Source organism: Rhodococcus sp. AC861 (genome assembly GCF_979256035.1).
This window is the reverse complement of record NZ_CEEDMW010000003.1, coordinates 1-815262: the sequence shown is the minus strand read 5'-3', so window position 1 is coordinate 815262 and position 815262 is coordinate 1. Positions and strand designations below refer to the sequence as shown.

Annotated in this window: 745 protein-coding genes, 9 tRNA genes, 1 rRNA gene, 1 other RNA gene, 6 pseudogenes and 2 riboswitches; of the genes and pseudogenes, 287 read left to right on the top strand and 475 right to left on the bottom strand. The window is 67.8% G+C overall.

The genetic code is table 11. From position 1 onward, the window contains the following. From rrf to AC0IX4_RS13245, 19 genes and pseudogenes are all read left to right on the top strand, one after another. Positions 1 to 74 (top strand): 5S ribosomal RNA (gene rrf, locus AC0IX4_RS13335); the annotation flags it as partial. Positions 75 to 332: 258 nt separating this feature from the next. Then, a pseudogene (locus AC0IX4_RS13330) lies at positions 333 to 1247 on the top strand (hypothetical protein); the annotation flags it as partial. Continuing rightward, complete coding sequence (locus AC0IX4_RS13325; RefSeq protein ID WP_471829278.1) at positions 1244 to 2248, top strand: HAD-IIA family hydrolase; 1005 nt, start codon at positions 1244 to 1246, stop codon at positions 2246 to 2248. The pseudogene AC0IX4_RS13330 and the gene AC0IX4_RS13325, both read left to right, overlap by 4 nt. A gap of 94 nt (positions 2249 to 2342) precedes the next feature. Further along, the gene (locus AC0IX4_RS13320; protein ID WP_471829277.1) at positions 2343 to 2612 is read left to right on the top strand and encodes a hypothetical protein; all 270 of its coding nucleotides are present in this window, start codon (positions 2343 to 2345) and stop codon (positions 2610 to 2612) included. A gap of 1 nt (position 2613) precedes the next feature. Continuing rightward, the gene (locus AC0IX4_RS13315; RefSeq protein WP_056075003.1) at positions 2614 to 3447 is read left to right on the top strand and encodes a TlyA family RNA methyltransferase; all 834 of its coding nucleotides are present in this window, start codon (positions 2614 to 2616) and stop codon (positions 3445 to 3447) included. Beyond that, on the top strand, positions 3444 to 4385 hold the full coding sequence (locus AC0IX4_RS13310; protein WP_042573740.1) for an NAD kinase: 942 nt from the start codon (positions 3444 to 3446) through the stop codon (positions 4383 to 4385). Before AC0IX4_RS13315 ends, AC0IX4_RS13310 begins: the two co-directional genes overlap by 4 nt. A 5-nt stretch (positions 4386 to 4390) precedes the next feature. Beyond that, positions 4391 to 6160, top strand: a complete 1770-nt coding sequence (recN, locus tag AC0IX4_RS13305; protein WP_471829275.1) for a DNA repair protein RecN — start codon at positions 4391 to 4393, stop codon at positions 6158 to 6160. A gap of 86 nt (positions 6161 to 6246) precedes the next feature. Then, positions 6247 to 7431 (top strand): putative cytokinetic ring protein SteA, encoded by a 1185-nt coding sequence (gene steA / locus AC0IX4_RS13300; protein WP_042573751.1) that lies wholly within the window; start codon positions 6247 to 6249, stop codon positions 7429 to 7431. Next, positions 7428 to 8375: a copper transporter gene (locus AC0IX4_RS13295; protein WP_156148815.1), complete on the top strand. Its 948-nt coding sequence runs from the start codon at positions 7428 to 7430 to the stop codon at positions 8373 to 8375. Before steA ends, AC0IX4_RS13295 begins: the two co-directional genes overlap by 4 nt. A gap of 138 nt (positions 8376 to 8513) precedes the next feature. Beyond that, complete coding sequence (locus tag AC0IX4_RS13290) at positions 8514 to 10286, top strand: CTP synthase (protein ID WP_471829274.1); 1773 nt, start codon at positions 8514 to 8516, stop codon at positions 10284 to 10286. A gap of 4 nt (positions 10287 to 10290) precedes the next feature. After that, on the top strand, positions 10291 to 10923 hold the full coding sequence (locus tag AC0IX4_RS13285; RefSeq protein WP_471829273.1) for an NUDIX domain-containing protein: 633 nt from the start codon (positions 10291 to 10293) through the stop codon (positions 10921 to 10923). Then, positions 10913 to 11839, top strand: a complete 927-nt coding sequence (gene xerD / locus AC0IX4_RS13280; RefSeq protein ID WP_042573735.1) for a site-specific tyrosine recombinase XerD — start codon at positions 10913 to 10915, stop codon at positions 11837 to 11839. Before AC0IX4_RS13285 ends, xerD begins: the two co-directional genes overlap by 11 nt. A gap of 78 nt (positions 11840 to 11917) precedes the next feature. Further along, positions 11918 to 12877, top strand: coding sequence for a ParA family protein (locus AC0IX4_RS13275; RefSeq protein ID WP_471829272.1), 960 nt, complete (start codon positions 11918 to 11920; stop codon positions 12875 to 12877). Between the two features lie 11 nt (positions 12878 to 12888). After that, a complete protein-coding gene (locus tag AC0IX4_RS13270) occupies positions 12889 to 13728 on the top strand; it encodes a segregation and condensation protein A (RefSeq protein WP_471829270.1) in 840 nt (279 codons plus the stop codon). Next, positions 13725 to 14420, top strand: a complete 696-nt coding sequence (gene scpB / locus AC0IX4_RS13265) for an SMC-Scp complex subunit ScpB (protein ID WP_471829269.1) — start codon at positions 13725 to 13727, stop codon at positions 14418 to 14420. Before AC0IX4_RS13270 ends, scpB begins: the two co-directional genes overlap by 4 nt. An 8-nt stretch (positions 14421 to 14428) precedes the next feature. Then, positions 14429 to 15469 carry a pseudouridine synthase gene (locus AC0IX4_RS13260; RefSeq protein ID WP_082042943.1) on the top strand — a complete coding sequence of 347 codons (1041 nt, stop codon included), beginning with the start codon at positions 14429 to 14431 and terminating at the stop codon, positions 15467 to 15469. Positions 15470 to 15495: 26 nt separating this feature from the next. After that, positions 15496 to 16173 carry a (d)CMP kinase gene (cmk, locus tag AC0IX4_RS13255; RefSeq protein ID WP_042573749.1) on the top strand — a complete coding sequence of 226 codons (678 nt, stop codon included), beginning with the start codon at positions 15496 to 15498 and terminating at the stop codon, positions 16171 to 16173. Next, entirely contained in the window at positions 16170 to 17630 is a 1461-nt protein-coding gene (der, locus tag AC0IX4_RS13250; RefSeq protein WP_042573731.1) for a ribosome biogenesis GTPase Der, read from the top strand. Before cmk ends, der begins: the two co-directional genes overlap by 4 nt. Before the next feature lie 85 nt (positions 17631 to 17715). Continuing rightward, positions 17716 to 17789, top strand: a tRNA-Pro gene (locus tag AC0IX4_RS13245). 63 nt (positions 17790 to 17852) lie between these two features. Here AC0IX4_RS13245 and AC0IX4_RS13240 read toward each other — a convergent pair. Beyond that, positions 17853 to 18383: an Rv2253 family sensor-like surface protein gene (locus tag AC0IX4_RS13240; RefSeq protein ID WP_042573730.1), complete on the bottom strand. Its 531-nt coding sequence runs from the start codon at positions 18381 to 18383 to the stop codon at positions 17853 to 17855. Between the two features lie 62 nt (positions 18384 to 18445). Next, complete coding sequence (locus AC0IX4_RS13235) at positions 18446 to 19180, bottom strand: hypothetical protein (protein ID WP_471829267.1); 735 nt, start codon at positions 19178 to 19180, stop codon at positions 18446 to 18448. Between the two features lie 297 nt (positions 19181 to 19477). Between AC0IX4_RS13235 and AC0IX4_RS13230 the strand changes: the two genes are divergently transcribed. Beyond that, a complete protein-coding gene (locus tag AC0IX4_RS13230; RefSeq protein WP_471829265.1) occupies positions 19478 to 19774 on the top strand; it encodes a DUF3263 domain-containing protein in 297 nt (98 codons plus the stop codon). Between the two features lie 4 nt (positions 19775 to 19778). Here the strand turns inward: AC0IX4_RS13230 and AC0IX4_RS13225 are convergent, their stop codons facing one another. Beyond that, entirely contained in the window at positions 19779 to 20387 is a 609-nt protein-coding gene (locus AC0IX4_RS13225) for a TetR/AcrR family transcriptional regulator (protein ID WP_042573728.1), read from the bottom strand. A 66-nt stretch (positions 20388 to 20453) separates the two neighbouring features. On the opposite strand from AC0IX4_RS13225, the gene AC0IX4_RS13220 reads away from it, so the two are divergent. Next, complete coding sequence (locus AC0IX4_RS13220; RefSeq protein ID WP_471829263.1) at positions 20454 to 21305, top strand: alpha/beta fold hydrolase; 852 nt, start codon at positions 20454 to 20456, stop codon at positions 21303 to 21305. Here the strand turns inward: AC0IX4_RS13220 and AC0IX4_RS13215 are convergent. Continuing rightward, positions 21293 to 23125, bottom strand: a complete 1833-nt coding sequence (locus tag AC0IX4_RS13215; RefSeq protein ID WP_471829261.1) for an NAD(P)-binding domain-containing protein — start codon at positions 23123 to 23125, stop codon at positions 21293 to 21295. The two genes, AC0IX4_RS13220 and AC0IX4_RS13215, sit on opposite strands and share 13 nt — an antisense overlap. A 209-nt stretch (positions 23126 to 23334) precedes the next feature. Here AC0IX4_RS13215 and AC0IX4_RS13210 point away from each other — a divergent pair, with 209 nt between their 5' ends. The 11 genes from AC0IX4_RS13210 (at position 23335) to gcvP (ending at position 34415) form a co-directional block, all read left to right on the top strand. Then, entirely contained in the window at positions 23335 to 24381 is a 1047-nt protein-coding gene (locus tag AC0IX4_RS13210; RefSeq protein WP_042573725.1) for a 2,3-butanediol dehydrogenase, read from the top strand. 43 nt (positions 24382 to 24424) lie between these two features. After that, the gene (locus AC0IX4_RS13205; protein ID WP_471829259.1) at positions 24425 to 25204 is read left to right on the top strand and encodes an acetoin reductase; all 780 of its coding nucleotides are present in this window, start codon (positions 24425 to 24427) and stop codon (positions 25202 to 25204) included. A gap of 58 nt (positions 25205 to 25262) precedes the next feature. Further along, a complete protein-coding gene (locus tag AC0IX4_RS13200; protein WP_471829257.1) occupies positions 25263 to 26564 on the top strand; it encodes a GAF domain-containing protein in 1302 nt (433 codons plus the stop codon). Between the two features lie 22 nt (positions 26565 to 26586). Next, entirely contained in the window at positions 26587 to 27195 is a 609-nt protein-coding gene (locus tag AC0IX4_RS13195) for an NUDIX hydrolase (protein WP_471829255.1), read from the top strand. 36 nt (positions 27196 to 27231) lie between these two features. After that, the gene (locus AC0IX4_RS13190) at positions 27232 to 27852 is read left to right on the top strand and encodes a CDP-alcohol phosphatidyltransferase family protein (protein ID WP_056074962.1); all 621 of its coding nucleotides are present in this window, start codon (positions 27232 to 27234) and stop codon (positions 27850 to 27852) included. Positions 27853 to 27976: 124 nt separating this feature from the next. After that, the gene (gene gcvH, locus AC0IX4_RS13185) at positions 27977 to 28381 is read left to right on the top strand and encodes a glycine cleavage system protein GcvH (RefSeq protein ID WP_042573720.1); all 405 of its coding nucleotides are present in this window, start codon (positions 27977 to 27979) and stop codon (positions 28379 to 28381) included. A 186-nt stretch (positions 28382 to 28567) separates the two neighbouring features. Then, positions 28568 to 29068 carry a glycogen accumulation regulator GarA gene (garA, locus tag AC0IX4_RS13180; RefSeq protein WP_042573719.1) on the top strand — a complete coding sequence of 167 codons (501 nt, stop codon included), beginning with the start codon at positions 28568 to 28570 and terminating at the stop codon, positions 29066 to 29068. Continuing rightward, positions 29068 to 29808, top strand: a complete 741-nt coding sequence (ftsR, locus tag AC0IX4_RS13175; RefSeq protein ID WP_471829253.1) for a transcriptional regulator FtsR — start codon at positions 29068 to 29070, stop codon at positions 29806 to 29808. The genes garA and ftsR overlap by 1 nt, the downstream gene beginning before the upstream one ends. Before the next feature lie 121 nt (positions 29809 to 29929). Then, positions 29930 to 30406, top strand: a complete 477-nt coding sequence (locus tag AC0IX4_RS13170; protein ID WP_042573717.1) for a bifunctional nuclease family protein — start codon at positions 29930 to 29932, stop codon at positions 30404 to 30406. A gap of 247 nt (positions 30407 to 30653) precedes the next feature. Beyond that, positions 30654 to 31220: a MerR family transcriptional regulator gene (locus AC0IX4_RS13165; protein ID WP_156148818.1), complete on the top strand. Its 567-nt coding sequence runs from the start codon at positions 30654 to 30656 to the stop codon at positions 31218 to 31220. A gap of 49 nt (positions 31221 to 31269) precedes the next feature. Beyond that, a riboswitch (glycine riboswitch) is annotated at positions 31270 to 31387 on the top strand. Between the two features lie 169 nt (positions 31388 to 31556). Continuing rightward, positions 31557 to 34415, top strand: coding sequence for an aminomethyl-transferring glycine dehydrogenase (gcvP, locus tag AC0IX4_RS13160; protein ID WP_471829251.1), 2859 nt, complete (start codon positions 31557 to 31559; stop codon positions 34413 to 34415). 16 nt (positions 34416 to 34431) lie between these two features. Here the strand turns inward: gcvP and AC0IX4_RS13155 are convergent, their stop codons facing one another. The 3 genes from AC0IX4_RS13155 to AC0IX4_RS13145 all read right to left on the bottom strand — a co-directional run bounded on the left by AC0IX4_RS13155 (position 34432) and on the right by AC0IX4_RS13145 (position 39639). Further along, complete coding sequence (locus AC0IX4_RS13155) at positions 34432 to 35574, bottom strand: metallophosphoesterase (RefSeq protein ID WP_471829250.1); 1143 nt, start codon at positions 35572 to 35574, stop codon at positions 34432 to 34434. A 32-nt stretch (positions 35575 to 35606) separates the two neighbouring features. Continuing rightward, positions 35607 to 37337 carry a VWA domain-containing protein gene (locus AC0IX4_RS13150; protein ID WP_471829249.1) on the bottom strand — a complete coding sequence of 577 codons (1731 nt, stop codon included), beginning with the start codon at positions 37335 to 37337 and terminating at the stop codon, positions 35607 to 35609. 124 nt (positions 37338 to 37461) lie between these two features. Further along, positions 37462 to 39639: a malate synthase G gene (locus tag AC0IX4_RS13145; protein WP_471829247.1), complete on the bottom strand. Its 2178-nt coding sequence runs from the start codon at positions 39637 to 39639 to the stop codon at positions 37462 to 37464. A 140-nt stretch (positions 39640 to 39779) separates the two neighbouring features. Here AC0IX4_RS13145 and AC0IX4_RS13140 point away from each other — a divergent pair, with 140 nt between their 5' ends. Beyond that, positions 39780 to 40655 (top strand): aldo/keto reductase, encoded by an 876-nt coding sequence (locus AC0IX4_RS13140; RefSeq protein WP_042573712.1) that lies wholly within the window; start codon positions 39780 to 39782, stop codon positions 40653 to 40655. Between the two features lie 4 nt (positions 40656 to 40659). Here AC0IX4_RS13140 and AC0IX4_RS13135 read toward each other — a convergent pair whose 3' ends face one another. The 9 genes from AC0IX4_RS13135 to AC0IX4_RS13095 form a co-directional block, all read right to left on the bottom strand. Next, entirely contained in the window at positions 40660 to 41559 is a 900-nt protein-coding gene (locus AC0IX4_RS13135; RefSeq protein ID WP_471829246.1) for a 3-methyladenine DNA glycosylase, read from the bottom strand. Then, positions 41556 to 42647 carry a hemolysin family protein gene (locus AC0IX4_RS13130; RefSeq protein WP_042573710.1) on the bottom strand — a complete coding sequence of 364 codons (1092 nt, stop codon included), beginning with the start codon at positions 42645 to 42647 and terminating at the stop codon, positions 41556 to 41558. The genes AC0IX4_RS13135 and AC0IX4_RS13130 overlap by 4 nt, the downstream gene beginning before the upstream one ends. Next, the gene (locus AC0IX4_RS13125; protein WP_471829245.1) at positions 42640 to 44034 is read right to left on the bottom strand and encodes a hemolysin family protein; all 1395 of its coding nucleotides are present in this window, start codon (positions 44032 to 44034) and stop codon (positions 42640 to 42642) included. Before AC0IX4_RS13125 ends, AC0IX4_RS13130 begins: the two co-directional genes overlap by 8 nt. Positions 44035 to 44367: 333 nt before the next feature. Further along, positions 44368 to 45804, bottom strand: a complete 1437-nt coding sequence (locus AC0IX4_RS13120) for a GuaB1 family IMP dehydrogenase-related protein (protein ID WP_471829243.1) — start codon at positions 45802 to 45804, stop codon at positions 44368 to 44370. A gap of 20 nt (positions 45805 to 45824) precedes the next feature. Continuing rightward, a complete protein-coding gene (locus tag AC0IX4_RS13115) occupies positions 45825 to 46703 on the bottom strand; it encodes a DMT family transporter (RefSeq protein WP_042573707.1) in 879 nt (292 codons plus the stop codon). Between the two features lie 7 nt (positions 46704 to 46710). Further along, on the bottom strand, positions 46711 to 48159 hold the full coding sequence (gene gndA / locus AC0IX4_RS13110) for an NADP-dependent phosphogluconate dehydrogenase (RefSeq protein WP_471829242.1): 1449 nt from the start codon (positions 48157 to 48159) through the stop codon (positions 46711 to 46713). Positions 48160 to 48223: 64 nt separating this feature from the next. Next, complete coding sequence (locus tag AC0IX4_RS13105) at positions 48224 to 49834, bottom strand: DEAD/DEAH box helicase (protein ID WP_471829240.1); 1611 nt, start codon at positions 49832 to 49834, stop codon at positions 48224 to 48226. A gap of 359 nt (positions 49835 to 50193) precedes the next feature. Continuing rightward, the gene (locus tag AC0IX4_RS13100; protein WP_471829239.1) at positions 50194 to 51147 is read right to left on the bottom strand and encodes a M56 family metallopeptidase; all 954 of its coding nucleotides are present in this window, start codon (positions 51145 to 51147) and stop codon (positions 50194 to 50196) included. A gap of 45 nt (positions 51148 to 51192) precedes the next feature. Beyond that, positions 51193 to 51585, bottom strand: a complete 393-nt coding sequence (locus AC0IX4_RS13095) for a BlaI/MecI/CopY family transcriptional regulator (protein ID WP_471829238.1) — start codon at positions 51583 to 51585, stop codon at positions 51193 to 51195. A gap of 131 nt (positions 51586 to 51716) precedes the next feature. Between AC0IX4_RS13095 and AC0IX4_RS13090 the strand changes: the two genes are divergently transcribed. Both AC0IX4_RS13090 and AC0IX4_RS13085 read left to right on the top strand, forming a co-directional pair. Beyond that, positions 51717 to 53015 (top strand): alpha/beta hydrolase, encoded by a 1299-nt coding sequence (locus AC0IX4_RS13090; RefSeq protein ID WP_471829237.1) that lies wholly within the window; start codon positions 51717 to 51719, stop codon positions 53013 to 53015. Positions 53016 to 53017: 2 nt separating this feature from the next. Beyond that, positions 53018 to 55627 (top strand): bifunctional lysylphosphatidylglycerol flippase/synthetase MprF, encoded by a 2610-nt coding sequence (locus AC0IX4_RS13085; protein WP_471829236.1) that lies wholly within the window; start codon positions 53018 to 53020, stop codon positions 55625 to 55627. Here AC0IX4_RS13085 and AC0IX4_RS13080 read toward each other — a convergent pair. The 3 genes from AC0IX4_RS13080 to AC0IX4_RS13070 are packed head-to-tail and all read right to left on the bottom strand — an operon-like array spanning position 55605 to position 59028. Next, positions 55605 to 56453: an ABC transporter ATP-binding protein gene (locus AC0IX4_RS13080; RefSeq protein WP_471829234.1), complete on the bottom strand. Its 849-nt coding sequence runs from the start codon at positions 56451 to 56453 to the stop codon at positions 55605 to 55607. The two genes, AC0IX4_RS13085 and AC0IX4_RS13080, sit on opposite strands and share 23 nt — an antisense overlap. Next, a complete protein-coding gene (locus tag AC0IX4_RS13075) occupies positions 56450 to 57541 on the bottom strand; it encodes a FecCD family ABC transporter permease (RefSeq protein ID WP_471829233.1) in 1092 nt (363 codons plus the stop codon). The genes AC0IX4_RS13080 and AC0IX4_RS13075 overlap by 4 nt, the downstream gene beginning before the upstream one ends. After that, positions 57538 to 59028 (bottom strand): FecCD family ABC transporter permease, encoded by a 1491-nt coding sequence (locus AC0IX4_RS13070; RefSeq protein WP_471829231.1) that lies wholly within the window; start codon positions 59026 to 59028, stop codon positions 57538 to 57540. The genes AC0IX4_RS13075 and AC0IX4_RS13070 overlap by 4 nt, the downstream gene beginning before the upstream one ends. 184 nt (positions 59029 to 59212) lie before the next feature. Between AC0IX4_RS13070 and AC0IX4_RS13065 the strand changes: the two genes are divergently transcribed. From AC0IX4_RS13065 to AC0IX4_RS13030, 8 genes are all read left to right on the top strand, one after another. Then, entirely contained in the window at positions 59213 to 59935 is a 723-nt protein-coding gene (locus tag AC0IX4_RS13065; protein ID WP_042573700.1) for a hypothetical protein, read from the top strand. Between the two features lie 204 nt (positions 59936 to 60139). Beyond that, on the top strand, positions 60140 to 60574 hold the full coding sequence (locus AC0IX4_RS13060) for a PaaI family thioesterase (protein WP_042575665.1): 435 nt from the start codon (positions 60140 to 60142) through the stop codon (positions 60572 to 60574). A gap of 108 nt (positions 60575 to 60682) precedes the next feature. Then, positions 60683 to 60985 carry an urease subunit gamma gene (locus AC0IX4_RS13055; protein WP_042575666.1) on the top strand — a complete coding sequence of 101 codons (303 nt, stop codon included), beginning with the start codon at positions 60683 to 60685 and terminating at the stop codon, positions 60983 to 60985. Further along, positions 60982 to 61347, top strand: a complete 366-nt coding sequence (locus AC0IX4_RS13050; RefSeq protein ID WP_471829230.1) for an urease subunit beta — start codon at positions 60982 to 60984, stop codon at positions 61345 to 61347. The genes AC0IX4_RS13055 and AC0IX4_RS13050 overlap by 4 nt, the downstream gene beginning before the upstream one ends. Continuing rightward, positions 61347 to 63068 (top strand): urease subunit alpha, encoded by a 1722-nt coding sequence (locus AC0IX4_RS13045; RefSeq protein ID WP_471829229.1) that lies wholly within the window; start codon positions 61347 to 61349, stop codon positions 63066 to 63068. The genes AC0IX4_RS13050 and AC0IX4_RS13045 overlap by 1 nt, the downstream gene beginning before the upstream one ends. Positions 63069 to 63085: 17 nt before the next feature. Further along, positions 63086 to 63748: an urease accessory protein UreF gene (locus AC0IX4_RS13040; RefSeq protein ID WP_471829228.1), complete on the top strand. Its 663-nt coding sequence runs from the start codon at positions 63086 to 63088 to the stop codon at positions 63746 to 63748. A 26-nt stretch (positions 63749 to 63774) separates the two neighbouring features. Continuing rightward, complete coding sequence (ureG, locus tag AC0IX4_RS13035; RefSeq protein WP_042575668.1) at positions 63775 to 64455, top strand: urease accessory protein UreG; 681 nt, start codon at positions 63775 to 63777, stop codon at positions 64453 to 64455. A 28-nt stretch (positions 64456 to 64483) separates the two neighbouring features. Then, entirely contained in the window at positions 64484 to 65200 is a 717-nt protein-coding gene (locus AC0IX4_RS13030; protein WP_471829328.1) for an urease accessory protein UreD, read from the top strand. A gap of 167 nt (positions 65201 to 65367) precedes the next feature. Here the strand turns inward: AC0IX4_RS13030 and AC0IX4_RS13025 are convergent. Both AC0IX4_RS13025 and AC0IX4_RS13020 read right to left on the bottom strand, forming a co-directional pair. Beyond that, positions 65368 to 66708 (bottom strand): annotated as a pseudogene (locus tag AC0IX4_RS13025) (NAD(P)/FAD-dependent oxidoreductase); the annotation flags it as partial. A 66-nt stretch (positions 66709 to 66774) separates the two neighbouring features. Further along, on the bottom strand, positions 66775 to 67695 hold the full coding sequence (locus AC0IX4_RS13020) for an NADP-dependent oxidoreductase (protein ID WP_471829226.1): 921 nt from the start codon (positions 67693 to 67695) through the stop codon (positions 66775 to 66777). Between the two features lie 152 nt (positions 67696 to 67847). Here AC0IX4_RS13020 and AC0IX4_RS13015 point away from each other — a divergent pair, with 152 nt between their 5' ends. Then, on the top strand, positions 67848 to 68723 hold the full coding sequence (locus AC0IX4_RS13015; protein ID WP_471829225.1) for an LLM class F420-dependent oxidoreductase: 876 nt from the start codon (positions 67848 to 67850) through the stop codon (positions 68721 to 68723). Between the two features lies 1 nt (position 68724). Continuing rightward, positions 68725 to 69402: an SDR family NAD(P)-dependent oxidoreductase gene (locus AC0IX4_RS13010; protein WP_471829224.1), complete on the top strand. Its 678-nt coding sequence runs from the start codon at positions 68725 to 68727 to the stop codon at positions 69400 to 69402. Here the strand turns inward: AC0IX4_RS13010 and AC0IX4_RS13005 are convergent. Then, positions 69395 to 70441, bottom strand: coding sequence for an AraC family transcriptional regulator (locus AC0IX4_RS13005; protein WP_231568750.1), 1047 nt, complete (start codon positions 70439 to 70441; stop codon positions 69395 to 69397). The two genes, AC0IX4_RS13010 and AC0IX4_RS13005, sit on opposite strands and share 8 nt — an antisense overlap. Positions 70442 to 70489: 48 nt before the next feature. On the opposite strand from AC0IX4_RS13005, the gene AC0IX4_RS13000 reads away from it, so the two are divergent. After that, entirely contained in the window at positions 70490 to 72019 is a 1530-nt protein-coding gene (locus tag AC0IX4_RS13000) for a flavin-containing monooxygenase (RefSeq protein ID WP_471829223.1), read from the top strand. Positions 72020 to 72104: 85 nt separating this feature from the next. Here the strand turns inward: AC0IX4_RS13000 and AC0IX4_RS12995 are convergent, their stop codons facing one another. After that, a complete protein-coding gene (locus AC0IX4_RS12995; RefSeq protein WP_042575713.1) occupies positions 72105 to 72929 on the bottom strand; it encodes an SDR family NAD(P)-dependent oxidoreductase in 825 nt (274 codons plus the stop codon). A 127-nt stretch (positions 72930 to 73056) separates the two neighbouring features. On the opposite strand from AC0IX4_RS12995, the gene AC0IX4_RS12990 reads away from it, so the two are divergent. The 4 genes from AC0IX4_RS12990 to AC0IX4_RS12975 all read left to right on the top strand — a co-directional run bounded on the left by AC0IX4_RS12990 (position 73057) and on the right by AC0IX4_RS12975 (position 76896). Next, positions 73057 to 73536, top strand: coding sequence for an SRPBCC family protein (locus AC0IX4_RS12990; RefSeq protein ID WP_471829222.1), 480 nt, complete (start codon positions 73057 to 73059; stop codon positions 73534 to 73536). 25 nt (positions 73537 to 73561) lie between these two features. Further along, a complete protein-coding gene (locus AC0IX4_RS12985) occupies positions 73562 to 74476 on the top strand; it encodes a TIGR03620 family F420-dependent LLM class oxidoreductase (RefSeq protein WP_471829220.1) in 915 nt (304 codons plus the stop codon). A 64-nt stretch (positions 74477 to 74540) separates the two neighbouring features. After that, complete coding sequence (locus AC0IX4_RS12980; protein ID WP_471829219.1) at positions 74541 to 75527, top strand: ABC transporter substrate-binding protein; 987 nt, start codon at positions 74541 to 74543, stop codon at positions 75525 to 75527. Positions 75528 to 75570: 43 nt separating this feature from the next. Then, positions 75571 to 76896, top strand: a complete 1326-nt coding sequence (locus AC0IX4_RS12975; RefSeq protein WP_471829217.1) for a lipase family protein — start codon at positions 75571 to 75573, stop codon at positions 76894 to 76896. A 59-nt stretch (positions 76897 to 76955) separates the two neighbouring features. On the opposite strand, the gene katG is transcribed toward AC0IX4_RS12975, so the two are convergent. Together katG and AC0IX4_RS12965 are read right to left on the bottom strand one after the other, a co-directional pair. After that, on the bottom strand, positions 76956 to 79136 hold the full coding sequence (gene katG / locus AC0IX4_RS12970; protein ID WP_471829327.1) for a catalase/peroxidase HPI: 2181 nt from the start codon (positions 79134 to 79136) through the stop codon (positions 76956 to 76958). A gap of 91 nt (positions 79137 to 79227) precedes the next feature. Continuing rightward, entirely contained in the window at positions 79228 to 79632 is a 405-nt protein-coding gene (locus tag AC0IX4_RS12965) for a Fur family transcriptional regulator (protein WP_042575680.1), read from the bottom strand. A 159-nt stretch (positions 79633 to 79791) separates the two neighbouring features. Between AC0IX4_RS12965 and AC0IX4_RS12960 the strand changes: the two genes are divergently transcribed. Continuing rightward, a complete protein-coding gene (locus AC0IX4_RS12960; RefSeq protein WP_471829216.1) occupies positions 79792 to 80142 on the top strand; it encodes a nitroreductase/quinone reductase family protein in 351 nt (116 codons plus the stop codon). 14 nt (positions 80143 to 80156) lie between these two features. Here the strand turns inward: AC0IX4_RS12960 and AC0IX4_RS12955 are convergent, their stop codons facing one another. Together AC0IX4_RS12955 and AC0IX4_RS12950 are read right to left on the bottom strand one after the other, a co-directional pair. Further along, positions 80157 to 80324, bottom strand: coding sequence for a helix-hairpin-helix domain-containing protein (locus tag AC0IX4_RS12955; protein WP_231568751.1), 168 nt, complete (start codon positions 80322 to 80324; stop codon positions 80157 to 80159). A gap of 29 nt (positions 80325 to 80353) precedes the next feature. Beyond that, positions 80354 to 80974 (bottom strand): FKBP-type peptidyl-prolyl cis-trans isomerase, encoded by a 621-nt coding sequence (locus tag AC0IX4_RS12950; protein ID WP_471829215.1) that lies wholly within the window; start codon positions 80972 to 80974, stop codon positions 80354 to 80356. 140 nt (positions 80975 to 81114) lie between these two features. Here AC0IX4_RS12950 and AC0IX4_RS12945 point away from each other — a divergent pair, with 140 nt between their 5' ends. Together AC0IX4_RS12945 and AC0IX4_RS12940 are read left to right on the top strand one after the other, a co-directional pair. Beyond that, a complete protein-coding gene (locus AC0IX4_RS12945) occupies positions 81115 to 81678 on the top strand; it encodes a dihydrofolate reductase family protein (RefSeq protein WP_056074901.1) in 564 nt (187 codons plus the stop codon). A 15-nt stretch (positions 81679 to 81693) separates the two neighbouring features. Further along, positions 81694 to 81969: a YrhK family protein gene (locus AC0IX4_RS12940; protein ID WP_056074899.1), complete on the top strand. Its 276-nt coding sequence runs from the start codon at positions 81694 to 81696 to the stop codon at positions 81967 to 81969. A gap of 109 nt (positions 81970 to 82078) precedes the next feature. On the opposite strand, the gene AC0IX4_RS12935 is transcribed toward AC0IX4_RS12940, so the two are convergent. Continuing rightward, positions 82079 to 82537 (bottom strand): VOC family protein, encoded by a 459-nt coding sequence (locus AC0IX4_RS12935; RefSeq protein ID WP_056074897.1) that lies wholly within the window; start codon positions 82535 to 82537, stop codon positions 82079 to 82081. A 165-nt stretch (positions 82538 to 82702) separates the two neighbouring features. Between AC0IX4_RS12935 and AC0IX4_RS12930 the strand changes: the two genes are divergently transcribed. The 3 genes from AC0IX4_RS12930 to AC0IX4_RS12920 are packed head-to-tail and all read left to right on the top strand — an operon-like array spanning position 82703 to position 83678. Next, positions 82703 to 82951: a hypothetical protein gene (locus AC0IX4_RS12930; RefSeq protein WP_471829214.1), complete on the top strand. Its 249-nt coding sequence runs from the start codon at positions 82703 to 82705 to the stop codon at positions 82949 to 82951. A gap of 32 nt (positions 82952 to 82983) precedes the next feature. Next, on the top strand, positions 82984 to 83388 hold the full coding sequence (locus AC0IX4_RS12925; protein ID WP_471829213.1) for a VOC family protein: 405 nt from the start codon (positions 82984 to 82986) through the stop codon (positions 83386 to 83388). Further along, positions 83385 to 83678: a winged helix-turn-helix transcriptional regulator gene (locus AC0IX4_RS12920; protein WP_471829212.1), complete on the top strand. Its 294-nt coding sequence runs from the start codon at positions 83385 to 83387 to the stop codon at positions 83676 to 83678. The genes AC0IX4_RS12925 and AC0IX4_RS12920 overlap by 4 nt, the downstream gene beginning before the upstream one ends. A gap of 270 nt (positions 83679 to 83948) precedes the next feature. On the opposite strand, the gene AC0IX4_RS12915 is transcribed toward AC0IX4_RS12920, so the two are convergent. From AC0IX4_RS12915 to AC0IX4_RS12900, 4 genes are read right to left on the bottom strand one after another with little or no spacing between them, the layout of a single operon-like run. Further along, entirely contained in the window at positions 83949 to 84083 is a 135-nt protein-coding gene (locus AC0IX4_RS12915; RefSeq protein ID WP_471829210.1) for a hypothetical protein, read from the bottom strand. 50 nt (positions 84084 to 84133) lie between these two features. Then, the gene (locus AC0IX4_RS12910) at positions 84134 to 84547 is read right to left on the bottom strand and encodes a VOC family protein (RefSeq protein ID WP_056074891.1); all 414 of its coding nucleotides are present in this window, start codon (positions 84545 to 84547) and stop codon (positions 84134 to 84136) included. A gap of 10 nt (positions 84548 to 84557) precedes the next feature. Beyond that, positions 84558 to 84995 carry a helix-turn-helix transcriptional regulator gene (locus AC0IX4_RS12905; protein WP_056074889.1) on the bottom strand — a complete coding sequence of 146 codons (438 nt, stop codon included), beginning with the start codon at positions 84993 to 84995 and terminating at the stop codon, positions 84558 to 84560. A gap of 10 nt (positions 84996 to 85005) precedes the next feature. After that, positions 85006 to 85587, bottom strand: a complete 582-nt coding sequence (locus tag AC0IX4_RS12900; RefSeq protein WP_471829207.1) for a TetR/AcrR family transcriptional regulator — start codon at positions 85585 to 85587, stop codon at positions 85006 to 85008. A gap of 115 nt (positions 85588 to 85702) precedes the next feature. Between AC0IX4_RS12900 and AC0IX4_RS12895 the strand changes: the two genes are divergently transcribed. The 4 genes from AC0IX4_RS12895 to AC0IX4_RS12880 all read left to right on the top strand — a co-directional run bounded on the left by AC0IX4_RS12895 (position 85703) and on the right by AC0IX4_RS12880 (position 90854). Continuing rightward, positions 85703 to 87091, top strand: a complete 1389-nt coding sequence (locus AC0IX4_RS12895) for a cytochrome P450 (protein WP_471829206.1) — start codon at positions 85703 to 85705, stop codon at positions 87089 to 87091. Positions 87092 to 87137: 46 nt separating this feature from the next. Further along, entirely contained in the window at positions 87138 to 88418 is a 1281-nt protein-coding gene (locus tag AC0IX4_RS12890) for a lipase family protein (protein WP_471829204.1), read from the top strand. A gap of 118 nt (positions 88419 to 88536) precedes the next feature. Then, on the top strand, positions 88537 to 89982 hold the full coding sequence (locus tag AC0IX4_RS12885) for an aldehyde dehydrogenase family protein (protein WP_042575692.1): 1446 nt from the start codon (positions 88537 to 88539) through the stop codon (positions 89980 to 89982). Next, positions 89979 to 90854 (top strand): oxygenase MpaB family protein, encoded by an 876-nt coding sequence (locus AC0IX4_RS12880; protein ID WP_471829203.1) that lies wholly within the window; start codon positions 89979 to 89981, stop codon positions 90852 to 90854. The genes AC0IX4_RS12885 and AC0IX4_RS12880 overlap by 4 nt, the downstream gene beginning before the upstream one ends. A gap of 13 nt (positions 90855 to 90867) precedes the next feature. Here AC0IX4_RS12880 and AC0IX4_RS12875 read toward each other — a convergent pair whose 3' ends face one another. Then, positions 90868 to 91230: a hypothetical protein gene (locus AC0IX4_RS12875; RefSeq protein ID WP_471829202.1), complete on the bottom strand. Its 363-nt coding sequence runs from the start codon at positions 91228 to 91230 to the stop codon at positions 90868 to 90870. Positions 91231 to 91391: 161 nt separating this feature from the next. Here AC0IX4_RS12875 and AC0IX4_RS12870 point away from each other — a divergent pair, with 161 nt between their 5' ends. Further along, a complete protein-coding gene (locus AC0IX4_RS12870; protein WP_042575694.1) occupies positions 91392 to 91736 on the top strand; it encodes an RNA polymerase-binding protein RbpA in 345 nt (114 codons plus the stop codon). A 65-nt stretch (positions 91737 to 91801) separates the two neighbouring features. Here AC0IX4_RS12870 and AC0IX4_RS12865 read toward each other — a convergent pair whose 3' ends face one another. The 6 genes from AC0IX4_RS12865 to AC0IX4_RS12840 form a co-directional block, all read right to left on the bottom strand. Next, positions 91802 to 105319 (bottom strand): non-ribosomal peptide synthetase, encoded by a 13518-nt coding sequence (locus AC0IX4_RS12865; protein ID WP_471829201.1) that lies wholly within the window; start codon positions 105317 to 105319, stop codon positions 91802 to 91804. Positions 105320 to 105614: 295 nt separating this feature from the next. Next, positions 105615 to 107168 (bottom strand): apolipoprotein N-acyltransferase, encoded by a 1554-nt coding sequence (gene lnt / locus AC0IX4_RS12860; RefSeq protein ID WP_471829200.1) that lies wholly within the window; start codon positions 107166 to 107168, stop codon positions 105615 to 105617. Next, on the bottom strand, positions 107165 to 108754 hold the full coding sequence (locus AC0IX4_RS12855) for an amidohydrolase (RefSeq protein ID WP_471829199.1): 1590 nt from the start codon (positions 108752 to 108754) through the stop codon (positions 107165 to 107167). Before AC0IX4_RS12855 ends, lnt begins: the two co-directional genes overlap by 4 nt. A gap of 44 nt (positions 108755 to 108798) precedes the next feature. Further along, complete coding sequence (locus tag AC0IX4_RS12850; protein WP_082518573.1) at positions 108799 to 109320, bottom strand: FxsA family protein; 522 nt, start codon at positions 109318 to 109320, stop codon at positions 108799 to 108801. A gap of 98 nt (positions 109321 to 109418) precedes the next feature. Beyond that, positions 109419 to 110081, bottom strand: a complete 663-nt coding sequence (locus AC0IX4_RS12845; RefSeq protein ID WP_042575698.1) for a response regulator — start codon at positions 110079 to 110081, stop codon at positions 109419 to 109421. 10 nt (positions 110082 to 110091) lie between these two features. Beyond that, positions 110092 to 111264 (bottom strand): sensor histidine kinase, encoded by a 1173-nt coding sequence (locus tag AC0IX4_RS12840; protein ID WP_471829198.1) that lies wholly within the window; start codon positions 111262 to 111264, stop codon positions 110092 to 110094. Positions 111265 to 111306: 42 nt separating this feature from the next. On the opposite strand from AC0IX4_RS12840, the gene AC0IX4_RS12835 reads away from it, so the two are divergent. Genes AC0IX4_RS12835 through AC0IX4_RS12825 form a run of 3 tightly spaced genes read left to right on the top strand, consistent with a single transcriptional unit; the run spans position 111307 to position 114996 of the window. Then, positions 111307 to 112074 (top strand): TSUP family transporter, encoded by a 768-nt coding sequence (locus AC0IX4_RS12835; protein ID WP_471829197.1) that lies wholly within the window; start codon positions 111307 to 111309, stop codon positions 112072 to 112074. Position 112075: 1 nt separating this feature from the next. Continuing rightward, entirely contained in the window at positions 112076 to 113611 is a 1536-nt protein-coding gene (locus tag AC0IX4_RS12830) for a TldD/PmbA family protein (protein ID WP_471829196.1), read from the top strand. After that, positions 113608 to 114996 (top strand): metallopeptidase TldD-related protein, encoded by a 1389-nt coding sequence (locus AC0IX4_RS12825; RefSeq protein ID WP_471829195.1) that lies wholly within the window; start codon positions 113608 to 113610, stop codon positions 114994 to 114996. The genes AC0IX4_RS12830 and AC0IX4_RS12825 overlap by 4 nt, the downstream gene beginning before the upstream one ends. Positions 114997 to 115082: 86 nt before the next feature. On the opposite strand, the gene AC0IX4_RS12820 is transcribed toward AC0IX4_RS12825, so the two are convergent. From AC0IX4_RS12820 to cobN, 3 genes are all read right to left on the bottom strand, one after another. Next, positions 115083 to 116372 carry an HNH endonuclease signature motif containing protein gene (locus AC0IX4_RS12820; protein WP_471829194.1) on the bottom strand — a complete coding sequence of 430 codons (1290 nt, stop codon included), beginning with the start codon at positions 116370 to 116372 and terminating at the stop codon, positions 115083 to 115085. A 220-nt stretch (positions 116373 to 116592) separates the two neighbouring features. After that, the gene (locus AC0IX4_RS12815; protein WP_056074860.1) at positions 116593 to 116973 is read right to left on the bottom strand and encodes a PPOX class F420-dependent oxidoreductase; all 381 of its coding nucleotides are present in this window, start codon (positions 116971 to 116973) and stop codon (positions 116593 to 116595) included. An 18-nt stretch (positions 116974 to 116991) separates the two neighbouring features. After that, positions 116992 to 120600, bottom strand: coding sequence for a cobaltochelatase subunit CobN (gene cobN / locus AC0IX4_RS12810; protein ID WP_056074858.1), 3609 nt, complete (start codon positions 120598 to 120600; stop codon positions 116992 to 116994). 162 nt (positions 120601 to 120762) lie between these two features. Between cobN and cobG the strand changes: the two genes are divergently transcribed. From cobG to cobJ, 3 genes are read left to right on the top strand one after another with little or no spacing between them, the layout of a single operon-like run. Continuing rightward, complete coding sequence (gene cobG, locus AC0IX4_RS12805) at positions 120763 to 121905, top strand: precorrin-3B synthase (protein ID WP_471829192.1); 1143 nt, start codon at positions 120763 to 120765, stop codon at positions 121903 to 121905. A 16-nt stretch (positions 121906 to 121921) separates the two neighbouring features. Beyond that, on the top strand, positions 121922 to 122548 hold the full coding sequence (locus AC0IX4_RS12800) for a precorrin-8X methylmutase (protein WP_056074855.1): 627 nt from the start codon (positions 121922 to 121924) through the stop codon (positions 122546 to 122548). Continuing rightward, a complete protein-coding gene (cobJ, locus tag AC0IX4_RS12795) occupies positions 122545 to 124062 on the top strand; it encodes a precorrin-3B C(17)-methyltransferase (protein WP_471829191.1) in 1518 nt (505 codons plus the stop codon). The genes AC0IX4_RS12800 and cobJ overlap by 4 nt, the downstream gene beginning before the upstream one ends. On the opposite strand, the gene AC0IX4_RS12790 is transcribed toward cobJ, so the two are convergent. The 4 genes from AC0IX4_RS12790 to AC0IX4_RS12775 are packed head-to-tail and all read right to left on the bottom strand — an operon-like array spanning position 124000 to position 127544. Continuing rightward, positions 124000 to 124788, bottom strand: coding sequence for a cobalt-precorrin-6A reductase (locus AC0IX4_RS12790; protein ID WP_056074850.1), 789 nt, complete (start codon positions 124786 to 124788; stop codon positions 124000 to 124002). The genes cobJ and AC0IX4_RS12790 overlap by 63 nt on opposite strands. Before the next feature lie 28 nt (positions 124789 to 124816). Next, on the bottom strand, positions 124817 to 125566 hold the full coding sequence (cobM, locus tag AC0IX4_RS12785) for a precorrin-4 C(11)-methyltransferase (RefSeq protein WP_471829190.1): 750 nt from the start codon (positions 125564 to 125566) through the stop codon (positions 124817 to 124819). Then, entirely contained in the window at positions 125563 to 126783 is a 1221-nt protein-coding gene (gene cbiE, locus AC0IX4_RS12780; protein ID WP_471829189.1) for a precorrin-6y C5,15-methyltransferase (decarboxylating) subunit CbiE, read from the bottom strand. Before cbiE ends, cobM begins: the two co-directional genes overlap by 4 nt. Next, on the bottom strand, positions 126780 to 127544 hold the full coding sequence (locus AC0IX4_RS12775) for an SDR family NAD(P)-dependent oxidoreductase (RefSeq protein WP_471829187.1): 765 nt from the start codon (positions 127542 to 127544) through the stop codon (positions 126780 to 126782). The genes cbiE and AC0IX4_RS12775 overlap by 4 nt, the downstream gene beginning before the upstream one ends. 32 nt (positions 127545 to 127576) lie before the next feature. Here AC0IX4_RS12775 and AC0IX4_RS12770 point away from each other — a divergent pair, with 32 nt between their 5' ends. Beyond that, a complete protein-coding gene (locus tag AC0IX4_RS12770) occupies positions 127577 to 127978 on the top strand; it encodes a PPOX class F420-dependent oxidoreductase (protein WP_042572510.1) in 402 nt (133 codons plus the stop codon). Position 127979: 1 nt separating this feature from the next. Here AC0IX4_RS12770 and AC0IX4_RS12765 read toward each other — a convergent pair whose 3' ends face one another. Next, a complete protein-coding gene (locus AC0IX4_RS12765; RefSeq protein ID WP_082042765.1) occupies positions 127980 to 128522 on the bottom strand; it encodes a TetR/AcrR family transcriptional regulator in 543 nt (180 codons plus the stop codon). 129 nt (positions 128523 to 128651) lie between these two features. Between AC0IX4_RS12765 and AC0IX4_RS12760 the strand changes: the two genes are divergently transcribed. Next, complete coding sequence (locus tag AC0IX4_RS12760; RefSeq protein WP_042572466.1) at positions 128652 to 129491, top strand: alpha/beta fold hydrolase; 840 nt, start codon at positions 128652 to 128654, stop codon at positions 129489 to 129491. Between the two features lie 2 nt (positions 129492 to 129493). Here the strand turns inward: AC0IX4_RS12760 and AC0IX4_RS12755 are convergent, their stop codons facing one another. Continuing rightward, complete coding sequence (locus AC0IX4_RS12755) at positions 129494 to 130252, bottom strand: maleylpyruvate isomerase family mycothiol-dependent enzyme (protein WP_042572467.1); 759 nt, start codon at positions 130250 to 130252, stop codon at positions 129494 to 129496. Continuing rightward, on the bottom strand, positions 130249 to 131373 hold the full coding sequence (locus tag AC0IX4_RS12750; RefSeq protein WP_042572468.1) for a M24 family metallopeptidase: 1125 nt from the start codon (positions 131371 to 131373) through the stop codon (positions 130249 to 130251). The genes AC0IX4_RS12755 and AC0IX4_RS12750 overlap by 4 nt, the downstream gene beginning before the upstream one ends. Before the next feature lie 42 nt (positions 131374 to 131415). On the opposite strand from AC0IX4_RS12750, the gene AC0IX4_RS12745 reads away from it, so the two are divergent. After that, complete coding sequence (locus AC0IX4_RS12745) at positions 131416 to 132378, top strand: 5'-3' exonuclease (RefSeq protein WP_471829186.1); 963 nt, start codon at positions 131416 to 131418, stop codon at positions 132376 to 132378. A gap of 3 nt (positions 132379 to 132381) precedes the next feature. Here AC0IX4_RS12745 and AC0IX4_RS12740 read toward each other — a convergent pair whose 3' ends face one another. The 7 genes from AC0IX4_RS12740 to pafA form a co-directional block, all read right to left on the bottom strand. After that, a complete protein-coding gene (locus AC0IX4_RS12740; RefSeq protein WP_471829185.1) occupies positions 132382 to 133155 on the bottom strand; it encodes a DUF4333 domain-containing protein in 774 nt (257 codons plus the stop codon). Further along, positions 133145 to 135901 (bottom strand): DEAD/DEAH box helicase, encoded by a 2757-nt coding sequence (locus tag AC0IX4_RS12735; RefSeq protein WP_471829183.1) that lies wholly within the window; start codon positions 135899 to 135901, stop codon positions 133145 to 133147. Before AC0IX4_RS12735 ends, AC0IX4_RS12740 begins: the two co-directional genes overlap by 11 nt. A gap of 41 nt (positions 135902 to 135942) precedes the next feature. Then, complete coding sequence (tatC, locus tag AC0IX4_RS12730) at positions 135943 to 136887, bottom strand: twin-arginine translocase subunit TatC (protein WP_042572513.1); 945 nt, start codon at positions 136885 to 136887, stop codon at positions 135943 to 135945. Between the two features lie 31 nt (positions 136888 to 136918). Continuing rightward, the gene (gene tatA, locus AC0IX4_RS12725) at positions 136919 to 137218 is read right to left on the bottom strand and encodes a Sec-independent protein translocase subunit TatA (RefSeq protein WP_042572470.1); all 300 of its coding nucleotides are present in this window, start codon (positions 137216 to 137218) and stop codon (positions 136919 to 136921) included. Between the two features lie 124 nt (positions 137219 to 137342). Further along, the gene (locus AC0IX4_RS12720; RefSeq protein WP_056074837.1) at positions 137343 to 138311 is read right to left on the bottom strand and encodes a helix-turn-helix transcriptional regulator; all 969 of its coding nucleotides are present in this window, start codon (positions 138309 to 138311) and stop codon (positions 137343 to 137345) included. Beyond that, a complete protein-coding gene (locus tag AC0IX4_RS12715; protein ID WP_471829180.1) occupies positions 138308 to 139330 on the bottom strand; it encodes a helix-turn-helix transcriptional regulator in 1023 nt (340 codons plus the stop codon). The genes AC0IX4_RS12720 and AC0IX4_RS12715 overlap by 4 nt, the downstream gene beginning before the upstream one ends. Positions 139331 to 139425: 95 nt before the next feature. After that, positions 139426 to 140784 carry a Pup--protein ligase gene (gene pafA, locus AC0IX4_RS12710; protein ID WP_197074639.1) on the bottom strand — a complete coding sequence of 453 codons (1359 nt, stop codon included), beginning with the start codon at positions 140782 to 140784 and terminating at the stop codon, positions 139426 to 139428. A 59-nt stretch (positions 140785 to 140843) separates the two neighbouring features. On the opposite strand from pafA, the gene AC0IX4_RS12705 reads away from it, so the two are divergent. Further along, a complete protein-coding gene (locus AC0IX4_RS12705) occupies positions 140844 to 142331 on the top strand; it encodes a phosphatase PAP2 family protein (protein WP_471829178.1) in 1488 nt (495 codons plus the stop codon). 10 nt (positions 142332 to 142341) lie between these two features. Here AC0IX4_RS12705 and prcA read toward each other — a convergent pair whose 3' ends face one another. The 4 genes from prcA to dop form a co-directional block, all read right to left on the bottom strand. Then, complete coding sequence (gene prcA, locus AC0IX4_RS12700) at positions 142342 to 143079, bottom strand: proteasome subunit alpha (protein WP_471829176.1); 738 nt, start codon at positions 143077 to 143079, stop codon at positions 142342 to 142344. After that, on the bottom strand, positions 143076 to 143954 hold the full coding sequence (gene prcB / locus AC0IX4_RS12695; protein WP_042572475.1) for a proteasome subunit beta: 879 nt from the start codon (positions 143952 to 143954) through the stop codon (positions 143076 to 143078). Before prcB ends, prcA begins: the two co-directional genes overlap by 4 nt. After that, positions 143951 to 144142 (bottom strand): ubiquitin-like protein Pup, encoded by a 192-nt coding sequence (locus AC0IX4_RS12690; protein ID WP_042572476.1) that lies wholly within the window; start codon positions 144140 to 144142, stop codon positions 143951 to 143953. The genes prcB and AC0IX4_RS12690 overlap by 4 nt, the downstream gene beginning before the upstream one ends. Positions 144143 to 144256: 114 nt before the next feature. Beyond that, entirely contained in the window at positions 144257 to 145756 is a 1500-nt protein-coding gene (dop, locus tag AC0IX4_RS12685) for a depupylase/deamidase Dop (RefSeq protein WP_042572477.1), read from the bottom strand. A 74-nt stretch (positions 145757 to 145830) separates the two neighbouring features. Here dop and AC0IX4_RS12680 point away from each other — a divergent pair, with 74 nt between their 5' ends. After that, positions 145831 to 146331 carry an NUDIX hydrolase gene (locus tag AC0IX4_RS12680; RefSeq protein ID WP_471829325.1) on the top strand — a complete coding sequence of 167 codons (501 nt, stop codon included), beginning with the start codon at positions 145831 to 145833 and terminating at the stop codon, positions 146329 to 146331. A 9-nt stretch (positions 146332 to 146340) separates the two neighbouring features. Here AC0IX4_RS12680 and arc read toward each other — a convergent pair whose 3' ends face one another. Together arc and AC0IX4_RS12670 are read right to left on the bottom strand one after the other, a co-directional pair. Next, entirely contained in the window at positions 146341 to 148140 is a 1800-nt protein-coding gene (gene arc / locus AC0IX4_RS12675; protein WP_042572478.1) for a proteasome ATPase, read from the bottom strand. Positions 148141 to 148256: 116 nt separating this feature from the next. Continuing rightward, positions 148257 to 149138 carry a tRNA (adenine-N1)-methyltransferase gene (locus AC0IX4_RS12670; protein ID WP_471829175.1) on the bottom strand — a complete coding sequence of 294 codons (882 nt, stop codon included), beginning with the start codon at positions 149136 to 149138 and terminating at the stop codon, positions 148257 to 148259. A 143-nt stretch (positions 149139 to 149281) separates the two neighbouring features. On the opposite strand from AC0IX4_RS12670, the gene AC0IX4_RS12665 reads away from it, so the two are divergent. Continuing rightward, on the top strand, positions 149282 to 150154 hold the full coding sequence (locus AC0IX4_RS12665; protein WP_471829324.1) for a RecB family exonuclease: 873 nt from the start codon (positions 149282 to 149284) through the stop codon (positions 150152 to 150154). Next, positions 150151 to 150957 carry a thioesterase family protein gene (locus AC0IX4_RS12660; protein ID WP_471829174.1) on the top strand — a complete coding sequence of 269 codons (807 nt, stop codon included), beginning with the start codon at positions 150151 to 150153 and terminating at the stop codon, positions 150955 to 150957. Before AC0IX4_RS12665 ends, AC0IX4_RS12660 begins: the two co-directional genes overlap by 4 nt. A gap of 6 nt (positions 150958 to 150963) precedes the next feature. On the opposite strand, the gene hisG is transcribed toward AC0IX4_RS12660, so the two are convergent. Genes hisG through metH form a run of 4 tightly spaced genes read right to left on the bottom strand, consistent with a single transcriptional unit; the run spans position 150964 to position 156396 of the window. Next, positions 150964 to 151815 carry an ATP phosphoribosyltransferase gene (gene hisG, locus AC0IX4_RS12655; protein WP_471829172.1) on the bottom strand — a complete coding sequence of 284 codons (852 nt, stop codon included), beginning with the start codon at positions 151813 to 151815 and terminating at the stop codon, positions 150964 to 150966. 47 nt (positions 151816 to 151862) lie between these two features. Further along, complete coding sequence (locus tag AC0IX4_RS12650; protein WP_042572482.1) at positions 151863 to 152126, bottom strand: phosphoribosyl-ATP diphosphatase; 264 nt, start codon at positions 152124 to 152126, stop codon at positions 151863 to 151865. Between the two features lie 39 nt (positions 152127 to 152165). Next, positions 152166 to 152834, bottom strand: a complete 669-nt coding sequence (locus AC0IX4_RS12645; protein WP_471829171.1) for an HAD family hydrolase — start codon at positions 152832 to 152834, stop codon at positions 152166 to 152168. After that, positions 152827 to 156396, bottom strand: a complete 3570-nt coding sequence (metH, locus tag AC0IX4_RS12640; RefSeq protein WP_471829170.1) for a methionine synthase — start codon at positions 156394 to 156396, stop codon at positions 152827 to 152829. Before metH ends, AC0IX4_RS12645 begins: the two co-directional genes overlap by 8 nt. 87 nt (positions 156397 to 156483) lie before the next feature. Between metH and AC0IX4_RS12635 the strand changes: the two genes are divergently transcribed. The 8 genes from AC0IX4_RS12635 to AC0IX4_RS12600 all read left to right on the top strand — a co-directional run bounded on the left by AC0IX4_RS12635 (position 156484) and on the right by AC0IX4_RS12600 (position 168791). Continuing rightward, a complete protein-coding gene (locus AC0IX4_RS12635; RefSeq protein WP_056074819.1) occupies positions 156484 to 157395 on the top strand; it encodes a PAC2 family protein in 912 nt (303 codons plus the stop codon). A 16-nt stretch (positions 157396 to 157411) separates the two neighbouring features. Continuing rightward, positions 157412 to 158545 (top strand): MFS transporter, encoded by a 1134-nt coding sequence (locus AC0IX4_RS12630; protein WP_471829169.1) that lies wholly within the window; start codon positions 157412 to 157414, stop codon positions 158543 to 158545. 90 nt (positions 158546 to 158635) lie between these two features. After that, positions 158636 to 158983, top strand: coding sequence for a hypothetical protein (locus AC0IX4_RS12625; RefSeq protein ID WP_042572487.1), 348 nt, complete (start codon positions 158636 to 158638; stop codon positions 158981 to 158983). Further along, complete coding sequence (nirB, locus tag AC0IX4_RS12620; RefSeq protein ID WP_471829168.1) at positions 158983 to 161502, top strand: nitrite reductase large subunit NirB; 2520 nt, start codon at positions 158983 to 158985, stop codon at positions 161500 to 161502. The genes AC0IX4_RS12625 and nirB overlap by 1 nt, the downstream gene beginning before the upstream one ends. Next, a complete protein-coding gene (locus AC0IX4_RS12615) occupies positions 161499 to 161816 on the top strand; it encodes a Rieske (2Fe-2S) protein (RefSeq protein ID WP_471829166.1) in 318 nt (105 codons plus the stop codon). Before nirB ends, AC0IX4_RS12615 begins: the two co-directional genes overlap by 4 nt. A 17-nt stretch (positions 161817 to 161833) precedes the next feature. Beyond that, the gene (locus AC0IX4_RS12610) at positions 161834 to 163324 is read left to right on the top strand and encodes a TIGR02677 family protein (RefSeq protein WP_471829165.1); all 1491 of its coding nucleotides are present in this window, start codon (positions 161834 to 161836) and stop codon (positions 163322 to 163324) included. Further along, entirely contained in the window at positions 163321 to 164652 is a 1332-nt protein-coding gene (locus tag AC0IX4_RS12605) for a DUF2398 family protein (protein ID WP_471829163.1), read from the top strand. The genes AC0IX4_RS12610 and AC0IX4_RS12605 overlap by 4 nt, the downstream gene beginning before the upstream one ends. Continuing rightward, positions 164649 to 168791, top strand: a complete 4143-nt coding sequence (locus AC0IX4_RS12600) for a TIGR02680 family protein (protein ID WP_471829162.1) — start codon at positions 164649 to 164651, stop codon at positions 168789 to 168791. Before AC0IX4_RS12605 ends, AC0IX4_RS12600 begins: the two co-directional genes overlap by 4 nt. Before the next feature lie 34 nt (positions 168792 to 168825). Here AC0IX4_RS12600 and AC0IX4_RS12595 read toward each other — a convergent pair whose 3' ends face one another. The 6 genes from AC0IX4_RS12595 to AC0IX4_RS12570 form a co-directional block, all read right to left on the bottom strand. Next, the gene (locus tag AC0IX4_RS12595; RefSeq protein ID WP_471829160.1) at positions 168826 to 169173 is read right to left on the bottom strand and encodes a hypothetical protein; all 348 of its coding nucleotides are present in this window, start codon (positions 169171 to 169173) and stop codon (positions 168826 to 168828) included. Between the two features lie 175 nt (positions 169174 to 169348). Next, positions 169349 to 170587, bottom strand: coding sequence for a cysteine--1-D-myo-inosityl 2-amino-2-deoxy-alpha-D-glucopyranoside ligase (gene mshC, locus AC0IX4_RS12590; RefSeq protein WP_056074809.1), 1239 nt, complete (start codon positions 170585 to 170587; stop codon positions 169349 to 169351). 46 nt (positions 170588 to 170633) lie between these two features. Beyond that, on the bottom strand, positions 170634 to 171470 hold the full coding sequence (locus AC0IX4_RS12585) for an SCO1664 family protein (RefSeq protein WP_268793344.1): 837 nt from the start codon (positions 171468 to 171470) through the stop codon (positions 170634 to 170636). Continuing rightward, on the bottom strand, positions 171467 to 172063 hold the full coding sequence (locus AC0IX4_RS12580) for a DUF3090 domain-containing protein (protein WP_042572494.1): 597 nt from the start codon (positions 172061 to 172063) through the stop codon (positions 171467 to 171469). Before AC0IX4_RS12580 ends, AC0IX4_RS12585 begins: the two co-directional genes overlap by 4 nt. Before the next feature lie 67 nt (positions 172064 to 172130). After that, entirely contained in the window at positions 172131 to 172847 is a 717-nt protein-coding gene (locus AC0IX4_RS12575) for a histidine phosphatase family protein (protein WP_042572495.1), read from the bottom strand. A 15-nt stretch (positions 172848 to 172862) separates the two neighbouring features. After that, entirely contained in the window at positions 172863 to 173708 is an 846-nt protein-coding gene (locus AC0IX4_RS12570; RefSeq protein ID WP_197074641.1) for an undecaprenyl-diphosphate phosphatase, read from the bottom strand. Positions 173709 to 173872: 164 nt separating this feature from the next. On the opposite strand from AC0IX4_RS12570, the gene AC0IX4_RS12565 reads away from it, so the two are divergent. After that, positions 173873 to 174802 carry an aldo/keto reductase gene (locus AC0IX4_RS12565; RefSeq protein WP_471829158.1) on the top strand — a complete coding sequence of 310 codons (930 nt, stop codon included), beginning with the start codon at positions 173873 to 173875 and terminating at the stop codon, positions 174800 to 174802. Here the strand turns inward: AC0IX4_RS12565 and AC0IX4_RS12560 are convergent, their stop codons facing one another. Then, positions 174803 to 175144: a hypothetical protein gene (locus AC0IX4_RS12560; protein ID WP_042572519.1), complete on the bottom strand. Its 342-nt coding sequence runs from the start codon at positions 175142 to 175144 to the stop codon at positions 174803 to 174805. A 220-nt stretch (positions 175145 to 175364) separates the two neighbouring features. On the opposite strand from AC0IX4_RS12560, the gene AC0IX4_RS12555 reads away from it, so the two are divergent. From AC0IX4_RS12555 to AC0IX4_RS12545, 3 genes are read left to right on the top strand one after another with little or no spacing between them, the layout of a single operon-like run. Beyond that, complete coding sequence (locus tag AC0IX4_RS12555) at positions 175365 to 176330, top strand: YncE family protein (RefSeq protein WP_471829156.1); 966 nt, start codon at positions 175365 to 175367, stop codon at positions 176328 to 176330. 20 nt (positions 176331 to 176350) lie between these two features. Further along, positions 176351 to 176590 (top strand): DUF5703 family protein, encoded by a 240-nt coding sequence (locus tag AC0IX4_RS12550; RefSeq protein ID WP_156148720.1) that lies wholly within the window; start codon positions 176351 to 176353, stop codon positions 176588 to 176590. Between the two features lie 26 nt (positions 176591 to 176616). After that, the gene (locus AC0IX4_RS12545; RefSeq protein ID WP_471829155.1) at positions 176617 to 177699 is read left to right on the top strand and encodes a quinone-dependent dihydroorotate dehydrogenase; all 1083 of its coding nucleotides are present in this window, start codon (positions 176617 to 176619) and stop codon (positions 177697 to 177699) included. A 4-nt stretch (positions 177700 to 177703) separates the two neighbouring features. On the opposite strand, the gene AC0IX4_RS12540 is transcribed toward AC0IX4_RS12545, so the two are convergent. Beyond that, positions 177704 to 178231 carry a YbhB/YbcL family Raf kinase inhibitor-like protein gene (locus tag AC0IX4_RS12540; RefSeq protein ID WP_042572499.1) on the bottom strand — a complete coding sequence of 176 codons (528 nt, stop codon included), beginning with the start codon at positions 178229 to 178231 and terminating at the stop codon, positions 177704 to 177706. Between the two features lie 38 nt (positions 178232 to 178269). Next, a complete protein-coding gene (locus AC0IX4_RS12535; RefSeq protein WP_042572521.1) occupies positions 178270 to 179583 on the bottom strand; it encodes a M20/M25/M40 family metallo-hydrolase in 1314 nt (437 codons plus the stop codon). 195 nt (positions 179584 to 179778) lie between these two features. On the opposite strand from AC0IX4_RS12535, the gene AC0IX4_RS12530 reads away from it, so the two are divergent. The 6 genes from AC0IX4_RS12530 (at position 179779) to AC0IX4_RS12505 (ending at position 186589) form a co-directional block, all read left to right on the top strand. After that, a tRNA-Leu gene (locus tag AC0IX4_RS12530) sits at positions 179779 to 179864 on the top strand. A 78-nt stretch (positions 179865 to 179942) separates the two neighbouring features. Beyond that, a complete protein-coding gene (locus AC0IX4_RS12525) occupies positions 179943 to 181400 on the top strand; it encodes an SDR family NAD(P)-dependent oxidoreductase (RefSeq protein ID WP_042572500.1) in 1458 nt (485 codons plus the stop codon). Positions 181401 to 181424: 24 nt separating this feature from the next. After that, positions 181425 to 182921 (top strand): glutamate-cysteine ligase family protein, encoded by a 1497-nt coding sequence (locus tag AC0IX4_RS12520; protein WP_056074798.1) that lies wholly within the window; start codon positions 181425 to 181427, stop codon positions 182919 to 182921. A 20-nt stretch (positions 182922 to 182941) separates the two neighbouring features. Next, positions 182942 to 184207, top strand: a complete 1266-nt coding sequence (locus tag AC0IX4_RS12515) for a saccharopine dehydrogenase family protein (protein WP_042572502.1) — start codon at positions 182942 to 182944, stop codon at positions 184205 to 184207. Between the two features lie 5 nt (positions 184208 to 184212). Beyond that, positions 184213 to 185556 (top strand): CoA transferase, encoded by a 1344-nt coding sequence (locus AC0IX4_RS12510; RefSeq protein ID WP_042572522.1) that lies wholly within the window; start codon positions 184213 to 184215, stop codon positions 185554 to 185556. 4 nt (positions 185557 to 185560) lie between these two features. Next, positions 185561 to 186589: a nucleoside hydrolase gene (locus AC0IX4_RS12505; protein WP_471829152.1), complete on the top strand. Its 1029-nt coding sequence runs from the start codon at positions 185561 to 185563 to the stop codon at positions 186587 to 186589. A 1-nt stretch (position 186590) separates the two neighbouring features. Here the strand turns inward: AC0IX4_RS12505 and meaB are convergent, their stop codons facing one another. The 3 genes from meaB to AC0IX4_RS12490 are packed head-to-tail and all read right to left on the bottom strand — an operon-like array spanning position 186591 to position 191802. Then, on the bottom strand, positions 186591 to 187592 hold the full coding sequence (gene meaB, locus AC0IX4_RS12500; protein ID WP_471829150.1) for a methylmalonyl Co-A mutase-associated GTPase MeaB: 1002 nt from the start codon (positions 187590 to 187592) through the stop codon (positions 186591 to 186593). Between the two features lie 2 nt (positions 187593 to 187594). Continuing rightward, entirely contained in the window at positions 187595 to 189889 is a 2295-nt protein-coding gene (gene scpA, locus AC0IX4_RS12495) for a methylmalonyl-CoA mutase (protein WP_471829148.1), read from the bottom strand. After that, a complete protein-coding gene (locus AC0IX4_RS12490) occupies positions 189886 to 191802 on the bottom strand; it encodes a methylmalonyl-CoA mutase family protein (protein ID WP_471829146.1) in 1917 nt (638 codons plus the stop codon). The genes scpA and AC0IX4_RS12490 overlap by 4 nt, the downstream gene beginning before the upstream one ends. A gap of 253 nt (positions 191803 to 192055) precedes the next feature. Here AC0IX4_RS12490 and AC0IX4_RS12485 point away from each other — a divergent pair, with 253 nt between their 5' ends. From AC0IX4_RS12485 to AC0IX4_RS12475, 3 genes are all read left to right on the top strand, one after another. After that, on the top strand, positions 192056 to 192724 hold the full coding sequence (locus tag AC0IX4_RS12485; RefSeq protein WP_471829322.1) for a TVP38/TMEM64 family protein: 669 nt from the start codon (positions 192056 to 192058) through the stop codon (positions 192722 to 192724). A gap of 99 nt (positions 192725 to 192823) precedes the next feature. Next, a complete protein-coding gene (locus tag AC0IX4_RS12480) occupies positions 192824 to 193426 on the top strand; it encodes a hypothetical protein (protein ID WP_471829145.1) in 603 nt (200 codons plus the stop codon). Continuing rightward, the gene (locus AC0IX4_RS12475) at positions 193423 to 193980 is read left to right on the top strand and encodes a hypothetical protein (protein WP_471829144.1); all 558 of its coding nucleotides are present in this window, start codon (positions 193423 to 193425) and stop codon (positions 193978 to 193980) included. The genes AC0IX4_RS12480 and AC0IX4_RS12475 overlap by 4 nt, the downstream gene beginning before the upstream one ends. A 3-nt stretch (positions 193981 to 193983) precedes the next feature. On the opposite strand, the gene AC0IX4_RS12470 is transcribed toward AC0IX4_RS12475, so the two are convergent. From AC0IX4_RS12470 to AC0IX4_RS12460, 3 genes are all read right to left on the bottom strand, one after another. Continuing rightward, entirely contained in the window at positions 193984 to 195186 is a 1203-nt protein-coding gene (locus tag AC0IX4_RS12470) for an SPFH domain-containing protein (RefSeq protein WP_082042769.1), read from the bottom strand. Further along, positions 195187 to 195618 carry an NfeD family protein gene (locus AC0IX4_RS12465; RefSeq protein WP_471829142.1) on the bottom strand — a complete coding sequence of 144 codons (432 nt, stop codon included), beginning with the start codon at positions 195616 to 195618 and terminating at the stop codon, positions 195187 to 195189. 75 nt (positions 195619 to 195693) lie between these two features. Further along, complete coding sequence (locus AC0IX4_RS12460; RefSeq protein ID WP_471829140.1) at positions 195694 to 196530, bottom strand: DUF3097 domain-containing protein; 837 nt, start codon at positions 196528 to 196530, stop codon at positions 195694 to 195696. 144 nt (positions 196531 to 196674) lie between these two features. On the opposite strand from AC0IX4_RS12460, the gene AC0IX4_RS12455 reads away from it, so the two are divergent. Continuing rightward, positions 196675 to 197493, top strand: a complete 819-nt coding sequence (locus AC0IX4_RS12455) for a hypothetical protein (RefSeq protein WP_471829138.1) — start codon at positions 196675 to 196677, stop codon at positions 197491 to 197493. 88 nt (positions 197494 to 197581) lie between these two features. Here AC0IX4_RS12455 and AC0IX4_RS12450 read toward each other — a convergent pair whose 3' ends face one another. The 8 genes from AC0IX4_RS12450 to AC0IX4_RS12415 form a co-directional block, all read right to left on the bottom strand. Continuing rightward, on the bottom strand, positions 197582 to 198634 hold the full coding sequence (locus AC0IX4_RS12450) for a ferrochelatase (protein ID WP_471829136.1): 1053 nt from the start codon (positions 198632 to 198634) through the stop codon (positions 197582 to 197584). 50 nt (positions 198635 to 198684) lie between these two features. Further along, positions 198685 to 199509: an NADH-dependent enoyl-ACP reductase InhA gene (inhA, locus tag AC0IX4_RS12445; RefSeq protein ID WP_042574574.1), complete on the bottom strand. Its 825-nt coding sequence runs from the start codon at positions 199507 to 199509 to the stop codon at positions 198685 to 198687. A gap of 62 nt (positions 199510 to 199571) precedes the next feature. Continuing rightward, positions 199572 to 200330, bottom strand: coding sequence for a 3-oxoacyl-ACP reductase FabG1 (fabG1, locus tag AC0IX4_RS12440; RefSeq protein WP_056074782.1), 759 nt, complete (start codon positions 200328 to 200330; stop codon positions 199572 to 199574). Positions 200331 to 200430: 100 nt separating this feature from the next. Continuing rightward, positions 200431 to 201426 carry a VWA domain-containing protein gene (locus AC0IX4_RS12435; protein WP_042574576.1) on the bottom strand — a complete coding sequence of 332 codons (996 nt, stop codon included), beginning with the start codon at positions 201424 to 201426 and terminating at the stop codon, positions 200431 to 200433. Continuing rightward, complete coding sequence (locus tag AC0IX4_RS12430; RefSeq protein ID WP_042574577.1) at positions 201423 to 202403, bottom strand: DUF58 domain-containing protein; 981 nt, start codon at positions 202401 to 202403, stop codon at positions 201423 to 201425. Before AC0IX4_RS12430 ends, AC0IX4_RS12435 begins: the two co-directional genes overlap by 4 nt. 2 nt (positions 202404 to 202405) lie before the next feature. Continuing rightward, a complete protein-coding gene (locus AC0IX4_RS12425) occupies positions 202406 to 203644 on the bottom strand; it encodes an AAA family ATPase (RefSeq protein WP_471829135.1) in 1239 nt (412 codons plus the stop codon). Positions 203645 to 203729: 85 nt separating this feature from the next. Further along, a complete protein-coding gene (locus tag AC0IX4_RS12420; RefSeq protein WP_471829320.1) occupies positions 203730 to 205271 on the bottom strand; it encodes an NlpC/P60 family protein in 1542 nt (513 codons plus the stop codon). Between the two features lie 315 nt (positions 205272 to 205586). Continuing rightward, positions 205587 to 206165, bottom strand: a complete 579-nt coding sequence (locus AC0IX4_RS12415; protein ID WP_471829134.1) for an Rv1476 family membrane protein — start codon at positions 206163 to 206165, stop codon at positions 205587 to 205589. Positions 206166 to 206515: 350 nt separating this feature from the next. On the opposite strand from AC0IX4_RS12415, the gene AC0IX4_RS12410 reads away from it, so the two are divergent. Next, the gene (locus AC0IX4_RS12410) at positions 206516 to 209320 is read left to right on the top strand and encodes an aconitate hydratase (RefSeq protein ID WP_056074775.1); all 2805 of its coding nucleotides are present in this window, start codon (positions 206516 to 206518) and stop codon (positions 209318 to 209320) included. 136 nt (positions 209321 to 209456) lie between these two features. Next, positions 209457 to 210026, top strand: coding sequence for a TetR/AcrR family transcriptional regulator (locus AC0IX4_RS12405; RefSeq protein WP_042574581.1), 570 nt, complete (start codon positions 209457 to 209459; stop codon positions 210024 to 210026). A gap of 6 nt (positions 210027 to 210032) precedes the next feature. On the opposite strand, the gene AC0IX4_RS12400 is transcribed toward AC0IX4_RS12405, so the two are convergent. After that, positions 210033 to 211664 carry an ABC-F family ATP-binding cassette domain-containing protein gene (locus AC0IX4_RS12400; RefSeq protein ID WP_471829133.1) on the bottom strand — a complete coding sequence of 544 codons (1632 nt, stop codon included), beginning with the start codon at positions 211662 to 211664 and terminating at the stop codon, positions 210033 to 210035. Positions 211665 to 211786: 122 nt separating this feature from the next. On the opposite strand from AC0IX4_RS12400, the gene AC0IX4_RS12395 reads away from it, so the two are divergent. From AC0IX4_RS12395 to AC0IX4_RS12365, 7 genes are all read left to right on the top strand, one after another. Further along, positions 211787 to 212557: an SDR family oxidoreductase gene (locus tag AC0IX4_RS12395; RefSeq protein ID WP_042574583.1), complete on the top strand. Its 771-nt coding sequence runs from the start codon at positions 211787 to 211789 to the stop codon at positions 212555 to 212557. Next, the gene (locus AC0IX4_RS12390; protein ID WP_471829131.1) at positions 212497 to 213690 is read left to right on the top strand and encodes a lycopene cyclase family protein; all 1194 of its coding nucleotides are present in this window, start codon (positions 212497 to 212499) and stop codon (positions 213688 to 213690) included. The genes AC0IX4_RS12395 and AC0IX4_RS12390 overlap by 61 nt, the downstream gene beginning before the upstream one ends. A 43-nt stretch (positions 213691 to 213733) precedes the next feature. Next, entirely contained in the window at positions 213734 to 214708 is a 975-nt protein-coding gene (gene ku, locus AC0IX4_RS12385; protein ID WP_471829130.1) for a non-homologous end joining protein Ku, read from the top strand. Between the two features lie 171 nt (positions 214709 to 214879). After that, entirely contained in the window at positions 214880 to 216127 is a 1248-nt protein-coding gene (locus AC0IX4_RS12380) for an SDR family oxidoreductase (protein WP_471829128.1), read from the top strand. After that, positions 216124 to 216384 (top strand): hypothetical protein, encoded by a 261-nt coding sequence (locus AC0IX4_RS12375; protein WP_471829127.1) that lies wholly within the window; start codon positions 216124 to 216126, stop codon positions 216382 to 216384. Before AC0IX4_RS12380 ends, AC0IX4_RS12375 begins: the two co-directional genes overlap by 4 nt. Beyond that, a complete protein-coding gene (locus AC0IX4_RS12370) occupies positions 216381 to 217133 on the top strand; it encodes a phosphatidylserine decarboxylase (RefSeq protein ID WP_471829126.1) in 753 nt (250 codons plus the stop codon). Before AC0IX4_RS12375 ends, AC0IX4_RS12370 begins: the two co-directional genes overlap by 4 nt. Then, the gene (locus tag AC0IX4_RS12365) at positions 217130 to 218314 is read left to right on the top strand and encodes a GNAT family N-acetyltransferase (RefSeq protein WP_471829125.1); all 1185 of its coding nucleotides are present in this window, start codon (positions 217130 to 217132) and stop codon (positions 218312 to 218314) included. The genes AC0IX4_RS12370 and AC0IX4_RS12365 overlap by 4 nt, the downstream gene beginning before the upstream one ends. Here the strand turns inward: AC0IX4_RS12365 and AC0IX4_RS12360 are convergent. From AC0IX4_RS12360 to AC0IX4_RS12330, 7 genes are read right to left on the bottom strand one after another with little or no spacing between them, the layout of a single operon-like run. Further along, complete coding sequence (locus AC0IX4_RS12360) at positions 218304 to 218651, bottom strand: metal-sulfur cluster assembly factor (RefSeq protein ID WP_042574587.1); 348 nt, start codon at positions 218649 to 218651, stop codon at positions 218304 to 218306. The two genes, AC0IX4_RS12365 and AC0IX4_RS12360, sit on opposite strands and share 11 nt — an antisense overlap. Further along, on the bottom strand, positions 218648 to 219118 hold the full coding sequence (gene sufU / locus AC0IX4_RS12355; RefSeq protein ID WP_471829124.1) for a Fe-S cluster assembly sulfur transfer protein SufU: 471 nt from the start codon (positions 219116 to 219118) through the stop codon (positions 218648 to 218650). The genes AC0IX4_RS12360 and sufU overlap by 4 nt, the downstream gene beginning before the upstream one ends. Continuing rightward, on the bottom strand, positions 219115 to 220386 hold the full coding sequence (locus tag AC0IX4_RS12350; protein ID WP_471829123.1) for a cysteine desulfurase: 1272 nt from the start codon (positions 220384 to 220386) through the stop codon (positions 219115 to 219117). The genes sufU and AC0IX4_RS12350 overlap by 4 nt, the downstream gene beginning before the upstream one ends. After that, positions 220383 to 221156: a Fe-S cluster assembly ATPase SufC gene (gene sufC, locus AC0IX4_RS12345; RefSeq protein WP_042574590.1), complete on the bottom strand. Its 774-nt coding sequence runs from the start codon at positions 221154 to 221156 to the stop codon at positions 220383 to 220385. The genes AC0IX4_RS12350 and sufC overlap by 4 nt, the downstream gene beginning before the upstream one ends. 51 nt (positions 221157 to 221207) lie before the next feature. Continuing rightward, positions 221208 to 222425, bottom strand: coding sequence for a Fe-S cluster assembly protein SufD (gene sufD / locus AC0IX4_RS12340; RefSeq protein ID WP_471829121.1), 1218 nt, complete (start codon positions 222423 to 222425; stop codon positions 221208 to 221210). Beyond that, positions 222422 to 223873 carry a Fe-S cluster assembly protein SufB gene (gene sufB / locus AC0IX4_RS12335; protein ID WP_042574592.1) on the bottom strand — a complete coding sequence of 484 codons (1452 nt, stop codon included), beginning with the start codon at positions 223871 to 223873 and terminating at the stop codon, positions 222422 to 222424. Before sufB ends, sufD begins: the two co-directional genes overlap by 4 nt. Beyond that, on the bottom strand, positions 223870 to 224724 hold the full coding sequence (locus AC0IX4_RS12330; RefSeq protein WP_471829120.1) for a helix-turn-helix transcriptional regulator: 855 nt from the start codon (positions 224722 to 224724) through the stop codon (positions 223870 to 223872). The genes sufB and AC0IX4_RS12330 overlap by 4 nt, the downstream gene beginning before the upstream one ends. A gap of 213 nt (positions 224725 to 224937) precedes the next feature. Here AC0IX4_RS12330 and mptB point away from each other — a divergent pair, with 213 nt between their 5' ends. From mptB to AC0IX4_RS12310, 4 genes are all read left to right on the top strand, one after another. After that, positions 224938 to 226593 (top strand): polyprenol phosphomannose-dependent alpha 1,6 mannosyltransferase MptB, encoded by a 1656-nt coding sequence (gene mptB, locus AC0IX4_RS12325; protein WP_471829319.1) that lies wholly within the window; start codon positions 224938 to 224940, stop codon positions 226591 to 226593. Then, positions 226590 to 227558, top strand: a complete 969-nt coding sequence (locus AC0IX4_RS12320; protein ID WP_442971159.1) for an ABC transporter ATP-binding protein — start codon at positions 226590 to 226592, stop codon at positions 227556 to 227558. Before mptB ends, AC0IX4_RS12320 begins: the two co-directional genes overlap by 4 nt. A gap of 2 nt (positions 227559 to 227560) precedes the next feature. Further along, the gene (locus AC0IX4_RS12315) at positions 227561 to 228355 is read left to right on the top strand and encodes an ABC transporter permease (protein ID WP_471829119.1); all 795 of its coding nucleotides are present in this window, start codon (positions 227561 to 227563) and stop codon (positions 228353 to 228355) included. Between the two features lie 64 nt (positions 228356 to 228419). Next, positions 228420 to 229394, top strand: coding sequence for a COX15/CtaA family protein (locus tag AC0IX4_RS12310; protein WP_042574594.1), 975 nt, complete (start codon positions 228420 to 228422; stop codon positions 229392 to 229394). Between the two features lie 7 nt (positions 229395 to 229401). Here the strand turns inward: AC0IX4_RS12310 and AC0IX4_RS12305 are convergent, their stop codons facing one another. Next, complete coding sequence (locus AC0IX4_RS12305) at positions 229402 to 229737, bottom strand: hypothetical protein (RefSeq protein ID WP_056075136.1); 336 nt, start codon at positions 229735 to 229737, stop codon at positions 229402 to 229404. Between the two features lie 141 nt (positions 229738 to 229878). Between AC0IX4_RS12305 and AC0IX4_RS12300 the strand changes: the two genes are divergently transcribed. After that, positions 229879 to 230844 carry a quinone oxidoreductase family protein gene (locus tag AC0IX4_RS12300; protein ID WP_471829117.1) on the top strand — a complete coding sequence of 322 codons (966 nt, stop codon included), beginning with the start codon at positions 229879 to 229881 and terminating at the stop codon, positions 230842 to 230844. Positions 230845 to 230854: 10 nt separating this feature from the next. Here the strand turns inward: AC0IX4_RS12300 and AC0IX4_RS12295 are convergent, their stop codons facing one another. Continuing rightward, positions 230855 to 231844 (bottom strand): heme o synthase, encoded by a 990-nt coding sequence (locus AC0IX4_RS12295; RefSeq protein WP_042574642.1) that lies wholly within the window; start codon positions 231842 to 231844, stop codon positions 230855 to 230857. Positions 231845 to 232151: 307 nt separating this feature from the next. Between AC0IX4_RS12295 and tkt the strand changes: the two genes are divergently transcribed. Genes tkt through pgl form a run of 5 tightly spaced genes read left to right on the top strand, consistent with a single transcriptional unit; the run spans position 232152 to position 238564 of the window. After that, positions 232152 to 234251, top strand: a complete 2100-nt coding sequence (gene tkt / locus AC0IX4_RS12290) for a transketolase (protein WP_042574596.1) — start codon at positions 232152 to 232154, stop codon at positions 234249 to 234251. Positions 234252 to 234256: 5 nt separating this feature from the next. Further along, entirely contained in the window at positions 234257 to 235381 is a 1125-nt protein-coding gene (gene tal / locus AC0IX4_RS12285; RefSeq protein ID WP_471829115.1) for a transaldolase, read from the top strand. Between the two features lie 3 nt (positions 235382 to 235384). After that, positions 235385 to 236941, top strand: coding sequence for a glucose-6-phosphate dehydrogenase (gene zwf / locus AC0IX4_RS12280; RefSeq protein WP_056074759.1), 1557 nt, complete (start codon positions 235385 to 235387; stop codon positions 236939 to 236941). Next, a complete protein-coding gene (gene opcA / locus AC0IX4_RS12275; protein ID WP_200933490.1) occupies positions 236938 to 237843 on the top strand; it encodes a glucose-6-phosphate dehydrogenase assembly protein OpcA in 906 nt (301 codons plus the stop codon). Before zwf ends, opcA begins: the two co-directional genes overlap by 4 nt. After that, positions 237836 to 238564, top strand: a complete 729-nt coding sequence (gene pgl / locus AC0IX4_RS12270) for a 6-phosphogluconolactonase (protein ID WP_471829113.1) — start codon at positions 237836 to 237838, stop codon at positions 238562 to 238564. Before opcA ends, pgl begins: the two co-directional genes overlap by 8 nt. A 218-nt stretch (positions 238565 to 238782) precedes the next feature. Here pgl and ppc read toward each other — a convergent pair whose 3' ends face one another. The 9 genes from ppc to uvrC all read right to left on the bottom strand — a co-directional run bounded on the left by ppc (position 238783) and on the right by uvrC (position 250267). Continuing rightward, the gene (ppc, locus tag AC0IX4_RS12265) at positions 238783 to 241551 is read right to left on the bottom strand and encodes a phosphoenolpyruvate carboxylase (protein WP_042574601.1); all 2769 of its coding nucleotides are present in this window, start codon (positions 241549 to 241551) and stop codon (positions 238783 to 238785) included. Positions 241552 to 241610: 59 nt separating this feature from the next. Continuing rightward, positions 241611 to 241844: a preprotein translocase subunit SecG gene (secG, locus tag AC0IX4_RS12260; protein ID WP_042574602.1), complete on the bottom strand. Its 234-nt coding sequence runs from the start codon at positions 241842 to 241844 to the stop codon at positions 241611 to 241613. 89 nt (positions 241845 to 241933) lie between these two features. Next, the gene (gene tpiA, locus AC0IX4_RS12255; protein ID WP_471829111.1) at positions 241934 to 242719 is read right to left on the bottom strand and encodes a triose-phosphate isomerase; all 786 of its coding nucleotides are present in this window, start codon (positions 242717 to 242719) and stop codon (positions 241934 to 241936) included. Between the two features lie 3 nt (positions 242720 to 242722). Further along, complete coding sequence (locus AC0IX4_RS12250; RefSeq protein ID WP_471829110.1) at positions 242723 to 243934, bottom strand: phosphoglycerate kinase; 1212 nt, start codon at positions 243932 to 243934, stop codon at positions 242723 to 242725. Between the two features lie 4 nt (positions 243935 to 243938). Continuing rightward, positions 243939 to 244958 carry a type I glyceraldehyde-3-phosphate dehydrogenase gene (gap, locus tag AC0IX4_RS12245; RefSeq protein WP_042574605.1) on the bottom strand — a complete coding sequence of 340 codons (1020 nt, stop codon included), beginning with the start codon at positions 244956 to 244958 and terminating at the stop codon, positions 243939 to 243941. Positions 244959 to 245152: 194 nt separating this feature from the next. After that, positions 245153 to 246136: a DNA-binding protein WhiA gene (gene whiA, locus AC0IX4_RS12240; RefSeq protein WP_042574606.1), complete on the bottom strand. Its 984-nt coding sequence runs from the start codon at positions 246134 to 246136 to the stop codon at positions 245153 to 245155. Then, positions 246127 to 247182, bottom strand: a complete 1056-nt coding sequence (locus AC0IX4_RS12235) for a gluconeogenesis factor YvcK family protein (RefSeq protein WP_471829108.1) — start codon at positions 247180 to 247182, stop codon at positions 246127 to 246129. Before AC0IX4_RS12235 ends, whiA begins: the two co-directional genes overlap by 10 nt. Next, entirely contained in the window at positions 247179 to 248096 is a 918-nt protein-coding gene (gene rapZ, locus AC0IX4_RS12230) for an RNase adapter RapZ (RefSeq protein WP_471829106.1), read from the bottom strand. The genes AC0IX4_RS12235 and rapZ overlap by 4 nt, the downstream gene beginning before the upstream one ends. Positions 248097 to 248098: 2 nt before the next feature. Beyond that, the gene (gene uvrC / locus AC0IX4_RS12225) at positions 248099 to 250267 is read right to left on the bottom strand and encodes an excinuclease ABC subunit UvrC (protein WP_471829104.1); all 2169 of its coding nucleotides are present in this window, start codon (positions 250265 to 250267) and stop codon (positions 248099 to 248101) included. A gap of 114 nt (positions 250268 to 250381) precedes the next feature. Here uvrC and ggt point away from each other — a divergent pair, with 114 nt between their 5' ends. Continuing rightward, positions 250382 to 252328, top strand: coding sequence for a gamma-glutamyltransferase (gene ggt / locus AC0IX4_RS12220; protein WP_471829102.1), 1947 nt, complete (start codon positions 250382 to 250384; stop codon positions 252326 to 252328). Between the two features lie 15 nt (positions 252329 to 252343). Here the strand turns inward: ggt and AC0IX4_RS12215 are convergent, their stop codons facing one another. The 25 genes from AC0IX4_RS12215 to AC0IX4_RS12095 form a co-directional block, all read right to left on the bottom strand. Next, complete coding sequence (locus AC0IX4_RS12215; protein WP_471829101.1) at positions 252344 to 252820, bottom strand: PH domain-containing protein; 477 nt, start codon at positions 252818 to 252820, stop codon at positions 252344 to 252346. Further along, positions 252817 to 253302: a 6,7-dimethyl-8-ribityllumazine synthase gene (ribH, locus tag AC0IX4_RS12210; protein ID WP_471829100.1), complete on the bottom strand. Its 486-nt coding sequence runs from the start codon at positions 253300 to 253302 to the stop codon at positions 252817 to 252819. The genes AC0IX4_RS12215 and ribH overlap by 4 nt, the downstream gene beginning before the upstream one ends. Then, positions 253302 to 254573, bottom strand: coding sequence for a bifunctional 3,4-dihydroxy-2-butanone-4-phosphate synthase/GTP cyclohydrolase II (locus tag AC0IX4_RS12205; protein WP_042574611.1), 1272 nt, complete (start codon positions 254571 to 254573; stop codon positions 253302 to 253304). Before AC0IX4_RS12205 ends, ribH begins: the two co-directional genes overlap by 1 nt. A gap of 90 nt (positions 254574 to 254663) precedes the next feature. After that, complete coding sequence (locus tag AC0IX4_RS12200; RefSeq protein ID WP_471829099.1) at positions 254664 to 255266, bottom strand: riboflavin synthase; 603 nt, start codon at positions 255264 to 255266, stop codon at positions 254664 to 254666. Positions 255267 to 255276: 10 nt separating this feature from the next. Then, positions 255277 to 256302 (bottom strand): bifunctional diaminohydroxyphosphoribosylaminopyrimidine deaminase/5-amino-6-(5-phosphoribosylamino)uracil reductase RibD, encoded by a 1026-nt coding sequence (ribD, locus tag AC0IX4_RS12195; protein ID WP_042574645.1) that lies wholly within the window; start codon positions 256300 to 256302, stop codon positions 255277 to 255279. Further along, positions 256302 to 256970 (bottom strand): ribulose-phosphate 3-epimerase, encoded by a 669-nt coding sequence (gene rpe, locus AC0IX4_RS12190; protein ID WP_042574613.1) that lies wholly within the window; start codon positions 256968 to 256970, stop codon positions 256302 to 256304. Before rpe ends, ribD begins: the two co-directional genes overlap by 1 nt. Positions 256971 to 257003: 33 nt before the next feature. After that, entirely contained in the window at positions 257004 to 257744 is a 741-nt protein-coding gene (locus AC0IX4_RS12185) for an SGNH/GDSL hydrolase family protein (protein WP_156148881.1), read from the bottom strand. 47 nt (positions 257745 to 257791) lie between these two features. Continuing rightward, positions 257792 to 259330, bottom strand: coding sequence for an RsmB/NOP family class I SAM-dependent RNA methyltransferase (locus tag AC0IX4_RS12180; RefSeq protein ID WP_471829098.1), 1539 nt, complete (start codon positions 259328 to 259330; stop codon positions 257792 to 257794). Next, entirely contained in the window at positions 259327 to 260250 is a 924-nt protein-coding gene (fmt, locus tag AC0IX4_RS12175; protein ID WP_471829097.1) for a methionyl-tRNA formyltransferase, read from the bottom strand. Before fmt ends, AC0IX4_RS12180 begins: the two co-directional genes overlap by 4 nt. A 5-nt stretch (positions 260251 to 260255) precedes the next feature. After that, a complete protein-coding gene (locus tag AC0IX4_RS12170) occupies positions 260256 to 262223 on the bottom strand; it encodes a primosomal protein N' (protein WP_471829318.1) in 1968 nt (655 codons plus the stop codon). 124 nt (positions 262224 to 262347) lie between these two features. Further along, positions 262348 to 263562, bottom strand: a complete 1215-nt coding sequence (gene metK, locus AC0IX4_RS12165) for a methionine adenosyltransferase (protein WP_042574616.1) — start codon at positions 263560 to 263562, stop codon at positions 262348 to 262350. A gap of 109 nt (positions 263563 to 263671) precedes the next feature. Beyond that, complete coding sequence (gene coaBC / locus AC0IX4_RS12160; RefSeq protein WP_471829096.1) at positions 263672 to 264988, bottom strand: bifunctional phosphopantothenoylcysteine decarboxylase/phosphopantothenate--cysteine ligase CoaBC; 1317 nt, start codon at positions 264986 to 264988, stop codon at positions 263672 to 263674. Beyond that, the gene (gene rpoZ, locus AC0IX4_RS12155; RefSeq protein WP_056075124.1) at positions 264985 to 265293 is read right to left on the bottom strand and encodes a DNA-directed RNA polymerase subunit omega; all 309 of its coding nucleotides are present in this window, start codon (positions 265291 to 265293) and stop codon (positions 264985 to 264987) included. Before rpoZ ends, coaBC begins: the two co-directional genes overlap by 4 nt. 73 nt (positions 265294 to 265366) lie before the next feature. Further along, positions 265367 to 265960 carry a guanylate kinase gene (gene gmk / locus AC0IX4_RS12150; RefSeq protein ID WP_042574619.1) on the bottom strand — a complete coding sequence of 198 codons (594 nt, stop codon included), beginning with the start codon at positions 265958 to 265960 and terminating at the stop codon, positions 265367 to 265369. Between the two features lie 35 nt (positions 265961 to 265995). Next, a complete protein-coding gene (mihF, locus tag AC0IX4_RS12145; protein ID WP_042574620.1) occupies positions 265996 to 266316 on the bottom strand; it encodes an integration host factor, actinobacterial type in 321 nt (106 codons plus the stop codon). A gap of 183 nt (positions 266317 to 266499) precedes the next feature. Beyond that, on the bottom strand, positions 266500 to 267345 hold the full coding sequence (gene pyrF, locus AC0IX4_RS12140; RefSeq protein ID WP_471829095.1) for an orotidine-5'-phosphate decarboxylase: 846 nt from the start codon (positions 267343 to 267345) through the stop codon (positions 266500 to 266502). Further along, entirely contained in the window at positions 267342 to 270746 is a 3405-nt protein-coding gene (carB, locus tag AC0IX4_RS12135) for a carbamoyl-phosphate synthase large subunit (protein WP_042574622.1), read from the bottom strand. Before carB ends, pyrF begins: the two co-directional genes overlap by 4 nt. Continuing rightward, positions 270746 to 271900 carry a glutamine-hydrolyzing carbamoyl-phosphate synthase small subunit gene (gene carA / locus AC0IX4_RS12130; protein ID WP_471829093.1) on the bottom strand — a complete coding sequence of 385 codons (1155 nt, stop codon included), beginning with the start codon at positions 271898 to 271900 and terminating at the stop codon, positions 270746 to 270748. The genes carB and carA overlap by 1 nt, the downstream gene beginning before the upstream one ends. After that, on the bottom strand, positions 271897 to 272409 hold the full coding sequence (locus tag AC0IX4_RS12125; RefSeq protein WP_471829092.1) for a PH-like domain-containing protein: 513 nt from the start codon (positions 272407 to 272409) through the stop codon (positions 271897 to 271899). Before AC0IX4_RS12125 ends, carA begins: the two co-directional genes overlap by 4 nt. Next, positions 272410 to 273726, bottom strand: coding sequence for a dihydroorotase (locus AC0IX4_RS12120; protein ID WP_471829090.1), 1317 nt, complete (start codon positions 273724 to 273726; stop codon positions 272410 to 272412). Beyond that, on the bottom strand, positions 273726 to 274694 hold the full coding sequence (locus AC0IX4_RS12115; protein ID WP_471829089.1) for an aspartate carbamoyltransferase catalytic subunit: 969 nt from the start codon (positions 274692 to 274694) through the stop codon (positions 273726 to 273728). The genes AC0IX4_RS12120 and AC0IX4_RS12115 overlap by 1 nt, the downstream gene beginning before the upstream one ends. Continuing rightward, the gene (gene pyrR, locus AC0IX4_RS12110; protein ID WP_471829087.1) at positions 274691 to 275257 is read right to left on the bottom strand and encodes a bifunctional pyr operon transcriptional regulator/uracil phosphoribosyltransferase PyrR; all 567 of its coding nucleotides are present in this window, start codon (positions 275255 to 275257) and stop codon (positions 274691 to 274693) included. Before pyrR ends, AC0IX4_RS12115 begins: the two co-directional genes overlap by 4 nt. 90 nt (positions 275258 to 275347) lie before the next feature. Continuing rightward, complete coding sequence (nusB, locus tag AC0IX4_RS12105) at positions 275348 to 275932, bottom strand: transcription antitermination factor NusB (protein WP_471829086.1); 585 nt, start codon at positions 275930 to 275932, stop codon at positions 275348 to 275350. Continuing rightward, complete coding sequence (gene efp / locus AC0IX4_RS12100) at positions 275933 to 276496, bottom strand: elongation factor P (protein WP_042574628.1); 564 nt, start codon at positions 276494 to 276496, stop codon at positions 275933 to 275935. A gap of 74 nt (positions 276497 to 276570) precedes the next feature. Further along, positions 276571 to 277692, bottom strand: coding sequence for a M24 family metallopeptidase (locus AC0IX4_RS12095; RefSeq protein ID WP_471829084.1), 1122 nt, complete (start codon positions 277690 to 277692; stop codon positions 276571 to 276573). A gap of 106 nt (positions 277693 to 277798) precedes the next feature. Between AC0IX4_RS12095 and AC0IX4_RS12090 the strand changes: the two genes are divergently transcribed. After that, entirely contained in the window at positions 277799 to 278440 is a 642-nt protein-coding gene (locus AC0IX4_RS12090) for a B-4DMT family transporter (protein WP_042574649.1), read from the top strand. Between the two features lie 91 nt (positions 278441 to 278531). Here the strand turns inward: AC0IX4_RS12090 and aroB are convergent, their stop codons facing one another. From aroB to aspS, 14 genes and pseudogenes are all read right to left on the bottom strand, one after another. Beyond that, the gene (gene aroB, locus AC0IX4_RS12085; RefSeq protein ID WP_042574630.1) at positions 278532 to 279641 is read right to left on the bottom strand and encodes a 3-dehydroquinate synthase; all 1110 of its coding nucleotides are present in this window, start codon (positions 279639 to 279641) and stop codon (positions 278532 to 278534) included. Positions 279642 to 279829: 188 nt separating this feature from the next. Continuing rightward, positions 279830 to 280390: pseudogene (locus tag AC0IX4_RS12080) on the bottom strand (shikimate kinase); the annotation flags it as partial. Further along, positions 280387 to 281574: a chorismate synthase gene (gene aroC / locus AC0IX4_RS12075; RefSeq protein WP_042574631.1), complete on the bottom strand. Its 1188-nt coding sequence runs from the start codon at positions 281572 to 281574 to the stop codon at positions 280387 to 280389. The pseudogene AC0IX4_RS12080 and the gene aroC, both read right to left, overlap by 4 nt. Before the next feature lie 12 nt (positions 281575 to 281586). Continuing rightward, positions 281587 to 282183: a prepilin peptidase gene (locus AC0IX4_RS12070; protein ID WP_471829082.1), complete on the bottom strand. Its 597-nt coding sequence runs from the start codon at positions 282181 to 282183 to the stop codon at positions 281587 to 281589. Between the two features lie 172 nt (positions 282184 to 282355). Further along, positions 282356 to 283183, bottom strand: a complete 828-nt coding sequence (locus AC0IX4_RS12065) for a shikimate dehydrogenase (protein ID WP_471829080.1) — start codon at positions 283181 to 283183, stop codon at positions 282356 to 282358. Then, the gene (locus AC0IX4_RS12060; protein ID WP_471829078.1) at positions 283180 to 284535 is read right to left on the bottom strand and encodes an endolytic transglycosylase MltG; all 1356 of its coding nucleotides are present in this window, start codon (positions 284533 to 284535) and stop codon (positions 283180 to 283182) included. Before AC0IX4_RS12060 ends, AC0IX4_RS12065 begins: the two co-directional genes overlap by 4 nt. Continuing rightward, positions 284532 to 285104, bottom strand: a complete 573-nt coding sequence (gene ruvX, locus AC0IX4_RS12055; protein ID WP_471829316.1) for a Holliday junction resolvase RuvX — start codon at positions 285102 to 285104, stop codon at positions 284532 to 284534. Before ruvX ends, AC0IX4_RS12060 begins: the two co-directional genes overlap by 4 nt. After that, positions 285101 to 287773 carry an alanine--tRNA ligase gene (alaS, locus tag AC0IX4_RS12050; protein WP_471829076.1) on the bottom strand — a complete coding sequence of 891 codons (2673 nt, stop codon included), beginning with the start codon at positions 287771 to 287773 and terminating at the stop codon, positions 285101 to 285103. The genes ruvX and alaS overlap by 4 nt, the downstream gene beginning before the upstream one ends. 45 nt (positions 287774 to 287818) lie before the next feature. Continuing rightward, entirely contained in the window at positions 287819 to 289195 is a 1377-nt protein-coding gene (locus tag AC0IX4_RS12045; protein ID WP_471829074.1) for a replication-associated recombination protein A, read from the bottom strand. Positions 289196 to 289203: 8 nt separating this feature from the next. After that, positions 289204 to 290376 carry a phosphotransferase family protein gene (locus tag AC0IX4_RS12040; protein ID WP_471829073.1) on the bottom strand — a complete coding sequence of 391 codons (1173 nt, stop codon included), beginning with the start codon at positions 290374 to 290376 and terminating at the stop codon, positions 289204 to 289206. Between the two features lie 194 nt (positions 290377 to 290570). Then, positions 290571 to 291473 (bottom strand): transglutaminase family protein, encoded by a 903-nt coding sequence (locus tag AC0IX4_RS12035; RefSeq protein WP_471829071.1) that lies wholly within the window; start codon positions 291471 to 291473, stop codon positions 290571 to 290573. Then, a complete protein-coding gene (locus AC0IX4_RS12030; RefSeq protein ID WP_471829070.1) occupies positions 291470 to 294055 on the bottom strand; it encodes a circularly permuted type 2 ATP-grasp protein in 2586 nt (861 codons plus the stop codon). The genes AC0IX4_RS12035 and AC0IX4_RS12030 overlap by 4 nt, the downstream gene beginning before the upstream one ends. 79 nt (positions 294056 to 294134) lie before the next feature. Beyond that, a complete protein-coding gene (locus tag AC0IX4_RS12025; RefSeq protein WP_471829068.1) occupies positions 294135 to 295058 on the bottom strand; it encodes a DUF389 domain-containing protein in 924 nt (307 codons plus the stop codon). A 51-nt stretch (positions 295059 to 295109) separates the two neighbouring features. Next, entirely contained in the window at positions 295110 to 296918 is a 1809-nt protein-coding gene (aspS, locus tag AC0IX4_RS12020) for an aspartate--tRNA ligase (protein WP_471829067.1), read from the bottom strand. Positions 296919 to 297064: 146 nt separating this feature from the next. On the opposite strand from aspS, the gene ypfJ reads away from it, so the two are divergent. Together ypfJ and AC0IX4_RS12010 are read left to right on the top strand one after the other, a co-directional pair. Continuing rightward, complete coding sequence (gene ypfJ / locus AC0IX4_RS12015) at positions 297065 to 297982, top strand: KPN_02809 family neutral zinc metallopeptidase (protein ID WP_471829066.1); 918 nt, start codon at positions 297065 to 297067, stop codon at positions 297980 to 297982. Continuing rightward, on the top strand, positions 297982 to 298803 hold the full coding sequence (locus AC0IX4_RS12010; RefSeq protein ID WP_471829064.1) for an MBL fold metallo-hydrolase: 822 nt from the start codon (positions 297982 to 297984) through the stop codon (positions 298801 to 298803). Before ypfJ ends, AC0IX4_RS12010 begins: the two co-directional genes overlap by 1 nt. A gap of 11 nt (positions 298804 to 298814) precedes the next feature. Here AC0IX4_RS12010 and AC0IX4_RS12005 read toward each other — a convergent pair whose 3' ends face one another. Next, a complete protein-coding gene (locus tag AC0IX4_RS12005) occupies positions 298815 to 299852 on the bottom strand; it encodes an Rv2578c family radical SAM protein (RefSeq protein WP_082043147.1) in 1038 nt (345 codons plus the stop codon). A gap of 107 nt (positions 299853 to 299959) precedes the next feature. On the opposite strand from AC0IX4_RS12005, the gene AC0IX4_RS12000 reads away from it, so the two are divergent. The 3 genes from AC0IX4_RS12000 to AC0IX4_RS11990 are packed head-to-tail and all read left to right on the top strand — an operon-like array spanning position 299960 to position 302387. Next, complete coding sequence (locus tag AC0IX4_RS12000) at positions 299960 to 301213, top strand: FAD-binding domain-containing protein (RefSeq protein ID WP_471829063.1); 1254 nt, start codon at positions 299960 to 299962, stop codon at positions 301211 to 301213. Further along, positions 301210 to 301701 carry a DUF3237 domain-containing protein gene (locus AC0IX4_RS11995; RefSeq protein WP_052493301.1) on the top strand — a complete coding sequence of 164 codons (492 nt, stop codon included), beginning with the start codon at positions 301210 to 301212 and terminating at the stop codon, positions 301699 to 301701. The genes AC0IX4_RS12000 and AC0IX4_RS11995 overlap by 4 nt, the downstream gene beginning before the upstream one ends. An 8-nt stretch (positions 301702 to 301709) precedes the next feature. Then, positions 301710 to 302387, top strand: a complete 678-nt coding sequence (locus AC0IX4_RS11990) for a TetR/AcrR family transcriptional regulator (protein WP_042575393.1) — start codon at positions 301710 to 301712, stop codon at positions 302385 to 302387. Between the two features lie 5 nt (positions 302388 to 302392). On the opposite strand, the gene AC0IX4_RS11985 is transcribed toward AC0IX4_RS11990, so the two are convergent. Genes AC0IX4_RS11985 through AC0IX4_RS11975 form a run of 3 tightly spaced genes read right to left on the bottom strand, consistent with a single transcriptional unit; the run spans position 302393 to position 304975 of the window. After that, positions 302393 to 303019: a hypothetical protein gene (locus tag AC0IX4_RS11985; protein WP_042575394.1), complete on the bottom strand. Its 627-nt coding sequence runs from the start codon at positions 303017 to 303019 to the stop codon at positions 302393 to 302395. Positions 303020 to 303026: 7 nt separating this feature from the next. After that, positions 303027 to 304310: a histidine--tRNA ligase gene (hisS, locus tag AC0IX4_RS11980; protein ID WP_471829062.1), complete on the bottom strand. Its 1284-nt coding sequence runs from the start codon at positions 304308 to 304310 to the stop codon at positions 303027 to 303029. After that, complete coding sequence (locus tag AC0IX4_RS11975) at positions 304307 to 304975, bottom strand: MBL fold metallo-hydrolase (protein ID WP_042575396.1); 669 nt, start codon at positions 304973 to 304975, stop codon at positions 304307 to 304309. Before AC0IX4_RS11975 ends, hisS begins: the two co-directional genes overlap by 4 nt. A gap of 166 nt (positions 304976 to 305141) precedes the next feature. On the opposite strand from AC0IX4_RS11975, the gene AC0IX4_RS11970 reads away from it, so the two are divergent. Then, on the top strand, positions 305142 to 306011 hold the full coding sequence (locus tag AC0IX4_RS11970; RefSeq protein WP_042575397.1) for a peptidylprolyl isomerase: 870 nt from the start codon (positions 305142 to 305144) through the stop codon (positions 306009 to 306011). Positions 306012 to 306114: 103 nt separating this feature from the next. On the opposite strand, the gene AC0IX4_RS11965 is transcribed toward AC0IX4_RS11970, so the two are convergent. The 12 genes from AC0IX4_RS11965 to AC0IX4_RS11910 form a co-directional block, all read right to left on the bottom strand. Beyond that, the gene (locus tag AC0IX4_RS11965; protein ID WP_471829061.1) at positions 306115 to 308541 is read right to left on the bottom strand and encodes a RelA/SpoT family protein; all 2427 of its coding nucleotides are present in this window, start codon (positions 308539 to 308541) and stop codon (positions 306115 to 306117) included. A gap of 92 nt (positions 308542 to 308633) precedes the next feature. Further along, complete coding sequence (locus AC0IX4_RS11960; RefSeq protein WP_197074813.1) at positions 308634 to 309164, bottom strand: adenine phosphoribosyltransferase; 531 nt, start codon at positions 309162 to 309164, stop codon at positions 308634 to 308636. An 11-nt stretch (positions 309165 to 309175) separates the two neighbouring features. Next, positions 309176 to 310897, bottom strand: coding sequence for an ABC transporter substrate-binding protein (locus tag AC0IX4_RS11955; protein ID WP_471829059.1), 1722 nt, complete (start codon positions 310895 to 310897; stop codon positions 309176 to 309178). Between the two features lies 1 nt (position 310898). Further along, the gene (gene secF, locus AC0IX4_RS11950; protein WP_042575973.1) at positions 310899 to 312086 is read right to left on the bottom strand and encodes a protein translocase subunit SecF; all 1188 of its coding nucleotides are present in this window, start codon (positions 312084 to 312086) and stop codon (positions 310899 to 310901) included. A gap of 3 nt (positions 312087 to 312089) precedes the next feature. Continuing rightward, a complete protein-coding gene (gene secD, locus AC0IX4_RS11945; RefSeq protein WP_042575974.1) occupies positions 312090 to 313859 on the bottom strand; it encodes a protein translocase subunit SecD in 1770 nt (589 codons plus the stop codon). A gap of 203 nt (positions 313860 to 314062) precedes the next feature. Continuing rightward, complete coding sequence (gene yajC / locus AC0IX4_RS11940; protein WP_042575975.1) at positions 314063 to 314455, bottom strand: preprotein translocase subunit YajC; 393 nt, start codon at positions 314453 to 314455, stop codon at positions 314063 to 314065. Between the two features lie 114 nt (positions 314456 to 314569). Further along, positions 314570 to 315661, bottom strand: a complete 1092-nt coding sequence (gene ruvB / locus AC0IX4_RS11935) for a Holliday junction branch migration DNA helicase RuvB (RefSeq protein WP_042575976.1) — start codon at positions 315659 to 315661, stop codon at positions 314570 to 314572. Next, positions 315658 to 316260, bottom strand: coding sequence for a Holliday junction branch migration protein RuvA (gene ruvA / locus AC0IX4_RS11930; protein ID WP_042575977.1), 603 nt, complete (start codon positions 316258 to 316260; stop codon positions 315658 to 315660). The genes ruvB and ruvA overlap by 4 nt, the downstream gene beginning before the upstream one ends. Further along, on the bottom strand, positions 316257 to 316853 hold the full coding sequence (ruvC, locus tag AC0IX4_RS11925) for a crossover junction endodeoxyribonuclease RuvC (protein ID WP_042575981.1): 597 nt from the start codon (positions 316851 to 316853) through the stop codon (positions 316257 to 316259). Before ruvC ends, ruvA begins: the two co-directional genes overlap by 4 nt. A gap of 92 nt (positions 316854 to 316945) precedes the next feature. After that, positions 316946 to 317701: a YebC/PmpR family DNA-binding transcriptional regulator gene (locus tag AC0IX4_RS11920; protein ID WP_027505225.1), complete on the bottom strand. Its 756-nt coding sequence runs from the start codon at positions 317699 to 317701 to the stop codon at positions 316946 to 316948. Between the two features lie 41 nt (positions 317702 to 317742). Then, positions 317743 to 318366, bottom strand: a complete 624-nt coding sequence (gene pdxT / locus AC0IX4_RS11915) for a pyridoxal 5'-phosphate synthase glutaminase subunit PdxT (RefSeq protein ID WP_042575978.1) — start codon at positions 318364 to 318366, stop codon at positions 317743 to 317745. Continuing rightward, positions 318363 to 319214 (bottom strand): acyl-CoA thioesterase, encoded by an 852-nt coding sequence (locus AC0IX4_RS11910; RefSeq protein WP_471829058.1) that lies wholly within the window; start codon positions 319212 to 319214, stop codon positions 318363 to 318365. The genes pdxT and AC0IX4_RS11910 overlap by 4 nt, the downstream gene beginning before the upstream one ends. Before the next feature lie 135 nt (positions 319215 to 319349). Between AC0IX4_RS11910 and AC0IX4_RS11905 the strand changes: the two genes are divergently transcribed. After that, positions 319350 to 319961, top strand: coding sequence for a nucleoside/nucleotide kinase family protein (locus AC0IX4_RS11905; protein ID WP_471829057.1), 612 nt, complete (start codon positions 319350 to 319352; stop codon positions 319959 to 319961). A gap of 6 nt (positions 319962 to 319967) precedes the next feature. Here AC0IX4_RS11905 and pdxS read toward each other — a convergent pair whose 3' ends face one another. From pdxS to AC0IX4_RS11855, 10 genes are all read right to left on the bottom strand, one after another. Next, positions 319968 to 320894, bottom strand: a complete 927-nt coding sequence (gene pdxS / locus AC0IX4_RS11900) for a pyridoxal 5'-phosphate synthase lyase subunit PdxS (RefSeq protein WP_082043223.1) — start codon at positions 320892 to 320894, stop codon at positions 319968 to 319970. 115 nt (positions 320895 to 321009) lie between these two features. Then, positions 321010 to 322032, bottom strand: coding sequence for an NUDIX hydrolase (locus tag AC0IX4_RS11895; protein WP_471829056.1), 1023 nt, complete (start codon positions 322030 to 322032; stop codon positions 321010 to 321012). Beyond that, positions 322032 to 323156: a glycosyltransferase family 4 protein gene (locus AC0IX4_RS11890; RefSeq protein WP_042575946.1), complete on the bottom strand. Its 1125-nt coding sequence runs from the start codon at positions 323154 to 323156 to the stop codon at positions 322032 to 322034. The genes AC0IX4_RS11895 and AC0IX4_RS11890 overlap by 1 nt, the downstream gene beginning before the upstream one ends. Next, positions 323153 to 324067 carry a phosphatidylinositol mannoside acyltransferase gene (locus AC0IX4_RS11885; protein ID WP_056074685.1) on the bottom strand — a complete coding sequence of 305 codons (915 nt, stop codon included), beginning with the start codon at positions 324065 to 324067 and terminating at the stop codon, positions 323153 to 323155. Before AC0IX4_RS11885 ends, AC0IX4_RS11890 begins: the two co-directional genes overlap by 4 nt. After that, positions 324064 to 324747: a phosphatidylinositol phosphate synthase gene (pgsA, locus tag AC0IX4_RS11880; protein WP_056074683.1), complete on the bottom strand. Its 684-nt coding sequence runs from the start codon at positions 324745 to 324747 to the stop codon at positions 324064 to 324066. Before pgsA (AC0IX4_RS11880) ends, AC0IX4_RS11885 begins: the two co-directional genes overlap by 4 nt. A 7-nt stretch (positions 324748 to 324754) precedes the next feature. Further along, complete coding sequence (locus AC0IX4_RS11875; RefSeq protein WP_042575949.1) at positions 324755 to 325306, bottom strand: ATP adenylyltransferase; 552 nt, start codon at positions 325304 to 325306, stop codon at positions 324755 to 324757. Then, positions 325303 to 327369, bottom strand: a complete 2067-nt coding sequence (gene thrS, locus AC0IX4_RS11870; RefSeq protein WP_471829315.1) for a threonine--tRNA ligase — start codon at positions 327367 to 327369, stop codon at positions 325303 to 325305. Before thrS ends, AC0IX4_RS11875 begins: the two co-directional genes overlap by 4 nt. An 88-nt stretch (positions 327370 to 327457) precedes the next feature. Further along, complete coding sequence (locus AC0IX4_RS11865) at positions 327458 to 328225, bottom strand: (2Fe-2S)-binding protein (RefSeq protein WP_471829054.1); 768 nt, start codon at positions 328223 to 328225, stop codon at positions 327458 to 327460. After that, a complete protein-coding gene (locus AC0IX4_RS11860; protein WP_082043224.1) occupies positions 328204 to 328659 on the bottom strand; it encodes a TIGR02611 family protein in 456 nt (151 codons plus the stop codon). Before AC0IX4_RS11860 ends, AC0IX4_RS11865 begins: the two co-directional genes overlap by 22 nt. Before the next feature lie 98 nt (positions 328660 to 328757). Then, positions 328758 to 328829: transfer RNA gene (locus AC0IX4_RS11855), tRNA-Val, on the bottom strand. A gap of 210 nt (positions 328830 to 329039) precedes the next feature. Here AC0IX4_RS11855 and AC0IX4_RS11850 point away from each other — a divergent pair. From AC0IX4_RS11850 to AC0IX4_RS11840, 3 genes are all read left to right on the top strand, one after another. Further along, a tRNA-Gly gene (locus tag AC0IX4_RS11850) sits at positions 329040 to 329112 on the top strand. A gap of 42 nt (positions 329113 to 329154) precedes the next feature. After that, positions 329155 to 329225, top strand: a tRNA-Cys gene (locus AC0IX4_RS11845). Between the two features lie 21 nt (positions 329226 to 329246). Then, positions 329247 to 329321: transfer RNA gene (locus AC0IX4_RS11840), tRNA-Val, on the top strand. 43 nt (positions 329322 to 329364) lie between these two features. On the opposite strand, the gene AC0IX4_RS11835 is transcribed toward AC0IX4_RS11840, so the two are convergent. Next, a complete protein-coding gene (locus AC0IX4_RS11835) occupies positions 329365 to 329607 on the bottom strand; it encodes a hypothetical protein (protein ID WP_056074679.1) in 243 nt (80 codons plus the stop codon). Between the two features lie 185 nt (positions 329608 to 329792). Here AC0IX4_RS11835 and AC0IX4_RS11830 point away from each other — a divergent pair, with 185 nt between their 5' ends. Continuing rightward, positions 329793 to 330071 carry a hypothetical protein gene (locus AC0IX4_RS11830; RefSeq protein WP_056074677.1) on the top strand — a complete coding sequence of 93 codons (279 nt, stop codon included), beginning with the start codon at positions 329793 to 329795 and terminating at the stop codon, positions 330069 to 330071. A gap of 2 nt (positions 330072 to 330073) precedes the next feature. Next, a complete protein-coding gene (locus tag AC0IX4_RS11825; RefSeq protein WP_052493064.1) occupies positions 330074 to 330607 on the top strand; it encodes a GNAT family N-acetyltransferase in 534 nt (177 codons plus the stop codon). On the opposite strand, the gene zapE (AC0IX4_RS11820) is transcribed toward AC0IX4_RS11825, so the two are convergent. Further along, entirely contained in the window at positions 330608 to 331618 is a 1011-nt protein-coding gene (gene zapE, locus AC0IX4_RS11820; protein WP_042572680.1) for a cell division protein ZapE, read from the bottom strand. Positions 331619 to 331652: 34 nt separating this feature from the next. On the opposite strand from zapE (AC0IX4_RS11820), the gene AC0IX4_RS11815 reads away from it, so the two are divergent. The 4 genes from AC0IX4_RS11815 to msrB are packed head-to-tail and all read left to right on the top strand — an operon-like array spanning position 331653 to position 335758. Next, positions 331653 to 332402 (top strand): pyrimidine reductase family protein, encoded by a 750-nt coding sequence (locus tag AC0IX4_RS11815; RefSeq protein ID WP_471829314.1) that lies wholly within the window; start codon positions 331653 to 331655, stop codon positions 332400 to 332402. Between the two features lie 44 nt (positions 332403 to 332446). After that, positions 332447 to 334024 carry an alpha/beta hydrolase gene (locus AC0IX4_RS11810; protein WP_471829051.1) on the top strand — a complete coding sequence of 526 codons (1578 nt, stop codon included), beginning with the start codon at positions 332447 to 332449 and terminating at the stop codon, positions 334022 to 334024. Between the two features lie 21 nt (positions 334025 to 334045). After that, a complete protein-coding gene (locus AC0IX4_RS11805; RefSeq protein WP_471829049.1) occupies positions 334046 to 335323 on the top strand; it encodes a glycosyltransferase family 87 protein in 1278 nt (425 codons plus the stop codon). Positions 335324 to 335332: 9 nt separating this feature from the next. Beyond that, positions 335333 to 335758: a peptide-methionine (R)-S-oxide reductase MsrB gene (msrB, locus tag AC0IX4_RS11800; protein WP_471829048.1), complete on the top strand. Its 426-nt coding sequence runs from the start codon at positions 335333 to 335335 to the stop codon at positions 335756 to 335758. Positions 335759 to 335812: 54 nt separating this feature from the next. Here msrB and AC0IX4_RS11795 read toward each other — a convergent pair whose 3' ends face one another. Both AC0IX4_RS11795 and AC0IX4_RS11790 read right to left on the bottom strand, forming a co-directional pair. Then, positions 335813 to 335965 carry a hypothetical protein gene (locus AC0IX4_RS11795; RefSeq protein ID WP_471829047.1) on the bottom strand — a complete coding sequence of 51 codons (153 nt, stop codon included), beginning with the start codon at positions 335963 to 335965 and terminating at the stop codon, positions 335813 to 335815. A 42-nt stretch (positions 335966 to 336007) separates the two neighbouring features. Then, positions 336008 to 336271 carry a hypothetical protein gene (locus AC0IX4_RS11790; protein WP_471829045.1) on the bottom strand — a complete coding sequence of 88 codons (264 nt, stop codon included), beginning with the start codon at positions 336269 to 336271 and terminating at the stop codon, positions 336008 to 336010. 69 nt (positions 336272 to 336340) lie between these two features. On the opposite strand from AC0IX4_RS11790, the gene AC0IX4_RS11785 reads away from it, so the two are divergent. Both AC0IX4_RS11785 and AC0IX4_RS11780 read left to right on the top strand, forming a co-directional pair. After that, the gene (locus tag AC0IX4_RS11785) at positions 336341 to 336994 is read left to right on the top strand and encodes a hypothetical protein (RefSeq protein WP_471829043.1); all 654 of its coding nucleotides are present in this window, start codon (positions 336341 to 336343) and stop codon (positions 336992 to 336994) included. Between the two features lie 37 nt (positions 336995 to 337031). Then, complete coding sequence (locus AC0IX4_RS11780) at positions 337032 to 337514, top strand: hypothetical protein (RefSeq protein ID WP_471829041.1); 483 nt, start codon at positions 337032 to 337034, stop codon at positions 337512 to 337514. A gap of 1175 nt (positions 337515 to 338689) precedes the next feature. On the opposite strand, the gene AC0IX4_RS11775 is transcribed toward AC0IX4_RS11780, so the two are convergent. Further along, a complete protein-coding gene (locus tag AC0IX4_RS11775; RefSeq protein WP_471829039.1) occupies positions 338690 to 339172 on the bottom strand; it encodes an SRPBCC family protein in 483 nt (160 codons plus the stop codon). 111 nt (positions 339173 to 339283) lie between these two features. Here AC0IX4_RS11775 and AC0IX4_RS11770 point away from each other — a divergent pair, with 111 nt between their 5' ends. Further along, entirely contained in the window at positions 339284 to 339742 is a 459-nt protein-coding gene (locus tag AC0IX4_RS11770) for a MaoC family dehydratase (RefSeq protein ID WP_042572675.1), read from the top strand. Here the strand turns inward: AC0IX4_RS11770 and AC0IX4_RS11765 are convergent. From AC0IX4_RS11765 to hemE, 5 genes are read right to left on the bottom strand one after another with little or no spacing between them, the layout of a single operon-like run. Beyond that, positions 339733 to 342051, bottom strand: a complete 2319-nt coding sequence (locus AC0IX4_RS11765; RefSeq protein WP_471829037.1) for a molybdopterin-dependent oxidoreductase — start codon at positions 342049 to 342051, stop codon at positions 339733 to 339735. The two genes, AC0IX4_RS11770 and AC0IX4_RS11765, sit on opposite strands and share 10 nt — an antisense overlap. Before the next feature lie 6 nt (positions 342052 to 342057). Continuing rightward, a complete protein-coding gene (locus AC0IX4_RS11760; protein ID WP_056074665.1) occupies positions 342058 to 342753 on the bottom strand; it encodes an HAD family hydrolase in 696 nt (231 codons plus the stop codon). Beyond that, positions 342750 to 343445 (bottom strand): hydrogen peroxide-dependent heme synthase, encoded by a 696-nt coding sequence (gene hemQ / locus AC0IX4_RS11755; protein ID WP_056074663.1) that lies wholly within the window; start codon positions 343443 to 343445, stop codon positions 342750 to 342752. Before hemQ ends, AC0IX4_RS11760 begins: the two co-directional genes overlap by 4 nt. A gap of 41 nt (positions 343446 to 343486) precedes the next feature. Continuing rightward, on the bottom strand, positions 343487 to 344851 hold the full coding sequence (locus tag AC0IX4_RS11750) for a protoporphyrinogen oxidase (RefSeq protein ID WP_471829036.1): 1365 nt from the start codon (positions 344849 to 344851) through the stop codon (positions 343487 to 343489). Beyond that, positions 344848 to 345936, bottom strand: coding sequence for a uroporphyrinogen decarboxylase (hemE, locus tag AC0IX4_RS11745; protein ID WP_471829035.1), 1089 nt, complete (start codon positions 345934 to 345936; stop codon positions 344848 to 344850). Before hemE ends, AC0IX4_RS11750 begins: the two co-directional genes overlap by 4 nt. 86 nt (positions 345937 to 346022) lie before the next feature. Here hemE and AC0IX4_RS11740 point away from each other — a divergent pair, with 86 nt between their 5' ends. The 5 genes from AC0IX4_RS11740 to AC0IX4_RS11720 all read left to right on the top strand — a co-directional run bounded on the left by AC0IX4_RS11740 (position 346023) and on the right by AC0IX4_RS11720 (position 352476). Beyond that, positions 346023 to 346631, top strand: a complete 609-nt coding sequence (locus tag AC0IX4_RS11740; RefSeq protein ID WP_042572669.1) for a DUF3000 domain-containing protein — start codon at positions 346023 to 346025, stop codon at positions 346629 to 346631. 10 nt (positions 346632 to 346641) lie between these two features. After that, positions 346642 to 347976 (top strand): HRDC domain-containing protein, encoded by a 1335-nt coding sequence (locus tag AC0IX4_RS11735; protein WP_471829034.1) that lies wholly within the window; start codon positions 346642 to 346644, stop codon positions 347974 to 347976. Positions 347977 to 348041: 65 nt separating this feature from the next. Further along, a complete protein-coding gene (locus AC0IX4_RS11730; RefSeq protein WP_042572667.1) occupies positions 348042 to 349268 on the top strand; it encodes a thiolase family protein in 1227 nt (408 codons plus the stop codon). 5 nt (positions 349269 to 349273) lie between these two features. After that, positions 349274 to 351373, top strand: a complete 2100-nt coding sequence (locus AC0IX4_RS11725) for a 3-hydroxyacyl-CoA dehydrogenase NAD-binding domain-containing protein (protein ID WP_471829033.1) — start codon at positions 349274 to 349276, stop codon at positions 351371 to 351373. Between the two features lie 92 nt (positions 351374 to 351465). Next, positions 351466 to 352476, top strand: a complete 1011-nt coding sequence (locus AC0IX4_RS11720) for an iron-siderophore ABC transporter substrate-binding protein (RefSeq protein ID WP_042572665.1) — start codon at positions 351466 to 351468, stop codon at positions 352474 to 352476. A 2-nt stretch (positions 352477 to 352478) separates the two neighbouring features. On the opposite strand, the gene dxs is transcribed toward AC0IX4_RS11720, so the two are convergent. After that, on the bottom strand, positions 352479 to 354368 hold the full coding sequence (dxs, locus tag AC0IX4_RS11715; protein ID WP_042572664.1) for a 1-deoxy-D-xylulose-5-phosphate synthase: 1890 nt from the start codon (positions 354366 to 354368) through the stop codon (positions 352479 to 352481). A 147-nt stretch (positions 354369 to 354515) separates the two neighbouring features. Here dxs and glsA point away from each other — a divergent pair, with 147 nt between their 5' ends. Beyond that, positions 354516 to 356360, top strand: coding sequence for a glutaminase A (glsA, locus tag AC0IX4_RS11710; RefSeq protein WP_042572741.1), 1845 nt, complete (start codon positions 354516 to 354518; stop codon positions 356358 to 356360). Positions 356361 to 356364: 4 nt separating this feature from the next. Here the strand turns inward: glsA and AC0IX4_RS11705 are convergent, their stop codons facing one another. Both AC0IX4_RS11705 and AC0IX4_RS11700 read right to left on the bottom strand, forming a co-directional pair. Next, entirely contained in the window at positions 356365 to 357162 is a 798-nt protein-coding gene (locus AC0IX4_RS11705) for an anti-sigma factor (RefSeq protein ID WP_052493059.1), read from the bottom strand. Next, complete coding sequence (locus tag AC0IX4_RS11700; RefSeq protein ID WP_327212907.1) at positions 357155 to 357880, bottom strand: sigma-70 family RNA polymerase sigma factor; 726 nt, start codon at positions 357878 to 357880, stop codon at positions 357155 to 357157. The genes AC0IX4_RS11705 and AC0IX4_RS11700 overlap by 8 nt, the downstream gene beginning before the upstream one ends. A 261-nt stretch (positions 357881 to 358141) precedes the next feature. Here AC0IX4_RS11700 and AC0IX4_RS11695 point away from each other — a divergent pair, with 261 nt between their 5' ends. Together AC0IX4_RS11695 and AC0IX4_RS11690 are read left to right on the top strand one after the other, a co-directional pair. Next, positions 358142 to 359104: a daunorubicin resistance protein DrrA family ABC transporter ATP-binding protein gene (locus AC0IX4_RS11695; protein WP_042572663.1), complete on the top strand. Its 963-nt coding sequence runs from the start codon at positions 358142 to 358144 to the stop codon at positions 359102 to 359104. Position 359105: 1 nt separating this feature from the next. Then, on the top strand, positions 359106 to 359948 hold the full coding sequence (locus tag AC0IX4_RS11690) for an ABC transporter permease (RefSeq protein WP_042572662.1): 843 nt from the start codon (positions 359106 to 359108) through the stop codon (positions 359946 to 359948). 1 nt (position 359949) lies between these two features. On the opposite strand, the gene AC0IX4_RS11685 is transcribed toward AC0IX4_RS11690, so the two are convergent. Together AC0IX4_RS11685 and AC0IX4_RS11680 are read right to left on the bottom strand one after the other, a co-directional pair. After that, positions 359950 to 361206: a class I SAM-dependent RNA methyltransferase gene (locus AC0IX4_RS11685; RefSeq protein WP_471829032.1), complete on the bottom strand. Its 1257-nt coding sequence runs from the start codon at positions 361204 to 361206 to the stop codon at positions 359950 to 359952. Further along, the gene (locus tag AC0IX4_RS11680) at positions 361203 to 363215 is read right to left on the bottom strand and encodes an APC family permease (RefSeq protein WP_042572660.1); all 2013 of its coding nucleotides are present in this window, start codon (positions 363213 to 363215) and stop codon (positions 361203 to 361205) included. The genes AC0IX4_RS11685 and AC0IX4_RS11680 overlap by 4 nt, the downstream gene beginning before the upstream one ends. 105 nt (positions 363216 to 363320) lie before the next feature. Here AC0IX4_RS11680 and AC0IX4_RS11675 point away from each other — a divergent pair, with 105 nt between their 5' ends. Then, the gene (locus AC0IX4_RS11675) at positions 363321 to 363983 is read left to right on the top strand and encodes a potassium channel family protein (RefSeq protein WP_042572738.1); all 663 of its coding nucleotides are present in this window, start codon (positions 363321 to 363323) and stop codon (positions 363981 to 363983) included. A gap of 88 nt (positions 363984 to 364071) precedes the next feature. Continuing rightward, complete coding sequence (locus AC0IX4_RS11670) at positions 364072 to 364737, top strand: potassium channel family protein (RefSeq protein ID WP_042572659.1); 666 nt, start codon at positions 364072 to 364074, stop codon at positions 364735 to 364737. A gap of 12 nt (positions 364738 to 364749) precedes the next feature. Here the strand turns inward: AC0IX4_RS11670 and AC0IX4_RS11665 are convergent, their stop codons facing one another. Together AC0IX4_RS11665 and AC0IX4_RS11660 are read right to left on the bottom strand one after the other, a co-directional pair. Next, a complete protein-coding gene (locus AC0IX4_RS11665) occupies positions 364750 to 365460 on the bottom strand; it encodes a DUF3159 domain-containing protein (RefSeq protein ID WP_471829031.1) in 711 nt (236 codons plus the stop codon). Between the two features lie 40 nt (positions 365461 to 365500). Beyond that, positions 365501 to 365878, bottom strand: a complete 378-nt coding sequence (locus AC0IX4_RS11660; protein ID WP_042572658.1) for an OB-fold nucleic acid binding domain-containing protein — start codon at positions 365876 to 365878, stop codon at positions 365501 to 365503. A 138-nt stretch (positions 365879 to 366016) separates the two neighbouring features. Here AC0IX4_RS11660 and AC0IX4_RS11655 point away from each other — a divergent pair, with 138 nt between their 5' ends. Continuing rightward, complete coding sequence (locus AC0IX4_RS11655) at positions 366017 to 366721, top strand: alpha/beta fold hydrolase (protein WP_471829030.1); 705 nt, start codon at positions 366017 to 366019, stop codon at positions 366719 to 366721. 6 nt (positions 366722 to 366727) lie between these two features. On the opposite strand, the gene AC0IX4_RS11650 is transcribed toward AC0IX4_RS11655, so the two are convergent. Together AC0IX4_RS11650 and dut are read right to left on the bottom strand one after the other, a co-directional pair. Then, entirely contained in the window at positions 366728 to 367552 is an 825-nt protein-coding gene (locus AC0IX4_RS11650; protein ID WP_471829029.1) for a DUF3710 domain-containing protein, read from the bottom strand. A 2-nt stretch (positions 367553 to 367554) separates the two neighbouring features. Next, on the bottom strand, positions 367555 to 368010 hold the full coding sequence (gene dut / locus AC0IX4_RS11645; protein WP_042572736.1) for a dUTP diphosphatase: 456 nt from the start codon (positions 368008 to 368010) through the stop codon (positions 367555 to 367557). Between the two features lie 159 nt (positions 368011 to 368169). Here dut and AC0IX4_RS11640 point away from each other — a divergent pair, with 159 nt between their 5' ends. Beyond that, positions 368170 to 368676, top strand: a complete 507-nt coding sequence (locus AC0IX4_RS11640; RefSeq protein ID WP_042572655.1) for a DUF3093 domain-containing protein — start codon at positions 368170 to 368172, stop codon at positions 368674 to 368676. Positions 368677 to 368685: 9 nt separating this feature from the next. Here AC0IX4_RS11640 and AC0IX4_RS11635 read toward each other — a convergent pair whose 3' ends face one another. Then, on the bottom strand, positions 368686 to 368988 hold the full coding sequence (locus AC0IX4_RS11635) for a DUF4193 domain-containing protein (protein ID WP_042572654.1): 303 nt from the start codon (positions 368986 to 368988) through the stop codon (positions 368686 to 368688). 613 nt (positions 368989 to 369601) lie between these two features. Between AC0IX4_RS11635 and cei the strand changes: the two genes are divergently transcribed. Beyond that, entirely contained in the window at positions 369602 to 370282 is a 681-nt protein-coding gene (cei, locus tag AC0IX4_RS11630; RefSeq protein ID WP_056074645.1) for an envelope integrity protein Cei, read from the top strand. 3 nt (positions 370283 to 370285) lie between these two features. Here cei and AC0IX4_RS11625 read toward each other — a convergent pair whose 3' ends face one another. Further along, positions 370286 to 371215, bottom strand: a complete 930-nt coding sequence (locus tag AC0IX4_RS11625; RefSeq protein WP_471829313.1) for an inositol monophosphatase family protein — start codon at positions 371213 to 371215, stop codon at positions 370286 to 370288. 145 nt (positions 371216 to 371360) lie between these two features. Between AC0IX4_RS11625 and ppgK the strand changes: the two genes are divergently transcribed. Both ppgK and AC0IX4_RS11615 read left to right on the top strand, forming a co-directional pair. Continuing rightward, positions 371361 to 372173 (top strand): polyphosphate--glucose phosphotransferase, encoded by an 813-nt coding sequence (gene ppgK / locus AC0IX4_RS11620; protein ID WP_056074643.1) that lies wholly within the window; start codon positions 371361 to 371363, stop codon positions 372171 to 372173. Between the two features lie 266 nt (positions 372174 to 372439). Next, positions 372440 to 373780, top strand: coding sequence for an RNA polymerase sigma factor (locus AC0IX4_RS11615; RefSeq protein WP_471829312.1), 1341 nt, complete (start codon positions 372440 to 372442; stop codon positions 373778 to 373780). Positions 373781 to 373802: 22 nt separating this feature from the next. Here AC0IX4_RS11615 and AC0IX4_RS11610 read toward each other — a convergent pair whose 3' ends face one another. Further along, entirely contained in the window at positions 373803 to 374150 is a 348-nt protein-coding gene (locus AC0IX4_RS11610; RefSeq protein WP_042572650.1) for a DUF952 domain-containing protein, read from the bottom strand. After that, positions 374147 to 375082, bottom strand: a complete 936-nt coding sequence (locus tag AC0IX4_RS11605) for an EamA family transporter (protein ID WP_471829311.1) — start codon at positions 375080 to 375082, stop codon at positions 374147 to 374149. Before AC0IX4_RS11605 ends, AC0IX4_RS11610 begins: the two co-directional genes overlap by 4 nt. 254 nt (positions 375083 to 375336) lie before the next feature. Between AC0IX4_RS11605 and AC0IX4_RS11600 the strand changes: the two genes are divergently transcribed. Further along, on the top strand, positions 375337 to 375537 hold the full coding sequence (locus AC0IX4_RS11600; RefSeq protein ID WP_042572649.1) for a DUF7455 domain-containing protein: 201 nt from the start codon (positions 375337 to 375339) through the stop codon (positions 375535 to 375537). Positions 375538 to 375641: 104 nt separating this feature from the next. Here the strand turns inward: AC0IX4_RS11600 and AC0IX4_RS11595 are convergent, their stop codons facing one another. Beyond that, entirely contained in the window at positions 375642 to 377402 is a 1761-nt protein-coding gene (locus AC0IX4_RS11595; protein ID WP_471829028.1) for a DEAD/DEAH box helicase, read from the bottom strand. Between the two features lie 207 nt (positions 377403 to 377609). Here AC0IX4_RS11595 and AC0IX4_RS11590 point away from each other — a divergent pair, with 207 nt between their 5' ends. After that, a complete protein-coding gene (locus tag AC0IX4_RS11590) occupies positions 377610 to 378800 on the top strand; it encodes a YihY/virulence factor BrkB family protein (RefSeq protein ID WP_442970424.1) in 1191 nt (396 codons plus the stop codon). On the opposite strand, the gene AC0IX4_RS11585 is transcribed toward AC0IX4_RS11590, so the two are convergent. Then, positions 378773 to 379009 (bottom strand): DUF3039 domain-containing protein, encoded by a 237-nt coding sequence (locus tag AC0IX4_RS11585; protein WP_027505173.1) that lies wholly within the window; start codon positions 379007 to 379009, stop codon positions 378773 to 378775. The genes AC0IX4_RS11590 and AC0IX4_RS11585 overlap by 28 nt on opposite strands. A 93-nt stretch (positions 379010 to 379102) precedes the next feature. Here AC0IX4_RS11585 and AC0IX4_RS11580 point away from each other — a divergent pair, with 93 nt between their 5' ends. The 3 genes from AC0IX4_RS11580 (at position 379103) to AC0IX4_RS11570 (ending at position 382224) form a co-directional block, all read left to right on the top strand. Next, positions 379103 to 379525: a DUF3099 domain-containing protein gene (locus AC0IX4_RS11580; protein ID WP_082042788.1), complete on the top strand. Its 423-nt coding sequence runs from the start codon at positions 379103 to 379105 to the stop codon at positions 379523 to 379525. A 34-nt stretch (positions 379526 to 379559) separates the two neighbouring features. Further along, positions 379560 to 381107 (top strand): DUF7782 domain-containing protein, encoded by a 1548-nt coding sequence (locus AC0IX4_RS11575; RefSeq protein WP_471829027.1) that lies wholly within the window; start codon positions 379560 to 379562, stop codon positions 381105 to 381107. 148 nt (positions 381108 to 381255) lie between these two features. Then, complete coding sequence (locus AC0IX4_RS11570; protein ID WP_471829026.1) at positions 381256 to 382224, top strand: sigma-70 family RNA polymerase sigma factor; 969 nt, start codon at positions 381256 to 381258, stop codon at positions 382222 to 382224. 49 nt (positions 382225 to 382273) lie between these two features. On the opposite strand, the gene AC0IX4_RS11565 is transcribed toward AC0IX4_RS11570, so the two are convergent. Continuing rightward, complete coding sequence (locus AC0IX4_RS11565; protein ID WP_471829310.1) at positions 382274 to 384943, bottom strand: bifunctional acetate--CoA ligase family protein/GNAT family N-acetyltransferase; 2670 nt, start codon at positions 384941 to 384943, stop codon at positions 382274 to 382276. 46 nt (positions 384944 to 384989) lie between these two features. Next, positions 384990 to 386252 carry an acetoin utilization protein AcuC gene (locus tag AC0IX4_RS11560; RefSeq protein WP_042572645.1) on the bottom strand — a complete coding sequence of 421 codons (1263 nt, stop codon included), beginning with the start codon at positions 386250 to 386252 and terminating at the stop codon, positions 384990 to 384992. Positions 386253 to 386393: 141 nt separating this feature from the next. On the opposite strand from AC0IX4_RS11560, the gene AC0IX4_RS11555 reads away from it, so the two are divergent. Together AC0IX4_RS11555 and galE are read left to right on the top strand one after the other, a co-directional pair. After that, the gene (locus AC0IX4_RS11555) at positions 386394 to 387080 is read left to right on the top strand and encodes a metal-dependent transcriptional regulator (protein ID WP_042572644.1); all 687 of its coding nucleotides are present in this window, start codon (positions 386394 to 386396) and stop codon (positions 387078 to 387080) included. Between the two features lie 36 nt (positions 387081 to 387116). Then, the gene (gene galE, locus AC0IX4_RS11550; protein ID WP_056074641.1) at positions 387117 to 388097 is read left to right on the top strand and encodes a UDP-glucose 4-epimerase GalE; all 981 of its coding nucleotides are present in this window, start codon (positions 387117 to 387119) and stop codon (positions 388095 to 388097) included. On the opposite strand, the gene AC0IX4_RS11545 is transcribed toward galE, so the two are convergent. Continuing rightward, entirely contained in the window at positions 388082 to 389179 is a 1098-nt protein-coding gene (locus AC0IX4_RS11545; protein WP_471829025.1) for a DUF4192 domain-containing protein, read from the bottom strand. The two genes, galE and AC0IX4_RS11545, sit on opposite strands and share 16 nt — an antisense overlap. Before the next feature lie 175 nt (positions 389180 to 389354). Here AC0IX4_RS11545 and AC0IX4_RS11540 point away from each other — a divergent pair, with 175 nt between their 5' ends. Next, positions 389355 to 389954: a vitamin K epoxide reductase family protein gene (locus AC0IX4_RS11540; RefSeq protein ID WP_471829024.1), complete on the top strand. Its 600-nt coding sequence runs from the start codon at positions 389355 to 389357 to the stop codon at positions 389952 to 389954. Position 389955: 1 nt separating this feature from the next. Here the strand turns inward: AC0IX4_RS11540 and AC0IX4_RS11535 are convergent, their stop codons facing one another. The 3 genes from AC0IX4_RS11535 to AC0IX4_RS11525 form a co-directional block, all read right to left on the bottom strand. After that, the gene (locus tag AC0IX4_RS11535) at positions 389956 to 390765 is read right to left on the bottom strand and encodes a sensor domain-containing protein (protein WP_471829023.1); all 810 of its coding nucleotides are present in this window, start codon (positions 390763 to 390765) and stop codon (positions 389956 to 389958) included. A gap of 68 nt (positions 390766 to 390833) precedes the next feature. Further along, positions 390834 to 391472 carry an MBL fold metallo-hydrolase gene (locus AC0IX4_RS11530; RefSeq protein WP_056074637.1) on the bottom strand — a complete coding sequence of 213 codons (639 nt, stop codon included), beginning with the start codon at positions 391470 to 391472 and terminating at the stop codon, positions 390834 to 390836. Continuing rightward, positions 391469 to 392554, bottom strand: a complete 1086-nt coding sequence (locus tag AC0IX4_RS11525) for an S-(hydroxymethyl)mycothiol dehydrogenase (protein ID WP_056074635.1) — start codon at positions 392552 to 392554, stop codon at positions 391469 to 391471. The genes AC0IX4_RS11530 and AC0IX4_RS11525 overlap by 4 nt, the downstream gene beginning before the upstream one ends. A 153-nt stretch (positions 392555 to 392707) precedes the next feature. On the opposite strand from AC0IX4_RS11525, the gene sthA reads away from it, so the two are divergent. The 5 genes from sthA to AC0IX4_RS11500 all read left to right on the top strand — a co-directional run bounded on the left by sthA (position 392708) and on the right by AC0IX4_RS11500 (position 399597). After that, positions 392708 to 394123 (top strand): Si-specific NAD(P)(+) transhydrogenase, encoded by a 1416-nt coding sequence (sthA, locus tag AC0IX4_RS11520; protein WP_027505160.1) that lies wholly within the window; start codon positions 392708 to 392710, stop codon positions 394121 to 394123. A gap of 149 nt (positions 394124 to 394272) precedes the next feature. Beyond that, entirely contained in the window at positions 394273 to 395250 is a 978-nt protein-coding gene (locus tag AC0IX4_RS11515) for a PAC2 family protein (RefSeq protein WP_056074634.1), read from the top strand. 109 nt (positions 395251 to 395359) lie between these two features. Beyond that, positions 395360 to 396397 carry an alpha/beta fold hydrolase gene (locus tag AC0IX4_RS11510; RefSeq protein WP_042572638.1) on the top strand — a complete coding sequence of 346 codons (1038 nt, stop codon included), beginning with the start codon at positions 395360 to 395362 and terminating at the stop codon, positions 396395 to 396397. A gap of 10 nt (positions 396398 to 396407) precedes the next feature. Continuing rightward, on the top strand, positions 396408 to 398906 hold the full coding sequence (locus AC0IX4_RS11505; protein ID WP_056074631.1) for a DEAD/DEAH box helicase: 2499 nt from the start codon (positions 396408 to 396410) through the stop codon (positions 398904 to 398906). Positions 398907 to 398916: 10 nt separating this feature from the next. Then, positions 398917 to 399597, top strand: a complete 681-nt coding sequence (locus AC0IX4_RS11500) for a PhzF family phenazine biosynthesis protein (protein WP_056074630.1) — start codon at positions 398917 to 398919, stop codon at positions 399595 to 399597. Here the strand turns inward: AC0IX4_RS11500 and AC0IX4_RS11495 are convergent. Further along, on the bottom strand, positions 399594 to 400286 hold the full coding sequence (locus AC0IX4_RS11495) for a hypothetical protein (protein WP_471829022.1): 693 nt from the start codon (positions 400284 to 400286) through the stop codon (positions 399594 to 399596). The two genes, AC0IX4_RS11500 and AC0IX4_RS11495, sit on opposite strands and share 4 nt — an antisense overlap. Before the next feature lie 37 nt (positions 400287 to 400323). On the opposite strand from AC0IX4_RS11495, the gene AC0IX4_RS11490 reads away from it, so the two are divergent. Continuing rightward, entirely contained in the window at positions 400324 to 400515 is a 192-nt protein-coding gene (locus AC0IX4_RS11490; protein WP_042572634.1) for a hypothetical protein, read from the top strand. Here the strand turns inward: AC0IX4_RS11490 and AC0IX4_RS11485 are convergent. Genes AC0IX4_RS11485 through AC0IX4_RS11475 form a run of 3 tightly spaced genes read right to left on the bottom strand, consistent with a single transcriptional unit; the run spans position 400512 to position 402396 of the window. After that, on the bottom strand, positions 400512 to 400982 hold the full coding sequence (locus tag AC0IX4_RS11485; protein ID WP_042572728.1) for an OsmC family protein: 471 nt from the start codon (positions 400980 to 400982) through the stop codon (positions 400512 to 400514). The two genes, AC0IX4_RS11490 and AC0IX4_RS11485, sit on opposite strands and share 4 nt — an antisense overlap. Next, complete coding sequence (locus tag AC0IX4_RS11480) at positions 400979 to 401818, bottom strand: SDR family NAD(P)-dependent oxidoreductase (RefSeq protein ID WP_471829021.1); 840 nt, start codon at positions 401816 to 401818, stop codon at positions 400979 to 400981. The genes AC0IX4_RS11485 and AC0IX4_RS11480 overlap by 4 nt, the downstream gene beginning before the upstream one ends. Further along, entirely contained in the window at positions 401815 to 402396 is a 582-nt protein-coding gene (locus AC0IX4_RS11475) for a dihydrofolate reductase family protein (protein ID WP_056074623.1), read from the bottom strand. The genes AC0IX4_RS11480 and AC0IX4_RS11475 overlap by 4 nt, the downstream gene beginning before the upstream one ends. 226 nt (positions 402397 to 402622) lie before the next feature. Here AC0IX4_RS11475 and zapE (AC0IX4_RS11470) point away from each other — a divergent pair, with 226 nt between their 5' ends. Beyond that, complete coding sequence (gene zapE / locus AC0IX4_RS11470; RefSeq protein WP_471829020.1) at positions 402623 to 403633, top strand: cell division protein ZapE; 1011 nt, start codon at positions 402623 to 402625, stop codon at positions 403631 to 403633. A gap of 101 nt (positions 403634 to 403734) precedes the next feature. Here zapE (AC0IX4_RS11470) and AC0IX4_RS11465 read toward each other — a convergent pair whose 3' ends face one another. From AC0IX4_RS11465 to AC0IX4_RS11450, 4 genes are read right to left on the bottom strand one after another with little or no spacing between them, the layout of a single operon-like run. After that, complete coding sequence (locus AC0IX4_RS11465) at positions 403735 to 404082, bottom strand: hypothetical protein (protein ID WP_471829019.1); 348 nt, start codon at positions 404080 to 404082, stop codon at positions 403735 to 403737. A 1-nt stretch (position 404083) separates the two neighbouring features. Further along, complete coding sequence (locus AC0IX4_RS11460; protein ID WP_471829309.1) at positions 404084 to 405289, bottom strand: aminotransferase family protein; 1206 nt, start codon at positions 405287 to 405289, stop codon at positions 404084 to 404086. A gap of 57 nt (positions 405290 to 405346) precedes the next feature. Then, positions 405347 to 406003 (bottom strand): Pr6Pr family membrane protein, encoded by a 657-nt coding sequence (locus tag AC0IX4_RS11455; protein WP_471829018.1) that lies wholly within the window; start codon positions 406001 to 406003, stop codon positions 405347 to 405349. 48 nt (positions 406004 to 406051) lie between these two features. Beyond that, positions 406052 to 406318, bottom strand: a complete 267-nt coding sequence (locus AC0IX4_RS11450; protein ID WP_471829017.1) for a helix-turn-helix domain-containing protein — start codon at positions 406316 to 406318, stop codon at positions 406052 to 406054. Between the two features lie 79 nt (positions 406319 to 406397). Here AC0IX4_RS11450 and map (AC0IX4_RS11445) point away from each other — a divergent pair, with 79 nt between their 5' ends. Both map (AC0IX4_RS11445) and hrpA read left to right on the top strand, forming a co-directional pair. After that, entirely contained in the window at positions 406398 to 407165 is a 768-nt protein-coding gene (gene map, locus AC0IX4_RS11445) for a type I methionyl aminopeptidase (protein WP_471829016.1), read from the top strand. A gap of 20 nt (positions 407166 to 407185) precedes the next feature. Then, complete coding sequence (hrpA, locus tag AC0IX4_RS11440) at positions 407186 to 411112, top strand: ATP-dependent RNA helicase HrpA (protein ID WP_471829015.1); 3927 nt, start codon at positions 407186 to 407188, stop codon at positions 411110 to 411112. On the opposite strand, the gene nrdR is transcribed toward hrpA, so the two are convergent. After that, on the bottom strand, positions 411109 to 411591 hold the full coding sequence (gene nrdR, locus AC0IX4_RS11435; RefSeq protein ID WP_042572725.1) for a transcriptional regulator NrdR: 483 nt from the start codon (positions 411589 to 411591) through the stop codon (positions 411109 to 411111). The two genes, hrpA and nrdR, sit on opposite strands and share 4 nt — an antisense overlap. Before the next feature lie 110 nt (positions 411592 to 411701). Beyond that, positions 411702 to 412214: a hypothetical protein gene (locus AC0IX4_RS11430; RefSeq protein ID WP_471829014.1), complete on the bottom strand. Its 513-nt coding sequence runs from the start codon at positions 412212 to 412214 to the stop codon at positions 411702 to 411704. Between the two features lie 181 nt (positions 412215 to 412395). Here AC0IX4_RS11430 and lexA point away from each other — a divergent pair, with 181 nt between their 5' ends. After that, positions 412396 to 413175 carry a transcriptional repressor LexA gene (lexA, locus tag AC0IX4_RS11425; protein WP_042572624.1) on the top strand — a complete coding sequence of 260 codons (780 nt, stop codon included), beginning with the start codon at positions 412396 to 412398 and terminating at the stop codon, positions 413173 to 413175. Positions 413176 to 413236: 61 nt separating this feature from the next. On the opposite strand, the gene AC0IX4_RS11420 is transcribed toward lexA, so the two are convergent. From AC0IX4_RS11420 to AC0IX4_RS11400, 5 genes are all read right to left on the bottom strand, one after another. Further along, on the bottom strand, positions 413237 to 414379 hold the full coding sequence (locus AC0IX4_RS11420; RefSeq protein ID WP_042572623.1) for an acyl-CoA dehydrogenase family protein: 1143 nt from the start codon (positions 414377 to 414379) through the stop codon (positions 413237 to 413239). Between the two features lie 163 nt (positions 414380 to 414542). Then, the gene (locus AC0IX4_RS11415; protein ID WP_471829013.1) at positions 414543 to 415166 is read right to left on the bottom strand and encodes an IMPACT family protein; all 624 of its coding nucleotides are present in this window, start codon (positions 415164 to 415166) and stop codon (positions 414543 to 414545) included. Between the two features lie 9 nt (positions 415167 to 415175). Beyond that, positions 415176 to 415610, bottom strand: a complete 435-nt coding sequence (locus tag AC0IX4_RS11410) for a hypothetical protein (protein ID WP_471829012.1) — start codon at positions 415608 to 415610, stop codon at positions 415176 to 415178. Positions 415611 to 415633: 23 nt separating this feature from the next. Further along, entirely contained in the window at positions 415634 to 416917 is a 1284-nt protein-coding gene (locus tag AC0IX4_RS11405) for a uracil-xanthine permease family protein (RefSeq protein WP_471829011.1), read from the bottom strand. A gap of 57 nt (positions 416918 to 416974) precedes the next feature. After that, positions 416975 to 418666, bottom strand: a complete 1692-nt coding sequence (locus AC0IX4_RS11400) for a phosphoenolpyruvate--protein phosphotransferase (RefSeq protein WP_471829010.1) — start codon at positions 418664 to 418666, stop codon at positions 416975 to 416977. Positions 418667 to 418847: 181 nt separating this feature from the next. Between AC0IX4_RS11400 and AC0IX4_RS11395 the strand changes: the two genes are divergently transcribed. From AC0IX4_RS11395 to AC0IX4_RS11380, 4 genes are all read left to right on the top strand, one after another. Continuing rightward, entirely contained in the window at positions 418848 to 419615 is a 768-nt protein-coding gene (locus AC0IX4_RS11395; RefSeq protein WP_042572724.1) for a DeoR/GlpR family DNA-binding transcription regulator, read from the top strand. Next, entirely contained in the window at positions 419612 to 420595 is a 984-nt protein-coding gene (locus AC0IX4_RS11390) for a 1-phosphofructokinase family hexose kinase (protein WP_471829009.1), read from the top strand. Before AC0IX4_RS11395 ends, AC0IX4_RS11390 begins: the two co-directional genes overlap by 4 nt. A 35-nt stretch (positions 420596 to 420630) precedes the next feature. Next, positions 420631 to 422667, top strand: a complete 2037-nt coding sequence (locus AC0IX4_RS11385; protein WP_471829008.1) for a PTS fructose transporter subunit IIABC — start codon at positions 420631 to 420633, stop codon at positions 422665 to 422667. A 73-nt stretch (positions 422668 to 422740) separates the two neighbouring features. Then, positions 422741 to 422998 (top strand): HPr family phosphocarrier protein, encoded by a 258-nt coding sequence (locus AC0IX4_RS11380; protein ID WP_471829007.1) that lies wholly within the window; start codon positions 422741 to 422743, stop codon positions 422996 to 422998. Between the two features lie 57 nt (positions 422999 to 423055). On the opposite strand, the gene AC0IX4_RS11375 is transcribed toward AC0IX4_RS11380, so the two are convergent. Genes AC0IX4_RS11375 through AC0IX4_RS11350 form a run of 6 tightly spaced genes read right to left on the bottom strand, consistent with a single transcriptional unit; the run spans position 423056 to position 428974 of the window. After that, positions 423056 to 424108, bottom strand: coding sequence for a hypothetical protein (locus AC0IX4_RS11375; RefSeq protein ID WP_471829006.1), 1053 nt, complete (start codon positions 424106 to 424108; stop codon positions 423056 to 423058). After that, entirely contained in the window at positions 424105 to 425586 is a 1482-nt protein-coding gene (hflX, locus tag AC0IX4_RS11370; RefSeq protein ID WP_471829005.1) for a GTPase HflX, read from the bottom strand. The genes AC0IX4_RS11375 and hflX overlap by 4 nt, the downstream gene beginning before the upstream one ends. A 40-nt stretch (positions 425587 to 425626) precedes the next feature. Further along, positions 425627 to 426499: a diaminopimelate epimerase gene (gene dapF / locus AC0IX4_RS11365; protein WP_471829004.1), complete on the bottom strand. Its 873-nt coding sequence runs from the start codon at positions 426497 to 426499 to the stop codon at positions 425627 to 425629. Positions 426500 to 426519: 20 nt separating this feature from the next. After that, a complete protein-coding gene (locus AC0IX4_RS11360) occupies positions 426520 to 427350 on the bottom strand; it encodes a TrmH family RNA methyltransferase (protein WP_471829003.1) in 831 nt (276 codons plus the stop codon). After that, positions 427347 to 428264 (bottom strand): tRNA (adenosine(37)-N6)-dimethylallyltransferase MiaA, encoded by a 918-nt coding sequence (gene miaA, locus AC0IX4_RS11355; protein WP_156148729.1) that lies wholly within the window; start codon positions 428262 to 428264, stop codon positions 427347 to 427349. Before miaA ends, AC0IX4_RS11360 begins: the two co-directional genes overlap by 4 nt. After that, on the bottom strand, positions 428261 to 428974 hold the full coding sequence (locus AC0IX4_RS11350; protein ID WP_471829002.1) for a class III extradiol ring-cleavage dioxygenase family protein: 714 nt from the start codon (positions 428972 to 428974) through the stop codon (positions 428261 to 428263). The genes miaA and AC0IX4_RS11350 overlap by 4 nt, the downstream gene beginning before the upstream one ends. 193 nt (positions 428975 to 429167) lie before the next feature. On the opposite strand from AC0IX4_RS11350, the gene AC0IX4_RS11345 reads away from it, so the two are divergent. Beyond that, complete coding sequence (locus tag AC0IX4_RS11345; RefSeq protein WP_471829001.1) at positions 429168 to 430631, top strand: DUF349 domain-containing protein; 1464 nt, start codon at positions 429168 to 429170, stop codon at positions 430629 to 430631. 7 nt (positions 430632 to 430638) lie between these two features. On the opposite strand, the gene AC0IX4_RS11340 is transcribed toward AC0IX4_RS11345, so the two are convergent. Then, positions 430639 to 431220, bottom strand: coding sequence for an Rv2732c family membrane protein (locus AC0IX4_RS11340; protein WP_056074578.1), 582 nt, complete (start codon positions 431218 to 431220; stop codon positions 430639 to 430641). Then, a complete protein-coding gene (gene miaB, locus AC0IX4_RS11335) occupies positions 431208 to 432728 on the bottom strand; it encodes a tRNA (N6-isopentenyl adenosine(37)-C2)-methylthiotransferase MiaB (RefSeq protein WP_471829000.1) in 1521 nt (506 codons plus the stop codon). Before miaB ends, AC0IX4_RS11340 begins: the two co-directional genes overlap by 13 nt. Positions 432729 to 432913: 185 nt before the next feature. On the opposite strand from miaB, the gene gluA reads away from it, so the two are divergent. The 4 genes from gluA to AC0IX4_RS11315 all read left to right on the top strand — a co-directional run bounded on the left by gluA (position 432914) and on the right by AC0IX4_RS11315 (position 436203). Further along, positions 432914 to 433642 carry a glutamate ABC transporter ATP-binding protein GluA gene (gene gluA / locus AC0IX4_RS11330; RefSeq protein ID WP_027505130.1) on the top strand — a complete coding sequence of 243 codons (729 nt, stop codon included), beginning with the start codon at positions 432914 to 432916 and terminating at the stop codon, positions 433640 to 433642. A 37-nt stretch (positions 433643 to 433679) separates the two neighbouring features. After that, positions 433680 to 434513 (top strand): glutamate ABC transporter substrate-binding protein, encoded by an 834-nt coding sequence (locus AC0IX4_RS11325; RefSeq protein WP_042572609.1) that lies wholly within the window; start codon positions 433680 to 433682, stop codon positions 434511 to 434513. Between the two features lie 89 nt (positions 434514 to 434602). Beyond that, positions 434603 to 435283: an amino acid ABC transporter permease gene (locus AC0IX4_RS11320; RefSeq protein ID WP_042572608.1), complete on the top strand. Its 681-nt coding sequence runs from the start codon at positions 434603 to 434605 to the stop codon at positions 435281 to 435283. Further along, positions 435280 to 436203 (top strand): amino acid ABC transporter permease, encoded by a 924-nt coding sequence (locus tag AC0IX4_RS11315; RefSeq protein WP_082042786.1) that lies wholly within the window; start codon positions 435280 to 435282, stop codon positions 436201 to 436203. The genes AC0IX4_RS11320 and AC0IX4_RS11315 overlap by 4 nt, the downstream gene beginning before the upstream one ends. A gap of 4 nt (positions 436204 to 436207) precedes the next feature. Here the strand turns inward: AC0IX4_RS11315 and AC0IX4_RS11310 are convergent, their stop codons facing one another. From AC0IX4_RS11310 to pgsA (AC0IX4_RS11270), 9 genes are all read right to left on the bottom strand, one after another. Beyond that, the gene (locus AC0IX4_RS11310; protein ID WP_471828999.1) at positions 436208 to 436852 is read right to left on the bottom strand and encodes a regulatory protein RecX; all 645 of its coding nucleotides are present in this window, start codon (positions 436850 to 436852) and stop codon (positions 436208 to 436210) included. 2 nt (positions 436853 to 436854) lie between these two features. Next, positions 436855 to 437904: a recombinase RecA gene (gene recA, locus AC0IX4_RS11305; protein ID WP_042572606.1), complete on the bottom strand. Its 1050-nt coding sequence runs from the start codon at positions 437902 to 437904 to the stop codon at positions 436855 to 436857. Between the two features lie 150 nt (positions 437905 to 438054). Then, entirely contained in the window at positions 438055 to 438249 is a 195-nt protein-coding gene (locus tag AC0IX4_RS11300) for a DUF3046 domain-containing protein (protein WP_471828998.1), read from the bottom strand. Between the two features lie 55 nt (positions 438250 to 438304). After that, the gene (locus AC0IX4_RS11295) at positions 438305 to 439468 is read right to left on the bottom strand and encodes a glycosyltransferase (RefSeq protein WP_471828997.1); all 1164 of its coding nucleotides are present in this window, start codon (positions 439466 to 439468) and stop codon (positions 438305 to 438307) included. 30 nt (positions 439469 to 439498) lie between these two features. Then, positions 439499 to 439672, bottom strand: a complete 174-nt coding sequence (locus tag AC0IX4_RS11290) for a hypothetical protein (protein WP_042572718.1) — start codon at positions 439670 to 439672, stop codon at positions 439499 to 439501. Positions 439673 to 439832: 160 nt separating this feature from the next. Further along, positions 439833 to 440636: a phage shock envelope stress response protein PspM gene (gene pspM, locus AC0IX4_RS11285; protein WP_471828996.1), complete on the bottom strand. Its 804-nt coding sequence runs from the start codon at positions 440634 to 440636 to the stop codon at positions 439833 to 439835. Positions 440637 to 440690: 54 nt separating this feature from the next. Next, positions 440691 to 441500, bottom strand: coding sequence for a PspA/IM30 family protein (locus AC0IX4_RS11280; RefSeq protein ID WP_471828995.1), 810 nt, complete (start codon positions 441498 to 441500; stop codon positions 440691 to 440693). A gap of 152 nt (positions 441501 to 441652) precedes the next feature. Beyond that, positions 441653 to 442015, bottom strand: coding sequence for a helix-turn-helix domain-containing protein (locus tag AC0IX4_RS11275; protein WP_042572603.1), 363 nt, complete (start codon positions 442013 to 442015; stop codon positions 441653 to 441655). Positions 442016 to 442316: 301 nt separating this feature from the next. Continuing rightward, positions 442317 to 442904: a CDP-diacylglycerol--glycerol-3-phosphate 3-phosphatidyltransferase gene (gene pgsA, locus AC0IX4_RS11270; RefSeq protein WP_231568554.1), complete on the bottom strand. Its 588-nt coding sequence runs from the start codon at positions 442902 to 442904 to the stop codon at positions 442317 to 442319. A gap of 155 nt (positions 442905 to 443059) precedes the next feature. Here pgsA (AC0IX4_RS11270) and AC0IX4_RS11265 point away from each other — a divergent pair, with 155 nt between their 5' ends. Then, positions 443060 to 443638, top strand: coding sequence for an amino-acid N-acetyltransferase (locus AC0IX4_RS11265; protein WP_082042785.1), 579 nt, complete (start codon positions 443060 to 443062; stop codon positions 443636 to 443638). Between the two features lie 39 nt (positions 443639 to 443677). Then, positions 443678 to 443962: a YciI family protein gene (locus AC0IX4_RS11260; protein ID WP_042572601.1), complete on the top strand. Its 285-nt coding sequence runs from the start codon at positions 443678 to 443680 to the stop codon at positions 443960 to 443962. A gap of 75 nt (positions 443963 to 444037) precedes the next feature. On the opposite strand, the gene AC0IX4_RS11255 is transcribed toward AC0IX4_RS11260, so the two are convergent. The 3 genes from AC0IX4_RS11255 to AC0IX4_RS11245 form a co-directional block, all read right to left on the bottom strand. Next, the gene (locus AC0IX4_RS11255; protein ID WP_082042784.1) at positions 444038 to 445144 is read right to left on the bottom strand and encodes a TerC family protein; all 1107 of its coding nucleotides are present in this window, start codon (positions 445142 to 445144) and stop codon (positions 444038 to 444040) included. A gap of 261 nt (positions 445145 to 445405) precedes the next feature. Beyond that, positions 445406 to 448114 (bottom strand): DNA translocase FtsK, encoded by a 2709-nt coding sequence (locus tag AC0IX4_RS11250; protein WP_471828994.1) that lies wholly within the window; start codon positions 448112 to 448114, stop codon positions 445406 to 445408. A gap of 70 nt (positions 448115 to 448184) precedes the next feature. After that, positions 448185 to 448814 carry a TIGR03085 family metal-binding protein gene (locus AC0IX4_RS11245; protein WP_471828993.1) on the bottom strand — a complete coding sequence of 210 codons (630 nt, stop codon included), beginning with the start codon at positions 448812 to 448814 and terminating at the stop codon, positions 448185 to 448187. On the opposite strand from AC0IX4_RS11245, the gene AC0IX4_RS11240 reads away from it, so the two are divergent. Next, the gene (locus tag AC0IX4_RS11240; protein ID WP_471828992.1) at positions 448813 to 449643 is read left to right on the top strand and encodes a sulfite exporter TauE/SafE family protein; all 831 of its coding nucleotides are present in this window, start codon (positions 448813 to 448815) and stop codon (positions 449641 to 449643) included. The two genes, AC0IX4_RS11245 and AC0IX4_RS11240, sit on opposite strands and share 2 nt — an antisense overlap. Positions 449644 to 449683: 40 nt before the next feature. Here AC0IX4_RS11240 and AC0IX4_RS11235 read toward each other — a convergent pair whose 3' ends face one another. From AC0IX4_RS11235 to AC0IX4_RS11220, 4 genes are all read right to left on the bottom strand, one after another. Continuing rightward, on the bottom strand, positions 449684 to 451717 hold the full coding sequence (locus tag AC0IX4_RS11235) for a ribonuclease J (RefSeq protein WP_471828991.1): 2034 nt from the start codon (positions 451715 to 451717) through the stop codon (positions 449684 to 449686). Then, on the bottom strand, positions 451714 to 452673 hold the full coding sequence (gene dapA / locus AC0IX4_RS11230; protein WP_471828990.1) for a 4-hydroxy-tetrahydrodipicolinate synthase: 960 nt from the start codon (positions 452671 to 452673) through the stop codon (positions 451714 to 451716). Before dapA ends, AC0IX4_RS11235 begins: the two co-directional genes overlap by 4 nt. Before the next feature lie 72 nt (positions 452674 to 452745). Beyond that, entirely contained in the window at positions 452746 to 453492 is a 747-nt protein-coding gene (gene thyX, locus AC0IX4_RS11225) for an FAD-dependent thymidylate synthase (RefSeq protein ID WP_471828989.1), read from the bottom strand. A 9-nt stretch (positions 453493 to 453501) separates the two neighbouring features. Further along, positions 453502 to 454731, bottom strand: a complete 1230-nt coding sequence (locus AC0IX4_RS11220) for a winged helix-turn-helix domain-containing protein (protein WP_471828988.1) — start codon at positions 454729 to 454731, stop codon at positions 453502 to 453504. Between the two features lie 181 nt (positions 454732 to 454912). Here AC0IX4_RS11220 and AC0IX4_RS11215 point away from each other — a divergent pair, with 181 nt between their 5' ends. Then, positions 454913 to 455566 carry a DUF3105 domain-containing protein gene (locus tag AC0IX4_RS11215; protein WP_042572712.1) on the top strand — a complete coding sequence of 218 codons (654 nt, stop codon included), beginning with the start codon at positions 454913 to 454915 and terminating at the stop codon, positions 455564 to 455566. Here AC0IX4_RS11215 and AC0IX4_RS11210 read toward each other — a convergent pair whose 3' ends face one another. The 14 genes from AC0IX4_RS11210 to AC0IX4_RS11145 form a co-directional block, all read right to left on the bottom strand. Next, positions 455567 to 456019: a flavodoxin family protein gene (locus AC0IX4_RS11210; protein ID WP_471828987.1), complete on the bottom strand. Its 453-nt coding sequence runs from the start codon at positions 456017 to 456019 to the stop codon at positions 455567 to 455569. It abuts the gene before it with no gap. After that, complete coding sequence (locus tag AC0IX4_RS11205; protein WP_056074560.1) at positions 456016 to 456477, bottom strand: hypothetical protein; 462 nt, start codon at positions 456475 to 456477, stop codon at positions 456016 to 456018. Before AC0IX4_RS11205 ends, AC0IX4_RS11210 begins: the two co-directional genes overlap by 4 nt. A gap of 92 nt (positions 456478 to 456569) precedes the next feature. Next, positions 456570 to 457325 carry a 4-hydroxy-tetrahydrodipicolinate reductase gene (gene dapB, locus AC0IX4_RS11200; protein ID WP_471828986.1) on the bottom strand — a complete coding sequence of 252 codons (756 nt, stop codon included), beginning with the start codon at positions 457323 to 457325 and terminating at the stop codon, positions 456570 to 456572. A gap of 37 nt (positions 457326 to 457362) precedes the next feature. After that, positions 457363 to 458469 carry a zinc-binding dehydrogenase gene (locus AC0IX4_RS11195; protein WP_056074559.1) on the bottom strand — a complete coding sequence of 369 codons (1107 nt, stop codon included), beginning with the start codon at positions 458467 to 458469 and terminating at the stop codon, positions 457363 to 457365. A 9-nt stretch (positions 458470 to 458478) separates the two neighbouring features. Continuing rightward, positions 458479 to 461220: an MGH1-like glycoside hydrolase domain-containing protein gene (locus AC0IX4_RS11190; RefSeq protein WP_231568546.1), complete on the bottom strand. Its 2742-nt coding sequence runs from the start codon at positions 461218 to 461220 to the stop codon at positions 458479 to 458481. Beyond that, positions 461217 to 461966, bottom strand: a complete 750-nt coding sequence (locus tag AC0IX4_RS11185; protein ID WP_471828985.1) for a hypothetical protein — start codon at positions 461964 to 461966, stop codon at positions 461217 to 461219. The genes AC0IX4_RS11190 and AC0IX4_RS11185 overlap by 4 nt, the downstream gene beginning before the upstream one ends. A 108-nt stretch (positions 461967 to 462074) precedes the next feature. Continuing rightward, positions 462075 to 462857 carry an IclR family transcriptional regulator gene (locus AC0IX4_RS11180; protein WP_471828984.1) on the bottom strand — a complete coding sequence of 261 codons (783 nt, stop codon included), beginning with the start codon at positions 462855 to 462857 and terminating at the stop codon, positions 462075 to 462077. Positions 462858 to 462881: 24 nt separating this feature from the next. After that, positions 462882 to 464765, bottom strand: coding sequence for a DUF294 nucleotidyltransferase-like domain-containing protein (locus tag AC0IX4_RS11175; RefSeq protein WP_471828983.1), 1884 nt, complete (start codon positions 464763 to 464765; stop codon positions 462882 to 462884). After that, positions 464743 to 466260 carry a GMC family oxidoreductase gene (locus tag AC0IX4_RS11170; protein ID WP_471828982.1) on the bottom strand — a complete coding sequence of 506 codons (1518 nt, stop codon included), beginning with the start codon at positions 466258 to 466260 and terminating at the stop codon, positions 464743 to 464745. Before AC0IX4_RS11170 ends, AC0IX4_RS11175 begins: the two co-directional genes overlap by 23 nt. Continuing rightward, positions 466257 to 467816: an APC family permease gene (locus AC0IX4_RS11165; RefSeq protein ID WP_471828981.1), complete on the bottom strand. Its 1560-nt coding sequence runs from the start codon at positions 467814 to 467816 to the stop codon at positions 466257 to 466259. Before AC0IX4_RS11165 ends, AC0IX4_RS11170 begins: the two co-directional genes overlap by 4 nt. Before the next feature lie 76 nt (positions 467817 to 467892). After that, positions 467893 to 469386, bottom strand: coding sequence for an aldehyde dehydrogenase family protein (locus AC0IX4_RS11160; protein ID WP_471829308.1), 1494 nt, complete (start codon positions 469384 to 469386; stop codon positions 467893 to 467895). Between the two features lie 65 nt (positions 469387 to 469451). Next, positions 469452 to 470600, bottom strand: a complete 1149-nt coding sequence (locus tag AC0IX4_RS11155; protein ID WP_471828980.1) for an aromatic ring-hydroxylating oxygenase subunit alpha — start codon at positions 470598 to 470600, stop codon at positions 469452 to 469454. Next, complete coding sequence (gene solA / locus AC0IX4_RS11150) at positions 470597 to 471769, bottom strand: N-methyl-L-tryptophan oxidase (RefSeq protein WP_471828979.1); 1173 nt, start codon at positions 471767 to 471769, stop codon at positions 470597 to 470599. The genes AC0IX4_RS11155 and solA overlap by 4 nt, the downstream gene beginning before the upstream one ends. After that, positions 471766 to 474249 carry a GcvT family protein gene (locus AC0IX4_RS11145; RefSeq protein WP_471828978.1) on the bottom strand — a complete coding sequence of 828 codons (2484 nt, stop codon included), beginning with the start codon at positions 474247 to 474249 and terminating at the stop codon, positions 471766 to 471768. The genes solA and AC0IX4_RS11145 overlap by 4 nt, the downstream gene beginning before the upstream one ends. Positions 474250 to 474472: 223 nt before the next feature. On the opposite strand from AC0IX4_RS11145, the gene AC0IX4_RS11140 reads away from it, so the two are divergent. From AC0IX4_RS11140 to AC0IX4_RS11130, 3 genes are all read left to right on the top strand, one after another. Further along, the gene (locus AC0IX4_RS11140) at positions 474473 to 474802 is read left to right on the top strand and encodes a bifunctional 3-phenylpropionate/cinnamic acid dioxygenase ferredoxin subunit (RefSeq protein WP_042572708.1); all 330 of its coding nucleotides are present in this window, start codon (positions 474473 to 474475) and stop codon (positions 474800 to 474802) included. Then, positions 474799 to 475965, top strand: coding sequence for an NAD(P)/FAD-dependent oxidoreductase (locus AC0IX4_RS11135; protein WP_056074543.1), 1167 nt, complete (start codon positions 474799 to 474801; stop codon positions 475963 to 475965). The genes AC0IX4_RS11140 and AC0IX4_RS11135 overlap by 4 nt, the downstream gene beginning before the upstream one ends. Before the next feature lie 116 nt (positions 475966 to 476081). Further along, positions 476082 to 477167 (top strand): fused (3R)-hydroxyacyl-ACP dehydratase subunits HadA/HadB, encoded by a 1086-nt coding sequence (locus AC0IX4_RS11130; protein WP_056074542.1) that lies wholly within the window; start codon positions 476082 to 476084, stop codon positions 477165 to 477167. Positions 477168 to 477178: 11 nt separating this feature from the next. Here the strand turns inward: AC0IX4_RS11130 and AC0IX4_RS11125 are convergent, their stop codons facing one another. The 4 genes from AC0IX4_RS11125 to AC0IX4_RS11110 all read right to left on the bottom strand — a co-directional run bounded on the left by AC0IX4_RS11125 (position 477179) and on the right by AC0IX4_RS11110 (position 482482). Beyond that, positions 477179 to 478489, bottom strand: a complete 1311-nt coding sequence (locus AC0IX4_RS11125) for a M16 family metallopeptidase (protein ID WP_042572581.1) — start codon at positions 478487 to 478489, stop codon at positions 477179 to 477181. Between the two features lie 49 nt (positions 478490 to 478538). Further along, positions 478539 to 480815, bottom strand: coding sequence for a polyribonucleotide nucleotidyltransferase (locus AC0IX4_RS11120; RefSeq protein WP_471828977.1), 2277 nt, complete (start codon positions 480813 to 480815; stop codon positions 478539 to 478541). 324 nt (positions 480816 to 481139) lie between these two features. Further along, positions 481140 to 481409, bottom strand: coding sequence for a 30S ribosomal protein S15 (gene rpsO / locus AC0IX4_RS11115; protein ID WP_042572579.1), 270 nt, complete (start codon positions 481407 to 481409; stop codon positions 481140 to 481142). 104 nt (positions 481410 to 481513) lie between these two features. Further along, a complete protein-coding gene (locus tag AC0IX4_RS11110; RefSeq protein WP_471828976.1) occupies positions 481514 to 482482 on the bottom strand; it encodes a bifunctional riboflavin kinase/FAD synthetase in 969 nt (322 codons plus the stop codon). Positions 482483 to 482552: 70 nt separating this feature from the next. Between AC0IX4_RS11110 and AC0IX4_RS11105 the strand changes: the two genes are divergently transcribed. After that, positions 482553 to 483221, top strand: coding sequence for a metal-dependent transcriptional regulator (locus AC0IX4_RS11105; protein WP_471828975.1), 669 nt, complete (start codon positions 482553 to 482555; stop codon positions 483219 to 483221). 7 nt (positions 483222 to 483228) lie between these two features. Here AC0IX4_RS11105 and truB read toward each other — a convergent pair whose 3' ends face one another. From truB to rimP, 11 genes are all read right to left on the bottom strand, one after another. After that, positions 483229 to 484146 carry a tRNA pseudouridine(55) synthase TruB gene (gene truB, locus AC0IX4_RS11100; RefSeq protein ID WP_471828974.1) on the bottom strand — a complete coding sequence of 306 codons (918 nt, stop codon included), beginning with the start codon at positions 484144 to 484146 and terminating at the stop codon, positions 483229 to 483231. 22 nt (positions 484147 to 484168) lie between these two features. Beyond that, positions 484169 to 484834, bottom strand: a complete 666-nt coding sequence (locus AC0IX4_RS11095) for a 4'-phosphopantetheinyl transferase family protein (RefSeq protein ID WP_471829307.1) — start codon at positions 484832 to 484834, stop codon at positions 484169 to 484171. A gap of 20 nt (positions 484835 to 484854) precedes the next feature. Next, a complete protein-coding gene (locus AC0IX4_RS11090; RefSeq protein ID WP_471828973.1) occupies positions 484855 to 485814 on the bottom strand; it encodes a metallophosphoesterase family protein in 960 nt (319 codons plus the stop codon). Between the two features lie 21 nt (positions 485815 to 485835). Continuing rightward, the gene (locus tag AC0IX4_RS11085; RefSeq protein ID WP_471828972.1) at positions 485836 to 487182 is read right to left on the bottom strand and encodes an MATE family efflux transporter; all 1347 of its coding nucleotides are present in this window, start codon (positions 487180 to 487182) and stop codon (positions 485836 to 485838) included. Further along, complete coding sequence (locus AC0IX4_RS11080; RefSeq protein WP_042572705.1) at positions 487179 to 488120, bottom strand: DHH family phosphoesterase; 942 nt, start codon at positions 488118 to 488120, stop codon at positions 487179 to 487181. The genes AC0IX4_RS11085 and AC0IX4_RS11080 overlap by 4 nt, the downstream gene beginning before the upstream one ends. 31 nt (positions 488121 to 488151) lie before the next feature. Beyond that, positions 488152 to 488601 (bottom strand): 30S ribosome-binding factor RbfA, encoded by a 450-nt coding sequence (rbfA, locus tag AC0IX4_RS11075; RefSeq protein WP_042572574.1) that lies wholly within the window; start codon positions 488599 to 488601, stop codon positions 488152 to 488154. Positions 488602 to 488619: 18 nt separating this feature from the next. Continuing rightward, on the bottom strand, positions 488620 to 488910 hold the full coding sequence (locus AC0IX4_RS11070) for a DUF503 domain-containing protein (RefSeq protein ID WP_042572573.1): 291 nt from the start codon (positions 488908 to 488910) through the stop codon (positions 488620 to 488622). Positions 488911 to 489003: 93 nt separating this feature from the next. Beyond that, positions 489004 to 491883: a translation initiation factor IF-2 gene (gene infB, locus AC0IX4_RS11065; protein ID WP_471828971.1), complete on the bottom strand. Its 2880-nt coding sequence runs from the start codon at positions 491881 to 491883 to the stop codon at positions 489004 to 489006. A gap of 166 nt (positions 491884 to 492049) precedes the next feature. Next, entirely contained in the window at positions 492050 to 492328 is a 279-nt protein-coding gene (locus AC0IX4_RS11060) for a YlxR family protein (RefSeq protein WP_331386514.1), read from the bottom strand. Between the two features lie 122 nt (positions 492329 to 492450). Then, positions 492451 to 493455 carry a transcription termination factor NusA gene (gene nusA / locus AC0IX4_RS11055; RefSeq protein ID WP_042572571.1) on the bottom strand — a complete coding sequence of 335 codons (1005 nt, stop codon included), beginning with the start codon at positions 493453 to 493455 and terminating at the stop codon, positions 492451 to 492453. Positions 493456 to 493459: 4 nt separating this feature from the next. After that, positions 493460 to 494089: a ribosome maturation factor RimP gene (gene rimP / locus AC0IX4_RS11050; RefSeq protein ID WP_471828970.1), complete on the bottom strand. Its 630-nt coding sequence runs from the start codon at positions 494087 to 494089 to the stop codon at positions 493460 to 493462. Positions 494090 to 494191: 102 nt separating this feature from the next. Here rimP and AC0IX4_RS11045 point away from each other — a divergent pair, with 102 nt between their 5' ends. Together AC0IX4_RS11045 and AC0IX4_RS11040 are read left to right on the top strand one after the other, a co-directional pair. Continuing rightward, entirely contained in the window at positions 494192 to 494689 is a 498-nt protein-coding gene (locus AC0IX4_RS11045; protein WP_471828969.1) for a hypothetical protein, read from the top strand. After that, on the top strand, positions 494686 to 495132 hold the full coding sequence (locus tag AC0IX4_RS11040; RefSeq protein ID WP_056075061.1) for a ferritin-like domain-containing protein: 447 nt from the start codon (positions 494686 to 494688) through the stop codon (positions 495130 to 495132). The genes AC0IX4_RS11045 and AC0IX4_RS11040 overlap by 4 nt, the downstream gene beginning before the upstream one ends. 2 nt (positions 495133 to 495134) lie before the next feature. Here the strand turns inward: AC0IX4_RS11040 and AC0IX4_RS11035 are convergent, their stop codons facing one another. Next, positions 495135 to 495602, bottom strand: coding sequence for an O-methyltransferase (locus tag AC0IX4_RS11035; protein WP_471828968.1), 468 nt, complete (start codon positions 495600 to 495602; stop codon positions 495135 to 495137). Continuing rightward, positions 495599 to 497353, bottom strand: coding sequence for a proline--tRNA ligase (locus AC0IX4_RS11030; RefSeq protein ID WP_056074530.1), 1755 nt, complete (start codon positions 497351 to 497353; stop codon positions 495599 to 495601). The genes AC0IX4_RS11035 and AC0IX4_RS11030 overlap by 4 nt, the downstream gene beginning before the upstream one ends. Before the next feature lie 44 nt (positions 497354 to 497397). On the opposite strand from AC0IX4_RS11030, the gene yaaA reads away from it, so the two are divergent. Further along, a complete protein-coding gene (gene yaaA / locus AC0IX4_RS11025) occupies positions 497398 to 498141 on the top strand; it encodes a peroxide stress protein YaaA (protein WP_471828967.1) in 744 nt (247 codons plus the stop codon). Beyond that, a complete protein-coding gene (locus tag AC0IX4_RS11020; RefSeq protein WP_471828966.1) occupies positions 498138 to 499373 on the top strand; it encodes a DUF2786 domain-containing protein in 1236 nt (411 codons plus the stop codon). The genes yaaA and AC0IX4_RS11020 overlap by 4 nt, the downstream gene beginning before the upstream one ends. Here the strand turns inward: AC0IX4_RS11020 and AC0IX4_RS11015 are convergent. Genes AC0IX4_RS11015 through AC0IX4_RS11005 form a run of 3 tightly spaced genes read right to left on the bottom strand, consistent with a single transcriptional unit; the run spans position 499364 to position 503771 of the window. Then, on the bottom strand, positions 499364 to 500821 hold the full coding sequence (locus AC0IX4_RS11015; RefSeq protein WP_056075058.1) for an MFS transporter: 1458 nt from the start codon (positions 500819 to 500821) through the stop codon (positions 499364 to 499366). The two genes, AC0IX4_RS11020 and AC0IX4_RS11015, sit on opposite strands and share 10 nt — an antisense overlap. An 8-nt stretch (positions 500822 to 500829) precedes the next feature. Then, positions 500830 to 502062, bottom strand: a complete 1233-nt coding sequence (gene cobA, locus AC0IX4_RS11010) for a uroporphyrinogen-III C-methyltransferase (RefSeq protein ID WP_156148725.1) — start codon at positions 502060 to 502062, stop codon at positions 500830 to 500832. A gap of 26 nt (positions 502063 to 502088) precedes the next feature. Next, positions 502089 to 503771 carry an alkaline phosphatase D family protein gene (locus AC0IX4_RS11005; protein ID WP_471828965.1) on the bottom strand — a complete coding sequence of 561 codons (1683 nt, stop codon included), beginning with the start codon at positions 503769 to 503771 and terminating at the stop codon, positions 502089 to 502091. 95 nt (positions 503772 to 503866) lie between these two features. On the opposite strand from AC0IX4_RS11005, the gene AC0IX4_RS11000 reads away from it, so the two are divergent. Continuing rightward, a complete protein-coding gene (locus AC0IX4_RS11000; protein ID WP_471828964.1) occupies positions 503867 to 504283 on the top strand; it encodes a helix-turn-helix domain-containing protein in 417 nt (138 codons plus the stop codon). On the opposite strand, the gene AC0IX4_RS10995 is transcribed toward AC0IX4_RS11000, so the two are convergent. The 5 genes from AC0IX4_RS10995 to mqo form a co-directional block, all read right to left on the bottom strand. Continuing rightward, the gene (locus AC0IX4_RS10995) at positions 504256 to 505683 is read right to left on the bottom strand and encodes a cobyrinate a,c-diamide synthase (protein WP_471828963.1); all 1428 of its coding nucleotides are present in this window, start codon (positions 505681 to 505683) and stop codon (positions 504256 to 504258) included. The genes AC0IX4_RS11000 and AC0IX4_RS10995 overlap by 28 nt on opposite strands. Beyond that, the gene (gene cobO / locus AC0IX4_RS10990) at positions 505677 to 506297 is read right to left on the bottom strand and encodes a cob(I)yrinic acid a,c-diamide adenosyltransferase (protein WP_042572699.1); all 621 of its coding nucleotides are present in this window, start codon (positions 506295 to 506297) and stop codon (positions 505677 to 505679) included. Before cobO ends, AC0IX4_RS10995 begins: the two co-directional genes overlap by 7 nt. 10 nt (positions 506298 to 506307) lie before the next feature. Continuing rightward, positions 506308 to 508218, bottom strand: a complete 1911-nt coding sequence (locus AC0IX4_RS10985; RefSeq protein WP_471828962.1) for a VWA domain-containing protein — start codon at positions 508216 to 508218, stop codon at positions 506308 to 506310. A 191-nt stretch (positions 508219 to 508409) separates the two neighbouring features. Continuing rightward, positions 508410 to 508895 (bottom strand): GNAT family N-acetyltransferase, encoded by a 486-nt coding sequence (locus tag AC0IX4_RS10980; RefSeq protein WP_056074520.1) that lies wholly within the window; start codon positions 508893 to 508895, stop codon positions 508410 to 508412. A 12-nt stretch (positions 508896 to 508907) separates the two neighbouring features. Next, on the bottom strand, positions 508908 to 510503 hold the full coding sequence (gene mqo / locus AC0IX4_RS10975) for a malate dehydrogenase (quinone) (RefSeq protein WP_471828961.1): 1596 nt from the start codon (positions 510501 to 510503) through the stop codon (positions 508908 to 508910). 79 nt (positions 510504 to 510582) lie between these two features. Here mqo and AC0IX4_RS10970 point away from each other — a divergent pair, with 79 nt between their 5' ends. The 4 genes from AC0IX4_RS10970 to AC0IX4_RS10955 all read left to right on the top strand — a co-directional run bounded on the left by AC0IX4_RS10970 (position 510583) and on the right by AC0IX4_RS10955 (position 515293). Further along, positions 510583 to 511626 (top strand): alpha/beta hydrolase, encoded by a 1044-nt coding sequence (locus AC0IX4_RS10970; protein ID WP_471828960.1) that lies wholly within the window; start codon positions 510583 to 510585, stop codon positions 511624 to 511626. Beyond that, on the top strand, positions 511623 to 513011 hold the full coding sequence (gene mtr / locus AC0IX4_RS10965; protein ID WP_471828959.1) for a mycothione reductase: 1389 nt from the start codon (positions 511623 to 511625) through the stop codon (positions 513009 to 513011). Before AC0IX4_RS10970 ends, mtr begins: the two co-directional genes overlap by 4 nt. Beyond that, positions 512983 to 513846, top strand: coding sequence for an RCC1 domain-containing protein (locus AC0IX4_RS10960; RefSeq protein ID WP_471828958.1), 864 nt, complete (start codon positions 512983 to 512985; stop codon positions 513844 to 513846). Before mtr ends, AC0IX4_RS10960 begins: the two co-directional genes overlap by 29 nt. Positions 513847 to 513925: 79 nt before the next feature. Then, entirely contained in the window at positions 513926 to 515293 is a 1368-nt protein-coding gene (locus tag AC0IX4_RS10955) for an HNH endonuclease signature motif containing protein (protein WP_471828957.1), read from the top strand. Between the two features lies 1 nt (position 515294). Here the strand turns inward: AC0IX4_RS10955 and AC0IX4_RS10950 are convergent, their stop codons facing one another. The 8 genes from AC0IX4_RS10950 to dxr form a co-directional block, all read right to left on the bottom strand. Beyond that, positions 515295 to 515834: an alpha/beta fold hydrolase gene (locus AC0IX4_RS10950; protein WP_042572555.1), complete on the bottom strand. Its 540-nt coding sequence runs from the start codon at positions 515832 to 515834 to the stop codon at positions 515295 to 515297. Between the two features lie 42 nt (positions 515835 to 515876). Further along, the gene (locus AC0IX4_RS10945) at positions 515877 to 517397 is read right to left on the bottom strand and encodes a cobyric acid synthase (protein WP_471828956.1); all 1521 of its coding nucleotides are present in this window, start codon (positions 517395 to 517397) and stop codon (positions 515877 to 515879) included. Continuing rightward, complete coding sequence (gene map / locus AC0IX4_RS10940) at positions 517394 to 518251, bottom strand: type I methionyl aminopeptidase (RefSeq protein WP_042572553.1); 858 nt, start codon at positions 518249 to 518251, stop codon at positions 517394 to 517396. Before map (AC0IX4_RS10940) ends, AC0IX4_RS10945 begins: the two co-directional genes overlap by 4 nt. Before the next feature lie 30 nt (positions 518252 to 518281). Continuing rightward, positions 518282 to 520090 (bottom strand): penicillin-binding transpeptidase domain-containing protein, encoded by a 1809-nt coding sequence (locus AC0IX4_RS10935; RefSeq protein ID WP_471828955.1) that lies wholly within the window; start codon positions 520088 to 520090, stop codon positions 518282 to 518284. 32 nt (positions 520091 to 520122) lie between these two features. Further along, positions 520123 to 520956, bottom strand: a complete 834-nt coding sequence (locus tag AC0IX4_RS10930; protein WP_471828954.1) for a GNAT family N-acetyltransferase — start codon at positions 520954 to 520956, stop codon at positions 520123 to 520125. A 56-nt stretch (positions 520957 to 521012) separates the two neighbouring features. After that, complete coding sequence (gene ispG / locus AC0IX4_RS10925; protein ID WP_471829306.1) at positions 521013 to 522152, bottom strand: flavodoxin-dependent (E)-4-hydroxy-3-methylbut-2-enyl-diphosphate synthase; 1140 nt, start codon at positions 522150 to 522152, stop codon at positions 521013 to 521015. Positions 522153 to 522226: 74 nt separating this feature from the next. Beyond that, complete coding sequence (locus tag AC0IX4_RS10920; RefSeq protein ID WP_042572550.1) at positions 522227 to 523438, bottom strand: M50 family metallopeptidase; 1212 nt, start codon at positions 523436 to 523438, stop codon at positions 522227 to 522229. Positions 523439 to 523446: 8 nt separating this feature from the next. Further along, positions 523447 to 524583 carry a 1-deoxy-D-xylulose-5-phosphate reductoisomerase gene (gene dxr / locus AC0IX4_RS10915; protein WP_471829305.1) on the bottom strand — a complete coding sequence of 379 codons (1137 nt, stop codon included), beginning with the start codon at positions 524581 to 524583 and terminating at the stop codon, positions 523447 to 523449. A gap of 96 nt (positions 524584 to 524679) precedes the next feature. Between dxr and AC0IX4_RS10910 the strand changes: the two genes are divergently transcribed. Next, entirely contained in the window at positions 524680 to 525204 is a 525-nt protein-coding gene (locus AC0IX4_RS10910; RefSeq protein WP_471828953.1) for a DUF1990 family protein, read from the top strand. A gap of 88 nt (positions 525205 to 525292) precedes the next feature. Continuing rightward, positions 525293 to 525571, top strand: a complete 279-nt coding sequence (locus AC0IX4_RS10905; protein WP_442971158.1) for a DUF2631 domain-containing protein — start codon at positions 525293 to 525295, stop codon at positions 525569 to 525571. Position 525572: 1 nt separating this feature from the next. On the opposite strand, the gene rlmN is transcribed toward AC0IX4_RS10905, so the two are convergent. Further along, a complete protein-coding gene (rlmN, locus tag AC0IX4_RS10900; protein WP_471828952.1) occupies positions 525573 to 526685 on the bottom strand; it encodes a dual-specificity RNA methyltransferase RlmN in 1113 nt (370 codons plus the stop codon). A gap of 91 nt (positions 526686 to 526776) precedes the next feature. On the opposite strand from rlmN, the gene AC0IX4_RS10895 reads away from it, so the two are divergent. Both AC0IX4_RS10895 and AC0IX4_RS10890 read left to right on the top strand, forming a co-directional pair. After that, positions 526777 to 527157 (top strand): LapA family protein, encoded by a 381-nt coding sequence (locus AC0IX4_RS10895; protein WP_056074501.1) that lies wholly within the window; start codon positions 526777 to 526779, stop codon positions 527155 to 527157. Between the two features lie 132 nt (positions 527158 to 527289). Further along, positions 527290 to 528135, top strand: coding sequence for an HpcH/HpaI aldolase/citrate lyase family protein (locus AC0IX4_RS10890; protein WP_442971157.1), 846 nt, complete (start codon positions 527290 to 527292; stop codon positions 528133 to 528135). Between the two features lie 3 nt (positions 528136 to 528138). On the opposite strand, the gene AC0IX4_RS10885 is transcribed toward AC0IX4_RS10890, so the two are convergent. The 7 genes from AC0IX4_RS10885 to rpsB all read right to left on the bottom strand — a co-directional run bounded on the left by AC0IX4_RS10885 (position 528139) and on the right by rpsB (position 535529). Beyond that, positions 528139 to 530505 carry an ATP-binding cassette domain-containing protein gene (locus tag AC0IX4_RS10885; protein ID WP_471828951.1) on the bottom strand — a complete coding sequence of 789 codons (2367 nt, stop codon included), beginning with the start codon at positions 530503 to 530505 and terminating at the stop codon, positions 528139 to 528141. 39 nt (positions 530506 to 530544) lie between these two features. Beyond that, positions 530545 to 531333 carry a class I SAM-dependent methyltransferase gene (locus AC0IX4_RS10880; protein ID WP_471828950.1) on the bottom strand — a complete coding sequence of 263 codons (789 nt, stop codon included), beginning with the start codon at positions 531331 to 531333 and terminating at the stop codon, positions 530545 to 530547. Next, on the bottom strand, positions 531306 to 532175 hold the full coding sequence (locus AC0IX4_RS10875) for a phosphatidate cytidylyltransferase (RefSeq protein ID WP_471828949.1): 870 nt from the start codon (positions 532173 to 532175) through the stop codon (positions 531306 to 531308). The genes AC0IX4_RS10880 and AC0IX4_RS10875 overlap by 28 nt, the downstream gene beginning before the upstream one ends. Before the next feature lie 44 nt (positions 532176 to 532219). Further along, positions 532220 to 532777 (bottom strand): ribosome recycling factor, encoded by a 558-nt coding sequence (gene frr, locus AC0IX4_RS10870; protein WP_471828948.1) that lies wholly within the window; start codon positions 532775 to 532777, stop codon positions 532220 to 532222. 49 nt (positions 532778 to 532826) lie between these two features. Then, positions 532827 to 533552, bottom strand: a complete 726-nt coding sequence (gene pyrH / locus AC0IX4_RS10865) for a UMP kinase (protein WP_042572544.1) — start codon at positions 533550 to 533552, stop codon at positions 532827 to 532829. A gap of 108 nt (positions 533553 to 533660) precedes the next feature. Beyond that, positions 533661 to 534485 carry a translation elongation factor Ts gene (gene tsf, locus AC0IX4_RS10860; protein ID WP_042572543.1) on the bottom strand — a complete coding sequence of 275 codons (825 nt, stop codon included), beginning with the start codon at positions 534483 to 534485 and terminating at the stop codon, positions 533661 to 533663. Between the two features lie 111 nt (positions 534486 to 534596). After that, positions 534597 to 535529 (bottom strand): 30S ribosomal protein S2, encoded by a 933-nt coding sequence (rpsB, locus tag AC0IX4_RS10855; protein ID WP_042572542.1) that lies wholly within the window; start codon positions 535527 to 535529, stop codon positions 534597 to 534599. 310 nt (positions 535530 to 535839) lie between these two features. Here rpsB and AC0IX4_RS10850 point away from each other — a divergent pair, with 310 nt between their 5' ends. Next, a complete protein-coding gene (locus AC0IX4_RS10850; protein WP_471828947.1) occupies positions 535840 to 536337 on the top strand; it encodes a M23 family metallopeptidase in 498 nt (165 codons plus the stop codon). A 1-nt stretch (position 536338) separates the two neighbouring features. Here AC0IX4_RS10850 and AC0IX4_RS10845 read toward each other — a convergent pair whose 3' ends face one another. The 4 genes from AC0IX4_RS10845 to AC0IX4_RS10830 all read right to left on the bottom strand — a co-directional run bounded on the left by AC0IX4_RS10845 (position 536339) and on the right by AC0IX4_RS10830 (position 539655). Then, the gene (locus AC0IX4_RS10845) at positions 536339 to 537436 is read right to left on the bottom strand and encodes a MinD/ParA family ATP-binding protein (protein ID WP_471828946.1); all 1098 of its coding nucleotides are present in this window, start codon (positions 537434 to 537436) and stop codon (positions 536339 to 536341) included. A 114-nt stretch (positions 537437 to 537550) separates the two neighbouring features. Next, a complete protein-coding gene (locus tag AC0IX4_RS10840) occupies positions 537551 to 538450 on the bottom strand; it encodes a tyrosine recombinase XerC (RefSeq protein WP_471829304.1) in 900 nt (299 codons plus the stop codon). 13 nt (positions 538451 to 538463) lie between these two features. Further along, on the bottom strand, positions 538464 to 539213 hold the full coding sequence (locus tag AC0IX4_RS10835) for a siderophore-interacting protein (RefSeq protein ID WP_471828945.1): 750 nt from the start codon (positions 539211 to 539213) through the stop codon (positions 538464 to 538466). A 100-nt stretch (positions 539214 to 539313) separates the two neighbouring features. Then, positions 539314 to 539655, bottom strand: a complete 342-nt coding sequence (locus AC0IX4_RS10830; protein WP_042572540.1) for a histone-like nucleoid-structuring protein Lsr2 — start codon at positions 539653 to 539655, stop codon at positions 539314 to 539316. Between the two features lie 224 nt (positions 539656 to 539879). On the opposite strand from AC0IX4_RS10830, the gene AC0IX4_RS10825 reads away from it, so the two are divergent. Then, a complete protein-coding gene (locus AC0IX4_RS10825; protein WP_471828944.1) occupies positions 539880 to 541175 on the top strand; it encodes a DNA cytosine methyltransferase in 1296 nt (431 codons plus the stop codon). Here AC0IX4_RS10825 and dprA read toward each other — a convergent pair. From dprA to AC0IX4_RS10810, 3 genes are read right to left on the bottom strand one after another with little or no spacing between them, the layout of a single operon-like run. Continuing rightward, entirely contained in the window at positions 541098 to 542252 is a 1155-nt protein-coding gene (gene dprA, locus AC0IX4_RS10820) for a DNA-processing protein DprA (RefSeq protein WP_471828943.1), read from the bottom strand. The genes AC0IX4_RS10825 and dprA overlap by 78 nt on opposite strands. Then, positions 542249 to 543760 carry a YifB family Mg chelatase-like AAA ATPase gene (locus tag AC0IX4_RS10815; RefSeq protein WP_471828942.1) on the bottom strand — a complete coding sequence of 504 codons (1512 nt, stop codon included), beginning with the start codon at positions 543758 to 543760 and terminating at the stop codon, positions 542249 to 542251. Before AC0IX4_RS10815 ends, dprA begins: the two co-directional genes overlap by 4 nt. Continuing rightward, on the bottom strand, positions 543760 to 544116 hold the full coding sequence (locus AC0IX4_RS10810; protein WP_471828941.1) for a YraN family protein: 357 nt from the start codon (positions 544114 to 544116) through the stop codon (positions 543760 to 543762). The genes AC0IX4_RS10815 and AC0IX4_RS10810 overlap by 1 nt, the downstream gene beginning before the upstream one ends. Before the next feature lie 185 nt (positions 544117 to 544301). Between AC0IX4_RS10810 and AC0IX4_RS10805 the strand changes: the two genes are divergently transcribed. Continuing rightward, a complete protein-coding gene (locus AC0IX4_RS10805) occupies positions 544302 to 544592 on the top strand; it encodes a hypothetical protein (RefSeq protein ID WP_056074487.1) in 291 nt (96 codons plus the stop codon). Here AC0IX4_RS10805 and AC0IX4_RS10800 read toward each other — a convergent pair. The 6 genes from AC0IX4_RS10800 to AC0IX4_RS10775 all read right to left on the bottom strand — a co-directional run bounded on the left by AC0IX4_RS10800 (position 544576) and on the right by AC0IX4_RS10775 (position 550247). After that, the gene (locus AC0IX4_RS10800; RefSeq protein WP_027505026.1) at positions 544576 to 544881 is read right to left on the bottom strand and encodes a DUF2469 domain-containing protein; all 306 of its coding nucleotides are present in this window, start codon (positions 544879 to 544881) and stop codon (positions 544576 to 544578) included. The genes AC0IX4_RS10805 and AC0IX4_RS10800 overlap by 17 nt on opposite strands. Before the next feature lie 33 nt (positions 544882 to 544914). After that, the gene (locus AC0IX4_RS10795; protein WP_471829303.1) at positions 544915 to 545544 is read right to left on the bottom strand and encodes a ribonuclease HII; all 630 of its coding nucleotides are present in this window, start codon (positions 545542 to 545544) and stop codon (positions 544915 to 544917) included. Positions 545545 to 545624: 80 nt separating this feature from the next. After that, positions 545625 to 546380 carry a signal peptidase I gene (gene lepB, locus AC0IX4_RS10790; RefSeq protein WP_042572534.1) on the bottom strand — a complete coding sequence of 252 codons (756 nt, stop codon included), beginning with the start codon at positions 546378 to 546380 and terminating at the stop codon, positions 545625 to 545627. Positions 546381 to 546474: 94 nt separating this feature from the next. After that, the gene (rplS, locus tag AC0IX4_RS10785) at positions 546475 to 546816 is read right to left on the bottom strand and encodes a 50S ribosomal protein L19 (protein ID WP_042572533.1); all 342 of its coding nucleotides are present in this window, start codon (positions 546814 to 546816) and stop codon (positions 546475 to 546477) included. Positions 546817 to 547009: 193 nt separating this feature from the next. After that, positions 547010 to 547867: a hypothetical protein gene (locus AC0IX4_RS10780; protein ID WP_042572532.1), complete on the bottom strand. Its 858-nt coding sequence runs from the start codon at positions 547865 to 547867 to the stop codon at positions 547010 to 547012. A 67-nt stretch (positions 547868 to 547934) separates the two neighbouring features. After that, positions 547935 to 550247, bottom strand: a complete 2313-nt coding sequence (locus tag AC0IX4_RS10775) for a Tex family protein (protein ID WP_471829302.1) — start codon at positions 550245 to 550247, stop codon at positions 547935 to 547937. Positions 550248 to 550330: 83 nt separating this feature from the next. Between AC0IX4_RS10775 and AC0IX4_RS10770 the strand changes: the two genes are divergently transcribed. Next, positions 550331 to 551290, top strand: coding sequence for a hypothetical protein (locus AC0IX4_RS10770; RefSeq protein WP_471828940.1), 960 nt, complete (start codon positions 550331 to 550333; stop codon positions 551288 to 551290). On the opposite strand, the gene trmD is transcribed toward AC0IX4_RS10770, so the two are convergent. The 29 genes from trmD to recG all read right to left on the bottom strand — a co-directional run bounded on the left by trmD (position 551287) and on the right by recG (position 587219). Further along, the gene (gene trmD, locus AC0IX4_RS10765; RefSeq protein WP_471828939.1) at positions 551287 to 551976 is read right to left on the bottom strand and encodes a tRNA (guanosine(37)-N1)-methyltransferase TrmD; all 690 of its coding nucleotides are present in this window, start codon (positions 551974 to 551976) and stop codon (positions 551287 to 551289) included. The two genes, AC0IX4_RS10770 and trmD, sit on opposite strands and share 4 nt — an antisense overlap. Further along, on the bottom strand, positions 551976 to 552521 hold the full coding sequence (rimM, locus tag AC0IX4_RS10760; RefSeq protein WP_042572684.1) for a ribosome maturation factor RimM: 546 nt from the start codon (positions 552519 to 552521) through the stop codon (positions 551976 to 551978). The genes trmD and rimM overlap by 1 nt, the downstream gene beginning before the upstream one ends. A 10-nt stretch (positions 552522 to 552531) precedes the next feature. Beyond that, entirely contained in the window at positions 552532 to 552774 is a 243-nt protein-coding gene (locus tag AC0IX4_RS10755) for an RNA-binding protein (protein WP_042572530.1), read from the bottom strand. Continuing rightward, a complete protein-coding gene (gene rpsP, locus AC0IX4_RS10750) occupies positions 552771 to 553235 on the bottom strand; it encodes a 30S ribosomal protein S16 (RefSeq protein WP_042572529.1) in 465 nt (154 codons plus the stop codon). Before rpsP ends, AC0IX4_RS10755 begins: the two co-directional genes overlap by 4 nt. 206 nt (positions 553236 to 553441) lie before the next feature. Continuing rightward, on the bottom strand, positions 553442 to 554506 hold the full coding sequence (locus tag AC0IX4_RS10745; protein WP_471829301.1) for a metal-dependent hydrolase family protein: 1065 nt from the start codon (positions 554504 to 554506) through the stop codon (positions 553442 to 553444). A gap of 27 nt (positions 554507 to 554533) precedes the next feature. Further along, positions 554534 to 556102 (bottom strand): signal recognition particle protein, encoded by a 1569-nt coding sequence (gene ffh, locus AC0IX4_RS10740; protein WP_056074480.1) that lies wholly within the window; start codon positions 556100 to 556102, stop codon positions 554534 to 554536. 81 nt (positions 556103 to 556183) lie between these two features. Continuing rightward, on the bottom strand, positions 556184 to 558667 hold the full coding sequence (locus AC0IX4_RS10735) for a [protein-PII] uridylyltransferase (RefSeq protein ID WP_471829300.1): 2484 nt from the start codon (positions 558665 to 558667) through the stop codon (positions 556184 to 556186). 60 nt (positions 558668 to 558727) lie between these two features. Then, positions 558728 to 559066 carry a P-II family nitrogen regulator gene (locus AC0IX4_RS10730; RefSeq protein ID WP_027505009.1) on the bottom strand — a complete coding sequence of 113 codons (339 nt, stop codon included), beginning with the start codon at positions 559064 to 559066 and terminating at the stop codon, positions 558728 to 558730. 3 nt (positions 559067 to 559069) lie between these two features. Then, positions 559070 to 560431, bottom strand: a complete 1362-nt coding sequence (locus tag AC0IX4_RS10725; RefSeq protein ID WP_042575404.1) for an ammonium transporter — start codon at positions 560429 to 560431, stop codon at positions 559070 to 559072. A gap of 189 nt (positions 560432 to 560620) precedes the next feature. Further along, the gene (gene ftsY / locus AC0IX4_RS10720) at positions 560621 to 562003 is read right to left on the bottom strand and encodes a signal recognition particle-docking protein FtsY (protein WP_471828938.1); all 1383 of its coding nucleotides are present in this window, start codon (positions 562001 to 562003) and stop codon (positions 560621 to 560623) included. 45 nt (positions 562004 to 562048) lie between these two features. Continuing rightward, complete coding sequence (gene smc / locus AC0IX4_RS10715; protein WP_471828937.1) at positions 562049 to 565642, bottom strand: chromosome segregation protein SMC; 3594 nt, start codon at positions 565640 to 565642, stop codon at positions 562049 to 562051. A 29-nt stretch (positions 565643 to 565671) separates the two neighbouring features. Next, positions 565672 to 565947, bottom strand: coding sequence for an acylphosphatase (locus AC0IX4_RS10710; protein WP_471828936.1), 276 nt, complete (start codon positions 565945 to 565947; stop codon positions 565672 to 565674). Further along, positions 565944 to 566354 carry an OsmC family protein gene (locus tag AC0IX4_RS10705; RefSeq protein WP_042575407.1) on the bottom strand — a complete coding sequence of 137 codons (411 nt, stop codon included), beginning with the start codon at positions 566352 to 566354 and terminating at the stop codon, positions 565944 to 565946. Before AC0IX4_RS10705 ends, AC0IX4_RS10710 begins: the two co-directional genes overlap by 4 nt. A 23-nt stretch (positions 566355 to 566377) precedes the next feature. Then, entirely contained in the window at positions 566378 to 568753 is a 2376-nt protein-coding gene (locus AC0IX4_RS10700) for a lysylphosphatidylglycerol synthase domain-containing protein (protein WP_471828935.1), read from the bottom strand. A gap of 45 nt (positions 568754 to 568798) precedes the next feature. Further along, positions 568799 to 569512, bottom strand: a complete 714-nt coding sequence (locus tag AC0IX4_RS10695) for a response regulator (RefSeq protein ID WP_471828934.1) — start codon at positions 569510 to 569512, stop codon at positions 568799 to 568801. Continuing rightward, positions 569509 to 572016 carry a sensor histidine kinase gene (locus AC0IX4_RS10690; RefSeq protein WP_471828933.1) on the bottom strand — a complete coding sequence of 836 codons (2508 nt, stop codon included), beginning with the start codon at positions 572014 to 572016 and terminating at the stop codon, positions 569509 to 569511. Before AC0IX4_RS10690 ends, AC0IX4_RS10695 begins: the two co-directional genes overlap by 4 nt. Positions 572017 to 572023: 7 nt before the next feature. After that, complete coding sequence (locus AC0IX4_RS10685; protein ID WP_056075010.1) at positions 572024 to 572677, bottom strand: potassium-transporting ATPase subunit C; 654 nt, start codon at positions 572675 to 572677, stop codon at positions 572024 to 572026. 2 nt (positions 572678 to 572679) lie between these two features. Next, a complete protein-coding gene (gene kdpB, locus AC0IX4_RS10680; protein WP_471828932.1) occupies positions 572680 to 574755 on the bottom strand; it encodes a potassium-transporting ATPase subunit KdpB in 2076 nt (691 codons plus the stop codon). Further along, positions 574752 to 576437 carry a potassium-transporting ATPase subunit KdpA gene (kdpA, locus tag AC0IX4_RS10675; protein ID WP_471828931.1) on the bottom strand — a complete coding sequence of 562 codons (1686 nt, stop codon included), beginning with the start codon at positions 576435 to 576437 and terminating at the stop codon, positions 574752 to 574754. The genes kdpB and kdpA overlap by 4 nt, the downstream gene beginning before the upstream one ends. A gap of 5 nt (positions 576438 to 576442) precedes the next feature. Further along, the gene (gene kdpF, locus AC0IX4_RS10670) at positions 576443 to 576541 is read right to left on the bottom strand and encodes a K(+)-transporting ATPase subunit F (RefSeq protein WP_062575821.1); all 99 of its coding nucleotides are present in this window, start codon (positions 576539 to 576541) and stop codon (positions 576443 to 576445) included. 171 nt (positions 576542 to 576712) lie between these two features. Continuing rightward, a complete protein-coding gene (gene mutM, locus AC0IX4_RS10665; RefSeq protein WP_471828930.1) occupies positions 576713 to 577600 on the bottom strand; it encodes a bifunctional DNA-formamidopyrimidine glycosylase/DNA-(apurinic or apyrimidinic site) lyase in 888 nt (295 codons plus the stop codon). Next, complete coding sequence (rnc, locus tag AC0IX4_RS10660) at positions 577593 to 578375, bottom strand: ribonuclease III (RefSeq protein ID WP_056074466.1); 783 nt, start codon at positions 578373 to 578375, stop codon at positions 577593 to 577595. The genes mutM and rnc overlap by 8 nt, the downstream gene beginning before the upstream one ends. A gap of 16 nt (positions 578376 to 578391) precedes the next feature. Next, positions 578392 to 578574, bottom strand: coding sequence for a 50S ribosomal protein L32 (gene rpmF, locus AC0IX4_RS10655; RefSeq protein ID WP_027504976.1), 183 nt, complete (start codon positions 578572 to 578574; stop codon positions 578392 to 578394). Between the two features lie 81 nt (positions 578575 to 578655). After that, a complete protein-coding gene (locus AC0IX4_RS10650) occupies positions 578656 to 579144 on the bottom strand; it encodes a YceD family protein (protein ID WP_082043152.1) in 489 nt (162 codons plus the stop codon). 282 nt (positions 579145 to 579426) lie between these two features. Next, on the bottom strand, positions 579427 to 580188 hold the full coding sequence (locus tag AC0IX4_RS10645; protein ID WP_471828929.1) for a DivIVA domain-containing protein: 762 nt from the start codon (positions 580186 to 580188) through the stop codon (positions 579427 to 579429). Between the two features lie 121 nt (positions 580189 to 580309). Further along, complete coding sequence (gene coaD, locus AC0IX4_RS10640) at positions 580310 to 580792, bottom strand: pantetheine-phosphate adenylyltransferase (protein WP_056074460.1); 483 nt, start codon at positions 580790 to 580792, stop codon at positions 580310 to 580312. Positions 580793 to 580806: 14 nt separating this feature from the next. After that, positions 580807 to 581397, bottom strand: a complete 591-nt coding sequence (rsmD, locus tag AC0IX4_RS10635) for a 16S rRNA (guanine(966)-N(2))-methyltransferase RsmD (RefSeq protein WP_471828928.1) — start codon at positions 581395 to 581397, stop codon at positions 580807 to 580809. A 7-nt stretch (positions 581398 to 581404) separates the two neighbouring features. Further along, positions 581405 to 584812, bottom strand: a complete 3408-nt coding sequence (locus AC0IX4_RS10630) for a pyruvate carboxylase (RefSeq protein WP_471828927.1) — start codon at positions 584810 to 584812, stop codon at positions 581405 to 581407. A gap of 178 nt (positions 584813 to 584990) precedes the next feature. Continuing rightward, the gene (gene recG, locus AC0IX4_RS10625; RefSeq protein ID WP_471828926.1) at positions 584991 to 587219 is read right to left on the bottom strand and encodes an ATP-dependent DNA helicase RecG; all 2229 of its coding nucleotides are present in this window, start codon (positions 587217 to 587219) and stop codon (positions 584991 to 584993) included. 252 nt (positions 587220 to 587471) lie between these two features. On the opposite strand from recG, the gene rpmB reads away from it, so the two are divergent. Both rpmB and AC0IX4_RS10615 read left to right on the top strand, forming a co-directional pair. Beyond that, positions 587472 to 587663, top strand: a complete 192-nt coding sequence (gene rpmB, locus AC0IX4_RS10620; RefSeq protein WP_042576517.1) for a 50S ribosomal protein L28 — start codon at positions 587472 to 587474, stop codon at positions 587661 to 587663. A gap of 120 nt (positions 587664 to 587783) precedes the next feature. Further along, a complete protein-coding gene (locus AC0IX4_RS10615; RefSeq protein WP_056076010.1) occupies positions 587784 to 588569 on the top strand; it encodes an enoyl-CoA hydratase/isomerase family protein in 786 nt (261 codons plus the stop codon). A 3-nt stretch (positions 588570 to 588572) separates the two neighbouring features. On the opposite strand, the gene AC0IX4_RS10610 is transcribed toward AC0IX4_RS10615, so the two are convergent. The 4 genes from AC0IX4_RS10610 to AC0IX4_RS10595 are packed head-to-tail and all read right to left on the bottom strand — an operon-like array spanning position 588573 to position 591229. Further along, entirely contained in the window at positions 588573 to 589241 is a 669-nt protein-coding gene (locus AC0IX4_RS10610; RefSeq protein ID WP_471828925.1) for a uracil-DNA glycosylase, read from the bottom strand. Continuing rightward, positions 589238 to 589759, bottom strand: coding sequence for a gamma carbonic anhydrase family protein (locus tag AC0IX4_RS10605; RefSeq protein ID WP_042576546.1), 522 nt, complete (start codon positions 589757 to 589759; stop codon positions 589238 to 589240). The genes AC0IX4_RS10610 and AC0IX4_RS10605 overlap by 4 nt, the downstream gene beginning before the upstream one ends. Positions 589760 to 589796: 37 nt before the next feature. Beyond that, entirely contained in the window at positions 589797 to 590297 is a 501-nt protein-coding gene (locus tag AC0IX4_RS10600) for a GNAT family N-acetyltransferase (RefSeq protein WP_471828924.1), read from the bottom strand. Continuing rightward, the gene (locus AC0IX4_RS10595; protein WP_471828923.1) at positions 590282 to 591229 is read right to left on the bottom strand and encodes a thiamine-phosphate kinase; all 948 of its coding nucleotides are present in this window, start codon (positions 591227 to 591229) and stop codon (positions 590282 to 590284) included. Before AC0IX4_RS10595 ends, AC0IX4_RS10600 begins: the two co-directional genes overlap by 16 nt. 138 nt (positions 591230 to 591367) lie before the next feature. Here AC0IX4_RS10595 and AC0IX4_RS10590 point away from each other — a divergent pair, with 138 nt between their 5' ends. Further along, positions 591368 to 591940 (top strand): DUF3515 domain-containing protein, encoded by a 573-nt coding sequence (locus AC0IX4_RS10590; RefSeq protein ID WP_471828922.1) that lies wholly within the window; start codon positions 591368 to 591370, stop codon positions 591938 to 591940. A gap of 6 nt (positions 591941 to 591946) precedes the next feature. On the opposite strand, the gene AC0IX4_RS10585 is transcribed toward AC0IX4_RS10590, so the two are convergent. Both AC0IX4_RS10585 and AC0IX4_RS10580 read right to left on the bottom strand, forming a co-directional pair. After that, positions 591947 to 593038 (bottom strand): D-alanine--D-alanine ligase family protein, encoded by a 1092-nt coding sequence (locus AC0IX4_RS10585; RefSeq protein ID WP_471828921.1) that lies wholly within the window; start codon positions 593036 to 593038, stop codon positions 591947 to 591949. A 53-nt stretch (positions 593039 to 593091) separates the two neighbouring features. After that, positions 593092 to 594090, bottom strand: a complete 999-nt coding sequence (locus tag AC0IX4_RS10580) for an NAD(P)H-dependent glycerol-3-phosphate dehydrogenase (RefSeq protein ID WP_042576513.1) — start codon at positions 594088 to 594090, stop codon at positions 593092 to 593094. A 140-nt stretch (positions 594091 to 594230) separates the two neighbouring features. Here AC0IX4_RS10580 and cofC point away from each other — a divergent pair, with 140 nt between their 5' ends. From cofC to AC0IX4_RS10565, 3 genes are read left to right on the top strand one after another with little or no spacing between them, the layout of a single operon-like run. After that, complete coding sequence (cofC, locus tag AC0IX4_RS10575) at positions 594231 to 594926, top strand: 2-phospho-L-lactate guanylyltransferase (protein ID WP_471828920.1); 696 nt, start codon at positions 594231 to 594233, stop codon at positions 594924 to 594926. Between the two features lie 42 nt (positions 594927 to 594968). Continuing rightward, positions 594969 to 597203: an RNA degradosome polyphosphate kinase gene (locus AC0IX4_RS10570; RefSeq protein WP_471828919.1), complete on the top strand. Its 2235-nt coding sequence runs from the start codon at positions 594969 to 594971 to the stop codon at positions 597201 to 597203. Between the two features lie 10 nt (positions 597204 to 597213). Next, a complete protein-coding gene (locus AC0IX4_RS10565; protein WP_056075994.1) occupies positions 597214 to 598149 on the top strand; it encodes an NUDIX hydrolase in 936 nt (311 codons plus the stop codon). Between the two features lie 69 nt (positions 598150 to 598218). On the opposite strand, the gene AC0IX4_RS10560 is transcribed toward AC0IX4_RS10565, so the two are convergent. From AC0IX4_RS10560 to leuC, 3 genes are all read right to left on the bottom strand, one after another. Then, a complete protein-coding gene (locus AC0IX4_RS10560) occupies positions 598219 to 598932 on the bottom strand; it encodes an HU family DNA-binding protein (protein WP_056075990.1) in 714 nt (237 codons plus the stop codon). A gap of 167 nt (positions 598933 to 599099) precedes the next feature. Next, a complete protein-coding gene (leuD, locus tag AC0IX4_RS10555) occupies positions 599100 to 599702 on the bottom strand; it encodes a 3-isopropylmalate dehydratase small subunit (RefSeq protein WP_042576509.1) in 603 nt (200 codons plus the stop codon). Positions 599703 to 599743: 41 nt separating this feature from the next. After that, positions 599744 to 601162 carry a 3-isopropylmalate dehydratase large subunit gene (gene leuC, locus AC0IX4_RS10550; protein WP_056075988.1) on the bottom strand — a complete coding sequence of 473 codons (1419 nt, stop codon included), beginning with the start codon at positions 601160 to 601162 and terminating at the stop codon, positions 599744 to 599746. Positions 601163 to 601256: 94 nt separating this feature from the next. Between leuC and AC0IX4_RS10545 the strand changes: the two genes are divergently transcribed. Next, a complete protein-coding gene (locus tag AC0IX4_RS10545; protein ID WP_042576507.1) occupies positions 601257 to 601958 on the top strand; it encodes an IclR family transcriptional regulator in 702 nt (233 codons plus the stop codon). Positions 601959 to 602113: 155 nt separating this feature from the next. Here the strand turns inward: AC0IX4_RS10545 and AC0IX4_RS10540 are convergent. The 5 genes from AC0IX4_RS10540 to AC0IX4_RS10520 all read right to left on the bottom strand — a co-directional run bounded on the left by AC0IX4_RS10540 (position 602114) and on the right by AC0IX4_RS10520 (position 605709). Then, positions 602114 to 602186, bottom strand: a tRNA-Glu gene (locus AC0IX4_RS10540). An 87-nt stretch (positions 602187 to 602273) separates the two neighbouring features. Then, positions 602274 to 602345 (bottom strand) — tRNA-Gln (locus AC0IX4_RS10535). Between the two features lie 87 nt (positions 602346 to 602432). After that, positions 602433 to 603419 carry a YihY/virulence factor BrkB family protein gene (locus AC0IX4_RS10530; RefSeq protein WP_042576506.1) on the bottom strand — a complete coding sequence of 329 codons (987 nt, stop codon included), beginning with the start codon at positions 603417 to 603419 and terminating at the stop codon, positions 602433 to 602435. 50 nt (positions 603420 to 603469) lie between these two features. Further along, positions 603470 to 604942 carry a glutamate--tRNA ligase gene (gene gltX, locus AC0IX4_RS10525; RefSeq protein ID WP_471828918.1) on the bottom strand — a complete coding sequence of 491 codons (1473 nt, stop codon included), beginning with the start codon at positions 604940 to 604942 and terminating at the stop codon, positions 603470 to 603472. Further along, positions 604939 to 605709, bottom strand: a complete 771-nt coding sequence (locus AC0IX4_RS10520) for a fumarylacetoacetate hydrolase family protein (RefSeq protein WP_056075977.1) — start codon at positions 605707 to 605709, stop codon at positions 604939 to 604941. The genes gltX and AC0IX4_RS10520 overlap by 4 nt, the downstream gene beginning before the upstream one ends. A 95-nt stretch (positions 605710 to 605804) precedes the next feature. On the opposite strand from AC0IX4_RS10520, the gene AC0IX4_RS10515 reads away from it, so the two are divergent. Continuing rightward, a complete protein-coding gene (locus AC0IX4_RS10515) occupies positions 605805 to 607022 on the top strand; it encodes an MFS transporter (RefSeq protein ID WP_056075974.1) in 1218 nt (405 codons plus the stop codon). On the opposite strand, the gene AC0IX4_RS10510 is transcribed toward AC0IX4_RS10515, so the two are convergent. From AC0IX4_RS10510 to AC0IX4_RS10490, 5 genes are all read right to left on the bottom strand, one after another. Next, entirely contained in the window at positions 607011 to 608024 is a 1014-nt protein-coding gene (locus AC0IX4_RS10510; RefSeq protein WP_042576541.1) for a 3-isopropylmalate dehydrogenase, read from the bottom strand. The genes AC0IX4_RS10515 and AC0IX4_RS10510 overlap by 12 nt on opposite strands. A gap of 26 nt (positions 608025 to 608050) precedes the next feature. Continuing rightward, on the bottom strand, positions 608051 to 609646 hold the full coding sequence (serA, locus tag AC0IX4_RS10505) for a phosphoglycerate dehydrogenase (RefSeq protein WP_042576503.1): 1596 nt from the start codon (positions 609644 to 609646) through the stop codon (positions 608051 to 608053). A gap of 147 nt (positions 609647 to 609793) precedes the next feature. Next, positions 609794 to 610795, bottom strand: a complete 1002-nt coding sequence (gene ilvC / locus AC0IX4_RS10500) for a ketol-acid reductoisomerase (RefSeq protein WP_197074845.1) — start codon at positions 610793 to 610795, stop codon at positions 609794 to 609796. Positions 610796 to 610874: 79 nt separating this feature from the next. After that, positions 610875 to 611378 carry an acetolactate synthase small subunit gene (ilvN, locus tag AC0IX4_RS10495; RefSeq protein WP_042576501.1) on the bottom strand — a complete coding sequence of 168 codons (504 nt, stop codon included), beginning with the start codon at positions 611376 to 611378 and terminating at the stop codon, positions 610875 to 610877. Next, on the bottom strand, positions 611375 to 613303 hold the full coding sequence (locus tag AC0IX4_RS10490) for an acetolactate synthase large subunit (RefSeq protein WP_042576500.1): 1929 nt from the start codon (positions 613301 to 613303) through the stop codon (positions 611375 to 611377). Before AC0IX4_RS10490 ends, ilvN begins: the two co-directional genes overlap by 4 nt. A gap of 244 nt (positions 613304 to 613547) precedes the next feature. Between AC0IX4_RS10490 and AC0IX4_RS10485 the strand changes: the two genes are divergently transcribed. Continuing rightward, complete coding sequence (locus tag AC0IX4_RS10485; protein ID WP_471828917.1) at positions 613548 to 614036, top strand: PH domain-containing protein; 489 nt, start codon at positions 613548 to 613550, stop codon at positions 614034 to 614036. Between the two features lie 69 nt (positions 614037 to 614105). Here the strand turns inward: AC0IX4_RS10485 and AC0IX4_RS10480 are convergent, their stop codons facing one another. Then, positions 614106 to 614945 carry a DoxX family protein gene (locus AC0IX4_RS10480; RefSeq protein WP_042576499.1) on the bottom strand — a complete coding sequence of 280 codons (840 nt, stop codon included), beginning with the start codon at positions 614943 to 614945 and terminating at the stop codon, positions 614106 to 614108. A 64-nt stretch (positions 614946 to 615009) separates the two neighbouring features. On the opposite strand from AC0IX4_RS10480, the gene AC0IX4_RS10475 reads away from it, so the two are divergent. After that, positions 615010 to 616161, top strand: coding sequence for a PQQ-dependent sugar dehydrogenase (locus tag AC0IX4_RS10475; protein ID WP_471828916.1), 1152 nt, complete (start codon positions 615010 to 615012; stop codon positions 616159 to 616161). A gap of 12 nt (positions 616162 to 616173) precedes the next feature. Here the strand turns inward: AC0IX4_RS10475 and gatB are convergent, their stop codons facing one another. The 3 genes and pseudogenes from gatB to AC0IX4_RS10460 all read right to left on the bottom strand — a co-directional run. After that, positions 616174 to 617688, bottom strand: coding sequence for an Asp-tRNA(Asn)/Glu-tRNA(Gln) amidotransferase subunit GatB (gene gatB, locus AC0IX4_RS10470; RefSeq protein WP_471828915.1), 1515 nt, complete (start codon positions 617686 to 617688; stop codon positions 616174 to 616176). A 21-nt stretch (positions 617689 to 617709) separates the two neighbouring features. Then, positions 617710 to 618741: an ATP-dependent 6-phosphofructokinase gene (locus AC0IX4_RS10465; RefSeq protein WP_042576497.1), complete on the bottom strand. Its 1032-nt coding sequence runs from the start codon at positions 618739 to 618741 to the stop codon at positions 617710 to 617712. A gap of 116 nt (positions 618742 to 618857) precedes the next feature. After that, positions 618858 to 619003: pseudogene (locus AC0IX4_RS10460) on the bottom strand (LuxR C-terminal-related transcriptional regulator); the annotation flags it as partial. 15 nt (positions 619004 to 619018) lie between these two features. Between AC0IX4_RS10460 and AC0IX4_RS10455 the strand changes: the two are divergent. Beyond that, positions 619019 to 619186 (top strand): alpha/beta-hydrolase family protein, encoded by a 168-nt coding sequence (locus tag AC0IX4_RS10455; RefSeq protein WP_471829298.1) that lies wholly within the window; start codon positions 619019 to 619021, stop codon positions 619184 to 619186. Here AC0IX4_RS10455 and gatA read toward each other — a convergent pair. Both gatA and gatC read right to left on the bottom strand, forming a co-directional pair. Further along, positions 619141 to 620622, bottom strand: coding sequence for an Asp-tRNA(Asn)/Glu-tRNA(Gln) amidotransferase subunit GatA (gene gatA / locus AC0IX4_RS10450; RefSeq protein WP_471828914.1), 1482 nt, complete (start codon positions 620620 to 620622; stop codon positions 619141 to 619143). The two genes, AC0IX4_RS10455 and gatA, sit on opposite strands and share 46 nt — an antisense overlap. Beyond that, positions 620619 to 620918 (bottom strand): Asp-tRNA(Asn)/Glu-tRNA(Gln) amidotransferase subunit GatC, encoded by a 300-nt coding sequence (gene gatC / locus AC0IX4_RS10445; RefSeq protein WP_042576494.1) that lies wholly within the window; start codon positions 620916 to 620918, stop codon positions 620619 to 620621. The genes gatA and gatC overlap by 4 nt, the downstream gene beginning before the upstream one ends. A gap of 132 nt (positions 620919 to 621050) precedes the next feature. On the opposite strand from gatC, the gene AC0IX4_RS10440 reads away from it, so the two are divergent. After that, on the top strand, positions 621051 to 621701 hold the full coding sequence (locus AC0IX4_RS10440; RefSeq protein ID WP_471828913.1) for an ACT domain-containing protein: 651 nt from the start codon (positions 621051 to 621053) through the stop codon (positions 621699 to 621701). Here AC0IX4_RS10440 and ligA read toward each other — a convergent pair. The 8 genes from ligA to AC0IX4_RS10400 all read right to left on the bottom strand — a co-directional run bounded on the left by ligA (position 621669) and on the right by AC0IX4_RS10400 (position 630968). After that, positions 621669 to 623810 carry an NAD-dependent DNA ligase LigA gene (gene ligA, locus AC0IX4_RS10435; RefSeq protein ID WP_471828912.1) on the bottom strand — a complete coding sequence of 714 codons (2142 nt, stop codon included), beginning with the start codon at positions 623808 to 623810 and terminating at the stop codon, positions 621669 to 621671. The two genes, AC0IX4_RS10440 and ligA, sit on opposite strands and share 33 nt — an antisense overlap. Before the next feature lie 63 nt (positions 623811 to 623873). Next, positions 623874 to 624923, bottom strand: a complete 1050-nt coding sequence (locus AC0IX4_RS10430; RefSeq protein ID WP_471828911.1) for a uroporphyrinogen decarboxylase/cobalamine-independent methonine synthase family protein — start codon at positions 624921 to 624923, stop codon at positions 623874 to 623876. Then, the gene (gene mnmA, locus AC0IX4_RS10425) at positions 624920 to 626017 is read right to left on the bottom strand and encodes a tRNA 2-thiouridine(34) synthase MnmA (protein ID WP_056075945.1); all 1098 of its coding nucleotides are present in this window, start codon (positions 626015 to 626017) and stop codon (positions 624920 to 624922) included. The genes AC0IX4_RS10430 and mnmA overlap by 4 nt, the downstream gene beginning before the upstream one ends. A gap of 13 nt (positions 626018 to 626030) precedes the next feature. Continuing rightward, positions 626031 to 627239, bottom strand: a complete 1209-nt coding sequence (locus AC0IX4_RS10420; RefSeq protein WP_471828910.1) for a cysteine desulfurase family protein — start codon at positions 627237 to 627239, stop codon at positions 626031 to 626033. Positions 627240 to 627315: 76 nt separating this feature from the next. Beyond that, on the bottom strand, positions 627316 to 628206 hold the full coding sequence (locus AC0IX4_RS10415; RefSeq protein WP_471828909.1) for a lysophospholipid acyltransferase family protein: 891 nt from the start codon (positions 628204 to 628206) through the stop codon (positions 627316 to 627318). Then, entirely contained in the window at positions 628203 to 629012 is an 810-nt protein-coding gene (locus AC0IX4_RS10410) for a GNAT family N-acetyltransferase (RefSeq protein WP_042576488.1), read from the bottom strand. Before AC0IX4_RS10410 ends, AC0IX4_RS10415 begins: the two co-directional genes overlap by 4 nt. A 143-nt stretch (positions 629013 to 629155) precedes the next feature. Further along, positions 629156 to 630112, bottom strand: a complete 957-nt coding sequence (locus AC0IX4_RS10405; RefSeq protein ID WP_042576487.1) for an electron transfer flavoprotein subunit alpha/FixB family protein — start codon at positions 630110 to 630112, stop codon at positions 629156 to 629158. Positions 630113 to 630167: 55 nt separating this feature from the next. Then, complete coding sequence (locus AC0IX4_RS10400) at positions 630168 to 630968, bottom strand: electron transfer flavoprotein subunit beta/FixA family protein (protein ID WP_042576486.1); 801 nt, start codon at positions 630966 to 630968, stop codon at positions 630168 to 630170. 286 nt (positions 630969 to 631254) lie between these two features. Between AC0IX4_RS10400 and AC0IX4_RS10395 the strand changes: the two genes are divergently transcribed. The 3 genes from AC0IX4_RS10395 to AC0IX4_RS10385 are packed head-to-tail and all read left to right on the top strand — an operon-like array spanning position 631255 to position 634813. Further along, positions 631255 to 632025 carry a class I SAM-dependent methyltransferase gene (locus tag AC0IX4_RS10395; protein ID WP_042576485.1) on the top strand — a complete coding sequence of 257 codons (771 nt, stop codon included), beginning with the start codon at positions 631255 to 631257 and terminating at the stop codon, positions 632023 to 632025. A 26-nt stretch (positions 632026 to 632051) separates the two neighbouring features. Further along, a complete protein-coding gene (locus tag AC0IX4_RS10390; RefSeq protein WP_056076382.1) occupies positions 632052 to 633569 on the top strand; it encodes a 1,4-alpha-glucan branching protein domain-containing protein in 1518 nt (505 codons plus the stop codon). Next, positions 633566 to 634813 carry a glycosyltransferase family 4 protein gene (locus tag AC0IX4_RS10385; RefSeq protein WP_471828908.1) on the top strand — a complete coding sequence of 416 codons (1248 nt, stop codon included), beginning with the start codon at positions 633566 to 633568 and terminating at the stop codon, positions 634811 to 634813. Before AC0IX4_RS10390 ends, AC0IX4_RS10385 begins: the two co-directional genes overlap by 4 nt. A gap of 4 nt (positions 634814 to 634817) precedes the next feature. Here AC0IX4_RS10385 and AC0IX4_RS10380 read toward each other — a convergent pair whose 3' ends face one another. Beyond that, positions 634818 to 635570 carry an acyltransferase gene (locus tag AC0IX4_RS10380; protein WP_056075932.1) on the bottom strand — a complete coding sequence of 251 codons (753 nt, stop codon included), beginning with the start codon at positions 635568 to 635570 and terminating at the stop codon, positions 634818 to 634820. 109 nt (positions 635571 to 635679) lie between these two features. Between AC0IX4_RS10380 and AC0IX4_RS10375 the strand changes: the two genes are divergently transcribed. Continuing rightward, complete coding sequence (locus AC0IX4_RS10375) at positions 635680 to 637029, top strand: outer membrane protein assembly factor BamB family protein (RefSeq protein ID WP_471828907.1); 1350 nt, start codon at positions 635680 to 635682, stop codon at positions 637027 to 637029. On the opposite strand, the gene AC0IX4_RS10370 is transcribed toward AC0IX4_RS10375, so the two are convergent. Genes AC0IX4_RS10370 through AC0IX4_RS10350 form a run of 5 tightly spaced genes read right to left on the bottom strand, consistent with a single transcriptional unit; the run spans position 637014 to position 641693 of the window. Further along, positions 637014 to 638213: a THUMP-like domain-containing protein gene (locus AC0IX4_RS10370; RefSeq protein ID WP_471828906.1), complete on the bottom strand. Its 1200-nt coding sequence runs from the start codon at positions 638211 to 638213 to the stop codon at positions 637014 to 637016. The two genes, AC0IX4_RS10375 and AC0IX4_RS10370, sit on opposite strands and share 16 nt — an antisense overlap. Positions 638214 to 638225: 12 nt before the next feature. Then, the gene (locus AC0IX4_RS10365; protein ID WP_056075923.1) at positions 638226 to 639239 is read right to left on the bottom strand and encodes a class I SAM-dependent methyltransferase; all 1014 of its coding nucleotides are present in this window, start codon (positions 639237 to 639239) and stop codon (positions 638226 to 638228) included. Between the two features lie 36 nt (positions 639240 to 639275). After that, the gene (locus AC0IX4_RS10360) at positions 639276 to 640055 is read right to left on the bottom strand and encodes an enoyl-CoA hydratase/isomerase family protein (protein ID WP_471828905.1); all 780 of its coding nucleotides are present in this window, start codon (positions 640053 to 640055) and stop codon (positions 639276 to 639278) included. Positions 640056 to 640080: 25 nt separating this feature from the next. Further along, positions 640081 to 640869 (bottom strand): NUDIX hydrolase, encoded by a 789-nt coding sequence (locus AC0IX4_RS10355; protein ID WP_471828904.1) that lies wholly within the window; start codon positions 640867 to 640869, stop codon positions 640081 to 640083. Then, positions 640866 to 641693 (bottom strand): ABC transporter ATP-binding protein, encoded by an 828-nt coding sequence (locus AC0IX4_RS10350; RefSeq protein WP_042576477.1) that lies wholly within the window; start codon positions 641691 to 641693, stop codon positions 640866 to 640868. The genes AC0IX4_RS10355 and AC0IX4_RS10350 overlap by 4 nt, the downstream gene beginning before the upstream one ends. 51 nt (positions 641694 to 641744) lie before the next feature. On the opposite strand from AC0IX4_RS10350, the gene glgX reads away from it, so the two are divergent. Next, positions 641745 to 643892 (top strand): glycogen debranching protein GlgX, encoded by a 2148-nt coding sequence (glgX, locus tag AC0IX4_RS10345; RefSeq protein ID WP_471828903.1) that lies wholly within the window; start codon positions 641745 to 641747, stop codon positions 643890 to 643892. On the opposite strand, the gene AC0IX4_RS10340 is transcribed toward glgX, so the two are convergent. The 3 genes from AC0IX4_RS10340 to ctaD form a co-directional block, all read right to left on the bottom strand. Then, positions 643889 to 644674, bottom strand: a complete 786-nt coding sequence (locus AC0IX4_RS10340) for an aminoacyl-tRNA hydrolase (protein WP_471828902.1) — start codon at positions 644672 to 644674, stop codon at positions 643889 to 643891. The two genes, glgX and AC0IX4_RS10340, sit on opposite strands and share 4 nt — an antisense overlap. Further along, positions 644671 to 645918 carry a phosphoserine phosphatase SerB gene (gene serB, locus AC0IX4_RS10335; RefSeq protein WP_471828901.1) on the bottom strand — a complete coding sequence of 416 codons (1248 nt, stop codon included), beginning with the start codon at positions 645916 to 645918 and terminating at the stop codon, positions 644671 to 644673. The genes AC0IX4_RS10340 and serB overlap by 4 nt, the downstream gene beginning before the upstream one ends. Positions 645919 to 646028: 110 nt before the next feature. Then, on the bottom strand, positions 646029 to 647816 hold the full coding sequence (gene ctaD / locus AC0IX4_RS10330; protein WP_471828900.1) for an aa3-type cytochrome oxidase subunit I: 1788 nt from the start codon (positions 647814 to 647816) through the stop codon (positions 646029 to 646031). 171 nt (positions 647817 to 647987) lie between these two features. On the opposite strand from ctaD, the gene AC0IX4_RS10325 reads away from it, so the two are divergent. Both AC0IX4_RS10325 and AC0IX4_RS10320 read left to right on the top strand, forming a co-directional pair. After that, positions 647988 to 649058 carry an ABC transporter substrate-binding protein gene (locus AC0IX4_RS10325; protein ID WP_471828899.1) on the top strand — a complete coding sequence of 357 codons (1071 nt, stop codon included), beginning with the start codon at positions 647988 to 647990 and terminating at the stop codon, positions 649056 to 649058. Positions 649059 to 649079: 21 nt separating this feature from the next. Continuing rightward, positions 649080 to 649553, top strand: a complete 474-nt coding sequence (locus AC0IX4_RS10320) for an NUDIX hydrolase (RefSeq protein WP_471828898.1) — start codon at positions 649080 to 649082, stop codon at positions 649551 to 649553. Positions 649554 to 650046: 493 nt separating this feature from the next. On the opposite strand, the gene nrdF is transcribed toward AC0IX4_RS10320, so the two are convergent. From nrdF to AC0IX4_RS10295, 5 genes are all read right to left on the bottom strand, one after another. Then, positions 650047 to 651054 carry a class 1b ribonucleoside-diphosphate reductase subunit beta gene (nrdF, locus tag AC0IX4_RS10315; RefSeq protein ID WP_042576471.1) on the bottom strand — a complete coding sequence of 336 codons (1008 nt, stop codon included), beginning with the start codon at positions 651052 to 651054 and terminating at the stop codon, positions 650047 to 650049. A 304-nt stretch (positions 651055 to 651358) separates the two neighbouring features. Further along, a complete protein-coding gene (gene nrdE, locus AC0IX4_RS10310) occupies positions 651359 to 653521 on the bottom strand; it encodes a class 1b ribonucleoside-diphosphate reductase subunit alpha (protein ID WP_471828897.1) in 2163 nt (720 codons plus the stop codon). A gap of 32 nt (positions 653522 to 653553) precedes the next feature. Then, entirely contained in the window at positions 653554 to 653991 is a 438-nt protein-coding gene (gene nrdI, locus AC0IX4_RS10305; protein WP_042576469.1) for a class Ib ribonucleoside-diphosphate reductase assembly flavoprotein NrdI, read from the bottom strand. Positions 653992 to 654108: 117 nt separating this feature from the next. Then, complete coding sequence (locus tag AC0IX4_RS10300) at positions 654109 to 654351, bottom strand: redoxin NrdH (RefSeq protein WP_042576468.1); 243 nt, start codon at positions 654349 to 654351, stop codon at positions 654109 to 654111. Positions 654352 to 654736: 385 nt separating this feature from the next. Then, complete coding sequence (locus AC0IX4_RS10295; RefSeq protein WP_056075902.1) at positions 654737 to 655297, bottom strand: NAD(P)H-dependent oxidoreductase; 561 nt, start codon at positions 655295 to 655297, stop codon at positions 654737 to 654739. An 85-nt stretch (positions 655298 to 655382) separates the two neighbouring features. On the opposite strand from AC0IX4_RS10295, the gene AC0IX4_RS10290 reads away from it, so the two are divergent. Next, a complete protein-coding gene (locus AC0IX4_RS10290; protein WP_056075900.1) occupies positions 655383 to 655976 on the top strand; it encodes a TetR/AcrR family transcriptional regulator in 594 nt (197 codons plus the stop codon). A gap of 2 nt (positions 655977 to 655978) precedes the next feature. On the opposite strand, the gene AC0IX4_RS10285 is transcribed toward AC0IX4_RS10290, so the two are convergent. Genes AC0IX4_RS10285 through moaA form a run of 3 tightly spaced genes read right to left on the bottom strand, consistent with a single transcriptional unit; the run spans position 655979 to position 658067 of the window. After that, positions 655979 to 656749 carry a fructosamine kinase family protein gene (locus AC0IX4_RS10285; protein ID WP_471828896.1) on the bottom strand — a complete coding sequence of 257 codons (771 nt, stop codon included), beginning with the start codon at positions 656747 to 656749 and terminating at the stop codon, positions 655979 to 655981. Between the two features lie 3 nt (positions 656750 to 656752). Then, positions 656753 to 657010: a MoaD/ThiS family protein gene (locus AC0IX4_RS10280; protein WP_042576464.1), complete on the bottom strand. Its 258-nt coding sequence runs from the start codon at positions 657008 to 657010 to the stop codon at positions 656753 to 656755. Next, complete coding sequence (gene moaA / locus AC0IX4_RS10275) at positions 657003 to 658067, bottom strand: GTP 3',8-cyclase MoaA (RefSeq protein WP_471828895.1); 1065 nt, start codon at positions 658065 to 658067, stop codon at positions 657003 to 657005. Before moaA ends, AC0IX4_RS10280 begins: the two co-directional genes overlap by 8 nt. A gap of 66 nt (positions 658068 to 658133) precedes the next feature. On the opposite strand from moaA, the gene AC0IX4_RS10270 reads away from it, so the two are divergent. The 3 genes from AC0IX4_RS10270 to AC0IX4_RS10260 are packed head-to-tail and all read left to right on the top strand — an operon-like array spanning position 658134 to position 660791. Continuing rightward, complete coding sequence (locus tag AC0IX4_RS10270; protein WP_471828894.1) at positions 658134 to 659339, top strand: molybdopterin molybdotransferase MoeA; 1206 nt, start codon at positions 658134 to 658136, stop codon at positions 659337 to 659339. Positions 659340 to 659352: 13 nt separating this feature from the next. Further along, the gene (gene moaCB / locus AC0IX4_RS10265; RefSeq protein ID WP_471828893.1) at positions 659353 to 660381 is read left to right on the top strand and encodes a bifunctional molybdenum cofactor biosynthesis protein MoaC/MoaB; all 1029 of its coding nucleotides are present in this window, start codon (positions 659353 to 659355) and stop codon (positions 660379 to 660381) included. After that, positions 660378 to 660791 carry a molybdenum cofactor biosynthesis protein MoaE gene (locus AC0IX4_RS10260; protein WP_042576462.1) on the top strand — a complete coding sequence of 138 codons (414 nt, stop codon included), beginning with the start codon at positions 660378 to 660380 and terminating at the stop codon, positions 660789 to 660791. The genes moaCB and AC0IX4_RS10260 overlap by 4 nt, the downstream gene beginning before the upstream one ends. Here the strand turns inward: AC0IX4_RS10260 and AC0IX4_RS10255 are convergent. Continuing rightward, positions 660788 to 661816 (bottom strand): CobW family GTP-binding protein, encoded by a 1029-nt coding sequence (locus AC0IX4_RS10255; RefSeq protein WP_471828892.1) that lies wholly within the window; start codon positions 661814 to 661816, stop codon positions 660788 to 660790. The two genes, AC0IX4_RS10260 and AC0IX4_RS10255, sit on opposite strands and share 4 nt — an antisense overlap. A 43-nt stretch (positions 661817 to 661859) precedes the next feature. Further along, positions 661860 to 662624: pseudogene (locus AC0IX4_RS10250) on the bottom strand (N-acetylmuramoyl-L-alanine amidase); the annotation flags it as partial. A gap of 304 nt (positions 662625 to 662928) precedes the next feature. On the opposite strand from AC0IX4_RS10250, the gene AC0IX4_RS10245 reads away from it, so the two are divergent. Next, entirely contained in the window at positions 662929 to 663306 is a 378-nt protein-coding gene (locus AC0IX4_RS10245; protein ID WP_056075887.1) for a histone-like nucleoid-structuring protein Lsr2, read from the top strand. An 87-nt stretch (positions 663307 to 663393) separates the two neighbouring features. Here AC0IX4_RS10245 and AC0IX4_RS10240 read toward each other — a convergent pair. After that, positions 663394 to 663466: transfer RNA gene (locus AC0IX4_RS10240), tRNA-Ala, on the bottom strand. Positions 663467 to 663560: 94 nt separating this feature from the next. Further along, on the bottom strand, positions 663561 to 664352 hold the full coding sequence (locus AC0IX4_RS10235) for a DsbA family protein (RefSeq protein WP_471828891.1): 792 nt from the start codon (positions 664350 to 664352) through the stop codon (positions 663561 to 663563). 123 nt (positions 664353 to 664475) lie between these two features. Here AC0IX4_RS10235 and AC0IX4_RS10230 point away from each other — a divergent pair, with 123 nt between their 5' ends. Continuing rightward, positions 664476 to 665228 (top strand): VIT1/CCC1 transporter family protein, encoded by a 753-nt coding sequence (locus tag AC0IX4_RS10230; RefSeq protein WP_042576531.1) that lies wholly within the window; start codon positions 664476 to 664478, stop codon positions 665226 to 665228. Here AC0IX4_RS10230 and AC0IX4_RS10225 read toward each other — a convergent pair. From AC0IX4_RS10225 to AC0IX4_RS10215, 3 genes are all read right to left on the bottom strand, one after another. Next, on the bottom strand, positions 665169 to 666413 hold the full coding sequence (locus AC0IX4_RS10225; protein ID WP_471829297.1) for an MFS transporter: 1245 nt from the start codon (positions 666411 to 666413) through the stop codon (positions 665169 to 665171). The two genes, AC0IX4_RS10230 and AC0IX4_RS10225, sit on opposite strands and share 60 nt — an antisense overlap. Before the next feature lie 71 nt (positions 666414 to 666484). Continuing rightward, a complete protein-coding gene (gene pgm / locus AC0IX4_RS10220) occupies positions 666485 to 668122 on the bottom strand; it encodes a phosphoglucomutase (alpha-D-glucose-1,6-bisphosphate-dependent) (protein ID WP_056075884.1) in 1638 nt (545 codons plus the stop codon). A gap of 62 nt (positions 668123 to 668184) precedes the next feature. Continuing rightward, the gene (locus AC0IX4_RS10215; RefSeq protein ID WP_471828890.1) at positions 668185 to 668880 is read right to left on the bottom strand and encodes an LON peptidase substrate-binding domain-containing protein; all 696 of its coding nucleotides are present in this window, start codon (positions 668878 to 668880) and stop codon (positions 668185 to 668187) included. A gap of 93 nt (positions 668881 to 668973) precedes the next feature. Here AC0IX4_RS10215 and treZ point away from each other — a divergent pair, with 93 nt between their 5' ends. Beyond that, positions 668974 to 670731 carry a malto-oligosyltrehalose trehalohydrolase gene (treZ, locus tag AC0IX4_RS10210; RefSeq protein ID WP_471828889.1) on the top strand — a complete coding sequence of 586 codons (1758 nt, stop codon included), beginning with the start codon at positions 668974 to 668976 and terminating at the stop codon, positions 670729 to 670731. Here treZ and AC0IX4_RS10205 read toward each other — a convergent pair. After that, a complete protein-coding gene (locus tag AC0IX4_RS10205) occupies positions 670707 to 672182 on the bottom strand; it encodes an MFS transporter (protein WP_471829296.1) in 1476 nt (491 codons plus the stop codon). The genes treZ and AC0IX4_RS10205 overlap by 25 nt on opposite strands. 170 nt (positions 672183 to 672352) lie before the next feature. On the opposite strand from AC0IX4_RS10205, the gene AC0IX4_RS10200 reads away from it, so the two are divergent. Next, complete coding sequence (locus tag AC0IX4_RS10200) at positions 672353 to 672889, top strand: TetR/AcrR family transcriptional regulator (protein WP_042576458.1); 537 nt, start codon at positions 672353 to 672355, stop codon at positions 672887 to 672889. Here the strand turns inward: AC0IX4_RS10200 and ilvA are convergent. Then, positions 672877 to 674214 carry a threonine ammonia-lyase IlvA gene (gene ilvA / locus AC0IX4_RS10195; protein WP_471828888.1) on the bottom strand — a complete coding sequence of 446 codons (1338 nt, stop codon included), beginning with the start codon at positions 674212 to 674214 and terminating at the stop codon, positions 672877 to 672879. The genes AC0IX4_RS10200 and ilvA overlap by 13 nt on opposite strands. Positions 674215 to 674252: 38 nt before the next feature. Further along, positions 674253 to 674687 (bottom strand): nitroreductase family deazaflavin-dependent oxidoreductase, encoded by a 435-nt coding sequence (locus tag AC0IX4_RS10190; protein WP_042576456.1) that lies wholly within the window; start codon positions 674685 to 674687, stop codon positions 674253 to 674255. A 137-nt stretch (positions 674688 to 674824) separates the two neighbouring features. On the opposite strand from AC0IX4_RS10190, the gene AC0IX4_RS10185 reads away from it, so the two are divergent. After that, positions 674825 to 675055 (top strand): hypothetical protein, encoded by a 231-nt coding sequence (locus AC0IX4_RS10185; protein WP_471828887.1) that lies wholly within the window; start codon positions 674825 to 674827, stop codon positions 675053 to 675055. A 234-nt stretch (positions 675056 to 675289) separates the two neighbouring features. Continuing rightward, entirely contained in the window at positions 675290 to 675919 is a 630-nt protein-coding gene (locus AC0IX4_RS10180; protein WP_471828886.1) for a hypothetical protein, read from the top strand. A 7-nt stretch (positions 675920 to 675926) separates the two neighbouring features. On the opposite strand, the gene dnaE is transcribed toward AC0IX4_RS10180, so the two are convergent. Together dnaE and rarD are read right to left on the bottom strand one after the other, a co-directional pair. Continuing rightward, the gene (gene dnaE, locus AC0IX4_RS10175) at positions 675927 to 679460 is read right to left on the bottom strand and encodes a DNA polymerase III subunit alpha (RefSeq protein WP_269430166.1); all 3534 of its coding nucleotides are present in this window, start codon (positions 679458 to 679460) and stop codon (positions 675927 to 675929) included. A gap of 75 nt (positions 679461 to 679535) precedes the next feature. Then, positions 679536 to 680504, bottom strand: coding sequence for an EamA family transporter RarD (rarD, locus tag AC0IX4_RS10170; RefSeq protein WP_471828885.1), 969 nt, complete (start codon positions 680502 to 680504; stop codon positions 679536 to 679538). A gap of 81 nt (positions 680505 to 680585) precedes the next feature. On the opposite strand from rarD, the pseudogene AC0IX4_RS10165 reads away from it, so the two are divergent. Together AC0IX4_RS10165 and AC0IX4_RS10160 are read left to right on the top strand one after the other, a co-directional pair. Beyond that, a pseudogene (locus tag AC0IX4_RS10165) lies at positions 680586 to 680717 on the top strand (DUF2256 domain-containing protein); the annotation flags it as partial. Continuing rightward, the gene (locus AC0IX4_RS10160) at positions 680700 to 680987 is read left to right on the top strand and encodes a DUF3253 domain-containing protein (RefSeq protein WP_268793354.1); all 288 of its coding nucleotides are present in this window, start codon (positions 680700 to 680702) and stop codon (positions 680985 to 680987) included. The pseudogene AC0IX4_RS10165 and the gene AC0IX4_RS10160, both read left to right, overlap by 18 nt. 9 nt (positions 680988 to 680996) lie before the next feature. On the opposite strand, the gene AC0IX4_RS10155 is transcribed toward AC0IX4_RS10160, so the two are convergent. Then, the gene (locus AC0IX4_RS10155; RefSeq protein WP_042576452.1) at positions 680997 to 681761 is read right to left on the bottom strand and encodes an MBL fold metallo-hydrolase; all 765 of its coding nucleotides are present in this window, start codon (positions 681759 to 681761) and stop codon (positions 680997 to 680999) included. Between the two features lie 124 nt (positions 681762 to 681885). Here AC0IX4_RS10155 and AC0IX4_RS10150 point away from each other — a divergent pair, with 124 nt between their 5' ends. Beyond that, complete coding sequence (locus AC0IX4_RS10150) at positions 681886 to 682548, top strand: hypothetical protein (protein ID WP_231568792.1); 663 nt, start codon at positions 681886 to 681888, stop codon at positions 682546 to 682548. A gap of 20 nt (positions 682549 to 682568) precedes the next feature. Here the strand turns inward: AC0IX4_RS10150 and AC0IX4_RS10145 are convergent, their stop codons facing one another. After that, positions 682569 to 683063 (bottom strand): beta-class carbonic anhydrase, encoded by a 495-nt coding sequence (locus AC0IX4_RS10145; protein ID WP_471828884.1) that lies wholly within the window; start codon positions 683061 to 683063, stop codon positions 682569 to 682571. 121 nt (positions 683064 to 683184) lie between these two features. Continuing rightward, positions 683185 to 683841, bottom strand: a complete 657-nt coding sequence (locus AC0IX4_RS10140) for a SanA/YdcF family protein (RefSeq protein ID WP_471828883.1) — start codon at positions 683839 to 683841, stop codon at positions 683185 to 683187. 83 nt (positions 683842 to 683924) lie between these two features. Between AC0IX4_RS10140 and AC0IX4_RS10135 the strand changes: the two genes are divergently transcribed. After that, the gene (locus AC0IX4_RS10135; protein WP_471828882.1) at positions 683925 to 684521 is read left to right on the top strand and encodes a CHAP domain-containing protein; all 597 of its coding nucleotides are present in this window, start codon (positions 683925 to 683927) and stop codon (positions 684519 to 684521) included. A 6-nt stretch (positions 684522 to 684527) separates the two neighbouring features. Here AC0IX4_RS10135 and AC0IX4_RS10130 read toward each other — a convergent pair whose 3' ends face one another. The 3 genes from AC0IX4_RS10130 to lspA are packed head-to-tail and all read right to left on the bottom strand — an operon-like array spanning position 684528 to position 686610. Continuing rightward, positions 684528 to 685163 (bottom strand): hypothetical protein, encoded by a 636-nt coding sequence (locus AC0IX4_RS10130; RefSeq protein ID WP_471828881.1) that lies wholly within the window; start codon positions 685161 to 685163, stop codon positions 684528 to 684530. A 2-nt stretch (positions 685164 to 685165) separates the two neighbouring features. After that, positions 685166 to 686092 carry an RluA family pseudouridine synthase gene (locus AC0IX4_RS10125; protein ID WP_471828880.1) on the bottom strand — a complete coding sequence of 309 codons (927 nt, stop codon included), beginning with the start codon at positions 686090 to 686092 and terminating at the stop codon, positions 685166 to 685168. After that, positions 686089 to 686610: a signal peptidase II gene (gene lspA / locus AC0IX4_RS10120; RefSeq protein ID WP_156388456.1), complete on the bottom strand. Its 522-nt coding sequence runs from the start codon at positions 686608 to 686610 to the stop codon at positions 686089 to 686091. The genes AC0IX4_RS10125 and lspA overlap by 4 nt, the downstream gene beginning before the upstream one ends. A 151-nt stretch (positions 686611 to 686761) precedes the next feature. Here lspA and AC0IX4_RS10115 point away from each other — a divergent pair, with 151 nt between their 5' ends. Together AC0IX4_RS10115 and AC0IX4_RS10110 are read left to right on the top strand one after the other, a co-directional pair. Further along, the gene (locus AC0IX4_RS10115; protein WP_056075853.1) at positions 686762 to 687700 is read left to right on the top strand and encodes a DUF6263 family protein; all 939 of its coding nucleotides are present in this window, start codon (positions 686762 to 686764) and stop codon (positions 687698 to 687700) included. Next, entirely contained in the window at positions 687691 to 688446 is a 756-nt protein-coding gene (locus AC0IX4_RS10110; RefSeq protein ID WP_056075849.1) for a sensor domain-containing protein, read from the top strand. Before AC0IX4_RS10115 ends, AC0IX4_RS10110 begins: the two co-directional genes overlap by 10 nt. A 76-nt stretch (positions 688447 to 688522) precedes the next feature. Here AC0IX4_RS10110 and AC0IX4_RS10105 read toward each other — a convergent pair whose 3' ends face one another. Continuing rightward, entirely contained in the window at positions 688523 to 688990 is a 468-nt protein-coding gene (locus AC0IX4_RS10105; RefSeq protein ID WP_471829295.1) for a WKL family lipoprotein, read from the bottom strand. A 245-nt stretch (positions 688991 to 689235) separates the two neighbouring features. On the opposite strand from AC0IX4_RS10105, the gene AC0IX4_RS10100 reads away from it, so the two are divergent. Next, entirely contained in the window at positions 689236 to 689793 is a 558-nt protein-coding gene (locus AC0IX4_RS10100; protein ID WP_042576446.1) for a dihydrofolate reductase family protein, read from the top strand. Between the two features lie 43 nt (positions 689794 to 689836). On the opposite strand, the gene AC0IX4_RS10095 is transcribed toward AC0IX4_RS10100, so the two are convergent. The 27 genes from AC0IX4_RS10095 to AC0IX4_RS09965 all read right to left on the bottom strand — a co-directional run bounded on the left by AC0IX4_RS10095 (position 689837) and on the right by AC0IX4_RS09965 (position 720169). After that, entirely contained in the window at positions 689837 to 691132 is a 1296-nt protein-coding gene (locus tag AC0IX4_RS10095; RefSeq protein WP_471828879.1) for a sensor domain-containing phosphodiesterase, read from the bottom strand. A 77-nt stretch (positions 691133 to 691209) separates the two neighbouring features. Continuing rightward, complete coding sequence (locus AC0IX4_RS10090) at positions 691210 to 691551, bottom strand: DUF2200 domain-containing protein (protein WP_471828878.1); 342 nt, start codon at positions 691549 to 691551, stop codon at positions 691210 to 691212. Between the two features lie 28 nt (positions 691552 to 691579). Then, complete coding sequence (locus AC0IX4_RS10085) at positions 691580 to 692227, bottom strand: cutinase family protein (protein WP_042575289.1); 648 nt, start codon at positions 692225 to 692227, stop codon at positions 691580 to 691582. 568 nt (positions 692228 to 692795) lie between these two features. Next, positions 692796 to 693359 (bottom strand): TIGR03086 family metal-binding protein, encoded by a 564-nt coding sequence (locus AC0IX4_RS10080; protein WP_471828877.1) that lies wholly within the window; start codon positions 693357 to 693359, stop codon positions 692796 to 692798. A 13-nt stretch (positions 693360 to 693372) separates the two neighbouring features. Next, a complete protein-coding gene (locus AC0IX4_RS10075) occupies positions 693373 to 694668 on the bottom strand; it encodes a DNA polymerase IV (RefSeq protein ID WP_471829294.1) in 1296 nt (431 codons plus the stop codon). A 72-nt stretch (positions 694669 to 694740) separates the two neighbouring features. Next, positions 694741 to 697878, bottom strand: coding sequence for an isoleucine--tRNA ligase (gene ileS / locus AC0IX4_RS10070; RefSeq protein ID WP_471828876.1), 3138 nt, complete (start codon positions 697876 to 697878; stop codon positions 694741 to 694743). Between the two features lie 254 nt (positions 697879 to 698132). Next, the gene (locus AC0IX4_RS10065) at positions 698133 to 698291 is read right to left on the bottom strand and encodes a hypothetical protein (RefSeq protein ID WP_042575277.1); all 159 of its coding nucleotides are present in this window, start codon (positions 698289 to 698291) and stop codon (positions 698133 to 698135) included. 37 nt (positions 698292 to 698328) lie between these two features. Next, the gene (gene wag31 / locus AC0IX4_RS10060) at positions 698329 to 699180 is read right to left on the bottom strand and encodes a DivIVA-like cell division protein Wag31 (protein ID WP_042575276.1); all 852 of its coding nucleotides are present in this window, start codon (positions 699178 to 699180) and stop codon (positions 698329 to 698331) included. A 241-nt stretch (positions 699181 to 699421) separates the two neighbouring features. Further along, positions 699422 to 699700, bottom strand: a complete 279-nt coding sequence (locus tag AC0IX4_RS10055) for a YggT family protein (RefSeq protein ID WP_042575275.1) — start codon at positions 699698 to 699700, stop codon at positions 699422 to 699424. A 130-nt stretch (positions 699701 to 699830) separates the two neighbouring features. Next, on the bottom strand, positions 699831 to 700520 hold the full coding sequence (locus AC0IX4_RS10050) for a cell division protein SepF (protein WP_042575274.1): 690 nt from the start codon (positions 700518 to 700520) through the stop codon (positions 699831 to 699833). Between the two features lie 91 nt (positions 700521 to 700611). Beyond that, positions 700612 to 701337: a YggS family pyridoxal phosphate-dependent enzyme gene (locus AC0IX4_RS10045; RefSeq protein WP_056075834.1), complete on the bottom strand. Its 726-nt coding sequence runs from the start codon at positions 701335 to 701337 to the stop codon at positions 700612 to 700614. Beyond that, on the bottom strand, positions 701334 to 702059 hold the full coding sequence (gene pgeF / locus AC0IX4_RS10040) for a peptidoglycan editing factor PgeF (protein WP_471829292.1): 726 nt from the start codon (positions 702057 to 702059) through the stop codon (positions 701334 to 701336). Before pgeF ends, AC0IX4_RS10045 begins: the two co-directional genes overlap by 4 nt. A 2-nt stretch (positions 702060 to 702061) precedes the next feature. After that, positions 702062 to 703249, bottom strand: coding sequence for a cell division protein FtsZ (gene ftsZ / locus AC0IX4_RS10035; RefSeq protein WP_471828875.1), 1188 nt, complete (start codon positions 703247 to 703249; stop codon positions 702062 to 702064). Between the two features lie 168 nt (positions 703250 to 703417). Then, on the bottom strand, positions 703418 to 704224 hold the full coding sequence (locus tag AC0IX4_RS10030; protein ID WP_082043133.1) for a cell division protein FtsQ/DivIB: 807 nt from the start codon (positions 704222 to 704224) through the stop codon (positions 703418 to 703420). A 14-nt stretch (positions 704225 to 704238) separates the two neighbouring features. After that, the gene (gene murC, locus AC0IX4_RS10025; protein WP_471828874.1) at positions 704239 to 705714 is read right to left on the bottom strand and encodes a UDP-N-acetylmuramate--L-alanine ligase; all 1476 of its coding nucleotides are present in this window, start codon (positions 705712 to 705714) and stop codon (positions 704239 to 704241) included. After that, the gene (murG, locus tag AC0IX4_RS10020; protein WP_471828873.1) at positions 705711 to 706847 is read right to left on the bottom strand and encodes an undecaprenyldiphospho-muramoylpentapeptide beta-N-acetylglucosaminyltransferase; all 1137 of its coding nucleotides are present in this window, start codon (positions 706845 to 706847) and stop codon (positions 705711 to 705713) included. Before murG ends, murC begins: the two co-directional genes overlap by 4 nt. Beyond that, a complete protein-coding gene (gene ftsW, locus AC0IX4_RS10015; protein WP_471828872.1) occupies positions 706844 to 708376 on the bottom strand; it encodes a putative lipid II flippase FtsW in 1533 nt (510 codons plus the stop codon). Before ftsW ends, murG begins: the two co-directional genes overlap by 4 nt. Continuing rightward, positions 708373 to 709854 carry a UDP-N-acetylmuramoyl-L-alanine--D-glutamate ligase gene (gene murD / locus AC0IX4_RS10010; protein ID WP_471828871.1) on the bottom strand — a complete coding sequence of 494 codons (1482 nt, stop codon included), beginning with the start codon at positions 709852 to 709854 and terminating at the stop codon, positions 708373 to 708375. Before murD ends, ftsW begins: the two co-directional genes overlap by 4 nt. Before the next feature lies 1 nt (position 709855). Continuing rightward, positions 709856 to 710935 (bottom strand): phospho-N-acetylmuramoyl-pentapeptide-transferase, encoded by a 1080-nt coding sequence (gene mraY / locus AC0IX4_RS10005; RefSeq protein ID WP_042575268.1) that lies wholly within the window; start codon positions 710933 to 710935, stop codon positions 709856 to 709858. Beyond that, complete coding sequence (locus AC0IX4_RS10000; protein WP_471828870.1) at positions 710932 to 712383, bottom strand: UDP-N-acetylmuramoyl-tripeptide--D-alanyl-D-alanine ligase; 1452 nt, start codon at positions 712381 to 712383, stop codon at positions 710932 to 710934. Before AC0IX4_RS10000 ends, mraY begins: the two co-directional genes overlap by 4 nt. Further along, positions 712380 to 713963, bottom strand: a complete 1584-nt coding sequence (locus AC0IX4_RS09995; RefSeq protein ID WP_471828869.1) for a UDP-N-acetylmuramoyl-L-alanyl-D-glutamate--2,6-diaminopimelate ligase — start codon at positions 713961 to 713963, stop codon at positions 712380 to 712382. The genes AC0IX4_RS10000 and AC0IX4_RS09995 overlap by 4 nt, the downstream gene beginning before the upstream one ends. A 206-nt stretch (positions 713964 to 714169) precedes the next feature. Continuing rightward, the gene (locus AC0IX4_RS09990; RefSeq protein WP_471829290.1) at positions 714170 to 716065 is read right to left on the bottom strand and encodes a peptidoglycan D,D-transpeptidase FtsI family protein; all 1896 of its coding nucleotides are present in this window, start codon (positions 716063 to 716065) and stop codon (positions 714170 to 714172) included. 35 nt (positions 716066 to 716100) lie between these two features. Continuing rightward, a complete protein-coding gene (gene ftsL / locus AC0IX4_RS09985) occupies positions 716101 to 716892 on the bottom strand; it encodes a cell division protein FtsL (RefSeq protein ID WP_052493294.1) in 792 nt (263 codons plus the stop codon). Beyond that, the gene (gene rsmH / locus AC0IX4_RS09980) at positions 716889 to 717893 is read right to left on the bottom strand and encodes a 16S rRNA (cytosine(1402)-N(4))-methyltransferase RsmH (protein WP_042575280.1); all 1005 of its coding nucleotides are present in this window, start codon (positions 717891 to 717893) and stop codon (positions 716889 to 716891) included. Before rsmH ends, ftsL begins: the two co-directional genes overlap by 4 nt. A 220-nt stretch (positions 717894 to 718113) precedes the next feature. Beyond that, entirely contained in the window at positions 718114 to 718545 is a 432-nt protein-coding gene (gene mraZ, locus AC0IX4_RS09975; protein ID WP_056075822.1) for a division/cell wall cluster transcriptional repressor MraZ, read from the bottom strand. Between the two features lie 490 nt (positions 718546 to 719035). Then, entirely contained in the window at positions 719036 to 719461 is a 426-nt protein-coding gene (locus AC0IX4_RS09970) for a DUF3040 domain-containing protein (RefSeq protein ID WP_042575178.1), read from the bottom strand. Positions 719462 to 719629: 168 nt separating this feature from the next. Next, on the bottom strand, positions 719630 to 720169 hold the full coding sequence (locus AC0IX4_RS09965) for an SAV_6107 family HEPN domain-containing protein (protein WP_471828868.1): 540 nt from the start codon (positions 720167 to 720169) through the stop codon (positions 719630 to 719632). Between the two features lie 326 nt (positions 720170 to 720495). On the opposite strand from AC0IX4_RS09965, the gene AC0IX4_RS09960 reads away from it, so the two are divergent. The 5 genes from AC0IX4_RS09960 to AC0IX4_RS09940 are packed head-to-tail and all read left to right on the top strand — an operon-like array spanning position 720496 to position 725507. Beyond that, a complete protein-coding gene (locus AC0IX4_RS09960; protein ID WP_471829288.1) occupies positions 720496 to 721107 on the top strand; it encodes a GNAT family N-acetyltransferase in 612 nt (203 codons plus the stop codon). Further along, a complete protein-coding gene (locus tag AC0IX4_RS09955) occupies positions 721104 to 722720 on the top strand; it encodes a phytoene desaturase family protein (RefSeq protein ID WP_471828867.1) in 1617 nt (538 codons plus the stop codon). The genes AC0IX4_RS09960 and AC0IX4_RS09955 overlap by 4 nt, the downstream gene beginning before the upstream one ends. Next, positions 722717 to 723568 carry a carotenoid biosynthesis protein gene (locus AC0IX4_RS09950; RefSeq protein ID WP_471828866.1) on the top strand — a complete coding sequence of 284 codons (852 nt, stop codon included), beginning with the start codon at positions 722717 to 722719 and terminating at the stop codon, positions 723566 to 723568. Before AC0IX4_RS09955 ends, AC0IX4_RS09950 begins: the two co-directional genes overlap by 4 nt. A 23-nt stretch (positions 723569 to 723591) precedes the next feature. Continuing rightward, positions 723592 to 724317, top strand: coding sequence for an LppM family (lipo)protein (locus AC0IX4_RS09945; RefSeq protein ID WP_042575181.1), 726 nt, complete (start codon positions 723592 to 723594; stop codon positions 724315 to 724317). Further along, on the top strand, positions 724314 to 725507 hold the full coding sequence (locus tag AC0IX4_RS09940) for a glycosyltransferase family 2 protein (protein WP_471828865.1): 1194 nt from the start codon (positions 724314 to 724316) through the stop codon (positions 725505 to 725507). The genes AC0IX4_RS09945 and AC0IX4_RS09940 overlap by 4 nt, the downstream gene beginning before the upstream one ends. On the opposite strand, the gene AC0IX4_RS09935 is transcribed toward AC0IX4_RS09940, so the two are convergent. Further along, positions 725439 to 726458, bottom strand: a complete 1020-nt coding sequence (locus tag AC0IX4_RS09935) for a methylenetetrahydrofolate reductase (protein ID WP_471829286.1) — start codon at positions 726456 to 726458, stop codon at positions 725439 to 725441. The genes AC0IX4_RS09940 and AC0IX4_RS09935 overlap by 69 nt on opposite strands. 235 nt (positions 726459 to 726693) lie before the next feature. Here AC0IX4_RS09935 and AC0IX4_RS09930 point away from each other — a divergent pair, with 235 nt between their 5' ends. The 4 genes from AC0IX4_RS09930 to AC0IX4_RS09915 all read left to right on the top strand — a co-directional run bounded on the left by AC0IX4_RS09930 (position 726694) and on the right by AC0IX4_RS09915 (position 732141). Continuing rightward, complete coding sequence (locus tag AC0IX4_RS09930) at positions 726694 to 727815, top strand: polyprenyl synthetase family protein (protein WP_471828864.1); 1122 nt, start codon at positions 726694 to 726696, stop codon at positions 727813 to 727815. Continuing rightward, on the top strand, positions 727812 to 729380 hold the full coding sequence (gene crtI, locus AC0IX4_RS09925; protein ID WP_042575183.1) for a phytoene desaturase family protein: 1569 nt from the start codon (positions 727812 to 727814) through the stop codon (positions 729378 to 729380). Before AC0IX4_RS09930 ends, crtI begins: the two co-directional genes overlap by 4 nt. Positions 729381 to 729484: 104 nt before the next feature. After that, on the top strand, positions 729485 to 731152 hold the full coding sequence (locus AC0IX4_RS09920; RefSeq protein WP_082043118.1) for an alpha-(1->6)-mannopyranosyltransferase A: 1668 nt from the start codon (positions 729485 to 729487) through the stop codon (positions 731150 to 731152). Next, positions 731149 to 732141: a phytoene/squalene synthase family protein gene (locus AC0IX4_RS09915; protein ID WP_471828863.1), complete on the top strand. Its 993-nt coding sequence runs from the start codon at positions 731149 to 731151 to the stop codon at positions 732139 to 732141. Before AC0IX4_RS09920 ends, AC0IX4_RS09915 begins: the two co-directional genes overlap by 4 nt. A 13-nt stretch (positions 732142 to 732154) precedes the next feature. On the opposite strand, the gene AC0IX4_RS09910 is transcribed toward AC0IX4_RS09915, so the two are convergent. Beyond that, positions 732155 to 732523, bottom strand: coding sequence for an Rv2175c family DNA-binding protein (locus AC0IX4_RS09910; protein WP_042575185.1), 369 nt, complete (start codon positions 732521 to 732523; stop codon positions 732155 to 732157). Positions 732524 to 732655: 132 nt separating this feature from the next. Between AC0IX4_RS09910 and pknB the strand changes: the two genes are divergently transcribed. Then, the gene (gene pknB, locus AC0IX4_RS09905; protein WP_471828862.1) at positions 732656 to 734668 is read left to right on the top strand and encodes a Stk1 family PASTA domain-containing Ser/Thr kinase; all 2013 of its coding nucleotides are present in this window, start codon (positions 732656 to 732658) and stop codon (positions 734666 to 734668) included. Positions 734669 to 734771: 103 nt separating this feature from the next. Here the strand turns inward: pknB and AC0IX4_RS09900 are convergent, their stop codons facing one another. Beyond that, complete coding sequence (locus AC0IX4_RS09900) at positions 734772 to 736157, bottom strand: class II 3-deoxy-7-phosphoheptulonate synthase (protein WP_042575187.1); 1386 nt, start codon at positions 736155 to 736157, stop codon at positions 734772 to 734774. A gap of 94 nt (positions 736158 to 736251) precedes the next feature. Continuing rightward, positions 736252 to 736761 carry a polyadenylate-specific 3'-exoribonuclease AS gene (locus tag AC0IX4_RS09895; RefSeq protein WP_042575188.1) on the bottom strand — a complete coding sequence of 170 codons (510 nt, stop codon included), beginning with the start codon at positions 736759 to 736761 and terminating at the stop codon, positions 736252 to 736254. Positions 736762 to 736816: 55 nt separating this feature from the next. Here AC0IX4_RS09895 and AC0IX4_RS09890 point away from each other — a divergent pair, with 55 nt between their 5' ends. Continuing rightward, positions 736817 to 738091, top strand: coding sequence for a glycosyltransferase 87 family protein (locus AC0IX4_RS09890; protein ID WP_471828861.1), 1275 nt, complete (start codon positions 736817 to 736819; stop codon positions 738089 to 738091). A gap of 1 nt (position 738092) precedes the next feature. On the opposite strand, the gene AC0IX4_RS09885 is transcribed toward AC0IX4_RS09890, so the two are convergent. The 6 genes from AC0IX4_RS09885 to AC0IX4_RS09860 all read right to left on the bottom strand — a co-directional run bounded on the left by AC0IX4_RS09885 (position 738093) and on the right by AC0IX4_RS09860 (position 742580). Continuing rightward, entirely contained in the window at positions 738093 to 738830 is a 738-nt protein-coding gene (locus AC0IX4_RS09885; protein WP_042575249.1) for a lysophospholipid acyltransferase family protein, read from the bottom strand. Positions 738831 to 739044: 214 nt separating this feature from the next. Beyond that, positions 739045 to 740028, bottom strand: coding sequence for an ROK family protein (locus AC0IX4_RS09880; RefSeq protein WP_042575189.1), 984 nt, complete (start codon positions 740026 to 740028; stop codon positions 739045 to 739047). A 14-nt stretch (positions 740029 to 740042) separates the two neighbouring features. After that, a complete protein-coding gene (locus tag AC0IX4_RS09875) occupies positions 740043 to 740444 on the bottom strand; it encodes a hypothetical protein (protein ID WP_471828860.1) in 402 nt (133 codons plus the stop codon). Then, positions 740437 to 741552 (bottom strand): ArsA family ATPase, encoded by a 1116-nt coding sequence (locus AC0IX4_RS09870; RefSeq protein WP_042575250.1) that lies wholly within the window; start codon positions 741550 to 741552, stop codon positions 740437 to 740439. The genes AC0IX4_RS09875 and AC0IX4_RS09870 overlap by 8 nt, the downstream gene beginning before the upstream one ends. A gap of 125 nt (positions 741553 to 741677) precedes the next feature. After that, positions 741678 to 742115, bottom strand: coding sequence for an SRPBCC family protein (locus AC0IX4_RS09865; protein ID WP_042575191.1), 438 nt, complete (start codon positions 742113 to 742115; stop codon positions 741678 to 741680). 93 nt (positions 742116 to 742208) lie between these two features. Further along, complete coding sequence (locus AC0IX4_RS09860; RefSeq protein ID WP_042575192.1) at positions 742209 to 742580, bottom strand: hypothetical protein; 372 nt, start codon at positions 742578 to 742580, stop codon at positions 742209 to 742211. A gap of 167 nt (positions 742581 to 742747) precedes the next feature. On the opposite strand from AC0IX4_RS09860, the gene AC0IX4_RS09855 reads away from it, so the two are divergent. Then, the gene (locus AC0IX4_RS09855; protein WP_471828859.1) at positions 742748 to 744556 is read left to right on the top strand and encodes an AMP-dependent synthetase/ligase; all 1809 of its coding nucleotides are present in this window, start codon (positions 742748 to 742750) and stop codon (positions 744554 to 744556) included. A gap of 4 nt (positions 744557 to 744560) precedes the next feature. Here AC0IX4_RS09855 and AC0IX4_RS09850 read toward each other — a convergent pair whose 3' ends face one another. The 5 genes from AC0IX4_RS09850 to AC0IX4_RS09830 all read right to left on the bottom strand — a co-directional run bounded on the left by AC0IX4_RS09850 (position 744561) and on the right by AC0IX4_RS09830 (position 749438). Continuing rightward, a complete protein-coding gene (locus AC0IX4_RS09850) occupies positions 744561 to 745685 on the bottom strand; it encodes a glycosyltransferase family 4 protein (protein WP_471828858.1) in 1125 nt (374 codons plus the stop codon). 18 nt (positions 745686 to 745703) lie between these two features. Continuing rightward, positions 745704 to 747029 (bottom strand): hypothetical protein, encoded by a 1326-nt coding sequence (locus tag AC0IX4_RS09845; RefSeq protein ID WP_471828857.1) that lies wholly within the window; start codon positions 747027 to 747029, stop codon positions 745704 to 745706. Then, complete coding sequence (locus AC0IX4_RS09840) at positions 746999 to 748057, bottom strand: C40 family peptidase (protein WP_042575195.1); 1059 nt, start codon at positions 748055 to 748057, stop codon at positions 746999 to 747001. Before AC0IX4_RS09840 ends, AC0IX4_RS09845 begins: the two co-directional genes overlap by 31 nt. Positions 748058 to 748283: 226 nt before the next feature. Then, positions 748284 to 748853 carry a C40 family peptidase gene (locus tag AC0IX4_RS09835; RefSeq protein WP_042575196.1) on the bottom strand — a complete coding sequence of 190 codons (570 nt, stop codon included), beginning with the start codon at positions 748851 to 748853 and terminating at the stop codon, positions 748284 to 748286. Between the two features lie 17 nt (positions 748854 to 748870). Further along, positions 748871 to 749034, bottom strand: a riboswitch (cyclic di-AMP (ydaO/yuaA leader). Positions 749035 to 749147: 113 nt separating this feature from the next. Then, a complete protein-coding gene (locus tag AC0IX4_RS09830) occupies positions 749148 to 749438 on the bottom strand; it encodes a hypothetical protein (RefSeq protein ID WP_042575197.1) in 291 nt (96 codons plus the stop codon). A 286-nt stretch (positions 749439 to 749724) separates the two neighbouring features. On the opposite strand from AC0IX4_RS09830, the gene AC0IX4_RS09825 reads away from it, so the two are divergent. Together AC0IX4_RS09825 and AC0IX4_RS09820 are read left to right on the top strand one after the other, a co-directional pair. After that, the gene (locus AC0IX4_RS09825; RefSeq protein WP_042575252.1) at positions 749725 to 751407 is read left to right on the top strand and encodes a DEDD exonuclease domain-containing protein; all 1683 of its coding nucleotides are present in this window, start codon (positions 749725 to 749727) and stop codon (positions 751405 to 751407) included. A 61-nt stretch (positions 751408 to 751468) separates the two neighbouring features. Then, entirely contained in the window at positions 751469 to 751744 is a 276-nt protein-coding gene (locus AC0IX4_RS09820; RefSeq protein ID WP_042575198.1) for an Lrp/AsnC family transcriptional regulator, read from the top strand. Between the two features lie 5 nt (positions 751745 to 751749). On the opposite strand, the gene trpD is transcribed toward AC0IX4_RS09820, so the two are convergent. Together trpD and AC0IX4_RS09810 are read right to left on the bottom strand one after the other, a co-directional pair. Next, positions 751750 to 752793, bottom strand: coding sequence for an anthranilate phosphoribosyltransferase (gene trpD / locus AC0IX4_RS09815; RefSeq protein WP_042575199.1), 1044 nt, complete (start codon positions 752791 to 752793; stop codon positions 751750 to 751752). 11 nt (positions 752794 to 752804) lie between these two features. Further along, positions 752805 to 753296 (bottom strand): hypothetical protein, encoded by a 492-nt coding sequence (locus tag AC0IX4_RS09810; RefSeq protein ID WP_042575200.1) that lies wholly within the window; start codon positions 753294 to 753296, stop codon positions 752805 to 752807. A 275-nt stretch (positions 753297 to 753571) separates the two neighbouring features. On the opposite strand from AC0IX4_RS09810, the gene ctaE reads away from it, so the two are divergent. From ctaE to qcrB, 4 genes are all read left to right on the top strand, one after another. Continuing rightward, entirely contained in the window at positions 753572 to 754186 is a 615-nt protein-coding gene (gene ctaE / locus AC0IX4_RS09805; RefSeq protein ID WP_042575201.1) for an aa3-type cytochrome oxidase subunit III, read from the top strand. A gap of 78 nt (positions 754187 to 754264) precedes the next feature. Further along, the gene (qcrC, locus tag AC0IX4_RS09800; RefSeq protein ID WP_082043121.1) at positions 754265 to 755146 is read left to right on the top strand and encodes a cytochrome bc1 complex diheme cytochrome c subunit; all 882 of its coding nucleotides are present in this window, start codon (positions 754265 to 754267) and stop codon (positions 755144 to 755146) included. After that, positions 755143 to 756366 (top strand): cytochrome bc1 complex Rieske iron-sulfur subunit, encoded by a 1224-nt coding sequence (qcrA, locus tag AC0IX4_RS09795; protein WP_082518519.1) that lies wholly within the window; start codon positions 755143 to 755145, stop codon positions 756364 to 756366. Before qcrC ends, qcrA begins: the two co-directional genes overlap by 4 nt. Then, positions 756363 to 758105: a cytochrome bc1 complex cytochrome b subunit gene (gene qcrB / locus AC0IX4_RS09790; RefSeq protein ID WP_471828856.1), complete on the top strand. Its 1743-nt coding sequence runs from the start codon at positions 756363 to 756365 to the stop codon at positions 758103 to 758105. Before qcrA ends, qcrB begins: the two co-directional genes overlap by 4 nt. Before the next feature lie 1438 nt (positions 758106 to 759543). On the opposite strand, the gene AC0IX4_RS09785 is transcribed toward qcrB, so the two are convergent. Next, entirely contained in the window at positions 759544 to 759960 is a 417-nt protein-coding gene (locus tag AC0IX4_RS09785; RefSeq protein WP_042575204.1) for a cytochrome c oxidase subunit 4, read from the bottom strand. Positions 759961 to 759966: 6 nt separating this feature from the next. After that, positions 759967 to 760977, bottom strand: a complete 1011-nt coding sequence (ctaC, locus tag AC0IX4_RS09780; RefSeq protein ID WP_197074781.1) for an aa3-type cytochrome oxidase subunit II — start codon at positions 760975 to 760977, stop codon at positions 759967 to 759969. A 316-nt stretch (positions 760978 to 761293) separates the two neighbouring features. On the opposite strand from ctaC, the gene asnB reads away from it, so the two are divergent. Continuing rightward, entirely contained in the window at positions 761294 to 763219 is a 1926-nt protein-coding gene (gene asnB / locus AC0IX4_RS09775; RefSeq protein ID WP_471829284.1) for an asparagine synthase (glutamine-hydrolyzing), read from the top strand. Positions 763220 to 763241: 22 nt separating this feature from the next. Here the strand turns inward: asnB and AC0IX4_RS09770 are convergent, their stop codons facing one another. The 3 genes from AC0IX4_RS09770 to AC0IX4_RS09760 form a co-directional block, all read right to left on the bottom strand. After that, a complete protein-coding gene (locus AC0IX4_RS09770; RefSeq protein WP_042575207.1) occupies positions 763242 to 764216 on the bottom strand; it encodes a carbohydrate kinase family protein in 975 nt (324 codons plus the stop codon). Positions 764217 to 764363: 147 nt separating this feature from the next. Further along, positions 764364 to 764750 carry a HesB/IscA family protein gene (locus tag AC0IX4_RS09765; protein WP_042575208.1) on the bottom strand — a complete coding sequence of 129 codons (387 nt, stop codon included), beginning with the start codon at positions 764748 to 764750 and terminating at the stop codon, positions 764364 to 764366. A gap of 97 nt (positions 764751 to 764847) precedes the next feature. After that, positions 764848 to 765897, bottom strand: a complete 1050-nt coding sequence (locus AC0IX4_RS09760) for a glycerate kinase family protein (RefSeq protein WP_471828855.1) — start codon at positions 765895 to 765897, stop codon at positions 764848 to 764850. Between the two features lie 69 nt (positions 765898 to 765966). Here AC0IX4_RS09760 and AC0IX4_RS09755 point away from each other — a divergent pair, with 69 nt between their 5' ends. The 4 genes from AC0IX4_RS09755 to AC0IX4_RS09740 are packed head-to-tail and all read left to right on the top strand — an operon-like array spanning position 765967 to position 769010. Next, positions 765967 to 766626 (top strand): DUF3043 domain-containing protein, encoded by a 660-nt coding sequence (locus AC0IX4_RS09755; protein WP_052493293.1) that lies wholly within the window; start codon positions 765967 to 765969, stop codon positions 766624 to 766626. Between the two features lie 7 nt (positions 766627 to 766633). Further along, on the top strand, positions 766634 to 767215 hold the full coding sequence (locus tag AC0IX4_RS09750; protein ID WP_471829282.1) for a bifunctional adenosylcobinamide kinase/adenosylcobinamide-phosphate guanylyltransferase: 582 nt from the start codon (positions 766634 to 766636) through the stop codon (positions 767213 to 767215). Then, positions 767212 to 768267: a nicotinate-nucleotide--dimethylbenzimidazole phosphoribosyltransferase gene (gene cobT, locus AC0IX4_RS09745; RefSeq protein WP_471828854.1), complete on the top strand. Its 1056-nt coding sequence runs from the start codon at positions 767212 to 767214 to the stop codon at positions 768265 to 768267. Before AC0IX4_RS09750 ends, cobT begins: the two co-directional genes overlap by 4 nt. Then, positions 768264 to 769010: an adenosylcobinamide-GDP ribazoletransferase gene (locus AC0IX4_RS09740; RefSeq protein WP_471828853.1), complete on the top strand. Its 747-nt coding sequence runs from the start codon at positions 768264 to 768266 to the stop codon at positions 769008 to 769010. The genes cobT and AC0IX4_RS09740 overlap by 4 nt, the downstream gene beginning before the upstream one ends. Positions 769011 to 769015: 5 nt before the next feature. Here AC0IX4_RS09740 and AC0IX4_RS09735 read toward each other — a convergent pair whose 3' ends face one another. After that, positions 769016 to 770128, bottom strand: coding sequence for a branched-chain amino acid aminotransferase (locus AC0IX4_RS09735; protein WP_056075755.1), 1113 nt, complete (start codon positions 770126 to 770128; stop codon positions 769016 to 769018). Between the two features lie 33 nt (positions 770129 to 770161). Further along, a complete protein-coding gene (gene gcvT / locus AC0IX4_RS09730; RefSeq protein WP_042575213.1) occupies positions 770162 to 771259 on the bottom strand; it encodes a glycine cleavage system aminomethyltransferase GcvT in 1098 nt (365 codons plus the stop codon). Positions 771260 to 771351: 92 nt separating this feature from the next. Here gcvT and AC0IX4_RS09725 point away from each other — a divergent pair, with 92 nt between their 5' ends. Then, entirely contained in the window at positions 771352 to 772860 is a 1509-nt protein-coding gene (locus AC0IX4_RS09725) for a leucyl aminopeptidase (RefSeq protein WP_056075751.1), read from the top strand. 26 nt (positions 772861 to 772886) lie between these two features. Here AC0IX4_RS09725 and AC0IX4_RS09720 read toward each other — a convergent pair whose 3' ends face one another. Further along, entirely contained in the window at positions 772887 to 773219 is a 333-nt protein-coding gene (locus tag AC0IX4_RS09720) for a hypothetical protein (RefSeq protein ID WP_042575256.1), read from the bottom strand. Between the two features lie 313 nt (positions 773220 to 773532). Here AC0IX4_RS09720 and sucB point away from each other — a divergent pair, with 313 nt between their 5' ends. From sucB to AC0IX4_RS09695, 5 genes are all read left to right on the top strand, one after another. Beyond that, positions 773533 to 775389 (top strand): 2-oxoglutarate dehydrogenase, E2 component, dihydrolipoamide succinyltransferase, encoded by a 1857-nt coding sequence (sucB, locus tag AC0IX4_RS09715; RefSeq protein ID WP_471828852.1) that lies wholly within the window; start codon positions 773533 to 773535, stop codon positions 775387 to 775389. Positions 775390 to 775515: 126 nt separating this feature from the next. After that, the gene (locus tag AC0IX4_RS09710; RefSeq protein WP_471828851.1) at positions 775516 to 776403 is read left to right on the top strand and encodes a TIGR01777 family oxidoreductase; all 888 of its coding nucleotides are present in this window, start codon (positions 775516 to 775518) and stop codon (positions 776401 to 776403) included. A gap of 24 nt (positions 776404 to 776427) precedes the next feature. Then, on the top strand, positions 776428 to 777183 hold the full coding sequence (gene lipB / locus AC0IX4_RS09705) for a lipoyl(octanoyl) transferase LipB (RefSeq protein ID WP_471828850.1): 756 nt from the start codon (positions 776428 to 776430) through the stop codon (positions 777181 to 777183). Positions 777184 to 777215: 32 nt separating this feature from the next. After that, a complete protein-coding gene (lipA, locus tag AC0IX4_RS09700; protein WP_200933523.1) occupies positions 777216 to 778262 on the top strand; it encodes a lipoyl synthase in 1047 nt (348 codons plus the stop codon). 86 nt (positions 778263 to 778348) lie between these two features. Next, on the top strand, positions 778349 to 779104 hold the full coding sequence (locus AC0IX4_RS09695) for a DUF4191 domain-containing protein (RefSeq protein ID WP_042575257.1): 756 nt from the start codon (positions 778349 to 778351) through the stop codon (positions 779102 to 779104). On the opposite strand, the gene AC0IX4_RS09690 is transcribed toward AC0IX4_RS09695, so the two are convergent. Further along, positions 779101 to 779574 carry an RDD family protein gene (locus AC0IX4_RS09690; protein ID WP_042575219.1) on the bottom strand — a complete coding sequence of 158 codons (474 nt, stop codon included), beginning with the start codon at positions 779572 to 779574 and terminating at the stop codon, positions 779101 to 779103. The two genes, AC0IX4_RS09695 and AC0IX4_RS09690, sit on opposite strands and share 4 nt — an antisense overlap. A gap of 238 nt (positions 779575 to 779812) precedes the next feature. Between AC0IX4_RS09690 and glnA the strand changes: the two genes are divergently transcribed. The 5 genes from glnA (at position 779813) to AC0IX4_RS09665 (ending at position 785107) form a co-directional block, all read left to right on the top strand. Continuing rightward, positions 779813 to 781249, top strand: coding sequence for a type I glutamate--ammonia ligase (gene glnA / locus AC0IX4_RS09685; RefSeq protein ID WP_042575220.1), 1437 nt, complete (start codon positions 779813 to 779815; stop codon positions 781247 to 781249). A 241-nt stretch (positions 781250 to 781490) separates the two neighbouring features. Next, positions 781491 to 782141 (top strand): ABC transporter permease, encoded by a 651-nt coding sequence (locus tag AC0IX4_RS09680; RefSeq protein WP_042575221.1) that lies wholly within the window; start codon positions 781491 to 781493, stop codon positions 782139 to 782141. Continuing rightward, complete coding sequence (locus AC0IX4_RS09675; RefSeq protein WP_471828849.1) at positions 782134 to 783324, top strand: ABC transporter ATP-binding protein; 1191 nt, start codon at positions 782134 to 782136, stop codon at positions 783322 to 783324. The genes AC0IX4_RS09680 and AC0IX4_RS09675 overlap by 8 nt, the downstream gene beginning before the upstream one ends. Further along, the gene (locus AC0IX4_RS09670; protein ID WP_082518517.1) at positions 783321 to 784133 is read left to right on the top strand and encodes an ABC transporter permease; all 813 of its coding nucleotides are present in this window, start codon (positions 783321 to 783323) and stop codon (positions 784131 to 784133) included. The genes AC0IX4_RS09675 and AC0IX4_RS09670 overlap by 4 nt, the downstream gene beginning before the upstream one ends. Further along, entirely contained in the window at positions 784133 to 785107 is a 975-nt protein-coding gene (locus tag AC0IX4_RS09665; RefSeq protein ID WP_056075731.1) for a glycine betaine ABC transporter substrate-binding protein, read from the top strand. The genes AC0IX4_RS09670 and AC0IX4_RS09665 overlap by 1 nt, the downstream gene beginning before the upstream one ends. An 89-nt stretch (positions 785108 to 785196) precedes the next feature. Here the strand turns inward: AC0IX4_RS09665 and AC0IX4_RS09660 are convergent, their stop codons facing one another. The 3 genes from AC0IX4_RS09660 to AC0IX4_RS09650 form a co-directional block, all read right to left on the bottom strand. After that, positions 785197 to 788211, bottom strand: a complete 3015-nt coding sequence (locus AC0IX4_RS09660) for a bifunctional [glutamine synthetase] adenylyltransferase/[glutamine synthetase]-adenylyl-L-tyrosine phosphorylase (RefSeq protein ID WP_471828848.1) — start codon at positions 788209 to 788211, stop codon at positions 785197 to 785199. A 103-nt stretch (positions 788212 to 788314) separates the two neighbouring features. Beyond that, entirely contained in the window at positions 788315 to 789655 is a 1341-nt protein-coding gene (locus AC0IX4_RS09655) for a glutamine synthetase family protein (protein ID WP_042575225.1), read from the bottom strand. Positions 789656 to 789758: 103 nt separating this feature from the next. Continuing rightward, complete coding sequence (locus AC0IX4_RS09650) at positions 789759 to 791327, bottom strand: alpha/beta hydrolase (RefSeq protein WP_471828847.1); 1569 nt, start codon at positions 791325 to 791327, stop codon at positions 789759 to 789761. 153 nt (positions 791328 to 791480) lie between these two features. Between AC0IX4_RS09650 and panB the strand changes: the two genes are divergently transcribed. From panB to AC0IX4_RS09630, 4 genes are all read left to right on the top strand, one after another. Beyond that, complete coding sequence (gene panB, locus AC0IX4_RS09645; RefSeq protein ID WP_056075720.1) at positions 791481 to 792317, top strand: 3-methyl-2-oxobutanoate hydroxymethyltransferase; 837 nt, start codon at positions 791481 to 791483, stop codon at positions 792315 to 792317. Positions 792318 to 792349: 32 nt separating this feature from the next. After that, positions 792350 to 792769 carry a hypothetical protein gene (locus tag AC0IX4_RS09640; RefSeq protein ID WP_056075717.1) on the top strand — a complete coding sequence of 140 codons (420 nt, stop codon included), beginning with the start codon at positions 792350 to 792352 and terminating at the stop codon, positions 792767 to 792769. Between the two features lie 69 nt (positions 792770 to 792838). After that, complete coding sequence (gene pip, locus AC0IX4_RS09635; protein WP_471829280.1) at positions 792839 to 793750, top strand: prolyl aminopeptidase; 912 nt, start codon at positions 792839 to 792841, stop codon at positions 793748 to 793750. Between the two features lie 36 nt (positions 793751 to 793786). Continuing rightward, complete coding sequence (locus AC0IX4_RS09630) at positions 793787 to 795322, top strand: CYTH and CHAD domain-containing protein (protein WP_471828846.1); 1536 nt, start codon at positions 793787 to 793789, stop codon at positions 795320 to 795322. On the opposite strand, the gene AC0IX4_RS09625 is transcribed toward AC0IX4_RS09630, so the two are convergent. The 3 genes from AC0IX4_RS09625 to rnpB all read right to left on the bottom strand — a co-directional run bounded on the left by AC0IX4_RS09625 (position 795311) and on the right by rnpB (position 797771). Then, complete coding sequence (locus AC0IX4_RS09625) at positions 795311 to 796720, bottom strand: RNB domain-containing ribonuclease (RefSeq protein WP_471828844.1); 1410 nt, start codon at positions 796718 to 796720, stop codon at positions 795311 to 795313. The genes AC0IX4_RS09630 and AC0IX4_RS09625 overlap by 12 nt on opposite strands. Continuing rightward, positions 796717 to 796899 carry a hypothetical protein gene (locus AC0IX4_RS09620; RefSeq protein ID WP_042575260.1) on the bottom strand — a complete coding sequence of 61 codons (183 nt, stop codon included), beginning with the start codon at positions 796897 to 796899 and terminating at the stop codon, positions 796717 to 796719. The genes AC0IX4_RS09625 and AC0IX4_RS09620 overlap by 4 nt, the downstream gene beginning before the upstream one ends. Positions 796900 to 797344: 445 nt before the next feature. Next, positions 797345 to 797771, bottom strand: an RNA gene (gene rnpB, locus AC0IX4_RS09615) — RNase P RNA component class A. Between the two features lie 146 nt (positions 797772 to 797917). Here rnpB and AC0IX4_RS09610 point away from each other — a divergent pair. Next, complete coding sequence (locus AC0IX4_RS09610) at positions 797918 to 798445, top strand: DUF1697 domain-containing protein (RefSeq protein ID WP_471828843.1); 528 nt, start codon at positions 797918 to 797920, stop codon at positions 798443 to 798445. Beyond that, complete coding sequence (locus AC0IX4_RS09605) at positions 798445 to 799713, top strand: SLC13 family permease (RefSeq protein WP_056076313.1); 1269 nt, start codon at positions 798445 to 798447, stop codon at positions 799711 to 799713. The genes AC0IX4_RS09610 and AC0IX4_RS09605 overlap by 1 nt, the downstream gene beginning before the upstream one ends. An 18-nt stretch (positions 799714 to 799731) precedes the next feature. Here the strand turns inward: AC0IX4_RS09605 and AC0IX4_RS09600 are convergent, their stop codons facing one another. From AC0IX4_RS09600 to cobC, 4 genes are read right to left on the bottom strand one after another with little or no spacing between them, the layout of a single operon-like run. Next, positions 799732 to 800823, bottom strand: a complete 1092-nt coding sequence (locus tag AC0IX4_RS09600) for a bifunctional RNase H/acid phosphatase (protein ID WP_471828842.1) — start codon at positions 800821 to 800823, stop codon at positions 799732 to 799734. Beyond that, on the bottom strand, positions 800820 to 801581 hold the full coding sequence (locus AC0IX4_RS09595) for a zinc ribbon domain-containing protein (protein ID WP_042575262.1): 762 nt from the start codon (positions 801579 to 801581) through the stop codon (positions 800820 to 800822). The genes AC0IX4_RS09600 and AC0IX4_RS09595 overlap by 4 nt, the downstream gene beginning before the upstream one ends. Positions 801582 to 801629: 48 nt before the next feature. Beyond that, positions 801630 to 802811 (bottom strand): Nif3-like dinuclear metal center hexameric protein, encoded by a 1182-nt coding sequence (locus AC0IX4_RS09590; RefSeq protein WP_471828841.1) that lies wholly within the window; start codon positions 802809 to 802811, stop codon positions 801630 to 801632. Positions 802812 to 802845: 34 nt separating this feature from the next. Further along, entirely contained in the window at positions 802846 to 803877 is a 1032-nt protein-coding gene (gene cobC, locus AC0IX4_RS09585) for an Rv2231c family pyridoxal phosphate-dependent protein CobC (RefSeq protein WP_471828840.1), read from the bottom strand. A 33-nt stretch (positions 803878 to 803910) separates the two neighbouring features. On the opposite strand from cobC, the gene AC0IX4_RS09580 reads away from it, so the two are divergent. From AC0IX4_RS09580 to AC0IX4_RS09570, 3 genes are read left to right on the top strand one after another with little or no spacing between them, the layout of a single operon-like run. Next, positions 803911 to 804600 carry an HAD-IA family hydrolase gene (locus tag AC0IX4_RS09580; RefSeq protein WP_471828839.1) on the top strand — a complete coding sequence of 230 codons (690 nt, stop codon included), beginning with the start codon at positions 803911 to 803913 and terminating at the stop codon, positions 804598 to 804600. Next, positions 804597 to 805058, top strand: coding sequence for a low molecular weight protein-tyrosine-phosphatase (locus AC0IX4_RS09575; protein ID WP_471828838.1), 462 nt, complete (start codon positions 804597 to 804599; stop codon positions 805056 to 805058). Before AC0IX4_RS09580 ends, AC0IX4_RS09575 begins: the two co-directional genes overlap by 4 nt. A gap of 18 nt (positions 805059 to 805076) precedes the next feature. Beyond that, the gene (locus AC0IX4_RS09570; RefSeq protein WP_471828837.1) at positions 805077 to 805982 is read left to right on the top strand and encodes an SURF1 family cytochrome oxidase biogenesis protein; all 906 of its coding nucleotides are present in this window, start codon (positions 805077 to 805079) and stop codon (positions 805980 to 805982) included. Here AC0IX4_RS09570 and AC0IX4_RS09565 read toward each other — a convergent pair. Beyond that, a complete protein-coding gene (locus tag AC0IX4_RS09565; RefSeq protein WP_471828836.1) occupies positions 805911 to 806882 on the bottom strand; it encodes a cobalamin biosynthesis protein in 972 nt (323 codons plus the stop codon). The two genes, AC0IX4_RS09570 and AC0IX4_RS09565, sit on opposite strands and share 72 nt — an antisense overlap. A 69-nt stretch (positions 806883 to 806951) precedes the next feature. Between AC0IX4_RS09565 and AC0IX4_RS09560 the strand changes: the two genes are divergently transcribed. Together AC0IX4_RS09560 and AC0IX4_RS09555 are read left to right on the top strand one after the other, a co-directional pair. Then, a complete protein-coding gene (locus tag AC0IX4_RS09560) occupies positions 806952 to 807647 on the top strand; it encodes an acetoacetate decarboxylase family protein (protein WP_471828835.1) in 696 nt (231 codons plus the stop codon). A 58-nt stretch (positions 807648 to 807705) separates the two neighbouring features. After that, a complete protein-coding gene (locus tag AC0IX4_RS09555) occupies positions 807706 to 808113 on the top strand; it encodes a PaaI family thioesterase (protein WP_471828834.1) in 408 nt (135 codons plus the stop codon). Between the two features lie 203 nt (positions 808114 to 808316). Here the strand turns inward: AC0IX4_RS09555 and AC0IX4_RS09550 are convergent, their stop codons facing one another. Further along, positions 808317 to 809693 (bottom strand): amidase, encoded by a 1377-nt coding sequence (locus tag AC0IX4_RS09550; RefSeq protein WP_471828833.1) that lies wholly within the window; start codon positions 809691 to 809693, stop codon positions 808317 to 808319. Positions 809694 to 809878: 185 nt separating this feature from the next. Between AC0IX4_RS09550 and AC0IX4_RS09545 the strand changes: the two genes are divergently transcribed. After that, positions 809879 to 811345, top strand: a complete 1467-nt coding sequence (locus AC0IX4_RS09545; protein WP_042575240.1) for an MFS transporter — start codon at positions 809879 to 809881, stop codon at positions 811343 to 811345. On the opposite strand, the gene AC0IX4_RS09540 is transcribed toward AC0IX4_RS09545, so the two are convergent. Continuing rightward, the gene (locus tag AC0IX4_RS09540; protein WP_471828832.1) at positions 811342 to 812244 is read right to left on the bottom strand and encodes a LysR family transcriptional regulator; all 903 of its coding nucleotides are present in this window, start codon (positions 812242 to 812244) and stop codon (positions 811342 to 811344) included. The genes AC0IX4_RS09545 and AC0IX4_RS09540 overlap by 4 nt on opposite strands. A 121-nt stretch (positions 812245 to 812365) precedes the next feature. Here AC0IX4_RS09540 and AC0IX4_RS09535 point away from each other — a divergent pair, with 121 nt between their 5' ends. Both AC0IX4_RS09535 and AC0IX4_RS09530 read left to right on the top strand, forming a co-directional pair. After that, complete coding sequence (locus AC0IX4_RS09535) at positions 812366 to 813856, top strand: CoA-acylating methylmalonate-semialdehyde dehydrogenase (protein WP_042575241.1); 1491 nt, start codon at positions 812366 to 812368, stop codon at positions 813854 to 813856. A 106-nt stretch (positions 813857 to 813962) separates the two neighbouring features. After that, entirely contained in the window at positions 813963 to 815120 is a 1158-nt protein-coding gene (locus AC0IX4_RS09530) for an iron-containing alcohol dehydrogenase (RefSeq protein WP_471828831.1), read from the top strand. The last annotated feature ends 142 nt before the right edge of the window (positions 815121 to 815262 follow it).

The window sequence follows — 815262 nt, the reverse complement described above, 5'->3', positions numbered from 1 at the left end:
ACCCGGAAGCTAAGCCCTCCAGCGCCGATGGTACTGCACCCGACAGGGTGTGGGAGAGTAGGACACCGCCGAACAACTTTTGCCGAAAGGGGACCCATTCATTTGGGTCCCCTTTCGTGTTTCCGCAGTACATCCATGTCGGCACCCACTGTGCGAGTGCGGCATGATGACATCACCGGTGACGAGCGGTAGTGCTCGATCGCCGAACCGATCGAAAGGACCCACCCGTGCCGGAAGATCCGTCATCGGAAGGTCGGGCATCCGATCCGGACTCCCGTCCCCCTGCGCGTGACAGCCGACCGCCGGCACGCGACAACCGTGCGCCTCGCCGTGACAATTCCGGTGACCGCAGCTCGTTCCGGTCATCCGGATCTCGCGGTGGCGAAAGGTCTGGGAGTCAGGACGACCGCCGGCATTCGGGCGATCGCCGACATGGTGCCGACCGTGGGCAGTCCCCGGATCGCGGTCGCGGACAGAGCAGTCAAGGAAACCAGGGTGGCCCACGCCGCCGCGGTGGTGAAGGCAGCTTCGGGCCGCGTGCCGGTGGTGGCCGCGGTCCCGACGCTCGCGCACCTCGCCCCGTCGAGCCCGATCTGCCGGACGATATCGATGCCAAGGATCTCGAGCCCGGAGTGCGCCGGGATCTATTGAGCCTCGACAAGAGCAATGCGGAAGCCGTTGCGCGACATATGGTCATGGTCAGTCGGCTCATCGGCGACGATCCCGCCGCCGCGCTGCTCCACGCACGTGCCGCCCGTCAGCGAGCCGGCCGTATCGCGGTAGTTCGTGAGACTGCAGGCATCGCCGCGTACCACGCAGGCGAATGGGCCGAAGCCTTGTCGGAGCTTCGGGCAGCACGGCGAATGGCAGGTGGACCCGGACTGCTGTCCGTCATGGCGGACTGCGAGCGCGGTCTCGGCCGGCCCGAGCGCGCGATCGAGCTCGGCCGCAGCGACGAGGCTCGCATGCTGACCGGAGACGACGCGTCCGAACTGCGGATCGTGGTTGCGGGTGCGCGGATGGACATGGGTCAGTACGACCAGGCAGTGGTGACGCTGCAGACGCCGGACCTCGAGGGGGATCGCACCGGATCGGCCGCAGCTCGGCTGTACTACGCGTATGCGGATGCCCTGGTCGCGGCGGGCCGTGCGGACGACGGAGTGCAGTGGTTTCTCCGAGCCGCAGGTGCCGACGTCGAGGGCGAGACGGATGCCGAAGATCGAGTGGACGAGCTGACCGGTCAGTGACCCGTCTGGCCGACGAGCACGACGCGCTGCTGCTGGACCTCGACGGAACGCTGTACCGAGGCCCTGACCCCATCGACGGCGCCGTCGATGTCCTGCGCGAATGTTCGTCGAAACTCTGCTACGTCACCAACAACGCCAGCAGGTCGCCCGCAGACGTCGCCCGTCACCTTCGGGACCTGGGCTTCGTCGCCCCGGAGGAATCCGTCGTGACCAGCTCACAGGCCGCGGGACGTCTCCTGGCTCGACTGTTGGCGCCGGGTTCCACTGTGCTGGTCGTCGGGACGGACGCGCTCGAGGCAGAGGTGAGCGCGGCCGGTCTGGTGCCGGTGCGTTCCGCCGATCCGACACCGGATGCCGTCGTACAGGGGCACAGTCCGGAGACAGGGTGGTCGAACATCGCCGAGGCGACCTATGCAGTACGGGCGGGTGCCCGATGGGTGGCCACGAATGCCGACACCAGTCTTCCGACCCCACGCGGTCTCGGCCCGGGCAACGGCGCCATGGTCGCTGCCGTTGCGGCGGCGACAGGTGCGCGGCCGACGGTCGCGGGCAAACCCGAAGCTCCGCTTATGAACGACGCGCTCGAGCGCAGCGGCTCGACGTCGCCGTTGGTGGTCGGAGATCGTCTGGACACCGATATCGCCGGTGCTAACGAGGTGGGTATTCCGTCGCTTCTCGTCCTCACCGGAGTCAGCACCGTGCCGGACGTGTTGGCCGCCGTACCCCACGAGCGACCCACCTACATCGCATCCTCGTTGTCCGCGCTGCTGGAGTCCTCGGCTGAATCACGGGTGCAGGGAGAGGACGAACCGTCGTCCTGGTCCGTGTCGGTGGACGGTTCGACGCTTCGACTCGACGGCGGACACGGATCCGACACGTCGGACGACTGGGTCTCCGTTCTGCGGCAGGTTCTGCCGAAGGTGTGGCGACTGGGCCCGTTCGAGTCGATCGAGGGTGCCTCGGGGGCTGCGGCCGACATCGTCGCGCACTGGACGTCCTGACGCGCAGGGAACCGACACCCCTGGCGTCGGCCCGGCTGCGGGACCGGAGACCGCGAACCGCTCACGTCGGATGCATCGGCTAGCGTTGTCGACGATGAGCACCCCCGTTCCACGCCCAGGACAACACCTCCCGTCGCACTCCGGTGCCGACGCGGTGGTCGTCGATCCCGGCGCTGTCCTGACCTCCGTCGACGCGCTCGTGGCGGAGGCCGACGAGGCAGCGGAGCAGCCCTTCGGCGAGGGAACCACGGATCCGCACGGACTGGTCACGCTGACGAGGCAGGCTCGGATGCTCGAGCGGGCGCACGACATCCTCGTCGACGCACTGTCCTCGGTGGACAACACGGCCGCAGGTAAGAACTGACGTGGCACGTCGCGCTCGAGTGGACGCCGAACTGGTCCGACGCGGTCTCGCGCGGTCTCGTGAACAGGCGTCGGAATTCATCGCGGCAGGCCGCGTCCTGATCGCCGGGACCGTCGCGACCAAGCCGGCCACGGCGGTCGAGGCGGGAACCCCGTTGCGAGTCGTCGACGTGTCCGACGAGGTGTCGTGGGCATCGAGAGGCGCACACAAACTGATCGGCGCTCTGAACGCGTTCGAACCCGCAGGACTGACGGTCGAGGGTGCCCGGTGCCTGGATGCCGGCGCGTCGACAGGCGGCTTCACCGACGTTCTGTTGTCCAAGGGCGCTCGTGAGGTCGTCGCGGTGGATGTCGGGTACGGGCAGCTGGTCTGGCGACTACGGACGGACGAGCGAGTGAACGTGCTCGATCGTACGAACGTCCGCAACATCGATGCCGAGGCCATCGGCGGACCGGTGGATCTGATCGTCGCGGATCTGTCGTTCATCTCTCTTGCCCTCGTTCTTCCGGCATTCGCAGCCTGCGCGCGGCCCGGGACGAGCATGGTCCCCATGGTGAAGCCGCAATTCGAAGTGGGGAAGGACCGCGTCGGTTCCGGCGGAGTCGTCAGGGATCCCGCGTTGCGCGCAGATGCCGTCCTGGGTGTCGCACGAGCTGCCGCCGCCCTCGGGCTCGTCACCGCGGGCGTGGCGCCCAGCCCTCTTCCCGGTCCGTCGGGGAATGTCGAGTACTTCCTGTGGTTGACGGTTCCGAGCCCGGGGGAGTCCGCGACCGATACCGATCCGGGGGCACTCGAACAACTCGTGGCCGATGCAGTGGAGAAGGGACCCCGATGAGCGACGACGTTCCGGAGCGCACCATCCTGGTCGTCGCCCATCCGGGCAGGCCCGACATCGAACAGACCGCACAACGTGTGGCGAAGGTGTTCCACGAACACGGCATCGCGCTGCGGGTCCTCGTGGACGAACATGACTCGTCGCGTCTCGAGTCGACGTCGGGAATCGACGCTCTGTCGTCTCCGCAGTCGGATGTCTCCGTCGTCGAGTTCGGTCCGTCGGCGGCAGTGGGCTGCGAGTTGGTCCTGGTACTCGGCGGTGACGGAACGTTCCTGCGTGCAGCAGAGCTCGCTCGCGTCGCCTCCATTCCTGTCCTGGGCATCAACCTCGGGCGTATCGGTTTCCTCGCCGAGGCGGAGGCAGACGACCTCGAGGAGACGCTCGGGATGGTGGTGCGGCGCGAGTACCGCATCGAGCCGCGGATGACGTTGGACATCACGGTGCACGTGGACGGTGAGGTCATCGAGCGCGGGTGGGCACTCAACGAGGCGAGTATCGAGAACGGCTCCCGGCTGGGTGTGTTGGAAGTGGTGTTGGAGGTCGACGATCGTCCGGTGTCGTCCTTCGGTTGCGACGGCGTTCTGTTGTCGACGCCGACAGGGTCGACCGCCTACGCGTTCTCGGCCGGTGGCCCCGTGGTGTGGCCCGAGCTCGAGGCCATCCTGGTGATCCCGAGCAATGCGCACGCACTTTTCGCGCGTCCGCTGGTCACCAGCCCCGAAAGTCATATCGCGGTCGAAACCTTCGACGGCGGTCACGACGCGGTGGTGTTCTGCGACGGCCGACGCACCATGCGCCTACCCGCGGGAGCCCGGGTCGAGGTGGTGCGAGGATGTGAGCCGATCAAGTGGATCAGGCTCGACTCGTCGCCGTTCGCCGATCGTCTGGTCCACAAGTTCGCTTTGCCGGTCACCGGCTGGCGGGGGAGGGTGACGTAACCCACGTGTTGTCCGAAATTCGAATCGACGGTCTGGGTGTCATCGCAGAGGCGACGGCATCGTTCTCCGAAGGACTCACGGTGCTCACCGGTGAGACCGGTGCCGGTAAGACGATGGTGGTCACCAGCCTGCACTTGCTCTCCGGTGCACGTGCCGACGCCGGCCGTGTGCGACTGGGCGCCGATCGCGCCGTCGTCGAGGGACGATTCACCACCGATCACGTCACCGATCAGGTTCGCGCCGACGTGGAGCAGCTCCTCGAGTCGACCGGCGGTCGCCGCGACGAGGACGACAGCATCATCGCGTTGCGCACCGTCGGAAGTGACGGACGCTCGCGAGCGCATCTCGGTGGGCGGAGCGTGCCTGCGGGCGTGCTGTCGGAATTCACCGGTTCCCTTCTGACCGTGCACGGACAGAACGACCAACTGCGTCTGCAACGCAGCGATCAGCAGCTCGCCGCGTTGGACCGGTTCGCCGCCGACACGATCGGGCCGCTGCTCGAGACCTACCGGACTCGCCGAGCGACCTGGATCGCCGCGGTCACCGAGCTTCGGGAACGCACCGAGAAGGCGCGCGAACTGGCACGGGAAGCCGATCAGCTGACCTTCGCCCTGAACGAGATCGACGCTGTCGCGCCCGAACCCCACGAGGATGCCGAGATCGCGGCAACCGTGCGCCGGCTCAGCGACCTCGATTCGCTGCGGGATGCCGCGGCCGGAGCGCAGACGGCGTTGACCGGCGGCGACGATCCGAGCGACGTCTCGGTCATGGCCCTGCTCGGCGAAGCTCGCGACCGCCTGGCCTCCACGGACGACGCGGCACTGGCCGCGGTGGGACCGCGGCTCGCGGAGGCCATCGCCGTGGTGACCGACGTGGGTGCGGAACTCACGTCTTACCTGGAGGGGCTTCCCGCCGACCCGGAGTCGCTGGATACTCTGCTCTCCCGCCAGGCCGAACTGAAGAACCTGACGCGGAAGTACGCCGCCGACGTGGACGGAGTGCTGGCCTGGGCGGACGACGCTCGCGAGCGACTGTCCGGTCTGGACGTCTCGGCCGATGCGGTCGCGGCACTGACGGAGCGCGTCACCACGACGGGAGCGGCGGCCGCGGAGACCGCCCACAAACTCACGGTGGCACGTACCAAGGCGGCGACGAAACTGTCCAAAGCCGTCAGTACCGAGCTCGCCGGACTCGCGATGGGCAAGGCCAAGCTCGAGGTCGAGGTCCGTCCACGGCCGGCCGGCCCGGACGACCGTGCCGCGCTGTCCGTCGGAGGTGAGAGCAGGCACGCCGGGTCGTCCGGAACCGACGACATCGAGTTCCGACTGTCGGCACACAGCGGCGCCCAGTCGCTGCCACTGAACAAGAGTGCGTCCGGAGGTGAACTGTCCCGGGTGATGCTGGCGCTCGAGGTCGTGCTGGCCCGCTCGGACACGGGCGCGACGATGGTCTTCGACGAGGTCGACGCCGGAGTGGGAGGCCGTGCGGCCGTCGAGATCGGTAAGCGGTTGGCGCGACTGGCCAGAACGCACCAGGTCATCGTCGTGACGCACCTCCCACAGGTGGCGGCCTTCGCCGATACCCATCTGGTGGTGAACAAGACCGACGGCAAGCGCGGCGGCCCGAACAGTGGAGTGCGGACGCTATCCGATTCCGACCGCGTCGTGGAGTTGGCGCGGATGTTGGCCGGTCTCGACGACACCGAGACCGGTCGGGCGCACGCCGAGGAACTCCTGCGTACCGCGACGGCCGAGCGGGAGGCCGCTGCGACGTAGTGCTGGTGTGACTGATGTGAATGATGTGGTAGTTGTTACGGCGCGCCTCCGACTGTGCTGCCGTGTTGTTGTCCATCATCGAACACATGAAGATGCCGGCTCTGCTCTCGCGTAGTCATGACTCACTTCCCGGGGTCACGGGAATCGCTCGGGTCGATCGCTCCACGGCCAAGCTCCTCCGCCGTGTCGGTCCGGGTGACATCGTCGTTCTCGACGAACTCGACCTCGACCGGATCACCGCCGACCTGCTGGTGCAGGCCGGCGTGACGGCGGTGGTCAACGCGTCGGCGTCGATCTCCGGCCGCTACCCCAACCTCGGCCCCGAGGTGCTGGTCGCCAACGGCATCGAGCTGATCGACGAGGTCGGCTCGGACGTCTTCAAGAAGGTCAAGGACGGCTCGAAGATCCGTCTGCACGACGGGCACGTCTACACGGGGGAGCGACGACTCGCGTCGGGCACCGAGCAGACGGAAGCAGACATCTCGGATCGCATGATCGAGGCGAAGTCCGGTCTGATCGACCATCTGGAAGCGTTCTCCGGGAACACGATCGAATTCATCCGCACCGAGTCGCCGCTTCTGATCGACGGTGTCGGGGTCCCGGACGTCGACGTGGACATGACGGGTCGGCACGTGGTGGTCGTCGCTCAGGGTGCGGACCACGTGGCGGATCTGAAGAGTCTCAAGCCCTTCATCAAGGAGTACTCGCCGATCCTGATCGGAGTCGGCGCCGGAGCCGATACGTTGTCCGAGGCCGGCTACCGTCCGGATCTCATCGTCGGTGACCCCGACGACGTCAGTAGTCGCACGCTGAAGTCCGGCGCAGAGGTCGTTCTTCCCGCGGACTCCGACGGGCACGCCAAGGGGCTCGAACGCATCCAGGACCTCGGAATCGGCGCGATGACGTTCCCGGCCACGGGAACCCCTGCGGACCTCGCTCTGCTGCTCGCCGATCACCATGGAGCGTCGCTGATCGTCACCGTCGGGTGCGCCGCGTCTCTCGACGAATTCTTCGATGCCAGCAAGCGGGCCGACACTCCGTCCACCTTCATGACCCGGCTCAAGGTCGGCCCGAAGCTCGTCGACGCCAAGGCTATGGCGACGCTGTACCGCAGTCGGGTGTCCGGAGGCGCTGTGGCACTGCTGGTGCTCGCCGCTCTCATCGCGGTCATCGCTGCACTGGTGGTCACCAACGGAAGTGGCGCGACGCTGGACTGGGCGATCGAGACATGGAACAGCTTCGCCCTGTGGGTGCAGGGGCTGCTTCAGTGATTTCGCTTCGCCAACATGCCATTTCGTTGATCGCAGTCTTTCTCGCCTTGGCGGTCGGAGTGGTGCTGGGCTCGGGTCTGCTCTCGGGCCGGGTCCTGTCGGGTCTGCGCGACGACCGGGACGACCTGCAGACCGAGGTGAACGATCTGCAGTCGAGCAACAACGCACTGGGTGAACAATTGAACGCCGCGGACGGCTTCGATGCCGCCGTGGCGGGACGCGTCGTCGCCGGCAGCCTCGCCGATCGGTCCGTCGTCATCATCACCACCCCGGACGCGGATCCGGCCGACGTCGAGGGCGTCCAGCGCTCGGTCACCGACTCCGGCGCCTCGGTGACCGGCCGCGTCGGGCTCACCGAATCGTTCGTCTCGGCGGCCAGCGGCGACGACCTGCGTACCCGGTTGACCAACGTGGTTCCGGCCGGAGCGCAGCTGCGCACCGGGTCCGTCGATCAGGGCAGTCTGGCCGGGGATCTTCTCGGTACGGTCCTGCTGCTGAACGCGCAGACAGCACAGCCGCAGAGCACGCCCGAGGAGCTGGGGCTCGCCCTCGACACGCTGCGCGGCGGCGGATTCATCACCTACGACGACGGGGCTGTCGCTCCCGCCCAGCTCGCTGTCGTCGTGACGGGTACCGCAGCCGACTCCGGCGCCGACGGCAATCGCGGCGCCATCGTGGCCCGCTTCGCGGGAGCGCTGGATTCGCGCGGTGCCGGCACGGTCCTCGCGGGAAAGCCGGGATCCGCCGAGGGCAGCGGTCCTATCGCCGTCGTCCGATCGGATGCGGCGTTGGCAGCGGGCACCAGCACCGTCGACAACGTGGAGAGGATCTCCGGGCGGATCACCGTCGCGCTCGCTCTGGGCGAGCAGCTCGGCGGCGGAGCCGGCCGGTACGGAACCGGTCCGGGTGCCACAGCGGTGACGGTCGGCGCGGCTCCCAACTGACGGCTGTTCCGCGTGGTGTCGCCCTGAACGGCGAAGAGGTGTTACCGTGAAGTCCCGTGGGTCGGCAGCAACCGAACCACTCGATGTTCAGCGAATTCTTCGCCGTCACCATCGGGTCGCACCGTCACGGGAGTCTCTTTGCAGTCACGCATTCATTCGCGGGCCGACATCAAGCACATCTTCGTCAGCGGCGGAGTCGCGTCGTCGCTCGGCAAGGGGCTCACGGCCTCGAGCCTCGGTCAGCTCCTCACATCGCGCGGACTCCGCGTCACGATGCAGAAGCTCGACCCCTACCTGAACGTCGATCCTGGAACGATGAACCCGTTCCAGCACGGCGAGGTCTTCGTCACCGAGGACGGCGCCGAGACCGATCTGGACGTCGGCCATTACGAGCGCTTCCTCGACCGTGACCTGTCCGGCTACGCCAACGTGACCACCGGCCAGGTGTACTCCACGGTGATCGCCAAGGAACGACGCGGCGAGTACCTGGGCGACACGGTCCAGGTCATCCCGCACATCACCGACGAGATCAAGGCCCGCATCCTCGCGATGCGTGGACCCGACCTGCAGGGCCAGGAACCCGACGTGGTCATCACCGAGATCGGCGGCACCGTCGGCGATATCGAGTCGCAGCCGTTCCTCGAGGCCGCGCGCCAGGTGCGCCACGACGTCGGCCGTCAGAACGTCTTCTTCCTCCACGTCTCGCTGGTTCCGTTCCTCGCTCCCTCCGGTGAGCTCAAGACCAAACCCACCCAGCATTCCGTCGCGGCGTTGCGCAGCATCGGCATTCAGCCCGACGCGCTGATCCTGCGCTCGGATCGGGATGTGCCGCAGGGCCTCAAGGCCAAGATCGCGCTCATGTGCGACGTGGACGTCGACGGCTGCATCTCCACCCCCGACGCACCGTCGATCTACGACATCCCCAAGGTTCTCCACGGCGAGGGCCTGGACGCGTATGTCGTTCGGCAACTGGGACTTCCGTTCCGCGACGTCGACTGGACCGTCTGGGGAAACCTGCTCGAGCGTGTGCACCAGCCGCGCGAGACGGTGCGTGTCGCGCTGGTGGGCAAGTACGTCGACCTCCCCGACGCGTACCTGTCGGTCACCGAGGCGCTTCGCGCGGGCGGTTTCGCCAACCGGGCGAAGGTCGAGTTGGTGTGGGTCCAGTCCGACGACTGTGACACCGCGGCCGGTGCGAAGCTCGCGCTCGCCGACATCGACGCCGTCGTGATCCCCGGCGGATTCGGTATCCGCGGCATCGAGGGCAAGCTCGGCGCGATCACCCACGCCCGCACCCAGAAGATCCCGACGCTCGGTCTGTGCCTCGGCCTGCAATGCATGGTCATCGAGGCGGCCCGTTCCGTCGGCCTCACCGATGCGAACTCGGCGGAATTCGAACCCGACACCACGCAGCCCGTCATCTCGACGATGGCCGATCAGGAACAGGCCGTCGCCGGCGAAGCAGACCTGGGCGGAACGATGCGTCTCGGCGCGTACCCGGCCACTCTCGCCAAGGGGTCCGTCGTCGCCCAGGCGTACGGCAGTGAGTCCGTGTCGGAGCGTCACCGTCACCGCTACGAAGTCAACAACAGCTACCGCGACCGCATCGCGGCCAGTGGCCTGCAGTTCAGTGGCACCTCGCCGGACGGTCACCTGGTGGAGTTCGTCGAACTGCCGAAGACGGCGCACCCGTTCTTCGTCGGAACGCAGGCGCATCCCGAGCTCAAGAGTCGCCCGACGCGTCCGCATCCGCTGTTCGCATCGTTGATCTCCGCAGCTCTGTCCTACAAGTCCGAGGAACGCCTCCCCGTCGACGTGCACTACGACGACAAGGGTGCCGCCGAGCAGAAGACCGGAAGCCAAGGCGAGGTGCCGGTCGACGGCTCCCCGGCCACCGTGACGAAGGGCTGACGACATGAGTGATCGGCACGAGTTCGAGATCCTCGAGTCCCGCGTCGAGTACCAGGGAGCGATTCTCGCGCTGCGACTCGATCAGGTGTCGATGCCCGGTGGTCGGACTGCCGAGCGAGAGGTGATCGAGCATCATGGCGCCGTCGCCGTGGTCGCGCTCGACGCCGAGGAACGCATCGTACTGATCAGTCAGTACCGACACCCACTGGGACGTCGACTGCTCGAGCTGCCCGCCGGGTTGCTCGACGAGCCGGGGGAGAACCCGGTCGATGCCGTCAAGCGTGAACTGACGGAGGAGACGGGGCTCGCTGCCGAGACGCTGTCACTCCTCGTCGATGTCGCCGCGTCGCCGGGCTTCACCGACGAAACGGTGCGGATCTTCCTGGCCGAAGGCCTCACGGAGGTTCAGCAGCCCGAAGCCCACGACGAGGAAGCGGACATCGAACTGGTGCGCGTCCCCGTCGACGAGGCGGTGACTCGCGTCTTCAGCGGCGAGATCGTCAATGCGTCCGCTGTCGCCGGCATTCTCGCGGTGGCTGCGATGCGGTCACGGTCGGTTCCGCTGCGGCCGAGCGACGCGCCGTGGCGTGACCGTCCGACGGCCTTCGACCAGCGCAAGGGTGCGAGTGGGAGCTGACTCGCCCGGCGAGGTGATCGCGACGTACCTCGATCATCTCGCCGTCGAGCGCGGGTCCGCTCGCAACACGATCACGTCCTATCGGCGTGATCTGTCTCGGTACGCGAGCTATCTCGGCGAGCTGGGGCGCGACAGCATCCGCGACGTGACCGAGGTGGACGTCGCGGACTTCGTGACCGCACTGCGGCTGGGCAACGAGCTCTTTCCACCGCTGGCGGCGAGTTCGTCGGCGCGCACCGTCATCGCGGTGCGGGGCGTACACCGGTTCGCACTCGCGGAAGGGATCGTCGAGGTCGACGTCGCGTCCGGGGTCAAACCGCCCACGCCGGGTCGACGGTTGCCGAAGTCGCTCCCGGTGGACCAGGTGTTCGCACTGCTCGACGCGGTGTCCGGCGAGGCCGCAGACACCCCGCGCGGCTTGCGGGATCGGGCGTTGCTGGAACTGCTGTATTCGACCGGCGCGCGTATCTCCGAGGCCGTCGGACTCGATGTGGACGACATCGACGCAGAATCGCGCTCGGTCGTCCTCCGAGGAAAGGGCAGCAAGGAACGCGTCGTTCCGATCGGCCGCCCGGCGATCGACGCTGTCGACGCATACCTGGTGCGTGGCCGGCCGTCGTTGATCTCGCGGAGTACTCCGGCGTTACTGCTCAACGTCCGCGGCGGCCGCCTGTCGCGTCAGAGCGCCTGGCAGGTCCTGCAGACCGCGGCCGAGCGCGCCGGGATCGGAGCCAGCGTCTCACCTCACACGTTGCGACATTCCTTCGCGACGCATCTTCTCGACGGCGGCGCGGACGTGCGTGTGGTGCAGGAACTTCTGGGCCACGCCTCTGTGACCACGACGCAGATCTACACGCTGGTCACCGTCACGACGCTGCGCGAAGTGTGGGCCGAGGCGCATCCGCGCGCACGGTAGCGTGTCGCACGAAGCTTCCGCCCGTAGGCGGTAGCGTTCAGGCGAGAACCGGCAGTACGAGGTCAGGATGGAGGTCCAGTGGTGTCAGCGGCGCACGACGACGGAGCACTCTTCCGCACTCGTCAGCCCGAGCCGGACCGTTCGACTGCGACGGATCCGTCGGGCATCGGCCCGACCGGCCGCCCGTATCGCGACATCCCGGCCCCCCGACCGCTGACCTCGCACGGACCCGCGACCGTGATCGCGATGTGTAATCAGAAGGGTGGGGTGGGCAAGACCACCTCGACCATCAACCTCGGGGCCTCGCTCGCGGAGTACGGCCGACGGGTCCTTCTCGTCGACCTCGACCCGCAGGGCGCGCTGTCCGCAGGGCTGGGTGTCCCGCACCACGAGCTCGACCTGACCGTGCACAACCTCCTCGTCGAACCGCGCGTCGCGATCGACGATGTCCTGATGCGCACCCGCGTCGAGGGTATGGATCTGCTGCCCAGCAACATCGATCTGTCGGCCGCGGAGATCCAGCTGGTCACCGAGGTCGGTCGCGAACAGACGCTGGGGCGGGTGCTGCATCCGATCCTCGACCGCTACGACTACGTCCTGATCGACTGCCAGCCGTCGCTGGGTCTGTTGACCGTCAATGCCCTGGCGTGCGCCGATTCCGTCCTCATTCCGATGGAATGCGAGTACTTCAGCCTCCGCGGTCTGGCGCTGCTCAACGACACCGTCGACAAGGTGCGCGATCGCCTCAACCCGCGTCTCACGCTCGAGGGCATCGTCGTGACGATGTTCGACGCTCGCACCCTGCATTCGCGTGAGGTCATGAACCGGGTGGTCGAGGTCTTCGGCGACGTCGTGTTCGACACCGTCATCACCCGGACGGTTCGATTCCCCGAGACCAGCGTCGCCGGCGAGCCGATCACCACGTGGGCGCCCAAATCGGCCGGCGCGGATGCGTATCGTTCACTTGCCCGCGAGGTCATCCATCGGGACACCTCGCCTCAGCACATGCCGTCGCACAACTCGCCCCCCCAGAGTTGACCGATACAGAATTGACCGACACCACAACGACCCGAGCCGTGTCGTCCGAGGCCGACGCGGTGGTGCCGGCGGGGTTCCGGGTACGGCTGACCAATTTCGAGGGCCCGTTCGACCTCCTGCTCACTCTCATCGGTCAGCACCGGCTCGACGTCACCGAAGTCGCTCTGCACGTGGTGACCGACGACTTCATCGCGTACACCCGCGAGATGGGGTCGGAGATGGGTCTGGATCAGACCACCGAATTCCTGGTCGTCGCCGCGACCCTGCTCGACCTCAAGGCTGCTCGGTTGCTGCCGTCCGGGGAAGTGGACGATGCGGAGGATCTCGCCCTTCTCGAGGTGCGCGATCTGCTGTTCGCCCGGTTGCTCCAGTACCGGGCCTACAAGCAGGTGGCGCAACTCTTCGGAGAACTGGAGAAGGCTGCACTGCGTCGGTATCCGCGGTCGGTGGCGCTCGAGGACGGATTCGCCGATCTGCTTCCCGAAGTGCTGCTCGGCGTGGACCCGCGTCGATTCGCCGAGATCGCCGCCGCCGCTTTCCGGCCGCGCGAGATACCGACCGTCGGTCTGGACCATCTGCACGCATCGTCGGTGTCCGTCCCGGAGCACGCTCGCACCATTCTGGCGTTGCTCCGTGATCGCGGCGCCGGAGAGTGGGCGACCTTCGGTGATCTCGTCCTCGACTGCGAGGTCACGGTCGAGTACGTGGCGCGGTTCCTTGCCCTGCTCGAGCTGTACCGCGAAAAAGCGGTGGCGTTCGATCAACCCGAGGCGCTGGGGGATCTCCGGGTGACCTGGACGGGAGACGACGTCGGGCAGATGGACGTCGCCACGATGGAGGATTACGGATGAGCATCGAGCCGGACGACACGGCAGTCCTGTCCGACGAGCCGGACGAGTTGTCGGAGGTCGAGCTGCGGGCAGCGTTGGAGTCGGTGCTCCTGGTGGTCGACAGTCCGGCATCGGTCGCACAACTGTCCTCCGCGCTCGGGTGTGACGAAGCCCGCATCGGCGCCGCCCTGGTCGAGATGGCCGCCGACTACACCGCCCGCGGAAGCGGCATCGACCTGCGCTTCGCCGGAGACGGATGGCGCTTCTACACGCGCGCGGAGTACGCGCCGTACGTCGAGCGACTGCTCCTGGACGGTGCCCGGTCGAAGCTGACGCGCGCGGCATTGGAAACCCTCGCCGTGATCGCCTATCGTCAACCGGTTACCCGCGCACGTGTGAGTGCAGTGCGCGGAGTGAATGTGGACGGCGTGATGCGGACTCTCCTCGCGAGAGGTCTCATCGCCGAAGCGGGTCCGGACCCGGATTCGGCGGCGACGCAGTACGTCACCACGGAAATGTTTCTCGAGCGGTTGGGGTTGGCGTCACTGTCCGACCTCCCCGAGCTTGCTCCGCTGCTTCCGGGCGTGGACATGATCGACGACATCGAAGGCAGCATGGACACCGATCCACGGGTCCTGCGCGCCGAGCGTCGACGAGAGAACACCGAGTCGAACTCGACCATCGAGTTCGGCACCGACAACACAGACGAATAGGTAACAACGTGAACGACTCCGCTCGCCGTGATGGCACACCGGACCGGGACGAGACTCCCGAGGGCTCGCCCGAACGTAAGAAGAAGCGTCCCAACAAGAAGGTCGCCGCCGCTGCGTACACCAAGCGCACGGAGGGCCGTAAGCCCGGCGGGAAGTCGGGATATCCCCGTCTGGCCCCCAAGAATTCCGCGGCCGCGAAGGCCGGCAAGAAGCCGAAGCCGGAGCGCAAGACGACCGCCGCTCCGACCATCAGCAACGCCAAGCCCGCCCGCCATCAGCACACCGACAACTCCCCGCGCCCGCATGTGGCGCCCGAGGACGGCGTGCGGTTGCAGAAGGTGCTCGCCCAGGCCGGAGTGGCCTCGCGCCGCGCGGCCGAGCAGCTGATCGACGAAGGTCGAGTCGAGGTGGACGGTCGCATCGTGCGCGAGCAGGGCGTCCGGGTCGATCCCGAGGTCGCCGTGGTGCGTGTCGACGGCACCCGCGTCGTCATCAAGGCCGACCTGGTCCACATCGCCCTGAACAAGCCGCGCGGATGGCAGTCCACGATGTCGGACGACCTCGGTCGACCGTGCATCGGCGACATCGTCTCCGAGCGGGTGCAGGCAGGTCAGCGTCTCTTCCACGTCGGACGCCTCGACGCCGACACCGAGGGACTGATCCTCCTCACCAACGACGGCGACCTGGCACACCGCCTGATGCACCCGTCGTTCGAGGTGTCCAAGACGTACCTCGCCACCGTGCAGGGTGTCCTCGACCGCGACGCAGGGAAGAAGCTGCGCTCCGGAGTCGAGCTCGACGACGGTCCCGCCAAGGTGGACTCCTACGCGGTGCTCGACGTCAACGAAGGCAAGACGCTGGTCAAGGTGGTCCTCCACGAGGGCCGCAAGCACATCGTCCGCCGGTTGTTCGACGAGGTGGGGTACCCGGTCAAGCGGCTGGTCCGCACCGACATCGGTGCCGTCGCCCTCGGTGATCAGCGACCGGGAACGCTGCGCGTCCTCGGCCGCGGCGAGGTCGGCAGCCTGTACGGGGCGGTGGGCCTGTGACCGCCGGCGATCGCCTGATCGTGGCGATGGACGGCCCGTCCGGTACCGGCAAGTCGTCGGTGTCGCGCATGCTCGCGTCCCGGCTGGACGCGTCGTACCTCGATACCGGAGCGATGTACCGGGCCGCGACCGTGTGGGTTCTGAAGAACGACGTCGATCCGTCCGACGCGGACGCCGTTGCCGCCGTCACCGACACTCTCGACCTGACCATCGGGACCGATCCGTCCGGTGAGAGTGTCCGGGTATCGGGGGAGGACGTCACGGGACCCATCCGTGGCGACGCCGTCACCGCGGCCGTCTCGGCCGTGTCGGCAGTACCGGCAGTGCGCGACAGACTCGTCGCCCTGCAGCGCGACATCGCGGAGTCCGCGGGGCGCATCGTCGTCGAGGGCCGAGACATCGGCACCGTCGTCCTGACGGACGCCCACATCAAGATCTATCTCACGGCGTCGGCGGAGACACGGGCCGCACGACGCAACGACCAGAACGTCGCCGAAGGCCGTGGTGACGACTACGCCGCCGTCCTCGCCGACGTGCAGCGACGCGACCACGCCGACTCCACGCGCGTGATGTCGCCTCTGCGCCCCGCCGACGACGCGGTCACCGTCGATACCAGCGACCTGGGCAAGGACGCTGTCATCGACGAGCTCCTCCGCCTGGTCACCGAACTCCCGTCCGATGCCCCGGAAGGAGCACGATCATGAGCGACGACACCTTCGACACGACCCGGGTCTTCACGGCCGACGCCACCGAGGTCTTCGCATCCGACGGCATCTGGTCCGAGGAATCCGACTGGGAGGGCCTCGATTTCGACGACGACGGTGACGCCGAGGCCGAGATCGCCGTCCCGACACTGGCAGTGGTGGGACGGCCCAACGTCGGCAAATCGACGCTCGTGAACCGCATCATCGGCCGTCGTGAAGCGGTGGTCGAGGATGTGCCCGGCGTGACGCGTGACCGCGTCTCGTACGAGGCGAACTGGGCCGGACGCCGATTCATGGTGCAGGACACCGGTGGCTGGGAGCCGGACGCGAAGGGAATGCAGCAGTCCATCGCCCGTCAGGCCGAGATGGCCATGCAGACCGCCGACGCGATCCTGCTGGTAGTCGACGCCGTCGTCGGCGCCACCGCGACCGACGAGGCCGTGGCCCGCGTTCTGCGTCGATCGAAGACTCCGGTCATCCTCGTGGCCAACAAGGTCGACGACGAGCGGACCGAGTCCGAGGCCGCACTCCTGTGGTCCCTCGGCCTCGGAGAGCCCCGCCCGGTCAGCGCGACCCACGGCCGCGGTACCGGCGACCTGCTCGACGACGTCCTGGCGGTGTTGCCGGAGACACCCCGCGAAGGCACCGGTGTCGCCGGACCCCGTCGCGTCGCCCTGGTGGGCAAGCCGAACGTGGGTAAGTCCAGCTTGCTGAACAAGCTCACCGGCGACGAGCGGTCGGTCGTCCACGACGTCGCCGGCACGACCGTCGACCCCGTCGACTCACTGGTCGAACTGGGCGGAAAAGTGTGGCGCTTCGTCGACACCGCCGGCCTGCGCAAGCGCGTCAGTCACGCCAGCGGTGCGGAGTTCTACGCATCGCTGCGGACGAAGGGTGCGATCGACGCCGCGGAAGTCGCGATTCTGCTGCTCGATGCGTCCGAGGTGATCTCGGAGCAGGACCTGCGGGTGCTGTCGATGGTGGCCGATGCAGGTCGCGCCCTGGTGATCGCGTTCAACAAGTGGGACCTCGTCGACGACGATCGCCGCGGCCAGCTCGAGAAGGAGATCGACCGCGATCTCATGCGCGTGCCGTGGGCTCAGCGAGTGAACGTCTCGGCCAAGACCGGTCGCGCCGTCCAGAAGCTCGTTCCGGCACTCGAGACGTCCCTCGCGTCGTGGGACAAGCGCATCTCGACCGGACAGCTCAACTCGTGGCTGAAGGAAGTCGTCGCCGCCACACCGCCGCCGATGCGCGGCGGTCGCCTTCCCCGTGTCATGTTCGCGACGCAGGCGGGGACACGCCCGCCGACGTTCGTCCTGTTCACGACGGGCTTCCTCGAGGCGGGCTACCGACGATTCCTCGAGCGTCGCCTGCGTGAGGAGTTCAACTTCGACGGCAGTCCGGTGCGCATCTCGGTGCGTATCCGTGAGAAGCGGGACCGCAAGAAGAAGTAGGGGACTGCCCCGGTGGTGCTGCTGAGGCGATTGGCGTCCAGCGTCGCCACTGGGGTAGTGTTTCCTCGTTCCCTTCGGGGGATTGCGGGCTGTGGCGCAGCTTGGTAGCGCACCTGACTGGGGGTCAGGTGGTCGCAGGTTCAAATCCTGTCAGCCCGACAATGAATGGCCTCGGACACTGTCCGAGGCCATTCTTGTCTGTTCGTCGAGTGCGGTGCGTCGTCAGCTCCCGAACGGTGCTGCTGCGGGCGCGACGGGGTAGGCCGCGACGTTCATGGTCACGTCGCCGTTGCACGGGCCGCCGGTGATCGTGGTCGTCCAGGTTCCGGTGAAGGTTCCGTCGGGCTGCGGGGTGTAGTACGCCTCGGAATGCGCCGGCGCGTAGACCTTCTCGACCCCCTCGCCCATGTAGCAGTCCCACTGCCAGTCGTAGACGTGCACCCAGCTCGTCCCGTTCCAGGTGTAGACGGGCGGCTGGGGGAGGGTCGCATTCTTCGGTGCCGGTCCGCCCGTCACCACAGCGCTGCAGGTGCCGCCCAAGCACATCGATGTGAAGGTGTATGTGTCGGAGAAGTCCGGCTCACCCTGTCGCGCGGCGAGGCTGGTGCCGGTCTTGCTCGCGGCGGAACGCTCGAGCGAGTACCGGCCGTTCCAGGCGGGCTCCGCCGCACCTGCGGGAGCCGTGGCGACCAGGCCGCCACCGACGATCATGGACACTGCGGTCAGGGCGAGCATCGTGGTCCGTCGTCTCATGAGCGTCACGTTATCGCCTGTGATGCCTGATCCGTCGGGTTACGCCGTCGACCGGTTGCGGGTCAGCGGATCCCGAGAATGGTGTCGAGAAGTGACGGCACCTGCGGCATCGGCACGATCGACGGGGCCGTGAGATCGAACGGAGTCAGTGCGGTCAGGACGTCGTCGCTCTGGTCCGCCGGTCCGCCATAGGTGTTCGAGGCGACTGTGTATCCGGTGCCGATCGAGGCCGAGGCCACCACGCTGGAGCTGTCGTCGGCCCATCCCCACTTGGTGCCGGTGGCGCCCGGGAGCAGGCCGGTGCCCCAGTTCTGGACGGTTCCGTCCGCGGCTACCGGTTGTGCCGTCGTCATCCAGCCGAGGACGGGGCTGGCCGGATCCGTGCGCTTCTTGGTGTCGAGGAAACGGACCGTGTCCGCGGTGCTGGTGTAGGAGTCACCCCAGAAACTTCCGCGTGAGGTGGACGTCAGGGCGTATTCGGCTGCCGCGGAATCGATGGCGCTCGGGTACTTCGCATCGAGTTGCGATGCCGCCCCGTCGTCACTGGCCTGGATCATCCGTGCTGCCAGATCCCGGTCCTCCTGCGAGGAGTCACCGCGCCGCAGGGCGTAGTCCGCTATGTAGAGCTTGACCGTGGACAGGCCCGGACGCGGGTCGTTCTCGTTGGCCGTGCCCACATGGACACCGGTGGACGAGGTGTACGACAGCGAGGTGCGACTCGGGACTGCGTCGAGATCTCCCGGGCCGAGCAGCGGAGCCGCCTGTGCGGGTGATGCCACGGCCAGGAGTGCAGCCATGCCCACCAGCGGTACGGCAAGCCGCCGCAGGTGTCGTCCTCGTCGTGTCGTGCTGCAGCCGCTCATCGCCATGCCCCTTGCATCCCCGTGCCGTCGACGGACGACTGTTCGCCCGTGAATCTATGGGTGCGCGAGCACTTGTCGCGTCTCGCCGATCGGTGTCGTGTTCGTTATCACACATGGTTCGGAGCCGGAGATGTCTCCGATGACCGATCTCGCTGAGAAGAATCTGTGACTACTCGGCGTGTTCACCGAACCGACATCGAGTTGTCGGTGGGATGGGCGATACTTTCCGACGTGACGCGCACTCCCTTTCCCGCTGCCTCCCGGTCGACGACGCCCGGCGCAGCAACGATGTCGTCCGATCCGACTGTTCCGTCGGACGACGATCTCGCCATGATCGCTTTTCTCCGACGCTGGTATGTCTACGGCGGCGGCCGAGCCGAGGACATCCTCGTGGAGTTCGGCATCGCCCCTGTCGACTACTTCGGCAGGGTCCGTACCTTGCTCGAGACCGGCAGTCCGGTGACCGACCGCACGGTGTCGGACGCAATGCTGGCCGTGTGCCGCAAGCGACTCTGGTTGGGCCAGTAGAGAATCAACGAACCTCGAGCGTGTCGGCCGTCTGACGGGCGAACCACGCTTCCCATCGGTCGCCGGTCCACGACCGCTCGCCGGTCAGTCTGAGCCACACCGACCGGGACGCCAGGATCCACAGCGCGTCGGTCATGTGATCGGCGGGTGGAACTCCGAGCACCAATCCGCCGGCCCACCGCACCTCGTCCCATCGAGTGCGCTCGCGTTCGGCCAGGCGCGTGGCGGCAACCGGGTCCATCACGGCTGCCTCGTCGAGGACGTGTTGGATCGCGGCCGACCTCTCGTGAGCTCCGCGCAGCCATCGGGCCGCCGCTGCGACGCGTGTCGTCGGATCGCCGTCGGCCATGGCGCGATATTCCGGGAGTTCCCGCACGGCGACGTACCGGCCGTCGGACAGTGCGGCGTCGATGCAGGCGTCGAGAAGCGCCAGTTTGCCCTCGAAGCCGGCGTAGACGGTCTGTCGAGTGAGCCCGGCGGCGGACGCGACGTCGGCCATGGTGGTCCCGGCCCACCCGCGTCGGAGGAACGAGTCGGTGGCTGCTGCGACGACCGCGTCGCGACTGGCCCGCGCACGCTCGGCGCGCACGTCTGACGTGTAGGTCCTCGGCATCGATCAAGTGTAGACAGATATGATCTTACGCTGTGTAATGTGAATTCTGCCGACAGAAGGATTCGCATGACACGCACGATGGATGTCGACACCGATCTCGGGCGGCTTCACGTCACGATCGCCGGGGACGGGCCACCACTTCTCGCATGGCACAGCCTCTTCGTGGATTCGACCAGCTGGAATCGTGTGCTTCCCGCTCTCACCGGTGAACGGACCGTGTTCATGATCGATGCGCCGGGGTGCGGGGGTAGCGAGTCCGTCCGTGAGCCGACAACCATCGAGGCGTGCGCCGCAGCGGCGGCGCGGGTCGTCGCGGAGGTCACCGGACGCGTCGGAGTGCCGTCGGTCGACTGGATCGGCAACGCGTGGGGTGGGCACGTGGGAATGGTGGTCGCCGCGACGATGCCGGAGTCCGTGCGCAGCCTCGTCGCGATCAGCTCCCCGACCCATCCGCTAGGCCCCGATCTCCGCCGGAAGATATCCGTACTGCTTCCCCTCTACCGACTGACAGGCCCGCGCGGTCCCGTGCGCTCCGCCATCGAGGACACCCTCTTCACCGAGGCGACGAGGGCGTCCGACCCGGAAGCGATCGACCTCTACCGCGCAGCTGTGCGGCGTGCCGGTCGGGGAAACGTGATCACCTCGGTGCGTACGGCCGCGATGAATCGCACGGACCTGTCCGCCGCCGCACGCAGCATCGCGTGCCCCGTGTTGTTCCTGACGACGGACGACCGCGGGGAGTGGACTCCGGACGAGGCTCGGGCCGTAGCCCGGACGATGGTCGATGCCAGGGAGGTGACGATCGCCGGGTCGAGGGTGCTGCCGGCCGTCGAGCAACCGGCGGCGGTCGCCGATGCCGTCCTCCGCTTCTGGAAGACGACACCGGCGGTTCGACGAGATGCTGATCAGCTGAGGTGATGGACCTCCTGCAGGCCGTACACGGGGGTGTCCAGTCCCTCGTACCGTGCCTTCAATTGAAGGCCGAGGTAGAGGGAGTAGTGCCGGGACTGATGCAGGTTCCCACCGTGGAACCACAGGTTCTCCTGCTGGGTCGGCTTCCACATGTTGCGCTGCTCGCCCTCCCACGGGCCGGGGTCCTTGGTGGTGTCGGAACCGAGGCCCCAGCATTTGCCCACCTTGTCGGCCGTCTCCCGGTCCACCAGGTCGGCCACCCAGCCGTTCATCGATCCGTAGCCCGTGGCGTAGACGACCAGGTCGGCCTCGAGTTCCGTCCCGTCGGACAGCACCACCGCGTTCTCCGTGAGGTGATCGACCTGGCCGCTGACGAGGTGGATGCTGCCGTCCGCCACCAGCTCCGAGGCACCGACATCGATGTAGTAGCCGGAGCCGCGCCGCAGGTACTTCATGAAGAGTCCGGAGCCGTCGTCCCCGAAGTCGTGCTGGAAGCCGGCCCTGTCGAGGCGGTCGTAGAAGTCCTTGTCCTTCTCCGCGATCTGCTGATACACCGGGATCTGGAACTCGTGCATGATCCGGTAGGGAAGTGACGCGAAGGTCAGATCCGCCTTCTGCGTGGTCATTCCGGACTCGACGGCGCGCTCGGAGTACAGGTCGCCGAGAGCGATCTCGCACAGCGAATCGGATTTGACGATGTGCGTGGACGATCGCTGGAGCATCGTCACGTCGGCGCCCGTCTCGTACAACGCCTTGCAGATGTCGTGCGCCGAGTTGTTGGATCCCACCACGACGACCTTCTTGCCGACGTAGGCGTCGGGGCCGGGGTGCTGACTGGAGTGATGCTGTTCGCCCTGGAAGACGTCCATGCCGGGGAAGTTCGGGATATTGGCTTTACCGGACATGCCGGTCGCCATCACCAACTGCTTCGGTCGCAGCGTCACCTCCTCGCCGTCGCGATCGACCACGACGGTCCACTCGCCGGCCGTCTCGTCGAAGGTCGCCGATACCGCCGTGGTCTTGGTCCAGTACGGGACCTCCATGACCTTGGTGTACATCTCGAGCCAGTCGCCGATCTTGTCCTTCGGCGCGAACACGGGCCAGTTGTCCGGAAACGGCAGGTAGGGGAGGTGGTCGTACCAGACCGGATCGTGCAGACACAGCGACTTGTATCGGCCCCGCCACTGGTCACCGGGCCGCTCGCCGCGGTCGACGACGATGGCGGGAACGCCCATCTGACGCAAACGCGCGCCGAGAGCGATGCCGCCCTGACCGCCGCCGACGATCAGGGCGTAGGGCTGGATGCCGTATCCCAGGTCCTTCTCCTCGGCCTCGCGTCGCTCGGCCCAGGTCTTCGTCTCCGTGTTCGATCCGTGCACGGCACCCATCGGTCGCGAGTGCCCTCGCGGTTCCTCGTACCCCTTGAGTTCCTGCATCGTCGTGAGCAGCGTCCACCCGAGGGCCGTGCCGGTGTCGGCGTCCTCGCGAAGACGTAGATGGCCCTTACCGCGCGCAGCCGCCGTCTCGAACTCGATCCAGGCGGAGATGACGCCGTCGGCCTCGTCCGGGGCCTCGGTGGTGTGGAAGCCGCGCGGGTCGACATCGTCCAGTCGAGCCGTCAGCATGTCCGCGATGCCGTCGCGTCCCTCGACGGTCTTCAGGTTCCAGGTGAACGTCACGAGGTCTCGCCAGAAGCTGTCGACGGCGAACATCGCGGCGACGCGGTCGACATCGCGTGCTGCGAGCGCTTCTTCGAAGTCGGCCAGCCATGTATCCACTCGCTCCTGCGGTGTGGTCTGCGTGGGTGGCTCGAGGGTCTGGGTCATGAAAACTCCGATTTCCGTGCGTTGAGCTGTGGTCGTACCGGTGTGATGCACAGCACACGCCACGCGGCGGCCGGGAGGAAGAGTTGCAGCGGGTTGCAGTGGCGGGCGAGTGGCACGTGCAACCGACTGCAACCCTGTCCTGCTGTGCCGCGTGTCACATAGAACGGTGACCACGGCCGTCGCTGGGACGGCTGGTGAGGAGTCGAACGATGCGCGCAGCGGTGTACCACGGGCCCGGCAAGGTGGAGATCGCCGATGTCCCGGAGCCCCATCCGGGACCGGATCAGGTGAAGATCGCCGTCGGTGCCAACGGCATCTGCGGTACCGACCTGCACGAGTACTACGCCGGTCCGATCTTCATTCCCACCGAGCCGCACGCCCTGACCGGTCAGCAGATGCCGCTGATTCTCGGACACGAGTTCTCCGGCACCATCATCGAGCTCGGCGCGGGAGTAACGGGGTGGTCGATCGGCGACCGCGTCGCCATCGAACCGCTGTACCGCTGCGGGCACTGTGGTCCGTGTCGAGCCGGCAACTACAACGTGTGCCAGTCGATCGGCTTCCACGGACTGATGTCCGACGGCGGTATGGCCGAGTACACGGTGGTGCCGACCGACATGCTGCACGCGCTGCCGGACTCGGTGTCTCTCGATCTGGGTGCGCTGGTGGAGCCGATGTCGGTGGCGTACCACGCAGCGACTCTGGGTGAGGTGCGCGAAGGCGACACCGCGATGGTGTTCGGGGCGGGACCGATCGGCATCGGGCTCTGGTTCGCGCTGCGCGGCAAGGGGCTCGACGACATCCTCGTGGTGGAGCCGTCCGCGACCCGGCGGGCGGCGATCGAGGCGCTCGGTGCACGCACTCTCGACCCCACGTCCGTCGACGTCCCCGCGCTGGTGGCCGACGAGACGGACGGGCGCGGTGCCGACGCCGTGTACGACGCGGCCGGTGTCGCGCCGGCGGTGGCGACCGCGCTGGCGTGCGTCGGGTCCCGCAAGCCGATGGTCAGCGTGGCCATCTACGAGAAGCCGCTCACCACACCGCTTCTCGACCTGGTGATGAAGGAGGCCCGCATCCAGGGGTCGCTCTGCTACACCTCCGCCGACTACGACGCCGTCATCGCTCTGATGGCCGACGGCGTGTACGACCCCACCGGGTGGGTGTCGCGCATCGGGATGGACGCGGTGATCGACGACGGCTTCGAGGCACTGCACGCCGGCACGAAGATGAAGGTCCTCGTCGATCCGTCGCTCTGACCTCCGTCCCCGACACCCACCATCACACGAGAAGGAGACACGCATGAGCATCGACGGACAGGTCGCACTCGTCACCGGCGCAGGACAGGGGATCGGGAGGGGAATTGCCCTACGACTCGCACGGGACGGCGCGGACGTCGCCCTCGTCGACGTGCGCGACGACGGCATCGGCCGGGTCGCCGACGAGGTGCGGGAGCTCGGTCGCGCAGCCACGACGATCGTCGCCGACGTCAGCGATCGCCGTCAGGTGTTCGACGCCGTCGACCGGGCCGCCTCGGAGCTGGGAGGTCTCGACATCGTCGTCAACAATGCCGGGATCGCACTCGTCGGCCCGCTGTCCGAGGCCACGCCGGAGGAGGTCGGCCGGATCTTGTCGATCAACGTCGAGGGTGTGCTGTGGGGTATCCAGGCGGCCGCCGCGAAGTTCGTCGAGCTCGGTCGGCCCGGCCGCATCATCAACGCGTCGTCCATCGCGGGGCACGACGGGTTCGAGATGCTCGGTGTGTACAGCGCCACCAAGTTCGCCGTGCGCGGTCTCACGCAGGCCGCCGCCAAGGAGTACGCCTCCGCCGGGATCACCGTGAACGCCTACTGCCCGGGTGTGGTCGGCACGGACATGTGGGTCACCATCGACAAGCGGTTCGCCGAACTGACGGGCGCGGAGGAGGGCGCGACCTACGAGAAGTTCGTGGGCGGTATCGCGTTGGGCCGTGCCGAGACTCCCGACGACGTCGCGGGATACGTCTCCTACCTTGCAGGACCGGACGCGGCGTACATGACCGGTCAAGCTGGTCTCATCGACGGTGGACTCGTCTACCGATGACCGATCGGAGAAGACCCGGGGATGACGCCATATGTGATGTGGAGCACAATCGGTGTCGATGACTCGAACCTCCGAACCCGAGCCCGCCGTCGCGGCGGGCGAGGACCCGCGTCGATACGCCCAGTTGCTGACCCGCGTCTACGACGCGACGATGTCCGGCACACGCGCACCGGCCCGCCCCCGCGACGTCATCGGAGACTCCTGGCAGCGGGTCATGGATCTGGGCGTCGATCCCGAGAACGACGGACCGGCCGCGGCGGTCGATGCATCTGCACTGGAACAGATGCGTCGTGAATCCGGGTTGGTCGACATCCTTCCCGACCTGACCGGAAGTCTCCGGTCCGTGCTGCAGGACTCCGACAACCTGCTGGTCGTCGCCGATCGGCTCGGCCGAGTCCTGTGGCGCAGCGGTTCGCCCGCGGTGCTCGACCGTGCGGACAGGTTGGGATTCGTCGACGGTGCCGACTGGTCGGAGGACAGTGTCGGAACCAATGCCATCGGCACCGCGCTGGTCTCGCGTTCGGCCGTCCAGATCTTCTCCGCGGAGCATTTCGTGCGCTCCCACCACGCGTGGACGTGTGCGAGTTCTCCGATCAAGGATCCGCGGACGGGACGGGTGCTGGGCCTCGTCGATGTCAGCGGGCCCGCCGCGTCGGTCCATCCCACGACGCTCGCGCTCATCGACGCCGTGTCACGCCTCGCGGAATCGCAGCTACGAGAGCAGCACCGACTGACACTCGACAGCCTCCGCTCCGTCGCGGCGCCGATGTTGGCCGGCACCGGCTGCCCCGCGTTGGCCGTGGACAACCACGGGTGGGTGGCCGCACTGGCTGCGGTGCCGATATGCAACCGGGTCGCGCTGCCCGACGACCTCACTGCCGGCCGGGCGTGGGTCCCCACCCTGGGCGTGTGCGACATCGAGCCGCTCCCGGGCGGGTGGATGGTGCGGCCGTCGAGCTCGGGGGAGGACGTGATCACCGGAACCGACGCCACACCGACGACGGTGCGTATCGACGTGTCGGACCCGCGGCAGACCGTCGTGGAGGTTCGCGGCGAACTGGGGCGGTGGTCGTACCGTCCCAGCCCACGGCACGCCGAGATCCTGTTCCTGCTCGCCGTCCACCGCGGAGGCCGCACCGCTGCGGAACTGGCTACCGACCTCTTCGGCGACCACGGCCGTTCCATCACGGTCCGTGCCGAGATGTCTCGACTCCGGAAGACGTTCGCCGGGTTGGTCTCGACGCAGCCGTATCGAGTGGACGACTCGGCGGCGATCGAACTCACGCTGCCCGACGACAGGTCGAGAATCCTGCCGTTCTCGGAAGCGCCGGCGGTGCGCGCCTTCCGTGTGCAGCCCTGACGGGTCTCGCTAGTCTCGGTCGATGGACACACGGCTCGAACGTGCGGAGATCACCAGGGCGCTCGGCGCCTTCGATGCACGCGTGATCGAAGGCGGCGACGAACGACGCGCCTCGGTGGCGGTCGCCATCGGCGGAACGCCGGGCTCGCGGCACATGGTGCTGACCAAACGGCCCTCCCGGATGCGCGCGCATCCGGGACAGTTCGCCTTGCCGGGAGGTCGTGTCGACGACGGTGAATCACCGGCCGAGGCCGCTCTGCGCGAACTCGACGAAGAAGTCGGCGTCCGTGTGGGAGCGGAGCAGATCCTGGGCACGCTCGACGACTACCGCACACGGTCCGGGTACGTGATCCGCCCGTTCGTCGTGTGGATCGCCGACGTCTCCGTCGAGTTGACGCCCAACCCGGACGAGGTCGAATTCCTGTATCGCGTGTCCACCGACGAACTCGACGTGGACGCCCGCTTCGTCGACATCCCGGAATCACCACGGCCGGTGGTCCAATGGCCGTTCCGCACCACACTCGTCCACGCTCCGACCGGCGCCGTCGTCCATCAGTTCCGGGAGGTCGTCCTCGGTGGCCGGAGCACTCGGGTACACGACTACGAGCAGCCGGTGTTCGCGTGGCGGTAGCCCCGCTCCGGCGGTGAGGTGTGGAAAGCTCGGAGCATGACCGATCCGGTGTCCGACACCGCACGACACGTGATCGCCGACGTGGCGCACGATCGCATCGTCACGGTGCCGAACGCCCTGAGTCTCGTCCGGCTGATCGGCGTGCCGGTGTTCCTGTGGCTGCTGCTCGTCGAGCACGCCTACGGGTGGGCTCTGGTGCTGCTGTTGGTCAGCGGTGCGACCGACTGGTTGGACGGCAAGCTGGCGAGACTGCTCGATCAGTCCTCCGCGCTCGGTGCGCTCCTCGATCCGTTCGTCGACCGCCTCTACGTCGTGACGACGCTGGTGGGGTTCGTCATCGCCGGGATCCTCCCGTGGTGGGTGGCCCTCGTGCTGATCGGACGCGACGCGATCCTGGCGGCGACACTGCTGCTCTATCGACGTCGAGGTCTGGCGCCACCGGAGGTCATCTACCTCGGCAAGGCCGCCACGTTCGTCCTGATGAGTGCCTTGCCGTTCCTCCTCGCGGCGCGCGTCGACTGGTCCGGCGCCGACATCATCGAGGTTCCGGCGCTGGCGCTGCTGGTGTGGGGGACCGCGCTCTACATCTGGACGGGGGCGCTCTATCTCGCGCTCGCCCTGGGGCCCGTACGGCGGCTGCCTCTCGTCGGACGGTGACTCCCGCCTTGCGGACGGGGAAAGGACGCCAATACGCTCTGCGCAGAGCGTTTCTCGTCAGGACACATCGTTTCTGCCACTCCCACGACGTGTGGGCCGCTCGTGACGAAAGGACCCGGTTCACGTGAGCCAGACCGACATTCCCACCGAGTTGCGGTACACCGCCGAGCACGAGTGGATCCAGCGGACCGGCCCGACGACGGTGCGCGTCGGTGTCACCGATTTCGCGCAGTCCCAGCTGGGCGACGTCGTGTTCGTCCAGTTGCCCACCGAGGACGACGCGGTGTCCGCGGGGGAGTCCCTCGGCGAGGTCGAGTCCACCAAGAGCGTGTCGGACATCTATGCCCCGCTGTCCGCCAAAGTGGTTGCGGTGAACGGGGAGTTGGACGGTGACCCCGAACTGGTCAACTCCGACCCCTACGGCGCCGGATGGCTCGTCGACCTGTCGGTGGACTCCGAATCCGAACTCGACGACGCCCTCGAGTCCATGTTGGACGCCGAGGGATACGCGTCGATCACATCCACATAACAGCGGGGCAGGACGGCCGCGTAAGCGTGCCCACCGGGGCCGGTCCGCAAGGTACGGTCGGTAAGGTCCTCACGTGGTTCGCGCGGCACCCCGGTCGGGGAACCGCAGAACCGTCAGACAAGCGTGACAAGAGAATGTGCTGAATCGTCCCGTGGGTGAGGGGCGGTCAGATCGAGGAGGAGAAACGTGAGCGATAACGGCAACGACGGCGTGTACGGAGAATCCCCCGCGGAGACCACATCGGTCTTCCGAGCGGATTTCCTGAACGAGATCGACTCCGCAGCAGCGCCCCAGGGATCGTCCGAAGCACCGGTGTCCGGTGTCGAGGGCCTGCCTGTCGGTTCCGCCCTGCTGGTGGTCAAGCGCGGTCCCAACGCCGGGTCCCGTTTCCTGCTCGACCAGCCCACGACGTCCGCGGGACGCCACCCCGACAGCGACATCTTCCTCGACGACGTCACGGTCAGCCGTCGCCACGCGGAGTTCCGTCAGGACGACGAGGACTTCCAGGTCGTCGACGTCGGCAGCCTGAACGGCACGTACGTCAATCGTGAACCGGTCGACTCGGCCGTCCTCGCCAACGGCGACGAGGTGCAGATCGGCAAGTTCCGTCTCGTCTTCCTCACCGGCCCCAAGGGCCAGGCTGCAGGCGGACAGCTCGGCGAGACGTCTGCCGGCGCAGGTAGCTGATGACGGCTGTCGGGCAACAGTCCGGTGGTGGCATGTCGATCGGGTCCGTACTCGATCGACTGCGCCCCGACTTCCCCGACGTCACCATTTCGAAGATCCGTTTTCTCGAGGCCGAGGGACTGATCTCCCCGGAACGAACGGCGTCGGGTTACCGCAGGTTCTCCATCGAGGACTGCGAGCGGTTGCGGTACGTACTCACGGCTCAACGTGATCACTACCTTCCGCTCAAGGTGATCAAGGAGCAGCTCGACGCTCTGGACAGTCGGGCGACCGTCGCGGTGGTGGACGGTACGTCCGCACCGCGGAGCCCCCGGATCCTGGCGTTGGCACCCGGCAGCGTGTCGCCGACGGAGTTCCTGGGGGAGCGACGTGTCCGGATGAGCAGGGACGACCTGCTCACCCGCACGGGCGTCGAGGAGAGCTTCCTGCTCGAACTACAGAAGAGCGGACTCCTTACGGCCGGGCCCGCCGGCTTCTACGACGAGGAAGCGGTGGTCCTCGTGTCCACCGCGGCGGCGATGGCGCAGTACGGGCTCGAGGTCCGTCATCTGCGCGCGTTCAAGCTCGCCGCGGACAGGGAGGCGACCCTGCTGGCTCAGGTGGCAGGGCCCGTGGCCTTGGGCCGCGACGCGGGTGCCCGGGATCGCGCCGAAGAGTTGATCCGTGAACTCGCGGCCCTCTCGCTGTCGCTGCACACGTCGTTGGTCAAGTCCGCGGTCCACGGAATACTGGACAAGTAACTCCGGTCCACCGCACGGTCCGTCGCCGGATCGGTCGTCGGCGGTGCGGTCGATACACTGGAGTAGACGTCCGCGAGTCTGGTGAATCACGGTCGAGACACAGCAGCTGGGAGGCGGCGCAATGGGTGAGATGCGCGTGATCGGTATCCGGGTGGAGCAGCCGCAGAATCAGCCGGTCCTTCTGTTGCGGGAGTCGGATGGTGAACGCTACCTGCCGATTTGGATCGGTCAGACCGAAGCCACGGCCATCGCGTTGGAGCAGCAGGGTGTCCAACCCCCTCGTCCTCTGACGCACGATCTGATCGGTGACATCGTCACCGCTCTGGGTCGATCCCTGAAGGAAGTACGCATCGTCGACCTTCAGGAGGGCACCTTCTACGCGGACCTCGTGTTCGACCAGAACGTGCGGGTCTCGGCGCGCCCGTCGGACTCCATCGCGATCGCTCTGCGGGCCGGAGTTCCGATCTACGCGGAGGAGCCGGTTCTGGCCGAGGCCGGGCTCGTCATGCCGGACGAGCGCGAGGACGAGGTCGAGAAGTTCAAGGAATTCCTGGACACCATCTCGCCGGACGACTTCAAGGCGAGCGGCGGTTCATAACGATCGAGTCTCACCCTTGAGTTGAGGTTGAGGCTTACCGCGTGGCGCGTTGAATTCGCCCGAGTCTGTCCATAGCGTTCGGGTCGATGAAGGACGTGTCGTTCTTCTCGACGGGGGCGTATTCTCGACCTCGCCGTACGCCACGGATGTCGTCGTCGCACTCACCGATCAGGGGAGTGCGACCACAGTCGTCCGAGAGGGAGAAAAGCACGTGGCAGATCAGCCGCAGGAGCCGGAGCAGACGAACCTGCCGGCATCGAACGACGTGGACGAGGCCCAGCCAGGTCTGTTCCCCGACGATTCGGTTCCGGACGAGTTGGTCGGCTACCGGGTTCCCAGTGCGTGCCAGATCGCCGGCATCACCTACCGCCAGCTGGACTACTGGGCGCGGACCGGGTTGGTCGTACCGTCCATTCGTGGTGCTGCCGGTTCCGGTAGTCAGCGTCTCTACTCGTTCAAGGACATTCTCGTCCTGAAGATCGTCAAGCGGCTCCTGGACACCGGTATCTCGCTGCAGAACATCCGCGTGGCCGTCGACCATCTGCGACGACGCGGCGTCGCCGATCTGGCCCGCATCACGCTGTTCTCCGACGGCACCACGGTCTACGAATGCACCTCTGCCGAGGAGGTCGTCGATCTCCTGCAGGGCGGTCAGGGCGTCTTCGGTATCGCCGTCAGCGGTGCGATGCGCGAGCTCACCGGTGCCATCGCCGACTTCCCGGCCGAGCGCGCCGACGGTGGCGAGGCCCAGCCGACCCCCGAGGACGAGCTGGCGTCACGCCGCAAGAACCGGGCGAGCCGCAAGACCGGCTGACCGCCCGCACGCTACTTCCGGCGCCGGTCACATATACTCGACTCTGCGTCGACGCCGCACGGGAGAGCTTCGACCGGACACGTTCTTTCACCGAACGAGCCCGGGCGAGCGCCGAAGGAGCAGCACCTCTCCGTCAATCTCTCAGGCACCCGGACCGTGCGGGCTCCGACGCCTCTGGAAAGTGGTGGAATCGACCACCCGCCCACGGGGAAAGGCGCCGCTCGCGGTGACCGAATCTCTCAGGCGCCCCGCTGCGGCAGGGCATCACGACAGAGGGAGAGGGGCGCCTCTCCCTGCGTGTGGGGCGTGCACCTCGCCACCACCCCGGGAGTACACGTGACCGCCGAACCTCGCACACCCGAACTCCGCACGTTCGTCGACCGGCACATCGGTCCCGACGCCGACCAGACCGCACGTCTGCTCGATGTCATCGGGGTGTCGAGTCTGGACGACCTTGCGGCTGCCGCCGTTCCGGCCGACATCCTCGATGCAACGACCGACGGTATCGCCGCCGGGCTCGACGCTCTGCCGACTCCGGTGTCGGAGCACGAGGCGCTCGCCGAACTGGCTGCGCTCGCCGCGAGCAACACCGTCGCGACGTCCATGATCGGGCAGGGATACAGCGACACGCTGACGCCGCCGGTGCTGGTCCGCAACATTCTCGAGAACCCGGCCTGGTACACCGCGTACACGCCGTACCAGCCCGAGATCAGCCAGGGCCGACTCGAAGCCCTGCTCAACTTCCAGACGATGGTGTCCGACCTGACCGGGATGGACATCGCCAACTCCTCCATGCTCGACGAGGGCACCGCCGCGGCCGAGGCGATGACGCTGCTCCGCCGCGCGGGCAAGTCGAAGTCCCCGCGCCTGGTGCTGGACACGGACCTGTTCCCGCAGACGCGCGCCGTGATCGCGACGCGCGCGGAGCCGCTCGGTATCGACCTGGTCGACGCCGATCTCGCCGAGGGTCTGCCGGACGGTGACTTCTTCGGCGTCATCTCGCAGACTCCGGGAGCGTCCGGACGAATCGTCGATCTGACGTCCGTGATCGCCGACGCGCACGAGCGTGGTGCCCTGGTCGCCGTCGGAGCCGACCTGCTCGCCGCCACCCTGATCACCTCACCGGGTGAACAGGGTGCAGACGCCTGCTTCGGCACCTCGCAGCGCTTCGGCGTCCCGATGGGGTACGGCGGACCGCACGCCGGCTACCTGGCCGTGCGTACCGCTCATGCCCGTCAGCTCCCCGGCCGCCTCGTCGGAGTCTCCGTCGACGCCGACGGTGCCCCCGCCTACCGCCTCGCCCTGCAGACCCGCGAGCAGCACATCCGCCGCGAGAAGGCGACGTCGAACATCTGCACCGCACAGGTGCTGTTGGCCGTGGTCGCCGCGATGTACGGCAGTTACCACGGCGCCGACGGACTGACCTCGATCGCACGCCGCGTCGCCGGCCACGCAGCCTCGCTCGGCGCCGCGTTGACCGCCGGTGGCGTCACCGTCGTGCACGCGCACTACTTCGATACGGTGCTGGCCCACGTTCCCGGACGCGCGGCCTCCGTCGTCGCCGCTGCCAAGTCCGGTGCGGCGATCAACCTGCGTTTCGTCGACGACGACCACGTCGGTATCTCGTGCGACGAGGCAACCGTCGACGCGCATATCGACGCTGTGCTGCACGCCTTCGGAGTGACGACACCAGCCGAGCCGGCGGAGCCGGCGATCCCCGCGGAGTCGACGCGCACCACGGAGTTCATGACGCACCCGGCCTTCACGCGATACCGCACCGAGACGGCGATGCTCCGGTACCTGCGGGCGTTGTCCGACAAGGACATCGCGCTGGACCGCAGCATGATCCCGCTGGGTTCCTGCACCATGAAGTTGAACGCGACGGCCGAGATGGAACCCATCACCTGGCCGGGCTTCAACGGGGTGCACCCCTTCGCTCCCGCGGACGATGCGCCGGGCATGGCGCGGATCATCTCCGATCTCGAGGAATGGCTGGTCGCCGTCACGGGATACGACGCGGTCTCCCTGCAACCGAACGCCGGAAGCCAGGGTGAGTACGCAGGACTGCTCGCCATCCGCAACTACCACCGCAGCCGGGGCGACGACGGACGGACGATCTGCCTGATCCCGTCCAGCGCACACGGGACCAACGCGGCGTCCGCCGTCATGGCAGGAATGAAGGTCGTCGTCGTCGCCTGCCGTGTGAACGGCGATGTCGACGTCGACGACCTCCGCGCCAAGGTTGACCAGCACGCCGCGTCCCTCGCGGCGATCATGATCACCTACCCGTCCACCCACGGCGTGTTCGAGCACGAGATCGGCGACATCTGCGCCGCGGTGCACGACGCCGGTGGTCAGGTCTACGTCGACGGAGCCAACCTCAACGCGCTGGTGGGTGTCGCACGTCCGGGTCGTTTCGGCGGCGACGTGAGTCACCTCAACCTGCACAAGACGTTCTGCATCCCGCACGGCGGTGGAGGTCCCGGAGTCGGTCCGATCGGTGTGCGGTCGCACCTCACGCCGTTCCTGCCGGGTCACCCGTTCGTCGAGGGTCTCGGCGAGACGGGCGCGATCTCCGCAGCTCCCTACGGGTCCGCCTCCATCCTCCCGATCACGTGGGCGTACATCCGGATGATGGGTGCTGCCGGCCTGCGCCGCGCGACGCTCACGGCCATCGCGTCGGCCAACTACATCGCGCGTCGACTCGACGAGTACTTCCCCGTGCTCTACACCGGTGACCGCTCGATGGTGGCGCACGAGTGCATCCTGGATCTGCGGCCGATCACCAAACGCACGGGCGTCACGGTCGACGACGTCGCGAAGCGGTTGGCGGACTACGGGTTCCACGCCCCGACGATGAGCTTCCCGGTGTCGGGAACCTTGATGATCGAGCCGACGGAAAGCGAGAACCTCGACGAGATCGATGCTTTCGTGGACGCGATGATCTCCATCCGCGCCGAGATCGAACGCGTCGCGTCGGGTGAGTGGACCGTGGACGACAATCCGCTCCGGGGCGCACCGCACACCGCGCACTGCCTGGTCACCGAGTGGAACCACGCGTACTCCCGCGAAATTGCCGTCTACCCGGCGGGAACGTCTCGGCCGAAGGTGTGGCCGTCCGTGCGTCGCATCGACGGTGCACACGGCGACCGCAACCTCGTCTGCTCGTGCCCGCCGATCGAAGCCTTCGCCTGACCGTCGGGTCCGACCGTCAGCGCGCCGTCCGAAGCTCCAGCACGGAGATCTCGGGCGGCGCGCCGATGCGCACCGGAGGACCCCACGCGCCGGCGCCGCGCGTGGTGAACAGGGTGGTCCTTCCCACCGTGTCCAGCCCCTCGACCGACGGTTGCTGCAGCGGAACGAGATACACGATCGGCCAGATCTGACCGCCGTGCGTGTGCCCGGACACCTGCATGTCCACCCCGAGGTCCGACGCCTCGACAGCCTGCTTCGGCTGGTGCGCGACCAGTAACTGGAAATCGTCGGGGTCCGTGCCCTCGAGCGCCGAGGCCAGATCGGGTTCGTACGGTTCGGGTGCGGTGAGGTCCTCGATACCGACCAGGTCGATCGAGTCCACACCTCGATCCAGTCTCAGGGTCTCGTTGCGGAGCACGGTCAGTCCCAGCGAGTCGTACAGGTCCAACCACGCGCCTCCGTCACCGGCATAGAACTCGTGGTTCCCACTGGTGACGACGACGCCCTGCGGAGCCGACAGCTGGCTCAGCGGCTCGAGCGACGGCCCCACCAGGTCGACGGTGCCGTCGACGAGATCGCCGGCAACGATGATCAGATCGGGCTTCTCCGCCATCAGCGAATCGACGACACCCTGGACGAACGCGCGCCCTCGCGCCGGACCGACATGCAGATCGGATACGAGTCCCACGCGCATCCCGTCGAAGGACGGCGGAAGCGCCGACAGCTCTACGGTCGTCCGGGTGACACGCGGTGTGGCGGCCTCGACGACTCCGTACGCCACCGCCGCCACGGTGCTCACTACGAGCACCGCCGTAGACCGGCGTAGGAACGTGGCCCGCGCGCGAGAGGTGTCGCGGCGGGAGAGTCGTCCGGCGATGCGGACGACCATCGCGCCGAGCGCGAGGACGATCGCCCCGAGCGAGAGATAGAGCAACGCTGCCAACCAGGTCAGACCGGGGTACGCGACGTAGCGTGCCCAGGACGGGTTCAGGACTTCGCCGCTCCCGATGCCCATGACGGCCGCGGCCCAGAACAGGACGAGTACCAGGTCGGCGCCGTGGCGGGCGGTACCGGACAGCCGTGTGGCCACGACGAGGCGTCGGTGGAGCACGTAGGTGACGATCGCCAGAACGACGGCGAAGGTGAGCATGCGGATCACAGGGGGTGCCCTTCAGGAGCGGGTAGGGCGACTTACCGATCGGTCGAGAGTCGACCGAGGGTGGCGGCGAGCGTCGGATCGGACGACGACACCTCGACGAGTTCTCCACCCGTCTGCTGGGCAAGTGTGCGCAGAGTGTCGATGTCGGAGTTGTCCGTGAGGGAAACGACGTCGACGCGCACCGGCCGAGCCGGGTCGGACGCATCGGCGATGGATTGCAGGAAACGTGCGGACGAGATGGAGGTGTCGTCGTTGGGTCCGTCGGTGATGAGCAGAACCGAGTCGATTCCGTCACCACCCTTGTTCTGAACTGCCGACGCATAGGCAGCTTGCACCGACGCATACGTCGACGTCGCGGTGGCGGGCGTCAGTGAGGACAGTGACGCGTCCAGGGCAGCACGCGTGTCGGCGGTCAGGTCACCGAGCGGTTGTTCGACACGGTACGGGCGCGGTCCGTCCAGAGCTCTGCTGTAGGTCCACAATCCGACTCGTCCGACGTCGGGCACCGAGTCGATCGCTCCGCGAAGTGCCGCGGTGACATTCGCCAACCGTGTCGAACCGCCGTCGAGGGATTCCATCGACCCCGACACGTCGAGAAGCACGGTGGTGCTGGACGGACGCGTCGGCGATGCGAGGGTGGCCAGCACTGCTCGACGCGCGGCGGGATCGGTCACCGCTGCCGGTTGCCCGACGGCCGGGAACGTGAGGCCGGCGACGGGGGCCGGCGTGGTGTCGGTACCGCCGGAGGCAGCCGGGATCCGGAAACCCCGGTCGAGGAACGTCCGGTGCTGATCGGACGCGCGGGCGAACTCGGCGAACTCGGCGGCCGCGGCACGCTGCGTGTCGTCCGATCCGGACAGCACGACAGCGGGATGATCGGCGACGGGTGTGGCGCCGGCCGGCCGGAAGGCAGCAAGTTGCTGGCCTTCGGAGATGCGGCCGAAGAGCTGTTGCTCGGTGACGGGAACGGCGTGGACGGGCGCTGCCGCGGGATCCCCGGCCTGCACCATCGCATCGAGCGCGGCGTCGGTATCGGCAGGCGGGGTCGGCGCCGCCGACGAGGCGGCGCGGGACAACTGGGAGATCGCGGCGACGACGGCCGGGCTCGCGGCTTGTTCCGCGCTGGGAGCGCCGGTCGCCGCCGGATCCGCGGTCGCCGCAGCGATCGCCTCCACGGCTGCGGTCGTGGAGGGTGACGAGGGCAGTGCAGGACGAAGCGACCCCCAGCCGGTTGCCCCGATGGCATCGAGGGATTGCGACTGTGTGGCGAGACGTGGGAGATCCGCCCATCCCACGGCGGCGCCGCCGAGGGTGTCCGCGAGTTCCGGTGCGACCCCGAGTACGACGGGGCTGGTGGCAAGGGACCGCGGCGTGCTGTCGACCGAGCGGGCCGCAACGACCTCGGCGGCATCGCCCGACGACGTCGGGATCCACAGCGACGGTCGGGGACCGGCCTGCGACTCGTCGTAGTTCTCGGACGCCAGCGCCTGCGCGACCGCAGCGGACGGCGTCGCGGTGACCGTGGTGCTCACGCAGTGATCGCGTACGACCGGTGCGGTCGCGTCGTAGGCCGCGGCGACGCTGCGCACCGCGTCGACGATGTCGGGGTCGGCGGTGACAGCCAAGGTCGCAGGCCCCTCGACACACGCCTTGGCTGCCTGCTCGCCCTCGTTCACGATGCGATCCCGCAACGCGAACCACCCGAAGACGGCAGCGACGATCAGCACGAGGACGACGAGGACCACGATGGACCCGCGGCTCACGCCGCGTCGCCCTACCGTCGTGGATCCCGCCCGACGGTGCTCACCCATGTCGTCCCCGTGCCCTCTCGTGATGTCTGTGGAAACCCGGCTGCCCCCGGGTCCCCGTCGACCTCGAATCTACGGGTCAGGATGCCTCGGCAGCCTTGAACTCGCGGCGACGCGCGTGCAGGATCGGCTCCGTGTAGCCGTTGGGCTGACGAGTGCCCAGCAGGATCAGATCCTTGGCCGCGTTGAACGCGATGTTGTTCTCACTGTCCTGAGCCAACGGCCGATACGTGGGGTCGTCGGCGTTCTGACGGTCCACCACCGGCGCCATCCGGTTCAGCGATGCGACGACGTCGTCTTCGGAGACGATGCCGTGACGCACCCAGTTGGCCAGCAGCTGGCTCGAGATGCGAAGCGTCGCACGGTCTTCCATGAGTGCGACGTCCTCGATGTCCGGCACCTTGGAGCAGCCGACACCGTGGTCGATCCAGCGGACGACGTAGCCGAGGATCGACTGGCAGTTGTTGTCCAGCTCGTTCTGCTTCTCGGCGTCGGTCCACGACGTGTCCGCCGCCAGGGGGATCTCGAGGATGTCGTCGACGGATGCCCGCCTGGACTTCGCGATCTCTTCCTGGCGCGCGAACACGTCGACCTGGTGGTAGTGCGTCGCGTGCAGAGTCGCCGCGGTAGGGGACGGAACCCACGCGGTGTTGGCACCAGCCTTCGGGTGGTTGATCTTCTGCTCGAGCATGTCGTGCATGAGATCGGGCATCGCCCACATGCCCTTGCCGATCTGAGCCTTGCCCTCGAGGCCGGCCGCGAGGCCCGTGTCGACGTTCCAGTCCTCGTAGGCGGCGATCCACGTCTGCTTCTTCATCTCGGCCTTGCGCACGACGGCGCCCGCCTCCATGGAGGTGTGGATCTCGTCGCCGGTGCGGTCGAGGAAGCCGGTGTTGATGAACACGACGCGTTCCTTCGCCGCGAGGATGCAGGCGGCGAGGTTGACCGTCGTGCGTCGTTCCTCGTCCATGATGCCGACCTTGAGGGTGTTGCGAGGCAGCTCGAGCACGTCCTCGACGCGTCCGAACAGTTCGTTCGTGAAGGCGACCTCGTCGGGGCCGTGCATCTTGGGCTTGACGATGTAGAGCGATCCCGTACGGCTGTTGCTCAGGGCCACGCCCTCGGCGAGACTGTGCTTTCCGGTGAGCGAGGTCAGGATCGCGTCGAGGATGCCCTCGGGGATCTCGTTGCCGTCCTTGTCCAGGATCGCGTCCGTGGTCATCAGGTGTCCCACGTTGCGGACGAACAGCAGCGACCGACCGTGCAGGGTGAGCTCGGATCCGTCCAGAGCCGTGTACACCCGGTCCGGATTCATCGTGCGTGTGAAGGTCTTGCCACCCTTGGTGACCTCCTCGGCGAGGTCTCCGCGCATCAGTCCCAGCCAGTTGCGGTAGCCCAGCACCTTGTCGTCGGCGTCGACGGCCGCGACGGAGTCCTCGAAGTCCATGATGGCGGTGACAGCGGACTCGAGCACGACGTCCTTGACGCCGGCCGCGTCGGTCTTACCGATCGGGCTTTCCGCGTCGATCTGCAGTTCGAAGTGCAAGCCGTTGTGCACGAACAGGATTCCGGTGGGCGCGCTCGGGTCGCCGGTGTATCCGAGGAGAGCGTCGGGTGACGCGAGGCCCACCGTCTCACCGGAGGACAGCGTGACGGCGAGCGTGGATCCGTCGATCACGTACGCGGTGGCATCGACGTGCGAACCGGACGTGAGCGGGACGGAGTCGTCGAGGAAGCCGCGCGCGAACGCGATCACCTTGTCGCCGCGCACCTTGTTGTAGCCGGTGCCCTTCTCGGCACCGTCGGCCTCGGAGATGGCGTCGGTTCCGTAGAGCGCGTCGTACAACGATCCCCAGCGGGCGTTGGACGCGTTGATCGCGAACCGTGCGTTCAGCACGGGCACGACCAGCTGCGGCCCGGCGGTGGTGGTGATCTCGGTGTCGACGCCCTCGGTGGTGATGTGGAAGGCGGCCGGCTCGTCCTGCAGGTAGCCGATCTCCGACAGGAACGCCTTGTACTTCGCCTTGTCGTAGTCCGCGCCGGGATGCTCGGAGTGCCAGGCGTCGAGCTTGCCCTGGATGTCGTCGCGGACGTCGAGCAGCGCACGGTTCTTCGGTGCGAGGTCGGCGATGATGGAACCGACACCGGCCCAGAACGCGTCGGAATCAACTCCGGTACCCGGCAACGCCTGCTTCTCCACGAATTCGTGCAGCACAGCCGCCACCTGCAGATCGCCGACCTGAACGCGTTCGGTCATCACAGCCCCTCACTAGAATCGTCTACCGCGGCCACAGTGCCGCGCTGGATCGCCCCGATGTTACCCAGAGGTAGATCTCGCTCGTCGCGTCACCCGAGGTGCAGCGGAATAGAAGTCGTCCGCGCGGCGTCGTAACGCCTATGACTTCTTCCGACACCACAGCCCCGGCCCGCTCGTCGGGCACCTTCCTGCTCGGCGGCGACCTCGAGGTCGTCCGACTCGGATACGGCACGATGCAACTTCCCGGTGAGGGCGTCTGGGGTCCTCCTCGTGATCGGGACGAGGCGATCCGCGTCCTGCGTCGCGCGGTCGAACTCGGCGTCACCTTCTTCGACACCGCCGACAGCTACGGGCCCGAGGTGGCCGAAGACCTTCTCGCCGAGGCGCTTCATCCGTACGCGGACGACGTCGTCATCGCGACGAAGGCCGGCCTCACGCGGCAGGGACCGGGCCAGTGGAACCCGGTCGGTCGCCCCGCCTACCTCCGCCAGCAGGCCGAGCTCAGCCTGCGTCGTCTCGGACTCGACCGCATCGACCTGTTCCAGCTGCACCGCATCGACCCGGAGGTTCCCGTCGAGGATCAGGTCGGCGAGCTCAAGGCACTGCAGGACGAGGGCAAGATCCGCCACATCGGGTTGAGTCAGGTATCCGTCGACGAGGTGAAGCAGGCGCAGAAGGTCGCCGAGATCGTCTCCGTGCAGAACCTCTACAACCTCACCGACCGGTCCTCGCAGGAACTGCTCGACTGGTCCACCGAGCAGAACATCGGCTTCATCCCGTGGTTCCCGCTGGCCACCGGTCAGCTGACCGGCGAGGGCAGCCCGCTCACCGAACTCGCGACGCGTCACGGAGTGTCGGCGTCCCAGCTGGCACTGGCGTGGCTGCTGCGTCGCTCGCCCGTCATGCTGCCGATCCCGGGGACGTCCAGCGTCGGCCACCTCGAGGACAACGTGGCGGCCGCGGGGATCGAGCTCACCGACGACGAGTTCGAGGAACTGTCCGCGATCGGAGCATGACCTGTCAGGTGGTCGAGCGAGGTAGGGCGTCCAGCGCCCTGCCGAGCCGCCGCCGGAGATCCGAGCCGGACTCGGCGATCGCCGACTGGGCGCGCACGTACTCCGCGCGTCCGGTCGGCGTTTCTATGCGCACGGGGGAGTAGCCGTACTCCGTCAGGTCGTACGGGCTCGCCCGCATGTCGAGTTCGCGGGCAGTCATCGAGACGGCGAAGCAGTCCAGCAGCAGGTCCGAGGGCAGCAGCGGACCCAGCTTCGCGACCCACTTGTACAGATCCATCGACGCGTGCAGGCATCCGGGCTGCTCGGTGAGCAGACGGTGATCCGGAGTCAGCTCGAGCGAGTTCCTCGGAACCGCCTCCGGTGTGAAGAAGCGGAACGCGTCGTAGTGCGTGCACCGCAGCGGCATCGACTCCACGACGGCGTCGGTGCCGTCGTGTCCCAGCCGTAGCGGGACGTCGTGACGCAGGGCAGCGTCGCCCCCGCGGTAGACCATCGCCCATTCGTGCAGACCGAAGCAGCCCAACTGGGCCGGCCGAGCCGCCGTCCGCCGGACGAGTGTCGAGACGAAGTCCACCGCGGACCCTCGGCGTTCCAGGAGATCGGACGTGACCGTCACCGCGGGAACTCCCCGCACCGTCGTGTCCCCGTATCCGGAGCGCCCTCGATAGTCCTCGATGCCGTCCCCGGTCAGTGCCACTCCGAAGCCGGGATGCCACCGCCGCAGATGCGCCGGTTTCAGGCTGTAGTACGTGAAGAGGAAGTCGAGAACGGGGTGCGCGTGCCCCGCCGCGCGACGGTCGAGGTACTGCCCCACCAGGTCGTTCACCCGGTCGACGTGCGCCGCGCGACGACCGTGCCACTCGGCGGCGTCCAGCACGTCGAGGGTCTGCGCCGGCGCCGTCATGCGTTCCCGTCGGGTCCCGGCACGACGTCCTCGACGAGATGCGTTCCGTCGCGGACGGTACCCACGAACTCCTCGACGAGATCTTCGAGTGCGACGATGCCGATGGTGCCCTTACCGGACTCGACGACGGCGCCCAGATGGCTACGGCGTCGACGCAACCCCGCGAGCGCTTCGTCCAGCGGCGTACGGGCGTCGATGATCGGCAGGAGTCGGACATCGGAGCGGGGGATCACGGTGTCGCTGTCGGCGAGTGGGTCCGCCATCAGATCCAGCACATCCTTGATGTGCAGGTAGCCGATCAGACCGTCGACCTCGTCGCGGACCGGGTATCGGGAGAACCCGGTCTCGCGGACGGCGTCCTCGATGGCGCCGAGTGTCGGTCCCTTCGGACCGCAGACCACCGTTCGGGCCCGGTCGAGCGGGATGAGCACCTCGCGGACCGTGCGTCCCGACGTTTCGAGGGCCTGCGTCAGACGACGGTGCTCCTCCGCGTCGATGAGGCCTTCGGACCGCGACTCGCCGATCATGTCCGACAACTGGTCGGCCGACACGGCGGATTCGAGTTCGTCCTTCGGCTCCACGCGCAGCAGCCGCAGCGAGCCGTTCGCGCAGAGGTTGTAGAACGAGATCAGGGGCTTGGCGGCGCGCAGCCACCACAGATGGATCGGGACCAGCAGCATCGCCGTGGCCTCCGGTCCGGCGATCGCGATGTTCTTGGGAACCATCTCGCCGATCAGGATGTGCAGGATCACCACGATGGCCAGCGCGAGTGCGAAGCCGATGGGGTGCAGGAGGGATTCGGGCACACCGAGTACGTCGAACGGCTTCTCGATCAGGTGCGCGACAGCCGGCTCACCGACTCGACCCAGCAGGATCGAGCAGATCGTGATGCCCAACTGCGCGGCGGCAAGCATCATCGACAGGTTCTGGCCCGCTTCGATGACCGTCTGTGCGCGCTTCTTCCCCTGGACGACGAGACTCTCGAGCCGGTCGCGGCGCGCCGAGATCAGAGAGAACTCCGCACCGACGAAGAAGGCGTTCAACAGCAACAGCAGCACGGCGAGCAGCACCGCGTAGACGTCACCCATCGTGAGCCTCCGTCCGTGCGTCCGTCTCCGACCGCAATCGCGCCATCTCGTCCTCGGCCGCGGGACGGACCAGGATCCGGTCGATGCGACGACCGTCCATCGAGTCGACGCGGGCGATCCATCCGCCGGTATCGGTGGACTCGAGATCACCACTCGGAGCCGGGAGGACGACCTGGTCACCGGCGTCGGGTATGCGTTCGAACTGCGTCAGCACCAGGCCCCCGAGGGTGTCGTATTCGCCCTCGGGCGCCGCGTATCCGGTGAACTCGCCGACCTCGTCGATGCGGAGCAGCCCGGAGCACAGCCACCCGTCGGCGACGCGTTGCACGTCGACCTCGGGATTGTCGTGCTCGTCGCGGACGTCGCCGACGATCTCCTCGATCAGATCCTCCATGGTCACGATGCCGGCGGTGCCGCCGTACTCGTCCACGACGATGGCCACCTGCATACCGTCGGCACGCACCCGGTCCATTACGGTGTCACCGTCGAGGCTGGCGGGCACATTGGGCACTCGCTGGGCCAGAGACCGCACCGTGGTGGTGGCTCGCTCACCCGACGGGACGGTGAACGCATGCTTGATGTGGACGACGCCGAGAGTGTCGTCCAGATCCCCGGCGACGACCGGGAACCGCGAGAAGCCGGTGCGCGCTGCGGTGTCGATGAGATCGGCCACCGTGTCGTCCGCTGCGAGGGTCTCGATCTTCACGCGCGGAGTCATCAGTTCTTCCGCGCTGCGCTCACCGAACTGCAGTGATCTGTCCACGAGGAGCGCAGTGCGCTCGTCGATGGAGCCGTGTTCGGCGGAGGTCCGCACCAGCGATCCCAGTTCCTGCGGGGAGCGGGCCGAGCGCAATTCCTCCGCCGGTTCGACGCCCAGGCGTCGGACGACCCAGTTCGCGGATCCGTTCAGACCGTTGATGGCCCATTTGAACACCAGTGAGAACCCGGCCTGCAGTCCGGCGGTGGCCCGGGCGACCTTCATGGGATTGGAGATCGCCATGTTCTTCGGCACCAGTTCACCGAAGACCATCGACGCCGACGTGGCGATCAGCAGTGCCGCCACCAGCGAGATGACTCCGGCGACCGATTCCGACGCCCCGAGAGCCGTCGCCACGGGGGTGATGAACCGGGCGAGTACCGGCTCGGCGATGTACCCGGTGATCAGTGTCGTGATCGTGATGCCCAGCTGCGCACCGGAAAGCTGGAACGAGAGGGTCTTGTGCGCGTGCTGGACCTGCCGCGACCTCATGTCGCCGTCGCGAGCCGCGGCGTCGACCGTGCTGCGCTCGAGCGCGGTGAGAGAGAACTCCGCGGCGACGAAGATGGCTGTGCCGACCGTCAGAGCGACGAAGCCGACCAGGGACAGAACGGTGATCAGCGCGGTCATCCGCTCATCACCGCCGCGCGGACTCGCCTGTAGATGCCGGGTAGACCCGGCGACCTAGAGGATCCCTCCGATCGGGAACCGTCCTCGGCGGGGCTGTCGCCGCCGAGCGGGGGTGGGGACGTGGGGCCGGACCCTGCGGTCGGCGTCGTCGTGGGTGCCTCGGGCACCGGTGTCCTTCCTGTCGGAGTGCGGCTGCTCCTCGAGTGGAGGAGTCGGCACCGGCAAGTGCCGCGCACGCGCATCACAGCTGTACCCGCGAACGGGTGCCGCTATCGCCGTCATCGTATCGTCGCTGCGCCCTCGGCACCGACTCACCGGGGTGTGGCCGGTCGGTCACCAACCGGAGGGCAGTGGCCGTCCCTCCGCGAATCCCGCCGCGGACTGGATTCCCAGCACGGCGTCGCGGTGCAGTTCCTCGAGCGAGCGTGCCCCGGCGTAGGTGCACGTGCTGCGCACTCCGGCACAGATGTGGTCGATCAGATCCTCGACGCCGGGACGTTCGGGGTCCAGGCGCATCCGAGAACTCGAGATGCCCTCTTCGAACAGGCCCTTGCGCGCCTGGTCGAAGGCGCTGTCCGCGGCGGTCCTGGCGGCGACGGCGCGCTTGGACGCCATGCCGAAGCTCTCCTTGTAGGCGACCCCCGCGGAGTCGACACGCAGGTCACCGGGCGACTCGTGCGTACCGGCGAACCAGGATCCGATCATGACGTTCGATGCGCCTGCGGCGACAGCCAGAGCGACATCGCGCGGATGGCGTACGCCGCCGTCCGCCCACACGTGCTTGCCCAGAGCGCGAGCGGCGGCAGCGCACTCCTCCACCGCGGAGAACTGCGGGCGGCCGACCCCGGTCATCATGCGAGTGGTGCACATCGCACCCGGACCGACACCGACCTTCACGATGTCGGCGCCGGCCTCGATCAGATCCCGAGTGCCGGCTGCGGACACCACGTTGCCCGCGGCGAGGGGAACACCGAGATCGAGAGCGGCGACGATGCGCAGGGCGTCGAGCATCTTCTGCTGGTGGCCGTGCGCGGTGTCGAGCACGAGCACGTCGGCGCCGGCCTCGACCAGTGCCGCCGCTTTCGCGCCCACGTCGCCGTTGATGCCGACGGCCGCCGCGATGCGCAGCCGACCCTCGGAATCGGTTGCGGGACGGTAGATCCCGGCCCGGAGCGCTCCAGTGCGGGTCAGCACACCCGCCAGAGTCCCGTCGGACCCGGTGAGCACGGCGAGATTCTCGTGCCGGGACTCGAGCATCTCGAAGATCTCGCGGGGGCTGGTCTCGACGGAGGCCGTGACGAAGTCCTTGTCCATGACCGTCGACAGGCGCGCGAAGCGATCGACATCGCTGCAGGCGGCGTCGGACACCACGCCGACGGCCCGACCGTTCTCGACGACCACGACGACACCGTGCGCGCGCTTGGGCATCAGCGCCAGCGCATCCGACACGGAGTCCTCGGGCGTCAGCACCACGGGGGTGTCCGCTACCAGGTTGCGGCTCTTGACGAAGGCGACGGTCTCCGCGACCGCGGCCGTCGGGAGGTCCTGCGGGATGACGACGATGCCGCCGCGGCGAGCGACGGTCTCGGCCATCCGGCGACCTGCGACAGCCGTCATGTTCGCCACGACGATCGGAATGGTCGTTCCCGAGCCGTCGACGCTCGAGAGGTCCACATCGAAGCGGGAGGTGACGGTGGTGTGGTTCGGAACGAGGAAGACGTCGTCGTACGTCAGGTCGTAGGGCGGCCGTTGGTCACGAAGGAAATGCACGGGGCACAAGAGTACGCGATTCAGCGGTGGCGAGTCGCCGCGTCGGGCGTGGGTGCGTGCTCACGCCCCTGCTCACGCGAGAGGACCACGGTGGTGACGACCATCGCGAGTGCCGCCGCGACGACGATCGGCCCCCGCGCGCCGTCCATCGTGATGCGCTCGTCCAGCACGACGACCCCCAGGAACACCGCTGCCAACGGCTCGCACACCGTCACGGCCGGGAGCGAGGCCGCCAGCGGACCGGCCTGGAAGGCCCGTTGTTGGAGATAGAAGCCGGCCACGCCCGACGCCACCAGCGCGTACGTCTGCCAGGCGGCGAGGGCTCCCAGGGGATCTGCCTCCACCAGGTCCGTCACGTACTTGGTGAACGCCACCGCGACACCGAACAGCAACCCGCCGCCTATCCCGAGGAACAGCGCCGCGCGGCCGCTGTCGTTCACGGCGGCACCGGCTACCGCGCCGATCAGCGCGATCACCACCACGGCCGCGACGGGTAACGCCCACTCCGACAGCGGTGCGTTCGAGTTGCCCTCCGTGGGATCGCCCACCGCAACGAACGCGACGAGGGCGGTGGTGAGGCCGACTGCGGACAGCCACGTGGCCCGGCGCATGCGGAGCCCCGAATACTTGGCCGCCAGGGGAAGCGCGAAGAGCAGCATGCTGACCAGGAGAGGCTGCACGACGCTGACCGATCCCACCGCCAGGGCGGCGACCTGGACCAGATAGCCACCCAGATCACCGACGACCCCCGCCCACCACCGAGGGCTGGTGGCGAGGCCGGACACGAGAGAACGCCCGTCCTGGACTGCCGAGGCCGCGCTCTGCTGCGCCACCGCGGCGCAGGCGAAGAGGAACGCAGCCACCAGCGACAGCAGAACTGCCAGGACGGGCGAACTCACGGGTGTGTCAGGCTTCGATCTCGGAGCGGTCCTCGCTCCACAGCGTGTGGAACTTGCCCTCGGCGTCGATGCGCTCGTAGGTGTGCGCGCCGAAGAAGTCACGCAGACCCTGCGTCAGCGCGGCAGGCAGACGCTCCGCGCGCAGTCCGTCGTAGTACGACAGGGCGGATGCGAAGCCGGGCACCGGGATACCGAGAAGTGTCGCCGTGGACACGACACGGCGCCAGCTGTCGACGGCGTTCTCGATCGCGTCACGGAAGTACGGCGCCAGCAACAGTGCGGGCAGTTCCGGGTTCTCGTCGTAGGCATCCTTGATGCGGTTGAGGAACCGGGCACGGATGATGCATCCACCGCGCCAGATGGTGGCGAGGTCGCCGGGGTGCAGGTTCCAGTCGTATTCGGCCGAGCCTGCGGCGATCTGATCGAAGCCCTGCGAGTAGGCGACGACCTTGGAGGCGTACAGCGCGGAGCGGATGTCCTCGGTGAAGGTTTCGATGTCCTCGGGCATCGCCGACAGCGTTCCCGACGCCAGACCCTTGGACGCCTCGCGCTGTCCGCGTGCGCCCGACAGCGCGCGGGCGAACACGGCCTCGGCAATTCCTGTGACCGGGACGCCCAGGTCCAGCGCTGCCTTGACGGTCCAGCGGCCGGTGCCCTTCTGCTCGGCGGCATCGACGATGACGTCGACGAGAGGCTTGCCCGTCTTCGCGTCCTTGTGGGAGAGAACCTGCGCGGTGATCTCGACCAGGTAGCTCTCGAGGTCGCCCTCGTTCCACTGCCGGAACACGTCGGCGACGGCATCGGGGTCCATGCCCAGCGCGTCGCGGAGAAGGTTGTAGGCCTCACCGATCAACTGCATGTCGGCGTACTCGATGCCGTTGTGCACCATCTTGACGAAGTGGCCGGACCCGTCCGGGCCGATGTGGGTGCAGCACGGGGTGCCGTCGACATGGGCGGAGATCGATTCCAGCAGCGGTCCGACCGACTCGTAGGACTTCGCGGGTCCGCCCGGCATGATCGACGGGCCGTTCAATGCGCCCTCTTCACCGCCGGAAATTCCGGCGCCGATGAACAGAAGGCCGCGGTCCTTCAGCGAGGACTCGCGGCGGATGGTGTCCGTGTAGAGGGCGTTTCCGCCGTCAATGATGATGTCGCCCTCGTCCATGACACCGGCGAGTTCCTCGATGACGGCGTCGGTGGGGTCTCCGGCCTTGACCATGATGACGACCTTGCGCGGCTTCTCGAGACTTGCGACGAAGTCCTTCACGCTCTCCGAGGCGACGAAGGTTCCGTCACCACCGTGGGTGTCCAGGAGCGTCTGCGTCTTGGCGTAGCTGCGGTTGTGCACCGCCACCGTGTGTCCGTGCCGGGCGAAGTTGCGCGCCAGGTTCGATCCCATGACCGCGAGTCCGGTGACACCGATCTGAGCGAGAGGAGTGGATTCAGAGGAAGTCATTCCCCCAGCTTTCCCTGCCCGGCCCCGACGCGAAAGTCGGGGCCGGACAAGGAGGGTGTAGCTGTCAGTCGCGCGCGGTGCCCGCAGCGCGGCTGCGGAAGCCGCCGGAGCGTGAATCCGTTGCGCCCGAACGGTTTTCGTCGCGTCCGCGGTAGCCGCCACTGGACTCGCCGCCGCGGTAGCCGCCGGTACGGTTCTCGTCGCGGCCCTTGTAGCCACCACCGCTGGACTCGCCGCCGCGGTAGCCGCCGGTGCGGTTCTCGTCGCGGCCCTTGTAGCCACCGCTCGATTCGCCGCCGCGGTAGCCGCCGGTGCGGTTCTCGTCACGGCCCCGGTAACCACCGGAGTCGCCGCCGCGGTAGCCACCCGTACGAGGTGAACCCGATGCGCCGAAACGCGACGGGCCGCTCGGACGCTCGCGACGCGGTGCCTCGCGCACCGGCTCGCCGGACGGTGCCTTGGCACCGGTGATCGAGCCGAGCTCGGCCGAACCGGGGGAGACGTCGACGGACTTGACCTTGACGCCGGCCTGACCGGTCAGGCGGCTGATGATGCGTCGCTGGTTGGGCAGCGCGATGGCGACGACGGTGCCCGCAGCGCCGGCGCGAGCCGTACGGCCGGCGCGGTGCATGTAGTCCTTGTGATCCGCGGGCGGATCGACGTGGACGACCAGGTCGATGCCGTCGACGTGGATGCCGCGTGCAGCGACGTCCGTGGCGACGAGCACCGGGGTGCGACCGCTCTTGAAACGATCGAGAACGCGAGTGCGCTGGTTCTGCGCCTTGCCGCCGTGCAGCGACTCGGCGTGGATGCCGACGGCGCGCAGACGGTCGGTGATGCCGTCGCAGCCGAGCTTGGTGCGGGCGAACATGATGGTCCGGCCACCCTCGCGAGCAGCGATCTCGGACAGGACGATGTCCTTCTGACCGCGGCCGACGTTCAGGATGTAGTGATCCATCGACTCGACGGCAGCCTTGCTGTCACCGGTCGAGTGCTGCACGTGGTCGGCCAGGAACTGGCGGACCAACGACTGCACCTCACGGTCGAGCGTGGCGGAGAACAGCATGCGCTGGCCACCGTTCGCGGTCTGTCCGAGGATGTCGCGCACCTCGGGCAGGAAGCCCATGTCGGCCATCTGGTCGGCCTCGTCGAGTGCGGTGATCTCCACTGCCTCGAGGATGCAGGTGCCCTGACGCAGGTGGTCGCCGAGGCGTCCGGGGGTGGCGACGAGAACGTCTACGCCGCGACGGAGCTGATCGGCCTGCCGACCGAAGGGGGTGCCGCCGACGGCCGGACGCACGCTCAGTCCGAGGACGGTGGCGTAGGACTGCAGCGAATCGACCACCTGGAAGGCGAGCTCACGGGTGGGAACCAGAACGAGTGCACGGGGGCGCTTCGCGGCGGGCTTGACGCCGGCTTCCGCGAGGCGGGTGAGCATCGGGAGACCGAAGGCGAGGGTCTTGCCCGAACCGGTCTGCGCACGGCCCAGGACGTTACGTCCGCCGAGTGCGTCGGTGATGGCCATCTTCTGGATGGGGGAAGGAACGGTGATGCCGTTCTTCGCGAGTGCCGCAACGATGGCTGCGGGAAGACCGAGATCGGAAAACGTGGTCTCGGTGCTGGTCGCATCTTCGGGGGTGCCGTCGACGGTGGTGGTATCGACCGACTCGGCCACGGGGCCGGTGGTGCTGGTAGCAGAATCAGAAACGGGTGTAGCGCTGGTCAACGCGGTGGTACCTCTCGGGGTTGCAGGCGCGTCGCCACGCAGCAACGAATGATCACCGCGCAGCAGTAACGAGCCAGGGCACACATCACCTGGTCATCGATGCGCAAGCGGAGCTCGGGCGCAATGTGAGGTGTCTTGTCGTCCGTACGGTGCGGGAGTTCGATGAACTCGCGCTGTCCGACGGCGAAGTTTGTGCCATATCGACTAACGGATGGTTCTGATGAACCAAGGACAACCCTACGCGATGGGCGCTCCACATGCCGACTCGTGTGAGCCAGTCGACTCGCGGGGTGTCAGGGGACGGAGTGTCAGGGTCGGTGCTGGAGCAGCCGGTTCAGCTCGGTCAGCCACGGCACGGCGACGTAGATCGTCGGGACCACGAGGATGGCGGCCGACGCCAGGTACGCCAACGGGGCGACGCCGGGTGTCGAGCCCGGGGTGGCGAGGCGGCGGACACGGACCAACGTGCTGGGACCACCCGCCGCGAGCGCACCTCGTGGAGCCGAGGATCCCGAACACGCGACCAGGGCTCGAGCGAGGGGCCGGGGCCCGGTGACGCGGACCGCGGAGTCGTCCGCGAGAAGTTCGACGAGCAGCTGGACCGAACCCAGGGCCGAGCGACTACGCACGAAGTACGGGAACGCCTGGTTGACGGCCATGAAAGCTTCGAGGACCAGGTCGTGGCGCGCGCGCAGGTGCGACCGCTCGTGGGTGAGGATGGCGGCGAGCTCGTCGTCGTCCAGGTTGGACAGTGTGCCTTCGCTCAGGACGACACGTTGCCGGAGCCCGGGCAGGCAGTAGGCGATGGGATCGAGAGTATCCAGGACGCGGACGTCGGTGCCGTGCGGACTGACCTGATCGGCGCTGCGGTCGAGGATGTCGACGAGTGTGCGGTGCCGAGCGCGCCGTCGCCTCGTCTTCACGGCCACCAGGGACGTGGCCCAGAGCAGTCGAGCGCCGATGACGAGGGTGATGGCGAGCACGGAGACGTAGAGGATCCACACGGGAAGTCCGAGAGCGTCGATCTCCGCGGTGGGGGAGGTGGTGGGGCGACCGTCGGCCCCGGGAACGAGCAGCTGACTGGCGATGGCCAGCCCCGAACTGAAGGCGGAGAGCACGGCGGCCAACGCGATGGCCTGCCAGAGGACGAGAGCTGCGCGCGGAGTGCGGTGCGGCCATGTGGCGCGGGCCAGCAGTGCGGGAACGGGGCCCGCCAGAATCAACGCGAGTACCGCGAAGATCACTGCTGTCGGTGCGTTCATGTCCTCACCGTCGGTGCCGAAGTGGTGATGAGCCTGCCTGGTCGCTCAGACGGTCCCGCGTCGGGAGTCGTCCTGCTTCTCCAGCGCTGTGAGCGCCTCACGGAGTGCTGCGGCCTCGTCGGCGCCCACCTGGCCGACGAAATGCACGAGCGCAGCAGCGCGGCCTCCGGATCGATCCGCCTGTTGGAGAGCGTCGACCATGAGGCTCGCGACAAGTTCCTCGCGCCCATGTACTGGAGCGTACCGATGGGCGCGGTCGTCCCGCTGCTGGGTGACGAGCTTCTTCTTCGCCAGACGCTGCAGCACGGTCATCACCGTGGTGTAGGCGAGTTCGCGCTTCTCCGCGAGTGCCTCGTGCACCTGGCGCACGGTCTGTGGCTCCGAACTCGACCACAAATGTTCCATCACTGCTCGTTCGAGATCGCCCAGGCCTGCCATTCCGGAAATGATACGTCTCCTCCGACGCGAATGCGTACTACAGGGTGTAGCAGCGGGTCGTCGCACGTGAACGCGGCGCGGCGCGCTCGCAACGCGCGCCGTCGGACGGGCGCCGCGGCTACTGTTGCGCCGTGGCAATCCTGGACACGTCGTTGGTCAGCGGACCCGTTCCGATCGTCGTCACGGTGGCCGGTGTCCTGGGTCTGGTGTGGCTCGTTCTCGCCCGCAGTCGACGGCATCTGACCCGTGCCGTGCCGATCACCCTCGTGATCGCCGCAGCACTGACCGTCGCATCCTGGGTGATCATCGAGAAGATCTGGCGCGTGTTTCCCGATCCGGTGGAGATCTCCGTCTACGTGTGGGTCGGACTCGGTGTGTTCGGGCTGCTGCTGACGGTTCCTCGCCTGCTCGCCGCAGCACGGTGGTGGTCCAAGGTGATCACCGTCGTCGCGCTGATCGCGGTCGTCGCGACCGCGGCAGCTCAGGTCAACCTCGTCTTCGACGCCTACCCGACCGTCGGCACAGCAGTCGGCATCTCCTCGGTCGAGGAGGTCGGCGTCGACGAGGTGACCGGGCGCACTGCCGATCCTGTGACCGGCACTCCGCTCGAGGCGTCGTGGACCGCCCCCGCCGAGATGCCGGCGGGAGGCCGCATCCTGGACGCGCCGATCCCCGGCACGGCATCCGGCTTCTCGGCCCGCGACGCCAAGGTCTACCTGCCGCCGGCCTACTTCACCGACCGGCGCCCGCTGCTCCCCGTCCTCGTGCTGATGGCCGGACAACCGGGCTCACCCGACGACTGGCTCACCGGCGGGCGCCTGGTCTCGACGATGGATCGCTTCGCGGAACAGCACAAGGGTCTGGCGCCGGTGGTGGTCGTCGCCGACGCCACCGGGTCGACCATCGCGAATCCTCTGTGCGTCGACTCGCCGCTCGGCAATGTGGCCACGTATCTGTCGAAGGACGTGCCGGCCTGGGTGAACTCCACGCTGCAGGTGGATCCGGACCCGAAGCACTGGGCGGTCGGTGGACTCTCGTACGGCGGCACGTGCGCGCTGCAGATGGCCACGAACTACCCGGCGATCTATCCCACGTTCCTGGTGCTGTCCGGACAACTCGAGCCGACGCTCGGCGACAAGCAGCGCACTCTCGACGCGGCGTTCGGAGGCAGCGAAGCCGCCTTCGAGGCCGTGAACCCGATGAACCTGATGGCATCGACACAGTTCCCCGACACCGCCGGTGTGTTCGTCGTCGGTGCGAGCGACCCCGACTACCAGAAGTCGGCGCAGCAATTGCTCGCCGCCGCACAGAAAGCCGGTATGAACGTGCAGTACGCGGAGGTCCCCGGTGGACACAGTTACGAAACCTGGTCGGCCGGATTGGAACTCGAAATCGGCTGGTTGGCAACGCGTCTGGGGCTCACCTCGTGACCGTGACCTCAACGGACGACGGCGAACCCACGCCCGCTGCGCCGAGCCGCATCGGCCGTGTCCGCACGGACGTCGCCGCCTGGTGGGCACGCACGCGCCGGCAGGGTGCCCGGGTCGGTTCTACCGTCGCCTACGGCGCGAAGGGTGCGCCCGTCAGTCTGACGCTGCTCGCCGCGATGTGGATCGGCGTCGTCGTCATCTCGCTGACGACCCGCAGCTACCGCAGCTTCCTCGACCATCACATCGCGGTGGGCATCGTTCCCATCGAGAATCTGCGTCTCTGGACCCCGGTGACGTCCGGGCTGTTCGCTCTCGGAGTCGCGGCGCTGGTCGTCTCCACGCTTCTGTTCCTTCTCGTCGCGGCGCCGGTCGAGCACCGGATGGGCACCCGGCGCTTCGCCGCGGCGGTTCTGGTGACGCAGATCGGTGGGTCACTGCTCGGTCTGGCTCTCGCTGCGCTGGGCCAGCTTCTCGACGAAGGGTGGGGTTTCCAACTCCATCTCGGTGTCACCTCGGGACCGACGGCCTGGATCCTCGGAACCCTGATGGTGGCCAGCTCCGACATGGGCACCTTGTGGCGTCGTCGAGTGCGGGTGGGTCTCGTGGCCCTGACCGTGGTCATGGCTCTCTTCGGTGGCCACCTCACGGACATCACGACACTGGGATCCGTCCTGGTGGGAGGCCTCGCCGGACCACTGATCGTCGGCAAGTCTCCCCGTGCGTCGAGGTTGGCCGGCACGCGCCGCGAGGGTCGCGTCCTGGTCGCGTTGATCGTCGCGGCCAGCGCCGTCGGTCCGATGATCGCGGCGTTCTCGCCCAACGCGGTCGGCCCGTTCGCTGTCCTGCGTGAGCTGTTCCGCAGTCAGCAGTGGACCGTCGACGAGGTAAACCTGGTCTGCGGCGCCGACCCGGGATCCACCGATTGCCGACGCGGTCTGCTCGATCTCCGCCTCGGCGGTGTCGGCCCGACCGTCGCCAGCGTGCTGCCGTCGCTCTATCTGCTCGTTCTTGCCGACGGCCTCCGTCGTGGGCGACGGTTCGCGTGGACCGGCGCGGTGTTGTCCCAGTTCGTCCTGATCGCCCTCGCGCTGGCCAACTACCTCATCAGATTCGCGGACCTCGACAACGGCGAGACGCTCTACTACGGCGTCGGCGATGCGACGCTGTACCGCACGGCGGTCCCGTTCCTGGTGCCGCTGGCCGTCCTGGCGTTGCTGGTGGTCACGAGAAAGAACTTCGACGTGCGGGCACCGGCCGGTACCTATCGCCGTGTGTGGATCGGGACCGCGTCGGCTGCGGTGGCGTTGGCCGTGATCTACGTGGCCGTCGGGACCCTGGTGCGCGGGGGCTTCGACGGCAGTCCGTCCGCCCTGGCGCTGCTGGGAGACTTCCCGCAGCGTCTGGTACCCCCGATCCTGCTGCAGTGGTTCGACCCGCCGTTCCTTCCGGACAGCGGACTCGCGACCGTCCTGTACGAGTGGACGGGCATCGCCTTCTGGGCGACGTTGATCGTGTTGACGGCCGGGTCGTTCGTGAAGCCCGCGTACGGCGTCGACACCGATGCGACCGAGCGTGCCCGCGCAGTGCTGTCGGCGAGCAGCGGCAGCGCGTTGTCCTGGATGACGACGTGGAGCGGCAATCGCTACTGGTTCTCCGGCGACGGCCGAAGCTACGTCGCGTTCCGCGTGATCTCCGGTATCGCCCTGACGACCGGAGATCCGGTCGGGCCCCCGGCGGACCGGAAGGCGGCCATCGTCGGCTTCTCGGAGTACGCGTCGGCCAACGGTTGGTCTCCCTGCTTCTACTCGGTGACTCCCGACGTCGCGTCCATCACCGGCGCACTCGGCTGGGAGAGCATCCAGGTGGGGGAGGAGACCGTGCTCCCTCTCGACGGTCTCGCCTTCACGGGCAAGAAGTTCCAGGATGTGCGTACAGCCGTCAACCGGGCCAAGAAGGCCGGGGTGGAAGCCGAGTGGATCAGCTTCCCGACCGCGCCGCTGGCGATCACCGACCAGATCACGGCGATCTCCGAGGAATGGGTGGCCGACAAGGGCATGCCCGAGATGGGGTTCACTCTCGGCGGCCTGGACGAGGTGGACGATCCGCAGGTCCGATGCCTCATCGCGGTGGACGAACACCGCACGGTGCACGGCATCACGTCGTGGATGCCGGTCTACCGGGACGGCGAGGTGGTGGGATGGACGCTCGACTTCATGCGTCGACGGTCCGAGGGGTTCCGACCGGCGATGGAATTCCTCATCGCCTCGGCCGCCCTGTCGTTGCAGGAGGAGGGCGCGCAGTTCCTGAGCCTGTCGGGTGCGCCGCTGGCGAAGGTGGGCGACCCCACCGAGGAGTCGCCGGCGACCTCGACCCTGTCCGCTCTGCTCGAACGGTTGCTCGACGTCGTGGGCCGCACCCTGGAACCGGTGTACGGGTTCCGGTCGCTGCTGGCCTTCAAGTCGAAGTTCCAGCCCGTGTACGAGCCGATGTACATGACGTTCCCCGACGCGGTGGCCCTGCCCAGCATCGCCAACGCGATCGGCCGTGCCTACCTGCCCGACGTGTCCCTCGGGCAGAGCGTCAAGTTGGTCAGGACGATGATCGAACGGTGACGTGCCGGGTGCCGATCGGGACGATCAGGGGGCGGTCCGAGACCGGGTCGTCGATGACGGCGGCGGTCAGGCCGAACACGTCGGCCAACATCTTCTCCGAGATGACCTCGGACGGCGTGCCACTGGCGACGATTCTGCCTTCGTGCATGACGACGAGTCGGTCGCTGTAGCGGACGGCGAGATTGAGGTCGTGCAGGACCATGACGACGGTCCTGCCCATCTCGTCGTGCATCCTGTCGACGAGATCGAGCACCTCGATGGAGTGCGCGAGGTCGAGGTACGTCGTGGGCTCGTCCAGGAGCAACACGTCCGTTCCCTGCGCCAACGCCATCGAGATCCATGCTCGCTGCCGCTGTCCACCGGAGAGCTGATCCACGGGACGCTCGGCCAGATCCTCGATACCGGTGAGCTGGAGTGCGCGGGCCACCTCGGACTCGTCGTCGCGGGACCACTGGCGGATCCACGACTGGTGCGGGTGCCTGCCGCGGGCGACGAGGTCGGCGACGGTGAGACCCTCCGGTGCGATGGGCGACTGGGGGAGGACGCCGAGAGTGCGGGCCACGTCCTTCGTCTTCATGTGGCCGATGGCCTTGCCGTCGAGAGTCACCTGTCCCTGCCGCGGCGACAGCAGACGGCCCAGCGCGCGCAGCAGCGTCGATTTACCGCAGCCGTTCGGTCCGATCACGGTGGTGATGACTCCGGTGTGCACCTCGAGGTCGAGGCTGTCGATGACGATGCGGTCGCCGTAGCCGACGGAGATGTTGTCGGCGACCAGGCGATGGGGATGCACTGCCTCCGCCGCATCGGCCTGTGTGTGCGCACTCATATCGTCGCCTTTCGGTTGACTCGAACGAGCAGGTAGAGCAGAAAGGGTCCGCCCATGACGGAGGTGACGATGCCGACGGGCAGTTCCACGGGAAGCACGGTCCGCGCCACCAGGTCGGCGCCCACCACGACCAGCGCCCCGGTCAGTGCCGACGCGATCAGGGGCGGCTCGGCCGACCGCGTCAGTCGCACTGCGATCTGGGGCGCGGCGAGCGCGACGAAGCCGATGGGGCCTGCGACGCTCGTCGCGATGGCGGCCAGTGCGACGGAGATGACGAGCAGCACGGCCTGCGACTTCTGGACGTTCACGCCCAGCGACCGGGCGGTGTCCGGGCCGAGTCTCATTGCGGTGAGTCGGAAGGACATACCGACCGACGCGGCGCCGAGGACGACGACCGCCGCCGTGACGGGCCAGACCTGAGACCACGTCGCGCCGGACAGCGTGCCGGTGAGCCAGAGCTGAGCGCGCGTGACATCGGTGATGTCGGCGTTGACCAGCATCCATCCGATGAGCGCCACCATCATGGCGTTCACGGCGATGCCTACCAACACCAGCCGCATTCCCTGCACGCCGCCGCGCCACGAGAGCAGATAGACGGCCGCGGCAGTGAGCAGTCCGCCGACGAGAGCGGCGATCGTGAGACCGAGCGTCGCGAACACTCCCACGGCGGTGCTGGTTCCCGACAGCACGATCAGCGAGATCGCCGCGACACTCGCGCCGGACGTGATGCCGAGGATGTCGGGACTGGCCAGGACGTTGCGGGTGATCGACTGCATGAGAGCGCCCGACACCGCCAGTGCCGCCCCGACGAGCACGCCGGTGAGCGCGCGGGGGAGTCGCAGATCCATGACGACGAAGCGCTCGATCCGGCTACCTCCACCGAGCAGGACTTGGACGACGTCCGGGATGGACAGTGGGTAGTCGCCGCGCCCGACGTTCAGGCAGAACACCAGGAACAGTGCTGCCGCGAGAGCGATCGCGACGATCACCCGGGCCGGTCGACGCACCGTCGAGAGAGGGCCCAGCCGGAACGCGGGCCTGCCTGCCACCGCCGACGACTTGACGTCGGCTTCGAGAGCGCGGGTCACAGCGAGACCAGCGTTCTGCGGCGCACCAGGGCGATGAAGAAGGGTGCTCCGACCAGGGCGAGCACGATGCCCACCTGCAGCTCGCCGGGCCGCACCAGAACCCGGCCGATGACGTCCGCGAGTACCAGCAGCACTCCGCCGAGGGCGCCGGCGAACGGCAGCAGCCAGCGGTAGTCGGGTCCGGTGATCGCTCGCGCCACGTGCGGCACCACCAGTCCGACGAACGCGATGGGACCGCAGGCGGCCGTGGCCGCGCCGGTGAGCAACGTGATCGCGACGATGCCGACAATGCGGGTGAGTGTGATGTTGGTGCCTAGCGACCGCGCGACGTCGTCTCCGAGACTGATGGTGTTCAGGGCCGGAGTGCCGGCGACCGCGATGATCAGGCCGACGACGATGAACGGCAGCACGGTCCAGAAGATGTCGAGTCCTCGTCCGGCCACCGATCCGACGACCCAGAAGCGGTAGCTGTCCAGCGTGGTCTGATCCAGCAGGACGACGGCATTGGTCATGGCCTGGAGGAAGAACGCGATGGCCGCGCCCGCCAGCGCGAGAGACAGAGGGTTGGCGCGAGCCCCGCCGAGCGAGGCCGTGCCGAACACGACGACGCTCGCGGCCGCCGCACCGGCGAATGCGAACCACAGGTATCCGCTGGGGGACGTGATGCCGAACAGGAAGATCGCGATGACGACGAAGAACGCGGCGCCCGCGTTCAGTCCCAGCAGGCCGGCGTCGGCAAGCGGGTTTCGGGTGTGTCCTTGGATCAACGCACCCGCGACGCCGAGCGCGATGCCGACGACCAGTCCGAGAACGGTGCGCGGAAGTCGCAAGGACCGCACGATCACGTCCGTGTCGGTTCCGGTGGCAGAGAACAGAGCATGGAAGATCTCGGCGAAGGTGAGAGGTCGCGCACCGACCGCGATGCTCATCAGGGCGACCAGGACGAGCGCCGCGGCAAGGATGATCAGTCCGGTCGTCCGGCGCCGGCGCGCCGCGGCCGACGACGTGTCCTGCTCGATCGGTCGGAAGCCGTCGGCGACCGCCACGGACAGTCGGACGGTGGTGATCCGCGAACGCGGCCGGTGTCCCAGTGCTGCGCGTACACCGGTGGCGTTGCCGTCGCTGGTCCGCAGAATCAGCGCGAACAACGACTTACCGACGCTCTGACCTGCACGCCCGTCGCGAACCCCGCGATTCCACACCAGGACTGCGACGGCGGCGAGAACTGAGATGGCGGCGAAGACGACGCGGTCGACCTGGCCGCCGCCGTTGTCGTCGGCCAGCGATCGCACGATCACCGCACCGATGGCGAGAGGAAGGAGGGGGAGGGCGATGTCCACGGCAGCTGCCGCGACGACGGACGCGGTGCTGGGTGCCTGGCGGGTCTCGTCGAGCGTGGAGTAGTCGCGGTCCGAGCGGACGGTATCCGCGGGTTCCGGGAGTGCACCCGAGTCGGGAGCGTGCGCGAGGGGTGCAGTGTCACTCACGCTGAATCCCTCCCGTCGAACGTCGTTCATTTCACGTCTCTCCTTGGAAGGTTACGCAATCCTAAGCACTTGCGTACGCAGGGTCGGTCGGTGACGCGCACCACAACCGGTTGCACGTCAAGTATTGGTTAGGCTTACCTTATGGCGCAACGCCGTCCCGTCCGATCATGAGGAGCGCACACCGATGACAGTTCTCGCCGACATCGTCGTCTCGCCACCGGACCGCCGAGCGACCGTCGGTGCCGAGTTCCGTCGCACGATGACCACGCTCCGCCACCTCGATGCGAACGCTCCTCGTGTCTACGCGGTCGCCGACATGGCAGAACAGAGCAAACGTCGGTGGTGGTCCTTCGCCACCGGATGCGAGTCGGGCCGCTTCGCCGCACTGCACGGGCGTGCCCTGCTCGACCACCCCGATCCACATCGGGCGATCGAGCAGGTGTCGGCGGCGCTGGTCCACGCCGTCGTCGGACGCTCCGCTGCAGCGTTCGTCGCGTGCGCTCGATCCTGGGACCCGGGTCCCGAGAACCTCTGGATCCATCTGGACAGCGACGTCTGCATCGACTGGGCGGGAGTTCGCGACACCACGTTGCGCTCGGTGTCGTCGGCGTCGGTCGGGCGCAGTCGCGGCACGGTGGGTCTGCCGTGCGACGAGGCTCTCGCAGCCTGGATCGCGCATCGCGCGTCCCGATCGCTGGACGTCGCCGCTCAGGGACTGTCGACGCTCGGACCGATCGATAGAACCGGTCTGGGGCGCATCGTCGGAGACTCCGTTCTGGGTGCATCCGCGCGGGTTCCGATGTTGGGTACCGACCACGACCAGGAGGCGGGATGGCGACGCGGCCAGATGCTTCTCGACGCCCTGGCCGGCGCCGGGTGGCAGGTCCGCCGTCGTCGATACCCGTGACTTAGGCAAGCCTGTCCTATATGCTGAATCCGTGCCGACGAGCACACATCGACTTCGGACCGTGCCGGTGACCTGAGGGCTGCAGCGACACCGGCATCCGTGCCCCGGCGGGCCTCGCACACCACTGCGAGGCCCGCCGACTTTTCGGTCCGACCCTGTTGGTTCACTGGGACTTCCATCCCGGCAGCCACGAGGAGTCTCCCGATGACCGAACCCACGACGTCCCTGGACGACATGAGAGCGCAGCTCGACACCGGTTTCGGCAAGCTCATCGGTCTCGAGTTCCACGATCTCGAACCCGATCGCGTCACCGCGCGGTGGACTGTCCGCGACGAGCTGTTGCAGCCGTTCGGCATCGTGCACGGGGGAGTGCACTGTTCCGTCATCGAGTCCGTCGCCAGCACCGCTGCAGCATTGTGGCTCGGGGGCCGCGGCCACGTGGTGGGAGTGAACAACACCACCGACTTCATCCGCGCAGCTCGCGCCGGAGTCCTGACCGCGGAAGCGGTTCCGGTGCACCGCGGACGCACTCAGCAGATCTGGACGGTCACGATCACCGACGAGTCGGACCGGCTGATCGCGCGAGGTCAGGTGCGGCTGCAGAACATCGAGGACACCGCGGCCATCGGCGGAGCCTGAAACCGGGCGATTCCCGCCTGCCGTGCACGATGCCCCGCCGCGTGCCAGCATTGCGGAGCCGCAGTCGCATTCCCGAAAGGACGTCACACCAGTGAGCAGGGTCGAGGCATGAGACTGTCGCCGCACGAGCAGGAGCGACTGCTGCTCAGTTACGCCGCCGAACTCGCGCGTCGGCGACGTCAGCGCGGTCTGCGGCTCAATCACCCCGAAGCGATCGCCGTCATCACCGATCACCTCCTCGAAGGTGCACGTGACGGGCGGACCGTCGCCGAACTGATGTCGTCGGGACGCGAGGTGCTCACCCGGGAGGACGTCATGGACGGCATCCCGGAGATGCTGCCCGAGGTGCAGGTCGAGGCGACCTTTCCCGACGGCACCAAGCTCATCACCGTCCACGATCCCATTTCATGAAGGGCGCCGAGCGCATGGATGACGGCAGAATCATTCCGGGCGAGATCCTCGTCGAGGACGGTGTGATCGAACTCAACGCCGGCCGGGCAACCGTCACGCTGGACGTGGTCAACGACGGCGACCGTCCCGTACAGGTCGGGAGCCACGTGCACTTGCCGCAGTCGAACGCCGCGTTGACGTTCGACCGCGAAGCGGCGCACGGCAAGCGGCTGGACATCCCTGCGGGAACGGCCGTGCGCTTCGAACCGGGTATCGCGCATCGCGTGACCGCCGTCGATATCGGCGGATCCCGTGAGGTGTACGGGATCTCGCTGACGCCTCCCGGTCGTCTGGATGCGGTCGAGACGACGGGCGGACTCTGATGTCCTTTCTCGACCGATCGCGGTACGCGCAGCTCTACGGGCCCACCACCGGCGATCGAATCCGGTTGGCGGACACCGATCTCGTCGTCGAGATCACCGAGGACCGTTGCGGCGGGCCGGGTCTCGCCGGTGACGAAGCCGTCTTCGGCGGCGGCAAGGTGATCCGCGAGTCGATGGGTCAGTCCCGCGCCACCCGTGCCGACGGCGCGCCGGACACGATCATCACGGGCGTGGTCGTGCTCGACCACTGGGGAATCATCAAGGCCGACGTCGGTATCCGCGACGGCCGTATCGTCGCGCTGGGCAAGGCGGGCAATCCCGACACGATGTCCGGGGTGCATCCGGACCTCGTCATCGGACCCTCCACCGAGATCATCGCCGGCAACGGCAGGATTCTCACCGCCGGAGCCATCGACTGCCACGTGCATCTGATCGCACCGCAGTTGATGGAGGAAGCGCTCGGCGGGGGCATCACCACGATCATCGCCGGCGGCACCGGTCCCGCCGAGGGGACGAAGGCCACCACGGTCACTCCGGGCGCATGGCACCTCGCACGCATGCTCGAGGCTCTCGACGGATGGCCGATGAACGTGGCGCTGCTGGGCAAGGGCAACACGGTCTCACCCGATGCGATGTGGGAGCAGTTGCGCGCCGGCGCCTCGGGTTTCAAGCTGCACGAGGACTGGGGATCGACACCCGCCGCCATCGACGCCTGCCTGACGGTGTGTGATCAGGCGGGCGTTCAGGCCGCACTCCATTCGGACACCCTGAACGAGGCCGGCTTCGTCGAGGACACGCTCGGTGCGATCGCCGGTCGGGGAATCCACTCGTATCACACGGAGGGAGCCGGAGGCGGTCACGCACCCGACATCATCACGGTCGCCTCGCAGCCCCACGTACTCCCCAGTTCCACCAATCCCACTCGGCCGCACACGGTCAACACTCTCGACGAGCACCTCGACATGCTGATGGTGTGCCACCACCTCAGTCCGTCGATTCCGGAGGATCTCGCGTTCGCGGAAAGTCGGATCCGACCGTCGACGATCGCCGCCGAAGACCTGCTGCACGACATGGGAGCGATCTCGATGATCGGAAGCGACTCCCAGGCCATGGGCCGGATCGGCGAGGTCGTCCTGCGGACGTGGCAGACCGCGCACGTGATGAAGAAGCGCCGCGGCTTCCTCGCCGGCGACTACCGTGCGGACAACAACCGCGCCATGCGGTACGTCGCCAAGTACACGATCTGCCCCGCCGTGGCGCACGGTCTCGATGCCGAGGTCGGTTCGATCGAACCCGGCAAACTGGCCGACCTGGTGTTGTGGGAACCGGCATTCTTCGGTGTCCGTCCGCACATGGTGATCAAGGGCGGCATGATCGCCTGGGCGACGATGGGCGACGCGAACGCGTCCATCCCCACACCTCAGCCCGAGCTCCCTCGGCCCATGTTCGGTGCGACACCGAAAGCCGCGGCGGCCACGTCCGTGCACTTCGTGGCGCCGCAAGCACTCGCGGACGGTCTCGCGAACCGGCTCGACGTCTCCCGCCGTCTGGTGCCCGTGGGCAACGTCCGCGGCATCGGCAAGGCGCAGATGGTGAACAACGACGCGGTGCCGCGCATCGAGGTGGATCCCGACACGTTCACCGTGCGTATCGACGGCGACGTGTGGACCGAGCAGCCGGCGACCGAACTGCCGATGGCGCAGCGGTACTTCCTGTTCTGATGACGACACTGGATCCGATGACGACACTGTCTGCACCGTCCGGGCTCGCGATGCTCTTCACCCTCGCCGACTCCCGGCTGCCCATCGGGGGTCACGTGCACTCCGGTGGAGTGGAGGAAGCGATCACGGAAGGCCTCGTGCGCGACGTGGTGACTCTCGACGCGTACCTGCGTCGTCGGATGAGAATCAGTGGTGCGGTCGCGGCGTCCCTCGCGGCGGCCGTCTGCGCCGGCATCCTGTCCCCGGTCGACGCCGATCACGAGACGGACGCTCGCACACCGTCTCCCGCCGCGCGCGCGGCCTCCCGGTCCCAGGGACGGGGACTGCGCCGACTCGCCGAGACCGTGTGGCCCGATCACGACTGGTCGACGCTCGGTCGTCGTCCGCATCTTCCGGTCGTCGCCGGTGTCGTCGGTGCGCTCACCGGGTCTACCCCGTCGGAGACAGCGTCCGTTCAGATCTACACCGCGATGACCGGCGCGGCGATCGCCGCGCAGCGGCTCCTGGCTCTCGACCCCGGTGCCGTGGCGGCCTGCACCATCGGCCTCGCGAGCGAGTGCGACCGCATCGCCGACTCGGTCACCGCCGGCCTCCCTCGACTGGAGAACCTGTCCGACCCGCTGCTCGACTTCCTGGGCGAACGCCACGCACAGCGTGAACGACCACTGTTCGCGTCCTGACCGACAACACCGAAGGAGCCTTCACGATGCCTCCGCATCTCATCGACGGGGAACCGCACACGCACGACCTGGACCGCCCGAAGCGTTCTCGCACACCTGGCGAGGCTCTGCGGGTCGGCATCGGCGGCCCCGTGGGATCCGGCAAGACGGCGCTCGTCGCTGCTCTGTGCCGACAATTGCGGGACGAGCTGTCTCTCGCGGTGCTGACCAACGACATCTACACCACGGAGGACGCCGACTTCCTCCGTCGTCACGCGGTGCTGCCCGACCAGCGCATCACGGCCGTGCAGACCGGGGGATGCCCGCACACCGCTATCCGCGACGACATCACGGCGAACCTCGACGCCATCGACGATTTGATCGAGGCGAACCCGCCGCTGGATCTCATCCTCGTCGAGTCGGGTGGCGACAACCTCACCGCGACGTTCTCGTCCGGACTCATCGACGTCCAGATCTTCGTGGTGGACGTGGCCGGCGGCGACAAGGTGCCCCGCAAGGGCGGTCCGGGGGTGACGTACTCGGATCTGCTGGTCATCAACAAGACGGATCTGGCTCCGATGGTGGGAGCGGATCTCACGGTCATGGAGAACGACGCTGTCCGAGTGCGCGAAGGGCGGCCGACCGCGTTGATCTCACTGACGGAGGATCCGGCCGCGACCGACGTGCTGAGGTGGGTGCGAGATCAGCTCGCCGCCGTCGCTGTCTGAGTCGACGGCCCCGGTCGGCCGCGGGACGCTGCAGTCCGTCGTGACCATCGTGGCGTCGCGTGCCCGCACACCGCGGATCGAGGCCCGCGGTGGGTTGGCGGTGCGGCGGACAGGAGCGCATCGGGTGCACCTGATCGGCTCTGCCGCAACACCTCTCGGTGGGGACACGATCGAGGTTCGCATCGTCGTAGAGGCGGGTGCCCGACTCGAGGTCTGCACCGTCGCCGCGTCGGTCGCCCTCCCTGGACGCATCACCGACGTCTCACACGCGCGGTGGTCTCTCGAGGTGCACGACGGTGGGGACCTGGTTTTCGACCCTGAGCCGACCATCGTCGCGGGTTCGGCCGAGCATCACTCGGAGGTCGGTCTGCACCTCGGGACGGGGTCGCGGGCAGTGGTTCGCGAGCGGGTGCAGCTCGGCCGCACCGGCGAACACCTCGGGCGATGGACGGGAACGTTCGACGTCGATACCGGTACGACGCCGGTGCTCCGTCACCGGGTGGACCTCGGGCCGGGAGCCGACGGTCACGACGCCCTGCTCGCACCGATGGCGGCGATGAGTACTCTCACGTGGCCCTCGACGGCCTTGCCGGACGCCACCGGTGATGTGCGATCGGGCCTGGACACGACGATGCCGATGGCCGGCGGTGGAACGCTCTCCACCTGGCTCGGCCATCGGCTACCGGTCGTTCAGCCTGCGCGCTTGGCTCCTGCGGACTCCGCCGAGGACGGTTCTGCTCCCTGACGTTCCTCCGCAGTGGGGGACGCACCCGACGCGGCACGCTTCTCGGTGCTGTCCTGCTGCTTCTGCCGACCCTCGGCGTCCACCGTGACGCCGGACTCGCGGTCGGCGGCCTTGCTGGTCGCCTCGACCGTGCGCGTCGGGATGGAGATGCCCTCGACGCGGTTCTCCTTCTCGAGAGTGTGCAACTGCTCGATCGCGAGACGGGCGAACACCTGCTGCTCGGTCGATGCCATCTGCGCGCGACCGCGACCCAGGAAGGTCACGAACCACGAGATGACCGTCGTCAAGCGGTTGCGGTATCCCACCTGGTAGAAGAGGTGCAGGCCGAGCCACGCGACCCAGGCGATGAAGCCACCGAACTCGAGCTTGCCGACCTTGCACACCGCGCTGAAGCGCGACACGGTGGCCATCGAGCCCTTGTCGAAGTACGAGAACGGCTTGCGCTCGGCCGGGCTCTGTCCGTCGAGCGACGCCTTGATCTGCTTGACGGCGTACTTCGCACCCTGGATGGCGCCCTGCGCCATGCCGGGAACGTCCTTCACCGACATCATGTCGCCGACGACGAAGACCTCGGGGTGGCCCTTGATGGTCAGATCGGGCTCGACGACGACACGTCCGGCTCGGTCCACCTCGGTGCCGTCGGACTGGTCGGCGAGCTGCTTGCCCAGGGGGCTGGCCTGCACGCCGGCCGACCACACCTTGCACTGGGCCTCGATGCGACGCTCGGTGCCGTCCTTCTCCTTGACGGTCAGACCGTCGTTGTCGACGCCGGTCACCATCGCGTTGAGCTGGATATCGACGCCCAGCTTCTCGAGGCGCTTGGCTGCCTTCTCGCCGAGCTTCTTGCCCATCGGCGGCAGAACGGCGGGCGCAGCGTCGAGGAGGACGACCTTGGCGTCCCTGGCGTCGATGTTGCGGAACGCTCCGTCGAGGGTGCGGTTGGCCAGCTCGGAGATCTGGCCGGCCAGCTCGACACCGGTGGGGCCTGCGCCGACCACGACGAACGTCATCAGACGCTCGCGCTCGGCCGGGTCCGTCGACAGCTCGGCCTGCTCGAACGCGCCGAGGATCCGGCCGCGCAGCTCGAGAGCGTCGTCGATGGTCTTCATACCCGGCGCGAATTCGGCGAAGTGATCGTTGCCGAAGTACGACTGCTGGGCACCCGCCGCGACGATCAAGCTGTCGAAGTGCGTCACCGTCTCGCGCTCGAGCAGACGCGACGTGACCGTCTTGTTCGTCAGGTCGATGGTCTCGACGTCACCCATCAACACCTCGGCGTTCTTCTGCTTGCGCAGGATGACGCGGGTGGCGGGGGCGATCTCGCCGACGGACAGGATGCCGGTGGCAACCTGGTACAGCAACGGCTGGAACAGGTGGTGGGTGGTACGCGCGATGAGCGTGACGTCCACATCGGCCCGCTTGAGGGCCTGCGTGCCGAAGAGGCCACCGAATCCGGAACCGATGACGACGACGCGGTGACGCTTCTTCTCGTTCGTCTCGACGCTCATGTGTCCACTCCTAAAATGTCTGTGTTCTCGGGGACAACGGTAGTCTGCTGCGGCCCGACCTGCCGGTCAGGGTTCGAGAACGTACTTTCCGCGCGGGTGATTCGTGCCCAGTTCGCGATGAGCCCTCGCAGCCTCGTCCAACGGGTACTTCGCGGCGATCGTCACGGTGACCACGGACCCCGCGAGGTCGAGCAACGTCAGGCGGGCACGTTCACGACGTGCTGCGCTCTCCGCGTTCCCCCCGCCCACGGACGGGAAACCTTCGTCCGCGGCCCGGCCGAATGCCGCGATGGTGACGATCCTGGTGCGGTCCTCGACCAGGGCCAGCGACACGTCCACCGCCTCGTCGGTTCCGACGGTGTCCAGCGCCACGTCGACTCCGTCCGGTGCGGCGGTCCGGACACGGTCGAGCAGACCGTCGCCGTAGGGAACGGCCACGGCGCCGAGTGCACGCACCGCGTCCAGATTGCGAGGACTGGCGGTGCCGATCACCTGCGCACCGCGATGGACGGCGAGTTGGACCGCCTGTGAGCCCACCGACCCGGACGCGCCGTGGATCAGCACGCAGTCGCCCTCGCCGACGCCGGACAGTTCGACGATGTCCCAGGCGGTGGCAGCCGTGAGGAGATACGACGCCGCCTCGGCCCAGTCGAGAGAAGCGGGCTTGGGCAGGACCGAGCCCGCCGGGGCGATGATGCGCTCGGCATACGCGCCGTCGGCGAGAACGATGACCTCGTCTCCGACCGACACGGGACCCGCAGGGCCGTCGGCATTCGCGCCGACGGCCAGCACGACACCGGATGCCTCGGCACCCAGCGGCATCGGGAGGCGACTGGAGTCGGTGCCGAACGCGCCGCTGTAGAGCTTGTAGTCGATGGGGTTCACCCCGGCCGCCCGTACCTCGACGAGAACCATGCCGTCGCCGGGTTCGACCAGGTCCACCTCACGTATCTCGACGACCTCCGGGCCGCCGAAAGCCGTTGCCACTACTGTCCGAGTCGGAGCCGATTCATTCACACTCCGAACAACGCGCGACGATCCCGAATGTTCCCTCGCCGTGGCTTCCGACGGTCCGGAACCGTACGCAGGGACGAAGTAGCAGCAGATCCGTTGCGAGAGACGAACGAGGAGACTTCATCGTGCAGTTGGCCGTTCATTATCCGTACTTCACCCTTCCGGGCGGGGCCGCCGCGACGGCCGGACTGCTCTCGGACAGCGCACGCGCCGCGGAGGACGGGGGGTGCACCCTGTTCACGCTGATGGATCACTGGTTCCAGATGGAGAACCTCGCCACCGCGCAGGATCCGATGCTCGAGGGCTACACCTCGTTGGGGTTCCTCGCGGGACGGACCGAGAGCATCAGGCTGGGCCTGCTGGTCACCGGCGTGACCTACCGCCATCCGGGTCTGCTGGCCAAGACCGTCACGACGCTCGACGTCCTGTCCGGGGGTCGGGCGATGCTGGGTATCGGCGCAGCCTGGTACGAACGCGAGCACAAGGGGCTGGGTGTCCCGTTCCCCTCCATGGCCGAGCGATTCGAGCGGCTCGAGGAGGCCGTGCGGATCTGCAAGCAGATGTGGAGCGACGACGACGGTCCGTTCGACGGACAGCACTACTCGTTGGCCGAGACGATCTGTGAGCCGAAACCGCTGCAGCGCCCCGAGCCGCCCATCATGATCGGCGGGTCCGGGGAGAAGAAGACTCTGGCCTTCGTCGCGCGGTACGGCTCACTCTGCAACCTTTTCGCGCCCGACCAGGACACCGTCGCCCACAAGCTCGACGTCCTGCGCGGTCACTGCGAGCGCGAGGGACGCCTCTACGCGGATATCGAGAAGACCATCATCACCTCGCTCGATCCGGTCGCGGACGGTGCCGGGTTCCTCCGTGAGATGGAAGGATTCGCCGCCCTGGGCGTCGACACGGTGTGTGTGAGCCCGCAGGGGCAGGATCCCGTCGCCTGGACGCGGTCGGCCACCGCGGCGACCGTCGGCTCGCTCTCCGAGATGGGCGTCTGACATGGAACTCGCCGGTAAGCATTTCCTGGTCACGGGCGCCTCGGGTGCTCTCGGATCGCGGATCACCGCGCGTCTCGTCGACGCGGGTGCGACCGTGACGATCTCGGGACGGTCGGCGGACGCGCTGTCCGCGCTCGGCGTGGACGGGGCGCACGTCGTGGCAGCAGACCTGGCCCACCCCGGTGCACCGGAGGACCTCGTCGTGCAGGCGACGTCGCACGTCGGCCACCTCGACGGAGTCGTGATCGCGTCGGGAGTCGTGGCGTTCGGGCCGGCCGCGGAGGTGGACGACGACACGGTGGACGACCTGTTGCTCGTCGACCTGCTGGCGCCGCTGCGCCTCGTGCGGTCCGCCCTGACACGCGTCGAGGCCGGGGGCGTCATCCTGAGCATCAGTGGGGTCATCGCCGAGAAGCCTGTCGGCGGAATGGCGGCCTACTGCGCGGCGAAGGCCGGTATCAGCGCATTCGTCGAGGCGGTACGACCCGAGGCGCGTCGACGCAAGGTGCGGGTGGTCGATGCCCGTCCGCCCCACACCGAGACCGGACTGGCGACGCGTGCGATCTCCGGCACGGCGCCGTCGATGCCGACGGGACTCGATCCGGACGACGTCGCCGCACGCATCGTCGCTGCCATCGTGGACGACGAGAAAGAGCTTCCGTCCAGCGCTTTCAGCTGAGCCGTCGGCCGTCGCCGGGACCGTGGCGACGGACGTCGGTGGGAGTGAGGTCCCACCATCGGCGACACGCGCGGGTGAACGTCGATTGCTCGGACAGTCCGACGGCGGCGGCGATCTGACTCATGGGCAGCGATGTCGTCGTCAGGTAGCGGAGCGACTCCTCGCGCCGGACCTGGTCGACGATCGCCGCGAACGTGGTGTTTTCGCCGGACAATCGGCGTTGCAACGTGCGTGGATGCAGGCTGAGGAGGCGCGCCGCGTGGTCGATGTGCGGGGGAGTGGTCCCGAGTGATTGCTGCAGGATGGTCCGGACCCGCGGAGTGACGTCGGTCGTCGGTCCGGCGCCCTGTCGGGCCAGGAACGCCAGCGCCAACCGGTGCAGGTTGGAGTCGCCGCCGTGCATGGGCCGGTTCATCAGGGACGCCGGCACCCGCAGGATGGCGGCGGGTCGGCCGGTTCGGACGGCGACGCCGAAGAAGTTCTCGTACACCGACACCGGAGCGACGGGTACGTACGGGAGCTCGACGGACCTCAGACCGTACGGACCACCGACCAGCGCGATGGTGGCCCGGTGCAGGAATCCCAGTCCCATGTCGGTGCCCTGGATCGGCGCGATGATGCCGGGCCTGGTGCCGTACCTCAATCCGACGATTCCCGGTGTTCCGTAGGGGTCACGCTCGGGGTGCAGAGACAGCGACTGGGCATGGATGAAGAGGTAGTGCTCCGTGCACTCGAGGGCCTCACCCACGGTCGCCGAGTTCTGGATAGCCAACGCCAGAGGACCGAGCATCCCGAGGTCCTGTCGGCGGGCGATGCGGAGTCCGAGATCGGGGCAGTCGAGTTCCGCGGCCGCGATCTCGAGCACGCCGGCCATGGCGACGTCCTCGACCAGGAGGTCGTCCGCGTCCAGCGCGGCAACGGGAAGTCCGGCGGCGACCGCGTAGCTCTCCGCGTCGCCCCCCAGTTCGGCCACCGTGGCGCGGAAGCCTCTCAAACCGGCGGATCGAATAGCGGGCATGTCGCCAAGAATCAAGGACATGTCGTCCAGAGTCAAGCAATGTCGCGTCGGAGTCGGGAGACTGGTCGTATGACATCCACAGCCGATCATCTCGATCCGTCGTTCACCGATTCGACCCTCGAGCACGTCGACGTGGTCGTCGTCGGGGCAGGACTGTCCGGAATCGGCGCGGGCTACCGCTTGTCGACGGAGCATCCCGGCAAGACCTGGGCGATTCTCGAGGCGCGAACCAGCATGGGCGGCACGTGGGATCTGTTCCGCTACCCGGGGGTGCGCTCGGATTCCGACATGTACACGTTGGGTTACCAGTTCAAGCCGTGGCGCGCGGAGAAGTCCATCGCCGACGGCGAGACGATCCTGGACTACATCAAGGAGACCGCCGCCGAGTTCGGTATCGACCGTCGTATCCGGTACGGCACGAAGGTCGTCGACGCCGACTACAGCACGGCCGATGCGACGTGGACTCTGACGCTGCAGGTCACCGACGAGTCCGGCGTCTCCACCACGCAGATGACGTGCGGCTTCCTGTACTGCTGCGCCGGATACTACGACTACGACAAGGGGTACAACCCCGACATCGCCGGCCTCGACACGTTCGCCGGAACCACGGTCCATCCGCAGTTCTGGCCGGAGGATCTGGACTACGCGGGCAAGAATGTCGTCGTGATCGGAAGTGGTGCTACTGCAGTCACTCTCGTGCCGTCCATGTCGCGCACGGCGAACCATGTGACGATGCTGCAGCGCTCGCCCACCTGGATCAGTGCGGTGCCCGGCAGGGACAAGCTGGCCGACAGGATTCGCAAGTACCTCCCCGCGGGCATGGCGCACAGCGTCATTCGCACGAAGAACATCCTGTTCAGCACCGGCTTCTACCAGTTCTGCCGGCGCCGGCCCGAGTCGGCGCGCGCGCTGCTGACCAAGTTCTCCACCAAGATCCTCGGTGACGAGAAGCTGGTCGCGGAACACTTCACGCCGGAATACAACCCGTGGGATCAGCGCCTGTGCGCCATCCCGGACGCGGACCTTTTCAAGGCGATGAAGAAGGGCAAGGCCTCGGTCGTCACCGATCACATCGACACTGTCCTCCCGGACGGCATCCGCCTGAAGTCCGGAAAGACGTTGCCCGCGGACGTCATCATCACAGCAACGGGACTGCAGCTGTTGGCATTCGGCGGAATCACGCCGCACGTCGACGGGGTGGCCGTCGACCTGTCGAAGCAGTTCGTCTGGCAGGGCGCCATGATGACCGGCGTTCCCAACTTCGCCATCTGCATCGGGTACACCAACGCGTCGTGGACCCTGCGGGCCGACCTGACATCGCGTCTCGTCTGCCGCGTGCTCGAGTACATGGACAAGAACGATCTCGCCTCGGTGGTGCCGTCACCTCGGGGCCCGCTCGAGGAACGTCCCCTGCTCGATCTGCAGTCGGGGTACGTGCAGCGATCCATCGACGAGTTCCCCCGCCAGGGTGACCACGGTCCCTGGTTGGTCCGTCAGAACTACATTCTCGACTCGATGTCGACGCTCCGCGGCGACATGAGCAAGACGTTGAAGGGCACGGCGCGCAGCACTGTGCGCAAGGTGGCGAACGTTCGCTGACGTCCCGTCGACGAGAACCCCGCGCGAACAAGGCCAGGGCCCCCACCGATCGGTGGGGGCCCTGGCCCTGTCGTGAGTGACGCTGCTACATGGCGCGGCGCATGACCGAGAAGTAGGTCGCCGGGAACAGTCTCGCCAGGATGTCGACGGAGTGCGCGCTCGCCGCGATCAGGACGCGGCCCTTGCGCTTCTCCACACCGTCGAGGATGCGTAGAGCGGCCTTGTCTGCCGGGTAGGTGAGCAGCTTCGCGAAGGTGGCCTTGCCCGCCGCGATCTCCTTGTCGGTGGCACCGGCGGCCGATCCGGCGGTCTCGGCGATCCGGGTCTTGATGCCGCCGGGATGCACGGACGTGACGCCGATGTTCGGAGCGAGTTCGTGGCGCAGGCACTCCGTGAAGCCGCGGATGGCGAACTTGCTCGAGGAGTACGCCGACTGGCCGGGAGGGGCCACGATCCCGAACAGGCTGGACACGTTGACGATGTGCGAGCCGGGCGAGCGACGCAACGTGGGAAGCAGTCGACGTGTGATGTCCACCGGCGCACGGAAGTTGATGTCCATCACCGTATCGAAATCCTTGGCCGACAGCTGCTCGAACGACCCGCCGAAGGCGATGCCGGCATTGTTGATCAGCAGATCGATGCGCTCGTGCCGCTCGACGATGCCGTCGATGGCGATACCCAGACGGTCCAGATCGGACAGATCGGCGACCACGGTGTCGATGGACCGGGCGGGGGAGGCCGTACCGATGGCCTGCGCGACATCCGCGAGACGCTCGGCGTCCCTGTCGAGAAGGATGAGATCGGTTCCGCGGCGGGCGAGTTCGTACGCCATCTGTTCGCCCATTCCACTGGCTGCGCCGGTGACGAGCGCGGTGGCGCCCGGGAAACGGAAGGGGGGGAGGGACGGCATGAACACTCCTGGAAGTAGGTGACGGTGTGTAGTCGACTCTGCACGACGCAGGCCGGTCCTTCTTGACTCTGTACGACACCACGTCGGAAACGGCATTCTCCGGTGGCGGCCTCGATACGGTGGCGCGGTGACCGAACCTTCCACACCCGCTCTCGCGTCGGGAACCGTCACGGTGCGCGCCGACGCCGACACCGTGTACGCCGCCGTCACGGACCTGGACCGTCTCGCCGACTTCGCCGACGAGGCCCACACGATGCGCTGGAAGAGCGGCTCGTCGGCGGGAGTCGGTGCGACGTTCGTCGGGAGTAACCGCAACGGCCTGCACCGGTGGTCGACGACGTGCACCGTGACCGACGCCGATCCGGGGCGCGCGTTCGCCTTCGACGTCGCGTACGGACCTGTCTCCATCCCGATCGCGCACTGGCGATACGACGTGGAGCAGTCGTCGGACGGAACCGTGGTCACGGAGCGGATGTGGGATCGACGTCCGGGATGGTTCGTGGGCATCGGCGGGCTGGCCACGGGTGTCCGTGATCGTGCCACGGCCAACACCGCGAACATCGCGGCGACACTCGACAGGCTCAGGCAGTCGGTCGACCGGGTCTGACCCCGCCGCGTGCACACTGGTGGACATGACTTCGGACGCGACCATCGGCCTGTGGACGGGAACTCTCGACGGCGTGCCCGTCACCGACGTCACGGACGTGGTGAGGCAGGTCGAACATCAGGGGTGGCACTCGCTCTGGTTCGGTGAGGCGTACGGGCGTGAAGCACTCACCGCGGCGCAGCTCTACCTCGGCGCCACGTCCTCGCTGGTGGTCGGAACCGGTATCGCCAGCATCTACGCCCGTGATGCCGTCGCGACGGCGTCCGCCGCGCGGACCCTGCACGCCGTGTCGGGCGGCCGCTTCGTCCTGGGTCTCGGTGTCTCCCACGCACCCCTCGTCGAACGTATGCGCGGGCACCTCTACGCGAAACCTGTTGCAGCGATGAGGGAGTACCTCGACGCTCTGGACGCTGCACCGGCCGCGGTGGCGGGGGAGGAGCAGAACCCGCCGCGGCTGCTCGCGGCCCTCGGTCCGAAGATGATCGAGCTGTCGCGCGATCGCACCGCCGGCGCTCATCCGTACCTCGTGACACCGGAGCACACGTTGATGGCGCGCGAGATCCTCGATGCGGGCGACAGCGAGCACCGTCCGGAACTCGTGGTCGAACAGGCCGCCGTGGTGGACCCGGCCGCGGACTCGGACGAGTCGGTGTGGAGCGAACGGGCTCACGCCCATCTGAACATCTACACGGGACTTCCCAACTACCGGAACAACTGGGAGCGACTGGGTTTCGGGCAGGACGACTTCGTCCGAGGCGGGAGCGCGAAGCTTGCCGATGCCATGGTCACGCGGGGCCTCGAGGCCACCACTCGACGCGTCCAGGAGCACATCGACGCCGGCGCGACGAGCGTGGTGGTCCAGGTGCTCGGCGCCCGGATGGACGTTCCACCGGTCGGGGACTGGGCGCGGCTCGCGGGAGCACTCGGGTTGGGTCGGTAGACGGGCGCAACGCCTCTGAGGTTAGCCTTACTTTCAAACGATCTGATCTCTCGAAGGGTGTCTCATGCGCGTCTCCGTCGGTGTGTCCGTCGCGGCCACGGTTCTACTTCTCGGCACGGCGGCGTGCAGCTCGTCGGACACCGACTCCGCACCGACGGAGTCGAACGGTGCCTTCCCGGCGCAGATCACCGACAAGTTCGGCACCGTGACGGTCGACGCCGCGCCGGAGCGCCTGGTGACCGCCGGGTACAACGATCAGGACTTTGCGCTCTCGCTGGGCGTCACGCCCGTCGCCACACGCGGTTTCTCCGGGTACGACTACGCGACCCGCCCGTGGGCGCAGGATGAACTGGCCGGCAACACCATCACCGAGGTCGGCAGCGACACACTCGACGTCGAAGGCGTGGCGGCGGCCGAACCGGACCTGATCATGGCCACCTACGCGTACCTCGAGGAGCCGGAGTACCAGCAGCTCGGTCGGATCGCGACCACGGTGGGCGATATCGCCGGTTCGGACGGGTCGGAGACGCCGTCGTGGCGGGATCAGCTGGCGGCCTACGGAACTGCGCTCGGCAAGACCGCCGAGGCGGACACCGTGCGCACGGAGGTGGACGCGAAGTTCTCCGACGCCACCGCGCAGAACCCGTCGTTCGAGGGTCGCACCGCCGCGGTCGCTCTGTACCTCGACGGCACGTTCTACATCCTCGACAGCGGAGATCCCCGCAACCGCTTCTTCACCGACCTCGGATTCACCACTCCGGAGACCACCGGACTCGTCAGCGCCGAGCGCTACGACCTGCTCGATCAGCAGACACTCGTCCTCCTCGGTGTCACACCCGAGGATGTCGCGGGCAACGCGTTGCTGCAGAGCCTGAACGTCGTGAAGGACGACCGGACGGTGTACGTCGGTGAGTTCGGCACACCGGTACCCGCTGCACTCGGCTTCGCGAGCCCGCTGAGCCTCCCGTACGCCGTGGATGCACTGGTTCCGGTGCTCTCCCGCGCATCCGACGACGACCCGTCGACCCGAGTCGGCACGGTGGAGGGCTGAGCGCACGGGTTAGTGTGACCCGACGACAGGGGTAACCGTAGGCATGAGTATCGAACAGCACCAGCGGGACGTGGATCCGCCCGAGACCGAGCACTGGTCGGAGGGTCCCGTCACGACGCCGGAGCGGGACCCGTTCTACCTCCCTCCCGAAAGCTTCGAGAACGCCGCCTGCGGTGATCTCCTGCGGTCGCGTCCCGTGCGCATCGGGGTGTTCGGCCGAGTGCGCCAACGTCTGCAGGCGTGGCAGTTGCTCTACCGCACGCAGGACCTCGAGCGGCACCCCCGTGTCGGCGTCACCACCGTGCTGCTGCCGGCCGGTGCTCGCCCGGATGCGCGCCGTCCGTTGTTGTCGTACCAGTGCGCCATCGACGCGGTATCGGGCCGGTCGTTCCCGTCCTACGCACTGCGTCTGGGATCGCACGCGCGCGGCTCGGTGCCGCAGTACGAATTCCTGCTTGTGCTGCACGCGCTACGCCTGGGGTGGGCCGTGAGCATCCCCGATCACGAAGGTGCGGAGGGTCATTGGGGCGCTCCGCTCGAACCCGGTTACTGCACCCTCGATGCCGTCCGGGCTGCCGTGTCGTTCGATGAACTGGGCCTCGACACCTCCACGCCCGTCGGCCTCTGGGGCTACTCCGGTGGTGGACTGGCCTCCTCGTGGGCCGCCGAGGCGGTCGACGAGCATGCCCCGGAACTCGACGTGGTCGGAGCGGTCCTCGGGTCACCGGTGGGTGACCCGGCATCGGCATTCTTCCGCCTCAACGCAACCCGCTACGCCGCGCTACCTGCCCTCGTCATCGAGGGGTTGCGGCTGACGTATCCCGACCTCGACGCGGTGATGCAGGAATTCGTGAACGACGAGGGCCTCGAGCTGCTCGCGTCGACGAACAAGATGACGACGATGCAGGCGATCATCGCGCTGCGCGGGTTCGACCTGGATCGCTACGCGACCATCCCCATCGCCGACGTCATGGCGAAACCCGAGATGGTGACGATCTTCGAGGAAATCCAACCCGGGCGTTCGGCTCCCGGGTTCCCGCTCCTCGTCCTGCAGGCGACGCACGATCAGATCATCGCGGTGGACGACGTCGACGGTCAGGTGACGCGGTACCGCGATGCGGGTGCCTCCGTGCAGTACATCCGCGACCGGACCAGCGAACACATCACCTTGCTGCCACTGTCGGTGCCGTTGACGCTTCGCTGGCTCGACGACCGGTTCGCCGGACGGCCGACGGGGGAGCAGTCGACCACGACGGTGTGGTCGGTCGCCTGGTCGCTGCGCAGCGCGGCGGGGTATCTCGCGCTCGCCGGGTCCGCAGCGAGAGCGCTCGTCGGTCTGCCTATCTCGACCCGCCGCTCTCGTCGCTGAGACGACACCACCCCCGCACCGAGGAACCGATGCGGGGGTGGTGATGGTCAGAAGAGAGATCAGGCCAGTTCGAAGCGATCCAGCATCATGACCTTGTCCCACGCGGCGACGAAGTCCTGGACGAACTTGTCCTTCGCATCGTCGCAGGCGTACACCTCGGCGATGGCACGGAGTTCGGAGTTCGAGCCGAACACCAGGTCGTTACGGGTGCCGGTCCACTTCGTCTCACCGGTGGCAGCATCCTTGGCCTCGTAGATGCCGTCCTCGGACGTGGGAACCCACTCGGTGCCCATGTCGAGGAGGTTCACGAAGAAGTCGTTGGACAGTGTGCCGACCTTGTCGGTCAGAACGCCGTGCGACGAGTTCTGGTAGTTGGCGCCGAGGACACGCAGACCACCGACGAGGACGGTCAGCTCGGGTGCGCTGAGCGACAACAGGTTCGCCCGGTCGACGAGGGAGTACTCCGCCGGCAGCTTCTGGCCCTTGCCGAGGAAGTTACGGAAGCCGTCGGCCTTCAGCTCGAGGTCGGAGAACGAATCGACGTCCGTCTGCTCCTGCGTGGTGTCCATGCGGCCCGGGGTGAACGGAACGCTGACGCCCGATGCCTTCTCGAGTGCCGCGACGCCGCCGAGGACGACGAGGTCGGCGAACGAGACCGTTCCGGAGAACGACTCCTGGATGCCTTCGAGCACGCGGATGACCTGTGCCAACTCGTCGGGCTCGTTGACCTCCCAGCCGGCCTGCGGCTGCAGACGCAGGCGACCGCCGTTGGCACCGCCGCGCTTGTCGCTGACGCGGAAGGACGACGCTGCGGCCCACGCGGTCGAGATGAGCTGCTCGGTGCTCAGCCCGGAATCGAGGATCGCGGACTTGAGCTCGGCGAGCTGTGCGTCACCGATCAGCTCGTGGTCGACGGCCGGGATCGGGTCCTGCCACAGCAGGGTCTCCGACGGCACCTCGGGTCCGAGGTACCGGCTGACCGGTCCCATGTCGCGGTGGGTCAGCTTGAACCACGCCTTCTGGAACTCTTCTGCGAGCTCCTCCGGGTGGTCGAGCCAGCGACGGGTGATCTGCTCGTAGATCGGGTCGACGCGCATCGCGATATCCGAGGTCAGCATCGACGGGTGGCGACGCTTCGTCGGGTCGGCGGGGTCCGGGACCAGGTCCGCGCCCTCACCGTTCTTCGGACGCCACTGGTGAGCGCCGCCGGGGCTCTTGTAGAGCTCCCACTCGAAGCCGTAGAGCGTCTCGAGGAACGTGTTGTCCCATTGCGTCGGGGTCGGGGTCCAGATGACCTCGAGACCACTCGTGATCGCGTCCGCGCCGACACCGCTCTGGAAGCTGTTCTTCCAGCCGAGGCCCATCTGCTCGATCGGGGCGCCCTCGGGCTCGGCTCCGATGTGCGCATCGGGGTCGGCTGCACCGTGGGTCTTGCCGAAGGTGTGTCCGCCGACGGCCAGTGCTGCGGTCTCGACGTCGTTCATGGCCATGCGGCCGAAGGTCTCGCGGATGTCCAGTGCGGACTGCACGGGATCCGGGTTGCCGTTCGGGCCTTCGGGATTGACGTAGATCAGACCCATCTGCACAGCGGCCAGCGGGTTCTCGAGGCTCGTGCGATCACCGTTGTAGCGCTCGTCACCCAGCCAGGTCTGCTCGGGGCCCCAGTAGACGTCCTCGTCCGGCTCCCAGGCGTCGACGCGACCGCCGGCGTAGCCGTAGGTCGGCAGTCCCATGGACTCGATGGCGACGTTGCCGGTGAGCACGATGAGGTCGGCCCAGGAGAGCTTGCGGCCGTACTTCTGCTTCACGGGCCAGATCAGGCGACGGGCCTTGTCGAGGCTGGCGTTGTCCGGCCAGCTGTTCAGAGGTGCGAAACGCTGCATGCCGGCTCCGGCGCCGCCGCGTCCGTCCTGCTTGCGGTACGTGCCGGCTGCGTGCCACGCCATGCGGATGAAGAAGGGGCCGTAGTGGCCGAAGTCCGCGGGCCACCAAGGCTGCGAGTTCGTCATGACGGCTTCGATGTCGCGCTTGACCTCGGCGAGATCGAGCGAGTTGAACTCGGCCGCGTAGTCGTAGTCGGCGCCCATCGGATCACCGACGGCGGGGTTCTTCTTCAGGATCTTGAGGTTCAGTGCCTTGGGCCACCACTCGTGGTTGGTGCCACCCTCGACCGGCATCGGCATCTTGTCGTGCATGACAGGGCAGCCGCCGGACGCGTCCTGCGGCTGGTCCTGGTTCATCTCTTTTTCGCGTGTTGTGTGGTCCTCGGACACGAGTTTCCCTCCAAGAGAAGATGAATGAACTGATCTCGGGCGCCTTCGCGCTACGGGATCAGGGGCTGACGCTGGTGGAGCAGTTCTCGCACACGCCCCAGTAGATGACCTCGGCTTCGTCGACGACGAAACCATGGGCCTCCGACGGAGTGAGGCACGGAGCCTCGCCGACGGCGCATTCCACATCGGCGATGGTGCCGCACGCGCGGCACACGACATGGTGGTGATTGTCGCCGATTCTGCTCTCGTACCGCGACACCGAACCGGACGGCTGGATACGCCGGACCAGTCCCGCAGAGGTGAGGGCATGGAGCACGTCGTACACGGCCTGGCGGGACACGTCGGGCAGGGTGGCCCGAACGGCTCCGTAGACCGTGTCGGTATCGGCGTGCGGGTGTTCGTGCACCGCGTCGAGCACCGCCAGACGAGGGCGGGTGACTCGGAGCGCGGCACCACGCAGCATCTCCGGGTAGTTCGACGATGGGCTCACGTCGACCAGTATGCACGACTTATCTGGAATGAGTCAGGAAACGGGGCGCGAACACCGGCCGAACGGCGTGTCGTGGTGCCCTGGCACAGGCATGATGCGAGGCGACATCCATCGCTCGCAGGGGGACCGAAGATGACCGCATTCCAGACCGTCGCCAACGCCGCCAACACGATCGTCAGGCCCCTGATGGGCCTGCCGGTGCTCTCGTCCGTCCTCGGCCGCGGGCTCGCCACGCTCACCTACGTGGGCCGACGCTCGGGCAAGACAATCTCGTTGCCGGTGTCGTATCGGAAGTCGGGATCGACGGTCACGGTGATGGTCGCCGCACCGAGCCAGAAGTCGTGGTGGCGCAACTTCCACCCGGACGGCGCTCCGGTCACCGTGGACATCGCCGGCAGAAAGCATCAGGGAACGGCAGTGGCGACGGTTTCCGAGACGGGTGGGGTGCGGGTCACCATCGACCTCGCGACGACGTCGTCGTGACTGCACAGGAACCGTCACGTCGGTTGGCCGCGTGCGCCTTCCAGTTTCCTGATCGCCGCGGGACCCACCCCGTGAAGTGCTCGCAACTCGGCAAGATCCGTCGGCAGGTCGCTCACCGTGCAATAGCCCGCGTCGATCAAAGCGCCCACCGCCGGCCGACCGATGCGGACACCGTCGAACACGGGACCACGGTCGACCGGGTGGACTTCCATCAGCTGACGCCGAGAACCTTGATCGCGAAGATCAGCGAATCGCCGGCCTCGATGCCGGCGCGCGGCTGACCGTTGGGGTAGCCGTCTGCGGAGGTCACCGCGACGCCGATCGTGGATCCCACGGTCTGGCCGGCGATGGCCTTCTGGAAACCGGCCACGACACCGTCGAGGGGGAATTCGACGGGGGCGCCGCGCTCGTAGCTGCTGTCGAAGGTGGATCCGTCGCGTCCGTTCACGCCCATGTAGCAGACGGAGACGGTGGCATCCGCCGCGATGACAGGGCCGTCGCCGGCCTGCAGCGTCTTCACCTGCGTCTCGGCCACACCGAACGGGGCCTGCACGGTGACCAGGGGAGCGGCGTCGTCGGTGGATCCGGTCACCGCGATGCTGCCGGTGTCCCCGTCGAGCGTCCACTCGGCGGCAGCACCCGACTCGGGCGCCGCGGTGGGGCACGACTCCGCAGCGGCGGTCGACGATGATCCGGAGCCGGACGACGCGGTGGTCGAGGTGCCGGCAGACGTCGTGTCCGCATCGGAACTGCATCCGGACAGAACCAGGACGAGAGACGCGGACGAGGCCAGCAGGACACCGAGAGTGCGAGAAGAGTTCACGCACGACACGCTACAGCCGTCCGACTACTCGACCGCCCGGGCGAGTGCAGCGGTGACCGGGTCGAGCGATGACTTTCCCGAGGTCCATAGGTCATTGTGTTCGTGGGGCCGAACGGCGTCCACGGAGACCAACCGGAAGGAGTTCACCGATGCGCACACTGATCGTCACCGCGTTCGTCTCGCTCGACGGCGTGATGGAGGCGCCCGGTGGAGAGGCCGGCTACCGCAACGCGGGCTGGACCTTCAACGATGTCGAGTTCGACGCGGCTGCGTACGAGATCAAGGGTCGTGAGCAAGGGGAGTCCACCGCACTGTTGCTCGGTCGACGGTCGTACGAGGCATTCGCGCCTGTGTGGCCGACGATGGAGGACTTCGCCGGGTACAACGCGATGCCGCGGTACGTGGTCTCGACGACCCTCGACGGGGACGACTCGCGCTGGCCCGCAACGGTTTTGCGGTCGGTCGACGACGTGGCCGCGTTGAAGGAGGCCGACGGCGGACCGATCATCGTGCACGGGAGCGCAACCCTGGGACGGGCATTGGCCGATGCCGGGTTGGTCGATCGGTACCACCTGCTGGTGTTTCCGTTGCTGCTCGGTGCAGGCAAGCGCCTGTTCAGCGACGCGGACAAGGATGCGACACTGCTGACACTGGTCGAGCACGAGGTCTACGGCAACGGGATACAGAAGCAGGTCTTCGATGTACGCAACTGATCGGTGGGGACACGGATGAGCAATCCGATCACGGTGACGATCGGCCGTGAAGAACTGATCATCAGACAACGGTGGGAAGTCGTCAGCATCATCAACGACATCCTGGTCGCCGTGTGGTTCATCGCCGGCAGCGTTCTGTTCTTCCATGAATCGACCACCACGGCGGGAACGTGGCTGTTCCTGATCGGCAGCATCGAACTGTTGATCCGGCCGGTCATTCGACTCGCACGTCGGGTGCACCTGACTCGCCTGCACGCGCCGGCCGACGACAGTGACGGCGGGGAGTACTGATCCACGACCGAATTGCCATAACCTGACATAATGTCGATTATCGGCAGTTATTGACGATGCCGATCAGCTCCATCGGACGTCGCCCTTCCTGCGCAACCCGGCCTCGTCGTCACTGCGGCGGCTCCATGAATTCGATGGTCTCGCCATCCGGGCCCACTGCGTACACGACTCGGGTGCCCACCTTGGTGCCGCCGGCGATCGGTTGTGGAGTTCCCTGCGCCCTCCATCCGAACTCCGCGATACGCGTCAGGACCGCATCGATGTTGTCGACCTCGAAAGCCAGATGTGCGAAACCCGGATCGTAGGGTCGAGACGACCCCCGCTGTCCCTGCACGTTGCGATATTCCAGCAGCTCGATCGTCTGACCCGCAGCGGAAACCACCGCCATCCGGACTGCGGCCCCGTGCGCTCCGGTGACCTCTCCGAGAAAATCTCCACCCATCTCACCGATGCGTTCGAGGGTCGCTCCGAGACCGTCGATCCAGAACCGAAGGGCGTCATCGAGCACACCGACGGAGAATCCGACATGGTCGGAGCGGTGTAGTCGAAACGACGTCGTATCAGCCATGGAACCAATTGTCGCCCACAGCGATTGTGCCGATAGCGCCGGGCGCGCTGGGATTCGAACCACTTGTTCCGTGACACCCGCCCCGGAGAACGTCGAGGCTGCATATCGTTCCGAAGCTCTGACGGAGGTCACCTGGGCATCCCGCAGTGGTCGTCCTTGGCGTCGATGCTTCACGACATTCGAAGTGCTGTCGTCTCGGGCGAGCCGATCGGCGACTGGCATCCGGTTCTGGCCGATGGAACTCTCGACTGGGACGTCCGGGGGCCGGCGACGGCAGTCAAAGGCGTCGACAGTTCGCACAACGGTCTCCCGTCCGCTTTTCGAGCGCAACGGGACGTCGGCAACGTCTGGCGCGCTTCTGTCGTCGATCCGGGTCCTATGCCGTACGGCACCGTCCGCAACACCAGGCCTTGACGGCGCACTTGCATTTTGCAAGTGTATCCCTCATGAGCCTTTTCATCACCTGTCCGGTCGAGAGCGTCGAGCGCGCGACTACCTTCTACCGATCCCTCGGTTGGACTCTGAACGAGCAGATGTCGGATGACAACGTGTCGTGCTTCTCGATCGCCCCGGAGCAGTACGTCATGCTCGGCAGCCGCGAGATGTACGCGAGCGTCGGCGGCGCCGAGGACCTTGTCGGGGATTCTCGTACCCCGTCGAAGATCACGGTGTCGTTCGATCTCGGCAGCCACGAAGCGGTCGACGAGCTCGTCGAGCGTGCCCGTGCCGCCGGTGGGAGGATCGGCGATACCGACGATTACCCCTTCATGTATCAGCGGCAGTTCGACGACCTCGACGGTTACCACTACTCACCGTTCTGGATGAAGCCGGACGCCGATTCGGCGGGATGAGCGATCTCGCTCGGGCCCTCGACGTCGTCGGAGCGCGATGGGCGTTGCTGATCGTGGAGCGTCTACTCGACGGGCCGCAGCGTTACGGCGATCTCCAGCGCGATCTCGGAGTGCCGACCAACATGCTGGCGACCCGACTCCGTGAGCTGCAGGAAGCCGGCGTTCTGACTCGACTCCCCCTGCGCCACAACACTCGGGCGTACGCGCTGACCGATCGTGGACTTGCCTTGCGCGACGCGATCGTCGCACTCGGACTCTGGGGCGAGGAGAACTCCGGAAAGCTGGAATGAGCGAGCGCATCGTCCCCGTTACAGTCCGCACAACCCGCTACCTGCAACGGTCCCGGCAACGTGCATCGGCTGCAACCGTTGCAGGTTGCCGGAACCGTTGCGGGAACGTCGAAACTGCTCCGCTTCCAGCAATGCTCTCCGTTTACAACCGGAGCAGGTTGCAGAAACCGGAGGACGTGGGTCGATCGTGTGCTCCGCGTGTTCTACACCTTCGCCGTGCCGCACTTCGAGGACGTTGTCTACCGGTTCGACTGATGCGTGACCGCGCGCCTAACGAGCCGGGTCGCCGATACCGCTGTCGTCGTCACCCTCGGCCTGGTCGGGCTGGTGGGTCGTGGATTCGAGCATGTCGGGATCTGCGTCCGGGTCGTAATCGTCGGCCTGCTTGTCGGACGGGGTACTCATCACCATGTCGCACAGGTACCCGAGGGTCGCGCGGTGAAACCGGAGAGCGACTACTGCTGCCGTTGCTGGATGCGGATCAGGTTGCCGGCGGGGTCACGCACTGCGCAGTCCCGGATGCCGTACGGCTGATCGATGGGCTCCTGCACGATGTCCGCGTCGGCGGCCTGCAGCGCGTCGAAGGTCTTCTCGAGGTCGTCGCTGGCCAGCAGGATTCCGCCGTACGTGCCCTTGGCCATCATCTCGGTGATGACGCGGCGCTCGTCCTCCGTGATCGCCGGATCGACGGCGGGCGGGGTGAGGACGATGGCGGTGTCCGGTTGTCCGGGAGGGCCGACGGTGAGCCAGCGCAGATTTTCGTAGCCGACGTCGAGTCGCACCTCGAAGCCGAGCAGGTCCCGGTAGAAGGTCAGCGCCGCTTCCGGGTCGTCCTGGGGAAGGAAGCTGGATGCAATGGAGAGTGTCATGGCGACGACCCTAGAGAGCCTTGTGGCCGCTCGCTTCTCGATTCCTGATCGGTCGGGTGACCACCTTCTCGATGCAGGAGGGCGCCCCGGCTTCGGTGGCGCGGTTCTGCTGCCGGTACGCACTCGGTGGTGATCCGACCAGCTCGGTGAAACGAGTGCTGAAGGTACCCAGCGACGAGCATCCGACGGCGAAGCAGATGTCGGTCACCGACAGATCGCTCCCGCGCAGGAGCGCCATCGCACGCTCGATGCGTCTCGTCATCAGGTAGGAGTACGGCGATTCGCCGTAGGCGGCGCGGAACTGTCTGCTGAGGTGGCCGGCGGACATGTGTGCGCCCTCCGCGAGCGCCTCCACGTTCAATGGCTGTGCGTAGTCGCGGTCCATACGATCGCGCACGCGGCGTAGTCGTCGGAGGTCCTCGAGCCGCTGCGCATCGGACGTGGTCATGAAATCTCGATCACTCGGGAGCGTGGAGGAGACCGTGGAGCGCGCGCATGCAGAGCGCGTGCACATCCTCCGCCGAGATCGAACGACGGTCCACCCAGTCGACGCACACTGCGCGGACGAACGCTACCCATCCCCGCACGGCCGCCCTGGTCACCTCGTCCGCACCGCCTTCGGGACCGAGTGCAGCGAGGATGCGCTCCTGCTGGATCTCGAGCTCCGCTGTCAGGGTGGCTTGTATCTCGACGTCACCGGACATGGTTCCGCGGTTGAGGGCTCGCAGCCCGTGCGCATGGTCGGCGGAGTAGCGGATGTAAGCGGTGAGGCCCGCCGCGACCTGCTCGTCGACGGGAAGTGTGGTGTCCGGCGCGGTCAACTCGACCATGCGCGCAGATTCGAGCCGGATGATGTCGGCGAAGAAGTCACGCTTGGAGTCGAAGTAGTGGTACATCAGACCGCGCGAGACGCCGGCGAGGTCCGCGACTTCCTCGATCCACACCTCGTCGTACGGCCGTTCGGCAAACAGACGTGACCCGATCTCGAGCAGCTGGTGGCGGCGCTGATCGGGCGAGAGGCGCTTACGAGGGGTGGTCATGACGTGGTTCATCCTACGGGAGTGAGGGTGATACTTGACACGCGTTCAGTAGCGCGTAGCGTGCCTTGTTGCATGCCGGTTCAGTAAGCCGGGTCCTCTGCCGAAAGGTCCGACCGTGGCCACCACGATCCCGTCCGTAACCCCCGCGCTCCCCCACCCTCGTCGACGCCTTCCCCTGCTCGGCGATGTGCTCGGAGTGCACGCGACGACACCGGTGCAGGATTCCGTGGCACTCGCACGAGAACTCGGTCCCATCTTCGAACGCGTCGTGCTCGGACGTCGCTTCGTGATCGTGTCCGGCGCTGACCTCGTGGAGGAGATGAGCGACGAGACGCGCTTCGTCAAACACGTGGCGCCCGCGGTGGCGGGTCTGCGGTCGATCGGCGGGGACGGGCTGTTCACGGCGTATTCGCACGAGCCGAACTGGCGTAAGGCCCACGATCTGCTCCGACCGGCGTTCACGCAGTCGGCCATGCGCAGCTATCACGACATCATGCTCGACGTGGCAGGACAACTGGTGTCGCACTGGTCTTCTCGTGACCGAGTCGACGTCTCGTCGGACATGACGAAACTGACACTCGAGACCATCGGACGCACCGGTTTCAGTTACAGCTTCGACTCCTTCACGCGCGCCGAGACGCACCCGTTCGTGCGTGCGATGGTCCGTACTCTCCAGCACAACCAGCGGCGCGCACTCCTCCCTGTTCCCGGCAGTGATCTGTTGTTCCGGAGGAGGAATCGTCGCAACGACGAGGACAAAGCCTTCATGGCCGACCTTCTCGACGACATCGTGCGGGCACGCCGTGACGGTGAGACTCACGGGGACGGCGATCTGCTCGACATCATGTTGCAGGCGGCGCGGGACGGTGATCCGAACGCTCTGGACGAGGTCAACATCCGGCACCAGATAATCACCTTCCTCATCGCCGGCCACGAGACGACGTCGGGCTCGTTGTCCTTCGCGCTGTACTACCTCTCACGGAACCCCGAGCTGTGGGCGCAGGCCCGCGCGGAGGTCGACGAGGTCTGGGGATCGAGCGCCCCGTCGTTCGAGCAGGTCGGCAAGCTCCGTTTCGTGCGTCGGGTGCTCGACGAGGGGTTGCGTCTGTGGCCGACCGCGCCCGGGTACGCCCGCGAAGCCAGGACCGACACGACGGTGGGAGGTCGCCGAATGGCCGCCGGCGACTGGGCGCTGGTGCTGATCCCCGGGTTGCATCGCGACCCGGTGTGGGGCGCCGATCCGGAGAAGTTCGATCCCGACCGTTTCCTGTCGGCCAACGTCAGGGCGCGCCCCCCGCACGCCTACAAGCCGTTCGGAACGGGCGAGCGCGCCTGCATCGGCCGGCAGTTCGCGATCCACGAGTCGTTGATCGTCCTCGGCACGATCCTGCAGACGTTCGACGTGGCGCCCGATCCGGACTACGAGCTCGTCATCGAGGAGCGACTGACCCTCATGCCGAAGGGCTTCGAGCTGTTCTTGACACATCGGGCCGGAACTGTCTAGTTTCAGGACGCCTGCCGGGGGGTCCGTGCGGTGGAGAGGGTCCTTCATGAAGTTGTCCCGTCGGTTCGTGGTGCTGACCGTCGCCGCCGCGCTGGTCGGAGTCGGCGCGGCACCCGCGTATGCCTCTCCCGCGGACGATTTCTACACCCCACCGACCACGCTCACGAGCGCTCCCGGCACCGTGATCAAGACGGAGCCGATGCCGCTCTATCTCGCGGCGCCCGGCGCCGGTGGGTCGTATCCGGCTGTGGCACAACGCGTCATGTACACCTCGCGAACCGAGAACGACGAGCCCGTCGCCGTCACCGGGACGTACATCGACACCGCCGTGCCGTGGCGCGGCTCCGGTCCGCGGCCCACCGTCGTGGTGGCACCGGGCACCGTCGGGCAAGGCGATCAGTGCGCGCCCTCGCGAGCGTTCCCTCTCGCACTGAACCTCACGACGGATCCGCTGTCGCTGTCCGCGAACCAGGAGCTCGTGTCCTCGACCCTGTGGGGGTCGATGGGCGCGCGGGTGTTCGTCACCGATTACATCGGACTCGGAACTCCCGGCGTGCACACCTACGTCAACCGTCCTGAGCAGGCGCACGCGGTGTTGGACGGTGCCCGCGCGGCCACTGCGCTGGCCGGTGACCCGGACTCCCCCATCGGGCTCTGGGGATACTCGCAAGGCGGCGGTGCCACGGCAGCCGCGGCCGAGTCCGCTGCGTCCTACGCACCGGACCTGAACATCAAGGGAACCTGGGCGGGCGCACCCACCGCCGATCTCCTCGACGTGTTGAACCGGGTGGACGGCACGTTGATCGGCGGGGTCATCGGGTACGCCCTCAACGGAGTTCTCGAACGCAACCCGTCGCTGCGCTCACGGGTCGAGGAGCGTGTGTCCGACTACGGCAAGGCGGTTCTGAGCGACCTCTCCACCGAGTGCATCGCCGACACGATCCTGAAGTACCCGTTCCTGCGCACCGAGACGCTGACGAAGGACGGGCTGTCGATGTCCGAGAACCTGCGGTCCATTCCCGAGGCAGGGCCCATCTTCGACAAGCTGCGCACCGGCGCACTGACACCGTCGGCCCCGGTCTTGATCACCAGCGGCGTCAACGACGACACGGTGCCGTACGGACAGGCTCGGGACCTGGCGAACGAGTGGTGCGGGCAGGGTGCGTCGGTGACGTTCCGATCGAATCCGTTGCCGCCGATTCTTCCGGGGGCGGTGTTGCCCAACCACTTCGGGCCTCAGATCATCGACGGCTACGGCGGCGAGGCTGCGGCGTACCTGATGGACAGGTTCGCCGACGTCCCCACCGCCGGGTGCAGCATCGACTGATCGGTCCGGTCGGCGCGACGGAGTCACCGACCACGGTCGGCTCGGTCATTGTTACGGACGCCGAAGAGTCATAGTGTCACCGATCACAGTGGTACACCCACGCGATCGAGGGATATAGATGACCATCCAGCACTCTCCGGACCGCACGACCGAGACATCGCCCGACGGGGAGGTGACAGCCGCCGTCGCCCGTGCCCGCGATGCGTTCCAGTGGTGGGGTCGGTTGGACTACGCGGACCGCAAGGGCTGGTTGCTCGAGTTCCGATCGACGATCGCGCGGACCTCCGCTTCTCTCATCGACACGATGCGGGAGGAGACGGGCAAACCGAAGGACGACGCCCTCCTCGAGGTGATGCTCGCGGTCGAACACCTGACATGGGCGGCCAAGAACGCGCGCCGTGTGCTGCGGGAGCGATCGGTGTATCCGGGTGTCGTCAGCATCAATCATGCTGCGTCCGTGCGCTATCAGCCGATGGGTGTCGTCGGTGTCATCGGCCCGTGGAACTACCCGGTCTACACGCCGATGGGCTCGATCGCGTACTCCATGGCCGCCGGCAACACGGTGGTGTTCAAGCCCAGCGAGCTGACTCCCCGCACCGGACTCTGGCTTGCCGACGCGTGGGCGTCGCTCGCGGCACCGCACCAGGTGCTGCAGACGGTGACCGGTGACGGCCGAGTCGGCGAGGCGCTGTGTCGATCCGGCGTGGACAAGCTCGCGTTCACCGGGTCGACGGCGACGGCCAAGAAGGTGATGGCGGTGTGCGCGGAGACGTTGACACCGATCGTCGTCGAAGGTGGCGGCAAGGACGCGCTCATCGTCGACGCGACCGCCGACATCGAGGCGGCGGCCACCTTCGCGGCGTTCGGCGCCATGGGCAATGCGGGGCAGACCTGCGCGGGTGTCGAGCGCATCTACGTCGTCGACGAGGTGGCCGACAAGTTCATGGCGGCCCTCACCTCCCGTGTCCGCGGACTACGGGTCGGCGACGCGGACGACTCGCAGTACGGCCGCATGACGTTGCCGAAGCAGGTGGACATCGTGCGCGATCAGGTCGAGGACGCTCTCGCACGCGGCGGCCGCGCGGTGGTGGGCGGAATCGACTCGATCAGGGCACCGTTCGTCGACCCGATCGTGCTGGTCGACGTTCCCGAGGACAGTTCGGCCGTCGCCGAGGAAACGTTCGGCCCGACCGTGGTGGTGAACCGGATCCGCGACCTGGACGAAGGAATCGAGAAGGCCAACGCCTCGAAGTACGGCCTCGGCGCCTCCGTGTTCACGGCGTCGGCAGCAGCGGCAGAGCGCGCGGCGGACCGATTGCGGGTCGGTGTCGTCACCGTCAACTCCGTCCTGGGCTTCGCCGCCGTGGGAGCACTTCCGTTCGGCGGTGTCGGCGACTCCGGGTTCGGTCGCATCCACGGCGCCGACGGACTCCGCGAATTCTCACGGGTCAAGTCGGTCACGAAGCAACGTTTCGCAGCCCCGCTCGGCCTGGTGACCATGACGCGCAAGAAGCGCGATGTCACAGTCGCTCGATTGCTGCTGACGAAGGTCTACGGCCGATGACCACGGTCCTCCCGCGGCCCCGGCGGGGGCGCGGCGGGTGGGCGCAGGTGATCGACGAGCTGGATCCGGTGCGCGATGCCCCCACCATCGTGAAGATCACCGCCGGGTGTGAATTCCCGTGGGACTACCAGCGATCGCTCGAGTTCGCCCTGTTCCGCACGTACTGCGTTCCCACGATCTCGAACCTGCTCCGGCGGACCGGCGAGTTCGAGAAGCGCCCGCAGAAACGGTACGACGACACGGCGCTCCTGATGGGCGAACTCGTGGAGCACGGGTACGACTCGGAACGCGGACGTGCGTCGCTCCGCACGGTCAACCGCATGCACGCGCGCTACGACATCTCGAACGACGACATGCTGTACGTGCTGTCGACGTTCGCGTTCGATCCCCTCGACTGGATCGACCGGTACGGCTGGCGCCGACTGCGTCCGAACGAGCGCCGCGCCGGAGTCGAGTTCTACCGCCAGGTGGGCATCCGTATGGGTATCCGGGACATCCCGACATCCGACGAGGAGTTCCACGCGTTCAAGCTCCGGTACGAACGGGAGCAGTTCCTCTTCTCAGACGACAACCGTGCGGTCGGCGAGTACACCCGTGACCTTCTCGCATCGTGGTACCCGAGGCCGCTGGGGCCGGTGGTCCGCACCGCCGTCCATTCGATGATCGACGCCGACATGACGGCAGCGTTCGGATTCCCGCCGGCACGACCCGCCGTCACGTCGACACTCCGCGCGGCATTGCAGATGCGCTCCGGACTGGTGCGGGTACTACCGAAGCGGACCGTCTCGCGGTCCGGGCGAGATCCTCGTAATCGCACCTATCCCGGGTATCCGGACGGGTACCACCCCACCGAACTGGGGGTACAGGCCTAGTCGGCCTGGAGGGTCATCGCAGTCGCTCGGCGTCCTTGGCCAAGGTCACGAGCTGTTCGCACAGTTCCGCCAGCTCCTCGGCGTTCGCGCCTTCGGCCACGGCGGTAGCCACGTCCTCGGCGGCGCAGCGGACCCCGAACGCCCGGTCCGCGGCGGCGACGACCTCGTCGTTGCTGAGGACCATCGCGTCCGCCGGGATCGTCGTGTCCTTGACGGATTCGCGCTGTTCGTAGGCTCGCTGTCGGCAGGACCGTCGGCAGTAGCGACGTCGCCGACCGAGGGCGACCTCGGCGACGGGGCGGCCACACCAGACGCAGGTCCCGGGTCGGCGCGAGCGTGCAGATCCGTCTCGTATCGCACTGTCGGTGACCGCCACGGTGGTGACGATACCGACAGCGCCGGACGGGGTAGAATAGGCCGTTCGTGTGCGGGAACGTTTCACCCGCGTCGTGCGTTGATGCTCTTCGTAGCGTGTTGTTCGTCGAGCTCGGTGCACGCTGACACGCATACGTTCCACGATCGAGAGAGGACTCCACCATGGCAGATCGCGTATTACGAGGTAGTCGACTCGGAGCGGTGAGCTACGAGACCGATCGCGACCACGATCTCGCACCCCGTCGGATGGCCAAGTACCGCACCGACAACGGCGAGGTGTTCGAGGTTCCCTTCGCCGACGATGCGGAACTGCCCGGAACCTGGTTGTGCCGCAACGGCATGGAGGGTGCTCTGCTCGAGGGCACCGCACCCGAGGCCAAGAAGGTCAAGCCTCCGCGTACCCACTGGGACATGCTGCTCGAGCGTCGTTCGGTCGAGGAGCTCGAAGAGCTGCTCAAGGAGCGGATGGATCTGCTCAAGGCGAAGCGCCGCGGCGCCGGCGTCTGACAGACCCGCTACGCCGACAAGGGCCCCGGAGCATCCATGCTCCGGGGCCCTTTCGTGTGCGTCGGTCAGCGACCGCCGAGATGGCGGGCGACGACCGGCCCGATGACGGCGAGGGCTTCGGGGTCCGTCATCGCCGTGTGGGAGCACGGGACGGCGTAGTCGAAGATTCCGCCCGTCACGTGGCGACGCCACGCGGAGGCCGTTCGCCGCAGGTCCTTCTTGTTCACCTCGTCGTCGACGGCACTGAAGAAGAGGACATCGCACTCGGCGACACCGGGTTCGTACCCGTGCGCCAGCGTCGTCCCGTTCACGTAACCGGCGTACAGGCGCTCGAGGGTGTCGACAGTCAGTGCCGCGGCCGCGCCGCTCCGCTCGTCACCCAGCGCTGCCGCCGCGTCGGCCACCGTGAGTTCGACACCGTCGGGAAGCTCGTGACCGGTGAACTCGTGGACGAGGTCCCGCACCGACGGTGTCGATTCCAGGTACTCGTCGGCCAGCACGTAGCTGTCGAGCATCGTCAGGGTCCCGACCTTCTCCCCCACTCTCTGCAGTTCGACGGTCATCGCGTGCGCGATCAGACCGCCCAGGGACCACCCGAGCAGGTTGTACGGTCCGTGCGGCTGGATCGACCGGATCTCGCGGACGTAGTACCGAGCCAGCTCCTCCATCGTCCCGAACTCCTCGGTGCGACCCGAGATGACCGGCGACTGCAGCCCGTAGACCGGTTGATCGGCGTCGACGTGCGCCAAGAGTCCGCTGTAACTCCACGAGAGCCCGAATGCGGGGTGGATGCAGAACACGGGTGACGCGGTGCCCTGCGGGCGCAACGGCAACACCATCTCCAGTGATCCTGTCGCCGTCGCGGTCACTTCGTCGGCGGACAGGTGTGCATTCTCGTCGATCCGCTGTGCGAGCGCGGCCGGTGTCGAATCGGTGAACAACCACTGCATGGGCACCGTCGCCCCGAGTGCCTCCTCGAGCCGCGCGACGACGCGCGTGCCCACCAGCGAGGTGCCGCCGAGTTCGAAGAAGTTGTCGTCCAGTCCGACTCCGTGAGCTCCCAACACGTCCTGGTAGATCGCGCAGACAGCTCGCTCCGTCTCCGTCACGGGCTCGCGATGCTCACCGGTCACGGCGAAGACCGGGGCCGGCAGCGCACGACGATCGAGCTTCCCGACGGCCGTCAACGGCAGCTCGTCGAGCAGCGTGATCGACTGCGGAACCATGTAGGCGGGAAGTCGTTCCTGCAGGTGTCGACGCAGCGACGCGGCATCGACAGCCGAATGGCTGTGTCGCAGAACGTAGGACACCAGGGCGGTGTCCCCCGACGGGAGAACGTGGCCCATCGTGGTCGAGAAGTCGACGCCGTCGTGGGCGTCGAACGCGGCGTCGATCTCGCCCAGTTCGATGCGGAAGCCTCGGACCTTGACCTGGTGATCGGAGCGGCCCACGTAGACGAGGCTCGGGTCGGCGTCCGGTGAGAACCGCCAGCGCACCAAGTCGCCGGTGCGGTACATCCGCTCACCCGGCTTGCCGTGCGGATCGGCCACGAACCGGTCGGACGTCAAAGCGGCGCGGCCGAGATAGCCCCGAGCGAGCTCGGGCCCGGCGAGGTACAGCTCGCCGACGACACCGAAGGGCACGGGTTCGAGCTGACGGTCCAGGACCTGGGCGGCGACGCCGCGGATCGGTCCGCCGATGGTGACGGGTGCCTTCGGTTGCATCGGTGCACTGATCGTCGTGACGATCGTCGTCTCGGTAGGACCGTAGACGTTGTAGAGACGACGTCCGGGTGCCCACCGTTCCACGAGCTCGGGCGGGCACGCCTCACCTCCGACGAGGATGTGGCGCAACGACGTCGCCCGCGCCGGGTCCGCGGTGGACAGCGCCGCGGTGGTGACGAATGCGTGGGTGATCCGTTCGGAGCCCAGCAGCTCGGACAGTTCGCGGCCCCCGTACACCTCGGGCGGGGACACGACCAGTGTCGCGCCGGAACCGTAGGCGAAGAGCTGGTCCATGACCGCGGCGTCGAAACTCGGTGTGGCGAAGTGCAATACCCGTGAGGTGGCATCGACATCGAAACGATCCTGCAGTTCGCCGGCGAAGTTGGAGATGCCGCCGTGCGTGACGACGACGCCCTTGGGAACTCCCGTCGATCCCGAGGTGTAGATGACGTAGGCGGGATTCGCCAGGGACGCGGTGCCGAGCAGTTCCGCCGGGACCAGGGGTTCCGACGACGTGCCTGCCAACTCGGTGGTGATCTCGTCGTCGTCGACGACGATCCACTGTGTCGATGCCACACCGTCGAACGTCGACCGGTGCTCGAGTGTGGTGAGACCACGAGCCGCGTGCGAGTCGGTGAGCATGTGCTGCACACGGTCGACCGGGTACGTGGGGTCGACGGGCAGGAACGCGGCGCCGGCCTTCGCCACCGCGAGAACGCCGATCAGGGACGCGAACGACCGCGTCGTCCCCAGAGCGACGAGCGTCTCCGGCCCGACGCCTCGAGTGATCAGCGCGCGGGCGAGAGCATTGGACCGGCGGTCGAGGTCCTCGTAGGTCATCGACGACCCGGCGAACTCCACCGCGACGCGGTCCGGGAACCGGTGCGCGGAGCGCTCGAAGATCTCGGCGAGCGACAACCTCGGGTCGGGGTCCGTCTCCGTGCCGTGGACGGGCACCAGGCGAGCGCGCTCCGCGGTGGTCAGCATCTCGACCCGCCCGACGGTGCGGTCCGGTTCGGTGGCGAGCACCGCGAGCACGTTGACGAGACGTTCGAGCATCGCCTCGACCGTCGATGCGTCGAACAGGTCCGTCGCGTAGTCGGCCGTGACGGTCAGACCGGCAGGTGCGCGGTCGTCCGTCCGGTGATCGGTGATCGTGAACTGGATGTCGAACTTGGCGATCGCGACGTCCACCTCGGCGGCGTCGACCTGCACGTCGCCCATGTGGGCGGACGTGGGCATGTCGTCACGCAGGGAGAGCATGACCTGGAACAGCGGATGGTGGCTCGCTGTCCGCTGCGGGTGCAGGACGTCCACCAGTCGCTCGAACGGCACGTCCGGGTGTGCGAAGGCGTCGAGGTCGACACGTCGGACATGACGCATCGCGTCGACGAGCGTGGACGCGGGCGACACTGTCGTCCGGAGAACGAGGGTGTTGACGAACATGCCGACGAGTCGATCGAGCGCTTCCTCGCCGCGGCCGGCCACGGCTGTGCCGACGGTGGTGTCGAATCGACCGGCAAGGCGTCCGAGGACGATCGCGAGTGCGGTGTGCACGGCGATGAACAGCGTCGAGTTCTCGCCCCGTGCGAGGTCGAGCAGACGGCGATGGGTGTCCGCGCCGACGGCAGCGGATGCCGTCGCACCGCGATAGGACGGTGTACCCGGTCGTGGACGATCCGTCGGGATGTCGATGCGGTCCGGCGCGCCGGACAGCGCGGACGTCCAGTAGGCCAGTTGGGAGGACAGCAGGCTGGTCGGATCGGAGTCGGATCCGAGTCGATCACGTTGCCACAGAGCGTAATCGGCGTACTGGACCGGAAGAGCGTCCGCCGTCGGCGGGTGCCCATGCGTCCGTGCGGAGTAGGCCGTCATCATGTCGGCGGCGAGGGGGGCCAACGACCATCCGTCGGCGGCGATGTGGTGCAGCGTGACGACGAGTACGTGAGTCACCTCGTCGATCTCGAACAGTCGCACCCGCAGCGGGGCCTCGGTCGTGACGTCGAATCCACCCGAAGCGGACGCGACGACCGAGGCGGTGACGTCGTTCTCGGTGATCGTGACCGGGTCCAGTCGTACCGACACCTCGTCCGGTGACAGCACGACCTGGTGCGGACCGGCAGCCGAATCCGGGTAAACCGTGCGCAGGATCTCGTGGCGCTCCACGAGGTCGTTCAGGGACATCTCCAGCGCACCGACGTCCAGCGGTCCTGTCAGTCGGACGGCGAACGGAACGTTGTAGGCACCCGATGTCGCGTCGAAGCGGTTGAGGAACCACAGACGCTGCTGCGCCGAGGAGAGCGGCACGACATCCGGACGGGGACCGGCCTGCAGGACCGGGCCGACCGATGCGGCCAGCGTGCCGATGTGCGCAGCGAGCGCGGCCACCGTCGTGTGCTCGAAGAGAGCGCGGACCGGGACACGAACTCCCAGCTCGGATCCGAGCCGCGATGCCACTCGGGTGGCGAGCAGCGAATTGCCGCCGAGCTCGAAGAAGCTGTCGCCGCGGCCGACCGGCTCACCGGTACCGAGTACGTCGGACACGACATCGGCGACGGTGCGCTCGAGGTCCGTTGCGGGCGCCTCGTGCACCGTGGTGGACGCGGTAACGGACGGAACCGGCAGGGCGCGCACGTCGAGCTTGCCGACCGGGGTCAGAGGGATTCTCTCCAGTGTGGTGAGCGACGCGGGGACCATGTGGGCCGGTAGGACAGCTCGGACCGTGTCCAGCGTTGCGTCCGTGTCGATGTCGGAGCCGGCCGACGCAACGACGTAGGAGGCCAGGGAGCGCTGACCGGCCTCGTCGGTGTGGACGATCGTGTGGGCGAACCCGACGCTCTCGACGCTGGTCAGGGCAGCGTCGATCTCGCCGAGTTCGATGCGGAACCCACGGATCTTGACCTGGGTGTCGCTGCGCCCGACGAAGTCGAGAGTTCCGTCGGCGGTCCAGCGGACCACGTCGCCGGTGCGATACATCCGCTCCCCCGGCGCCCCGAACGGATCGGCGACGAAGCGGCTCGAGGTGAGCGAGGTGCGTGCGAGGTAGCCGCGCGCCACCCCGACACCGGAGAGGTACAGCTCTCCGGTGACCCCGACGGGGACCGGATGCATGCGGGCGTCGAGGACGATCGCCCGCACACCGTCGATGGGTGAGCCGATCGTGACGGGAGCGTCGGCACGCAGCGAGGCGACCGCGGCGACGATCGTCGCCTCGGTGGGCCCGTAGCCGTTGAACATGGACCGTCCGACCGACCAGCGTCGCACCAGATCGGCCGAGCAGGCATCGCCGCCGACCACGACCGTTGCGAGGGTGGGCAGCGATCCGGGGGCGACGTCGACCGTCGCCAGTGCAGCGGGTGTCACGAAGGCGTGGGTCACCTGCTCGCGGTCGACCAGCTCGGCGAACTCCTCACCGCCGTAGACGTCGGTGGGAGCGACGACCATCGTCGACCCGGCGCCGAGGGCCATCAGCAGTTCCAGCACCGATGCGTCGAAGCTCGGCGACGCGAAGTGCAACGTCCGAGAGGACTCGGTGATGCCGAATCGTCGACGCTGGACGTCGGCGAAATTGGACAGGCCGCGATGAGTGACCGCCACACCCTTCGGGCGACCGGTCGAACCCGAGGTGAAGATCACGTACGCCGGGTGATCGAGCCGCACCGGGCTGATCCTGTCGTCGTCGGTGACGGGGTCGGCTGATCGGCTCTCGATGTCGGCGACGCTGTCCGCGTCGTCGAGCAGAACCCAGTCCACCGGCGTCGCCGTGTCGTCCGGACGATCGGAGGAGACGGTGATGCCGAGGGCGGCGCCGCTGTCGGCCAGCATGTGCGCAACTCGATCCGCCGGGTAGCGAGGATCCACGGGGACCCACGCCGCACCGGTCTTCGCCACTGCGATCATCGCTGCGACGGACTCGAGCGAGCGGCCGAGTGCGATGGCCACGACGGACTCGGGGCCGGCGCCGCGGTCGATCAGCAACCGTGCGAGGCGGGAGGTGGACGTGTCCAGTCCCGCGTACGTCAGGGCGCGTCGTGCCGACGGATCGGTTCCGTGCGAACGGTCGTGCACCACGGCCACGGTGTCGGGATGTTCGCGGACCGCCGTGGTCCACAGGTCCGGAAGCGACACGGCCGCGGCGGGAGCGTCGCCGACACGGTGCGTCAGGTCGACCGTCTCGTCGTGCGAGAGCATGGCGATGTCGCCGACTGCCGACTCCGGGTGCTCCGACACGCGACCCAGCACCGCCGAGAACCGACGGGAGAAGGCCTCGATCGTGCTGTGCTCGTACAGGTCTCGCGTGTAGGTGACGCGGAAGCGCCAGGACCGCTCCCCGGCGTCGGACACGCTCTCGACGACGGCGAGCTCGACGTCGAACTTGCTGCGCTGCAGATCGATCTCGGAGGCGGTGACGGTGAGATCGTCGAGTGAACCCGACGTGGCGCCGTCGCTCTGGAATGCCAGAACGACCTGCACGAGCGGATGTCGACCACCCGCGCGGGACGGTGAGACGGCGTCGACGATGCGCTCGAACGGCAGATCGGCATGCGCGAACGCGTCCAGGTCCACGCCGCGGACGCGACGCAGTACCTCGGCGAAGGTGTCCGCGGGAGACACGTCCGACCGGAGAACGAGCGTGCCGACGAACATGCCGACCAGCTCGTCGAGAGCCGAGTCACGACGGCCGGCGATCGGGGTTCCGATGACGACGTCGCGGGTGTCCGCGAGACGCGCGAGCACGACGGCGAGCACGGCGTGCATCGCCATGAACACCGTGCTGCCGTTCCGGTCGGCCACCTCGGCCAGGCGAGAGACGACGGCAGGCTCCACGGCGAACTCGTGGGTGCCCGCCGTGTGCGTCGGAATCGCGGGACGCACATGGTCACCGGGCAGCGTGCACTCGTCGGGCAGGTCGTCGAGCGTCGAGGCCCAGAACGCCAGTTCCGTTGCGGCGCGGCTGGACTCGTCGGTCTCGTCACCCAGCATCGCGCGCTGCCACAGGGTGAAGTCGGTGTACTGCACCGGAAGTGGAGTCCACTCGGGAGCGTGTCCGCGGGTGCGGGCCGAGTACGCACCCATCACGTCGCGTGTCAGAGGTCCGAGCGACCATCCGTCGGCGGCGATGTGGTGCAGCACGAAGCCGAGGACGTGTTCGGTCTCGGACACCGACAGCAGGATGACGCGCAGCGGTGTCTCGACGGTGAGGTCGAAGCCGCGTCGGGCGAACGACATCAGGGCGTCCTGCACGGCACCGGCCGAGGTGGGCGCAGGATCCAGATCGAACGGTTCCGAGGACCGGACGACCTGGTGCGGGCCGTCGTGGCTCTCGGGGAACACCGTGCGCAGTGTCTCGTGGCGGGCCACGACGTCCGTCAGCGCGGCCTGCATCGCGCCGATGTCCAACGGCCCGTCGAGGGTCACGGAGAACGAGATGTTGTAGGCGTCCGAGGTCGGGTCGAACCGGTTCAGGAACCACAGGCGCTGTTGGGGCAATGACAAGGGAATCAGGGCCGGACGGTCGATCGGCGCGACCGCGACCAGGGGCACCCGACGAGCGGTGCCGGTCTCGGCATCGAGACGCGCGGCGAGTTCGCCGACGGTCGGAGCCTCGAAGACGGTGCGGACCTCGACATCGCGCTCGAGCGACGCGGCGAGTGCGGACGCGACGCGGGTGGCCATGAGCGAGTTGCCGCCCGATTCGAAGAAGTTGTCGTCGAGACCGATCCGGGCTGCCCCCAGAACGTCGACGAACGCGCGTGCGACAGCGAATTCCGTTGCCGTCCGCGGCTCCCGATACGTCGACGACACATCGAGGGCCGGCGTGGGGAGCGCGGTGCGATCCACCTTGCCGGAACGTGTGAGCGGAACGTCGTCGAGAACGACGACGGCGGAGGGAACCATGTAGGCGGGCAGCGAGGCACGGACGTGCTCGGTCAGCGTCGCGACGGACGGAGCGCCCTGCACCGTCACGTAGGAGACGAGGTGCGCGTCGGCGGAATCCCCGGCCACCACGGTCACGGAGAAGTCCACGTCCTGATGGCGCTGCAACGTGGCGTCGATCTCGGCGAGCTCGATACGGTGACCACGAATCTTGACCTGGTCGTCGGCGCGCCCGCGGAACGCCAGATGGGTGCCGTGCGCGGTCGCCGACGCGACGACGACGTCGCCCGTGCGGTACATGCGGTCGCCGTCGGATCCGAAGGGGTCGGCGACGAAGCGTGAGGAAGTCAGGGCGAGCTGACCCAGGTAGCCGCGGGCCAGCGCCGGGCCGCTGAGATAGAGCTCTCCCCTGGCTCCGGCAACCACGGGGCGCAGACGACGGTCCAGAACTCGGACGTTCACGCCGCGGCGCGGTGCGCCGATGGTGACCGGCTCACCGGGACGCATCGGCGGTGTGAGTGTCGCGACGACCGTGGCCTCCGACGGGCCGTACAGGTTGAGCATCCGACGATTCGGAGCCCACCGGTCGACCAGGGCCGGCGGGCACACGTCGCCGCCGACACCGACGAAACGGAGATCGACGAGGTCCGACGAGTCGACGGTCTCGAGGGCAGCCGGTGTGACGAACGCGTGTGTCACCCGCTGATCGCGGAGCAGACGGGTGAGCGCGTCGCCACCGAAGACGTCGGTTCCCGCCACGACGACCGTCGCCCCGGCGGCGAACCCCATGAGCAGTTCGAGCACCGACGCGTCGAAGCTGGGTGACGCGAAATGCAAAGTGCGCGATGAGGAATCGAGGTCGTAGCTGGACACCTGTTCACGGGCGAAGTCGGCGAGGCCGCGATGCGGCACCACGACGGCTTTCGGTCGGCCCGTCGAGCCGGAGGTGAAGATCAGGTATGCGGGGTTCTCGGGCCGGACGGGCACGGGCAGTGTGACGACAGGAGCGTCGTCATGACCGTCGACGCCGATCCACCGCACCGTGCCCGGCAGATCCACGTCGGCCGACGCGATGCCCAGAGTCGAACCGGCGTCGTCGAGCATCGCCCTGATGCGGTCGGACGGGTAGCGAGGATCGACGGGGAGGAACGCTGCTCCGGACTTGGCCACTGCCCAGGTCGCGACGATCGACTCGACGGAACGTTCGATGCAGATCGGCACGATCGACTCCGGGCCGGCGCCGTGAGCGACGAGCGTGTGGGCCAGTCGATCGGACGCGGCGTCGATGTCGCCGTACGTGTAGGTCGCGTCGGCGGTCACGACGGCGGTCGCCGCCGGATCGCGACGAGCGGCCGAGACCAGGATGTCGGCGAGCGACGCCGTCGGTCCCGGTGCGGCGCCGGGCACGATCGTCGTCACGTCGGTCGATGCGGCGATGTCGATGTCTCCGACCGCGGTGGCAGGTTCGGCGGCGACGGCGTGTAGCACGGAGAGCAGCCGATCGGACATCGACTCGATCGTGCGCGCGTCGAACAGATCGCGGGCGAACCCGAACCTCGCGTCGAGTCCGCCCGGCCGACCGTCCGGCGTCGTGCGCTCGGACAGTTGCAGGGTGAGGTCGAACTTGGCCGTGTCCGAGGCGATCTCGCCCACCTCGACGACCAGTCCGGCCATCTCCACTCGCACGGGCTCGAGGTTCTCGAAGGACAGGACGACCTGGAACAACGGGTGGCGCGACGTGGAACGCTCGGGTGCGACAGCGTCGACGATCCGCTCGAACGGGACGTCGGCGCGGGCGAACGCCTCGAGGTCGTTGTCGCGGACCTCGCGGAGCAGATCGGCGAACGGCACGTGCGGGGCCGGCGTCGACCGCAGGACGAGGGTGTTGACGAACATGCCCACGAGGGGGTCCAGTGCGCGGTCGCCTCGGCCGGCAATGGGCGATCCGACGGCGACGTCGTCGACGTCGGCGAGTCGCCCGAGCAGTACCGAGAGTGCAGCGTGCACGACCATGAACAGGCTGGCCGAGGCGTCGGTGGCGAGTCCGACGAGCTGTGTGTGCACGTCGGCGTCGATGGTGAAGTCGTGGGTTCCGCCCAGGTACGACGGTGTCGCGGGTCGCGGGCGATCCGTGGGCAGATCCAGGACGTCGGGCAGGCCGGCGAGACGCGTCGTCCAGTAGTCGATCTGTGTGCTCAGGATGCTCGTCGGGTCGTCCTCGGACCCCAGGACCTGGTGCTGCCACATGCTGAAGTCGGCGTACTGGACGTCGAGGTGGGCCCACTGCGGCTCGCCCCCGGCGCGGCGTGCGGCGTAGGCAGTCATGACGTCGGTGGCCAGAGGGCCGAAGGAGAAGCCGTCGGACGCGATGTGATGCAGCACGACGGCGAGGGTGTGGCCGGTATCCGAGGTGCGGAACAGTCGGACACGGACCGGATGCTCGCGCGTGACGTCGAAACCGCGTGATGCGAACGCGCGCAGCGCATCCCCGAGTGCCGCAGGATCGACTGCCACGGACGTCAGGTCGTGGTCCGCCGGTTCCTGCACCAGCTGACGAGGTCCGTCGGCCGAATCGGGGAAGATCGTCCGGAGGGTCTCGTGGCGACCCAGGACGTCGCGCAGCGCGCTCTCGAGGGCTGCGGTGTCGAGGTCGCCGTCGAGGGTGATCGCGAACGGCATGTTGTAGGCCGGCGACGCCGCGTCGAAACGGTTGAGGAACCACAGGCGCTGCTGAGCCAGCGACAGGGGGATGTGATCGGGACGCGGAAGCGGCACCAGGGGCGCACGAGTCGTGGACACGGGTGCGTGCGCGACGCGGTCGGCGAGGCGTGCGACGGTCGGCGCTTCGAAGAGATCCTTGATGCCGATGTCCGCACCCAGTTCGGCGCTCAACCGGGAGACGACGCGCGTTGCCAGCAGCGAGTTGCCGCCGATGTCGAAGAAGCTGTCGTGGACTCCCGGCACGGGCACGTCCAGGACCTCGGCGATGGTGTCGGCGATGCGGCGCTCGACCGCGGTACGCGGGGCCACCGACGGCACGTCGGACTGGCGACGGACCGGCTCCGGCAGCGCCTTGCGATCGACCTTGCCGTTGGCGCTGAGGGGAAGTTCCGGAAGAACGATCAGCAGAGACGGCACCATGTACGACGGAAGTCGTTGTCCCACAGTCGACGTGACGTCGGAGACATCGACGGACCCGGTCGGGGCACCCGGCTCGGATGCCACGTAGGCGACGAGTGCGGTTTCCCCGCGCTCGTCGACGTGCGCGACCGCGACAGCGTGATGCACGGACGGATGCGCCACCAGGGCGGCTTCGACATCGCCGAGTTCGATGCGGAGACCGCGGATCTTGACCTGGAAGTCGGTGCGCCCGAGGTATTCCACGGCTCCGTCCGCGCGCCAGCGCGCAAGGTCGCCGGTGCGGTACATCCGGCTGCCCTCGCCGGCCAGGGGCGATGCGACGAAGCGGTCGGCCGTCAGGTCGGGTCGGCCGACGTAGCCGCGGGCGAGTTGCTCACCCGCGAGGTACAGCTCACCCGCGGTGCCGACGGGCACGGGTTCGAGGCGGGCGTCGAGGATGTGGAGTGCGGTGTTCCAGACCGGGCGACCGATCGGCACGGTGACGCGATCGGCGTCGGTGACCTGCTGGTAGGTGACGTCGACCGCGGCTTCGGTCGGCCCGTACAGGTTGTGCAGCGCAGCCGATGTCAGGGCCCGGAACGCCGAGGCGGTTTCCGCCGGGAGGGCCTCGCCGCTGCAGAACACCAGCCGCAGCGTCTCGACGGAGCCGGCACCGGCGGCCTTCAGTTCGGCGGTGAAGGCGCCGAGCATCGAGGGCACGAAGTGGGCGGTGGTGATGCCCGCGTCGGCGATGACCCGGGCGAGGTAGCGCGGATCACGGTGACCGTCGGGTTCGGCGACGACGAGTCGTGCTCCCACCTGCAACGGCCAGAAGAACTCCCACACGGAGACATCGAACGTCGCGGGTGTCTTCTGCAGGACCGCGTCCCCGGAGTGCAGTCCGTACTCGTCCTGCATCCACAGCAGCCGGTTGACGATCGCCTGGTGGGACACGCCCACACCCTTGGGACGACCGGTGGACCCCGAGGTGAAGATGACGTAGGCCAGTGACTCGGGAAGCAGCGACCCCGTGCGCTCGTCGTCCGTGACGGGCGAACTGTCGACGCCGGCCAGGTCGAGAGTGTCGACGTCGACTCGGACAGCCGTTTCCGGCAGGTCGACGCCCTGCGTGGACACTGTGAGCACGGCTGTCGGGCGAGCGGTGTCGAGGACGTGCTCGAGCCGCTCGACAGGATGATCGGGGTCGAGAGGTACGTACGCTCCCCCGGCTTCGGTGATCGCGTACAGGGCGACGACCAGGTCGATCGACCGGTGCATCGCGACGCCGACCAGCGAGTCTGGACCCACTCCACGAGCGATGAGAGCCCGTGCCAGGCGCGACGAACGTCGCTTCAGCTCCGCGTAGTCGATGCTCTCGCCGCGGAACTCGAGTGCCGCGGCGTCCGGAGTGCGGCGCACCTGTGCGTCGAACAGATCCGTGAGAGTGGTGTGCGGAACGTCGACGTCCGTCGCGTTGAACTCCGTGACCACCTGCTCGTATTCGTCGGGCAGGATGACGTCGAGTCCGGAGACGCGGGTACGCGCGCCACGGCCGATGAAGTTCTCGAAGAACGCCATGTAGCGGCGATGGTGCGCTACGAGCGTCGCCTCGTCGTACAGCGCCGGGTTGGCCTCGAAGTCGATGTTCAGGCTGTTGCCGCCACCGCTGTTGTAGACGTTGAAGGTGAGGTCTTCGATCGGCCCGCTCGAGAGCAGGTGCAACCGGCCCACCAGGTCTCCCAGACCCACGGTCCAGTCGAACAGCATGATGTTGACCATCGGCCCGAAGAATCCACGGTGCATCGTCGAGCTGCCGTGATCGCGTCGGATGTCCTCGTGGCGGTACTTCTGGTGGCGCAGTGCGCCGGTGATCTCGAGCGTCACCGACGACACCAGGTCGCCCAGGTTCGTCTCCGGTGTGATGTGGATGCGGATCGGGACGACGTTGGAGACCATGCCGCCCGAGCGGCGCAGCGCTGCGGTGGTGCGCACCGAGACCGGGAGGCTCAGGACCACGTCCCGGCGGCCGGTGATGCGATGCAGGTATGCCGCGAACGACGCTGCGACCACCGCGGCGGCGCTGGCTTCGAACCGCGCCTCCGCAGCGGTCAGCATCTCACCGACCTCGTCGCCGAGGAATCCGTTGATGCGGCGGCGAGAAGGCATGGCTGACGACGTCCGATCAGCGAGGCCGAAGGAGTCGGGCAGACCGGCGAGCTTGTCCTTCCAGAACTCCCGGTCCGTCTCGAAGCGCGTCGACGATCGGTACGTGCGCTCGGCTGCGTACAGCGCCGACAGGTCGCCCGCCTTGCTGTCGGGGGTGTCGACGCCGGCCGATTCGTTGGTGTAGAGCTCGGCCACGCGCTTCATGGCGGTCACGGCGCCGTAACCGTCGCCGGCGATGTGGTGCATGCGGGTGTACCAGAAGTAACGGTGATCCTCGACGCGGAACACCACGTTGACGGTCAGAGGATCGCGGTCCAGGTCGACGGGGTTCTTCATCTCGTCCTGCATCCACTGCAGGGCGGACGCGACGGGGTCGGCCTCGGCGCGGAAGTCGAGGCGGGTGGTCCTGACGGTCGCCGCGGGATCGATCACCTGATAGGGCTGGCCGTCGATCTCGACGAGCCTGATCTGACCGGACTGCAGCTCGGCGGCGGCGATCGCGCCGACCCTCTCGAGCAGGTCGATGTCGAAATCGCCCTGCACATCGACGTACTGCGCTACGGTCAGAGGAACTTCGGGCGCAAGCTTCTGCGCGAACCACAGGCTCGCCTGGGCCGGCGACAGCGGAAAAGGCTCCGATGCGGTCGAGATGTTGCGATGGTCGTCGGTGCGCTGGGCGTTGTCCGCGGACGTCATGGTAGCTCCCGTTAGCTCGTCGGTCCCGTACCGAGACGACGCACACCTACCACCGAACAAAAGCATGAACTAGCCGACGACGAGGCAGACGCATCTGCCGCTCGTAGCGTGTATGTGTGACTTCCGGTGTCCCCGACCGTGGTCGCACTCATGTCAGATCAAACTGTGTAGCTCTGTGCCGAGCCTTGTATGTGGCATTCGCTCAACCGCATCTTGTGGATGGGTGAGACTTACCAGTATCTCGCAAAAGGACCACAAAACGTTACAAGAATGGTGGTGACGAACCACCAAAGCGTCACGACGACTGCGCTGACCGCACAGTTCGGTGTCGACGGTTGATTACAGTGGCGCCGATCACGCCCGCAGCACCGAGCGCGACAAGTATCCACTCCGGAATCGGTCCGAGTCGGGTAGCCATTGTGGTCTCGGTGCGCAGGCCTACCGTGGACACCAGGTAGCTGGCGTCGAACAGCTCCGTCCGCGACGTCACGGACCCGTTCGGGGCGATGATCGCGCTGACCCCGCTGGTCGCGGCGACGATGACGGATCGGGAGTGCTCGACCGCGCGAACGCGGGACATGGCGAGCTGTTGGTAGGTCATCTCGGTGTCGCCGAAGGTCGCATTGTTCGTGGGGACCGCCAGGATCTGCGCGCCCGCGCGCACGGCCTCCGTCGGTGCTCGGTCGAAGGCCACCTCGTAACACGTCGCGACGCCGACGGCGAGGGCGATCTCGTCCCTCCCGGCACCTGCGGCCACGTGTACGACACCGTCACCGTCGCCGGGCACGAAGTTGCCGGCGGAGTCCGCATAGGAGGAGAAGAGTCGGAAGAAGCTGCGATACGGCAGGTATTCGCCGAAGGGCTGCACGATCTTCTTGTCGTGTCGTTCGCCCGGTCCGGCCGTCCCGTCCCATGCGATCACAGTGTTGGTCGACGTCCCGTCGGCGTTGGCGAGTACGGCGCCCACCAGGATCGGCGCGCCGATACGCACCGACGCGGCCGTGATGTCGGCGGCTGCCGTGCTGTCGCGGGTGGGGTCGACGTCGGATGCGTTCTCCGGCCAGATCACGACGTCGGGCTTCGGCGCGCGGCCGGCGTCGACGTCCTCCGCCAGTCTGACGGTTTCCTTCACGTGGTTCTCGAGCACCTGGCGCCGCTGCGCGTTGAAGTCGAGACCCAGACGCGGCACACTCCCTTGGATCGCGGCAATCGTGATGGTGCTGTCGCCGTCCTGCGGACCGGCGAGACCCGGGCGCAGGGCGAGTGCGACGACCGGACCGACCGCCGCCAGCACGACGAGTCCGAGGACCGCGAGAGTGCTGCGCGATCGCGCCGCCCTCCACGCCAGTGCCAGGCACATCCCGATCAGCGCCACCGCGGCACTGAGCAGAGGTGCCCCGCCGACGGATGCGAGCGGAAGAAGCACCGACTCGGACTGGCCGAAAGCCAATCGGCCCCAGGGGAACCCGCCGAACGGCACGGTGCTGCGCAACCACTCGACGGCGGAGAACACCGCGGTCAGCCACAGCGCCGCGAACGGCAGCCGGGACACCACGACTCCGGCCACCCCGAACAACCCCAGGAACAGTGACTCCGCGGTGGCGAGCGCGATCCACGGCAGTGGACCCACGTACACACCGATCCACGGAAGAAGTGGGAGGAAGAAGCCGAGTCCGAACGCGAGGCCGTAGAGGAAGCCACCCTTCTTGGACACATCCTTCTCGGTGAGCACGTACCCGATCAGGGCCAGCGCGACCGGGGCGAGGAACCACAGTGGGCGCGGCGGGAACGATGCGAACAGCAGGGCGCCCGCTCCTGCGGACAGCAGGAGCCGCGCGAGGGCGATCACGCTCGGAACACCGTGCTGCCGCGGTGGACCGTCTGCAGACACGTCGGATCCGGCGTGTCCGCATCGAGACGCGGAAGGGCGGGAACGCGTGAGCGCGGGTCGGTCGACCACCGCTGGACGGTGTCGCTGGGCGCGCTGACCACGAGCTCGCCCGCCTCCCACACCGCATAGCTGGCGGGTGCACCGGGCACCAATGTTCCGGCGAGCCCGTCCCGGACGCCGCCGGCACGCCACGCTCCACGCGTCGCGGCCGAGAACGCGGCACGTGGGGAGATGGCACTACCGGGTGTGCGATGAGACATGGCGGCGCGGACGCCGCGCCACGGCTCGAGCGGAGTGACCGGCGAATCGGATCCGATGGCCAGGGACACTCCCGCCGACGCCATCATCGCGAGCGGGTTGAGGGCGAGTGCGCGGTCGCGACCGAGTCGCGCGCTGTACAACCCGCTCTCGCCGCCCCAGTACGCGTCGAACACCGGCTGAACGCTGACGATGACGCCCCACGACGACAGCTTCGCGGCCTGCTCCTCGGTGACCATCTCGATGTGTTCGAGTCGGTGCCCTCGCGACGCCACCGCGGGCCCGCCGAGCTCGGCGACGACGCGACCGAAGGCCTCGACCACCGCATCGGTGGCTGCATCGCCGATGACGTGGAAGCCGGCCTGGATCTTCGCCTGCGTGCAGGCCGAGACGTGCGCCGCGATCGCGTCGACGTCCAGGTACGAGCGACCGCATCCCTCGTGATCCGCGTAGGGCTGATTCAGCCACGCGGTGTGCGAGCCGATCGATCCGTCGACGAAGAGATCGCCGCCCAGAGCGTGTGCTCCCGTCGCGGCGAGCAGATCCCGCGCGCCGTCGGCTGTCGTGACGGCCTCGCCCCAGTACCCGCGGACCTCGACGCCGTGCTCGAGGGCCAGCAGTTCCGCCATGTCGGTGCGACCGGAGATGTCCGGGCCCGCGCACTCGTGCACCGCGGCCACACCGTGAGCGGCCGCGTGATCGAGAGCCGCGATACGGGCCCGCTGACGACCGGCAGGACTCAGGAGTTCGAGTGCCGTGGTCCGCGCGGCATGGTGAGCCTCGGCGATCAACGGCAACTCCGGATCGGCCCCCACCACGTCGTCACCGGACGCACGCCGGAGCACGGTCGAGCACGCCGCGGAATGCGCATCGATGCGGGACAGGTAGATCGCTCGGCCGGGTGCCGCGTCGTCGAGTTCGCTGGTCGTCGGTGCCCGGCCTTCGGGCCAGGCCGACTCGTCCCAGTTCTGGCCCCAGACGAGGGCACCGGGCTCGCGGGCGGCGTACTCGGACACTGCTCGCAGGCAGTCGGCGAGGGAGCGGGTGTCCGTCAGGTCGAGGCCGATCAGCGCGAGTCCCGTTGCCGTGGTGTGGACGTGGGTGTCGACGAAGGCGGGGGTCACGAAGGCGCCGTCCAGGTCGACAACCTCGGCACCCGGGTGAAGAGCGAGGCCCGGACGGTCCTCCCCCACCCAGGCCACGACGCCGTCCGTGACGGCCATGGCTGTCGCATCGGGAGCGAACGGACTGTAGATGCGTCCGCCTACCAGCAGTTGCGTACTCACCGACGCCAGTGTGCCCGGTGCTCGCGCCGCGCTGTCCGGCCGGGTCAGCGTTCGTCGCGGCCGGTTGTGCCGTCGATCACCTGGAAGGTCTGGGGCGGTGTCCGCCGGGGGTCTTCCTGGACCACGTCACCGTCGATGACCACGTGACCCGCGGAGAATCCGCGAGGGCCGAAGGCTCCGGGTGGGAAGGCGCGACCGGAGGCGACTGCCGTCTCGACGCGCTTCGCGGCCGACCGGGCGATGATCGGACGCAGCGCGGCGCGGGTCAGCGGGATCATCAACAGCAGACCCAGCACGCTGGACACCAGACCGGGGATTGTCAGCAGCACCGACCCGAGCGCGACCAGTGCGCCGTCCGCGACGGCTCCACCGGGTGAGCGCCGACCCGCGTTGGCCGACCGGAGTTCCGAGAGCACCCTCCTGCCCTGGGAACGGATGCTGACCAGTCCGACGGCCGACAGCGCGATGACCGCGAACACGGTCCACAGGATGCCGACCGTCGAGGCCAGCCACACGAGGGCGCTGATCTCGACGACGAGGTAGAGGAAGAAGTAGAGCAGGGGCATCGTGGGAGTCCTTTCGGCGACTGGTCGAACCCGTCTTGCCTGTCCAACGGTCGAGGGCCTGCTTTTTCTCCCCGGCTCGGACTCGGTCCGATAACGGCTCAGGCGCCGGGCGTGACGAGGCCGAGCTCGTAGGCCAGTACCACTGCTTGCACACGGTCCCGCAGGCCCAGCTTGGTGAGCACGCGTCCGACGTGAGTCTTGACCGTGGCCTCGGACAGGAACAGGTGTGCCGCGATCTCGGCGTTGGAGTTCCCGGCCGCGATGAGCAAGAGGACCTCACGTTCGCGGTCGGTCAACGATTCGACCTCCGCAGACGTGCCCGCCGTGGTCCGCCGCTCTCCGTCGACCATCCGGGAGATCAAGCGTCGGGTGACGCGCGGCGACACCACGGCGTCGCCCGCGGCGACACTGCGGACGGCGGACACCAGATCCTCCGGCGGAGTGTCCTTGAGCAGGAATCCGCTGGCCCCGGCACGGAGCGCACCCAGGGCGTGCTCGTCGAGGTCGAAGGTCGTCATCACGATGACCCGCACACCGGGTTGCGACGCGATGATGCGCTCCGTCGCCGACACTCCGTCGATGCCGGGCATCCGGACGTCCATCAGGACCACGTCGGGGCGGAGCCGAGCCGCGGCGGCGATCGCCGAGGCACCGTCCGCAGCCTCCCCCACCACGTCGATGTCGGTCTGGGCGCCGAGAACCATCGACAAGCCCATGCGCATCAGTTCCTGATCGTCGACGAGGAGCACCGAGATGGACACGGGTGACAACCTAACGGTCGAAGGCCACCTGATCGACCGGAAGTGTCGCGGCGACGCGCCACCGCCCGTCGGGCAACGGGCCGGCGCGGAGCTCACCACCGAGGACGGCGACCCGCTCGCGCATGCCGATCACGCCGAACCCGGAGCTTTCGTGGATGTCGCGGACCGGGGAGTCGCCCTCGGACGAGTTGACGACCGACACGGTCACCGCGCCCGGTTCACGCCGCACGGCCACCGCTGCGCGCGGTCGTTCTCCGCCGTGCCGCAGAACGTTGGTCAGGGACTCCTGCACCAGCCGATGTACGCCGAGCGAGACCGCGGGTGGGAGGTCGTCGAGTTCCCCCGTCTGTTCGATGGACACGCGCAACCCGGCGGCGCGCATCATCTCCACGATCTTCGCCAGCGCCGCGGTGCCGTACTCGGGATGCGACTCGGAACTGTCGTCGGTGCGCAGCAGCGACACCGTCCGACGGAGTTCCGTCAGCGCGGTGCGCCCGGTGGCGGAGATGTTCGCGAGCGCGGCCTCGGCACGGTCCGGGTCGGACCGCAGCGCGTACGACGCTCCGTCCGCCTGCACGATCATGACGCTCACCGCATGCGCGACGACGTCGTGCAGTTCGCGGGCGATACGGGTGCGCTCAGCGGAGACCGCGTCGACTGCTCGTCGATCGCGGTCCGACTCCGCGACCGCGAGTCGCGCCCGAACCTCCATGACGTAGGCGCGGCGAGTCCCGAGGAACTCCGCCGTGATGTAGGCCAGGGCGTAGAGCAGAACGAAGAAGATCGTGGAGGTCCAGTCGGACCCGAGCACGAGTCGCACGACGACGATGTCGGCCGCGAGGCCCATCGCGAAGAGCAGGGTCGTGCGCCGGTCGGTGTACACGGCCAGCGTGTAGAGCATAACCACGAAGCCGAGCTGCCCGGGCGGGAGCGTGCGTGGTTCCTCCGATGCCCACACCATCAGTGTCGCGACCTGGCCGAGTGCGAGCGCAGTCCAGGCGGCGGCCACCGGGTAGCGGCGGCGCCAGGCGATCGGCGTGGACACGGCGACCGCCATCGCCACGTAGACGAGCGGTTGTCGCACGGCTGCGACGGCCGTCAGTTCGATGAGGAAGAGTGACACCGCCAGCGCACAGTCGACCGCGAACGGACGGTCGCGGAGCCACTCACTGAATCGGCGCATCGTGGGTGAATCGTAGTCCCGCAGTCGTGATGGAATGGCCGCATGGGTGTCGGTGATTGGTCGTTGTTGCTGGTCGCCGCACTCGCCGCGGGATGGGTGGACGCTGTGGTCGGTGGCGGCGGCCTGATCCTGCTTCCCGCGCTGTTGTTGGTCACGCCCGCGGCCACGACGCAGCAGACGGTGCTGGCCACCAACAAGTTGGCGTCGGTCGCAGGGACCACCGCAGCGGTGGTGACGTTCTCGCGCAGGGTCCCGATGAACTGGCGACTCCTCGCCCCGGCCGGCGTCGTGGCGGCGGTGGGGTCCGCCTTCGGCGCTGCGACGGTCAGCCTCATCGACAAGGACCTCTTCATCCCGATCGTGCTGGTGGTGCTCATCGGCGTCGCAGTGCTCGTGACGGTGCGCCCCACGGTCGGGGTAGTGGTCGGCGATCCGCCGACTCGGCGCAGGATCGCGATCGTGGTGGTCACTGCTGCTGTGGCCATCGGCTTCTACGACGGAATCCTGGGCCCGGGTACGGGCACCTTCCTGATCATCACCTTCGCGACGCTGCTGGGCACCGAGTTCGTGCGCAGCGCGGCGATGGCCAAGGTTCTCAATCTCGGTTCCAACATCGGCGCCCTGCTGTACTTCTCCGCGACCGACGACGTGTTGTGGCTCCTCGGTCTGGCCATGGCGGTGGCGAACGTGGCCGGTTCCCTCGTCGGATCGCGCATGGCCATCTCCCGCGGCGCCGGGTTCGTGCGGGTGGTTCTTCTGGTGGTCGTCTTCGCGCTCGTCATCCGACTGGGGTGGCAACAGTTCGGCTAGCGTGACGCAGGTGAGAGATGTCGACAGCGATTTCGTCGCCCTACCGCTTCACGCGCTCGCGGACGCGGCACTGACCGCGGCCCGTGCCGCCGGTGCCACGCACGCCGACCTGCGGGTGCATCGGCTCCGGACACAGTCGTTGAGTCTGCGCGACGGTGCCGTCCAGTCCAGTGTCGAGGGCACGACCCTCGGCATGGCTGTGCGCGTCGTCGTCGACGGCACCTGGGGCTTCGCGTCGGGTGTCGTGCTGACGGTCGACGAGGCGGTGGCCGTGACATCGCGGTCGGTGCGGGTGGCGCAGGCACTGCGTGATCTCAACCGTGAGCGCGTCGTTCTGGCGGCCGAGCCGGTGTACGAGAACGCGACATGGGTGTCCGACTACGCCATCGATCCCTTCGATGTCTCGACCTCGGACAAGGTGGGCCTGCTGAGCGAGTACTCCGGTCGGCTGCTGGCCTCCGACGGTGTCGACCACGTGAGTGCGTCCGTCCTGCAGGTCAAGGAGCAGACGTTCTACGCCGACCTCGCCGGGTCCCGCATCACGCAACAACGGGTACGTCTCCACCCGCAGATCGAGGCCGTGACCGTCGATTCGGCGACCGGTGGCTTCGACTCCATGCGCACTCTCGCACCGCCTGTCGGGCGGGGATGGGAGTACCTCACCTCGGCCGGTACGGGCGGCGACGGACTGTGGGACTGGGACGACGAACTGGCCCGGATACCCGAGTGGCTCGCGGAGAAGTCGAAAGCTCCCAGCGTCGAGGCCGGGCTCACGGATCTGGTCATCGACCCGACCAATCTGTGGCTCACCATCCACGAGTCCATCGGCCATGCCACGGAGTACGACCGAGCCATCGGCTATGAAGCCGCCTATGCGGGAACCTCTTTCGCGACGCCGGATCAACTGGGGACCCTGCGCTACGGCAGCCCGATCATGCACGTGACTGCCGACCGGACAGAACGCCACGGCCTGTCGAGCACGGGATGGGACGACGACGGTGTCGCGGCGCAGTCGTGGGACCTCGTCGACAAGGGTGTGCTGGTCGGGTACCAGTTGGACCGAGTGTTCGCCCCACGGTTGGGTCTCGAGCGGTCCAACGGCTGCGCCTACGCGGACAGCGCGCACCACGTGCCGATCCAGCGGATGGCGAACGTGTCGCTGCAACCCGATCCGGAGGTCGATCGCAGCGTCGACGACCTGATCGCGGACGTCGAGCACGGCATCTACGTGGTCGGCGACAAATCGTGGTCGATCGACATGCAGCGCTACAACTTCCAGTTCACGGCGCAGAGATTCTTCCGCATCGAGAACGGCGCTCTGGCCGGTCAGGTACGCGACATGGCGTACCAGGCCACGACGACGGACTTCTGGGGCTCGATGGACGCGGTCGGCGGTCCGTCGACCTGGCGGCTGGGCGGGGCGTTCAACTGCGGAAAGGCTCAACCCGGTCAGGTCGCTGCGGTGTCGCACGGGTGCCCGGCGGCACTCTTCCGCTCGGTCAACGTCCTGAATACGCGATCGGAGGCAGGACAGTGAGCGCGAACATCGTCCTCGGCGGCCACGACCTGGTCGAACGCGCACTGTCGTACGCCACGGTGTCCGACACCGTCGTCATCGTCGCCGACACGTCGGAAGCATCGTTGCGGTGGGCAGGTAATTCTATGACCACCAACGGTGTCGGCGACTCCCGCTCCTGGATAGTCGTGTCGATCGTCCGCGACGGCGACACTGCCCGGGTGGGCACCGTGTCGTCGACGAGCATGGATCCGGACGATGTCGCCGGTGTCGTCCGTGCCGCCGAGGACGCAGCGCGCGCCGCTCAGCCGGCCACCGACACGATGCCTCTGATCACGGCCGACGACGTGGATGCCGGCTGGGGCGACGTCACGGCACGGACCGGCATCGAGGTGTTCGATTCTGTCGTTCCGGGACTTGCGCAGGGCTTCGACGGAGCCGACGCGCTGTACGGGTTCGCGCACCACACCGTTCGCACCATCTGGTTGGGGACCTCCGCCGGTGTACGCCGCCGCCACGTCGAGCCCACCGGATCATTGGAGATCAACGGTAAGCGGGGCGGGCTCGCACACGGATCCAGCGCCTGGGTCGGCACCGGCACACGGGACTTCGTCGATATCGACATGGATGCGGCGCTGGCGGAACTCTCTCGCCGGCTCGACTTGTCCGCTCGCCGAGTCGAATTGCCTGCCGGACGGTACGAGACCCTGCTCCCACCGTCCGCGGTGGCCGATCTGATGATCGACCTGATGTGGACGATGGAAGGCCGCGGGGCTCACGAAGGGCGAACGGCTCTGTCGGCCCCCGGCGGCACGCGTATCGGCGAGCAGTTGGGGACGCTGGGTCTGACCATGTACTCCGACCCGGCCGAGCCCGGCCTCGAGTACGCACCGTTCGTCGTGACGGGCTCGTCGAGCGACTCCGTATCGGTGTTCGACAACGGCATGAGCGCCGACCGTGTCGACTGGCTCCGGGACGGCGCCATCACCTCGTTGACGTATCCGCGTTCCGCGGCGGTCGAGTTCGGTACCGCTGCAACAGCTCCGGGCGACAACCTGATCATGACAGGCGGCTCGGGTGGTTCCATCGACGACATGGTCGCGCGCACCGAGCGAGGTCTGCTGCTGACCACCCTCTGGTACATCCGCGAGGTCGACCCCACGACGTTGTTGCTCACCGGTCTGACCCGTGACGGCGTGTACCTCGTGGAGGACGGTGCAGTGACCGCTGCTGTCAACAACTTCCGCTTCAACGAGAGCCCGCTGGACCTGCTGCGGCGCGCCACGGAGGCGGGCACGACGGTGCCCACCCTGCCGCGTGAGTGGTCGGACTGGTTCACCCGCGCGGCGATGCCTCCGTTGCGGGTCCCGGACTTCCACATGTCCTCCGTCAGTGAGGCTCAGTAGTCCGCTCATTCGCCGGGTGCGGTGAGGTAGTCGTTGCCGTGTGAGTCGCGGATGTGGACGATGCCGTCGCGGAGCATGCGGTAATCCTACTGTCTGCGGGTTTTCAGTCCGTGGTGTCGGCGGCACAGGGGTTCGAGGTTGCCGGTGACGGTCCAGCCGCCCTTCTGTGGGTCGGTGTGGTCGAACGGGACGACGTGGTCGAGGTCGCAGTCCTCGCTCGGTACGGCGCATCCCGGATGGACGCACGTCGGATACAGCGCTGTCACCACCGCCGCGACTGCCTCCGACGGCCGGTAGACCAGTGCCCCGTCCGGGGGCACGACGAAGCCCCCGTGGCCGTCGGGGTTGTCGACGGCACGGTCGAGTGCTGATGGTGGGAGCGTGCGGAGGTACTCGACCTGCTCCCTCACCTTCCTGGCATTCGTGCTTCCCAGTTTCCCCGTAGTCGGGGTCCAGCCCGGCGGCATGCGGCGGGTGCGGCGAACTTCCCTGCCGTCGACCGGAACCGGTGGATCGGGCTCCGGGTCGGGTGGGTGGTGTTCGCTGTCGCGCGCGGCGGTGATGAGTGCTTGCCATGTCGCATCCTCGGCGATGCGACGAGCCACATCGGCCGGGACCGGTCCCCAGCCGACGAGGTGACCGGGTTCCCCCGCCAACCCTGCTGCGGTGGCAGCATCGAGAACGATCACGGCACGGTTGGCGGGTGCGCCCGATACAACTCCCGTCAGGAGAGCGTGCGCGGCGTCGAACAACCGCGCCGGCAGCGAACTCGGATCGGTCACCCCCCGCGCAGCAGCAGCAGCGATGTTCCGCCACATCGCCGCGACCTTCTCCGCCGGACCGCGGATTATCAGCTCCGCCTGACCGCGCGGGAGTTTCCGCACGGTCGCGGCACGCTCCAGCGCCGCACGCTCCCGGACGATCCGGTGCCACTCGGCGTCGAAGTCGGCGAGGATCCGGTCGATCGCCGCCGCCACCGCGCCCGGGGTGCACCGGGATGCGGCAGCAATCACCCGCTGCAGTAATGCTTCGGTGGCGTTCGGGACACCGGCCAATGACCGGCACACGGTGCGGAACGCTGCGTACGCCAACCGGCCCGCATCGAACGCCTCCTGCACCGCCGGGCGGGCGGTACGAATCAAGTACAGCCACTCGGTGACCGTGCCGGTGGACACCGACAATGCCGATGCGACCTCGGCGACAGCGCACGCTTCGGCGGCATCGGCGTCGAACACCGCACCCGGACCGAGCACCGCGGGACGCCGCGACTCAGAGTGAACGTAGGAGCACGACGCGGCGACGGTACGAGCGAACGAGGCCTGGGCGTCGACCTTCGCCGACACCAACACATCGACGGAAACTGTTGCGTCGTACACGAATTCACCCCCCGGTGATGCCCGATCAGACCGCCCCCCGACGACCTGACCACACACTAACCCAACCCACCGACAGAAACTCGAACGCTGTTCGAACCGGGGCGCAGCTTCTCGCGGACGTTCCACGTTCCCGCTGATGCTGCAACTCCTCCGGGAACATGGAGTGTCAGCGGTAGCCGGCAGATGTTCGGTGAGGTCTACTCGACACCGGCTGCGGGTGTCAGGCGACGCGGAGCGCCAGACCGACAGTGCTGTTCTTGCCCTTGAACAGGGAGCTCATCGTGACGGCGATGCGTCCGGTGATGCCGTACTTCTGTATCACCACGTCGCGTGTGCGGGCGGTACCCGCGTCGTCGAGAACCTCGGCGACAGCCTCCATAGCCGGGCCGACATTCTTTCCACTGCGATCGCAGGTGGCCACCGTGACGCGGGGAGTGTTGCGGATCCGCTTTACCTTCCACGACTCCCGCTGAGTCCACATGAGAAGCCGATCCCCGTCGAGGGCCGCCCAGATCGGTGTCGGCTTGGGGGTGCCGTCCTTGGTGAACGTGGTCAGAAGAACGTACTTGGCGGTGCCGACATCACCGAAGGGATTGGTCATGCCCGCCAGCCTAAGCCGTCACTCGCCCTCGAGCTCGCCTTCCGTCTCGAGGTACACCGATCGGAGCTCCGCCAACAGCGCCGGATCAGGCTCTGCCCACATCCCGCGCTCCACCGCCTCGAGGAGACGCTCCGAAATGCCGTGCAGCGCCCAGGGATTGGACGTGGACATGAACTTACGGTTGGTCTCGTCGAGGACGTATTCCTGCGTGAGCTTCTCGTACATCCAGTCCTGGACGACGCCGGTGGTGGCGTCGTACCCGAACAGGTAGTCGACCGTTGCCGCCATCTCGAACGCGCCCTTGTAGCCGTGGCGACGCATCGCGTCCATCCACCGTGGGTTGACGACGCGAGCGCGGAACACCCTCGAGGTCTCTTCGTGCAGCGTTCGGGTGCGCACGGACTCGGGCCGAGTGCTGTCGCCGATGTACGCCTCCGGTGCGGTGCCGGTGAGAGCACGCACGGTTGCGACCATGCCGCCGTGATACTGGAAGTAGTCGTCCGAATCGGCGATGTCGTGTTCGCGGGTATCGGTGTTCTTCGCCGCCACCGCAATCCGGCGGTACGAGGACCGCATGTCGTCGGACGCCGGCACACCGTTGAGCCCACGGCCGTACGCGAAGCCGCCCCAGGTCGTGTAGACCTGCGCCAGATCTTCGTCGCTGCGCCAGCTCTTGCTGTCGATCAACTGCAGCAATCCGGCGCCGTAGGTACCGGGCTTCGAGCCGAAGATACGGGTGGTGGCGCGGCGGTCGTCGCCGTGCTCCGCGAGATCTGCCTGTGCGTGCGCACGCACGTAGTTCTGCTCGTCGGTCTCGTCCAGGCCCGCGACCATGCGCACCGCGTCGTCCATCATGGCCAGCACGTGGGGGAACGCGTCCCGGAAGAATCCGCTGATCCGCACAGTGACGTCGATGCGGGGACGCCCGAGCTCGTCCAGAGGGATCGGCTCGAGGTGGGTGACGCGTCGTGACGCTTCGTCCCATACCGGCAGGACTCCGAGCAGGGCGAACACCTCGGCGATGTCGTCGCCGGAGGTGCGCATCGCGCTGGTTCCCCAGACCGAGAGACCGACGGATCGGGGGTACTCGTCGTGATCGGCCAGGTAGCGGGCCACCAACGACTCGGCCATCGCCTGGCCGGTCTCCCACGCTAGCCGCGACGGCACGGCCTTCGGGTCGACGGAGTAGAAGTTGCGCCCGGTGGGCAGCACGTTGATGAGGCCACGCAGCGGTGATCCGCTGGGGCCGGCCGGAATGAAGCCACCGTTCAGAGCATGGAGAACGCGCTGCACTTCCTGGTCGGTGCCGCGCAGTCGCGGCACAACCTCGGTGGCAGCGAACCGGAGGATGTCCCCCACCGTGTCGGGCAGTCCGTGAGTGATCTCGTCGACGGCATCGACAGACCAGTCGGCGCGATGCAGCGCCGCGACCAGACCTCGAGCCTGTTCCTCGACGGCGTCCACGGACGTGCGGGCCTCGTCGCCGTCCTCGCTGAGTCCCAACGCTTCACGAAGACCCGGAACGGTGCGTTCGCCGCCCCACATCTGCCGGGCTCGCAACATGGCGAGGACCAGATCGACTTCGGCCTCACCGCGCGGTGACTCCCCCAGGATGTGCAGGCCGTCACGGATCTGGACGTCCTTGATCTCGCACAGCCATCCGTCGACATGCAGAAGCATGTCGTCGAACACCTCTTCGTCCGGACGTTCTTCGAGCCCCAGATCCTTGTGCATCTGCGCCGCCGTCATCAGCGTCCAGATCTGCTGACGGATCGCCGGCAGCTTCGCCGGGTCGAGGGTCGAGATGTTGGAGTGCTCGTCCAGCAACTGCTCGAGGCGGGTGATGTCGCCGTAGCTCTCGGCCCTCGCCATCGGAGGAATCAGATGGTCGACGAGAGTCGCGTGCGCGCGCCGCTTGGCCTGCGTCCCCTCCCCCGGATCGTTGACCAGGAACGGGTAGATGAGCGGCAGATCGCCCAGCGCAGCATCCGTGCCGCACGAGGCGGACATGCCGAGAGTCTTGCCGGGCAACCATTCGAGGTTGCCGTGCTTGCCCAGGTGCACGACGGCGTCGGCGGCGAACCCACCGTCCTCCTCGGGGGCGGCGAGCCAGCGGTAGGCGGCGAGATAGTGATGGCTGGGCGGCAGGTCCGGGTCGTGGTAGATCGCCACCGGGTTCTCACCGAACCCGCGTGGGGGCTGCACCATCAGCACGACGTTCTCGAATCGCAGAGCAGCGATGACGATTTCGCCCTCGGGGTCGGCCGAGCGGTCGACGTACAGCTCGCCGGGAGCCTCACCCCAGTGCTCGGTCACCCCGGACCGGAGATCCTCCGGCAGCGTGTCGAACCACCGGCGGTAGCGCGCAGCCGAAATGCGGATCGGGTTGCCTTCGAGTTGTTCGGCGGTGAGCCAGTCCGCATCCTGACCACCCGCGGCGATGAGCGCGTGGATCAGGGCGTCGCCGTCCTGTGCCGCCAGGCCCGGAACCGCGTCGTCACCGTCGACGGGGCCGATGTCGTACCCGTGCTCGCGCATCTGTGTCAGCAGCCTGATCGCCGATGCCGGCGTGTCCAGGCCGACGGCGTTGCCGATGCGCGCGTGCTTGGTGGGGTATGCCGACAGCATCAGCGCAATGCGCTTGTCGGCTGCGGGAATTCGGCGCAGTCGAGCGTGCCGGACCGCGATGCCGGCGACACGCGCACAGCGCTCGTGGTCGGGCACGTACGTGCTGAGGCCGTCGGCGTCGATCTCCTTGAACGAGAACGGCACCGTGATGATGCGACCGTCGAACTCGGGCACCGCGACCTGGGTCGCGACATCCAGGGGTGACATCCCGTCGTCGTTCGACTCCCACGTCGACCGGGAGCTGGTGAGGCACAGGCCCTGAAGGATCGGCACGTCGAGCGCAGCCAGTTCCGCGACGTCCCATGCCTCGTCGTCACCGCCGGCGCCCACGTTGGCCGGACGGGTGCCACCGGCCGCGAGAACGGTCACGATCATGGAGTCGGCCTCGCGCAGTGCCTCGAGCAGTTCCGGCTCCGCGCTGCGCAACGACGCACAGTAGATCGGGAGTGCGCGGGCGCCCTTCGCCTCGATGGCCTCGCAGAGCGCGTGGATGTAGTCGACATTGCCCGCGAGATGCTGGGCCCGGTAGTACAGGACGGCGATCGTGGGCTCGGACGACCCCGTGCTCGCACGGGTGTGGAGCACACCCCAGGTGGGGAGATGGGCGGGCGGCTCGAATCCGTGACCGGTGAGCAGAACGGTGTCCGACAGGAACCACGACAGCTCGCGGAGGTTGTCCGCGCCACCCTCGGCCAGGTACTGGTGCGCCTGCGCTGCCACATTGGCGGGCACCGTCGACAGTTCCATCAACTCGGCGTCGGGGGCCTGCTCGCCGCCGAGCATGACCACGGGTACCGGACCGCCGAGTACGGCGTCGATACCGCTCTCCCACATCCGACGCCCACCGAGGATGCGCACGATCACCAGGTCGACGCCGTCCATCAGCGTCGGCAGGTCGGCGTCGACGAGGATGCGGGACGGGTTGGCCCAGCGGTACTCGGCGCCGGACGCACGCGCGCTCAGCAGGTCGGTGTCGGATGTCGAGAGCAGCAGAATCACGGTGGTGGAGCCTTCCCTGGGGTTTTCGCGCCCCGTCGGCGTCAGTGTGCACCCCAGGTCTGACTTCTCCAGGAATGCTGGAGTCACAGTGGCGCGACCGCGCCGGAGTCTCACCGGCTTCCGGGGTGCTTCGCAGTGATCGTACGTCGTAGCCTGGACTGCATGAGTGATGTCGGGGACAGGAGCAGGCGGGACGCCTGCCCCGGGGCTCTCCAGCTGCACGAGGCGAAGGACGGTCTGCTGGCGCGGGTGCGTCTGCCCGGCGGTGTGCTCACCCCCGGGCAGATGGGCGTGCTCGCGGCGGCGTCGACGGACCTGTCCGACGGCGAACTGGTGCTCACCTCCCGGGGCAACATCCAGCTCCGCGCGGTACGCGATCCCGACGACCTGGCCGACCGTCTGGCGGCCGCGGGCCTGCTGCCGTCGGAGACCCACGAGCGGGTGCGCAACATCCTGGCCTCACCGTTGTCGGGTCGGCTCGGCGGAACGGCCGACGTCCGCGGTCTCGTGTCGTCGCTGGACACCTCGCTCACGAGTGACCCCGAGCTGGCGGAACTGCCGGGCCGGGTGCTGTTCTCCCTCGACGACGGTCGCGGCGACGTGACGGGTTTCGGTGCCGACATCGGTGTCCACGCCGTCGGCGAAGATTCCTTCGCCCTCATCCTCGCGGGCGCCGACAGCGGCGTCCGGGTGCGGTGTGCGGACGCGGTCGCGGTGATGCTCGATGCAGCGCGCGGATTCCGCCGCGAGCGGCTGGGGCACTGGCGCATCGCGGAGATGCCGAACGGCGTGGAGGCCGTGCTCGGTCACATCGATCACGCTGTCGGCGACGACCCGCGGGTCGCCGTCGAGACTGCGGTCGAGCCGCCGATCGGGTGGTTCGTGCAGGACGACGCCACCGTCGCGCTCGGCGCCGCCCTCGCTCACGGTGTGCTGCCGGCCCGCACCGCACTCTTCCTCGCGGCCGTCGAGAAGCCCATCCACGTCACGCCGTGGCGCGGAATCGTGCTCGTCGATCTCGACGAGGGCGTCGCCGAGCAGGTCGTGCGCGTGCTGGCCCCGATGGGTCTGATCTTCGACGCGGAATCGCCGTGGGTCCGGGCGAGCTCGTGCGTCGGCTCTCCCGGCTGCGCGAAGTCGCACTCCGACGTGCGCGCCGATCTCGACGCCGCCGTGCAGAACGGCGAGGTGGGAGACGGCCGGGAGCATTGGGTGGGGTGCGAGCGCCGGTGCGGCCGACCCCGCGGCGAGGTCACCGACGTGTTTGCGACCGACGAGGGGTACGAGCGAGTCCCACCGTCGTGACCCCTATCGTGGAGCCATGCACGACTACATTCGCGACGGCGACGAGATCTACCGGCGCTCCTTCGCGACCATCCGAGCAGAAGCCGACCTGTCGGCGTTCTCCGACGATGTGGCGCAGGTCGTCGTGCGCATGATCCACGCGTGCGGAGAAGTGAATCTGGCGCAGTCCATCGCGTCGACCGCCGATGTCGTAGCGAAGGGCCGTGCCGCTCTTCGTGCGGGCGCCCCCATCCTCTGCGACGCCACCATGGTCGCGTCGGGCATCACGCGCCGACGGCTCCCGGCGGACAACGAGGTCATCTGCACCCTGAACGCACCCGATGTTCCCGAGATGGCACGTGACCGTGGCACCACCCGTACTGCCGCCGCCGTCGACCTGTGGGTCGATCACCTCGATGGCGCCGTCGTCGCCATCGGGAACGCGCCCACAGCGCTCTTCCGACTCATGGAACTGATCAAGGACGGAGCGCCGCGTCCGTCCGCGATTCTCGGTGGCCCGGTCGGATTCATCGGCGCCGCAGAGTCGAAGGACGATCTGGTGGCGTCGGGTCTGGGACTCGATCACCTGCTGGTCCTCGGTCGTCGAGGCGGCAGTGCCATCGCGGCTGCTGCTGTCAATGCGATTGCGACGGAGAAGGAATGACCGGAAAGCTCTGGGGCGTCGGTATCGGTCCCGGTGACCCCGAACTGGTCACGGTCAAAGCCGCCCGGGTCATTTCCGACGCCGATGTCGTCGCGTTCCACAGCGCCCGCCACGGCAAGAGCATCTCGCGGCGTACCGCTGAGCCGTACCTGCGCGAGGGGCAGATCGAGGAGCACCTCGTCTACCCCGTGACCACCGAGGGCACCGACCACCCCGGCGGGTACGACGGAGCGCTCGCGGACTTCTACGTCGAGGCCTCCGAACGTCTGGCGGCTCACCTCGAGGCGGGCCGCTCGGTGGCTCTGTTGGCAGCCGGCGACCCCATGTTCTACAGCTCGTACCAGCACATGCACGTCCGGTTGGCGCACCGATTCGAGACCGAGGTCATTCCTGGCGTGACGTCGGTGAGCGCCGCATCCGCCGCCGTGGGTGAGCCGCTGGTCGAGGGCGAGGAAGTCCTCACCATCCTTCCCGGCACGCTTCCGCAGGCCGAGCTCACCAGGCGACTGCGGGACACCGACTCGGCGGCGATCCTGAAACTGGGTCGTACGTATCCCGCTGTGCGCGAAGCACTTCGCGACAGCGGGAAGCTTGCCGAGGCCTGGTACGTCGAGCGCGCGAGCACCGTCGGCGAGCGGGTGCTCGCCGCCGAGGACGCCACCGATGTTCCCTACTTCTCCATCGCCGTCGTCTCGAGTCCGTCGTACGTCGTCCGCGACCCGGCACCGTCGGGTGAGGTCGTCGTCGTCGGACTCGGCCCGGGCGCCGACGCATGGACCACGCCGGAGGTGCGCGAGGAGTTGGCGCACGCCACCGATCTGGTCGGCTACACGACGTACATCGACCGCGTTCCGACGCGTCCCGGACAGCGTCGGCACGCCAGCGACAACAAGGTGGAGTCCGAGCGTGCCGAGATGGCGCTGGATCTGGCATCGCGCGGCTCACGTGTCGTGGTGGTCTCCTCGGGAGATCCGGGAGTCTTCGCGATGGCGTCGGCCGTCCTCGAAGTCGCAGCTCAGGAGCGCTGGCGCTCGGTCCCGGTGCGCGTGTGCCCCGGTGTCACCGCCGCCAACGCCGTCGCCAGCCGGGTGGGTGCTCCCCTGGGCCACGACTACGCCGTCATCTCACTCTCCGACCGCCTGAAGCCGTGGGACGTCGTCGAGCGGCGCATTCGCGCAGTGGCGGCCGCCGACATGGCCTTCGCCGTCTACAACCCGGCGTCGCGGACCCGGACCTGGCAGGTCGAGGCTCTCAAGACGATGGTGCTCGAGCACCGCGGACCCGACACCCCCGTCGTGATCGGTCGCGACGTCTCAGGGCCCGAGGAGTCGGTCACCGTCGTGCGTCTCGGCGATCTCGACGCGTCGAGCATCGACATGCGGTGCCTTCTCATCGTCGGTGCGTCGACCACCACGGTCGATCACACTCCCGACGGTCCTCGGGTGTTCACCTCACGGCGTTACGGGAGCGACCTGACCGTCACGTCCACTGCCGGCGTCGCGGCGCGTCCGTAGCCAGGTGGCGCACGCGTCGACCGTCGACACGACGTCGACGCCCTCGGGCACCGGGGGACGATCCACCATGATCACCGGAATTCCGCGCTCGCGAGCGGCTTGAAGCTTGGCGGAGGTCAGCTTTCCGCCGCTGTTCTTGCTGACCAGAGCCTCGATGCGGTGTTCGTCGAGCAGTTCGCTCTCGCCCGCCAGATCGAACGGACCGCGTGCCTCGAGGATGCTCGAATGCTCCGGCACCTCGCCCTCGGGTGCGTCGATGCACCGCACGATGAAGTGCTGGTCCGTCAGATGTGCGAAGTAGTGCACGCCCTGGCGTCCGATGGTCAGCAGGATCCGGGTGAGGGCGGGCCGCTCCGTGAGGGCATCCGCAGCGGCTTCCATGGAGGGAACCGTGATCCACGAATCCTCGGCCAACGGCCGCCACGGCGCCCGGTGCAGCACCACGAGAGGAAGTCCCGCGTTCGCGCACGCCTGCACGGCGTGCTCCGTCATCGTCACCGAGTACGGATGAGTCGCATCGACGACGTGCGTGATCTCGTTCTCGGTCAACCAGGTGGTCAGTCCGTCGACGCCGCCGAAGCCGCCGACACGTACCTCGCCGACAGGGAGGACGGGATCGGCGACGCGGCCCGCCAGCGATGACGTCACGGTCGTTCCGTGTACTCCGTCGAGCCGCGCGGCCAGTTGACGTGCTTCGGATGTGCCACCGAGAACCAGAACATGCATTCGGGCGACCTTACCGGCAGCGACGACCCTAGTGATCCAGCCGCCGGCGGGCAGCCGAGTACAGGAAGCTGTCCGGGAAGCCTTCCGCGGAGAGGACTCGCCCGACGACGACGACAGCCGTCTTCACGATTCCGGCGGCTACCGTCGCGTCGGCGATGTCGGCCAGGGTGCCGCGCACGATGACCTCGTCGGCTCGGCTCGCGAACGCGACTACCGCTGCGGGACAGTCGGTTCCGTAGTGAGGGCTCAACTGCTCGACGATGGTGTGGATCTGCCGAGCGCCCAGGTGGATCACCAACGTTGCCCCGCTCTGCGCCAGGGTGGGGAGGTCCTCACCGTCGGGCATGGCCGTCGACAGGGTGGAAATGCGTGTCAGGACGACACTCTGTGAGATCCCGGGCACCGTGAGTTCTCGCCCGAGCGCGGCAGCCGCGGCGGCGAAGGCCGGGACACCGGGAACGATCTCGTAGTCGACTCCGGCGGCGTCGAGCCTCCGGGCCTGCTCGGCCACCGCGCTGTACAACGACGGATCACCCGAGTGGACGCGCGCGACATCGAGTCCCGCGCGAGTGGCGGTGATCAACTCGTCGACGATGGCATCGAGGGTCATCCGGGCGGTGTCGACGACGCGCGCATCGGGTGGGCACGTGTCCAGCAGTTCGCGAGGCACCAGCGAGCCGGCGTACAGGCACACGGGGCTGGTCGCGATGATGCGAGCGGCCCGCACGGTGACGAGATCGGCAGCGCCGGGTCCCGCGCCGACGAATCTGACTGTCACGCTGTCTCCTTCTCGTTCTTCACGACGCTCCACTGCGTCACCGGCATCTGCGGACGCCACCCGGTGAATCCGCCGAGCGGTTCGCCGCGGTGCACCTGCAGTCGTCGCAGCAGACCACCGTGCCGCTGATACCACTGCAAGAGAAGCGATTCCGACTCGGCGGTGACGGCATTCGCGACGAGCCTGCCACCGTGCCCCAGCGCGTCCCAGCACGCGTTCAGCATTTCCGGTTGTGTGACGCCGCCGCCGACGAAGACGGCGTCGGGCCGTGGGGCGTCGGCGAAACTGTCGGGTGCGGGTCCGCGCACGGTCAGTGCCGGCACGCCGAGCGCGACAGCATTGGTGCGGATGGTCTCGGAGCGACTCTCCACCCGCTCGAAGGCGTCGGCCCGGCAACTCGGATGCGTCCGCATCCACTCGATCGCGATGCTTCCCGATCCCCCGCCCACATCCCACAAGCGCTCCCCCGGCGCGGGGGCGAGGGCACTGATCGTCAGAGCACGTACCTCGCTCTTGGTCAGCTGACCGTCGCCGATGTAGGCAGCGTCGCTCAATCCGGCGACACGGGTCAGGCGTGGACCGGCGTGACGCACGTCGAGACCGATCACGTTCAGCGGGTCCACGTCGGACGCGCCCCGCCAGGTATCGACCGGTGCGGTGCGCACCTGCTCCTCCGGTCCCCCCAGCTGCTCGAGGACCATCATCGTCGACTCGGCGAAACCGTTGTCCGTCAACAGCTTCGACAGCGATCCGACGGTCTCGGCGCCTTCGCTGAGCACCAGCACTCGTCGGCCGTCCGTCAACGCGGGCAGGACCGACTCGACGGGTCGGGCCACGACCGACACGACTTCGACATCGTGCAGCGCCCATCCCAGGCGTGCGCAGGCCAGCGACGCCGACGAGGGGTGCGGGAAGACGCGGACGGCGTCGGCACCCAGTAGCCGGACGAGCGTCACGCCGATTCCGTGGAACATCGGGTCGCCGCTGGCGAGTACGCACCGGCGTCGGCCGGAGTGCACCGCGAGGAGTTCCTGCATCGCGGGGATCAAGGGAGTCGGCCAGGCGACCCGCTGCGCATCGAGTGATCCGAGTGCCTCCAGTTGGCGTGCGGAGCCGAACACCACGTCCGCGGTGTCGACGGCGTTGCGGGACGCGGGAGCCAGGCCGTTCCACCCGTCCGCGCCGATGCCGACGACATCGATCACGTCGGTCGTCATCGTGGCATCCGGCGCCACACGGCACGGGGCAGGAGACGCATGACGAAGAACACGGGCCGCAGTCGGCCGGGAATCCACACCACGTCCTTGCGCGACGCCAGGGCGGACACGACCGCGTCGGCCACCTGCCCCGGCGTGCTGGACATCGGGGCCGGGGACATGCCCTCGGTCATCCGCCCGACGACGAAGCCCGGCCGCGCCAGGATCAGACGGACCCCACTGCCGTGCAAGGCATCTGCCAGTCCGGATGCGAACCCGTCGAGTCCGGCCTTCGCCGACCCGTAGACGTAGTTCGCTCGGCGCACCCGCGCTCCGGCAACCGAGGAGAACACGACCAGCCGGCCCGATCCGCGGGCTCGCATGACCGTCGCGAGATTCGTCAGCATGCTGACCTGGGCGACGTAATCGGTGTGCACGACGGCGACGGCATGGGCAGCGTCCGTCTCTGCTCGTGTCTGGTCGCCGAGGATGCCGAAGGCCAGTACCGCCGTGTCGAGCGGTCCGTGCTCGCGGACGACGTCCGCCACGAACTGCTCGTGGGTGTCGACCCGGTCGGCGTCGAACTCGGTGGTCGCCACCGATTCTGCGCCGGCAGCCAGCACGCGGGCTGTCTCGTCGTCCAGGTCCGACGACCGGCGCGCAGCCAGCACGACATGTCTGCCGGGTGCCATCCGTACCGCGATCTCGAGACCGATGTCGCTGCGGCCGCCGAGGAGGAGAAGGGTTCCTGGCGCGGAAGGTTCGACCGAGTGGCGAGTCACGTGGTCAAGTGTCCTCGATTATCGTGACGGTCATGCCCGCTACCCCCTCCTCGCTCAATGCCGACGCCGGCACGTTCCTCACCGAGCGTCATCTCGCGACCCTGGCGACGAAGCGGCCGGACGGTACGCCGCACGTCGTCGCGGTGGGATTCACGTGGGACGCCGAGGCCGGACTGGCTCGGGTGATCACGCGGGAGGGGTCGCAGAAGGTTCGTAACGCCGAGCGCGGCGCGTACGGGGCCGTCACCCAGGTGGACGGCGCCCGGTGGCTGACGTTGGAGGGTCCGGCACGGATCCTGCGGGATGCCGACAGCGTGCGGGACGCCGAGAACCGCTACGCACAGCGGTACCGGACACCGCGGGAGAACCCGGAGCGAGTGGTCATCGAGATCACCGTGACCCGCGTGCTCGGGTCCCAGTCCCTGCGGGACTGAGTCAGTCCAGCAAGCGCGCCGCGGCGTCCTTGGCAGCTCGCGCCGTCTCGCCCGACCGGGTGATGGCCGCGGTGGTCTGCGCGCCCTCGGCGAGCAGCGCGATCTGCAGGCCCACGCCCGGTGGATGCCCCGATGCCACGGCCAGTTCGGTGACGTGGTCGATGAAGGCCAGCTTGTGCGTGCGTGCGGCGTCGGACACCGCGGGCATCGTCGCCCCCAGTTCACCGAACGAGTTGATGAACGCGCATCCGCGGAAGTCGTCCTCGGCGAACCAGTCGTCGAGGAAGTCGAAGATGGCAAGAATTTTCTCCCGCGGTGACTCGTGCGCCGCCTCTGCCTGGTCGATGCGGGTATTCCACACAGCGGTGCGGCCGTCCAGGACGCCGGCCACGATCGCCGCCTTGGACGGGAACTGGGCGTAGAGACGCTTCAGCGGCACGCCGGCGGCAGAGCGCAGTTCGTCCATGCCGACGCTCTGGATGCCGCGGGCATAGAACAACCTGTCGGCCGCCGTCAGGATGCGGGCGCGGTCGTCGGGTTCCATCGCTCCTCCGTTCGGTCGAACACTTGCGGTGAGAACCATCGTTCTCTACTGTAGGCGACACGAGCCGAGAACGATCGTTCTCGATTCGTGTCCCGTTCGATCACATCAGTCGAAAGGCGCCATAAGGCCATGGCTCACATCACAGTCGGTACCGAGAACAGCACACCCGTCGAGGTCTACTACGAGGACCACGGCACCGGACAACCCGTCGTCCTGATCCACGGCTACCCGCTCGACGGACACTCCTGGGAACGGCAGTCGGCCGCCCTTCTGGACGCCGGCTATCGCGTCGTCACCTACGACCGGCGCGGGTTCGGACAGTCGAGCAAGACCACCGAGGGGTACGACTACGACACCTTCGCCTCGGACCTGAACGAAGTCCTGGAAGCACTCGACCTCCGCGACGTCATCCTCGTCGGCTTCTCCATGGGCACAGGGGAACTGGCGCGCTACGCCGGCCGCTACGGCACCGATCGCGTCGCCAAGTTCGCCTTCCTCGCGTCGCTCGAACCGTTCCTGCTGCAGACCGACGACAACCCCACGGGCGTCCCGCAGTCCGTGTTCGACGGCATCGAGGAGGCTGCCAGGGGCGACCGCTTCGCATGGTTCGACGCGTTCTACAAGGACTTCTACAACTTGGACGACACTCTCGGCACGCGCATCAGCGAGGCCGCCGTCCGCAACAGCTGGAACGTCGCCGCATCGAGCGCCCCCGTCGCGGCATACGCGGTGGTCCCGACATGGCTCACCGACTTCCGCGCCGATGTGCAGACCGTCCGGGAGTCGGGCAAGCCGACGCTGATCCTGCACGGCACCGCGGACAACATCCTGCCGATCGACTCGACCGGTCGCCCGTTCCACGACGCCTTCCCCGAGGCGACCTACGTCGAGGTCGACGGTGCACCGCACGGCCTCCTGTGGACCCACTACCAGGAGGTCAACGCGGCGCTTCTCGACTTCGTGAAGTGAGGTCAGAAGCGGGACGCGTCGAGCAGTGACTCCGCGACCGAGGTGTCACCGAAGACGGTGACCACGTCGAGAGGTCGACGACGGCAGAGCACCAGCAACAGGTGCTCTGCCGTACCCCTCAGTGCCACATCGGCTTTCCCGTGCCCGCGTGTACTGGTGAGGCCGTCGGCGCCGAGGGTGAACGTCCATTCGAGGTCGTCGACATCCGTGCCGTGCACGTGCACGGTGCGCCCGATCGACGCGGGCGTCAGACGGTCGAGAAGCAACCGGTGCGGATACTGCACCTCCGTCAGCTCGGCCACGGCGTCCGCGGCCGCCTCGGGATCGATCGCGTCGGGCGCCGGTCCCCCGGCGGCGTGTACGGCGTCGGCGGCGTCGATCCGATGCACCGCGACCTCGTGTGCCTGCCGCCGGAGCCACCAGGCGGCCGTCCGGGCGCCCACGAAAGTCTCCACGGTCGACTCCGGATCGACCTGCTCGAACGTGGCGACGACAGCGTCCAGCGCCGCCCGATAGGCGGGAAGGCAGTCGGGGCCCTTCGGCAACGACTCGACCTGACTCTTCGCCACCGCGCCGGTGTCCGCGCCCGGCCCCGCCAGGATTACCGCGTTCGCCCACCGATGGACCTTGCCCGTGTGACGGACCACGTGCTCGACCGTCCATCCCGGCACGGTCGGCACGGGCGACGACAAGGCGTCCACCGGCATCGACGCCAGGCGGTCACCCTCGCGCCGCAGCGCGGCGAGCAGGTCGAGGCTCATCGGACCGGCAGCACGGTCAGACCGTGCGGACGCGTGTTGACCGACTCGCAGCCCTCCGGCGTCACGACGACGATGTCCTCGATGCGAGCGCCCCACTCGCCGGTGAAGTAGACCCCCGGCTCGATGCTGAAGGCCATCCCCACCTCGAGCGGAATGTCGTTGCCCGCCACAATGTATGGCTCCTCGTGCACCGACAGGCCGATGCCGTGCCCGGTGCGGTGCACGAAGACGTCGCCGTACCCGGCGTCCACCAGGATGTCGCGCGCCGCGGCGTCGATCGCCTCCGCGGTGACCCCGGGACGAACTGCATCGACGGCTGCCTGCTGTGCGCGTTCGAGGACCGCAACGGTCGCTGCGACGGCGTCCGTCGGCTCGCCGATGCTGTAGGTCCGCGTGGAGTCCGAGTTGTAGCCGGGCTCGACCGGACCGCCGATGTCGATGACCACCACGTCGCCCTCCTCGATGACGCGTTCGGACACCTCGTGGTGCGGATCGGCCCCGTGTGGGCCGGAGCCGACGATCACGAACGCCGCCTCGGTATGCCCCTCCTCGAGGATGGCGGCCGAGATGTCCGCTGCCACCTCGGCTTCCGTCCGTCCGGCCGCGAGGAACTCCCCCATCCGCGCGTGCACGCGATCGATCGCCGCACCCGCGGTGCGGAGTGCGCCGATCTCCGCGTCGTCCTTCGTCATACGCAGCTCGCGCAGAACCGGTGTCGCGAGGACGGGCAGTGCGCTCAGGGCGTCGGCGAGCGGGATCAGATGCAGCGCCGGCATCGCGTCCGTGACGGCTGTGCGTGCGGGGCTCGGAAGCAGCGAGGCCACCAGGCCGTGCGGGTTCACCCCGTCCACCCAGTCGCGCAGCTCGATCCCCAGTTCGGCGGCTGCCGAGTCCTTCAGCGCGGCCAGTTCGATGCGGGGCACGACGACAGACGCCGGCGTCCCATCGGCGGGAATCACCAGGCACGTCAACCGCTCGAACGACTCCGCGCGAGACCCGAGGAGGTAGCGCAGGTCCGGCCCGGGCGTGATGAGAAGGGCGTCGAGACCGGCCTCGGCGGCGAGAGCGGCCGCCCGGTCGAGTCGAGTGCGATACACGGAAGAGGGGAACCGAGAGGTCATACCGCCAGGCTATCGACCGGTGGCGACATCCGATGCGGCAGGATGTGGCGCATGACGGCCGAGAACAGCGACACGGTACTTCTCCTCGACGCGGCAAGCCTGTGGTTCCGCGCCTTTCACGGAGTGCCCGAGTCGATGACCTCGCCCGACGGCAGGCCTGTGAACGCCGTGCGCGGCTTCACCGACATGGTCGCCTCGTTGATCACCCGCACCGGTGCGACCCGACTCGCCGTCTGCCTCGACCTGGACTGGCGCCCGACGTTCCGTGTTGACCTGGTCCCGTCGTACAAGGCGCACCGCGTACTCGAGGTGTCAGACTCCGGTCCCGATGCCGAGGAGGCGCCCGACGCCCTCGGACCGCAGGTGACCCTGATCCTCGAGATTCTCGAGGCGGCGGGCATCGCGACAGCCGGAGCCGAGGGGCTCGAGGCGGACGACGTCCTGGGCACGCTCGCCGCCACGGAGCGGACCGACCCGGTGGTCGTCGTCAGCGGCGATCGCGATCTGCTGCAGGTGGTCTCGGACGACCCGGTGCCGGTGCGCGTCCTGTACGCAGGCCGGGGACTGGCCAAGGCCGAACTGTTCGGGCCCGCCGAAGTGGCGGAGCGCTACGGCGTACCGGCCGACCGACCGGGCCCCGGATACGCGGAACTGGCTCTCCTGCGTGGGGATTCGTCCGACGGTCTGCCCGGAGTCAAGGGAATCGGCGAGAAGACCGCGTCGTCACTCATGACACGATTCGGCTCGCTCGAGGCGATCCTGGCGGCGGCGGACTCGGGCGACAAGGAGATGGCCGCCGGAGTACGCGCCAAGATCATGGCCGCACGCGACTACATCGAGGCGGCGCTCCCCGTCGTACGCGTGGTCACCGACGCGGACATCATGTTCTCGCGATCCGACGCCATTCCGCGCGAACCCGTCGATCTGCCGCGGTTGACTGCCATCGCCGAGGACCTCGGTGCTCAGAACTCGATCGGTCGACTGATCAAGGCCATGGCCCGGTAGGACTTACTGGGGACGACCGACCTCGTACGTGCCCTGGTCGTCCTTCACCGTCACGGTGACGGACCGCGATTCGCCGTCGACCGTCAGGTCGCACGTGAAGATGGCGCCGGTCTCGACCTTCTGGCCGGACGGGCACGACACGTCGGACACGTCGATCGCGCCGAACGACTGGGTGACGATCCTCGCGACGCCGTCCTGCACGGCCGAGTTGTCGAACGTGTCCCCGCCCAGCGTCGTCACGCCGTAGACCACACCCGCCGCGACGATGACCGCGATCACGGCCCCGCCGACGATGAACGGCACCTTCGAGGACTTGGCCGGCGGAGTTGCGTTCCACTGCTGATTGCCCTGCGGGTACCCCTGCTGCGGCTGCTGATATCCATAAGGTTGCTGGCCGTACGGCTGTTGCCCGTACTGGGGCTGCTGGCCGTAGGGCTGTTGCCCGTACTGGGGCTGGCCGTACGGCTGTTGTCCGTACTGAGGCTGGCCGTACTGGGGTTGCTGACCCTGGGGTTGCTGACCGTAGGCCTGCTGCCCGTAGGGATCCTGCCCGTACGCGTTCTGGCCACTGGGGTACTGGCCACCGGGATACTGGCCGCCGGGATACTGACCAGCGGGGTACTGGCTGGTCTGGTCGGGGTCAGGGGACGAGGACCGTTCGTCGGGGTTGTACGGGCCGCTCATCGTCGCCTCCGGTGGTATCGGGTTGTCGAACTGGTCGTCGTGCAGGGTGTCGGAGACACGGTAGCCGCGTCGGACATGTTCATCATGCGGCATCCACGGCGACGACTCCGCGCCGTATGGCCGAGATCGCCTTCGTCGCTGTCGCCGTCACCTCGTCGTCGGGCGACGCCGACCGGATCTGGTCCAGCAGATCGATGACCTGGCGGCACCACCGGACGAAGTCGCCTCCCGACAACGCACGGCCTTGCTGACCGGCAGCGAACAGCACGTCCTCGAGAGATTCCTTACGGGCCCACTTGTAGACGGCGAGCGCGAAGCCGGTGTCGGGCTCACGCGTGGGAGGCAGTTTCAACCGGATCTCGTCGGCGCGCAGGTCGTGCCACGCGGCCACCGTGCGGGAGAGCGCATGTCGGATGTTGCCGGTCGGGCCCTGTTCTGAACTCTCACCGTCCTGACGCGATTCGTACACCACCGTGGACACCACGGCGGCCAACTCCGCCGGTCCGAGTCCCCGCCAGATGCCCTCGGCCAGGCACTCGGCGACGAGCAGGTCCGACTCGGAGTAGATGCGACCGAGCTTCGAGCCCCGCTGGGTGACGGCGACGTCGCCGTCCGCCCCGGCCGCGAGATAGCCGCGTTCGGTCAGCAGTTCCAGGATGCGGTCGAACGTGCGCGCCAACGAGTTGGTCGTCGAGGCGACCTTCTGGCGCATCGACTCGGTGTCGCGTTCCACTCTGCTGTACTTCTCGGCCAGCCGTGCGAGGTGCTCTCGGTCCGGCCAGGTGTGGCACGGATGCGAGCGGACGGCGCGACGCAGGACACCGAGTTCGCGATCGTCTCCGGCAGACGACTGGTGCCGACGGCCGCGTCCCGGCGGGGTGATGCCGGTTCCCCGCAGCGCCGACGCCAGATCGCGACGGGTGCGCGCGGTCCGGTGGTCGACGTGTCGTGGCAGACGCATGTGCCCCAACGCGGACACGGGCGTCGGGAAGTCCGCGGACGACACACGACCTGCCCACTTGTCCTCCGTGAGCACCAACGGTCGCGGGTCGACCGCATTCGCGTCCGTTTCCAACACGACCGCCAGGCCCGAACGGCGACCGGACGGTATCGAGATGACGTCGCCACGGCGGAGCGAGACCAGTGAGGTGACCGCGTCGTTGCGACGGTCGCTACGGCCCTGACGTTCCAGTTCGCGTTCGCGGTCCTTCAGTCGTGCACGCAGGTTCGTGTACTCCACGTACGGCGAGTCGGCGCCGCCGAGCTTGCTCAGAAGTTGCGTCCTGGTGGCCTCGTTCTTCTCGATGCCCCGCACCAGACTCACGACCGACGCGTCGGCCTGGTACTGCGCGAACGACCGCTCGAGCAACATGCGGGACGCGTCGACACCCATCCGATCGACCAGGTTGACCGCCATGTTGTACGACGGCCGGAACGAACTGCGGAGCGGGAAGGTGCGAGTGGACGCCAGGCCGGCCACTTCGGTGGGCTCGACACCCGACTGCCACAGGACGACGGCGTGACCCTCGACGTCGATTCCTCGGCGGCCCGCCCTGCCGGTGAGCTGGGTGTACTCCCCCGCCGACAGGTTGGCGTGCGTCTCACCGTTGAACTTGACCAGTCGTTCCAACACGACGGTGCGGGCAGGCATGTTGATGCCGAGGGCCAACGTCTCGGTCGCGAACACCGCTCGCACGAGTCCTCGCACGAACAGTTCCTCGACGGTGTGGCGGAAGACGGGAAGCATGCCGGCGTGGTGTGCGGCAATGCCGCGCTCGAGCGCGTCCCGCCACTCCCAGTACCCCAGGACCTCGAGGTCACTGCGAGGAATCTCGGCGGTGTGTCGGTCGATCACCTCGCCGATCACCTGCGCCTGCTCCTCGGACGTCAGTCGCAGTCCCGATCGCAGACACTGGTTGACGGCACCGTCGCAGCCCGCGCGGCTGAAGATGAACGTGATGGCCGGAAGCAGGCCTTCCTCGTCCAGCAGCTTGATCACGTCGGGTCGAGGGATGGGTCGACTTTCCGGTCGGCCGGGTCGCCCGCCCCCACGCCCCGATCGGGGACCACGCCCTCGCGGTGCCTCCCACGACCCCATCCGCTCGGCCTGGACGCGTTCCTTGACGTGGCGGACCAGATTCTTGTCCACGACGACTCCGCCGGGGGCCCCGTTGTTCGCCTCGACGTCGAACAGGTCGAATAGTCGGCGTCCGACGAGGATGTGCTGCCAGAGGGGAACGGGACGGGTCTCGTCGACCACCACGGTGGTGTTGCCGCGCACCGTCTCCATCCAGGCGCCGAACTCCTCGGCATTGCTCACGGTGGCCGACAGGCTCACCAACCGCACGTCCTCGGACAGATGCAGGATCACCTCTTCCCACACGGCCCCGCGGAACCGGTCGGCGAGATAGTGCACCTCGTCCATGACCACGTGCGAAAGACCGCGCAGCGCAGGCGATTCCGCGTACAGCATGTTGCGCAGCACCTCGGTCGTCATGATGACGATCGGGGCGTCGGAATTGATGCTCTGATCACCTGTCAACAAACCGACGTAGCCCTTGCCGTAGCGGGCGACCAGCTCGGCGTACTTCTGGTTGCTCAGGGCCTTGATGGGCGTCGTGTAGAAACACTTGGCGCCGCTGGTCAGCGCGAGATGGACGGCGAACTCACCGACGACGGTCTTGCCCGCGCCCGTGGGCGCGCACACCAGCACTCCGTGTCCGTCCTCGAGGGCGGTGCAGGCGCGTATCTGGAATGGGTCGAGCGGGAACGGCAGCGTCGACGCGAACTCCGCCAACTTGGGCCCGGTCGGTTCACGATGCCCGGAAATAGTGGCCACGTCTCCAGGTTAGTGCGTATCCCGGAGTTGCCGCCGCCAGGTCAGAGAGTGTCGGAGTAGTCGGTGCCCGCGTCGTGGCTGCCGACGGGTGCGGGACGCGCGACGGGGGTGGTCGTCGTGTCCAGCGGGGTGGCCTCGTCGTCGTCGACGTCGTCCCACTTCTCCGGGTCGCGCTTCGCGCGTCGGCGGTCGTTGACGCGGGCGACCTGGATGGCGACCTCGACCAGGATGCTCAGTGCCACGGCGAGCGCGGTCATCGAGAAGGGGTCACCGCCCGGAGTGACGACTGCCGCGAACGCGAACATCGCGAAGATGAGTCCGCGCCGCCACCCCCGCAGCTTCTCGTAGCGCAGCACTCCGACGGCGTTGAGAGCGACGATCAGCAAGGGAATCTCGAAGCTGACGCCGAAGATGATCAACAGATTGATGACGAAGCCGAAGTACTCGGCACCGCTGAGGGCGGTGATCTGGACGTTGTCACCGATGGTGAGAAGGAAGTGCAGCGCCTTCGCGACCACCACGTAGGCGAGAATCGCGCCGGCCACGAACAGGACGGCCGCGGCTGTCACGAACGCCACCGCGTATCGACGCTCGTTGCGGTACAGACCGGGGGTGATGAACGCCCAGATCTGGTACAGCCAGATGGGGCACGCCAACACCACACCGGCCGTGATGGCCACCTTGAACCGCAGCATGAACTGCTCGAACGGACCCGTTGCCAGCAATCGGCAGGAATCGTCCTGGGTCAGGTTCGCGCGGCTTTCCTGCGGAAGCGAGCAGTACGGACCGCGCAGCAGATCGCCGAGCGACTCGATCCCGAGAATCGAGTGCGAGTACCAGAAGAAGCCCACGACAGTGGTCAGCACGATGGCGAGCATCGACCAGAGCAACCGCGTGCGGAGCTCGTACAGATGGTCTATGAGCGACATGGTGCCGTCGGGGTTGACGCGACGCTTGCGCTGACGCGGATCGAACGGAATGCGCACGGTCACTCTCTGTGTAGATCAGCAGGAACGATCAGGCAGAGCGCGGGTGCTGCTCCTGCGTCGGATCGGCGACAGTCGGGTTCACGACGCCGGGGTTGGCGACAGTCGGGTTGGCGACAGTCGGGTTCGCGGGCAGCTGCGTCTGAGGTGCAGGCGCGGCCGACGTTCCCTCGGACTTCTTGCCGTCGTTCTGCATCTCCTGCACCTCACTCTTGAAGATGCGCATGGAACGACCGAGACCGCGAGCTGCCTCGGGCAACTTCTTCGATCCGAACAGCAGCACGAGCACCACGATCAAGACGATCCAGTGCCAGGGTTGTAACGCACCCATTGAAAAACCTCCCAGTTTCGTTGGACCCGATGCTACCGGACCTACTGTCGTTCGCCGGGCTCCCGCAGCCGCTCGGAGCTGACGGTTTCCCGTCTGTTCACCCTCCGCTTCCCGAGGGTGTCCGTCAGATCTGCGCCGCTGCGCGGTAGACGTCCAGAGCATCACGCGCTCGAACGGTGACTTCCCGGACCAGCGCCGGCGGACCCAGGACCCGGACACCCGAGCCGAGGCCCAGCGCCAGACGGGACATCCAGTCGAGGGTGGCGAACCGCATCGACACCTCGATCGATCCGTCGGCCAGCTCCGACGTGCGATTCATCGGGTAGTAGTCCAGGATCCACACGTGATCGGGCGCAACGACCAACCGCGCGAGCGGAAGCGACGGATCGTCGTGGAACAGGTCGAGCGCGTCGCCGTCGTTCATGGCCCCGGCCGGAGGTGACGACGCATCCTCCCGTTCGGTGGCGGCGTCGATCCGGTCCAGTCGGAACAACCGCACACCTTCCGCGGCCCGACACCACGCCTGCAGATAACTCTGGTCGTCGACGAGGACGATGCGGATCGGATCCACCGTCCGCTCGGACACGACGTCGCGCGATGCGGAGTAGTACGTGATGTCCAGGGCGTGGCTGCGGGCGAGCGCGCCGCGCACCGTCGACACCGTGGGGCTTTCCGACGGCGGATCGACTGTCTCGTCCGACGGATCTCCGGATGCTGCGACACCGGCTGCCGCCTCGATCTTCGCGATAGCACGGTGCGCGGCCGACGGGTCCACCATGCCCGGCATCTCGACGAGAGAACGCAGGGCGATGAGAAGCGCGGTGGCCTCGGTCGACGTCAGACGCAGCGGACGGTCGATGCCCGCGGAGAACGTGACCTCGATGCTGTCCTCGGAGAAGGACAGGTCGATCAGGTCACCCGGCCCGTATCCGGGAAGGCCGCAGAGCCACAGCTGGTTGAGATCGTCCATCAGTTGCTTGGTGGTGACGCCCAGCTCCGCGGAGGCGTCGGCGGCACTGATGCCGGGATTGGCGATGAAGTAGGGCACGAGATTGAGCAGTCGCGCCAATCGCGACGACAGTCTGACGCTCATGCGAGTCCCCCCGTCGAGAGCGAGCCGGCATCTGCCGGGGCACGGTGCGCCGTCACCGACAAGGTCGCGATCACGTCGTCGCGCAGTTCCTTCGGCGACAGGACGATGGCATCGGCGCCGTGTCCGGCCACCACACGGGCGATCCAGTCCCAGGAGCGGACGGGGATGCGGACGACCGAGCCACGCCGACCGGCCAGCAGCCGCGAGTCGACCTCGTCGCCCAGGCGTCGCAGTTCGAGCCCGCGGCTTTCCGACACCCAGACGTCCGCGGTGCCGGCCACGTCGCCGCGGTCTGCGGCGCGGGCGACGATGACCGCGAGATCCACGTCGTCGGGCTTCTTCACCGACCCGACGGGACCGAAAGCCGTCACGTCGTCACCGATGCGCGACAACCGGAAGGTACGCACGGCGTCGCGGTCGGTGTCGTGGCCGACGAGGTACCACCGGCCGGAGTAGGTCACGACGCCCCACGGCTCGACCGTTCGTTCACGGAACTGCGCCGTCGGACTCGCGCGGTGCGCGAAGCGGACCGATCGGCCGGCGTCGATGGCGGCGAGCAGTTTGCCCAGAGCGGGCTCCGACCCTCGGCTCCGCGACGGGATCGCGGTGACCGCGGCCGGCGAATTGTCGGTGTCGACCTGAACTCCCGCGGCCCGCAGCTTGAGCATCGCGCTCTGCGCAGCCGACGTCAGTTCCGGGGACTCCCACAACTGGACGGCGACCGCGACGGCGGCAGCCTCGTCGCTGGCCAGATCGATGTCCGGGAGTTCGTACCGATCACGGTTGATGCGGTAGCCCTCGACGGTGGAGAACCGCGAGATCTGTCCGGTCTCGAGCGGGACGCCCAGATCACGGAGCTCGTTCTTGTCGCGTTCGAACATGCGACTGAACGCTTCGTCGCTCGCCGAGTCCTCGTAACCCGCCACGGACTCGCGGATGCGTTCGGCGGTCAGGTATTGCCGCGTCGAGAGCAGGCAGATGACCAGATTCATCAACCGCTCGACTTTGGAGATCGCCACCGCACCAGCCTAGTGGCTCGCGGCGGTCGCTCCCCTGCGCATCGCCGGGCTGTGGACGAACGGCTCGACTGCGCCGGCCTGTGGACGGACCGGCGCTACATGGAGGCGATCAGTCGCTCCACGCGCTCGTCGACGGACCGGAAGGGGTCCTTGCACAGCACGGTCCGCTGCGCCTGGTCGTTCAACTTCAAGTGCACCCAGTCGACCGTGAAGTCACGACCCGCTGCCTGCGCCGCGGAGATGAACTCGCCGCGCAACTTCGCGCGTGTCGTCTGCGGCGGCGTCTCGACGGCCTCGTCGATCTGCTCATCCTCGGTAATCCTCTTGGCGAGTCCCTTGCGCTGCAGGATGTCGAACACGCCGCGGCCGCGCTTGATGTCGTGGTACGCCAGGTCCAGCTGGGCGATCTTCGGGTCCGACAGGTCCATCGAGTACTTGTCCTGGTACCGGTCGAACAGTTTCCGCTTGATCACCCAGTCGATCTCGGTGTCGACCTTTGCGAAGTCCTGAGCCTCGACGGCGTCGAGCGTGCGACCCCACAGGTCCACCACCTGCTCGACCTGAGGATCGGGCTCCCGGTTGCGCAGATGCTCGACTGCCCGCGAGTAGTACTCGCGCTGGATCTCGAGCGCACTGGCCTGGCGGCCACCTGCGAGACGCACGGGACGTCGACCGGTCGAGTCGTGCGAGACCTCCCGGATGGCTCGAATGGGGTTGTCCAGAGCGAAGTCCCGGAACGAGACGCCCGCTTCGATCATCTCGAGGACCAGGGCCGCGGTGCCGACCTTGAGCATCGTGGTGGGTTCGGCCATGTTGGAGTCGCCCACGATCACGTGCAGGCGCCGGAACTTCTCGGCATCGGCGTGAGGCTCGTCGCGGGTGTTGATGATGGGCCTCGAGCGCGTGGTGGCCGAGGAGACACCTTCCCAGATGTGCTCGGCGCGCTGGGACAGGCAGAAGGTCGCAGCCTTCGGGGTCTGCAGAATCTTGCCGGCGCCGCAGATCAACTGGCGGGTGACCAGGAACGGGAGCAGGACGTCGGAGATGCGCGAGAACTCCCCGGCGCGGACCACGAGGTAGTTCTCGTGGCAGCCGTAGGAGTTGCCCGCGGAATCGGTGTTGTTCTTGAACAGGTAGATGTCCCCGCCGATACCTTCCTCGGCGAGTCGCTGCTCGGCGTCGATCAGAAGATCCTCGAGGACGCGCTCGCCGGCCCGGTCGTGGGTGACGAGCTGCAGGAGGCTGTCGCACTCCGCGGTGGCGTACTCGGGGTGGGACCCGACGTCGAGGTACAGCCGTGCGCCGTTCCGCAGGAAGACGTTCGAGCTTCGGCCCCAGGACACGACTCGCCGGAAGAGGTACCTGGCCACCTCGTCGGGGCTCAGTCGGCGATGTCCGTGGAACGTGCACGTCACACCGAACTCGGTCTCGATCCCCATGATTCGTCGCTGCACACTTCGACAGTACAACGGCTTCGAGTGCAGCATCGGCTGTCGCCCGTAGTGTTGCGCGGGTGAACCCCCGATCGCTGCGCGGCCGTACTCGTTCTCTCGATCTGGCGCTGGTGGACGCCAGTTTCGCGCGGCGGCCGTCGGTGGTCGATCCCGTTCTGCGTACCCTCACCGGGCTGGCCGACCACAGCGTTCTGTGGGCACTCGTCGGGGGCGCCCTGGCGGCGTCCGGTGGTCCGCGTCGACGCGGCGCGGTGCGCGGTCTCCTCGCCGTCGTCGGTGCCAGCTCGCTCGCCAACGGTGTTCTGAAGCCGCTGCTCCCCCGTGCTCGCCCCCTGGCGGCCGACGTCCCCGCGTTGCGACGGCTCCTCGCACCTCCCGTGTCGTCGTCCTTCCCGTCCGGGCACGCCGCGTCGGCGGCAGCGTTCGCCACCGGAGTCGCACTGGAGGCCCCCGTCGCAGGGCTCGTCGTCGCACCGTTGGCCGTCGCGGTGGCGTACTCGCGTGTGCACGTCGGCGTGCACTGGCCGTCGGACGTCGTCGCCGGTGCGGCGCTCGGCGCAGCGGTGGCCGTGTCCACCCGTCGCTGGTGGGCGGTGCGATCGGCGGCGTCCGCCGAACTGGGCGCACCCGGATCGGCGCCCGCACTGCCCGCGGGTCGCGGCTTGCTGGTCATGGTCAATCCCGGTGCCGGAACGCACAATTCGGACGTGGTCGCGGACGTCGCGACAGCCCTGCCGGACGCCGAGTTCTTCGAGCCGGATCCGGATCGGGACTTCACCGAGCAGCTGACCGAGGCTGCCGAGCGGACGGGGAGCGTCGCGCTGGGAGCGTGTGGCGGAGACGGAACCGTCGCGGCCACTGTCGCGGCGGCGGTCCGGACCGGACTTCCGCTCGCGGTCTTCCCGGGCGGAACCCTCAACCACTTCGCCCGAGACGTCGGTGCGGTCGACATGACCGTCACGGCCGACGCCGTCACGCACGGTGACTCGTATCGCGTCGACGTCGGGAGTGTCAGCGTCGACGGCGCGGACGCCACCCTCTTCGTCAACACCGCCAGCATCGGCGGGTATCCGGATTCGGTGCGGCTGCGGGACAAGTGGAGCCCTCGCATCGGCAAGTGGCCCGCCGCCGCCGCGGCGATGATCGCAGTTCTTGCGGTGGCCGAACCGATGGATGTCGACATCGACGGCCGCCCGGATTCGGTGTGGATGCTGTTCGTCGGAAACGGTACGTACACCCCCGGCGACCAGATCCCCATGTCGCGACCGTCGATCGCGGGCGGTGTCCTGGACGTCCGCTATCTCCGCGCCCGGATGCGCTTCTCCCGCACTCGCTTGGCCATCGCTGCCCTGACGGGAACCCTGGGGTCGTCGCCGACCTACCGTCACCTGCGCGTGCCCGCCCTGTCGGTCGCCAACAAGGGCACGCCTGTCGCCGTCGCGGTCGACGGGGAGGTAGCGAGCGAAGGCCGGACCTTCGACTACCAGGCCCGGCCTTCGCTGCTCACGCTCTACGGTCCCGGTACGCCAGTCGTCGCCCGGGGCTGATCTCGTCGGTCTACTCGGCGCTCGGCAGCAACGCGTCGAGTGCACCGCCGGAGATGCGTCGGAAAGCACGTCGGGGGCGGGTCTGTTCCAGCACGGCCACTTCCAGGCTCGCCACTTCGAGAACCCGCTTCTCCGCAGGTTCCGCCGCTGCCCCGTTCGCCGGTGTCGCGGACGTGGTGTCCTGCAGAGCGTCGACCGCCAACGCCACCGCTGCCTCGAGGCCGAGACCCGGCTGGTACTTCTCCTTCAGCGCCGTCGAGATTGGCTCGGTCGCACCACCCATGACGACGAAGTCACGTTCGTCGACGATCGAGCCGTCGTACGTGATCCGGTACAGCTGCGCCCCGGGAGCCTCACCGTAGTTCCCGACCTCGGCGACGCAGATCTCCACTTCGTACGGCTTGAGCTGCTCGGTGAAGATCGTGCCCAGCGTCTGCGCGTACGCCTTGGCCAGCGAACGACCGGTGACGTCCGCCCGGTCGTAGGTGTAGCCCTTGGTATCGGCGTGGACGATGCCGGCACGGCGAAGATTCTCGAACTCGTTGTACTTGCCCACCGCGGCGAAGCCGAGACGGTCGTACAGCTCGCTCACCTTGTGCAACGCGGACGACCGGTTCTCCGCGACGAACAGCACACCGTCGGCGTAGGTCAGGACGACGACGCTGCGTCCGCGCGCGATGCCCTTACGGGCGAGTTCCGAACGGTCGCGCATGATCTGTTCGGCTGACGCGTAGTACGGCATGGTCATCGGCGCGGTCCCCCTTCTTCCGAACGGTCCTGCAGGACCGCGCGTGCCAGTGCCTCCGAGCGCTCGGAGGTGACGAAGTTCGCTCCCCCGGCACCGATGACGACCGCCGTCGGGTAGATCCCGCGTGTCACGTCGGGACCGCCGGTGGCCGAGTCGTCGTCCGCGGCGTCGTACAGGGATTCGACGGCGACACGCAGCGCCTCGTCCTCGGTCATGCCGTCGCGGTAGAGCTTCTTCATCGCCGACTTCGCGAACAGCGAGCCCGATCCCACCGCGTGGTACCCGGCCCGTTCCTCGTACCGTCCGCCCACCACGTCGTACGAGACGATGCGGCCGGCCCGACGAGCATCCGCTGCATCGAGGTCGTATCCCACCAGGAGGGGGACGACGGCGAGACCCTGCATGGCCGCACCGAGATTTGCGCGCACCATCGACGAGAGCTTGTTCGCCTTGCCGTTGAACGTCAGCGAGACGCCCTCGATCTTCTCGTAGTGCTCGAGTTCGACGGCGAACAGACGGACCAGTTCGATAGCCATCCCGGCCGTGCCGGCGATGCCGGCAGCCGAGTAATCGTCGGTGATGTAGACCTTGTCCACGTCACGACTCGCGATCAGGTTGCCCATCGTCGCGCGTCGATCACCGGCGAGAATCACCCCGCCGTCGAAGGCGACAGCGACGATCGTCGTGCCGTGCGGTGCGATGTCGGACTGCATGGCGGCCTCCGCCGTCAGGGCGAGGTCCGAGCGGAATCTGTTCTCCGGCAACAGATGCGGCGCGTACGCACGCAGGTGGTCACTGAAGGACGAGAAGGGAGACCCGTACCGGAGGGACGTCTCGCTCTCGTAGGGACGGGAACCGGAATTGCCGTCCGTCACTGGCCACCCTTTTGCACGTAGGCGCGGACGAAGTCTTCCGCGTTCTCCTCGAGCACGTCGTCGATCTCGTCGAGAAGATCGTCCGTCTCCTCGGCGAGCTTCTCGCGGCGTTCCTGGCCGGATGCACCTTCGGCCGAACCTTCGTCGTCGTCTCCACCGCCGGAGCGTGTGGTCTGCTCTTGTGCCATAGCCGACCTCCTCGTACGTGCCGCGTGTTCTCTCGACACGCGGCGAAACTTCAGCCTACCGAGCGTGCGACCGTAGAGGGTGACAACCCACCGTGCGGTCGCCGAACCGTCGGATCAGGTGGTCAGCTGATCCACCAGTTCCGCAGCGGAGTCCACCGACTCGAGCAGAGCGCCGACATGCGCCTTGCTTCCACGCAACGGCTCCAGCGTCGGGATGCGTACGAGGGAGTCGCCTCCCAGATCGAAGATCACCGAATCCCAACTGGCGGCTGCGATGTCCCGACCGAACTTGCGCAGGCATTCGCCCCGGAAGTACGCGCGTGTGTCCGTCGGCGGGTTCGAGACGGCGTCGAGCACCTCCTGCTCGGACACCAACCGCTCCATCGAGCCGCGGGCGACGAGTCGGTTGTACAGACCCTTGTCCAGCCGGACGTCGGAATACTGGAGGTCGACCAGGTGCAGACGAGGTGCCGACCATCCCAGGTTCTCGCGGTTACGGAAACCCTCGAGCAGCCGTAGCTTGGCGGGCCAGTCGAGCAGGTTGGCGCAGTCCATGGGGTCGCGCTCGAGCTTGTCCAGGATCATCGCCCACTTCTCCACGACGTCCGCGGCGCGCGGATCCTGCTCACCCTGTCGATCGAGATGAGCCGACACCCGCTCGAGGTAGATGCGCTGCAAGGCCAGAGCCGTGAGCTCACGACCGTCGGCCAACGCCACGGTCCGTCGCAGCGTCGGATCGTGACTGATCTGGTGGACGGCGGTGACGGGGCGAGCCAACTGCAGATCCGACAGATCCACTCCCGCTTCGACGATGTCGAGGACCAGCGCGGTAGTGCCCACCTTGAGGTACGTCGCCATCTCGGCGAGGTTCGCGTCCCCGATGATCACGTGCAGCCGGCGGTACTTGTCGGCGTCGGCATGGGGTTCGTCGCGGGTGTTGATGATGCCCCGCTTGAGGGTGGTCTCGAGGCCGACCTCGACCTCGATGTAGTCCGCTCGCTGCGACAGCTGGAAGCCGGGCTCGTCTCCCGACTGACCGATGCCCACGCGTCCGGAACCGGTGAAGACCTGGCGGGACGCGAAGAACGGAGACAGCCCGGCGATGATCGCCGAGAACGGCGTTTCCCGCGACATCAGATAGTTCTCGTGCGTGCCGTACGACGCGCCCTTGCCGTCCACGTTGTTCTTGTACAACTGCAGCTTCGGCGCACCGGGCACGCTGGAGGCGTGGCGTGCAGCGGCTTCCATGACGCGCTCGCCGGCCTTGTCCCAGATGACGGCATCCAGCGGGTCCCGTACTTCGGGAGCCGAGTACTCCGGATGCGCATGGTCGACGTAGAGCCGCGCACCGTTGGTCAGGATCATGTTGGCCGCGCCGACCTCGTCGGCGTCGATGATCGGGGCGGGCCCGCTGAACCGGCCGAGGTCGAAACCTCGGGCGTCGCGCAGCGGCGACTCCACCTCGTAGTCCCACCGGGTCCGCTTCGCCCGAGGCACACCGGCAGCGGCGGCGTAGGCCAGCACCGCCTGGGTGGAGGTCAGGATCGGATTGGCGGAAGGTTCGGTCGGGGAGGAAATTCCGTACTCGACCTCGATGCCGATGATGCGCTGCATGATTTCGAGCCTATGCTATCGGCCCTGTGTGCCCCGATCGAGTGCGAACGCCGACGACTGCCTCCGACGACGAGATGGTCACTGTCTTCGACGAGAACGCGACCGTCGTCGGCTCCGCCCCACGCTCCACGGTCTATGCCGACGGGCTGTGGCACGCGAGTGCGGGAGTTCTGGTGCGGTCCACCGACGGTCGCCGCATCTACGTGCATCGACGGACGGAGACAAAATCGGTGTTCGCCGGCATGCACGACTGTCTGGCGGGAGGTGTGGTCGACGCCGGCGAGACACCACACGAAGCCGCGGTGCGGGAACTGTCGGAAGAGCTGGGCATCACCTGCGACGTCGTCGGTCCGCCCGTCGTCGGACGGTGGACGGGGCGGTCGGGGTCCGCTCGAATCCGCTGCCATCTCTTCGCCTACGTGATCCACCACGACGGCCCGATGCACCACCAGCCGTCCGAGATCTCGGACGGCTGGTGGTGGACGGACTCTCGACTTCGAGAACACCTGGGCGATCCCGAATGGCCCTTCGTTCCGGACACTCGGGCAATCGTCGAGGAGCTACTGCGTCGGTGACACGGTCGACTACAGGTACTGACCCGTGTTCGACTCGGTGTCGATGGAACGACTGGCGCTCGCGTTCTTCCCGGTGACGAGCGTGCGGATGTAGACGATCCGCTCGCCCTTCTTGCCCGAGATGCGTGCCCAGTCATCGGGATTGGTGGTGTTGGGCAGGTCCTCGTTCTCGGCGAACTCGTCGACGATGGAGTCGAAGAGGTGTCCGACGCGCAGACCCTTCGTGCCCGTGTCCAGAACGGCCTTGATCGCGTACTTCTTGGCGCGGTCGACGATGTTCTGGATCATGGCACCCGAGTTGAAGTCCTTGAAGTAGAGAACTTCCTTGTCGCCGTTGGCGTAGGTGACCTCGAGGAAACGGTTGTCGTCGCTCTCGGCGTACATGCGCTCGACGACCCGCTCGATCATCCCGCGGATGCACGCTGCACGGTCGCCGCCGAATTCGGCGAGATCGTCCGCGTTCACGGGCAACGAGTCGTCCAGGTACTTCGAGAAGATGTCCAGGGCGGACTCCGCATCCGGACGCTCGATCTTGATCTTCACGTCGAGACGTCCCGGTCGCAGGATCGCGGGGTCGATCATGTCCTCGCGATTGGATGCGCCGATGACGATGACGTTCTCGAGGCCCTCGACGCCGTCGATCTCCGCGAGGAGCTGCGGAACCACGGTGGTCTCGACGTCGGACGACACACCCGATCCACGTGTACGGAAGATCGAGTCCATCTCGTCGAAGAACACGATCACCGGGGTGCCCTCGGAGGCCTTCTCGCGCGCCCGCTGGAAGATCAGGCGGATGTGACGCTCGGTCTCACCGACGAACTTGTTCAGCAGTTCCGGGCCCTTGATGTTCAGGAAGTAGGACTTGGCGTCGCGAGCATCCTGACCGCGTGCCTCGGCGATCTTCTTCGCCAACGAGTTGGCCACGGCCTTGGCGATGAGCGTCTTGCCGCACCCGGGAGGACCGTAGAGCAGCACGCCCTTCGGCGGCCGCAACGAGTACTCACGGAACAGATCCTTGTGCAGGAACGGCAGTTCCACGGCGTCGCGAATCTGCTCGATCTGCCGGCCCAGTCCGCCGATGTCCTCGTAGCCCACATCCGGGACCTCTTCGAGAACCAGGTCTTCGACCTCGGCCTTGGGGATGCGTTCGAAGGCGTAGCCGGCCTTGGTGTCGACCAGAAGCGAGTCGCCGGGACGCAGACGACGGGACGGGCCGTCCGGATCCTCCGGTGCCTCGTCGTCGGCCATCTCCTGCAGGGGCTTGGCCAACCACACCACGCGTTCCTCGTCGGCGTGTCCGACTACCAGTGCGCGACGACCGTCCTCCAAGATCTCACGCAGCGAGCTGATCTCACCGACGCGCTCGAACTCGCACGCCTCGACGATGGTCAGCGCTTCGTTGAGGCGCACCGTCTGACCCGGACGCAGAGCGCTCGAGTCGACGTTCGGCGAGGACGTCAGTCGCATCTTGCGGCCGGAGGTGAAGACGTCGACGGTCTCGTCCTCGTAGACGTGGACCAGGACGCCGTAGCCGCTGGGCGGCGCACCGAGCCGGTCGACCTCCTCGCGGAGTGCGATCAGCTGTTGGCGTGCTTCCTTCAGCGTCTCCATGAGCTTGGTGTTGCGGATGGACAGCGTGTCGACCCGCGTCTCCAGATCACGGACGTCCGATGTTCCGGACGATCCGCTGCGCGCGGCGTCGAGCTTGCGGCGAAGTGCAGTCGCCTCGGCGCGTACCGCGTCGAGTTCTGCCAGTAGCGACGTGCGGTCGGTGTCGGCAGTGTTGTCCGGCGTGTCTGTAGGGCTCATGTAGGACTCCTCCCAAAGCGATTTCTCAACGCTACCGGGCGAAACGCAAACGTGTGTGACGTCCGTGCTCAGAGGCTACGAGGAGGGTCCGACAACGTCCGGATGAACGGCCGGTGTCAGGCGGGTTCCACCGGCGTCTTGCCCGCTCGGCGCTGGGGTTTGGGCGTGACCGTTCCCTCCGCGAGCCGCCGCGCGCTGACGAGGAAAGCGGTGTGACCTTGCATCCGATGCTCCGGGCGCACCGCGAGACCGACGACGTGCCAGCCGCGGACGATCGATTCCCATGACCGCGGCTCGGTCCAGCACTCCTGCGCACGCAGAGCCTCGACCACCTTGGAGAGCTGAGTGACCGTCGCCACATAGACGATCAGAACGCCACCCGGGACGAGCGCCCCTGCAACGGACTCGAGCGCGTCCCACGGTGCGAGCATGTCCAGGACCACCCGGTCGACCATTCCCTCGTGGCGTGCGACGTCGAAGTTCGCGACGTCGCCGATCACCAGATCCCAGTTGTCGGGTCGCCCGCCGAAGAAGGTCTCCACGTTGCGCACCGCGTGCTCGGCATGGTCGTCGCGCACCTCGTACGAGATGACGCGCCCCTCCGGGCCCACCGCCCGCAGCAGCGAACAGGTCAGAGCGCCCGACCCCGCGCCGGCCTCGAGAACCCGTGCGCCGGGGAAGACGTCGCCTTCGTGCACGATCTGCGCGGCGTCCTTGGGGTAGATGACCTGCGCCCCACGGGGCATCGACAGCACGTAGTCCACCAGCAACGGCCGCAGAGCGAGGTACGGAGTGCCGTTGACCGACTTCACCACGCTGCCCTCGTCGACACCGATGAGGTCGTCGTGACGGATGCCGCCGCGGTGGGTGTGGAACTCTTTCGCCGCGTCCAGGACCACCGTGTAGTGACGGCCCTTGCCGTCGGTCAGCTGGACGCGATCGCCGACGCGGAACGGTCCGCTCGCACGGGGCGACGGGTCGGAATCGGTCGGTTCCACGGTGGTCCTCGTTCCTGCACAGGTGTGTGCACGCCACGCGACGTGCCCAGGGAACTGTAGGGCAGATGCAGGCGCGTCCCGGAATTCGGGCATGTCGCGAATCCGGAATGTCGGGGGGCGGGCATAGTGTCGCCGACGTGAGCATCTCCACCGAACACCGTCCCTCCGTCGAACCCGCTGCTGCGACCGGCGACTCACGTCCGCGTCGACGCCCGGCACTGTCTCCGTCCCGTGCCGCCGACTACAAGCAGTGCCCGCTGCTCTACCGCTTCCGGGCGATCGATCGGCTGCCGGCACCACCGTCGAAGGCGCAGTTGCGGGGCACGCTGGTCCATTCCGCTCTGGAGAATCTGTACGGTCTGCCCGCAGCGGATCGCGTCACGGCCCGCGCGCTCGCCCTGGTGGACGATGCGTGGGCCGAGATGCTCTCGACGCACGAGTTCGCGTCGGGGCTGGTCGCGGACGAGGACCGGGCCGGCTTCCTCGCCGAGGCGCAGGCTCTCGTCGCGTCCTACTACACGCTGGAGGATCCGACGCGCTTCGATCCGGAGTCCTGCGAGCAACTCGTCGAGACCGAACTGGACGACGGGGTGCTGCTACGCGGCTACATCGACCGCATCGACGTCGCGCCGACAGGACAGGTGCGCGTCGTCGACTACAAGACGGGGCGTGCTCCGCGCGAGATCGCCGAGGCCAAGTCGCTGTTCCAGATGAAGTTCTACGCGGTGGTCCTGCGCCGCACGCGCGGGATCGTGCCCTCCCAGCTCAGGCTTCTGTTCCTGAAGGACGGTCAGATTCTGACGTACTCGCCGGACGAGGACGAGCTCCGCCGCTTCGAGCGCACTCTCTCCGCCATCTGGACAGCCATCCGCGCAGCCGGGGAGACGGGCGACTTCCGGCCCAAGCCCGGAAAGCTGTGCGGATGGTGCGACTTCCAGGCCCTGTGCCCGTCGTTCGGCGGCACCCCGCCCGAGTACCCGGGGTGGCCGAGCGAGCCGGTGGAGGTCACCGCGTGAACGAGGACGCACTCTTCGTCCGTGTCGTCGACGGCGCCGAGCGCTTCCGCGCCACCCGGCTCACCACCAGCGTGTGGGCGGAGACGATGCAGCACGGCGCTCCCCCGTCGGCACTGTTGGCGCGTGCGCTCGAGCAGTGCTCGCCGACGCCGGGCACGCGTCTGGCGCGAGTCACCATGGAAATTCTCGGACCGGTTCCTGTCGGCGAGATAACTGTTTCCGCCCGCGTCGAACGCCCCGGTCGTCGGGTCAGCATGCTGTCGGCCGAACTGGTCGCGGACCTGCCGGACGGGTCCACACGGGCGGTCGCGCGCGCCACAGCCTGGCGAGTGGCCATGACCGACACGTCCGCGGCGGGACAGACCCTCGACCCGCCGCTGGTTCCCGGCCCGGACGAGTCCGAGGCGGGCTGGGCCTTCCCGGATCACTGGCACGGCGGTTTCCTCGACAGCCTGGAGTTCCGGGGTGCCCGGCCGGTGACGGACACCGAGCCCGGGCGTGTGTGGGCACGCCCGAAGTACCCCGTGGTGGCGGGAGAGTCGACGTCGCCGATCGTGAGACTCTTCGCCGTGGCCGACATCGCCAACGGCGTCGCAGCGCTCCTCGACCCGACCGAGTGGACGTTCCTCAACACCGACCTGACGGTGCAGATCGTGCGGGAGCCCGTCGGCGAATGGGTGGGCGTGCAGGCCCGTACGGCGATCGGCGACGACGGTATCGGGCTGTGCACCTCGACCGTGTACGACGCGACGGGAGCAGTGGGCCGCACGTTCCAGACGCTCGAGGTGCGCGCCCGACGCTGAGCGGAACTAGAACGCTCGGCAGGACCTGATGTCGGACGCCAGGATCGCCTTGGCACCGAGGTCGGCGAGTTCGTCCATGACGGCGTTGTGGCCCTTGCGCGGCACCATCGCGCGTATCGCGACCCAGGCTTCGTCGGCCAACGGCGACAGCGTCGGCGACTCGAGGCCGGGCGTGATCTTGACGGCATCGTCGAGAATCGTTCGCGGGCAGTCGTAGTCGAGCATCAAGTACTGCTGCGCGAAGACCACGCCCTGAACACGTGCGATCAGTTGGTTGCGTGCCTTGTCGTCGGTGGGCGAACCCTCCCGTTCGATCAACACACCTTCCGAGTCGCACAGCGACTCACCGAAGGCCACCAGATTGTGCTGTCGCAGAGTGCGTCCCGAACCCACCACGTCGGCTATCGCGTCGGCGACACCGAGCTGGATCGAGATCTCGACGGCGCCGTCCAAGCGGATCACGGTGGCCTCGAGGCCACGCGCTGCGAGGTCACGACGAACCAGGTTGGGGTACGAGGTGGCGATGCGGAGGCCCGCCAGATCCTTCGGCGTCCATTCCTTGCCCGCGGGCGCGGCGTAGCGGAACGAGCTGTTGCCGAAGCCCAGAGCGAGGCGTTCCGCCACGGGGGCGCCGGAATCGAGCGCGAGATCCCGACCGGTGATGCCGAGATCGAGTTCACCCGACCCGACATAGATCGCGATGTCCTTGGGGCGGAGGAAGAAGAATTCAACGTTGTTCGACGGGTCGAGCACGGTGAGGTCCCGCGAATCCGCACGGCGGCGGTAGCCGGCTTCGCTCAGGATTTCACCGGCGAGTTCGGACAGGGAACCTTTGTTGGGCACTGCTACGCGAAGCATGATCTACATCCTGTGGTGAGAGAGGTGGGTGAGGAACGCGGACGTGCTCACAGATGTCGGTAGACATCCTCGAGCGACAGGTTCTTGCCCACCATCAACACCTGGACCCAGTACAGGAGCTGCGAGATCTCCTCGGCGAGAGCGTCGTCGCTCTCGTGCTCGGCGGCGATCCACACTTCGCCGGCCTCTTCGAGGATCTTCTTGCCCTGCTGATGCACTCCCGCGTCCAGCGCGGCGACGGTGCCGGAGCCCTCAGGCCTGGTGGCAGCGCGATCGGTGAGCTCGGCGAACAGGGACTCGAAGTTCTTCACGGGTCATGATTGTTCCACGGCGGCGCCGACCCACCGCCATCAGTGTCCTCGAGCGCGCGCAGACCTCAGGTCGTCCAGGGTCAGCCCTTCGAGCGTCGTCCGGAAGGTCCTACCCGGACCCTCGGGCACCCGGACCTCCGACGGCACTACCACGACCGCGCACCCGGCAGCGATCGCCGATTCGGTACCCGTCGGCGAGTCCTCGACGGCCACGCACGACCCCGCGTCCACGCCCAGCATGTGGGCACCCCGCCGATACGGATCCGGAGCGGGCTTCGCATGCTCGACCTCGTCGCCGCACACCGTGGCGTCGAAGCGGTGCCGCCCGAGCGTCTCGAGTGCGATCTCCGTCAGCATGCGCTCGGTGTTGGTCACCAACGCGCACCCCAGACCGGCCGACTTCACCAGATCCAGCGCTGCCTCGGCACCCGGGCGCCACGGCAGCCCCTCACCGAACAGCTCGACCACCCGAGTGTTCAGCCACAGCGCCGCCTCCGCCAGATTCTCCGGCGTCGCCTCACGACCGACATGGGCGAACACCTTCGCCAGGGCACCCATCATGGAGTTGCCCAGAGTGGACTCGCGCACCTCCGGCGTCAGCTCACGGCCCAACGACGCCGACAGCTCGTACACCGCGATGTCCCACAGGCGCTCCGAGTCCAACAACGTCCCGTCCATGTCGAACAAGACGGCCTGGAGCTCAGACATTGAAGTACTTCGCCTCCGGGTGGTGCAGAACGAAGGCATCCGTGGACTGCTCCGGATGCAACTGCAACTCGTCGGACAGGTCCACTCCGATGCGCTGCGGCTCGAGCATCGCGACCAGCTTGATGCGGTCCTCGAGGTCGGGGCACGCACCGTAGCCGAACGAGTAGCGAGCGCCGCGGTACTCGAGCTTGAAGTACCCCTCGACGTTCGACGGATCCTGATCCACCAGCGACCGGCCGTCGGGAAGGACGAGCTCCTCGCGCACACGGCGGTGCCAGTACTCGGCCAAGGCTTCCGTGAGCTGGACGCCGATGCCGTGCACCTCCAGGTAGTCGCGGTACGCATCCGCCTTGAACAGCTCGTTGGCGAAGTCCGCGATGGGCTGACCCATCGTCACGAGGTTCATCGGGAGCACGTCGACGACGCCGGTCTCCCGAGCGAGTTCTCGGGAGCGCACGAAGTCGGCGATGCACAGGAACCGGCCGCGGTCCTGACGAGGGAACGTGAAGCGGAAACGTTCCGCCGCATCGGGTTCGGGAGATTCCAGCACGACGACGTCGTCGCCTTCGGACACCGCCGGGAAGTACCCGTAGACCAGCGCCGCGTGCGCGAGGATGCCGTCGGTGCTCAGACGGTCCAGCCAGTACCGCAGCCGCGGCCGGCCCTCGGTCTCCACCAGATCCTCGTACGTGGCGCCCTCCCCCGCGCGGGCTCCGCGCAGGCCCCACTGGCCGAGGAAGAGTGCACGCTCGTCGAGCAGACCCGAGTACTCGGACAGCGAGATCCCCTTGACGATGCGGCTGCCCCAGAACGGAGGCGACGGCAGTTCCTTCTCGACGGAGACGTCGGACCGCTCGGGGATGACCACGGGTGCTTCGGCGGCCTTGCGCTTCTCCGCGATGCGACGCGAACGCTCGTGCCGTTCCTTACGCTCGGCGGTCTTCTGCTTCGCGGCGAGCGCTTCCTCGCTGTTCTCCGCCGGTGCCACACCACGCTTGGTGTTCATGATGGTGTCCATCAGGCGCAGACCCTCGAAGGCGTCACGTGCGTACGACACGTCGCCGTCGTAGACCTCGGCCAGGTCGTTCTCGACGTACGAGCGCGTGAGTGCTGCGCCTCCCAGCATCACCGGGAACTGCTCCGAGACGCCCTTGGCGTTCATCTCGAGCAGGTTCTCCTTCATGACCACCGTCGACTTCACCAGCAGACCGGACATTCCGATGACGTCCGCCCGCTTGTCGACGGCGGCGTCGAGGATCGCCGAGATGGGCTGCTTGATGCCGAGGTTGACCACCTCGTAGCCGTTGTTGCTCAGAATGATGTCGACGAGGTTCTTGCCGATGTCGTGGACGTCGCCCTTGACGGTGGCCAGGACGATGCGCCCCTTGCCGTCCTCGTCCGACGCTTCCATGTGCGGCTCGAGGTGTGCCACAGCAGCTTTCATGACCTCGGCGGACTGCAGGACGAACGGCAACTGCATCTGTCCGGATCCGAACAGCTCACCGACGGTCTTCATACCGGACAGCAGGGTCTCGTTGATGATCGCGAGCGGCGGCTTCTCCGTCATCGCCTCGTCGAGATCGTCGCCGAGGCCGGCGCGTTCACCGTCCACGATGCGACGCTCGAGTCGGTCGAACAGCGGGAGTCCGGCCAGTTCCTGGGCCCGTGTCTCGCGAGCCGATGCCGCCGAGACGCCCTCGAACAGCGCCATCAGCGCCTGCAGCGGGTCGTACCCCTCGCGGCGACGGTCGTAGACGAGGTCGAGGGCGACCTGGCGCTGCTCCTCGGGAATGCGCGCCATCGGCAGGATTTTCGAGGCGTGCACGATGGCCGTGTCCAGACCGGCCTGCGTGCACTCGTGCAGGAACACCGAGTTGAGCACCTGCCGTGCCGCAGGGTTGAGCCCGAACGAGATGTTCGAGATGCCCAGGGTGAAGTGGACCTCGGGATGACTCTCGTGCAGCCGGCGGATGGCTTCGATGGTCTCGATGCCGTCGCGGCGGACCTCCTCCTGGCCGGTGGAGATGGGGAACGTGAGCGTGTCCAGGATGATGTCCGACTCGGGGAGTCCCCAGTTGTCCCGGATGTCGGCGATGAGGCGCTCGGCGATGCGCACCTTCCAGTCGGCGGTGCGGGCCTGGCCCTCCTCGTCGATGGTCAAGGCCACGACAGCGGCACCGTGCCGCTTGACCAGCGTCATGATGCGCTGGAACCGCGATTCCGGGCCGTCGCCGTCCTCGTAGTTGACGGAGTTGACCGCGCTGCGGCCACCGAGATGTTCGAGGCCCGCTTCGAGCACGGCCGGCTCGGTGGAGTCGAGCATGATCGGCAGTGTCGAGGACGTGGCCAACCGTGATGCCAGGGCGGACATGTCCGCGGCGCCGTCGCGGCCGACGTAGTCGACGTTGAGGTCGAGCATGTGGGCGCCGTCGCGTGTCTGGTCCTTCGCGATGTCGAGGCACTTCTGATAGTCCTCGGACAGCATGGCGTCGCGGAACGCCTTGGAGCCGTTGGAGTTGGTGCGCTCACCGATCATCATGATGCTGGCGTCCTGCTCGAACGGCACGGCCGCATAGAGGGACGACACGCCTCGCTCGGGCTTCGGGTTGCGCACACCCTTGCGCGCATCGTGCACGGCGTCGGCGACCTGGCGGATGTGCTCCGGCGTGGTGCCGCAGCAGCCGCCGACGAGCGCGAGCCCGAATTCGGTGACGAAGCCGCTCAGTGCCTCGGCCAGCTCTTCCGGACCCAGCGGGTACTCCGCGCCGTGAGCTCCGAGCTGCGGCAGTCCTGCATTGGGCATGACCGAGATCGGCAGTGTGGAGTGCTTGCTCAGATGGCGGAGGTGCTCGCTCATCTCGGCAGGACCCGTGGCGCAGTTCAGGCCGATCAGGTCCACCCCGAGCGGCTCGATCGCCGTCAGAGCCGCGCCGATCTCACTTCCCAGGAGCATGGTGCCCGTGGTCTCGACCGTGACGTGGGTGATGATCGGGATCCGGATGCCGAGCTGCTCCATCGCGGCCTGGCTGCCGAGGATGGCTGCCTTGACCTGCAGCAGGTCCTGGCACGTCTCGATCAACACCGCGTCGGCGCCGCCGTCGATCATGCCGAGCGCCGCCTCGGCATACGCGTCGCGCAGTGCGCGGAACGGTGCATGCCCCAGCGTCGGGAGCTTGGTTCCGGGGCCCATGGATCCGAGAACGAAACGGCCCATGCCGTCGCGACCGGGTCCCATCCCGTCGGCGACCTCACGGGCCAGAACAGTGCCCTTGTACGACAGTTCACGGATGCGGTCCGAGATGTCGTAGTCCGCCAGGTTAGGCAGGTTGCAGCCGAACGTGTTGGTCTCGACCGCGTCGGCGCCCGCCTCGAAATATGCGCGATGTATGTGACGGAGCACATCGGGGCGGGTGTCGTTGAGAATTTCGTTGCAGCCCTCGAGACCGTTGAAGTCGTCCAAGGTCAGGTCCGCTGCCTGCAGCATTGTTCCCATGGCACCGTCTCCGATGACAACGCGCTGAGAGAGCGCATCGAGCAGGCGTGAACGGAATTCGACTGGCATGTGCTCAACAGTAGTGGTCGGTCCCGACACCTCTGGTCGTAGGCTGGGTGGGTGAGTGCGCCAGAAACGCCCCAGGGCGATTCCCCCGTGGTTCGAGACCCCAGTGAGATCCAGGAAACGGTCGATTCCGAGCTGGGCGAGATCCTCCCTACCCTGCGCGCCCCGATTCTCGTCGCCGCCTTCGAAGGGTGGAACGACGCGGGTGACGCCGCGAGCGGTGCCGTCGAGCATCTCGAGCTCATCTGGGACGCGACACCTCTGGCGGAGCTGGACTCCGAGGACTACTACGACTACCAGGTGAACCGGCCCACCGTGCGCCAGGTCGACGGTGTCACCCGCGAGATCGAGTGGCCGTCGACGCGGTTGTCGGTGTGCTCGCCTCCCGGCAGCGACCGCGACGTGGTTCTCCTGCGCGGTATCGAGCCCAACATGCGCTGGCGGAGCTTCTGCGACGACCTGCTCGAGTTCATCGACCAGCTCGGCGTCGAAACGGTCGTCATTCTCGGCGCGCTGCTCGCCGACACACCGCACACCAGGCCCGTTCCGGTGACCGGCACCGCGTACAGCACCGAGTCGGCGGAGCAGTTCAACCTCGAGCAGACCCGGTACGAGGGCCCGACCGGCATCACCGGAGTGCTTCAGGACGAATGCGTCAAGGCAGGCATCCCGGCCGTGTCCCTGTGGGCAGCGGTTCCGCACTACGTCTCGCAGCCGCCCAACCCGAAGGCCACCGTCGCCCTGCTGCAGCGCGTCGAGGACGTCCTCGACATCGAGGTGCCTCTCGGCGAACTTCCTTCGTTGGCCGAGGACTGGGAGGAGTCGGTCACCGAGATGACCAAGGACGACGACGAGATCGCCGAGTACGTCCGCACTCTCGAAGAGCGCGGCGACGCCGAGGTCGACATGTCCGAGGCCGTCTCCAAGGTGGACGGTGACGCGCTGGCCGCCGAGTTCGAGCGCTACCTACGCCGACGGGGTCCCGGAAGCTTCGGGTTGTGACGCGCGCTCGTCACCGGTGAGCTCGCGACTCGCACGGCTCCGCATCGGCGCTCTGTACGCCGGCGGCTTCCTCGGCCCGTTCGGCGGCGGAGTGGTGTCGTCGATGCTGCCCGAGATGGGGGCAGACCTGGGTGTGTCCACCGGGTCGGCGGCATCCACCCTCAGTGCGTACCTGTTCCCGTTCGCGCTGGCCATGCTCGTGTCGGGCACCCTCGGCGCGCGGTGGGGCCGCGTGCGCACCGTGCGCCTCGCCTACCTTCTCTACGTCGTCTCCTCGCTCCTGTGCGCGGTCGCGCCCACGCTCGACCTGCTGCTGGGTGCGCGCGCTCTCCAGGGCATCGGCAATTCCTTCACGACGCCGTTGCTTCTCGCGTCACTGGCTGCCGTGACTCCGCGCGAGCGCCTGGGACGGGTTCTCGGCACGTTCGGCGCCCTGCAGGCAGCAGGTCAGACCAGCGCTCCGCTGGTCGGTGGCCTCGCCGCGGAGTTCGACTGGCGGTATGCGTTCGTCGTGCTGGCCGTCGTCGCTGCGATCCTCGGATTCGTCGGACTTCCCCCGGCGACATCGCCGTCCACCCCCGGCGGTCGTCCCGAACGCCTCCGCGACGCCCTCACCGTCCCGGTCCTGCGCGTGGCGGTGGTCGCGCTCCTCGGCTGGGGCGCCCTGGGAGGCCTCAACTTCCTCGTCGCCTTCCGCGCCGAGGACACGTTCGGCCTGTCCTCCACCCAGCGCGGACTGCTGCTGACCGTGTTCGGCGTCGCCGGAATCCTGGTGGCACGGCGCGTCGGTGGACTGATCGACCGCATCGGGCCACGTCGGGCGATCGTGGGCGCCGCTCCTGTCGGCGCGGGCCTCGTCGCCCTCGCCGGCACCATGCCCAGCCTGGTGGTCGTCGGCCTCGTCTGGGCGGCAGCGGGTGTCGCCAGCCAGTTCATCCTCGTCGGCGTCAACGCCGCTGTCCTCGGCTCGTCGGGGGCGAACCGCGGCGGCGCCGTGTCGGTCGTCCAGTCGTTCCGGTTCTCCGGGGCGGCCTTCGCTCCTCTCGCGCTCACCCCGCTGTACGGGGTGCACCCGACGCTGGCCTTCGTCATCCCCGCCGTCCTGCTGGCAGTGGTCGCGCCGCTGGTGATGACCGGGCCGAAGACCTGACAGCGCGCCGGTCGCGCTCGAGAGTGAATGATGACGCCGCCGTAACACGAGCGCAGCAGTGCCGTCACCGCGTGCACGGACAGTCGTGCCATGGCCAGCACTCCGAAGTTCATCCAAGGCGTCTTTCCCTTCGTCGGGCACGGCCTGGGCAAGTCCGAGCTTCTCGACGCCGCCACGGCATACACCGTTCCGTCGGGCCTGACCGCCCAGCCGCTCTACTTCCGCGGCGGTAACTCCTCCGACGAACTGGTCGTCGTCACGCTCACGCGCGACGGAGAGTCGATGCGCGTGTTCCCGATGGGCGCGAAGGCGAGCGTCAACGTTCCGCTGCGCGTCGTCGAGGACGTCGATCCGGACTCGGTTCTCGAACTCACCGTCGCCGCACCCGACGGCTGCAGCGGCGAGGTCGTCGTCGACTTCGGAATGATGATCTTCTGATGTCGCCTGCAGCAGGACGGCACCGACTGCTCGTCGTCGGCAACGGAATGGCGGGGGCTCGCACCGTCGAGGAAATCCTCGGCCGCGACCCCGACAAGTTCGACGTCACGATGATCGGCGACGAGCCGTACGGCAACTACAACCGGATCATGCTCTCGCACGTGCTCTCGGGTGAGTCGTCCATCGACGACGACGATCTGATGCTCAACCCCATGGCCTGGTACCGGGAGAACGGCGTCACCCTCCACGTCGGTGACCGGGCGGTCGCGCTGGACCGATTCGCCAAGAACGTGACGTGCGAGAGCGGGCGAGTCGTCCCGTACGACACGGTGATCATCGCGACCGGCAGCACGACGTTCTTCCCCAACATGGACGGACTGCGTGAGGCCGACGGCCGACTGGCGCGTGGCGTCTTCGGTTTCCGGACGATCGAGGACACCAACGGGATGCTGCAGATGGCGTCCTCCCGCGACGGCATCCGCGCCGTCGTCATCGGTGGCGGATTGCTGGGCCTCGAAGCCGCCTACGGTCTGCGCACGCAGGGCATAGACGTGGACGTCGTGCACTCCCCCGGTCACCTGATGAACCAGCAGCTCGACGAACGCGGTGGACGCGTGCTGCGCAACAAGATCGAGGACCTCGGCGTCGGCGTCTACACGTCCAAGCGCACCACGGCGGTGCTGCGGGACGACAGCGGCGCCGTCACCGGGGTCGCGTTCAACGACGGTTCCACCCTGCCCGCGGACATGATCGTCGTGACGGCCGGCATCCGCCCCAACGTCGACCTCGCGCGGCGTGCCGGACTTGTGATCGAGCGCGGCATCGTCGTCGACGATCAGATGCGGTGCGAGGACGAAGGGGCGATCCACGCGGTCGGAGAATGCTGCCAGCACCGCGGTGAGGTGTACGGCCTCGTGGCTCCCTTGTGGGAGCAGGCGTCGGTCCTGGCCGACGTGCTGACCGGTGCGAATCCGGCTGCGGCATATCATGGTTCGCGACTGACGACGAAGCTGAAGGTCGCGGGCGTCGACGTCGCCGCGATGGGCGTCAAGGGCCCCGAGCGGGACACCGACGAGTTCGTGCAGTTCTACGAACCCCGGAGCGGCACCTACAAGTCGGTGGTGGTGCGCGACAACAAGCTGATCGGCGCGATGCTGCTGGGCGACATCAGCAAGGTGAGCTTCCTGACCCAGGCGTTCGACGAGAAGGTGCCGCTGCCCGACGAGCGCATCAGCATGCTGTTCGACATGGGCACACCCAGTGCCGAGACCGGTGCGGCCGAGCTGTCCGACGACGTGCAGGTGTGCAACTGCAACGGGGTCACCAAGGGTGACATCGTCGCGTGCGTGCACGGCGGGGCCACCACTGTTTCCGAGGTCGTGGGAAAGACCCGTGCGGGCAAAGGCTGCGGGTCGTGCAAAGGCCTGGTCGCGGACATCGTCGCCTGCGCTGCCGGCGGAGCACTCGCTGTCGATCCCGCGGCCGACTGGTACGTCCCCTGCATTCCGATGTCCAAGCCCGAGCTCATCGAGGCCGTCCGCTCGCAGAACCTCCGGTCCGTCTCCGCAGTGTTCGATGCGCTGGCCGATGCCGAGGATGCGACAGCGAAGATGCCGCTGGCCTCGTTGCTGCGCGTGGTCTGGGGACCCGACTGGGTCGACGAGCGTGGCGCGCTGTTCATCAACGACCGCGTACACGCCAACATCCAGCGCGACGGCACCTTCTCCGTCGTCCCACAGATGAAGGGCGGCGTGACGACCCCGGACCAGCTGCGGAAGATCGCGGACGTCGCGGACAAGTACGGGGTCCCACTGGTCAAGGTCACCGGTGGTCAGCGCATCGACCTGCTCGGCATCAAAAAAGAAGACCTGCCGAAGGTGTGGGGCGATCTCGACATGCCGTCCGGGTACGCCTACGGCAAGAGCATGCGCACCGTGAAGACGTGTGTCGGTAGCGATTTCTGCCGCTTCGGGCTGGGCGATTCGACAGCACTCGGCATCGCGATCGAGGAGCGATTCCAGGGCCTCGAAACTCCCGCGAAGCTCAAGTTGGCCGTAGCCGGATGCCCCCGCAACTGCTCCGAGGCGCTCTGCAAGGACTTCGGTGTGGTGGCCGTCGGCGACGGCCGGTGGGAGATCTACGTCGGCGGCGCGGCCGGCGCACATATCCGCAAGGGCGACGTTCTCGCGACCGTCGACTCCCCCGAGGAAGTCCTCACCCTCGCGGGCCGGTTCATCCAGTACTACCGCGAGGAGGCCAAGTGGCTCGAGCGGACCTACGCCTTCGTGCCGCGGGTCGGCCTCGAAACGCTGCAGCGACTGCTCGTCGACGATGCCGAGGGCCTCTGTGCAGGACTCGACGAGCGCATCCAGATCTCCATCGACGGCTACACCGATCCGTGGAAGGAACGTGCGGCGCCGCGGTCACCCGCCCAGTTCGCACCCTCCCTCCCCCTGCTCCCGCTGCCTCAGGTGCCGGTTCGACCCCGACCGGCCTCCGGCCTTCCCGCAATCCGATGACCACAGCACAGGCGACCGTCGTGGGGACCGTCGACGATCTCACCCCCGGTGAAGGCCGTACCTACGTCGTCGACGGGCGACAGATCGCCGTCTTCCTCCTGACCGACGGGACGGTGCGCGCCATGGACGCGGTATGCCCACATCGCGGCGGGCCGCTGGCGGACGGGCAGATCGACGGAGCAGTCGTCGTGTGTCCCCTGCACCAGTACCAGTTCTCCCTGGACACCGGCCGGTGCACCACCGAGGGCTTCGGAACGGTCGCGACCTACAGTGCCGACGTCGTCGACGGGCAGGTGGCTGTCCGACTGTCCTGACCGCCTACCCTGTTGCAGTGACCGAATCCGCCGACTCCTACGTGGTGGACGACAGGCTCCGGCTCTTCTCGTTCGCCACAGCCGAGAAACGTGCCGACTACCTGCGGGTTCTTCGAGCGTTCGACCATGCCCGCGCCGGATACGTCGTGCTCCTGCACGCCGGTGAGGTGTCCGACATCCTGGCCCGCACCGAGGGCGCCGACGTTCTCACCGGTGTGGAGATCAGCCCGCTGCTCGAACAGCTGCACACCTGGGGAGTGCTCGAACGGAGCTACGACGGCACGCGCGCGGCGACCCTTGCCGAGTACCGCAACCGGCATTACGTCTACCAATTCGGACAGGTCGGATATCAGGCATACCGCGCGGTCGAGGACGTGCTCGCGGCTCGTCCCGAGGACGCGTCGTTGTCGCGGCTGGTCCTGCCGGAGTTGCTCGGAGACCTCGCCGAGCTGGCCGCGGCGAACAGCGCCGGCGATGCCGATCTGGTCTACCGCAAGCTGAACCGGTTGGACACGGCGCTGGGCGACATGGCCACTCGCGCCGCGCACTTCTACCTCTCACTCGGTGACCTGGTAAGGACGACGGATGTCACCCCGGAATCGTTCCTCGCGCACAAGGACGCTCTGCTCTCCCACATGCGCGAGTTCAGCCTCGACCTGGCTCGTTACGGACCCAAGCTCACGGCGGCGATCGAGAAGGTGGACGCCACCGGGCTCGAGGCCCTGCTCGATCGCGCCGCTGCGAGCGACGAGAGAGTGTTCCTGACCCCCGACGAGCGGCGCGCCGACTGGGCGGGGCGGTGGACGGGACTCGTTCACTGGTTCAGCTCGACGGACGGTGATCCGACCGAGTCGGATCGACTCCGCGAGGGCACGATGAGTGCCATCGCCGCCGTCCTGTCGTTGCTGCGCCGCGTCACCGAGACCCGCAAGGGCGGGGTCAGTCGCGAGTCCCAGCTGCGACATCTGGCCGGGTGGTTTGCGTCCGCACCCACCGAGGACGCCGCCCACGCCCTGTTCGGCGCCGTGTTCGGGTTGGGGAGACCACGCCACCTCTCGATGGTCCACCCCGACGACGACATCGTTCCCGTGTCCCGGTCGTGGTGGGACGCACCGCCGGTGGAGATCTCGCGCACGCTGGCGGAGACCGGTCGACCGCCCGCGGCCGGTGCACCGGCGCGAGTGCAGCGCAACGATTCCGGTGTACGACGCCTCCGCGAACAGCAGTTGAGTGTGCAGAGGCGGCGAGCCGACGCTGCCCGGTCCCTGGCCGATCACGGTGTGTACGAACGCGACCTGACCGGTGAGGAAACGGACGTGCTGCTCGGCCTGCTCAATGCTGCACTGACTGCCCGTGTTCCCGTGTCCGGTCGCGTCGGCTCCTCCACCGGCTCCGAGGGCGGCGTGACCCTGACTCTCGCTCCGCACGAGCGGTCCACCGTCGTCCGCACGGAACGTGGACTGCTGCACCTCGATCGACTGTCCCTGACCATCGGTACGCGGCGATGAGGGCGCGGACGATCCCGAGCCTCGCGCTCGACTCGTACCAGCGTGCTGCGCGAACAGTGTTGTCCCACCACCTGATCACCCGCACGTATCCCGACCGCATCGCGCTACCGCTGGTCCGCCGCTGGGCGACGGAGTTGCGGGAGGACATGCTGGAGATGTTCGGGTACCGGCTCGAGGTCACCGAGACCACGGCTCGGCTCTACCCGGTGCTGGACCGCCTGGACCCGACCCAACCTGCTCGCACCGCGTCCGACCGGGTCTTCGACCGCCGCCGGTACTCGTTCCTCGCGTTGTCCCTCGCTGCCCTGGGCCGCGCCGGTGACCAGATCACGTTGTCGGAGTTGGCAGATCACGTTGCCGCCGAAGCCGGCCGCGTCGTCGGCGTGGACCTGGACACCGAGCGTGCCGCCGATCGCGACGCCTTCGTCGATGCCGTCGGTTGGCTGTCCGCCCGCGGCGCCATCACCCTGGCCGACGGAGACGCCGGTGGCTGGGCGAGCAATCCCGACGCCGGCGAAGCCCTGTACGACATCGATCGATCCGTCGTCGTCGCGTTGTTCCGACCACCGCGCGCCGTCCAGCATCTGCGCAGCGCCGCAGGGCTTCTGGCCGACCCGACGGACGACTCTCGACGGGCCAGGCGGGCGTTGGTCGAACGGCCCGTGGTCTACCTGAACGACGCAACACTCGACCCCGCATCGATCGACGACGTGCGCCTGCTGACCGGGCTGGCGGTGGAACGTCGCGCCGAAGGAGTGGCCCTGATCGACACGTCGGGCCGACTGTCGGACACCAGATTCCCGTCCACGGGCACCGTCGCACAGGTCGCTCTGCTCCTGGCCGGCGAGATCGCCGACCGCGTGCTCGACCCCGACGTCGAGGACGGACGCACCGTCGAGGCGCCTGCCGACCGCACCGCGGAACTGATCGACGCCCTCGACTCCGCCATCCCCGACGGTAGCGTCTTCGATTCTCTCGCAGACGATCTCGCCGACGACAAGTCCGAGGACGACGCGGACGACATCGAGCCCGGCCGGCATCCGTTCCTCGCCGACGAGTGGATAGACGACACGGTCGGAGCGCTCGTCGACGCGTACGGCCGTACCTTTGCCGCCCAGTGGCAGTCCGACCGTCTCGGAGTTCGCCGAGCGGCAGTCCGACTCCTCACCGACCTGTCGCTCGTCGCGCCGGTCCGCGGTGGAATCGTCGCCCTCCCTGCCCTCGCTCGCTATCGGGGCGTCGTCGTCACTGTCCGCGAGCACGCCACGATCCAACTTTTCCCACCGTCCGGCATCGGGCAGTCCGAGTTCCAGGAGTTCACCCCGTGACGTCGAGTACCAGGTTCAAGCCCACGCGCGCCGGAATCGTCAACCTGTGGGATTACCGCGATCAGGAATTCTCGTTCGCCGACGGCCGCCTCGTGCTCCGCGGACCCAACGGATCGGGCAAGACCAAGGCGCTCGAGGTGCTCTTCCCCTTCGTCCTCGACGGCCGTATCGAACCCCGTCGACTCAACCCGTTCGCCGGCGAGGAGCGGACGATGAAGTCCAACCTCCTGTACCGGGGCCAGGATTCGGCGCACTCGTACGTGTGGATGGAGTTCGCCCGAGGTGACCGTGACGACCCTGAAGCGGTCACTGTCGGTATCGGCATGCGCGCCACCAAGTCCGCGGACAAGGTCACGCGCTGGTATTTCGTCGCGGAGGGGCGCGTCGGGGTCGACTTCTCCCTGTTCGGCGCCGACGACCGCCCGCTGACCAAGAAGCAGCTCGCAGAACTCATCGGCACCGACGCCATCGTCGACCGCCCGGTCGACTACCGGGCCGCGATCGACGCCCGCATGTTCGGGCTGGGCGCGGAACGCTACGACCAGTTGATCACCCTCATCCTGACCTTGCGCCGCCCGCAGCTGGCCAAGAATCTGGACCCGAAGGGATTGTCGCGCGCGCTGTCGGACGGCCTCCGCCCCCTCGACGAACACCTCGTCCTGGAGGCGGCACGGTCGTTCAGCGACATGGAGGAGGTCGGCCGCGCCCTCGAGGGCCTGGTGCAGGCGGACCTCGCGTCGAAGCGTTTCGTCGGCGTCTACTCCACCTACCTCGGCGTCCAGGCGAAGACCGACGTCGACCAGGTCACGCGCCGGCTCGAGGCTGTCGATCACGCCACCGTCGCGCTGTTCGCCGCGAAGGAATTACGGGAGCGGCGTCGAATCGAGCGGGTGGAGGCGGAGACGAGGTTCGAAGCCGCCGAGCGCGCACTCGATCTCGCGGTCGCCGATCAGCAGACCCTGCAACGGTCGACGGCGTACGAGGGCAAGCAACAACTCGACGATCTGGCCGACGCGGTGCGCAAGCTCGAGGTGTCCACCGGGCAACAACGGGACAAGGCGAGCAAGGCACTCGAGTCGGTCGATGTCCGGCGTCGTGAATCCGAGGCTGCGGCAGCGTCGTTGCGTGAGGCCACCGCCGCCATCTCCCGCGCCGAGGACGAACTTCTGGCAGCCGCCGAAGACGCCGGCATCGCCTGGACGCCGCTCCCCCGCGACGCCCGAACGGATCAGATCACCGCGGCCGTGCGCGGTCATGCGGAGGAACGGGACGGCGACGTCCGCGCCGTGCGTGCAGCGCTGGCGGTCGTCGACCGCGCCACTACCGAACGCACGCGAACCGAACGCGCAGCGTCGCGTGCCCACGAGTCGCACGATGCGTCGTCGGCGGCGGTTCACGAGGCGGAGGCAGCCGTCGAGATCGCCCGATCGACGTACGCGGAATCGTTGCGCGCGTGGTGGTCACAGCATTCGGCACGACTCGGCGTCCCCGGACTGATCGAGTCGGTGACCGACGCGGTCGCGACCGTCGGGCAGGACGACGCTCCGTCACCGGCCGAGGTGCTGAGCGACGGTGTGCGCGATCTTCTCGACACCGTGCGTGATCGACGATCAGCAGCCCTGCAGACGCGTGACGACGCCGCGGGCACCATCGCGGACCTGACGGCCGAAAGAGCGTCGATCGCAGCCGAACACGACGATGCTCCGGCGCCGCCGGCGACTCGGACCGGTGACAGGTCCGGGCTCTCGGGCGCCCCGTTCTGGACGCTCGTGCGGTTCGCCGACGGCGTCCCGGCCGACGAGGCAGCGGGCGTCGAGGCGGCGCTCGAAGCCTCCGGGATGCTCGATGCGTGGGTCGCCGAAACCGTTCCGGCGGGCAGGGAGTCGGAACAGTTCCTCGTTCCGGCCGATGCCGTCGACGGACCGTCGCTGGCGGACGTCCTGCTCGTCGAAACCGACATCTCTGTTCCGCATGATCTGGTGCAGCGCATCCTCACGTCCGTGTCTTTGACTGCGGACGGCGACGGGGTCCGCGTCGGACGCGACGGAACCTTCCGACACGGCGTCGTCCTCGGTCGCCACCACAAGCCGACCGCCGAATACATCGGTGCAACGGCTCGCGCCTCACGTCGCGCTGCGCGCATCGCCGAGATCGATGCGGCTCTCGAGGCGGCCGAATCGCGCCGTGACGACGCCGAACGCATCGCCGAGGACGCCCGCGCGCATATCGACGGTATCCGCGCCGCGGTCGGCGCGATGCCCCGTGCATCGGCCGTCACCTCGGCGTTGCGCACCGTCTCGTCCGCTGCGGGCGCACTGCGCTCGACCGCGGACGCCGCGACCGCAGCCGACCGGGAACTCGATCGTGCCGTGGCCGACCTGACCGCTGCCGAGCGCCGCCTTCGTAGCGATGCCGTGGCCCGTCGTGCGCCGTACACCCCTCGCGACCTCGATGCACTTGCCGCTGCGATCCGGCACTTCGAGAACACCGGGTCGTCGATACTGCGCTACCGGGGCGACTCCGATCGGTCCGCCGAGCGCGACCGTGAGGCGTCCGGTCGCCTCGACGAGGCGCAGATCCTCGCGGAGGAATACGCCGAGGAAGCGGCGATCGCCGAGACGGAGTACGAGCAGCAGTTCACCAAGCTGGAGACCTTGCGGGACGCGCTGGGTGCGGGAGCCGACAAGATCGACGCCGAACTCGACGCGGTACGCCGACGCATCGAGGCCTGCAAGACGGAGCAGCGGGCGGCGACCAAGGCCGACCGTGAATCAGGGGAAGCGATCGGCAAGGCAGAGGGTGCCCACGAGACCGCCGTCGCCGGGTTGACGACGGCGCTCACCGAAGCCCTGTCCGATGCGGGCCGGCTGGCACCGTACGCACACCGTGATCTGCTGACCGTCCTCGGCGCGGCCCGCGACTGCACATGGCCGGCGAGTGATGCGGCATGGTCCACCGTCGAGCAACTCCTGTACCGCATCGACTCGGCTGCAGGCCCCGACGATGCTCCGGACGTGCTGCCGGTCGAAGTCCGCCGTCTGCACCTCGAGCTGAGCACCGCAACCGAGCGGGTGAAGGCCGGCGACGCGTCGCGGCGGTCCACACGGAGCGCACTGACGGCCGCGCTCCAGGAGTTCGACGCCCAGCTCGCGGCATCCGGTCAGGACTTCCGCCTCAGCTGGGACGCAGCGGACGGCGTGACGGTCGTGCGAGTACAGGACGAGCAGGGACATGCGACCATCGCCGACTTCGCCGACCGCATCGATGCGGCGCGACGGGACCAGGAAACCCTGCTCACCGACGCCGAGCGCCGCATCCTCGAAGATGCCCTGCTCACCGGTCTCGCTCAGCAGATCCACGAGCGCACCGTCGATGCCCGCGAACTGATCGCGCGCATGGGGTCGGAGATGAAGCAGCGGCGGATGTCCTCGGGCAACACAATCGGAGTGCACTGGGTCCTGGCCGACACTCTCGACGACAGCACCCGCGCGGTGTCGAAGTTGCTCGAGCGCGACGCGTCGGCTCTGGGACCGGACGAGCTCGCCGAGATGCGCATGCACTTCGCCGCGCAGATCCGGACCGCTCGTGCACAGCACCCGGAGCGCTCGTACCCCGAGATCCTGTCGACCGCACTGGATTACCGGCAGTGGCGTGTCTTCGCGTTCACCCTCATCGGCTCGGACGGCACGGAGGACCGACTGACCGTGGCACGCCACAGCGCACTGTCGGGCGGCGAACAGTCCGTCTCGCTGCACCTTCCGCTCTTCGCGGCAGCGCACGTGATGCTGTCGTCGGCCGATCCGCACTCCCCCCGGCTGCTCGCTCTCGACGAGGCCTTCGCCGGCGTCGACGACAACGGTCGCAGCGAACTCCTCGGTCTCAGCGTGCAATTCGACCTCGACCTCTTCATGACCGGCTACGACCTGTGGATCACCTACGGCGACGTTCCCGGCTGCGCGCACTACGACCTGGCGCACTCCACCGCCGAGAACACCGTCAGCGCAGCCCTTCTCGTCTGGGAGAACGGGGAGCTGCTCGCCGAGCACGACGGCAGCGACCTGGCCGCGGCACTCGGGTCGCCGCTCACCCGACGCGTGACGGCGCCGGCGGTGGGTGGGCTGGACTTCGCGGAGGTGTAGGTGGCGTCAGCGGTCAGCACCACGGCGCAGTCGATCAGGGTCTGCTCCCGGTGGTGACCGGTAGCCCCAGCACCTCGTCGCAGGCACCCTGCGTGCGTCCGCGGAGAGTCAGCCACCCCGGCGGCCGCAGTCTCGCGGAGGCGTCGACAAGTTCCTCGACGGTCGTCGGCTCGTCGATCCACCCGTACAACCTGGCGGCAGTCCGGTGGCTGAGGAGGGCGTCGGGACGCCACAGAGTCACGGCCATGCAGCGGTCGAACCAGGTGGGCTCGTCCTGGCAGAAGACTCCGGGGAGGACGCGGTGGAAGCGTCGGCGAATCGTCGTGGCCGACATACCGGCAGCCAGCAAATCCGAGAGCAAGCAGACCCGTGGCATCAGCATGTCCTGAACGCTGGCTCGTCGGCGTTCGGCGGCGAAGACCGCGACCTGCGGCGATCGTCGACCCGGGGATCAACGATCTATCTGTGGATGCGGTGTTTCTGCTCCCCTCGCGCCCGGAACCGGCGGGATCCCGCTCGGACGCGCGCCGAGAGGAGCAGAAACACCACCCTGCGAGCTAGAGCGTCACACCCAGCAACGCATCCACTGCCAACGCCACCAACCCCGGCGCTCCGGAGTCGGATCCGCCGAGCGACAGGGCGTCGCGAGCCCACGCATCGAGGGCGTCGAGGGCCTTGGCGGAGTCCAGATCGTCGGCGAGGTGCTGACGTACGCGGGCGATGGTGTCGTCCGCGGACGGGCCCGACTCGAGCGCGACGGCCTTGCGCCACAGGGCGAGTCGATCCTGCGCGTCGGAGAGGATCTGATCGGTCCACGTGCGGTCCTGCCGGTAGTGACCGGCGAGGAGGCCCAGGCGGATGGCACCGGGATCGACACCGGCGGCCGTCAGCTTGGACACCAGGACGAGGTTGCCGAGCGACTTCGACATCTTCTCGCCGTCGAGACCGATCATGCCCGTGTGGACGTAGTGACGCGCGAATCGTTCTGCACCGGTGAGGGATTCGGCGTGCGCAGCCGAGAACTCGTGGTGCGGGAAGATGAGGTCGCTGCCGCCACCCTGCACGTCGAAGCCGGAACCGATGCGGTTCAAGGCGATAGCGGCGCATTCGATGTGCCAGCCGGGGCGACCGGGGCCGAACGGCGACGGCCACGACGGCTCGCCGGGACGCTCGGCCTTCCAGATCAGCGCATCCAGAGGGTCGCGCTTGCCGGGGCGGTCGGGATCTCCGCCGCGTTCGGCGAAGAACGTGTCCATGGTGGCGCGGTCGTAGCCGGACTCGTACCCGAACTGCTCGGTGGCGTCGGCGCGGAAGTACACGTCGGGGTACTCGGCATCGTCCACGACGTAGGCGGCGCCGGAGGCCACCAGCTTCTCCACGAGCTCGACCACCTCGGTCACCGATTCGACGGCGCCGATGTAGTCGCGGGGCGGAATGACGCGCAGAGCGGTCATGTCGGACCGGAACAGATCCGTCTCACGCTGCCCCAGCGACACCCAGTCCTCGCCGTCACGTGCCGCACGCTCGAAGAGCGGATCGTCGACGTCGGTGACGTTCTGGACGTAGTGCACGTCGTGTCCGGCATCGCGCCACACACGGTTGATCAGATCGAACGTCAGGTAGGTGGCCGCGTGACCGAGGTGCGTGGCGTCGTACGGCGTGATGCCGCAGACGTACATGGTGGCGGTCGAGCCGGGCGACACCGGCCGGACGGCACGATCGGCCGTATCGAACAGGCGGAGCGGCGGGCCCTCGCCCGGCACGCTGGGAACGTCCACTTCGGGCCACGACTGCATGCCGCCAGACTATCCGGTGGCGCTCACCGGTTCCGCGCGTGCCCGGTCAGAACGCAGGCCACGGAATGGGGCGGCTGGACGAGGGCGCCGGCATGACGGGATCGGCGAGGATCCCGGCCACGCGGGCGGCGAGTGCCGCGATCTCGACATCGGTGATGTGGGGCGCCAGACGATCACCGAGATCGCCGCGCAGCTCGCGGGACAGCTCGACCAGATCGGCGACGAGGGCTGCGTCGATGGGCCGACCTGCCCACCCCCACAGGACGGTCCTCAACTTGTTCTGGCTGTGCATCGCGATGCCGTGATCGACGCCGTAGACGCTCCCGTCCGGGGACTCGAGAACGTGGCCGCCCTTGCGGTCGGCGTTGTTGATGACGACGTCGAGCACGGCCATCCGGTTCAGCCGCGGATCGTCCGCGTGGACAAGCGCGACCTCGTCGCCGTTGTCGTCGTACGCACGGAGCACCGGGATGTAGCTCGACGGGACGAGGTCCGGGCGGCACAGGTCGACGAGGTCGATGCCCTCACCCTTCTCGGGGAGCCGCTCGACGGTGTCGATCCAGCGTTGCACCATGCCGGGTCCGATGGGGCCGTCGCGCAGTACCGTCGTCGGCACCACGTCCCAGCCGAGGGCGTCGGAGATCATGTACGACGACACCTCCCGCCCGGCGAGGGTGCCGTCCGGGAAGTCCCACAACGGTTGCTCGCCGCGAACCGGTTTGTAGACACACCGGAGAGGCACGTCGGATTCGGCTCGCGGAATCTCGCACACCAGCGTGGCGTTGCTCGCCTGCACCACTCGGCCGACGATGGTCATCTCCCCGTCCGCGAGGAGAGCGGCGTCGTCGGCGGTCCACGTGGTGGCGCCGTCGCCGGACGTCAGGACTCGTCCCCGAACTCGGTGGTATCGGTGCCGAGCGTGATTCCCCGCCGGTACCCGTTGGTGCGGACACACATGTGGCCCCCGGGTGCGAGCGGTTCACCGCACAGTGGACACGGCGGTCGGCCTGCCGCGATCACACGTTCGCTGCGGGCCGCGAACTCGCGGGCCTGCTCCGGGCTGAGGAAGACGCGAACGGCGTCAGGCCCCTCGTCGGTGTCGTCGAGAACGACCGATTCGTCGAGCTCGGTCTCCGTGACGGCCAGCAGTTCGACGACGACGGCACCCGCGTCGGCATCCCAGCCGAGCCCCATGGTGCCGACGCGGAACTCCGCGTCGACGGGCATGACGAGAGGGTCGATGTCCGTCGGGTCCGCTTCCTCGGGCGGAACGTCGGTGCCGAAACGCCGCGCCACCTCGTCGAGAAGCAACCCGACACGATCGGCCAGGACCTGGACCTGCTGCTTCTCCAAGGCTACGGACACCACTCGGGCATCGTGGACGGCCTGGAGGAAGAAGGAACGGTCGCCGGGCTCACCCACTGTTCCGGCGACGAACCGGTCGGGGGTGCGAAAGACGTGAATCGCGCGTGGCATGCATGCACCTCCTGAGATCGCGCCGCACGAACTACAGCGGCTGTTGAGTCCATTATCCGCGTGCTGTCTACCTACCGGTGGAACCACCGGGCACGGCATCCGATTCCGAGGCCTCGGTTTTGTCCGCGTCGGTCTTGTCGTCGTCGGACGGCGGCTTCGGCACGAATTGCGACAGATCCCCGCCCAGGTCGCCGACCCGGTGCACGAACGGCCTGGTCTCGGTGTACCGAACGATACTGATCGACGCGGGATCGACCACGATGCGTTGGAACTGGTCGAGGTGCGAGCCGAGCGCATCGGCGAGGATCGACTTGATGACGTCGCCGTGCGAGCACGCCACCCAGACGACGTCCGCTCCGTTCTCGGCGGCGAGTCGCGCGTCGTGGTCACGGATCGCGCGGACGGCACGGGTCTGGACGTCGGCCAGCCCTTCGCCCGACGGGAACACCGCGGCCGACGGGTGCTGCTGGACGACCTTCCACAGCGGCTCACCGAGCAGGTCCTTGATGGGCTTGCCGGTCCAGTCGCCGTAGTCGACCTCGAGCAGGCGGTCCTCGACCACGGGCTCGAGGCCGAGGGCTGCGGCCAGCGGAGCCACCGTCTGCTCGCACCGCAGCAGCGGCGATCGCACGATCGCGCCGATGGTCAGGCCCTCCAACCGCGTGACGACGCGGTCGGCTTGCTGCCGACCGAGATCGTCCAGCTCGACGCCCTCCGATCGGCCGGCGAGGGTGCCGGCCGTGTTGGACGTGGAACGTCCGTGGCGCAGGAGGATGACGGTCATGAGTCCAGCCTAGTGTCAGTTGGCTGCGACGACGCCCGTCGCCAGGAGGCCGAGAACCGCTGCGCCGACCGCGATGCGGTATCCGACGAACCAGTAGAGCGAATGGTTCTCGACGAACCGCAGCAGCCACGCGATAGAGGCGTAGCCCAACGCGAAGGCCACCAGAGTGGCGACGATCAACTGGGCTCCCGATGCCTGCAGTCCTTCTCCGGCCGGTTCGAACGCGTCGGGAAGCGAGAAGAGGCCGGAGGCCGTCACGGCGGGAATGGCCAGCAGGAAGGAGAAGCGGACGGCCGCGGCGCGGGTGAGTCCCATGAACAGTCCCGCGCTGGTGGTGGCGCCCGAGCGAGAGACACCGGGGATCAGGGCGAGGCACTGCGCGGCGCCCATGACCAGGCCGTCACGGGTGGTGAGCTTCTCGATCGGTCGGGCCTGGCGACCGACCTTCTCCGCGATCGCGATGACCACGGCGAACACGATGAGCAGCGTCGCCGTGATCCACAGATTGCGGGCGCCGGTGCGGATGGCGTCCTTGAACAGGAACCCGAGGACGCCGATCGGGATGGTCGCGAAGATCACGTACCACCCCATCCGGTAGTCGAGGGTGTCCCGCTGCGTCTTGTCCGCGATACCGCGGAACCACGCCGCGATGATCCGACCGATGTCGCGCGCGAAGTAGAGGAGCACGGCGGCTTCGGTGCCCAGCTGCGTCACGGCCGTGAACGACGCGCCGGCGTCGTCACCGAAGAACACCTCGGACACGATGCGCAGATGCGCGGACGACGACACGGGCAGGAATTCGGTCAGTCCCTGCACGGCACCCAGGACCAGTGCCTGGACCCAGGACATGGACTCGGCGATCATCGTGCACCGGCCCGGAGCGAGGAGTCGAGCCGGGCGATGCCATGTCGCACATGGTTTCCTGTCGCAGTCACGAGGGACGACCGTACTAGGGTCGTGCCTCGACCATCGTGTCGGCAGGACATGACACGACCGAAAAACGGCGAAACGGATGCGTTGCCCTCATGAAGCACAGAACGGTCGGGACCAGTGGGTTGCGCGTGTCACGGCTCGGGCTCGGGACCGGCGAGTGGGGTCGCGGCGTGGACGGTGACGACGCGGCCGCTCAGCTGACGGCGTTCGCCGAGGCGGGCGGAAGTCTCGTCGACACGTCGGCGGCCTACGGCGACGGCCGCGCCCTGCGCGTTCTCTCCGAACTGCTCGACGACGTCGTTCCCCGCGACAACCTCGTCCTCAGTGTCGACGCGGGGGTGTCCCGCCCGGACGAGACCGGGCGCTGGACCGTCGACTGCTCCCGCCGAGCTCTCCTGCGCGAACTGGATCACACGCTGCGTGACCTCGGGACGGACCACCTCGACCTGTGGAGTGTCGGCGCGTGGGATCCGCAGACGCCGCTCGAGGAGGTCACGGCCACCGTGGACTACGCGGTGACCTCGGGTCGGGTGCGCTACGCGGGTGTGCGGGGCTTCACCGCGTGGCAGGTGGCGACAGCTGCAGCGCAGACGCCGATCGTCGCCGCGCAGGCGGAGTACTCGCTGATGGCCCGCGGCATCGAGGACGACCTGCTTCCGGCTGCCGAACACCACGGTGTCGGCGTGATCGCGGTGGCGGCGCTGGCGGGCGGAGTGCTCACCGGCAAGTACCGGGACGGCGTTCCGGCCGATTCGCGAGGTGCCGACGATCAGCGGGTGCGCTCGTTGATGCCCTTCCTGGGTGACGACGCCGCGAAGGTCGTCGAGGCCGTCATCACTGCCGCCGACGGGCTCGGGACGTCCCCGCTGGCCGTCGCGGTGGCCTGGGCGCGTGACCGTCCCGGCATCTCCTCGACCGTCGTCGGAACGCGCAACATCGGTCAGCTCACGGGCGTGCTCGCGGCCGAGGACGTCGAACTGCCGACGGCGATCACCTCGGCGCTCGACGACGTCAGCTCCTGATCAGGACCCGCCGAGCCGTCCCCACAGCGACCGGATGAGTGTCGTGTCCGGGGAATGGGTCGGATCGACAGGTCGGGCCGTCGGCGCCAGATCGCGCACGGCCGCGACGATGGACCGTTCGTCGCAGAGATCGACGTCGGTGACGTCCGTCTCGGCGACCGCCTCGAGGTCGGTCGAACTGGGTACGGCGTCGACCATGTCGGCCCGGTACACCTCCAGGTGGAGCGTCTTGCCGCGCACGCGGAACGCGAAGTTCCGGCCGTCCGCCGTGGTTCCGAAACCGTGGGCATGGGCACCCGGGGACACGTCGTCCACGGTGAAGTCCCCCTGTGAGTCGTTCATCACGATCGATGCTCCTGACACCTGCGTCATGGTCCTCTCGGACGGTACTGAACTGTGATCGCGGTATCCCCCGCCATCCCCCGTGATTCCCCCACCCCGGTCGGGTGATCGGATAGGAACCGGCGCAGCCGACCCCCGCGCCGACGATCGGAGAACCATGCCCCTCGCGCGCCCCCGTCGCGTCAGCCGTACCCGTTTCCTCGCCGTCACCCTTGCGGTAGTGACGACGGTCACAGTCGGGTGTTCGTCGAACGACGATCCGGAACAACTGAACACGCGTGAGCCCGAGACCGCTGCCGTGTCTCCGGACGCGGTGGTGACCCCGGCCGGCGTGGTCGCCGATCCCCGATTCGGCCCTGCGGGCACGGTCGATGCTCTCACCGTCGAGCCGTCCACGCGCACCGTCGCCGTCCTCACCGACGACGGCACGACGCTGACACTGGCCGATGCGGCCGGCGACGGCTCGCCCCGCGTCGTGCGCCTGTCCGCGGCGGGCACATCGGTCTCGCCCGGTCGGGACGGCGAGGTACTCGTCACCACACCGGACGGGATCGTCCGGGTGGACGTCGAGTCCGGCGAGAGCACGGACGTTCCGGTCGACGGCGGGGCGGCGTCGGCCATCGTGTGGGACGACGGTTATGCCGTCGGAACACCCACGGGCACCGTGGTCATCCTCTCCGCCGACGGATCGGTGGACTCGACCGTCCCCGGTCAGGCATCGGTGGACGCCCTGGTGCGCGCCGGGGACGAACTGGTGTCGCTGGACACCCGCCAGACGTCGGTGACGGCCGTCGACGTCGACGCGGAGCGACTCGGCGAGGCACTGCGAGCCGGTGACGGTGCGACCAGGATGACGGGCTGCGCGAACGGCGCGATCGTCGTCGCCGACACCACCGACGACGAACTGCTGATCTTCACCGGGGACGACCTGATCATGCGCCAGCGCTTTCCCGTACCGGGATCGCCGTTCGCCGTCGCGTGCAGCGACGACGGCACCGTCTGGATCACCGCGACGGCGCTGAACGAGGTGATCGGCTTCGACATCTCGTCAGGAATGCCCGTCGAGTCGGCACGGTTCCCTACGGTGCGCCAGCCCGATTCGCTCGCCGTCGATTCGCAGAGCGGCGATCTTTTCGTAGGCTCGAACACTGGTGCCGGAGTCCAGGTGATTCCGACTCGCACGTAACCCTGATGAGAGTGGGACAGGTGAACCGACACAACCGGGCGCTGCCCGTGGGCTGGGAGACCCAGTCCGACGACTGGGAGTACGTCCCCATCAAACTTCCCCCGGACGTCACGCGCGTCACGGCGTCGATGCGATTGGCGATCTCGGCCGAATTCGGCGGCTGGGAACTCTCCCGCGTCCGTCTCTACACCGATGGAAGTCGACGAGTACTTCTCAAGCGACGCAAGACGACTCAGCACATCCCGGAACCGGGAATGTGACCTCGAGATGAAAAGGTGACCCGGTTGTGAGCCCCTACCGGCTGTTGTTGCGCACGATGTTCCTGCTGCCTCCCGAGCGCATCCACCATCTCGCCTTCGCGGCGATGGTGTGGGTGACGCGGTTCGCTCCCCTGCGCGCTCTGGTGGCACGAGTACTCGCGGTGCGCGATCCGGCCCTGGTGACGACCGCCCTCGGTGTCACCTTCCCGACACCCGTCGGGCTGGCCGCCGGATTCGACAAGAACGGTCACGGTGTCGACGCGTGGGGTCCGCTCGGCTTCGGGTTCGCCGAGGTCGGCACCGTCACCGCGCAGGCCCAACCGGGCAATCCGCAGCCGCGACTGTTCCGCCTGCCGGACGATCGCGGTCTGCTCAACCGCATGGGGTTCAACAACCCAGGCGCACATGCCGTCGCGGACAGGCTCCGCCGCCGGCGGGGCGACATCCCGATCGGGGCCAACATCGGCAAGACGAAGATCGTGGCCGCGGCCGATGCCGCTGTCGACTACACCACCAGTGCACGGTTGCTGGGACCGTTGTCCGACTTCGTCGTCGTGAACGTCAGTTCACCGAACACGCCCGGCCTCCGCGACCTCCAGGCGGTCGAGTCACTGCGTCCTCTTCTCGCCGCCGTGGCCGGTGCCGTGTCCGTCCCGGTTCTGGTCAAGATCGCGCCGGACCTGTCCGACGAGGACGTCGACGCTGTCGCCGATCTCGCGCTCGAACTGGGATCGGCCGGCATCGTCGCGACCAACACGACCATCGGCCGCGAGGGGTTGTCGACACCCGGTGCGGCAGACCTGGGCCCCGGCGGGGTGTCCGGCCCGTATGTCGCGGACCGGTCGCTCGCGGTACTGCGTCGACTCCGCACACGAGTCGGCGACAACATGACGCTGATCTCCGTCGGCGGGATCGAGACCGCAGACGACGCCTGGGAACGCATCCTCGCCGGGGCCACCCTGGTGCAGGGGTACACCGGATTCGTCTACGGAGGGCCGTTCTGGGCCCGCCGCATCGCCGTGGGTCTCGCCCGGCGAGCACGGGCCGCCGGGTTCGCATCCGTTGCCGACGCTGTCGGCAGCGGCGCGAACGACCGGCGGCCCGCGTGAGGACCTACTGCTCGTAGGTTCCGACGATCACGGCGCGCGCGATGGCGTGCGAAAAGAGGTTGAAGCCGAGGTATGCCGGCGACGCCGTCTCGTCGATCTCGAGCTTCTCCACGTCGACCGCGTGCACGGCCACGAAGTAGCGGTGCGGCCCGTGGCCCTGCGGGGGTGCTGCACCGATGTAGCGAGCCTGACCGGCGTCGTTCTTCAAGGTGATCGCCAGGTTCGGCAGTCCCGTCGAATCGTCGTCCCCGGCACCGGCGACCAGGGTGGTCGTGGTCACCGGGATGTTCGCGACGGCCCAATGCCAGAAGCCGGAGGCCGTCGGCGCGTCGGGATCGTAGACGGTGACGACGAAGCTCTTGGTCTCCTCCGGGAAGCCCGACCACGACAGATGCGGGGAGTTGTCGTGACCGCCGGCGCCCATGATCCCGCTGGCCTGGTCGTCGTGCAGCGGCTGACCGTCGGTGAAACTGTCGGACGTCAGGTCGAACGAGGGCAGAGTGGGGAGATCGGCATACGGATCGTGCGGCATGAAGGGTCCTTTTCGGGATCGGTGGAGCAGGCTGCTGGTCAGCTGTGCATCAGGAAGTGTTCGAAGACCTTCGTCCCGAAGATCAACGACTCGACGGGTACCCGTTCGTCGACGCCGTGGAACAGCGCCGCGAAGTCGAGTTCCGGGGGCAGTTTGAGGGGCGCGAATCCGAAGCACCGGATGCCCAGTTTCGCGAAGGCCTTCGCATCGGTTCCTCCCGAGAGCATGTACGGGACGGTGCGGCCGTTCTCGTCGAACGCCAGGATCGCGTCGTTCATCGCGTCGACCAGATGACCGTCGAACGTGGTCTCGTACGGCTCGAGGTCCGTGATCCAGGACCGTTCGACGTGGGGTCCGATGAGAGCGTCGACCTCGCGTTCGAACTCGGCCTTACGGCCCGGCAGGACCCGGCAGTCGATGGTGGCCGACGCGGTCTGCGGGATGACGTTGGCCTTGTATCCGGCCGAGAGCATGGTCGGGTTGGCGGTGTCGCGCAGCGTGGCACCGACGATGCGCGCGATGCTGCCGAGCTTGGCCAGGGTGCCGTCGATGTCCGGCGACGCGGGATCGAACTCGAGGCCGGTCTCCGAGCTGACCGCGGCGAGGAACTCGGTCACCGAGTCGGTCATGACGAGGGGGAACTGATGATTACCCAGTGCCGCAACGGCTTCCGCGAGGTAGGTGACCGCGTTCTCCTCGTGCAGGAACGACCCGTGTCCGGCGCGGGCCTTCGCCGTGAGACGCATCCAGGCCAGGCCCTTCTCGGCCGTCTCGACGAGGTAGAGCCGTCGCTCGTCGCCCTCCGGTGTCGCGACGGTCAGGGAGAACCCGCCGACCTCGCCCACTGCTTCGGTGACTCCGTCGAACAGGTCCGGGCGGTTCTCGACGAGCCAGTGCGACCCGTACTTGCCGCCCGCTTCCTCGTCGGCGAGGAACGCGAAGACCAGGTCGCGCGGCGGAACGGTGCCGGTGGACTTGAACTGGCGAGCCAACGCCAGGGCCATGCCGACCATGTCCTTCATGTCGACGGCGCCGCGGCCCCACAGGTAGCCGTCCTCCACGGCACCCGAGAACGGGTGAACGCTCCAGTCGGCAGGTTCGGCGGGAACGACGTCGAGGTGGCCGTGCACCAGCAGGGCGCCGCGGGAGCTGTCCGCGCCCGACAGCCGTGCGAAGACGTTGCCGCGGCCGGGCGCCCCGGATTCGACGTACTCGGTCTCGTACCCGACGGCCTCGAGCTGCGAGGCCACCCATTCGGCGCACTCGCGCTCCCCCACCGTGGTCTCGAGCTCACCGGTGTTCGACGTGTCGAATCGGATGAGCGAGGCGACGAGGTCGACGACCTCCTCCACCGCCACGGTGGCGCCGTTCGGTGCAGCGTCGGGCAACTGTTCTCCGTGTGTAGGCACAGCTCGTTCCTACCATTCGAGCGCGTCCGGCGCGCCTCCGACGTGCGGTTTTGGTCCACAGCCGCGCATCGGCTAGATTTAGCGACCGCACCGAGAACATGGGTGCGGCGCGGTCACGAGCACCATGTGACGCGTGATGTCCGAGTGGCGGAATGGCAGACGCGCTAGCTTGAGGTGCTAGTGTCCTATTAACGGACGTGGGGGTTCAAGTCCCCCCTCGGACACCGAAAACGACAGCCCCGATTCCTCCCGGAGTCGGGGCTTTGTCATGTGACGGTCCTTCTGCGAAGGGTGAGGAAGAGATGACGGGCATCGACCCCGACGAGTTGGCAGCCTGCATCCGCGTTCTCGACCGCGCCGCCGCTCTCGACGAGAACCACCCCGATTCCGTCGCGGTGCGGCGAGCCACCGCCGGCCTCTTCAAGGCCGTCAAGAAGCGTCGACGGCTCGACTCGCGCGCGAGGGTGGCCGAGGCGGACCGCGCCGTCGTGGCCGCCACGGCAACCGGCTCCCCCGAACGGATCGACGACGAGACCGCAGGTCTGGCGTTGACATCGGCCACCACCAGCGACAGCGCGGGCACGTTGCAGCGCGCTCGACCCTGCTACATCTGCAAGCAGCGCTACACCGTCGTCGACGCGTTCTACCACCAGCTCTGCCCCGCGTGCGCAGCCCTGAACCATCAGAAGCGCGATGCGCGAACGGATCTCACCGGTCGCCGGGCGGTGCTCACCGGCGGTCGCGCCAAGATCGGCATGTACATCGCCCTGCGTCTGTTGCGCGACGGCGCCCACCTCACTATCACCACCCGCTTCCCCGCCGATGCTGTCCGCCGCTTCTCGTCCATGCACGACAGCCACGACTGGATGCATCGGCTGTCCGTGGTCGGTATCGATCTGCGCGACCCTGCCCAGGTGGTGGCCTTCGCCGATGCGGTGGCCGCCGAGGGCCCGCTGGACATCCTGATCAACAACGCCGCGCAGACGGTCAAGCGGTCCGCCGGTTCCTACACCGCCCTCGAGGACGGTGAGCACGGCGTCGATCTCGCCGCGCTCGGGGTGCGCACGTTCGGCGCCACGAGCGATGCCCACCCGGCCGCGCTGGTCGGGGCTTTCGGTGAGACCGACGGAGAGAGCGTCGCCCTCGACACCGCTGTCATGGCGAACATGGGGCCGTCGCAGGTGACCTCCATGGCGCTGGTCGCCGGTTCGTCCTCCCTGCAGCGCATGGCTGCCGGTACGGCGATCGACGCCGGCGGACTCGTTCCGGACGAGGCCCCCACCAACAGTTGGGTGCACACCGTCGATCAGGTCGACCCGGTGGAACTGCTCGAGGTGCAGCTGTGCAACTCCGTCGCGCCGTTCATCCTGGTCTCCCGACTGCGTTCCGCGCTGGCTGCGTCGTCGTACCGCAGGGCCTACATCGTCAACGTCTCGGCAATGGAAGGGCAGTTCGGGCGCGGCTACAAGGGTCCCGGCCACCCGCACACGAACATGGCCAAGGCGGCGCTCAACATGCTGACCCGCACCAGCGCGAACGAGATGATGGACGACGGCATCTCGATGAGCGCGGTGGACACGGGGTGGATCACCGACGAGCGTCCGCACCCCACCAAGATCCGTCTGGCCGACGAAGGGTTCCACGCTCCGCTCGATCTGGTGGACGGCGCCGCGCGTGTGTACGACCCGATCGTCCAGGGCGAGCTGGGTCTGGATCTGCACGGCAAGTTCCTGAAGGACTACGCAGCCTCACCCTGGTGATCCGTCACATGGTGTGATGAGAGAATGGGCGACGAGGTCGAGCAGCGCACGTTCAGCCGTCAGGACCGGCAGCGGTTCCGGCACAAGGTGCAGGAGTGTCTGGACGCGTTGGCATCGATGCTCGCGGACGACAGCTTCCAGGTCGACGAACCCCGGCTGGGCATGGAGATCGAACTCAACCTCGTCGACGAGGACATGCAGCCGGCCATGGCGAACGCGGCCGTCCTCGAAGCCATCGCCGACCCGGATTTCCAGACCGAGCTGGGTCAGTTCAACATCGAGATAAACGTCGCCCCGGAGCCACTCGCGGGCGACCGCATGCACCAGCTCGAAATGGGGCTGCGCGAATCCCTGAACACCGCGGATGCTCGCGCGAAGGAATCGGGCTGCGCTCTGGCCATGATCGGCATGCTGCCGACCCTGACCTCCGAGCACTTCGCTCACCAGTGGCTCTCCAGCAACCCTCGGTACGACCTGCTGAACCAGCAGATCTTCGCGGCACGCGGCGAGGACATCGAACTCTCGATCACGGGTGTGCCGCTCCCGGGCGGCACCGACGTCGAGTCGTTGAAGGAGTTCTCGGACACCATTCTTCCCGAGGCGGCGTGCACGTCGGTCCAGCTCCATCTGCAGGTCGCTCCGGCGGAATTCCCGGCCCATTGGAACGCGGCCCAGGCGCTCGCGGGTGTCCAGGTGGCACTCGCCGCGAACTCCCCGTTCCTGGGTAGCAAAGCGCTATGGCACGAGACGCGTATCCCTCTGTTCGAGCAGGCCACCGACACCCGTCCGCCGGAACTGATCAATCAGGGAGTGCGGCCGCGTGTCTGGATGGGTGAACGGTGGATCACCTCGATCTTCGACCTGTTCGAGGAGAACTCCCGCTACTTCCCCGCGCTGCTCCCGGTGGTCTCCGACGAGGATCCGATGGCGGAGCTGGCGGCCGGTCGCACCCCGGCCCTGACGGAGCTGCGGATGCACAACGGCACGGTCTACCGGTGGAACCGGCCGATCTACGACACCTCGAACGGCGAACACCACATCCGACTCGAGAACCGTGTTCTGCCCGCCGGCCCGTCCGTGCTCGACGTCATGGCCGATGCCGCCCTGTACTACGGGGCACTGCGCGCACTCGTCGACGCCGACCGGCCGGTGTGGACCCAGATGTCGTTCGATGCCGCCGTGGAGAATCTCCACTCGGCGGCGCGCAGCGGGTTCGACTCGCGCCTGTACTGGCCCGAGGTCGGATGGATCTCCCCGCAGGAACTCGTCCTGCGTCGCCTGCTTCCGATGGCGGAGGCGGGACTGGCGTCGTACGGGGTGGACACCGAGGTCCGCGACCGGTACCTCGGCGTCATCGAGGGCAGATGTCTGCGTCGGCAATCGGGGTCCGTGTGGCAACGCAACGCCGTCGTGGCCCGTGAGCGGGCGGGCGAGAGTCGGGAACGGGCCGTCGCCGGCATGCTGTCCGATTACCTGGAGCTGATGCACGAGGGCGAACCGGTGCACACCTGGTCCTGGTGACCGGCTTGTAGGGTCGGGGAATGACCGACACATCGCATACGAGCACGCACGATCGCGAACTCGACGTCGTCGTCTACGGCGCAACAGGATTCGTCGGAGCGCTGACGGCGGAGTACCTCGCGAACCACGCTCCCGCCGACGCCAGGATCGCTCTGGCAGGGCGTTCGCGGCAGAAGTTGGAGTCGACCAGGTCCGGCCTCCCGGCGCGAGCAGCCGACTGGGAGCTCGTCGTGGCCGACGCCGACGACGAGGCCGCTCTGACGGAGATGGCCTCGCGCACGCAGGTCGTCATCACCACCGTGGGCCCCTACGCGAAGTTCGGACGCACCTTGGCGCACGTGTGCGCGGCCGGCGGAACCGACTACGTCGACCTCACCGGCGAGGTACTGTTCGCCCGCCTCAGTGCCGACGAGAACCACGAGCTGGCTCGCACGACGGGTGCCCGCATCGTGCACTCCTGCGGGTTCGACTCGGTGCCCTCCGATCTGGGCGTGCACGCGCTGTACTCGAAGGTCAATGGCGACGGCGCCGGCGATCTGACCGACACCACGCTGGTGGTCACGTCGATGAGCGGCGGTGTCAGCGGCGGCACCATCGACTCCCTCCGCGGCCAGATCGACGAGATCACGAAGGACCGTGCTGCCGCGAAGATGGCGGCGAGCCCGTACTCGCTGAGCCCGGACCGGTCGATCGAACCCGACCTCGGCCGTCAGAACGACATGCCCCTCAAGAAGGGGTCCGACATCCACCCGTCGCTGAAGGGCTGGAAGGCGCCGTTCGTCATGGCGTCCTACAACACCCGCGTGGTGCGGCGGTCGAATGCGCTCCGCGGCTACGCGTACGGCAAGAACTTCCGCTACAGCGAGGTCATGAGCGTGGGCTCGTCTCCCGCGTCGCCGGTGATCGCCGGTGCGGTGCTGGCGGGTCTCGGCGCCTTCGTGGCCGGTATGGCGTTCAAGCCCACTCGGTTCCTGCTGGACAAGGTGCTCCCCAAGCCGGGTGACGGCCCGAGCGAGAAGACCCGCCAGAAGGGTCACTTCACCATCGACATCTACACCACGACCAGCACCGACGAGCACTACGTGTCGCGGGTCAAGGCCAAGGGCGACCCCGGATACGCCGCGACGGCGATGATGCTCGGCGAGTCCGCCCTCGCGTTGGCGCTCGACCGCGACGCATTGCCGTCCCTCGGCGGCGGCGTGCTGACACCGGCGTCGGGAATCGGTGACGCGCTGGTGGACCGACTGCGCGGGGCAGGCATGGAGATCACCGCACGCAAGGTGTGACCGCGATGTCGCTCGTCGGTCGGTACCAGGCCGATCTCGGTCTCGAACCGATCGGCGAGATCGCCGTCACTCCGGTGTCCGGCGGCGTGCTCGCCTCGACCCTGCCCGTCGCCGAGCTCGCCACCGGATCCGTAGCCGCGCTGTGCACGGCGGTGGACCGCTACCGGAGCGTCGTCGGGCTCGAGTCGCGCGCCTGGTCGATCTCCGGTGACCGGGTGGCGGCATCGTTCGCGGGCGACCGACTCCTACGTGTCGACGGTCGCGCCGTTCCCGGCTTCGCCGAGTTGTCCGGGTTCTTCCGCGCGGCCGACGGGTGGGTCCGCACGCACGCCAACTACGACCACCACCGTCGACGCCTGCTGTCGGTTCTGGGCTTGCCGGATCCGTCCGATCGCGACAGCGTGGCTGCCGCGGTGGCGCGCGCACCGGCGTTCGAACTCGAGCAGCGCGCTGCGGACGCCGGCGCTCTGGTGGTGGCGGTACGCACGGAGGCCGATTGGTTCGGGACTCCAGCGGGCAGATTCTCGCGGACCGGCCCCCTGGTCGCCTCGACCGTCAGGCCCGATGGTGCACCGTCCCCGATCGACCCGTCCACCGACACACGACGTCCCCTCGCCGGACTGCGTGTCCTGGACTTCACGCGGGTCATCGCAGGCCCCGTGGCGACGCGGGACCTGGCACTGCTGGGCGCATCGGTCCTGCGGGTCGACTCCCCCGCGCTCCCGGAAATCGTCTCGCAGCACCTCGATACCGGGGCCGGCAAGTTCTCGACGTTGCTCGACGTGCTGACCGAGGACGACGACGACCGTCTGGCCGCACTGCTGTCCTCGGTCGACGTGGTGGTGTGCGGCTACCGGACCGGCTCCTACATCGACGACTACGTGCGGTCGTATCGGCCCAGCGGCGCCGTCATCGGGACCGTGAATGCTTGGGGCTCCCGCGGTCCGTGGGCGCGGCGGCGAGGATTCGACTCGTTGGTCCAGGCTGCGTCGGGTATTGCCGCCGTGTGCGGCGACAGTGCCATACCGGGCGCGCTCCCGGTGCAGGCGCTCGACCACGCGTCCGGTCATCTGCTGGCTGCCGGCATCGTCGATGCGCTCGCGGCGAGAGAGGACGGCGGCATCGGACGCACGGTGTCCGTGTCTCTGGCACGCACGGCGGCATGGCTCCTCGATGCGGGCGGCCGCGTCGAGGAGCCCCCGGATCCTGTACTGCCGCAGGGCGATCACGTCGTCACCGTCGGTGGGGTGAGCACCGCCCGCCCGGCATTGTCGGACTACGCCGACCATCCGTGGCCGGCGCGGCCGTGGGGACGCGACGAACCCCGCTTTCCGACGCTGACACAATGACCCCATGCCTTCTCGGACGCGTCTGATCGTCGATGTCGACACCGGTATCGACGACTCGCTCGCCCTCGTGTACCTGGCGGCCAGTGCCGACGCCGAGGTGGTCGCGGTATGTTGCACCGCCGGCAACGTCCCCACCGCACAGGTCACCCGGAATACCCTGGCGTGGTTGGACATGTGCGGGCTCTCGGGCGTCGAGGTCGCGGTGGGAGCGGACGGTCCGCTGGTGGCGCCGCTGATGACCACCGAGGACACCCACGGTCCACTCGGAGTGGGGTACGCGGAGCTCCCGCAGAGCAGCAGGGCGGTGTCGACACGGTCGGCGGCGCACGCCTGGGTGGAGCTGGCCCGGGAGAACCCCGGCGAACTGGTCGGCCTGGTCACCGGTCCCATGACCAATCTTGCTCTCGCCCTTCGCCTCGAGCCCGAGCTGCCGAAGTTGTTGAAGCGCGTCGTCATCATGGGCGGCAGTTTCGACCATCCCGGCAACACCACCCCGACCTCCGAGTGGAACGTCGCCGTGGACCCGGAATCCGCGAAGGAAGTCTTCGACGCGTTCGAGTCCGTTCCGGCCGGTCGCGAGCCCATCGTGTGCGCGTTGGGTCTGACCGAGCGGATCGAGATGCACCCCGCCCATGTCGCCCGGCTGGCCGAGATCTCGGGAAGCGTTCCGGTGGAGAGCCTGTCGATCGACGATCGCGGCCGGCGCTCGCAGGCATCGGTGCCGATCGTGCGTCATCTGACGGATGCCGTGCGGTTCTACATGGAATTCCACCACGCGCAGGGTGAGGGCTATCTCGCTCACATGCACGATCCGTTCGCGGCCGCCGTGGCGCTGCACCCCGAGATGGCGGAGTACGCACTCGCGACCGTCGACGTGGAACTGACCGGAACCCTCACCCGCGGAACGACTGTCGCGGACCGGCGTGGGTTCTGGAACCGTCGTCCCAACGCAGCGATCGCCGTGGCGACGGATCCCGAGGCGTTCTTCGATCACCTGCTGGAGACAGTGGGCACCTTCGCAGCCACCCGCTGACTCAGCTGTCGAACGCCGTCAGGATCTCCTGCGCGCCCAGAGCTGCGGTCAACGATCCGTCGGCGACGCGCCGCTCGACATCCGCCTTCACCGCGGTGACGGAGGCGTTCGATGCCAACCGCCGCATCAGCTGATCCTGCACCATCGTCCACACCCACTGGACCTGCTGGCCGCGTCGACGAGCCTCGAATTGTCCTGCGGCCGTGAGCACGTCGCGATGTCGGCAGACCGTGTCCCAGAACTCGTCGAGCCCCGTCTCCTCGATCGCGCTCATGGTCAGCACGGGCGTCTTCCACAGCGCGTCGTGCGGGTAGATCAGGCGCAGCGCCCCCGCGAGTTCGCGTGCCGCGCTCTTCGCATCCCGCAGATGCTTGCCGTCCGCCTTGTTCACCGCCACCACGTCGGCCAGCTCGAGAACACCCTTCTTGATGCCCTGCAGCTGATCTCCGGTGCGCGCGAGCGTCAGGAAACAGAACGTGTCCACCATGCCCGCGACGGTGATCTCGGACTGGCCGACACCCACGGTCTCCACCAGGACCACGTCGTAACCCGCGGCCTCGAGCAGCACGATCGTCTCGCGTGTCGCCTTGGCCACCCCGCCGAGCGTCCCCGACGTCGGAGACGGCCTGATGTACGCGTTCTCGGCGACGGTCAGCCGCGCCATCCGGGTCTTGTCGCCGAGGATCGAACCACCGGTGCGTGTCGACGACGGGTCGACGGCCAGCACGGCGACGCGATGGCCACGCTCGATCAACGACATCCCCAGAGCGTCGATGAACGTCGACTTGCCCACGCCGGGGACACCCGTGATGCCGACGCGGTGAGCGCCGCCGGCGTCGGGAAGCACCTCGAGGAGGAGTTGCTGCGCCAGATCACGATGGTCGGTGCGGGTGGATTCCACCAGGGTGATCGCGCGGGCCAGACCGGCACGCTCGCCGGCACGAATGGACGCCGCCAACGCGGCCACGTCCACCGGCGGGCGGCGGGAGGCTGCAGTCACCATGCTCAGGCGTTCGCTCCTGCGTCCGCCGCTGCCTCGCGGTGACCGAGCGAGACCGCGAGCTGCTCGATCAGATCCACGGCGGCGTCGGCGATCACGGTGCCGGGCGGGAAGATCGCCGCGGCGCCGGCCTCACGCAAGGCCTCGAAGTCACCGGGCGGGATGACACCGCCGACGACGACCATGATGTCCGGGCGACCGACTTCCGTCAGCGCCTCCCGCAGGGCGGGAACCAGCGTCAGGTGTCCCGCGGCCAGGGACGAGACGCCGATGACGTGCACGTCGTTGTCCGCGGCCTGGTGAGCCACCTCGTCGGGCGTCTGGAACAGCGGGCCGACGTCGACGTCGAAGCCGATGTCGGCGAACGCGGTGGCGATCACCTTCTGGCCGCGGTCGTGGCCGTCCTGCCCCATCTTCGCGACCAGGATGCGGGGGCGACGGCCCTCGGCGTCGGCGAAGGCACTGGCGAGCTCACCGGCGTGGACCATGTTCTTAGCCTTCCCAGCCTCGTCGCGGTAGACACCGCTGATGGTGCGGATCTCGGCGCGGTGACGGCCGTAGACCTTCTCGAGGGCGTCCGAGATCTCCCCCACCGTGGCCATCGCGCGGGCTGCGTCGACGGCGAGGGCGAGCAGGTTGTTCTCCATTCCGCCCTCGGTGGACGCGGCGGCAGCGGTCAGCGCGGACAGCGCCGCCTCGACGCGGCCCGGATCACGTTCCTCGCGCAGTCGCTCGAGCTTCTCGATCTGCTCGGTACGCACGCGCGAGTTCTCGACCTTGAGCACCTCGATGGTGTCGGGCTCGTCGGGAACGTACTTGTTGACCCCGACCAGCGGCTGACGGCCGGAGTCGATGCGGGCCTGGGTTCGTGCCGCCGCTTCCTCGATGCGCAGCTTGGGAATTCCCTCGCCGATGGCCTTGGCCATGCCGCCGGCCTCCTCGACCTCGGCGATGTGCGCGCGGGCGCGATCGGCGAGCTGATGTGTCAGCCACTCCACGTAGTACGAGCCGCCCCACGGGTCGATGGGCCGCGTCGTGCCGGACTCCTGCTGGAGCAGCAGCTGGGTGTTACGGGCGATGCGCGCGGAGAAGTCGGTCGGCAGAGCCAACGCCTCGTCGAGCGCGTTCGTGTGCAGTGACTGCGTGTGCCCCTGCGTCGCCGCCATGGCCTCGATGCAGGTACGCGAGACGTTGTTGAACACGTCCTGCGCCGTCAGCGACCACCCTGATGTCTGCGAATGTGTGCGCAGGGACAGCGATTTGGCACTCGACGGGTCGAACTTCTGCACCAACTCGGCCCACAGGAGACGCCCGGCGCGGAGCTTGGCAACTTCCATGAAGAAGTTCATGCCGATGGCCCAGAAGAAGGACAGGCGCGGAGCGAACGTGTCGATGTCCATGCCCGCGGCGAGCCCGGCGCGGATGTACTCCACACCGTCGGCCAGGGTGTAGGCCAGCTCGAGATCGGCTGTCGCACCGGCCTCCTGGATGTGGTAGCCGGAGATGGAGATCGAGTTGAACTTCGGCATGTGCGTGGAGCTGTAGGCGAAGATGTCGGAGATGATCCGCATCGACGGCTCGGGTGGGTAGATGTAGGTGTTGCGCACCATGAACTCTTTGAGGATGTCGTTCTGGATGGTGCCGGCGAGCTTCTCGGGTCCGACGCCCTGCTCCTCCGCCGCCACGACGTACAGCGCCAGGATAGGCAGCACCGCACCGTTCATGGTCATCGACACCGACACCGACCCCAGGTCGATCCCGTCGAACAGTTGGCGCATGTCGTAGATGGAGTCGATCGCGACGCCCGCCATACCCACGTCGCCCTGCACGCGGGGGTGGTCGCTGTCGTAGCCGCGGTGCGTCGCCAGGTCGAATGCGACCGAGAGACCCTTCTGACCGGCCGCGAGGTTGCGACGGTAGAACGCGTTGGACTCCGATGCCGTCGAGAATCCCGCGTACTGACGGATGGTCCACGGCTGGTTCACGTACATCGTCGGGTACGGGCCGCGCAGGAACGGCGCCGTGCCCGGATAGGAGTCCAGCGGGTAGCCGGCAGCGGCCGCCTCAGCTCGGTCGGCACCGGTGAAGATGGGCCGGACGTCGATGCCCTCGGGCGTCGACCAGACGACCTGCTCCGGCGTGTATCCGTGGGCCGATGCTGCGGCCTCGACGTGCGCGCGGGCATCGTCGGCACCGGGTGCGGTGACGTCCGACGCCTCGGGGTCGGTCAGCGGCACTTCCGCGAAACTGCCGACAGTTCCCCTGTCGTCGTCATGGTCGGTGGTGCGGTTGCCGGTCATGCGGTACGTCCTTCCGTGCGGACGTCGCCCGCGAGCGTGTCGAGGAGCGAACTGAGCTCCGCGACGGCGTCGATGGTGAGACCGAGGTATCGGTCCGGGGTCTGCTCGTCGGTCGCGTCCGCGAATGCCGACTTCCCGCCTGCCACGAGAACCGTCTCGACGCCGGCCTGCCGTAGCGCGGCGACGGCGGCGGGGCCCTCGGCGGCGTATCGCTTGTCCGAGCCGCACAGGATAGCGATCGGCGACCCTGTCTCCCGCGCCACCGCGGCGAGGTCCGCGTCGGCGCCCGGGTTGACGGCCTCGATGCCGCCCGACGCCATCAGGTTCGCGGCGAAGGTGGTACGTCCGTTGTGCTCGGCGATGCTTCCCAAGGGGGCCAACAGGACGACCGGCCGACTTCCCTTGTCCCGTAACACCGCATCGCTGCGATCGCGCAGCGCCTCGAAGTCGGCGGCGTAGCGGTGAACGGGACGACCGGCCACCGTTCCGTCACCGGACGCGGCGGGCGACGGCTCCTGGAGGTTGGGGAACTCGTTGACTCCGGTGACCGAGGTGCGGCGGTGCGCGATGTCCGATGCACGGCTGAGACGGGTCTCCTCGACCGTTCGGGCGATCTCGCCGGACTCGAGCGCGGCGCGGTAGCCACCTGCACGGTCGATGCTTTGCAACACCGACCACGCGGAGTCCGCCAGGGCGTCGGTCAAGGATTCGACGTACCAGGAGCCGCCGGCGGGATCGAGGACCCGCCCGAGATGGGATTCCTCGAGCAGCAGCAGTTGGGTGTTACGCGCGATGCGGGCGGCGAACGTCCGGGACACGTCGGCCGCGCCACCGGGAACCGCGGCGTCGAACGGGAGGACCGTGACCGAATCCGCGCCTCCGACGCCGGCACCGAACGCTGCGAGAGTCGTGCGGAGCATGTTCACCCAGGGGTCACGCTGGGTCATCATCGCGGCCGAGGTGACGGCGTGCTGGGGCGCACCGCCGTGGTCCGGGGCCCCCAGCACGTCGGCGATACGAGCCCAGACGCGGCGTGCGGCACGGAACTTGGCGATGGTCTCGAACTGCTCGTCGGTCGCGGCGAGCCGGATCTCGATCTGGTCGAGTGCGTCGGCCGCGGACATGCCGGCGGCAGTCGCGGCTCGGAGATAGTCGAGGCCGGCCGCTGCGGCCAGCCCGATCTCCTGCGCATCCCCTGCTCCCGCGGCGTGGAACACGGTGCCGTCGAGGGTGACGGCGCGGATCCGCTCGGGGCGGGCCGATGCCCGACGGGCGAGGTCCAGGGTGTCGTCCAGGCTCGCTCCGGTCAGCCCGGCGAACGTGTCGGTCAACGGTGAGGCACCCAGACGGACGTCCGCGGACGTGCCCCGCTCGTCGAGGAGGGCGAACAGTGCCTCCGAGACCGCGACGACGTCGGCTCCCGCATCGAGGGTCAGCGGCGCGAGGTCCAGTAGGACACCGTCGAGCGCACCGGTCAGACCCTGAACGCCGATTCCCGTCGTGGTGAGCCACAACGCGCTGGTGCCGTTCTGCAGGCCGTCGAGTATCTGGGAGTTGAGGTCGTCGGTGTCCGCATGACCGAATCGGCCGGCCACCAGCCATCCGACGGTGACGTCGCGGTGGGCGTCGCTTCCGCGGGTGAACGGGTAGGTGCCGGGCAGAGGCTCCTCCGCCGTCTCGTCCAACGGGCCGTACAGGGGACGGACGGTCACTCCGTCGTACGTCGTCTCGTCGAGGAGCGTCTCGGGATGCTCGGGCAGCTCGGAGACGTCGACGCGGCGGGCTTTGGCCAGGACGCCGGCGACTCCGCGTCGCCAGGTGGCCAGACCTTCCTCGGCGCTGCTCACGGGAACAGCGGCGCCGACGTCGTCGGTAGCGACGGGGCTCGGTGTCCCGGTGTGTGAGGTGGCCATGTGTCCCTTTCGCGCCTGCGGATGGTGTGATGTTAACCGCACCTCGAGGCACGGTATCGCGACTCTCGACATGGTGACCTGAGACAAACTTCACAGAACTAGGGCGTCCGAGCATCGGGCCTCCTAGTAGCGCGTGGAGCGGTGCTCGCTGCCACGTTCGGTAGCGTGAACTGTCGTGACGACACCGGGCCTCGCGCCGCGCTCGAACGGCGAGGTTCGCACCCCGCGGAACCGCCGCGCCGTCCTCCTCCGCGTGCTGCTCGCCGTCGTGGTCGTCGGTGGACTGATCGCGATCGCCGTCCTCGTTCCGCTGCCGTCCGTCGACCGGATGCGCCACTGGGCAACCGCTGTCGGCCCTCTTTTTCCGCTGGCCTTCTTCCTCGCCCACGCGGTCGTCACCATCGCTCCTGTCCCTCGAACCCTGTTCACGGTGTCGGCCGGGGTGCTGTTCGGGCCGGTGACCGGCGTGTCCGTCGCGGTGTCGGCCACGACCGTCAGCGCGGTGCTGGCGTTCCTCCTCGTCCGCGCTCTCGGACGCGACGTGGTGGCGACGCGCCTGAATCACCCCCTGATCCGCGCGGTCGACGCTCGACTCGCGCGACGCGGATGGCTGGCGGTGGGGAGCCTGCGCCTGATCGCTCCGGTGCCGTTCTCGGTCGTGAACTACTCCGCAGGCCTGTCGGCCGTTCGCCTGGTGCCGTTCGCGCTGGCCACTCTCGTGGGCGTGATTCCCGGCACCGTCGGGATCGTGCTGCTCGGCGACGCACTCGCCGGCAACGGGGACCCGATTCTTCTCGCCGTCTCGGCGGTCTGCATCGGAGTGGGCATCGTGGGTCTCGTCCTCGACGCGCGGTTACCGGTGCTCGAGACGGCGCTTCCAATCGCCGCCTCCACAGAATCGGACAGCGACATCAAGCGTTGAACCTTGATATCGGTCTATCAAGTTCTGAAACTTGATCTTGAACGTAGTTATCAAGACTGAGGGCTTGATGTGAGCAGATCAAGCTTCTAGGGTTGATAGATGTTCGTACTGACCGTGGACCAGCGAGGCAGTCGACGCGACGTCGATCGCGTCGCCGACATCCTGGGCCGCTCCACCACGCTGCTCCGCCCGTTCGAACGCACCGCCGGGGACGAGGTCCAGGCGGTCTCCGACGACGCGACCGACACCCTCGACACCGCCCTCGCCCTGGTCGAGGACGGGCACTGGAGTGTCGGCATCGGCGTGGGCAGCGTGGAGGACCCGCTGCCCGCCTCCACCAGGGCCGGCCGCGGACCGGCCTTCGAAGCGGCGCGCGAGGCGGTGGACAGCGCGAAGAACTCCCCCGCCCACATCGCCGTGCGCGGACACCACGACGCCTCCGCCGCGGACGCGGACGCCGTCACCACGCTGCTGGCCACGCTCCTGGTGCGTCGCAGCGAGCAGGGACGCGCCGCCGTCGACAGCGTGCGTCGACTCGGTTCCCAGACCGCCGTCGCCGCGGAACTGTCCATCACGCCGCAAGCGGTGTCCCAACGACTGTCCGTAGCGGGGTGGCATGCCGAGCGGGCAGCACGTCCGGTCGTCGCCCGACTGCTCGCCGATGCCGATCGCCTCGCCCGCGACGAGGGGTCACGCGCATGACCGTGATCGCTCTGGTCGCCCTCGTGATCGCCGCGTCGTCCGTGACCGTTCCCGCCGCCCCGGTTCCGACCGTTCCCCGCGCGAGGAGATCGCACCGTCGTGCGCCGTGGTGGTTGCCGGCCGTCGTCGCGTCGCTGGGGCTCGGCGTGGCCGGATGTGCCGCGGCCGCAGCGCCCGAACCTGTCACCGGCGTTCCACTCGTCGCGGTCCTGACACTGACGGTCCTGGCTGCCGTCGCCGGCGGCGCAGCGGTGGTCCCGGCCGTGTTCCATCTCTCGCGTCGGCGGCCCGAACCCGGAGACGACGATGCCGACGACGATCGCCCCGTTCTTCGCGGGGGTCTCGTCATCGGCACTCTCGAACGCATCGCCGTCGTCGTGTCGATACTCGCCGGATGGCCGGAAGGCATCGCCGTCGTCCTGGCCGTCAAAGGCCTGGCGCGCTACCCCGAACTGCGCGATCCCCGCGCGTCCGAGTACTTCATCATCGGCACCTTCACCAGCGTTCTCTGGGCGCTGGCCGCCGGCGGAGTGGGAGCAGGTCTGGCGAACTGACCGTCAGACGTCCAGCTCCCGCTGCCCGTCCTGACCCTCGATCGCGGGCGTCTCCACGTCCGTCGCCTCCTGCTTCGGCGGGGCCGCCGCGGACAGGGACGTGTCGACGGGCTTGCGCGCCACTGCCTCAGCGTCGGCGACAGCGCGAGCGATTGCCGGGTCGGTGGTCGTGTCGAACCAGTCGGCGACCTCCTCGGTGTCGTCGGCGGCCTTGGTGTGTCCGGCGCCCTGATCGCTGGGCTCGAACCGGAACACACCGTCGTCGCCCGGCGCACCGAGATTCTTCGCGAACCCCTTCAGCGCATCCCCGAAGTCGGACGGAACGACCCACATCTTGTTGGCGTCGCCCTGCGCCATCTTCGGCAGCGTCTGCAGGTACTGGTACGCGAGCAACTCCGGCGTCGGCTTGCCCGCCTTGATGGCGTCGAACACCTTCTCGATGGCCTTCGCCTCACCCTGCGCGTTCAGGTACTTCGCAGCGCGCTCGCCCTGCGCACGGAGAATGCGGGACTGACGCTCACCCTCGGCGGCCAGGATCGCGGCCTGCTTGGCGCCCTCGGCCGAGAGGATCTGGGACTGCTTGTCACCCTCGGCCGTCTTGATGGACGACTCTCGGTGACCTTCCGCCGTGAGGATGGTGGCGCGCTTCTCACGGTCGGCCTTCATCTGCTTCTCCATCGACTCCTGGATCGACGGAGGCGGATCGATGCTCTTGAGCTCGACGCGGGCGACGCGGAGGCCCCATCGACCGGTGGCCTCGTCCAACACCCCGCGCAACTGGCCGTTGATCGAATCACGAGACGTCAGAGTCTCTTCGAGCGTCATACCACCGACCACGTTGCGCAAGGTGGTCGTGGTGAGCTGCTCGACACCGACGATGTAGTTGCTGATCTCGTAGACCGCGGCCTGCGGCGTCGTCACCTGAAAATAGACGACGGTGTCGATGGACACCGTCAGGTTGTCCTGCGTGATCACCGGCTGCGGGGGGAACGAGACGACACGCTCGCGCAGGTCGACCTTCGCGCGCACGCGATCGACGAACGGCACGAGGAACGTCAGCTGCCCGGACACCGTCTTGGAGTAACGGCCCAGTCGCTCGATCACCGCGGCCTCGGCCTGCGGGACCAGCGTCACCGATTTGGCCACCACCACGGCCACGAAGAGTACGACCACGGCAAGGGCGATCAAGGCGGCATAGTCGGCCATCTAGGGTCCTTTCCACACGACGGCCGTGGCGCCGTCGATCTTCATCACGGTCACGGTCGTTCCGGCCGCGTACACCTCGGTGGGATCGAGCGGACGAGCCGTCCACACGTCGCCGTCGAGCTTCACCGTTCCCGAATGCTCACCGACGGCGTCGATCACCCTGGCATGACGTCCCGTCAGTGCCGCGATACCGGTGGGCGTCGGCGGCGGCGTGGAGAACCGGCGGGTGAGCGCCGGCCGGACACCGAGGATCAGAGCCGCGGACAGCGCAGCGAACACGAGTGCATCGCCCCACACGGGAAGATCCGTCAGGGCCGAGACGCCTGCGGTACCCAGGGCGCCACCGGCCAACATCAGCAGGAAGAAGTCTCCGGACAGTGCCTCACCGGCAGCGAGAATCACCGCTCCGACCAACCACAGAAGTGCAACCACGCCACCCACAGTAGCCACGAACACCGACGCCGTGGGGTGCTGAACGGCGTCGTGCACCGATCGTTACCGACCGGGTCACCCGTTTTCGTCGGGGACGGTGACGAAGTCGACGAGACGCTCCACGGCACCGATCAGCGGCGCTTCCAGGTCACGGAACGTCGACACCGCACCGTAGACCTTGCGCCACCCGTCCTGCGGTGTCCCCCAGCCCAATTCGCGACAGACGCCCGTCTTCCAGTCCGTTCCGCGCGGGATGCGCGGCCACCCGTCGATGCCGAGCGACGCGGGCTTCACCGCTTCCCACACGTCGATGTACGGGTGTCCCGTGACGGTCACGTACGGACCGAGGGAGCGCGTGAGCCGGTCCTCCTTGGATCCGTCCACGAGGTGGTCCACCAGTACGCCGACCTTGCGGCCGGGGCCGGGGCCGAACTCCTGCAACCGGTCCGCAAGGTTGTCGAGCCCCTCGAGATGCTCGACGACCACGCCCTCGACCCGCAGGTCGTGGCCCCAGACCCGTTCGACGATGGCGGCGTCGTGAATGCCCTCGACCCAGATACGGCTCGGCAGAGCAACTTTCGCGCGCACATTCTGCACCTTGGTCGAGCCCGACGCGGATCGTGTTGCGGTGGTGGCCGCGACCGGCCTCGGCTTGGTCAGCGTCACGGGTGCGCCGTCGACGAGGAAGGCGGCCTCTCTCATCGCGAACAACCGACGGACTCCACGGCGGTCCTCCAATCGGACGAAGTCACCGTCGTACGTGCGCTCGAAACCGACCACCGCGCCGCAGAAACCGGTCGCCGCGTCCTCCACGACCAGATCGCGCTCGGCCGCCACCGTCGGTGCGACACGACGCACGGTTCGCGGATGACCGGCGAAGATGTCCCCGCCGTAACGGTCGTTCCCGGACATGACCACCCTCGCTCGTCGACTCTGCTGCACATCGTTCACACCGCTCCGGCAGACCGCCGGAGCGGCTCCACGCTACCCAGTTCGGGTACCGCTCGACGGGCAGGCACGCCGGTCGAACACGACTCCGGCGCCTATGATCGACAGGTGTCGTCCCCATCCTCGAGCCTTGCCATCTGGTGCGGCGCCTGGCTCGCCGGAGCCGCGTCCCCCGACGACGTCATCGACGCCGTCACCGAATGGGGTCCGCTCAGTCTCGTCGTCGCCGGAGATCCGGACACGGCGGACAGACTGTCACTGCCCTGGCCCGTGCCCCGCGACGTCGGGGTGGCGGAACTCCTCCGCACCGTCCGTGATGCCGCCCCCGTCGGACACCGCGATGTGACCGTCGATCTCGTGCTCCCGGCGCCGGGCGACGTCGCCGGACTCCCCCGCGACCGCAAATTCTCCTCTGCTGCAGTGCTTGCCGGTGAAGGCGTCGTCGTCGGCGTTCCCGGTGGATCCGGCGTCGCCTTCGTACCCACCCACGAGGGGCCGGATGTGATGCGCTGGACCGTGTTCACGGTCACCGTCCCGACCACGTACCAGGAACTCTCGCTGGGTGAGATCGAGTACTCCATGCGAGACACCGTTCGTGGTGCGGCGGAAGCGTTGTCGGCCCTGCAGACCGTCGCGACCGGGCGAGGGGACGATCCGCACACCATGATCGCGGAGCGCCTGGCCCTGGTCGGGCGTCACCGCTATCCCCCGCTCCCGGAGCGCACGACGCGAGTGCTGGACACCGCCGACCGCGTCGACGCCATCCTGGATGCAGCGCGCACGTCCGCACCGTCACAGGCGGCGAGCAGCACGGGCGCCGAGGCGCGCGAAGCGGTCCTTCGACCCTTGCAGAGCGCCGTCCGTACCGCACGGCGCGCAGCCGTTCGCGCTGCCATCGACACCTATCTGGCGTCCGACCCGCGCTAGATCTACCCCCGGCGAGTACGTCCATAGTGTCGTGATCCGGGCCCTGATCACGACAGTTTCGGCGTACTCGCGGGGGGTGTTCAGGGTATCAGGCGGGGCGGCGTCGCACCGGAGGCTCGCAGCATCCGGGGTTGCACGGGGATCCGTCGACGGTCGTGCCGAAGGCCGGCTCCGACCCCAGCCGCTTCGGGGAGACATCGGCGGTACGTTCCTGGACCAACGTCCGCACGAGGGTGGCGAAACGCGGGTCCGCGCCGGGTGTTCCCGCTCGCTCGAGCGCCATTCCCAGTTCCTCGGCCTTCTCGACTGCTTCCGTGTCGAGGTCCCACACCACCTCGAGGTGATCCGAGACGAATCCGACCGGGCAGATGACCACGGCGTCGACACCGGAGGCGGACAGGGCCTCGAGGTGGTCGCAGATATCGGGATCGAGCCACGGGATCTGCGGCGGGCCGGAACGCGACTGCCACACGACATCGAAGTCGTCGATGCCGGCCGCCGCGGCGCACAGCCGGGAAGCCTCGGTGACCTGACGGCTGTAGAGATTGCCGCCGGCGAACGGTGGGCCGGCTGCCTCGTCGGCCGACACGGGCACGGAGTGCGCGGTGAACACCACGCGCGCACCGTCACGGCGGTCTGCGGGAAGTCTGCTCAGGGCGGCGCGGATCGCGTCCGCGAACGAGTCCACCATCAGCGGGTGGTCGTAGTACTGGCGCAGCTTGGTCAGCTGCGGCGCCCCGTCACCCACAGCTGCGCGAGCACGAGCGATGTCCTCGTGGTACTGGCGGCACCCGGAGTACCCGCCCCACGCCGACGTCGGGAAGACCAGGGCGTTGCGCACTCCGTCGGCCTCCATGGCCGACACGGTGTCCTCCACCATCGGGTGCCAGTTGCGATTGCCGAAGTAGACGGGCAGGTCGATGCCCGTCAAGGCGAACTCCGTCTCGACCGCGGCGATGATCTCGCGGTTGAGACGGTTGATCGGCGAGACGCCACCGAAGTGCAGGTAGTGCTCGGCCACCGCATCGAGACGCTCCGGCGGGATGCCCCTTCCCCGAGTGACGTTCTCGAGGAAGGGCCGGACCTCGTCAGGCCCTTCGGGTCCGCCGAAGGACAACAGCAGAAGAGCGTCGTAGGTCATGACCTCATTGTGCCGCGACCTCGCGCGGGCACCGCAGGCGCCCTACTGGCTCAGAGGTTCTCGGGAAGCCAGGTGTTGTGGCTGGCGCCGCCGTCGACGTAGACGATCGAGCCGGTGGTGGCCGGCAACCAGTCGGACAGCAGCGCGCAGATCGACTTCGCCACGGCGGTGGGGTCGTTGAAGTCCCAGCCGATGGGCGATGCGCCGTTCCAGTACTCGTTGAGCTGGTTCATCTTGTCGGCGTCACCGGTGGCGGTTCCCGCGATGGCCTTGGCGGCCAGCGTCTTGATCGGTCCGGCAGCGACGAGGTTCGACCGCACCTTCTTCGCTTCACCCACCTCGCGGGCGACGTAGCGATTGACCGATTCGAGGGCCGCCTTCGCGACACCCATCCAGTTGTAGAACGGCATCGCCGTGCGCGGATCGAAATCCATGCCGACGATGGAGCCGCCCTCGTTCATGACGGGCAGCACGGCGCGTGCCAGCGACGCGTAGCTCCACGCGGAGATCTGGAAGGCCGCGGCGGCGTCCGGGCCCGGTCCCTCGAGGAACGGCTTCGATCCCGGCCCCATCAGGGTGCGCGGCGCGAACGCGATGGAGTGCAGCACTCCGTCGATTCCCTCGGGTGCGACCTCGGTGATGCGATCGGCGAGAGCGGCGAGATGCTCCTCGTTGGTGGCATCGAGTTCGATGGCCGGCGGTACCGGCTGCGGCAGACGCTGAGCGATGCGGTCGATCAGACGCAGACGGTCGAAGCCGGTGATGATGACCTTCGCGCCCTGTTCCTGCGCCATCTTGGCGGCGTGGAACGCGATGGACGCGTCCGTGATGATGCCGGTGACCAGAATGGTCTTTCCTTCGAGCAGTCCGCCCATGATCGATGTGACCTTTCGGTGAGTGAGAGTGGAATCGGGTGACGGTGAGTCGGCAGAACGGCTCAGTGACCCATGCCCATGCCGCCGTCGACCGGGATGATGGCGCCGGAGACGTAGCTCGAGTCCGGGGACGCCAGGAAACTGACCACTGCGGCCACGTCCTCGGGCGTTCCGAGACGCTTGAGCGGGATGTACTCGCGCGCCTGATCGCGCAACTTGTCGTCGAGTTCGGCGGTCATGTCCGTCTCGATGAAGCCCGGAGCCACGACGTTCGCGGTGATGGACCGTGAGCCCAGCTCGCGTGTGAGCGACCTGGCCATACCGACGACTCCGGCCTTCGACGAGGCGTAGTTGATCTGACCGGGGCCACCGGCCTGCCCGACGACGGAACCGAGGAAGACGAACCGGCCGAACCGCGCCCGGAGCATGGACCGACTGGCCCGCTTGGCGACGCGGAACGCGCCCGTCAGGTTCGCGTCGATGACCGACGTGAACTGCTCCTCCGTCATGCGCATGAGCAGGGTGTCGTCGGTGATGCCGGCGTTGGCGACGAGGACCTCGACCGGACCCTGATGCTTCTCGACCTCGGTGAACGCGGCGTCGACGGAGGCGGAGTCGGTGACGTCGCACTGGACACCGAACAAGCCCTCCGGCGCACCGGAACTGCGGTGCGTCACAGCGACCTTGTGGCCGTCCGCAGCGAGACGACGCGCGACGGCGAGGCCGATGCCCCGGTTGCCTCCGGTCACGAGCACGGACCGGGAGACGAACGCTCCGGCGGACGCCGCGTCGGGTGTGGAGGACTCGGGAACAGAGGACATTCGAGTGGACCTTCTCTCGGAGCACGGTGAAATCGACGGTGGGCGGGCCGACGTCGTGAACAGGACATCGCTCGGCCCGGCAGTACTCTACCGATCCGGCTCAGGGCACTCGCTGACGTAGGGACAATGCTGTGACAAGTCCCGCCGTGATGAACAGGACTCCGGCGATGAGCCAGGGCCGGCTGGCATCGCCGCGCGTCGTCTCGTACCCGATCTGTTCCTCGAGGGTGTCGTATACCTCGGTCAGTTCCTCGAGACTCGACGCGGTGAAGAAACTGCCGCCCGACAGCTGCGCGATCTCCTCGAGCGACGGATCGTCGACGGGCACGGCGACGCGCTGGGTGTCACCTTGCTCGTCGGTGATGTCGACGGTGCCGTAGCTGGTGCCGAACGAGATCGTCGAGATCGGGATCCCCTTGGTCTCGGCCTCACGCGCCGCGGTGTACCCGCCGCGCTGGTCGTCGGGATTCTCGGGGACGGTCTGCTTGCCGTCGGACAGCAGCACGATCCGGGCGGGCGGTGCCGCGTCGGAACCACCGAGTACGGCGCCCAGGGTCTCGATCGACTGCATCGAGGTGAAGATCGCTTCGCCGGTGGCCGTGCGCTCTGCCAGCTGCAACCGGTCGATGGCCGACTTCGTCGCCTCGCGATCGGTCGTGGGTGACACCAACACCGAGGCCGTGCCGGCGAACGCCACGAGACCCAGGTTGATGCCCGGAGTCAGACCGTCGGCGAATTCCTTACCGGCCTGCTGCGCCGCGGCCAGACGCGTCGGCTCGACGTCCGTGGCCTCCATGGACAACGACACGTCGATCACGAGCATGACCGTGGCCCTGTTCCGCGGGACGCGCTGATCGGCCGTCGGACCCGCGAGGGCGACGGTCAGGAACAACAGACCCGCGAGAATCAGGGCGGTCGGGACGTGGCGGACGATGCCGGGGCGCCGGGGAGCCACTTTCTCGAGCAGCTCCATGTTGGTGAAGCGCATCGTGTTGCGCTGGCGTCGGCGCTGCGCCAGCACGTAGGCGGCGACGAGGCCGGCGACGACCGCGAGAAAGAGCAGCCACCAGGGCGACGAGAAATCCTGCAGGCTCACCGCGTACTCGCTCCCAGACTGGCGCCGTGGCGACGGCGTGAGACGAAACGGACGACGTCGGCGATCCAGTCACCGTCGGTCCGCAGCGTCAGACGGGGTGCGCTGCACCCACGAAGGATCTTCTCGACATCGGTCCGATGCGCGGCAGCGGCGCGAGCGAAGTCGGCGCGCAGTTGCGGAGTGGTACTGAACTCGCGCGTGCGCCCGGTCTCCGGATCGTGCAGAACCACGTCACCGACGTCGGGCAACTCAAGGTCGCGGGGATCGAGTACCTCGACAGCCAATACGTCGTGGCGAGCCGCGAGAGCACGGAGTGGACGTTCCCACTCGGTGGTGCCGAGGAAATCGCTGATCACCACCACCATTCCCCGCCGACGCTCCGGCCGACGCAACGCGTCGATGGCGCCGGCGAAGTCGCCGCGAACCCCGTCGGGGGCGTGCGGGGTCGTCGCGACGGTGCGGAGCATCGACTGGATGTGGGCACGGCCCCCGCGAGCCGGAACACGCGTGATGTCGGCACCGTTGGCGATGACGGCGCCGATGCGATTACCGCCGCCACTGGTCAGGTGCGCGATAGCGGAGGCCGCAGCGACCGCCAGATCCCGCTTCTCGCACCCGGCCGTCCCGAAGTCCAGCGACGCCGACAGGTCGACGGCCATCCACGTCTCGAGCTCGCGATCGGCAACACTCTGCCGCACGTGCGGGTGTGTCGTCCGGGCGGTGACCGACCAGTCCATCTGCCGGACGTCGTCGCCCGGCTGGTACTCACGTGCGTCCCCCGGTTCCGATCCCGGTCCCGGGATCAGGCCGAGGTGGTCACCGTGGAGCACGCCGTCCAGCCGACGGCGCACCGTCAGTTCCAGGGTGCGCAACGCGACGGACAGTCGCGGATCCTCGAGAGTGCCGGACGCGAACGACGGGGGCGCACCACGCTGAGCGCGCGGCGGCGTGCCGGAACCGGCGCCTGGAGACGCCACGCTCACCTCGTGGGATCGGAAGCAGGAGCCTGTTTCTGCATCCACGGTGCCGGACCACCCTGCTGGGGCGGCTGGGGATTCTGTTGCTGCGGTCCCTGCTGCTGGGGACCTTGCTGCTGCGGTCCTTGCTGCTGCGGACCTTGCTGCTGCGGTCCTTGCTGCTGGGGCGGGAACTGTTGCGGCGCAGCACCGTTGTTCGGATTCTGCTGGGGAGCTTGCGGCTGCTGGACCGGCTGTGCACCCACCTGCGGCAGTCCGACCGTCTGCAGGATGCGGGTGATGACCTGTTCCGGGGTGACCTCGTCGGCCAGCGCGTCGTACGACAGGACGAGCCGGTGGCGGAGAACGTCCGGCACGACGTCGAGAACGTCCTGCGGCACCACGTAGTCGCGGCCGCGCACGAAGGCGAGGGCGCGGGAAGCGCTGATGATTCCCAGCGTGGCGCGCGGTGACGCGCCGTACGCGATCCACCCGGCCACATCTTCGAGACCGATGTCGCGGGGCGTACGGGTGGCGGCGATGACGCGGACCACGTAGTCGACGAGTGCATGGTGGACGAAGACCGAGGCGGCCACGTTCTGCAGGCGCACCAACTCGACGGGGTCGAGGATCTGTTTCGGCGTGGGCGCCGCGACACCCATGCGGTAGACGATCTCGCGCTCTTCCTCGACCGACGGGTAGTCCACGACGATCTTGAACAGGAAGCGGTCACGCTGTGCTTCGGGAAGGGGATACACACCCTCGTTCTCGATGGGGTTCTGCGTCGCCATGACGAGGAACGGGTCGGGCATCGGGTACGTGTGGCCACCGATGGACACCTGCCGCTCCGCCATGACCTCGAGAAGCGCGGACTGCACCTTGGCCGGCGCGCGGTTGATCTCGTCCGCCAGAACGAAGTTGGCCACGACGGGACCGAGTTCGGTGTCGAACTCTTCCTTGCCCTGCCGGTAGATACGCGTACCGATGAGGTCGGTAGGGACTAGGTCGGGAGTGAACTGGACGCGCGAGAACGACCCGCCGACGACCGTCGCGAAGGTCTCGACCGCCAGTGTCTTCGCCACGCCGGGTACACCTTCGAGCAGAACGTGTCCTCGTGCGAGAAGCCCCACGAGAATGCGTTCCACGAGCCGGTCCTGCCCGACTATCACGCGCTTGACCTCGTAGACGGCCTTCTCGAGTGTCTGCACATCCCGAGAGATATCGGTCGTGTCGGTCTCTCGTGACGTCACCTGTGGAACCACCGCTTTCTGCCCGGAACGTTTCCTGCCGGGTTCCACTATGGCAGGTGACGAGGACACACGACGTTCTACCTGCTCGGACGGGGTGTCACTCGACCATGCGTACGGCGTACGGCGTCATGCCGTCGAACCGCACGGGTGAGACCTTGACCACGGAACCCGACTGCGGAGCTTCGAGCATCTTGCCGTCCCCGAGGAACAGGGCGACGTGTTGGGATGCGCCGGGGCCGTAGAAGATCATGTCCCCGCGTCGCATCTGGGACGACGGCACCTGCTTACCGGCCGTGTACTGGTACCCGGTGTAGTGCGGCAAGGAGATGCCGAGTCCACCGAAGGCGTACATCATCAGGCCGGAGCAGTCGAAGCCCACCTTGTTGTAGTCGCCGTAGCTGTCGGCGACACCGCCGTCGCGGATCCCCTTGGTCGGACCGTTCTCGTTGCCGCCGCCCCAGGAGTAGGGCGTTCCCAGCACCGACATGCCTCGGTCGATGACCAGCTCGATGGCAGCCGACCCCGTCAGCGACGGATCCTTGCCGCTGCTGCCGCGGCCCCCACCCGAACTCGTGCCACCCGACGAACTCGTCCCCGACGACGTACTTCCTGACGAGCTGGTGCTGCCCGACGAGGCTGTTCCGGAGGAGGTCGTTCCCGACGAGGTCGTGCTGCCTGCCAGATCGGTGTGGTCTCGTTCGCCCGTCACCAGTGCTGCGGCGCGATCCGCGGAAGCCTGGTCGGCCGCGACCCGAGCGGCTGCTGCGACGGCTGCCTGCTGGGCGGCTTCGGCCGCTGCTGCCGCAGCTGCTTCCTCCGCCTGACGCTGCTGGTCCCACTGCGAGTAGGCATCGCGCTGACCCTCGAGGCCGGCGGCCGCGTTCCTGGCCTGGTCGAGTTCGGCAGCGGCGCTGTCACGCTGCGACTCGACGGCCGCCTTCTGTGCGGCCTGCTCCTGCTGAGCCGTCACGGCAGCGGCGATGGCATCTTCCGCCTCGGACTTCTTGGCATCGGCTTCGGCGGAGGCGCGGTCGGCTTCGATCTTGCTCGCGCGGGCCGTGGAGTCGCGGTTCGCTTCCTCGGTGCGCGCACGCTGCAGGCCGTCGAGCGTCGCGTTCTGCTTCGACGACAGCATGCGGAGGATCTGCGCACGGTCGAGCACGTCCTGGGGACCCTGCGCGTCGAGAAGCGACGAGAACCCCGCAGATCCGGTGCCTTTCACGTAGTCCGTGACGGCGAAGGCGTCGAACTTGGTCTGCGCGTCGGAGATCATCCGGCCCGCGTCGCGAAGTGCCTGCTGCGCGATGCCGACGGCCGCGGCCGCGGCGTCTGCAACGGTTCGCGCGTTCTGCAGGTCGACGAGTGCCTTGTTGACGTCTTCCCTCTTGATGGCGACCTGCGCGTCGATCGCGGCGAGTTGCTGGTTGGCCGACGCGACCTGGTCGATGAGTTGGCCGACGCGCCCCAGTTGATCTCCGACACGGGCGCCGGCGGCGGCGATGTCGGAATCGGACGGGTTGGGCGGCGGCGGAGGGACCGCGGACGCGAGTGTGGGCGTGAGAAGACCGGTACCGGACAGCATCAGAGCCGTCGCGACGAATACTCCCCCGACAGTGCGACGAACTGCTCGCGACCGCATCGATGAGCGTCGGTCGTATCGCTTCAACTGTGTCTCCCTCACGTCCGCAGAGCGGAATCACCCACGTGCATGCGTGGGGAGGCATGGCGCAGCGCGACGCGATCCCGAACAACGGCCGTGCGTGGCCGACCCCGGGAGCAATGATCAGCCCCTCTGCGACACTTCTTCCCCAAGCAGTGCCTTGCGAACCGTACGACACTTCGAACGCTTACGGAACTCCAGTCACAAATGACACAGTTGAGATTCGCCGTACGACATCCGCCCTGATCAGGACGTTGTACGAAAAAGATTCGTTCGGACTTTTTTCAGGAATGGTCACAGATCGTCGGCGGGAATGGCCCCGCCGTCGGTGACCTGTCCTCGAGCGCGCCGGTCTGCTGTCACCCGGGCGGCGTCGTGACGACGGGCGTTCGCCCACCAGGTACCGGACAGAACCGCCGCGACGACCAGGACGAGAGCAACGGTCAGGGCGGTCCACGGCGTACCGGGCTCGAGGACGACGTCCAGGAAATTGTTCGCGGACGCCACCGGGTCCCCCGTGTAGGCCTGATCCTGTCCGGCCTCGAGTGTGACGCGGTCGATCGAATCGCTGAACGTCCCCACCTGGCCCGGCCCGAGGACGAGAACGGTGCCGCCGTCCGTCGCGCCGACGGACGTCGCGAGGTCGCGGAGCTGGGAGTCGAGGGGTGCGGGCGCGTCCACCACGACGATGGACAGGTCGATACCGTGCTCGCTCGCCCGAGCAACGACGCCCTCAAGGCCGACGACGTCCTTTCCGGGAGCGGCGACACCGTCGTCGGCGACATCCGCCAGCGTCGACGACAGGTCGACGAATGTCGGCACCTCGGCGGGCGCCGGCATGGACAGGATGTGGTCGCTGGGTGAGGGTGACATCGTCCGTCCGGGATCGAGCATCGACTGTCGATGCGTGACTCGTACTTGCGTGCGAAACCCTACGGTACGAATCCCGCGACCCCTCGGAGGCGCACTCGGTTCCGCGGGGCGGTGATTGCGCGTGTCGGGACTGTAGAGAACGATGACGTCGTACGCGGTGAGAAAGACATCGGCGATCTGCCCGCCATTCTCACAGGACAAGCGTACTGTTAGAATCGAACACAGAGACAGCGGCGGACTCGACGCCGCCGGGTGCACCCTCACCCGGCCCACCGGCGACGCCCGCCTGCTCTCGTAAGGCCGTCGACACAGCCCCGTCGACGGCAGCCCTGAAGACGAGTGGAGCTGACGTGACCTCAAGTATCGATTCGTTCGGCGCGAAGGGAACGCTGGAGGTCGGAGAGAACTCGTACGAGATCTTCCGACTGAACGCTGTTCCCGGCACCGAGAAGTTGCCCTATGCCCTCAAGGTGCTCGCAGAGAACTTGCTGCGCACCGAGGACGGCGCCAATATCACCAAGGACCACATCGACGCGATCGCTGCGTGGGATCCGTCCGCCGAGCCCAGCATCGAGATCCAGTTCACGCCGGCGCGCGTGATCATGCAGGACTTCACCGGAGTCCCCTGCATCGTGGACCTCGCCACCATGCGTGAAGCCGTCACCGCTCTCGGTGGCGACCCGGAGAAGGTCAACCCTCTCGCTCCCGCCGAGATGGTCATCGACCATTCCGTCATCATCGACGTGTTCGGCCGAGCCGACGCATTCGAGCGCAACGTCGACATCGAGTACCAGCGCAACGGCGAGCGCTACCAGTTCCTGCGCTGGGGCCAGGGCGCGTTCGACGACTTCAAGGTCGTCCCCCCGGGCACCGGAATCGTGCACCAGGTCAACATCGAGCACCTAGCGCGCACCGTCATGGTCAGGAACGGTCAGGCGTACCCCGACACCTGCGTCGGCACCGACTCGCACACCACCATGGTCAACGGCCTCGGTGTGCTGGGCTGGGGCGTCGGCGGCATCGAGGCCGAGGCGGCCATGCTGGGCCAGCCCGTCTCCATGCTCATCCCGCGCGTCGTCGGCTTCAAGCTGAACGGTGAGATCAAGCCGGGCGTCACCGCGACCGACGTGGTGCTCACCGTCACCGACATGCTGCGCAAGCACGGTGTGGTCGGCAAGTTCGTCGAGTTCTACGGCAAGGGCGTGGCCGAGGTCCCCCTGGCCAACCGCGCGACGCTGGGCAACATGAGCCCCGAATTCGGCTCCACCGCCGCGATCTTCCCGATCGATTCCGAGACCGTGGACTACCTGCGCCTCACCGGACGCACCGACGAGCAGCTCGCTCTCGTCGAGGCGTACGCCAAGGAGCAGGGCATGTGGCACGACCCCGAGAACGAGGCGACGTACTCCGAGTACCTCGAGCTCGACCTCGGCGACGTCGTTCCGTCCATCGCCGGACCGAAGCGTCCTCAGGACCGGATCCTGTTGTCGGAGTCCAAGATCGCGTTCCGCAAGGACATCCACAACTACGTGGGTGGCGAGGACGTCGACGCGACTCCGTCCAAGCTGGACGAGGCACTCGACGAGACGTTCCCGGGCTCGGATCCGGCCACGCTGTCCTTCGCCGACGACGATGCGGCTCCGCTGCACTCCGCCGCCGGCAATGCCGAGGGTCGCCCGACCAACCCGGTGCGCGTCGACTCGGACGAGCAGGGCTCCTTCGTGCTCGATCACGGCGCCGTCGCCATCGCGTCGATCACCTCGTGCACCAACACCTCCAACCCGTCGGTCATGCTCGGCGCTGCCCTGCTGGCCAAGAAGGCCGTCGACAAGGGCCTGACCAGCAAGCCGTGGGTCAAGACCTCCATGGCGCCGGGTTCGCAGGTCGTCACCGACTACTACGACAAGGCCGGCATGTGGCCGTACCTGGAGAAGCTCGGCTTCTTCCTCGTCGGATACGGCTGCGCCACGTGTATCGGTAACTCCGGCCCGCTCGATCCCAAGATCTCCGAGGCCATCCAGGACAACGACCTCACGGTCACCGCTGTCCTGTCCGGTAACCGCAACTTCGAGGGTCGCATCTCCCCCGACGTGAAGATGAACTACCTCGCGTCCCCGCCGCTCGTCATCGCCTACGCGTTGGCCGGCACGATGGACTTCGACTTCGAGCACGACGCTCTGGGTCAGGACAACGAGGGCAACGATGTCTTCCTGAAGGACATCTGGCCGTCCCCCAAGGAGATCCAGGACACGATCGACTCGTCCATCTCCAAGGAGATGTACACCAAGGGCTACGCCGACGTCTTCAAGGGCGACGAGCGCTGGCGCGGACTGCCCACCCCGGACGGTAAGACGTTCGAGTGGGATCCGCAGTCGACCTACGTGCGGAAGCCCCCGTACTTCGACGGCATGCCCAAGGATCCGGAGGCTGTCACCGACATCTCCGGTGCACGCGTTCTGGCGTACCTCGGAGACTCGGTCACCACCGACCACATCTCCCCCGCCGGCAACATCAAGGCAGGCACGCCGGCCGCGCAGTACCTCGACGAGCACGGTGTCGAGCGCAAGGACTACAACTCCTTCGGCTCGCGTCGCGGCAACCACGAGGTCATGATCCGCGGAACGTTCGCGAACATCCGACTGCGCAACCAGCTCCTCGACGACGTCTCGGGTGGCTACACCCGCGACTTCACACAGGACGGTGGCCCGCAGGCCTTCATCTACGACGCGTCGCAGAACTACCAGAACGCCGGCATCCCGCTGGTCGTCCTGGGCGGCAAGGAGTACGGCTCCGGCTCCTCGCGTGACTGGGCCGCCAAGGGCACTCGCCTGCTCGGCGTCAAGGCCGTCATCACCGAGTCGTTCGAGCGCATCCACCGCTCCAACCTCATCGGCATGGGCGTCGTCCCGCTGCAGTTCCCCGCCGGTGAGTCCGCGGCGTCGCTGAAGCTCGACGGCACCGAGACCTTCGACATCTCGGGCATCACCGAGCTGAACGAGGGCCGCACGCCCAAGACGATGCACGTCACCGCGACGAAGGAAGACGGCTCGGCCGTCGAGTTCGACGCCGTCGTCCGCATCGACACCCCCGGCGAGGCGGAGTACTACCGCAACGGCGGCATCCTGCAGTACGTGCTGCGCAACATGATCGGCTGATCACCTCCGTGAACAGCACCCCGTGAGGGGAGCAGAACGCGCACGACCGCGCCGCGATACCGCGTGTATCGCCGGTTCGGCCGTGCGCGTTCTGCGATCGGCACCATGTCCCCCCAGCACACGACAGGAGCACCGAGTGCCGAAGGTCAGCGACGACCATCTGGCCGCACGCCGGAGTCAGATCCTCGACGGTTCCCGGCGCTGCTTCGCCGAGTTCGGGTACGAGGGCGCCACCGTGCGTCGGCTCGAGGAGGCCACCTCGCTGTCGCGAGGCGCGATCTTCCACCATTTCAAGGACAAGGACGGGCTGTTCCTCGCCCTCGCGCGCGAGGATGCCCGGCGCATGGCGGACGTCGCCGCCGAGCAGGGCCTGGTGCAGGTCATGCGCGACATGCTCGCGGCGCCGGAAGAGTTCGACTGGCTCGGTACACGCCTGGAGATCGCGCGTCGCCTCAAGACGGACGCGGAATTCCGCGCCGGGTGGTCCGAGCGGTCCGTCGAGCTGCAGGACGCGGTGCTCTCCCGGCTCGAACGTCAGAAGTCGGCAGGTCGCCTGCGGGACGACGTCCCGACCGACGTGCTGCTGGGGTATCTCGACCTCGTCATGGACGGACTGGTCACCCGCATCGCCTCGGGCCAGAACACGGAGAACCTTTCGGCGGTGCTGGATCTGGTCGAGGAGTCGGTCCGCCGCGACCGTTCGTGAGCCGGGTCAGGCGAGCTGGATGAGCTCCAGGTAGTCCTCGGACCAGTGGTCCTCGTTGCCGTCGGGCAGCAGGATCACGCGTTCGGGTGACAAGGCCTCGGCCGCACCCGGATCGTGTGTCACCAGGACGACGGCACCCTTGTAGCTGCGCAGCGCCTCGAGAACCTGTTCGCGCGAGATCGGGTCGAGGTTGTTGGTGGGCTCGTCGAGGAGCAGGACGTTGGCGGCGGACGACACCAGACCTGCGAGCGCGAGGCGCGTCTTCTCACCACCGGACAGGGTTCCTGCCGGCTGCTCGAGCTGAGGCCCGGTGAACATGAACGCGCCGAGCAGCGACCGCAACTCCTGCTCGGGAGTGTCCGGCGCCGCGTGGCGGACGTTCTCCCACACCGATGCCATGTCGTCCAGGGTGTCGTGTTCCTGCGCGAAGTACCCGATGCGCAGGCCGTGCCCGGGTTCGATCTGTCCCGAGTCGCTTTTCTCGGTGCCGGCGAGAATGCGGAGCAGCGTGGTCTTGCCCGCACCGTTGAGTCCGAGGACGACGACGCGTGACCCGCGGTCGATCGCGAGATCGACGCCCGCGAAGATCTCCAGAGAGCCGTACATCTTGGTCAGGTTGGTGGCCATCAGCGGGGTCTTGCCGCACGCCGCAGGCTCGGGGAATCGGATGTGCGCCACCCGATCGGACACACGCTCCTCGTCCAAGTTCGCCATCAGCTTGTCGGCGCGCTTCGCCATGTTCTGTGCCGCAACAGCTTTCGTCGCCTTGGCGCCCATCTTGGCAGCCTGCACGCGCAGGGCACCGGCCTTCTTCTCGGCGTTGGCGCGTTCACGACGGCGACGCTGCTCGTCCGTGGAGCGCGCGTCGAGGTACTTCTTCCACCCCATGTTGTAGACGTCGGGCTCACCGCGCACGGCGTCGAGGAACCACACACGATTGACGACGTCGGCCAGCAGGTCGACGTCGTGGCTGATCACGATCAAGCCGCCCTCGTGGTTCTGCAGGAACCCGCGCAACCACGTGATGGAGTCGGCGTCGAGGTGGTTGGTGGGCTCGTCGAGCAGCAGTGTGGTGCCGGAGCGGCCACCACTGCCGTCGGACGCTGCGAAGAGGATGCGGGCCAGTTCGACGCGACGACGCTGGCCGCCGGACAACGTGCGCAGCTGCTGACCGAGGATCCGATCGGGCAGTCCGAGGCTGTTGCAGATGCGCGCAGCCTCGCTCTCCGCCACGTATCCACCCAGCGAGGCGAAACGCTCCTCGAGCTCTCCGTACCTCCGTACTGCCTTGTCCAGTCGTTCCTCGTCGGCCACCTCGGCCATCAGCGCCTGCTGCTTCTCCATGTCGTCGAGCAGAGTGTCCAGACCACGCGCGGACAGCACGCGGTTCTTGGCCAGCAGATCGAGGTTGCCCTCCTTCGGATCCTGGGGCAGATATCCGAGCTCACCGGACCGCGTCACCGAGCCTGCGTAGGGCTCGCCTTCACCTGCCAGGATGCGCAGGGTGGTGGTCTTGCCGGCGCCGTTGCGCCCGACCAGACCGATGCGGTCACCGGCCTGCACGCGTAACGCGGGGCCGGGAGCGGACAGAAGAGTACGCACGCCGGCACGAACCTCCAGGTCGGTGGCGGTGATCACGGTGCTTGACTCCTCAGACTTCGACGTTGCCACGTGGGACGACAACCGCGGCAAACCTTCATTTTAACGCCTCCCCGGCCGGTCGCGGGCCACCAGGAAGTGACTCCGCTAACGTTCGAGCCATGGACAAGGAACAGGATCTGCAGGGCCGCGTCGCACTGGTCACCGGCGCGAGTCGCGGTATCGGCAAGGCCGTGGCGGCGAATCTGCTCGCGCGGGGCGCATCGGTCACCATCACCGCGCGCAAGAAGGAGCCGCTCGACGCCGCGGCCGAGGAACTGCGCGCCGAGGTACCCGGTGCGCGCATTCTGACCATCGCGGGCAACGCCGGAGACGACGATTCACGACGCGAGACCGTCGACCGGACCGTCGCCGAACTCGGGTCGCTCGACATCCTGATCAACAACACCGGCATCAACCCGGTCTACGGGTCCCTCATGGACGCCGACCTCGACGGCGTCAGGAAGATCTTCGAGGTGAACGTCGTCGCGTCGCTCGCCTACATCCAGCAGGCGCACCGAGCGTGGATGGGCGAACACGGCGGCGCCGTCGTCAACCTCGCCAGCGTCGCGGGCATCCGGTCGACCGGTGTCATCGCGGCATACGGTGCGTCGAAGGCTGCACTCATCCGCCTCACGGAGGAGCTCGCCTGGCAGCTCGGACCGTCGATCCGGGTCAACGCGGTGGCTCCCGGCGTCGTCAAGACGAAGTTCGCCGAGGCGCTCGTCGCCGGGGGCGAGGAGGCCGCGGCCGCGGGCTACCCCATGAAGCGGCTCGGAACTCCCGAGGATGTCGCCGAACTGGTCGGCTTCCTGGTATCCGACGCCTCGTCGTGGATCACCGGAGAGACGGTGCGCGTCGACGGCGGACTGTTGGCGACGGGGTCCCTCTGACCGACGTCCTGATCCTCGGGGCCGGCCCGTCCGGCCGTGCTGCGGCTCATCGCTGCGCGCGAGCGGGCGCGTCGGTGACCTTGATGGATCCCCATCCCGATCGGCGGTGGATCAACACCTACGGGACGTGGGCGGACGAGGTGCCCGGCTGGGTACCCGCGTCCGTCCGCGCGAGCACGGTCGACTCCCCCGTCGTGATCGGCGAGCGACGTCACGTGGTGGGTCGCAGCTACACGGTCCTCGACACCTCGCGGCTCCAGGACTCTCTGACCCTCGACGGGGTGACGGTCGTCGCGGCGCACGCGGCGGCCGTCGACTCGCGATCGGCGACCACCGCCGACGGGACCGTCGTGACGGCCGAAACAGTCGTCGACGCCCGCGGTTCGGCCCTCGGACCGGGGATACCCGAACAGACCGCCTACGGGATCGTCGTCGATGCCGACGTCGCGGCCCGGACCATGGACGATGCGCCGACGTTTGTCATGGACTGGCGTCAGGACAACGGTTCGGTGGTCGGGGCGACCCCGTCCTTCCTCTATGCGGTTCCGCTCGGCGACGGCTCGGTACTGCTCGAGGAAACCTGTCTGGTCAGCCGACCGGGCCTGTCGTTCGGCGAGCTGTCCCGTCGACTGACGGTTCGGCTGGAAGGCCGTGGACTGTCCCCCACGGGCGACGAACCGGTCGAACGAGTCCGCTTCGCGATGCGTCCGCCGGCAACCACCGTCGCGGGGGTGTTGACCACGGGCACGCGGAGCCCCGCTCTGCACACGGCCACCGGATACAGCGTGGCCGCGTCGCTCCGGCGCGCGGACGCCATCACCGGCGCAGTCCTGACCGGAGGCCGCGTCGACACGGTCCGGTCCCGCACCGTCGATCGGCTCAGATCCATCGGCGCCGACGCGCTGCTCGACCTTGCCCCGGGCGCGATCGCGACGTTCTTCGACACCTTCTTCGACATGAACGACGCGTCACAACGCGCCTATCTCTCGTCGGACGACGACGTAACCGGTATGTCCCGCGCCATGCTGACGGTGTTCTCGCGCATCGACCACGCGGACAGACGGGTCATCCTGGGGGCGGTCCGGCGCACCGCGATGTCGGCACTTCCGGGCATGCGGTCACACTCGGGGTGACGGGTGGTGGAAATGTGACCGCGAGTGGCCCAAGATTGGACACATGCGATCGATCTGGAAAGGCGCCATCGCCTTCGGCCTGGTGAACGTGCCGGTCAAGGTGTACACCGCCACCGAGGACCACGACATCAAATTCCACCAGGTCCACGGCAAGGACGGCGGGCGCATCAAGTACGACCGCAAGTGCTCGGTCTGCGGCGAGTCGGTCCAGTTCGCGGACATCGACAAGGCCTACGAGTCGCCGGACGGTGACCGGGTCGTCCTGACCGATCAGGACTTCTCCAAGCTCCCCGCAGCGGAGAAGCACGAGATTCCGGTACTCGAGTTCGTGCCCACCGAGCAGATCGACCCCATCCTCTTCGACAAGAGCTACTACCTCGAACCGGACTCCACCTCGCCGAAGGCGTACGTCCTGCTGCGCGAAACGCTGGCCGAGACCGATCGCACGGCGCTGGTGCACTTCACTCTCCGTCAGAAGACGCGATTGGCTGCGCTGCGTGTTCACGAGAACGTGCTCATGATCCAGACATTGCTGTGGCCCGACGAGGTCCGCGCGGCCGAGTTCTCGTCCCTGGACGACGTCACCGCTCCCCGGCCCCAGGAGCTGAAGATGGCCGGTGCGCTCGTCGAGAGCATGTCCGGTGACTTCGACCCGTCCGAGTACACCGACGACTACCAGATCGAGCTCCGCAAGGTGCTCGACGAGGCGATCGAGAACGGTGGCGAGAAGGTCATTCACGCCGAACGCGACGACGACGCGGACTCCGGCGAGGACGCCGAGGTGGTCGACCTCGTCGCCGCGCTGCAGCGCAGCGTCGAAGCGGCCGGTCGCTCCGGCAAGGGTCGCAACGACACCTCGGGCGGCGAGTCGTCGAAGGCTCCGGCCGAGAAGGCACCCGCCAAGAAGGCTCCGGCGAAGAAAGCAGCCGCGAAGAAGGCTCCCGCCAAGAAAGCACCCGCCAAGAAGACCGCGGCGAAGAAGGCCGACTCGCAGGAGCAGCACCGCAAGGGTGCCTGACGACGATTCCGTCCCGACGTGCACGCGAGCACGACCTTCACAAACGCGGCGCCCTGAATCCGTGTGGCTCACAACGCAGAACACGGTTGGTCTGTCGAACGACGCTCCTACTGTCGTCGTAGAAGATCTCGTGCGTCACATCGCACATGCACCACTACTCGGGGGAGTCACATGTTCGACGACTACACGTTCACCACCGTTGCCAACGACGGCCACCTCGTCAGCCCTGTCGTTCCGCTGACAGCCGACGCACCGTCGTTGCTGTTCTCCCGGAAGTACGCGGACATCGCCGCACTCAGCGCCGGCTCTCCGGAGCTTCTGCGGCCGGTCATCGACCCGGCCACCGTGGAACTCGTGCAGCAGATGGCCGCCCCGGCCGCGGAGGTCGCCCTCGTCTTCGGCGCGAACGGATTCGTCGGCGCTCACCTCGTCGCCGAACTGTCGACGCGTCCCGGGGTGACCCGCGTCTACGCCGGCGTGCGGTCCGCAGGCGACTCCACCGCGGTGGAGCGGTTCTACGAGACGGTCGAGAACTATTCGATCACCGCGATCGACCGATCGAAGATCGTCGTTCTCGAGGCGGTGCCGACGCGGTCGCGGTTCGGTCTGGACGAGGACACCTACCTCGAACTCCGCGGAACCGTCGACCAGGTGTTCAACTCGGCCAGCTCGACCGACTACGACTCCTCCTACGTCGAACTGCGCCAGGACTGGTTCGAGAGCCTCCTGCGTGTCGTCCAGTTCACCCTCGAGGACCGTCGCAAGCATCTGACGTACATGGGGTCGATCGGCGCCTTCATCTACACCAGCCCCGAGGACTTCCAGCGACCCGATTCCTGGTGGTACTCCGGCTACTGCCAGATGAAGTGGATCAACGGTGAACTGCTCGGGTGGCTCGCACGCGACGGCGTCGCGTCCGTGACCCTGGCGCAGTCCCCCTACGTCCTGGGCAGCACGACGGTGGGTAAGGACCCGGGTCGCGTGTACAGCTTCTGGCGCGCCATCGAACTCGCGAACGCGGTCGGAGTCATGTGGGACGGACCGGGCATGAACTACGCGCCGGTCGACGTTCTCGCGCGCGTGCTCACCGACAACGCACTCGGCGACGACACGATGCACCACCTGGTGCCGTCGAACCCCGTGGAGTACAGCAACGCGGTCATCGCGAACGCACTCGGACTGAAGCTGGTGCCGTGGACGGAGTTCAAGGCGATCGTCGACAGCAAGATCCCCGTCGAGAAGACCGCATCTCTGCTGGGTTCCGACGTCAACGACCTCATCCGACGGTCCAACGCCCCGTCGCGTATGCCGGCCGGCTTCGACGGATCGACGTGGGATCACGACGCGCTGTTCGCGCTCTACCTGTCGAAGATCCAGTTCCGTCACGCCGCCACCCGGACGCGGCTGGTCACTGCGTGACGGTGCGCCCCACTCCCCGGCCGGCACGCGCCGGCCGGGTGCCCCCTCAGCCGATCTTCCTCGAGTCGGGCCTGCGCTACCGCGTACGCGTGTTCGCCGGCGACTTCGTCGAGTTCACCCTGGGCCTCCTCTACTACGTCGCACTCGGCACACTCGGACTCGCAGCGGTCGCGCTCGACAGCGTCCTCCGCACACGGCTGTATGACGCGTTCATCGCGCTCGTCGAGCGGATCGATCACGGAAAGAGCCCCTCGTGACACCCCGACTACCCGCAGCGGGCGTCCTCGGATCGGCCGCCGCCGCGCTCCTCGTCGGCGGGTACTCGTATTGGCGGACCGCGGCGTTCCTGCGCGACCCCGACCGCACGCCACCGGCAGACCCGTCGTCGATCGTGTCGGCGGCCGACGGCTACGTCACGTACGTCAAACGGGTCGAGCGCGGCGAACTGCCCATCGCCGTGAAGAAGCGACGCTCCATACGGTTGTCCGAGTACGCGGGCGTCGAGTCCGATGCCAGCGGGTGGCTGATCGGGACGTACATGACGGAGCATTCCGTCCACCGCAACCGCGCCCCCGTCGGAGGGACAGTCGTGCTCCGTGAACATCGCGGCGCCGCCCCGTTCAACAGGTCGATGGCCCGCATGACGGCCAATCTGGTGTTGCACCGCACCCCGTACGACGAGGGGTGCGACTACTTGCTGACCAACGAACGCCTCACCATCGGCATCCGACACGACGCCGGTTCCACGGTCTTCGTCACCCAGATCGCAGACCTGTGGGTCGACCGAATCGTCGCCCACACCGACGTCGACGACCGACTCGAACGCGGCGAGCAGTACGGCCTCATCCGATTCGGCTCCCAGTGCGACGTGTTCCTGCCCGACGACCTCCTCGACGGCGACGACGCGATTCTGGTCCGACCCGGCCAGTACGTGTGGGCCGGGGAGTCGGTGGTGGCCCGCGCTCGCGTCCAGGCACACGAACAGGTACTCGGAGGAGTGTCATGACAACGAAGACCGACACGGCCGTCGGCACGGTCACCGTGACGCCCGTCCGTTCTCGACGGGACTGGGCAGCGTTCTCGAAGGTCCCCTTCGTCGTGTACGCGTCGGATCGCAACTGGATCCCCGGCGACATCGCGGACGTCGGCACGATGTTGCGGAAGCCGTCGGAGAAGACGAGCGGTCGCATGACCAGCCAGGCTTTCCTCGCCTACCGCGGCTCGACACTGGTGGGGCGCATCGCCGCCATCGCCGACCTGGTGTTCATCGCTCACTACGACGAACCCACGGCGTACTTCGGGTACTTCGAATGCCTCGACGATGTCGAGGCGGCGCACGCGCTGCTCGATGCGGCAGCCGAGTGGGCCACTGCGAAGTCGCTGACCACACTGGTGGGACCCATGAGCCCGTCGCTGTTGTGGAGCGCGGGAATACTGGTGCACGGCAACGACATTCCGCCGTTGGTCGGCATGCCGCACAACCCGCCGTACTACGCCGAGCTCGTTGAGAGCTGGGGCATGACGAGCGTCAAGGAGTTCCACAGCTTCTATCACGACGATCCGCACAGCTTGGTCCAGACGAAGCCGTTCGAACGCAAGTACGCGATGGGCCAGCGGTGGAAAGCTCGGTCGTCGGTGACCATCCGACCGATGAACGACGCCACCTTCGACGAGGACGTCGAGAAGCTGCGCGTGCTCTACAACTCGGCGTTCAGCTCGTTCTGGGGATTCACCCCGGTCGAACCCGACGAGATCCAGGAGCTGGTCGCGACGATGCGACCCATCCTCGACCGCGACATAGTGCTCTTCGCCGAGCTCGACGGCAAGGTGGTCGGTTTCGTCATGGGCATTCCCGACGTCAACAAGGCTGCGCTCGGAGCGGTGCGCTCACGCTTCGGCATCCTGCGAGATCTTCACACCATCGCACGATGGCGTGGGCCCGGCGGTCGCAAGCACCGTACGCACGTTCGTCTTGACATGATGTTCGTCGATCCCGAGTGCCCGGACAAGGGCACCTCGGCGTTGCTGATATTCGAACTGTTCCAGCGCATCCACGACCGCGGATACGACTCCATCGAAGCTGCACCGGTACTCGCCGACGGCGGCTGGTTCCGCTCGGTGCGGGCGTCCTACCCGGTGGACCCGAGCAGGACGTACCGCATCTTCAGCAAGACGATCAGACCGTGAATCCGAGGGCGCGAAGCTGTTCGCGTCCGTCGTCGGTGATCTTGTCCGGACCCCACGGCGGCATCCAGACCCAGTTGATCTTGAGTTCCTCGGCCAGCCCGCTCCGCACCAAGGCCGTGCGGCTCTGATCCTCGATCACGTCGGTCAGCGGGCACGCCGCGGACGTGAGCGTCATGTCCAGTGTCACCACTGCCGCGTCGTCGATGGAGATCCCGTAGACGAGACCCAGGTCGACGACGTTGATGCCCAGTTCGGGGTCGACGACGTCACGCATGGCCTCCTCGAGGTCCTCGATGACGGAATCGGGCGCCGCTGCGCTGCTGTCGGTATCGGTCATGATCGTCCTCCACTGTTCGCGTGCTCGTCCTGCGTCTCCACAGTACGAACAACGGCGTCCTTGAATGCCATCCATCCGAGCAGCGCGCATTTCACGCGTGCCGGGTACTTCGCCACGCCCGCGAAGGCGATGCCGTCACCGATGACGTCCTCGTCACCCTCGACGGTTCCACGGCTGCCGACCATCGCCGAGAAGGCATCGACCGTCGTCAACGCGTCCTCGACGGTCAGACCGACGACCTGGTCGGTGAGCACCGACGTCGCGGCCTGGCTGATCGAACATCCCTGCCCGTCGTACGACACGTCCTTGACGACTCCGTCGACCAGGTCGACTCGCAGGGTGACCTCGTCACCGCAGGTGGGATTGACGTGATGCACCTCGGCGCCGAACGGCTCACGCAGACCGCGGCCGTGCGGATGCTTGTAGTGATCCAGGATCACTTCCTGGTACATCTGATCCATTCTCATGCGGCACCACCGGTGACACCGAAGAACGACTGCGCGGTACGGATCGCGGCGCCGAGAACTCGCACCTCGTCGACGGTGTTGTACACCGCGAACGACGCACGTGCGGTGGCGGCGACTCCGAAGCGACGATGCAGCGGCCAGGCGCAGTGATGTCCCACGCGGATGGCGACACCTTCGTCGTCGAGGATCTGCCCGAGATCATGAGCGTGGATGCCGTCGACGACGAACGAGACGGCCCCACCGCGATCGCGGGTGTCCGTCGGGCCGATGATGCGCACCCCGTCGATACCGCCGAGTTCGGCGAGTGCCGCCTCGGTGAGGGTGTGCTCGTGGGCGGCGACCGCATCCATGCCCAGGGCGTTCAGGTAGTCCACGGCAGCACCGAGACCGACGACCTGCGACGTCATGGGCACCCCGGCCTCGAAGCGCTGAGGAGGAGCGGCGTACGTGGTCTGCTCCATCGTCACCGTCTCGATCATCGAGCCACCGGTGATGAACGGAGGCATCGCGGCGAGCAGGGCGGCCTTGCCGTACAGGACACCGACACCCGACGGACCGAGCATCTTGTGGCCGGAAAACGCCGCGAAGTCCACGTCCAGCGCTGCGACGTCGACCGGCATGTGCGGCACCGACTGGCACGCGTCGAGCACGACGAGGGCGCCGACGGCGCGGGCACGGCGGACGATCTCCTCCACAGGTGCCACGGCGCCGGTCACGTTGGACTGGTGCGTGAACGAGACCACGCGGGTCCGCTCGGTCAACTCGAGCGAATCGAGGTCGATGCGGCCGTCGTCGGTGACTCCGTACCACCGCAGCGCCGCGCCGGTACGACGCGAGAGTTCCTGCCACGGAACGAGATTCGCGTGATGTTCGAGCTCGGTTATCACGATCTCGTCGCCCGGACGCAGCGATCGGTCGAACCGATCGTCGCCCAGGACGTACGTCACCAGGTTCAGCGATTCAGTGGCGTTCTTCGTGAACACGATCTCGTCCGGCTGCGCTCCGACGAACGCGGCGATCGCCGCGCGAGCACCCTCGTACGCATCGGTGGCTTCCTCGGCGAGCTGGTGCGCACCGCGGTGAACCGCGGCGTTGCACGTGGTCAGGAAGTGGCGCTCCGCGTCGAGTACCTGGACGGGCCGCTGGGAGGTCGCGCCGGAGTCCAGGTACACGAGGGGCTTCCCGTCCCGGACCGTGCGGCCCAGGATAGGGAAGTCCTCACGCAGCCGCGCGACGTCGAGCGTCCCGACTGTCGCGGCGGCCGTCATGCGCCCGCGGTGGTCTTCGTGAAGCGCTCGTACCCGTTGGTCTCGAGCTCGTCGGCCAGTTCCGCGCCGCCGGACTCGACGATGCGGCCGGCCGAGAACACGTGAACGTGATCGGGCGTGATGTAGCGCAGGATGCGGGTGTAGTGCGTGATCAGCAGGATGCCGCCGTTCTCGCGCTCCTTGTACCGGTTGACGCCCTCCGACACGACGCGCAGCGCGTCGACGTCGAGGCCCGAGTCGGTCTCGTCGAGGATGGCGATCTTCGGCTTGAGCAGACCGAGCTGCAGGATCTCGTGACGCTTCTTCTCACCACCGGAGAAGCCTTCGTTGACACTGCGCTCGGCGAACTTCGGGTCGATCTCGAGCTCGGTCATCGCCTCTTTGGCTTCCTTGACCCAGTGGCGCAACTTCGGGGCCTCGCCGCGGACGGCGGTTGCGGCGGTACGCAGGAAGTTCGACATCGAGACGCCGGGCACCTCGACCGGGTACTGCATGGCCAGGAACAGGCCGGCGCGAGCGCGCTCGTCGACGGACATGTCGAGAACGCTCTCCCCGTCGAGCATGATGCTGCCCGAGGTGACGCGGTACTTGGGGTGGCCTGCGATCGCGTAGGACAGCGTGGACTTGCCGGAGCCGTTGGGGCCCATGATCGCGTGCGTCTCACCGGACGAGACCGTGAGGTTCACACCCTTCAGGATCTCGATCGGCTGCGAAGCGTCGTCGGTGTTCGCGACGTCGACGTGCAGATCGCGGATTTCGAGAGTGGACATGAAGTTCCTTGCCTGTCGGAAATGGTGACGAGAGTGTGGTGGGTCGAGCGATCAGACGCCGGTGATGGCGAGTTCTGCTTCGACCGCGTCGGACAAGCGTGTCCGGATCGACTCGACGGGAATCTTGGCGATGATGTCGTGGAAGAACCCACGCACCACGAGCTTGCGCGCCTGATCCTCGGGGATACCGCGCGACCGCAGGTAGAAGAGCTGCTCGTCGTCGAACCGTCCGGTAGCACTCGCGTGCCCGGCGCCGGCGATCTCCCCTGTCTCGATCTCGAGGTTCGGCACGGAATCCGCGCGCGCACCGTCGGTCAGGATCAGGTTGCGGTTGAGCTCGAAGGTGTCCGTGCCCTCGGCCTTCGCACCGATGACGACGTCGCCGATCCACACCGTGCGCGTGTCGGGCTTCTTCGACGCGGGGTCACCCTGCAGCGCGCCCTTGTAGACGACGTTCGACTTGCAGTTGGGCGCCGTGTGGTTGACCAGCAACCGCTGCTCGAGGTGCTGACCGTCGTCGGCGAAGTACAGGCCGAGCAGTTCGGCGTCGCCGCCCGGACCGGTGAAGTTGACGGTCGGGGTGAGCCGCACCAGGTCTCCGCCGAGACTGACCGAGAAGTACCGCAGGACACTGTCGCGTCCGACCGAGGCGTGGTGCGACGCCACGTGCACGGCGTCGTCGTCCCACTCCTGCAGCGCCACGACCGTGAGCTGTGCGCTGTCGGCCACGAGGAACTCGACGTTCTCGGCATAGGTGCCGCCGCCGCGCTGCTCGAGCACGACGGTGGCGCGAGCGAACGCCTCGACCCGGATCTGGAGGTGTCCGTAGGCGACCGAGTCGGCGCCGGGGCCGTCGACCGTGATGGTGAGAGGCTCGGAGAGCTCGGCCTCACCGGCGACGGTGACGATGGTGGCGGACTCGAACGACGAGTAGGCCTGCGCCGCGACACGGTCGGCGGGCACGCCGGCCTTGCCGAGACGCTGGTCCTCACGACCGACGGTCTCGACGCGCACCGACTCCGGAGCGTCGGACACCGTCACACGAGCGGTACCGGTCGCTGTCGCCGACCCGTCGTGCAGACCGCGGAGTCGACGCAGCGGCGTGAAACGCCAGATCTCGTCGCGACCGGACGGGATCTCGAACGCCTCGACGTCGTACGACGAGAACTGCGCGCCCTTGTTGGCGACGATCTCACGCTTGTTCTCGCCGACGACGGCGCCGATCACGCCGGCAGAGCCGGTGGTGACATCACTGTGGGGCGAGGTCATCCGACCGATCCCTCCATCTGCAGTTCGATCAGGCGGTTGAGTTCGAGGGCGTACTCCATGGGGAGTTCCTTCGCGATGGGCTCGACGAAGCCGCGGACGACCATCGCCATCGCCTCGTCCTCGGTGAGCCCGCGGCTCATCAGGTAGAAGAGCTGATCGTCGCTGACCTTGGACACGGTGGCCTCGTGGCCCATCGTCACGTCGTCCTCGCGGATGTCGACGTAGGGGTAGGTGTCGCTGCGGCTGATCTGGTCGACCAGCAGGGCGTCACACTTGACGGTGGAGCGAGACCCGTGCGCGCCCTTGTTGATCTGGATCAGACCACGGTAGGACGTGCGGCCACCGCCGCGTGCCACGGACTTGCTGACGATGTTCGAGGACGTGTTCGGCGCGAGGTGCAGCATCTTGGACCCGGTGTCCTGGTGCTGACCCTCACCGGCGAACGCCACGGACAGAACCTCGCCCTTGGCGTGCTCGCCGGTCATCCAGACCGCGGGGTACTTCATGGTGACCTTGGAGCCGATGTTGCCGTCGATCCACTCCATGGTCGCGCCGGCCTCTGCCTTGGCGCGCTTGGTCACCAGGTTGTAGACGTTGTTCGACCAGTTCTGGATGGTGGTGTAGCGGCACCGACCACCCTTCTTGACGATGATCTCCACGACGGCGGAGTGCAGCGAGTCGGACTTGTAGATCGGCGCGGTGCATCCCTCGACGTAGTGCACGTAGGCACCCTCGTCGACGATGATGAGCGTCCGCTCGAACTGGCCCATGTTCTCGGTGTTGATGCGGAAGTACGCCTGCAGCGGGATGTCGACGTGGACGCCCGGGGGCACGTAGATGAAGGATCCACCGGACCACACGGCGGTGTTCAGCGCCGAGAACTTGTTGTCGCCGGCCGGGATGACGGAGCCGAAGTACTCCTTGAAGATCTCCGGGTGCTCACGCAGGCCCGTGTCGGTGTCCATGAAGATGACACCCTGCTCCTCGAGGTCCTCGCGGATCGAGTGGTAGACGACCTCGGACTCGTACTGAGCCGCGACACCGGACACCAGGCGCTGCTTCTCCGCCTCCGGGATACCGAGACGGTCGTACGTGTTCTTGATGTCCGCCGGCAGGTCGTCCCAGGTCGCTGCCTGCTTCTCGCTGGAGCGCACGAAGTACTTGATGTTGTCGAAGTCGATGCCGTCGAGGTTGGATCCCCAGTTGGGCATGGGCTTGCGGTCGAAGGTCTTGAGGGCCTTCAGACGCGTCTCGAGCATCCACTCGGACTCGCTCTTCTTCTGCGAGATGTCACGCACGACGGCCTCGGAGAGCCCTCGCTTCGCGCTCGCGCCGGCGACGTCGGAGTCCGACCAGCCGTAGCCGTACGTACCGAGCGAGGCGATGGTCTCGTCCTGCGTGAGTGTCGCGGGCACCGTGGGGGTCACCTGGTCTGGTGTGACGGTCATGCGGGCTCCTTCCGGAGGCGATCGAGCGTGAGACTGACTGTGGGGTCGGTGGCGGCGTCGTCGTGTGCAACTTCGCCTGGTGCAACACCGACGTCGTCGTCGGTATTGCCTGAATCGGGGGTCGACAGTGTGCGAAGGGGCACATGTGTCGTGCACGCGCAATCGCCGTTGGCGATGGTCGCGAGGCGCTGGACGTGCGTTCCGAGGAGGTCGGCGAAGGCTTCCCTCTCCGCGGTGCACAGTTCCGGGAACTCGGCGGCGACGTGCGACACCGGGCAATGGTGCTGGCAGATCTGGACGCCGTTCCCGACCGGCCTGGTGGAGGCGGCGAATCCGGAATCGGTCAGCGCCTCGGCTATGGCATCGGCCGTGCGCGACACCGATTCGTGCGACGAGGTGTCCGCGGGCTCTACGTCGGCGACGATGGACTGGATGCGACGACGCGCGAAGGTGCGGACCGCGTCGTCACCGCCGATCTCCCGGAGGTGACGCATGGCGGCGCCGGCCAGGTCGTCGTACGAGTGCCCCAGCCGCGATCGTCCCCGGGCGGTGAGCGAGAACATCTTGGCCGGACGGCCACGAGTGCGGGAGCCGGGCCGCGGAGTCATGGTGACTCGCGCGTCGCCCGCGTCGATGAGAGCATCGAGGTGCCTGCGCACACCGGCCGCGCTGATCCCGAGCCGGGAACCGACGTCGGTCGCGCTGATCGGCCCCTCCTCCAGCAGAAGGGTGATGACCGACGAGCGCGTGCGCCCCTCGGCGGCGACCGCGGATCCGGCTGCGGACGTGACCGACGCGACGTCGTCGCGGGCGCCTGCGCGCTCGCTGGAACGTTCGGTAGTCGTTTTCACAACACCAGTGTGACCGAATTACCGGACAGGTTCCAGCAAGGGCACCCTGGGTCGACGGACGCTGCCCTCGCACGGGCGCGACTCGGGCGTTGTGGTGGCCGTGACCGAGATGTCGATACGCTTCGCCCTGTGCCCCCCTCCGACGACGTCGTCCCGGTGACGGAGTCGCGCGTCGCGCAGTCGGCGCGGACGACCCGGACTACGGTCGTTCGCGTGACGCGCCGCGTCCTCGGCATCGACGGCTCTCCGCGCAGCGACCGTGTCGCGTTCCTGCACGACAACGAACCCGACCGTCCCGGTCTGAACGCCGCGGAAGAGCGCGACCTGAGCCACATCCGCCGGTTCGGTGCCACCGGAGCGGCGATGATGGCGCTCGGCGCTCTGGGCGCCGGAGCGCAACCCGTCCTGCAGAACCCCGTCCAGGGCGTCCGCGTCCTGGGCCTGTTCGCTCGCGCACTCCCCGCCGCGCTGACCGTGACGATGATCGGCACGGCGATCGTCGTGCTCGCGTGGCTCCTGCTCGGCCGGCTCGCCGTCGGATCGTTCGGTGCGGGCTCGTCGCCGCGACGTCTGTCCAGGTCGCAGCTCGACCGGACTCTCGCACTGTGGATCGTTCCCCTGTGCGTCGCTCCCCCGATGTTCAGCAAGGACGTCTACTCGTACCTGGCGCAGAGCGAGATCACGGCCCGCGGCCTGGATCCGTACTCCATCGGACCGCAGGCCGCGCTCGGCGTCGACCACGTGCTGACCCGGACGGTTCCCAACATCTGGCGCGACACCCCGGCGCCGTACGGACCGTTCTTCCTGTGGATCGGGCGGGGTATCACCGCGATCACCGGCGACAACATCGTGGCCGGCATCTTCCTGCACCGCATCGTCGCCCTGGCCGGAGTCGTCCTCATCGTGTGGGCGCTGCCCAGACTGGCGGCCCGGTGCGGCGTGTCGAGCGTGGCCGCGCTGTGGCTCGGCGCCGCGAACCCGTTGCTGCTGTTCCATCTGGTCGCCGGGATCCACAACGAGGCGGCCATGCTCGGCCTGATGCTCGCCGGCCTCGAGATCGCCTTCCGGGCCGTCGAGTCGGCCGGCCGGACCGGACCGATGAATCGACGGGAGATCGGACTGCTCCTCGCCGGGGCGGCGATCATCGCATTGTCCGCGACCATCAAGATCCCGTCGATCCTCGCCCTGGGATTCGTCGGCATGGCGCTGGCACGACGGCGCGGCGGCAGGGCGCGCGACGTCGCCGTCGCCGCGGCGGTTCTCGGGGCCGTCACCCTGGTGGTGTTCCTCGCGGTGAGCACGGCGAGCGGCCTCGGATTCGGATGGCTGGGCACCTTGAACACGGCCAGCGCCGTGCGCAGTTGGATGTCGTTGCCCACACTTCTCGGTCTGGCCACCGGTGGTGCCGGGGTGCTGCTGGGTATCGGCGACCACACCACTGCCGTGCTGTCGCTGACCCGTCCGATCGCATCGTTCGTCGCGGCCGTGATCATCGTCCGGATGCTCGTCTCGGTGCTTCTCGGACGGTTGCATCCGATCGGTGCGCTGGGGGTCTCGCTCGGCGCTCTGGTGCTGCTCTTCCCGGTCGTCCAGCCCTGGTACCTGCTGTGGGCCGTCACCCCGCTGGCGGCCTGGGCCACCCGGCCCGCGTTCCGCGTACCCGTCATCGTCTTCTCCGCCTTCGTCTCTCTCATCGTCATGCCGACGGGAGGCGAGGTGCAGCCGTTCGTCATCGTGCAGGCGGCCGTGGCGACGGTTCTGACCGTCGCCCTGATCATCGCCGCGACCAGAAGAATCCTTCCGTGGAGAGCACGCGACGGGGCGGCGGCGTCCGAGCCCTCCGCGGACGCCTACGCTGGATCATCGTGACCTCGCGACCCGCCTCCCCACCCGCGTCCGGTTCGTCCGCGACGCTGACGCCCGCGGTGTCGCTCACGAACGTCGTCCGCCACTTCGGATCGACGACGGCGGTCGACGGTCTCGACCTGACTCTCCACCGCGGCCGCGTACTCGCTCTGCTCGGTCCCAACGGCGCCGGCAAGACGACGACCGTCGAGATGTGCGAGGGGTTCCTCTCCCCCGACTCCGGCGACGTCCGCGTTCTCGGGCTCGATCCCGTCGGAGACGCGGAGCGTGTCAAGCCCCGCATCGGTGTGATGCTCCAGGGCGGCGGCGCCTACCCGGGCTCCCGTGCGGGCGAGATGCTGAACCTGGTCGCGTCCTACTCTGCCGATCCGCTCGACCCCGCGTGGTTGATGGCGCAGCTCGGTCTCACCGACGCCGTCCGCACCCCGTACCGACGCCTGTCCGGCGGGCAGCAACAGCGCCTCTCCCTCGCCTGCGCGCTGGTGGGACGACCGGAACTCGTCTTCCTGGACGAACCCACCGCCGGACTCGATGCACAGGCGCGACTCCTGGTGTGGGACATGATCGACGCCCTCCGCCGGGACGGCGTCAGCATCCTGCTGACAACCCACCTGATGGACGAGGCGGAGCAGCTGGCCGACGATCTGGTGATCATCGACCACGGCCGCGTCGTTGCGTCGGGGACACCGACGGAACTCACTCGACGTGGAGCCGAGGGGCAGCTGCGGTTCTCCGCACCGGCCGGACTCGATCTCTCGTTGTTGCAGATGGTGCTGCCCGAGGGCTTCGACCCCGTCGAGAGCTCGCCGGGGTCCTATCTGCTCGAAGGAACCATCGACCCCCAGGTACTGGCGACGGTGACCTCGTGGTGTGCTCGACTCAACGTGCTGGCCACCGATCTCCGCGTGGAGCAGCGCAGCCTCGAGGACGTGTTCCTCGATCTGACGGGGCGGGAACTGAGAGGGTGAGCGTGACATCACGGTCCGAACGCACGACGGACAGATTCGAACCGGGGACGTTCACACCGAATCCGCAGGCGGCGCCTCGCGGTCGCATGCTCGCGGCGCAGTCCCGACTCGAACTCGTCCTGCTCCTCCGCAACGGTGAGCAGTTGCTGCTGACCATGTTCATCCCGGTCACGTTGCTCATCGGTCTGACACTTCTGCCGTTCGGCGACTTCGGCTCCGAGCGCGTCGGAACAGTCGTTCCCGCCGTGATGATGGTCGCCGTGATGTCGACGGCCTTCACCGGTCAGGCCATCGCTGTGGGCTTCGATCGACGCTACGGCGCCCTGAAGAGACTCGGTGCGACCGCTCTGCCGAAGTGGGGCGCGATCGCGGGCAAGTCGATCGCCGTCCTGATCGTCGTCGCCGCGCAGTCGGTTCTGCTGGGTGTCATCGGGCTGATCCTCGGATGGCGTCCGACGCCGGGCGGGCTGCTCCTCGGTGCCGTCGTCATCGCCCTGGGCACCGTGACGTTCACGACGATGGGCCTGCTTCTCGGCGGAACACTTCGCGCAGAGATCGTGCTCGCTCTGGCCAACATCGCGTGGTTCGTCATGCTCGGTATCGGCAGTGTGATCTTCGCCGACGACTCGCTTCCCGGAGCCGTGCGGATGATCGCGCGTCTCGTACCGTCGGGCGCGATGGCGGAAACACTCGAGCAGGCCGTGGTGGGGCGAGTCGACCTGTTCGGCGTCCTGGTGCTTGCCGTGTGGGCCGCGGTATGCGGCTTCTGGGCAACCCGCAAGTTCTCCTTCACCTAGGCGAACCGTCCGGCCGGACGCGGGCCAACTACACCGTGTAGGACTCGGCGTCTACGATCGAGTCGTGCTTTCTCGTGCGTTCCTGTCCCTGGTCGATCGCCTGCCGCTGCCCTCCGTTCGCGTGCAGCGGATCATCGCGTTCGTCGTGATCGTGACCCAGGGCGGCATCTCCGTCACCGGCGCCATCGTGCGCGTCACGGCGTCCGGCCTGGGGTGCCCCACGTGGCCCCAGTGCTTCCCCGGCAGCTTCACTCCCGTGGGCGTGTCCGAGGTCCCGGTGTTGCATCAGGCGGTCGAATTCGGCAACCGCATGCTGACCTTCGCCGTCGTGCTGACAGCCGCGGCCATCGTGCTCGCCGTCATCCGCGCACGGCGTCGGCGCGAAGTGGTCGTCTACGCGTGGCTGATGCCCGCCGGAACGGTGCTGCAGGCCGGCGTCGGCGGAATCACCGTGCTCACCGGGCTGCTGTGGTGGACGGTCGCCGTGCACCTGATCATCTCGATGCTGATGGTGTGGCTGGCGACTCTGCTGTTCCACAAGATCGGCGAGGCCGACGACGGCGTATCCGTGCCGTCCGTTCCTGCTCCCCTGCGGTGGCTGACCGTTCTGTCCGCGGTCCTGCTCACCGGCGTTCTGGTGGCGGGAACGATGGTCACCGGAGCCGGACCGCACGCCGGCGACGCGGACGTGGCGCGACTCGAGGTGGAGATCGTCACCCTCGTGCATCTGCACGCGGAACTGCTGGTCGGCTACCTGGCCCTGCTCGTCGGACTGACCTTCGGCGTCTACGCGGTCAGCCCCTCGGGAGCGACTGCCGTGAAGAAGCGGCTGCACATCCTGATCGCGCTGGTGGTTGCGCAGGCGTCGGTCGGCATCGTCCAGTACTTCACCGACGTTCCTGCCGCGCTGGTGGCGGTGCACGTCGCGGGAGCCGCCGCGTGCACCGCCGCGACGGCTGCCGTCTGGTCGGCGTCACGTCACCGTGAGTCCATCCCGGCACCCGACGCCGAGAACGTGCGGCCCGAGCACGTTCGCTGAGCAATCCCTACTGGCCGTTGCGAGCCTTCGGGAACTTGGTCTGGCCCGCTACCCACCCGGCCATCTGCGCGAAATGACCCTTGCGGGGGGTGACGATGCTCGTCAGTTCCCGATCCCACTCGCCGATGGTCACCGAATCCAACGAATCCACCACCGCGTGCGCGGTCGCCAGATCGGCGGCGACGCGGTCCCCCAGGACACCGTCCTCACCGACCAGTGTGATGCGAACGCCCGCACGCCCCAGGGGCTGCAACACGACCGTCGCCGAGCCGCCGTGGGCGGCAACGAACGACTCGATGGACGACACCAGACTCGACGGTGGTGCAGCCGTCTCGGTGCTCATGCCGGACGAGCCCTTGGGTGCGTTCTCGATGCTCTCGGTACTCATGCCGTGAGAATACCCGGTGCCTCCGCCGCACTCCTACCCATCGGTAACCTCGTGTCCCGTCCCCCGCGTCCGCGCCGGTAGTGCAAGACTCCGGTGATGCGAGCAGTGGTGATCACCAGGACCGGCGGACCCGACGTTCTCGAGTACACCGAGGCCCCCGATCCACGTCCCGGCCCCACCGACCTCCTCGTCCGAGTGCAGGCCGCCGGCATCAACTACATCGACACCTACTTCCGGAGCGGGGCCTACCCCCGAGAGCTGCCGTACATTCCCGGCGACGAGGGCGCCGGGGTCGTCGAGGAGATCGGATCCGACGTCACCGACATCCAGGTCGGAGACCGGGTCGCATGGGCCAGCGCGCCCGGTAGCTACGCCGAACTCGCGGTCGTTCCGGCGGCCGCGGCCGTCTCGGTTCCCGGCGGCGTCGACTTCCCTCGAGCAGCGTCTGTGCTGCTGCAGGGTATGACTGCGCACTATCTCGTCGAGTCGACCTACGCGGCCGTGTCCGGGGACACCGTGCTGGTGCACGCCGGGGCCGGCGGAGTCGGGTTGCTGCTCACCCAGCTCGCGGTCGCGAAGGGGGTCGAGGTGATCACGACCGTCTCATCGGACGACAAGGACGCCTTGTCTCGCGACGCGGGCGCGTCCCACGTCCTGCGGTACGACGACGACATCGCAGCCCGGGTGCGCGACATCACCGGTGGCGAGGGGGTGGCGGCGGTCTACGACGGCGTCGGCAGGACGACCTTCGACGCAAGTCTCGACAGCGTGCGGATCCGCGGCACCGTCGCCCTGTTCGGGGCGGCCAGCGGACCGGTTCCGCCGGTCGACCCTCAGCGGCTCAACAAGGCCGGATCGGTATTCCTGACTCGGCCGACCCTCGCCCACCACATTCGCGACCGAGCCGAGCTCGAGTGGCGCGGTGGGGCCGTCATGGGCGCCGTCGCGAACGGGACGTTGTCGGTGCGGGTCGAGCACCGCTACCCGCTGGCGGAGGCCCGCCGGGCGCACACCGAACTCGAAGCACGCCGGACCACCGGCTCCTTGGTTCTGGAGCCCTGAGTCACGGCTGTCAGGAGAAGAACTGCGACACGGTGTTCATGCCGAGCACCGAGTCGACGGCCAGGCCGATGAAGACGACGGCCAGGTAATTGTTCGACTGGAGAAACAGACGCAGGGGCTTGACCGGCTCGCCGCGGCGTACACCCGCGTAGAGCTGATGAGCCATCAGGAGGAACCAGGCGCCCGCGACGAGTGCCACCGCGGCGTACACGACGCCCGCGGCGGGGACCAGCGCGGCGGTCGCGGCGACGGTGAGCCAGGTGTAGATGACGATCTGTCGTGTGACGACCTGCTCGGTGGCAACGACGGGAAGCATGGGCACACCGGCTGCGGCGTAGTCGTCCTTGTAACGCATGGCCAGGGCCCAGGTGTGCGGCGGCGTCCAGAAGAAGATGACCAGGAACAGCACGACGGCTTGCCAGCCGACGGTTCCGGTGACCGCCGACCATCCCACCAACGCCGGCATGCAACCCGCAGCACCGCCCCAGACGACGTTCTGCGAGGTCCGACGCTTGAGGCCCATCGTGTAGACGAACACGTAGAACAGGATGGTCACGACGACGAGAACGCCGCTGAGCAGGTTCGCGGCCCACCACAACCAGGCGAACGACGCGATGCCGAGCAGTGTGCCGAAGACGAAGGCGTGCGACGTGGGCACTGCCTCACGGGCGAGGGGACGGCGCGCCGTGCGCTTCATGACCTTGTCGATATCGGCGTCGACGACGCAGTTCAACGTGTTCGCGCTGGCTGCACCCATCCAACCGCCGAACAGTGTGGCGAAGAGCAGAGGCAGGTCCACCGAGCCACGATCGGCCAGCAGCATCGTGGGGATGGTGGCGACGAGGAGCAACTCGATGACACGAGGCTTGGTCAGTGCGATGTAGGCGCCGGCCCGCGCGAGGAGTCGTCCCGGGAGCGTCGTGGGCGCCGGAGACGAGTCCGCGGCCGGACTGTCGGCGAACCCGTGTCCGCTCGGGCTCTGCCGCATCCCCACTCGAATCTCCCTCACACGACCTGCGCTTCACCACCGAACAGGTGGCGCTACTACAAGCGATGGTAGACGCCGCCTGTGTCATCACCCCAATCGGCGGGTAGTCCTGAGGTCGGAGTCACCACGTCGATCTGCGCGGGCGTTGCTCGTACGAGTCGGCGGGGGGTCCCCGACGGAACTAGGCTGGGCCCCGAACCGGGTATCTCCGACGGATCCGTCGGGGAACTAGGCTCCACCCGCGGACGATGCGATCAGTCGCGCCGTTCGCACGCAGGTACTGGCCACACACCCCGACAGTGTCAGGAGATTTCCGCTCGTGTCGATCACAGACGACATCACCGTTCTCACCAGCGCTCACCATCCGAGCGACTGGACCGATCTGGACACGCGGGCGGTGGACACTGTTCGAGTGCTCGCGGCCGACGCCGTGCAGAAGGTCGGCAACGGCCACCCCGGTACCGCGATGAGCCTCGCGCCTCTCGCCTACACGCTCTTCCAGCGCACCATGCGCCACGACCCCACCGACACGACGTGGATCGGTCGCGACCGGTTCGTGCTCTCGTGCGGCCACTCGAGCCTCACCCTCTACATCCAGCTGTACCTCGGCGGCTTCGGGCTCGAACTGTCCGACCTCGAGGCGCTGCGTACGTTCAAGTCGAAGACTCCGGGCCACCCCGAGTTCCGCCACACCAAGGGCGTCGAGATCACCACCGGCCCGTTGGGGCAGGGCCTGGCCTCCGCCGTCGGCATGTCGATGGCGTCGCGCCGCGAACGTGGACTCTTCGACCCGGAGCCCGCCCTCGGGGAGAGCCCGTTCGACCACTTCATCTACGTCATCGCCTCCGACGGCGACATCGAGGAGGGCATCACCTCCGAGGCGTCGTCGCTGGCCGGTACGCAGCAGCTCGGCAACCTGATCCTGTTCTACGACGACAACAAGATCTCCATCGAGCACTCGACGGACATCGCCCTGTCCGAGGACACGGCCAAGCGCTACGAGGCCTACGGCTGGCACGTCCAGGTCGTCGAGGGCGGCGAGAACGTCACCGCCATCGAAGAGGCTGTCGAGGCCGCGAAGGCCGTCACCGACAAGCCGTCGATCATCGTGCTGCGCACCATCATCGGCTTCCCCGCGCCGACGATGATGAACACCGGCGCAGTGCACGGCGCGGCACTCGGCGACGACGAGGTCGCCGCGGTCAAGAAGGCACTCGGCTTCGATCCGGACAAGACCTTCGAGGTCACCGACGAGGTCATCGCGCACACCCGCTCGTTGCAGGAGCGCGGCCGTGCGGCGCACGCCGCCTGGACCGAGCAGTTCGATGCCTGGGCGGCACGCGAGCCCGAGCGCAAGAAGCTGCTCGACCGCCTCACGGCGGAAGAGCTGCCCGAGGGCTGGTCCGACGTCCTCCCCACCTGGGAGCCGGGAAGCAAGGCCGTCGCCACGCGTGCCGCGTCCGGTGACGTGCTCAGTGCCGTCGCGCCCGTGCTGCCCGAGCTGTGGGGCGGCTCCGCCGACCTGGCCGGCAGCAACAACACGACGATGAAGGGCGCCAAGTCCTTCGGCCCCACGTCGATCTCCACCGACGACTGGGACGCCGAGCCGTACGGGCGCACCCTGCACTTCGGTATCCGTGAGCACGCCATGGGCGCGATCCTGTCCGGCATCGTCATGCACGGACCGACCCGCGCCTACGGCGGCACGTTCATGCAGTTCAGTGACTACATGCGCCCGGCCGTCCGACTCGCGTCGCTGATGGACATCGATCCGATCTACGTCTGGACTCACGACTCCGTCGGTCTGGGCGAGGACGGCCCGACCCACCAGCCGGTCGAGCACCTCGCTGCGTTGCGGGCGATCCCGAACCTGTCCGTCGTCCGTCCCGGTGACGCCAACGAGACCGCACACGCATGGCGCGCCGTGCTGGCGAAGTCCTCCAGCAGCGGCCCGGTCGGTCTGGCGCTGACGCGTCAGGGCATCCCCGTGCTCGAAGGCACCAGCTACGAGGGCGTGTCCAAGGGTGGCTACACCCTGGTCGAGTCGTCGAAGGCTGCTCCCGACGTCATCCTGATCGCCACCGGATCCGAGGTGCAGTACGCCGTCGAGGCCCAGAAGCTGCTCGAGGCGCAGGACATCGCCGCACGCGTGGTCTCCATGCCGTGTGTCGAGTGGTTCGAGAGCCAGGACCAGAACTACCGCGACCAGGTGCTGCCGCCCACCGTCAAGGCACGCGTCTCGATCGAGGCCGGCATCGCGATGCCGTGGTACAAGCTCGTCGGCGGTTTCGGCGAGATCATCTCGCTCGAGCACTTCGGCGAGTCCGCCGACGCAGCCACGCTGTTCCGCGAGTACGGATTCACGGCCGAGGCCGTGGTCGCCGCCGCGCAGCGCTCCATCACCAATGTGAAGGGATAACCGCCATGACCCAGAACAAGAATCTCGCAGATCTGTCGGCCGCCGGAGTGTCCGTGTGGCTCGACGACCTCTCACGTGACCGCATCTCGTCCGGCAACCTGACCGAGCTGATCGAGGGCAAGTCGGTCGTCGGTGTCACCACGAACCCGTCGATCTTCCAGGCTGCGCTCAGCAAGGGCACCGCCTACGACGATCAGGTCAACGAGCTCGCGGCCCGCGGCGCCGACGTGGACGCGGTCATCCGCACCGTCACCACCGACGACGTCCGCAACGCGTGCGACATCTTCGCACCCGTCTACGAGGCGTCCAACGGTGTCGACGGCCGCGTGTCCATCGAGGTCGATCCTCGCCTGGCGCACGAGACCGACAAGACCGTGGCGCAGGCGATCGAGCTGTGGAAGATCGTCGACCGCCCCAACGTCCTCATCAAGATTCCCGCGACCGAAGCCGGCATTCCCGCGATCGCCAAGGTCATCGGCGAAGGCATCAGCGTCAACGTCACGCTGATCTTCTCGGTCGAGCGGTACGAAGCCGTCATGAACGCGTACCTCGAGGGACTCGAGTCCGCCAAGGCCGCCGGACATGACCTGTCCTCGATCCACTCGGTGGCATCGTTCTTCGTCTCGCGCGTCGACACCGAGATCGACAAGCGTCTCGCTGCCATCGGCACCCCCGAGGCCACCGAGCTGAAGGGCAAGGCCGGACTGGCCAACGCGCGCCTCGCGTACGTCGCCTACCAGCAGGTCTTCGAGGTCGGCTCGCGGTTCCAGGGCCTCCTGGAGAGCAATGCACGTCCGCAGCGCGCGCTGTGGGCCTCGACCGGCGTCAAGGATCCGACGCTCCCCGACACCCTGTACGTCACCGAACTCGTCGCACCCAACACGGTGAACACGATGCCGGAGAAGACCATGGACGCGGTGGCGGACCACGGTGAGATCACGGGCGACACGATCTCGGGCAAGGGTCCCGAGTCGCAGGCCGTGTTCGACGCGATCAGCGCCCTCGGCATCGACCTCACGGACGTGTTCCTCGTCCTCGAGAACGAGGGTGTCGAGAAGTTCGAGAGCGCCTGGGCCGAACTCAACGAGGCCACTCGCCAGCAGCTCGATCAGGCACAGAGCAAGAGCTGACACATGACGACGACGGAGGACGCCCCCTGGGTCAATCCGCTTCGTGACAACCGGGACAAGCGTCTCCCGAGGATCGCCGGGCCCTGCAGCCTGGTGATCTTCGGGGTGACGGGCGATCTCGCGCGCAAGAAGCTGATGCCGGCCGTGTACGACCTGGCGAACCGCGGGCTGTTGCCCCCCGGCTTCGCCCTCGTCGGTTTCGCACGACGCGAATGGGAGGACCAGGACTTCTCGACCATCGTCCACGATTCGGTTCGCGAGCATGCTCGCACGCCGTTCCGTGAGAGCGTCTGGGAGCGTCTCGCCGAGGGCATCCGCTTCGTCCAGGGCACCTTCGACGACGCCGACGCCTTCGACCGGTTGGCGACGACGCTCGCCGAACTCGATGTCCAACGCGGAACGGGTGGCAATCACGCGTTCTACCTGTCGATCCCGCCCAGCGCGTTCCCCGTCGTCCTCGAGCAACTCTCCACGTCCGGCCTGGCGACAGGTCAGGTCGTCGAGGGTGGGCCCGACCAGTGGCGACGCGTCGTCATCGAGAAGCCCTTCGGCCACGATCTGCAGAGCGCGAAGGAACTCAACGCCGTCGTCAACCGGGTGTTCCCGGAGGACCGGGTGTTCCGCATCGACCACTACCTGGGCAAGGAGACGGTCCAGAACATCCTGGCGCTGCGCTTCGCGAACCAGTTGTTCGACCCGATCTGGAACGCCCACTACGTGGACCACGTGCAGATCACGATGGCCGAGGACATCGGTCTCGGCGGCCGAGCCGGGTACTACGACGGCATCGGCGCTGCCCGCGACGTCATTCAGAATCACCTGCTGCAGTTGCTCGCCATCACCGCGATGGAGGAGCCTGTCAGCTTCAGCCCCAGCGAACTGCAGTCCGAGAAGATCAAGGTGTTGTCGGCGACGCGGTTGGCGGAACCGTTCGCGGAGACCGCGGCACGCGGCCAGTACACCAGCGGATGGCAGGGCAGTCAGAAGGTCAAGGGACTCAAGGAAGAAGAAGGCTTCGACGCCGAGTCCACGACCGAGACGTACGCGGCCATCACGCTCGAGGTCGACACCCGACGGTGGGGCGGAGTCCCGTTCTACCTGCGCACCGGCAAATCGCTGGGACGACGGGTCACCGAGATCGCGATGATCTTCAAGCGTGCTCCCCATCTACCGTTCGACGCGACCATGACCGAGGAGTTGGGTCAGAACGCCCTGGTGATCAGGGTGCAGCCGGACGAGGGCGTGACGCTTCGCTTCGGGTCGAAGGTGCCGGGTTCGAGCATGCAGGTGCGCGACGTCAGCATGGACTTCAGCTACGGGCAGGCATTCACCGAATCCTCCCCCGAGGCGTACGAGCGTCTCATTCTCGACGTCCTGCTCGGTGAACCGTCGCTCTTCCCGGTCAATGCCGAGGTCGAGCTGTCCTGGAAGATCCTCGACCCGATCCTCGAGTACTGGGCGTCGGGCGGCACCGCCGACCCCTACGAGGCCGGGACGTGGGGTCCGGACTCCGCGAACGAGATGATGCAGCGCACCGGACGCGAATGGAGAAGACCGTGATCGTCGACCTTCCGGCCACCAGTACCCGCGCCGTCTCGAAGAAACTCGTCGAACTCCGCGAGTCGGGAGGCGCCGTCACGCTCGGACGCGTCCTCACTCTCGTGGTCGTCATCCGTGACCCGTCCAAGTTCGAAGCGGCGATCGAAGCAGCCAACGAAGCCAGCCGCGAGCATCCGTGCCGCGTGATCGTGTTGGCGCGCGGCGAGCGCAGTGACGAGGACGGTCTCGACGCGCAGATCCGCGTCGGAGGTGACGCGGGTGCCTCCGAGGTGGTCGTGCTGCGTCTGCGCGGCGAGCTGTCCGAGCACGAGCAGAGCGTGGTGCTCCCCTTCCTGCTGCCGGACACACCCGTCGTCGCGTGGTGGCCCGGTGGGGCGCCCGACGTGCCCGCCAAGGACCCGGTGGGACGCCTTGCCATCCGACGGATCACCGACGCCACCATGGCCCCCGATCCGCGGGCCGCGATCGCGTCGCGGCTCGAGTCCTACTCCGAGGGCGACTCCGACCTGGCGTGGTCGCGCATCACGTACTGGCGAGCGTTGCTCACCACCGCGCTCGACCAGCAGGCCGAGGCCGTGCGCTCGGTCACGGTCTCGGGACTGCGGGACGAGCCGGCGCTCGACATCCTCGCCGGATGGCTCGCCGGCCGTCTGGGCGTTCCCGTGCACCGCAACGTCGGTGATCTGCGCGTCGAGATGGTGCTGGCGGACAGCACCGTCTCCATCAGCCGTCCGCAGACCGGAACCACGGCGACGCTGATCAGGACGGGACAACCCGACACTCTGGTGTCTCTCGCACGACGGGAGACGCGTGATTGCCTGGCGGAAGAGCTACGGCGCCTCGACCGTGACGAGATCTACGAAGAGGCACTCGCCGGCCTCGCGAAGGTGACCTATGAGTGAGATACACCGCTCCCCGGACACCGCGGCACTCGCACGCGCCGCGGCCGAACGATTCGTGGCCGTCGTCGTCGACGCACAGAAGACTCGCGGCAGTGCGTCCGTGGTGCTGACCGGTGGCGGTACCGGCGTCGCCACGCTGAAGGCCGTCAAAGATCTCGGCGGTGACATCGACTGGTCGGCGGTCGACGTCTTCTTCGGCGACGAACGCTTTCTTCCCGAGGGCGACTCGGAGAGGAACTACGTCCAGGCGAAGGACGCGTTGCTCGATCACGTCGGCGTCGACGAGGCACGCGTGCACGTCATGGCGCCGTCGGACTCCCCGCTGGGTGACGACGTCGACGCGGCCGCCGTGGCCTACCTTCAGGCCGTCGCCGCATTCGGCGGCACCGACGGCCCGGTGTTCGACGTGCACCTCCTGGGCATGGGTCCGGACTCCCACATCAACTCGCTGTTCCCCCACAGCGATGCGGTGCGCGAGGACAGCAGCCTCGTCCTCGCCGTCACCGACTCCCCCAAGCCGCCGCCGGTCCGCATCACTCTCACCCTTCCCGCGGTGAACCGTTCCCGGCACGTGTGGTTCCTGGTGTCGGGTGAGGGGAAGGCCGACGCGGTCGCGGCATGTGTCGGCGGGGCGAATCCGATCGAGCACCCGGCTGCCGGTGCCCACGGCACCGAGTCCACCGTCTGGTTCCTCGACGAGGGGTCCGCCTCCCGTCTGTGACCGTCACGTCGGCGATCGGCCCGGCCGCTCGTCGGCCGGGCCGTCCTGGCGTATCTGCGTGGGAACCGGAGCGTGGCGACGACGGGGAACTCCGCGCCGCCACGCGGATGCTGATGCGCTGCAACGGTTGTCGCTGAACTGCTTCATGTCGAGGTGCCCTCCCGGCGTCGAATGTGGTCCTGCTCTGTTCGACGCCGGGAGAGCCCCGACGGTTCCCTCTAGCCGCTGTTCCGCAAGGCCGTCGCGAGACCGTTCATCGTCAACAGGATTCCGCGCTTCACCTGTTCGCGGTCGTCGCCGGCACGCAATTGCTTCAGCAGTTCGACCTGCAGGTGATTCAGCGGCTCGAGATACGGGAAGCGGTTGAACACCGACCGGGCGAGAGCCGGGTTGTCGTCCAGCAGACCGTCGTGACCGGTGACCTTCAGGTACATCGACACCGTCTTCGCATGCTCGGTCGAGATCATGTCGAACACGGTCTTGCGGAGCTTCTCGTCCGGGACCAGTTCCGAGTAGCGCGCGGCGAGACCGAGATCGGACTTCGCCATCACCTGCGCCATGTTCGACATCACGGTCCGGAAGAAGGGCCAGCGCCGGTACAGATCGGTCAGCGTCGCCAACCGGTCGTCGTCGCCGCCCACCCAGTCCTCGAAGGCCGTACCGACTCCGTACCAACCCGGAAGCATCACGCGCGACTGGCTCCACGACATGACCCAGGGAATGGCCCGCAGGTCGTAGACGGAGTTGGTCGGCTTCCGCGAGGCGGGTCGGCTACCGATGTTGAGCTCACCGATCTCGGCGACGGGCGTCGACATCCGGAAGTACTCGACGAAGCCGGGAGTCTCGTGCACCAGCGCGCCGTAGGCGGCTTGCGCGCGGGCTGCCAGATCGTCGAGAAGTGCGTAGGCCGGTTCGGCATCGTCGCCCAGTCCCTCGACGTCGAGGAGAGTGCTCTCGATCGTCGCCGCGAGCAGAGTCTCCAGGTTGCGACGTGCGAGGCGCGGCTCCGCGTACTTCGCGGCGATGACCTCACCCTGCTCGGTGATGCGCAGCGACCCGGTGACAGCACCGGTGGGCTGCGCGAGGATCGCGTCGTAACTCGGGCCGCCGCCGCGACCGACGGTGCCACCGCGCCCGTGGAAGAGGCGCAACCGGATCCCGGCGTCCCGAGCGGCCTCGACGAGGTCGAGCTCGGCACGGTAGAGAGCCCAGTTGGCTGCGAGGTACCCGCCGTCCTTGTTCGAATCCGAGTACCCCAACATCACCTCCTGGTTCTCGCCTCGCGATGTGACCAGCGCGCGGTACACCGGAACGGCCAAGGTCGCGGTGAGCGTGGCCGCGCCCTGCTGGAGGTCGTCGATGGTCTCGAACAGCGGCACCACCCCCACCGGGGACGACGGACCTGTTTCCGAGTCGCCGGGATCGAGGATGCCGGCCTCCTTCAGCAGCACCGCGGCCTCGAGCATGTCGCTCACGGACGTGCACATGCTGATGATGTAGTTCGGTACGGCCCCACCGCCGAACGTGCGCACGGCGTCGGCAGCCGAGGCGACGATCGCCAGTTCCTTCGTCGTCTGCTCGCTGAACTCCGCGCGAGGCCCGATCAGCGGGCGCCGAGTCTCGAGCTCCGCGGACAGGATCGCCACGCGCTCGTCCTCGGAGAGCGACGAGTAGTCGGAATGCACACCCGCCCACGCCAGGAGTTCGCCGACGACCTCCTCGTGGATGTCGGAGTTCTGACGCATGTCGAGGCCGGACAGGTGGAACCCGAACGTCTCCAACGCCTGGCGCAGCGTCGCGAGCCGGTCGTCCGCGATGACACCGTTGGCTGTACGACGCAACGAGCGATCCAGCAGGTCGAGGTCGTCGAGCATCTCCTGCGGCGACGAGTACGGCTCCAGCTCGGGAGTGTCGAGGGTGTTGTCGGGCACCACGTCCAGCATCCGGTGCGCCGTCGCCGTCAGACGGCCGCGGATGCCGCGCACCGCGCGTCGGAACGGCTCGTCGGACCGGAACGCCGAGTCGTCCTTCGACGCGTCGGCCAGAGCCTGCAGGTCCGCGTCCACATCGATCAGTCGCGCCGACATCGAGAGCTCGTGCTCCAGGCCGACGAGATCGGCGAGGTACCGGGTGAAGGCGACCTGCGCCGCACGGTTGGTCGCCCGGTGCACGATCTCCCCGGTGACGAAGGGGTTGCCGTCGCGGTCGCCGCCGATCCACGACCCCGGACGCAGCATCGGCTGCGCCAGCAGATCCGCATCGGGCCACCGGCTGCGCAGCGCCGCACGCAGTTCGGTGTTGATACGGGGTATGACGTCGAACAGCGACATGTCGTAGTAGCGCAGGCCGACCTCGATCTCGTCCTGGATACGGAGCCGCGACAAGCGGATCAATGCGGTCTGCCACAGTGCGAGGATCTGCCGCTCGATCTTCGCCTCGGTGTCGGCAACCTCGACGTCGTCCAGTTCCGTGCGCTCACGGAATCGCATCAGATCGGTGATGCGGCTCTGGATCTCGGAGACCGTGCGGCGACGGGTCTCGGTCGGGTGCGCGGTGATGACCGGCGACACCAGCGCGTCGCGCAGCAGGTTCTGCACGGTCTCGGCGTCGAGGTTCGCCGCATCGAGTTTGGCGTAGGTGGAGGCCAGGCTGCTGTCCTGGGGAGGCTCCCCCGCGCGGACGTGCACGGCCCGCCGGCGTTCCCGGTGGATGTCCTCCGCCAGGTTCGCGAGCAGGGAGAAATGACTGAACGCGCGGATCACCGGAATGGCCGACGCGATGTCGATGCCGTCGAAGAGGTCGGTCAACACACCGCGGTCGATCTCCGACCGCCGGACGCGGAAGGACTCGACGCGGGCCTTCTCCACGAGGTCGAACGTCGACTCACCCTCGTGGTCCCGGATGACGGAACCGAGGATCCCTCCGAGGAGCCGAATGTCCTCTCGCAGAGGTTCGGTGGCGGGCAGACCTGGATCGACGACTGTCATGGGAACAGTATTGTCGGCCTCGCTGTCCGGCGCAGCGCAGGGATGTCAGGCCCGGCGTGTCAGGCGAACTTGATCTCCAGGCCGATGCCGAGGATGCAGATGAGCCACACGACGCCGGTGAACACGGTGACGCGGTCGAGGTTCTTCTCCACGACGCTCGATCCGGACAACGACGACTGGACGCCGCCACCGAAGAGGCTGGACAGGCCGCCACCCTTGCCGCGGTGCAGCAGGATGAAGACGAGCAGGCCGATGCTGGTGATCACCAGCAGGATGTCCAGGAACGTGCGCATGATCGGCAATCCTACAGGTCGGAGCGGGCGGGACGACGAAGGGCACGTCGCGTGCGCGACGTGCCCTTCGATCGGTGATGCGCGGTGTGTCAGGGAAGCGGTCCCCCGGCAGCGATGGCGCACAAGGTGGCGAATTCGTCCGCCTTGAGCGACGCTCCGCCGACGAGTGCCCCGTCGACATCGGTCTGGCCGACGATCTCGCCGACGTTCTTGGAGCTGACCGAACCTCCGTACAGCACGCGAACCTTCGCGGCGGTGTCCACGTCGGCCAGGGAGACCAGCTCTTCTCGGATGGCCCCACAGACTTCCTGGGCGTCCGCAGCACTGGCCACACGCCCGGTCCCGATGGCCCACACGGGTTCGTAGGCGACGACGATCTTGGCGACCTCGTCCGCCCCGAGTCCCGCGAGCGAACCGCGGAGCTGCTCGACGTTGAAGGCCACATGCTCGCCCGCCTCGCGGACCTCGAGGCCCTCGCCGATGCACACGATCGGGATCAGTCCGTGCTTGAGCGCAGCCTTGGTCTTGGCCAGCACCGTCTCGTTGTCCTCGCCGTGTCCGGCGCGACGCTCGGAGTGACCGACCACGACGTAGGTGCATCCCAGCTTCGCCAGGAACGCGCCGCTGATGTCACCGGTGTACGCGCCGGAGTCCTGCGGCGACAGGTCCTGCGCACCGAAGGTGAGCAGCAGCTTGTCGCCCTCGATCAGCGTCTGGACGCTGCGGATGTCCGTGAACGGCGGGATGACCGCGACGTCGACCTTCTCGAAGTACTTCGCGGGCAGTGAGAACGCGATCTTCTGCACCAGCGCGATGGCTTCGAGATGGTTGAGATTCATCTTCCAGTTGCCGGCGATGAACGGGGTCCGTGCCATGTGTCAGCCCTCCAGGATCGACAGGCCGGGGAGCTGCTTGCCCTCGAGGTACTCGAGGGAGGCACCGCCACCGGTGGAGATGTGGGAGAAGCCGGCATCCGGGAGACCCAGAGTGCGCACGGCCGCGGCGGAGTCGCCACCACCGACGACACTGAACGCGCCCTTCGTGGTCGCCGCGATGATCGCCCGGGCGATACCTTCGGTGCCCTTCGAGAACTTCTCGAACTCGAAGACTCCGGCGGGACCGTTCCAGAAGATGGTCTTGGCGTTGCTGAGCACCGCTTCGAACCGATCCACCGAGTCGGGTCCCACGTCCAGACCCATCCAGCCGTCGGGGATCTCCGACGCCTTCACCGTCTTCGACTCCGCGTCGGCGGAGAAGCTGTCGGCGACGACGAAGTCCGTCGGGAGGTGGATGACGTCACCGAAACGCTCGAGCAGGTCCTTGCACGTCTCGATGCGATCTTCCTGCAGCAGGGAGGTTCCGACCGAATACCCCTGTGCCGCAAGGAACGTGAAGGCCATGCCGCCGCCGATGACCAGGGTGTCGACCTTGGGAGCGAGTGCCTCGATGACACCGATCTTGTCGGACACCTTGGAGCCGCCGAGCACGACCGCGTACGGCCGCTCGGGGGTCTCGGTCAGCTTGGTGAGCACGTCGACCTCGGTGGCGACCAGGTTTCCCGCGTAGTGCGGGAGGAGTGTCGCCACGTCGTACACCGACGCCTGCTTGCGATGCACGACACCGAAACCGTCGGAGACGAACGCGGCGTCGTCGCCGGCCAGCGTGGCCAGTTCCTTCGCCAACGCCAGCCGCTCGGCATCGTCCTTGCTGGTCTCACGAGGATCGAAGCGGATGTTCTCGAGGAGGAGAACGTCACCGTCGGTCAGACCCTCGGCGCGAGCCTCGGCGTCCTGGCCGACGACGTCACCGGCGAGCTGGACGTGGCGTCCCAGCAGTTCACCCAGCTTGGCGGCCACCGGTGCCAACGAGAACTTGGCGTCCGGAGTGCCGTCGGGCCGACCGAGGTGGGCGGTGACGATGAGCTTGGCACCGGCTTCGAGAAGCGTCTGCAGCGTCGGGAGCGACGCCTCGATGCGACCCGCGTCGGTGATCTGCCCGTTCTCGAGCGGAACGTTGAAGTCTGCCCGCACGAGGACGCCACGTCCGTCGACGCCCTCGTCGATCAGGTCCTGCAGTGTCTTGACAGCCATCGGGTCAGAGCGACTTTCCGACGAGTCCGATGAGGTCGACGAGACGGTTGGAGTAGCCCCACTCGTTGTCGTACCAGGAGACGATCTTGACCTGGTCGTCGATGACCTTGGTCAGGCCCGAGTCGAAGATGGACGAGTGCGGGTCCGTGACGATGTCGGAGGACACGATCGGGTCCGAGGTGTACTTCAGGATGCCCTTCAGCGGACCCTCGGCAGCAGCCTTCATCGCGGCGTTGATCTCTTCGACGGTGGCGGACTTCTTCAGGTTCGCAGTCAGGTCGGTGACCGAGCCGGTGGGGATGGGCACGCGCAGCGCGTAGCCGTCCAGCTTGCCGAGCAGCTGCGGGAGAACCAGGCCGATGGCCTTGGCGGCGCCCGTTCCGGTGGGGACGACGTTCAGGGCTGCGGCGCGGGCGCGACGCAGGTCGCTGTGCGGGCCGTCCTGCAGGTTCTGGTCCTGGGTGTACGCGTGGATCGTGGTCATCAGGCCCTTGACGATGCCGAACTCGTCGTCGAGCACCTTGGCGATGGGGCCGAGGCAGTTCGTGGTGCACGAGGCGTTGGAGATGATGTTCTGGCTGCCGTCGTACTTGTCGTCGTTGACGCCCATGACGATGGTGATGTCCTCGCCCTTGGCGGGCGCGGAGATGATGACCTTCTTGGCACCGGCGTCGATGTGGCCCTGAGCCTTCGATGCGTCGGTGAAGATGCCGGTGGACTCGACCACGACGTCGACACCCAGATCGCCCCACGGAAGAGCCGACGGGCCCTCACGGAGCGAGAGCGCCTTGATCTTCTGATCGCCGACGACGATGGTGTCCTCGCCCTCCAGCGAGACGTCGTACGGCAGGCGGCCGAGGATGGAGTCGTACTTGAGCAGATGAGCGAGCGTTGCGTTGTCGGTGAGATCGTTCACCGCAACGATCTCGATGTCCGTGGTGCCGAGCGCCTTCTGCGCATCGACCGCCCGGAAGAAGTTACGACCGATACGACCGAAGCCGTTCACGCCAACCCGAACCGTCACTGTTCGCTCCTTAGTGTTGAAACTGGTGTTCCGCGTCGGTGCACGGGTCGTGCACCGTTTCGTCTCCCGCACGTGGTGGTGCGGACGTCTGCGTCACGCGAGCGTGCCGGCCCGGGGGCGGTGCGCTCGATCTGTGACGTGTCCACCCTAATGGTTCGGGGTGGTGCATCTCTCGGTCAGCCGCCTCGTCCCGCTCAGGCGTCGTCGAGCAGGTCCGCGGTCACGGCGGACTCGGTGTCCGGGATGCCCGTGTCCTTCGCCTTGCGATCCGCCATCGACAACAACCGGCGGATCCGACCGGCGACGGCGTCCTTGGTCATCGGCGGGTCGGCCAGCTGACCCAGTTCCTCGAGCGACGCCTGCCGATGCTCGACGCGCAGATGACCGGCCGCGGCGAGATGGTCGGGGACGTCTTCCCCGAGGATGGCCAACGCCCGTTCCACGCGCGCGGCGGCGGCGACGGCGGCCCGCGCGGACCGGCGCAGATTGGCATCGTCGAAGTTGGCGAGCCTGTTGGCCGTCGCCCGCACCTCGCGGCGCATGCGTCGCTCCTCCCAGGTCAGGCGAGTGTCCTGGGCGCCCATGTGGGTGAGCAGCACGCCGATGGCCTCACCGTCGCGAACGACGACGCGGTCGGCGCCGCGGACCTCGCGCGCCTTGGCGGCGACACCCAGCCGACGAGCGGCACCGACGAGAGCCAGCGCTGCCTCCGGTCCGGGGCAACTGACCTCGAGAGCCGAGGAGCGCCCGGGTTCGGTCAGCGAGCCGTGTGCCAGGAAGGCGCCTCGCCAGGCGGCTTCCGCGTCGGCGACCGTGCCGCCGACCACCTGCGCCGGGAGCCCGCGAACGGGACGGCCGCGCATGTCCAGCAGACCCGTCTGACGCGCGAGCGCCTCACCGTCCTTGGCGACGCGCACGATGTAGCGCGTCGATTTCCGCAGTCCGCCCGCGCCGATGGAGTGCACGTCGGCGCTGTACCCGAACAACTCGAAGACCTCGCGCTTGAGGCGTCGGGCGATGGACAGCTGGTCGACCTCCGCCTCCACCACGACGCGCCCGGCCACGATGTGCAGGCCTCCGGCGAAGCGCAGCAACGCGGCGACCTCTGCCTTGCGGCAGCTGACCTGCGTGATCGTGAGCCTGCTGAGTTCGTCCTTGACATCGGCTGTCATGGCCACGATGTCGGTTCCTTCCTGCTGTCACTGCTGGTGTCGCCGTCGGTAGGGCGCGTGTCGTCGACCGCCGACGCGGGTCTACCCGCGCCCAGAACGGCGCCGAACACGGCCGCGAGCTTGGCGACGTCGTGTGCGTGTGGTGTCGCCCCCGCGACATCGGCGTAGATCACGTCCGCACCGAAGACTGCGGCGGCCCGTGCCAGATGTTCGCGCTCGGAACCCGGCGGTACCGACGCCGAGTCGACCACCACGTGATGCACCCGAAAACCCGGTGCGTGTTGGGACAGTACGTGGAGATGGCGCTCCGCCGAGAATCCTGTGGTCTCCCCCGGCTCCGGTCCGAGGTTCAGTACCAGCACCTTGCGGGCGTCTGTTCTGCGCAGAGCCGCCGCCAGGTCGGGAACGAGAACGTGGGGCAGAACACTGGAGAACCACGATCCCGGTCCGAGAACGACGAGGTCGGCGCGTTCGATCGCGCGCACCGACTGTTCGGTCGCCGGTGGATCGACGGGCAGCAGACGCACGCGTCGGACCTTGCCGGGCGTGGTGGCCACCGCTACCTGACCTCGGATGACCCGGCTCACTCGCGGATCCGACTCGAGCCCGGAGACGTCGGCCTCGATGTCCAAGGCGATGGGCGACATCGGCAGGACACGTCCGTCGACGTCGAGGAGGTGGGCGACCTCGTCGAGTGCGACCACGGGGTCCTTGACGACCTCCGTCAATCCGGCGAGAAGAAGATTGCCGACGGAGTGCCCCGCGAGAGCGCCGCTTCCGCCGAACCGGTGCTGGAGGACGTCGGCCCACAGCGCGCTGCGAGGATCCGACGCGGCCAGCGCAGCGAGCGCCATCCGGAGGTCACCGGGCGGGATCATCCCGAGCTCGGCCCGTAGGCGCCCGGACGACCCGCCGTCGTCGGCGACGGTCACGACAGCGGTGACGTTCCTCGACAGGGTTCTCACGGCGGACAACGTGGCGTACAGCCCGTGCCCACCTCCCAACGCGACGATGCTCGGGGAGTTCTCGTCGCGTGGTCCGGCCGCACTCACTCGCGACCCAGGTCGCGGTGGACGACGCGCACGCTGGTGTCCGCGTCGTCGCGCAGGCGGTCCGCGAACGCCTCGGCCATCGCGACACTGCGATGTTTGCCGCCGGTGCACCCGATGGCGATGGTCATGTATCTCTTGCCCTCCCGCCGGTAGCCGGCGAGCGTCATGCCGACCAACCGGTGGTACAGGTCGAGGTACTCCTCGGCGCCCGGTTGCCCGAGGACGTAGTCGCGCACTCCCTCGTCCTTCCCCGTGAGCGCCCTCAACTCGGGAATCCAGTGGGGGTTGGGCAGAAACCTCATATCGCACAACACGTCCGCGTCCAACGGAACGCCGTACTTGAAACCGAAGGACTCGACCGTGACGGCGATGGTGTTCGCCATGTCGGTGCCGAAGCCGGCTGCGATGCGGTCCCGGAGACCGTGCACCGACAGTGACGTCGTGTCGATGACGATGTCGGCCGCTTCCTTGACCGACGCCAAACGCTCGCGCTCGTCCGCGATGCCTTCGGTGAGCGTGCCGTCGAAGCCGTAGTTCTGCAACGGGTGGCTGCGACGAACGGATTCGAACCGTTGGATCAGCACACCGTCGGACGCGTCGAGGAACAGCACGCGAGGTCGCACACCCACCGCCGTCAGATCCGACAGCAGGGTGGCGACGTCACCGTTGAACAGGCGGCTGCGGACGTCGACCACCAGGGCGAGGCGCTCGATGCCCGGTGTCGACGTGCGACCGATCTCGATCATCCGTGTGATGAGTTCGGGCGGCATGTTGTCCGCCACGTACCACCCCAGGTCCTCGAGGACCTTGGCCGCCGTTCCGAGCCCGGCGCCGGACAGCCCTGTGACCAGCGCTACGTCGATGTCGGCGAGGGACTCCGGTTCGGCGGTGAACCCCACCTGCTCTCGCTGCATGTTCACTCGCCCGCGTGTCCTGTTCCTCGATGCAATGCCGTCACCGTGTCGACCGACGCCGTCCGGCCGGCCTCGTCGGTCGCTTCATCATTGCGTACTGCGACGGCATCCGCTCCGTTCTCGTTTCCGACAGAACCGACACCGGGCGTCTCCGCGACCTCCGCGGGCACTCCCAGCGCGTCGAGCACCGCGCGCGCGGTCGTCTCCCCGATGCCCGGCACCTCCACGATCTCCGAGACCTTCGCCTGCTTGAGCTTGGCCACCGAACCGAAGTGCGTGACCAGAGCCGTGCGGCGGGCTTCGCCGAGTCCCCGCACGGAATCCAGAGCCGACGCCGTCATGCGCTTCGAGCGCTTGCTGCGATGGAACGTGATGGCGAACCGGTGGGCCTCGTCCCGGACGCGCTGCAGCAGGAACAGGGACTCGCTGGTCCTGGGAAGGATGACCGGATCGGCTTCGCCCGGCACCCACACCTCTTCCAGTCGCTTCGCCAGACCGACGACCGCGACGTCCGTCACGCCGAGTTCTCCCAGCACCTCCGCGGCCGCCGCGACCTGAGGAGCGCCACCGTCGACGACGAACAGGTTGGGCGGATACGCGAACCGACGTGGACGCCCGGTCTGCGGGTCGAGCGACGCCTCGGGAGCGAGGTCACCGCCGGAGTCCTTGCCGTGCCGCAGGAAGCGACGACGCGTCACCTCCGCGATGCTCGCGACGTCGTCGGAATGGCCGTCCCCGGCGGCTTCCTTGATGGAGTAGTGCCGATAGTCGCTCTTGCGCGGAAGACCGTCCTCGAAGACCACGAGGGACGCGACGACGTCGGTGCCCTGCACGTGCGAGATGTCGATGCACTCGATGCGGAGAGGCGCACTGTCGAGGTCGAGAGCTTCCTGGATGCCTTGCAGTGCGGCCGATCGAGACGTGAAGTCACCCGCGCGCTTCATCTTGTGTTGCTGCAGGGCCTCGATCGCATTGCGGTGCACGGTCTCTGCGAGCGCCCGCTTGTCTCCCCGACGCGGAACGCGCAGCTGCACGGCACTGCCGCGTAAGGAGGACAGCCACGCCTGCACCTCGTCGGCGTTCGGCGGCAGCACCGGAACCAGCACCTCACGCGGCACCGCGTTGGTCGCTCCGTCCTCCGTCGACGCCGACAGCGATGCCTGCTCGCCGTAGAACTGGGTCAGGAACTGCTCCACGAGAGCCGGAAGGTCCGATGCGGTCGCCTCGTCCGTCGTCGCGTCGGCCTCGTCGTCCACTTCGTCTGCGCCAGGTGCGGCGGCTTCGATGACGTCACCGGCCTTCTCGACCACCCATCCACGCTGACCGCGCACTCGGCCGCCGCGTACGTGGAACACCTGGACGGCCGCCTCGAGCTCGTCGCTCGCGAACGCCACGAGATCCGCGTCGGTGCCGTCTCCCAGAACGACGGCCTGCTTCTCCAAGGCGCGGCGCAGCGCCCCCACGTCGTCGCGCAAGCGTGCGGCGGCCTCGAAGTCGAGGTTTTCCGACGCGGTCTGCATCTTGCCCTCGAGCTCGCGCACCAGCTTGTCCGTCTTGCCCGAGAGGAAGTCGCAGAAGTTCTCGACGGTGGCGCGATGTTCGGCGGCGGACACACGGCCCATGCACGGTGCGGAACACTTGTCGATGTATCCGAGCAGGCAGGGACGACCGATCTGGTTGTGCCGCTTGAACACTCCGGCCGAGCACGTGCGCGCGGGAAAGACTCTCAGGAGCAGGTCCAGCGTCTCGCGGATGGCCCACGCGTGGGCGTACGGGCCGAAATACCGGACACCCTTGCGACGCGGCCCGCGATAGACGAAGAGCCGCGGGTACTCCTCGTTCAGAGTGACGGCGAGCATCGGGTAGCTCTTGTCGTCCCGGTAGCGGACGTTGAAACGAGGATCGAATTCCTTGATCCAGTTGTACTCGAGCTGCAGCGCCTCCACCTCGGTGGTGACCACCGTCCACTCGACGCTGGCCGCGGTCGTGACCATCTGCCGCGTACGGGGGTGCAGACCGGCGATGTCCGCGAAGTAGGAGTTGAGGCGGCTGCGCAGGCTCTTGGCCTTGCCGACGTAGATCACTCGACCGTGTGGGTCGCGGAATTTGTAGACACCTGGCTCGACCGGAATGGTTCCGGTGGCCGGGCGGTAGGTAGCAGGGTCGGACACACCCCCACGGTAGTCGCCGGGTGTGACACCGTGCCCCGGGGCGACGAGCACCTCGGGCGGCAGCGATCGGTCCGATACCCGGCGGCGCCGGCCGGTTCGCGGTTTCATGGACACGTGACCGGACTTCCTCTGCGCCTAGTCGCCCTGACCGCCGCGACCGTGCTCGTCGCCACCGCGTGCTCGTCCACCACCGACACCGCCCAGGACGCGCCGACGTGTGCCGTCGGCGGCGGGGGAACACCCGTGACGGCAGAGCCGGGAACGGGTGCGGACGGCGCACCGGAGGTCGCGACCGGTTACCGCAGCGGCATGACTGCCGTGAAGACGGCGACGTACGCGGTGTCCACCGCCAATCCCGTCTCCACCGAGGCCGCCTGCGAGGTGCTTCGCGACGGCGGCACGGCAGCCGATGCGCTGGTCGCCGCGCAGACCGTTCTGGGCCTGGTGGAACCGCAGAGCTCAGGCCTCGGCGGCGGCGCGTTCCTGCTGTACTACGACGCGGAGTCGAAGAACCTGCAGGCGTACGACGGCCGCGAGACGGCGCCCGCCTCGGCCACCGAGAACTACCTCCGGTTCGTCGACGACGCGGCCGCCCCCGGAGCCCCGGCGAACCTGTCCGCTCCGCTGCCCGACGCGCGAGGAAGTGGCCGGTCCATCGGCGTGCCCGGTGTGGTGCGCATGCTCGACGACGTTCACCGCGACCACGGCGACAAGGATTGGAAGTCGTTGTTCGATCCTGCGATCACATTGTCCGACAACGGGTTCGAGATCAGTCCGCGGATGGCGTCGTCCATCGCGGACTCCGCGCAGAAACTGGCGCTCGATCCCGCATCGGCGGCGTACTTCCTCGAACCGGACGGCGCACCGAAAGCCGTCGGCACCGTCCTGACGAACCCGGCGATGTCCAAGACGCTCGGTGCGATAGCCACCGACGGCGCCGACGCGTTCTACACCGGCGCCATCGCCCGGTCGATCGTCGACGCGACCGCCGACACCACCGGCGGACGCACGCCCGGTCGGATCACGCTCGACGACCTGGCCTCCTACGAGGCCGAGGAGCGGGATGCGATCTGCACCCCGTACCGCGACAACGACATCTGCGGGATGCCGGGGCCGTCGTCCGGTGGCATCGCGGTCGCGTCGACGATGGGCATCCTCTCGAACTTCGACATGGCGAAATACGCACCCACCACGCTCGATGCCGACGGCGGGGTTCCCACCGCGGAGGGCGTGCACCTGATCGCCGAGGCGGAACGGCTCGCCTACGCCGATCGCGACAAGTACGTGGCCGATCCGGACTACATCCCGCTGCCGGGTGGAAGCCCCGACCGTCTGCTGGACCCCGGCTACCTCGAACAGCGGGCCAAGTCGATCGATCCGGAGCGCAGCATGGGCACCGCTCAGCCGGGAGACTTCGGTCCCGTTCCGCTGAGCAGCTACGCCGGTCCCGAGGCGGGCACGAGTCACATCAGCGTCGCGGACAGCTACGGCAACGTCGCCGCCATGACGACCACCGTCGAATCGGCGTTCGGCTCGTTCCACATGACCGAGGGGTTCGTCCTGAACAATCAGCTGACCGACTTCTCCGCGCAACCCGCGGGACCCGACGGAGTGCCGGTGGCCAACCGAGTCGAACCGGGCAAACGTCCACGGAGTTCGATGGCGCCGACCATCGTCTTCGAGCGTGGCGACGACGGCAGTCGAGGGGACGTCCGTCTCGTCACCGGCTCACCGGGCGGATCGGTGATCATCCAGTTCGTCGTCAAGAACCTCGTGAGCATGCTGGACTGGGGACTCGACCCGCAGCAGGCGGTCTCCGCGCCGAACGTGGGTGCGGCCAACGCCCCGACGACCAACGTCGGCGGCGAGCACCCGAACATCGACGCCGCCGCCGACGGGGCCGCCGATCCCCTGGTCACGCAACTGCGCGCCATGGGCCATCAGGTCTCGGTCGCCGACCAGTCGAGCGGGTCGAGCGCGCTGGTCAGAACCGACGACGGATGGACGGGCGGAGCGGATCCGCGTCGCGAGGGCGTCGTGATGGGTGACGGGATCGGGTGACCGGGTGACCGGCGGTCAGGAGACGGGCGTCGCGTACTTCTTCTCCAGAGCGCGGAACATCCGGGCTGCGTGCACCGCGTATTCGCGGTCGTTCGCCTGGATCGCCATCACCGGCACGTACTCGTCGTCGGGCAGCTCGACCCGCGCCCATGTCGCACCGGCCGAGAAGGACAGGCCGCGCACCAGGTCCCACGGGATCAGCTTCTCCGTGACCAGGTTGCGTACCAGTACTCCCTGAGCGCCCACCTTGATGCGAGGGCGTGTGAGCAGCAGCACGCCGCCGGCCAGGCCCACTCCGATGGCGATCATCGCGACCTGATCGGCCCGCTGGAAGAACACACCGGTGTTGCCCGTCCTCAGCAGAATGCCGAGCGTCGTGTGGATCACGACGAGAAGGACGGCGACCCCGATCGCGTACTTGGCGCTCTTACGTGGGTGCGCCTCGAGTTCCCACTCGTCCGACGTCGGCGTAGCGGATCCCGACTCGGTCATGCCGAGTCACCCCGACGAAGGCTTTCCAGTGTCAACGCTGTGTCCACTGCCGCGGCGACCGCCTGTGCGCCCTTGTCCTCGCGTGAGCCGGGCAGACCGGCGCGGTCGAGGGCCTGTTCCTCGTCGTTCACCGTCAGGACGCCGTTGGTGACGGGGGTGGACTCGTCCAGAGACACGCGCGTCAGCCCCGCGGTGACCGCGTCGCAGACGTACTCGAAGTGCGGTGTCCCGCCCCGGATGACGACGCCGAGAGCGACGACGGCGTCGTGGGTGCGCGCCAACTGCTGAGCGACGACGGGAATCTCGATGGCACCCGCCACTCGCACGAGCGTCACGTTCTGCAAGCCCACCTCGTCCGCTTTGCGCAACGCACCGTCGACCAGAGCCGTGCTGACCTTCTCGTGCCACTGCCCGGCCACGATGGCGACCTGGAGCTTCTCCGCGCCCTCGAGCTGGAGCGACGGTTCACCCGCGCCACTCATCATAGACCTCCCGCGTCGGGAGCCTCGACCGGCGTGTCGTACGCATCGAGCCCGACGAGGTCGTGACCCATCCGGTCGCGCTTGGTCTTGAGGTAGGTCAGGTTCTCGGCGTTCGCCCGCAGCGGCATCGGGACGCGCTCGGTGATGTGGAGGCCGTACCCGTCGAGGCCGACACGCTTGGCCGGGTTGTTGGTCAGCAGCCGCATCGACGAGATGCCGAGATCGACCAGGATCTGGGCGCCGATGCCGTAGTCGCGAGCATCCGCGGGCAGACCCAGCGCGAGGTTGGCGTCGACGGTGTCGGATCCTGCGTCCTGCAGTTGGTAGGCCTGCAACTTGTGCAGCAGTCCGATGCCCCGACCCTCGTGCCCGCGCATGTAGAGCACGACTCCGCGGCCTTCCTGCGCCACCATGTCGAGCGCCGCGTCGAGTTGCGGACCGCAGTCGCATCGCATCGAGCCGAAGACGTCGCCCGTCAGACACTCGGAGTGCACGCGGACAAGCACGTCGCTGCCGTCGCCGTCCGGGCCGGCGATGTCGCCGCGCACCAGCGCGACGTGCTCGACCTCTTCGTAGACGCTCTGGTAACCGACGGCGCGGAATTCGCCGTGCGAGGTGGGAATGCGTGCCTCGGCGATGCGGACCACGTGCTTCTCGTGCTTGCGGCGCCACGCGATGAGATCGGCGATCGAGATCAGCGCCAGGTCGTGGTCGTCGGCGAAGACGCGGAGCTCGTCCGTCCGCGCCATCTCGCCTTCGTCCTTCTGGCTGACGATCTCGCAGATGACGCCGGCAGGACGGAGATCGGCCATCCGGGCGAGGTCGACCGCGGCCTCGGTGTGACCCGGACGGCGGAGCACTCCGCCTTCCTTCGCGCGCAGCGGTACGACATGTCCGGGCCGGGTGAAGTCGTTCGCCCCGGTCTCGGGGTCGGCCAGCAGCCTCATCGTGGCGGCGCGGTCCGACGCGGAGATGCCCGTGCCGATGCCGACGCGTGCGTCGACGGTCACCGTGTACGCGGTTCCGTGCTTGTCCTGGTTCGTCGAGTACATCGGAGGTAGACCGAGGCGGTCGCAGTCCTCACCGGACAGCGGCACGCAGAGGTATCCCGATGTGTACCGCACCATGAAGGCCACCAACTCGGGTGTTGCCTTCTCTGCGGCGAAGATGAGATCGCCTTCGTTCTCGCGGTCCTCGTCGTCGACGACGACGACGGCCTTGCCGGCGGCGATGTCGGCGACAGCGCGCTCGATGGTGTCGAACCTGGTCACGCCGTGCGCTCCCCACGTCTGCTGTCCGCAGTCTCGGACAGATCTGTTTCTTGCTTCCAGCCTACGACCCCTACGCCAGGGGCCTTTCCTCTACTCGGCGGTCTGCAGCCGCTCGACGTACTTCGCGATCACGTCGACCTCGAGGTTGACCGGCGTCCCGGGCTCGGCCGTGCCCAGCGTGGTCAGGGACAGGGTGGTTGGAATCAGGGAGATTTCGAAAAACTGGTCGTCACCCTGACCGCCCAGCGCCGACACCGTCAGCGATACTCCGTCGACCGTGATCGATCCCTTGTGCACGACGTACCGGGCGATGTTGCGAGGCAGCGAGATGCGCACGACGGTCCAGTTGTCCGACGGGTTGCGGGAGAGCACGATGCCGGTTCCGTCGACATGTCCCTGCACCAGGTGTCCGCCGAGCCTCGACGCCAAGGACGCCGCACGCTCGAGGTTGACTCGACTGCCCACCGCCAACGCCTGGAGCGACGACCGATCGAGAGTCTCCTGCATCACGTCCGCGGTGAACGCTCCGTCGACCACGTCGACGACGGTCAGACAGACTCCGTTGACGGCGATCGAGTCCCCGTGGGACGCATCCGACGTGACCAACGGCCCGCTGACCGTGAAACGGGCTGCGTCCGAGAGGTCTTCCTTCGCGGTGATACTGCCGAGTTCCTCGACTATTCCGGTGAACATCCGTCCATCCTTACAGCACTCGCGGGACGAGCTCGAGGAGGATGTCCTCCCCCAGTTCCTGCATCGACACTCGTCGGAACCTCAGTGCGTCCCCGATTGTTCCGACGCCCGTGCCGCGCACCGCCGAGGGGCCCTCGCCCAGCACCATCGGCGCGATGTAGGCCATGACGCGGTCGACCATTCCGGCCCGGAGGAATGCGCCGACGAGAACGGATCCGCCCTCGATCAGCACGTCGTTCACGTCGGACAGAGCAGCCACCACCTCGAGCGGATCGCGGGTCCGGATCAGCCGGGTAGGCGCGGAATCGTCCAACACTCGTGCCGTCGGCGGGATGTCGCGGGTGCCGACGACGACGCGCAACGGCTGACGCTGCGCCGGTGACCCGTCGGGCATCCGAGCGGTGAGCGCCGGGTCGTCGGCCAGCACGGTGCCGGTTCCCACGACGACGGCGTCTATCCGCGATCGCTCGGCGTGGACGTGCTCGCGTGCCGTCTCCCCCGTGATCCATTTGCTGGTGGAGTCCGGCGCCGCTGTCCGTCCGTCGAGAGTCGCCGCGTACTTCCAGGTGATCAACGGTCTCCCGGTGCGCTGGCGGTGCAGCCACGCCCGGAGAGGACCCGCCGCGGCCTCCTCGGCCAGAATCCCCGAGTCGACCACGACGCCGGCGCGAGCGAGAGTGCCCGCGCCTCCCGCCGCGAGCGGATTGGGGTCCGACAGCGCGTGCACGACGCGAGCGATCCCTGCGTCGACGAGCGCGACCGAGCACGGTCCCGTGCGTCCGGTGTGGTCACAGGGTTCGAGCGTGACGACGGCCGTACCACCGCGCGCCGTCTCGCCGGCCTGCGCGAGCGCCACGATCTCTGCGTGGGGGCCGCCCGGAGCCGACGTCGCACCGACGCCCACGACCCGGCCGTCCGTGTCGAGAATCACCGCTCCGACGGGCGGATTGGGCGTGCTGATCCCCCGAGCCGACTCCGAGGCGAGGATGGCCCGGCGCATCGCCGCCTCGATCGGGCTGTCGGTCGGGAGCGACATCACGGCGCGCTGAGGTGCGGCGATGCGGCTGCGGCAGCGGCGCGCAGCGACCGCACGGCCTGCGCCGGATCCTCGGTGGAGTAGACGGCCGATCCCGCGACGAAGCAATCGATTCCGGCCTCGGCGGCCTGCTCGACGGTGTCGGCATTGATGCCCCCGTCGATCTCGACGACGAGACGGAGTTCACCGGAGTCGACAAGGCGCCGCACGGTCCGAGCCTTGTCGAGCACGGACGGCATGAAGCTCTGTCCGCCGAATCCTGGTTCGACACTCATGATGAGCAACGTGTCGAAGTCGCGCAGGATCTCGAGGTACTGCTCGATGGGGGTTCCGGGCTTGACCGAGAGGCCGGCCTTCGCGCCGGCCGCCCTGATGTCGCGGGCCACCGCCCGCGGGTCGTCACTTGCCTCCGCGTGGAACGTCACGTTGTAGGCGCCGGCCTCCGCGTAGGGCGGGGCCCAGCGGGCCGGATCCTCGATCATGAGGTGGCAGTCGATGGGGATGTCGGTGGCCTTCAACAGGCTCTTCACGACGGGCAACCCGAGAGTCAGGTTGGGAACGAAATGAGCGTCCATGACGTCGACGTGCAACCAGTCGCTGCCGGCCACGGCAGCGGCCTCGTCAGCGAGCCGCGCGAAATCCGCGGACAGGATGGACGGAGCGATCATCGGGTGCGCTGGAGTCTGGTCGGCCACGAGCGGTCAGCCTAATAGATCGGGGTCCACACCCAGAACGGCGTCGTCGATGTACCCGGCCAGCAGATACTGTCCCTCGTCGGTCGGGTGGTCACCGTCGTCCTGGATGATCGTCGGGTCGGCCAGCCACCCGGCGTCGAGGGTGTCGACGTAGTCCAGTCCCGCGGACAGCGCGGCCGTTTCCACGGCGGCGTCGACGTCGAACATCGCGTCGCTGACATCGCCCCCACTCCAGATCGGCCCGATCACGACGATGCGCGAGCCGGGTGATCGCTCCTGCAACTCGGCGTACAGGTCACCCGCGTTCGACAGCACGTCCGACGGGTCCGCGTCGGCGTCGTTCTCACTGCCCACCACGAGAATCACCGACGGTTCGCCGTCGGTCGCCAGCGGCACCTGGTCGGCGAAGGTCCCCAGGTAGTCGTCACCGGCGACGTATCCCGCGCCGCCGAGACTCGCATTGGTCACCGCGAAGTCGTGTTCCTCGGCCAGGATGTCGGGCCACACGACGTCGTTCATCGACCCGGCCGAGAACGAGTCGCCGATCACCGACACGGTCACTCGTCGAGTCGTGACGGCGTCCTCGGTGGCCGCTGCGGTCTGCTCGGCCATCACGCGGTCGACGTGATCGGTGGGACGAGGCTGACTCTGCCCACCCGTCGAACACGCAGCCGACACCAGCACTGTCGCCCCCACCACCGCGGCGCGAGGCCACCGGTGTCGGTGGGAACGTCGGGACGATGTCACTCCCCTGTTGTACCCCGCGGTCGTTACCGACCCGTGACGACCGCGCGTCACACGGCCTTCCGCAGTGCCGCGAAGAACATCGCGTCGGTGCCGTGCCGGTGCGGCCACAGCTGCACCGAGGTCCCCGACGCAGCTCGGGGCACCTCCGGCACCAACGTCGACGTGTCGAGGGGAGTCAATCCGTGCCGCCGGACCGCGTCCGCGACGACTCCCACAGTTTCCGAGAGGTGCGGTGAGCACGTGGAGTACACGATCACGCCGCCCGGACGCACCAGGTCGACCGCCGCCGCGAGCAACTCCCGCTGCAGCGTGACCAGTCCGGCCACGTCCGACGCCTGCCGACGCCACCGAGCTTCCGGGCGGCGCCGGAGGGCGCCGAGACCGGTGCAGGGGGCGTCGACGAGGACGCGGTCGTATCCCGCCCCGAGGCCACTGTCCCGGCCGTCGACGGCGTGCACAGTGACGGGCAGATCCCGCACGGTCTTGCGAACCAGATCGGCCCGGTGCTCGGAGGGTTCGACGGCATCGACGGTGGCACCGTCGATCGCCGCGATGGCGCCCAGCAGCGCAGCCTTCCCGCCCGGTCCGGCACACAGGTCGAGCCAGCGACCACCGTCCGGACCGTCGAGCTCGGCCAGAGTCAGCGCGCGTGCAACCAGCTGGCTGCCTTCGTCCTGCACGGCCGCGAGACCCTCACGGACTGCGTCGAGGCGACCGGGGTCTCCACCACTGTCGAGGTGTACCGCGTAGGGAGACCACTGTCCCACCTCGCCGCCGGTGATCGACGCCAGCTCGTCCGCCGAGATCTCGCCGGGCCGGGCGACGAGGTGCACCAACGGCCGTGCGTCGTCCGCCGCGAGCGCATCGTCGAGTTCGCCCGCATCGGCACCGAGCGCGTCGTTGAACGCCTGCGCGATCCAGGTCGGGTGGGCGTGACGGAAGGCGGAGTGCGCGACAGGATCACGTTCGGCCGACGGCGCGAGCAGCTCGATCCATTCCTCGCTCGAACGCTCCGACACCCGTCGAAGGACAGCGTTGACGAAACCTGCCTGGCCCTGGCCCGCCTCGCTCCGGACGATGTCCACCGACGTGGCAACGGCAGCGTGGGGCGCGACGCGGGTGCGCAGCAACTGGTACGCGCCGAGGCGGAGGACATCGAGCAGTCGACCGTCGATGTCGGACACCGGCCGCGACGCCGCGTGCTCGATCACGGCATCGAGAATGCCCTGTGCGCGCGCCGAACCGTAGGCCAGCTCCGTGGCCAACGCCGCGTCCCGCTCGTCGAGCTTGCGGTCGCGCAAGAGCCCTGGCAGAACCAGGTTCGCGTACGCATCCCGCTCCCGCACCGCGCGCAACACATCGCGCGCCGCGATCCTCGCCGGATCCAGACCCGCATCGGCCGGATTCGGGCGACCGGGTTGCTTCGGCCGGGAATTCCCCGACCGCGACTTCCCGCCGGCCTTCCCGCTGCCCCCTCCCGGCCGGCCTCCGGCCTTCCCGCCCTCTCCCGGCCGGCCTCCGGCCTTCCCGCCGTTCCTCTTCCGCTGGCCGCCACCGTCGGCTCCGGGCGTCTGTTCGCCACTCATCGCGCGATCGCTCCGTTCACATCGCGGGCGCCGCGCGCCCAATCCGTCGCTGCCATCTGCTTCTTCCCGTGCGGCTGCACCGTTCCCAGTGCGACAGCCGTCGTCCCGGTGCCCACCAGCACCACCTTCTTGCGCACCTCGACCACACCGGGTTCGAGAACGTCCTCGGTCATCGTCACCGGACCGACCTTGACGCGGACGTCACCGATCTCCGTCCACGCGCCGGGCGCCGGTGTCACGCTCCGGATGTGGCGGTCGACGAGATGCGCGGCGCGGGAGAAGTCCACCCTCGCGGAGTCCACCGACACCTTGGGCGCGTGCGACACACCATCCGTCGACTGCGGAACACCCTGCAGCGCACCCTCTTCGAGCCCGTCGAGCGTCGACTCGAGCAACACGCTCCCACTGTCGGCGAGGCGGCCGAGCAGATCGCCGGCAGTGTCGGTGGGTCGCACACGTTCGGTCACGATGCCGAACACCGGACCCGTGTCGAGGCCCTCCTCGATGAGGAACGTGGAAGCACCGGTGACGTCGTCGCCCGCTGCGATCGCGGCCTGGACGGGCGCCGCACCGCGCCACGCCGGCAGTAACGAGAAGTGCAGATTGACCCAGCCGAACCGTGGGATGTCGAGCACCGAACGCGGCAGCAGTGCGCCGTACGCGACGACGGGGCAGCAGTCGGGAGCCCACTCACGCAGCGTCGCGAGCGCGTCCGGGTCGGACGGCTCGGCGGGCTGCAGGACGGGAATCCCGTGCTCGTCCGCGAGCTGCGCGACAGGTGACCGTACGACCTTGCGGCCGCGCCCCGCGGTGGTGTCGGGCCGGGTGAGGACGCCGACCACCTCGTGCCGACTCGACTCGAGGAGTCGTCGCAAGGACGGGAGAGCAGGCTCGGGAGTACCGGCGAAGACGAGGCGCACGCCGTTCACCCTATGCGGAGCGGATCGACCTGGATTCGCAGCGCCGACGCCGTCTTCTTCGCGCCCACAACTGCGCGCGCCTCGCCGAGCGAGCGCGACAGTGCCCCACCCGAACCCCGAGGTACCCGCACCAGCATCCGTTCGATGGCCGCCGAGGAGTCCGCATCCACCTCGCTACCGAACGGCAGTCGTTCGCCCGGAGGGAGATCCACCGGACCCAGGGTCACGGCGTCGTCCGGCAGCCGTGCGGAATCGAGCAGCGCACGCAGCGCTTCCGACGTTCCGTCCACCGCGGCGATGTGCACGGCGGGTGGGAATCCGACCTCCGTGCGTTCGGCCAGTTCGACCTGCGCATGCCCGACCGGATCCCACCTGACCAAGGCCTGGACGGTGGCCAGCGACGAGTCGGCGACCACGACGACTTCCCCACCGTCCGACGACGGTCGGACCAGAGCGGCCGCGCCCATCCAGCGACGCAGAGTCTGTTCCGTGGCACGCAGATCGGCTCGGCCGAGCAGGGCCCACCCGTCGAGCAACAGTGCTGCTCCGTAGCCGCCGTCGGCGACGGGTTCGGCGCCGACGGTGGACACGACGATGGCGGGACCGGCGGGCACAGTGTCCAACACCGCGGAGCCGCCGGACTGCCGCACAGTGACGCCACTGAATGCTCGACCCAGTTCCTCCGCGGTACGTCCTGCGCCGACGACAACGGCACGCAGGGCGCGGGACCCGCAGGTGGGGCACGAATAGGCGGGATCGGCCGTGCCACACCACTTGCAGGTCGGGCTGCCCGCGCCGTCGGCACCGGCTGCCGACGGAAGCGCCAGCGGTCCGTGGCACCGACGGCAGCGAGCCGGAGTTCGACACTTGCTGCAGGCCAGGGACGGAACGTATCCGCGGCGTGGAACCTGTACGAGCACCGGATGTCCGGCCGTCAAGGAAGCTCTCGCTGCGGCGAAGGCGATGGCCGGTAGTCGGGCCGCCCGCGCGCCGGGGTCCCGCGCGAGTGCGTGATCACTGTCCGCCAGCGCCACGATGCGCGGAACCCTCGCGCGCACCGTGTCGCGAGTCGCGACCAGATCGTGTGCCCACCCGGTGTCGACCAAGGCCTGGGCTTCCGCCGTGCGCGAGATTCCGCCGACGACGGCAGCGCAGCGACTGCGGTGAGCGCGCAGAAGCGCCACCTCCCGAGCATGGGGGTAGGGAGCGCGTGGCTCGGACAGCGAATCGTCTCCGTCGTCCCACACGACGACGAGGCCAGGATCACGTACCGGCGCGAAGACCGCGCTGCGGGTACCCAGAACCACGCGCGCGCTTCCCCGTGAGGCGGCGAGCCAGCGTCGGTAGCGTTCGGCCGGCCCGAGACCGGCCGCGAGCGCCACGACGGAGGAGTCGTCGAGGACAGCACGACACGCAGCATCGACCCGGTCGAGGTCACGCTGGTCCGGCACCACGATGATCGCGCTGCGGCCGGCGGATGCGGTGACCGCCGCCAGATCGGCCAACCGGGCCGGCCAGTCCTCCCCCGGCAGTGCCTGCCATACCGCTCGGGGCGCACGGTCGTCGGCGAGCGCGTCGAGGAACTCGCCGCCGTGCCGGTAGGCGTGCCACGCGTCGCGACGCAGAATCGGCGTCGCGTGGACGCCCTGCGAGACCATCTCGTTCTCGACGCGAGCATGCCGTGGAGGAATCGCCAGACGCAGGACGTCCGAGCGCGTTCCGGCATACCGCGCCGCCACGGCCTCGGTGAGACCGAGCAACTCGTCGTTCAGAACGGGTTCCGCGGACACCACTTTGTCGAGGAACCCGAGTTTGCCCGGATGCTCGCTGGCATCCATTCGTTCGAGCAGGAACCCGTCGACGAGCCGACCCGCGAAACGGACACGCACTCTGACGCCGGGCTGCGCCACCTCGTCCAGGTCGGCGGGGACGAGGTAGTCGAAGTCGCGATCGAGATGGGACAGCGCGAGCATCGGAAGCACCCGCGCCACCGGGGCGGACGGGGCCGGTGCGCGCACACCACCCGCGGCGGCTGCACTCACCGACCCCGACCCCCTCAGCTCTCGAACACTCCTCGTGGAATCGACCGGACTCGGCTCACAGGCCGGCGGCGGACCTCAGCTTGTCCGCGCGGTCGGTGTTCTCCCACGGCAGATCGATGTCGGTGCGGCCGAAGTGGCCGTACGCGGCGGTCTGCGCGTAGATCGGACGCAACAGGTCCAGGTCACGGATGATCGCGCCCGGACGCAGGTCGAAGACGTCGTTGATGGCCGACTGGATCTTCACGGGGTCGACGTTCTCCGAGCCGAAGGTCTCGACGAACAGGCCGACCGGCGCTGCCTTGCCGATGGCGTACGCGACCTGGACCTCGACGCGCTCGGCCAGATCTGCGGCCACCACGTTCTTGGCGACCCACCGCATCGCGTACGCGGCACTGCGGTCGACCTTCGACGGATCCTTGCCCGAGAACGCGCCGCCGCCGTGGCGGGCCCAGCCACCGTAGGTGTCGACGATGATCTTGCGGCCGGTCAGGCCCGCATCGCCCATCGGTCCACCGAGAACGAACTTGCCCGTGGGGTTGACGAGCAACCGCACCGACGAGGTGTCCAGCGAATCGTGGGAGAGCTCGGACAGCACCGACTCGAGGACGTGCCGGCGGATGTCGGGAGTCAGCATGTTGTCGAGGTCGATGTCGGCAGCGTGCTGGGTGGAGATGACGACGGTGTCGAGGCGAACTGCCTTGTTGCCCTCGTACTCGATGGTGACCTGGGTCTTGCCGTCCGGACGCAGGTACGGCAGCACCTCTGTCTTGCGCACCTCGGTGAGCCGACGGGACAGCCTGTGCGCCAACGCGATCGGCAGAGGCATGAGCTCCGGCGTGTCCTTGATGGCGTAGCCGAACATCAGGCCCTGGTCACCGGCGCCCTGACGGTCGATCTCGTCGTCGGTCAGACCTTCGACGCGCGACTCGTGCGAATTGTCGACGCCCTGAGCGATTTCGGGCGACTGTGCTCCGATGGCGACGTTGACGCCGCAGGAATTGCCGTCGAAGCCCTTGGCCGACGAGTCGTATCCGATCTCGAGGACCTTCTCGCGCACGATGTGCGGGATGTCCGCGTATGCCGTGGTGTTGACCTCGCCGGCGACGTGGACCTGGCCGGTGGTGACCAGTGTCTCGACGGCGACGCGGGCGCGCGGATCTTCGGTCAGGAGCGCGTCGAGAATCGAATCGCTGATGGCGTCACAGATCTTGTCCGGATGCCCCTCGGTGACCGATTCGCTGGTGAAAAGCCGACTTGCGGACGTGCTCACAGATGTTTCCTCTCGTACACGCATGACTGAGTGTGTCGACATGATCGAACGGCTCCCCGAGCTGATTGTCGACGATAGCGGGGCCCACCGACGTCTCGGGCGGTGCGGGTCACCTCGAGTCGTCGGCGCTCGTACAGTCTTCACACAGGGACGACGAGTCCGCGACGGGAAGAAGTGCCACGAGCGCATCGAGCACTCGCGACGACATCAGGGCTTTGGATCCGTGTTCGAGAGCCGTCTCGGTCCCGTCCGCGGACAGAATCCACCCGTCGTTGACATCCATCTCGAAGGCTTTACCCTCTCCGACTGCATTCACAACCAGGAGATCGCACTTCTTGCGTGCCAACTTCGCGCGGGCATGGGTGAGGACGTCGCCGTGCTCGTCGCCGGTCTCGGCGGCGAAGCCGACGATCGCGAGGTCGCCCGGCAGCTCGCCGGAGTCACGGGAGGCCACAAGACCGGCCAGGATGTCCGTGTTGCGCGTCAGCGCGATGGTGTCGGGCTCGTTCGCGCCCTTCTTGATCTTGCTCGCCGCGAGGGTGGTGGGACGGAAGTCGGCGACGGCGGCGGCCATGACGACCGCGTCGACTCCGACCGCTGCCGCGGTGACGGCTGCGCGCATGTCCTCGGCGGTGCGGACCGTCTCGACTCGCACTCCCGCAGGCGGCGCGAGGTCGCTGGTGTAGCCACTGACGAGCACGACGTCGGCACCGCGTTGTGCGGCCACCCGGGCGAGGGCGTAGCCCTGCTTGCCCGAACTGCGGTTACCCAGGAAACGCACGGGATCGAGGGGTTCGCGTGTGCCGCCGGCGGAGACGACGATGCGGCGGCCCTCGAGGTCACGGGGCAGTGCATCGGGCCGTTCGAGCAGGAGTTCGGCGATACCCGCGATCTCGTCGGCCTCGGGGAGACGGCCGGGGCCGGTGTCCTTGCCGGTCAGACGACCGGATGCGGGTTCGATGACGGTGACGCCGCGCCGACGGAGCGTGGCGACGTTGTCGACCGTCGCGGGGTGCTCCCACATCTCGGTGTGCATCGCCGGGGCGAACACGACCGGGCACCGAGCGGTGAGCAGCGTGGCCGTCAGCAGATCGTCCGCGCGACCCGCCGCGGCACGTGAGAGCAGGTCGGCCGTGGCCGGAGCCACGACGACGAGGTCGGCGTTCTGGCCGAGCCGGACGTGCGGCACCTCCGGAACGTCGGCGAAGACTCCGGTGTGGACGGGATTACCCGACAGTGCTTCGAACGTGGCTATGCCTACGAACTGCAGAGCCGATTCCGTCGGTACGACGCGGACGTCGTCGCCCGCCTCGGTGAAGTGTCGGATGAGGCCGCACGCCTTGTAGGCGGCGATTCCTCCCCCGACTCCGACGACGACGTGCCGCCGCGGCCGCTGCGCTCCCACCGAGGGAGACAGGGAACTCACTCGCCTTCGACGTGCTCGAGAAGGTCGGCGTGGATCTCGCGCAGGGCGATGGACAACGGCTTCTCCTGCAGACCCGGCTCGACGAGGGGTCCGACGTACTCGAGGATTCCGTCACCGAGCTGGTTGTAGTAGTCGTTGATCTGACGCGCGCGCTTGGCTGCGTAGATAACCAGTGCGTACTTCGACGACGTGCGCTCGAGCAGCTCGTCGATGGGCGGGTTGGTGATGCCCAGCGGGGTGTCGTACGTCGCCACGTCGATACTGGTGAAGGAATCGGACACATTCGCCAAGGGACTACTCACAATGCTCCTGAAGATTGACCGGGGCGGATGCTCCGGACATGAAAACTGAACGACTTCCGTGGGTGACGGCCCCGAACTAAGCGTCCGGAGCGCCACCGACCAACAAGGATACCAACTCGGCGCAAGCCCGCTCGACATCGTCGTTGACGATGACCGTGTCGAACTCGCTCTGAGCCGCCAATTCCTCGCGCGCCGTCTCGAGTCTGCGCTCGATGACGTCCTGCGGTTCGGTGCCCCGTCCGGTCAGTCGACCCACCAGGGTCTCCCAGGACGGCGGTGCCATGAAGACCAGCAGCGCCTCCGGTGCTGCGGCTCGAACTGCCCGCGCACCTTGGAGATCGACCTCGAGCAGAACGGGTTCACCGGTGGCGAGAGCGTCGCGCACCGGCGCGGCGGGAGTGCCGCTGCGATGCAGTCCGCGATGGATCTCGGCCCACTCGAGCAGCTCTCCGTCGGCGATCATGCGATCGAACTCGGCGGAGTCGACGAACCGGTAGTCCCGGCCATGGATTTCACCGGGTCGGGGTGCGCGTGTCGTCGCCGACACGCTGAAGTACAGATCGGGAAGCTGCTCGCGCACCTTCGCGACCACACTGGACTTACCGACGGCGGAAGGGCCGGCCAGTACTACCAGCCGACCCCTCCTGAACGACGTGTTGTCGCTCGACACTGCCGTCGACTCGTTATCTGTCGACACGGTCCTCGTCAGGCTTCGAAATCGAACCTGGCGAGAAGCGCCTTGCGCTGACGGTCGCCCAAGCCACGCAGGCGGCGCGTCGGCGCGATCTCGAGCTCGGTCATGATCTCCTGAGCCTTGACCTTGCCAACCTTCGGCAGGGCCTCGAGCAGTGCGGACACCTTCATCTTGCCGAGAATCTCGTCCGTCTCGGCATCCTTGAGTACCTGCTTCAGGTCGGTGCCGCCGCGCTTGAGGCGCTCCTTGAGCTCAGCCCTGGCACGACGTGCAGCTGCCGCCTTCTGCAAAGCAGCAGCGCGCTGCTCGTCGGTCAACTGGGGAAGGGCCACGGTTCCTCCGTCTCGTCGGTGAATCTCTTGTGCGTTCGTGCTGCGCCACGGTGTGGCATGCATCACTTGTTCTGGTGGATCCAGTCACTGCCACCGGATTGACCAGCGGCGATAGCGACCGTACCCGTCGGAGGGCGCCGATTGCGAACCCGCCCCCCGCGGCCGTGTCGGTCCGGCGGTGGGCTAGGCGAGCGCGTCCTCGACCTGCTCGCGCACCCGTCTCGCCGCGTCCCGCAATTCCGCGACGTCGGGTCCGTGCCGAAGCACGTCGCGGGAAGAGTTGGGCAACAACAACTCTGACGATCCGCCGAACAAGCCCGGCAATTCCGCCGCCGTCGCCCCCTGGGCGCCGAGACCCGGCGCCAGAATCGGCCCCGAAAAATTCTCGAGATCGAGCCCGTGTCCGCGTGTCGCGCCGACCACGAGGCCCATGACGTCGTCGTTCAGGCGGGTGTTCACCACCACGGCCTCGTCCACGACGGACTGCCCGACGCTGGCTCCGCCGTCCGTGACGGCCCGTTGCAGGCCCGCGCCGTCGGGATTGGACGTCCGCGCGAGCACGAACAGCCCGCAGCCGTGCTCAGCAGCCTGCTCCACGAACGGGGACAGCGCACCGACCCCGAGGTAGGGCGAGACCGTGACTGCGTCCGACGCGAGAGGTGACGACGGTTCGAGCCATGCCCGCGCGTATGCCTCGGAGGTACTGCCGATGTCGCCGCGCTTGGCGTCGGCGATCACCAGCACACCCGCCGAGCGCAGATCGGCGATCGTGCGCTCGAGAACGGCGAATCCGCCGGACCCGAACCGCTCGAAGAACGCCACCTGCGGCTTGACGACGCCGATGTCGTCGGCGAACGCCTCCACGCAGATCCGTGAGAATCGCTCGAGCCCGTCGACCGAGTCGTCGAGACCCCACGAGTCGAGCATCGCTGCGTGCGGATCGATGCCGACGCACAGTCGGCCTCGCGCCCGGACGGCGGCCGTCAGACGCGAACGCCAGACGCCGCCGACGGGCGTCGCCGAGGTCACCGGGCCGTGACCGGCTCGGTCGTCGCCGACGGTCCGGTCCCGGCGCGCTCGTACGTCGACAGAGTCCGATGCAGGTCCTGCAACGACTGCACACCGATGTCGCCCCGGATGCTCGCCTCGATGCCCTGCACCGCGGCCGCGGCGCCCTGCACGGTGGTGATGCACGGGATGTTGCGCGCCACCGCGGCACTGCGGATCTCGTAGCCGTCGACGCGGGGCCCGGAGTTGCCGAACGGTGTGTTGAACACCATGTCCACCTCGCCCTCGCGGATGAGATCGACGATGGTGCGCTCGCCCTCGGCCAGCACGTCCGAGTGCTTGCGCACGACGTCGCTACGGATGCCGTTGCGCCGCAGCATTTCTGCGGTGCCCTCGGTCGCGAGGATCCGGAAACCCAGATCCGCGAGTCGCTTGACGGGGAACACCATCGACCGCTTGTCGCGGTTGGCGATCGAGACGAAGATCGACCCCGTCGTCGGCAGCGAGCCGTAGGCGGCGGTCTGTGACTTCGCGAACGCGGTACCGAAGTCGGCGTCGATACCCATGACCTCGCCGGTCGACTTCATCTCCGGGCTGAGCAGGGTGTCGACACCGCTGCCGTCGGCCTTGCGGAACCGGTTGAACGGCAGCACCGCTTCCTTGACGGCCACGGGAGCGTCGAACGAGGAGTGCCCGCCGTCGCCCGTCGCAGGCAGCACACCGTCGGCACGCAGTTCGGCGATGGTCGCTCCCAGCGCGATGCGCGCGGCAGCCTTGGCCAGCGGCACCGCCGTCGCCTTGGAGACGAACGGGACCGTTCGGCTGGCGCGCGGGTTGGCCTCGAGCACGTACAGGATGTCGTCCTTGAGCGCGTACTGGACGTTCAGGAGTCCGCGGACGCCGATGCCGAACGCCAGCGCCTCCGTCGAGCGGCGGACCGCGTCGATGTCGGTCCGACCCAGCGTGATCGGCGGTAGTGCGCACGCCGAGTCGCCGGAGTGGATGCCGGCCTCCTCGATGTGCTCCATGACTCCGCCGAGGTACACCTCGGTGCCGTCGCACAGCGCATCCACGTCGATCTCGATGGCGTCCTCGAGGAACCGGTCCACCAGGACCGGGTGCTCGGGTGTCAGCTCGGTGGCACGCGAGATGTAGTCGTCCAGCGACGCCTCGTCGTAGACGATCTCCATGCCGCGCCCACCCAGGACGTACGACGGGCGGACCAGCACCGGGTAGCCGATCTCACCGGCGATGCGCTTGGCGCCCTCGAAGGTGGTGGCGGTACCGAACTTCGGCGCGGGAAGCCCCGCCGCGACGAGGACCTCGCCGAAGGCCTTGCGGTCCTCGGCCAGGTCGATCGCCTCGGGCGACGTTCCGACGATGGGCACACCGGCGTCCTGCAGGCGCTGCGCGAGACCCAGCGGGGTCTGACCGCCCAACTGGCACAGCACGCCGACGACTCCCGGTCCGCCCTCGCCGGACTCCTTCTCCGCGAGATAGACCTCGAGCACGTCCTCGAACGTCAGGGGCTCGAAGTACAGACGGTCGGCAGTGTCGTAGTCGGTGGAGACGGTCTCGGGATTGCAGTTGACCATGACGGTCTCGAACCCGGCCGCGGACAGTGTCGTCGCAGCGTGGACGCACGAGTAGTCGAACTCGATGCCCTGTCCGATGCGGTTGGGGCCCGAGCCGAGGATGAGCACCTTGCCGCGCTCGGTCTGCGGCGCCACCTCAGACTCGGCGCCGGGATCGAGCTCGTACGTCGAGTAGTGGTACGGCGTCCTGGCCTCGAACTCGGCTGCGCAGGTGTCGACGGTCTTGAACACGGGCCGCACGCCCAGGCGGTGCCGCAGCGACCGCACGCCGTCCTCACCGGCCAGCTCGGGACGCAGTGCGGCGATCTGTCCGTCGGACAGTCCGGAGTGCTTGGCGCGGCGGAGCAGGTTCTCGTCCAGAACAGGGGCGTCGAGCAGGCGACCTCGCAGCTCGACCAGACCGGCGATCTCGTCGACGAACCAGGGGTCGATCCCTGACGCGGCGGCGACCTCCTCGACGGTGCCGCCGAGGCGCAGGGCCAGTTCCGCGTCGTAGATGCGTCCCTCGGTCGGAACCTTCAGATCGGCGAGCACGGCGTCGAGATCGCGCGCGCGATCCCCCGCCAGCACGTCGTCCGACAGTGTCCAGAAGCCGGCGGCCTTGGTCTCGAGGGACCGGAGAACCTTGCCGAGCGCCTCGGAGAAGTTGCGGCCCAGGCTCATCGCCTCACCGACCGACTTCATGGTGGTGGTCAGCGTGGGGTCCGCGCCGGGGAACTTCTCGAAGGCGAAGCGGGGCGCCTTGACGACGACGTAGTCCAGCGTGGGTTCGAAGCATGCCGGAGTCTCGCCCGTGATGTCGTTGACGATCTCGTCGAGCGAGTAGCCGACGGCCAACTTCGCCGCGATCTTCGCGATCGGGAAGCCGGTGGCCTTCGACGCGAGGGCGCTGGACCGGGAGACACGCGGGTTCATCTCGATGACGATCAGGCGACCGTCCTTCGGGTCGATCGCGAACTGGATGTTGCAGCCACCCGTGTCCACCCCGACCTCGCGGAGAATGGCGATGCCGAGGTCGCGCATCGTCTGGTACTCGCGGTCGGTGAGCGTCATGGCCGGCGCGACAGTCATCGAGTCGCCGGTGTGCACGCCCATGGGATCGACGTTCTCGATGGAGCAGACGATGACGACGTTGTCGCGGTTGTCGCGCATCAGCTCGAGTTCGAATTCCTTCCATCCGTAGATGGACTCCTCGATGAGCACGTTGGCCGAAGGCGACGCCGCGAGGCCGCCGCCGGCGAGGCGGTCGAGATCCTCCGTCGTGTACGCCATGCCGGAACCGAGACCGCCCATGGTGAAGCTGGGGCGGATGACGACGGGGAGGCCGAGTTCGGCGACGGTGTCGTGAACCTCGTCCATCGTGTAGCAGACGCGCGAGCGTGCGCTCTCGCCGCCGACCTTCGCGACGATGTCCTTGAACTTCTGCCGGTCCTCGCCGCGCTGGATGGCCTCGAAGTCGGCGCCGATGAGCTCGACGTCGTACTTCTCGAGGATTCCCTGCTCGTGCAACGCGACCGCACAGTTCAGTGCGGTCTGTCCGCCGAGAGTCGCGAGGACGGCGTCGATCGGGTGACCTTCCGCCTTCTCCTTCGCGATGACCTTCTCCACGAATTCCGCGGTGATGGGCTCGACGTAGGTGGCGTCCGCGAATTCCGGGTCGGTCATGATCGTCGCGGGATTGGAGTTCACGAGGCTGACTCGCAGCCCCTCCTCGCGCAGCACGCGGCAGGCCTGGGTGCCCGAGTAGTCGAACTCGCAGGCCTGGCCGATGACGATGGGTCCCGATCCGATGACCAGGATGTGCTGGAGGTCTGTGCGCCGTGGCATTACTGGCCGGCTTTCTTGTCGAGGAGCTGCAGGAAACGGTCGAAGAGGTACTCGGCGTCGTGCGGACCGGCCGCGGCCTCCGGGTGGTACTGCACCGAGAAGGCCGAGTCGTCGAGCAGGCGGACACCTTCGACGACGCCGTCGTTGGCGCACGTGTGGCTGACCACGGCGCGTCCGAACGGGGTGTCGAACTCCTCCCCTGCCTCGCCTTCGAGCGCGAAGCCGTGGTTCTGCGCGGTGATCGAGATGCGACCGGTGCCGTGTTCGATCACCGGGATGTTCATGCCGCGGTGTCCGAAGGTCATCTTGTAGGTGCTGCGGCCGAGGGCGCGACCGAGGATCTGGTTGCCGAAGCAGATACCGAACAGCGGCGTTCCGTCTCCCAGCACCTGCTCGGTGAGCCGCACGACGGAGTCGGCGGTCGCGGGGTCACCCGGCCCGTTGGACAGGAACACCCCGTCCGCACCGAGCGCGCGCACCCGATCGATGTCGGCGTCCGCCGGAACGACGTGCACACGGATACCGCGCTGGGCGAACATTCTGGGGGTGTTGGACTTGATGCCGAGGTCGACGGCGACGACGGAGTAGCGCGCCTCGCCCACCGGCTCGACGGTGTACCCGGTGTCGGTACTGACCTCGCCGGCGAGGTCGGCGCCCGCCATGCTCGGCTGGTCGCGCACCGTCGCGACGAGGGAGTCGACGTCGGTGAGGGCGTCACCGGAGAAGATGCCCGCTTTCATCGACCCGCGGGTGCGGAGATGGCGCACCACGGCGCGGGTGTCGATCTCGGCGATGCCGACGACGTTCTGTCGGTCCATCTCGTCGCCGAGGGTTCCGCTGGACCGCCAGCTCGAGCTGCGTCGACTGACGTCCCGGATCGCGAATCCGGCGACCCAGATCTTCGAGTCGTCGGCCTCTCCTGTCGGTCCGACGGACTCGTTGTCCTCGCCGTTCCACCCCGTGTTGCCGATCTGCGGCGCGGTGGCCACGACGATCTGCCGGTGGTAGCTGGGGTCGGTCAGTGTCTCCTGGTAGCCGGTCATCCCGGTGCAGAACACGGCCTCGCCCAGGGTGGAACCCCGGGACCCGAACGCGGTTCCGCGGAAGACCCGCCCGTCCTCGAGGACCAATGCCGCAGCGTCCTGAGTGCTCACGCGGTCTCCTTCTCGTCTTCGCTGCTGAAAGTGGTGTCGTCGACCCAGTCGGGGTAGACGGATTTGTCGTCGGCTCGGAAGCCGGTGTCGATCTCGGTGCCGGTGGGCAGTTCCCATCGCACGACCAGCAGGCCGTCCTTGGTCATGACCTTCCCGGCCAGCCCGCGCTCGGTGCGTACCGCCCGCAGGGCGTCCTGCGGCATCCAGATGTCGGTCTCCCCGTGACGTTCGAGCAGGATGCCCGTCTCGTACCGCGTGAGGGTTCCGGTGGCGCGATGGCCGATGTCACCGACGGCGATGCGGTTCTGCCAGCTCGGAGCCAGCGTCGAGCCGACATAGAGGCCGGTGCAGGACGCCACGCGAACGTCGCCGAGGGCGTCCGGTGCGCTCGGAAGCTCACCGATCGCGTCGCTCTGACGCTTCTGGCGGTTTCTCCACCCCCACAGGATGAGGGCGATCATCGCGGCCCAGAACACCAGGAATCCGGCGACCAGCAACACTCTGTCCATCTAGTTCACGCCTCCTGAAGGAGCAGCGGCGACACCGTCGCGGCTGGTGATGCGGCCACGCAACAGGGTTGCGGTGACCTTGGCAGGCAGTTCGAGTGCCTCGAACGGAGTGTTCGACGACAACGACGCCAGGGCGCGCGAGTCGACCGTCCACCGGACGTCGGGATCGACGACGGTCAGGTTGGCCGGCTCCCCCACGGCGATGGGCCGGCCCTGATCGGTCAGTCCCACGATCTCCGCGGGACGCTCGCTCATGACCCTCGCAACGCCGCGCCAGTCGAGCAGACCGGTCTCGACCATCGTCGATGCCACGATGGACAACGCCGTCTCGAGTCCGAGCATGCCCGGGCGTGCCTGCGAGAATTCGCAGCACTTGTCCTGCTCCGCATGCGGCGCATGGTCCGTGGCGACGCAATCGACGACACCCGAGGCCAAGGCCCTGCGCAGCGCCTCGACATCGCTGCTCTCGCGCAGCGGAGGGTTAACCTTGTTCACCGCGTCGTACGTCTCGAGGCGGGAGTCGTCGAGGAACAGGTGATGCGGGGTGACCTCGGCGGTGATCGAGATTCCCTGCTTCTTCGCCCAGTCGAGAAGTTCGACGGTGCCGGCGGTGGACGCGTGGCAGATGTGGACGCGCGCTCGCGCATCACGAGCCAGGATGGCGTCGCGCGCGACGATGGATTCCTCCGCCGAGCGAGGCCACCCGGCCAGTCCCAGCCGCGCGGCGGTCGGACCCTCGTGTGCGACAGCGCCTTCGGTGAGTCGAGGTTCCTCCGCATGCTGCGCGATGAGCACGCCCAGGCCGGCCGAGTACTCGAGCGCACGCCGCATGAGCAGCGGATCCGCGACGCAGTGCCCGTCGTCGGAGAACATGCGCACGGCGCCGACCCCGGCGTTCATGGTCGCCATCTCCGCGAGGGCCGTGCCTTTCAGCCCCACCGTCACGGCACCGACCGGGTGCACGTCGACGAGGCCGACTTCCTGTCCGCGTCGCCAGACGTGGTCGGTGACGACGACCGAATCCGCTACCGGCGACGTGTTCGCCATCGCGAAGATGGCGGTGTATCCACCGAGAGCTGCTGCCGCGGAACCGGTCTCGATCGTCTCGGTGTCCTCGCGTCCCGGTTCACGGACGTGCGTGTGCAGGTCGACGAAGCCCGGCAGGAGAACTCCCCCACCGCCCTCGACCACCTCGGCGTCGTCGGGTGCGGACAGATCGGCACCGATGGTGTCGACGATTCCGTCGGTGATCAGCACGTCGACGGGCTCACCCTCGCCGTACGGGCGCACTCCCCGGATGATCACGGAGCCGCTCATCACGACACCCCCGATGCGGTCGGGCCCGAGAGGTCGGACCCGATGAGGAGACGGAACAGCACGGCCATGCGCACGTGGACTCCATTCTGGACTTGTTGCAGGACAGCGGTTTCCGACGCATCGGCGACGGAGAAACCGATCTCCATCCCGCGCAGCATCGGACCCGGGTGCAGCACCACCGCGTGGCTCGGGAGCATGTCGAACCGCTTCTGGGACAACCCGTAGCCGATGGAGTACTCGCGAGCGGACGGGAAGAAACCGCCGTTCATCCGCTCGGCCTGAACCCGCAGCATCATGACGGCGTCGAGGGCGGGAAGTTCGGCGTCGAGTGACGACGCGACCGTCACGGGCCACGTCTCGATGCCGACCGGCAGCAGAGTCCTCGGCGCGACCACGATGACGTCCGCGCCCAGCGTCGCCAACAGGAAGGCGTTGGACCGTGCGACGCGGCTGTGCAGCACGTCGCCGACAATCGCGATGCGACGCCCCTCGATCCCGCCGAGACGCTGGCGCAGGGTCAACGCGTCCAGCAGTGCTTGTGTCGGATGTTCGTGGGTGCCGTCACCGGCGTTGATCACGGCCGGTCCGGAACCGTCGGGAAGCGCGGTCCACTGCGCGATGCGATGTGCCGCACCCGACGCGGGATGGCGGACGATCAGAGCATCCGCACCCGCCGCGCGCAGCGTCAACGCCGTGTCCCGCAGAGATTCGCCCTTGGACGCCGACGAACTGCTCGCGCTGACGTTGATGACGTCCGCACTCATCCACTTGCCCGCGACCTCGAAGGACACGCGTGTACGTGTCGAGTTCTCGTAGAAGACGGTCATCACCGTCTTGCCGCGCAACGTCGGCAGCTTGCGGACGTCGCGTCCCAGCAGCGCCTGTTCGAACCGCTCCGCCTCGTCGAGGATGTCGGTCGCATCGCTGCGACTCAGATCCATCGTCGACAACAGGTGCCTCGTGGTCACGAGATCTGCACCCCGTCTCGGCCGTCGTGCTCGTCGAGCAGTACCGACACGTCCTCGGTGCGCGCCGTCGGTACGTTCTTGCCGACGTAATCTGCGCGCAGCGGGAGCTCGCGATGGCCACGGTCGATCAACACGGCCAGTTGGACAGCGCGGGGACGACCGAGGTCGCGGAGCGCATCCAGCGCGGCGCGGACCGAGCGACCCGAGAACAGGACGTCGTCGACGATCACGACGAGGGCGCCGTCGACACCCGTATCGGGAACGGACGTGCGTTCGAGGGCACGGTGCGGCTTGCTCCGCAGGTCGTCGCGGTAGAGCGTGATGTCGAGGGATCCGACCGGAGGACGGGTTCCGGAGAACTCCTCGATCCGATCCGCCAACCGCGTGGCGAGGATGGATCCGCGTGTCGGAATGCCGATCAACACCAGAGGCGCGGCGTCGGGCGAGCCGTACGCGGTCTTCTCGATGATCTGATGGGCCATCCGGGCAATCGTGCGGCCGACATCTGCCGACGACAACAGTTCCCGGGGCTGGGGTGGGGTACCTGGCTCGTCTGAGGACACGAGAGTGGGTGACCTCCTTCTCCGCCTCACTGGACGGATCGTTAAAGGAAATCTGGCGCGATCAGCATAGCAATGCGACCGGCCCTCGAATCAGCTCGAGGTGGCCGGCCGGGCGTCGTCGTCCGTGGTATCCGTCACGTCGTCGGTCGTGACCGCAGCCCGCTCGGAGGCGGGCCTGGCTGCGGCGGCGGCACGGACCTGCGGAGCCACGAGCACGATCTGGCCGAGAACACCGTTCACGAAGGACGGCGAGTCGTCGGTGGACAGCTGCTTGGCCAGTTCGACGGCTTCGTCCACCGCGACGACCGGGGGCACATCGGTAGCGTTGAGCAGCTCCCACACCGCGACCCGCAGAATCGCGCGGTCGACGGCGGGAAGCCTCGCCAGCGTCCACTGATGCAGGTGATCACCGATCACCGAGTCGACACGGTCGAGGTTCTCCGCGACACCCGTGACCAGCGTCGTGGTGTAGGCGTTGACCGGGGCCACCGTCTCCTCGTGAGCGGAGAGCTCGCTCCGTTCGGTCGCCAGAGTCACGGGATCGAGATCCCGCGCCTCGGCCTCGAACAGGAAGTCGACAGCGCGCTTACGTGCCTTGTGACGCGCGCCCAGTTTCTTCGTCGCCGGCTTGCCCGCGCCCGCGTACCGGTCCGGAGTACCAGCAGTCTCGCTCACTCAGGAATTCACGCGCCCGAGGTAGTTGCCGTCACGCGAGTCGACCTTCAGCTTGTCGCCGGTGTTGATGAACAGCGGGACGTTGATCTCGGCGCCGGTCTCGAGCGTTGCCGGCTTGGTGCCACCGGTGGAGCGGTCTCCCTGCAGGCCCGGGTCCGTGTGCTGCACGATCAGCTCGACGGTGACGGGGAGCTCGACGTAGAGCGGCACGCCCTCGTGCATCGCGACCTGCACCTTCATGTTCTCGAGCAGGAAACGCGAGACCTCGCCGATGGTGGCCTCGGCCACCGAGATCTGATCGAACGTGTCGCCGTCCATGAACACGAAGTCGGTGCCGTCGTGGTACAGGTACGTCATGTCGCGTCGGTCGACCGTCGCGGTCTCGACCTTCACGCCCGCATTGAACGTCTTGTCGACGACCTTGCCGGACGTCACGTTCTTGAGCTTGGTGCGCACGAAGGCCGGACCCTTGCCGGGCTTGACGTGCTGGAACTCGATGATGGACCACAGCTGGTTCTCGATGCTGAGCACAAGACCGTTCTTGAAATCACTGGTGGAAGCCACTTGCTTCGCGTCTCCTCTGTCATGTCGGTTGTGCGTGTCGTTCGTTGAAGTTCCCGCGAGGCCCCGCGAGAGGCCTACAGAACGGTGAACTCTTTGCCGGTGAGTGTGAGCAACTCCGGCTCGCCCTCTCGGACGATGAGCGTGTCCTCGATCCGTACGCCTCCGCGACCGGAGAAGTACACGCCGGGCTCGACCGTCACCGCTGCACCGCAGAGCAGTGTACCGGTGGATGTCGCACCGATACCCGGCGCTTCGTGGATCTCGAGCCCCACGCCGTGGCCGAGGCCGTGCAGGAACTTGTCGCCGTGGCCGGCCGCGACGATCACGGACCGCGCCGCTCCGTCGACGGCCTGCACGTCGGCGCCCGGCGCGACAGCGTCACGTCCGGCCGCCTGGGAGCGGGCGACCAGGTCGTACAGCTCACGCTGCCACTCCGCGGGCTCGCCCAGAACGTAGGTCCGCGTCATGTCCGAGTGGTACCCGTCCACGGTCGCACCGAAGTCGAGTTTCACCAGATCGCCCTGCTCCAGGACGGCCCGCGTCGGACGGTGATGGGGCACCGCCGAGTTGGCGCCGGCCGCGACGATCGTCTCGAAGGAGATGGCGTCCGCACCGAGTTCGATCATCAGGAACTCGAGATCGGTCGCGACCTGCTTCTCCGTACGTCCCGCCGAGATACCGCCGCGTTCGATCAGGGCTGCCAGAGCCGCGTCGGCAACGCCGCAGGCAGCACGCAGCGAGTCGATCTCCGACTCGTCCTTGACCACCCGCAGCTTCTCCACCAGTCGCGGAATCCGACGCAGCTCGATGCCCGCCGCCGCGTCCGTCCACGACTGGTGCTCGTCCACGGACACCACGTGCGACTCGAAACCGACGGTGAGCGCGCGGTCCCCCGCGGCCCGACCGTCCAGAGCGTCCTGCAGCAGACGGGTCGGCCCGGCCCGATCGATGACGGCCCGGAGATCGGGCACCTGCTCGCCGATCTGGGTGACGTATCGACCGTCGGTGCACAGGACGGTCCTCGACTCGTCCGACGCCGAATCGTGCGTGTCGATCAGAAGAGAGGCGTTACTGCCGGTGAACCCCGTCAGGTACCGGATGTTCAGCAGATCGGTCACCAGCAGCGCGTCGACCTCGCGCTCGCGGACCAGTTCGCGAAGGGCATCGCGTCGTGCGACGCGGTCGGTAGAAGACATCCTTCGAACTTACTGACCGATCACCGTCTCGCCCGGAGCGCCCCGCGGGAGACGAATATGTGGGCAGACACACATGGCCGCGGCGGTGGTGATTACTGTGTGCAGCATGACTGGGTGGGTTGTACGTGGTGTGGGGATGGCGCTGGTTCATGTGGTGGCGCGAGTGCTGCTGGCGCTGGCGGTGAGCTCATGGCCGTCGCAGGGATCCGTTCTGCGGATGATCACGCTGGTCGCGGTCGTTCTCATTGCCTTCGTGTGGGGCGGAATCGACGGCATTTCCTCGCACCGGCGCGGTGAGGACGGCGACAACCGCACCGACTTCACCATGCTGTGGCTGAAGGCCTCCATCGTCGCGGGCCTTCTCGCCGGGCTGGTCTCGTGGCTCTTCACCGCCGTCGCGAACATCGCGGTGAGCAGCAACACCATCTTCTTCGAACTGACGTCCGGGGCCGCCTTCACCATCCTGCTGGTCTTCGTTCCGGCCGTCATCGCGGTCACCATCGGCCGCTGGCTCGCGGGCCGCGGGGACAAGAAGTCCGAGAACCTGCGCCCCGGCAAGACGGAGAAGTCCGACGACAGCCGTGACCGTGTCGGCGCGGGCGCCCCTGCCGGTGCGGCGAACCGTCGCGGTGAGTCCGATGCCGACACCGAGGTCTTCGCGCCCGTCGGCGACCAGCGTTCGTCCTCGCAGGGGCCCAGCCTGTCGAAGGGCGACCAGCAGCGATCTGCGTGGCAGGAACCCAGCTAGAGCGTGCAGAACGAGACACCCCGACCGGCATTCCGGTCGGGGTGTCTTTCTGTTCGGGGTCTGTGGATCAGCGAGTCCGTGGATCGGCGGGTCAGAGGAAGACCGAGGCGGTGGACGGACCGTCCTCGCGAGCGATCGCCGAGTAGGCCGCGGCCAGCAACGCCGGGTCCGGCCCCTCGAGGCGTCCCGGCTTGGCCAGGTCGTCCAGCACGACGAAGCGCAGCAGACCGTTCCGGTTCTTCTTGTCCGTCTGCATTCCCGACAGGAGATGGGAGAACGCGTCCGGGTCGTACGTCACCGGCAGACCCACGGACTGCAGGACCGTCCGGTGGCGGTCGGCGACGGCGTCCGACAGTCGGCCCGCGAGTCGGCCGAGTTCGGCGGCGAACACCAGACCCACCGACACCGCGGCACCGTGACGCCACTTGTACTTCTCACGGCGCTCGATCGCGTGCCCCAACGTGTGGCCGTAGTTCAGGATCTCGCGCAGATTCGATTCACGCAGGTCCGCCGCGACGACGCGCGCCTTCACCTCGATCGATCGACGGATCAGCTCCGGCAGGACATCGCCCTTCGGATCGAGCGCCGCTGCCGGATCGGCCTCGATCAGGTCGAGGATCACCGGATCCGCGATGAACCCCGTCTTGATCACCTCGGCCAGCCCCGCGACGATCTCGTTGTGGGGCACCGTTTCCAGCGTCACCAGATCGACCAGGACGGCGGCCGGTTCGTGGAACGACCCGACCAGGTTCTTGCCCGCGTCGGTGTTGATGCCGGTCTTTCCACCCACCGCGGCATCGACCATCGCCAGCAGCGTCGTCGGCACGTGGACGATGCGCACTCCGCGCATCCAGGTCGCGGCCACGAACCCCGCGAGGTCCGTCGCGGCGCCGCCGCCCAGGCTGACCACGGCGTCACTGCGGGTGAGGCCGATACGCCCCAGCACTTCCCAGCAGAAGCCGGCCACCGCGAGGTCCTTGCCGTCCTCCGCGTCCGGGATCTCGATGCGATGGGCGTCGATACCCTTGTCCGCCAATGCCGCCCGGACCGCCTCGGCGGTTTCGGCGAGCGGCGGCTGATGGAAGATGGCAACGGTCCGGGTGCCGTCGAGTTGTTCGACCAACTCGGTCAGCAGACCGCGGCCGATGATCACCGGATACGGGTTCGCCGTCCGGACATCGATGCGTACGGGTTCTGTCACGAGCGCTTCTCCTCGGTTGATGGCGGGTCGTGCGGGGGGCGGGATCCGGTCGGTCGGGCCGCACTCGGCGGTGGCGTCCGAGGATCCGTCGGAATCGGTCGACCACCCTTGCGCCTGATCCGACGGCGCGGCGTCGAGCGGGTGGGCGGGGTGGGTGCGGTATCCGCACGGTCCACCGACGACACACCGAGACGACCCAGCACGGTGGTGACGACGCGGGCCGGGCTGCGACCGTCGGTCCGGATGCGATGCGTAGCCACCGCCCGGTACAACGGCCGACGGATGCGCATCAGTTCTCGGTACTTCGCACGGGGATCCGCACCCGCGAGAAGCGGACGCGTCGCGGAGGCAGTGGTGGCTCCGGTCCGCCTCAGGCCCTCGCCGATGCTGATCTCGAGGTACACCACGGTGTGCCCCCGTAGTGCGTCGCGGGTCCGCGACGACAGGATGGCGCCTCCACCGAGCGACACGATGCCCGGGTACGACCTCAGCGCCTCGATGACGACTCGTTCCTCGATCGCACGGAACTCCGCCTCGCCGTCTTCGGCGAAGATCTGCGGGATGGTACGGCCGGTCTCACGTTCGATCGCGACATCGGTGTCGTAGACATCGGTGCCCAGCGCGCGCGCCAACCGACGGCCGATGGTGGATTTTCCGGCACCCGGCGGACCGATCAGGACAGCCCGCGGCACGACAGGCTGCCCGGCCTCCCCGGGAACATCCGGCCGGCCTCCGGCCTCCCCGGTCATCGGGGTGGTCGAGCGTGCGCGTTCTCGATGTAGCGAGCGACGTTGCCGGCGGTCTCGGAGACGGAGTCGCCACCGAACTTCTCCAGCGTGGCCCGGGCGAGCACGAGCGCGACCATGGTCTCGGCGACCACACCGGCAGCGGGGACAGCGCACACGTCGCTGCGCTGGTGGATGGCCACCGCGCCCTCGCCTGTCGACATGTCGACCGTCGACAGGGCACGCGGCACCGTCGAGATGGGCTTCATCGCCGCACGGACACGCAAGGGGGCGCCGTTGGTCATGCCACCCTCGATACCGCCCGCACGGTTGGTGCTGCGGACGATGCCGTCGGGTCCGGGCAGGATCTCGTCGTGGGCCGCGCTGCCGCGGCGGCGGGCGGTCTCGAAGCCGTCGCCGACCTCGACGCCCTTGATGGCCTGGATGCCCATCAGCGCTGCCGCGAGCTGGGCGTCGAGCTTGCTGTCACCGCTGACGAAGGATCCGAGTCCGACGGGCAGACCGTGGACGACGACCTCGACGATGCCGCCGAGGGTGTCGCCGTCACGCTTCGCCGCTTCGATCTCGGAGATCATCGACTGCTCGGCCACCGCGTCGAATGCGCGGACCGGGCTGGCGTCGATCGCCTCGAGGTCACCGGCGGACGGCTCCGGCCCCTCGTACGGGTCGGAGGCACCGATGGAGATGACGTGGGAGAGAACGTCGACGCCGAGCACCTGCTTGAGGAACTGTCGCGCGACCGTACCCACGGCGACACGCGCAGCCGTCTCACGGGCACTGGCCCGCTCGAGGACCGGACGTGCATCGTCGAAGCCGTACTTGAGCATTCCCGAGTAGTCCGCGTGACCGGGGCGAGGACGGGTGAGCGGAGCGTTACGCGCCAGGTCTGCGAGGACAGCAGGGTCGACGGGATCCGCGGCCATCACCGTCTCCCACTTGGGCCACTCGGTGTTGCCGATCTCGATGGCGACCGGGCCACCCAACGTCGACCCGTGGCGGACACCACCGATGACGGTGACCTTGTCGGCCTCGAACTTCATCCGCGCACCGCGGCCGTAGCCCAGGCGTCGACGTGCGAGCTGAGCTCCTATGTCCTCGGAGGTCACCTCGACTCCGGCCACCATGCCCTCGATGATCGACACCAGGGCAGGGCCGTGAGATTCTCCGGCAGTGATCCATCGCAGCACGGCTCGATCTTTTCACGAGCCGACGCTCACCCACGCCACCAGGGTCGCCGCGCACATCGACGGGCCGTGCGGAACAGCACGATCGACGGGGCCCGACGAGCCTCGGCCGGCTCCGGAACCGGCAACCCCCAGCACTGCGGTAGCCGGGGGCGCCAGCATTGCGGCCGCCGACCAGCTGCTGCCCCCGGCCGACGCCGCGAACGCACCCAGTGGGAGGGCGAGTTTGACGTCGCCGAATCCGACGCCGCCTCTGCTCACCAGATACACCGCGACGTACATCGCGACCAGTAGTCCACCTCCGACCAGCGCCGCGACGAAGAATCCGTCCCACACCGCAGCGGCCAGAACGGCCCCGGCGCCGGTCAGCGTCAGCATGTCGGGCAGCCGGCGGCACGAGTAGTCGACGAGCGAGAGGCAGACGCACCAGTAGCCGATCGCGGCGAACGCGTCACCGGATCGCACGACGCAGGCGACGGCGAACACCGCAGCGCAAGCCACCGCACACACCAACGCCGCCGCTTTGCCGGCCGACCCGATCCACTGCGCGACGACGGTCGGAGCGAACCAGCCCGCCCCGAAGCCGATCAGTGCGACACACGCGACAGTCATCGGGCGACTATCGCACGAGCGATCCGGTGAACCACCTCGCCGAGAGGGTGCCTGTGGATAACTCGCGAGTGGTGTTTCTGCTCCCCTCGCACGAGGTTTCGGCGGGATCCCGCGCAGCACTGCCCCGAGAGGAGCGGAAACGCCACAGGTCGGACTACCGCCGGTCCGTCCGTCAGACAGCCGCTGCGAGCGCCTCCGCCATGTCCCGACGAGGTGCCGGCATTCCGGTGAACTGTTCCACCTGACCGAACGCCTGGTTCAGCAACATCGACAGACCCCCGACCACGACTCCCCCGGCGCGCGTGACGGCGTCGGCAAGCGGGGTCGGCCACGGGTCGTAGATCGCGTCCAGCAGGAGCGGCGCCGCGGACAACGCCTCGGCGAAGGGCGCCGCGCCGTCCGCGGGAACCGTGGACACCACGGCAGCGCAGTCCGACACGGCGGTGGAGATCGCCGACGCGTCGAAGCCGACCCACACGACGTCGAGTCCTACGGCGTGACCGCACTCGATCGCACCCTGTGCCCTGCTCTCGTCGCGGGCGATCACCCGCACCGACCGGGCTCCGAGCGACGCCAACGCCACCAATGCCGGCCTGGCCGTTCCACCGGCGCCGACCACGACCGCGGTCCGGCCGGTCAGGTCCGTCAGACCGGCGTCGGCGAGTGCTCCGGTGACACCGTCGACATCGGTGCAGTCCGCCCGCCACCCGGACGGACTACGGACGAGCGTGTTCGCCGATCCGACGATCTCTGCTCGTTCCGTGCGTTCCGTGGCGAACTCGAGGGCGGCGAACTTGTTCGGCATCGTCACCGACAACCCCACCCATTCGGGACCGAGACCGCTCACCAGGCCGGGGAGCTGCTCGGCGGTGCACTCGATCCGGTCGTAGGTCCATCCCGACAGGCCGAGTGCCGCATAGGCCGCTCCGTGCAGGATCGGCGACTTCGAATGCTCGATCGGCGATCCCAGGACCGCCGCACGGCGATCGTCCGAGGTCAACGGCCGCTGTCGAGGAATCCGCCCTCGACCTTCGTGATGTTGTCCAGGTGCACCTGGTAATCGTCCGTGAACAGCGTTTCCCCCGCCGCGTTGATGGTGACGAAGTAGAGCCAGTTCCCGGCCTCGGGCGCTTCCGCTGCCTGCACTGCTCCCACACCGGGCGAGCAGATCGGCGTCGCCGGCAGGCCTTCCTTGGCATAGGTGTTCCACGGCGTGACGCGCGCACGGTCGTCGTCCGTCGTGGCCACCTCGGTGGTGTCCAGCGAGTAGTTGACGGTGGAGTCGAACTCGAGACGCTGGCCGATGGCGAGGCGGTTCAGGATGACCCTGGCGACCTTCGCGAAGTCCTGGGGCAGCGCTTCGCGCTCGATCAACGACGACGCGACCAGCACCTGGTACGGATCGAGACCCGATGTCGCACCGGCGTCGAGAAGGCCGGTGTCCTCGTACACGGTGGCGCTCTCGGACACCAGCTGACGGATGATGTCGGTGGGCGACGCACTAGGATCGAAGTTGAACGTGCCCGCGGCGATGAGGCCCTCGAGCTGACGGTCCCGATCCGGGACCTGGCGGACCGCGTCGGTGGCCCAGTCGGCGACACCGAGTGCCGACGGGTCCTCACCGGCTCCGGCGAGGTTCAGGTCGTCGTAGCTCACACACGGAATACCTTCTCCGACAGCACAACTGGCCTCGGAGATCAGCGTGTAGATGCCTTTGCGGAGCGCACCGGTGTTGACGTCGGTCGAGTCGTGGAGCTGTCGACCCTCCGCGATCTGGATCTGACCGACGCGGGAGGTCGGATCGACGAGCGTGGCGACGGCGTCGGCCGCGGTCATCTGGGATTGCAGCCGATAGAAGCCGGGCTGGACGGCGTTCATGGCCGTGTTCTGCACGGCGGCTTCGTAGAACGCGGCGGAACTGGCCGTCACGTCCTTGTCCGCCATCGCGGTCGAGATCTCCTGAGCTGTGTCGCCGGGGTTGACCTCGACGACGACTGCGGCGCCACCGGGGCCCGGATAGTCCTCGGCCTGCGCGGCGTCACCGCCGAACACCTTCGACACTCCCCACACCCCTCCCACGGCGACGAGCCCTAGGAGCACCACGGCTCCGAGGACCCCGATGATGCGCGAACGACGCTTGCGGTTGCGTGCAGCACGGTCGCGACGAGAGTCGGCGCGACTGGCACCGCCCGCCTCGGCTACGCGGCTGGGACGCGCGCGCCCCGAGCCTGTGCGGCCGCGACCCGCATCGCCGAGCGGCGTCCGCCGGAGATCGTCCACCGGGAGGTCGAGCTGATCGGTGTCCCACTCGTCTCGCCGTCCTCGACGATGCGGGCGATCGTGATCGCTCACTGCGTCGACTCCGGACCACTGCTGCGTTGCTCGGGCACCGTTGCCCCTCCCTCGTTCACACCGTCGTCGTTCCGCGCCTGCGTCAGAACACGACGACGTTCGTCGAGCCATCCTTGCAGGATCGCGACTGCCGCCGCCTGGTCGATCATCGACCGTTGGTCCTTTGCGCGGACTCCGCTGTCGCGAAGACCACGCGCGGCACTCACGGTAGTCAAACGTTCGTCGGACAGGCGCACCGGCACCGACGGCAGCGCACGCTGCAGGACTCGGGCAAACCGGACGGCCAGCTTCGCTGCGGCCCCCCGTTCTCCGCGCAGCGTCCGCGGCAGCCCGACGATGATCTCGACGGCCTCGTACTCCTCGGCCAACGCCACGATGCGCTGCACGTCGTCGGAATCGGAGTGCGTCTTCGGCGAGCGAGCCACGGTCTCGACCGGGGTCGCCATGGTTCCGTCGGGGTCGCAGGACGCGACACCTACTCGGACGGACCCCACGTCGACCGCCAATCGACGGCCGCGACCGGGGTCGTCCGCGCCGGGGCGATCGGGTTCGTCACCCGTCACCGTCAGGAGTCCCCGGCGATCTCGGTGACCCGGGCCGTCAGTGCCTCGATCGCCGCGGGGATGCCCGACGCGTCCGACCCTGCGCCCTGCGCGGTGTCCGCTTTGCCACCTCCGCGCCCACCGATGCTGGGCCCGAAGGCAGCCACCAACTTCCCGGCCTCGATGCCGAGTTCCTGAGCCGCCTTGGTCGCCGAGACGACGAACGGAACCTTGCCGTCGGTGTCCCCGAACAGCGCGATCAGCGCCGGTTGCGTTCCGAAACGCCCGCGGACGTCAGCGACGAGGGTGCGCAGATCGGCGGCACTCACGCCGGCGGGCGCGGGTTCCGCGACGACCAGCACCGAGCCGATGCGTCGGGCCTTGTCGACGAAGGAACCGGCCGACGAGAGGACCGCCGCCGCGCGGGTCGCGTCGAGCTCCTTCTCGGCGACACGTAGTCGTTCGACGAGTGTCTCGATGCGGGCGGGCACCTCCTCGGTGGGCACCTTGAGGGACGAGGCGATGCCGGCGAGAAGCGCACGTTCCTTGGCCAGGTACTTGTAGGAGTCGAGGCCGACGAAGGCCTCGACCCGCCGCACACCGGATCCGACGGACGATTCACCGAGGATGGTGACCGGGCCGATCTGCGACGAGTGCTGCACGTGGGTACCGCCGCACAGCTCCATCGAGAACGGACCGCCGATCTCCACGACGCGTACCTCGTCGCCGTAGTTCTCCCCGAAGAGCGCCATCGCGCCCATGGCTTTGGCGTCGTCGAGGTCGGTGACGAACGTGTTCACCGCGAAGTCCGCACCGACGGCGTCGTTGGTGACGGCTTCGATGTCGCTGCGCTGCGACTCCGACAGTGCGCCCTGGTAGGTGAAGTCGAACCGCAGGTAGCCCGGCTTGTTGAGCGATCCGGCCTGGACGGCGTTGGGGCCGAGGATCTGCCGGAGCGCGCCGTGCACCATGTGCGTTCCTGAGTGACCCTGGGTTGCGCCGCGGCGCCACTGCTGATCGACGTGCGCGACGACGACGTCACCCTCGGTGAGCTGACCCTCGTCGACGGTCACCTTGTGCACCCAGACGGTCTTCGCGATCTTCTGCACGTCGCCGACGGTGACGGAAACGCCGGGCGCGGTGAGAGTTCCGATGTCCGCGAGCTGGCCACCCGACTCCGCGTACAGCGGACTGCGATCGAGGATGACCTCGACCTTCTCCCCCGCTGCTGCGGTCGGTACCCGGACTCCCCCGGAGATGATCGCGAGAATCGTTGCCTCGGAGTCGAGTTCGTCGAAGCCGGTGAACTCCGTGGGGCCGCGGTCGACGAATTCCTTGTACACCGACAGGTCGGTGTGTGCGTGCTTGCGCGCCTGGGCGTCGGCCTTCGCGCGGTTGCGCTGCTCCGCCATGAGCGTGCGGAACCCGGCCTCGTCCACCTCGAGGCCGGCTTCCGACGCCATCTCCAGCGTGAGGTCGATGGGGAATCCGTAGGTGTCGTGCAGGACGAAGGCCTCGTCGCCCCCGATCCTGGTGCCACCCGACGCTGTGACGGCCTGAGCGGCGTTCTCGAACAGTCGCGATCCCGAGCTCAGAGTCGACAGGAATGCCCGCTCCTCGCCCACCGCGACGGACTCGATGCGATCGAAGTCGGCGACGAGTTCGGGGTACGACTCGGCCATCGTGTCCCGGACGACGGTGACGAACCGCGCCATCGACGGGTCCTCCGCGCCCAGCAGCCGTGCGCTGCGGACGATTCGCCGCAGCAATCGGCGCAGCACGTAGCCGCGACCGTCGTTACCGGGAGTAACGCCGTCGGCGATGAGCATGACGGCGGTGCGGGCGTGGTCGGCGATCACGCGGAAACGGACGTCCGCCTCGTGGTTCTCTCCGTATCGACGCCCGGACAGCGCTTCCGCCTCGGTGATGACGGGCCGCACGAGGTCGGTTTCGTAGACGTTGTCGACGTCTTGCAGCAGGAAGGCGACGCGCTCGACACCCATACCGGTGTCGATGTTCTTGCGCGGCAGCGGTCCGAGGATCTCGAAGTCGTCCTTGCTCGTGCCCTGGCCGCGCTCGTTCTGCATGAAGACGAGGTTCCAGATCTCGATGTAGCGGTCCTCGTCCGCCTCGGGGCCACCCTCCTTGCCGAATTCGGGGCCGCGGTCGTAGTAGATCTCCGAGCAGGGGCCGCACGGGCCGGGGATTCCCATCGACCAGTAGTTGTCCGCCATGCCGCGCCGCTGGATCCGCTCCTCCGGCAGTCCGGCGACGTCCTTCCAGATCTGGATCGCCTCGTCGTCGTCGAGATAGGCGGTGGCCCAGATGCGTTCGGGGTCGAAGCCGTATCCGCCGTCCTCCACGGAGGAGGTGAGCAGCGTCCAGGCGAAGCCGATGACCTCGCGCTTGAAGTAGTCACCGAACGAGAAATTGCCGGCCATCTGGAAGAACGTGTTGTGACGCGTCGTCACGCCGACGTTCTCGATGTCGCCGGTCCGCACACACTTCTGGACGCTCGTCGCGCGGGAGAACGGCGGCGTGCGCTGGCCGAGGAAGTAGGGCACGAACTGGACCATGCCGGCATTGATGAACAGCAGATTCGGGTCGTCGAGAACCAGGGAAGCACTGGGCACGGGGGTGTGTCCCAGCTTCTCGAAATGGTCGAGGAAACGACGGCGGATCTCGTGTGTCTGCACGGATGCACCCTATCGCGCGGGAGACGTGCGATCGGGTACGCCTCGTCAGGAACCCGACGGTCGACCGCGCACGATCCGACGCAGTTTGCCCAGCCGCGTCTCGAGCTCGCGCTCGGCTCCGTGCGTCGTCGGACGGTAATAGTCGGTGCCCACCAACTCGTCCGGCGGATATTGCTGCGTCAGGACGCCACCGGGATCGTCGTGCGGGAACTTGTATCCGACGGCACTGCCCAGCGCAGCGGCACCCGCGTAGTGGCCGTCGCGCAGATGCGGCGGCACCGCACCGGCTTTCCCGGCGGCGATGTCGGCCATCGCTGCGGACAGCGCGGACGTGACCGCGCCGGACTTGGGTGCGGTGGCCAGATGAATTGTCGCCTGCGCGAGGGCGAGACGCGCCTCGGGCATGCCGATCATCTGCACCGCCTGCGCCGCGGCGGTGGCGGCCAGGAGTGCCGTCGGGTCGGCCATACCGATGTCCTCGCTCGCGTGAACCACCAGGCGCCGCGCGATGAACCGCGGGTCCTCCCCCGCGGTGATCATCCGCGCCAGGTAGTGCATCGCCGCGTCGACGTCCGAGCCTCGGATGGATTTGATGAACGCGCTGATGACGTCGTAGTGCTGGTCACCGTCACGGTCGTAGCGCACCGCCGCGCGGTCGACGCTCTTCTCGACCGTGTCGAGATCCACGGTCCCGCCGGGTCCGACCGTGTCGGTGGCCGCTTCGAGTGCCGTGAGTCCGCGCCGTGCATCGCCACCGGCGAGTCGTATCAGGTGGCCGATCGCCTCGTCCGTGACGGTTACCGAGCCTGCGAGTCCCCGCTCGTCCGCCAGGGCACGGGTGAGTAGCTCACGGATGTCGTCGTCGGTCAGAGACCGGAGTTGGAGCACCAACGATCGAGACAGCAGCGGAGACACCACCGAGAACGACGGATTCTCCGTCGTGGCCGCGACGAGGAGCACGATGCGGTTCTCCACCGCGGCGAGCAGAGCGTCCTGCTGGGTCTTGGAGAAGCGGTGCACCTCGTCGATGAACAGCACGGTCTGCTCGTCGTTCAGCAACCGCCTACGCGCCAGGTCGATCACCGCGCGCACGTCCTTGACTCCCGCCGACAACGCCGACAGTGCTTCGAACTTGCGACCCGTGGCGCCCGAGATCAGCGACGCGAGCGTGGTCTTGCCGGTCCCCGGCGGTCCGTAGAGCATGACCGACGCGGCGCCGGAGCCCTCCACCAGGCGGCGCAGTGGAGCGCCGGGTGTCAGCAGGTGGCCTTGACCCACGACCTCGTCGAGAGTGCGCGGTCGCATCCGGACCGCGAGGGGTGTGGTCGGCCCACCGACTCGTCGAACCGGAGGCGCGAGAGACTCGACAGCATCTCCGTCGTACTCGGAATCGTCGCCGAACAGGGAATCGTCGCCGGTCATGGCGCCGATCAGGACGTGGCGTCGGACCAGCGGGCGGACAGCCCACCGACCACGGCGCCGGCGAAGTCCGCGATCTCCGTGTGCCCGACGAACCTCGCGTACTCGGACAGGATCGACCAGCGCGCGGTCAGGGCCACCGAGCGGGGCACGGACAGGTGGTGCCGACGCAGCGCCGCGTTGCGGGTGTCGTCGTCCGGGAGGAACCAGTGGGTGGTCAACCACGCCCACACCAATTGGGCATCGAGCAGGGTCGAGTGCAGAACGTCGTCGTCGGAGAGGTGCGGCCAGATGCCCACCACTTCGGCGCGCCACGCGTCGACCATGGCCTCGGCCCGCTCGGGCGTCAGATCCAGGCGGCAGAGGCATCCGGGGTACGACATCAGCGTGTAGGCGACGTCGAGGGTGGCGTCGCGGAATCCGCCCCACTCGTAGTCGAGGAAGCGGACACCCTCGTCGTTGACGATGATGTTGTCCGGGCAGAGGTCCGACGGACTGAACGCCCGGTGTCCCCCCGATCCGAAGAGCTTCGCGGCGCGGGTGACCGCCTCGGCGATCCGGGGCGGTACCTCGATGCCCAACTCGGTTGACAGCATCGTCGGAACGTCGGCGACGGCGTCCGCGACCTGATCGCTCAGGCCGTCGCGGGTATGCCCGACGCCCGCACGGCCGAGCAGTGCACCGAAGTCCTCCTCACGGCCGAACGTGGCGGCGTGCATCCGGCCCAGCGCCTGGGCGAGAGCCATCAGGGAGTTGGTGACCGACGCCGGGTCGGGATGGGCGATGAGACTGGTGAACGGCGCAGCATCTCCCAGATCGCTGAGGACGAGCAGTCGCTCCTTCAGGTCGTACGCGATGAGCGCCGGACCCGGGCGCGTGTCCGTCGCGAGCGCGGTCGCGAACTGGTAGGACACCGCCTCGCGGAGGAAGGCCGTGTCGTCGCCGGCGCCGAGGCCGGTGCGGGTGACCGACTCGGTCGCACTGTCGCGAACCTGCTTGATCACCAGCGTGCGCGGAAGTTGGAACGGGTTCTCGGCGACGCGTACGCGGATGACGACCGTACGACCGCTACCACCGAGGTCGACCGGATCGACCAGCGTCACGGAAGCACCCGTGCGTCTGGTGAGAAGTTCACGTGCTGCGGCGACCGCCTCGGTCACCGGATCTGCCAACATTGCCGTCATCGATGTGCCGACCCGGCCGCGTCCAGGAGGAGCAGCAGGGTCTTTCCTCGTTTCCGTACTCGTGCCGGCCCGAGGGCCGGATTTATCAGGTGCGAACAGCGAGAGCAGAACAGTGTTCCCCACGTCGCGTTCGACGAAACAGGCTCGTCATGCGGTTTTTCGACCCTATCGCACGACCCTGACAGCAGGGTGAGTCACCGTGCGGCGGAGATCGGCGCCACGTCGACGGAGACGGAGATCCTGCTGCTCGAGGACTCCGTGTAGATGATTCCGCGCAGCGGCGGCACGTCGTCGTAATCCCGCCCCCACGCCACGGTCACGTACCGCTCGTCGACCCATTGATCGTTCGTCGGGTCGAACGCCAGCCACTGCCCGCCCGGCATCCGCACGGAGGCCCACGCGTGCGTGGCGTCCACGCCGATCATGCGTTCCTTGCCGGGTGGTGGCTGTGTCGCGAGATACCCGGAGACGTAGCGCACCGCGAGCCCGTGCGAGCGCAGGCATGCGGCGGCAACCCTCGCGAAGTCCTGGCACACACCCGTCCGGGCCGCGAAGACGTCGGCGACCGTCGTGGTCACCGTCGTCGATCCGGACAGGTACGTGAAGTCGCGATGGATCCGACGGTTCAGATCGAAGACCGCCTCCGCCAGGGGACGACCCGGCGTCAACGACTGCGCCGCATAGTCACGAACCTCGTCGGTGATCTCGGCAGGGACCAGGTCGAGGACGAAGTCGACGTCGAGCGCGCCGTCGGCCGAGGTCGGTCGGGCGTCCTCCCACGGTCCGACGGCTCCGGCGCTGGTCAACCGGGCCGGATCGGGGGGCCGGACGGAGACCAGCGCACGTCCCGTCACGCACAGATGATCGTGATCGGTGGTGACGTGGAAGTAGAGGTCCTCGTTCCCGTACAGGTCGACACCGGTCGACCTGTCGGTCGGTGTCGGCGTCACCGTCACCGACGCGTCGAGGCAGAGCTGCTCGGCCGTCGTTCGCGGAAAGATGTGGCCCCGGCCGTACGACGACGACACCACCGACGAGTAGGCGTACTCCGTGCGGTGAGTGATCGCGTACCAGCGCACATCGGGCGCGGCGGTCACGAGAGCACCCGCCCGCCGCCGCTACCCCACAGCGGCTGAGTTCCACCGGGGAGAGTCAGGTGGGCGGCGGTGATGGTTTCCGAGAGATCCAGCAGGTCGGCATGGACCGCGCGGACGACCTCGTCGAACTCCGACCGCGTACCGGTGGCGTCGACGTCCTCGAGGTCCGCCGGATCCACTCGTCGAAGGGTGGAGACGATACGTTCGAGCGCCCGGTCGGTCTTCGACGTGCCTGTCGCGCCCGGCAGTGCCGCGAGATTCGTCGCAGCTCGCTGCACCTGGTACATCACCGACCGCGGGTTGCCGCTGTCGAACAACACGAGTTCGGCGACGGCCCCCACCTCCGGCGCACCTCGGTACCGGCGTCGATACGTGACCGACGAGTCGGCCGCGCCCAGAACGGCCGAGAGGACGACCTGCTCGACGCCGGGTGGACGAGCCGTTCCGACGGTCTCCGCCAGCAGTGCGGTGATCTGCAGCGCGCGTTCGACGCGCTTGCCGGTGTCCATCAGGAACCAGCCCGGATCGTGGACCATCGACTCGGCCGAGAGACCGGACACCGCCGACATCGACCCGACGACGCGGCTCTGGGTCGCCCACAGGCCGGCCTCGTCGGAGGCGGACGACTGCGCGCACTCGGCCAGTGCGGTGTCGAGCCTGTTGAAGACAGCCCACGTGTCCTCACCCAGCTGGTCACGCACGGCGCGCGCGCAGGTCTGCAATGCGGCGACGGAATGGGCGAGCGTGCCCCGTCGCCGCGCGTCCACCGTCAGCGACCGGAACTCTGCCAGCGTCCGAGCGCGTGTCGGTGCGTCGTGGAAACCCGGTCCGGTTGCCGTGACATCGGTCAGTGCCCCGAGCACGATCGCCGAGGCCACGGATCCGTCGTCTCCTGCCACCCCGCCGTCGTTCTCCCGGAAACACCGACTGGCCGCGACCAGTAACCGCCCGGTGGCTTCCGCACGCTCGCCGTATCGGCCCATCCAGTAGAGATCGTCCAGGACGCGAGGTGTGCTGACCGAATCGATGACCCGCAGCCGCCGCGTACCGATCACCCGATCCGGAATCCCGTCGACCGGGCGCGCCGGAACGGATTCCGCCGGGGCTCGCCGCTCCGAGAGCACCCAGACGTCCTTCGCCGCCGTGGTGGCCATCGGTTCGGAGAGGGGCTCGGTCACCAGTACCTGCGCGAGACCACCCGTCATCGGGGTGTATCCCACGCGTTGAGCGACGTCGAACAGTCGGATACCCACCGCAGCCGGCAGAACAGCGGCGTCGTGTCGCCGATGTCCGACCGGGCCCACCGGTGACGTGGCGAGGTCGGGGATCTCCCGCGCGGCCCAGCCTCCCGGATCGGCCTGCACACGTCGGAGCAGGTCCTCGCGCGCCGTCGTGGTCAGCATGGGCCCGACGAACGACTCGTCCGACCCGACGGCGGTCACGACCAGCGAGTTGATGCGAGAGATGATGTGGGACAAGCCGAGTCGATCCCCCGCCCAGTACGACGGAACGGAGTCCAGCAGCGCGTCCTCCCCCAGCAGTTCGCGACCCAGTGCCGAAAGCCGTCCCAGCAACGCGACGTTCTCCAGCACTCCGCTGCCGATGGTGTTGACGACGGTCACCGCCCCTCGGCGTGCCACCTCCAGGAGACCGACCACGCCGAGTCGGGAGTCGGGACGCAGATCCAAGGGATCGGCGTAGTCGTCGTCGACGCGTCGCACCACGACGTCGACGCGGCGGAGAGTCCCGAGCGAGCGCATCCACAGCGCACCGTCGCGCACCACCAGATCGGCCGACTCGACCAGCGGGAAGCCGAGCACCGTCGCGAGGTGCGCCTGGTCGAACGCCGTCTCGGACCACACGCCGGGACTCAGCACCACCACCAGGGGGTTCTCGGCAGCTGCGGGCGCGACCTCGACAAGGGCGACCCGCATGGCGCCGACGAACGTACTCGCCGGAAGGGGCGCGATCTTCCCGAACGTGGTGGGAACCGCGCGAGCGACGATGGAGCGATCGGCCAGCGCGTATCCCGCGCCCGACGGTGCCTGGGTCCGGTCCGAGAGAACCCGGAACTCACCGTCCGCGCAGCGCGCAACGTCCGCGGCGTGGAAGAACAGTTGATGCGGGCCAGGGATGGTGATGCCGTGCGCGGCACGCAGATACCCACGGTGACGGAACACGATCTCCGGGTCCAGCAGACCGCGCGAGAGCACCGTGCGTGCACCGTAGAGGTCGGTCAGGACCGCGTCGAGGATGCGGGAACGCTGCACCATGCCGGCCTCGAGTCGAGTCCAGTCCGCCGCCGCCACGACCGTCGGGACGACGTCGAGTTCCCACCGAGATCCGGTGCGCCCGAGTTCCCCGGTGTCGTTGTAGGTGATGCCGGAGTCGTCGACCAGCCGTCCCACCCGCAGTTGGGCCTCGGCGACGGCGGCAGCGTCGAACCGGCCGCTCTCGGCCAGTGCCGACCAGCGTCGACCGAACTCGCCCCCGGCCCGGAGTTCGTCGAAGACACCGGGACGCAGATCGGCGAGATACGCCGCGAGGAGAGGATTCTCGGGCGGCCGGGGGTCCACGCGCACCGGGGACGACTCCCTCTGCTGCACCTCACGCCCCTTCTCGCCGGCACCCGCGCCGGGTCGGCGAGCTACTCGGCAGAACTTACCCTCCGGCGCGCCCTGCGGCGGACCGCCGGTGCAGTGACAGGACGAACGTGGCAGCGACGACGATCCCGACCAGGTTGATGCCCAGCTGACCCGCGGACAGCGCAGCGATCCGCCACGACCCCACGGTGGCGGCGACGACGGCGAAACCCGCAGCGGGGACCGTCGTCACGGAGATGAACACTCCCACCAGCGCCGCGGATTTCGCCGACACGAGAGCCAGCATTCCGGCGGCACCGGCGAGCAACGCGATGATGAACGAGAACGGACCCACCTGGTAGATGAAGTCGACCTGCTGCAGATCGTCGATCGAGTCGGGCGCGATCCAGCCCAGCGACTCCGCGACGACGGCGCCGATCGTCGTGATCACCATGGCCGTCGGGAAACCGACGAGCAGGGCCAGCAACGACCGCCGTACCAGCGACCGCTGACGCCGCACCAGACCGACCGACAGCGCGGCCAGGGGCCCGAACTCCGGCCCGACCACCATGGCGCCGACGATCGTGACCGGTGAGTCCGTCACGACGCCGATGGCCGCCAGCAGCAACGCGATGCTGAGGAACGCGACGAACGTGACCGTGAAGGAGGACTCCTCACGGGTGCGTCCGATGAGCTCGTCCCACACGATGGCGTCGTCCGGGTCGCCCGGTGCGTCCTTCTCGGCGCTCCGAGCGGCGTCCGACAGCACGGTCTCGACCGGTTGCATCGTCACCGCGCCGTCGTGGGTCAACTCGAGCGAGCGCAGACCGGACAGGACGTCGTTCGCACACTCGCGCACGACGACCGCGTCGACGACATCGCCTTCGGGCCGCACCGCGGCGCCGCGCATCACCACGATGTGCGCGACGCCCGGGGTGTCCTCGAGGACGCGCAGAACCTCGTCCGTCCGGTCGGCGGGAGTGACCACCCGAAGGTTCTGCATGCACTCTCCCTCGCACCGCGTCGGCCCGGCCCTGACGAGCCGGGCTCGAGCCTAGGTCGCGGGAGTATCCGACGCGGGCTTCTCGCCCGATCCACCGCGCGGCACCGGCTTCGCGTCGATGCCGGACTCCTTGCGCTGCGCCGGGGTGATGGGTGCCGGCGCGTCCGTGAGCGGGTCGACGCCGCCACCGGACTTGGGGAACGCGATGACCTCACGGATGGAGTCGACCCCGGCGAGCAGTGCCGTGATGCGGTCCCACCCGAACGCGATTCCGCCGTGCGGCGGCGCGCCGAAGGCGAAGGCGTCGAGGAGGAAGCCGAACTTCTCCTGCGCCTGCTCGGCGTCGATACCCATGATCGCGAAGACGCGCTCCTGGATGTCCTTACGGTGGATACGGATCGAGCCGCCGCCGATCTCGTTGCCGTTGCAGACGATGTCGTACGCGTAGGCCAGGGCGTTGCCGGGATCGGTGTCGAAGGTGTCCATCGACTCCGGCTTGGGCGAGGTGAACGCATGGTGCACCGCGGTCCACGATCCCGAGCCGACCGCGACGTCGCCGCTGGCGGTGGCGTCGGACGTCGGCTCGAACAGGGGCGCGTCGACGATCCAGACGAAGGCCCACTCGTTCTCGTCGATGAGGCCCTGCTTGCGCGCGATCTCGCCGCGGGCGGCGCCGAGCAGTGCGCGCTGCGCCTTGGCAGGACCGGCGGCGAAGAAGACGCAGTCGCCGGGCTTCGCGCCGACGTGAGCTGCCAGGCCGTCGCGCTCGGATTCCGACAGGTTCTTCGCGACGGGTCCGCCGAGCGTCCCGTCCTCCTGGATCAGGACGTACGCGAGGCCCTTGGCGCCGCGCTGCTTGGCCCAGTCCTGCCACGCGTCGAGCTGACGACGCGGCTGCGACGCACCACCGGGCATGACCACGGCACCGACGTACGGCGCCTGGAAGACGCGGAACGGCGTCTCGGCGAAGTACTCGGCGCACTCGACCAGCTCGACGCCGAACCGCAGATCGGGCTTGTCGGATCCGTATCGCCGCATCGCGTCGGCGTAGGTCATGCGCGGAATCGGGGTGGTGATCTCGTAGCCGATGAGGTTCCACAGCGACGTCAGGATCTCCTCGGCGAGAACGATGACGTCGTCCTGCGTCACGAAGCTCATCTCGACGTCGAGCTGGGTGAACTCGGGCTGACGGTCCGCGCGGAAATCCTCGTCGCGGTAGCAGCGAGCGATCTGGTAGTACCGCTCGATGCCGCCGACCATGAGCAACTGCTTGAACAGCTGCGGGCTCTGCGGGAGTGCGTAGAAGCTTCCCGGCTGGAGTCGCGCGGGCACCAGGAAGTCGCGGGCACCCTCGGGGGTCGATCGAGTCAACGTGGGCGTCTCCACCTCGACGAACTCGTGGTGGGCCAGGACGGACCGTGCCGCCGCGTTGACCTTGGAGCGAAGTCGGATCGCGTGACCGGGTCCGGCGCGACGCAGGTCCAGGTAGCGGTACTTGAGCCGCGCTTCCTCGCCCGGAGTCTCGTCCAGCTGGAACGGCAGCGGCGCGCTCTCGCCCAGCACCTCGAGCTCGGTGACGTTCACCTCGACGGCGCCCGTCTGGATCTCGTGGTTCTGATTGCCCTCGGGGCGGAGCTCGACGATGCCGGTGATCTTGACGCAGAACTCCGACCGCAGGCGGTGCGACTGCTCGGCCGCCGGACCGTCGCGGAACACGGCCTGGACCACTCCGGAGGCGTCACGCAGGTCGATGAAGATGACTCCGCCGTGATCGCGCCGACGAGCGACCCAACCGGTCAGGGTGACGTGTCGGTCCGCGTGCTCGGCTCGAAGCGAACCGGCGAGGTGCGTGCGCAGCACAGGAGTCCTTCCAGAAGTAGACGAATACAGCTGGTGATCCTACGGACCATCCAGGCTCGTCCCGACGCCGGTAAGAAACAGCGATGTGTGGGTAGTGCTGCCGTGCGAAGCTGTGTGCCGCACACGCCTGACGAAAGTGGTGACCCATGACGTTCGACCCCAACGCTCGGATCGACTCCTCGCGAGTCTCGAGAAGCTCCGGGGGCCGCGGAAAGGGAATCGCCGTCGGCGGTGGTCTCGGTGGCATCGTGCTCGTCGTCATCACGTTGTTGCTCGGTGGCGACCCCTCGTCGGTGATCGGCCAACTGGGCGGCGGCGAATCCGCCTCGCAGGAGCAGGGCGTCGGAACCATCGAGAACTGCGACACCGGAACCGACGCCAACGCGAACGTCGACTGCCGCGTCACCGCGACGGTGAACAGCCTCGATCAGGTGTGGGACGCGGAGCTCGCCACCCAGACCGGAGTCGCCTACCAGCAGCCGGAGGTCCGCGTGTTCACCGGCTCGGTGGACACCGGCTGCGGCAACGCGACGTCCGACGTCGGCCCGTTCTACTGCCCGGCCGACTCCACCGCGTACTTCGACACCGGGTTCTTCCAGGTGCTCGTCGACCAGTTCGGCTCCAGCGGTGGACCGCTCGCGCAGGAGTACGTGGTGGCGCACGAATTCGGCCACCACATCCAGAACCAACTCGGCGACATCGGACGGGCACAGGCAGATCCGAACGGTCCCGAGTCCGGCGCCGTCCGCACCGAACTGCAGGCCGACTGCTACGCCGGCATCTGGGCCAACTACGCGGACGACCTGCCCGCTCCCGGCTCCAGCGAACCGCTCCTCGAACCGCTGACGGAGCAGGACGTGTCCGACGCGCTGTCGGCGGCGTCGTCCGTCGGTGACGACAGGATCCAGCAGGCCTCGACCGGGCGGGTGAACCCCGAGGGCTGGACCCACGGGTCGTCCGAGCAGCGTCAGGCATGGTTCAGCGCGGGCTACCGCACCGGCCAGGTCGCAGCCTGCAACACCTACGACGCCTCCGATCTGAACAACCCCTCGTCCGTGCGCTGATGTCCTCGCGATTCACGCTCCCCGTCTGCGTGACGTGTGGAGTGCAATTCGACGTCGTCGACCCCGACGAGTGCCCGGTGTGCACCGACGAACGGCAGTACGTCGGCGCCGACGGTCAGCAGTGGACGACGGTTCATCGACTTCTCGACACGCACCGCACTGTGGTTCGTGAGGAATCACCCGGCCTGTGGGGCGTGGGAACCGAACCGTCGTTCGCCATCGGTCAGCGCGCCCTGATCGTTCCCGGGGACGGAGGAAACGTGTTGTGGGACTGCGTCTCCACGATCGACGATGCAGCGATCGACCGCATCCGTGAGCTCGGCGGGGTATCGGCGATAGCGGTGTCGCACCCGCACTACTACAGCGCCATGATCGAGTGGAGCGAGGCGTTCGGTGGAGTACCCGTCTACATCCACGAGTCGGACAAGCGCTGGCTGCCGCGCGACGGCAACGTCAGGACGTGGAGCGGGGACACCCTCGAGATTCTCCCCGGCAGAACGCTGATCAACACCCGCGTGCATTTCGCCGGAGGATCGGTCCTGCGGTGGGCAGGCACGGACGGTCGTGGCGCGCTCTGCACGGGAGACATCATCGCTGTTGCCGCGGACCGACGGTGGGTGTCGTTCATGTACAGCTACCCGAACATGATCCCGGAACATCCCGACACGGTCCGGCGCACGGTGGCGCTGCTGAAGGACGTTCCGTTCGAGCGCATCTACGGCGCGTGGTGGGGGAAGGTCGTCGAGCAGGATGCGCACGGCGCCGTGGTCCGATCCGCTCGTCGGTATCTCGAACACATCGGGGTCGCGCCGGGCTTCTGACCGAAGCGGAGTCAGAACAGGGTCATGGCAGGCTCCGGCGTGCTCTCGACGGGCGCGGTCGACCGCACGGCGTGAACCGCCATCGGGTCGAGACCGAGCAGAGAGTGCTTCTCCCGCAAGGGTTCCACCTTGCCGCGGAGCCACGCTTTGTACTCGGGGCTGACGTACGCGCCCCGTCCGTACAGCACGCGGTAGCGACGCACGAGGGCCGGATGGTTCTCGGCGAGCCAGCCCATGAACCACTCCTTCGTGCTCGAGCGCAGATGCATCGGCAGCGCTGTCACGCCCGTCGCTCCCGCTGCCTGCAGGGCCCCCATCAACGCGTCGAGGTGCTTCGGACTGTCGGTCAGGAACGGGATGACGGGGGCGATCAGAACATGACACGGTAGGCCGGCGTCGGTGACGGCGCGGATGAGGTCGAGCCGAGCGCGCGGCGACGGAGCCCCCGGTTCCAGCGACTTCTGCAGTTCCTCGTCGTGGAACGCCAGGCTGATGCTGACCTGGACGTTCACCTTCGTCGCGGCCAGGGTGAGCAACGGGAGATCACGCCGCAACAACGTTCCCTTGGTGAGTATCGAGAACGAGGTACCGGACTCGGTGAGCGCTCGGATGATGCCGGGCATCAGCTCGTACCGTCCCTCCGCCCGTTGATAGGGATCGGTGTTGGTACCCAATGCCACCGGTTCCCGCTTCCACGACGCGCGTGCCAGTTCCTTGCGCAGGACGGAGACGATGTTCGTCTTCACCACGATCTGGGAGTCGAAATCCCGCCCCGCGTCCAGATCGAGGTACTCGTGCGTCGGACGCGCGAAGCAGTAGCGGCACGCGTGCGAGCAGCCGCGCGCCGGGTTGATGGTCCACCTGGCCGGCAGCGCCGACTCGTCCGGAACGCGGTTCAGTGCGCTCTTGCACAGCACCTCGTGGAACGTCACCCCGTCGAACTCGGGTGTCCGGACCGTGCGGATCAGCCCCGCCTTCACCAGGCCGGTGCGTTCGAGACCCGGGAGCGCCCCGTCGGGCGCGTCGAGTGTCTGGCCGTCCCACCTCACGAACCCTCCCATCCCCGAGCCCACCGGAGCCGCGGTCGTCATCGAACACGTGGTCGAATTCGGCTCCCGCCCACAGTCGAACATCCGTTCTAGTAGAGTGTCAACTCATGGTGCAACTACCGACTCCCCCGTCCGTCGCGGACGGCGCCGTCAGTGCGGACGTCGTGGAATGGGTGGCGCAGCATCTCGGTGATCTGACGCGGGAAGGGCCGGCCGGCGTCCGCGCGGGCGGTATGAGGGGCGGTCAGACGGCGGCCGATGCTGCGTTGGCCGGCCTCGACATCGCCGGCTATGCGCGCTCGCGCAGCACCGTCCTTCCGGAGTCGCGGCGCGGCGCCAGCCGGATGTCCCCGTACATCCGTCACGGCCTGCTGTCGCTCCGCGAGGTGTGGGATCGCGTCGAGGACGCTGCCGGGCGCGACCGCTCCCGCTACCGCGACGAGTTGATGTGGCAGGAGTACGCGCGACACCTGTACGCCCGCGTCGGCACCGACCTCGGGCAGTCGCTCACCCGCGAACAACCCTTCGCCTCGGGCGGCGACGTTCGAGCCGACGATCCCTGGCCCACCGAGATGAACTGCATGTCGTCGGTGACGACCGAACTGCACGACGACGGCTGGCTGGTCAATCAGACACGCATGTGGCTGGCGTCGCAGTGGGCCGTCCGGGCGGGAGCAACCTGGCGTGACGGTGAGGACGAGATGTTCGCGCACCTGCTCGACGGTTCTCGCGCCGCCAACCGCCTCGGCTGGCAGTGGACAGTCGGAACCGGGAGCGGCAAGGTGTACGGCTTCAGTCGGTGGCAGGTCGAGAAGCGCGCCCCCGCCCTCTGTCGCGGGTGCGCACTCGCCTCGGCGTGCCCGATCCAGGACTGGCCGAGCGCGGAACTCGGCCCCTCGGTCGACGGTCCCGATCTGACCACGGCGGATATCCCCGCCGGTCCCGCGGAGGCGAGCGGTAGTGCCGCCGAGCAGGTCTGGTTGACCGCCGAATCGCTCGGCACCTCCGATCCGGCACTGTCGGCCGACGAGTCGAGGCCGGCAGTCTTCGTCTTCGACGAACCCCTTCTGCGACGGCTCTCGTTGTCGGGTAAGAGACTGGTGTTCCTGGCCGAGACGTTGGGTGAACTGGGCGCCATCCGCGACCTCGAGGTTCGCCGCGGGGTCGTCTCGGAGGAGCTTGCAGGCAGGAGCCTGGCTGCCACCTACGCGCCGGTGCCCGGCTGGGCGCGCATCGCCCGCACACTCGAGCCCGTCGAAGTCCATCCCTGGCCGTGGTTGGTCCGACCCGGCCGGTCGTCCGTGCGGTCGTTCAGCGCGTGGCGCCGTGGGCATTCCGATCCGCTACCGTCGACCGCGTGACCGAACCTCTTCCCACGCACGAGTCGTCCGATCCCACTCTGCCGACGCTCGAACCTCTGTTCCGCATCGTGGTTCGGACGTCCGACACGGTCCATCTCGGCGACACGCAGTCGGTGGCGACTGTGGTCGGCGGCGTGCTCAGCGGGCCCGGTCTCGAGGCCGTCGTCCGCCCGAGCGGCGCGGAACACGTCCGGGTCCGCGCGGACGGCTCCGCGGCCTACGAGATCGACCTTCTCGCGGATGTCGACACCGACGACGAGAGTGCTGTCGTCCGTCTGACGCTGACCGGCATCCGCTTCGGGTCCGCGGAGGTCACGGAGGCACTCGACCGGGGTGAGGACGTCGACACCGCGCTGTACTACTTCCGCGGAACGCTGGCCGTCTCGACGTCGATCCGCTCGCTCGCCTACCTGAACAGGGCCGTCGTCGTGACCTCGGGTTCCCGACGCGGTACGGACACGATCGTCGACGCGTTCCTCGTCACCTAGGCCGCGCGATGACGACGACCGGCGCCGGGCGCCCCCGGCTCACCACCCGCAAACGGCCCGGTGCCACGGCGCGGGAGGAGATCCTCGACGCCGCCGCGGAGCTGTTCACCACTCGGGGGTTCACCAGCACCTCGACCAGGATGATCGCGGACGCGGTGGGCGTCCGCCAGGCGTCGCTGTACCACCACTTCGCCACCAAGGACGACATGCTGGCCGCCCTGCTGGTCGGCACGGTGGATGCACCTCTCGCCTGCGCGGTGGCGCTTCGCGACGTCACGGTCGACGCCCCCACCGCCCTGTATGCGTTGGTGTGGTTCGACGCCGGCCAACTGATGACGTCGCGATGGAATCTCGGCGCGTTGTACCTGATCCCGGAACTGCGGACGGAGCGCTTCGAACACTTCCGGGCTCGGCGTATCGATCTGATGGCGCTGTATGCGGAATTCTCGCGCGCCGCCCTCGAGTCGATCGGCACCGTCGAGGCGGCCGACGACACCGTTCGACTGCCGTTCCGCATCGTCGAAACGGTGATCAACGCTCGGTCGGATCTCGAATCCCAGTCCGCCGAGGTGGTGGCGACACCCGACGCCATTGCCGACGCGGCAGTTCGAGTGCTGGGGTGGCGGGACCCCACGACCACGCTCAACTCACGTGCCCGCGACGTGCTCTCGAACATGTCCGCGTAGCGCGGTCAGGCTGTCAGCGCCGCGACCTCGGCATCGGTGAGGACGGTGGCGGGAGCCCGACCGGACTCCCGCACCACACCGATCGCACGGAACAGCGGCCGCTCCAGCAGCCCGGCTTCCCGTGCCTCCGCGCGCAATTGGGTCACCAGCACCGATGACACGGCGAGCGCGGAGGCCAGCGCCGAGCGGGACAACGCGTCGGCAAGTGCCCGGAGCGCGATCGGCTGGAGTTCACGTCCACCGTCGTCGGTGTACATCGCGACGCCGACGGTGACGTCGCCGGACGAGTCGCCGACGCGCAGCAGCACCTGGCTCACCCGGGCGACCCGCACGATGATCTCGACCCTGGTGGCGTCGGACATGTTGACCCGTCGTACGCGCAGCGCTCCCCGCCTGCTCACCACGCCGTGGTCGATCCAGACACGGCGCCGTCCGCCCGACACCACCGCGAACGCGGCCGTGGCGACCAGTGCGATGCCCAGCACCACTCCGACGACGGGATTGATGAGGAACGCCGCCACGGCACCGAGCACGGCGCCGACCAGCGCGAAGACGGCGCCCGCCACGCGCAGTCTGGGCACGATGAGCTCGGTGGGCACCAGATCCAGTGCCACCACGCCGCGATCGACCATGACTACCTCACTCCGACAACGTTGCCCGTACGCGGGCGACGACCTCCGACAGCGGGACCGACGTCTGCGAACCCGTGGACAGGTCCTTGACGCCGATCTCCTCCGATTCGAGGTCACGATCTCCGAGGACGAGGGCGATCCGTGCACCCGAACGGTCGGCGCCCTTCATGGCGCCCTTCATCCCGCGGTCGCCGTAGGACAGGTCGACCCTGATGCCCTCGGCGCGCAGCTGATGCGCGATGACGGACAACCGCAGCTTCGCGTCGGCACCCATGGGAACCCCGTAGACATCGCACCGCGCTGTGGACGCAGGTGACACCCCTTCCGCAGCCAGGGCGAGGACCGTGCGATCGACTCCCAGACCGAAGCCGATACCCGACAACGGTTGTCCGCCGAGTTGCGCCATCAGGCCGTCGTAACGGCCGCCGCCACCGATACCGGACTGAGCGCCCAGGCCGTCGTGCACGAACTCGAAGGTGGTCTTCGTGTAGTAGTCGAGGCCACGCACCATGCGGGGATTGACGACGTACGGCACGCCCATCGCGTCGAGGTGCGCGCGGACGGTGGCGAAGTGCTCGTTCGCCGACTCCGAGAGGTGGTTCATCATCAGGGGCGCGTCGGCGGTCATCTCCCGCACGTGCGGGCGTTTGTCGTCGAGCACTCGCAACGGGTTGATCTCGGCCCGGCGCCGGGTCTCCTCGTCGAGAGGGAGGTCGAACAGGAACTGCTGCAACAGCTCTCGGTACTGCGGACGGCAGGTGTCGTCGCCGAGAGAAGTGATCTCGAGCCGGAAACCGGTGAGACCGAGGCTGCGGAATCCGGCGTCGGCGATCGCGATGACCTCCGCGTCGAGCGCGGGGTCGTCGACACCGATCGCCTCGACGCCGACCTGCTGGAGCTGACGGTACCGGCCGGCCTGGGGTCGCTCGTAGCGGAAGAAGGGCCCGGAGTAGCTCACCTTGACCGGCAGAGCGCCGCGATCGAGGCTGTGCTCGATGACTGCTCGCATCACGCCGGCGGTGCCTTCCGGGCGAAGCGTCACACTGCGGTCACCCTTGTCCGCGAAGGTGTACATCTCCTTGCTGACCACGTCGGTCGATTCACCGACGCCGCGCGCGAACAGCGCGGTGTCCTCGAAGATCGGCAACTCGATGTGGCCGTACCCGGCCGCCCGGGCAGCAGCGGTCAGGCCGTCCCGCACGGCGAGGAAGGTCGCCGAGTCGGGCGGCAGGTAGTCCGGGACACCCTTGGGAGCTGCGAAGGGGTGGATCTTCGTGCCGTCGGCGCTCATCGGGCACCGCCGAGGCCGGTCAGGAACGGATTGCCGGCCCGCTCGGCGCCGATGCTCGTGGTCTCGCCGTGACCGGGCAGGACGGTGGTCTCGTCGTCGAGGCACAGCAAGGACGTCTCGATGGACGCGAGGAGCTGTTCGTGGTTTCCGCCGGGGAGATCGGACCGACCGATGGACCCGGCGAACAGGGTGTCCCCGGAGAAAATCGCCCGGTGCTCTCCGGTATGCACGCCGAACACCACCGATCCACGGGTGTGACCGGGAGTGTGGGACACCGTGATGTCGATCCCGGCCACGGACAGCTGATCGTCGTGGGCCAGTTCGATGACCGACGCAGGTTCCTCGAAGGTCGAATTCGCGATCAAGGGAGCGAGCACCGGGCCGATTCCCGAGGCCGGGTCCGTGAGCATGTGACGGTCGTCCGGATGGACGTACAACGGAATGTCGAACTTCGCGCACACCGGCGTGGCGTCCCACATGTGGTCGAGGTGGCCGTGGGTCAGCAGCACCGCGACAGGTACTAGTCCGGCCTCGTCCAGGAACGAGTAGAGCGGCGCGGCCGCTTCCTGGCCAGGGTCGACGACGAAGCATTCGGCCGAGTCGTCCAAGGACACGACATAGCAGTTCGTCTGGAACATGCCGGCGGGGAATCCGGTGACACGCACAGTGAAGGACTCCTCAGGAGTGATCGGGAGAAAACACCAGACTAGGTGGTCACCGTCACGGGACGACAATCCGGGCGAGAAGCCGGTGACCGGGTCAGGACGCTCTCAGGAAAGCCTGGCACACTTTTGCTGCTCACCCGCTCCAGCGAGAAGAGGAACGCCAACCGTGCCGACGAACGAACAACGACGTGAAGCTGCCAAGCGGAAGCTCGAACGCCAGCTCGAATCCCGAGCAGCGCGCGCTCGCCGACGCAAGCAGACCACCATCGCCGCCGCGGTCATCGGACTCGTGGTCGTGATCGGTGGCGTCGCGATCGCCGTAGGTGTGACCCGCGGAGGGGACGACGCGGTCGAAGCTGCCGATGCGCCTACCAGCGAGTCGTCGACTCCCGAAGGCATGCTGCCCGCCGGGAGGTCGGAGCCTCTGCCCGAGACCGTGACCTGCGCCTACCCTGCCGGCGGCCAGGCTGCGAAGCCCGCGAACGCCCCGCAGACCGAGAACGTGCCGACGACGAACGAGAACGTCAGCGTCAGCATGGACACCAGCCAGGGCCCGATCGGGTTGTCCCTGAACGCCGCCGAGGCGCCCTGCACCGTCAACAGCTTCGCATCGCTGGCGGGTCAGACGTACTACGACAACACGCCGTGCCATCGACTCACCACCGCGGACAGTCTGAAGGTCCTGCAATGCGGTGACCCCACGGGCGCCGGAACCGGTGGTCCCGGGTACCAGTACGCCAACGAGTTCCCCACCGATCAGTACGCCGACGACCCGTCCGCGCTCCAGTCCCCCGTTCTGTACCCGCGGGGAACGATCGCCATGGCCAATGCCGGTGCCGACACCAACGGCAGCCAGTTCTTCCTGGTCTACGGCGACTCCCAGTTGCCGCCGAACTACACCGTCTTCGGCACCATCGACGAAGCCGGGCTGGCGACGCTGGACAAGATCGCCGCTGCCGGAGTCGAGGGTGGCGCCCAGGACGGCGCTCCCGCGCTTCCCACGACCCTGAACACGGTCCAGCTCGACCTGGTCTGACCGCTCACCCTGAACTCCCCCCCGCCGCGAGTACGCCGACAGTGTCGTGATTCCGTACGGGATCACGACACTGTGGACGTACTCGCGGGGAGGGTGTCGAGTTCTAGGCAGCCGAGGTCAGGCGATACACGTCGTAGACACCCTCGACGTTGCGGACCACGTTGAGCACGTGCCCCAGGTGCTTGGGATCGCCCATCTCGAAGGTGAACTTGGAGATGGCCACTCGATCACCTGACGTGGTGACCGACGCCGACAGGATGTTGACCTTCTCGTCGGCCAGCGCCTTCGTGACGTCCGACAGCAGGCGGTGACGGTCCAGCGCCTCGATCTGGATCGCGACGAGGAAGACCGACGACGGTGACGGCGCCCATTCGACCTCGATGAGTCGTTCCGACTGCTGCTGCAGCGATCCTGCGTTGGTGCAGTCGGTGCGGTGCACGCTCACGGAGCCGCCACGCGTCACGAAGCCCATGATGTCGTCGCCGGGCACCGGGGTGCAGCACTTTGCCAACTTGGCGACGACCCCCTCCGCGCCCGAGACCATGACACCGGCGTCACCGACACGCCGGGGACGCGTCGGAATCGTCGACGGTGTGGAGCGTTCTGCCAGCTCTTCTTCGACGTCGCCGACGCCTCCGAGATGCGCGACGAGCCGTTGCACCACGTGCTGCGCCGAGACGTGGTTCTCACCGACCGCCGTGTACAGGGCGGACACGTCGACGTACCGGAGTTCGTGAGCGATAGCCGACATGGACTCGCCGTTCATCAGGCGCTGCAACGGCAGTCCCCCGCGCCGCACCTCCTTGGCGATGGCGTCCTTGCCGGCCTCCAGGGCTTCCTCGCGGCGCTCCTTCGCGAACCACTGACGGATCTTCGTCTTGGCGCGCGGCGACGCGACGAACGTGGCCCAGTCGCGACTCGGTCCGGCTGTCATGGCCTTCGAGGTGAAAACCTCGACGACCTCGCCGTTCTCGAGTTGGCGCTCGAGTGCGACCAGACGTCCGTTGACCCGAGCGCCGATGCAGCGGTTTCCCACCTCGGTATGGACGGCGTACGCGAAGTCCACCGGACACGAACCGGCGGGCAGTGTCACGACATCACCCTTCGGGGTGAAGACGAAGATCTCCTTGACCGCGAGGTCGTAGCGCAGCGACTCGAGGAACTCCCCCGGGTCGGCGGCTTCACGCTGCCAGTCGAGCAGCTGGCGCATCCACGCCATGTCGTCGAGCTCGGTGGCGTCACCGGAGTGGCGACCCTTGGTCTCTTTGTAGCGCCAGTGCGCCGCGATGCCGAACTCGGCGGTGCGGTGCATGTCGCGCGTACGGATCTGCACCTCGAGCGGCTTGCCCTCGGGGCCGACGACCGTGGTGTGCAGCGACTGGTAGACCCCGTAGCGCGGCTGCGCGATGTAGTCCTTGAACCGACCGGCCATCGGCTGCCACAGCGAATGCACGACGCCGACGGCGGCGTAACAGTCCCGGATCTCGTCGCACAGGATGCGCACCCCGACCAGGTCGTGGATGTCGTCGAAGTCGCGACCCTTGACGATCATCTTCTGATAGATCGACCAATAGTGCTTCGGACGCCCCTCGACGACGGCACTGATCCGCGACGCGGATAGCGTCGCATTGATCTCCGCGCGCACCTTGGCCAGATACGTGTCGCGGGACGGTGCGCGGTCGGCGACCAGACGGACGATCTCGTCGTACTTCTTGGGATGCAGGATGGCGAACGCCAAGTCCTCGAGCTCCCACTTGACCGTCGCCATCCCCAGTCGATGAGCAAGTGGCGCAATGACTTCGAGAGTCTCCTTTGCCTTGCGTGCCTGCTTCTCCGGAGGCAGGAAACGCATCGTGCGCATGTTGTGGAGACGATCCGCGACCTTGATGACCAGCACCCGCGGATCACGCGCCATCGCGATGATCATCTTGCGGATGGTCTCGCCCTCGGCCGCGGTACCCAGCGCGACCTTGTCGAGTTTGGTGACGCCGTCGACCAGATGCGCGACCTCGTCACCGAATTCGGCGCGCAACTGATCCAGCGAATACCCGGTGTCCTCGACTGTGTCGTGGAGCAGCGCGGCGACCAGAGTGGTCGTGTCCATTCCCAGCTCGGCCAGGATGTTGGCGACGGCCAGCGGATGCGTGATGTACGGATCGCCCGACTTGCGCATCTGAGTCGCGTGACGCTCGTCGGCCACGTCGTAGGCACGCTGCAGCAGGCCCAGGTCGGCCTTCGGATAGAGAGTGCGGTGAGTGCCGGCCAACGGCTCGAGCACCGGCTTGACCGCGGTGTTGCGCTGCGCGGTGATGCGGCGTGCAAGACGTGCGCGCACCCGCCTGGATGCGGAGGACGGCGCGGTCGGTGTGACGCTCGCTTCGGGCTGCTCGACGGGCGCGGCCGCGGCGTCCTCGATCGGGACGGACGGCACGGCGGAACCGGAAGCGTCGGGAACCGGGACGTCGGGAACCGCGGCGTCGGGATCGGGGGCGTGGGACTCCGGCGCGGTAGGACCGATGTAACGCGTCATGGTCGACACCTCCTCAGCTGCTCGACTGAAACTTTAGCCGTCGGCACAGCCGTGCACCGGGCACGGTCGTATTTCGTCTCGAGCGGGACTGGTCAGACCACGCCGAGCGTGGTCAGGGGACCATGCTTCCAACGCGCGCGACCCCCCAGAACTTCCACCTCGAGAACCACCGCTGCACCGACGACTATCGCGCCGCACCGGGTGAGCAGTTCGGCGGCCGCCTCGAGGGTGCCACCGGTAGCGAGAACGTCGTCCACGATCAGAATGCGTCGCCCGTCGAGGTCGATGCCCTCCGCGGAGATCTCCAGCTCGGCGGTGCCGTACTCCAGCTCGTACGCCTGGTGGTGGACCGGCGGAGGCAGCTTGCCGGCCTTGCGCACCGCGATCACTCCGGTGCCCAACGCCAACGCGACGCCCGCACCGAGAAGGAATCCACGGGCATCGATCCCGGCAACGGCATCGACGTCGCGACCGGCCTCGGCCAACGCGTCGATGACTGTGCGCAGACCCCGGGCATCGGCGAACACGGGCGTCAGGTCGGCGAAGCGGACACCCGGCTCGGGGAAGTCGTCCGCCCAGCGGGTGAGCCGTGCGACGACGTCCGCCCCGGCCTCGTCCACGATCGCGTTGTCACTCATCCGACCAGTATCCATTTGTCCATGTTCCATCCCGCGCCGGCGACGGTCGGATTCGACTCGACACCGCGCATTCCCGACGCCACGGCCGTGACTCTCGGAGCGTTGTAGAGAGGCAGTGACGGCATGTCCGTCCACAGGATGTTCTCGGCCTCGACCGCAGCGGACAACACTGTCGCGTCGGACTGGTCGACCGCGAGCTGGTCGACCAATTGATCGATCCTGGGGTTGGCGTATCCGCCGACGTTGACTCCCTGGCCTCCGCGAAGCGCGAAGCGTGCTGGGTCCGCGGACGACGTTCCGGTCGCGCCCGCCTGACCGGCCGTCGACGCCAACACCACATCGACCTGGCCCGCGCGCAGAGCGGCGGGCGTGAACGTCGCCGATGCCGAGTCGACGACGTCGATACCCATCGGTGCGCACGCGGCAGCGATCTGCGCGACGACGGCAGCGCGTCGGGTGTCGGGTCCGAGGTAGCCGATGCGGACCACCGGATCGGTGAGGCCCGCCTCGGCGAGACCGGCCGTGACACCGGCGACGTCGGGTGCGCGGTATCGCTCCGCGGCAGTGCCCGCCACCGTCCGGTACGCCAGTGTGGCAGGGAGGGTCGTCCGACTGTCGACGATGCTCGATCCCCTCCCGGTCGCCTGCTCGTACCCGGGGTGCCCGTGCTGCGCGAAGAGGTCGCCGCGGGGAACGCACGCCGCGAAGGCGCGACGAGCTGCGGGATCGGCGAAGACACCCGTCGTCGCCATCACCAATTGTTCGATTCCGAACGACGGCTGCGAGGTCGCGGTGAACCCGTCCGGGGTGGCCGTGCCGCCGTCGGCGTCGACCACCTCGATGTCGCCCGACGCCGCCTTGGCCGCGATGTCGGCTCCCTTGGGCCAGACCACGATGCGATCGGTACCGGCGGGGATTCCCCACCATTTCTCGTTCGGCACCAGGACCAGGCCGTCGTCGACGGAATAGGCGTCGACACGGAACGGTCCGGCAGAGACGAAGACTGCGGGATCGAGCGTTCCGGGCTCCCCGGAGGGTGCCGACGTGAGGGTCCACGCCGTGTTCCACGCTGCGCCGACGCGGCCGAGAGCCTCCTGGTCACCTCCGGCCAGAGTGCCGACGATGTCGGGCACTCCTGCGATCCGGGCAGCCACATGAGCGGGCATCATCGACCCGGCCCCGAAGAGGGACCGCCAGTCGACGTAGCTGCGGCCGGATCGGAACGTCACGGTGGCGACCTTGTCGGCGGGCGCGCAGTCGATCCGCTCGATGTCGGCGTATCCGGCCGTGGAGGCGGCGTCGAAGACCGGCGCACCGGCGACGTCCGTCCGGCCGCTGCGCGCCGCCCAGGCGAGAACCATGTCGTCGCAGGTCATCGGCACCCCGTCGGACCACACGGCGGGCGCGGCGATGGTGTACGTGATGACCTGCTGCTCACCGGGAACCTCGACGGCTGTGCCGATGTCGGTGTCGCTCACCGCGCCTCCGCTGGGCGCCGTGACGCTGAAGCCGGGGAGCACGCGCGCGAACGCCTGCACCGCGCCGGAGGACGAGCCCTCCGTCGTCCCGGCGTTGTAGGTCGAGATCGTGTTGTCGACGGCGTACCCGATGGACGGAATCCGGGTGTCCTCGGAACTGCACGCCACGAGCGTCGATCCCGCGACCGCGGCGAGTGCCACTGCAGCGATCCCGGTTCTGGAGAGCGTCGACCCACCCATGTCAGCTCCTCCGCTTGCCGCGCTTACCTGTCGGTCGCGCGCCCGCTCGGGGCGCTGCGGCCGGTGTCCGTGCGGGACGGGCCGCCACCGGGGACGCCGCGGCGCCCGCGGCGACGCGCTCTCCGGCGGGACGGGCGACGCCCTCGCGCTTGGCCAGCACCTTCTTGGTATGTGCGGCGACCGGTCCCCACTTCTCCTTGAGCGTGACCACGAGGGGCGTCGCGAAGAAGATGGACGAGTACGCGCCGATGATGATGCCCACGAGCTGCACCAGCGCGAGATCCTTGAGGGTTCCGACTCCCAGCAGCCACACCGCGATCACGATGAGCGCGATCACGGGGAGCACGCTGATCACCGTCGTGTTGATCGACCTCATCAACGTCTGGTTGACCGCGAGGTTCGCCTGCTCGGCGTACGTGCGCCGGTTCAGGTGCAGGATGCCCCGGGTGTTCTCCTCGACCTTGTCGAAGACGACCACCGAGTCGTACAGCGAGAATCCGAGAATCGTGAGGAGGCCGATCACCGTGGCAGGCGTGACCTCGAATCCCACCAGCGAGTACACGCCGGCGGTGACGAAGATGTCGAAGAACAACGCCGCGATACCGGCGAGGGCCATGTCCCGCTCGTAGCGAACGGCGATGTAGATGCTGACGATGACCAGGAAGACCACCAGCGCGATCAGCGCCTTGTTCGTGATCTGGGAACCCCAGGTCTCACTGACGTCGGTGAAGGAGATCGCGTCTCGCGTCGTCTCGCCCTCCGCGTTGGTCGGCGAGTACGCATCGAACAGCGCGCTCTGCAGCGACGACGCCTGACCGGGGTCCAGCGCCTCCGAGCGGATCTGGACGGTGGCGCCGGATCCGGTGCCCACCGTCTGCACGGCGACGGCGTCCTGGCCCAGCGTCTCGGTGTAGATCTGCTCGACCTGAGCGGTGTCCACACCCCCGTTCGGCGCGGGGAACTGCACCCTGGTGCCGCCCTCGAAATCGATACCGAGGGTGAATCCTCTGACCAGGATCGACAGCAGCGAGACCAGGACGAACGCCGCGGTGATGCCGTACCAGAGGCGTCGGCGTCCGATGATGTCGAACGCTCCGGTGCCGGTGTAGAGGCGCGAGAGGATGCCGCGCCCGCCCTCGGCAGTGTCCGGTGCGGTGTCGGGCGTGGTGTCGGTGGTGGTGTCGGCCATGACTCAGGCCTCCTTGTTCGATCCGGCGGCAGCCGTCTCACGGGTGGATTGGGCGGCTGCTCGCTTACGGGCGCGCGCGATCTCCTGCACCGCGCCCAGACCGTTGATGGACGGCTTGGACCAGAACTCGGTGCGCGAGGCGAGGTTGACCAGCGGCCACGTCACCAGGATGACGATGACGATGTCGAGCAGCGTCGACAGGCCGAGCGTGAAGGCGAACCCGCGAACCTGTCCGACGGCGAGCACGTACAGCACGGCGGCGGCGATGAAGCTGACCGCGTTGCCGGAGAGGATCGTCCGGCGCGCTCTGGCCCACCCTCGCGGAACGGCGGAGCGGAAGCTGCGACCCTCGCGGATCTCGTCCTTGATGCGTTCGAAGAACACGACGAACGAGTCGGCGGTCATACCGATACCGATGATCAGACCGGCGATGCCGGCGAGATCGAGCGTGAAGGAAATCCATCGACCGAGCAACACGAGGATGCCGTAGATGGCGACCAGGGACAGCACCAGCGACAGCGCCGTGAGGATGCCGAGCATGCGGTAGTAGAGGAGGCAGTAGAGCAGGACGAACACCAGACCGATGGCGCCCGCGATGAGGCCGGCCTGCAGGGACGCCAAGCCCAGCGTCGCGGAGACCGTCTCGGCTTCCGAGGCGGCGAAGGACAGAGGCAGCGAGCCGTACTTCAGGGTGTTGGCCAACTCCCGTGCACTGTCCGCCGTGAAGTTGCCGGTGATCTGAGTGGCACTGCCGGCCGGTGTCGCGCCCTGGATGACGGGTGCGCTGACGACCTTCGAGTCGAGCGTGAACGCGGCCTGCTTGCCGATGTTGGCCGAGGTGAACTGGGCCCAGGTGTTACCGCCCTCGGTGGTGAAGCTCAGCGAGACCACGTTGCGCGACTGCTGCGAGTCGAACTGCGAGCTGGCATCGGCGATCTGCTGACCGTCGATGATCGACGCGTCGAGGACGTAGACGGCGGTGCCGTCCGTGGAGCAGGCAACCAGCGGCAGCGCCGGGTCGTCGTTGCCCTGCAGCGGGTCGGGAGCAGAGCAGTCGATCGTCGCCATCGCCGTCTGCTGAACGGCCGGGTCGGTGCTCTGACGCAGCGCCTTCGCCTCGGTGATCGCGTCGGCGGTCTCGTCCGCGGAGCCTTCCGTCGGCGCGGTTCCCGGCTCCGAGCCGGTGTCCTGGTCGGACGGAGCTGCGGGGTCGGTCGGCGCAGCGGGGTCGGTGGGGTCCTGTGCGGGGAAGGGTCGGTTCTGCGGAGCGGGCGCCGCGGGATCGACGGCGGCGGGGTCGGCTGCCGCCGGATCTGCAGCTCCCGGAACTGCCGCCGCCGGATCTGCGGCGGGATCCGTCGCCACCGGGGCCTCGGGCGTGCCGGCCGGAGTCGGCGCCTGCGAGGTGATGACCGGGCGGATGTAGAGGCGGGCCGTCTGGCCGAGAGTGCGAGCCTGCGAGCTGTCGTCGCCGGGAACCGTGATGACCAGGTTCTGACCGTCGATGACCACCTCGGACCCGGAGACACCCAGACCGTTCACGCGGGTCTCGATGATCTGCTGGGCCTGCCGGAGGCTGTCCTGACTCGGCGCGCTGCCGTCCGGCGTGCGGGCGGTCAGCGTCACGCGCGTGCCGCCCTGCAGGTCGATACCCAGCTTGGGTGTCGGGGACTTGTCACCGGTGAAAAAGACCAGGACGTACACGAGGGCGATGAAGACGCCGAACACGGCGAGATACCGCACCGGATACGAGGATCCGCTGGATGGGGCCACGGTGAGTACTTCTCCTGAGTGGGACGGACCGGCTGGGTGGAACGACAGCTGGAGGACTACGGCTCGGTGTAGATCGGCTTCTTAGGTCGTACGAGGGCGGGCCGCGAGCGACACGGACCGGCCGAAGCCTGACCGACCGTACCCTCTCCACAACGACGCACCGCCCCCGAGGACGACCTCGGGGGCGGTGAATCCGCTTTGTCTCAATCCTTGGTGAGGCGAGCCTGCGAACGATCGGTGTCGGCCGATCCGAGACCGGTCTCCAGGCTGTCGACTCGGCTCTGCACATCGGCGTCGTCGGTGTAGTCGACGGCCGCGTCATCGCTGGTCACGTCGTCGTCCTCGTCGGGGAGAACCTCGCGCACGACGGCACGCGACCAGGTGGTGATGATGCCGGGGGCGACTTCGAGATCGACGGTCGTCTCGGTGAGCCCGTCGACCAGTCCGTGCAGTCCGGACGTGGTCAGAACGCGGTCACCCACGGCCAGCGAGTCCTGCAGCTCGGCTGTCTTGGCCAACTCCCGCTTCTGACGGCGCATGCCGAGAAACATCGGGACCAGCAGGGCGAGCACGAGAAGCGGAAACAGCAGTTCCATCGGAGACGTCAATCCTTGATCGAGGGGCGTGGAACCCCCAGTGTGCCACGTCTGCCGTGAAGCTCGGGCGTGTCAGGCACCCGTTTCGTCCGATTCGACGGGATAGGTGGCCGGTCAGCTCTCGTCGAAAAGGGTGCGTTGCGGCTCGTTCGTCCGCACGGAGATGCCGCCGACCGCGAGGTCCGGCGGAGGAGTCAGACCCATGCGCTCCCAGGCAGCGGCAGTCGCCACGCGCCCACGCGGAGTCCGGGCGATCATGCCGGCACGGACCAGATACGGCTCGCACACCTCTTCGACCGTCGCGGGCTCCTCCCCGACCGCGACGGCCAACGTCGAGACACCGACGGGTCCGCCGCCGAAGCTGCGGACCAGGGCGCCGAGGACCGCGCGGTCGAGTCGGTCCAGGCCGAGCTCGTCGACGTCGTAGACCTCGAGAGCAGCCCGTGCGACCTCGAGGGTCACCACTCCGTCGGCGCGTACTTCCGCGTAGTCGCGTACGCGGCGGAGTAGGCGGTTGGCGATGCGCGGAGTGCCCCTCGAACGGCCCGCGATCTCGGCGGACGCGTCGACGTCGACACGCACACCGAGAATCCCGGCGGATCGGGTGATGATGCGCTGGAGCTCGCGCGCGTCGTAGAAGTCCATGTGTGCGGTGAAGCCGAAGCGGTCGCGCAGCGGCCCCGTCAGAGCTCCCGACCTGGTGGTGGCGCCGACGAGGGTGAATGGCGCGACGTCGAGCGGAATCGACGTCGCACCGGGCCCCTTGCCGACGACGACGTCGACCCGGAAGTCCTCCATCGCCAGGTACAGCATCTCCTCTGCCGGCCGTGCGATGCGATGGATCTCGTCGATGAACAACACGTCGCCCTCGACCAGATTGCTCAGCATGGCCGCGAGGTCACCGGCGCGCTCCAGCGCCGGACCGGAGGTGAGCCGCAGCGCGGACCCGAGCTCCCCCGCGATGATCATCGCCATACTGGTCTTCCCCAGTCCGGGCGGACCGGACAGGAGGATGTGGTCGGGTGTACTGCCTCGCTGAGTAGCCCCCTGCAGGACGAGTTGCAGCTGTTCCCGCACGCGGGGCTGCCCGATGAAGTCGTCGAGAGACTTCGGGCGGAGGCTGGCATCGAGGTCGCCGTCGTCGGGAACGACCTCCGCGGTCACCAGGGATTCGTCACCGTCGTCCGTCCAGTTCTGATCGGTCACCGCGACCTACCCAGACTCACCAGAGCCGCTCGCAATGCCTGCGCAGTTCCCGTCGTCGGGTCCTCCGCCAACACGGCGTCCACCGCAGGCTCTGCCTGCTTCGCGGGGAAGCCGAGACCGAGCAGTGCCTCGACCACCTGATCCCGCACCGGTCCGGCCGACGGCCCGGACACCGAGGACCCACCTGGTGCCGACACCACGGCGTCCACCTTGTCGCGCAACTCTACGACGAGCCGCTCGGCGCCGCGTTTGCCGATGCCGGGGACTCGCATCAGCGCCGTGACGTTGCCGTCCGTCAGCGCGGAACGCAGCGCGTCGGGTTCGAGAACCGCGAGCACCGCCATCGCCAGGCGCGGACCGACGCCCGACACCGTCTGCAGGAGGCCGAAGAGGTCGCGCGAGGTGGCGTCGGCAAATCCGTACAGCGTCATCGAGTCCTCGCGGACGATCATCGAGATGACGAGGCGTGCTTCGGCGCCGCGGGTCAGGCCGGCAAGTGTCGCGGGTGTCGCGTTGACGCGGTAACCCAGGCCGGCCGCCTCGACGACGGCGTGATCGAGTGCGATCTCGAGGACGTCGCCTCGTATCGAGCTGATCATCGCGGCTGCACTCCCGTCTTCGCGCCGGCGCGAACCGCGGCGCGTTGCTGTTTCAGTTTCTTCTCGTACGACGCCTTCGCGGCGGCCGCCTGCGCCTCCGCGGCCGCCATCCGGGCCATCATCGGGGCGCGCCAGCAATGACAGATGGCCAACGCGAGAGCGTCCGCGGCATCGGCAGGCCTCGGCGCCTGCTGCATCCCGAGGATGCGCGTGACCATGGCCGTGACCTGTGCCTTGTCGGCGGTGCCGTTCCCGGTGACAGCTGCCTTGACTTCCGACGGCGTGTGAAAGGCGACGGGGATCCCCCGGCGGGCCGCGGCCAGCGCGATCACTCCCCCGGCCTGGGCAGTGCCCATGGCGGTCCGCACGTTGTTCTGGGAGAACACCCGCTCCACCGCGACCACGGTGGGCTTGTGAGTGTCCAACCAGTACTCGGCGGACTCGGCGATCAGGAGCAGGCGTTGGGCGAGGTCCATGTCCGAGGGAGTACGCACCACGTCGACGTCGAGCGCGGTGACGGCCCTACCGGCACCGGACTCGACCAGGCTCAACCCGCACCGAGTGAGTCCCGGATCGACTCCCATGACACGCAACGCCCACTCCCTCACCGGATTCGACCAACCTACGAACTGTTGTTCGATACCCTAGCGGCGAGAAGCGGGCGTGTGCGTGCGGCGCGCTGGAGTCAGTCCTCGTCGAGCTGCGCGAGCACCTCGTCGGACAGATCGACGTTCGACCACACGTTCTGCACGTCGTCGCTGTCCTCGAGCGCGTCGATCAGCTTGAACACCTTGCGCGCTCCGTCGACGTCGACGGGCACGCTGACCGACGGCTGGAAACTGGCCTCGGCGGAGTCGTAGTCGATGCCCGCCTCCTGCAGCGCGGTGCGCACGGCCACCAGGTCGGTCGGCTCGGAGACCACCTCGAAGGTGTCCCCGTTGTCGTTGACCTCCTCGGCGCCGGCGTCGAGCACGGCCATCAGGACGTCGTCCTCGGACTGGCCGTTCTTCTCGAGCGTGACGACGCCCTTGCGGGAGAACAGGTACGACACGGAACCCGGGTCGGCCATGTTGCCGCCGTTGCGGGTCATCGCGACACGGACCTCGCCTGCCGCGCGGTTGCGGTTGTCGGTGAGGCACTCGATGAGGACGGCGACACCGTTGGGGCCGTAGCCCTCGTACATGATGGTCTGCCAGTCGGCTCCGCCCGCTTCTTCACCGGCGCCGCGCTTGCGTGCGCGCTCGATGTTGTCATTGGGGACCGAGGTCTTCTTCGCCTTCTGGATGGCGTCGTACAACGTGGGGTTACCGACGGGGTCACCACCACCCGTGCGCGCGGCGACCTCGATGTTCTTCACCAATTTGGCGAAGGACTTCGATCGGCGGGCGTCGACGACAGCCTTCTTGTGCTTCGTGGTCGCCCATTTGGAGTGGCCGCTCATCGGCAATAGCCCCTTTCGTACCGGCAGAGAACGTGCCTAGCTTACGCGGGCGTGGACAGGGTTCTTCGCTCCCGCACCATGTCGGCGAACAGCGCGTGCACTCGTCGGTCTCCCGTGACCTCCGGGTGGAAGGACGTCGCGAGCACGGCTCCGTGGCGGACGGCGACGACGCGGCCGGCCGCGGGCCCGTCCGGAACCGTGGCCAGGACCTCGACGTCGTCTCCGACGCGCTCGACCCAGGGAGCTCGGATGAACACGGCGCGGATCGGGTCGCCGTCGATGCCGGTCATGGCGAGATCGGTCTCGAACGAGTCGACCTGTCGGCCGAAGGCGTTGCGACGCACCGTCATGTCGAGTCCGTCCAGGTGCACCGCGTCGGCCGTGGTGTCGAGGATGTCGGACGCCAGCAGGATCATCCCCGCGCACGAGCCGTACGCCGGCATTCCTGCCGCGAGCCGTTCCCTGACGGGGTCGAGGAGGTCGAAGATGCGGAGCAGTTTGCCCATGGTGGTCGATTCCCCACCCGGGATCACCAGACCGTCGACGGCGGCCAGTTCCTCCGGCCGACGGACCGTCACCGCGTCCGCGCCCGACGCGGTCAGCGCCTCGAGGTGTTCACGGACGTCGCCCTGCAGGGCGAGAACTCCGATGAGGGGCCGGGTCACCGCGTCGTCTCGAGGCCGGGAGTGTGCTGCGCCGAGCGGTCGTACCGCATCAGGCCCTCCTGCGTGACGGCGGCGACCATGCGGCCGGCGCGGTCGTAGATCCTGCCCTGGGTGAGCGCACGGCCGAGGCCGGCTGACGGGGACGTCTGGTCGTAGAGCAGCCACTCGTCGGCGCGGAACGGCCGCAGGAACCACAGCGCATGGTCGAGAGAGGCCGTCTGTGTCGCGACGTCCTCGTGTGGGACCTTCGCCGAGCCCAGCAGTGTCATGTCCGACATGTAGGCCAGGGCGCACACGTGGAAGACCTGGTCGTCGGGGAGCGGATCCCGGTAGCGGATCCAGACCTGCTGCTGCGCCGCCAGATTCGAGCTGCGGGCGATCTTGTCGTGCGGCACGAGACGGACGTCCCACCGATTCCACTCCTTGTAGAACATCTTCTGCCGCAACGCTTCGTCCTCGGCGACGTCGGGGAGATCCTCGGGGCCCATCACGTCGGGCATGCGGTCCTGATGCTCGATGCCCTCGTCCTCGACGTGGAACGACGCCGACATCGTGAAGATCGCCTTGCCGTCCTGGACGCCGGTGACCCGCCGCGTGGCGAACGAACGGCCGTCGCGGACACGGTCCACCGTGAACACCGTCGGTTCGTTGGGGTTTCCGGGGCGCAGGAAGTATCCGTGCAGCGAATGCACCCGGAACGACACGTCCACCGTCTTGGCCGCCGATACCAACGACTGCCCTGCCACCTGGCCACCGAATGTCCGCTGCAGTTGGCTGGGGATGGAGCTCCCGCGATAGATGTCGTTCTCGATGCGTTCGAGTTCGAGGATCTCTTCGATGCCCGCCATGATCACCCTTTCCGGTCGGGACAGACGTGCCCTGCCCCGCGAGTACGGCTGAAGTGTCGCAGAATCGGCCCCCTGAACGACACTTCGGCCGTACTCGCGGGGGGTGGAGGCATTGCGTCGGGCAGGATCGAGACCGTGCCCCGCTTCTCCCCCACGACTCCCGACGCGGTGGTGGACCTCGTCGTCGACCGCATCGCCGCGCTCGAGGGACGATGCGTCGTCGCCGTGGACGGTGCCGACGCGGCATCGCCGATCACTCTGGCGGACAACGTCTCCGAACGCCTGCGGGCCTCGGGGCGCGCGGCCGCCGTGATCTCGCTGCACGGGTGGGTCCGGCCGGCGTCGCTCCGCCTCGAGTACGGCCACGAGGACGAACTGTCCTATCGCACCATGTGGTTCGACTACGACGGGCTGCGTCGTGAAGTCCTGGAGTCGCTGAGCCGTCACGGCCGCTGGCTACCGGCGATCTGGGACGAGCGCACCGACCGCTCCGCACGCGTCTCGATGGTCGACGCCTCCGAGAACCAGGTGATCCTGGTCGCCGGGCCGATGCTGCTGAGCCGGGGTCTGAATTTCGACCTGACCGTCGCCGCGACGCTCACGGAGCGGACGGCGTCGAGACTCACACCCGAGGATCAGCGGTGGACGGTGCCCGCGCTGATGACACATGCGGCACAGTCCGAGCCGGCCGACATCGAGGTGAAGATGGATCACCCCGACCGGCCGGCGCTGTTGGTCGAGCGTTGACCTACGTCACCACCCGCGCTCGGCGAGACGGTGCGGCTGCGGGATCTCGTCGACGTTGATGCCGACCATGGCCTCGCCGAGACCACGCGAGACCTTCGCCAGCACATCCGGGTCGTCGAAGAACGTGGTGGCCTTGACGATGGCGGCCGCGCGCTGCTCCGGGTTCCCGGACTTGAAGATGCCGGATCCGACGAAGACACCCTCGGCGCCGAGCTGCATCATCATCGCGGCGTCCGCGGGAGTGGCGATGCCGCCTGCGGTGAACAGGGTGACGGGGAGCTTGCCGTTGCGGGCGACCTCGACGACCAGATCGTAGGGAGCCTGCAGCTCCTTCGCCGCGACGTACAGCTCGTCCTCGGGCAACGATGTCAGGTGACGGATCTGGTCGCGCAGCGTGCGCATGTGGGTCGTTGCGTTGGAGACGTCGCCGGTGCCGGCTTCGCCCTTGGACCGGATCATCGCCGCGCCCTCGGTGATGCGTCGCAGCGCCTCACCCAGGTTGGTCGCACCACAGACGAACGGAACGGTGAACTTCCACTTGTCGATGTGGTTGGCGTAGTCGGCCGGGGTCAGGACCTCGGACTCGTCGACGTAGTCGACACCGAGGCTCTGCAGGATCTGCGCCTCGACGAAGTGGCCGATACGTGCCTTGGCCATGACGGGGATGCTGACAGAGGAGATGATGCTGTCGATCATGTCCGGGTCGGACATCCGGGAGACGCCACCCTGGGCGCGGATGTCGGCAGGCACGCGTTCGAGAGCCATGACGGCCACGGCACCGGACTGCTCGGCGATCTTCGCCTGATCAGCGGTGACGACGTCCATGATGACGCCGCCCTTGAGCATCTCGGCCATGCCTCGCTTGACGCGGGCGGTGCCGGTGGACGGTGTGGAACCGTTCTGCTCGGATGTGGGGACGGCAACGGTGGTCACGAGATTCTCCTCAGACGTGCGGGAACGAGTGCACCGCGAGCCTAGGCTCGCGCTGGACCTTCTCGCGATAACCACTTGATCCACACTGGCCCACTATGGCCGGTGTCACAGCAGGTCAGTGGATGGCGCGGACGTCCGGGTCCGTCCGCAACGCCAGCACGGTGTCGGCCTCGTCGAGCAGTTCCGCCATCGCCCGCGGATACACCGCGTCGCCAGACGACGCGATCGCACGGATGTCGTCGGACGTGCACCATCTGTGCCCGGTGACGACGCGTCGCTCGAGCTCGGTGAAGCCCGTCCGAACCGGTTCGAACGCCTCCGCGCGCAGCGCGAAGAACAGTTCCTCCGAGCGGATGACGACACCGTCGAAGGCGAACGTCGCGGTGCGGCGCCACATGGGTCCGCGCAGATCCTCGGCCGAAGCGATCAGACCGGTCTCCTCCTGCAGCTCGCGGACTGCCGCGTCCCGCAGCGTCTCCCCTACTTCCACCCCGCCGCCGATGGTGAACCAGAAGTGCACGTCGGGAACCGCAGGGTCGTGACCGCGCAGCAACAACACCCGTCCGCGCCCGTCCAGGAGGACGACCCGCGCCGATGTCCGTGTCGACGCCGAATCGACGTCGTCGTCGGCGGTCTCGCTCTCGGTGATCTCGAAGTAGGTAGGCATCGGCGCCGTCCCGCCGAGGCGGAGCAGCCGTACCGGCCGACGTGACCGCAGCGCGAGGGTGTCGCGGACGGCGTCGTTGTGGAAACGACGGGCGATCTGCACGCGCGCTTCGGCGTCGGCGAGCTCGGAGATCATCTGAGGGTTGAGTCGAGCCAGATCGACGCGTCCCAAAGCGACCGACACCGCGTTCTCGGCACGCTCGCGATCGGCCCGCTTCGCCCTCTCGGCGCGGTCCGCCAACTGGGTGAGCGTGCGACTCTCGACGGAGCCGGGAGCGTCGAGCGCGGCGGCGACAGCCCTGGTGACCACGGAGCGGCGAGCGAGGGCGGACTCGAGGGATTGCCAGGACCGGTCCGACCGGACGTGGAGGCGGTCGAGTCGGCGCGCCGTGGAGTACGCCCAGAACGCCACGAGAAGCACCAGCACGAGCAGCACCACGAGTGCCGTGACGACCCAGAACGACGCAGACATCAGTCGATCACCTTCACGGTCCGGCCGGGCACGGCAACGGTTTCGTAGACGCGCACGATCTGCTCGGCGACGACCGGCCAGTCGTACGTGACTGCCGTCCTGCTCGCCTGCCGCACCAGCTCCGCCCGTTCGTCGTCGTCCGAGAGCACCCGGATGACGGCGTCGGCCATGGCCTCGGAGTCACCGACCGGGAACAGCACACCTGCCTTGCCGTCCCGGAGGACGCGGCGGAACGCGTCGAGATTGCTGGCGACGACGGGAGCGCCGGCCGCCATGGCTTCGACCAGCACGATGCCGAACGACTCCCCGCCGGTGTTGGGCGCGCAGTAGATGTCGGCACTGCGCAGCGCCGACGCCTTCTCCGCATCGGTGGTCTGGCCGAGGAAGCGGAAATGCTTCGCCAGGTCACCGGCCTCCTTGCACAGCTTCTGCTGGTCGCCCCGTCCGACGACGAGGACCTCGACATCGGGGAACCGAGCAGCGATCGGGCCCAGCGCGGCAAGCAGGGTCTGCATGCCCTTGCGGGGCTCGTCGTAGCGTCCGATGAAGACCAGCGTGCGGCCCGGCCGCGGGTAACCCGGCAGCACCGGGGCAGTCGCGAATGCGGGTACGTGCACACCGTTGGGAATCTCGACCGCGTCGGACCCCAGGGCTTCCACCTGCCACCGACGCGCCAGCTCGGAGACGGCGATCCGGCCCGCGATCTTCTCGTGGTACGGCCTGAGAACACCTTGGAAGGTGCTGAGCAGCAACGATTTCGTCGTCGACGCATGGAACGTGGCGACGATGGGACCGTCGGCGATCTTGAGCGAGAGCATCGACAGGCTGGGTGCGTTGGGCTCGTGGATGTGCAGGACCTCGAACTCGCCCTTCTCGATCCACGCCCGGATACGGGTGTAGGTCACCGGCCCGAACGCCAGTCGCGCCACCGAGCCGTTGTACGGGAAGCTCAACGCTTTCCCGGTGGAGACGACGAAGTCCGGCAGGGCCGTCTCGTCGCTCGCGGGCGCCAGCACACTCACCTTGTGACCGCGCTGGATCAGGACTTCGGCCAACTCGGCGACGTGCGCCTGCACTCCGCCGGGCACGTCGAACGAGTAGGGACAGACGATGCCGATCTTCACCGCTGCGCCTCGCCGGTCATACGATCGCGCCGTCCTTGCGAGAGGTCCGACCACCACAGCGGCTGGAGCATGTGCCAGTCGGCGGGATGACGGGAGATGTTGGCCGCGAACCGATCCGCGAGCGACTGGGTGGCCTTCTCGACACCGCCGGACACGTCCACCGGCGGCTCGATGGAGAAGCCCCACCCGTCCTCGGTGAACCAGCAGTGCACAGGGAGAAGGGCCGCCCCGGTGTCGATGGCGAGTCGCGCCGGTCCGGCGGGCATCCGCGTCGGCTCGCCGAAGAAGGTCACCGGTACGCCGTGTCGCGCGAGGTCGCGTTCACCGAGCAGGCAGACCACCTTGCCGTCGCGCAGACGTTCGGACAGCTGCTCGAACGGAGGCCGCTCGCCGCCGCTCAGCGGGAAGATCTCGAAGCCCAGGGATTCGCGGTACTCGACGAAACGTCGGTACAGGGATTCCGGCTTCAAGCGCTCCGCGACGGTCGTGAACTGACCACGGGTTCTGGTCAACCACACTCCGGCCATGTCCCAGTTCCCGCTGTGGGGCAGCGCGAGGATCGCGCCTCGACCCGTGGCCAGCGCCGCGTCCAGGTATTCCTGGCCCACCACCGCATCGTCGATCGACGCGGCCTGCGCGGCCAGGTCCATGGACGGAAGCCGGAACGCCTCGCGCCAGTACCTCGCGTAGGAGCGCACCGAGGCACGGATGAGCTCGTCCGGGACGTTCTCCGGAGTGGTCCCCAGGACGCGAGCGAGGTTACGACGCAGTTGATCCGGGCCGCCGTTCCGCCGCGCCGCGAGATCGGCGCCGGCATCGAACAACCGGGTCGCGACGCCCTCGGGCAGTGCCCGGACGACGCGCCACCCGGCGATGTATCCCGCGGCCCCGGCCCGCTCGGACAGACTCATCCAGCCGAGCTGTCCGGCTCGATCCGGTTGGCATCGGTCCGGATCGGGATGACGTCCCGAGCACCCGGTGAGTTGCGGACTGCAAGCACCCGCTGGAACACCGTGACGATGCTCGCTACCGCCAGGAAGTAGGTGGCGACGGGAAGCGCGTACTCGAGCCACTCCAGGCCTGCGAGCTGTCCGATGCCGGTCAGTCCCGACCCGACCAGGACGATGACGAGCCTGTCGGGGCGCTCGATGAGACCACCGTCGGCGGTGAGCCCGCTGGCCTCGGCACGAGCCTTGGCGTACGAGATGACCTGAGAGGTGACCAGGCAGACCAGCATGGCCACCAGCAACGGGCGGTCGTTCTGGTGATAGATCGCCCACCACGAGAGACCGGCGAAGATGGCGCCGTCCGCCACACGATCGCAGGTGGCGTCCAGCACTGCGCCGTACTTGCTTCCGCCACCGCGTGCTCGCGCCATGGCCCCGTCCAGCATGTCGAACATGACGAACAGCCAGATCACGAGCGTCCCGACGAACAGGTGATCCATGGGGAACAGTGTGACCGCGGCGGCGACACTGGCGACCGTGCCGATGATGGTGACGGAGTCGGGGGTGAGCCCGGTGCTGTTGAGGGCGCGACCCAGAGGTGCGGTGACCTTGGACGCGGAGGCCCTACCGAAGATGCTCAGCACGTCGGCGTCAGTCCTTCCAGGCGTCGGCCAGCAGCGCGCGCGTGTCTCGTAGTAACTGGGGCATGATCTTGGCGCCGCCGATCACGGTGATGAAGTTGGCGTCTCCGCCCCACCGCGGGACGACGTGCTGGTGCAGGTGTTCCGCCAGCGAACCGCCGGCCGGCGCACCGAGATTGAGCCCGACGTTGAACCCGTGCGGGCGCGACACCCGCTTGATGGTGCGGATGGCGTGCTGCGTGAACTGCATCAGCTCGAGGCTCTCCTCGGCCGTGAGTTCCTCTAGGTCGGCCACACGTCGGTACGGCACGACCATCAGGTGGCCCGGGTTGTACGGGTAGAGGTTGAGCACCGCGTACACGTGCTCACCGCGCGCCACGATCAGCCCGTCCTCGTCGTCGAGGGTCGGGATCTGCGTGAAGGGTTCCGACGCCATCTTGTCGTCGGTCTTCGGCGCCGTCGCGATGTAGGTCATCCGGTGCGGCGACCACAGACGCTGCAGCCGATCCGCGTCCCCTGCACCGGTGTCGACGATGGCGCCGTCGGTGTCCTCGGTACTCATCCTTCGTCGCCCCCGGCCGGGAATGCGCCGCCGAAGATCTCTGCGGTCGGCGACTCGTTGCGACGAGCAGCCACCCACGCGGTCAACGCGGTCACGGCCTGGTCGACGGGGATTCCGTTGATCTGGGTGCCGTCGCGGAAGCGGAAGCTGACCGCGCCGGCGTCGACGTCGTTCTGCCCGGCGAGGAGCATGAACGGCACCTTCTGGGTGGTGTGGTTGCGGATCTTCTTCTGCATCCGGTCGTCGCCCGCGTCGACCTCGGCGCGCAGGCCGGCCTTCTTCAGCGCCGCCACGACGGTGAACAGGTGATCCTCGTACGCCTCAGCCACCGGAATGGCCACGACCTGCACGGGCGCGAGCCACGCCGGGAACGCGCCCGCGTAGTGCTCGGTGAGGACACCGAAGAAGCGCTCGATCGAACCGAAGAGCGCGCGGTGGATCATCACCGGACGCGTCTTGACGCCGTCGCTGCCGGTGTACTCGAGGCCGAAACGGTCCGGAAGGTTGAAGTCCAGCTGGATGGTGGACATCTGCCAGGTGCGGCCGAGGGCATCCTTGGCCTGCACCGAGATCTTGGGACCGTAGAACGCGGCGCCGCCCGGATCCGGCACGAGGTGCAGACCGGACGCGCTGGCCACCTCGGCGAGTGTGGTCGTCGCTTCTTCCCACACCTCGTCGGAGCCGACGGACTTGTCGGGGTTACGGGTGGAGAGCTCGAGATAGAAGTCGTCGAGGCCGTAATCCTTGAGAAGACCAAGCACGAAGTTCAGCGTGTTCGTGAGCTCCTCGTGCATCTGCTCGCGAGTGCAGTAGATATGAGCGTCGTCCTGCGTCATACCGCGCACACGGGTCAGGCCGTGGATGACGCCCGACTTCTCGTAGCGGTAGACCGACCCGAATTCGAACAGCCGCAACGGAAGTTCGCGGTACGAGCGGCCGCGGGAGTCGAAGATCAGGTTGTGCATCGGGCAGTTCATCGGCTTGAGGTAGTAGTCCTGGCCGGGCTTGCGCACCGTGCCGTCCTCGGCCAGTTCCGCGTCGAGATGCATCGCGGGGAACATGCCGTCCTTGTACCAGTCCAGGTGACCCGAGACCTCGTACAGCGTGCTCTTGGTGATGTGCGGTGAGTAGACGAACTCGTAGCCCTGCTCGACGTGCCGCTGGCGCGAGTAGTCCTCGAGCTCCTTTCGGACGATGCCGCCCTTCGGATGGAAGACCGGCAGGCCGGATCCCAACTCGTCGGGGAAGCTGAACAGGTCGAGTTCGGATCCCAGCTTGCGGTGGTCGCGACGCTCGGCCTCCGCGAGCAGCTCGAGGTAGGCGTCCAGGGCCTCCTGCGACTCCCACGCGGTGCCGTAGACGCGCTGCAGGTCTGCCTTCGACTGATCGCCGCGCCAGTACGCGGCCGAGCTGCGGGTGAGCTTGAAGGCCGGGATGTACTTCGTGGTGGGAACGTGCGGGCCACGGCAGAGGTCGCCCCATTCACGATCTCCGGTACGCGGATTCAGGTTGTCGTAGGCGGTCAGCTCGCCGCCGCCCACCTCCATGACCTCCGGGTCGTCCACGGAGCCCTTGTCGTCCACCAGTTCCAGCTTGTACGGCTCGTCGGCCAACTCGGCCTTCGCGGCATCGAGCGAATCGTAGACCCGGCGAGAGAAGCGCTGACCACTCTTGATGATCTGCTTCATCTTCTTCTCGAGCTTGGTCAGGTCCTCCGGGGTGAACGGATTCTCGACGTCGAAGTCGTAGTAGAAGCCGTTCTCGATGGGCGGACCGATACCGAGCTTCGCCGACGGGAACATCTCCTGCACAGCCTGAGCCAGCACGTGGGCGGCGGAGTGACGGATCACGCTGCGGCCGTCCTCGCTGTCCGCGCGAACGGGCTCGACCTCGCAGTCCTGCTCCGGCGCCCAGGACAGATCGCGGAGACGGCCGTCCTCGTCACGCACGACGACGATGGCGTCGGGACCCTTGTTGGGGAGGCCGGTGTCGCGCAACGCCGTTCCGGCGGTCGTCCCTGCGGCCACGCGGATGCGGGGTGCGAGGACAGCGGAATCGGGCATGCTCACGGTGATGCGCTCCTGGTGTGGGGTGGGAGGACGAGAGAGTTGTCGATGACAGCGTATCGGGAGGACCGACACGCCAGATACCTCACCCGACGAGGGCGGACCACCGGTGGGCGCGATCTGCCGGTGTACGACGCGGGCAACTGGTGCACATCGACTCCCCCGCCTCGAAGACGAGACAGCACGAACTCCGCCGCAGGAACCGCCTGGTGCCCGCCGCGGGGCGCCCGTCGTCGGCCGGCGTGACGCTCCCGTCGCGTGTCACATCGACCAGCCGGGGCTCCGGGAACCGCTGCGCGCGCCGCCTCGAGGTCAACGACGCGATCAGCGGTGACGCGTCCTCGATCCGTCCCAGCGCGGAGGCGGCATCGAGCGTGCGATTCGCCACGGAGTCCGACGCGACGGCCCACAGGCTCGGCGCCGACAGTCCCGGCACGCGGGCACAGAGCGTGCGGACGACGAGATCGACGACGTCCGCCAGTGCGTCGGGCGCATCGACCGCGTCCACGATCGACGAGGACGTCACCGCCTCGAGAGTTCCCGTACCGCCGATCGACACCGTGGACACGGACGCGCCCGGATCGATGCACTCCCCCGTGACGAGAAGCTGTGACGCGACGACGAGAGCGAGGGTCGAACTCGAGCCGTACCACCACAACGTCGCGCACGTCGTGGCCGACACGTCGGGCCATCTCCGTGCGGCACGCGCGAGGGCAGCGTCGACGGTGTCCGGGTCGCCGAGGCGTCGAGCGTCGGGTGGGTCGACCGTCATCAGGCCGACCGTCCACGGAAGGGCGTGGCCCGTTGCGGACACCACGTCCGAGACGTGACTCAGAGCGGACTCTGCAGCCACGCCCAGTCCAGGCCGACCCACCCGGCCACCAGTTCCAGTGCGCCCAGGAGCCACAGAGTCGCCAGCACGACGGCCACCGTGAAGAGAAGGCCGATCCCCTTGACGACCAGGTTCTGACGTCCGAACCATTCCATGAACGCGTCGTATCGCACACGCACCCAGCGGAGGACCTTCTTCGCCCACGCGAATTCCGAGGCGAGAATGCCGAGACCGGCGAAGACGATCAGCCAGCCCGGTCCGGGGTACGGAATTGCCACGATGCCCAGGAGGAGAACGATCGTGCCGACGACTCCGACCACGATGCGGTAGATGCGGTCCGCCCCCGGTCGGGCGGCGATGCCGTCCCGGAATTCGCGGTAACGGCTGCGCTCCTCGTCGCGGGAGGCTCGGGCGGGGGTAGCGGCCTCGCGTGAAGGTGCGTCGTCGGTACTCACCGGGCCACTTTAACCGGGGCGACGTCCGCGGGGGCCGGGACGCGGCGGGCCGGAGATGACGGAAGGCCCCCGCCGTGTGGCGGGGGCCTTCCGATGTGTGGTCCCGGCTGGGTTCGAACCAGCGACCTTCCCGGTGTGAACGGGACGCTCTTCCACTGAGCCACGGGACCGTACGGCCTGCGTGAGCGCCGAACGAGGAGAAACGGTAACACGTCGGTGGAAGTGCTTCCAACACGGACCGCAGCCGGCTCGGTGACCGATGGGCGTGACTGGTGTGACGCCAGGGAAACACGGTGTGAACAGCGGATTTGTGACTTCCGGGCGACGTGGGCTAATGTTTCGAACCGCACCACGGAGGCGGAAACGCAGCCGGGGAGTGTGCGGACGTGGCGCAGCTGGTAGCGCACAACCTTGCCAAGGTTGGGGTCGCGGGTTCGAATCCCGTCGTCCGCTCGAGGGTATCGAAATCCCGGTTCACAGGGTTTTCGTCACCACGGTGGAGTGGCCGAGTGGTGAGGCAACGGCCTGCAAAGCCGTGCACACGGGTTCGATTCCCGTCTCCACCTCGTCACCCGTCACCGGGTCCCGCGCGATTAGCTCAGCGGGAGAGCGCTTCCCTGACACGGAAGAGGTCACTGGTTCAATCCCAGTATCGCGCACCACACAGAAAAGCCCCCTTCCTCGGAAGGGGGCTTTTTCGTGCGTTCAGCCCACCCGATATCGCTCGAACAGCTCGTCCACGTGTCGGGTGGCTGCCTGATCGTCGACGTACTCGACGCCGTCCCGTTCGGTCACGTGAACATGGTCGTGCGCGTACTGGATCCACTCGAAATCGGCCACCAGCTGATCGCTGCCGTAGGCGCCGGCCTCGTCCACGGCCGTCTGGATGGCCGCCTTCACGCGGTCGACACGTCCGGTGAAGTACTGCGCCGTCATCTGCTCGGTCATGTCTGTCCTTCCCTCGGGTCGTGTCCCATCCTGCGCGCCCGGACGGCTCCGGTGTTGCGAACGACACGTCTCGGCGGTAACGGAGGCCGAAGACACAACGGTGCGGACGGTGGCGATCCGCCGAACCGGGTCGGCTCCCCCGTCGTTGGTGATTGACTGTTCCCATGCCTAGTTGGGGATGGTTCGTGGTCGCACTCGTGATCATCGACCTGGCCGTCGTCATCACGTGGTTCGCCCTGCGTCACCGCACTCGTTCCGCTCGACTGGACGTGGCTGCCGACCGCCATCCGGTCGACCCCGACACTCGTACGGCGGCCGCCGCGCTGGTGCAGGCCAAGAAGCCCGCACAGGCGATGGCACTGCTGCAGAAGAGCACCGGGATGCCGCTGCGGCAGGCCAAGGATTATGTCGACGCGATCGGCGTCGAGGATCGGGCCCACGCGCTCCACAACGAATCGGCGTGACGATGCCACCCGTCGCGTCGGCGGCGACCGCAGCGGACCTGACAGACCTCGCAGCGTTGGCGGCGCGCACCTTCCCTCTGGCGTGTCCGCCCGGCACGCTCCCCGAGGACATCGATCACTTCGTCGCGACGGTGTTGTCCGAGGCAGCGTTCGGTACGTACCTCGAGGATCCGGACCGCATCGTCACCGTCGTACGCGGAGACGACGGTCCGGTCGGGTACACGATGCTGGTCTCCGCGGCTCCTACGGACCCGGACGTGGTGTCGTCGCTGACGGTCACACCGTCGGTCGAGGTGAGCAAGCTGTACGTCGACTCGGCCGAACACGGGTCGGGAATCGCGGCAGCACTGATGGACTCGGCCGTGCAGGTGACCCGGGACCTCGGTCGGCGAGCCTTGTGGCTCGGTGTCAACCAGCAGAATCTCCGAGCCCTGAAGTTCTACCGCCGCAACGGGTTCGAGCAGGTCGGCGAGAAGAGATTCGCTCTCGGCGCGGTGCTGCACGAGGATTTCGTCATGCAGCGTGTGCTCGACTGATCAGACGGACGCGAACCTCGACAGGGCGAGGAGTCGGGACGTCGCGCGCAGGTACTTCTTGCGGTAGCCGCCCTGCAGCATCTCCTCGGTGAACAGCTCGTCGAGCTTCGCTCCGGACACGGTGACCGGCGTTCCGGCGTCGTACAGACGGTCGGCGAGGACGACGAGTCGCAGGGCCACCGACTGGTCGGGCGCGGCGTGCACGTTCTCGATGAACACCCCCGTGACACCCTCGATGAGCTTGCCGTAACGGGACGGATGCAGCGTGCTGAGGTGCTTCACCAGCTCGTCGAAGTCGTCGAGCGTGGAGCCTTCGACCGCCGCCGCGGCGGCCTCGATCCGGTCGGCCGCCATCGGATCGGGGGCGGGCGGCAGATCGCGGTGACGGTAGTCCGGACCGTCGACCCGAATGGACTCGAAGATCGAGCCGAGCTTCTTGATCTCCCGGAGGAAGTCCTGGGCGGCGAACCGACCCTCGCCCAGCTGGCCGGGAAGCGTGTTGGAGGTCGCGACGATGGACACGCCCTTCGCCGCCAGCTCGGTGAGCAGACGGGAGACCAGCATGGTGTCGCCCGGATCGTCGAGTTCGAACTCGTCGATGCACAGGACGCTGTGGCCCGACAGTTCGTCCAGCGCCTTGGTGAATCCGAGGGCGCCGACGACGTGAGTCAGCTCGACGAAGGTTCCGAACGCCTTGGGCTCCGGCGACGCGTGGAAGATCGACGCGAGAAGGTGCGTCTTACCGACGCCGAAGCCGCCGTCGAGGTACAGACCGGCGCCCGAAGCAGGCGTCTTCTTGCCGAACAGGCCGCGCTTGCCACCCGAGCGGATCTTCGCGACCTTGCCGGCGAACTCCTCCGCCTTCGCGACGGCTTCCGCCTGCGTGGGCTCGTTCGGGTCCGGGATGTAGGACGCGAAACTGACGTCGTCGAACATGGCCGGGGGCACCATCTGCGCGATCAGCTGATCGGCAGGCACCACGGGATTGCGATCGACGAGACGTTCCGGCATGGAAAGAGGTTAACGACGTGGTGTGATGGCTTTTGTGCAGCGTATCGATAATGGGACCTACCTCACAGTGAACAGTGACGATCTGGTGGAGCTCTACGCCTACCCGACGGACCCGGGCACGCCCTGGATCAGGGTGAACTTCGTGGCCAGCATCGACGGAGCGGTGTCCCAGGACGGCGTGTCCGGCGGCCTGGGCACCGACGCGGACAAGGCGGTCTTCACGGCGCTCCGCGGATTGGCCGACGCGGTGCTGGTGGGCTCCGGCACCGTCTCCGCGGAGAACTACGGCGGGGTGGTCGTGGGCGAGGAGGTGCGCGCAGCGCGCGTGGCGCGCGGCCAGCGACCGGTCCCGCCGGTGGTGGTGGTGACGGGCTCGGCCAACGTCGATCCGACGGCGGCAGTCGTCACCGATGCCGAGGTGCCCCCGATCGTGCTGACCACGTCCGACGCACCCGAGGATCGCGTCCGCGCACTGACCGACGCCGGGGTGACGGTGGTGCGGGGCGGCGAGACACTGTCCGGACACGCGGTGAAGTCCATGCTCGACGAGCTGGGCCTGTACCGGGTGTTGTGCGAGGGCGGGCCGGGGCTGTTCGGCTCACTTCTCGAGGCCGACGTGGTCGACGAGCTCTGCATCACGACGTCGCCCACCATGGCGGCGGGATCGGCAGGACGAGTGTCCACATCGGACAGTGCTGTCGACCGGCCCATGCTTCCCGCGCACATCCTCGTCGACGACGACGGCACGATGCTGGTCCGATGGGTGAGTAACCGCACGTCGTGACCGCGAACGATCAGAATGTCCGCCGGGGATGGCACTCTGGCGTCATGCAGCTGTCGAGTGTCGGGGGGCGACTGGCCGTCGTGGTGATGGTCGGTGTCGTCGCCGCAGCATGTGGCGCCGGCCCCTCGACGCGGCCGGACGTCGCCGTCGAAGGCGGGTCGACCGGTGGCGCCGTGCCGTCCTCGGACTCGGCCCCCGCCGATGCCGAACCGTTGCCGCTCGAGGCACCGATCACGAACCTGAACTGGTCGGACTGCACAGCGAGGACGACGGGGTCCTACGGTGTCGTGGCGGCGGCGGGAGTCGTCGTGGACTGCGCGACGTTCGCAGCGCCCATCGACCGGAACGTCGCGTCCGACGGCACGTTCGAGCTGTCCGCGGTCCGTGTGCGCCTGTCGTCGACACCGGCCGACGCGGTCCCGCTGGTCTACACCTCGGGTACCGATCGACCGTCGGCGGCAGACATCGCGGCCATAGCGGCGCAGCCCGACTCGTCGCTGCTGGCCACGCACCCGATCGTCGGTGTCGACCGCCGCGGGATCGGCAACTCCGCGCCGTTCGACTGCTACTCGGGGTTGTCCTCGACGCGGGACGCGTTGTTCGATCTGGGCCAGTTCTCCCCCGGCACCGATCCCGCCGACCGCGTGGCGACGCTCGCCCGCGACGCAACCATCGCGTGTACCGACTTCCTTCTTCCGGAGGCGCTGATCTTCGCGACTACCAACAGTGCCGACGACCTCGAGGCGCTCCGCGAAGCGTGGGGCGTACGGGCGCTGTCGCTGCTCGGGTCGGGCAACGGTGCGCTGGTCGCACTGGCCTACACGGCCGCCTACGGCGATCATGTCGCCAGACTGGTGCTCGACTCCCCCACCAGCGTGGTCACCGACGCCGTCAGTTCCGCCGAGCAGACGGTGCGCGGCGAGGAGGCTGCACTGACCGCGTTCTCGACACGCTGCGCCGCGATCGGGTGTTCGCTCGGTGCGGATCCCCGCGCGTCGGTGGTCGATCTTTTCCGGCGCGCCGATGCGGGCGAACTCGCCCCGCTGTCGGGAGCGACTGTCCGCGAGGCCGTCGTCCACCTGCTGTCGTATCCGTCGTCCGGGGACTCCGCGGCGCTCATCCGGACGGCGTCCGACACTGTCGCGGGCGCTCTCGCCGGCAACATCGCCGCTCTGGACGACACCGTGAACCTGGTGCGCTCGTTCACCGAGACCGACGGCCACTTCGTCAGCGTCTGCACCGACGGGCAGCAGTGGCCGGCGCCCGATCGCGTCCGTGAGCTCCAGTCGTCCTGGGCCGGGCAGTATCCCGCGTTCGGTGCGACCGCAGCACTGGACCTGCTCACCTGCTCGGCATGGCCGGCCACGACTCCCCCGCCCGTTCCGTCGACGATCGGTGTGCCGGTCCTCGTTCTCAGCGGAACCGCGGACGCGATCACCGGAACCGAACCGCTGCCGGCCGTCACCGGAGCGCTGGGGGCCGCCGGTGCGGCGACGACGACGGTGACGTGGGACGGCATCGGTCACCCCGTCACGGTGGGCTCGGGGTGCGGGCGTTCCGCCGTCGGTTCGTACCTGGCCTCGGGCGACTTGCCGGGAGGCGGGAATGCGTGTCCGGCCTAGCGGCCGGGGTACCGTCTCCGGGTGTCGTTCCGTCATCTCGAGCCGCGAACCGGTGAGACCACCGCCCAGGTGATCCGCTTCGCGTTGTGGCCCATCGCCATCCTGACGGTCCTCAATCGCGTGATCGTCAAAGCCGTCAACGGCAACATCACCGACGACTTCCGTCCGGTCTACAACGCGGCGTTCGCCTTCCTGAACCGTCGCGAGGTGTACACCGCGAACTTCGACTCGGTGGACCCGCACTACCTCTATCCACCGAGCGGAACGCTGGTCATCGCACCTCTCGCGATTCTGGATCCGGAGCGCTCCCGGTGGATGTTCATCGGCGTCAACGCCCTTGCGGTCGTCGTCGCGCTGTACCTACTGCTGCGCATGTTCGAGCTGAGCCTGTCGTCCGTCGCCGCGCCTGTCGTCTTGTTGGCGGCGTTCTCGACCGAGACCGTCACCAACACCCTCATCTTCACCAACGTCAACGGGTTGATCCTGCTCGGCGAAGTGCTGTTCATGATGCTGCTGCTCCGGCGTCGCTACTACCTCTCGGGTGCCGCCATCGGGCTCACGATCGCCGTCAAACCCACTCTCGCACCGCTGCTGCTCCTGCCGCTCGTGCGCAAGGAGTGGCGCGTGTTCGTCACGGCCCTCGGCATTCCGCTGGTCCTGACACTGCTGGCACTGCCGCTGTCCGTCGACGCGGGCGCCTTCATCACGCACACGCTGCCGTACCTGCTCGAGTCGCGGGACTACTTCAACAGCGCGATCGTCGGGAACGGCCTCTACTACGGCTTGCCGACAGTTCTCGTCCTCGCGCTCCGCGCCGTCTTCGCCGCGATGGTGCTGGTGTCGCTGTGGCTGCTGTGGAAGTACTACCGGCACGACGAGCTGTTCTTCGTCGTCACCGCCAGCGGGGTCTTGCTGGTCGCGTCGTTCCTGCTGACCTCCCTCGGCCAGATGTACTACTCGATGATGCTGTTCCCGCTGATCATGTCGGTGGTGCTGCGCAACTCGGTCATGCGGAACTGGCCCGCGTGGTTGGCCGTGTACGGATTCCTCAGCTACGACAGTTGGCTGGTGGGCAGATTCCCCGAGTTCGGGCGCGCCATCGAGTACCTGCGCTCCACCTGGGGATGGTCGTTGCTGATCATCGTCGTCTTCGCCGTGCTGCTCGGCCGCTACCTCACCGCGCGTCGGGAAGGCCGACTCGATCAGGGCATCGATCCGGCGTTCCTGCTCGACCAGCCGCGGACCACCACAGCGACGCCGTCACCTGCGGCGACAGCAGAGTCCGCGCCCACGCATTAGCGTGGGGGCATGAGTTCTGCACCGGAGAAGAAGCCCACCTACGAGCTGTCCGACGACGAGTGGCGCACGAAGCTGAGCGCCGCCGAGTACGCCGTGTTGCGCAAGGCCGGAACCGAGCGTCCGTACGTCGGCGAATACACCGACACCACCACCGAGGGTGTCTACAAATGCCGCGCATGCGACGCCGAGCTGTTCCGCAGCACCGAGAAGTTCGAGTCGCACTGCGGCTGGCCGTCGTTCTTCGACCCCAAGGACACCGACGCCGTCATCCTGAAGGTCGACCGCTCGATGGGCATGAAGCGCACGGAGGTGCTGTGCAGCAACTGCCACAGTCACCTGGGCCACGTCTTCGAGGGCGAGGGCTACCCGACGCCGACCGATCAGCGGTACTGCATCAACTCCATCTCTCTCGTTTTACACCCGTTGGAGAAGTAGCCCTACCAGCATCTGCGCAGCTAGCCGAACTTTGGCTGGCTGCGCTTTGCGTCTCTACTGAGCGGCTGAGTACGCCTCGATGATCGGCGGCTGAATGCCCTGCTTGGTCGGTACGACCTTGGTGTAGTTACCCTCACCACGCAGCTTGGCGACTGGGTTGTCCGCTAGCCATGCATTGATGGTTTCAGCGAACTCAATAGCCGTCACACCAGCCTGCTCACGAAGCTTGGTGAAGGTCTGCCATGCCTGTTACTTGTCCTCCGACACACTCGGGCTTGACGACTTGGACGACGCGCTAGTCCTGGTGCTCGGGATGGACTTAGGGATGATCGGCTCACCAGCTTCAAGCTTGCGGGTGAACTCAGCCAGCTCGTCTTCACCTGGGTACAGCTCCACGACGGTTGCGTCTTTCGCGGCCACGCCAGCGGCCCGCAAGGTGAGCTTGGTCGGCTTGGTGTCGTCAGGCAGCTTGTCCCCTGACCAGTCACCAACCACTACGGTCTTGATTCCCATGATGTAATCATTCTGTAGTTGGTGCGATGTATGCGCAACATACATCACTAGATGAGTTAGGCAAGAACTGTGCTGGACGATGCTATGAGACGGTTGGGATTCCGGGGTGGTCTTACCCTCACGATAATTTCAATAGTGTTAATTGCAGGGACACTAGCACTTCTCGCATCAGTCAACGCTATTACGATTCAATTCTGGCAACTCCTTGCATCCGTGGCTGGTCCGGTAATCGCCGCTGTCGTGGTCATGACGGGATGGAAGAAAACACATACTGACGCCAGCGCACGAGATTTAGAAAACTGGCGTCGCACTACAGCACTGAAAGCATGCGTTGATCTCATCTCGGACGTTGACAAGTTTCATGTTTCAGTGGACTTTCCAATATCAGGTGAGAAAATGACCTATTTCGTCACGAACCTGTCGTTCGATCTCTTGCGCAGCATCGACCGGAACCTACACATTCTGGCCGTATGCAACGAACAAGAAATACTAAAATATGGGCAGGATAGCCACGACGCCGCGATCGACTTAAGAGACATAGTGTTCGAAGCACTAATGGCAGGTGAGTATGAATTCAAACTAATGTACGAATATTGGGTCGAACGAGTGATGAAAGCCGGCGGTGTGAACAATCAAAAACGGGACATTCTTGTTCACGCGGTTGAAGCTTCATTCACGGGACAACCCGTTACCAGCGAATACTCTCAAAATATGCAGTTCTGATCAGAACCCACTAAGCGAACCGACGGAGGCAAGCATTTTGGAGATAGCTTCGTTAGTAATTTCAATAATTGCATTAGGCGCTTCAGCGGCTACTGTCTATTGGGTTCAAAGAAAAACAGATACGCGCGAGTACCGCAAGTGGCGTCGAGACACGCTTGCCAAAGCAGTGGTTGAACTCATCAATCTTTCTGCCAAACGTATCGAATATATCGGCGTCTATCTACGCAGCGTCTCTGCATACAATCTGAAAAACGAGTACAACGACAAAAGCGGCCTGTTCGATGCTGCGCCGGGGATACTAGCTACTATTGAAATTTGCGAGGCCGAGGAAGTTTATATCGTTGTGCAGAAGATAGTTTTTAAGCATAAAAACGGGGTCGAAGCGATCCATACCGCAGCAACGAAAATCAAGAGTGGCCTAAACTCCTTGGACGATGTTGGCACCGCTTACAGTTATACCGGAGATGCAGAGCGCCTCCATTACGAACTGTTGAGCGAACTCAAGAAAGCACTGAAATGACTCTGAAAGACTGGATGCCGCTAATTACAGTCGGCGCAGCAAGTATCGTGGCAGTAATCGGCTGGGTCGTCATACATAACACTAGCCGTAACCGTGATCTAGATAATTGGCGGCGGACCACCCTAGCTACAGCGTTCACCGAAGTCTCCGCAGCAGTTGGGAAGATAAATACTGAACTGCGTGCCGACTCAAAAAGCATGAACCACGCTCTGATCAAGGCAGAAATAGCGGAGCACATTGAGACAATTCTTAGAAATGTACATCTAATCTCCGCAGTGAAACCAGAGCTGTCAGAGCCGGCTAAACGAGTGTCCAACACTGCGCTCAACCTGGCTACAAAACATGACTACTTCAAGGCCACATGGAACGCTGCTCTCAGATCTCCAAAAGACCCCGAATTGTTGTCACGAGTACAACAGCTGCACACAGGCGATATTCTGACGGAGAATTCTAAAGTGAGTTTGCGGTCGAGGATGCTGACTGACGAATCTATGGCTGTCATAGATCGGACTGCACCAACCCCCTTCAAATTCATCAAACGGCAGTATAGAAAAGCAGGTGGGCGTATACGGCTAATAACGGCACAGCTACTGAATGAGACCAAAAAATGGTACAATAGCAAGCGAACTTAGTTGACTCCTTCGTTCAGTGAACCAGCAGTTCATGCAAAATAGGCCCGTACAATCGTACGGGCCTATTTTATCTATTGAGCGAGTTCTTGATACAGCTCGTAACCTACTATGCGTTCATCTATGTCCAGCCGAGTATTTAGACCAGAGATGTTGAAGATATCTTGCTCATAGCGCGTACCGTTCCACGATTGGTAGCAGGCAGCGCCCTGCTTAGAGCGCAGATTGCCTGCTCGCTGATCTAGCGACCACTCCCCTTCTGGAAGCTCGACGCGTGTGGGCCGGCCTGACAACCTGCTTCGATGCACTGATGTTGTTACCGATGTAGACCTTAACCACCGTCCAGCCAAGTTCCTCAGCTCGCCTCCGGCAGTCCTGCTCCTGGCGTTGCACACCTAGCTGCTCTTCATCACGATCCAGGCCGATACGGGCAAAGATTGCGGCTGAACTGGGCGAACGGCTCATGGCTGACTCTCTCCAACGGGTGCAATTGACGCTACTGCATCAACTCCATCTCGCTGACTCTGGCACCGTCCGAGTAGGTCGTCAGAGCGACAGGTAGTACGTGCTCTGGGACGGGTAGTAGTCGTCGAACGACGGCAATTGCCCGTCCTCTCGCGCTGCCACCAGCATGTCGAGGTAGTACTCCCACCCCGGCCCGATGTCGCCGATTCCCTCGTCCGACTCGAGGTGGTGGACGAACGTCAGCGTCGTCACGTCGTCGGTCTGCGCCAGGGTGATCTCGAAATGCCACCCGCCGGACTCGACGGCCACATGATGCGGCGCCCGGCAGCCGACGATCGTCATGTCGGACACCGGCGAGTTCTCCTCGAAGCCCATCGTCACGCGGATCGTGCCACCCTCGCGGCCCTCACCCTCCCAGCTGCCGTACCAGCGAGCGGTCCGATCGCTCTCGGTGACACTGGCCCACACATCGTCGATCGGTGCGCGGAACGTGCGCCGGAGTTCGAGGTCGACACCCGTGTCGGTGCGGTGGAGCCTGCCGGTGGGTTCCGGATGTCGCGTCATCGGCGCATCGTACTGCGCCGCCGTTGCTCACAGAACGGGTCCGCAGGGCGGAATGTGCCGCCTCGGTACCGGTTCTGTGCAGAACGGCTCGCCGCCGCTACTGTCGGCTCCATGCGTACCTTCACCTCTGCAGACGACATCACCTCCGCCATCGGCGAGACGATCGGCACCAGCGACTGGTTGGAGATCACCCAGGAGCGTGTGAACCAGTTCGCCGATGCCACCGGCGATCACCAGTGGATCCACGTCGACCCGGAGCGCGCTGCGAAGGAGAGCCCCTTCGGTGGCCCCATCGCACACGGCTACCTGACCTTGTCGTTGCTGCCGGCACTGTCGTGGCAGACCTACACGGTGGAGAACTCCACGATGGGCGTCAACTACGGCAGCAACAAGGTGCGCTTCGTCAATCCCGTCGCCGTCGGGTCACGCGTGCGCCTGGTCGCGGTGCTGGCCGCGGCGGACTCGCTCCCGAACAACGCCGTCCAGATGACCGTCGACTCGACCATCGAGATCGAGGGTGTCGACAAGCCTGCGCTGGTCGCCCAGGTGATCAGTCGCGTCTATTTCTGAGGACGCGGCACGAACGTCGGCTGATCGTGCGCGCGGACGGGCGGTAGTTCGCCCGTCCACTTCTCGATCTCCACGAGCACGTGCTGGCCGGTGGAACCCTGTGCGAGCGAAGACGTTCCGCGATCCGCCGTCAACACGTTCGGGTTTCCGTGCACGCACATCGACTGCGGGTCCGACGGGTCCAGCGGGTCGTACCAGGCACCGGTGGAGAGCTGGACGACGCGTATCCGCATCGCGTCGTCGACGATCAGTCCGGCCAGGCACGACCCTCGATCGGTGAACACCCGGACCACATCGCCGTCGACGAGTCCCCGCCGATCGGCATCCACGGGATGCATGCGGAGGGGTTCTCTGCCCTGGATCTTGGACGCCATGCTGACCGCGCCGTGGTCGAGTTGACTGTGCAGTCGCGTCTTCGGCTGGTTCGCGATCAGGTGCAACGGGAACTGCGCCGCGCGTGAGCCACCGAGCCACTCGTCGGGTTCGTACCAGGCGGGATGTCCGACGCAGTCGTCGTATCCGAAGGCGTCGATGTCGGCGGAGAAGATCTCGATTCTCCCGCTGGGCGTCCGCAGCGGCGCGCGCTCGGGGTCGTCGCGGAAGTCCGACAGCAGAGTCAAGTTCTCCTCGGTGTCCATCCGGAAGGAGCCGTCGGACCAGAAGCAGTCGAACGTCGGCGGCTCGACTCGGCCGGCGTCGCGGACGAAACGCCGCCACGGCTCGTACAGGTGCCGAAGCCAGTCCGCGGACGTCCGACCCTCGGTGAACTCGTACTCGACTCCCAGTTCGCGGGCCAGCAGCGTGAAGGTGTCGTAGTCGTCCTTGCTGTCGGCGAAGGCGGGCACCGCCGCCTGCATCGCCACCAACAGCGGATCGTTGCGCGTGCAGCTGAGGTCGTCGCGCTCGAGAGTGGTGGTCGACGGAACGACGAAGTCCGCGTGACGCGCCATCGGTGTCCAGTACGGCTCGTGCACGATGATCGTGTCGGGACGGCCGAGCGCGCGGCGGAAACGACCGATGTCCTGGTGATGGTGGAACGGGTTCCCGCCCGCCCAGTGCACCAGTCGGATGTCCGGGTACGTCCCCGTCGTGCCGTCGAACTCGAACGAGCCTCCCGGGTTCTCCAACATGTCCGAGATCGCCGCGACCGGGATGGATGACGCCACCTTGTCGATGCCCTGCGGAAGCGTCGGCAACGGGTAGGGCACCGGGCCGAGGCCGGGTTCGTTCATCGACCCGTAGCCGTGGCCGAATCCTGCTCCGGGGACTCCGATCCCGCCGAGCATGGCCGCGAGGGTGATGCCCATCCACGGAGCCTGCTCACCGTGCCGGATCCGCTGCAGCGACCACGTGACCGAGACGAGGGTGGTGCTCCGGGCCATCCGCCGGGCGAGGTCGACGATGTCCGACGCGGGCACGCCGGTGACGCTCTCGGCCCATTGCGCCGACTTCGCGACGCCGTCCGTCCGCCCCAGGAGATACTCCTCGAAGCGGTCGTATCCGGTGGTGTAGCGCTGCAGGAAGGCCGTGTCGTGCAAGCTTTCCGACGCGAGGACGTGTGCGAGCCCCAGCATCAGCGCGACGTCGGATCCGGGGACGGGCGCGATCCACTCGGCCGCACCGTCGGTGTCGTCGCGGATCGGTGAGATGCTGACGATGCGTCCGCCGCGCGCCCGCAACCGCTGGAGTCCGTCCCGTGCCGGGTGGTTGCTGGTGCCTCCGTGGTTGACGGAGGTGTTCTTCAGCGGCACACCGCCGAAGGCCACCAGCAGATCCGTATGGTCGGCGATGACGTCCCAGGACGTCGAGCGGGAGAACATCTTCCAGTGCGTTCCCATGACCCGCGGCATGATGGCGCCGGTCGCCCCCAGCGAGTAACTGCCCACCGACCGCGTGTAGCCGCCCAGGGTGTTGAGGAATCGGTGGACCTGGCTCTGGGCGTGATGGAACCGACCAGCGCTGCCCCATCCGTACGAGCCGCCGAAGACGGCCTCGTTGCCGTGCTCACCGATGACGCGCCGCAACTCGCCGGCCAGCAGGGGAACGAACTCGTCCCAGTCGAGTTCGACGAAGGAGTCGTTGCCACGGTCCGTGGACGGACCCGGTCCGTTCTGGAGCCACCCACGCCGCACCGAGGGGCGGCGCACACGTGCTCGGTGAGTCACCGATCCGGGGACGTTGCCCAGGATCGGTGACGGATCGGCGTCGCCCACCGGCGGATGCACCGCGACGACATCGCGGCCGTCCGTGTCGGCCGTGAACATGCCGAAGTGGGCCATCTGCTGAACGCCGGTGCGGCCGAGTCCCATCGGACGTCAGTCGATCCGGAGGCCGTGCTCGGTCACCACATCGACCAGCGCGGACGGGCGCTGGTCCGTGGGAAGCGGATCGACGAGGCCGAAGGACATGCCGAGCGCCCTCGCTCCGCCGTCCGCCTCCTCGCTGTCACCGACCATGAGGCACGACTGCGCCGGGACACCGAGCGCGTCGACGGCTGCGCGGAAGATGGCGGGGTCCGGCTTGACGGCGCCCACCTCGAAGGACAGCGAGTAATACGTGATCAGGTGACCGACGCCGAGGTGGTCGAACGCGGGGCGCAGGTCGAAGGCGATGTTGCTGACGACGGCGATCGGGATGTTCTTCTCGGCCAGGCCGCGCACGACCCGCGCGGTGTCGGGGTAGGCGGTCCACGAGTCCGGGTCGATCACCTTGTCGTACAACGACTCTGCATGATCCTTCCGCCGTACGCCCGACGCCTCGAGCACGGCGAGGTACGCGGCCCGGTGCATGGCCGGGTCCAGATCGCGCGCTTCCCAGGCACGGTGGCCGTCGTCGTCGAGTGTGACCACCGACCCGACAGGTTGAGTCATGCGCCGCATCAGTTCCGCCTGGAAGTGCCCGTCGACCTTCTCGTCGTCGCCGACGCGGAGATCGGTGAACCAACTCTCGTCCTCCTCGAGCCGGAAGAGCGTGCCGGAGAAATCGAAGAGAACGGCGGCGGGTGTGCTCACGGAAGCGACTCGACGAGGGCCTCGACGCTCACCCGGGGGCCGCTGAAGAACGGGACCTCTTCGCGCACATGCCGTCTCGCCTCGGTCGCACGGAGGTCTCGCATGAGGTCGACGATGCGGTCGAGGCTCGGCGCCTCGAACGCCAGGATCCACTCGTAGTCACCGAGGGCGAACGACGGAACCGTATTGGCGCGGACGTCCTTGTACCCGCGCGCGGCCTTGCCGTGATCGGCCAGCATCGTCCGTCGTTCCTCGTCGGGAAGCAGGTACCAGTCCAGCGATCGGACGAACGGGTAGACGCAGATGTACGCGCCGGGCTCCTCGTTCGCGATGAACGCGGGAACGTGCGACTTGTTGAACTCGGCGGGCCGATGCAGGGCCGCGTTGCTCCAGAAGGTGTCACAGGCGCGCCCCAGTGCCGTGGAGCGGCGGAACCGCGAGTACGCCGCCTGAAGATCCTCGATCCGCTCGGCGTGCCACCAGATCATGAAGTCCGCGTCGGCGCGCAGCCCGGCGACGTCGTAGATGCCGCGCACCACGACATCGGTGTTCTCGAGACCGTCGAAGAACGCCTGTGCCTCGGCGAGCACGGCCGCTCGGTCCTCACCGAGTGCGCCGGGTCGGGCCGTGAACACCGAGTGCATCGAGTACCGGAGGGTGGAGTTGAGTGCTGCGAAATCGAGACGTGCCATGAGCCCATCGTGCCACCCGACGCGCCGACGTCACGAACGGGTCAGAGCGCTGCAGCCAACCGCAGTGCCGCGGCGGACGCCGTCGCCACGCAGGCGGGGACCCCGACGCCGTGCAGGTAGGCGCCCGCGAGTTCGAGCCGAGGGATGGCGGCAGCCGCCGCGTCGATGCGGGCGACCCGGGCGACGTGGCCGGGCCGGTACTGCGGAAGGCCCCCGTGCCAGCGCTGCACGAACGCCGTGGTCGGTACGTCCGTGATTCCGAGCACATCCTGCAAGTCTCGTCGTGCGGCGTCGATCAGGACGTCGTCGGGTCGGTCGACTATCGCGGAGTCCCCGAACCGCCCGAAGGACACGCGCACCAGTTCGCCTCCACGCTCGGCGAGGTGCGGCCACTTCCTGCTCGACAGAGTGAAAGCCTTCGCGCGCAACGGAACACCGGTGGAGTCCAGTTCTCCGGTGGCCACCAGCACCCCCGAGTTCTCGGGCAGGTCGCACGCGTCGTACCCCAGCGCGACGACGGCCGACGACGCGAGCGGTAGTGCGCCGAGTTCCGTTCCCAGCGCGCGATCGACACCGACGAGCAGTCCCGACGCGACCGGTGCCGGCACCGCAAGGAGGACACCGTCCACCGCGCCCACTCCGGGAATCACCCACCGCCCGCCGGAATCGCGCGTGAGATCCGCAACGTCGGCATGCACCTGGTCTGCGCCCGACGACGCCAGCAACGCCTCCAGCAGCACGCCGTATCCGCGGCGTAGGCCACCGAAGACGGGCCCGGGCGCAGGAGTCGGCCGAGCACGCTCGACAGCCTCGCCGAGACTGCTCGCGCCGCCGTCGAGGGCTGCCGCAAGCGTCGGCAGCGCCGCCCGCACGCTCGTGGTGTCGGACAGGCCCGAGTACACACCGCCGAGCAGCGGGTCGACGCTGCGGGCGGTGACCTGCGGACCGAACCGTTCGGAGACGAGGGCGCCGACGGCAGCGTCGTCACCCGGCGTCCAGGGAAGGGGCCGCGATCGCTCGTCGTCGATGCGTCGGCAGGTCTCGTCGTCGACGATCGACCGCACGGATTCGGAAGTGGCCGGGATTCCCATCAGCGTTCCGACAGGCAGGCTGTGCAGCGCTCCCCCTGTGCGCAGCAGCGGCCTCGCGGTCGACGACGGTCGGACCAACTCGTCCGACAGGCCCAGCTCCGCCAGGAGTTCGGGCACCTCGGGTCGCCGAGCGATGAACGCTTCCGCGCCCACGTCGACCGGGCCGGAACCCATGTCGACGGTGCGCAACTTACCGCCGATCCGCTCGGCGCTGTCGACGATCACGATGCGGGCGTTCTCCCCCAGCAGCCGACGCAGACGATGGGCCGCGACCAGGCCGCTGATCCCGGCTCCGACGATCGCGACCGAGGTCACAGCTGGTGCACCATCTCCACCACCGACGTGACGACGCCGGGATCGGTGGCCGGCAGGACGCCGTGTCCCAGGTTGAAGACGTGTCCGGTCGCGCCGAGGTCGAGGGCCGCGTCGGCTTCGCCCACGATGCGAACCACATGGCGACGCAGTGCGTCCGGGCCTGCGAACAGGACGGCGGGGTCGAGGTTGCCCTGCAGAGCCTTGCCGGGGCCGACCCGTCGTGCTGCCACGTCGAGGGGGATCCGCCAGTCGACACCGACCACGTCGGCGCCTGCCTCACCCATCGCGCCGAGCAGCTCACCCGTGCCGACACCGAAGTGGATCGTGGGGATGCCTGCCGAGGACACCGCGTCGAACACGCGCGTCGAGTGCGGGAGGACGAATTCGCGGTACTCGGCCAGCGACAACGCTCCGGCCCAGGAATCGAAGAGTTGCACGGCGTCGACGCCCGCACCGATCTGCGCCTGCAGGAAGCCGATGGTGGTGTCGGCGAGGGCGGACAGCAACGCGTGCCACGTGTGCGGATCGGAGTGCATGAGCGCCTTGGTGCGCTCGTGATTACGACTGGGGCCGCCCTCGACGAGGTACGACGCCAACGTGAACGGCGCTCCGGCGAACCCGATCAGCGGCACGTCACCGAGCTCGGTGAGGAGCAGGGACACCGCCTTCGCGACGGGTTCGACCTGTTCCGGCAGCAACGGCGGCAACGCCTCGACGTCGGCGACCGTCCGCACCGGGTTCGCGATCACCGGTCCCGTCCCGGCGACGATCTCGAGATCGATGCCCGCCGCCTTGAGCGGTACGACGATGTCGGAGAACAGGATGGCGGCGTCGACGCCGTGGCGGCGGACCGGCTGCAACGTGATCTCGGTGACCATCTCCGGGTCGAAGCACGAGCCGAGCATCGTGGTGCCCTCGCGCAACTTCCGGTACTCGGGCAGCGACCTGCCCGCCTGCCGCATGAACCAGACGGGCCGACGCGTCGGCACCCGCCCGGTCGCCGCCGCGAGAAACGGTGCGTCGGGCAGCGAGCGACGCGGGGTCGTATCGCTACCGGTGAGGGCGTCGTCAGGCGTCGTGTTCATCGCCGACCATGCTGCCACGCCGCCGCCCGTCCCCCTACGGCGCGCCTCTGACCACGGCGTCGGCAACCGGGCTAACGTCCGCTCTCGTGACCACGTCCGAGACCGCCTCGCAGCCTGCGCCCTTTCGCGCCGCCATCGACGCGATGCACCGGGCGACGGTCCACCCCAGCATCGAGGTCGGCCCCATCCGACCGCCGCAGCGTCTCGCACCGTTCAGTTACGCCCTCGGGGCGGAAGTTCGGCACTCGGAGACCGAGTCGGTTCCGGAGCAGAGCGACGGCGACGCGTTCGGTCGATTGATCCTGCTCTACGACCCCGACGGTGACGAGGCGTGGAACGGCACGATGCGTCTGGTGGCGTACATCCAGGCCGACGTCGACGCCTCCCTCGCGTCCGATCCGCTGCTGCCCGAGGTCGCGTGGAGCTGGTTGGTCGACGCCTTCGAGTCGCGGTCCGAACCGCTCACAGCCCTCGGTGGCACCGTCACGTCCACCAGTTCCGTCCGCTACGGCGACATCGCCGGGCCGCCGCGCGCCCACCAACTCGAGCTGCGGGCGTCGTGGACTGCGCTGAGCGAGGAGCTGTCGGTGCACGTCGAGGCCTTCGGCGAAGTGCTGGCGTACGCGGCGGGCCTGCCGCCGGCCGGCATCACCGCTTTGGGTACACGCGGCGACTCCGGCTCGTCCGGCGCCTAGAGTTCGGGGAATGTCCGACCCGACCGCTCCCGACTCGATCTCTCCCGACGCGGCGTCACCGGACGTGACCGATCCCGCCGAGCCCGAACCTGCCGAACCACTCCTCGCTCCACGGGACGGGGTGCCGCCGCTGACCGACACCGCCGAGGCCGTGCGTGCGGCGGCCGACCTCCTGGCGTCGGGAACAGGTCCGCTCGCCGTCGACGCCGAACGCGCGTCGGGGTTCCGGTACTCGGCACGGGCGTACCTCCTGCAATTCCGTCGGCGTGGCGCGGGCACCGTGCTGCTGGACCCGATCCCCGTCGTGCAGAGCGGCGGCGTCGAGGCACTCGCCGTCTTCGCCGACGCGATCAACGGCCTGGAATGGGTCCTGCACTCGGCCGATCAGGACTTGCCCGGACTCGCCGAGCTGGGCATGACCCCGGCGAAGCTGTACGACACCGAACTGGCCGGTCGACTGGCGGGCTTCGAGCGTGTCGGGCTGGCTGCAATCGTCGAGCGCACCCTCGGGCTGTCCCTGCAGAAGGGCCACGGCGCGGCCGACTGGTCCACCAGACCGCTTCCCGATACCTGGCTCAACTACGCGGCGCTGGACGTCGAAGTTCTGGTGGAACTGCGCGACGTGATGGCCGAGAAACTGGCCGCACAGGGCAAGACCGAGTGGGCCGCAGAGGAGTTCGAGTACATCCGCACCGCCCCGCCGGCGACGCCGAAGCCCGATCGTTGGCGTCGCACGTCCGGTATCCACACCATCAAGAACCCCCGCACGCTCGCCGCGGTCCGCGCTCTGTGGATGGCGCGGGACGACCTGGCACGTCGCCGCGACATCGCCCCGAGCCGCGTTCTCCCCGACTCCGCCATCGTCGCCGCGGCCCAGAAGAACCCCGGGTCCGTCGCCGAACTGTGCTCCCTGCCCGTGTTCGGCGGTCCGCGTCAGCGTCGTCAAGCCAAGGTGTGGCTCGAGGCCCTCGACCGTGCGCGCGCACTGTCCGACGACGCGCTTCCTCCCGTCACGCAGCCGTTCGTCGGGCCGCCGCCCGTCAGCCGGTGGGCACGCCGCGATCCGGACGCCGCGGCGCGGTTGTCCTCGGTGCGGGAGGCGATGGCCGCACTGTCGGCGGAGGTATCGGTGCCGGTGGAGAACCTCCTGACACCCGACGTCGTGCGTCGCCTGTGCTGGGAGTGGCCGACCCTCGTGTCGGGCACACAGGAGCCGGACGACGCGGTGATCGAGTCGTTCCTGCTGTCCCACGGGGCGCGCCCCTGGCAGCGCGCCCTCACGGTCCCCGTTCTGGCCGCAGGCCTCGCGCACATCCCCGCAGAGGCCGAAGTTACCGACGAGTAGGACCGGGTTAGAGTGGGCGCGCGAGCCGGAGGCCCGGCTCGTTCCAGCGCCTGCCGGAAGGAACCATGTCTTCTCCGAAATCCGCACCCGCTCGCTCCGCGTCCAGTCGCGGTGTCGCGTTCGTCGACGGCGTCCGCACACCGTTCGGCAAGGCCGGCCCCAAGGGCATCTACGCGGATACCCGTGCGGACGACCTCGTCGTCAAAGCGATCCGCGAACTCCTGCGCCGTAACCCCGAGCTTCCCCCCGAGCGCGTCGACGAGGTCGGCATCGCCGCCACCACGCAGACCGGAGACCAGGGTCTGACCATCGGCCGCACCTCCGCGCTGCTCGCCGGACTCCCCCGCAGCGTCCCCGGCTTCGCCGTCGACCGCATGTGCGCCGGCGCCATGACCGCCGTCACCACCACCGCGTCGGGAATCGGCTTCGGTCAGTACGACGTCGTCATCGCCGGTGGCGTCGAGCACATGGGCCGCCACCCGATGGGCGAGGGTGTCGACCCGAACCCACGCTTCCTCGCGGACAAGCTCGTCGACCCGAGTGCACTGGTCATGGGCAACACCGCCGAGAACCTGCACGACCGTTACCCGTCGATCACCAAGGACCGCACGGATGCCTACGCCGTCGCGAGCCAGGAGAAGTACGACGCGGCCAAGAAGTCCGGCCTGATCGCCGAGACACTGGTCCCCGTCGCCACGAAGTCCGCAGCGGGCTGGGGTCTGGCCACCGAGGACGAGCCGCCTCGCCCCGGCACCACGCTCGAGGACCTGGCGAAGCTCAAGACGCCGTTCCGCCCCGCCGGACGCGTCACCGCCGGAAATGCCGCCGGCCTGAACGACGGTGCGACCGCCGCGATCCTCGCCGGTGAGGACACCGCCGCCGAGCTCGGCCTGAAGGTCGGCATGCGCATGGTGGGCTTCTCTTTCGCCGGCGTCGATCCCGCCGTGATGGGAATCGGTCCCGTCCCCGCCACCGAGAAGTTGCTGTCCCGCACCGGATTGTCAATCGAGGACATCGGCCTCTTCGAGATCAACGAAGCCTTCGCGATCCAGGTTCTGGCGTTCGCCGAGCACTTCGGCATCGCCGACGACGACGCCCGGATCAACCAGTGGGGCGGCGCCATCGCCTGCGGGCACCCGCTCGCGTCCTCCGGTGTCCGGCTCATGACTCAGCTCAGCCGGCAGTTCGCCACCCGTCCCGATGTCCGCTACGGCCTGACCACCATGTGCATCGGCCTCGGCATGGGCGGCAGCGTCATCTGGGAAAACCCCGCCTACGACGGAAGCAAGTGATTGCCATGACTTCTGCCTTCTCCGATGAAGTGGTGACCCACGCGTTCACCAAGATCGTCACCGTGCCCGGCCTCGACGGCCCGGTCGCCATCGTCACCCTCGACAACGGTTTCGACCACACCAAGCCGTCCACCTTCGGACCTGCCGGACTCACCGAGCTCGATGCCGCCCTGGATGCGGCCTATGCCGCAGATCCGGTGGCCGTCGCGGTGACCGGCAAGCCCTTCATCTTCGCCGTCGGCGCAGACCTGAACGGCGTGCCGAACATCTCCGACCGGTCGGTCGCCCTGGAGATCGGCACGTTGGGACACAAGGTGTTCCGACGTCTTCGCGAGTCGACGGTTCCGACGTTCGCGTTCGTGAACGGCGCCGCTCTGGGTGGTGGACTGGAGATCGCGCTGCACTGCCACTACCGCACCGTCGCGGACAACGCTGCGGCACTGGGGCTCCCGGAGACATTCCTGGGTCTGGTTCCCGGCTGGGGCGGAACTCAGTTGCTGCCCAACCTGATCGGGCCGGCCAATGCCGTCACCGTGGTGATCGAGAACGCGCTCAACCAGAACCGGATGCTCAAGCCCGCGGACGCACTGAAGCTGGGCATCGCGGACGAGGTCTTCGGCGGAGCCGACTTCCTCGAGCAGTCCCTGCTGTGGGCCGCGAAGGTCGTCTCCGGGGACGTCACCCCGACCCGCCCCGAGATCGACCGCGGCCAGGGCTGGGACGACGCGATCGCCCGGGCCAAGGCCATCGTCTCCGGCAAGACCGGCGACCACGCACCGGGCCCGGTGCGCGCCGTGCAGCTTCTGGAGCTGGCGAAGTCGACCGACATCACCGACTCCGCGTCGCTCGACACGGCGTTCGCTGCCGAGGACGAGGCGCTGGCCGACCTCCTCATGGCCGACGAGTTGCGCGCCGGTCTCTACGCCTTCGATCTGGTGCAGAAGCGTGCCAAGCGGCCCGCCGGAGCGCCCGACAAGTCGCTGGCTCGAAAGGTCACCGGCGTCGGCATCGTGGGCGCCGGCCTCATGGCCAGCCAGCTCGCGCTGCTGTTCGTGCGTCAGCTGAAGGTGCCGGTGATCCTCACCGACATCGATCAGGAGCGGATCGACAAGGGCGTCGGTTACGTCCACGCCGAGATCGACAAGCTGCAGGGTAAGAAGCGGCTGTCCCCCGACGCCGCGAACCGCCTCAAGGCACTGGTGTCCGGATCGCTCGACAAGGCCGCGTTCGCGAGGACCGACTGGGTCATCGAGGCGGTCTTCGAGAATCTCGACGTCAAGAAGAAGGTCTTCGCCGAGCTCGAAGAGTTCGTCTCCCCCGAGACGATCCTCGCGACCAACACGTCGTCGCTGTCGATCACCCGCATGGCGGCGGAGCTCAAGCACCCCGAGCGGGTCGTCGGATTCCACTTCTTCAACCCCGTCGCCGTTCTTCCGCTACTGGAGATCGTCCGCGGTGAGAAGACGGACGACGCAACTCTCGCAACAGCATTCTCAACGGCGAAGTCCTTGAAGAAGTCAGCCGTGCTGATCGCCGACAAGCCCGGCTTCGTCTTCAACCGCCTCCTCACCCGCGCCCTCGGCGAGGTCATGAACGCGATCGACGAGGGCACTCCCTTCGACGTCGCCGACAACGCCATCAGCGAGCTCGGCATGCCGATGAGTCCGCTCACGCTGCTCTCGCTCGTCGGCCCCGCCGTCGCACTGCACACCGGTGAGACCATGGCCGAGTACTACCCGGAGCGGTTCCACGACTCCCCCGGCCTGCAGGCGATGGTCGCGAACAAGAAGTCCGCGGTGTGGACCTACGGCGCCGACGGAGCCAAGACCGTCGACCCCGAAATCGCCGATCTGTGGCCGCAGGGCGACTCACCGTCGACGTCCGAGCAGGTGCTCGATCGCACCCGCCGCGCCTTCGCGGAGGAGATCGACATCATGCTGCAGGAGGGCGTCGTCGCAGCCGCCCAGGACATCGACCTCTGCCTGATCCTCGGCGGCGGCTTCGGGTTCTGGAACGGCGGCATCGTGCCGTACCTGGACCGCACCGGAACCTCCGAAGCCGTCACCGGTCACCGGTTCCTCGACAAGGGTGTCGCCAGCCTGTAGTCGTACCCGGCGCCATACCGCCCGTGCGCCCTCCACGTATCCCCGGATACGTGGAGGGCGCACGGGCGTTTGCGTAGGTTAGGCTACCCAATGTGAAACGTTCTCGACTTCTCCCCGCCATCGCGGCCACTGCCGCGCTCGCCCTCGTCGCCGGATGCTCGTCCGACACCGATTCCGACGCGCCCGCAGCCGCGTCCGGGGGCGCGTTCCCCGTCACCGTCGACCACGCCTTCGGCTCGACCGTCGTCGAGGCTCAGCCCCAGCGCATCGTCACGATGGGATGGAACGCGCAGGACATCCTCGGCGCTCTGGACGTCACGCCCGTCGGGCAGCCGAAGTACACCTACGGCGCCGACGAGAACGGTGTGATGCCGTGGGCGCAGCAGTACTACGACGCCGACGCGACGACGTTGTACGACGATCCCGCAGCCGGAGATCCCGACGTGGAGACCATCGCGACACTGACGCCCGATCTGGTGCTAGCCCCCTACGAGGGCTTCCCGAAGTCCTACTACGACACGCTGTCCGCCGTCGCACCCGTCGTGGCCTACCCCGGCGAAGCGTGGCAGACGACGTGGCAGGAGCAGACCACGATGATCGGCGAGGCCGTCGGGAAGCCCACGGAGGCGCAGGCTCTCATCGACGGAATGGGTGAACGACTCGCAGCGGAGGCCGACGCCCATCCCGAGTTCGCCGGGAAGACCGTCGCGGTGGTCAACCTCGACACGGACTCGGGGCAGGCGAACGTCTACATGCCGTCGGATCCTCGGGTGCAGGTGCTCACCGAGATGGGCTTCGTCAACGCTCCGGGTGTCGTCGCGTTGGACGAGTCCGACGGAGCGGACGCCTTCTTCTCGACCATCTCGTTCGAGAACGTGAAGAGCATCGACGCGGACGTCATCGTCGCGTTCACGCCCGAGGGCTTCGACTTCTCCTCGGTTCCCGCGCTGACGACGCTGCCGGCGGTGTCGCGCGGTTCGGCGATCTCCCTGACCGACACGCAGGTGGTCGCCGGACTGAGCAACGTCAACCCCGTCAGCACACCGTGGGTTCTCGACCGCATCCTGCCGCGACTGAAGGACGCGGCCGACAGAGCAGCCTGAGCTCAGATGTCGCCGGGCTGGTGGCCGATCCACCCGCACACCCGCCCGGCGATGTCCGCCGGAGTCAGGCCGATGTCGGCGTGGATCCGGTCACGCGAGCTGTGATCCAGAAACTGTTGCGGCACACCGAGATCCCGGCACGGAACGTCGACGCCACCGGCTCTGAGCGCCGCCGAGACGGACGCGCCGATACCGCCGTGCAGGCCGCTGTCCTCGAGCGTGACGACCAACCGGAAGTCCGCCGCGAGCTTGACCAGCGAGTCCGGCACGGGCAGAACCCATCGGGGATCCACCACTGTCGCCTGCACACCGCTCGCGGCCAGCTCCGCCACCGTGTCCAGAGCCAGGGACGCGAACGGACCGACAGCGACGAGCAACACGTCCGCCTGCCCCTCCGGCTCGTGCAGGACGTCGACGCGATCGTCGAGTCGACGAACTGCCTGGATGTCGGCGGGGATCGCACCCTTGGGGAACCGCAGCGCTGTCGGCCCGTCGGACACGGCCAGAGCCTCGCCCAGCTCCTCGCGCAGCGTGGCGCCGTCGCGCGGAGCTGCGACCCGCATGTTCGGCACGATGCCGAGCAGCGACATGTCCCACATTCCGTTGTGGCTCGCTCCGTCGGACCCCGTGACGCCCGCTCGGTCGAGAACCAGCGTGACGGGGAGTTTCAGCAGCGCGACGTCCATCAACAACTGGTCGAAGGCGCGGTTGAGGAACGTCGAGTAGATCGCGACGACGGGATGCAGTCCGCCCAGGGCGAGCCCGGCCGCGGACGTCAGCGCGTGCTGCTCGGCGATACCCACGTCGAAGAACCGATCGGGGAACTGTTCGCCGAACGCAGCGAGACCTGTCGGGCCCGCCATGGCCGCGGTGATCGCGACGACGTCCGTCCGTTCGGTGCCCAGCGCGATCAGCTCACGCGAGAACTCCGACGTCCAGTCCGGCGCCGAGATGCTGGTCGCCAGACCGGTCAGCGGGTCGATGACACCCGTGGAATGCATCTGATCGGCGACGTCGTTCTCGGCGAACGAGTAGCCCATGCCCTTGCGGGTGACCGCATGCACGATCACCGGACCGCCGAATGCCTTGGCTCGACGCAAGGCCGATTCCAGAGCCGCCTGGTCGTGGCCGTCCACCGGTCCCAGGTACTTGATCCCGAGGTCGGTGAACATGACCTGCGGGCTGATGGCGTCCTTGAGGCCGGCCTTCATCCCGTGCAACATCGCGTAGGCGGCCGAGCCGACCACGGGGAGGTTCTTCACCATGTGCCGACCTGTGTCCAGCGCGCGCTCGTAGTTCGGCTGCAGGCGCAGAGTCGCGAGGTGATCGGCGAGGCCGCCGATGGTCGGAGAGTAGGAGCGGCCGTTGTCGTTCACGACGATCACGACGGAGCGGTCCTTGCCGGCGGCGATGTTGTTGAGCGCTTCCCAACACATACCGCCGGTGAGAGCACCGTCTCCGACGACGGCGACGACATGGCGATCGCCTCGGCCGGTCAGCTGGAAGGCCTTGGCCAGGCCGTCGGCGTAGGACAGGGACGCCGACGCGTGCGAGGACTCGACCCAGTCGTGCTCGCTCTCGCTACGGGACGGGTAGCCCGACAGGCCACCCTCCTTGCGCAACGAATCGAACCGATCAGCTCGACCGGTGACCATCTTGTGGACGTAGGCCTGATGACCGGTGTCGAAGATCACGGGATCACGGGGCGAATCGAAGACGCGGTGGATGGCCAGAGTCAGCTCCACCACACCGAGATTCGGCCCCAGGTGGCCACCTGTCGCGGATACTTTCTCGACCAGGAATCGGCGGATCTCGGCGGACAGCTCCGCGAGCTCCTCGGGGCCGAGAGCGCGCAGGTCGCTGGGCTCGTGCACGCGATCGAAAACACCCAACGAAATCGCTCCCTCTCCAGAAGTGCCTGACGCTCACCGGGCAGGACGCACGGTGAGCAGGCGAGTTCTCACGAGTCTACGTGGAGGCCGAACGGCGGGTTACCGTACGAGCGCCGATTCACGGCGCAACCGGGAAGAGTGGTGACGATGACCGACGTGGTGCAGCAGATCCTGGAGGAGGTCCACGCGATGTGTGTGGCGGATACCTCCGGCGCCGTCGCCGACTACATCCCCGAACTCGCGGCAGCCGACCCGGATCGTTTCGGCATCTGCCTCACGACAGCGGACGGCCACGTCTACGAGGTCGGCGACACGGACGTACCGTTCACGATCCAGTCGGTCTCGAAGCCCTTCACGTACGCGCTGGCGCTCTCCGACAGGGGCGAGGACGACGTGGCGAGTCGCATCGACGTCGAACCGTCCGGTGAGCCGTTCAACGAGATCAGCCTGGACCCGGTGACGGAACGGCCGCGGAACCCGATGATCAACGCCGGGGCGATCACGTCCGCGTCGCTCGTCGCCGGCGACACGCCGAGCCTGCAGTTCGGCCGCATCCGGGAGTCGTTCTCGCGCTACGCCGGTCGGGAGCTGACAATGAACGCGGCCGTCCACGCGTCCGAGTCACGCACCGGACACCGGAACCGAGCCATCGGTCACATGCTGCGCTCGTTCGGCATCATCACCGACGATCCGGACTCGACCGTCGATCTCTACTTCCGGCAGTGCTCGCTGGATGTGACGTGCCGCGACGTCTCGATCATGGCCGCCACGCTCGCCAACAACGGTCTCAACCCGTGCACCGAGGTGCGCGCTCTCGATCCCGTCCTCGTCGAGCGTGTGCTGAGCGTCATGACGACCTGCGGGATGTACGACGGCGCCGGGGACTGGGTGAACCGCGTCGGTCTTCCCGCCAAGAGCGGTGTCGCGGGCGCCGTGATGGCCGTCCTGCCCGGCCAGCTCGGCATCTCCGTCTTCTCCCCCCGGCTGGACGCACACGGCAACAGCGTCCGCGGCGTGATGGCCTGCCGAGAACTGTCGCGGAGGTTGGAGCTGCACTTCCTCCACGTCGGACGCGCCGCGCGCAGCGCGGTGCGAGCCGAGTACTCCGTCGGCGACACACCGTCGCGTCGGCGTCGCACCGCGGCGGAACAGGAAACTCTCGCCGCCCGCGGACGTCGGGTGCGTGTGTTCGAGCTACACGGTGACCTGCTGTTCGCAGCGGCGGAGAGCGTCGTTCGAGCCGTGTCGACGGCTGTCGACCAGGGTCGCGACGCCGGCACGGCGATCGACGGCGTGATCCTGGACATGCGCCGGGTCGACGACGTCAGTGGTGTCGCACGATCGATGCTCGATGCACTCGCGGCCGGGCTGCGACGCGAGAACTGCGCGGCCGTTCTCGTCGATCCGCGGTCGACGATGGCACACACGGTGTCGTCGCTGTCCGAGCACGACGGGACCGGCAGAGTGTTCGACGATCTCGACTCCGCCCTGCGATGGGGTGAGGACACCGTCCTCGATCGATGGTGCGGCGGCGCGCGTCAGCCGACCGAGGTGACGCTCGACGAGCATCCGATCATCGCCGGTCTGGACGAGATCCACCGCCGTGCGGTCACCTCGCGGACCACCGAGGCGCGGTACGACCGAGGTACGGTCATCGCCCGCATCGGAGACCCACCCCTGGGCCTGGCGATGGTGCTGTCGGGCCGGGTGGCGGTGGACTTCGTTCTCCCGGACGGCACCGTGAGGGCCGTGTCGACACTGTCGGCCGGCATGAGCTTCGGCGAGATGCCCCTGGTGCGCCGCTCACCGTTCGGACTGCGGATCACCGCGGCGAAGGACACCGAGGTGGCACTGCTGAGTCCGAAAGACTTCGACGCACTCACCGAGACCGACCCGCACGCCAAGTCCGCACTGCTCGAAATTCTGCTGGACCGTGCCTACGAGCAGGCGGAATCGATCGTGGCAGCGCTCCGGCGCTCGGGAATCGTCTGACGCGTCAGGCGTCGAGCGTGACCGCGGCGATGGGGGTCGTGGTCGGTGCGTCGGACCCGGACTCGGGCTCCACCGTCACCGCCCACGTCGTCATGCCGTCGAGTCCGCTCACGACATGTTCGTCGGCGGCAGTCGCGGACGACTCGGGAACGAGTCCGGCCGGACGAGGTGCGGGATCGCTGCCGATCAGCCACATCTCGAAGACCTTGCCCTCGCCCGGAGACGCCAGCCCGTCCAAGGTGACGACGGCAGCATCCTGCGAACGGGACCATCGCACCGTCGCGGTGCCGCCGCCGGCGACCTCGACCGTGCTGGACCGCACATCGTCCGATGCGAGCACCTGGGACGTCGGGGACGACGACGGTCCGGACAATTGTTGGGTCACGACGGTTCCGCCGACACCGACGACCACCACGGCCGCGGCGGCGGCAGCGAGAACGCGGAAACGCTTCCGTCGGCGATCGTCGAGCGAGACGACGGGCGCGAGCTCCGGGCTCGGATCGCCGGACGGCTCCGACCGGACACGGTCCTGAGGTGTCGACTCGAGGGCGTCCAGAATGCTCGACCGCAAAGTCGAGGGAGGTTCGGCGGCGGACGTCGCCGCGGAGAGCGCCATCGTCTCGTCGACGGAGGCGACGATGCTCTCGAACCAGGCACGGGTCGCGTCGTCGGACCGCGCGAGGCGACTCTCGATCTCCGCACGCTCCGACAGGCTGACAGCGTCCAAGGCATAGGCGTAGGCGTCGTCCACCACGGATGTTTCGTCGTCGTCGCGACGATGGCGACCGATCTCGTCACTCACCGGTGTCCACCCCCAGACAATTCTTCAACTTGATCAGTCCATCTCTGATACGGGACTTCACCGTCGGGACGGCGACGCCGAGACGCTCGGCCACTTCCCGATAGGTCAATCCGCTGTAGTACGCCATGCGGACGGATTCGCGCTGCGTCTCCGTCAAGGTGTCCAGGCACCGGACCACGGACTCCGACTCGAGCGTCTGGGTCACCGACTCCAGAACCTGGTCGTGTGCGGGGCTGTGCGTGGAGGATCCGTAGAGCGCTTCACGGTCCGTTCCGGACTGTTCCGACCGGACCCGGTCGACGGCGCGGCGGTGGGCCAGCGTCATCATCCACGCGAGCGGCGAGCCCTGGGCCGGGTCGTAACGGTCGGCCGTCTTCCAGATCTGCAGGAACACTTCCTGAGCAGTCTCTTCGCTGAAACCGGGATCCCTGAGGACTCGCAGAACCATGCCGAACACACGCGCCGAAGTCGCGTCGTACAGGTCCGCGAACGCGCGTCGATCACCGTCGGCGACGCGCGCGAGCAGTCCCCGGAGCACGTCCGCCTCGGCGAGTCGTCGTCGCTTGAGATCCGGATCGGGCACCGGACACGACGGATCGGAGACGGACTCGCGACGGTGTCGCGCGTCGGACGAGCCGGCGTCGTCTGCGGTCGTTCCCTCGGCACTCACAGTGCGCAGGCCGTCCGCGAAGAGTTTCTGGTCGAGTTCATCGACCATGAGACTAGTGCTCATCGATCGCACATCCTCACTACCTCGATGATCTCGCTCGCCATGTCGCCGCCTCGTACGTCGAAAACGAGCGTCGCGACCTTCCACAACGTGATTCGTCACCGGTGCCGACACGGATCGGTAGACCCGTACGCGGCAGAAAACCCGTTGCGTCGACACGAACCCTGCGTCACGATTCGCGGCGAAGTCGATACCTCCGATTTCCGGACATACCGATGAATTCGGGCTGCCGGGAGAGTCAGGACACTCATGACGACGACACGAGAGACCGCTATCGAGGCGGACGGGTTGATCAAGAAGTTCGGGGACACCGTCGCGGTCGACGGCGTCGACCTCTCGGTACCGCGCGGCGGTGTCTACGGCGTGCTCGGGCCCAACGGGGCCGGGAAGACGACGACGATGCGCATGCTCGCCACCTTGACCGGCATCGACGGTGGTCGGGCACGTGTGCTGGGCCACGACGTCGCCACCGAACCGGACGCCGTGCGCTCGAAAGTGGCGTTGACAGGCCAGTTCGCGTCCCTCGACGAGGACCTGACGGGAGGCGAGAATCTGGTCCTGCTCGGTCGGTTGTTCGGATTCACCCGTCCGGCGGCGCGTGACCGCGCCGAGCTCCTGCTCCACGTCTTCGATCTCGTGGAGGCCGAAAAGAAACAGGTCAAGACGTACTCGGGCGGGATGCGTCGTCGTCTCGACATCGCGGCGAGCCTCCTGGTCACACCCGAACTGATGTTCCTCGACGAGCCGACCACGGGGCTCGACCCTCGCAGCCGTAACCAGGTGTGGGAGATCGTGAGGTCACTCGTCGCGGGTGGCACCACGGTGTTGCTGACCACGCAGTACCTCGATGAGGCCGATCAACTGGCCGATCGGGTCGCGGTCATCGACCGGGGCAAGGTCATCGCCGAGGGCACCACGGCGCAGCTCAAGGCGTCGGTCGGCACGGGGTCCCTGCACGTCCGCGTCGCCGACGCGGTGCAGCGCGACGATGCCGCGCGGATTCTGCGGTCGACGCTGGGGACGGACGTCACGCAGGAGTCGGATCCGTCGACTCTGACGGCCCTCGTCGACGACACCGCACTGGTCGCCCGCGCCCTAAGTGCGCTGACCGAGGCCGGGGTCGACGTGTCCACCTACGCCCTCGGGCAGCCGAGCCTCGACGAAGTGTTCCTGGCTCTGACCGGTCGCACCACCGAACTGGAGGCATCCTGACATGACGACCACGAACGATCCGACCACCGCACGCGTGTCGGCGCCGACCATCGCGGACCTGCTGCGCGATTCGGGTCCGCGACCGCCCCGGCCGTCCTCGACGTCGGCAGCTCTGTCCTTCGGCTGGCGGGCACTGCTGAAGATCAAGCACGTGCCGGAGCAACTGTTCGACGTCACGATGTTCCCGATCATGTTCACGCTGATGTTCACGTTCCTGTTCGGCGGCGCGCTCGCCGGCTCCACCAGCGCCTACATCCAGTTCCTACTACCCGGAATCCTGGTCCAGACGGTGGTGATGATCACCATGTACACCGGTATGACCTTGAACAAGGACATCGAGAAGGGCGTCTTCGACAGATTCCGGTCGCTGCCGGTTTGGCGTCCGGCGCCGCTGGTCGGGGCTCTGCTCGGGGACGTGGTTCGCTACACCCTGGCCTCGACGATCGTTCTCGCGCTCGGCCTGGCACTGGGATTCCGTCCCGCCGGCGGTGTCGTCGGCATGGCGGCGTCGGTGGGGCTCCTGCTGGTGTTCTCGTTCTGCGTCTCGTGGGTCTGGACGATGTTCGCCCTGATGCTGCGCAGCGAGACGGCTGTCATGAGCGTGTCGATGTTGGTGCTGTTCCCGCTGACGTTCGCCAGCAACATCTTCGTCGACCCCACCACCATGCCGGGCTGGCTGCAAGCCTTCGTGTCGGTCAACCCGGTCTCGCACCTGGTGACGACGCTGCGAGGGTTCGCCGACGGGGTGATCGACACCGATGCCCTCATGTGGACGGGGATCTGGTCGCTCGGCCTGCTCGCCGTCTTCGGACCCGTCACGATGCGTCTCTACAACGCGAAGTGAGTCAGCGGACGAACAGTCCTATGCACTCGACGTGGCTGGTCATCGGGAACGCGTCGAATGCCGCGAGGTTCTCGAGGCGGTAGCCGTGCGAGAGATACAGGCCGGCATCCCGTGCGAAGGAGGCCGGGTCGCAGCCGATGTGCACGATGCGACGCGGCTGCGCCCCGGCGACGGCGGCGACGACCTGCTTGCCGGCGCCAGATCGTGGCGGGTCCAGGACGACGACGGACGGACCGGCGGGGAGAGTCGACACCGCGCGCTCCACCGGCGCCGCCTGCATGGCCACCCAGGGAAGGTCGGGCACCGCGGCGCGGCCGTCCACGACGGCCTTGTGCGAGAACTCGACGGCCGCGACAGCACCCGTCGAACCCACCTGCTCACCGAGAGCCGACGCGAACGTCCCGGCTCCCGCGTAGAGGTCCCACGCCGTGTCGCCGCTCTCGGCCCCCGACCACGCGCGGACGACCTCGCCGTAGCGGGTGGCCGCGGCCGTGTGGGCCTGCCAGAACCCCGAGGAATCGACGGTCCACTGCCTGGTTCCGACGCGCTCGACCGCGCGGCCGGTGCCCTCCTTCACGCGGTGCGCTCGGTCCCCGGACGACGCGGCTCGACGTGACGACGCTCCGCGGCGGCCCGTGTCGGCACGCACCCGACGCGCCGGCGCCGGCGCGATCTCGACGACGTGCCGCACCCCGTCGGCGTCGATCGCCACGGCGAGATCCGCATCGGGTGTCCACGTCCGGTCGGCGAGACCGTCGTACATGCCCGGAACGGCCTGCGGGCAGGCAAGGTCGGTGACGATCTGCGAACTACGGAGACGATGGAATCCCGCTCGGCCGTCGTCGTCGACTCCGAGACGGATGCGTGTCCGCCATCCGGTCTGCTCACCCAGCGACTCGACCTCGACGGTTCGCGTGATGCCGGCGACGCGGTCCAGTTGCTCCGCCACGACGGACGCCTTGATGTCCCGGACGGCCTCGGCCGTACCGAACGAGAAGTCGCAGCATCCCGAACCGCCGGGGCCGGCGATCGGACACAGCGGGTCGATCCGGTCCGGCGACGCCTCGATGATCTCGACGGCGTCCGCCCGGCAGAACGACTTGCCCTGATCCTCGCTGACCTGCGCACGGACCAGCTCTCCGGGCAGGCTGTGACGGACGAACATCACTCGTCCGTCGTGGCGTGCGACGCAGAAACCTCCGTGACCCGGCTTGCCGACGCGGACCTCGATCACCCGGCCCACCCACGAATCGATCACGTGTCCGACCGCCGTCGATCGGCCGTGGACTCGTACCCGCGTCGTGACGATCCCGGGGCGTTCTCGAGCGTCTCGCGCTTCGCGCGTTCCGAGGAGTTCAACTGCCACGGCACGCTGGTGACCATCACGCCCGGCTGGAACAGCAGCCGACTCTTCAGGCGCAGGGCGCTCTGGTTGTGCAGCACCTGCTCCCACCAGTGCCCCACCACGTACTCGGGGATGAACACGGTCACCACGTCACGCGGCGAATCCCGCTTGACCCGGCGCACGTAGTCCAGCACCGGCTTGGTGATCTCGCGGTACGGCGACTCGACCACCTTGAGGGGAACGCTGAGGTCGCTCTTCTCCCACTCACGGACCAGTTCGCGTGTGTCCGTCTCGTCGACGTTGACGGTCACGGCCTCGAGGGTGTCCGGCCGCGTCGCACGGGCGTAGGACAACGCGCGCAGCGTCGGGCTGTGCAGCTTGGACACCAGCACGATGGAGTGGGTGCGGCTCGGGAGGACGCCGTCCCATTCGAAGTCGGCGAGCTCCGTGGCCACCGAGTCGTAATGCTTGCGGATCAGCTTCATCAACCCGAAGATGCCCACCATCGCGACGATGGCGATCCAGGCCCCGGCCAGGAACTTGGTCAGCAGGACGATGATCAGCACCGCACCGGTCATGCCGAGGCCGATGCTGTTGACCACGCGTGAGCGCTGCATCGATCGGCGCTGCACGGGGTCGGTCTCGGACCGCAGCAATCGCGTCCAGTGCCGCACCATGCCGGTCTGGCTGAGGGTGAACGAGACGAACACTCCGACGATGTAGAGCTGGATCAGCTTGGTCACCTCGGCGCCGAACATCACCACGAAGAAGATCGCCGCGGCCGAGAGGAACAGGATGCCGTTGCTGAAGGCCAGGCGGTCGCCGCGCGTGTGGAACTGGCGAGGGAGGAACCTGTCCTGCGCCAGGATCGATCCGAGCACCGGGAAACCGTTGAAGGCCGTGTTGGCAGCCAACACGAGGATCAGGGCAGTGACGATCGTGATGAAGTAGAAGCCCGGAGTGAAGTGTCGGAACACCGCTTCCGCGAGCTGCGCGATCAGCGTCTTCTGCTGGTAGTTCTCCGGCGCACCGATCAGCTGCGTCGCCGGCTCCGCCGCGTACTTCACGCCGATCTTCTCCGCGAGCACGATGATGCCCAGCAGCAGCGTCACACCGATCGAACCGAGCAACAACAGCGTTGTGGCGGCGTTGCGTGACTTGGGCTTCCGGAAGGCCGGGACACCGTTCGAGATGGCCTCGACACCCGTGAGCGCCGCACATCCGGAGGAGAAGGCGCGGGCGAGGAGGAACGCGAACGCGATGCCGTAGAGGTGACTGTCGTCGGCCTTCAGCTCGAAGTCGGACGACTCCGCCGACACGTCGTCACCGAGAACGAAGACCTGGACCAGACCCCAGATCAACATGACGAACATGCCGACCATGAACGCGTAGGTCGGAATCGCGAACGCCGTTCCCGACTCGCGGACACCCCGCAGGTTGATGGACGTGATCAGCACGATGGCCGCCACGGCGAAGAGCACCTTGTGCTCCGCGACGAACGGGAGCGCCGACCCGATGTTGGATGCTGCTGCCGAGATGGACACCGCGACGGTCAGCACGTAGTCCACCATCAAGGCGCTGCCGACAGTCAGTCCGGCCGTGGGGCCGAGGTTGGTGGTCGCCACCTCGTAGTCGCCACCGCCGGACGGGTAGGCGTGCACGTTCTGGCGATAGCTGGCCACGACGACCGCCATCACGACGGCGACCGCGAGGCCTACCCAGATGGAGAACGAATACGCCGAGATTCCGGCGACGGAGAGAACCAGGAAGATCTCTTCGGGCGCATAGGCAACGGACGACATGGCATCGGACGCGAACACCGGGAGAGCGATTCTTTTGGGCAGGAGCGTATGTCCGAGCGTGTCGCTACGGAACGGCCTACCCAGCAGCAGCCTCTTGGTGGCCGTCGAAAGCTTGGACACATCGCAAAGAGTAAGCCGTACCGGGCTCGACCGAAGGGCAGGGTGACCGATAGCGTTGCCCGCAGTTACCGACACCGTGTTCGAGAACCCCGAATGGAGCGTCTGTTGTACGTAGTCGTCATGGGGTGTGGTCGGGTCGGGTCGTCGCTCGCCGGCGCCCTCACCCGCATCGGCCACGAGGTGGCGGTCATCGACCGCGACCCCACGTCGTTCCACCGTCTCGGCCCCGATTTCACGGGCCGCCAGGTGGTGGGCATGGGATTCGACAGGGACGTGCTCATCGAGGCGGGGATCGAGAAGGCCGACGCGCTGGCCGCAGTGTCCTCGGGTGACAACTCCAACATCATCTCCGCACGCGTCGCCCGGGAGACGTTCGGCGTCGAACGCGTCGTCGCCCGGATCTACGACGCGAAGCGCGCAGCCGTGTACGAGCGCCTGGGAATACCGACCGTGGCGACCGTTCCGTGGACGACGGATCGCTTCCTGCACACGCTCATCCACGACAACGAGCTGACCAAGTGGCGCGACCCGTCCGGCAGCGTCGCCGTCGCCCGGCTCGACATCGGCGAAGGATGGGTGGGCAAGGGCGTCACCGCACTCGAATCCGCCACCAAGGCCCGCGTCGCGTTCATCATCCGCTTCGGGACGGGTCTGCTTCCCGATCGTAAGACTGTCCTCCAAGCGGACGACGAGGTCTGGATCGCCGCCGTCGACGGCATGGTCGCCGAAGCCGTTGCGCTCGCGAGCAACCCGCCGCCGGAGGACTGAGCGCAGTGCCGAGCATGTCCCTGGCCGCCCGAAATCGGTGCGGCCACCACCCGTTCAGTAGCCGTCACACCATGCGAAGGACTGTGCAGTGAGAGTCGCCATCGCCGGAGCGGGAGCCGTGGGTCGGTCGATCGCACGCGAGCTCCTCAGGTCCGAGCACCATGTCCTGCTCATCGAGCGCAAAGCCGATCACGTCGACCCCTCGTCCGTCACGGCGGCCGAGTGGGTTCACGCCGATGCCTGTGAGCTGGCCACCCTCGAAGCCGCCGGAGTCGAGTCCTACGACGTGGTCATCGCCGCGACCGGTGACGACAAGGCGAACCTGGTGCTCAGCCTCTTGGCCAAGACGGAGTTCGGCGTCGACAGAGTGGTCGCGCGCGTCAACGATCCCCGCAACGAGTGGCTCTTCGACGCGTCGTGGGGCGTCGACGTGGCGGTGTCGACTCCCCGGATGTTGGCGTCGCTGGTCGAGGAAGCGGTGTCCGTCGGAGATCTGGTGCGCCTGATGACCCTGCGTCAGGGCAAGGCGAACCTCGTCGAGATCACCCTGCCGGCCAACACTCCCCTGGCCGGGAAGCCGGTCCGCAAGATCACGCTTCCGAGGGACGTCGCGCTGGTCACCATTCTCCGAGGTGGACGAGTGATCGTTCCGGAGAAGGACGATCCGATCGAGGGCGGAGACGAACTGCTGTTCGTCACCACCGTCGACGTCGAGAACGAACTGCGCGAAGCGCTCGGCCTGCTCCAGCGGTAACCCGGAGCGGTGTCAGGCCTGGTCCGGCGTGGCCGTCTCCGTGGTGGCCTCGGCGACGACGGCGTCGGCACGTCGGACGGCCCAGAACGTGATGGCGAACGCGACGGCGGCCAACGGCCATCCCATGGCGATGCGGGCCACGGCGAGCCAGCCGGTCTGGTCGGAGTCGTAGAGCTGGGACTGGACGACGTACCGAGCGACGAAGACCAGCACCCACGCGGCCGTCGCGACGTCGTAGGCACGCACGGCGGCCGTGTGGTCGCGCCATGCCTTCCCGGTCCCGTTGAGGAAACCCCAGACGATCCCCACGAGCGGACGTCGCACGAGGATCGAGACGAGGAATACTCCGCCGTACGCGAGGGACGTGTAGATGCCGAAGAGGAAGTATCCCTTCGCATCTCCGGTGCGGTAAGCGATGAACGCGCAGATCGCGACTCCGAAGAAGCCCGAGATGGCGGGTTGGATGGGGTCCCGCTTGATCAACCGCCACACGAGGATGGCGACGGCGAGTCCCAGCGCGGACCAGATGGCCGCTGTGAGACCTGCGAGCGAGTTGACCGGTACGAAGACCAGCACCGGCAGCGTCGAGAAAACGAGTCCGCTCACGCCGCCCAGATGGGACAGCACCGTCTCGGGCGCCTCGGCCTCGGTGGTGACAGGGTCGGATGCCACGTGGCCGGAATGCGTGTCCTCGGATACGGGATCTTTCGGCGACTCGCTCATGGGAGTCCAGGGTGCCAGACGGCGACGCCGTCCAGCGACACTAGTCCTCGGTGCGCAGCTCGTAGTAGGGGTTGTAGATGACCTTGCGGCCTTCTCGCTCCCCCACCCGTCCACGGACGAGAAGCTGTGTGCCGGATTCGATTCCGGCGATCTTGCGTCGGCCGATCCAGATGAGGGACATCGTGTCCGTCCCGTCGAAGAATTCGGCCTCGACGATGGCGTTGGCGGCCTTGCTGCATGTCTCGACGCTGCGAAGACGGCCCACCATGGTGACCTCGTCGCCGCGCGTGCAATCGCAGGCGCGTTGTGCGCCCGACGCCTTCGACGCCGACTCCATCTCCTCGGCATCGAGTTGTTCGATGTCCTCGGTCAACTTCCGAGCCATTCGGCGGAAGTATCCTGCGGCAGCGGGTGCCATGAGTGCTCCTGGAGCGGTTGCGCGGACCGTCCGCGGCTGGGGTTTTCGGTTCTGTCAGCGCCACTGTAGACCTTTTGCGACACCCCGGACACACGCGGCCACGCCAGTCGATGAACGTCACAGGAAGATGCGGAAACCATGGAACCAACACTGGTCGTGATGCTGCCGGGAACGGGCTCCGACGCCCGATTCGTCGAGGACTCCTTCACCGACGCGGTGACATCACGGGGGTGGACGCTGCGCGCCGTGGACCCGGACCCGAGGAACGTCGTCGCCGGGTACCGGGACGCGCTCGACGCCGCAGCGCACGAGCGACGCGGGCCGCTCGTCGTGGGCGGTGTGTCCCTGGGCGCCGCCGTCGCCGTGCAGTGGGCCCTCGATCATCCCGATCGGGTGACGGGCGTCGTCGCGGCCATGCCGGCCTGGTCCGGGCCGGCCGACGGATCACTCGCCGCGGTCAGCGCGTCGACCACGGCGCGGGCGTTGCGCGACCGGGGCCTCGAGGCGACGCTCGCGGACATGGCCGCGTCGGCACCCGCCTGGTTGTCGCGGACCTTGACTCGCTCGTGGCGGGCCCAGTGGCCGGATCTCCCCGTCGCGATGGACGACGCCGCCGCGTACGTCGCTCCGACCGCGGCGACTCTCGGCACACTGGCCGTCCCTGTGGGCGTGGTCGCCGCGGTGGACGACCCGATCCACCCTCTTCAGGTGGCCGAGCACTGGCACGGCGCGTTCCCGCGAGCGCGGCTCGAGACGTTCGCGTTGGCCCTGCTGGCGTCGGAACCGGGCGAACTGGGCCGCAGGGGGCTCCGCGCGCTCGATCGAGCGCGCGAGCAGGCCTGACCGGGGTCAGTCCAGCTGCTGCATCGCCGAGCCACCGGGTCCGCGACGGCGCCGGACGTCGTCCTCGGGATCTGCAACGGGTGCCGGAGACTGCTGGGCGGGTGTGGGCTGGGCGGGTGCGGGTGCGGACTGGGCTGCCTGTGCCTGCGCCGCCGCCATCTGCTGCTGCTGGGCTGCGGCGAGCTGCTGCGCGAGAGCCTCGGGCAACGTGATCGGCAGAGGAGTGCGGACCGGGTGCGGGTCCGTCCCGCGATCGACGATCGTGCCGGCGATCACCGCGCGCGCCTCCTGGACCAGTGGCGATGATGCGTCGACGCTGCCGGCCGGGCCCGTCGCGACTCCGCGGATCATCCAGCGGTACCCGTCCACGCCGATGAACCGGAGGTCGCCTCCCGCGGTCGAGCCGACGACCTCGCGGCCCCACGGGCCGGTTTCGATGGAGACGTTCGCATTGTCCCTGCGCAGGGTGTCGGCCAGTTCCGTCGCCACGTCGCGCCACTGTCCGGGTGACTTCGGAGCTGCGAAGGCTGCCACCGTGATGCGACCGTTCGGTGTCACGACGTGCACGGCCTGCGGCGCGCCGGCCTGCGTCATCTCCACCTGCAGCTGACCGCCGGCGGGGAGGGGCAACAGGACTGAACCCAGGTCGAGCCGACTCGCGGCAGCCTTCGCACGGTCGTCGTCGAGGTCCTCCAGCGACCACGGCCCCGATCCGTCACCGGCCGAGCCGTCGACCTCGTCGAGCTCGTCGACCTCGTCGATGTCCGCGACCTCGGCAACGGTCGTCTCGTCGGCCGGGAGGTCGGCATACTTCTTCTTGCGTCCGAACATGCTCAGTTCTCCTTCTCGGCCGCGAGGACGGCATGTCCTCCGCTGGAGCCGTATCCGCCGGCACCACGCGCGGTGGTGTCCAACTCGGTGACTTCGACGAACGTAGGCAGCTCCACTCGCTGCACGAGCAACTGTGCGATGCGATCGCCGCGCTGCAATTCGATGGGCGTCCGCAGATCGTGATTGATCAGGCAGACCTTGATCTCTCCCCGGTACCCCGCGTCGACCGTTCCGGGAGTGTTCACCACGGACAGACCTGCACGGGCCGCCAGCCCCGATCGCGGGTGGATGAGCCCCACGGTGCCGATCGGGAGCGCCACCGCGATGCCGGTTCCGACCATCGCGCGCTCACCGGGAGCGATCACCACGGCTTCGGTCGCACACAGATCCACACCGGCATCACCGTCGTGCGCCCTGGTGGGAAGCGGGATTCCGGGATCGAGCCGCTTCACCGACACCGTCGTGACGCGGTCGCTGTCGTACGGCGACGCGGCGCCTGTCGGGGACGTCTCGAACTCGGGCTCACTCACGTCGGTCGAGATTACTCGGTGCCTGTGGCGGATCCGCCGGACTCCGGGGTTTAGCGGGCAGTCTCGCCGGACCACTACTCTGGAGGTGTGTCCGACGTAGCCCCCGAACGAAGTGCCCGGTCCACGGGCGAGACCGTCATCTACAGCGAACGACTGCGAGTCCCCGTCTGGTACTGGGTCGCTGCCATCGGTGTCGCGGTGATTCTCTCCGCCGAGGTGCACATGGGATCGCCGGGCGTGATGGCGTGGCTGCCCTACGTCGTCCTGGTTCCGTTCGCCGTCTGGGTGGTGTCGTACCTGGGTCGCATGCGCGTGATGGTCGTCGACCGCGACGGCGAGCGACTACTGCTCGCGGGCAAGGCCACTCTTCCCCTGTCGGTGATCGACCGGGTCGCCGAGGTTCCGGGAACCGCCAAGAGCGCGGCCCTGGGACGCCAGCTCGATCCCGCGGCGTTCGTCCAGCACAGGTCGTGGGTCAAGCCCATGGTGCTCGTAGTCCTCGACGATCCGAGCGATCCCACCCCGTACTGGCTGGTCAGCACCCGTGATCCGAGTGCGGTGGCTGCGGCGTTGTCTCCGCAGCCACCCTCGTAGAGCCGGTACTCAGGCCGCGCAGTCGCGGCACATGAGAACGCCGCCGTTGTCGGTCGCCAAGCGCGAGCGGTGGTGCACCAGGAAGCAGCTCGAGCACGTGAACTCGTCGGCCTGCTTCGGTACCACTCGTACGGACAGTTCCTCGCCCGAGAGATCGGCGCCCGGAAGTTCGAAGGACTCCGCGGTATCCGTCTCGTCGATGTCGACGACAGCGGACTGTGCTTCGTTGCGTCGTGCCTTCAGTTCTTCGAGCGAGTCCTCCGAGACGTCGTCGGACTCGGTGCGGCGCGGTGCGTCGTAATCGGTAGCCATTGTGTTTCCCCTTACCTTCCTACTGAGACCGGGTTCCCCGTATCTCTTTCGATCGCCTCAATGGGGATGTGCAAGACGTCGACCGCTTCTTGTTCGACGAACTCGTCCTCGTGTCGGACTCACACCCTCGGATTCGATGTGGGTCGTTCGCTGTCCTCGACTCGTGTTCGTCACAGAACATCGATCCGGTCGTAGTTCTTCCCGGTTTCCACCGATGTAACTCCGGTGTCCCTCACCTGTCCGCTCACCTATTCGCAGCCGTCGCCCTTCCGGATGACGGCCATGATGTGCGGTGGCCGGGCGTGCCGTGTGAACGTCCACTGCGGTCGAAGAGCCCGACCGAGCCGTGTGTTCGATCCTCCGGGCCGCCAGACAATAGCCGACCGTGACCCCCGATGGAAAACACCCTGCTCCCACCGCGTGTCACGGCCTCCGAACGGTGCTGCAGACCTGCACTTGTCCCACTGTCATCCGCCCCAACGCACGCAGTGTCCCGTCCGTTCCCGGACGCCGTGCGTCGCGCGTCACAGGCGGGTGGCTCCCACTACAGTGATCGGGACACGCGGTCGGGACATCCCGCCGGCGCCATGCATCAGCAGAAGGGCACGCTTCCGTGGTCTCACTCATCACTCACGGCTCGTCGACGGACGACAAGGGTCGGCCGTTCGCCCACCGTCGTCCCGCCCCGATCCTCATCGTGCTTCTCGTCCTGGCGCTCGCCGGCGCCGCGGTGTGGATCCGCGTGTTGACCGCGACCGAGACCAGCACGGACGCCGTGGCGTGCAACGCCCCGCAGGCCCCCTCGGATCCGGCCGCACCCGCCCCCGCGGAACCCGGCACCAAGGTCGACGCCACGGTGGTCACCGACACCCAACCGGCGCCGCTGGCGAACACCCGCGTCCGCGTGTTCAACGCGAACGGTCAGGGCGGGCAGGCTGCCGAGATCGCGGCGGACCTCAGCGATTTCGGATTCGCGAGCGCTCCGGACGTCCAGGTCGGTAACGACCCGGTCTACGTCGACCAGAACATGCAGTGCATCGCCCAGATCCGCTTCGGGCCGGCCGGTATCGCGGCCGCCGGAACGGTCGCCCTGGTCGCGCCGTGCGCGGAATTCGTCCAGGACACGCGCGAGGACGACACGGTCGACCTCGCACTCGGTACGAACTTCCGTGCGCTGCAACCGAACACGGACGGCGAGGAGGTCGTGCGCTCACTCGCCGACGTGGCTCCGGGTGCACCTGCTCCCACCCTCGACATCGACCTGCTGGCCGCCGCCCACACCGTCGACTGCTGACGGTCAGCCCTTCGGAATCGCCTCTCGCCCACCGAGTCGCACCAGCAGCTCCACGAACTTCTCGGACACACCCGCGGCGACGGCGACGGTCACCTCGCCGTCGTCGCTCCTCGAATGCGGGGACGGAGTGATCACACGCGCCCCGGCCTCGGCCGCGATGAGCGCTCCCGCTGCCCAGTCCCACGGGCTCAGGCCGTGCTCGAAATGGGCGTCGACACGGCCGGCAGCGACCATGCACAGGTCGAGCGCCGCCGACCCGATGCGGCGGACGTCCCGAACCTCGGGAAGCAGGTCCGCGATGATCGCCCCCTGGCGACGTCGACGCGCCGAGTCGTAGCCGAACCCCGTCGCCACCAACGCCAGCGAGACGTCGTCGATGTCGTTGGCCTGCAATCTTTTCCACTCACCGCCGTCCTCGGATTCCCACGCGCCGGATCCGGTGGAGGCCGCATAGGTCCGACGCCCGACGACGTCCTCGACAGCTCCGGCGACGGACGTGCCGTCGATCTGGGCCGCGACGGAGACCGAGTAGGCCGGGATGCCGTAGAGGAAGTTGACGGTGCCGTCGATCGGATCGAGGACCCACCGGACACCGGACGGGGCGACCGAGTCTCCGCCACCCTCCTCGCCCAGGACGGCGTCGTCCGGTCGCAGACGCGACAGCAGGTCACGGATGACGTGTTCGGTTTCGGTGTCCACCACCGTCACGGGATCGGTGGGGGTCGACTTGGACTGGACGGCGTCGGCGGCCACGTCGACCTCCTGCCCGAACAGTCCACGACCGAACACCTCGGGCCGCCGGCGACGGACGTGCGCGCCGGCCTCGCGGGCGATGTCGACGGCGATGCGTCGCAACACCTCCGGATCCAGCGATGTCGCGGAGTCGTCCCGGGGCTCGCCCGTATGCGAAGTCACCCGTCCATCCGAACACATCCGACCCTCGATCGGTACGCCACCGTCGGCTGCCGGACGTCGCGTGACCACGGCTACGGGAAACAACTACTGTGATTCTCGCGCACCAGGATCGACCCCGACACGCCGTCCAGCCACGCTCACGCACGCCACCAGGAGTTCTGCCATGACGAACGACCAGCCAGCACCCGGTCCGGTGTCCATCGCCGACAAGACCGGCTCGCATCCCGAGGGACACGGCTTCGGCGTCGACGTGGGCGGAAGCGGCGTCAAGGGCGGCATCGTGGATCTGTCGACGGGCGAACTGGTCGGTGAGCGTTTCAAGATCGAGACTCCCCAGCCGTCCACACCGAAGGCCGTCGCCGAGACCGTCACGACGATCGTGGAGCACTTCGACTGGAAGGGCGACGTCGGCATCACGTTGCCGTGTGTGGTCACCGGAGGCGTGGCGCGCACCGCGGCCAACGTCGACAAGGGGTGGATCGGCACCGACGCCGGCGCCCTGTTCCGTGAGCACCTCGGCGGTCGGTCGGTGACGGTTCTCAACGACGCCGACGCCGCCGGGATCGCCGAGGACAAGTTCGGTGGCGGCAAGGATTCGAAAGGCGTCGTCATTCTGCTGACCTTCGGAACCGGGATCGGATCGGCGATCCTGCAGAACGGCATCCTGCTGCCCAACACCGAACTCGGCCATATGGAAGTGCACGGCAAGGAAGCGGAGCACCGCGCCGCGTCGTCGGTCAAGGACGACAACGGTCTGTCCTACAAGGCGTGGGCCAAGGAGGTCTCCCTCGTCCTCGAACGCATCGAGGATCTGTTCTGGCCGGACCTCTTCATCGCGGGTGGCGGTATCAGCCGGAAGGCCGAGAAGTGGATCCCGTTGCTCACCAACAGGACGCCTGTCGAGGCCGCGACACTGCGCAATGCTGCCGGCATCGTCGGTGCCGCACTGGCCGCGCAGTCGGGCGTAGCGCCCTGACCTGCGGCGACGACCTGGCGCGTCCCGAGATGTGATCCGAGCATCACCCGTCGGGCATCGGGAACTTCGCGGCCGTCGCGCGCGTTGGTGCTGCGTACTCGCGGCGGTCGTTACAATGGTCCACGCCCCGGCTTCACACCGGGAAATCCACAGACCTCTCCGCCGGAAGAACACTCTGGCGTGACGCCGCACGACACCGTCACGAAAGGGCGTACGTGGCAGCCACCGATATCCGTCTCCCCGCTGATCCCCGGCCGACCTCCGGTCTGCCCGCAGAAACCGAGTCCGCGACCGGCAACGAGAGCGCGTCGACCGACGGAACCGCGGCCGGCATCGCACCTGCGAAGGCCCCCGCGAAGAAAGCCGCGCCCCGCAAGGCCGCGGCCAAGAAGGCTGCGCCTCGCAAGGCCGCAGCGAAGAAGACTGCCGCCAAGAAGGCGACGGCCCCTGCCGGCGACGCACCCGACGACGCGGACGAGCCGACCGCGGACATCGCCGACCTCGACGTGCCGGAAGGCGAACTCGCCGCCGAGTCCGATGTCGTGGAGGTCGTCGCCGTCGGTGACGAGGCCGAGGACGACACCGCGACCGACCCCACGCCCGAGGACAAGGCGTCGGGCGACTTCGTCTGGGACGAGGAAGAGTCCGAAGCGCTGCGTCAGGCTCGCAAGGACGCGGAGCTCACCGCATCCGCAGACTCCGTGCGTGCCTACCTCAAGCAGATCGGCAAGGTTGCCCTCCTCAACGCCGAGGAAGAGGTCGAGCTGGCCAAGCGCATCGAGGCCGGTCTGTACGCCGTGCAGCTGATGGCCGAGTCGACGGAGAAGGGCGAGAAGCTCCCCGTCGCCCAGCGCCGTGACATGAACTGGATCTGCCGCGACGGAAACCGCGCCAAGAACCACCTCCTCGAGGCCAACCTGCGCCTCGTGGTCTCCCTGGCGAAGCGCTACACCGGCCGCGGCATGGCGTTCCTGGACCTCATCCAGGAAGGCAACCTGGGTCTGATCCGCGCAGTGGAGAAGTTCGACTACACCAAGGGCTACAAGTTCTCGACGTACGCCACCTGGTGGATCCGTCAGGCCATCACCCGCGCGATGGCCGACCAGGCCCGCACCATTCGCATCCCGGTGCACATGGTCGAGGTCATCAACAAGCTCGGTCGCATCCAGCGTGAGCTCCTCCAGGATCTGGGCCGCGAGCCCACTCCCGAGGAACTGGCCAAGGAAATGGACATCACTCCCGAGAAGGTGCTGGAGATCCAGCAGTACGCTCGCGAGCCGATCTCCCTCGACCAGACCATCGGCGACGAGGGCGACAGCCAGCTCGGTGACTTCATCGAGGACTCCGAAGCGGTCGTTGCCGTCGACGCGGTCTCCTTCACGCTGCTCCAGGATCAGCTGCAGTCCGTTCTCGAGACGCTGTCCGAGCGCGAAGCCGGCGTGGTCCGTCTCCGGTTCGGCCTCACCGACGGTCAGCCGCGGACCCTCGACGAGATCGGTCAGGTCTACGGAGTGACGCGTGAGCGCATCCGTCAGATCGAGTCGAAGACCATGTCCAAGTTGCGTCACCCCAGTCGCTCGCAGGTTCTGCGCGACTACCTGGACTGACCTCCAGTCCGATCGGACCACCTCACCCGGCGGCGACGAACGTCCCGTCGTCGCCGGGCAGGTAGGGCTGCACGTCGACCACCGCAGTGAGCGGGATCGGTCCGTAGGCGTGCGGGAACAGCATCGATTCGGGATCGCCGGGAACGCCCGGCTCCCACTCCAACCGCGCGTTCAGCCGTGCGGGTTCCACTGCCAGCAGCACGATGTCGCGGCGCCCGGAGAACAACCGGTTGGCCGGAAGATGCACCTGCTGCGGTGTCGACAGATGCACGAAACCCTGCTCCTGCAGCGACGGCGGTGCCACCACGCCCGCAGTCACGCTCTCCTGCCACTCCGCCTCTGTGCACATGTGGACGAGTATCTCGGTCATCGTGGTTCCTTCTCCGGTGTCGGGTGCGTGATCGTGTCGTGGTCGGGGACCGCTCGCCGTTCGATTCCGCTCAGCACGACGGCGACCACCACCAGTGCGATGCCGAGGAGTTCCCCGGCGGACGGCACCTGCCGCAGCACCACCACGCCGACCACCGTGGCCGTCGTGGGGAGCAGAGCGAGCAGGAGCGCGAAGCGTGCGCGGCCGACGGTCCGCAGCACGACTTGATCCAGCGCATACGGGATGACACTGGACATGACTCCGACGCCGAGTCCGAGCAACCACGTCCACGGGGTGAGGAAGACGCCGGCGTCGTCGAGGATCTGTGGCGTCAGCGCCAGCGGGGCCAGCACGACCGACGCGACGGCCATCCCGACCGCCAGGGAATCCAGTCCGTCACCCGCATCGGCGACGCTCTTCCCCAGCAGGATGTATCCGGCCCACAGTCCCGCGGCGAGCAGCGCGAACCCGACGCCGGGCAGTCCGACATCGAACCGCGCCCCGGCCACCAGCGCGACGCCGGCCACGACCAGAAGCAGTGCCGCCACGTCACGGGCGCGCCGCGAGCCGAGCGCTGCCACCAGGACCGGCCCGAGGAATTCGATCGCCACCGCGGTGCCCAACGGGATTCGCGCGATCGCTTCGTAGAACGCGAGGTTCATTCCCACGGTGACGACGCCGAAGCCTCCGGCCACAACGATGGTCCGCCGCGTCCATCGCGTCCGCCAGGGTCGACGCCAGGCCAGCAGAACCACCGCGGCGCCCGCGGCGCGCAGCCACGCGACGGCGGCAGGTGAGGTGGTGTCGAACAGGAAGACCCCGATGGCCGCGCCGAGGTACTGGCACACTGCGCCGACGACGAAGACGAACGGCACCGACCACGGAGGGAACGCGCGGGTCGACCCTGCGCGCCGTGTCGTCCCCGTCTCCACCACACGAGCACCGTATCCATCGACGCCGACACGGCGCCCGGCGACCGGTCGTCGCCCGGCCGTTTCTGCCCTGAGCGAACGGACATCGACCGATACCGGCTCGACCAGTGTGTTTCGTGTAAGTGACAACACACAGTTACCTGCGTGGGAACAACGCACGAAGCCCGTACGTCTGTAAGAGTGAACGAACCGCGTCGAACCGACGTGGCGGACCGACCCCAGGACCGTGAAGTCACGGTCAGTACGGAGGAGTCATGCCCGGATTGTTGACCGACACCACCCTCACCGCTGCCGACAGGTGTGATCGTTGCGGAGCGGGAGCACGGGTTCGCGCCGTACTCCCCGGCGGTGGAGAACTGTTGTTCTGCCGCCACCACGGGAACGAGCACGAAGCTCGTCTGCTCGAAATGAACGCGACGATCGTCGCGGATGCGGATTCCGACGCCATGGCGTGATTCACGTGTGACCACGGTCCGACTCCTGAACGACACGCGAAGGGCGATCACCATCACGGTGATCGCCCTTCGTCATGCCTGCAGGGTTCTGGGCAGAGCGGTGGTCACCACGCCCGCAGGGCAGCGATCCGTTCGGTCAACTGCTCTGCCGTGGCGATGGCCGTCGGCGGTCCCCCGCAGGTGCGACGCAGTTCGCCGTGGATGATGCCGTGGGCCTTGCCGGTCCGGTGATGCTGCATGGCGACGAGGCCGTTGAGCTCCTTGCGCAGCTCGGCGAGACGCGCCGCGTCAGCACTGCGACCCGACGGCGGAAGCGACACCGGGGGCGGAGCGGTCTCGGGTGTCGGGGTGGCCAGCTGGGAGTCCTGACGCTTGCGGAGCAACGCGCGCATCTGATCGCCGTCGAGCAGGCCGGGCAGACCCAGGTAGTCGGCTTCGTCGTCGCTTCCGGAGAACGTCGCGGTGCCGAACGACGACCCGTCGTAGATCACCTGGTCGAGCTCCGCGTCCGCGCCGAGCGACGTGAACGCTTTCTCGTCCTCCCCCAGCTCGTCCTTCTGCTTGTTGGCGTCGGCGAGGAGATCGTCGTCGAGTCCGTCCTTCTCCCGGTGCGGCTTGCCGATGACGTGATCACGCTGGGCTTCGAGCTGACTGGCCAGGTCGAGCAGGACCGGCACCGACGGGAGGAAGACGCTTGCCGTCTCGCCCTTGCGACGGGAACGCACGAAGCGACCGACGGCCTGGGCGAAGTAGAGAGGCGTCGAGGCGCTGGTGGCGTAGACGCCGACAGCGAGGCGCGGTACGTCGACGCCTTCCGACACCATGCGCACGGCGACCATCCAGCGGGACGTTCCGGCGCCGAACTCGGCGATCCGGGCCGACGACGTCGTCTCGTCCGACAGCACCAGCGTGGGCGTCTCCCCCGTCACCGCTTCGAGGATGCCCGCGTAGGCGCGTGCCGTCGTCTGGTCGGAGGCGATGACCAGTCCGCCGGCGTCGGGGATACCGCCCACCCGGAGCTGGTGCAGACGGGTGTTGGCAGCCGTCAGGACCGACGGAATCCACTCACCCGAGGGGTCGAGGGCGGTGCGCCATGCGCGAGCGGTCTGTTCGGCGCTCAGCGGCTCACCGAGTCGCGCGGCGAACTCTTCGCCCGCGTTGTTGCGCCAGCGCGCTTCTCCCGAGTAGGCGAGGAACACGACCGGGCGGACGACGCCGTCGGCGAGAGCGTCCGCGTAGCCGTAACTGTGGTCCGGACGCGAGCGCGGAAGTCCCTCGTCGTCGGGCTCGTAGTTCACGAACGGAATGGGGCTGTCGTCGCTGCGGAACGGAGTTCCGGTCAACGCCAGGCGACGTGTGGCGTCACCGTATGCCTCCCGGATGCCCTCGCCCCAACTCTTCGCGTCGCCGCCGTGGTGGATCTCGTCGAGGATCACCAATGTCTTGCGATTCTCGGTCCGCACGCGGTGGCGGGTGGGGTGCGAGGCCACCTGTGCGTACGTGACGACGATGCCGTGGAAGTCGGTCGACGTCTGACCCGTGCTGTTGGAGAACCGTGAATCGAGCGCGAGACCGACGCGCGCGGCTGCCTCGGACCACTGGTGCTTGAGGTGCTCGGTCGGTGCGACGACGGTGATCTGATCCACAGTGCGGTCGCTGAGCAGTTCGAGTGCGACCCGGAGGGCGAACGTCGTCTTTCCGGCACCGGGCGTCGCCACCGCCAGGAAGTCCTGCGGTCCGGCCGACAGGTACTTGGTCAGCGCCCGCCTCTGCCAGGCTCGCAGCGGCGGAGGGGTGACACCCGACTGCGCGGCCACCGGCAAACCTGCTGCGCCGCCGAGCTTCTCGCCTGTCTCGGCTGTCATGAACGTCCTTCGATCCGAACATCGTCCGGCGAAAGGATGTGGTCCACCCGTGGCATGGAACTCCCGTTCGGTTCGTCGTCTCGTGTGCACATCCGTCGGCCAGCGTATCGCGGACACCGGCACGGAACCCAACCCGCAGATCACCCGCGGGACGGTGCCGACACCGCGAATTCGCACGATCGTTCGCGACACACCCGGCGGTCGGGCATGCCTGCCGCAGCCCGGTGGGCCATGCTGGAGGTCATCATGGACTCCCCCGCCGACACATCCGACGCGGCAGACTCCGACCGCACGTCGGGACCTGTCGCGGGCAGACCGCTGCGCACAGCGTGGCGCGTCGTCGCGCGGACCGCGGACAAGGCGTGGGACGACTCGATCTTCGGTAAATCCGCCACGGCCGCGTTCTGGCAGACGCTCTCGCTGCCGCCCCTGGTGCTGGCGCTGTTGGGAAGTCTGACCTACATCGCCGGATGGTTCGGGCCGGACACCCTCGACATCATCGAATCGAAGATCGTCACCTTCAGTTCGACATTGTTCAGCGACAACGTGGTGGACGAGATCATCGCCCCCACCCTGACCGACATTCTCAACAGCGGTCACGGCCCGGTGGTGTCCGTGGGCTTCCTGCTCTCACTGTGGGCCGGGTCGTCCGCCATCTCCACCTTCGTGGATTCCATCGTCGAGGCACACGGGCAGCAGGACGCGCGCAACCCGATCTGGCAGCGCATCTTCGCGTTGCTGCTCTACGTGGCATTCCTGGTCGTCGCCGTGTTCGTGCTGCCCCTGGTCGCACTGGGCCCCACGATCGTCGGGCGGGTCCTGCCGCCGTCGTGGTTCGAGATCGGCTCGCGAGTGATCGACGTCGCGTACTACCCGGGCGTGGGACTGCTGCTGATCGTGGGCCTGACGACGCTGTACAAGGTGGCGCTGCACAAGTCCCTGCCGTGGCATCGCCTGCTGGGCGGGTCGTTGCTGGCCGGCGTGTTCTTCATGCTCGCGAGCGCCGTCCTGCGCAGTTACCTCGGCTGGGTCACCGGCACCGGATACACCTACGGCGCGCTCGCAGCACCGATCGCATTCCTGCTCTTCACGTTCTTCCTGGGGTTCGCCGTCGTGTTGGGCGCAGAGTTCAACGCGACCGTCCAGGAGTTCTGGCCGGCGCGCGCGACTCGACTCGAACAGGTGAAGGGATGGATCGCCGACAAGGCGACAGACCCGAGTTCCACCGCGGCCACCGCACTCGGGCGCCTTGCCACCGGCCCGATCCGCATCACTCGTGCGGATCGGACCGGAGACGACACCGGGTCGGCAGCCCCAAGGTCGACAACTTCGGGGTCGACAACGTCAGGGTCGACAACGTCGGGTGCGGGTCATTCGCCCTTGCGCAAGCCGTCGTAGACCTTCTTGCAGTCGGGGCACACCGGCGAGCCCGGCTTGGCCGACTTGGTCACCGGGAACACCTCCCCGCACAGGGCGACGACGTGGGTGCCCATCACCGCGCTCTCCGCGATGCGGTTCTTCTTCACGTAGTGGAAGAACTTCGGTGTGTCGTCGTCGGTCGTTTCGTCGGTACTGACGTCGGGACGTTCCTTGGTCTGCGTGCTCATTCATCGATTATGACGTGTGTTCCCGTCTCGGGCGTCGGACATGTCACCACCAGGATTACTGCACAGTTCGTTCAGTAGTGACAGAGTGGAGTCATGGCACAAGACGGCTCTTCTCGTCAGTCCGCCCGCGACAGTGTTCGCGACGCCGTACTGATCACCGAGGCACGAACGTCGGTCGAAGAACAGCACCGAGCGCGCGTGCGTAAATACCTGTTCATCATGTCCTTCCGCATACCCGCCCTCGTGCTGGCCGCACTGGCCTACAGCGCGTGGCAGAACCCGTGGATCGCCATGGCGATCGTCGGTGCGTCCATCCCGCTTCCGTGGATGGCCGTGCTGATCGCCAACGACCGTCCGCCGCGGACGTCCGACGAACCGAGCCGGTACGGCTGGAGCGCGACGGATTCTTCCGCGCTCGAAGCACGCAGCCACCCGGTCGTCGACGTGGAGACGATCGATGTGGACTCGTCCGAGATCTCGTCCCCGGCGATCGCCGAGCGCCGCACTCTCCACTGACGGCCCGCCCGGCTCCTGCTGAGACACTTCAGGTGTGACGAGCCTCAGCGATCCCTCCGGCCCACCCGCCTCCACGCCCGTCGACGCCGACCTGCTCCTGGAACTCGCGCCCACACTGCGGCGAGCTTTCGACCGGGTCGGCTTCACTGCGGACGGCATTCTCGACGCCCTCGGTGACGACGTGCATTCCGCGATGGGGCGTGGTGAGCCGACTCCCGTCCGCCGAATGTGCCGTCGCCTCGGCGACCTCGGCACCCTGATCCGGCTCTTCCTCATCGCCGACGACCTCCCGCGTGGCGAGGTGTCGACGGCGCTCGCTCCTCTCGACATCGATCTCGCTGCCCGCGCCGGCATCCTCGAGGTGCACGGCGACACGGTACGCAGCCTTCTCGACATCCGGCCGCTCGATCTGGGATCCGGCACGCGGTGGGTGGTGTCCGACATCGACGGAAGCACCCGCGCCGTCGACATCGGCTCCGACCACGTCCTCGGTGTCGGTCAGGCATCGCTGTCGCTGGTCCGCGGCACACCGACCAGAGTCGACGGCCCGGCACCGAGCGTTCTCGACATGGGTACCGGATGCGGCATCCAGGCGGTGCACGCCGCGCCCTACGCGTCGACCGTCACCGCGACCGACGTCAGCGAACGCGCAGTCGCTCTGACCCGCATGACCGCCGCCCTGAACGAACTCGACATCGAGACCGTCGGCGGGTCGTGGTTCGAGCCGGTCGCCGGACGATCGTTCGACCGCATCGTGGCCAACCCTCCGTTCGTCGTCGGCTCCGGCGCGGTGACCCACTCCTACCGCGACTCCGGTCTCGACCTCGACGGCGCGAGCAGGCTCGTGGTGAGCACCGCGCCGGACCATCTGGCGCCGGGTGGTGTGGCATCCCTTCTCGCGTCATGGCTGCACGTGGACGGCGAGGACTGGCGTTCGCGGGTGTCCTCGTGGCTCCCGGCCCACGGCATCGACGCGTGGATCGTCCAGCGCGACGTCGCCGACCCCGCCCTCTACGTCGGCACCTGGCTTCGGGACGGCGGACTCGACCTGCGCGACCCCGCCGTCGACGTCACGGCGTCCCGATGGCTCGACCATCTGGACGACGCCGGCGTGACCGGTATCGGATTCGGATTCGTCTACCTGCGTGCGACGGATCGCCCGACGAGCGTGCTGGCGGAGAATCTCACGCACGGCTTCGTCGACCCTCTCGGCGACGAGGCATTGGACGTCCTCGACCGACTCGAGTGGCTCCGGACCCACGACATCATGGACGAGCGATTCGTCGTCTCCGCGACCACCGCGTTGGAGGACGTGGCGACACCCGCGGACGAGGGTGGGTGGAACACCGTCGTCCGCCGCGTCCACCGCGGCGACGGTCCGGCGTGGCACCACGAGATCGACGAGGACGGAGCAGCGCTCCTGGCGGGCATGCGGGCGGACGGTCTGACGCTGGGAGATCTGACCGAGCTCCTCGCCGCGGCTCGGGGCGTGGACGCCGCGGAGCTCGCCGAACCGGTCACCCGCCTGGTGGCCGGTCTGGTCGTCCACGGCCTCGTTCTGCCCGCTGGTGGTACGTCCTGAGCGCTGGGGGTCGTTTCTCTCAGCAACTTCTCAGGGCTCGGATGCAGAAACCCCAGCTCAGGGCGTTTGGTGGCCGCGCCGTTCGGGAACTTTTCTGTCGTGTCTCAGCGTTGGAATCAGTGAGACACCACCGATCAGGAGGCACGTCATGACCAGCCCCACCACCGTTCGCCCTCGACCGAGTGACGCCGACCTCGATGCCCAGAGCCCGGCTGCAGACCTCGTTCGCGTCTACCTCAACGGGATCGGCCGTACAGCACTGCTGACTGCCGCCGAAGAGGTCGATCTGGCGAAGAAGATCGAGGTGGGCCTCTACGCGACCCATGTTCTCGCCACCGGCAAGCGCCTGACTCCCGCCAAGAAGCGTGACCTCGCGCTCGTGGTGCGCGAGGGCCGGTCCGCACGTGCGCACCTCCTCGAAGCCAACCTCCGACTCGTGGTCTCGCTGGCCAAGCGCTACACCGGCCGCGGAATGCCGCTCCTCGACCTGATCCAGGAAGGCAACCTCGGTCTGATCCGCGCCATGGAGAAGTTCGACTACGCCAAGGGCTTCAAGTTCTCCACCTACGCCACGTGGTGGATCCGCCAGGCCATCACGCGCGGCATGGCCGATCAAAGCCGCACCATCCGGCTCCCCGTCCACCTCGTCGAGCAGGTCAACAAGCTCGCCCGCATCAAGCGTGAGCTGCATCAGCAGCTCGGCCGTGAGGCGACCGACGACGAGTTGGCCGAGGAGTCCGGCATCCCGGTCGAGAAGATCGCCGACCTCCTCGACCACAGCCGCGACCCGGTGAGCCTGGACATGCCGGTCGGAAGCGACGAGGAAGCGCCTCTCGGCGACTTCATCGAAGACTCCGAAGCGACGTCCGCCGAGAACGCCGTCATCGCCGGCCTTCTGCACACCGACGTCCGCAGTGTCCTGGGCACACTGGACGAGCGTGAGCAGCAGGTCATCCGTCTCCGCTACGGCCTGGACGACGGTCAGCCTCGCACCCTCGACCAGATCGGCAAGATCTTCGGACTCTCGCGCGAGCGCGTCCGTCAGATCGAGCGTGAGGTCATGGGCAAGCTGCGCCAAGGCGATCGGGCCGAGCGCCTGCGTTCCTACGCCAGCTGACACATCGATCACCGAAGGCCCCGGCAATTGCCGGGGCCTTCGTCGTGTGTCACCGAAGTCTGCGCGGACCCAGATCGATGCGGCTGGGCTCGGGTCCGATCCGGATGCGCGCATCCGTCGTCTCGGCGCCGCTGGGTGACGCCAACACCGGGTCACACACCAGTTCGCGCACCTCGCGCAGATCGTCGGCCAGCGTCGATACCCGAAGCATGACGTCCACCAGCGCGTTCTTGTTCACCGGAGACGCGGTGCGGTAACCGGACAGCATCGGAGCGGCTCGCGGGGCGTCGACGAGTTCCGCGGCCTCGCGCTCGGACAGGGGCAGGACCCGGTACGCGCGATCTCCCAGCAGATCCGACATGATTCCGGACAAGCCGAACGACACCAGCGAGCCGAACGACGGATCGTCCTGCACGCGGATAAGGCAGCCGATCCCCTTCGTGGCCATCTTCTGCACATGCATCACCGGCGTGCCCGATGCCTCGAACAAGTCCCGGTAAGCACGGCCGACGGCCTCCGGACCGACGACGTCGAGGCGGACCCCGCTGAGGTCGGGCCGATGCCGCCACTGGTCGCCGGTGGCCTTCACGGCCACCGGACCACCCAGTTCACGCGCCGCCTCCACTGCCTCGGACTCGTCGGTCACGGTGCGGAAGTCGGCGATGTCGACCCCATAGCACCGGAGCAACTGCGCCGCTTCGACGTCGGACAGCCAGCGTCCCGACGGACTCGTCTCCATCCAGCCGGCGACCAGCGCACGCGCGGCGTCGGCGTCGACCCCGGCGGGGCGGGTCGTCTTGTCCGCGGGCCGATCGACCCAGGCCGCGTATCTCCACGCCTTGTGCAACGCATTGATTGCCCGAGCGGGGTCCGGGTAGGACGGCACCGACCCGCGGATGGGTGTGCCGTCGTCGCCGCGGACCGCGAGGACGTCGGGGATTCCCTCCGCGGCCAGGAATGTCGTCAGGACCGGCTTGGTGGCGCCGCGCACCGCGGTGGCCAGAGCCTCCGCGAACGACTCGACACGCACGGCGACCGGAGGCACGAAGACGGCGAGCACCGCGTCGACGTCGTCGGACTGCAGTGCGGTCGTGACGGCGTCCGCGAACTCCTCGGGCGTGGCCTGCGCGCCGACGTCGACGGGCTCGGGTGCCTGCATGCCGCTGTCGCGCGCGGCGTCGACTCCGAGAACTCCCAACGCGGTGGAATTGCCGACGACGGCGACGCGGGGCCCCGCCGGCAGCGGTTGGTACCCGAGCAGGATCGCGCAGTCGAACAGTTCGGGAATCGAGTCCACCTGGATGACCCCGGCCTGCTCGAACAGCGCCCGGACGATCGAGTCGTCGATGTCGTGTCCGGTGGCCAGAGCGGGCGGTACCGCGCCTCGGCCGCTCTTCACCGCGACGATCGGCTTGGTCCTGGCCACCCGCCGTGCCAGCCGCCAGAACTTGCGCGCATTACCGAAGCTCTCCAGATAGAGCAGAACCACCTCGGTCGCTTCGTCCTGGTCCCAGTACTGCAGCAGGTCGTTGCCGGACAGATCGGCACGGTTGCCGGCGGAGACGAACGTGGACAGCCCGAGAAGTCGCTTGGAGGCCTGCGCGAGAATCGCGATTCCCAGCGCACCGGACTGACAGAAGAACCCGACACGTCCCCGACCCGGCAGGTTCGGCGCCAGGGTCGCGTTGAGCGATACGGCGGGATCCAGATTGGCGACACCGAGGGCGTTGGGGCCGACGAGGCGCATGCCGTGCGCTCGCGCCGAGTGCACGAGTCGCCGTTCGTTCGCGCGACCGTCCTCGCCCGTCTCGCCGAAGCCCGACGACACGACCACGAGGGCCTTCACGCCTTTCGCGAGGCAGTCGTCGAGAACCGCATCGATCTGGTCGGACGGCACCGCGGCGACGGCGAGGTCCACCTCGTCGGGGATGTCGCGGACGGTGGCGTAGGCGCGGACGCCCCGCACCGAGGTGTGTTCGGCGTTGACCGGATAGACCGGACCGGTGAACGACGCGCGGAGCAGATTGGTGAGCACGGCATTGCCCACCTTCTCGGGGTCCGTCGACGCTCCGATGACGGCCACGGATCTCGGCCGGAGGACGTTGCGCACGCTGCGCGCCTCTGCGGCACCCTCGCGGGAGTTACGGACCTGGACCAGTGCGTCGGTGGGGTCGATGTCGAAGTCGAGGCTCAGCACGCCGCCGTCGAAACTACGGTTGACCTGATAACCGGCCTGCCGGAACACCGTCACCATGTTGCGGTTCTCGGCCAGTACCTCCGCGACGAACCGGCGGACTCCGTTCTCCGCGGCGGCGCCCGCGAGATGCTCGAGCAGAATCGGCCCCAGTCCTCGGCCCTGCTGGGTGTCGGCCACGACGAAGGCCACCTCGGCGGAATTGCCGTCACCCTGCGGGAGCCGCTCGTAGCGTCCGACGGCGATGATCTCGTCACCGAGAGTCGCCACCAGGGCGACGCGGGACGAATGGTCCACGGTGGTGAAGTTCAGGATGTCGCGCTTGGGCATGGTCGGGTACGGGCCGAAGTAGCGCAGGTACCGCGTGCGTTCGGACAGCTTCCCGTGGAATTCGACCAGGGCGTCGGCGTCGTCCGGAACGATGGGCCGCAGGTGCACGACGCGTCCGTCCGACGCGAGGACGTCGGCGGCCCAGTGACGCGGGTAGTTCGCGGCCCGCTCCCGCTCGGCGGCCTTGGGATCCACGGACTTCTGCTCGGGGGGCGGCCGGTTCGTGTCCGGCACGGTCTCGTCAGTCACGAGGATCCTCCGGGTCGAGTCCGAGAAGTGGGAAGACGGCACGCCGGGTAGCGACGATCGCGGTGTCGATCCGTTGGATCGCACGGTCGATGTGCTCGATTCCCGATTCGGGAGATCCACCCGGACCGTCCCACGGCGGGTACTCCACGTCTCCGTCGTCGCTCATCGTCGACGGGAGGTCGATGCTGGGGGCAGCGAGGCGCACCTTCTCGTGCCAGTCCTCGGGAATCGCAGTGCCGGGGTCGATGTCCCGGTCGAGCACGGCGGCGAGCAGATGTGTCCACGCTCGCGGCACGACGCGGACGAGGCCGTAGCCGCCTCCACCGACGGCCAGCCAGCGCCCCTCGCACACCCGGTCCGCCAGATCGCGCATGGCGACGAACGCTGCGCGCTGCCCGTCGACTGTCAGCCCGAGATCTGCCAGCGGATCCTCGCGGTGACTGTCGACCCCGCACTGGCTGACGATGATCTGCGGCTTGAACGCAGCCACAGCGCCCGGCACGACGGCATGGAAAGCTCTGAGCCACAACCGGTCTCCCGTTCCGGGCAGTACCGGAACGTTGACGGCGGTCCCCTCGGCCGACTCGGCTCCGACTTCCGTGGACCATCCCGTGTTCGGCCAGAGGGTCGCCGGGTGTTGATGCACCGACACCGTCATGACGCGAGGATCGGCGAGGAACGCCGCCTGCACACCGTCGCCGTGGTGCGCGTCGACGTCGATGTAGGCGATGCGGTCGTAGCCGTTGTCCAGCAGCCACGAGATCGCGATGGCGGCGTCGTTGTAGACGCAGAAGCCCGATGCCCAGTCGGCCATGGCGTGGTGCATTCCGCCGCCGATACTCACGGCTCGCCGCGACCGTCCCGAGGCGATGGCACGCGCCGCGGTCAGGGTTCCGCCCGCGATGACCGCACTCGCCTCGTGCATGTCGGGGAAGACGGGGTTGTCCTCGGACCCGAGCCCGTGCAGGACGTCGGTAGCCCGCGCACCGAGGGGCAGATCGGTCGGGGCTCGCTTGACCGCGTCGACGTAGGCAGGCGTGTGGATCCTCAGGAGATCACCGTCCGTCGCCGCGACCGGTGGGACCAGTTCCGCACCGTCGAGCAGTCCGATGCCGCGCGCGAGGTCCATGGTCAGGGCCAGGCGGGTCGGATTCATGGGGTGGTCGTCGCTCCACCGATAGTTGAGGTAGTCCGCGCTCCAGACCAGAGCGGGCTGTCCCGGTGGCGACTGCGTGCTCGGGGACTGCAGGGTCATGTTCCTCAACCTACGTGTCCGATTCCACGTTCGTCCGCAACTCGCGGACACCCGATCGACGACCGCCCGCGCGGCCGACACGGCGCACCACGGTGCGCGGCTCCGTACCGGTAGAATCACACACCGACGAAGGGTGTGATTGTGAAGGATCTGGTGGACACCACCGAGATGTATCTCCGGACCATCTACGACTTGGAAGAAGAAGGTGTCGTACCGCTGCGCGCCCGCATCGCCGAGCGCCTCGAGCAGAGTGGCCCCACGGTGAGCCAGACGGTGGCTCGCATGGAGCGGGACGGACTGCTGCTGGTCGCCGGTGACCGGCACCTGCAGCTCACGGACAAGGGCCGCGAACTCGCGGTCTCGGTGATGCGCAAGCACCGCCTCGCGGAGCGACTGCTCGTCGACATCATCGGGCTGCGGTGGGAAGACGTCCACGCGGAGGCGTGCCGCTGGGAGCACGTGATGAGCGAAGAGGTGGAACGCCGACTGGTCGAGGTGCTCGACAACCCGACCACCTCGCCGTACGGCAACCCGATCCCCGGCCTCGATCTGCTGGGATCCTCGCGTCCGACGGAACAGCCGGAAGACCTGGTGCGGCTCAGCGACATCCCACCGGGATCGCCCACGGCCGTGGTGGTTCGCCGCCTCGCCGAATACGTGCAGTCCGATCCCGACACGATCGCGCGGCTGCGCGAAGCAGGTGTGGTTCCCGACGCCCGTGTGACGGTCGCCGTCTCGTCCGGTGTCGTCACCATCACCGTGCCGGGTCACGACGACGTCGACATCTCGGAGGAGATGGCACACGCCGTCCAGGTCCGTTCCCTCTGATCCGTTCGCTCTGTCACTGCTGCAAGGAGTTTCGACGTGAAGTTCGTGGTGACCGGCGGCGCAGGCTACGTAGGTAGTGTCTGCGCCGCAGTACTGATGGAGAACGGTCACGACGTCGTCGTGGTCGATGACCTGTCCACCGGAAACGCCGACGGTGTTCCGGACGGCGCCACGTTCGTGGAGGGCAACGTCGCGGACGTCATCGCCTCCGTTCTCGCGTCCGACACGTTCGACGGTGTGCTCCACTTCGCGGCGCAGTCCTTGGTCGGCGAGTCGGTGGAGAAGCCGGAGAAGTACTGGCGCGGCAACCTGGGCGCGGCCCTGGAACTCCTCGACGCCATCGTGGCGAACGGCGTTCCGCGGCTTGTGTTCTCGTCCACCGCAGCAACCTACGGCGAACCCGAGAGCACACCGATCACCGAGGACTTCGCGACGCGTCCGACCAACCCGTACGGTGCCAGCAAGCTCGCGATCGACAACGCGATCACCGGTTACACAGCGGCGCACGGCTTCGGCGCGACCAGCCTGAGGTACTTCAACGTGGCAGGCGCGCACGCGGGTCTCGGCGAGAACCGCGTCGTGGAAACGCACCTCATTCCCCTCGTTCTGCAGGTCGCGGCCGGGCATCGGGATGCGATCTCCGTCTTCGGCACCGACTGGCCCACCCCCGACGGCACGGCGGTGCGCGACTACATCCACGTTCGGGACCTGGCCGACGCGCACCTGCGAGCGTTGTCGCAGAGCGTTCCGGGCAGCCACCGCATCTTCAATCTGGGAAGCGGCGAGGGTTTCTCGGTCCGTGAGGTCATCGACTCCTGCCGTCGCGTCACCGGCGTCGACATCCCGGTGAAGGATGCGCCGCGTCGTGCGGGTGATCCTGCCGTTCTGGTCGCCTCCAGCGAGAAGGCGATGGCGGAACTCGGATGGAAGCCGGAGTCCACCGATCTCGATGTCATCGTCGCCGATGCGTGGGAGTTCCTCCGATCGCTCGGTGACAAGGCTCATTCCGCGCGGTAACCCCCTGCGTCCGGTTCCGGATCGCGGAGCCCGGGGTCGTCGGCCAGCTCGTGCGCCGAGGCGATCAACTCACGGACCACGTCCGGCCTCACGCCGTTCTGCAGCGCAGTGTCGAGAAGCACCGCGAAGCTGTACTCGGGTGCCGCTTCGAGGGCGCTCTGCAGTGCGACACCGGCCAGCGGGCCGTCACCGCGCGCGTAGGACCACACCCCCACCATCGTCGCTGCCGGCGCTCGGTCGGGCCCGGTAAGTCGGCGAGTGAGGTACACCCAGACCTGCTCGGCCGCCTCCGCGTGATCGGAGTCCGCCAAGGACAGGAGAGCGTCGCGAACCGTGATCACCGTCAGGGCCACCGCGAGGAACGCCGCCTGACGGTCCTCGACGTGTCCCGCACGGTGGACTGCCGCCACGATCGCCGTCGCCCGCGAGAGCAGCCGGCCCGGCGTCAGGTCCTCGGTCTCGGCGGCCGCGATGTCCACCTCGTGCGCGAATCGCTCGCGCGTGACCGTGTCGAGCAGGCTCAGCGACCGCTCGATGTCGCTGCGCGCTGCTCTGATCTGTCGACCGGCGACGACGCGGGACGCTGCGCTCGGTGACGCCATGGGGTCGGGAAGGACGCCGCGTCGGGTGTCGCCGGGTGCGCTCGTCCACCGCTCCCCCGTCACGAGGTGCGCGATGCGGTGGACGCCGAGCAGCTCTATTCCGCAGGGCTCGAGTGCTGCAGCGAGGGTGGACGCGATCGAACCGATCCCGCGAGCGGAACGAGTTCCCGTCACCAGGATGGCAACCACGCCGAGGACGCCGTCGCGGACGCACACCTCGGCGCACCGGCCGGCCAGCTCCTGGACCACGAGGTGTCCTCCGACAGGCGGAAGATCGTGGCGCATCACCACCTCGACGGTGGTGGCGGCGCCTGTGCTGTCCGGGCCGAGGCAGACGAGGACGATCGACTGCTCCGGGACGAAACCGAGCAGCGCGGGCAGAGCGGCGATGAGGTTGCCGACTCCGCTGACGCGATGAACCGGGCCCTCCTCGTCGGTGTCGGATCGGGATGGGCGAGCGGGATACGGTCGTCGAGTCATGCCATCGGACTGTCCTCGCCGATCGTCGAGGGGCTCGACCCGTGACCTGGGCGGAAAATTACCCCGGGGATGAACGAGGTGCCCCGGGGACGAACGCGGTCCACGGGTTCCGGCAGGCGGGATCGCTAGACTCCGGAAGCGACGGATGCCCTGCTCGCCGATGGAGACCACACCGATGAATACGACACTGTCCGACGGCGAAACCGAAGCCGGGACGATCCGACGCGCACCCGCCCTTGCGTGGGTGATGCTGATCGGCGGAGTGATCGGGTTCGCCGCCGCCGTGGTTCTCACCGTGGACAAGTTGAGGCTGATCGCAGACTCGTCGTATGCGCCGTCGTGCAACATCAACGCGGTCGTGAACTGCGGGTCGGTGATGGAGTCGGCGCAGGCCTCCGTGCTCGGATTCCCCAACTCGTTCATGGGAGTCGGCGGCTTCGCCATCGTCGCCATGATCGGCGCAGCACTGGTGCTCGGTGTCCACCTGGAACGCTGGTTCTGGGTCGCGGTGCAGGTCGGCGTCACCGCGGCGGTGCTGTTCGTGCACTGGCTGATCGTGCAGAGCCTCTACCGGATCGGCGCCCTGTGCCCGTACTGCATGGTGGTGTGGGCAGTGACCGTCCCGGTGTTCTGGTACGTCACGCTGCACAACGTCGCCCTCTTCCGCCCGACGCGCCGTCCCGTGTCGTCCGCGTGGCACCGCGTGCCCGTGGCGGTGTGGTTCGTGGTGGTCGCCGCGCTGATCGTCCAGCGCTTCGTCCTCACGTCGGACTGATCTATCCGCCTGCCTTCACCTTCTGCACGGCAGCAGTGAAGAGCTGATCGAGGGTGGCCGCGTCGGGGTCGAGTTCACCGAACGACATGTAGGTGGCCGTGATCCGCACGTCGTCGACCTGCGCGATCAACGAGAGCATGGACTGCGTGACGTCGCCGGCCTGACCACCGGAGCTGACGATACGCCGAAGCGCGAGCGTGTCGTCGGCCCCGATCGGAGGAGGCGGCACCAACTCCGTCGACACCATGGTCTCCACACCGTTCGATGTCGCCGTCACCTCGGAGCACTGTTCCCACAGCGCTTTCCGATCCTCCAGCGACGTGGTCACGCGAGCCAGCTCGACGGAGATCGTCGCCCGATCGGCAGGATCGGTTCCGACGACGAGCGACGTGGAGTCGGCGTCGGTGCCCCGTTGTTCGGGCTTGCACCCCGCCGGATCGACCGAGGCGCCGGAGGCGATGCCGTCGAGGTCCTGGGATGCCTGCGCCACGGCCTGAGGCGGAAGGACGACTGCCTGATACGTCGACGGAAAGACCGACGGATCGATCGTCAGGGCGGCCAGCGACCCGGACCCGGGAGTGGTACCGGTGGTGGGTGTCGCCGACGTGCTGGTCGCGGAAGTCGAGGGCGCGGACGACGTCACCGTCGACGGCCTCGAACTCGACCCGGCCTCCGGCACACCGGACACCGTCGTTCCCCCGCACCCGACCAGAGCCACGATCGACAGTCCGGCCAGCGCGGCGCCGACGCCCGCTCTGCGCGAACGCGGCGCGTCGTCGGGGCGGGTCGGCATCGTTGCGTGGCTGGTCACGATGCCGACCCTGTCATACCCCGTGTGCCCGACCGCCGACCCCACACCGGGCAGACATCAACCTGTTATCAGGAACCGCGCGCGATCCATTCCTCGAGATGGGGTGACTCGTCGCCGATCGATGTCCCGTCGCCGTGACCGGTGTTCACGATCGTCTCGGGCGGGAGCGCGAACAGACGTTCCCGGATGCTGCCGATGATGGTCGGGAAGTCGGAGTACGACCGCCCGGTGGCGCCCGGTCCACCGGAGAACAGTGTGTCGCCGCTGAACAGGTGACCGGCCTCGGGGAGGTAGAGGCAACTGGACCCCGGTGAGTGACCGGGCGTGTGCAGGACCCGGATCTCGGTGCCGGCGACCGAGATGCGGTCGTCGTCCGCCAGATCGCGGTGCGCCACGTCGGGATGGGTCTGCTGCCAGAGGACGTCGTCCGCCGGGTGCAGGAGGATCGGTGCGTCGAGCCGCTCCGACAGCTGCGGGGCGACGGTCACATGGTCGTTGTGCCCGTGCGTGCACAGCACCGCGACGACCTTCCGGCCACCGACGGCGTCGACGATCGGGCCGGCGTCGTGAGCCGCATCGATCACCACGACCTCGGAGTCGTCGCCGACGATCCAGATGTTGTTGTCGACGTCCCAGGATCCGCCGTCGAGCTCGAACGTGCCCGAGGTGACGACCCTTTCGACCCGGAAGCCGGAAGGCGTGGTCACAGAACCACCACCGAACGCAGGACCTGACCCTTGGCCATGGTGTCGAACGCCGCTTCGACGTCGTCGAGCGAGATGCGCTCGGTGACGAACTTCTCGAGGGGCAATCGGCCCTGCTGGTAGAGATCGACCAGCATCGGGAAGTCCCGCTCGGGCAGGCAGTCCCCGTACCAGGACGACTTGAGCGACCCACCGCGGCTGAAGAAGTCGATGAGCGGCATCTCGAGGGTCATCTCCGGCGTCGGGACACCGACGAGGACGACGGTGCCGGCGAGGTCGCGGGCGTAGAACGCCTGCTTCCACGTCTCCGGACGCCCGACGGCGTCGATGACGACGTCGGCGCCGAAGCCGCCGGTCAGTTCCTGGATGGCCTCGACCGCATCCACATCGGAGGCGTCGACAGTGTGTGTGGCGCCCAGATCGCGAGCCCACTCCAACTTTCCCTTGTCGCGGTCGACCGCGATGATCGTGCCTGCGCCTGCCAGCCGAGCCCCGGCGATCGCGGCGTTGCCGACGCCGCCGCATCCGATGACGGCGACGGAGTCACCGCGTCCGACGTTGCCGGTGTTCATCGCCGCGCCGAGGCCTGCCATCACGCCGCAGCCGAGCAGTCCGACGACGGCGGGGTCGGCGGAGGGGTCGACCTTGGTGCACTGGCCCTCGTGGACGAGCGTCTTGTCCGCGAATGCTCCGATGCCCAGGGCCGGAGACAGTTCGGTTCCGTCCTCGAGCGTCATCGTGCGGGAGGCGTTGTGGGTGTCGAAGCAGTACCAGGGCTCACCGCGCTTGCAGGCACGGCACTGTCCGCACACTGCGCGCCAGTTCAGGACGACGAAGTCTCCGACCTCGACGTGTGTCACCGCATCACCGACGGTCTCCACGACACCCGCGGCTTCGTGGCCGAGCAGGAACGGGAACTCGTCGTTGATTCCACCCTCGCGGTAGTGCAGGTCGGTATGGCACACACCACACGCCTGGATCGTCACCACGACGTCGTTGGGACCGGGATCCGGAATGACGATGGTCTCGATGGACACCGGAGCACCCTTGCTCCGAGCGACGACGCCGCGGACCTGCTGTGGCATTTCTTGCCTCCATCTGTCGGTACTGCCGGGTGCTGTGAACCTGACCGTCACCCTAACGATGCACAGGTGCGAACTGCTGCATCGGACAGGTGTTCACCCAGTCGTGACACGCACGGCACACCGGATTCTCCTGATGGGACTACATGTTGGGGCATGTCGGACCAACTCGAATACGACCTGGTAGTCATCGGTTCCGGACCGGGAGGGCAGAAGGCCGCGATCGCGGCGGCGAAACTGGGCAAGCGCGTCGCCATCATCGAGAAGGGCAGCATGCTCGGCGGCGTGTGCGTCAACACGGGCACCATCCCGTCGAAGACGCTGCGCGAGGCGGTTCTCTATCTGACAGGCCTCAATCAACGGGAGCTCTACGGAGCGAGCTATCGCGTCAAGGCGAACATCACGCCGTCGGATCTGCTGGCCCGGACGTCCCACGTGATCGGCAAGGAGGTCGAGGTCGTCCGATCGCAATTGCTGCGCAACCGAATAGAGATGATCACCGGCGAGGGCCGGTTCCTCGATGCGCACACCATCGCGGTGGACGACCGCAGTCGCGGCGAGCGCATCACGGTCGGCGCGCGGAACGTCGTGATCGCCACCGGGACGGCGCCCGCCCGTCCCGACGACGTGGAGTTCGACAACTACCGCGTGCTGGACTCCGACGGCATTCTGGATCTGCAATTCATCCCGTCGTCGATGGTGGTGGTCGGAGCCGGCGTCATCGGGATCGAGTACGCCTCCATGTTCGCGGCGCTCGGATGCAAGGTGACCGTGGTCGAGAAGCGCGACACCATGCTCGACTTCTGTGACCGCGAGATCGTCGAGTCGCTGCAGTTCCACCTGCGTGATCTCGCGGTCACGTTCCGCTTCGGCGAGGCGGTCACGGCCGTCGACGTGGGACCGTCGGGAACGGTCACCACGCTGGCGAGCGGGAAGAAGATCCCGGCCGAGACAGTGATGTACTCGGCCGGACGCCAGGGCATGACCGACGGTCTGGATCTGGAGAAGGCCGGACTGGAGGCGGACGCCCGAGGACGGATCGACGTCGACGACGACTTCCAGACCAAGGTGGACACCATCTACGCGGTCGGCGATGTCATCGGATTCCCCGCGTTGGCCGCGACGTCGATGGATCAGGGTCGACTGGCCGCGTATCACGCCTTCGGCGAGCCGGGGAACAAGCTCACCGACCTCCAACCCATCGGCATCTACTCCATCCCGGAGGTGTCCTACGTCGGCGCGACCGAGGTGGAACTGACGAAGAACTCGGTTCCCTACGAGGTGGGCGTGTCCCGATACCGCGAACTCGCGCGCGGACAGATCGCGGGAGACTCCCACGGGATGCTGAAACTGATCGTGTCCACCGTCGACCGACGGGTCCTCGGCGTGCACATCTTCGGTTCCGGCGCGACCGACCTGGTGCACATCGGCCAGGCGGTCATGGGGTGCGGGGGCACGGTCGACTACCTCGTCGACGCCGTTTTCAACTATCCGACCATGTCCGAGGCGTACAAGGTCGCGGCGCTGGACGTCGCCAACAAGATTCGGGCTCTGGAGGCCTTCACGCGCTGACCGGCGACAGCGGGGAATGTCGGGGTGCCCGCCGTCGTTGGGAGGAGAAACGGGTGAAGCCCGGTCGCGCAGGGTCGCTGTGGGAAAATGGGGTAACCGCACAGTGGTGACCCGGCGGGACACGCACGGCGACGAGGAAGGACACCGGCATGGACGAGAAGTCGAGAATGTACGAGCTGGAGTTTCCGGCGCCCCGAGTGGCGTCCGAGGACGGGGTGGGTCCGGTTCTGGTGCATGGCCTCGAGGGCTACTCCGACGCCGGTCACGCGGTGAAGCTGGCCACCACGCACCTGCGCGAGACGCTCGAGACGGAACTGGTCGCGTCGTTCGACGTCGACGAGTTGCTGGACTACCGCTCGCGCCGACCGATGATGACGTTCTCCGCGGACCACTTCTCCGACTACGACGAGCCGTACCTCAACCTGTATGCGGTTCAGGACGCCGTCGGCACTCCGTTCCTGCTGCTGGCGGGTCTGGAACCGGATCTGAAGTGGGAGAAATTCACTGCCGCCGTGCGACTGCTGTCCGAGCAGCTCGGCGTCCGTCGCACCATCGGTCTGAACTCCATCCCCATGGCGGTTCCGCACACCCGTCCGCTGGGTGTGACAGCACATTCGAGCGACACCGATCTGGTCGGCGAGCACCACAAGTGGTCCGGCGAGCTCCAGGTGCCGGCCAGTGCGTCGTCGCTTCTCGAGTACCGGATGGCGCAGCATGGTCACGAGTCGATGGGCTACTCCGTGCACGTTCCGCACTACCTCGCGCAGACGGCGTACCCGAGTGCTGCCGAGACGCTGCTCGAACTCGTCGCGGAGTCGTCCAAGCTCACCATCCCGCTGGGTGCGCTCACCGAGTCGGCGGCCCGCGTGCGCGAGCAGGTCGACCAGCACGTCGAGGGCAACCCGGAGGTCCAGTCCGTGGTCCAGGCACTGGAGCGCCAGTACGACACCTTCGTCACGGCGCAGGAACAGCAGTCCACACTGCTCGCCGCGGATGAGGAACTACCCAGCGGAGACGAGCTGGGCGCCGAGTTCGAGAAGTTCCTCGCGGAGCAGACCGCCTTCGTCGAGGACGAGCCCTCCACGCCTCCGTCGGACGATTCCGACGGCGATACCGACCATTCCTGACGTTCGGTGTTCTTACCCAGTCGTAACGTGAGCGACGCCTCGCGGACGATGCCTCGGGTCTAGGCTCGGTCGGCGGCATGCCCTGTGTCGCCGATCGAGAGGGGCTCGGATGTCGGACAAACGTCGGCGTGTTCTGCGCCCGGTTCCCGACGCGGAGCCCCGACTGCACTTCCGCACCATCCACGGCTACCGACGCGCGTTCAGGATGGCCGGCGAGGGCCCCGTCCTTCTGCTGATCCACGGGATCGGTGACAGTTCCGAGACGTGGCTGGACGTCCTGCCGCACCTCGCGTCGAAGTACACGGTCATCGCGCCGGATCTTCTCGGTCACGGTCTCAGCGACAAGCCTCGCGCCGATTACTCCGTGGCCGCGTACGCGAACGGCATCCGCGATCTGCTGGTCACGCTCGGCCTCGATTCGGTGTCCGTCGTCGGACATTCACTGGGCGGCGGTGTGGCCATGCAGTTCGCCTACCAGTTCCCCGACATGGTCGAGCGCCTCGTCCTCGTCTCCGCGGGCGGCGTCACCAAGGATGTGCATCCGGCGCTGCGCCTGATGGCGACGCCCGTGATCAACGAAGCATTCAAGCTGCTCCGCATCCCCGGTGCGATGACTCTGCTCCGCGTCGCGGGCTCCGCCATCGACCAGCTCGACGGCACTCCTCTGCATCCCGGTGCCGTGCTCCACGACACGCCGGACCTCGTCCGCGTCCTGGCCAACCTTCTCGACTCCACCGCGTACGACGCCTACCTGCGGACTCTGCGCGCCGTCGTCGACTGGCGCGGCCAGGTGGTCACGATGCTGGACCGTTGTTATCTGACCGAGAACCTGCCCGTGCAGTTGATCTGGGGCGACCAGGACACCGTCATACCGGTGGCCCACGCCCACCTCGCGCACGCGGCGATGCCCGGATCGTCCCTGACGGTCTTCCGCGGCGCCGGGCACTTCCCGTATCGCGACGACCCGATGCATTTCCTCGAAGTCCTCGAGGACTTCATGAACAGCACGATGCCACTGAAGTTCGACGAGCAGAGGTGGCGTCAGATGCTCGTCTCGGGAGTCGGCGAGGACGCGATCACCGGGAGCGCGGTCACCCGCCAGGCCGTCCTGGGTGCCATGGGTTCGGACGAGCGGTCCGCTACGTAGCCTGTAGGACATGCTGCTGACCGAGATGGTTCCTGACTCCGCGTCGGCCGACGATCTGTACGACGCGTTCACCACCTGGGTCACCGACCGCGGACTGGAGCTGTATCCGCTGCAGGACGAGGCCGTCATCGAACTGGTGTCCGGTAACAACGTCGTGCTCGCCACCCCGACCGGCTCGGGGAAGTCGATGGTGGCCATCGCCGCTCACTTCGCCGCGTATGCCGCCGGCATCCGGTCTTTCTACACGGCGCCGATCAAGGCACTCGTCAGCGAAAAGTTCTTCGCGCTGTGCGAGATCTTCGGCGCGGACAAGGTCGGCATGGTCACCGGTGACGCCTCGGTGAATGCGTCGGCACCCATCATCTGTGCGACCGCGGAGATCGTCGCCAACATGGCACTGCGCGAGGGCGCCGACTCCTCCATCGGCCAGGTCATCATGGACGAGTTCCACTACTACTCCGAGCCCGATCGCGGCTGGGCGTGGCAGGTGCCGCTCATCGAACTCCCCCACGCTCAATTCCTGCTCATGTCCGCCACTCTCGGCGACGTCTCGTTCTTCCGCGACGACCTGACCCGGCGCACCGGCCGCGTGACGACGGTCGTCGAAGGATCCGAACGGCCTGTGCCGCTGATGTTCTCGTACCGTCTCACCCCGGTGGTCGAGACCATCGAGGAACTCGTGTCCACTCACCTGGCGCCGGTCTACGTCGTGCACTTCACGCAGGCGTCCGCGCTGGAACGGGCGCAGGCGCTGACATCGATCACGGTGGCGTCGAAGGAGACCAAGGCGGCGATAGCCGAGGCCATCGGCGGCTTCCGCTTCACCACCGGATTCGGAAAGACGTTGTCCCGGTTGGTCCGTCACGGGATCGGCGTACACCACGCGGGCATGCTCCCGCGGTACCGACGCCTGGTCGAGAAGCTCGCCCAGGAGGGCCTGCTGGCCGTCATCTGCGGGACCGACACGCTGGGAGTGGGTATCAACGTGCCCATCCGCACCGTGCTGCTGACCGGCCTCACCAAGTACGACGGCGTTCGCACCCGCCAGCTACGAGCCCGCGAATTCCACCAGATCGCCGGTCGCGCAGGCAGAGCCGGCTACGACACGCTGGGTACCGTCATGGTGCAGGCACCCGAACACGAGGTGGAGAACGCCCGGTTGGTGGCCAAGGCCGGAGACGATCCCAAGAAGCTCAAGCGGATCCAGCGCAAGAAAGCACCGGACGGCTTCGTCTCCTGGGGCAAACCGAGCTTCGAGCGACTCGTGGCGGCGAGCCCCGAGCCACTGACGTCGAAGTTCACCGTCAACAACTCGATGTTGCTCAACGTCATCGCACGACCCGGCAGTTGTTTCGACGCGATGCGGCACCTGCTCGAAGACAACCACGAGACCAGGGCGAACCAACGCCGTCATATCCTGCAGGCGGTGCGGTTGTACCGCGGATTGCGTGATGCCGGCATCGTCGAACAGCTCCCAGAGCCCGACGAGGACGGTCGCACCGCGCGCCTGACCGTCGATCTGCAACGCGATTTCGCGCTGAACCAGCCACTGTCTCCGTTCGCCCTCGCGTCGTTCGAGTTACTCGACCAGGAGTCGCCCTCGTACGCGCTCGATGTCGTGTCGATCATCGAGGCCACACTCGACGATCCCCGGCAGATCCTGATGGCGCAGCAGCACGCGGCGCGCGGTGAGGCCGTGGCGCAGATGAAGGCGGATGGCCTCGAGTACGAGGAACGCATGGAGTTGCTCGAGGAAGTCACCTGGCCCAAGCCGCTCGAGGAGCTGTTGCGGCCGGCCTTCGAGATCTACCGCGGCGGCCATCCGTGGCTGTCGGAGTTCGGGCTGTCGCCCAAGTCCGTGGTGCGCGACATGATCGAGAAGTCCATGACGTTCACGGAGTTGATCTCGCACTACGGGCTGTCCCGCTCGGAGGGGTCCGTCCTGCGATACCTCGCGGACGCGTATCGCGCACTGCGACAGACGGTTCCACCGGAGGCGCGCACCGAGGACGTCCAGGACATCACCGAATGGCTCGGTGAAACGGTGCGCCAGGTCGACTCCAGCCTTCTCGACGAGTGGGAGAACCTCACCGACCCCACCTTCGACGAGGAGGGCACGCCCGTCGTCGCGTACGGTGCCGACACACCGAAACCCATCTCCGCGAACCCACGAGCGTTCCGAATCATGGTGCGCAACGCCCTGTTCCGACGCGTCGAGCTGGCGTCGCGACGCCGGTGGGACCTCCTCGAGGAGCTGGGCGACGACGTCGATTGGCAGGACGAACTCGAGCCCTACTTCGAGGAGTACGGCGAGATCGGTATGACACCGACCGCGCGCGGACCCCACCTGTTCTCGTTCGTCCAGACCCGCGACGAGACCACCGCACGGCAAGTTCTCGACGACCCCGAGGGCGACCACGGGTGGTCCTTCGACGCCACAGTCGACGTCGAGGAGTCCGACGAACTGGCCGAGGTCGTGTTCGACGACATCACCGTCACCGCAGGCTGAGAGGAAGACCATGCCATTCGACGTCCATGTCGTGCGGGTGTTCACCGACGCCCAGGGCCGGTGGGGCAACCCTCTCGGCATCGTCGACGCTGCGTCCGTTGCCCCGGCCGATCGCCAGTCAGTGGCGCACGAGCTGCAGTACAGCGAGACCGTGTTCGTCGACGTTCCGGCCGGCCCGGCGCAGTCCACGGCCCTCCGCATCCACACGCCCGCCGTCGAGTTGCCGTTCGCCGGGCACCCCACGGTGGGCACCGCCGCATGGTTGGCCGATCGCGGTACACCGGTGGATGCGTTACTGGTGCCCGCAGGCGAGGTTTCAGTCCGATTCGCCGACGGCGTCACGTACGTCCGGGCGCGCCCGTCATGGGCGCCGCAGTTCGAGTTCCATCCGGTCGCCACGCCGGCCGATGTGCTCGCCGTGGACCCGTCCGATTTCACCGACGGTCACCACTACGTGTGGGCGTGGGTGGACGAGGGCCGCGGCGCAATCCGTTCCCGCATGTTCGCGCCCGACATGGGCGTCCCGGAGGACGAAGCAACGGGCGCGGCCGCCGTTCGTGTCACCGAACTGCTCGGGCGCGATCTGAGCATCGTGCAGGGCCGAGGCTCGGTCCTGTCGACCACCCTCTCCGACGACGGATGGGTGGAGCTCGGTGGGCGCGTGGTGGCGGAAGAGTCCCGAACGCTCTAGTCCAGGACCACCGCGATCTCGCGCCCCAGTTCGACGCCCTCCGCCAATGGCAGGTGATCACCGCTCCAGAACCTGCCGGGGTCGTACCAGTTGGCTCGTCGGCGCGGCGGTTTCAGTCCTACCCGGTCGAACGGCTTCAGCGGCGTCGGTGATTCGCGCGGATCGAGCAGACCCATCGCCTCGTACGTCAGGGCCACCACCTCCGCGCAGTAGGCGGTCTCGAGTCGACGGTCGTCCTTGGCCGACACTGCCGGGAGTCGCCCCGCGAACCATCTGCCCGCCAGCCTTGCCGTGGTCGGGAACGCGGTGCCGTCGAGCCGCGCGATGGTCCGCATCAGGTCGTCTTCCTGCGCGTGCGTGATGGGCGACTGCAGTTGCCGGAACCAGCATTTCTGGTCGTAGCGCTCGCCCCAATGGGTGACCGCGTCGCGGAGGTCGTGCAACTGCACACCACGCTGGTGCCGCCCGGTCCACATGTCGGGCAACGATTGCCCCAGCTCCGCATGCCACATCAGGGGCGGCAGATCGTCGAGGACCACGGCCATGCCCACGTGGTTGACCGGGCTGTTCGTCAGCGTCTGGATCGCACGATCCGCCGCCGATCGTCCGCGGAAGATCCAGAGATCGCCTGTCCGCGTGGTCTCCACGGCGGTGGCGAGGTTGACTGAGGACACTCCGTCGACGCTCATCGACGACGAGCCTAGTTCGTGGCGCTAGCCTTCATGAATGGCTGCACGATCCCGAAAGATCTCCATACGTGGTCTGCTGAAGGTCGCAGGCCTCGCCGGCGCCGTCGGCGTGGCAGCGTCCGGTGTCCTCGTCGCCCGCAACGAGCGCCAGCGTCGACAGTACGAACCGGACGAGGTGCGCGAGCGGCTGCACCAGCGGCTGGCCGTCGCCACGTCCACGAAGCACTAGCGTTCGATCGTCACCTCGTAGCTGATCGGCGTGGTGATCGAGCGTGCGATGAAGCAGTAGTCGGCGACTCGATGATGCACCTGTTCGGCAAGATCCGCGTCGCTCGACGCGTCGATCCGCACCACAGGTCTCAGTGTCACGGACTCGAATTGTCCTGCCCCACCGGGTTCTTCGATCATGACCGCGATCGGCGCGTCGACGTACGAGGTCACGATGACACCCGCCTGCGCTGCCAGCCCGAGATACCAGAGCATGTGGCACTGGGCGATGGACGCCACGAACAACTGCTCCGGATTCCACCTCGACGCGTCGCCACGAAACGCGGGATCCGACGACCCTGCGATGGCGGGAACTCCTGGCGCTTCCACATCGTGGTCGCGGGAGTACGACCGGATCGTCCTCGTTCCGTCTCCGGTGTTTCCGGTCCAGGTGACGGCGATCTCGTACTCGTGGCGAATGCTGGTCACGAGGCGCGCTCCTCGTCCGGCGCTGCGCGGAACCGCTCGTCGCGCCGATAGTCCCGCAGTCGGCGCGCGAGCGCCTCGGCAACCTGTCCGGGCGCGTCATCGCCCACCAACAGTCGCAGCCTGTCGTCGTCCGGGCTGCGGACATGGTCGACGATCACCGCCGCAGCATCCGCAGGCGCCGTTCCGCCGCCCGTCCCCTCCCGCGGCCACGGTACGTCGGGGGTGCCGAACACCGCGGTCCGCAGATCGTCGTAGTCGGGAGACGGAGCGCTGAATCGCATGCTTCGTGTGCCCCACTGGGTATCGACCGCGCCGAGCTCCGCGATGCTCACGCGAATCCCGAAATCCTTCACCTCGGCTGCCATCGCCTCACTGAAGGCTTCGAGCGCCCACTTCGACGCGGCGTACAGGCCCAGGGTGGGCATCGTGCCGACGGCTCCGACGGTCGAGATCTGCACGATGTGGCCGGACCGCCGAGGCCGCATGACCTCGACGGCTGCCTGACTGAGCCAGAGCGCACCGAAGAAGTTCGTGTCGACGATGTCGCGGGCCTCATGCTCCGTCGTCTCCTCGATGGCACCCACCGCCCCGTGACCCGCGTTGTCGACCAGTACGTCGAGGCGGCCGAACTTCTCGACGACGGAGGAGACGACCGCCCGCGCCGCGCCGCGATCGCGCACGTCCAGGTGATCGACGACGAGTCGCTCGTGAGCGGGAAGGTCTGCCTCGCTCCTCACGGTCGCGATCACGGTGTCCCCCACGTCGAGCACACGGTCCACCAGCGCGCGACCGAGCCCTCGACTCGCACCGGTGATCAGCCATACCCGGCCGCTCATGATCCGACCCCCGCTCGACGGGTGTACTCGGCGATGACGACTCCGGAGTCGAACGCCCGCAGTCGGGTGCGCTCGAACGGCCGGTCAGCGTATCGAGCACCGGCGAACAGGCGCACACCGTCACCGAGAACCACCGGGTTGATCTTCAGGACGAGTCGGTCGATCCGGTCGACGAGGTCACCCGCCAGCGCTCCCCCACCTGCCAGCCAGATCCCGGCGCCGTCCTCCCCACGAAGTCGGTCGAGGGTGGCTGCCGGATCGTTCGTGACGGTCACGTCGTCGGACTCGGATCGGCGGTGCCGGGACGCCACGAACTGCCGCAGGTGCGGATAGGGGCTGACGATTCCCACGTCCAGGGCCGCGGAGTATGTCGTCCACCCCATGATCACCGTGTCGAACATCATTGCGTCCGAATGGATCCCGAGCGCATCCTGCACGTGTCCGGGAAGCGTGTCCGCGAACTCGTCCACGAGCACTTCCATATGGTCGCCCTCGTCGAGGAACGCGCTCCAGGTGCCGTCGGGAGCCGCGATGAATCCGTCGAGACTCGTCGCCACGTAGTACGTCACATCGCGCATGGGTGAATCCCCTTTCGGTCGGCCCTTGCACGGTAGGTGCTCGACGGCCCCGCGTGCGACCCATTTCCGCAGTGAGTGCAGGTCCCTGGCCGCACCTCATGCCACCCGATCGTGGTCAATTGTGCCGATTGGCAGAATTTCCGACGATCGGGTGCCGAAAAGTGCACGAGTACTACGTGTTCGAACACACGTATCCCGACGTGCAGGAGTTTCGTACGGTCTAGCGGTGCGGCTTCGTCGATCTGTTCGAAACAACCTAATCGCCCCCGGGGCGATCCGTGCGGCCGCGCACGCCGACGGCCTCACCCTGGACATGTATCAACTCGCCGCGGCCGACGCGCTCGAACAGCTTCGACATCGCGGCGTCTACCTGTGGGGTCCGCCCGGTCGCGGCAAGACGTGGTTGATGAACACCTATTCCGCTCTGGCGTCGACCGACCGGAAAGTGCGCACTCACTTCCATAGCTTTCTCGCCGACCTCCATACGGTTCTTCACAAGAACGGCCACGACCTGGCTGCCGCACTGGACCATCTCGTCGGTGACGTCGATGTCCTGTGCTTCGACGAACTGCACGTCCACGATCCAGCGGACGCGATCTTCGTCAGTCGACTTCTGACGGCGCTGTTCGAGCGTCCGACGGTTGTTGTCGCGACATCGAACTACCCACCCGGCGGACTCCTCCCGAACCCGTTGTTCCACAACATGTTCGAGCCTGCCATCCGTCTTCTCGAACGTTCGATGGACGTCGTGTGCGTCGACGGACCGATCGATTACCGCACCGTCGAACCCCCGTCGACACGCACGGGCTTCGCTGCAGGCCGGTGGATCAGCCTCGAGGACACCCAGCCGAGCCGGATGCCTACTCCCGAACCTCGAGAGGCCGAGCGTCTCACGATCGGCGGTCGAACCGTCGAGGCACTCGCCGTGCGCGCAGACCTGGTGTGGTTCACCTTCGACTCGTTATGCGTCCGGCCCCACGCCCCGACAGATTTCCTCGCCCTGGCAGAACGCTTCCCCCGGTGGGTGATCAGCGAAATCCCGGGGCCGAGCCGACTCGCCCGCGACGCTGCTCATCGTTTCGGCAGTCTCGTCGACGTCTTGTACGACGCGTCCATCCGAACGGACTTCCTAGCGAACGTCTCGTTGGAAGAGTTTCTCGGTAGTCGACATCTACCGATCGACGCCACTCGGATGGCCAGTCGACTCGGTTGCGTCGATACAGCGACGCGGGACTGACACGTGCCGACTGCTGTGCGTCACACAAGCTACGGGTTTCAAGATTCTGCTGACATTCCCGGGAGCCGCTGATGCTGCAACATCCGCATTTCCCGGGTAGGTCAGCGAGTAGGACCTTCGTGTAGCTCGGCCCCTGCAGGGAAGGCGAGGACGAACTCCTCACCCACGTCACCGACCGCGTCCGAGACTGCCGTGGTCACGACGATGCGGTGATCGTCGACGGTCCGGATCCGCACTGTTCGACCCTCATAGGTGAACTTGTCCATCAGGAATCGGAGGCCGCGGCGCTCGAGCGCCACTTCGGCCTCCGGCCACTCCGATACCGCGGCCAACGTTCGGCCGAGCCGGTCGACCGGCACCAGATCAGGTGCCTGTGACTGCATGTCGATCCACCCGATCACCTCGCCGTCGTCACGGCCGTGCGGGATCCAGTGATCGGGTACGGCCATGTCAGCTCGCGGTAGCGTCCAGAGCCCGCGACATGGACGCTGCCATCTGCTCGACCTCGTCGTCGGTCATGACGAACGCGGGCGAGAACTGGATCGCGCCGTTGCCCGCCGCTCGGGCGGACACGCCCTCACGGCGCAGCGTCTTGACGAACGGCATCGCGTAGGTAGGGTCGGCGAACTGCACCGCCGCAACGACGCCCATGCCGCTGCGCACCTCGCTGATCAGATCGTGATCTGCCAGGGATGAGAGATGCTGGTGCAGCGACGCTTCGAGCCGAGAGGCATGTGTCAGCAGGCCTTCGTCCTCGATGATGTCGAGGTTCGCCATCGCGGCTGCGGCCGCGCCCGCATGTCCGCCGTAGGTGTAGCCGTGGCGCCACCATGCGCCACCCTCGTAGAAGGGTGCGGCGACACGAGGGCTGACGAAGACGGCTCCCATCGGTACGTACCCGGACGTGAGTCCCTTGGCAGTGCACATCATGTCGGGCTCGAGATCGAACTTCGACGACGCGAACCACGCTCCGCCGATGCGGCCGAAGCCCGTCACGACCTCGTCGGCAACGAACAGGATGTCGTGGTCGCGGCAGATCTGGCGCACCTCGTGCAGGTACCCCTCGGGCGGCAGGTAGACCCCGCCTGCGCCGATGATCGGCTCCGCGAAGAAGGCCGCGATGGTGTCAGCACCTTCCTTCTCGATCAGCTCGAGGAGTGCTTTGCCCTCGTCCCAGGCAACCGTGCGGGCGTCCGACATGAGCTCGCCGTAGTTCTCGCGGTTCAACGGAAGTCCCGACAGAGCCGTTCCGGCGACGTGCATACCGTGGTACGCCTTCTGCCGGCCGACGACGATGGTCTTGCCGGGGTTGCCCACCTGGTGCCAGTAGCGGCGAGCCAGCTTCGCCGCGGTGTCGATGGAATCCGATCCACCCGAGGTGAAGAAGATCTTGCTACCGGCGACGGGTGCGATGGCGGCGAGACGGTCGGCGAGCTCGAGCGTCACGTCGGGAACGACGTCACCGAACGTGGAGTAGTGCGCGAGGGTGGACAGTTGCCGAGCCACGGCGTCGGCGATGGCCGTCCGGCCGTGACCGACGTTGGTGAACCACAGTCCCGCGGTCCCGTCGAGATACCGGGTGCCCTTGTCGTCCCAGATGGACGCACCGTCGCCGCGAGCGACGACGAAGCGTCCCCCCGACTCGACGGTGTGCATATCGGCGAATCCGTGCCAGAAGGCGGATGACGTGTGCTGTGGCGAGGTCACGAGGGATCAGACTAGGCCACGGGACGCGCGGATTCCCGACCGGCGGGAGGTCGCCAACTCCCCCACCCGATCCACCGCGAGCGCGATCAGCAGGAACGCCGCGACGAGAACGACGAGCCCGATGGCGAGAGGGACGTACCCGCTTCCGCGGGGGTCGAGGAACGGGTACGGGTACCAGTCGACGATGGGCCCGCGGATCAGGCTGTAGACGCCGTAGACCACGGGGAATGCCAACCACACCAGCGGTGCGAACTCACTGTTCCGACGCCGTGGTGGGTCGAGGACCCAATCGACGACGATGAGGACGGGGACGATCCGGTGCAGGACCGCATTGGTCCACGCGTCCTGGATCTGCACGTCGACGTTCGACAGCAACACCGCGTACACGATCCCGGTGATCACCATGTAGGTCGTGGCCGCCCCGCGGACCTTGTCGAAGGTCTCCGAACGGGGATCGACGACCCCGCCGACCAGGAAGACCACGACAGCCAGCACGTTGCTCAGCACGGTGAAGTAGCTGAAGAAGTTGGCGAGCGAGAACCCGGCGACGTCCGCGGACCGGACAGGGATCCAGATCAGCGCGGCCAGCCCGAGCAGAGCGGCGACGACACGGAATACGCGCAGCGCGACCGGGGTGTCGACGCGAGCGTCCGGCGAGGTCATGAAGCGATCCTCACACGAGCGCGGTCCTCCGCGCCCAGCAACGGAACACTAGATCGCGACGCGGTGCTCCCTGTCGCCCTGCCACGCGTCCACCGCGTCGGACACCGGCAGTCCCAGTGCCGCACAGATCTGCAGCACGGTCCCGAAGCTGGGGCTCGCAATCCGCCCCACCTCGATCTTGCGGAGCGTCTCGGGTGAGATGCGGGCGTCACGGGCGACGACCTCGGGGTCTCGTCCCGCTCGTGCGGCACGCAGGACGGCGCCGAGGCGACGACCGGCCTCGACCTGCTCGGGACTCAGAGGAATGCGGACCACAGGGTCAGCATAGCGGTATTCCTGTACCGGTCTGCTACCGTTCGTTGGTATTGAAATACCGACAGGAAGCGATGGACGGATGATCGAGCTCAAGGGCCCTGCCGAGATCGACAAGATGGCGGTGACCGGCGCGTTCGTGGCCGAGACACTGACGACGCTGTCGGAGCAGGCGCAGCCCGGCGTGAACCTGATGGATCTCGAACATCACTGCCGCGACCTCGTCGCCACGCGCGGCGCGGTGTCCTGCTACTGGGACTACGCCCCCGAGTTCGGCAACGGACCGTTCCGCAACGTCATCTGCCTGTCGGTCAACGATCGTGTGCTGCACGGTCTTCCGTTCGATCACACGCTCGCGGCAGGTGACGTCCTCAGTCTGGACTTCGCGGTGTCCATCGACGGATGGGTCGCCGACTCGGCACTGACCGTCGTCGTCGGCGACAACCCTGATCCTGCGGATGTCGAACTGATCGAGAGCACCCGGCGCGCGCTGGATGCCGGCATCGCCGTTGCCGTCGTCGGTGGGCGACTCGGGGACATCTCGGCGGCGATCGAGAACGTCGCGCGCGAGACCGGAAAGCAGGTCAATACAGATTTCGGTGGTCACGGCCTGGGCCGGACGATGCACGAGGACCCGCACGTGGCCAACGTCGGTCGTGCGGGATCGGGATTGAGACTCAGGGCCGGGATGACCCTCGCGCTGGAACCGTGGTGGTCGCGCGGAACGGCGAAGCTCGTCATGGACCCGGACGGATGGACCCTCCGGTCGGCCGACGGAACCATGACCGCCCACTCCGAGCACACCATCGCGATCACGGACGACGGGCCACGCATCCTGACGCAGCGGTGACGGATAAACTGGCGTGAGCCATGTCGACATCTGCTCCCCCGTCCTCCGGACACACCCGCCGCGACCTGACGGCCCGCCTGTCCGACCTCACCTTCCGTGATGCCCACAGGCTGCGCCGTCGTCTCGACCGCAGCCGTAAGCCCGCCGAACTCGAGTCGATCGCTGCCGAGATAGGACGTGCCGAGGCCACGATTGCATCGCGTCGCGCATCCGTTCCCGCGATCACCTACCCGGAGGCGCTGCCCGTCTCCGCGCGCAAGGACGACATCGCCGCCGCGATAGCCGAGAACCAGGTGGTCATCGTCGCCGGAGAGACGGGATCGGGAAAGACGACGCAGATTCCCAAGATCTGTCTCGAACTCGGTCGCGGCGTCCAGGGAGTCATCGGACACACGCAGCCCCGGCGACTGGCGGCCAGGACCGTCGCGGAACGTATCGCCGACGAGCTCGGTCAGGAGATCGGCGACGCTGTCGGTTACACGGTCCGCTTCACCGACCACTCCAGCGACAACACGCTGGTCAAGCTGATGACCGACGGCATCCTGCTGGCCGAGATCCAGCGCGACCGGCTGTTGCGCCGCTACGACACGATCATCATCGACGAGGCTCACGAGCGCAGCCTCAACATCGACTTCATCCTCGGCTACCTCGCGCGCCTCCTGCCGCAGCGTCCCGATCTGAAGGTCATCGTCACCTCCGCCACCATCGACCCGGGCCGCTTCGCGCACCATTTCGCGGTGAACGGCGTCGACGCGCCGATCGTCGAGGTATCGGGCCGGACGTTCCCCGTCGAGGTCCGGTATCGGCCGCTCACGGTCGAGAACGGCGAGCAGACCATCGAACTCGACCCTGTCGACGCCACGTGCGACGCCGTCGAGGAACTGCTCACCGAACCCGAGGGCGACGTGTTGGTGTTCCTGTCGGGCGAGCGCGAGATCCGCGACACTGCGGACGCGTTGAAGGATCGCCGACTGCGCAACGTCGAGATTCTCCCGCTCTACGCCCGGCTGTCCGCGGCAGAGCAGCACCGCGTCTTCACCGGCCACACCGGGCGACGAGTGGTGTTGTCCACCAACGTCGCCGAGACGTCGCTCACCGTGCCCGGCATCCGGTACGTCGTCGACCCCGGAACGGCGCGCATCTCGCGCTACTCGCTCCGCACCAAGGTGCAGCGTCTGCCGATCGAACCGATCTCGCAGGCCTCGGCTCGACAGCGCGCCGGCCGCTGCGGACGTGTCGCGGACGGGATCTGCATCCGCCTGTACTCGGAGGAGGATTTCGACGCCCGCCCCGAGTACACCGACCCCGAGATCCTGCGCACGAATCTCGCATCCGTCATCCTGCAGATGGCCTCGCTGGGACTGGGCCGTATCGACGCGTTCCCGTTCGTCGAAGCCCCCGACCCGCGCAGCATCCGTGACGGCCTGGGCCTGCTCGACGAACTCGGCGCTCTCGAGTCGCAAGGCGAGGACGGGCCGGTCCTGACCGCTCTCGGCAAGGAGCTCGCCGGCCTCCCGGTCGACCCGCGTATGGCGCGCATGTTGGTCGAGGCCAATCGCAACGGATGCCTGCGGGAGGTGCTCGTCATCGTGTCCGCACTGTCCATCCAGGACGTGCGCGAACGCCCCGCCGAGCATCAGCAGGCGGCGGACGAGATGCACAAGCGTTTCGTCGTCGACGGTTCCGACTTCCTGGCGCTCTGGGAGTTGTGGACATATCTCGGCGAGCAGCGACGAGACCTGTCCTCGAACCAGTTCCGTCGTATGTGCCGCTCGGAATTCCTGCACTACCTCCGCATCCGCGAATGGCAGGACCTGCACGGACAGCTGCGGCAGATCACGCGCGGCCTGGGATGGACGATGCCCGACGCGGGCGACTCCTCCGAGCCTGACCACGCCGTGATTCATCAGTCACTGTTGCCGGGACTGCTGTCCCACATCGGTGTTCGCGAGGGCGACAAGAAGGACTTCCTCGGAGCGCGCGGGTCGTCGTTCGCCGTGTTCCCCGGCTCGTCGCTGTTCCGTAAGCCTCCGCGGTGGATCATGGCGGCCGAACTCGTGGAGACGAGTCGACTGTGGGCGCGCATGGGTGCGCGCATCGAGCCCGAGTGGGCCGAGAAGTTGGCGCCGCACCTGATCAAACGTCAGTACTCGGAGCCGCACTGGTCGACGAAGCGCGAAGTCGCGATGGCCTACGAGCGCGTCACGCTGTACGGGATTCCGCTCGCGGCTCGCCGCCCGGTCACGTTCAGCTCGATCGATCCCGAGATCTCGCGGGATCTGTTCATCCGGCACGCCCTCGTGCAGGGCGAGTGGCGCACGCACCACCGCTTCTTCCACGCGAATCAGGAGATGCGCAGCGACGCAGAGGAACTGGAGTCGCGTGCTCGTCGCCGCGACATCGTCGTCGACGACGACACGCTGTTCGCGTTCTACGACGAGAGGATCCCGGCCACCGTCGTCTCGGCACGTCACTTCGACCGGTGGTGGAAGAAGACGTCGAGGACGACACCAGCTCTGCTCGACTTCGATCGGACGACCGTCGTCAACCCGGCGGCGGCTGCCGTCCTGGGCGGCGACTACCCGGACGCGTGGCGCCAGGGTGAGTTGCAGTTCCCGCTCACGTATCAGTTCGAACCCGGACGTGAGGACGACGGCGTCACCATCACCATTCCGATCGCTCTGTTGCCGCAGGTAGCGGACGTCGGATTCGACTGGCTCGTTCCCGGCATGCGCGTGGAACTCGTCACCGCCCTGATCAAGACACTCCCGAAAGAGCTGCGGCGCAACGTCGTTCCCGCTCCGGATCATGCGGCGGCGGCAGTCGCGGCGATGCGTCCCCGCACGGAGCCGTTGCTGGCTGCGCTCTCGCGTGAGCTCACCCGCATGGGCGCCGTACCGATCCGGCCGGCCGACTTCGATCCGTCCGCTCTGCCGCGACACCTGAAGATGACGTTCGTCGCCGTGGACGACTCGGGCACCCGTCTGGGCAAGGACACATCCCTGACCGCCCTGCGCGCGCGGCTGGGTTCTGCTGCCGCCGCCGCGGTAGGAGCGGCGGCGAAGGATTCCGAGCGAGCCCCCGCGACCCGGTGGACCTCCGAGACCATCGGCACACTCGAACCCACCGTGACACGGACTGTCAATGCGCAGACGGTCACCGGGTACCCGGCGTTGGTCGCGGAGAAGGGTGGCGTCGCGGTGCGGGTCCTCGGATCGGCGGCCGAACAGCGCGCGGCAATGCGGAACGGCACCCGCCGACTGCTTCTCGACGCGATCCCGGTGGCGGGCAAGAACCTCCTGACCGGCCGCTCCCCCGCGCAGCGACTGGCCCTCGGCCAGAATCCCCATGGCAGCATCGAGGCGTTCATCGACGACTGCCGCACACTCGCGGCGGACGAACTGATGATGAAGCACGGCGGACCGGTATCGAGCCCTGATGCATTCGCGGCGCTGGAGAAAGCGGTCCGGGGCGAACTGGCCGGACGAACCGCGGCGGTTCTCCGCCTCGCCGAGCCGAGCCTGGCTGCGGCTGCGCAGGTCCGACTCGCACTCGACGGAGCTCGAGGAGACGCAGCCGACGATGTCCGTCAGCAGCTGGAAGGTCTGATCTTTCCGGGGTTCGTCTTCGAGACGGGCGAGTCCCATCTGCCGCATCTTCCCCGCTACCTCCAGGGTGCGGAACGCCGACTGAGAGCTCTTCCGTCGAGCGCCACTCGGGACGCCGCGGGTATGGATGCCCTCGATCGTGTCTACGCCGACTACGACGCGCTCCTGGGTGCCGTGTCGGACTCCGTCGCCCGTAGCGATGCGGTGCGCGATATCGCGTGGATGATCGAGGAACTGCGAGTCAATCTGTTCGCTCAGACTCTGGGAACCGCGTACCCGGTGAGTGAGAAGCGTGTCCGCAAGACCATCGCGGACGTTCGGCGCGCGGCCGGACGCTAGGTTGCGGGCTCGGCTTCGGGGACGTCCAGACCGGCACGGTGCCGACGGAGATCGTCGATCTCTCGCTCGAAGTCGTCTGCACTGCTGAACGAGCGGTAGACCGACGCGAAGCGCAGGTACGCCACCTCGTCGAGGTCTCTCAGCGGGCCGAGGATGGCGAGCCCTACCTCGTTGCTGGGGATTTCCGCGGACCCTGACGCGCGCACGGTGTCCTCGACCTGCTGGGCCAGGAGCACCAACGCGTCGTTGTCCACCTGGCGACCCTGGCAGGCACGACGGACACCCTTGATGACCTTGTCGCGACTGAACGGCTCACTGACGCCGCTGCGCTTGACCACGGACAGCACAGCGGTCTCGACCGTCGTGAAGCGTCGACCGCATTCGGGGCAGGATCGGCGCCGCCGGATCGCCTGGCCTTCTTCCGCTTCGCGCGAATCGACGACGCGCGAGTCGGGGTGGCGGCAGAACGGGCAGTGCATGGGTAAGCGACCCCTCGGTAGCACGGACAACTCGGACGCCGTGTCGGCATCCGACCTGTCGAGGATACCGCCAGGAGCAGACCGCGAAGTCGCCGCGTACCCCAGCGTCGTCACCGTCCGGTGACGACGCCCGCGTCGATCTGCTGGGAGACGGACGGCTGCGTCGGCGCGTCTGCCGATCGCATGTTGGCGAGCCCCACGAGCCCCAGAGCGGACACCGCTGTGATCAGCGCCACAGCAACCATCGACGCGAATCCGTGCGACCGACGGGTGCGGTGTTCGACCTGCGACACGCCCGGCGAACGACGCCGGTAGTCCGTCGCGCCCGCGTCGGGACGGCTCGAATCCCGCGGAGCGGTCCGGCGACGAACCGGTGTGCGGCCACGGGTCTGCGTCGACGCCCCGTGCGTTCGGGCGGGCACCTGGCCCCAGTAGGACTCGTCGTCGCAGGTCCAGCGGTCGGAGACGGGAGAATCGAGATCGATGGACCGTGCGGTGTCGATGGTCAGAACGTCACTACGAGTCACTGCAACCACTCCTCGTGGATAGCCGGTGGCCTCCGCGACGCTCTCCCACCGAAGTGTTCGAACGTCGCACTCGACCACGCGTTCGAATGAACGCATGTTCGATGTATAGCAGGGCCCACCGACAAAGTGCATCGAACACGCGACACGAATCGAACAGGTGTTTGATCCGAAGGGTGTTTCGGTTTAGGTTCGACACACGCACCACGGACGTGACACCAGCATCATCTGCACCACGGAGCTGGTTGTTCCACCCGCATCCACCGATGGAGGTATCTCGATGAAGGACGACAGCTCATCCGGCTCGGCTGGAGGGCGCACGACCGCTGGCGGTTCCGCCACCACGGCCGACACCGACTCGGGTCTCACCGAACGTCAGCGGCGCGTTCTCGAGGTGATCCGTGCGTCCGTCACCGAGCGCGGGTATCCGCCCAGCATCCGCGAGATCGGCGATGCCGTCGGCCTGACGTCCACGTCGTCGGTCGCCCATCAGCTCCGCACTCTCGAGCGTAAGGGCTTCCTCCGTCGCGATCCCAACCGTCCCCGTGCAGTCGACGTGCGACTGCCCGGCGAGAACGGGCGGCCCGAGACTGCACCTGCCGTCGCGCAGGACGACATGGTCGCGTCGGACACCACCAACCACCTCGACACGTCCACGTCGAACGGTGACGACGACCGTCTACCCGTGCCGACGTTCGTTCCCGTCCTCGGCCGGATCGCCGCCGGCGGTCCGATCCTTGCCGAGCAGGCCGTGGAAGACGTCTTCCCGTTGCCACGTGAGCTCGTCGGGTCCGGCTCTCTGTTCCTGCTGCGCGTCGTCGGCGAGTCGATGATCGACGCCGCGATCTGCGACGGCGACTGGGTCGTGGTCCGCCAGCAGAACGTCGCGGACAACGGCGACATCGTTGCCGCCATGATCGACGGCGAAGCCACGGTCAAGACGTTCAAGCGCACCGGCGGCGACGTGTGGCTGCTCCCCCACAACGACCTGTTCGAACCTATTCCCGGTAACGACGCCGTGGTCCTGGGCAAGGTCGTCACGGTGATGCGCAAGCTCTGATCCACGACACACGAAAGCCGGCGCTGGATTTCCAGCGCCGGCTTCGTCGTGTTCGGTGTGGTTACAGATCCAACCCGCGACCGATGATCTCCTTCATGATCTCGGTCGTACCGCCGTAGATCGTCTGGACACGAGAGTCCATGTACGCCTTGGCGATCGGGTATTCCTTCATGTAGCCGTAGCCGCCGTGCAGCTGCAGGCACCGGTCGATGAGCTTGACCTGGTTCTCGGTGGTCCACCACTTGGCCATGGCGGCTTCCTGCACCGACAGCTCGTTCGCGTTGAGCTGCTCGATGTACTTGTCCACCATGATGCGGACGGCAGTCGTCTCGGTCGCGCACTCGGCGAGCACGAAGCGTGTGTTCTGGAACTTGCCGATCGGCTTCCCGAACGCCTTGCGGTCCTTGCAGTACTGGATCGTCATCGCCAGCGCCGACTCCATCGCGGCAGCCGCGACGACGGCGATCGACAGACGCTCCTGAGGCAGGTTCTGCATCAGGTAGATGAAGCCCATGCCCTCCTCGCCGAGCATGTTGGCGGCGGGAATGCGGACGTCGGTGAAGCTGAGCTCCGCGGTGTCCTGCGCCTTCATACCGATCTTGTCGAGGTTGCGGCCGCGCTCGAATCCGGGCATGTCGCGCTCGACGACGAACAGGCTGAAGCCCTGCGCGCCCTTCTCGGGATCGGTGCACGCCACCACGATGATGATGTCGGCATTGATGCCGTTGGTGATGAACGTCTTGGAGCCGTTGAGCACCCAGTCGTCACCGTCACGGACGGCCTTGGTCTTGATGCCCTGCAGGTCGCTACCGGTACCCGGCTCGGTCATCGCGATCGCGGTGATCAGCTCACCGGAGCAGAAGCCGGGCAGCCAGCGCTGCTTCTGCTCGTCGTTCGTCAGCTCGATGAGGTACGGAGCGACGACGTCGTTGTGCAGCGTGAACCCGATGCCGCTGTAGCCACCGGCCGTGGTCTCCTCGGTGACGATGGCGTTGTAGCGGAAGTCCTTGACCCCGCCGCCGCCGAACTCCTCCGGCACGGCCATGCCCAGGAAGCCCTGCTTACCGGCCTCGACCCACACGCCGCGGTCGACGATGTTCTGGGTCTCCCACTCGGCGTGATGCGGCGCGACATGCTGCTCGAGAAATTTCTTGTACGAGCTGCGGAAGAGGTCGTGCTCGGCCTCGAACAACGTGCGCTTCATGGTTCTCCTCGTTAGGCGTACGGCGGATCTCACTCGAGAGTAGAACCCGAGTGCACGCTGGGTCGATGACCAGTGCGAGCACGTTCGGTGACTGCGGTGCCGTCGCCGGGCGGAGTTCGGTGCGGTGAGCCGCGGTATCCGCGGCTCAGCGCACCCTGCGGCCTCAGAACTCGAGCACCCACCGGTGCCCGACGCGCTCGGCGACGACACTTCCGCTGGTCGCCGACGCGAGGACACCGTCGAGCCGGTCACCGTCCCCGATCACCCGCAGGCGCACGTCGGACCCGTAGGCGACGTCGTCGATGACGAATGCGTGCACGCGCAGAACGCCCTCCACCCGACCGGCATCCGCATGGGACAAGGCCATCTCGAGAACGTCGACACGCGCGAGCTCGCCCACCTCCGCACGGTCGAGCGCCGCACTCACCGCACCCGAGTACGCGCGCACCAAGCCACCGGCCCCCAGCTTGACGCCCCCGAACCAGCGGCTGACGACAGCCACCACATCGACGAGATCGCGGCCGGTCAGCACGCCGAGCATGGGAACGCCCGCCGTGCCACCGGGTTCACCGTCGTCCGATGCGCGCTGACGGCGGTGTTCCTGATCTGCGCCGACGACGAAGGCCCAGCAGTGGTGGCCGGCGTCGGGGAACTCTGCGGTCACCGCGGCGACCACCTCGAGCGCCGCGGACTCCGTACGGACGGCGACCACACGGGCAAGGAACCGGCTCCGCTCGATCACCGTCTCGGCGTCGACGGGTCGGGACGAGACGAGGGTGTGCGGCACGAAGGCAGCCTAGATCCGACGGTTGTGGCCGGCCTGCAGGACGAGAGGCGGCAGAATCCAGACGACGAGCGCCGCGGTCACCCACCAGTACCAACCCGGAACGGCATTCAGCGCCAGGGCTCCGACGAACAGAGCAGATCCACTGCAGCCTTGCAGCAGATCGACGTCACGGCGACGCACTGCAGGCCCGCGCAACCAGGAGATGCGCTGGTCACCGCTCTCCCGCACCGTCCGCCTCGTCGACGCAACGCCGAGAACCACGGCAACGATCAGGGCAACAGCCGCAACCGTCGCACGAGCAGCAGTGTTGGGGAGCGCGAGCGTTGAGGCGGCTGCCGAGGCAGACACCGCGAGGGCGAGCAGTGTCTTCCACGCCGGCGTCGACGGCCACTGGTCGGGCGCCACGCTGACGGGGCGCATGGGCTCCAGCGGCGGGTGACTCACCACCTCAGCGTCTCACGGACCGATCAGTCTCGTCGGCGCTCCGACAGCACGCGCAGCAGCGGGTAGGCGACGAGGATGCCGAGCGAGCCCCACACGATTCCGCCGAGTTCGACGGACCCGATGGTCAACGTCAGATCACCGACACCGGCAACCAGTGCTGCAGCCGCGACCATGAGGTTGACGGGCTTGGTGAAGTCGATGCCCGCCTCTTGCCAGATGCGCACGCCGAGAAGGCCGATCAAGCCGTACAGCACCAACGTCGCACCCCCGATGACGCCGCTGGGGACGGTGAAGATGAGGGCGCCGAACTTCGGCGAGAACGCCAGGACCAGCGCGGTGATCGCGGCAACCCAGTACGCGGCGGTCGAGTACACGCGCGTCGCGGCCATGACGCCGATGTTCTCCGCGTAGGTCGTGGTGCCGGACCCGCCACCTGCTCCGGCGAGCGCTGTGGCGACACCGTCCGCGATCAGGGCGTCGCCGGCGACGTCGTCGAGCGGCTTGCCGGTCATCGCGGCGACGGCCTTGACGTGTCCGACGTTCTCGGCGACCAGCACCACGACGACGGGCAACGCGACCAGAATGGCCGAGAGCTGGAAGGTCGGGCCGGTGAACTCGGGAGCACCGAACCACGACGCCTCGCGCAGGGCATCCACCCGCAGGGGGTCCACGGCGCCGGTGACCGCACCGAACACCCACCCCACCACGACGCCGACCAGGATGCCCAGGCGCCCGATGAGCCCCGGAACCGCGACGGTCACCAACAAGACGACGACCAGCGTCACGGTGGCCACCAGCGGCTGAGCTTCGTACGACGTCGTGGCGGTGGACGCGAGGTTGAAGCCGATCAGCGCGACGATGGCGCCGGTGACCAACGGAGGCATCACGGCGTCGAGTGCTGCGCTGCCCGCGATCTTGACGACGACGCCCACGGCGGCCAGCGCGACGCCGACCACGAGCACGGCGCCGAGTTGCACGGCAGCACCGTCGCCCGCCGTGGCGGCGAGCGGTGCGATGAAAGCGAAGGACGACCCGAGGTAGCTGGGCAGCCGGCCGCGCGTGATGAGGAGGAACAGGGCAGTGCCGAGTCCGGAGAAGAACAGCGTCGTCGTGACCGGAAACCCGGTGATCGTCGGAACCAGCAGAGTAGCGCCGAACATCGCGACGACGTGCTGCATCCCGATCCCCACCGTGCGTGGCCAGGACAACCGCTCGTCCGGGGCGACCACGGCGTCGGGTGCCACGGTGCGACCGTCGCCATGGACGGACCAGCGAGGGAAGAACTGCCTGGATCGAGTTGTCGTCACGGCGGAAATGATGTCACGCGGGAAGGCCGGAGGCCGGTCGAAGGGGGTCGGGCCTCGTCACCCGAGCAGGCTGGACGCGACCTGACGTGCTTCGGCAGGGCTCGAGGTGGACAGAACGGCCTCGGCCGCGGCGCGGCACTGGTCGAGGGTGACCGTGCCGAGCTTCGCACCGACACCGGCGACGGCGGCCGACGCTGCCGAGAGCGATGTGACCCCGAAGCCGACGAGGACGCAGGCGAGAAGCGGGTCGGCTGCGGCCTCACCGCAGACCCCGACGGGCTTGTTCACTGCTGCACCGGCTTTCGCTGCGTGCGCGACCAGCGTGAGAACAGCGGGCTGCCACGGGTCGGTCAGCGCCGCGAGATCGGCGGACATCCGGTCGGCTGCCATCGTGTACTGCGCGAGGTCGTTGGTGCCGATGGACAGGAAGTCGACGTGGTCGAGGATGCGGTCCGCGAGCAGAGCTGCGGCGGGGACCTCGATCATGACGCCGGGAGTGAGTCCGCGCTCGCGCACGTCGGCGGCGAAGGCCTGCGCCTCGGCGGACGTGGCGATCATAGGGGCCATGACCCACGGGGAGGACTGCGTGCTCTCAGCTGCGGCCGCGATGGCGTCGAGTTGGCGATGCAGGATGCCTCGGTTGCCCTCGGCGATCCGGATGCCGCGGACGCCGAGCGCCGGGTTGGCCTCGTCGGCGTGGTTCGCGAAGCGCAGTGGCTTGTCGGAACCGGCGTCGAGCGTGCGGACGACCACTTTCGATCCGTCGAAGGCGTCGAGTACCTCGGCGTAGATGGAGGCCTGCTCGTCGACGGTGGGCTCGACGTCGCGGTCGAGGAAGCTGAGCTCGGTGCGGAACAGGCCCACACCGTCGGCGGCGGTGGACCGAGCCGCTCGTGCTCCAGCGCCGTCCTGCACGTTCGCGAGGATGTCGACGCGGTGGCCGTCGGAGGTCTGTCCGGGACCGCTCCAGCCGGCGACCTCGGCGAGGTGCACGGACGAATCCTGTACGGCGGCACGCGCTGTCGACGGATCGGGCTCGATGTCGATGCGCCCGGTGGTGCCGTCGACCATGACGAGCGTTCCGACGGCGACGTCGTCGAGGCCGGTCGCCGCGACGATGCACGGAATACCGAGCTGGCGGGCGATGATCGCGGTGTGGCTGGTGGGGCCGCCGAGCGAGGTCGCCAGTCCGACGACGAGAGATGCGTCGAGGCCTGCGGTGTCGGCGGGCGCCAAATCGTCCGCCAGGAGCACGGACGGCTGGGACGGGGTGGGGATGCCAGGCTCGGGTAGGTCGGACAGTTCGGCGATCACGCGGTCGCAGATGTCCATGAGGTCGGTGATGCGCTCGGCCATCCGCCCACCGAGCTTGGCGAACATGGCGACGAACTGATCCGTCGCGGTAACGGCGGCGAAGGCGGCGTCCGAGCCCTTGCCGATGGCTTTGACGCCGGCGCCGATCCACCCGCGGTCCTCGGCCATCGCCGCGTTGGCGGCGAGTACCTCGGAGGCCGATCCTGTCGCCAGCGCAGCGCGAGCCTGCAGGCGTCGGCCGACCTCGGCTGCCGCGGCGCGGAAGCGCTCCTTCTCCGCGTCGCGTGCGTCCTCGGCGATCTCGGTGGCCGTGTCGGGCCGCGAGGGTCGCGGTGCCGGGCGGACGACGGGCCCGTATCCGACCCCGGGCACGACCGGCGTTCCCTGCACGTGCGCCGTCGGCTGTGCGTCGTTCACGGTGACCGATCCCGTCATCTGGTTCCTCCTGCTACCGAGTGGGTGCGGGGGCGTCTCGCCGACCGCTGTGTGTCGCGTCTCCCGCGACAACTTCTGTGATTCAGATTACTCGAACCTCTTGACATGTCAACAGAGACGGGCGTAAAACAACATAAACCAACAGTGAAACAACGGATCGGACGGAGGGGCGGTGAACACGATGTACGCAGAGGAACGCCAGAACGCCATCGCCGGCCTCATCGGTCAACGCGGCCGCGTCTCCGTCGCCGACCTGGCCGACACCTTCGGGGTGACCACCGAGACGGTGCGTCGCGACCTGGCCTCGCTCGACCGCATGGGTGTCGTACGCCGCGTCCACGGGGGCGCAGTTCCCGCCACGTCGGTCACCGCCGTCGAGCCCGGTATGGCCGAGCGCGAGCACACCCGCACCAGGGAGAAGGACCGCATCGCTGCTGCAGCCGTCGCGTTCCTTCCGCCCGCGGGTGGGTCCATCGCCCTCGACGCGGGCACCACGACGGGCCGCCTGGCCGCGCTGATCCCCGTCGACTCGGACCTGACCGTCGTCACCAATTCGCTGCCCATCGCGACCCGACTCGCCGCGGTGCCCTCGCTGGACCTGCACCTGCTCGGTGGTCGGGTCCGCGGCGTCACCCAGGCCACCGTCGGCGAGGACACACTCCGCGTCCTCGGAACCGTTCGCGTCGACGTCGCCTTCATGGGCACCAACGCGATCAGCGTCGCGCACGGCCTCTCCACCCCCGACACCGACGAGGCCGCCGTCAAGCGCGCGATGGTCGGGTCCGCGGATCGCGTCGTCGTCGTCACCGACTCGGCCAAGATCGGCCTCCAGTTCTTCATGTCCTTCGCCGCACTGGACTGTGTGGACGTCCTCGTCACCGACGACGGCATCACCGACACCGACTGCACCCGTCTGCAGCAACACGGATTGGAGGTGGTGGTCGCATGATCCTCACCCTGACGGCCAACCCCAGCATGGACCGCACGGTCACTCTCGACGCTCCGCTCGTGCGCGGCTCCGTGCACCGCAGCGCGACGACCACGACGGAACCCGGCGGTAAGGGCGTCAACGTCGCGCGAGTCGTCACGTCCGCCGGTCGCACGGCCACGGCCGTGCTGCCGTGCAGCGGGACCGATCCGCTGCTCGGAGCTCTCGGCATCCTGGGCGTGCGTTACCACGCGGTGCCCACCTCGGGTATCGCACGCACCAACCTGACCATCAGCGAGCCCGACGGCACGACGACCAAGATCAACGAGCCGGGCGCCGGCCTCGCTCCCGAAACCGTCGACGCGCTCATGGCGTCGGTACTCGATCTGGCGCAGCGTGCGGACTGGGTGGTCCTGTCGGGCTCGATTCCGCCGGGAGTCGACGCCACCTGGTACGGCCGCCTGGTCACCGCGCTTCGCGAGGTGTCGGCGAAGGTTGCCGTGGACACCTCCGACGATCCCCTCACCGCGCTCGCCGCCGGCTTCCCGGCGACGGCACCCGATCTGATCAAGCCGAACGCGGAAGAACTTGCGCACCTCACCGGCCACGACGGCGACATGCTCGAAGCCAGTGCCGCACAGGGTGACCCGTACCCCACCGTCGAGGCCGCGCGCGTCCTCGTCGACCGCGGAGTGGCTGCCGTCCTGGCGACACTCGGTGGGTCCGGGGCCGTCCTGGTCACCGCGACAGGGTCGTGGTTCGCCACCCCTCCCCCGATCACCCCGCGAAGCACCGTCGGCGCGGGCGACTCGTCGTTGGCCGGATACATCCTGGCCGATCTCGACGGCGAGGACGGTGCCGGTCGACTCGCCCGGGCCGTCGCCTACGGATCCGCAGCCGCGGCCCTACCCGGAACCCGGTTGCCGACGCCGTCCGACGTCGACATCACCGCCGTTCCCGTCCACACCCTCGACTCGTCACCCGCCGTACCCCAGTCCTGATCCCGCCGCTCCACTTCACCTACAGAGGAAACGACATGTCCAGTCCCACCACGGCTCACGATGCCAAGCCCGGCATCATCGCCGAGGACCTCATCCTGCTCGACGCCGATCTCGGCTCGACGAAGGACGATGTCATCGCCCGCCTCGCTCGCGTCCTCACCGATGCGGGCCGTGCATCGGATGCCGACGCCCTGCGCGACGCCGCGATGGCTCGTGAGGCGCAGTCGGCCACCGGCCTGCCCGGCGGCATCGCGATCCCGCACTGCCGGTCCGCGGCCGTCACTACGGCATCGCTGGGATTCGCTCGCCTGAACCCGAAGGTCGAGTTCGGCGCACCCGACGGCGACGCAGACCTCGTCTTCCTCATCGCCGCACCGGACGGCGCGGGCGCGGAACACATGAAGCTGCTGTCCTCGTTGGCACGCGCCCTGGTCAAGCCGGCGTTCGTGACGTCGTTGCGCGAAGCCGCCACCCCCGCCGACGTCGTCGCACTGGTCGAGGGCGTCCTGGCCCCGAAAGTCCCGAAGGCCGCTGCCCCCGTCACCACCACGAAGACCGCGCCTCCCGCTCCGACCGCCACGGCGGACGCTGCCAAGCACATCGTCGCGATCACCGCATGCCCCACCGGCATCGCTCACACCTACATGGCTGCCGACTCCCTCAAGGACGCCGGCGACCGTGCGGGCGTCACCGTGCACGTCGAGACGCAGGGCTCGAGCGGCTCCACTGCTCTTGACCCGGCACTCATCGCCTCCGCCGAGGCCGTCATCTTCGCCACCGACGTGGGCGTGAAGGGTCGCGAGCGTTTCGCGGGCAAGCCCGTCATCGAATCCGGCGTCAAGCGCGCGATCAACGAGCCCGACAAGATGGTCGCCGAGGCTCTGCGCGCCGGCGGTGACCCGAATGCCGCTCGTGTCTCGGGCACCGCACCGGGAGCGTCGGCTGCCGCCGCTGCCGGTGGTCTCGGCTGGGGCACCCGGTTGCGCCAGATCCTGCTGACCGGTGTCAGCTACATGATTCCGTTCGTCGCTGCCGGCGGACTCCTCATCGCCCTCGGCTTCCTTCTCGGTGGATACGAGATCAAGGGTGTCGCCGAGGACATCATGACCAACAACAGCCTCACCAACCTGCCCGACGGTGGACTCCGCATCTTCATCGGTGCGGTGCTGTTCCAGCTCGGCGGCCTGGCCTTCGGCTTCCTGGTCCCGGCCCTGTCCGGCTACATCGCCTTCGCCATCGCGGACCGTCCCGGTATCGCCCCCGGCTTCACTGCCGGTGCGGTGGCCCTGTTCGTCGGCGCCGGCTTCATCGGTGGCCTCGTCGGTGGTCTCATCGCCGGCTTCGTCGCACTCTGGATCAGCCGGATCGCGGTGCCGCCGTGGCTGCGTGGCCTGATGCCCGTCGTCATCATCCCGCTGGGAGCGACCCTCGTCGTCGGCGGTCTGATGTTCCTCGTACTGGGTCGCCCGCTCGCCGCCATCACCACCGGCCTGACCAACTTCCTCAACGGTCTCTCGGGCTCGTCGGTCATCATCCTGGGCATCATCCTGGGTCTCATGATGTGCTTCGACCTCGGTGGACCCGTGAACAAGGCCGCCTACGCCTTCGCCACCGCCGGCCTCAGCGTCGACAACGAGGCATCGCTGCGCATCATGGCCGCCGTCATGGCTGCCGGCATGGTTCCCCCACTCGCCATGGCTCTGTCGTCCACCCTGCGTCCGAAGCTCTACAGCGAGGCCGAGCGTGAGAACGGCAAGGCTGCATGGCTTCTCGGAGCTGCGTTCATCTCCGAAGGTGCGATCCCGTTCGCCGCGACCGACCCGCTGCGCGTCATCCCCTCGATGATGGCCGGCGGAGCCGTGACCGGTGCGCTGATCATGTCCTTCGGCACCACGCTCAGCGCGCCCCACGGCGGACTGCTCGTGTTCTTCGCCATGAACAACTTCTTCCTGTTCCTGCTGGCACTGGCGATCGGCACCGCGGTTTCCGCGGCCCTGATCACTGCCGCCAAGCAGTTCGCCGGCAAGAAGCCCGCCGAGATCATCGACGAGCCGGTCGCCGTCGCAGCCTGACACCCACGTCAGCACCCTCGCAGCTGGCACTATCGACAGCAGCACTCACCAGACGAAGAAGGAGATCACCACGATGCCCAGCACCACGGTCGCAGTCGGATCCGCCATCGGCCTGCACGCTCGCCCCGCCGCCGTCATCGCCGAAGCAGTCGCCGATTCCGGTGTCGACGTCACCCTCGAGGTCGACGGCGAAGAGGCCGTCGACGGAGGATCGGCGCTGATGATCATGACGCTCGGAGCCACCAAGGGCACCGAGGTGAAGATCACCAGTGACGACCAGGCGACGTTGGACAAGATCGCGGGCCTCGTCGCCTCGGATCTCGACGCCTGACCTCACCGGCACAGCAGCCGAGCCCCACTCCGAACCCGGAGTGGGGCTCGACTGCTGTCAGCGGGACCGGAAGAGGCGACGTACCAGCAGGGCCGTGACCAGCACGACGACACCTACCGACGCGGCAGCGGCGATCAACGGGATCAGGATGGACCCGGTGGGTTCGGCGGGAGCGTCCGTCGACATCTGCTCCGCGCCGAAGGCAGACATGGCGGATCCGGCCAGGGATACCGCGTCCCTGACGACGAGCACCGCGGGCAGCGCCGCTGCCGAGTCGACACCCTGCTCCGAGCCGAGCAGCAGGTCGCCGTCCTCGGTGAATGCGAGGGCCTCACCCTGCGGCTGCGGCGGGAGCGCGGTCACGGACGACGGTGCTGTCGACAAAGCTTGTGCGACATCTCCGTCGGACACCGGCCACAGGTACAGATCGGTGTAGGTACGCACCGCGGCGACCGTCCCGTCGGAACTCACGGCGCCACCTGTCACCAGTCGACTGCCGTCGAGAAGCGGCGGGCCGCCGGGGCTGGTGGTGGCGGCCGGGGCGAAATCCGCGACGCGTCGCAAGGGGGTGGGGCCGGGACTTGCGAGATCCGACACCCGCGTGTCCGTGGTGTAGACACCGCCGGTACCGAGACCGTCCTTGGTGACGACGACGGGTCGGCCGTCGCTACCGATGAGCAACGCTTCGGCGTCGTGCGCCCCGTCCGGATAGGTCAGGCGGTGGAGTTCACCCGCACCGCCTTGCGCCGGATCCATGCGTGTCAACGCCACAGCGTCACGACGTCGGTCGTTGTCGCCGATGTCGGCCAGCCACAGCGACCCGTCGTAGGAGGAGAGATCCTCCACGTCGTAGGGATCGACGGGGTTCGGAAGCCACTGGGCCACAGCGCACTCGGCATCCATCCGGGCGACGCGATCGTCCACGCCGCTGTCGCCGATGCCGTACAGCGACCCGTCGAGAACGGTCAGACCGGACAGCTCCGACAGACCCGGATCGGTGGGGAGACAGTACTGCTCCGCGCCGCCGTCATCCGTCTGCGCCGCGGCCGGGGACGCCACGAGCAGCGTCACTGCCGCCGCGCACAGGACGGGGACGACGCGGGGCGTCAAGCGCTGTACGCGAAGCTCGTGAGCTGCGACGCCAGAGCCGTCGGCACGGTCGCATCGATGCGTGTGCCTCCGTCCTCGTGGGTCGTGCTCGCGATGCGGCCGTCCGCGTGGATCCGCGACACCAGGTCACCCCGGTCGTACGGGACCAGCACGCTGACCGAGACCTCGGGCGGACGCACCAGCTCACCGAGACGTGTGCGCAGCTCCTCGATGCCCTCACCGGTCTTCGCCGACACGAACACCGCGCCGGGAAGCAGCCCGCGGAGCTGCGTGAGCGTCACCGGATCGGCAGCGTCGATCTTGTTGACCACGATCAGCTCCTCCGGAGCAACCGTGTTCTGCTCGCGCACGACGGAGACGATGACCTCCCGTACCGCTTCGATCTGACCCACCGGCAGAGGATCGGAACCGTCGACGACGTGGAGCAGCAGGTCGGCGTCGGTGACCTCTTCCAAGGTCGACCGGAACGCTTCGACCAGTTGCGTCGGCAGATGCCGCACGAATCCGACGGTGTCGGTGAGGACGCACTCGCGTCCGTCCTCCAGGGTGGCCTTGCGAGTGGTCGGATCGAGCGTGGCGAAGAGCGCGTTCTGCACCAGCACCCCGGATCCTGTGAGCGAGTTCAGCAGCGAGGACTTGCCCGCGTTCGTGTACCCCACGATGGCAATGGACGGCACGTTGCTGGTCAGCCGACGCTCACGCTTGGTGTCGCGCGCCTGCTTCATGCCGCGGATCTCCCGACGCAGTTTGGCCATGCGCTCACGAATGCGTCGTCGGTCGGTCTCGATCTTCGTTTCACCGGGACCGCGCAGACCCACGCCGCCGTTGCTGCCGGCGCGACCACCCGCCTGGCGGGACATCGACTCACCCCAGCCTCGAAGTCGGGGAAGCATGTATTCCATCTGGGCGAGGGCGACCTGCGCCTTGCCCTCACGGGACGACGCGTGCTGAGCGAAGATGTCGAGGATCAGCGCAGTCCGGTCGATGACCTTGACCTTGACGATCTTCTCCAGCGCCGTCAGCTGTGCAGGAGTCAGTTCACCGTCGCACACGACGGTGTCGGCGCCGGTAGCGATGACTACCTCGCGCAGTTCCTTCGCTTTGCCCGAACCGATGTAGGTGGACGCATCGGGGCGGTCGCGTCGCTGGACGAGTCCCTCGAGCACCTCGGACCCTGCGGTCTCGGCAAGTGCTGCGAGTTCGGTCATGCTCGACTCCGCCTCTTCGGCGGAACCGCTGGTCCACACACCGACCAGCACGACGCGCTCGAGGCGCAGCTGGCGGTATTCGACCTCGGTGACGTCGGTGAGTTCGGTGGAGAGACCTGCTACGCGTCTGAGCGCGCTGCGGTCGTCGAGCTGCATGTCGCCGGTGGACCACTCGGCGTCGTGCTCGGAATGGGGTGCTGTCGTGTCGGCCGCTGTCGTGTCGGCCGCTGTCGTGTCGGACTTCGGGGCCGATGCATTCGTTGTCGTCATACGAGATCCATGATCCACGAAAAACCCCCGTTGCGCACTGTCATTCTTCGAGGCCTACCCACCACGAGTCGGAAATCTCGCCCGAGGCCACCAGAACCGAGGGACCGCGCATCCACGCCGCTCCGTCCGAGACGCGCACCGACACCGTTCCCCCGGGAACGTGCACGGTCAGCTCTCCGTCGCCCGACCCGTCGTGGCGCAGGGCCGCCACTGCTGCGGCGACTATTCCGGTCCCGCACGACCGGGTCTCTCCGACGCCTCGCTCGTGGACTCGCATGCTCACGTGGCCGTCCTTCGGGACGGTGACGAACTCGATGTTCACACCGTGCGGGTAGACGGCATCGTCGAAGCCGGGCTGACGGGTCAGATCCAGCGATCCAAGCGCATCGCCCTCCAGGTCGGCGGACACGCACACCAGATGGGGGTTCCCGACGTCGACTCCGAGGCCGGTGAACGTCCGCTCGCCGACGACGGCGTCCGAGGACTCGAACACCCGCACGGCGCCCATCTCGACCGTCACCTCGGCGTCGGTGGCGTCGTGGGAATGCACGTCCACCGGCTTCCCGCCGGCCCGCGACCCCACCACGAACCGGTCGGAGGTGACCAGACCCGATGCGCGCACGTAGTGCGAGAAGACCCGTACACCGTTGCCGCACATCTCCGCGATCGATCCGTCGCCGTTGCGGTAGTCCATGAACCAGTCGTCGGACGAGACACCGTCGGGCAGCGCATCGAGGATTCCGCGCGCCACCAGCGCGCCGCTGCGTGCGACCCGGAGAACACCGTCCGCTCCGATTCCCGCACGACGGTCACACAGTGTCGCGACACGACGAACGGTCAGATCGAGGAGCGCATCGGGGTCCGGCAGCACGACGAAGTCGTTCTGCGTCCCGTGTCCCTTGGTGAACTGCATGCGTCCAGTCTCCCATCAGGTCAGCGCCGGAGGCGCTGCCGGGCGATCTCGTACAGGCCCACCGCGCCGGCGGACGGCGCGCCGAGCGAACTCGCCGACCCACCGATGGGAATGGACACCACGACGTCGCACGCGTCGCGCCATGCGGCACTCATCCCCCGCGTCTCGTTCCCGACCACCAGAACGGTGCCTCCGGTGAAGTCGTGCTCGTCGATCGCGACCTCACCGCTCTCGTCGGTCCCGACGACGGTCATCGGGGTGCCCCTGTCTCGGAGACGTCGGACGAAGGCGAGCACCTCGTCCGGACTCTCGACCGACGCGACGGGCATCGCGAACAGTGATCCTGTGGTCGCGCGGACGCAGGCGGGATCGAACGGATCGGCCGCGTGGCCGCTGACCAGTACTCCGGCAGCGGAGAATGCGTCGGACGATCTGATGAGGGTGCCGAGGTTGCCGGGTGACGACGGTCTGTCGAACGCCACGACGACGGGAGCGTCACAGTCGGGTGTCCACCTTGCGAGGTCCTCGAGCCGGGACTGCGCGACGAGGAGCACCTCGGGCGGCTGGTCCGGCCGCTCCCCCAACTCGGCCATGAGTTCGGGAGCCACGGCGACCGCGTCCGCACCGGCGGCGCGGCACGTGTCCACGGTCGAGGTCGCCCACGCCGACAAGGACCCGCCCGATCGGTACAGCACCGATTCCAGCGGCCAGTCCTGCTCGACCGCCACGGTGATCGGGCGCACTCCCTGCACGAGGAAGACCCCCGCCTTCGACCGCTTGCTCCGCGTCACGAGGTAGGACTGCCACTGCTGGAACCGTGCCCCGCGCGACATGACCACCGAGTCACTCATGCATTCCCCGACCTTCCGATGTGCCCCAGTGCCGCGCCGAGCAGATCGGCGTCGCCTCCGCGCAACCACGTGATGCGCGGGTCCCGATGGAACCAGGACCGTTGGCGCCGAACATAACGTCGGGTACCGACGAACGTCAGTTCGCGTGCCCGATCGATGTCGATCGCGCCGTCCAGGAGGTCCAGTATCTGGGAGTAGCCGATCGCGCGGCGAGCCGTCACACCCTCGCGGAGACCGGAGTCCACCAGCGATTCCACCTCCGCCACGAATCCCTCGGCGAACATCTCGTCGGTGCGTCGAGCGATACGTGCGTCCAATTCCTCGGTCTCGCGGTCGATCCCGAGCAGGACCGTGCCCCACCGCGGCGGCGCACCGATGACGGGTGCCGACGCGGCGAAGGGCTGCCCGGTCAGCTCGACCACCTCGAGCGCCCGCACGATCCGCCGACCGTCCGTCGGGAGAATGGACGACGCCGCAGCAGGATCGACGAGTGCGAGCGCGTCGTGCAGGGCGGTCACACCCTCGGCGGCGAGCCGCTCCTCGAGGGACGCTCGGAGCGTTGCATCCGTTGCCGGGAACTGCCACTGATCCACCAGGGCCTGCACGTACATCATCGAACCGCCGACGATCACCGGCACGATGCCGCGCGAGAGCAGATCCTCGATCCGGCTCACGGCGGCGTCCTGGTACCCCGCCACCGTCGCGGTCTCGGTGACCGACAGGACGTCGAGGAGGTGGTGCGGGATCCCTCGCCGCTCCGCGACGGGAGTCTTGGCCGTACCGATGTCCATACCCCGATACTGTTGCATCGCATCGACATTGACGATCTGTCCGCCCAGCTGCTCGGCGAGATCGAGCGCCAGCGCCGACTTGCCCGTCGCCGTCGGGCCGATCACCGCGACCGGCGTCGTCACGCCGCCCACACCGCGACGTGATAGCCGACGCCGTAGGGCGCATCACGGTAGAGGGTGCTGGCTGTGAAGGAAGTGGACCCGACGACGGCAGACGCGACCTGTAACGCAGCTCGTCCTGCCACCCCCAGCTCGCGGCACAGCTCGACATCGAGAGCTCCCAGCGCCGCGGTGTCCGCTGTCGCCACAGCGTCGTCGATCACGCGTTGCAGGCCCTCGGCACGGTCGTCGAAAGCACCGGGTGCCTTGTCCGTCAACATCGTCGAGCCGTCGGCGATCACCAGCAGGCCCACCGGACCCGGGGCCTCGTCGATCGCCGCGCGGACCGACGCCGCAACGCGAGCGCACTCCTCTGCGTCCGCATCGACCGCGACGAGGTACGTCGGGACGGACAGATCCGGAGCGCACCGACCGCGCACCAGTCCCACGGTGAGGCCAGCGAGCTCCATCGACCGATCCGGCTCGCCCTGCGCCGGCGACAGCGAGACCATTACGTCCACACCGAAACCGACGTACGTTCCGACGGACGACGCATCCACCACCGACGACTCCGCGGCCGATCCGACGGCGATCCACGTCTGCGATGCGCGCCGGAGCTCGTCGCCGGCAGCTTGCACCGCCGCGCGGAGATCGGCGAGTTCGGCGCTCGCAGCGCCCGCGAGGGCCTCGGACAACAGTGGAGTCGAGGGGACGACGGCAACGGCGGACAGCACGAACGCCACGGTAGTCGACCGGTCTCGGGCGGCCGTTTTGTCGCCGTCGACAGTGTTTCGATGGTCGTCCCGGCGTCGAGGGGGTTGAATGGGGGCGAGTCGACACGCCGCCGACCTCGTCGGAGGTCTTCGCCGGCCATCCGATGACATGCGTATCAGGCAGCCGTGACGCGCGGCAGAGACGGAGAACACCATGACCGACACGAATTCACCCGAGTCCGGAACGCCCGACACCACGGGCGCGACGCCGTCGACCGCGCCCAGGCCCGGCCCGCGACCGGGACCCCGCCCCGGTGGTGCACCCCGACCCGCGACGCCCCGCACCGAACCGGCAGCGGACTCGTCGGGCTCCGGGTCCTCCGGCACCGAGTCGTCTCCGTCTCACCCCACCCCTCACGTGCCCGCACACCACGCGCCGCATCCCGTCGTCACCCCCGTCGTGACCGACCCGGCGAAGTGGGGCCGCGTCGACGAGGACGGCTCGGCGTGGGTCCGCACCGCGGACGGCGAGCGCACCGTCGGGTCGTGGCAGGCCGGCGACGCCGCGGAGGGCCTCGCTCACTTCGGTCGGCGATACGACGACCTCGCCACCGAGGTAGCTCTGCTCGAAGCGCGGCTCACGTCCGGCGCGGGCGATGCCAAGAAGACCAAGTCGGCCGCGGTGTCGTTGGCCGAGACGTTGCCCACGGCCGCGGTGATCGGCGACATCGATGCCTTGGCGGCTCGGCTGCAGGCAGTCATCGAGCACGCCGACCTCGTCGCCGTGGAGCACCGCAAGCGCAAGGACACCGAGCGCACCGAGTCGACCGCGCGCAAGGAGGCTCTCGCGGCGGAGGCCGAGACGATCGGCAACGAGTCCACGCAGTGGAAGGCCGCCGGAGATCGACTGCGCCTGATCCTCGAGGAGTGGAAGACCATCCGCGGCGTCGACCGCAAGGTCGACGACGTCCTGTGGAAGAGGTACTCGAAGGCCCGCGAAGCGTTCAATCGCCGTCGCGGTGCGCACTTCGCGGATCTCGATCGCGAGCGTGGCTCCGCGAAGGTGCGCAAGGAAGAACTCGTCGCCAAGGCCGAGGAGTTGTCGTCGTCCACCGACTGGGTGGGTACGGCGCAGGTGTTCCGCGATCTGTTGACGGAGTGGAAGGCGGCCGGACGTGCGCCGCGCGACGCCGACGACACGCTGTGGCAGAAGTTCAAGGGCGCACAGGATGTCTTCTTCGCTGCGCGCAACGCAGCTCAGTCCGAGCAGAACGCCGAATTCGAGGCCAACGCCGAGGCGAAGGAGCGACTGCTCGCGGAGTCCGGGCACATCGATCCGGCCAAGGACATGGACGCCGCGAAGGCCGCTCTGCGCACCCTGCAGGACAAGTGGGACGCCATCGGCAAGGTCCCGCGCGAGAAGATGCACGACCTCGAGGGCAAGCTGCGGGCGATCGAGAAGCGTGTGCGCGACGCCGCGGACTCGGAATGGCGGCGCACCGATCCCGAGGCGATGGCCCGCGCAGCTCAGTTCAAGGAGCGCGTAGCGCAGTTCGAGGAGCAAGCCCAGAAGGCGGAGGCAGCGGGCAAGGCGAAGGACGCCGAGAAGGCTCGCGCCCAGGCTCGCCAGTGGCAGGAATGGGCGGACGCCGCAGAGGGCGCACTCGGCGAACTCTGACGGACGATCAGTCGGCGCGGCGCCGGGACGTGTCCAGCACGTTCTCGCGCCGCGCGTCGTCCATGACGGCGGCGTCACGTCGCGCAGCCGCAGCAGCCCACTGAGCGTTGGACCGGTTCCACACCACCTTGAACCAGTGGAACGCGAGCACGATGACGAGCAGCCAGCCCAGCACCAGGCCGATTCCGGGTCCGGCACCGACCACCGTGGCCGGCACCGTCTGCCGTGACCAGATGGCGAGAACACCGAGCACCGTGGCGACTCCCGAGCCGTAGAGCGCTACCCAGGCCAGCGCCCATCGCTGCGTGACCAGCGCCAGAGCGGAGAAGCCGACCGCGAAGACTAGGGTCAGCCACACGAAGATGCGTGAGGGCAGCGCCACCGACTCGGCGACCGCATCGTCGTCGTGGACGAGTACGTCCCACGCGTTCGCGGCTCCGGTGTGCGGCAGGGCGAAGGACAGCAGCAGCAACAGCACGACGACGGCCACGACGACCGCGCGGACGCCGGGATCGATGCGCCCGGAGATCTTCTTCTCCGCGGCGGCCGTATCGGACCCGACTGTCGGATCGGTACTCACAGTGAACATCCCATCGTCGTGACCGGCTCGGCCGCGGGCGCGCCGATGGACGGCAACCCCAACCCGACTCCGACCGGTGCTGTCTTGGGCATGGTGCCCGCTTCGTGGCGATCTCCCGCCGTGGTGCGGCGGTGGACACGCACGGGTACATCCGCCACGAGGTGGTACGGCTTGGCGTCGGTCACGGTCGTGACGACGATGTCTCCGGGACGGATCGACCTGTCGACGGCTCCGGTCGGAAGGAAGTGGACGAGCCGACCGTCTCGGGTCCGACCGCTCATCCGCTCGGTGGCCGCATTCTTCCGGCCGGCGCCGTCGGCGACGAGCAGCTCCACCTCGGTGCCCACGACGCGGCGGTTCTCCTCGTGGGAGATCTCCTCCTGCAATGCGGCGAGCCGTTCGTAGCGTTCCTGCACGACGGCTTTGGGCACCTGATCGGCCATGTCGGCGGCGGGGGTTCCGGGACGCTTGGAGTACTGGAACGTGTACGCGCTGCTGAAGCGGGCGCGGCGCACCACATCCAGGGTCTCCTGGAAGTCCTCTTCGGTCTCGCCCGGGAAGCCGACGATGATATCGGTGGTGAGCGACGCGTGCGGAATCGCGGTGCGGACACGCTCGATGATGCCGAGGAACTTCTCCTTGCGGTACGAGCGCTTCATCGCCCGAAGAATGCGATCGGAACCCGACTGCAGCGGCATGTGAAGCGTCGGGCAGACGTTGTGTGTCGACGCCATGGCCTCGATCACGTCGTCGGTGAACTCGGCCGGGTGCGGCGAGGTGAAGCGGACGCGTTCGAGCCCGTCGATCTCTCCGCATGCACGCAGCAGAGAGGCGAAGGCTCCACGGTCACGCGGCTGCTCCGGATCGGCGAACGACGCCCCGTAGGCGTTGACGTTCTGGCCGAGGAGGGTCACCTCGAGGACGCCCTCGTCGACCAGTGCCTGCACCTCGGCGAGGATGTCGCCCGGCCGGCGGTCCACTTCCTTACCGCGCAGCGCGGGCACGATGCAGAACGTGCACGTGTTGTTGCACCCCACGGAGATGGACACCCACCCCGAGTAGGCGGAGTCGCGCTTCGCCGGGAGCGTCGACGGGAACGCCTCGAGCGACTCCAGGATCTCGACCTCGGCGCGCTGGTTGTGTCGCGCCCGATCCAGCAGTGCCGGGAGGGAGCCGATGTTGTGCGTGCCGAACACGACATCCACCCACGGCGCCTTCTTCACCACCGTGTCGCGGTCCTTCTGCGCGAGGCATCCACCCACGGCGATCTGCATGTCCGGGTTGTCGTCCTTGGCGGGCCGCAGCTGACCGAGGTTGCCGTAGAGCTTGTTGTCCGCGTTCTCGCGCACGGCGCACGTGTTGAAGACGACGAGATCGGGCGCCGTACCGGAGGGAGCCTTCGAGTAGCCCGCTTCCTCCAGGAGCCCGGACAGTCGTTCGGAGTCGTGCACGTTCATCTGGCAGCCGTAGGTGCGCACGTCGTAGGTGCGCCGAGTAACGAGGTCGATCGTGTCCACGACCTCCAGGGTACGGCGGCAGCTCACCTGGCCCGACCGAGCGGTCCGAGTAAAGTTTCCATTACATATCTGCGGTCCCGCGACCGAAACGAGCGATGGCGGTGGAAACTACCTCTAGGGTCATCGCCATGACCCACCCTGACGGCGAGCGCGAACATCGCTCGTCCACAGCATCGTCTGCCCCCATGATCGCGATGCACGGCGTGCAGAAGCACTTCGGTGATCTGCACGTCCTCAAGGACATCGAACTCGACGTTCCCAGCGGCCAGGTCGTCATCGTCCTCGGCCCCTCCGGGTCGGGTAAATCGACGTTGTGCCGCACCATCAACCGGCTCGAGCCCGTCGACGAGGGCACCATCGAGGTCGACGGCAAGGCCCTCCCCTCCGAGGGCAAGTCGCTCGCCGCCTTGCGTGCCGACGTCGGAATGGTGTTCCAGTCCTTCAACCTCTTCGCGCACAAGACGATTCGAGAGAACGTCATGCTCGGACCGACGAAGGTCCGCAAGATGAAGAAGGACGAGGCCGAGAAGACCGCGCAGCGTCTGCTCGAGCGCGTCGGCATCGCCAACCAGGCGGACAAGTACCCCGCACAGCTCTCCGGCGGCCAGCAGCAGCGCGTCGCCATCGCTCGTGCCCTCGCGATGAATCCCAAGGTCATGCTCTTCGACGAGCCGACGTCCGCCCTCGACCCCGAGATGGTCAACGAGGTGCTCGACGTCATGACCTCGCTGGCCAAGGAGGGAATGACCATGGTCGTGGTGACCCACGAGATGGGCTTCGCCCGCCGCGCCGGCGACCGTGTCATCTTCATGGCCGACGGTCAGATCGTCGAGGACACCGATCCCGAAACCTTCTTCACCACACCGAAGTCCGATCGCGCCAAGGACTTCCTCGGCAAGATCCTGAGTCACTGATCTCCCACCTGCTCGTCACAACTTCTGGAGGATCTCGATGAGAATCACCCGCACCGCCCGTGTCGGCGTCGCCGCACTCGCGCTCGCCTTCGCCGCCACCGCGTGTGGTGGCGACGAGGCCACCAGCGCATCGTCCAGCGCCGAGAGCGGCAAGCTGACCGTCGGCATCAAGTTCGATCAGCCGGGTCTGGGTCTGCGCACCCCGGACGGCTCGTTCACCGGCTTCGACGTCGAGGTGGCCAAGTACGTCGCCGGCAAGCTCGGCGTGACGCCCGAGAACATCACGTTCAAGGAGTCGCCGTCCGCCCAGCGCGAGACGTTGATCGAGAACGGCGAGGTCGACTACGTCGTCGCGACCTACTCGATCACCGATGCCCGTAAGGAGAAGGTGGACTTCGCCGGACCGTACTTCGTCGCCGGACAGTCGCTCCTCGTCGCCGACGCCAACACCGACATCACCGGCCCCGAGTCGCTCAGCGGCGGCAAGCGCCTGTGCTCGGTGTCCGGATCCACCCCCGCGCAGAAGGTCAAGGACCAGTACGCGCAGGACGTCCAGCTCCAGGAATTCGACACCTACTCCGCCTGCGTCGAGGCTCTGCGCAACGGCGCCGTGGATGCGGTCACGACCGACGACATCATTCTCGCCGGTTACGCAGCGCAGTACCCCGGTGAGCTCAAGGTGGTCGGCGAGCCGTTCACCGAGGAGCGCTACGGCATCGGCCTGGCCAAGGGCGACGACGAGACGCGCACCAAGATCAACGACGCCATCCAGGCCATGATCGACGACGGCTCGTGGCAGAAGGCGTTCGAGGACACCGTCGGACCGTCCGGCTACCCGCTGCCGGCAACCCCGACCGTCGATCGCTACTGATTCTCTTCTCTTTCCTCGAGACCCGAACGGGCGGTTCACACCGGTGAACCGCCCGTTCGACTCGTCACCGCTCTCGGAAGGAGTCACCGGTGGACATACTGAGTGACTACGCGCCCGACCTCCTCGACGCGTTCTGGATGACGATCAAGCTGACGGTGCTCTCCGCCGTCGGTTCTCTCGTCCTCGGCACCCTGCTCGCGGCGATGCGGGTCTCCCCCGTTCCCGTCGCACGATGGATCGGTGCCACCTACGTCACCATCTTCCGCAACACCCCCCTCACGCTGATCCTGCTGTTCTGCGCGTTCGGGCTCTACCAGACCCTCGGCATCTCGCTGGCGGATCAGGCGTCGCCGACGGGGCAGGCGGACAACAACTTCCGACTCGCCGTCCTCGGCTTGAGCATCTACACGGCATCGTTCGTGTGCGAATCGCTGCGGTCCGGCATCAACACCGTGAACGTCGGGCAGGCGGAGGCCGGACGGTCGCTCGGTCTGACGTTCTCGCAGAACCTGCGTTTCATCGTGCTGCCTCAGGCGTTCCGGGCAGTCATCGGACCCCTCGGCAGCGTGCTGATCGCTCTGACGAAGAACACGACGGTCGCCGCGGCGATCGGCGTGCTCGAAGCGGCGATCCTGATGAAGGAGATGATCGAGAACGAGGCGGCGATCTTCGTCGTCGGCGGCATCTTCGCCCTCGGCTTCGTCATCCTGACCTTCCCCACCGGCCTTTTCTTCGGCTACCTCGGTAAGCGATTGGCGGTTGCCCGATGACCACAGCGAACGCACCTCTGAGTACGGAGGCTCCCCCCAAGAAGGTGGCCTCGGCCGAACGCGCGACCGTTCTGTACGACGCGCCCGGTCCCCGCGCGAAGGTCCGCAACCACATCATCTCCGCGGTGGTAGCGGTCCTGGTGTTGCTGGTCGCCTACGTGATCTACGCGAAGCTGGACGAGAAGGGCCAGTTGACGTCGGAGAAGTGGAGCCCCTTCACCGAGTCCTCGACCTGGACGACATATCTGATCCCCGGCATCCAGGGGACGCTGATCGCCGCGTTCCTGTCCATCGTGTTCGCACTGATCCTCGGCGCCGTCCTGGGCATCGCGCGCCTGTCCGACCACCGGCCGGTGCGACTGGTCGCGGGATTCTTCGTCGAGTTGTTCCGCGCCATCCCGGTGCTGATCCTGATGATCTTCCTGTACCAGTTCTTCGCCGAGTACCAGGTGTTCAAGTCCCGCTACCTCGCTCTGGCTGCAGTGGTGACCGGCTTGACGCTCTACAACGGTTCCGTGATCGCGGAGATCGTGCGCTCCGGCATCAAGTCGCTGCCCAAGGGGCAGACCGAGGCCGCCATGGCGATCGGTCTGCGCAAGGGGCAGATCATGCGCATGATCCTGCTTCCACAGGCGGTCACGGCGATGTTGCCGGCGATCATCTCGCAGATGGTGGTGGCGTTGAAGGACTCGGCGCTCGGGTACATCATCGGCTACGTCGAGGTGGTCCGGTCGGGTCAGCAGGTCGGTGCCTTCTACGGCAACTTCCTGCCGGCGCTGATCATCGTCGCGATCATCATGATCATCCTGAACTCGTTGTTGACCTACCTCGCCACGAAGGTCGAGAAGCGACTACGCCGGGCGAAGAAGAGTCCGGTACCTGTCGATCAGGGCGCCGCCATGGGTGGCGCGACGATCTGACGTTCTAGTACTCGAGGCCTTCGGAATCGTTTCCGAGGGCCTCGAGTTCGTTCTTGACCACCTCGAACGCCATTCCCTGGGCGAAGCCTCGGCGCGCCAACATCGACACGAGCTTGCGAACCACTTTGTCCCGCTGTGCACGGCGTTCCCGCGGGTCCTCGATGTCGTCGCCGAGACTGGACCGCAGAGCCGGAGCCCGCAGCTTCTTGACCACCAGGTCGCGGGCGCGCTCGCGCTCGTCCTCCGGCTCGATGGTGTCCAGCGCTTCGGCGGCGATACCGGGTTCGATTCCCTTGGTTCGGAGTTCGGTGCGCAACGCCTGCTTGCCGCGTCCCGAATACGTGTGCCGTGACTGCACCCATTGATGCGCGAAGTCGCGATCGTCGACCAGCTTGATCTCGGTCAGTCGATCGAGCACCGAGGCGATGATGTCCTCGGTGAAACCCTTCGCGGTCAGACGCTGCTCGAGTTCGGCGCGGCTCCGCGCACGATCGGTGAGCAGACGGAGCGCCGCATCCTTGGCCTGGACGGCGGTGCCGCCGCCCGGCTGCTCCGCGGGCTTCCTCGACCGCTCTCCGGAACGGGACCGGGCGCCCGACTGTCGTCGGGCGCCCGGTTCACGTGAGTCCGACGACTCCCTGCCGTTCACTGTCAGAATTCGACCGGAGCTGCTGCGGCAGCCTCGTCGGTGGAACGGACGTCGGCGCCGATGCCGAGCTTCTCCTTGATCTTCTTCTCGATCTCGTCGCGGATATCGGTGTTCTCGAGCAGGAACTTGCGAGCGTTCTCCTTGCCCTGGCCCAGCTGATCACCCTCGTAGGTGAACCACGAGCCGGACTTGCGCACGAAGCCGTGCTCGACACCCATGTCGATGAGCGAGCCTTCCTTGCTGATGCCCTTGCCGTACAGGATGTCGAACTCGGCCTGCTTGAACGGCGGCGACACCTTGTTCTTGACCACCTTGACGCGTGTGCGGTTACCGACTGCGTCCGTGCCGTCCTTCAGCGTCTCGATGCGACGGATGTCGAGGCGAACGGAGGCGTAGAACTTGAGAGCCTTACCGCCCGTGGTGGTTTCGGGCGAGCCGAACATGACGCCGATCTTCTCGCGCAGCTGGTTGATGAAGATCACCGTCGTGCCGGACGAGCTGATGGCACCGGTGATCTTGCGCAGCGCCTGGCTCATGAGGCGGGCCTGCAGACCGACGTGGCTGTCACCCATCTCGCCCTCGATCTCGGCGCGGGGAACCAGGGCGGCCACGGAGTCGACCACCAGGATGTCGATGGCACCGGAGCGGATCAGCATGTCCGCGATCTCGAGAGCCTGCTCACCGGTGTCGGGCTGGGACACCAGCAGCGCGTCGGTGTCGACGCCCAGCTTGGCGGCGTAGTCGGGATCGAGCGCGTGCTCGGCGTCGATGAAGGCGGCGATTCCGCCGGCAGCCTGCGCGTTCGCGACGGCATGCAGCGCGACGGTGGTCTTACCCGACGATTCCGGGCCGTAGACCTCGACGATGCGTCCACGCGGGAGCCCACCGATGCCGAGAGCGACATCCAGCGCGATGGAGCCCGTGGGAATGACGGCGATGGGCACACGGGCCTCGTCGCCGAGGCGCATGACCGATCCCTTGCCGAAGTTCTTGTCGATCTGCGCGAGCGCGAGATCGAGCGCCTTGTCCCGATCGTATGCAGCTGCAGCCATGATGGTCTCCTTCTCGAAAAGTTCTTGTCCCCTGCTTGTCTGCCGCCAAGGTAGAGGGGGGTACCGACAAGAACCGCCGCGGCGATTCTCCTCGTCTCCGGGTCGACTATAAGCGAACAGGTGTTCGAGAGTGGGCGACACGCCGCGCGGTCACCAGAGAGAGCGCGGCACGTCGAATTCTGCGCACAGAGCGCGCCAGACATCGCGTGGATCCTCGCCGTCCTCGATGGCCTGTGCGGCGGTGCGGTTGCTTAGGCTCAGCAGGAGATGGTCGACCAGCATCGAGTCGCCGGTCACCGTTCCGAACTGCTGGGCGATTCGTTCGTGGAAGTCGGTCAGGCGCACCTGTCCACCGTAACCGGACATCTCCCACGGCCGTATCCGGCCGCCTGTCGGGGAATCAGGCGAAGATTCCTCGACAGACCGCGACCGGGTCGTCCACTGCCCGTGCACCGTCGGCCGCCCTCGTGGCCGCCGCGGCGTAGGCCGGATCACTCAGCACGGTCCGCACGGCGTCCGATATCGCATCCGCCGACACCGGCCGCACGATGACGGCACTCCCCTGACGTGCCGCCCGGTTGGCCAACTCCCATTGGTCTCCGCCGCCCGGAACCACCACGACGGGCACACCCGCGAGCAGCGCTTTGGCCAGCATGCCGTGACCTCCGCCGCACACGACGACGGACGCATGACGCAGCAGTTCGTCCTGCCGTCCCAGGCCGCCGACGGCCCACGGTGGCAGGTCTGCGGGCACGTCGTCGACCGTGCTGATCGCCAGGCGGCGTGGTGCACCGGTCTCTCGTGACCGGGCCAGCGCATCCAAGGTGGCGTCCATCATCGAGACGGCGCCCGTCGCAGCCGTCGACGGCGCCAGCATCACCAGTGGGTCGTCCCCGACGGGGGGTTCCAGGACCGCCGACGTGGGCTCCCACAGCAACGGCCCGACGACGTGCGCTTCCGCCGGCCAGTCGACACGCGGCACCTCGAGAGCCGGGATCGTGGCCACGAGTCGCCGAGCCGGACCCGGATCGACGGACGGGAGTCCCACCGATTCCCGCGCCCGTGAACGCTGCTCGAGCCCTGCCCGCACCGATCGAGCGGTCAAGGCGCGCATGACCGTGTCGCGCAACCTCCCGCGGATCCCGGTGCCGGGCGCCAGTCCACTCCCGATCGGGGGCAGCGACCGAGACGGTCGATAGAGCGGGTGCGGGGCCAGTTCGACCCACGGCACCCCGAGGCGTTCCGCGGCCAGCGACCCTCCGGCGGTCAGGATGTCCGAGACGACGAGGTCCGGTCCCAGGTCGGACAGGACGGGCAGGAGCTGGGTCGACATGTACGCAGCGCGTTCGTGGATGCGCCGTCCGGCGTCCGCATCGTCGTCCTCGGGCCGTGGCTCGAGTCCGGGCAACAACCGGGTGTCGACACCCGCGTCGCGCGCTGCGTCGAGCCAGCGGCGGCCGGTGTAGACCACCGCGTCGTCACCTGCGACGGCCAGTGCCCGGGCGAGGGCGATGGCGGGAAACGCATGCCCGGCGTCAGGTCCTGCCACTACCGCCACTCGCATCGCACGACCCTATGTCAGGGCTGCGGGACGTCAGAAGGTGGACTTCGCAGAGTCCCGGTCACCGGAGATGGCGCGAAAGAGGAAATATGCGGCGGTGCCGACGACAGCGAGGGCCAGCAGCGGGAACAGTGCCTTGACGATCGCGCCGAGGACGATGACGGCGATCCACACCGCGATGATGACTCCGAGAACTTTCCAGAACATGGGCTTCTCCTGATCGACGACGGTGTCACGACGTCTCGGCGTTCTCGCCGACCGTGCACCGGTGATTCCGACAGTGCCAGAGCAGATCGTCGAAAACACGCTTCCGGCAACAACTTCAGGGTCGATACCAGGGTGCACCCCGAGACGGCTCAGGGTGAGGTCAGGGGCGCTGGAGACGCTCGAGGCCGTAGGCCCAACCCTCGAGGCGGTCCGAGGCGAACTGCAAGGCGTCGCGGCGCGAGTCGAGGGCGGACAGCGACCCCGATGCACCGGGCGTCGTGAGAAGGGCGGCAGCGGCGACCAGGCCGTCGTACTGCTGCACGCCGTCGGCCAACCTCGCGGCCGTGGACGATATGGACGTCGACAGGTGGACGGCAGCGCCGGTACTGCCCACCGCGGCTCGTTCCATCGCAACGATGTCGTGGGCCACGGCGGTGAGCGACGCCGAGGCCGCCGCCGCGATACGTGCGGTGTCGTCGACGTCCTCGGCTGCGACCACACCCGACCGGGTGAGGATCCCGAGAAGTTCGTGCAGGCTTCGCTCCGACGCGGCAAGGCGTTCGACCGGTGCGCGAGCGGCCGACCCGACCGGTGGCAACGCACGACGCGCCGGCGCCGACGGGGGAAGCGGAGTGGTTCGAAGCCGTCGGTAGGCCGCCACGGCAGCCACCGCCGGTATCCCGAGAAGAACAGTGGTGCCCGTACCGCCCACGATCAGCCAGTCCGGGGCGGACGTCGCCGCCACCGTCATGGTCGCGACACCGGTCGAGCCCGAGGCAGCGCCGAAGATTCGTGCTCGTCGACGTACCCGGCGACGCTTGCGTTCCGCTTTACGACGCGGGTCGTTCCATGACCGAGCCGCGTCGAGGATGGGACGCGTGGACTCGATCGCACCGAGCGCACGGGCACCACGAGAACCCGAACGGGCGACCCGGGAGGACGCAGCGTCGGCAGCCTGCGTCACCCACGGATGCTGGAAACGGTGCCCTGACATGGCTGATCGGCCCCGACAGCCGACTCAGTTGGCCTGAGGAGGTTCGGGGATCGCATGGGAGGGCGCGGCGTTCTTCTGCAGGGACGCGGTGTCGCCGGAGGTCAGCGAGTCGCCCTTCATCGAGGCGCGGATCTGCTCGAGACGGCTGTGACCCGCCATCTGTACGCTGGCCTGCTGCACTTCCATCATGCGGCCCTGGACCGAGTTCTGAGCGAGCTCGGCGGACCCGAGCGCGTTGGCGTACCGGCGCTCGATCTTGTCCCGGACAGCGTCGAGGCTGGGCGTGTTGCCCGGCGCGGACAGCGTGGAATCCATCGACCGCAGCGACTCGCTGACGCGCTCCTGCATCTTGGCCTGCTCGAGCTGACTGAGGAGCTTGGTGCGCTCGGCGACCTTCGCCTGCAGCGTCATCGCGTTCTGCTCGACAGCCTTCTTGGCCTGCGTCGCGGCCTGGAGCGCCTGGTCGTGGAGCACCTTGAGGTCCTCGACGCTCTGCTCGGCCGTGACGAGCTGGGCGGCGAATGCCTCGGCGGCATTGGTGTACTGGGTGGCCTTCTCGACGTCGGCTGCCGCGTTGGCCTGATCGGCGAGGGTGACGGCCTGACGCGCGTTGGCGTTCAGCTTCTCCACCTCGTCGAGCTGGCGGCTGAGCTTCATCTCGAGCTGACGCTGGTTTCCGATGACGGAGGCGGCCTGCTGCGACAGAGCCTGGTGCTGGCGCTGCGCATCCTCGATGGCCTGCTGGATCTGGACCTGGGGGTCCGCCTTCTCGTCGATCTTCGAGTTGAACAGAGCCATCAGATACTTCCAGCCCTTGACGAAAGGATTGGCCATCGGTTCTTCCTGCCTCCATGAGATACGCCGCCTACGCGACCCGGCTGGCGACCGTCACCGCCGGTAGTTCGTGTCGAGAGAGTGTGTCTGTACTCGGTACCCGTAATGGTGCTCTATCGAACCGGACAGTCCGACCGGTACGGCATATCCGATCAGGCTGCGGCCAGTGCCCGAGCGCTCGGAGCCGGAATGACCACACGAGTGTCGTCGGAGATGTGGGTGGCAGGCGAGGCGGCGTCGCGCGCCGGTGCGGCGTCCACTGCACCTGCAGATCCCGCCATCGTGTCGGTCAGCGACTCGCTCACGTCGAACAGAACGGTCGACAGAGGAACCGCGAGCGCGTCACAGATCGCGTTGAGCAGTTCGCTCGACGCCTCCTTGCGGCCGCGTTCGACCTCCGACAGATAACCGAGGCTCACCCGGGCGGTATGGGAGACCTCACGCAGCGTGCGGCTCTGAGCGACCCGCGTGCGGCGAAGACTGTCGCCGAGTGCCTCACGCAAAAGCAGCGCCATGTGGCCCCTCCTTCATCGTGTCCCAACGTGTCGGGACGTGTCGTGCCATCCAGACGTGCTGTTCCTTCGAGACGTGCTGTTCCATCAGTGACTACAACGCCGAGCGGACCCGATCGGTTCCCGCGACGGAAAGAGATTCCCTCACCGTCACCGGTGGAAGCACCCTAACCCGCTCGCCCGACCCGCACGCGCCGTAGGACGTCCGACACGGCCGCCCCGAGTCGTTCGGATCGTGTACCCCGGTACGAACGGTTCCCACATCCGCGTCGTCATGGGATTCGGACCCGCGACAGCGGATCGGTCATCGGCCGTCGTGAGTCGACCGGACACGGGGACGCGCGGCCTGCACGAGATAGTCGAGCCCGGTCACGACCGTGAGCACCACGGCCACGATCATGACGACCATCGCGGCCGGCATCACCGCGTCGGGAAGCGGCAGCACGATGATGCCGATCGCGACACTCTGCACCAACGTCTTGAGTTTGCCGCCGCGACCGGCAGGGATGACGCCGTGCCGCAGCACCGCGAACCGTAGGAGTGTGATCCCGATCTCGCGGACAGCGATGACCACGGTGATCCACCAGGGCAGGTCGCCCAACAGCGAGAGACCGACGAGAGCAGCACCGATGAGCGCCTTGTCCGCGATGGGATCGGCCATCTTGCCGAACTCGGTGACCAACCCGTGCTTACGCGCCAGCTGACCGTCGACGCGGTCGGTGATCGCCGCGACGACGAAGATTCCGAAGGCGGCCAACCGCCACCGCGTGTCGTGGCCTCCGTCGGCGAACAGCGCCCACAGGAACACCGGGACGAGCGCGATCCTCAGCACGGTCAGAACGTTGGCGATATTGAGCAGCGGGGCCGCACCCACCGGGCTGGACCCGACCACGGCATCTGCACCGGGAGCCGACGCGTCACCAGGACCACGACCGACGTCGTACTGCGCGCTCACGTCGACGCGTCCGCTCGGGAGGCGTGATGTGAGTAACCGGCGCGCGACACACGGTCACAATATCGGTACGTCCGATGACTACTGTTCACCCCATGACTTCCGACCTCGATCCGGACACGGACTCACGGGCGGCGCACGACCACGACGACGTCAGCGACGCCCCTGCAGCGGCCACCGATCGCGTACACCTGCGTCGAGCGCGCACCTCCGACATCCCGGAGATCAAACGGCTGATCGACATCTACGCCGGTCGCATCCTGCTCGAGAAGAACCTGGTGACCCTCTACGAGGCGGTCCAGGAGTTCTGGGTCGCCGAGGTCGACGGTGTCGTCGCCGGGTGCGGCGCGCTGCACGTGCTGTGGGCGGACCTCGGCGAGATCCGCACCGTCGCGGTGGACCCGTCGGTCAAGGGACACGGAGTCGGCCACCTCATCGTGTCGACCTTGGTCGACGTCGCGCGCGAACTCCAGCTGTCCCGGATCTTCGTCCTCACCTTCGAGGTTCCGTTCTTCGCACGCCACGGATTCTCCGAGATCGACGGCACTCCGGTCACGGCCGAGGTGTACGCGGAGATGTGCCGGTCCTACGACACCGGTGTCGCGGAATTCCTCGACCTCAGTTACGTCAAACCGAACACCCTCGGCAACACCCGCATGCTGCTCACGCTCTAGTTCCCCCACCACCCGATCACACACCGCAGGAGAACATCGATGGCCCACTTCCTCGTCAACTACACGTACTCGTCGGCCACTGCCGAGGGACGCGACCGCGTCCGTGCCGAGCACCGCGACTGGCTGCGGGATCTGCTCGCTCGCGACGTCGTGGTGGTGGCGGGGCCGTACGCGGACGACAGCGGCGCCACCATCATCGTCAAGGGTGAGAGCGCGGACCAGGTGGGCACGCTGTTCGCCGAGGACCCGTTCGCGGTGGAGAAGCTCGTCGACGCCGTGGCGATCCAGGAGTGGAAGCCGGTGATGGGCGTCCTCGCGGAGTGACCCGAGCCCCGCACCCACCGGATACGCGAACAGCCCGGCACCTCTCGGTGCCGGGCTGTCGTCGTGTGGGACGGATCAGCGCGAGTCGCGCTCGGTGTCCGTGACACCGGTCGACGTGGTGCCGGTCGACGTGGTGCCGGTCGAGGCGGCCGTGGTGTCGTCGTCGCCGAGGACCGGGCTTCCGGTCTCGTCGCCCTTCGCCGCGGGCTTCGCATCGCCGCGGGTCTTGAGCAGGCTGGCCACGGTGGTGACGATCAGGATGCCCATGATGACACTGAGCGAGAGGCCGGTGCTGATCTCGGGCACCTTCAGGTTCTCGCCGCCGTTGATGAAGCCGAGCTCGTTCTCGTGCAGGGCGTGCAGCACCAGCTTCACACCGATGAACGCGAGGACCAGCGACAGACCGTAGGACAGGTACACCAGGCGATCGAGCAGTCCGCCGATGAGGAAGTACAGCTGACGCAGACCCATCAGTGCGAACGCGTTGGCGGTGAAGACGATGTAAGGCTCGGTGGTCAGGCCGTAGATGGCCGGGATCGAGTCGAGCGCGAACAGGATGTCGGTGAAGCCGATGACGACCAGGGCCAGCAGCATCGGGGTGACCACGCGCTTGCCGTCGATCTTCACCGTCAGACGATCACCGTGGTACTCGTCCGTGGTGGGGAGGATCTTCTTGGCGAACTTCATGATCTTGGTGTCCTGCTGGACCTCGTTCTCCTCCTCTTCCCCGGCTTCCTTGATGAGCTTGTAGGCCGTGTAGATGAGGAATGCACCGAAGAGGTAGAAGACCCAGCTGAAGTTGTTGATGGCCGCGGCACCGAGGGCGATGAAGCCACCGCGCATGACGAGTGCCATCACGATGCCGATGAGCAGCACCTTCTGCTGGTACTGACGCGGCACGGCGAACGTCGTCATGATGATGAGGAAGACGAACAGGTTGTCGACGCTGAGCGCCTTCTCGGTGACGTACCCGGCGAAGTACTCACCGCCGAAGGTTGCGCCGTACTGCCAGAACACGATGCCGCCGAAGATGATGGCGATCGTGATGTAGACGACGGACCACGTCGCCGATTCCTTGAAGGTGGGCTCGTGGGGCGTCTTCACGTGAGCGAAGAAGTCGAAGACGAAAAGTCCGAGAATCACCACGATGGTGACGATCCAGACTGTGGGTGAGACATTCATGTAGCAACTACCTCCGGTAGTCCATGGTTGGGCTCCGGAGGTCTCTCCCACAGTGTCGAACGGTGATGTCTCGTGACCGTCGATACTGCCGATGACCCGGATCGAGGCAGGGCTCGATCGTGCTGACGGGTCCTTCGCAAGCTGGGGATACTCCCCTCCTGTGGACAAGAGTGCCACAGCCGAGCAGCGATTTGCGCCCCCTGAAGGTAATGCACAGGTAAAACTCAGGCAGTCTGAGAGTCAATTCACATCAGACCACAATCATTCGTCCGGGTTGTCCGATTCGGCAGGATCTCCGCCCTTGATCGACCACAACAAGCCGTCCAGCTCGTCCGGCTTGACCAGAACATCACGAGCCTTCGATCCCTCGCTGGGCCCGACGACGCCTCGGGTCTCCATCAGGTCCATCAGACGGCCGGCCTTCGCGAAACCCACCCGCAGCTTGCGCTGCAACATCGACGTCGACCCGAACTGGCTGGTGACCACCAGCTCGACAGCCTGGAGTAGCACGTCGAGATCGTCGCCGATGTCGGCGTCGACGTCCTTCTTCTCCGCGGCCTTCTGCGCGGTCACACCCTCCTGGTACTCCGGCTCCGCCTGGTTCTTGGCGAAGTCGACGACGGCCGTGATCTCCTCGTCGGTGATGAACGCACCCTGCAGACGGGTGGGCTTGCCGGCGCCCATCGGCAGGAACAACGCGTCACCCATGCCGATCAGCTTCTCGGCGCCCTGCTGATCCAGGATCACGCGCGAGTCGGTCAGCGACGACGTCGCGAACGCCAGGCGCGAGGGCACGTTGGTCTTGATCAGGCCCGTCACCACGTCGACCGACGGTCGCTGCGTCGCCAGAACCAGGTGGATACCGGCCGCGCGGGCCTTCTGCGTGATCCGCACGATCGCTTCCTCGACGTCGCGAGGCGCCGTCATCATCAGGTCGGCGAGCTCGTCGACGATCGCGAGGATGTACGGGTAGGGCTTGTAGACACGCTCACTGCCGAGCGGTGCGGTGATCTCCCCCGACTTCACCTTCTTGTTGAAGTCGTCGACATGCCGAACCCGATTGGCCTGCATGTCCTGGTAGCGCTGCTCCATCTCCTCGACCAACCACGCCAGGGCCGCGGCGGCCTTCTTGGGCTGCGTGATGATCGGGGTGATGAGGTGCGGAATGCCCTCGTACGGCGTGAGCTCCACCATCTTCGGGTCGATCAGGATCATCCTGACCTCTTCCGGGGTCGCGCGCGCCAACAGCGACACGAGCATCGAGTTGACGAAGCTCGACTTACCCGAGCCCGTCGAGCCGGCGACCAGCAGGTGCGGCATCTTCGCCAGGTTCGCACTGACGAAGTTGCCCTCGATGTCCTTGCCGAGGCCGATGACCAGGGGGTGATGATCCTTGCGCGTCGACGACGCGGTCAGCACGTCCGCCAGGCGCACCATCTCGCGGTCCGAGTTGGGCACCTCGATGCCCACGGCCGACTTGCCGGGGATCGGGGCGAGGAGTCGGACGTTGTCGGTGGCCACGGCGTAGGCGATGTTGCGCGCCAGGGCGGTGATCTTCTCGACCTTGACGCCGGGGCCGAGCTCGACCTCGTACCGGGTGACCGTGGGTCCACGGGTGAACCCGGTGACGGCCGCGTCGATCTTGAACTGCTCGAGAACCTCGGAGATGGCCTCGATCATCGTGTCGTTGGCCTGGCTCCGAGTCTTGGGCGGATCCCCGGCGATGAGCAGCGACAGCGACGGAAGGACGTAGTCGCCGTCGACGACCCGGTCGACGACCAGCTTGTCCTCGTCCGCGGGCTTCGGCGGCGTGGCCGCGACGACCGGTGCGGGTTTCGGCTTCGGGGCCGGAGGGGGTGTCGGGGCCGGTACGGGCTTCGCCTTCGCAGCAGGCGGCGCCACGGGAACGTACTCGGTCGGCTCGTCGACCGGATAGGCAGCGTCGGGATCGACCGGAGCAGCACCTCGACGGCGCCGAGTCTTCGGCTTCTCGTCCACCGGGTATCCGTCGGCGTCGAACAGCGCCGGGTCGTAGTCGTCCCGGCTGTCGTCCGAACCGTAGGAGTCGTAGGACCGGTCGTAGCCGTCGGGTGCGAACTCGTCGTCGTAACCCTCGTCATAGCGAGCGTCGTACTCGCCGTACTCGTCACCGCGGTCGCGAGTGCCGAACAGCGTCCGCAGCCGCGCGGGGATGTCGCGGACTGTCGTACCGGTGAGAAGCAGGACTCCGAACAGGATTGCGAGGAGCAGCAGCGGCACCGCCAACCACACCGTGACACCACTGCTGAGAGGTCCACCGACGACGAATCCGACGAAACCACCGCCCGACGCGCGTCCGGTGGCGTCGTCGGGAGATCCTGCGCCCAGATGCCACAACCCGAGCATGGGAAGTCCGACGAGGACGGAACCGAGTACGAGACGTGGCCGGGTGTCCGGCTTGGGCTCGGTGCGCATCAGCGCCACGGCGACGGCGATACCGAGCAGGGGCAGAACGACGGCCGCACTGCCGACCACGGCACGCAGCCCGATCTCGATCCACTCTCCGACGGGCCCACCCGCGGAGAACCACAGTCCGGCCGCGACGACGACGCTCACGGCGAGAGCGCCCAGCGCGAGCCCGTCCCGACGGTGTCCGTGCTCGATGTCGGCTGCTTTGCCGACGGTGCGCGTGGTGGCTCCGACTCCGCGGGCAGCGAGTGACCAGCCCTTGCCGATACCGCGACCCACCGAGTTCAGCGCGGCCATGCCCGGCGAGACGGACGATCGCTTGGCGGCGGGCCGCGCCCGCGTCCCCGACGAGGTGCGAGGAGCCGACTGCCGGGCACCGGACTGCCGTGGTGCGGTGGGCTTGCGCGGCGTGGTGACCGTCCGCCCGCGTCCTGTCGACGTGGCACTGCTCTTGCCTGTGCCTGCCCTGGTCGATCCGGTACTCCCGGATCGGGACGCGCGCGTACTCGTCTTGCCTGCCATGACCGTCAGGCTAGTCGGTCGACACCATCAGGACCATCCGCAACACCAGTAACAAGAGCGTGCGTCGGTGTCACACGCCTCGGTCGAGACCCTTCACCGACGCGATGTCCTCCGCTTCACCGTCGAACTCCAGCACGACCGCGTCCCGCCCGAAGGCATGGAGCACCAGTTCGGCCGGTTCGCCCCGGAGCGTCACGGTCCGCGATGCCGACTTCTTGCCGAACGCTCGGCGCCGACCGTCCAGGGTCTCGACCGCGACCCTGACCGGAGCGCTCCGGTAGGCGATGCGGCCGAGCAATCCCAGCAGACCCCACAGCGCACTCTGCATCTCGGGGCTCAGCTCCCGAGGGCTCGGCGCCGCGGTGCCGGCGCGCCTGATGTCCTCGTGGTGGACGAACATCTCGCCCAGGTTCACCTGCGCGTCGAGCAACTTGTACGGGGACCACACGGGAGGACCGGTGCGGACGTCGTCCACCAGCGACACCCACTCCCCCGCGGCGACACCGTCCTGGACCTTGCGTGTGTACCCGGCCAACGGCGGCAGGAAGATGCCCGGCGCGGCGTCGAGCCGTCGTTCGCGGATGACGAGGTGCGCCGCCAGATCGCGCACCGTCCAGTCGCCGCACAGTGTCGGGGCATCCGGTCCGACCTCCGCCATGGTGTCCGCGAGGTCCAGACGTTCGTCGTGTGCGAGGCTCATGAGATACGAATCTAGCGTCTGTCGTACGGTCGCCGGTGTGCCCGTGACCGAAATACTGCTCATCCTGCTGGCGGGCTTCGCCGCGGGAGGCATCAATGCCATCGTCGGATCGGGAACGCTGATCACGTTCCCCACCCTCATCGCCTTCGGGTACCCGCCGGTCACGGCGACCATGAGCAATGCCATCGGCCTCGTCGCGGGCAGCGCGTCGGGCGCCTGGGGTTATCGCCGAGAACTGCGAGGACAGTGGCCGCGCCTGCGCTGGCAGCTCCCCGGATCCCTGCTCGGTGGACTGCTGGGTGCGTGGCTCCTCCAGCATCTGCCCGAGAAGACGTTCACCGCAGTCGTTCCCGTCCTGCTCGTCCTGGCGCTGGTTCTCGTCGTCACCGGACCCCGTATCCAGGCCTGGGCCCAGAAGCGGTCGTCCTCGGAGACGTCCGAGACGTCCGAGTCGTCGGCGGGGCTCGGCCGCGGCCGATTCGTTCTGCTGGTCATCGGCACGTTCGCGGTCGGCGTCTACGGCGGATACTTCACCGCCGCACAGGGAATTCTGCTGATGGGCGTCATGGGCGCCCTGCTGCCGGAGAACATCCAGCGGATGAATGCCGCCAAGAACGTTCTGTCGCTCGTCGTCAACATCGTCGCCGCGGCGTCGTTCATCATCTTCGCGTCGGACCGGATCAGTTGGGCCGCAGTCGGATTGATCGCCGTGAGCTCGTTGGTCGGCGGCGCCGTCGGTGCGCGGTACGGCCGTCGACTCTCACCGGGAGTACTGCGTCTGTGCATCGTCGCACTGGGCCTGATCGGCCTGTACAACCTGCTCGCCTGACGCGGCCTCCGATGATTCGGAGGCCGCGTCAACGGGTGGATCAGCCTTGATTGACCTCGATGACGGTGGGCACGATCATCGGCTTGCGTCGGTACTTGTCCGCGACCCAGCGACCGACGATGCGACGCACGGACTGTGCGACGCGATGCGTGTCCCGGACACCGTCGTTGGCGAGGCGCACAACTTCCGCCTCGACCAGCTTCGCAGCCTCCTCGAGCGCGCCGGGGTCGTCGGAGAACCCGCGACCCGACACCTCGGGGGTACCCACCGAGCGACCGGTCGCGCTGTCGATGGCCATCGTGATGGCGATGAAGCCGCCCTCACCCAGAACCAGTCGATCCGACAGAGTCGAGTCGCCCACGTCACCGACGGACAAACCGTCGACGTAGACGTGTCCGACCGGCACCTGACCGACGATTTCGGCGAGACCGTCGACCATGTCGACGACGACGCCGTCCTCGGCCAGCACGACGCGCTCCTCCGGGACACCGGTGGAGATCGCAAGGGCGGCATTGGCACGCAGGTGCCGCCACTCGCCGTGGACGGGCATCGCATTGGTCGGACGCACCGCGTTGTAGAGGTAGAGGAGCTCGCCCGCCGACGCGTGGCCGGACACGTGCACCTTGGCACTCTGCTGCGTGACCACCTTGGCGCCACGCTTGGCCAGCCCGTTGACGACGGCGAACACGGAGTTCTCGTTGCCGGGAATGAGCGAGGACGCCAGGACGACGAGATCGTCGGCGCGGATGTTGATCTGACGGTGCTCACCGCGGGCCATGCGGGACAGAGCCGACAGCGGCTCACCCTGCGAACCCGTGGACACGAGCACCAGCTTGTCGTCCGCGAGCTTCGTCGCGGTGTCCATGTCGACCTCGACACCGGACGGGACGGTCAGGTAGCCGAGCTCCTGCGCGATGGCCATGTTGCGCACCATCGAGCGACCGACGAACGCGACCTTGCGGTTGTAGCGGTGCGCGACGTCGATGACCTGCTGGATGCGGTGGACATGGCTGGCGAACGACGCCACGATGACGCGGTTCTTCGCCTTGCCGATGACGGTGTCGAGGACTCCGCCGATCTCGCGCTCGGGTGTGACGAACCCCGGCACCTCGGCGTTGGTGGAGTCGACCAGGAACAGGTCGACGCCCTCGTCGCCCAGACGCGAGAAGCCTCCGAGGTCGGTCAGGCGACCGTCGAGCGGCAGCTGATCGAGCTTGATGTCGCCGGTGTGCAGCACGACGCCGGCGTCGGTACGGATCGCGACGGCGAGCGCATCGGGGATCGAGTGGTTGACCGCGAAGTACTCGAGCTCGAACGGTCCGTGGTCGGTGCTCTCGCCCTCGCGGACCTCGACCAGCTTCGGCTTCTGGCGGTGCTCACGGCATTTCGCAGCGAGCAGCGCGAGCGTGAACTTCGACCCGATGACCGGGATGTCGGGGCGCAGGCGGAGCAGGAACGGCACGGCACCGATGTGGTCCTCGTGGCCGTGCGTGAGAACCAGGGCGACGACGTCGTCCATCCGGTTCTCGATGTGGCGGAAGTCCGGGAGGATCAGGTCGACGCCGGGCTGGGCGTCCTCGGGGAACAGCACGCCGCAGTCGACGATGAGCAGCTTGCCCTGGAACTCGAAGACGGTCATGTTGCGACCGATCTCGCCGATACCGCCGAGTGCGACGACGCGGAGGCCGTTCTTCGGCGCCTTCGGCGGAGCGCCGAGGCGCTGCGTCTTGTCGACGGCGGTGCGGGCGTCGGGTCGCTGGATCGCCGACGAGCTCTGCGGGGTGCGCGGAGGCCGTGAGCGAGGCCCGCGTCCACCGCGGCCACCGGACTGGTTGCCACCGCCGGACTGGTTACCGCCGCCCGACTGGTTACCGCCGCCGGACTGACGGCCCTTGGGGGCGTCGGACTTCGGGGCGCGGTCGGTCTGCGGTGCCTTCTCGGCTCGTGTCGCGGGCGACGCGGGGGCGTCGGCTACGGGGGGCGGAGTCTTGGGTGCCTTCGGTGCCTCGGGAGGCGCCTCGACGGGAGGTCCGGCGCTGCGTGTGGCACTGCGCCGCCTGGGCGGACGGGTCATGTGAGAACTCCTGCACGGTGGAGATCGGCTGCGAGAGCATCGATCTGATCGGTGGACGGTGGAACTTGCGGAAGACGGGGGTCGCCGACGTCGATGCCCAGCAGGCGCAGGCCCGCTTTGGAACCCGTGACGCCGCCGAGTCGGGCGAACGAGCGCACGATCGGAAGCAGGCTGACGTTGATGGCCTGCGCGGCGGCGATGTCGCCGGCGGTCCAGGCGGCATGAAGGTCGCGCAGCTTGCCCGGCACGAGATGGCCGATGACGCTGACGAATCCGACGGCGCCCACGGACAACCACGGGAGGTTGAGGGGGTCGTCGCCGGAGAAGTACTCGAGGCCGGTGGACGCGATCAGCTCGGCGCCCGCGGCGAGATCGCCCTTGGCGTCCTTGACGGCCAGGATGTTGCGGTGCTCCGCCAAGCGGCGCAGCGTTTCCGTCTCGATGGGAACGACGGAGCGGGGCGGAATGTCGTAGAGCATCACCGGCAGATCAGTGGCGTCCGCGACGGCGACGAAGTGGGCGTACAGGCCGGCCTGGGGTGGGCGTGAGTAGTACGGGGTCACGACGAGGAGGCCGTGAGCGCCCGCATCCGCGGCGGCCCGAGCGAGCTGGATGCTGTGCGCGGTGTCGTTGGTGCCGGCGCCGGCCACGATGCGGGCCCTGTCCCCCACGGCCGCGACGACCGCACGCAGGAGGTCCGCCTTCTCGCGATCGGTGGTGGTGGGCGATTCACCCGTCGTGCCGGAGATGACGAGGCTGTCGCAGCCACTCGACACGAGGTGCGACGCCAAGGACACCGAGGTGTCGATATCGAGTGCGCCGTCCGGGGTGAACGGAGTCACCATCGCGACGGACACCGCTCCGAACGGCGAGGGCGCCGTCGCCGTCTGCTTCTGCCGTGCGGGGTCGACAGTCTCCGCAGTGCCGACAGTCCTCGCGGTGTCACCGATGGTCATGGTCAGGAAGGTTACCCGGTCCGATTCGGACCGCCGGACCCCCACGACGCTGCCGACTCGTCGGGCGCGCCGTCATTCTCCGGGGTACGAGCTCCGCGCCACTTCGGTGCCGTCGGGCAGAGTCTCGATCTCGAAGTCCGCGAAGACGTCGGGAGCGACATCCTTCAGGCGTCGCAAGCACTCGACCGCGAGGCGACGGATCTCGAGATCGGCGTGCTCGGACGCCCTCATGACGACGAAATGCCGCCAGGAGCGGTAGTTGCCCGTCATCACCAGACGCGTCTCGACGGCGTTGGGAAGCACGGACCGCGCAGCCTGACGCGCTTGCTTGCCCGCCACGACGGCGGGCGCGTCGGGACCGCTCACCTTCTCCAGCGCGGTCAACAACGCGTCGTACGCGGCACGGGAACTGTCGGTCGCATTCTGGAACAAGTCACTCAGCGTCGGGTCGGCTTCGAGAGCCGGGGGAACGACCATCCGCGCGTCACGTTCGGACACCGACCGTTGCGAGAGCTGCGAGAACGAGAAGTGCCGGTGCCGGATCAGTTCGTGACTGCACGAGCGGGAGATACCGGTGACGTAGACGCTGGCCGAAGCATGTTCGAGCACCGAGTAGTTGCCGACGGCCAGCAGATGGTTGAGGTACCCGGCGTTGGTCGCGGTGCGCGGATTGGGCTTCGACCAGCTCTGGTAGCAGGCACGGCCGGCGAATTCGACCAGGGCCTGTCCCCCGTCGGCGTCGGTCTCCCACGGCACGTCCGGTGGCGGCACGAACGAGGTGGCGGCGATCAGCCGAACGGACAGCGGAGCTTTCTGCACCCCCGAAGACTATTCGCTCGCGCGAGCGAGATCGGACGCGAGATCCCCCCGATCGCCGACGACGACATCGTCGACACCCAGCCAGTCCGCCATCTCACGTATCGACGCCGAGAGGGCCGTCGTGACCTCGGCGCGTCTTCCTCGGGCGTCGACGGACGGTTCGGAGAAGGCACCCGGAACGGTGAGGACTCCGGCGGCGCGGTCCACCCGGATGTCCACACGCCCGACGAGTTCGTCGTTCAGCAGGAACGGGAAGACGTAGTACCCGTACGTTCTCTTCGGTTCGGGCGTGTAGATCTCGATGCGGTAGTGGAAATCGAAGAGCCGCTCGGTGCGGGGTCGCCCGAAGATCAACGGGTCGAACGGACACAGCAGAGCAGCCGTCTCGACCGACCGCGGTACCCGGGTGTCGCGGTGCAGGTAGGCCTGATCCCGCCAGCCGGTCACCGTGACGGGCACGAGGACACCCGCGTCCACCAGATCGGCGACGGCACGGGTGGTCTGCACCGACGACAGGCGATAGTGATCGCGCAGGTCCGCCGCAGTGGCGACGCCCATCGCCTCGGCCGATTTCTCGACGAGCTGTCGGACGGCATCCACCTCGTCCACCCGCCGCCCCACGACGTCGGCCGGCAGCACTCGCTCGGAGAGGTCGTACAGCCTCGTGAACCGCTCCCGCCGCGGTACGGACAACACACCGCCGGCGAACAGTTGCTCGCACACCACCTTGACGTCGCTGTGGTCCCACCACGGACCCTTCGGACCCGGTCGACGACGGTCCAACAACTCCTCGAGGCCTCGTGCGGTCACGGGGCCCTGGTCGCGGATCGCGTCCAGCACCTCGTCCACCAGCCCGGGGTTACGCTCGGCCACCCGGGCAGCGCCGCCCCACCGGCCGTGCTCGTACTGGTCCATCCGCCACCGCATCAGCGGCCAGTCCGCGACGGGGAGGAACGCCGCCTCGTGCGCCCAGTACTCGACGAGCAGTCGCGGTGATCGCGGCGTGTCCGTCCACGCCGCGTCGTCCAGTGCCTGCCGGTCATAGGGTCCGATCCGACTGAAGACCGGCGCATAGTGCGCGCGCACCGCCGCGGACACCGAATCGATCTGCAGGAGCTTCGTCGAGCGCACGACACCCGCCACCGCTCGCCTCCCCGACACCGCGCCGGACCGCGGGCGACCAAATCCCTGTGCCGCGACGGCAGTACGACGCGCGGCGGCGGCGGACAGCTCACGCATCGGGAACGGCCCTCTCGCAGCAGGTCTTCACCGTCAGGACGGTACCCGTGACAGGTGGTGTTTCTGCTCCTCTCACACCGGATATCGGCGGGAACCCGCGGTGTCCGGGCGCGAGGGGAGCAGAAAGCCCACTCACCGGCTGAACGGCAGGGTCGTCCGGCCGGACGGATACTCTCGGGTCATGCATCGGTCGAGGCTCGTTCCCCTGATCCTGTCGGCCGCCCTTCTCGGCGCGGCCTGCGGATCGACGATCGAGGGGCGCCCCACGGCCGGCGAGTGGGTGCCCACAGCCGAGAATCCCGACCCGTCCCTCGCCTTGGACGGTATCGAGGTGGTGCAGTATCCGCCCGCCTTCCACGCGCTCGCGAACTACCGTGTGGCGTACAACTATTCACCCCCGATGGGCGGCCGGCACGACGCCGCGTGGGCCACGTGTACCGGGATCGTGTACCCGGAACCCGTGCGGACGGAGAACATGGTCCACTCCCTCGAGCACGGCGCCGTCTGGATCGCCTACGACCCCGACGCTCTCGACGACCAGCAGGTCGCGGCACTCGCTGACAGGGTCGACGGCGCGCCTTACACGATGCTCTCGCCGTATCCCGGCATGGACCGCACCATTTCGCTGCAGTCCTGGGGACACCGACTGGCCGTGGACAGCGCGGACGACGAGCGCATCGACCAGTTCATCTCGGCACTTCGTCTGAACCCGAACACGTTCCCGGAACCCGGCGCTACGTGCGCGACACTGCCCTCCACGTTCGACACGCTGAACCCGCCGCCGTTCGTCGAAGGCCCGCCGGATCCCGCGTCGCCGCTGACCCTTCCGGAATGATCAGGCAGGCATGACCGTCGCCGCAAGGGTGCCGCCGAGGTCGACGAGCCGCTCTCGAGACGTCGCATCGAACGCCGTCAGGTCGACGGGGGCAGCGGCCTGCTCGAGACCCCAGCCGCTCACGATGGATGTCAGCGCCCGCACCGCGCCCACCGTGTCGTTGTTCCCGTAGACCCAAGCGCCCCAGGGTTTCCCGTCGACGGCGCCCAGTGTCGGGTAATACACGGAATCCAGGAAATGCTTCAGTGCACCGGACATGTAACCGAAGTTGGCCGGCGTACCGAACAGGAATGCGTCGGCATCGAGGACGTCACCGACGGTCGCCCCGAGCGCCGGGCGGACTCGAACGTCGACTCCGTCGATCTCGGGATCCCGCGCCCCGGCCAGAACCGCCTCGAGCATCTCGTGCATCGGCGGCGAGACCGTGTGGTGCACCACCAGGAGCAGCGTCACGCGCTCTCGGCGCGCTCGAGTTCGACAGCGCGGCGCATGGTTTCGCGAGCACGCCCACGGTCTCCCGCGTAGTCGTAGGCACGGGCCAATCGGTACGAGTTACGCCAGTCGTCCGGCGCCTTCTCGTACTCGGCCTTGACGTCCGCGAACAACGCATCGGCAGCTGCGCGTTCGATGCGGCCGGACGGACGGCGAGGAAGATCCTCCACGTCCAGCTCGAGGTTCTCCTCGTGGATGCGCCGCGCGAGATGCTGGTGCCGCAGTCCGGCTCGGAGCGTGGCCACGACGATCCAGATTCCCAGCAGCGGCAGGATCAGCACACCGATGCCGAGGCCGATGTTGACCGGACCACCGAGCTGGATGAAGTCGATCCCGCGACTTCCGAGAATGACGAAGTAGACACCGAGTACGACGACCATCACCACGATGATCGCCACCACGCGCGAATACTTGCTCATACCGACCGTCCTCCGGACTTCTCGCTGCTCATGCCGACCGTCCTCCGGACTTCCCGCTGCTCATGCCGACCGTCCTCCGGACTTCCCGCTGCTCATCCGAGATCCATCAGCGGTTCGATGCCCAGCGTCAGACCGGGTCGGGACCCGATCGCCCGAACTCCCAGCAGCACACCGGGAGTGAAGGACGTGCGGTCGATGGAGTCGTGCCGGATGGTCAGTGTCTCGCCCTGCGTACCCAGCAGCACTTCCTGGTGCGCGACCAATCCCGCCAGCCTGACCGAGTGCACGCGCACCCCGTCCACATCGGCACCGCGCGCCCCGTCGAGCTCGGTGCTGGTCGCATCGGGGCTCGGTCCCACGCCGGCCGCCGCGCGCGCCTCGGCGATCAGCGCCGCCGTGCGATACGCCGTGCCCGACGGTGCGTCAGCCTTGTTCGGGTGGTGGAGTTCGATGACCTCGACGGAGTCGAAGAACCGCGCGGCCTGCTGCGCGAACGCCATGGACAGAACGGCACCGATGGCGAAGTTCGGGGCGATCAGCACACCGGTCGTCGGAGACTCTGCGAGCCACCCGCGCACACGATCCAGACGCTCGTCGTCGAAACCGGTGGTTCCGACGACAGCGTGGATACCGGCCCCGACGAGATACTGGAGGTTGTCCATGACGACGTCCGGATGCGTGAAGTCGACGACCACCTGCGCGCCGTTCTCCGCGAACGTCTCCAGCCGGTCACCCTTGTCGACGCGAGCGACCAGCTCGGTGTCCGGCGCGGCCTCGACGGCGTCGCACACCGCCTGTCCCACCTTGCCGGCTGCGCCGAGCACTCCGACGCGAATTGCCTCTGTCACCGTCAACATCCTCCACTTCGAACTGTCGCAGGACAGCCTAGTGGTCGAACTCGATGACCTGACGTATCGCCTTGCCGTCGGCCAACTCGTCCATGCCCTCGTTGATGTCGTCGAGAGTGATACGCGAGGACACGAGCTTCTCCACCGGGAATCGACCTTCGCGCCACATCTGCTCGTAGGTCGGGATGTCGCGCTCGGGAACGGCCGACCCCAGGTAACTTCCGATGATGGTTCGCGCCTCGGCGACGAGCGTCAGTGGCGAGATCGACGCGCGGGCGTCGGGTGACGGGAGCCCGACGGTGACGGTGGTGCCACCGGGCGCCGTCGCTGCCAGCGCCGTCTCGAACGCGCGCGCGTTGCCCGCCGCTTCCACCACGATCTGCGCCTTCACACCGGACTCGAGCAGTTCCTGCGGTGTGTAGACCGCCGTGGCCCCCAGATCACGCGCCATGTCGAGCTTGTCGGGCATGGAGTCGACGCCGATCACGTCGCCGAGCCCCAACGACGCCGCGGTCAGGATCGCTGCCATACCGACGCCGCCCAGCCCGACCACCATGATCGTGTCCCCGCTCGTCGGGGACGCGGCGTTCAGCACGGCGCCTCCGCCGGTGAGAACCGCGCATCCCAGCACGGCAGCGACCGCGGGGGGAACATCGGCGCCCACCGGGACGACGGATCGACGATCGACCACCGTGTGCGTCGCGAACCCCGAGACCCCGAGGTGGTGCTTGACCTCGGTGCCGTCCCGCCGCAGTCGGACGTCGCCGTTCAGCAGGGTGCCGGCGTTGTTCGCCGCGCTGCCCGGTACGCACGGTGTGCGCCCGTCGGACAGGCATCCGGCGCACTCCCCGCAGCGCGGCAGGAACGTCATGACGACGCGCGTGCCGATCTCCAGATCGACTCCGGCGCCGACTTCCTCGACGATGCCGGCGGCCTCGTGCCCCAACAGCATCGGTACGGGCCGTACCCGGTTCCCGTCGACGACGGACAGGTCCGAGTGGCACAACCCGGCAGCTTCGATCCGCACGAGGATCTCTCCCTCTCCCGGCGGGTCGAGGTCCAGTTCGGACACGGTCAGAGGACGGGATTCGGCGAACGGACGCTGACGACCGATCTCCTCGAGGACGGCACCGCGAATCTTCATACCGTCACGTTAACCCGGCGGCGTCGGCGGCCTCGGCACTCTGGGATTGAGAAGATGCGCCACCAGCGCCGTCCACCCGGTCTGGTGACTGGCGCCGAGTCCCTCACCGGTGTCCCCGTCGAAGTATTCGCTGAACGTCGGATGCTGCGACCACAACGGATCGTCGGTCGATTCGATACGGCCACCGTCCGACGGTCGACCGGGTGACGTGCCCGTCCCGGCGCGGAACAGGTCGGCCAGTCCGCCCTCGATGATCGCGGCGGCCTCGACCAGCGTGTGCTGCTTCCCGGAGCCGGTGGGAATCTCGATGGTGAACGTGTCGCCGAAGTACCGGCCGTAGGCCCGGAGTTTGTCGGCGAGCAGCACGTTCACCGGGAACCACACCGGCCCACGCCAATTGGAGTTTCCGCCGAACATAGAGGTTCGGGACTCCCCCGGTTCGTACTCGATGGACAACGATCGTCCGTCGACGTCCATGCTCACGCCGTCGCGGTACGACGCGGACAGGGAGCGGATACCGAACGAGGACAGGAACTCCTCCGAGTCGAACATGCGCTCGAGGATGCGGCGCAGTCTGTCCGGGTCGACGAGGGCCAGCAGCATGCGCCAGGTCCCGTTGTCGTTGCGCGACATCATCGGTGAGACCAGATCGGGGCGGCGGTGCTGCAGCCAACGCAACCGGGACGTCAGGTCGGGACATTCCTTCGGCACCCACGACGGGATCTCCGTGGCACCCAGGATCGGCAGCAGTCCCACCATCGACCGCACGCGCAGCGGCACCGCGTCACCGTGGGGCGGAGCGAGCACGTCGTAGAAGAAGCCGTCCTCCTCGTGCCACAGCGACATCTGCGCGGAGCCGAACGATCCCACGGCCTCGGCGATGGAGAGAAAGTGTGCGAAGAACTTAGTGGCGACGTCGTCCCACGCGGAGTCGTAACGGGCAAGCTCGATCGCGATCTTGAACATCTGCTGGCAGTAGAAGGCCATCCAGCTGGTGGCGTCCGACTGTTCCAACCGGAACCCGGGCGGCAAGGGTTCGGAACGGTTGAACATTCCGATGTTGTCCATTCCGAGGAATCCGCCCTCGAAGATGTTGGACCCCCCGGCATCCTTGCGGTTGACCCACCACGAGAAGTTCAGCAGCAGTTTGGTGAAGACTCGTACCAGGAACTCGCGATCACGGTGCCCGTCGATGCGGTACACCTGCCACACCGCCCATGCGTGCACGGGCGGGTTGACGTCACCGAACTCCCACTCGTACGCCGGCAGTTGGCCGTTGGGATGCATCGCCCACTCACGACACATCAGGACCAACTGCTCCTTGGCGAAGTCCGGGTCGACGTGCGCGAGGGGAATGGTGTGGAACGCCAGGTCCCACGCGGCGAACCACGGGTACTCCCATTCGTCCGGCATCGAGACGACGTCCGCGAGCGAGAAATGTGACCACGCATGGTTACGCGCCGATGCGTCCAGTCGCGATCCCGGCGCCGGCGCTCCCACCGGGTCTCCCTGCGCCCACTCCCGAACGTCGTACCGGTAGAGCTGTTTACACCACAGCAGGCCGGCGTAGGCCCGTCGCGCGACGTGCCGGTCCTCGTCGGACAGGTCGGGGCCGATCACGTGGTCGTAGAACTGGTCGGCCTCCTGCGCACGGTCGGCGAGCACCGCGTCGTACCCGGGTCCGAAGGTGAACGAGTCGGGAAGGGTCGTGCCCAGTCGCAGCTTGATCCGCCGCGTCTCACCCGGCTCGATGTCGTCGAGGGAATACCAGAAGGCGCACTTGGTGCCGGTGCCGTCGGGATTGACGGCCGACTCGTCACCGTCGACGATGCGTCGACCGATGCCGTCCTTGGTGTACTCCGACAGGTTCTTCTCGGCGCCGAACAGATCGACCGCATTGGTCTCGTTGTCGCAGAACAGAACTCGTGGCGTACCCTCCGCCGCGAGGTGGTACCGGCCGAGGAAACCGTGGTCGGCACGGACGGCCGCCAGGTGCCCGGGGATGCTGTCCTGCGTGATGTCGACGATCGACGCCGTCCGGTCGTCGCGACCCCAAGACCATGTGTTGCGCAGCCAGAGGTGCGGTACGACGTCCACCGACGCCGCGTCCGGCCCGTGGTTGGTGACGTCGATGACGATGCAGACGTCCTCCGGTGACGCCTTGGCGTAGGTGATGGAGACGTCGAAGAACCGGTTCTCGTCCAGGATGCCGGTGTCGGCCAGTTCGAATTCCCGCTCCAGACGACTGCGGGCGAGGCTTCGTTCCCGCAGTTCGTCGTACGGGTACTCGGCCTGCGGGTAGCGGTAGAGCCACGACATCCAGCTGTGGGTAGGTGTCCCGTCGACGGCCCACCAGTACTCCTTGGCGTCCTCGCCGTGGTTGCCCTCACCGTTGGTGAGTCCGAACAGCCGTTCCTTGAGTATCGGGTCGCGACGGTTCCACAGCGCCACCGAGAAGTTCAGGAACCCGAACCGGTCGCAGATGCCGCCGAGTCCGTCCTCACCCCAGCGGTAGGCACGCGACCGGGCGTGATCGAAGGGGAACGACTCCCAAGCGTTGCCGTCCTCGGAGTAGTCCTCCCGCACGGTCCCCCACTGTCGACCCGCGAGGTATGGCCCCCAGATGCGCCACGCACCCTGGGCTCCGGGCGACTCCGCCAATCGGGAGTGCTCCACCGTCGGATGACGAGGTGGATCGGTCGGCGACGTTGCGACGTCTGGTGCGTTGAACGGTGGAGCGGCGTCGGTCACCGCAACAGTGTGCCCCCACCGGTGCCGTCGTGCATCGCGCCGACCGTGGAGCCGGTGACGAAACCGGCGACGAGGGAGACGAATCCCGCGATCGTGGACGCCGGACGCGACATGTCGTATCCGGTTCCCGGCGCGAGGCCCACGAGCATCCCGAGGTCGGTGGCAGCGAGCATCAGCTCCTCCTGCGTGACCGTCACACGACCGGACGTTCCCGGTCCGATCACGACGAGAGCGGGACGCCAGCTGTCGAGGGCGGTGGGGCTGCCCCCTTCGGTCATTCCGCGGTCCCATGCGGGCGACTCCCACCAGACGCCGTCATCCGTAGCGGACGGCACGGGTGTGTCCTCGAACGTGACCGATGCTGCGGGCACCGCGCCGGCTGCCGCGACGAGTGCATCCCTCGCGACGAGAGGAAGATCACCGTCGACGGCGAACAGTGGGTGCCCGGACGCGAGGACGCCGATCATAGAGATGACCGAGTCGACGCTTCCGTCCGAGACCACGGCCAACGGAGCCCGACCGGTGCGATCCCCTGCGTGTGCTCGAGCGAGCGCAGCGCCGCGGTTGTGCACGGCGACGACGAGTTCTCCGTACGTGATGGAGTCGGACCCGGAGACGAAGGCCTCGGATGCCGGAGCGACACGGGCGATGCGGTCGACGGCATCCACGACGGACGCCCGGGAGAGCGCGACGCCGCGCGGCGCGGGCCGGACGTCGGCAATTTCGAAGGGAGTTGGAGCGGACATACAGGGCACCACCCACTGCCGAACCGGTCGGCCATCAGGTCAAGGACTCCGAAAGCGTACCGGGAGTATGTTCAGGCCCGGTTGACGCGTCGGAAACCTTGTTACGGCTCACGAAGAGCCTGCATACCCCAATCGACGGCTGATATCCATCGCCGCTGTCATCGCATCCGCTGCCACCGCGGCGAAATCCTCCGGCTCCAGTCGATAGGCCGGACCGGACACGCTGAGCGCGGCGACCACTGTTCCGGTGTGGTCCCGAACAGGGGCGGACACGGCGTTGAGCCCCACCTCGAGTTCCTCGCGCACCGATGCCCATCCGACCTCGCGAACGGCCGCCAGCTCCGCTTCGAGGGCCGACAACGACGTCACCGTCGTGTCCGTGAACGACTCCAGTCGTGTCGGGAGGCGATCGCGACGATCGTCCGCCGCCAGCTCGCTCAGCAGAATCTTGCCGCTCGACGTGGCGTGGACGGGGCTTCCCTGACCGACCCAGGTGCGCAGTGCCACTTCGGACTCGGATCTCGCCTTCACGATGTTCACCGCGCGGTCACCGTCGAGAACGGCAAGGTTGGTCGTCTCCCCGACCTTCTCGGCAAGGCGGTCACAGATGTCCTGCGACGCCTTCGACAGGTCTCTCTCCGCGGTGGCAGATCCCGCAAGGCGCACGATCGAGAACCCGAGTCGGAACTTGCCCCGCTCGCCGACCTGCTCGACGTACCCACGGGCGTCGAGGACGCCGACCAGGCGGGACACGGTGGACTTGTGCACCCCGAGTTCGTCGGCGATGGCCGTGACACCGGCGCTTCCGTGACGGGCGATGATCTCGAGAACCTCGAGCGCTCGGTCCACCGACTGGACGGCACTCTTACCGGGATCGCTCGTCTTCGCCATGATGGTGTCCGATTCTATCGTCTGTCACAGACCGGGCAGTCCGACGGTGGCCGCCACGTGTCCTACGCGCCGCTGCACTGCCGCGATCTCTCGGATCGCGTCCATCACCAGGCTGCGTTCGAGCGGCGTCAGCTCCTGGAGCACCACCACGTCCGTCGGTGTCCGTCCGTCGACGATCATGGAGACCTGGTGGTCGAGGCGAAGATGCTGGAGACGGTCGAACACGTCCGTCAGCCCCGACACGTCGCGCTCCGACAGCAGGCCGTTGCCCGCCGCGGCGCGAAGCCGCGCGGGCGTCGACGCGCAGGCGACTCCCACGCTCAACCCTCCCCAGCGCGCAAGGTTCACGATCGCCGACACGGCATGCGACTTGAGATCCACCGTGGTGCCCCGCCGAGCGAGCACGTCCTTCAGGGATCGGACCCGTGCGCGGGTTCCCAGCGCGTCGCGCAGTTGGAGGCGGAGCGCGTCCGGGTAGTCGGCCGCCATCGTCGAATAGGCGTCGGGCACCGTGTGCAGCCCGGGGTCGCCCCAGACGACGCGTCCGTCGACCATCAACGACGACATGACGATGCCGCGGTCACCGAGTGGATCGTCGAGCCACCCCCGCGCCGCGGTGCGCCACTCGCGGGCGGAGCGGGAGAACCGGGGGCTGGCCGCGACGGCGTTGTTCGTGTCGGCCGGGAGTCCGCACGCATCGAGGGTGCGGTGCACGGCACGGGCGACGTCGCGCAGCGCGCCGGCGTCACTGTTCGATGTATCCGCCCACGACAGTGCGCTGTCGACATCGGACGACGGCATCGCCTCGCGCCGCCCCACACTTCCGAGGGACAGCCATGCGACGTCTCTCCCGGTGATCGGGACGGGTGACCCGGTGATGGCGAGCTCGACCGCACGTCGGACCACCGCGTCGACGACGACGGACAGGATGCCGGTCGCGGCGCTCGCGGTCGTTCCGGTCGTCCACAGGTCCACGATCAACGCGCGGATGCCTGCACTGGCCTCGATCAGGGCCGCCTCGGTCTCCGCCGCATCGAGGTCCCGACGCAACGAGAAGCTTCTCGCGGTCGAGTTGGCCAGGAGATCCGCGCTCTCGAGAACGCCGATCAACGTGCCTCTGGTGTCGATCACCAGCATGTGGTGCAGCCCGAGTTCCAGCATCTCGAGCAGCACACCTGTCGGGGTTCGATCGGCGTGCACCGAGCGTGCGGGCGAGCTGATCACGAGGTCGATCGACGCGTCCACGGACACCCCGACCGCGACGACCCGGGTCCGCAGGTCCCGGTCGGTGAAGATGCCGAACCGTCCACGCGGCAGCGGGACGACGACACACGAGGACGACTGCTCCGTCATGACGCAGACGGCATCCCGGATCGACGTTCCCGGTTCCACCGTCACGGGAGGTCTGCGGACCAGCGTGCCCACGGTCCCTCCCGCTCCGTCCGGAACGGGCGAGACGATCGACCGACCGCCGAAGGATGCGGCGATGGTGCGGGCGAGGAAGGCGATACCTGCGGGGCGGCCGAAGAACGGACGAGCGGCCGGTCCGGCGACTCTGATCACCGTGGAGTCGCGCGATGCTCTCGCCCAGAACGTGGTCCGCGCACCGACGAGCATCGCCGAGAACCCGAAGAGGCCGCCCGGCTCGATCGTCTCGAGCGGCGCGGCCCCGTCGACGTCGTCCGGATGCAGCAGGTCGACCTCGCCGGACTGCACCACCCAGACCGCGTCGATGTCGTCCACGGAGCTACCCACTACGGTCTCGCCCGCTCGGTAGGTGCTCACCGCGGAATCCTCGGCCAGCTGTTCGAGCTCGCTCGCGGTCAGCGCGTCGAACGGCGGGTGGGCGGCGAGGAAGTCCGCCGTACGTCGGATGTCGGCCTGGTCAGCCCCTGACGAGATCGGCACACCGTTCCGCCATCGTCATGACCGTGATGTTGGGGTTCACGGCGGGCAACTTGGGCATTGCCGACGCGTCGACCACGCGCAGGTTGTGGACGCCTCGCACCCGCAGTTCGGGGTCCAGCACAGCCATGGGGTCGGTGGATGCACCCATCTTGGCCGTCCCCGCCGGGTGATAGACGGTGTTGTGCGTCTTGTGGACGTAGTCGAGCAGATCGTCGTCGGTGACGGCGTCCGGGCCCGGTGCGAGCTCGCGGGCGATCCACTCCTTCAGCTGCGGCTGTTCGGCGATGCGCCGGGCGAGCTTGAGCCCGGCGAGCATGACGCGGTCGTCGTGGCCCTCGGAGTCGGTGAAATACCGCGGGTCGACCTTCGCACGGTCCCGGAAGTCCCGTGAGCGGAGTCGAACTGTTCCCCGCGAACGGCCTTGTGTCACATTGGGAGTGAGACAGAAGCCGTTGTCGGTGGTCGGGTAGCCCCAGCGCAGAGTGTTCATGTCGAACGGGACGCTGCCGTAATGCATCATCACGTCCGGATACGTCAGATTCTCCTCGGTGGTGGCGAACACGCCGATCTCCCACCACTGCGACGACGTCGTGACCATCGGCCGCGACGCCTCCCAGAACACCAGTCCCTCGACGTGGTCGTCGAGGTTCGCGCCGACTCCCGGAGAGTCGACGCGGACGGTGATCCCCATTTCGCGGAGATGCACGGACGGGCCGATCCCGGACAGCATCAACAGTTTCGGTGTGTCGATCGCGCCGGCGGTGACGATGACTTCGCGGCGGGCGGAGACCACGTCGTGGCCCGTCAGGTCGGGACGCTGGTACCGCACACCGGTCGCCGTGAGGGAATCGTCGATGACGATCTCGCTGACCCAGCACCCCGTACGCACCTCGAGATTGGGGCGCTTGTCCATGATGGGGTGCAGGTAGGCGTGCGAGGTCGACATACGCAAGCCGTCGTCGGAGGAATTGATCTGGAACCACCCGGCGCCGTTGAGCACCGTCTCACCGCGGTTGAACTGCACGGTGGGCAGTCCCACATCGGCAGCCGACTCGAGGAGAGCCGCACCGCAGGGATCCAGCGGAGGCACATCGCGCAGGGTCACCGGTCCCGTGACGCGGGAGATATACGGCGTGATGGCCGCCGCGTTCCATCCCGTGGCCCCCATGGCTTCCCAGTCGTCGAGGATGCCGGCCGGCGGATGGAACGCAATGCACGAATTATGAGAGGAGCAGCCGCCCAACACCTTCGCTCGTGCATGACGCATGAAACTGTTGCCGCGCTCCTGAGGCTCGACCGGGTAGTCCCAGTCGTAGCCGGAATCGAGGAGGTGCATCCATCGGTCGAGGACGAGGATGTCGTCGTTGCCGACGTCCGTCGGTCCCGCCTCGACGAGGCACACCGTGACCGACGGGTCCTCGCTCAGCCGAGCCGCCAGTACGCACCCTGCGGTGCCGCCTCCTGCGATCACGTAGTCGAACACGGTGTCCGTCATACTTCGTCACCTTTCGAGGTCGCGGCGTGGGACTTCAACGTACCGATATGGGACCGGCCGACGGTGAAGTACCACAGATACCCGAGGCCCAGGATGACTCCGATGTAGACGAAGGCACCCCACGTGTTGAACCACGGTGTGCCGTAGACGGATTCGCGTGGCCAGGCCAGGTTCAGTGCCATCGCGGCGCCCCAGACCACGGCGAAGATGTTCACCGGCAGTCCCCATCGGCCCATCGTGAAGTAGCCACCCTCCTTCAGATCCTTCGGTGGCCACTCTCCGCGGAGGCGCTTCTTCAGCAGCGGACCGGTGACCATCAGGTAGGCGAGATAGATCATGATGATCGCGATCGAGGTCAACACCGTGAAGATCTTGGGCTGAGCGATGTTGATGACCAGGATCAGGATGGACAGCAGACCGATCACGACCGCGGGAACGACCGGCGTCTGGTACTTGGGGTGCACGGTCGCCAACCGCTCACCGAACGGCAGGGCGTTGTCGCGTGCCATCGCGAACGTCAGGCGGATCGCCGCGGTGTGGACGGCCAGCGAGCACACGGTGACGGCGATGACGATGCAGATCAGGAAGATGTTGCCCAGAGGTCCCCACATGACCTGCTCCACGATGCCCTGCAGGCTGCCCTCCGGAGTTCCCAGAGCGGGATCGTTCAGATCCGGCGCGGCCATGATCGCGAACACCAGGATCGCCCCGCCGATGACGAAGGACGCGAGGATGGCGCGAAGAATCGCCTTCGGCGCGGTGCGGCGAGGCTCGACCGTCTCCTCGCCCAACGAACTGGCCGTGTCGAATCCGTACATCACGTATCCCGACGCGAGCGACGCGACGAGGAACGCGCCCAGATACCCGCCGCTCTCCCCCGCGCCGTAACCGTTGGTGGAGAAGAAGACGTCGGGTCCGCGAGTGATGTTGGCAGCCAAGATGATCGCGATCAGGACGGCAGCGATGAGCTCGATGAACACGCCCGTGCTGTTGATAGCCGCCATCAGTCGCACGCCGGCCGCGTTGACCACCGTCGTGAACAGGATCATGATCGCGCCGAGCACGACGGCGTTGGCGGCGTAGTCGTACTGGCCGGTGCCGTCCCCGATGATCTGGAACCCGGGCCACAGCCTGGGCAGGTTGATCTGCAGAGCCAGCACCACCGCGGACAGCGTGACGATCGACGCCGTCAACATCAGCCATCCCGACGTCCACCCGACGATGCGACTGCCGAGCAGTTTCGCCCAGTTGTAGACCGACCCGGCCACCGGGTACTTCGCGGCGAGCTCCATGAAGCACAGCGCCACGGCCATCTGGCCGACGAACACGATGGGCCACGACCACAGATAGGCGGGTCCGGCCGTGCCGAACCCGAAGTAGAACAGCTGGAACGTGCCGGTCAGGATCGAGATGTAGCTGACGCCCGCGGCGAAGCTGGCGAACTTGCCCAGACTCCTGTCGAGCGATTCCTTGTACCCGAAGTCGTCGAGACCGCCGTCGCCCGGTGACGCGCCACCGGGTAGCGGTGATCCGGACGGAGTAGTCGATGACACCATGTCGCCTCGCTCGTGTGAGAAGTGAATGAACGTCCGATTCCGGCCGGCCTCGGCCTACCCGCCGGTCGATCCCGGCCTACCCGCCGGCGCCGAACCAGTCCGCTCGCGGCGACGCGGTGTTGTTCCAGATGTGCTTGGTCTCCTGGTATTCGTGCAACCCCGCGGGTCCCAGCTCGCGGCCGTTACCCGACTTCTTGTAACCACCCCACTCCGCGGCGGCCGTGTAGTACCCGAAGTCGTTGAGCCACACGGTTCCGTGGCGCAGCCCGCGCACCATGCGTTCGCCGCGCTCGGGATCGTTGGTGCGAACGCCCGCCGCGAGTCCGTACGCGGTGTCGTTCCCCAGCCGGAGCGCCTCGGCCTCGGTGTCGAAGCGCTCGACCGTCAGTATGGGCCCGAACGTCTCGAGCTGCACGATATCCATCTCGCGTGTGCAGTGGTCGAACACGGTGGGGAGGAAGTAACTTCCGTCCGCGAGCGCAGGATCGGACGGGGCTCGTCCACCCGTGCGCAGCTGGGCACCCTCGGCGAGGGCGGTCTCGACGAACTTCTCCATCTTCTCGCGTTGTGCGGTCGAGACCAGAGGTCCCGTCTCGCTGGCGGGATCGATGCCCGGGCCCATCCTGATGGCCTCGGCCCGTCGCACGATCTCGTCGACGAATCGATCCGCCACCGAGCTCTCGACGATCAACCTCGTTCCCGCCGAGCACACCTGACCGGAATGAAGGAACACACCGGTGAGCACCTGGTCGACGGACGCGTCGAAGCTCGCCTCGTCGGCTGCATCGGCGAACACGATGTGGGGGTTCTTGCCGCCGAGTTCCACGGCGACCTTGGTGACGTGGGGTGCGGCACTCGCCAGGATGGCGCTGCCGGTGGCGAGTCCGCCGGTGAACGAGACGAAGTCGACGTCGGGGTTGTCGGTCAGCGCCGAGCCGATGGTGGCGCCGCTCCCCTGCACCAGATTGACGACGCCGGCCGGCACGCCCGCCTCCTCGAGCAGATGCGCGAAGGCGATGGTGCTGAGCGGGGTGACCTCACTGGGCTTGAGCACCATCGTGCAGCCCGCGGCGAGAGCGGGAGCGATCTTCCAGGAGATCTGCAACAGGGGGTAGTTCCACGGCGCGATCATCACGCAGACACCGATGGGCTCGTGCACGACGCGGGAGATCACGGCGGGATTGCCGACATCGACGAGTCGATCGCTCGACACGGCGGCCAGCTGGGCGTAGTACCGGAAGACCGACGTGACGTCGTCGATGTCTATCCGGCTTTCCGCGAGGGTCTTTCCGGTGTCGAGGGTTTCGATGAGCGAGAGTCGCTCCTTGTCCCGCTGCAGGAGATCGGCGACCCGTTCGAGCAGCGCGCAGCGATCGGCCATCGGCGTCGCCGGCCAGTCGCCGGCGTCGAACGCGGACCGAGCAGCCGCGACCGCAGCGCGCGCGTCGTCCGGCGATGCCTCGTCGACGGCGACCAGAACGGTGCCGGTGGCGGGGTCGACGAGGTCCCGTGTCTCACCCGACGTGGCGGAGGCCCACTCACCCCCGATGAGGAGTACGCGGTCGAACAGTGTGGCATCGAAGTCGGTGTCGTGCTCGTTCTCCAGGTTCACTGCCCCACCCTCTCACCGATCGGTCACCCCTGCAGTCGTGCGACGAGCCAGTCGTGGAAGAGGCCGATGTGATGCTCGGCAGGAACCAGCACGCCCCCGTCACGGTAGGCCCGTGAGCTCATCGCCGGTTGAGTTCGCTCACATGCGTCGAAATCCTGCAGATTGACGCGATGGAACAGCTCGACGGAGCGGCTCACGTCCGTGCCCGACGCGACGACGTCGCCGGTGTAGAGCCAGTCGCACTCCACGATCGTCCGGTCCGCCGAGACCGGGAACATCCGGTGCAGGATGACGTGATCGGGCACGAGGTTGACGAAGACCGTGGGCTTGACCGTGATGGCGTAGTACCGACGGTCCTGGTCCTCGGTCAGCGTCGGCAACGCGTCGAATCCTGCGGACCCGTCGACCGTGAACCCCTCCACGTCGGCGCCGAACTCGGCGCCGTGTCCGACGAAGTACTGGGCGGCGAGCCCGTCCGCGAACTCGGGCAGGACCTCCGTCAGTTCGGGGTGGATGGTGGCGCAGTGATAGCACTCCATGAAGTTCTCCACGATGAGCTTCCAGTTGGCCGCCACGTCGTAGACCTCGCGTCGTCCCAGTTCCAGCGACGCGATGTCGTAGCGGTCGATCGCCTCCGCCTCGCCCAACCGCTCGGTGACCGCACCGATGACGTCCTCCTCGAAGGACGGCGGATCGTCGGACACGCACAACCACGCGTATCCCGCCCATTCACGCAGGGCGACGGGTGTCAGACCCCATTCCGTGCGGTCCAACGGAGCACCCTGTGCGTCGGACAGCGACGACAGGTTCGGTGCGGCAACGAGTTTGCCGTCGAGCCCGTAGGTCCACGCGTGGTACGGGCACCGCAGGTTCCTGGTCACCGTTCCCGACTCCTCGGTGCAGATCTGCGCGCCGCGGTGCCGGCACACGTTCAGGAACGCGCGCAGCTGCCCGTCCCGCCCGCGGACCACGAGGACGCTCTCCCGTCCGACGTCGACGCGTCGGAAAGCGCCTGGAGTGGGAAGGTCGGCACTGCGCACGGCGCAGAACCACATCGCCTCGAAGACGTGCTCCTGCTCCGCCGCGAAGATGTCCGCGCTCGTGTACCAGGAACCGGGCAGGGTCCGGATCAGCGATCCTGTTCCGGCAGTTCCGGTGTCGAGCGTCGTCATGTGGTCACCATTCTCTGAGTGTCCAGGCCCGAAGAGTCGAGGCGCCGAGGGTCGAAGAGTGCGATGGGATGATCGGTGGAACCGGTCGTCGCGAGGTCCGCCAGGATCTCCCCGACCACGGGTACGAACTTGAACCCGTGGCCCGAAAAACCGCATGCCACGGTCACATTCGTGGCTTCGGGATGACGCGCGATCACGAAGTGTTCGTCCGGAGTGTTGGAGTACATGCATGTGGCCGAGTGGATATGGGGCCCGTCGAGACCGGGGACCGTCTGCAGGACCCGCGCCTGCATGTCCTCGATCTCGTGCGGATACACGGTCCGGTCGATGGTGTCCGGAGTGCATTCGATTCCCTTGCGGAAGAACGCCACTTTCACACCGCCGTCGGGACCGTCGATGGCGGGGAACCCGTAGTCCTGCATGCCGTCGGTCGCCTCGTGGATGAAGATCGGATTCTTCTCGTACGCGGCGGTTCCCGCGGAGGGACCGAACCAGTGCAGCATCTGCCGTTCCACGACGATGGGGACGGAGAACTGTTCGAGCAGGCCGGGCGCCCAGGCGCCGGGGCAGATGACGACCTGCCCCGCGGTGTAGGTCCCCTTGTCGGTGACGACGGTGACGCCTCCCCCGGACTCCTCCCAGGACAGCACCGTCTCCCCGAACTGCAGCGTGGCCCCACGATTCTCCGCCAGATCGAGGTGAGCCTGCACGGTCAGCTCGGGCCGGGCGAATCCCGCGGCGGCCTCGTACAGCGCCACCTCGTCGGAGTTCGGATCGAAGGTGGGGAATGCATCGCGCACCTGCTGGGCGTCGAGAATTTCGTGCGGCAGCGACCACTGGCGTGAGGCGAGCAGCGACCCGGCGAACGTGACGGACGTTTCCCGCCCGATGAACAGTCCCCCGGTCACCCGGTAGACCTCACGGGCCGACTCCTGCTTCAACTGCTCCCACAACTCGTAGGACCGCAGCAGCAACGGGACGTAGGCCGGGTTCTCGAAGTACGACTGGCGGATGATGCGCGACCCACCGTGGCTCGAGCCCTTGTCGTGCGCGGGTGTGAACTTCTCGAGGCCCAGGACGCGTTGCCCACGGTCGGCGAGGTGGAAGGCGGCGGCGCTGCCCATGCCGCCGAGGCCGATGACGATGACGTCGTAACTCACGGTGCTCATCTCCTGATCAGGTGGCCGGCGGGGTCGACGACGGCGTCCTCGGCGACCACCGCGTCGTACTGTCTGTCGAAATAGGACACCGTCACCGCGGCGCCCGGCTCGGCGCCGATCGGCAGCCACGCGTAGGCGATGCACCGACCGATGGTCGCCGACCATCCCGCGCTGGTCACGTATCCCACCACCGAGTCGCCGATCGAGACCGGTTCCTTGCCCAGGACCACGGAGTCGGCGTCGTCGAACACCAGGGTGCGGAGTCGCTGCGTGGCCTCGCGCGTCGCGAGCGCCGCCTTGCCTACGAAGTCCTTCGACGACTTCACGGCGAACTCCACGCCCGCCTCGATCGGAGTGTGCTCCGAGGTCATGTCGTGGCCCCAGGCCCGGTAGCCCTTCTCGAGCCGTAGGCTGTCGAATGCCAGACGGCCGGCCGCGATCACGCCGTGCGGTGTCCCGCAGTCCCACAACAGATCCCACAGCGCGCCGCCGTACTCGGCGTCGGTGTAGATCTCCCACCCCAACTCGCCGACGTACGACACGCGGAGCATCGTCACCGGGACGGCGCCCAGGTACGTCTGCACCGCGCGGAAGTACCCGAATGCCGTGTGCGAGAGATCGGCGTCGGCAACGGGTGCCACCATGTCGCGCGCCCGCGGTCCCCAGACGCCGATGCAACACGTCGCTCCGGTGACGTCGCGGACGGTGACGGCGCCGTCCGTCTCCCGTGCCCGACGCGTCAACCAGTCCAGATCGAGAGGTCCGTTCGCGCCGACCCGGTAGTGGTCGGGAGCCAGCCGGGCCACGGTCAGATCGCTGCGCACGCCGCCGTTGTCGTCGAGCACCAGCGTGTACGTCACCCGGCCGACGGTCGTGTCGACGTTGTTCGTGGTCACGTCCTGCAGGAACTGCGCGGCTCCGGGGCCCTCGACGTCGTAGCGGGTCAGCGGTGTCATGTCGAACATCGCGACCCTGGATCTGGTGACGACGGCTTCGGCGACCGCGATGTCCGAGAAGTGACGCGCCGACCACTCGTCACGGGCAGGGATGTGCATGCCCCGAGCCACGAGGTCGTCGAGTTCGGATCTGTTGCTCTCGTACCAGGCGGGCCGCTCCCAGGCCCCGCCCTGCACGAACTCGGCTCCCAGGGCCACCTCTGCCGCGTGGAACGGGCTGCGGCGCAGACCGCGCAGAGCCGATCGCTGCTGACGGGGATGGATCACGTCGTACACCTCGACGAAGGCCTGCGCGCTGGTCGTGGCGATGAACGCGGGACTGCGCTCGGCGGCTTCGAAGCGGTACAGGTCGGACTCGTGCAGGTCGACCTCGGAGCTGCCGTCGATCATGGTCTGCGCCACCGCTCGTGCGATGCCGGCCGAATGCGTGACCCACACAGCCTCGGCGACCCAGAACCCGGCCAGGTCCCGGTGTTCGCCGACGATGGACTGCCCGTCGGGTGTGAAGGAGAAGATGCCGTTGAAGCCCGACTCCACCTTCGAGTCCCCCAGGGCGGGCAGCAGGCCGGTCGATTCCAGCCACGCGGGCACGAAGTCGTCCTCGGTGAACGGGAGCATCGACGGCATGGGTGGCGGCAGGACCGACGAGGAGTCGCCGTCGTCGGCCCACGAGAGGGTGCTCATGTCCGCCGGCATCGGGTCGTGTCCGTAGTACCCGATGCCGATGCGGTCACCGTGCTCGCGGTAGTAGAGGTCGCCGTCCTGGTGCCGCAGGATCGGCAGGCTCGCATCGGAATCGCCGCGGTTGCGTCCCACCAGCGCGTCGATCCGGCCCGTGTACGCGTACTGGTGCGCCATGGGGACCAGGGGAACGGTCAGTCCGACCGTGCGGCCCAGCTCGGCTCCCCAGAAGCCGGCAGCGGACACGACGATGTCCGCGGCGATGTCGCCGTGGGGTGTTCGCACTCCCGTGACGCGCCCACCGGCGGTGAGGATCTCGGTGACCGGGCTGTGTCCTCGGAACACCGCGCCACGCGCGGTGGCCGCCGCGGCCTGGGCGGCGGCTGCCCTGACTGCGCGTGCCAGTCCGTCGGTGGGAGTGTGGAAGGCACCGAGTACACGGTCACGGTCGAGAAGTGGGTGCAGCTCCGCTGCGGTCGCCGAGTCGACGAGGTGTCCGTCGATGCCCCACGATCGAGCCCAGCCCGCTTTGCGCTGCAGGTCCGCCCAGCGCGCCGGCGTGGTGGCCACCTCGAGTCCGCCGAGCGTGTCGAAGCACGGTTCGCCCTCGTGCGTGAGTCGTCGGAACTTGTCGGCGGTGTAGGAGGCGAAGTGCGCCATCGAGCGGGACGGATTGGTCTGGAAGACCAGCCCGGGTGCGTGCGAGGTCGAGCCGCCCGTGGAGAACAGCGGACCCTGGTCGAGGACCGTGACGTTGCACCATCCGCGCATCGTCAGTTCGTCCGCCAGCGAGGTCCCGACGATTCCCGCGCCGATCACGACGACGTGGGGTGTGACGGTGCGTGGTGCCACGAGTGTCCTCCGAGTGCTGATCCTTGTAGTTGCGATGGACGCAACGCATGCTGGATTACGCAACAGACGATCGGCCTTCACGACTCCTCTGTCAACCCGGCACGCTGTGGTCCGACACACCGACTCAGCGATTGACGTGTGGACTCTCCTGGTGCAAGGTGTTGCGCAGTTCGATGATTGTTGCGCCGACCGCAACTCGTCGATCGACATCAGGGAGGCCTTCATGCCGGACACCGTTCATCGCGTCGCCGTCTGTTCCACGTCGGCGCTCCCGCCGGGCGAGGTGGTCACCGTGACACCGCCGGGCCACACCCCCATCTCGGTCTTCCACACGGACGACGGCATCTTCGCCATCGACGACACCTGCACCCATCAGGACGCGTCGCTCGCCGACGGCTGGGTCGAGAACTGCGCCGTCGAGTGCCCTCTGCACGAAGCATGCTTCGACCTGCGCACCGGCGTTCCGTCCGGCGCGCCCGCGAAGACGCCGGTGCGGACCTACGCGGTGCACGTGGACGACGGCTCGATCGTGCTCGACCTTCCCTCCTCGTGACGGCAACCCGGTCCGTCCTCGTCGTCGGCGCGTCCCTCGCCGGAGCCACCGTGGCGACGGAGTTACGCGAGCGGGGCTTCTCCGGCAGCATCACCGTGGTCGGCGACGAACCTCATCGGCCCTACGATCGGCCTCCGCTGTCCAAGGCCTTCCTGAAGGATTCGACCGCCGACCCGTGGTTGACGCCCGACGCCGACACGTCCGACATCGAGTGGATTCTCGGCACCGCGGCGGTGGACATCAGCGGACGCACGGTGACGTTGTCCGACGGTCGCGAACTGTCGGCCGATGTCGCGGTGATCGCGACGGGCGCGAGAGCACGGACACTGCTCGGCGCGGCCGAACTCCGCGGTGTCCACACGTTGCGAACCCTCGACGACGCGACGGCCCTGCGTGAGTCGATGGCCACGGCGCGGACGATGGTGGTGATCGGTGCCGGCTTCATCGGAGCCGAGGTGGCATCCACCGCAGCATCCCTCGGGATCACGGTCACGATCGTGGAAGCATCGACCCAGCCACTGTCCGGTCCCCTGGGACTGAACATGGCGGCGATCTGCGTCGACCTCCACCGTGCGAACGGCGTGACCGTGCTACTGGGTGCCGCCGTGGATTCCCTGCAGGGGCACGGCGGCGCCGTGTCGTCCGTCCTCCTGGGCGACGGCACCGAACTGCAGGCCGACGTCGTCGTGATCGGAATCGGCGCTGTTCCCAACACCGAGTGGGCGGCGGCGTCCGGTCTGGCGATCGACGGCGGGTTCGTCACCGATGCGCAGTGCCGCACCACCGTGCCCGGCGTCTACGCGATCGGTGACTGTGCCCGCACGTTCGACGACGTGCTCCAGGATCACCACCGCAGCGAGCACTGGTCGCACGCCGTCGCCCAGGCCCGTCATGTCGCCGGATCCATCGTCGGCGAACCACCGCCGGAGGGAGCGACCCTCCCGTACTTCTGGTCGGATCAGTACGGTGCGCGCATCCAGTTCGCGGGACGTCGTCAGGCCACCGACGACGTGCGGGTGGTCGAGGGCAGCCCCGACGACGGCTCGTTCGTCGCGGTATACGAGCGAGCCGACCGTGTCGTCGCGGTCCTGGCGATGAACAATGCGCGATCGTTCACTCGCCGACGGAAGGCGTTGGCGGCCTCGATGACGACCGACGCATAGCAATCCGTTTCCCGGTTTCGGTGGTCGTTACCAAACCTGGAGTCGTTTCACTGTGACTCACCCGAAGTCGACGGTCGTTCCGTCATCGGACGCCACAGCAGCGATAGGTTGCGATCATGACTGCTGAGACTCTCGCATCCGACGCCGTCGCCACCGACGCGGCGTTCGACCCGTCCCAGCACGCCCTCGACATGGTGGGCTACCACTACCGCATGGACGACTACTACGAGGTCGGCCGCGAGAAGGTCCGCGAGTACGCCAAGGCCGTCCGCGACTTCCATCCGGTGCACTGGACCGAGGAGGGCGCTCGGGAGCACGGATACGACGCGCTGATGGCTCCCCCGACGTTCTTCTCGTTGGTCGGAATCATCGCGCAGCAGAAGCTGCTCGAGCGCATCGCGACCGGGTACGACCTGAGCCGCATGCTGCAGACCGACCAGCACGCCGAGTACTACGCACCGGTCCTGGCCGGTGACCGTCTGGTGTGCGACGTGTCCCTCGACTCGTTCCGCAAGGTCGTGGGGCGCGACATGATGGTCACCAAGACCGTCATCACCAACCAGCGCAACGAACTCGCGCAGATCACGTACACGACTCTGCTCATCGGGCGCGCCGACGACGGCGACAACTCGATCGCCGACGTCGCCCGCGGCATGGTCATGAACGGCATGTTCACCTTTCCGGCGGCCTCGAGCGATCCGGAGGGGGTCAACCCCAGTGGCGACGACCTCGAGACCGTGTTCGACCCGCCCGTTCTGGTCCCGAATCGCGGCCACGCACGACAGCGTTTCGAGAACGTGTCCGTCGGAGACGCGCTTCCGACCCGGACGATCGACCTGTCCCGAGGCGACCTGATCAACTACGCAGGTGTGGTCGGCGACAACAACCCCGTCCACTGGAGCGACCACTTCGCGTCTCTCCTGGATCTCGACACCGTCGTCGCCCACGGCATGCTCACGATGGGTCTGGGTACCGGATTCGTCTCCGCGTGGCTGGGAGACCCCGGCGCACTCAAGGAGTGCACGGTCCGCTTCACCAGCCCCGTGATGGTGCCGCCGATCGAGCACGCCACCATCGTCGTGAACGGCGTCGTCAAGTCCATGGACGCCGACGCCCGCACCGCCGAGGTGTCGATCGACGCTCGCTACAACGGCAAGCGCATCCTCGGCCACAAGGCCAAGGCGATCGTCTACCTCGCCTGAGTGCGGGCGGGTCAGCCCGCGACGGCTCCCCGCACGGACGCGGGAAGCGACGACACCTTCTTGAACGGCCCGACCACCGACGCGGCCATGGGGCGCGCCAGCAACACTCGTGCCACCTCACGGACCTCGTCGTTGGTCACCTGGTCGATCCGTGCCAGCGTCTCCTCGACGGAACGATGGTCACCGTAGTTCAATTCGCTGCGACCGATGCGCGTCATCCGCGATCCTGAATCTTCCAGTCCCAGTACGAGTCCACCGCGCATCGAGCCCTTCGCCCGCGCGCATTCGGCGTCGGTGATCCCGTCCGCCGCGACGGAGGCGAGGACGTCGCGGATCACAGCGGCGACCTCTCCGAGGTTCTCCGGCTGACAACCCGCGTACACCGAGAACGCCCCGGTGTCGGAGAACGTGTCGACCGATGAGTACACGGAGTAGGCGAGTCCGCGCTCCTCCCGGATCTCCTGGAACAGCCGTGAACTCAGTCCACCGCCGATGGCCGTGTTGAGCACCGACAACGCCCACCGATGACCCTCGTGGCGTCCGAACGCGCGCACCCCCAGGCACAGATGCGCCTGCTCGCTGTCGCGTGTGGTCAGACTCAGCGCGGGTCTGGTCGTGATGCGCCCGGTTCCCCCGCGGCGCGGTGCCGGCTCGGCGTCTCCCGCAATCCGGTCGGCGAAGCTGCGTCGAACGCCCGCGACCACGTCGTCGTGATCGATGTTGCCCGCTACTGCCACGACCATGCGCGGCGGCGTGTATCGCCGAGTGTGGAAGGAGTGCAACTGGTTCCGCGTCATCGCTTCGATGGACTCCACCGAGCCGATGACCGGACGACCGATCGGATGGTCACCGAAGAGCGCCGTCAGGAACGCATCGCCGAGAAGATCCTCGGGATCGTCGTCGCGCATCGAGATCTCCTCGAGCACCACCTGACGTTCGACGTCGACGTCCTCGGTCCTGCACCGTCCGCGCAGCACGACGTCGGCCACCAGATCGAGACCCAGATGGAGGTCCTCGTCGAGGACATGGGCGTAGAAGCAGGTGTGCTCCTTCGAGGTGAAGGCGTTGAGTTCACCGCCGACACCGTCCATCACCTGGGCGATGTCGAGGGCCGTGCGAGTGGGAGTCGCCTTGAACAGGAGATGCTCGAGGAAGTGGGCGGCACCGGCGACGGACCGACCCTCGTCGCGCGATCCGACGGCGACCCACACTCCGACGGAGGCCGACCGCACCCCCGGTACGAACTCGGTGACCACACGGACGCCGCCCGGAAGAACCGTGCGGCGAACGCCTGACGTGCTCGGAACGCGCGAGCGGCGCAGCCGAGAGCCCGTGAGCTCGGTCGACTGCGCCGCGGCGTTCGAATACTTCTTACTCAGCGCTGACCTCTGCCGATGTGTCGGCCTGGTCGTCGGCCGGCGCAGCGGCTGCTGCGTCGTCCTCGACCGGGACGAGGCTGATCTTGCCGCGGTTGTCGATGTCGGCGATCTCCACGCGGAGCTTCGATCCGACGCTGACGACGTCCTCGACCTTGTTGATGCGCTTGCCGCTGCCCAGCTTCGAGATGTGGACCAGGCCGTCGCGACCGGGGAGCAGCGAGACGAACGCGCCGAATGCCGTGGTCTTGACGACGGTTCCGAGGAACCGCTCGCCGACCTTGGGCAGCTGCGGGTTCGCGATGGCGTTGATCATGTCGATCGCGGCCTGTGCGGACGGGCCGTCCGCAGCACCGACGTAGACGGTGCCGTCATCTTCGATCGAGATGTTGGCGCCGGTCTGCTCGGTGATCGAGTTGATCATCTTGCCCTTGGGCCCGATGACCTCGCCGATCTTGTCGACGGGCACCTTGATCGCGGTGACGCGAGGTGCGTAGGGGCTCATCTCGTCCGGCTCGTCGATGGCTTCGGCCATGACGTCCAGGATCGTGACACGAGCGTCCTTGGCCTGCGACAACGCGCCGGCGAGCACCTGGGAGGGGATGCCGTCGAGCTTGGTGTCGAGCTGCAGGGCGGTGACGAACTCACGGGTTCCGGCGACCTTGAAGTCCATGTCGCCGAACGCGTCCTCCGCACCGAGGATGTCGGTGAGGGCGACGTACCGGGTCTCACCGTCGACCTGGTCGGAGACCAGACCCATGGCGATACCGGCGACGGGGGCCTTCAGCGGCACACCGGCGTTGAGCAGTCCGAGGGTGGATGCACAGACCGAACCCATGGACGTCGAGCCGTTGGAGCTGAGCGCCTCCGAGACCTGACGGATGGCGTACGGGAACTCTTCCTGGCTGGGGAGCACGGGGAGCAGGGCGCGCTCCGCGAGGGCTCCGTGGCCGATCTCGCGACGCTTCGGCGACCCGACGCGACCGGTCTCACCGGTGGAGTACGGCGGGAAGTTGTAGTGATGCATGTAGCGCTTGCTGGTCTCGGGTCCGAGCGAGTCGATCTGCTGGGCCATCTTGACCATGTCGAGGGTGGTGACGCCCAGGATCTGGGTCTCTCCACGCTCGAACAACGCGCTGCCGTGCGCGCGGGGAATGACGGCGACCTCGGCGGAGAGCTCACGGATGTCCGTGATGCCGCGGCCGTCGATGCGGAACTGGTCGCGCAGGATGCGCTGACGCACGAGCTTCTTGGTCAGTGCGCGGAATGCCGCACCGATCTCCTTCTCGCGGCCGGCGAACGAATCGCCGACAGTGGTCAGGACCTGGTCCTTGACCTCGTCCAGCTTGCTCTCACGCTCGGTCTTGCCGGCGATGGTGAGTGCCTCGTTGAGCGGGATCTGCGCAGCACCCTCGACAGCGTCGAACACGTCGGACTGGTACGCGGGGAACAGCGGGAAGTCACCGGTCGGCTTCGCAGCGGAGGCGGCGAGCGCCTTCTGTGCCTCGCAGAGCGACGCGATGAACGGTTTCGCAGCTTCGAGACCCTCGGCGACGATCGCCTCGGTCGGAGCCTGGGCGCCACCCTCGATGAGCGAGATGACCTTCTCGGTGGCTTCCGCTTCGACCATCATGATCGCGACGTCGGCGTCGGCTCCCGAACCGGAGACGACACGGCCGGCGACGACCATATTGAACACGGCCAGCTCGAGCTGCTCGTTGGTGGGGAATGCGACCCACTGCTTGTCGATCAGTGCCACGCGGACACCGCCGATGGGACCGGAGAACGGCAGTCCGGCGAGCTGGGTGGACGCGGACGCGGCGTTGATGGCCACGACGTCGTACAGATCCTTGGGATCGAGGCTCATCACCGTGATGACGACCTGGATCTCGTTGCGCAGGCCGTCGACGAACGTCGGACGCAGCGGCCGGTCGATCAGGCGGCAGGTGAGGATGGCGTCGGTGCTGGGACGGCCTTCACGACGGAAGAACGATCCGGGGATGCGACCGGCGGCGTACATCCGCTCTTCGACGTCCACCGTGAGGGGGAAGAAGTCGAAGTGGTCCTTGGGATGCTTCGAAGCGCTGGTGGCCGAGAGAAGCATGGTCTCGTCGTCGAGGTAGGCGACGACGGCTCCGGCCGACTGCTTGGCCAACCGGCCGGTCTCGAAACGGATGGTGCGCGTTCCGTACGACCCGTTGTCGATGACGGCGGTGGTTTCGAACACGCCCTCGTCGACCTCGGTGGCTGCTGCTGTGGTGTTGTCAGACATGTAAGTGTTTTCGTCCTCTCGTCTTCGCCGTGCCCACCCGGGCGCGCAGCGAACCCGGTGGCTCGCGTGCGGCGTCCCCGACTTCCCGTGCGAGCGGAGGCGGCCCACGATCGAAGTCCCGCGGCGCACGCATTTCCCTGCGCCGTAGGACCACTACCGAAGACCGACACCGCGACGTGTCGGAGACGAACGGCTGTCGTGCTGTCTAGCTGGTGTACTCGATCACGAGTACAGGTGAAAGCGTACCGGGCCACGCCGAACGGCCGACGAGGAACAGCTCGAAGCTGCCTCGCCGGCACGTCCGGGTGAACTCGATGGTGGGAATTATCGACGCAGTCCCAAACGCTCGATGAGCGAGCGGTAACGCGCGACGTCGATCTTCTGCACGTACTTGAGCAGACGACGACGACGTCCCACGAGCAGCAGGAGGCCGCGGCGGGAGTGGTGATCGTGCTTGTGCACCTTGAGGTGCTCGGTGAGATCCTGGATGCGCTTGGTGAGCATGGCCACCTGCGCCTCGGGCGAACCCGTGTCGGTCTCGTGCACGCCGTACTCGCCGAGGATCTGCTTCTTCTGTTCGGTGGTCAATGCCACAGTGATGCTCCTGATGCGTTGCCGTCCGCGCGTGAATGGTGCCGAACCCTCACGGGTGCGGTGTTGCAGCCGCCGCGGACCGCAGCGAACAACAGTAGATGAGTCTAACAGTCCGGAGCGGTGAGGATTTCCCTGGCGCGATCGACGTCGCGGCCCATCTGTTCGATCAGCTCGTCGACCGAGGCGAACGCTTCCATGCCGCGCAGCCTCTCGACGAAGTCGACGGCCACGTGCTGTCCGTACAGATCGGCGTCGCCGTCGAGCACGAACGCCTCGACCGTGCGAGTACGCCCGGAGAACGTGGGGTTGGTGCCGACCGATACCGCTGCCTGGCAGCGTCTTCCGGGCGAGACGGTGCCCATCACGGGGCCGGGGCCCAGAACGGTGAACCACGACGCGTAGACGCCGTCCGCCGGGATCGCTGCGTGCATGGGGGGTTTGACGTTGGCAGTTGGGTATCCGATGGTCCGGCCGCGGCCGTCGCCGTGCACCACCACGCCCTCGACGCGGTGCGGCCGACCGAGTGCGTCGGCCGCGGCCGCGACGTCACCTGCGTCGACGCACGAGCGAATGTAGGTGGAGGAGAACGTGACCGCGTGTTCCGCGAGGAGCGTGACTCCGTCGACGGCGAAGCCGAAACGCTGACCGGCTGCCCTCAGCAGCGGGACGTTGCCGGCGGCCTTCTTGCCGAACGTGAAGTTCTCGCCCACGACCACCTCGGCCGCGTGCAGGCGTTCGACGAGGATGTCGTAGATGTACCGATCGGGAGTGAGCTTCATGAACTCCGGCGTGAACGGCATGACGCAGAAGACGTCGATACCCAGTTCCGCGGCCAGTTCGGCGCGTCGGGTGAGCGTGGTCAGCTGCGCCGGATGGCTACCGGGGCGCACGACCTCCATCGGGTGCGGGTCGAACGTCATGAGCACGCTGGGCACCCCGCGCGCCGCCGCCGACTTCACGGCTCGATCGATCAATTGCGCATGTCCGCGGTGCACTCCGTCGAACACGCCGATCGTCAGGACGCACCTGCCCCAGTCGGCAGGAACGTCGTCGAGACCTCGCCATCTCTCCACGCAGCCGAGCCTACGGGCCACGCATCGACCGGTCACGTCCGGCGCATCGGTTCGCCGCTAAGCTGTCCCCGTGACATCCCCTGCCCTCACCACCGTCGCGCAGGACTACCTCAAGGTCATCTGGACCGCGAGCGAATACTCGGACGAGCCGGTGAGCACCAAGATGCTCGCATCGAAGATGTGCGTTTCACCGTCGACCGTGTCCGAGGCCGTCCGCAAGCTCGCCGACCAGGGTCTGGTGGACCACGCGCGCTACGGCGCGATCACGCTGACAGACGCCGGCCGCCGAGCGGCGATCTCCATGGTGCGCCGACACCGGCTGATCGAGACGTGGCTCGTCGAGGAGATGGGATACGGCTGGGACGAGGTGCACGACGAGGCCGAGGTGCTCGAGCACGCGGTGTCCGACCTGCTGGTCGAGCGGATCGACGCGAAACTCGGACACCCGTCCCGCGATCCGCACGGTGATCCGATCCCGACGGTGGACGGCACCATTCCCGCTCCCCCGGCGATGCCGCTCAGCGACTTCGTCGCGGGCCAGAAGGGGCACGTCACCCGGATCTCCGATTCGGACCCGGACATGCTGCGCTACTTCGACTCCATCGGCATCACGCTCGACCTGTCCATCACGATGGTCGAACGTCGGGACTTCGCCGGAACCGTTGCCGTCGAAGCTGCCGGAACCGTCCTCGACCTGGGACATGTTGCCGCCGAAGCCATCTGGATGACGACGGACTGACCGTTCGCTACTGCCGGAGCGTCGCGGGCCGCACCACCATGACCGTGCTCGCACGCTTGCCGCGTTCCTGCACCAGTGCGATGGCGTTGCCGTCGGTGTCCAGAGCGGCGTAGATCCCCGGCAGACCGACCGGGTCGAGCCAGCGTCCCTGGCTGAGCGACTCCGCTTCCTCGGGTGAGACGGTTCGGTGCGCGAACGCCGTCTTCGCGGCCGCGTCGATGTCCAGACTCACCTGCGGGTCGTCGCGCACCTCGTCGAGTGTCCGTGCGTGCTCGAGCGTGAAAGGACCGACACGCGTGCGGCGGAGAGCCGTCAGATGGCCACCGACACCCAGCGCGGCGCCGAGATCGCGTGCGAGTGCCCGGACATACGTGCCCGACGTGCACTCGACGTGCACGTCGAGATCGACCGTGGAGCCCTCGCGGTGCGTCGCCAGCACATCGAAGCGGGACACGGTGACCGTCCGTGGCTCCAGGACCACGGTCTCCCCGTCCCGCACCAGCGCGTGAGCACGCTTCCCGTCGACCTTGATGGCGCTGACGCTCGACGGGATCTGGCTGATCGTGCCCGTCAGCTCGGCCACCCGCGCCTCGATGTCGGCGTCGGTCACGGCGGTGGCGTCCGCGGTCGAGACCGACTCGCCCTCGGCGTCGTCCGTCGTCGTGGCCACGCCGAGGCGGATGGTCGCCGTGTACTCCTTGGTGGTCAGCGACAACAGGCCGAGCATCTTGGTGGCCCGTTCGACGCCGAGAACCAACACTCCCGTCGCCATCGGATCCAACGTCCCCGCGTGACCGACGCGACGCGTCTTCAGGGCCTTGCGGCACGCGGACACGACGTCGTGGCTGGTGACTCCACCGCTCTTGTCCACCACCAGGAGTCCGGCGCCGTCGAGTCCAGTGGGGGGTTTCGGGTGAGCAGGCACGGGGAGTCAGTCTGCCATGCGGTCAGAACACCGTGATCGCGGTGACGACCAGACCGTTCGACACGGTCCACCGTCCGTCGAACGACGCCAACGGCGAGCCCGACGTCGTGTCGCCCGGCACCAGCAACCGAGAGTGGAACGACCCGGCGACCTCGGCCGATCCGGCATCGCGTTCGAACGTGATGTGAGCGTCCTCGAACCCCAGCCAGCGTCCCGTCAACGGGTACCACGCCTTGTAGGTGGCCTCCTTGGCGCAGAACAGAAGCTTGTCCCAGTGCACCTCGTCGTCGGTACGGGTGGCCAGAACATCGCGTTCGGCGGGCAGGCTCACCGCCCCGAGCACCCCGTCGGGCAATGCCTCGTGCGGCTCCGCATCGATGCCGACCGAGCGGATCTGCAGAGCGAATCCCACCGCGGCGGCGCGGTAGCCGTCACAGTGCGTGAGGCTCCCGACGACACCGTTGGGCCACACCGGGGAGCCCATCTCGCCCCGCATGATCGGAGCCGGCTCGAGACCCAGTCTGCCCATCGCCACGCGGGCGCAGTGCCGGGCCGAGGTGAATTCCCGCTTGCGCTTGTCCACCGCCTTCTCGACCAGGTGTGCTTCGCGCGGATGCGGCGCCAGGCCCGGCGGGTCCTCGAACAGTTCCTCCGCGACGACGCCGCGGGCGAGCAGCCCGCCGAGCAGTGTGGACTCGGGTGCCGTCGTCACAGTCGCTTCTCCGCTCGCATCTTCTCCACTTCCGCTTCCATCTCCGGCGTCACGGTGAAGTGACCGCCGAACTTGTTGAGCGATCCCGGCGGGTACTCCGGGACCGGAAGTATCTGCCGCAGAATTTGATCCGGCAGGCCACGACGCTTCCACTCGCGTGGATAGCCGACCGACACCTCCTCGAACCGCACCCCGTCGTAGTAGGTCGTGCGTGGGATGTGAAGGTGCCCGTAGACGGCGCAGAGCGCGTTGTACCGCGTGTGCCAGTCGGCCGTACGCGTCGTTCCGCACCACAGTGCGAACTCCGGGTAGAACAGCACCTCGGTGGGCTGACGTACCAAGGGCCAGTGGTTGATCAGCACGGTCGGGATGGACGTGTCGACCTCCGCCAACCGCGCCTCGGTGATCTTCAGTCGAGCCGCGCACCACGCGTCCAGCGAGACGTACGGGGTGGGGGTGATCAGGAATTCGTCCGTCGCCACCACGTTTCGACTGCGTGCCAGTGCCAGACCGTCGATCTTGTTCGTGGTGCCCGCGGGCAGGAACGAGTAGTCGTAGAGCACGAACATCGGCACCAACGTCACCGGTCCTGAATACTGCGACCGGCCTCCGGCCTCCCCGACGTCGCCCTCCCACACCGGGAACGGGTCCTCCGGCGTCAGCACACCCAGTTCCCGACACATCGTCACCAGGTAGTCGTACCGAGCCTGGCCGTGCATCTGCACGGGGTCCTTCACCGTCGTCCACAATTCGTGGTTGCCCGGTACCCAGATGACGGTGTGGAACTTGGCCTTCAGTTCCGACAGCGCCCAGCGGATGTCATCGGTCTTCTCCGAGACGTCGCCCGCCACGATGAGCCAGTCCTCGGGGCTCTCGGGCTCGATCGACTCGGTCACGGGGCGGTTGCCCTTGTGGCCGACGTGGATGTCGCTCACGGCCCACAGTTTCGCTGGCACTCCCACGACCCTTCTGTTCACTTACGTCCTACCGACGGTATCGGTACCCGTGGTCGTCCACGCTCCCGACATGGTCCGCCAGACGACGGCCACCGCTCTCAGGCTGACGAACACCGTCAGTCCCACCCAGATTCCCGGCAGTCCCCAGTCGAACGCTGCCGACAACCAGATCAACGGCAGGAAGCCGACGACGGCGCTGCCGAGCGTCGCCGTCCGGAGGAACGCGGCATCTCCCGCACCGAGAAGGACGCCGTCCAACGCGAAGACGATCCCGGCGACGGGGATCAGCGCGACGAAGAGCCACCAGATGCTGTCGATGCTCGCGAGAGTCGACCCGTCGGAGGTGAACAGCGGCGGCAGAACGCCGTGCAACGCCGCGAACAGTGCAGCGAGCAGCACCGAGAAAGCCACGGACCACGCGGTGACTCGTGCCGCGACCCCCGTCGCGGCCCGAGCACGCCCGGCACCGAGCGCAGCGCCGACCAAGGATTGCGCCGCGATCGCCAGGGAATCGAGGGTCAGCGAGACCAGGTTCCACAACTGCAGGACCACCTGGTGCGCACCGACCGCGCCGGCGCCGAACCGCGATGCCACCGTCACCGCCGACAGGAAGCAGGCCTGGAACGCGAACGAGCGCAGGATCAGGTCCCGTCCCAGCACCAGCTGCCGGCGGATGACGGTCGGATCCGGCCGCAGCGAACGCTGCCGCGGGCCGACCAGCGCGCGCAGGAACAAGACCGCAGACACCGACTGACCGACGACGTTGGCCACCGCCGAACCGACCAGACCCATACGAGGCGCGCCCACGAGTCCGTGCACCAGGAGCGGACACAGCACGGCCGACAGAGCAAGACCGGCGACGACGTAGCGCAACGGGCGCACGGTGTCCTGCACGCCGCGCATCCACCCGTTCCCGGCCAGCGTGATCAGGATCAGCGGGACACCGAGGATGCCCACCCGTAGCCACGTCGCCGCCTCGGCGGTGATGTCTCCCCCGCCGCCGAGAACGGTCAGGATCGGGACGGCGAGAACTTGGACGACCAGGACGAGCAGCAGCCCCAGGACCACCGCGAGCCAGGTCGCCTGGACACCCTCGTGTCGAGCGTCGTCGTCGCGTCCGGCTCCGTGCAGACGCGCCGCGCGTGCCGTGGTGCCGTAGGAGAGGAACGTCAGCTGGGTGCTGACCTGGGCGAGCACCAGTCCGCCCACGGCCAGACCGGCGAGGGGCAGTGCGCCCAGCCTCCCGACGACGGCGGAGTCGAACAGCAGGTAGAGCGGCTCGGCCACCAGCACGCCGAGCGCGGGGAAGGCCAAGCCGAACACGGTGCGGGCGGACACCCGACCGTTCGGGTCGTCGGCGGCACTCACCCGAGCGCGGCGACCAGTGCGTCGATGTCGTCCTCTATGTCACCGGTCGCGGTGTACCCGGCCGAAAGCCTGTGTCCGCCTCCACCGAGCGCCGTCGCGACGACGGACACGTCCACCTCGCTCTTCGCGCGCAGGGACACCGCCCATCCCTCGGCGTTCTGCTTGAACACGGCCGCCACTTCGGCCTCGGCCGTCGTGCGGACGATGTCCACGACGCTCTCGATCTCCTCGGGACGCAGCCCGCGCGAGTCGTCGAGCCGGACGATCGCGCAGACCAGACCGAGCCCGTCGGCAGCCGAGGGAATCAACCGCGCGGACCCGAGTACCGAGCCGAGCATGGGCAGCCAGGCGAACGGGTGGGTGTCCAGGAGTCGGCGCGAGATGGCCGCTCCGTCGATCCCGGTGGCGAGCAGGCGTTCCGCGAGTGTGTGCGAACCCGGTCGCACCCAGCGGAACGATCCGGTGTCCGTCACCAGTCCCGCGAAGAGGCAGTGAGCCAATTCGGCGTCGATGTCGACACCCCACTCGTCGAACAACGCCGCCACGACGGCCGTCGTCGACTCCGCCGACGCGTCGACCACGTGGTGGGTGCCGTAGAACGTGTTGGACCGGTGGTGGTCGATGACCAGCGACACGGCTCCGTCGAGCAACACGCCCAACCGACCGAGACGGCCCCGACTACCCGCGTCCACCGTCACCACCAGGTCTGCGTCGGCACGCACCTGCTCGGGCGGGGTCAGGAACTGCAGCCCGGGAAGACCGATCATCGACTCCGGCAGCTGGGCCGGGGCCCCGAACGACACCTGCGTCGTCACACCGCGACGATCGAGCGCGATCGCCAGCGCCAGGGCACTTCCGATCGTGTCCGCGTCGGGTTGGACGTGCGACAGCAACGTGACGGATCGTGCGTCCGCGAGCAGACGCACAGCCTTCTGCATGTCGGCGTGCAGGGTGTCGGTCACGAGTGGATCAGATCTCGCGCTCGTCGGTCCGGGGAACCTTGTACGGGTCGGGGTCACCGGCGGGAGTCGCGCCGGCCGCCACCTCGGCGACCTTGTCGTCGATCTGGCGCGCGCGTTCGAGCAGTTCCTCCATGTGCCGCGCGGTGTCCGGGACCGTGTCCGGCCGGAACGTCAGGGACGGGGTGAACCGCACTCCGGTACCGGCGCCGACCTTGGTGCGCAGCGCACCCTTCGCCTTCTCCAGACCCAGTGCGGCAGCCTGGAAATCGGGCTCGGCATCGAGAGTCTCACCGCGAACCGTGTAGAACACGGTCGCGTCGTGCAAGTCCGGTGTCACCTTGGTGTCGGTGACCGTCACGAACGCGAGCCGGGGATCCTTGATTTCGTGATCGATGGCCGTCGCGACGATCGCGCCGATCCGCTTGGCCAACTTACGAGCACGGGCTTGATCGACCACGATGCGTCTCCTTCGTTCTCAGTCCTCGGGCCCGAACACTCGGCGCCGTACAGCAAGTAATTGTATTTCGGGCCTTTCGGCCACGTGCCGTTCACAGCTGTCGAGCACCTCGTGGAGATGCGAGACATCCGCGGTGGCGAGCGCTACACCCACCATCGAACGACGGTATCGTTCCTGCTCCCCGGTCTCCGCGACGGACACTCCGTAGCGTTGCAGGGCAGCGATGACTGGCTTGATCACCGAACGCTTCTCCTTCAGCGAATGTACGTCGCCGAGAAGGATGTCGAGTTCGAGAGCGCCGAGAAACAATCGATCACCTCAGTGTCGAGGGCGGGCAGAGATCGAAACGGGGTGTGGCCCGCGGACTGTGTTCCGCGGGCCACACCCGTTCGTTCCGTTGGATCAGTCGCGCGGCTTCTCGCGAAGCTCGTACGCCTCGACGACGTCGCCGACCTTGATGTCGGAGTACGTCACCGTGAGACCGCATTCGTACCCTTCGCGGACCTCGGTCGCGTCCTCCTTCTCGCGCCGCAGCGACGAGATGGTGACCAGCTCGGCGACCACGTTGTTGTCGCGAAGCAGACGTGCCTTCGCGTTACGACGCACGAGACCGGAGGTGACGAGGCAACCGGCGATGTTTCCGACCTTGGAGGATCGGAACAGGGCACGGATCTCGGCCTGACCCAGCGTGACCTCTTCGTAGACCGGCTTGAGCAGGCCCTTGAGCGCCTTCTCGATCTCGTCGATGGCCTGGTAGATCACCGAGTAGTACCGAATGTCCACGCCTTCGCGGTTCGCCAGCTCCGTCGCCTTGCCTTCGGCGCGGACGTTGAAGCCGATGATGATCGCGTTGGATGCCGACGCCAGGTTGACGTTGGTCTCGGTGACGCCACCGACGCCACGGTCGATGACACGCAGTTCGACCTCGTCGTCGATCGCGATACCGACGAGAGCCTCTTCCAAGGCCTCCACGGTTCCGGAGTTGTCGCCCTTCAGGATCAGGTTGAGCTGCGACGTCTCCTTCAGTGCGGCATCGAGATCGTCGAGGCTGATCCGCTTGCGCGACTTCGCGGCCAACGCGTTGCGCTTGCGCGCATTGCGGCGGTCGGCGATCTGACGGGCGATACGGTCCTCGTCGACGACGAGCAGGTTGTCGCCTGCGCCGGGCACCGACGTGAAGCCGATGACCTGGACGGGCCGCGACGGGAGCGCCTCGATGACGTCCTCACCGTGCTCGTCGACCATGCGACGAACTCGGCCGTAGGCGTCACCGGCGACGATCGAGTCACCGACACGCAGTGTTCCGCGAGCGATGAGCACGGTGGCCACCGGTCCGCGACCGCGGTCGAGGTGCGCCTCGATGGCGACACCCTGCGCGTCCATGTCCGGGTTGGCGCGCAGATCGAGCGCCGCGTCGGCCGTCAGCAGCACCGCTTCGAGAAGGGCATCGATGTTCGTACCCTGCTTGGCGGAGATGTCGACGAACATGGTGTCGCCGCCGTACTCCTCGGCGACCAGACCGTATTCGGTCAGCTGCTGCCGGATCTTGTCCGGGTTCGCGCCTTCCTTGTCGATCTTGTTGACCGCGACCACGATCGGCACGTCTGCTGCCTGCGCGTGGTTGATGGCCTCCACCGTCTGCGGCATGACGCCGTCGTCGGCTGCGACCACGAGGATCGCGAGGTCGGTGGCCTTCGCACCACGGGCACGCATGGCCGTGAAGGCCTCGTGACCGGGGGTGTCGATGAATGTGACCAGACGCTCGTTGCCTTCGAGTTCCGTGAGGACCTGGTAGGCGCCGATGTGCTGCGTGATGCCGCCGGCTTCGCCCTCACGCACGGTGGCGTTACGGATCGAGTCCAACAGGCGCGTCTTGCCGTGGTCGACGTGACCCATGACGGTGACCACGGGGGGACGCTGCTCGAGCTCGTCCTCGCCGCCCTCGTCCTCTCCGTAGGTCAGGTCGAACGAGTTCAGCAGTTCGCGGTCCTCGTCCTCCGGGCTGACGACCTGCACGACGTAGTTCATCTCGCCGCCGAGCAGCTCCAGCGTCTCGTCGTTGACCGACTGAGTTGCCGTCACCATCTCGCCGAGGTTGAACAGCGCCTGCACGAGTGCAGCCGGGTTCGCGTCGATCTTGTCCGCGAAGTCGGACAGCGATGCGCCGCGAGCGAGACGGATCGTCTCACCGTTGCCACGGGGCAACCGCACGCCACCGACTGCGGGAGCCTGCATGGATTCGTACTCGGCGCGCTTCGCCCGCTTCGACTTGCGTCCACGACGGACTGCGCCGCCGGGACGACCGAATGCACCTGCTGCCGCGCCGCGCTGGCCGGGACGGCCACCGCCGCCGGGACGACCACGGAAGCCGCCGCCTGCGGGAGCACCCGCGGGAGCGCCGGGTGCACCGGCGCCGCCACCGCGGTAGCCGCCACCGCCACCGGCACCGCCGGGACGACCGCCCGGTGCGCCGCCGGGACGACCCGGACGACCGCCGGCTGCGGGAGCCGGACGAGCCGAGCGGCTCGGCATGGCACCCGGGTTCGGGCGAGGAGGCATCGAGCCGGGATTGGGACGGGGTCCGCCGGGGCGAGGTCCGCCCTGACCTGCAGGCGGACGACCCGCTCCGCCGGCTGCGGGAGCGCCGGGTGCGGGACGAGGTCCACCCTGTCCGGGAGCCGGACGGGGAGCACCGGGGCGAGGGCCGGCCTGTCCCGGTGCGGGACGGGGAGCCGGGCGCTCGACAGGTGCGGACGAGTACGGGTTGTTACCGACGCGAGGCGCCTTCGGACCCGGCTTGGGACCGGGACCGGCGGGAGCCGCGGGTGCGGACTGCTCCGGTGCTGCGGGAGCGGCCGATGCAGCGGGGGCCGCCGGTGCTGCCGGGGTGGGAGCCGCCGGAGCGGGTGCTGCCGGACGGCTGGGTGCGGGCGCGGCGGGTGCCTGCGCTGCGGGAGCTGCCGGGGCCGCGGGTGCAGCCGGAGCGGGAGCCGCGGGTGCGGCCGGGGCTGCGGGTGCGGCCGGAGCTGCGGGTGCCGGCTTGGGTCCGGGCCGGGGTCCACCCGGCTTGGGGCCGTCGCCGGACGGACGTGCGCTGGGTGCCGGCGAATCGCCGGACGGCGCGGACGGGAACGACTCCCGGAGGCGTCGAGCGACCGGGGCTTCCACGGTCGACGACGCGGACTTCACGAACTCGCCCTGCTCCTTGAGCCGTGCGAGTAGATCTTTGCTGGTGACACCGAGTTCTTTAGCCAACTCGTGCACGCGGGCCTTGCCTGCCACTGCTCTCCTCACTGAGAGGTCGAGCGCGGCTCCTTGGCAGGTGCCCGCACGACCTCGGGTTATCTGATAACGATGTTCATCGTCGGTGCTTCACGGTGTGCTCATGAATTCGTGTACCTGTTCTCCTCGTGGCGCGGCGAGGTGCCGCGACCGTTCGGCCGGTCGATCACTGGACGGTTCGCCGGAACTGCGCGAACTCCCGGGCAAGCGCGGACAGGTCCATGGGACCGGTCACGCGCAAGGCACGCCCGAAGGCTCGACGTCGTTCCGCCAGCTGCAGACAGTCCGTATCGGGATGCAACCATGCACCCCTGCCGGGCAATCTGCGGCGATGATCGACCACGGCGGAGACCGTGCCGACATCGGAGACGTCGGCGACGATTCGCACCAAGGCGGAAGGCGACTCCCGCTGTCTGCATCCTACGCACGTTCGAACCGGACTCACCGGTGCGGACGTGGTCTCTTCGGACAACGTGTGTCGAGCCACTTCACAGTCTAACGCGGATTCGCGGCGGTTCGGAACGTCGACCCGTTCGGCGCGCCCGTGAGGCGCGGTCGGTCCCCGACTCAGTGATCGTCCTCTGTCGGCGCGGCGTCGCTGCGGATGTCGATGCGCCATCCGGTGAGACGGGCGGCCAGTCGAGCGTTCTGCCCTTCCTTGCCGATGGCGAGGGAGAGCTGGTAGTCCGGCACGATCACGCGCGCGGCGCGTGCAGCCTCGTCGACGACGGTGACCGAGACCACCTTGGACGGCGACAGCGCGTTGCCGACGAAGGTCGCGGGATCGTCGTCGTAGTCGATGATGTCGATCTTCTCGCCGGCCAGCTCGCTCATGACGTTGCGGACTCGCTGCCCGACGGGGCCGATGCACGCACCCTTGGCGTTGAGGCCCGCCACGGACGACCGCACGGCGATCTTCGAACGGTGACCCGACTCGCGGGCGACCGAGACGATCTCGACCGAGCCGTCCGCGATCTCGGGAACCTCCAGCGCGAACACCTTGCGCACCAGGTTGGGGTGCGTCCGCGACAGCGTGACCTGCGGTCCTCGGTTGCCGCGGGTGACTCCGACGACGTAGCACTTGATGCGGTCACCGTGCTCGTACGTCTCACCCGGCACCTGCTCCGCCGGCGGAATGGTCGCGTCGACACCGCCCGACTCGCTGCCGACCCGGACCACGACCGTTCCACGAGCATTGAGCCGCGCGTCGGCCTGGATGAGCCCGCCGACGATCTCGCCCTCGTGCATGGCGAACTCACCGAACGACTTCTCGTTCTCGGCGTCGCGGAGACGCTGCAGGATGACCTGGCGGGCCGTCGTGGCGGCGATGCGGCCGAAACCCTCGGGAGTGTCGTCCCACTCCGAGATCAGGTTGCCCGCCTCGTCCTTCTCGCGCGCCATCACCTTCACCTCGCCGCTCTTGCGGTCGACGCTGATGTACGCGTCGGACTGGTGCCCGGCCGTGTGCTTGTACGCGGTGAGAAGCGCGGACTGCAGCGTCTCGATCACCGCGGAGATGGTGATGCCCTTTTCCGCCTCGATGGCGCGCAGGGCGGTCATGTCGATATTCACGTGTCTATCTTTCGTCGTCTGTGTCGTCGTCGTCGAGCCCGGTCACGGGCTCTTCCGGTGGATTCAGCGGGTCGAAACGTCCCGGAGCCACGCCGCCGGCCATCTCGAGCTCGACCGGATTCGGCTTCTTGAACTCGACCTGGACCGCCGCGGACACCACCTCGCCCAGCGCGAGCGTGCGCACCGTCGGACCGGTGCGCGACCGCAGGACCAGATCGAGCTCCGCGCCGTCCGTCGAAGATTCCGACGATCCGGGTCGGAGCTCGCCCACGCGGCCGTCGATCGTCTCGTCGGCCGTGGTCACCGTCACCATGCGGCCTCGTGCGCGTCGCCAGTGCCGGGGCTCGGTGAGGGGGCGGTCGACTCCGGGGGTGGTCACCTCGAGGTTGTAGGCCGTGTCGCCGAATTCGGTGGCGGCGTCGAGAATCTCGGACACCTCGTGACTCAACGTCGCGAGAGCGTCGAGCTCGAACCCGGAATCACGATCCACGATGACCTTGACGACGCTGTGGCTCCCCGCCTTGGAGACGGTGACGTCCTCGAGATCCAACTCGCCGGCACTGAAACCCGGCCCTGTCGGCTGCATGTGCGCCGAGAGGAGTTCGACGACCCTCTCCCTTGATGGAACCGGCATCGCTCGACTACTCCTCGTTCAGTTGTGTGGAGGTGCCACGATACCGCGTGACGGCGTGTCCTCACGACACGCTGCGTCGGCGCTGTCTGGCACGATGACCGGGTGTCACCGACCGTTCTTCCCGTTTCCCGCCGAACCGTCCTGCGCGGTGTAGGTCTCTCCGTCGTCGGCAGCACCCTTTCGCTTTCCGCGTGCGGGACCTCGTCGTCCGGTGACGACGCCCCCGAGCCCGATCCGCTGCTGGCCGAGTCGGCGCGAGCGCGGGCCGACAGCGCCTCGGCCACCGCGGCCATCGCGCAGTTCCCTGCATCGTCGGACACGTTGACGGTCGTCTCGGATCAGCGTCGCGCGCACGCCGACGTGCTGGACGCGGAGATCGCCCGCCTGACTCCCCCGCCGCCCACCGGCACCACCACTCCCACCGCGACACCCGAGCCTGCACCGGTGGCGGCACCCACGTTGACCGAACTCGCGGAATCGCTGTCCGCGTCGAGCCGCTCGGCCGCGGACCTCGCGCGCACACTGTCGGGCTACCGTGCGGGTGTGCTCGGATCCGTCAGTGCCGCATGCGCTCTCGCATCCTCGGCGGTGTCGGCATGAGTGAACTGGGCCCGGAACAGCAAGCCCTGGTCGATGCGCTGAACGTGGAGTTCGCCGCCGTCTTCGCCTACGGCGTCGTGGCGGCGTTCTCCAATCCCACCCGCGATCCGATGGTCGCCCAATACGCGGCGGAACACCGCGCGCGGCGCGACGGCACCATCGACGCCCTGACCGCTGCGAGCGTCACGTCCCCCGAACCCGCCGCCGGATACACCGTGCCGTTCCCGGTCACCGACGCCGTCGCCGCGGCCCGACTCGCGGCGCAGGTCGAGGACGACTGCGCCGTGGCATGGAGATCGGTCGTGGAACGGGCGCAGTCCGGCGCGACGCGAGATCTGGCGATAGTCGCCCTGACGGATTCCGCACGCCGCGGCTCCGCGTGGCGTGCGATTCTCGGGATCTTCCCGTCGACGGTCGCGTTCCCCGGTCAGCCGGCTCCCTGAGGTCAGCGCTGGTCGGTGAGGACCGCGACCGCCAGCGCACTGTCCCCGGTGTCCCAGGATGCCGCGTCGATACGCGGGTGGCGGTCGAGCGCGCCGCGCACCGCGGTGAACGCATCTCCCGAACCGCCGACCACCAGTGCGGTCCCCGGCCGTCCCAGCACCAGCGCCCACTCGAGGTACTGGAGAGCGTCCTCGGTGGACGCCCTGGTGACGTCGACGGTGACGACTCCGAACGTCGTGTCGTCGTCGGTACGCAGATGGGGCAACGACTCGACGGGGTCGCCGACGACGACCTCGACGCCGTCACTCCACCCGGCTGCCCCGTCCCGTACGAGGACGACGACGGATCCCTGCGGTCCGACCGCCGCCGCCGCGCGGCGAGCGGGCTCCGACGTCGACGGATCGACCATCAGCACCCGACGCGCACCGGCCAGCGTGACCAGCACCGCGGGCAGGTTGTCGCCTGTCACACGGGACGCCCGACAGCGCGAAGAACCTCCTGGCCGGCCGAGTCCGCGGGAACGTCCCGGGTCTCGCCCGTGAAACGGTCCTTCAGCTCCACGGTGCCGTCGGCCCAGCCGCGCCCGAGCACGACGATCAACGGGATACCGATCAACTCGGAGTCCTTGAACTTGACGCCGGGTGAGACCTTGGGGCGATCGTCGAGGACCACCTCGAGACCGTGCGCATCGAGTTCGGCGGCCAGAGCCTCGGCACCCTCGCGCGCGGCCGCATCCTTGTTGGCGATGACGATGTGCACGTCTGCGGGCGTCACGGACGCGGGCCACCGCAGGCCCTTGTCGTCGTGCATCTGCTCGGCGATGACGGCGACGAGGCGTGAGACACCGACGCCGTACGACCCCTGCAGCAGCCGGACCGGCTTCTGGTTCTCACCGAGGACGTCCACCGAGAACGCGTCGGTGTACTTGGTGCCCAGCTGGAAGATGTGACCGATCTCGATTCCGCGGGCGGTCACCAGCGGACCACGGCCGTCGGGCGACATGTCGCCGTCACGGACGGCGGCAGCCTCGATCGTGCCGTCGGGAACGAAGTCTCGTCCGACGACGAGGTCGACGACGTGCTTGCCCTTCTCGTTCGCTCCTGTGATCCAGGCCGTTCCGGTGACCACACGGGGGTCCACCAGGTATCGGACACCGTTGTCCTGCAACGCCTTCGGGCCGATGTATCCCTTGACGAGGAAAGGGTTGGCGGCGAAGTCCGCGTCACCGAGCATGACGAACTCGGCGGGGGCGAGAGATGCTTCGAGTCGCTTCTCGTCGACGTCACGGTCGCCGGGGACACCGACAGCCAGCAGTTCCCAGTCCCCGCCGGGGATACGGGTCTTCAGCAGGACGTTCTTCAAGGTGTCCGCCGCCGTGACGGTCCGGCCCAGGTCCGCGCCGTTGGCCCACTCGACCAGCGTGGCGATGGTCGGGGTGTCTCCGGTCTCGTACACCGTGGACTCGGGCAGGCCCTCCAGTGACGTCGCTTCCGGGGCCGGGGTGATCACGGCCTCCACATTGGCGGCGTAGCCGGACTCGATGCACCGGACGTAGGTGTCCTCGCCGACGACGGACTCGGCCAGGAACTCCTCGGACGCGCTACCGCCCATCGCGCCCGACGTCGCGGCCACGATGACGTAGGAGACACCGAGCCGCTCGAAGATGCGCTGGTAGGCCTCGCGATGCGCCTCGTACGACGTCTTCAGACCGGCCTCGTCCAGATCGAAGGAGTAGGAGTCCTTCATGACGAATTCGCGGCCACGCAGAATGCCCGCGCGGGGCCGTTCCTCGTCGCGGTACTTGGTCTGGATCTGGTAGAGCGTGACCGGCAGATCCTTGTAGGAGCTGTACTCGCCCTTCACGGTGAGCGCGAACAACTCTTCGTGCGTGGGCCCGAGCAGCATGTCGACGCCCTTGCGGTCCTTGAGACGGAACAGCCCGTCGCCGTACTCGGTCCACCGGTTCGTCACCTCGTAGGGCTCGCGCGGCAGCAGCGCGGGCAGCGAGATCTCCTGGCCACCGATGGCGTTCATCTCCTCACGCACCACCTGCTCGACGCGTCGCAGGACGCGGAGTCCGAGCGGCAGCCACGAATACACGCCGGGGGCGATGCGGCGGACGTAGCCCGCACGCACCAGCAGCTTGTGGCTCGGCACCTCGGCATCGGCAGGGTCGTCGCGGAGAGTGCGCAGGAACAGGTGGGACAGACGCGTGATCACAGCCGCAAATCCTAGTCCGTGCGCGAGTGGGTACCGTTCGGGCCGTGCTGGTTCTTCTCCCCCCGTCCGAAACCAAGTCGACCGGCGGTCGCGGCGGTCCGCTCGACCTCGACCAGCTCTGGCTCCCCGAACTCACGGCGACGCGCTCCACCCTGATCGATGCGCTGGTCTCCCTCGCCGACGACGTCGACGCGTCGCGGTCGGCTCTCGGCCTGTCCCCGAAGCAGGACGACGAGATCGAACGCAACGCCGCGCTCACCGTGTCGCCCACAAGGCCGGCACTCGAGCGCTACACGGGCGTGCTGTACGACGCCCTCGACGCCGCGTCGTTCACTCGCGCTCAGAAGGCCAGGGCGCAGGCACGCCTCGCGATCGGCTCTGCGCTTTTCGGAGCCGTACGGGCCCACGACCACGTACCGGCCTACCGGCTGTCGGGCGGATCAGCGCTACCGGACCTCCCGACCCTGCGTGCCCTGTGGAAGCCCCAGCTGCCGGCGGCCATCTCCGCCGCCGCGGACGGCCTCGTCGTCGATCTACGGTCCGGTGTCTACCGCGATCTCGGGCCCGTTCCCGGCGCGATCACCGCCACGGTCCTCACCGAGCAGCCCGACGGCTCGCGCACCGTGGTCAGCCACTTCAACAAACACCACAAGGGTCTGCTGGCGCGGGCCCTGACGGTGACGCGCGCAGAGCCGACGACCGCCCGCGCTGTCGCTCAGGTCGCATCGAAGGCCGGCCTGCGGGCCGAGGTCGCGTCGCCGACCGAAGTCGTCGTGGTGACCCGATGAATCCGGTACCCGAGCTCCTGAGGCGCGGTGCGAACGCCGCGTTCGGACGCGGAATCGACATGAGAGCCGTCGACGACGTCGCGGACCAGCTGATCGCCTACCAGCAGTTCGATCCGCTGGGGCTGGGCTCGCACGCGCTGACGACGACGATCGACGCGGCGTACGAAGCCGGCTGGCAGCCGCTCGACCTGCTGCACGTCGTCCGACGGCAGCAGAGCGCCGCGGTGACGACGCTTGCGGCCGCGGCGATCCTGCACGACGCCGATCTGACGCGCGCCGCGACCCGCGCACCCGAGGAATGGCTGCGGCACCTCCGTGAGATCGCCGACGCGCATCCCGATGCGGTATCGCCAGGAAAGCCCGACCCGAATTTCCTGGCGGCCCGCCTACGGGTCGGTGGGAAGAGCGACTACATCGCCGTCAACGATCAGTGGATCGCTGTGCTGTCCTTGCTCGGCCAGTGGCAGTCGCTCCCGCACTGGCCCCGCATCGGTTCGCTGCCCTCGCAGTGGCCGGCACGCCGGACGGCGGGAGGACCGACCGGTGACCGCCGGCCGACAGGAAGCACCGACTCGAAGATGCTGGGGCGTATCCGCGGCCTCCTGGCCAAGGCGGATGCGACCGAGTTCGAGGACGAGGCCGACACGTTCACCGCGAAGGCCCAGGAGTTGATGACGAAGTACTCCATCGATTCTCTGGTGCTGACCGAGGGCCGTTCCGACATCGTCAGCAGGCGCATCCACGTCGACAATCCTCACTCCGCTGCGAAAGCGCAGTTGCTGCATGTCGTCGCGACGGTCAACCGCGTCAAGACCATCTGGGATCAGGACTTCGCGGTGGGCACGGTCGTCGGGTCTCCCGTGGACGTGGAGCAGACCGAGATCCTGTTCACGTCACTGCTGATCCAGGCGACCAGAGCGCTGTCCCATTCCCCCAAGGCGAAGAAGCGAAAGGGCGCGTCCTCGGGCGCGTTCGGCAAAGCCTTCCTGTACTCGTATGCAGTCCGCATCGGCGAACGCCTCGAGGAAGCCGATGCCCACGTGCTCGAAGAAGCGAGCCGGGAGACCGGTGACCTGCTTCCGATGCTGGCCGCCCAGACGGTGGCCGTGGACGCGGAGTTCGAACGGCTCTTCCCGCGTGTGCGTACGGTGCGCGGCCCACGGCTCGACGCGGAGGGCTGGGAATCGGGGCACGCCGCCGCGAACGACGCCGACCTGCACCGTCAGCGGTGAACGGCGTCCTGGGCAGCCTTGGCCTGGGCGACGTCGGCAGCGCTGTAGCGGATGAACAGCGCCGCGATCGCCGCGATCGCTGCCAGCACGGCGCAGCCCAGCAACGCGAACGTGTACCCCTCGCCCAGGGCGACGATCTCCGGCCTGGTCATGTCCACGGCGGATCCGGTGCGGCCACCGAGTGAGAGCGTCTTCGACGCCGCCAGCGCGCTGACCACGGCGAGGCCCAGCGGTCCGCCCAGGTTCTGGGCGACCAGGGAGATGGCGGTGAGCGGCCCTATGTTCTTCTGATCGACGTTGGCGATCGCGCAAAGAGGGAGAGCGATCACCGCGAGCCCGACGCCGAAGCCGATGCCGCCGATCGGGAGGAACAGGTTCTTCCAGTACGTCGAGTCGACGGTGATGGTCGACGCGAAGAACAGGTACCCCACCGTGAGGACAGCGCCGGTCGCGATGATCCACCGGGGGGCGACGCGCGGAGCGAGCCACGCGGATGCGATCGCCGCGAGGGCCATGCCGCCGCCGAACGGAATGAAGGAGATACCGGCGCGCAACGGGCTGTAGTCCAGGACATCCTGGACGAACACCGCGACGATCACCGTCATCGCGAACAGGGCACCGCCGGAGAAGAAGATGGCGACGAAGGTCGCTACGCGATCTCGGTCGCGGAACAGCTCGAACGGCAGCAGCGGGTTCCGAGCGCGACGCTCGACCATGAGGAATGCCAGCAGCAGGAGCAGACCGGCCAGGATCGCCGTGACGGTGACGACGTCGGTCCACCCGCGCTCGGGTCCCTCGACGATGCCGAACACGACTCCGGTCGACCCCAGTGTCGCGAGGATGGCGCCGGGCACGTCCAGAGGAGCTCGCTCCCCCGCCGTTTCCGTCAGCGCCCGCGACCCCAGCACCAGGATCGCGATGCCGATGGGGACGTTGATCAGGAAGATCCACCGCCACGACACCTCGGTCAGGGCGCCGCCGATGATCAGGCCGGAGAAGGATCCGACGCCGGTCATGGCGGCATAGATCGCGATGGCCTGATTACGAACGGGACCGGGCGCGAACGTGGTCGCCACCAGGGCGAACGCTGTCGGTGATGCCACTGCGGCGCCGGCGCCCTGCACGACGCGCGCCAGCACCAGCATCGCCTCGTTCTGCGCGAGTCCACAGGCGGCGGAGGCGATCGTGAACAGCGCGACTCCGAGAAGGAACATGCGTTTACGGCCGAATGCGTCACCCATCCGTCCGCCGAGGAGCATCAGGCCACCGAACGCCAGGACGTACGAGGACACGACCCAGTTGCGTCCGGCGTCGCTGAGTCCGAGTTCGGCCTGCAGCGGAGCAAGCGCGAGGTTCACCACGGTGCCGTCGAGCACGGCCATGAGCTGCATCCCGGACAGGGCGATGATGGCGAGGCCGAACGCGCGCTCGGTCACGGGATAGGTCATGGGTCGGGTCACGACGCTGCTCCGATCGCGGCCGCGGCATCGAAGCCCGCGACGGGTCCGATGACGATAATGGCGGGTGGGCGCACGTTCTCCTCGCGGACCCGATCGGCGACGGTGGACAGATCGGCGCGGACGACACGCTGCGACCGCGTCGTCCCCTCCTGCACGACCACGACGGGTGTGTCTGCCGAACGGCCGTTCTCGACCAGCACGTCCGCGAAGGCACCGATGCGCTCGACGGCCATCAACAGCACGATGGTGCCGCGGAGGCGTCCGAGTGACGGCCAGTCGATCAGCGAGTCGGGGTGGTCGGGACGCAGATGACCGCTGACGACGACGAACTCGTGGGTGACGCCGCGGTGCGTCACGGGGATGCCGGCGGCCGACGGGACCGAGATGGCACTCGTGATCCCGGGCACCACGGTCACCGGGACTCCGGCAGCGGTGCACGCCTCGAGTTCCTCGTAACCGCGACCGAACACGTACGGGTCACCGCCCTTGAGCCGGACGACGAACTTTCCGGCTCTCGCGTGGGTGATGAGCGCGTCGTTGATGGCCTCCTGAGCCATGAACCGGCCGTACGGGATCTTCGACGCGTCGATGACCTCGACGTGCGGCCCCAGTTCGGCCAGCAGTTCCGGCGGCGCGAGCCTGTCCGCGACGACGACGTCGGCGCGGGCGAGGAGCCGACGGCCGCGCACGGTGATCAGGTCCGGATCACCGGGGCCGCCGCCCACGAGTGCGACACCGGCGACCGACTTCTCGGGAGCGTCCGCGATGGCACCGGACTGCAGACCGTCGAGAACGGCGTTGCGGACGGCAGCGGATCGGCGGTGTTCTCCACTCGCGAGCACACCGACTGTCAGACCGTCGTACTCGGCACTGGCCGGGGTGACGGCGGTGCCGTCCTTGGCGACGTCCGCGCGGACGCAGAAGATGCGGGACCGGGCGGCCTCGGCGACGATCGCCGCGTTGGTCTCGGCCTCGTCGGTGCAGGCGATGGCGTACCAGGCCTCGCCCAGGTCCCCGTCGCGGTAATCGCGGAGTTCGAGGTCGATCTGGCCGAAGCTGGCCATCCCCTCGACGGCAGGCGTCGCCTCGCGTGTGATGACGGTTACCTTCGCGCCACACGACACCAGCAGCGGGAGTCGCCGCTGCGCGACGCTGCCTCCACCGACGACGACCACGCGACGACCGGCCAGATCGAGCCCTGCCAGGTAAGGAGATTCGGTCGCGTCCACGTCGGGTGACCTTACCGGCAGTGCAGTCAGCGCTCCCGCACCCCGGACGGCGTGAGGTCGTACCGCGCGGTCGTCCGCAGAGTCTGGCGACCGTTCACCACGGACGCGTGGTCGACCTCGAGCCGCAGCGCCTGCGAATCGGTGGTCAACGACATGACTCCGTTGTCGAACCAGGGTCCGGCCTCCGCGCTCCACTCCGCGTGCACCGGTTCCGCCTTGGCACTGCGCGCCAGCCGAGCGAGCATCTTCGCCACCGGACGACGGATGGCGAGCCGGTTGACCGCCCGGATCGGCAGGTTCAACGGGTTCCGGAACGGCGACATCGTCAGCTGGTAGAGCGAGGTGGACGTCGACACGCGGGTCTGCGCCTTGGCCACGTAGGAACAGTGCACATCGCCGGACAGCCACACCACGGACTTGGGTGCGGACGGTCCGACCACGACCTCGTCGACCAGATCGACCATGTCTCCGAACGATTTGCCGAAAGCGGCCCAGTGCTCGAGGTCGAGTGCGATGCGCAATTTCTCGCCGAAGCGGGCGACGCGCGGACCCCACGCGCCCTGGGCGACTGCCTCGTTCCACTGCTCGACCGCGTGAAGCCCCGGCAGCATGAGGAACGGCAGCGACGAGCCGAGCAGCACGTGCTCCTTACCCGAGTTCAAGGTGTGCTCCCGCACCCACGCCCACTCGACGTCGTCGACCATGGCCCTGCGTTCTGGCGAGAGATCGCGCGAGCAGCGGCTGTCGATCATGATCAGACGGGTGTTGCCGATGTCGCGGTGGTAGCTCCACCGGGCGGAGGACGGCTCGGAATCGGCCTTCAGCGCGAAGTCGGCGAGCAGCGCCTCGCGCTCGGAATCGCTGGCGGCCGACCGGACGGCCGCGTACATCGCGTCGTTCTCGAGTTCGCGCGGCGACAGGTTCCCCAGGTGCTGGTAGACCCAGTAGGACGAGAACGCGCCGATGACGCGGTCCTCCCACCACGGCTTCTGCGTGATGTCCCGGCGCCAGTCCGCCGAGGAGTTCCAGTCGTCCCGCAGGTCGTGGTCGTCGAGGATCATGCAGGTGGGAACCGACGCCATCAGTCGGCGGACGCGGTCGTCTCCCCAGGACTCCTGGTACAGCCAGGTGTATTCCTCGAAGTCGCAGATTTCGTCCTCGACGTCCTCGGAACGCGCACCCGCTGCACGCTCGCCGGCTTCGCGACGCGCATGGAGGCGCTCCACGATCTCGGGCGACGGATCGTCGGCGTAGACCTGATCGCCGAGGAAGACCAGCAGATCCGGCCAGTCGTCGGGCTCCTCGCCGGCGACTCGATCCGCCAGGCCCACGAGGGCGTCCGCACCGATGCGGGTGAGCGCTTCCTCGCTGTACGTGTCACCGCGTCGGCAGGACCCGAAGGCGACGGTGATCGGCTCGTCCTCGCACATCGTGTGCACGACCGACGGGTGGCCGTCCGTCGGCCAGACCTGTCCGCCGTCTATCGACACGGTGTAGTCGACGGTGGAATTCTGCGGCAGACCTTCCACGGCGACGAGCGCGTAGTGGTGACCGTGTACTCCCCAGGTCTTCTCCTCGACCGAGGCGCCGGTCGAGGTTGTGACGGTGACGGTGCAGGACTGGGACGTCTCGACCCAGAACGTCGCACGATCGGTGCTGACGTAACGGACGAAGGGCCCCAGGATCAATCTTGGGTCTGTGACGGTCATTCGTCCCAGGTTGCCACTCTTGCCCTGATTTCGTTGGATTCGCACGTACATGTCCCAATTGACGTGCGGGACAGGGGATGTTTAACGTTGTTTGTGTGACAGTGCGGATGTATTCGGTCGACGATGTAGCCGACATGTTGGGTCTGCATGTACGCACGGTCCGCGGGTACGTGAGGTCCGGGCGGCTTCCCGCCGTCCGCATCGGCAAGCAATACCGCATCTCGGCCGAGGACCTCGAGACGTTCACGGGTCAGTCCGCGTCGACACTGCGTACCGACCATCGCGTGGAAGTCACCTCCATCGTCGACATCGACACCGTCGATCGCGAGACCGCGGATCGACTCAGCGCACTTCTGGCCAAAGCATCCACCGACGCCCGCCCCGACGGAGAGCCGCTCCGCGTCAACACCGCCTACGACGCCCAGCGCGATCGGATGAAGATCGTCGTCCTGGGAGCTCCCCGCGAGGTCTCACGTCTGCTCGACTACCTCGAGGGGCTGCTCGCGGCCTGAGGTGTCTCTCGAGTCGGACGGCTCGCCGCGACGAACCGAGCGATGCCGGCGGCCGTCGCGACCGGGTGCGTGTGGAGATACGACGCGTGCACTCGCCCCCCGGATGCCACTGCACCCTCCATGAGCGATGCGCCGTCGCGCCGCCATCCCCACGCGTTGTCGGCCGTTCCGCGTCGGGAGACGGATGTGCGGTGGAACTCGTGCCCGGTCACCCTGGTCCCCGCATCGAACATGACCGAGTCCGTCACGGCGACGGCGTCCCGGTATCCGAGTGTCAATCGACTCCCGAACTCCACGTCGAGGTCCAGCACGCCTGCCATCCGATGTCCGTCGAGCGACCGCGCCAGATAGAGCAGCCCGGCGCACTCGCCGTGCACGGGGTGTCCCGCATGCACGAGGTCTCGAATATCGTGCAGCAGAAGCTCGTTCGCGGCCAGCTCGGCGGCATGGAGCTCGGGGAATCCGCCGGGGACGACGAGACCGGATGTTCCATCGGGGAGTCGGTCGTGACGCGGATCGAACACGGCGACATCGGCGCCGGCCGCCCGCAGAACCTCGACGTGCTCGGCGTACCCGAACGTGAACGCAGGTCCGCCCGCCATGGCGATCACGGGCGTGCCGGCGTTCGCCGTCGACCCCGCGGCCTCCCTCAGGTCCCAGGCGGTGCCGACGGGCACGTGGGCGGAGTCGGCGATGCGGGACAGTTCCTCGAGGTCGACGTGCTGCGCCGCGAGCGCCGTCATGGCGGAGACTGCATCGACTGCGGCGGATCCGTGCTCGGCCGCCGTGACGAGGCCCAGGTGCCGTGACGGGACCTCGAGCGCGGCGGCGCGGGGAACGGACCCGATGACCGGAACGCCGATCCGATCGCAGGCCTGTCTCAGCACCGCCTCGTGGCGGGTGCTGCCGACTCGGTTGAGGATCACACCGGCGATACGGACCGACGGGTCGTACGTCGAGAATCCGTGCACGAGTGCGCCGATGCTCTGGCTGTGACCGCGGGCGTCGACGACGAGCACGACGGGCGCGCCGATGGCCGATGCCACCGCGGCGGTCGACCCTTCGGCGCCCGGCTCGGTGGCCGCACCCTCGGACAGGTCGATCCGACCGTCGAACAGGCCCATGACACCTTCGACGACCGCGATGTCGCACCCCGCCGACCCCCACCGGAGTGAGGGCACCATGGCGTCGCGGCCCATCATGACGGCGTCGAGATTGCGGCCGGGCCGCCCCGCGGCGACAGCGTGGTAGCCCGGATCGATGTAGTCCGGTCCTACCTTGAACGGCGCGACTCGACGCCCTGCCGCTCGCAGAGCGCCCATGATGCCGGTGGCGACGGTGGTCTTCCCGCTTCCCGACGACGGCGCCGCGATGACGACCGCGGGCAGGTCGTTCACCATTCGATCCCGCGCTGACCCTTACGGCCCGCGTCCATCGGATGCTTGACCTTGGTCATCTCGGTGACCAGGTCGGCCGCGTCCATCAAGGCCTGCGGCGCGTTGCGGCCGGTGATGACGACGTGCTGGTTGCCGGGCCGATCCGCCAGAGTCGACACGACCTCGTCGACGTCGATCCACCCCCAGTGCAGCGGGTACGTGAACTCGTCCAGCACGTAGAACCGGTGCCGCTCGTCGCGGATACGCGAGGCGATCTCGGCCCATCCTTCGCGCGCATCCTCCGCGTGGTCGACCTCGTCACCGCGTTTACGCGACCAGGACCAGCCCGAACCCATCTTGTGCCACTCCACGGCGCCGCCGACGCCTGTGTCGTCGTGCAGATCTCCGAGCGTGCGGAAGACGGACTCCTCCCCCACCTTCCATTTCGCGCTCTTGACGAACTGGAAGACGGCGACGTCGAAACCCTGGTTCCACGCCCGCATCGCCATTCCGAACGCTGCCGTGGACTTCCCCTTGCCGGGGCCGGTGTGCACGGCGAGGACGGGAAGGTTGCGACGCTGACGCGTGGTCAGACCGTCGTCCGGAACGCTGCCGGGCAGCGGAACTCCCTGAGGCATCGTTATGTCCTCACGCCGCCGCGCGGACGACGCCGGCCACACCGGCCGACGACAGTTCCGGCAGCGAGATGTAGGTGCCGCGGAGCGCCGTCGCGAGGTCCCGAGCGAGACCGAGCCGGATCATGCCCGACTCGCAGTCGACGACGACGGAGGCCACCTTGCCCTTGGCCAGCAAGGCCGCCGCATAGCGGGCGCGGCCGACCGGGTCGGGTCCGCCGGTCGCGCGACCGTCGGTGAGAGTGACCACCAGAGCGCGTCGTCCCGGCTCCCGGATACGTTCACGCGCGATGACGTCGCGGGTCGCGAGGAACCCGGATGCGAGCGGCGTCTTCCCTCCGGTGCGGACGCCGTTCAGTCGGGTGACCGCCACGTCCACCGATCGAGTGGGCGGGAGAACGAGTTCGGCGTCACTGCCGCGGACCGACACCACGGCCACGCGGTCGCGGCGACGGTAGGCGTCGCGCAGCAACGAGACGACGGCGCCGGTGACGGCGGAGAGCCGATCGCGTGCAGCCATCGACCCGGACGCGTCGAGGACGAAAACGATCAGATTGCCTTCTCGCCCTTCGCGTTCCACTCCTCGCAGATCGCTGCCGGCGATCGTGAGACGCCCCGCCGATCCCCCGCGTCGTTCCGCGGCTCGTAGCAGCGTCTGGACGAGATGCAGTGAGCCGCCGGTGAAATCGGTGCCTCGCACGACTCGGCCCGACGAGACCTTGGCGCGGGAACGTCGACCGGGAGCTCCCTCACCGACCCCGTCGATTTGTAGCAGACGCGCGTCGAATCCGTCGCCGGCGTCGGCGGTGCCCGAGTTACCGGAGCCTGCCGGAGCCGGCTCCTGTCCGCTGTCCGATGTGCTCGTCTGGTCAGCGCTCGCGTCGTCGTCGGGTGTCGAGGACGACGGTTCGGCGGAGGGCGGCTCGGGAGCGCCCCCACCGTCCGGATCGGGATCGGGTTCGGGTTCGGGTTCGTTGTCACGGACATCGTCGGCCGCGCGTTGCATCGCGTCGTCGAGTTCGTTCTCCGCCATCCCGGGTGCGTCGAACGGATCGCGTCGGCGACGGTGTGGAAGGGCCAGTTCGACGGCGACACGGACGTCGTCCTCGGTGACCGAGTCCGCTCCACGCCACGCGGCGTGGGCGGTGGCCGTCCGAGCGACGACGAGGTCCCCGCGCATGCCGTCCACGTCGAAGGCCGCACACACGGCTGCGATGCGGCGCAGTTCGGTGTCGGGCAGATCGACGTCGGGGAGTCGCTGTCCCGCTTCCGCGATGCGACGAGCGATGTCCGCATCGGCGTCGGCGTAGGTCCGGGCGAAGTTCTCGGCGTCGCGCTCGTAGTCCAACCGGCGACGCACTACGGTCATGCGGGTGTCCACGTCACGGGAGGCCGCGACGTCGACGGCGAGACCGAAGCGGTCGAGCAGCTGCGGCCGCAGCTCCCCCTCCTCCGGGTTCATGGTGCCGACGAGGACGAAACGCGACGCGTAGGAGTGGGAGATGCCGTCGCGCTCGACGTGGACGCGGCCCATGGCGGCGGCATCGAGGAGCAGATCGACGAGGTGGTCGTGCAGGAGATTGACCTCGTCGACATAGAGAATCCCTCGGTCTGCCGCCGCGAGGAGTCCGGGTGTGAACGCGCGCGTGCCGTCCTGGACGATGCGCTCGAAGTCGATCGATCCGACCACCCGGTCCTCGGTGGCACCGACGGGAAGTTCGACCAGCCGTGCCGGCCGCGCACCGGACTGGTCGACGACAGGGGGCAGCAGAGCGGTCAGCGCGCGCACCGCGGTGGACTTCGCGGTGCCCTTCTCCCCACGCACCAGAACACCACCGATGCCGGGGTGTACGGCGCTGAGGGCGAGCGCGAGGAGCAGTCGGTCCTGACCGACGATGGCAGAGAACGGAAATCCGGGATTCAACGAGTGTCCTGTTCGACCTCGGTGACCGCGCCGAGGAATCGAGACGATGCTGCGTGTGGTCTTCTCACGCAGCGTTGTCACGAGCACCCGGCGATCTGGCTTCGTGGGTCGGAGGACTCACGTCACAGTGGCGGGACCGCGCCCGAATCTCACGGGCTTCTCCGGCAGTGCTCGCGGTGGATCGGCGTGGGTCAGGCCTTGTCGCCCTCGCTCCACGGAGTTCCGCCGCCGCGTCGCATGGGCGTGTGCGGAATACCGTCCTCGAGAACTTCCTCGCCGTCGGGCGCGAAACCGTGCTTGGCGTACATGTCCACGAGGTAGCTCTGCGCGTTGATCCGGCAGGGCGAGGATCCGACCTCGGCCAGCGCGGCGCGCAGGATTCGTGTGGTGTGACCCTGCCCGCGCGAGGACCGGTGCGTGCACAACCGGCCGATACGGAACGACTTCTCGCCGTCGTCGTGCTCCTCGAGCAGGCGCAGCGTGCAGACCACGTTGCCGTCCCGCTCGAGCCAGAAGTGCCGTGTGTCGGAGAGAAGATCCTTACCGTCGAGTTCCGGGTAGGCACAGGCCTGTTCGACCACGAACACCTCGACGCGAAGCTTGAGAAGTTCGTAGAGGGTCTCGTTCGACAGGTCGAGTGCCCAGGATCGCTTGAGTGTTGCAGTCGCCGTCGTCATCTGGTTTTGGTATCACACCGTGCCGGAGTGCGCGACCTGCCGGCCACCGGTGGTGGTCGTGTCGAGCTGCAGGACTCGGGTGGTGTGCGACCAGATCTCGTCGAACAGACGCGAGTTCTCGGCGAGCTTGGTGCCCAACGACGGCACCATGTCCTTGAGAACCGGCTCCCACGAGGCATAGCGGTCGGAGAAGCAGCGCTGCAGGACGTCGAGCATGGCCGGGACGGCAGTCGAGGCGCCCGGGGACGCGCCGAGGAGACCCGCGATGGTTCCGTCGCCTGCGTTGATGACCGCGGTGCCGAATTCCAGGACGCCGCCGCGGCCCTTGCGACGGATCACCTGGACGCGCTGTCCGGCGGTGACCATCTCGAAGTCCTTGCCCTGCGCCGACGGCATGAACTCGCGCAGCGTCTCGACGCGATCCGTCTCGGACTGCAGCAACTCGGTGACCAGGTACTTGGTCAGCGCCATTTCGGTGACTCCGACGCCGAGCATGGAGAACAGGTTGTTGGGCTTGACAGAGTTGATCAGGTCGGTCATCTTGCCCTGCTTGAGGAACTTGGGCGACCAGCCCGCGTATGGCCCGAACAGTAGGCCGGGCTTGCCGCCGATGACGCGCGTGTCGAGGTGCGGAACCGACATGGGCGGCGCTCCGACGGACGCCTTGCCGTACACCTTGGCCGAATGCTGCGCGACGAGTTCGGGGTTGGTGCAACGCAGCCACTCACCGCTGACGGGGAACCCGCCGAAGCCCTTGGCCTCGGAGATGCCCGACTTCTGCAGCAGGTGCAGCGCGCCGCCGCCGGCGCCGACGAAGACGAACTTCGTGACGATCTTGCGCGTGACGCCCGTGCGGCCGTTGTAGACCTTGACCGTCCAGGTTCCGTCCGAGTTCTTGGACAGGTCGCGGACCTCGTGGCCGAAGTTGACCGACGCACCCTCGGTGGCCAGGTGGTTGAGCAGCTGCTTGGTCAGGGCGCCGAAGTCGACGTCGGTGCCACCCTCCGACCAGTTGAGGGCGATGGGGTCGCTGTAGTCGCGGCCGGCAGCCATCAGCGGGAGACGACGTGCGAACTCGTCCTTGTCGTCGATGTACTCCATACCGGGGAACAACGGGTTGCCGGACAGCGCGTCGTAGCGCGCCCGGAGATACTTCACGTTGTCCTCGCCGTGGACGAAGCTCACGTGCGGGATGGGGTTGATGAAGTTCTTCGGGTCGGCGAGAACGCCGGCCTCGATGGCGTGCGACCACCACTGGCGCGAGACCTGGAACTGCTCGTTGACGTTCAGCGCCTTCGCGATGTCGACGGTGCCGTCCTTGTTCTGCGGCGTGTAGTTCAGCTCGCACAGGGCGGAGTGGCCGGTGCCCGCGTTGTTCCAGGGGTCACTGCTCTCGGCGGCGGCGGCGTCCAGACGCTCGAAGATCGAGATGGACCACGTCGGCTCGACCTGGCGCAAGAGGGTGCCGAGCGTGGCGCTCATGATGCCCGCACCGATCAGGACGACGTCGGTCCTCTCCGTTCGAGAGGACCCGGACTGCTGGTTCTGATCGTGTTCGCCCACTGCTAGATCGACTTCCTTCGTCCATCGATGCCCCGAACGGAGCATCGTGCGGATGGTTCATCACGCGCTGTGTACCCGATTGTGCCCCTCGCCACCGCTGCGACAAGCCCATTACTGTGTGAGTGTGACTACATGGGAGCCCGACGTACTCGGTGACGAATACGAGCAACTGACCATACCGCTCGGCTCCGACCCCGACGGCGAGGGAGATGTCCGGGCGACCCTGGTCCGCCTGACCCGCTCGGTGACCGGCCCGACGGCGCCGACCAGAGCGGTTCTCTACGTTCACGGCTTCACCGACTACTTCTTCCAGCGACACCTGGCCGAGCACTTCGCCGACCTGGGATACGCGTTCTACGCGCTCGACCTCCGGAAGTGCGGCCGGTCGATCGGGGCGAACCAGTCGCCGCACTTCATCTCCGATCTCTCCCTCTACGACACCGAACTCGACCGCGCGCTGACGATCGTGCGCGACGAGACCGGAGCGGACGTTCTGATGGCGGCGCACTCCACCGGCGGACTCATCGTCCCGCTGTGGTTGGACCGCCTCGAACGCACTCGCGGAGGTGCGGTGAACGCGGGTGTGACCGGTCTGATCTTGAACAGTCCGTGGTTCGATCTCCAGGGTCCGCCGGCCGTCCGCAGCATCGGCACCGTAGCCATCGACCTGATCGGCCGCGTCGCGCCGAAGCGCTCGCTTCCCGGCGACGGACTGGACACCTACGGGTTGTCGATCAGCTCCGGCGGCAACGGCGACTGGGACTACGACCTGTCGTGGAAGCCGCTGGCCGGGTTCCCGATCAAGCTCGGATGGATCCGCGCCGTGCGCCGCGGACACGCCACCTTGCACAGGGGCCTCGACATCGGTGTGCCGTCGCTGATCCTGCGGAGCAAGGTCACCCGGTTCTCGAAGACCTACATTCCCGACGTGGACGCCGCCGACGCGGTCCTCGACGTCCGCCAGATCGCCCGGTGGGCAGGTTGTCTCGGCAACCGCACGACCATCGTGCCCATCGAGGGCGCCCGCCACGACGTGTTCCTGTCGACGACCGACCCTCTCGCGCGCGCGTTCGCCGAGATGGACGACTGGCTGCGTCAACGCCGTGACGGGCACCTCGAGGCCGCGGCGTCCGGCGGCGACCACGCAGAACTGGCGACAGGCTCATGACGACGGAGCAGCACTTCGACCTCGCCATCATCGGATCCGGTTCCGCCAACACCATTCTCGACGAGCGCTTCGACGGACTGTCCGTGGCCATGTTCGAGGAGTCGATCTTCGGCGGCACCTGCATCAACGTCGGGTGCATCCCGACCAAGATGTTCGTCTACGCGGCCGAGGTAGCTCGCGCGATCACCACCGCGTCGAAGTACGGCATCGATGCGCACATCGACAAGGTGCGGTGGACGGACATCGTCGACCGCGTCTTCGGCCGCATCGACCCCATCGCCGAGGGCGGCGAGAAGTATCGGCGCGAGGGCAGCGCCAACGTGACGCTCTTCAGCAGTCACGCGACGTTCGTCGGCCCGAGGCGCATCGACACCGGCGACGGGCGCATCATCACCGCGGACCGCGTGGTCGTCGCCAGTGGATCACGCGCCACGGTGCCGGATTTCATCACCGAGAGCGGGGTGCCGTTCCACACCAACAACGACATCATGCGTCTGCCCTCACTGCCCGAGCATCTGATCGTCCTGGGGTCCGGATACATCGCTGCCGAGTTCGCACACGTGTTCTCCGCGTTGGGTTCTCGGGTCACGATGCTGGCCCGCAAGGAACGGCTGCTCCGTAAGTCCGACGCCGAGATCTCGCAGCAGTTCACGGACCTCGCGCAGAAGAAGTGGGACGTCCGGCTCGGTGTCGACGCCACCGCGGTCCGCCGGGACGGAGACGACGTCGTGGTCACGCTCTCGGACGGCGCGGAGGTTCGGGGTGCCGCACTTCTGGTCGCCATCGGACGCGCACCCAACAGCGATCTCATCGGGGCAGCCGAGGCCGGTATCGACGTGCATCCCGACGGCCGCATCGTCGTGGACGAGTTCGGCCGGACGACGGCCGAGGGCGTGTTCGCCCTCGGCGACGTGTCGTCGCCGTATCAGCTCAAACACGTCGCCAACGCCGAGGCGCGGGTCGTTCAGGAGAACGTCCTGAAGACCTCGTGGACCGACACCACCGGATGGTCGAGGTTCGACCACCGATACGTTCCGTCCGCTGTCTTCACCGATCCCATGATCGCGGAGGTCGGCCTCACGGAACAGGAAGCGCGCGACCAGGGATACGACGTCGCCGTGAAGGTCCAGAGGTACGCCGACGTGGCGTACGGCTGGGCGATGGAGGACGACGAGGGTCTGTGCAAGATCGTCGCCGATCGTGCGACTCGAAAGATCCTGGGCGCTCACATCATCGGTGAGCAGGCACCGACCGTGATTCAGCCGTTGATCCAGGCGATCACGTTCGGTCAGACGGTCGACGAGGTCGCTCGCGGCCAGTACTGGATCCACCCGGCGCTCCCCGAGGTCGTCGAGAATGCCCTCCTCGGACTCGATCTGGACTGACGAGACGTCCCCGCCCACTGTCCTCGCTGCGGGCCGCCGACATTCCGTCGGAGTGCGCGCCGACGGCTCGGTGGTGGGCGCGGGCGATCTGTCCCAGCACCGCCTCGAGCACTGGACCGACGTCGTCGCGGTGGCCGCGGGAAACGTGCACACGGCGCGCAACACCGGTCGGTCGCACACCGTGGGCGTCCGGTCCGACGGCTCGGTCGTCGCGACAGGGTGGGATGCCCACGGCCAGTGCGACGTCGCCGACTGGTCCGACGTCGTCGGAGTGGCGGCCGGGTGGAGACGCACCCTCGGAGTGCGTGCCGACGGCACCGTGCTCGCCGTCGGTCGCCGCACCGAGGGTGCCTGCGCGGTCTCCTCGTGGGCGGATGTCGTCGCCGTGGCCGCCGGTGACTGGCATTCGGTCGGACTTCTCTCCGACGGCACCGTGACAGCCGTCGGGAACAACCAGCGAGGCCAGTGCGCCGTCGAGGGGTGGTGCGGCGTCAGAGCGGTTTCCGCCGGCTACCTGCACTCCGCCGCTCTGCATGATGACGGACACGTATCGATCGCCGGCGACCATTCCTCGGACGTGTCGGGCTGGTCGGGCGTCGTGGGCATCTCGGCCGGGAGCAGCCACACGGTCGGCCTGCTCGAGAACGGTCGCGTCGTCGCGGCCGGTGATGACAGTCGCGGACAGTGCGACGTCGCACCGTGGCGGGACATCGTTGCGATTGCTGCGGGCTCGGCGCACACCCTCGGCCTGCGAGCGGACGGCACCGTGGTGGCTGCAGGCGACCACGGCGACGGCCGGTGTGACGTCGGGATGTGGCAACTCGCGCCACACTGATTCGTGTCGGTGGTGTGGGTTACTGTGTGGTCAGGTCGTCGGGGGGCGGCCTGATCGGGCATCACCGGGGGGTGAATTCGTGTACGACGCAACAGTTTCCGTCGATGTGCTGGTGTCGGCGAAGGTCGACGCCCAAGCCTCGTTCGCCCGCACCGTCGCCGCGTCGTGCTCCTACATCCACGAAGAATCCCGGCGCCCCGCGGTGCTCGGGCCGGATGGGGTGTTCGACGCCGATGCCGCCGAAGCGTGCGCGGTGGCGGAGGTCGCGTCCGCGCTGTCGGTGTCCACCGGCACGGTCACCGAATGGCTGTTCCTGACCCGTACCGCCCGTCCGGCGGTGCAGGAAGCGTTCGATGCGGGCCGGTTGGCGTACGCGGCGTTCCGCACGGTGTGCCGGTCGTTGGCCGGGGTCCCGAACGCGAACGAAGCGCTGCTGCAGCGGGTGATTGCTGCCGCATCGCGGTGCACTCCGGGTGCGGTGGCGGCGGCGATCGACCGGATCCTCGCCGACTTCAACGCGGAGTGGCACCGCATCGTCCGGGAGCGTGCGGCGCTGGAGCGTGCCGCGACCGTGCGGAAACTCCCGCGCGGTCAGGCGGAGCTGATAATCCGCGGTCCGGCGGAGAAGGTCGCGGCGATGTGGCGGAACATCGTCGCCGCCGCGCGGGGAGTGACCGATCCGACGTCACTGCCGGCGCGACTGTTCGATGCCGCGCACGCACTTCTGACCGGGGCCGTGTCGAATGAACCGGCCAACCATGCCGTCATCGTTCTCGACGCCGCCACGGCAGCGGGGTTGGCGGGGGAACCCGGCCACCTCGTCGGCTGGGGACCGGTCCCGGCCGATGTGGCCCGGAGAATCGCAGAGGATGCAACGTGGCAGGGACTGATCACCGCCGCGCGCGACACCGAACACCACCCACCAGACCCGGAGCCCGATCCACCGGCTCCGGTCGACGGCCGGGAAGTTCGCCGCACCCGCCACATGCCGCCGGGTTGGACCCCGACCACGGGGAAACTGGGAAGCACGAAAGCCAGGAAGGTGAGGGAGCAGGTCGAGTACCTCCGCACCCTCCCACCATCCGCATTGGACCGTACCGTCGACAACCCCGACAGCCACGGGGGTTTCGTCGTGCCGCCGGACGGGGCACTGGCATACCGGCCGTCGGAGGCGGTCGCGGCGCTGGTGACAGCGCTGTATTCGACGTGCGTACACCCTGGGTGCGCGGTGCCGAGCGAGGACTGCGACCTCGACCACGTCGTCCCGTTCGACCACACCGACCCACGGAGGGGCGGCTGGACCGTCACCGGCAACCTCGAACCCCTGTGTCGCCGGCACCACGGACTGAAAGCCCGCCGGCAGTGGCACTACCGCATGCTCCGCGACGGCATCGTCCACATCCGCGACTCCCACGGCAACGACTACCTCACCGCACCCGGCGAGTGAGTCACCAGGCGCTGGTACGCATCACGATCTCCGTCGCCAGTGCGGCTGCCGCGGCGTCGGGGTCGGCAGCGTCGAGCGTGATCACGCGGTAGTCACCGTAGACGTACCGGCTGCTCGCGGACGCGTCGTCACGGAAGGTGGGGTCGGCGACGACCATCGTGGTTCTCAGTTCCACTGCGGGGCAACTTTCGCCGCGTGTAGCCGGATGCCCACGGTCGATGACGACGAGGCTCGACACTCGACCGAACGTCCGCGCTGCGAGAGACCATGCGCGGTCCGCGCCCGCTCCCCTCCCGACCAGATTGACCCAGGGAAGTCCGAGCGTGTCGAGCAGTGCGATCAGGTCCGTATCCGACGGGTCCGCACCCGGTTCGAGGACCACGGTGCGCAGATCCGACGTGGTCAGCCGGGCTGCCGTGTCGTCGAAGGAGTCGGCAGCGTCGTCGGTGGCGGGAAGCAGAAGGACGGCGTGACCGCTGTCCGGCCCGTCGAGTCGCACGACGAGATCACCCGAGGGCAGTGTGACGGTCTGCTGCTGCATGGGGATGGACGCTACCCGAACGCTGACACCGGCTCGACACGTTCACCGCACCTCGAGGGTCCGCAGTGACGGCGGAGCACCCTCCGCCATGAGCGACAGGACCGCCTCGATGTCGAGCGAGTTCTCGACCAGGTCGGCGAGTAGGTCCACCTGGGCGTTGCGCATCGCGTCGACGTCCGTGTCGGGAGCTACGACGAAGCCGCGGCGGCCTGCCTGATCCGCGACGTTCGTGAGATAGGCACGGCGGAAGTCGTCGTTCTCCAGCAACCCGTGCCAATGCGTACCGCGAACACTCCCCCGGACACTCCCCTCGGGCTCGTCGTCGCCGCCGGTGAACCAGGACGCGTCGCCGGTGCGGACGACCCGACCATGGTGGATCTCGTAGCCGCGCAGCACCTTTCCATCGAGCGAACCGGTGACCTGCGCCAACACCTTGTCCGCGCCGAATTCGATGTCGAGGTCCAACAGCCCGAGCCCCGCGACGACGCCCGCATCGGACTCCACCGAGTCGGTCACGGTTCGGCCCAGCATCTGATAACCACCGCAGATTCCGAGGACCGGCGCACCGCGCTCGGCGCGGCGCGCGAGTTCGTCGGCGATACCGGTGCGGCGCAACCAGTCCAGATCGTGCACCGTCGCTTTCGATCCCGGGACGACCACGAGGTCCGCATCGGTGAGCCGGGACGGATCGGTGGCCCAGTGCACGGTGACACCCGGCTCACAGGCCAGAGCCTCCACATCCGTGGAATTCGAGATACGCGGCAAGCGGATGGCCGCCACGCGCAGCCACTGCGATCCGAGAGGGGCGGCAGGTCGTCCGAGCGGCGCATCGGCCACCGTCCCCAAGGAGTCCTCGGCGTCGAGCCACAGACCCTCGCTGAACGGGATGACTCCCAATGTGGGCCGACCTGTTCGCTCTGCCAGCGTGTCCAGACCTGGTTGCAGCAAGGAGGGGTCCCCCCGGAACTTGTTCACCACGAAGCCTGCGATCAGCGCCTGATCCTCGGGTTCGAGTACTGCGAGCGTCCCGAAGAAATGCGCCAGTACACCGCCACGGTCGATGTCGCCCACCACGATCACCGGTAGGTCGGCCGCGCGCGCGAGACCCATGTTGGCAAGGTCCGTGACACGGAGGTTGATCTCGGCCGGAGATCCCGCACCCTCACAGACGACGACATCGAAATCGTCACGCAGCGAACGCAGTTCGTCCGCGACGACGGTCCGTAACCGGTCGCGGTGCGTCATGTAGTCGGCCGCCCCGACAGTGCCGGTGGCTCGGCCACGCACCACCAGCTGCGAGGTCCTGTCGCCACCGGGCTTGAGAAGTATCGGGTTGAATCGAACACTGGGTTCCAGTCCGCATGCTCTGGCCTGAAGTGCCTGCGCCCGCCCGATCTCCCCTCCGTCGAGAGTGACGACGGAATTGTTCGACATGTTCTGCGCCTTGAAGGGCGCGACCCGCACCCCGCGCCGCGCGAGCAGTCTGCACAGGCCGGCCACGACGACACTCTTGCCGGCATCGGAGGTGGTTCCGGCGACGAGGATGGCGCCGCGAACGGTCAAGGGAGGGTGAGAATCTCAGCGCCCGTGTCGGTGACGACGAGGGTGTGCTCGAACTGCGCCGTCCACGACCGATCGCGCGTGACGACGGTCCAGCCGTCGTTCCACTGATCCCACTCCACACCGCCGAGATTGATCATCGGCTCGATGGTGAAGACCATGCCCGGCTCGAGCACCGTCTCGACGGACGGCTCGTCGTAGTGCAGCACGACGAGGCCGTTGTGGAAGGTGGTGCCGATGCCGTGCCCGGTGAAGTCACGGACCACGCCGTATCCGAAGCGGTCGGCGTACGCCTCGATCACTCGGCCGACGACGTTGAGCGCGCGACCCGGCTTGACCGCCTTGATGGCGCGCATCGTGGCCTCGTGGGTGCGCTCGACGAGCAGTCGGGCCTCATCCGAGACGTTGCCCGCGAGGAACGTGGCATTGGTGTCCCCGTGCACGCCGTCGATGTATGCGGTGACGTCGATGTTGACGATGTCCCCGTCCTGCACCACCGTCGAATCCGGGATGCCGTGGCAGATGACCTCGTTCAGCGACGTGCAGCAGGACTTGGGAAAACCCTTGTAGCCCAGCGTCGACGGATACGCGCCGTGGTCGATCATGTACTCGTGCGCGACGCGGTCGAGCTCGTCCGTCGTGACTCCGGGAGCGACGGCCTTTCCCGCTTCCTGCAGAGCGCGAGCGGCGATACGACTGGCGAGCCGCATCTTCTCGATGGTCTCGGCCGTCTGCACCCACGGCTCGTGACCCTCGCGGACGGTCTTCTTCCACGCGTACTCGGGACGCTCGATGTTCTTGGGAACATCGAGAACGGGTGAGACGGTGCCGGGTTCGAGAGCGGTGCGGACGGACATGGCTCCCAGCGTAGTCGCCGCCGGTCGCGGTCAGTATCCGGCGGGCAGGGCGGTGATCATGTCGCGAGTCACCGCGACGGCGTTGTCGGAACTGCCGCCGCGCACCACCAGTGTCGCGAACGCGAGATCGCCGCGATAGCCGACAAACCAGGCATGGGACCCGCCCTCGACCTCTGCTTCGCCCGTCTTGCCGTACACCTCGCCCTGGTCGGCGATGCGCTCGGCGGTACCGCTGGTGACCACGGATCGCATCATGCCGCGGAGCCCGTCGACCATGGCCGGCTCGATCTGTGGATGGTCACCGTCGATCGTGGTCTCCTCCCCCTGGATCAGGGTGGGAACGGGGGTGGAGCCGTGTGCGACGGTGGCCGCGGCGAGCGCCATGCCGAACGTCGACACCAGCACCTTGCCCTGGCCGAAGCCGTCCTCGGTCCGCTGGACCAGTTCTTCGGCCGGCGGCACCGATCCCGACTCGGTGGGGAGCCCGACCACGCCGTACTCCGGCCCGATCCCGAACATCGACGCCGCGTCGGTCAACGCACCGGCCGACATCTCGCTGGCCAACTTGGCGAAGGAGGTATTGCACGACCTGGTGAACGCGGTACTCATCGACACGTTCCCCAGCGAGAACTCGTTGTAATTGGGCACACTGCGCTCGCCGATGACGATGCGGCCGGGACACGGCACCGTCGTCTCCGGCGTTGCGATGCCTTCCTCGATCGCGGCACCCGCGGTAACGATCTTGAAGGTCGACCCCGGCGGGTAGAGGCCCGTGGACGCGACCGGGCCGTCCTTGTCGGCGGCCGCGTTCTGCGCGACCGCGAGGATGTCTCCGGTCGACGGCTGGATCACCACCATCATCGCCTGGTCGCGCGAGACGTTCACGGCATTCTGTGCGGCGACCTGCACGGGACGGTCGAGACTGATGCTGATGGACGGGACCGGCTGCGGGGCCGTCTCGGTCAGGATCCCGGTATCTGCGCCGTTGGTGTTCACGGCGACCACGCTCCAGCCGGCAGCGCCGTCCACACGGTCCATCACCGTCTTCTTCACCTGGCTCACCAGGTCGGGCGCGAAGGTGCGATCGGTGGACACCAGGTCGGACTGCTCCGACACCGTGACACCCGACAACGCGAGCAGTCCCGGGGCCACCGCCTCGTAGTCCTCGTCCCTCAGCGTGACGACGCGATAGGGACCCGGCGACGCCGTCGCCGATTCGACGATGGACTGCGCGGTGATCGAGGCATCGAACGGAGCGAGGATGCGTTCGAGCGTGCGGGCGCTGCCGACGACGTCGGTCGCCTCCGAAGCGTCGAACGAGATGCCGTGCACGACACCGGGAACGAGAACGTCCGACCCGGCGTGCTCGTTCACCCTGGCACGTTCCGCGGCGGTCGATCGCAGCACCATCGACTGGGTGTCCCCGAGCTTCGGGTGCAGATCGGTCGAGTTCCAGCGGACGACCCAGTCGCCGCCGCGACGCCCCATCTGCAGCGCCCCGTCATAGGTCCAGGTGCGGTCCTTCGGCAGATGCCACGTGTAGGTGTAGTCGACGGTCGCGGTGTCGCCGTTCACGGACACGGCCCCCGTCTGCGCGTCGAGCGACTCGGCCTGCAGTCCGTCCCATGCCTTGTCGACGGCGGACGCTGCGAGATCGGCCCTGTCCGTCACCTGCCCGGCAGCCGCGCTGTCACGCTGAGCGAGCGCTGCGACGAAGGTGTCGGCGGCGGACTCCGGTCCCTGCGGCTTGGGGGTACACGCGGTAGCCGACACCACCGTCGCCGTCGCGACGACTGCGAGAAGTACGCGGGTGATTCGGCCGTGCGTTCGGAAGATCATCGATACTCATCGTAGAGCGGCGAGCTCCCGTTCTAGTCGAGCAACACCGTGGAGAATGTCGCTACTCGTTCGAAACCGACACGCTCGTAGGCCCGTCGCGCCGGCACGTTGAAGCTGTTGACGTAGAGGCTGGCTGTCCTGCCACTGTCCACCACGGCCGCGGCGACGGTGGCGGTGCCGGACGTTCCCAGCCCGCGACCGCGGAACAGTGGATGCACCCAGACACCCTGGATCTGCCCGACCGACGTGGACATCGACCCGACCTCCGCCTTGAAGATGACGCGCCCGTCCTCGAACCGAGCCCAGGCGCGCCCGGCGGCGATCAGCCCGGCGATCCGACGACGGTATCCACGTCCACCGTCTCCGGCTCGGGGGTCGACGCCGACTTCCTCGATGAACATGGCTACAGCGGCGGTGAGGTAGACGTCGAGCTCGTCGATCGTGACGCGTCGGACGTGGACGTCGACGGCGGTGGGAATAGTCGTCAGCGCCAGCAGTGGCTGCTCGGCGCGGACCTCGCGAGGCGTACCCCACTCGCCGGACAGCATGTCCCACAACGGGAGTGTCAGCTCGGCGCGGCCGACAAGGGACGAACACACTCGGGGTGCCCGGAGCGCGCGCTCGGCGAAACTCCGGAGGTCGTCGTACGTCCCGAACAACGGCACCAGATTGGCCCCGGAGAAGCATAGCGAGGAGTTCGGGCCACCCCGCGACCACATTTCACCGTAATTGGTGCGGGGTTCGATCCCGGCTTCCTCGACGCGGGCGAGCACCATGCACGACGCCACGGGATCACGACGCAGGACACGAACGACTTCGTTCGTGTCCCGGCTCGTCAGCGCCTTCGCGCCGAGCAGTTTGAGCATCCCGCCACCTCCGTGACCCTGAACTTTGCCAGCAAAAGCGGTTCCGTAGGACCGAATCAGCTGACGGACACCACGGGTGCGCCCGATCCCGCCTGCTGATCCGCCTCGTACGTCTCGGCGATGCGCATGGCTTCCTCGATCAGGGTTTCGACGATCATCGCTTCCGGCACGGTCTTGATGACCTCACCCTTGACGAAGATCTGACCCTTGCCATTTCCCGACGCCACTCCGAGATCGGCGTCACGCGCTTCGCCCGGTCCATTGACGACGCATCCCATGACGGCGACGCGCAGCGGGATGTCCATGCCTTCGAGTCCGGCGGTGACCTGATCGGCGAGGGAGTACACGTCGACCTGAGCACGGCCACAGGACGGGCACGACACGATCTCGAGCTTGCGCGGGCGCAGGTTCAGGGACTGCAGGATCTGCGTTCCCACCTTGATCTCCTCGTTCGGCGGAGCCGAGAGGGACACACGGATGGTGTCGCCGATGCCGTCGGCGAGCAACGATCCGAAGGCGACAGCGGACTTGATGGTTCCCTGGAACGCCGGGCCGGCTTCGGTGACGCCGAGGTGCAGCGGGTAGTCGCACTTCGCGGCGAGCTGGCGGTAGGCCTCGACCATGATCACCGGGTCGTTGTGCTTGACGGAGATCTTGATGTCGCCGAAGCCGTGCTCCTCGAACAGACCGGCTTCCCACAGGGCCGACTCGACGAGCGCCTCCGGAGTCGCCTTGCCGTACTTCTGCATGAGCCGCGGGTCGAGAGATCCGGCGTTGACGCCGATCCGGATCGGGATACCGGCGTCACCGGCCGCCTTCGCGACCTCCTTGACTCGGCCGTCGAACTCCTTGATGTTGCCGGGGTTGACGCGGACGGCGGCGCATCCTGCGTCGATCGCGGCGAAGATGTAGCGCGGCTGGAAGTGGATGTCCGCGATCACCGGGATCTGCGACTTGCGCGCGATGGTCGCGAGCGCGTCCGCATCTTCCTGCCGAGGGCAGGCCACGCGCACGATGTCGCAGCCCGAGGCAGTGAGCTCGGCGATCTGCTGCAGCGTGGCATCGATGTCGTGAGTCTTGGTCGTCGTCATCGACTGCACCGAGATCGGCGAGTCGCTTCCGACGCCGACTGTTCCTACCTGCAGCTGGCGGGTCTTCCGTCGCGGTGTGAGCACCGGTACGGGTCCGGCCGGCATGCCCAGTCCAACGGTCACTTCGTTCCTTTCGTCGTCTGACGGCAACTACTGCCGTCTGACATGCACCACTGTAGTTACTGGAACAGCTGGATGGGATTGACGATGTCCGCGGTGAGGGTGAGCAGCATGAATGCACCACCGATGACGATGACCACGTAGGTCAGCGGCATCAGCTTCATGTAGTTCACCGGCGCACCCTTGCCCAACCCGCGCACCGCCCTGATCTTGTTGCGGATGCCCTCGTAGATCGTCACTGCGATGTGACCGCCGTCGAGAGGCAGCAGGGGCAACAGGTTGAACGCGCCGAGGAAGAAGTTCAGCGTCGCCAACAGACTGACGAACACCTGCCACAATCCCAGTTCGGCGGCCTGACCACCGATGACGCTGGCCCCGACGACGCTGACCGGAGTGTCGGCGTCGCGTTCACCGCCGGTGACGGCCGTCCACAGCGCGCCGACCTTGCTGGGCAGATCGACGATCGCGTGGGCTGTCTGGCCGGCGATGAAGCCCGTGTACGAGACCGCGCCCGGCACGGCCGACAACGCGTTGTAGTCGATGGTCAAGGGCGTGCGGGCCACACCGATCGCGCCGGTGGTGCGCAGTTCCAGGGGCCCGTCGGCCGAATTGTCGAGCGCGAAGAGACGCTCGGTCCGCTGAACCGTGACAGGAAGCGTGAGCGTGTCGTCGCCGCGCTGGACGGTGACGTCGACGGACCCGGTCGCGCCCTGGATCTTGTCGACGACGTCGGCGAACGTCGCCGTGTCGTCGCCGTTCACCGCGGTGATGACGTCACCGGCTCGAATACCGGCGTCACCGGCCGGCCCGAGACCGGAGCAGGAATCGAACGTCCTGTCCTCGTTCTGCGCCGCGACGCACTGGACCCCGGCCACCGTCGCCGACGTGTCCCGGTTGGGCAGACCCCACCCGAGCGCGAGCGTGTAGACGAGAACGAAGGCCAGCACGAAGTTCATCGCGATGCCGCCGAACATGACGGCCAGACGCTTCCACGTCTTCTGCTTGTACATCGCACGATCGACCTCGTCGGGCGCGAGTTCGTCCACCGCCGTCATGCCGGCGATATCGCAGAACCCGCCTGCCGGAACGGCTTTGAGGCCGTACTCGGTCTCACCGCGCGTCCAGGAGAAGATTTTCGGCCCGAAGCCGATGTAGTACCGCCGGACCTTCATGCCGGTGGCCTTGGCCACCCACATGTGACCGCACTCGTGCAGTGCAATGGAGATGCCGATGCAGATCGCGAATGCGACGACACCGAGAACGAACACCATCTTGTCGTTCAGCCTTTCGATCGCGCGAGCGTGCGGGCGCTGTCACGGGCCCACGAGTCCGCCGCCCGAACTTCGTCCACGGTAGACGGTTCCGCCGACCATTCGGCGGATCCGGCCTCGACCACCTCGGCGACGACGTCGACGATCTGTGGGAAGCGCAGCGCGCCCGCCAGGAAGGCTTCCGCGGCGATCTCGTTGGACGCGTTGTAGACGGCCGTCATGCAGCCACCCAGCTCACCGGCACGGCGCGCGAGTGCGACGGCCGGGAACACGGCGTCGTCGAGGGGTTCGAAGTCCCACGTGTGTGATCGCGTGAAGTCCAGTGCCGCCGCGGCGTCGGCGATGCGGGCGGGCCAGCCGAGCGCCAACGCGATGGGCAGCTTCATGTCGGGTGGGCTTGCCTGGGCGAGCGTCGAGCCGTCGGTGAACGTCACCATCGAGTGGACGATCGACTGTGGATGCACCGTGACGTCGATGCGGTCGTACGGGATGCCGAACAGCAGGTGCGCCTCGATCACCTCGAGCCCCTTGTTCACCAGCGTCGCGGAGTTCAGGGTGTTCATCGGACCCATGGACCAGGTGGGGTGCTTGCCCGCCTGGTCGGGGGTGACGGACTCCAGACCCTCGCGGTCCCACCCGCGGAACGGTCCGCCCGACGCCGTGACGACCAGCCGTGCCACCTCGTCCGCGCGGCCTCCGCGCAGACACTGCGCCACCGCGGAGTGCTCGGAGTCGACGGGGACGATCTGACCGGGCGCCGCAGCGGAGGTCACCAAAGACCCGCCCGCCACCAGGGATTCCTTGTTGGCCAGTGCAAGCCGGGCACCCGATTCGAGGGCCGCCAGTGTCGGCGGCAGACCCAGCGAGCCGACGAGTGCGTTGAGGACGACGTCGGCAGCCACCTCGCGGACCAGGTCGGTCGCGGCGGTGGCGCCGGACCTCACACCGGGACGGTCGAGCCGTCTTGCCGCATCGACATCGGCCACCGCGACCTCGGTGACGCCGGTCGCGTCGATCTGTCGTCGCAGGAGGTCGATGTTGCCGCCGCCGGCCGCGAGTCCGACGATCGTGAACTTGTCGGGGCGTGCTGCCATCACCTCGAGCGCCTGGGTACCGATGGATCCCGTGCTGCCCAGGACGAGCACCCTCGTCTTCGCGTCCGTCACCAGGACAGTGTGAACGACCGCGCTGAGAGGAACGTGTGCGGGCGCAGTCGCTCCCCTCCGTGCCAGGATGGCGTGATGCCGTTCCTTCCGTCCGCGGACCCCGATACCTACACCGGAACCCCGTTCACGTACTCGGAGGTCGGCGGAACGGCGCGCGAGGTGATGCCCACCGGCTACCACCATGTCGATGTCGAGGAACCGATCGGTACCGGCGTCGACCTGTTCGACCGAGCGGCCGCGAAAATCCTGGCCTGGGACATGCACCGCGGTGCGGGCCTCACGGTTCGGGCCGACTCACCTCGAGCCGTCGTCGACGCCGTAGTGGTGTTGCGACTCGGTCCGGTCCGCATCCCCTGCAGAGTCGTCGATCTGATCGACGAACCGCATCGCCGCGGATTCGCCTACGGAACGCTCCCCGGACACCCCGAGAGCGGCGAGGAGAGCTTCTCGGTGCGCCGAGATGTCGAGACCGACACCGTGTACGCCGTCATCCGTGCCTTCTCCAGGCCGGGAAATCGACTGGTCGCCCTGGGCGGCCCGCTCAACCGGGCCACCCAGCGCATCGCCACCGGGCGTTACGTGGCGGCGTTGAAGGATTGACGCCATCCCCTACGACAGGCGGTCGTACCGCGCGCTAGGGTGACGTCACCATCTGCACCAGGATCACAGAGCATCAGGAGGATCGGCCGTGACCGACATCAGCCGGAACCACGCTTCCGACGTCGACCGCGTTCCCACGACGAACGTGAGCACCGCCGAAGTTCCGTCCGCCGAATGGGGATGGAGCGGCGAGGGCCCCCGCACGTCCCGTATCGCCGGCTGGGTGACCGTCGCGATGCTTCTCGTGATGATCATCGGCAATCACAGCGGACGCGTCGAGGACCTGTGGCTGATCGGCTTCGCCGCCGCCATCGCGTTCATCCTCGTCCGCGACGTCCTGCGTCGACGCAAGCCCCGCCACTCCTGAGTCAGTTCTCCGCGGCCAACTGACCGCAGGCAGCTGCGATCTCCTGGCCGCGCGTGTCGCGCACGGTGCAGGAGACTCCCTGCGCGCGCACCCGCCGCACGAACTCCTGCTCGACCGGCCTCGGGCTGGCATCCCACTCGCTGCCCGGTGTCGGGTTCAGCGGGATCAGGTTGACGTGCACCAACGCGCCGAGTGCCTTCTTCAGCTTCTTGGCCAGCAGGTCGGCACGCCACGGCTGGTCGTTGATGTCGCGGATCAACGCGTACTCGATCGAGACTCGACGGCCCGTGGTGTCCGCGTAGTACCGCGCAGCATCGAGCACCTCGGAGATCGACCAGCGGTTGTTGACCGGCACCAACGTGTCGCGCAGTTCGTCGTCCGGGCAGTGCAACGACACGGCGAGCGTGACGGTCAGGCCCTCGTCGGCGAGCTTGCGGATGGCCGGCGCCAGACCCACCGTCGACACGGTGACCGAACGCTGGGACAGCCCCAGTCCTTCAGGCGCGGGTGAGACGATCCGCTTCACCGCTGCGACGACACGCTTGTAGTTGGCCAGCGGCTCCCCCATGCCCATGAACACGACGTTCGACAGGCGTCCCTCGCCGCCTTCGACGGCCCCGTCCCGCAGGTCGGCCGCCGCGGACCGCACCTGGTCGACGATCTCCGCCGTCGACAGGTTGCGCTGCAGTCCCGCCTGACCGGTAGCGCAGAACGGACATGCCATCCCGCACCCCGCCTGGCTCGAGATGCACAACGTCGCACGGTCGGGGTAGCGCATCAGAACCGACTCCAGCAGCGTGCCGTCACCGGCCTTCCACAGCGTCTTCCTCGTGTCGCCGCCGTCGCACGCGATGTGCTTGATCGGGGTCAGGAGGGTCGGGAAGAGTGCCTCGCCCACCTTCTCGCGTACCGACGCCGGCAGGTCGGTCATCTTGGCCGGGTCCGCCTCGAGGCGCGAGTAGTACTGACGGGCCAGCTGATCCGCTCGGAATGCCGGCAGGCCCAGGGCCACGACAGCGGCGCGACGCTGGTCGGCGTCGAGGTCCGCGAGATGCTTCGCGGGCATGCCGCGACGGGGAGCGTCGAATACGAGAGGGAGAGCGATGGGTGCCATAGTGCCTCCATTGTCTCACTGTCCACGTACTACCTGCGGACACCGCCGATCGGGACGTGCATTCGACACGTCGGTGCAGCATGATCGACACATGGCTCGCTCATCGCACGACGCATCCGATCCGACCGCCGGCACCGGCGCGGACGCCCCTCTGACCACCTCGGCACCTTTCGACGGCCCGGGCGACACGGTGGACACCCGCATGGCGGCCGGGAAGACCCCGGACGGCGTCAAGCACACGCGCGCCGCTGCCCTTTACACAGGTCTGGTCGTCGGCGCGATCATCCTGGTCGTGCTGATGGTGTTCATCCTGCAGAACCTCGACAGCGTGCCCATCCACCTGTTCGGCTGGACGTTCGATCTCCCCATCGGTATCGGCATGCTGCTCGCCGCCGTCGCCGGAGCACTCGTCATGGCCACTGCCGGCGGAGTGCGCATCCTCCAGGTACGACGGGCCGCCAAGCGTAAGTGACATCACAGTCACAGCCGCTCTGTCCGACCGCTCACGTGAACACTATTGACAGAACCTTCACGTGGGCGGTCGAGCCGTGCACAGTGGGGATCGACCGGTAACCGCGAGCGATCCACCGACAGGACATCCGCAGTGACGACCTTCATGGAGAACCCAGTGCTACCCGTAGTGGCTGCAGACAAAGCACGCTCGTGGCTCCTCGTTCCCGCGAGCAAGCCCGACTTGTTCACCCCCGCTGCCGAATCCGCGGTCGACGCCATCATCCTCGACATCGAGGACGCGGTGGCTCCCGGTGCGAAGCCGGCAGCGCGTGACGCCGTGGTGTCCTGGCTTCGCGCCGGTGGACGCGCATGGGTGCGCATCAACGACGCGACGACCGAGTTCTGGGCGGACGACCTCGAGGCTCTTCGCGGCATCGACACCCTCGAGGGCGTCATGCTGGCCAAGACCGAGAGTGGCAGCCAGGTCGAGGCCACGGCCGCGCGTCTCGGCGAGGGATGCCGCATCGTCGCACTGGTCGAGTCCGCGATGGGCCTGGAAGCCGCACCGGAGATCGCCCGCGCCGAAGCCACCTTCCGCCTCGCGTTCGGTAGTGGCGACTTCCGTCGTGACACCGGGATGAGCGACGACCCGATGGCGATGTCCTACCCCCGCGCCCGGCTCGTCGTCTCCAGCCGCGCAGCACGGTTGCCCGGCCCGATCGACGGACCGACCCTGGCCGTGAACGACAGCATGCTCAGCCGTGACAGTCAGCTGACCGTGTCGATGGGAATGACCGGCAAGCTCTGCATGCATTCCGATCAGGGCCCCATCGTCAATAAGGAACTCGCTCCCAGCGTCCAGGACGTCGCGTGGGCGAAAGAGGTCATCGAGCAGCTCGGTGAAGACGGCTCCGGCGTCCGTGACGGAAGCGATCTGCCTCGCCTCGCGAAGGCGAAGAAGATCACCGCTCAGGCAGCCATCTTCTCGATCGGCTGACTCTCAGCGCCGCACGTAGGCCGCCAGATGTTCACCCGTGAGGGTGGATTCGGCGTTCACGAGATCCGCCGGCGTGCCCTCGAACACCACGGTTCCACCGTCATGACCGGCACCCGGACCGAGGTCGATGATCCAGTCCGCGTGGGCCATGACGGCCTGATGATGCTCTACCACGATCACAGACTTGCCGGCGTCGACGAGACGGTCCAGCAGCGCCAGCAGCTGCTCGACGTCCGCCAGATGCAGACCGGTCGTCGGCTCGTCCAGGATCAGAACTCCGCCCTTGTCGCCCATGTGAGTCGCCAGCTTGAGCCGCTGACGCTCACCACCGGACAACGTCGTCAGAGGTTGCCCGAGCGTCATGTAGCCCAGGCCGACATCGGCCAGCCGGCTCAGGATCTTGTGCGCAGCGGGCAGCGCCGCATCTCCCTCCCCGAAGAACGCCGCGGCCTCCGCCACCGACATGGTGAGGACCTCACTGATGTCCTTCCCACCCAGCCGGTACTCGAGCACCGATGCCTGGAAGCGTTTGCCGCCGCACAGTTCGCAGACCGTGGCGACACCGGCCATGATCGCGAGATCGCTGTAGATCACACCGTTGCCGTTGCAGGTGGGACACGCACCCTCCGAGTTGGCGCTGAAGAGTGCGGGTTTCACGCCGTTCGCCTTCGCGAACGCCTTCCGGATCGGCTCGAGGAGACCCGTGTACGTCGCGGGGTTGCTACGACGCGAACCGCGGATCGCGCCCTGGTCCACCGAGACGACGCCGTCGCGTCCGGACAGCGATCCATGAATCAACGTGCTTTTCCCGGAACCGGCCACGCCCGTGACGACGACCAGGACGCCCAACGGCACGTCGACGTCGACGGACCGGAGATTGTGGGTGTCGGCACCTCGGATCTGCAGGGAATCCGTCCATGCCCGTACGTTGTCCTTCACCGACACACGGTCGTCGAAGTGGTGCCCGGTGACGGTGTCGCTGGTGCGCAGTCCGTCGACCGTCCCCTCGAAACAGATGGTGCCGCCGTCGGTTCCGGCGCCCGGGCCGAGGTCGACGACGTGATCGGCGATCACGATGGTCTCCGGCTTGTGCTCGACCACCAGGACCGTGTTTCCCTTGTCGCGGAGACGGAGCAGGAGGTCGTTCATGTTCGCGATGTCGTGCGGATGCAGACCCGTCGTGGGCTCGTCGAACACGTAGGTCACATCGGTCAATGACGATCCGAGATGCCGGATCATCCTCGTGCGCTGCGCTTCTCCCCCGGACAGCGTTCCGGCAGGACGATCCAGACTCAGATATCCCAGGCCGATCTCGACGAACGACGCCAGGGTCTCCGCCAACGACTCGAGCAGCGGCCCGACCGAACTGTCCGTCAGACCGCGGACCCACACGGCGAGATCGCTGATCTGCATGGCGCAGGCGTCGGCGATCGACACGCCGTCGATCGTCGACGAGCGTGCGCCCTCGTTCAGCCTGGTCCCGTCGCACTCGGGGCAGACGGCGAAGGTGACCGCCCGCTCCACGAACGCCCGGATGTGAGGCTGCATCGCATCGACGTCCTTGGACAGCATCGACTTCTGCATCTGCGGAATCAGTCCGGAGTACGTCAGATTGATGCCGTCGATCTGGATCTTGGTCGGCTCGCGGTAGAGCAGATCCTCGCGCTGACGCTTGGTGAACTTCGCGATCGGCTTGTCCGGGTCGAAGTACCCGCAGCCCCGGAAGATACGGCCGAACCACCCGTCCATGCTGTATCCGGGAATGGTGATCGCGCCCTCGTTCAGCGACTTCGACTCGTCGAACAGCGCGGTGAGGTCGATGTCGGACACCGCACCGCGACCCTCGCACCGCGGGCACATTCCCCCGGTGATGCTGAAGGTGCGCTTCTCCTTGGTCTGTCGACCGCCCTTCTCCACGGTCACCGCGCCGGCCCCGGAAATCGACGCCACATTGAAGGAGAACGCCTGCGGGGAGCCCAGGTGGGGCGTGCCGAGTCGACTGAACAGGATGCGCAACAACGCATTGGCATCCGTCGCGGTACCGACCGTGGATCGCGGATCGGCGCCGAGACGCTGCTGATCGACGATGATCGCCGTGGTCAGACCGTCCAGGATGTCGACATCGGGGCGGGCCATCGTCGGCATGAAGCCTTGCACGAACGTGCTGTATGTCTCGTTGATCATCCGCTGCGACTCCGCCGCGATGGTGCCGAACACCAGGGAACTCTTGCCCGATCCGGACACCCCGGTGAAAACCGTGAGCCGGCGCTTCGGGATCTCCACGCTGACGTCCTTCAAGGAGTTCACGCGGGCGCCCTGGACGCGGATCATGTCGTGGGTGTCGGCGACGTGTGCCGGGGTCGTTGCCATGAAAAGATGCTGCCCTTCGTCGTGCCGACCGGATGTGGCTCAGCGGTCACCGTAGCGGGAAGAACGATCGAGGCGCTTCTCGATTCCTGATCCGAGTTCCACGCTCGTCGGTCTGCGACGAGTGTGCACCCGATAGCCGACATCGAACGATAATCCGGTGACGGCCCGCACGGCAGCGGCTGCCACTCGCGGCGAGAACTCGATCCCGAGAACGGCGTCGAGGGTACGACGGTCCTGGAATGACCACCGCGTGACGACGCGTGTCGTGTCGAACCCCTGGGCGTCGAAGAAGCGTTCCACCGCGGCCGGGTCGTATCGTGGAAGGTCACGTCGCATCCACTCGCCGTACGGGGCTACTGTCGCATCGAGATCAACCACGACGAGGACTCCCCCGGGACGCAGGACGCGCATCGCCTCGGTGATTCCCGGTCCGCACCCCGGACCGAAGAAGTACGCGGTGCGGGCGTGCACCACGTCGACCGACGCGGCGTCGAGAGGAATCGACTCCGCCGTTCCCCCCGTCACACGGGTCCGCGGCAGACCGGATGCGAGCGCGGATGCGCGTGCCCGGAGCGGAGGGTGCGGCTCGACACCGATCACGCTGCGCGCGTCCGCGGCGAACATCGGAAGGTGGAACCCGGCGCCGCACCCCACATCGACGACGTCGCGGTCGGTGAAGGGCGCCACGGAACGCAGAACGCGAGCGATCTCTCCGGTCACGTCCTGGGCGCGGTTCTCGGCCTCGTAGAGGTCCGGCCAGTTCCAGATGTTCGGACTGGCGATCACGCCTCGCACGGGAGTCAGACGAAGGCCGTCAGGACCAGCCACGCGACCAGGATGCTCGGCAGCACCGAGTCCAGACGATCCATCAGACCGCCGTGGCCCGGCAACATCGTTCCCATGTCCTTGATCCCGAGTTCGCGTTTGACCTGCGACTCGATCAGGTCGCCGAGGGTGGACGAGAACACGATCAGCACGCCGAGCAACGCACCGACGAGCGGATTCGCGTCGAGAAGGAACGACACGGTGAGGACGCACCCCACCACGCTGAACAGGAGCGATCCGCCGAGTCCCTCCCAGGACTTCTTGGGGCTGATGGCGGGGGCCATCGCGTGGCGACCGAACAGGACGCCGGCTGCGTACCCACCGACGTCGGAACACACCACCGCGATCATCAGCACGAGAACGCGGAACCCACCGTCGTCCGACAGGGTCAGCAACGTGGCGAAGGCACCGAACAGAGGCAACCACGCGAGGACGAAGATCGAGATCGCGCAGTCTCGCAGGAAGTTCTTCGGTGCCACGTCGAGCCCGCCGGAGAGCAGCCGCCACACCATCGTCACCAGGACGGTCGCCGCGAACGCGCTCAGACCACCCAGCGCACCGAACGGCCAGGACAACCAGATCATCGCCTGACCACCGAGGATGACCGGAATGCGCGGCACCGAGATGTCGGACTCGCGCAGACGTTTGGTCACCTCCCACGAGGCGATCGCGACGGCGACAGCAGCGATCGGTATGAAGACCAGCGGCACGAACACCAGGACGACGATGAGGCCGACACCCAGGCCACCACCGACGGCGATCGCCGCCGGGAGGTCGCGTCCCGCACGTGACGTCTTCGTCGGAGCGGGTTCGGGTGCCGAATCGCTGTCGGCCGATACGGACACTGCTTCTCGTTTCACTTCGCCGGAGTCACCGGAACCGGAGGAGGTCACACCTCCATCAATTCCGCTTCCTTGTTCTTCACGATCTCGTCGACCTGGGCGACGTACTTCGCCGTCGTCTTGTCCAACTCGGCCTCGGCGCGGGTGACCTCGTCCTCCCCCGCCTCGCCGTCCTTCTGGATCCGCTTGAGCTCGTCCATCGCTTTACGACGCACGTTGCGAATGGATACTTTCGCATCCTCGCCCTTGCTCTTGGCCTGTTTCACGTATTCACGGCGACGCTCTTCGGTGAGCTGCGGAATGGAGATACGGATGATGTGGCCGTCGTTGGACGGGTTGAATCCCAGGTCCGAATTACGGATCGCCGTTTCGATGGCACCGAGCTGCGCCTGTTCGTACGGCTTGACGATCACCATGCGCGCCTCGGGCACGTTGATGCCGGCGAGCTGGGTGATGGGGGTCATAGCACCGTAGTACTCGACCAGCACCTTGGAGAACATGCCGGGATTCGCGCGACCCGTGCGGATGGACGACAGGTCGTTCTGCGCGACCGTGACGGCCTTTTCCATTCTCTCTTCTGCGTCGAAGAGCGCTTCGTCGATCACGACCGTTCCTTCCGAAAACTTCGAGTGTGCAGCGACTGCACGTGGTGACTCACTTGACCAGTGTTCCGATCTTCTCACCCGACACCGCGCGGGCGATGTTGCCTTCGGTGAGCAAGTTGAACACCATGATCGGCATCCCATTGTCCATGCAGAGGCTGAATGCTGTGGCATCGGCCACCTTCAACCCCTTCTCGATGACCTCGCGGTGCGAGATCTCGGTGTACAGGGTGGCGTCGGGATCTTCGCGGGGATCGGCGGAGTAGACGCCGTCGACGCCCTTCGCCATCAGGACGACCTCGGCGCCGATCTCGAGCGCGCGCTGTGCCGCCGTGGTGTCGGTGGAGAAGTAGGGCATGCCCATGCCCGCGCCGAAGATGACGACACGGCCCTTCTCGAGGTGGCGTTCTGCACGTAACGGTATGTACGGCTCCGCGACCTGGCCCATCGTGATGGCGGTCTGGACTCGGGTCGTGATGCCCTGCTTCTCCAGGAAGTCCTGCAGTGCAAGACAGTTCATCACGGTGCCGAGCATGCCCATGTAGTCCGAGCGGGACCGGTCCATACCGCGTACCTGCAGTTCGGCGCCGCGGAAGAAGTTGCCGCCGCCGATGACGACGGCGACCTGCACGCCGGAGCGCACGACGTCCGCGATCTCCTCCGCCACCTTCTGCACGACGTCGGGGTCGAGTCCGACCTGACCACCGCCGAACATTTCACCACCGAGCTTCAGCAACACTCGCCTGAAGCCGGTGCGTTCGGATGACGACTCGGTCATGACAACTCCTGTCCGTGGGGCTTGCGCCTGATCTTGCCCCATGGGGGCGCAGACGACCGTGCCGCCCACTCGATTCGAGTGAGCGGCACGGTCGGGTGAAGCAGGGGCTCAGTTGGAGCCGACCTCGAAACGCACGAAGCGGGTGATGGTGACTCCGGCGTCGGCGAGAAGCGCCTTGACGGTCTTCTTGCTGTCCTGGACCGAGGACTGCTCGGTCAGCACGACGTCCTTGTAGTAGCCATTGACGCGACCTTCGATGATCTTGGGCAGAGCCGCTTCCGGCTTGCCCTCCTCGATGGCGGTCTGCTCGGCGATACGACGCTCGCCCTCGACGACGTCCGCGGGGACCTCGTCGCGCGTGACGTACTTCGCCTTGAGTGCTGCGACCTGCATGGCTGCTCCGCGCGCTGCCTCGGCAGCGGCCTCGCCCTCGCCGGTGTACTCGACGAGAACGCCCACGGCGGGCGGGAGGTCCGAGCTGCGCTTGTGCAGGTAGGTGGCCACCGGGCCGTCGAAGGAGACGACGCGACGGATCTCGAGCTTCTCGCCGATCTTGGCGGAGAGCTCCTGAAGTGCGACGTCGACCGTCTTGCCGTCGAGGTCGAGCGCCTTCAGGGCGTCGACATCGGCGGGCTTGCCGGCCGCGGCGACGTCGGCGATCGACTGCGCGAAGCTCTGGAACTCCTCGTTCTTCGCGACGAAGTCGGTCTCCGAGTTGATCTCGACGAGAACGCCGTCCTTGGCGACGACGAGGCCTTCGGCGGTGGACCGCTCGGCGCGCTTGCCGACGTCCTTGGCGCCCTTGATACGAAGCTGCTCGACTGCCTTGTCGAAGTCGCCGTCGTTGTCGGCGAGAGCGTTCTTGCAGTCCATCATTCCGGAGCCGGTAAGCTCACGGAGCCGCTTGACGTCGGCGGCAGTGTAGTTCGCCATCGTGGGCGAGCCTCCTTGCATTGCTCGAGGAAATGGGGGGAGAGAAAAGAGTGGCGATTCACGACGAGACCCGGCGCACCGTCAACTGGGCACACCGGGTCTCGTACGTCGTCAGCTCTGTGAAGCGGGAACTTCTGCGACCGGAGCCTCGGTCTCGGCGGGAGCGGCTGCGCCGTTCGCACCCTCTGCGGCCGGTGCGTCGGTGACCGGCGCGTCGGTTGCGGCCGGGGTCTCCGCGGCAGCCTGCTGCGTGGCCTCGGCGGCCGGGGACGCCTGTGCGAGCTGCTCGAGCTCCCACTCGGCGAGAGGCTCGCCTGCGCCGACCTCGGGCTTGTCGTCCGAACCGGAGTTGCGTCCGGCACGCGACTGCACGCCCTCGGCCACGGCAGTTGCCACGACCTTGGTCAGCAGAGCGGCCGAGCGGATGGCGTCGTCGTTACCCGGGATCGGGTAGTCGACCAGGTCGGGATCGCAGTTGGTGTCCAGGATCGCGATGACCGGGATGTTCAACTTGCGCGCCTCGGCGACTGCGAGGTGCTCCTTGTTGGTGTCGACGATCCAGATGGCCGACGGAACCTTGGCCATGTCCCGGATACCACCGAGGGTGCGGTCGAGCTTGGTCATCTCACGCGTGAGCATGAGGATTTCCTTCTTGGTGCGACCCTCGAAACCACCGGTCTGCTCCATCGACTCGAGTTCCTTGAGTCGGATGAGGCGCTTGTGAACGGTGCTGAAGTTGGTGAGCATGCCGCCGAGCCAGCGCTGGTTCACATACGGCATACCGACGCGCGTGGCCTCGGCTGCGATGGATTCCTGCGCCTGCTTCTTGGTACCGACGAAGAGGACGGTGCCGCCGTGGGCGACAGTCTCCTTGACGAACTCGTACGCCTGATCGATGAAGGTCAGCGTCTGCTGCAAGTCGATGATGTAGATGCCGTTGCGATCGGTGAAGATGAATCGCTTCATCTTCGGATTCCAACGGCGGGTCTGATGCCCGAAGTGTGTGCCGCTGTCGAGCAGCTGCTTCATGGTCACAACAGCCATAGCTGTAGTTCTCTCTTTCGTATGCCGGTTGATGCGCGGACACAGTCCCTGGCAGACCGTGGGTCCGACAGGTGTCGTGTTCCGTGCCCTGGCGCTCGTCGTTCGGCGGACCTGCACCGCAGGACCAGCCGCCGAACATATGCTCGAGCGCGCGAAGTCGACCCGTGTGGACAGGCCGCAGGAACAAGTGTACGTCGGCGATGCCGCAGGTCATAACCGGGTCGCGAGACCTGTGGACGGCCGACGACTCGTCCCCGGGGCGCGATCGCGGTCCGAGCACGCACGGCCCCCGGCGGGAGACGCTGAGCGGATGCCCCTGCATCGGACTGCCGCCGTGCTCGCCCTGACCGCCCTGTGCACGACCGCGAGTCCGGTACACGCCGATTCGGCGCGTCCGTTCGACTGGCCGCTGCACCCTCGGCCCATGGTCGTCACTGCCTACGATCCTCCGCCGCAGCGGTGGCTGCCCGGCCATCGCGGTGTCGATCTGGATGCGAGCAGGGATCCGACCCGTACCGTCTTCTCCGCCGCCGACGGCGTCGTCGTGTTCGTCGGCGACGTCGCGGGACGGGGCGTCCTGTCCATCGAGCACGCGGGTGGATTACGGACCACCTACGAACCCGTCGACGGCACCGTCGTCACGGGAGCGCGCGTGCGCCGTGGTCAACCGGTGGCGACGGTATCGGCGGGACACCCCGGATGCGGTGTTCCGTGGTGTCTGCACTGGGGATTGCGGCGTGGCCGCGACTATCTCGATCCGACCCTCGCGCTCGACAGCGGGCGCCCGGTGCTGAAACCGGTCCGCTGAACTACCAGGTGCGGTGACGCTGCACGGGCGCCTGCGACGACGCATGGCGACCACCGGCATCCGGGAAATCGTCGGCCATCAGCTCGGCCAGCTGCATGAACGCCGCCCGGGTCCGGGGACGCAACCGGTCGATCTCGACTATCGATCCTTCCGCGAGGTGCGGATCGAACGGCACGACGACGACGGCACGGCAGCGGGCGAGGAAGTGACGTTCGAGTTCGTCCATGTCGATGCTCGCGGCACCGGGCCTGTGTGCACTGATGACGACGACCGTCCGCTCGACCAGATGGGCGTATCCGTGCAGCCCCAACCAGTCGAGTGTCGCCGCGGCGCTCTTGGCGCCGTCCACGGCGGGCGAACTGACCAGCACCAGTGCGTGGGCGAGGGAAAGCACCCCGTCCATGGCCGAATGCATGATGCCGGTGCCGCAGTCGGTCAGGATCAGGTTGTAGTGCGCGCGCAGCGTGTCGATCACGGCGCGGTAGTCCTGCTCGGTGAATGCCTCGGACGCCGCGGGGTCACGCTCACCGGCGACGACCTCGAGCCGACTGGACGACTGAGACGTGTGTTCCCGGATGTCGGCGTAGCTGCGGATCCGCGGACGCGCGGCCAGCAGGTCACGCACCGTCGACATGGTCTGCCGGGGAATCCGCTCCCCCAGGGTTCCGAAGTCGGGATTCGCGTCGACCGCGATGACGTTGTCGCGCCTCAGCGACGCGAGGACGGAACCGAGTCCCACGGTGATCGTCGTCTTGCCGACGCCGCCCTTGAGGGAGAGGAACGCGATGCGGTAGTCACTACTGATCGGCTGGCGGATGCGTTCGATCTGCTGCTCCCGGCGCGCGTCCGCGGAGACACCCGACTGCTGTCCCCACAGCCGATCGAGCGCCCGGCGCCAACTCGGCTTGCCGGCATCGGGTCTGCGAGCGACGGTCGCCCAGTCGGCGCCGGTTCGTCGAGGATCGGCCGGCACCGGCGTGTAGCCGGATTCCGCGGTCGATCGGGGGCTCGGTGCCGCGGGCGGGGACCACGGGGTCTGCGGTGGGAAGGTCTGCGGCGCATCCGGGCGGGGACGGTAGTCGTCGTCTCGACTGTTCACGATCGGCCATCCTTTCGCCGGACGGGGTGAACGGTGTACGACACACCCACTCGACAGCGCAAGTCCCCCGGTGGCCGACGGTACCAAACGTGCGGTGAGCGGCACCGAAGGGCGTCAGGCGCGTGGATGCGCCTGGTCGTGCACGGCGCGGAGACGCTCGACGGAGACATGCGTGTAGATCTGCGTCGTCGCCAGGGAGGCGTGCCCGAGCAGTTCCTGGACCACCCTGAGATCCGCTCCACCCTCGAGAAGATGCGTCGCCGCGGAATGACGGAGACCGTGTGGGCCGAGGTCCGGCGCTCCGGGAACCGCGGAGAGAACGTCGTGGACGATCGTGCGGGCCTGACGCTGGTTCAACCGTCCCCCGCGTCGACCCACCAACAGGGCCGCACCCGACGCCGACGTCACCAACGCCGGTCGACCGACGCGCATCCAGGCGTCGAGGGCGTCGTCGGCGGGCCGCCCGAACGGAACCACTCGCTCCTTGTCGCCCTTGCCGATCACGCGGAGTACGCGGCGGTCACGGTCGACGTCGTCGACGTCCAGTCCGCACAACTCGCCGACGCGGATACCGGTGGCATAGAGCAGTTCGACGACGAGGCGGTCACGCAACGCCACCGGTTCCAGCTCACGAGCACCGGACTCCGCGGCCTTCATCGCCTCCGCGGCGTCACGTTCACGCAGGACACCGGGCAACGTCCGGTGCGCCGGAGGCGCGACGAGTCTGGCCGCGGGATCGACGGTCAGGGTTCCGATCGAACACAGCCACGCCGTGAACGTCCGCGCGGAGCTGGCCCGCCTGGCGAGCGTCGCACGTGACGCCCCGTCCGCGGACATCGATGCCAGCCAGGACCTCAGCGCGCGGAGTGTGACGAGTGACGCCATTCCGTCCGCATCGGGTGCGGCCGCCGAACAGAATGCGATCAACTTCTCCACGTCGCCGACGTAGGCACGGATCGTGTGCTCGGACCTGTTGCGCTGCCACGCGAGATGTCGGGCGAACCGTTCGAGCAGTTCCGGACCGAGCTCAGGACTCGCTGGCGGCGAGCTCTCGCTTCCAGGTCCGGAAGCCTTCCTCGGTTCGACCACGTCGCCAGTATCCCGAGATCGACGCCCATTCCGCGGTAACGCCACGCTCCTTGCGGATATACGGCCGGATCTCGTGCATCACCGACTGAGCTTCGCCGTGTACGAACACATGTACCTGTCCGGGAAGCCATGCGATGTCCCGGACGGCGTCGGCGAGCACGCTGCTCACCCCGTCGCCGGAGTCGGACCGGAAGACCCACCGCACGTCCACGGACGCCGGAGCGGCGATGTCGAGTCGGTCCTGCGGGTCCGCGGCCTCCAGCACGACGCGCGCGGGGACTCCTTCGGGGAGCGCGGCCAGCGCAGCGGAGATAGCCGGCAGCGCAGTCTCGTCGCCTGCGAGGAGGTGCCACTGGGCGTCGACGCGCGGGGCGTAGGCACCGCTGGGGCCGAAGAACGACAGGGAGTCACCGGGGGCCGCCCGACGTGCCCACGGTCCCGCTACGCCCTCGTCGCCGTGGACGACGAAGTCGATCGCGATCTCGCGCGCCGCACGGTCGACCCGGCTGACGGTGTAGGTGCGCAGCGTGGGTTGCTCAGGGTCCCCGAAGTGCAACTTGACGTATCCGTCCGTGAACTCGGAGGCCTCGAACTCGTCGAAACCGTTGCCGCCGAGCACTACTCGAACCATGTGCGCCGTGAGACGCTCGGTGCGCACCACGGTCATGGTGGTCAGTCGTCGCGCCACAGGACACCTCCGTCGAAAACGTGCCACCGTTCGGTGGCCTCCGGGTCGATCTGGGGTTAGCCTACCCTAAGATCAACGCCGGGGACCATGAGAGGCTCGATCAGTGAGCGGCGTCGTACGCGTCCTGGATCTCCTGACTGATGCGGCCCCGCGTGCTGACCTCGAAGCCGTTCTCCTTGGCCCAGGCGCGAACCTCCTGCAGGTTCTGACGCGGCTTGCTGCCGGTCGACGCGGTGGCGCGACGAGCCTTGCGTCCGCCGACCTTCTCCGCGTGCTCGATCCAGAACGCGAATTGATCGAAGAGCTCGTTGGCGTGCTTGTTGTTCAGATCGATCGAATACGACACCCCACCGATCGAGAACTCGACAGTTTCTCCCTGGCCCTCCTTGATCAAGGAGCCGTCGACATCGTCGATCATTTGTACCGTTGTACGTCTTGCCATTGTTTCTGCGCTCCTCGCGAGGTGGAATGAACTTGTTCCAACATATCAGCCGACATCGGTGTCATGACGGAGCACAGCCGCGACGACCAGCGGAAAACAGGACACAACGGTCGCCGTCCCGTAGCGCGTCGGCAATAGCGACCACCGGCACCGGTACGCTGACCGCGTACACCGTTCTCGGCGTCGTGATTCACGCCGTCGCACACTGACGGAAAGACCGCAAGATGACGCCAGCTCCCCCGACGACGAAACCGGACAGTCGGTGGACCTTCGCGGATCTGTTCAGCGGTGCCGGCGGAATGTCTTTCGGTTACGCACGTCACGGAGCTTTCGAGGTGGTGGGAGCGGCCGACGCGCAACTGGGTAAACCCAGCAGTACGCGGGGTTCCCTCGAATGCAATTCGTCCTACGAGGCCAATATCGGCATCACTCCGCACGCCGTCGACCTCTCGTCGATTTCCGGTGCGGATCTTTCACGGTTGTTCGCGTCCCGACTGCGTGGGCGGCCGCTCGATGTACTCAGCGCGTGTCCGCCCTGTACCGGTTTCTCCCGCGCCAATCCACAGAATCATCTGAGCGACGATCCCCGCAATTCCCTCGTCACCCGGGTAGCGGACGCCGTCGCCGCGCTCTCACCCGCCGTCGTGGTGATGGAGAATGCGCGGGAATTGGTCGGCGGGAATTTCCGCGGACACCTCGACGTGTTGTCGGAGCGGTTGGACCGACTGGGCTACGACGTCAGCGCGTCGGTACACATGCTGACCGCTTTCGGACTACCGCAGCGACGCGAACGATCGCTCGTCGTCGCGGCCCGGCGTGACCACACGCTCCGGACGATGTCCGATCTGTGGTCGGGCGTCGGCGTCACGTCCGAGGCCACGACCGTCCGACGCGCGATCGGGCATCTCCGCGCGGTCGAGGCGGGAGTGACGTCACCGACCGATCCGATGCACGTCTCACCCAGCATCGGCCGCGACTCCACGCTCCGGCGTCTGAGGGCACTCCCCCACGACGGCGGGTCGTGGCTGGACCTGCGCTCCACCCCGTCGGGCGACGACCTCCTGACACCCGCGATGAGCAGACTCGTCGCGGCCGGTCGCTTCGGCTCGCACCCGGACGTCTACGGGCGACTGTGGTGGGACCGGCCGTCTCCGACGATCAAGCGCGAATGCGCTCACTTCGGCAACGGCCGGTACACCCACCCCGAGCAGGACCGGCTGTGCACGGTGCGAGAACTGGCCTTGCTCAACGGCTTCCCGGACGACTACGTCTTCCGCGCCAGGTCGCTGTCCAACATGTACCGCCACATCGGTGACGCTGTCCCGCCGCTGATCTCCGCGCAACTCGCGGCACTGAGCACGTGGATCCTGACCGGTGACAAGCCCGATCTCCACGACGCGATCCTGCCCGGCACCTCCCTCCGCGCGACCGACCTGGTCCCGTCAGAGCCCGCCGATGCGGAACCACCCCGACTCGTCCCGGCCGGCGTGACCCTCGATCTCGAGCACCACCAGAGCTGACCGCACCGCCGACACCGTCACCCCGGAGTCCACCGACAGCTCCTGCACACTGCGCGCCCCCGACGCGGGGAACGCGTCGAGCACCCGAGCCGGTGTCGCCGGCAGCCTGTCCAGATCGCGCCCGAACAACGCGTCCTGCGCGTCGTCGTCCCCGGCGCCGGTCCCGATGACGCCGACCTCCGCAGCGACGTCGCGAGCGCCCGTGATCAGCCGCGCCTCACCCTCTCGGATCATGCGATGACACCCGGTCGACGACGCCGAGGTCACCGGGCCGGGCACAGCCATGACCGGTCGGCCCAACGACCGCGCCCACGACGCCGTGTTCCGGGCGCCGCTGCGCCACCCCGCTTCCACCACGACCACCCCGTCGCTCAGCGCGGCCACGACACGATTGCGGGCGAGGAAGCGGTATCTGGCGGGATGTGTTCCCGGCGGATACTCGCTGATCACCGCGCCGTTCTCCGACACGCGGCGCAGTAGACGTTCGTGGCCCGCCGGATAGGCTCGGTCCACTCCGCACGCGAGCACCGCCACCGTGCACCCACCCACGCCCAGCGCTGCGCGGTGCGCGGCGCCGTCGATGCCGTACGCACCACCGGAGACCACCGTCCAGCCGTCCACCGCGAGGTCGCCCGCGATCTCGGCGGTGACGTGCTCGCCGTAACTCGTCGCGGCACGCGTGCCGACCACCGCCACGGCACGCTCCGACGATGCCGCGATCGATGCCGACCCCACCACCCACAGAGCGAACGGCGCTCCCGCGTCCCGCTTGTCGGGCGCACCGTCCTGCCGATCGAATCCGAGGAAGCGCCACGCCGGCCACTCCTCGTCGGACGGGATCACCAGTCGCCCGTCCAACGCCGCGACCAGTTCCAGACTCTGCGCTGCCGAGGCGAGATGTGCACGCGCAGAGATCCTGTCCCACACTGCCTTCGGAACGTCCCCGGTTCTCATCGTCGCCGCGGCATCGATGACCCCGCGTGAGGCGATCAACTGTTCGACGGCGCGCGAGGGCCCCTGAGTCACCGTCGACACGTATGCCCGGGCCAGCCGCTCCGGATCGAGAGCCCGCGTCATGCTCCGCTCCCCTGTTCACGGAACGACATGGCCGACGCGACGCACTCCGGACCGGGAACTTCCCTGCCCTCGAGATCGCCGAGTGTCCACGCCAGCCGCAGAATCCGGTCTGCGCCGCGGGCCGTGATCGCCCCGCGCCGCAACGCTCGCTCGATCGGTGTCAGCGCCTCGCGGCCGAGTCGGAACTGTTGCCGCAGTGCGGATCCGGGAACCTCCGCGTTGGTCTGCCACCCGAACTCGCGCCACCGCTCCGTCGCCGCCGCGCGCGCCGCGGTGACCCGGCCTCGCACGACGTCCGTGCTCTCTCCCTTGTCGTCGGTCAACATCCCCGTCGCCGCGGGATGCATCGCCAGCCTCAGGTCGACTCGGTCGAGCAACGGGCCTGACAACTTGCCGAGGTAACGCCTCCGGGCGTTCGGCGCGCACACGCAGTCGGCGGTTCGCGGCGACGCACACGGGCACGGGTTGGCCGCGAGAACCAACTGGAACCGCGCGGGGTACCGCGCGACGCCGTCTCGGCGGGCGATGCGCACCTCACCGTCCTCGAGCGGTGTACGCAGAGCTTCGAGAACACGAACCGACATCTCGGCGCACTCGTCGAGGAACAGCACGCCGTGATGCGCCCGGCTCACCGCACCCGGCCGCGCCATGCCGCTTCCGCCCCCGACCAGCGCGGTGACCGAACTGGTGTGGTGCGGTGCGATGAACGGGGCGGTGGTGATGAGCGGACATTCCGCTGTCAGCGTGCCCGCGACCGAGTGAACGGCCGTCACCTCGAGCGCCTGCCGTTCCGTCAGCGGAGGGAGCAGACCCGGTAGACGCCCGGCCAACATCGTCTTCCCGATGCCGGGCGGTCCCGTCAGCATGAGGTGATGCGCGCCGGCGGCCGCCACCTCGACGGCCCACCGCGCCTCCGCCTGCCCGACGACATCGGCAAGATCACCCACCTGCGGAGAGACCACGGGGGTGACGACTCCGGGCTCCGTCAAGAACGTGCGACCGTCCAACCAGTCGATGACCTCGCGCAGATGGGCGGCGCCGAGGACTTCGATTCCCCCGACCAGTCCGGCCTCGGCGAGGCTGTCCGACGGCACGACGACGCGGGCCCAGCCGGCACTGCGCGCAGCCAGCACGGCCGGGAGGACGCCACGCACTGCGCGCACCCGCCCGTCCAGTGCCAATTCACCGAGAAGCACCGTCTCTCCGAGCAACCTGGCGGGAACGACCTTCGCGGCGCCCAGCACCGCGCAGGCCAAGGCGACGTCGTAGACGGATCCCACCTTCGGCAGCGTCGCCGGTGACAGTGCGAGAACGACTTTCGACATCGGCCACGTCTGACCCGAATTGTTCACTGCCGCGCGCACTCTGTCACGCGACTCCTGAAGTGCCGCATCGGGAAGACCCACGACGTGCACACCTGGCAGACCTCGGCCGACATCCGCCTCGATCTCGACCAGAACTCCGTCGATACCCGTGACCGCCACCGAGTAGGACCGTCCGAGAGCCATCAGAACGCACCCTGCAGATGCACCACGCGGGGTCCGTCACCGCGGGCGATGATCACCTCGACGACGTCGAACCGCACCGGCACCCACGGTCCCGCACGCTCCGCGAGCCACAGCCCCGCGAGGCGGTGGATCCGCTGCGCCTTGACCGGCGTCACGGCCTCCGCCGGTGAGCCGAACCTCTCACCCGACCGTGTCTTCACCTCCACGAACACGATCGTGTCCCCGTCCGCACCGATGATGTCGACCTCGCCGTGCCGGCACCGCCAGTTCCTGGCAACGATCTCCATCCCCGTCGTCGTCAGGAATTCCGCCGCCGCGTCCTCCCCGTACCGCCCCAACTCCACGTGTGTTGCCATGGCTCCCCTCGCCGACGCCGGCATCCGGGCTGGATGCACGTGCTGTGTCGGGACACGACCTTCACCCGTGGAGGAGACCTGTCGACGGGGTCGACCTGCGGCGACAGAAATGTTGGGGATGACGTCCCTGGTTGTGGATCGGCCGTTGCCCGGCGACGACGCTCGGACTTCCCTAGGATCGAACGATGAGCAGCGCGAACGATTCGTCGGCAGGGGCGCCGACCGAGTTCTTGTTGCGCCGGGCACCGCACGCGGGCCGGCCGGACCACCCGTACGCGCTGCTGTGGACCTCGAACGACGACGTGGGAGAGCAGTCGACACGAGAGATCGGCCGTGGTGACTACCGCTGGGCCGTACGCACCGCGAGGATGTTGTCGATTCCGCGAAGCTCCATCGAACATGCCGACACTCGCGGCCTGGACGACGGCTACGAGGGCTGGCACCTCAATGCCAGGATCGTCACTCGGGAAGTCTGAGGTCCGGCTTGTCGAGTTCCTCGATGTTGACGTCCTTGAACGTGATGACGCGGACGTGCTTGACGAATCGTGCGGGTCGGTACATGTCCCAGACCCACGCGTCGGACATCCGCACCTCGAAGTAGATCTCGCCGTCGGCGTTGCGGGGAATCATCTCCACCGAGTTGGCCAGGTAGAAGCGGCGCTCGGTCTCCACCACGTAGGTGAACTGGCCGACGATGTCGCGATACTCCCGGTACAGCGACAGTTCCATCTCGGTTTCGTACTTCTCGAGATCCTCGGCACTCATGCCGCCATCATCCCGCATCGACGTCGTGGGGCGTCAATCGGCCCTGTCGCCGTCCGTCCGAGGAGACAGTCCCGACACGTTCGCCCAGGACTGTCGATGCTCGTGACTCGCTCCCAGACGCGCGAGGGCATCGGTGTGCAGAGTCGTGTTGTAGCCCTTGTGGATCGAGAAGTCGTACCCGGGGATGTCGCGGTCCATTCGGCGCATGATGCGATCGCGGTGCACCTTCGCCAGCACGCTCGCGGCCGCGATGCACGCGGCGGTCGCGTCTCCGCCGATGACGGGCAGGGACGGCGCCGGCAGACCCGGCACACGGAACCCGTCGGTCAACACGTACCCGGGATCGACGGCCAGGCCCGCGACCGCGCGGCGCATTCCCTCGATGTTGGCGACGTGGATACCGATCCGGTCGATTTCCGCTGCGGGAATCGTCACGATCGCGTACGCCGTCGCCCAGCGGATCACCTTCGGGAACAGGGCTTCCCGTGTGTTCTCACTCAGCTTCTTGGAGTCGTCGAGAACCTCCAGAGACGATCGAGCGCGGTCTCCGAGGATGCACGCAGCCACGACCAGCGGGCCCGCACACGCTCCGCGACCCGCTTCGTCGACGCCGGCGACGGGACCGAGCCCGGACCGCAGCAGCGCCGACTCCATGGTGCGCATCCCCCCGGCGCGCCGGATGACGGTCCGCGGCGGCCACGACGTTCGTGAGAGCCGCGGCGTCGCCGTGATGGTGCGGGGACTCACTGACCCTGGATGTCCGGATCGTCGATGAGGCCCCAGCGACCGGGCGGCAGGACGATGGCCTGCGCCTCACCGATGACGTTGTCCAGCGGGATCGTTCCCTGCAGTTCGTCGGCGACGTGGTACCGCGAGTCGGCCGAGTTGCTGCGGTTGTCACCCATCACCCAGACGTTGCCCTCCGGCACCGTGACGGGGCCGAAGCACCTGCCGGACCGGATCGGGGTGTCGCAGGTGAGGGAGCCGGGAACGAAGTCGAAGTCCATAGTGATGTACGGCTCGTCGAGAGGCTTGCCGTCCACCAGGACCCGACCCTGCTCGTCGCAGCACTCGACGGTCTGCCCGCCGGTGGCGATGACGCGCTTGACCAGATCGTTCTCGTCCGGGGCCACGAGGCCGACGAGGGAACCGAGTTCCTGCGCGCCTCGCACGACGACGTTGGACGACCGAGTGGAGACGTAGTCACCGTCCCACGACGGAGGGCCGCGGAAGACGATGACGTCACCAGCCTTCGGATCACCGAAACGGTAGGACACCTTCTCCACCACGATGCGGTCGCCGGTGCACCCGGTGCAGCCGTGCAGCGTCGGCTCCATCGACTCGGAGGGGATGAGATACACCCTCGCGACGAAGGTCTGCAAGAGGAAGCTCAGAACGAGCGCGACCAGGATGAGGATGGGAAGTTCCCGCCAGAAGGACCGGGGCTTCTTCACCGGTGGCGTGTCGTCGTTGTCGTCGCTCACGCGCTTGTCCGTCACGACTAGAGATTAACTGCAGGCCCGGAATATGGAACGGCCGGACACCCGAGGAAGAACCTCGTGTGCCCGGCCGGACGACGAACGACGCCGTGGATCAGCGCTTTTCCTTGATCTTGGCCTTCTTGCCGCGCAGCTCGCGCAGGTAGTACAGCTTGGCGCGACGCACGTCACCGCGGGTCACGACCTCGATGAGGGAGATGTTCGGGGTGTGGACGGGGAAGGTGCGCTCGACACCGACGCCGAAGGACACCTTGCGGACCGTGAAGGTCTCGCGGATGCCGCCACCCTGACGCCGAATGACGACGCCCTTGAAGATCTGCACGCGCTCTTTCGAGCCCTCGATGACCTTCACGTGCACGTTCAGTGTGTCGCCCGGGCGGAACTCGGGAATGTCGCTACGCAGCGACTGCTTGTCCAGGAAATCCAGGGTGTTCATGGTTCATCCTTGCTGTGACGAGATCTCGAGCAGAGGACCCGAGCGGCTGCCGACGATGGTGCCGTCGACGCTCGACTGGTTCGTACTCCGAATAGGTGTCCACCCGTTGTCGGAGCATGCGGAACGCACGCGCCGGGTCGGGCAACCCCACGATTGTGCCAGAGAGACAGGTCGAGACGAAATCGACCGGGGATCAGCCCGTCGTCACGTGTTCCCTGTCCGTCCGACTCGACGACGGAGGCGGTGCGGGCTGCACGACGCGGTCCAGGACGTCCTCCGTGACCGCACGGACGTGCTCGGCGTCCGGGGTGCCGGCTATCGCGTCCTGCATCCAGATCTTGGCGCGCACCACCGGCCGTCGGAGGTTCTTCTCCCGGCGCAGCGCCTTCGCCATCCTCTTCGGCCGCCGGGTGTAGCGCCATCGGGCCCACGGCGCACCGGGGCGGGACAGTCTGATCGCACCGATCAGGAGCAACGGGAGGAAGAACAGGCCGACCAGGCCCGTCCAGATCTTCCCCTTGGCCAGCACGATCGCGGCCAACAGCAGGTTGAGCGCGGCGAGAACGACGATCAGGACCCGGACCCCGACGTTCGCGTCCTCGCGGAATCCGGCCACGTCGAAGAATTCCAGCGGCTTCAGACCGAACAACAGCATGATGGTGGCCGCGACGGCGACGAAGACCGCGTCGACGGAGGTTCGGCCCTGTTCTGCCCAGTACACGTCCTCCAGATAGAAGATCAGCGCGAACTCGTCGAGGACCAGCGCGGCGCCGATGCCGAAGAACGTCGCCAGCACCGCCCCCGTGGTCTGCGTGCCGTCGACGTAGACCGCGATCATCGCCACCCCGGACACCAGCATGCAGACGACGCCGAAGACCACGTGATGCACGTGGTGCCCACCCGGCGTGACGTTGCCGGGCCACCAGGACACCTGTGCACGGATCATGCGCACGCTGAACCGGATGAACGCGAAGCCGACGATGAACCCCACCAGGAAGAACAACAGCGGGATCCGGCCCTCGTCGGAGACGTGATGCAGCCACCGCTCCATCGCTCCACCTCTCGGATCCGTGCCGGACCGGACGCTCGCAGTGTATCGAGGCCGGTCCGGCGGGCGCCTACTTTCCGAAGCCCGCTCTGCGCAGGGCGTCGGCCATGGATCCCGCTGCCGCGGGCGCAGGCGGTTGTTTCGCAGTCTTCCGCGGGGCGGCACCGGCGCCGCGCCGGTCCCGGCGTTCCGGTGCGGAGTTCTGCGCGGTGCGCGGGGATCCGCCGCCGATCTCGTCGTCGAGCCGCAGCGACAGGCCGATGCGCTGGCGCGGGAGGTCGACCTCCATGACCTTGACCTTGACCACCTGTCCCGACTTGACGACGTCGTGCGGGTCGCGGACGAACTCCGTCGACATCGCGGAGACGTGCACCAGCCCGTCCTGGTGGACACCCACGTCGACGAAGGCCCCGAACGCCGCGACGTTGGTGACGACACCTTCGAGCACCATTCCCGGTTCGAGATCCCCCACCTTCTCCACTCCCGCGGCGAAGGTTGCCGTCGCGAACTCGGGGCGGGGGTCACGGCCCGGCTTCTCGAGCTCGGCGAGGATGTCGGTGACGGTCGGGAGCCCGAAGCGGTCGTCGACGAAGTCCTGCGGACGCAGCGATCGCAGAACCCGTTCGTTGCCGACGACCTCGCGAACCCCCACACCTGCCTTGTCGACGATGCGGCGCACCACGGGGTACGCCTCGGGGTGGACGCTGGACCTGTCGAGCGGGTCGTCGCCGTCGGTGATGCGGAGGAAGCCCGCACACTGCTCGAATGCCTTGGGCCCGAGGCGGGGCACCTTCTGCAGTGCGGACCGTGACCGGAACGGGCCGTTCGCATCCCGGTGCGCGACGATCGACTCGGCGAGGGTCGTGGCGACGCCCGATACTCGGGCGAGAAGCGGGACGCTGGCAGTGTTCACGTCGACTCCGACAGCGTTCACCGCGTCCTCGACGACGGCGCCCAGCGATCGCGCGAGCATCGACTCGGACACGTCGTGCTGGTACTGCCCGACGCCGATCGACTTCGGGTCGATCTTGACCAGTTCCGCGAGCGGATCCTGGAGGCGACGCGCGATGGACACCGCGCCGCGGATCGAGACGTCGAGGTCGGGGAGTTCACGCGAGCCGTAGGCCGATGCGGAGTACACGGACGCACCGGCCTCCGAGACCATCGCCTTGGTCAGCTTCGCGGCCGGGTACTTCGCGATCAGTTCCGCGGCGAGCGCGTCGGTCTCGCGTGACGCGGTGCCGTTACCGATCGCCACCAGGTCGACGCCGTGCTTCGCGGCCAACCCGGCAAGGGTGGCCAGCGCGTCGTTCCACTTCCCCTGCGGCTTGTGCGGGTAGATCGTGTCGTACGCCAGCACTTTGCCCGTCGGATCGACGACGGCGACCTTGGTGCCGGTCCGGAAACCCGGGTCCAGGCCCATGGTCGTCCTGCTGCCTGCGGGGGCGGCCAGGAGCAGGTCCTTCAGATTGGACGCGAAGACGTCGACGGCACGCTCCTCGGCAGCCTGTCGCAGCCGCATTCGGGTGTCGATGCCGAGGCTGACCAGGAGCTTCGTCCGCCATGCCCATCGGACGGTGTCGAGCAGCCAGCGATCCGCGGGCCGGCCGTGATCGCCGATGCCGAACTTCGCCGCGATCGCCGTCTCGTAGACGGAGGGCACGCCGGGGACCGGCTCGTCCGAGGTGGGCTCGGGATCCATCGTCAGCGACAGCACCTCCTCCTTCTCTCCGCGCAGCGCAGCGAGAACGCGGTGCGAGGGAACCGAGGTGAAGGACTCGGAGAACTCGAAGTAGTCCGAGAACTTGGCGCCCTCGGTCTCCTTGCCCGGACGGACGGCGGCGGTGAGGCGACCACGGGTCCACATCGACTCACGCAGCGATCCGACGAGGTCCGCGTCCTCTGCGAAGTGCTCGACGAGGATGGCGCGCGCTCCGGCGAGTTGCTCGTCCGAGTAGGTCGACGGGTCGGTCGTGGGGTCACCGAGGAGTGCATCGGCCACGGGCTGATGGCCGGCTTCACGAGCGATCTGCGCTTTCGTCCGACGCTTCGGCTTGAACGGCAGATAGATGTCCTCGAGGCGGGCCTTGGTGTCGGCCAGCACGATCTGCTTCTCGAGCGCGTCGTCGAGCTTGCCCTGGCCGCGGATCGACTCGAGCACCGCGTCGCGTCGTTCGTCGAGTTCGCGCAGGTAGCGGAGCCGTTCGTCGATGAGACGGAGTTGGATGTCGTCGAGCGTGCCCGTCACTTCCTTGCGGTAGCGAGCGATGAAGGGAACCGTCGCCCCTCCGTCGAGGAGCTCGACCGCGGCGCGTACACGCTCTTCCGCGACCTCCAGCTCATCGGCGATCCGGCGATTGACAGATTTCACAGCGGGCGTCACGGCGATGGACCTTACCGCGCCGGTACCGTGGAACTCGTCGTGCGGTCCGCTGCGATCGCACGCCATGACAGATCGGTAGATACGTGACAGTTCTCTCGCCGCCCGTGCGGCGAATCGCAGCCGTGGTGGTGGCATCGGTCCTGGCGATGTCGGCGCTCGGTGCGTGCTCGCAGCCCGACGCGGCACCTGCGGCAGCGACCGTTCCGGTGGCGCCGGAGTTCCCGGAACCGGAAATGCCCATGGCGCCGGATCTCACCGGCCGCCTGCAGCAGGCGCTGGACGGTGCCGCGGCGCGCGGCGCCACGCTGTCCATCGGTTTCCTCGACCGAGTGACCGGAAGCTACATGGGCTCGGGCGATCGCGATCCCATCGAAACCGCATCCGTCGTCAAGCTCTTCATCGCGGACGACCTTCTCTTCCGGTCCTCTCGCGGCGAGTTCGCTCTGGGCGACGACGCCCGCGCGCTGATCGCACCGATGCTCTCCTCCTCCGACGACAGTGCCGCACAGGTGTTGTGGGACACCGCCGGCGGCTCGGACGTGGTCACGCGAGTGGCGGCACGCTACGGGTTGCCCGCGACGGCACCGTCGGCAGACGGCATCTGGTGGAACACCCGCACCACGGCAGCGGATCTCGTGCAGTACTACGACGCCGTCCTCGACGGCAACGGCGGACTCGCCGCCCCCGATCGCGCGACCATCGTCGGCGATCTCGAGGCGTACACCGAGGACGGCGCGGACGGGTACCCGCAGAGTTTCGGCATTCCTCGCGCGTTGTCGGGTGAGCCGGTTCGCGGGATCAAGCAGGGATGGATGTGCTGCGTCGACGGCCGATGGATCCATCTGAGTACCGGATTCGTCGGCGAGGGTGAGCGTTACGTCGTCGCCGTGCTGTCCCGCGAGGACCCGTGGTACGGCTCGGACGGCGGCAGTGCGGACACCACCGCCGACACCGCGGTCACCGACGACGACGGCGCCAAGCACGCCAGAGTTACCGTGACGGGTGCGTTGAAGATCCTGTTCCCCGACGGAGTCGTCGACTAGGAATTCGGGGGCAGCAGATCGGGACGGCGGTCGGCGGTCCGCTCCAGCGACTGCTCGCGGCGCCACTCCTCGATGCGAGCGTGGTTGCCGGACAACAGGACCGGGGGAACATCGAGCCCTCGCCAGGTTGCGGGACGGGTGTACCCCGGCCCCTCCAGCAGCCCGTCGGAGAACGAATCCTGTTGGTGCGAGAGCTGATTACCCAGGACTCCCGGCAACAACCTGGTGACCGCCTCGGTCATGACGAGGACGGCTGCCTCACCGCCGATGAGCACGTAGTCACCGATGCTCACCTCCTCGACCCGCACGCGGGTGGCGGCGTCGTCGAACACCCGTTGATCGATGCCCTCGTAGCGCCCGCAAGCGAACACCAGATGGCTCTCACGAGACCATCTCTCGGCGGTGCGCTGCGTGAACGGCACGCCGGCAGGGGTAGGAACCACGAGAACGGGATCCGCGTCGCGCATCACGTCGTCCAGGGCATCGCCCCACACCGTGGGTTTCATGACCATTCCGGGCCCGCCGCCGTACGGGGAGTCGTCGACAGCTTTGTGGACGTCGTGCGTCCAGTCCCGGAGATCGTGCACCCCGAGGGTGACCAGGCCGTTCTGAATGGCCTTGCCCAACAACGCGGTACGCATGGGTTCGAGGTATTCCGGGAAGATGGTCACCACGTCGATGCGCATCACTCGCCGTCCAGAAGCCCTTCGGGAGGATCGATCTCGACCGTCCGGGACGTGCGGGACACCGACACCACGATGGCGGCGACGAACGGCACCAGGAGCTCTCGACCGACGCTCTCGTCGGCAGGGGCGATGGACAGCAACTCCCCAGCGGCCGAGTGCAGGACCTCGGTGACCGTTCCCACCACCTCACCGGCGGACGGATGGTCGGCCGCGAATTGCACCGTCATTCCCTCGAGTTCGTGATCGTAGAACTCGTCGGGGTCGTCCGACGCGGGGAGATCCGCCGTGTCGACGACGAACAGGGTGCCGCGCAGCGCGTCGGCCTCCCCGCGGTCGGAGATACCTTTCAGACGCAGCAGAAGCCGCCCGGAGTGATCCCGGGCGGCTTCCACCGTGTAGTCGGTCGTGCGGTTGTCACGACGTGACCGTCCGTGCAGCACCGAGCCGGGAGCGAAACGCTCGTCCGGATCGTCGGTACGTACCTCGACGACGATCTCGCCCTTGATGCCGTGCGACTTCGCGACGCGACCTACGACGAGCTCCACGACAGCGAGTTCAGCGATCCGTGTCGACGACGTCGACACGGATGCCGCGGCCGCCGATACCCGAGACGAGTGTCCGGATCGCCGTGGCGGTGCGCCCGCCACGGCCGATGACCTTGCCCAGATCGTCGGGGTGCACGTGCACCTCGACGGTCCGACCACGGCGACCGGTGATCATGTCGACGCGAACGTCGTCAGGATTGGAGACGATGCCGCGAACGAGATGTTCGACGGCGTCGGCGACCACGGTGCTCACTTGTCGGCGGACTCGGCGGTGGCGTCGGCGGTCTCGGCTGCCGGAGCGCTCTCTGCAGCGTCGTCGGCCTTGGCGGCCTTCTTCTTCTTGGGCGTGGTGGCCTCGCCGACGGGCTCGTTGTCGGCGGCAGCGAGAGCTGCGTTGAAGAGATCCAGCTTGGAGGTCTTGGGCTCCTTGACGCGCAGCGTGCCCTCGGCGCCCGGCAGGCCCTTGAACTTCTGCCAGTCACCGGTGATCTTGAGCAGGGCCGCGACGGGCTCGGTGGGCTGTGCGCCCACGCTGAGCCAGTGCTGCGCACGCTCGGAGTCGATCTGGATCAAGGAAGGCTCTTCCTTGGGGTGGTACTTGCCGATGGTCTCGATGGCGCGGCCACCACGACGCGTGCGCGCATCGGCGACGACGATGCGGTACTGCGGGTTGCGGATCTTGCCGAGACGGGTGAGCTTGATCTTGACTGCCATGTGAAACAAAGCCTCTTTCGGTGTGGTTGCGTGCTGCAACCGCTGGTCACGGCGCAATTCGGCGATGCGCACGGCATGCGCACCCGGTTTTGCGGTGAATGGATGTTGTGACCGCCGCTCGGTACGGAACCGGAGACGGGCGAACAGGCGTTGATTCTGCCAGACCGTGCCCGCTGGTCATAATCTCCGGCGGCCGCTCGGCCCGGTCACCAGATACGTCCGCGCAAGATCACGACGTCAGGTGCGGCCAGTACGTCCGGTCCGGTCCGCGGATCCTCGGTGTAGAAGACGAGGTCGGCCGGAGCGCCGTGCTCGACGCCTGCCCGACCGAGCCACCGCCGGGCGTTCCAACTGGCCGCGCCCAGCGCGTCCGCCGGGGAGAGTCCCACCGCCGTCAGCGCAGCGACCTCGTCGGCGACGCGGCCGTGCTCGATGCTGCCTCCGGCGTCGGTTCCCGCGTAGATCGGCACCCCGGCGTCGTGCGCGCGCCCGACGGTGTCGGCGACGCGGGCGTGGAGGTCACGCATGTGATCGGCGTACCGCGGGTAGCGCCCGGCCGAGTCCGCGATGGACGGGAACGTCTCGATGTTGATAAGTGTGGGAACCAGGGCCGTCCCGTGCTCGACCATCATCTCGACCGTGTCGTCGGTGAGTCCGGTCCCGTGTTCGATGCAGTCGATGCCGGCGCCGATCAGACCCGGCAGCGCGTCCTCACCGAAGACGTGCGCCGTGACCCGTGCACCTTCGGAGTGCGCCGCGTCGATCGCGGCCCGCAGGATGTCGTCGTCCCACAGCGGGGCCAGATCGCCCACGCTGCGGTCGATCCAGTCACCGACCAGCTTGACCCACCCGTCACCGAGCCGAGCCTGCTGCCGTACGGCCTCCGGCAACTGCGACTCGTCCTCGAGGTCGACGGCGAGCCCGGGAATGTATCGCTTGGGCATCGCGATGTGCCGACCGGCGCGGATGATCCGGGGCAGGTCGTCGTGGTCGTCCAGCTCGCGAGTGTCGACGGGCGATCCAGCGTCACGCAGGAGCAGTGCACCCACCTCGCGCTCGGTGGTCGCCTGCGCGATCGCGCCGTCGTGATCCTCGTGTCCGCCGCCGTACTTGATGCCGACGTGGCAGTGCGCGTCGACCAGACCGGGCACGATCCAGCCACCGGACCCGACGGTGGTGGCCCCGGGAACCGGGTCCATCGAGATCAGGCCGTCCCGCACCCAGACGTCCCGCTGCTCGTCACCGGGCAGCAGGACACCGCGAAGATGCAGGCTCGGTGAGGTACGCACGTGTCCGACTTACTTCTTGGGCAGCTTCAGCTGGGACAGGTCGATACCCTCGAGACCCGGCGGGAGCTGGTCGAGGCCCTTGGGCATCGACGACAGATCCGGCATACCCGCGGGCATCCCACCCGGCATGCCGGGGAAGCCCCCGCGCACGCCCTTGGGCGGAGTGGGGCCGCGGCCGCCCTTCTTGCCTTTCTTGCCCTTCTTGTTGCTGCGCTGCACCTGTTTGCGCGCGCCCGGCATTCCCATCCGGCCGGCCATCGACGCCATCATCTTGCGGGCCTCGAAGAAGCGGTCCACCAACTGGTTGACGTCGGAGACCTTCACGCCGGAACCGTTCGCGATGCGCAGACGGCGCGACGCGTTGATCATCTTCGGATCCGCGCGCTCGGCGGGCGTCATGCCGCGGATGATGGCCTGCACGCGGTCGAGCTGCTTGTCGTCGACGGAGGCGAGTGCGTCCTTCATCTGACCCGCACCGGGGAGCATCCCCAACAGGTTGCCGATCGGACCCATCTTGCGAATGGCCATCATCTGCTCGAGGAAGTCCTCGAGCGTCAGCTGCCCGGAGCCGATCTTGGCGGCCGTCTCCTCCGCCTGCTGGGCATCGAAGACGGTCTCGGCCTGTTCGATGAGGCTGAGGAGGTCGCCCATGCCCAGGATCCGGCTCGCCATGCGATCCGGGTGGAAGATCTCGAAGTCCTCGAGCTTCTCGCCGGTGGAGGCGAACATGATCGGTCGACCGGTCACCTCGCGCACACTCAGCGCGGCGCCACCACGGGCGTCGCCGTCGAGCTTGGTCAGCACCACGCCGGTGAAGCCGACGCCGTCCTGGAACGCCTGCGCCGTGCTGACGGCGTCCTGGCCGATCATCGCGTCGAGCACGAACAGGATCTCGTCGGGGTTCGTCGCGTCGCGGATACCGGCGGCCTGGCCCATGAGCTCGGTGTCGATGCCGAGGCGGCCCGCGGTGTCGACGATGACCACGTCGAACTGCTTGGCGCGGGCCTCGGCGACACCCGCCCGAGCAACCTCGACGGGATCCGCCGCCGTCACGCCGAGGGCGTTCTCGCCGCCACCGATGGACGTCCCGGGATGCGGCGCGAAGACCGAGGCCCCGGCGCGTTCACCGACGATCTGCAGCTGACTGACGGCCCCGGGGCGCTGGAGGTCACAGGCGACGAGCAGCGGCGTGTGGTTCTGGTCCTTGAGCCATTTGGCCAGCTTTCCGGCCAGCGTCGTCTTACCGGAGCCCTGCAGACCCGCCAGCATGATGACCGTGGGCGGGTTCTTGGCGAACTCCACCCGACGTGTCTCGCCGCCGAGGATGCCGACCAGCTCGTCGTTGACGATCTTGACGACCTGCTGGGCAGGGTTCAGCGCTGCGGAGACCTCCGCACCCTTGGCACGTTCCTTGATGCGCGTGATGAACGCCCGCACGACGGGGAGGGCGACATCGGCATCGAGCAGTGCCAGACGGATCTCACGGCAGACGGCATCGATGTCGGCACCCGAGAGCCGACCCTTGCCCCTCAGATCCTTGAGGCTTCCGGTCAATCTGTCGGACAGTGATTCGAACAACGATGCTCCTGAAAATCGCGAGAAAAGAGATGACTTCTCCAGGTGCCCACCCTAACGGGTGCGCCCGTGAGCGGTGAGAGGTCAGTCCTCCGACTCGGGCTCTTTCGGTCGGAGCGCCGGAACCACGCTCAGCAGAGCACTCTCGAGTTCCTCACGCTGCGCCCGCGAATCGGTCGGCCCGCCGGTCTCGATGCAGAATGCGTCGACGACGGACGACCCGAGAGTGGCCACCTTCGCCCACCGGACGTCGGCTCCCTGCTTCTCGAACACCGACGCAAGTCGGCACAGCAGACCGAGTCGATCCTCCGCACGCACCTCCACGACGACGGAGTCGCCGCCCTGACCGTCGAACCAGATCACCCGCGGTGGAGCCTGCGCGTACAGCGGCACCTCCGAGACCTCCGGCTGGCCGGGTTCGAGTTCCGAGGCGGCCGACCGGGCTCCGGCCTCCTTGATGTCGAGCTGCGCGAGAAGGTCGAGCTGCCCGTCGAGAGCGCGGATGAGGTCCTGACGCAGCAGTCCCGGAGGGGGCGGTGCACCGAATGTGGGCGTCACGACGAAGCGGTTGACCGCGAACCCGTTCTCGCTGGCGACCGATGCCGCCAGAACCCGCAACGATCCCAGAGCCAACACGCCCGATGCGTTGGACAGCAGGCCGGGCCGGTCCGGGGCGGTGACGGTGACCTCGAACGTGTGCGGACTGTCCGACGGTTGCAGATCGACGTCCACGCCGCCCTCGGTCGCCCGCGCCGCCAGTGCCGGATCGATCGGGTCGGGCGTCGGGAGCGATTCCCCGGCCATGACCAACCGGCATCGACGCACGAGTTCACCGATCAACGACGACTTCCAGTCTCCCCACACGCCGGGACCTGTGGCGAGCGAGTCGGCCTCGGCCAACGCGTGCAGCAGTTCCAACAGGATCGAGTCCCCGTCGAGGGCGTCCACCACACGTTGCACCGTGGCCGGGTCGTCGAGATCGCGACGAGTCGCGGTGTCGGGAAGCAACAGGTGGTGTCGGACCATCGACTCGAGCAGTCGGACGTCGGACGGCCACAGGCCCAGTCGCTTGCCGACCTGGGTCGCCAGGTCCGCCCCGACGACGCTGTGGTCTCCCCCGCGCCCCTTGCCGATGTCGTGCAGCAGTGCCCCCAGCACCAGCAGGTCGGGTCGCGCGACGCGCGTGGTGAAACCACTGGCGTAGGCGGCGGTCTCGACCAGGTGACGGTCGACGGTCCAGGTGTGCACCGCATCTCGCGGGGGAAGGTCGCGTACGGCGCCCCATTCCGGCAGCAACCGGCCCCACAGACCTGTCCTGTCGAGTGCCTCGATCACCGCGATGGCGCGCCGACCCGAACCGAGCACGACGAGCAGATCGTTGAGTGCTTCCTTGGGCCACGGCTCACGGAGCTCGGGTGCACTGTCCGAGAGCCTGCCGAGAGTCGAGGCGGACATCGGCATCCCGGTCACCGCGGATGCCGCGGCAACCCGCATGATCAGTCCCGGATCTTTGTTCGGCCGTGCATCTCTGGCGAGCACCACTTCACCCGCGTGTTCGACGACCCCTTCGTCGAGCGGTCGACGGACGGGCACCCTGCGCAGGCGGGACAGGCCACGGCGCGGAATGGCGTTACCGGCGGTGCGCAGGCCGACGTCGGTGGAGTAGCCGATGGTGCGAGCCGAATCACTCAGGACGCGAGCGAGATCGAAGCGGTCACCGATGCGGAGCGCCGCGGCGATCTCGTCGGCGTCCTGCGCGCGCAACTGATCCCGGGCGCGGCCGGCGACGCGGTGCAGTTCGGTGCGCACGTCGAGGATGCGGCGGTGCGCGAAGTCCAATCCGCCGCCGGGCGATTCGGGGCCGAGCCCGGGCATCGCGTCCGTGAGCTGCGCGATCGACAGCGCGTCGAGGAGCTGGACGTCGCGCAGTCCCCCGCGCCCGCTCTTGAGGTCGGGTTCCGCCCGATGGGCGATCTCACCGCTGCGGCCCCACCGCGTGCGGGTCAAGGCGTACAGCTCGTCGAACCGATCGCGTATCCCGATGCGCCACTGGCGTCGGATCCCGTCGATCAGCATCGAACTCAGTTCGGCGTCGCCCACGATGTGGCGGGCGTCGAGAAGACCCAGTGCGGCCGTCATGTCGTGTGCCGCGACGTCGAGGGCCTGCGGAACGGTGCGCACGCTGTGATCGAGTTTGATGTGGGCGTCCCACAAGGGGTACCAGAGTTGATCGGCCACCTCGCCGACGAGCGCCGGATCCAGGTCGTCGTGCAGCAGAACGAGATCGAGATCGGAGTACGGCAGCATCTCCCGGCGGCCCAGGCCGCCCACCGCGACGATGGCGAATCCGCTGTCGGGTTTGATCCCCACGTCCGAACCCTTGGTGGTGAGCCAGAACTCGTGCAGGTCGGTCAGTGCCTGACGGAGGGACGTGGCGTCCAGACGACGATTCTTGCCCTGCCCGGCCAGCAGTTGCTCGCGAGCTCGGACCAGATCGGCTGCTGCTTCGGAACCTCCCACGGGGGTCCTTCCTCTCGACGAACGGTCGGCGTGTGGTGGAGAAAACAGACCGGCCGCGGATCCCTCGCCCTTCGACGAGGTGGATCCGCGGCCGGACTGACTCGAGACTTACAGTGCGTCGGACCCACGTTCGCCGGTACGCACGCGCACCACGGCTTCCACGGGCGAGACCCAGACCTTGCCGTCACCGATCTTGCCGGTGCGGGCGGCCTCGACGATCACCTCGACGACCTTGTCCACCGCCGCGTCGTCCACGACGACCTCGACGCGCACCTTGGGTACGAAGTCCACGGAGTACTCGGCACCGCGGTAGACCTCGGTGTGGCCCTTCTGCCGGCCGTACCCCTGCACCTCGCTCACGGTCATACCGAGAACGCCTGCCTGCTCGAGCGCCGTCTTGACGTCCTCGAGTGTGAACGGCTTGACGATTGCAGTGATCAACTTCATGTCTCATGCCTCCTTGCTGGGAACGCGTCCCAGTGTTGACCCACCGAGTGCCGCAAAGTCGTAGGCGGTCTCGGCATGTTCCGATTCGTCGGCTCCCATGGATTCACCATCGTCGTCGATCCGGAGGCCCACGGTGTACTTGACGATGAGCGCGACGATGGTCGTTCCCACCAGAGAGTAGATCAGCACGGCGCCCGCACCGACTGCCTGACGCCACAACTGGTCGGCTCCGCCGCCGTAGAACAGGCCCTCGACACCGGCCGGCGCCTCGGACGTGGCGACCAGACCGACCATCAGCGTGCCGACGAGACCACCCACGAGGTGGACACCGACGACGTCGAGCGAGTCGTCGAAACCGAAGCGGAACTTCAGACCGACGGCGAGTGCACACAGGACACCGGCGACGACGCCGATGACCAACGCGCCGAGAATGTTCACCGAGGAGCAGGCCGGGGTGATGGCCACGAGCCCGGCGACGATGCCCGACGCACCACCGAGACTCGTCGCGTGACCGTCACGGATGCGCTCCGTGAGAAGCCAGGCGAGCATGGCTGCGGCGGTCGCCGCGATGGTCGTGACGAAGGTGGCACCTGCGATGCCGTTGGAGCCGACGGCGGAACCGGCGTTGAAGCCGAACCAGCCGAACCAGAGGAGACCGGCACCGAGCATCACGAACGGAAGGTTGTGCGGGCGGAACGGAGTTCCCGGCCAGCCCTTGCGCTTGCCGAGGATGATCGCGAGGACCAGGCCGGCGGCGCCGGCGTTGATGTGCACCGCAGTACCACCGGCGAAGTCGACCGCGGCGAGCTTGTTGGCGATCCAACCACCCGTCTCGGTGGTGACCTCGTCGAAGGAGAAGACCCAGTGAGCGACCGGGAAGTAGACGAGTGTCGCCCACAGTCCGGCGAAGAGCAGCCACGGACCGAACTTCATACGGTCGGCGACGGCACCCGAGATGAGGGCGACCGTCAGAATGGCGAACATCGCCTGGAACGAGACGAACACGGTGGCTGGAATCGTGCCCACCAGAGGAATCGCGGCGTCGGTGAGGACTCCCGCTTCGTCCTCGGAGGCGAGATACGTTCCGCCGATCAGGCCCTTCAGTCCGAAGAACTGGAAGGGGTCACCGATGAGATTGCCCTTGTCCTCGCCGAAGGTGACCGAGTATCCGTACAGCACCCAGAGAACGCCGACGACGCCCATCGCGCTGATGCTCATCATGATCATGTTCAGCACGCTCTTCGCACGGACCATGCCGCCGTAGAAGAACGCCAGACCCGGGACCATGAGCAACACGAACGCAGCACTGGTCAGCATCCATGCGGTATCACCGGTGTCGGGCGCACCGATAGTGGGGAAATCCACCTTGAGCCTCCTCCTTCTTCCTCGCCCCAGCCGATGGCGGCTGACGACCTGAGGAGAAGGGTGCTCACTCGAAGTTTCGGCGACGACACTCCGGCGTTTCGTACATGTGAACGCAGAGCCCGATCGTGTTGCAAACGTGTTGCGTCTCGGTCTTTTTGCCGGTTTCACACCGGCGAGGGCACCTCGAGGTCAGCCGAGAAGAGCGTCGACGAATGCGCCGGGTTCGAACGGCGCGAGGTCGTCCGCACCCTCGCCGAGACCGACGAGCTTCACCGGCACACCCAGTTCGCGTTGGACCTGGAAGACGATTCCGCCCTTCGCCGTCCCGTCCAGCTTGGTCAGCACGACGCCGGTGATGTCGACGACCTGAGCGAAGACCCGCGCCTGAGCCAGACCGTTCTGACCGATCGTGGCGTCGAGAACCAGGAGCACGTCGTCGACGGGCGCCTTCTTCTCGATGACCCTCTTGACCTTCCCCAGCTCGTCCATCAGACCGGTCTTGGTGTGCAGACGGCCGGCCGTGTCGATGAGGACCGCGTCGACACCGTCGGCGATGCCGCGGGTGACGGCGTCGAAGGCCACAGCGGCCGGATCGGCCCCTTCCTTACCGCGCACGACCTCGGCGCCGACGCGCTCGGCCCAGGTCTGCAGTTGATCGGCAGCCGCAGCGCGGAACGTGTCGGCAGCGCCCAGCACCACGCGTCGACCATCGGCGACCAGGACTCGCGCCAGCTTTCCGGTGGTCGTGGTCTTGCCGGTGCCGTTCACGCCCACCACGAGCAGAACGGACGGGCGATCACCGTGCGGCAACGCACGGATGGAACGGTCGAACGACGGCGTCAACTGGTCGATCAGCACTTCTCGCAGAAGGGCTCGCGCCTCCGCTTCGGTGCGAACGTTGCGCACCGCCATCTGCTCGCGCAGCGTCGCGACGATCTCCGCGGTGGCCGCACTACCCAGGTCGGCCACCAGCAGCGTGTCCTCGACCTCTTCCCACGACTCCTCGTCGAGGTCGCCGCCGCCCAACAGGCCCAGCAGGGAGCGACCGACAGCATTCTGCGACCGTGAGAGTCGACCCCGCAGCTTGGTCAGGCGGCCCGACGTGGGTTCGATCTCGTCCAGGACGGGAGCCGGTGCCGGCTCGGGCTCGGGTTCGACAGGCGTTGGTTCGGGTTCGACAGGCGCCGGTGCCGGTTCGTCCAGGACCGGATCCGGCAGCGAGATGTCGGTGATGCCGCGCTTCGGAGCGTCACGGGGAACGGACGCGTCGTCACCGACACGAGGCTGATCGTCGTCGTCGGTGCGTTCGAGGGGCGGCCGGGCCGCGGGTGTCTTCTCGGCCGGAGCCTTCTCGGCAGGAGCCTTCTCGGCAGGAGCCGTACCTCGGGAGAAGTCGAAGCCGGTCCCGGCGGTATAGCCGCCCGAACGGTCGACCTCCTTGACCGGTCCCGCCTCGGAGTCCGGGCGGGACAGCGACACGCGGCGGCGACGCTGCAGCACCAGTCCGACGACGAGCACCACGACGAGCAGCGCGAGCACAGCCGCGACGACGATCCACAGTTCGGTAGTCACGCCGACCATCCTGTCAGGACGGGCACCGCGCTACGGGGTCGGGCGTCAGGTCACCCCGTCCGCCGCCACCGGGCGCTTGGGAAGCCGCTGCGAGATCACCGTGGTGATGCCGTCGCCTCTCATGCTGACGCCGTACAGGGCGTCGGCGACCTCCATCGTCGGTTTCTGGTGCGTGATGACGATGAGCTGAGACTTCTCCCGCAACTGCTCGAACAACCCGATGAGGCGCCGGAGGTTCGTGTCGTCCAACGCGGCCTCGACCTCGTCCATGACGTAGAAGGGCGAGGGGCGGGCTCGGAAGATGGCCACGAGCATCGCGACGGCGGTCAACGACTTCTCACCACCGGACAGCAGAGACAGGCGCTTGACCTTCTTACCGGGAGGACGGGCCTCGACCTCGATGCCGGTGGTCAGCATGTCCGAGGGGTCGGTGAGAACCAGCCGACCCTCGCCGCCGGGGAACAGCTTCGCGAACACCCCGACGAACTCGCGCTCCACATCGGCGTAGGCCTCGGTGAAGACCTGCAGAATGCGGGCGTCCACGTCGGCCACCACGCCGAGAAGATCCTTGCGCGCCGACTTCACGTCCTCGAGTTGCGTCGAGAGGAAGTTGTACCGCTCCTCGAGTGCCGCGAACTCCTCGAGTGCCAGCGGGTTGACCTTGCCCAGCGTCGCCAGATCCTTCTCGGCGCGCTTGACCCGTCGTTCCTGCTCCGCGCGGTCGAATCGCATCGGCGCCGGCGCGACCACCTGTTCGCCGCGCTCCTTCGCCTGTTCGTACTCCGCCATCTCGAGGTCGGTCGGCGGGAGCGTCACGTCGGGCCCGTACTCGGCGACCAGGTCGTCGGGGGCGATGGAGAACTGCTCCAGGATGGTCTGCTCGAGTTGCTCGATGCGCAGCACCGCCTGCGCCTTGGCCACTTCGTCGCGGTGCACGGCGTCGGTCAACTGCGCGGCCCGCGCCGACAGTGCGCGGACCTGTTCCCGCGTGCGATCGAGGGCGGCGGCGCGATCACTGCGCCGTCGCGCCAGGTCGTCGCGCCGCACGGCCGCATCGCCGACGAGTCGGCCCAGGCGCTCCGCGACGCGTGTGCCCGCGTCCGCGACCGCCTCGGCCACCGCGGCGGACTGCACGCGATGGGCGCGGACACGTTCGGCGCGCGCTCGTGCGTCCCGCTCCATCCGGGCAGTTCGCCGGAGCTGGTCGGCTTTCCCGCGTACCGACTCGGCGCGCTCCTCCGCGGTGCGCAGCGACAGGCGAGCCTCGACCTCGACCGATCTCACCTCCGACACGGCTGCCGCAGCGTCCTCACGGGCGTGGGCCCATTCCTCCGCCGCACCGTCGCCGTCCCCGCCGTCCTGATCGTCCTCGGCGCGCCGGACCCGGTCCTCGAGGTCGGCGAGAGCGGTCACGGCCTCGTCCCGCTGCCGCTCGACGCGGTCGCGTTGACTCTGCAGACGCGTCGACTCCGCGTGGGCGACACGAGCCACCTGCCCCAACCGACCCAACTGTTCGTAGACGGCGGCGATCGCGGCATCGGACTCGGTGAGTGCGGCCAGTGCCTGGTCGGCGGCCTCTCGTCGGTCGGTCTGCTCCTCGAGCGCACCCGACAGTGCTGCCGCCAGCTCCTCCGTCCGACGTCTCGTCGACGCGAGTTCCGCGACGGACTCGTCGATGGATGCCTGGACCTCGAGGGTGCTGGGACGTCGGTCCGATCCTCCGGTGATCCAGCCGCGACCGACCAGGTCGCCCTCCCGCGTCACGACTCGGGCTGTCGGATGGTCGCGCACCATCGCCGTCGCGTCGTCGAGCGAGTCGGCCACGGACATTCCGGCCAGCAGCGACGTCACGGCTCCGCGCACGGAATCGTCGGCGTCGATCACGGACATGATCGACGTTCCGACACCGTCCGTCGCCGAGCCCGCATCACCGGTCGGGTGCACGATCGCGGCGCGGCCGGCGTCCTCCTTCTTGAGCGACGCCACGGCGCCCCGCGCCTCGTCCACCGACGACACCACGACGGCGTCCGCCGCGGCGCCCAGAGCGACTGCGACCGCCGCCTCGTAGCCGGCGGTCACGGTGAGGTGATCCGCGAGCCGACCGACCACTCCGTGAGTTGCCCTCTCTCCCAACCATGCTCCCCCGTCGCCGCGTTCGAGGTTCATGGTGAGAGCGTCGATACGCGCGGTCAGGGATGCGACCCGCTGGCTGGACTCCCGCTCGGCGCTCTGCAGTTCCGCGACGCGGGACTCGGCGATCGCCAGCGCATCGACGGCGTGCTCGTGGTGGGAGTCGAGGCCTGCCTCACCGGCGTCGAGTTCACCCACCTTGTCCTGCACGATGTCGAACTCGGCCTGCGCCTCGTCACCGCGGCGGCGAGCATCGTCGATGGCGACGGTGAGGCGAGCGACCTCGGTGTCGTAGGACTCCGACCGGGCGCGCAGGCCGTCCACCTGGCCGGACAGTCGAGCGAGACCCTCGCGCCGGTCCGCGACTGCACGCACGGCGGCGGCGTGGGCGCGTTCCGCGTCCGCGGCGGCAGCCTCGCGTTCGGCGAGCTGCTCGCGGGCGGCATCGAGTGTCGCGCGCGCGAACTCCACGGCTTCCGCCAGCTGCATTTCCTCCTCCGCCACCCGCTCGGCGCGCTCCTCCAGCTCGTCGGGATCGGGTCCGCGTCGGTCCTCCGGTTCGTCGCCGAGGTGGCGGGCCCGTTCGGTCGCGATGCGCACGGTGGCGCCGACGCGCTCGGCCAGCGCCGACAACTGGAACCAGGTCTGGGCCGCCGCGTCCGCACTCGGTGTCAGAAGAGCGAGTTCCTGCTCGCCCTCGGCCAGAACTGCCTCGCCCTCCCCCAGCGCGTCCTGGACGGCGGCGTATTCATCACGGGCCTTCGTCTCGTCGTGGGACTGCTCGGCGAGCTGCGTCCGCCGCGTCACCAGGTCGTCCGCGGCGATCCGTAGGCGAGCGTCTCGAAGATCCGCCTGCACCGTCTGGGCGCGTCGGGCGACCTCTGCTTGCCGGCTCAACGGTTTCAGCTGTCGACGCAGTTCGGTCGTGAGGTCCGTCAGCCGAGCCAGATTGGCCTGCATGGAATCGAGCTTGCGGACTGCCTTCTCTTTGCGCTTGCGGTGCTTGAGCACGCCCGCGGCTTCCTCGATGAACGCCCGTCGATCCTCGGGGCGGGACTCGAGAATCGCGGCGAGCCTGCCCTGGCCGACGATGACATGCATCTCCCGGCCGATACCCGAGTCGCTCAGTAGTTCCTGGACATCCATGAGCCGACACGAGCTGCCGTTGATCTCGTACTCACCGGCGCCGTCCCGGAACATCCGTCGGGTGATGGACACCTCGGAGTAGTCGATGGGGAGCGCGCCGTCGGAGTTGTCGATGGTCAGCGTCACCTCGGCGCGGCCCAGCGGGGCGCGGCCGGAGGTGCCGGCGAAGATGACGTCCTCCATCTTGCCGCCGCGCAGCGCCTTCGCGCCCTGCTCCCCCATGACCCACGTCAGGGCGTCCACGACGTTCGACTTGCCGGACCCGTTCGGACCGACGACGCAGGTGATGCCGGGCTCGAAACGCAGAGTCGTCGCCGAGGCGAAGGACTTGAAGCCCTTCAGCGTCAGACTCTTGAGGTGCATGGCGGTTCAGACTACTGGGCGCTGGGCTCTCAGCGTTCGACGAACCCGTCGAGTCCGCCGCGCGCCTGCTCCCAGTTGTCGACCACGGTGGTCACCGAGCCCGGCGTGTCGCCCGATCGCAGCGCCGACAGCAAGCCGTCCAACTTCTCGCGGGGGCCTTCCGCGACGACATGGACACGGCCGTCGGAGGTGTTGGTCGCCGATCCGACCAGACCGAGCTCCAGCGCCCGGGCACGGGTCCACCAGCGGAAACCTACTCCCTGGACAGTCCCGTGGACCCACGCGCTCAGACGCTCGTCGCTCATGCCTCGACGTCGACCGTCAGGACGACCTCGGTGCCGGCCTTCAACGTCCGTCCGACGGTGCAGACCTTGTCGACGGCCTTGGTCACGACGGTCAGCAACCGCTCCCGCGCCTCGGGGTCGAGTTCGCTCAGATCGACGGTCAGCACTTCGTCCAGTCGCGGGTACCGTTCGTTCTCGCGATCCGCGGTGCCGGACACCCGGACGGTCGCGTCGTAGTCGTCCCCGAGCCGGCGGGCGAGGGGCCGGTCGGAACTCATGCCGGTGCACGCGGCGAGGGCGATCTTGAGCAGCTCGCCGGGAGTGAAGACACCCTCGACGTCCTCGGACCCGATCAGCACCTCGGCGCCTCGCGAGCTCTTGCCGGTGTAGCGACGAGTTCCGGTGCGTTCGACCCACAGTTCAGCCATGCTTACAACCTACTAGCGCGAACTCAGATCATCTCCGTGCGTGCCATCCACCGCATGATGGGCCACCCGCAGAACACCGGGATCCAGCAGGTCAGCACCCGGTACAGGAGCACCGACGGGACGGCGATGGTGGCGGGCAGTCCGAACGCCGCGAGTCCACCGATCAACGCCGCCTCGACCGCTCCGACGCCGCCGGGGGTCGGCGCGGCGGAGGCCAGGGTGCCGCCGATCATGGTCACGATGGTCACGGTGATGAAGGTCGTGCCTCCGCCGAACGCCTCGACGCTGACCCACAGAGCGAACGCTGCCCCCAGAGTCGTTGCGGCGCAACCGAGAACGATGATCGCGAACCGTGCGGGGTGACGCACCAACTCGGACAGGTCGGCGTAGACCTCCGCGAGTTGCGGCCGCACGGCCGTGCGGAGAAAGTGTCGCAACGTGGGGACGAAGAGGAATGCGCCCAGCGCCCCGAATGCCACACCGGCGATGAGATAGAGGATCGTCGCGCTGGGAACGAAACGGGACAGGTCGGCGGATTGCCCGGCAGCGACGCTGAACACCACGAGCAGCGTCACGTGCGAGATCACCTGCACCAGTTGTTGCAACGCCACGGCGGCCGTCGACCGGGTGAGCGTCAGTCCGCCCTTCTGGAGGAACCGCACGCTGAGCGCCAGACCACCGACACCGGCCGGTGTCGTCGTGGCGGCGAAGGTGTTGGCGACCTGCATGACGGTCGTGTTCCAGAAGCTGACCGCCCCCGATGCGCACGCCCAGAGTGCCGCTGCCGCACCGACGTACGTCGCCGCGGAGATCGCCAACCCCACCAGCGCCCACCGCCAGTCGATGGAGGACAGCTCGGTGGCGAACGTCGGGACCTGGCTGATGAACGGGTACGCGACGTAGACGAGTGCGATCAGCAGCACCAGTTGCACGATCTGGTTGCGGGAGAACCGGGTGACCTGTTCCGTCGCGATGGCCGACGTGCCGGTACGGGCCAGAACGGTGTCGCGCGCAGCCTTCATCAAGGACTTGGCCTCCGGAATCGCGGACCGCACCCGCGGGGGAATCGCCGACGGAGTCAGTCGCCGAGACGCCACCAGCACGTCCTCGTGACCGAGCCGCTCGATTGCGGCGTCGACCGCGACATCGGGTCCGAACATCGACGACGTGGTGACCAGAAGTTGCGCTGCGTCGGAATGCAGTTGCGGCTGCGACGCACCCAGTTCCGCGGTATCGAAGCCGCCGAGCAGGGCAGTGCCGTCGTCGGCAATTCTCATGTCCGCCGCGCGGAGGTCACCGTGGGAGATCTGGCGGGACCTGAGCACCCCGAGAGTGCGCCACATCGCGATGGCGTCGTCGGGCCTGTCCGCGTCGATGGGACGGCCGCGAGGCGCACTGTGCGCGTACAGGACCCATCCGCGGTCGAGTGCGGACACGGCCGTCGGAACGCACGCGGCGACACCCAGATCGTTCAGCGCGATACCCATGAGCGCGCGATGCTCTACCGCCCTGCGTTGCGACGCGTGCAGGGGTGGACTCTCCGACGACCGCAGCGTCACCAACCGCCGCACCAGCCGCAGCGCCCCTCGGCTGCGCTGGTTGGGCCCGAACAGTTCGACCACCACGTCGTGCCCCGCGGGTCCGGTGCGTCCCGAGAGCACCAGCGGGCCGGACCCGGACGGACGCAGCACCACGAACGCCGCGATGGAGATTCCACGTCGAGCGAGGACGCGGACGGCCTCGGCCAGCGGCACGTCGAGCGCCGGTGTTCCCACGACCCACACGACGAGGGAGCCGGCCAGCCATCCCACCGCCAGACCGAGGAGTGACCGCGCCGGGACGACAGTACTGATGACCAGGTGGATGGGAACGAAGGCGAGAAGGAGGATCCACCACGTGCGCTTCCATCGCAGTGGCAGCCCCGGACCGGACACGGTCAGCACCGCGGCGACGATCGCGATCCATCGCGGGTCGTCGAGAATTTGGGACAGCAACGTGTCCAGCCTGGTCGACTCGTCGATGTGCCACTTCGGCGCCGAGAGGCCGCCTCCGCTGACCGACAGCGCCAACGCGGCCAGCACGGCGGCCGCGGCGTATCCGCCGAGAAGCCTCCACCGCCGGGCGGCGATCAGTCCCGCGAGCACGGTGAACGGGAGCGCCAGGATGGAGACGCCGTAGACCAGGTAGACCGTGTTGGACTGGCTGGGTGTCAGCACGCCCACGATGTCGGAGATCGACCGCTCGAGTGCGGTCCACTCGTTACGAGTGATCAGCGAGCCCACGACGATCACGCCGAGGACCACAGCCGCCGTGACGACGCGCAGGATATCGCTGGTTCGTCGAGTCAACGGTTGCAGGACGCTCCCGGTGACCGGGATGTCTCTACCGTCGACAAGCACACCGGCCAACCTAGCGGAGCGACGACCGTGCGGCGGGCAGGCGCATCACACCTGGAAGCGGTAGCCCATGCCCGCTTCGGTGAGCAGGTGCTTCGGGTGCGCCGGATCGGGCTCGAGTTTGCGTCGCAGTTGGCCCAGATACACCCGGAGATAGTGGGTCTCGGTCTCGTACGCGGGCCCCCACACCTCGCGCAGGAGTTCGCGCTGTCCCACCAGCTTGCCGCGGTGCCGCACCAGCATCTCGAGCATGCCCCACTCCGTCGGCGTCAGGTGCACGGCGGCGCCGTCACGGGTGACCGACCTCGCAACCAGGTCGACGGTGAACGACGAGGTGGTCACCACCGGATCTCCCCCGTCGGACGAGGCCTGTGACGCACGACGGACCGCGACCCGTAGCCGCGCGAGGAACTCGTCCATGCCGAACGGCTTGGTCACGTAGTCGTCGGCACCGGCGTCGAGTGCGTCGACCTTGTCGCCGGAATCCGACCTGGCGGACAGCACGATCACCGGGACCGACGTCCATCCGCGGAGGCCCGCCAGCACCTCGAGTCCGTCGAGGTCCGGAAGTCCGAGGTCGAGCACGATGACATCGGGTTTGCGATCGGCCGCCGCCCGGAGCGCCCCCGCTCCGGTCGATGCCGTCGTCACGTCGTACCCGCGGACGCCGAGGTTGATGCGTAGGGCGCGCAGCAACTGCGGCTCGTCGTCGACCACCAACACGCGGGTAGGCGGTGGTCCTGGGCGTGTGTCGTCGGTCATCGGGAGACCGCGTGCCGGAGGACACCGGGAAGGTCCACCGTGACGGTGAGGCCGCCGCCGGGCGTCTGCGAGGCGGTGACCGAGCCGTTCATGGCGTCGACGAAACCCCTGACGACCGAGAGACCGAGGCCGACACCGGTGGTGGTGTCGCGGTCGCCCAGACGCTGGAATGCGTCGAACATGGTTTCCTGCGACTGCGGGTCGATGCCGGGACCGTGATCGACGACCGCGAGCCTGACGCGGTCGTCGTCGCCGTCGGCCGTGACGGTGACGTGTCCGGTCGGCGCGTAGCGGAACGCGTTGTCGACGAGGTTCGCGACGACTCGCTCGAGAAGCCCTTCATCGGCGAGGACGGACACGTCTCCGACATCGACGACGAGTCGCTCGCGCTGCCCCCGACCGGTCCCGAGAGTCGCCGAGGCGCGGCGGACCACCTCGTCGAGGAAGACGGGAACGGCCATGGGCCGCACCACTCCTGCGGCCAGTCGCGACGAGTCGAGCAGATTGCCGACCAGCGCGGTCAGCTGGTCGGCGGATTCCTCGACCGTCGCGAGCAGTTCCGCGGTGTCCTCCGGGGAGAAGGTGACGTCCTCGCTCCGCAGACTCGACACCGCGGCCTTGACCGCCGCGAGCGGAGTGCGCAGATCGTGCCCCACCGCGGACAGCAACGCCCGGCGCAGCTTGTCGGATTCGACGGCCGCGGCGGCGGTCCGCGCCTCCTCCGCCAGTTCGCTCTGGCGGATCAGCCCGACGGCCTGATTGGCGACGGCGGTGAGAACACGGCGGTCGGCGGCGCGCGTCCGACCTCCCGCCAGCACGAGTGCGTACTCGTCGTCGGCAACCTGTACGGCCGTGTCGGCGTCGTCGACCGTGGTGGGCGGCTGCTCCCCCACCGCACTGACCACCCCGTGTCCGACGCGCAGGACGGCGACCGCGCGCTGACCGTACGTCTCGCGCACGCGCTCGAGAAGGGCGGTGAGGTCCGCCCCGCGCAGGATGGACCCGGCGAACATGGCCAGCAGTTCTGCCTGTTGCGACGCGCGGCGGGCGTCGCGTGCACGCCGTGCGGCGATGTCGACAAGGACGGCGACGGCCACCGCGACGACGAGCAGCACCACCGTCGTGACGAAGTTGTCGGGCTCGGCGATGGTGAAGCTGTATCGCGGTTCGGTGAAGAAGAAGTTGAGCAGCAGCGCCGAGAACAGCGCCGACAACACCGCAGGCGCGACTCCGCCGAGCAGGGACACCGCGAGCACGACGACGAAGAACAGTGCACTCTCGCCGCCGAGTTCGAGGTAGTCGTCGACGAGGTGGATCGCGGCGGCCGCGACCGACGGAACGACCAGGGCCGCTGCCCACGCGAGGGGGCGCCGGACTGTCGGCGCCGACAACCGTCGCACGCCGACCGACGCGTGATCGTGAGTCACCATGTGGACGTCGATCGCGCCGGAGTTCTGGACGACGGCAGCGCCGATCCCCTCGTCCACCGCCCGCGCCCACCGGTTTCGTCGTGACGTGCCGAGGACCAGCTGGGTGGCGTTCACTCCCCTGGCGAATTCGAGGAGAGTCACCGGGACGTCGTCCCCGACGACACTGTGCAGTGATGCGCCGAGTGCGGCGGCGAGGGCACGCGCGCTTCCCATGTGGGCCGCCGACACTCCCGCCAGACCGTCACCCCGCACCACGTGCAGCACCATCAGCTCGGCGCTGGACTTCGCGGCGATCCGACTGGCGCGGCGCACCAACGTCTCGGACTCGGGCCCACCGGTGACCGCCACGACGACACGCTCACGCGCTTCCCACGTGGCGGCGATCGCGTTGTCCGCGCGGTACCGCGCGAGTGCCGCGTCGACCTGATCCGCGAGCCACAACAGTGCCAGCTCACGCAGTGCCGTGAGGTTGCCGGCGCGGAAGAAGTTGCTCAGCGCGGCGTCGACCTTCTCGGCACCGTAGATGTTTCCGTGAGTCATCCTGCGACGCAACGCCTCCGGGGTGATGTCGACCAGTTCGACCTGTGCAGCCGACCGCACGAACGCGTCGGGAACGGTCTCGCGCTGAACGATGCCGGTGATCTGCTCGACCACGTCGTTGAGGCTCTCCAGGTGCTGGACGTTGACCGTCGACACGACGTCGATACCGGCATCGAGTAGTTCCTCGACGTCCTGCCACCGCTTGGCGTGCCTGCTGCCCGGAGTGTTGGTGTGCGCCAGTTCGTCCACCAGCACCAGGGCGGGACGTCTCCGGATCACCGCGTCGACATCGAGTTCGGGAATCGACGAACCGCGGTAGGGCACCAGTGAGGGAGGAACGACCTCGAGTCCGTCGGCTCGTTCGGCCGTCAGGGGGCGGCCGTGAGTCTCGATCACCCCGGCGACGACATCGCATCCACGCTCGCGTCGACGGTGCGCTTCTCCCAGCATCGCGAATGTCTTCCCGACGCCGGGCGCCGCGCCCAGGTAGATGCGCAGCTCTCCCCTGTCGGTGTCCCGCGTCGGCGTCGTCACGTCCCCATCATTCACCGTCGGCCGCGGGAGTCGCACAGGTCGGCGCCGTCAGACCCAGAGCCACGTTGAGCGCAGGCACGTGGACGACAGGCTCCCCGAGAACTCCGAACTGCCGCCCGTCCGTGTTCTCGGCGACCCGGGAGCGCACCACGTCCTCCGTCAGTCCCGTCGCCGCCGCCACGCGCGGCACCTGCAACTCGGCGTAGTCCGGTGAGATGTCGGGGTCGATTCCGGACCCGGATCCCGTGACCGCATCGACGGGTACCTCGGCCGGGTCGACGTTCTCGCGCTCGGCCACGGCGCTGCGGCGCGCGTCGACCATGGCGGCGAGGACTTCGCTGCTCGGCCCCTGGTTGAGCGGCAGAGCCGCGGCCGGATCACCGGGCGCGAAGGCGTCGGGACCTGTGAGCGAGCCGGTCACGCGCGGGTGGAAGAACGGATCGGGTGCACCGTCCGCCGGCCGTGGATCCACTGCCGTGAGAGCACTCCCGACGACGCATCCCTGTGCGTCGACCAGCGGCGACCCCTCCGCGGAGTGCGAGCCGAGACGCGAGATTCCCCATACCGCAGCGGGATAGGCGACACCGAGCACGACGGTGAAGGCGAGCAGGACGGCGAACCCGGCGAGGACCTGGCGCAGCGCGGAGGTGACAGTTCTCATCATCAGCTCATTCCGGGGATGTGTCGTACGACGAGGTCGATCAGCCAGATGCCGAGGAACGGCATCACGACGCCGCCGACGCCGTAGATCGCGAGATTGCGTCGCAGCAAAGTGGACGCGGTGGCCGGGGTGTAGCGAACTCCGCGCAGCGCCAACGGAATCAGCGCCACGATGACCAGAGCGTTGAAGATCACGGCCGAGACGATGGCCGATTGCGGAGAGTGCAACCGCATGATGTTCAGGACATCGAGCTGCGGATACAGCGTGGAGAACATCGCGGGCAGGATGGCGAAGTACTTGGCCAGATCGTTCGCCAGCGAGAACGTCGTCAGGGCGCCGCGGGTGATCAGCAGTTGCTTGCCCACCTCGACGATCTCGATGAGTTTCGTCGGATCCGAATCCAGGTCGACCATGTTGCCGGCCTCCTTGGCCGCCGAGGTTCCGGTGTTCATGGCGACACCGACGTCCGCCTGCGCCAACGCGGGAGCGTCGTTGGTGCCGTCCCCGGTCATGGCGACCAGCCGCCCGCCCTCCTGCTCGCGGCGGATCAGGGCGAGCTTGTCCTCCGGGGTGGCTTCGGCGAGAACATCGTCGACGCCGGCCTCCGCGGCGATCGCGCGCGCCGTGAGCGGGTTGTCTCCGGTGACCATCACCGTGCGAATTCCCATGGCGCGCAGGCGCGCGAACCGTTCCGCGATGTGCGGCTTGACCACATCGGAGAGTTGGATCACTCCGAGGACACGCGCCTGGCTGCCGACTCGATGCTCCGCGACGACCAGCGGGGTGCCCCCGGCCTGTGCGACCTCCTCGATCCGGTCACGAACCGAGTCGTGACCGTCCGCGGTTCCCTCGTGTTCTCGAACCCACCCGAAGACGTTGTCCGCAGCACCTTTGCGGATGGACAGCGCGTCGGTGTCGAGTCCGCTCATTCTGGTCTGCGCGCTGAACGGCACGAACACGGCTGTATCCGGAACCGCCGGTGGCTCCTCGTCGTCCGCGGTGCACAGGTCGACGATGCTGCGTCCCTCGGGGGTTCCGTCGGCCGCGGAGGACAGGTGCGCTGCACGGACAAGCTGCACTCGCGAGATACCCGGCGCCGGGAACAGTGCTGTCGCCCTGCGATTACCGAACGTGATCGTGCCGGTCTTGTCCATCAGCAAGGTGTCGATGTCGCCTGCTGCTTCGACCGCCCGTCCCGACATCGCCAGGACGTTGCGCTGCACCAATCGGTCCATACCGGCGATCCCGATGGCGGACAGCAGCGCCCCGATCGTGGTGGGGATCAGGCAGACGAGCAAAGCGATCAGTTCGACGGGCCCGCGCGATCCCCCGGAGTAGTCGCTCATCGGTCCGACGGCCACCACGGCCAGGAGGAACACGATGGTTAACGACGCCAACAGGATGTTCAGAGCGACCTCGTTCGGCGTCTTCTGTCGCGCAGCACCTTCCACCAGGGCGATCATCCGGTCGACGAACGTGTGACCCTGCGCCGCGGTGATCCGGACGACGATGCGATCCGAGAGCACGGTCGTCCCACCGGTGACAGCACTCCGATCGCCGCCCGATTCCCGGACGACCGGGGCCGATTCGCCGGTGATGGCGGATTCGTCGACCGAGGCGATGCCGTCGACCACGTCGCCGTCGCCGGGGACGACGCCGCCCGCCTCGACGACGACGAGATCACCGACCACGAGTTCCGTTGCGGGCAAACTTGATTCGTCACCGCCGGGTCCCAGTCGGCGAGCGACCGTGTCGCGGGCGACGCCGCGGAGACTGGCGGCCTGCGCTCGACCCCGGCCTTCCGCGACCGACTCGGCGAGGTTGGCGAAGACCACGGTGAACCACAGCCAGCCCGCGATGGTCCACGCGAACACGGACGGATCGAGTGCTGCAAGCACCGTCGTCACGACGGACCCGGTGAAGACCACGAACATGACGGGGTTCTTCGCCTGGTGCCGCGGGTCCAGCTTGCGCAGCGCACCCGGAAGCGAGGTGAGAAGTTGGCGGGCATCGAAGTACCCCGATGTGACACCGGCGTCCTCGGACGTGGATGGGGCGAGTGCTTCTGTGATCGTCATTGGACGGCTTCCGCGATGGGTCCCAGCGATAGTGCAGGGAAGAAGGTGAGGGCGGCGACGAGCACGACGGTGCCCAGCAGCAGCCCGGAGAACAGAGGCCCGGTGGTGGGGAGAGTGCCCGCGCCGGCCGGTACCCGGCGCTGCCTGGCCAGCGAACCCGCCAGCGCGAGAACGAACACGATGGGCAGGAACCGCCCGAACAGCATCGCCAGGCCGAGCGACGTCTGGAACCAGTCGCTGGTGACGGTCAGGCCCCCGAACGCGCTGCCGTTGTTGTTGGCAGCCGACGCGTACGCGTAGAGGACTTCGGTGAAGCCGTGCGCGGACCCGGGTGAACCGGGATCACCGCTGTTGCCTTGATATCCCGTCGTGGACGGCAGGACGACCGTGATCGCCGTACCGAGCAGAACGAGAGCGGGCATGATCAGCACCGACAGAGCAGCCATCGTGATCTCCCGACGGCCCAGTTTCTTGCCCAGGTATTCCGGTGTACGGCCCACCAGCAGTCCGCCGACGAAGACCGCGATGATCGCGAGGACCAGCAGCCCGTACAGGCCGGTTCCCACGCCGCCCGGTGCTATCTCGCCGAACACCATGTTGAGCAGCACCGCGCCCCCGCCCAGCGGCGACATACTGTCGTGCGCCGAATTGACGGCGCCGGTGGATGTTCCGGTCGTACTGACGGCGAAGAGGGCGGAGCCGGCGATCCCGAAGCGTTGTTCCTTGCCCTCCATCATCGATCCCGCCGCGGTGGCTGCTGCGCCCGTGGTGTGAGCCTCCGCGGTCAGAGTGACGGCCAGGATCGCGGCCCACAGAGCGCCCATGACGGACAGCAGGGTCAGGCCCTCCCGACGACTGCCCACCATCGTTCCGAAGGTGCGGGTCAGGCATACCGGGATCAGCAGCAGGGAGATGATCTCGACGACGTTGGACAACGGGGTCGGATTCTCGAACGGGTGCGCCGAGTTCGCGGCGAAGATTCCACCGCCGTTGGTGCCGATCACCTTGATCGCTTCCTGCGATGCTGCCGGGGCCAGCGCGTTCGTGACCGCGGTCCCGTCCAGGCCGGTCCCGTCGAAGCCGCTCCGGAAGGACATCACCACGCCCTGCGTCAGCAGAACCACGGCGACGATCATCGAGAGCGGCAGCAGGATCCGCAGTGTTCCCCTGGTCAGGTCCACCCAGAAGTTCCCCAGTTCACCTCCTGCGCGAACACGAACGAAAGCACGGACGACGGCGACGGCAACCGCGAGGCCCACGGCGGCCGACAGGAAGTTCTGCACGGCGAGACCCAGGGGCTGCGTGAGGTTGCTCATCGTCGTCTCGGGTGTGTAGGACTGCCAATTGGTGTTGGTCACGAACGAGACCGCTGTGTTGAACGCAACCGCGGGGCTGACGGCACCCAGGCCGCCATTGAGCGGGAGGACACCCTGAATCCGCTGGAGCACGTAGAGCAACACCACGCCCGCAGCGCTGAAGCCCACCAGGCTCGAGGCGTAGCCGGCCCAGCCCTGCTCGGCACGAGAATCGATGCGGCACAGTCGGTAGAGCACGGATTCGATACGCGAATCCGACGTCGGCGCGGTGAAGACACGCGCCATGTAGTCGCCCAGCGGTACGTAGGCGGCGGCGAGGACGGCGACGACGGTCGCGATCTGAAGTCCCGCGGCAAGAGTGGACACGGCGCTCAGAACCTGTCGGGATCGAGCAGAGCGATCACCAGGTACAGACACAGTGCCGCGGCGATGACGAGGAGGACGACCGACGTCGTTCCGGCGAGAGTCACGATGCCGACCTGGACAGCGCACGGATCACGGCGAACAGGAGGACGAAGCCTCCGGCCGTGAGCGAAAGAAAAGCGAGATCAGCCATGTGCTCAGACTTCGCTCGGCGGCCGGCCGATCAGCCCTCCCTCACGCGATCTTGACGCCGGGAGAGCCCTCCACTTACGGGATCTTTACGCCCGGCGCTCGCGGGGACGAGGTTGGCACTTCGGGCAGCTGAACGACGAGCGGTTCATGAACTTCTCACGCCTGATCGGCGCACCGCACCGGGGACAGGGAAGACCCTCCTGTCCGTACGCGGCGAGGGACCGATCGAAATATCCCGATTGACCGTTCACGTTGACGTACAGCGCGTCGAAGGACGTTCCGCCCTGTGCCAGAGCTTCGCCCATGACCGCGTGCGCGTTGTTCAGCAAGGCGCGAAGCTTCGGTCGAGTCAGCGAATCCGTCAGACGGTTGCCGTGAATCTTGGTGCGCCACAGCGATTCGTCGGCATAGATGTTGCCGACGCCGGACACCACAGTCTGGTCGAGGATCGCCCGTTTGATCTCGGTGTGCTTGGCGCGGAGGGCACCGACCACCGACTCCGCGTCGAACAGTGGATCCAGCGGGTCCCGCGCGATATGGGCCACGGTAACGGGCAGCAGGGAACCGCCGCTCTCCACGAGGTCCGCCACGGCCCACCCGCCGAACGTCCGTTGATCGACGAAGCGCAGTTCGGTATCGCCGCTCCCCAGCCGCGCACGGATGCGCAGATGCTTCTCGTCCGGGGCTCCGGCAGGCTGGACGAGCATCTGTCCACTCATGCCGAGGTGGACGACGATCGCATCGGACGGCGGACCGGTGTCGTCACCGTGGCGGACCGTCAACCACAGGTACTTGCCTCGACGCTCCGCGGAGGCGACCGACGCCCCCGCCAGACGCGACTCCAGATCTACGCTGCCTTCGAGGTGTCGCCGTGCGGACCTGGGGTGGAGTACCTCCACGTCGGTCAAGGTCTGTCCCACGACATGCGCGGCGAGACCTCGCCGTACGACCTCGACTTCGGGAAGTTCAGGCATTCCGGTCTGCGGACAGCTCCGGGCCGGGTGGTGCAACGGCCGCGGCGGTCGCGTCCTCGCTCAGGGCCGTCCATGCGGCGCTGGCGGCCCGCTGCTCGGCTTCCTTCTTCGACCGGCCGACACCCTGACCGTACGGTGATCCGCCGACCAGGACCGTGGCCGTGAATTCCTTGTCGTGATCCGGGCCCGTCGCGGTGATCTCGTACGCGGGAACGCCGAGTCCCCTCTCCGCGGTGAGCTCCTGCAGGCTGGTCTTCCAGTCGAGACCGGCACCGAGACGTGGACCACGGTCCAGCAGCGTCGCGAACAACCGCAGCACGACCTCGCGGGCGACGTCGATGCCGTGCTCGACGTGGATCGCACCGAGGAGCGATTCCATACCGTCGGCAAGAATCGAGGCCTTGTCGCGCCCGCCCGTCTGCTCCTCGCCTTTACCGAGCAGAAGATGGGCACCTAGTCCGCCGGCACCCAGTTCGCGGGCGACCTCGGCCAGAGCATGCATGTTGACGACGCTCGCGCGGATCTTGGCCAGCTCACCCTCGGACTTGTCGGGGTGTTCGGTGTAGAGACGTTCGGTGATGCTGAGGCCGAGCACCGAGTCGCCCAGGAATTCGAGGCGCTCGTTGGTCGGCAGGCCACCGTTCTCGTACGCGTACGAGCGGTGAGTCAACGCATGGATCAGAAGGTCATGGTCCAGAGACACGCCAAGAGCGGCGAGAAGCGATGCATGATCGTCCTCGCCGCTCCGGTCTGCCGCTGGCGACTGTGAGGTCACGTAGGTCGCCCGAGTATCAGACGGCCGCAGTGACCTGGCGACCCTTGTACGTGCCGCAGTTCGGGCACACCGTGTGGGGCAGCGTCTTCTCGCCGCACCCGCGGTTGGGGCAGGTGATGAGGGTGGGTGCAGTGGTCTTCCACTGGCTGCGTCGCGATCGGGTGTTGGACCGCGACATCTTGCGCTTCGGAACAGCCACTTCTACTTCTCCTCGTACTCGTTCGGTGCAATGTTCGTGCTCGGGGCACAGGTCGTGCAGGCGCAGGTTTGCGTCGGCCGACTAGGTCTGGTCGGGGTCGGTCTGCAGCTTCGATGCAAGACCTGCCCAGCGAGGATCAAGTATCTCATGACTGTGCCCTGGTTCCGCAATCGACAGGCGGATACCGCACTCGGGACACAGGCCCTGGCAGTCCTCGGTGCACAGGGGACGCAGCGGCAACGTGAGGCCCGCCACATCCACGAGAAGAGGCTCGAGGTCGATCGCGTCGTCCTCGACCCGATACAGATCCTCGGCGTCCGTCGTGGCCTCGGTGACGCTGTTCGGGTAGGCGAACAGCTCCGTCAGATGCAACTGGACGTGCGAGGTGAAGGGCTCGAGACAGCGTGAGCATTCCCCCACCGTGTCCGCGTCGACGGTGCCGCTGACGAGAACGCCCTCGGACACCGATTCGAGCCGCAGATCCAACACGATGTCCTCGCCCTCGGGAATGGCGATGAGATCGAGGCCGATACGCGACGGAGCTTTCACAGTGCGAGAAACCGGCATCATCGATCCGGCTCGGCGACCCAGACGACGGGTGTCCAACACCAGATCCGAGGTGGGTTCGGTGCGGCGACGAGCAGCGGGAGACAACGACGTTCCTTTCACAGCGCAATGGGCAACCACTCCACGATACGGGAACCTCGGGGCTGCGCCAAATCATGCCGTGACCGTTTCTCCCACCCCTCCCGAACTCCCCCGCGAGTACGCCGATAGTGCCGCTCAGAGGCGCACGATCACGACACTATGGACGTACTCGCGGGGGGTTCGGGGTTCGGGGGTGGAGACAGCTCAGCGGCGGCCGCGGGGATCCGCGAAGTCGGTGTCGTAGCTGGGCACGCCGTTACCGGTGCGCAGTTGCTGACGTCCCCGACCGACGGAGCGCAGCGTTCCCGAGAGGATCTCCTCGAACTCCGAGAACTTCGTGTCGACGTACAGGTCGCACTCGGTACGCAGGCGGTCGGACTCGGCGTGGGCAGCGTCGATGACACGTGCGGACTCGGCATGTGCCGCCTGCACGACCTCGGTCTGCGAGACCAGACGTTCCTGCTCGGCGATGCCGTCGGCGACGGAGCGCTCGTAGGCCGCCTTGCCGGCGTCGATCGAGCGAGCCGACTCCATGCGTCCCCGCTCGGTCAGTTCCTCGTACTCGTGTTCCGCATCGGCGATGGTGGCATCGGCGCGCGCGGTGGCGTCGGCGACGAGATTCTCCGCGTGTGCGGTCGCCTCGGCGACCATGCGGTCGGCGTGCGCCTTCGCGTCGGCGAGAAGTCTGTCGGCCTCGTCGCGCGCGTTCTCGACCGTGCTGGTCGCCTCGGCGTTCGCCGACGAGATCGTCTTCTCGGCTCCCGTCCTCGCGTCGGACACCAGCTTGTCGCGGTGGTCGAGCACGTCCTGGGCGTCGTCCAGTTCACCGGGAATGGCGTCCCGCACATCGTCCAGAAGTTCCAGTACGTCCCCGCGCGGAACGACACACCCGGCGGTCATCGGGACGCCGCGCGCCTCCTCGACGATCGCTACGAGCTCGTCGAGCGCCTCGAATACCCGATACACCTTGGCTCAGACCTCACTTCGAATCGGTACAGCTGACGAGGTCAAGTGTGCCCGGTGCTCGCACCCGACCGCTCGATTGCACCCCGGTGTGTCGCCGGCGGGTGTGTCACGTCTCGCGGCGTCAGGCAGATTCGGACAATCGCGCCAGCAGACGTTCGTGCACCGCGCCCGGAACCATCGACGTCACGTCGCCGCCGAGGCGGGCGATCTCCTTGATCAGGGAACTCGACAGGCAGCTGTGCACCGGATCGGTCCCGAGGAAGACGGTGTCGACCCCGGTCAGGCGTCGGTTCATCTGCGCCATCTGTACCTCGTAGTCGAAGTCCGCGGCATTGCGCAGGCCCTTGATGATGGCGGTCGCTCCGGATTCGCTCGCGAAGTCCACCAGCAATCCCTGCCACGTCGCCACCCGCACTCCGCTCAGGTGCGACGTGGCCTCCGCCAGCATCTCGACCCGCTCGTCGACGGTGAAGAGGCCCTTCTTGTTCGGATTGACCACCACGGTGACGATCACCTCGTCGAATTGCGTTGCGACGCGGGAGATAACGTCGAGATGACCGTTGTGGATCGGGTCGAAGCTTCCGGGAACCAGTGCGCCGCTCATGGTGCCCGAAACTATCAGTTCCCGACGTCGTCGGTGCCTGCGTCGTCGGCCTGCTCGAAGCGGGCGATGTCCACCCGCGCTTCTCCGTATCGCTTGGAGGTGAGTTCCGTCAGCGAACCCGGCCACGCGGTGGCCGGTGACCGCGAGGACCGTTCGACGACCACGAGTGCGTCCTCGGCGAGCCAGGCATTGCCGACCAGTCTGTCCAGAACGGAGGCCACGGCCGCATCGGCGACCGAGTAGGGCGGGTCGGCGAGGACCAGGTCGTAGGTGCGCTCGGGCGATCCCCCGACCACCGCGGCGACCGGCGCCGTTCGCACCACGGCTCCCGGCAGTCCCACCGCCTCGATGTTCCGGGCGACGACAGCAGCTGCACGTGCATCGTTCTCCACGAGCAGCACGTGGTCCGCGCCCCGCGACAGCGCCTCGAGCCCCAGTGCGCCGGAGCCGGCGTACAGATCGAGAACGGCAGCCCCGTCGAGGTACATGCGACTCTCCAGTGCGCTGAAGAGTGCCTCGCGAACGCGGTCGGCGGTGGGACGCGTCCCGCGGGACGGCACGACGATCGTGCGTCCCCCGGCACGTCCGGCGACGATCCTGGTCACCTCGGCGTCACGACCTGTCGGTGGTGTCGCCGACGGCGATGACGCAGATCAGATCTCCGCCCTCGACCTGGGCGACACCCGACAGTGCGATCCGGGTGACGGTGCCCGCCCGCGGTGCGGTGACGGCTGCTTCCATCTTCATCGCCTCGATCGTCGCGACGGTCTCCCCCGCCGACACCGACTGCCCCTCCGTCACCGTGAGGGTGACCACCCCGGCGAACGGCGCCGCCAGATGCGACGGATCGGACCGATCCGCCTTCTCCGTCGTCGGCGCATCCGCCGAGATCGACCGGTCGCGCACCGACACCGGCCGCAACTGACCGTTCAGGATGCACATCACCGTCCGCATACCCGCATCATCGGGCTCCGAGATCGCCTCGAGCCCGATCAGCAGATCCACACCCTTCTCCAGGCGCACCCGATGCTCGTCGCCCTGACGCAACCCGTAGAAGAACTGGTTCGCCGACAACCCGGAGGTGTCCCCGTACTTCTCCCGGTGCTCCGCCAACTCCTTCGCCGGCCCCGGGAACAACAGATGATTGAGCCGATCACGCCGCTCCGCCGACGTGCCCGAGAGCAGCACCTCGTCCTGCGTCGTCAACGTCGCCTCCCCACGCCCGGCGCCGCGCCCTTCCAATGCGGTGGTGCGGAACGGCTCGGGCCATCCACCGGCCGGAGTGCCCAGATCGCCGCGCAGGAACCCGATCACCGAATCGGGAATGTCGAACTTCCCCGGATCCGCCGCGAAGTCCTCCATCGACACCCCCGCCCCCACCAGGTGCAACGCCAGATCGCCCACCACCTTCGACGACGGCGTCACCTTGATCAACCGGCCCAACAACCGATCCGCGTCCGCGTACGCCTTCTCCACATCCTCGAACCGGTCCCCCAGACCCAACGCGATGGCCTGCTGACGCAGATTCGACAGCTGCCCACCCGGGATCTCGTGCGTGTAGACACGCCCGGTCGGCGCGGGAAGCCCGGATTCGAACGGGGCGTACACCTTTCGGATCGCCTCCCAGTACGGCTCCAGATCGCACACCGCCGCCAGATCCAACCCGGTGTCCCGCTCGGTGTGCGCCGCCGCCGCCACGATCGCCGACAACGCCGGCTGACTGGTCGTGCCCGCCATCGACGCCGACGCCCCGTCCACAGCGTCCGCCCCGGCCTCCCACGCCGCCAGATACGTCGCCAACTGACCACCCGGAGTGTCGTGGGTGTGCACGTGCACCGGCAGATCGAAATTCTTCCGCAGCGCCGACACCAACGTCGCCGCCGCCGGCGCCCGCAGAAGCCCCGCCATGTCCTTGATCGCCAACACGTGCGCGCCCGCGTCGACGATCTGCTCCGCCAACCGCAGGTAGTAGTCCAGGGTGTAGAGCTTCTCGTCCGGATTCGACAGGTCACCGGTGTACGACATCGCCACCTCGGCGATCGTCGTGCCCGTCTCACGGACGGCGTCGATCGCCGGGCGCATCTGATCGACATTGTTCAGCGCGTCGAAGATGCGGAAGATGTCCACACCCGTCGCCGCCGCCTCCTCCACGAACGCTGTCGTCACCCGCTCCGGGTACGGGGTGTACCCGACGGTGTTACGCCCGCGCAGCAACATCTGCAGAGCGATGTTCGGCACCGCCTCCCGCAACGCCGCCAACCGCTCCCACGGATCCTCGTGCAGGAACCGCAACGCCACGTCGTACGTCGCACCGCCCCAGCACTCGATCGACAACAGTTCGGGGGTGGTCCGCGCGACGTAGGGGGCGACCATCAACAACCCGGACGTCCGCACGCGTGTTGCCAGCAGCGACTGGTGGGCGTCACGGAACGTGGTGTCGGTGACACCCAACGCCTTTCGCTGACGCAGATCGCGGGCGAAACCCTCGGGACCCAGCTCGAGCAGCCGCTGGCGTGATCCGTCGCGCGGTGCGACGGACAGGTCGATGTCGGGAAGCTTGTCCTGCGGATACACCGTGCTCGGGCGCTCGCCGTGCGGCTTGTTCACCGTCACGTCCGCGAGGTAGGTGAGGATCTTGGTACCGCGGTCGCCGGACGACCGCGCCGTCAACAGCTCGGGTCGCTCCTCGATGAACGACGTCGTGACGTTGCCCGCACGGAAGTCCTCGTCCTGCAGGAGTCCCTGCAGGAAGCCGATATTCGTCGACACACCGCGGATGCGGAACTCCGCCAACGCCCGCCGCGACCGCGCCACCGCATCCTCGAACGTGCGTCCACGACAGGTCAGCTTCACCAACATCGAGTCGAAGTACGCCGACACCTCCGCACCCAGCGTCGTCCCGCCGTCGAGACGGATCCCCGCACCACCCGGCGTCCGGTACGCGGTGATGCGGCCGGTGTCCGGGCGGAACCCGTTCGCCGGATCCTCCGTCGTGATGCGGCACTGCATCGCCGCACCCCGGATCCGGATATCCTCCTGCCGCAACCCCAGATCCTCGAGCGACTCCCCCGAGGCGATCCGCAACTGCGACTGCACCAGATCGACATCGGTGATCTCCTCGGTCACCGTGTGCTCGACCTGGATCCGCGGATTCATCTCGATGAACACATGATTGCCGTCCCGGTCCACCAGGAACTCCACCGTGCCCGCACACGAGTACCCGATCTTCCGCGCGAACGCCACAGCGTCACTGCACAACCGGGCCCGCAGCTCGTCCGAGATGTTCGGCGCCGGCGCCAGCTCCACCACCTTCTGGTGACGACGCTGCACCGAGCAGTCCCGCTCGAACAGATGCATCACATTGCCATGGGTGTCCGCGAGGATCTGCACCTCGATGTGGCGCGGCTCGACCACCGCCTGCTCCAGGAACACCGTCGCATCACCGAACGCCGACTCCGCCTCGCGCGCCGCCGCCTCGATCGCCTCCCGCAACCCCGACGGCTCCGCCACGCGCCGCATACCGCGGCCACCGCCGCCCGCGACCGCTTTGACGAACACCGGGAACGTCATCGACTCCGACGCCGCCACCAACGCATCGACATCCGTCGACGGCTCCGACGACGCCAACACCGGCAACCCGGCATCCTTCGCCGCCGCGATCGCCCGCGCCTTGTTCCCCGTCAGCTCCAGCACCTGCGCCGACGGACCCACGAACGTGATCCCCGCCTCCGCGCACGCCGCCGCCAACTCCGGATTCTCCGACAAGAACCCGTACCCCGGGTAGATCGCGTCGGCACCCGACCGCTTCGCCGCATCGACGATCAGATCCACCGACAGGTAGTTGCGGACCGGATGGCCCGGCTCGCCGATCTCGTACGCCTCGTCGGCCTTGGTCCGGTGCACCGAATTGCGGTCCTCGAACGGGAACACCGCCACCGTCTGCGCCTCGAGTTCGTACGCCGCACGAAACGCTCGGATCGCGATCTCGCCGCGGTTGGCCACCAACACCTTGGAGAACATTCCGGTAAACCTACCTTCAGGACGGTGCGAGAGAGGGTCATGACTTGTCCAGATATGAGACGCCGGGATCGTAGCGCCGATCACGGTCGCGGCGCCCGTACCGGTCATGCAGATGTATCGGGGACCTGATTCTCCGCGGACCGGCACAGGGGTCGGGTTCGCGAGTCGGCGACGATCATCACGCCTTGTCGAGGAACGAGACACGGGTGGCGTCCACCGCGGATCGCATCATCGCGGCGAGTCCGGGGTGCTCGACGAGTCCGGGATCGCGCTCGACGATGTCGCGAGCGAAGTCCTGCGCCGCCGTGATGATGTCCAGGTGGTCGAGCAGTGAGAGCAGCCTCAGCGTCGTCGTGGTTCCGGACTGCGCGGCGCCGAGCACATCGCCCTCTCGCCGTTGCCGCAGATCGAGCACGGCGAGCTCGAAACCGTCCGTCGTCGCAGCGACGGCGTCGAGTCGAGCGTAGGTCGGCGATGCCGGGCTCAGTTCGGTGAGCAGGATGCACAGGCCCTGGTGCCCGCCTCGTCCGATGCGGCCGCGGAGCTGATGCAGCTGGCTGACGCCGAACCTGTCCGCGTCCACGATCACCATGACCGTGGCGTTGGGTACGTCCACACCGACTTCGACCACCGTCGTGCAGACGAGTACGTCGATGTCGCCGTCGTTGAATGCCGACATGACGGCGTCCTTCTCGTCCGTCGGCAAGCGGCCGTGGAGCAATCCGACCCGCACGTGGGACAACGCCCCGGCGCTCAACGCCTCGTAGACGTCCACCGCCGACGCGGTGTCCGGTGTGTCCTTGCCCGCGTCGTCGGGCTTCTCGTCGCCGATCCTCGAGCACACCACGTACGCCTGACGCCCCGCGGCGACCTCCTCGGAGATGCGACTCCACGCCCGGTCCACCCACGCCGGCTTGTCCTTGGCCGGCACGACGCTGGTGCGGATGGGAGCACGCCCCCGCGGGAGCTCACGAAGCGTGGACGTCTCGAGATCACCCAGCGTCGTCATCGCGATGGTCCGCGGGATCGGAGTGGCCGTCATCACGAGCAGATGGGGACTCACGCCGTCTCTCGCCTTGGCGCGCAACGCGTCTCGCTGCTCGACCCCGAAACGGTGCTGTTCGTCCACGACCACCATGCCCAGATCGAAGAAGGACACGGTGTTCTGGATGAGGGCGTGCGTGCCGATGACGATGCCGGCGTCCCCGGTGACGATCGCCAACAGTGCGGCACGTTTGGCAGCCGTGGACATCGACCCGGTGAGGAGGACGACACGGGTGGCCTTGTCCGGCGCACCCAGCTCACCTTCCGTCGCGAGCGGCCCCAGCTGGGTGCTGATGGACCGGTGATGCTGTGCGGCAAGCACTTCGGTCGGAGCGAGGAGCGCGCACTGCAATCCGGCGTCGATCACCTGCAGCATCGCTCGCAGCGCCACGATCGTCTTGCCCGAGCCCACCTCGCCCTGCAGCAGCCGACTCATCGGACGCGACCGGGTGAGATCCTCTCCGATCTCCTGCGCGACATCCTTCTGGCCCTCGGTGAGCTCGAACGGCAGCATCGAGTCGAACGCGGCCGCCACTCCGTCGGCGACCGGTGGGCACGCCGGCGCGGTGCGGACGGACACCGAGTGACGTCGTTCCGCCATGACCAGCTGCAGCGCCGTCGCCTCGTCGAAACGCAGCCGGTAGCGAGCGCGCTCGATGTCGTCCTCGGACTCGGGGAAGTGGACGATCCGCAGTGCCTCGTCCAGACCGGTCAAGCCGTGCTCGGTGCGCACCGACTCCGGAAGCGGATCCTCGACAGGGTCGAGTTGATCGAGCACCTGCCGTGCACAGCGGAGGAAGGTCCAGCTCTCGACTTCCCGCGTCGCCGCGTACATGGGGAGGAACGGCAACGCGAGCATGGACATGTTGACGGCGCCGGAACTGTCCGTCGCGCCGCGGGCCATCCCCGCCAGTTGCCCACCGCCGTGAGTCGTGCCGACGAGGTCGTCCTCGTCGTCGGTCAGCATGAGGTAGCCGGGGTGGTTCAGCGACCAGGACGTCCTGAACCATTTGACGGTGCCGGAGAACATCGCGCGCGAGCCCGTGGTGATGTTGTGGCGCACCTTGTGACCGTTGAAGAAGGTGGCCGACACACTCTGGCCGTCGCAGTCGAGAACGACCTTGAGCATGTGGCCCTTGCGTTGACGCATCGGAACGAGATCGGCCTTGGCCACCGTCCCGACGACGGTGATGCGTTCACCGTCCTCCGGGTCCTTGCGCGCCAGTCCCTGCCCCTGGGTGACGTACCGGAACGGGTAGTGGCGCAGGAGATCCTCGACGGTCTGCAGCGAGAACGAGTCGGCGAGCGGTCCGGCGACCTTGCTTCCGAGTACGTTGTCCAGCCGGTCACCGAGTTGGACCACTGCATCGCTCCGTCCTGCCGTGCGCCCCACGCCGTGCGGGTGCCTACGATCTTTCCATCAGCCGGCGACAGACATGGCGTGCCGGACCGGTTTGGACTCACGGCACTCGGACCGCTAGTCTTGCAGGGTTGCGTCTGACGCGTCCGGCATGTCCGGGGGTGAGGGGCGCAGTTGTACGAAGATCTTGCCCTGCTCCAGACGCGGTCACCATCGCGCTCTGGTTTCACCTCGAATACCAAGGAGTTCGCGACTATGGCTGCCGTCTGCGACGTATGCGCCAAGGGACCCGGCTTCGGTAAGTCGGTTTCGCACTCGCACCGCCGTACCAACCGTCGCTGGAACCCCAACATCCAGACCGTCCGCGCGCAGGTCGCGCCGGGTAACTCTCGTCGGCTCAATGTGTGCACCTCGTGCCTCAAGGCCGGCAAGGTGGTCCGGGGCTGACGTTCCCGCACGATTCATCACTGCCTCGATGCCCCGGTACTTCGGTACCGGGGCATCGTCGTGTTCCGATACTTCGGGTCGAGGTCATGTGAACCGAGCGGCCTGTTCTATGGTCGGACGATGACCGATCCTTCCGCCACGGCCCCACTCGTCTCCCTCGACGACGGAGTGTTGTCGATCCGCATAGCGACCCCGACCGGAGGCAACGTCCTCGACGGGAACGCCATGAGCGAGGGCGCCGCAGCACTGGCAGACCTCGACGACTCGGTCGGTGCGGTTCTGCTCGTGGGAGCCGAGGCCAATTTCTGCGCCGGCGGGGACGTGCGCGCCTTCCATTCCGCACCCGACCGCAGTGCGTTCGTCCGGTCGCTGGCCGAGAGCTTCCACGACTTCGTCCGCGCGCTGACCGCAGTCCCCGTGCCCGTGATCGCGGGTGTCCCGGGATGGGCCGCAGGAGCCGGCATGTCGCTGGTCTGCCATGTCGACATCGCCATCGGAGGACGGTCCACTCGACTTCGGCCCGCGTACCCCGCCCTCGGCTTCACACCCGACGGCGGCCTCACCTGGGCTCTGCCCCGCATCGTCGGTATCCGACGCGCACGGGACATCCTGCTGAACGACTCCGTCCTGGGATCGGACGAGGCCTTCCGACTCGGACTGCTCACGCGACTGGTCGGCGACGACGTGATCGCCTCGGAGGCCGAACGTCTCGCCCGGTCGCTGGCCGCCGGTCCCACGAGCGTCACCCGAGCCACCAAGCGACTCCTCCTCGCGTCGGATTCCGCGACGCTGTCCGATCAGCTCGACGCCGAGACCGACTCCATCTCCGCGATGGCGTCGACGCCGAACGGCATCGAAGGCGTCGACGCGTTCGTCGAGAAGCGGCGTCCGTCCTTCGGTCGGTGACCGTCAGTCCAATCTCCAGTCGACGGGCTCCTCGCCCAGTGCGACGAGGTGATCGTTCACCGAGCTGAACGGGCGCGATCCGAAGAAGCCCCGCGACGCCGACAGCGGAGACGGATGAACCGACTCCACCGTGGGGATCGATCCCAGCAGCGGCTTTGCGGTAGCTGCGTCGCGGCCCCAGAGAACGGCCACCAACGGCTTTCCGGGGCGGTTCGCCAGTGCCGTGATCGCGTGCGCGGTCACCGCTTCCCACCCTTTGCGACGGTGTGATCCTGCCTGACCCGGCTCCACGGTCAGCACCCTGTTCAGGAGCAGCACTCCCCGATCGGCCCACGGCGACAGGTCACCGGTGGACGGCGTCGGGAAGCCGAGGTCGGCGGTGTACTCGGTGAAGATGTTCACCAGGCTGCGCGGCACCGGCCGCACGTCGGGAGCGACCGAGAAGCTCAGTCCGACCGCGTGTCCCGGCGTCGGGTAGGGGTCCTGGCCGAGAACGAGGACGCGAACGTCCTCGAACGGCCGGGTGAAGGCTCGCAGGACGTCGGCACCGTGCGGGAGATACCCACGCCCGGCGGCGTTCTCGGCGCGCAGGAAGTCGCCCATCCGGGCGATGTCGTCGGCGACGGGAGCGAGCGCGGTGGCCCAACCCGGATCTGCGACGGGCGCCGTCATCGAATCTCGCGAAGCGCGTCGCGGTAGTAGTCGGCGTTGGCGCGGTACATCGCGACGTTCCTCTCGACATGACCCTCCGCCACCACATGTCCCTCCCGTACGCGGGCCGGAACACCCAGCGCCATGGCGCGTTCGGGCACCACGGCGTCGAACGGCACCACGGCGCCCGCCCCGACGACGGCACCTCGACCGACGGTCGCCCCGTTCAACACGACCGAGCCGGACGCGATGAGGCACGAGTCCTCGATGATCGCGCCCTCGACGTGTGCGTTGTGCCCGACGACGCAGCCCGCGCCGATGACGGTCGGGTGAATCGGCGTGCAGTGCACCACCGTGCCGTCCTGGATGTTCGTGTTCTCCCCCACGGAGATGGTTCCGTAGTCCCCTCGCAGCACGGCACCGGGCCATACCGACACGCCGGCCGCGAGAGTCACCGCTCCGATCACGACGGCGTCGGGATGGACGTAGGCGGTCTCGTGGATGTCGGGTTCGCGATCACCGAGTGCGTAGACGGTCATGACTGCCAGCATGACATCACCCGCGGCGACGGTGTCGTCAGCGGTGGAGTTCCTTGGCCATGCACACCGACTGGTCCTCGTCGCGGTACAACCCGAACTTCGGTACCAACGGCGTGTATCCGCTGGAGGTGTACAGGCCGATGGCTTCCGGTTGGCGCAGTCCGGTTTCCAGGACGAGCCGTCGTCGTCCCGCGGTGGCCGCCGTCTGCTCGATGGCAGCGAGGACTGCCCTCGCGACGCCGAGCCCTCGCGCGTCGGCACGGACGTACATGCGCTTGATCTCGGCATCGCCGGGGCGCAGGCCTACCGCCTCGGGACCCCCGCCCTCGTGCACTCGCCATCCACCCATTCCGACGACGGCCCCGTCCCGGACGGCTTTCAGGATCACTCCGGCGGGCGGGAGGAATTCCGCCACGTCGAGAGGCGTCTCGTCGGGACCGCCGTACCGACGCACGTACTCCTGCTGTACCTCGTCGATCATGGCGACGACGTCCTCGTCGTCCAGGCGTGTCGGAACGACGCTCAGAAGCTGGTCCACGCGGACGATCCTTTCCACGTCTCGCCGTCGACTGTCACGCCCGAGCCTGCGTGGACCGATCCGACGACGTGCCAACTCGCCGGAACATCGCCCGGAGCGAACGTCGCCAGGAGGACGTGGTCCTCGCCTCCGGACAGTGCCCACTCGACGGCGTCCTCGCCGAGCACCGTTGCTGCGCGGCACATCTCGTCGGTGACGGGCATCGCCTCGGACCGGATGTCGAGGCGGACGGCGGAGGCGGAGGCAAGGTGCGCGGCATCACCGACGACTCCGTCGGACACGTCGCACATCGCGGACGCCCCTGCCCGCGCAGCGAGGGGACCGTCCTCGGGATCGGCGGACGGAACCCGATGCGCTGCACGGAGATCCGGGAAGTCGTCGTTGCCCGCGCGATACGACGCCAGGCCCGCGGCCGACTGCCCGACGACTCCCGACAGTGCGAGCACGTCCCCGACGCGTGCGCCGGACCGAACGACCGCCGAGCGGCCTTCGAGATCGCCGAGTGCGGTGATCGACAGCACCAGACGTTCTCCCCCGGTCACGTCGCCCCCCACGATGGACGCGCCGACCCGGCCGGCCTCCTGCCACAGCCCGTCGGTGAGGCGGTCCAGATCCGCCACTGCCGTGGCCGACGGGCAGGACATCGACACCAGGAACCCGGTGCACCGAGCCCCCATGGCGGCGATGTCGGCTGCGTTCTGCGCGATCGCCTTCCGTCCCACGTCGTGGTGATCGGACCAGTCGAAACGGAAGTGTCGACCCTCCACGAGCATGTCGGTGGTGACCACGACTCTGCCGTCCGGAGCGTCGACGACGGCAGCGTCGTCACCCGGACCGATCGACACGGATGCAGGCCACGTGCGTCCCGCGGTGGCGCGGGCTATCAGGGCGAACTCTCCGATGGCCGCGACGGACGGTTCGTGGTCGGACAACTCGCACCTCTCGCTGGGAAACGGACACCGGCGCCGACGGAGCGCAGCGTGCTGCCGGAAAGCCTACGGCCACCGCGCGGGTAACGTTTTCCCGAGACCACCGTTCGCGGACAGATGCCACGAGATGAGGAACGACGCATGACGCAGGACCAACCGTCGGTGACCGACGAGTCGGCGACGGGCCTGCATCCGGCGCTCGTCGCGACCGCGATCGCACTCCCGGTCGCACTGGTCGTCGGCGTCCTGGTGGCAGCGGTGATGGCGAACCGCACTCCCGTCCGTGAGCCGGTTGCGGTCGGCGCGGTTCCCGCTCCGCTGTCCGAGAGCACGCAGTGCGCGGATCTGCTGGGCGCGTTGCCGGACTCGTTCGACACGTTCTCGCGGGCCGAGATGGTCCAGCCCGCACCGCCGGGGGCAGCCGCGTGGCAGTCGGACGAGACGACGGAGCCGATCGTGCTCCGGTGCGGACTCGACAGGCCGCTCGAATTCGACCAGGCCGCACGACTCGACGTCGTGGACGGCGTCCAGTGGTTCCAGATCTCGGGCGCCGACCAGGGACTCACGGCGAGCACCTGGTACGTCGTCGACCGGGCTGTCTACGCGGCAGCCACGATCCCGGACGGAACGGGACCGACACCGATCCAGGCGTTGTCGGCCGCGGTCACCGCCGCGCTCCCCCAGACGCCCCTCGATCCAGCGCCGATCAACTAACTTTTACTAGCGCAGTCCGGTCCCGCGGGCGAGAGCGGTGTCGACGAGCGTGCCGACCAGGTCGGAGTACTCGACGCCGGTGGCTCCCCACATGCGCGGGTACATCGAGATGGCGGTGAACCCGGGCATCGTGTTGATCTCGTTGATCACCGGGCCGTCCTCGGTCACGAAGAAGTCGACGCGAGCCAGACCCTGCAGGTCAAGAGCGGCGAAGGCGCGGACGGCGATGTCGCGGATGCGATCGGCCACACCGGGCTCCAGCTTCGCGGGAATGTCGAACTCGCAGACGTCGTCGAGGTACTTGCTGTCGAAGTCGTAGAACGCCGCCTCGGTACCGGCGTCCTCGGGCATCCGGATCTCGGCGATCGCGCTGGCGCGCACGGTGCCGTCCGGCATCTCGAGAACACCGCATTCCACCTCGCGCCCGACGATGCCGGACTCGATGACGACCTTCGGATCATGCTCCCGCGCAACGGCTACGGCGTGATCCAGTTGCTCCCAGTCGGTGATGCGGGTGATACCGATCGACGACCCGCCGCGTGCCGGTTTGACGAAGGCCGGAAGTCCGATGAGGGACCGCTCGTCGTCGGTCAGGGTCGACCGATCCCGGCGCAGAACGACCTGGGTGCCCACCGGCAGGCCCTCGGCCGCGAGAAGCTTCTTGGTGAATTCCTTGTCCATCGCGGCCGCGCTGGCCAGCACGCCGGGTCCCACGTAGGGCACTCCCGCCACCTCGAACAGACCCTGGACGGTTCCGTCCTCGCCGTACGCACCGTGCAGGACGGGGAAGACGACATCGACGTCCGCGACGACCTCACCGGACTCCACCCGCGTGATCCGACCGGGACTGCGAGGGTCGACACCCAGTGCGAGCGGTGCGGCGTCGGCGACACTGGGGAGTGCCCGGTCCCGGATCCGCAGGGACGCGAGATCCGACGTGCCCTCCACCCACGTCCCGTCGCGGGTGATACCGACGGGAATCACGTCGAAGCGGTCGGAGTCCAGTCGGTGCATGACGCTTCCGGCGGACACACAGGACACGGAGTGCTCGTTGCTGCGTCCGCCGTACACCACGGCCACCTTGATGCGATCGTTCACGGGAGAACCGTACCGGCGACCCGATCGGTCGGCACGACGCGGATCGCCGACACTCACTCGGGCTTGTGTCGACGCCCCAGCAGCGAGTGCACCGCGTCGGGCACGGACAACCCCTCGTGGCAGACGCGGTGGACCGCGTCGGTCAGCGGCATCTCCACGTCGTACGCCTCGGCGAGCGCCCGGATGGATGTGCAGGACTTCACACCTTCGGCCACCTGACCGTGCGCCGCTTCCTGCGCGCTCTCCAGCGAACCACCGGATCCGAGACGTTCGCCGAAGGTGCGATTACGCGAGAGCGGTGACGAGCACGTGGCCACCAGATCCCCCACGCCCGCGAGCCCGGCCAGCGTGGAGGGGTTCGCGCCGAGAGCGACCCCGAGGCGCGTGACCTCGGCGAGCCCGCGGGTGATGATGCTCGCGACCGAGTTCTCCCCGAACCCGACTCCCGCCGCCATGCCGCAGGCGAGGGCGATCACGTTCTTGCACGCACCGCCGATCTCGCAGCCGATGACGTCGGAGTTGGTGTACGGCCGGAAGTAACTCGTGGCACAGGCCGACTGGAGCGCGATCGCCCGATTCGAATCGGGGCACGCGATGACGGTGGCGGTCGGCTGCTCGGCCGCGATCTCCTTGGCCAGGTTGGGGCCCGACAACGTGCCGACGCGGCTGGGATCCGCGCCGGTCACCTGACAGATCACCTGCGACATGCGCATCAACGTCCCGGTCTCGATGCCCTTGGCGAGCGAGAGCAACGTGACGTCCGATCCCATCAGCGGCGCCCACTCGGCGAGGTTGGCGCGCAATGCCTGGGACGGCACCGCGAGGATCACCGTGCACGCGCCGTCCAACGCTTCCGCGGCGTCGTGCGTCGCACGGATGGCCGGCGGCAGGTCCACGCCGGGCAGATAGTCCTCGTTGCGGTGCTTGCTGTCGATGGACCTCGCGAGTTCCTCGCGCCTGGCCCACATGGTCACCTCGGTGCCCGCATCGGCCAGAACCTTGGCGAATGCGGTTCCCCAGGAACCGGAACCGAGCACCGCTGCCTTCACCATGGCCGAGCCTTCCGTCGTTCGTCGTCACTGTCGGGCCGCCCGGAACGTGTCCCGCCGCGGGCCCTGGCGGCTCACAGTAACCATGTCGGAGGCCCGCCGAACGAAGTCTGCAGTAATGCCGACTGGCAGGATCGACGCTCATGAGCACGCCCAGTCCGATCCCGACCGACACCGAGCCCCGGCCCGGTGTCCATCTGGTGCTCGCGGTCAAGAACCTGGTGGATGCCAAGAGCCGCCTGGCCACCACGTTTCCCGGACAGGAGCGCGCCGAGCTGGTTCTGGCGATGCTGCGGGACACCCTCGAGGCAGCATCGGCCGCGGAGGCGGTCACGGGCTGGTCGGTGGTGACTCCCGACGCCCGCGTCGCCCGCATCGCGGAATCGCTCGGCGGCCGCACCGTGTCCGAACCGGAGTCGGCGGGACGCACGACGGTCGAACGGCTCAACAGAGCACTGTCGGCCGCGGACGACGACGTGCGTCACGCCCACGGCGGTGACGTCATCGCGCTGCAGGCAGATCTTCCCGCCCTCACCACGGCCGAACTGGTTCAGGCGTACGCCGCCGCACCTCCCGACACCCGGTCGGTGGTCGTCGACCACACGGGAACAGGAACGTCCGCGCTGATCGTGCGTGGCCAGCCCCGACGCCTCGAACCCCGGTTCGGGCCCGATTCCGCTACCCGCCACGTCGATTCGGGCGCCCTGCCGCTGGCCGGCGAGTGGCCCGGACTGCGACTCGACGTCGACACCGCCGACGATGTCCGCGCGGCGCTCGCACTCGGCGTGGGGCCACACACCACGCGAGTTCTCGCCGAGCTGGGGTGGCGGGGAGTGTGACGGCGGAACTCGCGTCCGGTCGACTACTCACCGGAGCCGCGAGTGGGGGATGATCGACGCGTGAACAACGAGGCGATCGAGAAACTCCCCCCGGCCACCGCGCCGGAGAAGACCACCGAGCCCGCCGCCGACGAGTCGAGCGTGCCGCACGACGGCCGTCGCCCGTCCGCACCCACCGCTCCGCCGGCGGCGACGTCGGACACTCCGGTCCCCGTCGATCTCCTGCCGGAGGACCGTTACCTCAATCGCGAATTGAGTTGGCTGGACTTCAATTCTCGAGTTCTGGCCCTGGCCGAGGATTCCTCGCTTCCTCTTCTCGAGCGCGCGAAGTTCCTCGCGATCTTCGCCAGCAACCTCGACGAGTTCTACATGGTGCGTGTCGCCGGGCTCAAGCGTCGCGACGAGACCGGACTGTCCGTGCGCTCGGCGGACGGACTGTCTCCGCGCGAGCAACTCTCCCTGATCGCCCGGCGCACCCAGGAGATCGCGGATCGCCACGCCCGAACCTTCATCGACCGCATCCTGCCGGAGCTGGCGAACGAGGGCATCTCGGTCATCCGGTGGTCGGAAGTGACCACCGACGAACGTGCGCGGCTCACCCAGCACTTCACCGAACAGGTGTTCCCGGTGTTGACACCGCTCGCCGTCGACCCCGCCCACCCGTTCCCGTACATCAGCGGCCTGAGCCTCAACCTTGCTGTGACGGTCAAGGATTCGACCACTGGTGGCGAGCACTTCGCTCGTGTCAAGGTGCCGGACAACGTCGACCGTTTCGTCCAGTTGCGACGCGGTGACGCACCCGCCATTCCGGCGTTCCTCCCCATGGAGGAGCTCATCGCGGCTCACCTCGACGTGCTGTTCCCGGGACTGCAGATCGTGGAGCATCATGCGTTCCGCATCACCAGGAACGCTGATTTCGAGGTGGAGGAGGACCGCGACGAGGACCTGCTTCAGGCACTCGAGCGCGAGCTCGCCCGACGCCGTTTCGGCTCCCCCGTTCGCCTCGAGGTCGCCGACGACATGACCGAGCACATGCTCGATCTCCTGCTCCGCGAACTCGACGTCGATCCGGGTGACGTGATCCAGGTGCCGGGACTGCTGGACCTGTCGTGCCTGTGGCAGATCTACGGCGTCGACAAGCCCGTACTGAAGGACGCACCGTTCGTCCCGGCCACGCACCCCGCCTTCGGCGAGCGCGAGACTCCGCGCAGCATCTTCTCCACGGTGCGCGACGGCGACGTACTGCTGCACCATCCCTACGACTCGTTCTCCACCAGCGTCCAGCGATTCATCGAGCAGGCCGCCGCCGATCCCCATGTGTTGGCGATCAAGCAGACCCTCTACCGGACGTCCGGTGACTCCCCCATCGTGAACGCCCTGATCGCCGCCGCCGAGGCGGGCAAGCAGGTGGTGACGCTCGTGGAGATCAAGGCGCGCTTCGACGAGCAGGCCAACATCGCCTGGGCGCGCAAGCTCGAGCAGGCCGGGGTGCACGTCGTCTACGGCCTGGTCGGCCTCAAGACGCACTGCAAGACATGCCTCGTCGTGCGCCGTGAAGGGTCGACCATCCGCCGCTACTGCCACATAGGCACCGGCAACTACAACCCCAAGACTGCGCGCCTGTACGAGGACGTGGGTCTGATCACGGCGTCCGACGAGATCGGCGCCGATCTGACGGACCTGTTCAACTCCCTCACCGGGTACTCGCGCAAGGAGCACTACCGCAACCTGCTGGTGGCTCCCTTCGGCGTCCGGGCCGGCATCGTGGAACGCATCGAGGCCGAGGTTCGAGCCCACCAGGAAGGCAAGGATGCGCGTATCCGCCTGAAGGCGAACGCTCTCGTCGACGAACAGGTCATCGACGCGCTGTACTGGGCCTCCACCCAGGGCGTCCGCGTCGAGGTCATGGTGCGCGGCATCTGCGCTCTCAAGCCCGGTGTGCCGGGTCTGAGCGAGAACATCGAGGTCCGCTCCATCCTCGGTCGATTCCTCGAGCATTCGCGAGTGCTGCATTTCAAGGCTCTCGACGAATTCTGGATCGGCAGCGCGGACATGATGCACCGCAACCTCGATCGCCGCGTGGAAGTGATGGCCCAGGTGAAGGATCCGCGCCTGTCCGATCAACTGAACTCGGTGCTCGATTCCGCCATGGACGTGACGACGCGGTGCTGGGTGTTGCAGTCCGACGGGGCGTGGACAGCGTCACCGGCCGGCGGTGAGAAAGTTCGCGACCACCAGGTGTCCCTGATGCGGCAGCGCCGCTACACCGGTTCGTGAGGGTGGGGCGATGAGCACGTCGCGCGGACGCCGCGACATCGAACCGATCGCGGCGGCCGGTGCAGTGCTGTGGAGGGCGTCGGCCTCCGGCGACGAACCTGTCGTCGCGCTCGTGCACCGGCCGCGCTACGACGACTGGTCGTTGCCGAAGGGCAAGGTCGAGGCCGACGAGGTTCCGGCAGTCGCCGCGGTGCGAGAAGTACACGAGGAGACGGGCTTCCGCTGCGTTCTCGGGCACAGCCTCGGAAGTACCACCTACGCGATCCCGCGATCGAAGAAGACGAAGCACGTGGACTACTGGGCCGCCCGCGTCACCGACGGCCAGTTCGCCGTCAACGACGAGGTCGACGAACTGCAGTGGCTCACCCCGGCCGAGGCGCGGGAGTTGGCCACCTACGACGCCGATCGCGACGTCGTGGGCCGGTTCGCCCAGAACCCCGTACCCACCAGTACCGCTGTGCTGGTGCGTCATGCACGGGCCGGCAGCAAGGCGCGCTACAAGGGTGACGACGCCGAGCGGCCGCTCGACAGCGTCGGGGTGCGGCAGGCCGCTGCGCTGGTGCCGCTGATCCAAGCGTTCGGTGGCACGGACGGATTCACCGCCGAGCGGACACGGTGTATCCAGACCATCGCCCCGTGGGCGGAGTCCGTCGGCGTGGACCTGACCCTCGAACCGACGCTGACCGAGGAAGGCTATGCGCGCGACCCGGACAGGGGTCGCCGCCGCGCGAGGGAGATCGCGGGCGACGTGGCCGGTGTTCCGGTGATCTGCAGTCAGGGCAAGGTCATTCCCGACCTCATGCAGTGGTGGGCCGACAGCGACGGAATCGAACTCAGTCGGACCCGCTCGCGCAAGGCGAGCGTCTGGGTCCTGAGTTTCGTCGGAGGCGTTCTGGTGGCCGCCGACTACACCGACTCGCCGCTCCCCCGCCGCACCGACTCCTAGCTGTCACACCGCGACGAGCCCCGGTCCATGAGGACCGGGGCTCGTCGGCGTATCGGGGTCGAGCGAAGGTTACTTGCGCGCAGTACGTTTCGCCGGAGCCTTCTTGGCCGGAGCCTTCTTCGCCGGTGCAGCCTTCTTCGCGGGAGTGGTCTTCTTGGCCGCGGTCTTCGCCGGAGCCTTCGTTGCCGTGGTCTTCTTCGCGGCCGCGGTGGTGGTCTTCTTCGCAGCGGTCTTGGCGGGCGCCTTGGCTGCCGTCGTCTTCTTGGCGGCGGTCTTGGCGGGCGCCTTGGCTGCCGTCGTCTTCTTCGCTGCAGTCTTGGCAGGGGCCTTGGCGGGAGTCTTGGCCGCGGTGGTCTTCTTCGCTGCGGCAGTGGACTTCGCCGGCGCCTTCGCGGGTGCCTTGGCCGGAGTCTTCTTGGCGGCCGTCTTCTTGGCGGCTGCGGTCTTCTTCGCGGGAGCGGCGGATGCGCCACGCTTCACGGCGGGTCCGGTGGCGGACAGCTTCTGTCCACCGGCGATAACGGCCTTGAACTGAGCACCGGGACGGAAGGCGGGAACCGAGGTCGGCTTGACCTTGACGGTCTCACCCGTGCGCGGGTTGCGAGCGACGCGAGCAGCGCGACGACGCTGTTCGAAGACGCCGAATCCCGTGATGGTCACCGACTCCCCGCGGTGCACGGCACGCACGATGATGTCCACGATGTTCTCGACTGCGTCCGTGGCGGCGCGACGATCCGCACCGGTTTTCTCGGTCAACGCATCGATGAGTTCGGCCTTGTTCATCGGTATTTCCTCCGGTAACTGATTGGCCCGTCGTCGGACCGACTGAGTACCACGGTAAACCGGAAATGCCGAGTAGTCCACGAGCCACGCCAAATCGGTGTGTTAGCCGTAAACGTCGCGGACACAATGAGTGTCGCGCAACGGCCGCGGAGAGACCCGGAGAATTGCTAACGACCGGGGGCCGGAAGCGTCACCGGCTTCCATTCCGGGCGGGACTTCTCGAACTCGGAAATGGCCTCTACCTGGCGCAACGTCAGTGCGATGTCGTCCAGACCCTCGAGCAGACGCCACCGGGTGTAGTCGTCAATATCGAAGCGCACCACCAGGGTTCCGGCGCTGATCGTCTTCGTTTCCAGGTCGACCGTCAGTTCGAGACCGGGCTGCTCGTCGAGCAATTTCCACAGCAGTTCCACATCGGATTGCTCGACAACGGCGGCGAGAAGGCCCGCCTTTCCGGCGTTTCCGCGGAAGATATCGGCGAATCTGGAGGCGATGACGACCCGGAAACCGAAGTCCGAGAGCGCCCACACAGCGTGCTCGCGCGAGGACCCGGTACCGAAATCCGGACCCGCTACGAGAACCGAACCCCGGTCGAACGGAGCGACGTTGAGGATGAAGCCGGGGTCGGTGCGCCACCCGGCGAACAGACCGTCCTCGAAACCCGTTCGGGTGACTCGCTTGAGATAGACGGCCGGGATGATCTGATCGGTATCGACGTTGCTGCGACGCAACGGGACGCCGATTCCGGTGTGAGTGGTGAACGATTCCATGATGCGATCCTTTTCGGCAGCAGTACGCGAGAATGGTCGGGTCAGGTCAGATCCGCGGGAGCGGACAGACGTCCGCGTACCGCGGTCGCCGCGGCGACCGCGGGAGAGACGAGGTGGGTCCGACCACCTTTGCCCTGTCGCCCTTCGAAATTGCGGTTCGACGTCGACGCCGACCGCTCACCGGGGGCCAGTTGATCCGGGTTCATCCCGAGGCACATCGAGCACCCCGCCTGGCGCCATTCCGCGCCTGCCGCGACGAAGATGTCGCCGAGCCCCTCGTCCTCGGCCTGTGCACGCACTCGCATGGATCCCGGAACGACGAGCATGCGCACCCCGTCGGCCACCGTGCGACCCTCCAGGATCTTCGCTGCGACGCGGAGATCCTCGATCCGGCCGTTGGTGCAGGAACCGAGGAAGACGGTGTCCACGGAGATCTCCCGCAACGGCGTTCCGGCGGTGAGACCCATGTAGGTGAGCGCCTTCTCGGCCGACTGGCTCTCACCCTCGTCGACGATGTCCGCCGGATCCGGCACCGAGGCGCTGAGCGGAGCGCCCTGCCCCGGATTGGTGCCCCAGGTGACGAACGGTGTCAGCGCCGACCCGTCGATACGAACTTCCTTGTCGAACACCGCGCCCTCGTCGGTCACCAACGTCGACCATTCCGCGACGGCGCGGTCCCACAGGTCACCCGTCGGCGCATGCGGTCGTCCCTGGATGTAGTCGAAGGTGGTCTGGTCGGGGGCGATCATCCCGGCACGGGCGCCGGCTTCGATCGACATGTTGCAGATGGTCATCCGCGCTTCCATCGACAGCTTCTCGACGGCCTCCCCGCGGTATTCGATGACGTAGCCCTGGCCTCCGCCGGTACCGATCTGCGCGATGACGGCCAGGATGAGGTCCTTGCTGCCGACGTCGTCGCCCAGTTCACCGTCGACGGTGACGGACATGGTCTTGAACGGGCGCAGCGACAGGGTCTGCGTGGCCAGGACGTGTTCGACCTCGCTGGTGCCGATTCCCATTGCCAGAGCGCCGAATGCGCCGTGGGTCGAGGTGTGGCTGTCTCCGCAGACGACGGTCGTGCCCGGCTGGGTCAGTCCGAGCTGCGGGCCGATGATGTGCACGATGCCCTGATCGATGTCACCCATCGAATGCAGGCGGATACCGAATTCCTCGCAGTTGCGTCGCAACGTGTCCACCTGGGTGCGAGACACGAGATCGGCGATCGGCTGGTCGATGTCGACGGTCGGGACGTTGTGGTCCTCCGTGGCGATGGTCAGATCGGGCCGGCGGACCGGTCGGCCGGCCAGACGGAGTCCGTCGAACGCCTGGGGGCTGGTGACCTCGTGCACGAGGTGGAGGTCGATGTAGACGAGATCCGGCTTGGTCGCATCGCCTTCGCCGCCTCCGCGGACGACGACGTGCTGATCCCAGACCTTCTCTGCGAGCGTCTTCGGTGCCATGACTGCTACCTCTCCCGATACATCGAGCATCCGTGATACGTCGAGCAGCGATCCACACTCACCATCTCACGATGCGAGACGCTAGTATCGCTACATGGGACAGCATAGCGGCATCGGCGTTCTGGACAAAGCAGTGAGCGTGCTGCACGCGGTCTCGACGCAGCCCTGCAGCCTCGCCGACCTCTGCGCGCACACCGGTCTGCCCCGCGCGACCGCTCACCGGCTGGCGGTGGGACTCGAGATCCACCGGATGCTCGCCCGTGACAGCGACGGCCTGTGGCGACCCGGACCCGCCTTGGCGGAACTTGCCGACACCGCGGGCGATCCCGTCGTCGAGGCCGCGTCGACGGTGCTGCCCAGATTGCGCGAGATCACGGGCGAGAGCGTGCAGGTGTACCGGATCGACGGCACCGTCCGGGTGTGTGTGGCGGCCATGGAACCGCCGACGGGTCTGCGCGACACAGTGCTGGTGGGTGCCCGACTTCCGCTCACCGCGGGCTCCGGCGCCAAAGTCCTTCTCGCATGGGCCGACCCCGCCCTGCAGCGCGCCGTCCTTCCCGACGCCGCGTTCGGAGAGCGAGTCCTCGCGGACGTCCGCCGACGGGGGTGGGCTCAGAGTGCCGCGGAGCGGGAAGCGGGCGTCGCGAGTGTCGCCGCTCCCATCCGTGGGCGCGACGACCGAGTGGTGGCAGCGATCTCGGTGTCGGGGCCGATCGACCGGATGGGGCGACGGCCGGGGGTCCGATGGGCGGAAGATCTCCTCAAGGCCGCGGACGCCGTGCACAAGCGCCTGTAGAGGCCGGAGCGAACACCCCTGCCACGTACCGCACACCCCCTGCGGCGTGCGGCGGAGGGTGTGCGCCCACCAGACGGGGTGTGCACTCCGCACACGTGGAACCCCGGAAACGACTCGAGGACCACTGCGCATCGCAGTGGTCCTCGAATACTCTGTAGCCCCGACGGGATTCGAACCCGCGCTACCGCCTTGAGAGGGCGGCGTCCTAGGCCGCTAGACGACGGGGCCAGGAACTTGCCGTGTTATTCATTTCTGTGGAGCAACCGGGAGAGCGTAACCGGCCGAGAGCATCCGACAAAATCGGGTGTTTCTCTGCTGGGGTACCAGGACTCGAACCTAGAATGGCGGTACCAGAAACCGCTGTGTTGCCAATTACACCATACCCCAATGGCCTGTTCCGGCATGCTTCTCCGGACCGTTTCGGGCCGTGGAGAACACTACCAAACACCATGCCCGAATCACCAAATCGGCTGGTCAGCGGGCTGGATCCGCCACCGGCTCGCCTCCGGGCTCACCGAAGGTCACGTCGATCTCCTCGAAACCCTTGCTCTTCTGCGCCTCGGCGGCCGCCGTGTACGCGTCGCGGTCACCGTCGGTCAGCTCGACGTTGTCGGTGAACGGCGTCAGCAGCGACCGAGGGTGCAACCGGTCCGCACGCACCACGTTCACCTCGATGCACAGCACCAGGACGATGGACGCGACGTACAGGAACGCCAGGAGGCCGAGCACGATGGCGAAGACTCCGTTGGTCGTGTCCGCTCCCCCGACCACACTCTGGACGTAGTACCCGCCGAAGGTTTGGAGTGCCTGCCACAACAACGCAGCGATCAGGGCGCCGGGGAGGACCTGCTTCACCGTCACCGCTCGCGGTGTTCCCAGCCGGAAGGCGACGACGAACGTGGCGGTGTTGAGCACGATCGCCGCAATGGTCACGAACACCTGGGCAATGGTTCCGAAGAAGCCCGCGGCGTTGAATCCGTTGAGCACTGTCACACCGATGACGGCGGTTCCCACGGTGACCAGGAGTCCGAGGCCCCGCACCCGGGCCCTGATCGGGTCGGGGCGCTCGTTCTTGGGCACCGACCACGCCACGTTCATGGCGTTCTGGGCTGCGACGGCAACACCGAGGCCGCCGTACAGCGACCCCAGGATGCCGATGACGATGGCGCTCGAGCCACCGCTGAGTTTGTCCGGCTGACCGAGTTGCTCACCGATCAACGGGATCTGACTCATCGCCGAGTCGATGATCCGCTGCTGCAACTCGGGATTGCCGACGAGCACGATGCCGAGCACCGTGGAGAAGAGCAGGAGCAAGGGGAACAGCGAGATGAACCCGAAGTAGGCGATCAGGGCGGCGAGGTAGCCGCCCTGATCGTCGAAGAACTTGTAGAAGACGGCCAACGGGAAGCCGACAGCGGGATGACGCTGCTGGAACCGGTCGATCCTGTCGGTGATGCTCATTGCCGATCCCTTTCGAGCCGGTCGAACCAGCCGAGCCCCGCGGGGCGCGGTCAGACGATCGACGTACGTGCCGACCGCAGCCGGGCCAGCGATGTCTCGCGCCCCAGCAACACCATCGACTCGTACAGAGGCGGGCTGATGTGTGACCCGGTTACCGCGACGCGAACCGGCGCAAACGCTTTGCGTGGCTTGAGTTCCATGCCGTCGATCAGCGCAGTCTTGAGTGCACTCTCGAGCGCCTCGGCGGTCCACTCCGGAAGCGACTCCGCAGCCGCCACGGTGGCGTCGAGGACCGGCCCTGCATCGGCACCGAGATTCTTCGACGCGGACGCCGGGTCGATCGAGAACTGGTCCGCCGGAGCGAGCAGGAACTTCAGCAACCCCCACGCATCCGACAGGACGACGATGCGGGTCTGCACCAGTTCTGCCGCCTCGGCGAACACCTCGTCGGTCACCTCGATCGGATGACCGTGGGTCTCGAGGTAGCCGCGCAACCGTGCAGCGAAGTCGGACGGTTCGAGCATCCGGATGTGCTCGGCGTTGATCGCGTCGGCCTTCTTCTGATCGAAGCGCGCCGGATTGGAGTTGACGGAGGAGATGTCGAACGCCTGCACCATCTCCTCCAGCGAGAAGACGTCGCGGTCGTCGGAGAAACCCCATCCGAGCAGAGCGAGGTAGTTGAGCAGGCCCTCGGGAACGAATCCGCGCTCGCGGTGCAGGAAGAGATCCGCTTCCGGATCGCGCTTCGACAGCTTCTTGTTGCCCTGCCCCATCACGAACGGCAGATGCCCGAACTCGGGAATGCGATCGGCCACTCCGATGCGCACCAGTGCCTCGTAGAGGGCGATCTGGCGAGGAGTCGACGACAGCAGATCCTCGCCGCGCAACACGTGGGTGATCTTCATCAGCGCGTCGTCGACAGGATTGACCAACGTGTACAACGGAACACCGTTTCCGCGCGTCAGCGCGAAGTCGGGAACCGTGCCCGCTCGGAATGTGGTCTCGCCGCGGACGAGGTCGTTCCACGAGAGGTCGTGATCCGGCATCCGCAGGCGGACGACGGGCCCACGCCCCTCCTCGCGGAAGGCAGCCCGCTGCTCGTCGGTCAAGGTGCGATCGTGGTTGTCGAAGCCCAGCTTCGGATCCCGCCCGGCCGCGAGGTGTCGAGCCTCCACCTCCTCGGGGGTGGAGAAACTCTCGTACGCCTCGCCGGCATCGAGAAGCGACTGCACGACGGCGAGATGCTGATCGCGTCGCAAGGACTGACGGTAGGGCTCGTACGGCCCACCCACCTCGGGGCCCTCGTCCCACTCCAGACCCAACCACCGCAGCGCGTCGAGAAGCGCACGGTACGAGTCCTCGGAGTCACGAGCGGCGTCGGTGTCCTCGATACGGAACACGAATGCACCGCCGTGGTGACGGGCGAACGCCCAGTTGAAGAGTGCCGTTCGCACGAGACCGACGTGCGGAGTTCCGGTGGGAGACGGGCAGAACCGGACGCGGACATCCGACGTGATGCTCACTTGTCCACCACCGGGTTGCTCAGCGTGCCGATGCCCTCGATCTCGACGGAGACGGTCTGGCCCGCGACGATCGGACCCACACCTTCCGGCGTACCCGTCAGGATGACGTCGCCCGGGAGCAGCGTCATGACTGCGGAGATCCACTCGATGATCTCGGGGACCGTGTGGAGGAGGTCGGATGTGCGACCGCTCTGCTTGATCTCCCCGTCGACCGTGGTGCTGATCGCGAGATCCGATGCATCGAGCGAGGTCTCGATCCAGGGACCGAGAGGACAGAAGGTGTCGTGACCCTTCGCGCGTGTCCACTGACCGTCGTGACGCTGGTGATCGCGAGCGGTGACGTCGTTGGCGACGGTGTACCCCAGGATGACGTCCGCGGCGCGCGCAGCGGGGACGTCCTTGCAGGGCCGACCGATGACGACGGCGAGCTCGCCCTCGTAATGCACCTCGTTCGACGAGGCCGGACGCACGATGTTGGCGCCGGGCCCGACGATCGAGGTGTTGGGCTTGATGAAGATGACCGGATCCTGCGGTGCTTCCGATCCCATCTCGGCGGCGTGTGCCGCGTAGTTCTTGCCGATGCAGATCACCTTGCTCGCCAGGATGGGAGCCAGCAGGCGAACATCGGCGAGCGACCAGCTCCGTCCGGTGAAGGTGGGTGTGCCGAAGGGATGTTCGGCGATCTCCCTCGCGGTCCGGTCGTCGCCGTTGCCTTCTATGGCGACGAAGGCGACACCGTCGGGACTTGCTACTCGACCTAGACGCATGTGCGAAGTCTATCGACCCCGCACTCGCCTGTAGCATCGGCACGAGATGTTCACCATGCAGGACGGCAATCTCACATTCTGAGATCGGAGAAGCTATGACCGGGAGCCGGTCGATCGTGCAGCGCTACAGCGCGTCCGCGACAGGACGCTGGACCATGCTGATCATCGGCATGCTCACGACCGCCTCGACCGCGCTGCTCCTGAACGGTGCGGCCTTCCTCATTCCCGCGCTCCGCGATCAACGGGGCATGAGCCTCACCGAGGCCGGCATCGTCGTCGCCATGCCGACGACCGGCATCGTGCTGACCCTGTTCGCGTGGGGCGCGGTCGTCGACCGGATCGGCGAGCGTCGATCGTTGATCACCGGGTCCGCCCTGACAGCAGTAGCCGCGTTCTGCGCGGCCGCCACCGAGTCCACCGTCGCGCTCGCCGTCTTCCTCCTGCTCGGCGGCATGGCGGCGGCCAGCGTCAACTCCGCCACCGGCCGGGTCGTCGTGGGGTGGTTCCCGCCGCACCGCCGTGGCCTCGCCATGGGTATCCGGCAGATGTCACTGCCCCTCGGAGTTGCTCTGTCCGCGTTGCTGATTCCCGGAATAGCGCGTGACCACGGAGTCAGCAGCGCCATGCTGCTACCCGCCGTCGCCTCCACCGTGGGGGCGATCGCCTGTGTGATCGGAGTCTTCGACCCCCCGAGACCGTCGCGTACCGCGTCCTCCAGTGCGGAGTTGCTGGCAAACCCCTATCGGGGACGTCGCGACCTGTGGCGCATCCACGCGGCGTCGGTGGCACTGGTGGTGCCCCAGTACGTGGTGTGGACGTTCTCGTTGGTGTGGCTGGTGGATCAGCGCGAGTGGTCCCCCGCTGCCGCCGGCATCCTGATCACGGTCGCCCAGGTACTCGGGGCGTTCGGCCGGATCGGGGTGGGCGCCGTCTCGGATCGGGTCGGAAGTCGACTCGGACCCATGCGCTGGGTAGCCGCGGCGGTGGTGACCGTCATGGTTGTGCTGGCAGTCGCCGATGCCGCGGGCTGGTCGGTCTCGGTCGTCGTGCTGGTCGTGGCATCGGTCGCCACCGTCTCCCCCAACGGCCTCGCGTTCACCGCCGTCGCCGAACGCGCCGGACCGTTCTGGAGCGGTCGAGCGCTGGGCGCGCAGAACACCAGCCAGTTCATCGCCGCATCGGCGGTGCCACCAATGTTCGGGGCGTTGATCACCCATACGTCGTACCCGGTGGCCTTCGCGGTGTCGGCGATCGTGGCGGCCGCCGCGGTGCCCACGATTCCTCGTGAGCACCGCCGCCGGCTACACCAGTGAGGCGATGCGGTCTCCGATGACCGACGTGCGTCCGGGATCGCCCGCGGTGCGAGTCGAGAGATCCTGTGCCACAGCGGCTTCGACGCGTGCCGCGGCATCGTCCTGACCCAGATGGGCCAGCAACAACGACACGGACAGGATTGCGGCCGTCGGATCGGCGATGCCCTTGCCCGCGATGTCCGGGGCACTGCCGTGGACCGGTTCGAACATGCTCGGGTTGGTGCGGGTGGCGTCGATGTTGGCGCTCGCCGCCAGCCCGATACCACCGGCGACCGCAGCGGCGAGGTCGGTGATGATGTCGCCGAACAGGTTGTCGGTCACGATGACGTCGAAGCGGCCCGGGTCTGTCACCAGGTGGATCGTCGCCGCGTCGATGTGCTGGTAGGCGACCTCGACCTCGGGAAATTCGCCGGCCACCTCGTCGACGGTCCGCTGCCAGAGCGAGCCCGCGAAGCCGAGCACGTTGGTCTTGTGCAGCAGGGTCAGATGCTTACGGCGACCCATCGCGCGCGCGAACCCGTCGCGGACCACACGCTCCACACCGAAGCGCGTGTTCAGGCTGACCTCGGTGGCCACCTCGTGCGGCGTGCCGACGCGGATGGCGCCCCCGTTGCCGGTGTACGGACCTTCGGTGCCCTCACGCACGACCACGATGTCGACCGGTTTGTTGCCCGCGAGCGGACCGACGACACCCGGGTACAACTTGGACGGCCGCAGGTTGATGTGGTGATCCAGTGCGAAACGCGCCGTCAGCAGCAGTCCCCGCTCGAGAACACCACTGGGTACCGACGGGTCGCCGATGGCGCCCAGCAGGATCGCGTCGTGTCCGCGCAACTCCTCGAGCACCGACGGGGGAAGGATCTCCCCCGTCGCGTGATACCGGCGAGCGCCCAGGTCGTACTCGGTGATCTCGGCACCTGGTACGACGATGTCGAGAACCTTGAGAGCCTCGGCCACCACCTCGGGTCCGATGCCGTCTCCGGCCACCACTCCCAGCTTCATCGAAGTCCCCTCGTTCGGCGTCGACATCAGGACAGGTCGACGAGCTCGATGGTCGTCGCGCCGACGGACGCGGCGATCGAGTCCCGGACGTCCTGCGAGACGTCGCGATCGACGCGCAGCAGGATGGTCGCGCTGCCACCCTCGGCATCCTGGCTCAGCGCAGCGGCGGCGATGTCGATTCCCGCGTCACCGAGTGCGGTGCCGATACGTCCGAGCGAGCCCGGACGATCGCCGTACGTGACGATGAGGTTCTTGCCCTCGGCGCGCAGATCGAAATTGCGGCCGTTGATGTTGACGATCTTCTCCACGTGCTGCGGGCCCGTGAGGGTGCCCGCGACGTTGATGACGCTCCCGTCGCCGTAGACGGCACGCACGTCGACGACGCTGCGGTGGTTCGGGCTCTCGCTGGCCGTGCTGACCTCGGCCGTGACGCCACGTTCCTGCGCCAATGACGGAGCGTTGACGAAGGTGACGGCGTCCTCGATGACGGCGGAGAACAATCCGCGCAGCGCCGACAGCTTCAGAATGTCGACGTCCTCGGACGCCAGTTCGCCCCGCACGTCCACCGACAGCGACGTCGGCAACTCGTCGGACAGCGCGCCGACGAGGACGCCCTGCTTGCGCACGATGTCGAGCCAGGGAGCGACTTCCTCGCCGACGGATCCACCGGACACGTTGACGGCGTCCGGGACGAATTCGCCTGCGAGAGCGAGCAGTACGGACTTCGCGACATCGGTTCCGGCGCGGTCCTGGGCCTCGGTGGTGGATGCACCGAGGTGGGGCGTCACGACGACCTGGGGAAGCTCGAACAGCGGGCTGTCCGTGCACGGCTCGGTGGCGTACACGTCGAGGCCGGCGGCGAACACGTGACCACTGACGATGGCGTCGGCGAGCGCCTGCTCGTCGACCAGGCCGCCGCGAGCGGCGTTGACGACGATGACGCCCTTCTTGGTCTTGGCCAGTGCTTCCTTACCGATCAGACCCTTCGTCTCGGGGGTCTTCGGCAGGTGCACCGAGAACATGTCGGCGCGCTCGAGCAGCTCGTCCAGGGTGACCAGCTCGATGCCGAGCTGGGCCGCGCGAGCCGGGGAGACGTAGGGGTCGTACGCGATGATGTGGGTCTCGAACGCGGCGAGACGCTGTGCGAAGAGCTGACCGATACGGCCGAGCCCGACCACACCGACGGTCTTGCCGAAGATCTCGACACCGTTGAACTTGCTGCGCTTCCACTCGTGCTGACGCAGCGTGGCGTCGGCGGCGGGGATCTGGCGAGCAGCCGAGAGCAGCAGCGTCACCGCGTGCTCTGCGGCGGTGTGGATGTTGGACGTGGGGGCGTTGACGACGAGCACGCCGCGCTCGGTCGCTGCGGGGACGTCGACGTTGTCCAGGCCGACGCCGGCGCGGGCGACGATCTTGAGCTTGGTTCCGGCAGCGAGCACCTCGGCGTCGACCGTGGTCGCGGAGCGGACCAGGATGGCGTCGGCATCGGGGACCGCGGCGAGGAGAGCCGGACGATCCGGACCGTCCACCCACCGGACCTCGACTCCGTCGCCGAGTGCCTCGACGGTGGACTGCGCAAGTTTGTCGGCGATGAGGACGATGGGGCGGCCTGGCTGGCTCACGTGAAGAACTCCCTGATCAGGTGACGGAGAAGAGGTGTGGTTCCGGATTCGTGCGGGCGTCAGCCTAGTGGCCGAGCCGCGACCCGACGCAGGGCACCCGAGGTCGACGAACTCGACCGCGGGTGCCCCGTGTCAGAAATGCGAGAGTCAGGCCGTCTCGGTGATGGGACGGTCGACCCAGCTCATCAGGTCGCGCAGCTTCTTGCCGGTGACCTCGATGGGGTGCTCGGCGTTCTCCTTGCGGAGGCCTTCGAGCTCGGTGTTGCCGTTCTCGACGTTGGCGACGAGGCGGCGGGTGAACTCACCGGACTGGATGTCGGCGAGGATGGCCTTCATCCGCTCCTTGGTGCCGGCGTCGATGACGCGCGGTCCGGAGAGGTAGCCACCGAATTCCGCGGTGTCGGACACCGAGTAGTTCATGCGAGCGATGCCGCCCTCGTACATCAGGTCGACGATCAGCTTGAGCTCGTGCAGAACCTCGAAGTACGCCATCTCGGGCGCGTAGCCGGCCTCGACCATGACCTCGAAACCGGTCTTGACCAGTTCCTCGGTGCCGCCGCACAGCACGGCCTGCTCGCCGAAGAGGTCGGTCTCGGTCTCTTCCTTGAAGGTGGTCTTGATGACGCCGGCGCGGGTGCCGCCGATGCCGCGGGCGTAGGACAGCGCGAGCGCCTGCCCTTCACCCTTGGGGTCCTGATCGATGGCGATGAGCGCGGGAACGCCCTTGCCGTCGACGAACTGACGGCGCACGAGGTGGCCGGGCCCCTTGGGGGCGACCATGCCGACGGTGATGTTGGCCGGGGCCTCGATCAGCTTGAAGTGGATGTTGAGGCCGTGACCGAAGAACAGCGCGTCGCCGTCCTTGAGGTTCGGCTCGATGTCGTCCTTGAAGATCTGCGCCTGGGCGGTGTCCGGAGCGAGCAGCATGATGACGTCGGCCCACTCGGAGACCTCCGCCGGCGTACCCACACCGAGACCCTGCTCGGCAGCCTTGTCACGCGACTTGGAGCCTTCCTTGAGGCCGATGCGGACATCGACGCCCGAGTCGCGCAGGCTCAGCGAGTGCGCGTGGCCCTGGCTTCCGTACCCGATCACAGCGACCTTGCGGCCCTGGATGATCGAGAGATCGGCATCGTCGTCGTAGAACATCTCGACTGCCACTGTGGTTTCCTCCTACATCTGTCCCGGTCGAATGTGACCGGGTACTCGAAACTACTGGGTTGGGTGTCTAGCGGGACGCGGTGATGGACTTGGGTCCGCGTCCGACGGCGACGACTCCGGACTGCACGATCTCTCGCACTCCGTACGGGTCGAGCATCCGCAGCAATGCCTCGAGCTTGGACCGGGTGCCCGTCGCCTCGACCGTGACAGCCTCGGGTGAGACGTCGATGACCTTGGCGCGGAACAGATTCACCGTCTCGATGACCTCGCTGCGCACGCTGGCATCGGCACGCACCTTGATCAGCACCAGCTCGCGAGCGACCGACGAGTCGGCCTCCTGCTCGACGATCTTGATGACGTTGACCAGCTTGTTGAGCTGCTTGGTCACCTGCTCGAGGGGGAACTCGTCCACGGTGACCACGATGGTCATGCGGGAGATCTCGGGAATCTCGGTGCCGCCCACCGCCAACGAAGCGATGTTGAATCCGCGGCGCGAGAACAACGACGCGACGCGCGCGAGAACGCCCGGCTTGTCCTCCACGAGGACACTCAGGGTGTGACTGGTGCTCACAGGTCGATACCTTTCGCGTTCGCGCCCTGAGCCGCTTCGGTGACGTCGCCGACCGAACCGGGCTCCTGCGCGGCTTCCTCGTCGTTGTCGAACAGCGGGCGGATTCCGCGCGCGGCCATGATCTCGGAGTTGCCGGTGCCCGCGGCGACCATGGGCCACACCTGGGCATCCTTGCCGACGATGAAGTCGATGACCACCGGACGGTCGTTGATGGCACGAGCCTGAGCGATGACGGCGTCCACGTCTTCCTCACGCTCGCAGCGCAGTCCGACACAGCCGAGCGCCTCCGCGAGCTTGAGGAAGTCCGGGATGCGCACCGTTCCGTGCGTGCCCAGCTCGGTGTTGGAGTACCGCTCCTCGTAGAACAGCGTCTGCCACTGGCGGACCATGCCCAGGTTGCCGTTGTTGATGACGGCGACCTTGATCGGGATGCCCTCGACCGCGCAGGTCGCGAGTTCCTGGTTGGTCATCTGGAAGCAGCCGTCGCCGTCGATGGCCCACACCTCGGTGTCGGGCAGACCCATCTTGGCGCCCATGGCGGCGGGCACGGCGTAGCCCATCGTGCCCAGTCCACCCGAGTTGAGCCACGTGCGCGGCTTCTCGTAGCTGATGAACTGCGCAGCCCACATCTGGTGCTGGCCGACGCCGGCACAGTAGATCGCATCCGGTCCGGCGAACTTGCCGATGGACTGGATCACGAACTCCGGCGACATCGCACCGTCGGAAGGCCGGTCGTAGCTCAACGGGTACGTGCGACGCACGTTGTCGAGGTAGGTCCACCAGTCGGCGAGGTCCAGCGTCGTGCCGGTGGCCTGGTCGGCACGGATGGCCTCGATGAGCTCGACGATGACCTCGCGGCAGTCGCCCACGATCGGCACGTCGGCGAACCGGTTCTTGCCGATCTCGGCGGGATCGATGTCCGCGTGGACGACCTTCGCCTCGGGGGCGAAGGAATCGAGCTGTCCGGTCACGCGGTCGTCGAAGCGAGCACCGAGCGTGATCAGCAGATCACTCTTCTGCAGTGCGGCCACCGCGGCCACGGTGCCGTGCATGCCGGGCATACCGAGGTTCAGGTCGTGGCTGTCCGGGAAGACGCCGCGTGCCATCAGCGTCGTCACGACGGGGATGCCCGTGAGCTCCGCCAGCTCGAGCAGCTCCGGCGACGAGTTCGACTTGATGATGCCGCCGCCGCAGTACAGCACCGGCTTCTTCGCAGCCGCAATGAGTCGAGCTGCCTCGCGCACCTGCTTGCCGTGCGGCTTGGTCACCGGGCGGTAGCCGGGCAGCTTCATCTCCGGCGGCCACGAGAACGTGGTCTGCGCCTGCAGCACGTCCTTGGGGATGTCGACGAGGACAGCACCCGGTCGACCGGACGACGCGAGGTAGAAGGCCTCGGCGATCATGCGCGGGATGTCGATCGGATCGGTGATCAGGAAGTTGTGCTTCGTGACCGGCATCGTGATGCCGGAGATGTCGGCTTCCTGGAACGCGTCGGTGCCGATCAGCGCGCGGCCGACCTGACCGGTGATGGCGACGATCGGGACCGAGTCCATCTGCGCGTCGGCAAGCGGGGTGACCAGGTTGGTGGCACCCGGACCGGACGTGGCGATGCAGACGCCGACCCGACCTGTGGCCTGGGCGTATCCGGTCGCAGCGTGTCCCGCACCCTGCTCGTGGCGCACCAGGACGTGCCGCACCTTCGTGGAATCGAGGAGCGGATCGTAGACGGGAAGAACGGCACCACCCGGAATGCCGAAGACGACATCTACATCGAGTTCTTCGAGCGCACGGACGACGGACTTGGCGCCCGTCACGCGCTCGGGGGGCAGGGGACGACGCGTCGGCGTCGCGGACGGCGTGGGGCGATCGGCGGCAGGCGTGACCTTGCGTGCTGCCGGGCCGGGCCGGGCGGTGGGTGCGCTCACTGGTGCTTCCTTAGATCTTCATCCGGGCAAGAAAAAACCCTCGCCAGCAGATGCTGTACGAGGGTGGCGCGTCATGGCTGAGCGTGAAGTGTTTCGGCTCAGGCGACGACGCGCCTGCCGATTACGAGGAACTCTTCATGCTTCACACACGTGACGTTAGGCGCGTGATGCTGTGCCAGTCAAACTTACCGAACCCGTGATCCCATTATGTGGGATGGCGTATGTGCAGTGCGAAGATGTAGGGGTGACGTCTTCGCAGCAGTCCGAACCACCGGTGACAGTCTCCCATACCGACGACCCCGCTCCCTACGCGTCCCCCGTCGCTCCCACGGTGTTCCGCGTACCCGCGCTGGCACTGTCCGGAGTCGCCCTGTTCCTCTTCGGGGTGACGTTCCCCGTGGTCGGAGCGCCCGCGCTTTTCGGGTGGATGCTCGCGCTCCCCCTGCTCCTCGCGTACTGGATCCTGCGGGTCCGCACCACGGTCACGCCCGAGCACTTCGTCTCGCGGCGCGCCTTCGGGTCGACGACCGTCGAATGGTCGTCGGTCACGGGACTGCTGTTCCCCCGCCTCGGATGGGGCAAGGCGACGTTGGCGGACGGCTCCGCCGTGCGGATGCCCGGTGTGACGGTGGACAAGCTTCCGCAGCTGTCCGTCGCCAGCGGCGGCGCGGTCCCCGATCCCTCACCCGTCGAGACTCCTGCCGAGGACACCGACTCCGAGACCGGTGCCTGAGCGTCCACAACTCGGGTGAACAGACGGGATCCCGTCGATCCGGCCGAGTTGTGGACGACTGGTCACGGCTCAGGCGAAGGGGTCGGCGCCGTTCAGGAAGATCCACAGCGCAGCGGCGCCGCCGACTCCGATGGCCAGAGCCAGGAACGATCCGATGAACGGGCGACGGGCCCAACCACGACCACCGTCGACGGCGATGCGTCCCGGTCCCGTGAGGATGATGGCCGCCGCGGCGAGCACCAGCAGAGTCTCGTACTCGACGCCGGAGGGTGCGAAGAACTGCAGGCCGGGTTCCGCGACCTGACGGACCAGCCACGCGTTGATCATGACCGCGACCACGGCAGCGCCGGCCAGAGGTGTCGCGAGGCCGAGGATCAGCAGCGCTCCGCCGGCGACCTCACCGACCGCGCCCAGGATCGACAGCAACCGTGCCTGGTCGTATCCGGCACCGGCGACGATCTCCTGGAAGCCCGAGAGACCCGGTCCGTCGAACCACCCGGTCAGCTTCTGCAAGCCGTGCACCAGGACGATCGCACCGACGCTCACGCGCAGGATCAACAGGCCCAGGTCGAGGGTGCCGCGCTTCTCGGGGACGATGCGGGCCTCGGGCTCGACATCCACCGGGGCGGCCGATGCTCCCGCGACCGGGATCGCGCGGGTGGCGCTGTCGTCGTACGCGGGCTCACGGGTGGAGCCCGGTGCGGTGTAGGCGGGCGCCGTCTCGTAGGACGGCAGCTTTTCGGTGGGGTGCGCGGTGCGCGACGACCCGGCGTCGAGATCGTCGTCGGTGCGCGGGACGGACTGCCCGCCGGCGCCCTGTCCCAATCGCTCCGTCGGCTGGTCGTAGGGACTCGCGGCCGGCTCGTATCCGGACGTCGATCGGCCTGTGTCTTCGGGCTTGTCACTCACGGGCGTCAGCCTAGTTGCGGCAGCCCGCTTCTCGGCGCAGGCGCGACCCGTACCGTGGGATCTCATGACGGTGCGTGACATGTTCGGAGCATCAGGGCGCACGACGGCGATCGGGGCCGCGGTCCTCGCGGTGATCACCGTGTCCGCGGGCTGCGCACGATTCGACGACTCGGCGTCCACCCCGTTCTCACCGGAGCCGACGTTCGGGGCTGCCGACATCGAACCGGTCGAGCCGGGCGCTCCGGGATCCAGCACTCCTCCCCCGCCGTCGCCGGCCACCGGGCCGTGCATCGACCCGGATCCGAACGTCGTCGCGACGTGCCTCGACACGTTGTCCGGCCTGGTCGTGCTCCCCGGAGGCGCCGCTGCCCTCGTCGGTGAACGCCGCACCGGCACGATCTTCCAGGTGGCACCGGGACAGACCCCGCGACCCGTCGCCTCCGTCCCCGTCGACGGATCCGGCGGTGGCGGCCTTCTCGACGTCGCGCTGTCCCCGACGTACGACGAGGACCGACTTCTCTACGCCTACATCACCACCGCGTCGGACAATCGCGTCGTGCGAATCGCCGCGGGCGACGTGCCGAAGCCTGTCCTGACGGGCATCCCTCGCGGCAGCACCGAGAACTCGGGGGCGCTCGACTTCACCTCGCCGACGGAACTGCGCGTCATCACCGGAGACGCGGGCAGCCCGGCGTCGTCGTCCGACCCCTCGTCACTGGCCGGCAAGGTTCTGGCCATCGACAACCCTCGCGTCGACCCGCCGTCGCCGGTGACGCCGCGCATCGTCATGAGCGGCATCGGGCGCGCCGGAGACGTCTGCGTGGACGGCACCGGCAGCACCTGGGTCACGGACGCCACCGCCTCGGAAGACCGTCTGTCGCGCATCACCCCGGAAGGCGCCGTGGTGAGCCCCGTATGGACGTGGCCCGACAAGCCCGGCGTCGGCGGATGCGCCGCCGGGCCCGGATCGGTCTCGGTGTCCATGTCCGGTGCACGCGCCGTGAGCCTCGTTCCGGTGGATCCCGAGACGGGCGCCGTCACCACCCCGCCGACCCTGATCGCCCAGGACCGGTACGGCCGCCTGCGCGGCGCGTCGCTCGGCGCCGAAGGGCAGGTGTGGGTCAGCACCGTGAACAAGGACGGCGGTCAGCCCGTTCCGACCGACGACCGGGTGGTCATTGTTCCGGTGCCCTCCGGCGGCGGCGGTAGCGACTGACCGGCCGGCGGACTAGCTGCAGGCGGCGATGACCAATTCCTTGACTCGGGCCGGGTCCGCCTGACCCTTGGTGGCTTTCATGACCGCACCGACGATGGCTCCGGCGGCCTGGACCTTGCCGCCGCGGATCTTCTCCGCCACCGACGGGTTGGCGGCGAGCGCCTCGGTCACGGCTGCTTCCAGAGCCGAATCGTCCTGCACGACAGCGAGTCCGCGTGCTTCGACGACCGCGTCGGGATCACCTTCACCGGCGAGCACACCGTCGACGACCTTGCGCGCGTTGGCGTTGGTCAGCGTGCGATCGGCGACCAGCGCCGCCACTCGCGCGACCTGGACCGGGGTGATGGGCAGGTCCGCGAGGGTGACCTCGCGTGCGTTGGCCTGCTGGGAGAGGTAGGCGACCCACCAGCTGCGGGCGGCGTCCGGGGTCGCGCCGGCGTCGACGGTGGCCGTGATGAGACCGAGCGCATCGGCGTTGACGACGTCACGCATGACCAGATCCGACCAGCCCCAGTCCTTCTGGATCCGGGCGCGCGTGATCCAGGGTGCCTCGGGGATGGTGGCGCGCAGTTCCTCGACCCACGCGGCATCGGGTGCGACGGGCTCGAGGTCCGGCTCCGGGAAGTACCGGTAGTCCTCGGCGGTCTCCTTCTTGCGGCCCGGTGACGTGCTGCCGTCCGCCTCCTGGAAGTGGCGCGTCTCCTGGGTGATCTTCCCGCCGTCGGCGAGAACCGCTGCCTGACGGCGCATCTCGTAGCGCACCGCGACCTCGACGCTCTTGAGGGAGTTGACGTTCTTGGTCTCGGTGCGTGTCCCGAATTCCGGCGCACCCTTCTCCATCAACGACACGTTCGCATCGCACCGCAGCGATCCCTGGTCCATCCGGACGTCGGACACACCGAGTTCGCGGATCAACTCGCGCAGGGCGGTGACGTAGGCGCGAGCGACCTCGGGGGCACGCTCTCCGGCGCCCTCGATCGTCTTGGTGACGATCTCGACGAGGGGCACTCCGGCTCGGTTGTAGTCGAGCAGCGAGTGGCTGGCCCCGTCGATCCGACCGGTGGCGCCGCCGACGTGCAGCGACTTACCGGTGTCTTCCTCCATGTGCGCACGTTCGATGTCGACGCGCCAGGTGGATCCGTCGTCGAGCACGACGTCGAGGTATCCCTCGGTGGCGATGGGCTCGTCGTACTGCGAGATCTGATAGTTCTTGGGCTGATCCGGGTAGAAGTAGTTCTTGCGCGCGAACCTCCCCCACGGGGTGATCGAGCAGTTCAACGCCAGTCCGATGCGGATCGCCGACTCGACGGCCGCCGCGTTGACCACGGGCAGCGCACCCGGGAGTCCGAGGCACACCGGGCACACCTGCGTGTTGGGCTCGGCGCCGAACTCGGTAGGGCACCCGCAGAACATCTTCGTCGCGGTGCCCAGCTCGACGTGGACCTCCATACCCAGAACGGGGTCGAACCGGGCGATCACCTCGTCGTAGTCCATCAGGCTCGTCGCGGAAGAGGTGGCTGCAGTCATGCGCCCAGTTTACGGCCGAAGTCAGCCGAAGAATGCGGCGGCGTCGCGGTACCGGCTCTCGGGTACACGCTTGAGCCGAGCCACGGCATCCTCGAGCTCGACCAGACCGATCTCCGCGCCCTGGAGCGAGACCATCTTGCCTTTCTCCCCCGCGTGGACGGCGTCGGCAGCGTTGACGCCGAAGCGTGTCGCCAGGACCCTGTCGTACGGCGTCGGCTTGCCGCCGCGCTGCACATGGCCGAGGACCGTCGTGCGCACTTCCTTGTTGATGCGCCGTTCGATCTCGACACCCAGTTGCTGTGCGACGCCGGTGAATCGGATGTGACCGAACTCGTCGATGCCGCCGTCACGGATCTCCATCGACCCTTCCTTCGGCGTGGCACCCTCGGCGACGACGCAGATGAAGTGCGAGTCGCCGCGCTGGAAACGCTTCTTCACCAGATCGCAGACTTCCTGCACGTCGAAGGGCTGCTCCGGAATCAGCGTCATGTGCGCGCCCGACGCCAGACCCGAATGCAGCGCGATCCACCCCGCGTGGCGTCCCATGACCTCGACGAGCATGACGCGCTGGTGCGACTCCGCCGTGCTGTGGAGTCGGTCGATGGCGTCCGTCGCGATGGTCAGGGCGGTGTCGAAACCGAACGTGACGTCGGTGCGGTCGATGTCGTTGTCGATGGTCTTCGGAACGCCGATGACCGGAACACCTTCCTGCGACAACCAGTGCGCCGCGGTCAGAGTGCCCTCGCCGCCGATGGGGATCAGCGCGTCGATTCCGTTGTCGTCCAACGTCTGCTTGATCTGGTCCAGCCCGGCGCGCAACTTGTCGGGATTGGTGCGAGCGGTTCCCAGGATGGTGCCGCCCTTGGTGAGGAGGCGATCGTTGCGGTCGTCGTTGCGGAGCTGGATACGACGGTCCTCGAGCAGCCCTCGCCACCCGTCGAGGAAGCCGACCACGGAGGATCCGTATCGGGCGTCGGCCGTGCGTACGACGGCCCTGATGACCGCGTTGAGTCCCGGGCAGTCGCCGCCGCCGGTCAGTACTCCGATACGCATGGTCCGAAACCTCTCACTGTGCCGGTTCATCGCGAGCGGTGCCCGCTATGTGCTGGGGACCATCTTGCTACGCCCGGGCCGGATCGGTGCGGTCGGACTCACATATTCGAGAGCGATCACCCGGGCGTGACGACGCCGCTCTCGTACGCCACGACGACGGCCTGCGCTCGATCCCGCAGACCGAGTTTGCCCAGAACCTTGCTGACGTGGGTCTCGAGGTCTGTTCGGCGAGAACGAGTCGCGCGGCGATCTCGGCGTCGGACGCAGCGATTCCCCTGTGCCACCGTGGTTTCCGGTGTTGTCATTCGCATCCGCGACTGTGGACCTGATCCTGGCGACCGACGCCCCTGCCGGGCACGGACACCGGTACGGGCCCGAGCAGGGAGCGGCGATCGTCGATCAGACGGCGGACGGGTGCGGGAACTCCCCGCGGGCCGCCTCGTAGGCGGCACCGACGCGGTAGAGCCTGTCGTCCGCCATGGCCGGAGCCATGATCTGCAATCCGACGGGCAGACCGTCCGCAAGACCCGACGGCACCGACATCGCGGGATGCCCCGCGAGGTTGGTGGGGAGGGTGCACAGGTCGTACAGGTACATCGCGATGGGATCGTCGACCTTCTCGCCCAGCGCGAACGCCGTCGACGGGGTGGTCGGCGAGACCAGCACATCCACCTTCTCGTAGGCCCGGTCGAAATCCCGAGCGATGAGCGTGCGGATCTTGAGCGCCTGGCCGTAATACGCGTCGTAGTAACCGGCCGACAGCGCATAGGTGCCGATCATGATGCGGCGCTTGACTTCCGCACCGAATCCGGCGGCACGGGACATCGCCATCACCTGGTCCGCGCTGCGCGTCCCGTCGTCGCCGACACGCAATCCGTACCGCATCGCGTCGAAACGCGCGAGGTTGGACGACACCTCCGACGGGAGGATCAGGTAGTAGGCCGCGAGCGCGTGCTCGAAGCTGGGGCACGAGACCTCGACGACCTCGGCCCCCAACGACGTCAGCACCTCGACAGCCGCGTCGAACGACGAGATGACGCCGGGCTGATAGGCATCGGAGTGCAATTCCTTGACGACGCCGACGCGGACACCCGTCAGATCGCCGCCCGCTCCGCGCAGAGCGGCCTCGACGACATCCGGCACCGCAGCGTCGACCGACGTCGAGTCACGGGGGTCGTGGCCGGCGATGACCTGATGCAGGAGCGCCGTGTCGAGGACGGTACGGCCGCACGGGCCGCCCTGGTCCAGCGACGAGGCGCACGCGATCAGACCGAAGCGGGAGACACCGCCGTACGTGGGCTTGCACCCGACGGTGCCGGTCACGGCGGCAGGTTGACGGATCGAGCCGCCGGTGTCCGTGCCGATGGCCAACGGTGCCTGGAACGACGCGAGGGCGGCAGCGGAACCGCCGCCCGATCCGCCGGGAACGCGGGTGGTGTCCCACGGGTTCAGCGTGGGGCCGTACGCACTGTTCTCGGTGGACGAACCCATGGCGAACTCGTCCATGTTCGTCTTGCCCAGCAACGGAATTCCCGCTGCGCGCAGACGTGCGGTCACCGTGGCGTCGTACGGCGAGACCCAGCCTTCGAGCATCTTCGAGCCCGCGGTGGTCGGCATGTCGGTCGTGGTGAAGACATCCTTGAGCGCCAACGGCACACCGGCGAGAGGAGACGCGGGAGCGTCTCCGGCGTCGAGGCTGACATCCACGGCCTCGGCCGCGGCGAGCGCCTCGTCGCCGGCGACGTGCAGGAACGCGTGCAGCGTGCCGTCGACCTCGGCGATGCGATCGAGGTGCGCACGAGTGACCTCGACGGCGGACACCTCACGGGTGCGGATCTTGGCAGCGAGGTCTGCGGCCGTGCTGCGGACGAGGTCGGTCATCCTTCTTCTCCCAGGATGCGCGGTACGGCGAAACGGCTCTGTTCGGAGGCGGGTGCCTCGGCGAGCGCGCTCTCCGGCTGCAGGCCGGGGACGATGACATCGGGTCTGGTGACGTTGGTCACAGCCAACGGGCTGGCCGTCGCGTCGACGTCCGTGACGTCGACCTCGGAGACCGCCTTCACGTGGTCGAGAATGGCGTCGAGCTGGCCGGCGAAGGCATCGAGCTCGTCGTCACCGAGTGCGAGGCGGGACAGTCGGGCGAGGTGAGCGACCTCGTCGCGGGATATGGCAGACACGTCCGTCAGGCCCCCTTAGTTTCGTAACGCATGGCACGAAGCCTAGTTCGTGGCGCGATACCGGCAGCGACGGCCTCGTCGGCACTGCCCGTGTGAGTCGATTGTGGTGGCGACCAGTGCAAGGATGACCGCGTGTCCTATCTGTTGAGAGTCCAACTGCCCGATCGACCGGGCAGTCTCGGCGCGTTGGCTGTCGCGCTGGGATCGGTCGGGGCCGACATTCTCTCGCTCGACGTCATCGAACGTGGGGCAGGATTCGCCGTGGACGACCTGGTCGTCGATGTGGCGCAGGGCGCTCTTCCGGACACCCTCATCACCGCGGCCGAGAAGCTCGACGACGTGCGCGTCGATTCCATCCGGCCGTACTCCGGCATCCTCGACACCCACCGGGAACTCGAACTGATCGATCGAGTCGCCACGGCGCACGACGACAGGTTCCAGGTCCTGGTCGACGGTGCACCGCGTGTTCTCCGTGTCGGCTGGAGCACGGTGGTGGGCATGACGGATCAGGGTCCGGCGATCATCGTCGGCAGTTCCGGGGCGCCGGAGTCGCGCCCCGCCGACATGCCGTGGATGCCGCTGACCAAGCCGGCAGTACTCGACGCCGAGGGCGACTGGGTGCCGAAGTCCTGGAAGGACATGGACACCACCCTCGCCGCCGCACCACTGGGCAGTTCGGGCGCCGTTCTGGTGCTCGGACGCCCCGGCGGTCCCGACTTCCGTCCGTCGGAGATCGCTCGACTGGGCTACCTAGCCGGAATCGTCGCTACCGTCCTCGCCTGACGCACCGTCGGCGGACTCGACCGTGGCTCGCGCCGCATCCGGGCCGTCGGCCAGCAGCACCCTGAATCCGTCCTCGTCGAGAACGGGGACCCCCAGCTCGAGTGCCTTGTCGTGCTTCGAACCGGGTGCCTCGCCGACGACGACGAACGCCGTCTTCTTCGACACCGACGACGCAGCTTTGCCCCCTCGGGCAAGGATGGCCTCCTTCGCGTCGTCGCGCGTGAAGGTGGCCAACGACCCGGTCACGACGATGGACATACCGTCCAACGTCCGCTCGATGCTCTCGTCGCGCTCGTCCTCCATGCGTACGCCCGCGGCCGACCACTTCTCCACGATCGCGCGGTGCCAGTCGACGTCGAACCACTCGACGACGGCGCGAGCGATGGTGGGACCCACTCCGTCCGCCGCAGCCAGTTCCTCTTCCGAGGCGGCCCTGATCGCGTCGAGGCTGCCGAACCGCGCCGCCAGCGCGCGGGCGGCCGTCGGACCGACATGGCGGATCGACAGGCCCACCAGGACGCGCCAGAGCGGCTGGTCCTTGGCGCGTCCGAGGTTGTCCAACAGCCGACGGCCGTTCGCGGACAGCGCGCCCGCCTTGGTGCGGAAGAGTTCGGTGCGGGTGAGCTGCTCCTGTGTGAGATCGAACAGGTCGCCCTCGTCCTCGATCACCGACGCCGACAGCAGCGCCGTGGCTGCCTCGTACCCCAGCACCTCGATGTCGAACGCGCCGCGACCGGCGACGTGGAACACACGCTCCCGCAACTGCGCGGGGCACGACCGCGAGTTGGGGCAGCGGATGTCCGCATCACCCTCCTTGGCCGGAGCCAACTCGGTGCCGCACTCGGGGCAGTGTGTCGGCATGACGAACGCGCGCTCGTCACCGGTCCGCGCGTCCACCACGGGACCGAGCACTTCCGGAATCACTTCTCCGGCTTTACGAATGACGACGGTGTCCCCGATCAGAACACCCTTCCGGACGACCTCGGACGCGTTGTGCAGAGTTGCCAGCGACACGGTCGACCCGGCGACGAGGACGGGCTCCATGAAGGCGAACGGAGTCACGCGGCCGGTTCGGCCGACGTTGACCCGGATGTCGAGAAGCGTGGTCGTCGCTTCCTCGGGCGGGTACTTGAACGCGATGGCCCACCGGGGAGCGCGGGACGTCGCGCCGAGCCGGCGATGGAGCGACATCTCGTCGACCTTGACCACGAGACCGTCGATCTCGTGTTCCACCGCGTGCCGGTGCTCACCCCAGTACTCCATCCGCTCGACGACGGCGTCGACGCCCTGCACCAGCACGGTGTGGGTGGACACCGGCAGTCCCCATGCGGCGAGCGCGTCGTACGCCACCGACTGGGCCGGTGGATCGAAGCCTTCCATCCGGCCGAAGCCGTGGCAGATCATGCCCAGGCGCCGGCGCGAGGTCACGGCGGGATTCTTCTGCCGCAGCGACCCGGCAGCGGAATTGCGCGGATTGGCGAACGGCGGTTTGCCCTGTTCCACCAAGGACGCGTTGAGCGCCTGGAAGTCCTCGAGGCGGAAGAACACCTCGCCCCTCACCTCCAGCAGTGTGGGAACCGGGAACTCCTCGGTCGCGGTGAGGCGCTCAGGTATGTCGTCGATGGTGCGGGCGTTCAGCGTGACGTCCTCACCGGTACGACCGTCACCGCGGGTCGCGGCACGGACGAGGCGTCCGTTCTCGTAGATCAGATTCAGAGCGACGCCGTCGATCTTGACCTCGCAGAGGTAATGCAGGTTCTCGCCCGCCTCCACCTCGACGCGGCGGACCCAGGCACGTAGCTCGTCCGCGTCGAACACGTTGTCCAGAGACAACATTCGTTCGAGATGGTCGACAGCGGTGAAGTCGGTCTCGAAGCCACCGCCGACCAGTTGCGTCGGCGAATCCGGCGTCCGCAGGTCGGGGCGTTCCTCTTCCATGGCCTGCAGACGCTTCAACAGGTCGTCGAACTGACCGTCGGAGATGACCGGCGCATCGCGGACGTAGTACCGGAACTGGTGCCCGCGGACCTCCTCGGCGAGCTCGTCCCACTGCTGCTTCTGCTCCGCCGTCGCGGGGGTGAGCTCCTGAGGTGTCTCGACGTCGTCCACGTCCGCAGACTATCCGAGGGTGCCGACACCGAAACGTGCCCGCAGGACACGCAACGCCGACGTCTACAGCGAGTCCGGGTCCTCCGAGAAGGCGGCTCGGACGTCCCGGAGAACGGTCAGAGCATGGCGGGCCCACGGCATCGACGCGCCGGCCAGACCGCACGCGGGGGCGAGAGACACCCGCTCCGCGAGGTAGCGGCGCGGGAAGCCGAGCCGGTCGATCAATTCCACTGCCGGCGCGGCACTCTCGCGCCACCCGGGGAATGTCACCGGGTCCGTCCCCGGCACGACACCGAGAACGGGGACGCCACCGCTCTCGATGAAATCCCCGACGGCGTCGTACCGTGACGACTCGAGGAGCGACAGGTCGAAGGCGACGCCGTGCACACCGCTACGGGTGAACACCTCGAACGGGACGTCGGCTGAGCAGGTGTGCACGATCACGGGGCGACCCACCCTGGTCACCACCGCACCGAGAAGGGTGGCGACGTCGGGAGCCGATACCGGGGCGATCTGCTCGATGCTGGTGACCCCCTGCAACCGACCGCCGAGTACGGCGGCGATGCGGGGCTCGTCGAGCTGCACGACGACGGAGACGCCCAGCCGACGCTCGACCTCGGCGGCATGTGCCGCCACACCCTCGGCCAGGGACTCCGTGATGTCCCGGAGCGCTCCCCGGTCCGTCAGCACCCTGTGCCCGTGCGAGAGCTCCACGTCGGCGGCCATCGTGAACGGTCCGGCAGCCTGCACTTTGACGGTGCGCCCGCTGCCGCGAAGACCGGCGAGTTCCCACTGTTCCTCGAGGACGTCGAGGTCCTCGGCGAGGAAGTCGCGTGCACGCCGACCGGTACCGCTGGGACGGGCGCTCACCCGGTAGCCGCTGGTGGCGGCGTCGAGTTCGATGTCGACCAACAGGACACCGGTCCGGCCGATCATGTCCGCGCCCAGTCCGCGCGCAGGCAGTTCCACGACGTGGGGAAGATCGGGCAGCTCACCGATGACGGTGGTCACCGAATTCGCGATGTCCGTTCCCGGCCACGAGCCGAGGCCCGTCGCCAGTCCGGCGACCCGAGCAGCGACATCGGCTCCCGGGCCGTCCTCGGAACGGCTCACGCGGTCTGCGGAGACCGTGCGGAGGTACCGGCGATGGTGCCACTGCCGATGACCTCGTCGCCGGCAGCATCCGGGCGGTACAGCACCGCGGCCTGTCCACGTGCGACACCCGTCAGCGGGGTGCGGAGGTCGATGTGGAGGACGTCACCCTCGACCCGTGCCACGGCGTCGGCCATCCCGCCGTGCGCCCGTACCTGCACGACGCAGTCGAACGATCCGTCCGGCACCGTTCCGGACGTCCAGACCGGACGAGTCGCGTCGATCGCATGGACGTCGAGGCGGTCGGCCGAACCCACACGCACCGTGCCGGTCTCGGGTTCGATGGACGTGACGTACCGCGGCTTGCCGTCGGCGGCCGGTCCCTCGACACCGAGACCCTTGCGCTGACCGACGGTGAAACCGTGGACACCGTCGTGCTCGGCCAGGACGGCGCCGGAGTCGGCATCGACGACCGCGCCCGGACGGATACCGATGCGGGCCCCCAGGAATGCCCGCGTGTCACCGGACGGGATGAAGCAGATATCGTGACTGTCGGGCTTGTCGGCGACGGCCAGACCTCGCCGTGCGGCCTCGTCGCGCACCTCGGCCTTCGGGGTGTCTCCGATGGGGAACATGGCCCGCGACAGCTGGCGCGAGGTCAGGACCCCGAGGACGTAACTCTGGTCCTTGTCGGCGTCGACCGCGCGACGCAGCACGCCGTCCTCGAGTCGGGCGTAGTGGCCGGTCGCCACCGCGTCGAAACCGAGCGCTTCCGCACGGTCGGCAAGGGCTGCGAACTTGATCTTCTCGTTGCACCGCAGGCACGGGTTGGGGGTCTCGCCCGCCGCGTAGGACGCGACGAAGTCGTCGATCACGTCCTCCTTGAAGCGGTCCGCGAAATCCCAGACGTAGAACGGGATCCCGAGAACGTCGGCGGCACGCCGCGCATCGCCGGCATCCTCCTTGGAGCAGCAACCACGTGATCCGGTGCGCAGTGCGCCGGGGGCGGTGGACAGCGCGAGATGCACGCCCACCACGTCGTGTCCCGCGTCCACGGCTCGCGCCGCCGCGACGGCAGAATCGACTCCGCCACTCATGGCAGCAAGAACTCGCATGTCTTCTTTCCTTCTATCTCGAGGTGGACGCCATGCCGGCGGCGTGTGCGCGTTCGACGACGCGCGGCAGTGCCTCCAGCAGGGCATCGACGTCGGCGTCGGTGCTGGTGTGGCCGAGGGAGAATCGCAGGGATCCCCGTGCGTCGTCCGGATCGACTCCCATGGCGAGCAGGACGTGACTCGCACGCGCGACGCCTGCCGTGCAGGCCGACCCCGTCGAGCACTCGATGCCCGACGCGTCGAGAAGCATCAGCAACGAGTCACCCTCGCACCCGGGGAAGGTGACGTGCACGTTGCCCGGAAGACGGTCGGCGCCGCGGGCACCGTTGACCGTCGCGCTGGGGACGGCCTCGACGATGCCGTCGATCATCCGGTCCCGCAGCGCGGCCAGCCGGATCTCGGTGTCGGCGCGGGACGAGACGGCGACGTCGAGCGCGGCGGCCATGCCGACCGCTCCGGCCGTGTCCGGCGTTCCGGAGCGCACGTCGCGCTCCTGTCCCCCACCGTGCAACAAGGACTCGCACGGCACGGACCGGCCGAGCAGCAGCACACCCACACCGTGGGGTCCACCGAACTTGTGGGCGGCGATGGACAACGCCGACAGCCCGCTGGCCGCGAAGTCGACGTCCCGCACCCCGACCACCTGCACGGCGTCACTGTGCATCGGAACGCCGAACTCCGCCGACACGGCAGCGAGTTCGGCGATCGGCATGACAGTGCCGACCTCGTTGTTGGCCCACATGATCGACACCACCGCGACCTCGTCGGCGTGGAGTTCGAGTTCCCGCCGCAACGTGGACGGAGCCACGCGACCCTCGGAGTCGACGGGCAGCCACGTGACGACGGCACCCTCGTGCCGTTCGAGCCACTCCACCGCGTCGAGGACCGCATGGTGCTCGACCGCGCTGGTGATGACGCGCACACGCCGGGGATCGTTCGCACGACGAGCCCAGAAAATGCCCTTGACGGCGAGGTTGTCGCTCTCCGTACCCCCGGAGGTGAAGATGACTTCGGACGGTCGCGCACCCAGACCCGCGGCGATGGACTCGCGCGATTCCTCGATGCGGCGACGAGCCTGGCGACCCGACCCGTGCAAGGACGACGCGTTCCCGACGGTGCGGAACACGTCGGTCATCGCCTCGACGGCCGCGTCCACCATGGGAGTGGTCGCAGCATGATCGAGGTACACCGGCTCCGCCGGCACGCGTATGGGCTGGGGCATGACGGTGTCCAGGATAACCGGTCCGGCCGGTGGTCCACCGCGCCCCGCGGGAACGCGTCCTCGGCAGAGAGTCAGCTCACCCGACCGGACTCGCGACAGCGGCCTCGCGCCGACTCATGGTCCGAGAATTCGAGTCGACGGTGCGCAGCGGCGGGACGGTCAGGACGTCCGCCTGTCGACGGACCGCCAGCTCGGCGCAGCGGGCCAGCAGACGTCGATCGTTCATCGGGGCGATGTCCTCGCAGATGCGAACCTCGGCGCGGAGGCCTTTCAGCCTCAGAATCCGCGCCATCGAGTCACCGATGCCCTCGTCTCCGACGAAAGCCGTCGCGGTCGTCGGCGAACCGTCGCCGTCGCGATAGGTGATGCCGACGGGACGCACCACGGCGCCCGCGTCGACAGCCGCCTGGAAGAGAGCGGGACGGAACGAGCCGTAGGCCGTGCCGCACCAGGTCGTGCCTTCGGGGAAGACGACGACGGTGGCTCCACCGCGCAGCGCGTCGGTCACGTCACCGACCGTTGCGGGAAGTGTGCGCAGTCGTTCCCGCGCGATGGGCACGACGCGGACGATGCGCGCCAGGATCCCCAGTACCGGCCAGTCGACCAGGTCGGCGCGCGCCACGAATCGGCACGGGAAGCAGGCGGCGAGCACCAGCACGTCGGTCCAGGACATGTGGTTCGCGACCACGAGCGTGCCTGTCGACGTGGAGGATCCGGGCTCGAGTACGCCGTGCACCGACACACCTATCCCGAGGGCGCCCAGCAGGCCGCGTGCCCCGGATCGGGCCACCGCTCGGCGCCCGGCGGTGGGCAGCAGTCGTCCGGCGGCCAGCACGGGAACCAGGAGGAGGATCACCGCGACGAGGACGCAGCGCATTACGACCCGGACGGTGCCGACGGTGGCCGACCGAGCCGGATGACACCCCGTGCCGCACGGGCTGTGCGGCATCCAGGCGTGCGTCGTCACGAACGCGACTCCGCCGTCTCCGCGGCCGACCGCAGGCGGTCGAGGTAGCGGACGTTGGCGTCCTTCATGTGCAGGAGTGCGACGAAATCGGCGACGCCGAAGTCCGCGTCGTGAGCGGGGTCGCCGCAGATGGACGCGCCCATGCGCAGGTATCCGCGCAGCAGCGCCGGAACCGATGTCCTGGACGGGGCGGCGATGTCGGCGAGATCCACCCCGTCGACTCGGACGGGTGTGCGCGGATAGGCGCGGACGTCGGAACGGTGACGCTTCTCGACCAGATCGTGCACACCCTTGACGTGCGCCCCGACAGGTTCGCCGTCTCCGATGCTCATGGGTACGGACACGCAGCCCATGACGCGGTCGTACCCGCCCAGATCGATGTACTTCAGGATGCCCGACCACATGAGGGCGAGTACCGATCCGGACCGATGGCCGTCCAGCACGCAGGCCCGGCCCATCTCGACAGTGCGCAGTTCGTGGGCTCGCAGCTCACTGATGTCGAACTCGGTGGCGGTGTAGTACCCGCCCGCTTGCTCGGCGCCGTCGGGAGTGAGCATGCGGTAGCAACCGACGATGTCGCCGCTGCGGTTGTCGACGACCAGGAGGTGATCGCAGTGGGCGTCGAAGCGGTCCGCGTCGAGATCGTTCTCGAAGGAGGCGGATCGGAAGCCGTCCTCACCGCGGAAGACGGTCGCGCGCAGTCGTTGTGCCGCGAGTACGTGCTGCGGTGTGGATCCGAGGATCAGGGAGTGATGCTTGTCGGCGACGAGCACCTGTTCGTGCTCGAGAGTGGAGTACGAGGTCATGACCGAAGGTGTCATGCGACATGTGTAGCGAGCCGATACGACGTCGCCCACAACGTCACATGACCGGAAGGTGCACGAACGGAAAAGGCCCCGCTACTCCGACGACTGTCGGGGTAACGGGACCTTTCGGTGATGTCCGGGTGTCAGCCCTTGCGCTTCTTCACTGCCTCGGCGAGCTGAGGCGTGACCGCGAAGAGATCACCGACGACGCCGAAGTCGGCGATCTCGAAGATCGGCGCTTCCTCGTCCTTGTTGACGGCGACGATGGTCTTCGACGTCTGCATGCCGGCGCGGTGCTGGATGGCGCCGGAGATACCGAGTGCGACGTACAGCTGCGGGGAAACGGTCTTGCCCGTCTGACCCACCTGGAACTGTCCGGGGTAGTACCCGGAGTCGACGGCTGCGCGCGAGGCACCGACAGCGGCACCCAGCGAGTCGGCCAGATCCTCGACGACGGAGAACTTGTCGGCGCTGCCGACGCCACGTCCACCGGACACGACGACCGATGCCTCGGTGAGCTCGGGACGGTCGCCACCGGCGACCGGCTCACGCGACGTCACCTTGACGACGGCGTCTTCCTGGGCGGGAACCTCGACGTCGACACGTTCGCCGGCGCCTGCCTGCGGCTCCGCCTCGATGGCGCCGGGGCGCAGCGAGATGACCGGAACGTCGCCGTTGGTCTTCGCCTCGACGGTGAACGCTCCACCGAAGATCGAGTAGGTGGCGGACTTGTCGGCGTTGATCGCGACGACGTCCTGGTGCAGTCCGGCGCCGAGACGCGCGGCCAGACGACCGGCGACCTCTTTGCCCTCGATACCGCCGGACGTGAGGATCGCGGCGGGCGAGACGGACTCCGCCAGCGACGACAGCACGTCGACCTTCGGCGTGACCAGGAAGCCGTCGACGTCCGCGGACTCGGCGACGTAGATCTTCGCGGCGCCGGCCTCGGTCAGTGCGGCGGCGATCGCGTCGGTGGTGCCGGGCGCACCGGTGACGACTGCGGACGGCTCACCGAGGACGCGAGCCGCGGTGATCAGTTCGCTGGTGACCTTCTTCAATGCCCCGTCGGCGTGCTCGACGAGTACGAGTACCTCTGCCATGGTGCTTCTCCCTGAGATGCTTCGTGCGGAAAGGATGTATGCCGGTGACGGGGATCTAGATGATCTTCTGCGCGACCAGGTACTCGGCGACCTTGGTGCCGCCGTCTCCCTCGTCGTTGACGCGCTCACCGGCGGTCTTCGGGGGCTTGGGGGTGACCGTCGTGACCGTGGTGCCGGCGTTGGCGACGCCGACCGTCTCCGGGTCCACGCCGATGTCGGCCAGGGTCAGAACCTGCACCGTCTTCTTCTTGGCGGCCATGATGCCCTTGAAGGACGGGAAGCGCGGCTCGTTGATCTTCTCGGTGACGCTCACGATGGCCGGGAGTTCCGCCTCGAGGCCGAACACACCCTCGTCGGTCTCGCGCTCTCCGCTGACCTTGCCGTCGGCGACGACGAGCTTGCGCAGCTGCGTGAGCTGCGGGATGCCCAGGTACTCGGCGATGATCGCGGGAACGGCGCCGATACGACCGTCCGTCGCCTCGTTGCCGGCGATGACCAGGTCGGCCGCTTCGCCGTTCTCGAACTCCACCTGTCCGAGTGCGGCTGCGAGAGCCCACGCGGTCTGGATTGCGTCGGAACCGTGCATGGCGGGGTCGTTGACGTGCACTGCGCTGTCCGCACCCATGGAGAGGGCCTTGCGGATGGCTTCGGTGGCGCGGTCGGGACCGGCGGAGAGGACCTTGACCTCGCCTCCGTCACGCTCCTTGATGAGGAGTGCTTCCTCGACGGCCCGCTCGTTGATCTCGTCGAGCACGGCGTCGGCCGCGTCGCGGTCGAGCGTGTAGTCGCCGTCGGAGAGCTTGCGCTCGGACCACGTGTCGGGAACCTGCTTGATCAGAACGACGATGTTCGTCATGGTCTTCGTCTTCCTCCTGTGTACCGGTGTCGGTGAATCAGGTCATGCGCTGTCGTGCTTGTCGTGCAGTTCGTGCTTGTCGTGAATTCGTAGCGCGGACCCGAAGCGGACCTCGGGTCCGTCGTGTCGTGGACGTTACCCCATTCGTGGTTACTGATGGGTAACTTACTCCTTCCGCGCGGGAAAAGCACCCCCCCGTCAGCACGTCCTTCGCCGATCAGGTGTCGCGCACGCCGGCCGCGGACCGATTTCCCGGCCGCCCCCGGCGGGAACTACTCTCGCCCGGATGAGCGACGCTACCCGGGCAGCACTCCCCCTCACCGGTGAACGCACGGTCCCCGGCATCGACGAGGAGAACTACTGGTTCCGTCGCCACGAGGTCGTCTACCGGCACTTCGCCCCGTCCTGCTCCGGCGAGGTCGTGCTCGAGGCCGGTTCCGGCGAGGGCTACGGCGCCGCGATGATCGCGGAGTCGGCGACGCAGGTGATCGGACTCGACTACGACCGCAGCGCGGCCGAGCACGTGGACCGGCGCTACCCGTCCGTCGCCATGACGCGGGGCAACCTCGCGTCCCTTCCACTGCGGACCGGCAGCGTCGACGCCGTGGTGAACTTCCAGGTGATCGAGCACCTGTGGGACCAGGCGCAGTTCCTCCGCGAGTGCTTCCGAGTGCTCGTACCGGGTGGCCGACTCCTGATCTCCACCCCGAACCGCATCACCTTCTCCCCCGGCCGCGACACGCCGCTCAACCCGTTCCACACTCGCGAGTTGAACGACCGGGAACTCCGAGAGTTGTTGCACGACGCCGGGTTCGACATCGACGCGGTCACCGGTGTGCATCACGGCGCGCGGCTTCGCGAGCTCGACCGGGCACACGGCGGGTCCTTCATCGACGCGCAGATCGAGCGCGCCCTCGCTGGGGAACCCTGGCCGGACGCGCTCGTGCGGGACGTCGCCGGGATCACCTCGGACGACTTCGACCTGCGGGCCGAGGACATCGACGACAGCCTCGATCTCGTCGCCGTCGCACGGAAGCCGTCAGGCACGACTGCGTGACCGGATCAGGCACGACCGAACCGGGCATGTTCGCCCTCGTGCTGCATTCCCACCTGCCGTGGCTCGCGCACCAGGGACGCTGGCCGGTCGGCGAGGAATGGCTGTACCAGTCCTGGGCCGACTCCTATCTGCCCGTCGTCCGCGAACTCCGGACCCTGGCCGACGAGGGACGGACCGAGTTGCTGACGCTCGGGGTGACCCCCGTACTCGCCGCACAGCTCGACGACTCGCACAGCCTCGACGGAATGCACCACTGGCTGGGCAACTGGCAGCTCAGAGCCGACGAGGCCGCGGCGTCCCGTGACCCCGACCGCCGCGCGCTGGGGCACCGAGAGCACCGGCGCGCCGCGGACGCACTCCGCGACTTCGAGACCCACTGGCGTCACGGTGGATCACCACTGCTGCGCGGACTCGCCGACGACGGCGCGGTCGAACTGCTCGGCGGCCCGTCGATGCATCCGTTCCAGCCACTCCTCGACCCACGTCTGCGCACCTTCGCCCTGCGCGAGGGACGGGCGGACGCGGTACGTCGGTGGGGCCGGGCAACCGACGGCATCTGGGCGCCCGAATGCGCCTTCACCTCCGGTATGGAGAACGACTACGCACGCGCAGGAGTCGGGCACTTCATGGTCGACGGCCCGGCGCTGCACGGTGATACGTCCGCGGGACGGCCGGTCGGCACCTCGGACGTCGTCGCCTTCGGCCGGGACCTGTCGGTCAGCTACCGGGTGTGGTCGCCGAAGTCCGGCTACCCGGGTCACGCCGCCTACCGGGACTTCCACACCTACGACCACGCGACCGGACTCAAGCCGGCGCGCGTCACGGGACGCCACGTCGACGGTCCGGACAAGGCTCCCTACGACCCCGCCCTGGCCGCCGCGGCCGTGCGCGGACACGTCGACGATTTCGTCGACGTCGTCCGTGATCGACTGCGCTCCGAGCGCGATCGCACCGGTGCACCGGCGCTCGTCGTCGCCGCATTCGACACGGAACTGTTCGGGCACTGGTGGCACGAGGGTCCCGCGTGGCTGGCCGGGGTGCTGCGCGCACTTCCCGAGGCGGGAATCCGCATCGGGACATTGAATCGGGCACGCCGGGACGGCTTCGTCGGAACACCGGTGGAGCTCCCCGACACCTCCTGGGGGTCCGGGAAGGACTGGCGCGTCTGGGCCGGCGAACCCGTGCACGACCTCGTCGACCTCAATGCCGAGGTCACCGCGACGGCACTCGCCGCCGTGGATGCCGGCGGCGGCACGGGTCTGCGCGACCGCGTCGCCGATCAGATCCTGCGCGAGACGATGCTGACGCTCTCGAGCGACTGGGCATTCATGGTGAGCAAGGATTCGGCCGCGCACTACGCGCGGGAACGGGCGCACAAGCACGCTCATGCGGTCCGGGAGATCGCCGAGGCCAGGATCCGCGGGCACCACGACCGCGCGGCTGCTCTTGCGTCGGGGTGGAACCAGGCGGACGATCTGTTTCCTGACCTCGATGCGCGTCGACTGCGAGCCTCGAATACCGGCAGCGGGAAGGCATCGGCATGAAGGTCCTGATGGTGTCGTGGGAGTACCCACCCGTCGTCGTGGGCGGACTGGGCAGGCACGTCCACCACCTGGCCACCGAACTCGCCGCCGCCGGCCACGAGGTCGTGGTCCTCTCCCGCCGACCCACCGGAACGGATGCCGCCACGCACCCCACCGTCGGGCATGTCGCCGAGGGTGTCCTGGTCGTCGCGGTCGCGGAGGATCCCGCGCACTTCACGTTCGGCGTCGACATGATCGAGTGGACGTTGGCCATGGGTCACGCCATGGTCCGTGCCGGACTCGCCCTGTCCAAGCCGGGAATCGGCGACGGTTGGGTTCCCGACGTCGTGCACGCGCACGACTGGCTGGTGGCACACCCTGCGATCGCGCTGGCCGAGTTCTACGACGTGCCCCTGGTGTCGACGATCCACGCGACCGAGGCGGGGCGACACAGCGGCTGGGTATCCGGTCGCGTGAACCGTCAGGTCCATTCGATCGAATGGTGGCTCGCGCGCGACTCCGACGCCGTCATCACCTGTTCCGCCTCGATGGCGGACGAGGTCACTCGACTCTTCGGTCCACTCCCCGCGCCGCCGCACGTCATCCGCAACGGGATCGACACGCGCACATGGTCGTTCGAGCCGCGGACTCGGCGGGTCGGTGCGCCGTCACTCCTCTACGTCGGACGGTTGGAATACGAGAAGGGCGTGCAGGACCTCATCGCCGCGCTTCCCCGTATCCGCCGGACGCACCCGGGTACGACGCTGACCGTCGTCGGCGACGGGACCCAGGTGGATTGGCTGATCGATCTCGCACGCATCCACCGCGTCCGCCGCTCGGTCACCTTCGTCGGCTCGCTGGAACACGAGGGCGTCCTGGGCCACCTGCACCGCGCCGACGCGCTGGTGCTTCCCAGCCGCTACGAGCCGTTCGGCATCATCGCCCTCGAGGGTGCCGCGGCGGGGGCCCCTCTCGTCGCGTCGACCTCGGGAGGGCTCGGCGAGGCGGTGGTGGACGGCGTCACCGGAATGTCTTTTCCGCCAGGCGATCCCGCCGCCCTGGCCGCCGCGGTGCGACGCACCCTGGACGATCCGGTCGGCACTCGCCGACGCAGTGAGGCCGCCAGGGCTCGGCTGACGTCCGACTTCGACTGGAAGAGCGTCGCCGCCGAGACCGAGGCGGTCTACACCGACGCGAAACGTCGTGTGCGGTTCCCGTCCGGCCGGCCGGACATCGTGGAACGTCCGCTACCCGAACGCGACTGAGGTCTCAGACCGTCGGGTCGGGTCCCGCGGCCTTCTTGCGCGCGATGTCCTCCAGTGCAGCAACGTATCTCGCCCGATCCTCGGCGCCCGCCTCCCAGTCCGCCTTCCGATTGCGCACGACGCGAGCGGGCGCACCGACCGCGATGCCGTAGTCGGGTACGTGGCCTTTGACCACCGCGTGCGCACCCAGGACGCATCCGCGACCGACGACCGTCTCGCGCAGCACCGTCACCTTCGCCGCGATCCACGTGTCGGGTCCGATGCGCACGGGCGACTTGACGATGCCCTGATCCTTGATGGGCACCGTGACGTCGTCGGTGCGGTGATCGAAGTCGCAGATGTAGCACCAGTCGGCCACCAGCGTGGACGCACCGATCTCGATGTCGAGATAGGTGTTGACGACGTTGTCCTTGCCGAAGACCACTTTGTCACCGATGCGCAACGACCCCTCGTGGCACCGGATCGCGTTGCCGTCACCGATGTGCACCCAGCGCCCGATCTCGAGCCGCGCCAGTTCCGGCGTCGCGTGGATCTCGACGTTCTTGCCCAGGAACACCATGCCGCGCAACACCACATGGGGGTTGGCGGCCTTGAACTTCGCCAGGCGGTAGTACCGCACCAGATACCAGGGCGTGTACGCCTTGTGCTCGATCACCCACTTCAGCGACGCGGGCGTCAGGAACCGCGCCTGGTCGGCGTCCCGTCGACGCGAACCTTTCCACCGTGTCCGCAGCGGCGCGTTCCACATGCTCGTCATGACCGGCACCTTACTGTCGTGAGGACCATCCGCAGGCCGGGGGCCGGGCGGATCTTTTCAGCCGATAGTCTCGTGCGTGCCGATCAGGGACAGACCGTCAGGAGAGTGCATGCACGACGAGAACACGCGGGCCTCGGTTCGCGCTCGTCGGCCGGCGCCCGCCGCCCGTGTACGGGCCGCCGCCGTGTCCGTCGCCGCGGTGAGTGCGCTCCTTCTGGGAGCCTGCGCGTCGGACACCGATCCCATCGACATCTTCGGGCACGCCGGGTGGCAGGGAGGTCTGGCGGACGCTCACAACAGCGCCTCGGTGACCACGAACGGGTCGCGTGAGCTCTCCTTGGACTGGATGCGCCCCCTCGGTGCGCCCACGGCCACTCGGCCGTCCATCGGACCCGACGGCCAGGTGACGGTCACGTCGACCGGGGATGTGGGGTGCGCCCTCGGCTCGTTCCAGGGAGCGACGGGCCGTAAGCGGTTCTGCAATTCCCTCGGACCGTCCGGTATCTCCTCGACCGCCGTCGCGGACACGGCGTCCAACCTCTACGCCGGCGACGACGGCAGCATGAGCTCGATCAACCCCAACGGCCAACTTCGCTGGCGTACACCGGTGTACGGCGTGCCCCGGACACCCCAGTTCCTTCCCGACGGCAACGTGCTGGTGATGACCCAGTTCGGTCAGACCAACGTCCTGAGCAACCAGACCGGTGTCGCCGTGGCGCCGATCCTCGATCTCGTCCCACCGCCGCTCCCCCTCGATTCACCGAATGCCGAACTGCGCCCGGCGAACGACGGTCTGCTGACCTGCCTCGTGGGCGGACCCGACTGCGCCGTCGCCGCATCGCCCGCGGTCGATCCGAGCTCCTCGACCGTGTACGTCGTGCTGTGGCGCGCCGGCGCGATCGCCCCGCAACTGGTCGCCCTGACCTACACCGGCGGTGACACCCCGTCGCTCGAGGAAGCGTGGTCCTCACCGCTGCTGCCGAGTTCGGTCACGTCGAGTCCCGTTCTCTCGCCCGATGGTTCGCGCGTCTACCTCACCGACGTCGAAGGCACGGTACGCGCGTACTCCACCGAGGACGGCACCCCCATCTGGTCGTACTTCGTCGGTGATCGCGCGGCCGGCAGCGTCGCCGTCTCCCCCGACGGCATCATCGTCCCGGCGGGCGGGGCCGGCAGTCGCCTGCAGGCCATCCGCGACGCCGGTGATCGGCCCGAAAGCCTGTGGAAGCGCGACGATCTGGTGCAGCAAGGATCTCCCGCACTGGCCGGAGGTTCCACCGGGTACACCGTCACCGGCAACGACGAACTGTCGCTCGTGACGTTCGACCTGACCACCGGCGAGACCGTGGACACGGATGCGATGCCGGGCTCGACCGGATACAGCCCCGGTGTCGTCGTCGGCCCGGAGGGCGAGGTCGTCGTTCCGACTGCACTGGGTGCTCTCTACTCGTTCCGCTGATCCGTCTGCGCGCCGGACGTTCGTGGCCCACAGACGAAGGCTGCGGCGGTTCGTCCGATCCGCGTGATCACCAGGCTCATGGGCCGACTGCCGCGCAAGTCGAGCCGAGGTCGGAGAACGGCCGGGTCGACGTCGATCCCGCGCACCAGGATTTCCAGTGATCCACAGTCCCACTCCGCCAACCGCTTCCGCAGGATCTTCTCCGTGAACGGCAGGCGCTCCACGATCTCGAATCCGGTGGTGTCGGCGGGAAGAGCATCGCCCGTGAGATGCGCGATGCGCGGATCGAGCTGCCACAAGCCGTGTCGGGCGGCGTAGTGCCGCACCAGACCAGCCCGCACGACCGCGCCGTCGGGGTCGACGATGTAGCGGCCGGGTTCCCTGTCCTCGTCGATGTCGTCGGGCTCGGTGTCGGTGACAGTCCAGTGCGTCCCGTCCGATCGCAGCACGGTCGCCCGACGACGAACTGATGCGTCGGCGACTCCCCCGAACCAGAGGCATGCCTCTCGGACACCGCCGTCCAGCGACACCACTTCCACCTCGGCCCGCACCCCGCGAGCGTCGAGATCCAGGGAGTCGACATCGAGGCCCGGCGCGCACTTCACGACGAGGTCGCGACCGGCATAGACGTCCAGCAAGGCCGGCAGCGGCGGTTCCAACGCTGCCGGGTCGTGACGGCGTCGACCCCCGGCCCGTCGACCCGGATCCGCGACGACGACCGTATCGCGCGTGGTCGGGGTGAGAGCGTCGGCCCGCAGCACGGGGACGCCCGGAACGTTGTGCTGCGCCATCGCGAGACGCACCGGGTCCAGGTCACTGCCCACGACCATCTCGGCCGTGTCACGGAGGATGTGCAGCTCGGTCCCGATCGAACACGTGACGTCGTGCACCCGTCGACCACGTAGCCGCTCGGCCCGGTGCCGCGACACCAGCTCCGTGGTGGACTGCTGCAGGGCATCGTCGGTGAACAACCAGGACGATGCGGAGGGCAACTTGACGCGAGCCCGTCGACGCAGGGTGACGGTCTCGACCAGCGCTGCCGTACGGTCGCCGAACGTCGACCTGATCCGCCCGATGTCGGACACCAACGACGCCGGGGTCAGCGAATAGCCGTCGACCTCGGTCAGCTCATCGGGGCGGGCCGACAGGTGCGCGACATCGTGGACGTCGAACGCGTATCCCACGTGTGGAGAGTGTCAGCTCGACGCGGAGTCCGGCTTGGTGCCGGTGATCATCACGTTGTAGAAGTAGCCGCGCGGAACGACGTGGTGCAGCACGTTCTCGTCTAACCAGCTCAGCGACTTCCATCCGTTGAACGCGAACCTGGCCCAGCCCCAGCCCAACTTCTCGGCCGGGACGGCTGCCTCGAAGGTGCGCACCGGCCATCCGAGGAGCGCCGCGGCGAACTCCTCGGTCTTGGCGTGAACCTCGTCGGCTCCGGCCGCGATAGCGATGTTCTCGAGCTCCGTCGGATCGAACGTGTGCAGGTCCACCACGGCTTCGAGAGCCGCGGCACGCGAGGACTCGTCCAGCTCCTGCTGCGGGCGCCGCCAGTCGGCGAGGAACGGCAGGCGGGTCGTACGGGTAGTGGCTTCCCACGTCAGCCGTCCCAGCCAGCGGGCGTAGAAGTTGCCCACCGTCGTCGGCTCGCCGGCGAAGACGAAGCGCCCGCCCGGCTTGAGCACGCGGAGAACCTCGCGCAGCGACTGCTCGACATCCGGAATGTGGTGCAGCACGGCGTGACCGACGACGAGGTCGAACGTGTCGTCCTCGTACGGGATGGTCTCCGCGTCGGCGACGCGGCCGTCGACGTCGAGCCCCAGGTGCTCGGCATTGCGCAGTGCGACCTTGACCATGCCCGGAGACAGGTCGGTGACCGATCCCGTGGCAGCGACGCCGCTCTGCATCAGATTCAGCAGGAAGAAGCCGGTGCCGCAGCCCAGTTCCAGAGCGCGCCCGTACGGAAGTGCCTGATCTCCGGCCACGGCGTCGAACCGTCCGCGGGCGTAGTCGATGCAACGTTCGTCGTAGGAGATCGACCACTTGTCGTCGTAGGTCTCCGCTTCCCAGTCGTGGTAGAGGACCTGGGCGAGCTTGGTGTCGGACCGGGCAGCCTGCACTTCCTCGGCGCTCGCGTGCGGACGCGGCGCCGGGTCGGACCCGGCGTCGGTCGTCGCGGCGGTGTCGGGGTGCGGTTCACGAGCGGTCATGGACGATGAGCCTACTTGGTGTGAGGAGCGAGTCCGTCAGTTGCCGGTGAAGGTGGCCTTGCCGGGACCGTTCTCGAGGAACGACGCCATGCCGATCGCCCGATCCTCGGTGGCGAAGAGCGACGCGAACACGTGCGCCTCGATCTTGAGGCCGGTCGCCAGGTCCGTGTCCAGCCCCTCGTCGACGGCCGCCTTGGCTGCGGCCAGTGCGCGGGACGCGCCACCCACGAACTGCCGAGCCCATGCCAGTGCCGCCTCGTAGACGGCGTCGGGAGCGACGACCTCGTCGACGAGACCGATGCTCAGTGCTTCCTCGGCTCCGACGAATCGACCCGTGAACACCATGTCCTTGGCCTTGCTCGGACCGATGAGCCGAGCCAGCCGCTGCGTGCCGCCGCCTCCGGGGATCACCCCCAGCAGAACCTCGGGAACACCCAGCTTCGCGTTGTCGCCCACGATGCGTCGATCCGCGGCCAGTGCCACCTCGAGGCCGCCGCCGAGCGCGTACCCCGTGATCGCGGCGACGGTCGGCTTCGGAATGGCCGCCACGGCGCCCAGCCCGGCCTGCAGGCTGCCGATGGCGTCGGTCATCTGCCCGAAGGACATCGCCGCCATCTCCTTGATGTCCGCACCCGCCGCGAACACCTTCTCACCGCCGTACACGACGACAGCGTGGACGTCGGAATTCTCCGACGCGGCGCGCGACACCTCCAGCAGTTCACCCTGGACCTGTCGGTTCAGCGCGTTCATCGGTGGTCGGGACAAGCGGATGGTCCCGATGCCGTCGCGGACGTCCAGGGTCACGAATTCAGCCATGCCCGTGGACGCTACCGGGTGGGTGTCACGGGAGATCGGCGTAGTACGCCCCGGCGTCGGCGAAGTCGACTCGCACGGCACCGTCCGTGGTCGTCACACGCGGACACACCGGTGCGAGGTCCACCGTGTCGGACATGGCGCTCTCGACCGTGTCGTGCGCACCGAGCTGCCTCAGGCAGGCCCAGGTGGGCGGCAGCATGACCCGGTCGCCGCGCCGCAACTCCTCCAGCGCGACGGACGGGCGGACCCACGACGCGTCCGACGCCTCGGAGGTCTCACCGTCCGGTCGCTGACCCGACGGCACCGCCGCCGCGAAGAACCTGGTGTCGTAACGGCGCGTGGTCTCCCCCTCCGGGGTGATCCACCGCGCGTACGGCGTCAGCAGATCGGCGCGCACCACCAGGGACGCGTCGGCAAGGAAAGCGCCGAACGCCACATCGTGCCGCTCCACCGCGCGTCGACCCTCCGCGTACTCGGCCGTGTCCGCGACCACCGACTCCGCATCAGATCCGGCGAAGAGGACGCCGCATTCCTCGAACGTCTCGCGCACGGCCGCGAGGACCAGCGCGCGGGCAGTCCCGTCGTCGGTCTCGAACTTCTCGGCCCACCACGACGGCGCGGGACCCACCCATCGATCCTTGCCGTCCGCAGGTGTGCGGTCCGACGGGTCGACCCCGCCTCCGGGGAAGACCGTCATCCCGGCAGCGAACGCCATCCGTCCGACCCGGCGTTGCAGGAAAACCTCGAGACCGGCCGAACCATCGCGCAGGAGAAGGACGGTGGACGCATCACGCAGAGCTGCGGGAGTGCTCATCTCGCGCGCCGGTGCGAGGACCGACTCCGCTTGCGGCGGGCGAAGAATCGTCCGTCGACCCGGTCCAGCGCGATGCCCTGACTGAACGCCGTCGACAGATGTTCCTCGGTGATGACGTCGTCGATCAGGCCCTGGGCCACGACGCCGCCCTCCTTCAACAACATCGCGTGTGTGAAGCCGGGCGGGATCTCCTCGACGTGGTGCGTGATCAGGACGGTCGCCGGCGCATCCGGGTCCATCGCCAGATCCGTGAGGATGGCCACGAGGTCCTCGCGGCCACCCAGGTCGAGACCTGCGGCGGGTTCGTCGAGGAGCAACAGTTCGGGATCGGTCATCAACGCACGGGCGATGAGCACCCGCTTGCGCTCACCCTCGGACAGAGTGCCGAACGTTCGGCGTGCGAGGTGTTCGATTCCCGCCGTCTCGAGCATGTTCACCGCACGCTCGTCGTCGACGGCGTCGTACTTCTCCCGCCACCGGCCGAGCACGGCGTAGCCGGCGGACACGACCAGGTCCGCGACCACCTCGTCGGCGGGAATGCGTCCCGCCAGCGACGACGAGGACAAGCCGATACGTGGCTTCAACTCGGAGATGTCGACGTGGCCGAGAGATTCGCCCAGAACGTTGGCGACACCCGTGGTCGGGTACAACTCCGCGGCCGCGACTCGCAGCAACGTGGTCTTGCCGGCGCCGTTCGGGCCCAGCACGACCCATCGCTCGTCCAGTTCGACGTTCCACGACACCGGACCGACGAGCGTCGTACCTCCACGGACGACGGAAACATCGGTGAGTTCGACGAGCAGGTCTGGGTCAGGTTCGGACACGAGTCCATCTTCTCCCACACGCCGGGCCCAGACACGGCAGGATCATCACGCGTGTCGCACGAACAGAACCATCGAGCCGGGGCCGGCCGACCCTTCCCTCTGGGATCGCACCTGTGCGACGAGGGTGTCGCCTTCGCCGTCCACGCACCCGACGCCGAGACCGTCGACCTGTGCATCGTGACGCTGGGAGACCAGTCCCCCGTCGAGACGCGGTACCGCCTGACGGAGCGTACGTACGGAATCTGGCACGGAGTCGTCTCCGATGCGGGAGCCGGGACCGTGTACGGCTACCGGGTGTCGGGACCGTGGAATCCCGAGCCAGGGCACCGGTTCGACCCGAACAAGATCCTTCTCGACCCGTACGCGCGTCGCATCACCGGCGCCCTCGGCGACGCGCAACGGCTCCTGCCGTACCGGGACGATCCCTTCGGCCCCCCGTCGACGCTGGACTCACTCGGACACGTCCCGCTCGCGGTAGTCACCGCACCGCAGGATGTCACCGATCGCTCGCGGCTCGAAACGGACTGGGACCGTACGGTGATCTACGAACTTCACGTGGGGTCCTACACCGGGGCGCACCCGTCGGTCCCTGAACCCCTGCGCGGAACATATCTCGGGCTGGCCGAGCCGGCCGTCGTCGATCACCTCGTCTCGCTCGGAATCACCGCGGTCGAACTCCTCCCGGTGCACGCCTGCCTCACCGAGCCCGGTGTCCGCGCCCGTGGGATGCGGAACCACTGGGGATATTCGACCGGGTCGTACTTCGCGGTCGAACCGTCCTACGCCAGCGTTCCCGGTGCGGAGGTCGACGAGTTCCGCACCATGGTCGACACCTTCCACGCCGCGGGAATCGAGGTGATCCTCGACGTGGTCTACAACCACACCTGCGAGGGCGGCATCGACGGACCGTCGTTGTCCTGGAGGGGTTTCGACGCGCGTGGGTACTACCTCCTCGACGAGCGCGGACACGACATCGATCTGACGGGATGCGGCAACACTCTCGATGCGGCGTCTCCCACTGTCGTCAGGATGGTGTGCGACTCCCTCCGCTACTGGGTCACCGAACTGGGTGTCGACGGCTTCCGCTTCGACCTGGCCAGCACGCTCGGCCGACCCGGAGGATGGCGCTTCGACACCCGCGCGCCGTTGCTCACCGCCATCGCCGCGGACCCGGTGCTGTGTCGGACGAAGCTGATCGCCGAGCCCTGGGACGCCACGGGACCCGGCTACCAGGTCGGCGGCTTCGGGGGCGTCTGGAGCGAATGGAACGATCGTTACCGCGACACCGTCCGGCGCTTCTTCACCGGCCACGGCGGCGTGCGAGAACTCGCGTCGCGTATCGCCGGGTCCGAGGATCTCTACGCTCCGACCGGGCGCCGGCCGTGGGCCTCCGTCAACTTCGTCACCGCTCACGACGGCTTCACCGCGCGAGACCTGGTGTCGTACAAGCACAAGCACAACGAGGCGAACGGCGAGGACAACCGCGACGGAACGGACAACAACCTGTCGGTCGATCATGGCGTCGAAGGCCCCACCGACGATACCGACGTGCTGTCCGCACGGGATCGACACGTCCGGGCGATCCTGTCCACCCTGGCGTTGTCCACGGGCACGCCGATGTTCCTCGCCGGCGACGAACTGGGACACACCCAGCACGGCAACAACAACGCGTACTGCGTGCCGCAGGACACCCCTGCGGCGCAGGCCCACGCCATCGACTGGTCCACACGCGACGACGACCTGACCTCGACTCTCGCACGCGCACTGAAGTTCCGGCGCAATGCGCCCGTGCTCCGGCAGCAGGAGTTCTTCGCGGGACGCGACACTCCGAGCGGGGAACCCGATCTCATGTGGTTCGACGTCGGTGGCACCGAGATCGTCGGCGACAGGTGGAACGACGACTCGGCCCGTACCCTGCAGGCGTGGGTCGACGGCTCGGACGTCCGCATCCCCGCTCTGCGAACGGAGGGATCACGGGCGCCGACCTTCGAATCGGCTCTGCTGGTTCTGCATTCGGGCGGCGACGCCGACATCGTCGTCCCCGATCACCGACGCCACGGCCCCGGCGAGGCAGCGCGGTACGTCCCCGTCTTCGACTCCGCGACGCCCGACGGCCGACCGGCGTCCACGGAGCCGGTGGCGTCGGGAAGCAGTGTGCGCGTTCGGGGTCCGATCGTCCTGGTGTACGTCTCGCTCTAGCGCACCGTCAGGTCCGCGATCACCGTCATGGACCCCGGCGCCACCTCGGTGTAGCCGGCGTCCCGCACCCCGACGGCAGTTCCCCGCTCGGCATCCGCGACCAGTCGCGCCCACGTCTCCGGATCGGCGTCGCGGACGGACGTGGCCCACCCGGTCTCGCCCCACCGGGCTACGTCGTCCGTGCTCATGGCTCCGGCCGCGAGCATGACGGCGTGGCCGACCTGCGCCGCCGTCTTTCCGACGGTCATCTCCAGTGCCTCGTTCACCCAGAGCCGGACCGCACCGTCGCGGTGAGGACCCGGATCGTCGCGCTCGAGATCGGTCCCGCCCACCTGCAGCTTGCGCAGGCGCGGATCGAGCGCGCCGACGCGGCACGGCACGTAGGCACGCGCCTGCGCCCCGTTCACCTCGACGGTCACACCGTCCACGTCCTGAGCGGCCGCCCACTGTGCCCCACGAGCGCGCCGCGAGACCTTCCGGATACGGGCGCCGAGCCACGCGATGTACTCCTCGTGCCACGGACCACCGGGCGCGATGCGCTCGTCGAGACACACCCGCATTGTCGCCGTGGCTGCCGCTTCGAGCAGATCGGAGCGAGCCGGCGGGTCGACCTTGGGGATGTGCAGCACGATCGGCATCGCTCGAACGTCGGCGGGATCGTCGGGGTCGACGCGTGATCCGTACGACTCTGCCTCGCTCGTGCCCGCCACCAGCAGCGCGTGCCGCTCCTCGAGTGTCGACGGGGCTATCGGCTCGACGGCCTCCGCCACCGGCTCCGTCACTGGATCGGGATGCGTCGGACGACGCCGTCCAGGGAATCGGCGGCCTCGATCTCGCCGCGGGTGACACCCAGAACGAAGAGCAGTGCGTCGAGGAACGGGTACGAGAGCGCGGCGTCCGCGACCTCCCGCAACGCCGGCTTCGCGTTGAAGGCGATGCCGAGTCCGGCAGCGGTGAGCATGTCGATGTCGTTGGCTCCGTCGCCCACCGCGACTGTCTGCTCCATCGGCACCCCGACCTGGGATGCGAACTGCCGCAGTGCGACCGCCTTGGCAGCACGGTCCACCACGTCACCGATCACGCGGCCGGTGAGTTTGCCGTCGACGATCTCCAGGGTGTTCGCCTTGACGAAGTCCAGTTCGAGCTCGTGCGCCAACCCTTCGATCACCTGCCGGAAGCCGCCGGACACCACACCGCAGTGGTAGCCCAGGCGTCGGAGAGTGCGGATGGTGGTGCGGGCGCCCGGCGTCAGTTCCAGATCCTCGGCCACGTCGTCGATCACCGACGCGTCCAGTCCGGCCAGCGTCGCCACGCGGCGATGCAGCGATTCCGCGAAATCGATCTCTCCGCGCATCGCGGCTTCGGTGACGGCGCGTACCTCGTCCTCCACGCCCGCGCGCGCCGCGAGCATCTCGATGACCTCGCCCTGGACCAGAGTCGAGTCGACGTCGAACACGATGAGCCGCTTCGCGCGGCGGGCGAGGCCCGAGCGCTCCACAGCGACATCGATACCCACTCCCGCCGCCACCGTGGCGAGGGACTGTCGCAGGTCCGCGTCGGCCTCGTCACCGGACGGACCGCCGGCGACCTCGGGGCGGGCGGACACCAGCAGTTCGAGTCCCGTGACCGGGTAGTCCGCGATCCCACGGATGGAGTCGATGTTCGCACCGAGGCGAGCAAGTTCGCGCGACAGGACGCTGATGGCCCGCGCGGTCACCGGGCGACCCAGCACCACCACGACATGCGTCGACAACGGCGACCGGCCGTGCTCTCCGCCGACCTCGACGTCGACGTGCACGCCCACAGTCCGCATGGCCTCCTCGAGGTGTTCCTGGAGGTTCTCGACGTCGCCGGGGCAGCTGCCCAGGACGCCGAGTGTGAGACGTCCCCGGATGACCACCTGTTCGACGTCGACGACGCTGACATCGTGTCGCGCCAGTGACGCGAACAGGACGGATGTGACACCGGGCTTGTCGGCGCCGGTCACCGTCACCAGGACGGACGCGGGCGGTTGCGGTGCGTTCACAGTGGGTCGAATCTCCTCTTCATGCGAAAAGCCCCTCACCGTGAAGGGAGGGGCTGATCGCCGTGACTGTTCCGGCCTCTGTCGACTAGGACCGGACGGGATCGAGCGGACTACTTGTCGCGGTCGCCCGAGCCCTCGTGATCGCTGGTCGCGATCGGAGAGCGTCGTGCCTGCTCGAGAACCTCGGTCGTCTTGCCGCCGCCGTGGCCGGGTCCGATGTGAGCCTCGTCGCGCATGCGCTCGACCATGTGCGGGTAGTGCAACTCGAACGCGGGACGCTCAGAGCGGATGCGCGGCAACTCGACGAAGTTGTGGCGCGGGGGCGGGCAGCTGGTGGCCCACTCGAGGGAGTTGCCGTAGCCCCACGGATCGTCGACCGTGACGACCTCGCCGTAGCGGTAGCTCTTGAAGACGTTCCACAGGAACGGCAGCGTCGAGGCACCGAGGACGAACGCACCGACCGTGGAGATCGAGTTCAGGACCGTGAAGCCGTCGGACGGGAGGTAGTCCGCGTAGCGACGCGGGAATCCCTCGGCGCCGAGCCAGTGCTGCACGAGGAACGTGGCGTGGAAGCCGACGAACGTCGCCCAGAAGTGCCACTTGCCCAGAGCCTCGTCCATCATCCGGCCCGTCATCTTCGGGAACCAGAAGTAGATGCCGGCGTAGGTGGCGAACACGATGGTGCCGAAGAGCACGTAGTGGAAGTGCGCCACCACGAAGTACGAGTCGGTGACGTGGAAGTCGATGGGCGGGCTGGCGAGCAGCACGCCGGACAGACCACCGAAGAGGAACGTCACCAGGAAGCCGACCGAGAACAGCATCGGGGTCTCGAAGGTGAGCTGGCCCTTCCACATCGTGCCGATCCAGTTGAAGAACTTCACACCGGTCGGAACCGCGATGAGGAACGTCATGAAGGAGAAGAACGGCAGCAGCACCGCGCCGGTCGCGTACATGTGGTGAGCCCACACGGCGATCGACAGGGCTGCGATGGCGATGGTGGCGTAGATCAGGCCGGTGTAGCCGAAGAGCGGCTTACGCGAGAACACCGGGAAGATCTCCGACACGATGCCGAAGAACGGCAGCGCGATGATGTAGACCTCGGGGTGACCGAAGAACCAGAACAGGTGCTGCCACAGCAACACACCGCCCGTTGCAGGGTCGAAGAGGTGCGCGCCCAGGTGTCGATCGGCAGCCAGTCCCAGCAGTGCCGCAGTGAGCAGCGGGAAGGCGAGCAGCACCAGGATCATCGTCACGAAGATGTTCCAGGTGAAGATCGGCATCCGGAACATGGTCATGCCCGGAGCACGCAGGCAGATGACCGTCGTGATCATGTTCACGCCACCGAGGATGGTGCCGAGGCCCGAGAGCGCGAGGCCCATGATCCAGAAGTCGGCGCCCACGCCCGGGGAGTGCACGGCGTCGGTCAGCGGCGTGTATGCCGTCCAGCCGAAGTCCGCCGCGCCGCCGGGGGTGATGAAGCCGGCCGAGGCGATGAGTGCGCCGAACAGGTACAGCCAGTAGCTGAACGCGTTCAGACGCGGGAACGCCACGTCGGGCGCACCGATCTGCAGCGGCAGGATGTAGTTGGCGAACGCGAACACGATGGGCGTCGCGTACAGCAGCAGCATGATCGTGCCGTGCATGGTGAAGAGCTGGTTGTACTGCTCGTTCGAGAGGAACTGCATGCCCGGAAGGGCGAGTTCCGCGCGCATGAGCAGCGCCAGGACGCCACCGAACAAGAAGAAGCCGAACGACGTGACCATGTACATGATCCCGAGGACCTTGGGGTCCGTCGTCGTGACCATCTTGTGGATGAACGATCCCTTGGGCCCCAAACGGGGCGGGTACGGCCGGGTAGCCGTCAGCTCGGGGACTGGCTGGGGCGCTAGGGCAGTCACTGATCCTCCTGAAAGCGTCCCCCCGTGCCCGAGGTGAACGCAGTAAATTAGTGCGCTGTAAGGATCGTAACCCCCTGCAGGACCAACCGTGGCACTGGTCCTACTCTGTGTCGTACTTCCGCCCGAGTGTCCGTTCCGGCAGTGCTCGAGGGGGTGCGTAGGGTCGTCGCCATGTCGGATCGTTCTCGTCGTCTCAGCCGGACAGCAGTCGCCCTCGCGACCGTTCCCACAGTCCTCTTCCTGGCCGCCTGCGGAGACACGTCCAGCGACGATGCGTCCACCATCGTGCGCACCACCACCAACGTCGCGGGAGCCGGCGTCGTGGGTATCGAGCGCGACACGGTGGGTCTGTGCGCCCCCGAACAGCCCGTGGACACTCTCGGTCAGCAGGGTGATTCGCGCCTGGTCGTCGCCGGCGGCAGATCCACCACGGTCCCGGCCGACCCGCAGCGCATCGTGGTGCTGTCCATGACCGCTCTCGACTCCTCGTGCGCCGTCGGAATGTGGGAGCGCGTCGTCGGCGCACCGACCGCCCCCCTCGCGCCCACCGCTCCCCCGTCCGCCCTGCTGCGGCCCGACTACCTCGGCACCGGCATCGCCGAGATTCCCGGCGTCGGACCCGAGGGCAGCCCGGACCTCGACGCGATCCGTGTCCTCTCGCCGGACGTCATCATCGGCGCCGACTCCCTCGACCCGTCCGTGACCGCGCAGCTCGACGGCATCGCCCCCACCGTGCTGACGCGTGCATCGTCTTCCTGGCTGGAGCGTTCGACCCTGGCCGCCGCAGCGATGGGCCGTCGCGATGCCGCAACCCGGGCGACCGAGCAGTACCGAGCACGCGCCGAGGACGTCGGCCGTCGGCAGAACTCGTCCATCACCGAAGCATCGGTCGTGCGGTTCGGCGCCGGTGACGCACAGCTCCTCGGAGACGACAGTTTTGCCGGCCAGGTGCTGGCGCAGGCCGGCGTCCGTCGACCCGGGCCTCAGCAGGGTGCGACGCGGCCACTCTCCGCGGACGACCCGTCCGACGCCGAGGGTGACCTGATCTACGTGTTGTTCGACGGACAGGACGGCCTGGAACACGGCACGTCCGTCATGGAGTCCGACGCCTGGAAGGACCTCGGCGCCGTCACCGACAGCCGAGTGTTCAGCGTCGACGACACCGTGTGGTCCGGCGACGGTCTCGTCGCTGCCGGAGCCGTCCTCACCGACATCTCGAACTCGCTCAACGGCTACGTCTGACACCTCGGTAGCGTCCACCGGGTGCCGATTCCCGAATTCATCACGACCCTGCGCACCACGATCGGCCACGACCCGCTCTGGCTCGCCGGTGTCAGCGCAGTCGTCCTCGACGCCGACGACAGGCTGCTGCTGACCCGTCGCACGGACAACGGCCTCTGGGCTGTGGTGTCCGGTGTGCTCGAACCCGGCGAGGAACCCGGACCTGCCGCGCTCCGCGAGATTGCCGAGGAGACCGGTGTCACCGCCGAGCTCGTGCGGTTGACGAGTGTCGACGTCACCGAACCGATCGTCTATCCCAACGGTGACCGCGCCCAGTACGTCGACATCTGCTTCCTCGCCCGGTACGTCAGTGGTGACGCGCGAGTGTCCGACGACGAGAACCTCGACGTGCAGTGGTTCGCCCGTGATGCGCTGCCCGCGGACATCACCGACACCTCGGCTCTCCGCATCGCCAAAGCTCTCGACCACGGTCCGGAGGCCTGGTTCCGGCAGTAGGTGGCGCGGACTGCACACAACCTGTGCCGCCAGGACACATCCGGCCCTGCCGACGCGTTCTGTGTGCACTTCTGCGCGACACCGGGCCACCGGTCGACGTGGACGCACACCCTCACCCGAAACCTCGCGGAGAGTGCGGCCACCGGGATTCCCGCAACGGTTCCGGCAACCTGCAACGGCTACAACCGCTGCAGGTTGCTACAACCGTTGCGGGAAGGCGCAGCTCCACACCCGCTCCGGTTTCAGCAACCCGCTCCTGTTACAACCGAAGCGGGTTGCGGGAGCTGGAGCATGAGACCTCGGAATCTCCAGGCGCCCGGAGGAGTGCGGCCTTCTGGACTCCCGCAACGGTTCCGGCAACCTGCAACGGCTAGAACCGTTGCAGGTTGCTACAACCGTTGCGGGAAGGCGCGGCGCCGCACCCGCTCGTGCATGCGCGAACACGAATCAGGGCACCACCCGCGATGCGGATGGTGCCCCGAGGTGACGTGGGTCAGAAGTCCCAGTCGTCGTCTTCGGTGGTGACTGCCTTACCGATGACGTAGGAGCTGCCCGAGCCCGAGAAGAAGTCGTGGTTCTCGTCGGCGTTGGGTGAGAGTGCCGACAGGATGGCCGGGTTGACGTCGCACTCGTCCTTGGGGAACAAGCCTTCGTAACCGAGGTTCATCAGAGCCTTGTTGGCGTTGTAGCGCAGGAACTTCTTGACGTCCTCGGTCAGACCGACCTCGTCGTAAAGGTCCTGCGTGTACTCGGTCTCGTTCTCGTACAGCTCGAAGAGCAGGTCGAACGTGTAGTTCTTCAGCTCTTCGCGCTCGGCCGGCGAACGGGTCTCGAGTCCGCGCTGGTACTTGTAGCCGATGTAGTACCCGTGCACGGCTTCGTCGCGGATGATCAGACGAACGAGGTCGGCCGTGTTGGTGAGCTTGGCCCGCGAGGACCAGTACATCGGCAGGTAGAAGCCGGAGTAGAAGAGGAACGACTCGAGCAGGGTGGAGGCCACCTTGCGCTTGAGCGGGTCGTCGCCCTTGTAGTAGTCCATGACGATGGACGCCTTGCGCTGCAGGTTCGCGTTCTCCTCGGACCAGCGGAACGCGTCGTCGATGTCGCGTGTGGAGCACAGCGTCGAGAAGATCGACGAGTAGGACTTGGCGTGCACCGACTCCATGAACGAGATGTTGGTGTACACCGCCTCCTCGTGCGGAGTGATGGCGTCCGGGATCAGTGACACGGCGCCGACGGTGCCCTGAATCGTGTCGAGCAGCGTCAACCCCGTGAAGACCCGCATGGTCAGCTGCTTCTCGACCTCGGTCAGCGTCTCCCAGGACGGGATGTCGTTCGAGATCGGCACCTTCTCGGGCAGCCAGAAGTTGCTGGTGAGCCGATCCCAGACCTCGGAATCCTTGTCGTCTACGACACGGTTCCAGTTGATCGCGGAGACGCGATCGATGAGTTTCGGGCGCGCAACGCCCGCAGGGCTGCTAGCAGCATTCGCAATGGTCATGCGGTCCCGTCTCTCGAGTTTCTGTGTAGGCCTGCCACTGCCGTCCGGACGAATACTCCGGATGTGCGGACGATGGCCCGGGTAGCGTAAATCGCACCCTCACACCAGTACGAGTTTAGACCAAGTCCCCATCGATGAGAACCGGCTCGCCGGAATGAAGCGACTTAATTCTGTCGGCCGAAAAACCGAAAACTGTTCTGACACAACAAAAGCGGCGACGGAACTGTCGCTCCGTCGCCGCCGGCACAGCGTTACACGCGGCGCCTGATGGATCCCTTCAGGTGCCCCTCGGTGTCGCCCGGGGTCACAACATGCAGCTGACGCAACCCTCCACCTCGGTCCCCTCGAGGGCCATCTGACGCAGACGGATGTAGTACAGCGTCTTGATGCCCTTACGCCATGCGTAGATCTGCGCCTTGTTGATGTCGCGGGTGCTGGCAGTATCCTTGAAGAACAGGGTGAGGGACAGGCCCTGATCGACGTGCTGCGTCGCCGCGGCGTAGGTGTCGATGATCTTCTCGTACCCGATCTCGTACGCGTCCTGGTAGTACTCCAGGTTGTCGTTGGTCAGGTACGGCGCCGGGTAGTAGACGCGGCCGATCTTGCCTTCCTTACGGATCTCGATCTTCGACGCCACCGGGTGGATGGAGCTGGTGGAGTAGTTGATGTAGGAGATCGACCCGGTCGGCGGGACGGCCTGGAGGTTCTGGTTGTAGATGCCGTGCTTCTGCACGGACGCCTTCAACTCGATCCAGTCTTCCTGCGTCGGGATGTGAATGCCGCTCGTGGAGAACAGTTCCCGGACACGGTCACTCTTCGGCTCCCACACCTGGTCGGTGTACTTGTCGAAGAATTCACCGGACGCGTACTTGGACTCGGGGAACCCACCGAAGTAGGTGCCGCGCTCGATGGCGAGCCGGTTCGACGCACGCAGAGCGTGGAACAGCACCGTGTAGAAGTAGATGTCGGTGAAGTCGATGCCCTCGTCGCTGCCGTAGTAGATGCGCTCACGGGCAAGGTAGCCGTGCAGATTCATCTGGCCGAGGCCGATGGCGTGGGAGGTGTTGTTGCCCTGCTCGATCGACGGCACGGAGTAGATGTGCGTCTGATCGGACACCGCGGTCAATCCGCGGATGGCGACCTCGATGGTCTGGGCGAAGTCGGGCGAGTCCATCGTCTTGGCGATGTTCAGCGAGCCCAGGTTGCACGAGATGTCCTTGCCCACATGGCTGTACGACAGATCTTCGTTGAACGTCGACGGCGTGGACACCTGCAGGATCTCCGAGCACAGGTTGGAGTGCGTGATCTTGCCGGCCACCGGGTTGGCGCGATTCACGGTGTCCTCGAACATGATGTACGGGTAGCCGGACTCGAACTGCAGTTCCGCGAGTGTCTGGAAGAACTCGCGCGCCTTGATCTTGGTCTTGCGGATGCGCTTGTCGTCGACCATCTCGTGGTACTTCTCGGAGACGTTGATGTCGGCGAAGGGCACGCCGTAGATGCGCTCGACGTCGTACGGCGAGAAGAGGTACATGTCCTCGTTCTTCTTCGCCAGCTCGAACGTGATGTCGGGGATCACGATGCCGAGGGACAGCGTCTTGATGCGGATCTTCTCGTCGGCGTTCTCGCGCTTGGTGTCGAGGAACTTGTAGACGTCGGGGTGGTGGGCGTGCAGGTACACGGCCCCTGCACCCTGGCGAGCGCCGAGCTGATTGGCGTAGGAGAAGGAGTCCTCGAGCAGCTTCATGATGGGGATGACGCCGGAGGACTGGTTCTCGATGCGCTTGATCGGAGCACCGGACTCACGGATGTTGCTGAGCAGCAAGGCAACTCCGCCGCCGCGCTTGGAGAGCTGCAGGGCCGAGTTGATGGAGCGACCGATGGACTCCATGTTGTCCTCGATGCGCAGCAGGAAGCAGGACACGGGCTCGCCGCGCTGCTTCTTACCGGAGTTCAGGAATGTCGGGGTGGCGGGCTGGAAGCGACCGGCGATGATCTCGTCGACCAGATCGGTCGCGAGAACCTCGTTGCCGGCTGCCAACGTCAGCGCGACCATGCACACACGATCCTCGAAGCGCTCGAGGTATCGCTTACCGTCGAACGTCTTCAGGGTGTAGGAGGTGTAGTACTTGAACGCTCCCAGAAACGTCGGGAAGCGGAACTTCTTCGAGTACGCGTGCTCGATCAGACCCTTGACGAACGACCGGGAGTACTGGTCGAGAACCTCTGCCTCGTAGTAGTTCTCCTCGACCAGGTAGTCCAACTTCTCGTCCAGGTTGTGGAAGAAGACGGTGTTCTGGTTGACGTGCTGCAGGAAGTACGCGCGCGCCGCCTCACGGTCCTTCTCGAACTGGATCTCACCGTCGGGCCCGTACAGATTGAGCATCGCGTTGAGAGCGTGGTAGTCGAGCTCGGCATCCTCGTGTCGCGACACGGCCGGCGACGAGTCGGTGATGGTCGGTGCCATGTGCGTACTCCTGAGATCGGGAATGTTCGGGTTCAGATGGTGCAGGGCGCGTCGAGACGCGCCCAGAATTCTGCGAGGCCCTCTCGGACCCGCTCCACGTCGTACGCCGTCCCCATCACTTCGAAGCGATAGAGAAACGGGACGTGACATTTGCTCGACACGACGTCACCGGCGAAGCAGTAGGTGTCACCGAAGTTGGTGTTCCCTCCCGCGATGACGGCGCGGATGAGCGATCGGTTGTGAACGTCGTTCAGGAATTTGACGACCGGCTTGGGTACGTAGCCGGTGTCCCGGCCGGTAGCGGTCGCGCCGCCGCCGTACGTGGGGAGCACCAGGACGTAGGGACGGTCGATCGTGATGCCGTCACGCGGGTATCGAAGGGGGATGCGCGTCGCCGGAAGATCGAGCTTCTCGACGAATCGGTGGGTGTTCTCCGAGACACTCGAGAAGTAGACCAGCGACTCGGACATTGCTCCACCTTCGGTGACGACTGACTGTGGACGACTCGTGCGGCGCGACGCCGCGCGTCAGAGGTGAGTCGGGGACTCACCGTGACCGTCCCCGTCGAGCGGGGCGGCCGGAGCGCTTCAGGCAGCAGCGGTGACGAGGGTCTTGATGCGGTCGGGGCGGAAGCCGGACCAGTGATCGTCGCCGGCGACGACGACGGGCGCCTGCAGGTAACCGAGGGCCATGACGTAGTCACGCGCCTCGGGGTCCATCGAGATGTCGATGACGTCGTACTCGATGCCCTCTTTGTCGAGTGCGCGGTACGTCGCCTTGCACTGCACGCAGGCCGGCTTGGTGTAAACGGTGACGGTGGTGGCGCTCATGGTCCCTCTTCTCCTACATCGCGTGCGTCGTGTGCCCCGACCGTGAGAAGTACTCACGACTCGGGCGCGCTCGCTGTCGTCCTGACGTCGCCCTCTCCGCGGTGACATCGCACTGCAGGAACGTGGACTGGATCCCCGCTGAACCTGACGTGCACACCACCCGGAAGCTGACCGGGAAACCAGGGCTCGACCCGCGCCTCCACGATGGAAAATCGGGGTGGCGCGGGCCTCGAGCCGTTGTGGCCTCTCGGTGTTCAAGACACTACACCTAGTGTCCGACAGCGCAAGGCAACACCACACTTTGTAATGACACTCGTGGAATTACCTGGTCGCAACCGAGAATCGACGGCGTGTCGCACCCTCCCGGGCGCGTCGCGAGGTGTAGTCAGGCGTCGACCAGAGCCGTGCCCGTGAGAGCTGTCACCACATCGGCGATGTCCGAGGCGATCTGTGAGTTCTCACGTGGGTGTGCGCCGTCGATCGCGGCCACGATTCCACCGATGGCCAGGTCGACGTCGTCGAGGACGGATGCGCCCGCGATACCGGCAGCCTTGGCGGTGTCCTCCTTGGCCCAACGACCGGCGTTGGCACTCGGCGACGAGCTGATGACAGCGGTCGGCTTACCCGAGATGGCGCCGGCGCCGTACGGCCGCGACAGCCAGTCGATCGCGTTCTTCAGGACGGCGGGGATGGTGCCGTTGTACTCGGGCGTCAGCAGCAGCAGTGCGTCCGCTCCGGCGACGGCCTCACGCAGTGCGGTGACGGCACCGAGATCGGCGAGCTTCTCGGGGGTGTCGAGGTCCTCGTTGTAGAAGGGGAGATCGGCGAGACCCTCGTGGATGACGACCTCGACGCCCTCGGGTGCGACGGTCGATGCGGTCTCGGCGAGTCGGCGAGTGATGGAGGCGGCGCGAAGGCTGCCGACGAGTGCGATGACGCGGCTCATGAGTGGATCCCTTTCGATGACGGACGTTCGTGACGTACAACCGGACCGTAGTCCAGTTTCTTCCGAGAGAAGGTATCGTGGAGGTGTGACCCGCGCCCCTCTGCCGTTGGCAGCCGACGACACCGAGCGCTGCGACGCCGCTCGCAACCGCCGGCTGCTTCTCGACGCCGCGGTAGGGCTTGTCGACGAGCGGGGGGCGGATGCCCTGACCATGGACGCCGTCGCGACCCGCGCCGGCGTCGGCAAGGGCACCGTGTTCCGACGCTTCGGAAGTCGCGCAGGTCTGATGCTGGCCCTGCTCGACCACACCGAGCGCGAACTCCAACAGTCCTTCATGTTCGGACCTCCGCCTCTGGGCCCCGGCGCTCCCCCGATCGACCGCCTGATCGCCTACGGACGAGCCCGTCTCGACCTGGTCGAGGTACAGGGCGAGGTTCTGCGCGCCGCGGAGAACTCGGCGGTGTCCCGGTTCGCCGCCCCCGCCCACGCCGTCGGCCTCACCCACGTGACGACGCTGCTCCGCCAGGCCGGGGTCGAGGGCGACATTCCACTTCTGGCCTATGCACTTCTCGCTCAGCTCGAGGCGACGCTCGTGCTGCACCAGATCCGCGACGTCGGCATGAGCGCCGCGCGACTGGCCGACGGCTGGGAAGACCTTGCTCGTCGCATCGTGACCTGAGGTCACACCAGACGAAGGGTGCGCTCCGCCGCCTCGACGAGGCCCACGCCGTATCCGCGACCGTGTCCGGCCGCATGAACCGCCAACGGGTGGAGTTGATGGGCCGGAACGCGCTCGCGCCATCCGTCGACGAGCGGGTGTGACTCGCCGTACCCGGCGATCACGTCGTCGAGGTACGGACAGCCGAACAACTCGAGCATCGCGAGATCCGTGTCACGGTGTCCTCCGTGCGCGGCGGGATCGATCAGCACGACTCCGTCCGCGGTCCACACGACGTTGCCGTTCCACAGATCGCCGTGCAGACGTGACGGGGAGTCGCCGTCGTCAAGGGCTCCCGACGCGATCACCTCGCAGGCCCGTTCGACGACGACGCACTCGTCAAACGTGACCGTGCCCGCGTCGACCGCCACCCGCAGGAACGGCAGCACTCGCTCGTCCGCGTAGAACTGCCCCCACGCGCCGTACTCGGTGGAGGACATCTCGCGGGCTCCGATGAAGATCGTGCCCTCGAATCCGTCGGGCGGACACCCGAAGCTCCGCGCGCCACTGTCGTGCAGTCGCGCGAGCCGACCACCGAACTCTCGTGCCGCCGCAGCGGACGGACGAGAGGTCTGCAGACGCTCCAGAGTGATGTGCGCGGCGCCCACGTCGAGGACACGGACGGTGCGCGCTCCCCCGGCGGCGAGCCACCGCAGCCCCGCGGCCTCGGCGGCGAAGAAATCGGCATGGGCGTCGTGACGCGTCTTGACGAAGGTCTGCCCGTCCGTGCTCACGCGTTATCCACCGGCGAAGGGCGGCAACACGTCCACACGGTGACCGACCGGGTACGCGTCGTCCCGCACCATCTCGTCGCCGATCAGGAAGACCGCGACGGAGAGCACGCGTTCCAAGGCGGTCCCGTGACGCTCCCGCAGAGCGCCCTTGACGTCGCCCACCGTCGCACCCGGTCGCAGCTGGTAGGACTCGAGGTCCGTTCCCGCAGCATCGGCGGCACCCGCGAAGTAGCGCACCTCGACGGTCTCGACGTCAGCCACCGATGGCTCCCATCGACCGCTCGGGTGGCACAAAGTCCTCACGTTCCATGCCGTGACCGGCCCACTTGTTCCACATGGCACCGCGCCAGAGCTGCGCGATCTCCTCGTCGCTCGCGCCGCCGCGCAGGGCGACGCGCAGATCCGTCTCGGCGTCGCTGAAGAGGCACGAACGCACCGTGCCCTCCGCCGTGAGTCGGGTGCGGTCGCAGTCGGCGCAGAACGACCGGGTGACCGAGGCGATGATGCCGACCGTGGCGGGACCACCGTCGACCGTCCACTCCTCGGCAGGCGACGACGCGTCGTCACGCCCGACACCGACGAGCGTGAACCGCTCACCGAGGACGTCGAGCAGCTCGGCTGCGGACACCATCGTCGAGCGTGCCCACTCACGGTCCGCGTCGAGCGGCATCTGCTCGATGAACCGGAGATCCACCCCGCGGTCGAGACACCACTGCACCAGGTCCAGTGCGCCGTGCAACGTCTCGCGCATCAACACCGCGTTGATCTTGACCGGGGCGAAGCCGGCTGCCAACGCGGCGTCGACTCCCGCCAGGACGGCGGGCAGCCGGTCGCGGCGTGTCAACGAGGCGAAATGGGCACGGTCGACGGTGTCGAGGGAGATGTTCACGCGGCTCAGACCCGCGGACTTCAACCGTTCGGCGCGTCGATCGAGGCCGATGCCGTTGGTGGTCATCGACAACTCCACGGTCGGGGCGCTCGCGGCGGTCCGTTCGATGATGTCGACGATGTCCTTGCGCACCAGGGGTTCTCCCCCGGTGAAACGGACTTCCCGCACGCCGAGCAGTCGATCGGCGACACCGACGAGTCGAGCGATCTCCTCGGCAGTGAGGAGTTGCTCGAACTCGAGGTTCGGCAAACCTTCCGCCGGCATGCAGTAGGTGCACCGCAGCGAACACTTCTCGGTGACGGAGATCCGGAGATCGCGGGCGATACGGCCGAAGCTGTCGAGCAGGTGCGGCACGTCCGGACGCCCGGCCATGGACGGCGGGCGGCTCACGCCCGGCAGGCTGGGGATTCCCATACTTACCGCCGTCACTCGCACCACCTCCGCAGATCCCTGTACGTCCAGTATGCCTGTCCGCAGATCCCTAGGATGGTCGCCATGGCGCACAGGCACGGAACGGGCGACCGTTCGGTCGAGGAACACACCGAGCACGTCGACCGGATGATCACGCGTTCCTTCCAGGCGCGGTCACCCGAACGCATCTCCCTCGAGTCCGCGTCGGGCCGTGTCACCCACGTCGACGTGCCTGCACGGATCGACGTACCCAACTTCCGGAACTCGCAGATGGACGGGTACGCCGTCGACGCGGCGTCCGTCGCGAGCGTTCCCGTGATCCTCCCCGTCACCGGCACCACCGCGGCCGGCGACGACGGCGGACAGTCCCATCGACACGGCACCGCCCGCAAGATCATGACCGGCGCGCCCGTCCCGGACGGGGCCGATGCGGTCGTTCCCGTCGAGGACACCGAGATCCACGACGACGGCGTGCGCATTCTCGCCGGCCGCAGCGCGGGTGAGTTCGTCCGGGAACAAGGAAGCGACATCCGGGAAGGATCCGTCGTCGTCGCGGCGGGGACGACCCTGCGGCCCCGACATCTCGGGGCGCTGACCGCGGTCGGATGGGCCGACGTCGAGGTGGCTCCACGGCTGCGTGTGTCCGTCATCGCGACGGGCGCCGAACTCGTCGAGGCCGGCCGCGAACTGGCGCCGGGCCAGTTGTACGACTCGAACGGCCTCACCCTCGCGGCCTACGCGGCGGCCGACGGCGCCGAGGTCACCTTCCGCGGGCGCTCGACCGACAACGCGCAGGAGTTCCGCGAGATGCTGACCGAGGCCGCCGCTTCGGCGGACGTGGTCTTCACGTCCGGCGGAGTCTCGATGGGCGACTTCGAGGTGGTACGGGACGTGCTGGGGCCGCTCGGCGGCACGTTCACCCACGTCGCGATGCAGCCGGGTGGTCCGCAGGGATGGACCGACCTGGACGGCACACCGGTCATCAGCTTTCCGGGCAACCCGGTCAGCACTGTCGTGTCGTACCTCGTCTTCGCCCGGCCGGTGATACGTCGACTGACCGGGCTGCCCGTCTCGGCGCCGTCCGACCACGTCGCCGATGCCGAGATCGTGTCCATCCCCGGCCGTCGACAATTTCTCCGCGGCCGCCTGACCGACACCGGCGTGGCCGTGACGTCCGGGCCCGGTTCGCACCTGGTGGTCTCGATGGCGGCAGCGGACGTCCTCGTCGACGTCCCGGCGGACACGGTCCGGATCCCCGCCGGCAACACCGTGCGCGTCCTGCCGTTGTGACAGGCTGATCTCCGTGAACGAGACCACCCCGCAGACGAGTCCTGACCAGGAACAGCCCGGCGGCGCCCTCTCGCACCTCGATTCCGACGGGCGCGCCCGCATGGTCGATGTCAGCGACAAGGCCGAGACCCGACGCGTCGCGGTCGCCGCGGGACTGCTGCGGACCACTGCGGACGTGATCCGTCTGGTCCGCGCGGACGGGATGCCCAAGGCCGACGTCCTTGCCACCGCCCGCATCGCCGCCATCTCGGGAGCGAAGCGGACATCCGAGCTCATTCCCTTGTGCCATCCCCTCCCGCTGTCGTCGGTCGCCGTGTCGTTCGAGTTCGGTGAGGACTCCATCTCCATCGAGGCGACGGCCGTCACGACCGGACGCACGGGTGTGGAGATGGAAGCGTTGACGGCCGTGTCGATCGCCGGACTGACACTGCACGACATGGTCAAGGCCGTCGATCCGGCCGCGTCGATCGAGTCCGTCCGGCTGGTCCGCAAGGAAGGCGGAAAGCGCGGCGTGTGGACACGGGACTCGGCGACACCGACGCCCGCGCCTGCTCGAGCTCCCCTCGGAGATCGCACCGCCGTCGTCGTCGTCGCCTCGACCGGAAGCGCCGCCGGAACGCGCGAGGACACCACCGGACCCCGTATCGCGGCATGGCTCGACGAGCGTGGATACGACGTCCGTGGACCTCTGGTGGTCGCGGACGCCGACATCGCCGCCGGGCTGCAGGACGCGCTGACGGACGGTCCCGCACTGGTGATCACCACGGGCGGCACCGGCGTCTCGCCGACCGACGCCACTCCCGAGGCCACCAGGGCAGTGCTCGACCGCGAACTGCCCGGCGTCGCGGAGCAGATCCGGCGCGCAGGCCTCGAGGCGACGGTGCACGCATCACTGAGCCGCGGCCTGGTCGGGGTCGCCGGGCGGAGCGTCGTGGCGAATCTGCCGGGATCGCCGGGAGGGGTGAAAGACGGCCTGGGAGTTCTGGATCCGCTCCTCGACCATCTGGTCGCACAGGTCCGAGGCGGAGGAGCACACGAATGACCGAGATCCTTGCTCGCATCTCGAGCGATCCGATCGATCCCGCCACCGTGTCCGACGCCGTCGCCGGGCCCACTCACGGTGCGGTGCTGGTGTTCTGGGGTGTGGTCCGCGATCACGATCACGACAAGTCCGTCTCCGCCCTGGAATATCGCGCCCACCCCGATGCCGAGAAGTTCCTGCGGCGATGCTGCGAGGACGCCGCGGCGGCCTCGGGGCTGCCCACGGCAGCAATTCATCGCGTGGGCGATCTGACGATCGGGGATACGGCACTCGTCGCCGCCGTGGCGTCACCGCATCGCGCCGAGGCCTTCGCCGCCCTGCAGACCCTCGTCGACCGCATCAAGACAGAGGTACCGATCTGGAAGCGTCAGCAGTTCCCGGAAGGCACCAGCGAGTGGGTCGGACTCTAATCCCGTTCTGCCGCAACGTCATCCGTCGACCGGCGGACGAAGCGATGGACCGCCAGCAACTCGGCGTCCGTCGCGCTCTCCGTCTGGATCATGGAACCGACCCGTCGCCTGGTGTCCTCCACGTCCAAGCCTGACCCGATGAACACCAGCGCCGTCCCACCGCGCGGCGACGCCGTCTCGATCTCGATGTGCACTCCGACCGTCTGCACCAGGAACCGAGCAGCACCTCGACCGAATCGGGCAAACCCTTTACAGCGGTACAGCCCCGGTGGCGGATTCTCCAGGAAGTCGATCAATGCTCTCGGATCGAGGTTTTCGGTCGTCTCGACACTGACCGTCTGATACTCGGTGTGCAAGTGGTCGTGGTGATCGTCGTCCTCCCGGAGGAGGTCGTCGAGCGTCAGTTGGCGCGGCCCGTCGTCCTGGCGTTCCGGCGGATCCAGGAGTAGCCGGACATCCACTGCTCCCCTGGACGTCACCACCCTCGGCGCCGTGGGTGCGGCCCGATGCACCTCGGCCAGAACCGCGTCGAGCGTGGACTTGTCGACCGAGTCGGCCTTGTTGACGACGACGAGGTCGGCCATCGCGAGGTGCTGGTCGAGGTGCGGATTGGCCGCCACCGTCTCGGGCAGGGACAGCGCGTCGACCACCATGACCAGTCCGCCGTAGCGGATCCGCGCATCCGCACTGGCCAGCACCATCTTGATCAACGCTCGTGGTTCGGCGATACCGCTGGCCTCGACGACGATGGCGTCGACAAGTCCACTCGTGGCGGTGAGAGCGCCGAACATGTCGTCGAGATCGTCGGTGTCCACGGCGCAACACAGGCAACCGTTTCCCAGCGTGACGACGGAGTCGACCTGGCCGGCCACCAACATCGAGTCGATGTCCACCGCACCGAAATCGTTGACCACGACGCCTATGCGGAGTCCGTCGTTGCGCCGCAGGATGTGATTGAGCAGGGTCGTCTTTCCGGACCCCAGATACCCGGCCACCAGGACGACCGGAACTGCGTTGCGTGGCACGCCGAACAGGGTACGTGAGGCCCGCTGTGCGTCACTCGTCGTGCAGAACGAAGTCGATGATTCCGGCGCCGATCGCGATGGCGTGGGACAACTGTCCGTCCGCGCTTTCCAGAATCGCCGCATCACCGGGGTCGGAGGCGTTCCCCATCTCGACGAACACGACCGGCACCGTGGTCAGTGCAGGCGCGGCGATATCGGATCGTTCCTGGATGCCGTCGACTCCCGCATAGTTCGAGGGCGTGAAACCCTCCCGCAGATAAGAATCGCGCATTGCTGTCGACGCGACCCGCCCCGCACCGGACTGCACCGAGTTCACCTCCGAGGACGGAACCGGAAGTGTCGGAACGATGATGTGGAAACCGTGATCGGCCGAGTCGGGCGTGCCCGCCGTCGAGGTCGAGTCCGCGTGGATACTCACGGCGACGGCTGCCCCGGACGCACTGGCAGCGGCCGCCCGGTCGGTGATGCAGCCACCCCACCCGTCGTCGTCGGGACGGCTGAGGACGACGGTCGCACCCAGGCTCTCCAGACTCGATTTCACCAGCTGCGTGACGTTCCAGACGATGGTGTGTTCAGGGGTGCCGCCCAGAGCCGTCATGCCGGTGGTCTGGCAGTCCTTCGTTCCTCCCCGCCCGTCGTCTACCTGACGTGAGAGGTTTTCGCCGGCGGAGCTCCCCTGGTGACCGGGGTCCAGGAAGACCACTGTCCCGGCGAGCGGCTCCGCTGCTATGGGAGTGGCTGCAGCGGTGCCTGATACCGCGAATGCGAGAACGACCGCCGACGTCGTCAGCGAGCTGCGCTCGAACATTGTCCTGACCCGCACACGTCCCCCATTCCACGCCGAGCGCGCACGCGCCCGACGAAAACCTCCCACAACATGAAGAATGGCTCGGAAGAATTGACTGTCCGTACTTCCATCGAGAGGCGACCGTGACCGCATCGTGACCGATTACCATGCTCGGCCGGACGGTGACAGCAGAATTCGACAATGGATCCACCGGTTACGGAAAATGACGGCAACAAAGCGCACCCGACTATTACTCGGTCCCTGACCGACGGTAATGTCCGTCGCAGCGCGTTTCAGGAATACGAATACAACGAAAGCGGACGACATGGCAAAGAAGGTCGTTGTTCACCTGGTCGACGACATCGACAGCACCCCTATCGACGAGGACGGCGAACACATCACGTTCGCCGTCGACGGACAGACGTACGAAATAGATCTCGGGCCGGTCAATGCTGCGGAATTCCGCCGCACGGTGGGTTACTACGTGGACCATGCGGCGAAGGTGTCGGGGAGTTCCTCGACCCGGTCCGGCGGTTCGACTCGCAGCAACTCCTCGACTCGACGACAGTCGACCGCTGTGGGACGTCGCAGCGCCGAGGAGACCAAGGCCGTGCGCGAATGGGCCCTCGGCGCCGGATACGACCTCGCAGCGCGCGGACGCATCCCGTCCGAGGTGCAGAAGGCGTACGACGCCAGTCACTGAGACACGACGAAGCCCCATGATCGGAAGATCATGGGGCTTCGTCGTATGTCGGTGAATCTCGTTATTCGGTGGAGCTTGTTGTTCCGGTGGAGCTAAGGGGACTCGAACCCCTGACCCCCACACTGCCAGTGTGGTGCGCTACCAGCTGCGCCATAGCCCCGTGCATCTACGTGTGGTCCGAAAAGTGCTTCCGTACCGCCCGAAGAACGCTCGACCGAAGTTACACCATCGCCATTGCGAGGTCCAAATCCGGTTCAGCCCAGATCGGCCACCCACCCTGTGTCCGTGGTGGTGTCGACGATCGCACCGTCGACGATGACCGTGGGCGTGCCCTGCGCACCGGCAGCGGCGAGAGCGGCGCTGCCCGCCTCGGCATTCGTTGCCGCGGTTGCTACCCCGGCACCGTCGGTGATGCACTGCACGGCGTCGTCGGATGCGCCCGCATCTCCCGCCGCAGACGCCAGCTCGGCGTTCGTGTGGTCGGCGCTGCCGTTCTCCTCCGGCTGGAACTCGGGTGAGAACAGGGCGGAGTGGAACGCGGAGAAAGCCGGACCGTCACCCGTGGCCGCGATGCACTGCGAGGCGGCCACCGCGCGGGTGCTGTAGTCGCCGCTGGGCGAGAGGCGGTTCAGGAAGTCGAGCATGTGGTACCGGACGGCCACTGTCCCGTCGTCGATCTTCTGAGCTAGTTCCTGGCCGTAGGTGTTCTCGAGTTCCGCGCAATAGGGGCACATCGCGTCCTCGAAGATGTCGACCGTGCGGCTCGCACCGGGCGCACCCAGGGTGACGACGCCCGACGGATCGACCGAGGTGGTGACCGCAGTGTTCTGCACGGAACCGTATCCGTCGGCCCGAGGTGCACTGCGCGAGTTCTGCCACAGAACGCCGCCGATGACGACGGCCGCGATGACGAGGAGCGCGAGACCGCCCAGGACATAGGTCGACGTGCTCGACGACTTCTGCGGCGTGTATTTCGACGACTTGGTCGTTCTCGCGGATCCCGACGACTTCGGCGATTTCGGTGACGACGGCGTGGAGGCATTCACGGAGAACACTGTGTCACGGTCGACTGACAACGGCCTGAGAAACCCGGTCCACGACAGGGTCAGGTTTGCCAATGCTTGCTGGTAGAGAACTCGACTTCGCCGTACATTCGCCCGGTGACCCACATCGACCCCCACGACCCGCAAGCCGTCACCTCACCGGCCGGGGAATCGACTCTGCCACCACACGAGTTCGATCACACGCACGCCGACGTCTCCGGCGGATGGCTGCGCGCCGCGACGTTCGGCGCCATGGACGGCCTGGTCACCAACACCTCACTCATCGCGGGTGTCGGTGGGGCCGGCGTCACCACTCACACGCTCGTCCTGAGCGGCATCGCCGGACTCGTCGCGGGCGCGTTCTCGATGGCTCTCGGTGAGTTCACGTCGGTGTCGACCCAGAACGAACAGATCGACGCCGAGGTGAACACCGAGCGTGCCGCGTTCTCCAAGTATCCGGCGGAGGAGCAGGCGGAGCTGGTCGGCATGCTGACCGACATGGGCATGTCCGCCGAGACAGCGACCACGGCTGCCCGTGAGATCCACACGGAACCCGACCGCGCCGTCGATCTACACATCTCCCGTGAACTGGGCGTCGATCCCACGGAGAAGCCGTCACCGTGGGTCGCGGCGGGGTCCTCATTCGTGCTGTTCTCGATCGGCGCGATCATCCCGCTGATCCCGTTCCTGCTGGGATCGGACGTCCTCGCGTTCGGACTCGCCTGCGGAGCGGTGGGATTGATGGTCGCCGGAGCACTCGCCGCTCACTTCACCTCACGGTCGACGGTGATCGGTGCGTTGAGGCAACTGCTGTTCGGATCACTCGCCGTCGCGGCGACCTACGGCGTCGGGTCCCTCATCGGCGTCGGTACCGCGTAGCGCGTCGGAACCGCGCGAGACGGCTGCCAGGCCGCCTCCCGACCGGGTGTCCGGAACGACCATCCACCCCACCGCGGCGATCAGCAGGATCGCGCCGGACGAGCCGAATGCCACGCCGTAGGACAGGTGCGTCACCAGGACTCCGGCAACCAGCGGCCCGATGACCGAACCGACGTCCATCGCCATCTGGAAGGCGGCGAGGACCGGGCCGCCGCGGGCGCGGCTACCGATGAGGTCCGCGACGGCCGCCTGCTGGGTCGGCGTGATCAGACCGGACCCGATGCCGGCGACGAACGTGATGACCAGGAACACCTCGGTGGACCCGGAGATACCCATCGCCGCCGTGGACGCGCCGCACAGCAGCAGGCCGGCGACCAGGAACGGCTTGCGGCCGTGCCGATCGGACAGGCGCCCCGCAGGCACCAAGGCCACCGCATTGCCGACCGCGAACACCGCGAGGGCGATGGCGGCCATCGACGCGCTGCGGCCCAGCGCCGACACCACGAACAACGGAACGATGGCTGTCCGCACGCCGAAGACCGCCCACCCGTTGGCGAAGTTCGACAGCAGCGCCGACCTGTACGTCGACGATCGGAGCGCGTCGGCGAAGCGCAACGTGACGGATGCGGCCTCGTCGGCTCTCGTGGTGGCTGCCGGCGAGCGCAGGCCGACGGCAACGACCGCAGCCGCGGCGACGAGCGTGACCGCATAGAACACGAACGGTGCACGGAGGCCGCCGATCCCGAGCACGATCCCTCCCACGAACGGCCCCAGGACCGTTCCGGCGAGGAAGCTCGACGCATACATGCCGGACACGCGACCGCGGCGGTCCGGCGGGGCGATGCGGATGAGCAAACCTAGCGCCGACACCGTGAACATGGTCGACCCGATGCCGCCGAGCGATCTGAACAGCAGCAGTTGCCAGTACGTCTGAGCGAGCGCACACAAGCCCGTCGATACCGCGACAACGACAAGCCCGGTCAGGTAGACCCTGCGCTCACCGATGCGCTGGACGAGCGACCCACTGGCCGGGGCGAAGATCAATCTCGTGGCCGCGAAGGCGGAGATGATGACCGTGACGGCGAACTCGTCGACGCCGAAGTCCAGCGCGAACCCCGGCAAGGCCGGCGCGACGATGCCGAACCCCAGAGCGATGACGAACGCGGCGGAGACGAGAATCCAGATGTCACGCGTCGGGTCGTCCTTCGCCGAACTCTTCGGGGCAGGGCCGCCGTTCGAGAGGTCGGACGAGTCCGTCACGTCCCGGACAGGACGGACGAGACGAGATCGCGTGCCGCACTCTGCACCTCGGCCAGATGGTCCGCTCCCTTGAAGGACTCCGCGTAGATCTTGTAGACGTTCTCGGTGCCCGACGGGCGCGCGGCGAACCACGCGTTCTCCGTCGTCACCTTCAGCCCACCGAGGGCGGCGTCGTTCCCGGGCGCGGACGTCAGGGTCGCGGTGATCTCCTCCCCCGCCAACGTCGTGGCCGTCACCTGATCCGCGGAAAGCTTGGCCAGCAACGCTTTCTGCTCACGATCGGCGGGCGCATCGGTACGCGCGTAGGCCGGGTTGCCGAAGCGGTCGGTCAGGGACGAGTACCGCTGCGACGGCGTCGACCCCGTCACCGCCGTGATCTCCGAGGCCAGCAGCGCGAGGATGATGCCGTCCTTGTCGGTCGTCCAGACGGATCCGTCCTTCCGCAGGAAGGACGCGCCGGCACTTTCCTCGCCGCCGAACCCGATGTCGCCGGAGATCAGACCGGGCACGAACCATTTGAATCCGACGGGGACCTCGAGCAGTCTGCGGTCGAGCGAGGACACGACCCGGTCGATCATCGACGAACTGACCAACGTCTTTCCGACGGCGGCGGCGGTCGGCCATCCGGAACGGTGCGAGAACAGGTATTCGATGGCCACCGCGAGGTAGTGGTTGGGATTCATCAACCCGTCGGGGGTGACGATGCCGTGGCGGTCGGCGTCGGCGTCGTTTCCGGTGGAGACGTCGAAGTCGTTGCGCGCCTCGATGAGCGAGGCCATCGCGTTGGGCGACGAGCAGTCCATGCGGATCTTGCCGTCGGTGTCGAGAGTCATGAATCGCCAGGTGGCGTCGACCAGTGGGTTGACGACCGTCAGATCGAGACGGTGCCGCTCGGCGATCGCACCCCAGTAGTCGACGCTCGCACCGCCCAACGGGTCGGCGCCGATACGCACGCCGGCGGAACGGATCGCGTCGATGTCCAGGACGGACGGAAGGTCGTCGACATACGTGCCCAGGTAATCGTATTTCTGCACACTTCCGGCGAGTGCGGCAGCGAGGGACACCCGCTTCACGGACGCGACTCCCGAGCGCAGGATCTCGTTGGCTCGCGCGGCGATCACCGAGGTGGCGTCGGTGTCGGCGGGCCCGCCGTTCGGCGGGTTGTACTTGAAACCGCCGTCCCGCGGCGGGTTGTGCGACGGCGTGACGACAATTCCGTCCGCGAGCGCCGACGGCCCGGTGGCGTTGTGCCGCAGAATGGCATGGCTGACGGCAGGTGTCGGCGTGTAGCGACCGGCGGAGTCGACGAGAACGACGATGTCGTTGGCGGCGAGAACCTCGACCGCGGTGACCCATGCGGGCTCCGACAGGGCGTGGGTGTCCTTGCCCAGGAACAGGGGGCCGGTGGTGCCCTGCGACGCGCGGTACTCGACGATGGCCTGCGTCGTGGCGATGATGTGGTCTTCGTTGAAGGCGCCGTCGAGGCTGGATCCGCGGTGGCCCGACGTTCCGAACACCACCTGCTGATCGGGATCGTCGACGTCGGGCGTCACGGTGTAATAGGACGTCACCAGATGTGGCAGGTCGACCAGATCCGACGCCTGCGCACGTTGTCCCGCTCGCTCGTGAGCCACTTGTGGTCCTCCTGTGTAGATCGCGAACCCCCGTCGTGAACGACCCTAACGGGCGCCGTCGATCACAGGTCCGGGAGTCGGGAGAATTCGGCGATCGCGATGACGTCGTCGAGTGCCGTGGCCACCACCCGGAGCCGCTGACCGACGGTGTCGGCGGTGAGGATCTTCGAACGATCGGACGAGCCGAAGGGCAACGACGACGCGAACGCCCACAGTTCGTCCGTCGATCGTCCCCCGCCGGCGTCGACGCGTGGCACCTCGGGTGTCGGAAGATCGCGCGCCCGGGCGATGTCGGTGAGAATGTCGAAGAGGCGCTCGGTCCGCTCCTGCACCAGATCGACGATCTCGTCGTTGTTCTCCGCGGTGTCCGGCGCATCGGGCCACGCGGTGACCCGAGCCCGAGGGTAGGGATCGTCGGTCAGCCATTCGACGACACGGATGCGCTCGACGCCCCGGCACTCGAGGACGAACCGTCCGTCCTGGGTGGGGAGCGCTCGGTCGATTCGCGTGGACACTGCCGCGGTGCCGCGGACGTCGCCTCCGCCCACCTCGTGGCCGCGCTCGATCAGGACGACCCCGAAGTGCGAGTCCGTGTCGAGGCAGTGCTGCACCATGGCGCGGTACCGCGGTTCGAACACGTGCAGCGGGACGTCGTCTCCGGGTAGTACGACGGAGCCCAGCGGGAACATCGGCAGGATCGACATGTCGTCCGGCCTGGTGTCCGGTTGCCGGTCGAGGGTGTCGTCGTCGTTGTCCACGACTCCAGCATGCACCTACGGCCGGGAGTGACGCTCGCAACCGCCTCACCGTCTCCGGTGTCGACACGGCCTCCGCTGGGTAAGGATGCGTGCATGAGCCCCTCCACTTCGGCAGATGCGTCGACCCTTCACACGTTCTCCGTCTGGGCGCCCACGCCGGACCGTGTGCGACTGCACCTCGACGGTCGACTGCACGAGATGACCGAGTCGAACGGGTGGTGGACCGCCGAGGCCGCTGCTGCCGACGGCGCGCGGTACGGCTTCGTCCTCGACGACGACGAGTCGGTGATTCCCGATCCTCGCTCGCCCCGGCAGCCGGACGGGGTGCACGAGGCCTCCGCGCTGTACTCCCCCGAGTCCTACGCATGGTCCGATCAGTCGTGGACGGGTCGTCCGCTGGCGGGCGGCGTCCTGTACGAGCTGCACATCGGAACCTTCACCACTGCAGGAACTTTCGACTCCGCGATCGAGCGACTGGATTACCTCGTCGATCTGGGCGTCACCTTCGTCGAGGTCATGCCGGTCAACGGTTTCAACGGTACGCACAACTGGGGTTACGACGGTGTCCTCTGGTACACGGTGCACGAGGGGTACGGAGGCCCGGAAGCGTTCCAGCGCTTCGTCGACGCGTGCCACGCACGAGGATTGGCCGTCACGCTCGACGTGGTCTACAACCATCTCGGACCGTCGGGAAACTATCTGGAGAAGTTCGGCCCGTACATGTCCGACGGCGCCAACTCGTGGGGACAGACGGTCAACGTCGCGAGCGACGGATCGGACACCGTCCGCCGCTACATCATCGACAACGCGCTGCGGTGGTTCGACGACTTCCATGTCGACGCACTGCGTCTCGACGCGGTGCATGCGCTGGCGGACACCACCGCGACGCACATTCTCGAACAGCTGGCCGTCGAGACCGCGAAGCTGTCGGCCCACGTCGGTCGACCGCTGAGCCTCATCGCCGAGAGCGATCTGAACGACCCCACGCTGATCACGGCTCGCGCAGGCGGTGGCTACGGGCTGACGGCGCAGTGGGACGACGACGTGCATCACGCGGTCCACGCCGCCGTCTCGGGCGAACGGCAAGGCTATTTCGGCGACTTCGGTTCGATGCAGTGCCTCGCGACGACGATCTCGCAGGGCTTCTTCCATGCGGGTACCTACTCGACGTTCCGCGGACGGGTGCACGGGCGGCCGATCGACCGACGTCTGCTGCCGGCGAGTTCGTTGGTCGCGTACACCACGACGCACGACCAGGTGGGCAACCGCGCGATCGGCGACCGGCCGGGCTTCTACCTGACGCCGGGCCAGCTGGCGGTCAAGGCCGCTCTGATCCTGTTGTCCCCCTTCACCCCCATGCTGTTCATGGGCGAGGAGTTCGACGCGTCGACACCGTTCCAGTTCTTCACCTCGCACCCGGAACCGGAACTCGGCGAGGCGACGGCGAAGGGTCGCAAGGCGGAGTTCGCCTCGCACGGATGGAACAGCGAGGACATCCCCGACCCGCAGGATCCCACGACGTTCACCGACTCGAAGTTGAAGTGGGAGGAGATCACCGAGGGTGATCACGCGCGGGTCCTCGAGTGCTACAAGGCACTGCTGGCCTTCCGCTCGAGCCGCATCGAGATCACCGATCCGTGGCTGACCGATCTCCACGTCGACTACGACGAGGACGAGCGGTGGATCGCGATCCAGCGGTCACCCGGACTGCGCATCGTGTGCAACCTGTCCGAGTCGCCGGTCACGGTCCCGTACGGCGGCACCCCGCTCCTGTGGTGGGAGGAGGCCACGCCGAACGCGACCGGATCGGCGACCACGGTCCCGGGTCACTCCTTCGTCGTCCTGTCCTGACCGTCACCGCCGCGCAACGCGAGTGCCACGAGCACCGCGTTGCCGGCGAGGACCACGGCGGTCGCAACGGCCGCGACGTGCATGCCGTCGACGAAGGCCACGCGTGCCGACGCCGCGAGCGCGTCACCGATCTCGGCGGGCAGTGTCGACGCGATCGACACCGCCTCGCCGATGGTCTCCTGAGCTCCGGCCGCGTCCGAGCTGTTCAGCGCGGCGAGGTCGATGCCTCCGCGGAACACCGACATGACGACGGACCCGAGGAGTGCGACACCGAGCGCGATACCCAGTTCGTAGGCAGTCTCGGACACGGCCGACGCAGCCCCGGCGCGTGACGGCGGCACCGACGCGACGACCAGGTCCGAGGTCAACGTCAGGGCCAACCCCGCACCGACCCCGACGAGAACGAACGACGCCATGAACACGGCGATCCCGTCCGTCTGGCCGAGTCGGGTGAGCAGCAGCGCGCCCACGGCGGACGTCGCGAGACCGACCGCGAGAACGGTGCCCGCCTCCCACCGTCGAACCAGGTGAGCCGCGGCCAGCGATGCCAGGATGCTGGTGGCGGTTCCCGGCACCATCACCAGGCCTGCTTCCAGTGGTGACACCCCGAGAACCGACTGCAGGTACTGCGACCCGAAGAACAGCACGCCGGCGAGAGCGAACACCGACAGCAGGTTCGTGGCGACGGCCGTCGAGAAGCGGCGCTGGGCGAACAGCGTGAGGTCGATCATCGGTGCCGCCAGTGTCCGTTGGCGTCGGACGAAGACGAGGCCGGCGAGAACCCCGACCAGAGCGATGGGCACCATCACGGCGTTCGGGCCGTGGGCCGCGGTCTCCTTGACGGCGTACACGACGGGAACGATTGCGAGAATCGACAGGACCGCGCTCGGAATATCGAATCGTCCGGGGGTCGGATCCTTGGATTCCGGGATCGTGAAGGGCCCGACCACGACGAGCGCGATCATGATCGGCACGTTGATCAGGAAGACCGATCCCCACCAGAAGTGCTCGAGCAGGTACCCGCCGACCAGCGGTCCGGCGGCAGCGCCGCCGCCCGCCATCGCACCCCAGACGCCGATGGCCAGAGTGCGCTCGCGGCGTACCTGGAACATGGTCCGGATCAGGCCGAGTGTCGCCGGCATGAGTGTTGCGCCCGAGATCCCTTGGAGCACACGAGCCGTGATCATCATCGCCGGATCGACCGCGAATGCCGCCACCACCGACGACAACCCGAAACCGACGGCGCCGATCAGCAGAAGCTTGCGTCGGCCGATGCGGTCACCGACCGTGCCCATCGTGACCAGCAGTCCCGCGAGCACGAAGGAATAGACGTCGATGATCCACAGCAGCTCGGTACTGCTGGGACGCAGATCGGAACTCAGGAACGGGAGCGCGATGTCGAGCACGGTGCCGTCGACGGCGATGAGCATCACCGCTCCGGCGAGCACCATCAGGCCGATCCATTCACGCCTCGTGGCGGGTACGGCGGACTCTTCGGGATTCGGCTGCACGGACGCAGCCGCGGACACGGACACAGGTCACCTCTTTCGTTTACCGTCCGGACGGTACAGTCGGACTCCGTCAGAGTAGCAACAACCGTCCAGCCGGTACAGTCCTTGTCATGGCAGCCGATACGCGCGACCGAATCCTGGACGCCCTCGAGGCGCTGCTGCTCGACGAAGGCCTGGACAGGACGACCCTCGAAGCGGTGGCCGCGCGGGCGGGCGTCTCCAAAGGTGGCTTGCTGTACCACTTCCCGAGCAAGGACGCGATGATGGCGTCGATGGTCCGACGACTCGGTGACCGCGCGGACGCACAGCGAGTCGATGCCGAGAAGGCCGGCTCCTCACTCGCGCAGTGGTACCTCCAACCACCCGACGCGACCTCGGCCGAGGAAGTGGCGCTGTACCGCTCCACGCTGGCTGCGCTGCGCAGCATGGACGGGCGGCCCGGCGAGGTCCACCAGGCCGTCATCGAAGTCATGGGAATGTGGGACCGAGCCTTGCAACGCGAGATCGAGGATCCGGTTCACGCGGAGATCGTCCGCTTGGTCGGCGACGGCATCTACTTCGCCGCGCTGCTGGGCCTTCCCCAGACGGATGCCGACCTGCACCGCGCCGTCGTCGAGCGGCTGCTCGGGACGAACTACGTCAGGTAGCGGTACGCCGGGGAGCCCGGTTCGAGGTGCTCGACGTGCATCGGCGAGTCTTCCATCCGCTCCAGCAGGGCCGACAGATCCGAGGAGGATCCCAGTTCGATGCCGACGAGCGCGGCACCGGTCTCACGGTTGTTCCGCTTGACGTACTCGAAGAGCGTGACGTCGTCGTCCGGGCCCAGCACGACGTCGAGGAACGTCCTCAGCGCGCCCGGCTCCTGCGGGAAGTCGACGAGGAAGTAATGCTTGAGACCCTTGTGGACCAACGACCGTTCGAGGATCTCGCCGTAGCGGGACACATCGTTGTTCCCACCCGAGATCAGGCACACCACGGTCGACCCGGCAGGAATGTCGACGTGCGACAGTGCGGCCACCGACAGTGCTCCCGCCGGCTCGGCGATGATGCCCTCGCTCTGATAGAGGTCGAGCATGGCCGTGCAGATCGCGCCCTCGTCGACCTGCGTCACGACCACCGAGCCGCGGCCGTCGTCGGTTCCGGTCCTGATGGGAAGCGCGGAGTGCGATGCGACCGTGGTGCCGAGGCTTGCCATCACGCGATACGGCAGGTTCCCGACGCGTCGAACCGCCGCGCCGTCGACGAAGGGATCGACCTCGGGAAGCGTCACGGGGCCACCGGCCATCAGGGCCGCCGCCATCGACGCTGCACCGGTGGGTTCGGCTCCGACGATCGACGTACCCGGGGAACGCTCGGCCAGGTACGCGGCCACTCCCGTCATGCACCCGCCGCCTCCGACAGGAACGACGACGAGATCGGGAGTGGTGGTGCCGAGCTGAGAGAGCATCTCGGCGGCGATGGTTCCCTGGCCGGCCGTCGTCCGAGGGTCGTCGAACGGCGGGACGATGGTGGCTCCGGACCGTGCGACGTCCTCGAGAGCGGCTGCGGCGGCGGCGTCGAACGTCGATCCGACGCTGATCACCTGAACCATGTCGCCGCCGTGGAAGGCGATGCGATCACGCTTCTGCTTCGGGGTGTTGGTGGGGACGTAGATGCGGCCGCGGACGCCGAGTGCACGGCACGCGAACGCGACTCCCTGTGCATGGTTACCGGCACTGGCAGCGACCACACCGACAGCGCGCTCGGCATCGGTGAGCTGGAGCATGAGGTTGTACGCGCCACGCAGCTTGTACGAGCGGACCCGCTGCAGGTCCTCGCGCTTGAGATAGACGTTCGCACCCGTCACCGCGGACAGCCTGTCGCAGTACTCGAGCGGTGTGAGAGTGGCGATGTCCCGCAACCTGACGGCCGCAGCGTCGATGTCGGCTGCGGTCGGCGCAGCGGCGTCGGTACGGGTCGTCGTCTCGGTCACACGGTCATGCTGCCACGGTCAGCGGCCGGACACCGACGTCAGGCCCTCTCGAGGACGAAGACCGGTATCTCGCGATCCGTCTTCTCCTGATAATCGGCGTAGTCGGGGTACGCGGCCACGGAGCGTTCCCACCACAGCGCTTTTTCCTCGCCGTGGACCTCTCGGGCCACCATGTCCCACTTCTCCGTCTTGTCGCGCAGCTCGACATGCGGATTCGCGAGGACGTTGAAGTACCAGACCGGGTGCTTCGGTGCGCCGCCGAGCGAGGCCACGGCTGCGTACGCACCGTCGTGCTCGACTCGCATCAACGGCGTGCGCCGCAGCTTGCCCGTCTTGTTACCGATCGTCGTGAGCAGGATGACGGGCATCCCCCGCATCTCGGTTCCCTCGGTTCCACCGGAGCTCTCGTACAGGTCGGCCTGATCGGCTGCCCAGGTGGACGGACTCGGTTCGTACTCCCCTTGTAATGGCATGAGACCAGTACACACAGCACCTCCTCGATCGGCAACCGAACGGGCCTGATCGGCGAGTTTCGGTGGCCCGAACTTCGAAGTACGTGTAGCCTTCGAACCAACGCAGGGTGTACGGAAATCGACGTTCGGGAGGCAGCATGACCACGGTCGACCTGACAACTACTCGCGCTTTCCCCGTCCGTACGGTGGACGTTGCCGGCACCGACTGGCCGCTCTACAAGATCGAAAGCCTGGTGCTCGCGCTCCTTGTCTTCGCCGCCCTTGCCCTGACTGTCACCATGCAGACAGCCGTCCTCACCTCTGCCGCTGTCGGCGTGACGCTGTGGTGGGCACTCGGAACGACCGAGCGCTTCCGCACCCGACGCTGACCACGTACGAACGCCGACGGGGCGCCCACATCGTGTGGGCGCCCCGTCGGCGTTCGTGTGGTCCGGCCGTAGGTCAGGAACCGAACGGCAGGACACCGGGGGCCAAGTAGAGCCCGCTGCTTCCGGCGGCGATGCCACCGACGAGTTCGAGCACGGCGTTGATGAAGTTCGTGATCATGAGATCGTCCCTCTCGGTCGAGTTCGATTGACGATCCGACGGTACCGTCCGTTCCTGTGAACGGTCACGAACTGGTCTGGTACGTCGGCTACGGCTCGAACACCCTGCCCGCACGCCTCGACGCCTACCTGGGCGGCTCTGCGGCCGACAGCAGATTCGGTGCGCACGCCGCCCCGCGGACCCTGTCGCCTCCGCGCGAGCGCCGGTGGATCACCGTGCCGCATGCGGTGTACTTCGCCGGCGTCTCGGCCCGGTGGACCGGAGCGTCCGCGTTCCTCTCGCTCGCGCCCACCCCCGACTCCGACTCCGACTCCGACAGCATCGCCCGCGCCTACCTGCTTGACTGGTCCGCCCTCGACCACATCGCGACCGTGGAGAACGCACAGACGGAGCAGACACTCGACGTGCGCGCAGTCGTGCCGACACGGCCGGGGGCGTGGGCGCTGCTCCCGGTGGAGCCGTCGACCGAGCCCCACCGCGGAAAGTACGACGCGGCGCTACGCCTGGACGACATCGACGGCGTCCCGGCCGTGACTCTGACGTCGAGCCACGTGCGAGAACGCGGAGCGCCGGCCGACCGCTACCGCGTAATCATCGCGGAGGGCTTGAGGGACAACCCTTTCGGCGTCGACCCGGAGGCCTACCTCGCAGCGGCCGTCGAGCGGTCAGCCATCGTCAGGCAGTGAGGCACCGTCAGACTGCGAGGCAGCCGGGTCCGAGCAATGCCTTCAGATCCCCCATCAGTGCCGACGACGGTGTGACGCGCAGCTTCTCGTCCACCTTGAGCATGGTGACGCGGTCGCCACTGATGAGTCGCAGGTGCACGTCGGTGGTGCCGGGATGGCTGGCCAGCACCCGCTTGAGGGCACCCACCTTGTCCGCGGTGCACTGACGCGTCGGCAAGCTGACGGCAACTGGTTTGGCAACTCCGACGGACGACAGGTCGGGCACCGCGATGTCGTTGGCGATCAACGAGATCCGGTCGTCGCGCGCGGACACCCTGGCCTTGACCAGCACGACGGCATCCTCGGCCACGTCCGCGCCGAACACCGAGTACGCCTGGGGGAAGAACAGCACCTCGATACCGCCCGTGAGGTCCTCGAGTTGAGCGGAGGCCCAGGTGAGGCCGTTCTTGTTGACGCGCCGGTTGACGGACGCCAGGATGCCGCCCACCGTGACCTGCGTGCCGTCCTTCAGGCTGCCTTCCAGAATCGTGGGAATTGCGGTGTCGGACTGCGCGGCCAGCACGTGTTCGACGCCGTTCAACGGGTGCCCGGACACATACAGGCCCAACATTTCCCGCTCCAGCGCGAGACGGTGCTTGCTGTCCCATTCCTCCGCGGGGATCTTGACATTGAACACGGACGTGATGGACTCGTCGGCGTCGACACCGCCGAACAGGTCGAACTGTCCGATGGCCTCGGCCTTCTTGGTTCCGAGCACCGCGTCGATGGCGTCGGCGTGGATCAGCATCAGACCCTTGCGCGGGTGGTCCAAGGAGTCGAATCCGCCTGCCTTGACCAGCGACTCGGTGACCTTCTTGTTGCAGGCCGTGGCGTCGATCTTGGCCAGGTAGTCGGAGAAGTCGGTGAACTTCCCCTTCTCCTTGCGCGCCGCGATGATCGAGGCCACCACGTTCGCGCCGACGTTGCGGACGGCGCCCATACCGAAACGGATGTCCGTGCCCACCGAGGCGAAGTTGAGCTCGGACTCGTTGACGTCGGGCGGCAGCACCGTGATGCCCAGCCTGCGACAGTCGGCAAGGTAGATGGCGGCCTTGTCCTTGTCGTCACCGACGCTGGTGAGCAGACCGGCCATGTATTCGGCGGGATAGTTGGCCTTGAGGTACGCCGTCCAGTAGGACACCAGCCCGTACCCGGCGGAGTGCGACTTGTTGAACGCGTAGCCGGCGAAGGGCAGGACCGTGTCCCACAGTGCCTTGATGGCCGCTTCGGAGAAGTCGTTGTCCAACATGCCCTGCCGGAACCCGGCGTAGGCCTTCTCGAGCTCCGAGAGCTTCTTCTTACCCATGGCGCGGCGCAGGAGGTCGGCCTGGCCCAGCGAGTAGCCAGCCACCTTCTGTGCGAGCTGCATGATCTGCTCCTGGTAGACCACCAGGCCGTACGTCTCGCCGAGGATGACCTTCAGCGGCTCCTCGAGTTCGGGGTGGATGGGCTTGACCTCTTGACGGCCGTTCTTGCGATCGGCGTAGTCGTTGTGCGAGTTCATGCCCATCGGACCGGGCCGATACAGCGCCAGCACGGCCACGATGTCCTCGAAGCCGGTGGGCTGCATCTTGCGCAGCAGATCGCGCATGGCGCTGCCGTCCAGCTGGAACACTCCGAGAGTGTCACCGCGAGAGAGCAATTCGAACGTCGCGGGGTCGTCGAGCGGAAGCGCGTCCAGATCGATGTCGATCCCGCGGTTCGCCTTGATGTTGTCGATGGCGTCGCCGATGACGGTGAGGTTGCGCAGCCCCAGGAAGTCCATCTTCAGCAGGCCGATGGCCTCGCACGACGGGTAGTCCCAGCCGGTGATGATGGCGCCGTCCTGCGGACGCTTCCACACCGGGATCGCATCGGTGAGCGGCTCCGAGGACATGATGACGGCACAGGCGTGGACGCCGGCGTTACGGATCAGACCCTCGAGGCCCTTGGCCGTCTGATAGATCTTCGCCACATCCGGGTTGGAGTCGATGAGCGAGCGGACCTCGGTGGCCTCCTTGTACCGCTCGTGCGCGGGGTCGGTGATACCGGCGACCGAGATGTCCTTGGCCATGATGGGCGGCGGCAACGCCTTGGTGATCTGGTCGGCGATGGCGAAGCCGGGCTGGCCGAACTGCACGCGCGCCGAGTCCTTGATGGCGGCCTTGGTCTTGATGGTGCCGAACGTGATCACCTGTGCCACACGGTCACTGCCCCACTTCTCGGTGGCGTAGCGGACCATCTCGCCGCGGCGGCGATCGTCGAAGTCGATATCGATGTCGGGCATCGACACACGCTCGGGGTTGAGGAAGCGCTCGAAGAGCAGTCCGTGCGGCAACGGGTCGATGTTGGTGATACCCATCGCGTACGCCACGAGCGAGCCGGCGGCGGATCCACGACCCGGTCCGACGCGGATACCGACGTCCTTCGCGTGGTTGATCAGGTCACCGACGACGAGGAAGTAGGCCGGGAACCCCATCTCGAGGATGACGCTGATCTCGTAGTCGGCGCGGGAGAGGTACTCCTCGGTGGGACCGTCGGGGAAGCGGCGGTGCAGACCGTCCATCACTTCCTTGCGGAGCCACGTGCCCTGGGTGTAACCCTCGGGGACCGGGAACACCGGCATCCGGTCGCGGTGCTCCCACACCTCGTCGTAGGGCTGGACGCGCTCGGCGATGAGCAGCGACGAATCGCACGCGCCGGGCACCTCGTCGTCCCAGAGCGCGCGCATCTCCTCGGCCGACTTGAGGTAGTAGCCGTCGCCGTCGAACTTGAAGCGGGTGGGGTCCGAGAGTGTCTTGCCGGTCTGGATGCACAGCAGCGCTTCGTGATTGACCGACGCGTCCTTGGTGACGTAGTGGCAGTCGTTGGTGGCCAGCGGAGGGATGGACAGCTGCTGCCCGATGTTCAGCAGACCCTCACGGACACGACGCTCGATGGACAGACCGTGGTCCATCAATTCGAGGAAGAAGTTCTCGGGGCCCCAGATCTCCTGCCACTTCGCCGCCGCCTCGAGCGCCTCCCGATCGTGGCCGAGACGCAGACGGGTCTGGATCTCGCCGGACGGGCACCCCGTGGTGGCAATGATGCCCTGGGCGTGATTGGCGATGATCTCCTCGTCCATACGGGCCCACTTGCCCAGCTGACCCTCGGTGGACGCCAGCGACGACAGCTTGAACAGGTTGCGCAGACCGGTCGCGTTCTCCGCGACCATCGTCATGTGGGTGTACGCGCCGCTGCCGGACACGTCGTCCGACTTCTGACTGCGGTCTCCCCACAGCACGCGCTTCTTGTTGAAGCGGGACTCCGGAGCGATGTACGCCTCGATGCCGATGATCGGCTTGACCCCGGCCTTCTTGGCCTCGTTGTAGAACTCGCTGGCGCCGTACATGTTGCCGTGGTCCGTCATACCGACCGCGCTCATCCCGAGGCGCTGGGCCTCGGCGAACATGGGCGCGATCTTCGCCGCCCCGTCCAGCATGGAGTACTCGGTGTGATTGTGGAGATGAACGAAGTCCGACACGGGAGCCACTCTAAGGCTTCGGACCGACACGCAACGCCGTCACACGCGCCTGTGACGACTGTGACGGATGAGGACTCAGCGTGGTGTGTCCGCGGACGCCGCCTCGACCGGCACCGACGCCACCCGGTGGGCCCGCAGACGCCGTACGGAGTCCACCGTGAAGATCACCAACGCGCACCAGATGAGCGCGAATCCGATCCACCGGGACGCCGGCATGTCCTCGTTCAGCACCAGCACTCCCCACGCGAGCTGCAAGCCCGGTGTCAGGTACTGCAGGAGGCCGAGGGTGACCAACGGCAACTTCTGCGCAGCCATTCCGAACAGCAGGAGAGGCAGTGCGGTGACGGGCCCGGCGAGTACCAGGAGCAGGGCGTGCGGCACCCCGAGGGACAGCGCGCTCGCTCCCCCTCCGACCCCCAGGACGATCAGGTAGACCAGGGCGATCGGTGCACCGACGAGTCCCTCCGCGGTCAGCGACGTGGTGGGTTCGAGCCGGACCACCTTCTTCATCACTCCGTACAGAGCGAAGGAGAACGCCAGCGTCAGCGCGATCACGGGCGGTCGGCCGTAGTCCACGGTGAGCACGACCACCGCCACGAATGCCAGTGCGAGAGCCGCGATCTGGGCACGACCCAGCCGTTCCCGGAACACGACGACTCCGAGCAGGACGCTGACCAGAGGGTTGATGAAGTATCCCAACGCGGCCTCGACCACTCGGTCCTGGGAGACGGCGTAGATGTACACGCCCCAGTTGATCGAGATGAAGACCGACGACAACGCCACCACACCCCAGGTGCGCGCCGGCAGACCTCGCAGTGTCGACAGTCGTCCGAGCGCGGCGAGGAGCACCAGCATCAGGACCAGTGTCCACACGATCCGGTGAGCGAGGACCTCGACCGGCCCTGCGAACGACAGCACGCCGAAGAACGCCGGGAACAGTCCCCAGAGGCCGTAGGCGCCCACCCCGCTGAGCAGGCCCACGCTGCCGGCCGAGCGCGGAGTGCCGTCTTGTCGTGCGCCGACTCGGAACCGGGAACTCGTCACACCGCTCACGCTATCCCCGCTGCCTGCGCGCCCTACGCGGGGCGTGACCCCAGGACGACGGGGAAGGGCACAATCGAGTGCGTGGCACACAGGAAGCGATCGGCCGAGGCCGCGACATCACGCGAGGACAAGACGTGTGTGGTGTGCGGGCGCCGGATCGAGTGGCGCAAGAAGTGGGAGCGCGACTGGGACTCCGTGAAGTACTGCAGCGACTCCTGCCGCCGAACCGGTGCGGACGGCGCCGACGACGGTCTCGAGGACGCCATCCGGCGCGCCCTCGACGGGCGCGCTCGCGACTCCTCGATCTGCCCGTCCGACGTCGCACGCGCGGTGGCCCCCGACGACTGGCGTCCCCTGATGGAACCCGTTCGCCGAGCCGCCCGACGCCTCGTGGCCGCCGGCGAAGTCCAGATCACGCAGAAGGGTTCCGTGGTGGACCCGTCGACGGCCAAGGGTCCCATCAGGATTCGATGGACGCGCTGAGCCCGGCCCTCAGCTGCCGGCACGTACGCGTCGCACCGCGTCGGCGACGGAACCGCGGTGCACAGGCCCGTGGCCGGGAATCAGCACGTCGGCATCGAGGGCGGCGAACGCGTCCAGGGCGGCCAGCTCGCGCGGCCGATCGTGCTCGAACAGCGGTGGAAGCATCTGCGGACCCTCGTGCGCGCTGAGGGCGTGACCGGTGATCACCGCGTCGCCACTGAGGACGGCGCCGGCGCTCGGGACGGAATAGGCCGTGTGTCCCGACGTGTGCCCGGCCGTGTCCACCGGCACCGGGCCACCCGGCAGGTCGAGCGGACCGCCGGGAACCGGCCCCACGACGGACCCGAAACCGTCGGCGTCGGGCACCGCTCCCGACTCGGTCCCGCCCGCCCGGAGGATGCGGAACGTCCAGGGCAGCGCGCCGCGTCGCCAGACATTGCGCGCCACGTCGAGCGGCGTCGCCTGCTCGAGGTACTCGCGCCGAGCGTGGCGCGCCTCCGTGTCCGAGGTCAGCACCGGAGTCCCGTAGGTGGTCGCGAAGTGGGCAGCGCCGCCGATGTGATCGATGTGGGCGTGGGTCAGGAGGATCGCACGGACATCCTCCGGACGGCGTCCGACCCGGGCGAGCGATTCCAGGACGGCACCGACGTAGCGGGGGTAGCCGGAGTCGACGAGGGTGACGTCCTCACCGTCCACGAGGAGCGTCCAGTTGACGTCGGGACCGTACGCTACGTGGACGCCGTCTGCGACGGTCGTGACTTCGAGGCTGCTCACAAGTGCCGAGTATGGACGGTGCGACGCGATGTGTCATGACGTTCATCACCGTCGGTGCGAAAAGCCCGAGGCGACAGACGGTCCCGCGAGTCGGTACCGCATCCGTGCACTACGCTGATTCGACGTGATCGACGATCGAACCCTCGGCTCCAGCACTTCCTCCACGATGACCTCCACGCCCGTCGACAGCACCGCCGACGTGCCCCCGACCACCCGCCGGTGGAGCCCCGGCGGCTGCGTCTGGTGCGGCAGCCGTACCGATATCGAGACGTTCCGGGACGAGCCGCGGTGCGCGGAATGCCGCGAGCACGAGAACACGATCGACGCTGCCCGCCGGTTCATCGGGATGTACGGACTGCGTCCCCTGGGCGGCGCTGTCACGTCCGACGACGACGAGGAACTCGAGCACCGCACCGCGGCTCGCGCCTCCCGTGCCGCACTCGACCGCGTGCGCCTGCCCAAGCGACCGGGTGCAGCCGACGTACGGAAGGCCTCGGCGCGCGCCGGAGCATCGGCGTCGGTCCGCTCGGCTCCGGCCCGGTCGACCACCGCTGCGACGAAGCCGGCGCCCTCGGGCGTCGTCACGGATGTCGACGTCTCCGTCCTGGCCGACCGCGTCGCGGGACTGCTCGAGCAGCTCTCGGCGATCGACGTGGGAATCACCGACGCGGAGTCCTCTACCGGGCTCCCCGCGCGAGCGCGGCTGAGCGACCTGCAGCGCCAGCGCGCGACCGTCATGTCGACTCTCGCCGCTCTCGAGAAGGCGCGACGGGGCAGCGCGAACTGACCCCGCCTCACCGGCCGAGATCAGGCTGCGGTGACCTCGCGCAGTTCTCCACTGGCGACGTCGAAGACGAACCCGCGCAGTGACGTGGTCTTCGTGACGAACGGGCTCAGCTCGATTCGCTTCAGCTGCTGACGCACGTCGGTGTCCAGATCTCCGAACGCCTCGGCTGCCCATGTCGGCTCGACACCGACCTCGTCCGCGATGCCGGCCTTGAAGTCGTCGTCGGAGAAGGTGAGCATGCCGCAGTCGGTGTGATGGATCAGGATGATCTCGGTGGTGCCGAGCAGCCGCTGGCTGATGGCAAGCGAGCGGACCTCGTCGTCCGTCACCACTCCGCCGGCATTGCGGATCACATGCGCTTCACCGTCGTTCAGCCCCAGGATGCGGTAGACGTCGAGCCGCGCGTCCATGCACGCGACGACGGCGACGCCCTTGCTCGGCGGAAGCGGAAGCGGTCCCGAGAACGAGGCTGCGTAGTTCTTGTTGTTCGCGAGGTACTGATCGGTGACGGACACGTCGGACTCCTGAGGTCGGTTCACATGGCGACATGAGCACTCGTGCATGAATGCTCTCGCTCACACTCCCCCGGCGCCGACCGGCCCGACAGGGTTCGACTCGAGGTGATTCCGAGCGTGCTCAGCGCGCCGCTTGCTGCACCTCGTCCGTCGCCGGCGTCGAGACTGCTGGAGGTCTGCCGCGCAGGACGTCGAGCACCGCCTTGGGTCGCGCCAGCATCTCGCGGACGAACTGCCGCAGCAGGGCGCGGCGCGAACAGTCGCACGCGGCGATCACACCGTCGGCGTCCAGTCCCACCGCGCGACAGAGCGCCACCGCTCTGGACACGTGGGTCCCCTGACTGACGACGATCGCTCGTCCTACCCCGTAGGTGGTCACGGCACGCAGGCACGTGTCGTACGTGGTCAGACCTACGCCGTCCGCGACGATCCTGGACGGGTCGACACCCCGATCGACGAGGTAGTCGGTCATGACGGCGATCTCGTCCCCCGACGCGCCGTTCGCATTGCCGGAGAGCAGCAGAGCACGGACCGTCCCGTCCTCCATCAACCGGAGTGCCGCGTCCAGTCGCCCGCGCAGGAACGCCGACGGCTCACCGTCCTGTACGCGCGCCCCGAGGACGATCGCGACAGGGGCGGTCGGCGCATCGGCCGCGTCGTGCACACGGCCGTGCGAGGCGAGAGCCACCCACGATGCCGACCCGACGACGACCGCAGCGACGGCGACGAGTGCCACCGACACCGCGACCGCGACGTGTCGGCGACCTATGGGAGTCATGCGTCCAGTTCACCATGTGAGGGTTCGGTGAAGATCCACCCGGCGGTGCCCGCATCGCCGTGCGCGTCGGTAGCGTCGAGGCCATGACGACGACCACACGAACACGGGTCCGCCGCAGTGCCGTCGGCGTCGCCGCAGTCGGCATCATCGTCGGCGGCGCGGTGGTGTGGTCGGCGCCGGAGCGTTACTTCCCCTGGGACACAGCCGAATTCCCCGCGGCGAGCTCGAGTCTGACGCCGGGCCAGCAACGCGTCCTGTCCGTTGCGGGGCAGGAGCACGGCGAGCCCCGTCCGGGAACGTTCTACGCCGAGGGCGTCGAGGAAGCGTGGTGCGCCGATTTCGTCAGCTGGGTCATGCGTGAGAGCGGCATGCCGCTGGAGAATCCGAACTCCGGCAGCTGGCGGATCCCCGGTGTCTACACGCTGACCGAGTACTACCAGGAGCAGGGCCGCTTCGAACCGGTCGGCGACTATCGGCCGGCCGTCGGCGATGTGGTGCTCTACGAATCGGGCGGTCCGCTGGGAAACGTCCTGGTGGGTCAGCACACCAACATCGTGGTGGCGGTGGACGGCGATTCCGTGACCACCGTCGGCGGTAACGAGATGGGCGGGATCAGGGTGCACGATCTCGCCGTGGACGACGACTCGGCCGTCCTGGGCTTCGGTCGACTCGAACCCTGACTCACCTCACGCGGGCGGGAGCGGCCCGTCGTCGGGCTGGACGGCGTCGCCGACACGTTCGGGGTACAGCGGCGCGACGGCGAAACGTCCGAACACTGCGTCCGTCGGAAGTGCTTCCACCGCACGGATATCCGCGCTGCCCGCCAGAGCAACCAACCGGTTCCCGGTCGACCGGACCAGAACTCCCGCGACGCACGAACAGTCCGCGAGAAGCCGGTTCCGGACCAGGGTCTGCACAGCTCTCCCTCGATAGGTGCGACCGGGCGGGACCAAACTCGCGGCCTCGCGCACCGACCGGATCACGACCTGCCGCGTGTCCGGGACCGGTACCTCGACGAGCGGGGTCTGGACCCGATCGACGACGACATGGACGTACACGACGGAGACTCGGGCGCCGTCCACGACCGACGGCACCTCGTCCGCAGTGAGTTCCCGCGCGAACGACACGAGAGCCCACTGCGGGTCGTCGCCGGGGTCGGGTGCGCCCACTCGGTCGAGATACTGCTCGGCGGTCTCGTCGTTGTCGGGACCCAGCGCATCCGTGCGAACAGAGGACATCCGCACCGGATTCACGACGCCCAGCACCAGGACGAGCACGGCCAGCACGACGACGGCCGCTACCGGCGCGGCCCGATGCACCACGGTCAGGTCGCCCTCAGCACGTCCAGTGCATGCTGCAGATCCGTCGGATACGGGCTGGAGAACTCGACATAGCGGCCGTCGCCCGGATGCGTGAATCCCAGGGCCCTCGCGTGCAACCACTGCCGCTCGAGGCCCAGCCTCTCGGCCAGACGTGGGTCCGCACCGTACGTGAGGTCGCCGCAGCACGGATGCCGGAGCGCCGAGAAATGGACCCGGATCTGGTGCGTGCGACCGGTTTCCAAGTGGACGTCCAGAAGGCTCGCCGCCTGGAAGGCCTCGACCGTGTCGTAGTGCGTGATGCTGGCCTTACCGTCCGCCGTCACCGCGAACTTCCAGTCGTTGCTGCGGTGACGCCCGATGGGGGCATCGATGGTTCCGCTGCTCGGGTCGGGATGGCCCTGCACCAGTGCGTGATACCGCTTGTCGATGGTGCGTTCCTTGAACGCCCGTTTCAGCAGCGTGTAGGCCCGCTCCGACGTGGCCACCACCATGACACCGGACGTTCCGACGTCGAGCCGATGGACGATGCCTTGACGTTCGTGCACGCCCGACGTCGAGATGCGGAAGCCGGCCGCCGCGAGACCACCGATGACCGTGGGACCGGTCCATCCCACACTGGCGTGCGCCGCGACACCGACGGGCTTGTCGACGACGACGATGTCGTCGTCGGAGTACAGGATCTCCATCCCGGGTACCGGTTGCGCCTCGATGGTCAACGGACGCGCCGGCTCGGGAAGCTGGACCTCGAGCCACGTTCCACCACCCAGCCGGTCGGACTTCGAGACGTCGGCGCCGTCCACCTGCACGGAGCCCTCCTCGGCGAGTGTCGCCGCGACCGTCCGAGACACACCGAGCAGGCGCGCGAGGCCGGCGTCGACACGCATACCGTCCAGCCCGTCCGGAACGGGCATCGACCGCGACTCCCTCACGCGTTCTTCTCCACGTTCACAGCGTCGTCGGAACTGTCGTCGGTGGCATCGGAGCGGCGTCGTCCGTCGGGTTCGATACCGAACACCGTGATTGCCACCAGCAGGATCGCCCCGCAGACGATGGACGAGTCGGCGACGTTGAACACCGGCCACCATCCGATGGACACGAAGTCCACCACGTGCCCTTGCAGCGGGCCCGGGGCGCGGAAGAAGCGGTCGATCAGATTGCCCAACGCACCGCCGAGCACCAGACCGAGTCCCAACGCCCACCATCCGGATCGCAGTGTCCGGCCGATACGGACGACACCGATGACGACAGCCACGGCCACCAGCGTCAACAACCAGGTCATGCCCGTCGCCATCGAGAAGGCAGCGCCCGCGTTGCGAACCAACCGGAGAGTGACGGTGTCGCCGACGATGCCGACGCGCTCGCCCGGCGCGATCAGAGCGACCGCGGCGATCTTGGTGGCGAGGTCGAGCGCGAGCACGACGGCAGCGACAGTGACGAGCCGTCGCATGCGTCGGGCAGCGGGACGGCTGCGAGGTTCAACATCGGGCGGTTCCACGTCGGTCACCGGTCCATTCTCCACTACATCGGATCCGCCGTTTCCCGTCCGTGCCCGAATACTGCTCACCGAGCGCTCAGGTTGCACCGCTAACCTCGGGCGTGTGACACCCCTCTCCACGCGCCCCGGTCCGTGCCGTGCCCTCGTCGCCGCAGCGGCACTGTCCGTCGTCCTCGCTGTCGCTGCGTGCGGGACCGATTCGGACACCCCCGCGACAGAGGAACTGACGCCCAGCACCACGGCCGTGACGTTGCCCGTCTCCGACGTGACCACCACCCTCGTCGACCCGGGAGCCGAGCCTCGGGCCGTCATCGCCTCAGCGCCGTCGCAGGACCAGCAGTCCGCGACCCTGACGACGGAGTCGACGATCGTCCAGCAGATCGATGCGGCCGCGCCGCAGGACTTCTCGACCCCCGCGCTCACGATGCCGATGACGGCGACGTCGTCCGAGACCGAGGGCGCGGACACCCTGGACATCGCGATGACGTTGGGTGCGGCCACCACTCCCGACGCCACTCTGCAGGCGAGCCTGTCGCCCACCGAGGGGTCGTCGGCTCGCCTGACCACCACGGCGTCCGGCGCGGTCACCGCACTGACCATCGACCCGTCTCCCGACGCACGCGACATCGCCCGCTCGGCCGTGGAACAGGCACTCTCGCAGGCGGTCTACCGTGCTGTTCCCTTCCCGGCCGAGCCGGTCGGGGTCGGGGCGTCGTGGACGGTGACCCAGGAAGTGGTCAGTGGGATCTCGCTGAAGCAGACGACGACCGTCACCCTGAAAGCTCTGGACAACGGAGTCGCCACCGTCGACGTCGCTGTCGAGCAATCGCCCGAGGACCCGGTGTGGCAGTTGCCCGACAACCAGGGAACTTTGAACATCGAGTCGTTCGTGATGACCGGTCAGGGTGAACTGCGGATCGACCCGTCCAAGCCGCTCCCGCTGGGAGGGACCGTCACCGTCGGTGGTGATCAGATCTACCGCGACGCGAACAGTCAGACGACGCTGAAGCAGACCACCGGGAACACGGTGACATGGAGTTGAGCGCTCGGGTCGCGGCAGCGGCCATCGCCGTGATCACACTGACCGCCTGCAGCGGTCCGGCGGAGACGGACACGTCCTCCGAGTCCGCCCCCGAGGCACCGACCGTGGAACTGTCCGCGTTCGTCCCCGTGGAGACCCCGGCGGCCACGACCGGGAGCGGACCGATCACCGACAACGCTCTGCTGGCGGGCAGGATGATCAGCATCGCCGACCTGCCGCCCGGCTACACCGGGTACGACCTGCCGCCGCTGGACCCCTCGTCGCCCGGCGCGTCCGCGGAGGACCGATCGAGCACCGACCCGGCCGAGTGCGCTGCCGTGCTCGCACCTGTCGCAACCCAGCTTCCCGGCGGCATCAGCTCCGCCTCCGTCACCTACGGCGGGCCGGACTTCTCCTCCATCGACCAGGACACCGCCAGCTACGACGGGCCCGGAGCGCTGACAGCCTTCCGGACGGTGCAGGAATCCCTGACTCGTTGCGCGACCTTCTCCGGCACCGATGCCGACGGCGTGCGAGTCGACTACCGCGTCGGGGCGTCCACTCTGTTGACCGACGCGCCCACGATCGGCGACGCATCCGTGGCCGTGCGACTCGCGGTGACCAGCGACGGCGTGTCCCTGACCACCGACGCGGTGCTGACCCTCGTGGGGTCGACCGTCAGTCAGCTGGTGGCAACGGGGACGGAGCCGGTGAATGCGGACCTGGTCAGGCAGCTTGCACGGACCTCGGCGGACCGCCTGCGCTGACGGCGAGCCGGTCACGACAGCAGAACGCCGACACCACCCGAGAGGGTGATGCCGGCGTCGGCGATGGAGACGTGACTCAGGCGGTGCAGGCCGGCGAGGTGAGCTGGGCCAGCGACACGATCGCGCAGGCGTTGTCCTTCGACAGCTTCCACTGACCGTCCTCGGCCACGTAGGTGACCTGGAGCGGGTTGACCTGGCCACCGAGGTTGATGGTGGCGTTCGAGCTCAGGGTGCCGTCGCCGAGATCGGTGACGTCGAGAACCTGGATCTGCGCATTGTTGACGCGAGCGGCCTCGGCGACCTTGTTGATCAGCTCGGGATCGAGCTCGGCGCCCTGGACGTAGGCGACCTTCTGGTCGAGCGGCACGGCGGGATCGAGGCTCTGCTGCAGGCGAGTGTTGAGCTCCTCGGCGGTCGGAACCGGGGGGAGATCGGTCGGGGCTTCGGACATCGCGCTGGACGAGGAAGCGGCCGTCGTGGTCGTCTCCGGGGTCTCCTCGCTGGAGCTGCAGGCCGTCATCGTCAGGGCCGCGGCGACTGCCATGCCTGCCACCAGTGCACGTCCGGTACGGGGAAGCTTCACGTGTACATCCTCTTCATCTCGTGAGTAACTGGTTTCCCAGTGTCGGTGTATCGAGCGTCGGGCCAGACCTTACCGATCGGTTCTGAGGAAACGATAAAGCTCGAATTCCTTCGGTAGATGTCCAGAAGATCTGGCGAGGTCTCGATGAGTTCCCGCGCTGCCGAGGGTCGACACCTACAGGTCGCACACGCACCCCGGGAGGATTCATGGCAATTCTGACGTACGGCATGCACATCTCGCTCGATGGATACATCGAGGATTCCGCCGGCAGCATCGGTTTCGGGACTCCGGACGAGGAGATGCATACGTTGGCCAACCAGCAGGCCCGCGACACGGCCGCCTTCCTCTTCGGGCGGCGGCTCTACGACGTCATGGAGGAATTCTGGACATCGCCGGAGCGCGCCGACGGTGACCCGGTGGAGGCCGAGTTCGCCGAGATCTACGCCGAGACACCCCGCATCGTCTTCTCCGACTCGCTCGAGTCCGTCCCCGAAGGGTGCCGACTGGTGCGCCGGGCCGACACCGTCGACGAAATCACACGGCTGAAGCGGGACCTCGACGGAATTCTCAGCGTCGGCGGTGCAGAACTCGCGGCGTCGGTGGTCGACCTGATCGACGAGGTGAACCCGTGGATCCTGCCGGTCGTCCTCGGCGGCGGGACGCCGTTCTACCCGGTGGGCACGCGACTCGACCTGACCCTCGTCGAGCACCGGTCCTACCAGCCGTCCGGGTGGGCCTACACGAGGTACACGGTCACGCGGTGATGCGTCCGTCGGCTCGGGACGTGCCTGCCGATCACGGTGGCGTTCAGCGTGACAACGGCAGAACGCGTGCCATCAGCGACCGTGCGGCGGCCACGACGAGATGCCGATCATGCGTGAGGATGAACTCGAATCTGCGGTCGGCATCGGGCCTGTCGGTGTCGCCGATGTCCCGAGCGATCAGTGCTGCGAAGTAGTGCGCGCCGACCGCCGTGACGGTCCACTCACGGGCGAAGCGCTCGGACGGGTCCAGTCCGGCGCCCCGCACGCCGGGGGCAGGCTCGGGACTCAATCCCGCTCCGACGGCAGCGACGAAGGGGTGCTTCGCCGCCAGCGCGGCATACCTCTCGACGACGTTGGGTGCGAACCACCGCGATCGCTGGAAGGCCGACTGCACGGTCAGTTGCTCACCCGCGGCGCGAGCGAAGTCCTCTATCCCCCGTGCCATCGTCAGCAACAGAGCCTTGTCGCCTATCGACGGCGCACGATGCTCGAACAGATCGGACGGCACCGCCGGGATATCGTCGCTCGTCATCTCGCGGGGTGACCGCGGGGCCGGTGACCAGGACAGCTCGGCAGAGTGATGCTCTGCCGCGAGCGACGCGGGTCGGCCGAACATCCAACCCTGACCCAGAGTGGCGCCGAGCGCGCGAGCCCGCGTCAGGTGGGCAGGCGTCTCGATGCCTTCCGCGAGCAGTGTCGCTCCCGTCGCCTCGATGTAGGCGGACACTGCCGCGACCGTCCGTCCGTCGGCAGCCGTCAAGGTGTTCTGGACCAGCGCACGGTCGAGTTTGATGATGTCCGGTGCCACGAACTCGAGCATCGCCAACGATCCGGGGTCGGCGCCGACGTCGTCCAACGCGATCTCGCATCCGAGACGACGGGCATCCGCGACCACCGAGAGCAGGGTCGCCGGATCTGCCAGCAAGGACCGCTCGGTCAATTCGGCGACCACGACGAACCCCTGGACCGCTCGGCGGCGGATGTCCCGGAGTCGCTCGCGGACGGAGTGCTCGGTACTCACCCCGGACGTCGGTTCGATGTTGACGAACAAGCGATAGGGAGCGCGCAGGCCCGCGTCGACAGCACCTTCGATTGCCGCGAGGCGGCACGCCCAGTCGAGAGAACCGAGAAGTCCGCGCGCCGATGCCGTGCCGAACACGTCCGTCACGTCGACGTCGGGATACGCGGGCCACCGCGCGAGCGCCTCGTATCCGATCGCCTGGCAGGTACCCAGTTCGACGACCGGCTGATAGCTCGCGCGGACCGAGTCGATGTTCGCCAGGACCGATTCCGTCACCAGAGATGTCGAGCCGAAGAACTCGTCATCGTCGACACTCATCTGTGCCCCCTGCCTGGAACGCGACGGAGGCGCGAGCGGTCCCACCATAGTGACACGTCACGGATGGACGGGCCGGTTCACGCTCGCAGAACCTTGACCATCGGACGGCCTTTCGCCAGCTCGTCGACAAGCTTGTCGAGTCGGCGGATGTTCTGCATCAGCGGATCCTCGACCTCATCGACGCGCACACCGCACACCGATCCGGTGACGAGCGCAGCATGCTCGTTCATCGGTGCCGCATCGAAGAAGTCGGCGAACGTCGTCTCGGATGCCAGATGGTGTGCGAGCTCGGAGTCGTCGAAGCCGGTGAGCCACCGGATCACCTCGTCCAGCTCGTCCTTCGTGCGACCTTTTCGCTCCACCTTCGCGACGTAGTGCGGATACACGGACGCGACTGCGGTGCCGAAGATGCGGTGCATGCCGACGATTCTATGGCTGATCGGCCGCTTACTGGAGCTTCGAGACCGCGAAGGTCGCACCCTGCGCAGCGCTGCCGTTCGACCCGTAGGTGAGGTGCGCGAAAGTGTTGAAGCCACCGATCTGGCAGACCGGGTCACCGAAGTTGCAGAAACTCCGCGCCTTCGGACCGTAGGTGCTGCTGGCCGTCTCGATGCGCTGACCTGTCAGCCCCAGCGGATTGCCGAAGACGACGACAGCGCGGACTCGGTCGGCGACGGCAGCAGGAAGCACCGCGCCGGTAACGCTGCTGGGGGTTCTGAGCCCGACGGCATTGGACACGACCGTGGCGCCCTGCGAGTAGCCACCGATCACGAACTTCGTGCCGGGGCACGATGCTGCAACGGACGTGACGTGGGCGACGAGGTCCCGCGAACCGGGACCGGCACTGGCCTGCGTGAAATCCGCCGCATAATTCACCGCATACGTACTGACCGATCGACCTCCCGCTTGCGCCGTCAGACTACTGACGAACGGCCCGCCGGTAATGCCGAATCCGGGTATTTCACCCGTACCGCGCGCGAAAGAAACGTCGATATCCGAACAGGGCGCTGCCGTTGCGACTGCACCCGGAATCACCAGTGCCGATGCGACTACCGCTGCCGTTGCGCAGAATTGGGCGAAAAGACGAATTCTCATGTCACTCATTCCCTCGACTGTCATGGTCGACGGTCACAGTAACCAACTTGCCGGTACCGGCATAGCCTTTCGATGGAAAGAATGTCATGGCAACAATGCATGAATGTGCACGCGTGACATTGTTGGTGTGCCATGAATGAATGTGGCGCATGGGTCACGGCCGGTGCGCACACCCCCTGCGTGAACCGCACACCCTCGACAGCCGGCAGCAACAGGTGCGCGCTCACCACAACGGGTGTGCACACCCCCTCCAGCCCACGGCGGGCGGCGCTCAGCAGTCCGGCACCCCGGCACCCGCAGCAGTTCGGCGGCCCCAGCAGTCCGGCGCACAGCCACAGCCCGTGCACACACCCCCAGCGTGAACCGCACACCCCCTACAGCCGGCAGCAACGCGTGTACGCCCACCACAACGGGTGCGCACACCTTCTCCAGCGCACGGCGACAGTCCGGCGCTCAGCCACAGCCCGTGCACACACCCCCTCCATGAACCGCACACCCCCTACAGCCGGCAGGAAAGGGTGCACGCTCACCACAACGGGTGCGCACACCCCCTCCAGCACCCGCCACGTCAGCGACGTAACGGATCCCGACCGATGAAGCCCAGCAGACGAGTCTGAACGTCGGCGCCGTCGGGAACCGCGACGCGTGGTCCGTATTGCCCGGACGAGCGGAGCAGGTCGTCGATCGGTTCCATGCCCGCGAGCATCTCGGCGCAGGTGTCCTCGTCGAGATGCTCGTCCTGACCGGTCGCTCGGGCGAGGTCCCAGGTGTGCATGAAGATGTCCGAGACGTAGAACTGGCTCACCGCGACCGGCAACGGCATCGTCCCGACCATCGGGTGCTCGAACGGCGTGGCCGCGTCGGGTCCGTCGAGCACCCTCTGCACAGCCTCGGTGTGCACGGTCCACGCTGCGACGGGATCGTCGGTGACCGCCGGTCCGCGCTCGAGCTCCAAACCTGTAGCGCTCGACAGGAATGCGGGGAACCACTCGACCAGGTGTCCCACGACATCTCGCGCACGCCAGCCCGGAACGGGAGCCGGGGCATCCCAGTCGGTGGTGCCTTCCACGCGCGCGGTGAAGCCCGCCGCGACGACGCGGTGACGCTCGGCCGGATCGCCGGGAAGTGCCATGTTCGATGCTCCTTCAGGAAAGACTGTCCATGGGATCGGCGACGGCCAGGTGTGCGTCGTCGCCGGCGAAGGTCCGCGCAACACCGGGACCGGTGCTGCGGGTCTCGAACCTGACCGTCACGACATCATGCCCTGCGCCCTGAACCCACCCGTGCCCGTACTCGTCGTGTCGGACATCGAGCCCCGGCCTCCACAGCAATACGTCCTCGGTGACCACCGCAGCGGAGGGTTGCGACGTCGTCACCGCGCTCCCGAGGTCGACACTCTCCTGGTCGAGTTCGGGGAACAACGACTCCTGCCGGACCGTCGACAAGCCCGCCAGTCCGACTCCGACGAGGCGGATGCTGCCCAGCTCCTGCGGATCCAGCGCCTGCCGTTGAGCGGTCGCGATGATGATCGACAGATCGACGGTGGCGTAGGGAAGCGTCGCCGACCGGGTGACGATGCTCATATCCGATTTCCGCAGCTTCAGGACGACGGTCCGCGCAGCCCGTCCGTCCTTCATCAACCGAGCGTGCGCCGCCTCCGCGCTGGCCACGATGGCCGACCGCAAGCCGCTCATGTCGACGATGTCGGTGGCGAACGTCGTCTCGGCGCTCACCTGCTTGGATTCGGCACGCTCGACGACTGGTCGGTCGTCGACACCGCGTGCGAGGCGGTGCAGGCTGGGGCCGACCGCGGAGCCCAGGACGGACGCTGCTTCCGCCTCGGGCAGCGCCGCGAATGCTCCGACGGTGAGCACTCCCAGGCGGCGGAGCTTGTCCTCCGCGACGGGGCCGATACCCCACAGCTTCCGGACCGGGAGAGTCTCGAGAAGCGTCGCCTGTTCCGACGGCGGCACCACCGTGATGCCGTCGGGTTTGGCCAGTCCCGAAGCGATCTTCGCGATCTGTTTGCCGGCGCCCGCGCCGATCGACGCCACCAGTCCCGACGCGTCCAGCACAGCGGCCCGCAGTCCCTCGCAGAACTCCTCGACCTCCGCGGGGGTCGCTCCCACCAGTTCGGTGGGCTCGCCGAAGGCCTCGTCCAGCGAGAGCTGCTCGATCACGGGCACGATGCGGCGGACCGTGTCGAAGACGACGGTGCTCAGCGCGGAGTAGACCTTCCCGCGTGGCGGGACGACCACCGCGTTCGACCCGATCAGCCGCCGCGCCTGGTGCATCGGCATCGCGGACCGAGCGCCGAACACCCGAGCCTCGTAGCTGCACCCGGCCACGACGCCCCGGCCGCTGGACCCGCCGACCAGAACGGGCCGACCGCGCAGCGTCGGCCGGGTGAGCTGCTCGACGGATGCGAAGAACGCGTCCATGTCGAGATGCAGCACCCAGCGTCTGCTGCGATCGGCCGAACTTCCGGTCACCCCGCAGTACCCGTCACACCGTCAGGCCTTCACCAACGATGCCCGCACTCCGTCACCCAGATCGACGGCGGCGTCTCCCGGGTCGCCCACCTGAAGGTCCGTCGCCAGGATCTCACCGGCGATGAGATCGCGGTGAGTGTCGAACCATGCCCTCCGCTCGGCGGGAACCTCGACGCGCACGACGAGACGATCGGAGACGTCGAAGCCACCGGACCGACGGGCGTCCTGGAACTCCCGGACGCGGTCCTTGGCCCAGCCCTCCGCTTCGAGCTCCTCCGTCACCACCGAGTCCAATACGACGAGGCCGGCGTTACCCGGCAGCGCCGTCGTCGAATCCGGTTCCGTGGCAACGAGTCTGCGCGTGTACTCCGTGGGAAGCAGGTCGAGTCCGGCCGCCTGCACGACGCCGTCGGTCTCGGTCCACTCCCCCGCCTTCACGGCCTTGATGACTGCCTGGACCTGCTTCCCGATGCGCGGCCCGGCCGCGCGGGCGTTCACGACGAGCTCGAAGCGTCCGTGAGCGTCGACGTCCGTCGTCAGATCGACCCGCTTGACGTTCACCTCGTCCGCGATGAGATCGGCGAAGGGCCGCAGACGTTCCGCATCGTCGGCAGCGACGGTCAGCTCCTGCAGCGGCAGACGCACCCGTAGGTTCTTCGCCTTGCGCAGCGACAGCGCCGCACCGCACACCGTGCGAACCTCGTCCATCGACGCCACCAACTCGGGATCGGCCGGCAACTCTGTACCGACCACCGGCCATTCCGCCAGATGCACGGAACGTCCGCCGGTCAGTCCACGCCAGATGACCTCGCTCATCAACGGCAGCAGCGGTGCGGCGATCCGTGTGAGCACCTCGAGAACCGTGTGCAGTGTGTCGATCGCGTCGGCGTCCTCGTTCCAGAAACGCTGACGGGAGCGGCGCACGTACCAGTTGGTCAGCGCGTCGCAGAACTGTCGGAGCTCGTCGCACGCCCCGGCGATGTCGACCTCCTCCAACGCCTCGGTGATGACGCGCACGGTCTCGGCCAACTTGGCCAGGATGTAGCGATCGAGCACATTGGTGGAATCGGTCCGCCACGTCCCCGGCTTCGACGCGTACAGCTGCAGGAAACTCCACGCGTTCCACATCGGCAGCAGCGCCTGGCGCACCCCTTCGCGGATGCCCTGCTCGGTGACGATCAGATTGCCGCCGCGCAGGATCGGCGACGACATGAGGAACCACCGCATGGCGTCGGAGCCGTCGCGGTCGAACACCTCGTTGACGTCCGGGTAGTTGCCCTTGGACTTGCTCATCTTGAGCCCGTCCTCACCCAGCACGATGCCGTGTGCGGCGACAGTCCGGAACGCCGGCCGGTCGAACAGCGCCGTCGCCAGGACGTGCAGGGTGTAGAACCACCCGCGCGTCTGGCCGTTGTACTCCACGATGAAATCGCCCGGGTTGTGCGTGGAGAACCACTCGGCGTTCTCGAACGGGTAGTGCACCTGGGCGAAGGGCATCGATCCCGATTCGAACCAGCAGTCCAGCACCTCGGGGACCCGGCGCATGACGGACTTGCCCGTGGGGTCGTCCGGGTTGGGACGGGTCAGCTCGTCGATGAAGGGCCGGTGCAGGTCGGTCGGACGGACGCCGAAGTCGGCCTCGATCTGGTCGAGGCTGCCGTACACGTCGGTACGCGGGTAGGCGGGATCGTCGGACACCCACACCGGGATGGGGCTGCCCCAGTAGCGATTACGGCTGATGTTCCAGTCGCGGGCACCTTCGAGCCATTTGCCGAACTGGCCGTCGCGGATGTGCTCGGGAACCCACGTGATGTCCTGGTTCAGCTCGACCATCCGGTCGCGGAAGCTGGTCACGGAGACGAACCATGACGGCACCGCCATGTAGATCAGCGGCTGACCGGAGCGCCAGCTGTGCGGGTAGGAGTGCTCGATCGTCTCGTGACGCACGAGCTTCCCCGACGCCTTGAGATCCTTGATGATCACCGGGTTCGCATCGAAGATCATCAGACCCTCGTACGGCGGCACCATCGAGGTGAACTTGCCGCCGGCGTCGAGGGGCTGCACGACCTCGATGCCGTTTGCCGTGGCGACGTCCATGTCCTCTTCACCGAAAGCCGGTGCGAGGTGGACGATCCCGGTGCCGGAGTCGGTGGTCACGTAGTCGGCCGACAGCACACGGTGACTGTTCTCGTGTCCGAGGAAGAAATCGAACGGTGGCGTGTAGGCGAGGCCGATCAGGTCGGCACCGGTGTGCTCGGAGACCACGACCGGCTCGTCGCCGAACTCCCGTGCGTAGTGGGAGACGCGATCGCGAGCGAGCACGACGCGGCCACCCTCGCCGTCCTCGATCTGGACGTAGTCGATGTCGGGGCGTACCGCCATCGCCAGGTTGGACGGCACGGTCCACGGTGTGGTGGTCCAGATCAACGCATCGGCGCCGTCCAACGGTGAGCCGGGAGCGGTCAGTGTCATCCGCACGGTGACAGCGGGGTCCTGACGCATCTTGTAGGCGTCGTCGAGGCGCGTCTCCTGGTTCGACAGGGGCGTCTGCTCGTACCAGGAGTACGGCAGCACACGGAAGCCCTGGTAGACCAGGCCCTTGTCGTGCAACTCCTTGAACGCCCACATGACCGACTCCATGAAGTCGAGGTCCAGCGTCTTGTAGTCGTTGTCGAAGTCGACCCACCGCGCCTGGCGCGTGACGTAGTCGCGCCACTCACCCGTGTAGCGCAGGACGGACTGCTTGCAGTACGCGTTGAACTCGGCCAGCCCCATCGAGTCGATCTGACTCTTGTCGGTGATGCCGAGTTGCTTCTCGGCCTCGAGCTCGGCGGGAAGTCCGTGGCAGTCCCACCCGAAGCGTCGCTCGACCTTCTTGCCCCGCATGGTCTGGAACCGGGGGATCAGATCCTTGACGTATCCCGTCAGGAGATGGCCGTAGTGCGGCAGTCCGTTGGCGAACGGGGGCCCGTCGTAGAAGACGAACTCGTCGGCGTCGGCGCGGGCGTCGACGCTGGCGCGGAAGGTTCCGTCGGCGTCCCACCCGGCGAGCACCCGTTTCTCGAGGGCGGGGAAGTCGACGCCGTTCGATCCCGCACCGTACGAGACGATCGGGTAACCCGACGACGTGTCGGCCGGCTTCGACGGTTGATCAGTCATGGCGGTGATACTCCTGTGCCCGAGAAGATGCGGCACGGGGACGACATCCGACGCATCGTGCGTCGGAGCCGCGGTACCACCCCGCTTGGCCACCGGCGATGCGGCGACCCTCTCGTCGTTCGAGCTGTGACGGGCTCGACCCGTCCGGTTCTACTGAGCGCCCACTCCTCGTCGAGGAGGACACGCCGTTCTTCCGGACAACTCCCCGGTGATAGCCGGATCATCGCTGATGTGCAGCCACTCTGCGGGCGAGTCTACCGCCGTCGGGCCGCGAGGGCACCGACCAGCAGCAGGATCGCTCCGATGAGGCAGACGCCGATACATGCCCACGCCCAGATCACCGAACCGGTGATCAACGACGTGATGAGCAATGCGAAGCCGACGCCTGCCAGTACGAGCGTCAGAACAAGCACGCACTCACCCGATCATTCTCGGCGGAAGTCGAGAGGATCAGTTGTTGCCCTTGGCGTATTGCCCGAAGTTGGACGACTGTCCGTTGTCCTTGCCGAAGGGATCCTGACCACTGTCGACGGGCAGTGCCGACGAACGCTGGTCGAGTTCCTGCAGCTGGGACTCCAGGTAGGACTTGAGGCGGACCCGGTACTCGCGCTCGAAGGTCTTGAGGCGCTCGATGCGCTCCTCGAGAACCGAACGCTGCTGGTTGATGGTCGCCATGATCTCGGTGTGCTTGCGCTCGGCGTCGTTCTCGAGAGCGTCAGCCTTCTCCTTGGCCTGGCGAAGCTGCGTCTCCGAGCGGGTCTGCGCATCCGTGAGAAGTGCGTCGGCCTTCTGACGAGCCTCGGACACGAGCGACTCCGCGCGAGACTGAGCCTCGCTCACCAGACGGTCCGAGTTGGCGCGGGCGCTTCCGAGCAGCTGCTCGGACTCGGTCTTCGCGTCGCCGGTCAGACGATCGGCCATCTCCTGGGCGAGGCCGAGGATCTTGGCTGCCTGCATGTTGGAGTCGCCGGCCGACTGCGCGGCGGGAGCCGGTGCGGGCGCCGGAGCCTGCACCACGGGGGCGGGCTTCGGGGGCTCCGGGCGGGGCGCGGGCGGAGGTGTGGGAGCAGGCGCGGGCGCAGGGGTGTTCTGGCGCGAGGACGCCGAGCTCTTGGCCTCGGCCAAGTCCTGGTCGAGTTCCCCGACCCGCTGACGCAGGTCGGCGTTCTCCTCGATCAGGCGCGACAGCTCCTGTTCGACGAGATCGAGGAATGCATCGACCTCGTCCTCGTTGTATCCGCGCTTACCGATGGGCGGCTTGCTGAACGCGACGTTGTGCACATCGGCGGGAGTCAGCGGCATGGAAGGGTCCCTTCACGCGTCTCGAGAGCGGTGGAGCATCGACAAGCGATGTACGCGAGCATTCGTTCGATCAACAGGTGGCAGTGGATTCCTGATCGCAGCGGCGGTCACGATGCTGCCGACAACCAGGACATTCAGTTATATCGCACAAAGAGCGACGGGTACTCATCGTGCACCTTCGAGGAACATTCTGTCACATGCGGCACTGCCGCCGTCCACGGAACGCGCCAGGGCGGTGCGCTCAGCCGACGCCCTGGACGACACGCATCAGAATGAACACGATGAACAGCAGAACCATGATCGACAGGTCGAGGCGGACCCCACCCAGGTTGAGCGGCGGAATGATGCGCCGGAGCAGCTTCACGGGCGGGTCGGTCACCGTGAAGATCGCCTCCAGGACGATCACGACCACACCGGTCGGACGCCAGTCACGTGCGAACGACCGGATGAATTCGACGATGATCCGACCGATGAGCAGCAGCCAGAAGACGAACAGGATGAAGTACAGAACGGCGAACACTCAGTTCACCGCCCGGCGGAACTCGGCACACGGCGACAACGACGACATTCTCTGATCACGCACTCCACCACAATGCCATCTCGCGGCACCCGGAGGTGCCGACGACACTCTCACCGCGGGGAGGTCGGCGTCACTGCTGGTTGTAGAAGCCCGTCTCGGCGATTCGGCGGCGCTCCTCGGCGGACACATCGACGTCCGCGGGTGAGAGCAGGAACACCTTCGTGGCGACTTTGTCGAACGAACCACGGAGGGCGAAAGCGAGGCCTGCCGCGAAGTCGACCAGACGCTTGGCGTCGGCATTGCTCATCTCGACCAGATCCATGATGACCGGGGTGCCGTCACGGAACCGCTCACCGATGGTGCGTGCCTCGCTGTAGTCGCGGGGACGCAGCGTGGTGATGGTCGACATGGGGCCTCCGTCGTCGAGCGACACCTGCCGGCGGGGCTCTGCATGTCGGGGTTCTGCGTGGCGGGATTCCGGAGCGTTCCGGGTGTCCATGGCGAGTGCGCCGCGCGTGGAGGTACGCATCGATCCGGCCGACCGAGGTCCGCCACTCGACCGTGACGACATCGGGGAGACACGCGCGCTGTGACGCGGCTCCATACGGTCGTAATCGTCGTCGTCGCGACGTCCTCCGACGTAGGCCGGCTCGGCGAATTCGCGGTCGGCGTAGTCGTCATGGTCGTCCATCGATTTTCCGTATCCGCCACGCGACGACCGGGATGCGACGGGCGCATCCGTGTCGTCGAGGTAGTCGTCCTCGAAATCGTCGAGTGGGACCATGCCGAAGTAAGCCTTGAACTTGTGCAACGTGCTCATCGGTGGACCTTCCTGGCGTGGCGGTGAAGCTCTGCGTTACTGGTACTCATGTGACTGAACGAGATCAATGGTGACGATGGTGTTCATGCCGTCAAGGCGAGGTTATCGGCCGCGGACCGAGGATCGCGGTTCCGACACGCACACACGTCGACCCATGTCGGACAGCCTCTTCCAGGTCACCGGTCATGCCCGCGGAAAGCTCGACCGCACCCGGATGCGAGCGCAGGACCTGCGCGTGCAGAGCCTGCAGATCCTCGAACGCAGCGTCCGGATCGGCGTCCATCGGAGGCACCGCCATCAACCCGGCGAGGCGAAGTCCCTCCGTCGCGGCGACGTCGTCGACCAGTGCGGGAAGATCCTCACGGTCGACGCCTCCCCGGTGGGTGTCGCCGTCGAGGCTCACCTGCACGAACACCTCCAGATCACGGGTGCGGGCACCGTCGTCCATCGCCCCGGCGACGGCCTTCCCCAGCGCGGCGACCAACCTGTCCGTATCGACCGAGTGGATCGAATAGGCCCACGCAGCAACAGCTTTGGCCTTGTTGCGTTGCAGACGTCCGATCATGTGCCAGCGGACGCCGTCGGTACCGATCTCGGCGACCTTCGGCGACGCGTCCTGCTCGCGGGATTCACCGAATTCCGTGCACCCCAGATCGCGCAGGATCGCGATGTCCGACGCGGGGAAGAACTTGGTGACGGGAAGCAGTGTCACGTCCTCCGGTGACCGATCCGCAGCGACGCACGCCGCGCGGAGACGGGTGCGCACCTGATCGAGGTGCTCGGCGAGGTACGACCGGCGTTCGTCGTGAACGTTCACGAGCTTGTGTCCATCCAGATGACACCCGCATGCCGACCGGTCGGCGCGCCGCGGCGATGACTGAACAGTGAGCGATCGGTGATCGTCTCGCGCGGATCGAGGGCTACACCCGCGATGCCGGACTCGAGGAGTTGCCTCCGCAGACCCGCACGAATATCGAGCCCCGGAGTGCCCTTCCGTGTCCGAGTAGCGCTGCCGGGTAGATGAGTCTCCACGTCGATCTGCATCGTGCGGGGAACTTCGTAGTCCTCTCCCCCGGCCGCGGGACCCATGAAGGCTTCGATACGCGAGATCCGAGCACCGACGGCAACCATGGCGTCGAGAACACGCGGGACGATGCCGATGCGTGCACCGACGCGTCCCGCGTGGACTGCAGCGATGACACCGGCCGCGTCGTCGGACAGCAGCAGGGGAACGCAGTCCGCCGCCAGCACGACCAGCGCGAGGTCACGCTGCGTCGTCACCACCGCGTCCGTCGCGTCGAGCGGAGCGCTCTGCGGACCGTCGATCGTCGCCACCGAACGTCCGTGGATCTGATCCATCCACACGAGACGGCCGGGATCGAGGCCGATCTTCTCGGCGAGACGACGACGATTGGCGGCGACGTCGGCAGGGCTGTCACCGACGTGGTCACCGAGATTGAACGAATCGTAGGGGGGCTTGGACACGCCTCCGGCGCGTGACGTGGTCACGCGCCGGACGCGGTAGCCGCGGTCGGTGATGCTCACCGACGCATGAAGGAGGGCACGTCCACGTCGTCGTCACCGTCGTCGTCCACCCGGACGGGATGTCCGGTGGCACGCGCGGCGCGCTCGCCGATCGGCGGGAGAGACGACGACGAGGAGGGCGCGTCGCGGAAGACGGCGGGGCCGTCGTCCTCGGTGCGCGTCTCACCCGCGCGAGCGGTGCCGACGGTGGCGGCGCGTGACTGGCTCTGCGGTGCCTCGACGGGACGGCGAGCGGGTCCGCTGCCGTCGAATCCGGCAGCGATGACGGTGACGCGCACCTCGTCGCCCAGGGAGTCGTCGATCACGGTGCCGAAGATGATGTTGGCGTCGATGTGCGCAGCTTCCTGGACCAGCGATGCTGCCTCGTTGATCTCGAAGAGTCCCAGATCAGAGCCACCGGCAATGGACAGCAGAACGCCGCGGGCGCCTTCCATCGACGCTTCGAGCAGCGGCGAGTTGATCGCCGACTCGGCCGCCTTGATGGCGCGACCTTCCCCGCGGGAGGAGCCGATACCCATCAGGGCGCTGCCCGCTCCGGACATGACGCCCTTGACGTCGGCGAAGTCGACGTTGATCAGACCGGGAGTAGTGATCAGATCGGTGATGCCCTGCACTCCGTTGAGAAGGACCTCGTCGGCGGACCGGAACGCGTCCATGAGGCTGACGGCTGCGTCGCCGAGCTGGAGCAGCCGGTCGTTCGGGATCACGATGAGCGTGTCGCACGATTCGCGCAGACCCTGGATACCGACGTCGGCCTGGCCGCCGCGACGCTTGCCCTCGAACGAGAAGGGGCGCGTGACGACGCCGACGGTGAGGGCGCCGAGCTTGCGGGCGATGCTGGCGACGACGGGTGCGCCGCCGGTACCGGTGCCGCCACCTTCGCCGGCGGTGACGAAGACCATGTCGGCGCCCTTGAGCACCTCTTCGATCTCGTCCTTGTGGTCCTCGGCGGCCTTGCGGCCGACCTCGGGATCTGCGCCGGCGCCGAGACCGCGAGTGAGTTCGCGGCCGACGTCGAGCTTGACGTCGGCGTCCGACATGAGCAGCGCCTGCGCGTCGGTGTTGACCGCGATGAACTCGACTCCCTTGAGTCCCTGTTCGATCATGCGGTTGACCGCGTTGACGCCGCCGCCGCCGATGCCGACGACCTTGATTACGGCGAGGTAGTTGTGCGGGGGCGTCATGGGCTCTCGCCTTCCGTGGTTGGTGATCAAGATGCTGCCAAACCCTCAACCTGAACCATAGGTTCATAGTTATGTCAAGTGATCGACTGGGTGGAACGCTAGAGACACCGTCTCGTGGGTTCCATTAGGCGCGCCGACACACGCCGAGAAAACTTGTGAACGGCTTTTCTATCGAATGGTCGGGAGATCGGGGCTGGACACGTCGTACGTCTGTCCCGGCTGCGTGAGCAGCGGCAGCGCGACCGACGCCTTGTACTCGTTGTCGTCGTTGCTCCCCCACACCACGACGCGTCCGTCGTAGAGCGTCAGCGATACCGCCGAGATGGTCGGCGCGTCGATCTGCGCGACCTGCGAGCGCAGGGGGGCCGGAAGCGAAGTCAGCACCGCCAGAGCGGATCTCGTCTCCAGGTTCCCGAACGACGGACTGGCCGCCACCAACCGCACGACCCCCGGAGGCGGCGGCTCGACGGCGAAGTCGACCGCGTCGACATCCATCAGATGAGTGCCGTCGGGGGCATCGAAGAACACGACGGGAATGCGTTCCTCGACGGTGACACGGACGGTTGCCGGATAGACGCGTTGGACCCGCACCGTGGCGACCTTCGGAATGGCGGCGACACGGGACGCCGCCCCGTCGGTGTCGACCCTGGGCAGCGGAGTTCCCTCGACCACCTGCAGAGCCTCGACAACCTGCTCCCGCGTCACCGCGGCATTGCCCGTGACGTCGATGGTGTCCACCGCCCACAGCGGACCGAAGTACGACACGACGACGAACGCGATCGACGCCACCAGGGCGGCGAGGATCGCGAACTTTCCCTTGCGACCGATGCGGGGCTCGCGCGCTGTCGACCTGCTCGATCCCCGAGTGCCGGACGCACCCCGACTACCCGACGTGCGAGTTCGCGTCGAGCGCTGCGCGCCCACACGTCTCGGTGTCGCCGCGGGGCGAGTACGACCGCTTCCGCGTGAAGTCATCTCTCTCGACCCGCTCAGCGCCGCGCCGGCGTCGAGCGGAGGGCGTCCAGGATCTGGCTCCCGAGCATCGTCACGTCGCCCGCGCCCATCGTCACCACGATGTCGCCGGAGACGCACAGCCCCGCCACCTGACGAGACGCTGCGGACAGATCCGGTTGGTAGTGAACGGGTTTGGTGACCGACCGGGCGACGGTGGCGCCGCTGATCCCCGGTACCGGATCCTCGCGGGCGCCGTACACGTCGAGGACGACGACCTCGTCCGCGAGATCGAGTGCCGCGGCGAACTGATCCGCGAACGTCGCGGTGCGGGAGTACAGATGCGGCTGGAACACGACGATCACGCGGCCCGGCGTCGCCGTATCGGCGGTGCGGACCAGATCGGCGGCAGCACCGAGAACGGCACGAACCTCCGTCGGGTGGTGGGCGTAGTCGTCGAACACCCGGACGCCGCGTTCGCGTCCCTGCAGCTGGAAGCGTCGGTGAACGCCCGCGAATCCGGCGAGACCCTCGACGATCTCGTCGACACCGGCGCCCGTCTCGCGAGCTGCGACGACAGCCGCCATCGCGTTGAGGGCCATGTGCCGCCCGGGGACACCGAGACGGACCGTGCGCGCCCGCTCCTCCCCCGCCAAGCGGAACTGCACGACACCGCCCGTGTCCTCCGGGGACCACCCCAGCAGCTCGGCCGCCGTCTCGACGCCCTCGATACCGGCGTCGTCCGAGCCGTACCCCAGGACGCGGACACCCTCGGGCGCACGCTGGGCGACGCGGCGGGCGAGTTCACGCGATCCGGGATCGTCCGTGCACACCACCAGGGCGCCGCCGGGAGACAATCGCGCCGCGAAGTCGTCGAAGACCTGCACGTACGCGTCCTCGCTACCGAAGTAGTCGAGATGATCCGCCTCCACGTTGGTCACGACGATCAGATCGGGGTCGTACTGCAGGAGTGACCCATCGCTCTCGTCCGCCTCGGCCACGAAGACCTCGCCGGTGCCGTGGTGCGAGTTGGTGCCGGCCTCGTTGAGTTCGCCGCCGACGGCGAACGACGGGTCCGCTCCACAGTGCTGCAGAGCGACGACGAGCATCGACGTCGTCGAGGTCTTCCCGTGCGTGCCCGAGACGAGCACGGTGCGGAATCCGCGCATCAAGGACGCGAGCACAGCAGGCCTGAGCAGAACGGGCACGCCGCGATCCGCCGCCTCGACTAGTTCCGGGTTGGTCTTGGGGATGGCGGCATGCGTGGTGACGAGTGCTGTGGGGCCGCCGTCGAGCATGTCGAGAGCCGACGCGTCGTGACCGATGCGGATCAGCGCACCGCGAGCGCGCAGAGCCTTGACGCCGCGGCTCTCCTTCGCATCGGAACCGGACACCTGACCCCCGCGGGACAGCAGGATGCGGGCGATCCCGGACATTCCCGCTCCGCCGATGCCCACCATGTGGACGCGCTGCAGTTCGGGAGGAAGGGTCGGATCGACCGAGGAGGTACTCATCGGTCGCCTCCGCCCCGTGCGATGTCCAGGACGATGCGCGCGACGTGTGCCGCCGCGCCGCGATGCCCCGCACCGGCGGCAGCCGCGCTCATCGATCCCAACCGTGCGGGATCGGTCAGCAATGCCACCACATCGGACGACACGAAGTCCGGTGTGAGATCGGCGTCGGCGATCACGACGCCGCCCCCGGCCGCGACGACCGGGCCCGCGTTGAGCTCTTGTTCCCCGTTGCCATGAGGCAAGGGTACGTAGAAGGCGGGCAGACCGACTGCCGAGACCTCCGCGACGGTCATGGCGCCCGAGCGGCACACGACGGCGTCCGCCGCGGCGTACGCCAGATCCATCCGCGTCAGGTACGGGACGGCCACGTACGGCGCAGGTGTCACCGAGCCGTCGTCCGACGGTGTAGGCAGGTCGAGCGTGTTCTTCGGTCCGTGTGCATGCAGCACGGACACACCTGCCGCGCGCAGAGCGGCCGCGGCTCCGGACACCGCGACGTTCAGCGATCGCGCGCCCTGGGATCCGCCGAACACCAGAAGAACGGGGCCGTCCTGGGGAAGACCGAAATGCTCGCGGGCCTCCGCGCGCAGGCCGGCGCGGTCGAGATCGGTGATCGTGGGCCGGACCGGGATGCCGACGACCTCCGCATCGCTGCGCCCACGCCCATGGATTCCCGACCCGTCGACGGCGGCCAGGACGCGCGTCGCGAGACGCGCTCCGACCTTGTTGGCGATACCGGCGCGCGCATTGGCCTCGTGCACGACGATCGGCACCGAGCCTCGCGCGGCGAGATAGGCCGGAAGCGCGACGTACCCACCGAACCCGACCACGACATCCGCGTCGACCTCGCGCAAGACCTTGCGTGTCTCGCGCACCGAGCGCACGACTTTCGCGGGCAGACCCAGCAATGCGCCGGTCAGCTTGCGCGGCAACGGAACCGGCGGGATCAGCGCGAGCGGGTAACCGCGTGCGGGAACGAGAGTGGTCTCGAGTCCACGCTCGGTACCCAGGGCCGTCACCCGCACCGACGGGTCCAGCTCCCGCAGGGCATCCGCCACCGCGAGAGCTGGTTCGATGTGTCCGGCCGTGCCGCCGCCGGCGACGACGACGGACACGCCGGAAGAACTTGTCACCGGTCGTATCTCCGTTCTCGGGGTGGGGTGCGGCGAGGACTCTGCCGGCCTCGCTCCGCCCTCGGGTCCTGATGTGGTGCGCCGCGCCGCGGCTGCTGGTGCTCGGCGCGTCCCGACATCCGTTGTGGCGCTGCGCGACGCGCGTCCTGCGGGGGAATCGCCCGGCGACGCGGCGGCGCGGCGACAGCGCCCCGCCCGCGAGCCTGCGACGACCGGGCCGGCGAATACACCTCTGGCACCGGCAGTCTCAGCAACCGCCCGAACCTTCCGTCGCGACCGGATGCCAGGGCCGCCACCGCTTCGGGTTCGTGCCGAGAGATGTTCGCGAGAAGTCCGAGCACCAGAAGTGTGATGGCCGTGGACGTTCCACCTGCCGACACCAGGGGCAACTGGAGGCCGGTGACGGGAAGCAGTCCGACGACGTAGCCGATGTTGATCGCGGCCTGCGCCAGGATCCACACGGTGAAGGTCGCGACGAGGATCTTCATGAACGGATCGGGAACCCGTGCGGCGATACGCAAGCCCGTGAAGACCAGGATGCCGAAAAGTCCGATGACGGCGACGCAGCCCACCAGACCGAGTTCCTCACCGATGATGGCGAAGATGAAGTCGTTGTGCGCGTTGGGAAGGTAGCTCCACTTGGCCCGACTCTGACCGAGGCCGAGTCCGAACATCCCGCCGTCCGCGAGCGAGTAGAGAGCCTGACGCGACTGGTAGCCGATGCCCTGGGGATCACTGCCAGGGTTCAGCCAGTTCTGGATGCGAGCCGATCGGTATCCGGCGGTCATGGCGAGGGTGGCGGCGGCGAGGAAGAGCCCACCGACGACGGAGCCGAACACCTTGACCGGCAGGCCGGCGAACCACAGCAGCGCCATCAGGATGATGCCGAGCGCAACCGTGGTTCCGAGGTCCGGTTGCAGCACGATGAGTCCGAACACGACCATCGCGGCAGGAACCAGCGGAATCAGAAGTTCCTTGAGCCCCGCTCGTTCGGCTCTTCTCGATGCGAGCAGGTGCGCACCCCACACCGCGAACGTCACCTTGGCGATCTCGGACGGCTGCAGGCCGACCCCGCCGATGGTGAACCACCCGCGAGTTCCCTGGGCGACCGTGCCGATACCGGGGATGAGCACCAGGACCAACATCACGATCGAGATCACGAACAGCGGCAGTGACAGCTTGCGCACCAGGCGGATCGGGACCCGCAGCGCGAACACGAACATCACGAGCCCGACCACGGTGAAGATCGCCTGGCGCGTGAACATCGTGTACGCCGATCCGTCCTCGGCGTACGCCTCGACGGACGACGCGGAGAGCACCATGACCAGTCCGAGCGTGGTGAGCAGCGCGGCAACGGTGATGATCAGGTGGAACGAGGCGAGAGGACGATCGATCCACGTCTCGAACTTCGCTCGAACCGGGCGACGACCGGTCGTCCGCTCGGGACGTGTCGCGCCGAGAGGTCCGGGCGCGATGGGACCACCCGCGCGCGACGGTGGTGTCGTGGCGGTGCCGCGAGCCTGCGTCATGCCGGTCGACCCCCGAGGTCGCTCTCGGTGAGAGCGAGCGCGGCCGCCGCGAAGCTGTCCCCGCGGTGCCCGTAGTCGCGGAACTGGTCGAAGGAGGCGGTGGACGGAGCCAGCAGCACGGTCGTGCCGGACTCGGCTCGGCCAGCGGCCGCACGGACCGCCTTCGTCATCACTTCGTCACCGTCAGTCACATCAGTCGCATCGGCCACTTCAGCATCGTCTCCCGGCGGCACCCGAACGACGGGCACATCCGGGGCGTGTCGCGCGAGTGCTGACGCGATCCGGTCCCCGTCCTGGCCGAACACCACGGCGGCGACCAGTCGGGACCGGATCTCCGAGATCAGATCGTCTACCTCGGCGCCCTTGAGCATCCCGCCCGCGAGCCACACGACGCGATCGTGCGCCAGGATCGACGACCGGGCCGCGTGCGGATTGGTGGCCTTCGAATCGTCGACGAATCGCACGCCGGCCAGCGTTCGCACCGTGGCGGCACGGTGCGGACCGACGCGGAAGGCTCGCAGGCCGGCGTCGACCGCAGCCGGAGAGACACCGATCGCTCGAGTCAGAGCCGACGCGGCCAACGCGTCCTGCAACCCGGCGGGACCGGACGGCTCGATGATCGAGATGTCCACCAGCGAGACGCAGTCACCGAACGCACGATCGACGATCGCGCCGTCGATCACCCCGACATCGCCGGCGTCCGGCTCACCGGCCGTGAAACCGACCGTCGTCTCCGCGGTCGAACGATCGCGCAGAGACGCCGCTACCGCGTCGTCGAGACCGACCACGGCGATGTCTCCACGCAGCGCCTGCAGCTTCGCCTGGACGTAGGCGTCCATACCGCCGTGCCAGTCGAGGTGATCCTCGGCGATGTTGAGCACCACGCCGGCCGCAGGCTGCACCGACGGCGCCCAGAAGAGTTGGAACGACGACAGTTCGACCGCGAGCACATCCGCGCGTGGTTCGCGGCGGAGCGCGTCCATCACCGGGACGCCGATGTTCCCGCACGCGGCGGACGGAAGGTTGGCGGCCTCGAGGACCGACTCCACCATCGACGTGGTGGTCGTCTTGCCGTTGGTGCCGGTCACCACCAACCATTGCCGAGCCGGTCCGTAGACCTCGGCGCGATCGATCCGCCACGAGAACTCGATGTCGCCCCAGACCGGCACGCCGACGGTCAGCGCAGTGGTGAGCAGCGGCGAGTCGGGCCGGAAGCCGGGGCTGGTGACGACCAGGGCGTACTCGGCGACGGCGTCGCGATCCGTCGCCACGGAATCCATGTGCACCGTGTCCACACCGAGCGCGGCACACGTCTCCAACGACGACACGTCGGAATCGGTGACCGTGACCAGGGCGCCCACGTCGTGCAGGGCCGGAACGACCGCTCGACCGGACACCCGGCCGCCGGCGACGAGCACGCGTCGCCCCTGCAGGTCGAGCGGAGATCCGAGCGGGGCGCGAGGTTCCTCCGTGACCACGTCAGTCACCGATCGCCGAGAGGTATTCGCTGTAGAAGAGCGCCAGGCCCACCGCGGACGAGATGGCCGCCAGCAACCAGAACCGGATGATGACCGTCGTCTCGGCCCACCCTCCGAGTTCGAAGTGGTGGTGGAACGGGGCCATCCGGAACACCCGTCGACGGCTCGACCGGAACACCGCCACCTGGATGACGACGGACGCGGCCTCGGCCACGAACAGCGCGCCGATGACGACCATCAGCAACTCGGTGCGCGTCACGATCGACAGCCCGGCCAGCAGACCGCCGAGTGCCAGCGACCCGGTGTCCCCCATGAAGATCTTCGCGGGGGCGGCGTTCCACCAGAGGAATCCGATGCACGCTCCGGCCGCGGCCGCACAGATCAGGGCCAGGTCGAGCGGATCGCGCACGTCGTAGCAACCGGGGCCCGGCTCGGTGGTGCACGACTGGCGGTACTGCCAGAACGTGATGACCGTGTACGCGCCGAGCACCAGGGTCATCGATCCTGCTGCGAGGCCGTCGAGGCCGTCCGTCAGGTTGACGGCGTTGGACCAGGCGCTGACCAGCAGGTAGCAGAACAGGATGAAGACGACTCCGCCCATGGACACCGTCGCGATGTCACGCACGTAGCTCAGCTGGACGCTGCCCGGCGTCAGACCGCCCGCGCCGTTGAACTGCAAGGCCAGCACACCGAAGATGACGGCCGCGATCAGCTGGCCCACCAGCTTCGCCGTCTTGTTCAGCCCCAGGTTGCGCTGCTTGCGGATCTTGATGAAGTCGTCGAGGAACCCGACCACGCCCAGAACCGTCGTCAAGCCGAGGACCAGGAGCGCGGAGACGGACGGGCCGTCCGCGTCGTACCCGACGCCGATGAGGTGCGACCCCCAGTAGCCTGCCCACAGACCGGCGAGGATCGCCACACCGCCCATGGTGGGCGTGCCCCGCTTCGACTGGTGGCTCGCCGGCCCCTCGACGCGGATCTCCTGGCCGAATCCTTGCTTGGAGAACGCCTTGATCAGGACGGGTGTCAGCAGGATGGCGACCGCGAGCGCGATCCCTCCCGCGAACAGAATCTGTCTCACCGAGTCTCCCCCTGCTCGTCGAGCAACGCTTCCGCGACGGTCCACAGGCCGATCGACCGGGACGCCTTCACCAACACCAGATCGCCCGGGAGAATCTCTTCCCGCAGCAGCTCGATCGCCGCGGCCGGATCGTCGACGAGGTAGGCCTCGTCGCCCCAGGACCCTTCCATCACCGCCCCCTGATACATCCCGTGGGAGGGTCGGCCGGTCCCGACGACGATGATCTTGCTGACGGCCAGTCGGACGGCGAGCCGGCCGATGCGATCGTGCTCGATGACGGAATCGTCGCCCAACTCCCCCATCTCTCCCAGCACGGCCCACGACCGCCGACCACCGTCTCGGCCACTGCGCGCCATGGTGACCAGAGCCTTCAGCGCAGCGCGGACGGAGTCGGGATTGGCGTTGTACGAGTCGTTGACGACGGTGACTCCGTCGGCCCGGGTACGGACATCCATCCGCCGTGCGGACGCGGCCTCGGCACCGGACAGCGCCGCGGCGATCGTCTCGACGTCCATGCCGCACTCGAGTCCCACCGCGGCGGCCGCGAGCGCGTTCCCCACCTGATGTTCCCCGTGCACCAGCAGGGACACCGGCGCCGATCCCGACGGCGTGACCATCGTGAAGGACGCGCGAGCGGTGTCGTCGAGAACGATGTCCCGCGCATGGACGTCGGCACCCTCGTTCTGGCCGTACGTCACCACCCGTGCCGTCGTCTTCGACGCCATCGCCGCGACCAGAGGGTCGTCCAGGTTCAGGACGGCGACGCCACCGGCTTCGTCGGCCGGAAGTGCTTGCACCAGTTCGGCTTTCGCTTCGGCGATGATCTCACGCGAGCCGAATTCACCCAGATGTGCCGTGCCGACGTTCAGCTCGACGCCGATACGGGGCGGCGCGATCGCGGCGAGCTCCGCGATGTGCCCCCGGCCGCGCGCGGACAGTTCGAGAACGAGGAACTTCGTCGACGCGTCGGCACGCAGCGCGGTCCACGGATGGCCCAGCTCGTTGTTGAACGATCCAGGAGGAGCGACCACCGATCCTGCGCGCTCGAGTACCGCGCGGATCAGGTCCTTCGTCGAGGTCTTGCCCGACGAACCGGTCACCCCCACGACCGTGAGTCCGCCGGCCACCAGGTCGGCGACGGACGCTCGCGCGAGCGTCGCCAAGGCCGCGAGAACGGCCGGTCCCGGACCGTCGGCGTGCTCGACCACGATGGCCGGCACTCCGACCGGACGCCCCGCGAGGACCGCGACGGCTCCGGCTGCGATCGCTCCGGCCGCGTGCTCGTGTCCGTCCACGCGCTCCCCCGGCAATGCGAGGAACAGCCCACCCGGGGTGATCGTGCGGGAGTCGAACTCGACTCCCGCCGTCACCTCGGCGGTGGGATCGGGTACGTCGTGCAGCGTTCCGCCCACGATCTCCGCGATGGCGGCCAAGGACAGTCGGATCACATCGAGCCTCTCAGTCGTTCTATGGCCTCGGCTAGCACCAGTCGATCGTCGAACGGGTGCTTGGTTCCGCCCACGTCCTGGCCCACCTCGTGACCCTTGCCGGCCACGAGCACCACGTCACCGGGGCGTGCCCACCGAACAGCGGCATCGATCGCGTCGTCACGCGGGGAGATCTCGCGGACCTCTCCGCTCCGATCGCCGGGCACCTCGTCGGCCCCGCGCCGGATGGCGGTGCGGATGGCGGCGGGATCCTCGGAGCGGGGATTGTCGTCCGTGATGATCACCAGGTCGGCGGCAGTTGCCGCGGACCTGCCCATGATCGGTCGCTTCTCCGCATCACGATCGCCGCCCGCGCCGACGACCACGGCGATCCGGCCGTCCGTCGAGGCCCGCAACGTGGAGAGGACTGCATCCAGGGCGGCCGGCTTGTGTGCATAGTCGACGACGGCGAGGAACGACTGACCGCGCTCGACCCGCTGCATCCGTCCCGGCACGTCGACAGTGGCCATCGCGTCGAACGCGGTCGCGGGATCGACACCCACCTCGGCGCAGACGGCCGCGGCGAGTACGGCATTGGCGACGTTGTACCGGCCGGGGATGCGCAAGCGCGCGGACAGCACCTCGTCTCCGTGGGACACCTCGAAAGTCTGCGTTCCGTCCGATCCGGGAGCCCACGCGCCGACCGTCCACGACCCCGCGGCGCCGCTCCCGTCCGTCGAGACCGTCACGGGTGCGGCGGTCGCGGACGCGATGTCCGCCATCCGCCGGCCCCACTGATCGTCGATACACACGACCGCCCGCGCCGCGCGGACCGCTGAGTCCGGGGCAAACAGTCGAGCCTTCGCCGCGAAGTAGTCCTCGAAGGTGTGGTGGAAGTCGAGATGATCCTGCGACAGGTTGGTGAACGCGCCCACCGCGAAGCTCGTGCCGTCGACACGTCCCAACGACAACGCGTGCGACGACACCTCCATGACCACGGTGTCCACACCCTGCTCGTACATCGCGGCGAACATCGCGTGCAGATTCGGAGCCTCGGGCGTCGTCAACGCGGACGGAACGGGCTCGGTGCCGATGCGGGTCTCGATGGTTCCGATCAATCCGGGAGTGCGCCCGCCGGCCCGTAGCGCAGCCTCCACCAGATAGGAGGTGGTGGTCTTGCCCGAGGTGCCGGTGATCCCGATGACCGTCATCTTCGACGACGGCGAATCGTAGACGGCCGCCGACAGTGCGCCGAGAACGTCGCGGGGACGTGGGTGCACGAGGACGGCGACTCCGTCGGGCACGCCGTCGGTACTCATCAGAGCCAGACCCTCGTCGTCCGTCACGACAGCGACTGCACCGCGGGAGAGGGCGTCGGCGGCGAAGGTGGCCCCGTGCGAGCGCGCACCCGGCAGGGCCGCGAACACGTCTCCGGCCACGATGTTCTGCGCACGGAGCTCGATGCCCGTCACCCGCACGTCGTCCGACGACTCCTCGAGCGCGCCTCCGCGGAGGATGCCCCGGCGAAGACCTACGGCGCGTGCCAGATCGCTCGCCGACGTGACCGGAGGCCGCTGCGGGCGGAGGGACGTGCTGGGCACTTCGATGACGCTCCTCGTGTGGATCGGGACCCGGTGTCCGGTCGGGCAGGAAATTCGGACATGCGGCTGTGACACGGTCGAGTAGACGACGGACATGCCGACAGCCGACGCATCAGATTACCGGCGAGCCGACCCCGCGGCGGACGTGCCGTCGGCAAGCGGGTGTCGCGGCAGGTGAGCGCCGTGTCGCCGCGCTGTTGCGCGGCCTACTGGTCGGCCTGGAGAACCAGCCGTCGTCCCTCTGCGGACAGCGGAACCGCATCTCGCTGGAGCATCCAGGACGCGATCGTGTGGAAGAGCGGTGCAGCGGACTGTCCGCCCGAACCGTCGGAACTCCGGGTCGGCGCGTCGAGCATGATGCCTATCACGTAGCGAGGGTTGTCGGCCGGAGCGATACCGGCGAAGGTGATCCAGTAGCTCGAGTTGGAGTAGCACTTGCACTCCGGATCCACCTGCTGCGCGGTACCGGTCTTACCGCTGACCTGGTATCCCTCGATACCTGCCGCGACACCCGTGCCGCGTTGGTTGCCGGTGTCGCTCTGGGTGACGGCGCGGAACATGTCACGCACGGTCTTCGCCGTCTCCGGGCTGACCACCTGGACGCCGTCGGGCCGCGGCTCCTCGGTGCGCTGCCCGTCGGTTCCCACGGTCGCCGAGACGATGCGCGGCGGGATGCGGAGTCCGTCGTTGGCGATGGCCTGGTACATCCCGGTCATCTGCAGGAGGGTCATGGACAGACCCTGGCCGATGGGGAGGTTGGCGAACGTTCCGCCCGACCACTGGTCGCGGGCCGGAACGCTGCCGGCACTCTCGCCGGGAAGGCCGACGTCGGTGCGCCGGCCCAGACCGAACTTGTCCAGCATGTCGGCGTACCGATCCTCGCCGACACGTTGCGCGAGCATCAGGGTTCCGACGTTGGACGACTTACCGAAGACGCCGGTGGTCGTGTACGGCGCGACCCCGTGATCCCACGCGTCCTTGACGGTGGCGCCGGACATCGTGATGCTGCCCGGTACCTGCAGCACCTCGTCCGGGTTCGTCAGTCCTTCGTCGACGGCTGCTGCGGCGGTGATGATCTTGTTGACCGAGCCCGGTTCGAACGGGCTCGACACGGACAGATTGCCCATCTGGGCGGACGCGGAGTTGTTGCCGACGCCGATCGACGGATCGAACGTGCCGTCGTTGGCCATCGCCAGGACCTGCCCGGTGTGGGAGTCGAGAACGACGGCGGACGCGTTCTTCGCTCCGGAGAGGTCCTTGGCCTGCTGGACCTGCTGCTGCACGTAGTACTGGATGTCGCTGTCCAGCGTCAGCTCGACTGTCGACCCGTCGATGGCCGGCTGCTGGTCGCGCCAACTGCCGGGGATGACGGCGCCGTCGCTCCCTCGGTCGTAGGTGCGGGAACCGTCGGTTCCGGCCAGGACCGGATCCATCGAGTCCTCGAGACCGAGCAGGCCGTGTCCGTCCCATCCGGTCGCGCCGACGATGTTCGCGGCCAGGGCGCCACCCGGGTATTCGCGGATGTCCTGCCGTTCGAGGCCTACCTCGGGGAACTTCTCGGTGATCTCCGCGGCAACGGCGGGATCGATGCTGCGCACCAGATACTCGAAGGACGCGGAGCTGGTCATCTTCGAGATCAGATCGGACTCGGAGACCAGATCACCGAGGATGCCGTGGACACCTGCCGCGATCTCGCGGATCCGGACGTCCGGATCGGGAGCCGTGTCGTCCTTCGCGCGAGCCTCTTCGAGCTGCACGCGGACGCGCTGGGGCTGGAACGTCAGCGCCTTCGCCTCCATCGTGAAGGAGATGGGATTGCCCTGACGGTCGGTGATCGACCCGCGCACCGCCGGGTCCACGACCGTCGTCGTCCGCTGGCTGGCCGACTGCGCCGACAACGTGGGTGCGTCGATGCCCTGGATCCACAGCAGCTGCAACGTGGCGACACCGAGCACCGCGAACATCGCGAAGCGTCCGTAGCGGAACCTGAAGTCGAACGTCTCGCTCTTCTTCGGCCCACGACGACGAGGAGGACCCGGGGGGCGCGGTCCGCCCGACCCGGGATCGCTGCGTCGACGCGGATCGTGCTGTGGGGAACGCATTCCGCGATCAGCGGGGCGATACGGTTGCCGCGTCGTCACCGGGCGCCTCCTGCGATGGGGACCTGCTGCTCGCCGTTGGCGGGCGCAGGTGTCGGAACGGGTTGCGCCGCAGTCGTCGTCGCTGCGGGCGGGGGCGTGGTGGTCGTCGGCGTGCTCGTGGCCGGGGGCGTGCTGGTGGCCGGGGTCGACGACGGAGTCGGAGTCGCCGACGCGGACGTGCCGCGAGTGACCGGTGTCAGCGCTTCCCCACCGGTCGCAGCGGGGGCACCCGGGCGGGACGCCATCGGCACACCCGGACCGCTCGGGGTCGCCGACGCGAAGTCGGGAGCGGGAGGACCCGATGCCGGCGCCGGGGTTCCGATCACCTGGACCATCCCGTCGGGCTGGACGACCAGTCGGGGAACGTCTTTCGTCGGGATCATGCCCTGCGCCGTCGCACGACGAGCCAGCTCCGGTGCCGACTGCGCGATTTCCAGATCGCGCTGCAGTGCCGCTGCCTGTTCGGTCAGCGACTGGTTCTCCGCGCGCCCGGCACTGAGCAGATACGAGTCCTCGGCCGCCCGCGTACTGAGCAGAAGGGTCGAGGCCAACCCGATCGCGAGCAGCCCCATGATCGTGGCCACGAACGGCACCCGTCCGGCGAGGGATCGCTGCGTCCGAGCAGCGCGCGGATCCGACTCGTGGGACATCGCACGCTGTCGGCGCTTGTCGTACGCGCGTCGTGCCGCGCCGGTGCGAGCCGGTGGGCGGGGTGTACGAACGGTCTCGAGCGAAGAGCCGACGTCGCGGCGACCGCCCGTTCCGGGTGTATCCACCGGAACACTCATGACGACCTCCTGGAAATGCGTTCGGCTGCACGGAGTCTCACCGGTGCAGCACGGGGGTTGTCGTCGATCTCGTCTTGCGGGGCCTTCTCGGCCCCGCGGGTGAGTACGCGGAATTCCGGTCCGCTGCCGGGCAGCTCCATCGGCAGACCGTCCGGGGTGGTCGACCGAGTGAGCGGCGTCAGTTCCTGCTTGACGACGCGGTCCTCGAGCGACTGGTAGGACATGAAGACGATGCGGCCGCCGATCACCAGCGACTCGAGTGCCGGCGTGATGGCGTCGCGAAGCGAGTCCAGCTCTTCGTTGACGGCGACCCGGAGTGCCTGGAACGTCCTCTTGGCCGGGTGTCCCCCGGTACGGCGGGTGGCGGCGGGAATGCTGGCGTAAAGGAGTTCCACCAGTGGGCCACTGGTGACGAACGGCTCGGTCTCGCGGCGGCGCACGATGGCCGAGGCGATCCTGCCGGCGAACCGCTCTTCGCCGTACGTGCTGAGGATGCGGGCGATCTCACCGTGTGTCGCGGTGTTGAGGATGTCCGCGGCGGTCCGGCCGGTGGTGGGATCCATCCGCATGTCGAGCGGGGCATCGACGGAGTAGGCGAATCCGCGCTCGGCCGAGTCGAGCTGCATGGACGACACTCCGAGGTCGAACAGGATCCCGTCGACACTGTCCTTCGCTGCGAGGCCGGCGGTGTCCAGGGCGTCCTCGATGCCGTCGTACGTGGTGGCGATCAGAGTGACGCGGTCACCGAATCGTGAGAGACGCTCCGCTGCCATGGCCAGTGCATCGGGATCGCGATCGAGACCGATCAGGCGAAGGCGCGGGTACGTGTCGAGGAAATGTTCGGCATGTCCGCCGAGTCCGAGAGTGGCGTCGATGTAGACGGGATCTCGATCGGTGTCGACGGCTGCACCGAACGCGGGACCGAGAAGTTCGTCGGCGCGGTGCAGTCGGACCGGTACGTGAGAGAAGCGGGAAGCGGATCGGGGTTCGTCCTCCGCCATCGTGGTGATCTCCCGCCTGGTTCGCATGTCGTGCTGTGTGACTGTGCCGGAGGTGGCGGGGAGTGCGTCGAGGTCTCTGTCCGACAGTGGAACCTGGCGTTGGGGAAGTACGTCAGGGTCCGACCGGTACTTGGCGTTGGGGAAGTACGTCAAGGCCCGGTTTCGGGCAGAGGCCACGCGGCACTCGCCGCCGGCCCGAAATCTGTTACGACATACGGGTTTACAACATTCCCATCAATGATTCATCGACAGCTTGCGAGAAATCTTCTTCATGCTCCTGCGAGTACCGCTCCCATGCCGCGGCATCCCAGAGTTCGAGGTGATCCATCGAGCCGATGACGACGCAGTCCTTGGACAGCTTCGCGTACTCGCGATGCGAGGACCCGATGGTGATGCGACCCTGCGTGTCCGGCCGCTGCTCGTCGGTTCCGGCCGCCAGGTTGCGGATGTACGCGCGAGCCTGGGGGTTGGAACGAGAAGCCTTCGACAGCTTCTCCACCCGCTCCGCGAATACGTCACGGGGATAGATGGCCAAGCTGTAGTCCTGCCCTTTGCTCACCATCACTCCTCCCGCCAGGTCTTCGCGAAACTTCGCCGGCAGCGTCAGCCGGTACTTGTCGTCGAGTCTGGGCGTGTAGGTACCGAGAAACACTCGGCACCTCCTGCTCGGACCCGCATCGTGCATGTCGCGGGGCGTTCCTGATCTCCGCTGTCCACCACATTACCCCACTTTCCCCCACATTCAATCGATGTGGAGCATCGAATTAGTGAGGGATCACGAAAGATGCAGGTGACAGCGGTGGGGGGTGGTGGGAGAAATTATTTCGCCCGGACAGTGGCCGCGGCAGGCCCACGGCAACAGATGGCCGAGTGGGGCTCACCGCAACGAATAAGGCCAGGTGAGAGGGGGCCCTGTAATCGGTGGTGTCCGCGATCAGCGATTGGTGAGTTGCTGTGGGGCGCGGTGGGGATTCGCGGGATCGCGGAGCCGATCGTGGGGCGAGGTGGGGCGCGAGTTGCCCGAGACCGCTATGCGACGCCACCGGACCCACACAGACGACAACAGCGCGGCACCCCGTCGGGGGTGCCGCGCTGTGGCGGTCGATGCGGACCAGGATCCGCGCGCGTCGGTTCTGTGCGCGCTACTCCTGGTCGAAACGGCGTTTGAAGCGGTCTTCCATACGTGAGGAGAAGCCCCGGCGGGGGCCGCGGCGCGGCGCGGATCCCGGACGACGTGTCTCCCCTGGCGACGCGGTGTCGGCGCCGCCGGATCGATCGGACTGTGACGTGGCGGGCTTGCGCAACAGGAGAAGCACGCCCGACCCGAACATGAACACGAAGCCGACGAGGCTGATGATCGGGAATCCACCGGGCTTGATCGGGAGAGCCACACCTGCGATGAGCAGAATGAGGCCGATCACGAACAGGGCGACGGCCTGGAAACGACGCCGCGTGGACGCGGCCCGAATCCGTCCGCCGCGCACGGTAGACGCGAACTTGGGGTCCTCGGCATAGAGAGCGCTCTCGATTTGATCGAGCATGCGCTGCTCGTGCTCGGAGAGTGGCACGGTACCTCCCCCGGCACTGGATGATGGCTCTCGCTTCTTTGCCAGAAGCGAGAGGTAGCCGATCGGTCCCGGCTACCTGTTGACGATGATACGAGCAGAATCGGCGGCGTACCACCTACCTGCACCACCAGTATGCGAGAAAAATCGCCGCCGTGGTGGCGACCGGCCCTAGGCGGGCACCGCGACGTCGTCGGAACGGACGTTCACGCGGTCTTCCACACGGTGCAGAAAGCGCCCGACCTGCAGGAAGAACTCGTCGGCCTCCGCCTCGTCGAGACGGTCCGCGGATCCGGCCTCGATGGAGGCGCGGAGCGCGGAGTACGCGGAGAAGTACGCAGCCCACTCGGTGAAGTCCGGAGCAGCCACCTGCATGCGCACCCACGCGCTGCGTGACGCGCCGCGCTTGGGGACCGGATCGACCGCGTCGAGCAACGCGCCCGCGCCGCGCAGAGCCGCTACGTAGGACTCCAGGAAACGGTCCGCCGCCGACGGCGCACCGGCAGCATCCCCCAGGATGGCGTCGGCACGACGGAGCAGCATCCGAGCCCGCGCATAGGGACGCGGTGCCGACGTCTTCGCACGGATGGACACGACAGTGGAGCGCTCCGCACTACCGCCGACCGGGGCGCGGTGTGCCGCGTCTGCCTCTGCCGGACCGCGCGCCGCAGAACCGCGAACCGTCGAGCTGTGGACTGTCGGGTTTGCCATCATTGCCGGACCTCCCTGTCTGACCCATCCCTCGTGTCGGTGTTCTCTCCGTACAACACCGCGGACCCTTCGAACAGTCCGCCGAGCGGCCCGAACGAGGGCGATGTAAGCATGGAGGTCGGACATCGTTGCAGAATCGACCTGCCGGAACCGTTCGGCGCCGAGGCACGATCCATTCGAACGCGTGTTCGATGGATTCACCATAGCGCGGGCCACCGACAGGAAGCCAGGGATCGAGGCGAGGAATCGAGGTGAACACCGTGTCGGACGCCGCCGAACAGGTCTCGGACCACGGTCCGGTGCTGATCGAGCTGTCTCCACAGGAGATGCGGCGACGGCTCACCGAGGCGCTCTCGGTCTACGTCGCGGCGATGGGCTATCCACGCGGCACCGAACTCCACCGTGCGCCGATGTGGGCGGAACACATCCTGCGTCCCGGCTGGCACGCCGTCGGCGCGCTGGCACCGGAGGGAGACGAAGGTCACCGCCCGCTCGTCGCCATCGCGTACTGCTACCGAGGCGCACCCCACCAGTGGTGGCACCAACAGGTTCGTGACGGAATGCGGCGAGCCGGGTGGTCACACGAGCGCTCCGAAGCGATGCTGGCCGACTACGTGGAACTCACCGAACTCCACGTCTCTCCGGAGGCGCAGGGGCACCGTCTGGGAGAACGCCTCCTGCTCGCGCTGCTCGACGGACGCCGAGAGAGCGCGGTGCTGCTTTCGACACCCGAAGTGGCGGGCGAGGACAACCGAGCATGGAGGCTCTACCGCAGAATGGGTTTCGTCGACGTCGTGCGACGTTTCCACTTCGCCGGTGATTCCCGACCCTTCGCCGTCCTCGGCCGCGAATTACCTCTGACAGAACGCGGCCTACCGTCGACAGAGGGAACCGCGTCACCGTTCACCACCACCACAGAAATGAGGCCGATCACGTGATCGATGCCGCCGTCATCGGATCCGGCCACAACGCACTGGTCTCCGCCGCCTACCTCACCGACGCAGGATGGTCGGTACGGGTGCTCGAACGCGACACCGTCGTCGGTGGGGCCGCCTCCACGGTGGAGCGCTTCCCCGGCCACAAGGTGGACCGCGGATCGTCCGCCCACATCATGATCCGGCAGACCGGCATCATCGAGGAACTCCGCCTCGGCGACCACGGCCTTCGCTATCTCGACTGCGATCCGTGGGCTTTCGCTCCCCCGCCCCCCGGAACGGATCAGCCCGGAATCGTCTTCTCCGTCGATCTCGACGCGACGTGCGCGTCGATCGAAGCCGCGTGTGGCCGCAAGGATGCGGATGCCTACCGGGCGTTCGTCGCGCTGTGGGGTCCCCGCAGCGCGCGGGTGATGAAGTCCTTCGGCAGTCCCCCGACCGGTCGTGCCCTGCTGTCGTCGTTCTGGGGAATGGACGCGAGTGATGGCGCGGCGGCTCTGTCGCGCGAGTTCCTCGCCTCGGGAGATTCCCTGTTGAACCGGTGGTTCGACAGCGAGCGGCTCAAGGCGGCTCTCGCATGGTTCGGCGCGCAGTCCGGTCCCCCGATGTCCGAGCCGGGAACCGCGCCCATGGTCGCGTTCAACGCGCTCATGCACACCACTCCGCCGGGCCGGGCGGTCGGCGGTAGCGGGGCACTGAGCGTGGCCCTCCAGACGAAGATCGAGGCGGACGGCGGAACGGTGTCACTCGGCGACGCCGTGACGTCGGTGACGCGACACGGTGACGGGTGGGCCGTCCGCACCGCCGGCGGCGAGGAGGTTCGCGCCCGGACCGTCATCGCCGGGTGTCACATCCTGACCACGCTCGACCTTCTCGACGCGGGTGGATTCGACACCGCCACGACCGAATCCTGGCGTCGACAGATCGACGTCGGCCCCGGCATCGGCATGGTCGTGCGTGCGTCGACGTCCGAGCTCCCGCAGTACCCGGGCGCTCCCAGCCTCGAATCGTCCACGCGGGGACTGCAACTGCTGGTACACGACCGAGCACAGCTACGTCGTGCGCACGGTGCCGCATCTGCCGGAGACCTACCCCCGGCGCCCGTCGTGCTCGCCATGAGCTTCAGCGCGGTCGATCCGTCGATCGCCAAGCCGGGCGAGCATCAGGTGTCGCTGTGGTCGCAGTGGCATCCGTACACGCTCGCCGACGGACGGACCTGGCGAGGCGGCAGCCCGGACGTCGCCGAGCTCGAAGGCGACCGGATCGTCGCCGAGGTCGACAAGTACGCCCCCGGTTTCGCGGACAGCATCCTCGAGCGCCATACCCAGTCACCGTGGGACCTCGAGCAGGAACTCGGGCTCATCGGCGGCAACGTCATGCACGTGGAGATGTCGCTGCACCAGATGATGATGTGGCGACCCATGCCCGCGCTCGCCGGGATGACCGTTCCGGGAGCGCCGTCCTTCTTCCTCACCGGAGCCTCCATGCATCCCGGCGGCGGGGTGTCCGGATCGAGTGGGCGCAGCGCGGCACGACTGGCGATGGCCGAGCGTGCGGGCAGCCCCCTTCGCCGCGCCGTGTCGCGGGTCGGGTCGGCGCTGCCTTCGCGCCGATGACCCGGCCGTCCGCCCGGAACGCGGCGCCCACGCCGGTGGCACTCGCGTTCGCACTGGCGGCGGTGCTCGCACAGATCAGCTACCCGCTCGTCTCGGGCGGCACCAAGGACGCGGTGACGTTCTGCGTGGTCGCGCTGCTCGCCGCAGCGTGCATCACGCATGCTGCGTCGGCGCGCGGTGTCGGCTGGGCGACGGCCATGGTCGTCGTCACCGCCGGCATCGGGCTGACGGCCGAGATCATCGGGACCCGGACGGGCATGCCGTTCGGCTGTTACGCCTACGCGCAGGATCGGATCGGACCGTCGATCGCGCATGTGCCGGTGGTCGTTCCGTTCGCCTGGACCGCCGGGCTGTACCCCGTCTGGTGCGCGGCACGGGTCGTGACCGGGAAACTTCACGCCCCCGTGCTCCCCCGCATCGCGCTGACCACCGTGGGCGTCGTCGGATGGGACCTGTATCTCGACCCGCAGATGGTGGCGGACGGCCAGTGGGCATGGTGCAGCACCTTCGCGGCTCTACCCGGGCTGCCCGGCATCCCGTGGACCAACTACGTCGGCTGGCTGCTCGTCGCGACGCTCATGGCCTGCGCCATGGAACTGCTGGGACGCGTCGGACGATCGAGAATCCGAGACGTCTCGTACGTCGTCCCGTGGGGGCTGTTCGTCTGGACATGGCTGGGATCGTCACTGGCGCATGCGGTCTTCCTGCCGAACCTCGGATGGTCGGCGCTGTACGGCCTCGTCGCCATGGGTGTCGTGGGCGTTCCGTTCCTGTTCGCCGTCACCGCCCGGCGGCGCGGTCTCGTCCGTGTCGACACGACGCGCGCGCTCGACAGACCCGTTCACTGACATCGGCAGGGCACCCTGGCACGATGACCGCTGTGTCCCAGCCCGCTGCCGTGTCCTCCACCAGACGCCTCCGCCCGTCGCGTCGAGTTCTGTCCGTCCTCGTCCTCGCGCTGATGACGGTCCCCCTGCTGGCGGGCTGCCTGCGCGCGCAGGTGTCGATGGGAGTGTCGTCCAACGACCGGGTGTCCGGTCGCATCGTGGCGGCGACCGTGCCCACCGCCGACGGTGACACGGGCCCCGGGCTGGAAGTACCGCAGTCCCTCGGAAGCAAGATCCGCGTGCAGTCGTACAACTCCGACGGCTACGTGGGCAGCGAGGCGCTGTTCAACGACCTGACGTTCGGAGACGTGCAGCAACTTGCCGCGTTGTCCGAGCAGTCGGTCGGCCTGTTCCAGCTCTCCCTGGTCCGTTCCGGGGATCTGGTGACGCTGTCCGGACAGGTGGATCTGTCCAACATTCCCGCACAGGGCAGCGACGTGCAGTTCACCATCGCGTTCCCTGCGCGGGTCGCCACCACGAACGGTGCACGGGAAGGCGACAACGTCGTGTCCTGGAAGTTGCCCGCCGGCGAGCGGAGCACGCTACGGGCGGAGGTTCGCTACTCGGATCCGAACACCCGCAGCTTCGCAGGCTGGGCCGGAATCGTCTTCGGTGTGACCGTCGGCGTCGCCGCGATCGTGGGCGGCATGGCGTACGTCGCTCGTGGGGCCTCCCGGCCCGGGCGTCGTCAGCCGGCCGACAGGACGTGACGATCGGCCGTTGCTCCATGGCCTCGGTCGGTCGCCGGACGGTGATCGCGGGAACGCTCACCTCCGTCGCTGCCGCGGCGGTGGCGTCGGCGAATGCCCTCTCCGCGCCCGTCGTCCGCCCACGGGATGCCGATGCGGTACGCGACGGAGAGCGGATCACCGTCTGCATCCCGGCCCGCGACGAAGCGGCGCAGCTGCCGCATCTTCTGCGCGACCTGATGGCCCAGCGGACCCGCTCACAGCTGACCGTGTTGATCCTCGACGACGAGTCGTCGGACGATACCGCCGAGGCTGCTCTGGCCGTCGTCGGTGACGACCCGCGCTTCGACGTGCTGCACGGACGCACCAGGGCGGGCCTCGACGACGCCGGGATGGGCAAGTCCCTCGCGTGCATCGACCTGGGGACCCGCGCCCTGGCCACGACGGACCCCACCGTCGTCGTGTTCCTCGACGCGGACGTCCGCCTGCACCCCGACGCCCTGGACGCCGCCGCCGCGTCGATGCGTGATCTCGGCGCGGCCTTCCTCAGTCCGTGGCCCGGCGAGGTCGCCGTCACCGCGGTCGAGCGTCTCGTCCAACCCCTGCTGTCGTGGTCGTGGTCCGTCACGTTGCTGGTGCGCGCCGCGAACAGCGGGCGGCGCCCGTCGATGGGCGTCGCCAACGGACAGTTCCTCGTCGTCGACGCCGCGGCCTACCGCGATGTCGGGGGTCACGCATGCACACGGTTCGCGGTCGCGGACGACCTCGCGTTGGTGCGGCATGTTCGACGACACGGTTTCTCGACCGCGGTGGCGTACGGCGGACGGGTCGCGAGCTGCCGGATGTACACGGACGCCGCCCAGGTTCGTGCCGGCCACGCGAAATGGTTGTGGTCCCAGTTCGGCGGTGCTGCAGGCACTCTCGCGGTATCGGCGGTCGCTACCGCGATCTGGGTCATACCGCCGGCAGCACTGGTCGTCGGTGGACCGATGCGCCGGTGGGGCGCCGTCGGCTACGCGGCCGGAGTGGTGTCGCGACTGGCCGCGAGACGAGCCGAGGGCAGTGGCGACACGTTCGCGCGGGACGTCGTCACCTCGGCACTGCACCCGCTGTCGATCGCTGCGGGCACGGCGTTGCTCGCCTCATCGGACCGGGGTCGCCGCCAGGGAACCCTCGTATGGAAGTCCCGAGTTCTCGACACTCGGCGCTGACGGAACACCGGTCCCACCCGAGGACTCCGGAACGGGCCTGGCCAAGCCGAGGTTCTCGACGACCTCGGTGGTGGCCTTGGCAAAGTTCAACGTGATGAAGTGCAGACCCGGCGCGCCCTCGGAGATCAGGCGCTCCCCCATCTCCGTGGCCAGTTCGATGCCGACGGCCCGAACGGCGGCGCGGTCCTCCTCGCTGCCCGTACCCGCGGCGGCGGTGAGGCGCTTCTCCACGGCGGGTGGAACCGAGGACCCGGAGAGCTCCATGGCTCGGCGGATGGTCCGCAGCGACGTGATGGGCATGATCTCGGGGATGATGGGCTTGAGTCCCTGCTCGGGATCGAAGGCCTCGACGCGGTCCCGCAGCCGCAAGTAGTCCTCGACGTCGAAGAACATCTGGGTGATCGAGTACTCCGCACCGGCGCGCAGCTTCGCCACCAGGTGCTTCGTGTCGTGGTCCAGGTCGGGAGCTCGGTGATGGCCCTCCGGGAACGACGCGACGCCGACATGGAAGTCGCCCAACTCGCAGACCAGTCGAACGAGTTCCTCCGCGTATTCGACGCCCTCGGGATGCTTCTCCCACGGTCCGAGCGGATCACCGGGTGGATCACCGCGGAGAACGAGGATGTTGGAGATACCGCGATCGGCGTAGGCACCGACCATCGACCGCAACTCCGTGCGACTGTGCGACACCGCCGTCAGATGAGCCACGGGCAGAAGTGTCGTCAGTTCCGCGAGCTCGCCGGTGACGCGCACGGTCCGGTCGCGGGTGGATCCGCCGGCCCCGTACGTCATGGACACGAAGGCCGGATGCATCTGCTCGAAGGATCGAACGGTCCGCCACAGGCGGTCCTCCGCTGCCTCGTCGCGCGGCGGCGAGAACTCGACGGAGAACGGAACGCTCCCGTGCGCGGCCGAATTCAACCGATCCACCACCGAGGGTGTGCGGCTCACGCGCGCAGTGCGCAGCTCGTCTGTCACACACACATCATAGATTCATCCGACGGGGCCTCTTCCCCGCCGGCCGCGGCGCAGCGTTCCCTGGATCACAGGGAGCCGAGTCGTCGCCCGAGCCGTCGTGTCCGAATAGACGGATAAGATTCTGCGTATCACCTCGAGATGCGCTCGTCCTACGTCACAGCAGCTATCACCGGAGGAAATCCTGTCCACCGCCTCGCACTCGCCGGTCATGTCCGACACGTCCACCAGCACGTCCGTCGGCGCGGACCGCTCCGAGTGGCCTCAGGGATCGTTCGTGACGTCGGTCGAACGATCGTTGCGTACGTTCATCGCCTCGCAGCAGAGCACGATCGACGCTGTCGGCCCGATCTACGCGGAGGCCGCGGAAGAACTGGCGGCCTTCGTTCTGCGCGGCGGTAAGCGCATCCGTCCCGCGTTCGCCTGGACGGGGTGGATCGGCGCGGGAGGAGACCCGCACAGTGTCGAGGCGGATGCCGCACTCGACGTGTTCGCGGCGCTCGAATTCGTCCAGGGCTGCGCGCTGGTGCACGACGACATCATCGACTGCTCGTCGACACGTCGCGGATTTCCCACCGTTCACGTCACCTTCGCCGAGCGGCATCGCGCCGCCGGGTGGAGTGGAGACTCCGACAAGTACGGCGAGTCGGTGGCCATCATTCTCGGCGACCTCGCGCTGACCTGGGCCGACGATCTGGTCCGCTTCGCGGCCCTCGACGCCGACGCCGCGAAACGCCTTACTCCGGTGTGGTCGGCGATGCGCACCGAGGTGCTGGGCGGGCAACTGCTCGACATCGCCGTCGAGGCGAGTGGGGACGATTCCCTCGAGGCCGCCCTGCAGATCGATCGCTACAAGACGGCCGCCTACACGGTGGAGCGGCCGCTGCTGATCGGCGCCGCGCTCGCCGGAGCGGGCGAGGATCTGCAGTCGGTCTACAGCACGTTCGGCGCCGATATCGGCGTCGCCTTCCAGCTTCGGGACGACCTTCTGGGTGTGTTCGGTGATCCCGCCGTCACCGGGAAGCCGTCGGGAGACGACCTCCGTGAGGGCAAGCGGACGGTGCTCATGGCCGCCGCACTGGACGAGGCCGATCGCAGCGCACCGGCAGCCGCCGCCCGGCTCCGCGCAGGACTCGGCACCGATATCTCCGACGAGGAGGTCGACGTCCTTCGCGCCCACATCGTCGACCTCGGCGCGGTCGAGGACGTCGAACGACGCATCACAGCACTGACGGAGAGCGCACTCGCCGCCCTCGACGCGTCGAACGTCACCGCGGACGCCAAGGCCCGCCTCACCGCCATGGCGTACACAGCAACCAGGAGAAGTTCATGACCCGTGCGACAGTGTCCGGACCCACCGATCACGTGGTCGTCGTCGGGGCGGGGTTGTCCGGCCTGGCCGCCGCACTGCACCTGCGCGGAACCGGCCGCGAGGTCACCCTGCTCGAGAAGTCGGACTCCGTCGGCGGCCGGGTGGGATCCGTCGCGGCACCCGGGTACCGGATCGATACGGGCGCCAGCGTGCTGACGATGCCGCACCTCATCGATCAGGCGCTCGCCGCGGTCGGCGCGACCCGGGAATCGACGACGCCGCAACTGCGTCTGCACGCGCTTCACCCGGCCTATCACACGCGTTTCGCCGACGGCACCACGATCGACGTGCACTCGAACCCCGAACGGATGATCGCCGAGGTCGAGGAGAAGTGCGGCCCCGACGAAGCGCAGCGGTACCGGACGCTGCGCGCCTGGCTGGGGTCGATGTTCGACGCAGAATTCGATCGGTACATCGACGACAACTTCGACTCACCGCTCGACCTGGTCGCGGAGAAGAAGGCCCGTGCGAACACTCTGACGTTGCTGCGCCTCGGCGGATTCGCCAAGTTGGGCAAGCGTATCGACGCGTTGATCTCGGATCCCCGCTTGCGTCGGATCTTCACCTTCCAGGCTCTGTACGCCGGTGTCGCACCCGAGAAAGCTCTGGGTGTCTACTCCGCGATCGCGCACATGGACACCTCGCTGGGTGTGACGTTCCCCGAGGGCGGCATGCAGACCATCGCGCAGGCCATGGCGGATGCATTCGTCGGCGCGGGTGGACGACTGGAGCTGAACACCGGTGTCCGCAGCGTTGAGATGGGCGGCTCGCGCGCCAGGGCCGTCGTCACCGAGGACGGCGGCAGGATCACCTGCGACTCGCTGATCCTCACGCCCGACCTGCTGATCACCGACCGGCTGCTCGCCACCGCGGGCATCACCTTCCGCCGCAAGATCAGGGCGTCACCGTCTGCCGTCGTGTTCCACGGACGCGTTCCCGTCGACGTCACCGCCGGGTGGTCGTCGCGGTCGCACCACGTCATCGACTTCGGCCACAACTGGGCCGAGACGTTCCGTGAACTGACCGCGTCCCGAGGCCGCGGTCGCCTGATGTCGGATCCGTCCCTGCTGATCACGCGTACGTCGGTCACCGATCCCGGCCTGCGTGTCACTCACGACGGCGTGGTGCAGGAGCCGATCTCCATCCTCGCGCCGTGCCCCAACCTCGACAGCGCGCCGCTGGACTGGCCTGCCATCACCGATGCGTACGTTCGCGAGCTTCTCCTCGAGATGGAGAAGCGTGGATACACCGGTGTGTCCGAGCACCTCGAGATCGACCACATCGACACCCCGCAGACGTGGCTCGATCAGGGAATGGTCGCCGGCACGCCGTTCTCCGCATCGCACATCTTCCGGCAGACCGGACCGTTCCGTCGTCGCAACCTGGTGAAAGGTGCCGACAACATCGTTCTGGCGGGATGCGGAACCACACCCGGAGTGGGCGTTCCGACGGTGTTGATCTCGGGAAGATTGGCGGCCGAACGCATCGACCCGTCGGTCAAGCGGTCGGCTCGCGTCGCACTCTGACGGCGGGCCGGTACGTCTTCCCGGCGGATGCCTCTAAACTCACATGCGTCCGCGCTCGGTCGCCTGTTCGGCGGCCGGCCATGTCACGTCTTCCGGGGAGGAACATGACGACGTCCTCCCCTATCCGGGCCACGGACGGCACCGAGGAATCGGCGCGCTGGCGCTCGATTCGACAGTTCTTCGGGGGACGCGCCGGACGAGCGACGCTCGTCGGGCTCGCCGGTTCGGCACTGATCACGTTCGGTGGTTTCGGGTCGGGCGCGGTGCGCCGCCGGGATCCGCTTCTCGAGGCCATGCATCTGTCGTGGCTCAGATTCGGGCACGGCCTGGTGCTGTCGACCGTCATGGTGTGGATCGGCGTCCTGCTCATGATCGCGGCCTGGGTGCGCTTGGGCCGCTCGACGCTCGGCCACCGCACCACCGTGCATCAGCTGCGATGGGTCGTCCCCATCTGGACGGCGCCCCTGCTGCTGTCGGTCCCCATGTTCAGCCGCGACGCGTACTCCTACCTCGCGCAGGGCGCGCTGCTCCGCGACGGCTTCGACCCCTATGCCGTCGGTCCCGTCGCCAACCCCGGTGTGCTGCTGGACAACGTCAGCAACGTCTGGACCACCACCACCGCGCCGTACGGCCCGCTCTTCCTGCTGCTGGGCGAGGGAATCACCTCCCTGACGGGCGACAACGTCATCGCAGGCACGATGTTGTTGCGGTTGACCATGCTCCCCGGCCTCGCGCTGACCATGTGGGCGGTACCTCGGATCGCCCGGCACTTCGGCGCCGACCCGTCCGTCGCACTGTGGCTGGCCGTCCTCAATCCCCTCGTGCTCATCCACCTCATCGGCGGCGTCCACAACGAGATGCTGATGGTCGGATTGATGACCGCCGGCATCGCCGCGGTGCTGGACCGTCGTCACGTCGCCGGAATGGGACTGGTCGCCGTGGCGGTCGCCATCAAGGCCACTGCCGGCATCGCGCTTCCCTTCCTGGTGTGGATGTGGATGCTGCACGAACGCGAGCGACTGCGCATCGACAACGAGGCTCGCGCCGAACGCGGAGACCCACCTCGCCGCCAGCATGTCCTCCTGGTGTTCGCCAGAACCGCCGGCACCGGCTTCGCCGTGTTCCTCGGCGTGTTCGTCGTCGCCTCGGTCGCAGCCGGGGTCGGCCTGGGCTGGCTGACGGCGCTCTCCGGCTCGGCGAAGATCATCAACTGGCTTTCCCTGCCCACGATCCTGGCGCATCTCGTCACCGTCGGGACCGGCTGGTTCACCGGGGCGCGCCTCGGTCCTGTCCTCGAAGTGACGCGCATGCTGTGTGCAGTCGCCTTGGCCGTGATCCTGGCCGCGGCCTGGTGGCGCTCCCGGCACTCCGAGCGCGGCGCCCTGCTCGGCATCCTGGTCTCACTCGTGGCCATCGTGATCCTGTCGCCTGCCGCGCTGCCCTGGTACTACTCGTGGCCGTTGGCCGTGGCTGCCGGGCTCACCATGAGCACGACCACGCTCACGGTGCTGGTGGGACTGTCGGCGTGGCTCATGCTCGTGTTCCAGCCCGACGGATCCATCGGGCTCTACACGTTCCCGCACGTCGTCCTCGCGACCTTCGCGGGCGTCGTCGCAGCCCTGTCCCTCCGCACCGTCGACCCTTTGCGTCTGCGGTCGGTCACCCATCCCGAGCACGAGAACACGTTCGTCCCCACGACGACTCCCCCGAGCACTCGGACCGACACTCGCGACGAGGCTCCGGACCACACCGAGGAGCAGAACCGAGCGTGACCGACTCAGACCTCGCCGAGGCCTATGCGCTGTGCCGCGACGTTGCGCGCGAACACGGCAAGACGTACTTCCTGGCGACGCGGTTGCTGCCCGCGGATCGACGCCCGGCCGTGCATGCTCTCTACGCCTTCGCCCGCATGGTCGACGACATCATCGACGTCGACATGATCGCCGAGCGTGACGACGCCGACGCAGTAGCCGACGACCTCGCACTCCTCACCCGCATCGAGGAGCGCCTCGACGCCGGACTCGCGTCACCGGACGCGCCCGTGAGCGTCGCGTCCAACGGACCCGACCGACGCAACGAGCTGATCCTCGCCGCCCTGTTCGACACCGCTCGACGGTTCGACATTCCCGCCGAGTACTTCACGGCCTTCATGACGTCGATGCGCATGGACGTGCCGCACTCGTCGATCTACAAGGATCGCTACGCGACCATGGACGAGTTGAAGACCTACATGTACGGGTCGGCGGCCGTCATCGGGCTGCAGATGCTTCCGATCCTCGGGACCGTGTGCCCGGTCGAGGAGGCGCGCCCCACCGCGTCGGCCCTGGGCGAGGCCTTCCAGGTGACGAACTTCGTCCGCGACGCCGGCGAGGACCTCGCTCGCGACCGCATCTACCTCCCCGGCGACGTGTTGAGCGCCTTCGGTGTGGACGAGGACCTGCTGTGGTGGTGCCGCCGGACGGGAAACGTCGACCCACGCGTCGTCCGTGCGTTGGCGGACATCATCGCCACCACTCGCGCGCTGTACCGCACAGCCGAATCCGGCATCCAACTTCTCGAGCCGCGTGCACGGGACGGCATCGCCGTCGCCTTCGCTCTGTATCGCGACATTCTCGAAGCCGTCGAGAGTGACGGCTACCGGTGCCTGTCGACGCGAGCGAGCGTGGGCAATTCCCGACGCGCGCGGGTGGCAGCCACCGCTGCGGGCCGAGGTCTGCTGGTGCGGGCCGGCAGCACGGTGTCACTGCGCTCCGCAGGATGAGCCGATCCTCCGGTCAGAAAGCCATCGCTTGTGCGCGCCGGATGATCTCGCGGGCATGATCGCCGCGGAGCACGTCGACCGGGGTGCCGGGCAGCGTGTCGTCCGGGGTGAACAGCCATCGGAGGATCGCCGGGTGGTTGTAGCCACCGTCGAGCAGCACGGCAATGGCGCCGGCGAGGTGCTTGAGCGGTTGGCCGTCCGTGCCGAGGAACTTCGCGGGGACACACACCACGCGGTCTCTGCGGACGGCGATCAACTTGTGCTCGCGGATCAGCTGATGCAGTCGCGTGACGGTGATGCCCAGCAGGTCGGCGGCGTCGGCAAGCGGCACCAGCACCTCGTCGGGGGGAAGAACATCGTCACAGTAGGGAAGCGCACTCACGCGACAAACGTAGTCACGGCGCCCGACAAGAACAATTCCGAGCCCGGTGTGACGCATCGGGCGCAGACCCCACGCGTCACACTGGCTACCATCGACCGTGGTCTCTCCGATCGAGAAGGAAAGTAGGCGCAGGTGACAACGTCAGGTCGGTCGCTGCTCGGTGCGCTGCTCGATCGGCGCTACCGCGTCGACGCCCCGATCGCACGAGGCGGGATGTCGACGGTGTACCGCGGTCTCGACCTGCGCCTCGACCGCCCCGTGGCCATCAAGATCATGGACCCGCAGTTCGCCGCCGATCCGGAGTTCGTCCGACGGTTCGAGTTCGAAGCGCGTGCCGTGGCACGTCTCAGCCACCCGGGACTGGTTGCCGTGTACGACCACGGCCGCGACGGAGAGCACGCCTTCCTCGTCATGGAACTGGTCGAGGGCGGAACCCTGCGCGAACTCCTCCGCGAGCGTGGACCGATGCCTCCCCACGCCGCGGTCGCCGTTCTCCAACCCGTTCTCGACGGCCTCGCCGTCGCGCACCGCGGCGGCTTGGTGCACCGCGACGTCAAACCCGAGAATGTCCTGATCTCCGATTCCGGCGAGGTCAAGATCGCCGACTTCGGATTGGTGCGGGCAGTCGCCGCGGCGACCACGACGTCCAACAGCGTCATTCTGGGCACCGCGGCGTACCTGTCGCCGGAACAGGTGACGGTCGGTGCAGGGGACGCGCGCAGCGACGTCTACTCCGCAGGGATCCTCCTGTTCGAGGTGTTGACCGGACGCACGCCGTTCCAGGGCGACACCTCCCTCTCCATCGCGTACCAACGCATCGAGAACGACGTTCCGGCCCCGAGCTCGGTCATCTCGGGGATTCCGCCCCACCTGGACGCCCTCGTGCGCGACGCGACACAGCGCCGTCCGGACGACAGATTCCGGGACGCCGCGGTCATGGGCGACGCGATGCGGTCGGTCACCCGGATGTTGGGGCTCCCCCAGTACCGCGTGCCGTCTCCCTCCCGCTCCGCCGAACACCTGAGCGCGGAGACCGTCGACGCTCCCCGGCCCTACGCCCCGCAGGCTCCGCGAACCCCGGAGACGGAGATCGTGTCCGTCCCCGCCGAGTCCATGGGTCACGCGCCGCCGTCGTCGGGCGTGCAGCACACCAGAATGGTCACGACGGCCACTGCCCGCGGCGGCGAGGACGAGCGGCGGGCCACCGCCGCCGAACCGGTGGACAAGCGCGCCTTCGCCTTCCCCGACTTCGACGCGGACAAGCGCCGCTCCCGTCGCCTGGCCCTGGTGTGGCTGGCCATCGTCGTCGTGGTCGCCGTCCTCCTGGGCACCGTCGGATGGTGGGCAGGCTCCGGCAGGTTCACGGCAGTCCCGTCGATCGAGGGCCTCGACCGATCCGCCGCGATCTCCGCCATCGAGTCGGCCGACCTGTCCGTCACGACGGAAGGCAGGTACACCGATTCCGATCCGGTGGATCGATTACTCGGAACCGAGCCTGCGCCCGGGTCACGGATCGCCAAGGGCGAGACCGTGACCCTTCTCGTTTCTCAGGGGCGCCCGTCCGTCCCCACCCTCGCCGGCAGCAGCGCCGCGGCCGCCGTCGATGCAGCTCTGCGTGAGCGGACCTTCGTTCCCGTCGACGGTGGAGAGGCGTTCAGCAGCACCGCTCCTGTGGGGGACATCGCCGCACTCGACCCGGCGCCCGGCACTGTGCTTCCCGTCGGTAGCGAGGTCCGTGTCCTCACCAGCAAGGGCGCTCCGCCGGTCGACATCCCCGATGTCGCGGGCCGCACCGAGGCAGAGGCACGCGCCGAACTCGACCGGGTAGGCATCGTCGTCGGCTCCGTCGAGAAGGTCTTCGACGCCGAGGTCGACGGCGGCAAGGTCATCGGCACGAACCCGGGGGGCGGCGACACCGTCACCGCCGGCTCCAGCGTGGCACTGCAGGTGTCGACGGCCGTGACGCTGCCGTCGCTGCTGGGGCGGACCGTGGGATCGGCCAGAGCGGAGCTCGAGCGTCTGGGACTGACCGTCGTCGTCCGTCAGCTGGCGACGACGGATCGGTCCCTCGTCATCACCCAGAACCCGGGCCAGGGCGATCGCGTCGAACCGAACAGCACGGTCACCCTCGTCTCACTCCCCTGAGATACGGAGAACCCCCCGCGAGTACGTCCGAACTGTCGTGCCCGAGGGGCTTTTCACGACACTATCGACGTACTCGCGGGGGGGTGACGGGCTGGAAACAGAGTCAGCCTCGCAGCATCTCCGCGACCAGGAATGCCAGTTCCAACGACTGCTGCGTGTTCAGGCGCGGGTCGCAGGCAGTCTCGTACCGGCCGCTGAGGTCCAGGTCCGAGATGTCCTGCGCGCCGCCGAGGCATTCGGTGACGTTCTCGCCGGTGAGCTCGACGTGGATGCCGCCCGGGTGGGTGCCCAACTCGTTGTGCACCTCGAAGAACCCCTGGACCTCGTCGACGATGCGATCGAAGTGACGAGTCTTGTAGCCGGTGGACGCCTCGTGGGTGTTGCCGTGCATCGGGTCGCACTGCCAGATGACCTGATGCCCGGTCGCCTGCACCTTTTCGATGATGGCGGGGAGCATGTCGCGCACCTTGCCGTTGCCCATACGCGAGATGAGGGTGAGTCGACCCGGCTTGTTCGTGGGGTCGAGGCGCTCGACGTACTCGACGGCCATCTCCGGCGTCGTGCTCGGACCGATCTTGAGTCCGATGGGGTTGGAGACCAGTTCGGCGAAGGCGATGTGGGCACCGTCCAGCTGGCGGGTGCGGTCACCGATCCACAGGAAGTGCGCCGACAGGTCGTACAGCTTGGCGTGCTCGTCGTCGTTGTCCAGCCGGAGCATGGCGCGCTCGTAATCGAGCACCAATGCCTCGTGGCTGGCGAAGATGGTGGCCTGGTGCAGGTTCGGATCCGTGACCCCGCAGGCGTCCATGAACTTCAGACCGTTGTCGATCTCGGAGGCCAACTGCTCGTACCGGGCTCCGGCGGGCGAGTTGGTGACGAATTCGCGGTTCCAGTCGTGCACGCGGTGCAAGTCCGCCATGCCCGCGCCGGTGAGCGCGCGGACGAGGTTCATCGCGGCGCTGGCGTTGGCGTAGGCGCGCACCAGTCGCGACGGGTCGTGCTGACGCACGGCATCGTCGGCGACGAGGGAATTGATCATGTCGCCGCGGTACGACTTCAGGCCGAGGGCGTCGACGTCGGACGACCGGGGCTTCGCGTACTGGCCGGCGATACGGGCAACCTTGACGACGGGCATCGAGGCGCCGTACGTGAGGACGACGGCCATCTGCAGCAGTGTGCGGATGTTGCCCTTGATGTGCGGCTCGGTGTTGTCGACGAAGGTCTCGGCGCAGTCACCGCCCTGCAGCAGGAACGCCTCGCCACGGGCGACGGCGGCGAGCTTGTCGGACAGAGCCTCGACTTCGCTGGCCACCGTGATGGGCGGAACGCTCTCGAGCACCTTGCGCATCGCCTCGGCCTGGTCGGCCGGCCACGACGGCTGCTGAGCGGCGGGCTTGGACAATGCGACATCGAGCTGAGCGCGCATCGACTCGGGCAGCGGAGGGAGCTCGGGCAAGCGTTCGATCGGAACGTCGACAGTCCAGTTCACGCGTACAGAGTAATCCGCTCGCGTGTCGTCTCTCACCATCGGGCCACGTCCGCTTCCGTAGGACCCCACAGCGCGGTCATGCAGGACCTCGGAATCAGGTCCTGTCGGACCAGGCCCTGGCCGCCTCGATCGCCCGGAACTTGGCCAGGTTGTGACGCGCGTCGGCGAGCGCGTCGTGCGAGTCGTCGGGAACCGGGGGTAGCGCGGGCGACCCGTGCTCCTCCCAGTACTGCTTCAACTCGCGCGTGTATCGCGGCATGACACGAGGCAGCGCCGTCATCGAGCCCCAGAGCTGGCACAGCGCCACGTGGTCGTACGCCGCGACCCAGGCCCACATCTCGACCGTCGGGCCTATCGAGCCGTGCGGGGCGGAGACGAAGTCGAGGATGTCCTCGCGGATGCGTGAGCGGGATCGCCACAGCGGCGAGGAGAACGGGGGCAGTTTCGGTAGGACGTTCCGGCGTACCCAGGTGCCCGCACGCTCCGGATCGAACTCGGTCGAGACCGCGTAATATTCACGCCCGTCCTCCGCGACGATGCCGATGGACACCAGATCGATCGTGCGACCATCCTCGATGAACTCGCAGTCGTAGAAGTAGCGCACGGTTACCGACCCTAGGTCACGCGCGCACAGCACCAGAAAGGGACAGCCCCCGACCATGACGTGGACTCTGCCGACCGCACCGCCCTACACCGGGCCGGGTGCGTCGTTGCCGCGTCCGGTGACCGTGATCGCGAAGGTCGCGGTCTGTGTCGGACTGGTGGCGGGGATCGCGTTCAACGTCATCGGGCTGCCTCCGCTGCGGGAGTGGGGCGCGATCTACCGACTCGATCTCGACGTGTACCGCATCGGCGGCCGGGCGCTGCTCGACGGCGTGAACCTCTACGGGGTGCTGCCGGCGACGTCGGTGGACATCCCGCTGCCCTTCACCTATCCCCCGATGGCCGCTGTGTCGTTCGCGCCGATGGCGATCCTGCCGCTCGAGGTCGCGTCGTCGATCATGACGGCGATGACGATGGTGCTCCTCGCCGTGACCGTCGCGGTGTGCCTGCGCTCGCTGGTCTCGCTCTCGACGTCCACGACGGCATGGGTCACCGGCGGGATCACCGCCGCGGCATTCGCACTGGAACCCGTCTGGTCGACCCTGGACTACGGACAGATCAACGTCGTCCTGATGTGTCTGGTCGTGCTCGATGTGCTGCTGAAGAAGACTCCCTGGCCGCGCGGAATGCTGATCGGCTTCGTGACCGCGGTGAAGCTCACCCCGGCAGTGTTCGTCCTGTACTTCCTCCTCCGTCGCCAGTACCGCGCCGCGGTGGTGACCGGACTGTCGTTCCTCGCGTTCACGGCACTCGGATTCCTCGCGACGTTCAGCGACTCGGTGCAGTACTGGACGGAGGTGCTGTTCGACTCCAGCCGCATCGGCGGTCCGGGGTACATCTCCAACCAGTCCATCACCGGCATGCTTGCCCGTCTGGGCCTGGACGAGGGCACCAGGTCACTCGTCTGGATCGCCTGCAGTGCGGTCGTCGGGGTGCTGGCCGTGCTGGCGATCCGACGCGCCCTCGCCGCGAAGGAATACCTGTTGGCTCTGTGTGTCAATGCCGCTCTGGGACTGCTGGTCTCGCCCGTGTCGTGGTCGCACCACTGGGTGTGGACCGTGCCGATGCTGATGGTCCTGGTCCACGTCGGAGTCACCCGCCGCGCACCCGCGATGGTCGCGCTCGCGGTGATCGGCGTCGTGCTGCTGCACTACCCGTCGCACTGGCGACTGGCACCGGGCCGCTGGAACGGCCTGGGCTGGCCGCTGTGGGATCAGATCCAGGCGTCGTCGTACGTCTGGTGGGGACTGGCGTTCGTCATCGCGGTAGCCGTTGTTCCGCTGCGTGCGCAGTCCGTGACCGACACGCGCCCGGTCGCCGACGCGGTCTGAGCTAGCCCGCGCGGGTGTCGGGGATGCGAGCGGCCTCGGTCGACGGAGCCGGATCCACCGCGGGGGTGGGCGTCTTCTTCATGCTCGCCGCGTACACGTCGACGTACTGCTGACCACTGAGCTTCATCAGCTCGTACATGACCTCGTCGGTGACGGCGCGCTCGACGAAGCGGTTGCCCGCCATGCCTTCGTACCGCGAGAAGTCCAGTGGCTTACCGAACTTCACGCCGAGCTTGGTGGGGCGCGGAATCCGTGAGCCGATGGGGTTCATCTTCGCGGTGCCGATCATCGCGACCGGAATCACCGGTACGCCGCTCTCGAGAGCCAGACGCGCCATGCCCGTCTTGCCCTTGTAGAGCCGATCGTCCGGCGAGCGCGTGCCCTCCGGGTAGATACCCAGCACCTTGTTCTTCGCCAGCACGCGCAGGCCCGCGTCGAGCGCGTCCTGCGCGGCGGAGGCACCGGTGCGATCGATCGGGACCTGTCCCGCGGACGAGAAGAACCACTTCTGGAAGCGACCCTTGAGGCCCTTGCCGGTGAAGTACTCGCTCTTCGCGAGGAATGTGATGCGACGCGGTACGACCAGGCACGCGTAGAACGAATCGAACACCGCCTGGTGGTTGCTCGCGAGAATCACCGGCCCGTCGTCGGGGATGTTCTCCAGACCCTCCACGCGAGGACGGCCCATCACCTGCAACACCGGCCCGAGAAGGACGTACTTGAATATCCAGTACCACATGCCCGACATGCCTTTCTCGAAGTACCCGCGACCCGCACCGCGATGCCCGCGGCCCGCTCGGACATCTCGTGGGCGTAACTGTACCGGGGGTTTATGACACCAGCCACAGTTCGAGCGTCGGGTCGGACACATCTCACACCGCCGACATCGTCCGGCCATCACGTGGACATGAACGGTGCCCGTTCCGGCTCCTCGGGCGTGCTCGAACGGGTGGTCAGGCGCGTGCTGCGCCCACCTCGACGCGGGCCAACTCGGCCGCACCGATCATGCCGGCGGCCTCACCGAGCTGAGTACCGCGGATGCGCGCGAGCGGTCGATGGCCGGCGCCGGTGATCTGTGCCGCGTAGTGCTCGCGTGCCGTGTCGAGGAACAGTGCCGACGACGTGGCGACGCCGCCCGCGATGACCATGCGGTCCGGGTCGTACACATCGGAGACCAGCGCCAGACCGATCCCCAACCAGCGTGCGAACTCGGACATCGTCTCGATGGCGACCAGGTCGCCGTCCTGCGCGGCATTCGCGATCCGGCGGCCGGTCAGCGACCCGGGGTCGAGGAACGCCTCGCGCGCCAGCACCGTGGATCCCCGCGGGTTCGCTGCGAGGAGCTCGATCGCCGTGTCGACGAGAGCCGTTCCGCTGCAATATCTCTCCCAGCAACCGCGCTTGCCGCAGGCGCACTGGCGTCCGTCCGGGACGACCTGGAGGTGGCCGAGTTCGGGCGCGATGCCGTAGCTGCCGCGGTAGAGCTTGCCGTCGATCAACAGGGCAGCGCCGATGCCGGTGCCGATCGCGATCATGACGACGTTGCCACCACCTGCCGCAGCCCCGAACCGGTGCTCGGCCCACGCGGCGGCGTTGGCGTCGTGCTCGAGGATGACCGGGATACCGAGCCGTTCCGTCATCTCGCGGGCCACCGGCCGGTTGACCCACGGGAGGTGCGGAGCGAACCGCACCACGGTGCGATCGGAGTTGATGAAGCCCGCGACGGCGAGGCCGACGGCAGCGATGTCGTGCCGACCGGCCAGCTCGCGGACCGCGCGGTCGATGCCGTTCTCGAGCGCACGCGACGACTGCGGGGTGGGCGCCTGCGTGGAGTCGAGGACCTGACCCTCGACGTCCACGACGGATGCGCGAATGCTGGTGCCACCCACGTCGATGCCGATGGTCAGAGACCGGTTGGACCGGGACTGAGCGCTCACGTCTGCGGCTTCCTCTACTGATCGGGGTCGGGCTGATGCGGTGTCGGCCGTGAGCGGTGGGGCTCACGTGTCCTGGTCACCGTAATCGGCTGGTAGGTCGCTGGGCGAACGACAGGCGGTGCACTCGCTCCGGGAGCGTCGCCGGGCGCGGAGTCGTGCCGCGCGGTGCCGTGCGACTGCAGGAAGTCGCGCAGCACGTCGATCAGTCCGTCCATCTCTCCGGACACCAGGGTCAACAGGTCGTGGCGCTCCCCGCGCAGCGCCGCGGCCAGCGCGCAGAACGGGCACCAGGAGCAGCCCTGCCACGCCGGCGCGTCGTCCGAGTCGAGTCTGCGCAGGACGGGCTCGACACGGTCGATGAGCAGTTCTGCGAGAACCCGGAACTCGGCCGCGAGGTCGCGGCGGCCGTCATCCATCGGTCGACCCCTGGAGGTTCTCGGGCCACAGAGCCGGGTCGGGCGCGAACGACACGGTGAGCACACCGTCGTCGAACCCCGCGCCCGTGACGACGCATCGACGCAGCACCGACGCCAGCCTGAGCCGACGACGACTGCCCTGCGCACTCACGATCACGTCGTCCTCCACACGCCCCACCGCCACCGTGTCCGCCTCGACGAACGGAAGCGGCACTTCCATCTGGTACACGGTGTCGAGCCCACTGCCGGACTCCCGCCGCACCCGGGTGACCAGTGCGGGCAGGATCGCCGATCCGTACCCGTCCCCCACCTGCCCGTTCATCTGATCGGACACAGCACCCAGAGCATCGAAGCCTACCGGCTCGGTGGGGTGGGTCGAGACGACGTCGATGCGGAGGTCGCCCGTGGTCGCCGCGAAGGCGTCCAGAGCGGAGACGTGCTCGGCGCGGATGCGGGCCGTCCAGTACACCGCCGGGTGGGTGCCCAGCACGGACGTCGGCACGGCCCCGCCAAGGTCGGGCAGGACCGAGTTCGCGATGACACGGGCGACCGCGACCCCGTGAAAACTTGTGACCGCCAACAGGTCTCGGGTAGCGTCGAGCACCCTCGGGGTGGGAGTCGTCACCACCACGGCCGACGTTCTCGAGCCGTCGCCGAGCATCGCTTCCACGGACGACGCCGCGTCGACGATGCGATCGACGACGGCGACGAGCACCGCCGCACGCATGTCCGCGCCCGTGGACGCCACGACGCGAGCGTGACGCGGCCAGATGCGCTCCAGATACCCGACGATCGACGACGGGGTGGCCACCATCTCTCGCCATCCCGCGGCGCCCGGGCAGTCGACGACGACGTCGTCCCACTCCCCGCTGTCGGCAAGGCGGGCGACCTCGAGCAAGGCGATCAGCGGTTCGGCACCGGGCAGCGCGGTGAGTTCCTCGGGGTCCGGGAGACTCGGGCCCGCGCCGTGGTCGTGGCGGCCGGCCAGTGCGAGTGCCTCGGACATCGATCGGTACCGCGACTCGAGAACCCCGAGCGGATCCACGCGGTGCACCGGCACCTCGGTGCCGCCGAGAAGGCTCGCCGGGTCGGACCCGTCGACGGACATCAGCACGGCGCGTCGACCCTCGCGATGGAAGCCGACGGCCGACGCAGCGGCGATGGTGGACTTCCCGGTTCCACCTGCTCCGATGACGAACGTGATGCGTGCGGTGGTGCCGGGGGCGCGACCGGTCAGGCTTCGACCCGCTTCTTCAATTCCTTCAGAGCGGTGTCGGTGATGACCTTCTCCGCCTTGCGCTTGAACAGACCGATCATCGGGATGGCCAGGTCCACGGTGAGCTCGTAGACCACCTCGGTCACACCGTTCCCCTTGTCCGACAACGCATACGACCCCACCTGGGACTTCTGCATCTCACCGGCCACGAGGTGCCACGACACGGCGGATCCGTCCGCCTTCCACTCGTACTGCAGCTCGTAGGTGTCCTTCACCATCCCGGCGTCGAGGACGAACTTGACGCGTCGGGCGCGATCGTCCGATGCCGACTCGAGCACCTCGACCGACTTCACGGCGGTGACCCACTCCGGGTACTTGGGGAAGTCGGCGATGACCGCCATCACCTCGTCGGGGGTTGCGTCGACGACGATCGATTTAGTGGTCTTGTCTGCCATGGAACTGATATCCCTCCGGGCCCGTACTGCCGCTAGTTGTACCTATGATCGACCGCGCACCGCAGGGGCACGGACAGTGGGGTCGATTCGTCACTATCGGACCGCGCGCACGGGGGGTTCCCCGGCAGCGCGGCCGCGTTCGAGGAGGGCCTTGATCTCGAAGGACATGGTCTTTCCCGCCACCCGCCGACGGTGCGCATCCGGCGTCGACACCCCGACGGGTTCGGCATGCAGGAAGTAGTGGAGCACCACCCCGTCGAGCATCGGCTCGAGCCACACCTCCATGGTTCCGGTCAGCTCACCCGCCACCGTCCACCTGATGCCCTTCTCGCCGCGGTCCTCCTGCACCGTCAGGGTGAGACCAGGGAACCACGACCGCTGCCGACGGGTGTCGCCCACCAACTCCGCCACGTCCGACGCAGGGGCGGCGAGGAAAGTCTGATCGGCGATCTGCACGCTGCTCATACGCTCAGCGTCGCATGCCGGGGAACCACGGGCACCGTCGATCCCCGTCGGTGCGCCGCGTCGGTCTGCGACGTCACAACCGCGGACACGACTGCCCGTGACGACACCCGACGCAGCAGGTTTAGTGTGAACACCCGTCCGACCCGTTCCCATTATCGGAGGAATCCGTGCGCGAATTCACCGTCCCGGCACCGTTCTCGATCGAGGACGACGCGTCCGTCGTCGACTCGGTGTTCGCCCACGAGAGATCACGGCCCGACCTGGTGGTCTACCGGCGCGCCACCCGCGACGGGTGGGAGGACGTCCGCGCGGGCGACTTCGCCGCACAGGTGCGGGCTGTCGCGAAGGGCCTCATCGCCTCGGGCGTGACACAGGGTGACCGCGTCGCGCTGATGTCCGCGACGCGGTTCGAGTGGCCCCTGATGGACTACGCCATCTGGTCTGCCGGCGCCGTCACCGTCCCCGTCTACGAGACGTCGTCCGCGGACCAGGTCCGGTGGATCCTCGAGAACTCCGGAGCCGTGGCCGCCGTCGTCGAGACGGTCGCGCACTCGAACATCCTCGCGGACATCCTTCCCGACCTCCCCGGCGTTACCACGGTTCTCCAGATCGACGCGTCGCCGGAGAAGGTCGGTGCCGTCGACGTGCTGGTCGATGCCGGCCGCGACATCGCCGACTCCGAGGTGACCGACCGGATCGCAGCGCTGCGCGCCTCCGACCCCGCAACCCTGGTGTTCACATCGGGCACCACGGGCCGCCCCAAGGGCTGCGTCCTCAGTCACGCCAATCTGGTCGCGGAATCGCGTGGGATCGCCGCGAGCGCGATCGGCACGATGCTGGTCGAGGGGCGGTCGACACTGATGTTCCTCCCGATGGCGCACGTGCTCGCGCGCGCCGTGTCCATCGCCGCGTTCGATCGCGGCGCCACCCTGGGGCACACCCACGACATCCCGCACCTGGTGGACAACTTCGGCTCGTTCCAGCCGCACTTCATCCTCAGCGTGCCGCGCGTCTTCGAGAAGGTCTACAACACGGCCCGTCAGAAAGCGCACTCGGACGGCAAGGGCAAGATCTTCGACGCTGCTGCCGACACCGCGGTCGCGTTCAGCAAGGCACGCGACACCGGCGGAGCGTCGATCGTGCTGCGCGCCAAGCACGCTCTGTTCGACCGTCTCGTCTACGTCAAGCTCCGCACCGCCCTGGGTGGACGCTGCGAACTGGCGATCTCCGGTGGCGCACCCCTGGGTGAGCGTCTGGCGCACTTCTACCGCGGTATCGGCGTGACCATCTACGAGGGCTACGGACTCACCGAGACCACCGCTGCCGCCGCCGTGAACACCCCGGACGAGCAGAAGATCGGCACCGTCGGAAAGCCGTTGCCGGGCAACGCTGTCCGCATCGCGCAGGACGGCGAGATTCTGCTGAAGGGCGGCGTGGTCTTCGACGGATACTGGAAGAACGACGACGCCACCGCCGAGGCGCTCACCGACGGCTGGTTCCACACCGGTGACCTCGGCGCCGTCGACGAGGACGGCTTCATCTCCATGACCGGCCGCAAGAAGGAGATCATCGTGACCGCCGGAGGCAAGAACGTCTCCCCCGCCGGTCTCGAGGATTCGCTGCGCGCCAGCACTCTCATCAGCCAGGCGATGGTGGTGGGTGATCAGAAGCCGTACATCGGCGCTCTGATCACAGTCGACGCCGAAGCGTTCCCCGGGTGGAAGCAGCGCAACGGCAAGGACGAGTCCGCAACCGTCGCGGATCTGACGTCGGACCCCGACCTGATCGCGGAGATCGACGCGGCCGTCGCCGAGGCGAACAAGTCGGTCTCGCATGCCGAAGGCATCAAGAAATACCGCATCCTGCCCGGTGACTTCACCGAGGAGGGCGGCGAACTGACCCCGACGATGAAGCTCAAGCGCAACGTCGTGCAGAAGTCGTACGCGAGCGACATCGAGGCGATCTACTCGAAGTAGCCCGTCACAGAAGCCCGGCCAAGCGGGCCGCGAGAACGTCCCACCGCCACTGCGTGGACACGAACTCGCGGCCCGCTGCTCCCATTGCCGCGGCCCTGTCGCGGTCGGACAGCACGGTGACGATCGCCGACGCGATGTCGTCGACGTCTCTGCCGTCAACGGTCAGTCCCGTCTCCCCCTCGACGACGGTTTCCGGCGCGCCCCCCGAACGACCGGCCACCACCGGAACCCCGCTTGCCGACGCTTCGAGGAAGACGATCCCGAGTCCCTCGACGTCCAGCCCGGCACCCCGCGTGCGGCACGGCATGGCGAAGACATCGGCGATCGTGTGGTGCGCGGCGAGTTCCTCGGCCGGGACGGATCCGGTGAACACGACGTGGTCGGCGACCCCGCACGTCTGCGCGAGTCGGCGCAGCGTGTCGGCGTACGGCCCACCTCCGACGATGACGAGTACGGCACCGTCGATCCGCGCGCGAATCGACGGGAGCGCCCGGATCAGCATGTCCTGTCCCTTGCGCGGCACCAGACGGGACAGACACAGGATCGTCGGTCGCTCCCCCAGCCCGTACCGCGCACGGAGGTCCGTACGCGCTGCGGGATCAGGGGCGAAGACGGTCGAGTCGACGCCGGGCGGTAGGTGTTCGAGGGAAGCGTCCGCTCCGAATGCCGACGCGAACCGACCGCGGGTGTAGCGGCTGACGAACGTGATCACATCGGTCGTCGATCCGATGCGGGTCAGGACCTGGCGCGCCGCCGGCAGCATCGACCATCCGACCTCGTGGCCATGGGTGGAGGCCACGATGCGCTCGGCTCCTGCCCGTCGCAGATGTGGTCCGAGCACCGCCAGCGGCGCGGCGGCGCCGAACCAGACCGTGTCGCACTCACGGTCCGACACCAGCCCGGCGGCACGGCGCGCGACGGCGGGGCTGGGAAGCATCAGCGTGGTGGGGTGTCGGACGACCTCGAAGGGCTGCTCCGCGTCGAAACGCACGTGGGAGTCACCCCGCCAGCGCGGCGCATACACGACCAACTCGTCCGGCGGGAGCAACTGCGCGAACGTGTGCAGGTAGGACTGGATCCCACCCCGTCGAGGTGGAAAGTCGTTGGTCACCAGCAGCGTTCGGCGCATGCGACCACCGTAGACGGCTCAGGCCGGCGCGCCCGCCTGCTCGGCGACCCACGCGCCCCACTGCTCGAGGAATTCCGCGGTCCCGATGCCGAGGGTCGCGGAGAACGCGCGGTCACGCACCGTCGGATCGACGGGACCCGCCGCGAACCGGCGATAGAGGTTCTGCAGAACGGGTTCGCCGTAACGGTCGGCGACGAATGCACAAGCCGACCAGGCGGACTCGTAGGCGATCGCTCCCCGCGACCCACCCGCCGCGAAATCCGAGTCCTCGGCCAGCACCCTGGGCGGCCCCGCTGCCCGGACCACTGCAGCCAGAGTCGGCGCGATCTGCTCGAACGTCAGACCGGACCCGCGGTATCCCGAGTAATCGGCGTAGCCCTCGAGCATCCACAGCGGTGCGCCCTCCCCGGTGATCGACCGCGTCGCCACGTGGGTGAGTTCGTGCTGCAGCACTGTCCGCCGGGTACTGTCCGTCAGGCGGTCCGAGGCGGTCGGGCCGAAGACGACACGCTGTCCGGTGACCAGGCCGTTCTCGACGGGATCGGCAATGGTGGAGGCGGCCACGTCGGTGAGGACCGAGCCGTTGGCATTGCTGGTGAATTCGGCGTCGGATCCCGCCACGACAAGCACAGCTCGCCGCGACCACCCGATGCCGACGAAGCCGGTCACGGCGTCGACAGCGGCCGGTAGATCGGCCGCCAGCGCGTCGATGAAGTCACGCTGGCCCTCGTGCCCGATCACCAGCGACGTCGTCGAGCCGGTGGGAACTCGGCGTACGACGACGGGGCCGAAGTCCCACGGTCCGCGCCACGTCGTGCGGGCGTACTGGGGCACATCGGCGTCGGACACCAGCGCCCACGTGTCTCCGCGGCGCGCGACGACCAAAGCGACATCGCGCCGGGTGGGACCGATGTCGGAGTCCTGGTAGGCGTACCGCAGAACCACGTTCGGAGCCCACACCTCGGTGGCGTCCAGCGAATCGGCCAGGGTGGGTTCCACCGGTACCTCGGGCCCCGGCGTGATCTCGTACCCGAAGTCCGACAGCGGAACGTCCTGCAGGGATGCTGCACGCGCGACTTCGCGATCGACGAAGGCAGGGTCGGCTGACGGATCGAACAAGCTACGCAAGGCCGCGTCGTCGTTGTCGCGCAACGCCGACGTCCATCTGTCGAGTAGTGCGGTCACTCCTGCTGTGCGAGCGTCGTCCGCGACCGCGGTGACCGGAACCGAGCCACCTCTGTCGTCCACAGCACCGGACGAGCATCCGGCGAGTACGGCCGCGACGACGAACAGTGCGGCCGTGGCGCGAAGGATCAGTATCGGCGAGCGCCGTAGAACGGCCACGACGCCATCGACTCCACTCGGACCGGCACCCCGAACGTCGACGCGTGGACGACGTTCCCGTTGCCTGCGTACAGGCCTACGTGGGAAGCGTCGTTGTAGAACAGGACCACGTCACCCGGCTGCAGGTCTTCCTTGGCCACCGGCGTTCCACCTGCGGCTTGCGCCTGGCTGGACCGCGGCAGCGTCTTGCCGACCTGCTTGTACGCCCACACGACCAGACCGGAGCAGTCGTACCCGTCGGGTCCGGTCGCACCCCAGACGTACGGCTTTCCGATCTGCGTGAACGCAGCCTGGAGCGCTCCCGTCTGCGACCCCGGTGTCAGGGCTCCCAGAATGGTGGCGGGATCGAATCCGGGGGGGAATGCCGCACCCGCGAGGCCTGCCTTCTCCGGCTCGGACAGCGCTCCGAACGCGGCCATGACATCGGCGATCTCGCTCTGGAGTCGGCTCTGCTTGCCCTGGAGGTCGTCGCTGACCGCCTTGGCCTGCTCCGTCGCGGTGCGAGCGGCGTCCGCCGACTGCTGCGATGCAGCCTCGGCCGCGGCCGCCGCAGCGGTTGCCTCGTTGAACGTGCCGACGGTTGCCGCGGCATCGGTGGAGATGATGTCGAGGGCGGACATCTGGTCGAGCAGCTGCTGCGGAGAGTCGCTCACCATCACCGCGAACAGGCGGTTGGTGCGCGCTCCCTGGTAGTTGGCCCGAGCGATCTTGTCGACTGCCGGGCGGACCGAGTCGATCTGCGCGCGGGCATCGGCGAGGGCACGCCGATCGGCGTCGAGGCGCCCGTCCGCGTCGGACTGAGCTGCAAGCTTGGCATCGAGGTCGATCTGGGCGTTGTGCATGGCCTCGGTCGTCTGTTCCGACTCGCGGGACAGGTCCGCCAGGCGCGTGACCGCATCCGAGGCGGATTCGCCGGGAACAGGATCGGCCGACGCTGCGCCGACCGGGACGAACGCGAGAGCGGCGGTCAGAACGCCGGCGAGGATCGCCCCGCGCACACTCGACCGCGTGGATACCGAAGACGGCACGTGAGTGGTTCTCCGATCTGGAACTGATCCGAAACATGATGCGATCCGTTGCCGAATCGCGGGGACGTCACGGAAAGATTACGACGACACCGTGGATTCTGTCCACGAACCCCGCTTTTCGACGCGAAACATTCCCGAAAGTCGTCGACACCGGCAGTAACCGACCGCGTGATCAGTTACTGCCGGTGTCGGACGAGTACTCCTGCGACGGAGCTACAGCGATCGATCAGGCGTAGCGGCGCGCACCGTCGAACGGCATGGAGGACAGCGGAGCGACCTTGACGGGCTGGCTCTCGGTGGATGCGTGGACGACGTTTCCGTTGCCGACGTACATACCCGAGTGCGATCCACCGTAGAAGGACACGATGTCACCGGGCTGCAGGTCCGACTGCGAGACGGGGACGCCGGCGGCAGCCTGGTCGTAGCTGGTACGCGGCAGGTTGATGCCGGCCTGCTGGTACGCCCACTTCATCAGTCCCGAGCAATCGAAAGCGTTGGGGCCGGCTGCTCCGTACACGTACGGCGCGCCGACCTTGCTCTCGGCAGCCTGGACGGCGATCTGCGCTGCGCTCGACGTCGGTGCGGCAGGACCGGGAAGTGCCGGGACCTGCGGAAGCGGGGGGAGCTGGCTCAGGATCTGGTCCGGAACCTCGAACGTTCCGATACCGGGGATCTCGACGGGGGCCGCGAAGGCGGGCGCGGCCGGGACGACGACTGCGCCGGCCGTGATGGCTCCGGCGACGAGAACGTTGCGGACAGGCCGCGAGGTGGTGCTGGGCTTACGGTGTTTCGCCACGAGAAAGAGGTGCTCCGTTTCTTCCTGATATCCGCCGACCGAGTTAGCTGACGGGTTCGGGCTGGGAAGATCAGCCCTACTCATCGAGCCGCCAGGCGACTCGATGGGATTCACCCCGGTGTAACGGTGGGTTCCCGGTACGACCACCCGGAAGAGGTGGCCGATTAGGCGGTGACCTTGCGACGCAGTCCCTGGTGGCGCTGCACGACTCCGCAATGTCTCGGAAAGATTACGAAATGGCATCCAAGATGTCGAGCCCACCGTCTCCGTGTCGCGGTTCGATCACGGGAAGCACTAGCCCGCGACGTGTTCCGGGCCCGAGTCACGCCGGTCGCGTGCCGACTCCTCGGGGGACGGGACGACCTTGCCGACCAGACGCAGTCGGGGTACCAACCCACTCTCCGCGAGGACGTCCATGGCGGCACGTTCGTCCTGCTCGAGCCTCAATCGGCGTGCCGCGAACGGTGCATCGGAGGGGCCGTCCGAGGGTGCCGACGGCATGCCCGGAACGCCCAGCAGCACCGACACGACACAGTCCGAACACGCGTCGCCCCGCACCACGCACTCGCCACAATCGACAATCATGTGATCCTCGTCTCATTCAAGTTTCGTGCTGTCGGCCGTGATGTTCGTACCGGATCACAAGGAGGCCGGGGCCGATCATCACGCGAATCGACGCCGACGCTAACGGCGCCCACCGACACGGCAGGCCGGCGAGAACGCCCCGTCGTTCTTGTCGGTGGCACCCCCTACGGTCCCGGATGTGCGAAGCGAGACCGGACCGGCCCGGCGTCCCGACGGGGCGTACGTGGCAGCTGCGTCGGCGACATCGGGCGCCGCGCCGACGGGCCTGCAACTCGCCTTCGACGAGATGGACATGTCGCTGCGGGAGACGACCTTCGTCGTCGTCGACCTCGAGACCACGGGCGGGCGTCCCGGCGAGGACGCGATCACCGAGATCGGGGCCGTCAAGGTCCGTGGCGGGCGGGTCATCGGAGAGATGGCCACCCTCGTCGACCCCGGTCGGTCCATCCCGCCCGGCATCGTCCAGCTCACCGGCATCAGCAGCGCGATGTTGATCGACGCTCCCCGTATCGAACGAGTGCTCCCCACCTTCGTCGAATTCGCTCGCGGAAGCGTCCTGGTGGCGCACAACGCCCGGTTCGACACCGGCTTCCTTCGTGCCGCCGCCACCCGTATGGATCTGGCATGGCCGTCGTTCCGGGTCCTGTGCACCGTGAAGCTGGCCCGACGTGTCCTCTCCAGGGACGAGGCACCGTCGGTCAAGCTGTCGTCACTCGCGACGCTCTTCGAGGTCTCCACCAGGCCCACCCACCGAGCGCTCGACGATGCGCGCGCGACCGTCGACGTCCTGCACGCGTTGATCGAACGCGTCGGCAATCAAGGTGTGCACAGCTACGCCGAGCTGGTCGACTATCTGCCGACGGTCACCGCTGCCCATCGCGCCAAACGGACACTGGCGGCCGGGCTCCCTCACGCTCCCGGTGTCTATCTCTTCCGCGGCCCCTCGGACGAGGTGCTCTACGTCGGTACGTCGAGGAACCTCCATCGCCGCGTGCGCAACTACTTCACCGGCTCGGAAACCCGCGGCCGCATGAGAGAGATGGTGGCGCTCGCGACGCGGGTGGACCATGTCGAGTGCGCTCACGCCATCGAGGCGGGTGTCCACGAGCTGCGACTCATCAGCGCACACACCCCGCCGTACAACCGTCGATCGAAGTACCCCCGCAAGGGCTGGTGGTTGACGCTCACCTCCGAGGCGTTCCCGCGCCTCTCCATCGTCCGCACGCCCTCCCCCGGCGCGGTGGGCCCCTTCGCGGTACGGAGCGCCGCCGCCGACGCTGCCGCGGTCATCGCCGAATACACCCGGCTCCGCTCGTGCACCCACCGCATTCCCGCCTCCGCTCGACACGAGAAGTGCGCCGTCGAGGCGGTCGGGGGGTGCACCGCGGCCGGTTCCGGGTCCATGGACGCCGAGGCGTACGCCCATGCCCCGGAGGCGTTCCGGCGTCTCGGAGAGGGAGCCGACCCGTCCGTGCTCGAGGCAGTCGCCGCACGGATCGACGCGTTGTCCACCGATCTCCTCTTCGAATCCGCGGCACGTCTGCGCGATCGCGCCGCGGCACTGATGACCGCGCTCCGCGCCGTCCAGCGACTGCACGCCCTCGCACGCATCGAGCAACTGGTCGCGGCCCGGCGCGCCGACGACGGCGGCTGGGAGTTCGTCGTCATCCGGTACGGCCGACTCGCCAGCGCCGGAGTGTCTCGCCGCGGAGTCCCGCCGATGCCCGTCGTCGACGCGTTGATCTCCGCGGCGGACACCGTCATCCCGGACGAGACTCCCCTGCGCGGAGCCACGCCGGAGGAGGTCGCGCTCCTGGCACGCTGGCTCGACTCGGGCGGAGTCCGCATCGTCGACACCACGGACGGTTGGTCCGAACCCGCTCACGGCGCCGGCCGATGGGCACCGTGGTGCGCCGCCGTACGGGATGCGAGCCGTCGCGAACGGGAGAGAACGATGGCGTGGGGGTGACGCGGCGGGGGCGTCCGCCGAACTAGGCTCGGCCGCAGTTCATCTCTCGGAAGGTATTGCCATGATCACCGCCATCGTCATGATTCACGCAGAGGTGCACACGATCCCGGAGACCGCTCGGGCCGTCGCCGACGTCCCCGGTGTGTCCGAGGTGTTCTCCTGTGCCGGTGACGTCGACCTGATCGCCGTCGTGAAGGTCCGCAGCCACGAGGAGATCGCCGAGGTCATCACCGAGCGCGTCAACCGCATCGACGGCGTCGTACGCACAGACACCCACATCGCGTTCAAGTCCTACTCGAGCGCGGACATCGACGCGGGCTTCTCCATCGGCGAGTAAGGCCGTCAGGCCGAGGTGAACTCGGCCCACCGGCCGAGCAACGTCTGCGCTGCTCCGGTGTCGATCGCTGTCGCAGCCGCGGTAAGCCCGTCGGCCAGCGCGTCCTCCAGGGAGTCGCCGATACCCCGGAACGCGGCGATCGCGCCGGCCGCGTTCAGCAGCACCGCGTCCCGCACCGGACCCGTCTCACCGGCGAACACGCGCCGCGCCGCTGCCGCGTTGTCCTCGGCGTCTCCGCCGCGAAGAGCGTCGAGCGGCACTCGTTCGATGCCGAGATCGCGCGGATCGAGCACGGTGTGCACGATGCTCCCGTCCCGGACGATCCGTACCGACGTGGTCGTCGACGTCGTGATCTCGTCGAGCCCGTCGTCTCCCCGCACCACCAGCACCGAGTTCCCGCGGGCCGCGAAGACGCTGGCCACGACGTCTATCAAGTCGTCGAACGCGCATCCCACCAGCCCGGCACGCGGACTCGCAGGGTTGGTCAACGGGCCCAGGACGTTGAACGCCGTGGGGATACCGATCTCCTTGCGAGGGGCGATGGCGAAGCGCAACGCAGGGTGGAACACGGGCGCGAAGCAGAATCCGATGCCCAGCTCGGCGACGCTCGCCGCCACCTGGTCCGGGCCCTGGTCGATGCGGACCCCGAGCGCCTGCAGCACGTCGGCACCGCCGCTCTTCGACGACGCGGCGCGGTTACCGTGCTTGACCACGCGGATACCCGCAGCGGCCACGACGACCGAGGCCATGGTGGAGATGTTGACGGTGTTCGAGCGATCGCCGCCCGTACCGACGATGTCGACCACGTCGTCGTCCACGGGCACGCGCTTGGCATGGCCGAGCATCGAGTCGGCCAGTCCGCGCAACTCGTCGGAGGTGGGACCCTTCATCTTGAGAGCGACACCGAACGCCGCGATCTGGGCGGACGTGGCGTTGTCGGACATGATCTCGTCCATCACCCACGCCGTGTCCGCGCCCGTCAGGTCGTGGCGCGACGTCAAGGTCCCGAGGACCTTCGCCCATGTCCGCGTACTGTCCCCTGCGCTCATGAGCGGGAAGCTTAGTGCTCGCCGGACGGCGGTTCCGCAGCCGGTTGAAGCGCATCCCAGCCCAGCACCACACCGTCGCGTCGCTGAGCGAGGCCCGCCATCCTCGACCGTTCCTGCGAACAGTGCAGAGCGTCGAGCATCTGCACTCGCTGCAGAACCAGGAGTGTTCCCGTCGGCACGTCGGCGGGCAGGTGTCCCGGCGTCTGCGCCATCGGGCCCGTCGTCGCCTCGGCGTAGCCGTCCTGGGCGGCGACCGATACCGCGTCGGCCACCTGGTCGGCAGGAAGCAACAGATGGTGACGCAGGACGCAGTCGTCGTCCGCGGACCAGGCCGGCTCCTCGCTCGCTGCACGCTCCAACGTTGCCGAGCACGCCTCCACGTCGTCGAAGCACGACGCGACCACGACGAGATCCTCCCGCGTGGCGTCGAGCGGCGGCGGAGGCGTCTTGCCGAACAGCCGCCGCCACCATGGAGTCCGCCCACGACCGGTGCCCGAAGTCATACCTCGACAGTGCCAGACGGCGGTGGAGGAGACCTTCGCGCCACCGACTCTAGAGTTCGAGTCGAGACTCCACCGGTGGTGTCGCGAACACCACTGTCCGTCGACTCCGACCCGCTCCGACGTGGGCAGACCGGCCCTATTGAACTAAAAGTCCAGGAAGAGGGGCCGTACCGTCCGAGATTGCGCCTTCTTGCTACGCGCGCGCGAACGACGCTCGACGCGCCAACCGATACCCGGCTATGCCTTTCGTACTACGACGGGTCATACTTGCGGATGTGACGAGCGCAGTAGGTACTTCGGGATCCGCCATCACCCAGCGTGTCCATTCGCTGAACCGGCCGAACATGGTCAGCGTGGGCACGATCGTGTGGCTGTCCAGCGAATTGATGTTCTTTGCCGGCCTCTTCGCGATGTATTTCGTCGCGCGGGCCCAGGCCGAGCCGGGTCAGTGGCCCCCGGAGCCCACCGAGCTGAACCTGACGCTCGCCGTACCCGTGACGGCGGTGCTCATCGCATCGTCCTTCACCTGCCAGCTCGGTGTGTTCGCCGCCGAGCGCGGTGACGTCTTCGGCCTCCGCCGCTGGTACACCCTCACGCTGGTCATGGGCGCGTTCTTCGTCGCCGGCCAGGGCTACGAGTACTACCACCTGGTGCACGAGGGAACGTCGATCTCGAGCAGCGTCTACGGCTCGGTCTTCTACATCACCACCGGCTTCCACGGCCTGCACGTCATCGGCGGACTGATCGCGTTCGTCTTCCTGATTACCAGGACCCTGGTCAGCAAGTTCACGCCGGCCCAGGCAACCGCCGCCATCGTCGTGTCCTACTACTGGCACTTCGTCGACATCGTCTGGATCGCGCTGTTCGCGACGATCTACTTCATCCGCTGACCGAGCAGGCGTCGAATACCCGATGACAGCCTCATCGGTGACATCCGACAAGCCGTCCCGACACGACAAGGGATACAGATGAGTTCTTCACCCCCCGGCACACCCGACGACGACGGAGTCGTCGTCCAGAGCGGCACCCCGACTGCCTCCGCGAAGAAGGCCAACCGCCGTCGTCGCACACGTCGCCGGGTCAGTGGCGCGATGGTGCTGTTCATGGGCCTCGTCGGCGCGGGTTTCCTCGCGGCGGCTCTCACGCCCGATGCGCAGGTCGCCACCGCCCAGGAAGACAGCGCAGCCATGGTGCGCGAAGGCCAGCAGATCTACGACACGTCCTGCGTGACGTGCCACGGCGCCAACCTCCAGGGCGTCAAGGATCGCGGACCGTCGTTGATCGGCGTCGGCGAAGCTGCTGTCTACTTCCAGGTCTCCTCCGGACGTATGCCGATGGCACGTAACGAGGCACAAGCCGAGCGCAAGCAGCCCAAGTACAACCAGGCACAGGTCGACGCTCTGGGTGCGTACATCCAGGCGAACGGCGGCGGGCCCACGGTCGTGCGCAGCGACAGCGGCGAGATCGAGCAGGAATCGCTCCGCGGCGGCGATGTCGCCCGCGGCAGTGAGCTGTTCCGTCTCAACTGCGCGTCGTGCCACAACTTCACCGGGCGAGGTGGCGCACTGTCCTCGGGCAAGTACGCCCCGACGCTCGACCCGGCCAACGAGCAGCAGATCTACCAGGCGATGGTCACCGGACCGCAGAACATGCCCAAGTTCTCGGACCGCCAGCTCTCGCCCGAAGAGAAGAAAGACATCATCGCGTACGTCAAGTCGTCCTCCGAGACTCAGCCTCCCGGTGGTTACGGACTCGGCGGATTCGGCCCCGGCACGGAAGCCATCGCCATCTGGGTGGTCGGCATCGGTCTGATCGTCGGAGCAGCACTGTGGATCGGAGTGAGGTCATGAGCGGCGACAACTTCCCGGAAGACGGCACTGCCGACGACCGCAGGGCATTCGATCCGGACCGTAAGTACACGGACGAGGAACTGTCCGCCATGAGCCGCGACGAACTCGTCGCACTCGGCACCAACCTCGACCACGTCGATGTGGCGTTCCGTCGTGCACGCTGGCCCGTCCCCGGAACCAAGGCCGAGAAGCGCGCCGAGCGCAGCGTCAGCCTGTGGTTCTTCCTCGCCGGTGTCTCCGCGATCGCCTTCATCGCCATCTACCTCTTCTGGCCGTGGCAGTACGCCGGCATGGGCGAGGACCAGTACGGCTTGTACAGCCTCTACACACCGCTGATCGGTCTGACCATGGGTCTGGCCATCCTCGGCGTCGGCGTGGGCGCCGTGCAGTTCACCAAGAAGTTCATCCCCGAAGAGGTGTCCATCCAGGATCGCCACGACGGTGGTTCGAGCGAGGTGGACAAGAGGACGGTCGTCGCCGAACTCAGCGACTCCTTCGACACGTCCACGCTGGGTCGTCGCAAGATGATCAAGCGCAGCCTCGTCTTCGGCGGCGGCGCACTCGGCATCATGTCGATCCTTCCGCTCGGTGGCCTGATCAAGAACCCGTGGGCCGAGGGCGACGAGTCGTCGCTCTGGGTCTCGGGATGGACCCCGAGCTACCCTGGAGAGACGATCTACCTGCGGCGTTACACCGGCCGCGTCGACGACGTGGTGCTGGTACGTCCCGAAGATCTCGATGCAGGCGCCATGGAAACCGTGTTCCCGTTCCGCGAGTCCGAACGCGGCAACGAAGAAGAGCTGTCACACGCTCTCAAGGGAATCCGTAACGCCGTCATGCTCATCCGTCTCCGCACCGAGGACGCCGACCGCACGGTCAAGCGCAAGGGCCAGGAGAGCTTCAACTACGGCGACTACTTCGCCTACTCGAAGATCTGCACCCACCTCGGTTGCCCCACATCGTTGTACGAGCAGCAGACCAACCGGATCCTCTGCCCGTGCCACCAGTCGCAATTCAACGCGTTGGAATACGCCAAGCCGATCTTCGGACCGGCCGCACGTGCTCTTCCGCAGCTGCCCATCACGGTGAACGAAGACGGTTTCCTCGTTGCCGCGGGCGATTTCATCGAGCCGCTCGGACCCGCCTACTGGGAACGTCCGGCCGGAGTACACGAGCAGGAGAACGCTTCTGCTGCGTCGTCATCGGAAGGTTCACGATGAGTCCAACCATCGCCACTCTCGCTGCGAAGCAGGCCGAGGGCGTCGACTCCCGCTATCACCTCTCTGCGGGCATGCGTCGACAGATCAACAAGGTTTTCCCGACGCACTGGTCGTTCCTGCTCGGTGAGATCGCGCTGTACAGCTTCATCATCCTGCTGCTGTCCGGCACGTACCTCACGTTGTTCTACGACCCCTCCATGTCCGAGACGATCTACGACGGCGCGTACGCACCACTCCGCGGCGTCGAGATGACCAGGGCCTACGCGACCACGCTGGACTTGTCCTTCGAGGTCCGCGGCGGTCTGTTCATCCGCCAGATCCACCACTGGGCAGCGCTGCTGTTCGCGTGCTCGATCATCGTGCACATGGCCCGCATCTTCTTCACCGGTGCGTTCCGACGCCCGCGTGAGGCCAACTGGGTCATCGGCTCGCTGCTGCTCATCCTGGCCATGTTCGAGGGCTTCTTCGGTTACTCGCTTCCCGACGACCTGCTCTCCGGCACCGGCCTCCGCGCCGCGTTCTCCGGCATCACCATCTCCATCCCGGTGGTCGGTACGTGGATGCACTGGTTGATCTTCAACGGCGACTTCCCGGGCACGATCATCATCCCGCGCCTCTACGTCGCTCACGTCCTCCTGTTGCCGGCCATCATCCTGGCGCTCATCGCGGCTCACCTCGCGTTGGTCTGGTACCAGAAGCACACGCAGTTCCCCGGCCCCGGCCGCACCGAGACCAACGTCGTCGGCGTTCGCATCCTCCCGGTCTTCGCAGTGAAGTCGGGCGCGTTCTTCGCAATGACGTTCGGTGTCCTCGCGGTCATGGGCGGCGTTCTGCAGATCAACCCGGTGTGGGCCCTCGGCCCGTACAACCCGTCGCAGGTGTCCGCAGGCTCGCAGCCCGACTTCTACATGATGTGGACCGACGGCCTCGCTCGACTGTGGCCCGCGTGGGAGCTCTACCTCGGCAACTACATGATCCCGGCCGTGTTCTGGGTGGCCGTCATCATGGGTGCGGTGTTCGCGATCATGATCGCGTACCCCTGGATCGAGAAGCGCTTCACCAAGGACGACGCACACCACAACCTGCTCCAGCGTCCCCGCGACGTGCCGGTGCGCACTGCAGTCGGCGCCATGGCGATCGCCTTCTACGTGGTCCTCACGCTCTCCTGCGTGAACGACATCATCGCGTACAAGTTCGCCATCTCCCTGAACGCGATGACCTGGATCGGCCGCATCGGCCTGGTCGTCCTGCCTCCGATCGCCTACCTGCTGACCTACCGCTTCTGCATCGGTCTGCAGCGCAGCGATCGCCAGGTGCTCGAGCACGGCATCGAGACCGGCGTCATCAAGCGCCTGCCGCAGGGTGCCTACGTCGAGATCCACCAGCCTCTGGGCCCGGTGGACGAGCACGGACACCCGCTCCCCCTCGAGTACCAGGGCGCCGCACTGCCCAAGAAGATGAACAAGCTCGGCTCGGCCGGCAAGCCCGGCTCCGGCAGCATCTTCACTCCGGACTCGGACGAAGAGCACCGGTTGCACGAGCGTCTGTCGCACGAGGGCGAGCACGATCAGCTCACGATGCTCCGCACGTACCAGGCAAAGGTCCTGGCGCAGGGCAACGGCCACTCGAACGGCAACGGAAGCTCGAACGGCAACGGCCTTGCGAACGGCAACGGTCACGCCAACGGCAACGGTCATGCGAACGGCAACGGTCACGATCCGGAGTCCAACGGACACTGATCCCACCAAGTAATCGATGAGAGGCGCCACCCGATTCGGGTGGCGCCTCTTCTCGTTCCAGCACTCCCCTCCCCCACCCACGGGCCGGGGCGGACACGTCCGTTCCGGCGCGAGCGCACACCTCCTCCAGCGCAACGTCGGCGTGTCACCACGGCGAGTCCCGGTGCGGGTACATACAAGGGGTGTGCGCTCGCGTCACTCAGCACCGCTGGAGCGCAGCAACCGAGAGTGGCCCGGCATGCGCCGCACCGTGAAAAGCCGCGCCACGCAGCACGACCGCACACCCCCACCACCGAAACGTCGGCGTGTCACCACGGCGAGTCCCGATGCGGGTGCATGGAAAGGGTGTGCGCTCGCACCGCTACGACGCGACACAAGCGAATCGGCCGTCACGCGCAGCACCGGGCAGGCCACGCCACTCAGCACGACCGCACACCCGCACCAGCGAAACGTCGGCGTGTCACCCCGGCGAGTCCCGGTGCGGGTACATGGAAATGGTGTGCGCTCTCGTCACTCAGCACCGCTGGTGCGCGGCAACTGAGAATGGGCCACCATGCGCCACACCGTGAAAAGCCGCGCTACGCAGCGCGACCGCACACCCCCTCCAGCGGGACACCGGCGTGCCACCACGGCGAGTCCCGGTGCAGGTACACGGAAAGGGTGTGCGCTCTCGTCACTCAGCACCGCTGGAGCGCGGCAACTGAGCTGGGCCACCATGCGCCGCACCGTGAAAAGCCGCGCTACGCAGCGCGACCGCACACCCCCACCAGCGAAACGTCGGCGTGTCACCACGGCGAGTCCCTGCGCGGGTACAAGGAAGGGGTGTGCGCTCGCACCGCACAGCAGTGGACGCAGTTGCAGAGTGCGCGCGGCGGATCTGGACGAGCGGCGCCTCCGCATGACCGCACACCCCCTCCAGCGAAACGCCGGCGTATCACCACGGCGAGTCCCGGTGCGAATACCTGAAAAGGGTGTGCGCTCGCACCGCTCAGCACCACTACGTCGACATGCGCGCACCGCTCACAGAAATGCCGCACACGTTGCAGAGTGCGCGCCGCTGTAGCGCCTCCGAGCAACCGCACACCCCCTCCAGCGAAACGCCCGCGTGTCACCACGGCGAGTCCCGGTGCGAACACATGGAAAGGGTGTGCGCTCGCACCGTTCGGCACCCCTACAGCGCGACACATGGGAACCCGGCCGGCGTGCGCGGCACCACGGAGGCAGCGCCTCTCAGCACGACCGCACACCCCCTCCAGCGGATCACCGGCGTGTCACCACGGCGAGTCCCGGTGCGAACGCATGGAAAGGGTGTGCGTTCGCACCGCTCACACCACCCCGCCGCGCCGCGCCATTCAACCGCGACCGCACACCCCAAGCACACACTCCGACAACGCAGAACGCCCCCAGCATCAGCTGGGGGCGTTCTGGGGAGAGTGTGTCAGTGCTTCTCGGGTCCCACGTGGTACTCGAAGACCAGGCCGGCAGCCGCACCGATGATGGCGAGGGCGCCCAGAGCCAGCATCCACGGCTCGTAGAAGGCGAAGGCCAGGGCCATGAAGGCACCGGATCCGGCGAGGATGATCGGCCAGAAGCTACCGGGGCTGAAGAAGCCCAGGTCGCCTGCACCGTCGGCAACCTCAGCGTCGTCGTAGTCCTCGGGACGGGTGTCCAGGCGACGAGCGACGAATCGGAAGTACGTGCCGACGATCAGCGTCAGACCGGCGGAGAGGGCGATGGCGGTGAGGCCTGCCCATTCGATGCCGGTACGTGAGAAGCCGGTGAACACGCCGTAGAGAATTCCGACGAGGATGAAGAACCCGGTCAGGATCTCGAAGAGCTTCGCTTCGATCTTCATGTGGTGTCAGTTTCCTTCTGCCACGGTCGCACTCTTGAGCGTGCGATCTGTGTTGAACGGCGACGTGGAGGTCGCGAGGGGCTCCTGGCCGATGGACTCGAGTGCCTGAGCGTTGGTCTGTCCGTCACGACGGGCATCCATGTACGACTCGAATGCCTCGGGGCTGACGGCGCGGACCTCGAAGTTCATCATCGCGTGGTAGGTGCCGCACATCTCGGCGCAGCGCCCGACGAACGCGCCTTCCTGCTCGATCTCGCTGATCTGGAAGACGTTGTCCGAGTGGTTCTCTTTCGGGTTCGGGAGCACGTCGCGCTTGAACAGGAACTCGGGCACCCAGAAGGAGTGGATGACGTCCGAGGACGCGATCTCGAACTCGATGCGCTTACCGGTCGGGAGCACGAGGATGGGCACCTCGTTGCTGGAGCCGACGGTCTCGATGTCGTTGTAGTTCAGGTAAGACTGATCGGACTTCTCGCGACCGAACAGCGGGCCCGGCTCTTCACCCTCGGTGGTGCCGGCTTCTTCGGCTGCCTGCTCGCGCTCCTCGTCGGTGCCGTCGTAGATCGCACGGCCGTCCTTGAGGTCGACGGTGCGGTAGCCGAACTTCCAGTTCCACTGGAACGCGGTGACGTCGACGACGACATCCGGGTTGTCCTGCTTCTCCTGCACGTAGTTCTGCACCACGACGGTGAAGTAGAAGAGCACGGCGATGATGACGAACGGCACGGCCGTGTAGAAGAGCTCCAGCGGCACGTTGTAGGCCGTCTGGCGAGGGAACTCCGGGGAGTCCTTCTTCTTACGGTGGAACGCGACGGTCCAGAACGTGAGGCCCCAGACGATGACGCCCATGATGAGAGCCGCGATGACCGACCAGGTCCACAGCTCTCGCATGCGCTCGGCCTGCGGGGTGATGCCCGAAGGCCACCCGAACCGAAGAACCGAGTTGTCGATGCCGCAGCCCGACAGCACTACGGCGGCCACTGCAAGAGAAGCCACCAATCCGACTCGCCGTGTCATCCGACGGCCGGATCCACCACCACGCTGCGCCACGATCACGCCTTCCTGATTGCCAAGATGGAGAGTACGAACACGCCTCGCGCTGCAGGCCGAGCGGCCTGCGTGCACGATGTGTCCGTGTACTACGCAGCGTAGACCAAAGCGGCCTCGGTTCTCGTGTCGGGTGGGCCACGTGTTGGTCGGCGCCGCAACTGTGGCCACGGCGGCGACTGCGGCATACTCGGACCGACACTCGCCGGGCCCGTGGTCCGGCGTTCCCCGACGGCCGAGCCTGCGCGATCGGCTGTCACATCGATCGAAACGAGGCTTGCCGACCGTGTGTGGACTGCTGGGACTGCTGACACCGAACGCATCCGCGGAAGATGTCGTCGATGCCGTCGGCTCCGCGTCGCAGTGCATGCGGCATCGCGGCCCGGACGAGCCGGGTACGTGGCACGACGCCGATCTGGCGCTGGGCTTCAACCGGCTCTCGATCATCGACATCGAGCACTCCCACCAGCCGTTGCGGTGGGGCCCCGAGGACAACCCGGACCGCTACGCGCTCGTCTTCAACGGAGAGATCTACAACTACCTCGAGCTGCGCGCGACGCTGACCGCCGAGTACGGCGCCGTCTTCGCGACGGAGGGTGACGGCGAGGCGATCGTCGCCGCATTCCACTTCTGGGGTGACGACGCCGTCCGCAAGCTGCGGGGCATGTTCGCCATCGCACTGTGGGACACCGAGAAGCGTGAACTGTTCCTCGCACGTGATCCGTTCGGCATCAAGCCGCTCTTCTACTCCACGGGCACCGGCGGCACGGCGTTCGCGAGCGAGAAGAAGAGCATTCTCGAGCTGCTGGAGAAATTGGGTGTGTCGGACGAGCTCGACCCCCGCGCGTTGGAGCACTACACAGTGCTGCAGTACGTGCCCGAACCGGAGACGTTGCACGCCGGCATCGTCCGCCTGGAGTCCGGCTGCTTCGCACGGCTGACGCCGGGTTCCGCTCCCGTCGTCACGCGGTATTTCCGGCCGACGTTCCCGGTACGCCCGGTCGCGTCCGGTACCGAGGCTGCCCGCTACCGGGAGATCGCTCAGGCGCTCGAGGACTCCGTCGCCAAGCACATGCGTGCCGACGTCACGGTGGGCTCGTTCCTGTCGGGCGGTATCGACTCGACGGCGATCGCCGCGTTGGCGATGCGCCACAACCCCGACCTGGTCACGTTCACGACGGGCTTCGAACGCGAGGGGTACTCGGAGGTCGACGTCGCCGCCGAGTCGGCTGCAGCCATCGGTGCCAAGCACGTCATCAAGGTCGTCGGACCGGAGGAGTTCGCCGCGGCGATACCCGAGATCGTCTGGTACCTCGACGACCCGGTGGCGGATCCAGCGCTGGTGCCGCTCTACTTCGTCGCCAAGGAAGCTCGCAAGCACGTCAAGGTCGTGCTGTCCGGTGAGGGCGCGGACGAGTTGTTCGGTGGCTACACCATCTATCGCGAGCCGCTGTCGCTCGCACCGTTCGACAAGCTCCCCTCCTCCCTGCGCCGTGCTGCAGGTCGGCTCAGCGAGCGCATCCCGGAAGGCACCCGCGGCAAGAGCCTGCTGAACCGCGGATCGATGACTCTCGAAGAGCGGTACTACGGCAACGCCCGCAGTTTCAACGACGCCCAGCTTCGCTCGGTGCTTCGGGAGTTCCGGCCCGAGTGGACCCACCAGGACGTGACGGCGCCGATCTACGCGCAGTCCGTCGGGTGGGATCCGGTGGCGCGCATGCAGCACCTCGACCTGTTCACGTGGCTGCGCGGCGACATTCTGGTCAAGGCCGACAAGATCACGATGGCCAATTCGCTGGAGCTTCGTGTGCCGTTCCTCGACAACGAGGTGTTCCGGGTGGCGGAGCAATTGCCGCTCGAACAGAAGATCACGAAGTCGACCACCAAGTACGCGCTGCGCAAGGCGCTCGACGGCATCGTGCCCGACCATGTGCTGAACCGCGCGAAGCTGGGTTTCCCTGTGCCGCTGCGGCATTGGTTGCGCGGCACCGAGTTGTTCGACTGGGCTCACCAGCAGATCGCCGACTCGCAGACCGACCACCTGCTGGACAAGGCGGCGATCACTCGGATGCTGAACGACCATCGCGAGGGTCGCAGCGACCACAGCCGTCGACTGTGGACGGTGCTGATCTTCATGGTGTGGCACGGCATCTTCGTCGAGAAGCGCATCGTGCCCGCAATCGCGGAACCGACCTACCCCGTCCGGCTCTAGCAGGTAGGTCGGCCGCGAGGATCTAGCGAGGAAGTACGGCGGCGATCTCGTTCGCGGCGTCGTCGCCGTACGCCTCGGTCAGACGCTTGATCGCGTCGTCACGTACCAGTGTCCATTCCTGGGTGCCGGTGGTCTCGAGGACCAGAACGGCGATGAACGATCCGAGCTGTGCGGCCCGCTCGAGACCGAGGCCCTTGGCGCGACCGACGAGGAAGCCGGCACGGAATGCGTCGCCGACTCCGGTGGGATCGACCTTGCTGGTCTCCGGGACCACGCCGACACGGAGGTCGGTGCCGTCCTTGCCGACGATCTCGACGCCGTTCTTGCCCAGCGTCGTCACGCGCAGACCAACCTTGTCGCGGATCTGAGACTCGGTGAGACCGGTCTTCTGACGCAGCAGGCCCCACTCGTACTCGTTGGTGAACAAGTACTCGGCGCCTTCGATGAGCTCGGTCGCCTGCGCACCGTCGAGCCGGGCGAGCTGCTGGGACGGATCGGCGGCGAAGGGGAGGCCCAGTTCGCGGCACTCCGCGGTGTGGCGCATCATCGCGGCCGGATCATTGGCCCCGACGAGGACCAGGTCGAGGTCACGCCCTTCGGAGATGTCCGTGACGGAGATGTCCCCGGCCTCGGTCATGGCTCCGGGGTAGAACGATGCGATCTGTGCCATGTCCTCGTCCGTGGTGCAGACGAAACGGGCCGTGTGAGCCGTCTCGGACAGGGTGACCGCGGAGCAGTCGACTCCGTTGTCCTCCAGCCAGGACTGGTATTCGGCGAAGTCGGGACCGACAGCACCGATCAGCAGAGGTGCCGCACCCAGCACACCCATGGCGTATGCGATGTTGCCACCGACACCACCCTTGCGAATGACGAGGTCGTCGACGAGGAAGCTCAACGAGACGTGGGCGAGCTGATCGGCGAGGAACTGGTCGGCGAAGCGACCGGGGAATCGCATCAGATGGTCGGTAGCTATGGAGCCGGACACCGCAATGGTCACGTCCGAGGGCCTTTCGCAGCAGGTGCTTGTGAACTGAACTGCTGTGAACCTTACCCGGGTGAGCATGCGGTGAACCCCACATGCACGTCGTCCCCGGCTCCAGGTTCGGAGCCGGGGACGACGGTGGAGCAGGTCAGAGCATGTGACTCAGTTGAACGAGTCACCGCAGGCGCACGAACCCGTGGCGTTCGGGTTGTCGATGGTGAAGCCCTGCTTCTCGATGGTGTCGACGAAGTCGATCGAGGCGCCCTCGACGTACGGCGCGCTCATCCGGTCGACGGCCAGCGTGACGCCATTGAAGTCCTTGACCAGGTCGCCGTCGAGCGAGCGGTCGTCGAAGAACAGCTGGTAGCGCAGTCCTGCGCATCCGCCGGGCTGCACTGCGATGCGCAGAGCCAGATCGTCGCGACCTTCCTGGTCGAGGAGTGCCTTCGCCTTGGACGAAGCGGCCTCGGTCATCAGGACGGCATGCGTCTCGGTGTCGGCACCGGTGGTGGTCACGTCGCTGGTAACGACGTCGTTCTGCACAGTCATGGGTTCTCCCTATCGTTCGTGCCCTCTCGGCATAACGCCAGCGAACATGATCAACGGTACTCCCGACCCCGGTATTCCACACGATCGCCGGGGTGCGTCACACCGAGAATCGGTGACGTGCGACCTCTGCCGACAGCGCCGTCAGCTGCGCTCGGGCGTCCGACATCGCGAGCTCGACCGATCCGGCGAAGTCGGTCACCGAATGTGCAGCCTCGATTCCCGCACCACGCATCTCGGCCTCGTCGAGGTGCACCTGACCTGCGAGGACGATGGTGCGGATGCGGTGCTCGGATGCGGCCGCCGCCAGCGCCGTGACCACCTTGCCGCGCAGCGACTGCGAATCGAACTTGCCCTCACCGGTCAGAACGAGGTCCACGGTGGGCATCACCTCGTGGCGACGAGTGCGCCGGGCGACGACGTCCGCGCCCGACGTCCTGGTGGCCCCCAACGCCAGCAGGGCCGCTCCGAGTCCGCCCGCGGCGCCGGCGCCCTCGAGATCCGCGACGTTCCGCCCGGCAATACGGTCGAGTTCGCTGCACCACTCGGCGTTGCGCGCCTCGAGCAGCTCGACGGTCGTCGCGTCGGCACCCTTCTGCGGTCCGAAGACCGCGGCCGCGCCGGCCGGTCCCAGCAGCGGGTTGTCGACGTCACTGGCCGCGACCAGCTCGATGTCGCGCAGTGCGGCCGACGCAGCATCGGGTCCGCAGAGCGCGTGGATCATGCCGTAGCCACCGTCCGTGGAGCTGCTGCCGCCGAGCCCGACGACGACGGTGCGCGCACCGCGGCCGATCGCCTCGGCGATCAGCTGTCCCACTCCCCTGCTGTGCGCCTCGACTGCCGTCTCGACGTCGGGCGCGCGCCCCAGGAGGTGCAGCCCGACGGTCTGCGCGACCTCGATGTAGGCGGTGGTGCCGTCGAGAAGCCATCGCGCCGTCACGTCGTGTTCCAGAGGACCCGCCACGACGGTGTCGATCACCTGCCCACCGTCCACGGCGAGAGCGTCGACGAAGCCCGGCCCGCCGTCGGACTGCGGAGCGAGGATCAGGTCGTCGTCGCGTTCGCTCGACCATCCGGCCGCGATGGCGGCGGCGGCGTCGGCCGCGGTCAGGGTGTCTCCGAAGGAATCGGGGGCGATGAGAACGCGCATCGGGTCACTCTATCGACGGACTGCGGTGTTCACCCTGTCGTCTCCGTCGAATAGCCTGTGCATGTGAAGCTGCCCTTCGGTAAGTCCGGTGACAAGTCCGTCGACCACGAGTCGACCGCCGCGGATCGGACCGAGCCCACCACCGCGTCGCCTGCTACCGGCAAGGTCAGCGTGAGCAAGGGCCGTCCGACACCGTCCCGCCGCGAGGCGGAAGGTCGCCGACGCGGTCCTGTCGCGCCGGCTCCGCTGACGGCCAAGGAAGCGCGTGCCCGGCGCAAGGCCACGCGGGGGTCGAAGGAAGAGCGCAAGATCGCCTCCGCGGAGCGTCGTGCCAAGTCGGCCGATCAGCGCGCCCGCATGATGGCCGGTGAGGACAAGTTCCTTCTGCCTCGCGACAAGGGACCCGTCCGTGCGTACGCCCGCGACCTCGTCGACTCGCGGCGCAACTTCGTCGGACTGTTCATGCCGATGGCGTTGATCCTGCTCGTGGCCCTGTTCCTGAGCCCCGCGGTCCAGTCGATCGTCACCCTGGCGCTGTTCATCATGATGATCTTCATGGCCATCGACGGGTACTTCCTCGGCCGACGGGTCAACAACCGGGTGCGCGATCGTTTCCCGGAGACGCCCGACGGTGGCTTCAAGCTCGGGTGGTACACGTTCGTCCGCGCGTCGCAGGTCCGCAAGATGCGCGCACCCAAGCCGCGCGTCGGCCCCGGCGACGCGGTCTGATCCGCACATCGCGGTGACACACCGGACACTCGTTCTCGGTGGTGCACGCTCCGGCAAATCCGGCCACGCGGAAGCACTGCTCGCCGGCCGTTCCGCCGTGCGCTATATCGCGACGGGACGACGCAACCCCGGCGACACGGACTGGGACGACCGCATCGATCGGCATCGCCGCACCAGACCGAGCCACTGGTCGACGCTGGAGGTCTCTGCGCACGGCGACCTCGCTGCAGCTCTGACCGACCATGGCATGCCGACGCTCGTCGACGACCTCGGCACGTGGCTCACCGGCGCGCTGGACGACCTCGAGGCGTGGGATGCGCCGCGCGGCACCGTCCAGCCGGCCGTCGACGCCCTCGTCGACGCGGTCGACCGTCATCCCGGACCGCTGGTGATGGTCTCCCCCGAAGTCGGTCTCGGCGTGATCCCCGAGACGCGGGCGGGCAGACTCTTCCGCGACGAGATCGGGTCGGTGAACGCACGACTGGCACAGACGTGCGACGCCGTCACACTCCTGGTCGCCGGACTTCCGCTACCCCTCACACACCCGACGCACACACCGTCGACCGATCGACCGAGAGGCACGTCGTGACCGACAGCCCCGCACTGTTCAGCCCGGTGGACCCACCCGACGCGGAGATCGCGCGGCAGGCTCGCGCACGGCAAGCCGTTCTGACCAAGCCTGCCGAGTCGCTCGGACGTCTCGAGGATCTGGCCGTGTGGATCGCGTCGTGTCAGGGGGTGTGCCCACCCCATCGTTTCGCGCGCGCTCGGGCCGTGGTCTTCGCCGGAGATCACGGCATCGCCCAGCACGGAGTGTCCGCCTACCCATCCGAGGTGACGGCTCAGATGGTCGCCAACATCGCCGCCGGCGGCGCCGCCATCAACGCCTTGGCGACGGTGTCCGGCGCGAGCGTCCGTGTGGTCGACATGGCCGTGGACGCCGAGACCGACGAGTCCGTGTCGACGTACAAGGTGCGCCGGTCGAGCGGGTCGATCGACCGTGAGGACGCGCTCTCGGACGACGAGGTGCGCGCCGCCCTCGCCGCGGGTCGCGACATCGCCGACGAGGAGGTCGACGGAGGCGCCGACCTCCTGATCGCGGGCGACATGGGCATCGGGAACACCACTCCGGCAACGGTTCTCATCGCTGCAGTGACCAACACCGAGCCTGTCGCCGCCGTGGGGCGGGGCACCGGAGTGGACGACGCGGGATGGATCCGCAAGACGGCGGCCATCCGTGACTCGTTGAGACGCGCCCGCCCCGTCGTCAAGGATCCGATCGCGTTGCTGCGCACCGTCGGCGGCGCTGATCTGGCGGCCATGACGGGATTCCTGATCCAGGCCGCGGTGCGCCGGACCCCTGTCGTCCTCGACGGCGTCGTCGTCACGGCGGCAGCGTTGGTGGCGAACGATCTGTCGGTCGGTGCTTCCGCTTGGTGGCTGGCCGGTCACCGGTCGACGGAGCCGGCGCACGCCCTCGCGCTCGCGCACCTCCGCATGGATCCACTGCTGGACCTCTCCATGCGTCTCGGGGAGGGTTCGGGAGCGATGGTCGCTCTGCCCATCCTGTCGGGGGCCGTCGCCACTCTCGCCGACATGGCGACCTTCACCGATGCCGGTGTCACCGACAACGGCCGATGAGGTCGTTGCGGCTCGCGTTCTCCTGGCTCACCGTCTTCCCGGTGCGGGGACCGGACACCGTCGATCGTGACGACGCGCGCCGCGCCATCGCGGTGGTCCCGGTCGTCGGGGCGGTGCTCGGCGCACTCGTCGCGGCGCTGGTGTGGCTCGCCGTGACGGGCGGACTCCCCCCGGCAGCGGCCGGTCTGATCGGTGTCACGGCGCACGCTCTGCTGACCCGCGGAATGCACCTGGACGGTCTCGCCGACACCGCGGACGGCCTGGGGTGCTACGGACCACCGGACCGCGCTCGTGAGGTGATGAAGTCGGGATCCACGGGTCCGTTCGGGGTGGCGACAGTCGCGCTGTGTCTCGGCCTGCAGGGCGTGGCGATGGGGACACTGGTGGATCGAGGCCTTGGGTTCGCCGTGATCGCGGCAGCCGTCGCCGCACGATGCGCTGTCGTTCTCGCGTGCCGACGCTCCGTCACAGCGGCCGGCACCACCGGCTTCGGGTCGCTGGTCGCCGGGACTCAGACGACCGTGACGACGGTGTCGTGGTCCGCCGTCGCACTCGTCGTCGGCGCGCTGGCGGGACCGACGTGGTTCCAGGGTGTGGCCGCGGTGGCCGTGGCCCTCGCGGTCGGCGCCGTGCTGGTCCGGCACTGCGTCCGACGCTTCGGCGGCATGGTCGGCGACGTCCTGGGCGCTGTCATCGAACTGACGACGACGCTGGTGCTCGTCCTGTGTCTTATCGAGATCTGACCGACTCAGGCGGTCGCGGGGCGCAGCGTGCTCATCCACCCGTGCGTATCGGCGAAGGTGCCACGCTGGATGCCGGTCAGGGTGTCGCGCAACGCCATCGTGACCTCGCCCGGCTCCCCGGTGCCGATGGTGAACACGCCGTCCGCGGACTTCACGCTGCCCACCGGGGTGATGACGGCGGCAGTGCCGCACGCGAACACCTCGGTGATCTCTCCCGACTCGGCCTTCTTCTGCCACTCGTCGGTGGAGATCTTGCGTTCCTCGACGGGGAAACCGGCGTCGGTCGCCAACGCCAACAACGAGTCCCGCGTGATGCCGGGCAGCAGCGACCCGGACAGCGACGGTGTCACCAGACGTGCGTCCGCGCCGGAGCCGAAGACGAAGAACAGGTTCATCCCGCCCATCTCCTCGACGTAGCGACGCTCCAGGGCGTCGAGCCACACCACCTGGTCGCAGCCTTGATCCGCCGCTTGAGCCTGCGCCAGAAGGGAAGCCGCGTAGTTGCCGGCGAACTTCGCGGCACCCGTTCCACCCGGCGCCGCGCGGACGTACTCGGTGGACAGCCACACGCTGACCGGCTTGACCCCGCGCGGGAAGTACGCGCCGGCCGGTGAGGCGATGAGCAGGTAGCGGTACGACGACGCGGGACGCACGCCCAGCCCGGCCTCGGTCGCGAACATGAAGGGCCGCAGGTACAGCGCGTCCTCGCCGCCCGCGACGGGCACCCACTCGTGGTCGACCTCGAGAAGCTGCTCGATCGACTCGCGGAAGACCTCGACCGGCAACTCGGGCATCGCGATCCGGGCGGCGGACGACTGCAGACGCTCGGCGTTCGCACCGGGGCGGAACGATGCGAGGCTGCCGTCGGGCTGACGGTAGACCTTGAGTCCCTCGAAGATTGCCTGCCCGTAGTGCAGCACCATCGCGGCCGGGTCCAACAGGAACGGCGCGTACGGCGTCACGACGGCGTCGTGCCAGCCGACGGCAGTGTCGTAGTCGATGGACACCATGTGGTCGGTGAAGTGCACACCGAAACCGGGAGCCGCCAGAATCTGCGCGCGCGCCTCATCGGTGACGGGCGCCGGATGCGTGACACGGGTGAACTCCAGACCACTCATGCGCAACATCCTAGGCCAGCCCTCCGACGTCGTTCACCGCACGTTCGGCTCCACGAACGGTGGCCTGACCACCTCGCACGCGAGGGCTCGACCACGCACGTCGACGTCGACCGAATCGCCGACGGCGACACCTGCCGACGTGTCGAGCAACGCCAGGGCGATCCCCACCTTGGTACTCGGAGAGAAGGTCCCCGACGTCGTGACACCGACGGTCTCGCCGGAGCGCAGGACCGACAGTTCCGGTCGCAGCACTCCACGTCCGACAGCGCGAAGCCCGACGAGGGTCCGGGGAGCGCCGGCCTCCTTCTGGGCGAGGAGGGCGTCGCGGCCGCGGAACGCCTCCTTCTTCCAGCCCACCGCCCATCCGCATCGAGCCTCCAGTGGCGTGATGTCCACCGAGAGTTCGTGTCCGTGCAGCGGGTAGCCCATCTCGGTGCGCAGAGTGTCGCGGGCACCCAGACCGGCCGGCTCGCCGCCGACGGCGCGCACGGCGGCGAGCAACGCGTCGAACAACGGGGTGGCGGTGTCCCACTGCGGGAGGAGTTCGTAGCCGTGCTCGCCCGTGTAGCCGGTGCGACACACGCGCACGGATCCGTGCTCGAAGTCGACGTCCTCGAACGCCATGTACTCCAACGAGGACGGCAGACCCACGGCGGCGAGCACCTCGGCCGACCGCGGACCCTGCACGGCGAAGACGCCGTACTCGCGGTGAGCGGATCGCACCGTGACGCCGTCGGGCGCTCCCGCGGCGAGAACCTCGACGACGGCAGCGGTATTGGCCGCGTTCGGCACCAGGAACACCTCGTCGTCGGAGACGAGGTAGGCGATCAGGTCGTCGACGACGCCCCCGGATTCGGTGCAGCACAGCGTGTACTGCGCCTGGCCGGGTCCGATGCGGTCGAGGGAATTGGTCAGCACCGAGTCGACGTACGCGGCGGCGCCCGGACCCGTCACGACGGCTTTGCCGAGGTGGCTCACGTCGAACAGCCCCGCGGTGGTGCGGGTGGAGGTGTGCTCGGACACCGTGCCGGCGTACGAGACCGGCATGGTCCACCCGCCGAACGGGGCGAACGTCGCGCCGAGAGCCACGTGCGTGTCGTGGATGGGTCCGTGCAGCAGTTCTTCGCTCATGGTGGGAACGCTAACGCAGAACACACCCGGCCTACGATCGTCGGAGCGCTCGATTCGCACGACAACCACAACGACATCAGGAGCCTTCACACGTGAGCAGTCAGCTGCAGCGCACACTCGGACCGGAACTCGTCCTCGCGGGAACCATCGACAAGTCCGTCGAGGTCGTGATCATCGGGCTGGAGAAGACCGACGGCGGCCCGCGGATCGTCGGCGACGACTTCCTCGGCGACGCCGCCGCGGAGGTCCTGACCGCCGTCACGGCGCTGGGAGCCACCGGCAAGGCCGACCAGATCACCCGGGTGCCCTCCCCCGCGTCACTGTCCGCCACCAGCGTTCTCGCCGTGGGTCTCGGATCCGCCGCCGACCGGACCGACGACACGGTGCGACGAGCTGCCGGTTCCGCGGCACGCGCGCTGACCGGTGTCGGCCACGTGGCGACGACACTGTCCCCCGCCGGACTCGGCGCCGTCGCCGAAGGGCTCTTCCTCGGCGCCTACCAGTTCAGCGAGTTCAAGCAGAAGTCCGCGCCGACCGACGACGCGACGCCGATCTCGCGCGTCGACCTGCTCGTCGGATCGCCCCGGGACAAGGCGCTCAAAGCCGAGCTCGCGCGGTCCACTGCCATCGCGGTGGCGGTCGCTACCGCCCGCGATCTGGTGAACACCCCGCCCAGCCACCTCTACCCCGCCGAGTTCGCCGAGCGCGCCCGCGTCCTGGGGACCGACGCCGGACTGACCGTCCAGGTGCTGGACGAGAGGGCACTCGAGCGCGGCGGTTACGGCGGCATCATCGGCGTCGGCAAGGGGTCGTCGCGTCCTCCCCGCCTGGTCCGGATGACCTACCTCGGCGGCAAGAAGAAGTCTCCGTCCGTCGCCCTGGTCGGCAAGGGAGTCACCTTCGACACCGGCGGCATCTCGATCAAGCCGGCGGCCGGCATGGAGAACATGACCTCCGACATGGCGGGTGCGGCAGCGGTCGTCGCGACGGTCGTCCTCGCCGCGACGTTGGAACTGCCCATCAACGTCACCGCGACGGTGCCGATGGCGGAGAACATGCCGTCCTCGACGGCGCAGCGGCCGGGAGACGTCCTGACCCAGTACGGCGGCACCACGGTCGAGGTCATCAACACCGACGCCGAGGGTCGACTCATCCTTGCCGACGCCATCGTCCGCGCCTGCGAGGACGAGCCGGACTACCTGATCGACACCGCCACGCTCACCGGCGCGCAGATGGTCGCTCTGGGTAACCGGACTCCCGGCGTCATGGGCACCGAGGCGTTCCGTGACCGAGTCGCCGCGATCTCTCAGCGGATCGGGGAGAACGGGTGGCCGATGCCGCTTCCCGCCGAACTGCGACCCGACCTCGACTCACGGGTCGCGGACCTGGCCAACGTCACCAACCACCGATGGGGCGGGATGCTCGCTGCCGGGCTGTACCTGAAAGAGTTCGTCGCCGAGAATGTGCAGTGGGCGCACATCGACGTGGCGGGTCCCGCGTTCAACACGGCCGGTCCCCACGGCTACACGACCAAGGGCGGCACCGGTGTCCCGGTCCGGACCATGATCTCCGTGCTCGAGGACATCGCCGAGAACGGCTGACAGCCCGACCTACGCGAGCAGGGGTGTCAGAGCCCCTGCTCGCGTTTGCGGATGATCTTCTGGCGGGCGTCGTGATCGCGCATGCGCTGCGGGTAGCCCGTCTTACGCACGTCGTAGACCGGGATCTTCAGGTCCTCGCCGAGTTTGCGTGCGCCCTTGTCCCCACCGACCGCCCGACGTGTCCATTCCCCGTCGTTCGCCACCAGAACCACCGTCACCGGAGTGACCGTCGTCTGCGGCTCGACATACGCCTCGACGCCGATTCGACTCGACGCCCAGTCCGCGAGATGCGAACGGTCGGTCGGTGACGCAGCGCCTCCCGAGCGGCGCGATCTCCTGAACCTGTCGAACAGTCCCACGTTCTCCTCCATCTGTCGTCGAGACCTACGCGATGCACGGTCGGTCCGCGAACACAAAGCACTCAATCCGATCCACCCCGACATCCCGGCGGCACGCCGACCCCGGCGGGCGCGAACCTCGCGCCGAAGTGACAGGATGTTCGGAGCATCGCGTGAACCATCTCACGGTGTGCGCCACTCATGAGAGGCACAACTCGCCTCGCAATCGCAGTGACGCGGCCACAATGGTGCACGCATCGCCTCCGGCTAGACCACGCCCGCTAGCGACCACGAGCCGCTACACCCGCACAACAATGTCGAGGAGTCAACAGAGATGACCTTCTCCGTCCAGATGCCAGCTCTCGGTGAAAGCGTCACCGAGGGAACTGTCACACGGTGGCTGAAACAGGAGGGGGACACGGTCGAAGTCGACGAACCCTTGCTCGAAGTCTCCACCGACAAGGTGGATACGGAGATCCCGTCACCGGCTGCGGGTGTCCTGACCAAGATCACCGCCCAGGAAGACGACACCGTCGAGATCGGCGGCGAGCTGGGCATCATCGGCGATGCCGGCGACGACTCCGGTAGCGACGACTCGGGAAGCGACACCGCCGCCGCCGACAGCGACGATGCAGGCAGCGACGACGAGGCCGACGCAGGCCCGTCCGACGCAGCCGAGCAGGCATCCGTCGAGGGCGAGAGCGAAGCGGAAGAGCCCGCATCCGGCTCCGACGACTCCTCCGATGCGAGCTCCGGCTCCGCCGAGGGCACGTCCGTCACGATGCCCGAGCTGGGCGAGTCCGTCACCGAGGGCACCGTCACCCGCTGGCTCAAGGCCGTCGGCGACGAGGTCGCCGTGGACGAGCCGCTCCTCGAGGTCTCCACCGACAAGGTCGACACCGAGATCCCGTCTCCCGTCGCCGGCACCCTGCTCGAGATCAGCGCCGAGGAGGACGACACGGTCGAGGTCGGTGGACAGCTCGCCGTCATCGGTTCCGGCGCGCCCGCGAAGAAGGAATCGGCTCCCGCTCCCGAGCCCGAGAAGAAGCCCGAACCGGAGAAGAAGCCGGAACCCAAGGCAGAAGCAAAGCCTGCGGACGAGCCCGCGAAGCAGGCCGATCCCGAGCCCGCCGGCGAGGTCTACACGCCGGAGCCGAAGTCGGAATCGAAGTCGGAGAATTCCTCGAAGTCCGAGTCCGAGGCGCCTGCGGGTGACTCGAACGCGAGCGGTTCCAGCCCGTACGTCACTCCCCTGGTGCGCAAGCTCGCCACGGAGAACGACGTCGATCTGAACTCCGTCAAGGGCACGGGCGTCGGTGGACGCATCCGCAAGCAGGACGTCCTCGCCGCAGCCGAGGCGAAGAAGGCCCCGGCGAAGCAGGAGTCCGCTCCCGCTGCCGCGCCGGCCGCCGCATCGTCCACGCCGTCCACCCCGTCCACCGCGGGTGTGCGTCCGGAACTGGCGCACCTGCGCGGATCGACGCAGAAGATCAACCGCATCCGTCAGATCACGGCCAAGAAGACCCGCGAGTCGCTGCAGTCCTCCGCGCAGCTCACGCAGGTGTTCGAGGTCGACATGACCAAGGTCGCGGCTCTGCGCACCAGAGCCAAGGCCACCTTCAAGGAGCGCGAGGGCGTCAACCTGACGTTCCTGCCGTTCTTCGCGAAGGCCGTCGTCGAGGCGCTCAAGGTCCACCCCAACGTGAACGCGAGCATCGACGAGGCGAAGAAGGAGATCACCTACTACGACGCCGAGCACCTGGGCATCGCGGTGGACACGGAGCAGGGCCTCCTCTCCCCCGTCATCCACAACGCCGGTGACCTGTCGCTGGCTGGTATCGCTCGTGCGATCGCCGACATCGCCTCGCGTGCACGCTCGAACGGCCTCAAGCCGGACGAGCTGTCGGGTGGAACGTTCACCATCACCAACATCGGCAGCCAGGGCGCGTTGTTCGACACCCCGATCCTGGTTCCGCCGCAGGCAGCCATGCTCGGTACCGGTGCGATCGTCAAGCGCCCCGTCGTCGTCACCGACGCCTCGGGCAGCGAGTCGATCGGTGTCCGCTCCATGGCGTACCTGCCGCTGACGTACGACCACCGCCTGGTCGACGGTGCGGATGCCGGACGTTTCCTCACCACCATCAAGCACCGCTTGGAGGAGGGCGCGTTCGAGGCTGATCTCGGCCTCTGACGGTTCTTCGGTAATCTCGGAAGTCCCCGACGGTTCGCATCGGCGAACTGTCGTCACGACGGGGGCACTTCGCGCACGGACAGTGCGTGAGGTGCCCCCGTCGCCGTCGAAGGAGGCTCATAGATCGTGCGCGTCGTCATCGCAGGTTCGTCAGGACTCATCGGCACGTCGCTCGTCGCCGCGCTCCGCAGCGCAGGCCACGACGTCTTCCGCCTCGTGCGGCGCACCCCCGCAGGACCCGACGAGATCGGGTGGGACCCGGCGAACGGGAAACTGGAATCGACCGCCCTCGACGGCGCCGACGCGGTGGTCAATCTGTGCGGCGTCGGTATCGGCGACAAGCGCTGGAGCGGCGCGTACAAGCAGGCCGTCCGGGACAGCCGGATCGCGCCCACCGAGTTGCTGGCCCGCGCCGTCGTCGACGCCGGCGTGCCGGCGCTGATCAATGCCAGCGGCATCAACTTCTACGGCGACACCGGCGACACGGTGGTCGACGAGACCTCACCGGTGGGCGAAGGCTTCCTCGCCGAGGTCTGTCGCGACTGGGAGGACGCCACCTCGTACGCCTCCGATCACGGCGTGCGCGTAGTCCTGTTGCGCAGCGCGGCAGTGCTGTCCCGGCACGGCGGCATGATGGGCAAGCTCCGCCCGCTCTACACCTTCGGTCTCGGCGGACGCCTCGGAAGTGGCCGCCAGTACTTCCCGTGGATCTCGTTGACGGACGAGGTGCACGCCATCGTCTTCACCATCGAGAACTCCGACATCAGCGGACCGGTGAACCTGCAGGGCCCGGCGCCGGTGACCAACGCACAGTTCAACAGTGCGATGGGCCGTGCGGTTCATCGACCGGCGCCGTGGATGGTGCCGGGCTTCGCCATCTCCGCGATCATCGGCGAGTTCGCGAACGAGGCGATCCTGAGCAATCCGCGAGCTATCCCCGCGGTGCTCGAGAAGAACGGTTTCGAGTTCGAGCACAAGACGATCGGTGAAGCCCTCGCCGATACCGTCGGCTAGTCGGGTCGGCGTAATCTCGGGCTCATGAACACCCGCTCAGCACGGTTGTCGACCGATTCCCTGCAGGTCCGGCGCCTCGGCTCCGTCGACTACCTCGAGGCGCTGGAGATCCAGCGTGCTGTGGCAGCTCGACGCGCCGAGGGCGTCGGAGACGACGAGTTGTTGCTGCTCGAACACCCGGCCGTCTTCACGGCCGGTCGGCGCACGTCACCGGAGGACCGACCCACCGACGGCACGCCGGTCATCGACGTCGATCGCGGCGGCAAGATCACCTGGCACGGCCCCGGCCAGCTGGTGGGTTACCCGATCGTCCGCCTCGCGGAGCCCGTCGACGTGGTCCGGTACGTGCGGTTGATCGAGCAGGCCCTCATCGCGGTCTGCACCGACATGGGTCTGACGGTCGGCCGTATCGACGGGCGCTCCGGCGTGTGGCTCGCCGCCGGGGACGTCCGAGGCCGATGGCAGCCCGAACGCAAGGTCGCCGCCATCGGTGTCCGCGTCCAGCGCGGAGTCGCGCTGCACGGATTCTCCCTGAACTGCAACGCCTCGCTGGCAGGCTTCGGAACCATCGTGCCGTGCGGTATCGCCGACGCCGGCGTGACGACGCTGTCCGACGAACTGGACCGGGACGTGACCGTCGACGAGGTCGTTCCGGCCGTCACGCGCGCCGTCGTCGACGCACTCGACGGGCGGATGCCCCTCACGGTGCACGACGTCGACCGAGTGCCCGCGCCGTCGGCGTCTCGGCCCACGTTCACGACCGTCACGCTCGGCCCCTAGCACTCGCGAGTGGCCGTCGTCTCGGGAGTAGCATCGGTGCGGTGACCGTCGCACCCGAGAACACACCTGCTCACGCTCCGAACGGGCGCAAACTTCTCCGCCTCGAGATCCGAAACGCGGAGACCCCGATCGAACGCAAACCGTCATGGATCAAGACCCGCGCGAAGATGGGCCCCGAGTACACAGAACTCAAGAGCCTGGTCAAACGCGAGGGACTCCACACGGTCTGCGAAGAGGCCGGATGTCCCAACATCTACGAATGCTGGGAAGACCGCGAAGCCACGTTCCTCATCGGCGGGGAGCAGTGCACGCGCCGCTGCGACTTCTGCCAGATCGACACCGGGAAGCCGGCCGATCTGGACCGCGACGAGCCGCGTCGTGTCGCCGAGTCGGTGCAGGCCATGGGCCTGCGCTACTCCACGATCACCGGCGTCGCCCGCGACGACCTCGAGGACGGCGGAGCCTGGCTCTACGCCGAGACGGTCCGTGAGATCAAGCGCCTCAACCCCAACACGGGCGTCGAGCTGCTGATCCCCGACTTCAACGCCGACCCCGACCAGCTCGCCGAGGTCTTCTCCTCGCGTCCCGAGGTGCTCGCGCACAACGTCGAGACGGTCCCGCGCATCTTCAAGCGCATCCGCCCGGCGTTCCGGTACCAGCGCAGCCTCGACGTCATCACCGCGGCGCGCGACGCCGGGTTGGTCACCAAGTCGAACCTCATCCTCGGTATGGGCGAGACGTACGACGAGGTCACGCAGGCGATGCAGGATCTGCACGACGCCGGCTGCGACATCCTCACCATCACCCAGTACCTGCGCCCGTCTCCCCGGCACCATCCGGTGGACCGGTGGGCCAAGCCGGAGGAGTTCGTCGAGCACTCCAAGGCAGCCGAGGCCATGGGCTACGCCGGTGTCCTCGCGGGTCCCCTGGTTCGCTCGTCGTACCGCGCCGGCCGCCTGTACGCGCAGGCGATGGCGCACCACGGCCGCGAGATCTCCGAGAACATGTCGCACCTCGAGCACGGCGGAGAGGCATCGCAGGAAGCCAGCTCGTTGATGGCTCGCCTCGCTCCTCGCTGACCTGATCGCCGCACGGCCCGCCATCACGACCGACCACGGTCCACCAGATGGCGGGCCGTGTCGCGTCTGGGCCTATCCTGGGTGGCATGGCGAACGGCAAGGGAACAGGTAAGGGCGGTGCCGCTTCCAAGGAGGCGAAGGCCGCTGCGAAAGCGGCACGGAAGCAGGCGTCCAAGGAGCGGCGCGCTCAGCTGTGGCAGGCGTTCCAGATGCAGCGCAAGGAGGACAAGCTCCTCCTCCCGCTGATGATCGGCTCCGTCGTGGGAATGACCGTGCTGTTCTTCCTCATCGGCCTGATCTTCGGCATCGAGTGGTTGCTGCTGCCCTTCGGTCTGCTGATCGGCGTTCTGATCGCCTTCGTGATCTTCGGTCGTCGCGTGCAGAAGTCGGTGTACGGCAAGGCCGAGGGCCAGGCCGGCGCGGCCGCCTGGGCGCTGGACAACCTGCAGGGCGGGTGGCGAGTGAAGACCGCCATCGCCGGCACGACGCAGCTCGACGCCGTACACCGCGTCATCGGCCGCCCCGGCGTCATCCTGGTCGCCGAGGGTGCGCCCCAGCGAGTCAAATCCCTTCTCGCACAGGAGAAGAAGAAGACCGCGCGCCTCGTCGGTGACACCCCGATCTACGACATCGTCGTCGGCAACGACGAGGGCCAGGTGCCGCTGTCCCAGCTGCAGAAGTTCCTCAACAAGCTTCCGAAGAACATCGACAGCAAGCGCATGGAGACCATCGAGTCACGGTTGGCCGCTCTCGGAACACGCGGCGGACCCGCGCTGCCCAAGGGACCCATCCCCGGCGGCGCGAAGATGAAGGGCATGCAGCGCACCATCAAGCGTCGCTAACGCGAGCGGAGCAGGGCCGTTCCGGTCGCGCGGTCGTGCATGCCACGACTGTCGATGTCGGTGACCACGGCCGGAACCACCACGGCGATCAGTACCTGACGCACCAGGGCGCGGACGAAGCCGACGCGCCCGGGTGCGTCGATACGCGCGACCTGAAGGCCCATGCACAACTGGCCGGGCGTGAACGAGAACAGGCTCACCGACACCAGGCCGAGCAGGAACCAGACGCCCAGGGTCACCGTCGACAGGTAACCGCCTTCGAGGCCGCCGCCGAGGAACAGGGCGGACACGCCCATCGACATCAACCAGTCGATGGCCAACGCCGCGACCCGGCGCGGGGTCGGCGCCAGCGAACCGGGCCCCGCCTTCGGGAGTCCGAGGTATTCACCCTGGTAGGCCTGCTTGTCGTGGTCACCGTCCGGCAGCGCGGCCGTGGGGCCCGAGAGCCAGGATCCGGTCATCCGTGCCATGAAGGATCTCCATACGCGTGAAAGTCTGTACCCATTCCTCCAGGATAGGTGGCGTCCCGTGACGAGGGGATTCTCCACCGGTCACCAGCTGCGACGACGGGACGCGTAACACCGACGAAACACGAACGCGACGGTGAGGCAACACCGCTTCCCTACCGTCGGCGGGGCGCCGCTGCCGCACTCGACCGTCGTTCCCAGAGAAGTCGCGGACCAGCACACGACAAGAAGGAGTTCAAGCGTGGATTTCACCACGGCCGAAGAGGTCATCAAGTACATCGCGGACGAGAACATCGAGTACGTCGACATCCGCTTCACCGATCTCCCGGGTATCCAGCAGCACTTCTCGATCGCGGCGAAGGCGTTCACAAAGGACACCCTCGAAGACGGTCTGGCATTCGACGGTTCGTCCGTGCGCGGCTTCCAGTCGATCCACGAGTCGGACATGATGCTGCTGCCCGACTACGGCACCGCTCAGGTCGACCCGTTCCGCCACGCCAAGACGCTGAACATGGACTTTTTCGTCCACGATCCGTACACGCGTGAGTCCTACAGCCGCGATCCCCGCAACGTCGCCCGCAAGGCCGAGGAGTACTTGGCCAGCACCGGCATCGCCGACACCGCGTTCTTCGGCCCCGAGGCCGAGTTCTACATCTTCGACTCGGTCCGCTACGACTCGCAGATGAACGGCGCGTTCTACGAGCTCGACTCGAGCTCCGGCGCCTGGAACACCGGCGCCGAGACCGAGGCCGACGGCTCGCCGAACCTCGGCTACAAGGTCCGCCCCAAGGGTGGCTACTTCCCCGTCGCGCCGTACGACCACTACGTCGACATCCGCGACGCCATCTCCACCAACCTGCAGAACGCGGGCTTCGAGCTCGAGCGTGGACACCACGAGGTCGGCACCGGCGGCCAGCAGGAGATCAACTATAAGTTCAACACCATGCTGCGCGCGGCCGACGACCTGCAGCTGTTCAAGTACATCGTCAAGAACACCTGCTGGCAGCACGGCAAGTCCGCCACCTTCATGCCGAAGCCGCTCTTCGGTGACAACGGCTCGGGCATGCACGTGCACCAGTCGCTGTGGAAGGACGGCAAGCCGCTCTTCTACGACGAGAAGGGCTACGCGGGTCTGTCGGACCTCGCACGTCACTACATCGGCGGCATCCTGCACCACGCGCCGTCGCTGCTGGCGTTCACGAACCCGACCATCAACTCGTACCACCGCCTGGTGCCGGGCTACGAGGCGCCCATCAACCTGGTGTACTCGGGCCGTAACCGTTCCGCCGCCGTCCGTATCCCCACCACGGGCAACAACCCGAAGGCCAAGCGCCTCGAGTTCCGCGCACCCGACGCGTCCGGTAACCCGTACCTGTCGTTCGCCGCGCAGATGATGGCCGGCCTGGACGGCATCAAGAACAAGATCGAGCCGCTCGCTCCCGTCGACAAGGACCTCTACGAGCTCCCGCCGGAGGAAGCGAAGAACATCCCGCAGGCACCTACCTCGCTGCCTGCCGTGATCGACCGACTCGAGGCCGACCACGAGTACCTCACCGCCGGTGGCGTCTTCACCACCGACCTGATCGAGACCTGGATCTCGCTCAAGCGTGAGAACGAGATCGCGCCCGTGAACCTGCGTCCGCACCCGTACGAGTTCCAGCTGTACTACGACTGCTGAGTCTCGCTCCAGCGCACTCGAGCCCGCTCCGGACCATGTCCGAGGCGGGCTCGAGTCGTTCGTGGGCGCTTCGTCGAACACGAACAGAGAACGAAAAGTCCGAAACCTGGATTGAACTCCACGTTTTCGGGGTAGACACGGTTGTCCGCTGTGTTCCGGGTGACGATCCACCCGGCCGCCGGACGTCGTGGCACCACCACAGTCGCGTCTTTCCTGTTGCCGAACGAAGGATCTGCACCTGATGGATGCTCTGTGGGACTTCATCGTCGGCCGCCGAAGGCAGCTCGCGATCGATTCCTATCTTCACGTCTCCGCCGTCGTCCAGTGTGTCGTCATCGCGACGATCCTGGGTGTGGCCATCGGAATTCTCGTCTACCGCAGTCCCGCCGGCTCCGCCGTCGCCACCGCTCTCGCGAGCACGGTGCTCACCATCCCGTCGTTCGCACTGTTGGGACTGCTGATTCCCATTCTCGGCCTCGGCGTCAAGCCCACTGTCACCGCACTGGTGCTCTACTCGCTGCTCCCGATCATCCGGAACACGGTGGTCGGACTCGACGCGGTGAATCCGGCGGTCAGCGACGCCGCACGAGGTATCGGCATGAGCCGAGCCACCGTGTTGCGGCGCATCGAGATTCCGCTCGCGTGGCCGTCGATCCTCACCGGCATGCGTGTCAGCACGCAGATGGCGATGGGCATTCTCGCCATCGCGGCGTACGCCAAAGGCCCTGGCCTCGGCAACCTTCTGTTCTCCGGACTTGCGCGCGTCGGCAGTCCTACCGCAGTTCCCCAGGCCCTCACCGGCACCGTTCTGATCGTCATCCTGGCGTTGATCCTCGACGGGATCTTCGTCCTGATCGGCAAACTGACCACCTCGAGGGGTATCCGTGACTGACACGACTCGCACCACCACCGGAGCAGAGATCGTCCTCGAGGACGTGACCAAGTCCTATCCCAACCAGAAGGCCGCGGCCGTCGACCATGTGTCGCTGACCATTCCGGCCGGCGAGGTCGTCGTGCTGGTCGGCCCGTCGGGCTGCGGCAAGACGACCACGATGCGGATGATCAACCGCCTCATCGAGCCCACGTCGGGCCGCATCACGATCGGCGGCAAGGACGCTCTGTCGATCGACCCGAACGAGTTGCGGCGCACCATCGGCTACTCGATCCAGCAGGCCGGCCTCTTCCCGCACATGACGATCGCGCAGAACGTCGGCATGGTTCCCGGCCTCATCGGCTGGAACAAGAAGAAGATCTCCGACCGCACCGACGAGATGCTCGATCTGGTCGGACTCGATCCCGGCCAGTACCGGGACCGGTACCCGCGCCAGCTCTCCGGCGGCCAGCAGCAACGTGTCGGTGTCGCTCGCGCTCTGGCGGCCGATCCCCCGGTCCTGTTGATGGACGAGCCTTTCGGCGCCGTCGACCCGATCACCCGCGGTCTGCTGCAGGACGAATTGATGCGTCTGCAGTCGGAACTGGGCAAGACCATCGTCTTCGTCACCCACGACTTCGACGAGGCGGTCAAGCTCGGTGACCGTATCGCCGTCCTGGGCAATCAGTCCCGCATCCTGCAGTACGACACCCCGGAAGCGGTGTTGGCCAACCCGGCCGACGAGACCGTCGCCGGCTTCGTCGGCGCCGGTGCCGCTCTCAAGCAGCTGACCCTGATGCGTGTCCGCGACATCGAACTGAGCGACGTTCCCGCCTTCGGCGAGGACGAGCCGGTCGAGACGATGAACCGGGCGCTCGGGAACGACCCGGAGGCATGGGGTCTGATCCTCGACGCTCGCAAGCGCCCCATCCGGTGGACCGACCGTCGCCACCTCACCGGCGTCGGCAGCCTTCGCGATGTCGGCGTGCCCATGGGTGAGTTGGTCTCGACCCAGTCGACGCTGCAGGACGCGCTCGAAGCGCTTCTCGCCGAGGGCAATGCGACCGCGACGGTCACCGGCAGCAAGGGTGAATACGTCGGAACCATCACCATCGAGGCGCTGATCGACACGATCAAGACCATCCGGTCACAGCACGCGCACGACCACGACGACGTACCGGCGACGTCGGGCGCGTCATCGTGACGGCGTCGGTCGAGGCGTCGGTCGTCGACGATCCCGCCGATGCCGAGGGCGATGCGAAGTCCGCGGCGAGGGCAGCACGGCGGGCAGAACGGATCCGTCTGTTCGTCCAGCCCGCACTGGTTCTCCTACTGGTGGTCATCGTGCTGGGGTACGCACTCACCCGCGATCTGACCGCGACACAGGCCGCCACGGTCAACGTTTCCACGATCACCCAGCGTGTACTCGAACACGTCCTGATCACGTTCGTCGTGACGGCTCTGGTCGTTCTCATCGCCGTGCCCCTGGGAATCCTGCTCACCCGCAACGGGTATCGACGTCTGGCGCCGGTGTTCATCGGCATCGCGAACATCGGCCAGGCCGCACCCGCCGTCGGTCTGCTGGTGCTGTTGTTCCTCGCAACCGGCACCACCGGCTTCTGGATCGGCGTCCTGCCTATCGCGTTCTACTCACTGCTCCCCGTGCTGCGGAACACGATGCTCGGGTTCCAGGAGGTGGAGGCGAGCTACATCGATGCCGCTCGCGGACAGGGCATGTCGAGTTGGGGCATCCTGTGGCGCATCGAATTCCCCCTCGCTGTTCCCTACATCCTCGCCGGGTTGCGCACGTCGCTCGTCCTGGCTGTCGGCACCGCGACGCTGAGCTTCCTGGTGGGAGCCGGCGGCCTCGGTGTCCTCATCGACACCGGATACAAGCTCAATCAGCCGCTCATCCTGGTCGTCGGCGCCGTGCTCGCCGTCGCGCTGGCACTTCTCGTGGACTGGCTGGGTGCTCTCGCCGAGGCCTTCCTCGGACCGAAAGGACTGCGCTGATGCGCCGTACCCTGATCGCGCTCTGCGCGGTGTCGACACTCGCGCTGACCAGCTGCGGACTGCAGTCGGGAAGCGCCGTGCCGCTTGCCGTGGAACCCGGGAGCATCACCGAACAGCCCGGGCTCGAGGGCGTCGAACTGACCGTCGGGTCCAAGGACTTCACGGAGCAGATCGTCCTCGGCTACATTCTCGAGTTCGCGCTCGAAGCCGCCGGGGCCGATGTTCGCGACCTCACCAACATCTCGGGGTCCAACAGCACCCGTCAGGCCATGATCAGCGGCCAGGTCGATGTCGCCTACGAGTACACCGGCACCGGCTGGATCAACTACCTCGGCAACGAGACTCCGATTCCCGACGCGACCGAACAGTACGAGGCAGTGCGCGATGCGGACAAGGAGAACGGCATCGTCTGGGTCAACCCGGCGCCGATGGACAACACGTACGCACTCGCGATGAACCAGCAGACGGCGGAGGAGACCGGCGTGAAGACGCTGTCCGACTACGCGGCACTGGTGCAGCGTGATCCGGCAGCGGCGGCAGTCTGTGTCGAGACGGAGTTCAACTCACGCCAGGACGGCTTCCCCGGCATGGCGGCCGCCTACGGCTTCGACGCGAACGCCGTGAACCGTCAGATTCTGCAGACGGGCATCATCTACCAGGCCACGGCCGACGGTTCGCAGTGCAAGTTCGGCGAGGTGTTCACCACGGACGGTCGCATCAAGGGTCTCGACCTGGTGGTCGTCGAGGACGACAAGCTGTTCTTCCCTCGGTACAACGCGACGGTCAATCTTCGTCAGGAGATCGCCGACCGCTACCCGGAGATCGCCGAGATCACCGCACCCGTGTCCGCAGCCCTGACCATCGACGCCATCACGGAACTGAACAAGCAGGTGGACGTCGACGGTCGCGAGCCCGCCGAGGTCGCCCGCGACTGGATGGTGCAGCAAGGCTTCGTCACCGCCGGCGCCGACTAGTCGCCTGCACTACCCGATCTGCACAGAAAACGACCCCGCACGGCACATCCGGCCGTGCGGGGTCGTTCTCTGTGCAGAACCAGTACGAGTCAGGACCCGAACGCCCGCTCGACCACGGCCTTCGCCCGACGGGTCACGCGCAGGTAGTTGTCGAGGAACTCCCCCGCATCTCCGCTGGGCCATCCGGCCACCTGGGCCACCGCGGCGAGCACCTTGCCCGGAGCCGGAAGCTGATCGGTGGGCTTGCCGCGCACCAGAACCAGAGCATTACGCGCCTTGGTCGCGGTGAGCCATGCCTGCCGCAGCAGATCCACGTCGCCGGGACTCATGAGCTCGGCGGCACCGATGGCGTCGAGGCATTCCAGCGTCGACGTGTTGTGCAGCGCCGGGATGCGATGCGCGTGCCGCAGCTGCAGCAGCTGCACCGTCCATTCGACGTCGGCGAGGCCTCCGCGACCGAGCTTGGTGTGAGTCTTGGGATCGGCGCCCTTGGGGAGTCGTTCGGCGTCGACCCGCGCCTTGATGCGTCGGATCTCGCGGACGGCTTCCTCGGACACACCGCCCGCGGGATAGCGGATGGCGTCGGCCATGAGGAGGAAGCGGACACCCAACTCCTGGTCGCCAGCCACCTGGTGCGCGCGCAGGAGCGCCTGCACCTCCCACGGCTGCGCCCACTGCGAGTAGTAGGCGTCGTAGGCCGAGAGTGTGCGGACGACGGGCCCGTTGCGTCCCTCGGGCCGCAGACCGGTGTCCACCTCGAGCGGCGGGTCCTGGCTGGGTGATCCGAGCAGTTTGCGAACGCGATCGGCGATCGTGTTGGCCCACTTGACCGCGTCGCTGTCCTCGGCGCCCTCGACCGGGTCGCAGACGAACAGCACGTCGGCGTCGGAGCCGTATCCCAGCTCTCCACCGCCGAGACGACCCATGCCGATGACGGCGATCGTCGCCGGTGCCGGACCGCCGCGCTCCACGACGGACGCGCGAACGGCCGCGTCCAACGCTGCGTTGATGACGGCCGCCCACACGGACGACAGCGCACGACAGACCTCGGGCACGTCGAGCAGACCCAGGATGTCCGCCGAGGCGACTCGCGCGAGTTCGTAGCGACGCAGTGACCGGGCCGCCCCGACCGCGCGTACCGGATCCTCGTAGCGCGCCGAGGATTTGAGGATCGCGCCGTAGGTCTCGGCCGGATCGACGTCGAGAAGCTTGGGGCCCTTGGACCCGTCGGCGAACAGCCGGATGACCTCGGGAGCGTTCATCAGGACGCCGCGCAGGTACTCCGACGATCCGAGAACCTGCATGAGCCGCTGAGCGACGGGGCCCTCGTCGCGGACCAGGCGCAGGAACCACGACTGCTCGGCGACTTCCTCCGACAGACGTCGGTACGCCAACAGACCGGCGTCGGGATCCGGTGTGTCGCCCAACCATTCGAGCAGCGTCGGCAACAGCAGGGACTGGATCCGGCCCTTGCGCGCACCCATGCCGACCAGGGCTCCGAGGTGCCCGAGAGCATTCTGCGGCGCCGAGTAGCCCAGTGCGGAGAGCTGACGCATCGCGGCGTCGGAGCTGAGGCGCAGCGAATCGCTGTCCAGACGCGCGACCGACTCCAGCAGCGGGCGGTAGAACAGCCGCGCGTGCAATCGTCGGATGCGTTGGGCGTTGCGCCGGATCTCCGCTCGCAGAACGCCGGTGGCATCGTTGTTGCCGTCGGACCGCATGTGCGCGGCGCGAGCGAGCCATCGCAGGGCCTCGTCGTCGTCGTCGGGCGGCAACAGGTGCGTTCGTTGGAGTTTCTGCAACTGCAACCGGTGCTCGATCAGGCGCAGGAACTCGTACGACGCGGTGAGGTTGGCCGCGTCGTCACGGCCCACGTATCCCCCGGCAGCCAGCGCCGACAGGGCGGCCACCGTTCCGCGGACGTGCAGCGACTCGTCGGTGCGACCGTGCACCAACTGCAGGAGCTGAACGGCGAACTCGACGTCGCGCAGGCTGCCGCGGCCCAGTTTGATCTCACGCTCGCGGAGTTCGGCGGGAACCATCTCCTCGACGCGGCGACGCATCGCCTGCACCTCGGGAACGAAGCTCTCGCGCTCGCTGGCGACCCACACCATCGGGGTGACGGCGTCGACGTAGGACGCGCCGAGATCGGCGTCACCCGTCATCGCACGTGCCTTGAGAAGCGCCTGGAATTCCCACGTCTTGGCCCACCGCTGGTAGTACGCCAGGTGCGAGTCGAGGGTGCGGACCAGTTCACCCTGCTTGCCCTCGGGACGCAGGGCGGCATCGACCTCGAAGAACGCGGAGGACCCGATGCGCATCATCTCCCCCGCCATGCGGGTGGCGAGCGAGTTGGCGGGTTCGGCGACGAAGACCACGTCGACGTCGCTGACGTAGTTCAGTTCCTGCGCACCGCATTTGCCCATCGCGATGACCGCGAGGCGCACCGAGCACGGCGCGTCGGGGAACGTGACGGTGACGGCCACGGACAGTGCCGCGGTGAGGGCGGCGTCGGCGAGGTCGGAGAGGTGCCGACCGACCACCTCGTAGGGCACGACCGGTTCGTTCTCCACGGTGGCGGCCAGATCGGCGGCGGCGAGGAGCATCAGCTGATCGCGGTACGCGGTGCGCAGCGCGATGATGGCCTTGGGTCCGGTGAGCTCCGCGCGGTAGAGATCGGGTGCGGCACAGTCCCCCGTCTCCGGCGTCGCGCCGACACTGTCGAGCAACGCGGTACGGAGGTCGTCGAACGTGGGAAGCGAGTCGGTGTAGGTGGTGAGGATCTGCCACTTGTCCGGCTCCGACACCAGGTGGTCGCCGAGTGCGCTGGAGGACCCCGCGAGAGCGAAGAGTCGACCCCGCAGACTGCGGTCGGTGCGCAGACGCGCGTCGAGGCTGGACCACGTCTCACCCTGCTCGTCGGCCAGGCGAGCGAGGGTCTTCAAGGCGAGGTCGGCGTCGGGCGCACGCGAGAGAGACCAGAGGAGTTCCGTGCTGTCCTCGTCGGTCCATCCCAGACGGGACAGGTTGGCCGGTGCCGATTTCTCAACCAGACCGAGCCGGCCGGGACTCGGAACCGTGGGCCGAGCGCTGGGCGGGATCACGCGGTGCTTTCCGACATAGTCATGACGTGTCGACGTTACAGGGCGAAGACATTGCGACCACAGTCCGTGTAAGCCCGGCCCGTGCAAGCACGGCCCCCTGCGACTACAGACCCAGGTACGCCTTGAGTTCGAACGGGGTCACGTGGGAGCGGTACGACTCCCACTCACGACGCTTGTTGCGCAGGAAGTAGTCGAAGACGTGCTCGCCCAGAGCCTCGGCCACCAGCTCCGACCCCTCCATCGCCGCGAGGGCCTCGTTGAGACTGGTGGGAAGCTCCTTGTAGCCCATCGCGCGACGCTCGGCAGGCGTCAGCGACCACACGTCCTCCTCCGCCTCGGGCGGCAACGTGTAGCCCTTCTCGATGCCGCGTAGGCCGGCGGCGAGCAGGACGGCGAACGTGAGATACGGGTTGCAAGCGGAGTCGGGAGAGCGGATCTCCACACGGCGTGACGACGCCTTGTTGGGCGTGTACATCGGCACACGGATCAGAGCGGAACGGTTGGACGGTCCCCACGAGGCCGCCGTGGGTGCCTCGCCGCCGTGGATGAGTCGCTTGTACGAGTTGACCCACTGGTTGGTGACGGCGCTGATCTCGTTGGCGTGCTCGAGGATGCCGGCGATGAACGCTTTACCGGTGTCGGAGAGCTGCATCGGGTCGTCGGGGTTGTGGAAGGCGTTGGTCTCGCCCTCGAACAGCGACATGTGCGTGTGCATGGCCGAGCCGGCCTGGTCGCTGAACGGCTTCGGCATGAACGTCGCGCGGACGCCCTCGTCGATCGCGACCTCCTTCACGACGTAGCGGAAGGTCATGACGTTGTCGGCCATGGACAGGGCGTCGGCGTACCGCAGGTCGATCTCCTGCTGGCCGGGCGCCGCCTCGTGGTGGCTGAACTCGACGGAGATACCCATCGACTCGAGTGCGTCGATGGCGTGGCGTCGGAAGTTGGGGGCGGCGTCGTGCACGGCCTGGTCGAAGTAGCCGCCGTTGTCGGCGGGCGTCGGCGGGCGCCCGTCCTCCGGAAGCTCGCTGCACAGGAAGAATTCGATCTCGGGGTGGACGTAGCAGCTGAAGCCCAGGTCACCGGCCTTGGAGAGCTGACGACGCAGCACGTGGCGCGAGTCGGCCCAGGAAGGCGACCCGTCGGGCATCGCGATGTCGCAGAACATGCGCGCGGAGTGCTGCTCACCCTTGCTGGTGGTCCACGGCAGGATCTGGAACGTGGTGGGATCCGGCTTCGCGACGGTGTCCGCCTCGGAGACGCGCGAGAACCCTTCGATCGCCGATCCGTCGAAGCCGATACCTTCTTCGAACGCACCCTCGAGTTCCGCCGGCGCGATGGCCACGGACTTGAGGTAGCCGAGGACGTCCGTGAACCACAGACGGACGAATCGGATGTCGCGCTCCTCGAGAGTGCGAAGCACGAATTCCTTTTGGCGATCCATGACCGTCAGGCTAGGCACGTTGCATTAAATCCGTGTTACATCGTGAAATCGGTCGCACTCCTTTGACCTCACAGTCACCGGGCGTCGACTGTGAGGTCCGCCGTCAACACCGAAGACCTGCAGGTGGAGGTGTCAGGTCGACGAGGTACCGGCTGACGGCATCGTCCACGCAGGGCACTCCGGCGAAGGACGCCGTGTGCTGATTTCCCTCGTAGGTGATCAGCGAGGACTTCAGTTGTGCCGCCAGTGCGACACCGGCCTCGTACGGGGTGGCGGGATCGTCCGTCGTCGAGACGACGACCGTCGGGACCAGTCCCGGTACCGACACCGGGCCCGGATCCGCCTGCGACGGAACGGGCCAGAATGCGCAGGGCTCGAGTGCGGCCGTGCCGTTGCCTCGGCCGTCGTCGAGGAATGGCGCGGCAGCCCGGAAGCGTGCGTCCAGCGAGCCCTCCTCCGCACGGTCGGTCACACGGGGGTCGTCGACGCATCGCACCGCCGTGAACGCGTCGTTGGTGTTGCTGTACGTGCCGTCGCTGAGCCGGCCGTTGTAGAGGTCCGCGAGCGAGAGCAGGATGTCGCCGCGCCCGGCGGCGAGTTGTGTGAGCCCGCGGCGCAGGGGACCCCACAGCTCGGTGCTGTAGAGCGCCTGCTGCACACCGGTGATCGCATCCTCGTAGCCGAGCTGTCTCTCGCCGTCGCTCCCGGTGAGTTCGGTGCCCACGGGGGACGTCACGACGGGATCGACGAGGGCACGGAACGCCCGCACCGCAGCGGCCGGATCGGTACCCAGCGGACAGTCCGACCGCCGCGCACAGTCGGCGGCGAACGCGTCGAACACCGACTGGAAACCGGCGCCCTGGGCCACCACCTCGTCGGCTGCGTTCGCCGCCGGATCGAGAGCGCCGTCGAGCACCATCGCTCTGACGTTCTGCGGGAACAACTCGGCGTAGGTGTACCCGAGTCGGGTGCCGTACGAGAACCCGAGATACGTCAACCTCGCGTCGCCCAGAGCGGCGCGGATGACGTCCATGTCCCGAGCCACGTCGGCGGACGTCATGTGCGCCAACAACTCCGGATCGTTACGATCGGCGCACCGTGTCGCGTAGTCCTGGTTCTCGCGTTCGGTCTCGGCGATTCCGGCGGGCGAGGTATCCACATCGAGATCCGAACGCTCGGCGTCGAACTCCGCAGGCGTGTCGCACCGCACGGCCGGGGTGGACGCCCCGATACCGCGGGGGTCGAACCCGACGACGTCGAAGGACGACGCCACGTCGGTGCCCTGCGCCACGCCGGCCGTCGACAAGCCCGATGCCCCGGGGCCGCCCGGGTTCACCAGCATCGAGCCGATCCGCTCCCCCGTCGCCGCCGACCGGGACAGCGCCAGCGACGCGGTGGGACCCGCGGGGTCGTCGTAGTCGAGGGGCACCGTGACGCGGCCGCACTCGAGAGAGGAATCGAGCTCGGAGCCGTCGGTGGAGAACCCGTCGCAGGAACCCCACTCGATCCGCTGCGCCCGGAATTCATCGAGGGTTCGCGGCTGCCCGTCGCGGTCCTGAGTCGTCGGCGCCGACGACCCGCTCGGCGCCGTGGGGACGCCGTCCACATCGGCGCCGCAGGCAGCCGACACCAGGGCGAGGATCGACAGGGTCAGAACGAGGCGACGGGTCACCACTCGATGGTGGCACGACCACCGGATACGGCCTCCCGTGAACTGTGACCAAGACCACGCACACTGTCTGCCCCGGTCGGTGGCAGACTCGTCTACGTCATCACCTCAACCCGGGGACCCGCACGGCGGGCCTCGAGGACGAAAGGGACACCAATGTCTGCTGCGGAAACCACTCTCTACGGTGCTGCGCCCACCGGTCGTAAGACCCGCACCCATCACCTCCAGGCCATGAAGGCCTCGGGTGATCGCTGGGCGATGCTCACGGCGTACGACTACTCGAGCGCGCGCATCTTCGAGGAGGCCGGAATTCCCGTCCTGCTGGTCGGCGACTCCGCGGCCAACGTCGTGTACGGCTACGACACCACGGTCCATGTCGGCATCGACGAGCTCATTCCTCTCGTACGCGGTGTGGTTCGCGGCGCGCCGAACGCGCTGGTCGTCGCCGACCTCCCCTTCGGCACCTACGAGGTCTCGCCCCAGCAGGCCGTCGAGACCGCGATCCGCTTCATGCGCGAGGGCCAGGCCAACGCGGTCAAGCTCGAAGGCGGCGAGCGTGTCGCCCCGCAGATCGCCGCGATCACCGCCGCCGGCATCCCGGTCATGGCCCACATCGGCTTCACCCCGCAGAGCGTCAACGGCCTCGGCGGCTTCCGCGTGCAGGGCCGCGGCGACGCGTCCGAGCAGCTCGTCGCCGACGCCATCGCAGTCCAGGAAGCCGGCGCCTTCGCCGTCGTCATGGAGATGGTGCCCGCCGACCTCGCCGGTCAGGTCACCCGCAAGCTGTCCATCCCCACCGTCGGAATCGGCGCCGGGCCGGAGTGCGACGCCCAGGTGCTCGTCTGGCAGGACATGGCGGGAATGACCAGCGGCCGCACCGCGAAGTTCGTCAAGCGGTTCGGCGACATCGGCGATCAGCTCCGGTCGGCAGCGTCCACCTACGCGGCCGAGGTGCGGTCCGGCACCTTCCCCGCGCAGGAACACAGCTTCTGACGCCGGTCCGGGCAGCTGGCACACTCTTGGCCATGGCAACGATGCGAACTCCACTCACCGCTGCGTGTGCCCTGGCAGCAGCCGGCCTGACCCTGGCGGCCTGCAGCAGCGGCGGCACCACCACGACCACGACGACGACCCCCTCTGCGGAGACGACGGCATCGTCGGCAGCCCCCTCGGCTCCGACGGTGTCCGACGATCAGGCGCAGTCACTGTGCACCGATCTCGAGGCGCAGCTGTCCAACTGGCGTGTCCAGGGCCCGACGGTGGGCCGCGGTGGACTGAACATCCTGGTCCAGACGTGGGCGGCGCGCTACGGGTTGAACGCTGCCGTCGTCCAGAATCGCGCGATCGTCGACACAGCGACCACGGACTCCTGCTCCGACGTGCGCACACAGGTCATCGACATCCTCGACATCCCGGACATGGCGTCCGGACTCGTCGGGCTGTAGACCGTGCACCTCCCGGCACCGGACACCCTGCGCACCCTGTATCCGGCACTCGACGCCCACGACACCGGCATGCTCGACGTCGGTGACGGGCAGAGCCTCCACTGGGAAGTCAGCGGCAACCCGGACGGCAAGCCCGTCGTGTTCGTGCACGGCGGCCCCGGCGGCGGAACCAACGCCGATCAGCGACGGTACTTCGACCCGGCCGCGTACCTGATCGTGCTGTTCGACCAGCGTGGCTGCGGAAAGTCCACACCCCACGTGGCCGACGGCGCGGATCTCTCCGTCAACACCACCGGCCACTCCATCGCCGACATGGAAGCTCTCCGCGAGCACCTCGGCATCGACACGTGGGTCGTCTTCGGCGGATCGTGGGGCTCCACACTGTCGCTCGCGTACGCCCAGGCACACCCGGTGCGCGTGACGGCGCTGGTGCTGCGCGGCATCTTCCTCCTGCGGGAGAAGGAGATCGACTGGTACTACCGAGGCGGAGCCGGGCACCTCTTCCCCGAGCTGTGGGAGAAGTTCCTCGCGCCGATTCCCGCCGCGGAACGCGACGCCGATCCGGTCGAGGTCTATCACCGGCTGCTGCACTCGAGCGACCCCGACGTCGCCCTCGACGCGGCCGTCGCGTGGTCCACGTGGGAGGGCGCCACCAGCACACTGTTGCCCAAACCCGAACGCGTGCAGGAAACCTCGGAGGCTCGGTTCGCACTCGCGTTCTCCCGCATCGAGAATCACTACTTCGTCCACCACGGATTTCTCGACGAGAACCAGGTGCTCCGCGACATGACTCTGATCTCCGACATCCCGGGGGTAATCGTCCAGGGCCGCTACGACGTGGTGTGTCCGGCCACGAGCGCCTGGGATCTGCACCGGGCTTGGCCGTCGTCCACGCTGCACATCGTCGACGACGCGGGGCATTCGGCGTCCGAACCGGGGATCGTGCACCACCTCGTCGAAGCGACCGACTCGCTGCGCTGAGCCGATCGTTCATCTCTCGGTGGTAAAGATGTCACCATGAGTTCAGGTGACGCCGGTGCACACACCGAGATCGAGGCCAAGTTCGACGTCGGAACGGACACGCCGGTTCCGGAACTCACGGGCAGTGCGTCGATTGTCGCGTCGTCCGCTCCGGACCCGACCCATCCGTCGTCGACGTACTTCGATACCGCCGACCTCGATCTCGCCCGTCGACGCATCACGGTCCGCCGGCGCACGGGGAGCTCGGACGCGGGGTGGCACGTGAAGATGCCGGTGTCCACGGACGAGCGCCTCGAACTGCGGAGCCCGTTGTCCGCCGGCGGCAACAACTCTCGTGTTCCGTCCGAGGTGGCCGAGCGGGTGAGTGCGCACGTGCGCGGGAAGGCGCTCGTTCCGGTGGCCACCATCGAGACACGCCGGATCGTGACGATCCTGTCCACGAAGCACCACGACAACGCCGCCGAGCTGTGCGACGACACCGTCACCGCCCACAACCTTCTCGACGACGTCACGGTCACCTGGCGCGAGTGGGAGGTGGAGCTTCTCGACGGTGATCGCAAGGTTCTGCGGAAGGTGAGCAAGCACCTCCTCTCCCACGGCGCGCACCCTGCCTCGTCGACCTCGAAGCTCGCTCGCGCACTCGGCCCCCGGCTCACCGACACGGACGCGGTCCCCGCCCGGGACGGCACCGCGGGTGCGGCGGTGCTGGCAGCGTTGTCCGACGACATCTCCGCCCTCCTCGCCGCCGATCCTCGGGTACGGCAGAACGCCGACGACGCCGTTCACGCCATGCGCGTCGCCACGCGGCGGCTGCGCAGCGTGCTGCGGTCGTACCGGAAACTCCTCGACCGCGAGGCCGTGGACACACTTCGGTCCGAGTTGTCCTGGCTTGCCGACATCCTGGGCACCGCACGCGATGCCGAAGTGCTGGCGGCGCGGTACCGGTCGGCGCTCGACGCGCTCGAGGACCGCGCCGTGCGCGGGCCGATCGTCGAGTCCCTGGTGGGCACACAGGAGCGGCTGTACACGCTCGCTCACGAGGAGATCGTGCGCGAACTGGACGGCCATCGCTACTTCGCGCTGCTGGACGGCCTCGATGCCGTCCTCACCGCACCCACGGTCGGCCCGTCGGACATCAAGGCCACCACGGTGTTCCGCAAGGTTCTCCGTCAGCAGTTCCGCACCGTCGAGAAGGCCGAAGAACACGCGTCGTCGCTGAGCGGCGCCGAGCGCGAGGAGGCCGTCCACGACATCCGCAAGGCGGCGAAGAAGCTCCGGTACGCCGCGGAGGCTGCCTCCACCGCGATCCCGTCGGGCCGCGTCCATCGCACAGCGTCGGCAGTGGCGTCGTCGGCCAAGAAGGTGCAGTCCGTGCTGGGCGATCACCAGGACAGCGCCGTCTCGCGCGACACCCTGCTGCTCGAGGCGGCGTCCGCCGCGGAGCGCGGCGAGGACACGTTCACCTTCGGCGTCCTCTACGCGAACGAGACGGCCGCGGGCCGCGATGCGCTCGCACCTCTCCCCCGCGCGTGGAAGAAGTTGCGGCGCACCGCATCCGCTCTATCGAACTAGCGCGAACTTCACGGTCCGGGATGCAACGTCGACGGGGCCGATACGGACCGTGACGGTGGTGCCCTCCGCCGGATCACCGTCGCACGGACCGATCACCGTGTACTCCGGCACGAAGACCTCTGCGGGGCGCTTATCGGTTCGCCCGCGCAGGACCACCGCGGTGGTCGACTGTCCGACGTGCCCGATCAACACCTGCGCCTCGACCTGGTCGATGCACGCCCGGTCCACCTTGGACGCCACCGAGTCGCTGCGTCTCATCGCCTCGGGCAGGTCCGCGAACTCGGCACGCACCCACTCCGGAACCGGTACCCCTGCGCAATGCGACAGGCACACCTCGGTTCCGTAGCGATCGACGCGGCGACGCAGCGGCGCCGTCACGTGCGCGTACGGCCCGCCGATTCCCGAGTGGTTCGGCTGCGACGGAACCTCGCCCTCGAACGCGACGTAGGCCGCGCCGCGGAGCAGTGTCGTCGCTTCGCTCATGATCGCCAGGGTGGACGGAGCCGCCGGATCCAGTGATGCCAGGACCTGCCCCGGGGTCGTCCCGTCCGGCCACGGCAGCCCGAGGGCCAGGACGACCGCTCGGAGCGCGTCGATATCCGACCGAGCGGGGGGCGGAAGTGTGCGCAGGATGCCCGTCCGCGCCTCGATCATGATGGCCGCGGCGCACATTCCCGTCAGCAACGACATCTCGGCGTTCCACGCATCCGCGTCGACACGCGGCGCGATGTCCACACGCCAGCCGTCGCCGTCGGCCACGACTTCCTGTTCCGGTAGAGCCAGCTCGATCGCTCCACGCGAGACCGCCAGTGCGCGCCGGGCACGCCCCAGATCCGGCAACGCCGTCAACGACGGGTGCAGAGTCCCGGCGTCGGCGGCCTGCTGGACCTCGGCGTAGGTGAAGCGTTGCCGCGAACGGACGGTGGCTGCCTCGACGGTCCACGACGTGGCGACACCGTTCGCGTCGGTGTCGATCGTCCACAGCGCGGCGGGCCGGACACGATCCGGGAGCAGCGACGATGCGTCCTCCGACATCGACCGAGGATGCAGCGGCACCGTGTCGTCGGGCAGATACAGAGTCTGGCCTCGCCGGCGCACTTCCTCGTCGAGTGCGCTGCCCGGAACCACGACGGCGGCGACGTCCGCGATGGCGTAGAGCAGGCGGAAACCCGACGCGGTCCGTTCGACCACCAGCGCCTGGTCGAGATCCATGGATCCCTGCGGGTCGATGGTGACGAACTCGAGGTCCGTGGCATCTCGACGATTCGGCCGAGAGTCCGTTCCGGCCACAGCGTCGGACGGATAGTCGGTCGGGAGGTCGAACTCTGCACGGACGGCCGAGAAGTCGACTCCTGCGGCACGAACGGTCGGGAGCCTCCGGGAGACGGAGGGACTCACGAAGACCAGGAGTCGTCCGCGTCGTCCGCCGCCTTGTTCCGCTCGGCCGCGATCTCGAGGGCGCGCTCCGCGGTCGCGCGATCCGGATACGGACCCATACGGTCCATGGCCCCGGCGTCCTTGCCCTGCACCACTGCCTTGTCACTGACGCGGAAGTACCACTGCTCGTCGTCACTCATGATCGACAGTGTGCCCCAGATCGATCGTCTCGGAACAGACTTCGCGTTCCGACTCGGCGCGCCGACCGAATATCCGACGGCGACCATCCGAACGCTATGATTTCCGATATCTCTCGACACGCACGGGGACGTGCACCTGTAGATGCACTCAGATTGGAGAACGACATGTCGACCATCCTGTTCGATCAACTCCTGCCCCTGGTAGGAGCCGACGCAGCGAACTACTGGGCCACCCTTCTGGTGATCAACCCCATCTGATTCTCCAGCTCGACGTCATGGCCTTTCCCGCACGCGGGAGAGGCCATTCGTCGCTCATGGGCCGGATGCCATTGTCGTGGCGGCGGGTCGACGCTTCCCGTAGTTTCCTACCGCCGACCCGCCGTGAACCACTGTAGAGGACTTCGAACATATGTTCTAGTCCGGGTCCGATCGGCCGTCGAGGGTGCGGACGAGTCGGCGTGTAAGCCGGATCCTGTACTCGGAACATGTCCCGAGTGGCGACCATCCATCTGGGCACACCGTCGCCGGGTACCTCGAGCGATCAACCCGCAGGCTCGGGCGAGCAGCCCTCGAGCACCTGCGCAGCCGCACCTCCGCGAACGGTGGTGCGACCTTCGATCTTGCTCCGGGCGGGGTTTACCGAGCCACCCCGGTCACCCGGGGTGCTGGTGCGCTCTTACCGCACCGTTTCACCCTGACCGACCCGTCCGAGGACGGACCGGCGGTCTCTTTTCTGTGGCACTGTCCCGCGAGTCACCTCGGGTTGCTGTTGGCAACCGCCCTGCTCTGTGGAGTCCGGACTTTCCTCGGCTCGGAGCTTGACGACGCACAGGGTCGACAGTTCTCCGTGCCGCGGCCGCCCGGCCAACTCGTCCGCGCGGTCATCCTATCTCCACCCTTGCTCCGACACCTCCACCCTCGCCCCCACACCTCGGCGAGTACGCCGGAAATGCCGCGAAACGGCCACTGATCACGACACTTTCGCCGTGCTCGCGGGGGTGGACATAGAGTCACGTCCATGGAATTCGTCGTCCTCCTGCGGGGCATCAACGTCGGAGGGATCCGGATCCGGATGGCCGATCTGAGGACGGCACTGGGCGGCGCCGGATACACCGACGTCCGCACGGTGCTCGCGTCGGGCAACGTCCGGCTCACCGCGACGACCACCGATCCCGCCGTGGTCCGCGCCGACGTCGAGGGCGTGCTGCGCTCATCGTTCGGATACAACGCATGGGTCGTGGTCGTCACCGTCGACCAGCTCACCGAGGTCGTCGAGAACTACCCGTGGCAGACCGACGAGTCGGTGCGGCACCCCTACGTCGTGTTCTCCACGGACGGTGCATCCACCGCCGAGTTGGCGGCGCTCGGCAACTCCCTCGACGCGACGGTCGAACGGTGCGCCCTCGGTCCGCACCACGTTCTGTACTGGGAAGTGGTCAAGGGCGACACGCTCGGCAGCGTCCTCGGCAAGGCCAGTGCCCGACCGTCGTACAAGTCGACCACCACCACCCGCAACCTCCGTACGCTGCGCAAGATCCTCGCGTGATCACCGATTCCACCGCGCGGACCGTCGTGGCCGCGCTGCTGGTCGCTGCGGTGTTGATCTTCGCCATCGTCCGGCCTCGCGGGCTGCCCGAGGCCGCCGTGGCCGTGCCCGCAGCCGTCCTCGCCATCGCGCTCGGCGTCGTGTCCACCACCGATGCGCTGCACGAGACCGCCGAGCTGGCACCGACAGTCGCGTTCCTGGCCGCGATCCTCGCTCTCGCCCATCTCGCCGACGCCCATGGTGTGTTCACCTGGATCGCGTCGGTTCTCCACCGCCGGGCGCGGTCGTCCCCGGTCCGGCTGCTGGGGCTCGTCTTCGTCACCGCGTCGCTCACGACGGCGGTCCTGAGCCTCGACGCCACCGTGGTCCTGCTGACACCGGTGGTCGTGGCGGCGGCCCGGCGGGCCGGCATGTCGGCGCGACCGTCGTCGTACGCGGTCGCTCACCTGTCGAACTCGGCGTCCACGCTGCTGCCGGTGTCGAATCTGACCAACCTGCTGGTGTTCTCGGCGACAGGCCTGTCGTTCCTGCACTTCACCGCCCTGATGGCGGCGCCCTGGATCGTCGCGATCGGACTCGAGTACCTGGCGTTCCGGTGGCTGTTCCGCCGTGATCTGCGGCAAGAACTCGAGGACGTCGCCGACGACACCGAGACGACCGTCGCCACCCCGACGTTCGCGCTCGGCGTGATCGCGTGCGCTCTGATCGGTTTCGCCGTGAGCGGGTCACTGGGCATCGAACCCGTCTGGGTCGCGGCTGCGGCGGCGCTGGTACTGGCCGTGCCGGCTCTACGACGCGGCCGCACGACCACCGTGTCGATTCTCCGCGCCCTGGACGTCTGGTTCTGCGTCTTCGTGTTCGCTCTGGGAGTCGTCGTCGCGGGTCTCGCTCAGGGACCTGTGGGCGATGCGGTGGCCGACATCCTCCCGACGTCGTCGACCCTGCTCGCCCTCCTGGCCGTCGCGGGCATCGCCGCGGTTGCGTCGAACATCCTCAACAACCTGCCCGCGACGCTGCTGCTGCTGGCCGCCCTCACCTCCGTGCCCGGCGCGGTCCCGGTTCCGGCACTGCTCGCGATGCTCATCGGCGTCAACCTGGGACCGAATCTCACCTACGTGGGGTCGCTCGCGATCATGTTGTGGCGCAGGGTGGCTCGCGCGGAGAACGAACCGCCCAGCCTGCGCACCTTCACGATCGTGGGCATGGTGACCACACCGATCACCGTCGTCGCGGCCACCGTCGCACTGTGGGTGGGACTGCAGGTCTGATCAGGCCCTTGTCGTTCCTCACGCCCACAGGTACGACGTGTCGTTGACCAGGCGCACGGACGCGGCGTCGTCGTCGAACCAGTCGACGATGCTGATCGACGCCAGGTCGAGATGCAGGCGGTAGAGGATCGACGGCCCGACATCGAGGCCGAACTGGAGCAGCGTCTTGATGGGTGTCACGTGCGAGACGACGACGACCGTCTTCCCGGCGTAGTCGCGCAGGATGCTGTCGCGCGCTCCGCGGACGCGCTCGCGCACCTCGTCGAAGCTCTCGCCGCCGGGCGGCCGCACCGACGTATCGCTCATCCACTCGCCGTGCAGGTCCGGGTCTCGCTCGGACACCTCACGGAACGTCAGGCCCTCCCACGAGCCGAAGTCCGTCTCCGTCAGCGAGTCCAGCGTGGTCACCGCGACGCCGGTGCTCCGCGACACCGCCTCGGCAGTCTCGCGTGCCCGCCCCAGCGGAGACGACACGATGGCGTCGATGCCGCCCAGGACAGCGATACGACCTGCCGCCGACGCCGCCTGGGCGCGCCCCAGCTCGGTCAGTTCCGGGTTGCCGCGGCCCGAGTACCGCTTGTCCACCGACAGTGCGGTCTGCCCGTGCCGGAGCAACACCGTGCGCGTCGCAGCGCCCGACACCGACTGCCACGGAGGACGTTCCGCGACCGGCGCCGGCGCGGACTCACCGCCCGTCAGCATCGAGTCCTCGCCGTCCATGGCCTGGTTGGCCAGACGGTCCGCGTGCGAGTTCTCCGCGCGCGGGATCCAGGTGTAGTCGACGTACTTGAAGGTCTCGGCGATGTCGGCCGCGCGGGCGCGCAGCGGAATCATGTCGGGGTGCTTGACCTTCCAGCGTCCGGACATCTGCTCGACCACCAGCTTCGAGTCCATCCGCACCGACACCCGTGTCGCGCCGATCTCCCGCGCGGCATCGAGGCCGGCGATGAGGCCGCGGTATTCCGCCACGTTGTTGGTGGCCACTCCCAGATGCTCACGACGTTCCGCGAGCACGTTCCGGCGAGCGGAGTCCCAGACGACGGCGCCGTACCCCGCGGGGCCCGGATTGCCGCGCGACCCTCCGTCGGCCTCGACGACGACGGAGGTCACGAGCCGGCGGGCTTGCCGGAGGGAAGGCCGGACTCGTTGGTGCGCACCAGGATCGTGTTGCACTCGGAGCACCGCACGACCACATCGGCAGGGGTGGAGGCGATGCGGGAGATCTCCCCGCGGTCCAGTTCGATCCGGCAGGCGCCGCACCGGCGACCGCGCAGCAGTGCCGCACCGATCCCCGACTGGGAGCGCTGCTTCTCGTAGGCGGCGGACACGTCGTCCGGGAGTCCGGCGGCGAGCTCAGCACGCTGCGCCGACCGGGTTTCCGTCGACTTGTCGACGTCCGCGAGTGCATCGTCCCGACGACGCGTCGCGTCGATGATCTGATCCTCGGCCTGGCTCAGCCGTGCACCGGCGTGCTCGTAGTCGGCCTGCGACGCCTCGCGCTGCTCCATGACCTCGAGCAGCTCGTCCTCGAGGATTCCTCGGCGGCGCTCGAGGCTGGCCAGTTCGTGCTGCAGTTCGCTGAGCTGCTTCGCCGGCGCGGACCCGGAGTCGAGCGCGGCGCGGTCCTTCTCCTCGCGGCGACGCACCGCGTCGACTTCACCTTCGAGCTTGCGGATGTCGCGGTCGAGATCGTCGAGCGAGATCTGCACGCCGACCGCCGCGTCCTTGCGGTCGAGACGTTCGCGCTCGAGTGCATCGAGCTCGATCTGCTCGGGCAAGGTGCGTCGACGATGTGCGAGCTGGGCCAGTTCGGTGTCCATGGCTGCCAGGTCGAGAAGCTTCAGCTGGATCTTCGGGTCGACGTTCACGCGTGTCACGCTACCGCCAGCACCGGCCCGTCCCGGTATCGACGGCGACTATGCGCCGGACGGGTGTGCGCGCGCCTCCGCACCTGCCCCGATGGTCCACGGGTCGGTCCGCGTCGTCGCGACGGTCGTGCGCCAGCCCGCGGCCGAGCCGAACCTCTCGTCCAGCAGTGACTGCGCCTGCGCACACCACGGGAACTCCCCCGCCCAGTGCGCGACGTCGATCAGCGCGGGTCCACCGGCCCGCAGGTGCTCGTCGGCGACGTGATGTCGGAGGTCGGAGGTCACGTACACATCGGCACCGGCACGGGTGACCGCGTCGAGCATCGAATCGCCTGATCCTCCGCACACCGCCACGGTGCGGACCGTGGAGTCGGGGTCACCGGCCGCACGGATGCCCCAGGCGGTGGCCGGCAACCTGTCGGCGACGCGTGAGGTGAACTCGCGCAGGGTGATCGGATCCGCGAGCGTGCCGACGCGCCCCAGGCCGCAGCCGGTGGGAAGGTCGACCGACTCCACGACGTCGAATGCCGGCTCCTCGTACGGGTGGGCCGCTCGCAGTGCGGCCAGGACCCGGGCGCGCGCACTGCGCGGTGCCACCATCTCGAGGCGCGACTCCTCGACGAACTCGACGGTGCCGACAGTCCCGATCGCGGGCTGCGCACCGTCCACCGGCCGGAACTGGCCGACTCCCTCGGTGCTCCAACTGCACTCGCGGTAGTCCCCGATCGCTCCTGCCCCGGCGGCGAACATGGCCTCACGCACGGTGGAGGCGTCGCCGACGGGAACGTGCACACCCCACTTGTCGACGCCGCCGGCCGTCTTCTCCTCGAGCGGCGTCAAATTCTCGAGACCCAGCAGTGTTGCCAGAGCGTCGGACACACCGGGCTGAGCGGAGTCCGCATTGGTGTGCGCGGTGAACAGCGCGCACCCGGCCTTGATGAGGCGGTGTATCAGCGCGCCCTTCGGCGTGTGAGCACCGACCGTGTCGACCCCGCGCAGCAGCAGCGGGTGATGCACGACCAGCAGATCGGCACCGGCCTCGAGAGCCTCGTCGATCACGGATTCGGTGGCGTCCACGGCGAAGAACACGGCCCTGACGGGGTCCGCGGGATCGCCGCACACCAGCCCCACGGAGTCCCACCCTTCCGCGAGCCGCGGCGGATACGCGGCATCGAGCGCCGCGATGACGTCGGACAGCGTCGGGACTTCAGCGGCGCGGAGGTCGGACATTCCTCGACTCTAGGTGGCCGGAAGGAGACGGCCGTCAGGCGACCTCGCGCCACGCGGCGACCAGTCGATCCACCGCATCCTTGCCGCGCACGGCGAGGCGCAGATGGTCCGACGTCAGGCCGGGAAAGGTGTCACACCGCCGCACCGCGATACCGAGTCGGCGCAGCCGCTCCCGCACGGCAGCTCCCCCGTCGACACGCACCAGGAGGAACGACGCGGACGCCGGTGTCAGAACCTCGACGCCGAGGCCCCGCAATCGGTCGATCATGTGGTCGCGTTCCGATGCGAGCACCGACGCGTCGGCCTCGACAGCCGCGACGGCAGCGGGTTCGCAGCACGCGGCGATGGCGGCGAGCTGCAGAGTGCCCAGCGGCCAGTGCGCCCGTCCGTGACTCAGCGTCGCCAGGATCTCCGGGCTCGCGAGGACGTACCCGCACCGCAGCCCGGCGAGGGCGAACGACTTGGTCAGGCTGCGCAGCACGACGACGTCCGGTGCGGTGATCGAGGCGACCGACTCGGGCTCACCCGGCATCGTGTCGGCGAACGCTTCGTCGACGACGACGATCCGGCCGGGGCGACGCAACGCCAGCACGTCGGCTCGGGGGTGGGCGACCGAGGTGGGATTGGTGGGGTTGCCCAGCACCACCAGGTCCGCCTCCCCGGGAACGTCCGCGTCGGCCAGGCGGTAGGGCGCGGGGAGCACGACGCGGTGTACGGGGACGTCGGCGCTGCGCAACGCGAACTCCGGCTCGGTGAACGACGGGTGGACGACCGCGGCCAGACGGGACCGCAGACGCGGCAGCATCGCGAAACCTTCTGCCGCTCCGGCGAGGAGCAGGACTTCGTCGGGAGTTCTGTTGTGGCGCTGCGCCACTCGCTGGCGTACCTCGAGGTCCTCGGCAGCCGACGGATACGACGCGAGGCGGTCGACGGCGTCGACGAGTCTGTGACGCAACCACTCCGGCGGACGGTTCCCGCGGACGTTGACGGCGAAGTCGTCCATTCCCGCGCCGACCTCGGCGTCACCGTGATGCCGGAGATCGTGAGGCCCGGTGTCGTCGGTCATGGTGGCGACTGTAGGCGCTCCTATACTGAGCCCATGTCCGCCACCGCAGTCGACCTCGTCCTGTTCGATCTGGACGGAACTCTGACCGACTCGGCGCCCGGCATCCTCGCCGGTTTCGATCACGCGCTGGCCACCGTCGGAACCCCACCGGTGGGGGCGGATGTCCACGCGCACGTCGTCGGGCCTCCGATGATCGACACGTTCCGGTCGTTGGGCCTGTCCGAGGATCAGGTCGAGCGGGCGCGCGAGGCGTACACCGAGTACTACGACCGGCAGGGCTGGGCCGAGAACAGCGTGTACGAGGGTGTGGTCGAGGTGCTGGAGGCGCTGCGCGCCGCCGGCGTCCCCATGGCCGTCGCGACGTCGAAGAACGAGAGGTTCGCGCGACGCATCCTCGAGCACTTCGACCTCGCGAAATACTTCGAGTTCATCGCCGGCGCCAGTGACGACGGGTCGCGGCGCGCCAAGTCCGACGTCGTGGCCAGGGCACTCGAGCAGGTGGGCCGCACTGCCCGTGAGACCGCGGCCGGCGGCACCGGCTCGGTGGTCATGGTCGGAGATCGCGATCACGACGTGTTCGGTGCGGGCCACTGGGGCATCCCCGTCGTTCTCGTCGCATGGGGATACGGGCAGGCCGGGGAGCACGCCGCCGCGACCTGGTCGGTGGAGTCGGCAGCGGATCTCACCGCCCTGCTGGCGTCGTTGACCTCGAGTGCCGCATGACCCCCGTGCACGTCACCTTCGTCTGCACAGGCAATATCTGCCGGTCGCCGATGGCCGAGAAGATCGTCGCCGAGTCGTTGGTCGCCGCGGGCTTGGACGGACGTGTCCGGGTGACCAGTGCCGGCACCGGAGACTGGCACGTCGGCGACCCCGCAGACCCGCGTGCCGTGGCCGAACTCGAAGCCCACGGCTACCCGTCCGCGCACCGCGCACGCACCGTCGACGAGGAGATCCTGGGAGCCGATCTGGTGGTCGCGCTGGACCGCTCCCACGAGCGCGAACTGCGGAGGCTCGGGGTCACGTCGGATCGCCTGGCGCTGTTGCGGTCCTTCGACCCCGACGCCGATTCCGACTCGGTCGCCGACCCGTACTACGGCACCGAGGCGGACTTCGGGACCGTGCGGGAGCAGATCGAGGCGGCTCTGCCCGGTCTGCTCGAGGACATCTCCCGCCGCTGACGACTACGCTGTGTAGTCGTGCGCCGATTGTCGTTCCTCGTTCGCCCCGGGTGGTTGGCACTCGCGGCGGTCGTCATCCTGTTCGCCTACCTCTGCTTCACGGTTCTCGCGCCGTGGCAGCTGGGCAAGAACACCACGACGTCGGCACGCAACGATCAGATCAGCCGGTCCTTCGACGCCGACCCCGTCGCCGCGGGTGACCTGGTGGCCGACCGCACGGTGGCACCCGACGAGGACTGGCGACGGGTCCGACTCACCGGCACCTACGAGTCCGGCAAGGACGTCGTGGTCCGGCTGCGCAGCGTGGACGACACGCCGGCCTTCGAGGTGCTGACCCCGTTCGTCACCGACGTCGGACCCACGATCCTCGTCAACCGCGGATATGTCCTGCCGACCACCGGTATCGACGTCCCGTCCTTCGCTCCGGCACCCGCGGGGCAGTCCACCCTCGAAGGTCGCCTGCGGGCGTCCGAGCCGTCCGTCCCGGACAAGCCGGCGGTGTCGGGGCCCGGCCTACCGCAGGTCTACACGATCACTCCCGCGCAGGTCGGTCAATTGACCGGCACCGATCTCATCGACGGCTACGTCCAGCTCGCCGAGGATCAGCCGGGCGGCCTCGGGGTCATCGCGCTCCCCCAGCTCGACGCCGGCCCGTACCTGTCGTACGGATTGCAGTGGCTGGCGTTCGGCCTGATGGCGCCTCTGGGTCTCGCCTACTTCGTGCGCGCCGAACTCCGTGAGCGTCGACGCGACAAGGCCGGCACCGTCGAGGACACGCCCGTCACCGCTCCCTCCACGGATCCCGACGAGTACGACGACGGACTGGACGCGCTGCTGCAGTCGCGCCGCGGACTACGACGATCGAAGAAGACGCAGACCACGCCGGACTCGGTGATGACGGATCGCTACGGCGACAAGCGCTGACACCGCCGTCGCGCCCGCCTGAACCACCGCGGACAGCCGCACCGCGCGCCGCAGATCGTCGACGGTCGGCTCGCGGCCGGTTCCGAGAGTCGGACGCTGCTCGACACCGTGCGGATACGCGGTCTCGCCGCCCAGGCGGACCCCCAACGCCCCCGCGGCCGTCGATTCGGCGACACCGGCGTTGGGGCTCGGGTGGCTCGACGCGTCGGAACGCCACGCGGTCAGGGCGTCGGTGACCGATCCGCCGACGGTCGGTGCCGCGGCCACCGTCAGCGCACCGGTGAGACGGGCCGGAATCAGATTGACGACGTCGTCGAGACGAGCGGCGAACCAGCCGAACCGCTCGTAGCGCGGTGAGTGGTAGCCGATCATCGCGTCGAGCGTGTTGACGGCCCGGTAGGCGACAGCGCCCGGAATACCGGCCACGGCGGTCCAGAACAGCACGCCGGTCGTGGCGTCGGAGGTGTTCTCCGCGACGGATTCGAGCGCTGCGCGGGCGGCCCCGGCGTCGTCCAGCGACGCGGGGTCGCGGCCGCACAACGACGGGATGATCGCGCGCGCGGCCGGAAGATCGTTGGCATCGAGAGCGTCGGCCATCGCGTGACCCGTTCGCACGAGGGTGGTTCCGCCGAGACACGACCACACGACGACGGCGGTGGCCGCGGCACGTGCGGTCGGATACGGCCGCAGAAGCGACTCGACCGCGACGGACGCGCCGACGACTCCCCCGACCAGGATGCCGGTGTGCAGGGCGCCGGCGAGACGGCTGTCCCGGTACGTCCGACGCTCCAGGGCGAGGGCAACGGTGCCGAAACCGGCGACGGGGTGACGTCGGGACGGGTCACCGAGAGCGATGTCGGCGACGTAGCCGCCGACGAGGCCGAGCAGAGGGGTAGTCATCACGGGCGATCGTAACGCGGGATCGCACGACAGATACTCGGACGTCCACGTATCCGCTACCCTGTCCGCATGACCGAGGCGATACAGAGGCAGGATTGGCACACCGGCCAGGACGGCGAGCTCTACCCGCCCGAGCCCTGGTACCTCGGCGGGACGCTGCTGGTGTCGGCGTACCGGGTCCCCGTCCGCGACCTGCCTCAGGACGTCGTCTCCGCGGTCGCCGAGACCGGGGCGACGCTCGTGACCGTCGGCGGGCAGGCCATCGCGTCGGCTGCCTTCGTTCGGTACACCTCCGGCGGTGTGCTCAGCTACGACGAACTGATCGGGTCGGTGCTCGTGCGCCGCGGCGCCGCGGTGATGGCCACCATCCCCCACATCTGGGTCGACAGCCCGCAGTCGCGCACGGGCGGCCGCGAACTCTGGTCCATCCCCAAACACCTCGGCGCTTTCCGACGCACCACCAGCGGTGACCGCGTCACGGCGTCGATGACCTCGGACGGTGCACCCGTCGCCTCGCTGGACGCACACGTCGGCAGACTGAGGCTCCCCGGAACGCCGCGCATCCCGCTGACCACCGCGCAGCACCTCGACGGCCGAACAGTCATCTCCCGCAACAACATCTACCCGACAGTGCGATCACTGAAGACCTCGTGGACGTTCGCTCCGGACGGCCCGCTCGGCTACCTCGACGGCCGCACACCCACGGTCAGCGTCGCACTCGGCGATGCGTCGATCGTGTTCGGAGCGCACGTCACCCGGTCCTGATCTTCTCTACAGTGAGGCCGACAGGTTTCCCCTCGCCCAGCCGTACGGAGCATTCGCCATGACCGATCTGCAGAACTTCGCCGACACCGTGTTCACCGCTGCGGCGGGTCTGCAGGTGACGGTGGCGACGGGCACGGAGGTGCGCGGGCACATCGACCTGACCGCGGATCACCACACACCCTGGGGCGTCGTGCACGGCGGTGTCTACGCCTCCGCGGTGGAATCTGCCGCCAGCATCGGCGCCAGTGTGGCCGTCGCGGATCGCGGCCAGTTCGCCGTCGGCGTGCACAACGCCACCGACTTCCTGCGATCGATGACCGAGGGACGCGTCGACGTCGTCGCGATCCCGTTGCAGCAGGGCCGAGTTCAGCAGCTGTGGCAGGTGGTCATCACCTCGACCGAGTCGGGCAAGGACATCGCCCGCGGTCAGGTGCGACTGCAGAACATCCCGAACCCGAACGCCTGACGCGCGCGTACGGGGTGGGGGGGTCAGAAACCCCAGCCGCGGAACAGGTACGAGATGCGGGTCAAGACATCCACGACCGTGAGTCCAACCGACATGTCTGCTCCTTCGATGGGCGAACCGGAGCCCTGGTGGCTCCGGACCGAACACTATGCATCCGGGCCCCTATAGGTAACGGGAACAACGGAATCGGGCGAACACCTCGATCAGGAGACGATCGACCGCCACGGCGCAGCATCTTCCAGTTCGAACGCCAGCTGCAGCAACGTGCGCTCGTCTCCACGCGGTCCGGAGAACATGACACCGAGCGGTGTGCCCACCGAGGACTGGGCGAGTGGCAGCGAGATCGCCGGTGCTCCCGTCACATTGTGCAGTGGCGTGAACGCCGCGTAGCTGGTCAACCGGGAGAGGTACTCGTCGAACGGCACATGGGGAGAGAGGAATCCGAGCTCCGGAGTCGCATGGCCCAGTACCGGGGACATCACCACGTCGACTCTCTCGAACATCGACGCGTAGTCGGCCGCGGCCGCCCGCAGCCTGCGCACGACACCCGGTAGCCGCGTCGCGCGGAAGCGATCGGCCAAACCGACTGTCAGCGAGTCGAAGTCGCGTTCCGTCCGACCGTCGATACGCGGGGTCGACTTCTGCAGGACGTAGGCGAGGAACGACCAGTACTCGACGAAGTCCTCCGGGAACCGCTGATCGATCGGCACCACGTCGATGGCGTCCACGCCGTGCCCGAGCCGTTCGAGCAGAGCGACGGCTCCGTCGACGGCAGCCAGAGTGTCCGCGTCCGTACTCCCACCCGCCGGCGACTGCCTGACGACGCCGATGCGAAGCCGCCGCGCCGACGGGCCGGTCACGGTGCCGATGGGACGCAGCGACCGTGAGCTCGAGCGATCCGCGTGCGCCCAGAATGCGGCGGTGTCGCGGACACTGCGCGTCAGGACACCTTCCGACACGATGGCTACTGGCAGCAGCTTCTCGAGGGCCGGCAACACGAAGCGTCCCCTCGACGGCTTCAGCCCGACCAGACCTGCGCACGCCGCCGGGATGCGGATCGACCCTCCCCCGTCGTTGCCGTGCGCGAGCGGCACCGCGCCCGCGGCGACCAACGCCGCCGATCCACCGGACGACGCCCCCGTCGAGTAGTCGGTATTCCACGGGTTGCGGGTCGGCGGACGCGTCGGGAATTCGGTGGAGGCGCTGAGCCCGAACTCGGGCAGCGTGGTCTTGGCCAGGATGCCGAAGCCCATCGACTGCATCTCGCGCGCCACCGGTCCGTGCTTCGCGGCGGGGCGTGCACGGATGATCTCGGATCCCTGTCCGGTCGCCAGGCCGCGGACGTCGCTGTTGTCCTTGATCACGGTGGGGACACCGGCGAAGGGTCCGCTCGCGTCACCGTGCATCGGCGAGGCCAGGACGGGTCCCACCAGTGCGTCCAACTCGGACACTTTCTCGATGCGCGAGAGCGCAGCGGCCGTCACCTCGCCCCGCGACACCTCCCCGCGGCGGAGCGCACGCGCCAGCCCCACCGCGTCGTGCATGCCCAGTGCGTCGTCCCCGAAAGCGTGTAGAGCCATGGTGTCCCCCTGCCGAAGAAGCTGCGTTCCGTGATTGCGCACGGCAGCGCTGGGGAACGTATCCCTGCGTGCCGCGCAATCGCGGTGTCGACAACTGTAGGGAACTTCGCCTCTCACCGGTCCGAGAGTCGGGTCTCCACCGAATACGGTCGTCCGTTCATTTCCTGTGCGAAAGGTTCCACCGGGTGTCCACCTCCACATCGGCCGAGAGTTCGGCCCCCGCGGTCAGCCGTCGCGCATGGCAGTCGCTGATCGTGCTGCTCATGGGCATGTTCATCGCCCTGCTCGATACGACCATCGTCAACGTCGCACTCCCCACCATCAGGACCAGCCTCGGCGCCTCCGAGGCGACGCTGTCCTGGATCATCTCGGGATACGCTCTTGCGTTCGGACTGGCGCTGATTCCCGCGGGCCGCGTCGGCGACCGCATCGGGCACAAGTGGGTGTTCTTCGCCGGCTTGGCGCTGTTCACCGTGTCGAGCCTCGCCTGTGGTCTTGCTCAGAACGATCTGCAGCTGGTCGCGGCGCGCATCGTGCAGGGTCTGGCCGGCGGCATCTTCGTCCCCGCCGTCACCGCCTACATCCAGTTGCTGTTCCCGCCGCAGATGCGCGGCAAGGCCTTCGCCATCATGGGTGCGGTCATCGGTGTGTCCTCTGCGCTCGGACCGATCATCGGCGGTCTCATCATCGAAGCTGCGGGCAGCGAGACCGGATGGCGCCTGGTCTTCTGGGTCAATCTGCCGTTCGGCATCATCGGCCTGATCCTCGCCGCGAAGATCCTGCCTCGCCAGGACCAGATCGACTCGCCGGAGGCGCCCTCTCGCGGCATCGACTGGGTCGGACTGGCCTTGATCACCGCCGGTCTCGTCGCCGTGCTGGTCCCGCTGATCGAGGGCCAGGACACCGGATGGCCGGTATGGACGTACGTCACCCTCGTCGCCGGCATCGTGCTGATCGGGTTGTTCGGAGCCTGGGAGGTTCGATACTCCCGGGCCGGTCACACGCCACTGGTTCCGCCGCGCCTGTTCACCCGGCCGGCGTTCACCGGTGGTGTCATCCTCGCGCTGGTCTACTTCGCGGCGTTCACCTCCATCTTCTTCACCATCTCGATCCTGTGGCAGACCGGCCTGGGCAACTCCGCGCTGGCGTCGGGCGTCGTGTCCATCCCGTTCGCGATCGGCAGCATCATCTCCTCGTCGCAGTCGAACAAGCTCAGCGAGCGGCTGGGCCGCAACGTGCTGGTTCTCGGCACCGCCCTGGTCACGATCGGCCTGGTGTGGGCATGGCTCGTCCTGCTGTTCACCGATGCGTCGGCGTTGACCAACTGGAAGCTGCTGCTCCCCCTGTTCATCGCGGGCCTGGGCAACGGCGCCTTCATCGCACCGAACGCGCAGTTCATCGTCGCGACCGTGGAGAGGCAGGACGCGGGCGCGGCGAGTGGTGTCATCTCGACGATGCAACGTGTCGGTAGCGCCGTCGGCATCGCCATCATCGGCAGCGTGCTGTTCGGGTCACTGAACGTCATGGGCCCGGGCGAAGAGGCGCTCGGTACCGCGTTCACCGATAGCGCCGCCCATGCGATGGGTGTCAGCGCCGCGTTCGCGGTGCTGGCATTCCTGCTGGTGTTCGCGCTGCCGAAGCGCGCGCACTAGTCCTCGGGACCGGGCGCGAAGAGGTGCGGGACGTCGTCGGCGATCCACGTCAGCAGGTCGTCGACGGCTTTCACCCGCGCCAGACGTGAGAGGTCCCGCGGCACCGCCGTCCAGTAGTCACGGCGGACGGAGAAGTCGTTCTCCAGGACACAGACCAGATCGTCGTCGGGCTCACCGATGTAGTTGGGCAACGGTGCGACTCCGAGACCGTTGCGTGCCGCCAGCCACTGACCGGTGATGTTGTTGGTCTGGAACTGCGGCCGCCCGTCCAGGTTCATCGCGTCGAGAATGCGCAGGGGCACCACGTCCAGCAGCGCGTCGACGTACCAGATCACCACGTGACGACGCAGGTCTGCGAGCTCTGTCAGCGGCAGCGCGTCCGCCAGGTAGGACCGCGAGGCATAGAGCCGCAGGTCGTAGGACGCGAGCTTCCGCGACGACACGAAGCGTGGTGACGGCTTCTCGAGGGTGACGGCCACGTCGAAGCCGCGTGTCGACAACGCGTCGTGCTCGGTGGCGGTGACCAGTTCGACGTCGAGGTGCGGATGGTCGCGTCGGAGTCTGGTCAACCGTGGTGTCAGGACGAAGGCGCCGAACCCGTCGGGCGCCGCGATGCGTACCGAACCGGTCAACGACCCGACGGACGTCGTCTGGTCCTCGAACGCGGCGATGAGAGTCGACTCGACGGTCTCCGCATAGGCGACGAGTCGGCGACCCGCCTCGGTCAGCCGCCACCCGGACGGGGTCCGGTCGAACAGGCGGTGACCGGCCGCCTTCTCGAGACTGGTGATGCGGCGGCCGACGGTCGTGTGATCGACACCGAGCACGCGGGAGGCGTCGTTGAGGCGGCCGTGACGCGAGACCTCGAGGAAGAAGCGCAGGTGGTCGGCGGAGAACATGATCGGAGCGTAGGCGAGCGCGTGCAGTTCTGCACGCGAGAGTGCGGCATTGGCCTTTGACAGAGGCAATTATGCGATAGAGACTCATGTCACACGCCAGCACCGACCGAAGGACTTTCACGTGAACACGATCACGCACTGGGTGGACGGCAAGCCGTTCGCCGGCACCTCGGACAAGACCTCCCCCGTCACCAACCCGGCCACCGGTCAGGTCACCGGCGAGCTCGCCCTCGCCACCGTCGAGGATGCCCGCGTCGTCATCGACTCGGCCACCGCCGCCTTCCCCGCCTGGCGCGACACCTCGCTGTCCAAGCGCACCGCGATCCTCTTCAACTTCCGCGAGCTGCTCAACGCGAAGAAGGGCGAACTCGCCGAGATCATCACCGCCGAGCACGGCAAGGTCCTCTCCGACGCGCTCGGTGAGATCAGCCGCGGCCAGGAAGTCGTCGAATTCGCCTGCGGCATTCCGCACCTGCTCAAGGGCGGCTTCACCGAGAACGCCTCGACCGGAGTCGACGTCTTCTCCCTGCGCCAGCCGCTCGGACCCGTCGGCATCATCAGCCCCTTCAACTTCCCGGCCATGGTCCCGATGTGGTTCTTCCCCATCGCCATCGCCGCCGGCAACACCGTCGTGCTCAAGCCGTCCGAGAAGGACCCCACCGCGAGCATCTGGATCGCCGAGCTGTGGAAGGAAGCGGGCTTGCCCGACGGCGTCTTCAACGTCCTCCAGGGCGACAAGACCGCCGTCGACGAGCTGCTCGAGAACCGCAACATCAAGTCCATCAGCTTCGTCGGCTCCACCCCCATCGCGCAGTACGTCTACGCGACCGGCACCTCGCACGGCAAGCGCGTCCAGGCACTCGGCGGCGCCAAGAACCACGCCATCGTGCTTCCCGATGCCGATCTCGACCTCGCCGCCGACGCCATGGTGAACGCCGGCTTCGGCTCCGCCGGTGAGCGTTGCATGGCCATCTCCGCCCTCGTCGCGGTCGGCGACATCGCGGACGAGCTGGTCGCCAAGATCGCCGAGCGCACCACCCCGCTCAAGACCGGCGACGGCACCCGCGGCGCAGACATGGGCCCGCTGGTGACCAAGGCGCACCGCGACAAGGTCGCCTCCTACGTCGACGCCGGCGAGGAATCCGGCGCCACCATCGTCGTCGACGGCCGCACCGTGAAGGCCGACGGCGGAGACGAGGGCTTCTGGCTCGGACCGACGCTCATCGACCACGTCACCCCCGAGATGAGCATCTACACCGACGAGATCTTCGGACCCGTCCTCTCCGTGGTCCGCGTCGACACCTACGACGAGGCCCTGCAGCTCATCAACGACAACCCCTACGGCAACGGCACCGCCATCTTCACCAACGACGGTGGCGCCGCTCGACGCTTCCAGAACGAGGTCGAGGTCGGCATGATCGGCATCAACGTGCCGATCCCGGTTCCCATGGCGTACTACAGCTTCGGTGGCTGGAAGAACAGCCTCTTCGGCGACACCCACGCCCACGGCACCGAGGGCGTGCACTTCTTCACCCGCGCCAAGGCCGTCACCTCCCGCTGGCTCGACCCGAGCCACGGCGGCATCAACCTCGGGTTCCCCGAGAACGACTGACCACCTCTCCACCCGAGCCGCACCGACGTCCCGCAGTATGGGGGTCGGTGCGGCATCGGCATTTCCGCATCACGCACGACCGACCACGAGAAGGAGCACGACGACGATGTCGACATCCATTTCCTTTCCCCGCTTCCTGCGCATGGGACCCGGTGCCGTCGAGGACCTCGGGCAGGTGCTCACCGACCTCGGCGTCGAGCGCCCCCTTCTCGTGACCGACAAGTTCATGGTCAGCACGGGTGCAGCGGACCGCGTCATGGGCATCATCGCGGCCGCCGGCAAGACCGGCGCGCTGTTCGCCGAGACGGTTCCCGACCCCACCACCGACTCCCTCACCGCCGGCGTCGCCGCGGTCGCAGCGCACGACGCGGACGCCGTCATCGGCTTCGGCGGCGGCAGCCCCATGGACACCGCGAAGGCACTGTCGGTGCTCAGCAAGGGTGGCGGCGTCATGCGCGACTACAAGGCACCCGGCCCCTACACCGGACCTGCGCTGCCCATCATCGCCATCCCGACCACCGCCGGAAGCGGTTCGGAGGCAACGCAGTTCACGGTCATCACCGACAGCGAGTCGGATGAGAAGATGCTGTGCCCCGGCCTGTCGTTCCTCCCCATAGCCTCCGTCGTCGACCCCGAGCTGACGATGTCGATGCCTCCCCGCCTCACCGCGGACACCGGTGTCGACGCGTTGACCCACGCGATCGAGGCGTACGTCAGCAAGAAGGCCAACCCGATTTCCGACGCCCTGGCCCTGAACGCGATGCGCACCATCGGGAAGTTCCTCGTTCGCGCGTACACCGACGGGGACGACGCCGAGGCTCGCGCCGCGATGATGGCCGCATCCACCCAGGCCGGCATGGCGTTCTCCAACGCCAGCGTCTGCCTGGTGCATGGCATGAGCCGCCCCATCGGCGGGCATTTCCATGTCGCACACGGCTTGTCGAATGCGATGCTGCTCCCCGCGATCACCGCGTTCTCCATCCCCGGCGCCCCCGAGCGGTACGCCGAGTGCGGTCGGCAACTCGGTGCCGCGCATGAAGGCGACAGCGACGACGTGGCCTCGGCAGCGCTGGTCAGCTACATCGAGAAGCTCTGCGCGACGGTCGAAGTGCCGTCCCCCAGCTCGCACGGCATCGACGCCGAGAAGTGGGAATCGTTGGTACCGCTGATGGCCGAGCAGGCCTTGGCCTCGGGTTCGCCGAACAACAACCCGGTCGTCCCCACCGCCCAGCAGATCGAGGAGCTGTACCGGCAGGTGTTCTGACGCTGCCCGCGGCGCTGCGCCCGGTTGCTTGTTGCGCCGGGCGCTGCGCGCGGCGGTCAGCGCACTCTGCACGCTCTTTGCCAGCATCGTTGTGAGACATGTCGGCGCGGGTGCGGGGAGATGAGTGATCATGATCGACGTC

What these genes read in the sequence shown, in the direction of transcription:
- AC0IX4_RS13320 (WP_471829277.1), top strand. Translation starts at nt 2,343, where the DNA reads ATGAGCACCCCCGTTCCACGCCCAGGACAACACCTCCCGTCGCACTCC.
- AC0IX4_RS13310 (WP_042573740.1), top strand. Translation starts at nt 3,444, where the DNA reads ATGAGCGACGACGTTCCGGAGCGCACCATCCTGGTCGTCGCCCATCCG.
- steA (WP_042573751.1), top strand. Translation starts at nt 6,247, where the DNA reads ATGAAGATGCCGGCTCTGCTCTCGCGTAGTCATGACTCACTTCCCGGG.
- AC0IX4_RS13285 (WP_471829273.1), top strand. Translation starts at nt 10,291, where the DNA reads ATGAGTGATCGGCACGAGTTCGAGATCCTCGAGTCCCGCGTCGAGTAC.
- scpB (WP_471829269.1), top strand. Translation starts at nt 13,725, where the DNA reads ATGAGCATCGAGCCGGACGACACGGCAGTCCTGTCCGACGAGCCGGAC.
- cmk (WP_042573749.1), top strand. Translation starts at nt 15,496, where the DNA reads ATGGACGGCCCGTCCGGTACCGGCAAGTCGTCGGTGTCGCGCATGCTC.
- der (WP_042573731.1), top strand. Translation starts at nt 16,170, where the DNA reads ATGAGCGACGACACCTTCGACACGACCCGGGTCTTCACGGCCGACGCC.
- AC0IX4_RS13240 (WP_042573730.1), bottom strand. Translation starts at nt 18,383, where the DNA reads ATGAGACGACGGACCACGATGCTCGCCCTGACCGCAGTGTCCATGATC.
- AC0IX4_RS13235 (WP_471829267.1), bottom strand. Translation starts at nt 19,180, where the DNA reads ATGGCTGCACTCCTGGCCGTGGCATCACCCGCACAGGCGGCTCCGCTG.
- AC0IX4_RS13225 (WP_042573728.1), bottom strand. Translation starts at nt 20,387, where the DNA reads ATGCCGAGGACCTACACGTCAGACGTGCGCGCCGAGCGTGCGCGGGCC.
- AC0IX4_RS13220 (WP_471829263.1), top strand. Translation starts at nt 20,454, where the DNA reads ATGACACGCACGATGGATGTCGACACCGATCTCGGGCGGCTTCACGTC.
- AC0IX4_RS13215 (WP_471829261.1), bottom strand. Translation starts at nt 23,125, where the DNA reads ATGACCCAGACCCTCGAGCCACCCACGCAGACCACACCGCAGGAGCGA.
- AC0IX4_RS13210 (WP_042573725.1), top strand. Translation starts at nt 23,335, where the DNA reads ATGCGCGCAGCGGTGTACCACGGGCCCGGCAAGGTGGAGATCGCCGAT.
- AC0IX4_RS13205 (WP_471829259.1), top strand. Translation starts at nt 24,425, where the DNA reads ATGAGCATCGACGGACAGGTCGCACTCGTCACCGGCGCAGGACAGGGG.
- AC0IX4_RS13200 (WP_471829257.1), top strand. Translation starts at nt 25,263, where the DNA reads ATGACTCGAACCTCCGAACCCGAGCCCGCCGTCGCGGCGGGCGAGGAC.
- AC0IX4_RS13195 (WP_471829255.1), top strand. Translation starts at nt 26,587, where the DNA reads ATGGACACACGGCTCGAACGTGCGGAGATCACCAGGGCGCTCGGCGCC.
- AC0IX4_RS13190 (WP_056074962.1), top strand. Translation starts at nt 27,232, where the DNA reads ATGACCGATCCGGTGTCCGACACCGCACGACACGTGATCGCCGACGTG.
- ftsR (WP_471829253.1), top strand. Translation starts at nt 29,068, where the DNA reads ATGACGGCTGTCGGGCAACAGTCCGGTGGTGGCATGTCGATCGGGTCC.
- AC0IX4_RS13170 (WP_042573717.1), top strand. Translation starts at nt 29,930, where the DNA reads ATGGGTGAGATGCGCGTGATCGGTATCCGGGTGGAGCAGCCGCAGAAT.
- AC0IX4_RS13145 (WP_471829247.1), bottom strand. Translation starts at nt 39,639, where the DNA reads ATGACCGAACGCGTTCAGGTCGGCGATCTGCAGGTGGCGGCTGTGCTG.
- AC0IX4_RS13140 (WP_042573712.1), top strand. Translation starts at nt 39,780, where the DNA reads ATGACTTCTTCCGACACCACAGCCCCGGCCCGCTCGTCGGGCACCTTC.
- AC0IX4_RS13135 (WP_471829246.1), bottom strand. Translation starts at nt 41,559, where the DNA reads ATGACGGCGCCGGCGCAGACCCTCGACGTGCTGGACGCCGCCGAGTGG.
- AC0IX4_RS13130 (WP_042573710.1), bottom strand. Translation starts at nt 42,647, where the DNA reads ATGGGTGACGTCTACGCGGTGCTGCTCGCCGTGCTGCTGTTGCTGTTG.
- AC0IX4_RS13125 (WP_471829245.1), bottom strand. Translation starts at nt 44,034, where the DNA reads ATGACCGCGCTGATCACCGTTCTGTCCCTGGTCGGCTTCGTCGCTCTG.
- gndA (WP_471829242.1), bottom strand. Translation starts at nt 48,159, where the DNA reads ATGACTTCCTCTGAATCCACTCCTCTCGCTCAGATCGGTGTCACCGGA.
- AC0IX4_RS13100 (WP_471829239.1), bottom strand. Translation starts at nt 51,147, where the DNA reads ATGAACGCACCGACAGCAGTGATCTTCGCGGTACTCGCGTTGATTCTG.
- AC0IX4_RS13095 (WP_471829238.1), bottom strand. Translation starts at nt 51,585, where the DNA reads ATGGCAGGCCTGGGCGATCTCGAACGAGCAGTGATGGAACATTTGTGG.
- AC0IX4_RS13080 (WP_471829234.1), bottom strand. Translation starts at nt 56,453, where the DNA reads ATGAGTGCGCACACACAGGCCGATGCGGCGGAGGCAGTGCATCCCCAT.
- AC0IX4_RS13065 (WP_042573700.1), top strand. Translation starts at nt 59,213, where the DNA reads ATGACAGTTCTCGCCGACATCGTCGTCTCGCCACCGGACCGCCGAGCG.
- AC0IX4_RS13060 (WP_042575665.1), top strand. Translation starts at nt 60,140, where the DNA reads ATGACCGAACCCACGACGTCCCTGGACGACATGAGAGCGCAGCTCGAC.
- AC0IX4_RS13055 (WP_042575666.1), top strand. Translation starts at nt 60,683, where the DNA reads ATGAGACTGTCGCCGCACGAGCAGGAGCGACTGCTGCTCAGTTACGCC.
- AC0IX4_RS13050 (WP_471829230.1), top strand. Translation starts at nt 60,982, where the DNA reads ATGAAGGGCGCCGAGCGCATGGATGACGGCAGAATCATTCCGGGCGAG.
- AC0IX4_RS13045 (WP_471829229.1), top strand. Translation starts at nt 61,347, where the DNA reads ATGTCCTTTCTCGACCGATCGCGGTACGCGCAGCTCTACGGGCCCACC.
- AC0IX4_RS13040 (WP_471829228.1), top strand. Translation starts at nt 63,086, where the DNA reads ATGACGACACTGTCTGCACCGTCCGGGCTCGCGATGCTCTTCACCCTC.
- ureG (WP_042575668.1), top strand. Translation starts at nt 63,775, where the DNA reads ATGCCTCCGCATCTCATCGACGGGGAACCGCACACGCACGACCTGGAC.
- AC0IX4_RS13010 (WP_471829224.1), top strand. Translation starts at nt 68,725, where the DNA reads ATGGAACTCGCCGGTAAGCATTTCCTGGTCACGGGCGCCTCGGGTGCT.
- AC0IX4_RS13005 (WP_231568750.1), bottom strand. Translation starts at nt 70,441, where the DNA reads ATGTCCTTGATTCTTGGCGACATGCCCGCTATTCGATCCGCCGGTTTG.
- AC0IX4_RS13000 (WP_471829223.1), top strand. Translation starts at nt 70,490, where the DNA reads ATGACATCCACAGCCGATCATCTCGATCCGTCGTTCACCGATTCGACC.
- AC0IX4_RS12995 (WP_042575713.1), bottom strand. Translation starts at nt 72,929, where the DNA reads ATGCCGTCCCTCCCCCCCTTCCGTTTCCCGGGCGCCACCGCGCTCGTC.
- AC0IX4_RS12985 (WP_471829220.1), top strand. Translation starts at nt 73,562, where the DNA reads ATGACTTCGGACGCGACCATCGGCCTGTGGACGGGAACTCTCGACGGC.
- AC0IX4_RS12980 (WP_471829219.1), top strand. Translation starts at nt 74,541, where the DNA reads ATGCGCGTCTCCGTCGGTGTGTCCGTCGCGGCCACGGTTCTACTTCTC.
- AC0IX4_RS12975 (WP_471829217.1), top strand. Translation starts at nt 75,571, where the DNA reads ATGAGTATCGAACAGCACCAGCGGGACGTGGATCCGCCCGAGACCGAG.
- katG (WP_471829327.1), bottom strand. Translation starts at nt 79,136, where the DNA reads ATGAACCAGGACCAGCCGCAGGACGCGTCCGGCGGCTGCCCTGTCATG.
- AC0IX4_RS12965 (WP_042575680.1), bottom strand. Translation starts at nt 79,632, where the DNA reads ATGCTGCGTGGTGCCGCGCTCCGAGTCACCCGCCCTCGTCTGGCGGTG.
- AC0IX4_RS12960 (WP_471829216.1), top strand. Translation starts at nt 79,792, where the DNA reads ATGACCGCATTCCAGACCGTCGCCAACGCCGCCAACACGATCGTCAGG.
- AC0IX4_RS12945 (WP_056074901.1), top strand. Translation starts at nt 81,115, where the DNA reads ATGCGCACACTGATCGTCACCGCGTTCGTCTCGCTCGACGGCGTGATG.
- AC0IX4_RS12940 (WP_056074899.1), top strand. Translation starts at nt 81,694, where the DNA reads ATGAGCAATCCGATCACGGTGACGATCGGCCGTGAAGAACTGATCATC.
- AC0IX4_RS12935 (WP_056074897.1), bottom strand. Translation starts at nt 82,537, where the DNA reads ATGGCTGATACGACGTCGTTTCGACTACACCGCTCCGACCATGTCGGA.
- AC0IX4_RS12930 (WP_471829214.1), top strand. Translation starts at nt 82,703, where the DNA reads ATGCTTCACGACATTCGAAGTGCTGTCGTCTCGGGCGAGCCGATCGGC.
- AC0IX4_RS12925 (WP_471829213.1), top strand. Translation starts at nt 82,984, where the DNA reads ATGAGCCTTTTCATCACCTGTCCGGTCGAGAGCGTCGAGCGCGCGACT.
- AC0IX4_RS12920 (WP_471829212.1), top strand. Translation starts at nt 83,385, where the DNA reads ATGAGCGATCTCGCTCGGGCCCTCGACGTCGTCGGAGCGCGATGGGCG.
- AC0IX4_RS12915 (WP_471829210.1), bottom strand. Translation starts at nt 84,083, where the DNA reads ATGAGTACCCCGTCCGACAAGCAGGCCGACGATTACGACCCGGACGCA.
- AC0IX4_RS12910 (WP_056074891.1), bottom strand. Translation starts at nt 84,547, where the DNA reads ATGACACTCTCCATTGCATCCAGCTTCCTTCCCCAGGACGACCCGGAA.
- AC0IX4_RS12905 (WP_056074889.1), bottom strand. Translation starts at nt 84,995, where the DNA reads ATGACCACGTCCGATGCGCAGCGGCTCGAGGACCTCCGACGACTACGC.
- AC0IX4_RS12900 (WP_471829207.1), bottom strand. Translation starts at nt 85,587, where the DNA reads ATGACCACCCCTCGTAAGCGCCTCTCGCCCGATCAGCGCCGCCACCAG.
- AC0IX4_RS12890 (WP_471829204.1), top strand. Translation starts at nt 87,138, where the DNA reads ATGAAGTTGTCCCGTCGGTTCGTGGTGCTGACCGTCGCCGCCGCGCTG.
- AC0IX4_RS12885 (WP_042575692.1), top strand. Translation starts at nt 88,537, where the DNA reads ATGACCATCCAGCACTCTCCGGACCGCACGACCGAGACATCGCCCGAC.
- AC0IX4_RS12880 (WP_471829203.1), top strand. Translation starts at nt 89,979, where the DNA reads ATGACCACGGTCCTCCCGCGGCCCCGGCGGGGGCGCGGCGGGTGGGCG.
- AC0IX4_RS12870 (WP_042575694.1), top strand. Translation starts at nt 91,392, where the DNA reads ATGGCAGATCGCGTATTACGAGGTAGTCGACTCGGAGCGGTGAGCTAC.
- AC0IX4_RS12865 (WP_471829201.1), bottom strand. Translation starts at nt 105,319, where the DNA reads ATGACGTCCGCGGACAACGCCCAGCGCACCGACGACCATCGCAACATC.
- AC0IX4_RS12850 (WP_082518573.1), bottom strand. Translation starts at nt 109,320, where the DNA reads ATGCCCCTGCTCTACTTCTTCCTCTACCTCGTCGTCGAGATCAGCGCC.
- AC0IX4_RS12840 (WP_471829198.1), bottom strand. Translation starts at nt 111,264, where the DNA reads ATGCGCCGATTCAGTGAGTGGCTCCGCGACCGTCCGTTCGCGGTCGAC.
- AC0IX4_RS12835 (WP_471829197.1), top strand. Translation starts at nt 111,307, where the DNA reads ATGGGTGTCGGTGATTGGTCGTTGTTGCTGGTCGCCGCACTCGCCGCG.
- AC0IX4_RS12815 (WP_056074860.1), bottom strand. Translation starts at nt 116,973, where the DNA reads ATGACCAATCCCTTCGGTGATGTCGGCACCGCCAAGTACGTTCTTCTG.
- cobG (WP_471829192.1), top strand. Translation starts at nt 120,763, where the DNA reads ATGAGTGATGTCGGGGACAGGAGCAGGCGGGACGCCTGCCCCGGGGCT.
- AC0IX4_RS12800 (WP_056074855.1), top strand. Translation starts at nt 121,922, where the DNA reads ATGCACGACTACATTCGCGACGGCGACGAGATCTACCGGCGCTCCTTC.
- cobJ (WP_471829191.1), top strand. Translation starts at nt 122,545, where the DNA reads ATGACCGGAAAGCTCTGGGGCGTCGGTATCGGTCCCGGTGACCCCGAA.
- AC0IX4_RS12790 (WP_056074850.1), bottom strand. Translation starts at nt 124,788, where the DNA reads ATGCATGTTCTGGTTCTCGGTGGCACATCCGAAGCACGTCAACTGGCC.
- cbiE (WP_471829189.1), bottom strand. Translation starts at nt 126,783, where the DNA reads ATGACGACCGACGTGATCGATGTCGTCGGCATCGGCGCGGACGGGTGG.
- AC0IX4_RS12770 (WP_042572510.1), top strand. Translation starts at nt 127,577, where the DNA reads ATGCCCGCTACCCCCTCCTCGCTCAATGCCGACGCCGGCACGTTCCTC.
- AC0IX4_RS12765 (WP_082042765.1), bottom strand. Translation starts at nt 128,522, where the DNA reads ATGGAACCCGACGACCGCGCCCGCATCCTGACGGCGGCCGACAGGTTG.
- AC0IX4_RS12760 (WP_042572466.1), top strand. Translation starts at nt 128,652, where the DNA reads ATGGCTCACATCACAGTCGGTACCGAGAACAGCACACCCGTCGAGGTC.
- AC0IX4_RS12755 (WP_042572467.1), bottom strand. Translation starts at nt 130,252, where the DNA reads ATGAGCCTCGACCTGCTCGCCGCGCTGCGGCGCGAGGGTGACCGCCTG.
- AC0IX4_RS12750 (WP_042572468.1), bottom strand. Translation starts at nt 131,373, where the DNA reads ATGACCTCTCGGTTCCCCTCTTCCGTGTATCGCACTCGACTCGACCGG.
- AC0IX4_RS12745 (WP_471829186.1), top strand. Translation starts at nt 131,416, where the DNA reads ATGTGGCGCATGACGGCCGAGAACAGCGACACGGTACTTCTCCTCGAC.
- AC0IX4_RS12740 (WP_471829185.1), bottom strand. Translation starts at nt 133,155, where the DNA reads ATGCCGCATGATGAACATGTCCGACGCGGCTACCGTGTCTCCGACACC.
- tatA (WP_042572470.1), bottom strand. Translation starts at nt 137,218, where the DNA reads ATGGGTGCGTTACAACCCTGGCACTGGATCGTCTTGATCGTGGTGCTC.
- AC0IX4_RS12720 (WP_056074837.1), bottom strand. Translation starts at nt 138,311, where the DNA reads ATGAGCGTCAGACTGTCGTCGCGATTGGCGCGACTGCTCAATCTCGTG.
- prcA (WP_471829176.1), bottom strand. Translation starts at nt 143,079, where the DNA reads ATGACCATGCCGTACTACGCGTCAGCCGAACAGATCATGCGCGACCGT.
- AC0IX4_RS12690 (WP_042572476.1), bottom strand. Translation starts at nt 144,142, where the DNA reads ATGGCACAAGAGCAGACCACACGCTCCGGCGGTGGAGACGACGACGAA.
- dop (WP_042572477.1), bottom strand. Translation starts at nt 145,756, where the DNA reads ATGCAGCGCATCATCGGCATCGAGGTCGAGTACGGAATTTCCTCCCCG.
- AC0IX4_RS12680 (WP_471829325.1), top strand. Translation starts at nt 145,831, where the DNA reads ATGGTCACTGTCTTCGACGAGAACGCGACCGTCGTCGGCTCCGCCCCA.
- arc (WP_042572478.1), bottom strand. Translation starts at nt 148,140, where the DNA reads ATGAGCCCTACAGACACGCCGGACAACACTGCCGACACCGACCGCACG.
- hisG (WP_471829172.1), bottom strand. Translation starts at nt 151,815, where the DNA reads ATGCTTCGCGTAGCAGTGCCCAACAAAGGTTCCCTGTCCGAACTCGCC.
- AC0IX4_RS12645 (WP_471829171.1), bottom strand. Translation starts at nt 152,834, where the DNA reads ATGTCTGAGCTCCAGGCCGTCTTGTTCGACATGGACGGGACGTTGTTG.
- metH (WP_471829170.1), bottom strand. Translation starts at nt 156,396, where the DNA reads ATGCCAGTCGAATTCCGTTCACGCCTGCTCGATGCGCTCTCTCAGCGC.
- AC0IX4_RS12625 (WP_042572487.1), top strand. Translation starts at nt 158,636, where the DNA reads ATGGCCAGCACTCCGAAGTTCATCCAAGGCGTCTTTCCCTTCGTCGGG.
- nirB (WP_471829168.1), top strand. Translation starts at nt 158,983, where the DNA reads ATGTCGCCTGCAGCAGGACGGCACCGACTGCTCGTCGTCGGCAACGGA.
- AC0IX4_RS12615 (WP_471829166.1), top strand. Translation starts at nt 161,499, where the DNA reads ATGACCACAGCACAGGCGACCGTCGTGGGGACCGTCGACGATCTCACC.
- AC0IX4_RS12605 (WP_471829163.1), top strand. Translation starts at nt 163,321, where the DNA reads ATGAGGGCGCGGACGATCCCGAGCCTCGCGCTCGACTCGTACCAGCGT.
- AC0IX4_RS12595 (WP_471829160.1), bottom strand. Translation starts at nt 169,173, where the DNA reads ATGCTGATGCCACGGGTCTGCTTGCTCTCGGATTTGCTGGCTGCCGGT.
- mshC (WP_056074809.1), bottom strand. Translation starts at nt 170,587, where the DNA reads ATGCAGTCGTGGCCCGAAGTGGACGTTCCCAGCGTGCCGGGCGAGGGC.
- AC0IX4_RS12580 (WP_042572494.1), bottom strand. Translation starts at nt 172,063, where the DNA reads ATGCCACGCGCGATTCACGTCTTTCGCACCCCCGACCGGTTCGTCGCC.
- AC0IX4_RS12575 (WP_042572495.1), bottom strand. Translation starts at nt 172,847, where the DNA reads ATGACCGTCATCCTCCTGCGCCACGGACGTTCCACGTCCAACACGGCC.
- AC0IX4_RS12565 (WP_471829158.1), top strand. Translation starts at nt 173,873, where the DNA reads ATGAAGCACAGAACGGTCGGGACCAGTGGGTTGCGCGTGTCACGGCTC.
- AC0IX4_RS12560 (WP_042572519.1), bottom strand. Translation starts at nt 175,144, where the DNA reads ATGAACGACTCACAGGGGGACTTCACCGTGGACGACGTGTCCCCGGGT.
- AC0IX4_RS12540 (WP_042572499.1), bottom strand. Translation starts at nt 178,231, where the DNA reads ATGCCGCACGATCCGTATGCCGATCTCCCCACTCTGCCCTCGTTCGAC.
- AC0IX4_RS12525 (WP_042572500.1), top strand. Translation starts at nt 179,943, where the DNA reads ATGACGGGCATCGACCCCGACGAGTTGGCAGCCTGCATCCGCGTTCTC.
- AC0IX4_RS12520 (WP_056074798.1), top strand. Translation starts at nt 181,425, where the DNA reads ATGGGCGACGAGGTCGAGCAGCGCACGTTCAGCCGTCAGGACCGGCAG.
- AC0IX4_RS12515 (WP_042572502.1), top strand. Translation starts at nt 182,942, where the DNA reads ATGACCGACACATCGCATACGAGCACGCACGATCGCGAACTCGACGTC.
- AC0IX4_RS12510 (WP_042572522.1), top strand. Translation starts at nt 184,213, where the DNA reads ATGTCGCTCGTCGGTCGGTACCAGGCCGATCTCGGTCTCGAACCGATC.
- AC0IX4_RS12505 (WP_471829152.1), top strand. Translation starts at nt 185,561, where the DNA reads ATGCCTTCTCGGACGCGTCTGATCGTCGATGTCGACACCGGTATCGAC.
- meaB (WP_471829150.1), bottom strand. Translation starts at nt 187,592, where the DNA reads ATGGTGACTGCAGCCTCCCGCCGCCCGCCGGTGGACGTGGCCGCGTTG.
- scpA (WP_471829148.1), bottom strand. Translation starts at nt 189,889, where the DNA reads ATGACCGGCAACCGCACCACCGACCATGACGACGACAGGGGAACTGTC.
- AC0IX4_RS12490 (WP_471829146.1), bottom strand. Translation starts at nt 191,802, where the DNA reads ATGGCCACCTCACACACCGGGACACCGAGCCCCGTCGCTACCGACGAC.
- AC0IX4_RS12480 (WP_471829145.1), top strand. Translation starts at nt 192,824, where the DNA reads ATGTTCGTACTGACCGTGGACCAGCGAGGCAGTCGACGCGACGTCGAT.
- AC0IX4_RS12475 (WP_471829144.1), top strand. Translation starts at nt 193,423, where the DNA reads ATGACCGTGATCGCTCTGGTCGCCCTCGTGATCGCCGCGTCGTCCGTG.
- AC0IX4_RS12470 (WP_082042769.1), bottom strand. Translation starts at nt 195,186, where the DNA reads ATGGCCGACTATGCCGCCTTGATCGCCCTTGCCGTGGTCGTACTCTTC.
- AC0IX4_RS12460 (WP_471829140.1), bottom strand. Translation starts at nt 196,530, where the DNA reads ATGTCCGGGAACGACCGTTACGGCGGGGACATCTTCGCCGGTCATCCG.
- AC0IX4_RS12450 (WP_471829136.1), bottom strand. Translation starts at nt 198,634, where the DNA reads ATGACCTACGACGCTCTTCTGCTGTTGTCCTTCGGCGGACCCGAAGGG.
- inhA (WP_042574574.1), bottom strand. Translation starts at nt 199,509, where the DNA reads ATGGGCGGACTGCTCGAAGGAAAGACCATTCTGGTCACCGGCATCATC.
- fabG1 (WP_056074782.1), bottom strand. Translation starts at nt 200,330, where the DNA reads ATGTCCTCTGTTCCCGAGTCCTCCACACCCGACGCGGCGTCCGCCGGA.
- AC0IX4_RS12420 (WP_471829320.1), bottom strand. Translation starts at nt 205,271, where the DNA reads ATGCGGTCGCGAGCAGTTCGTCGCACTGTCGGGGGAGTATTCGTCGCG.
- AC0IX4_RS12415 (WP_471829134.1), bottom strand. Translation starts at nt 206,165, where the DNA reads ATGTCACCCTCACCCAGCGACCACATCCTGTCCATGCCGGCGCCCGCC.
- AC0IX4_RS12395 (WP_042574583.1), top strand. Translation starts at nt 211,787, where the DNA reads ATGGACAAGGAACAGGATCTGCAGGGCCGCGTCGCACTGGTCACCGGC.
- ku (WP_471829130.1), top strand. Translation starts at nt 213,734, where the DNA reads ATGCGATCGATCTGGAAAGGCGCCATCGCCTTCGGCCTGGTGAACGTG.
- AC0IX4_RS12380 (WP_471829128.1), top strand. Translation starts at nt 214,880, where the DNA reads ATGTTCGACGACTACACGTTCACCACCGTTGCCAACGACGGCCACCTC.
- AC0IX4_RS12365 (WP_471829125.1), top strand. Translation starts at nt 217,130, where the DNA reads ATGACAACGAAGACCGACACGGCCGTCGGCACGGTCACCGTGACGCCC.
- AC0IX4_RS12360 (WP_042574587.1), bottom strand. Translation starts at nt 218,651, where the DNA reads ATGACCGATACCGACAGCAGCGCAGCGGCGCCCGATTCCGTCATCGAG.
- sufU (WP_471829124.1), bottom strand. Translation starts at nt 219,118, where the DNA reads ATGAGAATGGATCAGATGTACCAGGAAGTGATCCTGGATCACTACAAG.
- AC0IX4_RS12350 (WP_471829123.1), bottom strand. Translation starts at nt 220,386, where the DNA reads ATGACGGCCGCCGCGACAGTCGGGACGCTCGACGTCGCGCGGCTGCGT.
- sufC (WP_042574590.1), bottom strand. Translation starts at nt 221,156, where the DNA reads ATGTCCACTCTCGAAATCCGCGATCTGCACGTCGACGTCGCGAACACC.
- sufD (WP_471829121.1), bottom strand. Translation starts at nt 222,425, where the DNA reads ATGACCTCGCCCCACAGTGATGTCACCACCGGCTCTGCCGGCGTGATC.
- sufB (WP_042574592.1), bottom strand. Translation starts at nt 223,873, where the DNA reads ATGACCGTCACACCAGACCAGGTGACCCCCACGGTGCCCGCGACACTC.
- AC0IX4_RS12305 (WP_056075136.1), bottom strand. Translation starts at nt 229,737, where the DNA reads ATGAGCACCGAGACGGCTGCACCACCGTCGAGTCTGGTGTCGTCCATC.
- AC0IX4_RS12300 (WP_471829117.1), top strand. Translation starts at nt 229,879, where the DNA reads ATGCGAGCAGTGGTGATCACCAGGACCGGCGGACCCGACGTTCTCGAG.
- tal (WP_471829115.1), top strand. Translation starts at nt 234,257, where the DNA reads ATGACCCAGAACAAGAATCTCGCAGATCTGTCGGCCGCCGGAGTGTCC.
- zwf (WP_056074759.1), top strand. Translation starts at nt 235,385, where the DNA reads ATGACGACGACGGAGGACGCCCCCTGGGTCAATCCGCTTCGTGACAAC.
- pgl (WP_471829113.1), top strand. Translation starts at nt 237,836, where the DNA reads ATGAGTGAGATACACCGCTCCCCGGACACCGCGGCACTCGCACGCGCC.
- ppc (WP_042574601.1), bottom strand. Translation starts at nt 241,551, where the DNA reads ATGACAGTCGTCGATCCAGGTCTGCCCGCCACCGAACCTCTGCGAGAG.
- secG (WP_042574602.1), bottom strand. Translation starts at nt 241,844, where the DNA reads ATGCGCACGTTCCTGGACATCCTGCTGGTGATCACCAGCATCGGCCTG.
- tpiA (WP_471829111.1), bottom strand. Translation starts at nt 242,719, where the DNA reads ATGGCACGGACCCCGTTCATCGCCGGCAACTGGAAGATGAATCTCAAC.
- AC0IX4_RS12250 (WP_471829110.1), bottom strand. Translation starts at nt 243,934, where the DNA reads ATGGCTGTCAAGACACTGCAGGACCTGATCGACGAGGGCGTCGACGGA.
- rapZ (WP_471829106.1), bottom strand. Translation starts at nt 248,096, where the DNA reads ATGCAGCGAGAGCAGGTGGGGTTCACCGCCGAACCGGAGTCCCTCGCC.
- AC0IX4_RS12215 (WP_471829101.1), bottom strand. Translation starts at nt 252,820, where the DNA reads ATGACCGAGTCGGGATCCGCTACGCCGACGTCGGACGAGTGGGAACTC.
- ribH (WP_471829100.1), bottom strand. Translation starts at nt 253,302, where the DNA reads ATGAGTGGCGCGGGTGAACCGTCGCTCCAGCTCGAGGGCGCGGAGAAG.
- AC0IX4_RS12200 (WP_471829099.1), bottom strand. Translation starts at nt 255,266, where the DNA reads ATGTTCACCGGAATAGTCGAGGAACTCGGCAGTATCACCGCGAAGGAA.
- ribD (WP_042574645.1), bottom strand. Translation starts at nt 256,302, where the DNA reads ATGTCGCTCCCGACCGACAGCCCGATCGAGGCGGCGATGCGCCGGGCC.
- rpe (WP_042574613.1), bottom strand. Translation starts at nt 256,970, where the DNA reads ATGATCGCTCCGTCCATCCTGTCCGCGGATTTCGCGCGGCTCGCTGAC.
- AC0IX4_RS12180 (WP_471829098.1), bottom strand. Translation starts at nt 259,330, where the DNA reads ATGAGTGGCGAACAGACGCCCGGAGCCGACGGTGGCGGCCAGCGGAAG.
- AC0IX4_RS12170 (WP_471829318.1), bottom strand. Translation starts at nt 262,223, where the DNA reads ATGCTCGCGCTGTCCCATCTCGATCGCGACTTCGACTACCTCGTCCCC.
- carB (WP_042574622.1), bottom strand. Translation starts at nt 270,746, where the DNA reads ATGCCACGGCGCACAGACCTCCAGCACATCCTGGTCATCGGATCGGGA.
- AC0IX4_RS12125 (WP_471829092.1), bottom strand. Translation starts at nt 272,409, where the DNA reads ATGGACAGAGTGTTGCTGGTCGCCGGATTCCTGGTGTTCTGGGCCGCG.
- AC0IX4_RS12120 (WP_471829090.1), bottom strand. Translation starts at nt 273,726, where the DNA reads ATGAGCGGCTCCGTGATCATCCGGGGAGTGCGCCCGTACGGCGAGGGT.
- AC0IX4_RS12095 (WP_471829084.1), bottom strand. Translation starts at nt 277,692, where the DNA reads ATGTCTTCTACCGACCGCGTCGCACGACGCGATGCCCTTCGCGAACTG.
- AC0IX4_RS12090 (WP_042574649.1), top strand. Translation starts at nt 277,799, where the DNA reads ATGACTGGGTGGGTTGTACGTGGTGTGGGGATGGCGCTGGTTCATGTG.
- AC0IX4_RS12070 (WP_471829082.1), bottom strand. Translation starts at nt 282,183, where the DNA reads ATGACTGTCGCGTGTGTCGCACTGATCGGCTTCGGGGCGGGCTGGTTC.
- AC0IX4_RS12045 (WP_471829074.1), bottom strand. Translation starts at nt 289,195, where the DNA reads ATGACCGGCGACGATTCCCTGTTCGGCGACGATTCCGAGTACGACGGA.
- AC0IX4_RS12040 (WP_471829073.1), bottom strand. Translation starts at nt 290,376, where the DNA reads ATGACGGCAATGTTGGCAGATCCGGTGACCGAGGCGGTCGCCGCAGCA.
- AC0IX4_RS12025 (WP_471829068.1), bottom strand. Translation starts at nt 295,058, where the DNA reads ATGCAGAACCTTCGGGTGGTCACTCCCGCCGACCGGACGGACGAGGTT.
- ypfJ (WP_471829066.1), top strand. Translation starts at nt 297,065, where the DNA reads ATGACGTTCGACCCCAACGCTCGGATCGACTCCTCGCGAGTCTCGAGA.
- AC0IX4_RS12010 (WP_471829064.1), top strand. Translation starts at nt 297,982, where the DNA reads ATGTCCTCGCGATTCACGCTCCCCGTCTGCGTGACGTGTGGAGTGCAA.
- AC0IX4_RS12000 (WP_471829063.1), top strand. Translation starts at nt 299,960, where the DNA reads ATGGTGCAACTACCGACTCCCCCGTCCGTCGCGGACGGCGCCGTCAGT.
- AC0IX4_RS11990 (WP_042575393.1), top strand. Translation starts at nt 301,710, where the DNA reads ATGACGACGACCGGCGCCGGGCGCCCCCGGCTCACCACCCGCAAACGG.
- AC0IX4_RS11985 (WP_042575394.1), bottom strand. Translation starts at nt 303,019, where the DNA reads ATGGTCGATCGCGGCGTGGTGGCACTGGATCTGGTGCCCACCGAGCTC.
- hisS (WP_471829062.1), bottom strand. Translation starts at nt 304,310, where the DNA reads ATGAGCGCCGACGGCACGAAGATCCACCCCTTCGCAGCTCCCAAGGGT.
- AC0IX4_RS11965 (WP_471829061.1), bottom strand. Translation starts at nt 308,541, where the DNA reads ATGACGCGTTACATCGGTCCTACCGCGCCGGAGTCCCACGCCCCCGAT.
- AC0IX4_RS11955 (WP_471829059.1), bottom strand. Translation starts at nt 310,897, where the DNA reads ATGGGTGGGTCGACGCTCTCCAGAACCGGGATCGCTGCAGTGGCACTC.
- secF (WP_042575973.1), bottom strand. Translation starts at nt 312,086, where the DNA reads ATGGCCGACACCACCACCGACACCACGCCCGACACCGCACCGGACACT.
- yajC (WP_042575975.1), bottom strand. Translation starts at nt 314,455, where the DNA reads ATGGAACTGCTGTTTCCGCTTCTCGTGCTCGCCCTGCTGGTCCCGATG.
- ruvA (WP_042575977.1), bottom strand. Translation starts at nt 316,260, where the DNA reads ATGATCAGCTCGATACGAGGCGACGTCCTCGAGATCGCACTCGATCAC.
- AC0IX4_RS11920 (WP_027505225.1), bottom strand. Translation starts at nt 317,701, where the DNA reads ATGAGCGGCCACTCCAAATGGGCGACCACGAAGCACAAGAAGGCTGTC.
- AC0IX4_RS11910 (WP_471829058.1), bottom strand. Translation starts at nt 319,214, where the DNA reads ATGGCGGGCATCGAAGAGATCCTCGAACTCGAACGCATCGAGAACGAC.
- AC0IX4_RS11895 (WP_471829056.1), bottom strand. Translation starts at nt 322,032, where the DNA reads ATGTCTGCGTCGTTCTGGGTCGTCACGGCACTCGTGGTGCTGCTCGTG.
- AC0IX4_RS11885 (WP_056074685.1), bottom strand. Translation starts at nt 324,067, where the DNA reads ATGAGTCTGTCCGAGCGGGCCGGGGCCGCGGGATACATCGCCGGGTGG.
- AC0IX4_RS11875 (WP_042575949.1), bottom strand. Translation starts at nt 325,306, where the DNA reads ATGAGTACCGAGGACACCGACGGCGCCATCGTCGACACCGGTGCAGGG.
- thrS (WP_471829315.1), bottom strand. Translation starts at nt 327,369, where the DNA reads ATGCCCGATTCCGCTGTCCTCGCACCCCGCATCCGCGTGGCCGCAGGG.
- AC0IX4_RS11835 (WP_056074679.1), bottom strand. Translation starts at nt 329,607, where the DNA reads ATGACCGAGCAGATGACGGCGCAGTACTTCACCGGACGTGTCGACCGC.
- AC0IX4_RS11825 (WP_052493064.1), top strand. Translation starts at nt 330,074, where the DNA reads ATGCCACCCGTCGCGTCGGCGGCGACCGCAGCGGACCTGACAGACCTC.
- zapE (WP_042572680.1), bottom strand. Translation starts at nt 331,618, where the DNA reads ATGCCGGAACGTCTCGTCGATCGCAATCCCGTGGTGCCTGCCGATCAG.
- AC0IX4_RS11810 (WP_471829051.1), top strand. Translation starts at nt 332,447, where the DNA reads ATGCAGCTGTCGAGTGTCGGGGGGCGACTGGCCGTCGTGGTGATGGTC.
- msrB (WP_471829048.1), top strand. Translation starts at nt 335,333, where the DNA reads ATGAGTTCTGCACCGGAGAAGAAGCCCACCTACGAGCTGTCCGACGAC.
- AC0IX4_RS11790 (WP_471829045.1), bottom strand. Translation starts at nt 336,271, where the DNA reads ATGGGAATCAAGACCGTAGTGGTTGGTGACTGGTCAGGGGACAAGCTG.
- AC0IX4_RS11775 (WP_471829039.1), bottom strand. Translation starts at nt 339,172, where the DNA reads ATGACGCGACATCCGGAACCCACCGGCAGGCTCCACCGCACCGACACG.
- AC0IX4_RS11770 (WP_042572675.1), top strand. Translation starts at nt 339,284, where the DNA reads ATGCGTACCTTCACCTCTGCAGACGACATCACCTCCGCCATCGGCGAG.
- AC0IX4_RS11765 (WP_471829037.1), bottom strand. Translation starts at nt 342,051, where the DNA reads ATGGGACTCGGCCGCACCGGCGTTCAGCAGATGGCCCACTTCGGCATG.
- hemQ (WP_056074663.1), bottom strand. Translation starts at nt 343,445, where the DNA reads ATGGCACGTCTCGATTTCGCAGCACTCAACTCCACCCTCCGGTACTCG.
- hemE (WP_471829035.1), bottom strand. Translation starts at nt 345,936, where the DNA reads ATGAACACGACGCCTGACGACGCCCTCACCGGTAGCGATACGACCCCG.
- AC0IX4_RS11735 (WP_471829034.1), top strand. Translation starts at nt 346,642, where the DNA reads ATGTCCGACCCGACCGCTCCCGACTCGATCTCTCCCGACGCGGCGTCA.
- AC0IX4_RS11730 (WP_042572667.1), top strand. Translation starts at nt 348,042, where the DNA reads ATGTCTTCTCCGAAATCCGCACCCGCTCGCTCCGCGTCCAGTCGCGGT.
- AC0IX4_RS11725 (WP_471829033.1), top strand. Translation starts at nt 349,274, where the DNA reads ATGACTTCTGCCTTCTCCGATGAAGTGGTGACCCACGCGTTCACCAAG.
- glsA (WP_042572741.1), top strand. Translation starts at nt 354,516, where the DNA reads ATGACCGACGTGGTGCAGCAGATCCTGGAGGAGGTCCACGCGATGTGT.
- AC0IX4_RS11700 (WP_327212907.1), bottom strand. Translation starts at nt 357,880, where the DNA reads ATGGTCGATGAACTCGACCAGAAACTCTTCGCGGACGGCCTGCGCACT.
- AC0IX4_RS11695 (WP_042572663.1), top strand. Translation starts at nt 358,142, where the DNA reads ATGACGACGACACGAGAGACCGCTATCGAGGCGGACGGGTTGATCAAG.
- AC0IX4_RS11690 (WP_042572662.1), top strand. Translation starts at nt 359,106, where the DNA reads ATGACGACCACGAACGATCCGACCACCGCACGCGTGTCGGCGCCGACC.
- AC0IX4_RS11665 (WP_471829031.1), bottom strand. Translation starts at nt 365,460, where the DNA reads ATGAGCGAGTCGCCGAAAGATCCCGTATCCGAGGACACGCATTCCGGC.
- AC0IX4_RS11660 (WP_042572658.1), bottom strand. Translation starts at nt 365,878, where the DNA reads ATGGCACCCGCTGCCGCAGGATACTTCCGCCGAATGGCTCGGAAGTTG.
- AC0IX4_RS11655 (WP_471829030.1), top strand. Translation starts at nt 366,017, where the DNA reads ATGGAACCAACACTGGTCGTGATGCTGCCGGGAACGGGCTCCGACGCC.
- AC0IX4_RS11650 (WP_471829029.1), bottom strand. Translation starts at nt 367,552, where the DNA reads ATGTTCGGACGCAAGAAGAAGTATGCCGACCTCCCGGCCGACGAGACG.
- AC0IX4_RS11635 (WP_042572654.1), bottom strand. Translation starts at nt 368,988, where the DNA reads ATGGCTACCGATTACGACGCACCGCGCCGCACCGAGTCCGACGACGTC.
- AC0IX4_RS11625 (WP_471829313.1), bottom strand. Translation starts at nt 371,215, where the DNA reads ATGTGTTCGGATGGACGGGTGACTTCGCATACGGGCGAGCCCCGGGAC.
- ppgK (WP_056074643.1), top strand. Translation starts at nt 371,361, where the DNA reads ATGACGAACGACCAGCCAGCACCCGGTCCGGTGTCCATCGCCGACAAG.
- AC0IX4_RS11610 (WP_042572650.1), bottom strand. Translation starts at nt 374,150, where the DNA reads ATGACCGAGATACTCGTCCACATGTGCACAGAGGCGGAGTGGCAGGAG.
- AC0IX4_RS11600 (WP_042572649.1), top strand. Translation starts at nt 375,337, where the DNA reads ATGCCCGGATTGTTGACCGACACCACCCTCACCGCTGCCGACAGGTGT.
- AC0IX4_RS11595 (WP_471829028.1), bottom strand. Translation starts at nt 377,402, where the DNA reads ATGACAGCCGAGACAGGCGAGAAGCTCGGCGGCGCAGCAGGTTTGCCG.
- AC0IX4_RS11590 (WP_442970424.1), top strand. Translation starts at nt 377,610, where the DNA reads ATGCCTGCCGCAGCCCGGTGGGCCATGCTGGAGGTCATCATGGACTCC.
- AC0IX4_RS11585 (WP_027505173.1), bottom strand. Translation starts at nt 379,009, where the DNA reads ATGAGCACGCAGACCAAGGAACGTCCCGACGTCAGTACCGACGAAACG.
- AC0IX4_RS11580 (WP_082042788.1), top strand. Translation starts at nt 379,103, where the DNA reads ATGGCACAAGACGGCTCTTCTCGTCAGTCCGCCCGCGACAGTGTTCGC.
- AC0IX4_RS11570 (WP_471829026.1), top strand. Translation starts at nt 381,256, where the DNA reads ATGACCAGCCCCACCACCGTTCGCCCTCGACCGAGTGACGCCGACCTC.
- AC0IX4_RS11560 (WP_042572645.1), bottom strand. Translation starts at nt 386,252, where the DNA reads ATGACCCTGCAGTCCCCGAGCACGCAGTCGCCACCGGGACAGCCCGCT.
- AC0IX4_RS11545 (WP_471829025.1), bottom strand. Translation starts at nt 389,179, where the DNA reads ATGACTCGACGACCGTATCCCGCTCGCCCATCCCGATCCGACACCGAC.
- AC0IX4_RS11540 (WP_471829024.1), top strand. Translation starts at nt 389,355, where the DNA reads ATGAATACGACACTGTCCGACGGCGAAACCGAAGCCGGGACGATCCGA.
- AC0IX4_RS11525 (WP_056074635.1), bottom strand. Translation starts at nt 392,554, where the DNA reads ATGCCACAGCAGGTCCGCGGCGTCGTCGCTCGGAGCAAGGGTGCTCCG.
- sthA (WP_027505160.1), top strand. Translation starts at nt 392,708, where the DNA reads ATGTCGGACCAACTCGAATACGACCTGGTAGTCATCGGTTCCGGACCG.
- AC0IX4_RS11515 (WP_056074634.1), top strand. Translation starts at nt 394,273, where the DNA reads ATGGACGAGAAGTCGAGAATGTACGAGCTGGAGTTTCCGGCGCCCCGA.
- AC0IX4_RS11510 (WP_042572638.1), top strand. Translation starts at nt 395,360, where the DNA reads ATGTCGGACAAACGTCGGCGTGTTCTGCGCCCGGTTCCCGACGCGGAG.
- AC0IX4_RS11505 (WP_056074631.1), top strand. Translation starts at nt 396,408, where the DNA reads ATGCTGCTGACCGAGATGGTTCCTGACTCCGCGTCGGCCGACGATCTG.
- AC0IX4_RS11500 (WP_056074630.1), top strand. Translation starts at nt 398,917, where the DNA reads ATGCCATTCGACGTCCATGTCGTGCGGGTGTTCACCGACGCCCAGGGC.
- AC0IX4_RS11495 (WP_471829022.1), bottom strand. Translation starts at nt 400,286, where the DNA reads ATGAGCGTCGACGGAGTGTCCTCAGTCAACCTCGCCACCGCCGTGGAG.
- AC0IX4_RS11490 (WP_042572634.1), top strand. Translation starts at nt 400,324, where the DNA reads ATGGCTGCACGATCCCGAAAGATCTCCATACGTGGTCTGCTGAAGGTC.
- AC0IX4_RS11480 (WP_471829021.1), bottom strand. Translation starts at nt 401,818, where the DNA reads ATGAGCGGCCGGGTATGGCTGATCACCGGTGCGAGTCGAGGGCTCGGT.
- AC0IX4_RS11475 (WP_056074623.1), bottom strand. Translation starts at nt 402,396, where the DNA reads ATGCGCGATGTGACGTACTACGTGGCGACGAGTCTCGACGGATTCATC.
- AC0IX4_RS11465 (WP_471829019.1), bottom strand. Translation starts at nt 404,082, where the DNA reads ATGGCCGTACCCGATCACTGGATCCCGCACGGCCGTGACGACGGCGAG.
- AC0IX4_RS11460 (WP_471829309.1), bottom strand. Translation starts at nt 405,289, where the DNA reads ATGCACACCGTCGAGTCGGGGGGACGCTTCGTCGTCGCTCGCGGCGAC.
- AC0IX4_RS11455 (WP_471829018.1), bottom strand. Translation starts at nt 406,003, where the DNA reads ATGACCTCGCCGGACGCTCGCGTCGACACCCCGGTCGCGCTGCGCGTA.
- map (WP_471829016.1), top strand. Translation starts at nt 406,398, where the DNA reads ATGATCGAGCTCAAGGGCCCTGCCGAGATCGACAAGATGGCGGTGACC.
- hrpA (WP_471829015.1), top strand. Translation starts at nt 407,186, where the DNA reads ATGTCGACATCTGCTCCCCCGTCCTCCGGACACACCCGCCGCGACCTG.
- nrdR (WP_042572725.1), bottom strand. Translation starts at nt 411,591, where the DNA reads ATGCACTGCCCGTTCTGCCGCCACCCCGACTCGCGCGTCGTCGATTCG.
- AC0IX4_RS11430 (WP_471829014.1), bottom strand. Translation starts at nt 412,214, where the DNA reads ATGCGTTCATTCGAACGCGTGGTCGAGTGCGACGTTCGAACACTTCGG.
- lexA (WP_042572624.1), top strand. Translation starts at nt 412,396, where the DNA reads ATGAAGGACGACAGCTCATCCGGCTCGGCTGGAGGGCGCACGACCGCT.
- AC0IX4_RS11420 (WP_042572623.1), bottom strand. Translation starts at nt 414,379, where the DNA reads ATGAAGCGCACGTTGTTCGAGGCCGAGCACGACCTCTTCCGCAGCTCG.
- AC0IX4_RS11400 (WP_471829010.1), bottom strand. Translation starts at nt 418,666, where the DNA reads ATGACGGGATCGGTCACCGTGAACGACGCACAGCCGACGGCGCACGTG.
- AC0IX4_RS11395 (WP_042572724.1), top strand. Translation starts at nt 418,848, where the DNA reads ATGTACGCAGAGGAACGCCAGAACGCCATCGCCGGCCTCATCGGTCAA.
- AC0IX4_RS11390 (WP_471829009.1), top strand. Translation starts at nt 419,612, where the DNA reads ATGATCCTCACCCTGACGGCCAACCCCAGCATGGACCGCACGGTCACT.
- AC0IX4_RS11385 (WP_471829008.1), top strand. Translation starts at nt 420,631, where the DNA reads ATGTCCAGTCCCACCACGGCTCACGATGCCAAGCCCGGCATCATCGCC.
- AC0IX4_RS11380 (WP_471829007.1), top strand. Translation starts at nt 422,741, where the DNA reads ATGCCCAGCACCACGGTCGCAGTCGGATCCGCCATCGGCCTGCACGCT.
- hflX (WP_471829005.1), bottom strand. Translation starts at nt 425,586, where the DNA reads ATGACGACAACGAATGCATCGGCCCCGAAGTCCGACACGACAGCGGCC.
- dapF (WP_471829004.1), bottom strand. Translation starts at nt 426,499, where the DNA reads ATGCAGTTCACCAAGGGACACGGGACGCAGAACGACTTCGTCGTGCTG.
- AC0IX4_RS11360 (WP_471829003.1), bottom strand. Translation starts at nt 427,350, where the DNA reads ATGAGTGACTCGGTGGTCATGTCGCGCGGGGCACGGTTCCAGCAGTGG.
- AC0IX4_RS11345 (WP_471829001.1), top strand. Translation starts at nt 429,168, where the DNA reads ATGACCGACACGAATTCACCCGAGTCCGGAACGCCCGACACCACGGGC.
- AC0IX4_RS11340 (WP_056074578.1), bottom strand. Translation starts at nt 431,220, where the DNA reads ATGTTCACTGTGAGTACCGATCCGACAGTCGGGTCCGATACGGCCGCC.
- gluA (WP_027505130.1), top strand. Translation starts at nt 432,914, where the DNA reads ATGATCGCGATGCACGGCGTGCAGAAGCACTTCGGTGATCTGCACGTC.
- AC0IX4_RS11325 (WP_042572609.1), top strand. Translation starts at nt 433,680, where the DNA reads ATGAGAATCACCCGCACCGCCCGTGTCGGCGTCGCCGCACTCGCGCTC.
- AC0IX4_RS11315 (WP_082042786.1), top strand. Translation starts at nt 435,280, where the DNA reads ATGACCACAGCGAACGCACCTCTGAGTACGGAGGCTCCCCCCAAGAAG.
- recA (WP_042572606.1), bottom strand. Translation starts at nt 437,904, where the DNA reads ATGGCTGCAGCTGCATACGATCGGGACAAGGCGCTCGATCTCGCGCTC.
- AC0IX4_RS11295 (WP_471828997.1), bottom strand. Translation starts at nt 439,468, where the DNA reads ATGCGAGTGGCGGTAGTGGCAGGACCTGACGCCGGGCATGCGTTTCCC.
- AC0IX4_RS11290 (WP_042572718.1), bottom strand. Translation starts at nt 439,672, where the DNA reads ATGTTCTGGAAAGTTCTCGGAGTCATCATCGCGGTGTGGATCGCCGTC.
- AC0IX4_RS11280 (WP_471828995.1), bottom strand. Translation starts at nt 441,500, where the DNA reads ATGGCCAATCCTTTCGTCAAGGGCTGGAAGTATCTGATGGCTCTGTTC.
- AC0IX4_RS11275 (WP_042572603.1), bottom strand. Translation starts at nt 442,015, where the DNA reads ATGGCGCTGCTTTTGCGTGAGGCACTCGGCGACAGTCTTCGCCGCACG.
- AC0IX4_RS11265 (WP_082042785.1), top strand. Translation starts at nt 443,060, where the DNA reads ATGACTTCCGACCTCGATCCGGACACGGACTCACGGGCGGCGCACGAC.
- AC0IX4_RS11260 (WP_042572601.1), top strand. Translation starts at nt 443,678, where the DNA reads ATGGCCCACTTCCTCGTCAACTACACGTACTCGTCGGCCACTGCCGAG.
- AC0IX4_RS11255 (WP_082042784.1), bottom strand. Translation starts at nt 445,144, where the DNA reads ATGAATGTCTCACCCACAGTCTGGATCGTCACCATCGTGGTGATTCTC.
- AC0IX4_RS11250 (WP_471828994.1), bottom strand. Translation starts at nt 448,114, where the DNA reads ATGGCAGGCAAGACGAGTACGCGCGCGTCCCGATCCGGGAGTACCGGA.
- AC0IX4_RS11240 (WP_471828992.1), top strand. Translation starts at nt 448,813, where the DNA reads ATGAGATACGAATCTAGCGTCTGTCGTACGGTCGCCGGTGTGCCCGTG.
- AC0IX4_RS11245 (WP_471828993.1), bottom strand. Translation starts at nt 448,814, where the DNA reads ATGAGCCTCGCACACGACGAACGTCTGGACCTCGCGGACACCATGGCG.
- AC0IX4_RS11235 (WP_471828991.1), bottom strand. Translation starts at nt 451,717, where the DNA reads ATGACCCGTCCGCCCAGGCGGCGCAGTGCCACACGCAGCGCCGGACCT.
- dapA (WP_471828990.1), bottom strand. Translation starts at nt 452,673, where the DNA reads ATGACCATCGGTGACACCGCGAGGACTGTCGGCACTGCGGAGACTGTC.
- AC0IX4_RS11220 (WP_471828988.1), bottom strand. Translation starts at nt 454,731, where the DNA reads ATGCGTGAGCTGTCCGCCGCCGCCGCGCGTCGTACTGCCGTCGCGGCA.
- AC0IX4_RS11215 (WP_042572712.1), top strand. Translation starts at nt 454,913, where the DNA reads ATGCATCGGTCGAGGCTCGTTCCCCTGATCCTGTCGGCCGCCCTTCTC.
- AC0IX4_RS11205 (WP_056074560.1), bottom strand. Translation starts at nt 456,477, where the DNA reads ATGAGCAAGTATTCGCGCGTGGTGGCGATCATCGTGGTGATGGTCGTC.
- AC0IX4_RS11195 (WP_056074559.1), bottom strand. Translation starts at nt 458,469, where the DNA reads ATGAAGATTCGCGGTGCCGTCCTCGAGGAGATCGGTCGTCAGCGTCCG.
- AC0IX4_RS11185 (WP_471828985.1), bottom strand. Translation starts at nt 461,966, where the DNA reads ATGTCCGCTCCAACTCCCTTCGAAATTGCCGACGTCCGGCCCGCGCCG.
- AC0IX4_RS11180 (WP_471828984.1), bottom strand. Translation starts at nt 462,857, where the DNA reads ATGGCGAAGACGAGCGATCCCGGTAAGAGTGCCGTCCAGTCGGTGGAC.
- AC0IX4_RS11170 (WP_471828982.1), bottom strand. Translation starts at nt 466,260, where the DNA reads ATGACGGACACCGTGTTCGACTACGTGATCGCAGGAGGCGGCACCGCA.
- AC0IX4_RS11165 (WP_471828981.1), bottom strand. Translation starts at nt 467,816, where the DNA reads ATGGTGTCATCGACTACTCCGTCCGGATCACCGCTACCCGGTGGCGCG.
- AC0IX4_RS11155 (WP_471828980.1), bottom strand. Translation starts at nt 470,600, where the DNA reads ATGACGACGCTCGACACCGGAACTGCCGGAACAGGATCGCTGATCCGG.
- solA (WP_471828979.1), bottom strand. Translation starts at nt 471,769, where the DNA reads ATGAGCACCGTGAGTTACGACGTCATCGTCATCGGCCTCGGCGGCATG.
- AC0IX4_RS11140 (WP_042572708.1), top strand. Translation starts at nt 474,473, where the DNA reads ATGCCGGACACCGTTCATCGCGTCGCCGTCTGTTCCACGTCGGCGCTC.
- AC0IX4_RS11130 (WP_056074542.1), top strand. Translation starts at nt 476,082, where the DNA reads ATGACTGCTGAGACTCTCGCATCCGACGCCGTCGCCACCGACGCGGCG.
- AC0IX4_RS11120 (WP_471828977.1), bottom strand. Translation starts at nt 480,815, where the DNA reads ATGTCTGACAACACCACAGCAGCAGCCACCGAGGTCGACGAGGGCGTG.
- AC0IX4_RS11080 (WP_042572705.1), bottom strand. Translation starts at nt 488,120, where the DNA reads ATGCAGAAGGCTGTGCGTCTGCTCGCGGACGCACGATCCGTCACGTTG.
- rimP (WP_471828970.1), bottom strand. Translation starts at nt 494,089, where the DNA reads ATGCCGGTTCCATCAAGGGAGAGGGTCGTCGAACTCCTCTCGGCGCAC.
- AC0IX4_RS11040 (WP_056075061.1), top strand. Translation starts at nt 494,686, where the DNA reads ATGAGTGAACTGGGCCCGGAACAGCAAGCCCTGGTCGATGCGCTGAAC.
- AC0IX4_RS11020 (WP_471828966.1), top strand. Translation starts at nt 498,138, where the DNA reads ATGAATCCGGTACCCGAGCTCCTGAGGCGCGGTGCGAACGCCGCGTTC.
- AC0IX4_RS11015 (WP_056075058.1), bottom strand. Translation starts at nt 500,821, where the DNA reads ATGACCTATCCCGTGACCGAGCGCGCGTTCGGCCTCGCCATCATCGCC.
- AC0IX4_RS11005 (WP_471828965.1), bottom strand. Translation starts at nt 503,771, where the DNA reads ATGACCGTCACAGACCCAAGATTGATCCTGGGGCCCTTCGTCCGTTAC.
- AC0IX4_RS10995 (WP_471828963.1), bottom strand. Translation starts at nt 505,683, where the DNA reads ATGGTGAACGACCTGCCCGCGGTCGTCATCGCGGCGCCGTCGTCGGGA.
- cobO (WP_042572699.1), bottom strand. Translation starts at nt 506,297, where the DNA reads ATGCCTCAGGGAGTTCCGCTGCCCGGCAGCGTTCCGGACGACGGTCTG.
- AC0IX4_RS10980 (WP_056074520.1), bottom strand. Translation starts at nt 508,895, where the DNA reads ATGACGACGGCGACTGCAACACTCAAGCGATCCTGGGCACTCGACCTG.
- mqo (WP_471828961.1), bottom strand. Translation starts at nt 510,503, where the DNA reads ATGCTCCGTTCGGGGCATCGATGGACGAAGGAAGTCGATCTAGCAGTG.
- mtr (WP_471828959.1), top strand. Translation starts at nt 511,623, where the DNA reads ATGACGACGGAGCAGCACTTCGACCTCGCCATCATCGGATCCGGTTCC.
- AC0IX4_RS10960 (WP_471828958.1), top strand. Translation starts at nt 512,983, where the DNA reads ATGCCCTCCTCGGACTCGATCTGGACTGACGAGACGTCCCCGCCCACT.
- AC0IX4_RS10950 (WP_042572555.1), bottom strand. Translation starts at nt 515,834, where the DNA reads ATGCAGCAGCAGACCGTCACACTGCCCTCGGGTGATCTCGTCGTGCGA.
- map (WP_042572553.1), bottom strand. Translation starts at nt 518,251, where the DNA reads ATGTCCGTCCGCACCGCTCTCGAACCCGGCACCGTCTCACCCGTTCTC.
- AC0IX4_RS10935 (WP_471828955.1), bottom strand. Translation starts at nt 520,090, where the DNA reads ATGATCTTCCGAACGCACGGCCGAATCACCCGCGTACTTCTCGCAGTC.
- AC0IX4_RS10930 (WP_471828954.1), bottom strand. Translation starts at nt 520,956, where the DNA reads ATGCTCAAACTGCTCGGCGCGAAGGCGCTGACGAGCCGGGACACGAAC.
- ispG (WP_471829306.1), bottom strand. Translation starts at nt 522,152, where the DNA reads ATGCCGGCCGGACCCGTACCGGTGCTCACACCGCGACGGAAGACCCGC.
- AC0IX4_RS10920 (WP_042572550.1), bottom strand. Translation starts at nt 523,438, where the DNA reads ATGGTGTTCGTTCTCGGTGTCGTCGCATTCGCGATCTGCATCGGCATC.
- AC0IX4_RS10910 (WP_471828953.1), top strand. Translation starts at nt 524,680, where the DNA reads ATGCCGTTCCTTCCGTCCGCGGACCCCGATACCTACACCGGAACCCCG.
- rlmN (WP_471828952.1), bottom strand. Translation starts at nt 526,685, where the DNA reads ATGGCACCCATCGCTCTCCCTCTCGTATTCGACGCTCCCCGTCGCGGC.
- AC0IX4_RS10895 (WP_056074501.1), top strand. Translation starts at nt 526,777, where the DNA reads ATGGCTCGCTCATCGCACGACGCATCCGATCCGACCGCCGGCACCGGC.
- AC0IX4_RS10885 (WP_471828951.1), bottom strand. Translation starts at nt 530,505, where the DNA reads ATGGCAACGACCCCGGCACACGTCGCCGACACCCACGACATGATCCGC.
- pyrH (WP_042572544.1), bottom strand. Translation starts at nt 533,552, where the DNA reads ATGACCGAGTCGTCATCCGAACGCACCGGCTTCAGGCGAGTGTTGCTG.
- tsf (WP_042572543.1), bottom strand. Translation starts at nt 534,485, where the DNA reads ATGGCGAACTACACTGCCGCCGACGTCAAGCGGCTCCGTGAGCTTACC.
- rpsB (WP_042572542.1), bottom strand. Translation starts at nt 535,529, where the DNA reads ATGGCTGTTGTGACCATGAAGCAGCTGCTCGACAGCGGCACACACTTC.
- AC0IX4_RS10850 (WP_471828947.1), top strand. Translation starts at nt 535,840, where the DNA reads ATGCCCCTGCATCGGACTGCCGCCGTGCTCGCCCTGACCGCCCTGTGC.
- AC0IX4_RS10830 (WP_042572540.1), bottom strand. Translation starts at nt 539,655, where the DNA reads ATGGCAAGACGTACAACGGTACAAATGATCGACGATGTCGACGGCTCC.
- AC0IX4_RS10825 (WP_471828944.1), top strand. Translation starts at nt 539,880, where the DNA reads ATGACGCCAGCTCCCCCGACGACGAAACCGGACAGTCGGTGGACCTTC.
- dprA (WP_471828943.1), bottom strand. Translation starts at nt 542,252, where the DNA reads ATGACGCGGGCTCTCGATCCGGAGCGGCTGGCCCGGGCATACGTGTCG.
- AC0IX4_RS10815 (WP_471828942.1), bottom strand. Translation starts at nt 543,760, where the DNA reads ATGGCTCTCGGACGGTCCTACTCGGTGGCGGTCACGGGTATCGACGGA.
- AC0IX4_RS10810 (WP_471828941.1), bottom strand. Translation starts at nt 544,116, where the DNA reads ATGGCAACACACGTGGAGTTGGGGCGGTACGGGGAGGACGCGGCGGCG.
- AC0IX4_RS10805 (WP_056074487.1), top strand. Translation starts at nt 544,302, where the DNA reads ATGAGCAGCGCGAACGATTCGTCGGCAGGGGCGCCGACCGAGTTCTTG.
- AC0IX4_RS10800 (WP_027505026.1), bottom strand. Translation starts at nt 544,881, where the DNA reads ATGAGTGCCGAGGATCTCGAGAAGTACGAAACCGAGATGGAACTGTCG.
- AC0IX4_RS10795 (WP_471829303.1), bottom strand. Translation starts at nt 545,544, where the DNA reads ATGCGCACCATGGAGTCGGCGCTGCTGCGGTCCGGGCTCGGTCCCGTC.
- rplS (WP_042572533.1), bottom strand. Translation starts at nt 546,816, where the DNA reads ATGAACACCCTGGATTTCCTGGACAAGCAGTCGCTGCGTAGCGACATT.
- AC0IX4_RS10780 (WP_042572532.1), bottom strand. Translation starts at nt 547,867, where the DNA reads ATGGAGCGGTGGCTGCATCACGTCTCCGACGAGGGCCGGATCCCGCTG.
- trmD (WP_471828939.1), bottom strand. Translation starts at nt 551,976, where the DNA reads ATGCGCATCGACGTGGTGACCATCTTCCCGGAATACCTCGAACCCATG.
- rpsP (WP_042572529.1), bottom strand. Translation starts at nt 553,235, where the DNA reads ATGGCAGTCAAGATCAAGCTCACCCGTCTCGGCAAGATCCGCAACCCG.
- AC0IX4_RS10730 (WP_027505009.1), bottom strand. Translation starts at nt 559,066, where the DNA reads ATGAAGTTGATCACTGCAATCGTCAAGCCGTTCACACTCGAGGACGTC.
- smc (WP_471828937.1), bottom strand. Translation starts at nt 565,642, where the DNA reads ATGCACCTCAAGAGTCTGACGCTGAAGGGCTTCAAGTCCTTCGCCTCG.
- AC0IX4_RS10710 (WP_471828936.1), bottom strand. Translation starts at nt 565,947, where the DNA reads ATGAGCGACGAGCGTCTGAGCGCGTGGGTCCACGGGACTGTCCAGGGA.
- AC0IX4_RS10705 (WP_042575407.1), bottom strand. Translation starts at nt 566,354, where the DNA reads ATGGCTGAACTGTGGGTCGAACGCACCGGAACTCGTCGCTACACCGGC.
- AC0IX4_RS10695 (WP_471828934.1), bottom strand. Translation starts at nt 569,512, where the DNA reads ATGACCGACGACACACGCCCAGGACCACCGCCTACCCGCGTGTTGGTG.
- AC0IX4_RS10685 (WP_056075010.1), bottom strand. Translation starts at nt 572,677, where the DNA reads ATGAGAACTGTCACCTCCGCGCTGCGCCAGGTCCTCGCCGGGTTCGCC.
- kdpB (WP_471828932.1), bottom strand. Translation starts at nt 574,755, where the DNA reads ATGACGATCACAGAAGCACTCGCCCCATCCACGTCCGAGGACGCCGGT.
- mutM (WP_471828930.1), bottom strand. Translation starts at nt 577,600, where the DNA reads ATGCCTGAACTTCCCGAAGTCGAGGTCGTACGGCGAGGTCTCGCCGCG.
- AC0IX4_RS10650 (WP_082043152.1), bottom strand. Translation starts at nt 579,144, where the DNA reads ATGATGCCGGTTTCTCGCACTGTGAAAGCTCCGTCGCGTATCGGCCTC.
- coaD (WP_056074460.1), bottom strand. Translation starts at nt 580,792, where the DNA reads ATGAGCGGCGCACTGGTTCCCGGAAGCTTCGACCCGATCCACAACGGT.
- AC0IX4_RS10630 (WP_471828927.1), bottom strand. Translation starts at nt 584,812, where the DNA reads ATGTTCTCCAAGGTGTTGGTGGCCAACCGCGGCGAGATCGCGATCCGA.
- rpmB (WP_042576517.1), top strand. Translation starts at nt 587,472, where the DNA reads ATGGCTGCCGTCTGCGACGTATGCGCCAAGGGACCCGGCTTCGGTAAG.
- AC0IX4_RS10615 (WP_056076010.1), top strand. Translation starts at nt 587,784, where the DNA reads ATGACCGATCCTTCCGCCACGGCCCCACTCGTCTCCCTCGACGACGGA.
- AC0IX4_RS10610 (WP_471828925.1), bottom strand. Translation starts at nt 589,241, where the DNA reads ATGACGGCGCCCGTCGCAGATCCGGGTTGGGCCACCGCGCTCGCTCCC.
- AC0IX4_RS10605 (WP_042576546.1), bottom strand. Translation starts at nt 589,759, where the DNA reads ATGACCGTCTACGCACTCGGTGATCGCGAACCCGACATCCACGAGACC.
- AC0IX4_RS10590 (WP_471828922.1), top strand. Translation starts at nt 591,368, where the DNA reads ATGACGCAGGACCAACCGTCGGTGACCGACGAGTCGGCGACGGGCCTG.
- AC0IX4_RS10580 (WP_042576513.1), bottom strand. Translation starts at nt 594,090, where the DNA reads ATGGTGAAGGCAGCGGTGCTCGGTTCCGGTTCCTGGGGAACCGCATTC.
- cofC (WP_471828920.1), top strand. Translation starts at nt 594,231, where the DNA reads ATGAGCACGCCCAGTCCGATCCCGACCGACACCGAGCCCCGGCCCGGT.
- AC0IX4_RS10565 (WP_056075994.1), top strand. Translation starts at nt 597,214, where the DNA reads ATGAGCACGTCGCGCGGACGCCGCGACATCGAACCGATCGCGGCGGCC.
- AC0IX4_RS10560 (WP_056075990.1), bottom strand. Translation starts at nt 598,932, where the DNA reads ATGAACAAGGCCGAACTCATCGATGCGTTGACCGAGAAAACCGGTGCG.
- leuD (WP_042576509.1), bottom strand. Translation starts at nt 599,702, where the DNA reads ATGGAATCGTTCACCACTCACACCGGAATCGGCGTCCCGTTGCGTCGC.
- leuC (WP_056075988.1), bottom strand. Translation starts at nt 601,162, where the DNA reads ATGGCACCGAAGACGCTCGCAGAGAAGGTCTGGGATCAGCACGTCGTC.
- AC0IX4_RS10545 (WP_042576507.1), top strand. Translation starts at nt 601,257, where the DNA reads ATGGGACAGCATAGCGGCATCGGCGTTCTGGACAAAGCAGTGAGCGTG.
- AC0IX4_RS10530 (WP_042576506.1), bottom strand. Translation starts at nt 603,419, where the DNA reads ATGAGCATCACCGACAGGATCGACCGGTTCCAGCAGCGTCATCCCGCT.
- AC0IX4_RS10520 (WP_056075977.1), bottom strand. Translation starts at nt 605,709, where the DNA reads ATGCGTCTAGGTCGAGTAGCAAGTCCCGACGGTGTCGCCTTCGTCGCC.
- AC0IX4_RS10515 (WP_056075974.1), top strand. Translation starts at nt 605,805, where the DNA reads ATGACCGGGAGCCGGTCGATCGTGCAGCGCTACAGCGCGTCCGCGACA.
- AC0IX4_RS10510 (WP_042576541.1), bottom strand. Translation starts at nt 608,024, where the DNA reads ATGAAGCTGGGAGTGGTGGCCGGAGACGGCATCGGACCCGAGGTGGTG.
- ilvC (WP_197074845.1), bottom strand. Translation starts at nt 610,795, where the DNA reads ATGTTCTACGACGACGATGCCGATCTCTCGATCATCCAGGGCCGCAAG.
- AC0IX4_RS10475 (WP_471828916.1), top strand. Translation starts at nt 615,010, where the DNA reads ATGACGGTGCGTGACATGTTCGGAGCATCAGGGCGCACGACGGCGATC.
- gatB (WP_471828915.1), bottom strand. Translation starts at nt 617,688, where the DNA reads ATGACTGCAGCCACCTCTTCCGCGACGAGCCTGATGGACTACGACGAG.
- AC0IX4_RS10465 (WP_042576497.1), bottom strand. Translation starts at nt 618,741, where the DNA reads ATGCGTATCGGAGTACTGACCGGCGGCGGCGACTGCCCGGGACTCAAC.
- gatA (WP_471828914.1), bottom strand. Translation starts at nt 620,622, where the DNA reads ATGACCGACCTCGTCCGCAGCACGGCCGCAGACCTCGCTGCCAAGATC.
- mnmA (WP_056075945.1), bottom strand. Translation starts at nt 626,017, where the DNA reads ATGCGAGTTCTTGCTGCCATGAGTGGCGGAGTCGATTCTGCCGTCGCG.
- AC0IX4_RS10420 (WP_471828910.1), bottom strand. Translation starts at nt 627,239, where the DNA reads ATGCCCCAGCCCATACGCGTGCCGGCGGAGCCGGTGTACCTCGATCAT.
- AC0IX4_RS10410 (WP_042576488.1), bottom strand. Translation starts at nt 629,012, where the DNA reads ATGACCTCGTACTCCACTCTCGAGCACGAACAGGTGCTCGTCGCCGAC.
- AC0IX4_RS10405 (WP_042576487.1), bottom strand. Translation starts at nt 630,112, where the DNA reads ATGGCAGAGGTACTCGTACTCGTCGAGCACGCCGACGGGGCATTGAAG.
- AC0IX4_RS10400 (WP_042576486.1), bottom strand. Translation starts at nt 630,968, where the DNA reads ATGACGAACATCGTCGTTCTGATCAAGCAGGTTCCCGACACGTGGTCC.
- AC0IX4_RS10395 (WP_042576485.1), top strand. Translation starts at nt 631,255, where the DNA reads ATGAGCGACGCTACCCGGGCAGCACTCCCCCTCACCGGTGAACGCACG.
- AC0IX4_RS10390 (WP_056076382.1), top strand. Translation starts at nt 632,052, where the DNA reads ATGTTCGCCCTCGTGCTGCATTCCCACCTGCCGTGGCTCGCGCACCAG.
- AC0IX4_RS10385 (WP_471828908.1), top strand. Translation starts at nt 633,566, where the DNA reads ATGAAGGTCCTGATGGTGTCGTGGGAGTACCCACCCGTCGTCGTGGGC.
- AC0IX4_RS10380 (WP_056075932.1), bottom strand. Translation starts at nt 635,570, where the DNA reads ATGACGAGCATGTGGAACGCGCCGCTGCGGACACGGTGGAAAGGTTCG.
- AC0IX4_RS10375 (WP_471828907.1), top strand. Translation starts at nt 635,680, where the DNA reads ATGCACGACGAGAACACGCGGGCCTCGGTTCGCGCTCGTCGGCCGGCG.
- AC0IX4_RS10365 (WP_056075923.1), bottom strand. Translation starts at nt 639,239, where the DNA reads ATGACCGCTCGTGAACCGCACCCCGACACCGCCGCGACGACCGACGCC.
- AC0IX4_RS10360 (WP_471828905.1), bottom strand. Translation starts at nt 640,055, where the DNA reads ATGGCTGAATTCGTGACCCTGGACGTCCGCGACGGCATCGGGACCATC.
- AC0IX4_RS10355 (WP_471828904.1), bottom strand. Translation starts at nt 640,869, where the DNA reads ATGAGCACTCCCGCAGCTCTGCGTGATGCGTCCACCGTCCTTCTCCTG.
- AC0IX4_RS10325 (WP_471828899.1), top strand. Translation starts at nt 647,988, where the DNA reads ATGTCGGATCGTTCTCGTCGTCTCAGCCGGACAGCAGTCGCCCTCGCG.
- nrdF (WP_042576471.1), bottom strand. Translation starts at nt 651,054, where the DNA reads ATGACCATTGCGAATGCTGCTAGCAGCCCTGCGGGCGTTGCGCGCCCG.
- nrdE (WP_471828897.1), bottom strand. Translation starts at nt 653,521, where the DNA reads ATGGCACCGACCATCACCGACTCGTCGCCGGCCGTGTCGCGACACGAG.
- nrdI (WP_042576469.1), bottom strand. Translation starts at nt 653,991, where the DNA reads ATGTCCGAGTCGCTGGTCTACTTCTCGAGTGTCTCGGAGAACACCCAC.
- AC0IX4_RS10300 (WP_042576468.1), bottom strand. Translation starts at nt 654,351, where the DNA reads ATGAGCGCCACCACCGTCACCGTTTACACCAAGCCGGCCTGCGTGCAG.
- AC0IX4_RS10295 (WP_056075902.1), bottom strand. Translation starts at nt 655,297, where the DNA reads ATGAGCCGCGTCATCGCACTCGTCGGCAGCCTTCGCGCCGCCTCCATC.
- AC0IX4_RS10270 (WP_471828894.1), top strand. Translation starts at nt 658,134, where the DNA reads ATGGCGCACAGGCACGGAACGGGCGACCGTTCGGTCGAGGAACACACC.
- AC0IX4_RS10260 (WP_042576462.1), top strand. Translation starts at nt 660,378, where the DNA reads ATGACCGAGATCCTTGCTCGCATCTCGAGCGATCCGATCGATCCCGCC.
- AC0IX4_RS10245 (WP_056075887.1), top strand. Translation starts at nt 662,929, where the DNA reads ATGGCAAAGAAGGTCGTTGTTCACCTGGTCGACGACATCGACAGCACC.
- treZ (WP_471828889.1), top strand. Translation starts at nt 668,974, where the DNA reads ATGAGCCCCTCCACTTCGGCAGATGCGTCGACCCTTCACACGTTCTCC.
- AC0IX4_RS10205 (WP_471829296.1), bottom strand. Translation starts at nt 672,182, where the DNA reads ATGGTGCTCGCCGGAGCGGTGATGCTCATCGCCGTCGACGGCACCGTG.
- AC0IX4_RS10200 (WP_042576458.1), top strand. Translation starts at nt 672,353, where the DNA reads ATGGCAGCCGATACGCGCGACCGAATCCTGGACGCCCTCGAGGCGCTG.
- AC0IX4_RS10190 (WP_042576456.1), bottom strand. Translation starts at nt 674,687, where the DNA reads ATGCCATTACAAGGGGAGTACGAACCGAGTCCGTCCACCTGGGCAGCC.
- AC0IX4_RS10185 (WP_471828887.1), top strand. Translation starts at nt 674,825, where the DNA reads ATGACCACGGTCGACCTGACAACTACTCGCGCTTTCCCCGTCCGTACG.
- AC0IX4_RS10140 (WP_471828883.1), bottom strand. Translation starts at nt 683,841, where the DNA reads ATGACTCCCATAGGTCGCCGACACGTCGCGGTCGCGGTGTCGGTGGCA.
- AC0IX4_RS10135 (WP_471828882.1), top strand. Translation starts at nt 683,925, where the DNA reads ATGACGACGACCACACGAACACGGGTCCGCCGCAGTGCCGTCGGCGTC.
- lspA (WP_156388456.1), bottom strand. Translation starts at nt 686,610, where the DNA reads ATGCGACGGCTCGTCACTGTCGCTGCCGTCGTGCTCGCGCTCGACCTC.
- AC0IX4_RS10110 (WP_056075849.1), top strand. Translation starts at nt 687,691, where the DNA reads ATGGAGTTGAGCGCTCGGGTCGCGGCAGCGGCCATCGCCGTGATCACA.
- AC0IX4_RS10105 (WP_471829295.1), bottom strand. Translation starts at nt 688,990, where the DNA reads ATGGCAGTCGCCGCGGCCCTGACGATGACGGCCTGCAGCTCCAGCGAG.
- AC0IX4_RS10100 (WP_042576446.1), top strand. Translation starts at nt 689,236, where the DNA reads ATGGCAATTCTGACGTACGGCATGCACATCTCGCTCGATGGATACATC.
- AC0IX4_RS10095 (WP_471828879.1), bottom strand. Translation starts at nt 691,132, where the DNA reads ATGAGTGTCGACGATGACGAGTTCTTCGGCTCGACATCTCTGGTGACG.
- AC0IX4_RS10090 (WP_471828878.1), bottom strand. Translation starts at nt 691,551, where the DNA reads ATGCACCGCATCTTCGGCACCGCAGTCGCGTCCGTGTATCCGCACTAC.
- AC0IX4_RS10085 (WP_042575289.1), bottom strand. Translation starts at nt 692,227, where the DNA reads ATGAGAATTCGTCTTTTCGCCCAATTCTGCGCAACGGCAGCGGTAGTC.
- AC0IX4_RS10080 (WP_471828877.1), bottom strand. Translation starts at nt 693,359, where the DNA reads ATGGCACTTCCCGGCGATCCGGCCGAGCGTCACCGCGTCGTCGCGGCG.
- AC0IX4_RS10075 (WP_471829294.1), bottom strand. Translation starts at nt 694,668, where the DNA reads ATGGACGCGTTCTTCGCATCCGTCGAGCAGCTCACCCGGCCGACGCTG.
- ileS (WP_471828876.1), bottom strand. Translation starts at nt 697,878, where the DNA reads ATGACTGATCAACCGTCGAAGCCGGCCGACACGTCGTCGGGTTACCCG.
- wag31 (WP_042575276.1), bottom strand. Translation starts at nt 699,180, where the DNA reads ATGCCGCTGACTCCCGCCGATGTGCACAACGTCGCGTTCAGCAAGCCG.
- AC0IX4_RS10050 (WP_042575274.1), bottom strand. Translation starts at nt 700,520, where the DNA reads ATGAGCACGTTGCACAAGTTCAAGGCTTACTTCGGCATGGTCCCACTC.
- ftsZ (WP_471828875.1), bottom strand. Translation starts at nt 703,249, where the DNA reads ATGACGCCCCCGCACAACTACCTCGCCGTAATCAAGGTCGTCGGCATC.
- AC0IX4_RS10030 (WP_082043133.1), bottom strand. Translation starts at nt 704,224, where the DNA reads ATGACTTCACGCGGAAGCGGTCGTACTCGCCCCGCGGCGACACCGAGA.
- murC (WP_471828874.1), bottom strand. Translation starts at nt 705,714, where the DNA reads ATGAGTACCTCCTCGGTCGATCCGACCCTTCCTCCCGAACTGCAGCGC.
- ftsW (WP_471828872.1), bottom strand. Translation starts at nt 708,376, where the DNA reads ATGACGCAGGCTCGCGGCACCGCCACGACACCACCGTCGCGCGCGGGT.
- AC0IX4_RS09990 (WP_471829290.1), bottom strand. Translation starts at nt 716,065, where the DNA reads ATGCGTTCCCCACAGCACGATCCGCGTCGACGCAGCGATCCCGGGTCG.
- ftsL (WP_052493294.1), bottom strand. Translation starts at nt 716,892, where the DNA reads ATGAGTGTTCCGGTGGATACACCCGGAACGGGCGGTCGCCGCGACGTC.
- rsmH (WP_042575280.1), bottom strand. Translation starts at nt 717,893, where the DNA reads ATGGCGGAGGACGAACCCCGATCCGCTTCCCGCTTCTCTCACGTACCG.
- AC0IX4_RS09965 (WP_471828868.1), bottom strand. Translation starts at nt 720,169, where the DNA reads ATGGCAAACCCGACAGTCCACAGCTCGACGGTTCGCGGTTCTGCGGCG.
- AC0IX4_RS09960 (WP_471829288.1), top strand. Translation starts at nt 720,496, where the DNA reads ATGCGGCGACGGCTCACCGAGGCGCTCTCGGTCTACGTCGCGGCGATG.
- AC0IX4_RS09950 (WP_471828866.1), top strand. Translation starts at nt 722,717, where the DNA reads ATGACCCGGCCGTCCGCCCGGAACGCGGCGCCCACGCCGGTGGCACTC.
- AC0IX4_RS09945 (WP_042575181.1), top strand. Translation starts at nt 723,592, where the DNA reads ATGACCGCTGTGTCCCAGCCCGCTGCCGTGTCCTCCACCAGACGCCTC.
- AC0IX4_RS09930 (WP_471828864.1), top strand. Translation starts at nt 726,694, where the DNA reads ATGTCCGACACGTCCACCAGCACGTCCGTCGGCGCGGACCGCTCCGAG.
- crtI (WP_042575183.1), top strand. Translation starts at nt 727,812, where the DNA reads ATGACCCGTGCGACAGTGTCCGGACCCACCGATCACGTGGTCGTCGTC.
- AC0IX4_RS09920 (WP_082043118.1), top strand. Translation starts at nt 729,485, where the DNA reads ATGACGACGTCCTCCCCTATCCGGGCCACGGACGGCACCGAGGAATCG.
- AC0IX4_RS09890 (WP_471828861.1), top strand. Translation starts at nt 736,817, where the DNA reads ATGACGTGGACTCTGCCGACCGCACCGCCCTACACCGGGCCGGGTGCG.
- AC0IX4_RS09885 (WP_042575249.1), bottom strand. Translation starts at nt 738,830, where the DNA reads ATGTGGTACTGGATATTCAAGTACGTCCTTCTCGGGCCGGTGTTGCAG.
- AC0IX4_RS09875 (WP_471828860.1), bottom strand. Translation starts at nt 740,444, where the DNA reads ATGGATGACGGCCGCCGCGACCTCGCGGCCGAGTTCCGGGTTCTCGCA.
- AC0IX4_RS09870 (WP_042575250.1), bottom strand. Translation starts at nt 741,552, where the DNA reads ATGTCCGTCGACGGGTCCGACCCGGCGAGCCTTCTCGGCGGCACCGAG.
- AC0IX4_RS09865 (WP_042575191.1), bottom strand. Translation starts at nt 742,115, where the DNA reads ATGGCAGACAAGACCACTAAATCGATCGTCGTCGACGCAACCCCCGAC.
- AC0IX4_RS09860 (WP_042575192.1), bottom strand. Translation starts at nt 742,580, where the DNA reads ATGAGCAGCGTGCAGATCGCCGATCAGACTTTCCTCGCCGCCCCTGCG.
- AC0IX4_RS09850 (WP_471828858.1), bottom strand. Translation starts at nt 745,685, where the DNA reads ATGCGCCGAACGCTGCTGGTGACCAACGACTTTCCACCTCGACGGGGT.
- AC0IX4_RS09830 (WP_042575197.1), bottom strand. Translation starts at nt 749,438, where the DNA reads ATGATTGTCGATTGTGGCGAGTGCGTGGTGCGGGGCGACGCGTGTTCG.
- AC0IX4_RS09825 (WP_042575252.1), top strand. Translation starts at nt 749,725, where the DNA reads ATGGACATGTCGCTGCGGGAGACGACCTTCGTCGTCGTCGACCTCGAG.
- AC0IX4_RS09820 (WP_042575198.1), top strand. Translation starts at nt 751,469, where the DNA reads ATGATCACCGCCATCGTCATGATTCACGCAGAGGTGCACACGATCCCG.
- trpD (WP_042575199.1), bottom strand. Translation starts at nt 752,793, where the DNA reads ATGAGCGCAGGGGACAGTACGCGGACATGGGCGAAGGTCCTCGGGACC.
- AC0IX4_RS09810 (WP_042575200.1), bottom strand. Translation starts at nt 753,296, where the DNA reads ATGACTTCGGGCACCGGTCGTGGGCGGACTCCATGGTGGCGGCGGCTG.
- qcrC (WP_082043121.1), top strand. Translation starts at nt 754,265, where the DNA reads ATGAGTTCTTCACCCCCCGGCACACCCGACGACGACGGAGTCGTCGTC.
- qcrA (WP_082518519.1), top strand. Translation starts at nt 755,143, where the DNA reads ATGAGCGGCGACAACTTCCCGGAAGACGGCACTGCCGACGACCGCAGG.
- qcrB (WP_471828856.1), top strand. Translation starts at nt 756,363, where the DNA reads ATGAGTCCAACCATCGCCACTCTCGCTGCGAAGCAGGCCGAGGGCGTC.
- AC0IX4_RS09785 (WP_042575204.1), bottom strand. Translation starts at nt 759,960, where the DNA reads ATGAAGATCGAAGCGAAGCTCTTCGAGATCCTGACCGGGTTCTTCATC.
- ctaC (WP_197074781.1), bottom strand. Translation starts at nt 760,977, where the DNA reads ATGACACGGCGAGTCGGATTGGTGGCTTCTCTTGCAGTGGCCGCCGTA.
- AC0IX4_RS09765 (WP_042575208.1), bottom strand. Translation starts at nt 764,750, where the DNA reads ATGACTGTGCAGAACGACGTCGTTACCAGCGACGTGACCACCACCGGT.
- AC0IX4_RS09760 (WP_471828855.1), bottom strand. Translation starts at nt 765,897, where the DNA reads ATGCGCGTTCTCATCGCCCCCGATTCCTTCGGAGACACCCTGACCGCG.
- AC0IX4_RS09740 (WP_471828853.1), top strand. Translation starts at nt 768,264, where the DNA reads ATGAGGTCGTTGCGGCTCGCGTTCTCCTGGCTCACCGTCTTCCCGGTG.
- AC0IX4_RS09735 (WP_056075755.1), bottom strand. Translation starts at nt 770,128, where the DNA reads ATGAGTGGTCTGGAGTTCACCCGTGTCACGCATCCGGCGCCCGTCACC.
- gcvT (WP_042575213.1), bottom strand. Translation starts at nt 771,259, where the DNA reads ATGAGCGAAGAACTGCTGCACGGACCCATCCACGACACGCACGTGGCT.
- sucB (WP_471828852.1), top strand. Translation starts at nt 773,533, where the DNA reads ATGACCTTCTCCGTCCAGATGCCAGCTCTCGGTGAAAGCGTCACCGAG.
- lipB (WP_471828850.1), top strand. Translation starts at nt 776,428, where the DNA reads ATGAACACCCGCTCAGCACGGTTGTCGACCGATTCCCTGCAGGTCCGG.
- AC0IX4_RS09695 (WP_042575257.1), top strand. Translation starts at nt 778,349, where the DNA reads ATGGCGAACGGCAAGGGAACAGGTAAGGGCGGTGCCGCTTCCAAGGAG.
- AC0IX4_RS09690 (WP_042575219.1), bottom strand. Translation starts at nt 779,574, where the DNA reads ATGGCACGGATGACCGGATCCTGGCTCTCGGGCCCCACGGCCGCGCTG.
- AC0IX4_RS09680 (WP_042575221.1), top strand. Translation starts at nt 781,491, where the DNA reads ATGGATGCTCTGTGGGACTTCATCGTCGGCCGCCGAAGGCAGCTCGCG.
- AC0IX4_RS09665 (WP_056075731.1), top strand. Translation starts at nt 784,133, where the DNA reads ATGCGCCGTACCCTGATCGCGCTCTGCGCGGTGTCGACACTCGCGCTG.
- AC0IX4_RS09655 (WP_042575225.1), bottom strand. Translation starts at nt 789,655, where the DNA reads ATGGATCGCCAAAAGGAATTCGTGCTTCGCACTCTCGAGGAGCGCGAC.
- panB (WP_056075720.1), top strand. Translation starts at nt 791,481, where the DNA reads ATGTCTGCTGCGGAAACCACTCTCTACGGTGCTGCGCCCACCGGTCGT.
- AC0IX4_RS09640 (WP_056075717.1), top strand. Translation starts at nt 792,350, where the DNA reads ATGGCAACGATGCGAACTCCACTCACCGCTGCGTGTGCCCTGGCAGCA.
- pip (WP_471829280.1), top strand. Translation starts at nt 792,839, where the DNA reads ATGCTCGACGTCGGTGACGGGCAGAGCCTCCACTGGGAAGTCAGCGGC.
- AC0IX4_RS09630 (WP_471828846.1), top strand. Translation starts at nt 793,787, where the DNA reads ATGAGTTCAGGTGACGCCGGTGCACACACCGAGATCGAGGCCAAGTTC.
- AC0IX4_RS09620 (WP_042575260.1), bottom strand. Translation starts at nt 796,899, where the DNA reads ATGAGTGACGACGAGCAGTGGTACTTCCGCGTCAGTGACAAGGCAGTG.
- AC0IX4_RS09610 (WP_471828843.1), top strand. Translation starts at nt 797,918, where the DNA reads ATGGAATTCGTCGTCCTCCTGCGGGGCATCAACGTCGGAGGGATCCGG.
- AC0IX4_RS09590 (WP_471828841.1), bottom strand. Translation starts at nt 802,811, where the DNA reads ATGTCCGACCTCCGCGCCGCTGAAGTCCCGACGCTGTCCGACGTCATC.
- cobC (WP_471828840.1), bottom strand. Translation starts at nt 803,877, where the DNA reads ATGACCGACGACACCGGGCCTCACGATCTCCGGCATCACGGTGACGCC.
- AC0IX4_RS09580 (WP_471828839.1), top strand. Translation starts at nt 803,911, where the DNA reads ATGTCCGCCACCGCAGTCGACCTCGTCCTGTTCGATCTGGACGGAACT.
- AC0IX4_RS09575 (WP_471828838.1), top strand. Translation starts at nt 804,597, where the DNA reads ATGACCCCCGTGCACGTCACCTTCGTCTGCACAGGCAATATCTGCCGG.
- AC0IX4_RS09565 (WP_471828836.1), bottom strand. Translation starts at nt 806,882, where the DNA reads ATGACTACCCCTCTGCTCGGCCTCGTCGGCGGCTACGTCGCCGACATC.
- AC0IX4_RS09560 (WP_471828835.1), top strand. Translation starts at nt 806,952, where the DNA reads ATGACCGAGGCGATACAGAGGCAGGATTGGCACACCGGCCAGGACGGC.
- AC0IX4_RS09555 (WP_471828834.1), top strand. Translation starts at nt 807,706, where the DNA reads ATGACCGATCTGCAGAACTTCGCCGACACCGTGTTCACCGCTGCGGCG.
- AC0IX4_RS09550 (WP_471828833.1), bottom strand. Translation starts at nt 809,693, where the DNA reads ATGGCTCTACACGCTTTCGGGGACGACGCACTGGGCATGCACGACGCG.
- AC0IX4_RS09540 (WP_471828832.1), bottom strand. Translation starts at nt 812,244, where the DNA reads ATGTTCTCCGCCGACCACCTGCGCTTCTTCCTCGAGGTCTCGCGTCAC.
- AC0IX4_RS09530 (WP_471828831.1), top strand. Translation starts at nt 813,963, where the DNA reads ATGTCGACATCCATTTCCTTTCCCCGCTTCCTGCGCATGGGACCCGGT.